Annotated in this window: 743 protein-coding genes, 3 tRNA genes, 7 pseudogenes and 1 riboswitch (1 of these 754 only partly in view); of the genes and pseudogenes, 396 read left to right on the top strand and 357 right to left on the bottom strand. The window is 48.5% G+C overall.

Annotation, left to right across the window (positions count from 1 at the left end; genetic code table 11):
* From B5M13_RS09060 to B5M13_RS09045, 4 genes are all read right to left on the bottom strand, one after another.
* A protein-coding gene (locus B5M13_RS09060) for a TonB-dependent receptor domain-containing protein (RefSeq protein WP_080055374.1) crosses the window boundary here: on the bottom strand, nucleotides 1–1,402 show its 5' portion. The gene continues 1,016 nt to the left of window position 1, outside the view; 1,402 of the gene's 2,418 nt are visible here — the first part of the coding sequence; the start codon lies at nucleotides 1,400–1,402; its stop codon lies off the left edge, out of view.
* 129 nt (nucleotides 1,403–1,531) lie between these two features.
* Nucleotides 1,532–2,116: a LutC/YkgG family protein gene (locus B5M13_RS09055; RefSeq protein WP_080055373.1), complete on the bottom strand. Its 585-nt coding sequence runs from the start codon at nucleotides 2,114–2,116 to the stop codon at nucleotides 1,532–1,534.
* Complete coding sequence (locus tag B5M13_RS09050) at nucleotides 2,113–3,489, bottom strand: lactate utilization protein B (RefSeq protein WP_080055372.1); 1,377 nt, start codon at nucleotides 3,487–3,489, stop codon at nucleotides 2,113–2,115. The genes B5M13_RS09055 and B5M13_RS09050 overlap by 4 nt, the downstream gene beginning before the upstream one ends.
* A gap of 2 nt (nucleotides 3,490–3,491) precedes the next feature.
* Nucleotides 3,492–4,226, bottom strand: coding sequence for a (Fe-S)-binding protein (locus tag B5M13_RS09045; protein ID WP_080055371.1), 735 nt, complete (start codon nucleotides 4,224–4,226; stop codon nucleotides 3,492–3,494).
* A gap of 483 nt (nucleotides 4,227–4,709) precedes the next feature.
* Between B5M13_RS09045 and B5M13_RS09040 the strand changes: the two genes are divergently transcribed.
* Nucleotides 4,710–5,807 carry a GntR family transcriptional regulator gene (locus B5M13_RS09040; RefSeq protein WP_080055370.1) on the top strand — a complete coding sequence of 366 codons (1,098 nt, stop codon included), beginning with the start codon at nucleotides 4,710–4,712 and terminating at the stop codon, nucleotides 5,805–5,807.
* A gap of 81 nt (nucleotides 5,808–5,888) precedes the next feature.
* On the opposite strand, the gene B5M13_RS09035 is transcribed toward B5M13_RS09040, so the two are convergent.
* Nucleotides 5,889–6,809 (bottom strand): alpha/beta fold hydrolase, encoded by a 921-nt coding sequence (locus tag B5M13_RS09035; RefSeq protein ID WP_080055369.1) that lies wholly within the window; start codon nucleotides 6,807–6,809, stop codon nucleotides 5,889–5,891.
* 113 nt (nucleotides 6,810–6,922) lie between these two features.
* Between B5M13_RS09035 and B5M13_RS09030 the strand changes: the two genes are divergently transcribed.
* On the top strand, nucleotides 6,923–7,330 hold the full coding sequence (locus B5M13_RS09030) for a nuclear transport factor 2 family protein (RefSeq protein ID WP_080055368.1): 408 nt from the start codon (nucleotides 6,923–6,925) through the stop codon (nucleotides 7,328–7,330).
* A 305-nt stretch (nucleotides 7,331–7,635) separates the two neighbouring features.
* Here B5M13_RS09030 and B5M13_RS09025 read toward each other — a convergent pair whose 3' ends face one another.
* The 4 genes from B5M13_RS09025 to B5M13_RS09010 all read right to left on the bottom strand — a co-directional run bounded on the left by B5M13_RS09025 (nucleotide 7,636) and on the right by B5M13_RS09010 (nucleotide 11,450).
* Nucleotides 7,636–8,424 carry an NIPSNAP family protein gene (locus B5M13_RS09025; protein ID WP_080055367.1) on the bottom strand — a complete coding sequence of 263 codons (789 nt, stop codon included), beginning with the start codon at nucleotides 8,422–8,424 and terminating at the stop codon, nucleotides 7,636–7,638.
* A gap of 80 nt (nucleotides 8,425–8,504) precedes the next feature.
* Entirely contained in the window at nucleotides 8,505–8,825 is a 321-nt protein-coding gene (locus B5M13_RS09020) for a 2Fe-2S iron-sulfur cluster-binding protein (protein ID WP_080055366.1), read from the bottom strand.
* An 88-nt stretch (nucleotides 8,826–8,913) separates the two neighbouring features.
* On the bottom strand, nucleotides 8,914–9,918 hold the full coding sequence (locus B5M13_RS09015; protein ID WP_080055365.1) for an NAD(P)/FAD-dependent oxidoreductase: 1,005 nt from the start codon (nucleotides 9,916–9,918) through the stop codon (nucleotides 8,914–8,916).
* A 257-nt stretch (nucleotides 9,919–10,175) separates the two neighbouring features.
* Nucleotides 10,176–11,450, bottom strand: coding sequence for a M20/M25/M40 family metallo-hydrolase (locus B5M13_RS09010; protein WP_080055364.1), 1,275 nt, complete (start codon nucleotides 11,448–11,450; stop codon nucleotides 10,176–10,178).
* 340 nt (nucleotides 11,451–11,790) lie between these two features.
* Here B5M13_RS09010 and B5M13_RS09005 point away from each other — a divergent pair, with 340 nt between their 5' ends.
* The 12 genes from B5M13_RS09005 (at nucleotide 11,791) to B5M13_RS08955 (ending at nucleotide 22,401) form a co-directional block, all read left to right on the top strand.
* Nucleotides 11,791–13,332, top strand: a complete 1,542-nt coding sequence (locus B5M13_RS09005; protein WP_080055363.1) for a S10 family peptidase — start codon at nucleotides 11,791–11,793, stop codon at nucleotides 13,330–13,332.
* Between the two features lie 264 nt (nucleotides 13,333–13,596).
* Nucleotides 13,597–13,803 (top strand): hypothetical protein, encoded by a 207-nt coding sequence (locus B5M13_RS09000; RefSeq protein WP_245859888.1) that lies wholly within the window; start codon nucleotides 13,597–13,599, stop codon nucleotides 13,801–13,803.
* 10 nt (nucleotides 13,804–13,813) lie between these two features.
* Nucleotides 13,814–14,956 (top strand): amidohydrolase, encoded by a 1,143-nt coding sequence (locus B5M13_RS08995; protein WP_080055362.1) that lies wholly within the window; start codon nucleotides 13,814–13,816, stop codon nucleotides 14,954–14,956.
* 184 nt (nucleotides 14,957–15,140) lie between these two features.
* A complete protein-coding gene (locus B5M13_RS33385) occupies nucleotides 15,141–15,329 on the top strand; it encodes a hypothetical protein (protein WP_155297216.1) in 189 nt (62 codons plus the stop codon).
* A gap of 11 nt (nucleotides 15,330–15,340) precedes the next feature.
* The gene (locus tag B5M13_RS08990) at nucleotides 15,341–15,895 is read left to right on the top strand and encodes an RNA polymerase sigma factor (RefSeq protein WP_080055361.1); all 555 of its coding nucleotides are present in this window, start codon (nucleotides 15,341–15,343) and stop codon (nucleotides 15,893–15,895) included.
* Between the two features lie 109 nt (nucleotides 15,896–16,004).
* Nucleotides 16,005–17,108, top strand: a complete 1,104-nt coding sequence (locus B5M13_RS08985) for a serine hydrolase domain-containing protein (RefSeq protein ID WP_080055360.1) — start codon at nucleotides 16,005–16,007, stop codon at nucleotides 17,106–17,108.
* Nucleotides 17,109–17,308: 200 nt separating this feature from the next.
* Entirely contained in the window at nucleotides 17,309–17,503 is a 195-nt protein-coding gene (locus B5M13_RS08980) for a hypothetical protein (RefSeq protein ID WP_080055359.1), read from the top strand.
* A 45-nt stretch (nucleotides 17,504–17,548) separates the two neighbouring features.
* Nucleotides 17,549–18,178 (top strand): pyridoxamine 5'-phosphate oxidase family protein, encoded by a 630-nt coding sequence (locus tag B5M13_RS08975; RefSeq protein WP_080055358.1) that lies wholly within the window; start codon nucleotides 17,549–17,551, stop codon nucleotides 18,176–18,178.
* 61 nt (nucleotides 18,179–18,239) lie between these two features.
* The gene (locus B5M13_RS08970; RefSeq protein WP_245859887.1) at nucleotides 18,240–19,148 is read left to right on the top strand and encodes a helix-turn-helix domain-containing protein; all 909 of its coding nucleotides are present in this window, start codon (nucleotides 18,240–18,242) and stop codon (nucleotides 19,146–19,148) included.
* 334 nt (nucleotides 19,149–19,482) lie between these two features.
* On the top strand, nucleotides 19,483–20,370 hold the full coding sequence (locus tag B5M13_RS08965; protein ID WP_080055357.1) for an SDR family NAD(P)-dependent oxidoreductase: 888 nt from the start codon (nucleotides 19,483–19,485) through the stop codon (nucleotides 20,368–20,370).
* Nucleotides 20,371–20,458: 88 nt separating this feature from the next.
* On the top strand, nucleotides 20,459–21,244 hold the full coding sequence (locus B5M13_RS08960; RefSeq protein WP_080055356.1) for a helix-turn-helix domain-containing protein: 786 nt from the start codon (nucleotides 20,459–20,461) through the stop codon (nucleotides 21,242–21,244).
* A gap of 170 nt (nucleotides 21,245–21,414) precedes the next feature.
* A complete protein-coding gene (locus tag B5M13_RS08955; RefSeq protein ID WP_080055355.1) occupies nucleotides 21,415–22,401 on the top strand; it encodes a phosphotransferase in 987 nt (328 codons plus the stop codon).
* 64 nt (nucleotides 22,402–22,465) lie between these two features.
* Here the strand turns inward: B5M13_RS08955 and B5M13_RS08950 are convergent, their stop codons facing one another.
* From B5M13_RS08950 to B5M13_RS08935, 4 genes are all read right to left on the bottom strand, one after another.
* Nucleotides 22,466–22,867: a DUF1801 domain-containing protein gene (locus B5M13_RS08950; protein WP_080055354.1), complete on the bottom strand. Its 402-nt coding sequence runs from the start codon at nucleotides 22,865–22,867 to the stop codon at nucleotides 22,466–22,468.
* Nucleotides 22,868–22,931: 64 nt separating this feature from the next.
* Nucleotides 22,932–23,321 carry a VOC family protein gene (locus B5M13_RS08945; protein ID WP_080055353.1) on the bottom strand — a complete coding sequence of 130 codons (390 nt, stop codon included), beginning with the start codon at nucleotides 23,319–23,321 and terminating at the stop codon, nucleotides 22,932–22,934.
* A gap of 84 nt (nucleotides 23,322–23,405) precedes the next feature.
* The gene (locus B5M13_RS08940) at nucleotides 23,406–23,939 is read right to left on the bottom strand and encodes a DUF4199 domain-containing protein (RefSeq protein WP_080055352.1); all 534 of its coding nucleotides are present in this window, start codon (nucleotides 23,937–23,939) and stop codon (nucleotides 23,406–23,408) included.
* Nucleotides 23,940–24,035: 96 nt separating this feature from the next.
* A complete protein-coding gene (locus B5M13_RS08935; protein WP_080055351.1) occupies nucleotides 24,036–24,461 on the bottom strand; it encodes a helix-turn-helix transcriptional regulator in 426 nt (141 codons plus the stop codon).
* A 91-nt stretch (nucleotides 24,462–24,552) separates the two neighbouring features.
* On the opposite strand from B5M13_RS08935, the gene B5M13_RS08930 reads away from it, so the two are divergent.
* The 4 genes from B5M13_RS08930 to B5M13_RS08915 all read left to right on the top strand — a co-directional run bounded on the left by B5M13_RS08930 (nucleotide 24,553) and on the right by B5M13_RS08915 (nucleotide 29,393).
* On the top strand, nucleotides 24,553–26,451 hold the full coding sequence (locus B5M13_RS08930) for a CocE/NonD family hydrolase (RefSeq protein WP_245859885.1): 1,899 nt from the start codon (nucleotides 24,553–24,555) through the stop codon (nucleotides 26,449–26,451).
* 115 nt (nucleotides 26,452–26,566) lie between these two features.
* Nucleotides 26,567–27,628: a purine nucleoside permease gene (locus B5M13_RS08925; RefSeq protein WP_080055349.1), complete on the top strand. Its 1,062-nt coding sequence runs from the start codon at nucleotides 26,567–26,569 to the stop codon at nucleotides 27,626–27,628.
* Nucleotides 27,629–27,687: 59 nt separating this feature from the next.
* Nucleotides 27,688–28,464, top strand: coding sequence for a subclass B1 metallo-beta-lactamase (gene bla, locus B5M13_RS08920; protein ID WP_245859883.1), 777 nt, complete (start codon nucleotides 27,688–27,690; stop codon nucleotides 28,462–28,464).
* Nucleotides 28,464–29,393, top strand: a complete 930-nt coding sequence (locus B5M13_RS08915; RefSeq protein WP_080055348.1) for a nucleoside hydrolase — start codon at nucleotides 28,464–28,466, stop codon at nucleotides 29,391–29,393. Before bla (B5M13_RS08920) ends, B5M13_RS08915 begins: the two co-directional genes overlap by 1 nt.
* 92 nt (nucleotides 29,394–29,485) lie before the next feature.
* Here B5M13_RS08915 and B5M13_RS08910 read toward each other — a convergent pair whose 3' ends face one another.
* A complete protein-coding gene (locus B5M13_RS08910; protein WP_080055347.1) occupies nucleotides 29,486–30,469 on the bottom strand; it encodes a GlxA family transcriptional regulator in 984 nt (327 codons plus the stop codon).
* 119 nt (nucleotides 30,470–30,588) lie between these two features.
* On the opposite strand from B5M13_RS08910, the gene B5M13_RS08905 reads away from it, so the two are divergent.
* Together B5M13_RS08905 and B5M13_RS08900 are read left to right on the top strand one after the other, a co-directional pair.
* Nucleotides 30,589–31,188 (top strand): dihydrofolate reductase family protein, encoded by a 600-nt coding sequence (locus tag B5M13_RS08905; protein WP_080055346.1) that lies wholly within the window; start codon nucleotides 30,589–30,591, stop codon nucleotides 31,186–31,188.
* A 96-nt stretch (nucleotides 31,189–31,284) separates the two neighbouring features.
* A complete protein-coding gene (locus tag B5M13_RS08900) occupies nucleotides 31,285–31,692 on the top strand; it encodes a VOC family protein (RefSeq protein ID WP_080055345.1) in 408 nt (135 codons plus the stop codon).
* A gap of 77 nt (nucleotides 31,693–31,769) precedes the next feature.
* On the opposite strand, the gene B5M13_RS08895 is transcribed toward B5M13_RS08900, so the two are convergent.
* From B5M13_RS08895 to B5M13_RS08880, 4 genes are all read right to left on the bottom strand, one after another.
* Nucleotides 31,770–34,646: a M14 family zinc carboxypeptidase gene (locus B5M13_RS08895; RefSeq protein ID WP_080055344.1), complete on the bottom strand. Its 2,877-nt coding sequence runs from the start codon at nucleotides 34,644–34,646 to the stop codon at nucleotides 31,770–31,772.
* A gap of 28 nt (nucleotides 34,647–34,674) precedes the next feature.
* On the bottom strand, nucleotides 34,675–36,810 hold the full coding sequence (locus B5M13_RS08890; protein ID WP_080055343.1) for a S9 family peptidase: 2,136 nt from the start codon (nucleotides 36,808–36,810) through the stop codon (nucleotides 34,675–34,677).
* 262 nt (nucleotides 36,811–37,072) lie between these two features.
* Nucleotides 37,073–44,251, bottom strand: a complete 7,179-nt coding sequence (locus B5M13_RS08885; protein WP_170061104.1) for an SdrD B-like domain-containing protein — start codon at nucleotides 44,249–44,251, stop codon at nucleotides 37,073–37,075.
* A 584-nt stretch (nucleotides 44,252–44,835) separates the two neighbouring features.
* Nucleotides 44,836–46,755, bottom strand: a complete 1,920-nt coding sequence (locus B5M13_RS08880) for a M14 family metallopeptidase (protein ID WP_080055341.1) — start codon at nucleotides 46,753–46,755, stop codon at nucleotides 44,836–44,838.
* Between the two features lie 247 nt (nucleotides 46,756–47,002).
* On the opposite strand from B5M13_RS08880, the gene B5M13_RS08875 reads away from it, so the two are divergent.
* The 14 genes from B5M13_RS08875 to B5M13_RS08810 all read left to right on the top strand — a co-directional run bounded on the left by B5M13_RS08875 (nucleotide 47,003) and on the right by B5M13_RS08810 (nucleotide 61,705).
* Entirely contained in the window at nucleotides 47,003–47,920 is a 918-nt protein-coding gene (locus tag B5M13_RS08875) for a hypothetical protein (RefSeq protein ID WP_080055340.1), read from the top strand.
* Between the two features lie 107 nt (nucleotides 47,921–48,027).
* The gene (locus tag B5M13_RS08870) at nucleotides 48,028–49,239 is read left to right on the top strand and encodes a parallel beta-helix domain-containing protein (protein WP_080055339.1); all 1,212 of its coding nucleotides are present in this window, start codon (nucleotides 48,028–48,030) and stop codon (nucleotides 49,237–49,239) included.
* 3 nt (nucleotides 49,240–49,242) lie between these two features.
* Entirely contained in the window at nucleotides 49,243–50,280 is a 1,038-nt protein-coding gene (locus B5M13_RS08865) for an SO2930 family diheme c-type cytochrome (protein ID WP_080055338.1), read from the top strand.
* Between the two features lie 137 nt (nucleotides 50,281–50,417).
* Nucleotides 50,418–50,639 (top strand): hypothetical protein, encoded by a 222-nt coding sequence (locus B5M13_RS08860; protein ID WP_080055337.1) that lies wholly within the window; start codon nucleotides 50,418–50,420, stop codon nucleotides 50,637–50,639.
* Nucleotides 50,640–50,750: 111 nt separating this feature from the next.
* Nucleotides 50,751–52,586 (top strand): alpha-amylase family glycosyl hydrolase, encoded by a 1,836-nt coding sequence (locus B5M13_RS08855; protein WP_080055336.1) that lies wholly within the window; start codon nucleotides 50,751–50,753, stop codon nucleotides 52,584–52,586.
* Nucleotides 52,587–52,738: 152 nt separating this feature from the next.
* The gene (locus B5M13_RS08850) at nucleotides 52,739–54,292 is read left to right on the top strand and encodes a serine hydrolase domain-containing protein (RefSeq protein ID WP_080055335.1); all 1,554 of its coding nucleotides are present in this window, start codon (nucleotides 52,739–52,741) and stop codon (nucleotides 54,290–54,292) included.
* A gap of 98 nt (nucleotides 54,293–54,390) precedes the next feature.
* The gene (locus B5M13_RS08845; RefSeq protein WP_080059850.1) at nucleotides 54,391–54,903 is read left to right on the top strand and encodes a GNAT family N-acetyltransferase; all 513 of its coding nucleotides are present in this window, start codon (nucleotides 54,391–54,393) and stop codon (nucleotides 54,901–54,903) included.
* Nucleotides 54,904–55,117: 214 nt separating this feature from the next.
* Nucleotides 55,118–55,498, top strand: coding sequence for a response regulator (locus tag B5M13_RS08840; protein WP_020599715.1), 381 nt, complete (start codon nucleotides 55,118–55,120; stop codon nucleotides 55,496–55,498).
* Between the two features lie 92 nt (nucleotides 55,499–55,590).
* Nucleotides 55,591–56,352 carry an MBL fold metallo-hydrolase gene (locus B5M13_RS08835; protein WP_080055334.1) on the top strand — a complete coding sequence of 254 codons (762 nt, stop codon included), beginning with the start codon at nucleotides 55,591–55,593 and terminating at the stop codon, nucleotides 56,350–56,352.
* Between the two features lie 45 nt (nucleotides 56,353–56,397).
* Nucleotides 56,398–57,441 carry an oxygenase MpaB family protein gene (locus B5M13_RS08830; protein ID WP_170061103.1) on the top strand — a complete coding sequence of 348 codons (1,044 nt, stop codon included), beginning with the start codon at nucleotides 56,398–56,400 and terminating at the stop codon, nucleotides 57,439–57,441.
* 80 nt (nucleotides 57,442–57,521) lie between these two features.
* Nucleotides 57,522–58,904, top strand: coding sequence for a tRNA uridine-5-carboxymethylaminomethyl(34) synthesis GTPase MnmE (gene mnmE, locus B5M13_RS08825; RefSeq protein WP_080055332.1), 1,383 nt, complete (start codon nucleotides 57,522–57,524; stop codon nucleotides 58,902–58,904).
* Between the two features lie 240 nt (nucleotides 58,905–59,144).
* Complete coding sequence (locus B5M13_RS08820; protein ID WP_080055331.1) at nucleotides 59,145–59,705, top strand: helix-turn-helix domain-containing protein; 561 nt, start codon at nucleotides 59,145–59,147, stop codon at nucleotides 59,703–59,705.
* Complete coding sequence (locus B5M13_RS08815; RefSeq protein ID WP_080055330.1) at nucleotides 59,702–60,820, top strand: site-specific integrase; 1,119 nt, start codon at nucleotides 59,702–59,704, stop codon at nucleotides 60,818–60,820. Before B5M13_RS08820 ends, B5M13_RS08815 begins: the two co-directional genes overlap by 4 nt.
* A gap of 102 nt (nucleotides 60,821–60,922) precedes the next feature.
* Entirely contained in the window at nucleotides 60,923–61,705 is a 783-nt protein-coding gene (locus B5M13_RS08810; protein WP_080055329.1) for a DUF2490 domain-containing protein, read from the top strand.
* A 175-nt stretch (nucleotides 61,706–61,880) separates the two neighbouring features.
* Here the strand turns inward: B5M13_RS08810 and B5M13_RS08805 are convergent, their stop codons facing one another.
* Nucleotides 61,881–62,198: a hypothetical protein gene (locus tag B5M13_RS08805; RefSeq protein ID WP_080055328.1), complete on the bottom strand. Its 318-nt coding sequence runs from the start codon at nucleotides 62,196–62,198 to the stop codon at nucleotides 61,881–61,883.
* Nucleotides 62,199–62,528: 330 nt separating this feature from the next.
* Here B5M13_RS08805 and B5M13_RS33865 point away from each other — a divergent pair, with 330 nt between their 5' ends.
* The 10 genes and pseudogenes from B5M13_RS33865 to B5M13_RS08755 all read left to right on the top strand — a co-directional run bounded on the left by B5M13_RS33865 (nucleotide 62,529) and on the right by B5M13_RS08755 (nucleotide 85,050).
* Nucleotides 62,529–63,092, top strand: a complete 564-nt coding sequence (locus B5M13_RS33865; RefSeq protein ID WP_218919486.1) for a hypothetical protein — start codon at nucleotides 62,529–62,531, stop codon at nucleotides 63,090–63,092.
* 63 nt (nucleotides 63,093–63,155) lie between these two features.
* A complete protein-coding gene (locus B5M13_RS33860) occupies nucleotides 63,156–64,301 on the top strand; it encodes a restriction endonuclease (RefSeq protein WP_218919485.1) in 1,146 nt (381 codons plus the stop codon).
* Nucleotides 64,302–65,154: 853 nt separating this feature from the next.
* A complete protein-coding gene (locus B5M13_RS08790) occupies nucleotides 65,155–67,938 on the top strand; it encodes a PAS domain S-box protein (protein WP_080055326.1) in 2,784 nt (927 codons plus the stop codon).
* Between the two features lie 396 nt (nucleotides 67,939–68,334).
* Nucleotides 68,335–69,747 (top strand): hypothetical protein, encoded by a 1,413-nt coding sequence (locus B5M13_RS08785; protein WP_245859876.1) that lies wholly within the window; start codon nucleotides 68,335–68,337, stop codon nucleotides 69,745–69,747.
* Between the two features lie 364 nt (nucleotides 69,748–70,111).
* Nucleotides 70,112–74,143: an ATP-binding protein gene (locus tag B5M13_RS08780; protein ID WP_080055324.1), complete on the top strand. Its 4,032-nt coding sequence runs from the start codon at nucleotides 70,112–70,114 to the stop codon at nucleotides 74,141–74,143.
* A gap of 165 nt (nucleotides 74,144–74,308) precedes the next feature.
* A complete protein-coding gene (locus B5M13_RS08775) occupies nucleotides 74,309–75,172 on the top strand; it encodes a tRNA-dependent cyclodipeptide synthase (RefSeq protein ID WP_080055323.1) in 864 nt (287 codons plus the stop codon).
* 70 nt (nucleotides 75,173–75,242) lie between these two features.
* On the top strand, nucleotides 75,243–76,739 hold the full coding sequence (locus B5M13_RS08770) for an FAD-binding oxidoreductase (RefSeq protein WP_080055322.1): 1,497 nt from the start codon (nucleotides 75,243–75,245) through the stop codon (nucleotides 76,737–76,739).
* Nucleotides 76,740–76,834: 95 nt separating this feature from the next.
* Nucleotides 76,835–77,824, top strand: a pseudogene (locus B5M13_RS34635) (IPT/TIG domain-containing protein); the annotation flags it as partial.
* A gap of 93 nt (nucleotides 77,825–77,917) precedes the next feature.
* The gene (locus tag B5M13_RS08765) at nucleotides 77,918–81,634 is read left to right on the top strand and encodes an IPT/TIG domain-containing protein (RefSeq protein ID WP_245859874.1); all 3,717 of its coding nucleotides are present in this window, start codon (nucleotides 77,918–77,920) and stop codon (nucleotides 81,632–81,634) included.
* 455 nt (nucleotides 81,635–82,089) lie between these two features.
* The gene (locus B5M13_RS08755) at nucleotides 82,090–85,050 is read left to right on the top strand and encodes an Ig-like domain-containing protein (RefSeq protein WP_080055319.1); all 2,961 of its coding nucleotides are present in this window, start codon (nucleotides 82,090–82,092) and stop codon (nucleotides 85,048–85,050) included.
* Nucleotides 85,051–85,309: 259 nt separating this feature from the next.
* Here B5M13_RS08755 and B5M13_RS08750 read toward each other — a convergent pair whose 3' ends face one another.
* From B5M13_RS08750 to B5M13_RS08735, 4 genes are all read right to left on the bottom strand, one after another.
* On the bottom strand, nucleotides 85,310–85,537 hold the full coding sequence (locus tag B5M13_RS08750; protein ID WP_080055318.1) for a hypothetical protein: 228 nt from the start codon (nucleotides 85,535–85,537) through the stop codon (nucleotides 85,310–85,312).
* Between the two features lie 175 nt (nucleotides 85,538–85,712).
* Nucleotides 85,713–86,258: a hypothetical protein gene (locus B5M13_RS08745; RefSeq protein WP_080055317.1), complete on the bottom strand. Its 546-nt coding sequence runs from the start codon at nucleotides 86,256–86,258 to the stop codon at nucleotides 85,713–85,715.
* Nucleotides 86,259–86,804: 546 nt separating this feature from the next.
* Complete coding sequence (locus B5M13_RS08740) at nucleotides 86,805–87,101, bottom strand: hypothetical protein (protein ID WP_080055316.1); 297 nt, start codon at nucleotides 87,099–87,101, stop codon at nucleotides 86,805–86,807.
* A gap of 49 nt (nucleotides 87,102–87,150) precedes the next feature.
* A complete protein-coding gene (locus B5M13_RS08735; RefSeq protein WP_080055315.1) occupies nucleotides 87,151–87,489 on the bottom strand; it encodes a hypothetical protein in 339 nt (112 codons plus the stop codon).
* A gap of 113 nt (nucleotides 87,490–87,602) precedes the next feature.
* Here B5M13_RS08735 and B5M13_RS08730 point away from each other — a divergent pair, with 113 nt between their 5' ends.
* From B5M13_RS08730 to B5M13_RS08715, 4 genes are all read left to right on the top strand, one after another.
* A complete protein-coding gene (locus B5M13_RS08730) occupies nucleotides 87,603–88,082 on the top strand; it encodes a LexA family protein (protein ID WP_080055314.1) in 480 nt (159 codons plus the stop codon).
* Nucleotides 88,066–89,352: a Y-family DNA polymerase gene (locus B5M13_RS08725; RefSeq protein ID WP_080055313.1), complete on the top strand. Its 1,287-nt coding sequence runs from the start codon at nucleotides 88,066–88,068 to the stop codon at nucleotides 89,350–89,352. Before B5M13_RS08730 ends, B5M13_RS08725 begins: the two co-directional genes overlap by 17 nt.
* Nucleotides 89,353–89,660: 308 nt before the next feature.
* Nucleotides 89,661–90,095 (top strand): hypothetical protein, encoded by a 435-nt coding sequence (locus B5M13_RS08720; protein WP_080055312.1) that lies wholly within the window; start codon nucleotides 89,661–89,663, stop codon nucleotides 90,093–90,095.
* Nucleotides 90,096–90,097: 2 nt separating this feature from the next.
* On the top strand, nucleotides 90,098–90,772 hold the full coding sequence (locus tag B5M13_RS08715; RefSeq protein WP_080055311.1) for a hypothetical protein: 675 nt from the start codon (nucleotides 90,098–90,100) through the stop codon (nucleotides 90,770–90,772).
* A 34-nt stretch (nucleotides 90,773–90,806) separates the two neighbouring features.
* Here B5M13_RS08715 and B5M13_RS08710 read toward each other — a convergent pair whose 3' ends face one another.
* Complete coding sequence (locus B5M13_RS08710; protein ID WP_245859872.1) at nucleotides 90,807–91,361, bottom strand: DNA/RNA non-specific endonuclease; 555 nt, start codon at nucleotides 91,359–91,361, stop codon at nucleotides 90,807–90,809.
* Between the two features lie 100 nt (nucleotides 91,362–91,461).
* On the opposite strand from B5M13_RS08710, the gene B5M13_RS34040 reads away from it, so the two are divergent.
* Entirely contained in the window at nucleotides 91,462–91,935 is a 474-nt protein-coding gene (locus B5M13_RS34040; RefSeq protein ID WP_245859354.1) for a winged helix-turn-helix domain-containing protein, read from the top strand.
* 19 nt (nucleotides 91,936–91,954) lie between these two features.
* A complete protein-coding gene (locus tag B5M13_RS34035; protein ID WP_245860049.1) occupies nucleotides 91,955–92,470 on the top strand; it encodes an IS630 family transposase in 516 nt (171 codons plus the stop codon).
* 8 nt (nucleotides 92,471–92,478) lie between these two features.
* Here B5M13_RS34035 and B5M13_RS08700 read toward each other — a convergent pair whose 3' ends face one another.
* Complete coding sequence (locus B5M13_RS08700) at nucleotides 92,479–93,396, bottom strand: hypothetical protein (protein ID WP_080055309.1); 918 nt, start codon at nucleotides 93,394–93,396, stop codon at nucleotides 92,479–92,481.
* A 1-nt stretch (nucleotide 93,397) separates the two neighbouring features.
* The gene (locus B5M13_RS08695) at nucleotides 93,398–93,874 is read right to left on the bottom strand and encodes a hypothetical protein (RefSeq protein ID WP_080055308.1); all 477 of its coding nucleotides are present in this window, start codon (nucleotides 93,872–93,874) and stop codon (nucleotides 93,398–93,400) included.
* Between the two features lie 639 nt (nucleotides 93,875–94,513).
* Between B5M13_RS08695 and B5M13_RS08690 the strand changes: the two genes are divergently transcribed.
* Nucleotides 94,514–95,050: a pyridoxamine 5'-phosphate oxidase family protein gene (locus B5M13_RS08690; RefSeq protein WP_080055307.1), complete on the top strand. Its 537-nt coding sequence runs from the start codon at nucleotides 94,514–94,516 to the stop codon at nucleotides 95,048–95,050.
* A 132-nt stretch (nucleotides 95,051–95,182) separates the two neighbouring features.
* On the opposite strand, the gene B5M13_RS08685 is transcribed toward B5M13_RS08690, so the two are convergent.
* Both B5M13_RS08685 and B5M13_RS08680 read right to left on the bottom strand, forming a co-directional pair.
* Nucleotides 95,183–95,371 carry a LytTR family DNA-binding domain-containing protein gene (locus tag B5M13_RS08685; protein ID WP_080055306.1) on the bottom strand — a complete coding sequence of 63 codons (189 nt, stop codon included), beginning with the start codon at nucleotides 95,369–95,371 and terminating at the stop codon, nucleotides 95,183–95,185.
* Nucleotides 95,372–95,899: 528 nt separating this feature from the next.
* A complete protein-coding gene (locus B5M13_RS08680; RefSeq protein ID WP_080055305.1) occupies nucleotides 95,900–98,119 on the bottom strand; it encodes a DNA/RNA non-specific endonuclease in 2,220 nt (739 codons plus the stop codon).
* A 685-nt stretch (nucleotides 98,120–98,804) separates the two neighbouring features.
* On the opposite strand from B5M13_RS08680, the gene B5M13_RS08675 reads away from it, so the two are divergent.
* The 3 genes from B5M13_RS08675 (at nucleotide 98,805) to B5M13_RS08665 (ending at nucleotide 105,784) form a co-directional block, all read left to right on the top strand.
* On the top strand, nucleotides 98,805–100,721 hold the full coding sequence (locus B5M13_RS08675) for a sensor histidine kinase (RefSeq protein ID WP_080055304.1): 1,917 nt from the start codon (nucleotides 98,805–98,807) through the stop codon (nucleotides 100,719–100,721).
* Nucleotides 100,722–100,783: 62 nt separating this feature from the next.
* Nucleotides 100,784–102,172, top strand: a complete 1,389-nt coding sequence (locus tag B5M13_RS08670) for a metallophosphoesterase (RefSeq protein WP_080055303.1) — start codon at nucleotides 100,784–100,786, stop codon at nucleotides 102,170–102,172.
* 117 nt (nucleotides 102,173–102,289) lie between these two features.
* A complete protein-coding gene (locus B5M13_RS08665; RefSeq protein ID WP_080055302.1) occupies nucleotides 102,290–105,784 on the top strand; it encodes a GMC family oxidoreductase N-terminal domain-containing protein in 3,495 nt (1,164 codons plus the stop codon).
* Nucleotides 105,785–105,977: 193 nt separating this feature from the next.
* On the opposite strand, the gene B5M13_RS08660 is transcribed toward B5M13_RS08665, so the two are convergent.
* Entirely contained in the window at nucleotides 105,978–107,444 is a 1,467-nt protein-coding gene (locus B5M13_RS08660; protein WP_080055301.1) for an amidase, read from the bottom strand.
* A gap of 401 nt (nucleotides 107,445–107,845) precedes the next feature.
* On the opposite strand from B5M13_RS08660, the gene B5M13_RS08655 reads away from it, so the two are divergent.
* Entirely contained in the window at nucleotides 107,846–108,502 is a 657-nt protein-coding gene (locus B5M13_RS08655; protein ID WP_080055300.1) for a response regulator, read from the top strand.
* Between the two features lie 242 nt (nucleotides 108,503–108,744).
* Here the strand turns inward: B5M13_RS08655 and B5M13_RS08650 are convergent, their stop codons facing one another.
* The 4 genes from B5M13_RS08650 to B5M13_RS08635 form a co-directional block, all read right to left on the bottom strand.
* Nucleotides 108,745–109,017: a hypothetical protein gene (locus B5M13_RS08650; RefSeq protein ID WP_080055299.1), complete on the bottom strand. Its 273-nt coding sequence runs from the start codon at nucleotides 109,015–109,017 to the stop codon at nucleotides 108,745–108,747.
* A 54-nt stretch (nucleotides 109,018–109,071) separates the two neighbouring features.
* Complete coding sequence (locus tag B5M13_RS08645) at nucleotides 109,072–110,403, bottom strand: S8 family peptidase (RefSeq protein WP_080055298.1); 1,332 nt, start codon at nucleotides 110,401–110,403, stop codon at nucleotides 109,072–109,074.
* 45 nt (nucleotides 110,404–110,448) lie between these two features.
* On the bottom strand, nucleotides 110,449–111,402 hold the full coding sequence (locus B5M13_RS08640) for a hypothetical protein (RefSeq protein WP_080055297.1): 954 nt from the start codon (nucleotides 111,400–111,402) through the stop codon (nucleotides 110,449–110,451).
* 112 nt (nucleotides 111,403–111,514) lie between these two features.
* Nucleotides 111,515–112,732 carry a hypothetical protein gene (locus tag B5M13_RS08635; RefSeq protein ID WP_080055296.1) on the bottom strand — a complete coding sequence of 406 codons (1,218 nt, stop codon included), beginning with the start codon at nucleotides 112,730–112,732 and terminating at the stop codon, nucleotides 111,515–111,517.
* A gap of 581 nt (nucleotides 112,733–113,313) precedes the next feature.
* On the opposite strand from B5M13_RS08635, the gene B5M13_RS08630 reads away from it, so the two are divergent.
* A complete protein-coding gene (locus B5M13_RS08630) occupies nucleotides 113,314–114,285 on the top strand; it encodes a methylenetetrahydrofolate reductase (RefSeq protein WP_080055295.1) in 972 nt (323 codons plus the stop codon).
* A 61-nt stretch (nucleotides 114,286–114,346) separates the two neighbouring features.
* Here the strand turns inward: B5M13_RS08630 and B5M13_RS08625 are convergent, their stop codons facing one another.
* The 4 genes from B5M13_RS08625 to B5M13_RS33380 form a co-directional block, all read right to left on the bottom strand.
* On the bottom strand, nucleotides 114,347–117,844 hold the full coding sequence (locus tag B5M13_RS08625) for a PVC-type heme-binding CxxCH protein (protein ID WP_245859871.1): 3,498 nt from the start codon (nucleotides 117,842–117,844) through the stop codon (nucleotides 114,347–114,349).
* Nucleotides 117,845–117,850: 6 nt separating this feature from the next.
* Nucleotides 117,851–119,092, bottom strand: coding sequence for a GDSL-type esterase/lipase family protein (locus B5M13_RS08620; protein WP_080055294.1), 1,242 nt, complete (start codon nucleotides 119,090–119,092; stop codon nucleotides 117,851–117,853).
* A 75-nt stretch (nucleotides 119,093–119,167) separates the two neighbouring features.
* Nucleotides 119,168–120,220, bottom strand: a complete 1,053-nt coding sequence (locus B5M13_RS08615; RefSeq protein ID WP_245860060.1) for an FG-GAP repeat domain-containing protein — start codon at nucleotides 120,218–120,220, stop codon at nucleotides 119,168–119,170.
* Nucleotides 120,221–120,391: 171 nt separating this feature from the next.
* Nucleotides 120,392–120,547, bottom strand: coding sequence for a hypothetical protein (locus B5M13_RS33380; RefSeq protein ID WP_155297215.1), 156 nt, complete (start codon nucleotides 120,545–120,547; stop codon nucleotides 120,392–120,394).
* Between the two features lie 284 nt (nucleotides 120,548–120,831).
* Between B5M13_RS33380 and B5M13_RS08610 the strand changes: the two genes are divergently transcribed.
* Nucleotides 120,832–122,037 (top strand): hypothetical protein, encoded by a 1,206-nt coding sequence (locus B5M13_RS08610; protein ID WP_080055293.1) that lies wholly within the window; start codon nucleotides 120,832–120,834, stop codon nucleotides 122,035–122,037.
* Between the two features lie 57 nt (nucleotides 122,038–122,094).
* Here the strand turns inward: B5M13_RS08610 and B5M13_RS08605 are convergent, their stop codons facing one another.
* Together B5M13_RS08605 and B5M13_RS08600 are read right to left on the bottom strand one after the other, a co-directional pair.
* The gene (locus B5M13_RS08605) at nucleotides 122,095–123,462 is read right to left on the bottom strand and encodes an AGE family epimerase/isomerase (RefSeq protein ID WP_080055292.1); all 1,368 of its coding nucleotides are present in this window, start codon (nucleotides 123,460–123,462) and stop codon (nucleotides 122,095–122,097) included.
* 207 nt (nucleotides 123,463–123,669) lie between these two features.
* Entirely contained in the window at nucleotides 123,670–124,026 is a 357-nt protein-coding gene (locus tag B5M13_RS08600; protein ID WP_080055291.1) for a hypothetical protein, read from the bottom strand.
* A gap of 247 nt (nucleotides 124,027–124,273) precedes the next feature.
* Between B5M13_RS08600 and B5M13_RS08595 the strand changes: the two genes are divergently transcribed.
* On the top strand, nucleotides 124,274–125,071 hold the full coding sequence (locus B5M13_RS08595; protein ID WP_080055290.1) for a hypothetical protein: 798 nt from the start codon (nucleotides 124,274–124,276) through the stop codon (nucleotides 125,069–125,071).
* A 38-nt stretch (nucleotides 125,072–125,109) separates the two neighbouring features.
* Nucleotides 125,110–125,619, top strand: coding sequence for a low affinity iron permease family protein (locus B5M13_RS08590; RefSeq protein ID WP_080055289.1), 510 nt, complete (start codon nucleotides 125,110–125,112; stop codon nucleotides 125,617–125,619).
* Between the two features lie 57 nt (nucleotides 125,620–125,676).
* On the opposite strand, the gene B5M13_RS08585 is transcribed toward B5M13_RS08590, so the two are convergent.
* From B5M13_RS08585 to B5M13_RS08550, 8 genes are all read right to left on the bottom strand, one after another.
* Complete coding sequence (locus B5M13_RS08585) at nucleotides 125,677–127,314, bottom strand: glycoside hydrolase family 10 protein (RefSeq protein ID WP_080055288.1); 1,638 nt, start codon at nucleotides 127,312–127,314, stop codon at nucleotides 125,677–125,679.
* Nucleotides 127,315–127,374: 60 nt separating this feature from the next.
* Complete coding sequence (locus tag B5M13_RS08580; RefSeq protein WP_080055287.1) at nucleotides 127,375–129,144, bottom strand: L-lactate permease; 1,770 nt, start codon at nucleotides 129,142–129,144, stop codon at nucleotides 127,375–127,377.
* 239 nt (nucleotides 129,145–129,383) lie between these two features.
* Nucleotides 129,384–131,687: a GH92 family glycosyl hydrolase gene (locus B5M13_RS08575; RefSeq protein ID WP_245859869.1), complete on the bottom strand. Its 2,304-nt coding sequence runs from the start codon at nucleotides 131,685–131,687 to the stop codon at nucleotides 129,384–129,386.
* A gap of 11 nt (nucleotides 131,688–131,698) precedes the next feature.
* A complete protein-coding gene (locus B5M13_RS08570) occupies nucleotides 131,699–133,993 on the bottom strand; it encodes a GH92 family glycosyl hydrolase (protein ID WP_080055285.1) in 2,295 nt (764 codons plus the stop codon).
* Nucleotides 133,994–134,302: 309 nt separating this feature from the next.
* Nucleotides 134,303–135,742 carry a RagB/SusD family nutrient uptake outer membrane protein gene (locus B5M13_RS08565; RefSeq protein WP_080055284.1) on the bottom strand — a complete coding sequence of 480 codons (1,440 nt, stop codon included), beginning with the start codon at nucleotides 135,740–135,742 and terminating at the stop codon, nucleotides 134,303–134,305.
* 32 nt (nucleotides 135,743–135,774) lie between these two features.
* The gene (locus B5M13_RS08560; RefSeq protein ID WP_080055283.1) at nucleotides 135,775–139,260 is read right to left on the bottom strand and encodes a SusC/RagA family TonB-linked outer membrane protein; all 3,486 of its coding nucleotides are present in this window, start codon (nucleotides 139,258–139,260) and stop codon (nucleotides 135,775–135,777) included.
* A gap of 21 nt (nucleotides 139,261–139,281) precedes the next feature.
* Nucleotides 139,282–140,295, bottom strand: a complete 1,014-nt coding sequence (locus B5M13_RS08555) for a FecR family protein (protein WP_080055282.1) — start codon at nucleotides 140,293–140,295, stop codon at nucleotides 139,282–139,284.
* Between the two features lie 73 nt (nucleotides 140,296–140,368).
* A complete protein-coding gene (locus tag B5M13_RS08550) occupies nucleotides 140,369–141,073 on the bottom strand; it encodes an RNA polymerase sigma-70 factor (RefSeq protein WP_080055281.1) in 705 nt (234 codons plus the stop codon).
* A 519-nt stretch (nucleotides 141,074–141,592) separates the two neighbouring features.
* Here B5M13_RS08550 and B5M13_RS08545 point away from each other — a divergent pair.
* From B5M13_RS08545 to B5M13_RS08515, 8 genes are all read left to right on the top strand, one after another.
* Nucleotides 141,593–142,147: a gluconate 2-dehydrogenase subunit 3 family protein gene (locus tag B5M13_RS08545; protein ID WP_080055280.1), complete on the top strand. Its 555-nt coding sequence runs from the start codon at nucleotides 141,593–141,595 to the stop codon at nucleotides 142,145–142,147.
* A 112-nt stretch (nucleotides 142,148–142,259) separates the two neighbouring features.
* Nucleotides 142,260–143,969, top strand: coding sequence for a GMC oxidoreductase (locus tag B5M13_RS08540; RefSeq protein ID WP_080055279.1), 1,710 nt, complete (start codon nucleotides 142,260–142,262; stop codon nucleotides 143,967–143,969).
* A gap of 28 nt (nucleotides 143,970–143,997) precedes the next feature.
* Nucleotides 143,998–146,184 (top strand): alpha-amylase family protein, encoded by a 2,187-nt coding sequence (locus B5M13_RS08535; RefSeq protein WP_080055278.1) that lies wholly within the window; start codon nucleotides 143,998–144,000, stop codon nucleotides 146,182–146,184.
* Between the two features lie 313 nt (nucleotides 146,185–146,497).
* Entirely contained in the window at nucleotides 146,498–148,264 is a 1,767-nt protein-coding gene (locus B5M13_RS08530) for an L-lactate permease (protein WP_080055277.1), read from the top strand.
* Nucleotides 148,265–148,338: 74 nt separating this feature from the next.
* On the top strand, nucleotides 148,339–148,692 hold the full coding sequence (locus tag B5M13_RS33855) for a sugar phosphate isomerase/epimerase (RefSeq protein ID WP_218919484.1): 354 nt from the start codon (nucleotides 148,339–148,341) through the stop codon (nucleotides 148,690–148,692).
* Nucleotides 148,693–148,787: 95 nt separating this feature from the next.
* Nucleotides 148,788–149,249: a hypothetical protein gene (locus tag B5M13_RS33850; protein ID WP_394334308.1), complete on the top strand. Its 462-nt coding sequence runs from the start codon at nucleotides 148,788–148,790 to the stop codon at nucleotides 149,247–149,249.
* A gap of 103 nt (nucleotides 149,250–149,352) precedes the next feature.
* The gene (locus B5M13_RS08520) at nucleotides 149,353–150,312 is read left to right on the top strand and encodes a D-2-hydroxyacid dehydrogenase (protein ID WP_080055276.1); all 960 of its coding nucleotides are present in this window, start codon (nucleotides 149,353–149,355) and stop codon (nucleotides 150,310–150,312) included.
* 10 nt (nucleotides 150,313–150,322) lie between these two features.
* Nucleotides 150,323–151,462 carry a glycerate kinase gene (locus B5M13_RS08515; RefSeq protein ID WP_080055275.1) on the top strand — a complete coding sequence of 380 codons (1,140 nt, stop codon included), beginning with the start codon at nucleotides 150,323–150,325 and terminating at the stop codon, nucleotides 151,460–151,462.
* 178 nt (nucleotides 151,463–151,640) lie between these two features.
* On the opposite strand, the gene B5M13_RS08510 is transcribed toward B5M13_RS08515, so the two are convergent.
* From B5M13_RS08510 to B5M13_RS08500, 3 genes are all read right to left on the bottom strand, one after another.
* Nucleotides 151,641–152,192: an RNA polymerase sigma factor gene (locus tag B5M13_RS08510; protein ID WP_080055274.1), complete on the bottom strand. Its 552-nt coding sequence runs from the start codon at nucleotides 152,190–152,192 to the stop codon at nucleotides 151,641–151,643.
* A gap of 253 nt (nucleotides 152,193–152,445) precedes the next feature.
* The gene (locus B5M13_RS08505) at nucleotides 152,446–153,828 is read right to left on the bottom strand and encodes a POT family MFS transporter (RefSeq protein WP_080055273.1); all 1,383 of its coding nucleotides are present in this window, start codon (nucleotides 153,826–153,828) and stop codon (nucleotides 152,446–152,448) included.
* 96 nt (nucleotides 153,829–153,924) lie between these two features.
* Nucleotides 153,925–154,884: a Kelch repeat-containing protein gene (locus B5M13_RS08500; RefSeq protein ID WP_245859858.1), complete on the bottom strand. Its 960-nt coding sequence runs from the start codon at nucleotides 154,882–154,884 to the stop codon at nucleotides 153,925–153,927.
* A 129-nt stretch (nucleotides 154,885–155,013) separates the two neighbouring features.
* Here B5M13_RS08500 and B5M13_RS08495 point away from each other — a divergent pair, with 129 nt between their 5' ends.
* Nucleotides 155,014–155,658, top strand: coding sequence for a peptidoglycan DD-metalloendopeptidase family protein (locus B5M13_RS08495; protein ID WP_080059846.1), 645 nt, complete (start codon nucleotides 155,014–155,016; stop codon nucleotides 155,656–155,658).
* Between the two features lie 2 nt (nucleotides 155,659–155,660).
* Here B5M13_RS08495 and B5M13_RS08490 read toward each other — a convergent pair whose 3' ends face one another.
* Nucleotides 155,661–156,455: an alpha/beta fold hydrolase gene (locus B5M13_RS08490; protein WP_080055272.1), complete on the bottom strand. Its 795-nt coding sequence runs from the start codon at nucleotides 156,453–156,455 to the stop codon at nucleotides 155,661–155,663.
* Nucleotides 156,456–156,571: 116 nt separating this feature from the next.
* On the opposite strand from B5M13_RS08490, the gene B5M13_RS08485 reads away from it, so the two are divergent.
* The 4 genes from B5M13_RS08485 to B5M13_RS08470 all read left to right on the top strand — a co-directional run bounded on the left by B5M13_RS08485 (nucleotide 156,572) and on the right by B5M13_RS08470 (nucleotide 158,304).
* Entirely contained in the window at nucleotides 156,572–156,841 is a 270-nt protein-coding gene (locus B5M13_RS08485; RefSeq protein ID WP_080055271.1) for a hypothetical protein, read from the top strand.
* A gap of 54 nt (nucleotides 156,842–156,895) precedes the next feature.
* On the top strand, nucleotides 156,896–157,147 hold the full coding sequence (locus tag B5M13_RS08480) for a hypothetical protein (protein WP_080055270.1): 252 nt from the start codon (nucleotides 156,896–156,898) through the stop codon (nucleotides 157,145–157,147).
* A gap of 68 nt (nucleotides 157,148–157,215) precedes the next feature.
* Nucleotides 157,216–157,533, top strand: a complete 318-nt coding sequence (locus B5M13_RS08475) for a DoxX family protein (RefSeq protein WP_317046989.1) — start codon at nucleotides 157,216–157,218, stop codon at nucleotides 157,531–157,533.
* A 66-nt stretch (nucleotides 157,534–157,599) separates the two neighbouring features.
* Nucleotides 157,600–158,304 carry a hypothetical protein gene (locus B5M13_RS08470; protein WP_080055268.1) on the top strand — a complete coding sequence of 235 codons (705 nt, stop codon included), beginning with the start codon at nucleotides 157,600–157,602 and terminating at the stop codon, nucleotides 158,302–158,304.
* Between the two features lie 129 nt (nucleotides 158,305–158,433).
* On the opposite strand, the gene B5M13_RS08465 is transcribed toward B5M13_RS08470, so the two are convergent.
* On the bottom strand, nucleotides 158,434–158,988 hold the full coding sequence (locus B5M13_RS08465) for a hypothetical protein (protein ID WP_080055267.1): 555 nt from the start codon (nucleotides 158,986–158,988) through the stop codon (nucleotides 158,434–158,436).
* Between the two features lie 145 nt (nucleotides 158,989–159,133).
* Here B5M13_RS08465 and sufB point away from each other — a divergent pair, with 145 nt between their 5' ends.
* On the top strand, nucleotides 159,134–160,612 hold the full coding sequence (sufB, locus tag B5M13_RS08460) for a Fe-S cluster assembly protein SufB (protein WP_080055266.1): 1,479 nt from the start codon (nucleotides 159,134–159,136) through the stop codon (nucleotides 160,610–160,612).
* Between the two features lie 421 nt (nucleotides 160,613–161,033).
* Here sufB and tssD read toward each other — a convergent pair whose 3' ends face one another.
* The 9 genes from tssD to B5M13_RS08415 form a co-directional block, all read right to left on the bottom strand.
* Nucleotides 161,034–161,459 carry a type VI secretion system tube protein TssD gene (tssD, locus tag B5M13_RS08455; RefSeq protein WP_080055265.1) on the bottom strand — a complete coding sequence of 142 codons (426 nt, stop codon included), beginning with the start codon at nucleotides 161,457–161,459 and terminating at the stop codon, nucleotides 161,034–161,036.
* A gap of 19 nt (nucleotides 161,460–161,478) precedes the next feature.
* Nucleotides 161,479–161,985: a hypothetical protein gene (locus B5M13_RS08450; protein ID WP_080055264.1), complete on the bottom strand. Its 507-nt coding sequence runs from the start codon at nucleotides 161,983–161,985 to the stop codon at nucleotides 161,479–161,481.
* A 57-nt stretch (nucleotides 161,986–162,042) separates the two neighbouring features.
* Nucleotides 162,043–162,957: a hypothetical protein gene (locus B5M13_RS08445; RefSeq protein WP_080055263.1), complete on the bottom strand. Its 915-nt coding sequence runs from the start codon at nucleotides 162,955–162,957 to the stop codon at nucleotides 162,043–162,045.
* A gap of 82 nt (nucleotides 162,958–163,039) precedes the next feature.
* Nucleotides 163,040–163,879, bottom strand: a complete 840-nt coding sequence (locus tag B5M13_RS08440; protein WP_080055262.1) for a DUF4476 domain-containing protein — start codon at nucleotides 163,877–163,879, stop codon at nucleotides 163,040–163,042.
* Nucleotides 163,880–163,893: 14 nt separating this feature from the next.
* Nucleotides 163,894–164,238, bottom strand: a complete 345-nt coding sequence (locus B5M13_RS08435; protein ID WP_080055261.1) for a hypothetical protein — start codon at nucleotides 164,236–164,238, stop codon at nucleotides 163,894–163,896.
* Between the two features lie 79 nt (nucleotides 164,239–164,317).
* Nucleotides 164,318–164,833 carry a hypothetical protein gene (locus tag B5M13_RS08430; RefSeq protein WP_080055260.1) on the bottom strand — a complete coding sequence of 172 codons (516 nt, stop codon included), beginning with the start codon at nucleotides 164,831–164,833 and terminating at the stop codon, nucleotides 164,318–164,320.
* Between the two features lie 103 nt (nucleotides 164,834–164,936).
* Nucleotides 164,937–165,449, bottom strand: coding sequence for a lipocalin family protein (locus tag B5M13_RS08425; RefSeq protein WP_080055259.1), 513 nt, complete (start codon nucleotides 165,447–165,449; stop codon nucleotides 164,937–164,939).
* Nucleotides 165,450–165,512: 63 nt separating this feature from the next.
* Nucleotides 165,513–166,355 (bottom strand): IS982 family transposase, encoded by an 843-nt coding sequence (locus B5M13_RS08420; protein ID WP_080054324.1) that lies wholly within the window; start codon nucleotides 166,353–166,355, stop codon nucleotides 165,513–165,515.
* A 125-nt stretch (nucleotides 166,356–166,480) separates the two neighbouring features.
* Nucleotides 166,481–167,335, bottom strand: coding sequence for an LGFP repeat-containing protein (locus tag B5M13_RS08415; protein ID WP_170061101.1), 855 nt, complete (start codon nucleotides 167,333–167,335; stop codon nucleotides 166,481–166,483).
* Nucleotides 167,336–167,625: 290 nt separating this feature from the next.
* On the opposite strand from B5M13_RS08415, the gene B5M13_RS08410 reads away from it, so the two are divergent.
* Nucleotides 167,626–169,512, top strand: coding sequence for a sensor histidine kinase (locus B5M13_RS08410; protein WP_170061100.1), 1,887 nt, complete (start codon nucleotides 167,626–167,628; stop codon nucleotides 169,510–169,512).
* Nucleotides 169,513–169,546: 34 nt separating this feature from the next.
* Nucleotides 169,547–169,816 (top strand): hypothetical protein, encoded by a 270-nt coding sequence (locus tag B5M13_RS08405; RefSeq protein WP_080055256.1) that lies wholly within the window; start codon nucleotides 169,547–169,549, stop codon nucleotides 169,814–169,816.
* Between the two features lie 12 nt (nucleotides 169,817–169,828).
* Here B5M13_RS08405 and B5M13_RS08400 read toward each other — a convergent pair whose 3' ends face one another.
* The 8 genes from B5M13_RS08400 to B5M13_RS08365 form a co-directional block, all read right to left on the bottom strand.
* A complete protein-coding gene (locus B5M13_RS08400; RefSeq protein WP_080055255.1) occupies nucleotides 169,829–170,452 on the bottom strand; it encodes a response regulator in 624 nt (207 codons plus the stop codon).
* 138 nt (nucleotides 170,453–170,590) lie between these two features.
* Entirely contained in the window at nucleotides 170,591–171,712 is a 1,122-nt protein-coding gene (locus B5M13_RS08395; protein ID WP_080055254.1) for a sensor histidine kinase, read from the bottom strand.
* A 2-nt stretch (nucleotides 171,713–171,714) separates the two neighbouring features.
* Nucleotides 171,715–172,221 carry a hypothetical protein gene (locus B5M13_RS08390; protein WP_080055253.1) on the bottom strand — a complete coding sequence of 169 codons (507 nt, stop codon included), beginning with the start codon at nucleotides 172,219–172,221 and terminating at the stop codon, nucleotides 171,715–171,717.
* A gap of 143 nt (nucleotides 172,222–172,364) precedes the next feature.
* A complete protein-coding gene (locus B5M13_RS08385) occupies nucleotides 172,365–173,216 on the bottom strand; it encodes a hypothetical protein (protein WP_080055252.1) in 852 nt (283 codons plus the stop codon).
* Between the two features lie 22 nt (nucleotides 173,217–173,238).
* Nucleotides 173,239–174,606 (bottom strand): S8/S53 family peptidase, encoded by a 1,368-nt coding sequence (locus tag B5M13_RS08380; protein WP_080055251.1) that lies wholly within the window; start codon nucleotides 174,604–174,606, stop codon nucleotides 173,239–173,241.
* Between the two features lie 179 nt (nucleotides 174,607–174,785).
* A complete protein-coding gene (locus B5M13_RS08375) occupies nucleotides 174,786–175,292 on the bottom strand; it encodes a hypothetical protein (RefSeq protein WP_080055250.1) in 507 nt (168 codons plus the stop codon).
* Between the two features lie 200 nt (nucleotides 175,293–175,492).
* Nucleotides 175,493–176,317: a glycoside hydrolase family 16 protein gene (locus B5M13_RS08370; protein ID WP_080055249.1), complete on the bottom strand. Its 825-nt coding sequence runs from the start codon at nucleotides 176,315–176,317 to the stop codon at nucleotides 175,493–175,495.
* A 58-nt stretch (nucleotides 176,318–176,375) separates the two neighbouring features.
* On the bottom strand, nucleotides 176,376–177,230 hold the full coding sequence (locus B5M13_RS08365) for an alpha/beta hydrolase (RefSeq protein ID WP_080059845.1): 855 nt from the start codon (nucleotides 177,228–177,230) through the stop codon (nucleotides 176,376–176,378).
* A 144-nt stretch (nucleotides 177,231–177,374) separates the two neighbouring features.
* On the opposite strand from B5M13_RS08365, the gene B5M13_RS08360 reads away from it, so the two are divergent.
* The 3 genes from B5M13_RS08360 to B5M13_RS08350 all read left to right on the top strand — a co-directional run bounded on the left by B5M13_RS08360 (nucleotide 177,375) and on the right by B5M13_RS08350 (nucleotide 179,897).
* Nucleotides 177,375–178,079 (top strand): esterase family protein, encoded by a 705-nt coding sequence (locus B5M13_RS08360; protein WP_020600010.1) that lies wholly within the window; start codon nucleotides 177,375–177,377, stop codon nucleotides 178,077–178,079.
* Nucleotides 178,080–178,140: 61 nt separating this feature from the next.
* Entirely contained in the window at nucleotides 178,141–178,584 is a 444-nt protein-coding gene (locus tag B5M13_RS08355) for a DinB family protein (protein WP_080055248.1), read from the top strand.
* A 239-nt stretch (nucleotides 178,585–178,823) separates the two neighbouring features.
* Nucleotides 178,824–179,897 carry an ATP-grasp domain-containing protein gene (locus B5M13_RS08350; RefSeq protein WP_080055247.1) on the top strand — a complete coding sequence of 358 codons (1,074 nt, stop codon included), beginning with the start codon at nucleotides 178,824–178,826 and terminating at the stop codon, nucleotides 179,895–179,897.
* 186 nt (nucleotides 179,898–180,083) lie between these two features.
* Here the strand turns inward: B5M13_RS08350 and B5M13_RS08345 are convergent, their stop codons facing one another.
* Nucleotides 180,084–181,163 (bottom strand): hypothetical protein, encoded by a 1,080-nt coding sequence (locus B5M13_RS08345; RefSeq protein WP_080055246.1) that lies wholly within the window; start codon nucleotides 181,161–181,163, stop codon nucleotides 180,084–180,086.
* 252 nt (nucleotides 181,164–181,415) lie between these two features.
* Between B5M13_RS08345 and B5M13_RS08340 the strand changes: the two genes are divergently transcribed.
* On the top strand, nucleotides 181,416–181,832 hold the full coding sequence (locus tag B5M13_RS08340) for a hypothetical protein (RefSeq protein ID WP_080055245.1): 417 nt from the start codon (nucleotides 181,416–181,418) through the stop codon (nucleotides 181,830–181,832).
* A gap of 10 nt (nucleotides 181,833–181,842) precedes the next feature.
* Here B5M13_RS08340 and B5M13_RS08335 read toward each other — a convergent pair whose 3' ends face one another.
* Entirely contained in the window at nucleotides 181,843–182,052 is a 210-nt protein-coding gene (locus B5M13_RS08335) for a hypothetical protein (RefSeq protein ID WP_080055244.1), read from the bottom strand.
* Between the two features lie 225 nt (nucleotides 182,053–182,277).
* On the opposite strand from B5M13_RS08335, the gene B5M13_RS08330 reads away from it, so the two are divergent.
* The 18 genes and pseudogenes from B5M13_RS08330 to B5M13_RS08245 all read left to right on the top strand — a co-directional run bounded on the left by B5M13_RS08330 (nucleotide 182,278) and on the right by B5M13_RS08245 (nucleotide 204,049).
* Nucleotides 182,278–183,936 carry a TldD/PmbA family protein gene (locus B5M13_RS08330; RefSeq protein ID WP_080055243.1) on the top strand — a complete coding sequence of 553 codons (1,659 nt, stop codon included), beginning with the start codon at nucleotides 182,278–182,280 and terminating at the stop codon, nucleotides 183,934–183,936.
* 71 nt (nucleotides 183,937–184,007) lie between these two features.
* On the top strand, nucleotides 184,008–185,342 hold the full coding sequence (locus B5M13_RS08325) for a TldD/PmbA family protein (RefSeq protein ID WP_080055242.1): 1,335 nt from the start codon (nucleotides 184,008–184,010) through the stop codon (nucleotides 185,340–185,342).
* 128 nt (nucleotides 185,343–185,470) lie between these two features.
* Nucleotides 185,471–187,111, top strand: a complete 1,641-nt coding sequence (locus tag B5M13_RS08320) for a TldD/PmbA family protein (RefSeq protein ID WP_080055241.1) — start codon at nucleotides 185,471–185,473, stop codon at nucleotides 187,109–187,111.
* A 104-nt stretch (nucleotides 187,112–187,215) separates the two neighbouring features.
* A complete protein-coding gene (locus tag B5M13_RS08315; RefSeq protein WP_080055240.1) occupies nucleotides 187,216–188,565 on the top strand; it encodes a TldD/PmbA family protein in 1,350 nt (449 codons plus the stop codon).
* 345 nt (nucleotides 188,566–188,910) lie between these two features.
* Nucleotides 188,911–190,551, top strand: coding sequence for a TldD/PmbA family protein (locus tag B5M13_RS08310; RefSeq protein ID WP_080055239.1), 1,641 nt, complete (start codon nucleotides 188,911–188,913; stop codon nucleotides 190,549–190,551).
* Between the two features lie 33 nt (nucleotides 190,552–190,584).
* Nucleotides 190,585–191,949 carry a TldD/PmbA family protein gene (locus B5M13_RS08305; protein WP_080055238.1) on the top strand — a complete coding sequence of 455 codons (1,365 nt, stop codon included), beginning with the start codon at nucleotides 190,585–190,587 and terminating at the stop codon, nucleotides 191,947–191,949.
* Nucleotides 191,950–192,214: 265 nt separating this feature from the next.
* The gene (locus B5M13_RS08300) at nucleotides 192,215–193,855 is read left to right on the top strand and encodes a TldD/PmbA family protein (protein WP_080055237.1); all 1,641 of its coding nucleotides are present in this window, start codon (nucleotides 192,215–192,217) and stop codon (nucleotides 193,853–193,855) included.
* 105 nt (nucleotides 193,856–193,960) lie between these two features.
* Entirely contained in the window at nucleotides 193,961–195,298 is a 1,338-nt protein-coding gene (locus B5M13_RS08295) for a TldD/PmbA family protein (protein WP_080055236.1), read from the top strand.
* 29 nt (nucleotides 195,299–195,327) lie between these two features.
* Nucleotides 195,328–195,597 (top strand): annotated as a pseudogene (gene dhiT / locus B5M13_RS34515) (type II toxin-antitoxin system toxin DhiT).
* 7 nt (nucleotides 195,598–195,604) lie between these two features.
* Complete coding sequence (locus B5M13_RS08285; protein ID WP_080055235.1) at nucleotides 195,605–195,844, top strand: DUF2442 domain-containing protein; 240 nt, start codon at nucleotides 195,605–195,607, stop codon at nucleotides 195,842–195,844.
* A gap of 124 nt (nucleotides 195,845–195,968) precedes the next feature.
* Nucleotides 195,969–196,487: a GNAT family N-acetyltransferase gene (locus tag B5M13_RS08280; protein WP_080055234.1), complete on the top strand. Its 519-nt coding sequence runs from the start codon at nucleotides 195,969–195,971 to the stop codon at nucleotides 196,485–196,487.
* A gap of 68 nt (nucleotides 196,488–196,555) precedes the next feature.
* A complete protein-coding gene (locus B5M13_RS08275) occupies nucleotides 196,556–197,227 on the top strand; it encodes a Uma2 family endonuclease (RefSeq protein WP_080055233.1) in 672 nt (223 codons plus the stop codon).
* 21 nt (nucleotides 197,228–197,248) lie between these two features.
* Nucleotides 197,249–197,752 carry a GNAT family N-acetyltransferase gene (locus B5M13_RS08270; RefSeq protein WP_155297214.1) on the top strand — a complete coding sequence of 168 codons (504 nt, stop codon included), beginning with the start codon at nucleotides 197,249–197,251 and terminating at the stop codon, nucleotides 197,750–197,752.
* 255 nt (nucleotides 197,753–198,007) lie between these two features.
* Nucleotides 198,008–198,628, top strand: a complete 621-nt coding sequence (locus tag B5M13_RS08265) for a DUF4159 domain-containing protein (RefSeq protein ID WP_080055232.1) — start codon at nucleotides 198,008–198,010, stop codon at nucleotides 198,626–198,628.
* A gap of 113 nt (nucleotides 198,629–198,741) precedes the next feature.
* On the top strand, nucleotides 198,742–199,731 hold the full coding sequence (locus B5M13_RS08260; RefSeq protein WP_080055231.1) for an AAA family ATPase: 990 nt from the start codon (nucleotides 198,742–198,744) through the stop codon (nucleotides 199,729–199,731).
* 11 nt (nucleotides 199,732–199,742) lie between these two features.
* Nucleotides 199,743–200,594 carry a DUF58 domain-containing protein gene (locus tag B5M13_RS08255; RefSeq protein WP_080055230.1) on the top strand — a complete coding sequence of 284 codons (852 nt, stop codon included), beginning with the start codon at nucleotides 199,743–199,745 and terminating at the stop codon, nucleotides 200,592–200,594.
* A 30-nt stretch (nucleotides 200,595–200,624) separates the two neighbouring features.
* Nucleotides 200,625–201,818, top strand: coding sequence for a BatA domain-containing protein (locus tag B5M13_RS08250; RefSeq protein ID WP_080055229.1), 1,194 nt, complete (start codon nucleotides 200,625–200,627; stop codon nucleotides 201,816–201,818).
* Complete coding sequence (locus tag B5M13_RS08245) at nucleotides 201,815–204,049, top strand: hypothetical protein (RefSeq protein ID WP_080055228.1); 2,235 nt, start codon at nucleotides 201,815–201,817, stop codon at nucleotides 204,047–204,049. Before B5M13_RS08250 ends, B5M13_RS08245 begins: the two co-directional genes overlap by 4 nt.
* Before the next feature lie 166 nt (nucleotides 204,050–204,215).
* Here the strand turns inward: B5M13_RS08245 and B5M13_RS34400 are convergent, their stop codons facing one another.
* The 8 genes from B5M13_RS34400 to B5M13_RS08215 form a co-directional block, all read right to left on the bottom strand.
* Nucleotides 204,216–204,350: a hypothetical protein gene (locus B5M13_RS34400; RefSeq protein ID WP_262508073.1), complete on the bottom strand. Its 135-nt coding sequence runs from the start codon at nucleotides 204,348–204,350 to the stop codon at nucleotides 204,216–204,218.
* A gap of 548 nt (nucleotides 204,351–204,898) precedes the next feature.
* Nucleotides 204,899–205,108, bottom strand: coding sequence for a hypothetical protein (locus B5M13_RS33375; RefSeq protein ID WP_155297213.1), 210 nt, complete (start codon nucleotides 205,106–205,108; stop codon nucleotides 204,899–204,901).
* Nucleotides 205,109–205,534: 426 nt separating this feature from the next.
* Nucleotides 205,535–205,642, bottom strand: a tRNA-OTHER gene (locus B5M13_RS33370).
* Between the two features lie 134 nt (nucleotides 205,643–205,776).
* Entirely contained in the window at nucleotides 205,777–206,772 is a 996-nt protein-coding gene (locus B5M13_RS08235; RefSeq protein WP_245859850.1) for a glycerophosphodiester phosphodiesterase, read from the bottom strand.
* A gap of 219 nt (nucleotides 206,773–206,991) precedes the next feature.
* The gene (locus B5M13_RS08230) at nucleotides 206,992–207,222 is read right to left on the bottom strand and encodes a hypothetical protein (RefSeq protein ID WP_080055225.1); all 231 of its coding nucleotides are present in this window, start codon (nucleotides 207,220–207,222) and stop codon (nucleotides 206,992–206,994) included.
* 12 nt (nucleotides 207,223–207,234) lie between these two features.
* Nucleotides 207,235–207,561 carry a hypothetical protein gene (locus B5M13_RS08225; RefSeq protein WP_080055224.1) on the bottom strand — a complete coding sequence of 109 codons (327 nt, stop codon included), beginning with the start codon at nucleotides 207,559–207,561 and terminating at the stop codon, nucleotides 207,235–207,237.
* A gap of 152 nt (nucleotides 207,562–207,713) precedes the next feature.
* Nucleotides 207,714–208,052, bottom strand: coding sequence for a hypothetical protein (locus B5M13_RS08220; protein ID WP_080055223.1), 339 nt, complete (start codon nucleotides 208,050–208,052; stop codon nucleotides 207,714–207,716).
* A gap of 4 nt (nucleotides 208,053–208,056) precedes the next feature.
* A complete protein-coding gene (locus B5M13_RS08215) occupies nucleotides 208,057–208,608 on the bottom strand; it encodes an RNA polymerase sigma factor (RefSeq protein ID WP_080055222.1) in 552 nt (183 codons plus the stop codon).
* 332 nt (nucleotides 208,609–208,940) lie between these two features.
* On the opposite strand from B5M13_RS08215, the gene B5M13_RS08210 reads away from it, so the two are divergent.
* The 6 genes from B5M13_RS08210 (at nucleotide 208,941) to B5M13_RS08185 (ending at nucleotide 214,096) form a co-directional block, all read left to right on the top strand.
* On the top strand, nucleotides 208,941–210,041 hold the full coding sequence (locus B5M13_RS08210) for a carboxylate-amine ligase (protein WP_080055221.1): 1,101 nt from the start codon (nucleotides 208,941–208,943) through the stop codon (nucleotides 210,039–210,041).
* A gap of 50 nt (nucleotides 210,042–210,091) precedes the next feature.
* Nucleotides 210,092–210,928, top strand: a complete 837-nt coding sequence (locus tag B5M13_RS08205; protein ID WP_080055220.1) for a type 1 glutamine amidotransferase — start codon at nucleotides 210,092–210,094, stop codon at nucleotides 210,926–210,928.
* An 82-nt stretch (nucleotides 210,929–211,010) separates the two neighbouring features.
* Nucleotides 211,011–212,207: a hypothetical protein gene (locus B5M13_RS08200; protein WP_080055219.1), complete on the top strand. Its 1,197-nt coding sequence runs from the start codon at nucleotides 211,011–211,013 to the stop codon at nucleotides 212,205–212,207.
* Nucleotides 212,208–212,311: 104 nt separating this feature from the next.
* Entirely contained in the window at nucleotides 212,312–213,100 is a 789-nt protein-coding gene (locus tag B5M13_RS08195; protein WP_080055218.1) for an SDR family NAD(P)-dependent oxidoreductase, read from the top strand.
* 90 nt (nucleotides 213,101–213,190) lie between these two features.
* Complete coding sequence (locus B5M13_RS08190; RefSeq protein ID WP_080055217.1) at nucleotides 213,191–213,730, top strand: DinB family protein; 540 nt, start codon at nucleotides 213,191–213,193, stop codon at nucleotides 213,728–213,730.
* Nucleotides 213,731–213,904: 174 nt separating this feature from the next.
* The gene (locus B5M13_RS08185) at nucleotides 213,905–214,096 is read left to right on the top strand and encodes a hypothetical protein (RefSeq protein WP_080055215.1); all 192 of its coding nucleotides are present in this window, start codon (nucleotides 213,905–213,907) and stop codon (nucleotides 214,094–214,096) included.
* 72 nt (nucleotides 214,097–214,168) lie between these two features.
* Here B5M13_RS08185 and B5M13_RS08180 read toward each other — a convergent pair whose 3' ends face one another.
* Both B5M13_RS08180 and tilS read right to left on the bottom strand, forming a co-directional pair.
* Nucleotides 214,169–216,451 carry an OmpA family protein gene (locus B5M13_RS08180; protein ID WP_080055214.1) on the bottom strand — a complete coding sequence of 761 codons (2,283 nt, stop codon included), beginning with the start codon at nucleotides 216,449–216,451 and terminating at the stop codon, nucleotides 214,169–214,171.
* A gap of 164 nt (nucleotides 216,452–216,615) precedes the next feature.
* Complete coding sequence (tilS, locus tag B5M13_RS08175; protein ID WP_080055213.1) at nucleotides 216,616–217,950, bottom strand: tRNA lysidine(34) synthetase TilS; 1,335 nt, start codon at nucleotides 217,948–217,950, stop codon at nucleotides 216,616–216,618.
* Nucleotides 217,951–217,983: 33 nt separating this feature from the next.
* On the opposite strand from tilS, the gene B5M13_RS08170 reads away from it, so the two are divergent.
* The 10 genes from B5M13_RS08170 to B5M13_RS08125 all read left to right on the top strand — a co-directional run bounded on the left by B5M13_RS08170 (nucleotide 217,984) and on the right by B5M13_RS08125 (nucleotide 227,655).
* The gene (locus B5M13_RS08170; protein ID WP_080055212.1) at nucleotides 217,984–219,822 is read left to right on the top strand and encodes an OstA-like protein; all 1,839 of its coding nucleotides are present in this window, start codon (nucleotides 217,984–217,986) and stop codon (nucleotides 219,820–219,822) included.
* 95 nt (nucleotides 219,823–219,917) lie between these two features.
* Nucleotides 219,918–220,583, top strand: a complete 666-nt coding sequence (locus tag B5M13_RS08165) for a T9SS type A sorting domain-containing protein (protein WP_080055210.1) — start codon at nucleotides 219,918–219,920, stop codon at nucleotides 220,581–220,583.
* A 124-nt stretch (nucleotides 220,584–220,707) separates the two neighbouring features.
* A complete protein-coding gene (locus B5M13_RS08160) occupies nucleotides 220,708–221,601 on the top strand; it encodes an outer membrane protein assembly factor BamD (protein ID WP_080055209.1) in 894 nt (297 codons plus the stop codon).
* Between the two features lie 81 nt (nucleotides 221,602–221,682).
* Nucleotides 221,683–221,994 carry a DNA-directed RNA polymerase subunit omega gene (locus tag B5M13_RS08155; RefSeq protein ID WP_020600056.1) on the top strand — a complete coding sequence of 104 codons (312 nt, stop codon included), beginning with the start codon at nucleotides 221,683–221,685 and terminating at the stop codon, nucleotides 221,992–221,994.
* Nucleotides 221,995–222,125: 131 nt separating this feature from the next.
* On the top strand, nucleotides 222,126–223,370 hold the full coding sequence (gene coaBC, locus B5M13_RS08150) for a bifunctional phosphopantothenoylcysteine decarboxylase/phosphopantothenate--cysteine ligase CoaBC (RefSeq protein WP_080055208.1): 1,245 nt from the start codon (nucleotides 222,126–222,128) through the stop codon (nucleotides 223,368–223,370).
* Between the two features lie 50 nt (nucleotides 223,371–223,420).
* Complete coding sequence (porD, locus tag B5M13_RS08145) at nucleotides 223,421–224,326, top strand: type IX secretion system protein PorD (RefSeq protein ID WP_080055207.1); 906 nt, start codon at nucleotides 223,421–223,423, stop codon at nucleotides 224,324–224,326.
* A gap of 43 nt (nucleotides 224,327–224,369) precedes the next feature.
* Nucleotides 224,370–226,031, top strand: coding sequence for a DNA repair protein RecN (recN, locus tag B5M13_RS08140; protein ID WP_080055206.1), 1,662 nt, complete (start codon nucleotides 224,370–224,372; stop codon nucleotides 226,029–226,031).
* A 109-nt stretch (nucleotides 226,032–226,140) separates the two neighbouring features.
* Entirely contained in the window at nucleotides 226,141–226,596 is a 456-nt protein-coding gene (locus B5M13_RS08135; RefSeq protein ID WP_080055205.1) for a viral A-type inclusion protein, read from the top strand.
* On the top strand, nucleotides 226,562–227,233 hold the full coding sequence (locus B5M13_RS08130; protein ID WP_155297212.1) for an SCO family protein: 672 nt from the start codon (nucleotides 226,562–226,564) through the stop codon (nucleotides 227,231–227,233). Before B5M13_RS08135 ends, B5M13_RS08130 begins: the two co-directional genes overlap by 35 nt.
* Nucleotides 227,230–227,655 carry a c-type cytochrome gene (locus B5M13_RS08125; protein WP_080055203.1) on the top strand — a complete coding sequence of 142 codons (426 nt, stop codon included), beginning with the start codon at nucleotides 227,230–227,232 and terminating at the stop codon, nucleotides 227,653–227,655. Before B5M13_RS08130 ends, B5M13_RS08125 begins: the two co-directional genes overlap by 4 nt.
* A 32-nt stretch (nucleotides 227,656–227,687) precedes the next feature.
* On the opposite strand, the gene lptC is transcribed toward B5M13_RS08125, so the two are convergent.
* From lptC to B5M13_RS08110, 3 genes are all read right to left on the bottom strand, one after another.
* The gene (gene lptC / locus B5M13_RS08120; RefSeq protein WP_394334315.1) at nucleotides 227,688–228,182 is read right to left on the bottom strand and encodes an LPS export ABC transporter periplasmic protein LptC; all 495 of its coding nucleotides are present in this window, start codon (nucleotides 228,180–228,182) and stop codon (nucleotides 227,688–227,690) included.
* A gap of 111 nt (nucleotides 228,183–228,293) precedes the next feature.
* Complete coding sequence (locus tag B5M13_RS08115; RefSeq protein WP_080059843.1) at nucleotides 228,294–229,523, bottom strand: hypothetical protein; 1,230 nt, start codon at nucleotides 229,521–229,523, stop codon at nucleotides 228,294–228,296.
* A gap of 28 nt (nucleotides 229,524–229,551) precedes the next feature.
* Nucleotides 229,552–230,346 carry a type III pantothenate kinase gene (locus B5M13_RS08110; protein ID WP_080055201.1) on the bottom strand — a complete coding sequence of 265 codons (795 nt, stop codon included), beginning with the start codon at nucleotides 230,344–230,346 and terminating at the stop codon, nucleotides 229,552–229,554.
* Between the two features lie 503 nt (nucleotides 230,347–230,849).
* On the opposite strand from B5M13_RS08110, the gene B5M13_RS34630 reads away from it, so the two are divergent.
* The 3 genes from B5M13_RS34630 to B5M13_RS08095 all read left to right on the top strand — a co-directional run bounded on the left by B5M13_RS34630 (nucleotide 230,850) and on the right by B5M13_RS08095 (nucleotide 234,932).
* Complete coding sequence (locus tag B5M13_RS34630; RefSeq protein ID WP_170061099.1) at nucleotides 230,850–231,047, top strand: T9SS type A sorting domain-containing protein; 198 nt, start codon at nucleotides 230,850–230,852, stop codon at nucleotides 231,045–231,047.
* Nucleotides 231,048–231,591: 544 nt separating this feature from the next.
* Nucleotides 231,592–233,811, top strand: a complete 2,220-nt coding sequence (gene rho, locus B5M13_RS08100) for a transcription termination factor Rho (RefSeq protein ID WP_080055199.1) — start codon at nucleotides 231,592–231,594, stop codon at nucleotides 233,809–233,811.
* Nucleotides 233,812–233,999: 188 nt separating this feature from the next.
* Nucleotides 234,000–234,932 carry a sugar phosphate isomerase/epimerase family protein gene (locus B5M13_RS08095; RefSeq protein ID WP_080059842.1) on the top strand — a complete coding sequence of 311 codons (933 nt, stop codon included), beginning with the start codon at nucleotides 234,000–234,002 and terminating at the stop codon, nucleotides 234,930–234,932.
* Nucleotides 234,933–235,037: 105 nt separating this feature from the next.
* Here the strand turns inward: B5M13_RS08095 and folE are convergent, their stop codons facing one another.
* Together folE and B5M13_RS08085 are read right to left on the bottom strand one after the other, a co-directional pair.
* Nucleotides 235,038–235,796, bottom strand: a complete 759-nt coding sequence (gene folE / locus B5M13_RS08090) for a GTP cyclohydrolase I FolE (protein ID WP_080055198.1) — start codon at nucleotides 235,794–235,796, stop codon at nucleotides 235,038–235,040.
* A complete protein-coding gene (locus tag B5M13_RS08085; RefSeq protein WP_080055197.1) occupies nucleotides 235,759–236,220 on the bottom strand; it encodes a 6-pyruvoyl trahydropterin synthase family protein in 462 nt (153 codons plus the stop codon). Before B5M13_RS08085 ends, folE begins: the two co-directional genes overlap by 38 nt.
* A gap of 300 nt (nucleotides 236,221–236,520) precedes the next feature.
* Between B5M13_RS08085 and B5M13_RS08080 the strand changes: the two genes are divergently transcribed.
* The 4 genes from B5M13_RS08080 to B5M13_RS08065 all read left to right on the top strand — a co-directional run bounded on the left by B5M13_RS08080 (nucleotide 236,521) and on the right by B5M13_RS08065 (nucleotide 241,464).
* Nucleotides 236,521–237,627, top strand: a complete 1,107-nt coding sequence (locus B5M13_RS08080) for an MBL fold metallo-hydrolase (protein WP_245859848.1) — start codon at nucleotides 236,521–236,523, stop codon at nucleotides 237,625–237,627.
* A 78-nt stretch (nucleotides 237,628–237,705) separates the two neighbouring features.
* Nucleotides 237,706–239,067 (top strand): Gfo/Idh/MocA family protein, encoded by a 1,362-nt coding sequence (locus tag B5M13_RS08075; RefSeq protein WP_080055195.1) that lies wholly within the window; start codon nucleotides 237,706–237,708, stop codon nucleotides 239,065–239,067.
* Between the two features lie 103 nt (nucleotides 239,068–239,170).
* Nucleotides 239,171–240,391, top strand: a complete 1,221-nt coding sequence (locus tag B5M13_RS08070; RefSeq protein ID WP_080055193.1) for a sugar MFS transporter — start codon at nucleotides 239,171–239,173, stop codon at nucleotides 240,389–240,391.
* Entirely contained in the window at nucleotides 240,391–241,464 is a 1,074-nt protein-coding gene (locus tag B5M13_RS08065; protein WP_080055192.1) for a GHMP family kinase ATP-binding protein, read from the top strand. Before B5M13_RS08070 ends, B5M13_RS08065 begins: the two co-directional genes overlap by 1 nt.
* Nucleotides 241,465–241,518: 54 nt before the next feature.
* Here B5M13_RS08065 and B5M13_RS08060 read toward each other — a convergent pair whose 3' ends face one another.
* Nucleotides 241,519–242,748, bottom strand: coding sequence for an ABC transporter permease (locus B5M13_RS08060; RefSeq protein WP_080055191.1), 1,230 nt, complete (start codon nucleotides 242,746–242,748; stop codon nucleotides 241,519–241,521).
* A 79-nt stretch (nucleotides 242,749–242,827) separates the two neighbouring features.
* Entirely contained in the window at nucleotides 242,828–243,202 is a 375-nt protein-coding gene (rbfA, locus tag B5M13_RS08055) for a 30S ribosome-binding factor RbfA (RefSeq protein WP_080055190.1), read from the bottom strand.
* A gap of 135 nt (nucleotides 243,203–243,337) precedes the next feature.
* On the opposite strand from rbfA, the gene B5M13_RS08050 reads away from it, so the two are divergent.
* Nucleotides 243,338–244,750 (top strand): hypothetical protein, encoded by a 1,413-nt coding sequence (locus B5M13_RS08050; protein ID WP_080055188.1) that lies wholly within the window; start codon nucleotides 243,338–243,340, stop codon nucleotides 244,748–244,750.
* A gap of 66 nt (nucleotides 244,751–244,816) precedes the next feature.
* The gene (locus tag B5M13_RS08045) at nucleotides 244,817–245,614 is read left to right on the top strand and encodes a queuosine precursor transporter (protein WP_080055187.1); all 798 of its coding nucleotides are present in this window, start codon (nucleotides 244,817–244,819) and stop codon (nucleotides 245,612–245,614) included.
* A gap of 286 nt (nucleotides 245,615–245,900) precedes the next feature.
* Here B5M13_RS08045 and B5M13_RS08040 read toward each other — a convergent pair whose 3' ends face one another.
* Complete coding sequence (locus tag B5M13_RS08040; protein WP_080055186.1) at nucleotides 245,901–247,784, bottom strand: cytochrome-c peroxidase; 1,884 nt, start codon at nucleotides 247,782–247,784, stop codon at nucleotides 245,901–245,903.
* 220 nt (nucleotides 247,785–248,004) lie between these two features.
* On the opposite strand from B5M13_RS08040, the gene B5M13_RS08035 reads away from it, so the two are divergent.
* The 5 genes from B5M13_RS08035 to B5M13_RS08015 all read left to right on the top strand — a co-directional run bounded on the left by B5M13_RS08035 (nucleotide 248,005) and on the right by B5M13_RS08015 (nucleotide 256,728).
* Nucleotides 248,005–252,198 (top strand): ATP-binding protein, encoded by a 4,194-nt coding sequence (locus B5M13_RS08035; protein ID WP_080055184.1) that lies wholly within the window; start codon nucleotides 248,005–248,007, stop codon nucleotides 252,196–252,198.
* Between the two features lie 21 nt (nucleotides 252,199–252,219).
* Complete coding sequence (locus tag B5M13_RS08030) at nucleotides 252,220–254,145, top strand: glycoside hydrolase family 97 protein (RefSeq protein WP_080055183.1); 1,926 nt, start codon at nucleotides 252,220–252,222, stop codon at nucleotides 254,143–254,145.
* A 152-nt stretch (nucleotides 254,146–254,297) separates the two neighbouring features.
* Nucleotides 254,298–254,918 (top strand): phosphoribosylanthranilate isomerase, encoded by a 621-nt coding sequence (trpF, locus tag B5M13_RS08025; RefSeq protein ID WP_080055181.1) that lies wholly within the window; start codon nucleotides 254,298–254,300, stop codon nucleotides 254,916–254,918.
* A 230-nt stretch (nucleotides 254,919–255,148) separates the two neighbouring features.
* Complete coding sequence (locus B5M13_RS08020; protein WP_080055180.1) at nucleotides 255,149–255,613, top strand: PspC domain-containing protein; 465 nt, start codon at nucleotides 255,149–255,151, stop codon at nucleotides 255,611–255,613.
* A gap of 89 nt (nucleotides 255,614–255,702) precedes the next feature.
* Entirely contained in the window at nucleotides 255,703–256,728 is a 1,026-nt protein-coding gene (locus tag B5M13_RS08015; protein WP_080055179.1) for a LiaI-LiaF-like domain-containing protein, read from the top strand.
* Nucleotides 256,729–256,764: 36 nt separating this feature from the next.
* Here B5M13_RS08015 and B5M13_RS08010 read toward each other — a convergent pair whose 3' ends face one another.
* From B5M13_RS08010 to B5M13_RS07965, 10 genes are all read right to left on the bottom strand, one after another.
* Entirely contained in the window at nucleotides 256,765–257,214 is a 450-nt protein-coding gene (locus B5M13_RS08010; RefSeq protein ID WP_080055178.1) for a hypothetical protein, read from the bottom strand.
* 8 nt (nucleotides 257,215–257,222) lie between these two features.
* The gene (locus B5M13_RS08005) at nucleotides 257,223–257,687 is read right to left on the bottom strand and encodes a hypothetical protein (RefSeq protein ID WP_080055177.1); all 465 of its coding nucleotides are present in this window, start codon (nucleotides 257,685–257,687) and stop codon (nucleotides 257,223–257,225) included.
* Between the two features lie 75 nt (nucleotides 257,688–257,762).
* A complete protein-coding gene (locus B5M13_RS08000) occupies nucleotides 257,763–258,335 on the bottom strand; it encodes an RNA polymerase sigma factor (protein WP_020600103.1) in 573 nt (190 codons plus the stop codon).
* A gap of 104 nt (nucleotides 258,336–258,439) precedes the next feature.
* Nucleotides 258,440–259,393, bottom strand: a complete 954-nt coding sequence (locus tag B5M13_RS07995) for a transketolase family protein (RefSeq protein ID WP_080055176.1) — start codon at nucleotides 259,391–259,393, stop codon at nucleotides 258,440–258,442.
* A 6-nt stretch (nucleotides 259,394–259,399) separates the two neighbouring features.
* Nucleotides 259,400–259,972 (bottom strand): hypothetical protein, encoded by a 573-nt coding sequence (locus B5M13_RS07990; RefSeq protein ID WP_080055175.1) that lies wholly within the window; start codon nucleotides 259,970–259,972, stop codon nucleotides 259,400–259,402.
* Complete coding sequence (locus tag B5M13_RS07985) at nucleotides 259,966–260,934, bottom strand: AAA family ATPase (RefSeq protein WP_080055174.1); 969 nt, start codon at nucleotides 260,932–260,934, stop codon at nucleotides 259,966–259,968. The genes B5M13_RS07990 and B5M13_RS07985 overlap by 7 nt, the downstream gene beginning before the upstream one ends.
* Nucleotides 260,935–261,027: 93 nt before the next feature.
* Nucleotides 261,028–261,885 (bottom strand): transketolase, encoded by an 858-nt coding sequence (locus tag B5M13_RS07980; RefSeq protein WP_080055173.1) that lies wholly within the window; start codon nucleotides 261,883–261,885, stop codon nucleotides 261,028–261,030.
* 105 nt (nucleotides 261,886–261,990) lie between these two features.
* Nucleotides 261,991–262,440, bottom strand: coding sequence for a thioredoxin-dependent thiol peroxidase (bcp, locus tag B5M13_RS07975; RefSeq protein ID WP_080055172.1), 450 nt, complete (start codon nucleotides 262,438–262,440; stop codon nucleotides 261,991–261,993).
* Nucleotides 262,441–262,498: 58 nt separating this feature from the next.
* Nucleotides 262,499–264,544, bottom strand: coding sequence for a M23 family metallopeptidase (locus B5M13_RS07970; RefSeq protein ID WP_080055171.1), 2,046 nt, complete (start codon nucleotides 264,542–264,544; stop codon nucleotides 262,499–262,501).
* 86 nt (nucleotides 264,545–264,630) lie between these two features.
* Nucleotides 264,631–265,242, bottom strand: coding sequence for a fumarylacetoacetate hydrolase family protein (locus B5M13_RS07965; RefSeq protein ID WP_080055170.1), 612 nt, complete (start codon nucleotides 265,240–265,242; stop codon nucleotides 264,631–264,633).
* Nucleotides 265,243–265,450: 208 nt separating this feature from the next.
* Here B5M13_RS07965 and B5M13_RS07960 point away from each other — a divergent pair, with 208 nt between their 5' ends.
* Entirely contained in the window at nucleotides 265,451–266,284 is an 834-nt protein-coding gene (locus tag B5M13_RS07960; protein ID WP_080055169.1) for a M48 family metallopeptidase, read from the top strand.
* A 79-nt stretch (nucleotides 266,285–266,363) separates the two neighbouring features.
* Here B5M13_RS07960 and sucC read toward each other — a convergent pair whose 3' ends face one another.
* Complete coding sequence (sucC, locus tag B5M13_RS07955; protein ID WP_020600112.1) at nucleotides 266,364–267,581, bottom strand: ADP-forming succinate--CoA ligase subunit beta; 1,218 nt, start codon at nucleotides 267,579–267,581, stop codon at nucleotides 266,364–266,366.
* 148 nt (nucleotides 267,582–267,729) lie between these two features.
* On the opposite strand from sucC, the gene B5M13_RS07950 reads away from it, so the two are divergent.
* Nucleotides 267,730–268,389 carry an ABC transporter ATP-binding protein gene (locus B5M13_RS07950; RefSeq protein WP_080055168.1) on the top strand — a complete coding sequence of 220 codons (660 nt, stop codon included), beginning with the start codon at nucleotides 267,730–267,732 and terminating at the stop codon, nucleotides 268,387–268,389.
* 90 nt (nucleotides 268,390–268,479) lie between these two features.
* Nucleotides 268,480–272,202, top strand: coding sequence for an RICIN domain-containing protein (locus B5M13_RS07945; protein WP_080055167.1), 3,723 nt, complete (start codon nucleotides 268,480–268,482; stop codon nucleotides 272,200–272,202).
* Nucleotides 272,203–272,507: 305 nt separating this feature from the next.
* Here B5M13_RS07945 and B5M13_RS07940 read toward each other — a convergent pair whose 3' ends face one another.
* From B5M13_RS07940 to B5M13_RS07930, 3 genes are all read right to left on the bottom strand, one after another.
* Nucleotides 272,508–272,930, bottom strand: a complete 423-nt coding sequence (locus tag B5M13_RS07940) for a DoxX family protein (protein WP_080055166.1) — start codon at nucleotides 272,928–272,930, stop codon at nucleotides 272,508–272,510.
* 123 nt (nucleotides 272,931–273,053) lie between these two features.
* On the bottom strand, nucleotides 273,054–274,691 hold the full coding sequence (gene groL, locus B5M13_RS07935; RefSeq protein WP_080055165.1) for a chaperonin GroEL: 1,638 nt from the start codon (nucleotides 274,689–274,691) through the stop codon (nucleotides 273,054–273,056).
* 115 nt (nucleotides 274,692–274,806) lie between these two features.
* Nucleotides 274,807–275,103 carry a co-chaperone GroES gene (locus B5M13_RS07930; RefSeq protein ID WP_020600117.1) on the bottom strand — a complete coding sequence of 99 codons (297 nt, stop codon included), beginning with the start codon at nucleotides 275,101–275,103 and terminating at the stop codon, nucleotides 274,807–274,809.
* A 257-nt stretch (nucleotides 275,104–275,360) separates the two neighbouring features.
* On the opposite strand from B5M13_RS07930, the gene B5M13_RS07925 reads away from it, so the two are divergent.
* Nucleotides 275,361–276,068, top strand: a complete 708-nt coding sequence (locus B5M13_RS07925; protein WP_080055164.1) for a hypothetical protein — start codon at nucleotides 275,361–275,363, stop codon at nucleotides 276,066–276,068.
* A 64-nt stretch (nucleotides 276,069–276,132) separates the two neighbouring features.
* Here the strand turns inward: B5M13_RS07925 and secG are convergent, their stop codons facing one another.
* The 6 genes from secG to tamL all read right to left on the bottom strand — a co-directional run bounded on the left by secG (nucleotide 276,133) and on the right by tamL (nucleotide 283,840).
* On the bottom strand, nucleotides 276,133–276,525 hold the full coding sequence (secG, locus tag B5M13_RS07920; protein ID WP_080055163.1) for a preprotein translocase subunit SecG: 393 nt from the start codon (nucleotides 276,523–276,525) through the stop codon (nucleotides 276,133–276,135).
* A gap of 71 nt (nucleotides 276,526–276,596) precedes the next feature.
* Nucleotides 276,597–277,421 carry a hypothetical protein gene (locus tag B5M13_RS07915; protein ID WP_080055162.1) on the bottom strand — a complete coding sequence of 275 codons (825 nt, stop codon included), beginning with the start codon at nucleotides 277,419–277,421 and terminating at the stop codon, nucleotides 276,597–276,599.
* 84 nt (nucleotides 277,422–277,505) lie between these two features.
* The gene (lptE, locus tag B5M13_RS07910; RefSeq protein ID WP_317046987.1) at nucleotides 277,506–277,970 is read right to left on the bottom strand and encodes an LPS assembly lipoprotein LptE; all 465 of its coding nucleotides are present in this window, start codon (nucleotides 277,968–277,970) and stop codon (nucleotides 277,506–277,508) included.
* Nucleotides 277,971–278,061: 91 nt separating this feature from the next.
* A complete protein-coding gene (locus B5M13_RS07905) occupies nucleotides 278,062–279,420 on the bottom strand; it encodes a sigma-54 interaction domain-containing protein (RefSeq protein WP_080055160.1) in 1,359 nt (452 codons plus the stop codon).
* A 79-nt stretch (nucleotides 279,421–279,499) separates the two neighbouring features.
* Nucleotides 279,500–280,972, bottom strand: a complete 1,473-nt coding sequence (gene miaB / locus B5M13_RS07900; protein WP_080055159.1) for a tRNA (N6-isopentenyl adenosine(37)-C2)-methylthiotransferase MiaB — start codon at nucleotides 280,970–280,972, stop codon at nucleotides 279,500–279,502.
* A 183-nt stretch (nucleotides 280,973–281,155) separates the two neighbouring features.
* Complete coding sequence (tamL, locus tag B5M13_RS07895) at nucleotides 281,156–283,840, bottom strand: translocation and assembly module lipoprotein TamL (protein ID WP_245859845.1); 2,685 nt, start codon at nucleotides 283,838–283,840, stop codon at nucleotides 281,156–281,158.
* On the opposite strand from tamL, the gene B5M13_RS07890 reads away from it, so the two are divergent.
* From B5M13_RS07890 to treZ, 4 genes are all read left to right on the top strand, one after another.
* Nucleotides 283,839–284,591 (top strand): TrmH family RNA methyltransferase, encoded by a 753-nt coding sequence (locus B5M13_RS07890; protein ID WP_080055157.1) that lies wholly within the window; start codon nucleotides 283,839–283,841, stop codon nucleotides 284,589–284,591. The genes tamL and B5M13_RS07890 overlap by 2 nt on opposite strands.
* A gap of 225 nt (nucleotides 284,592–284,816) precedes the next feature.
* Nucleotides 284,817–284,978, top strand: a complete 162-nt coding sequence (locus B5M13_RS33365; RefSeq protein ID WP_155297211.1) for a hypothetical protein — start codon at nucleotides 284,817–284,819, stop codon at nucleotides 284,976–284,978.
* Between the two features lie 277 nt (nucleotides 284,979–285,255).
* On the top strand, nucleotides 285,256–286,869 hold the full coding sequence (locus tag B5M13_RS07880) for an alpha-amylase family glycosyl hydrolase (protein ID WP_080055155.1): 1,614 nt from the start codon (nucleotides 285,256–285,258) through the stop codon (nucleotides 286,867–286,869).
* An 11-nt stretch (nucleotides 286,870–286,880) separates the two neighbouring features.
* A complete protein-coding gene (treZ, locus tag B5M13_RS07875) occupies nucleotides 286,881–288,740 on the top strand; it encodes a malto-oligosyltrehalose trehalohydrolase (RefSeq protein ID WP_080055154.1) in 1,860 nt (619 codons plus the stop codon).
* A 27-nt stretch (nucleotides 288,741–288,767) separates the two neighbouring features.
* Here the strand turns inward: treZ and B5M13_RS33360 are convergent, their stop codons facing one another.
* Nucleotides 288,768–288,923, bottom strand: a complete 156-nt coding sequence (locus B5M13_RS33360) for a hypothetical protein (RefSeq protein ID WP_155297210.1) — start codon at nucleotides 288,921–288,923, stop codon at nucleotides 288,768–288,770.
* Nucleotides 288,924–288,983: 60 nt separating this feature from the next.
* On the opposite strand from B5M13_RS33360, the gene treY reads away from it, so the two are divergent.
* The gene (gene treY / locus B5M13_RS07870; RefSeq protein WP_080055153.1) at nucleotides 288,984–291,743 is read left to right on the top strand and encodes a malto-oligosyltrehalose synthase; all 2,760 of its coding nucleotides are present in this window, start codon (nucleotides 288,984–288,986) and stop codon (nucleotides 291,741–291,743) included.
* Between the two features lie 530 nt (nucleotides 291,744–292,273).
* Here the strand turns inward: treY and B5M13_RS07865 are convergent.
* The 3 genes from B5M13_RS07865 to B5M13_RS07850 all read right to left on the bottom strand — a co-directional run bounded on the left by B5M13_RS07865 (nucleotide 292,274) and on the right by B5M13_RS07850 (nucleotide 298,132).
* On the bottom strand, nucleotides 292,274–293,260 hold the full coding sequence (locus tag B5M13_RS07865) for a c-type cytochrome (protein ID WP_080055152.1): 987 nt from the start codon (nucleotides 293,258–293,260) through the stop codon (nucleotides 292,274–292,276).
* 2,086 nt (nucleotides 293,261–295,346) lie between these two features.
* Entirely contained in the window at nucleotides 295,347–296,438 is a 1,092-nt protein-coding gene (locus B5M13_RS07855) for a glycoside hydrolase family 130 protein (protein ID WP_179950481.1), read from the bottom strand.
* A 134-nt stretch (nucleotides 296,439–296,572) separates the two neighbouring features.
* Complete coding sequence (locus B5M13_RS07850) at nucleotides 296,573–298,132, bottom strand: M61 family metallopeptidase (protein WP_080055149.1); 1,560 nt, start codon at nucleotides 298,130–298,132, stop codon at nucleotides 296,573–296,575.
* Between the two features lie 164 nt (nucleotides 298,133–298,296).
* Here B5M13_RS07850 and rpmH point away from each other — a divergent pair, with 164 nt between their 5' ends.
* The 6 genes from rpmH to B5M13_RS07820 all read left to right on the top strand — a co-directional run bounded on the left by rpmH (nucleotide 298,297) and on the right by B5M13_RS07820 (nucleotide 303,460).
* On the top strand, nucleotides 298,297–298,464 hold the full coding sequence (rpmH, locus tag B5M13_RS07845) for a 50S ribosomal protein L34 (RefSeq protein WP_020600134.1): 168 nt from the start codon (nucleotides 298,297–298,299) through the stop codon (nucleotides 298,462–298,464).
* Between the two features lie 76 nt (nucleotides 298,465–298,540).
* Nucleotides 298,541–298,954, top strand: coding sequence for a ribonuclease P protein component (locus tag B5M13_RS07840; protein ID WP_080055148.1), 414 nt, complete (start codon nucleotides 298,541–298,543; stop codon nucleotides 298,952–298,954).
* Between the two features lie 70 nt (nucleotides 298,955–299,024).
* Nucleotides 299,025–300,683 carry a S41 family peptidase gene (locus B5M13_RS07835; protein WP_080055147.1) on the top strand — a complete coding sequence of 553 codons (1,659 nt, stop codon included), beginning with the start codon at nucleotides 299,025–299,027 and terminating at the stop codon, nucleotides 300,681–300,683.
* 93 nt (nucleotides 300,684–300,776) lie between these two features.
* Complete coding sequence (gene tsaB, locus B5M13_RS07830; RefSeq protein ID WP_080055146.1) at nucleotides 300,777–301,466, top strand: tRNA (adenosine(37)-N6)-threonylcarbamoyltransferase complex dimerization subunit type 1 TsaB; 690 nt, start codon at nucleotides 300,777–300,779, stop codon at nucleotides 301,464–301,466.
* A 157-nt stretch (nucleotides 301,467–301,623) separates the two neighbouring features.
* The gene (locus tag B5M13_RS07825) at nucleotides 301,624–302,406 is read left to right on the top strand and encodes a type III pantothenate kinase (protein ID WP_080055145.1); all 783 of its coding nucleotides are present in this window, start codon (nucleotides 301,624–301,626) and stop codon (nucleotides 302,404–302,406) included.
* A gap of 367 nt (nucleotides 302,407–302,773) precedes the next feature.
* Nucleotides 302,774–303,460 (top strand): hypothetical protein, encoded by a 687-nt coding sequence (locus tag B5M13_RS07820; RefSeq protein ID WP_080055144.1) that lies wholly within the window; start codon nucleotides 302,774–302,776, stop codon nucleotides 303,458–303,460.
* Nucleotides 303,461–303,483: 23 nt separating this feature from the next.
* Here the strand turns inward: B5M13_RS07820 and B5M13_RS07815 are convergent, their stop codons facing one another.
* Nucleotides 303,484–303,675 (bottom strand): ribbon-helix-helix domain-containing protein, encoded by a 192-nt coding sequence (locus B5M13_RS07815; RefSeq protein ID WP_080055143.1) that lies wholly within the window; start codon nucleotides 303,673–303,675, stop codon nucleotides 303,484–303,486.
* 81 nt (nucleotides 303,676–303,756) lie between these two features.
* Complete coding sequence (locus B5M13_RS07810) at nucleotides 303,757–304,605, bottom strand: SPFH domain-containing protein (RefSeq protein WP_170061098.1); 849 nt, start codon at nucleotides 304,603–304,605, stop codon at nucleotides 303,757–303,759.
* 463 nt (nucleotides 304,606–305,068) lie between these two features.
* On the opposite strand from B5M13_RS07810, the gene fucP reads away from it, so the two are divergent.
* The 5 genes from fucP (at nucleotide 305,069) to lysS (ending at nucleotide 310,871) form a co-directional block, all read left to right on the top strand.
* Nucleotides 305,069–306,322 carry an L-fucose:H+ symporter permease gene (gene fucP / locus B5M13_RS07805; protein ID WP_080055142.1) on the top strand — a complete coding sequence of 418 codons (1,254 nt, stop codon included), beginning with the start codon at nucleotides 305,069–305,071 and terminating at the stop codon, nucleotides 306,320–306,322.
* Between the two features lie 50 nt (nucleotides 306,323–306,372).
* On the top strand, nucleotides 306,373–306,756 hold the full coding sequence (locus B5M13_RS07800) for a sugar 3,4-ketoisomerase (RefSeq protein WP_170061097.1): 384 nt from the start codon (nucleotides 306,373–306,375) through the stop codon (nucleotides 306,754–306,756).
* 171 nt (nucleotides 306,757–306,927) lie between these two features.
* A complete protein-coding gene (locus tag B5M13_RS07795; RefSeq protein WP_080055140.1) occupies nucleotides 306,928–307,719 on the top strand; it encodes an SDR family oxidoreductase in 792 nt (263 codons plus the stop codon).
* A 124-nt stretch (nucleotides 307,720–307,843) separates the two neighbouring features.
* On the top strand, nucleotides 307,844–308,863 hold the full coding sequence (locus B5M13_RS07790) for a zinc-binding alcohol dehydrogenase family protein (protein WP_080055139.1): 1,020 nt from the start codon (nucleotides 307,844–307,846) through the stop codon (nucleotides 308,861–308,863).
* A gap of 253 nt (nucleotides 308,864–309,116) precedes the next feature.
* On the top strand, nucleotides 309,117–310,871 hold the full coding sequence (gene lysS / locus B5M13_RS07785; RefSeq protein ID WP_080055138.1) for a lysine--tRNA ligase: 1,755 nt from the start codon (nucleotides 309,117–309,119) through the stop codon (nucleotides 310,869–310,871).
* Between the two features lie 61 nt (nucleotides 310,872–310,932).
* On the opposite strand, the gene B5M13_RS07780 is transcribed toward lysS, so the two are convergent.
* On the bottom strand, nucleotides 310,933–311,133 hold the full coding sequence (locus B5M13_RS07780) for a cold-shock protein (protein ID WP_020600148.1): 201 nt from the start codon (nucleotides 311,131–311,133) through the stop codon (nucleotides 310,933–310,935).
* A 339-nt stretch (nucleotides 311,134–311,472) separates the two neighbouring features.
* Between B5M13_RS07780 and B5M13_RS07775 the strand changes: the two genes are divergently transcribed.
* Nucleotides 311,473–311,694, top strand: a complete 222-nt coding sequence (locus B5M13_RS07775) for a PspC domain-containing protein (RefSeq protein ID WP_080059839.1) — start codon at nucleotides 311,473–311,475, stop codon at nucleotides 311,692–311,694.
* 80 nt (nucleotides 311,695–311,774) lie between these two features.
* Here B5M13_RS07775 and B5M13_RS07770 read toward each other — a convergent pair whose 3' ends face one another.
* From B5M13_RS07770 to B5M13_RS07760, 3 genes are all read right to left on the bottom strand, one after another.
* Nucleotides 311,775–312,803 carry a glycosyltransferase family 2 protein gene (locus B5M13_RS07770; protein ID WP_155297209.1) on the bottom strand — a complete coding sequence of 343 codons (1,029 nt, stop codon included), beginning with the start codon at nucleotides 312,801–312,803 and terminating at the stop codon, nucleotides 311,775–311,777.
* A gap of 98 nt (nucleotides 312,804–312,901) precedes the next feature.
* Nucleotides 312,902–313,231, bottom strand: coding sequence for a YbaB/EbfC family nucleoid-associated protein (locus B5M13_RS07765; RefSeq protein ID WP_080055136.1), 330 nt, complete (start codon nucleotides 313,229–313,231; stop codon nucleotides 312,902–312,904).
* A 337-nt stretch (nucleotides 313,232–313,568) separates the two neighbouring features.
* Nucleotides 313,569–315,575, bottom strand: a complete 2,007-nt coding sequence (locus tag B5M13_RS07760) for a T9SS type B sorting domain-containing protein (RefSeq protein WP_245859843.1) — start codon at nucleotides 315,573–315,575, stop codon at nucleotides 313,569–313,571.
* A gap of 204 nt (nucleotides 315,576–315,779) precedes the next feature.
* On the opposite strand from B5M13_RS07760, the gene B5M13_RS07755 reads away from it, so the two are divergent.
* Together B5M13_RS07755 and trxA are read left to right on the top strand one after the other, a co-directional pair.
* Complete coding sequence (locus B5M13_RS07755; RefSeq protein WP_080055134.1) at nucleotides 315,780–317,087, top strand: bifunctional 3,4-dihydroxy-2-butanone-4-phosphate synthase/GTP cyclohydrolase II; 1,308 nt, start codon at nucleotides 315,780–315,782, stop codon at nucleotides 317,085–317,087.
* A 103-nt stretch (nucleotides 317,088–317,190) separates the two neighbouring features.
* Nucleotides 317,191–317,496: a thioredoxin gene (trxA, locus tag B5M13_RS07750; protein ID WP_080055133.1), complete on the top strand. Its 306-nt coding sequence runs from the start codon at nucleotides 317,191–317,193 to the stop codon at nucleotides 317,494–317,496.
* 92 nt (nucleotides 317,497–317,588) lie between these two features.
* Here trxA and B5M13_RS07745 read toward each other — a convergent pair whose 3' ends face one another.
* Nucleotides 317,589–317,876 (bottom strand): hypothetical protein, encoded by a 288-nt coding sequence (locus B5M13_RS07745; protein ID WP_080055132.1) that lies wholly within the window; start codon nucleotides 317,874–317,876, stop codon nucleotides 317,589–317,591.
* A 449-nt stretch (nucleotides 317,877–318,325) separates the two neighbouring features.
* Between B5M13_RS07745 and B5M13_RS07740 the strand changes: the two genes are divergently transcribed.
* From B5M13_RS07740 to B5M13_RS07710, 7 genes are all read left to right on the top strand, one after another.
* Nucleotides 318,326–321,610, top strand: a complete 3,285-nt coding sequence (locus tag B5M13_RS07740) for a SusC/RagA family TonB-linked outer membrane protein (RefSeq protein ID WP_080055131.1) — start codon at nucleotides 318,326–318,328, stop codon at nucleotides 321,608–321,610.
* 127 nt (nucleotides 321,611–321,737) lie between these two features.
* Entirely contained in the window at nucleotides 321,738–323,474 is a 1,737-nt protein-coding gene (locus B5M13_RS07735) for a RagB/SusD family nutrient uptake outer membrane protein (RefSeq protein WP_080055130.1), read from the top strand.
* Nucleotides 323,475–323,750: 276 nt separating this feature from the next.
* Nucleotides 323,751–324,299, top strand: coding sequence for an RNA polymerase sigma-70 factor (locus B5M13_RS07730; protein ID WP_080055129.1), 549 nt, complete (start codon nucleotides 323,751–323,753; stop codon nucleotides 324,297–324,299).
* Nucleotides 324,300–324,320: 21 nt separating this feature from the next.
* Nucleotides 324,321–325,340: a FecR family protein gene (locus tag B5M13_RS07725; RefSeq protein WP_080055128.1), complete on the top strand. Its 1,020-nt coding sequence runs from the start codon at nucleotides 324,321–324,323 to the stop codon at nucleotides 325,338–325,340.
* Nucleotides 325,341–325,498: 158 nt separating this feature from the next.
* Nucleotides 325,499–329,098: a TonB-dependent receptor gene (locus B5M13_RS07720; RefSeq protein WP_245859837.1), complete on the top strand. Its 3,600-nt coding sequence runs from the start codon at nucleotides 325,499–325,501 to the stop codon at nucleotides 329,096–329,098.
* An 18-nt stretch (nucleotides 329,099–329,116) separates the two neighbouring features.
* Nucleotides 329,117–330,904: a RagB/SusD family nutrient uptake outer membrane protein gene (locus B5M13_RS07715; RefSeq protein ID WP_080055126.1), complete on the top strand. Its 1,788-nt coding sequence runs from the start codon at nucleotides 329,117–329,119 to the stop codon at nucleotides 330,902–330,904.
* 86 nt (nucleotides 330,905–330,990) lie between these two features.
* Entirely contained in the window at nucleotides 330,991–331,830 is an 840-nt protein-coding gene (locus B5M13_RS07710; RefSeq protein WP_080055125.1) for an endonuclease/exonuclease/phosphatase family protein, read from the top strand.
* A 147-nt stretch (nucleotides 331,831–331,977) separates the two neighbouring features.
* Here the strand turns inward: B5M13_RS07710 and B5M13_RS07705 are convergent, their stop codons facing one another.
* Nucleotides 331,978–333,243 carry an AGE family epimerase/isomerase gene (locus B5M13_RS07705; protein ID WP_080055124.1) on the bottom strand — a complete coding sequence of 422 codons (1,266 nt, stop codon included), beginning with the start codon at nucleotides 333,241–333,243 and terminating at the stop codon, nucleotides 331,978–331,980.
* A complete protein-coding gene (locus B5M13_RS07700; RefSeq protein WP_080055123.1) occupies nucleotides 333,236–334,246 on the bottom strand; it encodes a bifunctional heptose 7-phosphate kinase/heptose 1-phosphate adenyltransferase in 1,011 nt (336 codons plus the stop codon). The genes B5M13_RS07705 and B5M13_RS07700 overlap by 8 nt, the downstream gene beginning before the upstream one ends.
* Nucleotides 334,247–334,555: 309 nt before the next feature.
* Here B5M13_RS07700 and B5M13_RS07695 point away from each other — a divergent pair, with 309 nt between their 5' ends.
* The 3 genes from B5M13_RS07695 (at nucleotide 334,556) to B5M13_RS07685 (ending at nucleotide 338,152) form a co-directional block, all read left to right on the top strand.
* On the top strand, nucleotides 334,556–335,635 hold the full coding sequence (locus tag B5M13_RS07695) for a methyltransferase (RefSeq protein WP_080055122.1): 1,080 nt from the start codon (nucleotides 334,556–334,558) through the stop codon (nucleotides 335,633–335,635).
* Between the two features lie 65 nt (nucleotides 335,636–335,700).
* The gene (locus tag B5M13_RS07690; RefSeq protein WP_080055121.1) at nucleotides 335,701–336,981 is read left to right on the top strand and encodes an MFS transporter; all 1,281 of its coding nucleotides are present in this window, start codon (nucleotides 335,701–335,703) and stop codon (nucleotides 336,979–336,981) included.
* Between the two features lie 133 nt (nucleotides 336,982–337,114).
* Entirely contained in the window at nucleotides 337,115–338,152 is a 1,038-nt protein-coding gene (locus B5M13_RS07685) for a glycoside hydrolase family 43 protein (protein ID WP_245859836.1), read from the top strand.
* A 104-nt stretch (nucleotides 338,153–338,256) separates the two neighbouring features.
* Here B5M13_RS07685 and B5M13_RS07680 read toward each other — a convergent pair whose 3' ends face one another.
* The 3 genes from B5M13_RS07680 to B5M13_RS07675 are packed head-to-tail and all read right to left on the bottom strand — an operon-like array spanning nucleotide 338,257 to nucleotide 340,473.
* On the bottom strand, nucleotides 338,257–338,859 hold the full coding sequence (locus B5M13_RS07680; RefSeq protein WP_080059838.1) for a DUF1684 domain-containing protein: 603 nt from the start codon (nucleotides 338,857–338,859) through the stop codon (nucleotides 338,257–338,259).
* A 29-nt stretch (nucleotides 338,860–338,888) separates the two neighbouring features.
* The gene (locus B5M13_RS34025; protein WP_245859834.1) at nucleotides 338,889–339,128 is read right to left on the bottom strand and encodes a hypothetical protein; all 240 of its coding nucleotides are present in this window, start codon (nucleotides 339,126–339,128) and stop codon (nucleotides 338,889–338,891) included.
* Nucleotides 339,129–339,174: 46 nt separating this feature from the next.
* A complete protein-coding gene (locus B5M13_RS07675; RefSeq protein WP_245859832.1) occupies nucleotides 339,175–340,473 on the bottom strand; it encodes a M20/M25/M40 family metallo-hydrolase in 1,299 nt (432 codons plus the stop codon).
* A gap of 148 nt (nucleotides 340,474–340,621) precedes the next feature.
* Between B5M13_RS07675 and B5M13_RS07670 the strand changes: the two genes are divergently transcribed.
* The gene (locus B5M13_RS07670; RefSeq protein WP_080055119.1) at nucleotides 340,622–342,277 is read left to right on the top strand and encodes an amidohydrolase family protein; all 1,656 of its coding nucleotides are present in this window, start codon (nucleotides 340,622–340,624) and stop codon (nucleotides 342,275–342,277) included.
* 61 nt (nucleotides 342,278–342,338) lie between these two features.
* On the opposite strand, the gene B5M13_RS07665 is transcribed toward B5M13_RS07670, so the two are convergent.
* Nucleotides 342,339–342,890: a fasciclin domain-containing protein gene (locus tag B5M13_RS07665; protein ID WP_080055118.1), complete on the bottom strand. Its 552-nt coding sequence runs from the start codon at nucleotides 342,888–342,890 to the stop codon at nucleotides 342,339–342,341.
* A 474-nt stretch (nucleotides 342,891–343,364) separates the two neighbouring features.
* Here B5M13_RS07665 and B5M13_RS07655 point away from each other — a divergent pair, with 474 nt between their 5' ends.
* The 5 genes from B5M13_RS07655 (at nucleotide 343,365) to B5M13_RS07630 (ending at nucleotide 348,075) form a co-directional block, all read left to right on the top strand.
* On the top strand, nucleotides 343,365–343,583 hold the full coding sequence (locus tag B5M13_RS07655) for a hypothetical protein (protein WP_080055116.1): 219 nt from the start codon (nucleotides 343,365–343,367) through the stop codon (nucleotides 343,581–343,583).
* 666 nt (nucleotides 343,584–344,249) lie between these two features.
* Nucleotides 344,250–345,056, top strand: coding sequence for a sensor histidine kinase (locus B5M13_RS07645; protein ID WP_080055114.1), 807 nt, complete (start codon nucleotides 344,250–344,252; stop codon nucleotides 345,054–345,056).
* A gap of 170 nt (nucleotides 345,057–345,226) precedes the next feature.
* Nucleotides 345,227–345,877, top strand: a complete 651-nt coding sequence (locus tag B5M13_RS07640; RefSeq protein ID WP_080055113.1) for a response regulator transcription factor — start codon at nucleotides 345,227–345,229, stop codon at nucleotides 345,875–345,877.
* Between the two features lie 88 nt (nucleotides 345,878–345,965).
* Complete coding sequence (locus tag B5M13_RS07635; protein WP_080055112.1) at nucleotides 345,966–346,991, top strand: dipeptide epimerase; 1,026 nt, start codon at nucleotides 345,966–345,968, stop codon at nucleotides 346,989–346,991.
* Between the two features lie 10 nt (nucleotides 346,992–347,001).
* A complete protein-coding gene (locus B5M13_RS07630) occupies nucleotides 347,002–348,075 on the top strand; it encodes an aminotransferase class I/II-fold pyridoxal phosphate-dependent enzyme (protein WP_080059837.1) in 1,074 nt (357 codons plus the stop codon).
* A gap of 26 nt (nucleotides 348,076–348,101) precedes the next feature.
* Here the strand turns inward: B5M13_RS07630 and B5M13_RS07625 are convergent, their stop codons facing one another.
* A complete protein-coding gene (locus tag B5M13_RS07625) occupies nucleotides 348,102–348,935 on the bottom strand; it encodes a sugar phosphate isomerase/epimerase family protein (RefSeq protein WP_080055111.1) in 834 nt (277 codons plus the stop codon).
* Between the two features lie 27 nt (nucleotides 348,936–348,962).
* Nucleotides 348,963–349,877, bottom strand: a complete 915-nt coding sequence (locus B5M13_RS07620; protein ID WP_080055110.1) for a DUF1338 domain-containing protein — start codon at nucleotides 349,875–349,877, stop codon at nucleotides 348,963–348,965.
* A 202-nt stretch (nucleotides 349,878–350,079) separates the two neighbouring features.
* On the opposite strand from B5M13_RS07620, the gene B5M13_RS07615 reads away from it, so the two are divergent.
* From B5M13_RS07615 to B5M13_RS07580, 8 genes are all read left to right on the top strand, one after another.
* Entirely contained in the window at nucleotides 350,080–351,336 is a 1,257-nt protein-coding gene (locus B5M13_RS07615; RefSeq protein WP_080055109.1) for an MFS transporter, read from the top strand.
* Between the two features lie 271 nt (nucleotides 351,337–351,607).
* On the top strand, nucleotides 351,608–353,104 hold the full coding sequence (locus tag B5M13_RS07610) for an L-fucose/L-arabinose isomerase family protein (protein ID WP_080055108.1): 1,497 nt from the start codon (nucleotides 351,608–351,610) through the stop codon (nucleotides 353,102–353,104).
* Nucleotides 353,105–353,228: 124 nt separating this feature from the next.
* Nucleotides 353,229–356,423 (top strand): SusC/RagA family TonB-linked outer membrane protein, encoded by a 3,195-nt coding sequence (locus B5M13_RS07605; protein ID WP_080055107.1) that lies wholly within the window; start codon nucleotides 353,229–353,231, stop codon nucleotides 356,421–356,423.
* A 116-nt stretch (nucleotides 356,424–356,539) separates the two neighbouring features.
* Nucleotides 356,540–357,976: a RagB/SusD family nutrient uptake outer membrane protein gene (locus tag B5M13_RS07600; protein ID WP_080055106.1), complete on the top strand. Its 1,437-nt coding sequence runs from the start codon at nucleotides 356,540–356,542 to the stop codon at nucleotides 357,974–357,976.
* Nucleotides 357,977–358,128: 152 nt separating this feature from the next.
* Nucleotides 358,129–360,654 carry a hypothetical protein gene (locus B5M13_RS07595; protein ID WP_080055105.1) on the top strand — a complete coding sequence of 842 codons (2,526 nt, stop codon included), beginning with the start codon at nucleotides 358,129–358,131 and terminating at the stop codon, nucleotides 360,652–360,654.
* Between the two features lie 104 nt (nucleotides 360,655–360,758).
* Nucleotides 360,759–363,503 (top strand): glycosyl hydrolase, encoded by a 2,745-nt coding sequence (locus tag B5M13_RS07590; RefSeq protein WP_080055104.1) that lies wholly within the window; start codon nucleotides 360,759–360,761, stop codon nucleotides 363,501–363,503.
* A gap of 333 nt (nucleotides 363,504–363,836) precedes the next feature.
* Nucleotides 363,837–364,310, top strand: coding sequence for an IS200/IS605 family transposase (gene tnpA, locus B5M13_RS07585; protein WP_080055103.1), 474 nt, complete (start codon nucleotides 363,837–363,839; stop codon nucleotides 364,308–364,310).
* Between the two features lie 17 nt (nucleotides 364,311–364,327).
* Nucleotides 364,328–365,032 (top strand): SGNH/GDSL hydrolase family protein, encoded by a 705-nt coding sequence (locus B5M13_RS07580; protein WP_080059836.1) that lies wholly within the window; start codon nucleotides 364,328–364,330, stop codon nucleotides 365,030–365,032.
* Here B5M13_RS07580 and B5M13_RS07575 read toward each other — a convergent pair.
* Nucleotides 365,022–365,822 (bottom strand): GntR family transcriptional regulator, encoded by an 801-nt coding sequence (locus tag B5M13_RS07575; RefSeq protein ID WP_080055102.1) that lies wholly within the window; start codon nucleotides 365,820–365,822, stop codon nucleotides 365,022–365,024. The two genes, B5M13_RS07580 and B5M13_RS07575, sit on opposite strands and share 11 nt — an antisense overlap.
* Before the next feature lie 72 nt (nucleotides 365,823–365,894).
* Nucleotides 365,895–366,671, bottom strand: a complete 777-nt coding sequence (locus tag B5M13_RS07570; protein ID WP_080055101.1) for an acyl-[acyl-carrier-protein] thioesterase — start codon at nucleotides 366,669–366,671, stop codon at nucleotides 365,895–365,897.
* A 111-nt stretch (nucleotides 366,672–366,782) separates the two neighbouring features.
* Here B5M13_RS07570 and B5M13_RS07565 point away from each other — a divergent pair, with 111 nt between their 5' ends.
* From B5M13_RS07565 to B5M13_RS07520, 10 genes are all read left to right on the top strand, one after another.
* The gene (locus B5M13_RS07565; protein WP_080055100.1) at nucleotides 366,783–367,202 is read left to right on the top strand and encodes an IS1/IS1595 family N-terminal zinc-binding domain-containing protein; all 420 of its coding nucleotides are present in this window, start codon (nucleotides 366,783–366,785) and stop codon (nucleotides 367,200–367,202) included.
* Between the two features lie 154 nt (nucleotides 367,203–367,356).
* On the top strand, nucleotides 367,357–368,748 hold the full coding sequence (locus B5M13_RS07560; protein WP_080055099.1) for a DcaP family trimeric outer membrane transporter: 1,392 nt from the start codon (nucleotides 367,357–367,359) through the stop codon (nucleotides 368,746–368,748).
* Between the two features lie 148 nt (nucleotides 368,749–368,896).
* Complete coding sequence (locus B5M13_RS07555) at nucleotides 368,897–370,483, top strand: MFS transporter (RefSeq protein ID WP_080055098.1); 1,587 nt, start codon at nucleotides 368,897–368,899, stop codon at nucleotides 370,481–370,483.
* A 227-nt stretch (nucleotides 370,484–370,710) separates the two neighbouring features.
* Nucleotides 370,711–370,935 (top strand): DUF6814 family protein, encoded by a 225-nt coding sequence (locus tag B5M13_RS07550; protein WP_080055097.1) that lies wholly within the window; start codon nucleotides 370,711–370,713, stop codon nucleotides 370,933–370,935.
* A gap of 119 nt (nucleotides 370,936–371,054) precedes the next feature.
* Nucleotides 371,055–371,267 (top strand): hypothetical protein, encoded by a 213-nt coding sequence (locus tag B5M13_RS07545; RefSeq protein WP_080055096.1) that lies wholly within the window; start codon nucleotides 371,055–371,057, stop codon nucleotides 371,265–371,267.
* Nucleotides 371,260–373,980, top strand: a complete 2,721-nt coding sequence (locus tag B5M13_RS07540; RefSeq protein ID WP_080055095.1) for a sensor histidine kinase — start codon at nucleotides 371,260–371,262, stop codon at nucleotides 373,978–373,980. The genes B5M13_RS07545 and B5M13_RS07540 overlap by 8 nt, the downstream gene beginning before the upstream one ends.
* A gap of 77 nt (nucleotides 373,981–374,057) precedes the next feature.
* A complete protein-coding gene (locus tag B5M13_RS07535) occupies nucleotides 374,058–374,423 on the top strand; it encodes a response regulator transcription factor (RefSeq protein WP_080055094.1) in 366 nt (121 codons plus the stop codon).
* Nucleotides 374,424–374,494: 71 nt separating this feature from the next.
* Complete coding sequence (locus B5M13_RS07530; RefSeq protein WP_080059835.1) at nucleotides 374,495–376,420, top strand: propionyl-CoA synthetase; 1,926 nt, start codon at nucleotides 374,495–374,497, stop codon at nucleotides 376,418–376,420.
* 208 nt (nucleotides 376,421–376,628) lie between these two features.
* Nucleotides 376,629–378,536 (top strand): acetate--CoA ligase, encoded by a 1,908-nt coding sequence (gene acs, locus B5M13_RS07525; protein WP_080055093.1) that lies wholly within the window; start codon nucleotides 376,629–376,631, stop codon nucleotides 378,534–378,536.
* 318 nt (nucleotides 378,537–378,854) lie between these two features.
* The gene (locus B5M13_RS07520) at nucleotides 378,855–379,814 is read left to right on the top strand and encodes a metallophosphoesterase family protein (protein ID WP_080055092.1); all 960 of its coding nucleotides are present in this window, start codon (nucleotides 378,855–378,857) and stop codon (nucleotides 379,812–379,814) included.
* A 132-nt stretch (nucleotides 379,815–379,946) separates the two neighbouring features.
* On the opposite strand, the gene B5M13_RS07515 is transcribed toward B5M13_RS07520, so the two are convergent.
* The 7 genes from B5M13_RS07515 to B5M13_RS07485 all read right to left on the bottom strand — a co-directional run bounded on the left by B5M13_RS07515 (nucleotide 379,947) and on the right by B5M13_RS07485 (nucleotide 388,955).
* Nucleotides 379,947–380,450, bottom strand: coding sequence for a hypothetical protein (locus tag B5M13_RS07515; RefSeq protein WP_080055091.1), 504 nt, complete (start codon nucleotides 380,448–380,450; stop codon nucleotides 379,947–379,949).
* 178 nt (nucleotides 380,451–380,628) lie between these two features.
* A complete protein-coding gene (locus B5M13_RS07510) occupies nucleotides 380,629–383,766 on the bottom strand; it encodes an efflux RND transporter permease subunit (protein ID WP_080055090.1) in 3,138 nt (1,045 codons plus the stop codon).
* 9 nt (nucleotides 383,767–383,775) lie between these two features.
* Nucleotides 383,776–384,864: an efflux RND transporter periplasmic adaptor subunit gene (locus B5M13_RS07505; protein ID WP_080055089.1), complete on the bottom strand. Its 1,089-nt coding sequence runs from the start codon at nucleotides 384,862–384,864 to the stop codon at nucleotides 383,776–383,778.
* Nucleotides 384,865–384,911: 47 nt separating this feature from the next.
* Complete coding sequence (locus B5M13_RS07500) at nucleotides 384,912–386,195, bottom strand: TolC family protein (protein WP_080055088.1); 1,284 nt, start codon at nucleotides 386,193–386,195, stop codon at nucleotides 384,912–384,914.
* Between the two features lie 336 nt (nucleotides 386,196–386,531).
* The gene (locus tag B5M13_RS07495) at nucleotides 386,532–387,899 is read right to left on the bottom strand and encodes a sensor histidine kinase (RefSeq protein WP_080055087.1); all 1,368 of its coding nucleotides are present in this window, start codon (nucleotides 387,897–387,899) and stop codon (nucleotides 386,532–386,534) included.
* A 13-nt stretch (nucleotides 387,900–387,912) separates the two neighbouring features.
* The gene (locus B5M13_RS07490; RefSeq protein WP_080055086.1) at nucleotides 387,913–388,599 is read right to left on the bottom strand and encodes a response regulator transcription factor; all 687 of its coding nucleotides are present in this window, start codon (nucleotides 388,597–388,599) and stop codon (nucleotides 387,913–387,915) included.
* A 113-nt stretch (nucleotides 388,600–388,712) separates the two neighbouring features.
* The gene (locus tag B5M13_RS07485) at nucleotides 388,713–388,955 is read right to left on the bottom strand and encodes a type B 50S ribosomal protein L31 (protein ID WP_080059834.1); all 243 of its coding nucleotides are present in this window, start codon (nucleotides 388,953–388,955) and stop codon (nucleotides 388,713–388,715) included.
* A 605-nt stretch (nucleotides 388,956–389,560) separates the two neighbouring features.
* Between B5M13_RS07485 and B5M13_RS07480 the strand changes: the two genes are divergently transcribed.
* A complete protein-coding gene (locus B5M13_RS07480; protein WP_080055085.1) occupies nucleotides 389,561–392,041 on the top strand; it encodes a ribonucleoside-diphosphate reductase subunit alpha in 2,481 nt (826 codons plus the stop codon).
* A 160-nt stretch (nucleotides 392,042–392,201) separates the two neighbouring features.
* Here the strand turns inward: B5M13_RS07480 and B5M13_RS07475 are convergent, their stop codons facing one another.
* Nucleotides 392,202–392,555: a hypothetical protein gene (locus B5M13_RS07475; protein WP_080055084.1), complete on the bottom strand. Its 354-nt coding sequence runs from the start codon at nucleotides 392,553–392,555 to the stop codon at nucleotides 392,202–392,204.
* A 42-nt stretch (nucleotides 392,556–392,597) separates the two neighbouring features.
* Here B5M13_RS07475 and B5M13_RS07470 point away from each other — a divergent pair, with 42 nt between their 5' ends.
* Entirely contained in the window at nucleotides 392,598–393,371 is a 774-nt protein-coding gene (locus tag B5M13_RS07470) for an IS5 family transposase (protein WP_245859408.1), read from the top strand.
* Here the strand turns inward: B5M13_RS07470 and B5M13_RS07465 are convergent.
* From B5M13_RS07465 to B5M13_RS07445, 6 genes are all read right to left on the bottom strand, one after another.
* Nucleotides 393,368–393,916, bottom strand: a complete 549-nt coding sequence (locus B5M13_RS07465) for an AAA family ATPase (RefSeq protein ID WP_080055083.1) — start codon at nucleotides 393,914–393,916, stop codon at nucleotides 393,368–393,370. The genes B5M13_RS07470 and B5M13_RS07465 overlap by 4 nt on opposite strands.
* Nucleotides 393,917–394,001: 85 nt before the next feature.
* On the bottom strand, nucleotides 394,002–397,814 hold the full coding sequence (metH, locus tag B5M13_RS07460; RefSeq protein ID WP_080055082.1) for a methionine synthase: 3,813 nt from the start codon (nucleotides 397,812–397,814) through the stop codon (nucleotides 394,002–394,004).
* 105 nt (nucleotides 397,815–397,919) lie between these two features.
* Nucleotides 397,920–398,040: riboswitch (SAM riboswitch) on the bottom strand.
* Nucleotides 398,041–398,170: 130 nt separating this feature from the next.
* A complete protein-coding gene (locus B5M13_RS07455; RefSeq protein WP_080055081.1) occupies nucleotides 398,171–398,533 on the bottom strand; it encodes an SxtJ family membrane protein in 363 nt (120 codons plus the stop codon).
* A 2-nt stretch (nucleotides 398,534–398,535) separates the two neighbouring features.
* Nucleotides 398,536–398,685: a DUF5989 family protein gene (locus B5M13_RS33695; protein ID WP_020600213.1), complete on the bottom strand. Its 150-nt coding sequence runs from the start codon at nucleotides 398,683–398,685 to the stop codon at nucleotides 398,536–398,538.
* Nucleotides 398,686–398,735: 50 nt separating this feature from the next.
* Nucleotides 398,736–399,899, bottom strand: coding sequence for an SGNH/GDSL hydrolase family protein (locus B5M13_RS07450; protein ID WP_080055080.1), 1,164 nt, complete (start codon nucleotides 399,897–399,899; stop codon nucleotides 398,736–398,738).
* Nucleotides 399,900–399,929: 30 nt separating this feature from the next.
* Nucleotides 399,930–401,792, bottom strand: a complete 1,863-nt coding sequence (locus B5M13_RS07445) for a carbamoyltransferase family protein (protein ID WP_080055079.1) — start codon at nucleotides 401,790–401,792, stop codon at nucleotides 399,930–399,932.
* A gap of 255 nt (nucleotides 401,793–402,047) precedes the next feature.
* Here B5M13_RS07445 and B5M13_RS07440 point away from each other — a divergent pair, with 255 nt between their 5' ends.
* The 17 genes from B5M13_RS07440 (at nucleotide 402,048) to pfkA (ending at nucleotide 421,306) form a co-directional block, all read left to right on the top strand.
* Nucleotides 402,048–402,938, top strand: coding sequence for a Ppx/GppA phosphatase family protein (locus B5M13_RS07440; protein WP_080055078.1), 891 nt, complete (start codon nucleotides 402,048–402,050; stop codon nucleotides 402,936–402,938).
* A gap of 185 nt (nucleotides 402,939–403,123) precedes the next feature.
* The gene (locus B5M13_RS07435) at nucleotides 403,124–404,488 is read left to right on the top strand and encodes a sensor histidine kinase (protein WP_080055077.1); all 1,365 of its coding nucleotides are present in this window, start codon (nucleotides 403,124–403,126) and stop codon (nucleotides 404,486–404,488) included.
* A gap of 594 nt (nucleotides 404,489–405,082) precedes the next feature.
* Nucleotides 405,083–406,033, top strand: a complete 951-nt coding sequence (locus tag B5M13_RS07430; protein ID WP_080055076.1) for a GNAT family N-acetyltransferase — start codon at nucleotides 405,083–405,085, stop codon at nucleotides 406,031–406,033.
* Between the two features lie 236 nt (nucleotides 406,034–406,269).
* Nucleotides 406,270–407,175: a motility associated factor glycosyltransferase family protein gene (locus B5M13_RS07425; protein ID WP_080059832.1), complete on the top strand. Its 906-nt coding sequence runs from the start codon at nucleotides 406,270–406,272 to the stop codon at nucleotides 407,173–407,175.
* A complete protein-coding gene (locus B5M13_RS07420; RefSeq protein ID WP_080055075.1) occupies nucleotides 407,172–408,713 on the top strand; it encodes a sulfatase family protein in 1,542 nt (513 codons plus the stop codon). Before B5M13_RS07425 ends, B5M13_RS07420 begins: the two co-directional genes overlap by 4 nt.
* Before the next feature lie 77 nt (nucleotides 408,714–408,790).
* On the top strand, nucleotides 408,791–409,807 hold the full coding sequence (pseB, locus tag B5M13_RS07415) for a UDP-N-acetylglucosamine 4,6-dehydratase (inverting) (RefSeq protein ID WP_080059831.1): 1,017 nt from the start codon (nucleotides 408,791–408,793) through the stop codon (nucleotides 409,805–409,807).
* Between the two features lie 62 nt (nucleotides 409,808–409,869).
* Nucleotides 409,870–411,042, top strand: coding sequence for a UDP-4-amino-4,6-dideoxy-N-acetyl-beta-L-altrosamine transaminase (gene pseC / locus B5M13_RS07410; protein ID WP_080055074.1), 1,173 nt, complete (start codon nucleotides 409,870–409,872; stop codon nucleotides 411,040–411,042).
* The gene (pseF, locus tag B5M13_RS07405) at nucleotides 411,039–411,728 is read left to right on the top strand and encodes a pseudaminic acid cytidylyltransferase (protein ID WP_080055073.1); all 690 of its coding nucleotides are present in this window, start codon (nucleotides 411,039–411,041) and stop codon (nucleotides 411,726–411,728) included. Before pseC ends, pseF begins: the two co-directional genes overlap by 4 nt.
* 61 nt (nucleotides 411,729–411,789) lie before the next feature.
* On the top strand, nucleotides 411,790–412,821 hold the full coding sequence (gene pseG / locus B5M13_RS07400; RefSeq protein WP_080055072.1) for a UDP-2,4-diacetamido-2,4,6-trideoxy-beta-L-altropyranose hydrolase: 1,032 nt from the start codon (nucleotides 411,790–411,792) through the stop codon (nucleotides 412,819–412,821).
* Nucleotides 412,822–412,847: 26 nt separating this feature from the next.
* Nucleotides 412,848–413,369 carry a GNAT family N-acetyltransferase gene (locus tag B5M13_RS07395; RefSeq protein ID WP_080055071.1) on the top strand — a complete coding sequence of 174 codons (522 nt, stop codon included), beginning with the start codon at nucleotides 412,848–412,850 and terminating at the stop codon, nucleotides 413,367–413,369.
* Nucleotides 413,366–414,433 carry a pseudaminic acid synthase gene (gene pseI / locus B5M13_RS07390; protein WP_080055070.1) on the top strand — a complete coding sequence of 356 codons (1,068 nt, stop codon included), beginning with the start codon at nucleotides 413,366–413,368 and terminating at the stop codon, nucleotides 414,431–414,433. Before B5M13_RS07395 ends, pseI begins: the two co-directional genes overlap by 4 nt.
* A 73-nt stretch (nucleotides 414,434–414,506) precedes the next feature.
* Nucleotides 414,507–416,009: a lipopolysaccharide biosynthesis protein gene (locus tag B5M13_RS07385; RefSeq protein ID WP_080055069.1), complete on the top strand. Its 1,503-nt coding sequence runs from the start codon at nucleotides 414,507–414,509 to the stop codon at nucleotides 416,007–416,009.
* Nucleotides 416,010–416,105: 96 nt separating this feature from the next.
* Nucleotides 416,106–416,912 carry an FkbM family methyltransferase gene (locus B5M13_RS07380; RefSeq protein WP_080055068.1) on the top strand — a complete coding sequence of 269 codons (807 nt, stop codon included), beginning with the start codon at nucleotides 416,106–416,108 and terminating at the stop codon, nucleotides 416,910–416,912.
* A 96-nt stretch (nucleotides 416,913–417,008) separates the two neighbouring features.
* Nucleotides 417,009–417,965: a hypothetical protein gene (locus B5M13_RS07375; protein ID WP_080055067.1), complete on the top strand. Its 957-nt coding sequence runs from the start codon at nucleotides 417,009–417,011 to the stop codon at nucleotides 417,963–417,965.
* Nucleotides 417,962–419,266, top strand: a complete 1,305-nt coding sequence (locus B5M13_RS07370) for a glycosyltransferase family 4 protein (RefSeq protein WP_080055066.1) — start codon at nucleotides 417,962–417,964, stop codon at nucleotides 419,264–419,266. The genes B5M13_RS07375 and B5M13_RS07370 overlap by 4 nt, the downstream gene beginning before the upstream one ends.
* A 66-nt stretch (nucleotides 419,267–419,332) precedes the next feature.
* The gene (locus B5M13_RS07365) at nucleotides 419,333–420,109 is read left to right on the top strand and encodes a glycosyltransferase family 2 protein (RefSeq protein WP_080055065.1); all 777 of its coding nucleotides are present in this window, start codon (nucleotides 419,333–419,335) and stop codon (nucleotides 420,107–420,109) included.
* A gap of 222 nt (nucleotides 420,110–420,331) precedes the next feature.
* On the top strand, nucleotides 420,332–421,306 hold the full coding sequence (gene pfkA, locus B5M13_RS07360) for a 6-phosphofructokinase (RefSeq protein ID WP_020600233.1): 975 nt from the start codon (nucleotides 420,332–420,334) through the stop codon (nucleotides 421,304–421,306).
* 139 nt (nucleotides 421,307–421,445) lie between these two features.
* On the opposite strand, the gene B5M13_RS07355 is transcribed toward pfkA, so the two are convergent.
* Both B5M13_RS07355 and B5M13_RS07350 read right to left on the bottom strand, forming a co-directional pair.
* Nucleotides 421,446–421,748, bottom strand: a complete 303-nt coding sequence (locus B5M13_RS07355) for a hypothetical protein (RefSeq protein ID WP_080055064.1) — start codon at nucleotides 421,746–421,748, stop codon at nucleotides 421,446–421,448.
* Between the two features lie 177 nt (nucleotides 421,749–421,925).
* The gene (locus B5M13_RS07350) at nucleotides 421,926–422,738 is read right to left on the bottom strand and encodes a YdcF family protein (RefSeq protein ID WP_080055063.1); all 813 of its coding nucleotides are present in this window, start codon (nucleotides 422,736–422,738) and stop codon (nucleotides 421,926–421,928) included.
* Nucleotides 422,739–422,903: 165 nt separating this feature from the next.
* Here B5M13_RS07350 and B5M13_RS07345 point away from each other — a divergent pair, with 165 nt between their 5' ends.
* Nucleotides 422,904–424,400, top strand: coding sequence for a TlpA family protein disulfide reductase (locus B5M13_RS07345; protein ID WP_080055062.1), 1,497 nt, complete (start codon nucleotides 422,904–422,906; stop codon nucleotides 424,398–424,400).
* A gap of 77 nt (nucleotides 424,401–424,477) precedes the next feature.
* On the opposite strand, the gene B5M13_RS07340 is transcribed toward B5M13_RS07345, so the two are convergent.
* Both B5M13_RS07340 and B5M13_RS07335 read right to left on the bottom strand, forming a co-directional pair.
* Nucleotides 424,478–425,404 (bottom strand): DUF58 domain-containing protein, encoded by a 927-nt coding sequence (locus tag B5M13_RS07340; protein ID WP_080055061.1) that lies wholly within the window; start codon nucleotides 425,402–425,404, stop codon nucleotides 424,478–424,480.
* A gap of 213 nt (nucleotides 425,405–425,617) precedes the next feature.
* Nucleotides 425,618–426,052 carry a septal ring lytic transglycosylase RlpA family protein gene (locus tag B5M13_RS07335; protein ID WP_080055060.1) on the bottom strand — a complete coding sequence of 145 codons (435 nt, stop codon included), beginning with the start codon at nucleotides 426,050–426,052 and terminating at the stop codon, nucleotides 425,618–425,620.
* 274 nt (nucleotides 426,053–426,326) lie between these two features.
* On the opposite strand from B5M13_RS07335, the gene B5M13_RS07325 reads away from it, so the two are divergent.
* Nucleotides 426,327–426,653, top strand: a complete 327-nt coding sequence (locus B5M13_RS07325) for a DUF3276 family protein (RefSeq protein WP_080059830.1) — start codon at nucleotides 426,327–426,329, stop codon at nucleotides 426,651–426,653.
* A gap of 285 nt (nucleotides 426,654–426,938) precedes the next feature.
* Entirely contained in the window at nucleotides 426,939–428,039 is a 1,101-nt protein-coding gene (ychF, locus tag B5M13_RS07320) for a redox-regulated ATPase YchF (protein ID WP_080055058.1), read from the top strand.
* Between the two features lie 27 nt (nucleotides 428,040–428,066).
* Here ychF and B5M13_RS07315 read toward each other — a convergent pair whose 3' ends face one another.
* Nucleotides 428,067–429,362, bottom strand: coding sequence for a type IX secretion system plug protein (locus B5M13_RS07315; protein ID WP_080059829.1), 1,296 nt, complete (start codon nucleotides 429,360–429,362; stop codon nucleotides 428,067–428,069).
* 114 nt (nucleotides 429,363–429,476) lie between these two features.
* Between B5M13_RS07315 and B5M13_RS07310 the strand changes: the two genes are divergently transcribed.
* Nucleotides 429,477–430,421 carry a bestrophin family protein gene (locus tag B5M13_RS07310; protein ID WP_080055057.1) on the top strand — a complete coding sequence of 315 codons (945 nt, stop codon included), beginning with the start codon at nucleotides 429,477–429,479 and terminating at the stop codon, nucleotides 430,419–430,421.
* Between the two features lie 18 nt (nucleotides 430,422–430,439).
* Here the strand turns inward: B5M13_RS07310 and B5M13_RS07305 are convergent, their stop codons facing one another.
* Both B5M13_RS07305 and B5M13_RS07300 read right to left on the bottom strand, forming a co-directional pair.
* Nucleotides 430,440–431,498 (bottom strand): PA0069 family radical SAM protein, encoded by a 1,059-nt coding sequence (locus tag B5M13_RS07305; protein WP_080055056.1) that lies wholly within the window; start codon nucleotides 431,496–431,498, stop codon nucleotides 430,440–430,442.
* A 135-nt stretch (nucleotides 431,499–431,633) separates the two neighbouring features.
* The gene (locus tag B5M13_RS07300) at nucleotides 431,634–433,580 is read right to left on the bottom strand and encodes an ABC-F family ATP-binding cassette domain-containing protein (protein WP_080055055.1); all 1,947 of its coding nucleotides are present in this window, start codon (nucleotides 433,578–433,580) and stop codon (nucleotides 431,634–431,636) included.
* Between the two features lie 74 nt (nucleotides 433,581–433,654).
* Between B5M13_RS07300 and B5M13_RS07295 the strand changes: the two genes are divergently transcribed.
* Nucleotides 433,655–433,727, top strand: a tRNA-Thr gene (locus B5M13_RS07295).
* Nucleotides 433,728–433,993: 266 nt separating this feature from the next.
* Nucleotides 433,994–434,350, top strand: a complete 357-nt coding sequence (locus B5M13_RS07290) for a hypothetical protein (protein WP_080055054.1) — start codon at nucleotides 433,994–433,996, stop codon at nucleotides 434,348–434,350.
* A gap of 14 nt (nucleotides 434,351–434,364) precedes the next feature.
* Here the strand turns inward: B5M13_RS07290 and darG are convergent, their stop codons facing one another.
* The 3 genes from darG to B5M13_RS07275 form a co-directional block, all read right to left on the bottom strand.
* Nucleotides 434,365–435,414 (bottom strand): type II toxin-antitoxin system antitoxin DNA ADP-ribosyl glycohydrolase DarG, encoded by a 1,050-nt coding sequence (gene darG, locus B5M13_RS07285; RefSeq protein ID WP_080055053.1) that lies wholly within the window; start codon nucleotides 435,412–435,414, stop codon nucleotides 434,365–434,367.
* Nucleotides 435,414–435,977, bottom strand: coding sequence for a type II toxin-antitoxin system toxin DNA ADP-ribosyl transferase DarT (gene darT, locus B5M13_RS07280; protein WP_245859830.1), 564 nt, complete (start codon nucleotides 435,975–435,977; stop codon nucleotides 435,414–435,416). Before darT ends, darG begins: the two co-directional genes overlap by 1 nt.
* A 208-nt stretch (nucleotides 435,978–436,185) precedes the next feature.
* A complete protein-coding gene (locus B5M13_RS07275) occupies nucleotides 436,186–436,818 on the bottom strand; it encodes a TaqI-like C-terminal specificity domain-containing protein (RefSeq protein ID WP_080055051.1) in 633 nt (210 codons plus the stop codon).
* A gap of 145 nt (nucleotides 436,819–436,963) precedes the next feature.
* Between B5M13_RS07275 and istA the strand changes: the two genes are divergently transcribed.
* Nucleotides 436,964–438,517 (top strand): IS21 family transposase, encoded by a 1,554-nt coding sequence (gene istA, locus B5M13_RS07270; protein ID WP_080055050.1) that lies wholly within the window; start codon nucleotides 436,964–436,966, stop codon nucleotides 438,515–438,517.
* An 18-nt stretch (nucleotides 438,518–438,535) separates the two neighbouring features.
* A complete protein-coding gene (gene istB / locus B5M13_RS07265; RefSeq protein WP_080055049.1) occupies nucleotides 438,536–439,285 on the top strand; it encodes an IS21-like element helper ATPase IstB in 750 nt (249 codons plus the stop codon).
* A 122-nt stretch (nucleotides 439,286–439,407) separates the two neighbouring features.
* Here istB and B5M13_RS07260 read toward each other — a convergent pair whose 3' ends face one another.
* Nucleotides 439,408–441,528 carry a hypothetical protein gene (locus B5M13_RS07260; RefSeq protein ID WP_080055048.1) on the bottom strand — a complete coding sequence of 707 codons (2,121 nt, stop codon included), beginning with the start codon at nucleotides 441,526–441,528 and terminating at the stop codon, nucleotides 439,408–439,410.
* Nucleotides 441,529–441,715: 187 nt separating this feature from the next.
* Nucleotides 441,716–445,660: a hybrid sensor histidine kinase/response regulator transcription factor gene (locus B5M13_RS07255; RefSeq protein ID WP_080055047.1), complete on the bottom strand. Its 3,945-nt coding sequence runs from the start codon at nucleotides 445,658–445,660 to the stop codon at nucleotides 441,716–441,718.
* 581 nt (nucleotides 445,661–446,241) lie between these two features.
* Here B5M13_RS07255 and B5M13_RS34395 point away from each other — a divergent pair.
* From B5M13_RS34395 to B5M13_RS07245, 3 genes are all read left to right on the top strand, one after another.
* The gene (locus B5M13_RS34395) at nucleotides 446,242–446,373 is read left to right on the top strand and encodes a hypothetical protein (protein WP_262508071.1); all 132 of its coding nucleotides are present in this window, start codon (nucleotides 446,242–446,244) and stop codon (nucleotides 446,371–446,373) included.
* 145 nt (nucleotides 446,374–446,518) lie between these two features.
* Nucleotides 446,519–447,319: an SDR family oxidoreductase gene (locus tag B5M13_RS07250; protein WP_080055046.1), complete on the top strand. Its 801-nt coding sequence runs from the start codon at nucleotides 446,519–446,521 to the stop codon at nucleotides 447,317–447,319.
* A gap of 17 nt (nucleotides 447,320–447,336) precedes the next feature.
* The gene (locus tag B5M13_RS07245; RefSeq protein WP_080055045.1) at nucleotides 447,337–448,257 is read left to right on the top strand and encodes a helix-turn-helix domain-containing protein; all 921 of its coding nucleotides are present in this window, start codon (nucleotides 447,337–447,339) and stop codon (nucleotides 448,255–448,257) included.
* Between the two features lie 203 nt (nucleotides 448,258–448,460).
* Here B5M13_RS07245 and B5M13_RS34625 read toward each other — a convergent pair whose 3' ends face one another.
* From B5M13_RS34625 to B5M13_RS07235, 3 genes are all read right to left on the bottom strand, one after another.
* Entirely contained in the window at nucleotides 448,461–448,691 is a 231-nt protein-coding gene (locus B5M13_RS34625) for an IS3 family transposase (RefSeq protein ID WP_170061096.1), read from the bottom strand.
* Between the two features lie 105 nt (nucleotides 448,692–448,796).
* On the bottom strand, nucleotides 448,797–449,333 hold the full coding sequence (locus tag B5M13_RS33350) for an IS3 family transposase (protein ID WP_155297207.1): 537 nt from the start codon (nucleotides 449,331–449,333) through the stop codon (nucleotides 448,797–448,799).
* 58 nt (nucleotides 449,334–449,391) lie between these two features.
* Complete coding sequence (locus B5M13_RS07235) at nucleotides 449,392–449,676, bottom strand: transposase (protein ID WP_080055044.1); 285 nt, start codon at nucleotides 449,674–449,676, stop codon at nucleotides 449,392–449,394.
* Between the two features lie 225 nt (nucleotides 449,677–449,901).
* Between B5M13_RS07235 and B5M13_RS07230 the strand changes: the two genes are divergently transcribed.
* The gene (locus B5M13_RS07230) at nucleotides 449,902–451,263 is read left to right on the top strand and encodes a beta strand repeat-containing protein (RefSeq protein ID WP_155297206.1); all 1,362 of its coding nucleotides are present in this window, start codon (nucleotides 449,902–449,904) and stop codon (nucleotides 451,261–451,263) included.
* A gap of 323 nt (nucleotides 451,264–451,586) precedes the next feature.
* On the opposite strand, the gene B5M13_RS07225 is transcribed toward B5M13_RS07230, so the two are convergent.
* Together B5M13_RS07225 and B5M13_RS07220 are read right to left on the bottom strand one after the other, a co-directional pair.
* Complete coding sequence (locus B5M13_RS07225) at nucleotides 451,587–452,354, bottom strand: NAD-dependent epimerase/dehydratase family protein (protein WP_245859828.1); 768 nt, start codon at nucleotides 452,352–452,354, stop codon at nucleotides 451,587–451,589.
* A gap of 136 nt (nucleotides 452,355–452,490) precedes the next feature.
* Nucleotides 452,491–453,345, bottom strand: a complete 855-nt coding sequence (locus B5M13_RS07220) for an AraC family transcriptional regulator (protein WP_080055041.1) — start codon at nucleotides 453,343–453,345, stop codon at nucleotides 452,491–452,493.
* A 489-nt stretch (nucleotides 453,346–453,834) separates the two neighbouring features.
* Between B5M13_RS07220 and B5M13_RS07210 the strand changes: the two genes are divergently transcribed.
* A complete protein-coding gene (locus B5M13_RS07210) occupies nucleotides 453,835–455,025 on the top strand; it encodes a sialidase family protein (RefSeq protein WP_080055039.1) in 1,191 nt (396 codons plus the stop codon).
* A gap of 132 nt (nucleotides 455,026–455,157) precedes the next feature.
* On the opposite strand, the gene B5M13_RS07205 is transcribed toward B5M13_RS07210, so the two are convergent.
* From B5M13_RS07205 to B5M13_RS07155, 11 genes are all read right to left on the bottom strand, one after another.
* Nucleotides 455,158–456,606, bottom strand: coding sequence for a Gfo/Idh/MocA family protein (locus tag B5M13_RS07205; protein WP_080055038.1), 1,449 nt, complete (start codon nucleotides 456,604–456,606; stop codon nucleotides 455,158–455,160).
* A 135-nt stretch (nucleotides 456,607–456,741) separates the two neighbouring features.
* Nucleotides 456,742–457,629 (bottom strand): sugar phosphate isomerase/epimerase family protein, encoded by an 888-nt coding sequence (locus B5M13_RS07200; RefSeq protein ID WP_080055037.1) that lies wholly within the window; start codon nucleotides 457,627–457,629, stop codon nucleotides 456,742–456,744.
* A 116-nt stretch (nucleotides 457,630–457,745) separates the two neighbouring features.
* The gene (locus B5M13_RS07195) at nucleotides 457,746–458,522 is read right to left on the bottom strand and encodes an SDR family NAD(P)-dependent oxidoreductase (protein WP_080055036.1); all 777 of its coding nucleotides are present in this window, start codon (nucleotides 458,520–458,522) and stop codon (nucleotides 457,746–457,748) included.
* Nucleotide 458,523: 1 nt separating this feature from the next.
* Nucleotides 458,524–459,549, bottom strand: coding sequence for a zinc-binding dehydrogenase (locus B5M13_RS07190; protein WP_080055035.1), 1,026 nt, complete (start codon nucleotides 459,547–459,549; stop codon nucleotides 458,524–458,526).
* Nucleotides 459,550–459,585: 36 nt separating this feature from the next.
* The gene (locus B5M13_RS07185; protein WP_080055034.1) at nucleotides 459,586–460,299 is read right to left on the bottom strand and encodes an orotidine 5'-phosphate decarboxylase / HUMPS family protein; all 714 of its coding nucleotides are present in this window, start codon (nucleotides 460,297–460,299) and stop codon (nucleotides 459,586–459,588) included.
* Between the two features lie 291 nt (nucleotides 460,300–460,590).
* A complete protein-coding gene (locus B5M13_RS07180; RefSeq protein ID WP_080055033.1) occupies nucleotides 460,591–461,304 on the bottom strand; it encodes a LytR/AlgR family response regulator transcription factor in 714 nt (237 codons plus the stop codon).
* 92 nt (nucleotides 461,305–461,396) lie between these two features.
* Entirely contained in the window at nucleotides 461,397–461,990 is a 594-nt protein-coding gene (locus B5M13_RS07175) for a CAP domain-containing protein (protein ID WP_080055032.1), read from the bottom strand.
* A 446-nt stretch (nucleotides 461,991–462,436) separates the two neighbouring features.
* Nucleotides 462,437–463,414: a PorP/SprF family type IX secretion system membrane protein gene (locus B5M13_RS07170; protein ID WP_080055031.1), complete on the bottom strand. Its 978-nt coding sequence runs from the start codon at nucleotides 463,412–463,414 to the stop codon at nucleotides 462,437–462,439.
* A 5-nt stretch (nucleotides 463,415–463,419) separates the two neighbouring features.
* A complete protein-coding gene (locus tag B5M13_RS07165; RefSeq protein ID WP_170061095.1) occupies nucleotides 463,420–477,018 on the bottom strand; it encodes a T9SS type B sorting domain-containing protein in 13,599 nt (4,532 codons plus the stop codon).
* A gap of 144 nt (nucleotides 477,019–477,162) precedes the next feature.
* Complete coding sequence (locus tag B5M13_RS07160) at nucleotides 477,163–479,985, bottom strand: Ig-like domain-containing protein (protein WP_080055029.1); 2,823 nt, start codon at nucleotides 479,983–479,985, stop codon at nucleotides 477,163–477,165.
* A 100-nt stretch (nucleotides 479,986–480,085) separates the two neighbouring features.
* The gene (locus tag B5M13_RS07155) at nucleotides 480,086–489,175 is read right to left on the bottom strand and encodes an Ig-like domain-containing protein (RefSeq protein ID WP_170061094.1); all 9,090 of its coding nucleotides are present in this window, start codon (nucleotides 489,173–489,175) and stop codon (nucleotides 480,086–480,088) included.
* A 296-nt stretch (nucleotides 489,176–489,471) separates the two neighbouring features.
* On the opposite strand from B5M13_RS07155, the gene B5M13_RS33690 reads away from it, so the two are divergent.
* The gene (locus B5M13_RS33690; protein ID WP_080055027.1) at nucleotides 489,472–489,663 is read left to right on the top strand and encodes a hypothetical protein; all 192 of its coding nucleotides are present in this window, start codon (nucleotides 489,472–489,474) and stop codon (nucleotides 489,661–489,663) included.
* 231 nt (nucleotides 489,664–489,894) lie between these two features.
* Here B5M13_RS33690 and B5M13_RS07145 read toward each other — a convergent pair whose 3' ends face one another.
* From B5M13_RS07145 to B5M13_RS07105, 9 genes are all read right to left on the bottom strand, one after another.
* Entirely contained in the window at nucleotides 489,895–490,395 is a 501-nt protein-coding gene (locus B5M13_RS07145) for a hypothetical protein (RefSeq protein ID WP_080055026.1), read from the bottom strand.
* Nucleotides 490,396–490,768: 373 nt separating this feature from the next.
* Complete coding sequence (locus tag B5M13_RS07140; RefSeq protein ID WP_080055025.1) at nucleotides 490,769–492,322, bottom strand: CRTAC1 family protein; 1,554 nt, start codon at nucleotides 492,320–492,322, stop codon at nucleotides 490,769–490,771.
* 141 nt (nucleotides 492,323–492,463) lie between these two features.
* On the bottom strand, nucleotides 492,464–492,643 hold the full coding sequence (locus B5M13_RS07135) for a hypothetical protein (protein WP_080055024.1): 180 nt from the start codon (nucleotides 492,641–492,643) through the stop codon (nucleotides 492,464–492,466).
* A 598-nt stretch (nucleotides 492,644–493,241) separates the two neighbouring features.
* Nucleotides 493,242–494,072, bottom strand: coding sequence for a hypothetical protein (locus B5M13_RS07130; protein ID WP_155297204.1), 831 nt, complete (start codon nucleotides 494,070–494,072; stop codon nucleotides 493,242–493,244).
* A gap of 287 nt (nucleotides 494,073–494,359) precedes the next feature.
* A complete protein-coding gene (locus B5M13_RS07125; RefSeq protein ID WP_080055022.1) occupies nucleotides 494,360–495,085 on the bottom strand; it encodes a LytR/AlgR family response regulator transcription factor in 726 nt (241 codons plus the stop codon).
* Nucleotides 495,086–495,448: 363 nt separating this feature from the next.
* Entirely contained in the window at nucleotides 495,449–498,643 is a 3,195-nt protein-coding gene (locus B5M13_RS07120) for an SdrD B-like domain-containing protein (RefSeq protein ID WP_080055021.1), read from the bottom strand.
* 840 nt (nucleotides 498,644–499,483) lie between these two features.
* Complete coding sequence (locus B5M13_RS07115; protein ID WP_080055020.1) at nucleotides 499,484–500,179, bottom strand: LytR/AlgR family response regulator transcription factor; 696 nt, start codon at nucleotides 500,177–500,179, stop codon at nucleotides 499,484–499,486.
* Nucleotides 500,180–500,569: 390 nt separating this feature from the next.
* The gene (locus B5M13_RS07110; RefSeq protein ID WP_080055019.1) at nucleotides 500,570–502,495 is read right to left on the bottom strand and encodes a sensor histidine kinase; all 1,926 of its coding nucleotides are present in this window, start codon (nucleotides 502,493–502,495) and stop codon (nucleotides 500,570–500,572) included.
* Nucleotides 502,496–502,642: 147 nt separating this feature from the next.
* On the bottom strand, nucleotides 502,643–504,637 hold the full coding sequence (locus B5M13_RS07105; protein WP_080055018.1) for a tetratricopeptide repeat-containing sensor histidine kinase: 1,995 nt from the start codon (nucleotides 504,635–504,637) through the stop codon (nucleotides 502,643–502,645).
* 515 nt (nucleotides 504,638–505,152) lie between these two features.
* On the opposite strand from B5M13_RS07105, the gene B5M13_RS07100 reads away from it, so the two are divergent.
* Nucleotides 505,153–505,722: an RNA polymerase sigma factor gene (locus B5M13_RS07100; RefSeq protein ID WP_080055017.1), complete on the top strand. Its 570-nt coding sequence runs from the start codon at nucleotides 505,153–505,155 to the stop codon at nucleotides 505,720–505,722.
* 60 nt (nucleotides 505,723–505,782) lie between these two features.
* Here B5M13_RS07100 and B5M13_RS07095 read toward each other — a convergent pair whose 3' ends face one another.
* The 10 genes from B5M13_RS07095 to B5M13_RS07055 form a co-directional block, all read right to left on the bottom strand.
* Nucleotides 505,783–509,079, bottom strand: a complete 3,297-nt coding sequence (locus tag B5M13_RS07095; protein WP_080055016.1) for a glycosyl hydrolase — start codon at nucleotides 509,077–509,079, stop codon at nucleotides 505,783–505,785.
* A 79-nt stretch (nucleotides 509,080–509,158) separates the two neighbouring features.
* On the bottom strand, nucleotides 509,159–511,165 hold the full coding sequence (locus B5M13_RS07090; protein WP_080055015.1) for a glycoside hydrolase family 3 protein: 2,007 nt from the start codon (nucleotides 511,163–511,165) through the stop codon (nucleotides 509,159–509,161).
* 130 nt (nucleotides 511,166–511,295) lie between these two features.
* A complete protein-coding gene (locus B5M13_RS07085) occupies nucleotides 511,296–512,183 on the bottom strand; it encodes an alpha/beta hydrolase (protein WP_080055014.1) in 888 nt (295 codons plus the stop codon).
* Nucleotides 512,184–512,457: 274 nt separating this feature from the next.
* Entirely contained in the window at nucleotides 512,458–513,348 is an 891-nt protein-coding gene (locus B5M13_RS07080; RefSeq protein ID WP_245859826.1) for a helix-turn-helix domain-containing protein, read from the bottom strand.
* A 196-nt stretch (nucleotides 513,349–513,544) separates the two neighbouring features.
* Nucleotides 513,545–514,282: an SDR family oxidoreductase gene (locus B5M13_RS07075; RefSeq protein WP_080055012.1), complete on the bottom strand. Its 738-nt coding sequence runs from the start codon at nucleotides 514,280–514,282 to the stop codon at nucleotides 513,545–513,547.
* A 198-nt stretch (nucleotides 514,283–514,480) separates the two neighbouring features.
* Entirely contained in the window at nucleotides 514,481–514,699 is a 219-nt protein-coding gene (locus tag B5M13_RS33340; RefSeq protein ID WP_155297203.1) for a hypothetical protein, read from the bottom strand.
* A gap of 884 nt (nucleotides 514,700–515,583) precedes the next feature.
* Nucleotides 515,584–516,624, bottom strand: coding sequence for a sugar phosphate isomerase/epimerase family protein (locus tag B5M13_RS07070; protein ID WP_080055011.1), 1,041 nt, complete (start codon nucleotides 516,622–516,624; stop codon nucleotides 515,584–515,586).
* A gap of 422 nt (nucleotides 516,625–517,046) precedes the next feature.
* The gene (locus B5M13_RS07065; RefSeq protein WP_080055010.1) at nucleotides 517,047–517,301 is read right to left on the bottom strand and encodes a hypothetical protein; all 255 of its coding nucleotides are present in this window, start codon (nucleotides 517,299–517,301) and stop codon (nucleotides 517,047–517,049) included.
* 183 nt (nucleotides 517,302–517,484) lie between these two features.
* Complete coding sequence (locus B5M13_RS07060) at nucleotides 517,485–518,249, bottom strand: LytR/AlgR family response regulator transcription factor (RefSeq protein ID WP_080055009.1); 765 nt, start codon at nucleotides 518,247–518,249, stop codon at nucleotides 517,485–517,487.
* On the bottom strand, nucleotides 518,246–519,385 hold the full coding sequence (locus tag B5M13_RS07055) for a sensor histidine kinase (RefSeq protein WP_080055008.1): 1,140 nt from the start codon (nucleotides 519,383–519,385) through the stop codon (nucleotides 518,246–518,248). Before B5M13_RS07055 ends, B5M13_RS07060 begins: the two co-directional genes overlap by 4 nt.
* A gap of 501 nt (nucleotides 519,386–519,886) precedes the next feature.
* Here B5M13_RS07055 and B5M13_RS07050 point away from each other — a divergent pair.
* The gene (locus B5M13_RS07050) at nucleotides 519,887–520,111 is read left to right on the top strand and encodes a hypothetical protein (RefSeq protein ID WP_080055007.1); all 225 of its coding nucleotides are present in this window, start codon (nucleotides 519,887–519,889) and stop codon (nucleotides 520,109–520,111) included.
* A gap of 86 nt (nucleotides 520,112–520,197) precedes the next feature.
* Here the strand turns inward: B5M13_RS07050 and B5M13_RS07045 are convergent, their stop codons facing one another.
* Nucleotides 520,198–522,252 (bottom strand): glycoside hydrolase family 127 protein, encoded by a 2,055-nt coding sequence (locus B5M13_RS07045; protein WP_080055006.1) that lies wholly within the window; start codon nucleotides 522,250–522,252, stop codon nucleotides 520,198–520,200.
* Nucleotides 522,253–522,470: 218 nt separating this feature from the next.
* Between B5M13_RS07045 and B5M13_RS07040 the strand changes: the two genes are divergently transcribed.
* The 3 genes from B5M13_RS07040 (at nucleotide 522,471) to B5M13_RS07030 (ending at nucleotide 526,493) form a co-directional block, all read left to right on the top strand.
* Nucleotides 522,471–523,253: a 2Fe-2S iron-sulfur cluster-binding protein gene (locus B5M13_RS07040; RefSeq protein ID WP_080055005.1), complete on the top strand. Its 783-nt coding sequence runs from the start codon at nucleotides 522,471–522,473 to the stop codon at nucleotides 523,251–523,253.
* 17 nt (nucleotides 523,254–523,270) lie between these two features.
* The gene (locus B5M13_RS07035; RefSeq protein ID WP_080055004.1) at nucleotides 523,271–524,278 is read left to right on the top strand and encodes an FAD binding domain-containing protein; all 1,008 of its coding nucleotides are present in this window, start codon (nucleotides 523,271–523,273) and stop codon (nucleotides 524,276–524,278) included.
* An 88-nt stretch (nucleotides 524,279–524,366) separates the two neighbouring features.
* Nucleotides 524,367–526,493 carry a xanthine dehydrogenase family protein molybdopterin-binding subunit gene (locus B5M13_RS07030; RefSeq protein WP_080055003.1) on the top strand — a complete coding sequence of 709 codons (2,127 nt, stop codon included), beginning with the start codon at nucleotides 524,367–524,369 and terminating at the stop codon, nucleotides 526,491–526,493.
* A gap of 34 nt (nucleotides 526,494–526,527) precedes the next feature.
* Here B5M13_RS07030 and B5M13_RS07025 read toward each other — a convergent pair whose 3' ends face one another.
* The 4 genes from B5M13_RS07025 to B5M13_RS07010 form a co-directional block, all read right to left on the bottom strand.
* On the bottom strand, nucleotides 526,528–526,959 hold the full coding sequence (locus B5M13_RS07025) for a putative quinol monooxygenase (RefSeq protein ID WP_080055002.1): 432 nt from the start codon (nucleotides 526,957–526,959) through the stop codon (nucleotides 526,528–526,530).
* Between the two features lie 14 nt (nucleotides 526,960–526,973).
* Nucleotides 526,974–527,591, bottom strand: a complete 618-nt coding sequence (locus B5M13_RS07020; RefSeq protein WP_245859824.1) for a DUF3267 domain-containing protein — start codon at nucleotides 527,589–527,591, stop codon at nucleotides 526,974–526,976.
* Between the two features lie 120 nt (nucleotides 527,592–527,711).
* A complete protein-coding gene (locus B5M13_RS07015; protein ID WP_080055000.1) occupies nucleotides 527,712–528,077 on the bottom strand; it encodes a hypothetical protein in 366 nt (121 codons plus the stop codon).
* Between the two features lie 262 nt (nucleotides 528,078–528,339).
* Nucleotides 528,340–528,798 carry an SRPBCC family protein gene (locus B5M13_RS07010; protein ID WP_080054999.1) on the bottom strand — a complete coding sequence of 153 codons (459 nt, stop codon included), beginning with the start codon at nucleotides 528,796–528,798 and terminating at the stop codon, nucleotides 528,340–528,342.
* A 527-nt stretch (nucleotides 528,799–529,325) separates the two neighbouring features.
* Here B5M13_RS07010 and B5M13_RS34020 point away from each other — a divergent pair.
* Both B5M13_RS34020 and B5M13_RS34015 read left to right on the top strand, forming a co-directional pair.
* Nucleotides 529,326–529,553 (top strand): hypothetical protein, encoded by a 228-nt coding sequence (locus B5M13_RS34020; protein ID WP_245859822.1) that lies wholly within the window; start codon nucleotides 529,326–529,328, stop codon nucleotides 529,551–529,553.
* The gene (locus tag B5M13_RS34015) at nucleotides 529,544–529,825 is read left to right on the top strand and encodes a helix-turn-helix domain-containing protein (RefSeq protein WP_317047014.1); all 282 of its coding nucleotides are present in this window, start codon (nucleotides 529,544–529,546) and stop codon (nucleotides 529,823–529,825) included. The genes B5M13_RS34020 and B5M13_RS34015 overlap by 10 nt, the downstream gene beginning before the upstream one ends.
* Nucleotides 529,826–529,836: 11 nt before the next feature.
* Here the strand turns inward: B5M13_RS34015 and B5M13_RS07000 are convergent, their stop codons facing one another.
* Both B5M13_RS07000 and B5M13_RS06995 read right to left on the bottom strand, forming a co-directional pair.
* On the bottom strand, nucleotides 529,837–531,411 hold the full coding sequence (locus B5M13_RS07000) for a Na+/H+ antiporter (RefSeq protein ID WP_080054998.1): 1,575 nt from the start codon (nucleotides 531,409–531,411) through the stop codon (nucleotides 529,837–529,839).
* Nucleotides 531,412–531,540: 129 nt separating this feature from the next.
* Nucleotides 531,541–532,548: a glycoside hydrolase family 43 protein gene (locus tag B5M13_RS06995; protein ID WP_080054997.1), complete on the bottom strand. Its 1,008-nt coding sequence runs from the start codon at nucleotides 532,546–532,548 to the stop codon at nucleotides 531,541–531,543.
* A gap of 220 nt (nucleotides 532,549–532,768) precedes the next feature.
* On the opposite strand from B5M13_RS06995, the gene B5M13_RS06990 reads away from it, so the two are divergent.
* The 3 genes from B5M13_RS06990 to B5M13_RS06980 all read left to right on the top strand — a co-directional run bounded on the left by B5M13_RS06990 (nucleotide 532,769) and on the right by B5M13_RS06980 (nucleotide 537,653).
* A complete protein-coding gene (locus tag B5M13_RS06990; RefSeq protein ID WP_080054996.1) occupies nucleotides 532,769–534,445 on the top strand; it encodes a putative maltokinase in 1,677 nt (558 codons plus the stop codon).
* A gap of 129 nt (nucleotides 534,446–534,574) precedes the next feature.
* Nucleotides 534,575–536,620, top strand: a complete 2,046-nt coding sequence (gene glgB, locus B5M13_RS06985) for a 1,4-alpha-glucan branching protein GlgB (RefSeq protein ID WP_080054995.1) — start codon at nucleotides 534,575–534,577, stop codon at nucleotides 536,618–536,620.
* A gap of 259 nt (nucleotides 536,621–536,879) precedes the next feature.
* On the top strand, nucleotides 536,880–537,653 hold the full coding sequence (locus B5M13_RS06980; protein WP_080054994.1) for a hypothetical protein: 774 nt from the start codon (nucleotides 536,880–536,882) through the stop codon (nucleotides 537,651–537,653).
* A gap of 134 nt (nucleotides 537,654–537,787) precedes the next feature.
* On the opposite strand, the gene B5M13_RS06975 is transcribed toward B5M13_RS06980, so the two are convergent.
* Nucleotides 537,788–538,750 (bottom strand): alpha-E domain-containing protein, encoded by a 963-nt coding sequence (locus tag B5M13_RS06975; protein WP_080059828.1) that lies wholly within the window; start codon nucleotides 538,748–538,750, stop codon nucleotides 537,788–537,790.
* An 809-nt stretch (nucleotides 538,751–539,559) separates the two neighbouring features.
* On the opposite strand from B5M13_RS06975, the gene B5M13_RS06965 reads away from it, so the two are divergent.
* Nucleotides 539,560–539,631 (top strand) — tRNA-Arg (locus tag B5M13_RS06965).
* Nucleotides 539,632–539,785: 154 nt separating this feature from the next.
* On the opposite strand, the gene B5M13_RS06960 is transcribed toward B5M13_RS06965, so the two are convergent.
* From B5M13_RS06960 to B5M13_RS06935, 5 genes are all read right to left on the bottom strand, one after another.
* Nucleotides 539,786–542,263: an outer membrane beta-barrel family protein gene (locus B5M13_RS06960; RefSeq protein WP_080054992.1), complete on the bottom strand. Its 2,478-nt coding sequence runs from the start codon at nucleotides 542,261–542,263 to the stop codon at nucleotides 539,786–539,788.
* A 303-nt stretch (nucleotides 542,264–542,566) separates the two neighbouring features.
* Complete coding sequence (locus B5M13_RS06955; protein WP_080054991.1) at nucleotides 542,567–543,271, bottom strand: outer membrane beta-barrel protein; 705 nt, start codon at nucleotides 543,269–543,271, stop codon at nucleotides 542,567–542,569.
* 349 nt (nucleotides 543,272–543,620) lie between these two features.
* Complete coding sequence (locus B5M13_RS06945; protein ID WP_218919483.1) at nucleotides 543,621–547,151, bottom strand: PAS domain S-box protein; 3,531 nt, start codon at nucleotides 547,149–547,151, stop codon at nucleotides 543,621–543,623.
* A gap of 205 nt (nucleotides 547,152–547,356) precedes the next feature.
* The gene (locus tag B5M13_RS06940) at nucleotides 547,357–547,713 is read right to left on the bottom strand and encodes a VOC family protein (RefSeq protein WP_080054988.1); all 357 of its coding nucleotides are present in this window, start codon (nucleotides 547,711–547,713) and stop codon (nucleotides 547,357–547,359) included.
* Between the two features lie 75 nt (nucleotides 547,714–547,788).
* Nucleotides 547,789–548,826, bottom strand: a complete 1,038-nt coding sequence (locus B5M13_RS06935) for an aldo/keto reductase (RefSeq protein WP_080054987.1) — start codon at nucleotides 548,824–548,826, stop codon at nucleotides 547,789–547,791.
* Nucleotides 548,827–549,369: 543 nt separating this feature from the next.
* Here B5M13_RS06935 and B5M13_RS33330 point away from each other — a divergent pair.
* From B5M13_RS33330 to B5M13_RS06925, 3 genes are all read left to right on the top strand, one after another.
* The gene (locus B5M13_RS33330) at nucleotides 549,370–549,546 is read left to right on the top strand and encodes a hypothetical protein (RefSeq protein ID WP_155297202.1); all 177 of its coding nucleotides are present in this window, start codon (nucleotides 549,370–549,372) and stop codon (nucleotides 549,544–549,546) included.
* Nucleotides 549,547–549,821: 275 nt separating this feature from the next.
* Entirely contained in the window at nucleotides 549,822–550,130 is a 309-nt protein-coding gene (locus tag B5M13_RS06930; protein WP_080054986.1) for a hypothetical protein, read from the top strand.
* A gap of 29 nt (nucleotides 550,131–550,159) precedes the next feature.
* Nucleotides 550,160–550,768, top strand: a complete 609-nt coding sequence (locus tag B5M13_RS06925) for a mannitol dehydrogenase family protein (RefSeq protein ID WP_080054985.1) — start codon at nucleotides 550,160–550,162, stop codon at nucleotides 550,766–550,768.
* A gap of 345 nt (nucleotides 550,769–551,113) precedes the next feature.
* Here B5M13_RS06925 and B5M13_RS06920 read toward each other — a convergent pair whose 3' ends face one another.
* The 7 genes from B5M13_RS06920 to B5M13_RS06890 all read right to left on the bottom strand — a co-directional run bounded on the left by B5M13_RS06920 (nucleotide 551,114) and on the right by B5M13_RS06890 (nucleotide 557,096).
* Complete coding sequence (locus tag B5M13_RS06920; protein ID WP_080054984.1) at nucleotides 551,114–552,019, bottom strand: carbohydrate kinase family protein; 906 nt, start codon at nucleotides 552,017–552,019, stop codon at nucleotides 551,114–551,116.
* 12 nt (nucleotides 552,020–552,031) lie between these two features.
* Nucleotides 552,032–553,357 (bottom strand): sugar porter family MFS transporter, encoded by a 1,326-nt coding sequence (locus tag B5M13_RS06915; RefSeq protein ID WP_080054983.1) that lies wholly within the window; start codon nucleotides 553,355–553,357, stop codon nucleotides 552,032–552,034.
* Nucleotides 553,358–553,593: 236 nt separating this feature from the next.
* Nucleotides 553,594–554,496, bottom strand: coding sequence for a helix-turn-helix domain-containing protein (locus tag B5M13_RS06910; RefSeq protein ID WP_245859820.1), 903 nt, complete (start codon nucleotides 554,494–554,496; stop codon nucleotides 553,594–553,596).
* Between the two features lie 109 nt (nucleotides 554,497–554,605).
* Nucleotides 554,606–554,812 (bottom strand): hypothetical protein, encoded by a 207-nt coding sequence (locus B5M13_RS33325; RefSeq protein WP_155297201.1) that lies wholly within the window; start codon nucleotides 554,810–554,812, stop codon nucleotides 554,606–554,608.
* Nucleotides 554,813–555,076: 264 nt separating this feature from the next.
* Nucleotides 555,077–555,481 (bottom strand): hypothetical protein, encoded by a 405-nt coding sequence (locus tag B5M13_RS06900; RefSeq protein ID WP_080054981.1) that lies wholly within the window; start codon nucleotides 555,479–555,481, stop codon nucleotides 555,077–555,079.
* Nucleotides 555,482–555,708: 227 nt separating this feature from the next.
* Nucleotides 555,709–556,098, bottom strand: a complete 390-nt coding sequence (locus B5M13_RS06895) for a DUF983 domain-containing protein (protein ID WP_170061093.1) — start codon at nucleotides 556,096–556,098, stop codon at nucleotides 555,709–555,711.
* Nucleotides 556,099–556,226: 128 nt separating this feature from the next.
* Nucleotides 556,227–557,096 (bottom strand): helix-turn-helix domain-containing protein, encoded by an 870-nt coding sequence (locus tag B5M13_RS06890; protein WP_080054980.1) that lies wholly within the window; start codon nucleotides 557,094–557,096, stop codon nucleotides 556,227–556,229.
* Between the two features lie 101 nt (nucleotides 557,097–557,197).
* On the opposite strand from B5M13_RS06890, the gene B5M13_RS06885 reads away from it, so the two are divergent.
* Nucleotides 557,198–561,367, top strand: coding sequence for a hybrid sensor histidine kinase/response regulator transcription factor (locus B5M13_RS06885; RefSeq protein WP_080054979.1), 4,170 nt, complete (start codon nucleotides 557,198–557,200; stop codon nucleotides 561,365–561,367).
* Nucleotides 561,368–561,541: 174 nt separating this feature from the next.
* Here B5M13_RS06885 and B5M13_RS06880 read toward each other — a convergent pair whose 3' ends face one another.
* Together B5M13_RS06880 and B5M13_RS06875 are read right to left on the bottom strand one after the other, a co-directional pair.
* Nucleotides 561,542–562,747 carry a glycoside hydrolase family 88 protein gene (locus tag B5M13_RS06880; RefSeq protein ID WP_080054978.1) on the bottom strand — a complete coding sequence of 402 codons (1,206 nt, stop codon included), beginning with the start codon at nucleotides 562,745–562,747 and terminating at the stop codon, nucleotides 561,542–561,544.
* The gene (locus B5M13_RS06875; RefSeq protein WP_080054977.1) at nucleotides 562,744–563,925 is read right to left on the bottom strand and encodes an alginate lyase family protein; all 1,182 of its coding nucleotides are present in this window, start codon (nucleotides 563,923–563,925) and stop codon (nucleotides 562,744–562,746) included. The genes B5M13_RS06880 and B5M13_RS06875 overlap by 4 nt, the downstream gene beginning before the upstream one ends.
* Nucleotides 563,926–564,276: 351 nt before the next feature.
* Here B5M13_RS06875 and B5M13_RS06870 point away from each other — a divergent pair, with 351 nt between their 5' ends.
* The 6 genes from B5M13_RS06870 to B5M13_RS06845 all read left to right on the top strand — a co-directional run bounded on the left by B5M13_RS06870 (nucleotide 564,277) and on the right by B5M13_RS06845 (nucleotide 573,947).
* Nucleotides 564,277–567,390, top strand: a complete 3,114-nt coding sequence (locus B5M13_RS06870; protein WP_080054976.1) for a SusC/RagA family TonB-linked outer membrane protein — start codon at nucleotides 564,277–564,279, stop codon at nucleotides 567,388–567,390.
* Between the two features lie 9 nt (nucleotides 567,391–567,399).
* Nucleotides 567,400–569,127: a RagB/SusD family nutrient uptake outer membrane protein gene (locus B5M13_RS06865; RefSeq protein WP_080054975.1), complete on the top strand. Its 1,728-nt coding sequence runs from the start codon at nucleotides 567,400–567,402 to the stop codon at nucleotides 569,125–569,127.
* A gap of 28 nt (nucleotides 569,128–569,155) precedes the next feature.
* Complete coding sequence (locus B5M13_RS06860; RefSeq protein ID WP_080054974.1) at nucleotides 569,156–569,551, top strand: hypothetical protein; 396 nt, start codon at nucleotides 569,156–569,158, stop codon at nucleotides 569,549–569,551.
* 21 nt (nucleotides 569,552–569,572) lie between these two features.
* On the top strand, nucleotides 569,573–570,568 hold the full coding sequence (locus tag B5M13_RS06855; RefSeq protein WP_080054973.1) for a DUF4466 family protein: 996 nt from the start codon (nucleotides 569,573–569,575) through the stop codon (nucleotides 570,566–570,568).
* 208 nt (nucleotides 570,569–570,776) lie between these two features.
* Nucleotides 570,777–571,985, top strand: a complete 1,209-nt coding sequence (locus B5M13_RS06850; protein WP_080054972.1) for an alginate lyase family protein — start codon at nucleotides 570,777–570,779, stop codon at nucleotides 571,983–571,985.
* Between the two features lie 12 nt (nucleotides 571,986–571,997).
* Entirely contained in the window at nucleotides 571,998–573,947 is a 1,950-nt protein-coding gene (locus B5M13_RS06845) for a heparinase II/III domain-containing protein (protein ID WP_080054971.1), read from the top strand.
* A gap of 140 nt (nucleotides 573,948–574,087) precedes the next feature.
* Here B5M13_RS06845 and B5M13_RS06840 read toward each other — a convergent pair whose 3' ends face one another.
* A complete protein-coding gene (locus B5M13_RS06840; protein ID WP_080054970.1) occupies nucleotides 574,088–574,828 on the bottom strand; it encodes an SDR family oxidoreductase in 741 nt (246 codons plus the stop codon).
* A 65-nt stretch (nucleotides 574,829–574,893) separates the two neighbouring features.
* Nucleotides 574,894–575,496 carry a TetR/AcrR family transcriptional regulator gene (locus B5M13_RS06835; protein WP_080054969.1) on the bottom strand — a complete coding sequence of 201 codons (603 nt, stop codon included), beginning with the start codon at nucleotides 575,494–575,496 and terminating at the stop codon, nucleotides 574,894–574,896.
* Nucleotides 575,497–575,613: 117 nt separating this feature from the next.
* Here B5M13_RS06835 and fabF point away from each other — a divergent pair, with 117 nt between their 5' ends.
* Together fabF and B5M13_RS06825 are read left to right on the top strand one after the other, a co-directional pair.
* Nucleotides 575,614–576,858 (top strand): beta-ketoacyl-ACP synthase II, encoded by a 1,245-nt coding sequence (fabF, locus tag B5M13_RS06830; protein ID WP_080054968.1) that lies wholly within the window; start codon nucleotides 575,614–575,616, stop codon nucleotides 576,856–576,858.
* A 216-nt stretch (nucleotides 576,859–577,074) separates the two neighbouring features.
* Entirely contained in the window at nucleotides 577,075–578,340 is a 1,266-nt protein-coding gene (locus B5M13_RS06825) for an Hsp70 family protein (RefSeq protein ID WP_080054967.1), read from the top strand.
* Nucleotides 578,341–578,389: 49 nt separating this feature from the next.
* Here the strand turns inward: B5M13_RS06825 and B5M13_RS06820 are convergent, their stop codons facing one another.
* Together B5M13_RS06820 and B5M13_RS06815 are read right to left on the bottom strand one after the other, a co-directional pair.
* Nucleotides 578,390–578,758: a T9SS type A sorting domain-containing protein gene (locus B5M13_RS06820; RefSeq protein WP_080054966.1), complete on the bottom strand. Its 369-nt coding sequence runs from the start codon at nucleotides 578,756–578,758 to the stop codon at nucleotides 578,390–578,392.
* A 72-nt stretch (nucleotides 578,759–578,830) separates the two neighbouring features.
* The gene (locus tag B5M13_RS06815) at nucleotides 578,831–580,720 is read right to left on the bottom strand and encodes a hypothetical protein (RefSeq protein WP_155297200.1); all 1,890 of its coding nucleotides are present in this window, start codon (nucleotides 580,718–580,720) and stop codon (nucleotides 578,831–578,833) included.
* 334 nt (nucleotides 580,721–581,054) lie between these two features.
* On the opposite strand from B5M13_RS06815, the gene B5M13_RS06810 reads away from it, so the two are divergent.
* Nucleotides 581,055–583,103, top strand: a complete 2,049-nt coding sequence (locus B5M13_RS06810; protein ID WP_080054964.1) for an alpha/beta hydrolase domain-containing protein — start codon at nucleotides 581,055–581,057, stop codon at nucleotides 583,101–583,103.
* Between the two features lie 72 nt (nucleotides 583,104–583,175).
* Here B5M13_RS06810 and B5M13_RS06805 read toward each other — a convergent pair whose 3' ends face one another.
* Together B5M13_RS06805 and B5M13_RS06800 are read right to left on the bottom strand one after the other, a co-directional pair.
* Nucleotides 583,176–583,904, bottom strand: coding sequence for an alpha/beta hydrolase (locus B5M13_RS06805; protein WP_080054963.1), 729 nt, complete (start codon nucleotides 583,902–583,904; stop codon nucleotides 583,176–583,178).
* A 9-nt stretch (nucleotides 583,905–583,913) separates the two neighbouring features.
* The gene (locus tag B5M13_RS06800; RefSeq protein WP_080054962.1) at nucleotides 583,914–586,712 is read right to left on the bottom strand and encodes a substrate-binding domain-containing protein; all 2,799 of its coding nucleotides are present in this window, start codon (nucleotides 586,710–586,712) and stop codon (nucleotides 583,914–583,916) included.
* Between the two features lie 288 nt (nucleotides 586,713–587,000).
* Here B5M13_RS06800 and B5M13_RS06795 point away from each other — a divergent pair, with 288 nt between their 5' ends.
* The 4 genes from B5M13_RS06795 (at nucleotide 587,001) to B5M13_RS06780 (ending at nucleotide 591,189) form a co-directional block, all read left to right on the top strand.
* Entirely contained in the window at nucleotides 587,001–589,280 is a 2,280-nt protein-coding gene (locus tag B5M13_RS06795) for an NADP-dependent malic enzyme (protein ID WP_080054961.1), read from the top strand.
* 108 nt (nucleotides 589,281–589,388) lie between these two features.
* Nucleotides 589,389–589,847, top strand: coding sequence for a lipocalin-like domain-containing protein (locus tag B5M13_RS06790; RefSeq protein WP_080054960.1), 459 nt, complete (start codon nucleotides 589,389–589,391; stop codon nucleotides 589,845–589,847).
* A gap of 11 nt (nucleotides 589,848–589,858) precedes the next feature.
* Complete coding sequence (locus B5M13_RS06785; RefSeq protein ID WP_080054959.1) at nucleotides 589,859–590,464, top strand: hypothetical protein; 606 nt, start codon at nucleotides 589,859–589,861, stop codon at nucleotides 590,462–590,464.
* A gap of 236 nt (nucleotides 590,465–590,700) precedes the next feature.
* Complete coding sequence (locus tag B5M13_RS06780) at nucleotides 590,701–591,189, top strand: hypothetical protein (protein ID WP_080054958.1); 489 nt, start codon at nucleotides 590,701–590,703, stop codon at nucleotides 591,187–591,189.
* 48 nt (nucleotides 591,190–591,237) lie between these two features.
* On the opposite strand, the gene B5M13_RS06775 is transcribed toward B5M13_RS06780, so the two are convergent.
* From B5M13_RS06775 to B5M13_RS06760, 4 genes are all read right to left on the bottom strand, one after another.
* Nucleotides 591,238–592,575 (bottom strand): DUF418 domain-containing protein, encoded by a 1,338-nt coding sequence (locus B5M13_RS06775; RefSeq protein ID WP_080054957.1) that lies wholly within the window; start codon nucleotides 592,573–592,575, stop codon nucleotides 591,238–591,240.
* 120 nt (nucleotides 592,576–592,695) lie between these two features.
* Nucleotides 592,696–593,976: a rod shape-determining protein RodA gene (gene rodA, locus B5M13_RS06770; RefSeq protein ID WP_080054956.1), complete on the bottom strand. Its 1,281-nt coding sequence runs from the start codon at nucleotides 593,974–593,976 to the stop codon at nucleotides 592,696–592,698.
* A 105-nt stretch (nucleotides 593,977–594,081) separates the two neighbouring features.
* Complete coding sequence (locus B5M13_RS06765) at nucleotides 594,082–596,040, bottom strand: peptidoglycan D,D-transpeptidase FtsI family protein (RefSeq protein WP_080054955.1); 1,959 nt, start codon at nucleotides 596,038–596,040, stop codon at nucleotides 594,082–594,084.
* 145 nt (nucleotides 596,041–596,185) lie between these two features.
* Complete coding sequence (locus B5M13_RS06760) at nucleotides 596,186–597,226, bottom strand: SMP-30/gluconolactonase/LRE family protein (RefSeq protein ID WP_080054954.1); 1,041 nt, start codon at nucleotides 597,224–597,226, stop codon at nucleotides 596,186–596,188.
* Between the two features lie 100 nt (nucleotides 597,227–597,326).
* On the opposite strand from B5M13_RS06760, the gene B5M13_RS06755 reads away from it, so the two are divergent.
* The 3 genes from B5M13_RS06755 to B5M13_RS06745 all read left to right on the top strand — a co-directional run bounded on the left by B5M13_RS06755 (nucleotide 597,327) and on the right by B5M13_RS06745 (nucleotide 599,688).
* The gene (locus tag B5M13_RS06755; RefSeq protein WP_170061092.1) at nucleotides 597,327–597,722 is read left to right on the top strand and encodes an iron chaperone; all 396 of its coding nucleotides are present in this window, start codon (nucleotides 597,327–597,329) and stop codon (nucleotides 597,720–597,722) included.
* Between the two features lie 4 nt (nucleotides 597,723–597,726).
* Nucleotides 597,727–598,170 carry a DUF5990 family protein gene (locus tag B5M13_RS06750; protein ID WP_080054952.1) on the top strand — a complete coding sequence of 148 codons (444 nt, stop codon included), beginning with the start codon at nucleotides 597,727–597,729 and terminating at the stop codon, nucleotides 598,168–598,170.
* A 75-nt stretch (nucleotides 598,171–598,245) separates the two neighbouring features.
* Nucleotides 598,246–599,688, top strand: coding sequence for a Gfo/Idh/MocA family protein (locus tag B5M13_RS06745; RefSeq protein WP_080054951.1), 1,443 nt, complete (start codon nucleotides 598,246–598,248; stop codon nucleotides 599,686–599,688).
* A gap of 109 nt (nucleotides 599,689–599,797) precedes the next feature.
* On the opposite strand, the gene B5M13_RS06740 is transcribed toward B5M13_RS06745, so the two are convergent.
* Nucleotides 599,798–600,049, bottom strand: a complete 252-nt coding sequence (locus tag B5M13_RS06740; protein WP_155297199.1) for a hypothetical protein — start codon at nucleotides 600,047–600,049, stop codon at nucleotides 599,798–599,800.
* A gap of 50 nt (nucleotides 600,050–600,099) precedes the next feature.
* Between B5M13_RS06740 and B5M13_RS06735 the strand changes: the two genes are divergently transcribed.
* On the top strand, nucleotides 600,100–601,767 hold the full coding sequence (locus B5M13_RS06735) for an amidohydrolase (protein ID WP_080054949.1): 1,668 nt from the start codon (nucleotides 600,100–600,102) through the stop codon (nucleotides 601,765–601,767).
* Between the two features lie 73 nt (nucleotides 601,768–601,840).
* Here the strand turns inward: B5M13_RS06735 and B5M13_RS06730 are convergent, their stop codons facing one another.
* Entirely contained in the window at nucleotides 601,841–604,309 is a 2,469-nt protein-coding gene (locus B5M13_RS06730) for a TonB-dependent receptor plug domain-containing protein (protein WP_080054948.1), read from the bottom strand.
* A gap of 72 nt (nucleotides 604,310–604,381) precedes the next feature.
* Here B5M13_RS06730 and B5M13_RS06725 point away from each other — a divergent pair, with 72 nt between their 5' ends.
* Nucleotides 604,382–605,032: an oxidoreductase gene (locus B5M13_RS06725; RefSeq protein ID WP_080054947.1), complete on the top strand. Its 651-nt coding sequence runs from the start codon at nucleotides 604,382–604,384 to the stop codon at nucleotides 605,030–605,032.
* 5 nt (nucleotides 605,033–605,037) lie between these two features.
* On the opposite strand, the gene B5M13_RS06720 is transcribed toward B5M13_RS06725, so the two are convergent.
* The gene (locus B5M13_RS06720) at nucleotides 605,038–606,156 is read right to left on the bottom strand and encodes a DUF6786 family protein (RefSeq protein ID WP_245859818.1); all 1,119 of its coding nucleotides are present in this window, start codon (nucleotides 606,154–606,156) and stop codon (nucleotides 605,038–605,040) included.
* Nucleotides 606,157–606,357: 201 nt separating this feature from the next.
* Here B5M13_RS06720 and B5M13_RS06715 point away from each other — a divergent pair, with 201 nt between their 5' ends.
* The 4 genes from B5M13_RS06715 to B5M13_RS06705 are packed head-to-tail and all read left to right on the top strand — an operon-like array spanning nucleotide 606,358 to nucleotide 608,264.
* Nucleotides 606,358–606,798, top strand: coding sequence for a GNAT family N-acetyltransferase (locus B5M13_RS06715; RefSeq protein WP_080054945.1), 441 nt, complete (start codon nucleotides 606,358–606,360; stop codon nucleotides 606,796–606,798).
* Nucleotides 606,798–607,712, top strand: coding sequence for a serine hydrolase (locus tag B5M13_RS06710; protein WP_080054944.1), 915 nt, complete (start codon nucleotides 606,798–606,800; stop codon nucleotides 607,710–607,712). The genes B5M13_RS06715 and B5M13_RS06710 overlap by 1 nt, the downstream gene beginning before the upstream one ends.
* A gap of 20 nt (nucleotides 607,713–607,732) precedes the next feature.
* Nucleotides 607,733–607,936 (top strand): Uma2 family endonuclease, encoded by a 204-nt coding sequence (locus B5M13_RS34620; RefSeq protein WP_394334307.1) that lies wholly within the window; start codon nucleotides 607,733–607,735, stop codon nucleotides 607,934–607,936.
* Nucleotides 607,905–608,264, top strand: a complete 360-nt coding sequence (locus tag B5M13_RS06705; protein WP_262508070.1) for a Uma2 family endonuclease — start codon at nucleotides 607,905–607,907, stop codon at nucleotides 608,262–608,264. The genes B5M13_RS34620 and B5M13_RS06705 overlap by 32 nt, the downstream gene beginning before the upstream one ends.
* Before the next feature lie 88 nt (nucleotides 608,265–608,352).
* On the opposite strand, the gene atpH is transcribed toward B5M13_RS06705, so the two are convergent.
* The 6 genes from atpH to B5M13_RS06675 form a co-directional block, all read right to left on the bottom strand.
* A complete protein-coding gene (atpH, locus tag B5M13_RS06700; protein ID WP_080054943.1) occupies nucleotides 608,353–608,892 on the bottom strand; it encodes an ATP synthase F1 subunit delta in 540 nt (179 codons plus the stop codon).
* 7 nt (nucleotides 608,893–608,899) lie between these two features.
* Nucleotides 608,900–609,394 (bottom strand): F0F1 ATP synthase subunit B, encoded by a 495-nt coding sequence (gene atpF, locus B5M13_RS06695; RefSeq protein ID WP_080054942.1) that lies wholly within the window; start codon nucleotides 609,392–609,394, stop codon nucleotides 608,900–608,902.
* Nucleotides 609,395–609,535: 141 nt separating this feature from the next.
* Nucleotides 609,536–609,793 carry an ATP synthase F0 subunit C gene (gene atpE, locus B5M13_RS06690; protein WP_020596808.1) on the bottom strand — a complete coding sequence of 86 codons (258 nt, stop codon included), beginning with the start codon at nucleotides 609,791–609,793 and terminating at the stop codon, nucleotides 609,536–609,538.
* A gap of 41 nt (nucleotides 609,794–609,834) precedes the next feature.
* Entirely contained in the window at nucleotides 609,835–610,962 is a 1,128-nt protein-coding gene (gene atpB, locus B5M13_RS06685; RefSeq protein ID WP_080054941.1) for a F0F1 ATP synthase subunit A, read from the bottom strand.
* Nucleotides 610,963–610,981: 19 nt separating this feature from the next.
* Complete coding sequence (locus B5M13_RS06680; protein WP_080054940.1) at nucleotides 610,982–611,344, bottom strand: hypothetical protein; 363 nt, start codon at nucleotides 611,342–611,344, stop codon at nucleotides 610,982–610,984.
* A gap of 3 nt (nucleotides 611,345–611,347) precedes the next feature.
* Nucleotides 611,348–611,626, bottom strand: a complete 279-nt coding sequence (locus tag B5M13_RS06675) for an AtpZ/AtpI family protein (RefSeq protein WP_245859816.1) — start codon at nucleotides 611,624–611,626, stop codon at nucleotides 611,348–611,350.
* A gap of 116 nt (nucleotides 611,627–611,742) precedes the next feature.
* Here B5M13_RS06675 and porW point away from each other — a divergent pair, with 116 nt between their 5' ends.
* From porW to uvrC, 3 genes are all read left to right on the top strand, one after another.
* A complete protein-coding gene (gene porW, locus B5M13_RS06670) occupies nucleotides 611,743–613,995 on the top strand; it encodes a type IX secretion system periplasmic lipoprotein PorW/SprE (RefSeq protein ID WP_080054938.1) in 2,253 nt (750 codons plus the stop codon).
* A gap of 110 nt (nucleotides 613,996–614,105) precedes the next feature.
* Nucleotides 614,106–616,463, top strand: coding sequence for a penicillin-binding protein 1A (locus B5M13_RS06665; RefSeq protein ID WP_080054937.1), 2,358 nt, complete (start codon nucleotides 614,106–614,108; stop codon nucleotides 616,461–616,463).
* Between the two features lie 148 nt (nucleotides 616,464–616,611).
* A complete protein-coding gene (gene uvrC, locus B5M13_RS06660) occupies nucleotides 616,612–618,420 on the top strand; it encodes an excinuclease ABC subunit UvrC (RefSeq protein ID WP_080054936.1) in 1,809 nt (602 codons plus the stop codon).
* Between the two features lie 78 nt (nucleotides 618,421–618,498).
* On the opposite strand, the gene porN is transcribed toward uvrC, so the two are convergent.
* From porN to sucD, 8 genes are all read right to left on the bottom strand, one after another.
* Nucleotides 618,499–619,557, bottom strand: a complete 1,059-nt coding sequence (gene porN, locus B5M13_RS06655) for a type IX secretion system ring subunit PorN/GldN (RefSeq protein WP_080054935.1) — start codon at nucleotides 619,555–619,557, stop codon at nucleotides 618,499–618,501.
* Between the two features lie 57 nt (nucleotides 619,558–619,614).
* Nucleotides 619,615–621,201 (bottom strand): type IX secretion system motor protein PorM/GldM, encoded by a 1,587-nt coding sequence (porM, locus tag B5M13_RS06650; RefSeq protein ID WP_080054934.1) that lies wholly within the window; start codon nucleotides 621,199–621,201, stop codon nucleotides 619,615–619,617.
* Between the two features lie 130 nt (nucleotides 621,202–621,331).
* Nucleotides 621,332–622,144, bottom strand: a complete 813-nt coding sequence (gene porL / locus B5M13_RS06645) for a type IX secretion system motor protein PorL/GldL (RefSeq protein WP_080054933.1) — start codon at nucleotides 622,142–622,144, stop codon at nucleotides 621,332–621,334.
* A 45-nt stretch (nucleotides 622,145–622,189) separates the two neighbouring features.
* Entirely contained in the window at nucleotides 622,190–623,317 is a 1,128-nt protein-coding gene (porK, locus tag B5M13_RS06640; protein ID WP_080054932.1) for a T9SS ring complex lipoprotein PorK/GldK, read from the bottom strand.
* Between the two features lie 248 nt (nucleotides 623,318–623,565).
* Nucleotides 623,566–624,540: a PorP/SprF family type IX secretion system membrane protein gene (locus B5M13_RS06635; RefSeq protein ID WP_080054931.1), complete on the bottom strand. Its 975-nt coding sequence runs from the start codon at nucleotides 624,538–624,540 to the stop codon at nucleotides 623,566–623,568.
* A gap of 171 nt (nucleotides 624,541–624,711) precedes the next feature.
* Nucleotides 624,712–625,494 carry a uroporphyrinogen-III synthase gene (locus B5M13_RS06630; RefSeq protein WP_080054930.1) on the bottom strand — a complete coding sequence of 261 codons (783 nt, stop codon included), beginning with the start codon at nucleotides 625,492–625,494 and terminating at the stop codon, nucleotides 624,712–624,714.
* Nucleotides 625,495–625,599: 105 nt separating this feature from the next.
* Nucleotides 625,600–626,814 carry a DUF4271 domain-containing protein gene (locus B5M13_RS06625; protein WP_394334306.1) on the bottom strand — a complete coding sequence of 405 codons (1,215 nt, stop codon included), beginning with the start codon at nucleotides 626,812–626,814 and terminating at the stop codon, nucleotides 625,600–625,602.
* 12 nt (nucleotides 626,815–626,826) lie between these two features.
* Entirely contained in the window at nucleotides 626,827–627,702 is an 876-nt protein-coding gene (gene sucD, locus B5M13_RS06620; protein WP_080054929.1) for a succinate--CoA ligase subunit alpha, read from the bottom strand.
* 97 nt (nucleotides 627,703–627,799) lie between these two features.
* Here sucD and B5M13_RS06615 point away from each other — a divergent pair, with 97 nt between their 5' ends.
* Nucleotides 627,800–628,456 carry a DUF6962 family protein gene (locus B5M13_RS06615; protein ID WP_080054928.1) on the top strand — a complete coding sequence of 219 codons (657 nt, stop codon included), beginning with the start codon at nucleotides 627,800–627,802 and terminating at the stop codon, nucleotides 628,454–628,456.
* A gap of 117 nt (nucleotides 628,457–628,573) precedes the next feature.
* Entirely contained in the window at nucleotides 628,574–629,641 is a 1,068-nt protein-coding gene (locus B5M13_RS06610; RefSeq protein ID WP_080054927.1) for a DNA topoisomerase IB, read from the top strand.
* A gap of 37 nt (nucleotides 629,642–629,678) precedes the next feature.
* On the opposite strand, the gene B5M13_RS06605 is transcribed toward B5M13_RS06610, so the two are convergent.
* Entirely contained in the window at nucleotides 629,679–631,067 is a 1,389-nt protein-coding gene (locus tag B5M13_RS06605) for a TolC family protein (protein ID WP_080054926.1), read from the bottom strand.
* Between the two features lie 112 nt (nucleotides 631,068–631,179).
* On the opposite strand from B5M13_RS06605, the gene B5M13_RS06600 reads away from it, so the two are divergent.
* Nucleotides 631,180–632,811, top strand: a complete 1,632-nt coding sequence (locus tag B5M13_RS06600; protein WP_080054925.1) for an amidohydrolase — start codon at nucleotides 631,180–631,182, stop codon at nucleotides 632,809–632,811.
* 30 nt (nucleotides 632,812–632,841) lie between these two features.
* On the opposite strand, the gene B5M13_RS06595 is transcribed toward B5M13_RS06600, so the two are convergent.
* Together B5M13_RS06595 and B5M13_RS06590 are read right to left on the bottom strand one after the other, a co-directional pair.
* Nucleotides 632,842–633,300 carry a 3-oxoacyl-ACP synthase gene (locus B5M13_RS06595; RefSeq protein ID WP_080054924.1) on the bottom strand — a complete coding sequence of 153 codons (459 nt, stop codon included), beginning with the start codon at nucleotides 633,298–633,300 and terminating at the stop codon, nucleotides 632,842–632,844.
* A gap of 1 nt (nucleotide 633,301) precedes the next feature.
* Entirely contained in the window at nucleotides 633,302–635,014 is a 1,713-nt protein-coding gene (locus B5M13_RS06590; protein ID WP_080054923.1) for a GMC oxidoreductase, read from the bottom strand.
* 126 nt (nucleotides 635,015–635,140) lie between these two features.
* Between B5M13_RS06590 and B5M13_RS06585 the strand changes: the two genes are divergently transcribed.
* The 4 genes from B5M13_RS06585 (at nucleotide 635,141) to B5M13_RS06570 (ending at nucleotide 638,981) form a co-directional block, all read left to right on the top strand.
* Nucleotides 635,141–635,995, top strand: a complete 855-nt coding sequence (locus tag B5M13_RS06585) for an SDR family oxidoreductase (RefSeq protein WP_080054922.1) — start codon at nucleotides 635,141–635,143, stop codon at nucleotides 635,993–635,995.
* Nucleotides 635,996–636,107: 112 nt separating this feature from the next.
* A complete protein-coding gene (locus B5M13_RS06580) occupies nucleotides 636,108–636,971 on the top strand; it encodes an SDR family oxidoreductase (protein WP_080054921.1) in 864 nt (287 codons plus the stop codon).
* A 63-nt stretch (nucleotides 636,972–637,034) separates the two neighbouring features.
* Entirely contained in the window at nucleotides 637,035–638,396 is a 1,362-nt protein-coding gene (locus B5M13_RS06575) for a cytochrome P450 (protein WP_080054920.1), read from the top strand.
* 207 nt (nucleotides 638,397–638,603) lie between these two features.
* Nucleotides 638,604–638,981 carry an HPF/RaiA family ribosome-associated protein gene (locus tag B5M13_RS06570; protein ID WP_080054919.1) on the top strand — a complete coding sequence of 126 codons (378 nt, stop codon included), beginning with the start codon at nucleotides 638,604–638,606 and terminating at the stop codon, nucleotides 638,979–638,981.
* A 111-nt stretch (nucleotides 638,982–639,092) separates the two neighbouring features.
* Here the strand turns inward: B5M13_RS06570 and metK are convergent, their stop codons facing one another.
* The 4 genes from metK to B5M13_RS06550 all read right to left on the bottom strand — a co-directional run bounded on the left by metK (nucleotide 639,093) and on the right by B5M13_RS06550 (nucleotide 643,543).
* Complete coding sequence (metK, locus tag B5M13_RS06565; RefSeq protein WP_080054918.1) at nucleotides 639,093–640,370, bottom strand: methionine adenosyltransferase; 1,278 nt, start codon at nucleotides 640,368–640,370, stop codon at nucleotides 639,093–639,095.
* An 85-nt stretch (nucleotides 640,371–640,455) separates the two neighbouring features.
* On the bottom strand, nucleotides 640,456–641,652 hold the full coding sequence (locus B5M13_RS06560; RefSeq protein ID WP_080054917.1) for a lycopene cyclase family protein: 1,197 nt from the start codon (nucleotides 641,650–641,652) through the stop codon (nucleotides 640,456–640,458).
* A gap of 84 nt (nucleotides 641,653–641,736) precedes the next feature.
* The gene (gene lipA / locus B5M13_RS06555; RefSeq protein WP_080054916.1) at nucleotides 641,737–642,615 is read right to left on the bottom strand and encodes a lipoyl synthase; all 879 of its coding nucleotides are present in this window, start codon (nucleotides 642,613–642,615) and stop codon (nucleotides 641,737–641,739) included.
* Between the two features lie 142 nt (nucleotides 642,616–642,757).
* Entirely contained in the window at nucleotides 642,758–643,543 is a 786-nt protein-coding gene (locus B5M13_RS06550; RefSeq protein WP_080054915.1) for a hypothetical protein, read from the bottom strand.
* Nucleotides 643,544–643,857: 314 nt separating this feature from the next.
* Between B5M13_RS06550 and B5M13_RS06545 the strand changes: the two genes are divergently transcribed.
* Nucleotides 643,858–644,307 (top strand): OsmC family protein, encoded by a 450-nt coding sequence (locus tag B5M13_RS06545; protein WP_080054914.1) that lies wholly within the window; start codon nucleotides 643,858–643,860, stop codon nucleotides 644,305–644,307.
* A 48-nt stretch (nucleotides 644,308–644,355) separates the two neighbouring features.
* Here the strand turns inward: B5M13_RS06545 and B5M13_RS06540 are convergent, their stop codons facing one another.
* Nucleotides 644,356–645,162 (bottom strand): hypothetical protein, encoded by an 807-nt coding sequence (locus B5M13_RS06540; protein ID WP_245859813.1) that lies wholly within the window; start codon nucleotides 645,160–645,162, stop codon nucleotides 644,356–644,358.
* A gap of 572 nt (nucleotides 645,163–645,734) precedes the next feature.
* Between B5M13_RS06540 and B5M13_RS06535 the strand changes: the two genes are divergently transcribed.
* The 6 genes from B5M13_RS06535 (at nucleotide 645,735) to B5M13_RS06510 (ending at nucleotide 654,753) form a co-directional block, all read left to right on the top strand.
* Nucleotides 645,735–646,523 (top strand): FecR family protein, encoded by a 789-nt coding sequence (locus B5M13_RS06535; protein ID WP_170061091.1) that lies wholly within the window; start codon nucleotides 645,735–645,737, stop codon nucleotides 646,521–646,523.
* Nucleotides 646,524–646,558: 35 nt separating this feature from the next.
* Nucleotides 646,559–649,663, top strand: coding sequence for a SusC/RagA family TonB-linked outer membrane protein (locus B5M13_RS06530; RefSeq protein ID WP_080054911.1), 3,105 nt, complete (start codon nucleotides 646,559–646,561; stop codon nucleotides 649,661–649,663).
* Nucleotides 649,664–649,715: 52 nt separating this feature from the next.
* Nucleotides 649,716–651,422 carry a RagB/SusD family nutrient uptake outer membrane protein gene (locus B5M13_RS06525; RefSeq protein WP_080054910.1) on the top strand — a complete coding sequence of 569 codons (1,707 nt, stop codon included), beginning with the start codon at nucleotides 649,716–649,718 and terminating at the stop codon, nucleotides 651,420–651,422.
* Between the two features lie 183 nt (nucleotides 651,423–651,605).
* Nucleotides 651,606–652,532 carry a sugar phosphate isomerase/epimerase family protein gene (locus B5M13_RS06520; protein ID WP_080054909.1) on the top strand — a complete coding sequence of 309 codons (927 nt, stop codon included), beginning with the start codon at nucleotides 651,606–651,608 and terminating at the stop codon, nucleotides 652,530–652,532.
* An 82-nt stretch (nucleotides 652,533–652,614) separates the two neighbouring features.
* Nucleotides 652,615–653,355 (top strand): 3-keto-disaccharide hydrolase, encoded by a 741-nt coding sequence (locus B5M13_RS06515; RefSeq protein WP_080054908.1) that lies wholly within the window; start codon nucleotides 652,615–652,617, stop codon nucleotides 653,353–653,355.
* 72 nt (nucleotides 653,356–653,427) lie between these two features.
* A complete protein-coding gene (locus B5M13_RS06510; protein WP_080054907.1) occupies nucleotides 653,428–654,753 on the top strand; it encodes a Gfo/Idh/MocA family protein in 1,326 nt (441 codons plus the stop codon).
* 83 nt (nucleotides 654,754–654,836) lie between these two features.
* On the opposite strand, the gene B5M13_RS06505 is transcribed toward B5M13_RS06510, so the two are convergent.
* Nucleotides 654,837–656,132 carry a DUF2851 family protein gene (locus B5M13_RS06505; RefSeq protein ID WP_080059824.1) on the bottom strand — a complete coding sequence of 432 codons (1,296 nt, stop codon included), beginning with the start codon at nucleotides 656,130–656,132 and terminating at the stop codon, nucleotides 654,837–654,839.
* A 105-nt stretch (nucleotides 656,133–656,237) separates the two neighbouring features.
* A complete protein-coding gene (gene pyrF / locus B5M13_RS06500) occupies nucleotides 656,238–657,059 on the bottom strand; it encodes an orotidine-5'-phosphate decarboxylase (protein ID WP_080054906.1) in 822 nt (273 codons plus the stop codon).
* Nucleotides 657,060–657,174: 115 nt separating this feature from the next.
* Between pyrF and rfbC the strand changes: the two genes are divergently transcribed.
* A complete protein-coding gene (rfbC, locus tag B5M13_RS06495) occupies nucleotides 657,175–657,720 on the top strand; it encodes a dTDP-4-dehydrorhamnose 3,5-epimerase (RefSeq protein WP_080054905.1) in 546 nt (181 codons plus the stop codon).
* Nucleotides 657,721–658,026: 306 nt separating this feature from the next.
* Nucleotides 658,027–659,724 carry an ArnT family glycosyltransferase gene (locus tag B5M13_RS06490; RefSeq protein ID WP_080054904.1) on the top strand — a complete coding sequence of 566 codons (1,698 nt, stop codon included), beginning with the start codon at nucleotides 658,027–658,029 and terminating at the stop codon, nucleotides 659,722–659,724.
* 61 nt (nucleotides 659,725–659,785) lie between these two features.
* Here the strand turns inward: B5M13_RS06490 and B5M13_RS06485 are convergent, their stop codons facing one another.
* Entirely contained in the window at nucleotides 659,786–660,478 is a 693-nt protein-coding gene (locus tag B5M13_RS06485) for a type 1 glutamine amidotransferase domain-containing protein (protein WP_080054903.1), read from the bottom strand.
* A 263-nt stretch (nucleotides 660,479–660,741) separates the two neighbouring features.
* On the opposite strand from B5M13_RS06485, the gene B5M13_RS06480 reads away from it, so the two are divergent.
* The gene (locus tag B5M13_RS06480) at nucleotides 660,742–661,137 is read left to right on the top strand and encodes a hypothetical protein (protein WP_080054902.1); all 396 of its coding nucleotides are present in this window, start codon (nucleotides 660,742–660,744) and stop codon (nucleotides 661,135–661,137) included.
* An 88-nt stretch (nucleotides 661,138–661,225) separates the two neighbouring features.
* On the opposite strand, the gene B5M13_RS06475 is transcribed toward B5M13_RS06480, so the two are convergent.
* From B5M13_RS06475 to B5M13_RS06415, 13 genes are all read right to left on the bottom strand, one after another.
* A complete protein-coding gene (locus B5M13_RS06475; protein WP_080054901.1) occupies nucleotides 661,226–662,788 on the bottom strand; it encodes a hypothetical protein in 1,563 nt (520 codons plus the stop codon).
* Between the two features lie 95 nt (nucleotides 662,789–662,883).
* Nucleotides 662,884–663,903, bottom strand: a complete 1,020-nt coding sequence (locus B5M13_RS06470; RefSeq protein WP_080054900.1) for a DUF6807 domain-containing protein — start codon at nucleotides 663,901–663,903, stop codon at nucleotides 662,884–662,886.
* Nucleotides 663,904–664,068: 165 nt separating this feature from the next.
* A complete protein-coding gene (locus tag B5M13_RS06465; protein ID WP_080054899.1) occupies nucleotides 664,069–664,683 on the bottom strand; it encodes a hypothetical protein in 615 nt (204 codons plus the stop codon).
* A gap of 58 nt (nucleotides 664,684–664,741) precedes the next feature.
* Complete coding sequence (locus B5M13_RS06460) at nucleotides 664,742–666,652, bottom strand: DUF3857 domain-containing protein (protein WP_080054898.1); 1,911 nt, start codon at nucleotides 666,650–666,652, stop codon at nucleotides 664,742–664,744.
* 2 nt (nucleotides 666,653–666,654) lie between these two features.
* The gene (locus B5M13_RS06455; protein ID WP_080054897.1) at nucleotides 666,655–668,694 is read right to left on the bottom strand and encodes a DUF3857 domain-containing protein; all 2,040 of its coding nucleotides are present in this window, start codon (nucleotides 668,692–668,694) and stop codon (nucleotides 666,655–666,657) included.
* A gap of 98 nt (nucleotides 668,695–668,792) precedes the next feature.
* The gene (locus B5M13_RS06450) at nucleotides 668,793–670,499 is read right to left on the bottom strand and encodes a GH39 family glycosyl hydrolase (RefSeq protein ID WP_080054896.1); all 1,707 of its coding nucleotides are present in this window, start codon (nucleotides 670,497–670,499) and stop codon (nucleotides 668,793–668,795) included.
* Nucleotides 670,500–670,654: 155 nt separating this feature from the next.
* On the bottom strand, nucleotides 670,655–671,503 hold the full coding sequence (locus tag B5M13_RS06445; protein WP_080054895.1) for a glycoside hydrolase family 16 protein: 849 nt from the start codon (nucleotides 671,501–671,503) through the stop codon (nucleotides 670,655–670,657).
* Between the two features lie 158 nt (nucleotides 671,504–671,661).
* Nucleotides 671,662–673,224, bottom strand: a complete 1,563-nt coding sequence (locus B5M13_RS06440) for an aldehyde dehydrogenase (NADP(+)) (protein WP_080054894.1) — start codon at nucleotides 673,222–673,224, stop codon at nucleotides 671,662–671,664.
* Between the two features lie 110 nt (nucleotides 673,225–673,334).
* Entirely contained in the window at nucleotides 673,335–675,089 is a 1,755-nt protein-coding gene (locus B5M13_RS06435; RefSeq protein ID WP_080054893.1) for a DUF885 family protein, read from the bottom strand.
* 33 nt (nucleotides 675,090–675,122) lie between these two features.
* Nucleotides 675,123–676,367, bottom strand: a complete 1,245-nt coding sequence (locus B5M13_RS06430; RefSeq protein ID WP_080054892.1) for an NAD(P)/FAD-dependent oxidoreductase — start codon at nucleotides 676,365–676,367, stop codon at nucleotides 675,123–675,125.
* Nucleotides 676,368–676,464: 97 nt separating this feature from the next.
* A complete protein-coding gene (locus B5M13_RS06425; RefSeq protein ID WP_080054891.1) occupies nucleotides 676,465–677,469 on the bottom strand; it encodes a 4-hydroxyproline epimerase in 1,005 nt (334 codons plus the stop codon).
* A gap of 223 nt (nucleotides 677,470–677,692) precedes the next feature.
* Nucleotides 677,693–678,604 (bottom strand): dihydrodipicolinate synthase family protein, encoded by a 912-nt coding sequence (locus B5M13_RS06420; protein WP_080054890.1) that lies wholly within the window; start codon nucleotides 678,602–678,604, stop codon nucleotides 677,693–677,695.
* A gap of 107 nt (nucleotides 678,605–678,711) precedes the next feature.
* Nucleotides 678,712–680,250: a TolB family protein gene (locus B5M13_RS06415; RefSeq protein ID WP_080054889.1), complete on the bottom strand. Its 1,539-nt coding sequence runs from the start codon at nucleotides 680,248–680,250 to the stop codon at nucleotides 678,712–678,714.
* A 192-nt stretch (nucleotides 680,251–680,442) separates the two neighbouring features.
* On the opposite strand from B5M13_RS06415, the gene aat reads away from it, so the two are divergent.
* From aat to B5M13_RS06385, 6 genes are all read left to right on the top strand, one after another.
* Nucleotides 680,443–681,051: a leucyl/phenylalanyl-tRNA--protein transferase gene (gene aat / locus B5M13_RS06410; protein ID WP_080054888.1), complete on the top strand. Its 609-nt coding sequence runs from the start codon at nucleotides 680,443–680,445 to the stop codon at nucleotides 681,049–681,051.
* Nucleotides 681,052–681,158: 107 nt separating this feature from the next.
* Complete coding sequence (proB, locus tag B5M13_RS06405; RefSeq protein WP_080054887.1) at nucleotides 681,159–682,193, top strand: glutamate 5-kinase; 1,035 nt, start codon at nucleotides 681,159–681,161, stop codon at nucleotides 682,191–682,193.
* 43 nt (nucleotides 682,194–682,236) lie between these two features.
* A complete protein-coding gene (locus tag B5M13_RS06400; protein WP_080054886.1) occupies nucleotides 682,237–682,506 on the top strand; it encodes a hypothetical protein in 270 nt (89 codons plus the stop codon).
* 111 nt (nucleotides 682,507–682,617) lie between these two features.
* Nucleotides 682,618–682,842: a toxin-antitoxin system TumE family protein gene (locus B5M13_RS34010; RefSeq protein ID WP_317047012.1), complete on the top strand. Its 225-nt coding sequence runs from the start codon at nucleotides 682,618–682,620 to the stop codon at nucleotides 682,840–682,842.
* A 47-nt stretch (nucleotides 682,843–682,889) separates the two neighbouring features.
* A complete protein-coding gene (locus tag B5M13_RS06390; RefSeq protein WP_080054885.1) occupies nucleotides 682,890–684,140 on the top strand; it encodes a glutamate-5-semialdehyde dehydrogenase in 1,251 nt (416 codons plus the stop codon).
* Nucleotides 684,141–684,245: 105 nt separating this feature from the next.
* Nucleotides 684,246–684,800, top strand: a complete 555-nt coding sequence (locus B5M13_RS06385; RefSeq protein ID WP_245859811.1) for an OmpH family outer membrane protein — start codon at nucleotides 684,246–684,248, stop codon at nucleotides 684,798–684,800.
* A gap of 72 nt (nucleotides 684,801–684,872) precedes the next feature.
* On the opposite strand, the gene B5M13_RS06380 is transcribed toward B5M13_RS06385, so the two are convergent.
* From B5M13_RS06380 to B5M13_RS06365, 4 genes are all read right to left on the bottom strand, one after another.
* Entirely contained in the window at nucleotides 684,873–686,144 is a 1,272-nt protein-coding gene (locus B5M13_RS06380) for a replication-associated recombination protein A (RefSeq protein ID WP_080054883.1), read from the bottom strand.
* A gap of 103 nt (nucleotides 686,145–686,247) precedes the next feature.
* The gene (locus tag B5M13_RS06375; protein ID WP_020596870.1) at nucleotides 686,248–686,847 is read right to left on the bottom strand and encodes an RNA polymerase sigma factor; all 600 of its coding nucleotides are present in this window, start codon (nucleotides 686,845–686,847) and stop codon (nucleotides 686,248–686,250) included.
* Nucleotides 686,848–686,935: 88 nt separating this feature from the next.
* Nucleotides 686,936–688,672: an adenine deaminase gene (gene ade / locus B5M13_RS06370; protein ID WP_080054882.1), complete on the bottom strand. Its 1,737-nt coding sequence runs from the start codon at nucleotides 688,670–688,672 to the stop codon at nucleotides 686,936–686,938.
* Nucleotides 688,673–688,694: 22 nt separating this feature from the next.
* Nucleotides 688,695–689,897: an acyltransferase family protein gene (locus B5M13_RS06365; protein ID WP_394334305.1), complete on the bottom strand. Its 1,203-nt coding sequence runs from the start codon at nucleotides 689,895–689,897 to the stop codon at nucleotides 688,695–688,697.
* Between the two features lie 174 nt (nucleotides 689,898–690,071).
* Here B5M13_RS06365 and B5M13_RS06360 point away from each other — a divergent pair, with 174 nt between their 5' ends.
* Nucleotides 690,072–691,730, top strand: coding sequence for a UxaA family hydrolase (locus B5M13_RS06360; protein ID WP_080054881.1), 1,659 nt, complete (start codon nucleotides 690,072–690,074; stop codon nucleotides 691,728–691,730).
* A gap of 89 nt (nucleotides 691,731–691,819) precedes the next feature.
* Entirely contained in the window at nucleotides 691,820–692,593 is a 774-nt protein-coding gene (locus B5M13_RS06355) for an SDR family NAD(P)-dependent oxidoreductase (RefSeq protein ID WP_080054880.1), read from the top strand.
* Between the two features lie 50 nt (nucleotides 692,594–692,643).
* Here B5M13_RS06355 and B5M13_RS06350 read toward each other — a convergent pair whose 3' ends face one another.
* Both B5M13_RS06350 and B5M13_RS06345 read right to left on the bottom strand, forming a co-directional pair.
* Nucleotides 692,644–693,225 carry a GNAT family N-acetyltransferase gene (locus B5M13_RS06350; RefSeq protein WP_080054879.1) on the bottom strand — a complete coding sequence of 194 codons (582 nt, stop codon included), beginning with the start codon at nucleotides 693,223–693,225 and terminating at the stop codon, nucleotides 692,644–692,646.
* 22 nt (nucleotides 693,226–693,247) lie between these two features.
* Entirely contained in the window at nucleotides 693,248–693,781 is a 534-nt protein-coding gene (locus B5M13_RS06345) for a DUF4234 domain-containing protein (protein WP_080054878.1), read from the bottom strand.
* 197 nt (nucleotides 693,782–693,978) lie between these two features.
* Between B5M13_RS06345 and uvrB the strand changes: the two genes are divergently transcribed.
* Entirely contained in the window at nucleotides 693,979–696,000 is a 2,022-nt protein-coding gene (gene uvrB, locus B5M13_RS06340; protein ID WP_080054877.1) for an excinuclease ABC subunit UvrB, read from the top strand.
* Nucleotides 696,001–696,305: 305 nt separating this feature from the next.
* Here uvrB and B5M13_RS34005 read toward each other — a convergent pair whose 3' ends face one another.
* Nucleotides 696,306–696,626: a hypothetical protein gene (locus B5M13_RS34005; RefSeq protein WP_245859809.1), complete on the bottom strand. Its 321-nt coding sequence runs from the start codon at nucleotides 696,624–696,626 to the stop codon at nucleotides 696,306–696,308.
* Nucleotides 696,627–696,708: 82 nt separating this feature from the next.
* Here B5M13_RS34005 and B5M13_RS06330 point away from each other — a divergent pair, with 82 nt between their 5' ends.
* Complete coding sequence (locus B5M13_RS06330; RefSeq protein WP_080054876.1) at nucleotides 696,709–697,236, top strand: DUF2911 domain-containing protein; 528 nt, start codon at nucleotides 696,709–696,711, stop codon at nucleotides 697,234–697,236.
* Nucleotides 697,237–697,276: 40 nt separating this feature from the next.
* Here the strand turns inward: B5M13_RS06330 and B5M13_RS06325 are convergent, their stop codons facing one another.
* A complete protein-coding gene (locus B5M13_RS06325; protein ID WP_080054875.1) occupies nucleotides 697,277–698,224 on the bottom strand; it encodes an alpha/beta hydrolase in 948 nt (315 codons plus the stop codon).
* A gap of 140 nt (nucleotides 698,225–698,364) precedes the next feature.
* Between B5M13_RS06325 and B5M13_RS06320 the strand changes: the two genes are divergently transcribed.
* Both B5M13_RS06320 and B5M13_RS06315 read left to right on the top strand, forming a co-directional pair.
* Complete coding sequence (locus tag B5M13_RS06320; RefSeq protein WP_080054874.1) at nucleotides 698,365–701,637, top strand: glycoside hydrolase family 2 TIM barrel-domain containing protein; 3,273 nt, start codon at nucleotides 698,365–698,367, stop codon at nucleotides 701,635–701,637.
* Between the two features lie 148 nt (nucleotides 701,638–701,785).
* Nucleotides 701,786–702,937: a sigma-54-dependent transcriptional regulator gene (locus B5M13_RS06315; protein ID WP_080054873.1), complete on the top strand. Its 1,152-nt coding sequence runs from the start codon at nucleotides 701,786–701,788 to the stop codon at nucleotides 702,935–702,937.
* Nucleotides 702,938–703,005: 68 nt separating this feature from the next.
* Here the strand turns inward: B5M13_RS06315 and B5M13_RS06310 are convergent, their stop codons facing one another.
* Nucleotides 703,006–704,130 (bottom strand): LuxE/PaaK family acyltransferase, encoded by a 1,125-nt coding sequence (locus tag B5M13_RS06310; protein WP_080054872.1) that lies wholly within the window; start codon nucleotides 704,128–704,130, stop codon nucleotides 703,006–703,008.
* Nucleotides 704,131–704,168: 38 nt separating this feature from the next.
* Between B5M13_RS06310 and B5M13_RS06305 the strand changes: the two genes are divergently transcribed.
* The gene (locus B5M13_RS06305) at nucleotides 704,169–704,714 is read left to right on the top strand and encodes a hypothetical protein (RefSeq protein ID WP_080054871.1); all 546 of its coding nucleotides are present in this window, start codon (nucleotides 704,169–704,171) and stop codon (nucleotides 704,712–704,714) included.
* A gap of 48 nt (nucleotides 704,715–704,762) precedes the next feature.
* Here B5M13_RS06305 and B5M13_RS06300 read toward each other — a convergent pair whose 3' ends face one another.
* The gene (locus tag B5M13_RS06300; protein ID WP_080054870.1) at nucleotides 704,763–705,971 is read right to left on the bottom strand and encodes a sensor histidine kinase; all 1,209 of its coding nucleotides are present in this window, start codon (nucleotides 705,969–705,971) and stop codon (nucleotides 704,763–704,765) included.
* A gap of 240 nt (nucleotides 705,972–706,211) precedes the next feature.
* On the opposite strand from B5M13_RS06300, the gene hemA reads away from it, so the two are divergent.
* Nucleotides 706,212–707,498, top strand: coding sequence for a glutamyl-tRNA reductase (hemA, locus tag B5M13_RS06295; protein WP_080054869.1), 1,287 nt, complete (start codon nucleotides 706,212–706,214; stop codon nucleotides 707,496–707,498).
* Nucleotides 707,499–707,594: 96 nt separating this feature from the next.
* Entirely contained in the window at nucleotides 707,595–708,188 is a 594-nt protein-coding gene (locus B5M13_RS06290; protein ID WP_080054868.1) for a DUF4230 domain-containing protein, read from the top strand.
* 16 nt (nucleotides 708,189–708,204) lie between these two features.
* Here the strand turns inward: B5M13_RS06290 and B5M13_RS06285 are convergent, their stop codons facing one another.
* Nucleotides 708,205–708,612, bottom strand: a complete 408-nt coding sequence (locus B5M13_RS06285) for a hypothetical protein (protein ID WP_170061236.1) — start codon at nucleotides 708,610–708,612, stop codon at nucleotides 708,205–708,207.
* A 3-nt stretch (nucleotides 708,613–708,615) separates the two neighbouring features.
* Nucleotides 708,616–709,854, bottom strand: a complete 1,239-nt coding sequence (locus tag B5M13_RS06280) for a sulfite oxidase (RefSeq protein ID WP_080059822.1) — start codon at nucleotides 709,852–709,854, stop codon at nucleotides 708,616–708,618.
* 239 nt (nucleotides 709,855–710,093) lie between these two features.
* Here B5M13_RS06280 and B5M13_RS06270 point away from each other — a divergent pair, with 239 nt between their 5' ends.
* From B5M13_RS06270 to B5M13_RS06245, 6 genes are all read left to right on the top strand, one after another.
* Nucleotides 710,094–710,654: a YqgE/AlgH family protein gene (locus B5M13_RS06270; RefSeq protein WP_080054865.1), complete on the top strand. Its 561-nt coding sequence runs from the start codon at nucleotides 710,094–710,096 to the stop codon at nucleotides 710,652–710,654.
* Nucleotides 710,655–710,783: 129 nt separating this feature from the next.
* Nucleotides 710,784–711,395: a porin family protein gene (locus B5M13_RS06265; RefSeq protein WP_080059821.1), complete on the top strand. Its 612-nt coding sequence runs from the start codon at nucleotides 710,784–710,786 to the stop codon at nucleotides 711,393–711,395.
* Nucleotides 711,396–711,514: 119 nt separating this feature from the next.
* Nucleotides 711,515–711,982, top strand: a complete 468-nt coding sequence (locus tag B5M13_RS06260) for an NADH-quinone oxidoreductase subunit A (RefSeq protein ID WP_080054864.1) — start codon at nucleotides 711,515–711,517, stop codon at nucleotides 711,980–711,982.
* Nucleotides 711,979–712,536 (top strand): hypothetical protein, encoded by a 558-nt coding sequence (locus B5M13_RS06255; RefSeq protein ID WP_080054863.1) that lies wholly within the window; start codon nucleotides 711,979–711,981, stop codon nucleotides 712,534–712,536. The genes B5M13_RS06260 and B5M13_RS06255 overlap by 4 nt, the downstream gene beginning before the upstream one ends.
* Before the next feature lie 4 nt (nucleotides 712,537–712,540).
* On the top strand, nucleotides 712,541–713,035 hold the full coding sequence (locus B5M13_RS06250; protein ID WP_080054862.1) for an NADH-quinone oxidoreductase subunit B: 495 nt from the start codon (nucleotides 712,541–712,543) through the stop codon (nucleotides 713,033–713,035).
* A gap of 88 nt (nucleotides 713,036–713,123) precedes the next feature.
* Entirely contained in the window at nucleotides 713,124–714,068 is a 945-nt protein-coding gene (locus B5M13_RS06245; RefSeq protein WP_080054861.1) for a hypothetical protein, read from the top strand.
* 29 nt (nucleotides 714,069–714,097) lie between these two features.
* On the opposite strand, the gene B5M13_RS06240 is transcribed toward B5M13_RS06245, so the two are convergent.
* The 3 genes from B5M13_RS06240 to B5M13_RS06230 form a co-directional block, all read right to left on the bottom strand.
* A complete protein-coding gene (locus B5M13_RS06240) occupies nucleotides 714,098–715,477 on the bottom strand; it encodes a hypothetical protein (protein ID WP_080054860.1) in 1,380 nt (459 codons plus the stop codon).
* 578 nt (nucleotides 715,478–716,055) lie between these two features.
* The gene (locus tag B5M13_RS06235; protein WP_080054859.1) at nucleotides 716,056–716,766 is read right to left on the bottom strand and encodes a glycosyltransferase family 2 protein; all 711 of its coding nucleotides are present in this window, start codon (nucleotides 716,764–716,766) and stop codon (nucleotides 716,056–716,058) included.
* A 17-nt stretch (nucleotides 716,767–716,783) separates the two neighbouring features.
* Nucleotides 716,784–717,974 (bottom strand): hypothetical protein, encoded by a 1,191-nt coding sequence (locus tag B5M13_RS06230; protein ID WP_080054858.1) that lies wholly within the window; start codon nucleotides 717,972–717,974, stop codon nucleotides 716,784–716,786.
* Between the two features lie 139 nt (nucleotides 717,975–718,113).
* On the opposite strand from B5M13_RS06230, the gene B5M13_RS06225 reads away from it, so the two are divergent.
* The 6 genes from B5M13_RS06225 to B5M13_RS06200 all read left to right on the top strand — a co-directional run bounded on the left by B5M13_RS06225 (nucleotide 718,114) and on the right by B5M13_RS06200 (nucleotide 724,645).
* Entirely contained in the window at nucleotides 718,114–718,902 is a 789-nt protein-coding gene (locus B5M13_RS06225; RefSeq protein WP_245859807.1) for a sialate O-acetylesterase, read from the top strand.
* Nucleotides 718,903–718,973: 71 nt separating this feature from the next.
* The gene (locus tag B5M13_RS06220; RefSeq protein ID WP_080054856.1) at nucleotides 718,974–720,242 is read left to right on the top strand and encodes an MFS transporter; all 1,269 of its coding nucleotides are present in this window, start codon (nucleotides 718,974–718,976) and stop codon (nucleotides 720,240–720,242) included.
* An 86-nt stretch (nucleotides 720,243–720,328) separates the two neighbouring features.
* Nucleotides 720,329–721,576, top strand: a complete 1,248-nt coding sequence (locus B5M13_RS06215; protein ID WP_080054855.1) for an MFS transporter — start codon at nucleotides 720,329–720,331, stop codon at nucleotides 721,574–721,576.
* 114 nt (nucleotides 721,577–721,690) lie between these two features.
* On the top strand, nucleotides 721,691–722,101 hold the full coding sequence (locus B5M13_RS06210) for a hypothetical protein (RefSeq protein WP_080054854.1): 411 nt from the start codon (nucleotides 721,691–721,693) through the stop codon (nucleotides 722,099–722,101).
* A 196-nt stretch (nucleotides 722,102–722,297) separates the two neighbouring features.
* On the top strand, nucleotides 722,298–723,407 hold the full coding sequence (locus tag B5M13_RS06205) for a family 20 glycosylhydrolase (protein WP_080054853.1): 1,110 nt from the start codon (nucleotides 722,298–722,300) through the stop codon (nucleotides 723,405–723,407).
* A gap of 11 nt (nucleotides 723,408–723,418) precedes the next feature.
* The gene (locus B5M13_RS06200; RefSeq protein WP_080054852.1) at nucleotides 723,419–724,645 is read left to right on the top strand and encodes a DUF5009 domain-containing protein; all 1,227 of its coding nucleotides are present in this window, start codon (nucleotides 723,419–723,421) and stop codon (nucleotides 724,643–724,645) included.
* A gap of 94 nt (nucleotides 724,646–724,739) precedes the next feature.
* Here B5M13_RS06200 and B5M13_RS06195 read toward each other — a convergent pair whose 3' ends face one another.
* Genes B5M13_RS06195 through B5M13_RS06185 form a run of 3 tightly spaced genes read right to left on the bottom strand, consistent with a single transcriptional unit; the run spans nucleotide 724,740 to nucleotide 726,453 of the window.
* Nucleotides 724,740–725,084: a YciI family protein gene (locus B5M13_RS06195; protein WP_080054851.1), complete on the bottom strand. Its 345-nt coding sequence runs from the start codon at nucleotides 725,082–725,084 to the stop codon at nucleotides 724,740–724,742.
* A 4-nt stretch (nucleotides 725,085–725,088) separates the two neighbouring features.
* Nucleotides 725,089–725,508 (bottom strand): ester cyclase, encoded by a 420-nt coding sequence (locus tag B5M13_RS06190; RefSeq protein ID WP_080054850.1) that lies wholly within the window; start codon nucleotides 725,506–725,508, stop codon nucleotides 725,089–725,091.
* Between the two features lie 51 nt (nucleotides 725,509–725,559).
* The gene (locus B5M13_RS06185; protein ID WP_080054849.1) at nucleotides 725,560–726,453 is read right to left on the bottom strand and encodes a helix-turn-helix domain-containing protein; all 894 of its coding nucleotides are present in this window, start codon (nucleotides 726,451–726,453) and stop codon (nucleotides 725,560–725,562) included.
* Between the two features lie 534 nt (nucleotides 726,454–726,987).
* Between B5M13_RS06185 and B5M13_RS06180 the strand changes: the two genes are divergently transcribed.
* The 3 genes from B5M13_RS06180 to B5M13_RS06170 all read left to right on the top strand — a co-directional run bounded on the left by B5M13_RS06180 (nucleotide 726,988) and on the right by B5M13_RS06170 (nucleotide 729,742).
* The gene (locus B5M13_RS06180; protein WP_080054848.1) at nucleotides 726,988–727,689 is read left to right on the top strand and encodes a DUF6843 domain-containing protein; all 702 of its coding nucleotides are present in this window, start codon (nucleotides 726,988–726,990) and stop codon (nucleotides 727,687–727,689) included.
* A 423-nt stretch (nucleotides 727,690–728,112) separates the two neighbouring features.
* A complete protein-coding gene (locus B5M13_RS06175; RefSeq protein WP_080059820.1) occupies nucleotides 728,113–728,970 on the top strand; it encodes an Rpn family recombination-promoting nuclease/putative transposase in 858 nt (285 codons plus the stop codon).
* Nucleotides 728,971–729,232: 262 nt separating this feature from the next.
* Nucleotides 729,233–729,742 carry a hypothetical protein gene (locus B5M13_RS06170; protein ID WP_080054847.1) on the top strand — a complete coding sequence of 170 codons (510 nt, stop codon included), beginning with the start codon at nucleotides 729,233–729,235 and terminating at the stop codon, nucleotides 729,740–729,742.
* A gap of 291 nt (nucleotides 729,743–730,033) precedes the next feature.
* Here B5M13_RS06170 and B5M13_RS06165 read toward each other — a convergent pair whose 3' ends face one another.
* Nucleotides 730,034–730,954, bottom strand: a complete 921-nt coding sequence (locus B5M13_RS06165) for a serine hydrolase (protein WP_080054846.1) — start codon at nucleotides 730,952–730,954, stop codon at nucleotides 730,034–730,036.
* A gap of 225 nt (nucleotides 730,955–731,179) precedes the next feature.
* Here B5M13_RS06165 and B5M13_RS06160 point away from each other — a divergent pair, with 225 nt between their 5' ends.
* The 3 genes from B5M13_RS06160 to B5M13_RS06150 are packed head-to-tail and all read left to right on the top strand — an operon-like array spanning nucleotide 731,180 to nucleotide 734,231.
* Nucleotides 731,180–732,361 (top strand): cystathionine gamma-synthase family protein, encoded by a 1,182-nt coding sequence (locus B5M13_RS06160; protein ID WP_080054845.1) that lies wholly within the window; start codon nucleotides 731,180–731,182, stop codon nucleotides 732,359–732,361.
* 41 nt (nucleotides 732,362–732,402) lie between these two features.
* Nucleotides 732,403–733,458, top strand: coding sequence for a class A beta-lactamase (gene bla, locus B5M13_RS06155; protein ID WP_080054844.1), 1,056 nt, complete (start codon nucleotides 732,403–732,405; stop codon nucleotides 733,456–733,458).
* Nucleotides 733,459–733,484: 26 nt separating this feature from the next.
* Nucleotides 733,485–734,231 (top strand): M15 family metallopeptidase, encoded by a 747-nt coding sequence (locus B5M13_RS06150; RefSeq protein WP_155297197.1) that lies wholly within the window; start codon nucleotides 733,485–733,487, stop codon nucleotides 734,229–734,231.
* A gap of 140 nt (nucleotides 734,232–734,371) precedes the next feature.
* On the opposite strand, the gene B5M13_RS06145 is transcribed toward B5M13_RS06150, so the two are convergent.
* Complete coding sequence (locus B5M13_RS06145; protein ID WP_080054842.1) at nucleotides 734,372–735,235, bottom strand: sugar phosphate isomerase/epimerase family protein; 864 nt, start codon at nucleotides 735,233–735,235, stop codon at nucleotides 734,372–734,374.
* A 199-nt stretch (nucleotides 735,236–735,434) separates the two neighbouring features.
* On the opposite strand from B5M13_RS06145, the gene B5M13_RS06140 reads away from it, so the two are divergent.
* On the top strand, nucleotides 735,435–736,583 hold the full coding sequence (locus B5M13_RS06140) for a glycoside hydrolase family 5 protein (RefSeq protein ID WP_080054841.1): 1,149 nt from the start codon (nucleotides 735,435–735,437) through the stop codon (nucleotides 736,581–736,583).
* A gap of 162 nt (nucleotides 736,584–736,745) precedes the next feature.
* On the opposite strand, the gene B5M13_RS06135 is transcribed toward B5M13_RS06140, so the two are convergent.
* Complete coding sequence (locus tag B5M13_RS06135; RefSeq protein ID WP_080054840.1) at nucleotides 736,746–737,114, bottom strand: hypothetical protein; 369 nt, start codon at nucleotides 737,112–737,114, stop codon at nucleotides 736,746–736,748.
* Between the two features lie 222 nt (nucleotides 737,115–737,336).
* On the opposite strand from B5M13_RS06135, the gene B5M13_RS06130 reads away from it, so the two are divergent.
* From B5M13_RS06130 to B5M13_RS06115, 4 genes are all read left to right on the top strand, one after another.
* Nucleotides 737,337–738,089 (top strand): hypothetical protein, encoded by a 753-nt coding sequence (locus tag B5M13_RS06130; protein WP_080054839.1) that lies wholly within the window; start codon nucleotides 737,337–737,339, stop codon nucleotides 738,087–738,089.
* A 47-nt stretch (nucleotides 738,090–738,136) separates the two neighbouring features.
* A complete protein-coding gene (locus B5M13_RS06125; protein WP_080054838.1) occupies nucleotides 738,137–739,453 on the top strand; it encodes a gluconate:H+ symporter in 1,317 nt (438 codons plus the stop codon).
* Between the two features lie 42 nt (nucleotides 739,454–739,495).
* Entirely contained in the window at nucleotides 739,496–741,238 is a 1,743-nt protein-coding gene (ggt, locus tag B5M13_RS06120; protein WP_080054837.1) for a gamma-glutamyltransferase, read from the top strand.
* A 156-nt stretch (nucleotides 741,239–741,394) separates the two neighbouring features.
* A complete protein-coding gene (locus B5M13_RS06115; protein WP_080054836.1) occupies nucleotides 741,395–742,033 on the top strand; it encodes a YciE/YciF ferroxidase family protein in 639 nt (212 codons plus the stop codon).
* A gap of 68 nt (nucleotides 742,034–742,101) precedes the next feature.
* Here the strand turns inward: B5M13_RS06115 and B5M13_RS06110 are convergent, their stop codons facing one another.
* Both B5M13_RS06110 and B5M13_RS33320 read right to left on the bottom strand, forming a co-directional pair.
* On the bottom strand, nucleotides 742,102–742,515 hold the full coding sequence (locus B5M13_RS06110) for a putative toxin-antitoxin system toxin component, PIN family (protein WP_080054835.1): 414 nt from the start codon (nucleotides 742,513–742,515) through the stop codon (nucleotides 742,102–742,104).
* Nucleotides 742,515–742,739: a hypothetical protein gene (locus tag B5M13_RS33320; RefSeq protein WP_155297196.1), complete on the bottom strand. Its 225-nt coding sequence runs from the start codon at nucleotides 742,737–742,739 to the stop codon at nucleotides 742,515–742,517. The genes B5M13_RS06110 and B5M13_RS33320 overlap by 1 nt, the downstream gene beginning before the upstream one ends.
* A 205-nt stretch (nucleotides 742,740–742,944) precedes the next feature.
* On the opposite strand from B5M13_RS33320, the gene B5M13_RS06105 reads away from it, so the two are divergent.
* Nucleotides 742,945–744,807 (top strand): M1 family metallopeptidase, encoded by a 1,863-nt coding sequence (locus B5M13_RS06105; protein WP_245859805.1) that lies wholly within the window; start codon nucleotides 742,945–742,947, stop codon nucleotides 744,805–744,807.
* On the opposite strand, the gene B5M13_RS06100 is transcribed toward B5M13_RS06105, so the two are convergent.
* The gene (locus tag B5M13_RS06100; RefSeq protein WP_080054833.1) at nucleotides 744,764–745,642 is read right to left on the bottom strand and encodes an arylamine N-acetyltransferase family protein; all 879 of its coding nucleotides are present in this window, start codon (nucleotides 745,640–745,642) and stop codon (nucleotides 744,764–744,766) included. The genes B5M13_RS06105 and B5M13_RS06100 overlap by 44 nt on opposite strands.
* 316 nt (nucleotides 745,643–745,958) lie before the next feature.
* Here B5M13_RS06100 and B5M13_RS06095 point away from each other — a divergent pair, with 316 nt between their 5' ends.
* Entirely contained in the window at nucleotides 745,959–747,194 is a 1,236-nt protein-coding gene (locus B5M13_RS06095) for a Bcr/CflA family multidrug efflux MFS transporter (protein WP_080054832.1), read from the top strand.
* A 67-nt stretch (nucleotides 747,195–747,261) separates the two neighbouring features.
* Here B5M13_RS06095 and B5M13_RS06090 read toward each other — a convergent pair whose 3' ends face one another.
* The 4 genes from B5M13_RS06090 to B5M13_RS06075 all read right to left on the bottom strand — a co-directional run bounded on the left by B5M13_RS06090 (nucleotide 747,262) and on the right by B5M13_RS06075 (nucleotide 752,227).
* Nucleotides 747,262–747,717: a YybH family protein gene (locus tag B5M13_RS06090; protein WP_080054831.1), complete on the bottom strand. Its 456-nt coding sequence runs from the start codon at nucleotides 747,715–747,717 to the stop codon at nucleotides 747,262–747,264.
* 180 nt (nucleotides 747,718–747,897) lie between these two features.
* Nucleotides 747,898–748,608, bottom strand: a complete 711-nt coding sequence (locus B5M13_RS06085; protein ID WP_080054830.1) for a glycine zipper domain-containing protein — start codon at nucleotides 748,606–748,608, stop codon at nucleotides 747,898–747,900.
* Nucleotides 748,609–748,922: 314 nt separating this feature from the next.
* Nucleotides 748,923–750,719 carry a M61 family metallopeptidase gene (locus B5M13_RS06080; RefSeq protein WP_080054829.1) on the bottom strand — a complete coding sequence of 599 codons (1,797 nt, stop codon included), beginning with the start codon at nucleotides 750,717–750,719 and terminating at the stop codon, nucleotides 748,923–748,925.
* Between the two features lie 191 nt (nucleotides 750,720–750,910).
* Entirely contained in the window at nucleotides 750,911–752,227 is a 1,317-nt protein-coding gene (locus B5M13_RS06075; protein WP_179950480.1) for an MFS transporter, read from the bottom strand.
* 185 nt (nucleotides 752,228–752,412) lie between these two features.
* On the opposite strand from B5M13_RS06075, the gene B5M13_RS06070 reads away from it, so the two are divergent.
* Entirely contained in the window at nucleotides 752,413–752,715 is a 303-nt protein-coding gene (locus tag B5M13_RS06070) for a hypothetical protein (RefSeq protein ID WP_080054828.1), read from the top strand.
* Nucleotides 752,716–752,797: 82 nt separating this feature from the next.
* Here B5M13_RS06070 and B5M13_RS06065 read toward each other — a convergent pair whose 3' ends face one another.
* From B5M13_RS06065 to B5M13_RS06045, 5 genes are all read right to left on the bottom strand, one after another.
* Entirely contained in the window at nucleotides 752,798–753,232 is a 435-nt protein-coding gene (locus B5M13_RS06065) for a VOC family protein (RefSeq protein WP_080059818.1), read from the bottom strand.
* A 186-nt stretch (nucleotides 753,233–753,418) separates the two neighbouring features.
* On the bottom strand, nucleotides 753,419–753,886 hold the full coding sequence (locus B5M13_RS06060) for a DUF3592 domain-containing protein (RefSeq protein WP_080054827.1): 468 nt from the start codon (nucleotides 753,884–753,886) through the stop codon (nucleotides 753,419–753,421).
* Nucleotides 753,887–754,044: 158 nt separating this feature from the next.
* On the bottom strand, nucleotides 754,045–754,836 hold the full coding sequence (locus tag B5M13_RS06055; protein WP_080054826.1) for a 3-keto-disaccharide hydrolase: 792 nt from the start codon (nucleotides 754,834–754,836) through the stop codon (nucleotides 754,045–754,047).
* A 68-nt stretch (nucleotides 754,837–754,904) separates the two neighbouring features.
* Nucleotides 754,905–755,696, bottom strand: a complete 792-nt coding sequence (locus tag B5M13_RS06050) for a M90 family metallopeptidase (RefSeq protein ID WP_080054825.1) — start codon at nucleotides 755,694–755,696, stop codon at nucleotides 754,905–754,907.
* 57 nt (nucleotides 755,697–755,753) lie between these two features.
* Nucleotides 755,754–757,142, bottom strand: a complete 1,389-nt coding sequence (locus B5M13_RS06045; RefSeq protein WP_245859803.1) for a DUF4403 family protein — start codon at nucleotides 757,140–757,142, stop codon at nucleotides 755,754–755,756.
* A 254-nt stretch (nucleotides 757,143–757,396) separates the two neighbouring features.
* Between B5M13_RS06045 and B5M13_RS06040 the strand changes: the two genes are divergently transcribed.
* Together B5M13_RS06040 and B5M13_RS06035 are read left to right on the top strand one after the other, a co-directional pair.
* Nucleotides 757,397–758,425, top strand: coding sequence for a S66 peptidase family protein (locus B5M13_RS06040; protein WP_080054823.1), 1,029 nt, complete (start codon nucleotides 757,397–757,399; stop codon nucleotides 758,423–758,425).
* Between the two features lie 29 nt (nucleotides 758,426–758,454).
* Nucleotides 758,455–758,694: a DUF3820 family protein gene (locus B5M13_RS06035; protein WP_080054822.1), complete on the top strand. Its 240-nt coding sequence runs from the start codon at nucleotides 758,455–758,457 to the stop codon at nucleotides 758,692–758,694.
* An 83-nt stretch (nucleotides 758,695–758,777) separates the two neighbouring features.
* Here the strand turns inward: B5M13_RS06035 and B5M13_RS06030 are convergent, their stop codons facing one another.
* Entirely contained in the window at nucleotides 758,778–761,489 is a 2,712-nt protein-coding gene (locus B5M13_RS06030; protein WP_245859801.1) for a M14 family metallopeptidase, read from the bottom strand.
* Nucleotides 761,490–761,799: 310 nt separating this feature from the next.
* On the opposite strand from B5M13_RS06030, the gene B5M13_RS06025 reads away from it, so the two are divergent.
* The 4 genes from B5M13_RS06025 (at nucleotide 761,800) to B5M13_RS33315 (ending at nucleotide 765,853) form a co-directional block, all read left to right on the top strand.
* Nucleotides 761,800–763,701 (top strand): AAA domain-containing protein, encoded by a 1,902-nt coding sequence (locus tag B5M13_RS06025; protein ID WP_080054821.1) that lies wholly within the window; start codon nucleotides 761,800–761,802, stop codon nucleotides 763,699–763,701.
* A gap of 415 nt (nucleotides 763,702–764,116) precedes the next feature.
* The gene (locus B5M13_RS06020) at nucleotides 764,117–765,031 is read left to right on the top strand and encodes an aspartyl protease family protein (protein ID WP_080054820.1); all 915 of its coding nucleotides are present in this window, start codon (nucleotides 764,117–764,119) and stop codon (nucleotides 765,029–765,031) included.
* 9 nt (nucleotides 765,032–765,040) lie between these two features.
* A complete protein-coding gene (locus B5M13_RS06015; protein WP_080054819.1) occupies nucleotides 765,041–765,616 on the top strand; it encodes a Crp/Fnr family transcriptional regulator in 576 nt (191 codons plus the stop codon).
* Nucleotides 765,617–765,679: 63 nt separating this feature from the next.
* The gene (locus B5M13_RS33315) at nucleotides 765,680–765,853 is read left to right on the top strand and encodes a hypothetical protein (RefSeq protein WP_179950479.1); all 174 of its coding nucleotides are present in this window, start codon (nucleotides 765,680–765,682) and stop codon (nucleotides 765,851–765,853) included.
* On the opposite strand, the gene B5M13_RS34000 is transcribed toward B5M13_RS33315, so the two are convergent.
* A complete protein-coding gene (locus tag B5M13_RS34000) occupies nucleotides 765,803–766,318 on the bottom strand; it encodes an IS630 family transposase (RefSeq protein WP_245860049.1) in 516 nt (171 codons plus the stop codon). The genes B5M13_RS33315 and B5M13_RS34000 overlap by 51 nt on opposite strands.
* Nucleotides 766,319–766,337: 19 nt before the next feature.
* Nucleotides 766,338–766,811 carry a winged helix-turn-helix domain-containing protein gene (locus B5M13_RS33995; protein ID WP_245859354.1) on the bottom strand — a complete coding sequence of 158 codons (474 nt, stop codon included), beginning with the start codon at nucleotides 766,809–766,811 and terminating at the stop codon, nucleotides 766,338–766,340.
* A gap of 94 nt (nucleotides 766,812–766,905) precedes the next feature.
* On the opposite strand from B5M13_RS33995, the gene B5M13_RS06005 reads away from it, so the two are divergent.
* The 5 genes and pseudogenes from B5M13_RS06005 (at nucleotide 766,906) to B5M13_RS05990 (ending at nucleotide 771,278) form a co-directional block, all read left to right on the top strand.
* Nucleotides 766,906–767,184 carry a carboxymuconolactone decarboxylase family protein gene (locus B5M13_RS06005; protein ID WP_245859800.1) on the top strand — a complete coding sequence of 93 codons (279 nt, stop codon included), beginning with the start codon at nucleotides 766,906–766,908 and terminating at the stop codon, nucleotides 767,182–767,184.
* A 382-nt stretch (nucleotides 767,185–767,566) separates the two neighbouring features.
* Nucleotides 767,567–768,148, top strand: a pseudogene (locus B5M13_RS34615) (ATP-binding cassette domain-containing protein); the annotation flags it as partial.
* Nucleotides 768,149–768,175: 27 nt separating this feature from the next.
* Nucleotides 768,176–769,201, top strand: a complete 1,026-nt coding sequence (locus B5M13_RS06000; RefSeq protein ID WP_394334314.1) for an ATP-binding cassette domain-containing protein — start codon at nucleotides 768,176–768,178, stop codon at nucleotides 769,199–769,201.
* A gap of 101 nt (nucleotides 769,202–769,302) precedes the next feature.
* Nucleotides 769,303–770,250 (top strand): hypothetical protein, encoded by a 948-nt coding sequence (locus B5M13_RS05995; protein ID WP_080054817.1) that lies wholly within the window; start codon nucleotides 769,303–769,305, stop codon nucleotides 770,248–770,250.
* Between the two features lie 368 nt (nucleotides 770,251–770,618).
* Nucleotides 770,619–771,278: a Rossmann-fold NAD(P)-binding domain-containing protein gene (locus B5M13_RS05990; protein WP_080054816.1), complete on the top strand. Its 660-nt coding sequence runs from the start codon at nucleotides 770,619–770,621 to the stop codon at nucleotides 771,276–771,278.
* 68 nt (nucleotides 771,279–771,346) lie between these two features.
* On the opposite strand, the gene B5M13_RS05985 is transcribed toward B5M13_RS05990, so the two are convergent.
* From B5M13_RS05985 to B5M13_RS05975, 3 genes are all read right to left on the bottom strand, one after another.
* The gene (locus B5M13_RS05985) at nucleotides 771,347–771,694 is read right to left on the bottom strand and encodes a YciI family protein (protein ID WP_155297195.1); all 348 of its coding nucleotides are present in this window, start codon (nucleotides 771,692–771,694) and stop codon (nucleotides 771,347–771,349) included.
* A gap of 93 nt (nucleotides 771,695–771,787) precedes the next feature.
* Nucleotides 771,788–772,561 (bottom strand): helix-turn-helix domain-containing protein, encoded by a 774-nt coding sequence (locus tag B5M13_RS05980; protein WP_080054814.1) that lies wholly within the window; start codon nucleotides 772,559–772,561, stop codon nucleotides 771,788–771,790.
* 81 nt (nucleotides 772,562–772,642) lie between these two features.
* Nucleotides 772,643–773,437: a hypothetical protein gene (locus B5M13_RS05975; protein WP_080054813.1), complete on the bottom strand. Its 795-nt coding sequence runs from the start codon at nucleotides 773,435–773,437 to the stop codon at nucleotides 772,643–772,645.
* Nucleotides 773,438–773,495: 58 nt separating this feature from the next.
* Between B5M13_RS05975 and B5M13_RS05970 the strand changes: the two genes are divergently transcribed.
* Complete coding sequence (locus B5M13_RS05970; protein ID WP_080054812.1) at nucleotides 773,496–774,206, top strand: pseudouridine synthase; 711 nt, start codon at nucleotides 773,496–773,498, stop codon at nucleotides 774,204–774,206.
* A gap of 3 nt (nucleotides 774,207–774,209) precedes the next feature.
* Here the strand turns inward: B5M13_RS05970 and B5M13_RS05965 are convergent, their stop codons facing one another.
* From B5M13_RS05965 to B5M13_RS05935, 7 genes are all read right to left on the bottom strand, one after another.
* Nucleotides 774,210–775,259: a glycoside hydrolase family 43 protein gene (locus tag B5M13_RS05965; protein ID WP_080054811.1), complete on the bottom strand. Its 1,050-nt coding sequence runs from the start codon at nucleotides 775,257–775,259 to the stop codon at nucleotides 774,210–774,212.
* A gap of 137 nt (nucleotides 775,260–775,396) precedes the next feature.
* Nucleotides 775,397–776,950, bottom strand: coding sequence for a RagB/SusD family nutrient uptake outer membrane protein (locus B5M13_RS05960; RefSeq protein WP_245859798.1), 1,554 nt, complete (start codon nucleotides 776,948–776,950; stop codon nucleotides 775,397–775,399).
* Complete coding sequence (locus tag B5M13_RS05955; RefSeq protein ID WP_080054810.1) at nucleotides 776,950–780,411, bottom strand: SusC/RagA family TonB-linked outer membrane protein; 3,462 nt, start codon at nucleotides 780,409–780,411, stop codon at nucleotides 776,950–776,952. The genes B5M13_RS05960 and B5M13_RS05955 overlap by 1 nt, the downstream gene beginning before the upstream one ends.
* 51 nt (nucleotides 780,412–780,462) lie before the next feature.
* Nucleotides 780,463–781,521, bottom strand: coding sequence for a FecR family protein (locus B5M13_RS05950; protein WP_080054809.1), 1,059 nt, complete (start codon nucleotides 781,519–781,521; stop codon nucleotides 780,463–780,465).
* Nucleotides 781,522–781,778: 257 nt separating this feature from the next.
* Entirely contained in the window at nucleotides 781,779–782,375 is a 597-nt protein-coding gene (locus B5M13_RS05945) for an RNA polymerase sigma factor (protein WP_080054808.1), read from the bottom strand.
* Between the two features lie 120 nt (nucleotides 782,376–782,495).
* Complete coding sequence (locus tag B5M13_RS05940; protein WP_080054807.1) at nucleotides 782,496–782,822, bottom strand: nucleotide pyrophosphohydrolase; 327 nt, start codon at nucleotides 782,820–782,822, stop codon at nucleotides 782,496–782,498.
* A 247-nt stretch (nucleotides 782,823–783,069) separates the two neighbouring features.
* Nucleotides 783,070–784,305: a M16 family metallopeptidase gene (locus B5M13_RS05935; protein ID WP_080054806.1), complete on the bottom strand. Its 1,236-nt coding sequence runs from the start codon at nucleotides 784,303–784,305 to the stop codon at nucleotides 783,070–783,072.
* A gap of 29 nt (nucleotides 784,306–784,334) precedes the next feature.
* Here B5M13_RS05935 and B5M13_RS05930 point away from each other — a divergent pair, with 29 nt between their 5' ends.
* Nucleotides 784,335–785,372 (top strand): glycosyltransferase family 9 protein, encoded by a 1,038-nt coding sequence (locus B5M13_RS05930; RefSeq protein WP_080054805.1) that lies wholly within the window; start codon nucleotides 784,335–784,337, stop codon nucleotides 785,370–785,372.
* 361 nt (nucleotides 785,373–785,733) lie between these two features.
* A complete protein-coding gene (locus B5M13_RS05925) occupies nucleotides 785,734–786,873 on the top strand; it encodes a pyridoxal phosphate-dependent aminotransferase (RefSeq protein WP_080054804.1) in 1,140 nt (379 codons plus the stop codon).
* Between the two features lie 104 nt (nucleotides 786,874–786,977).
* Here B5M13_RS05925 and B5M13_RS05920 read toward each other — a convergent pair whose 3' ends face one another.
* A complete protein-coding gene (locus tag B5M13_RS05920) occupies nucleotides 786,978–789,059 on the bottom strand; it encodes an alpha-glucuronidase family glycosyl hydrolase (RefSeq protein WP_080059815.1) in 2,082 nt (693 codons plus the stop codon).
* A 562-nt stretch (nucleotides 789,060–789,621) separates the two neighbouring features.
* Here B5M13_RS05920 and B5M13_RS05915 point away from each other — a divergent pair.
* Nucleotides 789,622–790,101, top strand: a complete 480-nt coding sequence (locus tag B5M13_RS05915; RefSeq protein ID WP_218919480.1) for a RidA family protein — start codon at nucleotides 789,622–789,624, stop codon at nucleotides 790,099–790,101.
* 64 nt (nucleotides 790,102–790,165) lie between these two features.
* Here the strand turns inward: B5M13_RS05915 and B5M13_RS05910 are convergent, their stop codons facing one another.
* The 5 genes from B5M13_RS05910 to B5M13_RS05890 form a co-directional block, all read right to left on the bottom strand.
* Entirely contained in the window at nucleotides 790,166–792,289 is a 2,124-nt protein-coding gene (locus B5M13_RS05910; RefSeq protein ID WP_080054803.1) for a GDSL-type esterase/lipase family protein, read from the bottom strand.
* Between the two features lie 69 nt (nucleotides 792,290–792,358).
* Complete coding sequence (locus B5M13_RS05905; protein WP_080054802.1) at nucleotides 792,359–793,195, bottom strand: alpha/beta hydrolase; 837 nt, start codon at nucleotides 793,193–793,195, stop codon at nucleotides 792,359–792,361.
* A gap of 131 nt (nucleotides 793,196–793,326) precedes the next feature.
* A complete protein-coding gene (locus tag B5M13_RS05900) occupies nucleotides 793,327–794,592 on the bottom strand; it encodes an alpha/beta hydrolase family protein (RefSeq protein ID WP_080054801.1) in 1,266 nt (421 codons plus the stop codon).
* 1 nt (nucleotide 794,593) lies between these two features.
* Nucleotides 794,594–795,643, bottom strand: coding sequence for an Atu2307/SP_0267 family LLM class monooxygenase (locus B5M13_RS05895; RefSeq protein WP_080054800.1), 1,050 nt, complete (start codon nucleotides 795,641–795,643; stop codon nucleotides 794,594–794,596).
* Nucleotides 795,644–795,718: 75 nt separating this feature from the next.
* Nucleotides 795,719–796,480, bottom strand: a complete 762-nt coding sequence (locus tag B5M13_RS05890; protein WP_080054799.1) for an SDR family NAD(P)-dependent oxidoreductase — start codon at nucleotides 796,478–796,480, stop codon at nucleotides 795,719–795,721.
* Nucleotides 796,481–796,600: 120 nt separating this feature from the next.
* On the opposite strand from B5M13_RS05890, the gene B5M13_RS05885 reads away from it, so the two are divergent.
* Nucleotides 796,601–797,215, top strand: a complete 615-nt coding sequence (locus B5M13_RS05885) for a 2,3-bisphosphoglycerate-dependent phosphoglycerate mutase (RefSeq protein ID WP_080054798.1) — start codon at nucleotides 796,601–796,603, stop codon at nucleotides 797,213–797,215.
* 159 nt (nucleotides 797,216–797,374) lie between these two features.
* Here B5M13_RS05885 and B5M13_RS05880 read toward each other — a convergent pair whose 3' ends face one another.
* From B5M13_RS05880 to B5M13_RS05865, 4 genes are all read right to left on the bottom strand, one after another.
* A complete protein-coding gene (locus B5M13_RS05880) occupies nucleotides 797,375–797,830 on the bottom strand; it encodes a RidA family protein (protein ID WP_080054797.1) in 456 nt (151 codons plus the stop codon).
* Between the two features lie 105 nt (nucleotides 797,831–797,935).
* Nucleotides 797,936–800,416, bottom strand: a complete 2,481-nt coding sequence (locus B5M13_RS05875) for a sialate O-acetylesterase (RefSeq protein WP_080054796.1) — start codon at nucleotides 800,414–800,416, stop codon at nucleotides 797,936–797,938.
* 400 nt (nucleotides 800,417–800,816) lie between these two features.
* Nucleotides 800,817–803,033 carry an FdhF/YdeP family oxidoreductase gene (locus tag B5M13_RS05870; RefSeq protein WP_394334313.1) on the bottom strand — a complete coding sequence of 739 codons (2,217 nt, stop codon included), beginning with the start codon at nucleotides 803,031–803,033 and terminating at the stop codon, nucleotides 800,817–800,819.
* Between the two features lie 168 nt (nucleotides 803,034–803,201).
* Entirely contained in the window at nucleotides 803,202–804,158 is a 957-nt protein-coding gene (locus B5M13_RS05865; protein ID WP_245859796.1) for an App1 family protein, read from the bottom strand.
* Between the two features lie 151 nt (nucleotides 804,159–804,309).
* On the opposite strand from B5M13_RS05865, the gene B5M13_RS05860 reads away from it, so the two are divergent.
* Nucleotides 804,310–805,185, top strand: coding sequence for a diacylglycerol/lipid kinase family protein (locus B5M13_RS05860; RefSeq protein ID WP_080054794.1), 876 nt, complete (start codon nucleotides 804,310–804,312; stop codon nucleotides 805,183–805,185).
* A 53-nt stretch (nucleotides 805,186–805,238) separates the two neighbouring features.
* Here the strand turns inward: B5M13_RS05860 and fdhD are convergent, their stop codons facing one another.
* Nucleotides 805,239–806,072: a formate dehydrogenase accessory sulfurtransferase FdhD gene (fdhD, locus tag B5M13_RS05855; RefSeq protein WP_080054793.1), complete on the bottom strand. Its 834-nt coding sequence runs from the start codon at nucleotides 806,070–806,072 to the stop codon at nucleotides 805,239–805,241.
* A gap of 165 nt (nucleotides 806,073–806,237) precedes the next feature.
* On the opposite strand from fdhD, the gene B5M13_RS05850 reads away from it, so the two are divergent.
* Both B5M13_RS05850 and B5M13_RS05845 read left to right on the top strand, forming a co-directional pair.
* Nucleotides 806,238–807,323, top strand: a complete 1,086-nt coding sequence (locus B5M13_RS05850) for a sensor histidine kinase (protein ID WP_080054792.1) — start codon at nucleotides 806,238–806,240, stop codon at nucleotides 807,321–807,323.
* A 6-nt stretch (nucleotides 807,324–807,329) separates the two neighbouring features.
* Nucleotides 807,330–808,364 (top strand): sensor histidine kinase, encoded by a 1,035-nt coding sequence (locus B5M13_RS05845; protein ID WP_080054791.1) that lies wholly within the window; start codon nucleotides 807,330–807,332, stop codon nucleotides 808,362–808,364.
* Nucleotides 808,365–808,501: 137 nt separating this feature from the next.
* Here B5M13_RS05845 and B5M13_RS05840 read toward each other — a convergent pair whose 3' ends face one another.
* Both B5M13_RS05840 and pyrR read right to left on the bottom strand, forming a co-directional pair.
* Nucleotides 808,502–811,075 (bottom strand): DUF5686 and carboxypeptidase-like regulatory domain-containing protein, encoded by a 2,574-nt coding sequence (locus B5M13_RS05840; RefSeq protein ID WP_080054790.1) that lies wholly within the window; start codon nucleotides 811,073–811,075, stop codon nucleotides 808,502–808,504.
* 120 nt (nucleotides 811,076–811,195) lie between these two features.
* Nucleotides 811,196–811,735, bottom strand: coding sequence for a bifunctional pyr operon transcriptional regulator/uracil phosphoribosyltransferase PyrR (gene pyrR, locus B5M13_RS05835; protein WP_080054789.1), 540 nt, complete (start codon nucleotides 811,733–811,735; stop codon nucleotides 811,196–811,198).
* 186 nt (nucleotides 811,736–811,921) lie between these two features.
* Between pyrR and B5M13_RS05830 the strand changes: the two genes are divergently transcribed.
* From B5M13_RS05830 to B5M13_RS05820, 3 genes are all read left to right on the top strand, one after another.
* The gene (locus B5M13_RS05830) at nucleotides 811,922–813,775 is read left to right on the top strand and encodes a T9SS type B sorting domain-containing protein (RefSeq protein WP_245859794.1); all 1,854 of its coding nucleotides are present in this window, start codon (nucleotides 811,922–811,924) and stop codon (nucleotides 813,773–813,775) included.
* A gap of 63 nt (nucleotides 813,776–813,838) precedes the next feature.
* Nucleotides 813,839–814,399, top strand: coding sequence for an aminoacyl-tRNA hydrolase (gene pth, locus B5M13_RS05825; protein ID WP_080054787.1), 561 nt, complete (start codon nucleotides 813,839–813,841; stop codon nucleotides 814,397–814,399).
* A 240-nt stretch (nucleotides 814,400–814,639) separates the two neighbouring features.
* A complete protein-coding gene (locus tag B5M13_RS05820; protein ID WP_080054786.1) occupies nucleotides 814,640–815,080 on the top strand; it encodes a hypothetical protein in 441 nt (146 codons plus the stop codon).
* Nucleotides 815,081–815,812: 732 nt separating this feature from the next.
* On the opposite strand, the gene B5M13_RS05815 is transcribed toward B5M13_RS05820, so the two are convergent.
* The gene (locus B5M13_RS05815; protein WP_080054785.1) at nucleotides 815,813–816,151 is read right to left on the bottom strand and encodes a hypothetical protein; all 339 of its coding nucleotides are present in this window, start codon (nucleotides 816,149–816,151) and stop codon (nucleotides 815,813–815,815) included.
* 309 nt (nucleotides 816,152–816,460) lie between these two features.
* Here B5M13_RS05815 and B5M13_RS05810 point away from each other — a divergent pair, with 309 nt between their 5' ends.
* Nucleotides 816,461–817,243 carry an NIPSNAP family protein gene (locus B5M13_RS05810; RefSeq protein WP_080054784.1) on the top strand — a complete coding sequence of 261 codons (783 nt, stop codon included), beginning with the start codon at nucleotides 816,461–816,463 and terminating at the stop codon, nucleotides 817,241–817,243.
* 97 nt (nucleotides 817,244–817,340) lie between these two features.
* A complete protein-coding gene (locus tag B5M13_RS05805; protein WP_080054783.1) occupies nucleotides 817,341–818,732 on the top strand; it encodes a Gfo/Idh/MocA family protein in 1,392 nt (463 codons plus the stop codon).
* A 1-nt stretch (nucleotide 818,733) separates the two neighbouring features.
* Here B5M13_RS05805 and B5M13_RS05800 read toward each other — a convergent pair whose 3' ends face one another.
* From B5M13_RS05800 to B5M13_RS05780, 5 genes are all read right to left on the bottom strand, one after another.
* The gene (locus B5M13_RS05800) at nucleotides 818,734–819,933 is read right to left on the bottom strand and encodes an OmpA family protein (RefSeq protein ID WP_080054782.1); all 1,200 of its coding nucleotides are present in this window, start codon (nucleotides 819,931–819,933) and stop codon (nucleotides 818,734–818,736) included.
* Nucleotides 819,934–820,027: 94 nt separating this feature from the next.
* Complete coding sequence (locus B5M13_RS05795; RefSeq protein WP_080054781.1) at nucleotides 820,028–820,636, bottom strand: hypothetical protein; 609 nt, start codon at nucleotides 820,634–820,636, stop codon at nucleotides 820,028–820,030.
* Between the two features lie 47 nt (nucleotides 820,637–820,683).
* Nucleotides 820,684–820,938: a Txe/YoeB family addiction module toxin gene (locus B5M13_RS05790; RefSeq protein ID WP_080054780.1), complete on the bottom strand. Its 255-nt coding sequence runs from the start codon at nucleotides 820,936–820,938 to the stop codon at nucleotides 820,684–820,686.
* A gap of 1 nt (nucleotide 820,939) precedes the next feature.
* Complete coding sequence (locus B5M13_RS05785; protein WP_080054779.1) at nucleotides 820,940–821,194, bottom strand: type II toxin-antitoxin system Phd/YefM family antitoxin; 255 nt, start codon at nucleotides 821,192–821,194, stop codon at nucleotides 820,940–820,942.
* Between the two features lie 61 nt (nucleotides 821,195–821,255).
* The gene (locus B5M13_RS05780; RefSeq protein ID WP_080054778.1) at nucleotides 821,256–823,103 is read right to left on the bottom strand and encodes an ABC transporter ATP-binding protein; all 1,848 of its coding nucleotides are present in this window, start codon (nucleotides 823,101–823,103) and stop codon (nucleotides 821,256–821,258) included.
* A gap of 204 nt (nucleotides 823,104–823,307) precedes the next feature.
* On the opposite strand from B5M13_RS05780, the gene B5M13_RS05775 reads away from it, so the two are divergent.
* The 4 genes from B5M13_RS05775 to B5M13_RS33305 all read left to right on the top strand — a co-directional run bounded on the left by B5M13_RS05775 (nucleotide 823,308) and on the right by B5M13_RS33305 (nucleotide 827,986).
* Nucleotides 823,308–824,708 carry a leucine-rich repeat domain-containing protein gene (locus tag B5M13_RS05775; RefSeq protein ID WP_080054777.1) on the top strand — a complete coding sequence of 467 codons (1,401 nt, stop codon included), beginning with the start codon at nucleotides 823,308–823,310 and terminating at the stop codon, nucleotides 824,706–824,708.
* 251 nt (nucleotides 824,709–824,959) lie between these two features.
* Nucleotides 824,960–826,288, top strand: a complete 1,329-nt coding sequence (locus B5M13_RS33310; protein WP_155297194.1) for a leucine-rich repeat domain-containing protein — start codon at nucleotides 824,960–824,962, stop codon at nucleotides 826,286–826,288.
* A 48-nt stretch (nucleotides 826,289–826,336) separates the two neighbouring features.
* Nucleotides 826,337–827,359 carry a leucine-rich repeat domain-containing protein gene (locus tag B5M13_RS05765; protein WP_080054775.1) on the top strand — a complete coding sequence of 341 codons (1,023 nt, stop codon included), beginning with the start codon at nucleotides 826,337–826,339 and terminating at the stop codon, nucleotides 827,357–827,359.
* Nucleotides 827,360–827,395: 36 nt separating this feature from the next.
* Entirely contained in the window at nucleotides 827,396–827,986 is a 591-nt protein-coding gene (locus B5M13_RS33305) for a hypothetical protein (RefSeq protein WP_155297193.1), read from the top strand.
* A gap of 218 nt (nucleotides 827,987–828,204) precedes the next feature.
* Here B5M13_RS33305 and B5M13_RS05760 read toward each other — a convergent pair whose 3' ends face one another.
* From B5M13_RS05760 to B5M13_RS05750, 3 genes are all read right to left on the bottom strand, one after another.
* A complete protein-coding gene (locus B5M13_RS05760) occupies nucleotides 828,205–831,636 on the bottom strand; it encodes a ThuA domain-containing protein (protein ID WP_080054774.1) in 3,432 nt (1,143 codons plus the stop codon).
* Nucleotides 831,637–831,796: 160 nt separating this feature from the next.
* Complete coding sequence (locus tag B5M13_RS05755) at nucleotides 831,797–832,564, bottom strand: META domain-containing protein (protein ID WP_080054773.1); 768 nt, start codon at nucleotides 832,562–832,564, stop codon at nucleotides 831,797–831,799.
* Between the two features lie 161 nt (nucleotides 832,565–832,725).
* Nucleotides 832,726–833,199: a VOC family protein gene (locus B5M13_RS05750; protein WP_080054772.1), complete on the bottom strand. Its 474-nt coding sequence runs from the start codon at nucleotides 833,197–833,199 to the stop codon at nucleotides 832,726–832,728.
* Between the two features lie 254 nt (nucleotides 833,200–833,453).
* On the opposite strand from B5M13_RS05750, the gene B5M13_RS05745 reads away from it, so the two are divergent.
* The 8 genes from B5M13_RS05745 to B5M13_RS05710 all read left to right on the top strand — a co-directional run bounded on the left by B5M13_RS05745 (nucleotide 833,454) and on the right by B5M13_RS05710 (nucleotide 843,855).
* Nucleotides 833,454–834,071: a response regulator gene (locus B5M13_RS05745; RefSeq protein ID WP_080054771.1), complete on the top strand. Its 618-nt coding sequence runs from the start codon at nucleotides 833,454–833,456 to the stop codon at nucleotides 834,069–834,071.
* 190 nt (nucleotides 834,072–834,261) lie between these two features.
* Nucleotides 834,262–835,128, top strand: coding sequence for a hypothetical protein (locus tag B5M13_RS05740; RefSeq protein WP_080054770.1), 867 nt, complete (start codon nucleotides 834,262–834,264; stop codon nucleotides 835,126–835,128).
* 34 nt (nucleotides 835,129–835,162) lie between these two features.
* Nucleotides 835,163–836,422 (top strand): hypothetical protein, encoded by a 1,260-nt coding sequence (locus tag B5M13_RS05735; protein ID WP_080054769.1) that lies wholly within the window; start codon nucleotides 835,163–835,165, stop codon nucleotides 836,420–836,422.
* A gap of 27 nt (nucleotides 836,423–836,449) precedes the next feature.
* Nucleotides 836,450–837,883 (top strand): hypothetical protein, encoded by a 1,434-nt coding sequence (locus B5M13_RS05730; protein ID WP_080054768.1) that lies wholly within the window; start codon nucleotides 836,450–836,452, stop codon nucleotides 837,881–837,883.
* A gap of 9 nt (nucleotides 837,884–837,892) precedes the next feature.
* Nucleotides 837,893–839,620: a peptidoglycan-binding domain-containing protein gene (locus B5M13_RS05725; RefSeq protein WP_155297192.1), complete on the top strand. Its 1,728-nt coding sequence runs from the start codon at nucleotides 837,893–837,895 to the stop codon at nucleotides 839,618–839,620.
* Between the two features lie 84 nt (nucleotides 839,621–839,704).
* Complete coding sequence (locus tag B5M13_RS05720; RefSeq protein WP_080054766.1) at nucleotides 839,705–842,293, top strand: OmpA family protein; 2,589 nt, start codon at nucleotides 839,705–839,707, stop codon at nucleotides 842,291–842,293.
* Between the two features lie 94 nt (nucleotides 842,294–842,387).
* A complete protein-coding gene (locus tag B5M13_RS05715) occupies nucleotides 842,388–843,302 on the top strand; it encodes an LEA type 2 family protein (protein WP_080054765.1) in 915 nt (304 codons plus the stop codon).
* 82 nt (nucleotides 843,303–843,384) lie between these two features.
* Nucleotides 843,385–843,855 carry a hypothetical protein gene (locus B5M13_RS05710; protein WP_080054764.1) on the top strand — a complete coding sequence of 157 codons (471 nt, stop codon included), beginning with the start codon at nucleotides 843,385–843,387 and terminating at the stop codon, nucleotides 843,853–843,855.
* A gap of 110 nt (nucleotides 843,856–843,965) precedes the next feature.
* Here the strand turns inward: B5M13_RS05710 and B5M13_RS05705 are convergent, their stop codons facing one another.
* Entirely contained in the window at nucleotides 843,966–845,504 is a 1,539-nt protein-coding gene (locus B5M13_RS05705) for a serine hydrolase (protein ID WP_080054763.1), read from the bottom strand.
* An 88-nt stretch (nucleotides 845,505–845,592) separates the two neighbouring features.
* On the opposite strand from B5M13_RS05705, the gene B5M13_RS33300 reads away from it, so the two are divergent.
* Nucleotides 845,593–845,754: a hypothetical protein gene (locus B5M13_RS33300; RefSeq protein ID WP_155297191.1), complete on the top strand. Its 162-nt coding sequence runs from the start codon at nucleotides 845,593–845,595 to the stop codon at nucleotides 845,752–845,754.
* A gap of 49 nt (nucleotides 845,755–845,803) precedes the next feature.
* Here the strand turns inward: B5M13_RS33300 and B5M13_RS05700 are convergent, their stop codons facing one another.
* The 5 genes from B5M13_RS05700 to B5M13_RS05680 all read right to left on the bottom strand — a co-directional run bounded on the left by B5M13_RS05700 (nucleotide 845,804) and on the right by B5M13_RS05680 (nucleotide 851,262).
* Nucleotides 845,804–846,046: a hypothetical protein gene (locus B5M13_RS05700; RefSeq protein ID WP_080054762.1), complete on the bottom strand. Its 243-nt coding sequence runs from the start codon at nucleotides 846,044–846,046 to the stop codon at nucleotides 845,804–845,806.
* Nucleotides 846,047–846,218: 172 nt separating this feature from the next.
* A complete protein-coding gene (locus B5M13_RS05695; protein WP_080054761.1) occupies nucleotides 846,219–846,512 on the bottom strand; it encodes a DUF6932 family protein in 294 nt (97 codons plus the stop codon).
* Nucleotides 846,513–846,610: 98 nt separating this feature from the next.
* Nucleotides 846,611–848,179 carry a DUF1501 domain-containing protein gene (locus B5M13_RS05690; RefSeq protein ID WP_080054760.1) on the bottom strand — a complete coding sequence of 523 codons (1,569 nt, stop codon included), beginning with the start codon at nucleotides 848,177–848,179 and terminating at the stop codon, nucleotides 846,611–846,613.
* A gap of 81 nt (nucleotides 848,180–848,260) precedes the next feature.
* Nucleotides 848,261–849,811, bottom strand: a complete 1,551-nt coding sequence (locus B5M13_RS05685; RefSeq protein ID WP_080054759.1) for a DUF1800 domain-containing protein — start codon at nucleotides 849,809–849,811, stop codon at nucleotides 848,261–848,263.
* A gap of 200 nt (nucleotides 849,812–850,011) precedes the next feature.
* Nucleotides 850,012–851,262, bottom strand: coding sequence for an MFS transporter (locus tag B5M13_RS05680; RefSeq protein ID WP_080054758.1), 1,251 nt, complete (start codon nucleotides 851,260–851,262; stop codon nucleotides 850,012–850,014).
* Between the two features lie 316 nt (nucleotides 851,263–851,578).
* On the opposite strand from B5M13_RS05680, the pseudogene B5M13_RS05675 reads away from it, so the two are divergent.
* The 17 genes and pseudogenes from B5M13_RS05675 to B5M13_RS05600 all read left to right on the top strand — a co-directional run bounded on the left by B5M13_RS05675 (nucleotide 851,579) and on the right by B5M13_RS05600 (nucleotide 869,071).
* Nucleotides 851,579–852,714, top strand: a pseudogene (locus tag B5M13_RS05675) (Gfo/Idh/MocA family protein).
* Between the two features lie 100 nt (nucleotides 852,715–852,814).
* Nucleotides 852,815–853,192: pseudogene (locus B5M13_RS05670) on the top strand (four helix bundle protein).
* A gap of 66 nt (nucleotides 853,193–853,258) precedes the next feature.
* On the top strand, nucleotides 853,259–854,404 hold the full coding sequence (locus tag B5M13_RS05665; RefSeq protein ID WP_080054757.1) for a Gfo/Idh/MocA family protein: 1,146 nt from the start codon (nucleotides 853,259–853,261) through the stop codon (nucleotides 854,402–854,404).
* A 15-nt stretch (nucleotides 854,405–854,419) separates the two neighbouring features.
* Nucleotides 854,420–854,863: a four helix bundle protein gene (locus tag B5M13_RS05660; RefSeq protein WP_080054756.1), complete on the top strand. Its 444-nt coding sequence runs from the start codon at nucleotides 854,420–854,422 to the stop codon at nucleotides 854,861–854,863.
* An 82-nt stretch (nucleotides 854,864–854,945) separates the two neighbouring features.
* Entirely contained in the window at nucleotides 854,946–855,998 is a 1,053-nt protein-coding gene (locus B5M13_RS05655) for a sugar phosphate isomerase/epimerase family protein (RefSeq protein ID WP_080054755.1), read from the top strand.
* Between the two features lie 346 nt (nucleotides 855,999–856,344).
* Nucleotides 856,345–857,250: an NAD-dependent epimerase/dehydratase family protein gene (locus B5M13_RS05650; protein WP_080054754.1), complete on the top strand. Its 906-nt coding sequence runs from the start codon at nucleotides 856,345–856,347 to the stop codon at nucleotides 857,248–857,250.
* 113 nt (nucleotides 857,251–857,363) lie between these two features.
* Nucleotides 857,364–857,561 carry a hypothetical protein gene (locus B5M13_RS05645; RefSeq protein ID WP_080054753.1) on the top strand — a complete coding sequence of 66 codons (198 nt, stop codon included), beginning with the start codon at nucleotides 857,364–857,366 and terminating at the stop codon, nucleotides 857,559–857,561.
* A gap of 60 nt (nucleotides 857,562–857,621) precedes the next feature.
* Nucleotides 857,622–858,611 (top strand): phosphotransferase, encoded by a 990-nt coding sequence (locus tag B5M13_RS05640; protein WP_170061090.1) that lies wholly within the window; start codon nucleotides 857,622–857,624, stop codon nucleotides 858,609–858,611.
* 67 nt (nucleotides 858,612–858,678) lie between these two features.
* Nucleotides 858,679–859,233, top strand: a complete 555-nt coding sequence (locus B5M13_RS05635) for a pyridoxamine 5'-phosphate oxidase family protein (protein ID WP_080054752.1) — start codon at nucleotides 858,679–858,681, stop codon at nucleotides 859,231–859,233.
* Nucleotides 859,230–859,784, top strand: coding sequence for a YdeI/OmpD-associated family protein (locus tag B5M13_RS05630; RefSeq protein WP_080054751.1), 555 nt, complete (start codon nucleotides 859,230–859,232; stop codon nucleotides 859,782–859,784). The genes B5M13_RS05635 and B5M13_RS05630 overlap by 4 nt, the downstream gene beginning before the upstream one ends.
* A gap of 663 nt (nucleotides 859,785–860,447) precedes the next feature.
* Nucleotides 860,448–861,422: a gliding motility-associated C-terminal domain-containing protein gene (locus tag B5M13_RS34610; protein ID WP_394334312.1), complete on the top strand. Its 975-nt coding sequence runs from the start codon at nucleotides 860,448–860,450 to the stop codon at nucleotides 861,420–861,422.
* An 11-nt stretch (nucleotides 861,423–861,433) separates the two neighbouring features.
* Nucleotides 861,434–864,109 carry a class I adenylate-forming enzyme family protein gene (locus B5M13_RS05620; RefSeq protein ID WP_080054749.1) on the top strand — a complete coding sequence of 892 codons (2,676 nt, stop codon included), beginning with the start codon at nucleotides 861,434–861,436 and terminating at the stop codon, nucleotides 864,107–864,109.
* Nucleotides 864,106–865,959 carry a class I adenylate-forming enzyme family protein gene (locus B5M13_RS05615; RefSeq protein ID WP_080054748.1) on the top strand — a complete coding sequence of 618 codons (1,854 nt, stop codon included), beginning with the start codon at nucleotides 864,106–864,108 and terminating at the stop codon, nucleotides 865,957–865,959. Before B5M13_RS05620 ends, B5M13_RS05615 begins: the two co-directional genes overlap by 4 nt.
* Complete coding sequence (locus tag B5M13_RS05610) at nucleotides 865,919–866,899, top strand: hypothetical protein (protein ID WP_080054747.1); 981 nt, start codon at nucleotides 865,919–865,921, stop codon at nucleotides 866,897–866,899. The genes B5M13_RS05615 and B5M13_RS05610 overlap by 41 nt, the downstream gene beginning before the upstream one ends.
* Complete coding sequence (locus tag B5M13_RS05605) at nucleotides 866,896–868,032, top strand: MBOAT family O-acyltransferase (protein WP_080054746.1); 1,137 nt, start codon at nucleotides 866,896–866,898, stop codon at nucleotides 868,030–868,032. The genes B5M13_RS05610 and B5M13_RS05605 overlap by 4 nt, the downstream gene beginning before the upstream one ends.
* A gap of 4 nt (nucleotides 868,033–868,036) precedes the next feature.
* Complete coding sequence (locus B5M13_RS33295; protein ID WP_155297190.1) at nucleotides 868,037–868,174, top strand: hypothetical protein; 138 nt, start codon at nucleotides 868,037–868,039, stop codon at nucleotides 868,172–868,174.
* Nucleotides 868,175–868,267: 93 nt separating this feature from the next.
* Nucleotides 868,268–869,071 carry a ThuA domain-containing protein gene (locus tag B5M13_RS05600; protein ID WP_080054745.1) on the top strand — a complete coding sequence of 268 codons (804 nt, stop codon included), beginning with the start codon at nucleotides 868,268–868,270 and terminating at the stop codon, nucleotides 869,069–869,071.
* A 26-nt stretch (nucleotides 869,072–869,097) separates the two neighbouring features.
* Here B5M13_RS05600 and B5M13_RS05595 read toward each other — a convergent pair whose 3' ends face one another.
* The 3 genes from B5M13_RS05595 to msrA all read right to left on the bottom strand — a co-directional run bounded on the left by B5M13_RS05595 (nucleotide 869,098) and on the right by msrA (nucleotide 871,837).
* Nucleotides 869,098–869,712, bottom strand: a complete 615-nt coding sequence (locus tag B5M13_RS05595; RefSeq protein ID WP_170061089.1) for a Uma2 family endonuclease — start codon at nucleotides 869,710–869,712, stop codon at nucleotides 869,098–869,100.
* 171 nt (nucleotides 869,713–869,883) lie between these two features.
* Nucleotides 869,884–871,092 (bottom strand): MFS transporter, encoded by a 1,209-nt coding sequence (locus tag B5M13_RS05590; RefSeq protein WP_080054744.1) that lies wholly within the window; start codon nucleotides 871,090–871,092, stop codon nucleotides 869,884–869,886.
* Nucleotides 871,093–871,177: 85 nt separating this feature from the next.
* Nucleotides 871,178–871,837 carry a peptide-methionine (S)-S-oxide reductase MsrA gene (msrA, locus tag B5M13_RS05585; RefSeq protein ID WP_080054743.1) on the bottom strand — a complete coding sequence of 220 codons (660 nt, stop codon included), beginning with the start codon at nucleotides 871,835–871,837 and terminating at the stop codon, nucleotides 871,178–871,180.
* Between the two features lie 137 nt (nucleotides 871,838–871,974).
* Between msrA and B5M13_RS05580 the strand changes: the two genes are divergently transcribed.
* Nucleotides 871,975–872,823, top strand: a complete 849-nt coding sequence (locus B5M13_RS05580) for an AraC family transcriptional regulator (protein ID WP_080054742.1) — start codon at nucleotides 871,975–871,977, stop codon at nucleotides 872,821–872,823.
* A 119-nt stretch (nucleotides 872,824–872,942) separates the two neighbouring features.
* Here the strand turns inward: B5M13_RS05580 and B5M13_RS05575 are convergent, their stop codons facing one another.
* Nucleotides 872,943–874,511: a RagB/SusD family nutrient uptake outer membrane protein gene (locus tag B5M13_RS05575; protein ID WP_080054741.1), complete on the bottom strand. Its 1,569-nt coding sequence runs from the start codon at nucleotides 874,509–874,511 to the stop codon at nucleotides 872,943–872,945.
* Nucleotides 874,512–874,621: 110 nt separating this feature from the next.
* Nucleotides 874,622–877,852, bottom strand: a complete 3,231-nt coding sequence (locus B5M13_RS05570) for a SusC/RagA family TonB-linked outer membrane protein (protein WP_080054740.1) — start codon at nucleotides 877,850–877,852, stop codon at nucleotides 874,622–874,624.
* Nucleotides 877,853–878,464: 612 nt separating this feature from the next.
* Here B5M13_RS05570 and B5M13_RS05565 point away from each other — a divergent pair.
* On the top strand, nucleotides 878,465–878,869 hold the full coding sequence (locus B5M13_RS05565; RefSeq protein ID WP_080054739.1) for a hypothetical protein: 405 nt from the start codon (nucleotides 878,465–878,467) through the stop codon (nucleotides 878,867–878,869).
* Between the two features lie 89 nt (nucleotides 878,870–878,958).
* On the opposite strand, the gene B5M13_RS05560 is transcribed toward B5M13_RS05565, so the two are convergent.
* Nucleotides 878,959–880,461 carry a Gfo/Idh/MocA family protein gene (locus tag B5M13_RS05560; RefSeq protein WP_080054738.1) on the bottom strand — a complete coding sequence of 501 codons (1,503 nt, stop codon included), beginning with the start codon at nucleotides 880,459–880,461 and terminating at the stop codon, nucleotides 878,959–878,961.
* A gap of 376 nt (nucleotides 880,462–880,837) precedes the next feature.
* On the opposite strand from B5M13_RS05560, the gene B5M13_RS05555 reads away from it, so the two are divergent.
* A complete protein-coding gene (locus B5M13_RS05555) occupies nucleotides 880,838–881,656 on the top strand; it encodes an alpha/beta hydrolase (RefSeq protein ID WP_080054737.1) in 819 nt (272 codons plus the stop codon).
* Nucleotides 881,657–882,299: 643 nt separating this feature from the next.
* Nucleotides 882,300–882,527, top strand: coding sequence for a hypothetical protein (locus B5M13_RS05550; RefSeq protein ID WP_080054736.1), 228 nt, complete (start codon nucleotides 882,300–882,302; stop codon nucleotides 882,525–882,527).
* Here the strand turns inward: B5M13_RS05550 and B5M13_RS05545 are convergent, their stop codons facing one another.
* Nucleotides 882,528–882,989, bottom strand: a complete 462-nt coding sequence (locus tag B5M13_RS05545) for a hypothetical protein (RefSeq protein WP_080054735.1) — start codon at nucleotides 882,987–882,989, stop codon at nucleotides 882,528–882,530.
* A 92-nt stretch (nucleotides 882,990–883,081) separates the two neighbouring features.
* On the opposite strand from B5M13_RS05545, the gene B5M13_RS05540 reads away from it, so the two are divergent.
* A complete protein-coding gene (locus tag B5M13_RS05540) occupies nucleotides 883,082–883,588 on the top strand; it encodes a GNAT family N-acetyltransferase (protein WP_080054734.1) in 507 nt (168 codons plus the stop codon).
* A gap of 270 nt (nucleotides 883,589–883,858) precedes the next feature.
* On the opposite strand, the gene B5M13_RS05530 is transcribed toward B5M13_RS05540, so the two are convergent.
* Nucleotides 883,859–887,407: a carboxypeptidase regulatory-like domain-containing protein gene (locus tag B5M13_RS05530; protein ID WP_080054733.1), complete on the bottom strand. Its 3,549-nt coding sequence runs from the start codon at nucleotides 887,405–887,407 to the stop codon at nucleotides 883,859–883,861.
* A 65-nt stretch (nucleotides 887,408–887,472) separates the two neighbouring features.
* Nucleotides 887,473–887,772, bottom strand: coding sequence for a putative quinol monooxygenase (locus tag B5M13_RS05525; RefSeq protein WP_080054732.1), 300 nt, complete (start codon nucleotides 887,770–887,772; stop codon nucleotides 887,473–887,475).
* A gap of 324 nt (nucleotides 887,773–888,096) precedes the next feature.
* Between B5M13_RS05525 and B5M13_RS05520 the strand changes: the two genes are divergently transcribed.
* The 10 genes and pseudogenes from B5M13_RS05520 (at nucleotide 888,097) to B5M13_RS05475 (ending at nucleotide 898,465) form a co-directional block, all read left to right on the top strand.
* Nucleotides 888,097–889,068, top strand: a complete 972-nt coding sequence (locus B5M13_RS05520; RefSeq protein ID WP_080054731.1) for an aldo/keto reductase — start codon at nucleotides 888,097–888,099, stop codon at nucleotides 889,066–889,068.
* Between the two features lie 123 nt (nucleotides 889,069–889,191).
* Nucleotides 889,192–889,875 (top strand): response regulator transcription factor, encoded by a 684-nt coding sequence (locus B5M13_RS05515; protein WP_080054730.1) that lies wholly within the window; start codon nucleotides 889,192–889,194, stop codon nucleotides 889,873–889,875.
* The gene (locus B5M13_RS05510) at nucleotides 889,872–891,143 is read left to right on the top strand and encodes a sensor histidine kinase (RefSeq protein WP_080054729.1); all 1,272 of its coding nucleotides are present in this window, start codon (nucleotides 889,872–889,874) and stop codon (nucleotides 891,141–891,143) included. Before B5M13_RS05515 ends, B5M13_RS05510 begins: the two co-directional genes overlap by 4 nt.
* A gap of 218 nt (nucleotides 891,144–891,361) precedes the next feature.
* On the top strand, nucleotides 891,362–891,781 hold the full coding sequence (locus B5M13_RS05505; protein ID WP_080054728.1) for a PqqD family protein: 420 nt from the start codon (nucleotides 891,362–891,364) through the stop codon (nucleotides 891,779–891,781).
* Nucleotides 891,763–892,848 (top strand): phosphoenolpyruvate carboxykinase (ATP), encoded by a 1,086-nt coding sequence (locus tag B5M13_RS05500; protein ID WP_080054727.1) that lies wholly within the window; start codon nucleotides 891,763–891,765, stop codon nucleotides 892,846–892,848. Before B5M13_RS05505 ends, B5M13_RS05500 begins: the two co-directional genes overlap by 19 nt.
* The gene (locus B5M13_RS05495; RefSeq protein WP_080054726.1) at nucleotides 892,829–893,572 is read left to right on the top strand and encodes a glycosyltransferase family 2 protein; all 744 of its coding nucleotides are present in this window, start codon (nucleotides 892,829–892,831) and stop codon (nucleotides 893,570–893,572) included. Before B5M13_RS05500 ends, B5M13_RS05495 begins: the two co-directional genes overlap by 20 nt.
* Nucleotides 893,569–894,282 carry a glycosyltransferase family 2 protein gene (locus B5M13_RS05490; protein WP_080054725.1) on the top strand — a complete coding sequence of 238 codons (714 nt, stop codon included), beginning with the start codon at nucleotides 893,569–893,571 and terminating at the stop codon, nucleotides 894,280–894,282. The genes B5M13_RS05495 and B5M13_RS05490 overlap by 4 nt, the downstream gene beginning before the upstream one ends.
* Nucleotides 894,263–895,405 (top strand): nucleotidyltransferase domain-containing protein, encoded by a 1,143-nt coding sequence (locus B5M13_RS05485; RefSeq protein ID WP_080054724.1) that lies wholly within the window; start codon nucleotides 894,263–894,265, stop codon nucleotides 895,403–895,405. The genes B5M13_RS05490 and B5M13_RS05485 overlap by 20 nt, the downstream gene beginning before the upstream one ends.
* Nucleotides 895,402–896,208, top strand: coding sequence for a lipid II flippase family protein (locus B5M13_RS05480; RefSeq protein ID WP_080054723.1), 807 nt, complete (start codon nucleotides 895,402–895,404; stop codon nucleotides 896,206–896,208). Before B5M13_RS05485 ends, B5M13_RS05480 begins: the two co-directional genes overlap by 4 nt.
* 68 nt (nucleotides 896,209–896,276) lie before the next feature.
* Nucleotides 896,277–898,465: pseudogene (locus B5M13_RS05475) on the top strand (TonB-dependent receptor).
* Nucleotides 898,466–898,532: 67 nt separating this feature from the next.
* On the opposite strand, the gene B5M13_RS05470 reads toward B5M13_RS05475, so the two are convergent.
* Nucleotides 898,533–899,255, bottom strand: coding sequence for an SDR family oxidoreductase (locus tag B5M13_RS05470; protein WP_080054722.1), 723 nt, complete (start codon nucleotides 899,253–899,255; stop codon nucleotides 898,533–898,535).
* 97 nt (nucleotides 899,256–899,352) lie between these two features.
* On the opposite strand from B5M13_RS05470, the gene B5M13_RS05465 reads away from it, so the two are divergent.
* From B5M13_RS05465 to B5M13_RS05455, 3 genes are all read left to right on the top strand, one after another.
* On the top strand, nucleotides 899,353–900,279 hold the full coding sequence (locus B5M13_RS05465) for a tryptophan 2,3-dioxygenase family protein (protein ID WP_080054721.1): 927 nt from the start codon (nucleotides 899,353–899,355) through the stop codon (nucleotides 900,277–900,279).
* 133 nt (nucleotides 900,280–900,412) lie between these two features.
* Nucleotides 900,413–900,781 (top strand): hypothetical protein, encoded by a 369-nt coding sequence (locus B5M13_RS05460; protein ID WP_080054720.1) that lies wholly within the window; start codon nucleotides 900,413–900,415, stop codon nucleotides 900,779–900,781.
* A 196-nt stretch (nucleotides 900,782–900,977) separates the two neighbouring features.
* Nucleotides 900,978–903,452 carry a TonB-dependent receptor gene (locus B5M13_RS05455; protein ID WP_080054719.1) on the top strand — a complete coding sequence of 825 codons (2,475 nt, stop codon included), beginning with the start codon at nucleotides 900,978–900,980 and terminating at the stop codon, nucleotides 903,450–903,452.
* 221 nt (nucleotides 903,453–903,673) lie between these two features.
* Here B5M13_RS05455 and B5M13_RS05450 read toward each other — a convergent pair whose 3' ends face one another.
* The 3 genes from B5M13_RS05450 to B5M13_RS05440 form a co-directional block, all read right to left on the bottom strand.
* The gene (locus tag B5M13_RS05450; RefSeq protein WP_080054718.1) at nucleotides 903,674–904,213 is read right to left on the bottom strand and encodes a YdeI/OmpD-associated family protein; all 540 of its coding nucleotides are present in this window, start codon (nucleotides 904,211–904,213) and stop codon (nucleotides 903,674–903,676) included.
* 181 nt (nucleotides 904,214–904,394) lie between these two features.
* Nucleotides 904,395–905,954 carry a serine-rich family protein gene (locus tag B5M13_RS05445; protein WP_245859792.1) on the bottom strand — a complete coding sequence of 520 codons (1,560 nt, stop codon included), beginning with the start codon at nucleotides 905,952–905,954 and terminating at the stop codon, nucleotides 904,395–904,397.
* Nucleotides 905,955–906,402: 448 nt separating this feature from the next.
* Nucleotides 906,403–907,494, bottom strand: coding sequence for a helix-turn-helix transcriptional regulator (locus B5M13_RS05440; RefSeq protein ID WP_080054717.1), 1,092 nt, complete (start codon nucleotides 907,492–907,494; stop codon nucleotides 906,403–906,405).
* A gap of 393 nt (nucleotides 907,495–907,887) precedes the next feature.
* On the opposite strand from B5M13_RS05440, the gene B5M13_RS05435 reads away from it, so the two are divergent.
* From B5M13_RS05435 to B5M13_RS05405, 7 genes are all read left to right on the top strand, one after another.
* The gene (locus B5M13_RS05435) at nucleotides 907,888–908,283 is read left to right on the top strand and encodes a pPIWI_RE_Z domain-containing protein (protein WP_080054716.1); all 396 of its coding nucleotides are present in this window, start codon (nucleotides 907,888–907,890) and stop codon (nucleotides 908,281–908,283) included.
* A 158-nt stretch (nucleotides 908,284–908,441) separates the two neighbouring features.
* A complete protein-coding gene (locus B5M13_RS05430) occupies nucleotides 908,442–909,800 on the top strand; it encodes an ADP-ribose polymerase (RefSeq protein ID WP_245859790.1) in 1,359 nt (452 codons plus the stop codon).
* Nucleotide 909,801: 1 nt separating this feature from the next.
* Entirely contained in the window at nucleotides 909,802–910,050 is a 249-nt protein-coding gene (locus tag B5M13_RS05425; RefSeq protein ID WP_080054715.1) for a hypothetical protein, read from the top strand.
* Nucleotides 910,051–910,160: 110 nt separating this feature from the next.
* Entirely contained in the window at nucleotides 910,161–910,613 is a 453-nt protein-coding gene (locus tag B5M13_RS05420) for a pPIWI_RE_Z domain-containing protein (RefSeq protein WP_080054714.1), read from the top strand.
* A gap of 384 nt (nucleotides 910,614–910,997) precedes the next feature.
* A complete protein-coding gene (locus B5M13_RS05415) occupies nucleotides 910,998–911,195 on the top strand; it encodes a hypothetical protein (protein ID WP_080054713.1) in 198 nt (65 codons plus the stop codon).
* A complete protein-coding gene (locus B5M13_RS05410; protein ID WP_080054712.1) occupies nucleotides 911,185–911,589 on the top strand; it encodes a PIN domain-containing protein in 405 nt (134 codons plus the stop codon). Before B5M13_RS05415 ends, B5M13_RS05410 begins: the two co-directional genes overlap by 11 nt.
* 164 nt (nucleotides 911,590–911,753) lie before the next feature.
* Nucleotides 911,754–913,373 (top strand): amidase, encoded by a 1,620-nt coding sequence (locus B5M13_RS05405; RefSeq protein ID WP_080054711.1) that lies wholly within the window; start codon nucleotides 911,754–911,756, stop codon nucleotides 913,371–913,373.
* A 516-nt stretch (nucleotides 913,374–913,889) separates the two neighbouring features.
* Here B5M13_RS05405 and B5M13_RS05400 read toward each other — a convergent pair.
* From B5M13_RS05400 to B5M13_RS05390, 3 genes are all read right to left on the bottom strand, one after another.
* Nucleotides 913,890–915,263 carry a neutral/alkaline non-lysosomal ceramidase N-terminal domain-containing protein gene (locus tag B5M13_RS05400; protein WP_080054710.1) on the bottom strand — a complete coding sequence of 458 codons (1,374 nt, stop codon included), beginning with the start codon at nucleotides 915,261–915,263 and terminating at the stop codon, nucleotides 913,890–913,892.
* 115 nt (nucleotides 915,264–915,378) lie between these two features.
* The gene (locus B5M13_RS05395) at nucleotides 915,379–916,731 is read right to left on the bottom strand and encodes a sensor histidine kinase (RefSeq protein ID WP_080054709.1); all 1,353 of its coding nucleotides are present in this window, start codon (nucleotides 916,729–916,731) and stop codon (nucleotides 915,379–915,381) included.
* A gap of 3 nt (nucleotides 916,732–916,734) precedes the next feature.
* Complete coding sequence (locus B5M13_RS05390; RefSeq protein ID WP_245859787.1) at nucleotides 916,735–917,715, bottom strand: acyl-ACP desaturase; 981 nt, start codon at nucleotides 917,713–917,715, stop codon at nucleotides 916,735–916,737.
* A gap of 152 nt (nucleotides 917,716–917,867) precedes the next feature.
* Here B5M13_RS05390 and B5M13_RS05385 point away from each other — a divergent pair, with 152 nt between their 5' ends.
* On the top strand, nucleotides 917,868–918,620 hold the full coding sequence (locus B5M13_RS05385) for a lysophospholipid acyltransferase family protein (RefSeq protein ID WP_080054707.1): 753 nt from the start codon (nucleotides 917,868–917,870) through the stop codon (nucleotides 918,618–918,620).
* Here B5M13_RS05385 and B5M13_RS05380 read toward each other — a convergent pair.
* From B5M13_RS05380 to B5M13_RS05370, 3 genes and pseudogenes are all read right to left on the bottom strand, one after another.
* The gene (locus B5M13_RS05380; protein WP_080054706.1) at nucleotides 918,617–918,958 is read right to left on the bottom strand and encodes a XisI protein; all 342 of its coding nucleotides are present in this window, start codon (nucleotides 918,956–918,958) and stop codon (nucleotides 918,617–918,619) included. The two genes, B5M13_RS05385 and B5M13_RS05380, sit on opposite strands and share 4 nt — an antisense overlap.
* Nucleotides 918,946–919,283 (bottom strand): annotated as a pseudogene (locus B5M13_RS34605) (element excision factor XisH family protein). Before B5M13_RS34605 ends, B5M13_RS05380 begins: the two are co-directional and overlap by 13 nt.
* 125 nt (nucleotides 919,284–919,408) lie before the next feature.
* Nucleotides 919,409–920,800, bottom strand: a complete 1,392-nt coding sequence (locus B5M13_RS05370) for a sigma-54-dependent transcriptional regulator (RefSeq protein WP_080054705.1) — start codon at nucleotides 920,798–920,800, stop codon at nucleotides 919,409–919,411.
* Nucleotides 920,801–921,042: 242 nt separating this feature from the next.
* On the opposite strand from B5M13_RS05370, the gene B5M13_RS05365 reads away from it, so the two are divergent.
* Nucleotides 921,043–922,710 (top strand): ArnT family glycosyltransferase, encoded by a 1,668-nt coding sequence (locus B5M13_RS05365; protein ID WP_245859786.1) that lies wholly within the window; start codon nucleotides 921,043–921,045, stop codon nucleotides 922,708–922,710.
* Nucleotides 922,711–922,746 lie beyond the last annotated feature (36 nt).

Here is a 922,746-nt window from a genome sequence, read left to right as displayed (position 1 = left end):
AATCGTTCGTCATGTTACGCGTACTACTCCGCAAACCGCCCTCTATTTTTCCATCTTTCCGGAACGGGCGCACATAATCGACCTGCACCAGAAACTGCTTTTCCGTTTCGTCATTGACAGCCCGTTGCAGGATATTCGGACTGCCTGATGGAGCACCATTGGGCAGAAACGTCTGCTGCGTAAAATACTGATCCGATTTTTCCCAATTATCCAGATACCGAACATCGGCTGTCAGCTCGTGGCCTTCTCGTGCAAACGTCTTCTTGTAACTGATTACGTATTCGGAGTTAGGCTCGGTTTCGGTTTCATCCTGTGTCCGGTTGGTAATTCCCTTCGGATTAGCCAGCGTACTCACATAATCCAGATAATGAATATCGGAGAAGCGTTTACCCTTACTAATGCGCCAGGTGTAAGCCGCCGTCAGAATGGTTTTAGGATTAAAATAATAATCGATACCGGCGCGGGCGTTGTTATTCTGCCCTTTCAGCTGACTGGTCGAATTTTGCTGCGAAATGAAGGTTGAATCGTTGCGGTATACTTCCTGATAAATGGAGTTTCTGCCCGGTGTGTTTCGATACGAAGCCGTGTAGTTGATGAAGAAATTCAAGTTTTTGCGTCGATAGTTGACGTTGGCAGCAGCTCCAAAATTGGCTGGATAACCAGTAATGACATCGAACGATCCGTTAAAACCCTCCTTTCGTTCCTTCTTCAGAACGATGTTAATGATGCCGCCCATACCTTCGGCTTCGTATCGGGCCGATGGGTTGGTAATCACCTCAACCCGCTCAATCATACTGCCTTGCAATTGCTGTAAGCCCGCTCCCCCTTTGATGCTAACCAGTCCAGACGGTTTCCCGTCGATCAGAATCCGAACACTATTGCTTCCCCGCAGACTGACGTTCCCTTCTCCGTCGACGGCTACCGATGGTATATTTTTGAGTATGTCCGATGCTGTTCCACCCGCATTTGCCAGATCTTTACCAACATTGAAAATTCGTTTATCAAGCGACAATTCCATCTGGCTTTTCTCACCAACCACGACAACTTCTTCCAGCTTTTTCGCGCTGGATTTCATCACCGATACACCAAGTTGTATATCCTGAGTGGTTACGTGAAGGTCGTCAACAACTTTTTCCTGATAGGAAACAGCACTGGCTTTCAATTTATAATGTCCTGGCTTAGCCTGTAATGCAAACGTTCCAGCTTCGTCAGCAACTACTCCCGAAATAGGAGTTGTACCCGATGCCTGATATAAGGCAACCGACGCGAAGGGGACCGGCTTATTGGCTTCATCGACAAACGTACCTCGAATCCAGATTTGGTGTTCTATTTTGGGGCTCTGAGCAAAGGCAAGTGTTGAACAAAGGAGAAAAAGGCAAACACGTAGAGGTGCTAAAGGCATAGTTTTGGAATGGCAATCACGCTGACCGAACGAGTAAAACGTCGGCAAGTGCGAAACCAATTGAATGAATCTGTAGATAGTACACAAAGAAACGAGGTTTGCCTATCTACCAATTCTCAACTTAATCTTTTAAGGTAACAGGTAAACTGTTAGGGAACGGGCACCATGTGCGCCAATTACCAGGCTTTGTTCAATATCGGCCGTTTTGGAAGGCCCACAGATAAACGTACCAAAGCCGGTCGTATCCACTTTCAACTGCTTATAGGCATCATGCATGTTGGGCACCAGCGTCGATTGCCGAATCACAATTACCAGGTATTGCGTAATCATAGGTGCTACGCGCTGTGGCAATTGCTGCTCATCGACCCAGATAGCAGCATTTTCGGCAACCGCGATTGGCCCTTCAATAATCGCCAGATTCAAATCGGCCAGTTCGTGCGGGTCCGATACGGTCATCGTTCGGTCGGCCAGATCAGCTAGTTCCGGGATGGTGGTTGCAACGCTTTTCAGATTTGGGTATTGAGCCTGTAAATCAGCCCTGATAGCGGCATAATCAGGGACAACCAATGCCCTTCCTCCCACAAATGTGAGTACATCAATAAACTGTTTAGTTAAGTCGGGAAACGTCGAAACGAACGTATACTGCTCAGGCAATGGGCGTAAATCGGGCTGATTAGCCTTGATATTCGCCAGAATTTTTTCGCGGGAGGTCATACTTTCTTGTTATTGATGTACCAATCGCGGAAGCTTTCGGCGGGAGGCTCGGGCATTTCGCGCTGATTGTACCAGGGATTGAATCGATTTTCGGCCAGTACGGGAGTAAACCGCAATACTCCTCGTCCTATTTTTCCGGCCACCCGATACAGGCTGGGCGACTCAAGCACCGTAGCCATCGCTTTCATAGCTGCAGTTTTGCTACCAGGCCCGTACCCTTCTTTCATTAAGACCTGCCGCCATTTGTACAACTGGTCGTGGATATCGATTTTCACCGGACAGACGTTGGAACAGGATCCGCAGAGTGTAGAAGCAAAGGGCAGATCGGCGTTTAGTTTCATGTCCAGATTCGGAGCCAGAATAGACCCGATAGGCCCCGCAATGGCACTATGGTAGCTATGTCCGCCCGACCGCCGGTAAACCGGACACGTATTCAGGCAAGCCGCACACCGGATGCATTTGAGCGAATTCCGAAAATCAGGACGACCGAGCTGCCGACTACGCCCGTTATCAACAATCACGATATGCATCTGCTGACCCGGTCGGGGTCGGTGGAAATGACTCGAAAAGGTTGTAATAGGCTGCCCGGTTGCTGAGCGAGCCAGCAATCGCAGAAAAACGCCCAGATGTTCAGCTCGTGGAATAATCTTTTCAAAACCCATTGCGGCAATGTGTACATCGGCCAGATGCGCCCCCATATCAGCATTCCCTTCGTTGGTGCAGACCACAAACCCACCGGTTTCGGCAATAGCGAAGTTGACGCCTGTAAGCGCTACTTTCCGCGTCAGAAACGTATCGCGCAGGTGTTGACGTGCCGCTTCGGTCAGGTATTGCGGATCCGTAGCGCCTTTTTCAGTGCCAAGGTGTTCATGAAACGTTTCGCCCACATCGCTCTTTTTCAGGTGAATAGCGGGCAGTACAATGTGCGACGGTGGCTCTTTACGCATCTGCACAATGCGCTCGCCTAAGTCGCTGTCGATCACTTCGATACCATGCCGGGTCAGGTAGTCGTTCAGATGACACTCTTCGGTCAGCATCGACTTCGATTTCACCATCCGGGTAACGCCCGCATCCTGAATCAATTTATGGATAATCGCATTGTGTTCGTCAGCATTTTCGGCCCAGTGTACGGTAATACCATTCTGTTTAGCATTCTCCTCAAACTGCGCCAGCAGATCGTGCATATTCGACAGCACATGGTTTTTGATCTGCGAAGCGGCTTCCCGCAACTGCTCCCATTCGGGTAGCTGAGCAGCTGCCCGGTCACGTTTGGTCCGTACAAACCAGAGCGTTTCATCGTGCCAGTCGACCCGAGGCTCATCTTTATTGAACTCAACAGCAGCACTGGCGTGATCTAAATTTAGCTGATTCATGATTATACCGTTGCTGTTAAAATCTCTGCGATGTGTTTGACCTGAACGGCGGAATTAGCCCGCTTCAGAATACCTTCCAGATGCATCAGGCAGGATACATCGACTCCGGTAATGTAGTTGACCCCATGTCGAAGATGGTCGGCTACGCGATCCTTACCCATTTTAGCCGATACGGCTTCTTCCGTTACGCAGAACGTTCCGCCAAAACCGCAGCATTCATCTCGCCGATCCAGTTGCACCAGGTCGAGCCCATCGACCAGATTGAGCAGTTGAGCTGGTTTGGAAAATGGAGGGGCTACCAGTTCCGACATCTGCGCCAGGTGTAACCCCCGCTGTCCGTGGCAACTCTGGTGAAGCCCTACCCGATACGGAAATGTCGCTTTCAGTGAAGATACCTTCACCACATCCGTCAAAAACTCGGTCAGTTCATAAATACGGGACCGAATAGCCGATGCTTCAGACTCATTCGCTGCATGCAGATGATGTTTGATATGCAACGTGCAACTACCTGATGGTGAAACGATATAGTCATAGCCCGAAAAGTTACGTACGAAATTTTCATTGCAGCCACCCGTCAGATGCTCATACCCGGAATTGGCCATTGGCTGGCCACAACAGGTTTGTTGCAGGGGGTAATCGACTTCACAACCAACGTTTTGGAGTAGTTTCAGTGTGGCAATGGCTACTTTCGGATAAAACTGATCGATGTAGCAGGGGATAAATAAGCCAACTCTCATAGACTGATCTGAACCGTATTTTCAACAAAAATACCGTATGTAACGATGCTGTCTCTCCTGTACTCTCCTTTTATACGACTTTTTTAATGAAGACAACAAACTTTATGTATTGGGGTCGTTTGAAAACGTTCAATGTACGAACACCGACAGGAATCCATTACCTTAGCTTGTATATCATGGTCAATCGCGTTGGCATCGTCTAATGCAATGGGCACAATCGTGGTTAAATACAACTTCTGTGTTTTGCACCCCAGAACTAATTGATCCGTTATGAATGCATTCAAGGTAACAAAAACCGTTTTTTATAACAAAACTAGTTAGCTGTACCAGCTCGGTAACGTTCCCGACAACGTTTGCATAAAAAAAGTCAGATAATTCTTTCTTTATGTCTATTCTTTTTTGGAAGCTTATCCGTGCTATTTATGGCCAACTCCAGGCAGTCACTTGCCTAAACCACAGAATAATCCATAAACCTTACTTGTTATGGTAGCGAAGGAATCCCCCTCAGCCCAGGCCAGACGGCAGGCATACGACAGCTTTGTCGATATGTATCATAATCAATCGGCACCTGTTTATAAACTTCAGTTCAACCCGAAAGACAAGACGCCAAAGTACAAGCAGATTGTGCAGTCAGTCATTACCGACATCGAACGGGGCGTCCTAAAAAACAACGAACAGTTGCCTTCCATCAGCGAGTTAAGTGTAGAATACTATCTGGCCCGCGATACAGTTGAAAAAGCGTACCGCGAACTTCGGGAACAAGGCTACATCACATCGGTGCAGGGGAAAGGGTATTACGTGCAGTCGCAGGCGACACCCAAACTGAAGATTCTACTCATTTTTAATAAGCTCAGTTCCTACAAGAAGATTATTTATTACGCCTTCCTGAAAGCACTGGGCGACAAAGCGACGGTCGATCTACAGATTCACCATTACAGTGCCTATCATTTCAGGGAGATTATTGAGAAGAACCTGGGCAAGTACAACTACTACGTGGTGATGCCCCATTTCACGCAGGACTTGGACAAAGCAAACTACATGGAAACGCTGGAGTCTATTCCGGCGAATGAGTTGATTTTACTCGATAAGGATGTCCAGGAGCTGATCGAACCCCGGCTGAGTGTTTACCAGAATTTCGACAAAGACATCTGCGAATCGCTCGAAAACGCTCTGGATTTGCTTTCAAAGTACCACCGCATGGTTTTGATTCTACCCAGTGATGGCAACTATCCCACCGAAATTGCGCATGGTTTTCGCTCGTTCTGCGTCAATTATGGCAAAGAGTTCGGTATTAAAGAGAATGCCATGCAGGAGAATCTCCAGGCGGGTACGGCGTATGTGGTGATCGAAGAAACAGATTTATCGGAACTAGTAATAAAAGTGCGCCAGTCCCCCTACGAACTGGGTCACGAGATTGGCATTATTTCGTTTAACGAAACGACGCTTAAGGAGCTGCTGAATATTACGGTCATCACCACCGACTTCGAAGCGATGGGCTATACGGCCGCTTCGCTCCTGCTCGATAACAAGCGCATCAAGGTAAAAAATCCATTCTACATGATCCGGCGCGGGTCGCTTTGATAAAATGATTGAATGATAGAGTGATTGAATGATTGAATAGCTGACGCTGACTCTTATTCAATCATTCAATCACTCTATCATTCAATCATTAGTACCTACCAGAAAGTTGCCTAGCACAGTATTGTATTCATTGGCTGCGTTCAGGTACGGGAAATGACCTTTCTGATGAAAGGTATGCACCTGGGCGGTTGTGTAATACTGCTTCAACTGAGTTCGAAGCTGGGGCAAAATAAGTGGATCGTTATCCGATTCCAGAATCAGTAAAGGAACCTTCGTTTGTTTCCCATCGATGGGCTGAAATTTGTCAACAACACACTGGTAGCGGGCCAGGAACTGTGCTTTCGACATCCGGCCGTATGTATTTTCGAGCAGTTGTGCCTTCGCCAGTGGATTATTTTCGGAAGCCGGGATAACCTGGTTTACCAGATTACCACGCAGCGCATTCATAACTGCCCATTCGGGCAACCAGTTGGCTACGGCTACCTTGGTATGGTTGGCCTCTTCATAGATGTCATTTTTCGGGAATGTATTGCCTAACACAGCTTTTTCGATCCGTTGCGGATAGGTAGCGAGCAAATACTGCGTCAGATACCCTCCCAACGAGCTACCCACCACAATCACCGAGTCGATTTTCTCTTTGTCGAGAATCGCTATAACGCCTTTCCCTAAATCCGACAGATTATCGACGGGGGGATATGTCAGGCTCACAACCCGATAATCATGGCTAAAGGCGTTCATCTGCTGCCACCAGAAATCGTAGCCGCCCGTCATGCCATGCAAAAAGAGAATGGTTTTAGGACCGTTTCCTAGTACCAGATACGTCCAGTCGTAGCCTTGTGTGTGAATTGTTTTGGTGGGTAGTTTTCGGAAGGCGGTCAGGCCATTGATGGGCTGTTTATCTCCGCCATCATACAGTTCGACAGCCTCTTTTTTCGGAACCGGAATCAGGTAGACAATGACAATCAGTACGATGGGAAGCAACCAGCGTAAACGTTTTTTCATGAGATTTTAGGTTATGCGTAAAAATAATCACCCTACCTGAATATCCATGCATCGCTTTTTTGGCTTTCCAGATTACTCATTCCTGATTAATTTTGGGCCTATCAACAACCATTATGGCAACAACCGATACCGATATTCTAACATTGGCAAAACAACATCTGGAAGATATTGCCAAGGGCAAGGCCGGTCTGGAACTGGCAGGATATTACGCTGAAACTATTCAACAAATTGAGTACCCTAACCAACTGAATGTAAATGGGGGCGTGAGCGATTACGGAACGTTGATCGAACGTTCAGAAAAAGGAAAACACATTGTGGTTAGCCAGTCGTATGATGTTCAGAAAGAATATGTCAGTAGCAACACGGTTATTCTGGAGGTAATTTGGAAAGGAGTGTTTTCAATTCCAATTGGACAGACTCCTCCAGGTCGTGAGATCAAAGCCCACTTCGCACTGTTCATGGAATTTGAAGGAGGCAAAATAGTCAGGCAACGGAATTACGACTGTTTTGATGCGTTTTAAATAGCTGCTCACATCGGGCCGCACCTAGCTTCTCTGCTAATTTCAGAGGCATAAATTGACTATGAAGTTGTTAAAGCTTATGGACTATAATCGACCAGTCGATGCCTACAAAATGCTGGTCGATTATAGTCCATTTATAATTCTGCCGTGCCATAGGAACGTAACCTATTCTAGCATTGCCTGCTTACGGCACGGCCGTGGAATCTGGAACGAGTTTTTTACTCACACTCCCCTTTACGGAGCCCCAATAACCATAGCTCGCGTTAATAAACAATTCGAGTAAGGTATGATTTTAACGGTAGCTTTCAAATCTCCGAATAGGCCGTTGGGTGGAGCAGGTAAATATCAGCCCGAAGAAAGTTGTGGGCGTATTCGGGTTTTGCATTTAGGGCTTTCCAGCCAGGATCAGCACTGAAGGCTTTCCAATGCGCATCCCGCTCGGTTTTGCTCTCAAACGACGTCATGTACATCAGACTGGGTAATTTACTACCGGCCTTCACCTGTCCGCAAAATACTGTGTTGAATCCCAACCGCTTGAAAATATCGAGTTCGCCGTTGTTGAACTGCGCAATTTTCGCTTCGTGTAGTTTCTCCGTGGCCGCTTCGTATCGGCGCAATTCGTAAATACGCTCCGACGGACTAGCCGTTAATGTCGGAGCAATCAGGCTCGGCATACCCGCAAACGCCTGCATTAAAACTGATTCAAAATTTTTGTAGACGGGGTTATTGTATTCAGCATTGATATAATCCTGAGCGTCGGTTGCGTACTGCTTATCTTTAGCGAGCGTTTCCGAAAGCCCTATAAATTGATCGACCGACTTAAACGGAATAAGCACGTAAATCAGCGAATCGGCTTCGGTAATGGGCTTAAATACCCCTACTTTGCCAATACCCGCCCGATGTAAGGCGGGTAAATAAGCCTGCTTGAGGTAACTCTCCAGCCTGTCTTTCTGCGGACTATCTTTCAGGTGGTAGATTTTCAGTTGATAAAACTCGCGTTTGGGCGCAAAACCAAACGTCGATCTGGTCTGAACGATGAGTGCAACCAGTAGCCCCGTGAAAAAAATGGCTCTGACGTAACGATAACTAAGCATACAACAAATGAAAAAAATAGGTTTATGCCTTGTAAAGCAGGAAGCCCGTCAAAACTCATGTAATAAGCTTCATTTATAAGCTACTGGTCCTCGCCCCGGATCGCGAAAATGGCCCCTTCCAGCGATTCATTGACCCGAATCTGACAGGCCAGCCGGCTATCCGAATCGGCATTGGGTAACGTATCGAGCATGTCTAGTTCGGTATCCTGTGCAGGAGGTAGGGCCTCAAGCCCTTCGAGCACCTGCACATGGCAGGTAGCACACAAGGCCATACCCCCACAGGTCGCCAGAATGTTATAGTCCGAAGCCTTCAGTACTTCCATCAAACTCAGGTTGATTCCTTCCGGTATTTCCAATGCCTGCCGCGTTCCATCGCGGTCTTCGATTGTGAATGTGATCATGTTATTTAGTAGTCATTCGGTGGTCATTATTAGTCGTTCATTGTCTACCAAAACAATGAACGACTAATAATGACCACCGAATGACCATTTAAAAAGTAGGTACGCCGTTTACGGTGGTGTATTTGAAACTTAGCTTTTGGTTCGGATATACGTAGTGAAATGCACTCTGACACATCAAGGCAGCCTCGTGAAAACCACACAGAATCAGTTTGAGCTTACCCGGATAGGTATTGATATCACCAATGGCGTAGATGCGTTCAACATTGGTCGAGTAATCAACCGTATTGACGCTGATAGCCGATTTGTCGATGTGCAATCCCCAGTCGGCAATAGGGCCGAGTTTGGGGGTTAGGCCGAATAGCGGAATCAGGTGATCAGCAGCCAGTATCTGTACCGACTTGTCTTTGGCCGTAACACTCACCTCTTTCAAATGCCCATTGCCGTGTATGCTCGTAATATTCGATTGTAACAGGAGTTTAATACGTCCCTGACGAGCCAGTTCAACGACTTTTTCAGCTGAATCGGGCGCTCCCCGAAACGAATCGCTCCGATGAATAAGCGTAACTTCCTGCGCAATGTCGGCCAGAAAGATGGTCCAGTCGAGAGCGGAGTCTCCCCCACCAGCCAGGACTACCCGACGGTCGCGAAATAGCTCCGGGTTTTTCACCATGTAGGCAACGCCTTTACCCTCAAATTGCTCCAGGTTGGTGATTTCGGGTTTGCGTGGCTCAAAACAACCCAGTCCACCGGCAATTACTACGACCTGGCATTGAACGGCCGTTCCTTCGTTGGTAGTAATCACATACGAGCCATCGTCCTGCTTCTCCAGAGCTTCTACTCGTTCCCCCAGCGTGAAGCCCGGTTTGAAGGGCGCAATCTGATCCATCAGGTTATCGACCAGCGTTTGCGCCTTTACTTCCGGGTAGCCCGGAATATCGTAGATCGGCTTTTGTGGATAGATTTCAGAAAGCTGTCCACCCACCTGTGGCAGGGCATCGATCAGGTGGCAGCGCATTTTTAGTAATCCTGCCTCAAAAACGGCAAACAGGCCCACCGGCCCGGCCCCAATGATGCAAATATCTGTCGTTATCATCGTGTTATGAACAAAGTACAGTCTTGCTTGCGTAACGCGGGTGGGAACCCGCCATTTTTAATCAATATCGCGGGTTCCCACCCGAGTTACACAAACAGGACATCAAGACAAAGGTAGCGGCCTCGTCCCGGTCCTTTGCATGATAAATAGTGATGGCGATAACGAAACAGAATGGTAAGCAAGCCCCAAGTTTATGAGGCTAGAGAATAGCTTCCTAGTATTCCTGTGGGGTCCGATTCTTCAATGTGTACATCTTATTAGCGGGTCATCCGGTAGATCATCACGGCGGCTCGCTGAATCAGCAATGGAAACTCCTTGCTATTCATGGTCTCTTCGATGCTGTGAGCGCCCTTACCCGATGCCCCCAGCCCATCCAGACAAGGCATGTATTGAGCCACAAAGGAAATATCCCCTGCGCCACGGGCACCGGGATCGAAGGCTTCAACTGGGCCAATGCCCATATCGCGACTGATTTTATCGACCTGTTTCCGCAATTCGTCATTGGCAGCGGTCGGCTCCATACCCGGAATACCATCGGCAAAGGAGATTGTTGCTTTGGTCAGGGGTAAGCTTTTATCTACGATTTCACGCATTTTAGCCCGCGCCTTTTCCTTCTGCGCTTCGGTCAGAAATCGTAAATCCCCTTTGACCAGTGCTGTTCCAGCCACGATGTTCGTTTTACCATCGACAACCGCTTTGGCTGTTTTTTCGTCGTATTTCACCTCGGCTCCACCCACAATCAGACCGGGATTGAACGTCAAGTATGGCTCCTGCCCCAGTGTCCGTCGAAACTCCGTCAGAATACGAGCGGCCTCGTAAATAGCTCCGTAACCCAGATCGCTGAAAATTCGCGACGAATGGCCTGACCGCGCTTTTACGTTTAATGTCCAGCCACTGGCACCACGACGTCCGGTAGTTACATAGTGTAGCCCTTGGGCACTTTCGAACCCGAGGGCTACATCACATTGGCGAGCACGTTCGATAAAATCCCGCCGACTTTCGGGACCACCTGAGCTTTCTTCATCACCCGTGAAATAGATGGTAATGGACGTGTCATCCAGCAATTTCTGTTCATGCAGGGCTTTCAAAGCGGCAATCACCACCACATCGCCCCCTTTCATATCGTTGACACCCTGCCCGGCTATCGTCGAATCGTTGACACGCGTGTAAGGCTCCATCGGCAGGCTCTTTTCAAAAACCGTATCCAGGTGCCCGATCAGGAAAAGCTTTTTGCCTTTTTTCCCCTGCCGGGTAGCCACCAAATGTCCCGCCCGATTCAGCGAGTCGGGTAAGGTAACCCATTCGGTTTTAAAACCCAGCTTATCGAATTCGTCGGACATCAGCTTACCGACCTGCCGAACCCCTTCTTTATTCAGCGTGCCACTGTTGATGTTGACCACTTTTTCCAGAAATGCTTCGGTTGCAGGCATATTCTTTTTTACAGAGGCAATGATGCTTTGCTCGGGTTTAGAGAGCGACTGGGCCGAAGCACCAAAACTGGCCAGTACGCAGCACAGGAAGAGTTTTTTCATGGTAGTTTGATTGGGTAATGGGGTAAATTACAGAAAAATAGAGAGTATGGGCCACCTCAATCCATTAAATCCAACTTTTACTCTATTCTTTTCCAGAATATCAAAATTTTCTATTGTTTCTTAGGAAACCTATTGTATCGTTAGGTTTCTCAAAACCTAACTTGTCAGATTGAAGAATCTGACAGCACAGCTGCTCCCTGTTTACATTTCACCTTAAGCAGTCGCTCTCGAATAAACGCCTAAGCACCTATTTTAGGGGCATTCTAACTATATTCGGTCAAAAAATAGGATTTAGTCTTACGACAGCGTATCCACTTCACTTATTACCAATTCCGTACTCATGAAACACGTCTTCCTGCCGTTGCTCATTGGCTTTGCCAGCCTGATACATACCCATGCCCAAAAGCCGACAACGGCTGAAACGCCAAAGCCCAAAGACGACAAACCAGCGTCCCGTACCCTGAACATCGACTCACAGGTGGTGACCAACGGACAAGTAACCATCAAAGGGCAACGTGTACCATACAAAGCCACCGCAGGCACTATTCCCGTTTGGGACGAAGAAGGCAAACCTGTTGCCGGGGTATTTTTTACGTATTTCGAACGCTCCGATGTAACCGACCGGGCCAGCCGCCCCCTGGTCATTTCGTTCAACGGAGGCCCCGGTACGGCCTCGGTCTGGATGATGATCGGGTATACAGGTCCCCGCATTTTGAAGGTAGACGATGAAGGCTATCCCGTTCAGCCATACGGTATCAAAGACAACCCTCATTCGATACTGGACGTGGCCGACATTGTGTACGTCGATCCAGTAAACACGGGCTTTTCTCGACCCGTCAATAAAGATGTTCCGGCGGCTAAGCTATTCTTTGGCGTTAATGCCGACATCAAATACCTGGCCGACTGGATCAATACCTTCGTGAGTCGGTATAATCGCTGGGCTTCGCCTAAGTACCTGATTGGCGAAAGCTACGGCACTACGCGCGTGTCGGGGTTAGCGCTGGAGTTGCAGAACGCCCACTGGATGTATCTGAACGGTGTGATTCTGGTTTCGCCCACGAGCCTGGGTATCGAGCGGGATGGACCGGCTCAGGGTGTTTTGAAACTACCCTATTTTACCGCTACAGCCTGGTATCATAAAGCCTTACCCGCCGATTTGCAGAAAAAAGATTTAACAGATCTGCTGCCCGAAGTCGAAACGTTTACCATTCAGGAATACCTGCCTGCACTTGCTCTGGGCGGTTCCATCAGCGACCAGAAACGTAAAGACATTGCCGCTAAAGTGGCCCGTTATTCAGGGTTATCAGAAACGGCTGTATTACAACAGAATCTGGACGTACCAACGAACTTCTTCTGGAAAGAATTACTACGGGGCCAGGGCCAAACCGTCGGGCGACTGGATTCGCGCTACCTGGGTCTCGATAGCAAGGATGCGGGGGTTAGTCCTGAGTACAATTCCGAACTGACGTCCTGGCTGCACTCGTTCACACCCGCCATCAATATGTTCATGCGCGACGAGCTGAACTATAAAACAGACCTGAAATACTACATGTTTGGCCCTACCTTTCCGTGGGACAATACCAACAACCACACGGGCGAAAATCTGCGTCAGGCCATGAACCAGAATCCATATTTGCATCTGCTGGTACAGTCGGGCTATTATGACGGAGCCTGTGATTATTTCAATGCCAAATACAGCATGTGGCAGATTGATGCCAGCGGCAAGTTGAAAGACCGTATGGATTGGGAAGGCTACCGGAGCGGACACATGATGTACCTCCGCAAAGAAGACCTGGCAACCAGCAACGAGAATCTGCGAAAATTCATCCAGAAAAGCATCCCGAAAAACAGTGCTCCCGCCAAGTATTCAGGAAGCCGGTAATGGATGGTTTACATACGGAGGTTCGAAGAGCACAGGTTTGAAATATAGTAGTCCAGCAAACTATTTTGTCATCCCGAGGAACGACCGGGCCGCCGGAGCGGGGATCTTCGGAGATTACCTTTTACCCCGTCTCCGAAGATCCCCGCTCCGGCGGCCCGGTCGTTCCTCGGGATGACAAAAACGCTCTAGCAGCCTACGCTACATTATTCCTGCTTGAATAGCTAACTTTCTGTCTATGTGCATTTTATTCTTCAACATACATTCATGATGGCGAAACTGAAGAAAGTAATTGTCAGTATCCTTATGACCATTGTCTGGCTAGTTATGTTTGGTATGGTTATACCGATGAAAAGTACGAAAGGACAGGTAACAACCGTAATTATTTGCCTGCTCATTAATACCGTACTGGGTGTGTATTACAGTCTGATCGATCATCGACCCGCCAGCTTTCGGGAGTGGCTTAAGCACTAATCTCTCAGCTATGCCTTCACCTAATACGGATCGGTTCTCCCAATTTCGACGCGAATTGCACCAGTTCCCGGAAGTTTCTGGTCAGGAAGTGCAGACACAACAGCGCATTAAAACGTTTGTGAGTCAGTTTCAACCAAATGCCCTGCACAATGTAGGTGGTACAGGATTACTGCTACAATATGGTACGAATGGATCTGGTCCGGTTACCCTCATTCGGGCCGATACAGATGCATTGCCCATTCAGGAAGTCAATACCTTCGCCCATCGATCGCAGATTGCGGGCGTTTCGCACAAATGCGGGCACGATGGGCACACGGCTATTCTGGCAAGAGTAGCGGCTTTATTGGATGAAAAGCTCGTTACCAGCGGAACAGTCTACTTACTTTTTCAGCCGGCCGAGGAAACCGGGCAGGGCGCTCAGGCTGTAATTAACGATCCCCTTTTTGCAACCATCCAACCCGACCAGGTCTTTGCCCTCCATAATCTGCCGGGCTATGAACAAGGCGTTATTGTCTGCAAATCGGGGCCGTTTACGGCATCGGTGCTGAGTATGATTGTGACGTTTACCGGGAAGGTTTCTCACTCGGCCGAACCCGAAAAAGGCATCAATCCAGCGTATGTAATGGCCGAATTCATGCTTAAAGCCAGAACGTTGCAAAACCCAGATCCCGGTTCCGATGAGTTTACGCTTATCACACCAGTTCATACGACAATGGGCGAAAAATCATACGGGATTTCAGCCGGGTATGGCGAAGTTCATCTGACCCTTCGGACACGTACGGCTCATAAAATGGATTGGCTGAGGAACCAGTTAGAATCGGTATTGCTAGCCCTTACAACTGAAAGCGGTATAGCCACGCAAACGACTTACACCGAAGCGTTCTTTGCCAATGAAAACAACCCAGAAGCGTTTAAACAGATCAAACAAAGTGCCCAAAGGCTAGGCTATCCCTTCCTCGAAAAACAGGAACCGTTCAAATGGGGTGAAGATTTTGGGTTGTTCACACAACGCTACAAAGGAGCCATGTTTGGCATCGGAGCGGGTATAAATTCTCCTGCCCTCCATAACGACGATTATGATTTCAACGACGAACTGATTGAACCAGCCGCGCAGCTATTTTTTGATCTGATCAGGACCAGACACAGGCAATAAAAAAAGTGGCTAGCGACGGGTGATTTATGCACAGTCGTGGTATTAACCTACGTACATTAAACCAATTACGTATGAAATCCCGACTCAAGTATGTCCTGATTGGCGCTGCCACACTAATGACCTTATGTTGTATCTATCTACTCTTCGGACGGGGCTAATCATCGGCCATACAACTACTACTCCCATGAACATCTGGAATATTCAGGAATATGAAGGCGACGGAATAAGTTGCCCCATCACTCCCATTCGATTGCCGTGGTACAAAAAAATGGGACTTGTCTTTTTTCGGTTCGGCGTTTGCCCAATTTGTGTAACCAGCAGCATTGGCTATAGCCTTTACCGAATCATTCGACGCTTTTCAAAGCGCCGTTAAACGGATTGCCTATGCAAACGGACCTATCGGAACATCAATTAATCGAACAGCTTCGGGCAGGCGACAATCGAAGCGTTGATCTACTCTACCGACGATTTTATCCGTCGGTAGCGTATTTTGTTTTGCGGAACAATGGCGATAAAGACCAGGCCAGCGACCTGTTTCAGGAGACATTAGTAATCCTGCTCACCTCCCTTCGCGACCCCTCTTTTGAGCTTACCTCATCGCTCAAAACGTATGTTTTTGCTATCAGTCGAAACCTGTGGCTGAAACAACTCAGGAACTCGGCCCGATGGACAAGTCTGGAAGCAGTTGACGAAGAACGCGTTGCAACGGCTCTCGCAGATAGCGAATCATCCCTCGGTGTTTATCCGACCGTTATGAGCATTATGATTAAACTGACTCTACGGTGTATGAAACTCTTATCGTCCATTTTTTTCGATCAGAAAGGCATGACCCAGATTATGAAAGACGATGGATATACCAGTCTGCACTCGGCCCAAAATCAGAAGTATAAATGCCTTCAGCAGGCCCGAAAAATTGGAAAATCCTTACCTAACGAATAATGAATCGTGGAAAATACCGCGGTTTTGACAAAGAGATTTCATTAGGCATTTTCCATGATTCATTATCCATTAACTTTATCCGGTCACGCTTATAACTTCCTCATATTCTATGGACTATGCATCGTCGCGCAAAAGCCGCTTTGGCGGATTACTCGCTTTACTTTTCCTGATACAAACCAGTTGGGCACAAACAGCCAGTTCAGTTCCAGCCGATAGTGTCGATGCCATTGTTCAGAGTCACATGCGAAACAAACACATTCCGGGCGTTTCGATTGCCGTGGTTAGGCAGGGAGCGGTCGTCCTGAGCAAAGGGTATGGACTGGCCAATGTCGAACTGAACGTATCGGCTACTCCGCAAAGCGTATATGCCATTGCGTCGGTCAGTAAACAGTTTATCGCATCGGGCATTCTGATTTTAGCGCAGGAAGGAAAACTCTCGCTCGATGATGACATCCATACCTACTACCCACAGGCTCCACAGACCTGGCAAGGTATCACGTTGCGTCATCTACTGTCGCATACGTCGGGCATCGTTCGGGAAGCGCCCGCTTTTGACCCCAGTAAAATTCAGCCCGATTCGGTAGTCGTTCAATCGGCTTTCCCGTTGCCACTCCAGTTTCCAATTGGCACCAAATGGCAGTACTGCAATGTGGGCTATTTTGCGCTGGCCGATATTATTCGCAAAGTGTCGGGACAACCCTGGTCAACATTTCTGAAAGATCGGATCTTCAAACCGGCTGGTATGACGGCTACCCGCACGACAACCCTGAGCGAAGTAGTGCCGAATCGAGTAGATGGCTATGAATGGGAAAAAGATCATCTGCAACGCGCTATTCCTTACCGTGCCTTACGTCCGAGCGGGGCTTTTCTTTCGACCGTACTGGATTTAGCCAAATGGGAAGCCGCGCTGGGCACAACGAAAATCCTGACCGAGACCAGCCAGAAAGAAATGCAGAAACCCTTCATATTGAAGGATGGGACGCCTTACCCATATGGCCTGGGCTGGCGAGTCGATACGCTGATGGGTACATCCTGGATTCATCATGGAGGTTCATTGCCCGGTTTCCGAACGGAGTATGCCCGGTTCCCACAGGCCGGGCTGGCGGTCATCGTGCTAACCAATAGCGAGCAGGCGCTCCCCGAACAGATTGCCAAAGAAATTGCCACTCTTTACCTGCGTTCCACTTCTGGAAAACTGGTGACGGGCAAATGATAGAACCGCTCGGGCGGTTCTATAAACATGGATTCGCTTTTAGCAGAAAAAGTGTCCATGACAATGCGTTGTTTCTCCATTCTCTTCGGCCATCCAATAGCCTACTTTTGCCCTATCAATCGCAACAGCAGGGCTCAAACCAGCGGACGTGATTGGTAAGACAAACGAATTTGATCGGGAATCAACCCTCCTATAAAGCCATGAACCCATTTAACGATTTTTTCAATGATGGTCGCCCGTTTGCTATCGATGCCTGTGGCGACACTATGTGGGACGACGTGCTAAATCAATCCGAGACGACAGATGAGCATCGTTCTATAGTAGATTCCTCCAAAACGGAAACAACCAGGATCAACGATGCACCGTTGGGCGAAAATGATCGTCCATCTCGCTAAGTATCAACCACTAGTTCATTAAGCCTTTACACCGAGCAAAATACCATGGCGAAGAACTATGCGTCGCTTGCCTTTACCGACAGCGTGCGAAAACTCCAGGAGAAATATGGTAGTCGGGATGCCTACGCCCGCTTCGAAAAGGCGGTGTATATCGATGGTCTTGGCCGACCAGAAATAAGCTTTATAAGCCAGCGGGACAGTTTTTACCTCGCCACCATCGGCGAAAACGGCTATCCGTACATTCAGCATCGGGGTGGGCCTGCCGGATTCCTTCATGTGCTTGACTCGCACACGCTGGGACTGGTCGATTTTAAAGGCAATAAGCAGTACATCTCCGTCGGGAATATTCTGACTCATCCGCAGGTGTCACTTTTTTTAATGGACTATCCCAGACAGACACGGTTAAAAATCTACGCAGAAGCCTCTGTTGTGGAGCTGGCCGACCGACCCGATTTGTTTGCGAAACTGGACCCTGCCCAGTATAAACACACGCCCGAGCGGATGCTGCTGTTTCGGGTCAGCGCCTTCGACTGGAACTGTCCGCAACACATAACGCCCCGGTATACTGAAGCAGACATGCAGGATGTTTTTGCTTCGCAATCAGCGCATATTGCCAAACTGGAGCAGGAAATTAATACATTACGAAACGCCTTGAAAAACCAAACCACTCCGTAAGAATCGGGGCAGCTATCGCCTGAGCGTGAACGATCTATAAAGCCGTTTTTGTTGCCCTCGCATGCATACGTATGATCGCTACACGATGGTCAACCCTCAGAACGGGAATCTGGCTTTTAGTATTTATCCGTTCGACGATTCCTCGCTTTTTTCCTCCATTCAACGCTTCAACTACTTTAGCCTGATTCTGTGGAGAGGTCAAACCGTGGACCTGACGGCCGATTTTACCCAGTATCCAATCGCGGGCAATGTATTACTGGCCTTTTCGCCCTTTCAGCCCTTTCAGCTTCGAACGAATGTGCCCGTGAGTGGTTGGGTCATTCATTTTCACCCGGAGTTCTTCTGTATTTTCAGGCACCATCCTGAGATTTCGGCAAACGGTTTTCTATTCAACAACAGCTACCACCCTCCGTTTGTGCGGTTGACAACGGAGGAAATGACCTATTTTGAACTCCTGACGCAACACATGGCGAATGAGATTCAGAAAGTCGAACTGGCTCAGCACGAACTGTTGATTTCATACCTGAAAATTATTCTTATTCAGGCTGTCAGATTAACTATAGTGCAATATCCAGACCGAGAGGAAACAGTAGTTATAGCCGAACAGAAAGAGCCTTTCGTCATTCAGAAGTTAAAAGATGCCATCGAGCAGTATTACCGCAGCAAACATACGCCCAGCGACTATGCCGATCTATTGAACATAAGCCCTAAAGCCCTGGCTAAAATCACCCGGCATTACTTCAGCAAAACCCTTACCGATTTAATTAGTGACCGAATCGTTATTGAAGCCAAGCGGGAATTATACCTGACCCCTAAATCAATTAAGGAAATTGCGCATGAACTGGGCTTTGAGGATGAATTTTATTTCAGTCGCTTCTTTAAGCGCCATGCAACGGTTTCACCACAAGTGTACCGGGATACCGTTGGCTTTGACCGGGCAGCTAGTTTACCCGATCTCGAATCCCATTAACGGCTGGATAAGTAGTTCTCTTAAAATACATTAAATTATTTTTTGTCATTCCGAGGAACAACCGGGCTGCCGGAGCGGGAAGCTTCGGGTGAGGGCAGGTTCTAAGGCTTTTTTTGTCATTCCGACGCAGGAGGAATCTCAAGCTCTCCTTACTATCAAATCAGGAAAGCTTAAGATTCCTCGTTCCTCGGAATGACAAAAAAATACCAGAAGACTTAATTTACACTGTACTTAGGTTCTTTCATGAGCGTTTCAACAAACCAACTTTGAGCGTTCCAACAAACTTACCCGGGCAAATAGACCCGAATTTTGCCTTCGTTAACAAACAAAGACAATGGCAAAAATTTGGTTTATCACCGGAAGTTCACGCGGGCTCGGACGGAGCCTGACCGAAGCTGTACTGGCTCATGGCGACTATGTAGCCGCTACGGCTCGCCAACCTGTACAATTGGCGAACCTACGTGAAAAATACCCCGATCTACTCTATCCAATTCAACTGGATGTAACGGATAAGCAGCAAATTATCTCGGCAGTAGAAGCTACTATCGCCCATTTCGGACGCATCGATGTGCTCGTTAATAATGCCGGATTTGGTATAACAGGCGCTGCCGAAGCCTTTACCGACGAACAGGTTCGCAGTCAGTTGGACACTAATCTATACGCGCCCATCGAACTAACGCGGGTCGTACTGCCTTATATGCGCAAACAAGGTTCCGGGCATATTTTACAGATCAGTTCCATTGGCGGGCGAGTGGGCAATCCGGGTCTGACGATGTATCAGGCGGCTAAATTTGGGTTAAGCGGTTTTACTGAAGCTTTATCCAAAGAAGTAGCATCGCTGGGTATTCGGGTAACATCGGTCGAACCGGGCGGCTTCCGCACCGATTGGGCGAGTGCATCCATGAGTTACGCCCCCGAAGTTGAAGGGTATGATTCGACTGTTGGCTGGGTAGTCAATCACCTGAAAGGCGATACCTTTGTCCCGGTAGGCGACCCGGCAAAGGCGGCACAGGTTATGCTCGATTTAGTGGATCATCCTGAGCCTCCTACCCATCTGGTATTAGGCAGCGAAGCCATTGGCTTGCTGAAACAGGCCGATGCTGCCCGAGAGGCTGAACTGGAAAAATGGTTACCCGTCAGCCTCTCCACCGACCATGACGATTCGGTAAACTTTTTAGAAACCGAAGCCGGAAAACGATTTGCCGCTATGCAGACAAATTGAATTGTTGACTGATTGAATGACTGAATTATTCGGTGGCTAAATAATTCAGTCATTCAATCAGTCAACAATTCAATCATTCAACCATTCTATGAAGCTCACGCCTATTGCGTACTCGTGTTATTACACCCGAAGCCGGGAGGGAGAACAGTTCGTGCCCGAACACGTTTTCAGCTACCAGATTGCGGGAACACTCGTGACAAACGATGGTAGGAACGAGTACATCTTCCGGGAAGGCGATTTCCGGCTTAGCAAACGCAATCACCTTGTCAAATTCACCAAGTATCCCCATGAACATGGAGAGTTTAGGTCGTTGTCCGTTTACCTTACACAGGAAATGCTTCGTGCTGTCAGCCGGGAATATGGTTTCCCGGCAGAGCCCCATCAGCCAGGAAGCGCCATTCTGGAACTGAAGCCCGACCCGCTTTACAAAAGCTATATGGACTCCCTCCTGCCCTATCAACACCTCGTCCAGCCGGGTAATAAACATCTGTTGGCCTTGAAGCTGAAAGAAGCCATTCTGCTGTTGCTGAATGTAAACCCGGAGGTAAAGCCTATTCTCTTTGACTTTTCAGAACCCGGCAAGATTGATCTGGAAGCGTTTATGAATACCAACTTTCATTTCAATGTGGAACTGAAGCGGTTCGCTTACCTGACCGGGCGGAGTCTGGCAACCTTCAAACGGGATTTCGAGAAAATATTTCACAGTTCGCCTAGCCGCTGGCTGCTTCATCGTCGCTTACAGGAAGCGTATTACCTCATCAAAGAAAAGGGCAAAGCTCCGTCTGATGTTTATCTGGATTTGGGTTTTGAAGACCTGTCGCACTTTTCGTTTGCCTTCAAAAAAGCTTATGGTGTTGCTCCGTCGAAAATCTGATTATAAGCTGCAACTGGGCAAGATTGCATCATCCAATCAACTGAAATCTACTAGGTTAACGCGGCAATTTCTGACTTAGTATGCCGTTAAAAATATAGTTTCAGAGGTATTGCGACGTACAAAAACGGACATAGATTTGGTAGTTCTCTTTCTACTAAATCCGTTTTTTTATGATTCCTGCTGCTAAAATACTTGCTGTCCGTCGGGCACTCCAATCGGCATTTGGCGTTACCGAATTTGAGTCTATTCGTCAATTAACGGCTGGTCTTTCTACGGCGCTCGTCTTTCAACTTATTGTGAAGGGCAACCCGTATCTACTTCGGATTATTACTCGTACTGATGCTTTGAGTGACCCAACTGACGAATATGCCTGTATGCAATCGGGTGCCAATGCCGGTATAGCTCCTCATGTTTGGTACACCAGCATAACGGACAAAATCGCGCTTACGGATTTTATTGAGGCAAAGCCTTTTCCACCCGCTAAAGCAATTCAATTGATTCCTGAACTGCTTAGTCAGTTGCATACCCTACCCGCCTTCCCATACCGAATGAATTATCTGGATAAAATGGAAACATTCATTCAGAAGTTTCAGGAAGCCGAATTCTTTCCTGAATCCATAACCCGCGACCTGTTCAATGCCTATTTACAAATCCGAAACGTGTACTCCTATACGCAGACGGATTTGGTAGCCTGCCATAACGACCTCAAACCGGAAAATATGCTGTTTGATGGTAACAAGTTGTGGCTGATCGACTGGGAAGCTGCCTTTTTGAATGATCGCTTTATCGATCTGTCTGTACCGGCAAATTTTGTCGTTCGGTCTGACGCAGAGGAAAAAAGTTACCTCAAAAGTTACTTTGGCCAGGAAGCAACCGACTATCAACTAGCCTGTTTTTTTCTGATGCGCCAGGCGATGCATTTATTCTATTTTGTCTCCTTCACGCTTTTTAGTAAAGCCTCGGACAAACCTTCTCCCTTTACTAAACCACAATTCAGTTTCCATAGATTTCACGATCTTATCTGGACGGGAGCGATCAGCTTAGCTAGTTCCGACACCAGGCTACAGTATGCCCTAATTCACTGGGATCAGCTCCAACAAAATCTTCAACTCAACCGATTTGCCGATTCATTGGCCATTGTTGGTAATCACCAATAGTAGTCCATATGGCCACATCTTCGCCTTTATAATCCAGTAGGCAACGAGAATCCGGGACCCTAAACTACAAGCTTCGTTTAACCGAGCGGGTCACCATTTCTTTCAACACATCTGCATCAACATCGCGCAGGTTTTTGATGTACACACATCCTTTACCAATTTTGTGTTTGCCCAGCTTTTGTAATAATTCGTCTTTCCCTTCGAATGTACCCAGATATAACGTTAGCGCGTTGGCTCGGGGTGAAAAGCCAACGAGTGGGGCATCACCTTCGCGGCCGCTATCGTATTTGTAGTGATAGGCGCCGAAGCCAACAATACTCGGTCCCCACATTTTGGGTTCAAATCCGGTTTGGGTCTGCATTAGCTCAACGAGTCTGAAACTATCGATTCGCTTCGTTTCATCAGCTACGGCCTCTATAAAATCGGTAACGCTTTGGGTAGTTTCAATCGTTTTATTGATCGCCATAGTTCAGTAATATTGTCGGTTTGCAAGCTACACTATTCCAGATCAAATCGAAAAATTAACGTGCTTACAATGAGCGATTACCCATATCTTCCCAAAGTTCGATGCTATTCCCTTCGGGGTCGAGGATATGGACGAACTTCCCGTAGTCATACACGGCTATGTCATCCAGTATGGTTACGCCATTGTGTTTTAGCTCCTCCACCAGTTCTTCGATATTTTCAACCCGGTAATTGATCATAAAATCCTTTTTGGAGGGCTCAAAGTAGGTCGTGTTTTTGTCAAAAGCGCCCCAAACAGTTGTGCCTTCTTTGGTGGGATCGTCGGTATCGCGCCATTTGAACGTAGTGCCATACGCATCCATAGGTAATCCCAGGTGTTGGGCATACCAGTCTTTCATTTTTTGCGGGTCATCGCATTTAAAGAAGATGCCTCCTATTCCCGTCACTTTTTTCATACATCAAATTTAAAAAGTAAAATTCCTTACTAGCTGATTACTCGTTGTGTCTTTAAAAGCCAATAAATTATTTATTCCGTCTATTTATTCCGTCGGCAAAAACGCCTTCCTTTTCAAAAGCGAGGCACTCAGGAGCGTGATAAGCAGGCCAACTGGAAAAATCTCCAGAAAGGTCATGCCAAAACGGATGAGTGGGTTTTTATACGACTCGGCCATTCGCTGAAAATCAGCCATTATTCTGGCTATATCCTGCTCAGAAGCTCCGTTATTCTTTAGGTCTGTTTGCTTGTATTGAGCAGCCACTTCCATAAAATCCGTAAAGATGGTGTTGTAGCAGATTTCCCAGGCGATGCAATACAACAGGGAAGCTATCAGGGCGATCAGTATACCTACTTTAAAGGCTGTTCCGAATAAAATGACTCCCCCCAGGTAATTATCACGGTACGATTTGATCCCGAAGAAAATCAGCGATAAGGCAATGACCATAGTGGCATAGCCTAACCACATGCTATTATCGAAGGTGATTGTCCCATTCCGCCAGAGCGGATACGTAAGCATAAACATGCTGCCTACAAGGGTACCGGCAATCAGGCCGTAGGTCAATACGATTTTTTTCATGATTGTTTTTTACGTCAAAACAAGCCCAACGCCTGGAAATCAGCCTCACCCGAACGTATGATTTGTCGATCCGTGTGTTAAAATCACCCGAATGAGCTAGGGAATCAGCCGGAGTTCTTTCGCTTTCTGAATGGCCTGAGTCCGACGTTTCGTATCCAGTTTGAGAAATACGTTCGATATGTGCGTCTTGACCGTATTGAGGGAAACAAAGAGTGTATCGGCAATCTCCTGATTCGAAAAGCCACGCGCCATTAACTCCAGCACTTCATATTCCCGTTTGCTAATGCCCGTTTTTGTTAGTAAGGCCGGATCGAACTGAAACGCCGACTGAGTAACCAATACGGTTTTGGTGCGTGTCATCTTTTGTCCAGCCCATATGCCCAGTACAGTGAACAGTATAGCCACAATACCCAGATAAATCTCGAGCGACAGCGTCTGAACCAGAAAACGATACTCCAGCATTTTCAGCAGAACAATCAAACCAGCCAGGGCAAGACTGTAGAGCAGAATAGTCCGTTTCATACGACAAGATCAGGCTGTTTTTTGCGTACCGCACAGCCTACCTGATGCAATTTAACGCTAATTTGTGGCGAAAATGAATTTCGTCAACACAGTGAAACTACACCTTGCTTATCTGCTGCTGATTCCGGCCCTTGCCGTTGCCCAATCGAATCCACCAGCCCCCCAAACGTCGACCCGACCCTATCCTTATTCGCCCACCCAGGATTCGGCCTATGTGCGCGAGAACTACACCAAATCGGAGTTTATGGTCCCTATGCGCGATGGTACCAAACTGTTCACGCAGGTCTATGCGCCTAAAGACCAGTCGGTAAAACATCCGATCATCATGCAGCGGACTCCCTATAGTTGCCAGCCCTATGGCACCGATAAATTCCGTCGCCGGGTAGGGCCGAATCCGTTTATGCTGCGCGACAACTATATTGTTGTGTACCAGGACGTTCGGGGGCGCTGGGCGTCGGAAGGCACGTTTGTCGAAATGACACCCCATGTGGCAGTAAAGAAATCGAAGGAAGACCACGATGAATCAACGGACACGTACGATACGATTGACTGGCTGCTCAAAAATCTCCCAAATCATAACGGAAATGTGGGCCAATGGGGCATCAGCTATCCGGGCTTCTTTACCTCGGCGGGTTCAGTATCGGGTCATCCGGCGCTGAAAGCCTCGTCTCCGCAAGCGCCTATGGCCGACCTCTGGCGCGATGATGCATTTCATAACGGTGCCTTTCAGATTGCGGCCAACTTTAGCTTCTACCCTTATTTTCAGGAGCATAAGCAACCGACCAAACAAAATCCGCCCCTCTTATTTGAGATCAATGACCCGGATGGCTACCATTTTTACCTGAACATGGGACCAACGGCCAATTCGGAAAGTAAGTACTTCAAAGGTCGGAATAAGTATTATTACGAGAATTTCCAGCATCCCGATTACGACGAACATTGGAAAAAGCGGAATATTCTGCCGCATCTGAAAGGCATCAAACATGCCGTTATGGTGGTTGGTGGCTGGTACGACGAACAGGATTTGTATGGCACATTCAATACCTACAAAGCCATTGAAAAGCAGAATCCGGGTATTCAGAACATTTTCGTCGTTGGTCCGTGGGTACATGGAGGCTGGTCGGGACCGTCGGGTCAAACGCTCAATGATCTGGATTTTGGCTCGGCCACGTCGCCCTATTACCAGCAGAACATCGAAGCGAAATTCTTCAAACATTACCTTTTCAATGAAACAACTCCACTGGGATTGCCTGAAGCGACCGTATTTGAAACCGGCACCAATCGCTGGCGAACCTTCGACACCTATCCACCGAAAGAGGCTCAACAAAAGCAGGTGTATTTTCAGGCTGGAGGTAGGCTGGGCTTTTCACCTTCATCAACTGGAGCAACTTTTTCTGAATTTCTGTCAGATCCAGGGCATCCGGTGCCGTTTGCCAGCAAAATCAACGATGGGTTTTCAGCCGATTACATGGTCGATGATCAACGTTTTGCGTCGTCACGACCTGACGTATTGACTTTTCAGACCGAACCGCTTACCGAAGATCTGACCCTGGCAGGGCCTATTCTGGCGCAACTGACCGTTTCGACCACAGGAACTGATGCCGACTGGATGGTAAAAGTGATTGATGTGTACCCACCCGATGCGCCCCAACAGAATCCGCAGAAGAAAGACGTGGTGTATGGCGATTATCAGCAGCTCGTTCGAAGTGAAATTATGCGGGGTAAATACCGAAACAACATCAGCAAACCCGAGCCTTTTGTTCCCAACAAACCGTCTCTGGTAACTATCGAGTTACAGGATGTGCTCCATACATTCAAAAAAGGGCATCGGCTGATGGTACAGGTTCAAAGCAGTTGTTTCCCCCTGGCCGACCGTAACCCGCAGAAATTTGTGGACATCTTTACGGCTAAAGAATCCGACTATCAGAAAGCTACCCACCGGATTTATCATGAAAATAGCTACCTAAAAATCGGTGTCCTGAATCCCTGAAAAAGAAATATCCTAGTCTTTGTCCTTTCGACCGAAGGGAGAAATCTCAAGTCGGCTTTATAACAAATTGAGATTTCTCCCTTCGGTCGAAAGGAAAACCAGTAATTGTTTGCCCATGAAATACCTTCTTTTGTCTTTATGGTTAATCGGTAGTATATCGACCCTTGCTCAGTCAACGAATCGTATCCCGGTTCGGGTGGTGGTCGTTACCATGTTCGAAATCGGTGCAGACACCGGCGACCGACCTGGCGAATTTCAATACTGGGTTGAGCGGCTTCCACTTTCGCAAACGATTCCGTTTCCACAAGGTTATCGCGATCTACGCTATAATCCCGACAAACAGGTGCTGGGTATTTGCACAGGCATGGGCACGGCCCGTTCAGCAGCCTCTGTCATGGCATTGGGTATGGACCCTCGATTCGATCTCTCAAAAGCATACTGGCTGGTAGCAGGCATCTCGGGTATTGACCCAAACGATGGATCAGCAGGATCGGCTGTCTGGGCTGAATGGCTGGTCGATGGCGATCTGGCGCATGAGATCGACCCCCGCGAAATCCCCAGCGACTGGTCGACGGGCTACCTGCCTCTGCGCCGGGCCAAGCCCTACGAAGAACCCGTACAGGAAAATGATTTTCAGGTAGCTTATCATCTGAATCCAGACCTGGCGAAATGGGCTTATGGGCTCACCAAAGCGGTCAAACTCGATGACAGTGAAACCCTTCAGAAAATGCGGTCAGCTTACCGCGATTTTCCCGAAGCGCAGAAGCCGCCACGAGTGATGATGGGTGACCATATAGCGGCCATGACCTTCTGGCACGGCAAATACCTCAACGATTGGGCGAACCAATGGGTCAGTTACTGGACAGGCGGCAAAGGCAATTTTGTCACCTCAGCGATGGAAGATACAGGCACTGGCCAGTCGTTGCAATGGCTGACCAAAGCAGGAAAAGCCGACATCAGCCGATATATGGTCCTCCGAACAGCCAGTAATTATACCATGCAGCCTTCGGGCGTAACAGCCGCTCAGAACCTGACCAATGGAGGCAAAGCCGTCGGCGAACGCTATACGGCCTACATTCCCGCTCTGGAAGCCGCTTACCGAACGGGAATCGTTGTTGTCGATAAACTAATCAGCAACTGGAGTAGGTATCAACGCACAATTCCATCCGAAAAATAAATAGAACGCAGATTGTTAGGACAATAATGATGTACACGGATTATAACAATCTGCGTTCTATGCATGAAACAACCCCAGCCCGTTTTCCAATGCCTGTTCTTTTTCTGCTTTTAGTAGCCCTACTCCCCTGTTCTTCCCTCGCACAATCGGTACAGAAGCCTAAACTGAAGGTTGTACCCCTTAACGATAAGGTGTATGTCCATATCACCTACGGCCTTTATCAAAACGAACCCGTACCCTCCAATGGCCTGATCATTAACACGAAGGATGGGGTTGTACTTGTCGATACGGGTTGGGACACGGATTCGATCGCCGATAACACCCAGCAAATCCTTCAGTGGGTAAAGGATAACTTACACCAACCTGTCCGGCTGTGCATTGCTACACACGCACACGGTGATCGCGTGGGCGGTACGGGTGCCCTTCAGCGAGCGGGCGTGCGGGTTGTCAGTACGCCACTGACAGCCAAAAATTCGATTAAAGAAGGGTATCCATCGCCCGAAGGCATTTTACCATCCGACACTACTTTCACCATTGGTGGAGAACCGATTCGCTGCTACTTTCCGGGTGAAGGCCATACGAGCGACAACATTGTGGTTTATTTGCCCAATCAGCGGATTCTGCATGGCGGCTGTTTAGTAAAAAGTGTCGGTGCCTTTGGCATGGGCTATCTTGGTGATGCCAATCTGGCCGAGTGGGGCAACTCCATTCGGAATGTGAAGACAAAATTTGGCAAAGCCCGCATCGTTATCCCTGGACACGACGAATGGAGCGATACCAAAGCCCTGGAACATACACTAAATCTGCTCGCCAAGCACGTAGCCAATAAAAAGTAATGCCTACCCCTCTTTTGATGGACCACGACGGAGCCATCGATGATTTATTATCGCAGTTGCTGGTGCTGACCATGCCTGATATCGAGCTGATTGGCGTTACAGTAACCCCTGCCGACTGTTTTATTGAACCCGCCCTCGAATCGGCCTATAAGTTACTTCAGATTATGGGAAAAGAGTCGGTTCCCCTTGGCCGGGGCGACTACTATGGCATCAATGCGTTTCCGAACGAATGGCGGGCCCGGCCAGAGATTATAAATGCCCTGCCGATGCTGATCAACCTGCCTAAATCGCCCGATCCGTATGGCTACCTGAGTGCACCCGAGCTGATCATCGACAAACTGGCATCGGCCAGCAGCCCCGTATCCATTCTGATGACCGGACCTTGCTCGAATCTGGTTCTGGCGCTCGAAAAAGAACCGGCCTTAAAAGCAAAAATCGGCTCGATTTTCTGGATGGCGGGTGCGTTTCGGACTTCGGGTAATGTCCAGACGTTTCAGCACGACGGCAGTGCGGAATGGAATGTGTTCTGGGACCCCATCAGTTCGCAAAAACTGGTTTCCTATGAGTTGCCTCTTACCCTAATACCGCTTGATGTGACGAATCATGTACCCGTAACCAAGCAGTTTCTGTCCCGATTAGCGACGCAGATTGATTATAAACTTTCAAACCTGACTGGGCAATTGTGGGCGCTAACCCTGGATACGATTCCGAGCTATCATTACACGTATTTTATGTGGGATATTCTGGCAACGAGCTACCTGGCCATTCCTGACTATTTCACCACCGAAACCGTCAAAGCCAATGTAAGCACCCGTCCACCCAACGCTGGGCAAACCTACGTCGACGATAATGGATATACCTTGACGCTGGCTACAGAGGTAAAAACGGACAAATTTTACGAGTATATTCTGGAGCAATTTAAGCGGTAACCCCCTAAGCCATGAACGTTTTTTAGATTCGTCTTTCTAAAGTTCAATTACGGCATTTTTGTCATTCCGACAGCTTCATATCACTGTACTACTTAGTTTAAAGACAAGGCTTCTTTGTTGTATTTATTCCGGTAATCGAGGGGCGATAAACCCGTAATTTTTTTGAACGTTGTTCGAAACGATTTGGTATCGGTATAACCTACATCAAACATCACTTCCGCTACATTTTTTCGATTCGTTTCGAAGTGTTTTTTAGCGGCTTCAATTTTTACACGTTGTATATATTCAATTACGGTATTGCAGGTCGCTTTTTTGAATCGACGTTCCAAACTTCTGCGGCTAACGGATACTAAATCAGCTAGTTGATCGATTGTTATCTTTTCCTGAAAATTTGTCTCAATATATTCCTGCGCTTTTTTTACAGATTCGTCTTCGTGGGCTTTCTGTCCCTGAAAAATGGTGAAAGGCGATTGACTATCTCGCTCTATCTCAATCGCAAACACTTTTGCCGACAGAACGGCCACCTCACGCCCTACATATTTCTCGATTAGGTAAAGAATCAGGTTCAGGTACGAAAATGCACCACCGCTTGAGTAAATGCCCTGCTCGTCGGTAATAATACGCTCCGTGACCAGATTTACGTCGGGAAATAACTGTCTGAATTCGTTGGTAGCCAGCCAGTGGGTTGCACATTGCCGACCCTTTAATAAGCCCGTAGAGGCCAGTAAAAAAGCCCCTAAACAAAGGCTGGCAACTTCGGCACCACGCTGGTATTGTTTGATAATCCAGGGTATAAAATCACGATTTGTTTCAATGGCTTTTTGTATATCTCCATCCAGCGCCGGAATAATAATTAAATCTGTTTTTTTTACCTCATCAATCAGCCGATCCGCATGGGCGGTGAACGAGCCACCACTCAATTTAATTTCGTGCGACAATCCAACTAATTGGACCTGAAACAACGGCTTAGCCCCTTTCGCTTTGGCAAATTGATTAACCTGTGTAAGCAGCTGACGCGACCCTTCAAGACTACCTAAAATAGCCCCCTGTGGAACGAGTATGGAGATGTGTTTCATGAGTCAAAAATAGGCAAATTTATTGGCGTAATCAACCCTTTTTTTGCCGCATTTTCCCCATAAAAAACCATTATAAGCACCCTATCTTTGCCCTGTAAACAACAACTAATTCTATCAAAATGAGGAAGTTAATTTTATTCATGCATGTATCGCTCGATGGCTTTGTATGCGGCCGAAACAATGAACAGGACTGGATGACGCTGGACGACCACGAGATGGGCGAATTTATGGCGTCCGACTTCCAGAAAACGGTCGATACAATGCTTGTTGGCCGGGTGCTGTACGAAGGTTTCGCCAGCTTCTGGCCTACCGTTCCTACTATGCCCAACACCCCGCCCGAACTGGTCGACTTCGCTTACTGGATGATCAATACGCCTAAGATTGTATTCTCCAAAACGCTTCAAACGGTTGAGTGGACAAACTCCCATTTGGCCCAGCACGACCTTGCCGAAGAAGTTGCCCAATTGAAGCAGAAACCCGGTGGCGACATCATCGTATTTGGCGGTGCTACTCTGGTCGCGGCCCTGGCCGAGCAAAACCTGATTGACGAATACCGAATTAAACTGGAGCCGATTTTGCTGGGCGCGGGTAAGCCCCTATTTGCGCAAATCCAGGATCGGATCAAGCTAAAACTAACCAAATCCAGAGCGTTCAGTTCGGGCGTTGTTGGACTTTATTATGAGGTAGACCGACCAGCTTTAGACACTGAGGTACAGTAAACACAGAGATTATTGTGGGATCGATCACTGACGTGCTGTCGGTTATGAGTAATCGACAGAAGCGTTGCAATTCTCAAAACCGAATAACAACATACGATGACACAAATCAATCCTTATCTGAACTTCAACGGCAACTGCCGCGAAGCCATGACGTTTTATAGGGAGTGCTTAGGGGGCGAACTGAATCTGCAAACGATTGGCGAATCGCCCATAGGTGACCAAATGCCTGACGAAATCAAAGAAAGGATTTTACATGCCGGTTTAACCAAAGACGGTAACCTGCTATTAATGGGGTCGGATATGATGGGCTCGGGCCTGATCGTTGGGAATTCAGTTACCTTATCGATCAATTGCCGTAGTGAAAAAGATATCCATCAGTTTTTCAGCAAACTTGCCGAAGGCGGACAGATCAGAGACCCGCTTTCTGATATGTTCTGGGGCGCTCTATTCGGATCCCTTACCGATAAATTTGGTCTGAGTTGGGTATTGAATTGTAATAGATAGAACGCGGCCTTTTAGGGCGATATGATTTACACGGATCATAATCGCCCTAAAAGGCCGCGTTCTACATCCTATCTATTCTATTGCCCACTGACTTTCCCGGTCGAATTCGTCTTCTCCGCCGTTGCGGTTGGACTAGCGGACGTGCCCAGATGATTCCAGTTGATGAGCACGTTCCAAACCAGTGGTGCATCGTGGTGATTCAGGAAACGGTGCAACGGATCGAACGTAAACGCCACAACCCGGCCAGCGCCGACCGGAACGTTGAAAATACCACCATGCCCGATAATGGTCTGCTCATTCCGTACCATACCTGAGAGCACATACGGCTCTTCTTTTTTCGGGGTCGCAGGTTTAGCCGTTTCTTTCACAGGTTTTTTATCGGGCATTCCCATGATAGCTCCCTTATAGTCTTCTTCATCTTTGAGGGGTTTGGTTCCGTACTGCATCACCATCATATCCCGATTGGCTTTTTTGGTTTGCAGTAAGGGAGCAATACCCCGGAAAATCGGGAAGGTTTCGGGAAAGCCGTACATGATTGGGCTGTCGGGTTTCCGGTTTTTTACCGTTACGATAGAGCCTGGATGGAATAGAGTTGGCGCGCTGGCCTGGTCCAGATCGCGGGTGATACCCGTTTCAGCAATCATGGCTGAGGAATTATCCAGTGTAATCAGTACGCCACCCTGCTCAACAAACTTTTTGAGGTTATCGACGCCGTCAAAACCAGGTCCGCCGGTAATGTCCGTTGTTGCATCGGGAAAACCATGCGACGGGAATTCGGGCGTTTTGGTAAAAGGTAATGGCCCAAACCGCGAGTCGATTTCATGAATGAAATTGGTGGCCGAACCGCGCATTCGAGGGATTAGAATCACATCGAATTTCTTCCGAAGATCCCCCGCTTTCAGGTGGTCTTTGTTAATGGACGTGTAGGGAATACCACGCTGCTCAAATGTATACCGCGACCATCCTTCATCCTGAGTATTATACCAACTGTGGTAGATAGCCACGCGTGGCAGGCTAACATCGTGTTGGCGTACCGACACTCCGATTGTTTCTGGATTCGTTTTTGTGGCCTGTAAATCAAGACCAAACTGGCTCACCAGCTTTTTAGATTGATCGACAGTCAACCCTTTGAACACCACTGAACCGGCCGCCAGTGTATCTTTAATGCCTTCCAGGGTGGTTTTGGCATCCAATACGACGGCTTTGGCCTGTTTGCCCTGCCCTTTCAGCCAGATCAGCGCAGGTAGCAGGTTGTTCTGGCCTTTGTAATTCAGCACGTAATTGACACCCTCACCGTCGATTTTGCCACCATAGTTCACGTTCTCGCTAATCAATTTCAGATCGCCTGTAGCGTACTTCACACTGTCTTCGGCTTTCACGTCAACGCCATACAAATACCCCAGCGTCCAGGCAATGTCGTCGTAGGGAGGAAATTTGGCTTCCTTCGGGTAATTCTGTTTTGTAAGCAGCGATACCGCCAGATTCCGATATGGCTGATTGAGCAACACCACATAATCGCCCTGATTTTTACCGGATTCGGCTTTATGAACTTCAATGTCCTGCGCCCGAAGCTGATTGACCAGATAAGCCGCCATAGCCGGATCACGCTGATCTTTGGGGATGACAAAGGCCCGTGGTTTTTCTTTGGTGCCTTTCCGAATGTTATTTAGCCCTTTCTGGTAAAAATTCTTCAGCAGCATCCGACTGTTGGTGGCGCCATACGACAACGACGCCAGCACACCCGCCTGCATGTAGTTGATACCGTTCCGGTACGACCAGTATACTTTTTCTGTAGCCGGATCAGGCCGATACCATTCTTTTGAGGTAACATCATCACCAGCATATTTCTGATTGGCCAGATCGCGCAGATAGGTATTGGCTCCGGCATTTCCGAAGGTTTCATAAAACCGCCCGGCCGCATTGTGGTTGTTGGAAATCCAGAGGGCATAGCCCGGATACCAGCCATCGTAAAACGCCCAGGTAAACACGCCCGGAATGCCCTGTGCTGCCAGGGAAGTAATATCGTGGTTGGCCATCGTCTGCCATTCGCCAATGGTAATCGGGTCGATGGTTTCGTTATAAGGCCCCGTTCCAGTCGAAATGTAAAGCAGGGGAACCGATTCGTGTAAATCCAGACTGACGGTTGGGTGCCAGTCGTAATAGATTTTGAACATGGCTTTCGTAATGGCCTGCGACACCTGCAACCCATCGCGGTTGTTGTCGTGATACACATACTTACCCCAGTACGGTGGCGATTTCGGAAAACCATCGTCATAGTCCTTGCGGGCTTTGGTGTAGCGATAATACCAGTCGACCTGTCTATCCCAGCCGTCAGGTTCCGATACGGGATTGATAATTACAATGATGTTATCGCGAATGGTTTTGATTTCGGGGGTCTGGCTGGTGATGAGCCGATAAGCTAACTCCATCAGCATTTCCGGCGACCCCATTTCGGGCGAGTGCAATCCACCGTTGAGGTAATAGACCAGTTTGGTATCGCCCAGTATCTTCTCGATGTCCTGATTGCCTACTTTACGCGGATCGGCCAGCAGAGCGAGTTGTTTTTTGTAATGATCGAGCCGTTTCATGGCATCCTCACTCCCGATTGCCACCAGTTGAACCGGACGACCTTCTTCGGTCGTACTCACCTGCTGCATACTGATGTTGGGCGATGTCTGCGTCAGTTTCTGGTAATACCCATAAATCTCAGCAGTCCGGTGAATGACACCCGGCGTGCCAACAATCTGTCCAAAATGCTTGAGGGGCGAGGGCACCTTGGGATCGTCGGGCAGATTCAGAACGGATGCTGGCAGAAACCGCTTATCCGTCGTATATTCTTTGATTTTCTGATTGTAGGTCTCATCGACGGACTGCGCCCGAAGTGCTACCTGACCCATTGTAAGGCCTGTCAGCAACAAAGCTGCCACCCTTCGTTGGTTGGTAAAAAATTGCATGAGTTTGTTGATTGGTTAAGAACTGAAACTACTGCCTGGCTTTCATAAGCTTCCGTTTAAAATAGTCGGCGGTAGCGTTGCCTATTTTGAGGGCATTGGTATGCTTCATCCAATGGTGCGTATCGTCGGGAATGATGAGCGTTTCCATCGACACACCCTGCTTTTCGAGCCGACGAACCAGATCGGTACTTTGGCTGACCCGAACATTACGGTCGTCGTCGCCGTGAATAATAAGTACCGGTGATGTCCAGGTACTGACCGATGAAATGGGCGATGATTGATACACCAGTTTGCTGGCAGGTTCGAGATCGGGGATTTTTTCGAACCGCATGGCGCTAGGTGCTTCTCCCCCACCAGCACCCCGTTGCGAACTCCAGTCGTGAACCCCGTGAATGTCGACTCCAGCCACAAAGAGCTTAGAGTCGCGGGCGAGGGCCAGTGCGGTCAAGTAGCCGCCGTACGAACCGCCATAAATGCCAATGCGAGCGGCATCGACCTGTGGCTGTTCGGCCAGCCATTGCGCCCCTGCTTTCACATCCTGATACTCTGAGGCCCCCAATGCACCCCCATTGGCAGGCTGATGAAATTCGTATCCATAGCCAATACCTAGTCGATAGTTTACAGATAACACGACAAAACCCTGACTGGCCAGATACTGGTTGATGGCGTAGGAGTTGGCGTAATAATCGGAGTAATTCCAGCCGAGCAGCATCTGACGAGGAGGGCCACCATGTACGTAGATGATCGCGGGTTTCTTACCCGAACCACCCGCAGGCTCAAACAGTTGCCCATGCACGGTCATACCATCCGGTGCTTTGTATACGACCTGTTTGGGCGTTACTAACTGATTCTGAGGAAACGTACCCGGAATCAGATGCTGTCCCAATAGTTTAGGTGTTCCTTTTGTAAACGCCATCACGGCCGGAAGCGGTGGCCGCTGTGCGGTCGCACTGAACATCGCTACTGTTGAGCCATCGCCCGTAACGACAGGCATCCACTCCAGACCCGAACCCGGTGTCAGCACGTCCATAGCGGCCTTATCGACAGGCACGCGAACCGCATGACGACGATCAATATCTAATTTATCAGGACCCGTATTGGCGCTGAACAAAAGCCATTTGCCATCGTGACTCAGCGTGATGTGCTCAGCCATAAACGTTCCGGGTGTCAGCAGCAGCGGTGTTCCACCGGTTGATGGTACTGAATACAGATGAGGCCAGCCATCCTGATAGGACAGAAATACGATCCGGTCGCCAGCGGCCCAGTGCAGGTTATAACCGCCATGCGTGGTAGGAACCGAACCGGCCAATGTTTTAGGAGCCTGCCAAAGCTGCGAAGCCAGGCCGGTAGTCGCATCGGCCGTCCAGATCGACCACGGACGGTGACGGCGGGCCATAATAGAGTCGGGAGCACCACCCGTACCGGATGTACGCACAAAAACCAACCGCTTGCCATCCGGCGACCAGCGGGGCGAATCGTCTCTGGAGAATGAAGGCGCTATCCAGGTTATCGGTGTTTTTTCGTCAGTAAACACCCCAATGAAAGCGTGGTCTCTGCGGTCGCAGACAAACGCCAGTTTCGATCCATCGGGCGACCATTCAGCGGAGCCGTTGGTTCCTTTGGCACTAAACATCACCTTTGCCGTACCTGCTCCATCGATGGGTGCTACCCAGATTTGTCCGCCCTTCACAAACGCAATTTTGTCGCTTTTGGGCGAGAGCATCGGTTCATCTCCCTCGGCAATGGCTTTAGGCTCGCCACCGGCAAACGGAATCGTCCAGATTTGTACTTTAGGCGCAACGGGCGATGCCGTCGTGTTGACCGGAAGTTCATCATCCCAGTTGGAACCATGATCTCCCCCACGCACATACACGACCCATTTGCCATCGTCCGAAATCGATAGGCTGGTAATTTCCTGCCCGTCATCGTCATTGTAATTGGTCAGCTTGCGGGGTGTAAAATCTGGTCCTTCGGCTACGTATACGTTACGTTTACCCTGTTCGTCGAATGCCCACGCAATACGGGAACCCTGCGCCGAACTGGTCAGACCACTTGGAAACGGATAACTTTTAATGGCTTCCAGCGTAAACGATTGTGCGCTGATCAATACGGTTTTTAAGAGGAAAAAGCCTGTTACCAGGCAGAAAAAGGTACACTTTTTCATAAGACTGCGAGAAAGAAGAGAAGAATGCGTTGGATGAGTAAGTTCTGGAGACTCAAGTAACCATTTTATTTCCTAATCTCCTCGATCGAACGAATAAAATTCTAACAATCAGCCCTATTGTACCATTTTACAACGCTAAACAAACCAATAGATCTATACTAGAAACTGCCTTAGATGGCTTTGGCTGATTATCTTCCCAGGAGAAAACAATCAGCCAAAGCCATCTAAGGCAGCCTAATTAGTTTATGGCAATCGTGGTGGATTAATGACCTCCCCTCACAGGGCCTTTAGTCTGCCGGATTACCAACGGCACACATACACTGGCCGGGCATCCACAAACGGTTGGTGTCATCAATACCGTCACATCCGTATAACATCCATTGCTGTTATACACCCGAATGGTATAGCTCTGAGTCGTGACAGGATTGGCTAGATTCGATACGATTACACCGTCGACGGGGATGGCCTTGGTAGCCCCCGACAACGTTGCTGATGCATTGAACGTGTTACCCAGCGAATACTGATAGGTATACCCAGCCTTAAACTCACTCAGGACAATCTGGCCATTGGTCTGAGCTACATTACCGACACAGGTAACGGGTATAGCAACCGCCTTGAACGTTGGCAAGGTATCCTCTTCTACGATAAACGGACAGCAACTAAAGTCAGAGCATTGTCCACTGCCTCCATCGGCTACTAGTGAGTACGTACCTGCGGCTGTCACACTCAGTACATTCGTAGTGGCTCCAACGATCTCAACGCCATCGCGATACCATTTATAACTGGTACGTCCGGCAGCTACGACCAGTTCAAAGAGATAACTGCTACCCTGACATACCTTAACCGGAATCGATGTACACACCTTGGCGGTATCGCCCGGAATGGTAGCCACGTTGTACAGAATACCCGAACTATCGGCTTTAGCCTGGAACGTCAGCGATAGGCTTTGACCGGGTGTAAGGCTCGATACGGTCCAAAGGCTAACCGGATTACCCTGTGTAAATGTAGTGCCGATTGGAGCTGATGCTGAATTGGCTACATAACTCAGACCAATGGTCGTTGAATCCCGAACCGTGACGTTTGTAGCCGTCGTTGATCCAGTATTCGTCAGTACCAGCGTGTAGGTAAGGGTATCTCCCTGTTTCGCCTTCGACTTATCGACCACTTTGTCTAACGTCAGTACCGGTGGCAAGGCGTAATAGCCTGCATCCAGTGTCTGGTTAAACTCACCCGGCGCCAGCGTAACCGATTCGGTCTTACCCGTAACCAGATTCGCATTGGAATCTTTCGTCCGATCGGTACCGCTGTACGGTGTAGTAGCCGTATAGCCTGCTGGCGCTGTAAACCCGACCACATACGAGTTGGAGCTGCCTGGTGTCAGGCCGGTGAAACTGTAGAAGCCACTGGCGTTGGTTACCGTTGTTGCCGACGCTACTCCGTTGACGTACAGAATAGCGGTTACCCCCTGAATGGGTGGTTCGCCGAAGTCCTGTATACCATTTTTGTCCGAATCGAGCCAGACAAAATCGCCCAGGCTAGCAATGGTGGCTGGTAATTCAGGAGCAATATAGCCTGCATCCAGTGTCTGGTTAAACTCACCCGGCGCCAACGTAACCGAAGCCGTTTTACCCGTAATTAGGTCAGCATCACTGTCTTTGGCCTTATCGGTACCACTGAGCGGAGTTGTAGTTGTATAGCCAGTAGGTGCCGTAAAACCGACTGAGTAGCTGAAGCTACTGCCGGGGGTGAGGCCAGTGAAGGAGTATAGACCACTCGCATCAGTAGCCGTCGTGGTAGAAGCCACACCATTGATGAATAAAGTCACGTTTACCCCTTCGATACCGGGTTCTATACCATCCTGAATGCCATCCTTATTCAGATCAATCCAGACAAAGTCACCCAGGCTGGCAAGAGCAACTGTACAGGAAGCTGGTGCTGTATAGGTAACTGAAGCGGAGCCGCAGGCAGTAGCTGACGAAAGTACCGATACGGTATGCACAGCTTCGTCCGAATTCAGTCCGCTAAGGGTGTAACTCACTGGACCATTAGCCGACAAACTCACGACGGTGCTGACACTACCAACCGAAATGGTGAGCGATTGCGTGCCTGTGGCATTGGTGGCCGCTACCGTACCTGTCAATGTATATTGATTGGTAGCGGTATTACACTGCCCCGGCGTGGCGGTGGCCGTCAGAGAACATACAGGGGCGTCACTGATGCCAATGGTGAGTGGCTGGGCGTCTGAACAGCTTTTTGCATCTGTCACCGCTATGGTAAACGTAATCGTGCCGCTGGCCGTAGGTGTTCCCGAAATCACACCTGTACTACCGTTCAGCGTTAGACCAGCTGGCAGACTACCCACGTTTGTAAAGCTTAACGTACCCGTACCTCCACTGACCGTGAGCGTCTGACTATAGGCTGTTCCTACCTGCCCATTTGGCAATGAAGCCGTGGTGATACTGGTCGAACAAACCGTACAGGCAGTTGGGGCCGTATAGGTCATACTGGTTGTTCCGCAAGTGGTGGCCGACGAAATAACGGTTACGGAATGTTCAAGCCCATCCGATGGAATACCTGACAACGTATAACTCACCGGACCGTTGCCGGTCAGGCTCAACACCGTACTGACTATAGCACTTCCATTCAGAAGATCGGTAATGGTCAACGACTGCGGACTTGCCAGATTGACAACTGCATTGGTAGACGATACCGTACCCGTCACCTGATAAGTATTGGTCGCCGTATTACATACGCCTGGCGTAGCGGTAGCCGTTAGTGAACAAACGGGTGCGCTACTTATCGTCATGGTAAAACTTACAACAGTCGGGCACTCATAATCATCGTTGATAAAGCCCGTGAAACTGAATGCGCCCGTGGCCGTCGGTGTGCCGCTGATAACCCCTGTGGAGCCATCGAGCGTCAGGCCGTCAGGTAACTCACCGTTGGTGATGCCAAACGTATAAGGAGCCAGCCCGTTCAACGGAGTCAGCGTTTGCGAATAGGGCGTTCCGACCTGTCCGTTCGCTAACGTGATGGGGCTGTATAGGATCGTTTCGCAGGCTACCGACAGCGTTAGCGGTACAGTGGCCGTACAGGATTTCGCATCCGATACCAGAATGGTTACGGGGAAGCTTCCGTTGGTCGTTGTCGTGCCCGAAATAACTCCTGAGGTGTTGTTCAGTACCAGTCCGGGGGGGAGGTTGCCACTGGCGATGGTAAAAGTCAGCGGAGCCGAACCACCCGTCGTACTGATCGTCTGGCTATACGGACTACCGACCGTCGCTGAAGCCAGAGCTGTAGTGGTAATGGTCAATGAACAGACCGTACAACTGGCCGGTGCAGTATAGGTTACACTAGTAGAGCCGCAGGCTGTAGCACTACTTACCACCGATACCGTTTTGGTCAGCCCATCGGAGTTTAGCCCTGCCAATGTATAGCTCACCGGGCCATTTCCCGTCAGGGAAACAATCGTGCTGATACTACCGACCGAAACCGTCAATGACTGCGTAGCCGCTCCATTAACAACTGCATTTGTAGCCGAGATAGTACCCGTTACCTGATAAGTGTTGGTCGCTGTATTACACACCCCTGGTGTCGCCGTAGCAACTAATGCGCATTCGGGTATCGCATCAATGATAATGGTCAGCGGCTGGGCATCCGAACAGGAGTGCGCATCGCTCACATTGACCGTGAAGTTTGCAGTGCCACTGGCCGTTGGAGTACCCGAAATAACGCCACTGGCCGACAGTGTCAGGCCATCCGGCAAAGTACCGGATAATGCGTAGGTGTAATCGGCTAGGCCGCCACTGGCGGTAAGCGTTTGACTATAGAATGTTCCCACCTGGCCGTCAGGCAGGCTGGCCGTCGTGATACTGGTGGAGCAAACCGTACAGGCAGTAGGAGCCGAATAAGTCGTGCTGGCCAATGGATCACCACTCAGCGTGGCGACTACCGTGTGGCTGGCTGCGTTACTGACACCACTTACCGAGAAACTAGCTGTAGTCTGTCCAGTAGTTACAGTGATGGTAGTCAGACTGGTTCCATTGTCGGTGATAGTGAGCGTACCCGCCACGACATTACTCATGGAAACGGTGCCCGTAGCCGTGTAATTATTCGTCAGAGTGTTACATACAGGCGTACTGATCGATACAAGTAGCGCTGGTGGAGCGATGGTACAGGAAGCTGGTGCCGCATATGCGGCCGTAGCAGATCCACAACTCGACAAATTCACCGTTACCGTAAAACTGGCCCCGTCGGAAATTAACCCGGTCAGTGAATAGCTGGCCGTTGTTGCATTAGGAGCGATATTCACTGTGGTACTTACTACGCCATTAGTAACGGTAGCCACTCCGCCGGATGTATTACCGGCCAGGCTGATGGTCCCGTCGAGCGTGTATTCATTAGTCACACTGTTACAAGCCGTTGGCGTAGCGGTAGCCGATAAGGAACAGCAGTTGGTATATGGCAACGATGTTGTAAGTACCGTGTAGCAGCAGGGGCCATTGTAAACCACAACACTATAGCTCTGTCCACTCGTGCTAGCGGGGTTGCTTAGCCCAGTAAAACTAGCCGCCGAAGCGGATACAGGCTGACTACCGGTAGCTGTATACGAAGGGAGCACACTGTTGGCCACGGCCAGGAATACCTTATCGGCGTTTTGAATACCTGATACAGTAATGTGAGCATTATTATTTGCTGTACCCCCATTGCAGGTAGCTGCCGTAACCGATACACTGGCTACTGTCGTTGGCAAACAACTAAAGCCAGCATCCAGATTATGGTTAATGTACCCGGCATTGCCCGTTGTGAGGCTAATAACGGGTGCAGTTACCCCGGCCACGGTTTCAATGAGCGCGTCTGAATCATTCAGGTCACTGGCGTTCGTCGTGGCGCTGTTGGCAACGGTTACTTGAAGCTCACTTCCGTTCACCGTCAGAATACTATTATTGAATTGGCCCGCTCCAAATACCAAAGCATAAGCTGTATTCGGAAGCAGTGTTGTATCGGCGCTGGTGCCCAGCCAGGAGCCCGTCGTTAAGGCAGATTTTGACGAGAAATAATATTCACCGTTCGCATTCGTCGTCGTTGAGGCAATTTTGGTCGTTCCTTTATATAGATCAACCTGGACACCCGACAGCGACTTTTCGCAAGGGTCCTGAACGCCATCTTTGTTGGTATCGACCCACACCCGGTTACCGATTTCGATTACTTCCAGCAAGTCGCAGTTTAGTTCAGGTTCGCCCAGACCACTTGCTTTTGCAAAAGTACCGGGCGCAGTACTGGTCGTATAAACAATAGCCGCACCTTCAGCCTTCCCCGTTTCGTTATTCCAGTATTTAACCCCACCCGAATTGGCAATATTGGCAACCGGGTCGATGGTAGCCCCAACAACGTGTCCGCTTCCAAGTCGTAAGGCTAAACCACCCAATACAAGTTCGGTGTGGGTGTATCGGTTGCCACTTATATAATTATCATCATAAAATTCACCAAAACCTGGCCCCTGGTTGTTATCCACACCAACACCCGTGTATGGGCCTACCTGCCCATTATTTTCCAGGATGTAGGAACCATTGGAGTAATAGGCCCGTAAAATATCGCCAGCGGCTGGGTTTACTGTATACAATTGCGTTTCCAACAGATCGGGGCTGTAGTTATTGTAACCACCCTGAAAACCGGTCCGGTCGGCAAAGCCTAACACCATTGACCCATCGACATCAAAATCAATATCGGCCAGAATAGGTTGCGGGTGAACCAGGCTTTTGTAGGATGCCGTAGAGGTCGCAATCACCAGATCACTGAACGTATCCGTCCAGGGATACCAGCCAGTACTATCGGCTCCCGCCTGCCCTGCCGAGTTCAGCGGAGAAATACCGTACCCTTTCGGATAAGTTAATGGGAAATCGAAAACAGGGGTAAATACAGATGTACCGGGATCAAATGCATATACATAAGCCCGCAGTTTAGATTTGCTCTTCGAGTCGAAGGCATCGCAGACGGTACCGACATATAACTTGTTGTTATAAATGTGTAATGCCCAGGGCCGCGACTCTCCGCCTGCACAACCCGGATCAGGAATCGCATACGATTTTACATCTGAATTGGTGGGCAGCGTGCCTGACGCATTGTAGGCTGAAATATCAATGCTGTATAGTTTTTTGTCGTTCAGGTTAACGAACCAGAGTTTCTGTCCGTCTTCAGCCACTTCCAGCCCGCCTATCCCAACTTTACCGATAAGCGGAAATACATCGGGGTCATGGCTCGGCTTAGTCAGATCAGCCGAAAGGCCACGACCAGCAGACCCATTTTCAGGCACTGAAGCAGCCCCCACATCAACCCCCAGCGTCGTTACATCAATGAACCCTTCTGTTATCGTAGACGATTTGGTGTGGGTTACATAGATACCCCCAATTCCCAACGGCCCCAGCCCTGAATGCCGGTGCAAGGTAGCCGCCATGAAAATATCCTTCGTAAGTCGGTTATAACCAAGTCCCCATACTGTGCCTACCTGGCCAGCTTCCGCCCAATGGCTCATTCCTGTAGCTCCTGTTGTGCTTTCGTCGTAGGGAAAACTAACTACAGCCGCAGCACTGGCCGAAAGAGCCGAGGTTGCTACGGGTGTGGTCGGATTCAACGTTAATGGATCGCCATAGGTGTAGCAGGGAATAAAAATCTGGGGATCGGTCTGACAGTACAGATAGGGGTTAGCAATACCCAAATCGACCGAGCACATGGCCTGATCGACAAATTGTACGTTCGAATGACTATTGGAACCATAAATAGTCCCCATATCATTGCCTGCGGCTGTTCTAAACTCGACCCGCACCGGATACTTTACAGTAGTGGATGTAAAAACATATTTCCCAAACTGATCGGTTACCACTGGGCCATATTTAACCCCGTCGCAATCGAAGGCCGTAACAGTTACACTGGAAACCCCCTGTGTTTCGGTTGCCTGTTTAATCCCATCGGCATTAAAATCCCGAAAAACCGTTCCACCCAACTGCGTACCTGTACAACTTGTTGGTGGGCAGGCAGCCGGAATAGCGTATGTCTGGCTGGCCTGACAACTGGTATTGCTGGCAAAGTGAGCCGTTATGGTACCCGTACTAGCCCCTCCGCTTAAGGCAAGCTCAAATGCGACAACTTGTGGAGAGACGATTTTCTGAGTGCCCGTAATAACGATGGTAGAAGGTTGGGGATAAGTAATGACCGAAACCCCAGGGATGATCGTTCGGCTTTGTGTCCCCGTTGTTACTACAATGTAATCGCCATCAGGTGCATTCGTCCAGCCAACTTCGACGCTCACAGTTGCTTTGCTCACCCCACTGACAGAATAGCATCCCGATACGGTGGGGGCCAATGTAATCGAGCATTGCGCTTTGGCGAATCCAATAGACGTTAGTAAAAGCGCTACTAACAGGATTAGCCTATGAGAAGGCATCACTCTGGCTACATGCGCGAAGAACTTAAATGTTGCTCTGGGAAATATAGTATTTCCTGAAGCAGGAATTCTCCCACCTAGAAAGTTGTAGAAATTAGACATACATTAAGCTGATATAGACAAATCAGGAAGAATAGCCAACCAGAAACCAAAAAGTATGCCGCGTGCAATGGGTTATATATAAAGTAGCAAAAATTAATTACAAATCAGGCGATAATCAGGCTATTTCTTTAAATTACATGTACATATATTTATATAATATCGACTACCCAAAATTTGTGCCATACTGAATAAACAATAACATCTACTTAGTAAAACTCAATTGATAATAAATTAATATAATTGTATCTTTATATAGATAACCAATTTAGTCATATCTGCACAAAAGAATAAACCCCTATTATCTTATACAGCTTTACCTTCTCGATGGCTACGTCGAAAAGGTAGCAATTGCATAAATAAGGGTCTCAAAGTTGCTTTAGTACGGAAAGTAGAAACATTTATACATACCAATGCCCCGGCTGGAGGTTGGCGAAAAATTCATCAACCTCCAGCCGGGGCATTGGCACAATTTGATTCACCAATTACTTTCCAATTGTAATCTCCTTCTCTGTGTAGCCACCACGCGTAGAGAGTAACTTGATTTTTGCCTTGACTGGGCCTGACTGATTTAGTTTCACCCGGAAGGTAGCCTCTTTCTTCTCGCCCGGTTTTGTATAACCGGCATAAACCGTTTTATCGAACAAAGCTGGCTGGGTAATGATGACTTTAGCCTCTTTGAACCCTTTCAGCAATGCTTTATCGAAGTCGAGCGTAACCCGATCCTCCTGCACCATTTTTACCCGTTTGGCCTGTTCAAGGGCTACGGGCAATTTACCGGAGTTCGTCCAGGTGGCTTTCACTTCATACTCATTATCGGCCAACGGTTTTACGGTTACGTCGGTCAAGTCAATTTGTGGTAGTTCTTTGGCCATGGCCAGATTAAAGAGTGATTCTCTCGAAATCCAGTTTTCCAGTTGCCAGGCTGGGCCATTCTGCGCGAAGAACTTAGGATGAAATCCGCCGATTTCAACGGCTCCCAACTGCGGATGAGTGAACTTGGTCCAAAGCTTGAAGCCCTGTTTTTTATTTGCTTCATCGTCCCACATCAGCCCATCATATTCATCATAATCGCCGTCGCCATCGTAGTCTTTCATGGCTCCCCCATTCCAGAGTTCATCGCCATACCAAACCGCCCCGTACTGAAAATAGCCAAAGTCGGGGCCGTGACCAAAAAGAGGCTCTGGCTTGGAAGGGTCGCCCGTCAGGCGGTTCACTTTGTTGCGGGTATTGTACACATCGTACACATCGCCCGCCCAGGGATAGTGCGTGAACGACAAGCCCAGGCTATCCATATGCTTGTAAATCGCCAGATCGGGTGGAAACATACTTTCGGCGCTGGACGAAGTGGAGGGTGGACGCAGGTGCATCGGTACGCGGGTATCCATCGAGTTGACGACCGTAATATTCGGATGCCCCATCAGCCAGACAAACGTGGCCCGCGTTTCGGGTTCACTGAGCGGGAATTCACTGGCACCGCCCTGTGTGTAGCCTCGCCCGGTGAAATCTCCACCCTGATCGGGTCGCCAGTTTTCGGGATAGTTCCGGTGATTGTCCAATCCGCCTATACCATCTTCATTGTATTTACCATCGCCGTCGTTATCAATGCCTTCGGTATACACCAGGTAATCGCCCTGACCAGCCTGCACCCGCTTCATCAACCGCCCCGTTTTATCTTTCGGATCGATGACATAATCGGCTTTTTCGAGTTCTTCTTTGGTCACGGCTTTTTTCCGAATCTGATAAATGATACCGTCGCCATCCAGATCATCTTCCGAATCTTCGTCCAGCAGGCCATCCCGGTCGTCGTCACGCGGGCGCATGGAACTGCGGTTGCGTTGCGCCGTATAGAGGTACATATTAGCCCCATCAGGGTTGTTTTCCGGACGCAGGTAGATCGATTTGGTATCCAGCAATTTGGTGATGGCAGGGTCTTTACCGTAGTTGTCGAGCAGGTGTTTGGTCAGCCAGAGTACCGCTTCGCTACTGGTTACTTCGCCACTGTGGCGTCCGCCTTCAAAATAGGCTGCAGGTTTGTCGGTATGCTTCCCAGTTTTTTTGTTGGTCAAGGTCATCTGCAAAATCGGGCGACCCTCGTAGCTTCTGGCCACTTCGTACAGATCAACCAGCTTGGGGTACTGTTCTGCCCATTTCCGGCACCAGCTATACATCACATCAGGTGTGTGATACCTGTCGAAGGTAAGCGTTGGCCCTGGCTCATATTGTACATCTTTGAACCGATGTTTTTTGAAATAACTAATCCCGTGTCGTTCTCCTTTTACGGTATACACTTTACGGGCTGTATCCTGTTCGGGCCATTTTTCTTCGATGCCATAATAGGATTTCTGGGCGTAGGCGGCTCCGCAAATAACTAGAGAGAGTAGTAATGTACTGATTTGTTTCATGGAAGAGAGGTTGTGATGAAGCAATATATTGATGATTTTGCGAAAGACGAAAACGAACGAATAATCCATACCCAAATCACATAGCTTACCAATTAATTCAACAGTAAATCCCTATTTTTTACCCTTTTCATCCTACGAATCCTTCTGAATAAATCCGTTGACCGCTCACGAAACGGTATAGCATCGATTTCGTTTTTGCGCCCGAAATCACGTATTTGCCTACTGACCCGTTCACTCCCTAACTCCAATGAAGTACTGGCTACACATTGCCTTCATTTCCGCTTCTTTAGTAAGTTGCTCAGACAAATCCAGTAAAAGCACATCGCCCGAAACACCTCGTTCAATCAGAGGGGCTACTGGTTCCGCACTATATGAAAACTCGGAAGCCTCATCGTTTCTGCTACTGAAAAAAGATAGCACACAAGGCTGGCAGTATCGAACAGATGAGACGACCTATAAAATTGTCTATGTGGCTCTGCAAGGAAAAGACACCCAGCACTACATGGCCAAATACCGAACCATTACCGACGGTGCTACTAGCCTGGAAGGCCAGACCCGTAGTATTCAGGTTTCGCTAAGTTCACTGGAAAACCCGGCCAAAACGCTGCTGACAGCCAAACACGATTGCGACGAACTCACCCTAAATGCCCGGAATTTTCAAACCGTAAAGCATGGTTGCTGTGGTAGCCTCGATCAGGTAAAGCTGTACGACTATCAGAATCGTCTGATTATTGAGGGCGACAGTAAAATCATTCCGGCCGAAGTACCCAACCAATTTACATTTTACCTGTCCTTTCAGGCGGGCGGACCAGACACAACCACCATCGGCACGGTGCATCTGAGCTACAGCCCCAACGAAGCGTATCATATTCAAGTTAAAGCCCGTAAGCCTGCATCGGAAAACTGTGCCCCGGTAGTTCCAGCTTTAACGCTCCGGTCGGCCAGCAAAAAGGATTTGTATAATGAAGGATTGAATCAGTATGACCTGTGGTCGCTGGAACACAGCACATCGCCCAGCCAACTTAACAACCTGACCATCCGGGCTAATTTCGACTGTGACCCAGCACTCGGTATCATCGATATTCCCATTATCAAGGGTCGCCCATTCGGGAAAGCGGAACCCAATCAGGTATACTGGATACAGGGAAAAAGTATAAATAAATAGAACCATATCGACGGACCGTCAGATTTTTATGATCTTTATACGTCGTTATGATCTGTGTAAATCATAATTATCATATAGATCCGTGTTCTATAATTTCCTGATCCCCTATGAAACTTTACCTCCTATCCCTCCTAGCCTGTTTGTGTACACAGCTAGCCTGGGCACAACCCACCGTACAGAAACGTTACCAGACTCAGTTGATCATGGCCGACAATGGCAGCACCATCGACCTCGATGCAGGTACCTTTACCTTTACGGGTAGCCTGTCGTTGCAGGACAAAAAGCGGATTGTGATCCGGGGCAAAGGTATCGACAAAACCATTCTGAGCTTTAAAGGTCAAACCGACGGAGCCGAAGGCCTGCGGGTTTCCAATGCCGAAGACATTGTAATCGAAAACCTGACAGTGCAGGATTCGAAAGGCGACGGCATCAAAACCATGAACGTGAAGGGCATTACGTTCCGAAACGTAAAGGTCGAGTGGACCGGCGCGCCCAAAGCCGAAAACGGCGGCTATGGCTTATACCCAGTTCAGTGTGACAATGTCGTGATTGATGGCTGCACAGCGATCGGAGCCTCCGACGCAGGTATTTATGTCGGCCAGTCGCGCGGTATCGTGGTCAAAAACAGCAAAGCATACCATAACGTAGCCGGTATCGAGATCGAAAACTCACGCAATGCCGATGTATTCGACAACGAAGCCTACGAAAATACGGGGGGTATTCTGGTGTTCGACTTACCCGATCTGGTCCAGAAACAGGGTGGCAACGTGCGGGTGTTCAACAACTACGTTCACGACAACAATTTCCCCAATTTTGCCCCCGCCGGGAATATCGTTGCCAGCGTGTCGGACGGCACGGGGTTGATGATTCTGGCCGCGAATAACGTAGAAGTCTTCAATAACCGATTTATCCATAACCAGACGCTGGGTACAGCCATCATCAGCTACCTACTCACCGAGCGGCCCATTACCGACAAAGCCTACTATCCCTTCGCCACGGGTATATCAATTCATGACAATGTGTACGAACGGAATGCTGGTCCCGTCAGCCAGCGCGGTCGTTACAATAAACTATTCAGTCAGGTCTTGAAACCAGGGCAGGACGTTCCCCATATCATTTACGACGGTATTGCTGATCCCAATACACTGGATAAAGACGGAAAACTACAGGCCGACAAGCGCATCTGTATCCGAAATAACAAGAATCAAAGCTTCGTCAATCTGGATGCCGGGCGTGGTTTTCAGCATGTTTCGTTCAATACAACTCCCTTCGATTGTCAGTTAGAGCCGATCAAGACATCGGTAAGCAACAACCGTTAAGCCATGCGAACGTGTTTAGTCTGGGGTGTACTGTTAAGTATTGGCTGGCTGATGCTAGGTAGCTGGCAAACCGTAACCATTCCCGAAAAACTATCGGATTACGGATTTTTCAAGGATAAGTTAGCCGACCAGCAACCTGCCGATGGGGTTGTACCGTATGCCCTCAATACGCCCTTGTTCTCCGATTATGCCGAAAAACTGCGGTTTGTCAAGCTGCCTGCTGGTCAATCAGTGGCCTATAACGACACGGCTATACTGGACTTTCCGGTGGGTACCACGCTGATCAAAACGTTTTATTATCCGAACGATTTTCGGAACCCCGACAAAGGACGTCGCCTGATCGAAACGCGGTTGCTGATTCATCAGTCAGAAGGCTGGAAAGCGCTCGATTACGTCTGGAACGAGGACCAGACGGATGCGCTGCTGGAAGTGGCGGGCGATACAAAAACAGTAAGCTACATCGATGCCAACGGGCAGTTCCAGCAACACCCGTTCGTTATTCCGAACCTGAACCAGTGCAAAGGGTGCCACAACCGGGCCGAAGTGATGACGCCTATTGGTCCCTCGGTCCGGCAGTTGAACGGCGATCTGACTTATGGGGATAAGCGACCTGAAAACCAGCTACGCCACTGGCAACGAACGGGTATATTAACAGGACTACCGGCTCTGGAAAAATGCCCGAAAACGCCCGTCTGGAACAAGCCCGAAACGGGTTCCATCAACGACCGGGCACGTGCCTGGCTCGACATCAACTGCGCGCATTGCCACAACCCCAAAGGCCCAGCCATGACATCCGGGCTCAACCTGAATTATTCCGAAAAAGACCCTACAGCGTTCGGCATTCAGAAAACACCCGTTGCGGCAGGACGCGGTTCAGGCGGACGCACTTACGACATCGTACCTGGAAAACCCGACGAATCGATCCTGATTTATCGCCTGGAATCGACCGATCCCGGTGAAATGATGCCTGAACTCGGCCGCAAAACTGTCCATCGCGAAAGTCTGGTGTTGTTGAAAGAGTGGATTAAAGCGATGAAGTAACTAGTTAGCCCATCAGTATTTTTCTTCAGCGGGCTTCACTTGATCCGACTTGTGCTGGTGCGTTCAGTTAGTTTTACACGAGCCGATTGGCTATCTTTACTTAGGTTTCATCCAGTACTATTATCGTTTTTTTACCTATGGACGTGCAATATCTTTCTGATGCCCAGGGCCGACATACGGCTATTGTGATTCCGATTGAGGAATGGAATACCATCACGGCCAAACATCAAGATTTGAAAGCCTTGGAAAAACCAAGCCGAAAACCTTCCGATTTTTTTGGGACACTTAGCGCGGAAGAAGGTAAAAAAATACAGGAATATATAACCCAAAGCCGTAAAGAATGGGACAGAGGTATTTAATTGACACTAATGCCCTTATTGCTGCAACTGCTCTTGTTCATGGACTAGCCCCGTTGACGCGAAACACCAAAGATTTTCAGACTATTTCGGGCCTGGTTAGTATAAATCCACATGAGTTATAGTTGCCTCTCTACATCGTCTCCTACTCTTTCCCGGCGGGATTTTGCCGCAGGTCTGCTTGCTGCCGGTATTCTGAGTCACCCAGCCGTTGAAGCGGCCGACGCGCTACTCAGCCCAACAGCCAAACCTTCCGACAAACTGGTTATCTACCAGATCTTTACGCGGCTGTTTGGCAATCAGAAAACGACGAACAAACCCTGGGGTAGCCGGGATGAAAACGGGGTGGGGAAGTTCAATGACATTACCGCCAACGCCTTGCAAAATCTGAAAACGTTTGGCATTTCGCACGTTTGGTATACGGGTGTCCTTGAGCACGCGGTCATGACCGACTACTCGGCCAATGGCATTCAGCGCGATAATCCACTCGTGGTAAAAGGCAGGGCAGGGTCACCGTATGCCATTAAAGACTATTACGATGTCAATCCCGATCTGGCGGTCAATGTCAATAACCGGATGGCTGAGTTCGAAGCGCTGCTCAAACGCTCGCATGCCGCTGGCCTGAAGGTGATTATCGATTTCGTACCGAACCATGTGGCTCGCCAGTACCATTCGGATGCGAAACCAGCTGGGGTTCAGGATTTAGGGCAGGGCGATGATAGCACCAAAGCCTTTTCGCCCAACAACAATTTTTACTACCTGCCTGGTGAATCGTTTCAGGTTCCAGATGGTGTTTCCATTCCCGATGGCCTGTCGATTGGCCCTTACGTCGAAAATCCGGCCAAAGCGACAGGCAACGATGCTTTCAAGGCCAAACCGGGAATTGACGACTGGTACGAAACCGTGAAGCTCAACTATGGGATCGATTATGCCAATAACCGCCAGACCCACTTCGACCCTATCCCGTCAACCTGGGTCAAGATGCGCGACATTCTGCTATTCTGGGCTAAGAAAGGCGTCGATGGATTTCGGTGCGATATGGCCGAGATGGTTCCGGTTGAGTTCTGGGGCTGGGCCATTCCGCAAGTGAAGGTCAATCGACCCGGCCTGATCTTCATTGCTGAAATCTATAACCCCAAACAGTATAAAGCCTATATTCAGCAGGGCAAATTCGATTATCTCTACGACAAAGTGGGCCTGTACGACGCACTTCGCCGTTTGATGGAAGGTAAAGGCACCACAGAAGACATTACGAAGGTCTGGCAGAACGAGTCGGGCGATATTTCAGAACACATGCTGCGTTTTCTGGAAAATCACGATGAACAACGTATTGCCTCCCGATTCTTTGCGGGCGATCCCTGGGTTGCCGTACCTGCCATGACCCTTTCCGCTACCCTACATACCGGCCCCACTATGCTCTATTTTGGACAGGAGGTGGGTGTAAATCCAACAAAGGCAGAAGGGTTTCAGGGCGACGATGGGCGAACTACGATTTTCGACTACTGGGGCATACCAGAATATCAGGCCTGGGTCAACAAAGGAGCCTTCGATGGGGGGCAATTAACGCCCAATCAACGAAAGCTCCGTCAATTTTATCAGCAACTGATCCAGCTTGTCAACAACAGCGATGCTATCCGAACGGGCAGTTTCTATGACCTACAGGCCAGCAATACGAATGGGCAATCTTCGGGTTATGATGGAGATCGTCTCTACAGCTATCTTCGCTATTCAGGGAGACAGAAACTATTGATTATCTGCAACTTCGACAAGCAGAAACCCGTCAGCACAACGGTACTGATTCCCACTGAAGCCTGGAAAGCCATGAACCTGCCGGGCTCGCAAACACATGTATTTCAGGATATTTTCCGAACAAAAACCCGGGTTATCGCCCGCAATAGCGTTCCGGTTACACTACCCCCGCTAGGTGTATTGGTATTGGAAATTAAGTAGTGTGCTGAATGAACGGCAATGGGCGCTAAAGTTGCTAATCAGTACGACCCCATCGAGGTCGTACTTTGTTTTGTTAAAGCACTTTCGGGCGATTGCGGGCTTTGCGACAAACTTTGCGTTCTTTGCGTTTAAACGATTTCCAGCAAACTGAAATGAAAAAACTACTCCTCTTCCTACTCGCCACTACATATGCTTTTGCGCAACCAGGAACCAATCGTTCCGTAGCACATGTGACTACCTATCAGCCCCCTACCTTCACCGATGGTGATCGGCTAAAAAAACTGGAAGCCGCCTTTCCTATTGTTGAAAAGCTATTCAAAGACGCGGCCGAAAAGCGGCACTTTCCAGGGCTTGCCTTTGGCATTGTACTGGATGGTAAGTTGGTATACGCTGGTGGATTGGGCTATACCGATGTAGCGAAGAAAACACCAGCTACGCCTAAATCCTTGTTCCGTATTGCTTCGATGACTAAAAGTCTGACGGGCATGGCCATTCTAAAACTACGGGACGAAGGCAAACTCCGGCTCGACGATCCTGCCGAACTCTACATTCCCGAACTGAAATCGCATAAATACCTCACAGCCGATGCCCCAAAAATTACTGTTCGCAACTTACTGACCCACTCGGCTGGTTTTCCCGAAGATAACCCCTGGGGCGACCGCCAACTGGCCGATTCGGATGCCGATTTGCTCAAACTCATCAAAGACGGTATTTCCAACGCCAACGTTCCGAGTTTTGCCTATGAATATAGCAATCTGGGTTTTGCCATGCTGGGCCATATTATCACGGTCGTCTCAGGCAAACCCTATCAGCAATACATTACCGATACCATTCTGAAGCCATTGGGTATGAACGACACCCAATGGGAGTACACCCGCGTGCCAGCCGACAAACTCGCGTTAGGTTATCGCTGGCAGGATGACAAATGGCTCGAAGAACCGCTCCTTCACGACGGCTCTTACGGAGCGATGGGCGGCCTGATTACTTCCATCGACGATTTCAGCAAATACGTAGCCTTACATGAATCGGCCTGGCCACCCAAAAATGATGCCGATACAGGGCCGATTAAACGGAGTTCGATCCGCGAAATGCAACAGCCCTGGACGTTTTCGGGCTTATTTACCCAGGCTCGAAATGCAGCCGGTCAGGTATGCCCTACCGCCAGTGGTTATGGCTACGGCCTCGGCTGGAGCAAGAACTGCACAGGTCAGGTTGGCGTAGGGCACAGCGGTGGATTACCCGGTTTTGGCAGTCAATGGCGCATCCTGCCCGACTATGGCATTGGGGTCATTTCCTATGCTAATCTAACCTATGCCGGTATGGGTTCCGTCAACACCGCCGTGCTCGATACGCTGGTAGCCATTGGTAAGCTACAACCTCGGCAACTTCCGGTTTCGCCTATTCTGGCACAACGCAAAGCCGAACTTGTCAAGTTATTGCCTGACTGGGTCGGGGCTGAACAAAGTGGTATTTTTGCCGAAAACTTCTTCCCCGATAAGTCGGTTGCCATTCGCCGAAAAGTGGTGCAGGATTTATATGCAAAGGCCGGAAAAATTCAGCGCGTAGGTGAGTTAATTCCCGAAAACCAGCTACGCGGTCATTTCCTGCTCGAAGGCGAAAAAGCCAATATCGACGTATTCTTCACACTAACACCCGAGAACCCAGCCCTTATTCAGCAACTCGATTTTCGGGAAATGCCTAAATAAAGCCATTCATTGTCATGAGCGATGCATCATTCGATTGTCCTGTACAAGTCAAACAGGCAACCGAATGCTGCATCGCCAATGACACAAATGACAATCCAATGACGTCAATAACGCCCGCCACCGAACAGGACATTCCCTCTTTAAACCTACTTGTAAATGGTGCCTATCGGGGCGAAAGCTCGAAAAAAGGCTGGACGACCGAAGCTAACTTACTGAGTGGCATTCGCACGGATGAGGAAGGCTTGAAAACCATGCTCCAGAACCCGAATGCCACCATTTTAACGTACAGAGAAAACGCTCAATTACTAGGTTGTGTCTATCTGGAAACAAAAGGCGATGAGCTTTATCTGGGAATGCTGACGGTTTCGCCCGAAGCCCAGACCAATGGCATCGGAAAAAAATTACTGACCGCTGCTGAGCAAACAGCTCGTGACCGACAGTGCCAGGCTATTACAATGACCGTCATTACCGTTCGGTATGAATTAATTGCCTGGTACGAACGACGAGGCTACCAATCAACCGGCGAAACCAAACCCTTCCCAAATGATCCGAGCTTCGGTTTGCCTAAACAGCCGTTAGAATTTACAGTTATGAAAAAAGAGATCGTTTAAAAAGGATTTTACCGAGCACTCGGTCATTGCCCGATTAAGCGTCTTACAGTATGAAAACCAAATCGTTTTTATGGTTTCATCAAAGTAAGCGTTTGCAGAACCGGTAGGTAAAAAGCAATTATGGATGCATTTTGACCAAAATACCGTTTTGCGTTTGCCGATTTAACTCCATAATTTCACCACGTTAATTAGAAACCACGATCTCATATAGCTTATGTCAGCTTCCAAACGCGTCCTGATTGCCGAAGATAGCTCCGTTATCCAGAATCTGGCCCGCAAAATTCTTGAGTTCCAGAACTACGACATTACCGCCGTTAAAAACGGGGAACAGGTACTGCAAATTCTGGAAAAAGAAGATTTTAGCATCCTTCTGCTCGACATCAACATGCCGCTGATGGATGGGATGGAGTGCGTTCGGCGCGTTCGGGCTTTATCCGATCAGACCAAAGCCAACGTGCCTATCGTGGCCATCACCGGCAACGCCAAAAATTATACAGAAGAAGAATTCAAAACAGCCGGTTTCAACGACGTACTCGTAAAACCTCTCAACTTCGATCGCCTGGTTGAAGTTGTTAATCAACTGACGGATAAATAATGACTGAATGATTGAGTGATTGAATGATTGAATAGCTGACGCCTGCCTTTCTCAACCATTCAATCATTCAATCATTCAACCATTTAATCATTATGCTTATCACCCTGCTGGGTACCGGAACCTCATCGGGGGTGCCGCTTATTGGCTGCCAGTGCGATGTGTGCCGTTCTGTTGATTTTCGGGATAAACGACTCCGTACCTCCGTGCATATTGCGGTGAACGGGCGTAGCTTCGTTATCGACACCGGCCCCGACTTCCGCCAGCAAGTACTGCGGCTCAATCTCCAGCAGCTCGATGCGGTCCTGTTCACCCATGAGCACAAAGACCATACGGCCGGGCTCGATGAAATTCGCGCCTATAATTTCCGGTCGGGGCAGGATATACCCGTCTATGGCCGACCAACCGTTCTGGCGCAATTACAACGGGAATTTGCCTATATTTTTGCCGAGCATAAATATCCCGGAACACCCCATGTTCAGCTGCATGAAATCCAGAATGAGCCGTTCGATCTCTTCGACGTGCGGGTCATACCGATCGAAGTGATGCACCATAAACTACCCGTTTATGGCTTCCGCATAGGCGATTTTACATACCTAACTGACCTGAATTACATTTCCGACGACGAATTGAAAAAGGTATACGGAACCCGTATCCTGGTGGTCGATGCTCTTCAGCGGCAGGCGCATATCTCTCATTTCACCCTCGATCAGGCCATAGCCCTCGCTCAGCGAGTCAATGCCGACCGAACCTATTTTGTGCATATTAGTCACAAACTCGGCATGCATAACGAAGTCGAAAAAGAGCTGCCGGCCAACATCCGGTTGGGCTACGATGGCTTACAGATCAAACTGTAAACCGAAAGACTGAAAAAGATGTTGGTTCTGAAAGCTCGTACTACAATGCTAACGTTAGTCAAGCCTACCCGTGTCTTTTCTGATGCCTTACTGGATCACTATCGCCAGCAGGGCGATCTACTAGCCGATGCTGTAATTACCTCCGTAGTCGAAACCGACGGTCTGGCAGGTTTACGGGCGCTGATGGGTTGGCTGGCCGATACTACCGACTTTTCAACGACAAGCCAACACCAGACGGTGCAGGATTTTTTCACTTCGCAAACGGGTTTACCTGACTGGGCTGACCCGGCCAAGATGAATCGAGGTATGCGTTTTTTTCAGAAACACGCTCAACAGATCGGCTTTACGCTTGGCTTTTTTTCACTGCCTTACTCCTATCTGGGAGCCAAAGGAGTTCAGGTACTCTGGCTCACCGAACGCATCAAGAATGACACCGTTCGGCGGTTACGGGAAACCGGAGAGTGGGTATTTGCGGTCAACAACGAGAAAGAATGGCTCACGGGAAAAGCTATAGCCCGAACTGTCAAAATCCGGCTGATCCATGCGGGGGCGCGGTGGTTTTCGCTACACTCTGGCCGGTGGAATATGGATTGGGGATACCCTGTCAATCAGGAAGATATGGCTGGCACCAATCTTACTTTTTCATTTATTATTTTACTCGGCTTACGAAAACTCGGCATTCCGGCCAGCGAACAGGAAGAGGAAGATTACCTGCATCATATCAACGTAGTCAGTTATCTTAACGGCGTTATGGAAGAATTGCTCCCTAAAAATTTACGGGAAGCCTTTACCCTGCATCAGGCTATTCTACGCCGACAGTTTGCCCCGTCCGAAGCAGGCAAAGGCCTGACCAGCGCCTTATTGAACGCTATGGCAGAATTCCTCCCCACTCAGGCAACTACAGCAGATGGTGTCAATCGGTTCAGTCCATACAAACAAGCCCGTTCCGAAACCATGCGGAACCTCGCAGCTGGTGAAATGCGTTTCTTCCTGGGCGACAAATACGCCAACTGGCTTGGTGTTCCACAGGTACCCATCGAAAAACGGCTGGTTGACCTGCTAAATCGCTTTTCTATTTTCCCTCTGTGAATCTCTGTTTGTTTCGGTGTATCTCAGTGTAATACCTGTTTCTCAGAGGCATGCGGAGCTATACAGAGACTCACAGAGTTATGTCTATTTTCCAACTAGAACCTATTGCAGCCCTAGCCACCGCCCCCGGAATCGGCGCCATTGCGGTGATTCGGGTGTCGGGCGAAGGGGCCATTGCCGTTACCAATCGTATTTTTCGGGGAAAAGATCTTACCCAACAGGCGAGCCATACCGCCCATTTCGGAACGATACGAAACCCCGATGGGAGTATTATTGATGAAGTACTGGTTACGATTTTCCGAACCCCTACCTCCTTTACAAAAGAAGATGTCGTCGAGATTTCGTGCCACGGCTCGGAGTTTATTATTCAGCAAATTCTGCGTCGGCTCACGCAGGAGGGTGTTCGGCTAGCCCGCCCAGGCGAGTTTACACAACGGGCTTTTTTGAATGGTCAGTTCGATCTGGTCCAGGCCGAGGCCGTTGCCGATTTGATAGCCTCCGATTCCGATGCCAGTCATCGGGCGGCCTTAACGCAGCTACGTGGAGGTTTCTCGAAGCAGTTGAAAGAACTTCGCCAGCAATTGATCGACTTTGTAGCTTTGGTTGAACTGGAACTTGATTTCGGGGAGGAAGACGTCGAGTTTGCCCACCGGGATCGGCTTCGTCAGTTGATGGTCGATATTCGACGGGTTCTTCATCCACTAATTGACTCGTTCTCGACGGGTAATGCCATCAAAAATGGTGTACCGACGGTGATTGTCGGCAAACCCAACGCCGGCAAATCAACCTTGCTGAATGCATTGCTCAATGAAGAAAAAGCCATTGTATCGGATATTCCCGGCACCACCCGCGATGTCATCGAAGACGAACTTTTTATCAATGGCATCCGCTTCCGACTGATCGACACCGCCGGATTGCGGCAGGCCACCGATCAGATCGAAGCCATTGGTATTGAGCGCACCCAACAGAAAATGCGTGATGCCGCTTTGGTGCTTTATCTGTTCGACGGCAGCCGTACAACCGTCGATGAGTTAATCCAGACCCGAGCAGAGCTACAGGCGTCCGAAAAGCCCTATTTACTAGTTGGCAACAAAGCCGACTTACTAACCAGCGCTCAACGGGGCTATATAAACCATAGCCTTGATGGGGAGCCTATCGTCTGGATTTCGGCTAAAGACCAACGGATCGATGAACTGAAATCGTCGCTCTCGACTCGCGCCCGCACCGATGCCGCTATGCAAACGGGCAGTGCTGTAGTGACCAATGCTCGCCACTACGAACACCTAACCGCCACCGACGACGCACTTGCGCGTGCCATCACGGGCCTTGATAACCAAGTAACCCCCGACTGGCTCGCCATGGACTTGCGAGTCGCTTTGCAACACCTCGGCCAACTGACCGGAGAGATTACTACAGATGACTTATTAGACTCTATTTTCAGTAAGTTCTGTATCGGAAAGTAACCGCACTTAACAACTCTATTACAATTCATTACTAAATCATACTTAAAGCCCTGAAAAAGGGCTTTTTTCATGCATTATACTATTTGTTTAGTAAGTGATAGTATTAGTTTATTGAGTAATTATTTGTACCTTTATTGTATCTGACAAGCGGGCTTTTTCAAAAGTCCATTTTTTGGCGAGATAATGGCACAAACTGACACACTAAGACATGGTATGTCATTTTGATTCACAGCATGGCACATGAGTTCTAATATCCGAATCATTCGTATCTGTCAACAATGCGGCAATGAGTTTGAAGCCCGTAAAACAACGTCTAAAACGTGTAGCGATGCTTGCGCGAAGAAGGCTTACAAAGCACGTCAGCGGGCAGGCAAAATTGAAGCAAGCGATCAGCAGACATTGCAGACAAAACTCAAGCCGATTGAGGATATAAAGGCACAAGAGTTTCTAACCGTTGACGAATCGGCCAAACTCATTCGAATCAGCCGCCGTAGCTTATACCGACTCAATGAGCGGGGCGAGTTACCTTTTGTCAAACTCAACCGGCGTACTGTCATCCGTCGCTCTGACATAGACCGACTGTTTGACAGACCAGCCGAACTATTAGAAAAAAGCCGACCTATACCAACCCCTCTCGTTGACTGCTACACCATGAAAGAAATACGGGAGAAGTACGGAATTTCTGACAAAGCCCTATACGACCTAATACTTAGGCATGAGATTCCCAAGCAATACAGCGGCATTTACGCCTATGTCCCCAAAACTCAGATTGATACGTTACTATCCCCTACCCTGCCATGATTAAGGTTAAACTTCGCAAAAAGCCGATTACGGACGGTCGAACAAGCCTATACCTGGATTACTATCCGGCTATTCCTCATCCTGATACAGGTAAACCTACCCGGCGCGAATTTCTAGGTCTGTATCTGTTTAACAGGCCCAAAACACCTGCCGATAAAGAACAGAACAGCGAAACGTTAGCGCTAGCAGAAACCTTACGAGCAAAGCGACAAATTGACGTTCAGTTAGGGGCGTATGGTTTTCTATCCAAAAAGACGCAGAATACCTGTTTCGTTGCTTACTGCGAACAATTAGCTGCTTCGAGAACCGGCAGTAATAAAGACGGTTGGGATAGTGCCTTACACTATCTACGAGACTTTACAGGCGGGTCGCTCAAGCTATCCGAACTGACGCTAAAGAAATGCCGGGACTTCCGAGCGTATATGATGCAGGCAAAGAGTCAGCGGAACGACGAACCATTGGCCGTAAACTCTACCGTCAGTTACTTCAACAAGTTCAAAGCAGCACTCAAACAAGCATATAAAGACGGGATAATCAGTACAGACCTTGATGCAAAAGTAGAGGGGATAAAGCCCGAAGAGACACGGCGCGAATATTTGACTTTAGCTGAATTACAGGCGCTAGCGGCTACTGATCTACCTACCCTACCCGTTCTCAAACAGGCGGCTCTATTTTCAGCTTTGACAGGCTTACGATACTCCGATATTGAAGCACTAACCTGGGATAAGATTCGCTACGATCCACAAAATGGCTATACTATCGCTTTCCGGCAGGAAAAGACCGAAGGGATCGAATATATGCCCGTTTCGGAGCAAGCTGTTTTGCTCTTAGGCGAACGATTGGAAGCCAATCGACCCGTGTTACCTGGACTATCTTACTCCGCCTATTGGAATAAGATTTTAAAACAGTGGGTGAAAGACGCTGGAATTACCAAGCCTATCACTTTTCACAGTTTCCGCCACACCTATGCAACGTTACAATTATCACTAGGGACCGATATTTACACTGTTTCAAAAATGATGGGGCATCGGGAGTTGAAGACAACACAGATATACGCCAAAGTTGTCGATCAGGCGAAACGTGAAGCTGCCGATAGAATAAAGATTTACATATGAACGTTGATCTTAGACTACACCAGGTCAGTATAATAACTTGAAAAACCCAACGTCGAGTCAGTGGTTAATGAATCAGGCCAGCTTATATCATTCCATTGTCTTATGCGTCCGTTTGTCCATCTACTCATTCCACTCTATTTGTCTCTATCGAATTGCTCTGGGCAAACACCCCGGTTGGCTGATGCTAATGCATTGGGATGGTTTATTTATACGGGTGATCATCAAATTGGCCTAAAATGGGCAATCCATGCCGAATATCAATGGCGTCGGGCGGGCAGGCATTTAGAAGCGCCCCAACAACACTTGGCACGGCTGGGGCTGGTTCGCACCCTAACCGATCGGCTGAAGGTATCCGGTGGATATACTTATTTTCAAAGTCATCGGTATGGTGAATATCCCGAAGTGATCGGCCGCCCAGAACCAGAGAACCGTATTTATGAAGATGTTGCACTGAAAGACCAGCTAGGTCGGTTAGAGCTTGAACAGCGGGTCCGACTGGAGCAACGTTGGTTGGGCTCACGGGACCAAACCGGAGCAGGTCCTGTGCAGACTTGGGAGTATCAACACCGTATTCGCTATCAACTTGCTATGGCCTTCCCGCTCCAGGGAGCTGCGATTGATAATGGGGAGTGGTACCTGAATGCTTTTGACGAGCTGTTTATTGGTTTTGGAAAAAACGTGGATGACAATGTCTTTAATCAAAACCGACTCTCGGGCGGGCTGGGTTACCAGTTTACAGATAACGCCAAATTGGAACTGAACTATCTCTATCAGATCCGTCAACACGCTTATCCTGATCCAGTAGCCAAGCGGTCAGTGGTCGAGTTGAATCAGGGCTTTCGGTTGACTGTCGTTTATAACCTGGATTTTACTCAGGTCCCATGACGTCGTGACTGCGAATCGGTCCAGTTACTCAGTAAGGAAATGACCAACCTGTGGTCCTGGCTCGGCTCACTTTTCACCGTCAGCCTTCCTCATGCGCCTTGGTGACAATCGTATAACAGGTTATTGCGGGTTGAGAGCCAGCCAAGTTAAGGCGTGGATTATCGAAGGTAACCTGTTACTCCTCGTCAGTCAACGATTTACCAGTAACCATGTAGTACAAATCCGACTCGGATAGTTTAGAGAAAGCCCCCGTTGCGCCCAGATGCACCGGAGCGACCTGATAGAGAGGATTGTCGATTGACTCGGTAGACAGCTTCTGGATGGCGTAGGTCCGCACCTGGTCAGCGCTGATGGTTAAATCGACCTCGAACAACAGGGGGTCTTCCGTGATAATGGTTAAGCGACTCACCCAGGCATTGGTGTTGGACATGACGGGCGTCCGCTCTCGGTAAGCCGTTAACAGGTAACGAAGGATCGGGCTTTGGTTTTCCATGGTGAGACCAATATACGCAGTAAAGTCTTGGACTGCTACCAAACAAGGGAGCAGAATCTAAACCTATTGGGTTTATAAAGAGCCTTTTTTGAGATTATACTTTTCAGGATACCAGACTGATTTTTACTATCTGTCCAACTCAATCAGTAGCCTACACATAGTTACTTCCTGATATTGTTCTTTATCCATATTTCAGTTTATTGCTAATCCTAACCAAATAGAAAGCTTAATAATTGACTACTAGTCACTTATAAGCACATTAGGATGCAGTATCGATTAGCTTTATATATCTGTAATTATAAGTACTCACCTGTCAATCTTAACCTTCACATGAAAGCTCGATTCAGAGATGGTCTAAACATCCGATATTTTGAAGAGTATGGCGTACGTTCAATTAAGTACTGTGCAGAAGTTCGCCATTCAGAATTGAATGAATACCGCCTAATAACTGCATCCGAGGAGTACCTACTGAAAAACAAAATCGATGCTTTTTTAGCTAAGCTGCGGGATAAATGGGAGAAATTTCAAATAAAAAATTCTACGATTTACACAAAAGAAAGCGGCCTTAAACAGGCAGAACTACGTACAAATCAAGCTAAGCAGGCACTACAGGACGTTGAAGAAACGTTACTTTTTACATTAGGCGTTGATGATACGGTCAGTTGGGATTCACTGAAAAACCACTCTCCTTTTCCGACTCCACATCCCAAAAATTCATTGGCCCTTCGTGTGGCAAAACTAAAGGTTCCTCCTTCACCAGAATATCTACCTATACCTCAAGAACCCGTCTTTATAAGTCCAACACTAGGCTTACTTGATAAGCTTATTAAGTCAATAGGTGATAAAAAGATAGCTAAGGCTCAGCATGAATATGAGGCTTTATATCACGCCTAGCAAGTTGAAAAAGGATCTATAGAGGAAGAAAACAAAGATCGAGAAGAAGGGTATAAGATTGCTATGCACGGTTACGAATATCAGGTCCTGCTACTTAATGAGCAGATAGAAAATGAAACCCGTGAATGGGAGCAAAAGAAACGGGAGTATGAAGAGCAGCAGGAAAAGGCTAATGCTAGTGTAGACCAACTTCAACAGGATTATTATAATAAGAAGCCAGCAGCAGTAATCGAATATTGTGAGATAGTACTCAATAATTCTCTTTACCCTGAATCGTTTCCTAAAAGCTATGAATTAGACTACAATCCTGATAGTGGAATCCTGGTGGTTGAGTTTGCATTACCAGCAGTAGAACATATGCCAACCTTACAAGAAGTAAAGTACAATGCGACGAAACAGGAGTTCAAAGAGTCTCACCTATCGGAAGCACAGGTTACGAAACTTTATGATAATGTTATCTACCAAATAGTACTTCGGACAATCCATGAGCTCTTTGAGGCTGATAAAGCAGATGCGCTAACAGCCGTGAATTTTAACGGCTGGGTTAATACACTGGATAAAGCCATAGGGAAGCGAGTGACTACTTGTATTGTCTCAATTCAGGTAAAGAAAGTCGAATTTTTAGGTATAGAGTTACAACATGTAGACCCTAAAGCTTGCTTTAAAAACCTAAAGGGTGTAGGTAGTAGTAAACTGAGCGGTATTACGGCCATACAACCTATTATAAAAATCGACCGAGGAGATCGGCGCTTTGTAGAGCATTATGACATCGCGCATACACTAGACAATTCCGTCAACCTAGCAGCTATGGATTGGCAAGACTTCGAGCATCTTATACGCGAGGTGTTTGCAAAGGAATTTAATGCTGGTGGTGGCGAAGTTAAAATTACCCAGGCTAGTCGTGATGGTGGAGTTGATGCCGTCGCCTTTGATCCAGACCCCATCCGTGGGGGCAAAATCGTCATCCAGGCTAAACGATATACCAATACAGTGGGAGTATCTGCCATACGAGATTTGTATGGTACTGTTATGAATGAAGGGGCGACAAAAGGTATATTGGTTACCACAACAGATTATGGGCCTGATGCCTATGATTTTGCTAAGGGCAAGCCAATTTCCTTATTGAATGGAGCTAACTTATTGTATTTGCTAGAAAAGCATGGTCATGCTGCTCGAATTGACATAAAAGAGGCTAAACAAAAGAACTAAATTGAGCGGAGTTGAAATGTTGTCAGCACAGCTTTGAAGCCAAAAAAAATGGTAAGCACTGCGTCAGTGCTCTACTATATCAAGTTCGAAAGGTATATTAAATAGGGCAATGTACCAGTTCGACCTGACACAAACTGCTTTTATTAATTGGATAAGTCAAGACTTGTTCTGACAAACATGAATTATCTGACAGTTTGTTGAGTGAATAACATCTGATGGTCTGTTCAAGTCCATATCGGGTATCCCTAGAGATAGGATGCAGTAGGGCTATATGGTAAATATGGTCTTTCGGATCAATATCGAATTGGGTATACAGCCGATCATAGATACCATAGGCCAGTGCTTCTTGGAGATAGATTAAACAGTGTTTTAGAATGGTTATAAAAACAGGACCTTGGTTTAGATCAAAGCTGTGTAGCTGAGCTAAAGCGCTATGGCTAATCAAGGTTAAGAATATAGCTGGCCAGTAAACTTTCATGGGGACTATATGTAGTATTAACGCTATAAACAACTTATTCAAGAAGCCTAACTGACGACAGGTTTCGTAGCCATCCATGCCCAGCATACCCAGATCCAGCAGCACCACATCGAGCTGGAGCGAAGTCACTACCTTCAGCGCTTCTGACCACTCTAACGCGTGTGCGCTTCATAGTGTTTGACCCGTAGCAACAGGGCTATTCAGCAGGTTGCCATCAATTATATAATTCATGAGATAGATCGTTAGTGTTTCCTTATGTCCCATTAGTATATTAGTATACGTTGCTTTTTTGTTACATTGAAACGAAATTCATGCAGTCTGACCCACTACAAGCAATTGGGCAAGAAACGGACTAACTCTTTTCCAGAAACCGAAATGCTTCGCTCCATTGAAAACCATCTCGCTGCTGCTTTTCGGAAGGCGACCAAAGGGATGGTCATTATTCAGCCAACTGGTAGCCTTATACATGTCAATCGTGCCTTTGGTGCGCTGACTGGCTATTCAGCACAGGAACTGCTTAACCATCCGTTTGAGGCATTGATTCCTCCGGAAGATCGGTTACTTTACAAAAAGCACCTGACTAATCTGACAGAAGGGGTTGATGATTCACTAGTGATTCAACTACGCTGCCTGCTCAAGGAAGGGCATGCTGTATGGGTCAAGATCCAGACTACTGTGTTGCATCAACAAGCTGGACAGGTAAATAGCTTATTCTCTCTGATTGAGGAAGTAACTCAGGAAGTTCATCTGCGACTCGACCAACAGAAGCTATTAGCACTGGTCGATAACAACCTCAATTTCATGGCCATTGCAAGCCTGGATGGTCAACTTACTTACCTCAATGAAGCGGGACGACGGCTGGTGGGATTCGAGCAAACGGAGAATCTGGACGGTGCGGTGGTTGCTGACTTTTATGCGCCTGAACACTATCGCCTAATTCAGGAAGTAGCCGTTCCCTCCTTACTCAAGCAAGGATACTGGACGGGGCGAGTGGAGCTTAAGCATCGTAAAACAGGCGCCCCCATTCCCTGTCAGGCTAGTGGGATTCGCATTGACGACCCGCAAACAGGCAAACCTATAGGTCGGGGCTTCACCTTACGAGACTTACGGGATGAACTAGCCGCTCAGGAAACTCAGCGGAAACTACTCACCCTGGTCGATAACAGTATCGAGTTGATGTCCATTCTGGAATTGGATGGTAAAAATTCGTATCTCAACAAGGCGGGTATGACCATGTTGGGCTTCGAGGATGCCCAACAGGTTCAACAAACTCCCATCAAACAACTCCATGCTCCCGAGCATTTCGACCTGGTAGAGCGAGAAGTACTACCTTCTGTGATGAGCAAAGGACGCTGGTCGGGAGAAATGCTGGTACGCCACCTTAAAACGGGCGAGATCTTCCCTGTCTTTAATAATACCATTCGAATTGATGATCCCCATACAGGGCTGCCCATAGCGGTAGGGGCTGTTATGCGAGACAGAAGACCGGAATTGATGGCTCAGCGAGCACTGGAAGAGAGTGAATTATTCGCCCGCAATGTGTTTCACCACTCACCGGTAGCTAAAGTAGTGTTGGTAGGGCCCGATCAAGTTATTCGTTCGATCAATGAAAAGATGCTGATCGTACTAGGGTTGGACAGAAGCAGTATCGGCAAACCCTTTCAGACAGTCGTATCGGAAAGGATACGTGGGACACTGGATTTACCACGCAATGAAGCCTTTACGCAGGTTGATACCTATGAGCAGTCGGAAGTCCGGTTACCGGTTGGCCAGCTAGATCAGTGGGGGTATTACGATGTACTCTACAAAGCCTTGCACAATACGAATCATCAAGTCTATGGCCTTATCATCACTGCCTCTGACGTTACTGCTAAAGTATTGGCTCGACAGAAAGTAGAAGAAGCCGAGGTAGCTCTACAGGGAGCCATTGAGTTGGCGCAGTTGGGGACCTGGCAAATGGATCTGGTGACGGGACGGATTGATTACTCGACCCGTCTAAGAGCTTGGTACGGTTTAGATCCTACGGAGTCAATCACACCGGAAAAAGCGACAGCGGCTATTCGGCCAGTGGACCTCCGGCAGATTCAAAACCTTATTACCCAGGCTATGGTGCCGGGTTCAGGTGGAGAATTTACGGCTGAATACACCGTTGATGCGGGCGGGCTCGGCCAGGAACGGATTCTTCAGATGCAGGGCAAGGCTTATTTCGATGAGACTGGTCATCCCTATCGACTCGGTGGTACCGTGCAGGACATTACTGCACAGCGCCATCTCCAGCTTGCCCTGGAACGACAGGTGCAGCAGCGGACCGAAGAACTGCAAGCCATCAATGAGGAACTAGCTGCCAATAATGAAGAGCTAACCGCTGCCAGTGAAGAGTTAAGGCTGGCCAATCAACAGTTGGAACAGACTAACCATCTACTGACGCGTTCCAACCAGGATCTGGAACAGTTTGCCTACATTGCCTCTCATGATTTACAGGAGCCGCTCCGCAAGGTGCATCAATTTAGCGATCTGTTAATCCAGCGCTATGCGCCCCAATTAGGAGAAGGCCGGATTCATCTGGAACGGATGCAGTTAGCCACAAGCCGAATGTCCCGATTGATCAAAGACTTATTGGCTTTTTCCCGCATCTCAGCTCGTCCAGCACCTAACAATCCTGTAGACCTCAATGAAGTATTGGCTCGCGTACAAGATAGTTTAGCCGTAGCTATCGACGAAGTAGATGCCGTCATTTCGGTCGAGGATTTACCAACGCTGGCAGGCGATGCCCTTCAACTGGAGCAATTATTTCAGAATCTATTAAGTAATGCCCTCAAGTTTAGTCAGCATAACCAGACAGAAGGAAAACCTGCTTGCCAAATCACGGTACGAGCCCGTCGAGTAATGGCTTCGGCGCTCCCTTCTTCGCTTAAACCGGCTACATCAATTGAGTTTTATTACTGTATCGAGGTAACAGATAATGGCATTGGTTTCGATGAGAAATATCTGGACCGGATTTTTCAGGTGTTTCAGCGATTACATACTAAAGATACATTTGCCGGAACAGGCATTGGACTGGCTATCTGTCAAAAAGTAGTGACTAATCATCGGGGAGTTATAACAGCCCAGAGCCGCCCGGGCGAGGGCGCTACGTTTCAAGTCTATCTACCTGCCTAATTTAGCGTAGTTTAACTTATCGACTGACATTATTACACTATTATGTGAATGAATTTGTACTAAGCGGAGTGAAGACAAAACGCTGGCTCTCATTGGGTTCGGCTTGGGTATGCCAAAAAAATAGCTGCTAACTACGGTAAGAATAGGCCAATGGCTGTATTACGAATTATACTACATTCGATCAACTAAGTCTAATCATTTCACTCGCCCTCTATGAAGTTTATTCCTATCCTCTGCCTTCTTACTAGCATTTGTTGTGCCCAGACCAATATCAACTATGTTGTTAACACCCCAAATTCTTCCACAGCCGGTACCTTTAATACTGTGGTAGGACCGCAGGCTGGGAGTAACTTAAAATTAGGTTCTAGTAATGTCTTTGCAGGCTATCAAGCTGGATTGAATAACGACTACGGCTATTCAAATGTCTTTATTGGGGCTTATTCGGGAGTAACTAACGTCAACTCTGCCTTTAATGTATTTGTTGGCACACTATCAGGCTACAACAACTCATCAGGCTCCTATAATAGCTTTATTGGGAATGCCGCTGGTCAGAATAATACGACTGGGACGACGAATTGCTTCGTAGGTTCATCTGCGGGACAGAGGAATATCACTGGCTCCGAAAACAACTTTATCGGTACCTCAGCAGGTATGTTCAATACGACAGGTAGTTCGAACAGTTTTATAGGCGCCTTTGCAGGGCAGACCAATACCATTGGGAAAGAAAACACCTTCGTAGGTACGTCGGCTGGTCTATTTAGCGACACTGGCTCACAAAACAGTTTCCTGGGTTATCAGGCGGGCCTTAGAAACATCAGTGGCTCATCGAATAGCTTTATTGGTTATCGGGCGGGTTATAGCAATCTTTACGGCTCTTATAATAGTTTTGTTGGCTACCAAGCAGGTTATAGCAATACCTCGGCAAGTGGCAATGTCGCCGTGGGTGACTCAGCCTTGCTCACTAATCAGACTGGCCTTCAAAATACCATTGTGGGGTATAAGGCTGGCTTAGTACTAACTACCTCTGCAAATACCATTATCGGTCATCAGGCCGGCTTTAGTGCCTCAACTGGCGGCAATAACACATTTATTGGTGTAAATGCTGGTTATAACGTCACAGTAGGTAGTAATAACATCATTATTGGTCCCAGCTCTGGCACGGCCATTACGGATGGAAATGATAACGTACTGATGGGTTACAATAGCCAAGCCGACGTTGGACTTCAAAACGCTATCGCCATCGGAGCTAATAGCCAAGTAGCCACCAGTAACGCGCTTATTTTAGGCAACCAGGTTAACGTAGGTATTGGTACCTCTGCCCCCACAGATCGACTAGAAATAGTCAGCCCATCACCTAATAAAAGTGGAGTTCGACTCACCAATCTAACCGCAGCCAGTCCAACAAGTCGCAATACGGACCAGTTTCTAACGGTCGATGAGCAGGGACAGATCGTCAAAGCACGGTACCAACTGCGCATCACCACCCCTAGCGAGTGGAGTGATAAAGTGTTTGCGCCTACTTATCAGCTCCGTTCGTTATCTTCAGTAGAGGCTTATATAAACCAGCATCGACATTTACCCGACATTCCCTCCGCCGAGCAGGTCGCTAAAGAAGGAATAGATCTGGTCAAGATAAATGCTACACTTCTGGAGAAAGTGGAAGAGTTGACCCTGTACAGTATTCAGTTAGAAAAAGCCGATAAAAAAAAACAACAGCTATTAGTGCAACAGCAACAGGAACTACAGGCCGTAAAGCAAAAACAGGCAGAGTTAGAAAAGCTGCTAAGGCAGCTACTAAAGCAGAAATAGAGTAACAGTGAACATTGCCATCAAACCAGAATAAGAATTTCAAGCGCAATATATTGATTACATAATGGAGGCATTTACTATTCTTGGCTTAAAGCTTAATGGACAGTAATTATGTTCTCCTACAGCCGATTAAATAGACTAGTAAATAGAATAGACCTTGCAAGTGTAAGTTTATCTCGTATTGGTTTAGGGCGTCAATTGCCGTAGCACTAACCCAACAGCACAGAGAATGAATCGAACGCTATGATAAGTATACCCACTAACCGAACAGCCAATTTAAATTATTAACATTACATGATCATTATACAATATGCAAGTAATCAATGATCAAAGGAATTTGATAGTTGCCTGTCGTTGATAAATCATGTGGTTCATTTTAGCTGTTGGTTTGCGTCTACGTCTTTTGGTGTTTGTACAGGCAGTATTATTGGGACTGGGATTTTCAACAGGTTTTGCCCAAAGGTCTGCTAGCATCAGTGGTTGGCCTCCCTTGCAGGTGATTGATGCAGAACAAGGATTGCCACAGGCTTTTGTTTCCGGGGTGATCGAAGATGTACAGGGTTTTATCTGGATAAGTACGCTGGGGGGATTGGCACGCTATGACGGTCAAAAGATCATTCCCTTTCCGCACCGATCCGACGACCCGACTTCACCTTCGGCTGGGCCAATTTATTTAATGAAAAAAGCCGAGCACCGATTTGGTCAAACAGTTACGGCCTGGCTACTTTTTGAATCGGGAGCGGTTGATCTACTGAATACGAATACAGGGCAGTGCCAAATGGTCCCAACGCTTTCTAAAGCGCTCCAGCATGAGGAGAGACCACACTACCTATATGTGGATCATCAGGGGAATTTATGGGGCGTTTTTAAACAGCGGGGGGCATTTTATTATAATAGGCAGCACCAGCAATTTACGCGTCTTCGCCGGATAAATGGCCTGTGTAGTGACACAATAAACGCGATAACGGAAGATAAGCGGGGGCGTGTTTGTGTAATCACTCCGTCTGGAATTAGCTATCTGGGAACAGATGGTCGGCTCATAGCGTCAAACCGGTTTCAACAAACAGTTCCTGTCCTTCAGCAAATGGGTAGTCAAGCGAATAAAGGTTCCGTGCTTACCCGCCCTAACGGAGAAATCATGTTAAACAACCGAACCCATCTACTTTTTATTGATCCTCAGATAGGTAGCATCCGGTCGGTGGTCTTTGCCCAACAGCCTACCAGCGACCAGCCTTTACTGGAGCAGAGGGCGGATAATACAGCCTATTTAGTGGCGGGCGGGCGACTTTATCACTATAGCGAACAACAGGGTCTGACGCTGCTGTGGCAATACAAGCCACCAGAAGGGGCTCCGTTTAAAGAATTATTTGGTACTGCCTTATGCATTGATCGGTCAGGAGTGCTTTGGCTGGGAGCTAACACTAAAGGATTATTTCGACTAGACCTGGCTGCTATGCCTTTGCACGCCTATTCCTATCGAACTACCTTTTGCGCGGATGCGTTGGAAACAACAATCGGTATCCCCATTCAATCGTATTTTCATTGGCCATTTGCTGACCCGACCCGACCATCCTCCTATGTGTTTCGCTCCGATTATGACCGGCAGGGGCGGCTCTGGATGGGTATTGGGTATGAAGTCGGTTATGCGGCACTTCCGAACAAGTCTATTACTTTATTACCCAAACTTCCCCGGTCAGCAGCTATCGAATCGGAGGAGTTTTTACGTGGCCTCTCGATCGATCCCGGTGGGCAGGTCTGGATCGTGTCGAAGACCGCAACATCCTATCGCTATAATCAAAAAACGCATCAATGGGAAGCGCCATTCGGCGAAATAACACTGGATGCCAATGATCTGGTAGCTGATGGCCAGTCGTTATGGGTATCGACAATTAGCCATGGTCTGTTGCGATTTACTACCGGGAGCAAGAGGCCTCGTAGATTCCGATTTTCGATTGCTAACAGCCTTCAACCAGACGAGCAATTGCTGGATGTGCAGCAGGATGAAGTGCATTCCGATTGGCTCTGGATAGGTAGTTTTCAGGGCCTTATTGGCTTCAATAAACGTACAGGACGCTACCGGCGTTTTACCACCAGACAGGGACTGCCTGACAATACGGTCTATTCCATCTTACCCGACCGGCAGGGGTATTTATGGCTCAGTACAAACCGTGGCCTTTGTCGCTTTCATCCACGTTCGCAGACAACACTATCTATTGGTCTGTCGGATGGATTGCCAGGGGAGGAATTTAATCGGTTCCACCAGCTTCGATTACCCGATGGACGGTTAGCGTTTGGTGGGGTGAAAGGATGGGTTGATTTTGATCCGACGCAAATTAAACCGGATACAGCCAGACCGCAGGTAGTGTTAACTAGCCTACGGATTAACAACCAACCGGTTACCCAGTACGGCAGTCAGGCTAACATTCCTCAGCCGCTCAGTATATTGACCCAGCTAGTGCTTAGACATGATCAAAACTATCTGACGGTAGATTTTGCCGCTTTACGTTATCATCAACCGGACCGGGTAACCTATCGCTATAAGTTACAAGGTTACGACGAAGACTGGACTACTAGTGAACAACCTTCCGCCAACTATACGAAATTGCCAGCAGGTCACTATAGCTTTGACGTCAAAGCTGCTAATGCAGCCGGTCAATGGAACAGGCAGGTTAGGCAATTAGCCCTGATCATTCAACCACCTGTCTGGGCAAGCTGGTGGGCGTATTTGTTCTATGCATTACTACTAGGGTCGTGCAGTGTGGCGTTAATACGTTTTCGGGTGAAACGACAGGATGAACGCAGGGAGTTAAGTCAACGGCAGCAGCAGACTGAAAAATTAGAACAAGTGGCCAAAGATAAAGCCCGTTTCTTTGCCAATGTATCCCACGAACTTCGCACGCCCTTAACCCTGATGCTAGGCCCCCTAAGCACTTTGCTTCGTCGCCAACAATTAACTACCCAAGATGAACAGCTTCTACGTCTGGCCGATGCCAACGCCCGCCAGCTCCTCCGGTTGGTTCGCGATTTACTGGATCTAACCAAACTTGAAGCCGACCAACTGGTTTTAAAACCACAGCCCGTCTTTTTAAAAGGGCTGCTGGATGAAACAATACTGCCTTTTCAGGTGCAGGCACAACAGACGGGCATTACTTTAACGATAACCCTTGGAGCCGCGCCAAACCTGGTAGTCTTGCTGGATGCAGGTAAGGTAAAGCAGATCCTACAAAACCTGCTGTCAAATGCTTGTAAGTTTACCTCAGCAGGCGGTAGGATAACTGTACGGGTTCGTACCGAGGCTGACCGATTGCAGTGTTGGGTAGAGGATACCGGTCGCGGTATTCATCCCAATGATTTACCACATATTTTTGAGCGCTATTTTCAAACGCGTCTACCGTATGCTCCACTGGAAGGAGGGACGGGTATTGGGTTAGCTCTCTGCCAAGAACTGGTGCAGCTTATGAGCGGAAAGCTTACCGTGACAAGTAACTGGGGTAGCGGTAGTTCGTTTTTAATGGAGTTACCGCTGGAGATTGCTTTTACAGAGCCTCCAACCGAGGAACCTACTATCGATGTTTCAAGTGCAGTAATAGCTTCGTCCAATCTTCCCCTGCCTATAGAAACTTCGGGATCTTTCGAATCAGCTGAGACCGTGCTGGTTGTTGAAGATAATGTCGACTTGAAAGCTTACCTGACGGCTATGTTAGCCTCCACCTATACCATCCGTACAGCAGCAAATGGACAAGAAGCGTTAACTGTCCTGGCGGAACTGGGCGAACTGCCCTCGTTACTGATCGCTGACATCATGATGCCTGTCATGGATGGCTTTCAATTACTGGAAACGGTAAAGGCGCACCCAGTTTATCGATCTATTCCCGTTGTGATGCTCACCGCCCGAACCGATATGGCCGATAAATTACGGGCACTTCGGCTTGGAGTCGATGATTATTTGCTAAAACCTTTTGATGAACTCGAATTAACGGCCCGCGTATCGAACCTACTCCGTAATCAGCGAGAGCGGCAAAAGCAGGCCGATACACATCAAGTCGTGCCGTCAGACGATTCGCCCACTTTACCCCTGGCCGATGTTCGCTGGCTGGAGCAACTAGAACAGTTGATACAGGATCGACTGGGGAGCTTTGATCTCACCGCCGATGAGCTGGCCGATGAAATCAGTATGAGTCGGCGTACCTTCTACCGGACCATCAAACGACTGACCGGATTAACGCCCGCCCAATACCTGATGGAGGCTCGTTTTCGGGAAGCGCGTCGACTACTGGAAACCCAATCGGTCGTATCGGTTAAACAACTCGCTTACCAGGTAGGCCTGCGGCAGGTTAGCCATTTTGCTCAGCTCTACCAAAAGCGATATGGCAAAAGCCCTTCTGATTACCTTTAAATCGATAAGACCTGCTTTACGGATTACAAACTTCTTCATTTGGCACACTCGTGATGCATTTTGGCACACGGATGAGCGAGAGGATGCCGTGCTTTGTGACGTCTGTTCGCTAGAAGACCTCGTGATCTGAAGCTGGCAGACCCATCCGACATAATCTCGTATGCCATGCATTCTATTCATCGTTCATCGCCTGCAACTGATGCTTTCAGCAACCCAGGTCTTACCTTCCTAAATCAGGAGCTTTTAACCTATACGCATGATGGTCCTGAAGGCATTGAAGGAAGACTCCGTATCCTACCCGTAAGTCATACCCGGGCTTTACAGATAGGCCTTGACCTGTTACCTCAACAACCGTTAGTGCTGTTAGGGATCAGTCTTGGTAATACGTTCTTTACCCGAAAACGGATTGAAATAGCGATCTGTGGTATGGCTCAACTCTTTGGGGAAGTGACGATTGTCATTCCTGATTCGGTAACTGCCCATACCTACAGGGCGCTGGGCTATGATGAAGCGAGAAGCAAGGCAAAGGCTAGGACGGCTGGTCAGAAGATTAAAAATCGATGCCTACGGGCTATCGAACGAGCAAGAAAGGTTAATCCATCGGCAACTATTCGCATCCTTGATTGGGAACAAGATATAAGTACTCTATCTGGCTATTGGGAAGCGTATACCCATGCTTGCCAAATCTTTGATCGTAATCCACATTTTCAGCAAGCGGTACTGAATAAGGGATACTCCGTACTTGCAAAAAGAGTACCTGAAGCATCCATTACTCGGGCTGCTGTACGTGAGTGTATTGAGTATCTGTTTAAAGAATTTGCCTACCTAATGGTTTGCCGGACAGCATTGGGCCGCGATCTGGTAATCCCTTACCATCAAGATTCTGCGCTGGGCCAACGGTTTTGCGACGGTGAGTATCAGGAGCCCCTACCTGGTATCGGCTATCTGATCTTTGAGATTGACCTCAATGAGGAATCTAACAGGTCGACTAGCGAAGCGACCGAGCCAATGCTTATTTCTGCCTGTTGAGTTGGCAATTGAACGCCTACTGTTTACTGACTCAGTGCACAATCGACTATCTCCCCAATCCTGAACGAGCATGGAAGCCACTGTCAATATACATACCCTATTTAGGGACATTCCTTTTTTTTCGCCAGACGAATCAGCAAGTTATAAACAGAATATTACGGAATACCAGTCGAAGGAACTGCTTGGAAGGGTTCAACCTCTTGATTCCAATCAGGTAACTAAACTCGTACAAATTGCTAACCATGCTGAAATAGCCTTGTATCCTTACAGCTCGGGTATGAACTGGGGGCAGGGATCCAAAGTACCAATGGCCGACCATAGCCTACTGGTTGATCTGTCCCGACTGAACCAGATTATCGAACTCAATGAACGCTTCGGCTATGTCATACTGGAAGCAGGCGTTACCCAAGGGCAGTTAGCTGAGTTTCTCCTGGATACCCCTTTTAAACTGCCCGTTACCGGCTCCGCTGTATCGACCAGTGTTGTAGGCAATCTGTTAGAACGGGGTACCACTGCCTTTAATCACCGGAATAGTCTACTGCTGGGTGTTGAAGCCGTGCTGGGAAATGGGAAAGTGATACGGACAGGTTTATGGCACTATGCCAGTGAGCAGCAAAGCCATCCTCCTATTAGTCTCAGTTATGCCAAAGGACTCGGGCCAGACCTGAACGGCTTATTTACGCAGTCCAATATCGGTATTGTTACGAAAGTTATTCTCAAGTTACTGCCCCGACGAAACGGTATTATTCTTCATGCCGAGACGAACGAAGCCCGGTTGAGCTCGCTGGTCGATACGCTATACAAGCTGGGCGAAGATCATATCACACGAGGCTGGGCGCTGGTAACCAATAAGAATGATCCCCGAACGACTACCCCTGGCCAGTATGCCTACACGGGTGACTGGTTTATTCTGTCGTCTATTGAAGGGGCTAATTCGGATATTACGCAACAACAACTTATTGAGGCTCGTAAACGTCTGGAACCCATCTGTCATCATGTTGATTTTATTGCTACCGATGACCACGAACGCATCCATAAACATCCCTTCTTCTCGATTCTGGTCAATCTGTATAACGGCATTCCGTCGAATTACAGTCTGGATACCATGGCACAAATGGCGGGGATTTCGCTGAACAATTCGTATGCTATTGATCAGAACATAACCATGCCCGGCTTCTCGGTAGTTCTACCCGCCGTACCGTTCGATGGGGAGAGCATACGCAAGGTAATGGATACAGTTCAGGCTGTTTCTTCCCGGCTGGGCGTACATACCTTTTACAATTTCGGCACGGTAGACAACTATACCTTTGAAGGATTTTACCGGGTATACTTTGACCGAAACGATGCCAAAGCCGTAGCGAAGGCACACCGATGGAATAAAGAGGTTCACCTGGCTCTAGAGCAGATCGGCGTGTATCCGTATCGGAACAACATTGGGATGATGGATCACTTTACCAATCGGCCAGACGATGATTTCTGGGCAACCATACAGAATATTAAAGTAGCCACCGACCCCAATGGAGTTATTGCACCGGGCAGGTACTGCATACCAACCTCAGGTCTCTAACTAACCGATACTTGCTGTCGATCAGCTCTTTGCAGCCAATCCTTTCTCTTGATTCTACCAACAAAACATCAAATTTAGGAATAGTCCTAACCTGTATGAAGCATCATCTTTATCCTGCCTCTTTTCCCTTTTCATGGCCAAAGTTCGTTTACTTATTTTATTGGCTATGGCTGATAGTCCTTACCAATACCGTTAGTTATGGTCAGGATGTTAAACCTATAGATCGTATTGCAGCATTGACCAGCAGGCCGCCAGATCGGCTACAGCCAAAAACGTCAACGGATGAGTTGCAACATAAAGCGGATATTCAGGACTGCCAGCCTATAACGATAACTGAACAACCAGCCAGTTTCTCTTCTGTGGAAGAAGGGGACCGAGTTACTGTTTCTGTTAAGGTTGATGGAACAGGTCCTTTTACCTATCAGTGGTATGGGATAGGTTTGACCGGAGTAGCATCGGCTACAACTGCTACCCTAACGCTAGATAATCTACCCTCTGATATATATAGTTATTGGGTTGTTATCTCTAATAGCTGTAGTAGCGCAACTAGTCAGAAATTTAAATTATACGTAAGTGGCCCCTATCATCCCTACCTGAGCCGAATTATAACCGAAAGCCGTCCTACTACTGGAGGCACATCAATGTCGTTAGTAGGAGGAAATTTTACGACAACTTATTCCCCACCCAATACTCCCATTAGCACAAGCACTTTCAAGGTTTTTTTTCAAAAAAATGCATTAATATATTATGAAGCGAAAGTTATAAGTTTTAATGATAGCATTCTCCAGTGCAATTTACCGCCCGGGCAGGGGTATGCTTCTATTATAATTTCCAGGCTTGGAGAGAATACCTCCCCTGCACTTCCCTTTCTTTACGATGCACCGGTCATCACAAATACTAGTTCCAGTAGTGGCTCCACGTCTGGAGGGACAGAATTAGTTTTAACAGGGAGTAACTTCAGTAGCCCAGCTTTACTAGATACCTATAGCAATGATTTTACGGTAACTATTGGTGGGCGGAACGCAAAAGTCATTAGCCATGACCATACTAAACTGGTTGTTATAACGCCCTTAGGTGATCCTGGATCTGCCCTAATACAGGTTACAGTTGCCAGCCAATCGTCCAATAGTATGTTGTTTACCTATGTCGCTCCTGCTCCTCTCCTAAAGACCTTATCAATGGATCATGGATCTACTTCAGGAGGTGAATCATTAACATTAACGGGGACAAATTTTGGAACATCATCCGGGAGGATCAACTTTGGTAGCCAAGCGGCTTCGATACTAAAGTGGTCGGATACCCTAGTCGTTTGTAAAGTACCAGTGGGGCAAGGCACAGCGATTCCTATTGCCGTAGAGACATCGGGCAAAGCGATCAGTAACACTCTACTGTTTAGTTATGATGCGCCTAGCCTAAGCACGATCAGTTCTGTTAGTGGTCTAACGACCGGCGGGACATCGGTTACGTTAACGGGTACCAACTTCGGTCTTTCGGCTCAGGTAAATTTTGGCAACATACCTGCTACCCTTGTTAACCAGTCGCACACGCAACTGGTGGTTATGATTCCACCAAGTCAAATAGGTCAACAACCCGTCGTCGTAAGTGTGGATAGGCAAATGTCCAACCCGCTTAATTTTACTTATATCGCTCCTCCTCCGCCTGTATTAACAGCACTTAAGCCAAACCATGGCCCGACAGCCGGAGGAACAGTTGTGACTATTACCGGATTAAGGATGGGTAGTCAGATGGGTAGTGTAACAATGGGGTCAAGTACCATGACTGTCAAAAGCTGGAGCGATACCTTGGTAAAGGGTATCCTACCAGCAGGCCAGGGGATTAACCAGTCAGTAGTTGTCACCCGCTCAGATTGGCAAGCAAGTAGTAGTTTGTCTTTTAACTATGATGTTCCAGAAATTGCCAACATCAGTCCGGCGCATGGGCCGACTAGTGGCGGAACTTCACTTACACTGACAGGATCTAATTTCGGCATGAGTGGCATAGTGACCATTGATGGAGTGGAGGCTCCTGTAGTAAGCGGTCAGTATTCCCATTCGTCTGTCGTTGTCAGTTTACCAACTGGCCAGGGAACCAATCTGTCAGTCTCGATACTAGTCGGCGGGCAGACATCGAGCAAATCCGTAACGTTCAGTTACGATGCGCCTATGCTTAACCGCCTGAGCCCTGCCAGTGGGCTAGCCACTGGGGGGACCTCTGTCACCTTGACGGGAACCAGTTTTGGCCAAGATGCGCAGGTTAGCTTTGGGAATAGTTCGGCAACGGTGATTAGTCGATCTCACACGCAGTTAGTCGTTATCAATCCACCTGGCCAGTCAGGCGCTCAATTAGTTGTTGTAACAGTGGGTGGGCAAACATCGAACTTACTAAACTTCACCTACACGGCTCCTCCTTCCCCGATGCTAACCGATCTGAAACCAAATCATGGTCCAACAGCGGGAGGGGGTATTCTGACTGTTTCGGGTGTAAGATTTGGCAGTCAGGCAGGGAGTCTGAAAATGGGCGCAATCGCCATACCTATTACCAGTTGGAGCGACACGTTAATCCAGGCTATTCTACCAGCGGGTCAAGGTAGTCAATCCGTTTCGATTATTCGCCAGGATGGGCAAGCCAGTAGCAACAGCCTCTCCTTTACGTACGATGTCCCAATCCTGTCCAGTATGAGCCCAAACTATGGGCCGACCAGTGGTACTACTTCTTTAACCTTGCTAGGTAATAATTTTGGAAACGGTGGTACGATAACAATAGGCGGGCAGGAAGCCTCACTAAAAGCTAATAGCTGGACACACACATCTATTGAGTGCTTCCTGCCAGTAGGGCAGGGTACGGACCAGCCGGTGCGCATCCTTCGTTCGGATGGACAACAAAGCAATTCGTTAGCCTTCAATTACAATGCCCCTACGCTTACCAGCCTAAGCTCGACTACTGGGATTGTAACCGGAGGTACCTCGGTCACATTGAATGGTACCAGTTTTGGTACATCGGCCCAGGTTAGTTTTGGCGTCAGCTCGGCTACGATCGTGAGTCAGTCGCACACCCAGCTCGTGGCCATCAGTCCGCCCGGCCAGCTTGGTCTTCAACCGGTGCGGGTGACGGTCGTTGGGCAAACCTCGAACCCACTTAACTTTAGTTTTACCGCTCCTTCTCCGCCTGTTCTGACCACCCTTACCCCCAATCATGGCCCTACATCGGGCGGCACTTCTTTAACCCTTGTGGGTAGTCAGTTCGGTAGCCTTCCCGGACAGGTTTCGTTAAATGGAACAGCGCTTTCGATCACTAGTTGGTTAGACACTCAAGTACAATGCATACTGATAGCCGGTCAGGGTACCGGCCAATCCCTGGTGCTTACCCGGGCTGATGGACTGGTAAGTAATCCGCTATCGTTTTCATACGATGCCCCAATGGTGACCCAACTTAGCCCGGCCAGTGGGCTTTCTACGGGAGGGACATCGGTCACCTTAACGGGAGCTAACTTTGGCCAATCGGCTCAAGTCAGTTTTGGGGCTAGCTCCGCTACTGTGGTGAGTCAATCCCATACCCAACTCGTAGTCATCAGTCCGCCCGGACAGGTAGGTCCACAAGCGGTAGTAGTTAGCGTAGGGGCACAGACTGCCAGTCCCCGCAGCTTTACTTACCTGGCCAGTAGTATAGCGGTCAAGGTACAGTCGCTGGATGGTGACAATGGCCAACCCAACAATAACTCGATTAACCCAACCCTTCGTTTGGTCAATACAGGTACCGGAGCTATTTCGTATACCGACCTGACAGTTCGCTACTGGTTCACGGCTGAAAATTATGCAGGTATTAACACCTGGATCGATTACGCACAGATCGGCTCTAACCGGGTTAAAATGAAATACGTTCGGTTGGACAAACCATACCAGGGAGCTGATGGCTATATCGAATATAGTTTTGATCCGTCCACAGGAAGTTTGCCTTCAGGAGCCAATTCAGGGCCTATCCAGTCTCGTCTAGCCAATCAAAACTGGGCGCTATTTAATGAACTAGACGACTACTCATTTCAAGCCACGAGCGCTTATTTCGACAATGTGCATATCACCGTCTATCGCAGTATAGCGGGGGGAGTGCCTCAATTGGTGTGGGGTACTGAACCCGTTCCGGCGACACCAATTACAAGACTTGTGGTACAGTCTGAAAACAAAAACAGCACGGCCACTGGCAATCAAATTAGTACGTATCTAAAAATCAACAATGTGGGCAATACATCTGTTTCATACGGTGATTTGACGATGCGTTACTGGTTTACTAAAGACGGGACTGCTAAGCTAAATTACTGGATTGATTATGCAGAACTAGGTGCGGCTAATGTAACTGGGGAATTTATAAACGTGTCTCCGGTTCGAAGTGGATCCGATACATACCTGGAGTTTGGTTTCAAGAGCAGCCTCGGAGCCCTGAATCAACAAGCCAGTACTGGAAGCGTCCAGTTTAGAGTGGCTAAATCGGATTGGTCCTCTTTTAATGAGGCCAATGACTATTCATACCGGCCTAATGGTCGTGCGGCTGACAATCCACTTATAACACTCTACTACAAAGGACAATTGGTATACGGTACTGAACCCTCATCAGGAGCCAGGTTAGCTGCTGAAAAGGAGACAAATGGATTTCAGATTAGGGTCCTGACTAATCCTACGCATACAGATCAGGCAGAAATAGAAGTGATTGGAGTACAGGGTCAGCGCGTATACCTGACGATGACCGATTGGCAGGGGCGGCTAATTGATGAACAGCATCAGGAAGCAGCTACTCCGGTAGAACGTTATACGTTGAACTTTCAAAAGGGTACTGCCGGATTGTACATACTTCGGGTGAGCAACGCAACGGAGAGTCGATCAGTCAAACTCGTAAAAGTGAATTAAAAGTATCTATAGGTGCAGTTCGCCGAATCGTTTGGAAAACCTAACAAAAACGCTGGCTCTGTTGGGCTGGCGTTTTTGTTAGGTAATGCATCAGGAGGCAGGTTCGCTAGGCTATACATTATATAGTGCGTTGTTTTCAGAAAAGCACTAGTTCTAACTAGTGGCAGGATTTGATGGATTTGTCCCAAACCTTGTAGCTTTTGTCCCAAACGAGCTAACTCTGCCTTAATCGGGCGGCAGATCTTTGTCCTAAAAAGACTAGCAGTCCTCATCCCCTTAATTAGTTTCTCAAGCCAAATAATAAACTGAATTAAATTAAGTAGATAATATGTAAAAATGATTATAATTTATTTTTAGCTTGTTCCACATTTTTACCCTTTTTCCCGAATAATATGCCCTACGTTTTACATCCAACACCCCTTATTGCAACTATCCGGTGCTTCCTCTTTTGTATCATGCTATTGCTACTCTGTGGTACTAGCCAGGCGCAGCAACTTAACGTTACTTCTGTTACACCTACCACCGTCTGCGCCAACTCGTCCATCACCGTCTCTTATTCGTATACAGCTAGCGATGTGGGTACTCTGTACTTAGTCCTCAGTGGACCTGATGTAATTATAGGTGCCGCATCAGTTGGTGGCGGCAATGGGAGCATACAAGGGCTTATTCCCTCTAATCGCACGGCAGGTACGTACACCGTCAGGCTGATTCGCCAATTGGCTAACGCCAGCGTAATCAATAGCACAAACAATCTTAGTTTAGTCATTAATGACCGGCCAGCTGCTCCGGGGGTATCGAATGTGGCTTACTGTGTGGGGACTACGGGTATCCAACCCCTAACGGCTACTGGCCAGAACCTGACCTGGTATCCGGCTGCTTCGGGTGGTGGAGGAACTACAACCGCCCCTACACCGCCTACCTGGACCACGGGCACCACTAACTATTACGTTAGTCAAACGAATGGCAATGGCTGTGAAGGTCCACGGGCTGCGTTGCAGGTTACGATCACCCCCCCACCCGCCAAGCCTACAGTGGTTACTTCATTGTTCTATTGCCAGAATACGAGTGCTCTCTCCCTGGCGGAAGCCGTCACGTCGGGCAGTAACCTGAAATGGTACACCTCAGCCCTGGGGGGAACTGGTTCGGCGGTAGCACCCACGCCCTCCACTTCGGATGTGGGGTCAGCAACCTACTACGTGAGCCAGACGAATTACAGTAATCAGACTGATGGGAGTGGGTGTGAGAGCGATCGGGCCGAAATTACAGTGACCATCAAAGCGGCACCTGCGGCCCCCTCAGCAACCACCCCGATGGTCTATTGTCAGGATGCGGTGGCTAGTCCCCTGTCGGCTACGGGCGTTTCGGGTAGTAGCCTAAACTGGTATGGCCCATCCAATAATTCATTGGGCACTACGGTGCCTACTCCGCCCACAACCATTCCCGGCACTACCTTTTACTCAGTGACTCAGACGATCAGTGGCTGCGAAGGCCCCAGGACAACGATTCAACTGACCATCAACAGCCGCCCTGTGGCTCCGACAACAACACCGGTTAGCGTTTGTCAGAATACAACACCCGTTTCCTTAGCGACGGGCATTACGTCAGGTTCTAACCTGAAATGGTACACGGGTAACACGGGTGGGACAGGTTCAACGGTGGCACCATCGCCCGCGACCAATACGATAGGCCAGACTCCGTATTATGTAAGCCAGGTTGACGGCAATGGTTGTGAGAGCGATCGGGCAGTACTTACGTTCATTGTCAATGGGTATCCGGCTGCACCGATGGTCAACCCTAGTTCACTGACCTACTGCCAGAATACAACGGCCGCTTCGCTGACGGCTATCGCCAGTACGAACGCCACTCTGAACTTTTATGTTCAGCCTACCGGGGGAACACGCTTTGCTTCGTTAATACCCTCCACGACAAATAGTAATACGTATTATGTCAGTCAGACCCTGAATGGATGTGAAGGCCCCAGATCGACCATCAATGTGCAGATTAATGCGCTTCCCCCAAGGCCTACGGTTACCGCTTCCGCCAGCTATTGTCAATCCGCTGAATCGCTGCCACTGAGTGCCACAGCCTCTATTAATAATGGCTTGGTCTGGTACGGGGCCAATGTTACAGGCGGAACGGCTTCGACGATCGCTTCGTCTCCCTCAACGACCAATGCTGGCGCTTCCTTCTATTATGTGAGCCAGAAAGATCCCCTTGGCTGCGAAAGTGAGCGGGCATCGATCCAGGTGATAATCTATGCAAAGCCAGCGGCTCCCACTATTACGCCAATTTCGCTTTGTCTGAATACCCCTGCTGTTTCACTAACAACGGCTGTTACATCCGGTAGTAATCTAAAGTGGTACAGTGCACCAATCGCTGGCATGCTGTACGGGAGTACACCGGTGTTATCGACTTCAGCCGTGGGCTCAACCACCTATTACGTTAGTCAAACCAATAATGGCTGCGAGAGTGATCGCAGTGCCGTCTCCGTTACCATTAACTCACTGCCAACAGTAAGCATCAGTTCCTCGACTACTATACTGACTTGCACCAATCAACCGCTCTCACTCTCGGCGCAAGGAGAGGGGCTGGTACGCTGGAGCACGCAGGAAACGAGCCCAAGTATCCAGGTGAGTACAAGCGGTCAATATTCGGTGACCTTAACCGACAACAATAGTTGTTCCGCCGTCGCCACTACGTCCATTTCCAGTAACACCGCCCTATCGGTTTCTGCGGTTTCTACGCTATCCCTGATGAACGTGGGTGCCATTGCCAGCCTGACCGCGTCGGGCGCTACTTCTTATCTCTGGATTGCGCCAAGCACGGCACCACTGACCACACTGGCCAACGCTTCGGCTGTTTCGGCCAGTCTAACCACTGCTGGGGTGCAGACGTTTACCGTAGTAGGAACCACCGGCGTTTGTAGCCAGACCCAGTTTGTCAGTGTGACGGCTGTCGCTGGGCCTGACCTATCCGCCATCCTTAGTCTGCCCAATGGTAACTTCTCGATTGGGGAGAGTAAAGGCCTGCTGGTACAGTTGCAGGAAGTCAACGGAGCGGTTTCCAGTGGGGCTATTGTCATTACCATTAGCGTCCCTACTGGCTACAGCGTTAGTTTCGACAATACCTTAACCAGCCTCAATGTATCGGGCGGAAGTAATAATCCAGTGACTATACAGAACAACAAGTGGCATGTGAGTAACACGATAGCCGGTCAGCAGTTGAGTCTGGCGATCAATGGGGGTGAGTCAATCGGGGCCAATACGACACTGAAGCTGGGCTTGACCATCACTCGGACCACCGCCAATGGGGGGAGTACCTCCAATATCACCATCAATGTAGCCAATGATGGAGGAGGCATCTATGATGTGAATCGGCTTAATAATATCTATGCCCGAATCATCAATGGCTTATAGATCGGTAACCAACGGAGTTTTCAAGGTATGAAAACTCCGTATAGGAAGTGTAGATCGTGCAGGTCTAAAAACATTTTTTTTCGCCTGTGACTTTTGGTTAAGCCTGTCGTCTACTAGATACTTTCTCCGGTACTACCCCATAGGACTAGAGCCCAGCCTATCAAGCTGGGCTTTTATGCTTAAAAACCCTTTTAAGTGCTGTGCTGAGTTAAAAAAGTAAGGTAATCACCGCCAAAGGATACCCTTTTTGGGTAGTGTCTCAGTTTGAATTTCGTCCAAGCCACCAGCGACCCAGACCAATAAGTGACCATACCGCCCCGAAAACGCCAAACCACCAATTACCATCCAAAAACTCGTAGATAGCAACCAAGATACCGGACAAGCCAAACCCAAGCACCCCCCACTTTGACCGGGATTGAAGCAGATAGAAGAAGCAGACCAGCGAAATAATGACGACCATTACCCCAAAAACGGTTAGCGGATTCATAGTGCTTTACAACTAATCGGGTTCGTTCAACAATCTCGCGGATTTCCATTGGTCGTTTCGCTAGCCCCGCTTCCATCACCGGAGTAACCCGTAAGGTCGTATGTACTTTGCAGGATTATTGGTTTCAGCGTGAACCGGGCGTTTTTGCATTGTCGTTTTAGAAGTATACTCTATCCTACCGTTTTACCCATAGCCCGGCCAGTGCTCGTCCGTTCTGAGTTTGGCACTGGCTTGTAATGGTTCGTGTATAGCCCTGCCGAATCAGATCGTCATTTGTTTTGGAAAAGTCGGTAAAGTTCAACCCGTGCCGTGCCACCCAGGCTGGCGGATTGGGAATTTTGTCGTAAATAACGCAGTAACTCGTTTGACCGTCCATGAAGGCTACGTTGATGTCAGTAGGCATATAGCCCTGCCGGGTCCAGGTGTTAAACTCGCGCTGGTAGGCTTCTTGACTCAGGCCATGCCGCGCCACCCAGGGCGTCGTGTTGGGTCGTTTCTCAAAAATACCCCAGTAACCCAATTGAGGCCGTTCGCCAGGCTGATAATCGAACACACCCAATGTTTTGGCCCACACTTTAATAGGCCGATAGCCCTGCGAGACCAACCGAGTAAATTCGCGCTGATACTCTTTGGCCGTAACGTTTTTGACTTCGGTCTGTTGAGCGTTTGCCATCAGGCTGAACAGAACTAGTAGCGGTATAAGGTGACGTAGCTTTTTCATGATGCTGGTTCGAGACAGTTCTGGCTACTTTGTCGCAAAAATCGATTAAGCAGGAAAGCAGAGAGCTGTTTTATTGAGCAACCGGTTCACCATTGCCCATATTTTTGAGCTATAGCACCCTTATAATTGGTCCAACCTGTCTATAATTAAAACAAATCAGCGGTCGTTAGCTGCTCTAGTTCGTCGGTGTTACCTTATTTGTAGGTAGCTACGAAGGGGGAAAGAAGTTGATGCCCTACTGGTTTACTCAAGGTTACTCACAGTTCCCATTTAGAATGTGGCCTGATAGGGTAATTACAGTTCACTACGAAATTTCTCCGAAGCAGCCGTGTTAGGTAAGTAGGCTATACTTATGGACCACTATACGCTATTATGGTGCTGTATCCCAATAAAAAAGGGCAGGATCTTAAATCGCCCCCCTAAGAGGAAGGCAATTCCTTCCACTAATTCGTTCTTTTACTGCTATTTGTTTAACCAGTTCTACGGCGTTCTGTTTCTTAGCTTCTTCGAGAAGTTAAGCTAAAAAAGTACCTTTTACATTGCCTATTAGAGCAACTCTACAGCATAATTCACCTTGTACTTTAGCCGTTCCAGTGCGTCGGTATTACCGGTTACCTGGTATTCGATTAAGTCAGCCTGGGCATACTTATCAATCATATTCCAGGCTAGAACATATGCATTGGGGTCGTCAGCCACTTCGATGAACTGCCAAAAGGATTGGCGTACATGGGCAAACAAGCCGGTGATGTCAGCTTCAGGTTCAGCTCCTTCGATTTTCGAAGCGGCCAGCACTACCTCAGCTAGAGGTGGAGGGGTATTGATCGAGGTTGGTTCATGGTCCATAAGGGCATAACTATCAAACAGAAAAAAGGATTTGTTCCCTAGCCACTTGTTAGTCAATGTGCCCAGGATCTTCCAATTCCAGTATATGCCGCACTCTTTCCGGCACATCAAAGTAATCCCAACACTCCTCCTTGACTAGATACACGTTCAACAGGATTGCCTTTTTGCCGGGTATATCAGTGTCTTCGATCTCCTGCATGAGGGGGATATTCGCCACCAGATAGATCGGCCAAAATAACGGATCAGTATCATCACTACCCACCCGCATATCCTGCCCGTAGGTGAGGTTTGGTAGCTGCTGGAAGTCCATTGGCATATCTGGGTGAAGTTGTGTCCAGCTTTGACGCGAGGGATCGTCATAGCAAAGCAGTCGAAGAAAGGCGTTCATGAGTGATTGTCGAGTCCAGTTACAAGTTAAAAATAAGCCATTCTGTATAATTTACTTGTATGATATATAACAAAAATATAATATAGCGGTTTTGTGACAAACTGGGTAATTCGATGACTAAGCCGTCTGATTCTATTGAGCCTATTCCCGCTGAAAATATCTACCGAGTTGACCCATCTCGTAGGCAGGCGATCCCCTATTACAGTTCACCCGTTCAGGCCGGATTCACCTCGCCAGCCGAAAGCTACATCGAGGCCCGATTGAACCTTCAGGACTTATGCGTGAAGCACCCCGACATGACCCATTTTGTTAAAGCGTCCGGGGAAAGCATGACGGGGGCCTATATCTTTCCCGGATCAATATTGATTGTCGATGCCATGATTGAGGTAAGAACGGGGAAAATCATCGTGGCTAGCGTCAACGGGGAATGGTGTGTCAAGCGCTACGTAGAGAAAGGGGAAATGATCATGCTTGAACCCAGTAATGCCAAATACCTACCGATCTACGTCCATCCCAAACAGGACCATTTCGAAATACTGGGTGTAGTGACTTTTATCGTTTCTGAGCCTCCCAAGTATGTACGCCCTCGTTGATGCCAACTCGTTTTACTGTTCGGTCGAACGCAGCTTTAACCCCGCTCTGGAGGGTAGACCGGTTATCGTTTTATCTAACCGAGATGGCAATGTGATTGCCCGGAATGCCGAAGCGAAAGCGCTAGGCGTCAAAATGGCCGGATATTTCTTTGAAATGAAGGAGCTGGTAGCCCAGCATAACATCGCGGTATTCAGTAGTAATTACCCGCTCTATGGCGATATATCCGCCCGATTGATGAGCTGCCTGGCTAAGTTTGTCGAGGACGTAGAAGTCTATTCGATTGATGAAGCGTTCCTGCTCGTCGATGATAGTTACAACCAGTACTACCCGTCATATCAGGGACTGGGCGAAACGATTCGGGCCAAGATCAGGCAATGGCTCCGCCTGCCGGTGAGTATTGGATTTGGTCCTACAAAGACACTATCGAAAATAGCTAATAGGCTAGCCAAGCAGAATCCAGACTATCAGGGAGTCTGTGTGCTGGATACACCCGAGAAGATCAATGATGTTCTGGAGACGTTTCCTGTTGAGGATATATGGGGAGTCGGTCGTCAATCAGCCGGAAAACTGAAGAAGTTCGACATTCGTACAGCGGCACAACTGCGGGATGTACCGGATGACTGGATACGCCAGCAGATGACGGTGAATGGCGTTCGTTTAGTGTATGAACTGCGAGGCAAGCCCTGTAAACTACTGGAAGTAAACCAGCCTGCCCGGAAGTCGATATGCACAGAGCCTGGTTTTGGCCAGGTGACACCCAGCTTTGAGCAGGTTCAAGATGCGTTGACGTTTCACCTGTCGAGAATCTGCGAAAAGCTGCGTAAACAGGGTTCATTAGCTGGCTGTCTGATCGTTTACCTACGTACTGATCCTAACCGCAAAACACCAGGAAACGGGCTACCCAGTAAACAGTTTAGTAACTCCCGTACGGTACGTTTACCCCATCCGACTAGTTCAACCGCCGAATTGTTACAATATGCATCTGCCGCCCTGAAAGAAATCTTCGCCTTTGGCTATCACTATCTGAGGGTAGGCATCATGCTGACTGACTTAGTGCCTGCGGATTACCGGCAGAAGGGATTGTTTGTGGAAGGACCTAATGAAAAATCGTTAAAGCTGGCTAAGGTAGTCGATAAACTGAACTACCGTTACGGGAAGGATACGCTCAGGCTAGCCTCCCAGATGCGCGATCCTGAATGGCCCATGAAGCCGAAGTATTTATCACCCCGCTACACCACTCACTGGCAGGATATTTTAGTCGTCAAATAAAACCAGGTATATACGATGAATCGGAATGAACGGGCTCAGGTAAAGGCAAGAAGGATTAATTAAGTAAAGCACTTCGCCAGCTTCCGACTGATAATTAACGCTCAATAGAACACATTCAGCAGCAGATAGAAATCTTTAATCAGGCGCTGGTACAGGATAAGTTTGAATTATTGTCTTTGATAATAAATGGATGAATAATACACATCCATCAAAATTGGGTATTTTTCCCCTGGAATATAAGGAGAGAATTACAGTAGTTGCTGTCCATAAGGGAATACATGCATTTTACAAATTGGATAAACTCAGTCATGGCTCACCTAACTTATATTTTTGCTATATATTCACTTGTGTTTTTATACAAGAGCAACCAATTGGATCATTCAATATTAATTGTACTTATAAATAATAATCCCGCCCCTAATAAAGACATAATTCGCGTTGATTATAAAGATAAGATTTCATTTAAAATCAGCGATAATACGGAAATTAATATTGATAGAATTAAATTGAAATATACTGGTTGGCAGGGGATGCATACACAGCTCGGGAGAAAAGATTTTGGCTATGATAAGCAAGAAGAAGTTTTAGCAGAAAATATCAATAAGAAATCACTTGAGACAATAAATATTGATTTGTCATTTAAGCCTATAACAGCCGGTACAAATTTTATTATTTCTGTTGAGGGAATAAAAGGTAATAAAATTTCTAAAGATATAGCATTTACATTTTATCTTAAACGATAGCTATGGGAAAGCAACAAGCCATTGTTACTGATAAGAACAATCCGCTGTATATAAATATTGTTCAAGAAAACGAACAATCTACTTCAGAAGCTGTGACCTTTTGGGGTAGATTGCGACGTATTGAACTAAAGGACTGGTTAACTACAACGAGTATTCTCATTGCCGCGATTACACTGTCTATAAATGCTTGCTCTAATTTCTCTAAGTCAAAATGGGAGAAAACACAATTTTTGGTTGAAGAAATAAGGAAGATTAAATCAGAAGCTGATAATAAACTTGCTATTGATTTCTTTAGATATAATATTTCTACTTTAGAACTTTATACAGATAAGACAGGTGCAGATAGGTGGGTAATAGTTTCTGATGATTTGCTAGTACAGGCTCTAGAAGTAGATCAGAATAGAAACGACTATACAGAGACAGAGGTTAGGGTACGTAGCATCTTGAATAATTTCCTGGATGATTTCTCTTTCTTTAATAGATATATTGACGATGGAATAATAACTGAAAAAGAAGCAGAATTATATCTAAAGGATTGGTTAAAAGTCTTGGATTATAGAAAACGGAAGTCTAATAAGTTTCAAGAAAAATTTTCTAACTATTTAAAGTACTACGGATACGGAGAAGTTTCTGATTTACTTGAAAAATATGACAAACAGCAGAACAGAATGAAGTAGCCGAATAACATAAGGCAATCGCCTTCAGATTCGTTTATAATAAATCTACCTTATCGATTTTAGCTTCAATTGCTTTCTGCACACTCGCTGGCACATTCGACAGCAAATCATAACTTGTTTGCTTCTCCACCTCATCGACACTAACCCGGTTAAGTCCCCACGACTGCTCACCTACGGTATTTGTATTGCCTATCCAGACCGCAATAACCCGCGTCTGAGCGTTGATCCGGTGTACATCGTCCGAACCTACAGGTAACACGACTATTACCTTCAATAGCGTAGCAGGAACGGTCAGCTTGCCGCTGGCTATGCTATTCACCTTGCCATTATCAACTTCACCCCCTTTGCCATAGGTTCCGGCAATAATGTAGAGTTCATTTCCTTGCGTCACCAGGTTGCGACAGTACTCTTCCAGCCGTAACCAAGCCTGCCAATTAAGCTGCGGAGCCTGGGGTACAATGTTGGTCAGGGTAAACGTGGTCTTGTTTTCCTCCCCTGTACTATCTCGATCATCTGATGGGCAGAGATGGCCACGATCAAAGCCAATGTTGGTATAGTCGCTATGCTTAGCCTCAAAGAAGCTTGACACAACTGGAGATTGGCGAGAGTTTCTTAAAAATGCCAGAAAGGAAAGTAAATCCTTTATTGATCCGTGAATAGGTTTGTAATGTTCGTATCTTGCCTTCATTATGGCAAGCTATCAACAGACCCAATATGAAGTCCTGCGCCGACGATGTGCCACTCTCCATCAAGAAGGCTGGAAACAGGCCGATATCGCTCAGGCCTTAGGGCTAACTCAAGGCTGGGTCAGTCGCACTATAACTAAATATCGTCAGCAAGGTCAAGATGCACTGACTTGGCGCAAACCTGCCGGGGCTACAGCTAAGCTGACTAATACGCAACTGGCTCAACTAGTTGAGGAATTGAATAAAGGAGCTGAGCATCATGGCTTTCCGGGCCAGATATGGACCCGTCCTCGCGTCAATGAGGTGATCAAAAAGTTATTTGCTGTCAGTTATGACCCCTCACAAGTAGGCCGGATTTTAAAAAAGGTGGGCTGGAGCAGACAGAAGCCGCAGCGCAAAGCCTATCAACAAGATCCTCAAGCGGTTGCCCAATGGAAAGAAGAACGCTTACCCGAACTCAAAAAAAGCCCAAATTGAAGGGCGCGTCATTTTATATGTGGATGAATCGGCTTGTTATTTGTTACCCATGCTGGCTAACACATGGGCCCCTCGGGGGCAAACACCGATATTAGTTGAGCAAGCGGGACGGGCTCATCTAAGTTTGATCGCTGCTATTGCGCCTAACGGTCGTATCTATGTAGCGGGGCAAGACCAGCCGTTTACGGGTGAAGATATTGTCTGGTTCCTCACTATGCTGTGCGGGCGTTATCGCAAACGAAATATGCTGGTGATCTGGGATGGGGCTGCCATCCACCGCAGCGAGGCCGTCAAAGCTTTTTTGAAAGCACGTCCAAACCGAGTTCATTTAGAGCGTTTACCGGCTTACAGCCCAGAGCTGAATCCAGTAGAACTGATCTGGAGCTACCTGAAAGGTCAGTTAAAGAATCAGGTGTTCACTAATTTAGATGAGCTAACAATTGCGATTCGTGAACAAATTAAACATCTACAAGCCAATCATGAGTTAGTTAAGGCTTTTTTCAACAAAGAGGAAATAGCCTTCATTACAAACTAATTCACGCATCAATAAGTAGAGAAATGAAAATAGCCTATTGGATATTTTTTCTTATCCAATAAATCATTTCCCACAGCTCCATGTTTAATTAGGTCAGCTAAATATTTTTCTATGTCAACGGCGTAAATACAAAACACCTCGATTAATCCAAAGCTTGGCGCTCTCTTTCGAGTTGCGATTTTTAAAAAACGATGATCTGTCAAACTTTCCTGATTCCAGACTTCAATATCTTGATTTGTATTATATCTGCTTAAATCAAACCATATTAGCTTTGACCAGTTTGTCGTAGGAGTCTTGATTAACATACCATAGCGATCCAAAAAAATATCTAGTAGCTGGGAAATATTGTAGTCTTCAGAAATGTTTACATCAGATAAGTAAACACGCCAAGCAGCTCTGACAACTAGTAAATCGCCATCTCTATCTGCCAAAACAAATACTATAAAATTATTTTCTGACTTATCAGTTTTAATTAATTTAGAGAAAAATGTAACAGGTGTTTTAGGATTTTCTACATGATAATATTTATCGTGGAATTGAAAGGCGTCTTTTATATGGGCTGGGCTGACTCCTAATAACTGAAAAGTTGGTGTTATGCTGGTTAAAACTAATTTATAATCTTTCAAAGCCAGTAAACCTTTATCGCCTAACCTTTCTTTTGCTTTTTGCTTTTGAAAAGGTTTTAGAGTTACAGATGTAATTTCATCGGATATAAAATTCAATATTTTCGATTTAGACTTTTCACTCAATTCATTTTCACGAATATGCATCCTGTTTTTAATCTCTTGCAAAGTGCTTTCAATTATTAATGGATCAATGTCATAAGTTGCTTTTTCACCTAATGGGTCTGTTATAAATTTTTCCCCCAAAACAACTAATACTTTTTGGGAGAAATCAGAGCTAAAACTTTTTAGTGACTGAAGCATATTAAGGTTCAATTATGGTAAACTCAGTACCTTTTAAATCTTTAATCCTATACTCTGGCCCCATGCCTGCTCGCTGGGCCAAAGGTACTAATTCAATCCGGGAGAGTACGGCGGCTTTTGGAATAACATAAACCAGGGGTCTCCATATATCATTTAGATCGGAATCGGCTAAGTAAATGATCTCATCTCGTTGATCATCGGTTATTGTACCATTTGACGCAGATTTGGCCGCATAGTTTTTCAAATTGGTTCGTTGTTCCAGTATTTTATAATTATGACGATCACCCCGTCTGACAGCCTCTTTTAAGTCATTATATATCTCAGCCGGGTTTGAGGTTGGTGGTACTAATGAGGACGGAGAATGGGCTGGCTCCTTTCGGCTATCATATTGGTCACTACACCAAACAAAATGTATATCGTTATAATAGACTTTTTGAATGTAATACTTTATGTAGCAATTAACAGAATAAAGGGTCATTTGATTACATATAGTTAAGCAATTATCCTCCTTTCCAGATTTCTTACTCAGCCTGTTTCCCCTTCCCGATACACCCCACAGCGTCAATACCAATTATGCCAGTAGAAGAGCGGATACTAGGACAATCAACCAGGGTTGGGGTTTCAATAATTGTCGTTAGCCTTAGGCGCGCTAAACAAGTAAGGAGCTGTTTCATGAAGCAACAGAAGTTTCTGATATGCTTGACAACTTATGATTCTGTTGCTCAACAAAATAATAAATTATAATCTGGCGATAAAAGTAGATGAATGATAAAAATTATACATTTTTTGAACACTATTTGTACCTTATACAAAATATATTACATATAAATTTCTAATAATCAATTACTTATCTAACAGTATTACTTTCTGTATCGGAAAGTAAGCGTGCTTAAAGCCCTGAAAATGGGCTTTTGATGCCGGGTCCCGTCCTGAAAAGGTTGGTTTTGCTCAAGGCAACTCATGGATAAGAAAGTCGTTACGTCTACTCTCAAGACCCCTACTAAAAATGATAGTGTCGCCATTAAATAAAGAAAATTAGTAGTAAGGTTTTTTCCAAAGACGGTTGGTTCAACAGATTGTTAGCCCTGGAAACAAGTCTACACGAATCAAAAACGTTATGGATAGCATTAATCAAGAACAACCCGAAACCAATCACCAGGATCTGAATGGGACCGAAGCCGGAAAGAAAATCAAGGAATTGGTAGACCAGAATAAGACCTGTTATTTCTGTACGAAAATCACCTCAGGCCAACCCTTGACAACTAGGCCAATGTCGGTGCAAAAGGTGGATGAAGCCGGTAATTTCTGGTTCCTGAGCGCCGACGATAGTCATAAAAATGCGGAGATACAGCTTGACCATCGAGTTCACCTTTTATTTCAGGGCTCGGCCCATTCCGATTTTCTGAGTATCTATGGTGAGGCCACTATATCGAAAGATAAAACCCTCATCAAAGAACTCTGGGAGCCGCTGTTAAAAACGTGGTTTACCGAAGGAGAGGACGATCCGCGTATTACGGTGATCAAAGTGGACACGCGTGAGGGCTATTATTGGGACAATAAACACGGGAATGCGATAGCCTTTGTCAAAATGGCTGCCGGTGCGATTATGGGAAAAACCTTAGATGACTCAATTGAGGGTAAATTAAGTGTATAAAAAATAAAAACTAGTCGCTCAGTAGCCGCTCGTCGATTCGGGCAATACTATTTATAAACTGTAATGGTATTGCCCAAATTGACGAACGTTGGTTGATGAAAAACTACCATGTAGCGCCTTTAGCGTACATAATTACCGCTTCGATACATCTAGTATCCGTTCAACATCCTTCTGATAGAGTCGGCCGATGGGTAGCTTCAGACCAGCGATTTTAACGTGGCGGGGTGCATAGCTAGTGATCGCCGAAACCGCTACAATAAATGATCGATGAATCCGAACAAACTGGTTGGCAAGTAACTGAGCTTCCAGTGAATTTGACATTCAGACACAGGGAAGAATGGGAACTACCTATACGATTTCGGTTTGGTTGATATGGAGAATGATTTTCCAAATGCTCCCTCAATCGTGATACAGCTCCAATCACGGTATGCCTCCACTCGGAGCTACCCGATCAAGTGGGCTCAATAAATATGGCGAGCAGAACATATGCGTTAATTTACCCTAAGTAAAGGTGCTGCTGCTCATACACTGATGCTGCTAAGCGGCTTTTAATAATTGGAAGCAAACGAGGTACTAACCCGGAAACTTACTTATAAGTCTTATTTCTGTTCAGTGTTCAAATTTTGAACACTATTTGTACCTCCTATTAGGCGCATAGGCCTTAAATCACTCGTTTACAAACCATTACTACACAGCAATTACATACTACCAAGCCGAACGAAATCCCACAAATTGGATTCCATTCAACTTAGTGGGTAGCTCATTCTTCCCTATTGGTCGAAGTAACACTCGACATGCCGTCCGCTTAGGGTAACTTCTGTATTCTGGAAGTGAGCATTTCGGAGCGCATTAATACCCCTTATCAGGAAAAACAATCGGCTGTAACTGAGTGACGTCCGAAAACTCCAATGACTCCCCCCCGCGTGGAGCCGAATCACCCCGTCGAACATCATTTCCAAAATCCAGCCCCGTTAGCTTTTCAATAGTTTTGATCGAAACATGATATGTTTTAGGAAACTTATTTCTGGAATCAGCATTCGGATCATCAAGACCTTCCCTTCCCGATTGAGCCGCCTGTAGTAAATCGCCCTGATCGGCCAAAATACTGGTTGATCGAATTTTGCCATTCTCAGACCAAACAATCACTTTCCAAAACTGCTTAGGGACGGGTAAATTGCTGAAAAGCGGATCATTGTCGCCAAAAACAGGCCCACTAAACACAGTTACCCGAATGTTTTCATTATCGCTTACTCGGGTAATCCAATCTTCAACACCCGCCCAACGCGTATTGATAGGGTTAAATTTTTCGTGTTGCGGACTACAGTTTGTAAAATGAAATGTGTCGGACTGGCCTTTGAACGCCCGTTCTGCTCCTCCCCACGAGGGGTCGGTACGTTTAACCAGATGCCCACGTTGGAAAATACGAAAGTCCGCCGTTCGATAAAGTGTATCCTGAGTCGTTTCCTTCGGATCAATACGGGGATCATCATACCAGGTTTCCCGGGCTTCTTCCAACCCTTCACTTTCGTTTCGGGTAATGGCCCCCGTCTGGCGATTAATTTGCACGACGGATCCGCCATCGATATTAACGGCTGTAAAAAACGGAAGTCTACGCTTCTTATTCATGACCAGGCTAAAATTCTGGTATGTAAACTCAAAAGGCCGGTTGGGCAGGGCTTGCTTATTAATAGCAGCCAGATCTGGTTGTGTACCTGTTAAGCCTGGTAAAGGCAAGACAATGCCCAAAAAGGTGGGATCGTATCCTTTTCGATTACTATAGTCAGGGGCAGGCTTAAACACAATAGCCTCAGCAGCACCCGGGTCTTCGGGTGATACCTCCTGAGGTTCATTTTTTTCGGGCGATACCGCTCGTACTGTTTGTTCTACCTGACCAAAACTCAATGAAATAGTGATAGGTACTGTAAACGAAACCGTTCCATTACTGGCATTGTACAACATAGCTTGGGGGGTTTTAGAGAGTTGGGGTTTAGGATCAGGCGGAGGATCAGGCAGTATGGCACGAGTAGCCTCCGGCTGGCGAACGGAAGCGCCTAACAGACTAGGATGGCGAAACCCTGGGTTGAGAGCCTCACTAAGCAGATTCTGTTGCGCTTTCGTTAAAGTTGGCAGTTTATCAATCAGTTCCTTAATAATTGCACTTATCCGAATGCCTTCGTTTCCCAAACCCGGAATAGGCAGGCCATCCGAACGTAAATCAGCGATAGCCCGGTGCGGTTCACCCCAATGATGGAGAGCCAGCACCTCCCAGTCGTCATTAAATACGGGGGATCCTGACGATCCGGGCAATGTATCTGTACCATAAATCAGCGTATTGTTGCTGTGGGTTGTAATTCGGTTTTCGCGAACAACCAACTGTTTAAATTCTCCGTTAGGATGCTGTATGATATTAACAAATCCTGCCGTAATCCATTTATCATTCGCATCGACAAGTGGCAAAAAGCCCAGCTCGCTAACCGATAGAGGCCCATTACGCTTCGGCCCTATTGCCACGAGAGCATAGTCCAGATCGTCGATTGAATCATTGAGATAAAACGTATCGGGATCAAGCTGAAACTGGGTGACGGGGGTGGTCTGTTTATCGGGATCAAGTTCATAGGTAAACTCGATCAGCCGGTTACGGGCATCGGCCGAAGAGGGTATAACGTGCTGATTGGTGAGAAAAAGACTTGGCGAAACCATAAAGCCGGTTCCTTTAGGCGAGCGGTCGGGCAGCGTAACAATAGCTACCGAACGGGACGCAGCCCGGCCTATATCCAGAAAACAGATGGGTACAAAATCAGCAGTATCTCCCTGCAAGCTCTCCGCTTTGTTCCGCTGGTCGTCATTGAGCGGCAGATTGGCAGGATCTTCTCTATCTGCAATCCGACGGGCAACCGATAAACTGCATTTAACCTGTCGCTGAATATAAGCCAATTTTCGGTTTTCGTCTTTCTCAGCCTCAAGTGGCTTACCTTCCTCAATTTTCTTTAGCGTTTCCTGTTGGTCCGGAATCGACTCCATTAATCGTTGCCGGACGGCTTTCTGAATCACTTTAGGAACTAGCTGCATACGTGGTTAGAATTTAGGCGCAACAAATAAGGCATTCATCATAACCTGGGCAAGGGTAAAAACCCCCTTTCTACCAAGCGGGCAGACTGATTATCAATTGATAACATTGCCATAATAGTAAAATATACAGAATTAGATTACCCGTGAGACCATGCCCCTGCCCAGGCGATAGGCGATGCCATAACCCGTCAACTGGTAAATCCGACACCTGATGAGAAATTCATTTATACCATCAAAAGACATGGAGTATCAACTGAGAGTGGGATGATGTGTGTACTTCCTTCTGAGCATTACCGATGAGAAATTCACCAGATCATTAGCCGTAAAATGTTCAGTACTGACTAAATCGAATAGGCTACCTGCTTGTATAGCAACTACAAACAGGTTAAGCAACTTCAACATGCACTAAAAGTATACTACAATCTCGCCAGCTTATGAGAGCCCCTCTAACAGGTAAAATTGTAGTATACGAACTAAACTATTTAGGTGTGGATAGATGTATTACCTGACAAATTTCCACGTCTATCTACTTAAAAAAATCAGCCAAAAGGTGTAAATGTAAACCTACTCCTTTGGTAGTATAGTAAACACGCCTTTTATCTTATTTCTGTTTTTTTTACTATAGATAAATGGCTATTGATTTTTTATAGTATCTTGACTTCCAATGCCTTCCAACACCTGAATTATGCAAAAACAGGTCTACTACCTACAGTGCTTTTTGCTTATTTTATTAACTATTTCCAACGAAAGCGGGCTTAGAGCACAACAGACTAACCCCATTTTTGACGTAGACCGAAAAACGGAGCGCTTGACGTTTCAACAAGGCTTGTTCTCCTTTCAGGATACATCAGAACACATTACTGCCGATCAATTAGTAAGGCAGCCTGATCGGTATCCATTTAAAGCCGTTGCTTCGCCCGTACCTGTGGTCGGACCAAAACCTGTTTGGGTCAAATTTTCCATCCGTAATCGGGACAATCGGACGTTGCCTGTCTGGATTGAGCTTGATTACCCATACCTCGACCAGCTCAGCAGCTACGTAGTCCATCAGAATCACCTGACAGCGCTTAGCCCTCCTTTAAGCTGGCGAACACCTTTTGCCTCTCGTCCGGTCGACAACCGCGATTTTATCTTACCAATCAACCTGCCCCCCCAACAGGAATACACGGTTTACCTGCGAATCCAGCGGGATTTTGGTCCGTTAAACGTTTCGATTAAGGGTTGGCGGCCAAGAGATTTTCTACGATTCGACCGACAGGAAGAGATGTTCTGGGGTGGCGTTGTTGGATGGACCCTGGCGGCTACTTGTTTAAGCCTTTTCCTTTTTTTAGCCAGACAGGGGTTAATCTATGGACTCTACTGCTTTTACGCTCTCTGCAACATGGGAGCGGTATTGACCAATGACGGACTCTTTGGCCGTTATTACCTGATGACTGACTATGTAGGGGGCGATCGGGTACGGAACTGGTTTATTCTGATCGCTATGGGTTCCTGCTTTCTGTTTGTTCGCTCGCTGCTGAATGCCAAAGCGTATTTACCTCCTCTCCTGAATCGTATTTGCCTGGTAGCCATTAAGGTATGGGCGGCTTTTGCCATACTTGTACCTATACTGGAGCAGTGGCTTTATCGAACTCTACCGACCGAGGCCTTTAAGTCCTGGATTATAATTGAGCTATATATTGGAATAGCCATTGTAGGCGTATTATTAAATTTATTGACGTCAACGTTAGGCTACGCTCTGTTTCAGAAAAACGTGCGGGGGAACGTATGGTTATATCTGATTGCAGTCAGTCCCTTTATGTTTATAACCGTAGGCTGGTTCATAACGGTGATTCTGCCGGTATCTACGTTTGGGTTTGTTCAGATAAAACCAGTTGCCGTTTCTATTGTCTTTGAAACGACGGTACTCCTTTTAGGGCTAACTTATCGGTTCAAAACGTATCATGATGAACGTGAGCGACTGCTGCGCGAGCAAAACCAATTGGCTCTTCGTACCCAACTCGCCGAACGCGAGCGGCTGGCCCGTGATCTGCACGATCATATTGGCCCCGATATGGTATCTCTGAAACTACAACTGGAAGCCGCTCTCGATGACAATACAGATACGTTGATCGGCAAAACGCTAAGCCGGGTTATCACCCAGGCCGACAGAATTGTTGCCGATGTGAGGCAGGTGTCGCATGCGCTTATGCCAACCGATCTGCAACAACAGGGGCTAGTGGCTAGTCTGTATGATTATGTTTCGCAACTCAATGGGAGAGTGAATGAGCCCGAAATCAGTTTCACGCATATACTCACCGAACCGCTGCCAGAGTTCATCCAGCAGCCGCTGCTCCAAATCGCCAAAGAACTGATAAACAATGCCTTGAAGCATGCCGAAGCTACGATTATTGATATCGAATTATACCAGACCGGTCAAACACTTTGTCTTAACGTATCCGATAATGGTTGCGGCTACAACCCGAATCAACTCAGTCAGAAATCGACAGGCATAGGCCTTCGTAACGTTCGGACGGTAGTTCATCAATTGCATGGTAAGCTGACGATTGATGAAAAACCGACTGGCGGAATGGTACATCAGATTATCCTTAAAAGTCATTAGGGTTCAAGAGCCAGGCGAATACCCTGTCGTAACAAACGCTGCTCCCTCCACACATCCAGGCTATGGCTACTATGCATAACCACCCAACCATAACAGACGTATCGGCTTACGGTAAGGATATTTTTGTTGTCAGTGATTTACACCTGGCATCGGGCAAACAGCAAGACGGCTGCTTCTCTGGTACCGAAAACTTCTTTTATGACGCCACGTTTGCACGCTGGCTAACCCATATTTCAGAACAACGGCCCAAACCTGCCATTTTGCTCATTAATGGCGATTTTGTTGATTTTCTTCGGGTCACGGAAATACCTCAAACGGAGGCAGATTTTTTGGCATGGCATCAGTTATTAGCTACACTCGGAGTAAACAAGTCGGCGCAGGAACTAAAAGAGTCTATTTCGGAAAAAGAAACTATATATGGCCTGAAAACGAACGATTATAAATCCGTGTGGAAACTCCGGCTAGTAGCCGAAGGGCATACCGAACTCTATATTGCTTTGCGGAGGTGGTTAAGTTACGGAAATCAGCTATGGATCATGACTGGAAATCATGATCTCGAATGGCACTGGCCACTCGTTCAACAGTGTTTGCGGAATCAGATTTATGAAGCCGTTGCCTTATCAACTTCTGCATCGCAACAGGAGGAGCCTATTCGTTTTTTCGATGATTGCCTGCTGATCGACGGCCAGATCTATGTGGAGCATGGTCATCGCTACGATATATACAGCCAGGTCCGTGGCAAGCCCGTTCTGGCAGGTGGTGAGGAGTTGACTATTCCGTTTGGTTCTTTCCTGAATCGATACCTGCTAAACCGAATCGAACTGGATTATCCTTTCCTGGACAATATACGCCCTACCACCAATGTATTACCCTTGCTGATCCGGGAACGATTTTCACTGGCTCTAAAACTACTGCTGCATCATTTACCATTTGTGTTACGGATTATTCCCAAGCATTATTACGCCTATGTGCTCCGGCAGTTTCTGCCTCTGCTTATTGCCATTGGTGTACCCCTGGGCGTTGGTGTCTGGACAATCGGTTACCAGATCCTACACCACCAGGTATCCTGGGCTACTGTAAGACAGGCGGCTATCTGGCTGGCTGCTGCCTATGTTCTGGGGCGTGTGGCTGGCAGCTTGTTAATGACTGAGCCAGATAATCTGTTTCCTGAGGCCCTGAAAATTTTCAAAGCCAATAAGGGAATTCGCCTGATTACCTTCGGCCATACTCACACGCCAGCTCAGTCTCGATGGCATATGAATCTATTTGTCAATACGGGCACCTGGATTCCTATTATCGAAAACTCGTCTGCGGCCATTCGCTTCGACCGGACGTTCACGTTCCTGCATATCCCTATGACTCCTGCTGTTAACTGGGATGCCTTACTACTTGAGCGGTGGAACGACGATGCTTTACGGACTGAGCCTATGACGCTGATCAATAAACGTTAAATTGAGAACCATCATAGTATCACGGGGAAATGTGTTCGGGTTCAACCCAGCCAGAAACTCAGTATACGCGATCAATGTCTATCAAACCTGTTCCAACCTATTCCTATCTTCAATTGCATGGCACCACTTTTTACCGCAACGGGGTATACGGCCTCAGATCCGCTCGATTATGTTTCCCGGCCTACCAGATTGATCATCATCATAAGTGTTACAGCCGCAATGATCTCGCTGTTGCTTTATTGGATCACCAACCGATTTCCAATCTCGCCGACTCCCTGGTTGCTGAGTGTCATTGTGGGTCTCTGTACATGCATCTTGGCACCAATGGTACTTATGCTGCGTAAGGCCAGTTCCATCATTCAATACCTGCTCGTTTTTTTGCCCTTATATGTGCTGTCTTTATACTCCAATGTTCATAATATCAATAATCCGCTGACTGTTTCAGCAGCACCAATCAGCACCATTAAGTTATTACCGCTGCAATTTTTCATTACTATATCCATTGACGCTTTTCTGATTGGGCCTGTTTGTCTGTGGCTGGCACGCCTTATCGTGTCGATAATCAATCCAGTTACGCCCCCCTCTCCAGCTACAATGCCCGAAGAATGGAGTTATGAGCGGGTAGACAAACCCAAAAGAGATGCCGGTTTCTGGATTCTGCGCTTATTAGGTATTGGGTATTTAGCCTATCTGGGCTTGTTACTCGTCGGGGCATTTGCCCCTTCGTTATTTAAATTTCCGGGAATTGGCGACCTTTTTGCTACCACCTATCGAAATCCGTTTCTGGCCCTCTGTACGATGGCGAAGATCTCATTGATGATCCGAATGGCGTTCATAGGCGCTTACAACAAGAGACTGCGTTTTTATACTACACTCGTACTTTGTATTGGCCATGCTGTGTCGGTATTCTGCTCGTTCCTGTTCTACGTGCTCGGTACCTCTACGGGGCCTGATCATGATTTTCTGCTACTATCGGGCATTACGGATTTAGTAATGGTTATCGCTTTTATCTGGATATTAATCAGCTCGGGTAAGGCAATCAATAAACAGACGTTTGATAAGATCAGAGCCAATACGAAAGCGCAACGGCTGCTCTCAATACCAGCTACATTATTGAACTGGGCATTCTGGGGCATTGGCATCCTGGCCTTGCTGATGATCGGAGTAGCATTTTATCTACGCTTTCATGGATACCCAAACACACCTCTGAGAGCCATTTTTCATGGCCCCGACCCGACCCTGGGAAATGCCGTTACGATGTATACGGCCATTATTGTCTTATGTTTTCTAATGGTAAAAAACGAGCGTCTTAGCTACTATCTGATTGGGACGTTGTTAAGGGGATATTTTATCAGGATTGCAGGCGCGTTGATCTGGCTCACGGTGGCCAATGTGGCCATCGAAACAGAAACGGGCCAGATCATTGATATACAATCCTGGTTTACGTTTAGCCTGATCCTGGTTCTGTTTCTGTTTATTATGCTACTCGCCTTTCGAAAGCTTTTTTATGAAATAGAATACACCATTACTTCGTTTCGGCCTTCTAGTGCTCAGAATGTACTGGCCATTCATCAGGCACTTTTTCCTGAAGGGCCAGAAGACAGTGGTGACATCTTGCAGGCAATTGATCGGTATGCCGGTACAATTCGGGGGCGTAAGCGGGGATTACTCAATTTCCCATTCTGGCTCATCGAAAATGTACTGAGTGTTACGTGGGCGTTCAGGCCCCCTTTCTCAACGATGTCGAACGATGAACAACTTTATTACCTACGCCATTACCTCATTCGACCAGCTTCCGAACGGCAGCGTTCACTAATCCCTGCTTATGCTGACCTGACCACGCAACTTAGCATAGCCGCTCATTCGATGGTAATGTTTGCGGCCTATTCCAATCTGAAAAAGCATAATCGGATCGGTTACATAGCACCGGGCGCCAGAGATCGGCTGCAACCGGAAGTACCAACAGGCCCACCACCATTTGCGCGGATTGCGCCCTTACCCAAACATCCCAACGACCCGCTTAACTATCAGCCTCTTTCGAAGAAGCCAATTCCTCCAAAACCAGCGGCCCGCTTGTCGACGCCCGTTCATGAAGACCCTCTGCCTACGGAGGTAGATTATATTATCATCGGATCGGGACCAGCAGGTTCAGTAATGGCATATCGGCTCATCCGGGCAAATCCAACTGCACGCATTCTGATGATTGACCGGGGGAATCGTTATTCGCCCCTTCAGGATTTTAACGACCGGGAAATCGAGATGATGGCTAAGGTGTATAAAGAAGGAGGCCTTCAACAGACGAAGCGTGCCGACATGTCTATTTTGCAGGCCGAGTGTGTAGGCGGGGGAAGCGTTATTAATAATGCCGTTTGTTATAAATTACCAGCGCGGGTAAAAACAGTTTGGAAAAAGGAATACGGAATACCCCTTGACAGCCTGGATCATGAATATCAGCAAATTGCCCGAGAACTAGGCATTACCAGGATCGGAAGCAATGGCGTCAATACAAAAGTAGCTCACCGATTCAGAAAAGGAGTTAGTGCCTATAATAGAACAGCCCCCCCGAATGAGCAGTTACAATACCCTACCCTAGCCAACATAAACGGGGCTAATGTTGCGGGTGACGGACTATGGAATCTGGGAAACAAATACCTACGAAAGCGCTCGATGCTGGAAACGTATATTCCCTGGGCCGAAGCCAGAGGAGTATCGGTAGCCTCCAATACAACCGCCGTTCGGTTTATGAGTAAACAGGGTCGGGCTACCAGTGTTGTGCTACAAACGGCATCCGGCCGCTTGCACGAGGTAATGGTAAACAAAGCGGTTGTGGTAGCAGCCGGAACAATTGCCAGCAGCCATTTTCTGACACAGAGCGAAGTAAAAGGTTCGGTAGGGCTGGGAATGAGCTGCAATTTTGCGTTGCCCGTAGCTTTTAAATTCGACGAACCCATCCAGGCTTTTGATGGCGAACAGATTACGATGGGAGCCATCAGTGCCAACGATCAGATGGTTTTTGAAACCTACTTTAACCCACCCAGTACCTTCGGTCTATCGCTTCCGTTCTATTTTGGTCGCTATCAGGCTTTAATGGATGACTATACGTATCTGTTAAATTTTGGGGTTCTGGTAGGGTCCGAATCGAACGGGAAGATTCTAAGTAAAGCCGATTTACTCAACGGTAAAGGATTTTCCTGGGAATTGGGCTGTAAGGATCAGGATAATATTCGGTACGCTTTGACAACTTTACTCAAAATTGGCCAGGGTGCTGGCGCCAAACAGGTTGTTGTTCCGCTCCAGCCTGGGCTTATGTTCGATGTTAATGGTGAGAACGTAGCCACGTTTAGCCGCCTTATTCAGGGATACGACTTAATGTCGGCCGGCAAAATAATGCTGAATACGGCACACCCACAGGGCGGAAATCTGATGGCTGGCCAAACTGCTTCGGCGGCTATTCGGGCCAAACGTGTTGTCGATGAAACGTTCCGTGTGGAGGGTTTCTCCAATGTTTTTGTGGCCGATGCGTCTGTATTTCCAACCAGTATGAATCTTAATCCGCAGTGGACAATTATGGCCATGAGTTCGCTGGCTTCCAAACATGTACTTACGGTATAAGGCATAAAAAGCTCAGCGTACTACTAATTCATCGGTCGGCTATTAAGTGATTATTCCAGTTTAAACGGTCGATTGTCTGGCTCTAACCCATAATTACCTAAATATGGGTTAGAGCCAGACAATTATTATTCAATTGGTTCTAAAGATGCATTATACTTATTACCGTAACTGGAATTACATACACCGGATAGTATTAATAGCCTTCGGGCTTAACAAAACCTTTCGTAAGCGGGCTGATTAGTTTGCCAAACTGAATCAACTCAGGTTCACTCCAGTATTTACCAACAACCTGCACCCCAATTGGCAACCCCTCTTTTCCCAATCCTAAGGGAATTGTCAGGCAGGGATGACCTGTAGCACTAAAACCAGCCACATAAGGCCAAACATAATTGTTATAAATCATTTCTTTGCCATCATACGTAATTCGGCTTCCCAGCTTACAGCGCTTATAAGCAGGCCCATAGGCAACGGGACAAATCAGGAAATCGTATGCTTCGAAAAAGTGTTCCCACCGTTCTGTGATCTGGCTTTTTTGAAACAGCATCTCTCCATAATGGCGCGCTTTCATCCTGAAGGCTTTTTTCATTGCCTTTACCAACTCAGGCGACTCTTTTTTTACCCCTTTCAGAATGCCCAGGAGCAATGACCATTTAAATAACTGCCTGAGAATCCAGGGCATATACTGGGCAATTACATAAGGAAATAAGCCCGCGAAGGTTGAAAGCGATTCATTATACAGCGTTTCATCGGGAATCTTCTTTTCAACCTTCGCTCCCTGGCTCACTAAGGTATCGGCCACGGATTGCACCGCCTTTTGTATTTGCGCACTGGCTTCATGCCCAGGCCATCCGTCGGCCCAGGCAATCCGGTATTCACGAAGTGATTGTTTGACTGATGGTTTCCAGCTTATATCTGGAATAGTACGATCGCTCTCGTGAGGGCCAACAATTACTTTCCAGAGCAACTCAAGATCATCAACGGTTCGGGCTAGTGGGCTCCCCTGAAACATATGAATAATAAACGACTTCGCGTTTTTGGGCAGTGGCCAATTCCCAAATAATGGAACGGTTTTGTCGGTAGGTTTTAAACCATACAATCCGCAGAAATTAGAAGGCACACGCGCTGAACCACCAAAGTCACCTCCTAATTCCAAAGGAGTAAAGCCCGACGCTAAAGCCGCAGCCCCTCCACCTGTACTTCCGCCGGGCGTATACTCAGTATTGTACGGATTCTTACCTTCCGGATAGATATCACCATTTACCTGATAGTCGAGTATATACCTCGGCACATTGGTTTGCCCAAGAATAATAGCACCACTCTTTTTTATTCGGTCAACAATCACGGCATCGGCCGGAGCAACAAAAAACTTAAGTATTCTGGAGTTCAGATTGCTGCTTTTGCCCTTAATCCAAAACATCTCTTTTATAGTGACAGGAACGCCATGCAGCGGCCCTCTGAATCGACCTTCTTGGGCTTCCAGATCACACTGAAAGGCTTCCTGTAGAGCTTCTTCTTCAAAAATAGAAATGAGTGCATTTATAGTATGGTTATGTTTTTTGATCTGATCTAAATGCGCTTGTACGATGGCTACACTTGACGCTTTTCCTTCACGAATCATAGCTGCTAATTCTGTAGCCGACTGATAAATGTACTGACTCATAGGATTTGGGCGAGAGCAGGTTATAGGTTGTGGTATAAAGTCATTAGTAGAAAGTACCCCTATGCAGACACTTGAATGAACCTGTAAATGAACAACATAGATATATTTTTACTTTTCCGGTAAAATACCTGTTTTTAGTCGTTCGCGAAACAGGATGATCCTTATCTTTTGGACAAATGTTATGAGCAACTGCTTCATGGGCGTTTTGTACCAGTTACTCATTTGGGAGTAGTTTACGAATTACACCTTTCGGATGATGTTTTGTGAAAAATGGCGATGGAAATTTGTCAGTACCTAAACCTTTTCAGAAAGAGAACAGGCTTATGGTGATTGGCAGACGCTCTTTGCGAAATTATCTGAAGCTTTTTCGTATTTTTAATTTTAATTCCTTCTGGTGACTTATGCTGCCCACACGTATACTCATTGCCGACGATCACCAACTATTTTTAGACGGTTTGCATAGCCTGCTTGACCGCATTGATGGCTGTGAAGTTATTGGAGAAGCAGGTACTGGCGAAGAAGTGCTGGTTATACTAGCCCAAACCCCTGTTGATTGCGTCCTGCTGGATGTACAAATGCCCGCCCTGAATGGCATTGAGACCACCAAACGGATCAAAAAACAGTTTCCTGGCGTACGGATACTGGCCGTTAGTATGGACAATGATTATGGCACCGTAAGAGCCATGCTTCGTGCCGGTGCCGATGGTTACCTGATTAAAAATGTGGGCAAGGCCGAGTTGGTAAAAGCTCTGGAAGCTGTTGGACATGGCGAAATTTATGTAAGCCCTGAGCTAACGCCTGTTCTGTTTCATGGACTGGCCAATCGTAAGCCCCCAACGCTTTCCTACGTCGAGACACTTACTCAACGGGAGCGAGATGTACTGAAGCTGATTGTGGACGGGCTAACCAATGAACAGATCGCTAAAAAGCTATTTCTGAGCCCGTTGACCGTTAAAACGCACCGTTCCAATATGCTCAGTAAACTTAACTGCACAAACACAGCTGCGCTGGTTAAATACGCTGTAGACAATAACCTGCTGAATAGAGCACCGAAATAATTGTCCAGATCTAAACTGCCGCCTTCTGATCAAGCTGCTCACCTAGTTGCAACCAAGCGAACTGTCATCGTTTTAGGATTTGATTACCTGTTACCATCCACAAAGAGACGGTATCCTAAAACCTGTGCTGAACCTGCTGGAAAGCAGCGAACCTTTCAAGCTTATGAGCCTTACACTGACATAGTCTCTATCAGAGTAAGGCTCATAAAAACTTATAATCGTACCAGACCGAAATACAACTTTCAGGTTCGCAAATTCTGCATTAGCTCATGTATAATCTCACTCTGAGACACAGGCCAGAGCTGGGGCTTGAATTCTACTGACTCCCCATCCGCTTCAAGTATATACTGATCGGGGTCTATGTAAATTGTGGCAAACGGACTGAAATCGCCCGCATTCGTCTCTCTTACCTGGCCCATTACTTTCCTTACTTCTTCGGAGGTTAAATCGAATTCTTTATGCGCTACCTGGATATCGCCAGTCGTAGCCGATTTTTTCGTTAGGGTAAGTATCATTGGCTGCTATGTCTATATGTATCCAGAAGCGGATAACCCGACGAGCAAAGCGCCCTAGAAAGCGTTCACCATTGCTACATCAGCCATTGCAAGAACGGGAGAAGCAGTGAGCGAAGTATATGCGTCAATAGCCGATATGATACCAGCCCCCGAATGCTGATCCCAGCCAGCCGGCCCAATATCGTGTGCCGTTGTGATGAGTGCCTGTTTTATACCATCGTGTGTCAATGTCGGAAAGGCCTGCTTCAACAGGGCTGCAACACCCGCTGCAATTGGTGTAGCTGCTGATGTACCACTATCAGAGGTAAAATAGCCTTTAAAATGCGTAACACTGCAAAAGTCAGGCTTGTGCGGATCAAGAGATGCCGGACCCTGGCTACTATAGCCCACAAACTGTCCGTTTTTATTGACGGCCCCAACCGTCATCACTCTTGGATGGCCATTAGCCCCCCAAATGCTGGCACCAGGCCCCGTGCTGGCTCCACATCGGTTGTCAGGACAGGTACTGCCGCAGTTTCCAGCCGCAAACAGCACAATGATTCCCTCATTAATGGCTTCTACAACAATACGCGAAAAAGGATGGGCAGGGTCATTGACATAATCAGGAGCCCAGCCCGGCTGATACATTCCCCAACTATTGGTCAGCACATGGGGGGTACCCGTAGCCATATGCTGATTTATGGCCCATCGGTAAGCACTGATCGCATTGGACAACATTCCGGGAACAGTGGGACTGGCTATCCGCAGGTCATACAGACGACAGTCGGGTGCCATTCCAAGTACGTCAGTTGCACACATATTGCCATGAAAATTCCAACCTTTGCCAGTGGTGCCCCAATCGGGAGTCCATCCTCCAATTACGTTGTCGATAAGGTTGGCTGGGTTTTCGACTGTCACGGTCGTTCGGCCTTTGGCTGTAATTCCTCCATCAACAACGCCAACGACCATATTGGCCCCACGGAATCCTTTAGCCCATAAGGTACTGACACCCAGAAAATCGGCTACATCGCTCAACGATCCTTTGGCAACACTGGCCGAGCAATCGCAGGGCGGTATGGGACAGGCAAACGGCTCAACCACGGCATCGGACCATATGGCAACCACATCGGGATGACTCAGCGCTATTGCCTGCTGCTCGGCATTCAGGTAATCGGTTCGAACGATCAGGTGCTGATTATCTTCATTCTGAACAAGCATTTCCAGACGCTGTTCAGTAGTAGGCTTAACAGGTACGGGAGCAAACGTAGGATCAGGCCTAATCCCTAAATCGCTCAATATAGTTGTCGAATTTTCGCTGGCCATGCCAAATCCAAGCGTCTGGGGAGCTTTAAGCTCGACCAGTACGCTACGAGGCTGCGGATCTACCTGAGGGGCATTTAGGATCATCGTTTTAGCAGAATACGTTAGAAAATAAATGGTCTTTTTACTGTTCTATGCTTTAGTTACGGAAGCATGGATATGGAGTAGATTTTCGTAATAAACCCAGTTAAAGCCAGCGTCCACCGCCAACCGACCCAATCGACCCAATTTTGATTTATCTAAATCACTAGTGGTAAGGTCTACAGCCCGCCCTTCATAATGGAGGCTGTGGCTACTGGAATGTTCGCCCGTGTCGTCCCAGGCTTCCGTAACACGAAGGCTCACACCAGCTCCCCATTCCGATCGTACTAAATCGGCCAGCCGATCAACGTGCGTTTTGAGAACAGGGGTCATCATTCGGTCTGAACCATCACCTTCCTCGTTTTTGAACACAACCTTCTCATTCTTATTCTCGACCAACGTAGCAAACTCGGGTGTTCCCCGCAGGATTGCTTTGTTGAAGGGACCAGAGGCCAGTGAGTCTTTTTCGGCCCGATCGGGCACTTTCTGCCCAAGCGTCAGGTTTGTAGATTCCAATGCGAAGTCGGCCCTTACGGCTGGTGCGCCTGGGGAATCAGGTGTTTGCGATGTATTTCCTATCCGGGCCAGTAAAGCATTCGTTAGCCCCCCAAAGAGTCGGTTAGCGGCATAGCCAAACACAAGTCCATAGTCGAAAACAATGAGTTTTTGCCAGGTAGTCAACTCGTTCGCAGTACCTGCTTTATCGGTCGGTAAAAGCTGTGAAGCCAATTCCTCAATCCCCTTCAGGCCCCCTCCCACCCAAATATTGATGAGCGGTACAAGAAGTGCTCCCGAAATACCCAGGAGCAGATAAGCAAATAATTCCCAGTGATTGCGTATGAATGCATACAGGCGCTCCCATATACTGCTGGGTGCATCAACACTAAAACTCGCTCCACCCGAATTGGCGTCCGGCGGAAGACGCAACCCTTTAACGAAAACCAGGTAGCCAATTAATCCACCAATTGACCCGGCAAAGGCAAGTAAAGCAACAAAAAACAACATAAAAAAGAGGTTTATTTACAGACTATGGTACTGTCCGTTCACAAAAACCGTTAACGCTGGAATGATATAGTTTAATTACGATATCACCTATCATACCTTCAGAAAAAAGCAACTACTTTTTAGTACTTTCTTTTTCTTTTTTCAAACCAAGAATATCAGTAATGACACCAGGAGAAAACGAAACGCCGATAAATGTTTGTCGCTCATATTTTCGATCGGCATATTTAATAGCATCGCTTATTGAATTAATATTGCCTACACTTGTGACCGACGGGGTTAATGTATTAGCCCAAGTCCAGCCAAAATTAAAATTAAAATTTTTCGAGAAGGCGTAACTGGCACCCAGGTACAAATTCTGAATAGGATCTATTGACAATTTGGCACCACCGAAAATACCGATTCGCTCAGCCGTGTATTTATACAAAACATATCCGGCTGTTTTACCTTTCAAGTTCTGTTTATACACGGGCTCAAATCGATCAATATCCCTACCACCAAATGGGTAAAATGTAAGCATAACAACCAGATTGCTGGTCCACTCTTTTTTCTGAGTGCTATCAAGTGCTACAGTCAGTTGCTGATTTTGCAATTTCACCTGATTTTTATTTAACTGCTGCCCGGAAACGCCTACATGGAAAGCAAAAAAGTTTCTCTCGTGAATGTCCACTTTTAGTGGCTCTTTCTTCTCGTCATACGTAATATTGATGTTACAGGGCGAGTTCAGCTTCTCAGGATTTAACAAAACAAACGTTACTGGAAGTTTGGTAGATGCCGACGACGCATCCATTGCAAGCGAAGGACTTAAAACAGCCTGGGATAATGTTATTAAATCGGCAAGGCTGGTACTGAAAAATGATTTCTTCTTTATTATTTCAATAGTACTATTTTGTAAATCATTTACACCACCTATAAAAACCAGCAAAACATCCTTAGTATTTAACAGATAATCACTCCAATTATTAGTATTATCTATGTAACTTTTATCCTTATGTAAGACAATTATCTCAGTTCTATCTGTATTTTCCCCCTTAAAATTTTCTTCATTAAGCTCATATTTAAAGGCGTGCTTAACTACGACAATAGCCTTGTTAGTTAAATTAACACCCCATGTATTAGAGGTATCAGAAAAAGGCTTAACCAGAGCACCTACATCTCGGTTTCCGCTTACCATATCCTTCACCAAATTATATATTTTCGAGTTATCCTTAAATATATTTTTTCTAAGGGCGGATGTATCTACCGTTGTGCTGGCAGTGTTACTCTGCGCCTGTAAAAATAATGCTCTGCTTAGTAGAAAAGCAGTGAGTATTATAAGTCTGATTGAGTTCATGGCGATTTTATATTAACAGATTGTTTGTTTCTATCAATTTCTGCACGTCAATGAAATTCCAGGCGTAGCAAGCCCATTTACAATAAATGAACTACCGACTTTTTCATCCCATTTACGCAACAAAGTTCACCACTACCAATGCACATAAAATCGCCCAAAAGGTGTATTTTATTAACTACTCCTTTTAGCGTATAAAACCGAGAAAAACCCCATCATTAAAATCGCGGGAATGATACGCTAACGCCCTACGTTTTTTCAGGCCGAAAGGCAAGCAAATTGAAGCCCTTCCATCTGGCAACTCTATTCTAATCGAGATGTAAGCCACCAAGCGATGATCAATGGATGCCATAAACATCAATCACTATTGCTGGCAAACGACTGAATCTTCTGTTGAAATTTATGACCTCCTATTTGCCCAATGGATATCAAGACACCATCTTTGCTGATGTGTAGAATTTTGCGCAGGTGTATGATCACTCATACAAATGCCGTACGCGCTATCCAGAACGGGTTCGTCTGTTCAAACATCAGTGACCTCACGTTAGTGGAAAGCCGCCTGGATACATAGTTCAAGTGCCATCATGTTTCTAGAAAAAATCAAATCTGCAGAATCAGGCGTGTTATTATATGGTATCACGCCACCCAAAGTCGGTACGCTTCCCGAACGCGTTGCCGAGATTGCTCAAAAAACAATGGAGCGACTGGCAACCCTAGACATTGATGCGCTGGTCGTATATGACGTTCAGGATGAATCGGCCCGAACAAAAGAAGAAAGGCCGTTTCCGTTTATAAATGCGCTTGATCCGTTTGCGTTTGCGTCTACGTATTTGGATTCTTTACCCGTCCCGAAAATAATCTACCGCCCTGCGGGAAAATTTTCGGCCTCAGAGCTGTCCGAATGGCTGGAAGGGCTACATACACACAATTTCTATCCAGTTTTTGTCGGCGTACCGGCACCAGATTTCCCCGTAAAAACGAGCCTGCAGGAAGCCTACACGATCTGGAGCAAGTATCAGGACACTTCTGTAATCGGTGCTGTAACCATCCCGGAACGGCATAATGTGCTGAACGATGAAGATGTTCGAATGCTGGACAAGATGAACTGCGGGGTGTCTTACTTTATCTCACAATGCATTTTCAATCTCGAGTATGCGAGGCAGGTTATCGAAGATCTGGCGCTTAGTTGTAACCGACAAAACATAAAACCTCCGACGATCATTTTTACGATTACCGCCTGCGGGTCGGCCAAAACTCTCCAGTTTATGGAATGGCTGGGCATTCATGTACCAGATGAACTGAAGGAAGATCTGAAAACGTCGGACGATATTCTCGAAAAATCGGTAAGAATATGCCTCGATATTGCTTCTGCACTCACCACGTTCTGTATGGAACGCGCCATCCCCTTTGGCTTCAATATCGAAAGTGTAGCCATTCGCAAAGCGGAGATTGAAGCCTCTATTGATATAGCAAACGGTATCGGTCAGATGCTAAAGGCAAAAGGGGTCAGAAAATCGTCGATAGATTCGCAGGTTACTACGGCCATAAACGAATAGCTGGTCAACAGAAAGCCTGTAAAAGCCGGGCTTTCTGTTGACCAGACATTTATATGACAGGCTATCGCCCCATAACGAGCCGGACTTGTGCGGGTGATTGTGGAGCCTCCTGCAATTGAATACCCAATTGTGCAGCCGTAAACTGCGTACGGTCGATGGCTAACGTAATGGTCTGAATACCCTGAGGCAGATCGATGACCGTACCTTGAGCGGTCATTTTCAGGGCTTTCGGGCCAACCCATCCCGTTACACCAATCGTTGATGTAAAACCAAGATCGACGTTGCCTTTGCTAACCACTTCCAGATCGAACCGAACGAAACTGTATCGTTTACCTGGCCCCACTTCCACAATCGGCAATTCATTGATGGGTAGCGCTCCTGATACGGTGCTGTAAATGGGCATGGCCAGTAGTTTCCCAGCATCTTTTGCGGCATAAGCCGTTCCCTCGGTAGCCAGCTTGCGAGCCAGTTCTTTATTGGCCGAAACCATACTCCATCGCCGGACAAACTGAGTAGTGGGCACACGGAACCTACCTGAACCTCCCAGTTTAGACAGGAATCCAATCAGGTTGATAAACTCCTGCTTGTCCAGACCGGCCGTCAGGCCAGAGGGCATCAGGGTACCGGGTGTTTTTTCAATTGTACTGATCTGGCTTTTCGGAATCGCAAAATCCTGACCGCCAACATCCCGTACGACGACTTCCGATAGCCCGTTGCTGACTAGATAGGCCATCATTTCAGAGCCATCTTCTTTGACAATCCGCTGAAGTTCGTAGCCTTCTTTGATCGACAATGACGGGTACAAAACCGAACGAATGATAGTTTCAACCGGCGAGCTAGTACCCAAACTGCTCAAATCCGGGCCGATCCGCCCACCGGCACCACCAATAGCATGGCAGTTCTGGCAGAGCAGTTCACTCTTTCGGAAGACTTGTTCGCCCAGCGCGGGGTCTGCCGACTGGCTGACGGTTTGGGCCAAAGCCGTGATTTCGGGATTACTCAACTGCTGCGGCATTCGTTCCACGGGCAGCGTACCACCAGATGCCTCCAGGGCTTTCTGCAATCGATTCACCTCATCCGACCGCTGCCGGTTAAAGGGTAGATTACGAGCCATCAATTGTCTACCCGATTTGGCAAATGACTCAGGGATTTTTTGGGCCGTGAGGGCGTCAGCCAGCGCCTGAAGCCCCGCCTTCGTGGCAAAAAACGCCAGAAACAGATCGGCAGCGTCCGTTTCTGGTGGTATGGTCCTTAGTAACCCTGTACCGATTCGAGCCGCTTCAGGAGCATCCACCGATACCAACTGGGCCGTAGCCAGCAATCGCAGGACGGGTGTGTTACCTGGGCCGCTGAGACCAATCAGCATTTTTTTCGATTGATCGCTCCCGATGGTCGCTAAGGCCCCTAAAGCTGCTTTCTGAATGGATTTGGTCCCTTTGGGAACGATACTAACCAATCGGTTGCTCAACTCATCCATCTGCCACAGTCCGATTAATCGAATAGCAGCAGTGGCTACCTCTTCGTCATCATTACTGATAAACCCGGCGATACGGCCCAGGTCAGTCGTTGGTTTTACTTTTCGCTGACGGGCGGCATCGGCTAGTGTGGTTAAGCGGGCTACGGTTTGCTTGTCACGTTGGGCATTGCCCTGCACGGCCATATCGAACAACGTATTCAGGTCGTCCGGCTTGCCCCACTTGGCAATCGAAGCCAGTACGTCCTTCTGGTACTCATCGGGTACCTGCCCCTGCCGGTAAAGCTGGGTCAACTGGGCAATAGCCTCCGAATTACTCACTGACTTCAATGCAAAAACGGTTTTGCGTGCATCGCCTAGGAAGGTTGGTTGAGCTTTCAGCCGATTGGCCCACTGCGGTTCAAGCTCACGAACGGTTTGCCAGAGCGCAAAATCCAGGAACTCATCCATTGGCAGATCAAGGGCCATGAGTGCCGCACGAGCCGCTTCGGCCGACTGGAGATTCCGTAAGGCAACAACAGCCTCCAGCCGTACCCGTGGGTGGGCATCCTGTACCGCCTTAGCCAGCAAAGCAGGTTCATCCTTTATTTTTCCATGCCACAACTGAAAGGCCCGTAACGCGGCAGCCCGAGCGTTGTGATCACTGGCGTTCAACAACTTCAGCAGTAAAGGTTCGTTTACGGTATCGAGGGTCTGGTATGTCCACAGCGCTTCCAGCAGCAGGTGTTCGTAGTCGGCTGCTTTCGGGTCCAGTTTGGTTATCCATTGCTCCAGAACGGGAATTACGTCTTTGGCACCGTGCCGTTTGAGCACTTGCTTAGCCTGCAAGCGTGTCCAGTCTTCAGGTTGGCGAAGCGCGTCGAGCAATTCGGCAACCGTCGCTTTTTCCAGTTCAGGCCGTTTGACCAAGGGGCGATTTCTGGCCACAATTCGCCAGATACGTCCGTGTTGCTGGTCGCGACGGGGATCGTGGAAATCGACTTCCCCATGCTGAATGATCGGGTTATACCAGTCGGCAACATAGATAGCGCCATCGGGTCCCACCGAAATATCGACCGGGCGAAACGCGACGTGGTCCGTCCATAGCAAGTCGGCCAATTGTTTCGACGCAAAGCCACTTCCCTGCTCTTCCAATTTAAACCGATTGATCCGGTTAGCCCGAAAGTCGTTGGTAATCAATGTCCCCTGCCAATCATCGGGAAGATGTCGGCCCGAAATAACATCCAGCCCCGAGTGTTTGGGCTGACCGGGATTAAGACCCCGCAGAATCCGTTCAGCACCGGGGGCCGTCAGGAAGGTTGCCCCTGGGAAAGCGTAGTTGATCCCTTCGAAACCAGCCCCATCGGTCATAAACGTTGTTCCCCAGCGGGTAAACTGTAACCCCCAGGGATTCACCAGTCCTTTGGCATAAATATCGAGGTCCAAATGCTCAGGACGCAATCGCCACACGCCACCGCCTTCGAGTCGTTTTATTCCCGATGGCGTTTCGACGTGGCTATAGATGTAGATGGACTGGTTGAAGTACAGGCTCCCTTCTGGCCCCCAACGGAATGTATGAATCAGGTGGTGGGTATCGGCAGTACCAAACCCGCTCAGTATGCGCCGTTTTTTATCCGCTTTGCCATCACCATCGGTATCCGAAAAATGCAGAATTTCGGTCGAATTGGCCACGTACACGCCACCATCGCCCGGAAGAATACCCGTTGGGGTAAGCAGCCCTTCGGCAAAAATCGTCGATTTATCGGCCTTGCCATCCCCATTGGTATCTTCGAGCACAAAAATCTTATCGTTGGCCTGCTCACCCGTTTTCAGGTGCGGATAGGCCGTACTGCTCACTACCCATAGACGCCCCTGGGCATCCCAGTTCATCTGAATCGGCTTGGCTACTAAAGGTTCGGCGGCAAACAAGGTTACCTCGAAGCCATCGGCCAATTTAAACGATTCAAGTTCTTTTTGCACGTCGGGGTCTGGTACATCAGGCGCTTTATCCTGATTGACCAGGGCCGTTGTCAGCACCAGCAACGGAACGAGCAGACTTTTACGGAGTAACGGAAAGAGATGTATAAAACGGTTGCGCGGCCTCATGGTGGGTTACTTTAGCTGAGTAAGGGAATACGTTGCGGGCTTAGGTTGGTTGGTAGCCATAATTTCGCCTTCCAGCCAGGTAATGAGGTAACTTTGCTCCTCCAGCCCTTTTTTATGACGACCCTGCTCGTAAGAACGAAAGCCGATGATGTACGTTTGATTCAGCGGTCGGTACTGGAAGAAATGTAGTTTGTTTTTCTTCTGAACCAGGGCCTGCAACTCCGCCGAGCGCGTAAACGATGGTCCCTGCCGAATGACGATACCGTTGGCCCACTGCTTCGCCGACGCGGTCATTACCTCTTCATTATCAACATGTAACGTATAAAATCCTTTTTTCAGCCCTTTAATGGTCAGCACTTGCCCATTGTCGACGTCCAGAGCCTTGTCATCCTGTTTGGGGGCCGGAAGAGGCAGATTGGCTTCATTAACGATAAAATTAACATTGGCCGTTGCTTTGTCCGTATTCAGCAATTTGATGGGCGTAGCTGATTCTACAGCCTGTTTCACCAGGTCGATGGTAATGCTGTTGGTACGAGGTGGTAGAGCCAGCCCATTTTCAAAGGCTTTAGCCAGATAATAATAGCCCGTTTCGTTGAGGTGAACACCATCATCGGTAATCAGCATTTGCTTACTGGCGTCCTGAATCGGCCGGAACACGTCGATATAGCGTTTTTTTCGCTCAGAAGCCGTCTGGGCAATGGTCGAGGCATAAAGTTCCAGCGCTGCATTTCGTTGGTTTATACTAGCCGATGAGGACAATAATACGGGGATAGGCGACACCAGAATGGTTTGTGCACCAAGCTGTTCAATTTTATCGACTAGCTGATTCAGACCCCGTTTAAAGCGCGACAACCCCGCTTCGCCGTCCTGCGCTTCGACCCCTCCGTAGGCCAGAAAGACGACCGTTGGTTTGGCGTTGGTGAGTTGCTGCATGAGCAGTTCGTATGGTGTAGGCGGAGTGGTTACGTAGCTACGGGCCTCGCCAAACACATTATCGCCCGACCAACCCAGGTTTCGGTACGTAACGTTTCGACCAGGCCAGCGGGTGGTCAGCGCCAATTCAAGGTAGCCGAACTGCACATCATCTTCCATTAGGGAATTGCCCAGAAAAACAACCCGATCCCCATCGGCAAGCCGAAAATCAGGACCAGATCTACCGGAAACCGCTGACGACTGGGCCGAAGCCATCAGGCAGAGCCCTATGAACAATAAACTTGAACAGGTCAATACAATCAACTGCTTTCGCATGGAAGAGTACGGGAGGAGCATTGGTTCTCGATCCTGACAGGAAAGGCGAACTACCTCAAGAAAATACCGGCTTGCTTAGCGGGTTTCATTAAAAAATACAACAAGCCCATCTTTTCCGGCAACGATTATATCCTTTCGTCCGGTGCCGCGAAGATCAGACACCGAAAAGTAAAGCCCAGCCCCTTTACCCTCGCCAAATGGCCCGTAGCTGATAAAATTCTTTGTGAAGGACTCCCCATTCCACTTGAAATAGTATAGCCCCAGGGGGTCATTCGCTCCAGGGTCATTGCCGTTATGAGCCCGGTAACGCTTTCCCGTGATCAACTCGTTCTCGCCATCCTGATCAATATCCACCCATTCCATCGTATGATACTGCGACTGAAACGGGTCGATGGCATGCCGGGTAAAGGTTATGGTTTGATTGACCCTTTTTTGTTCGTACCAGTCCAGTCCGTAATTATGGCCCTGACCAACAATCACATCCATCAGGCCATCCTTGTTCACATCGACCACCAGAATGGGAACACTGGCATGGTCCAGGTTGAAGGTAGGGTGATGTTTCCACAGCGACTTATCAGATCGTTTATCGGGGGCTTCCAGCCAGCCATCAGCCACAATAAAGTCGCCCCGACCATCGCCGTTAATATCCCCAAAACCAAGACCATGCCCATGTTTCTCCGCCACTTTCGTAGCCGAGAACTGCCCTGTGGGTTTCCCGGCCTGATCCAGTACCAGACTATAATATACTAGAGGCAGATTGGGAGTATTGGGCACAATATCGATCCGGCCATCGCCATCAACATCCCAGGCACGAATGGTTTCAACATTGCCCGACTGGGCGAGGTCATGCTCTTTCCATTCGCCGTTATTGCCTGGGTTTTCACGCCAGACCATTTTTTTGCTGAACCATCCCCCCGTTACGTAATCCAGTTTGCCATCGCCATTGATATCGAGAGGGATGGTGGCGAAATCATCGAAGTATTCGCCTTTGCGCTCACTCTGCCCGATCAGATGTCGGTTCAGAAAAGCAGGGCCTTCGTACCAGTAACTTCCCGAAACCAAATCAGGATGCTGATCACCATTGACATCGAATACCCCTACCGATTCAGCACTTTCGGACGCAATCATCTGCTTACGAAAGGTCGCTCGCTTGACCGATTGTCCGAAAATCTGTTGAAAACTACTCAGCAAAATAAGCGCCAGGAAGAGGTGTTGTTTTAGTGTGTTCGCTCGTCGGGTACCCATGACGTAATAAGTCATTGCTTATCAGCTAAAAGTCTGGAACATGCAGTAAATTGTCTACAGAAGGCTACCGGCCAGAAATTTTACTTGGGCAACAACGATTGGCGACCATGTGCAGGTCGGTTCCAACAGGCCATGCTCCACCGCCCCCGGATTGGTTCTACCCTCTGAAACGTGGATACTGGTCAGCGACGAGTTGAACGAAACGGCCATGATCGGCAAGTATAGGCTCGATTTTTGAAGGCGCTACACTCGTAACCTGATTGGATTTTCGATACTTTTAAGTAACCGATTCCTACAAAGGCAAATAGAGTCCGATCAGTGTGGGGAAACAAATAGGTGTGCGGGAACAAAAGACGCTCGTTGCTGCCCAAAACAGGCGCTGGCAACTCGTTTTTATTCCATTGGGCTACCAGCAACCACTACCCGTCGGGGCCGTCCTCGCTGCGTTATCAAGCTGAAAAGCAAGTACTGTATATTCAATCTAACAACTCGACATGAAACATATTCTGTCAATCGTTCTATCGCTGACCAGCTTTCTTGGCTTCGGTCAAGACGTTGAAATTAGCCGACAGATAAATCAAGCCCCCAATATTGCAAAGACAGAGGTAATTAACCAGCCAATCAGTACGACGCTGTCAGGAAATGTAACGATCAGTGGGGTCAATAGAGTTGACAAATTAACCTATCATACCCTCAATACGAGTGGCTCACTATTCATCGGCATTGATCCCGTGAATGGCGACGATACAAAAGAGCCATCGGAATATACTATCCGGACCGAAAGTTTTACGGGCGGGGTAGTGTTTAAAACCTTAGACAAGGCAATCGAATGGATAAACGGCAGTTCGGGTTATAGCTACTTCGTTAGCCTTCGTAATACTACGCCAGCAAATCCGGTTGTGTTGAGTACAGATCACGAGGTCATCAATAAATCAGTTATCCTGTATTCACTAACCTATCCTACACTTGCCTATATGACCCTAAATGCAGGGCTTTATGCCAGTACGGGCACAATGCTGCAACTCGGAACACTCGATCTGACCTTAAATGGATCGAATCGGCTTATAGTAGATGGGGGTGATGTTGTTGTGCAGGGGTCAACAATCCGGCCCTCCGCGTCCTGCGCGAACCTATATGTGATTACGGCAGGAAGAATGTATCTCGACAATTCAACTTATCTGTTTAGCGCCGACAATCAGAGTGTTTTACGACCATCGGGCGGATATGGAGCCCAGGTGAGTGTAGGCATGCACGGCCCTCTGGTGTTTACAATGGGGTCATTTACGGGCCTTTCGCTTATATCCGAAGCCCATAGAGGCTATAATCTGAGTGTGAAATGTAAGGACAATGCAACGTTCCCAGCAACCTTAAATATTGAAGGTGGACTTTTCCAATATGGCCAAACACTGGTACAGGGACAGGCTTATTTCGATCCTACCAATAGCCATTACAAGAGTGTATTACACGGCTCTACGCCGATCCGAACGCCGGATATGACGAGCAACAGCGCGGATCTGACGGGTAGCCTGAAAACGGTGGTCGTCGATGAAAATGGTCGATTTGGGGTACGCGGCAACCGATATACCACCGCCGAGCGCGACGCATTAACGCCCTACGAAGGGCTGGAAATCTACAACCTGACAACGCATACCAAAGAGTTCTGGAATGGAACTACCTGGAAAACCATTCTTACCAACTAGTCTCCTGACACCCGCAAATTGCTCTCTTCCAGACAGTTGCTGACCAGTCCGGGCAAATCAGTGTTTAGTCGATGAATGCGGGGAGGGTTTAGTTTTAGAGCGATCGACGCAACCCGTTAAAGCCCGGTAGGTATGATAGGCTGATTTCCAGATATGGCCTTTAAGCGCTGTTTTCCGTTCAGGGTCTTTGTCTAATCCTTCCTCATACCAGTCGCCATGCACGTGGTCGATCAGGTAGGTCTGTACGTATTGCCAGAGTAATTTGTACTGGTCGAAATAATGCATGGGATCGTTTGGAAACTGATCTGCCATTAGCAGAAGCGTATTTAACCCCTCAGCCTGCGACCACCAGTTTTTGCTTTCATTAATGATGGTCATGCCGGGCTTGTCTTTGAAGTAATAGCCCTGATCGTAAAAGCCACCTACTTTTTTATCCCAGCCGTTGGCCAGCGCATGATCGACCATCCGTTTACCGATCTGCCGGGTTTTGATATCATTTTTAAGCCCCAGAACGTGTGACGCTTCCAGCATCAGATAAGCCGTTTCAACATCGTGGCCAAAGGATACATGATCCAGATTACGGTGTTTCAGAATGGTTGCTTCCGACGAATCGCGGAAGGATACGGGTTTCCAGTCGGGCTGAAAAAACAGAACCAGATTGCCCTTTGGCGATGTGATCACATCCCGAACGAGGTGCAGCATTTCGGCCAGCCGTTCGCGGACGAGCGGGTCAGGCCAAACGGTATAGAGTTCCGTTAGGGCTTCGAGCAAATGAATGGAGCTATTCTGATCTTTGTAGCCCAGATCGGACGTGGAAGGCACCGATGCATCGCGTTTAATCGGCGTTCCATCCCGACGCATGTGCTGAAAATAACCTTTATGCACCGGATCATGGCTGTGCTTTTCGAGCCAGGCAAATGACTTTTTCGCCAGATTCAGGGCCGCCGTATCGTGTGACATGTGATAGTAGGCACTCAGGGCATACAACCCAAACGCATTTCCGTAGACGAGCTTCATATCTCCGCCTTTCACGTTTCCCTTCCGGTCGACCAGATTATAAAAGCCACCATACTCTTTGTCCCACATCACATCCCGCAAAAACAGAAACCCATGCCGGGAATTTTCTTTGTAATATGTAACAGAGGGGTATCGTTCAGCGGCTTTCGCAGTTGTCCAGACATGGCGGGCCTGAGTCACGATCATTTTGTCCTGCGGGCCGGTGGGGGTAAAATCGTAGGTAAACGTACTGAGAAAACCCCCATACTCTTTATCGACCGACTGCGGATACCATTTATTAAGCATTTCATTCTGAATGGATTTCTCCATTTCGGTCGCAATTTGCATCCGCTCATCGACGGGCTTTTGGGCATACGAAAAACGGAGGAATAAAGAAGATGCGAGAACGAGTAAGGTCGTCTTTTTCATATAATCAGGCTAGAGGCAGTCAGGTATGCTGTCGGATAATTTCTCCTTACCTAGAAGTTCTTTCTCCTGGTTTTCTCATCACCCATTCGCTGTTTCTTCAAACTAAGGAACCTGACGCCAGCCATTAATCACGTCAAACCCATCCAAATAATGAATGCCCACCCTTCGGCAGAAGAGCAGGCATTCAAACAGTTTTACAAAACTAACCTATCGTTGATTGCCATTTGAAGATGAATCACGGTTCATCCGGTTGCTATTGCGTTTCATTTTCCGTCCATTGCGGCCCTGCCCCTGCGAATTTCCCTGATTCATGGTCCCGTCATTCATCGTTGCCGAACCCGAACTATTAGTATTGCTGCTTGAGTTCATCGTCCGATCCGTCGATTGCTTATTCATTCGGGCCCGAGGAGGTTGCCCACTACGGCTGGTTGGATCCGATGATCCATTTTGTGCGGCTGATCCATTTGTCCCATTGCCTGTGCCACTACCTGTTGTGGATTGTCCCTGTGCGCTGAAGCTGGCTACCGCCACAAACAACGCTCCTATCATTACGATCTTTTTCATTGATTCTGTTGAGTTATTATGTTTTCATCATCTAACTAGTTGCTCATTCGAATAGTCATGCATTAATCAAAAATTAATCAATAAATGAGCATACGGGGATGGATCACCCAAAACCAAACCTGGCCTTGTGAGTTTAGTTGATATTGCCTTATACGTAGCACTCATGAATAAGGTTAAACCACCATTATCACGCACATACATTCGCATAAAACTCCGTTCTCATCCAACGGCTGCCCCCTGTATTAGTATGCCTATTCGACTGGGTTTGCTTACGGGTTTACTGGGTGTACTCATGTCGGGCTGTACCAAAATCTACCATAGTCGGCGGAGTATTCAGGAATTGGATCAGACCTTTTCTGTAAACAAACAGCAAGCCCTTTTTTACACCGCCCAGAATGGCCATACACAGTCGAAGCAACTAACCAAACCCATATCGGCAGCCCTTTATATACAGAACGATACCTTATTCGTAGAACCGCTGACGGCATCGCTACACCCCAACGACAATAATCCAGTTACGCTGGATGTGTCCGACTCATCATTCGTGTTTTTTGTCAATCCGAAACCAAAGCAAATTCCGGTCGATGGCAAAAGTCCCTGGTTTCGCTACCACTTTATGTCGTTCGATATGGATCTGGTGACGATCCCGTTCAAATACCGACTGGCACAACAAGGCCAGCCGCCCGAACTGACTACCAACGCCAACGCTGCGCTTTATGTGGGTCTTCGCTTCGATCAGGGGTATCAGCGGAATGTGTTTTATCATCATCAGCAGCGGTCCGATATTCGCTCATTTAGTCTGGGCATCGGCGCACTTATGGGCATTGGCTCAGCCACTGTGGGGCCTTTTTCAACGATGGACCAGGTGACAGACGACTATGAAGGGGCCTGTCTGAGTTATGGGCTGGCAACTATTTTTGGCTACCGGGCTGTTAGCCTGGGGCTTGCGTTTGGCTATGATACCCTGCTTGACCGCAATCGTGCCAGTTGGATTTACCAGCATAAACCCTGGCTGGGCATCACCATTGGTCTAAATTTAAATTAACACCTCTATTTACAAGTTCACGTCTAAAAAAACACGTTATGGAAGCTTCATTCAATCCGTCAGAACATACGCACAAAGGCTTTTTTGAGCGATTTTCATCTGCTGTTGCCAAAGCCACAGGCTCATCGGCCGCCTTTATTCTGGCAATGGCATCCGTTATTGTCTGGGCCGCTTTAGGGCCCGTTTTTGGCTATTCCGAAAACTGGCAACTCGTAATCAATACCGGAACGACCATTATTACTTTTTTGATGGTATTTGTTATCCAGAAAGCGCAGAACAAGGAATCGTTATCGGTTCAGCTCAAACTCAATGAATTGATTGCCGCAACTAAAGGAGCCAGTAACCGATTGGTAGCCAGCGAAAACCTGAGCGAAGAAGAACTGGAGATTCTCTACAAACATTACTGCGCGATGGCAGAGTTGACGAAACAAACCAGCGACTTACGCAAATCGCACTCGGTAGAGGAAGCAATTGAGAAGACGGAAGAAAAACTAGGGGCACAGGTGCGCGAAGTAGCCCATAAAAAAACGACTCATAAAAAAGCATGATAGAAAATCTACCATGCTTTCCAACCAACCTACAATAAACATATTACCTATCTTGCTTTATTCGCTTTTGCCTGGTCTGCGATCATTTTTCTGAGTAGCCACTGGCTTTGTTTGTGCCACAAACTCGATAAAATCGACGCGGGCGGTTTCTGTGCCATCGGCCACGCCCGTTAGCTCAATCGCATCGCCCGTGTTTATTTTTACATTGGGAATGGTTTTTCGTCGCCAGCAGTCTACATCCTCGCTGAGCTTCCACGCAGCTTTTTGCTTGCCAGCCACAGCCAGTGATAAATTACCCTGACCCCCTTTTTCATCAACATAAGAAACCACCACATCATATACGCCCGATGGCTGGTTGAACGTCGACCTGGCGGTTCCTTTTCCAGTTGTCTGCACGCATTTTTCAATCAGGAATTTATCAGGCGTATAGCCAGCCAAGGTCATATCTTCGGCTTCGACCCCCAGGATGGGTGTAAAACCGGCTACCCCTGCTTCGCTCAGGCCATTCCGAACCGCTCGCAGATTCGAGTACGGTGATCCATCGTAGTGTTTGATACCAATGCCTTTCGAGCCGTTTTCAACCGAAATTTTAATGCTCGATTTGATAATTTCTGGCGTGGTGAGTAACCGAGTGGGTACACCGGGAATAATCCGAATGTCGTTGCCCATAAAATACTGGGTGGTCAGTATCCGCGATTTACGGTCCGATTTCTGATAGCCGTTCTGTTCGGTGTGGGTCGAGAGGTGAACCGAGTTGATGTTTCCTTTCAGTTCTTCCAGCGTTAAGCCCGAAGTGCGATCGTTCAGGTCGTTCAGCCGGAAGTCGATAGCCGGATTTTCATGGTGAATTTTATCGGTTACCTCCTTGTAAATCTCGGTGGTACAGTCCCGTCGGAATTTACGCCAGTTGCTCAACTGCGGTTCGGCGTAGGGGTTGTCTTTCAGAACGGGCATAGCCGCTTCCATATCGAAACCCATTGCTTTGGCCTTATGCTTGCAGGAGCTACAAAAACAGGAGCCACCTTTTACCGGATCGTCGGACCGGCTGAACAGCAGCATACAGGTCTGGATATAATCGACATCGTAATGCCTCGCCAGATCGGTATAGAGTGTGGTCAGATACGCCCGTACATCCGGATTATTGGTGCAGGGCCGATCGACAGGCTTATCGTTTATATCGCGCTGTTTGTATTCGGGATGCGCGTTCAGCACTTCGACGGGTATATACGTATGTGATACTTCAACCCCGGCCCGTAAGCCACGTGCGTGGGCTTTGTCGAGCACGATTTTCAGCCAGTCGGTATCATTTAGCCACGACTCGCGCGACATCAGGGGCTTGATTTTGCCGTACATGGCCATATCCGGCTTGAAATACGCGCGGGAATCTTCGGCATCCCACTGCGACCGAACCGGATTGTGGATAAACGTGAATGTACCGGGCAGTTTGTCGTTGTTGAACGGCCGGTGTTCTTCATGCATCACGGCAATCAGGTACACCGAATTGACGCCCGCAATTCGGGTCATATTGTCCAGAATCAGGTCCATCCCTTCGTCGTGTACTTCCCAGGGATAAATACTGCCCGTCACCTCGAAAGCCGGAGCCGGAACATTCGATCGTTTTAGAGCCTGAGCCTGCCCCCCTTGAACACACAGGCAAAACAGGGCTGCCAGAAGATAGCGTTTAGTAAGAGTCATCAATGTCATGAGGTTTACTATATAAAAAGTTGAGTTTAGACCGCTTCCTATCCATACGACTTAGTCGACCAGCGTCGGTACGTTGGGCTTTTTCTTCGCCCTCGTCAGCACAGCTACCGCCAGGGCTACCAGTAAAGCAACAAGGCCAATCAAATACGTATAGCCCTTCGATAAATCAGGTGTAGCTGCCGATTTAGCCCCCGTTACCAGTTCATAAACCGGAATAATCCACTTGAACACATACGCCTGAGCCAGCGTGAGCACACAGATAAAGACCAGCATGATGAAACTGTGCTTCACCGTAAACCGGAACAAATCCGACTCTTTCCCCACCAGATCACCAGCCGCTGCCGCCACCGCAATCGACTGGGGCGAAATCATTTTACCCACCACGCCCCCCGATACATTGGCCCCCACACTCACCACCGGGTCGACCCCGATGGAGTGAGCCGTGGCATACTGCAACTTGCTGAACAGGGCATTGGCCGACGTATCCGACCCGGTGATAAACACGCCCAGCCACCCCAGCACCGGCGCGAAAAAGGGGAACCAACTCCCCGTGCTAGCCAGTACCCGCGCCAGGGTCAGGGTAATCCCCGAATCATTCACCAGGTAGGCAAACCCCAGCACCGAAGCCACCGTCAGGGTCGGAAACCGTAGCTGATACAGGGTAGCACCAAAGACTTGTAACCCCTGCCGGTAGCTCAGCCCCACCAGCGGAATGGCTACCAGCGAGGCAATCAGAATGGCCGTACCAGCCGCTGAGAGGTAGTTGAACTTGAAAACCTTAGCCAGCAACGTACCATCCTGTCCCTGAATGGCATTGTGCAGACCCGGAAACTCGAACTGAAGTTGCCCATGCGCATTCAGTACCTCTTTGATCGACTGCAAGCCCCAGAAAATCACCATGATCGTCAGCAGCAGGAACGGGCTCCAGGCTCGCAGTAACTCCCCACCCGAATAGTGAATCGAGCTATCGAAGCTAGCCGCCGGTTCGTTGGCGAACCGCCAGATGGTTTTGGGTTTCCAGAACCGTAGAAACGTCATCAGACAGATAATCGACCCTAGTCCGGCAATCACATCGGGCAGGGCAGGACCCAGAAAATTGGAAGACAGGTATTGCAACAGGGCAAAGGCTCCTCCCGACACCAGCACGGCGGGCATCACCTCCCGGGCCTTCCTGAATCCGGCAATGATGGTTACCAGGTAAAACGGCAGGATCACCGACAGAATAGGCAGGGTTCTGCCCACCATCTGGGAAATGGGCAGTTCGGGAATGCCCGAGACCTGGGAGGCCACCGTGATGGGAATACCGATGGAGCCAAAGGCAACGGGAGCGGTGTTGGCAATCAGGCAGATGCCGGAGGCATAGAGGGGGTTGAAGCCTAGTCCGACCAGCATGGCAGCGGTGATGGCCACGGGCGCGCCGAATCCAGCGGTGCCCTCCAGGAAAGCGCCGAAGGAGAAGGCGATGAGCAGGGCCTGGAGTCGTCGGTCGGAAGTGATGGAAGCCATGAAGTGTTTGATGATGTCGAACTGTCCGGCCTTAACGGTGAGGTTAAAGAGGAAAACGGCCATGGTCACCAGCCAGCAGATGGGAAACAGGCCATAGAGTGCCCCATGTAGAATGGAAAGCCCAGCCAGTTGAGGGGGCATTTTATAGACGGCCATGGCAATGCCTGAAGCAATCACAATGGCCATCAGGGATGCCTGATAGCCTTTCATCTTTCGGATGATAAGCGCCCAGAAAATGAACAGGATGGGCAGCGAAGCCAGCAGCGCCGATAAAAAGAGGTTGTCAAACGGGTCGATTACTTGTTTCCAGACCATAGTTAAATGAATTAAAACAAATGGAACACGGATGATTATGATCAGTTTTTGTCATTCCGACGAAGGAGGAATCTTACATTATTCCTATTTGAGAGTAAGGAAGTCTTAAGATTCCTCCTTCGTCGGAATGACAGAAACTGATCATAATCATCCTAAAAATGTCGGGGTCGTCCGGGCGGTTCTATAGCTAAACCATTCGTATACAATAGCCGCTTCGATTGAGAACGTACTCAACGATTTCAGTTTTGCATGTCCCATTTTTTGTCGGTTTTCTCGCCCATATCCAGCACCAGCGTGCCGCCCTGCATCAGGTCATCATGCGTAAACGAAAGCGAGGTCAGTGGCTTGCCGTTCAGCGTAGCCGACTGAATGTACTTGTTGGTACGGGACGATTTGGGAGCCGATATGGTAAATGTCTTGCCGTTAGGCAGTGCCACACTAACTTTGGTGAACAGCGGGCTGGTGATCGAATAGCGGGGAATACCGGGCGTGGTTGGATAAAAACCCATCGCCGAAAAAACCACAAACGACGACATCGAACCACCATCCTCATCGCCGGGAACCCCGAAAATGGTATCCTGAAACCAGGTGTCCAGCAGCAGCCGGGTGTACTTCTGGGTTTTCCAGGATGCGTTGGTGTAGTTGAACAGGTAGGGAATAAAAAACGTCACCTGATTGCCCATCGCAAACTGGCCAATCATGCCCGTCTGGTTGGGCCACATTTCCCAAAATACGGGTTTGCTTTTCTCCATGCCTTCGCGGAAAAGCTGATCCAGATTCTGTTCCATTTTTTCGGGGCCACCCATTAGCTCCCGTAAGCCGGAGAGGTCCTGCTGGGCATTCCACATGTAGCTCCAGCCGTTGTTCTCGTTGTAGTAATCGAACCCGTTATGCCCTCCGTCGAATTTCGGGTCGATGTCGATCCAGTTACCCTGGGCATCTTTCGGGATGAACATGTTGTATTTGGGGTTCCACAGATTCCGGTAGTTCTGTGTTCGGGGAGCATATTTAGCGTAGACAGTTTCGTTACCCAACGTTTTGGCCATCTCACTCAAGGCCCAGCTATCGTAACAATCGCCCAGGGTTATGGCCACGGCCGACCGTTTCTGACCGGGCTTCTGGGAGGCAAACGCATCGGTCTCTTTTTCGCCGGGACGAAGCGCTGGATAATAGCCACTCTTCGCATAGAAGTCTTCCAGATCACCTTTTGGACCATTACGGAACGGGAGCATGGTGGCCTGTTCGGCGTTTTTGAGCATCCCTTCAAACGCAGCTTTAACATCGAAATTACGTATCCCCTTGCGATAGGCATCCAGAAATACAACGCTCGATTTGAAACCAAACATCCCCGGTCGATCACCATACGGTTTCGGGTATTCCGGCATCCAGCCGCTTTCCTTGTACATCCGCACATAGGATTCCAGCATGTCGGCTTCGCCTTTCGGATTCAGGATAATTTGCAGCGGGTGTAGAGCCAGGTAATTGCCCCAGGTGTAATCGTCGGTGTAGAACGGGCGCGAATCGGTATGCACCTGCTTGTCGTAGCCACTGTAGTATTTCCCCCCTTCGGTCATGTCGACCATGCGGGCGTAACAGCGGTACAGGGATGTATAAAACGTGCGTTTCTGCGCTTCGGTACCACCTTCTACGGTGATTTTTCCGATGGCTTTGGCCCAGGCAGCCTGTCCATTAGCCTTTTGCTGGTCGAAACTGACGCCCGTGAGTTCGGCTTCCAGATTCTTCTTCGCCTGTTCAACGCTAATAAACGAAACTCCATACCGAAACTCGACTACTGGACCGTCTGACTCAGAATAACTTGCATAGGCCCGTTCACCCGGCACTTTTTTCGGTTTTTCAGGAATACCACTCACCGTATAGCGTCCCCAGTCTTTTTCGCCGTCGCGCTTGCCGGTTTGAGGCTTGCCTGTAAACACACCGTACAGGTAGGCCATGCCCTTCTGTTCATGAATCGCATCGTTCACAAACTCGGTGCCCACAACGGCGTTTCCGTTCTGAAAATCGTAGGTACCGTTGGCATAATTGTGCGACAGGAGCAGGTTTTTCTTAACACCCGCCGGAAAGGTAAAGCGATAAATACCCGTCCGCGCACCCGGTGTAAACTCCAGCAGAATGTCATCGTCGGTCAGTTTGACGGAGTAATACCAGGGGCGCGTCACTTCCAGATCGTGGTCGTAGGTGAGCCGACGGAACCAGGCCGTATCGGCTAGCGCCCCTTTGGCGGGTTTGATGGCGAAGACCATCTGGGGCGTAATGATGTTCTGCGACAGCATCGGAAAGTCCGTGATCTGCATGTCGAGGTGGTCCTGCCGATGCGGAAACACGCGCACCATCTGATTGGGCAAATGCGCTACAGGCCGATTGGTATTCAGCAGCGGGGCCACATTGCCAATGGTCGGGTCGATGTAGTTCAGAGCCGGATTAATCGGTTTGCCAGGTTGCGCCCAACCGACCTGAGCCACTAAAACGCTTAGCAGCAAACCGGCCAGCCCTCGCTTTATTCCTGATTGATTGTGCGTTGCCATTGTCATGAGGGTTAATAGAGTATCGCCCATTTTTTGTCGGTTTTCTCACCCATATCCAGTACCAGCGTACCACCAGTCATCAGCTCATCGTGCGTAAACGAGAGCGATTTCAATGGTTTGCCGTTCAGTGTAGCCGACTGGATATATTTATTGATCCGGGAATTATTCCGGGCAACCACCGTAAAGGTTTTGCCATTCGGTAAAGCGACGCTGATTTTAGTAAACAAGGGGCTGGTGATCGAATAGCGGGGAATACCGGGCGTAGTTGGATAAAAACCCATCGCCGAAAAGACGACAAACGAGTTCATGGAACCGGCATCTTCATCACCCGGCACACCGAAGATGTTGTCCTGAAACCAGGTGTCCAGCAGCAGCCGGGTGTACTTCTGGGTTTTCCAGGGGGCATTGGTGTAATTGAACAGGTAGGGAATAAAAAACGTCACCTGATTGCCCATCGCAAACTGACCGATCAACCCGGTCTGATCAGGAAATTTCTCCCAGAAAACCGGCTTAGGACGGTCGGCCCCTTCCCGAAACAGTTGGTCGAGGTTTTGTTCTACCTTATCGGGGCCGCCCATCAGTTCGGTCAGTCCTTTGATGTCCTGCTGTACATTCCAACGGTAATTCCAGCCATTGTTTTCGTTGTAGTAATCCAGTCCCGCATGGCCACCATCAAACTTCGGATCGATGTCAATCCAGTTGCCCTGGGCATCTTTGGGCATGAAAAAGCCCGTTTTCGGATAGAAGAGATTTTTGTAATTCTGGGCGTAGGGCGCAAATTTCTGGGCGACGGGCTGATTACCCAGCTCTTTAGCGAATTCACTCAACGCCCAGCTATCGTAGCTGTTGCCCAGGGTGATAGCCACCGCCGACCGCTTTTGCCCCCGCTTCTGCGAGGCAAACGGATCGGTTTCGGTTTCGCCCGGTCGCAAGGCCGGATAGTAGCCTTTGGCATAATAAAAATCTTCCAGAGCGCCTTTAGGACCGTTTCGGGAGGGCAGCATGGTCGCCTGTTCGGCATTTTTTAGCATCCCTTCCAATGCCGTTTTGGTGTCGAAGTTGCGAATACCCTTGCGGTAAGCATCCAGAAACATCACACAGGATTTGAAGCCAAACATACCGGGCCGATCTCCGTAGGGTTTGGGATATTCGGGCATCCAGCCGCTCTCCTTATACATTCGCACGTAGGATTCCAGCATGTCGGCTTCCCGGTCTGGGTCCAGAATGCAGCGTAAGGGATGCAGGGCCAGGTAGTTCCCCCAAGTGTAATCGTCGTTGTAGAAAGGTCGTTTATCGGTGTGAACCGTCTTATCATAGCCACTATAATACTTCCCGTCTTCGGTCATATCGAACATACGGGCGTAGCAACGGTACAAGGCTGTGTAAAAGCTCCGTTTCTGCGCTTCAGTTCCCCCTTCGACCTGAATCCGACCGATGGTTTTGGCCCAGGCCGCCTGTGCCTTCGCTTTCTGTTGATCGAAACTTACCCCAGCGAGTTCAGCTTCCAGATTCTTTTTTGCCTGTTCGACACTAATGAACGAAACCCCATACCGAAACTCCACGACCGGACCGTCCGACTCAGAATAACTTGCATAGGCCCGTTCACCCGGCACTTTTTTGGGCTTTTCCTGGGTACCGGTCACGGTATAGCGTCCCCAGTCTTTTTCGCCATCGCGCTTGCCGGTCTGGGGTTTGCCCGTAAACATACCGTACAGGTAGGCCATGCCCTTCTGTTCATGAATCGCATCGTTTACGGTCTCGGTGCCTGCAATCGCATTCCCATTCTGAAAGTCGTATTTGCCGTTGGCGTAATAGTGGGATAAAAGCAGGTGCTTTTTCACGCCAGGCGGGAAAGTAAACCGATAAATACCTGTGCGGGCGCCCGGTGTAAATTCGGTCAGGATGTTATCGTCGGTGAGCCGGACTGAGTAATACCAGGGGTGAACCGTTTCAAAATCGTGATCGTAGGTCAGGCGTCGGTACCAGCCCGTATCGGCCAACGCACCGGAGTACGGTTTGATCGCAAAAATCAGTTGGGGCGTAATGACGTTCTGCGAAAGCATCGGAAAATCCGTGATCTGCATGTCGAGATGGTCCTGGCGTTTGGGGTAGATGCGGACCATCTGATTAGGCAAATGAACCACCGGCCGATTGCTGTTCAGCAGGGGGGCCACATTGCCAATAGTTGGGTCAATGTACGTTAATCCATCCGCTGAATTCGGTTTCTTCTGCCCAAAGCCCACCTGACTACTCATCAGGTAACTTACCAGGACAAAAACGACGAATGAGCTGATATTTCGTTTCATAGCTGAGAAAAGGAAGGTTCGGAATACGTTTTTTATAGGCCCCTACCCCTTTAGGCTAATCTTGTAGGGGTTCACATAAATGAACGAAGCTCTTATTTAGGGGTATTTTAATACAGTGTAAAGTAAGGCTTTGAGGCTTTTTTGTCATTCCGATGAACGAGGAATCTTAAGGCTTCCTTACTCTCAAATAGGGGTAATTTAAGATTCCTCGTTCATCGGAATGACAAAAAACTAGGTTACAATGGATTAAATACGATTCTCAAAAACCCTATACGATTAGTTTTGAGAGAGGGATAAGGGGAAAACCAATCAACTATACCCCGGATTTTGTGGCAGAACCGATGGGTTATTGATAATCTGAATTTCGACCAGTGGAATCGGAAAGAGGGCGTTGAACGGTTTGTAGCCCAGTGGCCCCATCACCGCGTCCAGACGGCCCGTCCGGGCGAGGTCGAACCAGCGAACGCCCTCCATCGACAGTTCGTAGACACGTTCGTCGTAAATCTTCGTCCGTAGCAGGTCTTTCGTCATGGTCGGGTAAGCTGGCATTTTGGCCCGCGTACGCACCTGGTTCAGATAGGTAAGCGCCTGATCGGTTTTGCCGTTTTCATTCAGGGCTTCGGCATACATCAGCAGCACATCGGCATAGCGGATTACTTTCCAGTTTGCTTTGCTGTCGTTCAGCGAATTAGTGGCCGCCAGGTATTTCTTCGTAAAGGTGGCAATCTGCAGGAAGCCCTGAAATACCCCATTGTTGTCCGTGTATCCTTTGGCTACGGTAATGTCGCGTCGGGGGTCTTTCGGATCGAAAGAATCGAACAGTGCCAGCGTGGGCGTATTCTGCTCACCTGCCCCACCTTTTATACCGTAGAAGGCTTCGGCGGCCGAGTTGGCCGATTTTGGCAGAAACTTGTTTGAAAAACCGCTGCCTGCACCCAGGTTACCGTCCTGATACTCAATATCGAAGATATACTCGCTATGGTGTTCATCTTTGGTGTAGTCGAACAGATCGCTATAGTTCGGCAGGAGTGCGTAGCCCAATGTAGTCACTTCCTGAAGCTTGGCTTCGGCCTTTACGAAATCCTTACGGGTCATGTACACACGTCCCAGAATAGCCTTCGCAGCCCCTTTAGTCGCACGGCCTACATCGACGCCCGTGTATTTGGCAGGCAGCTTCGTTTCGGCTTCCATCAGATCTTTAATGATTACCTCATCATAAATCTTATCGACCTTCTCCCGAACTTTCGTATACCCTTCGTCGGCCGTTGTCGGCTTGGTGTTTAATGGCACATCGCCAAAAATGCGCACCAGATCGAAGTAGGCAAACGCGCGCAGAAACCTGGCTTCCCCCACATGCCGATCTTTGTTCGTTACCACAGCCGGATCGGCCGTTTCCAGTTTCGACAGAACCAGATTGGCCCGGTTGATGGCGCTGTAATAGTTCCGCCAGGTCGAAATCATCAGGTTAGCATCGCTGTTCATGTTGAACTTATCGACCGATACCAGGAAAGCGTCGTTGCCCAGCGCGTGCCAGGAATCATCGGCCCGCAGATCACCAAAGATCCAGAAGTCCTGATACTGATTCCGCAGCATGGCATAGATACCCACCACAGCATCCTGAAAGTCTTTATCCGTTTTGTAAACGGCATCCACACTAACGGTGGAAATGGGATTCAATTCGATGAAACTCTTTTGGCACGACGTGGTAAGCACCGATGCCAGCGTAAGTAGACAAATTATCTTTTTCATTTGGCTAAGTCGTTTAGTTGGTATGATACGGCTCAAAATCCTACATTCAAACCAATCATCAGGCTTTTGGGCAGTGGGTAATCGTTGGCCTCTACCCCTGGCGTTAACGGATTTTCGGTCGTACTCACATCCGGGTTAAATGCCGTGTTCTTCGTGAAGATGAACGGGTTATTGGCGTTGACATACACCCGCAGGGAGTTCAGTTTGAGCTTCTGGGTAATGGTCGATGGAACGACGTACGCTACCGTTATGTTGTTGATTCGCAGATACGTACCTGTATCCAGAAACAACTGACTCGGCAGGCGAACCCCACCCGTTGGCGTATCGTTGGGCCGGGGGGTTTTGCCATCGCCGGGGTCCTGTTCCGATTTCCAGTAGTTGTTGCTGAACGCATACCCCCGTACCCGCGCCCGGCCGCTGTTGCCACCACCCCGCGAGGTATTGTAGATCATGTTCCCTTTCGATCCTTGCAGGCTGACGCTCAGGCTCAGGTTTTTATAGGTAACCCGGTTGGTCATACCGTAGAAGAAGTCAGGATAGGGCGAGCCCATGATGGTTTTATCCGCATTGGTGATAACCCCATCCCCGTTAATATCGACGAACCGAATGTCGCCAACGCGTGAACGGTCGCTGCCACCGGGGTTATAAATGGGTCCCCGATCCAGGTCAGCCTGCGTTTTAAAAATTCCATCGACCAGCCAGCCATAGAACATCCCGATGGGCTGCCCAATCATGGTTACGTTGTTGCCTGAATAGATCGGGTCCCCCTGCGGCCCTAATTTGACCACCTTGTTGCGGTAGGTAGACAGGTTAAAGTCAGTCGACCATTTGATTTTCCGGTCTATATTGACCGTTCCGAGTACAAACTCCCAGCCTGTGTTTTTGACCTCGCCGATGTTCTGCAACGCCGTACTGAAACCCGTGTTGTTCGGGATGTTTACGTTCAGCAGCAGATTGGTGTTGTGCGAGGTAAAATGGTCGATGGAGGCCGTAATCCGGCTATTAAAGAAACTGGCATCGACCCCGAAGTTCAGCGAACTCTGGGTTTCCCAGGTCAGGCTTGGGTTCGCAATCCGACCGGGCGCAATGGCCGTCGCTACGCTATTGCCCAGGCCATAGTTTTCGTAACTGACGGTCGCATACTGGTCGTAGTTACCAATGTTGTTATTGCCCGTTACGCCATAACTGGCCCGAAGTTTCAGCTCCGTGATTTCAGGTCGGTTTTTCAGGAACGCTTCATCCGAAATACGCCAGGCCACGGCCAGCGACGGAAATATGCCGTATTTGTTCTGCGTACCGAACCGCGACGAGCCATCGGTCCGAATCGAGGAGGTCAGGTAATACTTGCTGTTGTAGTTGTAATTAACCCGCGCCAGATACGATACCAGCGACCATTCGTAGATGTTGGCCGTTCCGTTCGTGATCAATCCACCCACGGCACTCAGCGTAGGCACCAGGTTGTTCGGAAACTTATTGCTCGTCATGGAGCTGGTTTCGCCCCGTTCTTTCTGGGCCGTAAAACCCGCTAAGGCCGCAATCGAGTGTTTATTGACGGTTTTGTTATAGTTCAGCGTATACTCCGTCAGCCAGTTGGTAATCAGCCCTGCATTATCCGTACCTGTTGGCAGCTCGTTGGCAAAATAAGCCCGTTGCGGACGAAAGTACATGCCTTTGTTGGTCAGCAGGCTACCGCCCAGGAGTACATTGAATTTTAAATCATTGATAATCTGGTATTCCAGATTGACATTCCCCAACAATCGAAGGTTTTTCTGTGATGTGATCGTTTCCTGAGCTACGGCAAGTGGATTGTAGATGTCGGCCATATCGGCCAGACCAGCATAATTAAAATAGCTTCCGTCTGGATTCAATAAAGGACGGAAATTGTGAATTTGCAAGGTAGACGCAACAATACCCAGCGTACTGGCTGTTCCACCACTCACGCCCGTTGAGGGAAGGGAACGTAACTCTGTATACGCAGGATTAAGACTTACTTTGAGGGCTAAACGTTTGGACAACTGCGCGTCGATATTGGAACGCATCGAATACCGCTTGAAACCGCTATTGATAATAATACCGTCCTGATTGAAATATTCACCGCTGACGGCATAGCGGATGTTTTCCGAACCACCCGTTGCCGATAGCTGAATCTGACGCTGGGGCGCTGTGACCAGTACTTTATTCAATGAATTTTCGTCGGTGGTGTTCCGGCCTTCCAGCACATCCATGATGATGGCTGGTACAGGGGTGGCCCAGGAGGTTGGTGGCCCCGATACATCTTTGCCGGCATCCATATTTTTGTTACGCATGCCATCGTAGAAGAACTGAGCCTGTTCTTTCGAATTCTTCATAATGGGCACTTTCGATACACTCTGCCAGCCGTAGTAGGTATCGAGCGTGATATTGGCTTTACCGGCCTTACCTCGTTTGGTCGTAATAATGACTACACCATTGGAGCCCCGCGACCCGTAAATAGCCGTGGCCGACGCATCTTTCAGAATATCCAGTGTTTCAATATCGTTGGGGTTCAGGGTCTGGATATTGTCGGTGGGGAAGCCATCGACCACATACAGTGGACTGGCTCCTGCCGAAATACTCCCAATACCCCGCACACGGATTTGTGGAGCAGCACCCGGTTCACCCGAAACAACTTTTACCTGAACCCCGGCGACCCGTCCGGCCAACCCCTGTTCAATTCGGGTGACACCCAGATCTTTAATTTCCTTGTTGCTGATCACCCCAACCGAGCCCGTCAGATCTTTCTTTTTAACTGTACCATAGCCCACTACCACAATTTCGTCGAGGGTTTTGTTATCGGCTTTCAGGGTCACATCGAGGGTTGTCTGATTACCCACCGTAACTTCCTGCGCCAGATAGCCTACGTAACTGAATATCAGCACGGCGGATGCGTTCGGCACATCCAGTCGGTACTTTCCCAGCGCATCCGTGGTGGTTCCTTTCTGCGACCCTTTAATGACAATACTTACCCCCGGCAACCCCTCCCCCTTATCGTCTATGACTGTTCCCTGAACCGGAATATCGGCCAGTTTAAGCTCCGATGGTAACCGGGAAGGAAGGGTCAGCGCCGATTCGCGGCTATCCGTTTCCTGATCGGATTTGGTTTGAAGCTCCTGAAGCAACGTAGCATTCTGACTACTGCTGGCATCAGCCTTTCCGGCGGGCTCTTTTGTCATCACCACATAGCCACCATTTCTCACTTTCTTGTAGCGCAGGCCAAGCGGCTTCAGCACCGCATTGAGGTTCTGCTCAATGTTCGCGTTGAAGTTGATGGTGTTCTCGGTCACAACCATTCCTTCCACATTCCGGTCGAAAAAAAGAATATCGACCTCGTAATGGTCCTGCAACTTTTTGAGGACATCCTTCAACTTCAGGGCTGCCCCTTTCGGGTAGGTGTCCCGCTGCTGAAGTTGTTGGGCTTTGGCCAGCACCTGCGAAAATCCCGGCCGTACTCCTCCCAGGACTACCCCGAAAAGGAGTAGCAGACGTATCAGTTTTTTCATAATTAGTTAAGGGGTTCTTGGTTAATGATTCTGGGTTATAATGATGGTATCGCCTTGTTGTCGGTAGTTCAGGTTGGCTATACTTGTCAGAGTCTCAAGCAGTTCATCGGCACTATAGGCTTTAAAAGCGCCCGAAATGGTCTCCTGAGCCAGTGTTTTGTCAGGAATTTGCAACACGATACCGTAGTTCTCTTTAAACAGGGTCCCGATTTCGGAAAGTGTAGTCCCATCGAATACGTAGCGATGCTCTTTCCAGGAGCTATAATTTTCCGGTTTCTCGGTCAGTTTTAGGCTTACTTTTCCGGTATTGTCGAAGGTAACCAGATTGCCGGGCTTCATCGTGAGCTGTTTATTGGTCTGCCCTTCCTGGTACAATAGCTGGACTTTGCCTTTGTTGAGCACCACTTTTTTCGTTTGCTCGCGGGTATTCACCATAAATTCCGTACCCAGCACCACGACGTCAAAATGCTTATCGGTCCGCACTACAAAATGCTGATGGTTGGGCATATGCTTAATGGAAAAATCGGCCTCACCCGCCAAAACGACCTCCCGCGTTTTCTGCCCAAAGCCAAACCGAGGAACCCGCAAAGAGGAATTGGCATTCAGCGTAATCTGGCTTCCATCGGATAGCGTCAGCGACCGGGTTTGGCCAAAGGCGGTTTCGAAAGTGGTGTAGCGGATCGTATCCCGGAACACATAACCACCGACCAGCATGAGCAAACTAACCGAAGCCGCTACCAGCCAGCCCGACCAGGTTGAACCAATTCGTTGTGTAACAGGCTCTTCAATTGGGGTGGATTCCGTCTCTACCTCTCGTGCTACTCCGCCGAGCATCCGCTGACGATGCCGCTCCAGGGCTTTCCGGTCGTCGGCAATGAATTGCGGGTTTTCACTTTCCCACATCGCCAGACATTCGAAAAACAGCTCGCGGTTATCCTCTTCTTTTGCCCACTCGTCAATAGCCTGCTTTTGCAGAGCCGTAGCCCGGCCTGCAAAGTAGTTGAGAAGTGATTCTTTCGATACCTGAGTTTTCATCGATAAAATGTTAATGCTATCATGACGATTTCAACACAAAAAACACGTAGTCATCATAGTGAAAAATAGGATATTAATGCCAGAAATGGCCTAACAGGCAGATAATTAACAACCATTTATCTTTCAATGTATTCCGAATTTGCCGCATGGCCTGAAACAGGTGCGCTTCAACAGTGCGTAGGGACAGGTGCAGTTCATCGGCTATTTCCTGATATTTTTTGCCCTCAAAGCGGTGCATAATGTAAATCTGCCGACGCTTTACGGGCATGGCGTTGATGGCATTTTCGACATCGTGATACAACTCCTCATATTGCGTAATCGAATCGGGACTCTGGGTTTTGTGGGCAGGCATCAACTCGGCATTTTCCAGGGATGTATTATGCCGCATTTCGGCCCGTACATAATCGAACGCCCGGTTACGAACCGCCGTGAACAAATAAGCCCGGAACGAACTGGTGATGCTCTTGTAACGCGACTCTGCCTGAAACTCATAAAAAATATCCGAGACGATATCTTCGGCAATGGCTTTCGACGACACAAACCGAACCGCATGACTGCACAGCAGAACGTAGTACTGCCGAAACAGCAGACTAATTCCGCGTTCGACATCCTCCTGAAACGCTTTTCGCAGGAATAATTCATTATCCCAACCCGCCTTTCCAGAAGACGGCGTACCTGTTTCCTCCGACTCCAAAACATACACCGACCCCAACTCGGGCCGTTGTCTTAATGGCAGGACTTGTCCCATCTCTATGGGTAAATGAAGCGGTTGGTTCATTTGATTACTTCCTCTAGAAAAATTCCTTATTGGACCACTGAATCGTTCGTGAACAACAAATCATGTAGTATCAAGACGATAATCGGCCCAAAAACACTTAGTCCATTTTCATTATTTTTTCAAAAAATTGAATTTAACAGTGCAGATAGGCATTAAAATCGAATTAAATAGAATATATACTCTATGTGCGTGGATGATCCGAGAGGGTCGGTTGTGGTGTAGACAAGCAGAAGGCAGCCCGTGTGGTGTCAACCTAATAAGCACGGATAGCTGAACCATCCTTGCCCGACTTACAATTTCGTTATGCGCTCAAGTAATAGCCCCTTCGGCAAGAAGCTTCACCGGGCAATTCGCTCCATTTGTAGGTCGTTAATAAAGAAAAAATAGCAGAATTCAGTCTAGTACGGGGTATTAAATGAACTCGTCAGTCTTTACCATAAGTCACTGTGCCCTAACTTGTACGGGCACTGGGCAGAGAACTTACCTAACGAACGAATCAACCGAAATCAATAGCATCACATGAACAGACGGGACGCCTTAACACGAGCAGCCTGGTTACTGGGCGGAACCCTTTCGGCTCCTACCCTACAGGCCATGAATCGCTGGGAACAACTCGTTTCGAATGGTCGAACAAGCCACCAGACGAACTCGTTTCTGACCGAGACCCAACGCGAAATCGTAGCCCGAACCGCCGAACTGATTATACCACGAACCGATACACCGGGGGCAATCGATGCCGGTGTTCCCGCTTTCATCGACCTTATGCTCCGCGATTGCTACAAAAAACCGGTGCAGGATGCCTTCCTGACGGGTTTGAGCGACCTGGAACGTAAAAACTTCCTGACGCTTACACCCGATCAGCAAACGGCACTGCTCAAACAGGTAGAAGCCGAAGCACAAACGTCGTCATCGCCCACTTACTGGCTCCTAACGAAAGAGTTAACCTTGTTGGGTTACTTTACATCGGAACCCGGCATCAAGGCATCGTTCGATTACCAGCCCATTCCCGGAAAATTCGTACCCATCAAAATCAAACCCGGCCAGAAAGATTTCATGTACGGCAATCAAGTATAAGTATGTAGGAGCGAGGACCGGGCCGCCTGAGCGGTGAGAATCCATCCGGAAGCCATTGGCTTGCGTCAGCAGCTCACCCCTCGCTCCTAACTCCTCACTCCTGTAAAAAGCTATGAACCTCAATATAAAAGCAGACAAAGCCCAGACCTACGACGCCATTGTGATTGGGTCGGGCATGACGGGCGGCTGGGCTGCCAAAGAACTTACCGAAAAAGGACTGAATGTACTCGTACTCGAACGGGGCTATGAATTAAAGCACGTTGCCGATTACAAAAACGCCATGAAAGACCCCTGGGAGTTTCCGCACCGGGGTAGAATCACAAACGTGGCCGCTGAAGAACATTATGCCACCATGTTTTTCTCGGCGAAAGAAGGCTCACAATACCTATTTGCCAACGACAAAGAAAATCCATACATCCAGAAACGCCCGTTCAACTGGATTCGGGCCTATCACACAGGCGGCAAGTCGTTGCTGTGGGGCAAACATACCTACCGCTGGAACCCGCAGGATTTTCTGGCCAATGCCAAAGAAGGGATCGGGATCGACTGGCCTATTCGCTACGAAGACCTGGTGCCCTGGTACACCTACGTCGAAAAATTTGTGGGTGTCAGTGGGCAGGCCGAAGGGTTGGCCGTTTTACCCGACAGCTATTTTCTACCACCCATGGCCATGACGGCCCCAGAAGTCCACCTGAAGAAATCCGTAGCGCAAAAACTCAATCGGCCCATCACCATCGGACGGGTCGCCCACCTGACCAAAGCGATGCCCCAGCATCTGGCCGTTGGTCGAACCGATTGCCAGTTTCGGAACCGATGCACACGCGGGTGCCCGTATGGAGGCTATTTCAGTTCACTGGCCGCTACCCTACCAGCCGCCCGGAATACGAACCGGCTGACGATGGTCCACAACGCCATTGTCAAAGAAATCCTGTACGACGACAAAGCCCAGAAAGCCAAAGGCGTACGGGTTATCGACCAGAATACGCTCGAAGTTCGGGAGTTTTACGCCAAACTTATTTTCCTCAATGCGGGTACGGTCGGCTCCACATCGATCCTGATGAACTCAAAATCGTCGCGCTTCCCGAATGGAATGGGCAATGATAGCGAACAACTGGGCCGCAACCTGATGGATCACCATCTGGCGATTGGTGCCCGTGCGGATGTGGAAGGGTTTGAGAATGACTATTATTTTGGGGCTCGTCCGGGGAGCTTATACATTCCACGCTTCCGCAACTGGGGGACCGACAAACGCAGCTACCTCCGGGGCTTTGGCTACCAGGGTGGAGCCAGCCGGGCCGACTGGTCGCGCGGGGCGGCTGAAACGGGATTTGGGGCTGATTTCAAAACCCGAATGACCCAACCCGGCCCCTGGAAGTTCAGCCTCACTGGATTCGGCGAAGTGCTTTCTAACCCAAATAACCGATTCTATCTCAGCGAAACCGAAACCGATAAGTGGGGATTACCCCAGCTTGTATTCGACGCTGATTTTGGCGAAAACGAACGGGCAATGCGGAAAGACATCATGAACGATGCCGCCGAAATGCTCGAAGCCGCCGGGTTCAAGAACGTAACCCCTTACGATAACCCAGTGGCTCACATGGGATTGGGTATACACGAAATGGGCACAGCGCGGATGGGTAGAGACCCCAAAACGTCGGTACTGAACAAGTACAACCAGGTTCATGCCTGCAAAAACGTGTTTGTAACCGACGGTTCCGGCATGACCTCATCCTCCAACGTGAACCCATCGCTAACCTACATGGCCCTGACTGCACGGGCTGCCAGTTATGCCGTTGCTCAATTAAAAGCACGGAATTTATAAACGCGCACCTGTTGTGTTCACCTGACGCATGGAACGACGAAACTTCCTGAAAACCAGCGGCCTCATGGGCGGTGCGTATGCGCTCTCAGGTTCACCGTTACTGGCGGCCCCCTCGCAGTTGGTCCCTGGCACGGCACCCGCCGAAACATACTGGCTCGATGTCCCCATGCGTTGGGTTCAATTGGCCTTTGTAGAACGCGATCCCGGCCATTATGATCCGGATTTCTGGCTAAACTATTTCAAACGGATTCATGCCGATGGTGCCCTGCTCAGTGCCGGTGGAATCGTGGCCTTTTACCCAACCCAGATTCCGCTCCACCACCGCAGCGATTTCATGGGCAATTCGGATACACTGGGTTATCTGGTCGAAGGCTGCAAAAAACAGGGCATGAAAATCATGCTCCGAACCGACCCCCATGCCGTCCGGCAGGATGTTTACGACGCACATCCCGAATGGATTGCCGTAACCGCCGACGGACAGAAACGCCGTCACTGGGCGAATCCTGACCTGTGGGTTACCTGTGCCCTCGGACCGTACAGCTTCGATTTCATGACTCTTGTCAACCGGGAGATCATGGAAAGATTCCAGCCTGAGGGTATTTTCTCGAATCGCTGGCATGGGCATGACACCTGTTATTGCGATAACTGCCAGCGTAATTTCAAAGCCTACTCCGGCCTGGAACTGCCCCGAAAAATTGACAAGCTCGACCCTACCTACCGCAAATGGGCCGAATGGCGGATGAAACGGCTTCGGGAGATCTGGGCTACCTGGGATGCGGGCATTCGGCAGGTAAAACCCAGCGCTCGCTTTATTCCAAACGGCTTCCCCGATAAAGTGATGACAGGTAAAGAGGCAGACCTTTTCTTTGCCGATCAACAGGCTCGCCGGGGGGTAATTCCGCCCTGGGCCAATGGCAAAGGAGCCAAAGAACTGCGTTCGACGCTGGGGATGAAGCCGCTCATTGGTATTTTCAGCGTGGGTATCGAAGAAGAATTCCGCTGGAAAGATTCCGTACAGAGCGATGCCGAAATTCGGATTTGGGTAGCCGAAGGCACCGCCAACGGCATGCGCCCCTGCTTCGTAAAATTTGGTGGTGATATTTACGACAAACGTTGGATGGAGGCCGTCGCCAAGGTATACGAGAGCTATTATAAACACGAAAAATACCTCCGCAATACGGCTCCCATGGCCCGGGTTGGCCTGGTCTATTCCGAACAGACCGACCGCAACTATGGCGGTAAACCCTGGCAGCAGAAAAGTGGTGACCACCTCGACGGGATGTACCACAATCTGGTAGAAAACCGTATTCCGTTCGACATGGTGAACGACCGACTACTCTCAGCCGACGATCTCAAACGGTTCAAGCTACTGATCTTACCAAACATTGCTGCCCTGTCGGACACTCAATGTCAGCAGATACAGGCATTCGTCGAGAAAGGCGGTAGCGTGGTGGCGACGTTCGAAACGTCGCTGTACGACGAAGAAGGTAAACAACGTCCCGATTTTGGTCTGGCGAGTCTGTTCGGCGTATCCTATGACCAGAAAGTAGAAGGGCCGTTACGTAATAGTTACCTCCATCTGCAACAGGGTGTCCAAGACGGCCAGACGCAGCTTATTCTGAAAGGGCTGGACGATACCCCTCGTATTATTAACGCCATCTACAAAGTCAACGTCAAACCTACAGCCAGCTATTTCCCCAGTCCGGTTACCCTCATTCCAACCTACCCCGACCTGCCGATGGAAGATGTATACCCGCGTGTGCCGCAAACCGATACCCGTGAATTATACCTGCGTCAGATTGGCAAAGGTCGGGTAGTATACATCCCCGGCGATCTGGACCGTTCGTTCTGGCAACTGCTGACCGTCGATCACGGTCTACTTCTCAGTAATGTAGTCAACTGGGCGCTGGATGAAGAACCCATTGCTACCGTAATCGGCCCCGGTGTGATTGATGTTCATGTGTGGCGGCAGGCGAATTCAATGACCGTTCACCTGGTCAATCTGACCAATCCGATGATGATGAAGGGCCCTTTCCGGGAGTTGATCCCCGTTGAGGCTCAGGTTTCGGTGCCTGTTCCGACGGGTGTGAAAGTGACAGGCGTGAAACTATTGATGAGTGAGCAAAAACCTAAATTTGAGATAAAGGGCGGTAAGGTTCTGGTAGCAATTCCCAGGATTGTCGACCATGAAATTGTAGCGCTGGATCTGGCCTAGTGCTATCAATTCTTAATCATCTAATCTTGTTTCGTTAAGTGCAGTGTAATTTTTGTCGTTCCTCGGAATGACAAAAAACTTAGAGTACAGTGTACTTAGTACTCAAGCATAAATAGTGTAGCGTATGCTACATGGGCGTTTTTTGTCATGCTGACGAAGGAAGCATCTTAAAGATTCCAAACCTGAGGATTCAAAGCCCTGAGATGCTTCCTTCGTCAGCATGACAAAAAACGAGCTAATACATTTTAATTAGCCACTTAGCTATCCGAAAGTGTAACGCTCTCGGACAGTTATAAACCAACCCAACTACCTCATGACCTGGAAACAAGTAATCGATCCGTTTGGTAACCTCCCGCTGTCGGTAGTCGTAGCAGCCCTGCCCATTTTGTTCATTTTCTGGGCGCTTATCATCCGAAAGATGAAAGGCTATCAGGCTGCCCTTATCGCTACGGCTCTTGCCATGATTATTGCCACTGCGATTTATGGCATGCCCCTCAAACTCGCGCTGTTGTCGGCTACTCACGGGGCACTCTATGGATTGTTCCCGATCTGCTGGCTGGTGACCATGGCCGTTTTCCTCTTTAACCTCACCGTTAAGGCCGGACAGTTCGACATCATCAAACACTTCATGGCCGCCATCACTTCCGACCGACGACTCCAGGCCCTGCTCATCGCCTTCTCCTTCGGCGCTTTCCTAGAGGGCACCGCTGGATTCGGCGCACCCGTGGCCATCACCGCTGCCATGCTGGTCGGACTAGGCTTCAACCCCCTCTATGCCTCCGGCATCTGCCTGATTGCCAACACCGCTCCCGTTGCCTTTGGCTCCATCGGTATTCCCATCACGGTGGCCTCCCAGGTGTCGGGCATTCCCGAACTGCCCATTTCCCAGATGGTGGGCAGAACCTTACCCATTCTGTCGGTGATCCTGCCGTTTTACCTGGTAACCATCATTGCCGGATTCAGGAAGGCCCAGGAGGTAATGCCCGCCGTGTTAGTCTCCGGGGTTTCGTTTGCCTTTTTGCAGTGGTTTTCGTCGAATTACCTAGGTCCTGCCCTGCCCGATGTGATTGCTGGACTAGGGTCGATTATTAGCCTGATGACGTTTTTGCGATTCTGGAAGCCCAAAACCATCTGGCGATTTGCCAATGAACCGGCGGCTAGCTTCGACAGCTCGATTCACTATACCGGAGGGCAATTACTTCGAGCTTGGTCCCCCTTTTTGATCTTAACCATCATGGTGATTTTCTGGGGTTTGCAGTCGATCAAAGAGGTGCTCAATGCGCATGGACAGTTTCAGTTCGAATTTCCCGGTCTGCACAATGCGATTCAGGGCCAGGATGGTACGTTGCTGACCAAGGTTTTCAAGTTCAATTACCTCTCAGCGGCTGGTACGGCCCTTCTGATTGCCTCGCTGGTAGCTATTCCGCTGGTCGGGCTGACTTACCGGCAAGGGCTACAGGTCTTTGGTGCTACCCTGTATCAGCTTCGATTTCCGACCTTGACGGTGGCCTCGGTACTGGCTTTCGCCTACATTGTCAACGACTCAGGCATTACACTCACGCTGGCAGAATCGTTGGCGCAAACGGGCGTTCTCTTCCCTTTTTTTGCGCCGGTGCTGGGGTGGCTGGGCGTCTTCATCACCGGATCAGATACGTCGGCCAATGCCCTGTTCAGCAAGTTACAATATGCCACGGCCGAGTCAATTGGTGTGCCTCCAGTGGTCAGTGTCGGAGCGAATGTGTCGGGGGGAGTCGTGGGTAAAATGATTTCGCCCCAGTCAATTGCGGTCGCGGCTGCGGCTGGCGATCTGGTGGGTAAAGAATCCTCGCTGTTCCGGTTTACGGTGAAACACAGTTTTATTATGCTGGGCTTTATCTGCCTCATCACGCTCGGACAGGCTTATGTATTTCAATGGGTTATTCCGACCTACGAAAAAGTAGCTGGCACCAAAGCCACATCAGTTCCCGATTTATCGAAGGGCTATACGTATCTGATTGGACTGGCTGTCCTTCTGGTCGTATTAGCGATTTCAGTGCTTTCGACCAAAAAGAAAGCGCAAGTACCTGCTCCTGCCAACTAAGTAGTAAAGGCGGCTTTTTCGTCTATAGGAGGAAATGAACAACTTGATTTTCTTTCCTCCTATACCCCTTATTTATGACGGTTCCGCTTTGTAACTACATGAAGGTTGGCCTGGTCCACTTCATGGCATTTCCCCAAACCATGAAAGGCGACGGCCCAATCGTTGAAACCATCAAAAAAGTAGTACTCGACGATTATTTTACGGCCATTGAAATTACCACCGTCAATGATCCGGTTGTCCGTCAGAAGGTAAAATCCCTGCTGGAAGCTTCGCATATGCAGGTGGCTTTTGCGGCCCAGCCCCGGCTACTCACCACGGGCCTTAACCTCAACGATACCAACGAAGAAGGCCGCCAGAAAGCACTCGCCAACGTAAAAGCGGGTATCGATCAGGCGTATGAACTGGGGGCTACGGGTTTTCGTTTCTGAGTGGTCAATACAACGAAGCAAACAAAGAAAAAGCGTTTGAACTACTGGTCGAATCCACCAATGAAATCTGCACCTATGCCAAAAGCAAGGGCGCTATGAAGATCTCGCTGGAAGTGTTCGATTACGATGTCGACAAAAAATCGCTGATTGGTCCGGCAGCGTTGGCTTTACAATATGTACAGGCGGTTCGGCAAACGCATGATCATTTCGGGTTGATGGTCGATTTGAGCCACATTCCGCTCATTCACGAAACCATTGACGAATCGCTGCTGCCCATAAAAGACTACATCACCCACGCACACGTTGGCAACTGTGTAGTCAAAAGTCCCGATTTGCCTGCCTATGGTGATGTACACCCCCGATTTGGCTTTCCCAATGGCGAAAACGATGTCGCTGAAGTAACGCATTACCTAAAAGTGCTGCTCGATATTGGTTATCTGAACACTGAAAACCCACCAATCTTCAGTTTTGAAGTTAAACCATTTGGCGATGAAGACCCGGATGTCGTAATTGCCAATGCCAAACGCACCCTAAACGAAGCCTGGGCAAGAGTTTAAAGTAAACTCATAGATAATAGAACACTGATTTTTATGATGATCATGATTTACACGGATCGTAGCATAAAAATCAGGGTTCCTTCCAAAACGAAATAAAACTGAAATGAAGATTGTAGTACTGGACGGATATACCCTGAACCCCGGCGATCTGACCTGGGAAGGTATTGAAACATTAGGCGAACTGACCGTATATGATCGCACACCATCCGATAAAGTCCTGGAGCGGGCCAAAGACGCTGAAGTTATTTTTACGAACAAAACCCCATTGGGTGAAGAGGTGCTGGAAAACCTGCCAGCCCTGAAGTTTATTGGCGTACTGGCAACGGGCTACAACATCGTCAATACGGAAGTGGCCAAACAAAAAGGCATCCTGGTCAGCAATGTACCTGGCTACGGAACCGCGTCGGTCGTACAGATGACCTTTGCGCTGCTGCTCGAACTGACTCAGCATGTCAAGCATCATAGCGACACCGTAAAAGATGGCAAATGGGCTAAATCGGCGGATTGGTGTTATTGGGACTATCCGCTTATCGAGTTGGCGGGCAAAACAATGGGAATCATCGGATTTGGCAGTATCGGGGAGAAAGTTGGCGATATTGCGACGGCTTTTGGGATGAACATTCTCGGCTCTAAACGCCACCAGACCGACCAATCGCACCGCCCCAATTTCCGCTGGGCCGACGTACCGGAAATTCTGGCGCAATCGGATGTGGTCAGTATTCATTGCCCGCTAACCCCCGAAACAAAAGGCCTGATCAATCTGGAAAATCTGAAGCGGATGAAGCCTACCGCGTTCCTGCTCAATACATCCCGAGGGCCAATCATTGTCGATCAGGACCTGGCCGATGCGCTCAACAACGATGTCATTGCCGGAGCCGGTATCGATGTACTATCGGTCGAGCCACCTGCCGCCGACAATCCGCTGTTTACGGCCAAAAATTGCCTGATTACCCCGCACATTGCCTGGGCCACCAAAGAAGCCCGTTCCCGACTGATGGACATTACGGTGGCAAATCTGGCTGCTTTTATAGCTGGGAACCCCGTTAATGTAGTCAATAACTAGTCTATTTGTAATGAAACAAGTCCGCGTTCTTATTGCCCCCAATGCCTTTAAACATAGCCTGAATGCGCAGGATGCCGCCCGCGCCATTCAGGAAGGATTTCAACAAAGCACCCTCGACTGTGTGTGTGAGTGTTTCCCCATCGGCGACGGGGGCGATGGAACGGGCGAACTGATGATTTGGACGCATAACGGCCAACGAATCCCGGCCGAAGTCGATGATCCGTTTGGGCGAAAAATAACCGCTTCGTTCGGGCTGGTTGCCAATGGACAAACCGCCATTATTGAAATGGCCAGCGCATCGGGGCTTCACCGGGTTAAACCCAATGAACTAAATCCGCTAAAGGCAACATCGTTTGGTACAGGCGAACTTATTAAACAGGCACTCGATCAGGGCGTTACGCAACTTGTGCTGGCTATCGGAGGCTCAGCGACCGTCGATGGGGGAACGGGAATTTTGCGGGCCCTAGGGGTTCGCTTCCTGAATGCATCGGGGAATGAACTTACTGAACCGGGGAGCTTTACCGACATCACAACGATTGACGTTTCGGGCCTGGACCCACGTGCGTTAACCTGCGATATCTCGATTCTGTGCGATGTCGATAATACCTTATTGGGCGATCAGGGTTCAGCGGCTGTATTTGGCCCCCAAAAAGGCGCTACGCCCGAAGCCGTAAAAATACTGGATGCAGGGCTGGCTACCCTGGCAAACGTAGCTCAGGGCTTAACGGGCATCGACATGGCAGCTGTTAAGCATGGTGGAGCAGCTGGGGGCGTATCGGCCGGACTTTATACGTTCCTGAAGGCCAAGCTCATCAATGGGATCGATTTCTTTCTGGATTTCACCAATTTTAACGAAGCCGTTGCCAATGCCGATCTGGTTATTACGGGCGAAGGAAGCATTGACGAACAGACCTTGCATGGCAAGGGGCCCTTTGGTGTCGCATTCCGGGCGAAAGCTAACCAATTACCCGTTATTGGCCTTGCCGGAAAAATACCCCTCGATCAGCATGACGGGTTGAGTCAGTATTTTGATATGTTGCTGGCTATCGGCAACGGGCCAACTGATCTGCCTACGGCTCTCAAAAACACCGAGCAAAACCTGGTCCGAACTGCACGACAGATTGGTAACCTCCTTGCAAACAGAATCTGATAACGAACACTTGCAGCGGGTTGTACTTCCCAACAAATTAATAACCTATAAAAACAAAAAAGTCCGACCGCTGACGAATCGAACTTAATTCACACTATCAGTAACATTAAATCATTCTTTTGACGCAAGGGAAAACATTTAGTCACACAAAAACGAAAAAAAATTAAAGATTATTCAGTCAGTTCAAAACGTGCTGGGCACAGAGGCTGTATATCTTCTCACGGCTTCGCTTGAGCCGCATTTTAACCGCACTGGGTTTGAGATCGTATAGTTGGGCAATTTCGTCAATACTCATCCCATCCTCATACTTCAATCGCAGCAGCGCCCTTTCTTTTTGTGAAAGCTTACCCATTGCCTGCTTCACAATATGGAGTGTTTCTTCGTGCAAATGCGTATCTGTTGATTCAGCTCTATTTTCCTCCAGTTCTTCTTCGATGGCTGTTGTCGGAAGCCGTTTAGCCAGCCGCAATTGATCCGAACAATAATTAAAAGCAATAGAATAAAGCCAGGTTGAAAAACTTGACCGCTCCTGAAACGCATCAAGCTTATTAAATACCTTTATAAAAATGTCGTGTGTAAAGTCCTGAGCCTGGTCAGCGTCTTTGGTCATTGATAAACAACGACGATAAACCTTATTAACATATCGATTATAAAGTGTCTCAAAACATTGATTAGGCTGCGATGGTAAACATTGACGAAGTAGCTCTTCATCAGTCAATGAAGTGAACATGCGTTAGGGTTAAACAACAAGTTGGTGTACACTAATTATAAAATCTAAATTTAAGTACGTGTGATTTCCTTCTTTAGATCAAAAAAGCCGTTCTGAGTAACAATTTATTTACTGAGCGGTGGATATATGATTAAAATACAAATTATGAATCATCTATCAGTTACATTAATCAAATAAATCCTACTAATAGTACAAAAGCAAGAACGAGGTCACAAGGCCTCGTTCTTGCTCCAATTGCTGATGGTTTATCGAATTACTCAGGCAAATGACCTACTTCCTCAAGCTGCCCTACGTAGATTTTCTCTTTAATGAAGGCCGTTGCAATCAGGTATAGAACAAAGTTAACGGCCATCAACCCCACAAAGAACCAGTAATAGCTGGCCCCTTCGAAGCGGGAGAAAAACCCTTTGTTTGCAATACTCTGGTTCACGAATGATACAAATAAGTTACCCGCTGAAATCACCAGCAGGTAAAACGACGACATCAGGCTTTTAATGGCTTTGGGCGAATGCGTATAGGCATATTCCAGACTAGTTACTGACACAAGTACTTCACTGGCCGATAAAACCAGATAGGCCAGAATCTGCCACCAGACGGTTGGATGCTGCCCTGCATCGATCCGCTCCTGCAATTGGGCAATAATGACAAATGATATACCAGCCAGCAAAAAGCCTGCTCCCATTTTACGAAGAGGAGTCACTTTAACGCCCAGCCGCTCCAGCAACGGATAAACCCCGTAGGTAAAAATCGGTATCATGGTTACCAGAAAAAAGGGATTCACGGTTTGCACCTGCTCGGGCAATACCGTAAACCCGTCTACCAGGGTTAAGTCGAGCTTTGTTGCCTGCAACACCCACTCGGATAGGTTCTGATCCCAGAGTGCCCAGAATACCGGAATGAAGATGAAGACAGATAGCACCCGCCCCATAGCACCCAGATTCTCTTTCCACATTTGTACGTCAGCCAGGGCGTTTTTCAGACCAATCGGTGGCACTTTAACGTAGCGATCACGACCCAGCCAGAAAATCAGTGTCGCCAATGCCATCAGGATACCCGGTACCCCAAAGGCAACACTAGCTCCGTAGTTGGCATATAAATACGGTATGAGCATGGTCGATATGACTGATCCGGAGTTGATGCTGAAATAAAACCATCCGTATATTTTCGACATCAGGTGCTGATTCGACTCGTCGAACTGGTCGCCCACATTAGCCGATACGCACGACTTAATCCCGCCCGCTCCGATAGCAATCAGTAACAATCCGTAGGTAAACCACTCCAGGTCTGTGTCGAACAGTGCCAGGAATAGGTGCCCTACGCAATAAATCATCGACACGTACAGAATCACTTTGTACTTTCCGAAAAACCAGTCGGCCACCAGCCCACCGATCAAGGGCATAAAGTAAGCCAGTGCTACAAAAAAATGAACCTGGTCATTAGCCTTGGCCTCAGCCACCGATTGCAGTGCCGGATTATGCGTGGGATTAAAAAACTGAGCTACCAGAAAGGTACTGAGAATGGAGCGCATGCCATAGAAACTGAACCGTTCGGCAGCTTCATTGCCAATAATAAAAGGGATACTCCGGGGATATTTAGCAGCAGATTTTGCGTCGGCTTGAGCTGGTGTAGCGTCCATTCAGTTTTGAGAATCGATTAGTTTGCCAAAGAATAAGGGTAAATAACGAAAAAATAGCTGTAAATATACCCTCATCCCCGAAAAGTGGCAAGCCGATCAAAACAAGGGGTTATACGCCCAGCAATCGTCCAGAGGGCTGTTTCCAGCTAACCCTGTCACTATGTATCCCCTCGATCCAATGGCAAATCCAACGGCTTTTGTGCGGGAAGCACCTTCAAAAGAGCCTTTTACCGCCCAGGAATCACGGCCTGGGTCATATGCCAGCACATTCTTATCAGTGGTATTACCCGGTACGACATAGCCAATGCCATTGACAGTAAAACTTACTCCATATGCGCTGGACGGTATCGATTCGGGCAAACTTTGCCGTTGGGTCCAGGTATCTTGGTCCATGTCGTATTGCCATAAATCGTTACGGACGTTTCCGGCTGAACTACCCATACCCACATAGGCCAGGTTATTGACCACAAACGCTATAGCCCCTACACGAGCCGTATTGCTAAAGTATTTTCGCTGCGTCCAGATATTAGCCGAAGGGTTGTAGCGCCATAGATCAGTCCGCTCGCTTCCATCAAAGCCCAACCCAATAAAACCGACATCATACAGACTAAAGCCAACTGCCGATCGACGGGCTGTTCCACTAAAATCGGCCACACGCTGCCAGTTATTGGCATAGGTGTCATAGGCATACATATCCCGAAATAAGTTACCCTGCGCATCGGCCCCTGTACCCAGATACCCCTTGGTTCCGATGGCAAAACCAACGGCTTCACTACGCGCTTTTCCAGGAAACGACGCTTTCTGTGTCCAGGCATTACTAGCTGGGTCGTAAGCCCAGAAATCTGTCAGCGCATTTTTCGACGCATCCTGGCCCGTTCCTACATACGCAGTATTACCAATCACAAAGCTAACGGCTCCCGAGCGCCCTACGCCCTCCAACTCCGATTTTACCGTCCAGTCCCCCAATGTGGTGTTTACTGAAGTCGTTTCAGTACAGCCGTTCAGTAGGATCAGCAAGCCGACGCATATGCTGATTCGTAGAAGCCTGATTTTCATAGATCAAACAGCATTTTGGTTAAAAAGAATGTTTTTACGCTAACGAATCGTTGCCAAACAGGCCAACTTAGTCTATTTTGAACCAACGTTTCACTGTGTCTCTGTTGCTCTCTATTGCTGAATTCTATTATGCTTCTTCCCTTCGACTTTCGGAAAGATCCCTATTTGATTCTCGACTTCTCGGCTACCAATCCCGATCTCGATCAGCTCGACCTAACCGATACGGCAGTTTTTACCGACTATGTCTTTGGTAAACTGAAAATAACTGGTGCTCAGGTAGGCGTGGGAGGGTATAACGAACATCGGGTCATTTACCGCCGAAGTCCGCACTTCAATGACGTCGAAGCCGAACCCCGTGAAATTCACCTCGGTATCGACCTCTGGGCGGAAGCCGGAACCCCCGTCTTGGCTCCCTTAACTGGAATCGTCCACAGTTTTCAGGACAACGCCCATTTTGGTGACTATGGGCCTACCATCATTCTGGAACACCACGCTACGGCATCTCAACCACGTTACTCACTCTACGGGCATCTGACCCGCCAATCACTGGAAGGGTTGTATGAAGGAAAAGTTTTTAATGCCGGTGACAAGTTAGGTGAGATAGGCCCCTACCCCGAAAATGGCGACTGGCCCCCGCATCTGCATTTTCAGCTGATGACCGACATGCTGGGTCTCAAAGGCGATTTTCCGGGTGTATGCTCGGTAGCTGATCGGGAAAAATTCCTCGCCATCTGCCCCAATCCGAATCGGTTGCTAGGGATTGAAGGCCTGTAAACTTACTTCATTAGAAACTCCACAACGGCTTTGGCAAATTCGGGCGTTCGCATAGCCCCTCCGTGATTACCCGGTACAATGACCAGCCGCGAGCCCGGAATGGCATCGACCAGGGTTTGCGGATCGCCGTTGTCTTTGTCCTGATCACCATTCACAACCAATACCGGAATCCTGATCTTCGCCAGTTCGGCTTTGGTGGTTACGGGCTGAAACTCCTGCAAACGCGCCAGCACCACCGTATCGGCACCCGCTTTTTTGGCATTATCGACAGCGGGCTGTAGCTCGGGATGACTTCCGGGTTTGGTCAGGGCTTCGAAGAAATTTCGACGGCGAATCCAGTTAGGGTCCGAAAAATCAACACTGATCCCCCCCATCACTGCCCGGCGCACCTGTTTATCCATCGTCAGCAGTTTAGCCGTCAGAATAGCCCCACGCGAGTAACCCACTACGTCATAGTTTTTCAGGCCCAGGTGTTTCATTAATGCCATCACATCCTTCAGCTCGGTATTATCACGATAGGCCTCGGCCCCGTGTGGTTTGTCAGACAGCCCATTACCCCGTAAATCGAGCATTACTACTTTAAAACCAGCATCGGCCAGAGCCTGCCGCACCGCCGACCGTTTCCAGCTTTCACTGGTACTGATAAAGCCATGCAGTAGTACCACAGGCTTGCCTTCTCCCAGTATATCGTAATGAATTTGGGTGCCATCAAATGAGGTAAAGAGCGGCTCCCGATTCGTTTGAGCATGAACAAGACTAGCCGTGAGGAAGCAGATGGTCAGTAGTAGTGATTTCATACAGTCGAAGTAGTTGGTTATTCCCGGTAGTCAGTTTGCCATCAGGAACAGGCCAATAAGCCTAACCTTTCGGCATTCTACCGGGTTATCTCTATGAAAACCAACAACTCAACAGCATGAAAACGATATTCGATCATCCTGTCGCAACCGACACAGGCGTTATTGGCTCCCGAATCGACCGTATTGATCCCGATATTTTTCGAAACCAGAGCGGCCCCGCTGTCGATGACGAAGATGGCCTGGATGAAGATATGGCCGACGACGAGCCTAGCGAGGAATTATATGATGAACCATTGGATGAAGATGGTGATCCCACTGGTGAGCATGATCATCACCAGGACGATAATTATGCCTTAGGTGGCCATGTCACGCGTTCCGGCTCATAATCAACAGTCCTGAAAGGATACCAAAGCCTTTCAGGACGACAACCAAATCATTTTATGAATACAGACAACAACACATATAATCCTGCCGATGACGATAACCAGGGCGTCGTGCAGGTACTGGCACAAAGCGAAGCCTCAAACACAGGCATTCCTCAGAACGGCCCTTTAAGTCCTATAACCGCATCAGGCCCCGAACCCGAAAAAGCCGAAGTAGCCGATTTGGACAGTGACTCGGGTGTGAACGACGACCTATTGGCCGAAGAGACCGTAGAAGAAGGTGACGTAGAAATAGAGAATGAAAAATGACTCCCAACGCATTAGCTCTACTGGTAATTCGCCTTGGCCTAGGCATTAATATGCTTATGCATGGCCTTGTGCGTATTCCTAAACTAGCTGCTTTTGTAGCGAAAACAGAAGCTGGTTTTGCCCAAACAATTCTACCGCCCATACTCACGAAAGCCTTTCTGTATCCCCTTCCGTTTGTTGAACTTACAGTCGGCCTGCTGATCTTGGTAGGCGGTCAGTTCGGTAAGTGGGGTTATTTTTTAGGTGGTTTGACGGTAAGTGCGCTTTTATTCGGCACAACGCTGAAAGAAGATTGGACTGTTGCCAGCACACAATTAATTTATATCATCGCTTTTTACCTCGCACTCAACGGCTTGGAAGAATCCGGGCGAAATCGTTTCCGTTAATTCAAAAAATCATTCCAACGCTCATTCAGCTTGGGGAGTCTGTATAGGAAACAAACCAAGTGTACAATGAAATCAACGTTCAAGGTAATCGCCATTTTGGCAGGCAGTTTATTCACCTTTTCAGCTTGTAATCAGGACAACGTACCCCTCCAGCCCGGACTACCGTACCAATCCTCTTTCCAGACTGGACCAGATGGGTGGTTGGCCGGGATTACCGACTTTGGAAAGGCGCAGGCAGACATTATGGAGTTTAAAGCAGCGTGGAAAGGGCTGCCTGCACCATTAGACACCACCCGTAAATCGCTCATGCTGTCGAGTATGAATCGGAGTGACGATGCCTTCATGTTCATTAAAAAGAAAGTGGTCGGTTTACAGCCCAACAAGGAGTACAAGCTGGTGTTCAGCATTGAACTAGCCTCGCAGTATGGTGAGAACTCCGTTGGTATCGGTGGCTCGCCGGGGGGCAGTGTATTCCTCAAAGCAGGCGCTTCCATTACTGAACCCGTAAGCGTGTTGAAAGATGACTTCTATTCGCTCAACATCGACAAGGGTGCCCAAAACAACGATGGTAAAGATGCTATTCGGCTAGGCAATATCGCCACCAGCGACGATTCGGAAGGGTATACGCTTATCACACGTACGAATACCGATAAGCCGTTCAGCATAACTACCAACGACAAAGGGGAGCTTTGGCTGCTAATCGGTACCGACTCGGGTTTTGAGGGCTTAACAACGCTGTATTACAGCAAGGTAAACGTAACGATCCAGTAGTAAGGCTTATTGTCAAGATCACGCCACCCGTGCCATTACAGATTCGTAATGGCATGGGTGTTTTTTTATGTAACGTCTGATTTTCAGAAACTTCACCGGGTCAGATACTCACAGCTGACTCCATAGTTTTTATTTATGGTCACATTTTCCCAAAGCCGTCACGTTGTCCTGATCGAGTTGCCAGCAGTTGCCATACACATCGCTGTATACCACCGTAAAATGGTATGATGTATCCTGCACAATATGTAGCATGGTTTCGGCAATCGATTCATTGCCTGTTATTTCGCCCAGCTTAATTTCCCCCTCGCTTTTAATCACGTTCCCCCGCGACAGGCCGCCATAAAAGAAGTTCACGTGCGCGGTTTTCCCTTTGGATGTGGTCTCGCTAAGGTGCTGAATCTGTTCATTAATGAGTTCGTACGCGTCTTTATAGGCTTTACCCTGATACCGCAGGCTCGTTGACTTAATGACGGCTGGCCCAATCCCGTTATTGACGACGTTCCAGACGAAACTATCATTTGCTTTGGTGTAATCGGCCTGAACATAAGGCCATACGGATGCGTCCTGCTGTTCACGAGCAATCTTCGTCTGGAAGATCGACACCACCAGGGCCGCTAAACTCAGGAACGTTGCCGAGATACCGAGGAGCAGTTCAATATTGAAACGTGATTTGGTAGAAGCCATAACCCGATAGGCTATTCGTAGAAAATACCCCTGAAATAACGGAAAGTTTCCGATATTTGTCCAGCCTGCCCGGAACGTACCTATCCGGCAAATTGTTAAAAATACATTGCACTGGTTCTTTACTACCAGTCAATTAACCGAGACTATGAGCAAGGACGTTGAAATTTTAGAGAGTATTACCAACGCCGAGTATAAATATGGATTCGAGACGTTGATTGAGGCCGATGAAGCTCCTCCAGGTCTTGATGAAGATATTATCCGTTTTATTTCTGCGAAGAAACAGGAACCTGAGTGGCTGCTCGAAAGTCGGTTGAAAGCATTTCGGATGTGGCAGGAAATGACCGAGCCAACCTGGCCTAATGTTCATTATCCGAAAATCGACTATCAGTCAATCAAGTACTATTCGGCTCCCAAACAAAAGAAAACCGTTAATTCCCTCGACGAAATCGATCCTGAGTTGCTGGATACGTTCAACCGGCTCGGTATTTCACTAAGCGAACAGAAACGGCTCGCTGGTGTCGTGGATGAACCTCAGGGCGACCGTCCACGGGTAGCGGTCGATGCTGTTATGGATTCCGTTTCGGTAGCAACAACCTTTAAGAAAGACCTCGCTGAGCGTGGCATTATCTTCTGCTCGATTACCGAAGCTGTTCATGAACACCCCGAACTGGTCAGGAAATACCTGGGTTCGGTAGTGCCAGCCAAAGATAATTACTTTGCCGCCCTGAATGCAGCCGTCTTCACCGACGGTTCATTCTGCTACATTCCAAAAGGGGTTCGGTGCCCGATGGAGCTATCTACGTATTTCCGCATCAATGCCGCCGGAACCGGGCAGTTTGAACGGACGCTGATCATTGCCGACGAAGGTTCGTATGTAAGTTACCTCGAAGGGTGTACAGCCCCAATGCGCGACGAAAATCAGCTCCATGCGGCTGTTGTTGAGCTGGTTGCTCATGCCGATGCCGAAATCAAATACTCGACGGTGCAGAACTGGTATCCAGGCGACAAAGATGGCAAAGGTGGTATTTATAACTTCGTCACCAAGCGCGGCATCTGCGACGGCCCGAACGCCAAAATTTCGTGGACGCAGGTGGAAACCGGATCGGCCATTACCTGGAAATACCCATCGGTCATTCTGAAAGGCGACAACTCTATCGGTGAGTTTTACTCGGTGGCGGTTACCAACAATATGCAGCAGGCCGACACGGGAACGAAAATGATCCATATTGGTAAGAACACCAAAAGCCGGATCGTATCCAAAGGAATTTCGGCGGGTAAAAGCCAGAACTCGTATCGGGGGTTGGTAGAGGTAATGAAACGTGCCGAAAACGCCCGCAACTACTCGCAATGCGACTCGTTGCTGCTGGGTGATAAATGTGGAGCGCACACCTTCCCGTATCTGGAAGTAAAAAATCCAACGGCCACCGTCGAGCACGAAGCAACAACCTCGAAAATTGGCGAAGACCAGTTGTTCTACTGCAACCAGCGCGGCATCCCGACAGAGCAGGCCGTAGCCTTGATCATCAACGGATACGCTAAAGAAGTACTGAACCAACTGCCGATGGAGTTTGCCGTTGAAGCCCAGAAACTACTCGCTATCAGTCTGGAAGGCAGCGTCGGCTAAGAGTTTTTATAATTTCACCTACCTTGAAAGCCTCTACGCAAAACGTGGAGGCTTTTCATTAGCCCCGATTGCTTCCTGGTCTACTTTAGCTAAACCTTTATTAGCCCACCAATCTTTGTCGCTTCTAATCGATACAATCCTGAGTCTCTGGCTGCCAGTTTATCCGAAATGCCGACATTAATCAAAATACTACCCTCCTGACAACCAGCCTAAACTACCAAACAAGTGCATGGTAATCAATAGGATATAACATAGGTTGAATGCCGTCACTGGACCATCGAGAACCAATTGAACAGGCTGTTAGTGTGCCATTCTTAGATAGGTTTCGGGGAGCCGAGCACACTGTCATCAGTCGTGGCTGACTGCTCAGGTTTTAGTCTAGTGACATCAAGCAGGTCTACTTTGGAGAAACCGTAATCGATTACCACCGATTAACGTGCGCGGTGTCAAACATTTTTAGCTCACGCGCCGTCAGAGTCAGACTAAGCGACATCGGCGCCGATCCAACTTCTGTAAAGCTTTCGCTGTATTGCACGCAGTAAACATCCGTTAGTTCAAGTTTTTTCTGTACTTGTTCGGAATCGATATTCCGAAACTCGATCTGAGCCGACTCTTTCTTGCCATCGGCATCAACCATCCACTCCCAAAGCTGCTTCATGGTGTCCATACCCGAAGGAGTAATCTGCACAAATACGGTTCCACCAAATACTTTGGAGGCAATGCGTCCTTTGTCGTCGATGGATTGAGAAAGTGAAAAATTACAGGAATTTACGGGGATTGCGTCGTCCCCTGTGGGCCCACCTGCCCACGAAAAATAAGCGTCGAAACTGGAAGCAAAATCTGGCATGGCTGTCTGTGTTAATTTGTTAGTTAGCTAATAAAATCAATCGATCCCGAACGGAATAGCCATTGTAAGGGCCAATGGTTGCGATAGCTGACAACCGATCAGTTAGTTCGCCTAACAACGTTGTGGACCTCGAATCAGCTCTTTGGTTGATTCCTATTGTCCCTCCGACACTAACACTACCCGGCATCACATGTCTTTTAACAAACAGGTTTAGAAGCGGACTGCGCCTAAATGCTCTTCTATTAGGAGGATGCAAGGTATAGGGTCTACACACTGACTCATAAACCTGGCTATTATTGCTATTGTAAAGTATAACAAAAACATCGCCTTGCTCAGCTAGATCAACAAAGACCTCTCCCCTCAACAATGGCAAACCAACTGTTTCAAAAATTTTGATTAACCCCAATCCACCCTGTCTAAGCCTAACATGGGTATGAAGGATGGGGCTAACCCAAATTTCCAAATACCACCCCGGTGGATAAGGGCGTGCATTTTCATCCTGTAAAATGATTTTTAACGTGGTCATCTAAGTGCTTTTAATTAAGGCGCTAACTGATAAACTCCTGATAATAAGCTTTAAAAATTAAAACCTGAACAATAACCCGGCACTTAACCCTAAGCTATTCATCACAACATTCGTGCTGGGTTGCTGGCTAACATAGGTACCATCGCTGCGGGTACTCGTTGTATAATCGCCCTCATCGTTATACTCGATAAGTGATTTGTAGGAAATGGGATTTCCACCCCGTTGGGTCTGGACGGATAAATAAAGTCGTTCCTTTGGTTTGAATGACTGGTTGTAGGCAACCAATTCAGCAAAGCCACGTACCCCCTGGCTAAATCGAAACTGCACACCCAAAGCGACCTGATATCCTATAGCCAAGCTGTTTTCCTGATAATTTGTGGTATAGTCTGTAGTTGTAGTCGATACAGTATTAGGCATGTAGACAGCATTCTGATTGATTTTGTAATCAAACACGACACCGCCGATCAGACCAACCCGATTGTAAATAAAATAACCAGGTCGGGAGAGTGCCTTAAAGGTGATATTGGGAATGATTGACACGACGCTAAACGTAGTCCTCGTTTCGCTCGACGATGTTTTCGATGTACTGGCAGTTGTTAATTTATCGCCAAAGAGCATATCGGCGTCAAGTCCGATATTGATGAATTCATTCACGATTATGCCAATCCCAATACCAGCCCGTGGTCCGGCGCCCAATCCCTTAGTATTGGTTTTGAACGACGTGATCGATGTAGTGGCCCCCGGTGTTGTACTCACTCCCCGCTGCGAGCCCGGTGTTAGCAAGCTGTAAAAACCATAAACTTTCACATAAAAGGGAGATTCTGCCACCTTAGGATTATGCGGACTGATTGCGGGCATTCCCGAACTTTCCATAGGTACTTGTGTATTCTTTGCGATAAACGTTTGGGCATGCGCAGTAAGTAAACTGGCAATCAGGCCAATAGAGAGTATATAATACCGATAGATAGTCATTTTTTGTGGGGGAATGAATATGGATTGAATGAATTCGAAAATGATGTTTATTCGCCTGTTACGCCTGGCGTACTCCATTTGATCAGCGACGGCCCCGGATAAATGTCCGCAACTCGTCTTTCGAGGTATCGAAATCGAACGCATCGGTAATCTGATCGTAATTATCACGGTCCGTTACATAACTGTAGGCATATTTTGCAAGGGGCAGTTTCTCGGAATCGAACGTAAAAAGAGCCAGTAATTCCAGAATCTGGTCGGTGCTGAAACAGCGTTTGGTAGCCAGAGCGGCTTTCAGAATTTTAGGCTTTTCAGAATCAAAGGCAGCCGCTTCTACCCGCTCTTTGATGCGATCCAGGTCGGCACTACTCACCACGCAATCAACTCGATTGGGCGTTGCGTAGACATTACCCTGGCTTTGGTAAGCAGGTTGGGCTTCTCCTACGTATCGGAAATGCGTACCTAATCGGACACTGCTGACCCGGTCGGTTAGCTGCAACGACTCAAAACTTCGCTGCATGCCCATTTGCCGCACCATCATGATGGCAGTGGCCGTGCGCTCCTGCTGGTTCTGAGAGGCCACTACATTGGAACCCCAAAGCTGAAGCTGATCGCCTGTGCGATAAACAGTATATACTTCCGTTTTGCCATTTACATCGGCATAGACTTCGTTGCCCTGCTGTCGGTACGTGCCCGACTCGCCGTTCATCCGAAACGTACCATTCGGCAAAAACTCGGCCACCAGCCGATTTCGGGCCGGTTTTGACCCAAAATGCGGTTGTTTTACTTCCAGGATTCCGGCTTTCAGGATCGTGGTAATTTCGAGCGAAACTTCCTCCGCTTCCCATCGGCCTGTTAGGGTCTGCGCAGAAACAGATACGCCAAGGAATAGACTGAATAACAGTAGCCATACATTATTATTCATAATGGATAAATGGGTTATTGATCAGCCATTTGCTGGCTTCTCAGATGAGCAATGGCTTGAATAATGACGTGCAATTCGCTTAGTTCTTCCGTAGGCCCGCCCCCTGATTCAAAGGTGGTAACCTGTCCGGTTTCGTGAAAAAAACAGCCCATTACACATGTATGCGTTGGCCAGTTTTCAATCTTTACCCGGAAGCCGTCCGGCCGGATACTTTTCAGCACATCGCGACTCCGGGTGTAACGCATGGGTAAAGAATGCTCCAGAAAATAGCTTACATGCAGATCAAGCGTATCCAATGCCGACGAGTCGTTGGGGTCAGTCGACTCAATCAACGTAATAAGGGCTGGTGCATCAAACATCGTCTAAATGGATTACTCGTCGTATTGGGTAACGAATGATGGTCGTCAATAGCATATCGGACCTACAAAGCAATAGCTGTTAAAACACCCAACCGATAGACACGCCCGGCAGAATGGTAGCCAAATGAATCCGAAACAAAAAGCCACTGTACGCTGTGTATCGATAACCGATCAGAAATGAGGGCATATAATTCCAATCCGGTTTGTCATAATCAAACCCATTACTTTGCCCACTTGATGATACCAGTCGGGTCGGTGCTCGCCGAAAAACCCCGGCAAACCCAAGTTCAACCATAGCCCGGCCCCGGCCTGTACCATACGTCAGGTAATGCGGCACTGTTTGCCCGGTTATACTAACCACAGGGCCAGTGAATCCTTCGGCAATACCAATACCGGCGTTGATATACTGATGTCGATCATCAAAAGCCCGGTAATCGTCGGTAAACCGGAAAGAAGCATGTACTTGTGCACCTATACCCTGCGTAGCGCCCAACAAGTCGGCCGATAGTCCTACCCGCATCCGATGGGGTAATACCTGAGCTTTAGCAGTCAGCCCCAACAGGAGCATACTACTAACAAGAACGAAAACGTTCATACAATGATGTGTAGAAAATAGCCTAACGATAATTAATATACGTTATCTCCGTACTATTTAGAATCTTTGGCATAAGAAGCGGCTCAGCAAAGGAGTACCTAGTTCAGTTGACCCGTTTATACACCGAAATCGGGTATACTTCGGATGCTTTGGTGGCTTTGCTGATATTGATATATTCCCCATCGCCCCCACTGGTTCCGTTCACTTCAACGGCCCAGCCTTTTGCTTCCTTGAGTTTGTCGGCTTCCGATAGTCCGGCAATGATATTGTTACCGATTGCCGTCAATTGGTCGCCCGTAATCGTCACTTTGGCAGTTTCAGTAGAGGCTCCATAGCGTAGCGTGAGCTGATCGCCGACGAGTGTATAGGTATAGGCACGTGATAGGCCACTGGTCGTCCCATCACTTTTAAACTCGATTGTATTCGCAGAACTGAGTTTGCGGGTACCCGTTTTGTCATACTGGCTCCCATTAACCTCATACACAATGCGATATTGGTAGGCTTGCTGCTGCCATTTGCCAACAATGTTAGGCGTTACGTCAGACTCTTTCTTACAGGCTATTGCCAGTATACACACAAGAAGTCCAATACAGATAGAGAATAAACTTGTTTTCATGATTACTAATGATTTGTTATGCCTCTACAAGGCAGTTGATGATTAGGGTTTTCATTAATTAATCTAAGTTGTATGATACAAGTTTGATTCTAGAGCGTATGCAAGTAGAAATAAGACAAGCTTGATCAGGAAACCCGCTTCGGTAACGGCATGAATCTTTTGAGGAAATCGCAACTTGACTTGACTAAAAGCTTGTTCGATTGCCTGACGACGCATCTTCTTGTAAGCGGCTATCCAAATCGGGTCAGCCCGATGACTATTACTCTTGCGTTGAATCTGTAAGGAAATCTGTTCACAATCAGCGTACAGTTCCTCTTGTTCGTAGTCGGTGTAGGCAGCATCACCAAACACCTCGCTACCTGCGGGCAAATGCAAATGCATCATCTGAAGAGCTGTTATATCCGCGTACGAACCCGGAAGAATAAAAAATTGCACGGGCTGCTTAGTACTGGTGGTCACTACTTGCACCCGATACCCAAAGAAGAACCGTCGTTTGGAAGCAATTTTGCCTCGATACTCTTCCCCCTTGACCAACCGTGAACGGCTGATGCGAATATTATCGCAAACCGATACAGGAAATGAATCAATTAGATACTGACTGCTCACATTCAAGGCTTTAAAGAAGTCGGCCAAATAATAAAATAAGACACTCAAGGTATGAGCGAGTCGATGCAACCGGCGATTAAAGGCCGACTTTTCCAGCATAAGGACACCCTGCTTGTCCGCCATATAGAGCATGGCTGAAGCTTGGTTGCCCCCAAAGAAACGAGCCGATATGATGGCGGTAGTCAACACAATGCTGTCTGTTACTTTAGGTTTAGCTTGTGGTTTGGTCGATCTAGGGTGATTGGTTTCTAGAAAGAAATCATCTAGAAAGCAGTAAATTGCCACTACTTTTTCAGACATAGTCAGAGCGGGTTACTGATGTTTTCGCACCTCAAAGGTACTCTTGCTCTTGGCTATGTCTTTTTTCTTGGTGTCCCATCAAGCTATTTTCATACAACTTAGATTAATTAGGGCAAGTTGAAATGTCAGTAGCATTTGTTTGATGGAGCTATTGTTTTACCGTCCGCAAGCACTGGCTTCAATGAATTACCATCCGGGTACTTTATTGCATAGTTGAGATAGTAGCCACACCCAGTATCCTCAACGCCGATTACTCCCTTTTCAAAATTTGTTAAGTAGGCTCTGTTTCCTTCATAATACGAAGTGGTTGAAGTTGGCAATCCTAGCCAACCTGTATCGTAGCCAGTTGAACCATACAATGTTTGAGTCTTCCCCCAAAACGCCTGTGCTCCTGTAGTTGAACTCCAATAAATCTGCCCACTCTTAAAGACATTGTAACGTCCCCGTTTGCTGGTCAAATCCAGTTCATCCGTTGTTGGATAGCCTAAAACGCCATCCCATCTGTTCAGTGAAGTGTATTTTTTATAAATCTCTCCGTACAAGGTTACGGCTTCACTTACAGCAGTTGATTTGAGAATGATTCCCTTTTCAAATTCAGCGTAAACGCAGCCACTTCCACAAACTTTCATATCGGAAGTAGGATAGCCCAACGCACCATTTTTGAACGTTTCCTGGCCTAAGGCATCATATTTACTGACCAGATCGGGGGCGGCTAGCCCAAACGTTCCGGTACTGGACTGATAAATGGCTAGCGTTTTTCCGTTGTAGCTGTAGTACTGTACATAGCCGTTTCCGCCCTTTGTTTTCTGAGGCTCACCAACTTTGGTTATATTCTGGGTATCCCAACCTAAGGCCTTGTACTTGTCGGAAAACAAAGTGGAAAGGCCTGTATCGACAGAGCTGTCTCTTTTCTTGCAGGATACCCCAATGCTAAGGAGGGCGATCCAGATGAGGGGTTTGAAAAATCGGAACTGATTCATGGTGGATTGAGCAAAAGCCTGTTTGTTTATGACAAAACTACTTCGGCTCCATGCGCCCGTAAATCCCATAAAAGGGGGATAAGTCCATCTGGTAACGTAATCCTAGCGTCTATCAGTCACCATAAGAAGCCTGTCGTTGCATCTGATTTGCCAGCCTGCAAGGCCACACCTAACTGGTAAACCCAAGGTGTATTGGTATCGAAGCCATGACAGCCCTTTATCAATGTCGCAAATTTACAATGGCCGACTTGCGTTGCTGGTTAGATTGCCTCCGGCAAACTTCTTTTTCAATGCACTTATCCACATATTACAAGGAACGGTTTTATCTGTTAATTTTTCTTTTAAGCACCATCGGGGCTCAAGCTCAAATCTATACCTATCCATTCTCGAATGGCCGGGCCGAATTACCCGCCTTTAGCCCGACAAAAAATAAACCCATCTGGGCAACGTATTCGATTCGCAATCCCCAGACAAAATCAGTGGAGGTCATTCTGTTTCAGGAAATAGACCAACTGATTATCTATAAGATGGATCAGGGAAAATTGACCTTGTTGGGGCAGTCGGGTTGGCTCTATCCATCTCCTGCCCTTCAGTTTGACCAATATCCAGAGTTTGGCCTGCTTCACCGAAACGGGTTTCTGTTTCGGATTCCTCCGAAGCAAACCATTCAGATACGGGTCGTTTACCTGAATCGAACCTCGGACATCAATAACGCCAATAGCCTTTTCTACCCACTCCTGTTCAGCCGGGAAGGCTATCAGCATTTTCAGAACCATCAGCTTACCAAGCATTTACAGACTCGTTATCTGGGAATGATTTTTATTGGCAGCCTGCTGATTATGTTTTTATACACGATCATGCAGTACGTTATTCTGGGCGATCGGGTACTTTCCTATTACGCCCTGTATGTTCTTCTGGTACTTCTACGGAGCATGATGGCCGACGATTACATGCATTTTATAGACCATTGGCCCTTGCTTCGGCCGATTGGTTTTGTGAGCCGTCACTCCCTGAGCTTTCTATACTGGTCACTGGCGGCTTACGGATTGTTTCTGTGCGAATATATTCAGCTATCGACCCGAGCGCCCTATGCCAATGCCGTTCATCGGATATCGATTGGTATCTTCATCTTGCTGGGTCTTGGCGATATACTGGTAGTAGTTGACAAGTTTACTGTTCCGGTTTGGCAACAGTTTCACCGAATCACCGACATTGGATTGGTTCTGTTCGGGTTATATACCCTTTACACAATCGGTCGTCTTTATGATACCGTTACCAAGTTTTTATTTTGGGGCATTCTGTTCTTCTTACTGAGTGGCATTGCTTCGATTATCAATCGTTTTATTTTCTGGGGTTCATCAACCCTGTACGATGCTGAAGTAGCCATTTTTATAACAGGGTATATACTGGAAATGGTAACGTTCGCGCTAGGCATCGCCCAAAGGCATGAGCTAATTCGTCAGGAAAAACTACAAATGCAGCAATTATGGATTGAACAACTTCAGGAAAATGAGCGTAAACAGACCCGGCTCAACAACCTGCGCGACGAGATTGCCCGTGACCTCCACGATGAAATGGGTTCACAACTAAGCGCCATCAGCATTCTGAGTCAAACAACGGCCAGACTCGTTTTGGACCCACGGGTTCGGCAAAGACTGTCAGCCATTGGCCAGACCTCCCGGCAGGTGATGGATTCAATGCGGGAAATTGTCTGGAGCTTGAATTCAACCAGTGATTCACTGGCCCCCATTGGACTGCGGATTCAGGACATTGCATATTCACTTTTCAACGAAACCTCCGTCAACCTTCATCTTGATCTGGGCAACAGCAACACCTCGATCTGCCTAACGGAGAAACAGAAACGGGAGATATGCCTCATTAGCCGGGAATGCCTCACCAACATCATCCGACATGCCAAAGCAACACAGGTGAGTATATCTCTCCAGATTAGCCCCAACCTCCTGCAGTTAATTATTTCAGACAATGGACTAGGTTTTGACAGGACAACGAATAGCCCAGGATCAGGCTTACGAAATCTTTGGCAACGAGCCGAGAATCTGAATGCCGATTTACGAATCGAGTCAACACGCGGGCAAGGCACCACCATTACGCTACACTGCCCCCTGGAAACAGAAAGTCCGCTACACCGATTACCTTTCAAAACAATTTCGTCTTAAGACTAGATAGTTAGGTAGTACAGACCGAAACCCCATGAGCACATTTCAGATTGATTTTCCAGGAACGCCCAACCAGTTTACCAGCAAGGCTGGTACAGCCATAAAAGAAAAAGGAGGTACATTCGACGGTAACGAATCGAAAGGCACATTCCATATTAAAACAGCGATTGGCGCTGTGGAAGGTACTTATGAAATAATGGGTACTCCGACTGGCCCTAAAACGCCTATTTCGGTTACGATTACTAAAAAACCATTAATCGTTTCGACCAACAAAATCAAAGACGCCATTAGTGATTTCTTTTGATGGTTCTAGCTGTTAGGGCCGATATTTGGCAATCGCTTCGACTACTGAATGCACGTGCAGCTTTTCGTAAATGCGCTTGATATGTGTTCGGACGGTTTCAATACCAACGCCTAACTCGGCTGCGACGAGTTTGTAGCTTAGCCCCTGGGCCAGATAGTGGAGCACTTGACTTTCACGGGCGGTCAACTGGTCGAGATTGGCACTCTGACCGGCCCGCGCTGGAAATGTCTGAATTACTTTCCGGGCAATACTGGGCGACATAGGAGCTCCGCCCGCATAAACCGACTGGATAGCCTCGGTGATCTGGTCGGGTGTTGTACTCTTGAGTAAATAACCTGAAGCTCCTGCACACAAGGCCCGGAATACACGGTCATCGTCGTCAAATACCGTCAGCATTAGTACCTCCACAGTCGGAAACTCCCGATGGATGCTCATAACGGCCTGAATCCCATCCCGGCCAGGCATGTCGATGTCCATCAGAACAACATCGGGCTGGTATTGATATACCTGATCATTTGCCCGCACACAATCGCCAAATGCACCTACCAGCACACACTCGTCGGCATCATCAACCAGCGTACTTAATGCGTCACGCAGCGGAGCATTGTCTTCATAAATCAGGACTCGAATCGGCATAAGAAAAAAGTGAATGAGCGAACGAACGCATAGCTGAGTTCTTCCATCCTCTACAGTCGGGTAAAGATACGGGCAATCCAGCACCAAAAGGTATCCCATTTTCGGGGGATACGCCAGGAGGGTAACTCGTGTAAAACCTTACACGGGAAAACGTATGGTAAGTATTGTGCCCTGCCCAGGTTCAGACCGTATAGCGAGTGTGCCATTCAACAGAGCCGCCCGATTTTGCATATTCCGCAATCCATTGCCGCCCGAAGGGTTCAAAAGCACCGGATGCTGCGGGTCAAATCCCCGGCCATTATCGTTCACCTCTAGACATAGGAAACTTCCTTCACAACGCAACCGGACACTAACCCGGCTCGCCTGGGCATACTTGGCAGCATTTGTAATGGCTTCTTTATAAATCAGAAAAAAATCCCGCCGATTTTCTGCCGATAAGCGTATCTGTCGCACCTCGTCCGAAATATCAACCTGCCAGGAAACCTGTTCAGAATTATCATTACCCGTTGCAAAAAGTGCCGACGCGACATCAGTCATCCGGGCAATTACCTGCGTCATGGAATCGTGATTGGGATTAATACTCCAGACGATGTCGCCCATCGAATCCATCACCTGCCGGGCCGTCTGCCCGATTCGATCAAGCGTCGCCTGTGCTTTAGCCGGATCTTTGGTTACAGAACGCTGGGCACTCTGGCTCAGGATACTAATACTACTGAGGTAACTTCCCATATCGTCGTGCAGATCACGGGCAATCCGGTCACGGGTTTGCTGCAGGCGAAGGAATTGCCGGATACGATACCGATACAGCAAATAAAGGCCTGCTCCTACAAAGATCATCCCATAGACGAACATCATCGGTAAAAACCACCAACGTAGCCATAATGGTGACTCAACGATAATTTTCAGCCGAGCGGGCTTTATATATGAGTGCTCGGCATCATAAATTTCAGCCAGCAATTCACCGTTGGGTAAGTTAGGCAATACCAGGAAAGTATCACGTGTTATGATAAAACGGGGCAGTATTCCCTTTACACTATAGCGATATAACGTACCTGCCTCCGGCGACCTGAATCCTATGATGAGGTTGTTATTTCGAAAGTTTAAATGCACAACAGAATCCCCTCGGGCATAAGAAAACTGCTCCTGCTCCGCATAGGAACGACGTACGGATTCTACCCCTGTAATGACTACCCTCTGCGAATAGCCTGCATTAATCGCACCACTAAGAAGCAGTAATACCAGACTCACCCAGCGTAACATAATTACCTTTTCCTAAACATAAACCCGATGGCAAAGAAGCTATAAGCGATTGCTCCTACGATGACAACCAGCGTATCAGCGAAGTAATATAAATCCAACGATGTTTCGATAAAATAATTCAGGAAACAGGCCCTACCTGCTTTAAAAACACTCCAGATAAAAAATCCTACATGATAGTACAATCCCCCATCATGCCGAAGTGATATGGCTACTGGCAGTTCAAAAAGCCTGATTAGACTTACAAATGCATATACAGCAAGCAATAGCCATGCTAACGTCTCAGTAACGGTATTGATATGGTTAAATCCGACCCATCCGATTACTTCAGCAGGAATACCGACAGTCACTAACAGAGCAATTAGTATTATCAGCCATTGCGGGCTCAGTATTGGCGCGTAGAAATAGGCACCAATCCATAAAACAAAAACGGTAAAGAAGTAATGAATGAAATGATTTCGAATGGACTGAAAACGCAACATGGTTGCCACAATCTCAAGCAACAGCATCATTAGCAAGAAGCTAACAAGACCTCGTTCGCGTCTGCTTAATCGGTTCCAGTAGCGTACTCCAACCCCAATCGGCCACAGAATAAAGGCCGTAAAGACATACCAAATCCAATCCAGAATATCGTATAGAGACACACCCTCAAAAATTAACTAATGGTCTCGTTACAGGGCTGGCGAGGTGGACACTCAGTAGGATCTGAGTCATCTTTTACATGACTACCGCACATGTAAAAAGCATTGCTCCCTGTATTTGGGTTAGCATCGATAAACTGTAATATCATAATCCGCACACGTCCTGAATGGGTAGGTATAGTAGGATCGAGCCCATCATTATTCATACCCATCCGAATGAGAATATTTTTTGCCTTCCCTAGATATTGGGCATCGGTTAGTAGCAGTCTAAACGTTTCAATATCTAACGCATAGCCACGTAAATCAGCATCTTCAGGTTTGTTTAAATCAGTGGTTACCGAATCAGCGAACCGTTTTAGTAAGGTTCGGGCTGCATTCACCGACAGTTGTCGGGTAAAATTTAGCAAATAATGGCCTACGGTTTTTCGACCGCCCCGCCCATTACTGATGGCTTTACGGTATGGATTATCAACCAGATCGGCCGAAGGTGTTTGTGGGGCTTGCCACCAGAATGACCCTGAAATGACCAATTGAGGAACCAGACAGGCATCAAGACCAAAACAGACTTTAACAGTCTGGCAATTAGCCCTTTCGAAGTACCGAAGTGTTCGTAAGATAGTCGCCTTACTAACAGTCAGACAAATGATTGAAGGAAGCGGTTCACAATCTATACGGTTCTGTGCCTTTCGACTATAGATAAGAAAATTACGCAGGTAACCCAGAAAATCGGGTAAACGTCCTGGTGCTGTGGTCAGGTTTGTTAATTTTTCCTGCTGCAAAATTACTGAATCAGGATTTCCAACATAGTTTGTAAAAAACTCAAACGCTGCTTGCTGAGCCGCGTCTATGGTATTCGATGGAGTCATAGTATGGAGAAAATTTAGAACGTTATAAAGTAGATGTACTGAAATTGAGCTGGTCGATAGCTTTCTGAATCAAAGTCCAGTTGGGCAAAGAGGCAGAATATCCGACATTATTTTCCAGTATAGACACCTGCTGACCAGCAGACCGAAGAAGTTGCTTTAATTCCATTGGCCTCAGAAATCGTCCTCGACTACGCGCATAAGCCTGAGCCCGCATAGCTAATCCCGCTATGGAAGCAGTGGCTCCTGACGATTCATCGAAGTTTTCAGCCGGAGGTTTTGCATAACAGGTTACAGCAGTTCCATAATTACTCTGAAACTGTTTCCCATCATTATCAACTCCACCAACAATAATACCTGGCCAGTTAGTTATGCCATATTTTGTTGCCAGCCTAGCAAGCCGATCGTCAATATTGTTTCTAACTCTCTTGCTGCCCCCCGCCGAAAACAATACCGTAACCTCTTTCGCTTCCAGCCATCGAGTAATTAGAAAAACGGCCATATCATAAATAGCTGGAAACTTGATCTCCTCATAAGTAGCTGATTCTGAAATAAACAACACATCGCCTTTCGTCAAGCTAAGTACTACCGGACTGCTAAATGCCATGTTAAAACGAACATTAGCTCCGTAAAATCCTTCCTTATAAATCCGAAGTTTCGACGGATAGTCCAGACTTACATAGGCGGTGCTCAGGCTGTCGTCACTCATAGCTGTAGCTGCCTTTGCTACCCTCAAAGAATCTTTAGCATGCTGATTTACAAAATCCGAAGGAAGACTGTCCAGAAACGTAAACAGAGCTTCCACTGAGCCTTGTTGCTTAGCCCACGTCTCCATGATAAACTCAACGGACCCTGGAGCCGAGGCAATTGGCCGACATAAATGAACAAGTCGCTGGCGACTGGCTTTACGAAGCAAATTAGAATATACAACTGGCCGTTGCCTGCCAATGATATTGTCTGGTAATAGCTTTACACTAGGCTGTAAGGCTTGGGGCATTGGCTTCTGAAAAAGATCATTCTTTGAAAAATGTCCAGTTGCCAACCAATCCTGATTCCCATTTCCGGAAAGCCCTAATTGCGCATACCTAAAACCCTCAAAATCAGGCGCTACTTTCATATAACTAACCGTCTTACCAATGCGACACATCAGACACCCGAACATTTTTTGGTCATCTTTTGGCACATTGTCGGCTATAACCTCTGCATGGTCATCGAAGGCCCAAACCCAACCAGGATCATCTTGAGCATTAGCAGGTTGAAAGTCAAAGATTCCGGCGACTATTTTTGGGTGATAGGTTAATACGTCACCTTGTAAATACAACTTCTTTAACGTGTCTGATGCCTCAGGAAATAAGATATAATCGCCCAGATTTATTGTAAGATTCATTTCCATGCTAAACGGTTCAGACGTGTGGATAAGTGTTAGATTGTAAACCAGCGAAAATCTAGGTACTATTATTAAAACTATTTTAATTTTAGGACGAGCAACTCACCTGACTTTACTTAAAGGTAAGTTTACTGGTATAAGTCCTAGTCCAGTATTGGAAAACACGGGGCTAGGACTTTATGTGCCTACCGAGTCAGAACGGAAAGAGCTTCCTTGCTTACCAATTTTGCCAATCCTTCTACCTTATTACCTAACCCCTTATCGGGCAGCAGCAAGGCGACATTCTGTAAGCTTTGTGCCATCAGCAGGTCGTTAATGCCCGACTTCACATTGATCACCCAGTCGGGTCCGGGTGTAGGGTCTGGCTTAACGGGGGCAAATTCACCAAGCAACTGGAGTAATTTTTCCCAATGATGTGGATAAGTAGGGCATGGATCGTCATCGTACGATTTCACAACAACATTCGCTTCGCCTTTTTGAACTGACTTTACCACCAAACTGCGCCCTAGTTGTCGAATCTCTTTGGTCAGTACCGGCTGCTTCAGCTCATGAGCAATATCTCTTAACATAAAACCAAGTACCCGGTTCAACAAGGAATCAACAGGCCCAGGACAGTTTTTGCATCCATCAACCCATTCAGGGTGAAAGGTTAATAGTTGCTCAGCACGATTAAAAACCAGTAAGTTTGCCATTGTAAATACGATTTAGGGTGTGTAGACTTGATTAGAACGCACAAAAAAGCTATGATTAAAGTGAACTTAAACTCTTTGACTACACCAAAGGTCATAGATAGAATACCTTGTGGAAATCCCATAAAAAGGGGATACAAAAAGGGGACAGCCAGCTGGATTCGCTAACTGTCCCCTTCCTCATTCAATCCTTTGCTCTTCGGCTACTGATACACCCGCACGTAGTCGATTTCCATGCGTTGCGGCCAAATGCTTTCGTCAACACCTTTCTGTCCGCCCCAATCGCCCCCAACAGCCACATTCAGAATCAGAAAGAACGGTTGTTCGAACGGCCACTGGGCTACTTCACTGCCTAATGCGGCTTTTTCAACGGTATAGTATTTCTGGCTATCGACGAAGAAATCAATTTTATCGGCCGTCCATTCAATCGCGTATAGGTGAAAATCGGTACCCACATTTTTTACAGTCACCTCCTGCCCCTTCTGCGTTTTCTTCCCGTGATTATAGGCTTCGGTATGGATAGTTCCATGCACAACGCCTTCATCAAAACCAACATGCTCCATGATGTCGATTTCGCCACAGCGTGGCCAGCCTACTTTCGAAATATCGGACCCAAGCATCCAGATAGCGGGCCAGGTACCACGGCCTGTAGGCAACTTCGCCAATGCTTCAATACGGCCATGCTTCCACTCTACTTTTCCCTTCGTAACCAGGCGGGCTGAGGTATAGCTTTTCCCTTCCCAGGCTTCTTTGCGCCCTTCGATAATCAGTTTTCCATTTTCGATGCGGGCATTTTCAGAGCGTCGGGCCGTATAGTATTGAAGCTCATTATTTCCCCAGCCATTTCCACCAACTTCATAGCCCCATTTAGCCGAATCGGGCAAACCTGGTTCATTAAACTCATCTGACCAGACAAGTTTGTAGCCACCTACACCCGTAGACGCGCCTGTTGAAATCGACAAATCAGGGCTTTTAAAGGCCAGTAAAACACTAACTGCCAGCAGATTGGTAATCAGTAATAGTTTCATAGTGCGCGCAAGCTACCAAATTTATCCTGTCTTTTACCAAAGTCGTACATTCCCTGTTTCACTCTTTCGCAAAAGCCCAGGTCAGGAAGTCGGGCATGATTTCACTCCAGGTTTCCTGATTGTGCTTTCCGCCTTTAATCTCTACGTAACGGATGTCAGCCAATTTCGACCCTACCGAATAGGTGTATCCTTTTTTGACAAGTTCGCTGATCAGATCGAGTGTATCGTCGATGGAGTCGATGACGCCGTTGTTATTTCGGTCGCTGGTTTCATCGTCTGTACCCGTTTCAAACCAGAATTTGAGCGATTTATGGTAAGAACCTTTCCGGACAAGATTGTGCATGATCCGGTCCGTTTCGTCCCGATAGCCATCAGCCGTGCTTTTACTGCGCCACCAGAACGACCCCGAAAATACGCCCACTTTTGAAAACTGATCAGGATGATGAAACACCATATCGAAGGCCGATACCCCCCCCAACGAGAAACCCGCAAACACGGAACTTGCCGGATCGGTATGGATGCGATAGTGTTTTTTAACGTACGGTATCAGCTCCCTCAGTACAAAATCGGAGTATAAACCAGCCTTACTCCCTCGCTGCATGTAATCGGCCTGCGCTGCCGTGCCATACTCCTGAATCCGGTCGCTCGCATGAATAGCCACTAGAACAAAGGGACGAATCGCCCGTTTTTGATACAACGAATCCAGAATAGCCGTCATTCTCAGGCGTTCCAGATCCTGACCATCGTTCATATACAATACCGGATAGGCTTGTTGCGAAGCCTCGTAACCGGGCGGAAGCACAACATCCAGACGAACGGTTCGATTGAGTGGAACTGAGTGTAACGAATCATCGCGCCGAACCGTTACGGTGGCATGTTCAGCGTAAGAAGGGGCCGGTATAACGTCAGCCATAAGCACAAAAAAAGCCAGAAGTGTAGTGATCACAATTCACAAAGTAGCTAATTTTTTCGATACCAGCGGCTTTGTTTTTGTCGGAGACGGCGATTTGTCCTATTTTCAACCAAATTTTATTGAGTTTCATCAACCACTACTAACGTGCAGGAAGATTATCGCAAATGGTATTCACATCACCTCGGTCGTGATATTGAGATGCTGGTGTATGGCAACTGGGGTTATCCGGTTTTGCTGTTTCCAACCTCTATGGGCCACTATTATGAATACAAAGATTTTGGTCTGACCGAAACGGCCCGTTGGTTTGTCGAAACGGGCAAGGTCAAACTTTTCTGCATCGACAGCATCGACCGCGACAGTTGGTATGCCAAACACCTGCACCCCGGCACACGGATCTGGAACCATGTTCTTTATGACCGTTTTCTGCATGAAGAACTCGTTCCCGGCATCCAGCGCGAATGTAATGTTCGGAAGATTGGGGTCTCGGGTGCATCATTTGGCGGGTATCACGCGCTGAATTTTGCGTTTCGTCACCCAGAACAAGTGGGTCATCTGCTCACAATGGGAGCTGCTTTCAATATTAAGTCGTTTCTGGGCGGGTATTATGACGATAATGTCTATTACAACAATCCGCCCGATTTTTTACCCAATGCACACAACGATGAATTTTACCACATGAATATTGTGCTGGGTACATCGGAATATGATTTCTGTAAGGATGATAACTACCAGATGTCGGGTATTCTGAGTCGGAAAGGAATTCGGCACCGGCTCGATGTAACCCCCTGGGGAAACCACGACTGGCCTGTCTGGAAAGACCAGTTTCCAAGGTATTTAAGTATGATCTGATAAGGCGGCTGGAAAGCCGCTTTCAGTTCATTAGTAGCGGCTTTCCAGCCGCCTAACTACTATGCACACACTTGATCGACTCCGAAGGCATATTAACGATGTGCCCCCTCTACTTCGGGCACTACCCGAGCAGGAACTCTCCTGGCACCTTCCGGGCAAATGGTCGCGGAAGCAGGTATTAGGCCATCTGATCGATTCGGCTATCAATAACTTGAAACGGTTCACTGATGCTCAATTCGCCAACGGGCCCTATCCAATTCAGTCGTACAATCAGGATAAACTGGTCAGCGCTAACGGGTATCAGGACTTGCCCTTATCCCATTTGCTGACGCTCTGGAGCAGCCTGAACATCCAGATTTGTTACGTTATCGAAGCCATGTCGACTACCACCTTATCGAGCCCTATTCAGCTGCCAGCAACGACACAAGCAGGGGATAAAACATTACAATGGCTTTTTGATGACTATGTCCTCCATATGGAACATCATTTAAAAACCCTTATCTAATCTACATTGGCCGTTTCTGGTTTTAGACGAACTAATACGCTGGAAACGAGCCGACTTTAGTAGATAGTTTGGCCTGTAATTTTATTCGCCAATTATTCATTCCAGCTTTCCAGAAGCGTACGATTCTTCCTACCTGCGCTTTTTTGTTTTTGATGAAAAACAACCGCAACTTGCCATCGTAACGAAACAGACAATCAGGTTCTTTGTTATCACTTTATTCAGCAAGTAACCGTTTCACTATGAGCAAGAAAACCAAAATAGGCATCCTGTTCGGTCAGGAGAACACCTTCCCACAGGCATTTGTCGATCGAGTTAATGAAAAACAAAGCGACTTCCTGGCCGAATTTGTTGCCATTGAGCAGGTTGAACAGAGCGTTCCTACCGACTACGCCGTTATCATCGACCGAATTTCACAAGATGTACCTTTTTACAAGGCGTTTCTGAAAAATGCAGCCCTGACGGGTACTGCTGTTGTGAATAACCCGTTCTGGTGGAGCGCCGACGAGAAGTTTTTTAACAACGCCCTGGCTGTTCAGTTGGGTGTTCCTGTTCCCAAAACCATTTTGCTGCCTTCCAAAGAGCGACCAGACGATACGAACCACAATTCGTTTCGCAATCTGCGGCATATGAACTGGGATGCCATTTTCAACCATATTGGTTTTCCAGCGTTCATGAAACCTCACGCGGGTGGGGGCTGGAAAAGCGTGTACAAAGTCGACAATCCTGAGCAGATGTTCAAAGCCTATGACGAAACGGGTCAGTTGGTAATGCTCTATCAGGAGGCCATCGATTTTACAGACTATTTCCGTTGCTACTGCATTGGTGGGAAAGATGTGCGAATTATGCCGTATGAACCCCGCAATCCGCACCACCTGCGCTATGCCGCCCAGATGAAAACCACGGGCGATGCAGGCAAAAAACTACTGGACACCATGCACGATTATGTGCTGAAACTAAATCACGGCCTAGGCTACGATTTCAACACGGTCGAATTTGCAGTACGCGACGGCATACCCATCGCCATCGATTTCTGTAATCCTGCTCCCGATGCCGATGTTCACTCGGTAGGGCAGGAAAACTTTGACTGGGTCGTTGAAGCAGCTGCCAATATGGCCATCGAGCGAGCTAAAAAAGCACATAAAGGGGGCGATAACTTGACCTGGGGCACGTTCGTCCGGGGCTCAGTTATGGGTTCGGAAGCCACATCAGCCTCAGCGCCTAAAGCTGCTAAAGCATCGAAGACCAAAGAAGCGCCAGAACCCGAGAAAAAGGCAGACACCAAAGAAACTAAGCCTAAAAAAGCGAAAAAATAAGCCCTAAGCCTTCTTTTTCACATTTCAACTTTTGTCATCCCGACGAAGGAGGGATCTCAAAGTGCCCTAAAATTTAAGTAGGGGTGTTTTGAGATCCCTCCTTCGTCGGGATGACAAAAGTATACTGATTTATAGGTAATTAATCTACTTAGGTAATTAATCTACTCAGGTAACTAACTAACCGATTTACTTCCTGTGGCTTCTAAGCCATCGGTCTACCTCCCCGGCTATCGAGAATCGAACCCCTTTGAATCGTTCAGGGGGTGTGGTATCCAACGACTGCTTTAGTCTGACAATACTCGGATAGAAATCGACTCCCCGATTCATAAACTGATCATCGATTGCCCGTAGCACTTTATCGATGCCATACATATCGAAACTCCAGTGCTGAAGGTTATTGCTGTCTTTGATTTCCGCTTTTATGTTGTCGGCCAGCCACAAAATACTCTCGTTCAGCGGTTCCGCAAATTGATCGGGATGCTCAACTCGGTTACCATCCAGAAAATCATATACTTCCCGATACGACCGTTTATCCTTCAATAAATCAAGGATTTCCGATTCCCAATTCGGATGGGCTTTAATCTTTTCAAGAGCGGCTTTCCGAACATCGTCGTCCCGAAAGCGATTCGCATGGCCTAATAGGTTAATGATTGGGTCGGTCGGTTGTTGTTTAGCAATTTCATCCAATGTTTGCTGGTGCCAACGGTCACGTTGTGCGCTCTCTTCAGCTGCGTAGGTCTGTGCCGATTTAGCCGATTCACGAAGGTAACCAATCAATAACCCACCGCTATATACGACACCTACGCATAGCGCAAACCAGAAGGGCAGTTTAAAGGCATAGGGAGAAGCAGTCACCTGCCAATTCGTATTGAGCGAAAGCGCGCAGGCCACTAACCAGGGAAGCGACAGCCACAACTGCCCATTACGAACGGCCAGCCAGTGTAAAAACTCCGGGTAAAGCGTGTCATTGTACCATTCCCATTTAAAAATCGCACAACAGAAGGTGGTTAAGGCCACAACCAGCCAGGTTAGCAACACAACAAGCAGGCGTGTACCGCTAGCCTGCGAAATCCAGTTGAATCCACCACCGACACTAATCGAAATAGCCAGTGCCAGGCTCATTAGGGCAAAGCCTGCTCCCAAAAAGAACAGTGCCAAACCATGGCCCATGGCATTTTCGCCACTGAGATTTGGTTTAGAGGCCGTAATCATGGCCAACCCGATGTAGAAGCAGGCCGTTAGAAAGAAGAAAATATAACCAAACATCCGTGAATTGAATCTAAAGAGTAGGAGTCGCGCCTAAAGCGTAGGCAAAGGCCCCTACACAAAAATGCATGCACAGGCAGCCACCTTTATATACCTAATGAACGAATGACATCGATGAGTTAATAACTGGCATAAAAACCCGGCCAATTCACTAATCCGAAGCGGAGTCAGCATTGGTATGGACCAATAATTTTTCGCCCTTTTCCAACCCTGATGCTAAAAGCTGAGTCTATCTCGAAAATAGCCCTCCGTATGCGTATTGTCTCTACGTTTGTTTCGCTGTTCCTCAGTCTTGGCTTCCTGGCCTGTAAACCATCAGATACCGTTTCGCCCGAAACCTTAACCGGCGTATGGATTGAAAGCTCAGCCCGTAAAGACACGCTTATTTTTAATCCGTTGTATCAGGGCACTCCGCTCCCCAATACCCTCCGGGTTGACCGTGGAAAAGAGCTTAATTCGAGCGGCAGTCTTTTACCGAAAATAGGCAGTGGTCTTTATCAGTACGAGTTACAGGGCGATACCATTCTGGTGCAGAGTCTTTTCTCCAGTTCGTTGAAACGAACCGGCTACCGCATTGAACTACAAGGCGGGAAATTAAAACTCGAAAACTTTTTTGAATTAGGCTTCAATCAGCCTGCCACCGCCACCCGAACGCTGGTACGGTTGTAACAGTATGGCTTTATAACCCAATTGCTTTGGGGTCGATACCTGTATCGCGGGCCGATGCACGAAGAATGGCCAGCATTTCGCCATAGCTGAAGAGCCGACCATCAATATAGTCATGTTCTTCCGGGTCGGCGAAGGTTCGTTTCTCCTCCAGATCGCGGATGTTGGCGTGAATCGAAATCAGCACATCCTGAATAAACTCTTCCAATTGTTGCACCTGCATTTCCTAAGGTAGTTGAATGCGTTCCTTGCGTTCTATAAAAAGTGTTGTCAATAAGTATTTTTACCGAATAATATTAGGTAAAGCGTAGCACTTACTGTTCTCATTCTTCATAAAATAGCATTTTAATTACTATCTGTTCAGCATTTTTAGCCATATTCGTAGCTTTTTACGGGATTACCCCCTTAGTCATCAACAAGTAACCCCTTTAAGTTTTCAATCTCTCAAATGCAAAGACGAAATTTTATCCAGTTGTCTGGATTAGGCATTGGTAGCCTGTTGACAACTGGAGTGCCGGTATTGGGCCATTCTGTATCGTCCGAATACCTGCTGGAAGCCAGTGGACGGGGCGTAGGCATCGACAACGCGGCCAAGAAACGCCTGGCGGATATTGCCCTCAATGCAGCCAAAAGCAAAGGCGCTACGTACACCGATGTTCGGATTGGCCGCTATCTGCAACAATTCATGTTTACCCGCGAGATGAAAGTGCAGAACATTGTCAACGCTGAATCATTTGGGGTAGGCATTCGAGTAATCGCCAATGGAACCTGGGGATTTGCCGCCACCAGCAACGTTACTCCCGATGGTATTGCCAAAGCTGCCGAAACCGCCGTAGCCATTGCCAAAGCGAACTCGAAACTTCAGACCGAACCCGTTCAACTGGCCCCGCAAAAAGGGGTTGGCGAGGTAACCTGGAAAACGCCCATCAAGAAAAATGCCTTCGAGATTCCCGTTCAGGAAAAGATCGACCTGTTGATGAAAGTAAACGGGGAGGCCATGAAAAATGGCGCGGCTTTCATGACATCGAACCTGTTCTTCATCAATGAGCAAAAGTATTTTGCTTCTACCGACGGATCGTATATCGATCAGGATATTCACCGTATCTGGCCCACGTTTACGGTTTCGGTCGTCGACCGGGCAGCTGGCAAGTTCAAAACCCGCGATGCGCTCAGTTCACCAATGGGTATGGGCTATGAATACCTCGATGGTCTGGCTTCCGAAAAAATTGCGGCTCCCAACGGCCTGATTGGCTACCGTAATTCGTACGATATGGTCGAAGATGCTATGCTGGCGGCCAAACAAACGAAAGAAAAACTGACAGCCAAAACCGTTCAGCCCGGCAAGTACGACCTCGTTCTGGACCCTAACCACCTCGGCCTGACCATCCATGAATCCGTTGGCCACCCTACCGAACTCGACCGTGTACTCGGCTACGAAGCCAACTATGCCGGTACGTCGTTCGCAACCCTGGATAAATGGAAAAGCAAGTCGTTCAACTACGGGAGCAAACTGGTGAACATTGTGGCCGATAAAACGCAGCCGAATACACTGGGCACCGTTGGCTACGACGACGAAGGCGTTCCCTGTAAAAAGTGGGATCTGATCAAAGACGGTATTCTGGTCAACTACCAGGCCATTCGCGACCAGGTGGCCATTCTGGGTGAGAAAGAATCGAACGGTTGCTGCTACGCCGACAACTGGGACTCGGTACAATTCCAGCGGATGCCAAACGTATCGCTGCAGCCCGGCACCGAAAAACGCTCAGTCGCTGACATGATTAAGGGCGTCGACAAAGGCATATACATCATCGGCCGTGGCTCGTATTCCATTGACCAGCAGCGCTATAACTTCCAGTTTGGTGGACAACTCTTCTACGAAATCAAAAACGGAGAGATCACTGGAATGCTCGATGATGTAGCTTATCAGTCGAACACCCAGGAATTCTGGAACTCCTGTGCTCAGCTTTGCGACAAAGACGATTACCGTACTTTCGGTTCGTTCTTCGATGGGAAGGGACAGCCTTCGCAGGTAAGTGCCGTTTCGCACGGATGCCCAACCACTCGCTTCAACGGAGTCAACGTAATCAATACGGGTCGGAAAATTTAAAATCAGGAGTGAGCATGGCTGACGCATATTCTTTTGGCTTGCGCCAGCATTCTCGCTCCTAATCAAAAGATATGGCTATCATTTTAAGCAAAGACGAAGCAAAGAAAATAATCGATAAAGTCCTCTCCTACTCGAAAGCGGACGAGATGAGCGTCAACCTGACGGGTGGGCGTACCGGCAATATTCGGTATGCCCGCAACTCGGTATCGACCAGTGGCGAAGGCACCAATTTATCGCTGGCCGTAACGGCAGTTTTTGGCAAGAAAAGCGGTACGGCAACCGTCAATGAGTTTGACGATGCCTCGTTGGAAAAAACCGTCCGACGGGCCGAAGAGATCGCCCGACTGGCACCCGAAAACCCGGAGTACATGCCCATGCTGGGGCCTCAGACCTATTTATCGACCGATCCGTATTCAGAAAATACGGCTAAGATGGACCCGGCCTATCGCGCACAGGCGACGTTCGACAGCCTTGATCCCTGCCGCAAAAAGAATCTGGTAGCCGCCGGGTACATGGAAGATTCGACCCGTTTCAATGCCATTGGCAACAGTAAGGGCCTATCGGCGTATAACCGTGAAACCTCCGTCGAATTCTCCATCACCGTTCGTACCGCCGATGGATTAGGCTCAGGGTATGCAACCCAGGACGTGACGGATGTCTCGAAACTCAGCACGAAAAATATGACGGAGATCGCCATGCAGAAAGCGATGGCGTCGGTCAATGCACGGGCACTGGAGCCGGGTAAATACACCGTTATTCTGGAACCGGCTGCGCTGGTCTCCAATGTCGATGCGTCGCTCATGGTGGCGCTGGTTCGGTCGATGGATGCCCGCAATGCCGACGAAGGTCGTTCGTTCCTGAGCAAAAAAGGGGGCGGTACCCGGTTAGGGGAGAAACTTTTCGACGAACGGGTCACCATCTACTCCGACCCTACTAATCTGGAAGTTCCCACGGGTGCCTTCAGTGGTGATGGACGTCCGCAGGAAAAAGTAACCTGGATTGAAAAGGGTGTTGTCAAAAACATGCCCTACTCACGTTACTGGGCCGAAAAGAAAGGAGTCCATGCAACTCCTCCGGGCGGTAACTTCATTATGGAAGGCGGCACCCAATCGCTGGCCGATATGATCAAAGGTACGGAGAAAGGTATTCTCGTTACCCGACTCTGGTACATCCGTCCGGTCGATCCACAGACGTTGCTCTATACGGGCCTTACCCGCGACGGGACGTTTTATATCGAAAATGGGCAGATCAAATTCCCGGTCAAAAACTTCCGCTTCAACGAAAGCCCGGTCATCATGCTCAACAACCTGGAGGCTATGGGCAAACCCGTTCGTATTGGCGGCAACCTGGTTCCTCCCCTCAAAATCCGAGACTTTACCTTCACCAGTTTGTCAGACGCAGTCTAAACAATTATTACACAGAGATCCGCCCTGAAATGGCTCAAACGCTTTTCTAATTTTTCACTCCGTGAATCTTTGTGATGCTTTGTGCATCCGCTTCGGCGGTCCGATCTGTGTGATAGCCTTAAAAAAATATGAACCGTCGAGATTTTAACCAACTTTTAGGCATGGGCGCTGCTGGCATCATCATGCCCAGTTTGCCTGCTTTTTCCCGTAACGTTCCTGCCGAGGCACTTTTGGAACCGGGCATGGATGTTTCGAAAAAGAAACGCCTGGCCGATGCCGCGCTGAATGCTGCCAAATCGAAAGGAGCTACCTATGCTGATGTGCGCATTGGTCGTTACCTGAACCAGTTCGTGCTCACCCGCGAAAACAAAGTGCAGGGGATCATCAACGCCGAATCCTATGGCGTAGGGGTGCGTGTGATCGCCAATGGCTGCTGGGGATTTGCCTCAGTAGGTGACGCCCGCGACGAATCGGTTGTCGCCAAAGCAGCCGAAACAGCGGTCAACATTGCCAAGGCCAACGCCCGGCTCCTGACCGAACCCGTTCAACTGGCTCCGCAAAAGGGCTATGGTGAAGTAAGCTGGAAAGCACCTATCAAACGGAATGCATTTGAAGTGCCTGTTAAGGAGAAAGTCGATTTGCTGCTGGCCGCTAACGCAGCCGCTATGCAAAATGGCGCCAACTTCGTCAACAACGTCCTGTTCCAGATCAACGAGCAGAAGTATTTTGCCTCAACCGATGGCACCTATGCCGACCAGGATATTCACCGCATCGGGCCAAACTTTACCGTTACCGCTGTTGATCCGGCGAATGGACGCTTCTCTACCCGTAACTCGCTGAGTGCGCCGATGGGCATGGGCTATGATTACCTGCAAACCAATCCGGCCGATAAGGTTTCGGGCGTTACAACCCGCTACAACAAAGGCTACGACATGATGGAAGACATTGTCGCAGCCGCCAAGCAAGCCAAAGAAAAGGTGTCGGCCAAGTCGGTCGAAGCGGGCAAGTATGATCTGATTCTTGACCCGTCGCACATGTGGCTAACCATTCACGAATCGGTCGGCCACCCCCTCGAACTCGACCGCGTGCTGGGTTATGAAGCCAACTACGCCGGTACGTCGTTCGCAACCCTCGACAAATGGCAGACCAAGAATTTTAACTACGGTAGTAAAGAGGTCAATTTCTTCGCGGATAAAATCCAACCCGGTTCGCTAGGGGCTGTGGGCTGGGACGATGAAGGCGTAAAAACCAAGAAGTGGGACTTAGTGAAGGATGGCATTCTGGTCAATTACCAGGCTATTCGGGATCAGGTGCATATCATTGGCGAGAAAGAATCACAGGGCTGCTGCTATGCCGATAACTGGAGTTCGGTACAGTTCCAGCGGATGGCCAATGTATCGCTGGCACCCGGCAAAACCCCATTGACCGTCGATCAGATGATCAAAGATGTCAAGAAGGGTATCTATATCATCGGCGATGGCTCGTTCTCCATTGATCAGCAGCGCTATAACTTCCAGTTTGGCGGACAACTCTTCTACGAAATCAAAGACGGGCAGATCGTTGGTATGCTGAAAGATGTTGCCTATCAGGCCAATACCCGCGAATTCTGGAACTCCTGCGTAGCCGTCTGTGATGAACGTGATTATCGGCTTGGCGGTGCCTTCAACGATGGCAAGGGTCAACCCCCACAGTCGAGCGCCGTATCGCACGGTAGTTCAACCGCCCGCTTCAATGGCGTCAATGTGATCAATACAGCAAGGAAAATTTAAAAAACAGGAGTCAGGAGTGAGAAGTGAGGAGTGAGAATGCCGGGCCGCGCAGGCTGGCGCATACTCACTCCTCACTTCTCACTCCTGACTCCTAATCAAAAGATATGGCTATCTTAAGCAAAGACGAAGCAAAAAAAATAATCGATAAAGTCCTCTCCTACTCGAAGGCTGACGAAATGAGTGTTGGCCTGAACGGAAACCGAACAGGCAACATTCGCTATGCTCGCAACTCGGTATCGACCAGTGGCGAATCCGACAACCTGGGGCTGTCGGTAACAGCCGTTTTCGGCAAACGTTCAGGAACCGCAACCATCAACGAGTTTGATGATGCCTCGCTGGAAAAAACCGTTCGACGGGCTGAGGAAATCGCCCGACTGGCGCCCGAAAACCCGGAGTATATGCCCATGTTAGGGCCACAGACGTATCTGGAAACAGCTACTTACGCCGAAAGCACTGCCAAAATCAATCCCGAATTCCGGGCACAGGCTGCCTTCGACAGCATCGACCCCTGTAAGAAAAAGAATCTGACGGCTGCCGGGTACATGGAAGATACCACCGGATTTGCCGCCATTGGCAACAGCAAAGGGCTATTTGGCTATAACAAATCGACAAACGTTGATTTCTCGATTACCGTTCGTACCGCCGATGGTACTGGCTCTGGGTATGCAAATCCCGACGTTACCGACATAAGTAAGCTCAGCACCAAAGCCGCTACCGAAATAGCCATTGGTAAAGCCCTCGCATCGGTCAACGCCAAAGCCCTTGAGCCAGGTAAATACACGGTTATTCTGGAGCCAACGGCGTCGGTCGAATTGCTGCAAAACATGATGCGTAGCATTGACGCCCGCAGCGCCGATGAAGGTCGCTCGTTTCTGAGCAAAAAAGGGGGCGGTACTCGCCTGGGCGAAAAACTCTTCGATGAACGCGTAACCATTATCACCGATCCGATGAATGCCGAATTACCACTGTCGCCTTTTGGCGGAGGTGGAGGTGGCCGCTTTGGCGGAGGTGGCGGAGAAGGCCTTCCGCAGGAAAAACGCACCTGGATCGAAAACGGAGTAGTCAAAAACATGGCCTATTCCCGCTTCTGGGCCGAGAAAAAAGGCGTCAAGCCGGTTCCAGGACCCAGCAGTTTTATCATGATGGGTGGCAATCAGTCATTGGCCGACCTGATCAAAAGCACCGACAAAGGCATCCTGGTCACTCGGTTCTGGTATATCCGCGCCGTTGACCCCCAAACGCAACTCTATACGGGCCTGACCCGCGATGGGACATTCTACATTGAAAATGGGCAGATCAAATTTCCGGTCAAAAATTTCCGCTTCAATGAAAGCCCGGTCATCATGCTCAACAACGTCGAAGCGTTAGGTAAACCTGTTCGGGCAGGCGGGAATTTGATTCCGCCAATGAAAATCCGGGACTTTACCTTCACTAGCCTGTCGGATGCGGTATAATCCGATTCATTCGATCTGATTTAAAAGCCATTAGCCCTTGGGCTGATGGCTTTTTTTATGCGCATAGCCACTTTACCTGATTCCTGGAGTCATTCACAGCTATTCCAATAGCGCAACCGAGGCAACTCAATTTTTTATTTCTATATTTATCAATATTTCAAATAATTATTCTTTAATTTTTATTAATATTAAAATTATTTTCCAAAATATATTTGATTATCAAGTTGATATTCTTCAACTTTCAGATGTGGTTGTGATGATAACCTCGCCGATTAGAGATTACCGCTTCTCACACCTTCCCGAACTGTCTGCTTCATCTCACTCAATCAATAGGAGGAATACAATTTGAATCGTCGAGACTTTACCCAGACACTTGGCCTGGGAGCAGCCGGGTTACTGCTACCCAAAATGCCCGCCCTGGCCCGTACCGTTAGTGCCGAAGAATTACTGGAACCCGGTCTGGATATACTGGTCAAAAAGCGACTGGCCGATGCCGCCTTAAATGCAGCTACCGCCAAAGGCGCTACCTATGCCGATGTACGCATTGGCCGCTACCTGAATCAATATATCATGACCCGCGAAAACCGGGTACAGAACATTATCAACACCGAGTCGTTTGGTGTTGGTGTCCGGGTAATTGCCAATGGCTGCTGGGGGTTTGCAGCCATTGGCGACACCCAAAGCGAAGAAGATGTGGCCCGCACAGCCGAAAAAGCTGTTCTGTTTGCCAAAGCGCACGCCCGATTGATCAAGAAACCCGTTCAACTGGCCCCACAAAAAGGATTTGGCGAAGTAAGCTGGAAGACCAAGGTCGAAAAGCATTCGTTTGAAGTACCCGTCAAGGAAAAAGTCGATCTACTACTGACAGCCAACGGTATTGCGCTTCAAAACGGGGCCAACTTCGTCAACAATACCCTGTTCATGATCAATGAACAGAAGTATTTTGCCTCGACGGATGGGTCCTATATCGATCAGGATGTGCACCGGATATGGCCTAATTTCACCGTTACTGCCGTGGACAAGGCGAGCGGCCTGATGGCTACCCGCGACTCCCTCAGCGCACCCATGGGTCGTAGTTACGACTATCTACAAACAAATCCGGCCGACAAACTGACGGGTGTAACCACACGTTACAAACAGGGGTATGATATGCTCGAAGACGCCGAAGCCGCTGCCAAACAAGCCCGCCTGAAACTAAAAGCCAAGTCGGTCGAAGCGGGCAAGTACGATTTGGTTCTTGACCCATCGCACACTTATCTAACCATCCACGAATCGGTAGGCCATGCTACGGAGTTGGACCGGGTGCTGGGCTACGAAGCCAATCTGGCCGGTACATCGTTTGCTACCATCGACAAATGGCAATCGAAGAAATTCAACTACGGCAGCAATGTGGTCAACTTCTTTGCCGACAAAACCCAGCCCGGTTCGCTGGGCGATGTAGGCTGGGACGACGAAGGGGTAAAAACCAAACGATGGGACCTGATAAAAGACGGTATCCTGGTCAACTATCAGGCCATTCGCGACCAGGTACACATGCTGGGAGAAGCCGAGTCGCAGGGTTGCTGTTATGCCGACAGCTGGAGTACCGTACAGTTCCAGCGCATGGCCAATGTATCGCTGGCACCGGGCAAAGAACGACTCACGGTCGATGAAATGATCCGGGATGTAAAGAAAGGCATTTACATTATCGGCGATGGCTCCTACTCCATCGATCAGCAACGCTACAATTTCCAGTTTGGCGGGCAACTCTTCTATGAAATCAAGGACGGTCAGATTGTCGGGATGCTTCGTGATGTAGCCTATCAGTCCAACACCCAGGAATTCTGGAATTCGTGCGTAAAAGTGTGTGACGAACGCGACTATCGGATGGGAGGCACGTTTTTCGACGGCAAGGGTCAACCCGCTCAGATCAATTCAGTCTCGCATGGCAGTTCGACCGCCCGTTTCAACGGCGTCAACGTACTCAATACCGGACGGAAAATATAACTAACTCCTCGCTCCTCACTACTATCCAAAGACATGGCCATCATATCGCAGGAAGAAGCAAAGAAAATTCTGGAAAAGGTATTGACGTTTTCCAAAGCCGATGAAATGAGCGTTAGCCTGAGCGGGGGGCGGACCAGCAATATCCGCTATGCGCTCAACAGCGTTTCGTCTGGGGGTGAAGCGGATAATATGTCGCTGCTCATTACGGCCGGAATTGGCAAGCGAATGGGTTCGGCAACGGTCAACGAATTCAACGACAAAGCCATTGAACGAACCGTTCGACGGGCTGAGGAAATTGCCCGACTGGCGCCCGAAAACCCGGAGTATATGCCCATGATTGGGCCACAGACCTACCTCGAAACGCCGATGTACGCCGACACTACGGCCAAAATGGATGCAGAAGCTCGGGCACAGGTTGCCTTCGATAGCGTAGATGCCTGTGAGCAGAAGAATCTTAGTGCTGCCGGTTTCTTACAGGATACAACCGGTTTTTCAGCCATTGCCAACAGCAAAGGGCTATTTGGATACAACAAAGCCACTTCCGTTGATTTCTCGGTTACGGTTCGAACGGTCGATGGGACCGGCTCCGGCTACGTAACCCGCGACTTCAACGATATAACCAAACTGAAAACGCGTGCCGTAACAGGCATTGCCATGCAAAAGGCGATGGCTTCCACCAACGCCCGTACCTTAGAACCCGGCAAATACACGGTTATTCTGGAGCCGACCGCTATGGGGACGCTTCTGCAAAGCATGATGTCAGGAATGGATGCCCGTCTGGCCGACGAAGGACGAAGCTTTTTAAGCCGAAAAGGAGGAGGCACGCGCCTGGGCGAAAAGCTTATCGATGAGCGCATAACTATCTACTCCGACCCTATGAACCCAGAAGCCCCCAGCGAACCGTTTGCCAGTGAAGGCCGAAACCGTACCGGCTCCTTTCTGGGTGGAGGTGTCGTAGGCGACGGGCGCCCACAGGAGAAGCTAACCTGGTTTGAGAATGGAGTGGTTAAAAACATGAGTTATTCACGCTTCTGGGCGTCTCAGAAAGGCGTTAAGGCGGTGCCGCCCCCTACCGGCTTTATCATGGCAGGCGGCACCCAATCGCTGGCCGACCTGATCAAAAGCACCGACAAAGGTATTCTGGTCACTCGGCTCTGGTACGTTCGTATGGTAGACCCCAAAACGTTACTTCAAACGGGCCTGACCCGCGATGGTACGTTTTACATTGAAAATGGGCAGATCAAATTTCCGGTCAAAAACTTCCGCTTCAACGAAAGTGCTGTTATTGTGCTCAACAACGTCGAAGCACTGGGAACCCCTATGCGAGTAAATGGCAATCTGATTCCTCCAGTAAAAGCCCGCGATTTTACATTCACCAGCCTTTCCGACGCGATTTAAGGAAATATCCGTTTTATCTATTCAAAAAGGGAGCTGTACTTGTGCACAGCTCCCTTTTTTAGTAGCCGTTCAAATAGCTCATTTACCACCCAAATAATTAACCCAGGCTTCTTTTCCCGATTTGGTCTTTATTCGCGAAAAGCCAACAAACATTGGCAATCGGCGTAGTAACTATGCTAAAATTCCAAATTTTAGCGTTCCATCTGTAACTTGGCATAGTTTTAACTACACTTCATTTCATTCAATAACATAGGAGAAACAAACCTTGAATCGTCGAGATTTCAACCAACTGCTGGGCATGGGAGCCGCTGGAATCCTGCTGCCTACACTACCTGCCTTTTCCCGGCCAGTCAGCCCCGAAATACTACTGGAACCCGGCCTGGATGTTGGCACTAAAAAACGGCTGGCCGATGCCGCCATGAATGCCGCCAAAAGTAAAGGGGCTTCATACACCGATGTTCGGATTGGTCGCTACCTGAATCAATTTGTCGTTACCCGCGAAGACAAAGTTCAGAATATTGTCAACACTGAATCGTATGGAGTAGGCGTTCGGGTCATTGCGGATGGTTGCTGGGGCTTTGCCGCCATAGTCGATGCCAAAAGTGAGGAGGATACGGCTAAAGCAGCCGAAAAAGCCGTTGCCATTGCGAAAGCGAATGCCAAGCTGATGAAACAGCCCGTTCAGCTAGCTCCTCAGAAAGGCTATGGCGAGGTAACCTGGAAAGTACCCATTCAAAAGAACGCGTTTGAAGTACCCATCAAAGAAAAAGTCGATTTGCTGATGGAGGTCAACAGCGCGGCTATGAAGAACGGGGCCAACTTTGTGAACTCGGTGTTGTTTATGGTAAACGAGCAAAAGTATTTTGCCTCCACCGATGGTACCTATGCCGACCAGGACATACACCGCATCTGGCCTATTTTTGATGTCACTTCGATTGATGCCAAAACGGGCAAATTTGAAACTCGCAATGCCTTAAGCGCCCCTGTCGGCATGGGGTACGAATACCTTCAAGCCAATCCGGCCGATAAAGTTTCGGGAATCACCACCCGCTACAACAAAGGCTACGACATGCTCGAAGATGTCATTGCCGCTGCCAAACAGGCCAAAGCCAAACATACCGCCAAATCAGTCGAAGCGGGTAAATACGATCTGGTACTCGACCCCTCGCACCTATGGCTGACTATCCACGAGTCCGTCGGTCACCCCCTCGAACTCGACCGCGTGCTGGGCTACGAAGCCAACTTCGCCGGAACCAGCTTTGCAACGCTCGACAAGTGGCAGTCGAAGAACTTCAACTACGGCAGCAAGCAAGTCAACTTCTTTGCCGATAAAACACAGGTGGGTTCGCTGGGAGCCGTTGGTTATGACGACGAAGGGGTACAAACTAAAAAATGGGACTTAGTGAAAGATGGGACGCTGGTCAATTACCAGGCCATTCGGGATCAGGTACATATCATTGGTGAGAAAGAATCGCAGGGCTGTTGTTATGCGGATAGCTGGAGTTCAGTGCAATTCCAGCGAATGGCCAACGTATCGCTGGCGGCAGGCAAAACCCCCTTATCGGTTCAGGAGATGATCAAAGATGTTAAAAAAGGCATTTACATCATCGGCGATGGTTCGTTCTCCATTGATCAGCAGCGCTATAACTTCCAGTTTGGCGGACAACTCTTCTACGAAATCAAAGACGGGCAAATTGCGGGCATGCTGAAAGACGTTGCCTATCAGTCGAACACGCAGGAATTCTGGAACTCCTGTGTAGCAGTTTGCGATGAGAAAGATTATCGGCTAGGCGGCTCCTTCTTCGACGGTAAAGGCCAGCCTCCCCAATCAAGCGCCGTTTCGCACGGTAGTTCAACTGCCCGCTTCAATGGCGTCAATGTGATCAATACAGCCCGGAAAATTTAAAAAACAGGAGTTAGTAGCGAGTAGTGAGAATGCTGGCGCAAGCCAAAAAAGTATGCGTCAGCATTCTCACTACTCGCTCCTAACTCCTCGCTCCTACCTAAAAACATGGCTATCATCTTAACTGAAGCAGAGGCAAAAGCTCTGCTGACTAAAGTTTTAAGTTACTCCAAAGCAGATGAATGCGAGGTCAATCTGCTGGGCGAAGAGCGTGGTAACCTGCGCTATGCCCGTAACGAAGTGTCGACCAGCGGCTCGCTAATTAATAAAAATTTGGCCGTTCAATCCGCTTTTGGCAAAAAAGTGGGTGTAGCGACCATTGATGAATTCGACGATGCTTCACTCGAAAAAGTAGTTCGCCGGTCGGAAGAACTAGCCCGATTAGCGCCCGAAAACCCTGAATATGTGAGCGTTCTGGGCCCGCAACAATACATCAAGTCGAACGGTTTCTTCGACTCAACCGCTAAAATCACCCCAGATACGCGAGCCGACGCAGTAGCCAAAAGCCTGAAACTGGCTCGTGACCAAAAGCTGGTAGCCGCTGGTTTTTTGCAGGATCAATATGGATACTCAGCCATGATGAACTCGAAGGGGCTGTTTGCCTATTACCCCAGTACGAATGTCAATTTTTCGCTGACCGTTCGTACCGAAGATGGCAAAGGCTCTGGCTACGTAGCGCGGGGTTATAGCGATTTCAATAAACTAGATACCGAAGCCGCCACTAAAATAGCCATCCAGAAAGGACAGGGTTCTGCCGAAGCACGGGCCATCGAACCGGGCAAATACACGGTTATTCTGGAACCGACAGCCGCTGCCGTTTTGCTCGAAAACATCTACTTCAACCTGGATGCCCGCTCGGCCGATGAAGGGCGGTCATATTTCAGCAAAGCAGGTGGCAAATCCCGATTGGGCGACAAGATTGTGGACGAGCGCGTTACGATTTACTCCGACCCCACCAATTCTGAGTTACCAGCTTCCCCCTGGTCGGGCGATGGACGCCCTCAGGAAAAAACCATGTGGATTGAGAAAGGCGTGGTGAAAAATCTGGCCTATTCGCGTTATTGGGCGCAAAAAACGGGTAAAAAGGCAATTCCTTTCCCCGGCAATCTAATTATGATGGGGGGCAATGCGTCGCTGGAAGAGATGATCAAAAGCACGCAGCGAGGTATTCTGGTTACGAAGCTCTGGTATATCCGCACCGTCGATCCGCAAACCATTCTGCTCACCGGCCTCACACGTGACGGGACATTCTACATTGAAAATGGCAAGATCAAACACCCGATCAAAAACTTCCGGTTCAATGAAAGTCCGATCATCATGCTGAATAACCTGGAGTCGTTGGGTAAACCGGAGCGCGTCGTCAGCACTGAAACGGACCAGAACTACCTCATTCCACCGATGAAGATTCGGGAGTTTACGTTTACGAGTTTATCCGATGCGGTGTAAGAGCCTTGTGACTTATGTACTAATGGACTATGCCAGTTATATCTATGTTTTACGGGCTAATTGTCAGCCTGTATTATTTCGACAATAAACAGCACTTTACACCTCATATTCATGTTCGTTATGGTGAAATGGAAGCTGTTTTCACGATTGAAAGTGGCGAGTTGTTAGAAGGAAAGTAGCCAAAAGGTAAAATCAAACTGGTTGAAGCCTGGATTGAAATTCATCGAGAAAGCCTAATGGCCGACTGGCAACTTGCCATCAATGGTCAAAAGGTATTCCCAATTGATCCTCTAAAATAAATTGGTTATGAATCCGCGCGTTATAGGCGTAAAACCGCTCGAGGATTATCGCCTTGAGTTACTATTTACGAATCAGGAACGAAAACTATTTGACGTAAAGCCCTATTTGTCTATCGGCATTTTTCAAGAATTACGGGATACATCTGTGTTCAACGGAATCCGCGCGTTTAATGGTAGTATAGTTTGGCCCAATGACCTTGATTTAGACCCTGATACGCTGTATTTAGATAGTCAATCGATTAGTTAGGTAGCAACTAACTCAAATAGCTTCTAATAAAAAATGGGGAGCTATCCGCACTACAGCAAGTATAAAAACTAATTAATTGGTCGGCCATTTTTGATACAGAAGGCCGACCAATTCGTTTATCCCTATGGTTTGTATTCGAAAGGCAACAACTATTGACAAAGATGCCATCCTCCAACTCCACCGGGAAGTAGCCCGGATAAGCCAGGGCATTGCCCGCACCGAACCGGAAATTACGGAAGCCTATATCGAAACGCTTATTCAGACAACTGCTCGGCAGGGTCTTATGCTGGTTGCCATAATTGATTCGGAGGCAGTTATTGCCGAAATCCATGCATCCAAATACGGGTTGCGTATTTTCGACCACATTCTGACGGGTTTAACTATTGCCGTTCATCCAGCTTATCAGGGTAAAGGTATCGGTAAAAAGCTGTTTCAGGCCTTCCTTGATAACGTTCAGCAACTATTCCCCGAAGTAAGCCGGGTCGAACTCGAATCCAGATCCTCAAACCAGAAATCGATTGGCCTGTATCAACGTCTGGGTTTTGAGCTGGAAGGCCGGATGAAACACAAAACCCGAAATCAGGACGGCTCCTACGAAGACAGCCTGCTCATGGCCTGGACCAAACCGGGCTTTGTCCCTTAACTGTACCGAGCGTTACGCTACTAATTGTATTCTTTCGTAACTTCATCACTCCATAAGCTATACACTAAATGCTCTCAACCTGTGTTAACGATCTGTTAGAAGCCCCCGATGCCAAACTGGTTATCGAACGGGCGCAGGTTATTTTGGCCGATGAAGCACAGCGCCGTAAAGCGTTCCGGGAATGGCTTCGTGACGATATCAAAGCCGAATTTATCAACGGTGAAGTCATCATGCCCTCACCCGTTAAACGGAGGCATCTGGACGCTTCTAAGTATCTGGAAAATCTCTTGCAAAACTACGTTTTACTTAATGACCTGGGCGTAGTCGATTCTGAAAAGGCCCTCGTCGGTCTGACACGTAATGATTATGAACTAGATATCTGCTATTGGAATCAGGAAACAGCCAGCTCATTTCAGGACGACCAGATGGAGCACCCAGCACCTGATCTGATCGTTGAGATTCTCTCAAAAAGTACAACTGGGCGCGACCGGGGAATTAAGTTCGAAGATTATGCCGCACACGGCGTTGGGGAATATTGGATAATTGATCCCGTTCGGAAATCGGTCGAGCAATACCAACTGGACGAAGCGACAATGGCTTTTGCTTCCGTAGCTACGTTGTACATCAACGATACACTAAACGCCCTTACCATACCCGGCTTCCAAATTCCGGTTCAGGCTATTTTTGATAAGAAAGTCAATCTGGACACCTTACAGCTACTCATGAAAAAATCAGCCTGAGCCAAGGCTGCAACCTCCTTTATGATTACCATTACCCAAGCCACCGAACACGACTTACCTACTATTCAGGATATTGCTCACCGAACCTGGCCCAATACATTTGGGGAGATTCTATCCCCTAATCAGATTAGCTACATGCTCGACATGATGTACAGTCTGGAATCACTGAAAAGTCAGGTCAATGATAAACAGCACGTTTTTTTGTTGGCTAAAGATGATACGACCCAGGAGTTTCTGGGCTATAGCTCGTATGAGTTGAATTACAAAGGCCAGCCGCTTACCAAAATCCACAAAATTTATCTGCTCCCAGCCAGTCAGGGCAAGGGTGTGGGTCGTTTGCTGATTGATGCAGTGGCCGAGGTTGCCAAAGCCAATAACAACGACCGATTGGGACTGAATGTGAACCGCTACAACAAAGCTATTCAGTTTTACGAGCGCGTTGGTTTTTCCATCGTAGGGAACGAAGACATTGACATTGGCGACGGATTTCTGATGGAGGATTTTGTGATGGGAAAACCGTTATAGGACTTTTGCAAGAACCCCCACCCGGTCCGTTCTTCAATTCATTCGCAAATCCTCTATTGATTTTTGCAAAATCCTCTTTGGATATCTAGCGATTTAGCCGCAGAAAATGTATTTTTAGGATTCAATTCAACGAATTCGGGTAGTGACTTCGTGTTGACTAACTGATTCTAAGATGAATATAATATTAACATCCAATAGTATTATTCTATAGATTCCACTGGAACTGAGATTGATACTACTTCTCAACAAACAAGTTTGAAACCATTCTTTTTCACCCGAATCCAGTATACCTCTGGCGACTGGGATACCGATCAACGAATGCCGTCTAATCTGATGCATTCACTGGTTGAGTATACTACTCTGGCTGTCGATCAGAAGGAGCGTGTGGTGCAACTGAGCAGTCCCGACTTGTTTAAAAGTCCGTTCTGCTACCTCAGCGGTCACAAACTGGTGGAGTTTTCGGCTCAGGAGCGCGACCATTTCAAACGCTACGTTCAGAACGGGGGCTTCGTTTTCGTCGACGATTGTAATCATGATGTCGATGGTTTATTTGCCAAATCGTTCGAGCAGGAAATGGCCCGCACATTTGGCCCGAAGGCCTTGCAGAAAATTCCGAATACGCACCCGATCTATACCTGTTTTTTCAAGTTTGACGATGGCCCACCAACCACCTCATTTGAATTGAACGGCTGGGGCGACGACCTGGTGCATGATTACCTGAAAGCCATTATCGTCAACGGGCGTATTGGGGTATTGTATAGCAACAAAGATTACGGCTGCGAGTGGGATTACGACTTTCGGAACAAACGCTTTCTGGCCGAAGACAATACAAAGTTTGGTGTCAATATCATCACCTACGCCATGGTATACGTATAAGATGTAAGATGTAGAATGTATGATATAGGATGTGGCTTCCAGAGATAATTACATCTTATATCATATATTCTACATCATATATCACTTAAAAACAACCTGATAAATAGAAACACTTGGAATCAACAGACTTAACCCACTACAAAAAACTGGTGGCCAAACTGCCCCAGCTACGCAACGAAATTGGCAAGGTAATTATCGGTCAGCAGGAAGCCATCAGCGAGGTATTGATTGCCCTGCTGGCGGGTGGGCACTGTCTGCTCGAAGGGGTACCAGGGCTGGCCAAAACGCTGATGGTCAAAACCATGTCGGATGCGCTGGCGATGCGGTTTAAACGCATCCAGTTTACCCCCGACCTGATGCCGGGTGATATTGTCGGTACCGAAATCCTGGAAGATGACCATGAGACGGGCCGTAAGGTGTTCGTATTTAATCAGGGACCTATTTTTGCCAACGTCGTGCTGGCCGATGAGATCAACCGGACGCCCCCCAAAACACAGGCGGCCATGCTCGAAGCCATGCAGGAGTATAAGGTTACGTATGGCGGGAAAGATTATCCGCTGCCCAAACCCTTCCTAATCATTGCCACCCAGAACCCGATTGAGCAGGCCGGAACCTATCCACTCCCTGAAGCGCAGCTGGACCGCTTTCTGCTCTATATCAAGCTAAGCTACCCTGCTGAGCACGAGGAACTGAACGTCCTGAAAAGTACAACGGGCACTAACCGTCCAGAGCTAAAAACCATATTATCGGATCTGGAAATTATTGAGTTGCAGAAACTGACGCGGCAGGTTCACATCAGCGATGAGTTGATCGACTACATCAACAAACTCGTACGGGCAACCCGCCCGGATGGATCGCCGTCGTCGTTTGTCAAGCAATGGTGCCAATGGGGAGCGGGTCCACGGGCTGGTCAGGCACTGGTTCTGTGCGCCAAAGCCAGAGCCGTACTCAACGAGCGGTTTTCGGTCATTCCCGAAGATATTCAGACCCTGGCCTACCCTATTCTTCGTCACCGAATTGCCCTCAACTTCCGGGCCGAAGCTGAAGGCATCACGACCGATAAGGTTATCAAGCAGTTGCTGACTGAACTTAGGCTGGCGTAAACCGCAACACCATGCTTACTACTGATCTGATCAAGCTCAATAATTTACAACTGGCTGGTAAACTGGTCAGTGATGAGTCGTTATTGGGGATTCAGGCGAGTCAGCGGTCGGGGATTGGTACGGAGTTCGAGCAGTTCAGGCACTATGCCCCCGGCGATGATCCGAAGCGCATCGACTGGAAATTATTTGCCAAATCGAATCAATATCTGGTACGTGAATCCGCTACCGAGAGCAACCAACAGATTCGATTCGTGCTTGATTTATCGGGTTCGATGAACTACAACGAAGCGGGTGTGAGTCGGTTACAATACGCGAAAATTCTGCTGGCCTCGCTGGCTTACCTGGCGAACCGACAAAGTGACCAGATTAGTCTGTACAGTCTGCACGATGGCACTATTCAGACGCTGGTTCCGGCTGGTAAGCAGGCCTTTATGAAAATCGTAGCCACGCTTGAATCGGCAAAAGCATCGGGATCATGGACCACGCAGACCAGTTCGTTTCCAGAGTTCAGTCGCAAACAAAGCCAGATGCTCATTCTGGTATCCGACTTTTTGCAGGTCAATGACGAGTGGGTAAACCTGATTCAGAAAGTGGCTGGCCCACGTCGGGAAATTATCATTTTCCAGCTACTGGGTGATCAGGAAATGGACTTTTCGATGAGTGGGTTTTATCGGTTCCAAGACCTGGAAACGGGCCGTGAAATTGAACTGCAGGCCGATGCCATTCAGGATATTGTCCGACAACGGTCTTCGGCTTACCTGAGTAGCCTCGAAGAAAGCCTACGTATCCCGCATGTCCGATTGATCCGTGTCCTGTTAAGCGACCCAATTGCCTTGGTATTGAAACAGTTTTTGTTGAGTTAAACGATTTACGGTTTACCGTTTGCCGCAAACATGCAATTTATAGAACCTGTCATTTTGTGGGGAACCCTGGCCGTCGTTGTTCCGATAGCCATACACTTCTGGCACCAGAAGCAGGGAAAACTATTACCCTGGGCAGCTACGCAATGGCTCCTCGAAAAACAGCAACAGCAAAGTCGCGGCCTCCGGCTCGACAACTTACTACTGCTGCTCGTACGCTGTATTCTGCTTATTCTGTTAGCGGTTCTGCTAGCTCAGCCTATACTAAACTGGGCGTCGAAAAAGCCTGCCATTACCCAAATCCACCTAGTGCAGCCCAACCCGACAGTCGCCGACAATTTCCGTTTTGAATTAGCTGAAGCGTTAAAAAAAGGAGAGCGTGTCATTTGGGCGAACTCGACTTTGGAACCCATTCAGGCCGACTTGAAATCCAGCCAATCACCCGGTTCGTTTGGGCCTCTGACTATACAATCAGCGATCAATCAGGTCAATCTTTCCAATACGGAACTGCATTTATACATCAATAACAATCAAGCGCTGGCTGATGTACCGGCTATTGTCGTGCCGTCACGATTCAAACTGCATAGTATCGGGGATTCAAGCACACAACCGCGCCCATACATAGTTGTCAAAAACGGACGCAGGCTATTTCTGAATCGGGCGGGGCAGTTGGTCAGCAGCCCGTTGCTCGACCCAGCCCTAAAATTCCAGGCTGAACCGACGCATACAGGCCCCATTCATACACTAGTTGCTTTCAAAAATGTACGCGAGCAGCAAACCGTAAAAGCGTCGCTGGCAGCTTTGACGGATGTATATGGGCTGGATTTGCTTGTAGAGGAAAAAAGCGTCCCGAATCAATTGTACGATTGGGTACTGACCGACCAGTTACCCGCCAATCCATCGCTCAAAACCTTGTATGTAGTATCGGGAACGGTGCAACATCCAACTACTGACAACGTCATTACAACGGACGAAACGCTGACTCCACAGACGTCAGGCCGTGTCGAAACCGGTCAATTACCAGAATGGCTGGGCGAATTATTAATCAGGCATTACGGGCTGGCTTCGTTCACGCAACCGCTGAGTCAGCAGGAATTGAACGCCTTATTTGTCCCCTCGGCTAAACCAAAAACCGAACAGCAGGCAGGTCTGCAAAATGCCCTTTTCCTGTTGGTACTCGTTATTATAGGAGTTGAACGCTGGATGGCTTTAACCAAGAACGCATGAACGAGCTAAAACGTCTTATATCGTCAGTCACTTATCAGTTGTATGCCAATGCTCTGTTGCGCTGCCTGCTGGTTGCAGCTGCGGTCTATTTGCTGGTATTTACCTTTACAGGCTCTATTCTCTGGTCGCTGCTGTTGGGTCTGGTCGGATTTGGCGCGTGTGCTTTTGTCAATAAACTATATCAGGATAAAAAACCACAGGCCATTCGGCTTATCCACCAGACGGTTGGTGATGCCGAATACAGCCTGCCTTTGCTGACCAAGCCCCAACTTAACCTGGCCGAACAGCTCCAGCTCGACCGACTCAATCAGCAGGTACAACAGGTGCAAATGCCCGTCGTTGTGCTATCGAAAGCTGGGATTTATAGCCTGTTTTTGTTACTCGCTCTGGGAATTTATGTAGGCTATCCCCGCTTAAGGGCAGTTTCCTCACCCACGAACCCGAAAAAAACGAGCTTCTTATCGGCTATTCTACCCGAACAAAAACCCACTGCCCCTACGTTCGAGTCGGCCAGTTTACGCATCCAGCCACCCGCTTACACACGCCTGCCCGAGACGAACTCGTCGAACCTAAATGCCTCGTCGATTGTAGGGGCTACACTGACCTGGCGCGTTCAATTCAGCGGTTCCGGTCGGCTATCGGTACGATTGGTAGGCAGCAAAGGGCAGGAACTGGCGTTCAAAGTATCCGGCGATGATTTTGTGTATCAGGATCGGTTGATCAACTCAGGCCTGTACGCGATTAAAGCTTACTGGCGTACCGAAAGCAAAAAAGACTCCCTAATCTATCAATCCGATTTTTACCGACTAGAAGCCCGGCCTGATCTGGCTCCTAAAATTGAGCCAGATTCAAAAGAACTATATCAGTACCATTATCTGAAAGACCCCAAAACGCTGAACATTGGTGCCCGGATTTCGGACGATTTTAGCGTATCACAAACCTTCATTGTAGCAACCGTTGCGCGGGGGTCGGGCGAAAACGTAAAATTTCGGGAAGTAAAAATGCCGTTGCCCCCAACCAATTTTAAAGACTCCCGAATCAACAAAACCATCGACCTGAAAGCCCTGAATTTTGCCCCCGGCGATGAGCTATATTACTACTGGGCCGCTTTCGACAATCGCCAGCCCGAACCGAATTTCACCAAATCGGATACCTACTTTGTCGTTTATAAAGACACAACAAAGGCAGAAGAAAGTGAACTAGCGACCATGGCCGTCAACATTATGCCCGAGTATTTCCGCAGTCAACGACAGATTATCATCGATACGGAGAAACTGATTGCTGGCCGGAAAAAGATGGCGACCAAACCATTCAACAGCCAGTCCAACGAAATCGGCTTCGATCAGAAAGCCCTTCGGCTTCGGTATGGCCAGTTTCTGGGCGAAGAGTTCGAAAAATCTATTGGTGGAGGAAGTCCACTACCCACTAACAATGAAGGTGCTGTAGTAGCTGGAATGGCAGCTATCCAAGCCTATATGCATAAGCATGACGAAGGCGAAGGTGATAATAGTACCCCTGCTCCCACTCCTGTTCACTCAGCCGATGATGGTCACAATCATAACCATGGCGGTGGAATGAACGACGATAAAGATCCATTAGCGGCTCTTATGGAGCAATATGTGCATAACCACGATGATGCGGAAACCAACACATTCCATGAGCAATCGACCCGTTCGCTGTTGAAAATGGCGCTGGAAAATATGTGGCAGTCGGAATTGCATTTGCGGTTATACGAACCCGAAAAGGCCCTGCCTTACGAACAGGAAGCCCTGAAGTACCTGAAGCTATCGCAGCAAAAAGCCCGGTCGTATGTGAAGAAAACCGGGTTCGATCCTCCGCAAACCAAAGAAAAAGAAACCCGGCTTACGGGTGAGTTTAAGAACGTTACGGATGCGTTTCGGCAGGACCGTCGATACAGTCAGCAACGGATTGAAGCGTTGGTAGCGGACGTACTGGGGTATCTGGACCTCCCCCAACTGACGAGTCAGCAAAAGCAAACGACTCAGCAACTGGGAAATGCCCTAGCCGATCAGGTGGTAAACAGCGGCTTATCGAGCTGGTCGGTACTAGCTAACCTACAGAAACTAGCCACGGGAAAACTGTTATCGGCTTCCGAAAAAACCAACCTTAAAACCCGGCTTTACGCCTTATCGGGTGCATCGGAACGTACTGGTCCTGCCTACGTAAGCGACCGAAAGCTACAGCAAGCATTCTGGCAACATTTGAAGTAAAGCGGGTGGAAACCCGCATTAAACCAAACGACGGGTTTCCACCCGCTTTACTACTTAATGCATACAACTGTCAACTGGACTTTACCGATTAGCTGGCTCATTACTCTGGCCTTATTGGCCTTGTTACTGGTTCAGGTCTGGTTTATTCTCCGTAACAAATCATTGTCTACATCCAGAAAATGGATTCGGGGTGTTTTGAATGGTTTCCTTTGGCTGTTGCTGGCTGGTTATTTTTTACAAATTCAGTGGCCTGTTGATCGGGCAAGTAGCCATGCGTTGCTCCTTGGCGATGAAGTTCCATCCGGGTTTATCCGGCAGATAAAGGATAGTCTGCACATTCAGAAAAGTTTTACCAGCCGAAATTTCAAACCGAAGTATGATTCGGTTACGCTGGTCGGGCAACAGTTTCCGGTCGAATTGCTAACACAACTGAGTGGAGCCGCCATACGATGGGTTCCTTACAATGCGCCTGATGCGTTGCAGACGATTCATTGGAAAGGGATTGTCAGGCAGGGCGAAATCCAGCGCGTGACGGGTTTGCTGACTTCCTCGAAAGAGCAGTGGCTTCAACTCCGGTTTGGCAATAAAACGATTGACAGTTTACTCCTGCATGAGGGCACCAATCCGTTTGTATTCCAGTTTCCGGCATTCGGCAAAGGGCATAGCCAGGTCGAGCTAGTGCTGGGCGGCACCGCACGAAGCACAACGGCACTCGATACGCTTCGTTTTTACACCCGGCCAACCAATCCGCTCACGGTTCAATTTGTATTAAGTAGTCCCGACTTTGAGAGCAAGACGTTGGCTGATTGGCTCGGCAAACACGGGCATACCGTTATGGTTTCAGCGACGTTATCTAAAAACATTGGCAGTAATCTGAGTATTAATCAGTCGGGAAAAGGAGCCACTAAAACCACACCCGATCTGATCATTACCGAACCAAGCGATGCTACCAACCCAATCCTTCGAAAAGCCGTTGCCGATGGGAAAGCCGTTCTGTTTATCAACCTGACGAATCCCGAAACCGACAGTCGGTCTATCAACCAGGCGCTGGGAAGTCATTGGCAGGTACGTAAATTCTCGAATGAGCCACAGGTTCCGGTTGGCAATGGCTTGAATGCGCTCCCCTATCGTTTTGCCGACCAGCCGACTCAGTTTGCTGTTTCAGGATATCCAGTGGCTGTTCAGCGAACAATCGGTCGTGTCGGAGTCAGTTTGTTATCCGAAACCTATCCACTTTCGTTAAGTGGCGACAGTATAGCCTACAGCCGAATCTGGACGGCCATTCTGGCGCGTTTGTCAGCCTCAAATCAGAATAGTGTTCAGGTCGATGCACCGATCTATAGTCACATCCGGCAAGTCATTACGGTCAACAACCCCACCAATCGACTAGCTACGTTACGGGTTGGCCAGGACACGCTTCGGTTAGCCTACTCCCCACTAAACGAACGTTCTGCCTGTGGTCAATCGTCGTTCAATCAGGCAGGCTGGCAGCCCGTGCAGGATTCACTGGCTTTGTATGTGGGCGGTCCGGACGGAACCCAAACCCGCGACCCACTGCGTGACAGGCAGATAGTTCAGCAATTTTTACGGGCGCACGAGCGAGCGCAGTTGATCCATAGTCCGACAGATCAAACCCAAACAGCTTCATTACCCAACTCAACCTGGCTGATCCTGTTGCTGGTATGCTTTACCGCTTTGTGGATCGAGCCGAAGGTGCGGTAAGCGTTCTACTTCTGAATCATCGACAGCAGCAATTCGGGCTCATTAGTCGTAATGTAATCAACCTGCTGACCCAATAACCAGCTTAAATCAGCTTTATCGTTTACCGTCCAGACATTAGTGGACAATTTACGTTGGCGGGCATCCTGAATCCAGGCTTCGTTTTTCCGAACGACAGTCTGGTGATAATCGAAACCGTCTAAATGATCGGCGGCTAATTGCTCGGGTGTTTTATCGCCCATCAAATACGATACTTTGGCTTCTGGGGTTAAGGCTTTTACTTTCTTGCAGACTTCGTAATCGAAGGCAATATACTCGACCCAGGCCTGGGCTTTCATCTGGTGAACCATTTTAACCACACGTTCCGTTAACGCCAGCGATCGGTCCTTACCCAGTCTTGACGTTTTTATTTCAAGAATCAGCTTTGTTTTTGTCTGCTGCATCCCTTCCGACAAATAAGCTGCCAGGGTTGGCAACGACTCTCCGTTGCTCAATTTCACTTTTTCCAGCTCGGCGGCAGGTGTTTTTTCGATTTCAATACCCTGAATCGTATGATCGTGGTTGACGAAGAGTACCGAATCGGATGACATATGCACATCGAATTCACTACCCATACAACCCAGTTTAATGGCATTCTGGAGAGACGTTAACGAGTTTTCGGTTGTACCCGCCTGTTTCCAGGCTCCCCGGTGTGCAATCACCTGATTTCGAATAAACGTATCCTTTACCACACGGAAGGTATCGCGTACTGTTCCTTTTGCCCCTATTCCCTCTACAATGACATCATACCAGGGTTTATCGGCATTAGCCGCTCCCGTTTTAATCGAAAGCCGATTGACATTGTCTAGCGAAAACAGTTTGGCGTTAGGGCCTTTTAGTGATAAGCGCTTTATGGGTTCCTGCGTCCGTAATGCCCCAATAGTTAGTTGCGACGGTGTATAGGTGTAGTTAGCGAGTGAAAACACAGATTGCGCCATTCCAGACAACATGCCAGCAGTAGACATAACAACAAGTAGAAAAGCGACTTTACCAGATAAATTCATGGGAGCGTTAAGCAAATAGTCTAACAGAAAAGAGGAAGAACCGACAGAGCTACTTTAGCTCTGTTACCTATTCTTGCAGGAATAGTGTGCGAATAACGGCTAAAAACAGAAAAAAGGTAATCCCACAGAGATTACCTTTTCGTTATTAATCGTTCACTTTTCTATAAATAGAGTGGCCGGCTATCGAAGCGAACTGGTACTCGTATCCGCTTTTTCGGTTGATTGGTCATGATGTTTGTGCCTATAATGTCCATCGCACCCGTCATGATGTACCCCATAGGGAGGACCATAGTAGCCCCGGTGGCCCCAATAGTGATAACCGGCCGAACGTGGTCCTACGAAAGCCATCAGGCCTCCGAACGTGAGGGCCGCGGCAAGCACTACAGCCCAGGGATTCAAGCGTTGTCTCATTAGTTTCGTCGTTTAAATCGTGGTTGTTCCTTCGTTTGATTTTGTTTCGGTAGTGTTCCAGTCGGAATAATCTCCACAACGTCCCTGTTCGAAACGCTGCTTAAACTGGTTGTACTCGTCGTCGCTCATCTGCCGGATTCGATCGGCAAAGGCAGGCATATACCCAAAGCGCCGTGATCGCCACCCCCCTCGCCGGAAATGTCCTCGGCCAAAAAGCCGAAACAGCGTACCGATAAGTATAAAAAAGAGGATAACGCGCAGCAGGAAGAACGGCATAATGAATAAAGCAGCGCCCAAAAGTACACCGGCGAGAATCGACCTTACCAGATTGTTGTTCATTGTATGTAGTGTTTAAGTTGTTGTTCTACAGAGGTTGACGAACAACCGAAGGAATTACTTTACAGGTTTTGATTTTTTTGTCAACCTCAATAAAAAACCCCACCAGATTACCGGGTGAGGTTTTCGATCGACTGCATATAGTTACAGTCGGGTCAATTATTGGTTCGCTTCCAGCCACCCCAACGTCGTCGCCATTCGGTTTTAAACTGAGCCCTTTCTTCATCAGTCATCTGTTGCCATTTTTCGCGCCATTGATGCCTTGGCCCAGAGGGCGGTCCTCCGCCAGACGGATTGAACCGGAATCCACCAAACAGAATCCGAAACAAGACCAATAGCCCCATCGCCTGCCAGTAAGTAACAGCCTTAACCGGAGCAACGGCTACCAGTACCTGGTTCCAGAGCCAGTAGACAACGTATGTTATACCAAGCAGGGCTGCCAGAAAAAATAAAGGAAAAAAGCCAAACCGTCTTCGTCCGTATCGGGGTCTCATCGTCTTAGAGGTTATCGAGTTCGTCGTAAAGAGATTGTAGCCGTTTCCGCAAATGCTGAACGGCATAACGTTTTCGTGAAATAATGGTTTTCAGGTTTTCGCCAGTTTCATCGGCTATTTCCTGTAAGGTACGGTCTTCCAGTTCATTCTGAACAAATACAGTACGCTGGTTTTCGGGCAGTTCGTCCAGTGCCCGCATCAGTTCTTCCCAGAAAATATCCTTAAAAAACTGATCTTCGGGGGTTCGAGGATCCGAAAGCAGAATTTCCCGAAGACTGACGTCTCCTTCGTCGTCTTCAATCATCAATTCCGACAACGGGTCTTCCTTTTTCTTTCGGTAGGCGTCAGTTATCCGATTGCGGGCCACTTGATAAAGCCAGCCGCTAATACTTTCGATCGCATCCAGATCAACCACTTTACTAAGCTGAAACCAAACATCCTGCAAAATATCTTCGGCATCTTCATCCGAACGCACCTGCCCCCGGATAAACCGCGACAGTCGATTCCCATACTCTCTGACGGTACCGATAATGGTTCGTTTGGGTGGTTCAGCCATACGTGGATGCCTTAGGATTTCTCCCCATCCTGACCCGACGTCAGGCGGTCGAGGGCGTCAAAGATTCTGACTTTAAAAGGTTTATCGTGCCGGATAATTAGTGACGTCAACTAAAGCTTATAGGATAAAGCTTCAATTGGTTCTGGCCTAGTACCCACAATGTGTTTCCTGTGCCATAATTGTATCGATTCAAGTCACCAAATCTAACCGCATTTAGCCAACAAAAAAAACGAGCCGACTGTACCAATCCTAGCGAAGCAATCTAAAAACTATTATCTTCCCTCATCGTTTCTCCACAAAAACGAGACCGTCATTTCTAACCCACAGCACCAATGCCCGTATTCACCCTCGGTATCGAAGAAGAGTTCCAAACCATTGACCCCAGCACCGGCGAGTTACGCTCACATATGTCGAAGATTGTCGACGGGGGCCAGATTGTCCTTCAGGAGCGTGTGAAGGCCGAAATGCACCAGGCCGTTGTTGAAGTCGGCACGAACATCTGCAACAATATTCAGGATGCCCGCCAAGAAGTAACGTACCTCCGAAAGATGATTATCGAACTGGCGGAGAAACAAAACCTGAAAATTGCAGCCGCTGGTACGCACCCTTTCTCCGACTGGCAGGAACAGCTTATAACTCCCAATGAACGCTACGACCGACTGATTGAAGAAATGCGGGATGTGGCCCGTTCCAACCTGATTTTTGGCCTGCACGTTCATGTCGGAATCGAAAGCCGAAACGAGGGTATTCAGATTATGAACGCGGTGCGGTATTTCCTGCCTCACATCTATGCCTTATCGGCCAATTCGCCCTTCTGGCGGGGACGAAATACGGGCTTTAAATCGTATCGGTCAAAGGTATTCGACAAGTTCCCACGAACGGGTATCCCCGATTTCTTTTCATCAGCTGCCGAATACGATGAGTACATCAACCTGCTGGTGAAAACGGGTTGTATCGACAATGGAAAGAAAATCTGGTGGGACATCCGACTCCATCCGTTTTTCAACACCATCGAATTTCGGATCTGCGATGTACCTATGCGGGTCGATGAAACCATTTGCCTGGCCGCCATTATGCAGGCACTTGTTGCCAAAATTTATAAGCTTCACCAGCAAAATCTAAATTTCCGCCCCTATCGACGCATCCTGATCAACGAAAACAAATGGCGGGCAGCTCGCTACGGTATCGAGGGGAAACTGATCGATTTTGGCAAACAGGAAGAAGTGCCAACCCACCAGCTTATTCATGAATTGCTTAATTTTATTGATGATGTAGTGGACGAACTGGGTTGCCGCGCCGAGTGCGAGTATGTACTGAAGATCCTGGAAATGGGCACCGGAGCCGATCGTCAATTAGCTGTTTTTCAACAGACCAACAGCCTGAAAAGCGTCGTTGATTATATTGTCGAGGAAACTTCTTTCGGCGTCCTATAGTTATTCTCTGAACCACCGTCGACAACTAACTAACTGCAATACAACCACCTATGAACTTAATAAAAATAGCCGTTCTAGACATGAATAACAGCCATGCCAATGAAGGTATGCGCTGTATTCTGCACGCAATTCGGAATATACAGGGTAGTGAGTCCGTAGAACTTGCACTCGATATTTTCGATGTTCGGTCAAAAGATGAAGTCCCTGATCTGGAGTATGACATTTACATTTCGTCGGGAGGTCCGGGCAGTCCCCTGGCTTCGCCAGCTCATTGGGAAGCCCGTTATTTTGAACTCATCGACCAGATCATCGACTGGAACAGGCATAATGAGCGCAAGAAATACGTTTTCCTGATCTGCCACTCGTTTCAGTTGGTTGTCCGGCACCTGGACCTGGGCTTGTTGAGCCGACGGAAATCCACCTCCTTTGGTATCTTCCCGGTTCATAAAACGGACGAAGGCGTAGAAGAAACGCTGCTGGAAGGACTACCCGACCCCTTCTTTGCCGTCGACTCACGCGACTTTCAGATTACAGAACCCAACATGGAACGGCTGGAAGAAATGGGCGCCAGCATTTTGTGTCTTGAAAAAATCCGTCCTCATGTGCTACTGGAACGGGCAGTCATGGCGATTCGGTTCTCCCCCGAAATTATTGGAACTCAGTTCCACCCGGAGGCCGATAACGAGGGTATGCTGAGGTACTTCCTGCAAGACGAAAAACGGAACCATATTGTCCTGAATTTTGGCCAGGAGAAATACGACGCCATGGTATCATACTTACAGGACCCAGACAAAATCGCTCTGACAGAGTCCATAATTCTGCCCGGTTTCTTACGGCAGGCTATCGAAGAACTAACTGCAACTGACCTGTTTCTCGAACAAAATTAAATTTAGACAGGATTAACAGGATGGATAGGATTTGATTTATAGTAAATCGTGTCTATCCTGTTAATCCTGTCATACTACCTTTATGATTCAGTCTGTTCGCCAAACCTACAATCAAGCCTTTAGCCCGGAGCAATACCGGGCTTTTTTAGCGAAAATAGATACCGATCTGCCTGGCCAGCTCGATTTTCGCGTTGCTGAAACACCCGTCTTCGTCCCAAAAGTATTGACAGACAAACTTCTGGAAGCCTGTAACGATATTATTGAAGTAATTACCCGCGATGATTTCAAAGCATTGACCGAAAAGGCCATTCCAACAGGGCAGCATGTACCGAACGAAGATGAACATACGCAGTTTCTGGCCGTCGATTTTGCCGTCTGCCACGATGAGCAGGGCGAACTAACCCCACAGCTTATTGAGTTGCAGGGCTTTCCGTCATTGTACGGCTTCCAGCCATACGTAGCCAGTCTGTTTCGCAGCTTTTATCCAATTCCAGATCATCTCTCACACCTATTCACGGTTGATACGAACGACGAGTATCTGGAACGTCTCCGTCAGTTGCTGGTCGGGGATTACAGCCCCGAGGAAGTCATTCTGCTAGAAATCTATCCTGAAAAGCAAAAAACACGTATCGACTTTGTGCTGACCGAAAAATACACAGGTGTTGGGCCAGTTTGTCTGACGAAAATCCGGAAGGAAGGTCGGTCATTATACTACGAAAAGGATGGTCGACAGATTCAAATCAAGCGCATCTATAATCGACTCATTTTCGACGATTTACAGAATTTTCCGGATCTTAAAACAGACTTTCACCTCACCAACGATGTGGATGTAGAATGGGTTGGTCATCCAAACTGGTTTTTTCGAATCAGCAAATATACCCTGCCGCTGTTGAAAAGCCCCTACATTCCAACGAGTTACTACCTTTCGGATCTAACTGATTATCCTGCCAACCTGGAAAACTACGTGCTCAAGCCGCTGTTTTCGTTCGCGGGCAGTGGGGTCAAACTGAACATAACCCAGGCCGACCTGGATGCAATTCCCGCCGACCAGCGCGACGGGTACCTGCTCCAGCGCAAGGTAAAATACGAACCCCTCATTCAGTCACCAGATGGGTTGGTCAAGTGTGAAATTCGCATGTTATTTATCTGGCCCAAAGCCGATCCGAAACCTACGCTCATCACCAATCTCAGCCGTCTGAGCCGGGGCGAAATGATTGGGGTCAACTTCAATAAAAACAAAGATTGGGTTGGCGGCTCAGTCTGCTTTTTTGAGAAATAAGGTTTAGTTTTTAAACACAAAGACGCAATGGGTTCGCAGAGACTACAAAGGTTTTGCGTTCTTTGCAAACCCATTGCGTCTTTGTGTTTAATGATACGTTTACTATGACCCCTCAACCAGTTTCTCCTACGGAAAAAGCATTATTTGATCTTACCGATAAAGTCGCCATCATTACCGGAGCCAGCAAAGGCATTGGCGAAGACATAGCCCGCGTATTTGCTCGTTTTGGTGCCAAAGTCATCGTCAGCAGTCGAAAGCAGGATGCTTGCGATGCCCTTGCTGCCGACATTCGGGCCCAGGGTGGCGAAGCAACAGGCATTGCCGCCCACGTAGGCGATTCTGACCAGCTCAGGCAACTGGTCGATAAAACCATTGCTACATACGGCGGCATTGATATTCTGGTAAATAACGCGGCCTCTAACCCTGTTTTTGGACCTGCTCTGGAATGCGACGGCGGTGCTTTTGATAAGATTATGCAGGCCAATGTGAAGGCCCCATTTGAACTGAGTAAGCTTTGTTACCCAAGCATGAAAGAACGAGGGGGGGGTAGTGTAATCATGATCAGCAGTATTGCCGGACATACCCCCGACCCTGGCCTGGGTATCTACAGCGTCAGCAAAGCATCGCTGAATATGCTTACCAAAGTGCTGGCCAAAGAGTGGGGAACCGATGGGATTCGGGTCAATGCTATTTGCCCCGGTCTTATAAAAACCAAATTCAGCCAGGCCCTTTGGCAAAACGAGAAAATACTCGATCATTTCACCAAACGCCTGCCTATTGCCCGCATGGGTAACCCCGAAGAAATCAGCCCATTGGCGCTGTTTTTAGCCTCAAACGCATCGTCTTACAGTACGGGCAGCCTGTTCTACGCCGATGGTGGCACAGTGATTTGAGAATAGGCAAGCCTGGTAAGGATTTGTTAACCCTACAGTCATCCGTGATCACACTCGGCTATTTATGCTCACTCCTGACTATTCTCTCTTATGCAACCACCTGTTGAAACGCGTGAAGTCTGGCTACGCGGGCCACTTCCTGATATGCCTCCCTTGCTTCAGCCGATTGCTCATGCGCTGATGCAGGCACAGGAGGAACTTCACATTCTTATGCAGGGTTTCCCAGACAATTTGCTTTGGGAACGCCCTGCGAATGTTGCCTCTGTCGGCTTTCACTTACAACACCTGACGGGTGTACTGGATCGACTCCTTACCTATGCCCGTACCGAAGCCCTTTCGCCTGAACAGTTAGCCGCCTTAGCTGCCGAAGGAAAGCCAGGAGCCCCGATACCAACCGTTCAGGAATTAATACAACAGTTTGATATGCAGGTTAATAAAGCCCTTACTCAGCTTCGGGAAACCAAGGAAGAAACGCTAACTGAAACACGAGGTGTTGGGCGGGCGCAGTTGCCTTCAACCGTGATTGGTCTGCTAACCCATGCCGCCGAACATACCATGCGGCATATTGGGCAACTATCGGTCACAGTGCGGGTTATACCGCAAGTACGCAATAGGCGCAGAGAGACATGACTATATCGAGTCCATTACGCACTTGCAGTTCAATCTAAATGAATCATACAGATTACTTAACAGTTTAAGAGGTTTTTAAGTTACTCTTTATCGGCACTTCATTCGAGCGACCGATCTTTCGGCAGAAAGGCTCACCAGAAGGTGGGTCTGTTCACTAAAACCATTCTTAAACTTATGAAAACGTCCGTTTGGGCTGCCTGTGTGGTAGCCGCTCTTTGCGTTAACACGGCTTTTGCCACTCCTTCACAGGATAAACCCGTCACCAAAACGACAACGACTACAACCGTAAAGAAAACCACCCCGGCCAAGTCAAAAACGATGACCAAGTCAGTTCATAAAAAACACGTAAAGCAAAGCACTGAATAGTCTATTATAAACGAAAAAGCAGCCCATTCTGGTGGGCTGCTTTTTCGTTTATAATAGATTATTCACAAATAACTATTGGACAGATAAAATCTTAAATTCAGTGCGTCGATTTTGCTGGTGTTCGTTTTCAGTACAGTTCACCCCATCGACGCAACCATTCACTATCTCCGACTCGCCATACCCACGAGCAACAAGCCGATTCGCTGAAACTCCTCTTGATACCAGATAGTCCATAGCAGCCCGGGCACGGTTTTCCGACAAACGCAGGTTGTAAGCATCTGTAGCGCGCGCATCCGTATGCGACCGAAGTTCAATCTGCATCTGCGGATATTCTTTCAGGATAGCCAGCACATGGTCAAGTTCGTGTGCAGCGTCGGCCCGGATGAAGAATTTGTTCAGGTCGTAATAGATGTTCTTGAGTTGGAATACATCCCCTACCCCATATAATCCCAACGAGTCGGTAACCACTTTCGTTTTACGTTTAGCTTTACCGTATTGTGCTTTTTTGGTGGCGTACCGATCCTTCTGAGCGGTAATGGTGTACGGTGCATTCGGTTTCACATCGAATTCATAGCCACCATCGGGGCCAGTCATGACGGTCTGTTCGGTTTTGTCCTTTTCATTCCGAAGCGTCACTCGAACCCCTTTAGCGGGTTGCTGGTCCACTTCAGTTTTGATTACCCCTTTGACCAGCGTATTCTCTGACCGCTCAAGATAAATCGATACGTTCATGACGGGTTTGGGCGACTGAGTCAGGGTTGAGAACCGAACGCTGTTCATAGCATACCCTTCTTTAATCGCTTTGAATTCGTATTCGGTATTGGTATCGACACACAAATCGGTTCGCCCCTGCATATCGGTTATACGGAGATCCTGGTTTACGCCATTCCGCATGATCCGAACATCCGCATTTTCGAGGGGCGTATTGGTTTTTGCATCGTATACCAGAATGTTAAGCTGTTTACAGGTGCGCCGAAACGAATAGATATCATCGTCGCTCACGCCCTTTTTGCGGTTGCTGCTTACATAGCCCGATGTACGGTTCTTATCGGTAATAAACCCGAAATCATCTTTTTCTGAATTGATCGGTGCCCCTACGTTCTGAACACCTTTATAGGCAATTCCATCCTTAAGCTCAGCGACAAAAACGTCTAGCCCTCCCAGCCCTTCATGACCATCTGACGAGAAGTACAGGTTATCGCCTTCGGCTACAAAGGGGAACATCTCATTTCCTTCGGTATTGATCTCCTTCCCCATATTTACGGGTGTACCCCATTGGCCGTTATTAAATTCAACGACATAAATATCGGTACCACCGTATCCACCCGGCATATCTGAGGCAAAGTACATTTTTGTGTTGTCGGGAGAGAAGGCCGGGTGACCTACAGAGTACTCATTACTGTTGAATGGCAACTCCTGAATATCGACCCACTTGCCATTTCGATTCACGGAAGAGTACAATTTCAATTTTCTAACACCATCCGAACTTTTCCCTGCTTTTCCTTTACTTGTGTTGTTCCGGGTAAAGACAATGAAGTTCTGATCTTTGGTGAAAGTCATTGGCCCTTCGTGGTATTTCGTATTGATCGTACGGCTAAAAATTTCCGTTTTGCTCAACTTTGTTTGTTCAACAGCCGGATCAGCAGCACCGGGTTTTGCATCGCTACCTCCGCCCAGCACAGCCGAGTTACCTGGTCGCATCAAATCGGCTCCCGGCACACGAAGCTGGTTGGTATCCGGGTGAAAATAAAGGTCCAGAAAAGGTGTCTGATTCCAGTTAAAGACTCGTTTCAGCACACCTGACTCATCACGCGCCGATACAAAAACCAGCCCATTTTTGTAATACATCGGACTAAAATCAGCCTGCCGTGAATTGATTGGGAGACTGTACATCCGGTATGATGACGAGTCCTGATAAAACCGGCTCATATCCATATAAGAGACCGTAAAACGGCGTCCACGGAGGTCCTGAGACTGCTTTTCGCCATATTGACTATACATTTTCTGGGAATCCCGGTATTTACCGTTAGCTGCCAGCGCCTGTGCATAATACAGATACACCTCGCTGTCGAGATCGGTATAGTCTTTTACCAGCTCACCATATACTCGCTCAGCATTGCGGGTATCCTGTAGTTTACGGTAGCTATAGCCTAACTTAATCAGGGCTTCGCGTGTTTCGGCGGGGTCTTTCTTTCGGTCGGCCCGCAGAAACTCCTCGTACGCCCGCACTGCGCTGACATAACTAAGATTGTCGAACTGCTTATTAGCCGCTCGTAGCCGCGCACTTTGTGCCTGAGCAGTCAGGCTCCAGAAGGCCAGTCCTGCAATAATTAGGACCTGTACAATTCGGTTCATGGTGTTAGTACATTAATAGAAACTTTGGGCTTGCCCGAAAGCTATCAAATAAGATGCCAACTTTTTCTCAACTCGTTAAAAGCTAGGGCAAAATCGTCCTGCCTTTTACATCACCCCCAAAAAGTACAATTTAAAATAACTAACAATACTTAACAAACCGTTCACTAATCAATTATTAGGCGTAACACTTTTTTTGTTTCGGGCACAATTCGAAACCGATGGTCAATCCGGCGACCAATCACCCAGGCAATCTGTCCGTCAACCAGCATCACTGAAATCTGCTCCCGTTCTGTACGGGTCACTTTAAGATCATTCAGGAAATCACTAACCAATTTACTCCCCTGTAGGCCCAACGGTCGGAACCGATCTCCTAGCCGCCACAAACGAATTGTAATAGGAAAGTTGATTTTACCCGCATCCAGGCAGGCAATTGTTGGAACCGAAGAGGGTCGAAAATCAACTGGCCTTTCGCCTAGTCCCATCTTAAGCGTTTTCCCATTAGGAAGGCGAACCGGTTCAGCCGGTAGCTCTGTCAATGTTATTTCGTAAGTATATTGATCAGGCAGCGGTTCTAGTAATAACCCAGCCCGCTCATGAACCACCCGGTGTGTGCTCGACACAAATACCTGTCCAACTTCCTGATCAAGTGCTTCAACCATCTGCTCAACCTGAGTTTCTGTAAAGCTGAACCGTTTAAGCCATTCGGTCAATCGAAAAGACAGCTCGGATACTTTGTTCAATTTGTTGGTAGGTAGTAAGATCGTCTCGCCTTGTGGTTCGGCAATTTCCTGCCAGGACCGGTTTAGTTCGGCTTTCATCAACTGCTCAGCCGCCCGAAGTCGTTCCACCGTGCGGGGTACTGTTTGCCACAAAGCGGGGTTTATTCCTGTCAATATCGGCACTACATGATGACGAATCCGATTACGGGCATACTTATCCTCAGGATTGGAGCTATCTTCTCGATACATCAAGTTTTGTTCCGTCAAATAGGTAGCCAGTCGATCACGGGTAGCAAACAGAAGTGGACGCACGACATCATTCTGGCGACTGGCGATGCCGTGCAAACCAGCCAGGCCTGTACCACGCGTTAAATTTAGCAACAGGGTTTCGAGTACATCGTTCTGATGGTGTGCTGTTGCTACACAGGCGTAGGAGAACTGCCGACGTAATTCCGCAAACCAATTGTAGCGAAGTTCACGGGCTGCCATTTGGATCGAAATACCTTTTTCGGTGGCAAACGCAGCCGTATTGAATGCGGTAAGATGAAACGGAACCCCATAGTGTTCAGCCTTGTTTTTTACAAAAAGCGCATCGGCATCGGATTCATTTGCCCGTAAACCAAAATTAACGTGAGCAATGGCAAATGGCTGGCGAATACGGTGGAATAATTCGGTCATCACCATTGAATCGAGGCCACCGCTGACAGCCAGCAGTACCCGGTCGGTCGGGGCAAACAGGCGATTGTCGTTAATAAATGCTAAAAAGTCCTGTTCCAACATCCGGTGTCGGCCTAATGCCGTAGTTTTGTCAATATGATTCGTTTATTCGTTCGTTTGCTGATGCTGGCCCTGGGGTTCGGTTTATTCGCACCATCTAGTAACGTTCTGGCGCAGGTCGCTCCTACTTCATCTACGGCTACCGCAGGTGATAAAGTAGAGCTATTCCACGCCGATAGCCTGGTTGTGCTTAACGTTCCGGGCCAGGTGGTACGCAAACTCCATAATAACGTGCGGTTACGGCATAAAGGTGTCCTGATGTACTGCAATCTGGCGGTTCAGAACGTAACCATGAATATAATTGAGGCATACGGAAATGTCAGGCTTATTCAGGGAGATACCATTTCAGTAAAGGGCGATACCATGTTTTATTATGGCAGCACTCGTCAGGCTAATATGCGAGGTCATGTAACCATGCGCGATCGTAAAATGACCCTAACTACCGCTCAGCTCGATTATAATATGGTATCGGGTATTGCGCACTATCCTACTCCAGGTCGCATTGTCGATAAGGAAAATACGCTAACCAGTCGGGAAGGATATTACGATACGCGCAGCAAGTTATTCACGTTTCGTCAGAATGTTCGCCTGGTCAATACCAAAGGCACCCTGACAGCCGATTCATTACTGTACAATTCTACCTCACGCATTGCTACCTTTCAGGGACCAACCCGCATCATCAACAAAGATGGGATACTGACAGCCATTGCGGGTCAGTATAATACAACGACAGGAATTTCCAACTTCGAACGTCGGGCTACCGTCGAAACGCCAAAATACCGCCTGACCGGTGACTCCCTCTATTATGATAACGCAACCGAACTAGGCATCGCCAAAGGCAAGGTAATTATGGTTGCTAAAGATCAAAAAGCGGTTATTCTGGGCGATCACGTCCGATACAATGGCAAAATAGGTATTTCACGCGTGACAGGTCATGCCGTGGCAAAAAGCATAGGCAATGAAGCCTCTAAAGACACGCTCTTTTTACGAGCCGACACGTTATTTTCTTTTGACAACAAAGTAACAAATACGCGTCGTCTTCTAGCCCATAAAAACGTTTTTGTTTATAAATCCGACCTCCAGAGTAAATGTGATTCACTCATTTACGACACGGCTGACTCGACCATTTATTTTTATAAAAAACCGGTTGTTTGGAGCCAGAATAAATACCAAATGGAAGCCGACTCGATGCGGGCTTTGCTTAAAAATAACAAAATCAATACACTCTTTTTAAAGACCAAATCCTTTGTGATTTCGCTGGATACCTTAAAGAATTTTAACCAGATAAAAGGACGTACAGTTACTGCTTATTTTACCACAAAACTGGTCTCGACAGATACGCTTACCGATGCCTTGGCAAACAGCAAAACCGCCCCAAAAAGTACGATTAAAGCCACTAGCCCAGGAAATAATTCGACCGTTGCAACGAATAGCCTGTCTAAACGCGTAACAGAGGAAAAAAGTACATTACCCACGTCAAAAATGGCAACGCTACAGGAGCAAACTACCCTTGAGCGCGTAATTGTTGATGGGAATGGGCAAAGTATTTATTACGCACTCAACGAGCAAAATAAAATGATTGGCTTGAATCATGTTGAATGCAGTAAAATGAACATCGAATTCAACGATAATAAAGTCGGGCGAATTCGATTTTATGGACATCCGGATTCGCAGCTGATTCCGCCCAAAGAAATTACAGGTGAGGTGCAGGAGCTTGATGGGTTTCGCTGGCGCGATGCCGAAAAGCCAACCAAAAATCAGGTTCTCTGGCTTGAAGTTCCACCCAAAGAGCAGCCAGCGGTAAAAAAACCATTAAAAAATAAGAGCCAAATTAAACCTTTGGCTCAAAAATTGGTTCAAAAAGCTAATAATTGACCGTTTTAACAATTTTTTAGACGATACCCCGTTGACTTTGTCTTTTACGGTGAATAGGTTTGTGTTGAATACGTGTGTATCTGAAAGAGACTTACATGAAACAATTTATACTTATTGGTGTATTGATGGGCTTGCTAACGGCAACGATCCCGATCAGGGCGCAGGTAGCGCTCCGGGATTCGGACGCTCGGAAAGGCAGCCGACTCGAACTGGGTCGAACATCATCACCTCAAAAAACCAGTTCGACCCGCTTACCATCGCAGCGTTTTTCGATGGTTCCCAATCCGAGTTTATCTGGGCTTGATCGGTCGATAACGCTTAACAAAAATAGCGCCATTAACGAACATTATCGGTCACTGTTACTGCCGAAGCCGGGCTCCAAGTCAGCCGCTCGGGCAAGCTCGGCAGAAAATACCCCAGCCTCTACACCCGAGCTGCGCGTTGCCGCTTCTCAGGAAATAAAAGCCGACAGCCGATTGTTCAACAACGAGAAGCTCTGGGTTTCGAACGCGTATCCGAATCCGGCTGATGATGTCGCCGAACTCGACTATCAGTTTGCTGGAGCTGGCTCAGAAGCGAAGTTGGCGCTGCTGAATATTCTTGGAACGCCCGTGGCAGGTTATGAGCAGATCGAACTCGAACCGGGCAACCGAAAAGTGCGAATTGTGACACGGCCCCTGGATACAGGTTATTATTTGTACCAACTCACCGTCGATGGTAAGAAAGTGGCAACCAAGCGGTTACTCGTCCGCCATCAGTAAACCAAAATAGCATTTGTTAAAATAATCTAAACAGCCGTATCTGTTGATTATTTTTGGCACTATCTCAGGCTGTACCGTCGTTAAAACGGTGTAGCCTGTATTTTTTTTGTATCTTTGCACGCATATGCAACAACGTCATTTCGGTAAGATTCTGCTAGGTATTTGCGTTATGTTTTTACTGGGCTCGTGTAGTCCATTCGCGAAATTGCAGAAAAGTGGTAGCGACGATCAGAAGTATAAAGGCGCTCTTGAATATTATGCTAAACGCGACTGGTATCGGGCTGGTCTATTGTTTGAAGAATTAATTCCTGTTCTGAAGGGAAGTAATGAATCAGAGATGGCGCAGTTTTATTACGCCTATACTCAGTTTCATCAACAGCAATACCTCCTGAGTGCTACGCTATTCAAGAAGTTTTACGAAACCTTTGCCCGATCCGACTATGCTCAGGAAGCGATGTATATGTATGCCTACTCGTTATACAAAGACACGCCTTCCTTTAACCTCGACCAGTCGAACACGCTTACCGCCACGTCGGCCCTACAGGACTTTATCAACGCTTACCCCGACAGTAAATATAAAGAAGACGCCACCAAGCAGATTCTGGAACTAAGGGGCAAACTGGAACGGAAAGCATACGAGAAGGCTTTGCTCTATTACAAAACAAGTGGCTTTAATATTGCCGCCTATAAATCGGCCGTAGTGGCGATCAATAACTTCCAGAAGGAGTTCCCTGACTCGGAATACAACGAAGAGCTAGCCTTCAAAAAAGTAGATGCGGAGTTTAGTCTGGCCCAGAACAGTCTGGAAACTAAGCAGAAGGAACGTTATCAGGAAGCCATCAGTTATCATCAGGCATTCGTTGATAAGTACCCGAACAGCAAGTACGTTAAGCAATCGGAGAAAATGTACGAAACCAGCCAGAAAGAAATTGAGCGCCTGGACAAACTAGAACAGGAGCGAGAGAAGGAAAAAGAAAAGCATAAAAATCAACCCGCTAAAGTAACAGCGGCCAATTAAATAGTTTACAGTTCACGGTCTACTGTTCTGAGTTAATACAGGAACAGAAAACTAAAAACTGAAAACGGTAAACGAGCAGCTATGGCAACCAATCAATCTATTATTACCCGCAACAACGATAAAATTGCGGCCCAGACTGGTAATCTATACGAATCGGTTTCGATTATTTCGAAACGTGCCCGGCAGATTGCCACCAAAAATAAAGAGGAGCTGAGCAACAAACTGTCGGAGTTTGTATCAGCCGTCGACAATCTGGAAGAAGTTTTCGAAAACCGGGAGCAGATCGAAATTTCGAAGTTCTACGAGCGGATGCCGAAACCAACGTCTATCGCTACCGACGAATTTCTGGAAGGTAAAGTCTACTGGCGTTATAACGACGAGCCACAGCAATAAGGCAATTATGTCGTCTGTTTTTCAAGACCGCATGGTAGATTTGCCGTGCGGTTTTACTATTTAAACCAGTCGGTGGTATTGGTAAGCAACGGCGTACTCTGCAAACTGATTACTATCGACTTTCTGAAATTATGTCTGTTGCAGGCAAACGAATTCTTCTGGGCGTAACGGGTAGTATTTCAGCCTATAAATCAGCCCTATTGACAAGGCTTCTGATAAAAGCCGGAGCCGAGGTTCAGGTGGTCATGACCGAGTCGGCCAAGTCATTTATCACACCGCTAACGCTGGCCACCCTATCGAAACGCCCGGTGCTCTCTTCCTTCGTTCATTCAGTATCAGGTCAAGCGGGCGATGGACATTGGAACAACCATGTTGAACTTGGTTTGTGGGCAGATGCCATTGTGATTGCACCCGCATCTGCTCGTACACTGGCACGGTGCGCTACCGGTCTTTGCGATGATTTACTGTCGGCTATTTATTTATCTGCCCGCTGTTCGGTGTTTTTCGCCCCAGCCATGGACGTGGATATGTATAACCATCCAACAACGGTCGAAAATCTTCGTAGGCTCGAGTCGTTTGGTAACTACATCATCCAGGCCGAACATGGTGAACTGGCCAGTGGATTGGTTGGCGAAGGGCGATTGGCGGAACCTGAAGCCATTTTCAATAGGCTGGACGCATTTTGGCAGGAAACAAAAGCCTCCCCTCTGAAAGCAGGTGTATTACAAGGGAAAAAAGTGCTGGTTACGGCAGGACCTACCCAGGAGCCCATCGACCCTGTTCGGTACATTAGTAATCATTCGACCGGAAAAATGGGCTACGCCATTGCCAAAGGTTTTGCGATGACTGGTGCTGATGTAACCTTAGTAAGTGGCCCAACGGCTTTGCCTGTACCAGCTACAACTATTGAGCGTATTTCAGTGCGATCGGCACAAGAAATGTATGATGCTACGCAGGCCGTTTTCAGCAAAGCCGATATAATTATTCTGAGTGCGGCTGTGGCTGATTACACACCTGCTTACCCCGCCGACAAGAAGATTAAAAAGAAGGAAAGCACGTTTTCTGTTGAACTGACTAAAACGATCGACATTGCCGCTACGCTCGGAAGTCAGAAGCAGGCCGGGCAATTGATGATGGGGTTTGCCCTCGAAACGGATAATGAACTAGCGAATGCAATAAAGAAGCTTCACACTAAGAATTTAGACTGGATTGTATTAAATTCACTACGCGATCCAGGTGCCGGTTTTGGACACGATACCAATAAAATCACCGTTATTGACAAAGACGATCAAACCTACGAATTTGCGCTTAAATCGAAAGATGAGGTAGCCCAGGATCTTGTCAGGCTGATAGTCGATAAACTTAACTCTCTGTGAATCTCCGTGAAAGAGATACAACGCAGGGAGGCATTCACCGAGTCATTCTCATGAAAATAGTATATGCCTTACTGATTTTGAGCTGTCTGGTTAGCTCGGCGTGGGCGCAGGAATTAAATTGCCAGGTCAACATCAACTCCGACCAGTTGTTTGCTCAGCAAAAAACTGATTTTTCGTATGTCAATCAGTTGAAAGGCATTATAACGGAATTCATGAACAACCGACGCTGGAGTAATGACCAGTTTGCTGTGAATGAACGAATTAACTGCTCGATCAATATTAACTTGGTCAAGTCGTTGACTCAGGGAGCGTTTGAAGCTACGGCTCAAATCATAGCGACCCGTCCCGTTTACGGCACCAACTACGAAACCACTATTTTCAGCTATGTAGACCGTGCCTTCAACTTTGTTTACCTGCCTACAACGCCCGTTTATTTTCGGGAAAATCAGTACTCTGATGACCTGACTTCTCTATTGGCATTTTACGCGAATGTCATTCTGGCGGTCGATTATGACACATTCAGCAAGGAAGGTGGTACGCCGTTTATTCAGCGGGCCTATACCATTACAAACCTGGCTCAACAAGGCTCACCAAATGGAGCGTGGCAAGCCGGTGGCGACCGACGTAACCGATACTGGCTTATTGAGAATCTGCAAAACCAACAACTGATTCCGTTTCGCGATGGTATGTACACCTACCATCGTCAGGGCCTTGATATGTTTGCTGCCAATCCAGTTCAGGTTCGGAAACAAACGCTTGACTTATTGACTACGATTCGGACGATTGGGTTGCAACTCCCTAACTCGGTATTACTCAATTCATTTTTTGATGCAAAGTCGGAAGAACTGTATAATATTTTGTTCGAGGGTACGTCTACTGAACGCCAGAAAGCTTTTGATTTGTTATCCTATTTAGACCCGGCCAAGACCGAAAAGTACCGAAAACTAGTGCAGTGAGCACACCTCATCCAAACTGTCCACTGTTAACTTCTCATAGATTTTGCTTTCGCATTTACTAATAAAAAATTACGCACTGATTGAAGAGCTGGAACTCACCCCCGACCGTGAGCTGAATATCATCACGGGCGAAACGGGAGCTGGTAAATCCATCATGCTAGGTGCTATTGGCCTTTTGCTGGGCAATCGAGCCGACACCCGTGTACTGTACAACCCTGAAAAAAAGTGCGTTATCGAAGGCACATTTGGCATTTCAGGCTATGCAATCGAACGCATTTTTGACGAAGAAGAACTTGATTATTCCAATACCTGCATCGTTCGTCGGGAAATTAGCGTTAGTGGAAAATCACGGGCTTTTGTCAACGATACACCCGTTAATCTGGAAACCCTTCGCCGGGTAACCAGCCAGATGATGGACATTCACTCGCAGCATGATTCGGTTCTACTTGGCTCCAATGAATATCAGCTCGAAATTGTTGATACATACGCCCAAAACGACGGGCTACTTCGAACCTATCGCTCTGACTATCAATCCTATCGAACCAAACGAACGGCCTACGACCAACTCCAGGCCGAAGCTTCGGCCATGCGTAAAGAGTTCGACTACAACAATTTTTTGTACGAAGAACTCGTCAAAGCCCAGCTACAACCCGACGAACAGGAAGCCCTCGAACAGGAGCTAACGATCCTGGAAAACGCAGAAGAAATTAAGGAACGGCTGCAACTGGCCTACGAATACCTCGACAATGCCGAACAGTCGGTAATTGATTTTCTGAAAAGTACCGTCAGCAATCTGGCCTATATCAGTAAACTGTCGGACCAGTATGAGCAACTCCAGAATCGGGCACAGAGCAGCCTGATCGAACTGCGGGATTTGGCCGACGAAATCAGTACTGAGCAGGATCGGGTGGAAGTTGACGATACCCGTGCAGAAACCATTCGCGAACGGCTGAATCTGATTTATCAACTCCAGACCAAACACCAGGTAAAAGATGTGGATGGGCTTATTGCGCTGCGTAATGAGCTTGAAAAGAAAGTGAGTAAAGTACTCAATCTGGATGATGCACTAGCTAGTGCCAAAGCCCAGGCTTCGGCCGCCTACGCTCAACTTCAGATCAGTGCCGAAGCTTTATCGGAGTCAAGAAAAGCTGTTTTGCCCTCCATCGAATCTGAGATTGGTAGTCTGCTGCACGACCTGGGTATGCCCAACGCGTCCCTAAAAATAGAAGCCGAGACTACGAAAGCTTCTCCAACGGGTGTCGATACGATTTCGTTTTTGTTCAGTGCCAACAAAGGCGTCAAACCACAGCAGCTAAAAAATGTAGCATCGGGTGGTGAGTTTTCGCGACTTATGATGGCCATTAAGTATATTCTGGCTAGCAAACGCTCCTTACCTACCATTGTGTTTGATGAAATCGACACGGGCGTTTCTGGCGAAATCGCCATTAAAATGGGCAACATGATGCGTGATATGGCCCGAAGTCATCAGATTATCGCCATTTCGCACCTCCACCAGATTGCAGGCCAGGGTACGGCCCATTACTTTGTATATAAGGATCATTCGTCCGATAAAACGGTCAGCCGGATTAAAAAGCTTACGCAGGAAGAACGAGTAGCCGAAATTGCTCAGATGATCGGTGGCAAAAACCCATCCGCCAGCGCTCTTAAAAATGCCCGCGAAATTCTTAAACAACGACAAAACTAAATTCCTGAATGATACAGAATGTATGAAGTATGATATAGCCTGTCTCATAATCAGCAAAATGCATCATACTTTATATATTCTATATTGTACCTCCTACCTATTCTCTCCCATGTATACACCTATACGTACCCTCACCGTTCTATCAATTTTTTGTGGGGCTTTATTAGCCTGTAACTCAGGCGAAGAAGCTGTCAAAAAAAGTGAGAATGAAGTGCTGGCGATTCATGATGAAGTTATGCCGAAAATTGACGACATCATGAAGCTAAAAAAACAGTTAAAGCAACGAATTACCTCACTCGACAGCCTGAAAGCCAGCGGCTCGGCATCCGCTACCCTACGAACCGACGAAGAAAAAGAGCAGGCGACCCGCCTTGTTGCGGATCTCGCCATCGCCGATAGCCTGATGATGAGCTGGATGTCGCACTATAATGGCGATACCCTTTCTAAACTTTCCTCTGAAGAAGCGCTGAACTATCTGGCTGCGCAAAAAGATCAAATTACGGATGTTAAAAAACGTGTTACAACCAGTATTGAACAGTCCCGCCAGTTTTTGGGCAAGCCTTAAGGTCTGGGCATGCCTTCCTGCACTTGTTATCTTATTATGGCGTTGCGGAACGGGCTCTGATGAGAAACTCCCTATTCTGGGCCAACGGGAAGCGGTTACGAAATTGGTCGACGGTAAAACCGTCACCGACTCGGTTGATCATACCATTCCCAATTTCAACTTTGTGAGTCAGTATGGCGACACCGTCACGGCCAAAAACCTGGACGGTAAAATCTATGTAGCTGATTTCTTTTTCACAACCTGCCCAACCATTTGCCCTAAAATGAAGGTGCAACTCAAACGAGTGTACGACAAATTTAAGGGCAATCCAGATGTTATGCTCCTGTCGCACACTATCGATCCGGCCCACGATTCAGTAGCGGTGTTGAAAGAGTTTGCTCAAAACCTGGGGGTCACGGGCCGTCAGTGGTTATTCGTAACGGGCGACCGTGAAAAGATTTATGAGATCGGCCAGAATAGCTATATGGTGACGGCTCAGGCAGATTCGTCGGCACCGGGTGGTGTTGTACACAGTGGAGCCTTTATTCTGGTCGATAAGCAGAAACGCATTCGGGGTATTTACGACGGCACCACAGAAGAAGGCGTCGATAAACTAATGGCTGATATGGAGCGACTATTGGCCGAGTATAAATCATGATCCGATTAACTGGTTTTTTAGTAGTCATTGCGGTTTTTATTGCCTGTTTGTCTTGTCAAAGCGAAGAGGAAATAAAGCGGCAACGATACATTACAGAAGGTATTCTGATCTACAAGAATAATTGTGCCAACTGCCACCAACCCAAAGGGGAAGGGCTGGCCGAACTCTATCCGCCTATTGCCAAATCCGATTATCTGGCCGACAAGAACCAGATAATCTGTTTGATGCGTTATGGCCAGCAGGGAAAAATTGTGGTGAATGGCAAATCGTACAATCGGCCTATGCCGCCACAACCCCAACTCAGCGATCTGGAAATTGCCGAATTAGCTACCTATATCTACAATGAGTGGGGCAATGAAACCACTGTGACCGATGTAAAAGCGGTTACGCCTATTTTAAAGAAGTGTGCCGAAAGTAAATGATCGCCCGTCAATAATTCGTGGAATTGGCGATTTTAAATCCCCGCATCGACATTGAAAACGCCCGTTACTTTGCGGATGGCGTATTTCGTAAAGTCCTGATTGGCATCCAGACCGATACCGTAGAGTTTTTCACCCGTCAACTGGCTGAGAATCGTCACCGGCTTGTCGGTATAAACTTTCTTGGTGATGGGATTCCAGGTAAGTTCGGGGGTAAGCAGCTTTTCCTGCTTTTGCTTGTTCAGCACCTCCACATGCCCAATAACGACATAGATGTCTTTTGCCTTGTCATAACGGCCCGAATCAGAGCGAACGGTTGTCACTTCATCGCCAGATGGTCCGTAAAACACAATCTGAATGGGTTTTGGGTACCGTCGATTATCGTTTACATAGCGAAGCTGTTTGGCCGTAGTCAGCTTAACCTTGAGCATGGCGGCCTCACTGTACAATAATTTTACATCATTGATTTCCTCAATGGGACCGCTGTATGGTTCCACTTTTTTCGCCTGCTTAGGGTCTCCGCAAGCTATTAGGAAAAATGTACAATAAACAAGGAATAAGGAATAACAACCCGCTTTTGCAAGTCGTCCAAACCTTAGTATCCCTTGCTCATTATACATTTTACATTGTGCATCGCTCATTTAATCAATCACTGGTTTACGGAACCACCAGTCGTTCAGCGAGAAGCCTAAAGCAATACGTACGTAACGTTCCCGAATCTGATTGGCGGTCAATACACCACGCTGGCCCGCTACAACCGATACACTTACATGATTCACCAGATACGAGCCAAGCGGTAAGGAAACGCCAAGGCTACCATTTACATCATTGATTTTTACCCCACCAATCAGGTAAGGCATCTGGTTATATTGAAAACCAGCCCGGTAGGTAACCAGATCCCAATACCGATTCGATGTAGGTTTAGGCGTAAATTCAACACCACCTGCTACGGAAATTGTATTGTGCAGATTCCCAGATTTATTATCAGATGTCCGGTAATCACTCCACTGTTGCATGCCTACATCAACCCCTACCAGCAATGAGTTGCTCTTCTCAATGCTAATACCAAAGTTCATCTGATTTGGTAAAATGGCCTTCCCAGCCGAATTAAGCTGAAGGGTATCGGGCGCATTTATAGCGAGTTGGTCAGTTGTTGTCTGCTGATAAATATCCGTTTGCTGGGCTTTTACACCGGTTTGGGGTTCATACGTAGCCCCCACGTTCAGGGTCCAGTTTTCGCTCAGCTTAGGTCGCCAGGCACCGCCCAATTTGAAGACAACATCACTATAGGTAACCCGATTCAGACGGTTCACCAACACATCGGCACTCCCAGTATTGATATAGGAATTAGATGAATACGTGATATTGCCAAACAGGAATGAAGCTTCAGCACCCAGATAAATATTCTTTGTTACCCGCACACCATTGGCAAATGTAGCCTTATTTAAACCACCGCGTCCGGTATAGGTGTATTTTGTAGGGTATATGGATCCCGGCACAGTAGATATCCGTTCTATATTGTAGTTCACGTATGAATAAGGCTTCAAACTTATAGCCATATTCCAGCGTGAGTTAGCCGGAAATGCCAGGGCCAGATACCCAAGGTTACCGGCCGTGTTATTCTGATTCCGTAACTCGTTGCTGATATTCTGGCTAAGTCCTTTCGATTCACCTAATAGCCCAACTTCAAAAACCGTGAAACGGGTCCGGCGGGCCAGCAGAGCTGGATTCTGCAAATTCATATAGAAGGCACTGGCATTGCTGATACCAACCCCACCCATGCCCATATTGGTTATGTGGGCAGGGCTGTATAGTTCGCCAATCCCCATAGCCGAATAAGGTGAATTCCCTAGCCCCTGTGCCAAACTCATTGGCGAAGTCGCGGCAACGGCCAGCAAACTAGGTATGATTATCTGGCGTATTCGCTTGTAAATTATCAACATTATAGCGTAAAATTCGATTCAACCCAATCAATACCAAGTTTGGGACTGCAAATATCGGGGGTTTCAGACGACTTTCAAAGGCGGGGCCATCTCCCCCACATAGTAAAACCACAATCTCTGGCCGTTCAGTCCGATATGCCTCAATAATCCCATTTAATTCAAATGTCAGTCCATTTACTACACCGCTCTGCATAGCCGCCTTTGTATTCTTTGCGATTAGCTCTGGCCATTCCACAGGCGCTTCAACTAATGGTAGCCGGGCAGTCTGCTCATGCATAGCCCGAAATCGCATACGCAACCCCGGCGAAATCATCCCTCCCTGAAACACAGCGTCCTGGTCGATCAAATCGGCTGTCAGACAGGTGCCTAGGTCAAGTACCAGACAGTCCCGGCCCGGATGTAACGCTACGGCACCCACAGCAGCTGCAACTCGATCGGCCCCCAGCGTATGGGGTGTATCGTACGCTTTGCGTATGGGTAAGGCCGTTTGACCATCCAACACCATGAACTTACGCTGTAACCCCGTAAGGCCCGTTTGGATCTCGTCGGCAGGCCGACTGGTCGACGATACTATTATATGCGCTACTGACTGATGAACCAATTCGGCCAATAGTGCATCAGGCGTGTCATAACGCGCCGTTTTAACTAGCTTTTCACCATCGAACCAGCCGGTTTTCAGGCTTGAATTTCCCCAATCAACCACCAGATTAAGGGCAGTTGATGGATAAGCAGGGTGTGTATCTGTCTGCATTCGTATACGCAAGTGCAACGCTGATTGAGTGCACAAAATTTGTACTCCTTTCTTGTTTTAAGGATTTTTAACGGCAACATTGTCTCATTCAGCCAGCCCCTTCTGTCCTGTGCTGTGTATGCATTCATTCCTACAGATTCTCCCCTCATGGTTCTCCCACTAGTCATGATTGCGTCCCTTCAAAGCAGCAGGTAGTTATTCATCAATTAATTATGATCCGAACGCCATTCACCGAGTGCTGTTTATGGATTTTACAATTCGTCGGCATACGACCAGCCGTTCTGAACAGATAACTTTAACAAACTCAATCATGGGCAATGGCGAACTGAAACTATAAGCCAACCCGTTCATACGCCCTATCAGCTCCTGATTCGCTAGTACACTAACGACAGCCAGTCTACGATAGCCGACAGTCCGGAACCCCCTCTTTTCCGATCAGTAGAAATTGCAAACACCAATGGCACCTTGGATCGAAGTTTACAAAATATGCTGGAAGGCCTAGATTGGCCCTGCTAATTTTACATCGTCTGAACAAAACTGAACTGAACTTCGCGTTACTCGACGCTAACGGGCATGAAGTCCTAAAAAAATCTTTTTATCAAACTACCGAATTTCGTACTGATAAATCAGTAAAATCCGTATATTTCTATCGCATTAGAAATGAGCAACGAATAATAACCGGTAAATTAATTATTGATTGAATCCGGTAGCTCATTTTGGGTTTTCTGCTTCATTTGTTTTTCTTCGTTCTCTGTCGCTAAACAATGCTTTGAACGCAACAGATTTACCGAATCAGGCGTATCTATAGAAACTCATTTTTTTATGTAAAAAGGAAACAATTCGTTTGAAATAACGTTCTCTTGACAAGACTGCAACAAACTATTACCTTTGCCACCATCACGAGTCGGTAGATAGGGGTTTAACAAGGAATCCATAGCGACGGCAGATCATCGCCCCGGCGAACCGCCATTTTCCCAACACGCTCATAATCATCTTATCTGGCCCCCCCCAGACGGTTATAGTTGGAATCGGCAAAACCATCCCAGTTTTAATGTAGTTTGAATTCAAGTTCATTACCTAAGTAAACAAATCGGTTGAGGTTAATTTGATTAATCCATTGCCCCACGCAGCCCATATGCGGTCCCTTAACTCGCCTATCACGAAAGCGGTTTCTTAAAATCAAACATCCCCAGGTTCCATCATCACCGCGCAGGCGGTTCTTTTAAGGTTTATTACCTGACCTTTATGTTCAAGAAAGAAGAATTAGACAAGAAGTCCCGAGAGGAACTTCACCCCATTGCCGAACAATTCGGTATTCGTAATATTTCCAAATACACCAAAGAAAAACTGGTTTACGAAATTATAAAACAACAGTCGGAACAACCCAGTCCAGTCGAACCTGAGGCTGCAGCCGTACCAACTGAAACGCCCAAACGTGGCAATCGACGCTCTAAACCCGTAACGGGCACTGCGGATGCAGCAGCTACTACGGAGGTGACTCCCATTCCAGAAATCCAGCCTGTAGAGGCAGCACCCGTTAGCGATGCAACTCTGCAACCTCGCCAACGGACCCGGCGGGAACGGGTTGAAACGCCAAAATCGAGTGCCGCCCCGATCGATACGATAGAAAGCACGCCAACTACTCCAATCGTCGAAAACACTACGCCTACACCAACGCCTGAGCCCGAAACCACACTGCCCGAGCCAACATCAGATTCTTCGCAGCCGTTCCGCCAGCAACGCGATACGCGCGATTCGGGTTCGCGAAACGGCCAGTATAATCAGCAGGGCCGAAACCGGCCAGACAGCAGACGCGAAGGCGAAGAAGGAGGCAACGGAGCGGAGCGGTCATTTCGGCAAACTCCAGCCCGAAACGACCGAGACCGGAATGGCCGTCAGGACCAGAATCAGCCGCGCAATGGCCGCCAAGACTGGCAACGTGATAATCGGCAGCGATTCGAACCGAACCGGGAACGTAATGAAAGCGGATCGGGTACCAGTAATCCTCGCGACAATAATCAACGTCGTGAACCTCGCCCACGCACACCGCGCGTCGCCACGGATGAACTGACTCTGAACTACGGAGGCCAGGCCGACGACGACTTCCTGACACCAACTGTTGTTTCGGACGATACAGCACCGAATATGCAATCAACGGCCGAATCGATCGTCTCAGTTACTCCCCCAACGATTGACCCCGTCGATGCACCAACCGATATACAGCCCGATCAGTCGCTACCTGTCGATGCAGGCCAAATTGCTCAGCCTCAACTGAACCAGCCAAGCCGCGAAGCCCAGGAATATCAGAATCGTATCCGACGACAGTATAACCAACACATTCGGGAGTTCGACGGGATCATCGACAATGAAGGTGTTCTGGAAATTATGTCCGACGGTGGCTATGGCTTCCTGCGTTCTGCCGACTACAATTACCTGGCTAGTCCTGATGATATCTATGTATCGCCTTCGCAAATCAAGCTATTTGGCTTGAAGACTGGCGATACTGTTCGGGGTGCCATTCGCCCACCCAAAGAAGGGGAAAAATACTTTGCTCTCCTGCGCGTATCGACCGTGAACGGCAAAACGACCGAAGAAATCCGCGATCGTATTCCATTCGAATACCTGACTCCCCTATTCCCGGAAGAACACATTCGGTTGAGCACCCGACCCGAAAACTATTCATCGCGGGTACTGGACTTGTTTGCACCGATTGGCAAAGGTCAGCGGGGAATGATTGTGGCTCAGCCCAAAACGGGTAAGACCGTACTGCTGAAGGAGATCGCCAATGCCATTACGAAAAACCACCCCGAAATTTACCTGATCGTGCTATTGATCGATGAACGCCCGGAAGAGGTGACCGATATGGCCCGGAGCGTCAATGCCGAAGTCATTTCGTCAACCTTCGATGAGCAGGCCGACCGACACGTGAAAGTATCAAGCATGGTGCTGGAGAAAGCGAAGCGAATGGTCGAATGTGGACACGATGTAGTGATTCTGCTTGATTCGATTACTCGGCTGGCGCGGGCTTATAATACGGTAGTGCCTTCGTCGGGTAAGATTCTGTCGGGTGGTGTCGATGCCAATGCCCTGCACCGTCCGAAGCGATTCTTTGGCGCAGCCCGGAATGTAGAGAATGGTGGTTCGCTTACCATTATTGCCACAGCCCTAATCGATACCGGCTCGAAAATGGATGAAGTAATTTTCGAAGAATTTAAAGGAACGGGTAATATGGAACTCCAGCTCGACCGGAAACTGGCTAACAAGCGGGTGTACCCAGCCGTTGACGTACTGGCTTCAGGCACCCGCCGGGAAGACTTACTGCTGGATAAAGAAACGTTACAACGCGTATGGATTTTACGCAAGCACATGGCAGACATGAACCCAATGGAAACCATGGACTTCCTACTTGACCGCATGAAAGGAACCCGCACCAACGAAGAGTTCCTCATTTCGATGAATCGATAGTCCGCATTTCCCAGATCACCCATAACTCAGCCCCCATCCGTCAGACGGATGGGGGCTGAGTTATGAAAGAACCAATCTGTCGGCTTGGTAGCGCAATTACTAAACAAGTATTTCCACTGGCCGAATTGCTTTTTCACCAGGGAAAGCGGTTTAATACTGCCCAATCAACCTGTAAAACCTATTGCATGATGACCACTAATCGTCGTTCATTTCTGAAACAAGCTGCTGGCTCACTAGCCAGTATGGCCATATTGCCCCAGGCCTTTGCCGAAGCACCTGCCAAAAAGATGTTTTTCGACATCTCACTGGCCGAGTGGTCGCTCCATAAGGCACTGTTTAGCAAAAAAATTACCAACCTGGATTTTCCGGCTATTGCCCGTAAAGAGTTCGATATCAGCATCGTAGAGTATGTTAACCAGTTCTTTAAAGATAAAGCGCAGGATAAAACCTACCTTAATGATTTGCTCACTCGCTGCAAAGACAACGGCATTAGCAACCACCTCATCATGATCGATGGCGAGGGCAATCTGGGCGCTACCGATGCCACCGAACGTGCCAAAGCGATCGAAAATCACCACAAATGGGTCGAATGCGCCAAATATTTGGGTTGTAAAACAATTCGGGTCAATGCTGCCGGGCAAGGTACAGCCGAAGAAGTAGCCAAAGGCGCCATCGACAGTCTGAGCAAGCTGGGTGAATTTGCTAAAACTATGAATATCAACGTTATCGTTGAAAATCACGGTGGCTATTCGTCGAATGGTGAATGGATTGCGAACGTCATGAAGCAGGTGAACCTGAAAAACGTGGGTACTCTACCTGACTTCGGCAATTTCTGTATGAAGCACAGTCCCGGTAAAGATTTTTCCTGCATTGAAGAATACGACCGCTACAAGGGCACTCAGGAAATGATGCCGTTTGCCAAAGGGGTGTCGGCCAAGTTTTATAACTTCGATGCCAATGGCAACTGCGTTGAAACAGACTATAATCGCATCATGAAAATCGTGAAAGGCAGCGGTTTCAAAGGCATCGTGGGCATCGAATATGAAGGCAATACACTGGACGAGTACGATGGCATTCGCAAATCCAAAGCGCTTCTGGAACGCGTAGGGCCAATTGTATAAACCAGTAACGCGGCTGGAAAGCCGTGAAGCCGAAGACTTATAAGGCAAAGCGCTAATGGCTGCTACCATAAATCTTCGGCTTCACGGCTTTCCAGCCGCGTTACGTTAGAGGCTTACACTCGGCTGTGTGACAATGCGTAACAATTCCTGCCGGGTGGCTTCGTCTTCAAACTTACCGCTATACGACGAGGTGACTGTCGAGCTGTTTACATCACGCACACCCCGTGTCGATACGCAAAGATGCTTGGCATCAATAATGACGGCAACATCGTCGGTTTTCAATACACGTTTCAGTTCATCAGCAATCTGAACAGTCAACCGCTCCTGAACCTGTGGGCGTTTACAGAAATACTCCACAATCCGATTTAGTTTCGATAAGCCAATTACCTTACCACTTGATATATACGCAACATGTGCTTTACCAATTATTGGCACAAAATGGTGTTCGCAGTAGGTCTGAACGGTAATATCTTTCTCGACCAGCATTTCGTTGTACCGAAATTTATTGTCGAATAAGGTTACGTCGGGTTTATTGGCTGGGTTCAGGCCGCTGAACACTTCCTTTACATACATTTTAGCCACGCGCCGGGGTGACCCCTTCAGGCTATCGTCGGTCAAATCGAGGCCCAGGATGTTCATGATTTCCCGAAAGTGTTCCTCTATCAGATCGATTTTAAAATCATCATCCAACGCAAAAGCATCGGGGCGCATTGGTGTATCGATTGCCGCAGCACCGTGTGCGTCACCAATTTCATCCACTAATTCGTCGTGTGAATGCCCATTTAAGCCGTGACCGTTTTTATGGATACCCTCTGAAGTCAGGCTATTAGACGGGGTACTCGACGAAGTTCCGTTCAGTTTCATACAATCTGATTTTAAGGTCTAAGCTATCGCTCAGATGGGGACGCAAAATGGAATAAATAACAATGGCAATGTTCTCGGCCGAAGGATTCAGATCGGCAAATTCTTCGGTATCGAGGTTGAGATTTTTGTGATCGAAGCGGCTGATAACATACTGATTCATCAGATCACCGAGGTATTTCATATCGATGACGTAGCCGGTTTCAGGATCGATCTGTCCCGTTACCTGCACAATCAGGTCATAGTTATGACCGTGAAAATGCGGGTTGTTGCATTTGCCATACACACGCGCATTTTTCTCATCCGACCAGTTCGGATTGTTCAGACGATGAGCCGCGTTGAAATGTTCTTTCCGAAATACAGCTACCCGGGGAGTATGCACCCTGGTAATGTCCGTTCCGGGAACATCTATAGTGGAAGTTTCCATAAAAGACCTATCGAAAAACTATCAATCAACCTGTCGTTACAAAGTATGTGTACAACACAGGCAGACAGCAGAGCGTGTAGCCAGGACGCTCTTTCGTATGCAGTTGATAGCTGATTAACCAGCCCAGGGCAATTTTTGTTCAACGTTTATGAAAATATATTAAACAAAACAATATAAACAGCATAAACAAGCCTTGCTCCGTTTCAAAGCCATAACACCCACCCATACGCTATTGTTCCCTCTTATCCATTCCCTTTGCTGCAACGGGAACCTCAATTCCACAGCACCCGTTTTGTCCCCATGAAACGTTTACGAACTGCCATGTTAGTTATCACCATCATTATTCTGGGTTTAGTAGTATCCACCGCTGTATTTATGAAACAAAGCCCATTTGGCAGCGACCCTGCCGAAGCCCGGCTTGAGCGCATTAAGCGTTCGTCTAATTACCGCGACGGCGCTTTTCAGAATCTGGAGTTTACACCCACCCTACGCGAAGGAGCATCGTATATGAATGTGATCTGGGAAAATCTGAACAAGCCCAAAGACAATGTTCCCCCTCGCCCAATACCTACCGTAAAAACGGATTTAAAAACATTAGCCGATGAAAAACCTACGATTGTGTGGTTTGGTCACTCTTCGTACCTGATCAAATCAAAAGGAGTTAGCCTTCTGGTTGACCCGGTTTTTAGCGGCCATGCATCACCCGTTTCGTTTTTTGGCAAATCGTACCCCGGCTCTGATGCCTATCGCGTCGAGGATATGCCCTCTATCGATTACCTGATTCTTACCCACGACCACTACGATCATCTGGATTACCCGACCATTAGTCAACTGATTCCGAAGGTTAAGAAAATTTATACCGCGCTGGGTGTTGGTGCACACCTCGAACGTTGGGGTGCCCGGCCCGACCAGATCGTTGAATTTGACTGGTGGGATCATCAATCGGTATCGCCCAACATTGAGCTTACCGCCACACCTGCCCGGCACTTTTCGGGCCGGAGTTTTGCGCGTGGTAAAACCCTCTGGACTAGTTTCGTTCTACAACTACACGGATACAAATTGTTTGTGGGTGGCGATTCGGGCTTTGGCAAGCACTTCCAGGAGATCGGGGACAAGTTCGGCCCGTTCGACCTGGCTATTCTGGAATGTGGGCAATACGGTCGCGACTGGCCTAATATTCACATGTTTCCCGAAGAGGTGGTTACGGCTGCTCAGGATTTGCGTGCCCGTACAATTCTGCCGGTCCATTGGGCCAAATTCTCTCTGGCTATGCATGCCTGGAATGAACCGATCCAACGGCTTCTCAAAAAATCGGAGCAGCAAGGCATGGATGTAACGACACCCCATATTGGTGAACCCGTTGTTCTGAATGCGTCTTATCCACGAACCGTTTGGTGGAATTTCTGATTAAGCAGAGGGTACGTATGTTTTTTAGACTAAAACGGCTTTCTTTGAGTCGTTAACCGACATTCGCAACCCACTAGTATGCAGAACCCTACCCGACGTCAGTTTATTCGAACAGCTACCATCACCGGAACAGCCGCTTCCGTTTTTCCAACCATTCTCACCGGAGCTAAACCCGCTGATTCAACCGTTCGGCTAGCCTTTATTGGTGTTGGAGCACGAGGCCGTAGCCATGTTGCCCAGGCTTTATTCCGTGATGATGTGCAGATAACGGCTATATGCGACCCAGACCCAGAGGCCATCAGCCGTACCAAAGCGATGATTGCGAAAGCCGGTCGGAAAGAACCCGTTGTTTATGACAAGGGCGACGAAGCCTTCCGTGATATGTTGAAACGTGACGACATAGATGGGGTCGTGATTGCCACTCCCTGGGAATGGCACGTACCTATGGCTGTAGCTACCATGAAAGCCGGTAAATATGCAGCTGTAGAAGTATCTGCAACGGTCACCCTAAAAGAGTCGTGGGATCTGGTCGATACATTTGAAAAAACGGGCTCTCATTGCATGATTCTGGAGAATGTCTGTTATCGACGTGATGTACTATCCGTACTCAACATGATTCGGCAGGGGATGTTTGGGGAAATGCTTTACGCGCATTGTGGCTATCAGCATGATCTACGAAACATTAAATTCAACGATGGTAAATCCATTGGCGGGGTTGGGGCAGAGTTTGGCGCTAAAGGCTATTCAGAAGCCCATTGGCGTACGCAACATTCGGTAGATCGAAACGGAGATCTTTACCCTACGCATGGTCTTGGCCCGGTTGCGCACTGGCTAAATATCAACCGGGGTAATCAGTTTGTCCGACTGACATCTATGGCGACCAAAAGCCGGGGGCTACACAAATACGTTGTCGACAAAGGAGGTGCTAATCATCCCAATGCGAAAGTCAATTTCAAACTGGGCGACGTAGTTACGACGATGGTTCAGTGCGCCAACGGCGAGAATATTGTTATCATCCACGACACGAACTCCCCACGCCCCTATTCACTAGGTTTTCGGGCGCAGGGAACGCAGGGCATCTGGATGGACGACAACGATATGATTTATCTGGAAGGCACCAGTCCCAAACCGCACACCTGGGAGCCTTTTGCCGCCTATCAGGAGAAATATGATCACCCACTCTGGAAACGACACGCGCAAACGGCCGAAAACGCAGGCCATGGCGGCATCGATTTTTTTGTACTTCGGGCATTCATCGAATCAGTCAAAGCCAAAACGCCACCACCTATCGACGTCTATGATGCAGCTGCATGGAGCGCCATAAGCCCTCTATCTGAGCAAAGTATTGCTGGTGGTAGCAAGTCCGTCGAAATACCGGATTTCACACGAGGGAAATGGAAATCGAACAAGCCGATCTTCGGTTTGACGGATAATTTCTAGCCTGGGATTCACATCGGGTTGAAAAGATTGGCAGGATTTTGTTAACATTGGAATCCGTTTCACAGAAACAAAATCCTGCAATTTTTAAAACCCTTTAGAAATCTTGGTTCAGGCATCTTCTAAAACCCAGAATTACACAGGCCCTCTGCTTATTATTGGGGCTTTATTTTTCGTTTTTGGCTTCGTAACGTGGGTCAACAGCGTCTTGATTGCCTTTTTTAAGCAGGCCTTCAGCCTAACATCGTTTCAGTCGACGCTGGTTGCATTTGCCTTTTTTATTTCATACACCGTGATGGCCATTCCGTCGTCGGCAGTGTTAAAACGTACTGGTTTTAAAAATGGCATGTCGCTGGGTTTATTGGTAATGGCCGTAGGTACGTTGATCTTCGTTCCGGCCGCCAAGTCGGTCTCCTATCCTTTATTTCTCATTGGTTTATTCATCATCGGTATTGGGCTGACGGTTCTGCAAACGGCGTCCAATCCGTACGCAACCATCCTGGGGCCCCGTGAGAGCGCGGCTCAACGAATTAGTTTTCTTGGGATCGCCAACAAACTGGCTGGTATTTGTAGTCAGGTTATTTTTGGCGGATTACTGCTATCGGGAGCCAACGAAGCCGTAGGAGCCGCTTCGCTCGAAAAAGTAGTAACCCCCTATATGGTTCTAACGGGCGTTCTGATTGTACTAGCCGGCCTGATCCGATTCTCCAATCTACCCGAAGTATCGGAAGAGCAGGACGAAACCCCGGCCGATAAGACCGCTATTCATGACAGTGTCTGGGCATTCCCGAACTTAGTGCTGGGCGTTCTGGCGTTGTTCTGCTATGTAGGTGCTGAAGTATTAACGGGTGACTTAATCATCAGCTATGGGCATGCCATTGGATTCAGTAACGATGAAGCGAAACATTTTACAACCTATACACTGGTTGGCCTATTGGCGGGCTATCTGCTGGGTATCATTGCCATTCCCCGCTGGATTTCCCAACAAAATGCCCTGCGCTATGGAATGATTCTGGCTCTACTTCTAACGGTCGGTGCACTGGTAACCGATGGTTTCGCATCCGTACTATGCATTGCCCTGATGGGCTTTGCGATTGCCCCCACCTGGCCAGCCATCTGGCCGCTGGCCCTGAATCGGCTGGGTAAGTTCACCAAACTCGGCTCGGCCTTACTCATTATGGCTATTGCAGGAGGGGCTTTGCTGCCGTTGTTACATGGCTACCTGACCGATGCCATCAGCCCTAAAATGGCCTATGCTTTATTGTTACCGCTTTTCGGCTATATTCTGTACTACGCAACAGTAGGATATAAGAAAACAAGCTGGTAATGTCGATTACAGTATCTACACCAGGTCGTATCTGCTTTTTTGGCGAACACCAGGACTATTTAGGGCTGCCCGTTATAGCAGCTGCCATTTCGCGTCGGATTCAGATAGCAGCGCATACAACGATCCAGTTAGGATTTCGACTGGAATTACCTGACATTCAATCATCAATTAATATTCCGTTCGATGGAACGCCACTGCCTTACCCGGAAATCCGCGATTATTTCCGATCGGGCGTAAATGTGCTCTTGCGGGAAGGGTTTACGTTTTCGAAAGGTATTGCGGGTGAAGTGCGAGGGAATATTCCCATCAATTCAGGGACATCGAGTTCATCGGCCTTGCTGGTTACCTGGCTCCATATACTCACCCAATTGGCCGACGAGCCCCGGCAGCTTTCGCAGGAACGGCTGGCCGAACTAGCTTATGTCGCCGAAGTCCTGGAATTTGGCGAACCGGGCGGTATGATGGATCATTACTCAACGGCGGTCGGTGATGTAATCTATCTGGAATCGCAGCCACAGATACACCTTGAGAAGCTTCATCCGGCTTTAGGTACATTTGTTCTAGGCGATTCGCAGGAGCCTAAAGATACCATTGGCATTCTGAAACGGGTAAAACTGGGTATGCTCGACATCATTCAAAAACTCAAGTCGATCAACCCGGCATTTTCACTAACCGATTTTGAGATCACTGAAGTAAGCGAATTCAAGGATTTTCTGAGTAAAGACGATTACATCCTGTTGAAAGGGAATTTATCGAACCGCGATATTTTACGTGAAGCCCTAACCGTTCTTAAAACTGATAACGAGCTGGATCATGTTCGCTTCGGCAAACTCCTGACCGATCATCAGACGAATCTTCGGGAAGCACAGCGCATTAGCACCCCAAAAATAGACCGAATGCTGGATGCAGCTCTGAATGCAGGGGCTTTGGGCGGAAAAATCAATGGTTCGGGTGGGGGTGGCTGCATGTTTGCCTATGCACCACACAAGCCTGAGCGTGTAGCCGAAGCCATAGAACGCGAAGGCGGTAAAGCGTATGTAATTACGATTGATAAAGGAACATCGTTACGTTAACCTGATCGCTCCCCCCTCTGCCATAACAGGAAAGGGGTTGGCGATCAGGTTAATTTAACTAGACTCCACATTAGCCGCCCGTTGGGCTGGGAACCAGGATGTCAGGATGGTAATTAGAATAACGAGAACTCCTGTCAGGGCAATATCACCCCATTGGAGATGTACCGGATAGGCATCGATAATGGAGTCCATCAGGCCCATACCGATCATTCCGTAGCGTTCCTGCGCCAGGCAGAGCAAAACGCCCAGTACTAATCCCCCAACAGCACCCGTCAAGGCAATAATAGCGCCTTCGGTCAGAAAAATGCGTCGGACCATGTTTTTCGTAGCCCCTAGCGCAAACATAATCTGAATATCGGCTTTCTTCTCGATGACCAGCATCGATAATGAAAAGAAGATATTGATCGAGGCTACCAGAATAATGAACGAAAGCGTAATGGCTACGAAGAGCTTTTCAACGTAAATGGCCCGGTAAAGATCAACATTCAGGTCGTCGCGACTTTGTACGATCAACTTCTCTCGTGGTGCCAGTTTATCCACAACCTGCTGCAACGCCTGTTTGGCAGTCTGCTCGTTCGTACCGGGCTGTAGTTGAATTTCCAGGCTTGTCACTTCATTCGGCGCATACCCAAATAGTTCGCGAGCCACCGGCAATGGAGCCAGAACAAAGTTGTCGTAACGCGATTCAATAAAAAAGACACCCGAAACCGTAAGTTGTTCTCGGGTAAATGCATCGGGATTGACCACACTCAATGTCTGTCCGCTCTTTGGATAGAGGATTTCCAGGGGGGTCAGAATATCGACTGGCGAAATGCTCAGATCATGACGAACGCCATCAGCCACAATGGCATAATTGGCTCCGTCCTGATGCAGTAAAAGCCTTCCTTCAAGTAACGCCGAGTCAAGTTGCTGTCGTTGCAGATAATTCTCGTCGACGCCCTTTAGCCGGATAACGGTTTGGGCATTAGCATACCTGGCCAGTGCATTATCCTGGGCAATGGACGACAGCAAATGAACCCCTGCGACCTGACTTAAGCTCTTTACCAAAGCGGGAGAAGCCATAAATCGCTTACCCTGCTTCGGCGAGATGGTCATATCGGCTTCGAACGACTTAAAAATTTGTCGGTTTAGTTCCTCCATCCCATTAAATACCGAAAGCACAACTACCAGCGCCATCGTTCCAACGCCCACACCGAGCATCGACATAATGGACAACCAGCTTATGAAACTGCGCTTTTTACGAGAGAAAAAATACCGACGGGCAATCCAAAGGGGGAGGTTCATTTTTAAAAAGCGAAAGAGCGAAAGAGCGAAAGAGTGAAAAAGCGGCCCTTTCAATTCGCTCTTTCACTCTTTCACTCTTTCACTCTTCATCTTCCTCCGGCGCGGGCGGAATATCGAGCCCAGCGAAGAGTTTATCCATCTTATCGGCATATTCGGCCGTGTCGTCGATGAAGAAGTTCAGTTCAGGAACGATACGGAGCTGGTGCCGAACCCGGTCGCCCAGATGCTGACGGATCACTTTGCCTTTTTCCTGAATCGTTTCCAGCAAAAGACCTTTATTCTTCGTTGCCAGAAAACTTAAGTATACACGCGCCACACTCAAATCGGGCGAAACACGCACATTCGTGACGGTAATGAACGCTCCACCGAACAAATGCGGCACTTCACGCTGAAAAATTTCGCTCAAATCCTTTTGAAGCTGCCGGGCTACCTTCTGCTGTCGTTTCGATTCCATATTACTTGGCGCTTAATCTATTCTGCAAATATCCACTCATTTTTCCATTATGCCGAAAATGACCGTAATTTTACATCAGTCGTCGGTTTACAGTTTTGTCTGGAGAAAACTATAAACCGTTAACCATTATTTGTCTTGCTTCGTTTTTTTCAATCCTATTTCCCCTATCTGTACGTCAGTTTACTGGGGTTGCTGGTTCTGATCCGTCTGCCGCTGCTTATGCATTCATTTCCGCTGTTAACGCCGGAACTGAACTGGATGATTGTAGGCGAACAGATCAATCAGGGGGATTTATTGTATCGTGACATCTGGGATAGTATCAGCCCTTTATCGGCATTGGTGTATTGGGCGATCGATACATTATTCGGCCGATCCACTACCGCCCTTCATGCAGCCGCACTGGTGGTATCCGTATTTCAGATTGTTTATTTCAACTACCTCTGCAATAACCGCGACCTTTACCCTGACCGTACATTCTGGCCTGGGCTTATTTATATGCTGTTCATGCATATATCGTACGACTGCCTGACGTTGTCGCCAGTACTGATGTCGACCAGTTTTTTGTTGCTGGCTTTCGGAACCCTTGTCCGACAAATGGACCGGCGAGGGGTGACCGATGAAGTTTTTGAAGTTGGATTTTATATTGGCATTGCCGCCCTATTTTACCTCCCTTCAGCCCTTTTCATCATCTGGACAATGCTATCCCTGTTATTCTACACGGGGGCATCGTTTCGTCAATATTCGCTATCGTTTTTTGGCTTTCTGTTTCCAATTGCCGCTACTGTCCTATTCTATTACCTTAGCGATAGTCTCGACGATTTTAACAGGAATCTGCTTGCGTCGGTGTTTCGCGTGCGTCAGTATTCCCTCTCCGATTTCCAATCGCTGCTGGCGTCGTTACTCATTCCGCTTGGGCTAGGTGTTCTGGGTTTTCTGAGTTTGTTCAACAGAGGGAACCGTTATGTCAATTTTCAGCAGCGCATCCAGCAAATCATGGCATTGTGGTTTGTGATTGCGGTTCTGACGATTGGTCTCATGCCCTTTCTGGCACCCATGGTTTTCTTAAGCTTTGTGCCACCGATGGCGTATTTTACCTACTTTTATTTTGAGGGTATACGCCGTGCCTGGCTGGCTGAGCTTACGTTTCTGATCGCCTTTTCATTGGTACTGCTGCTTTTTTATCAGGGCGCACTGGGGCTGATTCCTGGAGCCGAACTGGGCCGATTGAGTAACCTTCAGGTGAAGCCGTCTCCCTTACCCGGAGATATTCGAAACCAGCACGTACTCATCATCGGCGAAGACCTGAGCGCTTATCGATACAATCGATTAGCCACCCCGTACCTCAACTGGGACCTGGCCAAGTATGATCTAAAAAACCTCGACAATTACGAAGCGGTCATCAATGTATACGATCACTTCCGCAAAGACCCACCCGATTACATAGTCGATCGTGAAAAAGTTGTTGAGAAGCTGTTCCAGCGTGCCCCTGCACTTGCCAGTCAGTACGAACCAACATCCGTTGCGGATGTGTATAAACGAAAAAAATAGCCATCATCAATGCGCATCAGCCCTTCGTGATGTATCTTGCCATGTTGACTGACAATCATTTCCGGTATGCCTTCCTCTTCCTACTCATTTACCAATAAACGTACGAATCTGTACATCTTTTTAAGCGCCATCTTTCTGACCAACGCGCTGGTGGCCGAAATTATCGGCGTAAAAATCTTTTCGGTCGAAACACTTTTAGGCACCAAACCAGCCCAGATTCATTTGTTTGGCGATTTTATTCTGGATTTTAACCTCACGGCAGGAGCAGTCATCTGGCCGTTTGTGTTCATCACATCCGATATCATCAACGAGTACTTTGGCAAAGCGGGTGTCCGGCGCATTTCGTTCCTGACAGCGGGTTTTATCGCGTATAGCTTCCTGATTATTTATGTCGTCACTACGCTGCCACCCGCCCAGTTCTGGCTTGATGTCAATGCAAAAGATGGGGCTGGAAACGCAATCAATATTAACAATGCCTTTCAGATGATCTTCCGGCAGGGCCTGGGGATTATTATTGGTTCTCTAACCGCTTTCCTGATCGGTCAGATTCTGGACGTTTATGTTTTTCATTTCCTCCGACGCATAACCGGAAGCCGAAAAATCTGGCTCCGGGCCACTGGCTCCACCCTGGTCTCTCAACTGATCGACTCATTTGTCGTATTGGGCATTGCCTTTTATATTTTCGGCAATTGGTCACTGACACAGGTATTGGCGGTAGGTATCATTAACTATATTTACAAAGCGACTTCTGCGGTTGTGCTAACCCCACTCCTGTATATAGCCCATTATTTCATTGACCAATACTTAGGTAAAGAACACGCCGAAGAACTGGCCAATGAATCGGCAATGAGTTCATTTATGTAAACTCGAAATACCCTGCGAGTCTATCGATTTCAACACCTTCCTCTTTACGAACAGTAGGCGATCATTTACGGTGATGAAAGATGTAGACCGGACGCAAACGATCCAGGCGATCGGCTTCCGACAAGAGCTGACATCCTACAACTAAACCATTCGGTGAGCATTTCTGACAATACCGAAGTCCATGCCCAGAAAATAATGTACGATCCGGGTACTAAGATACAACTGGGGAATCTGGCAAAGCTTTGGCTCAATCAATAGTGATTTCTTTTCGATCCTGTGTAGCAGCTTAATATCGGCCACCAATGCGTCGACGATTTAAGGCTTTATTTCCGTCAATATCCGGCAAACGGGTAGGTCTTTGGGTAAGCCCCGTTGTATCGGTCAGCGCTTTCATAAAGGCAATGATGGCTTTTTGCTCGCCACTACTAAGGCGAAGTGAATCGCTGGCCAAGGTCTGACTTTCCAATTGAATACCTATTCCGCGCCCTCCTCCGCGATTATAGAAATCAACCACCTGCTCCAACGTCTGATAAACCCCATTATGCATATACGGAGCGGTCAATGCAACGTTACGAATGGTCGGGGTTTTGAACGCATAGCGATGGATGTTTTTTTTGTAAGTAGTAAACTTCCCTAAATCGACATCAAGCTTCGCCTTCCGGATGCTGGCCTTTTTCGGAACCCCGATGATCTCGCTCTCTGTCTTTTCGTAGTGAGGGGGTATAAATCCGTTAAAAATCGGAAAAAAATGGCAGGTAGCACAACGGCCTTTCCCCATAAACAGATTAAAACCGGCCAGTTCGTCAGCCGATACTGCTACAGATTCGCCACGCAGATAGCGGTCCGGGCGGGCATTCAGGCTCGTCAGACTCCGAACATAACAGGCCAGTGCATTACGCACGTTGTGCCCCGTCAAACCTGTCGGGAAGGCCTCCACAAACCATTTTTTGTACGCTGGGCTAGCCGCTAATTTCTGCGCTACTTCATCCGACGAGCTATGCATTTCGTCTGAATTTTTAAGCACATCATGGGCCTGATCTTCCAGGTACGTAACCCTTGAATCGTAAAACTGAGCGTTTTGCAGGCCAGCATTCAATAAAGTCGGGGCATTTCGTTGTACAGTTTTCATCAACTTACCGAAAGCCTGGCTTTTTCGCCGTCCGTCGGTAAAGGCACGCTCAGGCTGGTGACAGGACGCACAACTTCGGGCATTATTACCCGATAGTAGCGGATCAAAAAATAGCGATCTTCCCAATGCGACCTTCTGCGGAGTAGAAGCAAAATCACCGAAATTGATCAGGTAATCCGTTCGGAAAGCGCCGGAATCGGACAAGGTAGCAATCCGAGGAGAAAGAAACCGACCACTGGAAGCGGGCAAAATTCCTAACGACTGCCGCGCCTGCTGCACCGCTCTACACAGTGGATATAAGCCATTTCGAATAAACAGAACGCGGTCGAAACTGGCGAAGTCCTTTGTGTGTTGCAGCATTCCAATAGCAACTTGCCATCGATCTTCCAACTGATCGGCTACAGGTTTGGAAAGGCGTAACGTGTAAGGCTGCATAACGGCCTGAAGTACCTGTAACGAAACAAGAGCTTCACTGATTCCCGTCTGAGCTTCAGGAGCATCGTACCCGGTTATGCCTAATGTCTGAATACGAAAAAGCTGCTGACGGAGAGCTTCCCAAGTATCGGAATCCGTTATGCGATCACCAGGTATACCTTGCTCTAGCCGAGACGAATAGGCTAATAACTGGTTTAGTTCATACAGCAGGCTGTCATTTTGAGCCCGATCATAGTCAGGGAACAGATAGGATTCAATCACCTGCAGTCCAACTGGCCGAATGGGCGTTTGAGCCGGATCATCCTCCTCCACTTCTACTACTGGAGGGCCATTAACACGCCCTGCCAGTACTGGCTGATAGTATTCGAGCAGCCACTCGATCCGCTTATAAGCCACTCGACTTTGTTTAAATGCCAACCGGAGCGAATCGGCTGGTGCCTTAGCCTGAACATACGAAGCTAACCTCTTTACCTGTTCATGAAACCGTGCCTTATCGGCCAGAAACTGATTGTAAAGTGCTCGTCCATCACCCGTATTGGCACGTTTTTTTGACAGGGAGGCAGCCAAAATGGCGACCAAAACAAGTAAACGAACGATTTGGTACATACTCTGTTACATATCAGTAAGCAAAATAACACCTTTCCAGAAAACCCCTTCTGCGAGTACAGAAGTAACCGGGTATTGTACGCTATCCAACCCGGTCCGGGTACCTATAACAAGCTGATTGCGAGCAAATAGCTTCACATGCAGTTTTCTTGGCGAAAGAGAAGCCAAATATTGTATTTTTACAAACTGATTTTACTCAACCGACAAACCTTCCTTTTCAATGATAGCCCCCCCAAGTACTACAGAAACTGATTTCTTGGCCGGAGGGGGTGAAACGGCCGCGCTTATTCGCACCTTCAACTGGGCCGAAACTCCATTAGGTCCTATTGATCAGTGGCCACAAAGTCTTAAAACGGCCACCAACTTAATGCTCAACACCCGCCAACCGGTATGGATTGGCTGGGGCCCCACAGCCACTTTTCTGTATAACGATGCTTATATTCCTGTATTAAGTCTGGCCAAACATCCTTGGGCATTAGGTAAACCAGCTGCAACTGTCTGGGAAGAAATATGGGACTTTTGCGGGCCACTGGCCGATAAGGTTTTCCAGCAGGGCGAGTCTTCATTTGTCGATGATGTCCGCCTATTTATGAACCGGGGAGGATTTCTGGAAGAAACCTTCTATTCGTTCTCGTATAGCCCTATCCGTGACGAAACCGGCAAGGTAGCTGGCTTATTTTGCCCTAATACTGAGGTAACGTCCCAAAACCTGAATACTCGCCGACTGGCAACCCTGTCGGCTTTGGCCAGCAATATACTGACGGAGCGTACAACCCGCAGCGCCTGTGCCTCAGCCGCTCAAACTATTTACCAAAATCCCGATGATATTCCTTTTGCTTTACTTTACCTAATCAACGCCGATACAAAAGCCCTGCAACTGGAGCAAGCCATTCGCATACCAGCCAACAACAATCGATTAACCAATTCTATATCAGCCGCTAACGCCTTTAGTTCCTACCCGCTAAACATTCCGTTGATGGATGTTATAGAGCAAGGGAAAGCTATGGTTAGTTCATGGACAAACAGTGAAGGATTGAGCCCTGGCCCGGCCGGACAGCCCATTACGCAGGCCATGGTTCTACCTTTGATTGCTCCCGGTCAGCAAAAAACGATTGGTATACTGGTAGCGGGTATCAATCCTACCCGTCCCCTCGACTCAAATTACCGGACGTTTTATGAGCTGGTTGCCAATCAGGTTGCGACAGCCATCCAACAGAGTCAGGCAGCCGAAGAAGAACGACAGCGAATTGAACAGCTAGCCGAGCTAAACAGAGCCAAATCGCTATTTTTCAGCAACATAAGCCATGAGCTTCGTACACCACTCACGCTGATACTGGGGCCTTTGGAAGAACTGCTTCAGGATGTTAACCATCCGCTAGCTACTCATCAGCAAACGCAGGTAGAAGCTGCTCACCGCAACGCGCAGCGCTTACTTCGATTAGTCAATACGTTGCTTGATTTCAGCCGTCTGGAAAGTGGACGGCTCCAGGCCGCGTTTACACCTACCGATCTATCGACCTTTACAACGGATCTGGCCAGCAATTTCCGGTCGGTTATTGAGAAGGCGGGTATGCAGCTCGTAGTTGATGCCGACCCCTTGCCCGAATTAGTGGATGTGGATCGGAATATGTGGGAAAAAATCGTTCTGAATCTTTTATCTAATGCATTTAAATTTACCCTAAAGGGCACCATCACCGTCCGACTGACCAACTTACAAAACAACCGCATACGACTAACCATAGACGATACGGGTGTGGGGATTCCTAGTGCAGAACTGCCTCGGCTGTTCGAACGATTTCACCGAGTCGAAGGGTCAAAAGGCCGATCGTTTGAAGGCACAGGTATCGGACTGGCACTCGTTCATGAACTGGTCGAATTACACGGAGGTACCATCCAGGTCAGCAGCGAGCTGGATCGGGGCAGTACATTTTGTGTACAAATACCCGTTCATCAGCCGCGGCAGTCAAGGGCACCAGAACGATCATCGACAGGCAGCGCCGACTTGTTTGTGGCCGATGCCAACCTGATGCTTTCCGCTTTGCCAGATAGTCAATCGCTTTTACACGAACCCTCGCCATCCAAAACTGACCGTTCTGATAAGCGCATACTGCTGGCCGACGACAATGCCGATATGCGGGCTTATATCCATCGGTTGCTTAGTCAATATTATGCTGTAGATACCGTTGCCGACGGTCGTGAAGCCCTTGAAGCCATTCAGCGCCAACAGCCTGATCTACTTTTATCCGACATTATGATGCCCAATCTGGATGGGGCTGAATTACTAAGAATTCTTAAAGGAGATCCTAAAACAGCTCATATTCCAGTGATGCTTCTGTCGGCCAGGGCGGGGGAAGAAGCAACCCTCGACGGCTATGCCGCCGGGGCCGACGATTATCTGACCAAGCCCTTTTCGGCCAACGAGCTGCTGGTTCGTGTGCAATCACAATTGAAATTAGCTCAGGACCGCCAGGAAACCCAACAGAAGCTTAGACACTTATTCAGAGAGGCACCTGTTGCTATTGCCATTGTCGAAGGTCCTCAGCATATTCTTACCCTCACCAACAACCTCTACCTGGCCCTAACCGACCGTCAGGAAAATCAATTGATTGGCAGACCCTTTCTCGATGTATTTCCCGAACTGATCGCTCAGGGAATAGGCCTGGTACTGGACCAGGTTTTCCAGTCGGGCGAACCGTTTGCGGTAGCCGAGCAGGCCGTTGAACTAACACGACATGGCCAATTATCGACTGGCTACTATAGTTATTCTTTTCAGCCTTTGACTGATTCGCTCGGGCAGATTACCGGTATCATCATGGTTGCCTACGAAGTCACCGAATCGGTAAAGGCTCGCCTTCAGCTTGAGGAAAGCCAGCAGCAGTTTGAACAACTGGCCGATCTGATCCCGCAAATTGTCTGGACTGCCCGGCCCGACGGCACGTCTGATTACTATAACCAGCAGTGGTACATCTATACGGGTTTAGCGAAAGATACCTATGGCAATGAGGGCTGGATTCATGTCATTCACCCCGACGATCAGAAACGCTGCCTTGAATTGTGGGCGCATAGCATACAGACCGGCGAGCCGTTTCAGATGGAATACCGCTTTGCCGACCATCGGCAGCCAGGGCAATATCGTTGGTTTCTGGGCCGATCGGTACCCGTTAGAGATTCAGAAGGCACTATCGTTAAATGGTTCGGTTCGGCTACGGATATTAATGACCAAAAACAGGCCGAAGCGATTCTTCGTCAGAGTGAGATTCGGTTCCGGTCTATTGCCGATACAGCTCCGGTACTCATCTGGATATCAGGCGTCGATAAGCTATGTACGTTTTTCAACAAAGGCTGGCTAGATTATACCGGCCGTACAATGGATCAGGAAATTGGCAATGGCTGGAGTCAGGGCGTCCATCCTGATGACTTTCAGCGTTGTATGACTACCTATACAACCTCATTCGATGCTCGTCAGGAATTTTATATGGACTATCGGCTTCGGCGTCATGATGGTGAATATCGGTGGGTTGCCGAACGTGGGAAGCCCTGGTTCGACCCTAATGGCACTTTTATGGGCTACATCGGTGGCTGTACCGACATTCATGACAGCAAAGTAGCCAATGAGGTGCTGGAACGACGCGTTGCCGATCGAACGCGGGAATTGAAAAATCTGAATATGGAACTCGAACGGTCCAATTTGGATTTAATGCAGTTTGCCTCGGTAGCCAGCCATGATCTGAAAGAACCTCTCCGCAAAATTCAGGCTTTCAGCACCCTGTTGCTGGCTTCGCTTGAGGGCAAACTAGAAACTGCCGAACAGGAACATTTCAAACGGATTGTTCGGGCAGCCGCCCGGATGCAAACCCTGGTCGATGATGTATTACGACTATCAAAACTCTCAAGGCTGGATGCTCAATTTGAACCGGTAAATCTGAATGCCATTATTGCCCGTATTCAGGACGATCTGGAGATAACCATTCAGGATAAAGAAGCATTAATCGAAGTCGGAAATTTGCCCGTTGTTGATGGTGTTCCCGGACAACTGCATCAACTGTTTCAAAACCTGATCAGCAATGCACTAAAATTCGTCAGTAATCGCACACCTCAGGTGACCATAGAAAGCTGCCCTGTAACAGACCAGATGCGAACTGAATTTGGCTTATCAGACCATGACTATATGGCAATCAATGTAACAGACAACGGCATCGGCTTCGATATGCAGTATGTGGAGAAGATTTTCGGCATGTTCCAGCGGTTGCATCGACGAGAAACCTATGAAGGAACAGGTATTGGCCTGACGATCTGTCGGCGGATCGTTGAAAATCACCACGGCTATATACGGGCTTTCAGCCGACCAGGTGAAGGAGCTACTTTCCAGATTATTCTACCCGTTCATCAAGTCCACAATTCTGTCCCGAATTAACTAATGCTAGTGAACCGTAGTATGAGAACCAGACTGATCTTCAAAGCCCTTCCCTTATTAGTCGGAATAACTTTTCTAATCAGCGGCTTTAAAGCATCAGGCCAATCGATGGACTTACGTTCGAAGTCTGGATCGAATAGAATTATATTGTCGCTGAATAAAAAAGGAGAATTATACTACAACGTAACCCGCCGGAATAAAATCATTATTGCCGATTCTCCGCTTGGTTTGACCTGCGAGGACCAGAATTTTACGTCTGACTTGTCAGTCGTTACCATTTCCCCGATTGAAGAACAACGAGAGACCTACGAATTGACGGTAGGCAACTTCAGAACGATCAATCATGTACTTCAACGTAAGAGCATAACCTTTAGAAACCGTTCGGGAGCGCTCATGACCATTGATTTAGTAGCCGGAAATGAAGGCGTTGCTTTCCGGTATCGGTTTCCGGATCAGAATAACAAAACACGAACGATCAACGCAGAAATTACGGGATTTCAGATCGAAAAAAATGCAGTGGGTTGGTTACAGCCTTATAATAAAGCAGGAAAGTACACTCCCGGTTATGAAGATTTTTATCTCAAAGTACATCCCGGCGACTCAATCAACAAGCCTCGTAACCCTTCTGTCGGATGGTGTATGCCTGCCCTGTTTAAGATAAACAATAGCAAACACTGGGTTTTACTGGCGGAGGCTGGAACAGATGGCTCGTTTCCAGGTTGTCATTTACAACCCAATTCGCAGGGAGGCCTGTATAAAATTGGCTTTGCTGAAAAAGACGAAAAATTTACACTTCCCCTGAGTGACAATAGCCAACCAGCCTCTACGCTTCCCTGGACGATGCCCTGGAGGGTAATTATTGTTGGTGATCAGGCCGGAGATATCCTGCTTTCAAGCTTCATAACGGATTTGGCCCCTGCGTCTAAAATTGACGATCCTTCCTGGATCGAACCAGGAAAAGCTACCTGGTCGTGGTGGTCTCATCCCGACGACCATTCACCTGACATGTACAATGCCTTCACTACGCTTGCCCAGTCTTTCGGATTTGGTTATACCTTGTTTGATGCTGGCTGGGAGAAAGCCAACACAGAAGGAGGAATTATTGCTAAAGCTATATCCAAGGGTATTAAACCAATGGTGTGGGCCTATTCGGCAGCGTACTTCGACCCGGAAAAACGAAGAAAGCGGTTCAAAGAACTGGCGGCTATGGGTGTAAAAGGGATTAAAATCGATTTCTGGTGCTCAGACCGGCAAGAGGTGATGTCGTGTTTTCAATCGCTTTTTGAAGATGCCGCTAAAGAGCATTTGCTGGTAAACCTTCATGGCACTACCGTTCCGAGAGGCTGGCACAGAACCTGGCCAAATTTCATGACAGCCGAAGCTGTTCTGGGAACGGAAAGTTATTTTTATGAACCTCGATATCCAGAGAAAGCCGCCGAGCAGAACACCTTACTGCCCTTTACCCGAAACGTAGCAGGCCCTACCGACTACACCCCGTTTGCGTTGACCATCCGAAAATACCCTCGGTTAAACACGGCGGTTCATGAGCTGGCTACGGCTATGATCTATACGTCCGGAATTATCCATTTTGCGGATTCCAAAGAGGTATTTGATTCACTCTCTATACCGGTCCGTAACTTACTAAAAGATATGCCCGCCACCTGGGATACCACACAAAGCATTGTGGCTGAACCGGGCGAACAACTCATCCTCTCTCGTCGGAAAGGCAGTCTTTCCTACATTGTCGGCATAAATGGCACCACCAACGTGCTCCCTGTCAAACTAAACCTCGCCAGCCATGGCAAAGGATTTTCTAAATTTAGAGTCATCACGGAAGGCGACAATCCATTGATGACGTTCAAAACCGAAACGCATCCAATCACGGCTAACTGGCAGTACTCGTTTGCGCCCAGAGGAGGTTTTATCATCCAGTTTCTTACTGAGTAAGACTGGTTGATTGAGGTATGGACCCTTTCGCAAGAATTCCTCTATTGCAATAGTGATGGGCCGCTGAGAACAATCAGACATGGCAGGAAGTACTATAATGCATCGATGTCCGTACCTTTGGCGACTTTTACAGATTACTACTCCATCCAATTATGGCACTCAAAACCCTCGTTAAAATCTCAAATGTGACAAACCTAAGCGATGCCCGATATTGTGCAGGTATGGGTGTCGATATGCTCGGCTTCTCGATGGATATTGACTCCCCCGACTACATCGAGCCGCGCAAGTTCGAGGAAATTAGAGGATGGGTAGCTGGTGTGCAGATTGTTGGCGAAACCTCTGCTATCGATCTGGATCGTATTGAGCAGCTATTAGATACATATCAGCCCGATATATTGCAGATCGATGAGGCTGCTTTGTTACCCTATCTGAGCACCTTCGACAAAAACCTGATCCTTCGTGTCGATTTATCACAAATGACACTTGACCAGCTCGACACCCTGTTTCATACTGGTGCCTCGGCTGCCGATTACATACTGCTCGAAAGTAATGGGCCTCTTCACTTCGACGACGAGCTAAAAGCAGCTCTTCAGCAGTTGGCCTCCCGGTATCCGATCTTACTTGGCACGGGCATATCGGCCCAAAATGTTCACGACTTATTAGCTGTCCTACCCGTACGAGGTATTGCTCTGAGCGGTGGCGACGAAGAACAACCCGGCAATAAAGAGTTCGGCGAACTGATGGATATTCTGGAAGCGATTGAAGAAGAGTAAAATCAGCGTTAGTAGATAGTATTGGGAGTGAGGAGGGCTGACGCGAAAGATTTATGGTCCGTCAGCCCTCCTCACTCCCAATACTATCTATTAATACAAGCCGCTACTATGCATTACCTACTATCATTGAAAACATACTTCTATCCATAACCGCGTCCATTCTTCCAATTCTACTTTCCCGGTATTACACAATCGACTAGGTTTACATCGGTTTTAAACACAAAGAAGCCATGAACAAGCGATTAGAACGTATTGCCGACCAGGCCCAGATTGGGGGTGTATGCGCTGGTTTGGCCGATTATTTTGGCATTGACCGTGCATTAGTGCGCATACTTTTTGTAATCGGAATTTTTTTGCCGCATTTTCCGGCTGTAATTATTTACATCATCATGTGGATCGTTCTGCCTGAACGCCGTGCGGATGGTGTAGTGACTCCTTCAACAGCTTTCTCTAATCCTTATTTTTCCATGAATCCCTACAATCCCAACAAACCTGCCTCTCCCGATCGTAGCATCATTGGCGGGGTCGTCCTGATTATCCTGGGTGTTTTGTTCCTTCTTGACCGATACTTAGACATTGACTTCGGCGATCTGTGGCCGTTCATGCTGATTGCTCTAGGCTTGTGGTTGATATTTAAAGATCGGATCAGGCCTCCTTACGACACTACCAACAACGACCCTAACGGAACGCTGTAACTTTATATGTATGATGTAGGATATATGATATGTAGTGTTCTTACCCTACATATCATATATCCTACATCATACATCCTACCTATAAACACATGCAACGAAGAAACGGATTATTCTGGGGAATTTTTCTACTGACGCTGGGCGTATTATTTCTGGCCCGGCGAGCAGGCTGGCTCGACGTTGATTGGCATTCACTGGTCAATCTATGGCCTGCCTTACTAATCCTGGCGGGCGTTCACCTGATTCTTGAGCGCCGGGCTAATCCAGCCGCCTTTATTACAACGATCATGCTGGCTGTGGCTGTGCCCACAACACTGTTTGGCTTCTTTTCGCATCACCGCCACAACGACGACGAAGGATTCCATATGCGCTGGCATCACGACGATGACAACGACAGGAATTATAACGATAATGACGACGATGATAACGAAGATGATTATCGGGCAGAGCGTGAACGCCGAGATGCCGATAGCGATGAAGTTCATTCAAACACCTTCGTTGAGAATATGGACGCCGACACCCGCGAAGCTGTGTTAAAACTCGCAGGTGGAGCTGGGAAGTTTACGATCGGCGAACCCAGCACCGAACTTATCAAGGCGGACACGAAGCAGACCGTTGGGCTTTATTCAATGTCAGTTGACCGGGACGAAACTACCCACATCCCGACTATAGAATTAAAGCCAAAGGATGAAGATCAGCATTTCGATCTGAAAGATGGTCATTACGAAAATCGTGTCGATATACACCTGAACGCCAAACCTGTCTGGTCGATGGATGTTGCGCTGGGCGCTGGCTCGGGCGATCTGGACTTGAGCGCCTATGCCGTTAAAAGCTTGAAGTTGGGTGTTGGTGCCGCTGACCTCGACCTGAAACTAGGTGCCAAAGCCGATCAGGCGGATATTAAACTTGATGTAGGGGCCGCTTCGGTTACAGTGCGGGTTCCGAAAGAAGTAGGATGCCGGATCAAAAAAGATGGCGCTCTGAATCTGGAAGAATTAGATGACTTTACCAATGTTGGGGGTGGCGAATACCTAAGCCCCGGCTACGATGCAACGACTAAAAAGATGACGATTCGTTTTGATGGCGGCATCTCGCATTTTAAAGTAGTTCGATACTAAATCAAAACCACACCGGCGGTCTGCCGGTGTGGTTTTTTATTCCTGATTCAATCGTTTGAGCAGCATCTGATTAAACATCTGCTCAGTCTTATAAAGCTCTCGCAACTGGGCTGGGCTAATTACCTTCAGAAACCGCTCCATATACTCGTCGTCCAGGTCGGCGAGTTTTTGCTTGGTTGCATTGGTTTCCCGAAGCCCATTTTTCAGTTGATCGTCATTCAGATTAAACCGATTAGGCTCATTATTCAATTGCCGAATCCGCCGGTTCAATTCCTGCTTCTTGGCATTATACTCATTGTAAATCGCCCAAAACTGTGGAGCCTGATCGGTTGTCAGATTCAACCGATTGGTAATCATCCCAATTTTAGCGGATTCAATTTTCTGGCGTCCGTTTAGGTCATTTTGTGCGTTGGCTACCTGAGTCATTAGTAACAGGCCAAGCAACCAACCAATCCATGCGTGTCTCATTGCGGTAAAGTTAACCATTCATAAAATCAGGAGCCGACCTTCGCATTGTTTCCAGGGTTTTGCTCCTGAATAAGCTCCTGAATATCAGCCGGTGCTACGTTCAGAAACTGAATCGCTGTGGTATCGCTACCCAACGAAGAATGAATTTGCTGAACATCAGCCAACTCATACGCGCTAACGCCCTGATCTTCAAGATAAGCGGTAATCGCATCGTCACTTACACCCGCCAGGGCTTCGCTACCTAGCGACTCCTGCCGTTGTGGTAATGTTTGCCATACCAGCAAGGCGATCAGACTAGCCCCTGCCAGCGAAGCAGCCGTACGTTGCCACGACCAGCTAATACGGAAAGCGGGCTTGGGTTTCCTGACAACACGAGCCTGTACCCGCGACGGTAGGTCATCAAAATAACCGTCTGGCGCTGTAAACGGAAGCTGCCTGAGTGGGTGTTCAGGTGGCAATTCATCAAGCCGGAAATGTTTACTATCGTTCATTGCTCTGGTGTGTGTGTCACACAATTCAGGTATCTTAAAATATTTTAAGATTTGACAGCTTCAATGGCACTAGGTTTAATCGTCTGTGTCCGAGTTATTAAAAAAATCTTCAATCTTCTTAACGGCAAGATGGTACGATGCTTTTAAAGCTCCAACGGACGTTCCTGTAATTTCGGCAATATCTTCGTATTTCATATCATCGAAATACTTCATGTTGAAAACCAACCGCTGTTTGTCGGGCAGTTTCAGCAGCGCTTTCTGTAACTTCAACTGTACGTCTTCACCACTGGGATCGTTGCCCGACGTTACATAGGCGGCATTGGTTTCCAATTTTTCCATCAACTCCCCTTCTACATCACCAATCGGCAAAAAGAATCGGCGACGTTTCTTGTTGAGGAAGTTAAGACACTCGTTGGTAGCAATCCGATAAATCCAGGTATATAACTGACTATCACCCCGAAACTGTTCCAGGCTATTCCAGACTTTTATGAACGTTTCCTGCACCAGGTCATCGGCATCATCGTGATCAATAACCATCTTCCGAATATGCCAATAGATTTTCTGCTGATACTTGCGCACCAGCAGATTAAAGGCATAATTTCGGCTCGACGGATCGCGAAATTTGGCGAGGAGTTCTTCGTCAGTCATTATTCTTTTAGGAGTTAGGATTTAGGAGCGAGGAGAGAGAATGGCTTGCGCAAACTGGTTGCTGCCGAATGGATTCTCACTCCTCGCTCCTAACTCCTAACTACTCATTTTCTTGCCATTACTTTCTTCACCTGCTCAACAATTTTGTCGGCAGTGAGGCCATATTTCTGCATCAGTTGATCAGGAGTTCCGCTTTCCCCAAAGGTATCATGAACGCCAACGTATTCGAGCGGAGCCGGATAATTGCGGGCCAGTACCTGGGCGACACTATCGCCCAGACCACCATTCAACATATGCTCTTCGGCCGAAACGGCACAGCCCGTTTTCTTCACCGATGCCAGAATAGCCTCTTCATCTAACGGCTTAATCGTATGAATGTTGATAATGTCGGCTTCAATTCCTTCCTGAGACAGGATTTCACCGGCTTTAATGGCTTCCCAGACCAGGTGACCTGTACAGAAAATTGATACGTCACTTCCTTCATTGACGGTCCAGGCTTTACCGATTTCAAACGTTTGATCGGCAGGCGTAAATACAGGAATGACTGGACGGCCAAACCGGAGATACACGGGGCCTTCGTGATCGGCAATCGCAATGGTAGCGGCTTTAGTCTGGTTATAATCGCAGGGATTGATGACGGTCATGTTGGGCAACATTTTCATCATGCCCAAATCTTCCAGAATCTGGTGCGTAGCTCCATCTTCACCCAGGGTCAGGCCCGCGTGTGAAGCACAGATTTTAACGTTTTTGTTCGAATACGCGACCGACTGACGAATCTGGTCATACACCCGGCCTGTTGCAAAGTTGGCAAACGTGGTAGCAAACGGAATATGCCCGCCAATGGTCAACCCCGCCGACACCCCAATCATGTTGGCCTCCGCAATACCACACTGGATAAACCGATCAGGGAAGTCTTTAATGAAGGCTTCGAGCTTGAGTGACCCGGCCAGATCGGCGGTCAGTGCTACCACATTAGGATGTGTTTTGCCCAGTTCGGCAATGCCCGCACCAAAACCAGAGCGGGTATCTTTTTTCTCGGTGAACTCGTATTTTTTCATAATCTATTAATTCGCCGAAGCGAGGGTTTGCAATTTAGTTAGAAAATAAGTGGCACTCGGGCAATTAGGATGTTGAGCAGCATTTTCAATCGTGAAACCGTATTTAAGCATACGGCTTACTAAAATAGATTTACTGCCTACTCCTCGATTCGTTTTCGTTAAAAGCAGTTGTTGAAGTGTAAAGAATGGATTCGTTTCTTGTTCTGGATATTCGAACGAAAAAGTCGAATCGCCAAATAGACTTTGTAATGTAGGCGAATCACTGAGAAACCATGCTTCTATTTGCTTCACAGCCACAATGATAAGTTGACCTTCTCGCTCGGTAATGCGTTGCTTTGTCAATGTAATACAACTGTCAACGTCCATATCCGTTAATATGACTATTTTCTGAACATGGCGATCCAGTAACTCCTGTCGCAACGCTTCAATTTTGTGCGGTAACAGATTACCATTGCCTTTTGCATCAATTACCGGCAATGAACACTCAAAACCATTCAGACTTAGCCACTGCTGAAACCTGTCTGACTCAATGATATTTTTCTCGGTTTTACCTTCACAAATAAATCCAATCTTTACCACGGAAGCCCACCTCCCAAGGCATTCATTAGCCAGGCTTCATCCATCCGTAATCCGTGGAAATCATGGCCTTTAAATTGTTTGGTCTGGGTGGCGCCTTCTACTTTATCGACGACAATAATCTCATCGGCGGTCAATTGAGAAGCCAGTGTTTGCGAGTGTGTATTTAACCAAATAAAATGATCTTTTTGCTCACAAGCATACCGACAAAGGTTGACAAACTCTTTAATTACATCCGGGTGTAGTCCATTCTCTGGCTCCTCAATGCACAAAAACTGTGGCTTATCACTTTGATAAACAGCAGTTAAAAGAGCCAGAATATTATAGGTACCATCGGAGATAAGGTCTTTGGTAAAGTAATTTGGAACAGAATCTTCAAACCAATGTAACTCATCCCGATCATCCACTTCAACGGCTTTAAACCCTGGCACGAATAGCTCAAGCCACTCAAAGATTTCGTCTTTCAATAATTTATCAGACAGAATTCGCTTTAATACTAGCTCTAGATTGCTTGCATCTAACGCTAGCTTTTTGTTGTCATTCAGACGCAATTTTACTAGAGTTCCGTTTTTAATGAATAAACGAGAAAAGCTATCAAATTGAAGATAATCATAATTAATTGCTAAATCCTTTACTCTTCTAATAGGCTCCCAACCATGATTACCCATATCCAAGATATCCGAATTACCAGTCAAGCTCGTCCTTCTATATAACAGCTCCTCTGCCTCAAACTCGAACTTAAAAATACCATCAGGACTTTGTCTCCTCCTGAGTTTATCTTGGCCGCCAAACAAGCTAACGGCAGTATCTGCATTTACTCTAGTTTGCACAAACTCCAGAGCCTCGAAAATATTCGACTTGCCCGACCCGTTGGGGCCGACAAAGACCGTGAACGGATTCGGCTCAATAAGCTCGATCCGCTCAATGGACTTGAAATTTTCGATGACTAAGCGTTTGATTTGCATGGGATTTATGTAGAGACGCGATACCTCGCGTCTCCTATGCGTCAGCCAAAACCATCCGGTCATGAGACGCGAGGGATCGCGTCTCTACCAATCTTAATAATCCGACATACCTACAGTTAGCGGCAGTTGATTCAGAGCTTGCTGTAGCTGCTCCGCGTTTGGCGCTACGCCATGCCACTTATAACTACCCACCATGTAGTCGACCCCGAAGCCCATTTCAGTATGCATCAGAATCAACGTAGGTACGTCTGGGTTTTCCTGTGCTTTGCGAAGGGTTTTGATTACGTCGGCCATGTCGTTGCCCTGCATCTCGTCGACGTGCCAGCCAAAAGCAGCATATTTTGCACCGAGGTCGCGGTTGTTGTTTACGTTATCGGTTTTACCATCGATCTGTGCGTGGTTGAAATCGATTACAGCGGTCAGGTTACCGAGCTTTTTGTTGGGCGCAAACTGAGCAGCCTCCCAAATCTGCCCTTCCTGCTGCTCGCCATCGCCCATGAGCACGTACACATGGCTTTTATCGCCGTTGAGTTTTTTCGAGTAAGCGGCCCCGGCTGCTACTGACAAACCCTGTCCCAGCGAACCCGATGCGATGCGTACCCCTGGCAGATGCTCGGCAGTGGTTGGATGCCCCTGTAGGCGGCTATCCAGCTTACGGAACGTGGCCAGCTCTGACAATGGGAAGTAACCCGCCCGAGCCAGTACCGAATAAAATACGGGAGAAATATGACCATTCGACAGGAAGAAGATGTCTTCATCGCGTCCATCCATATCGAAAACAGGATTCCCTTTGTCGTCCTTTTTCCGGTTCATGATCTCAAAATAGAGTGCGACCATAAAATCGGTGCAGCCTAATGAGCCACCTGGGTGACCAGAGTTGACAGCCGCGACCATGCGGACAATATCACGCCGAACGGCGGTAGCAATGTGTTCGAGTTGTTCGAGTTCCATACTTTTTAGGAGTTAGGAGTGAGAAGTTAGGAGTAAGAATCCATCCGGTGCGTTCTGTCTACGCGGCCTAGCCATTCTCACTCCTCGCTCCTCCCTCCTGAGTACTTATTTTAAAATTTGATCTGCGTGGTTTTGGGTATCTATTTTCGTAATAATATCCGTGATGATGCCCGCTTCGTCGATCAGGAATGTTGTACGGACAATACCCATATGCGTACGCCCATACATCGACTTCTCTTTCCAGACACCATAGGCTTCTACAATCTGCTTATCCGTATCAGCAACGAGGGGAAACGGCAAGTTATATTTCTTGATAAACTTCTGGTGCGATTTGTGGTCATCGACACTAACCCCCAGTATTTCATAGCCAGCCGCCCGAAGCCGATCTTCGTTGTCGCGTAGGCTACAGGCTTCGGCTGTACAACCGGGGGTATCATCTTTAGGATAAAAATACAGCACCACTTTCTTACCCCGATAATCGGATAACTTAATCGGATTACCGTTCTGATTGGTACTCGTAAAATCGGGAGCAGGATCACCAACTTTTAATTCCATACGATTTATTAGTTTATAGACTACCGTAAACGGTAAATCGAATACTGTAAGCTCTGTTCTATCGTCGCTTCCGACGGCCTTTCGAAGTGACTTTCCGGTGAACTGCCCGCTGGGGTTCTTTAATACTAGTACTATCGGAACCAATATTACCTGCCTGGTCTTTCACCTGTACAATTACCTCGGCCCCCGCTTCAAACGGCTCATCAGGGTTTAGCTTATCCGACCATAGTAAAGCACGTTTGTAATCATACTGCATCAGTACCCACTCGCCATTGACTAAAGCCCGAAACTGGGCAATACCCGACAAATCGTCCCGAATGCGGGCTGTAATTCCGGCCGGAGTTGCGTTCAGAATCTGAACCGTTGGCGGATTTATATCCGTCATCAGTTGGAAACGGCCCAGCGAACGGGTTTTAAATTCAATATGTCCCTTATTCCATTTGCCGCCCAAAAACGTCTGATTCCCATTACTTGTCCAGTAAGCCTTTGTTCGGGCCGTATCGATGGCCATCGGTACATTGGGTGTATACTGAACCATTAAGTAATCATTTAATGGAATCGTCGATTGGTTAATTTCCAGACCGCCACCCGGTAATGTTCGTACAGCTAGATGAAGTGTGTCAAAAAGTGTTTTGGCTCCAAAGTCGAGCCGAGTATTTTCTCCTATGTATAACTCATTTCGGCCTGGAATAATGCGTTTTTTAAAATTGGTACGCACAACACTCCGGTCAAACTGAACTGAATCGGGTAAATACTGACGCAAATCTATAAGATAAACGGCTTGATTGCTACGCACATAGCTAACAGGTTGCTCAACAACAGCTCGCCCCGTAATTAATTTAGCCTTAGGCGGGTTGATAAGTGATACATTTTTGACACTTAGTTTAAGCACATTTTCGTCGGTCGTAATGGTTGCTGTAGGGTCACCCCGAACTACTTCGGGCGCACTGGGTGCTACAGGTGCTTCCATCGTATCCATCGAAACGAGTGCGGCTGGCGCTACTTCGGGCCGAATGGTAAACGACAACTGAGTGGCATGGTCGAATGCATCGTATAGCGTCAGCGTCACCTCATGCGGATGTCCATCCAGCAAAGGCAATCGTCCCCGATAGGCCGCATTACTCTGCAACTTATATATATTCAGAATATTTCCATCGGCAATATACCCCCGGTGATACCGTTGACCGCTCGTTTGCTCGACTTCATAATTTTCGTGGACGTTCATGAACCGTGTCTGCTCATTCGGGAAGCTGTTCATATTGTAGGCAAACACCTCCTTCCCATCCAGCCGGATTTCCAGGCAACTAATACCGTTTCGATAGGGCGATCCACTGGTTTTATCGTAAGCCAGCACTTCCATACCGATCAGGCCGGACGCTGTAATCGGTTGCGTAATTGTATACGTACCATCGGACCGACGAACCGGAACATAACTAACCCGCTGGTATTCGCCATTGATGCGCGAAGTAGCGGTCATGGTTTTCAGGGCGACGCGCTCAAAATAAGGCGGCACGTCATCCTGTATTTCCGAAAAACCATACAGTAGTGGATTGATCAGATTGTCGTGGGCATCCCGAATTTCGAAGTGAAGGTGTGGTCCACCTGAGCCCCCTGTATTGCCTGAAGCGGCAATGACATCCCCTTTTTTGACCGGAAACTGATCGGGCTGCGGGCGAAGATCAATCTCAAACGTTTTGGCCTGATACTGTTGCTCACGCAGGTATCGACCAAGTGTATCTTTCAGCGATTTTAAGTGGCCATATACTGTGGTCAGACCATTCGGATGCTTAATGAATACAACATTTCCGTACCCTCCCGTAAACACGGCAATTCGGGAAATATACCCATCCGCAGCTGCATGCACATCCAGCCCCTCACGACCACCAGTGCGAATATCCAGGCCCGCATGGAAGTGGTTGGGTCGTAAATCTCCCATACCACCCGATAACGAATTAGCGGCCCCCGGCTGAATCGGAAACAGGAAATAGCCGTTTACGAGTGTTCCCGGTTGAATATACCCTGTTTGTGGCTGACCTGACTGAGTCGATAAAACGGGCTTAGTCGGTTGTCCATAAGCCGATCCTGACCCGATCAGAACCAGCATGGACCAATAATAAAGTGATCGTATCAAAAGCAAAAGAATGTAAAGTTGATAGCGAACCGAAATCCGAACCGGTTCGCCAAACTGAACTACTTAACGTCGAACGTTAGCATAGGTTTGTCTTCAATATAGGCCGTTAGTCGATCACCGACTTGTACGGGGCCTACGCCATGGGGCGTACCCGTAAACAGTATGTCACCCTGCTGCAGCAGGAAATACCGGGATACGAACGAAATCAGGTAATCAATTTTGTACAACATCAGGCTGGTATTGCCTTGTTGACGCGTTTCGCCGTTGATGTCTAACCGGAAATTAAGGTTTTGTAAATCCGGGTAGTTGGCTTTGGGTACAAATCCGGAAATAGGTGCCGAGCCATTAAAGCCCTTGGCTAACTCCCAGGGAAGCCCTTTCGCCTTCAATTTACTCTGTACATCACGAGCCGTAAAATCGATACCGATGCCTATTTCGTCGTAATACTTATGCGCGAATTTTTCGTCGATGTTTTTACCTACCCGGTTAATCTTTACCAGAATTTCTACTTCATGATGAACATCGCTGGAAAATTCAGGGTAGAAAAACGGCTCATTTTTCAAAGGAATAGCCGTTTCGGGCTTCATAAAAATAACCGGATCGTCAGGACGCTCGTTATTGAGTTCCTTAATGTGTTCGGCGTAATTACGACCAACGCAGATAATTTTCATAGACGTAACGCGGGCATCCGGCCCGCAAAAATGCGGACGCAGAGCAAAAATAGACCGCCCGGCCGCAGTAGGTTTAAACCAAGAAGAATATCGCAAATCTAACGACTAAAGAGGGGTAGACCACATGAATGGGCAGAAAATTTGAACAATTCCAGTACCTTACCAGTCTTATTACGTCAGAATGTCATCTACCATTAAACACACACAAATGAAAAAAGTATTGATTCTTATGCTATCGCTTGCTTTCGCGGTTGCGGCCTGCGAAAAAGTACCGTTAACCGGGCGAAAGCAATTGATTCTGGTTCCTCCCAGCGATATGCTGGCGATGAGCTTCACGCAGTATAAAGCGTTTCTGGACACGAGCCGAGTGGTTCCTACCTCAAACAATGATGCCGAAATGGTAACCCGTGTAGGTAACCGTATTCGTCAGGCTGTGGAGAGCTATATGAACAGCAACGGCTATTCAAAGCGACTCGAAGGTTTTCAGTGGGAATACCATCTGGTACAAAGTAGCCAGGTTAATGCCTGGTGTATGCCCGGCGGTAAGATTGTTGTGTATTCAGGCATTTTACCATATACACAGAATGAAGCAGGTTTGGCTACTGTACTAGGCCACGAAGTATCTCACGCCATAGCCGAACACGGAAACGAACGGATGAGTGAAGGACTGATTGCCAACGGTCTGTTGCAGGCTGGCCAGGTAGCTACCGGAATTGCCACCTCTGCCAGAAGCCCACAAACACAAGCGCTGTTTCAGCAGGCATTTGGTGTAGTGGGGCCTTTGGCTTATCAGTATGGCCGTGGTCTTCCGCATAGCCGCAATCAGGAGTCAGAGGCTGACCACCTGGGATTGATTTTTATGTCGATGGCGGGTTACAACCCGGCAGAAGCCATTACATTCTGGCAGCGCATGGCTAAGGCCAGTGGCGGAAAAGCTCCGGCCGAATTTTTCTCTGATCACCCTTCCGATTCACGTCGGATTGCAGATCTGCAAAAATTATTGCCCGAGGCTCAGAAGTTTTATGCCAGCGCCCGTCGCTAGCCAACAACCATCAAACATAAACAGAAAAGCCGGAGCACAAACTCCGGCTTTTCTGTTTGGACGTTTTATACAATGAATCTTACAGTGCCGAAACAACCTGCCGAACTTTCTCGGCGGCTTCTTTCAACTCTACAGCCGATTGCACTTTCAGGCCAGACTCATCAATAATTTTAGCACCTTCGGCCGCGTTAGTTCCCTGCAACCGAACAATAATGGGGACAGGAATATCGCCAATCGCTTTGTAAGCTTCTACCACACCCGTTGCTACACGGTCGCAGCGAACGATACCGCCAAAGATATTGATCAGAATAGCTTTCACATTCGGATCTTTCAAGATGATTCGGAAACCGGCTTCCACCGTTTTAGCATTGGCGCCACCGCCTACGTCCAGGAAGTTGGCAGGCTCACCACCCGATAATTTAATGATGTCCATCGTTGCCATAGCCAGCCCTGCGCCATTTACCATACAACCTACGTTACCGTCGAGTTTCACATAGTTCAGGTCATTGGCTGAGGCTTCTACTTCGAGCGGGTCCTCTTCGGTGATGTCACGCAGATTAGCCAAATCGGGATGGCGATACAGTGCGTTATCGTCCAGATTAACCTTTGCATCGACAGCCAGAATCTTATTATCCGATGTTTTCAGAACGGGGTTGATTTCAAACATCGATGCGTCGGTATCGACATACGCCTTGTAGAGCGAGGTCACGAATTTGACCATCTCTTTGAAGGCCTCCCCCGACAAACCCAAGCCAAACGCTACTTTTCGTGCCTGGAACGGCTGTAAACCAACAGCTGGGTCGATCCACTCTTTCACGATTTTCTCGGGAGTTTTCTCAGCCACTTCTTCAATGTCCATTCCACCTTCGGTACTGGCCATGATCACGTTGCAGGCTTTGCTCCGATCGAGCAGGATGCTGATGTACATTTCTTTCGGCTCCGACGCTCCTGGATAGAAGACATCCTGTGCCACCAGAACCTTATTTACTTTTTTCCCTTCAGGTCCGGTTTGGTGCGTAACGAGTACATTACCAATGAGATTTTTGGCAATGTCGCGTACCTCATCGACCGATTTCGCTAAGGCTACCCCACGCTGTTCGCTGCCGACAACTTTGCCCTTACCACGTCCACCTGCGTGGATCTGCGATTTTACGACGACAAACTTGGAATTCGTCTGCGCCATAATCTGCTTAGCGGCTTCCACCGCTTTTTCGGGCGACTCAGCAACGATGCCTTCCTGGATGCGGACACCGTATTTTTTGAGAATTTCTTTACCCTGATACTCGTGTATATTCATGACAACTGCAACAAGGAGGATTGGAAATCGTATTTTTGCGTGGCAAGTTAACAATAAAAAGAGTTTTCAGTTTTCAGTTTTCGGTTTTCAGTTCAAAAAGAGCGCATAACCACCAACTGAAAACCGAAAACTGAAAACTGAAAACCTCGTGTCGCTTCTTCATACCACCAATATCCGCCGGAACTATAAAAATCTGGCTGTACTGAAAGGAATAGATATACGCATTGAGCCGGGCGAAATCGTTTCGATAGTAGGGGCATCGGGAGCTGGCAAAACCACCCTCCTGCAAATTCTTGGTACACTCGACCGACCCGACACGGGCGAACTCATCCTCGATGGGCAAAATGTGTTTAATCTGAATGACCGCAAACTGGCTCAGTTTAGGAACGAGCGGATTGGCTTTGTCTTTCAGTTCAATAATCTTCTGCCTGAGTTTACCGCCCTCGAAAATGTCTGCTTGCCCGGATTCATTGCCGGAAAAGACGAAAAGCAGGTGCGCGAACGAGCCAATGAGTTGCTGGGCCGATTAGGGCTTCGTGACCGGCAATCTCATTTCCCGTCTCAAATGTCGGGTGGAGAGCAACAACGGGTAGCCGTAGCAAGGGCCTTAATTAATCAGCCAGCCATTGTTTTTGCCGACGAACCCAGCGGTAATCTCGATTCGCGGAATGCCGAAGAACTACATCAGTTATTTTTCCAACTGCGGGATGAATTCGGGCAAACCTTCGTCATCGTTACTCACAACGAACATTTAGCTGACCTTGCCGACCGGAAATTAACCATTCGCGACGGCGTGGTGCTTACGTAATACGATTCAAATTCCTAGTAAAACGTAGTTTAATGGCCTGTTGCGGGTCGTTTGCATTGCCATACCCATAAGTGAATTTGTATTTGACGAATGACTACCTTCCTCATTGGCAATCGCCTGTCTGGCCGATTCGCCTTTTCTTTGATTATAGGTCTGCTTATCCAAGCAACTGAATCGCTTGCTCAGCTCCCCGCAGGATTCCACAACAACTTAGTACAGAGCGGCTATGCTACGCCCATGGGCACTGTTTTCTCTGCCGATGCCAAACAACTTTTCGTCTGGGATAAAGCAGGGCGTGTCTGGGTTTCGACCTGGAACGGAACGAAATATGTTAAGCAAACAACAGCCCTGCTGGATATTAGTCCAGAAGTTGGTAACTGGCGTGATTTTGGCCTGTTAAGCCTGTGCCTCGATCCAAACTTTGCCACCAACGGTCTGATCTACCTGCTTTATGTGGTCGACCGTCATCACCTACTCCATTTTGGAACGTCTTCATATAGCGATACCAAAGATGAGTATTTCAATGCCACCATTAGCCGGATCAGCCGGTACAAAGTAAACACAACCAATGACGGGCTATTGGCCGATTTGACCAGCCGCAAAGTACTTTTGGGGGAAAGTCAATCGACAGGTATTCCACTTACACACGAATCGCACGCAGTGGGTACGCTTTTATTTGGCCATGATGGCACACTACTCGTGTCAACTGGCGACAATGCCAGTTATATCAGCGCCGATCTGGGTAGTTCGTCAGAAACTTATTGGCAAACCGCCATTAATGACGGGATTCTGCGTGCAAACGAAAACGTAGGTGCTTTTCGGGCTCAGATGCCCACCTCTCTCTGCGGCAAAATTCTGCGTCTCGATCCCAATACAGGCGATGGCGTACCCGGCAATCCCTTCTATATTCCCGCAAATTCTCGTTCAGCAGCTTCACGCGTCTGGACGTTAGGGTTACGAAATCCTTACCGAATGAGTTTGCAACCCGGCACGGGAAGTACCAAAGCAGTTGACGGCAATCCCGGTGTTCTGCTCGTAGGTGACGTAGGCTGGAACAACTGGGAAGAAATGCACATTATCCGGCAAGGGGGTGAAAATGCCGGCTGGCCTATATATGAGGGAATTCTGGAAAATAGTGTTTATGCTCTGGCTGCCCAAACGATCGAAAACAAAGACGAACCGAATCCATCCAACACCTGTGCCAACCCTTTTCTAACCTTTGCAGACCTGTTGAAACAGGCCTCTGAAGAAACTGCTACGGTTGTAAACCCCTGTAGTGGATTGCCGTTGCCAAGCCTACAGCGTCGCTATAGGCATAGTGTACCTGCCCTAGACTGGAATCATGCAGCCAGTATAGCTCGTGTACCGAAGCTTACCGCTTTCTCTACCACGACGGTCTTGATTGGTGCAACGGACTCCCCCGTAACGGGAAAGCCTTTCAACGGAAACTGCTCGACTGGGGGCACTTATTATTCAGGAACCGTATATCCGGCAACCTATCGTAATCGTTACTACTTCGCCGACTATGGTGCCAACTGGATAAAAGCGGCAAGCCTGGGTACAGTAGGTGATATCACCTCGGTTAAAGAATTTGTCCCGACGGGAGGTACGAATGGCATAGTGGATATTGAATTCAATCCGCTGGACGGTGCTCTCTATTTTACAAATATCAATTCAGGGGAGATTCGCAAAATTACATATGCAACAAATCGCCCCCCATCAGCGGTTATATCGGTCGATAAACTTACCGGAACTAGCCCTTTAACCATACAATTCAAGGGGGATGATTCTACGGACCCCGACGACGATGCCTTAGTTTACACCTGGAATTTCGGAGATGGCAGTGCGTCAACACTCGCCAATCCAAGTCATACGTTCTCGTCAACCGGTACGCAGAGTTTTACAGCCCACTTGACAGTAACTGATCCCGAAGGTCTGTCATCAGAACAGCAACTTATCATTGCGCTGAAAAACGCAGCTCCAACGGCAAAAATCACGAGCCCAATTACGAACAGTTCCTTTCCATCCAATAAAGCGAGCAATTACCCATTAAAAGCCGCTATTACCGACGAATCGGTCAGTACTCTGACGTATACATGGCAGGTTATGTTACGACGTAATAACCAACAACAGGTTGTATCGACAATAACCGAAGCTTCACCGACTATATCACTCACGCCGGTTGGCTGCGATACCGAAGCCTTTTACCTTATAAAACTTACTGTTACGGATAAAGAAGGTTTGTCGGCTAGTGATTCGGTAAATCTTTACCCGGATTGCGGTTGGTTTACACTTGCCGTACAGAATTTTAAAGCTACTATGTCAGGACCCTCCAGCGCCAGTCTGACCTGGACCGCTCCGATAGCGCCCTTCGATGAAGTACTGATTGCCGTTCGAACAGGCAATGGTTTCTCCGTCCGTCCATCAGGAATCGACTATACCGCCAACCCTGACCTTCTGGGGAACAGTTCGGTCCTTGAAGGAGGTAAAATTGTTTACCGAGGAATGACCACTTCAGCAATTATCACGAACTTAAGCCCACAAACAACCTATTATTTTCGAGCCTTTACACGAAAAGATACGACCTGGTCGAGGGGTGTTGAGGTAAGTATAACCACAGGTGTAGCCTCTTCCACCCTATCCCAATTCGATCCCACTTTATGTTATAAACTAACGAACCGAATTAGTGGAAATGCGCTGGCAGTCGAGTCTGGTGCAATTACAGACGGAGCTCCGGTGCGACAACGACTCTTTGCTGATCAAGCCTGGCAAAAATGGAAGTTTCAATCCCTCGGATCGAATACATATCAGCTCATCGCCTTGCACAGTAATCAAGCCCTTTCGGTTGAAAACGCGTCAACCCAAGACTGGGCAGGCATCGTTCAGAATATTCGGACAACTGCTGCTAATCAGAAATGGATTATTCAGACAGGAAATGATGGCTATTCAACGCTTAAAGCCGTACATTCTAATAAGCTGCTGGACATAGCCAATCAGAATGACGGCGGAATGGTTATTCAATATGCCGCTAGCGGCTCGTATGTACAGTACTGGAAAATTGAAGCAACTGGCTGCTCTAATATGGCCTCTCCAGCTTCAACGACGCTCTGCTATAAAGTAACCAATCGAGTGAGTGGGAAAGTACTGGCAGTAGAAAATGGAGCAACGGCCAGCGGAGCTGTAGTACGTCAGCAAACGTATGCCAATCAACTCTGGCAAAAGTGGGAACTCCGCCCAGGCGACGACCCAAATGCCTATCAACTGGCGGCTGTTCATAATGGCCAGGTGCTTACCGTTAAAGGTGGGTCTTTACAGGATCGGGCCACTATCGTTCAGGATACCACTAGTAACGCAAATCACCAGAAGTGGATCATTCAAACGAATTCCGATGGTTATTCAACGCTCAAAGCCGTACATTCTAACAAGCTGCTGGATATAGTCAATCAGGACGAAGACGGAATGGTTATCCAATATACATTCAGCGGCTCTTATGTGCAGTATTGGAAGCTAGAGTCGGTGGGTTGCGCAACGAACAGTGGACGAATCGGAGCTGATTTTGACAACACACTCACTCTATTTCCAAATCCGGCAAAGGAGTATCTGGACATTGATGTGTCTATTGCAGAGCCTACTGTTCTAAGGATGGAAGTCTACAACACAGTGGGGCAGAAAGTTCATACAGATAACGTTTCACTTGAAAAATCAACCATTCATCGCATGAGCTTACCGAACTTGCCGAATGGCATCTATGTTATCCAAGTAAAGGCTGGTTTTAAATGGCAACTGACCAGACGATTTATCATTAGCCAGTAAGGCTGGGCGAGCTAGTCTTGCTAATCCATTTGCCGATGACTTTTTTTGAGTAATATAAGTATTAATAGCCAAGTATTAATGCTCAAAAAATTTATTTATTGGATTCATTATCAAGCAACTAGACAAATGGCAAAAAAAAAGTTGAGCTAAGTATATTTGTTTTTGCTAATTTTGTTTTATAATTGTGTCGAAAAGAAAAGTTTTTCATAACGTTGAGTAAATCAGAAAGCCAAGAGAGAGTCTCGCTTGGCTTTTTTGTTTTTTATATATACTAAAAGAGAAATCAATGGCCGATTACACGTTATTTAATTACGCTGACCTTTTCCAAATAACAGGGCATCAGCGCTCCATTTCCCCCCGCCAGTAACCAGAAATACCAACGCCAGCATTACAAACAGAAACGGGTGCTGATCTTCGTACCAGAATTTTCCGTGTCCTATAATAAACGTAATATATAGCATGGTACCTATCGTAATCAGACATCCCACTCTCGTCAGAAGCCCTAGTGTAAGCAAAATTCCGGCAATCAATTCAGAGCCTTTGCCCAAATAAACCATAAATAAAGGAGAAGCCGATTGTTTGAAGGTCTCCCAGGCAGCATAGGCCTTCATCTGGGCTGGATTAAAGACTTCCCATCCATGGTAAACCAGTTGTAACCCTACAGCGATTCGTACCAGCGCCAAGCCATCCTCCTGCCAGAATCCTCCAGCCGCAAAAAACTTTCTCATATCATTGTCCAGTGAATGGGCTAATTAAGCAAAAAATAAAACGCCCCCAATCGTTCGATTGAGGGCGCTTCTATAAAATCCAGGAAATCTGTTAACTCGCAAAAATCCCGGTTCAGACTGGTATTACATCATACCGCCCATGCCACCTGGGTGACCATGCCCAGCGCCACCAGCCGGAGCCTCTTCTGGCTCATCAGCAATAACGCATTCGGTAGTCAGCAACAGACCGGCGATCGACGCTGCGTTTTCCAGTGCCAGACGGGTCACTTTTTTCGGATCAATGATACCAGCAGCAAACAGGTCTTCGTAGCTATCATTCTTGGCGTTGTAACCAAAGCCACCTTCACCTTCTTTTACTTTGTTCACTACTACCGATCCTTCGCCACCTGCATTGGCAACAATCGTCCGAAGCGGAGATTCGAGTGCCTGGCGGATGATGCTGATACCGGTTTTTTCGTCTTCGTTCGATGCTTTCACATTGTCCAGAGCAGGGATAGCACGGATCAGCGCAATACCGCCACCCGTTACGATACCTTCTTCAACAGCAGCACGGGTTGCGTGCAGGGCATCGTCAACGCGATCTTTCTTCTCCTTCATTTCTACTTCGGTAGCAGCACCGATGTAGAGGATAGCAACACCACCCGACAGTTTGGCCAGACGCTCCTGCAATTTCTCGCGGTCGTAGTCCGATGTGGTGTTTTCGATTTGTACTTTAATCTGGTTAACACGACCTGTGATATCGTCTTTGTGGCCAACTCCATTCACAACAGTTGTGTTGTCTTTGTCAATCAGCACTTTTTCAGCCTGTCCCAGATATTCAATCGAAGCGTTTTCGAGTTTGAAGCCACGCTCTTCGCTGATCACCTGACCACCGGTCAGAATAGCGATATCTTCCAGCATTGCTTTCCGACGATCGCCGAAACCAGGAGCTTTAACAGCAGCTACTTTCAGAGCACCACGGATTTTGTTCAGTACCAGGGTTGCCAGCGCTTCCCCGTCTACATCTTCAGCAATGATCAACAGAGGACGGCCGGTTTGAGCTACTTGCTCCAGAACGGGCAGCAACTCTTTCATCGACGATACTTTCTTCTCGGTAATCAGGATGAACGGACGATCCAGTTCAACTTCCATCTTATCGGTGTTGGTCACGAAGTAAGCCGATAGGTAACCCCGATCAAACTGCATACCTTCTACGGTTTTTACTTCCGTTTCGGTACCACGAGCTTCTTCAACTGTGATTACACCTTCTTTACCCACTTTCTTCATGGCTTCGGCAATCATCGTACCGATTTCCTCGTCGTGGTTAGCCGAGATGGTAGCTACCTGCTCGATTTTATCGAAATCATCACCGATCGTTTGCGATTGCTCGGTCAGATTGGCAACAACAGCCGAAACAGCTTTATCGATACCACGCTTCAGGTCCATTGGGTTCGCACCGGCAGCTACGTTTTTCGCGCCGATCGAATAGATCGCCTGCGCCAGTACGGTAGCCGTTGTGGTACCATCACCAGCCGAATCAGCGGTTTTCGAAGCAACTTCTTTTACTAACTGAGCGCCCATGTTTTCCATGGCGTCTTTCAGTTCAATTTCTTTAGCCACCGTTACACCATCTTTGGTGATCGCGGGCGACCCAAATTTTTTGTCCAGAATAACGTTACGGCCTTTAGGACCCAGAGTTACCTTCACCGCATCGGCGAGAGTGTCGACGCCCTTCTTAATGCGTTCGCGGGCTTCGGTATCAAAAAATATTTTCTTAGCCATTTTTTTAAAGAATGAATAATGAACAATGTAGAATGGATAATGTCATCTGCTCATGTACAGATCGGTTGTACATTACACCGCACGGGCGGCCCGATTAAACATTATTCATTTGAGATTAAAGGATTGCGAAAATGTCGGATTCACGCATGATAAGATACTCTTTGCCATCAACGGTAATTTCTGTACCGGCATATTTGCCATACAATACCGTATCGCCCACCTGAACCGTCAGCGGCTCATCTTTCTTACCTGCGCCAACGGCAACGACCGTACCACGCTGGGGTTTTTCCTTTGCGGTATCGGGAATGATAATACCAAAGGAGGTTTTTTCTTCGGCCGGTGCGGCTTCGATCAGCACTCGGTCGGCCAGCGGTTTCACGTTCACTTTAACGCTTTCCGTTTCTGCTACCATGATAATGAGTTGATTAAGGTTTTTTAAACTGTTTGTGTACTGATTTTAGTTACACGACGTTCTGGACCCGCCAATTACTGTGCCAACCCGATCAGACTGTCAAATTTTCAGTTTTAAGACTGACATACTGCCATTTGCCTTATTCATTAAACTTTCTTCGGTAATTGAAGTCTATTTAGCAAACAGAATTTGGCTTTTTAGCGAATACTGGCTAAATTAACCAAGTCATTTACCCGCCAAATGACCGTTTTTTGCTTATGAAAAAGTTGCAATCTGACTGGTTTACACAAAATTGGATCGATGCCGAATACCAAAAATATGTCGTGATGGCATACTTACAGGGTGTTCAACAGAACTTTGCCGAGCATAAACTTTGCCCCGATTTACCCGAACTACGCGACCACTACAATGAAGGTCTTCGTTTTACGAGGGGCAAAGGTACGTTAAATGGGGCGTTCCCCAAGCGCGTCAGTCGAATAAGTGGACCCCCACCCCGAATCGAATACAAATCCGAGGTAACGGACCCTGCCTTTATGGCGGAGTTAGATGCGATTATGGAATTTGCTTTGCCCCGATTCCAGGCCATGCTGACAGAAGGACATCAACGCTGGGCAGATATAGCGCAATCGCTTACCCTGGTCCCAGTAGGTTTATTACCGCTTCGTCCGGAAGAAGGTTATTTGCTGCTACACGCCACTAGCAACACTGAAATGCAGGTGTATTACTTCGCCGTAACACTTTATTCAGAGAACGAACCAGGTGGTCGACTGGTGCAATTACGTCAGGTTGATGTGGTGACGAAAAGCCTGGCCAACACCTTCGAAAACATCAAGCTTAATCTCATTCGCCGTCATCAGCATTTACCCAACCCAGCAACTTTCATTCTGGAAAGTAAACGTTCTTACCCTGTTCAGGAGACACTACTGCCGATTGCCCGCCAGTTACTGGCCCAGGCAGCGGCCTAACCACAATTAAAAAGCCACTCTCATTGAAAGAGTGGCTTTTTAATACGTGTACGACTGGTCTCTATTACTTCTGCGGAGTTAAAGCCGACGTAGAAGCTCCCGGCGACTGAGCCCCTGGAACAGCCTGACTTGGTGCGGCACCATTAGCAGCACTGGGAGCCGCGGCTCCTGGCAGGGTTTGAGTTTGCGCCCGGTCAACGTTTGCGCTATTGATAGTGGCGGTCTGTGTACGATCAACCATGATGTACGAAGCCAGGGTCAAAACCATCACCCCGATACCCAATCCCCAGGTGATTTGCTCAAGCAAATCGGTCGTCTTTTTAACGCCCATCAGTTGGTTTGATCCCAATCCACCAAATTCACCGGCTAGTCCGCCCCCTTTCGAGTTCTGAATCAGAACGATAAGAATCAGCAGTACGGTGAGAATACAAATAAGAATAACAAGTGCCGTTACCATGAAAAAAGATGCTTACTCTGTTTAGTTAATGCGTTTCTGAATTGGAGTGATCAAAAATCGTTCCTCTATGGCTACTGACGGCTCTCCAATTCACTAATTTTTGCCGCAAAGTACGCCTTTTTTTCTGGATTCTTCACCATCAGCTTCTTATACATTTCACGGGCTTTGTCAATTTTTCCTTGTTTCTCTAATATTTTGGCGAAACTCTCCGTCACCAATCCTCCGCCAACCGTTTTATTTCGCTTCGTCAAATCTTCCTGTTCGTTCGATTCGCTCAGCTTTCCTCGCACCGAAATTCGGGAAATACTAGGCTCATTCTTGATAAAACTCTCGATCAGATCGAATTGACGCTGTCGCTCCAGATCGGCAGCCGACGGTTCAGGGTGTTCGTCTTCAACAGGTTCAGCTATTTGTACAAGTTCATGTTGCAGACTCGTCTCAGCTAATGTCGGATCTTCAGGCAATGGTTTGGTATCGATCCGATCGGCTTCGCCTGGTGCAGTCAGACGTAATAGCGTTAATTTTGGAAAACCGTTGCTCAGCCCCGCTTTCGACTTGAAGATTGCATAACTTTCCTGCTGATAATCGTCGGGGATGGGAACGTGTTTTGCCGACAGCTCATTCAGCTTCGACAACAGGTTTTCGGACCACTGGAATTCGTTTTCGATCAACTTACGCAACGCATTACGGCTTAGTGCATGGGCCGCTGCCTGACGCACAAATGAGATAGCCTGTCCCCGTTGGTGTACGGAGGCAGCCTTAGCCGTTAAGGTATATAATGATTGGCAATAAGGGTACGCTGCCAGACTTTCCTGTAACTGCGCAAAGTCAGTTGCAGACAAATCGTCGGGATGGGTAACCCAGTAAGAAAAGGTTTCTTTATCGAGCGAAAGCAAGGAAAATACTAGTTATGGGTACAACTTACGATTTGCGAAAGTACGGCTTCAAGCCTAATTCGTAAAGCGTAATCCCTATTTTTTTTACCAGTCAGCAGCCGTCTTATTGAAAATATCGAGGACGATCTGATCCAGAATTTTGGGCACTAAACGGCTCTCGTTCTGGCTCAGCGTTTGGCCCTGAGGGAAGTCCTGGTAAAATGAAAATGACTGCTCAAAGTTTTTGGTTTCATCTTTATTATTGTAGAATCGAACCAGTACGGTGATTTGCAGCCGGTTAACACCCGCCTGGTCCTGAGCAGTTGGCGCTACAGCCAACAGGTCGTAGCCTGTAATATTTCCTTCCAGGACTATATCGCCATTGGCAGGTACTACCTTCAGATTGGTGTACCGTTGATAATACTCCTTCAGCTTTTCGTTGAATGTAAGCGGTAAGTTGGCCGGTCCACCGGCTGTTGCCAGTACAAAATTGTTTACAGTTACTGTCTTAATATCGGGCGAGAGTGTAGAACCTGTGAAGGAATAAACGCCACATGAGGTAATGAACACTGAACACTGAATAATGAATAATGGGTATAGCAGCAACCGAAGCCTCCTGTTGACATCCTTCATTATCCATTTTTCATTATCCATTACGAACTCACTCTTCATCAATCTCATACTGCTTAATTTTCCGGTATAACGTCCGCTCGGAAATACCGAGCGCCTGAGCGGCATACTTTCGCTTGTTATTGTTACGCCGAAGGGCTTTAAGGATCATTTCCTTTTCCTGTCGTTCCAACGACAACGAGTCGTCTTCTTCCGTTTCATGCGTAACATCTTCTACTTCGGTCAGATCATTGATATCGCCATTGACATCATCAAAAATCTGTACGGGCGGATGACTGCCATAGGTTTCGGAAGGAGGTGGCACATCAGGCCGGGTGGCTCCGTTGGTGGCAGGCAGAAAACGGGTTATTCCCATGTCGCCAGCCGGGCGTGCGTCGCCATCAGGAATAATCGAATCGAACAGGTCTTTGTGGGTGTGCAAAATCTGCCGACCATCCTGTTCACTGCCCAGCATATCCCGAACCAGTTTTTTTAGCTCGTTCATATCCCGGCGCATATCGAACAGCACTTTGTATAGCAACTCGCGTTCGGAGAAATTCTCGCTATTGCCTCCATACGCCTGCGGAAACAAGGCCAGCGTTCGGCTTGGCTGTTGGGAGCTTGGCAGGTATTTGGCCAGTGTATCGGCCTCAATAGGTTTGTTCTGTTCTGATTCGAGGATAGAAATCTGTTCAGCGATATTTTTCAACTGACGGATATTCCCCGGAAACGGAAACGACATCAATACCTGTTTGGCTCCTTCGGTCAATTGCAGGGGTTTTATTCGATAACGCTCCGCAAAATCGGTTGTGAACTTGCGAAAAAGCAGCTCAATGTCGGAACCCCGTTCGCGCAGGGGTGGCACATAAATGGGCACGGTATTGAGTCGATAATATAAATCTTCCCGAAATTTTCCTTTTTCAACCGCGTCCATCAGGTTCACGTTAGTAGCCGCCACCACCCGAACATCGGTCTTCTGGGTTTTGGATGAACCTACCCGAATAAACTCCCCATTTTCCAGCACCCGTAGCAACCGGGCCTGGGTACCGAGTGGCATTTCACCGATTTCATCCAGGAAAATTGTTCCGCCATTTGTTGTTTCGAAGTATCCCTTCCGCGAATCGACAGCGCCGGTAAATGAGCCCTTTTCGTGTCCAAACAATTCCGAATCGATGGTACCTTCGGGAATAGCCCCACAGTTGATGGCAATAAATTGGCCATGTTTACGAGCACTCAGGCTGTGGATAATCTTTGAAAACGACTCTTTCCCACTCCCGCTCTCGCCCGTAATAAGCACCGTCAGGTCAGTCGCAGCTACCTGCATAGCCACGTTGATGGCGTAGTTTAGCGCAGGAGCGTTCCCAATAATGCCAAAGCGTTGCTTAACCGACTGTATTTCCTGATTGTTCATATAAATGTCATTTACTGTCACTAATAGTCAACAGGCAGTCATTCGTTGCCGATACAAGCTCATGACCATCTAATGACAATCAATGACTAACTACCTGGCCAAGCAACGTTGCCGAGGTACATTCGGTCACTAATACATTGACGTACTGGCCTTTCTGATGATCCCCTTTTGGAAATACGACCATTTTGTTCTGGTCATTCCGGCCGCACAGAAACTCATCGGAGCGTTTGGATGGACCTTCGATCAGTACACGTTGCACCTGACCAATATGCCGCTGATTCCGTTCGGCCGAGTGCTCCAACTGACGGGCGATAATTTCATTGAGCCGACGCTTTTTCACCTCTTCAGGAATGTCGTCGGTGTACTTTTTAGCAGCCAGTGTACCCGGCCGCTCCGAGTAGGCAAACATATACGCGTAATCGTACCGCACATAGTCCATGAGCGTTAGCGACTCCTGGTGTTCCTCTTCGGTTTCGGTACAGAAGCCCGAAATCATATCGGTCGAAATACCACAATCCTCGCCCAGAATCTCGCGAATCCGGTCGATCTTACCGATATACCAGGGGCGATCGTATGTACGGTTCATCAGCCGCAGCACCCGGCTGTTGCCACTTTGGGCAGGCAGGTGAATGTACTTACAGATGTTTTCGTAGCGGGCCATAGTATGTAGCACATCATCCGTAATATCCTTGGGGTGCGACGTTGAGAACCGAACCCGCAAATCAGGGTGAATCTGTGCCACCATTTCGAGGAGGTTGGCAAACGTGACCAAAGGCTGGGGACTCGGTACTTGGGGAATGGCGTTAGCGGCTACTTGCTCCTCGCTCCCGGCTACCTGCCACTTATAACTATCCACGTTCTGGCCGAGTAGCGTCACTTCGCGGTACCCCTGATCGAAAAGCTCCTGTGCTTCCCGAACGATACTATGTGGATCACGGCTGCGTTCGCGCCCACGAGTAAACGGTACCACGCAGAAACTGCACATATTATCGCACCCCCGCATAATTGAAACAAAAGCCGTAACACCATTGGAATTCAGGCGAATGGGCGAAATATCAGCATAGGTTTCCTCGCGAGACAGAAACACATTGACGGCTTTCTGGCCCGATTCGGCTTCTTCTACCAGTTTCGGAATATCGCGGTAGGCATCAGGGCCAGCCACAATATCGACCACTTTTTCTTCTTCCAGTAGCTTGGTTTTCAACCGTTCGGCCATGCAGCCCAGCATACCCACCAGCAATTCAGGTTTCTGTCGTTTAAGACCCGTCAGATGCTTGAGTCGGTTACGAACTTTCTGCTCAGCATTGTCCCGAATGGCACAGGTATTCAAAAAGATCAGATCAGCTTCTTCGGCCGACGAGGTAGTAGCAAAACCGGCGTTCCGCATCACGGCGGCTACGATTTCACTATCGGCGAAGTTCATCTGGCAACCGTAGCTTTCGATATACAGTCGTTTTTTACCCACTGCCAGTTCCTCTTCAGACGTACGGGGTAAATCAATCTGTTCTTTATCAGCTGGTTGAAGTATAGTAAGTTCAGTAATCTGTGTCATTGCTCGTCGGTAGTCGATACCCGTAGATGGCTAATCGCCAGTTCCTGACAGCCTTTTTTTACGATTTGGCGACTCTTTTTTACAAAATTAAGAAGTTTGCCCTGAAAATCCTGTCATTTTGGCAGAAAGTAGCCGTTAAATTCTGTTAACAACCTGGTCGATAGCGTCGTTCAGGTCCCTGACTTAAAACGGATAACCAACGCCGAAATTGATTACCAGCGGATTAGGTCCGCTCGACAATTTAGCCAACGAGAACTTTGGAAGGATAAAAGCTCCGCCCCCTTCGGCTTCACTCAAATTTAACCGGGCAGGGTCCCACACTTTAATGCCACCATCCAGCCGAATCACGAAAAAAGAAAAGTCGATCCGTAACCCTACCCCCGTACCGACAGCAATTTGCGGAATAAACGAATCGAATTGAAAGGTAGAACCTGCACGAGGCTGGTCGGCGGTAGCCGAACGGCTTCTAAACGCCCATACGTTGCCTGCATCGATGAAAACAGCCCCATTGATATCAGCTCCAAGGTGAAATAAACGTCCCCGAAGTTCGGCTGAGCCTTCAATCAGGATATTACCGGGTTGCTCGAATAAATATTTGAACTGCCCTGTTAAGGAATCGATGGCTGGTTTTGACGCATTTCCTGCCTGATACGGGAACGCGGAACCCGGCCCTAGCCTTCTGGGTAACCAAGCTCTAACACTATTGCTGCCACCAGCAAAGAATAGTTTTTCGTAAGGAACAGGGCCTCCTCCCGGTCCATATCCATAAGCGACCCCTGTATTGACCCGAAAAGCCAGCGTCGTTCGGGAACGAATCGGGATGTAATGCCGGTAATCAAGGCTCGCTCTCAAAAACTTATAGAGCTGAACACCAATACCCCCATTTTCTTCACTCCATCTAGCCACTGTCTTATCAGAAAAGAAATTGAGGGTGGTCCCACCTGACTCCAGAACCGTACGAAAGAAATTGGCCTGACGGTTCTGGCCAGGGGTATTCGTATTATAGGTATAAGCGAAACTAAAACTTGAACTCAGAGAGCGCCGAAAAAAGTTTAGATAAACAGTGCTTCCCTGGCTTCTTAAAGCTAGTAATTGATCGTAAAACGCCTGACTTATGACCTTATTTGTACCATCGCCAGCGTTGATCAGGTTAATATCCGCAATCAGAAAATTGAACTGTTTGGCAGGGGTCGTTTGCCAGTTATAGGCCATAGTGGCCCGAAGTAGTGACCGACGAAAGTCAGGGCGAAAGGTATTATTAAAGCTTAAGCTTACCTGAGTACGAGGGGCATAGGGTGTAAAGCGGAAGCGAAAGCGACCCGGTAATAAAATTTGCGGAAAAATCAGTGAGCTGCTAACCCCTAACTCCTGCGACGCATACACGACTTTGTTAAAATTATTCGGATCAGGCACAAAACCCGTCTGGGCTTCTACCCCATAGCGAACTGAGGTTTCCAACGTTTCCAATCCACCAAACAGATTACGCACCCGAAAAACCAGGCTTCCAAATCCACCTGGGTACCCTTGCCCCTGGTAGAAAAGCCCCGTGGCTCCCCCCTCGGCGGTAGCTTCGTATTTATCTAGGGGACTAGCTGTTACGAGCGCATGCAATCGGCGGTTGGTGGTATCCGTGAACGTAAGGTTGATGTATTTAAACTGATTCAGCATGAACAACTGCCGCTGCGTATCACGAAAGTTGGTCTGACTATAGAGTTGATTGGGGCGAAGCAGAATTTTTGATTCCAGCAGCCGTAGCGAAATGTCCTGACCGCTCAGCATGTAGCTAATCCCGTTTCGTTTCACCGTATCCAGCGAACTCATCATGGCGGGCTGTCCATTGGTGGCTAAATCGGCATTGGGGCTTATTTGAACATCTACATCGCCAATATGATAAATCGGATGCGACGACTTTCCGGGTGGATTCGCAATCAGAATGTCAACATCGACCGTACGGCGCGTCGAATCGCCAGGTTCAACGCCTGCCAAATACCGACGGGCATTACCCCGGCGAATGGTATCAACATCCGTAGCCCGGATATACTGACGTGAAAACGTGTAATAGCCCTGATCACGCAGCAACGATTCGATCCGAAGTCGCTCCCCCGACATATTATCGAAATCAAACCGTTCACCTACTTTCAGTTTTGACTGGTCGAATGACTGCCGTACAATCGAATCGACGCGAGGATCGGCAATCTGATAACTGATATTGCGTAGATAAAACCCTTCGTTTTCTCGAATCAGATAATTTACCCGAATCTGCGACCGACGAATCGTGTCGAGGGTGTAGCTGGTTTGGGCGTTGAAGAACCCTTTGTCCGATAAGTACTTCTGCATTTTAGCCGTATTGGCCTTGGCATCCGCTTCGGCAAAATAAGACGGGGGTTCGCCAAGGCTCCGCATCAGCCAGTTCCCCTCTTCGGCTTTCAGACGAAGGCGTTTTAGTTGGCGGCCATATTGTTTATTCAGTTTTTTTAGCGCCTTCGGTTGGTCGGCTAGTTGCTGGCTTTGCTGTTCAAATTCATTAGTTTTGGCCTCCAACTCCTGAACAGCCTTTTCACGATTGTATCGGCGTAGGCCCAGTTGATAAAACCAGAGGGGTGGCGTAATGGGTAACCCCAGCACCCGCCGATTTGGCTTCTGGGGAATCAGACTTTCGAGATTTTCGCGGGAAATAATCCGGTTGCCTTTTACCGTTTGAGCCGTCAGGATATATTGATTGATACCCAGCCGCTTGGTACTCAGGCAACTGGACAGTGAAATGGCGATCAGAAGTACGCTTATTCGTGATGTATGATGTATGGTGTATGATGTATAGCTAGCCAACCCATCATACATCCTACATCCTATATCATACATCTTTTTCATGCTTTCCAAAAATCAGCTTAAATACATACAGTCGCTGCACCAGAAAAAATACCGGCAACAACACGGGGCCTTTCTGGTCGAAGGTGCCAAGAGCGTTCAGGAGGTTCTACAATCAACCTTCCAGACCGAACTGGTAATAGCGACCGAAGCATTTTACAAAGAAAACGCTCACCTTACAGATCGCCAACGAACAACCGTCGAAATCGTTTCCGAAGCGGAGTTGACCCGTGCCGGAACCCTCGAAAGTAATAATGCGGCCCTGGCTGTGGTCAGAACGAAAGAGAACCGCCCCCTATTGGCTCAACCAGACGAAATTGCCCTGATTTTGGACGACATCCGCGACCCTGGCAATCTAGGTACTATTCTTCGCATTGCCGACTGGTACGGCGTTCGAAAAATTCTATGCTCCGAAACAACCGCCGACGTCTATAATCCGAAAGTCATTTCGGCCAGTAAAGGCTCCTTTACCCGAGTAAACTGGTGGTATGGCAATGTGGTTCAGGTACTCGCCCAATCGGCTGGTGCCGTACCCGTTTATGGTGCCTTTCTGAATGGCGCTGATGTGCATACGCTCCCGTTTGCAAAATCCGGTTATCTGGTGATGGGCAATGAGTCGAACGGCATCGGGTCCGATGTTGCCCGGTACATAACACAGCCCGTTACCATTCCGCGCTATGGAGACGCCGAATCCTTGAACGTTGGTATTGCCACAGCCGTCTTATTGGACAATATCCGGCGGGTTACGGCGTAACTGTAACATTCTGCGATATGGCCTTGGTGTGATCTCAGGAGGTCTCACCAAGGCGTAAAACTGACTTTTTATCCGGACTGATGCGTTTGCGGATTAGTTCGATTCCTGACTACGGATAACATCCTGTAGCTTATAAAACTGTTCCTGTGTCAAGCCGGACGTCAATGAATCTATGTAGGCTTCTGTTTGAAGTAGATAATTAACCTTGACAGGCTCCCAGTGCTGATGAATAAACTGACAGTGAATTTCGACCAGAAATCGATTCCAATAAAAGAGATTAATACGGTGATCGGGTTTATTCAGTACGCCAATAAAGACTCCGTTAAAGTGTATATCCAAAAGGATATCTGGATGTATTGCAACGTTAAGTTGATCAATTATCATTAGAAATGTATCGTATAAGTATAGTATTTAGCAGTAGACCCCTGACTCACCAGCTCCGTTTAAAGAATGAAAAAATAATGATACACACCTGTTTATTCATTCGCGAGTTGTCTTGTCTCTGGCCATTTCCGGTCGCCACTTCCTCGATTTTTGGGTTTAATCAACCCAGTTAGGCAAACAAAAAGAGCTTTCTCGTCATTTAAATAGGCATAGTAGTCAGAAGTCGCATCCGACGATTCGTTAGACGGTCAGCGGCACTCATTAGTAACGACTCAATACTATGAACGAACGTAGTTCAGGATATATATGGTGGCAGGGGGGAATTATTTATCAAATTTATCCACGATCCTTTCAAGACAGTAATGGTGATGGCATTGGTGATCTTCTGGGTATCCTGAAACGACTGGATTACCTACAGGGACTGGGCGTAACAGCTATATGGCTTTCGCCCATCTACCCATCCCCAATGGCCGATTTCGGCTACGACATTGCCGACTATCAGAACATCGATTCCATTTTTGGTTCACTAAACGATTTCGATGAATTACTCTCTGGTGTACACAGCCGGGGTATGAAATTGGTTCTGGATCTTGTTCCCAACCATACATCGAGCCAACACCCTTGGTTTCTCGAATCCCGCTCATCGCGCGATAATCCGAAACGGGACTGGTATATCTGGCATGATAGCAAATCCGATGGGTCGGAGCCTAACAACTGGCTCAGCGTTTTCGGCGGAAGCGCCTGGGAATGGGACGTGGCAACCGGGCAGTATTATTACCATGCTTTTCTGAAGGAGCAACCTGACCTAAACTGGCGAAATCCGGCAGTTCAGGAAGCTATGCTAAATGTTATGCGGTTCTGGCTGGACAAAGGGGTTGATGGATTCCGGGTAGATGTGATGTGGCACATGATCAAGGATAAAAACCTGCGCGATAACCCCGTCAATCCCGACTATCAGTCCCATATGGCGACGTATGAGCAACTGTTGCCTGTTTACTCTACCGACCAGCCAGAAGTTCATGACATCGTAGTAAAAATGCGGCAGGTCATCGACTCCTATCCGGAGCGGCTGTTGATTGGCGAAATATACCTCCCTATTCATCAGCTAGTTACCTATTACGGCATCGATGGCAATGGAGCGCACCTGCCCTTCAATTTTCAACTGTTAACCCTCCCCTGGAATGCACAGACAATTGCGGCTACTATCGACCAGTATGAAGGCCTTTTGCCCAAGGGCGGCTGGCCCAACTGGGTGCTGGGCAACCACGATCAGCCCCGCATTACGAGCCGGGTAGGTATCGAACAGGCCAGAGTTGCTGCCTTGTTGCTGCTAACCCTACGCGGTACGCCAACTATCTATTATGGCGAAGAAATCGGAATGCGCGATGTGCCGATTCCCTTCGATGAAGTGCAGGACCCGCAGGGACTGAACATGCCGGATAAAAACTTAAGCCGTGACCCTGCCCGAACGCCCATGCAGTGGAATAAAACCACCAATGCAGGCTTTACAGAAGGTAAGCCCTGGTTACGGGTGGCCCGTAATTTCGATAGGGAAAACGTTTGGCGGCAGGAAACAGACCCGTTTTCTATGCTTTCGTTCTATAAACGGCTGATCAGTCTCCGACAACAGGAGCCAGCCTTGATGGTTGGCGACTACGTGCCCGTTTATGCCACCTCACAGCTCATCACGTATATCCGGCAACTGGAAGGCCATCCACGTTTCCTTATTCTACTGAACCTTAGCCATCGACCTGCTTATTTTAACGCCAAAGACAATCCACTAAAAGGCATTGTCGCAATTGCCACAGTACCCGAATGGGAAGGAGCTGAGGTAGCCGACAGCATCAGCCTCGGTGGCGACGAAGGCTTATTAATACGCTTACTTGACGAGTAACTTACTAACGCATGAAACCAATTGGAGCAACGTATACCGGTAATGGGCGCTGTGTATTTACAGTATGGGCACCCAAATGTAAATCCGTAACCCTGCATATTGTACACCCCCAACAACGAGAGTTGCCTATGTTATGTGATGAATGGGGATACTTCAAACTGGAAGTTGAGGATATTGAACCGGGCACCCGATACATGTACAGGCTAGACGACCAGGGCGAATTTGCAGACCCAGCCTCACATTTCCAGCCCAATGGCGTTCACGGCCCATCGGAGGTTATTGATCACTCAGCCTATCGATGGCAGGATGAGGGCTGGCGTGGCTTACCTTTTCATGACCTTATTTTGTATCAGATTCATGTGGGTACGTTCACCCCCGAGGGTACGTTTGACGCCATCATTCCCCGACTCGATGACTTGGCCGATCTGGGTGTAAATGCCCTGCAATTGTTGCCTGTCTGTCAGTTTCCGGGCGAGCGCAACTGGGGCTACGATGGGGTATATCCCTATTCGGTTCAGGAATCCTATGGCGGACCAACCGGGCTAAAAAAACTGGTCGATGCCTGCCATGCACGTGGACTGGCCATTTTTCTGGACGTTGTGTATAATCACTTAGGGCCGGAAGGCAACTACCTCACCCAGTTTGGTCCTTACTTCACGGATAAATACCACACCCCCTGGGGCAACGCCATCAACTTTGACCGCGAATGGTCGGATGGTGTGCGCGACTACGTGTCAAACAACCCATTGTTCTGGTTTGAGCAGTACCATGTCGATGGGTTGCGCTTCGATGCCATTCATGAAGTATTTGACATGGGGGCCGTTCATATCTGGGAACTGACGCACAGCAAGGTAGCTTATCTGGAAGAACGACTCGGCCGGGCGCTTTATCTGGTGGCGGAATCAGACCTGAACAACCCACGCGTGGTCAAATCACCCGATGCAGGCGGGTATGGTTTTGATGCCCAGTGGCTCGACGATTTCCACCATGCGTTGCATGTACTGATCCATAAACCTGGACGCCAGCGGTATCATGATTTCGGCCGAATGGAGCAGCTTGCCAAAGCCTATACCGATGGTTTCGTAGCGAGTGGCGACTATGCAGCCTTTCGCAAACGGAAATTTGGTCGTTCTTCAGCAGGTATTCCCGGCGATCGGTTCGTTGTTTTCAACCTCAATCATGATCAGGTCGGCAATTTGCTCGGCACCGAACGGCTATCGCTCCTGGTCGATTTTGATCGTCAGAAAGTGGCTGCGGCTGCCCTGTTGCTGTCACCCTATGTTCCCATGCTGTTCATGGGTGAAGAATACGCCGACGAATCTCCTTTTTATTACTTTGTGAGCCATACCGATCCCGACTTACTCAACGCCGTCCGCGAAGGTCGTAAGAATGATTTCAAAGCCTTTATTGGCGATGCCGAACTCCCCGACCCTGCCGACGAAGGCACGTTTGTACAGTCGAAAATACAATGGCCTACCCGAACCGAAGGACGGCATGCTACTATGCTGGCTTGGCACAAACGATTGATCGAACTACGGCAATCGATACCTGCCTTGCGGAATGTGAGTAAGAACGATATTCGGGTTACTGTACTTGGGCAATCAGGCTTTGTGCTACACCGCCAAACCGTTGATGGCCAACAGCACGTGACCATTCTGTTCAATTTCTCGGAAGAGGTTATTTCCTATGCCCTACCCAGCTGGGTTACGCAGTGGGATAAACAACTGGATTCGAAAGAAGCCAAATGGCAGGAAACCAACCCGACAGATATTACCCTATTGCCCGGCCAACTAGCCCCTGGTCAACAAGTTAATCTGGCTCCCTGGAGTGTTTCCCTGTATACAGGCCGACTATCGCGCGAATGGCAATAACGCGAAAAAGCGTTGCGTCAGAGTTGGTTAGCAGAGTTTTCTTTTCTTCATTCGGATGGCGATGCCGCTGCCGATCCACAGAATGACGCTACGGTTCAGAAGGTTAACCTGTAACGGCAACTCATTGGTCATGATACCATCTGCCTGTTCATCAATCAGCGGCCCTTGCAGCACTCGATACATGGTTAGACAGGGTACCTAACACGCTAAAACCCGAATCCATTATTATTTACGCGCTGGGTTATGAGAAATCCCATTTCAACGTACCGAATCCAATTTCACAAGGACTTTACCTTCACTGACTTTGAACGAATTATCCCTTACCTGGATAAGCTTGGCATCAAAACTATATACGCATCCCCTATTTTTGAGGCCGTTCCGGGGAGTGTACATGGCTATGATGGCGTCAACCCGCAACGAATCAATCCCGAAATCGGCACCGACGAACAGCTCCGGTATATTCATCAGCTATTGGCTCAGCGTAGTATCGACTGGCTACAGGATATTGTGCCCAATCATATGGCGTTTCATCCGGCCAACGGCTGGCTCATGGATGTGTTGGAAAAAGGCCCTTTATCCATCTACGGCACCTTTTTCGACATCGACTGGACTAGTCCGCATCATCATGGCCGACTCATGGTACCTTTTCTGGGTGAGCCGCTGGACGAAGTACTCCAAAAAGGTGAACTAACCGTAGCATACCAGAATCAGCGATTCGTACTTACTTATTTCGACACGGCCTACCCGATTCACCTGCGTTCCTACGTCACAATTCTGCAATCGGCTGACCAGTACCCCTCCGAACAACTACAGGTATGGCTCGCCCAGGTATCTGAACTGGAAGGTATAACCGATCCAACTACCTATGCCTTACACAGTACCGCTTTACAGGTGAAACTGGACGAGTGGTCACGCCAACCCGCTACGAAGTCGTACCTGACTAACTGCCTGAACACGGTAAATAAAAACTCCGGTCAGTTAAAACGGATTACTGATGAACAAGTGTATCGGCTGTGTTTTTACGGCGAAACCGATTCCCGAATCAACTACCGACGCTTTTTTACCGTCAACAGCCTGATCTGTCTGAACATTCAGCATCAGAACGTATTCGACCATGTACATCACTATACGAAAAACCTGCTCGAAACGGGCGTATTTCAGGGCCTACGCGTCGACCATATTGATGGTCTTTACGATCCCAGCCAGTACCTGGAACGGTTACGTCGGTTGGCAGGTGATGATGCTTACCTAATCGTCGAAAAAATTCTGAAAGACGACGAGGATTTGCCTGCCAACTGGCCCATTCAGGGAGCAACAGGCTATGGGTTTCTCTCCATTGTTAATAATCTGCTGACCCGAACCAGCAGCCAGCAAAGCTTCACCCGGTTCTACCAGGAATTGGTAGGAGAGCGAAAAGTGGTGCGTAAGGAGTTATACGATAAGAAGGCCTACATTCTCTTCCAGCATATGGGTGGTGAGCTGGACAATCTATTCCATCTATTTAGCGAACTTCAGTTAGCCAGCGAGGAGCAACTTGCTGCACTGCCCGACAATACGCTGAAAGAAGCCATTGGCGAGTTTCTGATTCAATGTCCCGTTTATCGGTACTATGGCAACCGAATGCCGCTCGACTCCTCCGAGGCCGACGCCGTTCGCAGGATTTTCGACCGTATCCGAACCAGCAAATCCCGATTAACACCAGCAATCGATCTGCTCGAAAACGTTCTGCTGACCAGGCCAAAAGCCGGTGATATAGCCCATAACGACCATGCCCTGCGGTTCTACCAACGCTGTATGCAGTTTACGGGGCCCCTTATGGCAAAGGGCGTAGAAGATACACTTATGTATACCTACACGCGCTTTATCGGGCACGACGAAGTAGGCGATTCTCCGCTTTATTTTGGCCTGACCGTCGATGAGTTCCACCAGAAAATGATTGATCGACAGGCCAAGTGGCCCCTGGCCCTCAACGCCACCTCAACGCATGATACCAAACGGGGCGAAGATGTTCGTAGCCGATTAAACGTACTGACTGATCTGGCCGACGAGTGGATCGACGAAGTACGAATCTGGCAAAAGCTAAACCGACCGCTCAAGTCGTCTATACCGATCAGCGAGTCAGTATCTTCGGAAGAAGAATCTACTTTCATCGATTCGCCTGATCCTAATGACGAATATTTTATTTACCAGACGTTGGTGGGCGCTTATCCCATGCCTGATCAGGACGGCGAGGACTTTCCTAACCGCCTGGACGAGTATCTGGAAAAAGCCCTGCGGGAAGCAAAACGCTACTCAAGCCACGACACGCCCAACGCAGCGTATGAAGACGCAACGAAGTCGTTTGCCCATGAGTTGCTGGATACGAATCGGCCCTTCTGGAAACGGTTCGATGCCTTTTATCGACAGATAGCCGACCTGGGTATTATCAACTCACTGATACAAGTCGTACTTAAATGCACGTGTCCCGGACTGCCCGATGTGTATCAGGGTTGTGAAGGATGGGACCTAAGTATGGTAGACCCAGATAACCGTCGCCCAGTCGATTTTGAACAACGGTACCAGGCTCTCGACGCCCTGCTCGAACATGACCCTGACTGGCAGGAACTATGGCAGAGTCGCTATAATGGTCAGATTAAACTCCGGCTGGTGTATACCCTGCTACAGGAACGTCAACAAAACCCTAGCCTTTTTGCAGAAGGACAATACGCCCCCCTGATGATAGAAGGGCGTTATAAAGAACAGGTACTGGCCTTTGCCCGACACGATACCCAACACTGGTATGTGGTAGCCATACCACTGGGTATTGCCCGGTTGTGCCGCGATCAACAAACTGCTCCTACCACCATTGATTGGGGCGATACGTATATTTTGCTACCCGATGAAGCTCCCAAACGATGGAAACATCGATTGACAAAGGCCAGTGGTACTGTAGAGACTAAAATCAGGGTGACAGATGTATTCACGGATTTACCTTTGTGCGTACTCGCTTTAACCTCTGTTTAACCATTAAAGCGCAGGCCATTAATCTACTGATAAATAACAGCTTATCATTAAATTCTAACCAAAAACACCGTCTGAATATACCTTCAGCCACTTAAATTGACGATGTAGTTAGCCTGAAGTTCCTTACTTTGGTTAACTACATCGTCATTATACAACAGATATGAAAACTTGGCAAAGTGTCCTTATTAGGTTAGTCGGCTATGGATGTATCTATCTATTGACCTGCGGAGTAATATTCCTAGTCTGGGCAGTTTTCTTTTTAACACCAAACGTCCCTCCAATCTGGCAGCAGACAATAGGGAGCCTATTACTTCCTTTCGGCCTACTGATCAAAATACCCGCTGACTCATACGTAGGCATTGCAATTTGCATGATAGCAAATACATTATTTTGGGCAGTCCTTGGGTTGATTATAAATAAATGCATCGCTCTTATAAGCGGTAACCGTGCATCACACTGAGATAGCTTTACACAATTAGTAAAAAGCTATCTCAGTGTGATGCACGGCTTTTAAATCCGTAAACGCCCCATTAACGCATAGCAATGCGGGGCTTAAACTTATCGGCTACTTTATTTGAAATAGGTTTAATAGACATGAGGTATGTGTACATAGCACCTAGGTCCTTCTCCGTCATGCCACCATACATAGTCCAGGGCATAATCGTTTGAAAATCATTCGGCCCAACCTTATGTGCCTTATAGTCAGCGCCGTATGTTTTAAACCGGGCAATGAAAGCCTCTTTAGTCCAGCTACCAATACCCGTTTCTTTATCTGGAGTTATGTTCGCGGTATAAAGTGTTCCATTGGGCATTGCAAATTCGCGGCCACCCGCAAACGATTTTTCAGGAATAATGCGGCCTTGATCCACCTGTGTATGACACTCAACACAGCCCGCTATCATCACCAGATACTGGCCCGTAGCCAATTCGTTGGCAGTGTCGGGCATGGCCATTGGCTCTGCTTTTTTAGGAATGGTATTTAGAATGAAGTTGAATGGAAAATCGGCCTTCGACTCGGCTGGTTTCGATTCGATAGGCTTTATGGTACGCAGGTAGGCAATGATACTTTGTACATCTTCATCATTCATTTTAGCATAATACGGATAAGGCATCACGGGGAAAAACGCATGCCCATCGCGACTAACACCTGTCGTAATGGCTCGGTAGATTTCGCCATCGGTCCAGCTGCCAATGCCGAAAGGCGTTATATTTTTTGACGTAAATGAACCGGGAAAGCCCATTTGCTGATTAAACATCTCCCCGCCTTTACCCAATGTACCCGCCGTTAAGGGAGCCGAAAAGAGTGTGTAATCCCGCGTACTATGGCAGTCCATACAAACGGTCACATGATTCGCCAGATACTCGCCCCGCGCAATACGGGCTGGTGTCGCCTTTACTTTAAGTGCCGGTGCTTCGCCTACATCGGGTAGGGCCAATTTTACATACGCCATTACACCCACTACGCCCAATACGACTACACCAAGTACAATACCAATTACTTTTAAAGCCTTCTTCATATACGACTGGTCAAAAAGATTTGAGGTTTCAGGACCGTTAAATTATTGATAACCAATCATTGGTAGCAAATCTGGGCCAAAATAATCTCATTCGTTTATTAAACGGGCGAGATTACCCACAGGCAAGGGGTCCACGCTTCTAACAATGCTCTCTGCAAATAACTAACAGGCAGGGTAACCGATAGAATCAGCCTCCAATCAATGAACACAGCATTTATACGTCTACTCTTATAATGTGTCAACACAGGGGTCAACATAGCCCTAAATGAACGGATAGATATATACGAAAATACTTCCTGAGTTCAACAGATTACCAAATGCATGAACACAAACTAAGTTGAGCCAATCTGACTCTATTTCAGTATACAGTTTATCCAGCAGAAAATCAACAGTTTATATCAGAAAAGGTACAATAACAAGGGTGCTCTATAGAAAATTCAGGATGTAGTGGCTGTGCGGATCGTCTGGTTATAGCTTATAGCGAAACGAGATGAATCAACTAGGCAACAGATACCTGTTTCAGTGATGGTAGAACAGAAAAAGCACCAATCGCCATATAATCTTTCGTGACAAGTTCGGGGCTAGTTCTCTCAATTCGCTCAGATGTACTAAGAAAGGCACTCTACTCCCCTGATTGTCGAAAGCCAGTTTTGTAAATAGCTTGTAAGCGCACAGTCCCAAAATAGAGTTAGAGTCTACATCCTTAAACGGGAGTTTTGCGTAATGGACAATATTCTTAGAATGGCGCTTTTTTTACCAGGCAACAACGAGTTCAGTAGGCGATCACCTTCCAAAACCATTACATCAAGAGCGATTGCCGATTCAAAATCAGGGATAACTTTAAGCTGATCAGCATGCTTTTCCAGTATCCGCTGTATCAATCCTCCACCAATATCATTGCGAAGCTGTCGGTCAAGGCAAGCGATTAATAAACTGGTGGCTAATCGAGGAACCTACTTGATACATACAAGTGGATAGTTGGGCCATAGAGTTACATCGTCCAGATACATATCGCTTTCAAGCAGTTGCTTGAGAACGGAGGCATTGTTCTCCATTAACGCCTTGTCGTTAAAGTTATACATTGAGTGATGGTACTAACTTGCGTACCCACTCATCGATTAATTTCTATGCTTATAATTATCTACTTTTCGGAGTCTTATGACTATCAAAATCAGAAAATCAAGTAATAACAAGCAGTCTTTTTTACTAATAATCAAACTAAATAACGATTTTATTAGCTCCAATAAAGCGATATGCTTAGTCTTCGACAGTATTTTGTAGCCAGTAATGAAAAATCAAATCGATATATAGGTAGGAGCTGTTTTAAAGAAAGATAAGTTATCATGCAGTCCAATACTTCTGTAATCTTTCTCGTCAAGCTCAGGGGCAAGCTTCGATAGTTCTTTAAAGGGTATTAACAGGGTGGTCAATTCATGCTGCTGTTGTACATGTGAAGCCATCCTGGTAAACAAGTGGTAAGCGCATAAGCCTATAAGCTGATCTACCTGTTTGTATGACAGTCGGCTATGATGGATTACACTCGTCATGATAGGGCTTTTCTTGCCGGGAAGTAGCTTACCCAACAGACGATTACCTTCGATGGCCGACAACTCAAAACTAATAGGCCGCTCGATTTCTATGCTCAAAACAGATTCACTCTGTAGCACGTGTTTTTCCAACGTTCTATAAACCAGTCCTTGACCAATGTTTGTCTGCAATTGCTGATGCAAACACGCTATTATTAAACTGACTGTTGATCGGAACGCCAGGTCTACGTAGGAAACCGGAATTTTAATCTGTAGGGCTGTCTTTTCAAGATACGTTTCATCAGTAAATAGTTGCCCCACAGTGGCTGTAACCCCCATATATGATTAAAGTTTGAGTAAGGAGAAAATATACATACCGTTTAGACGAACGACCTCTTATCAGGTCTCTCATGGAGAGCCTATGTATACTTATACCTTTCTCAAACTTTACATTAACCTCAGCTGCAAGCTAACAAACAACTAGCAACCGAATCCGTCAACTATTTACTATCTGTGTTATGATATAAAAACCACACCAATTAGAAGTAGTATAACAGCCCTTATTGGTTAGCCATAGCAACCCCAATTTTAGAATCAGCTGTGCCATAATACAGGAACCATTTGCCATGGAATGGCACCATTCCTTCCAGAAAAACCACCTGGTTTACCTGGCCTTCCATTTCATAGGGCTGGTCGGGCTTAATAAAATACGTTTCTGAACGGTCCAGAAGTTTTGCTGGATTAGTTGCATCGAATAGTAGCTGCCCGCCTGCATAAGCGCCTTCAGGCAGGCCCGAGTCGCCATTTTTAGCATCGTTCATGCCATTGTAAATCAACAGAATCCCTTTTTTTGCCAGCATAGCAAACGGACCGGGCTCAAGGAGTCTGACATCGTGTTTCCCTTTCCGGGACTCTGCCACCACAACAGGCTGTCCAGCTTCATTTTCCAGAGGACTCCAGTGCAGGAGGTCGTCCGAAACGGCTAACCGAAGCTGAGGTTGATCGCCCCAGTACATCCAGTATTTACCGTTTATTTTCTGCGCGACAAACCGATCACCGACACGCTTACACACGATCGCTCCCGATTTTGACCAGCTATTTTTGTATTTACCGTTGGCTGCTTCTCCAAAAGCAAGCCCTTGCTTTTGCCAGTCGGTCAGATTCCGCGAAGTCGCCACGCAAAGCCGGGCCTTATCGCCATCGTAAGCCGTATAGGTCATTATATACACCCCATTGGGGCTTTCCACTACACGCGGGTCTTCGCAACCTCCCTCCCACTCATACACTTTCATCGGGTCGTTGTTTGGGTAAAATACAGGTTTCGGCATTCGTTTAAAATGAATACCATCCGTACTAACCGCCAGTCCCAATCTAGACGTTCCCCCTACGCTTCGGACAGTATCTTCGGCGCGGTACAACATATATACTTTGTTATTCCGCACCACCGTAGTTGGATTATAAACGTCTTTCTCTTCCCAATGGATGGTTTGTTTACGAACGGGGCAGTCGAAGGTAGTCGTGGCTTTGGCGGATAGAATTGGATTGTACGCATTTGCTTTTTGAAAAGGTCCCAGCATCCAGGGCTTTTCGGGTTTTGACTGAGCCAGCAGGCAACCAGGCACTAACAGGACAAGAAGGAAAAGACGCTTCATCAAGAAAAAATAATTAAAGGTTAATTGGTTTAGCGTTTAGATACAGGCACCCCATTAAAATCCAGACGTTGACAGCCCGAATAATTCTGTCGAGGTTGCACAAGCTATTATAGTAATCTTATACCAGCGCTTATCTACTTGGCGACAACCTTCTTACCGGGTTTCTCTTCGGATATCAGTTCGGTATGAGGCTCCTCGGTCAACCAGCCGCCAAACCATTTCGCCCGCTCCGTCGCTGCTGCTTCCTCCTCCAGCTCCAGTAGGCGAATACCTCCTGGATGCTCGATCGTTGGTTCTTCATAAACGATCTGTAAACCCACCCAGGCCAGATACGAATTGAGTGTGGTTTCTAATGGCTGACTCCCAAAAATACATAGGTTGTAATACCAATCCAGCGATTCGCCTGCCACTTGTTCGGTTGTCTTTCGGTAGTCATCGAGTGTATAGCCAACAAATGGCTTCCCAAATTGCTGCCACATTAGCCGCATGACATCATCCAGAGAACGCGCATGATTGGTCAGCCGACGAATGTGCAGGTCCAGAATCAGTGCGACAATTGACCCTTTGTGATAAACGGACACTTTCCGATCCGGTACGCCTTTATCATACCCATCGAGCCACAAATCCCACGATGATTCGGTGAGCGATTGAAAAGCCCGCCCATTTGCTTCAAAATGACGTTTGAACAGTACCTGCAATTCCTTTAAATACGCTTCATCTGAAAAAACACCCGACTGCCGAAGCATTAAATCGCCGTAGTAAGTAGTTACCCCTTCGGCCACAAAACAGGTCGAAAAATAGTTTTCTTTCGTAAGGTCGTAAGGCAATAACTCCACTGGTCGAATCCGAATGATGTTCCAGGCATGAAACAACTCATGGGAAGAAACACCCAGCAAATCCTGATACAACCCTTCACCTTCGTCATTTGGTCCAAGCACCAGCACAGTCGAATTCCGATGTTCTACCCCATGATAATAGGGCACGGTTAACACCAGCGTAAGAAAGTGGTACTCTTTTTCAGGAAACTCGCCGAATAAATCAATTTGCTTCTGCGAAAATCGGCTGAAATCCTGCACAATCCGGTCAGCATCGAAGGTAAATTCGCCATCGGTCCGACGGCCACCATGAATCCAGACATGAAACGACGTTTCGCCAATGGCATACTGAACATGCTGAATCACTGGGGCAGCTATAATGGGGCAGTCGACCAATTCATAAAAATCAGCCGCCTGAAGTGATTTAATACCATATTCCTCCATGCCACAGGCGATTGTCCAACCATCGGGAATAGCCAGTTCCAGAGTACAGGGATCGTTAAGACGCCCTTCGGCATACAGGCACAGGTTGACCGGATTGACGTATAGGAGGGTTTCGCTGATAAAACTGCTGCCTGCATTCAACTGATTCGGCGTCGCTAACAAAGCGTAGTAGTTGTAGTGAACCGTCAGTTTAGATACCCCGTTGGTTTGCACCAGCCACCGATCTTTGGTGATTTTTCGAAAAGGGAGCGGGTTTCCATTTCCGTCAACGATCGTGAATCGCTGGATATTCCGGGCAAATTGCTGCAACTCGTATCGCCCTGGGCGCCAGGCCGGTAGTTGTAACTCCACTTCAACGGTATTGATAGCCGTCAGTTGAGCCTCAACGGCGATATAATGAGGAGTAACGGGGTCAGCAGACAGGCGATAATGCATAGTTTTGGCTAAATTTGGTTGAGTAGGTCAATGGATGGTAAAAGAGTGTAGTGCCTTATCCAGTTCATGAGCCACAAATCTAAAACAAGGGCTTGGTAAACTAATGCAATTCAGCTATCTTTGCGGACTCATTTGGAAAACAAGAGTTTTAGGCAAGATAGATCATGAAAAGAACGTACCAACCATCGAACCGGAAGCGGAAAAACAAACACGGTTTCCGTGAGCGTATGGCTACCGCCAACGGCCGCAAAGTATTGGCTGCCCGTCGGGCTAAAGGTCGGCATAAACTGACCGTCTCAGACGAGAAAAAAGGCGATCGCTTTAAAATCTAGTCATTAGTTGTCAGTCGTTAGCCGACAGTCGATAATGGCTTACAACTAACGACTAACTTCTATCGATCACGACTTTATGCCGCAAACCTTCCCCAAATCAGAACGGCTTTGCAGCAAAAAGATTCTCGGCGACTTATTTAAGAAAGGTAGTGCGGCTGTCAGGACGTTCTACCTTTTTCCGTTTCGGGTACTTTATCTGCCCCAGCCCGAATCCGATTCGACAAGCAACGTTTCGCTTCCTGCCATTGTCATTACTGTACCGAAACGAACATTTAAGCGAGCTGTCGACCGCAACCTCATTCGCCGACGGGTGCGGGAGGCTTATCGCCTTCACAAACAGTTATTTCAGATCGAAAACACATCAACCGGTTCAACAACACCGGCATATATTGGTTTTCTTTATACCGCCAAACAGATAATTTCGTTTGAAGAGATAGAAAAAGGTATGAAATTAGCTATCGCTAAATGTATAGTGAATAATGTAAAATGAGTAATGCCTTAACAGGCTTGTCGTCACCATTATCCATTACACATTGTTCATTATACATCCCTTACTCAATATGCGCTTTTCTAAACGCCTTACTCTTTTAGCCTCGTCGGCGCTGGTAGCGGGTGGCATTGGCTTCTTCTCCTTCAAGACCGATGACCGGTTTTTTGAAATCGCTCGTAACCTCGACATCTACGCTACGCTCTTCAAAGAGCTGAATTTATATTATGTCGATGAGGTAAATCCGAACCGGATGGTCAAAACCAGCATTGACGCGATGCTGAAAGCCCTCGATCCCTATACCAACTTCTTTGCGGAAGATGAAATCGAGGATTACATGACCATGACTACCGGCCGTTACAACGGTATCGGGGCCCTGATTGGCCAACGTCAGGGAAAGCACATCGTATTAATGGTGTATGAAGGTACCCCAGCCGAAAAGTCAGGATTACGTATCGGTGATGAAGTTATCAAAATTGACGGAATCACGCTGAAGAACATCAAAGAATCCGACCCCGGCAAACTGTTGAAAGGCCAAAACAATACAGCCGTAAAACTTACGGTGCAACGGTACGGCGAGAAAAGCCCGGTAGACCTGAGTGTAGTTCGGGATGTGGTCAAAATGACGAATGTGCCTTATTACGGCATGATCTCCGAAGATGTGGGGTATATCGATCTGAAAGACTTTACAGCAACGGCTTCGCGGGAAGTCCGGTCGGCGTTTCAGGAACTGAAAGGTAAGGGCATGAAAAAACTCGTGCTGGATGTTCGTGAAAACCCCGGTGGGCTGCTCAACATGGCTATCGACATCTGTAATACGTTCATCCCCAAAGATTCGGAAGTAGTAACCACGAAGGGCAAAGTGACCGAATGGAACAAAACCTATACAGCGCTGAACCCTCCCCTGGACCTCGAAATCCCGATCATCGTATTAACCAACAGCCATAGTGCCTCAGCCGCCGAAATCGTGTCGGGGGTTATTCAGGATTACGACCGGGGCGTGTTGATTGGGCAGCGTACGTATGGCAAAGGACTGGTACAAACCACGCGCGAACTATCGTTTAATACAAAATTGAAAATCACCACGGCCAAATACTACATACCCAGTGGTCGTTGTATTCAGGCCATCGATTATAGCCATCGCAACCCAGACGGCAGCGTAGGCAAAATCCCAGATTCGCTGAAAACAGCGTTCAAAACCAAAGCGGGTCGTGTTGTATACGACGGAGGTGGGGTTCTGCCCGACGTAGTTATTGATGCTCAAACGCCAACGCCTATTGCGCTCAGCCTGACCAATAAGGGATTAATCTTCGATTACGCGGTCAAATACCACCACGATCATCCCACCATCAAACCCGCCCGTGAGTTCAAGCTGACCGACGCGGAGTATGCTGAGTTCACCAAATGGCTGGCCGACAAAGAATACGATTACACTACTCAGGTTGAAAAAGATCTGGGCACACTCGAAGCTTCGGCCAAGAAAGAGAAATATTTTGATCAGATTCAGGATCAGTTGAAGTCGCTGAAAACCAAGATGTCGCATAGCAAAGACGCCGACCTGAATACCTTCAAAACCGAAATTCGGACATTACTGGAACAGGAGATTGCAGGGCATTATTACCTGCAAAAAGGGATTAAGGAGGCATCTTTTTCCACCGATCCCGAGCTTAAAGCGGCCCTCGATCTGTTTAAAGATATGGGACGATACCAGTCAATTTTAAAAAGCAAGTAGAAAATGAAGAGTGCGGGATGTAAAGCGAAGAATAACGGCTGACGCAGCGGGTTGCTCTTCGCTTTACATCCCGCACTCTTCACTCTTTACATCATGCTGATTCTCTCCATCGATACCTCTACCGCTTCCTGTTCGGTAGCCCTTCATCAGGATTCACAGCTTCTGGCCTGTTACGAGTTGTTTACGGAGCGCACATCAGCGGCTATGCTCACTACGCTGATTCACGATGCGGTCCAACAGGCAGGTTACGAACTGGCTAATCTGGATGCCATTGCGGTTGCCAAAGGGCCTGGCTCTTATACGGGTCTTCGAATTGCTGTTTCTACCGCCAAAGGGCTCTGTTTTGCTCTTGACAAACCTTTACTGGCCATCAACACACTAGCCGCTATGGCTGAGCAAATTCGGGCATTTTATCCGGACGATCATCTGCTTTGTCCGATGATCGATGCCCGACGGATGGAAGTGTATTGCGCTTTATACGATACAAAGGGCCAGGAGCGGCAACCCACAGCAGCGCAAATCATCGACCACACTTCGTTCGGTGACTGGCTCAGGCAGAGTCCGGTGGTATTTTTTGGTGATGGAGCAGCTAAATGTAAGAGCCTGCTAAACGATCATCCCAACGCCATTTTCCCAGCGCGCGCTCTGGTTCCTTCAGCCCGCACCGTGGGGCAGTTGGCAGGCCGGGCCTATACCGATGGGCAGTTTGAAGATATGGCGACTTTTGAGCCGTTTTATCTTAAAGATTTCATGACAACGCAGCCTAAAAAGATCATACTATAAAATTTCTTTTGACAGGGTTAACCGGATGGTTAGGCTTAAGACAGTCAGAAAATCTTGTCCATCCTGCTAATCCTGTCAGAAATCGCTCTGAGAGAATGTGCGGGAATGTGCGGTTTTTGTCCTTATTTCGCCCCGACAACCGTCCATCTCCCATCCTGTGCAGATTATTGTTGATATTGGTAATACCGACGCCGTTTTTGGGCTTTACAACCAAACTGGCTGGCACACCATCTGGCGCACTCCTGCCCGAAAAGATGAATCCGCCGAATCGTATGAACGACGACTTCGGCTTTGGCTATTGGAAGCCGATATTCCGCTCAGTGCCATTAAAACCACAGTATTAAGCAGTGTAGTGCCCGATCTTACACCCACTATGCGGGGCATGTTGACGGAGTTATTCGGTTTTGCTCCTGTTGTGGTCGGCCCAGGGGTCTACCCTTTGTTACCTCTCGAAATTCTGCGTCCGCACGAAATTGGCACCGATCTGGTGGCTAATGCGCTGGCTGCTTATATGCAGTATAAACGCAATTGCGTAGTTGTCGATTTTGGCACGGCACTCACGTTTACAACCGTTTCGGACAAAGGACAAATTTTAGGAGTTGCCATCGCGCCAGGACTAAAAACAGCCATTCGTTCGCTGTTTGCCAATACCGCTCAGCTACCTGAAGTCCCTATTGAAGTACCCTCATCTGCACTGGGTACCAGCACAACCCATGCCATTCAGGCGGGAGTCGTACTAGGCTATGAAGGACTCGTGCGCTCGTTGGTCGCTCGCATTCAAGCAGAACTGGCTGGCGATTGCCTCGCGGTGGCAACAGGCGGTTTATCGCAGCGGATTCCATCCTTGAACGATGTATTTACGGCTATAGTACCCTCACTTACACTGGACGGTATTCGATTGATCGGCAATTTCGTTACTTCCTCCACCGACCGTTTGTAAAAGCCTCTAGGCGTCACTCATTCATACGTCACTTTGAAACCTGTTTCAGTGAACAGTCTTCGAGGTGACGTATTTTTGTATTATATCAAGTCAACAAAACTTACTCAAAAATTCAGGCACCATTAGATAAATTTAGTCAGCCGATCAAATTGAATCAAAATACAGAAAAATAGAACAATCTCTCTCTTTTCTTCTGCTTGTTCTATTGCAGCTATATATAATTAAAAAACGCCAAATTGCATTATTTTATATCGTAAAAGAATATATATATAAAATAATTAATTTCATAATTGAACGTAAGACCACTATTACGTAAGAAGCGGCCTTAGTTACCAGCAAATAAATCTCTCACCAAACATAAGAGGCTATGACCTATCGTTACTTAATTACGTCAATTATAGTAATTGTACTTTTTCAATCTTTTCTTAGCCAGGCTTCTATACCTAAACCCATCTGGCAAAACGGAAAGGTAATCTTCTGGGACAAAACCACGCTGGAAGGCGATATATGCTATAATTGGCTGACGGAGATGGTGCTGTTTCGCACCAAGGATGGACGAATGCACACCTATTCCACTAATCAGGTCAGCCAATTCGGCTGGTTCGACTTTAACCTCCATAAATACCGGGATTTTCAGACCCTAATTCATCAGAGTGACCAGGCTTCAGCTAAGCAGGCCTTTTTCGAAGTGTGTCAGGACGGTTCACTGGCCGTGGTCAGACGACTCAGGTCCAGGCGGGGCTTTCGAAAAATTGCGTTTACACACCCTGCCTACTATTCCGACCATCCAGCCATGGCCGACAATCCCGAATATTTCGAGTACTTTGTTAACGATGGGGATCATTTACGGGCACTCGACCGGTTTTATACCGACGTGTATACGCCCCTGATGACCCGTTACGACAAACAACTCAAAAAATATAGGGATACCCATAATATCAATGACCGCTTACTTTTCGGGCGGTTGGTGTTAATTAATCAATATAATCTGATGCTTGAACAAGACGCTAAAACGGCTTCTACCAAAGGATTGGACACTCCTCAGGAGGACTAGGACAGTGAAGTTGATGTAATGGCTTATTCATCGGAAGGCTTTACGTCATTATCCGGAATTTGCTGAGCACGTTTTTTGCGTTTCCGAAGTGCCTCATTGAGCAGATATTCAATTTGCCCGTTCACACTTCGAAACTCTTCCTGTGCCCATCGTTCCAATTCTTTTAGCGTTTCCGGCTGAATCCGTAAAACAAACGCTTTTTTTTCAGCAGCCATCTCTTTTCAGGAGTGAGACGTGAGTAGCGAGGAGTGCGAATAGTCTGGCCATTCGCACTCCTCGCTACTCACGTCTAGTACTTAATTATACAGTGTTCCCGCATTTACGACCGGGCTAACTGCTTTTTCACCACATAGTACAACCAGCAGGTTGCTCACCATAGCGGCTTTTCGTTCTTCATCCAGTTGAACTACGTCCTTTTCAGCAAGTCGGGCCAATGCCATTTCGACCATCCCAACGGCACCTTCCACAATCTGCTTCCGCGCCGATACCACGGCGGTTGCCTGCTGACGCTGAAGCATAGCCCCAGCAATTTCGGGTGCATAGGCCAGGTGGCTGATTCGCGCTTCCATTACCCGAACCCCTGCCTGCCCAAGACGCTCATCAAGCTCCTGCTCCAGAAATTTGTTGATCTGGCCGGTATTGTCGCGCAAGGTAACGTTTTCGTGTTCATCTTCCATGTTGTCGTAGGCATGGGAGCTGGCTAAAAACCGTACAGCCGCTTCGGACTGTATCTGTACAAAATTAGCGTAGTTATCAACATCGAACAGAGCTTTGGCCGTATCAGCCACCTGCCAAACCACAACGGCTGCAATCTCAATGGGGTTACCCATTTTATCATTCACTTTAAGCTGCTGTCCGTTCAGGTTACGAGCACGAAGGCTGATCCGGGTTTTACTGTACAGGGGATTCACCCAGCGCAAGCCCGTTTCTTTAATGGTGCCAACGTAGTCCCCAAAAAAGGTGGCAGCAATACCTTCGTTTGGGTAAATAACGATTATTCCTTTCAGGATAAAAATGCCCAATATTGCCAGAAAGCCGCTCAAAATAGGGGCATAACGTAATGTAAAGGGAGCTAAGCCAAAACAGACCAGGCCAATCAGTATAAACACATAGCCTGAAACGGAGGTAAGTCGTTTCTCTTCCATATTCGTAAAAATTTAGTTCAGATTTGCTATCAAAATGATAGCACAATGATAGTTAAAAATAAAGTATGTTGTTCAAAAACAGGAGGAGCGGTCAGGCCAATTGATCAACGGCCAATGAAGCACATGCTGTATAGCGGGTAAGCAGTATGGCGGGCCAAGGCAGAAATTTTTTAACATGGTTTCATAACCAGGCTTAGCTTATCATACCAACCATCCAGCGAAAACTCGTATATTGTAAGCCATATTTCAGGTCGCCACCTAATTATAAATAACAATCAAAGGCTAAGTAGTTATGCTTATCCCTTGATCTTTTCAGAAGAAGCCCCGGCCAAAAAGGGAGATTGGTGATCTATGCTAAAATAGCTGACTATCCAGATAAATTTCTACAAAATATGGGCGAATAAATAGAGTTCCTTTGCAACGTAACCTTAACTGGATTTACAACTAAACCACAAGAAGTACAGTGTCTAAACCTACGAATCGTTTTGCCGTCGTCTTAATTACAGCACTCTTTTTTCTATGGGGATTCGCCTTGAATATGAATCCTATATTGATTCCACACCTGAAAAAAGCGTGCCAGTTAAGTGATGTTCAATCAGCGTTTATCGACTCGGCTTCGTATATCGCCTATTTTCTAATGGCTATACCTGCCGGGCTCTTCATGAAACGCTATGGCTACAAAGCAGGCATTACCCTGGGTCTGCTCCTATTTGCCGGTGGTGCCTTTTTATTCTATCCGGCTGCCGATTCGCTCCAGTTTAGCTTATTCCTAATTGCCTTATTTGTAATTGCCAGCGGTTTAACCCTACTCGAAACGGCGGCTAACCCCTATATCACCGTACTCGGCGACCCTGAAACGGGTACGCAACGACTCAATTTTGCCCAATCGTTCAATGGCTTAGCTGCTTTTCTGGCTCCACTGGCAGGTGGCCAGTTTATTCTGTCCGGCAAGAATCTGTCGGTTGCCGACAAACAGGCCATGTCGGCCGATCAACTTCAGGCTTATCTGAAAGAAGAAGCTTCGTCGGTCCAGGTTCCATTTTTGCTCATTGGTGGCTTTGTTCTCCTGGTTGCTCTCTTAATAAGCCGCACACCGCTACCGATTATCAGTGATGAAGACGATTCGCCGTCGGCCAGCCAGGAATCGATTCTGACCGAAAAGAATTTGATTACAGGCGTAATTGCTCAATTTTTTTACGTAGGCGCTCAGGTTTGTGTAAGTAGCTTTTTTATTCGCTTTGTTAGCCAGGCTGCCAATATTACCGAAAAGCCGGCCGCCAAACTGCTATCTATAGCGTTGCTGGCTTTTATGGTTGGTCGTTTCTTTGGCACCTTTCTGATGCGCTTTATAGCTCCTCCCCGTTTACTGGCCTTGTACAGCCTGCTCAATATTGGTCTATTAGCCATTGCGGTAACCGGGCATGGCCAGGTGCCGGTTTATGCCCTGATCGGCGTTGAGTTTTTTATGTCGATCATGTTCCCAACCATTTTCGCCCTGAGTATCCGGGGGTTAGGATCGAAAACAAAGCTGGGGTCTTCGCTTGTTATTATGGCGATAGCGGGTGGAGCGTTCTTCCCGGTTATTATGGGTCGGGTTTCAGACCTGACCACTATGCAAACGGCCTACCTGGTACCGGCCTGTTGTTTCTTACCGATTCTCTATTTCGCGGTAAAAAACTTCACAGTGAAGAATGTGACGTTAACAGCTTCGCACTAACACTAAGGCATCACAAAAGGAGTACAGAAATCACCGTCAAACGTATGGCAATGCTCACGATTAATAAACTTGACTTAACGAATAAGGATACGCTTTCCTTACTCAAACAGGCCCCGTTCCCGGTAAAACGTCTTTACTGGATCTATGGCGTTCCAACAGATGCCATTCGGGGTACTCACGCACATCGCGCTTGTCAGGAATATTTAATTGTTCTACAGGGAGAACTTACCATCGACTTAAGAAATAGGGAAGGCGAAGCTGCCCAGCTTCGGCTGACCGAAACCGGGCAGGCCGTATACATTCCTCCAATGCTATGGAAAGAGATTCGATTCACTACCGATACCATATTGCTGGTAGCCGCGTCGGAGTTGTATGATCCGAGCGATTATATCTACGAAGACGAATTCAATCAGTTGTGTTTTCAACTGGCTTAAGATGCACACGGAGTTATTTTATAGGTTGGTTTTCTGGAAAAGTCCCACCGAGTTGTGTGAGGACTTTCTTTTTGGAAATCATTTTCGATTCTGATGCTTCAGCTAGCCTGAAACACGAAACCTAAAAACACAGCCTTAACTTTACCGGCATTTCTTACCGAATAAAACAACATGGATTTACAACTGCAAAACAAGGTTATCATCGTTACAGGTGGCGCTAAAGGTATTGGCGAAGGCATAGTTAAAGTGCTGGCAGGCGAAGGAGCCATTCCGGTAATTATTGGCCGTAATGAAGCCGATAACCTAAAGGTGGTAGCAGAACTGGAAGCTGCCGGGCAACAGGCTTTTCAGGTCGCGGCCGAACTCACGAAACCCGAGGAATCGGAAAAAGCAGTAAATGCTGTCCTGCAACAGTTCGGACGCATCGACGGTGTGGTCAACAATGCTGGCGTCAACGATGGTGTTGGTCTTGAACATGGCAATTACGAAGCATTTATGGCTTCACTGCACAAAAATCTGGTACATTATTACCTGATTGTCCACTACGCCCTACCCGCCTTAAAAGAATCCAAAGGAGCGATTGTCAACATTAGTTCTAAAACCGCCGAAACAGGTCAGGGAGGAACGTCCGCTTACGCAGCGGCAAACGGTGGCCGCAATGCGCTGACTCGTGAGTGGGCCGTTGAACTGCTCAAATATGGCATTCGGGTCAATGCCATCATCGTAGCCGAATGCTGGACACCCCTATACGAACGCTGGATTCAGACGCTACCGAATCCCGAAGACAAACTAGCCTCTATTGTGGCAAATATCCCGCTTGAAAATCGGATGACCACAGCCGAAGAGATTGCCAATACAACAGTATTCCTGTTGTCGCCCCGCTCAAGTCACACTACGGGTCAACTGCTCTATGTCGATGGGGGTTATGTTCACCTCGACCGGGCTTTAGCCAACGCAAACTAACTCGGACAGAATGTCCGCATAGTTAAAACTGCGACAACGGTAGGCCACAGCTCTGTCTGTAATCGTATGGACCATGCGGACATCTTGCCCGCATTACGTTGCAGCAGTAACAATTCCCTATTTTATGCAAACATTAGTCTGTACAACGCCGGGCCAGTTAGACTACCAGTCAGGCGAAAAACCAAGTTTACAACCCGATCATAGTATTCTGCGCATTCGTCGGATCGGAATCTGTGGCACCGATTTACACGCTTTTGAAGGCACTCAGCCCTTTTTTAACTACCCCCGAATTTTGGGTCATGAACTGGCGGGTGAGCTAGTCGAAGCCGACAATGCACCGGGTTTTGAACCTGGCGAAGCCGTTACGTTCATACCTTATTTCAACTGTGGCCACTGCATTGCCTGCCGATCAGGGAAACCCAACTGCTGTGTCAATTTGCAGGTGTGCGGTGTTCATGCAGACGGCGGTATGGTCGAATACTTATCAGTGCCCTCTCATTCACTGGTGCATGGCAATGGGCTGAGTTTCGATGAACTGGCGCTGGTTGAACCCTTAGCGATTGGTGCTCACGGTGTTCGTAGGGCAGGTGTACAGCCAGGCGAATGGGTACTGGTAGTTGGCGCTGGCCCCATCGGGTTGGGCGTAATGGAATTTGCCCGCATTGCCGGTGGAAACGTCATTGCACTCGATATCAACGAATCGCGGCTGGCCTTTTGCCAGGACCGATTGAAAGTAGCTCATACAGTTCTGGCTACTTCGCCCGATGTGTATGAGCAGCTCTCGTTAATCACCAACGGTGAGCTGCCTACTGTAGTCATCGACGCAACAGGCAGCTTACGAGCAATTAACAATGCCTTTCGGTACATGGCCCATGGTGCCCGGTATATATTGATTGGTTTACAGAAAGGTGAAATCAGCTTTAGCCACCCCGAATTTCATAAGCGGGAAGGCACGTTGATGAGCAGCCGAAACGCGACCCGTGCCGATTTTGAACACGTAATTTCGTCAATGAAAGCCGGACTGGTTGACCCTACCACGTACATTACGCATCGGGTTGCGTTTGGACAGGTACGCGACGAATTTGCCAGTTGGCTGAATCCCGCTAATGGGGTCATTAAGGCGATGGTGTCCCTGGAGGGCTAAACACTGCTCCTAAAAATAACATGGCCGCAAACGATCTGTCTACTCGTTTGCGGCCATGTTATTTTTGACTTCATCCCGCATACTTACAATCCCTCATAATCTCTATTTTTCGCTCGAAAGAGGGTCTTGCCAGCCACTTGTATGAACAAAACTCAGCCCCTTCAAACGCTAACTCTGCAAACGCCAATCCTTTTCACTATTTTTGCGGGCTAAAATCCTGGTTAACCAACCGGTTGACTGACCATTGACAATCATGCTCCTGAGTGAACAAGAAATAAATCGCCGACAAAAACGCGAAGAATTAATGCGGATGGGGATCGACCCCTACCCTGCCGAACTGTTTGACGTAACGGCTACTATTGCCGGTATCCGGGAGGCTTTTCCGACCATTGAACCCGAACAGGATCTGTCGGGCGACAGTCATTGGGGAAATATCCAACTAGCTGGGCGCCTGATGGGTTTCCGCATTATGGGGAATGCCTCCTTTGCCGAAATGCAGGATTCGACCGGGCGAATGCAGCTCTATTTCCGACGCGATGACCTGTGCCCTGGTGACGATAAAACCCTGTACAACACCGTCTTTAAAAAATTGCTCGACATTGGCGACATTATTGGTGTGCGAGGGAATGTATTCTCGACCAAAACCGGAGAGTTGTCTGTTTACGTTCGGGAATTTACGCTGCTCAATAAATCACTACGCCCTTTACCGGTCGTAAAAGAGGTGGTCAACGATCAGGGTGAGAAAGAAGTGTACGACGCCTTTACCGATCCAGAGCAACGGTATCGCCAGCGCTATGTCGACCTGATTGTAAATCCGCAGGTGCGTGATGTTTTCATAAAACGAACCAAACTGGTCAATTCGATTCGCCAGTACCTGAGCAACAAAGGCTATCTGGAAGTCGAAACCCCTATTCTGCAACCTATTCATGGGGGCGCTACGGCACGGCCTTTCCGTACGCATCATAACTCACTCGACATGACGCTTTATATGCGGATTGCCAATGAGTTATACCTCAAACGGCTGATCGTTGGTGGCTATGATGGCGTATTCGAGTTTGCCAAAGACTTCCGTAACGAGGGGATGGACCGTACGCACAATCCGGAGTTTACGCAGGTTGAATTTTACGTGGCTTATAAAGACTACCTCTGGATGATGGATACCATTGAGGAAATGGTCGAAAAAGTGGCGCTGGATGTTGCCGGTACGACGAAGGTGACGGTTGGTACGAATGTGATCGATTTCAAACGCCCCTGGAAGCGCATGACCATGTTCGAGGCCATTCAGGAATATACGGGTGTTGATGTGTCGGCTATGGAAGAAGATGAGTTGCGTCAGGTAGCACAAAGCCGGGGCATCGAAGTAGACAATACCATGGGCAAGTCTAAACTGATCGACGAGTTGTTTGGCGAGGCCTGTGAGCCTAACCTAATTCAGCCCACATTCATTACCGACTACCCGGTCGAGATGTCACCACTGACAAAAAAACACCGAAGCAAACCGGGTCTTGTCGAACGGTTTGAAGCGATCTGTAACGGAAAAGAAATTGCGAATGCCTATTCAGAGCTGAATGACCCAATTGACCAGCGTGAACGATTTGAGGATCAGCTACGTCTGGCCGAACGGGGCGACGAAGAAGCGATGGCGCTGGACGAAGACTTTTTAAGAGCGCTGGAATACGGTATGCCCCCTACGGCTGGTGTGGGACTAGGTATTGATCGGCTAACCATGATAATGACCAACCAGCCTTCTATTCAGGACGTTCTGTTTTTCCCACAGATGCGGCCTGAAAAGAAAGTCGAACAATCGGGCGAAGGAGATTTTGTTGCTGCCGGTGTACCTGCCGAATGGGTGGCTGCTTTGCAAAAGCTGGGCATCCTGACTGTTGAACAGCTACGTGCTGCAAACCCAAATAAGCTTTTTAATGATCTTGGTGGAGTTCGTAAAAAACTAAAAATGGATGTAGCAATGCCTCGTATTGAGGAGGTTCGTGGCTGGATAGCAGAGTAATTCATAAACCAGAGTATGAAAGAGATAAAACCTTTCATACTCTGGTCCTCACAGACTTACCCTAGTCGGCTATTTTCTGCACCTTTACGGCGTTTAGTCCTTTTTTGCCGTCAATCACTTCAAACTGTACCCGGTCCTTCTCACGAATGGTAATTCCGTTTAAACCGGTAATGTGAACGAAAATGTCTCTGTTGGTACCGTCTTCAACGATAAATCCGTAGCCTTTACTCTCGTTAAAGAATTTTACTTCACCTGTTTGCATAAAACTTAAACAATTAAACAATTAAACATTTAAAGGGTCAGTTATTAACAAAGATTCAGGAAACAGATACCAGACCATCCCGTTACCAGGGTACTTAGTTGATAATCAACGAACTTTGTTAAAAAAATAGCTAAAAACGACACTTATGCACCGTCATAGCCGTTACAACACAAAGAAAACAAAAATGTTCCGACTTCAATGAGTTTACCAACACTTTTTAGCTAATTTCACTAAGTTTATATTGCTTTTTTATCCAAAGAGCAAACATTCTATCAAAAACCCAGTTTGTTCTTCGTCATATCATTGCCCAGATCTTTTAGGCACTTCATATATAAGAAAATGGACAAGATACGTTATTTCATTGAAAATCAAGCGTTTGGCGTATGCGCCCTCCTAGGTGAGAAAATGAATATCTCAGCTAGTAGTATCCGCTTATATTTTATTTATACGTCGTGTTTGACCTTAGGATCGCCAGTTGTGCTTTACTTGATACTCGCTTTCTGGATGGAAATGAACAAGCATCTTCGTCGGCATGCTCATCCAACTATCTGGGAACTGTAAATAATGTATGATATAGGATGTATGCTCTATGAACAAAAACAGGCACTTTACATCCTACACCCTACATCTTATATTATACATTATTCATATATCTCCTGAAACGTCTTTCTACCTTTAGCGAAGTATTGCCACACAATACTAGTGGGGTATACCTGAACTTCTTTTAGCTGTTGCCGCTTCAATTCGTTTCGTTGGCGGTGTAAGGTTGGTAGCTTACCATAAAAAGCGAAGTGCGCCCGCAAAATTGCCCATACATCAGGCCATTGCCCCTCTTTCATGAACAGTAACGACGATACGCCGTCCAGTATCAACCGTAGCAGGATTTTAGGCCATAACCAACCATCTGAGGGCCAGTTTTTATAGAGCATGAACAGGCTGTTCCGGTAATTAAGAAAGGTTTTGTGGGGATTCGATTTATGAAGTGTCCCACCACCTACATGGTATACAGTCGATTGGCCACAGGTCCAAACCGCATAGCCAAGCCGCTGAACACGCCAGCACCAGTCAATCTCTTCCATATGGGCAAAAAAAGCCGCATCGAATCCACCGGTTTGATGAAATACGGATGATCGGACAAACAGACAGGCACCTGTTGCCCAGAATACGGGGCTATTATCATCATATTGGCCCCGATCGGCCTCGAAGGTTGCAAAAACGCGACCCCGACAGAATACATAACCCAACCAATCGATAAAGCCCCCGGCAGCACCCGCGTGTTCAAACAAGTCGGGCTGGCTATACGACCGGATTTTGGGTTGGCAGGCTGCCAGCTTTGGATTCGCATCAAATAAGGATACCACAGGCGACAGCCAGTTGGGGGTCACATCGATATCTGAATTGAGCAGTACATAATAAGTAGCTCCTCCATAGCCGGATCGAATCTGGTCGAGAGCCCGGTTATACCCTCCGGCATAGCCTTCATTTTTAGGCAGTTCGATTACCCGAACGGTAGGGAAAGCAGTTCGCAGAAAAGAGACCGATCCATCCGTAGATGCACTATCTGCCACATAAACCGGATGTCCGTCGGCATGAGCCAATACGTTAGGCAGAAACTTCGCTAAAAACGGCTGACCGTTGTAATTCAGAATAACAATGGCAAGACTATCCAAATCCATTCAACGTTTGCGTCCGCAGTTTGACGTTTGTCATAGTTAACAAGGACCTATACCAACAGCAACCTACGAACGACAAACTTACAAACTCTTCCTCACATAAGCCCGTCCAGATTCAGGCCGGGAATATTGGGCAGTAACCCTTCTGTAGCTTTCCGGAGGTGTTCACGGGACTTCGTCTCGACATTGGCCATCGCCTTGTTAGTAGCCGCTACGACCAGATCCTGTAGCATTTCGCGGTCGTCGGGCTTAATCAGATCAGGGTCAATTTCTATTTTAAGAACGTTTTTTAGGCCGTTCACTGTCACTTTTACCAATCCAGCCCCTGATTCACCGACTTCGGTAACTGCGCTAAGCGTTTCCTGGGCGTCTTTCATTCGGGACTGAACTTCTTTCATCTTCCCGAACATATCCATCATATTCATATCGTATCTAGTAAAGAATCCACCTTCTATTTGTAAATATCACACTTCTGGCAACATGCAAAACGTTTACTGGGTTCACCCGGCATTTTTATTCGGTTTGCTTCTTACATTTTGCAACAGGAGTAATCGGACCATTTTAAACAGATTACCTACGCGCTATCTGATTACTCTGATCAATCCGGATTTGTTTCAGTATAGTCAATTGCCGATCAGACGTAGAATGCTAATGACGTGTTGGTTAAGCCGGATAAGGCTGGAGAAGTATAGCTCTCAGGGAGCAATCGCGTAAGTACGTTCTATACAGGATAGGCTTTGTATCGTCTGGATGCCTTCTTTGTCAGCGTTTACTTCGAACAAGCAGTACGCCCCCCGTTCGGACAGTTTTCAGATTAGTCTGATCAATCACTTCAATACGGTACAAGTACTGGCCCTCCAGCGCTCGCTGCCCATTTATGGTACCATCCCAACCCTGCTGTTTATCCGTAGTTGTAAATACGACCTCGCCCCATCGATCGAAAATGGTCATGCGGAACTGGTCAAGGTAGATGCCTCTTGCCAGAAACACTTCGTTCATCCCGTCGCCATCCGGTGTAAACGCATCAGGAAGCCAGATCTTAACTTCACTTCGGAAGGTGTAGAAGTTCGAATAACTAACCGTTCCGTCCGATGAAGCTGTAATAACCCGGTATTTTTGCGTTTGCGATTCCAGATCGGCGTCTGTCAGATCGAGGTGGGTGTTTGAGCTTACGCGTATTTCTCGTTTTGTATTATTGACCGAATCAATCACTTCAACAATGTATTCAGCTATTGTTGAGGGCGTAAATGGCGACGTGGCCGACCAGTCGATCCCTTTAGGCGAGTTAGATGTCAGGAATACGGAACAAACCGGCTCCGAAGGTTTTGATGTCAGTCCGCAGGCACTTAGATAACTTACCTGATAGCAATATGAACCAGCTGACGGATCAGCGCTCGCATCCACAAAGGAATTCTTATTCACTATGGTACCAACCTGCTGATAGGTTCCCGAAGAACCACTAGCACGGCTCACGACCAGAGTAAAGCTGGAAGAAGAACTGGTGGCAGGTAAATTGGCCACAATCCGGGGCCTGTTATTTTCAATGGATACCACAACTCCCTCAATATCCCCTGGCGTGCCATCATTGATTCCGTTTACACAAACCTGTTGCGATGTAATCGTGGTTGGACCGACCGTAGCTTCAAGCGAGTAGCAGTACTGCGTACCGCAGGTGATGTCACTGGCATCGGCATAGGTAGTTGTCGTCCGACTCGGTACCTGGCCATTTACTGCACCATTGCGCCGAATCCGATAAAACCGAAATTGGGTGGCCGTACCGGCATAGGCCTGCCAACTTAAATCATTCTGTTTATTGGCCGCTTTTGCATCAAGCACCAGGCTACACACTTCGTCCGATTTTACAGGGGTACTGTTGCAGGCATCCTGAGTAACCACTTGAAAACACTGTACCTGTTTAGCGTCGGTCTGCACGGTAAATGTACCTCCGCCTGTACTGGTTTTACCAGTCGATACATAGGCCCCATTTACCTTTTGATAAAGCTGTACCGTGATCCCAGTACTAACCTGATAGTCAATATCTATTGAATTATCGCTGGTAGTTTTCAATGCCGAAATCGTAGGCTGTGTGGCCGCGCCAATCAGGCTAATTGTTGCCACAGATGTTGTCGACCTACAATCGGCCGGAGGGTTATAAACTCCCTGAAGCTGGATGGTAAGTACTTGATTGCTGGAGTTGCTGTAAGTATGCGCGGGTTGATTCGTCAGTTCAGCCCGGGTTTTCCGCTCAACGGTTCCATCCCCCCATCGGATCTCATAGCTGTCATACTGACCTAGTGTCGAGCCATCAGGCACAAGAATGGCCCTACGTCCAGAACAAATGTTGACTGTAAACCTTACCTGATCCACAGGCAATACGACTACTTCTTTGCAGAAGATAGTTCCCGTACCGGCACCATTACCGGCACCGCTCTGAATAATTGTAAATGAACCGGGAGTCGAATACGTATGCGCTTTGGTTGGTGCAAGGGTCACTTTATCGATCGTGCTCTTGCCATCGTATTCAAAATTATATTGAGCGCTTATTAAGTTGGCTGGCACGCCTACAATATTAACCGACGAACCAACGCATACTTTTGCTTTATCAACCGAAAAATCGCCCGGAAATCGTGGGTTAGCACAGGCATTCTGCCCCCGTACGAACTGAGGGCTACCCAGTAGCAGGTATACGCCTAAGGCCAGGCTCAACCAGCCAGTCAATCCCTTGGTTTTCACCCCAGACTCCATCAACCACAATCGTAAGACTCGCACAGAGGGTAACTTTTTTAGCATTCTTATATAATTATCGCATCTATGCTTTAAACGGAATAACAGACATTTTCGCATCCTGCGAAACGTATCTTTCTAAAATTCAGTTTTCCGATTAAACAGGAGCCTGTGTCTCCCATTGAACTAGTAGGCGACCGGCTAAGCACTACCAAAGATAGTTTTACTGATACGCATAGACCAAAAAAGATGAGCAATAATAGTACCAACTCTGACGCCACACAGCAAGAATCTGCCTCTGGCTACGAGTTATCCCCGTCCGACGCAACACCGATTCGACTCAATACTATCGAAGAGGCTGTTGCGGATATTAAGGCGGGTAAAATTGTGATTGTCGTTGACGATGAAGATCGCGAAAATGAAGGGGATATGATCTGTTCGGCCGAAATGGTTACGCCCGAGATGGTCAACTTTATGGTCCGCGAAGCCCGTGGACTGATGTGTGTTCCGCTTACTCAGGAACGCTGCAATGAACTGGGCCTGGATATGATGGTTACCAGCAATACGTCGGTTCATACCACGCCATTTACGGTTTCGGTCGACTTATTAGGTCATGGTTGTACAACCGGTATTTCGGCTTCCGACAGGGCTAAAACCATTCAGGCGTTGGTCGATCCAACCATTACACCCGACGATCTGGGGCGCCCTGGTCATATATTTCCGTTACGTGCGGCCGAAGGTGGTGTGATTCGACGATCGGGGCATACCGAAGCGGCTATCGATCTGGCGCGGCTGGCTGGTCTTTCGCCAGCCGGTGTACTGATCGAGGTTCTGAATGAAGACGGAACCATGGCCCGCTTACCGCAATTGCGCGTCATGGCCGACCGTTTCGACATGAAACTGATTAGTATTCAGGATCTGATTGAATACCGACTCCAGACTGAGACACTTATTCACCGGGAAATTGGCGTCGATCTGCCCACTGAATGGGGCCATTTTGATCTGATTGCCTATAAACAAAGTAACACTGGCGACACACACCTGGCGCTCATTAAAGGCAGCTGGGAGCCTAACGAACCTGTTCTGGTACGCGTGCATTCTTCCTGTGTGACCGGCGACATCTTCGGCTCCTGCCGCTGCGACTGCGGTGCTCAGCTTCACGAAGCTATGAAAATGGTGGAAGCCGAAGGGAAAGGCGTTGTGCTGTATATGTTTCAGGAAGGTCGGGGTATTGGCCTGCTGAACAAACTCAAGGCGTATAAACTTCAGGAAATGGGCCGCGATACCGTAGAAGCCAACCTGGAACTAGGACTTCCTATGGACGCCCGCGATTATGGAGTTGGCGCTCAGATTCTTCGTGACCTGGGTATCCGCAAACTGCGGCTAATTTCCAACAATCCGAAGAAACGGGCTGGTTTGATGGGGTATGGCCTTGAAATTGTCGACACTGTACCCATCGAAATTCCCTCCAACCCGCACAACAAACGATATCTCCAAACCAAACGGGATAAAATGGGCCATACCATTCTGAACGAACCGGTGAATGAGGAACAATAAGGCAAGTTTAGCGTTTTCGGTTTACGTTGGCAAGAAGCGGACTTTTACGGCCCGGCTCTGAAAATCGCAAACTGAATACCGAAAATCGTAAATCAACACCACTATGAATAAGCAATCGTTTAAAGACCTGATCAACGGCGATAAACCCGTGCTGGTCGATTTCTATGCCGACTGGTGTGGCCCCTGTAAACAACAGGCTCCTATCCTCAAGCAACTCACCGATCGGGCAGGCGATAAAGTCCGGGTTGTGAAGATTGATGTCGATAAAGCACAGGCAGCCGCCCAGCAATATCAGATTCGCAGTATTCCAACCATGATTTTATTTAAAGACGGGAAAATTGTCTGGCGGCAGTCGGGCGTTCAGCCTTTACATACGCTGGAAGGCCTGGTTAAGCAGTTTGCCAGCTAAGCCATAATGATCTATTTACAAAAGGCCCTGTTTGCAGTCATCTATCTGCAAACAGGGCCTTTTCTTATGAACTGACATCTGCTACAATATCCTTACTCAAAAGCAGCCGTTTCTAAACCAACTTCTTCTTTCATAGAAAGGTCAACTATATCCGAAAGACACCGTTGACAATACGTCGGCTCTACACCCAATCGTTTACCCATTTCCTGAGCGGCCTCTAAAGCCAGTTCGAAGCTGGCAAAACCTCCCCGCCAGCGCCCTGTCGAACAACTACACTTGTTAGGCTGCATGCCTTTACCCTGATTACAAAATCGACAAGCTGCTTTATGAATAGTAACCTTCGGATTTCGATAGTATGCATAAAAATAATAAGTATCCATATGGGACGTTGAGTTAGAATTTTTAATAGTTAAAATCTATTAAGTAATTTAATTAAATATGCCTGAGTAGTTTAACTGAGTATTATTACGTGCGTTAAAAAAAATATACTCAATTAAAATTTCTTAAGTCAATTTAATTAGTTATTCGGGGACTAATTTATAGAGAAATAAGGCAAAAAGTTTACCGTTAAAATCAAATTTAATTTCTATTTAATTTTCAAGAAAAAACTTAATTTTATTAACATAATTTATAGCGTAAATATTTGATTAACAATGTATTAATCCATATTTAATTTAATTTTTTCAATAAATTACACCTTTTTAATTCAATTTCTTAAATAGAATTATCACGATCCCCTTTTGAAATATAATTTAACCAACTTAATATTGGTCCGCTTACTTTAACAGTAAAGTGTTTACTCATTTTTTTTCAAACCAACCTAAATTTCATGAAAGCATCGTTCTACAGGTTTCTGCAGACCGCTTTTCTGGGTGCAGTCCTGCTGCTTTGGAGCCTCCATGCTTCAGCCCAAGACCGTCGGGTGACGGGAACAATCACGGGGTCGGATGGAGCCGTACCCGGAGCCAACATCGTCCTGAAAGGGACCCAGGTCGGAACCTCTTCCGACGCCAACGGTAACTTCTCGTTGAATGTCAGAGGGGCAGATCCCGTACTGGTAATCTCGGCCATCGGCTTCAAAACCCAGGAAGTCAATGTGGGCAATCAAAGCAGCCTGAGCGTCCGTCTCGAAGACGAAGCCACCGCGCTGAGCGAAGTCGTCGTTACCGGGTACTCCACCGAAAACCGTCGGGATGTGACCGGAGCCGTTTCCACCGTTAAACCCGCTCAGTTAAAGGTCGTTCCTTCCACCAACGTCGAACAGCAATTGCAGGGTCGGGTAGCCGGGGTCACCGTCATCACCAACGGACAGCCAGGTACTTCGTCCCAGGTTCGGGTTCGGGGCTTTGGTTCGTTCGGGGGTAACCAGCCACTTTATGTGGTCGATGGCGTACCCGTTCAAACAACATCCTTCCTGGCGCCTGATGATATCGAAACGACCACCGTCCTGAAAGATGCCGCTTCGGCTTCGATCTATGGAGCCCGGGCCGCTTCCGGGGTGATCGTTATCACCACCCGCAAAGGCCAGCGTCGGGCTCAAAAGCTGAGCGTAAGCTACGATGGTCTTTTTGGAGCTACCGATCCAGGCAAGAGCCTGCCGATCCTCAACCCCCAGGAGCAGGCTGACTGGACCTGGCAGGCTCGTAAGAATGACATTTATCAGGGCACCTACCCCACCAACGATTTCAAAGGCTTAGCCGGAGGTCAGTATGGGGAAGGGGCTACGCCGGTGTTACCGGATTATCTGCTGGTGGGTAGCCGTTCGGGCTTATCGGCTTCGCAGGTGGATCTGACCGCAGAAGCAGCCAAGTACAACGTCAACCCAGCCAACGGGGCGATCTATAACGTCATTCCAGCCAACAAAGCGGGTACCAACTGGTACAAAGAGATCACCCGGGTGGCTCCGCTGATGCGGCACAACATTGGTTTTTCGGGCGGTACCGAATCGAGCCGGTTCTATGTAGCGCTGGGTATGCAGCGGCAGGCGGGTATCGTTATTTATAACGATTACTCGCGCTACACGCTACGGGCCAACACTGAGTTCGACATCACCAAGAAACTCCGCTTTGGCGAAAACTTCCAATTAGCGTATATCCGCACCAAAGGCACTCTGGGTGGCGTTGGTAGTATTCTGGGTAACTCGACCAACAACAACTCGTCTTCATCATCCGACGAAAACGAGGTGTTAACGGCCTTCCGTACTCCTCCTATTATTCCGGTGTATAACTCCTTTGGAGGGTATGCCGGTACAGCTGCTCCGGGTTTCAACAACCCTCACAATGCAGTTGCCGATCGCCAACAACGGGCTAACGATAGTAACTTCAATATTTTCGGATTCGGTAATGCCTACCTGGAGTATGATGTGATTCCATCCCTGACCCTGCGCAGCAGCTTGGGGGGTGCCTATTACACCAATTATTATAATAGCTATGGTCGGGTGCAGTATGAGAACTCGGAAAACAACACCACCTATACCTACAGCGAAGGATCTGGCTACGGCTTAACCTGGACGTTTACCAACACCGCTCACTTCAAGCAGAAGTTTGGTATCCATGACATCGACGCCCTGGCCGGTATCGAAGCCCTCAATACAGGAGCCGGACGGAATATTTTTGGTTCTGGCCAAAACCCCTTCTCGACCGACCCCAACTACGTAACCATCAGCACCACCACACCAGGGGCTACCCGGCAGGTCGGTAGTGGTTACAGCCTGGGAAACAAGTTCTACTCGCTGTTTGGTCAGGTACGCTACACCTACAATGATAAATATATCATTACAGGCGTTGTTCGCCGGGATGGTTCATCGCAATTCGCGGCCTCAAATCGGTACGGGGTTTTCCCAGCCGTGTCGGCCGCCTGGCGTTTGTCATCCGAAGACTTCATGAAGAATCTGCCCTGGGTATCTGACCTGAAAATTCGCGGTGGATACGGTACCATGGGTAACTCCAACTTCCTAAGTGCCACCAACCAGTACAATTTATATGGTGGTGATGCTAGTCAGGGATATGATATCAATGGAACCAACAATACAATTGCTTCTGGTTTCTATCGTACTCAGATTGGAAATGCTTCGGCTAAGTGGGAAACTAACGTGACCAGCAACATCGGTATCGACGGAGCCTTCTTCAACAACAAACTCGAAGTCGTGCTCGACTTCTGGCGCCGGGATACCAAAGACCTGCTCTACCAACTGGCTCTGCCCGGTGTAGTAGGCGTTCGTTCAGGGGCCCCATTCAAAAACCTGGCCAGCATGCGTAACGAAGGGATCGACATCCTGGTCACCAACCGGGGCAACATCAACAGCGATCTGAGCTACGAAGTGACGGCCATTGCCGGTTTGCTCAACAACAAGATCATATCCATTGACCCGCTGGTGCCTTACTTCTACGGCGGGGGTACGCGTCTGAGTGGCAACGTAGTACGCAACGAGCCGGGTCATGATCTGTCGTCGTTCTACGGCTACAAAGTGATCGGTCTGTTCAACAGCAAGGAAGAAGTGGCCGCTGCTCCCACCCAGGAAGGCGCGGGTCCAGGTCGGTTCCGCTATGCCGACACCAACGGGGATGGCAAGATCACGGCTGATGACCGACAGTATCTGGGCAGCCCGATTCCGAAAATGACAGGTAGTATCACCCTGACGCTGAAGTACAAAGGCTTCGATCTGAACACTAACCTGTACACCTCGCTGGGCAACAAGATCTTCAATAACCAGCGTTGGTTCACCGATTTCTATCCCTCCTTCACGGGGGCGGCTGTTAGTGCTCGGGTAAAAGATTCATGGTTGCCAGATCATACGAACACAACGGTGCCCATTTTCGAGAGTGCGTCGAACTTCAGCACCAACACCCAGCCCAACTCCTACTACGTAGAGAACGGTTCGTATGCCCGGATGCAGTACCTGACCCTGGGGTATACGCTGCCCTCGACGATCCTCAACAAGATCAACATGAATCGGCTGCGTATATCGTTATCGGCTACCAACCTGTTCACCATCACCAAGTACTCAGGACTTGATCCAGGTGTAGGTGGCTCGGCGGATACCAACTTCGGTATCGATATTGGTAACTACCCCGTTCAGCGTGGCTACAACGTTGGCTTAAGCTTCGGGTTCTAAGCCTAGGCTAGATACAACCCAGCGACTCTTGTTCGTTAATAGACTAACTAAACATATTTACGAATACTAGTCGCTGGGGATTTGACAAGACACTTATTCCTTATCATTTCTAAGGCATATACGCATAATGAAAACACTGATTACCAAAGGCACACTGACCGCCACGCTGCTGATGGCCGTCTCTTTTGCCTGTACCGACAAATTCCTGGAAGTGCCCGCCACTGGACAGCTTTCTGGAACCCAGCTTTCTAGCAAAGCGGGTCTGGATGGTCTGCTGATGGGGGCCTACGCCCAGCTCAACGCCCGGGGCTTCTCCCAGTCAGCCAGCTCTTTCAACTGGGTGCGGGGTAGCATTTCCGGGGGTGAAGCCAACAAAGGCTCCAACTCCGGCGACTTTAACGCCCTGACTCCCTACCAGACCTACCAGCTCCTGCCCTCCAGTGGTGAAGTCAACGCCAAATGGAATGCCATGTATGAAGGGGTGGCTCGCTGTAACTCCGTCCTGCGCTCGCTCGCATCAGCCGGTTCCGATGTGACGGCTGCTGACAAAACTGAATTACAGGCTGAAGCCCGCTTTCTGCGAGGGCATTACTACTTCGAACTGAAACGGAACTTCAACATGGTGCCCTTCATCGACGAAACCGTCGATTACGGTGCCGGCATCGAGAAAGTAGCCAACAATGCCGACATCTGGCCCAAGATCGAAGCCGACTTCAAGTTCGCGCAGGATAACCTGCCCGCTACCCAGTCGTCCGTGGGTCGGGCCAACAAGTGGGCCGCGATGGCCTATCTGGCGAAGACCTACCTCTACGAGAAGAAGTACACGGAGGCCAAGGCCCTCTTCGATCAGGTCATCGCCAGTGGGGTTACCAGCAATGGCCTGAAGTATAAATTGCTGGATAACTATTCGGACAACTTCAATGCCGCTAAAGACAACGGTTCGGAGTCCGTGTTTGCCATCCAGGCCGCTGCCAACACGGGTAGCTCGGATAACGCTAACCCCGATCTGGTGCTGAACTTCCCTTACAACACGGGTTCGAATGGTCCGGCTGGTTGCTGCGGATTCTTTCCCCCCAGCTTCGATATGGCTAACTCGTTCCGGGTCGACGCCAAAGGCTTACCGCTGCTGGATGGTTCCTATAACACGGGCGCTAATCAGCTGAAAACCGACCAGGGGATTGCCTCTAGTGCGGCTTTCACCCCCGATGCGGGTCCGGTCGATCCTCGTCTGGATTGGTCAGTTGGCCGTCGGGGTATCCAATACCTGGACTGGCAGCCTCACCCTGGTCTGGACTGGATTCGTGACCAGAGCTTTGCGGGTCCTTACTCCCCCAAGAAGTTCGTCTTCTACAAAGCGCAGGACAAGACTCTGACCGATGGTAGCTCGTGGACGGATGGTTACTCGGCCATCAACTACAACATCATCCGGTTTGCCGATGTGCTGCTGATGGCGGCAGAATGTGAAGTCGAAGTAGGCAGTTTAGCAACCGCCACCAACTATGTCAACATGGTGCGCACGCGGGCAGCTAACCCTGCCGGTTTTGTGATGCAGGATGGCAAACCAGCGGCTAACTATGTGATCAGCAATTATCCAACGTTTGCCGATAAAGCGACGGCTCGTGCCGCTGTTCAGTTCGAGCGGAAGCTGGAGCTATCGGGAGAAGGTCACCGGTTCTATGATCTGGTTCGTTGGGGCACGGCGGCCACGGTACTGAACGCCTTCCTGGCTTATGAGAGCAAGCTGTTGCCGACGGCTTATTCGGGTGGCAAGTTCACGGCAGGACGTGATGAGTATCAGCCCATTCCGCAAACCCAGATCGACTATCAGGGTAAGGATGTGCTGGCACAAAATCCTGGTTATTAATATAATCCATCAGTATTCCCTCAAAAGCCCGGTCTACGTTGTAGACTGGGCTTTTTTCATTTCTCTGCAAACGCCAGCGCCAACGATCTACTAGTTATACGTTTTTAGGACAATTCCAGGTTATAGCATGTAGCCAACCTCCTCAAACTAAGTTGATCATTAACTAGAAAAGTAACTACAAATACGCATCATATTGTACTTATCTCATAATTTTAAAAATTATTTAGGGATTTCAGCTACTTAATTGACTATACATAAACAGCGAAACTCTAGTCAATGAATGCACAGGTAACCGACACTGAATTGACTTGTTTTCTCAAGGCGAGCGACAAAAAAGCCTTTGAGGAAATATATAATCGCTATTGGTATAAGTTATTCTGCGTGGCCTATCACGAAACAGGAAGCCGGGAAGATGCGGAAGAACTGGTGCATGATCTGTTCGAATCGCTTTGGAACAAACGTCAACAAGCGACTATTCATCACCTAAGTTCGTATCTGGTTGTGTCCATCAAGCACCTGTCAACAAATTACATCAAGTCGAAAATCACCCAACGGCGTTATCAGGAGTACCTCATTTTGCACGAATTGCATCAGGCTGAGTTGACCGATGAAACCGTACAGTTTTCCGATTTATCGAAAGCAGTAGAGGAAGTCATGAAAAAGCTACCGGAAAAAACCTGCGAGGTGTTTAAGTTGAGTCGTTTCGAGCATCAACCCGTGAAAAGCATTGCCCGGCAACTCAACCTGTCGGAAAAGGCGGTCGAATATCATATCACCAAGTCGCTCAAAGTCCTACAGGAGCAACTTCGGATTTATCAGAACTGATCCGCACAAACACACCATCCTATGAACCAATATGATTTCGATAAACTGATCGAGAAATACCTTGCCGGAGAAACCAACCCCGACGAGGAAAAGCTGATGCGTGAGTGGTCGGACCGAATGATTGAGCAAAGCCAGCTCACCATCAATCCTACCGAAAAACATACGCTTCAAACCCGCTTATGGAAACGCATTTACGCCAATACATTAGGTCAACAACCTTTTCTGATACGGTATGGTTGGTTCCGAATCAGCGCGGTTGCCGCTTCTATCCTACTTTTTATCCTTGCCGGGCTCTTCGTCAGCCGTCAGCTCAATACGCAGCAGGTAGCCCGGTCAATTACTCGCAAAAGCCCCGAATCAATAGGAAATATTACGATTAAGAACACATCGAATAAAGCTGAGAAGATCAGCCTGAAAGACGGCAGTTATGTATTGCTTAGCCCGCGAAGCCATCTGAGCTATCCTGAACAGTTCGGCACAAAAACGCGGGAAATATACCTCCAGGGCGAAGCTACCTTCGATGTTACCCGAGATACTTCCCGCCCCTTCATTGTCCATACAGGCAATCTGGTTACACAGGTACTGGGAACACGATTTACGGTAAAATCCTATGATCAAGACAAGTCGATTGAAGTACAGGTGAGTAAAGGCAAAGTATCTGTGTATGAAGACACCCGAAAATCGGATGGCAACCGCAACGGCGTTATTCTGATTCCGAACCAGAAAATAACCTTCGACAAAGTCTCACAGAAACTGACACCTGGACTAATCGAAACCCCACAAATGGTGCTACCTCCCAACAACAAAGCCCAGTTCGTATTTGATCGGGTTCCACTGGGGCAGGTACTCGCTACGCTCAGCAAAGCCTACGGTATTGAATTCATTGTCGAAAACCAGGCCTTGAACAAATGTGCGTTTAATGGCGACCTCAATGATTTACCTCTTTATCTACGGCTTGATCTGGTCTGTAAGTCACTTAATGCCAGCTACGAACGGCGCGGCACCACCCTTTTTATTAATGGCGAAGGCTGTCAAAACTAGAAAAACAAATTTAATAAACCATCCTATAGAGTTAATATACTGGTAATATAGACAACCCTACTTTTGCGGGATAAAACCATTCGTTGCGCTTTCGATTGCCCTCCAACGCTCAATTTACCCAATTACTCATCTCTCTTTTTCATGAACATCGTATTATTATGACGAGACAATTTTACCTAAAACAGGTTTTGTGGAACGCCATGAAGACAACGGTTGTGCAGCTACTGCTCTTCGCTCTCTGCTATGGTCTGTCGTTCGCCCGCGACACACACGCTCAGGAAATTCTGAATAAGGAAGTCACGCTGAAAATGGAATCGGTCGAGATCTGGAAAATCCTGAACAGACTTGAAAAACAGACGGATGTCAAGTTTGTGTACAGCACCAACAGCATCCGGGCCGACCAGAAAATGTCGGTCAATGTGGCCAATGGTAAACTTTCTAAAGTGCTGGACGAACTGCTCAGTCCGCTCCGCATTTCGTATGAAGTGGTAGGTACCCGCATCCTTCTTCGTAAAAAGACGATTGAAAGTACCTCATTCACACTTCCTTCCATCAACACGCTGTCGGTACCAGTTGTTGCCAGTGCTGACCTCACCATTACCGGAACCATCAGCGACGACAAAGGAGAAGTCCTACCGGGAGTAAGTGTTGTGGTTAAAGGCACGCAGCGTGGTACAACGACCGACGCCAAAGGGCAATACCGTATTTCGGTGCCCGATGGTAAGGCCACCCTTATCTACTCATTTGTCGGTTATCTGAGTCAGGAGGTTCTGGTAGGCAATCAGAGTGTAATCAGCCTGACGCTCAAAGCTGACTCCAAGTCATTGGAAGAGGTCATTGTGGTGGGTTATGGCACACAGAAGAAGGTAAACCTGACTGGTGCCGTCGACCAGGTGACCAGCGAAGTACTTGAAAACCGTTCACTGCCCAACTTATCGCAAGGCCTTCAGGGGACTATTCCAAACCTCAACTTAACGATGGGCGACGGAAAACCCATTCAGTCGCCTACCTTCAACATTCGGGGTACCACCTCGATCGGTCAGGGAGGGAGTGCACTGGTGCTGATTGATGGTGTAGAAGGTGATCCGAGCCGTCTGAATCCGAATGATGTAGCCAGCGTGTCGGTATTAAAAGATGCCGCTTCGGCTGCCATTTACGGAGCAAGGGGCGCGTTTGGTGTCGTACTGATCACAACGAAAAGCCCAACGAAAGACCGTACTAGCGTAACGTATTCGGTGAATCGCTCGATCAAAAGCCCGACCTCAGTTCCTAATTTTGTAACGAACGGCTACACATTCGCCAAGATGTTCAACGAAGGCTGGTCGGCCTGGAACGACTATGCACAAACTCCGCAGAATATCAACAAGACGGTCAAATTCTCGGCCGCTTACCTGGCCGAACTCGAACGTCGGAACAACGACCCCAGCCTCCCAAAGACCATAGTAGACCCCACTACCGGCGAATATGTGTATTACGAAAACACCGACTGGTATGGCGAACTTTACAAGAAAAGCCTCAGCGCTACGGAGCACAATCTATCGTTCTCGGGCAGCAGCGGTAAGGCTGATTTTTACGTAACCGGTCGCTATTATACCCAGGATGGTCTGTTCAAGTACAATTCGGACGATTACAAGATCATGAGCCTGCGGGCCAAAGGCTCCATCCAGCTCTACCCCTGGCTGAAAATCACGAATAATGCCGATTTTTCGTCGATGAAGTACCATAACCCATTGAACGTGGGCGAAGGGGGCGGTATCTGGCGGAACATTTCCGACGAAGGCCACAATAATGCCCCGATGTTTAACCCGGATGGCACATTGACCTACTCGGCTGCCTACACCGTTGGCGATTTCTGGTACGGCAAAAACGGCATCAATATGGACCGACGCGTATTTCGGAATACGGCCGATTTTGCTACGACGTTTTTCAATGACAAATTCCGCGTCAAAGGCAATTTCACGTTTCAGACTACCGACAATGATGAGTTTCGGACTCGGGTGCCAGTGCCCTACAGCCGCAAACCGGGCGTGATCGAATACGTAGGAACCAACTACAACGACCTGCAAAACCTGTACCGCCAGACGATCTACACGGCGACGAACTTATATGCGGAATACGAACCTCGCTTCAGCCCCAACCATTACCTGAAAGTGCTGGCGGGTTATAACTACGAGCACTCAAATTTCCGTCGGCTAGAGGTGGTTCGAAACGGGCTGATTTTTTCTGATGCGCAAGATATTAGCCTGGCGCTGGGTCAATCGATTACGACCAGTGGTGGTATGGAAACCTGGGCCATTCTGGGCGGCTTTTACCGATTAAATTATGCGTTCAAAGACCGGTATCTGCTCGAACTGAACGGCCGTTACGACGGTTCATCGAAGTTCCCATCCGATCAGCGGTATGCCTTCTTCCCCTCCGTATCGGCAGGTTGGCGCGTATCGAACGAATCCTTCTGGAAAGTATCACCCAAAGCCATTACCGACCTGAAAATCAGAGCGTCGTACGGTTCACTGGGCAACGGTAGCATTGCCTCCTATGCATTTCAGGAGCAGTTCAGCATCGCCCAGTCGGGCCGTATCCTGAATGGGGTAAAGCCGCAGAAAACCGGCCAGCCAACCGTTCTTCCCGATGGGCTGACCTGGGAAACCTCGACTACATCTGACCTCGGTATCGATCTGGCGATGCTGAACAATCGACTGACGTTTACTGGTGATGCTTACATCCGTAAAACAACGGGCATGTTTACCGTAGGGATGACCCTGCCAGCTGTATTCGGTACCGATGTGCCGAAAGGCAACTACGCCGACCTAACAACCAAAGGCTGGGAGGCCGTTCTGACCTGGCGGGATAAACTCTCTGTAGGAAGCAAGCCGTTCAACTACGAAGTGCGCCTAACCATGGCCGACTACTCAGCTACCATCGACAAGTTTAATAATCCTAACCGACGGCTTTCCGATTATTATGTAGGTCAGAAAGTTGGTGAAATCTGGGGGTATGAAACAGCTGGTTTCTTTACCTCTACCGATGATGTAGCTCAATCACCGAAACAAAACCTATACAAAGCCTCCAATACCGGCCAGTGGCTCCCAGGCGACATTAAGTTCCGGGACCTGAACGGCGATGGTGTGATCAGCTACGGCGACAATACAGTGGATAACCCAGGCGACCGACGCATTATTGGCAACTCAACTCCTCGCTACACGTATGGCATCATGCTGGGAGCCGACTGGAACAACTTCTTCTTTTCGTCGTTCTTCCAGGGTGTTGGTCATCAGGACTGGTGGCCAGGTGCTGAAGCCAGCATTTTCTGGGGTCAGTACAACCGCCCCTACAACAAATTACCGGAGTGGCAACTGGGGAAAATCTGGTCGCCAGAGAATCCAGACACCTACCTGCCCCGGTATCGTGGGTATGTATCGCAGAACAGCGCGGGCGAACTGTATCAGGCACAGACCAAATATTTACAGCGGGCGGCTTATCTGCGTATGAAAAATATCCAGATCGGCTATAACCTCCCCCGGACGCTGATTCGGAAGATCGGGATGAACAGCGGACGCGTGTTCCTGTCGGGCGAGAACCTGCTGACCTGGTCACCTCTGTACAAGCTCACGCGTGACATCGACATTGAAAATATTGGCCGGTCAGATGCTGTTTTAAATCCACCTACGAGTAGCGATCCTAACAGTAACAGCAGTGGTAACGGTAACAACTACCCGATTCTGAAAAGTTACACCCTGGGTATATCGGCCACTTTCTAACCTAAAAACGACATGACAATGATTACTCGATATAGCTGGCTTTTTCTGATAACTCTGTTTCTGGTTGGCTGCAATGAGCTGGAGCAGGTTCCCCAATCGACGGCCTCAAAAAGCGCTGTCTTCAGCAGCACCAGTGGTTTAGACTTATACGTAAACTCATTTTACGACGGCTCGACAACGGCTGTTTTTCCGGGTGCCAGCGACATCCACGAAGGTGATCAGATGGCCGATTATGCCGTCCGGACGCAGGTTCCTGATTTTTTACGCCCCGGTGCCTATGGTCCTCAGCAAAGTTCGGGCTGGGACTGGCGTCAGTTGCGCAACATCAATTACTTCATTGCGAACCTGAATAGTCCGTCCATTTCCGCTACCGATCAACGACATTACCTGGGTCTGGCCCGTTTTTTCAGAGCCTGGTTTTACTTTGAGAAAGTGAAGCGGTTTGGCGATGTACCCTGGATCAACAAGGCGATGGGCGTTAACGATCCTGATCTGTACGACACGCGTGACCCTCGGGCCATGGTTATGGACTCCGTACTGGCCGACCTGAACTATGCCTGTGAGAACATCAAAACCACCAATGATAACACCCGTAGTCTGGTCACAAAATACGTCGCTTATGGGTTCAAATCGCGTGTTTGTCTGTTCGAAGGAACCTTCCGGAAATACCGTACCAGCTACAACCTGGGGAGCACAGCCGATAAGTGGCTGAACGAGTCCGTCAGTGCGGCCGAGAAAGTGATGAAAGAAGGGGGTTTCAGCATCAGCGAAACGGGCGGTACTGATAAGTCGTACCGGCAGTTGTTTACCAGCACCACACCCGTCACCAGCGAAATCATGCTGGCTTACATCTGCGACGCTACGCTGAGCGTGTATAACGATGCCAACTGGTGGTGGACCAGCGCTACCTATGGGGCCCGGGTCAGTTTAAACCGTACGTTCGTCAATACCTATCTGAACATCGATGGTACGCCTTTCACGTCGAAGCCGGGCTATGAAACAATGACGTTCATGCAGGAAACCAAAAACCGGGATAAGCGCTTGCAACAGACTATTCGGACCCCAGGCTACACCCGCACCAACGGAGGTGCTGTAGAGCCTGGCCCCCCGGTTTTCTCCTACACCTACACTGGCTATATGCCAATCAAATGGTCGCTGGATGACGTGTATTATGATGGTGGATCACGGAATATCAACTCCATCAGTATGATGCGCTACGCCGAAATTCTGCTGAACTATGCCGAAGCCAAAACGGAATTGGGCACCCTCACCAACGATGACTGGGCCAAAACAGTAGGGGCCCTTCGGAAACGGGCTGGCATCACCGCTGGATTAACAACCAAACCTACAGTCGTTGACCCCTATCTGCAAGCCAATTATTTCCCTGGTATTTCAGACCCGGTTCTGCTCGAAGTACGTCGCGAACGGGGTATTGAACTGGCGCTGGAAGGGTTTCGGTTTGCCGATATTATTCGCTGGAACCGTGGTCAGCTAATGGAACAGCAATGGAATGGTTTCTACGTACCAGCGCTCGACACTCCGATGGACCTCAACGAAGATGGCAAGCCTGATGTGGTGTTCTACAAAGTGAAACCCGCCACACAAATTGCGGGGGTCACCTATGTCAACGTCGCCGAAACGGTAAACGGTGTGGCGAATCCACAACGGCTCAAAAACGACACCTATGGCGAGCTTACCTGGCTTACGAACATTACCCGTAAATGGGACGATAAATTTTATCTTTACCCTATTCCCTCGAACGACCTGCTGGTTAACCCCAAATTAGGTCAGAATCCGGGTTGGTAGTTTACTTCAGGCGTTTACCTCACGGCAGCGTCAGCCGACCGTTGCCGTGAGGTAAGTTTATGTACATTTAAAATTCACTCGTTTTCATGCGCATCATTCTTTTTCTTCTGGGTACTTTCCTGATGACTCAGCCTGTACTTGCCCAAAAATCGGAACCCATTACGGTAGCCACGTATAACCTTCGCTACAACACCAAAAACGATGGCATTAATGCCTGGCCCAATCGGAAGGAGAACGTAAAGGCACTCATTCGCTTCCATGAGTTCGATCTGTTTGGTACACAGGAAGGACTTCGCGATCAGTTGAACGACATTGCCGAACTACCCGAATATGCCTTTATCGGCGCGGGCCGTGATGATGGGAAAGAAGCCGGTGAACACTCAGCCATTTTCTACCGGAAAGATCGTTTTAAAGTGCTTCAGTCAGGCAACTTCTGGCTCAGCGAAACGCCCGATAAACCCGGTAAGGGTTGGGATGCAACCTGTTGCAACCGCATCAGCACCTGGGCAAAGTTCACAGATCTGAAAACCAAAAAGGACTTCTACTTTTTCAATGTCCATTTCGATCATCAGGGTGTTGAAGCGCGTCGGCAATCAGGGAAACTGATGGTGGCTAAAATCAAGGAGATCGCCAAAGCAGAGCCCGTCATTCTGACAGGCGACTTCAACTCGACGCCCGAAACCGAACAGATTCAAACCATCAAAACGCTGTTGAGCGATGCTCATGATGTAACGGCCACACCAGCCTATGGCCCTGAAGGCACCTTCAACAGCTTCAAATTTGATGCGCCGATGAACAACCGTATCGACTATATCTTCGTCAGTAAGCCGTTCAAAGTCTGGAAGTACGGAGTCCTGACCGACGCCAAAGAACAGCGTTACCCATCCGACCATCAGCCGGTTCTGGTCAAAGTGACCATGAATTAAGGCTCGATACCGATTGGTTCTTATAGCGTTTTTGTCCGGCTGACGAAGAAGCATCTCCGGTAGTTACTAATACTAAACTACCGGAGATGCTTCTTCGTCAGCCGGACAAAATGCTTTTCAGGAGAAGTATAACTCTTCAAAAATCAATTACTTACCCAGATTATCCAGACGACGGATGGATTGAACCACCGAACGAACGGTATGGTAATTGATCTTCCAGGAATGGCTCATGTGCGTCCAGATTGGAACGCCCTGTCGGGTCATCAGGGGCCACCACTCCCCTACCGGATGGTTTATCATCTTATCCATCAGAAACCGATGGACGTTCTCGTAAGCTCTCCAGTATTTCTCGTCGCCCAAAATCCGATAGGCATCCAGAAAGCCAATCAGCACTTCGGCCTGCTGCCAGAACTCCTTTTCCCGATCATAGACCTGCCCACTGTGTGACCCTTCCACAAAAACGCCCCCGTGTTCCCAGTCGACCCCGTGATCGACCGCATGCGAAAATGACTTAAGCAGTTGATCGTGATAGGTATCGTACGGGGTTTCCAGGATGTCCAGGGCATGAATTAGCAGCCAGGCAAATTCGGCATTATGACCATAGCTCGTATTGTCTTCAGCTTCCCGCTTGATGCCGTCTTCCGTAAACCGATCCCAACCCCAGATAACGTCGAATTTGATTTGAGGAGCAACCTTCCAATCGGCCCAGAACTGTGGTATACCCGTTCCATACTCCGGATGCATGATCGTACCCACCAGCAAGGTTATAACTTCCAGCAACTTCCGACGGTGGAGCGGCTGACGGGTACATTCATACAGGGTCGTAAAGGCCTCCATCAGATGCATATGTGCATCGAGCGTTTTGCGATCACCTCCGGCGGCACCAGGGCCTTTGAGTGTCCAATCACGTTCAAACATCTCGAAATAGCCCCCATAGCAGGTATCGGCCGCGTATTTCTGCAACAGATCGAACACCTTTTGCGCGTACTCAACCCCACGCGGATCGCCGGTAGCCAATGTGTATTCGCTCAGGCAATAGATGGCGAAACTCTGCCCATACACAATTTTCTGGTCGTTTAGTACGTCGCCTTTACGGTTGGTCATCCAGTAAAATCCGCCATGCTCCTCATCCCACATACGGCTCAACAGATAGTCTACGCCATGCCGGGCCATAGCGGCCAGTTTGCCCTCGCCATAACCAGCCCGATGAGCCGATGCATAGGTATAAATAGAGCGGGTCTGGGCAATGAGTGATTTTTCGTCTTCGCCCGAATCATTGCCAAACTGATCAAAATGAGTGATAAACCCTCCGTTCTGCGCATCGACGGCCCGATTGATCCAGAAGGGTAAAAGTTCGTTAGTCAGGTGATTATGAAGCTCCCGACGATATTGCTGTACAACTTCGTTAGTCATTGGAATGGTAGGTATGATATACATCAAGAATTTCTGGCAGACTGGCCGTTCCGGTCTGCCCTAGTTTTTGCACGGTAACAGCCGCTGCCAGATTGGCGAGTTCAAGGGCCTGCTTGGGTGTAGCTCCTGACCCCATACAGGCCGCCCAGGTAGCCACCACGGTATCACCCGCCCCAACCGTATCGAGTTCGCCTTGCAAGGGTAAGCCTTCTGCCGAATACACACCGGAATCATCGAGGTAGAGAATCCCTGCCTGCCCGCGTGTGATCAGCACAGGGCCACCTATCTGTTCCCGCAGGATCTTCCCCTTTTCAATACACCACTGAATGTCAGCCTGTTCAGGTAGATCAACGTCCAAAAAATAAGCTAGTTCAGCCGTATTTACTTTCAGGGTGGCCCCCCGCACCTGTTTGCCCACCGTACGCATATCGGCCACAAACCGAACCGTAGGAAAGCGTTCGATCAGGTGATTGAGTCGGCCGAGTCGATGTTCCGTCAGCAGGGGGCGGGCAAATTGCTGGTTGATGATCAGTACATCGAGATTTGGTAACAGGCTTTCCAAACCCGTCAGTAATTGATCGAACAGGCTCTCTTCCAATTCATTGGCTGTCCCGAAATCGATCCGATTGGCTTCCTGGCCTTCGAACGGTTTTGTATACAGGCAGGTATCCCATCCGTCCGAGACCACCTGCAGATGCTTCACATCGATGCCCAGGTTGTGAAACAGATGCTGCATTTCGCGGCCAAACAGATCATTACCTACACAACCGATCGCATACCCCTGCGACACGCCGAGGGCGGCCAGATTCTGAATTACATTGCCGGCAGCTCCCAGCGAAGCCCTGGGCCGACTTCCCCAGAATACATCCAGGCCCGTCTCGATGGATTTTTCGCCGGTTTGGGTTTTAAGGTTGAAATACAAATCGATGGCGAAGTCACCGATAACACCCACCTTCAGCGTGGATATCTGTTCAAAAATTGTCTGGATGTCGGTAGCGGTCATTAGAACTGTAAAGCATTCAATTTTCACTCTAAACCCATAATAGTACGGGTACTACTCACTTCGGGCTATTTATCAAAGAAGATTAAACGCTTAGGCTACATTTCTTACACCGCGAAGGCGCAAAGTCGCAAGGAATAAGGTCCTGACTTATAAATCTTTGCGTCCGTCGCGTCCTTGCGGTTTCTTTGAAAAGCATATGCTGACTAACTAGTTGAGTAGTAAAACGAGCAAATTACCCGCTTCCTAAATCAATGGCCCTTAGCCGTTATTTTAGATTGACACCCTGATCGTTCGTTAAAAACTTTTCTCATGACTGTTTCTGCTTCGCTCGATTTAGCCCCGATTACGCGCCATTTACGAGCCATGTTTGGCTCCCGGTTGTTGATTGCCGCCGTTCACCATTTACCTGTTTTTGAGGAACTGGGTACCGAATCCCTATCTATAGAGGCTCTGCGTACCCGGCTCAATCTGGCCGAACGCCCGGCTATGGTTTTGTTTCCAGCGCTTTGCGCCATGGATTTACTGGCTTTCGATCAGCAAGGGCGGCTGTATATAACGGAGTTAGGCAAATACGTTACTCAGGCTAATACGCCTAACCTGACCGGATATCTGGGTCTGGAAAAAGACGATGCCGGTGTTTTGGAAATGGCTGCCCGGCTTCGGAACGATGGGCCGCTGGAAGCCGGAGAGGGCATTTCGTTCGTCAAAGAAGGCGAAGGTCCCTCGCCCATGGATGACCCTGAACTGGCCCGTTTTCTGACACTTGGGCTGGCCGGGCGCGCTCGTCATCTATCACCCCTGGTAGCCGCCAACATGACCAAACGCGATGGTCATCTGCTCGATGTGGCAGGTGGCACTGGCTTTTACACCTACGAATGGTTACTGGCCAATCCAACGTCAACAGCCACCATCCTGGATCGGCCCGCCGTATTGACCGTTGCGGCCGAATTGCTGGATGAATTTGCTCAAAGTGGCCGTCCGGGCGCGGCTGAGGTTAAAGAACGAGTAACGTTCTTACCAGGCGATATGCTTACGGATAGCTTGCCCCAAACCGACATATTACTGGCCGCCAGCCTTTTCCACGACTGGCCAACGCCTACCTGCCAGCTCCTGACCCAACGCTTCGCCGACGCCCTGCGACCCGGTGGCGAATTATGGGTTCATGATGCGTTTCTGACCGATACACGGGACGGGCCACTAGCCGTTACGGACTATTCGGCCCAATTATTCTGGAACACGAAAGGTCGCTGCTACAGCCGGGCCGAATACCGAAGCTGGTTCCAGGAAGTGGGTCTGCAACCTATGCCTGATAACCTCCCAACCCAGATGGATTATGGATTGATCTGGGCAAGGAAGAACAACACGAAAGACTTATTTTTTACCCAATAGGCAGTAAAGTTGCTGTCCCGTTCAGCTTTCCCAAACAACGAATCATCGCCCCTTCCGACTAACCAATGAGCCAGACACTTGCTAAATCTCGCTGGTACCGACTACTGCCCATCGCGTTTATTACGTATAGTCTGGCGTATCTGGACCGGGCCAATTTCGGATTTGGGGCCGCCAGTGGCATGGCGGCCGATTTACAAATTACCCCGGCTATGTCGTCGTTGCTGGGTTCGCTGTTCTTTCTGGGGTACTTCTTCTTTCAGGTGCCCGGTGCAGTATATGCGGAGAAAAAAAGCGCGAAAAAGCTGATTTTCTGGTCGTTGATTCTGTGGGGTGGCCTGGCCGTAGCAACGGGTGTCGTAAGCAATGTCAATCTACTGATTGTGATCCGGTTTATGCTGGGCGTTGTCGAAAGTGCGGTGATGCCCGCCATGCTGCTTTTTCTGAGTCGGTGGTTTACCAAAGCCGAACGTTCGCAGGCCAATACATTTCTGATCCTGGGCAATCCGGCTACGATTCTCTGGATGTCGATCCTGTCGGGTTATCTGATCAAATCCGTTGGCTGGCGGTGGATGTTCATTGTCGAAGGGTTTCCGGCTGTTATCTGGGCCTTTTTCTGGTGGAAACTCGTCGACGATAACCCCAAAGACGCCAACTGGCTGACCGAATCTGAGAAAGAAGCCGTGGCGGAGCAGCTTCGGCAGGAGCAGCAGGGTATAAAACCCGTTAAAAATTACGGCGAAGCATTCAAATCCCGGATCGTTGTTTTGCTGAGTCTTCAATATGCTTTGTGGAGCATAGGCGTGTATGGTTTCGTGATGTGGCTACCCTCTATCATAAAGGCCGCGCCCAACATAACCATTGTCGAAACGGGTTGGTTATCGTCCGTGCCCTATGTACTGGCCATCATCGGTATGCTCGGAGCCTCCTATTATTCCGACAAAACCCTGAACCGGAAAGCCTTTGTCTGGCCGTTTCTGTTGCTGGGGGCTATTGCCTTTTATGCATCGTACCTGATCGGCGTCGACCAGTTCTGGACCTCGTTTGTTTTGCTGATTATTGCGGGTGGTGCCATGTATGCTCCCTACGGCCCCTTCTTCGCCATCATTCCTGACCTATTGCCAAAAAACGTAGCGGGTGGCGCTATGGCCCTCATCAACAGCTTTGGTGCCCTGGGTTCGTTTATTGGTGCCTATGTTGTGGGCTATTTAAATGGAGAAACGGGTGGTTTTGGAGCCTCCTACATTTTCATGGCGGGTTCACTATTTTTATCAGCCATTATCACCTTAGTAGCCGTTAAGTCCCCCACTCATCAACGGACTCTCAAGTCTGAAAAACTTACTCTGTAGGATTGCCTTGTCTATCAGGTAGATCTTTCAGACTAAGCAGCATTCTAATACGTTTGTAACCCACGTAGTTAACCCGTTTGAACTAATGAAGTTGCTCCCATTCGTCATTGTTATATATATATCAATTGGAAGCGTGTTAGCGCAATCTAAAGGCGAAACCTCCTCTCAGCATGCCTCCAACAGCGTTCCGCTTACTATTCAGGCTGGGAAGAGCGTCTGGATGCTCACCTACTTTCGTCAGCGTTACCCAACTCGAATTGAAATCGATGCAAAGGGGAATACAGTCGAAGTTCCCCTACCCGATCCTATGTTAATCAACAAACTCCACATTGCTTTATCGACTGACGGACTTCATTGGACGCCCTTAAACGGCAATAAACCCGTATGGGATCAGCACGTTCGCGATCCTTATGTACGTCGCGGACCGGATGGGCTTTGGCGCATATTATCAACGGGTGGTGGCAGAGGTAACGACCACGAAAAAGTTGGGCCGAGCTGCCTTTACATAACATCCAAAGACTTGATTCACTGGCAGGTTGAAGGTGCCTTGCCCTTGATGAAAGACGTTCGAAGCGAGGCAGGAACGTTAGCAGGCAATATATGGGCTCCCGAATGGTTTTACGACTCGAAAACGGGTGATTATGTCTTAATCTGGTCATCATCGTTTAAAGAGGCAGGCTGGAAAGAAAGTCGGCTTTGGTCCTGCAGAACGCGGGACTGGAAAACATTTACTCCGGCTAAAGTCTTTTTCGCCCCTCCTTACTCCGTGATCGATGGAACGTTGCTGGAACAGAATGGGACTTTCTACCTCTTCCATAAGGAAGAAGAATTTGGTGCCAAAACTGGCGAACGGCGAGCCATCCGATTAGCCACCTCAACCAATCTGGAAGGTCCTTATACCGTTGTTGAAGGCCCTTTGAATACGGGTCAGATTGTTCCGGTCATTACCGAAGGGCCAACTGCCATTAAGGACCCACTCCGCCCCGGCTGGCTATTGTTGTATGATTACTGTATGACCAACCGTTTTGGTGCGTCTTACTCGCCGGATCTAATTCATTGGACAGTTGAGGAAGACGTCCGCTTCCCCTCCGAAGCCCGGCACGGCTGTATTTCGCAGCTAACCGCTGATGAAGCCAAAACGTTGCTGAAAACCTATCCAAATAACCCCTGACCAGGCTACTTATCTGTCGTTGCAAGTTGGAGAAAGCCCAAAAAAAGGGATATGGTTGCCCTTTTCTCACAATTATCCAATTGAGTAAGATAGAATAAAGTACATTAATGCTCCTTCCCAAACACTTTTTCTCCCGCTTCGATGGGGATGGTAAGCTCGTTCTCTTTGGGTGGAATGGGGCAGGAATAGCCATCCTGAAACGCACAATACGGGTTGTAGGCTTTGTTAAAATCCAGCGTTAGTTTTCCATTCTGAATATCGCCGGTACGCAGGTCCATATAGCGGCCTCCACCGTAGGTTTCTTTGCCCGAGGTGGCGTCTTTAAACGGCAGAAACAGGTAGTCGCGGTATTCGGGGATGCGCATCAGGTTCAGACTTCGGTACAGGGTCAGTTGCTGGGGTTTTCCGTGCAATACAAATGACAGGCGCGCGTAGGCCACATGCTCTTTGGTTTTACCGCTATAGGTCGGCATGTCGAAGGGCTCGGCTTTTGTAATCCGTTCAACAGTAGCCGTAACCCGGTAGGTTGAATCAGGCGAGTAAAACTTAACGAACGCCAGATCGTCCGGTTTCAACGGGCCGCCCGCTGTGGTTAGTAAGTCTTTTTTGTACGTTTCGCGGTGTTTGGCGATCTGCTCGGCAAAGGGCGTTTGCGCCAGTGCCACCGTCGTCAGCAGACTCATCATCAACAACAGCCCCTTTGCCATAGTCATTCTTCTGCGTAATCGATCCATCCTCACAACGGCGTATTTAAAATAGCCAGACAGGTTTTAATACCTGTCCGTAAATTACCGAGCCGCAGGTTTTCATTCGGGCTATGCTGGTTATTGTCCATATTCACCAAGGGAACCAACACGGCGGGTACGTTCAACTCCTGAATGAACGGTACTACAGGTACAGTTCCGCCCATCATCCGAATTATTACCGGGTCTTTACCAACGTTTTCGGTGATCGCTTTACGCAACCAAACACCCATGGGCTCGTTAATGTTCGTTCGGAAAGCGGGCGTACCGGCACTTCCTTCAAAAAAAAACGATTTGGGAATACGTTAACCGTTCTTCGGGCGTCGGAGCATGGTCCAGTACGGTAAAGCCCTGCTTCTCAATATGCTTCCGAACCAGATCGATCATCCGCTGGCCGTCGGTTTCGGGTACCAGCCGAATATCGAAACTGGCAACGGCCTCCTCCGGTATAACGGTACCGGAACCTTTCCCTACTACGGCGGCTTTCATACCCCGAATATTGAGCGATGGATACTGCAATGATTCCTGATAATTATGCCCTACTTTTTCCTCATCGGCAATCAGCAGGGTTTTATTGATTTCCTCCTTTTTATCGGGTACGGCAGCCATGATCTTCTGGGTTGCTTCGTCGAACGAAATACCATCGTAGAAACCCGGAATCAGCGCCCTCCCCTGCTCATCCTTCATCGACGTAATCAACCGAGCCAGCCGAAAAGCCGGATTCGGCGCATAATTACCAAAATGACCACTGTGCTGCTGCGTAATGGGGCCGTAGGTCGTTATGGTAAATCCAGCATTTCCCCGACATCCAAACGTTAGCGTTGGAATATTCGATGAATGCATCGGGCCGTCCATCACAATCATATAATCGGTCCGCAGCTTGTCCTTATGAGCAGCCAACGCGCCTTTTAGCCCGGAAGATCCTTTTTCTTCCTCCGTATCAATAATCACCTTCACATGATAAGGTGGCGTTTTGCCTTCTGCCTGAACAATGTCGAGGGCGGTCAGCAGCATAATGATTGGTCCTTTATCGTCGGAGGTGGAGCGACCAAACAATCGCCATTCATCGTTGACCGTCGTTTTGGGGAGATCACCAGCCAGCGCTTTGTACTGACCAGACCCGTCTTTCTCCTTCAGCACAGTAACAAACGGATCTTTCTGATTCCATTCATTCGCCCGTACCGGCTGTCCATCCAGGTGGAAATAGAACAGAACGGTCTTTGTTGCTTTGGGGAATGTTTTTTCGGCCAACACCACCGGCAAGCTATTCGTTTGCAGCACACGGGTCTGAAAGCCGCGCTTCGTGAATGCTCTCTCGGTCCAGGCTATATTTTTCGTGATGTCAGCTGGATTGATGGCATCGTTGGGAAGTGCCACATATTCGCTAAGTTCGTCGATGGCAGGCCACATCCGCTTATCGACCAGCGCATCCATTTTGGCGGCTGTCAGCTTTTGGGCGGATAGGTTACCTGAAATCAGCGTTAATGCAAGCCAGCATACCCATGATAGAAATGGCATAACAGCCAATAGATTTCGCTGGGCTATCTTCGTGAATGTAGGTTTATGTTGGGTAGTCATTGAAAGAGGCCGTATCAGTATGTACATTAGCGAATGTACGGCAACCAGACGACCAATACCAATAATCTAGTATAATTACCTCTTTATACCATATAAAACAGCAGATAATTCCTGAAATTCGCAATAATATACCTCATTCTACTCTGTTATGATTGCTTCGTCAGGGCGCCCCCTATGCCTTATTGGGAATGTTGTCGATTCGCAGGGGCACGAATCACTTCAGACGATTCTGGTCCAGGGCGGGCGAATCACAGCGATTCAGCCAGGCAAGGTGCCGTTCTCACTGCCCGATCTGATCGTTCTCGAACTCGCGGATCATGAGGTACTATTTCCGGGACTCATCAACTTACACGTTCATTCGGAATACAATATTTTCCCGCTCTGGCAAAGTCCGGCAGTCTGGAGCAATCGTTTTCAATGGCGGAATAACGAACAGTATCTGCGTGACATCAAAAGCTTCAAAGAGTACGTCGAAGCCAATTGGGTAACGGATTATCTGGATTTTACCCGGCCATTCATTCAAACCCTAAAAGAGAAAAAAAGCACTATACTAACCCCTGTTATGCTGGCGTCGGCCATCAGCGAAGTTCAGAAAATGCACGGGGTTATCACTGAATTACAGGCCGTGGCCGGTGGTACGACCCTGGCCCAGCAAACCATCAAGCTGGAAACGAATGCGAGCTTGCCGAACTTTATCATCCGCAACACAGGGGCCGCAGCCGAACTTGGCCTGCCAATCACCAAAAAAGTTTTTTCGGTAGTTGATTTCGTCAGGCCGGGGCCTAATTTCGACCCACCGGGCAGCCCTATACGCGCTCAGGAAAATACATCGGCCTGGCCAATGATGCGCCATACGAGCTTCAATGATTTTCTGACTTCCGTGCAGCAGGGCAACAATCGATACTATGCGTCTATTGCCCATATTGCCGAAGGCCGTGCGGGGTATCTGCAACCAGGCAAACCGGATGGATTTAGCCGACGAGAGTTTTCTGCATTTCGTCAGGCACTTGCCAGCCTTTCTAATAAAGACGCCTTGAAAACGGCTCATCTGACACTCACCCACGCTTGTGGGCTGGATTATTCAGATCCATCGACGATTGCTTTTTTGCGCGACAATTACATCAGTATCGTCTGGTCGCCGGTATCGAACCTGATTCTGTATCGTGATACTATTCCGGTAAAAACGCTGCTCGACCAAGGCATCAATGTCTGTCTGGGATCGGACTGGGCGCCGAGTGGCAGTAAACACGTTTGGGATGAACTGAAATTTGCCCGTCATTTCTGCGATGCGGTCGGGCTGGCGGTTACCGATACTCAGTTGCTCGCTATGGTAACCCAAAATCCGGCATTGGCTTTAGGTAGCATACCGGCCGGACGCATTCAAACTGGCTACAACGCTGACTTCTTTATTCTACAGAAACAAACTCCGCAGCAACCTGCTCTGAGTGCCTTACTTACTCAGGATGACCGTTCGGTCCGGTGTACGATAGTGAATGGGCGGGTGCTCTACGGCGATCAGGATCTATTCACGAATACGCTTTCGGTCGATTATCAACGCATTCCAACTGAAGAAGGTAACGCGGCTGCTCAAAAAGTGGTGAGCATCAACTCATCGCTCAACTTCGATCTTTCCAGGTCACTAAAGCAGGTCGATGCACTAATGTATCGCTATGCGTCAGCGTACTTGCATTCGCCCAATCTACATCGAACCCGATTACTCTCCGCCGATGATTACCTTTATCAGACTCGCATCAATATGGTAAAAATGCATCTGGCCGAATTGATACAAAACCTGAAAAGGTAATGCTGACCAGGCTCGATCCAGCTTCTAAAAACTAAATCGGAACCTGGCCAGCCTCCATTGCTTACGGCATCAGCACCGTATCGATTACGTGAATGACCCCATTCGACTGGAAAACGTCAGGAATGGTTACCGTTGCCATACCGCCTTTTGCGTCGGTCAGTTCAATTTTCTTCCCTTTCTGCATAGCGGTCAGTGTACCACCCGCCACCGTTTTCAGGGTCGCTTTGCCACCGCCTGCTTTAATGGCGTCCATCAGATCCTGGGCGCTCATACGGCCCGATACAACGTGGTAGGTCAGAATGCCTGTCAGCGTTTGTTTGTTTTCGGGTTTCACCAGTGTTTCAACCGTACCCTTTGGCAGTTTATCGAATGCTTTGTTGGTAGGGGCAAATACCGTGAATGGACCAGGACCGGATAAGGTTTCGACCAGGCCAGCCGCTTTTACGGCGGCTACAAGTGTCGTGTGATCTTTCGAATTAACGGCGTTCTCAATGATGTTTTTGGAAGGATACATGGGAGCTCCACCCACCGTTACTGTTTTCTCTTGAGCAAATGAAACCTGACTAACAGCTACTAAGCTGAGTATAGCAAATGCGATTTTAAGCGTCTTCATTGTTGTTTGACTTGGTTGATGTGTTTTGAAAAATTATTGTGTGTCGACAACAGGCAGACTTACGCAAACAAGGGTAAACTTGGATTGAGGCAAATTAAAAAATTTTACAATTTGCTGTATATCAATAACTTAACAAACGAGTTTCAGATAACCCAATGTGTAGAAGCGATGCGAGGGCAAAAAAAAGCCGGACAGAATCCGGCACAATCTCATTAACCAGGAAGGTGATGACGTGATAGAGGAGGAAAGCTCAACAAATATGATAGATATCCTACTAAATAAGTAGGGGAAATACCCCCATTATCAAACGAGAAAAATACGGTATTGAATACGGGAAAATTCCCCTTTCTGAAGTAAATCAATTTAGCGTCTTTTGTATAAAAACATATCTAAAAAGAGACTAATTAGGCAGCACACTTACAATAAGTACACACATAGTTACTTGGTTTATTTCACATCTAACTTCTTACGCCCATGCTGGAATTTGTTTTTAAGAAATCTGAGCTTAAAAATTTCATAAACGAATCCCCCATTCCCGATGAAGGCAATGTGGTAGTCAGGCTAAAATTTGACTATAAAGTGGGCAATGCATTTCCAGCTCGTGTAACGGCCTTTTGCGAACAACCGGGTCAACCCGTTGCCGATCCAACATCCGAGATCGACGGTTGCCCAAGACCACCCGGCTGCGATTAATCGGCAATTATTGTCGTAAATTGCTGAGCTTGTTCAGCCAACTATGTGGCATTTTATACGAAAATTCATTGATTATCTGGACACGGTCCCTCCTTTCCTACTGCTAATTGTAGCCTTTGTTACAATCGGTCGGATAAGGAGGGATTTTATTCTATATTATCTGGCGTGTCAGTTCTTTTTTAATGGGTACGCTAACCTGTTAAATGAATTGATATTTGATAATCTATTTGTTTATTCCCTCAATTTTGCCTGGTCTTATTTTATACTCTCCCAATATTTTTCCAAAATTTACGGGTCCCGGCGGCTCAGCTGGCTCATTTCTGCACTGATTATACCCATTCAATGGAGCTTGGTCGAAACGCTGCAAACATCCCGGACGATAGCCTTTTTCGATAGTACTTCATTTGGGATCGTTAGCCTGCTTATAACCCTGGCCTGCCTGATTTATTATGCACGTCAGTTAGCCACAAAACCCCAGGAAGATATCCTGACCGTACGGGATTTTTGGTATGTAAATGGAATTTTTACCTACTATACGAGTAATTTCTTTATTTTTCTGACCTATCGTACGCTTACCTACCTACAACCATCAAACATTAGCATCATCTGGAGGATTCATAATGTGGTTTTCCTGATTATGTGCATTTATTTTTTTATCGGTTTCCGATGCAAGACCTCACCGGAGAAATCGCCATCGTTAGTATAGCTACTATTTTTTTGCTACTCATTTCCGGGGCACCTATTTTGTTCCTGTTCATGCATCGTCGGCAGTACATCCGATACCTGACCGAACAGGAGCAAACCCGAAACCTACATCAGCGCGAACTGCTCCAATCCCAACTTGAAATACAAAATCAAACCCTGCAGCAAGTTGGCCATGATTTGCACGATAATATTGGGCAATTGCTCACCGTGACTCTCATGCGTCTGAACGCGCTCGAAGATGAAACCGAGCATTCAGACCTCCAGCCTTCAATTCAGCAAACCCGCGATTTAGTAAACTCGATTATCACTGAAGTCCGTGCACTTTCCAAAACCCTCGATCATGATACCGTTAACCGATTTGGCCTTCTCCCCAGCCTACAGTTTGAACTTGATCGGATTCAGCGGGTCGGTAAAATACAAACGCAGTTGATTCCCCTGGGCAATTCGTATTCGCTCGGGGAACAGGTCGAAACGGTGCTTCTACGGATGACTCAGGAATCGCTCAACAATGCGCTCAAACATGCCAGGGCACGTACCATCAAGATCAGGGCTGAGTATAAACCAGACAAGTTTTTACTCAGCATTGCCGACGATGGACGGGGATTTCAGGTCGATGAAGTTATGAATCGGCCACTGACTGAAGCAGGTGCCGGGCTCAACAATTTGTACCGTCGTGCCGGTTTATTTGGCGGTGATTGCCAAATCATCAGCCAGCCTGGAGTCGGCACTCGAATCGAAATTAGTATGCCTCGTATTCAGCCTATCTAGCTTATCAACTAGACTATTTACATAGTAAACAAAATAGTAAATAAAATTTTAACTAATTTACTAAATAGAAAGCCTGTACTGGCCTCATACGTATACTTTTAGCCCCAAAAAATGGGTAAGACAGCTCAGTCTTTAGCTTAGTACCCAATTAACTTATACGTTACGAAATTATGCCTGCTTATATCGCCATTGCCGACGATCATTATCTGGTAGCAGCCGCTTTAGCTGATTTAATTAAAAAGTTCGACAATTATGATGTGTTACTGGTGGCAGAAAATGGCCGCGATCTGCTTGAAAAATTAGAGCATAGTTCTCAATTACCTGACATTGTATTACTAGACATCAACATGCCCGAAATGGACGGTTTCGAAACCGCTAGTCAACTCCGACAACGGTATCCAACCGTACGTGTTCTGGTTCTTTCGATGAACGACCGGGAAGATCACCTTATCCGAATGGTGCGGAATGGCGCCCGAGGCTACTTGCTGAAGGGGTGTCGACCCAGCGAGTTGAATCTGGCGTTGAATGAGATTATGACTAAAGGGTTCTACTACTCTGAATACTTTACTACGCAACTGATTCGAAATCTGACCGGCCCCAGCAGCAATGGCACCATTTCAGTTTTCAATCTTAATGAGCGCGAGTACGAGTTCTTAAAACTTGCCTGTAGCGACCTGACTTACAACGACATAGCCGACAGAATGTCTGTTAGCCCTCGAACGGTTGACGGCTATCGGGAAGCGGTTTTCCAAAAAATGAATGTCAAAAATCGAGTTAGTATGGCTATTAAAGCGGTCAAATATGGCCTGATTGACTTGTGATTGGAGCGTTCGCTCAATTACACACTTAACCTATTACCCCCTCAACCCTTCCCTCACTTCGCTATCTTTGCGAAAATCCTTCACACGAATGCAATTGCATGTTCATCGGGTCGACCTGCGCCTGAATCATACATTTACCATTGCCCACGATAGCCGTGATGTACAACCCTCCCTGATCGTTGAACTTCGGGATGGCGATCATCGTGGCTTTGGCGAGGCTACGGCTACCAAGTATTACGGTATTACGATAGATGGTATGATTGCCGCCCTGGAAGCCATCCGTGAGCCGATCGAAGCATACGAGCTGGCCACGCCCGAACAGTTCTGGGCCGATATGTACCCTCATCTGGAGCAACATCCGTTTGCCCTGTGTGCGCTCGACCAGGCGGCCTGGGATTTATGGGGAAAACGCCGGGGCCAACCGCTTTACAAACTCTGGGATCTTGATCCTGCCAGTAGCCCGGTTACCGACTATACCATTGGCCTCGACACGCCCCAGCGAATGGTCGAAAAGATGCAGGAACGCCCCTGGCCGCTCTATAAAATAAAGCTGGGCCGTCCCGACGAGGATATTCGTCTGGTACAGACATTACGGCAACATACCGATGCCTTGTTTCGGGTCGATGCCAACTGTGGCTGGAGCGCCGACGAAGCCATCGCCAAATCCAGACTCCTCAAGGACCTGAACGTTGAGTTTATCGAGCAACCCCTTCCGGCTGCTGACTGGGAAGGAGCTAAGCGCGTTTATAAGCAAAGCGCCCTGCCCGTTATTGCCGATGAAAGCTGCATTATCGAAAGCGACGTTGACCGCTGTGCCGGGTATTTTCATGGTGTAAACATCAAACTCACCAAATGCGGTGGCATCACGCCCGCCCGACGCATGATTAGCCGCGCTCGGGAACTGGGCTTACAGGTGATGGTTGGCTGCATGACCGAATCAAGTGTCGGTATTTCGGCCATTGCGCAATTGCTTCCCTTACTGGATTATGCCGATCTGGATGGCGCTATGCTCATTGCCAACGACCCCGCTATGGGTGTTACGTTCAAGTATGGGCAGGTTGTTTACGCCACAGAAAATGGAACTGGCGTGCGATTACTTAATGACCAGGAATGATCGTAGCAAAATGAACCCATTTTTTGACATCGATCACCTGCCCAACCGGACGATTCGTTACAACAGTCAGGACTATTTATTCTTCAGCGGAACAGCTTACCTCGGGCTACCCCAACGCGAAGACTTCCAGCACCTTATGCAGGAAGCTATTCTTCGGTACGGCACTGTTTTTGGCAGTTCACGAAATGGCAACCTGCGTCTGAGCATTTACGAACAGGCCGAAGCCAGACTAGCATCGGTGGTGTCGGCAGGGTTGGTAGCGTCACCGATAGCCCTAACCCTATCGTCGGGTATGATGGCGGGTCAGGTAATCATGAACTGGCTTCGCCGACAGGGTGTTACGTTCATTTATGCGCCCAATGCTCACCCGGCTATCTGGCACGAGCCAGCCGTTGCGTTACCAAGTGTGTCGTTCAACGACTGGGCCACACAATTACCCGAACAGGTACGCGCAACTCCTCCCGGCCCAATTGCTATTCTGACCAACTCGCTCGATGCTGTTTGCTCCGACTATTACCCCTTCGAGTGGATTGATGCCTTACCCAACGACCATCCGATTACACTGGTCGTCGACGATTCGCATGGGTTGGGCGTATTAAACAATGGACGAGGTATCTGGCCGCAGCTTTGCAACAAATCTAATGTGAATCTGCTGGTTACGGCTTCACTGGCCAAGGCAATGGGACTGCCGGGCGGTGTCGTTCTGGGCAGTGCCGACACAATCCAGTCTATTCGGCAGACTGCTTTTTTTGGTGCCTGTTCGCCCATGCCACCCGCTTATCTCGATGTTTTTCTTCGGGCCGAAAACCTGTATGCAGATGCCTTCCAACGGCTTTGTCAAAACATTTCGTTGGCCGAAAAACTACTACTTCCCACGGGTATTTTCCATCATGCTGAGGGCTATCCAGTCTTTTTTACTAAACGAGATGATCTCTACCCGTACCTGCTTGATCAGTCTACTCTGATTTATTCGTTTGCCTATCCGACAGCCACCGACCGGGCCAACACCCGCATTGTGATCAGTGCCTTTCATACACCGGAAGATATTGAAACACTGGCCAGGCAGGTTCAGGCCTTTAACTGATACAACCGCCCGGGCGGTTGTATCGCTTATTTTAATCCTTCCAGAAAAGCTACACTTTGGGGCACCTGCTCCATTGAACGCGACGATTCATCTTCAATAAAGAAGTGCTTAACACCTGATTTTTTGGCCTGCTTCATCAGAGCGGCTATGCCTACATCGCCCTGCCCCAGCGTTACATTCGATTCTATATCCGAATGGCCCGTCTGGCTATCGGGAGTGCCGGGTTTACGATCTTTCAGGTGCATCAGAACGAACCGTTTAGGGTATTTCTGCAACAAGGCAACCGGATCGTAACCGGGCGATTTCACCCAAAACACATCCATTTCAAAATTCACTACTTTACGGTCCAGGTTATCGGCCAGGTAATCGAAAAAGGTACCATCCTGATAGGTTTGGAATTCGTAGCCATGATTATGGTAGCACAGCGCAATGCCATTTTCAGCTAAAAGTTTTCCGGCCGTATTAAACACATCGATAGCCCGGTCGGCATCATGAACCATAAACTGATCGCCAGCGTGGGGGATCCAGGTGCAGACCACATATTTCGCCCCTAACGCCTTGGCCTCGGCCAGTACTTTCGGAACATTTGAGTCCAGATCCTCAAAACTGGCACCTGTACTGATGGCTTTTATGCCATTCAGATCCAGCAGTTTGCGAAAATCGCCCAGACTCATTCCGTAGGTTCCGGCTATCTCTGCCTCACGAAATCCCATTTGCTTTACCTTCGCCATCGTTCCCGGTACATCTTTCGCAAACTGATTCCGAAAACTGTAAAGCTGAATACCGACGGGCGCGGGCTTCTGCGCCAGCGAAACCAGACTGTTCAAAAGCAGCCCAGCGAGTAGAAAGGAGAGTTTCATGAGGGTTTAGGGTTTGTAAGCAATGAATTACTTACCAGTTTGTGTTGTGAATGTACTCTCAAAAATCTTGTCGGCGTTGCCCGTCTCGAAACCTTCGCGTCGATGCTGACGGGTGATTTGATCGGCAGGCAAATCCCGAAACGGGGGAAGCACCCGACGTTCGGCAAACTCAACATACGACCCGGCAATCCGATAGACGTCGCCACCCGCAAATTCAGCATCGATCATTTGGGCCACCGTTGAGGCCTGACGCAGGTCGCCGTCGGGGCTAACTTTGATGGTTCCTCCGGCCGTATTGAGTCGAAAACCCCGTCGTTCCAGAAACGCTACGTACTCATCGATGGTATTATAGCCCGGTTTAAGGTTATGCACACTAATCGTAAAATGATTCAGGTAATAGCGGTTGAAAATAACCCAGGCAGCATACTCGCTTTCGTCCAGCAGCCGCTGGTAATCCGGCAACGTGGGCGTTGTCCAGAGTGGCTGGTGCAGGAACTGATCGACCGCAGCCGCATCGTCCAGATCCAATGCATCGACCGGGTCGCTGGTAACGGTATTGGTATACCGATGAATAATCTGTTGCGCTTCTTCCGAAAGCTCATGTACCCGCAACTCACTAACGAAGATGCGCGGATAGTGCGGTTCGGGCGGGCTAAACCAGTAGGCGGTCAACTTTTTCCCGGTGAAATTGAACTCATCCCGTTTTTCATAGCCGTAATGCAGGAAAATCTTCTCGAACGACGCAATGCCCAGATTGGGTACACCCATGGTCCGAAACGCAATGTGGTCATTTTCAATGTCACTAGCGGCTCCAATAATACCTTCGTCAATCATGGCATCGATGACTTTCTGTACATCAGGAACGCGTTCACTATATCGTCGCATCAGGCCACCCAATACGGCATCGAGGGTCTGCGTAGTTGTTTGTTGATTGGTTAGCATGGGCAATGAATCGTCTTTTCAGGTTTTGTGGCTCAATATAACCGTTTATTGAACCGATCAGCTTTTCAGGACCAGACTGGTAGGCCAACCCTTTATAGCCATGAAATTATTTCTATTTGATTAAAAAAAAATACCATAACAGTTGATTTTTTCTTTTTCAGGCTTATATCTTTGCATACACTAACTTAGTGCGTTAAGTAAAATGCAAAAGCACCTGCGCTGGATGATTGTTTTCCTGCTTTTTATAGCCACAGGACTCAGCTTTCTGGACCGACAGGTGCTATCTATCGCTATTCTGAAAATTCAGGAAGAGTTTAAGATTACGGACGTTCAATATGGCCTGATCAACACCAGCTTTCTGATCAGTTACGCCATCATGTTCACGCTGGGCGGCTGGCTGATCGACCGGGTAGGTGGAAAACTCGGCCTGGCGTTGTCAGTCGGCATATGGTCGGTAGCGAATAGTCTTCATGCCGTGATGAATTCGTTTACTCAGCTATTGACCTTCCGGTTCTTTCTGGGGATGGGCGAAGGCGGTTGCTTTCCGGGCGCGGCCTGGACAGTCTATCGCTGGTTCGACAAAAAAGAACGGGCCCTGGCCAATGGTATAGCCATTGGCGGATCAGCCATTGGCGCGGTCGTAGCCCCACCGTTAACCATCTGGCTATCGGCTAATTACGGCTGGCGGGGAGGATTTTTAATACCCGGTCTGATTGGCATTGCCTGGGTGATTATCTGGTTATTCATTCCCTGGAAAACAGAAAATCTGATTGTCGAAAAAGCCAGTGAGCCCCACGAAACAATTCCTTTTTTACAACTGCTCAAGCAGAAAGCAACATGGGTATTCATCATAATCCGTTTTCTGCTCGATCCAGTTTTCTACTTCATGATGTTCTGGATTCCGAAATACCTGAGTTCGGTGCGAAATGTACCTTTCGAGCAAATTGGAAGCCTTTTCTGGATACCGTTTCTGGCGCTGGGCATTGCCAACGTGCTCGGTGGGTGGTTTTCAGGACAACTGATTGCCTTTAATTTTTCAGTCAATAAAGCCCGCAAAACAGTCATGGGCATTGCGGCCATTTTGACTTTGGCAGCACCAGCCATCGAGTGGGTTTCATCCGTCAATGTCGCTGTTGCTTTAATGGCCGTGTTCATGTTTGCGCATGGCTTCTGGATTACCAATTACATAACAGCCATTTCGGACATGTTCGGTCAGAAGGCGACTTCTACGGTTGTTGGTCTGTCGGGAACAGCGGGGGCCGTTTCGGGTTTACTGCTTAATCCGTTGATGGGTGTTGTGATTCAGCAATATTCGTACCGACCGTTATGGATTGCCTCGGGCTTGCTATACCCATTTGCGTTTGTGCTGCTACTCGTACTGATTCCCCGAATCGAAGCTCTGTCGCTCGGAACCAAACGAGTTGCCCACAAACAGGGGCTAAGCGAAATAGGGGGTTAAGATACTGATTACAAACGTTATAAAACTCTTTTCCTTCAGTAGTTCAGCGTGTGTAAACCTGGGCAATGATGGTTGGTAATTTGTCCAGGTAACACGCTGATTATCGAAATATCTTAGGCTCTTTTTGTCGTCCCGACGCAGGAGGGATCTCGAATGTCAGGACGATTAAGATCCCTCCTGCGTCGGGATGACAGAAAAAGTGTAGGGTCATTACACGCAAAATCAACTTAGTGCACTAAGCTGATTATACAAAGGCATAAAACTGAATATTATGAAAAATCCATCTCCAAATGGTTTGGCAGTGCAGCAAGCAGAATGGGTAAAACGGAAGAAAACACGCCCTCGCATTGGGGTTTTCGGCGTAGGCTATTTCAAATACTGGGGGCAATTCGAGGGCTTGCTGGACGACATGATGCGGAAACAAGCCGTTTTCATCAGCAAGATTGAAGCGCTCGATACAGCCGAAATCATTGATCTGGGGCTTGTTGACGATGCATCGAAAGCGTATGAGATGGTTCTCAAACTTCAGGCGGCCAATCTGGATCTGATCTTCTGCGACATGTTGACCTACGCTACGTCGAGTACGTTTGGCATCATTATCAAAAGTATCGATGTTCCGATTGTTCTGGTAGCCCTCCAGCCCGATAAGGCGATGGACTACAGCCGGGCCTCCACGTACATGCAATTGTACAACGACGATATCTGTTCACTGCCGGAGTTTGCGGGCGTAGCCGTTCGTATGGGAAAAAAAGTACCCCAGATGATCATCGGAACGTTACACGACGACCCGGCTGCCGATGCCGACATTGAAGAATACTGCCGGATCGCTACTGTATTGCATGACCTGAAAACCGCCCGGATCGGCCATATCGGTCACCCGATTGAAGCCATGCTCGACATGCATTCCGATTCGACCATGCTTACGGCGCATTTTGGCGCACACATCGTCCAGTGCGAAGCACATGAGATCGTTTCGCAATACCAGAAAGCAACAGAGACTGAAATTGACGCGATTAAAGAGCGGATTCTGGCGTATTTCGACACACCCGATCCCGTCTCGGACCCTATTTCCGAAAAACTCCGCGATTCCGATCTGCACATTGCGGCCCAGGCGGCCGTGGCGCTGGAAAAATTCATCAAAGCCAAAAAACTCGATGGACTGGCCTATTACTATGATGGCCCGGAAGGCAGCGACACGCGGGTCGTGATGTCGAATCTGATCGTTGGCAACTCCCTCTTGCAAGGTGCTGGCTTTCCAATGTGTGGCGAATCAGACCTGAAAACCTGTATTGCTATGCTCATCATGGAACGACTGGGTATTGGCGGCAGCTTCGCGGAGTTTCACCCGGTCGATTTCAAGGAAGATTTCGTCCTGGTCGGCCACGACGGACCACATAACATTGCTATTGCAGAAGGCCAGCCAGTATTGCGCAGTCTGAAAAAATACCACGGCAAACCCGGTTTTGGCGCTGGTGTCGAATTCAAAATTAAGGAAGGACCGATTACCATGCTGAGCATCAGTTCGACCTACGAGGGCAAAATGAAGTTCGTGATTGCCGAAGGCGAGTCGATAGCCGGGCCAATTCCTCCAACGGGTAATACCAATACGCGTGGCTTCTTCAAACCCAACGTTCGCACCTTCCTGAAACGCTGGATTAGCGAAGGGCCAACGCACCACTTCGCACTGGGTGTCGGGCACCACGCCAAAACCATCCAGAAAATCGCCGACTACCTCAAAGTCGAATCAGTCATTATTTCTAATGAATAATGGATAATGCACAATGGACAATGTCGGGTGGCGCCCTATTTGAATACCACACAAGCAGCCCTTTACAAGCTCATTCATGATCCATTATTCATTACAACCGTTCTTAAACCTTAATTTTTAACTCATGGACCACTTTTTATTCCATCGACTGCGACTCTTAGTGATTGGCAGTATGCTGAGCCTATTGGCTGTTACGGTTGGGGTTGCCCAATCGGCCAAAGTGACGATTAGGGGTAAAATCACCGCGTCAGAAGACAGCGACGTTCTCGTAGGAGCCACCGTAACCGAAAAAGGAACTACCAATGGAACTACATCGGACGCCAGCGGCAATTTCCTAATCAACGTTTCTCCCAATGCGACGCTGGTTGTCAGTTTCATCGGCTATGCTCCTCAGGAACTCGCCGTAGGCAATCGTTCGCAAATCAATGTAGCGCTTAAAACCGACCAGCAACAACTTCAGGATGTGGTGGTAGTGGGTTATGGCACCCAGCGAAAAAAGGATTTGACGGGCTCTATCGTCAATCTGACCAGTAAAGATCTGGTGCCAGTCCCCTCGGCCACCAGCGTCGATCAGATGATGCAGGGAAAAGTAGCGGGTGTGCAGATTACCCAAACCTCGGGCGCACCGGGTGGAAACGTCAACGTGATTGTGCGGGGTATTAGCTCCATTACAGGTGGGAACTCGCCGTTATATGTGGTCGATGGTTATGCCATTGGTACGGGCGGTGGCGGGTCGGATTTGAGCAACTATGCATCCAACTCGTATTCGGCCAGTGGGATTGCCAGCAGCAGTTCGGTCAACCGGATTAATCCGTTGAGCATTATCAATCCGGCTGATATTGAGTCGATTCAGGTATTGAAAGATGCATCGGCAACGGCAATTTACGGTTCACGCGGCTCCAACGGGGTCATCATTATTACCACCAAACGGGGCAAACTCGGCAAACCCACCATCAGCTTCGAGCAGTCGACGGGTATGCAGGAGGTGGCTAAGAAACTGAAATTACTCACCCCTCGCCAATACGCGGAATACGTAGCCGAAGGGCGCGACAATGCCTGGGTGTTTGCTGGCGGAAAAGCGTCGGACCCTAACAGCGTTCGAAGCACGGCCACGCAGGTAAAACCCGAGTTCCGTAACCCCAGCCAATTTGCCGATCAGGGTTACGGCACCGACTGGCAGGACGTTATTTTCCAGAAAGGCATGGTGCAGAACTACCAGCTATCGGCCAGCGGAACGGGGAAAGATGTGAGCTATTACGTATCGGGTGGCTATTTTACGAACAAAGGCATCATCATTGGTTCCGATTTCAACAAGTTTACCCTTCGCACCAATATCGACGCCCACCTGACCGAGAAACTTAAAATCGGCGCTTCGTTTTCGGGTGCTCATTCTTACGGCAATTTCGCCAGGGCCGAAGGACACCTGCAATACCGGGGCCTGATTTCGGCAGCCCTCGCCAGCGACCCGACAATCCCGGTGTACAATGCCGATGGTACGCCCTATTCTGAATTTTCCAGCCCGACGGGTATTCCTGTCGAAAATCCGGTGGTGATCGCTGCCGAATTTTCGGACAAACGTAATAACTCCAACGTATTCACAAACAACTATTTGCAATACGAACTAATGCCAGGGCTGGTATTGAAAACGTCCGTCGGCGTCAATTACTCCAACAACGTTACCCGTTTGTGGAAATCATCGAAGGTAGGGCTGGCGACGAGTCGGACGGGGGCAGCAACTGCCGGGGCAACTGAAATTAAGAGCCTGAACTGGCTGAACGAAAACACGATCAACTACCGCCATAAGTTCGGACAGCACGATATTGACGCACTGGCAGGGTATACGATTCAGAAAAGCTCCGATGAGATTTTACAGGCAGGCGCTACGGGATTTTCGACCGACTATGTTCCCTTCCTTTCGGCCGGAACGGTATCAAACGGCACCAACTACGTAAGCGAATGGGCCATTATGTCGTGGCTGGCACGGGTCAACTACGGCTTCGCCAACAAATACCTGCTCACGGCGACCATTCGAACCGACGGCAGTTCCCGGTTTGGCTCCAAGAATCGATGGGGTACATTCCCTTCGCTCTCGCTGGCGTACCGGCTGTCGGACGAAGCCTTCATGAAACCCATTTCGATTATCAGCGATCTGAAACTCCGGGCAAGCTATGGCATCGCGGGTAACAACCTGATTCCCAACTACGCTACACAGGGATTGCTGGGTGTATCGCGGACGGTATCGAACGGACAGATTGTCTCCGGTATCGTTCCAACCAGTCTGGCCAATGACCAACTGACCTGGGAACAATCGGTTCAAACAAACCTTGGCCTGGACCTCTCGCTGTTCCAGAACCGTCTGTCATTCACCATCGATGCCTATCGGGCTTATAAAAAGAACCTGCTTCTAAACGTCACGTTGCCAGCGGCTTCAGGTTTCGGCAGTTCGGTCCAGAACATTGGTGAGGTCGAAAATAAAGGGTTGGAGCTAACCGTCAATTCGCAGAATATTGTGAAAGGGCCGTTCCAGTGGAACACCGATTTCAACATTAGCTGGAACCGAAACAAAGTCACAGCTCTTAACTCGGATGCCGCCCGAATTGTGACGTCCGACTATCAGGTAGCGCAGGTCGGTTATGCCATCTCCAGCTTCCGGCTCCTGAATATTCTGGGCATTTTCCAAACGCAGGAAGAGATCAGCAAAAGCCCGATCCAAAACCCACGCGTCCAACCCGGTGACTACAAGTACCAGGATGTGGATGGCAATGGAACCATCAATACTTCGGACAAAACCATCGTCGGAACACCCTGGCCGAAGTTTACCTGGGGTTTCGGCAACCGATTCAGCTTTAAGAACTTCAACCTGAGTGTAAGTCTGAATGGCTCGTACGGCAACCAGATTTATTTTCAGGGGGGTGAAGTTTCGCTCAACGACGCAGGTGTGCAGAACCAGTTAGCCGCCATTGCCAACCGCTGGCGCTCGCCGGAAAATCCGGGCGATGGCCTTTACACGCGGGCGATTCGCAACGACTATGCATTCGGTTTCAGCGCTGGAACGACCAAATACCTGTTCGATGGCTCCTATACCCGAATCCGGGATGTGAATTTATCCTACACCTTCCCTTCAACCGTGATTGGCAAGTTGAAACTTCAGGCCCTCTCGGTCTATGCCGACGTAACGAATCTGTACACCTTTACCAAGTATCCGGGCTACGACCCCGAAGGCAGTACAGGTGGCGACAATCTGGCAAAAAGTGGTGTCGACTTTTTCTCCTATCCGAACCCCCGGACGTATACAATTGGCCTGCGTGTGACCTTTTAAATGAGCGAAAGAGTGAAAGAGCGAAAAAATCGTTAGTCACTCTACTTCGGTGCGGGGCGGCCCGTGACGTCCAATTTCACTCTTTCGCTCTTTCACTCTTTCACTCTTTAGATCTCATGAAAACGAAAATCCTGGCCATACTTTTCCTGACGGCCACGTTAACCTCCTGCCATGATTTTCTGAATCTGAAACCAGCCTATCAGATCAGCGATCAGAGCTTTTACCAGAATCAGAATGACTTCGAAACGGCGCTGACGGGTGTGTACAGTACTTTCCGGGGTCTCTACAGCACCAGTAACATCCTGTACATGACCGAACTAACGACCGACAATACCGAGATTCAGTGGTCGTCGCCTTCGGCTGATGAGATGCAGATGGATCAGAACGCGGTTACGCCAACCAACGCCTTTGTTCGGGGCGTCTGGAATACGTGCCTGTATACGATCGCGCAGAGTTCAAACATCCTGAACCGGATCGATGCCGTAAATTTCGATCAGACGGCCAAGAACCGGATAAAAGGTGAAGCGCAGTTTCTACGGGCGTTCAGCTATTTCTACATGGTGCGGCTATTCGGCAATGTCCCGATCACCAACACGACTTTCACCAGCCCGGCCCAGGTAGCCTCGGCCGATCTGACGCTGAAGCCTAAAGAGGACGTTTACAAACAGATTCTGGCCGACCTGACCAGTGCCGAAACCCTGCTGCCAGCCACCCTAAACGCCGACAAAACCCGCGCTTCGCAGATGACCGTGAAAGCCTTACTCGGCAAAGTGTATCTGACCCAACAGAACTACGATCTGGCCGGTACGAAGTTGAAGGAAGTGATCGATTCGAAGTACTATTCGCTGGTAGCCGATTACAAAACGCTGTCGACCAACGGCAATACGAATCTGGCCGAAACGATTCTGGAAGTAGATTATCTGTCGGGGCAGTCACTGGGCAACAACTATTCGGCGCTGTTCACACCAGCCATCACAAGCATGGCCATCTTCCCGAACAATTTGCAGGGATCGGGCCGGATCGTGCCGACGCTGGATGTCATTAAAGCCTATGAATCGGGCGATGTGCGCAAGGCCATTTCGGTCAATGACTCGGTAACCCTCATTGGCGGCAAGAAATCGTACAGCCGCTACGGATTAAAATTCGTTGATTTCAAAGCCGTTGACTTATCAGACGGTGCGGTTTCGTTCACGATTCTCCGCTATGCCGATGTGTTGCTTATGTATGCCGAAGTGTTGAATGAACAAGGTAAATCAGCCGATGCGCTGCCTTATCTGAATCAGGTACGCCAACGGGCTAAGTTACCAGCGCTATCTGGACTATCACAAGCGGATACCCGGCTGGCGCTGGAACGCGAACGGCGAACAGAGTTCCTGTTTGAAGGCCATCGCTGGTTCGATCTGGTTCGCACCGGACGCGCCCAGACCGTTTTGAACGCCCACTATGCCAGTCAGAAGCTGAACTTTTCGGTACAGGATTTCGAGTTACTATTCCCGATCCCGCAGGCCGAAATCGACCTCAATCCGGCTTTGAAGCAGAATCCGGGGTATTGATGAAGCCTTACACCATTGCTGCCTGAGTCTATTTTTTGTCATGCTGACGAAGGAAGCATCTCAAGTCCCCCTTAATTGTGGGTTAGTATGCGTTGAGATGCTTCCTTCGTCAGCATGACAAAATCCGCAATGACTTACAATCTTTTCAACCCATGCGTACTCAACTAGTTATCATACTTAGCTTCGTCCTGTTGGGCTTTACTTACGACACGCCCAATCTGGACAATTCGACGCTGCGGGGTAAGCCCTTTAACAACATCACGCTGGAACTGTCGATGAAGCCATTCAAAAAAGCCGACAAAGCCTATATCGGGCAGGTGGCGACAGAACTCTTTACCCAGTGGTCGTCGCTACTGCGGCATACTGACACGGTATCGGTGATGCTCTGGACATCCGACGGCTCCGAGATTCTGGATTATACCGGGAAGCTGAATCAGCCGCTGGAGTGGGCGAAGTATATGGGCAATCCGAACACCGAACATGAAGTGGGTTCAGGCCCGGCCGACCTGTCGCTCCACCAGCGTGCGCTCCTGTACATGGACAACCCACCCGCTTTTACCTACGGCGACCTCAAATACATCATCCAGTCACTGAAAGAAGCAGGTAAGCGCATTACGGGGAAACCCATTCGTATCGGCGCTACCTTCGATCCGGGGCCAGAGTTTGCTCACTCGGACTTCAAATACAAAAAGCACCCCGAAATTCTGGGTGGTAATGCGATGGGCCATAAAACGATGGTCAGCTGCTACTCAACCCTGAACGCCGACAACCAGGCCTATGCGGGCTTTCCGAAAGGCATTCCAGCTAATACACCTTTTGGCACCTTTCTGGGTCGCCAGAGCCAGCACTTCCTGACCGATTTAGGTTATGATTACCTCTGGCTCAGCAACGGGTTCGGCTTTGGTGTAGAAGGCTGGTCATCGACGGGTGCCATTTTCGACGGGAAAGCGTTTGCGGCCGAAAAATTAGCAAACACCCGCGAGTTGATTGCGGGTTTCTGGAATCTGTTTCGGAAAGAATGTCCTGCTTTTCAGATTCAGACTCGGGGTACTAACCTGTCTACGGGTGCCGATCTGGCCCGCGATGGGGTTGACCTGAAGCAGATTTACAGTGGCCACTACAACATGCTGCCTCCCCCCAACTCGCCCTGGGCGGCCCTGGACGGTGATTTTGGGCTCGAAATGGTAGGGTATATGTCGCGGATGGCCGAACTGCCCGACGAACGCTACCTGTTTCGCTACTACACGCACGATCCCTGGTGGGTAAACAGCCCCTGGCTTGACCGCTACGGACAGGAACCGCACGACATTTACCTGCCGATGGCCGTTGCCCGAATCAATGCAAAAGGAGAGATTAAATTACCCACACACCTGAATTTCCTGACGGCCGATAACACCTATGGGGAAATGCCAGCCCAGGTGCCCGACGAGGTAACACCACACATTCTGAAAGCCCGGTATGATTCGCCAACGGCACCGGGACCACTCGTTTGGGTGTATCCGTTCGAGGAATACCATACCTGGGCTTATAAGGATGGGAAACGCCTGCCCGAAATTTATTATGGCGACTGGCTGATTCGTCAGGCCATCAACAACGGCTTTCCGCTCAACACCATCCTGTCGACCAATTCTTTCCAGAACGTAGTGGCGGCTAAACCGACCTATTTCAATGAGTCTGTATTGGTGTCGATTGTGCCTGAAGCCAACTCATCGCTCGAAAAATCACTGATCGACTTTGTGCAGAATGGCGGCAAACTGCTGGTATATGGTCCTGCCGATCACGCGGGTGCCGCCTTCATGAACCTGCTGAATCTGCAACATACCTCAGCACTGGAGGGGGACTTTCAGGTGAGTTCAAGCATCAACTTCGACAAGCTGGACAAGCCCTATCCTGATAAGATTACCCATCGCGCTTTGTTTTCGGGCGGTGGCATCGCTACGCAGGTAAAGAACAAAGCCGACGCGGGTACGAAGGTACTGGCGAAAATGACGCAGGGCAGCCATAGCCGTGATGTGGTGTGGGTACGCGAAAAACCAGAGTGGAAAGGCGGCAAAGTAGCTTATGTACGGGGCACCAATTCCAGTAAGTTCACCGGCGGCAAACTCCTGACTCCCGACGATCCAGAACAACTGTTTACCGGCCCATTACTGATGCGCTACGTCCTGAACGAGTTTGGATTGGACTACCGCATCGATAAGAAAAACCCATCCGTTAAGAGTCCAGTTCTGGCTATTTCCCGTAGCAGCAACGGTTTTTTCTTCTCCGGCTACTGCCCGAACACAACCGTTACGCACCGCTTCAAAATGCCGCAGGGCGCTCCACTGCTGACAGGCTACGAAACCGAGTTAACGAATGGATACTCAGTCTATAACTTGCCGAAAGCCTGGCATAAGGAAAGTCGATTTTTTGTAGAGCAACCGGATGGCATCGTCTCCTGTCAGGAAATGACGTCCGGGGTTCAGCACATGAAACGCTGTATACGTCTGTCGGGCCTCAAAAACGCTACGGTACGTATTTACCCCGACGAAGGCGTTACGGAACAGGGGCTTCATGTGTATGCGAATACGGGCTATCCGTGGGGTAAAAAGCCACAGGCAGCCTTCAAACCCGGCGATAAGAAGTACGGTAATCACTATGTCGTTGAACACGCAACCGGCGATTTAGTGGTGTTCTGGTGATACCTATAGAATACGATTTATTATGATTCTTATGATTTACACAGATCATAATAAATCATAGGAATCATAACAATCTTTGTTCTATTCTATACCCTCATACCTTCATGAAATTCATTTTTACACTCCCGGTCATTGGATTGTTCGCGGCTATGGGCTTATTGCATACGCCTACTCCTCAAGCCGATACAATCACTTATGCGTCTCTAAAAGAAGGGTTTAAAAATCCACCCATCCACGCCCGGCCCAAAGTGTACTGGTGGTGGCTCAACGGGTATGTCGATACGGTTCGGTTGAAAGAAGAGCTACAAGCCATCAAAAAGGCCGGCATGGGTGGTGTCGATATTTTTGAGATCGGCCTTCCCCCGGCCAGCGACGCTAATCAGGTGATTCCGGCAGGGCCAGCTTTCATGGGCGAAGCTTCCGTAAAAACCATTGCGATGGCCATCCGGGAAGCCGGTAAGCTAGGCCTGGAGGTCGGGCTGAATCTGGCCAGTAGCTGGAATGCGGGTGGCACCTGGGTGAAACCACAGCATGCAGCCAAAACCATTTACTTCTCGAAAATGGCCTTAAATGACGCAACCCAACAGCCAGTTAAGCTACCCTTTCCAACCATTACCCCTGATCGGCAGGGCAACAAGCGTCCTATCGTGTATGGGCCAGATGGCAAGCCTGATTACTATGAAGAAATTGCCATAATCGCGCTGCCTGCTGGGCAAACTGCCCTATTCGATACAACTAACATCGTCAACGTATCCTCCTTTTTCGATCCTAAAACCGAACAGCTTACCTGGAAAGCACCCGCTGGAAACTGGGACATCTATCGGTACATCTGCTCCAATTCGGGCGAACAGTTGATCCGTCCTACACCCCACTCGGTTGGCCCAATCATCGACCATTTTGATTCAACAGCAACCCGGATGCATGTGATGTACTTCATCGACAGACTGAAACCTTTGCTCGGCGATTTCAGCAAAAGTCCGCTGAAAAACCTATACCTGGCCAGCTACGAAGCCAAGGAATTTACCTGGACGCCAACCTTACCAGCCGCTTTCAGGAAACTGCATGGGTACGACCTCTATAAATTTCTGCCCGCCATTTTCAATAAAGATGGGTATCGACCCGAACTCGCGAAATCGTTTCAGTTCGACTTCGACAATACGCTGTCGGAACTAATGATTAATAACCATTACCGGAAGGCGAAGGAAATCTGTAATCGGCATGGCTTACAGATCATTTCGGAATCGGGCGGACCGGGACATTTGCACCATATTCCGGTCGAAACACTGAAAGCGCTGGGGGCGCTGGACGTCCCTCGCGGAGAATACTGGTATAACCGGGAGTTCTTTATGGAGTCCGATAAAGATAGCCTGGTCGACATGATTTATCTGGTGAAGGAGATTGCAGCCGCGTCGCACATCTACAAACGCGGCATCGTCGAAGAAGAGTCGTTTACCAGCTACTGGGACTGGCAGGAAGGCCCTGCCGACCTTAAACCCCTGGCCGACCGTGCGTTTTGCGAAGGCATGAACCGGCTGGTTATTCACGGATTTACGCACAATCCGTCGGGTATGGGCTATCCGGGCATTGCGTATTTTGCGGGTACCCATTACAACGACCGCAACGGCTGGTGGCCCAAAGTCAAACCGTTCAACGACTACCTGGCCCGTGTCTCATACATTCTGCAAAAGACGAATTTTGTGGCCGATGTGCTTCATTATTATGGCGATGCTATCCCGAATCTGATTCCACCTAAAAACACCCGCTTTGCCGTTGGGACGGGCTATGACTATGAGGTAATCAATACGGAAGTCCTGCTACGAGACCTAACTGTTGAAAACGGGAAATGGGTACTACCGGGGGTTGGCCAATATCGTGTTCTGCACATTGGCAACGAAGGGAAAACGCCACCAGCCGTACGAGCCAAACTTAAGCAGTTGGCGGCTAAAGGAGCCAAACTGGTGGAAGCAACCGACTCTCCGTTTGAAGCCCTTCAGAGCCTAGCTATCGTTCCCGACTTTAGCTATGCCGGGCAAAAAGCCGACCAGCGGCATACGCCCATCGACCATATTCATTATCAACATAACGGCCTGGACTTTTACCTGATCCGAAATACGACCAATAGCTGGGTTTCGAAGGACTGTTTCTTCCGACAATCGGCCCAAACACCCGAACTCTGGAATCCCGTAACAGGCGAAGTCAGTGCCATTTCTGCGTATCAACAAGAAACAAATCGCATCAAAATTCCGGTTTCGTTACCGCCTTATGGCGCCTATTTCGTCGTCTTTACGCCAACGCCCACAGACGCCAAACCCGTGGCTACAGAACTACAACATCCAGCATCCACAACTTCCATCATGGCGCTGGATGGCCCCTGGCAGCTTAGCTTTCCTAAAGGCTGGGGTGCTCCATCATCGACTACCTTTCCAAAACTAATTTCCTGGACCCAATCGGAGCAAAAAGGTATTCGCTATTTTTCGGGCATTGCAACGTACCAGCAGACCTTCCAGTATAAATCTGTGGCGAGTAAAAAACAGCGACTTTATCTGGACCTTGGCCGCGTTTCGAAACTTGGTGAGGTGTGGCTGAACAACAAACCGCTGGGCATCGTCTGGACACCCCCCTACCGCGTCGATATTACGGATGCGATCAAACCCGGTTCCAACGTACTGAAAGTCGAGGTAGCCAATACCTGGTCGAATCGATTAACGGGCGATGCTATAACGGGTGAGACGTTTACAAAGACCAACATCACCAAAGCCAATAAAAACCTGGTTCCCTGGGGAAAACTGCCACTGATTGAGTCGGGTTTGCTAGGGCCGGTTAGGATATTGATGGCAAGAATTCAATAAAAGATAGCTACCGGCATTGCGCCCCTACGGGGCTTGGTAGGCGTGTAGGGTCATGAAAACTACCGACATTATGCCCCGCTGGGGCTTGTACATAAAAATGGACATGGCAGCTATTAGCATTAAACTCCTCTGGCGCTTAGCACATAACATACCAATTATTTTCGTCGACATTGTATTCTTCACGAGCCATTGATACAAACTATAAGTCTAAACGACAAAGTTAAGCCCCGGAGGGGCACAATGTCGGTAGCTATCGATATTACGCCCCAACCTAAAAGCCCCAGCGGGGCGCAACGTCGATAGCCTTAAATTAATTATAAAACCCAATAAAATATGGCCAATACATATACACAACTTGACATCCAATTAGTATTCGCAGTGAAAGGTCGTGAGAGTCTGATTGAGAAAAGCTGGAAGGAAGAATTATACCGATACATTACCAGTATCGTGCAAAACCATAATCATAAACTACTGGCTATCAATGGGATGCCCGACCATATTCACATTTTCATTGGTTATAATCCTGCTCAGTTACTACCCAAATTGGTGGAAGAGATAAAGACGTCATCGAACAAACATATCAATACCAACCGGCTATCCCGCTTCCCATTTAGCTGGCAAGCAGGGTATGGTGCATTTTCCTATAGTCGTTCGCAACGCGCCGATGTGATTCGCTACATTGATCGACAGGAAGAACATCACCGACGAAAATCGTTTGGCGACGAATACCGACTCATGCTGCAAAAATTTGAAGTGGACTACAAAGAAGCCTACCTGTTTGAGTTTCTTGAGAACGTAGCGGAATAAATATGACAGAATTTATAATGAAAACACTGCTTCTGATCGTAAGCTTACTCAATCTGTCTATCATCAGTTTGGCGCAACAAGCTGATTCAACGCAGTATTTAGCGACTGTCAAAAACGAATTAAATGCCGTCTGGCCGAAAAACCGGACCATCAACCTGGTCTTTCATGGGCACTCAGTACCAGCCGGTTACTGGCACGACCACGAAGTACATACCCTGGAATCGTACCCCAATCTCCTGCTGGCTAAATTGAAAGCCCAGTATCCATATGCCGTCATCAACGTGATTGTCACAGCCATAGGGGGCGAAAATTCCATTAAAGGACAATCCCGGCTCGACTCGGATGTACTCGTTCATAAACCTGATGTGCTGTTCATCGACTATGCTCTCAACGACCGTTTTTCCAACATCGGTAAAGTTCGGGAGGCCTGGGAAAAGATGATTCAATCAGCTCAGGCCCAAAAGATACCCGTTATTCTGCTTACCCCCTCCCCCGACCAACGGCTAAACATTCTGGATGATAACAATCCACTAGAACCTTTCGCACAACTCATCAAACAATTGGCTGATCAATACCATACGGGCCTGGCCGATCCATACTCAGTCTTTAAGCAGATTGCTAAACGGGGCGAGTTGACGAACTACATGTCGCATGTGAACCACCCGAACAAAGCCGGGCATGAGGTTATTGTGGGCGAGCTGCTGAAATGGTTCAGGAAGTAATGGAATTGGACGGGCGCTGAAGCTGTTCGGGGTTGGCGATAACGGCAAATTTGTACTTATCGCCATGATAATACGACTGCTCAATCTCTACGATTTGATCGCCGGTACAGATTACCGCGCTATCCAGCACAAAAACAGGCGTCGGTTTACTCAGGTCAAAATTGGTGGTGTTGGGTTCCAGGATTTTTACCCCCAGCGTTTGCTGCACCTCGGCAATGTTCAGCCGATAATTGTCTTCGTAGACTTTGAAATACGAAATCTCGGTAGGCAACCGATTGATTTTAGGGCATAACGTCAGCGAAATGTATTTCACCTCATCCTTAATCAGCAAATCGTCGGCATAGCGAAGCTGGTGCAGCTTCATCACCGGCCCGTCGATAATAAAATGACGTCCATTGATCTCCGACGAAATCCCATCCTGTAGAATCGTCTTTTCCAGTACAATATTCTTAGGCGTAAATCCTTCGGCAATCAGGCTATCGTGAAACCCGCGCCGGGTCGCGTAGATGGACCCCAGCGTCCGTAGCAGGTGGTGGTCTTCCGTGCGATTGAGCACATACGTACCCTTGCCCTTGATACGCCGGGCCCAGCCTTTGGATTCAATTTCGAGCAGGGTTTTTCGAGCCGTTGTATTGCTGATATGATAGGTTTTAATCAGCTCGTTTTCCGATGGAATCTGGTCGCCCGGCTGCAATTCGCCCCGTTTTATCTTGTCAATGATGCTTTCGCTGAGGGCAATGAATTTTGCCTTATGCGTTTCGGGTTTAGCAACTGTTCGTTTCGTTTCCATTCGGTGCAGCAATACCTACGTTTTCTGGTGCTAAGGCTAAAGTTTCTGTAACTAATGTTGAATCTGGTTTTGTCACCCCTCCTGCGCCGGGATGACGAAACCATTATCCCGCCACCGGCTTCGTGCCAATAGCACTTCTTTACCTGACTCGTACTGGCTTATCCGGTGTACCAGCGTATCGGAGGTTTCCGTTGCCAGCTCGATTCGAAGCTGGTCGCGCCAATGGCTTTCGGTACGGTAAACTAAATCAATTTCGGCTAATTCCCGCGTCTGTAGCCAGGAATCTGTAACGGATTCGAGCAACCAGCCTACATAAGCTACATTATTGACATGGTGATTCTGATCAATACTGAACCAACCGACTTCAACATCCTTTTCGAGATGAGCGACAAACGGCATCGTCTGAAAGTCTGGTTTTAGCGAAAGTTTAGGTAATGGGTCAATACCCGTGGGTGTTTTTAAATTGCGAATAAATTCAGGCAGCGGCACCATCGTCCGCTTTTCGATACCAAACACTAGCCAGATACTGCTAGCATCGGCCAATAGGGTATCGTCTTCGGCACGAACCTGAAAATCACGGTAGATAAAGTATTTCTCAACGGCAGTCGGATAGGTCGTCAGCCGAATGGTCTGTCCATATCTTGGATATTGGTGAATGCGCAGCCGGAACCGCATCAGCATCCAGCCAAAGCCTTGACCCACCAAATCGGCAATGCCAATACCATAATCCAATGCATTTCGGTTAGCAGACTCCTGCATCTGGTTCATCAGCGCCGGAATACTCATACGCCCAAAGGCATCGCATTCATAGCCACGCAGGGTGAATGTATCGGTTTGGATAAAAGCCATGTTGCAAAGGTACAACGGTACCGAATCCCACCAACTATAACTATTTACGGAAATACTTATCCTATTCTGCTAAGTTGCTATATATTTGCTAAATTGAGATAGATACTGTGTATGGCCACTCCTAAATGCCCCAAATGTAATTCGACCGAAGCCGTTCGTAACGGAATCGTTAACCAACGTCAGCGCTTCCGTTGCCGACAGTGCAACTACAATTTTACGGTCGATAAAGTTGGAAAAGGTATCAGCACCTACTATGTCATCAAAGCCCTTCAGCTATACATTGAAGGGGTGAGTTTCCGCGAAATTGAGCGATTATTGGGCATCAGCCACGTTTCGGTGATGAACTGGGTCAAGAAATACCAGATCAAAGTACCCGAAAAAAACACCTATCATCCGACCTATAAAATCCTCAATCACAAAGAACTAGCCGAGTTTATTACGAACAAGGATAACGTAGAAGGGGCCGGCATGATCATTACTGAATTGGGCGATAAGTTCATGCTCATCAAGTGGGAACGCTTCCGGGATTAACTACGCTGGCGCTACTTACCTACCCTAAATTAGTCGATTTTAACGTACCACAGCCATTTCTATAGAAATTTAGCATATCCACATCACTGAGTTGCGTACATCGGTCAATCAGAAGCAGTTTTGAATCGCTTAACCTAAACTTCTTCCTGACCTAATGAATACATTGTCAAACCTTTTGCTGTGGGCTGGCGCTACTGCACTGGCAAGCGCCAGCCTCACGCAACCCGTCCGGGCTCAGACCAATACGGGTCCACAGTCAACGGGAAGCACAACCATGATTCCCATGACGTCGTCGGTGGCTAGCCCTCCTGTTACCGTACCAGCAACGACGACCCCGGTTAGTACACCCACATCAGCCAAACCCGCCGAAACGCCAGTCTTCTCCGTTAAGTTTACCGGCTTCGTGCGGAACGATGTATCCTGGGATTCGCGCCAGACCGTAAACCTGCGTGAAGCCTCGGTCGACCTCTGGGCCAAGGACAAACAACTCGACATCAACGGCAACGACATTAATGCCGTATCGAATTTAAACATGCTGGGTATCAACAGCCGATTGGGCGTTACGTTCAACGGGCCCGATGCCTGGGGTGCTAAAACATCCGGTTTACTGGAAATGGAATGGTTCGGGCCGTCGGACGCAGCCGTTGGGGGAGTACGGCTGCGCCACGCCTGGGCAAAGCTGGACTGGGCCAAAACGCAACTGGCGTTTGGCCAGTTCTGGCATCCGCTGTTTGTGACGGACTGTTTTCCGGGCGTTGTCAATTTCAACACGGGCATTCCCTTTCAGCCGTTTAACCGAAGCCCGCAGGTCCGCCTGACCAAACACCTGAATGCCGACTGGCACCTGATCGTAGCAGCCATTGCTCAGCGCGATTTTACCAATTCAGGTATCAACGGCAGTTCGTCTGAATACCTGCGCAATACCGCTGTCCCGAATCTGCACGCCCAACTTCAGTTGAAACGCGAGAAAGTGCTGGCCGGAATCGCTTTCGATTATAAGGTGATTCGGCCCCGGTTATCGGTAGGCAGCGGCACTACCCTTCAGGAATTGAACGCTACTGTGGGCAGCACCGCCATCATGGGTTACCTAAAAGTAATAAGCAGCCGGGCCACCTTTAAAGCCGAAATTGTATCGGGTGCCAACCTGACCGATCATGTGATGCTCGGTGGATTTCTGGCCTACGGAACCAACGGCATCGAATCGTCGTACAAACCCGTCAAAATCACCTCGATGTGGGCTGAAATTCATGGAAATGGCAAAAAAGTAGTACCGGGTCTGTTTGTGGGTTACTCTAAAAATGCGGGCAACGATCCAAACGCTATTGCCGCCTATGGCCGGGGAATTGGCATATCAGGTCGTGGTGGTATCGACAACCTGATGCGGATTGCGCCCCGCGTCGAGTTCATTGCGGGCAAGTTCAAGCTAGGCACCGAATATGAATACACAGCCGCCGGGTATGGCACCTCTACCTCAGATGCTCGGGTAACCAGCGTTGAGACCATTTCCAACTCGCGTCTGCTACTGACTACTACGTTCGCGTTCTGATCTTTGGCAGAAAATAGAACAATTTCCGGCAATTGTTGACTCTTTCCCAAGGCTTTGCTAATTCGCATTCGGAAACTGCTTAATCAATAGCCAGCCTCATTCTCAAATCCAATTCGAATCGTTCCTTAACCCCTAACATTCGTTACTTATGGTTGCACCTCCTGCATCCCAAAAACCCTCGACCGCCAGTACCCGCTCGCTGGTTAGCATTATTGGCGCATCGTCGGTTGGTACCCTCATCGAGTGGTACGACTTCTACATCTTTGGCTCACTGGCTACCGTGCTGGCTACCAAGTTTTTTCCCGAAGGCAACCCAACCGCGGCTTTTCTCTCGACACTGGCTACGTTTGCTGCTGGTTTCGTGGTACGTCCTTTTGGTGCCCTGTTTTTTGGTCGTCTTGGCGATCTGATCGGGCGTAAATACACGTTTATGGTCACGCTTCTGCTGATGGGTGGTGCCACCTTCGCCATTGGCCTGATACCCAGCTACGAGACCATCGGTTTTCTGGCTCCGACATTGGTGCTGATTCTGCGGCTGTTGCAGGGGCTGGCTCTGGGTGGTGAATACGGCGGGGCCGCTACCTACGTTGCCGAACATTCGCCCGTTGAAAAACGGGGTTACTGGACTTCCTGGATTCAGACAACGGCGACGGCGGGGTTGTTCATTTCGCTGCTGGTGATTATGGCTACCCGCGTTTCGCTGTCGAAAGAAGCGTTCGATGATTGGGGCTGGCGGGTTCCGTTCTGGGTGTCGATCATCATGGTAGCCGTGTCGTACATCATCCGCCAGAACATGCACGAGTCACCCCTGTTTGCCAAAGCAAAAGCGGAAGGCAAAACATCGGCCAACCCCCTGAAAGAGAGCTTTGGCAATAAATACAACTTTAAATTTGTGTTGCTGGCACTTTTCGGGGCAACAATGGGGCAAGGTGTGGTGTGGTACACGGGTCAGTTTTATGCCATGAGCTTTATCAAGACGGTTTGTAGTGTCGATGCCATGCAGTCGGACGGGCTGATGTCGATTGCGCTGCTGATGGGAACCCCATTCTTTGTGGTCTTCGGCTGGCTGTCGGATCGGATTGGTCGTAAACCGATCATGCTGGCGGGGATGCTGATTGCCATTCTTTCGTACCGGACCCTGTATGAAAACATCTATCAGACCACCAACCTCAAAAACAAGCAGGAGATCACCGAAAAAACGACCTCCGAAACGACCGTAACCGCCGACCCAAAAGCCGCTGGTGTGTCGATCAATACCCTGACTGTCAAGAAAGAATATACCGACGGCACCAAACTGACGGAGGTTACCAAAACAAAAACCCTGGCCGACCCATCTGCCGAGCCAGCCAAACCGGAGATCAAGAAAACCATTACCATCAACGATAGCGACCGCTGGACCCTGATCTGGCTGGTATTTGTTCAGGTTATTTTTGTGACGATGGTCTATGGCCCAATCGCGGCCTTCCTGGTCGAAATGTTCCCGACTAAAATCCGCTACACCTCTATGTCGCTTCCGTATCACATCGGGAATGGCGTTTTTGGTGGATTGCTCCCGGCCGTGGCTACCTATCTGGCCACCAAAGCCAAGGATGCCAATACGGCTGCCGAAAAAGCGGGTGAACTTATCCCCAATGCCGCTCCATATCTGGAAGGGCTTTGGTACCCAATCATCGTAACGGCTGTTTGTCTGGTTATTGGGGTCTTCTACATCAAAGACAAACGAGTAACGGATTAAGATTTACCCCTCCCCAACCCTCCCCTAAAAGCAGGGAAGGGCGACTTTCCGATATTGTCAACCTAGTAGCTGGATACTTTTTTTTTAGCCCAGCGTAAAGACATTGATATTAATGACTATCAAAGCGTTTTACCCCTCGCATCTTTGCGTCCTCGCGGTAAAAAAATAGATCCAGCTACTTAACTTATACAACGTCATTTTCAGTATCCTTCACAAAGATTAACATCATGAACGCGATAAAACGAATTCTGGGTATTGTATGGCTGGCGATTGCTGCGCTGGCTGGTTATTTCGGCATTTTTCAGTTTGGGCTACCCAAGCTGGCTACCGGCAAACAGGAAGACCTTGTCTTTGGTATCATTATTCTGTTTGTACTGATGCCGATCATTGTCGGCGGCCTGGCTGTATTCGGCGTTTACGCGCTCCAGAACGAGTACGCCGACAAAGCGTAGTTTACCGATACATTACCTCTCTCCATGCTCCCCTCTCCTAAAACTAGAGAGGGGAGCTTAGGAACTGGTTTCTGCTAATCCAACCTTAGAAACTACGGAATCAGTCTTTCCTGCCCACCGTGAAACGAGCCCGCCTTATTTTTTTAAGTCTGCTATTTGTGCTGCTGTTCAATGAGCCGGTGATTTCTATTGTCAACAGGCCCGTTCTGGTAGCCGGACTACCTATGCTGTATGCCTATGTGCTGGGCGTTTGGGCTTGTATGATTGGATTGATTGCTCTGGTACTATACCGTTCGCGTTCGGCCGACGACCCGTCCAACTCCGATGAATAGCCTTACGATTGTTGTCTGCTCGCTGTTGTATCTGGGGCTGCTGTTCGGCATTGCCTTCTGGGCCGAACGCCGGGAGCGGACACTGGTCGCCCGGCAAAAACAGAGCCTCCTCAACAATCCCTACATTTACGCCCTTTCGCTGGCAGTTTACTGTACGGCCTGGACGTTCTATGGGAGTGTGGGGCAGGCAGCCACGCAGGGCATCAACTTTCTGTCGGTCTACATCGGCCCAACGCTGGCGGCTCCACTCTGGTGGATTGTGCTTCGGAAAATCATTCGAATCTGCAAGGTTCACCGGATCACCAGTATTGCCGATTTCATTTCGGCTCGTTACGGTAAAAATCGGGGGCTGGGGATTCTGGTAACCGTTATCTGTGTGGCTGGAATCATCCCTTACATCTCCATTCAATTAAAAGCCACAGCCGTCAGTTTCGCCCTGTTGTCGGGCCAATCGTCGGGCGCGCACAAGCCGTCCTTCCTAACCGATCAGGCGTTTTACATGACGCTGCTGCTGGGCGCATTCACCATTTTGTTTGGTACGCGGAAGCTTGAAGCCACCGAACGACACGAAGGACTCGTAACGGCCATTGCCTTCGAGTCGCTGGTCAAGCTAATTGCTTTTCTGTCTGTGGGGCTGTATGTCACGTTTGGTCTGTTCGATGGGCCAGGGGACATTTTCGGACGAGCCAGCCAACAATCTGCCTTACAGGCCAGCCTAACCTTTGGTCCGGGGCATTCGTCGGCCGACTGGTTCTGGTACACGCTTTTATCAATACCCGCTATTCTGTTCCTGCCCCGGCAATTTCAGGTGGCGGTTGTCGAAAACGTGGAGGAACGCCACCTCAATAAAGCCATGTGGCTGTTTCCGCTCTACCTGTTTCTGATTACGCTGTTCGTATTGCCCGTGGCGTTTGGCGGTAAATTATGGTTTGGCAATACAGGGCTCGATGCAGACGGCTATGTTCTTTCGCTCCCGTTGATGACGGGCCAGAAAGGGCTGGCTCTATTGGCCTACATCGGAGGTTTGTCGGCTTCTACGAGCATGATCATCGTTGAAACTACGGCCCTTAGTGTTATGATCAGCAACAACGTGGTGATGCCCTGGCTGGTTAGCCGCCCGGCCTGGCAACTGAAACTGGGCAATCAATCGAGTCGGTTTGTGATGTACACCCGGCGGCTGGCTATTCTGACCCTGCTGCTGATTTCATACGGATATTACCGCGATGTATCGGACCGGTTTTCGCTGGTTTCGGTGGGTATGATTTCCTTTGCGGCAGTAGCTCAGTTTAGCCCGGCTATTATTGGGGGCATCTGCTGGAAAAATGGTGCTCAGGCCGGGGCACGGCTAGGGCTTATTGTCGGTACGGCAATCTGGTTCTACACCCTGATTGTGCCCACGCTGGTCCCGGTTTTACTACCCGAATCGTTGCTGACCGACGGCCCGTTTGAACTAAGTTTTCTGAAACCGCAGGCTCTGTTTGGCCTAAACAGTCTGACGCCCATTGCACATTCGGTGTTCTGGTCGCTGTTTTTCAATGTGGGTTGTTATGTCTGGGGGTCTATCAACCGACCTCAAACAGCGCTCGACCACAATCAGGCCATCCTGTTTGTCGATGTATTTCAATTCAACCGCCCGTCCGAAAATACCGCCATCTGGAAAGGGAAAGTATCCGTCGATGCCTTACGCAAGCTGCTGATCACATTTTTCGGTCCCGAGCAAAGCCAGAAAACGCTGGAACGATTCGCCCGGCGTAACCGCCTGATTGATCGTCAGTCGTATGCCGATCCAGGGCTGGTAATGTTCACCGAGAAAATGCTGGCTGGGGCCATTGGTACCGCTTCGGCCCGGATTCTGGTATCGTCTATTGCCAAAGAAGACCCGATTACGGTCGATGAAATCATCCGAATTCTGAAAACATCGCAGGAACTGATGACCGTCAATAAAGAGCTGGAACGCAAATCGAACGAGTTACAGCAACTGACCCAGCAGCTTAGCGAAACCAACGAACGGCTGAAACAGATGGACCAGCAGAAAGACGAGTTTCTATCGACCATCACCCATGAGATTCGCACGCCCATCACCTCCATTCGGGCGTTGACCGAGATTCTGCACGACAACGACGATGTCGATACCGCCACCCGACAACAATTTCTCGGAACGGTTATCAAAGAATCGGAACGGCTTACCCGGCTCATCAATCAGGTACTGGACCTCGAACGATTCGAATCAGGCCGAATGCGGCTGCATCTGGAACCCCTGCTCCTGCGCGACGTAATTAAAGATGCCGTTGAAGCCACTGCCCAACTCGCTTCCGAAAAAGACGTAACCGTTCAGTTTTTGGCCGATTGCCCGCCTACGCCCGTCGTGGCCGACCGTGACCGGCTCATGCAGGTGCTGATCAACTTATTATCGAACGCCATTAAATTCTGCGAACCCGAAAAGGGCCACATTATTCTCCGGCTGATTGTGGAAGGGAATACTTGTAACGTGAGTGTGTGCGACAATGGCGCGGGCATCGACCCAGCGCTTCATTCGCTCATTTTCGAGAAATTTTACCAGGTGCAGGGCGATCATCGAAAACCGAAAGGCAGCGGACTGGGATTGGCGATCACGAAAAAAATCATAGAATTGCATAACGGTAGTATCGATGTAGACAGCCAGCCCGGACACGGTTCGGTGTTTACCTTTCAATTGCCGTTATCCACAGGGTAGCCCTTACGGTTTTCGGTACCAGTCAGCGTAGTAACGCCCTGTTCCTGACTACCGCCGGGAACCGTAAATCGAGCGTTATGGCTAATGTACTAATCGCCGACGATGAGCCGAATATTCTGCTGTCGCTGGAGTTTTTGATGAAAAAAGAAGGGCATAAGGTATTCATTGCCCGCGATGGTGGCGAAGCGTATGAGTTACTGCAACACCACAAACCCGATCTGTTGATGCTGGACATTATGATGCCCCGCATGAACGGACTTGAACTGTGTACGTATGTGAAAAACACAGATGGGTTTCAGCATAGCAAAATCATTATTCTGAGTGCGAAAGGAAAAGAGATCGATATACAACGCGGATACGAATCGGGTGCTGACCTCTATGTAGCCAAACCCTTTTCGACCCGCGACCTGGTGACCAAAGTAAATCAACTCCTGTCGGCCTGACCCCTGCCCGGTTACGTCTGTTTGTTATGGCGTTACATGGGGAAGCAGTCAGAAACTAAACCCCAATGACCATGGAAACGCAGACGCTTTCCTATATCAACGAGTACCGGCGGAGCCTCGACGACCCAGCCGCCTTTTGGACCGAGCAGGCCGGTGAAATTCCCTGGTTTCGCAAGCCGGGCCGCATTTTATCGACCGACTCAGCCGGTCTGACCCGCTGGTTTGCCGGGGGGAAACTCAACACCTGTTATGCCGCCGTCGATTACCATGTCGAAAATGGCCGGGCCGATCAAACCGCTCTGATTTATGACTCGCCCGTTACGGGCACAGTCCGCCAATTTACCTACACCGAACTCCGCGACGAAGTAGCGCAACTAGCTGGTACGCTAAAGCGACTTGGTGTCCAGAAAGGCGATACGGTCGTCATTTATATGCCAATGGTGCCCGAAGCGGTGTTTGCCATGCTGGCCTGCGCCCGTATCGGCGCCATTCATTCAGTGGTGTTTGGCGGGTTTGCCCCGCACGAACTGGCCTTACGCATCGACGATGCTCATCCCAAAGTAATCCTGTCGGCATCCTGTGGCATTGAGTTCGACCGGGTCATTCCCTACAAACCGCTGCTGGACGAAGCCCTGCGGCTGGCCTCTTTTTCGCCCGGCCATTGCCTGATTTTACAACGTCCCATACTGGAAGCAGAACTAACCCCCAGCCGAGATCTGGACTGGGAAACGGCGGTTCGGCAATCGCTTATGGCTAATGTTGTTCCGGTTAATGCGACCGACCCGCTGTATATTCTATACACATCCGGCACTACGGGTAAGCCTAAAGGCATCATTCGCGACAATGGTGGTCATGCTGTGGCGTTGACATACAGCATGCGGGCTGTGTACGATGTTCAACCCGGCGATACGTTCTGGGCCGCTTCGGACCTGGGCTGGGCTGTTGGGCACAGCTATATTGTTTATGGGCCTTTACTGCACGGATGCACGACTATTCTGTTCGAAGGCAAGCCCGTTCGCACACCCGACGCGGGTACGTTCTGGCGGGTGATCCAGCAACATGGCGTTAAGGCTTTTTTTACAGCGCCAACGGCGTTTCGGGCGATCAAAAAAGAAGATCCAGAAGGCTTACTTCGCCAGCAATACGACTTATCATCCCTGAAATATGTGTTTGTGGCCGGTGAACGATGCGACCCACCCACGCTGCATTGGCTGGAACAAACGGTAGGCGTTCCGGTCATCGACCACTGGTGGCAAACCGAGTCAGGCTGGCCGATGGTTGCCAATCAGATGGGTATTGAATCGGTTCCGGTCAAGGCTGGGTCCTCAACTCGTCCGGTAGCGGGGTTCGATTTACAGATTCTGAACGAGCATGGTCAGCAACTTGGCCCCAACGAAGAAGGATACGTTTGCCTGAAACTGCCGCTACCGCCCGGTTGCCTCCCAACGCTGTGGAACGACACGCCCCGTTTTCGTCAATCGTACCTCAGTCGGTTTCCGGGTTATTACCTCACGGGTGATGGCGGGTTTATCGATGCTGATGGGTATGTGTTTATCATGGGCCGGGTCGATGATGTGATTAACGTAGCCGGGCATCGGCTATCGACCGGCGAAATGGAAGAGATTGTGGGTAGCCACCCTGCCGTTGCCGAATGTGCGGTAGTCGGCATTGCCGATGAACTGCGCGGCCAGCGTCCGATTGGCCTGGTTGTGCTCAAAGACGGCGTCTCGACTGACGATGGCACGCTGGAGGCCGAACTGGTAACCATGATTCGCGATACGATAGGGGCCGTTGCGTATTTCCGACAGGCAACCATCGTCAAGCGATTACCCAAAACACGCTCAGGCAAAATCCTGCGAAAAACTATTCGCCAGATTGCCGATGGCGACCCATTTACAACCCCCTCGACCATCGATGACCCGGCTATTCTGGACGAAATTCGGAACCGTTTATCCGAACGGGGCATCGGCAATGCGTTTGCGTTTATCGGTTTGTGACGACAGAGAAAGGCTTTTCCAGACTCATTCTATCAGACTAGTGACTAATCCTATCAAAATGCGCCTATCTATAGCAATTTAGCAATTTTAGACTTCAAAAACTCCAACCGTTTGGCTGTATCTTCCTACTTTTACCTGTCCTTAGTTATTCCGGCTAGACGGTATCCGTAGTGTTGATCGACCAGCCAGCATAAACCCTTTTGTACCCATGCGTATCAGAACCTTTGACGAATATCAGTCGGCATACAAGTATAGTGTTGAAGACCCGGAAAGCTTTTGGGCCGAAATTGCTCAGGAGTTTCAATGGCGTAAACCCTGGAAAAAAGTACTGCAATGGAATTTTGAGCAGCCCGATGTAAAATGGTTTTTAGGCGGTAAACTCAATATTACCGAGAACTGCCTGGACCGTCATGTGCACGAAAAACCAAACTATCCGGCCATCATCTGGGAACCGAATGACCCCGCCGAGCCAAGCGTTACGTTTACGTATAAAATGTTGCACGAGTATGTGTGTCGTTTTGCCAACGTCCTGAAACGCAATGGTGTCCAAAAAGGCGACCGGGTTTGTATCTACATGCCGATGGTGCCCGAACTGGCTGTTGCGGTACTGGCCTGCGCTCGAATCGGCGCTATTCACTCCGTAGTGTTTGGCGGGTTTTCGGCCCAATCCATTGCCGACCGCATCAATGATTCACAGTGCTCGGTGGTGATTACCTCCGATGGCGCATTACGGGGTAACAAAGCCATTCCGATGAAAGATACGGTCGATGATGCGTTGATCGGTTGCCCTTCCGTAAAGCGTGTTATTGTACTCACGCATACGCGCACCGCCGTATCTATGCTGAAAGGCCGTGATGTATGGTGGGAACAGGAAATGAAGCAGGTTACCTCCGACTGTCCAGCCGAAATCATGGACGCCGAAGATCCGCTATTTATTCTATACACCTCAGGGTCAACGGGTAAGCCCAAAGGAGTCGTTCATACCTGCGGAGGCTATATGGTCTTTGCAGCCTACACCTTCCAGAATGTGTTTCAGTACGAGCCTGGCGATGTTCATTTCTGTACGGCCGATATTGGCTGGATTACAGGGCACAGCTACATTGTGTATGGCCCCCTGCTGAGCGGAGCAACCTCGCTTCTGTTTGAAGGCGTACCGACCTGGCCCAATGCCGGACGGTTCTGGGATATTGTCGATCGCCATCGGGTCAATATCCTGTACACGGCTCCCACAGCGATCCGGTCGCTGATGGGATTTGGACTAGAACCCCTCGAAGGTAAAGACCTGAGTTCACTCCGGGTATTAGGCTCGGTTGGTGAACCCATCAACGAAGAAGCCTGGCATTGGTACGATGAGCACATTGGCAAAGGTCGTTGCCCGATTGTCGATACCTGGTGGCAAACCGAAACGGGGGGCATTCTGATTTCTCCACTGGCGGGTATCACCAAAACCAAACCAACCTATGCCACGCTCCCCTTGCCGGGTGTGCAACCTATTCTGGTGGACGAAAATGGCAAGGAAATCGAAGGTAATGGCGTAAGTGGCAACCTCTGCATTAAATTCCCCTGGCCGAGCATTATCCGAACAACCTGGGGCGATCATGAGCGGTGCCGCACCAATTATTTTGCCACCTATCCGGGCTTATACTTTACCGGCGACGGCTGCCTCCGCGACGAAGATGGTTATTACCGCATCACAGGCCGGGTCGATGATGTGCTCAATGTATCGGGCCACCGGATTGGTACGGCCGAGGTCGAAAATGCCATCAACATGCACACAGGTGTGGTGGAAAGTGCCGTAGTCGGCTATCCGCACGACATCAAAGGACAGGGTATTTACGCCTATGTGATTACCGAAAGCGATCCCGACCATAGCTCCGACCTGATCCGCCGGGATATTCTGGCTACAGTAAGCCGCATTATCGGCCCCATCGCCAAACCCGATAAAATTCAATTTGTGACGGGACTTCCTAAAACCCGTTCGGGCAAAATCATGCGTCGAATCCTGCGCAAGATTGCCGAAGGCGATGTCTCGAACCTGGGCGATACATCTACCCTACTCGACCCATTGGTCGTGGAAGACATCAAAGCGGGGGCGTTAATCGAACTAAAAGCCTGACCGATCCGGTATCGGTGCGACGAAGCTTTTTTAAAAAGACCATTCCTTGTTTTGGGCTAATAGGAAAAGTTAAAACTTTATTTCAACAGCTTTTTTGTCCTCCCTCCTGCGACTACGTGTCCCGGTCGGGAGGACAAAACGTATTTATTATTGCCTGATTATGGAAAGTTTAAAACAGATCCAATATTAGGTTTACGTTTCTGATTTAAAATACATTACTGATTTTCAATAAATTAAGCGCCAGCCATCAAACTCAATGTTGCTCAATTACTAATTTCAGCGTTTGTTTGCAACTTTACGGCTTTCTCAGACGAGCCCATGCAAACCCGATTTTTTTTACTGTTTTTTCTAGTCTTATTCGTTAGCGGCTCTGCCCTTTCGCAGCGAAATCCTTCCAACACTGTTCGCATCGGCATTTGTGCCGATGTTCACCTGCCCACCATGCATGATGCCGAGTACCGCATTACGACGTTTATCGATAGCATGAAGATCGCCAAACCCGATTTTCTGGTAGATATGGGCGACTTTGGCACACCTGCTCCTAAATACGCACCCTACTTTGCCATCTGGAATAGCTATCCCGGCCCCAGATATCATGTGATCGGCAACCACGAAATGGATGGTGGCTATACGTTACAGCAGGCATTAGCCTACCGCAACATGACCTCTTCCTACTATTCGTTCCGTCGGAATGGCTTCCACTTTATTGTACTGGACGGAAACGATAAAAAAACACCCGATGCCAAAGGCTATCAGGAACATATTGGGACACAGCAGTTGGAATGGCTCAAAACCGAACTGACAAAAACCACTGATCCGATAGTTATTTTCTCTCATCAGGGTTTGGGCAAAGATGGGGTTGATAATTCCGCAGAGATCAGGCGCTTACTCGAAGCCCACAACCAACAGGCCAAACGGAACAAAATTCTTGTCAATTTCTACGGACACATTCATTATGACCGGGCCGAAGCCATAAATGGCATCTGGTACGTCTGTATCAATTCAATGTCGTATAAGTGGCTGGGCGAAGAGTATGGCCATATTCGGTATAGCCCGGAGGTCGATAAAGAGTTTAAATGGATTAAATACACAGCTCCCTACAAAGACCCCCTTTTTACGGTTGTTGAAATTTCGACCAACGGAACCATTAAAATTTCCGGTAAAAAGTCGGAATGGGTGGGGCCAGACCCGTGGGCATTAGGGTATCCCGAAACCGATAAGCCGTACATTAAGCCTGAAATAACAGAGCGAGTACTCCGGTTTAAGCGGATACGATAACGGGTTCTGTTTACTGAAAACCTTTATCCAATAAGCGGGTTCATTCTGTCCTGTAGTTTGATAAACATCTCATAAAAAAGGGGAGTTGAGATCGGTCTCAACTCCCCTTTTTTATGATCGTAATTCCCACTTTTACGGATTAGGAATAGCCTTTACCTCAATTTTAGCACCACCGGCCGTCGAGAATCCGTATGATTTAATAAGAGCCAGCCAGCTCTGATCACTTGGATCCGTAGAATTCCCTGCAATCTGGCGACTGAAGTTCAGATTGGTTTCGGTCAGGTTATCAATGGTCCAGGTATCGACCGCTCCTGACGTGCTGGTAATAATAAATGCCGTCTCACCGGTGTTGAATTTCCAGGTTCCGGTTGTTGTAGTACCGGGTAGGATCACCTGCGAAAACGATTTATCAGCCTTGAAGTTCATGTACGACGACGAGAAATCAACCAGATTACCAGCACCGCCCCCTTTTGTATAGGCTGTTACGGGTATCGTTCCCAGGGTAACCGACGCCGTCTGGAACTGCCAGTTGCGTGCGATCAGATCCGATTTTGTTTTCGCGGCAGGTGTATCATCTTTTTTACATCCCCAAAGAAGTGTTGCGCTTACGAAAAATAGGGCAAAAAGCTTTTTCATAATTTGGTTACCAAAGAGAAGTTTAGTGAATTCTTTACCCAAAGTAAGTGAATAAATAGGAAACCTACTGTGCTTTAGTGAGTAAAAAAATAGCCGGGCTTCCCAAAATAGGCTACTACTAGTTTAGAGCCTTCATTATCCTATTGATTATGAACCTTTTTTCATACAACCCACACCCTTAGGCAGCCACTAATTCACGCGGTTTGTGCGTGGTGTTCTGGCGGTAGAATATCCGGTAAATGATTGGAAAAATCAGCAGTGTGAGAATAGTGGCCGTAATCAATCCGCCAATTACTACGATGGCCAACGGCTTCTGCGTTTCAGAGCCAATACCAGTCGATACAGCCGCTGGAAGCAAGCCAATGGCGGCCATTAAGGCCGTCATCACGACCGGACGAATACGCGTCTGCACCCCTTCGCGAATGGCGAGATCAAGCGGCATTTTCTGCTGGCGGTTGTTATTGAACACCGAAATCAGGATAACACCATTTTGCACACAGATGCCAAACAGCGCAATAAAACCTACGCCTGCTGAAATGCCAAAGTTCATTCCCGTAACGTGCAGGGCCAGAATGCCGCCAATCAGGGCGAAGGGCACGTTGAGCAATACCAACCCAGCGTCTTTTGCATTGCCAAAAAGAACAAACAGAATGACAAAAATAGCCGCCAGGCTCAACGGAACCACCTGACCGAGCCGCTTGGTAGCCCGAACCTGATTCTCGAACTCACCCGTCCAGTTGACCGAATAACCCTTAGGCAGACTTTTCAGGGCGGCATTGACCCGCCGTTGTGCATCGGCAATCGTACTACCGAGGTCACGCTCACGTACCGAAAACTTCACCCCGATAAAGCGTTTGTTATTGTCACGGTACACAAAGGCCGGGCCGGTAACTTCCCGAATCGTGGCAATTTCCCGCAAAGGGATTTTGTTACCGCGTAGGGTAGGCACCATCAGTCGCATGATGTCGTCTTCGGTTTTCCGATAGCTTTCGCCATAGCGTACCCGAATATCAAATTTGCGCTCTCCTTCGTATAGAATCGACGCGGTTTTACCACCAATCGCCATTTCGATCACGGCCTGGGCATCGGCCGTCGAAACGCCGTATAAGGCCATTTTCTGATCGTGAAATAAGACACTGATTTCGGGCTGACCAATGTTGCGGAGAATACCGACATCTTTTACACCGGGGACATCGTGGATAGCGCCCAGAACGGTGTTGGCCAGTTTGTTCAGTTCGTTCAGGTCATCACCAAAAATTTTTACGGCATTGCTGGCATTCATCCCGGCCACGGCTTCGGCTACGTTATCGATGATCGGCTGGGAGTAATTGTAGTTGATCCCCTGAAACTGTTTCAGTTTCCTATCCATTTCTTCGATCAGTTCATCGGTCGTGAGCTTGCGTCCGGGCCGACGTTCGGTCCACTCGTCTTTGGGCTTCAGGTTCACCTGCATCTGCACATAGTAAAACCCCGACGGATCGGTGCCGTCGTTGGATCGCCCTGTCTGCGATAATACCCCATTCACTTCAGGAAACTCCATTAGTTTCTGCCTCAGCACCCGCACCATACCTACCGTTTGATTGAGCGAACTACTCATCGGCAATTTGGCTTCCACCCATAATGCCCCTTCGTTGAGTGTTGGTAAGAATTCGGTGCCCAGAAAGGTAGCCGAGAAAAACGTAGCCACCATAAACGCAATAGCCGCCAGCAGACTTACCCGACGATTGGCATAGCATTTGGAAAAGCCAGCCATGACGATCCGGTTGAAGAAATTGACCAGCGGATTATTTTTCTCCCGTACGTTTTTCTTCAGCAGTATCGAACAGAGTAGCGGTACCAGTGTCAGGGTAAACAGAAGCGCTCCCAACAGCGCGAAACCAAGTGTCCAGGCCAGTGGAGAAAACATCTTACCCTCTACTTTCTGGAACGAAAAAATGGGCAATAAAGCGGTGATAATGATCAGCTTGGAGAAAAACACGGCCTTCCCCAACTCGCCACCCGTTTTCTTTATAAGCCCCAGCTTACTCATTCGATTGAACCGGGTCATGCCTGCCTGATGCGCCAGATGATCGAGTGCGACAAAAATTCCTTCGACCATCACGACCGCCCCATCAATGATGATCCCGAAATCGACGGCACCCATCGACAGCAAGTTGGCCGACATACCCCGCATCCGCAGACACATAAACGCAAAGAGCAGAGCCAGCGGAATAATGATCGACACAATGACTGTAGTTCGCCAGTCGGCCATGAACAGGAACACAATGACCGTAACCAGAATAATCCCTTCAGTGAGGTTATGCAAAACAGTCTTTGTACAGAAACTGATCAGGTTATCGCGGTCGTAAAACGTCACCATTTTCACGTCCGATGGCAGGATACGGGTGTTCAGTTCTTCGATTTTGGCCTTGACCCTTGCCAGCACCTCACTCGGATTTTCGTTCTTCCGCATCACAACGATCCCTTCTACCACATCGTCATCGTTGTTAAGACCGACCTGACCAACGCGCGGAAAATTTGATTCAGCTACTTCGGCCACGTTTTTGACCAGTACCGGGTTGCCATCCAGATCCTCCACAATAAGGTTTTCAATGTCCTGAATGGAGGTAAGTAACCCAATCCCCCGCACTACATATGCCTGTCCGTTTCGCTCGATGACATCGCCCCCTACATTGATGTTACTGCGCGTGACAGCCTGATATACTTCGAGTGGCGTAATGTCGTATTTAGCCAGTTGCGTTGGGTTAACCCGGATTTCGTAGCTCTTATCCCGTCCGCCAAAGGCCACCACATCGGCCACGCCCGACACCGAACGCAGTTGCCGGTCGATGACCCAGTTGTGAAGTGTGAGCAGTTCGCGGCTGTCGCGCGTTGCCGATTTAAGGGTAAACCGGAAAATTTCGCCCGTTGGTCCATAAGGTGGCTGTACCTCTGGATCAACCCCATCCGGAAGGGATACGGTACGAAGCTGGTTGTTGACCTGCTGACGGGCAAAAAAGTCTTCGACATCATCTTCGAAAATGATTTTGATGATGCTCAGCCCGAACATGGTAATGGAGCGCACGTTGGTTTTGCGTTGCACCGAGTTCATCGATACCTCAATAGGCACCGTCACGAATCGCTCGATTTCCTCCGCAGAACGTCCTTTCCACTCCGTCACGACAATAATCTGGGTGTTCGTAACATCGGGGAAGGCCTCAATGGGCGTATTCAGATAGCTGGCTATCCCCGCCACCACCAGCCCAAAGGTCATGAAAAAGATAAAGAAGCGGTTCTTGAGTGAAAAACCGACAATATTGCGGATGAATTTATTCATGAACAGCTTTTAATCGTTTATAGCGTCGTAAACCAGAAGCTGGTTCTGAGAAATGACCCGTTCGCCAGGTCTCAGGCCGGTTTTGATATAGGCAATATCCCCGATAGTCTTCAGCACATTGACCTCACGGGTTTCGATGTCGGAGCGGCTTTTGAACACCATAACAAAGTGTTTCGACTGATCGAAAATGACCGATCCTGCCGGTACAGTAGCCAGTTTACCCCCATCCTCGTAGCGTAAGGTAACCGTTGCATGCATTTCGGGCCGGAGTTTCAGCCCTGTATTCGCCAGCCGAATCCGAACGGTCATGGCTTTGGTTCCAGGGTCCAGCACGGTATAAATTTTATCGACCTGCCCTTTAAATAACTGATCGGGATAACTCAGTGTCTGAATGGATGCATCCATACCAATCCGCACCCGACCGATATCGCTCTCGTTGACATTGGCCAGCACCCATACTTCGGAGATTTGCCCGATGGTGAACAGGTTATCGGCATTGTCGGAGCGAAGCTGCATACCCCGATTCACATTCTTTTCAATGACGTAGCCGTCGAGGGGTGCTTTTACGGTATAAATCGACGTTTTGCCCAATCCATAAATGTGAGCGACTTCTTTTACCCGGTTGGCCTCCGCCTGCGCCTTCTCAACCTCCTTCTGAGCAGCCACCACTTCACGCTGGGAGACCAGTTTGGTTTCGAACATATCCTGCGCCACCCGCAGGTTTTTCTCCGCCAGCAGCAAATCTGACTGAGCCTGAATACCTTGACGCTCAATATCAGCCACTTCACCCGACCGAATCGACGCCAACGTCTGACCTTTACGGACGTAATCACCCAATTCGACTTTTACATCCTCCACATTGCCACCTACCAGCGGGAAAACTTTGATGACCCGGTTTTCATCGGCCACTACCTTGCCCACCAGCGTCAGTTCGCTTCGCACCGGCTGCATAACCGTGCTATCCAGGCGAATTCGATGCATCATGGTATCGGACAGCATAAAGGCTTTCTGTTCTTCCTGTGCAGGTTTGGGCGCACAGCCCACCAAAGCCGCTAATCCACTTAGTAGCAGGAAACTAGGGCAAATACAGCGATTCATAGATAGTCTGTGGTTTTGTTGTGTTGGGATGCCGACCGTATTCTCTTTTATCTAAACAAATCTGTTCCGACCAGATAATTCAACTCTTCATAGGCACTAATTCGATCAGCCTTCAGTCGGTTGAGCTGGCGAATGCTATCGTTGTATGCTTCGATCAGGTCAACAAACTCAATCAGGGTAAGATTACCTTTCTGAAAACTGGTAATGACACCCCGATTCAGCTCGTCAAACTGATTGGTAAACTGTCCTTCCACGGACTGCACCCGACGCTCCACTTCCTGTACTTTTTGCAAGGCAGTAGCTACATCGTTAGTCACCTGAACGGCCTTCTGCTGATGCAGTTGTTTCTGGTAGCTGATCTGGCTCCGAGCCGCCCGAATGGCCCCCTGATTGCGGTTAAAAACCGGCACGTCGGCCGAAACAGACAAGCCAACATAATTCTGGATATAACTCCCCGCCTGATCATAGGTGCCACCTACACGCAGATCGGGCTTTGCCAGCGCGCGTTGCAGGTTGTAATTTAACTCAGCCTGACGGGTCAGGGACTCAGCGGCTTTCAGGTCAGGTCGGTTACGGAGCGCCATTTGCTGAAGGGTATCCTCCGACTGATTGGGCAGGTGATAACGCGGTAATGATTCGTTAAATACGCGTGGACGAATGGGCTGATCGACGGACAACAAGGTTCTGAGAGCGCGCTGATCATCCGCTAACTGAAACACGATTTCGGTCCGGTCGTTGTTGAGTTGAAAAAGAAGCGCTTTCAGACGCAACAGTTCACGAAGCGATATATTGTTCCGTTGGTACTGCTGTTCATACGCTGATACGGTCGTCTGAAGAGTAGCAATCTGCTGGTCGAAACGTGCTAGTGTCTGTTCCTGAAAGTAAATAGAGAAAAATCGGCTTCGGAGATCGAAGCGCAGGCCACGCAGTAGATCAAGCAATTCAAATTCGGTCAATCGAGCGGCTTCCGATGCTAAGGCAATTCGTTTATTACGCTTTCCGGCCGTATAGAGCAGTTGCTGAACCGAGATAATTTTCTCCCCCTGCTGCCCCACATCCAACACACGACGGGCTTCGTTGTTATAGGCGCTGAGTTCAAGCGTTACATTTGGATTATCGTATAAACTGGCCTGCAGCACCTGCGCCTGGCTGGCGTCGATCCGAAACCGTTCGGCCAGCAACAGCAGATTATTTTTCAAAAACAGACTATCAGCCTGTCGAAGACTTATCCTGAGCGAATCCTGATGGGATGGCGAAACTGTACTAGGTTGGGCCTGAGTAAATTCCGCAGAAACGAACACTAAAAAAGAAACGAATGTCAGTAGCCGCATACATTGACTGAACTTGGGCTACAAAGGTCTTTAATCCAGATTAAGACAGAATTAAAGAAGGATTAGAGCAACTTTAAAAAGAGATTAGAAAAACATTAGAATCGTACTGTATCTAGTTATTTTTACTCTGGGCCTATTTAGTAAAAAGACATTTTTTTAGAATTTCCGCATTGACAATCAGGCTATTTTTTGCGCATCGTTTTTTAATACCTCCGGCTAACCAACTGCTTGATTGCTATTAAAAACTCTTTTAACAAACTTAACTGTATACTTTAATAACTTAATCAATAAGATAGGTAGTCTTTATCTCAATAGCCTAGTGGGGTTTCAATCTGATTACAAATGAGGCAACGAAATGGTAAATGTACTCCCTTCTTCCACTTCACTCTCAACCGTCAACGTCCCCTGGTGAAGCTCAATTAATTTGGCACAAATCGACAAGCCAATACCAAAACCCTGATAATCAAGCGCATTAGACGCTCTATAAAAAGGCTCAAAAATATGGGCTATATCCTGCTCCGAGATGCCAATGCCAGTATCGCGGACTGTAATCCGACAAAAATGACTATCGGTGCCTATACGAACCTGGGCCGTTTGATTTTCTGAATACTTGCAGGCATTGTCGAACAGGTTCACAAAAACCAGTTTCAGCAGTTCCTCATTACCTTCAATCAGGGTTTCTGTTTCGGTTTCCGGTATGTTCTCATAATCAACACTAATCTGATAGTGAGGCTTGGCGCTTACCAATTCATCCTTCGCTAAAAAAATCACTTCATCGATTCGAATGGGCTGTCGGGTCACCTGATTACTGGTTTCCAGAGCTCGCGCCAGAAAGAGCAAGCCATTGGTTAAGCCAATCAGGCGATCCGTATCCGATAACAGATTGGTTAGAATATCCTGGTGCTCGGCTACGGTTAAAGGCCGACGCAGCCCCAACTGAATCTCTGATTTGAGCGCAGCCAGGGGTGTCCGCAATTCATGCGATGCGTGTGATACAAAACTTCGTTGCTGCTCAAAGGCTTGCTCAAGCCGGTACAGCACGTCGTTGAAGTTCATCGCCAGCCGCGCAATCTCATCCTGACGATTTCCTTCATCCAGCCGCTGCTGGAGATTACGAGCCGTAATTGTGGAAACCTGCTGGTTAATCTGGCTAATCGGTTGAAGCGACTGCCCGGCAAAGAAGATACCCAGGCCAATGGTTATACTAAGCCCAACCAGTAGTCCCCAGCCAAGGGTAAGTTTGAGATTTTCGAGTTTGCTTTTACCAAACTGATCGTAGGCCGACGCTAATACGACCAGATCACGACCATTTTGCTGGTACAGCAATCCAACCAGTTCGTTGGGGCCACTATGCGTTTCGATTTCTTTTTTCTGCCGAACCTCATTCAGGAAGGTAGATCGATAGTAAATAACCTGATCATCGACGCTGGAATAAATCAGGTGGTTTTGCCCATCGAAAATCAGAACTTTCTCATCGAACAGGGCTGTCAGGGTGTTATGGTCAATGATTTTCAATAGCTCTCGATCTACCTCTTTTACCTCGATCAAAAAACGCACCGTGGTTCGTGCTTTATTTTTCAATCGTTCATAAAATTCCTCCTGCCGATACGTAGCCGACACCCAGTAAATCAGAATTGAAAAGAAAATAAGGATCGACGCTACAATTAGCGAGAACTGAAGGGCGATGCGGTTACGGATGGTCATACAAAAGCGGATTTTATTCCTCTTTTAACACATAACCCAACCCCGGACGGGTGTGAATTAGCTTTGGCTCGAAATCGCGATCTATTTTCTTACGAAGGTAATTGACGTATACTTCAACCACATTCGTTCCCGGATCGAAGTTAAGACTCCAGACGGCCTCAGCAATATCGGCTTTCGACAATACTCGGCCCCGATTGCGCATGAAATAGTCAAGCAATGAAAATTCACGAGCCGTCAGGTCAATGGGTGTTGTACCCCGCCGAACCTCTTTGGTCGTTACGTTAACGGTCAAATTAGCGACTTGCCAGATTTCCTGGCTCGACGGATTAGCACTGAGTGCCGTCCGGCGAAAGCAGGTAGACACGCGAGCAAGCAACTCCCTGAAATCGAATGGCTTAACCAGGTAATCATCGGCACCTAAGGCCAGTCCTTCTACCTTATCTTCAATTTCGCCCAGGGCCGTCAGCATAATGATGGGCAACTGGGGTTTCTCCGCCCGAACACTCCGGCATACTTCAAACCCACTTAGGCCGGGCAGGTTAATATCCAGGATGATCAGATCGACACCCGGCTGTAAGGCCAGCTGCCTCCCATTTAGGCCTTCATAGACTACCTGCGTAGTATATCCTTCTTCCTGAAGGCCCCGACTAATATTCTGGGCAATGCGCCGGTCATCTTCAATGATCAGGATATTCTTCATAGTATCAACGGCGTAATCAATCGAAACGCTCTTACGTAAAAGTATAAAGAAAAGCTCCTCTGCCACGGTGGTCGCAACAGAGGAGCTTTTGATAAAACCGTATTGGTTCAGCCTTACTTGGTACCGTAGCGCTTGCGGAACTTGTCCACACGACCAGCGGTATCGAGCAGCACATTCTTACCCGTATAGAAAGGGTGCGACTGCGAGCTAACTTCAATTTTTACGAGTGGGTAGGTTTTCCCTTCGAACTCGACACTATCTTTGGTTTGAACTGTAGAGCGCGTCAGGAATTTATAATCGCTCGACAGGTCGTGGAATACCACATCGCGGTAGTCCGGGTGAATGCCCTTTTTCATGATAAATCGCTGTTTCTTGTCATCTTCTCGGTTTCCGACCGAAAAGGACTGCAAAGGTAAGGCCTTTTACGGGGATTACAAAGACTTTTTAACGCATCTTTAAACCTGACGAATCAATATCCTAAATTGGTACCGTTGGGTAATAATCGTGTACTAAAGACTTGTTTTTGAGGCCATTTTTTCATATATTTCTACACCATTACGCTTCTTCTACGGCTTAGCCAGACCAATAATCGGTCGTGCAAACCGCCAAATAAAAATTACTTTTTTTATTTCTTAGAATACTGTTGCAGTAGGGTATTGTTAAGTCATTCAGGATGATGGCTTAACAATTTCTTAACCTACTTAGCAGAGTTGCACGTTTCAATGATTCCGTAAAATGGGCGAACCTTCTTGGTTGCTTTTCCGTCTATTTCAACAGAACTTTAAAGTCTCATAACAGGCCCACTTCCGGATAAATGGATAGCTCAAAGAAGCGATTCATTATTCTCCATCGGGACAAGCCGACCCTTAGCACCGTAACTGAGTATAGCGATTCCGTAACACCACGTTCACTTTCATTTGTATCAAATCATCTCTCTTTACATAACTAGCCCAAACTTATCATGTTCGTAATCAAACGTGATGGCCGCCGGGAATCTGTCAAATTCGACAAAATCACGGCTCGAATCGAGAAGCTGTGCTATGGCCTCGATCCAGCTTATGTACAACCCGTTGAAGTCGCCGTAAAAGTTGTTAGCGGCCTTTACGACGGCGTTAAAACGACAGAACTCGACAATCTGGCGGCCGAAACAGCCGCTTCGATGACCACCAAACACCCGGATTATGCCATTCTGGCGGCCCGGATCGCCATTTCTAACCTCCACAAAGAGACCAATAAATCATTTTCGGGCACGATCAAAAAACTTTACCACTACGAAGACCCAAAAACCGGCGAGAATGCATCGCTGATTTCGCGGGAAGTGTATGAAGTCGTTCGCCAGAATGCGGCTCTGCTGGACTCTACGATCATCTATGATCGCGATTATGGCTATGATTATTTCGGCTACAAAACCCTCGAAAAATCATACCTGCTGAAGATTGACGGACGTATTGCCGAACGCCCACAGCACATGCTGATGCGGGTAGCCGTTGGAATTCACCAGGAAGATATTGATTCGGCCATTGAGACCTATAATCTGCTGTCGGAAAAGTGGTTCACCCACGCAACCCCGACGCTGTTCAATGCCGGAACGCCCAAACCCCAGATGTCGAGCTGTTTCCTGCTGACGATGCAGGACGACTCCATCGATGGTATTTATGACACCCTGAAGCAAACGGCCAAGATTTCGCAGTCGGCTGGGGGAATTGGTCTGAGCATTCACAACATCCGGGCAACAGGTACTTACATTAAGGGTACCAATGGCACGTCGAACGGGATCATCCCCATGCTGCGTGTGTTCAACGACACGGCCCGCTACGTAGATCAGGGCGGTGGTAAGCGCAAAGGTTCGTTTGCCATTTATCTGGAGCCCTGGCATGCGGATATTTTCGAATTCCTCGATCTGAAAAAGAACTCGGGCAAAGAAGAAGTTCGCGCCCGCGACCTGTTCTATGCACTCTGGACGCCCGATCTGTTCATGAAGCGGGTAGAAGCTGATGACGTTTGGTCGTTGTTCTGTCCGCACGAGTGCCCCGGTCTGGCCGATTGCTATGGCGAAGAATTCGAAGCCTTATACGAGCGTTACGAGCGCGAAGGCCGCGCCCGTCGGACGGTGAAGGCGCAGGAATTGTGGTTCAAGATTCTGGAATCACAAACCGAAACTGGCACGCCATATATGCTCTATAAAGATGCGGCCAATAAAAAGTCGAACCAGAAGAACCTGGGAACCATCAAATCGTCGAACCTCTGCACCGAAATCATCGAGTACACGGCTCCCGACGAAGTAGCGGTTTGTAACCTGGCGTCGATTGCGTTACCAAAGTTTATCAAGCGCGATCCAGACGGTATCATGCGTTTCGATCACCAGAAGTTGTTCGAGATTACGAAGGTGGCTACCCGCAACCTGAACAAAATCATCGACATCAACTACTACCCGGTCGAAGAAGCTCGTCGGAGCAACATGCGCCACCGGCCAATTGGCTTAGGCGTACAAGGTCTGGCCGATGCGTTCATTATGCTGCGGATGCCGTTTGAATCGGAAGAAGCGCGTCGCCTGAACGAAGATATTTTCGAGACGATCTATTTCGGCGCCATGACGGCTTCAATGGAGGCCGCCAAAGAATTCGGACCCTACGAAACCTGGAAAGGCTCCCCCATTTCGCAGGGGATCTTTCAGTTCGATATGTGGGGAGTAAACCCAAAATCAACCCGTTGGGATTGGGAGAGCCTTCGTAAAGATGTGATCGAACACGGAGTTCGGAACTCGCTGCTGCTGGCTCCGATGCCTACCGCATCGACCTCGCAGATTCTGGGCAACAACGAGTGCTTCGAGCCGTACACGAGCAACATCTATACCCGTCGTGTATTGTCAGGCGAGTTTGTCGTCGTGAACAAGCACCTGCTGAAAGACCTCGTAAAACTGGGTCTGTGGAACGATACAATGAAGAACAACCTGATTCTGGCCAACGGCTCTATTCAGGCGATTCCGGGCATTCCGCAGAACATCAAAGACCTGTACAAAACGGTTTGGGAGATCAAGCAGAAGCACATCATCGACATGGCGGCCGATCGGGGTGCATACATCTGTCAGTCGCAGTCGCTGAATATCCACATTCAGGATTCGAACTTCGGTAAGCTGACGTCGATGCACTTCTACGCCTGGAAAGCGGGCCTGAAAACGGGTATGTACTACCTGCGTACGAAAGCAGCTACCGATGCGGTGAAGTTCACCGTAGTACAGCCTCAGGCCGAGCCTCAACTCGAACCCGTTATGGCCGAAACAGCACCCGTCGAGAAACCACTCAACTACGTACAGTACGCCAAAGAGCACGCACAGAACGTAGCGCCCGCCCCTGTACCAATGGTGACTGACCTCGAACAGCAATATGCGGCCATGACCTGCTCTCTGGACGATCCAGAAGGTTGTGAAATGTGTGGTTCCTAGTAGCGTTTTAAACTATATGGTTAAGTTTTCGCTCCCGGCTGTGGTTAACATGGCCGGGAGTTTTTATTCTTATTATTTCAAAATTATTGTATCAAGGCTCATCCAAAATCCTATCTGTTTCTTCAGCTATCCATTCTAAGAGCCTGTTTAAAAACGGCTTTTAACTGTTGAACACATCATGGAGATGTTCATTGTTTGGGTTATTTAGCAAAAGCCGACTCCCATCAGACGCAATGTATGTAAGCTCAAGAGCCCCTTTGCTTTCGCCATCTTCAATGGCAGTGACTCCATCAAGAACACATAGAAAGGAAAAAGTTGTTTGTGCAGTTGCTTCTTTGATAATCTTGTTCACGTTATCTTTCTCTATATCGCCTAAAGAGTTATACCATTGAGATAGAGCCAATTTAGTGCCGTCAGGCTTACGGCCTGGAACTACTAATAAAGAGCCAATTGTAGCTTGAGCGCATTGCTCAGTGACAACTTTAATTACTTCTACGAATTCTTCGGTGTTCATGGTAAACTCCTGTCGAAAGAATCTTTTGGGTAATCAATTTGTATGCTAATCCAACAACAGATGTATCCCACAGATCTGACAGATTCTGCCTGGCAAGTTATTGAAGAAATACTGGCCGACAAACGTAAACGCAAGTATTCCCTTCGTACTATTCTAAATGCCTTATTATATGTAACAAAAGCTGGATGCCAATGGCGACTTTTACCCAACGATCTGCCACCCTGGCCCTTATGCTACTATTACTTTTGGAAGTGGCGCAATAATGGTATGTGGGAAAGACTCAATAAAGAGTTGGTCGAACGTCGACGAAAGAAAGCCGGGAGGGAGGGCTCACCCAGCGTGGGTGTCATTGATTCACAGAGTGTTAAGTGTAGTGAATGGGGCGTCGTTCCCAAAGGCTATGATGGGCATAAGAAAATCAACGGACGCAAACGGCATATTGTCGTTGATACATTGGGCTTAGTTTTAGTAGTGGTGGTCCATGCTGCCAATCAGCATGATAGTCCGGCAGCACGAGCAGTGTTAAGTCGTTTAGCGGATCAAGGATATAAGCGAATGAGTAAGATTTTAGCTGACAGTGCCTATGGCAAAAAGTTAGCCCGCTGGCTTAAAAAGTCCCTTGGGTTAATTTTAGATGTGGTGAGAGTAAAAGAGTTGGCCGGTTTCCAGGTGGTGCCTATGCGCTGGAAGGTAGAGCGAACCTTTGCTTGGATGAACTGGTCGCGACGGCTCAGCAAGGACTATGAATGTGGAGTTGCTTCCCATGAATCGTTTGTGTATTTATCCAACATCAACCGAATTCTTAAGCATTTTTAAACAGGCTCTAATACATATAGAATATTATTACCAAAAGGAGGCAATAAATATGGGTAACGTTTCTCAAAGAATTTAATATCAGATTTAAATGTATATTTTCTTATTTCATCAAAAAAATAAGTATAACCAGGCGGCTTGAGCGGTTTGAATTTATCATCAATCTGATATGCGTATTTTTCATTAAGATGAAGATCTTCTGGCTGGAGAATGTTTCTCCTAGAGAGTCCTACCAAAGTCATACCCATAGAGCGTAAAAAAGTCATCTCACAGCTCTCGACATAATCTTTTTCATTTTCCCTTTTTACCGTTATATTTATTTTTTCATCAACATTTCCATCGTAGTGAAGCTCCCTTAAGTTTTCAACTCGAACGATATCTGTTAATTTATCCCATGATACATTGAATAAGGATAGAGCTTCTAACAAATTCGACTTACCAACATTTGGCCTACCTATAAACAAATTAATTTTCTTAAACTCTTTTAACTTCAAATGACGTATCGATTTGAAGTTACTAATCTCGACATAGTTAATAAAATTACCCATATACGGCTGACGATTACGTGTTAAAGTTAATAACAAAAAAGACGGTCGCTTACACAACCGTCTTTTGCACTATAGATGTTTAACGCTAGGCATCATAACTAAGGACAGGAGCCAACCATCTTTCTACCTCGTCAACCGGCATATCTTTCCGTTGGGCGTAATCTAATATCTGGTCTTTGTTGATTTTACCAACGGCAAAATACTTCGATTCGGGGTGCGAGAAGTAGAATCCACTGACCGACGAGGCTGGGTACATGGCATAACTTTCGGTCAGTTCGATACCGATCTTACCAGCGTCCAGCAGTTCAAACAACGTGCCTTTTTCGGTATGATCGGGACAAGCTGGATAACCTGGTGCGGGCCGTATACCCTGGTATTCTTCCTTAATCAGTTGATCGTTCGAGAACGTTTCTCCTGTCGCATAGGGCCAGAATTCCGTCCGTACGCGTTCGTGCATACACTCAGCGAAGGCTTCGGCCAGACGGTCGGCAATGGCTTTCACCATGATACTGCTATAGTCGTCGTGATCGCGTTCGTATTTTTCCAGCAACGCTTCGATACCGATACCGGCTGTCACGGCAAACCCACCCAGGTAATCTTCGCGGCCGCTTTCGAGGGGAGCCACAAAGTCCGACAGGCAGTAGTTAGGCAAGCCCGGTGCTTTCTGGTTCTGCTGACGCAGGAAATGCAGTACCGTTTTGGTATCGTAAATCAATTCACCAACCGGACTTACCGCCGTCTGCGACTGCGTTCGACTGATTTTATATTCAATATGTCGGTGCGATCCATGCCGTTCGCAGGGAATTTCGCGAACCTGTTCTTCAAACTCATGCAACAGTACATCATCGTCGGCAGCGTTGGCCGGGTAAAATCCAACTACAGCCTTCGCTTTCAACAGCTTGCCATCGATAATTTCCTGCAACAGTCGGTTGGCATCATCAAACAGTTGCCGAGCTTCTTTACCCACCGTGGCATCCTCGAAGATGGCGGGGTATTTACCATGTAGCTGCCAGGTTTGGAAGAAAGGTGTCCAGTCGATGTAGTTTCGCAGCTCGGCCAGATCGTAATCCTCAAAATAGCGATTACCCAGGAATGTGGGTTTGACTGGCTCAAAATTCCGCCAGTCGATGGGTGCCCGGTTCTGGCGTGCTTTGTCAATCGTCAGGCTGGCTTTCTCCTGCCGACGACGGGCGTGGTCGTCACGGAGTTTGCTATACTCAGCTTTGATCTGATTAAAAATCTCGTCGCGGGTTGCTGCCTGCTCACTTGTCAACCGCCCCGCCACGGGCACACTCCGGCTGGCATCCAGCACATGAACAACTGGTCCGGCATAATGTGGATCGATCTTAACAGCCGTATGCGTTCTTGAGGTGGTAGCACCACCAATTAGCAGCGGCAGTGTAAAGCCCTGTCGCTGCATTTCTTTAGCCACACCGACCATTTCATCGAGCGACGGCGTAATGAGTCCGCTCAGGCCGATAATATCGACATTATGTTTGCGGGCTTCATCCAGAATTTTCTGTGTCGGCACCATTACACCGAGGTCGATGATCTCGTAATTGTTACAGCCCAACACAACCCCGACGATATTTTTACCAATATCATGGACGTCGCCTTTCACCGTTGCCAGCAGAATTTTACCCGCCGACGATGAACCTTCGCCCGATTTTTCGGCTTCGATGAATGGGGTCAGATAAGCGACGGCTTTTTTCATCACCCGTGCCGATTTGACCACCTGCGGCAAAAACATTTTACCCGCGCCAAACAGGTCACCGACCACGTTCATACCATCCATCAACGGCCCTTCGATCACATGCAGCGGACGTTCGACCTGTTGGCGAATCTCTTCCACATCTTCATCAATGTAGTCGGTAATCCCCTTCACCAGCGCATACTTGAGCCGTTCGCGAACGGGTTCAGCTCGCCAGCTTTCGTCCTGCACCACGGCTTTCCCCTTGGCTTTTACGGTTTCCGCGAAATTGACTAACCGTTCGGTAGCATCGTCCCGACGATTCAACAGTACGTCTTCACAGCGTTCCAGCAGATCTTTCGGAATGTTGTCATACACTTCCAATTGGCCCGCATTCACAATACCCATATCCATACCTGCCCGAATGGCATGATACAGAAAAGCCGAGTGCATGGCTTCGCGCACGACATCGTTGCCGCGGAAACTGAACGAGATGTTCGACACGCCACCACTTACCTTCGCTAACGGCAGATTCTCCTTGATCCAGCGAGTGGCGTTGATGAAATCGACAGCGTAGTTGTTATGCTCTTCAATACCCGTTGCAACGGTGAGAATGTTGGGATCGAAAATGATGTCCTGCGGAGGAAAATTCACTTTATCGACCAGAATGCGGTACGCCCGCTCACAGATTTCGATTCGTCGTTCGTATGAATCGGCCTGCCCGGTTTCATCAAACGCCATCACAACCGTAGCAGCACCGTAGCGCTTAATAAGTTTTGCCCGTTCGATAAACGCTTCTTCGCCTTCTTTCAGCGAAATGGAGTTAACGATGGCCTTTCCCTGTACGCATTTCAGGCCAGCTTCAATCACTTCCCACTTCGACGAATCGACCATGATCGGAACACGGGCGATGTCGGGTTCGGAAGCAATCAGGTTCAGGAAGGTGGTCATAGCTTCGACCGAATCGAGCATGCCTTCGTCCATGTTCACATCAATCACCTGAGCCCCTCCTTCAACCTGTCCACGAGCGATACTCAAGGCTTCGTCGTAATTTCCCTCTTTGATCAATCGGGCAAACTTCTTCGAACCGGTTACGTTTGTACGTTCACCTATGTTCAGGAAATTGGTTTGTTCCGTTACTTTCAGGGGTTCCAGACCACTTAGTTTCTGATAGGGTTCAGCCTGTGGGCGCTGCCGTGGTTTGTGTTTAGCGGCTGCCTGCGCAATGGCCTGAATATGATCAGGTGTAGATCCGCAGCAACCGCCGACGATGTTCACGAAACCATCCCGGATGAAGCCTTCGACTTGAGCCGCCATTTCGTCGGGCGTTTGGTCATATTCCCCAAATTCATTCGGCAAGCCAGCGTTCGGATAGGCCGACGTAAAAAATGGCGCTTCTTTCGCTAACGTCTGGATATACGGACGCATCAGTTCGGCCCCCAGTGCACAGTTCAGCCCCACACTCAGTAACGGTAAATGCGAAACGGAGTACAGAAAGGCCTCCGTCGTCTGTCCGGAAAGGGTTCGTCCACTGGCATCGGTAATCGTCCCCGAAATCATAACGGGTAAGTAGTTAGGAGGGTTCTCACTCCTCGCTCCTCGCTCCTCGCTCCTACTACTAAAATATTTGTCGATGGCGAACATAGCCGCCTTCGCATTGAGCGTATCGAAAATCGTTTCAACCAGTAATAAATCAGCCCCTCCTTCAACCAGGCCACTTACCTGCTCATAATAGGTATCGACCAGCTCATCGAACGTAACCGCCCGATACGCTGGGTTATTGACATCGGGCGAGAGCGAGGCCGTACGGTTCGTGGGACCCATAGCGCCCGCAACGAACCGAGGTTTATCGGGGTTCTGACGGGTTACTTCTTCCGCCACTTCCTTCGCAATCTTTGCCGACTGGTAGTTCAGTTCATAGACTAGGTCCTCCATGTAATAATCGGCCATGGCAATGCTCGTGGCACTGAAGGTATTAGTCTCGATAATGTCGGCACCTGCATCGAGATACTGGCGATGAATTGCCCTGATCACGTCTGGTTTCGTGATCGATAACAGATCGTTGTTGCCTTTTACATCGTGTGGAAAATCCTTAAATCGCTCACCCCGGTAATCGGCGTCAGTCAGTTTGTACCGCTGGATCATGGTGCCCATTGCACCATCAAGAACGAGAATCCGCTCGTTCAGAAGTTCATATATCGTTTTCAAAGGCAGTTGTATAGTGCGATTGTCAGGAATACCAACAATCCGTGTCCTTAAAAAAGTCCAAAACCGCAAAAAGCTTAGGCACAGAAAGATGGATAGCGGGGAGCTAACTTATCTGGCCCGGTCAATAAACCGGGAGGAAATTGGCACCGAGTCTCAGTAACTGATTGGTTCTGAAAGGGTTGCCAAGACTTCATCGGGTCCGTCCCTCCGTCTTTCTGGATAAGCCTAAAACAAAAATAGATAAAAATAGGGTACACTGCATAGGCGTGTACCCTAAGATTTGATGAATCTGGTAGTTTTTATAGATTGGGAAACGCCTTTATCCGTTCACCCATCCATTTACGACTGCCGATCAATTACCAGGTTTGTTCTAAATCTTCTTTGGTGTACTGGTGATTTCGTTCGTTGTAGAACGACTTTTGGTCGGTTCGTTTAATAGCCAGCGGATTCTTGGCACTTAGCCGATAGAGCATTGCAATCGGCCACAGAAAGACGAAAAACAGAATGGAAAGAATGATCTTGCCGTTGATGTTTCCCAACACCTCCGCCAGTTTAAACCATGCTTTCACGATCAGATCACCTGCCGCCGGAATCGCCAGACTCAAAATACCAACCGCTGCGGCAGCATAAAGCCACCAGGGCGATTTAAAAATGAAATACAGTACAACCAGCCCAGTTACAATAACCAACTGGGCTTTTACCTTCTCAGAAACGTCCATGCCTAGAACAGCGTGTAAATGAACGGTGCAACGGCCGATCCGCCACCAATAACAATCAGAATACCAATCAGCAGCAACAGAATAATCATTGGTGCCAGCCACCATTTCTTACGCTGCTGCATGAATTTGATAATGTCCTGCAAAAATTCCATGATTTACTTTACGTTTATTTACTTGTTTATCAAATCAATAAGTAAAAAATCTAAGGTTTAGCTGTACTGTCGGACGAGGCAATATGCCCCGTACCTGGGTTAGACTGAACAAGTTTGAACAGGGCCTCCCCTACGCGCTGATTCACCAATGCACTGGCATGACCATCATTTCGTCCCACTACCCGGTCCTTCGGGTCAATATCGCCCATCAGCTTACCAGCTTCCAAAACCGGCACGTTGTTCTTTTGAAAGAACGAAACCACCGGCTTGACGTATTCCGTTGTTTTTTCCAGATTGTGCGAGAAAGGGAATAATACAACGTAGAAACGAGCATTATGCTCCTTGGCATACGTTACAAATTTAGCCAGATCGCTCAAATGATCGTTAATAATCGCCGGAGTTCCATAGGCTGTGCGAGCATAGGTATCGAACGGCGCAAAATTACCATGTGGAAACTGCCAGTATAGATAATTGAGCAAATAGGACTTAATAAACAGCGATTGAAACATCCGGGGTACATCGGAATAGGGCTCAAACGAAGCTGGTACCAAACCGTGGTCGTGGGCCACCTTTTCGATGTCGTTCGGAAAATACTGTAAAACGAGTATATCGGGCTTTTTGCCGAATTTCACCAACCGTTCGTATTCATTACGGGTATCGGAGCCTGATATACCCAGATTATAGGTGATATACTGATTGCCTAACTTTTCGCCCAAAATGTTTCCGTATCGTTCTTCTGCCCGCTTCAGACCGTGCCCCGATGTAAACGAATCGCCCACAACCAATACGACTTTTTTGCCCAGTGTATCCGTTCTGGGCGTATCGCGGTAATCGCCAACCATGGGTGGCCAATACCGCTCGAACCAGATGTGCGAAGCTAGTGTAAGCCCTCCCTCCTGGCTCTGGGCAATGAACATGAAAATAATTTCAACGAACACCAACAAGAGCGCAGTGGGCACCAGCAGCGTCGCTAGATTACCGATTAGCTTAGGCGGATTCGGGTTCTTAACCACTCCATAATAATACAACCGGACTAGTTCCATCATCACCAGAAGCAGCATGGCGATTTTAGCTAGCCGAACGTAAATATTATCGAAAAGCCCTCTGTGTGGGTAATCCAATACCACATGGATTCGATCTCCGTAATACAGAAGAAAGGCCAGGAACGCCAGGAATAGTAAACGAATACCACTCGAAACAAATTTTGATTGCATCAATTCAGCCCATTCGGCGGTAGGCGCCCGTTAGTCTAAAACAAACTCTTCTTTCCAGTTATCAGTATCCTGCCATTCGGGTTGCTGGCGCTTATCGAACAGGTAGTTTCCGACAACCAGGTAATCCATTTCGGTACGCATAAAGCATCGATACGCATCATCAGGTGTAGAAACGATGGGTTCGCCCCGCACATTGAAACTGGTGTTAACAATAACACCATAGCCCGTAAGTTGCTTAAACGCATCAATCAACTGGTAATAACGCGGGTTGGTATCTTTATGTACCGTTTGAATCCGGGCTGAATAATCGATGTGGGTAATCGACGGCAAGTCGGACCGCTGGTAGTACAGTTTTTCGCGCAGGGGGAAACTGGCATAATCGGCCGGTACGGGTGTACGGCGTTTTTGCGCTACCGGATGAACCAATAGCATATACGGCGAAATCCCATCGTAATCGAAATACTCGGCGCAATCTTCGGCTAGTACCGATGGCGCAAACGGCCGGAACGACTCCCGGTACTTAATTTTCAGGTTTAGTTTTTTCTGCATCTCGGCATTTCGTGGATCGCCCAGAATGCTGCGGCCACCCAAGGCCCGGGGCCCAAATTCCATGCGTCCCTGCACCCAGCCCACCACATTGCCTTCGGCCAGCAATCGGGCCGTTTCCCGACTCAGTTCGTCGAAATTATCGAAGTGTTTTCCAACTGCTTTATATTTCAAAGCCATCAGTTCAACGTCCAGATCGGAGAAGGTTGGCCCCAGATACGAGCCCCGCATGGCATCCCGTTCTTTCGTAACCTCACGTTCTTTTCCGAAATAAATATGGTAGGCGGCTAAAGCAGCTCCTAAAGCACCACCTGCATCACCGGCAGCGGGTTGGATAAAGAGATCTTTGAACAATCCAGCTGCCTGAAGTTTCCCGTTCGATACACAATTCAGGGCTACACCACCGGCCAGCACCAGCGCATCGGCATTAGTTAACCGTTTGGCTTCTCGGGCCATGTTTAGTACCACCTCTTCGGTCAGGTATTGAATGGCCAGGCCCAGGTTGCAGTGATGTGCCTGAAGCTCATCTTCAGGCTGACGTTTCGGAAAGCCAAACAGTTCGGCCCATTTCTGTTCATGCACCATGGTGAGCCCAGTGGCATAATCGAAATACTCCTGATTGAGCCAAACGGAGCCATCGGGCCGTAAATCAGCCAGTTTATCCTTAATTATCGCCATGTAGCGAGCTACATCGGGAGAAGTCGGATCGCCATACGGAGCCAACCCCATCAACTTATATTCACCGGAGTTCACCCGGAAGCCCAGGAAGTAGGTAAATGCCGAATACAAAAGCCCCAGCGAATGCGGAAACCGTAATTCTTTCAGGATCGAGATGTTTTTCCCTTCACCCAGGCCAATAGACGCCGTTGCCCATTCGCCAACACCATCGATGGTCAGGATAGCCGCCCGCTCGAACGGCGACGGATAAAACGCACTGGCTCCATGCGACAGATGGTGCTCAGGAAACAGCAGCTTTACTTTGCTGGAGGACTTATACCCTATCTTTTCCAGTTCCTCCCGAATCAGTCGCTTGAGAAACAGCTTTTCCTTGAGCCAAACCGGAATCGACATCAGAAACGACCGAATGCCTTTGGGTGCAAAGGCGTAATACGTTTCGAGTAGCCGCTCAAATTTCAGCAGTGGTTTGTCGTAAAAGACAATGGCATCTAATTTATTGAGGTCTGCCCCACTATATTGAAGGCAGTATTGGATTGCGTGAGCCGGAAATCCTGGGTCATGCTTTTTACGTGTAAATCGCTCTTCCTGAGCTGCGGCAACGATACGGCCATCTTCGATTAGCGCAGCCGCTGAATCGTGATAAAAAGCAGAAATACCTAATATGGTCATGAACTATAGTCCTGTTCAAACAGGGGCCAAAATTAACTGATTTTTTGGTAAACGTATTATTAAGCTTCCCACGACTTACTCAGTGGTCAATCTACATGCACCGGCAAATAGGCTGTAGGGTGGCAAAAAAGCGTATCTTTGGCCGGTCATAAAGAGTGAAAGAGCGAATGAGTGAATGAGTGAAATGATCTGTAGCGGTCTTTTTACTAAACTTAATTTCGCACATTCGCTCTTTCACTCTTTCGCTCTTACTGAATGAAACTGGCAGCTATCGACATCGGTTCTAACGCAGCTCGTCTGCAAATCTCAACGGTATTATACAACGACAATCTGGTTAGCTTCAAACGGGTAGAATATGTTCGTTTTCCGCTCCGATTGGGCCATGACGTATTCAATTTCGGCGCACTTACGCCGGAAAGTGAAGCCCGAACCACCAAACTCATGCAGGCTTATAAGTTGCTGATGGAACTGCATGAGGTAGAAGATTATATGGCCTGCGCCACATCGGCCATGCGTGAATCCTCGAACGGACATGAGGTAGCTAAACGCATTGAAGCCCAAACCGGGATTAAGATCCACATCATCGATGGTCGGAAAGAGGCCGAACTGATCAATAACGTTGTGGTACAGGCGCTTGATGATAAACAGTACCTACACATCGACGTAGGGGGAGGTAGCACCGAACTGAACGTCTATGAAAATCGGCAGAAAATCAATTCTAAATCGTTCAAAATAGGGTCGGTTCGGTTGCTGGAAGGCAAAGAAACGAAAGGAGCCTGGCGCAAAATTGAGGATTGGGTTGAAGAGAATATTGACTCATCGCAGGAAGTTGTGGCGGTTGGCACGGGCGGTAACATTAGTAAGTTGTTTAATCTGGCCTCTAAAATATCAGAGACGGAAACCACCCGCGACGAGATTGAACGCATACGAAATTATATTGCCGGGTTCAGTCTGGACGAACGCATCAACCGACTTCGCCTGAATGCAGACCGCGCCGATGTAATCGTGCCAGCTTCCGACATTTATATTTCAGTGATGAAGTGGGCTGGTGCCGATCGTATTATTGTACCAGATCTGGGGCTAAAAGATGGTATTATTCAACTCGTGTACGCCCACCTGGGCAAGCGGAAACCAATTAGTTACTAAACTAGCTATCTATATATCCCTTACTGATAACTTATTTTCGAGTATTCGATCACTTAACTTATCATTAAGTTAGCGATTAACTACTTTCAGTTTCCCTTATAGTTCTATTTGGTTTATTTTTTGCTTATACTGCACATCGAATGCCTATCCTCGATACACTCTAAAGCAAGCTTAACCAAAACGCCATGGACGTGACCCCCACCGTTCCGTTACAAGAACAGATCGACACACTTATCCGGGAAAATAGCCGACTGAAATCACAGTTAGAACAGCAGGAAGTTGATCAACGATTCCTGATCGAATTCTCCGACAAGTTTGCTACGTATTCAGTTGGGGACGAATTTTTCCACTCCTTGGTCAGGTACATTGCTGAGCAAACCCGGCTGGATTTTGTTTTCCTGGGCGAACTGATTGAACCCGCTCCGAATCATTTTGCCATTCGCACCATTGCCCTCACCGCTTTCGGCCAAACCGTCGGCAATATTCAGTATGACTTACCCGATGGCCCCTGTGAGCAGGTCATTCAGGGACAATTGTCAAAATACCCGAGCCAATGCCGCCGGCTGTTTCCCAAAAATCAGACCTTGGTTCAGTTCAATGTAGAAGGTTACATTGGCTATCCATTGTATGATACAAAAGGTAATGCGTTTGGGATATTAACGGTTATGCACCAATCGACCATCGATCAGCCCGAATATATTGCCTCGCTATTAAAGATTGTGGCCAAACGAGCTGAATTTGAGCTGGAACGCACAAAATACGAAGCCGACCTGAAGGCTGTCAACGAAGAACTACTGGCCAAAAATCAGGAGTTAACGAACCGGAATGCCGAACTGGCCTCGTTCAGTTACGTAGCCTCGCACGATTTGCAGGAGCCACTTCGCAAGATCCGCTCCTTCGGCGACCGATTGAAAGTAGCTTATGCACCTAATTTAGATGAGGAAGGTGCCGATATTATTGATCGGATGGTGCTGGCAGCAAAGCGGATGTCGCTGTTGATCAAAGACCTGCTCGACTATTCCCGGCTGACATTACAATCAGATACATGGCGTCCTCAGTCGTTAGGCGAGATTGTCGAATCGGTCGCGAATGAACTGGATATTACTATTCAGGAGTCTGGTGCTCAGATAGACATTGACGAGTTGGTCACTGTGCCCGGCGATGAGAGCCAGCTTCGGCAGTTATTTCAGAATTTACTCTCCAATGCGCTCAAATTTACAAAGCCCGATTGTGCTCCCCACATTCGGATTCGGAGCAATCAGATAAAACGATCCGATTTACCAGCCGAATTTTTACTACTGGCCGCTCCATCCGACTACGCATTGATTGAAGTGACCGACAACGGGATTGGTTTCGACGCACAACATGCCGAACGCATCTTTGGGACCTTCCAGCGATTACATGGTCAGGGAAAATATCCAGGGACAGGTATTGGGCTGGCTATTGCTAAAAAGATTACCGAAAATCACCGTGGGTATATTAAAGCCAGCAGCCAACCTGGTAAGGGCGCTACGTTCTTCGTATACCTACCTACGCAACACATAGCCTGACGACAGCATCTGCGGGTTGAACGTTCGTTCTGACGACCTGCCTTTATTTTCCAGCGCGTCCACTTCTTATTTTACGAACGACGATCAGTACACATTTGGCAGGTGAACAGGCACAGGAGGTATTTGCCAATGTAATAGACCGTTCGACGAAATCAACTCACCCAACGATACACCACCCTTATAAGGATTTACCTGTGGGCTATCAAAACGCACCAATTCAAGTTTATCTGGCCAGAAAGCGGTCGTTCTAACCTGTAAGCTGTCGACAAGAGAACCCGAGCAAACTGTTACCAATGTCTGAGTCGTATTGGTACTTAACGGGCATTGTGCCTTCATCTTTTTTGTAAGTAATAAACAGATAAAAGCCAGCCCAAAGAGGATGGTAACCCGACGAAACGTAGTATTACAACTATGTCTCTAAGCTTACCTGTATAAGCTGATTTCTTCTTATAAACCATTCCTCTGTCCGAACATCATCAACTAAGTTACATTTGATTCATAAATCAAAACAGCCAGGCACTAAAATTCTAATTCGTTTGCGCCAGGTTACTTTTTCTATGCAGCCTGCGTCTTGATGATCCAACCAGTCGCTGCATGGAATCATATCATTTTTTACTTCAGCACAATCCGCATCATGTTGACACGCCGGAATTCCATCAGGAAGGCTTTTTCTTTAACGAAATAGATCACCTTCGGCAACAGGCCAATGGTCCTTTTTACCTACTAACAGCCGTAAACCAATTCACGCAACGGGCCGATATTCGGTGTGCTTTTTTTAGTCAACGTAGTCAGGTGGTCAGTCCGGCAGAAGCTTCGTTTGGCTCGATCGAATTTAACGAAACGCTCCCCGATGCGATGCTGGATCAGTTTTTAGACGTCCTTCTTTCGTCAGCCAGGCTCCTCAAAAAGCCCACCTTACGACTTGTAAATTACCCTGATTGTTATGCCCCCTCACAAGCAAACCGACTTACTGCCAAATTGTTCAGGCATGGGTTCCAACTAGTGGCAAGCCATCAAAACGCTTATTTACCCATCAGTAATCGATCTTTCGAACAAGTTATTCAATCCCAGGAACGCCGACGGCTGCGCGCCTGTCAACGAGCTAATTTTCATTTTCACCAATGGGTCAATCCTGTACTAGCCGACGTGGTAAATTTTATCACCGATACCCGACAAACACTGGGCTATCGCTTAACCCTATCACCCGAACGACTCGCCAAGTTATTGCATACGTTCCCCGATAAATTCCTGGTTTTCTGCGTTACAGATGGTTCAAAGCTGGCAGCACTTGCTATAACGGTGCGCGTTCGTCACGACATTCTCTATTATTTTATGCCGGCTTCAAATCCCGCCTATCGTATATTCAGTCCGATGGTTATGCTGGTGAACGGTTTGTTTACCTACTGCCAGCATAACCACATTCAACTGCTTGATCTGGGTGTATCGCTCGACAACTTCCACAATCCTAAACCGAGCCTGATGCGATTTAAGCGAAATCTGGGCGCTTCTGAATCACCGAAACTGATTTTCGAGAAAGCACTTTAGCTTATCTTTCAGAATGGTTGACTGGTTTAGCATGTTGCGAGTCAATCATTCTAATATGTGCGCACATAAGAAGTTGTTTGAGTTCGTCAACGTACAGCTTTTTCCCATTTAGGGTGAAGACAGGTTCTTACAACCTGCCACCACGAACGCAAACAGCTTCTAAGCCAACTGTGTCGGTCTGCTATTTTCTTCGTTATTTTACAGGAAAAAAGGAGCCTTCGCCCCGAGCCGACGGCATGATTGAAGCAGTTTTTAATTCGGTTAGTCAATTTCTGAATGCATTATTCGCATCGCTGGTATCGCTGCTGAAAGTGGCCATGCGTTTCCAACATGCCACTCGCCTGCCCGCGCGTCAACGGCCGGTTTGTTCGGTTTTAGGCAATGGTCCATCACTAAACGAATCACTGGCCGACCAATTTGATTTTATCAAACAAACCGAAATTGTCTGCGTCAACAACTTTGCCCACGCCGACATTTTTACCCGATTACAGCCGCAGGACTACATTATTTCGGACCCAAACTATTTCGTTTTTACGGAACAAACCACCGACCGCGACGACATTCGACAGACACTAACCGCTTTCCGCGAGCGCGTCAACTGGCCCATGACGCTATACGTTCCCCATTTTGCCAAAGGTTCCTATCTGCTGAAAATCATTGAGCAGAGTAATCCGGCTATTTCAGTCGTTTATTTCAACTATACCGTTGTGCGGGGCTTTCGGAAGCTGGTTTACTGGCTGTATGCCAGAGGCTTAGGCATGCCACAGGCGCAGACGGTTATCATTGCCGCATTGGCCCTGATGATCAACCGAAAGTTCGAACGGATTTATCTGTTTGGGGCCGATACATCCTGGCATGAACAAATCCGGCTCAATGATCAGAATCAGTTACTGATTAAGCAGATTCACTTCTACGATAAACCGAAAGATGTTACGCATCAGCCGGTATACTCCGATGCGCAACGCCAACGTACCTTTTCAATGGCTTCGCAGTTTTTATCGCTGCATAAAGTATTTCGGGGCTATGAAGTTCTTAGGGACTATGCCGATGATCAGGGAGTAAAAATTATCAACGCCAGCGCGAAAAGCTATATCGACGCTTTCGAGCGTGAAAAGCTTTCCCAATCCGTCACTAAGCCATGAACCAGCGCCGTTACCAACAACTACTATATCTGTGCTTCAACATGTTCTGGCTGATTAGCCTGGAAGCGGTGGCCCAGCAAAAACCGAATATCGTACTGATCTATGCCGATGATCTAGGCTATGGCGATCTTAGTTGCTATGGGGCCACTCAAATTCAGACACCCAATATTGACCGAGTTGCCCGCGAGGGACTTCGCTTTACCAATGCCCACGCATCTTCGTCGACCTGCACGCCCTCACGCTATACACTGCTAACCGGTTCGTATGCCTGGCGGAAATCGGGAACGGGTATTGCACCCGGCGATGCTGCTTTATTGATCCCAACCAATCGAACAACACTGCCTGGTATTTTACAGAAAGCAGGCTATAAAACAGGCGTTGTGGGCAAATGGCATCTGGGGTTAGGCCCTCAGGGTGGCCCCAACTGGAATGGCGACATCAAACCCGGTCCGCTCGAAATCGGCTTTACGTATTCTTACCTCCTCCCTGCTACCGGCGACCGGGTGCCTTGTGTGTATGTAGAAAATCATCGGGTGGTAGGGCTCGATCCTAAAGACCCGATTCAGGTGAGTTATACAACACCTATTGGAAGCGATCCGACTGGCAAAGCACATCCTGAATTGCTCAAAATGACCTATTCCCACGGCCATGACCAAACCATTGTAAATGGCGTCAGTCGAATTGGGTATATGAGTGGAGGCAAATCGGCCCGGTGGGTTGATGAAACGATGGCCGATGTGCTGGTTGGCAAAGTGAATCAGTTTATTGAAACTAGTCAAGAAGGGCCGTTTTTCGTTTACTTTTCAACCCACGACATTCACGTGCCGCGTATGCCGAATCCTCGATTTGCGGGCAAAAGTGGCATGGGCCCACGGGGCGATGTGGTTCTGCAACTGGACTGGTGTGTAGGCGAAGTCCTGAAAACACTCGACCGATTGGGCCTTAGCCAAAACACGATGGTCATTATAAGCAGCGATAATGGTCCGGTCGTGGATGATGGCTACAACGATCAGGCGGTTGAAAAACTGGGAAATCATAAACCAGCCGGACCACTTCGCGGAGGTAAATACAGTGCTTTCGATGCCGGAACGCGGGTACCGTTTATCGTTCGTTGGCCAGGCCAGGTTAAGCCGGGAGTTAGTGATGCGTTGGTAAGTCAGGTCGATCTGATGGCATCGTTTGCGGCACTCACGGGTCAACCGCTGTCTAAAATCGACGCTCGGGACAGTTTCAATTCACTGGATACGTTTCTCGGAAAATCGAAAAAGCATCGGGAGTATGTGGTAGAACATGCATTAAATGGAACACTTTCGATTATTCGAGATGACTGGAAATACATTGAACCCCACAACGGTCAGGTACATATGCCCGAAGTCAATATTGAAACCGGCTACGCACCAAAACCACAGTTGTATAATTTAAAAGCGAATCTCGGCGAAACGGACAACCTTGCTACTCAGCAGTCAGCCCTTGCTACCGAACTGGCAGACCTGCTGAAAGCCGTCCGCGAAACCGAAGGGTATAAAAATGGGCAATGAAAAATGGGTAATGCACAATGGCTGTTCCGCATTATGCATTACCCATTATTAATTATGCATTAATTAAAAACACGACTATGCTTGATCTAACCAATAAATCGATTCTGATTACGGGTGGTACTGGCTCATTTGGCAAGAAGTTTGTCGAAATGATGTACCAGCGACACCCGAATCTCAAACGCTTAGTTATTTACTCCCGCGACGAACTAAAACAGTTCGAAATGTCGCAGCATTACCCACATGGTAAATACAAATCCATCCGGTTTTTTATTGGGGATGTGCGCGATGCCGAACGGCTCAAACGGGCCTGCGAAGGGATCGACATCATTGTTCATGCTGCTGCCTTAAAACAGGTACCAGCCGCCGAGTACAACCCGATGGAGTGTATCAAAACAAATGTATTCGGTGCCGAAAATGTTATCAATGCCGCGCTTGACAATGGCGTTCAGCGCGTTGTAGCCCTTTCGACGGACAAAGCAGCCGCCCCTATCAACCTCTATGGTGCTACCAAACTCTGTTCCGACAAGTTGTTTGTAGCTGCTAACAATATGAAAGGGAGCCGCGATCTGCGGTTCTCGGTTGTTCGCTACGGCAATGTAATCGGCTCGCGGGGTTCGGTGGTGCCGTTCTTTCTTGAAAAGCGGAAAGAAGGGGTGTTACCGATTACCCACCCCGACATGACCCGTTTCAACATTTCGCTGGAAGAGGGTGTCGAAATGGTGTTTCATGCGCTCGAACATGCCTGGGGTGGCGAGATTTTCGTACCGAAGATTCCTTCGTACCGGATTACGGATGTTGCCACAGCCATCGGCCCCAACTGCGAACAGAAGTTAGTAGGTATCCGTCCGGGCGAAAAACTGCATGAAGAAATGATTACCGAAACCGACTCACTCAACACCGTTGAGACGGCTAAGTATTACGTCATTACGCCTTCAACACCCACCTGGAGCATTGACGACTATATGAAAGCATTTAACGGTCGCCAAGTCGACATGGGCTTCAAATACAATTCCGGCACCAATACCGATTGGCTTACCATTGACCAGCTCCGGGAACAGATTCGGCAACACGTTGCCCCTGATTTTGAGGTGTAATACGGGTGGAAACCCGCAATCCGTTGCCAACTAAAGCGGGCTTCCACCCGCATTACTGATTTATGACTCCAATCCCCTACGGCCGCCAGCACATTACCGACGAAGACATTGACGCCGTTGCCAACGTTCTGCGTGGCCCTTTTCTGACCCAGGGGCCACATATTGCTACATTCGAATCGGCCTTTGCGGCTTATATTGGTTGTCAGTATGCGGTCGCGGTCGCCAATGGAACGGCGGCATTGCATCTGGCCTGCATGTCGCTGGGTGTCACCGAAGGTACACGGGTCATCACAACCCCTATTACGTTTTCAGCTTCGGCCAACTGCGTTCGATACTGCGGGGGGGAAGTATACTTCGCCGACATCGACCCCAAAACAGCCGTACTCGATGTAAATGCTGTACGCAAATTACTTGATCAGCATCCGAAAGGTTATTTTTCGGGGATCGTTCCTGTTGATTTTGCGGGATACCCAGTCGATCTGGCTGCGTTTCGAAAGCTGGCGGATGAATACGGTTTGTGGATTCTGGAAGATGCCTGTCATGCACCGGGAGGTTCGTTTACCGACGCTAAAGGCACTGTGCATCGGTGTGGCGATGGGTCGCTGGCCGAACTGGCCATTTTTAGTTTTCATCCGGTCAAACACATTGCCGCCGGTGAAGGCGGTATGATTACCACCAACGACGAAGCGTTGTATAAGCACCTGCTTCGGCTCCGAACACACGGCATTACCAACAAACCAGATGAACTGATTGAACCCTACCTGGGCGAACCTGAACGGGGTGGCTGGTATATGCAAATGCAGGAACTGGGGTATAACTACCGACTAACCGACATGCAGGCCGCTCTGGGAACGAGTCAGCTTAGTCGTGTTGATGAGATGTTGGCCCGGCGACAGGAAATTGCCAAACGCTACGACGAAGCCTTCGCGGAGACCGTTATCACGACAATAGCTCCGCCTATCGACGGAAGCCATGCGTATCATTTGTATGTGATTCAGGTAGACGACCGGAAGGGCTTATACGACTTTTTGCGAACTAAACAGATTATGGCGCAGGTCCATTACATACCTGTACACCTGATGCCCTACTATCGGCAGTTTGGCTGGAAACCGGGCGATTTCCCCAAAGCCGAACACTACTATGCCCGCTGCCTTAGCCTACCCATGTTCCCGACGCTGACCGATTCGGAACAGGAGTATGTCATTGCCTGCGTCAACGAGTTTATGGGCTTATGAGCACGGTGGCTATCATTACGGCCCGAGGTGGCAGCAAACGTATCCCACGAAAAAATATTCGTCCGTTTCTGGGCAAACCGATTATCGCCTATGCCATTCAGGCAGCACACGAATCCGGTTTGTTCGATGAGGTGATGGTATCGACCGATGATGATGAGATTGCTGCTATTAGTCAGGAATACGGTGCATCGGTTCCCTTTTTACGTCGGGCTGAAACAGCCGATGATTATGCGACAACAGCCGACGTGCTGCGGGAGGTCCTGAATCAGTATGCCGAACGGGGGCGTTCGTTCGAGTATGCCTGTTGTTTATATCCTACAGCCCCTTTTGTGACACCCAGGCTGCTTAAACAGGCATTTTCAAAACTTATCGATCATCCATTCGATACGGTCTATCCGGTTCAGCCGTTCAGTTTTCCCATTCAACGGGCAGTCCGGTTACACGACTCAAAAGTGGCTTGGTTTCAACCTGAGCATGCCCTCACCCGCTCGCAGGATTTGGAACTTGCTTATCATGATGCTGGCCAGTTTTATTTTTTCAACGTTGCTTCCTTTCTGCAAAGCCGTCGACTCATCACCGAAAACGCAGGAGGTATTGTCATTTCAGAACTGGATGCCCACGACATTGATAACGAAGCAGACTGGCAAATCGCCGAAATAAAATTTAAAATGCATAATGAACAATGAACAATGTGATGTTAGAATTCTCTCCATTATCCATTATCTATTGTCCATTATGCATTGATTTATGAGTCGACTACTTTTTCGAGCGGATGGAAATGCTCAGATTGGTCTTGGACATGTGATGCGTTGTCTGGCCTTGGCCAACATGCTCAGAGACGATTTTTCAATGCGTTTTGCCATTGCGGAGCCAACTTATACCATTGAAAACCAGATCGAAGCGACTGGCCTTGCCGTTTTGTCGCTGCCAGCATCAGGCTCCCAGTTGGCATTTATCAACCAGATTGCGACAGATGAAATAGTCGTACTGGACGGCTACACATTTGATGAAGCCTTTCAGCGTTCAGTACGTTCAAAAGCCCGTAAACTGGTGTTTATTGATGACTTGGTTACAGGCCATCAGGTAGCGGATGTAGTTATCAATCATGCGGGTGGTGTTTCGGCTGATGAGTACGATGCTGAACCATATACTCAATTCTGTCTGGGGCCGCATTATGCCATGCTGCGGCCCGAGTTTCTTAGACCAGAAGGGTTTGCCAAACCCTCCATCGATGGGCCTATTTTTGTGAGTCTGGGAGGTGCTGATCCTGAAAACCGATCACTTGAAGTATTGCAGGGCATCCAAAAAGTAGATCGTCATTTACCTGTTCAAATCGTTTTAGGGCCATTTCACCCTAATCGACCAGCGATTGAAGCGTTTCAGTCGCAGCTACCCAATCTAACCGTTCTGCAAAATCGCAGTGCCAGTCAGATGGTTGACACGTTACAAGCGTGCAGTCTGGCAATTACGGCTAGTAGCACAATCAGTTATGAAGTGTGCGCTATCAACCGCCCATTGATCACTGTCGTAACAGCCGACAACCAGATACGTCTGGCCCGGTTCCAGTCTGAAGAAAAACTAGCCTTGTCTGTGCTGTTTACCACCTATCTGACAAATCAGATTCCTGTTCTGGGTCTGGACGAGCAAATTCGATTAGCCATTCAGTCTATCCAGCCGACCAGTGAAATCGTTAGCGATTCTCTACTGGCTCAACGTCATTTTTTCGATGGGCAATCACCCAGCCGTTTTCGTGCTTTATTTCGAAATTTAAGTGCTTAATTCGAGCAAACGTTTGCGAATCAGCTATGCTAACCTATCGCACTGCCCGCCCTACCGATGCCCAGCTTTATTTCGACTGGGCCAATGACCCTGATACCCGGCGGCAGTCGTTCAATTCAGCCCCGATTTCACTGGAAACGCATACGGCCTGGTTTACGCGTAAATTAGCCGACCCCAATGCCCTGTTGCTCCTTTTTTTGAGTGATACCGGACAAGCAGTTGGTCAGGTGCGCTTCGAGCGAACGCCCGTGGCCGATATGCCCGACGAAATCATCATTAGCCTTTCACTTGACGCGAACTACCGGGGGAAAGGCCTGGCCCCTCAACTCCTCCGCCAAGCCTGTTTTATTTGCCGGGAACGCTGGGAAGCCGTTACCATTCATGCATACATTAAACCGGATAATCAGGCATCCATACGAGCCTTTGAACGAGCCGGTTTCAGATTGTCAGGTGAAAACGGTAAATTTGGGGATTCCAGCCCATCTTCATCAGGCCGGATCACATCAGGCCAGCCAACGCAAAGCCTGCTTTATATAAACAGTCAATGAGTAGCACACAACCGATTCAGGTTGCCCACTATACCATCAGCCCCGAACATCGTCCGTTTGTTATCGCCGAGATGTCGGGCAATCATAACCAATCGCTGGAACGAGCCCTGGAAATTGTCGATGCGGTAGCCGATGCGGGTGCCCATGCCCTTAAGCTCCAGACCTATACCCCCGATACCATCACCTTCAATGGGGCTTCTGAGGAGTTTTACATTCGAGATGCCAAATCGCTCTGGGCCGACAAAAATCTGTATAAGCTGTATAAAGAAGCCTATACGCCCTGGGAATGGCACAAGCCTATCTTCGAACACGCCCAGAAGCGAGGCATGATCGCGTTCAGCTCGCCCTTCGATACGACCGCCGTCGATTTTCTGGAATCACTCAACGTACCGCTGTACAAAATTGCGTCGTTTGAAAATACCGACCATATCCTGCTCAAAAAAGTAGCGCAAACGGGTAAGCCAGTCATTATGAGCACAGGTGTAGCTTCGGTGGCTGATCTGGATGAATCCGTTAACGTACTCCGGGCCAATGGTTGCAAAGACCTCGTGTTGCTCAAATGCACCAGTACCTACCCAGCTACGCCCGAAAGTACCAACCTGCACACGATACCACACATGCGTGATCTGTTCGATGTACCAGTAGGGCTTTCAGACCACACGATGGGCATTGGTGCAGCCGTAGCCGCCGTAGCCCTCGGAGCTGTAGTCCTCGAAAAACACGTTACGCTACGCCGGGCTGACGGTGGTGTTGACTCCGCTTTTTCGCTGGAACCCGACGAGCTAAAAAACCTGGTCATCGAAACCGACCGAGCGCATCTGGCAATGGGGCAGGTGAGTTATACCCTTACACCCAAAGAAGAGAAAAGCCTTCAATTCAAACGGTCGCTGTATGTCGTTCGTGACATAAAAGCTGGCGAAACTTTCACCCCCGAAAACGTCCGCAGTATTCGTCCGGCAAACGGCCTGCACACACGCTATTACGAAGCCATCCTCGGCAAAACCGCCACACAAAACATCACCGCAGGCACAGCCCTTAGCTGGAATTTAATTGCGAAAGAGTGAAAGAGTGAAAGAGCGAATTGCTGCCGGATGGCATTTCGCTCTTTCACTCTTTCACTCTTTCGCTCACTGAAAAATGGGTATCATCAAACGGCAGACCATTCAGAGTTCCATTTATGCCTACGCGGGTGTGGCCGTTGGATTTTTGACGCAGGGGGTTTTCTTTCCGAATATATTTCAGGGGACGCAGGTTGTTGGGCTGTTAACATTATTAATTTCGCTATCGCAGGTTCTCGCTCAGGCCTCTAATTTGGGATTGAATGGAGCGGGAGGCCGCTATTTTCCTTTTTTCCGAAATGCCGAGCGCCAACACAATGGGTATCTGCTCATCGCCTGTCTGACTACACTAGCTGGCTTCTGTCTTTGTGCATTCGTCCTGTGGCTGGCTCGTCCGTGGGTCATTGAGTGGTATCAAAAAGATTCGGCTCTGTTCGTCGAATACTATTACCTGTTGATCCCACTGACACTGTTTACCGTATACTTCACCGTATTCGACAACTATGCCCGGCTGCTGTACGATCCGGTTACGGGCACTATTCTGCAACAGTTCGTACAACGGATTCTCATCCTGCTGGCCGGGGGTTTATATTGGTTAGGCTGGGTTACGTTACCGCAATTTTTGGGTGTGTGGCTGTTGGCGTTTCTGATTCCCCTACTCGTCATGATGATCAGTATCGCCCGCGACGAAGCTCTGTTTTTCAGTCGTCGGTTCGTCGCTTTGGATGCAACATTGCGCCGAAATCTGATGCGCTATGCAGGTATCACGCTTACATCGGCTCTATCGACTCAGATCGTCTGGACCATCGATAAAGTGATGATTAACAGCAAACAGGGGTTGGGTGATACAGGTGTGTACGGAACGGCCTCGTATTTTGCGGCTGTGATCGCGATTCCGGCTACGATGCTCTACAAAGTTTCAGGAACCCTCATTGCCGAATCCTGGAAAACCAATGATCTACAAAACATTGCCATGATTTACCGCAAAAGCTGTCTGAATCAGCTTATTGCGGGTTGCTTGGTGTTCGTTGGCGTAGCCGCTAATCTGTCGAACGTGTTCCGGTTTCTTCCCCCTGATTATGCGGCTGGTTACTACGTAATCTTGTGGTTGGGTCTGGGTAAACTGATCGACATGGCTACGGGTGTAAACGGCATTATTCTGAATACATCGCGCTTTTACGCCTACGATTCGGCTTTTATGGCGCTACTAATTTTTATAACGATTACTGCTAATCAATACCTAATACCCAGTTACGGCATCAACGGAGCGGCTATTGGGGCTGCGCTGGCTACGTTTCTGTATAATTTTGTTCGGACCTTGTTTGTCGGCATCGCCTTTAAATTGCAGCCTTTCACCTGGCGAAATCTGGTCGTTATTGTCCTGGCGTTGGCCGTTTGGTGGGTATCGGTGCAAATCCCCTACCCAACTGCCGATGCGCCCAAATGGAAAGTCATTCTCGACGTTGCCTGGCGTTCTGCGCTGATTACTAGTCTGTTTGGCGGATTCGTTATTGGGTTGAAGTTATCGACGGATATCAACGAAACAGTAACCGGATTACTAAAGCGATTTATACCTAAGTAAATGTTATAACACGGAGATTCATCGAGAAAAGGAGATACACAAAGAAGCCTGTGCTTCTTCCATTCCTAAGAGAATCTCTGTGCAACCAGATAGCTTATGTGGTTTTTTAAATTCTTACTCACCGAAACGGCCCGACTCCTACGCTCAGTTGAAGGTCGTCGGTTACTGTGGCTGGCCATTCAATATGGCGACCGACCGCGTAATCAAGCCGTCGATGTAACGTTTGGCCGATACCATTTTCGTGTCCCTGATGCGCTGTCGTTCGTCTGGCAGTATCGGGAGATTTTCGTCGATGAATTTTACCGATTTACACCGTCAACACCCAATCCGGTCATTTTCGATTGTGGCACCAACATCGGCACCAGCGTTGCCTATTTCCGCGAACATTATCCGACAGCCCGTATCGTCGCATTTGAAGCCGACGAGCAGATCAGCGCTACCCTGCAAAACAACCTGAGCCGGAACCAGATTTCGGGCGTTGAGGTCATCACGAAGGCCGTCTGGACCAGCGAAGAGGGCATCTGGTTTGGTAGTGACCAGGCCGACTCGGCGTCCATTTTCTCGCAGACCGACCGTAAGCTTGTCCCCTCCGTTCGGCTTCGTGACTACCTACTCCGTGAAACCCGAATCGATATGCTCAAGATGGACATCGAAGGAGCCGAAACCGCCGTACTGACCGACTGCCATGATGCACTGGCTCATGTTCAGAATCTGTTCGTTGAATTCCACGCTTACCTCGACCATCCACAAACCCTGGCCGACGTAATGAACGTACTGGAAGACAGTGGTTTCCGGTATTACATCAATACCAGCCAGTATCGCCCGGCTCCATTGGTCAACCATCGCTATAAAGGCAACGACAGCATGGACTTACAATTGAATATCTTTGCGTACAGAAACTAGTCATAGATCGTCATTTAATGGTCGTCGGTAGTCAGTATTTGTAAGCAACAAATGACAATCAATGACTACTGATGACAATCAATGACCATTACTTAGATGATCGACAAAATTCTTTCCCGTCCTGAGTTTCAAACCGAACCACCTGTGCTGGTGGATATTGGTGCATCGGGGCAGCTACATACACGCTGGAAATCATTTGCCAAATACGCCATCTGCATTGCCTTCGATGCCGACGACCGGGATTTTGGCTATGCCGAAAGCGAATCCAGCCATTTTCGGAAGCTGTATACGTTTAACCACATTGTTACGGAAACCGATACGGAAACCGCCAACTTCCACCTCACGGTTTCGCCACACTGTTCCAGCTTATTAAAACCCCGGCCCGACTGGATTCAGGAATACGCGTTTGCTCCAAAGTTTGAACCAACCAAAGTTGTTCAGTTGAAAACGCGCAGCCTACGCTCTACCCTCGACAGTCTGAATATCGGTCAGGTCGACTGGTTCAAAACCGACTCGCAGGGAACCGATTTACGACTGTTTCGTAACCTGGGCGAAGATCGGGCTCGTCGGGTACTGACGGCCGAATTCGAACCCGGTATTGCATCCATTTACGAAGGTGAGGATAAACTCTACACCGTTTTGCAGTACATGGAAGAAATGGGTAGCCACTGGCTGGCCGAATTACTGCCGAAAGGTTCCCCACGCATCACCCCTGCCCTACTCGACAGTTTTACGAGTCAGCCGCTGGTAAAGAAATTCGTTCTCTTTTCATTGAAAAACAGTGCGGTATGGGGCGAAATGACGTACCTGAACCGCTTTGCCGATGAGGCCACATTAACGCAGCGAAATCTGCTCCTGGGCTGGGTATTTGCGACCACCCTCAAACAGCATGGGTTTGCCTTAATTCTCACTCAGAAAGCGAAGAGTCGTTTCAAGGACCCAATTTTCAGTGAGATGGAAGCCTACTCCCGTCGGCGAATCTGGGGGCGGATTTTTGGATTGGGCTTTTGGCCCGAGGTAGTGAAAAAGTTCGATAAACTTTTGGGACGGTGAGAGTTACGCACCTGAGCACGTATCACTTGTTTGGAGGAGCAGCCGTAGCCGCCACACGACTTCATCGCGCCTTACAACAGCAGAGTTGGGGCAATGTTCCGGTCGAAAGTACTATGCTTGTCGGCACCGCCAATCGGCTTGAAACGCATCGGGCCGAATCAGGTGTACTCTATCTGGCCAACAACTTTCTGGCGGAACAAACAGCATTTGGGCGGTTTGTAGCCGAACGGCTCTACTTTCTGCCTCACGAACGAGATCACTCCGTGCGCTTTCAGTTTTCGCCCGCCAAATTTGGAGCCGCGCTTGATTTTCATCCGGCCATTCAACAGGCCGACATACTGCACCTGCACTGGATTAATTTTGGCTTCCTGTCGCTTAATGGCCTTCAATCGCTTTTCAACCTGGGTAAGCCCATTGTCTGGACACTACATGACCAATGGGCATTTACGGGTGGATGTCATTACTCGCGCGGCTGCGATCATTTTCTAAGTAATTGCCATCGGTGTCCGTACCTAAAAAAGCCATCTGAAAACGATTTATCACACCGGATCTTTAGCCAGAAGAAAGCTATCTTTGATAAGGCTCGTATCCATTTTACCCCACCCAGTCATTGGCTGGCTACCGAAGCGCAACGGAGTGCGCTCCTACGTGAATTCCCATTTACGGTAATTCCATACGCCATCGACCAAACCATTTTTAAGCCCATCGATCGAGCCGAAGCCAACGCTCATCTCGAATTACCAACTACAAATCAACCACGGTTGCTGTTTGGCAGTGCCAATGTGACCGATGTGCGTAAGGGCTTCAGGTATTTTGCGGAAGCGTTAACCCTACTTCATCAGCAACACCCCGATGTAACCCCCGAAATTCTGATATTTGGAAAAGGACGTTCGTATCTCTTTAATGAACTCCCCTACCCAGTTCGGCATCTGGGTGTATTGACTTCAGCAGAAGACATTGTAGCGGCCTATAATGCAGCCGATGCGATGGTTGTTCCTTCATTGGAAGATAATTTACCTAATACGGTTATCGAAGCTATGGCCTGTGGAACACCCGTCGTCGGATTCCGAACGGGTGGCATTCCCGAAATGATTGATCATCAGCAAAATGGCTATCTGGCCGACATCGGTTCAGCCCAGCAACTGGGCGATGGTCTGGCCTTTATTCTGGAACATGGTTCGCCTGAAATCCTTCGTCAGAACGCACGACAATCCGCCGAAAATCGTTTCTCCGAAGACGTTGTAGCGAAGCAACATATAGAATTGTATCAGACGTTAATGAGTGAAAGAGTGAAAGAGTGAAAGAGCGAAATGCCATCCGGCAGCATTTCACTCTTTCACTCTTTCACTCTTTCACTCTTTCAAACTATGCCATCTGTTTCCATCATCACCATCACCTACAATGCCGAGCGGTTTCTGGAGCGCACGATACAGAGCGTGCTGGCTCAACAGGCGACTGACTTTGAATACATCGTGATTGATGGAGCTTCAACGGATGGAACACGGGCCATTATTGAGCGATACGAACCGCATATCGCCCAATGGATTGCCGAGCCTGATCGGGGCCTTTACGACGCCATGAACAAAGGGGTTCATCGGGCAAAAGGCGAGTATGTCTGGTTTATGAATGCGGGCGATGAACTGTACGATTCCCAAACGCTGCCGAATCTACTAAGCCGAATTAAAGCCACCAAAGCGGATGTGTATTATAGCGATGCCCTTTTTGTGCAGGACGATGGCGGCCGGCGTTCTGGAACAGCTATTGGCTTACGAAGTCAGGTAACCCCGCATACACTCCCGCAACACATAAGCTGGCAGGATATGCAGATGGGCATGAAAATTTGCCATCAGGCCTTTGTAGCCCGACGAGCCATTGCGCCTGATTATCTGGTTGATAACTTAAGTGCCGATTTGGATTGGGAAATTCGTTGCCTGAAGGCGGCCCAAAAAATCGAGTTTCTTCCTTTTGTTCTTTGCAAGTATCTGGTGGGGGGCTTATCGGTTCAGCAACATCGGCGCTCCCTGATCGATCGGTTTCGTGTGCTGGTCACTCATTTTGGCTGGCTAAAAACAATACGTAACCACATTCAGATCTTGATCCGTGCCCGGCGCTTTCAACAGCAATCATTAGCTGCCTCCGAGTGAATTGCAGATAAAATCTATCGTAAAAATTGAGTAATCTAAATGATCTGAAATGCTTTCACTGGCAAAAAATCTATTTAACTATTTTGTAAAATTTAGCTGGAAACAATGGGATTATTACCAGTTTAATGCCTTTAGATTGCGAAATGCGGATAAATTTGCGGGGTTTATTTCGATACCCTACCAACCTTTTTGTGAAATTCCGTTAAAAAATTGTTCTAACCTATGAAACGAATAGCTGTTTTTACCTCGGGTGGCGACGCACCGGGTATGAACGCCTGCATCCGGGCCGTGGTCCGGGGGGCGGTCTATCACGGAATCGAAGTATTCGGTATCCGCCGGGGGTACAGCGGTATGATAAATGGCGATATCTTTCAGATGACCTCTCATTCGGTCAGTAACATCGTACAACGCGGTGGTACCATTCTGAAATCAGCCCGCAGTAAAGAATTTATGACGCCCGAAGGCCGCGCTAAAGCCTATGACCAGATCAAAAAATTTGGCATTGAGGGTCTGGTCGCCATTGGTGGTAACGGTACGTTTACAGGCGCAACGCTTTTCTTCGATGAATACGGTATCCCAACAGTTGGCGCACCCGGAACCATTGATAACGACCTCTATGGTACCGACTACACGATTGGTTTCGATACGGCCGTAAACACTGCGCTGGAAGCTATCGACAAAATTCGGGATACGGCCGATTCACACGACCGGATTTTCCTCATCGAAGTGATGGGCCGCGACTCTGGGTATATAGCCATTCAGTCGGGTATTGCTGGTGGGGCCGAGATGGTGATGGTACCCGAAGTACTGACGCCAATTTCGGAGGTGGTAGAAGCCTTGAAATCAGGTTGGAGCCGTCAGAAATCGTCGTCTATTGTCGTCATTGCCGAAGGCGAAGAGGCTGGTAATGCCACCGAGATTGCCGAAAAAATTCGTCAGCAGGTCGCGTCTGACATCGACATGCGCGTCACCACATTAGGCCATATTCAGCGTGGGGGTATTCCAACAGCCTACGACCGTATTCTGGCCAGTCGTTTAGGCTTGGGAGCCTTAGAAGGACTTATGAACGGCGAGAAAAACGTTATGGCAGGAATTGTCAATAACGAACTGGTTTATACGCCCTTTCGCGACACCATCCGTCTGCCCAAGCCTATCAATGAAGATTTACTGAGAATGGTGAAGATTTTAAGTGTTTAACCAGCACTTATCAGATGCCTGATTGAAGAGGTTTTCAATATCCCTTCAATCAGGCAATCTTTTACTCAAAGGTGGCTTTCATCAGTCTTTTACCGTGCGCTGGCCTTTTTCATTACGTATACCAGCAACGATTAAAGGCTTAATTATCGATTTTTTTCGCTTCCCCACTAACAGCCCGCCCGGTTGCTTTTGCCGCCTTAGTAACAGCGTGGCCCGTTGCTTTTGCACCTTTAGCAACAGCTTTTCCGGTTGCTCGGCCAGCCGTACCAACAGCGTGCGCTCCATCGGCAACCCCGTTTTCGACTTTATCACCAACGCGCTTCACATCTTCTCTGGTCTTTTCTTTACGGGCTGCACGCGTAGCCGCTGGGTCGTCCTGTGCCAATGCACCCGTTGTTAAGGCTGCACATAGGACAATCGATAAAAGCGTTTTCGTTTTCATAACGTTTTTGTGTGATGGTAAAGGAGCCCTGCTCCAACTATGTTAAATACTGTCACAAATAACCGCTTCTCCGACAATTTGTTTTTTAGAACTACGAGTCCACTTCTTCCCTTCACAATTTCGCTTCGGTTGGTTCCACTCTTGAACTACCTCTTAACTTTAGCATTATACCTATCATCAAATGTAGCCCGCTGCCCAATAGGCAACGTAGCCTACCAGTTCGCGGGTCAGGTAATAGGCATTGAAGAACTCTTCTTCGTGCGGCAACAACCAGTCACCCGGCGCAAACGATCGCTTATTGCTCAGAAAACAGGCCGGGAACGGTGTAACCCGTACGCCCTCCTTCTGAAAACAGGCTACTGCCCGGCGCATATGCCAGGCCGATGTAATTAATACACACTGATTTTGCCGAAAATCCTGGCGTAGCATTTGGGCTGTAAAAACTGCATTTTCGTGCGTGTTGCGAGATTTATTTTCCAGTATAATATCGTCGGGCCGAACACCGCTAATAGTCAGAAACCGGGCCGTCATTTGACCTTCGTCGTTTACACTGGCGGACCGAAAAGGTATAGCCGCTACACCTCCACTAATCAGAATCTTTTGCACAGCACCAACCTTATACAGAAACAGCGCCTGGGCGGCCCGGTCGGCTTCCCGCCAGAGCATAAATTGAAGGGTATGCGCTGGATCGGTTTTAGCATCTGGAATTTCTTTCCGGCCATTTGTTATTCCACCAGTCAGTACTACAGCCACCCGCATTGCTGAATCGGTAGAGACAGCCGGTACTTTCTGAATCGGATATTCCCACCACAAGGCCAGTTCATTCGTCAGAAAGGGGTTTCCGAATACCCAGAATATTCCCAGAGCTATCCCTACCAACCGGCGTCGGAGTTGCGATTTTTTTGTAAAAAAGGCCCATGCCAAGGCCAATACAAGCCAACCGGCAGGAGTTAATACAAAAGAGATGGTTTTAGAAAAGAAATAAAACATAGACTACGAAAGGTGTGGCAAGCGTTTTGTATAGGTTGAAGTCGGTTGAAAGTCTTCGGTTTACGGTTCTTCAACAGCCAGGCATAAACTGAAACCATCAATGGCATACCGAATTCTTGCCGTAAATTTGTCTTTATTCATTTGCGAAGATACGCACCCATTTTTATGAAAAACCCTCTCCTGACCGCGCTGCTTGGCTTATTTCTGCTCCCGGTTGCATGGGCCCAGTCGACCACCGATACGCCTACCAACGGCTTTAAAATAACGGGGCATATCAAAGGATTGAAAGATACAACCTGCATTCTGGCCCACTATTTTGGCGCTACCCAGTACATTCCAAAAGATACGGCTCGCGTCGATGCTGCCGGGAATATGACCTTTGAAGGCAAAAAGAGCCTGCCCCAGGGATTATACATGGTGGTGGTTCCGACAAAAAATCCATACATCCAGTTTTTGATCACTGCCGATCAGGAATTTTCGTTCGACACCGACACGGCTGGTGTTGCGAAAAACATGAAGATAGCGGGCTCGAAAGAAAATGAACTCTTTTATGGCTACCAGCAGAAAATGGGGCAGCTTTCCGAGGAAGCTCAGGTACTGAATCTTCAGAAAAAAATAAAGAACGATGCGGTTTCAGTAGCTCTGCTCAACAAGCAAATGGGCGATCTTCAAAAACAGGCAGCTGATTACCGAACGCAGTTTTTAAAAGATAACACGGGTACGTTTGCCGTTAAATTATTTAATGCAACAGCCGAACCCGACGTCCCCACAGCACCGAAGGCAGCCAACGGCCGCCCCGATTCAACCTGGGTATTTAATTATTTCAAACGCCATTTCTGGGACAATTTCGATTTTGCGGATGAACGCTTTGTCAGAACTCCATTTCTGCAACAGAAAATCGAGCGGTATATCAAAGAGTTAACGGTTCAGGTCCCCGATTCGCTCATTAAAGAAGCTGATTTCCTGGTCAATAAGGCAATCGCCGGAAAAAACACCGAAGTAAAATACTACACCATCTATTATATCACTAAAGAATACGAACAGCCTAAGGTGATGGGTACTGATGGCCTGTTTGTACACATGTTCGAGAAATACTATGCCACCGGCATCATGACGGTTTCGGATTCATCGACACTAAAGTCGATTGGTGAACGAGTAGCTACGTTAAAGCCGAATCTCGTTGGCAAAACGCTTGTTCCACCCGTTATGAGTGATACCCTTCGGCGACCTGTTAACTTCTCGGCTCTGAGATCCGATTATACCGTTGTATTCTTCTATTCACCTACCTGCGGCCACTGTCGCGAAAGTGCGCCAAAGGTTCAGAAACTGGCAGATACCTATAAAGGGAAAGGTGTCGACGTAGTTGCCATTGCGATTGACCAAAGCCCTGAAGACTGGAAGAAGTTCATTAAGGAGTTCAAACTCGGTAATGCCATCAATGGCTACGATTTTACCTATCGAACGGATTATCGCCATCAATACGACGTCTGGACAACGCCAACGATTTATATACTCGATAAGAACAAGAAAATTATTGCCCGTAAACTTCCTGTCGAGCAAATGGAAGATTTCATTCAATTCCACAAACGCCAGCAAGCCGCACAGGCTGCTAAAAGCCCTGTAGCAGCACCCACTAATGCGAAAGCGAGTGTGAAGAAATAGTATTAGAAGCGAGGAGTGAGAAGTAAGAAGGGCTGACGCATCAATAGATTTCATGCGTCAGCCCTTCTTACTTCTAATTACTTCATTTTTGTTCTTTTCACCAGATACGCTGTTAGTATCTGATCGAATCCCTGGGCGATATCGGCTTCGATAAAGTCGATTTTATACTGACCGCATCGCATTTTTAATTCCTGGAAATACGATTTTACGGCCTGCTGATAAGTTTCGCGTACTTGCCCAGGCTGGAGTTTCACCTTCTCTCCCGTTTCGAGATCTATAAACTCATAAGGCCGTTCGTCAAACGCAAAGTCTTCTTCTGTTTTCTTATCGGTAACGTGAAACAGCAATACCTCATGTAAGTTATGGCGCAGGTGCTGAAGGGCCGAAAATAGTGCATCCGACTTTTCGCGGTCCGACGGGTCGGCACTTTCAAACATATCACTGAAAATTACGACCAGTGAACGCTTATTAATTTTTTCGGCGACCTGATGAATCACATCAGCCGCCGACGTTCGACGCAGCGGTTTGGGCTGCTGCATCAACTGGTCTAGTTGGGTAAACAGTTTATGTACGTGCGAGGGAGTTGACTTGGTAGGCGTTTGCAGGTCAATCTGATCGGCAAAGGTAGTGAGGCTTACCGCATCCTTCTGACGTTGCAGCATATACGCCAGGCAGGCAGCCGCCATTACGCTAAACGTTATCTTGCCATAATTGGCATCGGGATAGTACATGGATGAGGACGTATCGACCAGCAGATGACAGCGTAAGTTCGTTTCTTCTTCATACCGTTTCACGAACAATTTTTCCGTCTTGCCAAAGACCTTCCAGTCGATATGGCGCGTTGTTTCACCCGTATTATACAAACGGTGTTCGGCAAACTCCACCGAAAAACCATGAAACGGCGATTTATGCAGCCCAGTAATAAATCCTTCGACCAACTGACGGGCCAGAAATTCGACATTACCAAACGAACGAACCTGACTCAGATTAAGGGGTTGCTTCATGTATTAAAGAGCGAAAGAGTGAATGAGCGAAAGAGCGAAGGGCCGACGCGTCAGCAAAAACCATCCGGTAGGTTTCCACTCTTTCGCTCACTCACTCTTTCACTCTTTAGATTTGCTCATTAAACATAACGCAAAAACCGAACCGTTTGACATCTCCCACAGGAATTGCACAGGGAAATTCAAACGGTTCGGTTGGTACAGCTACCAGATGGGTTAGAGTACAGGTTCCAGCATAAACTGGTAATCGATAGGGGTATCGAATGCTGTAGGCGCCAGCGCAATGGCATGGCCTTTTCCTACAACCCGAAGCGACACATTAGCGATTCCTTTCGAAACCATACCAAGTGCACGCGCTGCCGCATGGGTGAGATCGATGATTCGCCCTTTGGAAAAGGGGCCTCGATCATTGATTCGTACAATTACCGACCGGTTGTTGTCAAGGTTTGTAACTTCAACCAGGGTATTGAGTGGCAGGTGGAGATGAGCGCCTTCGAGAGCTTCAGCGCTAACGCGCTCACCATAGTAGGTCTTCCGACCATTAAACTTCTTGGAATAAAAAGACGCTTTGCCTTTCTGTATGAGGCCTGGAAGGGCCTCCGCCGGTTTTATGTTGCTAAAAAACAACATAATGGACATGATCAAACTCATACAGCTATTGGTTACGTGAAAAAAATAAACGGGGCATATGCAGATAAGCATCTCATACACCACCCGTCCCCAAAAAGTGCAATTCCTGTATAACAAAGATAGCTCACATGGACTTAATAACCAAGTGTTTAGCGAAAAAACTGTGGAACGGCCTCCACAACCTCTGTTTCATTTTGTGGTAATTCTACCCCAAAATATATTTGTTGGCTTTGTTTTTGTTCTTTGGTTTATGACCGTACTTTAGTGGTTGTGAACTCACTAAACCTATTTGATTGTGGACGACAGAGACCGCGAGAAGATCTATTCCAAGCGTGTTCGGGCGGGAAAACGAACCTACTTTTTCGATGTTAAATCGACCCGCACTAACGATTATTATTTAACCATTACCGAAAGTCGCCGACATCCGCAGGGCGAAGGCTTTATCTATGAGAAGCACAAAATGTTTCTCTACAAAGAAGACTTCGACAAGTTTGTTGAAGCCTTGCAGGAAACCGTCGAGCATGTGAAAACCGAACTAATGCCTGACGTAGACTTTACGCAATTCGTCCAACGCGAACGTGATGAGCAGGACGACTTCGCCAGTGAACTGAAGTGGGAGTAAACCAACGATTTCCAACAATCCACCGTTGCTGTTATGACTGTTGCCTTACACGCTACTGTATGACGTAAACTTTACATCTCAAAAATCTTCGGCCTACTGCCCAACTTACCCTTAGCCATCGGCACTCCGCCGAAGGCTTTTTTTGCGGTCCGCTATTACCAGTGTATTTTTGCAAAAAAACTAAAGAGCGAAAGAGTGAAAGAGCAAAAGAGCGAAAAGTCCAGATGGCTTTTCGCTCTTTCACCGCTCCGGCGGCCCGGTCTTTCGCTCTTTCACATTTGATCTATGGGTTTACAATGTGGAATCGTGGGTTTACCCAATGTGGGTAAATCGACGCTGTTTAATGCGATTTCGAGCGGAAAGGCCGAAGCCGCCAACTATCCGTTCTGTACAATAGAACCAAACGTCGGTGTGGTAACCGTCCCCGACGAACGACTGGATATACTCGAAGGGCTGGTAAAACCACAGAAAGTGGTGCCAACCATCATCGAGTTTGTTGATATTGCCGGCCTCGTAAAAGGAGCAAGCCAGGGCGCTGGTTTAGGCAATAAGTTCCTGGCCAATATCCGTGAAGTCGACGCCATTGTGCATGTGATTCGCTGCTTTGAAGACGACAACATCGTACATGTCGAAGGCAAGGTCAATCCAATCGCTGACAAGGAAATCATCGACGCTGAATTGCAACTGAAAGATTTAGAATCCGTTGACAAAAAAATTCAGCGTATTTCGAAAGCCGCTCAGGTTGGAGATGCTAAAGCCAAAGCCGAACTGGAAATTCTGAAGCACTATAAAACTGCTCTGGAAGCAGGCAAAAGTGCCCGTACGGTGGCCCTGTCGCCCGAAGAACGTGAAGCGGCCATTGGCGATATTGCGCTGCTGACCGTCAAGCCGGTAATCTACGTGGCAAACGTTGATGAAGGCTCCTTGCCAAACGGAAATGCCTACTCAGATGCCCTTCGCGAGGCCGTGAAAGACGAAGGTGCCGATGTGGTTATTATTAGTGCGGGCATTGAGTCGCAAATTGCCGAAATGGAAGATCCCGAAGAACGGGAGATGTTTCTGGGCGAGTATGGCCTGACCGAATCGGGGTTGAGCAAACTCATCAAAGCATCGTATAAGTTGCTGGGCCTGATCACGTACTTCACGGCTGGGGTAAAAGAAGTTCGGGCCTGGACTATCCACCGTGGCTGGAAAGCCCCTCAGGCAGCGGGGGTAATCCACTCCGATTTTGAGAAAAAATTCATCCGGGCGCAGGTTATGAAACTCCCCGATTTTCAGCAATTTAGAACCGAATCGGGGGTTCGTGAAGCTGGCAAACTGGCCGTTGAAGGGAAAGAATATGTTGTGCAGGACGGCGATATTATGGAATTCCTGCATGGGGCGTGAGTAAAGTAAGGCGGGTGGAAACCCGCCTTACTTACGTTTATTGATCCCTAACCGCTGATAAGCTACCAGTTGATCGGCACGGGAGGCTGGCGGGCGATGGTAAACCAGAATCTCGTAGTCATTTTCGGTTGACGAATAGTTTCCTTCTACAAAATTCTCATCCACGCGCGGGTTTGCTCCGGTAGTTTTAACGATATAATCGTAATTATAAACGCCCTGTTTCAACAGAATCGACGCCCGGTAAGCACCCAGTAGGGCATCATACTCCATCCGGTTTCGGTCGGTTAGCTGCCAGAAATTGAATGCCCCATTTACAAACATATCGACACCAGGAACTTCAGGGGTTTTTAGGGTAAAAATCGTTTCGATATAATCCGCATTGGTAGCCCCGTTGCCGGTTTCCCGATGGTCAATAACAAACATGCCGTTAAAATCGTCGCTCTGAATATACGCTCCGCGACTACGCGGCTGATCGACCTGCACATAAGCAATATTGCGGTCGGCATTGCGGTCGATACGGTCGATGTAATTAGCGCGGGATAAGACCGTTCGGGTATCGAAAAAACGAAACTCATTACCGCCAGGCATCGTATTACTGAGGTCAATCAATCGGTATTCAAGCACTTGGTCGAAAGCCTGCACATTGGTTGGCCGTAAGCCACGAAGCGTCCGGTCGTCGCGATAATTCTGCCGAATCACCACCTTAAAATCGTCTTGTGGGGAAATCACCTGATAACCCCGGTAATTGATCGTAAAATCGATCTGCTGATCGGCAAACTGACGGCCTGGATCACTTGAAAAACGCGCCGACGCGGCTACATTAAGCCGATTCTGGTAGGTAATGAACCGACGAGTCAGGATAATATTACTTCGGTTGCGCTCATCATACACAACGAGCACATAATTGCCCGGAAGCTTCACCTTCGGCAGCGTAAACCGATAATGAAAGTAGGGAATCTTGGTATTGACCGAAATTTGATACTCGGTAATTGGGTTATCGTTATACTCATAGGTAAATTCAATGTCATTTAGGATGGACCGTTGCCAATCAGCATTGCAATGCACCAGCCGAGCCCGAAACGAGCGATAGTTTCCCGTCAGATCGTCGAATTCCAGTTGGAGCGGCACTTCCTCATCCAGCGAAATCACAGGCGGATTCAACGTCAGGGCAGGGTCGTTCAGATTGGCGCTTACCTGCGGAAACAACAGCACCGTTTGCACCCGCGAATCGTAAATGTGGTCGATGGTCTGGAGTTGCTGGGCAACCGCCAGGAGGGGCATCCACCAAAATAAAAAGGTCAAAACCGGGATACAAACACGCATGAGCGTTACTTTTAGGGTCATCATTTACAAAGTAAATGAACAATGGGGAATGAATAATGGTGGTGTCCATTTAGCATTATTCATTGTTCATTATTAACTCAACGCAGCATCGTTATGGTCAATTATAACCCGAAAGAATGGATTCGGTTTATCCTTGCGTTTAATCGGGCCGATACGGTTCGGCAACTAACCCCTGCCCTGATCGGAATAGGCGTTTATTCATTTATAATCGTTCATCTGCTCGAATTATTCGATCTCAGCGAAAATCCTCACCTGAAAAACTTTTCGCTCATGCATACCTTGCTGAGCTTTGTGATCTCGATGCTACTGGTTTTTCGGACCAATACGGCATATGATCGCTGGTGGGAAGGCCGGAAGTTATGGGGCAGCCTGGTCAATAATAGCCGAAACATGGCCTTGAAGCTCGATCAATTGCTGGGTAGTTCGGAAGCCGAAAGCCGGGCGTTTTTCCGAGCCATGATTCCCAATTTCGCCTTTGCCCTTAAAAACCACCTTCGCAGCCGACCAATCGAACCCGAGTTTACCAATAGCACCGTTTTTGATGCGCAACAACTGCACATGAACGAACACGTTCCCCAACAAATTGCCCTGGCTATTTTTGGAAAAGTAGTTGATCTACAACGTCGGCAAGTCCTGTTGGCCGAACATTTACTTATTCTCAATCCGGAAATTCAGTCATTAATGGATATTTGCGGGGCTTGCGAACGAATCAAAAACACACCTATCCCCTTCTCCTACAGTTCGTTTATTAAGAAATTCATTTTTACGTACTGCCTTACATTACCTCTTGGGTATGTATCGAACCTGCATTATCTGGTTATCCCGCTGGTCGTATTCGTATTTTATGTACTGGCCAGCCTGGAAGTCATTGCCGAAGAAATTGAAAATCCATTCGGTAGCGACGAAAACGATCTGCCACTCGACACCATCTGTAAAGGTATTCACAAAACCGTAACGCAATCGTTCGATCATAAACTAACCCTGGAGCAGGCCGAATCGTCAGACAACCCTAAAACAGGATTTCGGTATGATCGGTAATGTAGCCCTCTAACCACGTTACTCAAACAGCCCGATCTGACCGGCAGGCCGAAACAGGGCTGTTGTCAACGACGGCATTTGGCGGTTGCTCAGGTATTTCTGACAGGCAATACGATGCAACTGGGAAATCTGATGCGCATACTGCCCCTCGCCCGACATACGGGTTTTGAACCGCGAATCGGCCAGTTGACCACCATGACAATCAGCAATCTGGTGCAATACCCGCTCGGCCCGTTCGGGAAATGTTTGGTTTAGCCAATCGGTAAAAAGTGGTCCCAGAGCACCATTTAAGCGCACAACCGTATAAGCCGACCAGCAAGCTCCCTGCTCGGCAGCCTGTTCAATCAGTTTTGGGATTTCATGGTCATTGAGGCTAGGGATGATTGGGGCTGTCATAATCCCAACGGGCACTCCCGCTCGATGCAAGGCACCCATCGTTTTTAGCCGCTGAGCAGCCGTAACGGTTCGGGGCTCCATCAGGAGTCGCAGATTTTCGTTTAGGGTCGTCATGGAAATGGCAACATTAACCAGATTGAGCTCCGCCAAAGGCTTCAGTATATCCAGATCCCGCAAAATCAGCGCATTTTTTGTGATAATCGTAACCGGGTTTCGGTAGCGCAGACAAATTGCCAGCATCTGGCGGGTAAGCTGATAGGTTCGCTCAGCGGGTTGGTAGCAGTCGGTATTTCCAGAAAAGTGAATGACAACCGGTTTGTACGTACGCGCCTGAAATTGTTTTTCAAGCAGGGCTGGTGCATTCTTCTTGACCATGATTTTACTCTCAAAATCAAGACCAGCCGAAAAACCCCAGTATTCATGCGTTGGGCGAGCGTAGCAGTAAATACAACCGTGTTCGCACCCCTGATAGGGATTGATAGAGGCCATAAAACCAATATCAGGGCTATTGGGGCGACTAATGATCTGCTTAGGCGTTTCTTCAAAAAACTGCGTTTTTACCGCCGATTCAGGAAAATCATCATCCAAGGATTCGTCACCTTCCAGGGGCTCATATTGATGCCTGGCAAACGAATTAGCCGTATTAAACTGCGCCCCCCGCCCTTTTTTAAAATCGCCCATACACGTACAAGTAAAATACAATTATATTTCATTTATACGATATAAACAATGATCGGATTATTGACTGATTGAATAGCTTACTTGTGTGCTTTATTCAATCAGTCAATAATCCGATCACTCAATCATTTAGCTAGTCTAGGCTAATTTCTTCTCCCATACTTCGGCCTCAAGCATAGCCGCTTCCCACTCATCCTGTAGCTGGCTAATCTGAGCCACTACCCGGCGGTATTCGTCGTTTTTAGCCTGCATAAGTTTATCATCGCCATACGTAGCCGGGTCAGCCAGTTCGTTTTCAAGCCGCTTTTTACGTTCTTCCAGTTGCCCTATTTTGGCTTCGGATTCTTCAACCTGCTGGTTTAGTTTTTTCAACGTCCGCTGCCATTCTTTCCGCTCATCATCCGATGCCGGGAGCGCGGTGCGAGGTGCGGGGGTCGCAACAGCCTTAGGTTCCTGTGCTCCCTGCCCCTTACTCCCTGCGCCCTGCTTTTTCTCTTCCATCCACCACTCGTATTCATCGTAGGTACCAGGGTACTCCTTGATCTGCTCGTCTTCGATATACCAGATCTTGTTGGCAATCTGTGACACAAAATAGCGGTCGTGCGATACCACCACATACGTACCCTCATACTGCTCCAGCGCCTGAATCAGAATATTCACCGACTGCATATCGAGGTGGTTGGTCGGCTCGTCAAGCAGCAGAAAGTTAGCCTGTGATAAAAGCACTTTTGCCAGCGCTACGCGCGACTTTTCGCCCCCCGACAGCACTTTGATTTTTTTGAACACTTCCTCGTTCGAGAACAGAAAGCAACCCAGTACGCCCCGAAGTTCGCCTTCTGTTTTGGTAGGGTTAGCGTGTTTCAATTCGTCGAGCAGCGTATCTTCTACATTCAGTGATTCCAACTGGTGCTGGGCATAGAAGCTAAAGGACACATTATGCCCCAACTGCCGACGGCCATCATTGAGCGGTTCCGAACCCGAAATAATCCGTAGCAATGTTGATTTACCCCGTCCGTTTGCTCCGATCAGGGCTACTTTATCCCCCCGTTCGAGCCGAATATCGGCATGGGTCAGAATTCGTTTGGGACCATAATGCTTCGTAATATCTTCCAGATGCAGAATATGCCGACCCGGTTGGGTTGAGAACTGAAACTTGAAATTTACCCGCGCCGTTTCGTCGATCACGGCATCGACCAGTTCCATTCGGGCCAGTTGTTTCACCCGGCTTTGGGCCTGCTTAGCTTTCGTAGCCTTGGCCTTAAATCGCTCAATAAAGCGTTCAGTCTGACGAATTTTAGCCTGCTGATTCTCGTAAGCCCCCTTCTGTATCTCGTTGCGTAAGGCTTTTTCTTCCAGATAGAATGAGTAATTACCCGGATAATAATGCAGTTTGGCACCTGATACTTCCACCGTTACATCGATCACATTATCCAGGAACTCACGGTCGTGCGATACCACAATTACGGCTCCTTCGTAGGTCTGAATATATTTTTCCACCCATTGGATCGATGGTAAGTCAAGGTGGTTGGTTGGCTCATCGAGCATAAGCAGCGACGGCTTCTGCAACAGCAGTTTTGCCAGAATAACGCGCATACGCCAGCCTCCTGAGAACGTCCGTAGAGGTTTCTGAAGATCATCCGTCGAGAAGCCAAGCCCTTCCAGTATTTCTTCGGCCTTTGCCTGTACCGAATATCCATCCAGGGCATCAAACTCCTCCTGCACTTTACCCAGCTTATCCACCAGTTCATCCCGGTAATTGGTCTCCATCTCGTGGAGCAGGTCGTCGATTTGTTTTTGTAGCTGATTTTGCCGTTCAAAAGCCTGCATCGCTACGGACAGAATCGAATCATCAGTCTGGTACGATAGCAAGTCCTGATTCAGAAATCCGATGGTTACATCGCCCGCTTTAGAGATTGTCCCGCCATCGGCCTGGTATTCGCCATTGATAATTCGTAGGAGGGTCGATTTTCCCGTACCGTTCAGGCCAATCAGGCCGATTTTCTGTCCAGGTTTAATATGCAGCGAGGCATTTTCATAAAGAGCCCGGCTACCGAGGTAATATGAGAGGTTTGTGATGGAAATCATGGCTGCAAATTACCAAAAAGAAGCCGGATACTTGCATTCTTAAATTACATACCATTATATTTGCACCCGCAAAAGCCTCCTTAGCTCAGCTGGTAGAGCGACGCATTCGTAATGCGTAGGTCGCAGGTTCGAATCCCGTAGGAGGCTCTATTTTTGACTAAAGGCTAATCAGTTTAAGAGCGAAAACGCTCTTTTTCAACTGATTAGCCTTTTTCTCTTTATGGTACTTTACAACTTATAATACGGTTTAGTAAAGTTAATCCGTCAACTATTCCGTCAACCGTATTTCAATTATCTGTAACTTGGTACTGACCAAACCAAGTTAATCCGGGTTAGCTCATGACCGTAATTCTCACAGTAGTATCACAGTAGAACAGCCTGAACAGGACCAAACTAGGGTAGTAATTACCTGCTTGGTTACAGGCATTGAAATTGAATACCCGCGACCAAATCAACGGTTTATTTCGGCCGTTCAGCTAAAAGCCCTATATACTAACGACCGGGCAACGTTTGACGACCTAGCAGGTCAATTTCTGACTGCAAAACACGCTGTAGCCACCCTCGAACGCCAATGTTATTACATGGCTCATAATATCCGAAACGCCTATACAAATCGGTTCAATAACCCGCTACGGCGCATCAAAAAATACCAGAGGGGTAAGGAAGGACAACTACCATTACTCTTTTCAATTAGTACCGCTCAGTTGACCGAGCGAATACAGGCCGGAATTGAGTACAGAAAAGGAACGCGGTACGAAGTAGGATTTTGATCCATTGTCCCGAATCAGGCAAATGCAGGATGCTGTTTATAGGCGTTCAACTGTTCTACGGCTATGGCTACGTGGCGTTCCTTTATTAATCGTTTCTTACGGTCTGACCAGTTTTGGAGACGTGCAAAGACTTCTTCAACAGATGTAATCCCTTCATAGAACTGAATAAAATCGACCGACGCTAACACTTCCAGCGATAGAGCCGACTGAAAACCAGCAATTAACGTCAGTAGATTCTTGAGCCGTTGACGCTGTTCGGGCTGTAGGTTGTTATTAACGTAATCCCTAACTTCATCTAATTTATCATAGCGTAGCTGGAGCGATTCAAACGCCTTTATTTCGTTTTGCTCCATGCCCATCATATAAACTCCGTTCAACTTGTATAATACGTGCCCTACTTCATTGGCGTAAGGCCCGTAATGATGAGGTTTAAAGTTGAGCCGCAAATTTTCGCCTAACCGTTGAAGAAAATAGGCTAATTTGTTGGCTACAAACAGGCTCGCGTGTTCTCCCATACTTTCATATGAAAACAGCGCATAGAGCAACATGGCCCGCGCGGGCGAGAGTTGGACCGTTTTTGGGGTTTCCTGTTTCTGTAAGACTTGTTTAATGGCTTCGTTTGGCTCGAAAATAAATACCTCAATCGGTAAACTACCTAAGTACTGTTCCATCATAGGGCGTACTTTCTCCCACTTTAATCCACCATTGCCACACCCTAACGGCGGAATAGCAATGCTTTGAATCGTTTCCTGTTCAATAACACGAACCAATTCCTGTAGACCGGCCTCAATGTATGCGTAACTCGAACGCTGTTTCCAATCGGTCTTGGTAGGAAAATTAATAATTATCTTCTCACCATTTATTGACGTTTCCCGCACTAGCAATAATTTCCCCGGCTGAAGTTCCCCCGTCTTACAGGCATCTTTATACCGTTTGAAGTTGAGTGGGAAACGTTCTTTAAACTGTAAGGCAATACCTTTCCCCATGACCCCCACCGTATTAACAGTATTAACGAGTGCCTGAGCATCGGAGCTTAATAGATCGCCTGTTATAAAATGAATCATTAGTAGTAAAACCTGTTATCGGGGTTGATATGTACGCGAATGGAACGCCCTTCCTGGTTCAATAGCCCGTTTACAAAATCAGCTTTTTCCTTATTGAAAACAACAATTGCATCAATCAGGTTTGCCGTAACTTTCTCATAAACAAGAAATTCAGCCTGTTTACGTCGTTGTCTGTCCCAATCGTCTTCTGCATTGTACCAATATTTTGCTTTGACAACGTCCCAATCTATCTTATCTAAATCGTTGAGCGATTGATAAAAGACGGTCAGCCTGTCTTTGGCCTGTCCATCGGTAAATACAAAACGTAGCCCGGCCTTTACTATACTGTCTACTTTGCAGCTTATGTAAATTATTTCCTCCTGTGGTCGTTTTGTAATGCCCCTATGCCCCGTTTTAATGTTCAATAACATTGGCGATAGAGGGCCAAAATAGAACGGTACGTAGTCACCCAAATTGCCGTAGTTATCCAGTGGTATCGGGTGATCATGTCTATCCTGAGTTAGTTGATTATCGCCAATGAAGATATAATTGGGGTCTGCTGGAATAGCCCGGCGGCAAAACATACCGTGACGTATTATGTCAGGCAAATTCTGTTCATGCACTATACGATGTATCCAGACAGGTTCAGGAACCGGAAACGACATTATACCTTATGACCAATTCAACCGCTAAATTAAGACTCTTGCCCCATATTGAGCGTATAACCTATCCAACAGGGCCGGAATTGAACGCGCTACGCAATCGGTCTGTATATACTATCTACTACGTTGTTTACCTCCCCTCCACTATCGCAATTTCCTCATCCGTTAGGCCATAGAGCTCATAAACCAACTTATCAATTTCAGATTCCGGGGCTGACGTATCGGCAGCAGGATCGGCGGCTTTGGCGGCTAGAATTTGATTGACTAAATCGTTCAATGGCTCCTGATAATCAACAAGCCGTTGCGAAATTGGGATTTGACCAAAGTATTGAAAAATGAGTTGGTAACCGTTCTGAATCGCTGTACAATAGTTTGAAATTAAATACCAACCTAGTTTTGAGTTCAATAGAGCAAATAAACCTTTATCCGCTTTAGGAATTATCCACATTGAATTATTACAATATAAGCCTTGCTCGTCATATATAAATGCTGGTCTGACTTGAAACACTTGATACATAATTTTAGGCTTATCGAACTCTGCATAGTAATCGCAGGCTCGCAATTCCCACCAATAATCCCCTTTGTCGGTTCTAATCTGTGCTTTTTCTTTATGTGTAATCAAATGATTGTAAACAGCCGGATAAGTTAATTTCAACCATTTTTCTGCATCAATATCTTTCCTTTTTTGGTTAGAAGTGCCTTTCTCAAACAGAATCAAAAACTTATTTGCTTTAGGAATGGAGATTTCGGAGATAGAGACCATCTGATTTCGGTACAAGCTGACCACCCGATTCCGCGACTAATTGACCAGGTGATTTCGGCCTAAACTGACCACCTCGTCTTGATGAAAAGCTGGCTGTAGAAGTACCCATACTTTTGGAAGATGAACTACCAACTTCCAAACCCGTATGGCTAACTCGACAATCAGCATGAGCAAGATTCGACACATCTTTCGGCTATTTAGCCAGGGACGTAGCAAACTCTCCATCGCCACCCAAATTGGTGTTTCCCGGAACACTGTCAAGCGTTATTTGACCGCCCTGGCCGCTAGTGGACTTACCTATGAAGATATCCGTACCCTGACCGACAAGGATCTGGAAGACTTATTTGGCAAGACCCCTGAGCCCAAGCCCGATCCACGCTTGACTATTCTGCAAGCTTACCTGCCTCAGGTCGATAAAGAACTCAAACGAAAGGGAGTCACTCGACTGATGTTGTGGGAAGCTTACCGCAATGACCATTCTGATGGCTTTCACTACACCCAGTTCTGTTTTTACTATAACCAATGGAAGGCTCGGGTACAACCCGTGATGCATCTGGATCATAAAGCAGGCGACAAACTATTTGTCGATTTCGCGGGTGTTAAGTTGAGTCTAGTCGATTTAACAACGGGGGAAGAAAAGCCCGTTGAAGTCTTCATCGCCATTCTAGGCGCTAGTCAACTGACCTATGTGCAGGCGGTAATGAGTCAGCAAAAAGAAGACTTCATTGCGGCTTGCGAAAACGCGCTGCACTATTGTGGGGGTGTACCAGCCGCCATCGTTCCCGACAATCTCAAAACGGCCGTCACCAAAAGCAGTCGCTTTGAACCGACTCTGAATGAGACGTTTGCCGACTTTGCCGACCACTACGGCACTACTATTTTACCCACCCGAGCTTATCGACCACGGGATAAAGCCCTGGTCGAAGGGGCGGTCAAGATTGTCTATAATCGGATCTATGCACCGCTACGAAAACAGCGCTTTCACTCATTAACCGAGCTCAATGAGGCTATACTAGCTCTCTTAGAGCAACATAATAGCCGACCCATGAAAGGGCGCAACTATAGTCGTCGACTTCAATTTGACGAAGTTGAACGCGAAGTACTCGCACCTTTACCCCTGCTACGCTACGAGTTCAAAAAGCAATCCCATGCCACAGTGATGAAAAATGGGCATGTGTGTTTAGGGGCTGATAAGCACTATTATAGTGTACCCTATCGCTACGTTGGCCGAAAGGTCAAACTGCTTTATTCCAGCTCTACGGTGGAGATTTTTGTCCGCTATCAACGCGTGGCCCTACATCGACGGCAATATCGTCCCTACAGTTACACCACCGACAAAGAACATCTGGCCGCTACTCATCGCTTCGTAACGGATTGGTCGCCCGAGCGTTTTGTCGACTGGGCGGCTGATATCCACGAGGATGTGCGGCTCTACATCCTCAAAGTGATGGAACGTCGTCAGCATCCTGAACAGGCCTATCGCTCCTGTATGGGCATCCTGAGTCTGGCCAGTAAGGTAGGCAAAGAGCGGCTCACCAACGCCTGTCGGCGGGCGTTAGGCTTCGGCCTCTACAACTACAAAACCATCCAGGCCATCTTGGAAAAGGGGATGGATAACTATGATGAAGACGAACTTCTAGCTGAACAACCCACCATGCCTACTCACGAGAACATCCGCGGAGAGAACTACTATCAATAACCCTAAATCAATGCACCAATGAACAACAATAGCTTAGAGAAAATGCGTAAAATGAAGATGTTTGGCATGTTCCAGGCCTTCAAAACTAGTCTGGAAAGTGGCCAGCCCATCGGGTATACGATTGATGAGATGATCGCCTATCTGATTGAAGCTGAATGGGATGATCGACAGAATCGGCGGATCGAACGCCAGATTGTCAATGCCCGTTTCCGCTATAAAGCCTCTATTGAGGAACTCTCTTACCAAACGGAACGGAATCTGGACCGCAATCAATTGTTACGGTTAGCCGACTGCAACTTCATCAAACGCAATGAAACGTTGCTGGTTACGGGTAGTACCGGCATTGGCAAAAGCTATATCGCATCGGCGTTAGGTCATCAAGCCTGCATTCTGGGTTATCGGGTCCTGTATGCCAGTACGCCTAAACTATTTGCTCGGCTAAAAATGGCCAAAGCCGATGGATCGTATTTGAAAGAGTTAACTCGAATCGAGCGTCAACAACTACTGATACTGGACGACTTCGGGCTTCAGCCGTTTGATGCCCAGAGTCGGGCTGCGTTAATGGAAATCATCGAAGATCGGCATGGCAAGAGTTCGACCATTATCACCTCTCAACTACCGGTCAGCAAATGGCATGAAGTGATTGGGGAAAAAACCATTGCCGATGCTATCCTGGATCGGCTGGTACATGATGCACATCGGCTGGAGTTGACCGGCGAATCCATGCGCCGGAAACGGAAACCGCAAGTAGAAATCAGTTATCAATAAAGGGAAAATAACCGTAGTTTTACCACCGCTTCTACAGCCTCTTTTCGCGGGTCGTTTGCGAGTCAACTAGGTGGTCAATTTGCTACGGAATCGCCTGGTCACTATCTCCGAAATACACACACTTACAAGCCATTCAGTATCCGGGCATAGACATTGTTGGCCGGATTGCCATCATAACTCCCACCAGGATCGTCGGCTACATTCACCGTCATGTTGGAGACACTGCCCGAATTAGCCGTCGTCCGGCTCAGTGTAAAGCCAAGTACCGATTGGCCATTGGCATCGATTGACTGGCCCGGGTTAAGCACCAGGCGCAGTTGCTGACCCGCTACATTGCTCCACACCGTCCACTTTCCATTGTCCACCGCGACCGGATTCGCTGTTCCGCCCGATACATTGATACTAGTCAGCGAGGAGTTGAAGGTAAGGCTATAGCCAGTCGGAGCCGACAGGGTTAGCGTCACACTGCCCATACTCGTCGTTTTTCCCCCTACCTCAAACACATTGACTACAAACTGCCGACTCGCTTCGGGGCCACTGGCCGAAAAGTTGGCCTGCGGTAAGGACAAGGTCGGGGACAGATCCGGTAAGGCAATGACAGCGACCGTAACCGAAGAAGGGGCACTGATGCAATTGTTGGTGGTGCAGGTAGCCTGGTAGACAAATGAGCCGGTCAGGCTGGTGGAAACGGGAATACTGCTACCCGTGCCACTGACCCCACTGGAGCCGCTCCAGTTGACCGTACCGTCGCAGTATTTACCCAGCAGCATCACAGTAGCCGTGTTGCGGCCTACGGTTAAGGAAGAAATGCCAGTGGTGGTTTGCAGGTACACGTTGGGATTGGTTTCATCCGGGCCGATGTCGATACGGCCCTTCTTGACCCGATCGGCCAGGCCGGGAATGTCGACCAGATCGGACCAGCGCTCCAGGAGCGTGTTGTCACCCTGATCGGTGAGCAGCGTATTGCAGGCGGCCACCGTCGGGCTACCATCGGCCAGGTTGACCAAATGGCGGACCGGATCGCTGGGACACCCATAAAGCACATCCCCGTAGCGGTGGATATAATGCCCTGACTCCTGGATGGTGGTCAAGTTCAGGGTAGCCAGGTTAGACACCCCATTCATGATACAGTGCGACAGCGTAACACCAGGGGTAAAGCCCGCTGGAAGCCCAATGTCGGTATGCCAGTGACTGGCATGCGTACTGGTGACCTGGCAGTTGACCATATCACTCGTCGCTCCCCTCAAATTGGCGATCAGATAAAACGCCGATAGCGGAATGGCAGGACTACCGGGATAAATGCCTACATCCTCAAAACGGCAATTGATAATCCGGCAAGGATTACCGGACTCCACGTTGACAATCAGGGCCGAGAGCATATCGGTTACGGTGGAGAGGCCGTTGTCATAAGGGGCATAGTTAGGGATTATATCCACCCGGCTCCAGGTGGTATTATACAGCAGCAGATCGGCTTTGGCGCCGTCATAGCTCCGATTCATGACGGCTGAATTAACCATTTTCGTCCCCGTCAAATTGACGAACATACAGCCGATGACACGCAGGGCCGCCAGGCCACTTCCCCCATCGGCAATGTTACCGATAATCGCCCCTGCTCCTCCGCAAACCGCTTGGTCCAGCTTGCAGTTCGTTACTGTTGGCCTGGAGATGCCATCGGAGGCATAATTAATAATCTCTCGGCCTACATGGGTAGTTCGAAGCGAGGTACTGCCGTTGGTAACTAGGCCATCATCTCCATCGATGGGGGCTGTACTGGCCTCGATGCGTACCCCATCCAGCAGCGTCCCTTCCGCTACATTCTTGAAGACAACGGCATGATACACAAACGGCATGCAGTACAGATGCGTCTCCGCGCCATGCCGCTGGTCAAGCGTGGCCTCATCACCGGCAAAATGGCCATAGACTTTCACGCCACTGGGAATCCGATAAGACCGACTGACATAAAACTGGAACTGGGCTTCCGTGGGATCGGCATTAAAGACAGACCAGGGATAATTGAAGTAGAGGCCTGCAGCTAGCCAGACCTGATCGCCCGCCTGAGCAAGCCGTAAGGCTTTGTGGAAGGACGTCGCATTGGCCCAGGTGGTGCCGGTATTGCTAGCGGAACTATCCACTTTGACGAACCAGATGCTAGCTTGAGCGGGACTGGTATAAAGCCAGGTCATTAACAGCAGCAGAATTGCTGGTGATGACGAACGTGAAGGCGAACGAAGAAAACGGTGCATAACAAGCGCGTATTGATTGACTACCTAAGCCGTTAGATTGGCCGTCAAAGGTGGACTGAGTCGCTCGGAAAGGCTATAAGAATCCTCCCAATGGCTATAAGAATTCTCCCAACGGGGCCAGTAAAGGCCGTTATTGAGCAATTTTCTATGCAATTTCTATTGGGGGCCCCGACTTCTGTAATCTTGCTCACTCCATCTGCTGCCGATTCGCCGGATTAATCTGTGCGGCAAACTCAGTTGGGGTAAGCTGGTAAGCTTCCCGGAAGCATTTGGAAAAATAAGCGGGGCTATCAAAGCCGACGCGGTAGGCGGTTTCTGAGCTGGTGTAGCCTTGGCTCAGAAAATCAGTTGCTCGCCGAAGCCGGTAGGCACGAATAAACTCTCCCACTGGCATACTGGTTAAGGCTTTTAGTTTACGATGCAGGCTCATGCGGCTTAGGTGGGAAGCGGCAATCAGCTCGTCGGCCCCAAACGAGGCATCGTCCAGGTGGTCTTCCAGTACGGCATACAGCGAAGTTAGAAACGGATTGGCTGTGGCTGCGGATGGTGCCTGGTTGGCAGTTGGTAGTTGGGTCAGCGACGCCCGGATCCACTCCCGTAACCGATGCCGCTGGGCCAGTTGGTTTTGCACCCGCAGTTGTAATTCCTGGATCTGGAAGGGTTTGGTGAGGTACTCGTCAGCCCCCGCCCGTAAGCCGGTCAGGCGGCTGTCGTGAGATGACTTGGCGGTCAACAGAATGAGGGGAATATGACTGGTTCGTGGATCGGCCTTGATAGTTTGGCTGAAGGTGTACCCATCCATAATGGGCATCAGTACATCGCTGATGATCAGATCCGGCATGAGTCGAATGGCCTGCTCAAGGCCATCCGCTCCCTGGCTAGCTCGGCAAATCTGGTAGGAAGTCGGTAAGCTTTCGGTGATAAAACCGGCCAGCTCGTCATTATCTTCCACCAAAAGAACTACGGGTGATTCGGTAGACCGATCCGCTACCTCTGGGGAAAGCCGGGCAGGCGCAACGACGGGAACCGATGGCGAAGCGGGAGCTGGCCGATAGGGTAAGGCTAGGGAGACGGTGGTGCCCCGGCCCACTTCACTGCGGATCCTAATCGTCCCGTTTTGCCGCTCAACCAGTTCCTTGACCAGGGTCAGGCCCAGGCCGGTGCCGGCCGGTTGGCCAATACTGGCCTTATCAACCTGATAAAAGCGATCAAAAATATGCGGGAGCTGATCGGCTGGAATGCCGACACCTGTATCGGAAACGGTGATGGTTACCGCTGGCGTGAGCTCAATGGTAATGTGCCCCCCGGCGGGGGTAAACTTGAGGGCATTCGCGATCAGATTATACAGCATGCGTTCCAGCTTGGGCGCGTCAAAGTAGTAGTCGGTGGTTAGCTCAGCCGGTTTATACACGAATCGGATGTTTTTGGTTTCAGCCTCGGCGGTAAAGGACTGATAAATCTCCCGGATAAACTGGACCAGATCCCCTCGCGATTCGTCGACCGGCATGGCCCCGGCGTCCAGCTTCGATAAGTCCAGCAACTGATTGACCAGTTGCAGTAATTGATGCGCGTTACGATCGATGATCGCCAGCCGACGACGATCATCGGGGTCCTGCAAGTTCCGTGCTAACTGCTGGGCCGGTGCCAGAATTAAGGTGAGCGGTGTGCGAAACTCGTGGGTGATGTTCGAAAAGAACCGGGTTTTCAGCTCGTTAACAGCTTTCAGTTGCTGGGCCTGCTGTTGCTGCCAGTACGACCGAACCAGTGTTCCGGCTACGGCTAAGCTGGTGGCTACGTAGAGCAGGTATGCCCACCAGGTTTTCCACCAGGGTGGGTGAATCACCACCGTTAGTAACCTGACGTGCGGGCTCCAGATTCCAGATGTGTTCGACGTATTGAGTCGCAGCGTATACGTTCCAGGACTCAGATTGGTGTAAACCGCCCGCGGCTGGCTGGCTACAACCCATTGGTTATCAATCCCCTCAAGTTGGTAGCGGTAACGAAGTTTAGCCGGGTTATTAAACTGCAGGGCCGCAAATGCTACCGACAGAAAATTCTGCCTATAATCCAGGTCAAGCGTATCCAGTAACTGTACAGGCAGTGAGTCCCGCCCGGCAGCGCTAAGCGGTCGGTTGTTGATCTGTATATCGATCAGCTCAACAGCGGGTTGATAGGTATCCTTGCGGAGTTGGGCCGGATCAAAGGCGGTGATGCCCTCCAGCCCTCCTAGTATGATTCGGTCAGTCGGCAAGTGGACAACATGAAAGCGATTGAACTCGTTAGCCAGTAGGCCATCCCGCTGGTTATAGGTTTGCATCGATCTGTTTTTGCTGGCGCGTCGATCCATCCGGCATACTCCCTGATTAGTGGCGATCCATAAGCTGCCGCTCCGATCGGGAATGGTTGCGTAAATAACATTGTTGGGTAGCCCGTTTAGTTGGGTAATTCGTTGGCAGCGACCTGTCCGTTTGTCGAACCGGCACACCCCTCCGCCAAAGGTACCAATCCAGAGCGTCGAGGGATCAGCGGGATCACCCGATAAATAGAACAGCGTATTGGTACTCAGCGAGGTAGTATCACGGGGTTGATGCCTAAACTGACGGATGCGGCCGGTCAGGCGGTCCACCCGGTAAAGCCCCTGCGATCCCGTCGACAGCCAAAGCGCCTGGTCATCGATCACCGCCTGAAAGATGGTCGTTTTATCGTTGAGCCGCGAAACCATGGGCCTTACGGGGTGCGAGAACAATTGCCAGCGTTTCGTGACGGCATCCTGCCACATGGCGACCGAATCGCGTATGGCCCATACCTGTCCTTGCGGGTCAGTGGCCAGCGCAATCGGATAACGCTGGTCGATGGGTCGCAAGGGAGCTGGAAGGGGGCTAGTGGTTAGCCGCCTGGTCAGTAGATCCAGTTGATACAAGAAAGGAGTGCCCAGGGTGAACCATAACTTCTGGTGCCGATCAAGGGTGTAGCGGAAGTCATAAGCGGAGGCTGTGGTGGGCAACGACCGGAGCTGTTGCCTGGGCACCTTGAACTCATGGGCCAGCAAATCCAGGTAAAAATTGGTGGTATACGGATAGGTATCAAACCGGGTCGATTGGAGGTTATAGATACGGACTCCCGCACCCGTGGTTCCGATCCAAAGCACATCGGATCGGTCAATCAGCAGACTTTGGCTCCGCCAGGATTCCGGTTGGAAGACCAGTGGCTGAATCCCGGCCTGCTCATTGAATCGGAGCACCTGATCATGGTAGGCGATGTAATCGTTTCCCTGACTATCGGTAGCGATTCGAACCACATCCTGCAGAGCAACCCACTGGGGTAATGGAAACGTACGCAGTTGACCCGTTTGCGGGTTTAAAACCATAACGTACTTTCTGGAGACGATCAGAAGGTGGCCATTCACGCGTTGGTGAAGACCATATAAATCGTCTTCAGCCAGGACGCCGGAATGACCACGCTGGGCATAGCGCGTAAAGCGGTTTGTATGGGCATCCAACCGCTGAAGCCCCCTGGCAGTGGCTAGCCAGACCGTCCCCCGTCGATCGTCAAGAATCGAGCGGACCTGGTTGCTGGCTAGCGTTGACGGACTACGGCCCTCTGAGCGATACGAAATAACCCGGTGCGTTTGTAAATCAATCGAGGCTATCCCCTGATTGGTAAATAATAGCCAAAGCCGATGCTGATGATCGGGATAGATATCATTAATTCGATACTCCGCAAAGGGACGATAAAATGGTTGCTTCGAAAAATGGGCAAAGGTCTGCCGGACGGGATCAACTAAATCAATACTACGTTGCCCTGCCACCCAGAGTTGCCCCTGCTGAGCGGGTTTAATGCTGATCACGCCGGCATTCGATAATGACGGGCGCCCCTGGGTAGTGGGTTGCCATACGTTGATCTGCTGGCCATCAAAGCGACATAAACCATCTAGTGTCGCCAGCCAGATAAATCCCCGTTGATCCTGTACGATGGCCGGAACAAAGGCTTGGGGCAGCCCCTGCTGCTCAGTCAATACGTCAGGGACAGGCAGTTTCCTCGATTGCGCATACAGCAAGGAAAAACAGCTATGGGTTAGCATAAACAGCCCCCAGCGCACCCAGCTGATCCGTTTTGATCGCTTATTCCGCAACGTAAATCTGATTTAACGTTCTTCGCTTAAAAGCACGAATAAACTAATCAATATCTGATCAACTAGTCCGTTAGTCGATATTTTTTTAGCCTATGGCCTATGCGGTCAGCTAGTCAGCGACAATGACTTCTCGATATTAGTGTCGGCCCTTCTATTCTGGCTGTAAAATTTAACCTATCTCAGCCACTTTGTGCTTGAGCAGCATGTAGGCCTGACCTTTAGGGCCCTTCGTACCAGATACAATGCTACAAACCATCTATAGTCCTCCTTAATGGCACCCTACGTGTATGAACTGATGCTACGCAGCCTTAGCTAATAGAGTAGATTGGCTTTCAAGACTGTTAAGCTCCCTCATTGGGGTGGTCCTATGCTACTGATTGAGGTGAACAAAAAAATATCCGTTGATGCACTTGTCCACTTCAAAGAGCAAGTACACAAACGGGTATTCGTCTCGAATTGGAGGGTATTATGAGATAAACAAATAGCTGTTCCATTACAGAACCCCTATTGGTGGCATTCAGGATAAATTTAGCATTGGGATAAACTACAAATCGCTATGTTTAGCCATAAGATACATCGTTATGAAGACGTTTACTGGGAAAGTGCTCATTACTTCAGAAGTGGAAATCACCAAACTGGATGAATACCAAATTTCCATGCTGCGGAAAGGAACCGCCTGGGGGTGGACGAAGAGCCATGCTGAAAACGCATAGTAGATGGAGGATCACCTCCCTATACAAACAGTATCCATAGCCGACAACGTAAGCCGTGTTTTGTCATTTTGGATACAACCAAACTCAATATGGCCACATCGTGCTGAATCCTTCCGGCCAATTTTGCTCCCTAAACAATCGTCAAATGAGCAAGACAATTTTTATCACCGGCGCGTCCTCGGGTTTAGGGAAGGCCACAGCAATTTTATTCCAAAAGAAAGGATGGCAGGTAATCGCCACGATGCGTACGCCCGAGCTGGCAAATGATCTGAGTAGACTGGACAACTTAACTCTTTTACCGCTGGATGTAACAAATACCATCCAGATTAGTCAGGCGGTTAACCAGGCTATTTCCAGGGGGCCTGTAGATGTCGTTTTCAACAATGCCGGCTATGGCCTATCAGGACCGCTGGAAGCCACCACGGACGAGCAGTTGATCCGTCAGATCAATACGAATCTGATAGGGGTGATCCGAGTCACGAAGGCGTTTATTCCTTACTTCCGGGAAAAAGGCAGCGGGCTTTTCATTACAACCACCTCACTGGGCGGATTGGTTGGTTTTCCCTTTTCTTCGTTATACCATGCCACCAAATGGGGATTGGAAGGCTGGAGTGAAAGTATGGCTTATGAGCTGAAAAGCGTCAATATCGGCATTAAAATCATCGAGCCGGGAGCCATTCAAACGGATTTTATCAGTCGGTCTTACGATAAGGCGTATCATCCTGCTTACAATGAGCTGTTTAACCGCTTTTTTTCAAACGTTGACCAGGTCACCTTCAGCCCGGCCGAAACGATAGCTGAGATAGTCTACGAAGCCGCCACGGATGGGAAAGACCAATTGCGTTACTTGGCCGGAGAAGACGCCAAAGCGATCTACGGCCAACGCTTGCAGCTAGGGGATGAAGGATTCAGGCATTTTATGGAAACAGCGTTTTTAGGGAAATAAAACTGGAATGTAGGTAGATGAAAAACAAGTTGAATCGCCCCACTACCATTCGTACACCCGTTGACTTGCATCAGTTACTGGACTTACCAAGGCCTTCCCATCCCTTGGTAAGTCTGTTTGATAATACGCAGACCCTCGTCAATAAAGGCCTATTACCTCAGACATTTCTCTTCGATTTCTATACAATTTCGTACAAGAAACGGCTAAAAGGACGAACAGGCTATGGACAGAATTACTACGATTTTGACGATGGCACCATGGTCTTTACAGCACCTGGCCAATTGATTTCGACCGAAGGGGATGCCAACTATTTTGGTATTTCACTGCTTTTTCACCCCGATTACATCAGAAACCATCCGCTAGGTCGGCGCATCAGGCAGTACGGTTTCTTTTCGTACGAAAGTAATGAAGCCCTGCATCTCTCGGAGCCAGAACAGAAAACGATATTGACGATTTTAGGGAACATAGAGGAAGAACTGAAACGCAGCCTGGACGATTTCAGTCAGGATATCCTTATCTCGCTACTTGAGGCCTTACTCAATTACAGTAATCGGTTTTATAAACGGCAGTTCATTACCCGTAAAACGGTCAACCACGAACTATTGACCAAACTAGAAAAGCAACTGGACGACTATTTCCTGGCTGAACAGGGGTTACAAACTGGCTTGCTGACAGTCGAAAACCTTGCTGCTCAGGTTCATGTATCTCCCCGCTATCTGAGTGACATGCTCCGCACGCTTATCGGACAGAATGCGCAACAATACATTCACCAGAAAATGGTTGAAAAAGCAAAGGACTATTTGTCGGGAACGGATATGACCGTCAGCGAAATAGCTTATCGGTTGGGATTTGACTATCCCCAGTCGTTTAATAAACTCTTCAAAAAGAAAACGAGCTTAACCCCAATTGAATTTAAGCAAAACTTTCACCCGAATTAAAAACAGAAAGTCATATTAGTCAGCCCTGTGTGACATAAGATCACCTAACACCTTGTCTATAGCATCGGCTAAATTATCGTCTCTTTAATCGCCCCAATAAAGTAGCAAATACAGAAGCTTCCTTTCGTCTCACTTATGAGCATTTTCTGAAACTCTCCATCTATCACCTACATGACTGGGGTGGTTCGATTTATCGGGACAGTTTAGTACTTAGTTTTTGACAAATTTAGATAATACTCATTTTCAAACTGTTCATGGCTTTTGTAGCCAAATGATGAGTGCTTCCGTTTCCGATTATAGTAGCATTCAATGTACTCAAATAACTCGGTACGGGCGTCCCCAAGATTCTGAAAAATACCATCCTGAATCAACTCAGCCTTCAATCTCGACCAACAAGACTCGGCACCGGCCGCCCGGCATAAAGGCGTTGTCATAGGGATCATCAGGACGGCTGGTACGCCAGCCCGGTCATACTCTGGCGTAACTTGTGGTCTCTCAGCGTTAAGCGAAAGTCTTTGTCAATGTATTGACCGCCACGGTCAGACCGGGTCGCCGGAGCGATGAACAATCGCTTGTTCCTCAATTGAATAAGCCAACAATGCCTGTTTGAGTGCCTTGTGGACTAAGGACGCTTCCATATGTTTTTCTACCTGCCAGCCTTTAATGCGTCGGCTAAACAGATCCATCCAGGCCGCCAGGTAGGCCCATTCGCCACCCCCTAAAGCAATGTATGTAATATCCCCTGCCAATACTAATCCAGGAGCCGTTGGCAACGGAGCCACCAGCAGCCAATTAGGGCTAAATGGCCCCTGGTGGCGGCTATCGGTGGCACGCGGCACAAAACTACGGGGCTGAATAGCTCGTAACCCCTGTTGACGCATGAGTTGCTGTACCTGATAAGGGCTTACTTGATGACCTTGATCGCGAAGCTCTTCGACTAATCGACGGCTTCCGTAGCGACGAAAATGAGCAAGAAAGCTTTCTTCAACTGATTGGGCCAGCTTTTTCTTTTCCACAGTGGGTTGATAGGTTTCACCCGCCTGATACCGATAAAATCCACTCCGACTAACCCCCATTATGATACATGAACAGAATGCTCATTAACCTGCTGACTAATAAACTGATAAATTAGTCTCAAGTCTGACGGCTGAAAATGGCTAAGGCTTTTTTTAAAATCTGCCGTTCCTCTTCAAGTTGGCGAACTTGATGGCGCAATCGCTCATTTTCGATGACTAGTGGGCTATCTGTTTTTTCTTTCCCCTTTGTTAAGCCCATGGCCGATTCCTGTTGACTGCGCCAACGATAGAGTAAATTTTTCCCAACCCCTAGTGCCTGAGCAACCTGAAGTACACTACGCCCGTTGGCGATCATCCGTAAGGCTTCGTTTTTGAACGGGGCCGCCCGAGCGGTCCTGGTCATACTTCCGTCGGGAAGCCGATTTGGTGTTTTTTTGTTCTTTCACGACTCTGCGAAGTTAAGCACTTGCAGTGTCCCGATTTGTTAGACCATCTCACGCATGTCCCAAAAGTACCTGCGTGCGACAACAAGTTATTTAACACTTTTACCAAAATGAAGTTTATCTCATCATACTAATAACTAATCATATTACTGGATTGTAAAATGAGAACCTCGTATTTATCAATTTTGATAGCCCTTCTGTTAGGGCTCGTGACGGTGATCTCGTGCAAAAAAACAGAAACTGATTTAACGCCCTCTTCGGCATCAATTTCTGGCTTTACCTGCGGATCAGCCACCTTTTCTGCTTCTGCCGTTAGTGGTACTTCTTACACCGCTACCGCTACAGTGCCCTATAGGGGTGGCAATGGAGCCTCCTATGCCACTGGCAGTGCCATCCCATCAAGTGGTGTGACAGGCCTGAATGCGACCTTAATATCAGGTAATCTGGCCAATGGTGATGGGAGTATAGTCTATAACATCACTGGAACACCATCGGGAACGGGTACAGCTAATTTTGCCCTCAATTTTGGCGGACAGACCTGCACCCTGTCTCTACCCGTCACTTCTCCCGGTTCGACTACTGTATCCCCAGCTATTTCTGGCTTTACCTGCGGATCAGCCACCTTTTCTGCTTCTGCCGTTAGTGGTACGGCTTACACCGCTACCGCTACGGTGCCTTATACAGGTGGCAATGGAGGATCGTATGTCGCGGGCAGTGCCATCGCATCAAGCGGTGTGACAGGCCTGAATGCAACCTTGGTACCAGGCAAGCTGGCCAATGGTGATGGGAGTATAGTCTATAACATCACTGGAACACCATCAGCAGCTGGCACAGCCAATTTTGCCCTCAATTTTGGCGGGCAGGCCTGCACCCTGTCTCTACCCGTCACTTCTCCCGGTTCGACTACCGTATCCCCAGCTATTTCTGGTATTACCTGCGGATCAGCCACCTTTTCTGCTTCTGCCGTTAGTGGTGCTTCTTACACCGCTACCGCTACAGTGCCTTATACAGGTGGCAATGGAGGATCGTATGTCGCGGGCAGCGCCATCGCATCAAGTGGTGTGACAGGCCTGAATGCAACCTTGGTACCAGGCAAGCTGGCCAATGGTGATGGAACAATAGTCTATAATATCACTGGAACACCATCGGGAACGGGTACAGCTAATTTTGCCCTCAATTTTGGCGGACAGACCTGCACCCTGTCTCTACCCGTCACTTCTCCCGGTTCGACTACTGTATCCCCAGCGGTTTCTGGCCTTACCTGCGGATCAGCCACTTTTTCTGCTTCTGCCGTTAGTGGTACGGCTTACACCGCTACCGCTACGGTGCCTTATATAGGTGGCAATGGAGGATCGTATGTCGCGGGCAGTGCCATCGCATCAAGCGGTGTGACAGGCCTGAATGCAACCTTGGTATCAGGCAATCTGACCAAAGGTGATGGAACGATAGTCTATAACATCACTGGAACACCATCAGCAGCTGGCACAGCCAGTTTTGCCCTCAATTTTGGCGGGCAGACCTGTACCCTGTCTCTACCCGTCAAGTAAAGGGATTGTGATTTAAGCAGGGCTGTTGTTTTTCAAAGCCAGTAGCCCTGCTTAAATCACTATACTTAAGTACGGGTTATATTAATTTGGGGCTGAAAAAGTCAATTGCACGTTTCCAGGCTAACTCAGCCACCAGTAATCGCACCGCATCGGCTGATCACCGGCAACCCGGTTGTTTCACCCAAACCACATTTATATTTGCACACAAGGACGACTGAAGCCACTTTCGTCTCAAGCGGGAGCGTTTTGAGAGAAAAAATCAGAGTTAGCAGTTAGTTAATTTGGCGCTATTTTTTCTCTCAAAGCCGTTCCTCAACAATAAATCACATTATTTTCTCTTGTAAAGCCTGATAAACTGTCCTCACTGTTGCCTGGAAGCCCAGACTACGAGCCAGCGAACTATCGCTAAGCAAGTACCAAGGATTAACGAGCGGCTCGGAGGAGGAGTCTAGGGATTCACCGACCAGGCGGGCTAATTCGTAAACTGATGTTGGGGCTTCATCCCCAATATTGACGATGCGACCGTCCATCACACCATCCAAGGCCAGATGCATCGCAGTGGCTATATCCCGATGGTGGATAGTACTCATCCGCATAGCAGGGTGCCAATTACCGGCAATTGCATACTTTGGTAGCGCTTCCAAATGCCCATCCCCATCACCGTAGACAAAGGGGAACCGCAGCACGACCCAATTCAATCCACTGTCGCGTAACTCTTTCTCAGCCGCAACCTTGCTGGCGGGATAGGCTTGTTGAGGAGTAACTTCGTCATCCTCACGACCGGGATGCGGATTCGTTGCGTTGTAGACGTTGGTCGTACTCGCAAAAATGAAACGTGCGTTGGGCGCATGGGCTTTTACTGAAGTGATCAGGTTGCGTGTCCCTTCCAGATTGCTTTTCCAGATCAGCTCCGTGTCTTGCGTGCGAAACACCGCTGCCAGATGAATGACCGTTGACACACCCTGTACAGCCTCGGTAAGCGATTCAGAATTGAATAAGTCACCTTCAACAGCTGTTACACCTAGTGGCACACTCTTTCCGGCTCGCACCAGTGCCCGGCAATCTATTTCCGCATCTACTAGACGTCTCAACAAGCGCTCCCCAACTAGACCGGTCACACCGGTTACCAGAATTTCTCCTACTTCTCTGTTCATACTTTACCTGATTAATGAGAGGAACAAAGTTTGCTAGAGGGAGCTAAACAGAGCCGGACGAAAACCGTCATGTTCAGGACAAATCCTGAATAAACTTGGCGACGGTTTTCCCGGTTACTTTTTTAAACAAGCGGGAAAAGTAGTCTGGATCATTGAACCCAAGTTCAAACGCCAACTCTTTAACTGAAGTGCGCTCGCCATAATATATCCGGCGTCGGGCTTCCAGAATAAGGCGATTCGTCATAAATTCTTTTGGTGAGTAGCCCGAGTAGTGCTTAACAAGTTGGTATAAACTATCGGTACTCAGCGCAAGTTCTTGGGCAATATCCTTAATAGTTGGATGATCGGTTAAGTTGTTTTCGACAAAAACCTTGAAGCCGAGGTATTTGGTGAGTCGGTCTTCAACGGGTTTATTCTCACCGGTAAAATAAGCCGAATCGATTTCGGTCAGTAGGCAATTGAGATGAGCCAGGATAAGTTGAGGATCCGTATCTGAAACGGTTAACAAACCTTTGAGTAGTTCAAAAACCGCTTGAATCCTTTTAGCGGCAGTGGGTGAAAACCTTATTTTTTGCTGATTGAGCGGATTAAGCAGGAACGGATATTGTCTGGGTAATCGAGACAGGCATTCATCATCAAATCCTAGTTTGAAGTAGTCGTTTCCGTCTACAGAAAGCGGCAAATGCTGTAGCTGGCTCGGCAAGGAGAAAAGTAACTCATGTTTACCAAGGACGACCGTTTCTCCATCAATAACATAGTGGATCTCTCCCTCCCGCATAAATAGAAAGAAGTAATAGGGTAAGCGGTGAGTGAGGTTATAGCCAACTATGGTTTTAGCAGCCAAATGACCGAAATCCGGAGAAACGACCCGAATAGGCAGTTGGGCATTTTGGGTGAACCCTTTAGGAAATACATTGCCACTGCTCATAATGAATACTAACCCAAAATTTACGATGAGGATTCCTTAACTACCTGGTACAGGTAACATGAGTAGAACGTAATAGGCTGGGGTGGGCCGGTTTAGCGGGACAGTTTAGTGCTTGGTTTTTGACAAATTCAGATAATACTCGTTTTCAAACTGTTCGGGGCTTCGGTAGCCCAACGATGAGTGTTTTCGTTTACGGCTATAGTAACATTCACTGTACGCCAATAACTCGGTTGGGGCATCGTCTGAACTGATCAATGCAAAGATGGTTATACTTCTCTGAAAATCAAGCCATTCCTGATTATTTGAGAGCCTGTAGCTGTGCGACCGCATCCTAGCGAGTTCAGCCCTGATCCTTTTACCAACTGTTACGAGTACCAATACTATAACTTACTTCTGCCGTCTTTCGCTCCTCAATAGTCCAATACTTTCCTCAATGAGTATACCAATTAGACGCATTGCCGAAGGCTATAAGGCATTGCCCCATCATACATGAAAAAAGTAGTTTACCTTCTTTTTCTTTTTCTAGTCACTGACCAATTCTGTTTGGGCCAGGAGGCTAACCCGGCCATTGTTCGGCAAACCCTCATCTTCCCTGCCCAGGATAAACATGTACACGGCAGCAGCATCGTTAGTCTGCCTAACGGCGATTTTCTGTCCGTATGGTTCTATGGCAGTGGCGAACGGTCGGCCGATGATGTGAAGATTATGGGCGCTCGTTTGCGAAAAGGGGAAACCACATGGAGCGAACCCTTCGTAATGGCCGATACACCCCATTTGCCCGATTGTAATCCTGTGCTGTTTCTGAATAGCCAGGGAAAGTTATTTCTGGTCTGGATTACGGTCGAAGCCAATCAGTGGGAATATTCCATCCTTCGGTATAGAACCTCAACGGATTATATGAAAAGCGGGTCGCCAATCTGGAACTGGCAGGATAATATCTTTCTCAAACCTGGCGAGACTTTTGCGCAGGAGGTAGAGAAAAAATTTAAAGATCTCACCAGAAATACGGCAGGCTGGGGTGGGTATGCGCCCAAGTACGATAACATGATTGTTGAGGCTAGCCATGACGCCGGCAAACGCTCTATTGGGTGGATGACCCGCATCAAACCACTCCTACTGGGCAATGGCCGCATTGTACTTCCACTTTATTCCGATGGGTTTAATTTTTCGCTCATGGCTATTTCCGACGATGACGGAACCAGTTGGCAGCCTAGCCTGCCAGTCGTAGGCCGGGGCCCAATTCAGCCCGCTCTGGCCAGGAAAAAAGATGGAACCTTAGTGGCTTTTATGCGCGACAGTGGCGACGAACCTACCCGCGTTCATTACAGCGAATCGAAGGATAATGGCGAAAGCTGGAGTGCTACCACCAAAACCGATATTCCTAACACGGCTAGTGTCGAATTGCTTGTATTAAAAGACGGTCGCTGGGCTTTTCTGGGAAATGATATTGACGATGGTCGCTATCGGCTCAGCCTATATTTATCCGACGATGAAGGCAAAACCTGGACGTGGAAAACCCGCATTGAAGATCATAAACCGGGACAAGGTGGTTACTCATACCCAAGTTTGATTCAAACCCCAGATGGCTTACTTCACATGACATATTCACATCATGACGGCCGTGCGAATGGGAAGTCTATCAGCTACGTAGTCGTCGACCCAAAACGAATTGGCAATTAACACAACAAATGTTTTACGGCAAGCAAGACAACGAGTTAATTCCTGCTCATAAAGTATCCACGCTAAGTCCATAAAAAAAGCTTGAGATACCGACTAAGGCCGATATCTCAAGCTGTATGGCCGTCATTGCGATTACAAGGTTAGGGTCCAGCCATCGCGGTAATCGCGCTTCACAAATTGGTTAGCCAGATCGTAGTTCGTAATTTTCATATTCGGGGCGTCGTAGTACAACTTCTTGCGTCCGTTATATCGCTCAGACGACCGTTTGGCCGATGGGTTATCGCGGAGCATCCAGCTACGAAGCGCCAGGTTACCGATCAGAATGCTTTCGGTAAACGGGGCCGCATACTCGAACGGCGAACTGGTTACGCCTTTGCCATACCCGGCAATGCAGGCATCTACCCATTGCAGGTAGTGGTCTTCGTTCGGAACCCGTGGAATCGTTTCAGGAATGCTAAGCAGTTGATTATCTTTCAGGGGCAGCAGCCGTGGATTTGCGCCATAACAGTCGGCCATTAGTTTTCCTTTCGAGCCAATAAACAGTACGCCACCATCCGAATTGCCAAAGCTTTCGCCCGGTAGCAGTTCTTCGGGAAGTTCGGGCAGAATACCACCGTCATACCAGCTCACTTTAATGTTTCCCTTGCTATCCTTACGCGGGTAATCGAGGTGAATAGAGGTTGAAAATGGTGTCCAGTCTGGATTATCATCCTGTGGGCGAAGCGTAAATGTCCAGGTACCAGCCACGCTACATTCAACCGAAGTGGGGTAGTCGATGGGCAGAATTCGGAACACAGGGTCCATGATATGACAGGCCATATCCCCCAGCGCGCCCGTTCCATAAGGCCACCAGCCGCGCCAGTTCCAGGGCAGATAGGCTTCGTTGTAGGGTACTTTTTTGGCCGGTCCAAGCCACAGATCGAAGTCCAATTCTTTCGGAACCTCGTAGGTCTTGTCGGTTGGAATGGCCTGGGGCCATACTGGGCGGTTGGTCCAACAGAGCACGTTATGCACCTCACCAATGATTCCCGAATCGTAGATCTCCTTCATCCGACGAACACCATTACCCGATCCACCCTGATTACCCATCTGGGTTATTACTTTATATTTTTTGGCAGCCTGACCCAGAATCCGGGCTTCGTAAATATCGTGGGTAAGTGGTTTTTGCGTATACACGTGCTTGCCCAACTGCATAGCAGCCAGCGTTGCTACCGCGTGGGTATTGTCGGGCGTTGAAATTGAGCAGGCATCGATGTGCTTATGCTCTTTTGAGAGCATTTCGCGGAAATCTTTGTAGTAGGTAGCTTTAGGAAAACGCTTCCGCGATTCGACCGACTGGCGATCATCGACATCGCAGAGGGCGACGATATTGACGTTGGGGCTCGCCGAAAACGAAGCCAGATCGCTTTTACCTTTTCCGCCTGCCCCAATGCCAGCAATATTGAGCTTGTCGCTTGGTGCCACGAAGCCTTTACCGAGGACATGACGGGGGACAATAAAAAAGGAAGTAGCCGCCAACGATGATGTTTTCAAGAAATCACGACGGCTGTTTGCCGGGGATGCCGTATTCGTTTCTTCCATAATCTGATAGTAAAGTTAAGCGTTTAGGAATAGTGAGCGGGACCAGTTTGTCATCGACTCTGTATACATACTGGTTTATGGGGTAATCGTACCTACAGCAAGCCGTTTTTTTGTAATTCGGGCAAGATGTCCGCGTTACGCTGGCCAGTACTCAGCTATTTTTCGGCGAAGGAAAGCCACACTCCGTTCCAGCTGTGCCATGCCATCGACCCCATCTTCAATACTGATCCAGCCATCGAAGCCTACACGTTTCAGTTCTGTAAAAATGGCATCGTAATCGTTCAGCCCTTTGCCGATTTCTCCATGACTGAGCCGTTTGGCATAACCAGCCGCTCCCCCTTCTTCCCGGCGCAGATCGTCGATAGTTCCTTCGAGCAGGTAGCGGTCACTGGCGTGCATGGTCACCACCCGATCCGACACGCGGTACAGGAGTTCGAGCGGGTCTTCACCAGCCAGATAGGTATTGCTGGGATCATAGTTGACGCCAAAATTTGGATGGTGAATCCGGTCGACAAGCTTACAGAACACATCCATTTTCTGAGCAAATTCGGGGTAGGTCCAGAAGTCGTCTTTGTAGTGATTTTCGAGAATCAGCGTAATGCCCCGCTCCTGCGCATAGGGCAAACAGGCTTCAATACATTCGGCAGCCAGCGACACCCCTTCGTCAATCGACAGTTCTGGTCTACGCTGGCCCGACAATACCCGGCAGTATGAACCGCCCAGTATATACGTCATATCAATCCAACGTTTTTGCTTCTCGACCTGCTGCGCCCGGAAGGCCGGATCAGGATGCGTAAAATCGGGCGAACAGCACATCATCGGAATAACGTTGCCTTTGGCTTCTACCTGCTGGCGAAACAGTGGCCAATTGGCTTCGTCGGCCATTTCCAGAAATCCGGCATACCATTCTAACCCATCAATATCTAGTTGAGAGGCTAACTCAATCCATTCCGAAACCGTCATGGTTCCGTCTTTGCAAAGCTGCTGCATAAAGGCCTTCGGAAAGGCGGCTAGTTGAGGCATAGGTTTAATGAGCGAAAGAGTGAAAGAGTGAAAGAGTGAAAGAGTGAAAGAGCGAAAGAGCGAAAGAGCGAAAGAGCGAAATTGATGCGTCAGCCACTCTTTCGCTCTTTCACTCATTAATTTTTAGGTAAGTTTCGTCCAATAAACGGGAATTGTTCCAGGTCGACCACCTGGCCACTAATGGGGCCGCTTTCATCGGCCAGCCAATACACGGCAGCCGCTGCCATCTCAGTAGGCATCAACAACCGACCTGCCGGTGAAAGCTCGGCTGGCAACGATGTATACCAATCGTCGGGCATTCCCTGTTCGCGTTTTCGCTCGATTTCGCGCTCGGTCAATATCCAACCGGGATTGATCTGATTGACCCGGATCCCATAGGCCCGATGAAGCGAATCGCCCAGATTGCGGGTCATGGTCAACAAAGCGCCCTTCGAAATGCTGTAGGCCATCAGACAGGGTTCGCCACTCCAGGCATTTACCGAGCCAATGTTCAGCACACAGCCGCGCCGTTCCTGCAAATGCGTCAAAGCGGCTTTTATCAACGCAAAGGGCGCCAACGTATTGACATCGAGCACCTGGCGAAACAAATTCAGGTCGGTGGTTTCAATAGTCGATGAAGGTACCATCGCTGCATTGTTGACAATCGCATCCAGACGCCCAAAGGAAGCCAGTGCCAGATCGACCAGATGCTGCGGGGCATTTTCAGCGGTGATTTCTTCGATATGCAATACGGCACGGTCTGATCCCAACTCCGCCACCACAGCCTCGCCCAGCTCGCGCTCAAGGCCATGCACAACGACCCTGGCCCCCTCGGCCACACAGCGTCGGGCAATTGCTTTACCAATTCCTGTGCAACTGCCGGTTACAATCACCACTTTGTCCTGTAATCGCATGCTATACGGGTTTAAGCACACTTTTTACTACCTCGCCCCGGTGCATTTTTTCAAAGGCTTCGTGCCAGTCGGTAATCGACCAAACCCCACCTATAATGGGTTTTACATCCAGTTGACCACTGGCCAGCAAAGCGATAACACGCTCCCAGATCGGCCAATTGTGGCTAAAACTTCCCTGAAGGGTAACGTTTTTCTGCACCAGTGGATCGAGTGAGAATCCTAGCGGCTGCGGCCCCCAGCCAACTTTAGTAATATACCCATTGGGGCGCACCAGTTGCATGGCTATTTTCAGTGTAGCACTGGCCCCAGCCGCATCAATTACACAATCGGCACCAAGGCCATCCGCTTGTTTGGCCCATTCGGAAGCATCGCCAACAATACCCGTACAGCCATATTGTTCGGCAATTGACAGCCGATGCCGATCTGCCTCCAGACCCACAACGGCGACATCGGCCCCGCAAAGTTTGGCAACAGCCGCACACAGAATACCGATGGTTCCGGGGCCAAGCACGACGACCCGGTCACCAGGTTTTAAGCGCGTATTTTCGACGACCGCATTGAACGCTACACAGCAGGGCTCGGTTAGGCAAGCCTGCTCAAACGCCAGTTGATCGGGCACCTGATGCAAACAACGGGCCGGAACGCGTACATAGCGGGTCATGGCACCATTAACACCGTAGCCAAATCCTTTACGAGTCGGGTCCAGATTGTAGAGCCCTCGGCGGGTCATGGGGTTAGTTGGGTCAATCACAGCCGCCGTTTCACTGACTACCCGGTCGCCTTCGCGCCAGCCCGATACACGACTTCCCAACTCAACAATATGGCCGCCAAATTCATGCCCCAGTACAACCGGGTAATTAACAGGCCAGCTATGGTCGGCGGTCCACTGGTGTAAATCGCTGCCACAAACGCCCACATTAGCCACCTCAAGCAATACATCCTCTTCGCCAATGGTAGGGCGATCAAGTTCACGAATCTCAACGGAGCCTTTCTCCGGAGCATAATTTATTACCGCAGCAGATTTCATGGAATAAAGAGTAAGGAATAGGCAATCGTCTCTTGCTTATACTATCGGAAGGCCAACCGCCACATCGCCATAGGCATGGATCGCTCTGCAGATTAGCCGAAGTGAGTCTTCCAGATTTCCACCGGCCGTCTTAAAAGCGTCGGCATCAATCGTCAATGGAGCACCAAGTACAACCAACGGGGCACCATATTCCGGGCAACGAATAGCCTGTTCGAGGCTAAGCCCACCCACCGCCTGAACCGGCACCCGAACGGCCTGCACAACTTCCCGAAGCTGATCCAGTGGACTAGGCATACGTAAACCCTGAGCGGCAATACCCCGCCGTTCGTCGTAGCCAATGTGGTGAATAATGTAATCGCAGCCCAGATTTTCTAGCCAACGGGCTCCCGCTACCATATCGGGGCAAACCATATTATCGCCCATGACTTTTACACCGAAGTCATGTCCTGCCTGTACAACACACTTGATGGTTTCGGCATGGGCCCGCGCCATGACCACCACATGTGTGGCACCCGCTTTAGCCATCATTTCGGCCTCCAGGTAGCCGCCGTCCATTGTTTTTAGGTCGGCCACAATGGGAACGTCCGGAAAAGCTTCACGTAGTTTGCGTACGCCATGTAGACCTTCGGCCAGAATTAAGGGTGTGCCCGCTTCGAGCCAGTCGACCCCCGCGCGAAGTGCCATTGCGGCTGTTTCAAGCGCTTCGTCAATATCGGTCAGGTCTAGAGAAATTTGAACAACTGGTTTCATGGAAACATCAGAACAAATCCGCAAAAAATGGGATGTTAAGTATATTGGTTGAGGCTTCAAACGTGAATCATATCCACGATCAGACTCGACCTATACTACTTCTTCACATGAAAATCAGACTATTTAATGTGTTAATTTCTTAGCGATATAGCCGTTTATACGCGAAAGAACGTCGACATGTTAGATCCCCACTGTGGTTTCCTAACAGATTGATCGTTGGAAGAATTGCTGGATAGATAGGTGATTCAACCAATACTTCCAGCGCATAGGCATTATTATTGACTTAACCGGCTACCCCCGAAGATACATACGTTTTCGGGGGTCAACAAGATTGAGTAAGTTCTTTTTATAAGCACGCCCGATGGGGATGGATTGCTGGTTAATTTGCACGGTTGACTCTAGAATTCGTTCGATATAGTGTATGTTGATAATGTATGCTTTTTGCACTTGAATAAAGCGATCTGTCAACTCCAGCGCTAGTTTACGCAATGATCGTTTCAGAACATATTTTTGATCGACAGTATGGATAATCGAATAATTGCCCTCCCCTTTAATCCAGTAAATTTCATCTAACGGTATATCTATACGTTGCCTGCGTTTATCGGTAGTCGTAATGCTATTGATAGCTGGAAAAAGGTTAATTGGTTTCTGAGCGAACAATATTTCTATGGCGGCCTTTAGGCTAAACACTTCAAAAGGTTTTACCAAGAATCCTATATTGGGCATCGTGATGGCTCGTCGCAAATAATCATCTTTAGTGTAGGCGGTTTGAAAAATAACAGGCAACTGCTTATAGTTTTGCGTAAATAAGCCCAACGACAAGCCATCTGGTAAAACAATATCGGCGATCACTAAATCAGGAAGTTGCTCATGAAGCTTCTGGTTAGCCTCGGCAATCGACCCCGCCAGACGAACGGTAGCCACATTCAATTGGCCAAACATGGTCTGAAGACTAAACTGCCAGATGGGATCGTCTTCAATAATGAGGACATTTAAATTAGTCATATCCCGCCACGGTAAGTAGTTCTGAATACACCTGTTGAGCCGGAAGCACAAGAATTTGCGCAAGGGTCAATAATGCCTTTTATTCTACCCTACTAACGGGCACCAAAATCGGTTACCCAATAATACTTAAACGTACTTTTTGAATTATAGGAATAGCCTACCCCCAGATTCCGATACTCGGGGTTCATAATGTTTTGGCAATGCACCGTTGAACTTAACCAGGCATCGACAACCGACCGGGCTGTCGGATAACCGGCGGCAATATTTTCGCCTGATGAACTCCAAATGTACCCCTCTCTGGTCATCCGATCCCAGGGTTGTGAGCCGTCTCGGCCAGTGTGGCTAAAGTAATTGTAGGTAGCCATATCTACAGCATATTTATCAGCAGCTCCATTTAGCCTCGAATTCAGCGTTAATAAAGTGACAGGCGGATAAACCGTAGTGCCGCATAAACACGTCTGCGAACGAGCCTCATTCACATAGGTGAGTACTTCCAGCTGTAGGGTCAGGGCGGCATCACGAGCCCCTGAGTGTTGTAAAGCATTGGGTTCTGGTTTGCCAATACCTCCACTCATATGCACCGACGAGGTAACTCGGCCCGGAATTTCTTTGATGGCCAGCTCCGACTGGCAGGAGACAAGTCCCAGCATCAAAAAAAGAAAGCCCACTAAGTAAGAGTTTCTCATAAAAGGTAGGTTTAAAAGGTACGGTAGTAAAAACAGAATAAACAGAAAGGCACAGGCACTCAGCTATAATCAACTGAAAACCAACCGCTATTCTCTAATTTATTTATATCATTTTATGTGCCAAATCACATATATTATGTATAAAATATATTAATTTATGGGTATATTAACTTTACAAACTTGATGATCCACTTCGTATCCTACTAGAGACAATTTCTTCTACTCTTATAAGCTAGAAAGTCCGGTTGCCAACCGTTTCCTTTTTGTATACCGTGAAACTCTGGATGAGCCTAACCTGTGAACATCTAATCCAAATCAGATTACTTGCCCCGGATTGGTTTTCTGAATGGAACCAATCCGGGTGGCAACTAGTAGGCCCTATCAATCTTCTGATTTCAATCGACCTTACAAAACTGCTTACTGCTCATGTACGTGGCAAAACAACATTAAAAATACCTCGGCGTCAGGATGCGACTCCGCCCAAACCCAAACTCATAGCGAATCATGATCTCGTGCGAACTCGGCGCTACACTCTGCAACCCGTTCATCGTCCGATCATACGCATACCCGAACCGGAACTGATCCGTCAACTGCACCTCCAGCATCCCTACCACCGCATCCGTCGTGTAGGTCGACCAGGTCGAAAACTGATTCCGACGAATCGAGGCTCCGATCGCAATCCGGTCCGCAAACCAGAAGTTGATGTTCCCATCAAAACCCAGAGGGGCCCCTTCCGAATACTTCACCAGCATCGACGGCTTCATCTTCACCACCGGGCTGAGGCCTACCACAAAACCAGCCGCCAGATACGCATGACGAGCCTGCACCGACCGGTAATCCCCCACATTGTACTCACTCAACCGGTTCTTGATCAGCCGGGGAACCGATAAGCCCACATACGCCTTGTCGTTGCTCAGATAAAGTCCCGTCCCGAAGTTGGGCAGTATCTTGGAGATATTGCTGGCAAAGGCCGGATCAATCTGGTTATCCGGAGACGTCCGTACCTCCATCAGGTTGGCCTGGTAACTGGAGGCCCCAGCCTGTAGACCCAGCGCCAGGGTGCTTTTCGTCCCTACCTTGATGCGAAACGCATAGGAGGCAAACGCACCCGCTTCCTGAATCACCCCGGCCTTATCCCCGTACAACTGTAGACCCACCCCGACTCGTTCCCGATTCAGCGGCATGTCCGCCGTGAAAGTCGCCGTTTGGGGAGCCCCTTCGACGCCTGTCCACTGGTTGCGGTACAGCGCCGACATACTCAGTACATCCCGGCTACCGGCATAGGCCGGATTCAAAGCCATCATGTTGAACATGTACTGAGAGAACATCTTGTCCTGCTGAGCCCGCACGGGGCGGCTGCTGATGCCCAGCATCAGCAGCACAACTCCTGCGGCCCATAGTTTACTTCTAAACTGGTTTGCCATCCGAATTAGCGGTTAATAGTCATGTATCGAACAAACTTGCGGCCATCGCTCAGATTCACTACGTAGTAGTAGGTGCCATCGGGCACGCCGTTGGAGTCGGCCGAGCTGAGCACGATACCCGTGTTCGGCTTGCCATCCCAATCGTTCTGGTAATCCTCGTTTTTGTAGACCAGATTACCCCAGCGATTATAGACTTCCAGACTGACCGTCAGCCCATTGGCGCCCCGGATCACGAACCGGTCATTGATTCCATCGCCGTTTGGTGAGAAGCCCTGCGGGATGAAAATCGCCTGATAAGTCGGCAGCAGCGTCAGCGGAGTGGCTTCGCGCTCGTTGGGATCGGTCGGGTCACCATTGCCGTTGAGGTCCGGATTCAACCCACTCGTCGATACATCGCTTACCGTACCACCTGTATACTGGGCCAGACCGTAGGCCGAGTTGAGGAAGCTGGTCGTCGAGCCATCGGCGATGACGTTGATCACCATTCGAATCGTATCGACTTTACCCACCGCCAGCGCGCTGGTGCTGTCGCCCAGGACGATGACCGGATCCGACACCCCGTTGTAGTTGGGGTTGAGCTTGAGGGCGCTCCCCGTCGAGGTGATGAACGGTGCCTTCACCAACGTGAAGCTCGACCCCGTCTGGCTGTTGAACACCGTCGACAGTGTATCGGTAACCAGCACATTTTTCAACGGACTGGGCCCGTAGGCTTTCACCACGATCTGGTAGGTGACGTTGTAGCTACCATCCGACTGACGGACCGTATCGGCCACGGTCATGGCCAGACCAATGTGCGCATCGGTGGTCAGCCCATTGAGCGATACGGGCGTCGACTGGCTGTTATTACGCGGATCGAGGTCATTGTCCGGGTCCGTATTCGCACCCGCCGTCGAGGTATCGGCCACCACCTGATTATCCGAGGCCAGGGCCGTACCATAGGCCGTGTTGTAGAACGTCAGCGACGACGACTGGGGAGATGCGCTGCGTACATCGACCCGTACCGTAAAGCCCAGCGTAGCTTTCGCACCCACCGCCAGCGTACTGGCCGTATCGACCAGCATCCTGGTGAGCAGACCCTGACCCGTGTACAGCGTATCGACCGTGACCGTTCCCGTTCCCGTCACCCGGATGCGGTTGCTGACAATCAGCGCACCACTACCGAAGGTCTGGGTGAGGTTGTCAACCACCTGGATCTGCCGCAGGGGTAGACTACCCATGTTGGTCAGCGTGATGGTATACGGAACGTCGTATACCCCAGCGGCTACCATTATCGGTGTACCCGCTTCTTTGGCTATACCCAGCAGGCCTTGAGGCAGGTCGAAGCGAACTGTGGTCACCACAGCCCCATCAGCCACCGGATCGATTCCGTTATTGGAAATATCCATTACCGTCTGCGAGGCATCTGGTGTCGTACCAGTTACTGTAGCACTGGAGTAGAACGGACCGTTGTTGCCATTGGGCTTCACATTCACCACAAACACGACCTCATCCTGCGCCCCGGCAGCCAGGGTGCTGGCCCCTGTCAGTAAGTCGGGTTGCGTATGGCCGTTGAAGCTGGCATTGGCAACCAGGGTGCTACCCGATGCCACGACCGGAGCGCCGACCACGCTATACGACGCGGGCGAGAGGAACACCTGACTCAGGCTATCAACCAGACTCAGTCCCTGCAGATCAATACCACCGATATTCTTAATCGTCCCTTTGTAGGTCACGTTATACGAATTATCGGGTTGGGCTTCCACCTTCACAACGGCCAGGGCCAGCCCCAGACCTGCTGTGCCGGTTTGCGAGGCAGGCGCTGTGGCCGTATCCCGTACCGTAATACTGGAACTGTTGTTGCTCAGGTTCGGATCAACATGGTCCTGATAGGTGATCTCGGCCCGGTTGACTACATCCTCGCCTTTCTTCACCAGTCGGGCACTGAACACGATCTGAGCCGAAGCACCGGCTTTCAGGCTATCGATGCGTTTGGTAATCACCCCATTGACGAAGGAGTACCCTGCCGAGGGCAGCAGTTGCAGCCCACTCGGCAACACATCCCGCACATCCACGTTGTAGGCCGTATGCGGACCCGCGTTGCTGACCGTTAGCGTGTAGGTAACGGGTGTACCGTTCACCACCGTATGGTTCACCGTCTTGGTGATGCTCACGTCCGAACGCAGCGTATCGCTGGCGCAGTCGAAGACCTTCACCACCACTTTCGACGGATGGCTTACGCAACCCTGGGCCGTTTTCTCCACAATCCAGTAGGTACCTTCACACACCGAATCCGGACGAATCACAATGTTGGAGGTGACGCATTCACAAATCCGGTAGCTATAGCTGCTTCCTGCTGTCGTCGTCGATAAGGCTTTGGTCAGATCGACGATTTTCGACGGACAGGTGTTGCGCAGGTTGGTCACCAGCGGTGGCAGCACCGGATCGGCTACCTTCACCGTTACCTCGGCCGATTTGACCGATACGCAGCCCTTATCATCCATCACCTGTACACTATAGATACCACTTTGTTTGACGACGATACTCCGCGTGATGGCCCCTGTACTCCAGCGATAGCCCGAAGCCTCGGAGGCTTTCAGCGTCACCGAATCGCCATAGCAGAGCTGGGTAGCTCCTACTATGGTGATTACCGGCTGGGTTTTCACCCCATTCAGGGTGAGCACCATCTGGTCGGTCGCAATCGGACAATTCACATTGGTGGTACTCACCGCCAGCGTCAGCGTTACCTGGCCAGCCGCTACATCTTCCGCACTGGCGGTGTAGATCGCACTGAGCGAGTACGGGTTATCGAAGTGGCCACTACCACTGGTGGTCCAGTGGGCGGTTTGACCACCGCCCCCCAGAACGCCACGCAGTTGATAGCTCGTTGTCGAACACAGGTTCACATCCGCACCCGCATCGGCCGTTGCCGGATTCACCCCATCGCAGGGTGTTGGCTCGGTACAGGTCGTAATCTGCACATGGATGATGGCTGGCAGACTCACGCAGCCATTCACGGTCCGCTCGATCACGTAGTAGGTACCCGCACCCACCGCAGCCGGGTTAGCCACTTTACTGGTCAGCGTAGCATCGGTGTAGTACTCGAACACACCACCCGCCGTGCTCACCGGACTGGTTACCCCCGTCGACAGATCGACCGTCGTGATGGGACAGGTATTGGTCTTATCGACGACCGTTGGCACGGCCACCTTGGGCAATACCGTCAGGGTGATACCCGCTGACACATCGCTCCGGCAAGTTCCTGCAGCCGACGCGCAGTAGGCCGTATACGTTTCGGTACTGGCTGGCGAAAGGGTGATCGACGAACCCGTCAGGTTATTCGACCAGATCACTTGTTCACTGGCCGAGCATCCTGTAGCGACCAGCGTTACCGGCATGCCATAGCAAACCGTAGCGCTACCCGCTCCCTGTAGGGAGAGTGTCGGTGCCGATGGTTTGCCCACACGCACCGTGGCCGATGCCGACCAGTCGCCTTCGCAGGCACCCAGTTTGCATTTCACCCGGTAGGTAACATCCGCGCTCGGCGTTACCGTCAGGATGGCTCCGGTTGTGGAACCGTCCGACCACAGATACGCCCCGTCGGCACAGCCGGTAGCCGTCAGCGAGACGGTTTCACCGACACAAATCGATGGCGTACTCACAATGACCGGAACCGCCGGACTACCCAGTGTAATGCGTACCGGGGCAGAGGGTTGACTGGCGCAGCCAGCTACCTCACAGATCGCCGTCAGCGTCCGGTCACTATACACGCTGGTTTCGTATACCGCGCCTTCTTTGCCATCCGACCATTTCACACTGCCGCTGCAGCCCGTGGCCGTCAGGGAGACCGTCCCCCCGTTGCAAACCGTCAGCGCGGTAGCCGACAAGGTTGGAGCGTTCACCACACCGACCGTCAGTTTTGCCCCCGTTGCATCCAGGGCCGCACACTTGCCGCTAATCAGTTGCAGCACGTCCGTCGTGCGGCTCAGCCCCGATTTGATGTAGGCCAGATTGAGGTAATTGGCATCGCCCGCCTGGCTGTTATAGACCAGCGTATGGATCACGTACTGGGCCACAGCCGACGGCACACTGAACTGCGGTGTCGTACCCACTTGTTGCACCAGACCATCTTTCGTCAACAGATACGCGACCGAGTAGCCGCTAGGCTGAACCAGCCCACCACTTGGGGTGGCCGCCACGATAACGGTGTTGCTACCCGACCCACACACCGTGGCATTCACTGGCGTCAAGCCACCGGCTTTTGCCACACAGGTACCCGGGTTGACCACAATCGTGATCGATGGGTCGCTCAGACAGGTCCGGTATTTACACTGAGCCGAATAGGTCTGGGTTCCTTCCGGACGGACGACGATTGAGCTACCCGTGTTGTTACCGTGAATGTCGTTTGCCGACCAGATCACCGTACCGGGGCAACCCGTTGCTGTCAGTGTCACCGTTCCACCGGGTTCTACCGCCGTAGCCGAAGCCGTAATCGTTGGTTCAAGAACCGGCACTACTGTAATCAGGTACGACTTCGAGGTTGGGCTCGTACAGCCATTCAGGCTACAGTACACCGTATACCCCGTCGTTACCATTGGCTTGACGATAATGCTCGGCGTGGTTTCACCGGTACTCCAGTGCGGAGTGCCCTGACAGTTTTGTACCGTCAGCGTCACCTCTTCACCGGCGCAGATCGAATCGGTACTGCATACGGCCACTGGGGTTTGCATCGTCGTTACGGTTATGGTAATCACGTTCGACTTGCCGGTACCACACTGACCAGCGTCCTTGCAAAGCGCATAGAACTCATGGCTGGCTTCGGTAGCCGTTACCGAGACAATGGCACCGGTTTGTCCATCCGACCAGATGACCGTACCACTGCTGCAGCCCGTAGCTGTCAGCGATACCACACCGCTGGTGCACACCTGCTGGGTCGAAGCCGTCACGACCGGAATCGTACCGGTACCGGTATTCACCGTCACCGTCACCTTATTCGAAGCTGCACTGACACAGCTACCGACGTTGCAGGTGGCGTAGTATTCAGTGGTCGAAGTCGGATAGATATCGATGCTCGCACCCAGTCGGTTGATACCAGACCAGGTCACCGTACCCGCACAGCCGGTAGCTGTTAAGGTTACTTTCTCCCCGCTGCAAACCACGTTACGGCTAGCCGTAATGGTCGGTGCTGCAGTGGGGGCCAGGGTTATCGACACCACATTGGATTGTGGGCTACGGCAAGACCCTCCCGTCTGACAGATGGCCGAGAAGTCATGGCTGGCGGCCGTCGGGGTTACCGTAACGACGGAGCCCGTCTGACCATCCGACCAGGTCACCGTACCCGTGCAGCCCGTAGCCGTCAGACTCACGACGCTACCTGAACAAACCGTCAGGCTCGACGCAGTCACCACCGGAGCCGGAGCGGCTGGGGTAACCACCACCGTTACTTTGCTGGACAGCGCACTTTCGCAGGCACCCAGACTACAGGTTGCCTGGTAGTCGGTGGTCGTTTGCGGACTCACCTGGATCGTAGCGCCAAGCTGTCCGTTCGACCATTTCACACTGCCGTTGCAGCCACTGGCCGTCAGCGTAAGCGTTTCGCCAGCGCAAACCGCTGTGCGGCTGGCCACGATACTGGGCACGCCAGGCTGAGCAACGCTGATGGCAATCACATTCGATTTAGCACTGCCACAGGCCGTACCACTGGTGGGTACGCACAGGGCATAGAACTCCCGGTTGGTAGGGGTCGGGGTTACCGTAACGACGGAGCCCGTCTGACCATCCGACCAGGTCACATTGCCATTACAGCCTGTAGCGGTCAGACTCACCACACCGCTGTTGCAAATCAGGGTTGTCGAAGCAGTCACCGTTGGGGCGGTAGCCGGCGAGGTATTCACCGTCACCCGAACCGTGTTCGATGCACTGCTTTCACAGGTACCCTGCTTACAGGTAGCGTAGTATTCTTTGCTTTCCGTTGGGTAGATGGTAATCACCGAACCGACTCTGGCCACGCCATGCCACTGAACCGTGCCATTGCAGCCAGTCGCTGTCAGCGAAACCGGTTCTCCACTACAGATCAGCGTCTTGCTGACCTTCACGATCGGTGCCTGCGGATTGACTACCGCAATGGCTACCGGGCTGGATTGATTGCTCAGACACGTACGGAATTTGCACTGGGCATAATAACTGGTATTAGCCGTTGGCCTCGCCGTAATGCTGGCTCCGGTCTCACCCGTCGACCACAATACGCTGCCGTTACAGCCGCTAGCCGTCAGTACCACCGAGCCACCCAGGCAAACCGTATCGGCGCTGGCCGAAAGGGTCGGTACCTGTGGGGCTACCACCTCAATGGTGTATACGTTCGAGGACTTGCTGGTGCAGGCGCCATTCTTACAGTATACCCAGTAGCGGTTGCTACCCAGAGTGGGTGTTACCACAATACTGCTGGTTGTCGCCGTCGTACTGTTCCAGATGGGTGTACCCACGCAGTTTTCCGCCGTCAACGTTACCGTTTCGCCGGGACAAACGATGGTCGTGCTACAGGTCACGGTTGGCGTTGGCAAATCCGTATTCACATTGATGGTAATCAGGGCTGGTGCACTCAGGCAGGCACTCTGACGACACTGGGCCGTATAGGTCGTTTTCCCGTAGGGAGCCACCACAATCGAGTTACCCGTCTGCGCTTTATCCGACCAGATCACCGTACCCGATTCACAGCCGGTAGCCGTCAGTGTGACCGACGTGCCGGGGCACACATTGTCGGCACTCGCCGTCAGCACGGGTGTTTTCACATCCAGTACCGTCACGGTAATGGCGTTCGATACCTTGCTGACGCACGTACCGATCACGCAGCTGGCCGTGTAGGTCGTTGTCACCGATGGCGTGGCGACGATGGTCGCGCCCGATTTACCGTCCGACCAGATCACCGTACCCGATTCACAGCCACGCGTGCTGAGCACCGTCGAACTACCTTTACAGATCTCGGTAATGGCACAGGTGACCACAGGGGGCTCGACCTGACAGCCGCAGTTAGCCACCCCAACCGTGACGGTCTGATCCTGCCAGCAACCTGCCCCATTGAACAGGCGGATCGTGTAAGTCTGACCACCGACCAGATTCGAGGCCAGCACGCCATTGGCGGGTACGGCCTGAAGGGCTGGGTTCGTTGTCGTAAAGCTACCACCCTGACTAATCGCATAGCGGTAGGCCGTATTGGCCGCCGATAGCCCACCGATGGTCACCGTACCATTGGCCAGTGGCTGACTGCCATTGCAGGTCGGAGCCAGAGCGGCCAGTGTAAAGCTTACCCCCACTTCCTCTTCGATCACAATCGGGCAGCAGGCGCCATTGGGGCATTGCCCACCGTTGACCTGTACGGTAAACTCTCCATACTGGCTAGCCGTATAGGTATAGCTGGTCGCTCCCGCGACGGGAACGCCATTGCGGTACCATTGATAGCTGCCATAGCCTGCCGGAGCCGACATATCGACCAGGATAGGAGCGCCTTTGCAGACTTTCACCGGAACAGTGGTACATACACTGACCGTATCGCCAGGGATAGCGGCCTTGTTGTAAACGACACCGACCTGGGTTACACTGGCCGAGAAGGTCAGCGTCGTGGTTGCCCCGGCAGCCAGACTTGGAATCGTCCAGATACCGACCGGACTGGTAGCCGCGTAGCTGCCCATCGTCGTAGAAACAGACCCTGGAACGATTGCCAGTCCTGCGCTCATCGACTCCTGAACCTCCACATTGGTGGCAGCCCCTGTGCCTTTGTTAGTCAGCGTGAGGGTGTACGTGACGACCTCACCCAACGCGGCCCGTGTCTTGTTGACTTGCTTGGTCAGCTCCAGCAGTGGTTGAGGAGTTTGCCCACACACAATACCTGGGATGGTCACCACCTTATCGGCGCAGCCAGGCGTACTGACGGTCACACTGAGCGGAACGCCCGATGGGATACCGTAGATCCAGTGGCCGTTGGCATAGCCAGGGTTCACCCGAACTGTGGCACCTGCCGTCACCGTGTAGTTCAGATAATAGGTAGACGTACCCTTATCGTCACAGATCGGACCACTCAGGCTAATGGCCGGATTTTCACACACATTCGTGCACGAAGCCGGACTCATCACCATCACCCGCGTGAAGCAGCTACCATCAGTGGCCGAGATGAGCAGGTTCGTACCCAGCGGAATATCCACCACATTATTGCCTACGATACGGCCCTGACTAATCTGGACACTACCCCGCTCAGCAGTAAAGTTGACCGAGTAGTAGCCCGTACCCTGACAGATCGGCTGACCCACCGTCAGTTTAGGCTGGGTGCAGGACGGATTCGTGAGGCAGGAAGCCGGACTATCCACGCTCAGCACCTGGAAGCAGCCTGCACCATTGCTGGCCGTCACGCTCACGGGGGTACCGACCTGGATATTGCTGATCAACCCGGCCGACAGATTCATGGAACCCGCACTGGCTAGTACACTGGCCGTACTGCTATATACGCTCACACTGTAGGTACCGTTGGCTGGGTTACAGACTGGATTACCTACCGTTAGCACAGGCTTCTCGCAGACCGGAGTCACTGGCGTTACATTAATTACTTCAACATCACTATCATCCTCATCCTGCGAAGGATTGTGCTTATGATCCCCGCTGATGTCGTCGTTGATCGGCGTACCATCGTTATCAGGATTGTTATCCGGATCCGAATCGACATCGGGCAGATTCTGGGCATTGCCCGCACTGCTGATCTCAGCCGTGTTGGTCAGGCTACCCGTTACACCCGAACCTACCGTAAAGACGATGTTGCGCGTGGTGCTCTGACCCGCTGGCAGACTGATAATCACACTGTTGAGCGTGGCCAGACCATTGCTCGCACTCCAGCTGGCATCGTTCAACGTCAGCCCGGTCGGGATGTAATCCGTCACCTGAACATTGGTCGCATCCACATTGCCCTTGTTGTAGACCGTCACCGTGAAGGTTACGCTGCTACCCGCCGTAACATTGGCCGACTGACCACTGGCCAGTTTCTTGGTCAAGGCCAGGTCGAAGACCGGGGTGCTACAGCCCGTCGGGGTGGCCAGAATAGCCACCGGCGAAGCCACACACCCGTTGGCATCCTTGATGGTCAGCGTATAGGTGCCACCACTCAACCCACTGAGGCTGCTGGCCGTGCTGCCATTGCTCCAGGTGTAGCTGTAAGGTGTGGTGCCACCACTAATACCAATCAAGCGCACACTACCCCCCGTCAGACTCGTACAGGTTGGCTGCGTTGGCTGGAACACCGCTGCAATCTCGGTGGGCTGGCTGATGGTGAAGCTCTGAATGGCCACACAACCATTGGCATCACGAGCCGTCACCGTGTATACGCCAGCCCCCACATTGCTCAGGTCTTTAGTCGTGGCCCCGTTGCTCCACACATAGCCTATCGGTGGGGTGCCACCCGTTACACTCAGTACCACACCACCCGTCTGGGTGCCGTAGCAACTCACATTCGTCACACTGCCCGCCAGTTGAGGACCTGCCAGGTTGGAGATGTTGGCCGAAGCCAGCGCCGTACAACCCGTCGCATCCGTCACGATGACGGTGTAGCTGCCGGGAGAAGCATTGGTCAGGTTCTGACTGGTGGCCACCACACTGCCAGCCGCATTGCGCCACTGGTAGCTGTAAGCCGGGCTACCCCCGCTTACCTGCGCACTAACCGAACCCGTGGCCTGCCCACAGACCGCGTTCTGCACACTAGCCACTACATTGAGCGGTGTACTGTTGCCCACCACCACGCTGGTCATGCTGCTGCAGCCGCTGCCATCACTCACACTCACCATGTAGGTCCCCGCCGACAGATTGCTGATACTTGCTGTGGTACCAACCACCGCACCGCTACCATTGGTCCACTGATAGGTATAGCTACCACTACCACTGGTGACCTGCACGCTGGCGCTGCCATTGGCCAGCCCACAGGAGGTCGAGTTCACCTGGGCCACGATCAACGGCGCACTCGTCGAGGAAATACTCACCTGCTTCTGACCCGTACAACCCTTGCTGTCGGTCACACTCACCGTGTACACACCCGGTGCCAGTCCCTGAGCCAGACTGCTGCTGGAAACCACACTACCCGATGCGTTGGTCCACTGGTAGGTGTAGGGGGCCGTACCACTGCCGGCGTTGACCACCACCGTGGCAATGCCATTGGCCTGACCACACTGGGCCAGGGTGGTACCCGTGTTCAGCCCCAGGGCTACGCAGCTTGGCGTTACATTAATCACTTCGATATCACTATCATCCTCATCCTGCGAAGGATTGTGCTTATGATCCCCACTGGTATCGTCGTTGATCGGCGTACCATCATTATCAGGATTGTTATCCGCATCCGAATCGACATCGGGCAGATTCTGAGCATTGCCCGCACTGCTGATCTCAGCCGTGTTGGTAATACTACCCGTTACACCCGCTCCTACCGTGAAGACGATATTGCGCGTGGTGCTCTGACCCGCTGGCAGACTGGCAATCACACTGTTGAGCGTGGCCAGACCATTGCTCGCACTCCAGCTGGCATCGTTCAACGTCAGCCCGGTCGGGATGTAATCCGTCACCTGAACATTGGTCGCATCCACATTGCCCTTGTTGTAGACCGTCACCGTGAAGGTTACGCTGCTACCCGCCGTAACATTGGCCGACTGACCACTGGCCAGTTTCTTGGTCAAGGCCAGGTCGAAGACCGGGGTGCTACAGCCCGTCGGGGTGGCCAGAATAGCCACCGGCGAAGCCACACACCCGTTGGCATCCTTGATGGTCAGCGTATAGGTGCCACCACTCAACCCACTGAGGCTGCTGGCCGTGCTGCCATTACTCCAGGTGTAGCTGTAAGGTGTGGTGCCACCACTAATACCAATCAAGCGCACACTACCCCCCGTCAGACTCGTACAGGTTGGCTGCGTTGGCTGGAACACCGCTGCAATCTCGGTGGGCTGGCTGATGGTGAAGCTCTGAATGGCCACACAACCATTGGCATCACGAGCCGTCACCGTGTATACGCCAGCCCCCACATTGCTCAGGTCTTTAGTCGTGGCCCCGTTGCTCCACACATAGCCTATCGGTGGGGTGCCACCCGTTACACTCAGTACCACACCACCCGTCTGGGTGCCGTAGCAACTCACATTCGTCACACTGCCCGCCAGTTGAGGACCTGCCAGGTTGGAGATGTTGGCCGAAGCCAGCGCCGTACAACCCGTCGCATCCGTCACGATGACGGTGTAGCTGCCGGGAGAAGCATTGGTCAGGTTCTGACTGGTGGCCACCACACTGCCAGCCGCATTGCGCCACTGGTAGCTGTAAGCCGGGCTACCCCCGCTTACCTGCGCACTAACCGAACCCGTGGCCTGCCCACAGACCGCGTTCTGCACACTAGCCACTACATTGAGCGGTGTACTGTTGCCCACCACCACGCTGGTCATGCTGCTGCAGCCGCTGCCATCACTCACACTCACCATGTAGGTCCCCGCCGACAGGTTCATCAGGCTGGCACTGCTGCCCACCACAATGCCCGCAGCGCTGGTCCATTGGTAGCTGTAATTGCCACTGCCATTGCTGACCTGCACGCTGGCGCTGCCATTGGCCAGGCCACAGGAGGTCGAGTTCACCTGGGCCACGATCAACGGCGCACTCGTCGAGGAAATACTCACCTGTTTCTGACCCGTACAACCCTTGCTGTCAGTCACACTCACCGTGTACACACCCGGTGCCAGTCCCTGAGCCAGACTGCTGCTGGAAACCACACTACCCGATGCGTTGGTCCACTGGTAGGTGTAGGGGGCGACCCCGCTACCGGCGTTGACCACCACCGTGGCGATGCCATTGGCCTGACCACACTGGGCCAGGGTGGTACCCGTGTTCAGCCCCAGGGCCGTACACACCGTACACGAGGCCGGGGGAACAATCACCACTATCGGCTGACAACCATTGTTCGGGGTGACCGTCACACTTACCGGAATCCCCGAAAGAATGCCACTGATCAACCCGTTAGCAGCCACACCCTGGTTCACCTGCACACTCGTACCGGCAGCAACCGTATAGCTCACTTCATAAGAAGAGCTACCCGCCACACACTCAGGACCACTCAGAGTGATCGCCGGGTTCTCGCAGGGGTTGGTGCACGAAGCCGGACTCACCACCGTCACCCGCGTCACGCAGGTGCCGCTGCCTGTGGCCGTCACCTGTACATTCTGCCCCACCGGGATGTTCTCGATCACCCGGGAGACCGTATTGACGTTACCTACGTTGCTGCTCACACTACCCGTTCCCACCAGTCGGTAGCTCACCGTGTAGAAGCCCGTGCCCTGACACAGTGGCTGACCCACCGACAAGCGGGGGGGAGTACAGTTGTTGTTGCCGTTATTACTACAACCCGTCGGCGAATCGGCCGTCAGCACGTTGTAACAGCCTACTCCGTTGCTGGCTGTCACGCTGATCGGCGTACCGATTGGGATATTAACAATCGACGCTCCACTCACCTGGCCTGCACTAGGAATCAGATTGGCGGTGCTGCTAATCAGGGATATGCTATAGAAGCCATTGCCCGTACAGATCGGATCTGCCAGGGAGAGGATTGGTTTCTCACAGACGACAGGACAGGCACTAATGGTAACCGGACAGCACAAGCTTAAACTACAGCCCGTGGTAGCTTCGATAGCGCTGTAACTATACAGCCCGGCCATCGTTGCCACATACTCCATCCCCGTAGCTCCGGGTATGACTACCCCATCCTTATACCACTGCACATTTGTGTATTCACTACCTGCCGTCAGGGTAAAAGATGTTTTGGTACCACAAAGCGTATAACTGGCTGGTGGACACGTACAGGAGGATATGGTAACCGGACAACACAGGCTTAGGCTACAGCCGGTGGTAGCTTCGATAGCACTGTAACTATACAGCCCGGCTATCGTCGCCACATACTCCATCCCCGTGGCTCCCGAAATTATGGCACCATCTTTGTACCACTGTACATTCGTATAGCCAGCCCCCGCCGTTAAGGTAAAGGAGGTTTTGCTACCACAAAGCGTATAACTTGTCGGCGGACAGGTACAAGACGCTATACTGACTGGGCAGCATAAACTAGTACTACAACTGGTAGTGGCATCGACAGCGCTATAACTGTATAACCCTGCCTGCGTGGCTACGTAATCCGTACCCGTAGCTCCTGGCAATACGATGCCATCTCGGTACCATTGCACATTACTGTAGCCACTCCCCACGGTTAGTGTAAAGGAGGTCTTATCGCCACAGAGTGTATAACTCGTTGGGGTACAAGGATCATCTGCACTAAGTTCAATAACTGAACGCGTCGGATTTGCCGGTATAGTCGCTGTCCGATTTTCGTTATCGGTTCCAACGACAGGCAGATGTTTTACCTTGCCAGATGAGGCAAATTTTGCATGCGTACTGGGACTGGCCAATCGGGTGCGGTTGGCTCCCCCTGTCGACACCGATGGCTTCAGAGGCTCAGCACCGACCGCACTCGATCCTATTGTGACGTAGAACAGGACCAGCAGTTGTACCAAAAAGCGGACTCCCCACGGAGGTGAGCTACCCACATCCTGCCATACTGAGCCGGGTAATGGTAGATACTTTTTCATAGATGACTGTGTATTTGTGTATTCCATGGCTTCGGGTGGATTCCATTACCGGGATTCATCAAAAGCAATCAGGCCGGAAGACCTTTCGGCTACTCCAATGACCTGATTGCTCTGATAAATGCTCCGCCAATCAGGCGGCCTCTTTTATTTGACGGTAATACTCGTCGTACAGGTCGGACAAATGGGGATCAAACCGGCATCCTGGGTCGCTGTCGTCTGCGACTGCGTCAGGGTAAATCCAGCTGTTTGTCCATTCGAGCCAGCGTCGCTATCTATGGCATCATTCGCGCCTACGTTCGGTGTTGTATAGGTCTTACCAGCAGGAGTCGTAAACTGTACATAGTAACTACCCGGACTTACATTCGAGAATACATAGTGCCCGCTGGCATCCGTTACAACCGAACTCACCGGCTGACTGGTCGTCGCATTGTACAGCGTTACGGTTACCCCGGCTACGCCTGTTTCGCCACTGGTTTGCAGACCATCCTTGTTGGTGTCGTTCCAGACATACCCACTCACCGTGCCCACTACCGTTTGCGGCTGCACCAGGATGCTCACCGTCGCTTTGTCGCACTTGTTGGCACTGTTGCACACCGTGTAGGTGAAACTGTCAGGACCGCTGTAGCCCGTCGTCGGCGTGTAGGTATAGCTACCATCCGGGTTCATTGCTACCGTGCCGTGGCTGGGCTGTCCGCTGGTATAGGTCAGCGGCAGGTTCTGCGGATCGCTGTCGTTGCTGGCTACTGTACCCTGCTTGGGTGTGTTGACCGGCGTTAGCAAGGCGTCGTCCACCGCGACCGGCGGCAGAATCGTACCCGCTGGTGGGGTAGGCTGCACATTCACCGTCACCAGAGCCGTGGCACACAACGGTGGGGTGCCCTTGTCACACACCTGGTAAGGGAAAGTAACCACGCCCGTAAAGCCCGTCGGTGGCGTGTAGGTGATGCTGCCATCAGGATTCACACTCGCCGTACCTACCGGAGGCTGACCCAGCAAGGTCGGCGTGTTCAACTGACCGTTGGGCGAGGTGCTACTGTCAGGATCGGTGTCGTTACCCAAAACCACAATCTTCACCGGCGTACCTGCCGTCGTCTGGGTGGCATCCGGGTTGGCAACCGGCGTGTTGTTGGTGCCTGCCGGAGCCGGATCAGGATTGACGTTCACCGTCACGCAGGCCGTGCTGCTCAGTCCTGAAGTATTGGTCGCCTTGTAGCAGAACACCGTCGTGCCCGTGAAGTTGGTCGGTGGCGTATAAATGTAGCTACCATCGGGGTTGAGCGATACGGTGCCCACTGGTGGTGGGGTGATCAGCGTAAAGGTCAACGGCTGATTCTGGGGATCGTTGTCGTTGGTCGATACGTTGCCTGGCACCGGCGTGTTGGGTCGGGTGTTGGCAATGTCAGGTGTAGCCAGCGGAGGCAGTACCGTTTCGGGCTGCACTACAATCGTCACGGTTGCCTTATCACACTTGTTGGCGCTGTTGCAGACGGTGTAGGTGAAGCTGTCGGGACCCGCATAGCCTGTTGTCGGCGTGTAGGTATAGCTACCATCGGGGTTCATTGCTACTGTACCGTGCTGGGGCTGACCACTGGTGTAGGTCAGCGGCAGGTTCTGCGGATCGCTGTCGTTGCTGGCTACCGTACCCTGTTTCGGCACATTCACTCGGGTCAGTAGGGCGTCGTCCACCGCGACCGGAGCCAGTGGCGTACCCGCGGGTGGCGTGGGCTGCACATCGACCGTTACCAAAGCCGTGGCACACAGCGGTGGGGTGCCCTTGTCGCACACCTGGTAAGGGAAAGTAACCACGCCCGTGAAGCCCGTCGGTGGCGTGTAGGTGATGCTGCCATCAGGATTCACACTGGCAAAGCCTACCGATGGCTGACTGACCAGCGTGGGATTGTTCAACTGCCCGTTGGACGAGGTGCTGCTGTCGGGGTCGGTATCGTTGGCCAATACCACCACTTTTACAGGAGTACCCATCGTCGTCTGGGTGGCATCGTTGCTAGGCACGGGTGGGTTATTCTGACCCACTGGAGCCGGATCAGGTAACACATTGATGGTAGCACAGGCCGTGCTGCTCAAACCTGCCGTATTGGTCGCCTTGTAACAGAACGTAGTCGTCCCCGTGAAGTTGGTCGGTGGGGTATATACGTAACTACCATCGGGGTTGAGCGATACAGTGCCCACTGGTGGTGGCGAAATCAGCGTGGTGGTCAGGGTTTGGCCCTGCGGATCGTTGTCGTTGTTCAATACATTACCCGGTACTGGCGTATTGATGCGGGTATTGGCAATATCGGGCGTAGCCATTGGTGGCAGGTAGCAACTGGCGGCTGGCCCCGTAATGTTGGCAAACTGTTCCAGCGGAATCTGATTGCCTCCGGCGGGTTGGCCCGATGCCGAATAAAAGCTATTGGCTACGTTGAACGAATAGGCATCCAGAGCGGCCTGAATAAAGGGGTCGCCGGGGGCCAGGGGTTGAATGGGGCCAAAGCAGCCATTGCCTTTGAACGTAAACAACGCAACAGGCTGACCCACCACAAACGCACCCAGATTTGACTCCGAAGGCGACTTACCCAGCACATAATAAGCGTAGGCGGGGTCCAGTGCGGCCGGACTGTAGTTCTGGGTAAAGGTCGTCCCGTTGGTGGCCGTCAACGACAGGCCAGGGCCCAGCTTGGCCGGGTTCTTGTCCCAGATCTGGGTACCACTGGCATCGGTGATGTTGCTGATGGTAAACCCAATCGGCACTTTCAGCGTAAACTGAGCCGTCGAGACCAGCTCGGCGGTTGCGCCGTTGTTGGTGTTGGGCGTGGCATAATCCGGCACAGCCCAGGCGGTGTACGTCTGGGTAGTCGCATCATACGTTACCCGGTATTTGACTGTATTAGGAGATTGTTGGGCGCGGACAGTTAGAAAACTAACGATACTCAGCAACCAGAACAACCCCCAAGTGAGTTTCCGTTTCATGTTACATGTTTTTAGATTACAGTTCCACTGTTCAGTTTTTGGGATACCTCTCCTGCCCCGGCCGACCAGCAGCCGAAGCCGGAGAGGTACCTACTCGTAGTTAGGGTAGTTGTTCGGGGATGACAAAGAAGTTCTGACCCGCCACATTACCTGGGTGATTCTTGGTTACGTTCAGGTAGATGTAGTTCACATCGTTGCCCGTACCCTGGTAAATAGCCTGCCCGTCCATGTTCACATCGGCCGTGTTATAGCCCTGCAGGATGTAGTTGGCGGTGCCGGTCACATTGCCCGTGGCGCCTTTCACCTGCTGCGAGATAGCCGACACATCGTTGGTCGTTCCCTGATAAATCACCGACTTATCGTAGAGCACATTACCGGCCCACAGCGCCACACCCTGCGCTACCGTTACCTCCGGCTGATTTACCGCGCTGGTACTGATGCGGTAGGTCGGCGTCGAAGGCGTGCGGAAGTCAACCACCGTACTGGTGAAGCTCAGCGGAATGGCACTGGCCGTCATCACACCCAGGTGATTGCGGTGGCGAACCGCTACATAATAGCTTCCCTGAGCAGCCGTGAACGATACGGGCGACTGACCATCCAGATCGACGATGTCACCATCGCGCTGAATCAGGGCGGCCCGGCTATCGATAATCTGCGACGGATTAGCAGGATTACGCAGTTCGACAAAGACCCAGTCGACGATGGCGTTGGCACCCGTTACCCCAAAGACCGTGGCCGTGTTGCTGATCGGACCCACCGGCGTGATGGGATTCAGGCTGGCATACGGACTGCTGGCGGGCAGATACCCTTTCACCCGCAGGTCGTCGCGCATCAGCCCGTTCGGATCGGTGACCCCGAAGAGAGCCCCCTGCAACCAGGCTTTCGGCATCAGCAGCAGACCCTTCGGTTGCTGGATCACAATGTATACCGTCGCCTTGTCGCACTTGCTGGCCGTGTTGCATACCGTGTAAGTAAACGAATCAGGACCGCTGTAGTTGGTCGTCGGCGTGTAGGTATAGCTACCGTCGGGGTTCATCGTTACGGTACCGTGGCTCGGCTGGCCGCTGGTATAGGTCAGCGGCAGCGCCGGGTTGTTGGGATCGCTATCGTTGCTGGCTACCGTACCCTGCTTCGGCGTATTGATATTGGTCAGCAGAGCATCGTCTACCGCTACCGGAGGCAGAATCGTTCCGGCAGGTGGCGCTGGCAGTACCGTTACCGTTACCAGAGCCGTGGCACAGAGCGGGCTGCTGGCCTTGTCGCACACCTGGTAAGGGAAGGTCACCACACCCGTGAAACCAGTCGGCGGGGTGTAGGTCACGCTGCCATCCGGGTTGAGAATGGCCGTTCCCTGCGCAGGCTGACCCAGCAGAACAGGCGTGTTCAACTGACCGTTGGGCGAGGTGCTGCTGTCGGGATCGGTGTCGTTGCCCAGAATCACAATCTTCACTGGCGTACCCACTGTCGTCTGCGTGGCATCGTTGTTGGGTGCGGGCGGATTGTTTTGCAAAATCGACGGATCAGGCAAGACATCGACCGTGACACAAGCGGTGCTGCTCAGACCAGAGGTATTGGTGGCCTTGTAGCAGAAGCTGGTCGTACCCGTGAAATTGGTCGGCGGGGTATAGACGTAGCTACCATCGGGGTTGAGCGATACCGTACCCACTGGTGGTGGGGTGATCAGCGTGAAGGTCAACGGCTGATTCTGGGGATCGTTATCGTTGGTCGATACGTTGCCCGGCACCGGTGTGTTCACCCGTGTGGTGTTGATGTCCGGTGTCGCAATCGGTGGCTGAATCGTTGGCGGCAGAACCACAATATAAACTGTGGCTTTGTCGCACTTACCAGCCGTGTTGCAGGCGTTGTAGGTGAACGAGTCAGGACCGCTATAGTTGGTCGTTGGCGTGTAGGTATACGTACCATCGGGGTTGAGCACCACCGTACCGTGGCTGGGCTGGCCTCCGGTGAAGGTCAACGGCAGCGCCGGGTTGTTGGGATCGCTATCATTCGAGGCTACCGTACCCTGCTTCGGCGTGTTCACCAGTGTCAGCAGGGCGTCATCAACCGCTACCGGAGACAGTGGCGTACCAGCCGCTGGTGTAGGCAGTACCGTTACCGTTACCAGAGCCGTGGCACAGAGCGGGCTGCTGGCCTTGTCGCACACCTGGTAAGGGAAGGTCACCACACCCGTGAAACCAGTCGGCGGGGTGTAGGTTACGCTGCCATCCGGGTTGAGAATGGCCGTACCCTGGGCAGGTTGACCCAGCAGAACAGGCGTGTTCAACTGACCGTTGGGCGAGGTGTTGCTGTCAGGATCGGTGTCGTTGCCCAGAATCACAATCTTCACCGGCGTACCCACTGTCGTCTGCGTGGCATCGTTGTTGGGCACCGGTGGGTTGTTGCCCACTCCGGCCGGAACCGGATCGGGAACGACCGTGATGGTGGCACAAGCGGTGCTGCTCAGACCTGAGGTATTGGTGGCCTTGTAGCAGAAGGTGGTCGTACCCGTGAAATTGGTCGGCGGGGTATAGACGTAGCTACCATCGGGGTTGAGCGATACCGTACCCACTGGCGGTGGAGAAATCAACGTTACTGTCAGCGACTGGACCGGACTATTCGGATCGTTGTCGTTGGTCAGTACATTACCCGGCACCGGTGTGTTCACCCGTGTGGTGTTGATGTCCGGCGTGGCAATCGGTGGCAGCACCGTTGGGCCATATACTTTGATGGCGCGGTTACCAGCTATCGATGTTGGCTTGGTACAGTTGAGCGGCAGACTACCGTTGGTAGCAATGAACGTAACGACATAATCGCCCGTCTGGCTAAAGGTAATCGTGGCCGAGCTACCCGTTCCGCTCACGCTCGATACACCCGTGGTGGGGTATACCTTCCAGATGATGCTCTGACGGGGTACACCGCCAACAGCATTGAAGGTAGCCGTGGTGCCAACCAGGGTCGAATCTTTGCCACTGGCTTCCAGCACATCGATAGGCGACGGCGCTGCGCAGGGGTCAAGACCCACCGAAATCAGTCCGGCACTCACTTTCTGAACCGGCGTACAGGTGCCATCGCCCAGGTTGGTCATCGTAAACACCGCCCGGAACAGCCCTTCCTGGCTGAAGGTGATGTTGCTGGTAAACGCACCACTGCCTGAGTTAGGTGTAGCGCCAGCCGAGGGGATAATCTCCCACTGCACGTTGTTGTAGGGCTGACCACCCACCAGCGAGAAACTACCCATCTGGCCGATTTTGACGGCAGCTACCGTCGGCAGCGTCGTTACAGTGCTCGATCCGGGATAGGCGCAGACAGGAGTCGGCGATTTTACCAGGTAGTCGAGTGTCGACTGCACCGTGCTGGGGATATTACAGCCTGCGGGGCTGGTGCTGTTGGTCTCTTCAAAAATAATCTGATAATAGCCCGGTTGCAGGAAGGATACCGACGGAATGACGGTGCCCGTGCCCTGGTTGGGCGATACGGTGTTCGACGGCGAGATAAACCAGCGAACGGTGCTGCCCTGCGTTTTACCAACGTAGGTAAAGGAGGTCGCATCGCCCACCAGCACACTGGCCTTACCCGGCACCACCTGCCCCGGAATCAACGGTGCGCAGGGGATAGCTGGTGTGACAGGTACGGTTGGCGTACAGCTATTGCCCGCCTGTGGCGAACTGAGCGACAGACTAACAACCCCTGCCGAACCCGATCCGTCGTACTGCACCGGAATGGCAATGGCCGTCTGGCTGGCCGTCAGCGTAGTGACGTAGGGCGATGGCGTGGTGCTAAAGCCCGTACCCGACAGGTTGAGGGTGAACGATCCGGCTTTAGCTCCCGAGATGGGCACGGTAAGCGTACCCGACGAGGGGAAACCAGCCACAAATTTACCGCCAACGGTGATGTTGGCGCAGTCGAAGCAGGCTAGTACCGATGCCGACACCGGCGCGGTTGGCCCATAGCAGGTGCCATTGGTGAAGGCCGCATAGTAGGTACCTGCCGTCAGAGAATTGACACTGCTCAGTTTGTTGGCCGCCGTAGCCGGTGTGCCACTGAACCAGGCCAGGGTATAGCTGGCGGGTGTATTGCTGGCCGTAATGGTGCTCAGATCGACCGTGGTAATCGGGCACACATTCGACTTGCTGGTGGCCGATAGCACAGGTGTCAGTGACGTACAGCAGGCTACATCCTGTTGAGTAGCGTCCTGGCTGGTGCCAATTAATTGCCCACTTGCTCCAGCTATTGTTGGCACACCATTCGCATCAACACAGGCTGCGCTTGCGCAGAGATTAGTGGTAATCGGATTGGTTGATGTACCTGTATAGCCAGCACCGCTGTTACCACCCGGCATCGACGAAGCCACCAGGTTTGCATTGGTAAAGCTGGCTCCACCTTCCAGAGCGTCGGCACAACCGTCGCCATCGGAGTCGAGGTCTAAACGGTTTGGTATGCCATCGCCATCTATATCATTATTACAGCTTGCCGGAGTCACATAAATATCATCGACACCAAAATCATTGCCGCTGATTGCGGTTCCGATGTTATACATTTCCAGGCGGTACGTGCCAGGCGAAAGCGTTACCGAAGAACCTACCTGTTGCCAGGTGCCGCCTTCGGGCAAATTGCCTGAAGTAATATTGCTTACCTGTGCCGACGTAGCCGTATTGATTATTCGTACGCCTACATTGGGCAAGCCAATATTCGTTCCTGCCTTGACCATGTTAGCCGCCCAGCAGCCGAAGTTATACGTATTAGCCGTGGTTACGGTGAATTGACCGGAGTAGAAAACCCCCACTGCCGACGAACCATTCACCCACATGTAGGCATCCGTTGCAGCCGTTGACGAGTGACCGTTCAGGGCCTGGAATACCGGATTGTTCCACGTAGGCGGAATCGACTGATTCAAAATCGTGTATTGTCCTGCATTGGGCTGGCACGCAAACGCATAAGATGTGACACTAGACGTAGACGCCCGACAGACCGATGTCTGCCCAAACGTACCCTGAAACTCTTCGGTTACTAATGAAGCCGTACAATCTTCATAAATATCCAGAATGCCATCATTATCATCGTCCAGGTCAATATTGTCTGGCAGACCATCGCCATCCGAATCGGGGACGCGATTCACCGTGATCGTTACCGTAGTACTTGAGCAATTAGTCGTACTTTGAACTTCACAGATTGAGTAGGTAAAGGTAGTAACGCCCGTGAAGCTACAGGCAGGTGCAAACCTGATTGTCCCATCGGAGTTGACCGTGGCCGTACCGTTGGCGGGCTGCGAGGTCACCGTTACCTTCACATTCGAGGTAGTTGGCGTATTACCAGCGTATGTATCGTTGGTCAGTACTGGCACGTTCACCGCCGTACATTGCGTAGTTGTCTGTGAATCGGGGTTAGCCGTGATTTCAGTGGTGCAATAAAACGTACCGCAAACAAAGGCAAGACCTTTAGCTCCGGCACCTGACACATAAGGTATATAGGTCGAAAAGGTATTGGTTGTTACATCAAACTTTGTAATACAATCCCCTTTCATCGTGCCAATATATAGATTACCATCAGGCCCAACTGCAATATCCCATGCGCTTACGCTAGTACCTCCGGAGGTGCCATTAACTACAGGAACGGGAAATGAGTAAGTACCTAATACCGCACCAGTATTAGCATCGTATTTAACTAATTTATCCGGTCCACTAGCAGGGTCAGGCGACATAACTGCCCATAGATTCCCGGCGGCATCGAACGTGATTCCTCTATAGTAATACCCACTTGGGGCAGTCACTAAATTCGTAAATGAACCGGATAAAGAAGGCGCTATATACGATATTGTTGACGTACCGCCACTCGAATAATACTGCTCCCAGCCTCCACTTACATATACATTTCCAGTATTAGGATTCACGGCAACCCCCCAGTTGAAAGACCGGCTTGTATTAGTAGTTAAGACAGTATTTGTTGTAGTGCTTATTTTCGATACTCCACCTGTACCTGCAACATAGGCATATAATCCATCAGGCGACAGAGCTATATCAATAGCCAAACCGGGCACAGTCGATATTCTTGTAACAACTGTACCTGTAGCATAATTGTATACAGCGATGTCGCGATTAGGCCCAGTACTGTTTGCTTCTAATAATACAATATAAGCTAAATTAGTCGTAGGATTGGTTACAGCCCCTTCTCCACCAAAGTTGGATCTAGCGCAGGTAAAGGTTGCACTCGATTGTCCATAATTAAAGACATCAAGTCGCTTACCAACATACTCACTTACCAGCAGGCTATAGTTAGAACAACTTACATTTACACCTACCACAGCCCTACTACACACCGTCGGCGAGGTTTTGTCGCAGATGGTATAGGTGAAGCTGACGGGTCCTGAGAAACCCGGCGGTGGCGTGTAGGTAAATGTGCCATCAGGATTCAGCGTGGCCGTACCACTTACTGGCGGATTCGTCAGCGAAACCGTCACGTTGGTGTTGGTCGCCTGAGCGCCATTATTGGTGTCGTTGGTCAGCACCGGAATGTTAACGGGCGTGTTCTGCGGTGTAGTGGCTACATCGTTGTTGGCTTTTACCCCTACCACATTCACCGTTACGGTAGAGGCCGCACAGTTGGTGGTGTTTTGCACCTCACAAATCGAGTAGGCAAACGTCGTTGACCCCGTGAAGGTACAGGTCGGCGTAAACTTGATGGTACCATCTGAATTGACCGTGGCCGTACCGTTGGCGGGCTGCGAGGTTACCGTTACCTTCACATTCGAGGTAGTTGGCGTAGCACCCGCATAGGTGTCGTTGGTCAGTACTGGCACATTCACCGCCGTACACTGCGTAGTCGTCTGCAAATCGGGGTTAGCCGTGATTTGGGTCGTACAATAGAATGGACCACAGAGAAAAGTTAAAGCTTTTGATCCTGTTCCCTGTGCATATGGAACAAATGTAGAGAACGTGTTAGTGTTTACGTCGAATTTTGTTACACAATCGCCACCTAAGGTAGCAATATACAAGTTTCCATCTGGCCCTACTGCTACATCGAATGCTACCTGGCTACCATTGGAAAGGCTACTAGGATTTGGGACAGGTAATGTATAGGTACCCAGTACAGCACCCGTAATAGCATCATACTTTACTAGTTTATCAGGGCCACCAGAGCCTAGTCCAGAAGTCGACATGACAGCCCATAAATAACCCTGACTATCGAACGTTATACCACGGTAATAATATCCAGAAGGAGCCGTCACCAATGTAGTAGTGGCCCCTGTCATCGAGGGTGATATATACTGAATAGTTGACTTATTGCTGTATGTAGGTCTAAATCCAGCCGAAGTATAGACATTTCCTGTAATTGGATTTACGGCTATTCCCCAAAGTTCGCCTACTGATTGTAGATTGGCATTAGGCGCACTTGCTACTAACGTATTTGTTGCTGTACTATATTTTTGTACAGCAGACCAAGTAGCAACATAAAGATAAGCTCCATCGGGAGAAAGAGTAAGATCTGGAGCCCGATCACTCAGAGGAATTTGCGTAATTAGTTGGCCTTTCTGGTAATTGTACACATATACAGACAAAGCATCCTTTAAGGCGTACAAAATTCCAGTGGGTTGGTTTGCAGCCACCCCTTCACCTCCTGAAGCATTTATAACACACGTAAGTTTGGGTCCTGTTGATCCAACTTTAAATACTTCCAATTGTGATGTATTAACATCGCTTACAATCATCGAATAATCTGAACAACTCACATTAATTCCTACCGTAGCTGTACTACACACCGTCGGTGAGGTTTTGTCGCAGATAGTGTAGAGAAATGTGGCTGTCCCAGAATAGCCCGGTGGTGGCGTGTAGGTAAACGTGCCATCTGAGTTCAGCATGGCCGTACCCACGGCCGGTGGAGTAAGCAGCGAAACCGTCACATTGGTGTTGGTCGCCTGAGTGCCATTATTGGTGTCGTTGGTCAGCACCGGAATGTTAACGGGCGTGTTCTGCTGCGTAGTGGCCGCATCGTTGTTGGCATTGATTACACAAACAGCCGCTTTAATCGCTGCATTCTGACTAGTTCCTGCTGTTTGGCCGCTTGTTCCAGCCAAAGTTGGTACGCCATTAGCATCTACAGCATTACCCAAATTCTGCGTTATAGGTGTGGCAGATGTGCCCGTATACCCGGTGCCGCTATTGCCTCCCGGCATTGATGAAGCAATCAATTTAGCTTGCGCGAAGCTGGCTCCGCCTTCAAGAGCGTCAGGGCAGCCGTCACCATCGGAATCTAGATCAAGACTATTTACCAGCCCATCACCGTCAAGATCAGCATTACAAGGTACAGGTAGAAGATAGACATCATCCAGCGCGAAGTCATTACCATATGCCCCAAGAGACGAATTATACATCTCGATTTTATAAGTGCCAGGTACCAAGCTCAAAGTAGTTGACAATTCTTGCCAATTGCCTCCTTCTGGCAAATTGCCGGATGTAATATTACCTACTTGGGCAGATGTCGCTGTATTGATAATTCTAACACCAAGATTTGGAGTTATGAAGTTTGTACCAGCCTTAATAGGATTTACTACCCAGGCACCAAACTTATAGCTCCCTGTTGTGGTCACAGTGAATGTACCTGTGTAAAATATACCCTGAGCAGTTACATTTCCATTCACAAACAAGTAGGCATCGTTTGGATTAGAAGTTGAATGCCCCTGAATATTGCGCCACGATTGGTTCCATGAGCCCAGTATAGATCCATTCACGATAGCATATCCCCCTTCTACAACTCCACTCGTTACACCGCACGAGTAGACGTAGTTTGTCACAGTTCCACTACTGGGTCTACAAGCGCTTGTTAGCCCAAATGTTCCTTGATACTCGTTCTGTATCAAGGATGCATTACATCCTTCGTTCACATCCAAAATCCCGTCGTTGTCATCGTCAAGATCAACGTCATCGGTTACGCCATCCCCATCGGAGTCGGGAGCAAAAGCAATAGTAGCTTTTGTCTCCACGCCCTTTCTGGGGAGAGCTTTGTCTTTGCTGTTATGGCTAGCTGGCACAGAAGGAGCCGCTTTCACCACTTTATCAAGCGTCGGCAGAGCGGTGTTGGTCAGGTAACCATCCCCAACAAAGGCCAGAGCCGTATAAAGGGAGGTAGCCACTAACAGCAACGCAATGCCATACCGAAGCCAAAGCAGTTGCCTCATGGCTCGTAGCGTGTGTTGCATTCGTGTTAAGTATCGTGTAGTTGTCTGTTCCATAGCGTTATCGGTGGCTAGAGTGATGGGTACAAACAGGTATTGGGTTGCTCAGGCGCAACCGGTTTGGGAAGCAGCCCACCCTGCCCGTTCGGGCCGTAGGGGGGCCAGTGTGCGGCCTATGCGTCCGCACGGATATGTGTGTACTTGTCTTGTTCATAATGAATTAGGGATAAAACGCCCCCTTACCCCATCCGGTGGCGGGGGAAAACGAACTCATTTGTCAGAAAAAAAACAGGAGAACGCGCTTACATCACCTATCCATCATGCCCTCGTATGCGCACGCAACCATGGAGGTCTTCATACAATCGGATAATACACTCCCAGCCTCGGCTATCCTGGCCAATGCCGTCGGGGCGTTGTTGTCGGCCGGGGTGTTGGGGGTAGCGGCTGTCGCCCAGGGTAAGCCGGAGCAGCAGCTCAAGAAGGGCAAAGGCCCAGCCCATTGGGTGGTTTAGTAAAAAAGGCATCGGTTATTGGTCGTTAAAATGGGGTTGTTCGTTGTTGCTTCGTGTTGGTATCATTGTCACTCGTTTTATCATCCTTCTCTTCTTTTGTCATCCTGACGCAGGAAGGAGGGTGCCTGTAGAATAGGCTGGCTTTCAGATGCTTCCTGCGTCAGCAGGACAAAAGTGTTATCATGACAAAGGCGGGGTAGGTAAAAGCGGCAGCAAAGGGAGAAGGAAGCGTCATGATAAAAAAGCAGGATGACGACCCAAAAGCTGGTGTATACCCAAAAACCCATACGCCCAAACTCGACTACCTGCCAGTAAGGGCTGGCAGGTCATTAGTTGGTCAGGATGTGTCGCGCCAATCGACATGGCGATCAGGTCGACTTCGGCTGTAAGACGCTGATTACAATGTGATTCGCAAATGTGGCGATACCCTAGAGCGGTGTTACCCCAACCTGTATAGCTAGCCAGCGCCCGGTCAGTATCGGGTTGGTGCCAGTTGGTAGTGCGACGATAACGGTCACGAGCCCAAGTAAACAGAAGCTTGTTTTCGGCTGAAACCACCTGCGCCAGAGCAGGACTCACCTGGTTTTCAGTGCCAGTCAAGTCAGGCCGGGCACAAGCCAACTGAGGTGACTGTAAACAGCCACTAACTGAATACAGACAAAGTAACAGGCCCGTCAGTAAACAGGCCCAGCTTCGCTGGCGATCAACGGGTATACTAATGGTTTGTTTCATCGTTTATTCATTGAAAACTTATTCTCCTTTACCATTCTCTCTTTTTATTATCCTCTTGTCATCCTGAGGAAGGAAGGATCTTCTGGATCCCCTCAAACAGACTGACTCTCAGATGCCGCTTCGGCGCGGGGGCGCCCGAGCGGTCCGATTCGTTCCACAGCATGACAAAGGCAGGGCGATCCCGTCGCTCGTCTGTCACCCTTCCTCTTTTGGCATCACCCTCCTCTTTTGTCATCCTGACGAACGAAGGATCTCAGGGTGCCCCTCGAACAGGCTGTCCATCAGATATTTCCTTCGTCAGCAGGACAAAAGCACCAGTAACAGACCAACATGGGGGCAATCCCTAAGACCAAGCTATTGTTATATAGAATCCTCATCGTAGGGTTGATACCTGTAACGATACACAGCGATTCGTACAGATCGGCTCGGTAATCATCAGAAATTGATCTGAAGCAGGGGTATCGATTCGGCTCCGCTGCCCTGATGGCCATTGAACCTCGATCCGACTGATACTGGCCGTAGGGCCTAAACCGATCAACTGGGTATAGCTGTTGGTGATGCCATAACTCTCGCCACTACGCACTTCACGCAGCAGTTGAACGCCATCTGACCGATAGACGATAAGCTTTGCCCCTACCCCATTGCTGTTCGATTGCATACCCTGCAAGGTCACGCCCAGAAAATGGTTCCCATTCGGAGTCCCCAGCCAAAGCTCATCCTCAGCATCGGCTCTTGGGTAATGACTCGTATACACATCCAGAAAGCCATCGTGGTTCAGGTCACCCAAGGCAAAGGAGGTCGTCTTGATGGTTCCCAGGGCACCGGTCTGGAGTGTAAAGGTCTTGTTGCCATTGTTGCGCCATAACTGAGCAGCCATATCGCCTGTGATCAATACATCCACATAACCATCGTTGTCAAAATCCCGCATCAGCCCCTGTAGTGGCTCCAGCACATTCGCAAGGCCGCTCTGGGTGGTGATGTCGGTGAAATGGCCCTTTCCATCATTCTCCAGTAGCATGGTTGGGCTTTCGTGGTTGGTTACCAGCAAGTCCTGATCACCATCGTTGTCGATGTCGGCAAAGTCGGCCGTCCACGACTGACCACTGATTTTCGCATTCGTTCCGGCGGCCGCTTCACTGAACCAGTTGGTTGGATCAGCCGAAAAATTGGTTGTGTTCTTCACCAACTGCCCATTGATACGGTCGTAGGTATGGTTGATAAACAACTGGTTGATGCGCCGGGGATCACTAGCATTTTGGGGCCCTACGGCATATTTCGAGCACTTGGCCAGGTAGAGGTCCAGATCACCATCGTTATCGATATCGGACCAGACCGAGCCATAGTTGCCCGAGTTGTCGGAGGTTGGTACGGTACGCATATCGATCCAGTTGGTAACAGGTGCAAAGGCACCCTGTCCGTTATTCTTCCATATTTGATTAAGCCCTGCATCGTTGCAGCCAAAGAGATCCAGCCAGCCATCGTTGTCGATATCGACCAGGTTAGCCCCCTGCATCCAGATTTTAGGGCTATTGATCGTATCGGCCAGCCAGCCACTGCTTTGGTTACGGCGCACCGTTACGCCATCGTAGAAGCCAGCCGTAATCAGGTCGTTGTGATGATCCTTATCCACATCCCCAACCAGGGTGGCAATGGGTTCTTTGCCTAGTGTACTCAACAACGTGCTACTGAAGGCATGAGCCGATGACTGGGTAAGTACTGACAGTTGCTTTGTACGGGAATGGGTGCGAACAATATCATCGAATCCATCGCCATCCACATCAACCACCGCCTTCGATAAAAACCCGACGAAGGGACGATCGGGTAGCTTATCGGTGGCATTGATGAAACTAATTTGCCCATAGACTATGCTTTGAGCAGACGTAGCGATCATCATCGTGAGCAGCCATGTAGAAAGAGGAATTCTCATAACAACTGTTTATAGGCTTATTGAATTTGTTTCACAAACCCTTTCTTCCCTCTACACTGAAGAGAGCTAATCAGCAGAGGTTTATTGATGTTAAAGTAAAGTTGGATAAAGCGCAAAAGCTCTAACGGAGCACCATATACGTCACGTTTGAACTAGCTCGTTAAACGAAATAGTCGAAAACGGGTAGAACGCAATTACCGGTTTAGCTGTTGCCGACAGATACATATAGCCGGGCGAACATCCTGGCCTGGCTTTTGCCAGTTGTTGGGTGTAGGAAACGGAGCCTTTCGCTACAGGGTCCAGATTCACGTTGTTGGCCATTTGTCTGGAAGATGTCAGCCTTTCTTTACTAAACGTTATTGTCCACCCAGCCTGGGAAATGGAATAAAATCGAGTAGCAGGCACTTTTGATAATGCATACTTACTCGTTATCAATAACCCAGGCAATCCTTGAATCAGTAGTAAGTAGAGTTCTTTTGACATAGTTAACAAGGATGTTTTGCTAATTCATTCAGACCATTGCAGCCAATAGACTGATCATATACTCTGAATAGCAAAAACTGAGGCATATTAGGCTATTCGCTCAGTTCAATCTGGCCCCTTGCTGGTTATTGCCAGTTTCATGCTGGTTACTGATGATTGAACTAGGGTTAACTGCCAACTAAGCGTTAATAAGCATAGGCAGAAATTCACTCCATTTTTTATTCGGGCAAGTATCAGGGCAGATTACACATTAAAGCCAATTTAGTACTATTAACTAGCTATTGAGACCCTATTAATTGTAATTTCCACCCTGTTTAGCTCACAAAAGCCGTGGGATAAAAACTGCTCGTTGGCAAACATTTTGCTCACTGTTTACCCATCTCTACCTGAGACTAATCTCATTTTTTAGCACGCGTTAAGCGACCATAGGCCCGTTCTATTGAATTGAAACCGTACTGATTGCATTGCTGACAACACCCCGTCGAATACGGTCAACAATAGGATCTTTTTTAAGTATCAAATTGAATTTCAACCACATAGCTATAGTAGCCTGATTTAGAACTGGATCGCTTATGTCTGTCCACGTAAACAGGTTATTTTCAAGGCGAAGGAGTATTTTCCTGCTTCGGCCTTTTGTAATCTGTAATTCCAGCTTATACTGTCCGTAAAGAATCTCTTTCAGATGGTTTTCAGAGCTGGCCAGGTGAACATCCAATGCGTCGAACAGGGCCCTTCGGGCAAAATTCAAATAATGCGTAAATGTCTCTAAGGGTTGATCGTCTGTCTGTCGTGTAAGGTAGGGAGGTTTCGTTAACCAAATCGCAATTCTGAGCGCCATCATCTGGTTGATTCCCCATTTCATTTCATTATCAAATCGTTTGAGCAAAAATGGCACATCGTGCAATATATGTACATTCATGCCAGAGGATGTAGGGGGAGCAAAAACCACACTCGCTATAGCCGTCTCCTTCCAGCAAAACAAGCAGTATCGAATAATGGAATACCACTGGGTTTCTTTGATGCCAAGCGTTGGCGAAACCAGTATATCGAAGTGCTCCATCATACTATCCCGGTCATTCCCGAATGTGCACAATTCGTCGTAAATTTCTTTGTAGTTCATCCCCGAGAGATTCTGCCGAAAAAACACGCGCATATGATCGGTCTCTTTGGGATTGAGTCCGGTTGTACGAATAATCATGCTCCGTAAGGACATGTACATAGCGTCTCCCCGATTCATCCGGGAGGATATGCTTACTAGATTTGTCATTTTTTTCGGATAAAAAATAGCCCGGATTATTTCCGCTCATTGAGCGGAAACATACTCTCTTCTCTTGGCTTTCAAGGCATTTACACTGTTTTACTAAACTTTCCTGCACGGCGCTATTAACCCACCCGATTACTGTGGATTCAATAGGCGTTTTTCATCAGCGTTTAGTATATTCCACGGCAACAGACGACCGTCCCTCCATAGCAGGATGGGGCAATAGCAGATTTTGCCTATAGCAGTATAGGCAAAATCATGAAGAAGAATGAATTATGTGTAGCTACTGTAGCTTATTCATCTACATATTTACTATCGGTAACCTCCAGGAGGTTTAATAAGCCTTCCAGCTTCGACCGATAGGAGACACCAATAGGAATTTTCGTTGTACCAATGGACAACGCAGAGCGGTCAAAACTAGTTATCTTGCTAATATTCAAGATAAAAGACTTATGTACACGCATAAAAAAATGGGCGGGCAGTAATTTCGACAAGGATGCCACACGCTCATTTACAATTTGATAGCCATCGGACATATGGACTTTTGAATAAATTCCATAGGATTCGATGTAATCAATCGCCTGGTAATTAAACCGCTGAATTTTACGGCCCGTTTTCAGGAAAATAGAGTCTAAATTGGCAAAGCTATTCGACGCGAATTGCTGCCTGAAAGTCCGGCTCATTGCTCTTAACAGCCGTTCAAAGCTAAATGGCTTCAACAGAAAATCGGCGGGGGTTCCAATGTTGTAACATTCTAAGGCTTCCTCAGGCCGCTTACTGGTCACAATTACCGACGGCAAGTTTATCCCACATTTAAGGAGTGTTAGTCCATTGTCGTTTCCCAGGTCTGTGTCCAGAAATATCAGATCAATATTTTCCTTGGCTAACACATCAACAGCCTCTTCAAGTGTGGAACAGACTTTCGCGCATTCCAGCAGTGGGAACTTTAGCAATTTGTCTTTTAGGTCAGCAATGTCAGTCTCTACGACATCAATGATAATGTACTTTCTTGCTTTCATGTTACGGAAATTTTTGTGAATGAGAAGCTTGGTTAATTACGAATAGTGCTGTTAATACATAAGCCTTATTCGTGTTTATGGCAATGGGAATTGATTAGAACAAGCGATGATTAACGTACTCGAACCGGCAAATAATCGTTGATAAGCAGCTTACTAAAAATAGTATGCCAAATAACTGACTTCCTTAGTTAACACGACACTAAAAGGTGACGAACTGCATACTAAGTACACATTCAGCACTGATATTATCATCATTATATCTAACGATATATAAGTACTATTTCTAGTTACTTTTACCTAATTGCACAACCAGATCATTTAACCAGTAAACGATTTACTTCCGAATGAGAATGTGTACGGGCGTCATCTGACCCTCTTAAATTTTATCGGCAAACATCGCACCTCCTGGCAAGGCTGCATGTTCAGGGCTACAAATTCGACGGACCGGGAACGTTGGCACCCATTCTTCCCCGTTGCAGTAACCATGTAACTGCCGGGGATTGTAACGATGGGATTGGCCTCTGTACTGGTAAATCCATTAGGGCCAGTCCATTGCAGGGTAGCTTCTCCAACTTCAGCTAAAAGCCTGCCCTGGCAGTTCACGCAGGATTGCATTGCCCCCAGTGCTGTTAATGAAGGCGGAATCGTATCGGCCATGACCGTAACAGTTGCCGTCACGTAGTCACGGGCACACTTCGTATCACTGCCCGTCAGGGTATATGTCCCGGCAACTGATACCGTAGGGTTCTGAACAATGCTGGTAAATCCATTAGGACCGCTCCAGTTAAATCCAACATGTTGCGCCGAAACACCGTCTCCGTAGAATGCCTCCCCCTTTAATTGTACACTCTTTTCGGTACAGGTCAGTTGGGCAGCCGTAGCTGAAACCGATATCGACGGAGCTATTGAAATAACGGTTACACTGGATTGACGGCAGGCAGGATTAGCCGGAATTGGGTAAACAAGGGCATATACATAGAGTCGTGAAACATCCGAGGTTGCGTTGATGGTAGGAATCCCCGGATTAACAACGACGGCCCGTCCAGTCGATGGCTCAGGTTTAATCGTGCCCAGGTCGATTCCTGCATTGGCATACATAGCCGTGCCAGACTGCGGGCTGCTAAACAGAATAAATCGTACGGAATCAACCTGACTCAGATACGAACCAGTGGTCATGATGGAATCAATAACAACCCCTGAACAAAGAGCAATACTATCTTTTTCGTTGGCTAATTCAGGACAGGTGTGAATCGAAAAATCATAAGTGAAGTCATTTTGGCCAGCGTCGAGGGTGGTCAACGCAATGGTAGCCGTGGTTCCATTCAGTATGGCATCCGAGTCGCGAGTATCCGAATTGGCATAGTTGGACTGGTCCTTTGGTGAAAGGAAATACTGGCGCGGGAGTCGGCTCGTAGCCTGACGAGCCCCCCGGGCAGCAACTCGCCCACCTGCCGATGGTATTAGTCGACTCCCATCCAGCGAAATATCCCAGGATGATAGCTGGTTCATATCCATTCGAATTTCGTAAGAATGGTTATACAAAACACCCCCTGAAACGGTCTCATTGGTAAAGTAAAATTGCCCTGCATCATGCGTGGTTTGAGAAGCTACCTGTTCCCCACCATTTTCCATATCATGTAACGTTAGCACAATACCATCGATACCGGGCTCATAGGGGTCCTGAATGCCATTCCGGTTATCATCGAACCAGAAGCGATTCCCGATTGATAAGGGAGCAGGATCGCAAAGGACTTTGTTATCGCCCAGCCCCGACGCTTTCCCAAATGAACCAGGGCTCTGCGTATACAATACATAATCCCGATTGGAAGCACCTGTTCTTGTATTAAACACTTTCAACCCGCCCGACAAATAAACATTGGCTATGGGATCGTAGGCGGATGTAATGATTTCCCGTCGGCCAGGAACGAGCGACAGGGCTCCGTTGGTCACTTCTGAATGGGCAATGTTGTTAATAAAAAACCAGTCGTCTTTGCCAAAAAACTCACCACCACCTGGCCCTTCCTGATTTCCAACTCCTGTTCCGGTAAGTGAGCCAGATCGACCGTTCTGCTCTAATTCAAACTGGCCGTTATGACTACTGGCCCTCAACAAATCACCTCCTGTAAATCCATTATACTGTCCGTTACCCGCCGGATCATGATTGGCCATGCCCGATAATTGCCCAAAACGATCTGTAAAACCAATCAGCATACTGCCGTCATCATCAAATTCCAGGTCGGTCAGTATTGGCTGCGGATACATAACAAAATAAGGCTGATTCCCGACACCGCAGGGCGTTGGCCAGGCATCGCTCCAGGGTAACCAGTGATCATACTGAATACAGGTGCCGGTCAGATCGGTCGCTCCCCGGTGGAAATCGAGCGGAAATGCTAGCACTTCTGTGAACACTGCATTTTCGGAGGTCGGATCGATCTGATAAATCGTGGCTTTTAGATCCTTCGTCTCCTGCGATGTTTCGGCCGAACAAACGACACCCACATACAGCTTGCCGTGATACATCTTAAGCGCCCACGGCCGAAAATCACCAAATGAACAGCCGGGGTTAGGGATATTCCAGGAGCGTAAGGCAGTAGGAGACGTGGGCGCAACTGCCGGAGAGCCGATTCCTAAACTATACAACTTTCGGTCTTTCAAATTGATAAAATAGAGCGTTTTATCATCTTCCGATATATCCATACCGCCGAAGCTCATACGTCCTACCGCTGTCATGGCAGCCGGGTCGGTGCTGGCCTGAGTCATATCGCCAAACAGATTGGCCAGGGGGTCAGTGTGGGGGTCATCACCAACATCGATGCCTATTGAACTGACAGACATAAACGGGGTTGTTTTGCCTGAAGCAATGTCGGTGATATAGATACCGCCGGGTCCGGCAGGCCCAAAACTCGTATGTCGTTTTACAACGGCTGCACTAAAAATCTTTTTTGTACGGCGCTGGTAAGACAACGCCCAAATGGCACCGACTTCGCCCGCATGCGCCAAATCGGCAGGTGGAAAATTTGTTGCACTGGCAACGCCAGCTGCTTCATAAGGGAACTTGACCAGAGCAGGTGATTGAGCCGCCTGTTTATCGGCGGGTACTGGGTTTCCATCGCTATCGGTTGTCGATTGCACATTACCATTGACATAGCAGGGTGTAACCAGTTGAAGGTCGGTACGCTGACAATAATCGGCTGGATAGTCTATACCTAAATTAGCCTGATCGGTGGGCGCTGTAATAAACTGTACACTGGTTCGACTGGCAACGCCATAGGGGCCATTATAATCGCCGGGCAGGAAATTAGTGAATTCAAGCCGAATTCGTTTTCCGGCTGGTATGCTGGCTTCGTTAAACGCAAAGGTACCGTCGGCAAGGGTGGTCGTAGAGATAGGCAGGGTACTTTGCTCGACAAAAGCCAATACCCGTATTCCTTCCACTCCTACCTCAACTGGCAAGGTATCCGACCGAATTCCATTGGAATCAAAGTCCCGAAAAACGATCCCTTTCACTTGTCCGTTGACAGCATCCACCCGGCACAATACCAAAAGAATAACTATCAACCCGGGGCAAACTAACCTGACTATCAGTGTATAGATTTGTCTCACGAAGTAAAACGTTAAAATGAGCAAATGAATCCTAACCTGTTCGCCGTCATCGGTATCTCACTCTTTTAGTATTAGAATAGAGTCTATAGGACAACCGGATATAAACCAATCGACAATACCATTCCATGAGCCGTAAGCTCAACGAGAAGTACAGTAGACAAAAGCCCTGTCTTTTATAACTTGCTTAAAAGGCATGAACTTCAATCTGCACGCTACTATGGTGCTTTTTTCACGATAGCCCTGCGCCCACTAACTGAACGAGTAGGAAAGGCAGCATTACGCTCAATTGATATGCTTAAACGTACCCACTGAGAATTTGCCTCTTGAATGCGATGACGTTACAGGTAAACGGGTAAAAGCTGGCCAAACTTTACCGTCTTACGGATGAAGAGGAGACAACAATAATGCCTTAGTTGACCAAAATTTAACTAGAGGTGATGATCAGCTTTTTTTGTACACGAAATGCATTTATCACTCTTTTTTCATAAAAATTACACTTCCTACAAAGCAACGCTTCCGGTAAGCCCGTAAGATTAGCTTTATCAAAAGTTAAACTGGCAAAGGAAATAGAAGCCCAGAACCTCTACGCTTGTCCAGTCGTAACCATCTTATATAAGCAAAAAGTCGTATGTCGCCTGATAGAAGCAGGCAGCATACGACCTTGAATCAAAATTGGTAACCGAGCAATCCCTACAATACCATATTTCAATATAAAACCCTGTAAATCAATAGTTTAAACCCAAGAAGCGATGCATTGTAAAAATGATTCATAGCCGTGAAAAGTAAGGCAACTTGTCAGTATTTATCCCGAATAGCTTCAAACAATACTTTTCGATATTTACGTCCGATAGGGATAGACTGACGATTTATATAGACTTCGGCTTCCCCAATGCGCTCTACATAATTAACATTTACGATGTAGCTTTTATGAATCTGAACAAAAGAAACAGTCAGCTCATCACACACTTTCCGTAACGATCGTTTTAGAACATATTTTTGGTCAACTGTATTGATTATCGAATAATTACCCTCTGCCTTCACCCAATAAATTCCTTCTAAAGATAGATCGATTCGGTGCTTGTGCTTTCCAATAACACTGATACTGCTGGATGGCAGGGATGTATTTACGCGAACTTTAGAAAGTAGTACTTCAATGGTTGCCTGTAAAGCAAACCGCTCAAACGGTTTCATTAAAAAGCCGATATTAGGCATCGACAGGGCTTTTTTCAGGAAGCCCTCCTGCGAGTACCCTGTTTGGTAGATAACAGGTAGCTGTTTATAATTTTTAGTAAGTAGTGAGAGTACAATCCCATCGGGCATCACAATATCCGCAATCACCAGATCAGGTAACTGAGTGCTCAACAAATTTTGGGCTTCAGCCAGCGAACTGGCCAGCATGATTGTCCCAATATTGAGTTGTTCCAACATCATCTGGAGCTTAAGTTGCCAGATCAAATCATCTTCGATGACCAGAATTTTTAAACTATTCATACAATTACGGGTAGCTCTCTTAGGGTTGGGACGGAAATTATCTGAAAAGTAATTTATAAATACACTAAAATATATACATGCCTTTTAATAGGTATAAAACCCCTGTTATTATAAGCTTCTAAATAAATCACAAGTAGACTGCATAACAAAAAAACAACTACCAGAATAGCGTAAAACGTTGCTGTTTAATTCGCGCTGGTAATGGGTCAAAATCGGCGAATTTGGTTTTTAAAACCAAGTATTATTGATGACGTGTAAAGGGTCTTTTTGACTGCTTCGTGGTGCCGCATCATTGGTGTGAAAGTTAAGCAAGTTTACTGAGTTGATTTATAAGTTCCTCTCGATCAGAATCAAAATAATAACAATAGAGGGTTACAGAGCTCCAACGGTTTAAGATCGGCCCTCCAACTTAGCACTAGGGAAATCTAGTTCAAACGTTGTTCCTTCGCCCAGGTTACTCCTTAGATCAATAGTGATATGATTGCTTTTTATAAAACGTCCTATCATAACCATCCCAAGGCCACGGGATAAATTTGAAGGCGCCAATCCTGCCAGAATATTCTTAATGGAAGCTATTTTTTCAAGGCTCATTCCTCGGCCAGTATCTTTGATAATTAATCGGGCTCGATTGGTTTCTTTTTCTACAACTGCCTTAAGCGTGATTTTACCTCCTGGCTGGATATTTTTCAAGGCATTGTCGACCAGATTTCGTAGAATCAAATCACAGGCATTTGCATCCATGTAAACGCTCAGGTTTTCTGGACATTCGGTTAGTATATGTACCTGTAGGTGCTGGGCAACTGATTGATAGAGTTGGACAACGTTACGGATTTTCTCATTCAGGCTTACATTTTCTGGATTGTAGGGCACTTCATCCCGCTGTGTTAAAGCCCAACCCAATAAGTTATCCAATAAGAGTAATGTATGCCTTCCCATTTCATCAATCGCTTGAGAAATCTTTTCCAACTCAGCATAACGCTGTGCAGTCAGATAGTATTTGACCAAGGCTGCCAAATCCTTAAAGCTTGTAAAAGGGCGTCGTAGATCATGAGCAATTACCCCAAAAAAATAATCTCTGGCTTGATTGATTTGAACGATTTCAGTTAAAGCGTTTTTCAGTTTTTTGTTTGTCAAGCGCTCGCGATAGATGAAAAATCCGGTAATAAAAAGCCCAAGCGTGGCACAAATCCCAATCCCAAAATAGAGCTGACTCTGTGCCTGCGCCAGTTTTTTTTCCTGCTCTAATAGTTTATTTCGGGCATCTTTTTTTTCGACCTCATAGGTCACTACGGTTTCCTGTAGCTTCGTTTTAACATTTTCGGCATCAAACTCTTCTCCATATGTATAGATACTATCTGCCCATGTAGCAGCTTCCTTATATCGTTTCAAGCCTACCAGCGCGGCATGGATTCCAGCACTGGTTTGCCAAAGATACCGTACCGACGGTTCATTCGACTGGTGGGCTTTTTCCCAGGTTACCTGATAGGTCTGTAAAGCTTTATCATAGTTTTGCAGCATTTCGTAATAAAACCCAAGGTTATACAGGTGGGCAATGGGTACGCTCCGCTTGTGTTGTTTGATGAGATTAATAATTTGAAGTGTGTATTCCTGTGCTTCCTTCAACTGTCCTTTACTCCAGTATAGCAAAGTTAATATGTTCAATAGCTGAGGTTTGTAAGAGATATATTGAGGATGCTTATCGATTAAAGCGAGTCCTTTCTGCACTTGGGGCAAGATTTGATTTCCAGCCTTACCCAACAATTTCAACCCAGGCATACGCCCCAAGGCATAGGTATAAAGTATCTGTAGTTCTGGGTTAGAGGAATGACGACTTAGGGCTATTGCATCTTCCAGGTACTGATGGCCAAAGTGAGGTTTATCGGAGGAACTTTGTTCATCACGTTCCAGTATAATAATTCCCATATTCGATAAGGCCGATACCATTCCGGTTGAATCGTTCTGCTGTTTATAATACGCATAGGCAGCCTTAGCAGCGGAAAATGCTTTATCTGAATGAGTTTTAATCCTTTGTTGCCATGAATTAAAATACCAGTAATGCCCCTTGGCCTCTGGATAGTTCGGCAAGTCTTTCTTTATCTCATCCAGGTACGTAGAATCTATTCGCATTTCCCATAAAAGAAGACTTTTCTCCAGGCTTAGTAGTGTTGAAAAGCGAACGTGAGCAAGTTGGCTGGGTAAGATATTTTGTAAACTATCAATATTAGCCGTAACAGGAATCTGGCTAAACGAAGGACCCTGAGCACCAAGCCCAGTCTGATACACAAGAAAAAGAGGAAGGAAAGCAATCCATTTCATGCATGTAGACAAGTTAGGGAGGGAAACGGGAGGTACGCAAAAGATTATGGGAAGACAACCCCATGCATTGCAAACCACCAGGCAATTCGTTTAACTTCACTAATAGGATTATCTGTCAAGGCATATCTTACCAGAAGCAAGTATAATTCAAAACTGGTGAGCAACTCTTTTGTCCGTTAAATGCCCAAGCATTAGCAACGGCACTTTACTTTTTGTAGCAGGTTTATCAACAGGAAACACTAATGTGAATGAAGTACCAGCTCCCAACGAGCTTTCAACGGTTATACGTCCCATATTTTTGGCTGTAAACTGACTAACCAGTACCAGCCCTAAGCCCAAACGGGCTTCATCACCATGCACGTCAAAAGGGTAACGCAAGGCTTTTTGCACGGCCAGTAATGTTTCTGAACTCATGCCAATTCCTGAATCGCTGATTCGAATACTAACCTGAGCATCGTCGTAAGCCTCAGCTTCCAAACGAATATATCCCGTCAGGGTATCCATCGCTTTATACGCATTTGCCAATAAATTCCGTAAAATAAGTTCAAGTCCGTTCGGGTCGACATAGACCTGTAGTGAATCAGGGCAGCTAATTGAAAAATGTAACGGATGCTTGCTGGGTAGCCCTCTAAAGACTCGTGCAACTTCTTCTAATTTAGGATGCACATAGAGCTTCTGAGGATTATACGGCAAAGCCTCCCGCTGACTAAGTGCCCACTTCAGCAAATTATCAAGCATGGACTGGATACTAAAACCAGCTTCGTCGATTGCTTTCGATAATTGCTCAATAGCGCCATAATTTTGCTTTTGCAGATTATAACTCACTAGCTCGTTCATGCCCTGAAACGCAAATAAGGGTCGACGCAAGTCATGGGCTATGATACCAAAGAAGTGCTCTCTGGCCTCTGTAAGCTTTGTAAGCTGCCGATTTGCCCGAAAGAGCTTGTAAGAAAGAGCCCCAACAATGAGTAACCCCACAATAGCGATGATCAACCACTGCCGGGTCTGCTGTTGCATTGTTTCTAAATAGTGAATCTGTTGTTGTTTCCGCTCCGTCTCGTATCGGGCTTCCAGCTCAAGCATTTTTTTATCATTCTGAGCCGTCGTGATCAGGTTACTGATCACCCGGATACTATCTGACAGTAGGTCGGCCCCGGCATAATCACCTTTCTGCTGAAGTAAGGCGCGGTATTTTGTATAAGTAGCAGCCAACTGGCTATAATTCGAAGGCTGGTATTTAGAGAATAAAGCCAGGGCTTGCTGGCAAAGCGCAATTCCTTCTTCCGTTCGCTTAAGTAGGTAGCAATCCAGAACTAGATTATATTGTGTATACGCTTTTTCTATGACTTGATCTGGTTGTAAGTGGGTTAGAATCTGCCTGTTTAGTTCATAAGACCTCATTGGCTCGCCAAGCAAATAATAACTGATCGCTTTTTGCCGCCTGAATCGGTAGGCAGCATACGAATAGACCTGATTTTGGTTGATACGTCCAATTGCTCTCTCGACTATTTTCAGCAGTGTATCGCCTTTACTGCCAATTTGCCCTTGTCCATACTGGTAGCGAGTATACGTCAACTGTAATGTTAGAAAATCATGCCCATCGTTGGTTCTGGCCAGGATGTTCTCCATATTACCCAAATAGGCCAGACTCCGTTTGTTACTAGAGGCCACTTTAAAACCAAGTGGTGTTGAATTGACCATTACAAGTAAGCTATACGCATGTAACTGACCTGATTCGTCACTCAAACGAACAAATTCGTTGAGAGCTCGATTGGCATACAACGCTGTTTGATTACGTCGATCTTCGTTAAGATACTTCCAGGCAAGTATATAATCATAAGCAGCTCTGGCTATTCCACTCTTCTGGGAATCGGCATAGCGCTTAATTTCAGGCAAATGGCTGCCAAGTTTATTCAGAAAATTCCAGGAATAGGTACGTTCCAGCCTGATTAGGTTCTTCAAACGATCCTGAGAAAGTTCTTGATGCTGAGCTACCCATCGTTCCACACTATCCGAATTATTGACAGGATATGTATCGGCAAAACGTAACCCCTGAGCATACGTGCTACCCGCCAGGAATACCCAGCACAGGCAAAAAGCGATTCCGATGGTTTTAAAGAGGAAAGGGACGGCAAGATTCATAAAAGAAACAAGCTGATTGATAAAGACTTACCGAGACCAGGATTTACTTGCCCGATTCATTAGGAAGCGCGAAAACCCTCGTCAATTTTTTTGCCATTACATGGCTTACCGCAATTACTATAAGACTCGCATTCTGATAGAACGTCATCGCATCGGTGCTAAAAAACACAAAAAAGTCCGTTCATGTACAAAAAAAGTCATTCGTGTACCAAAAAAGCCGCTAAAAGCAGATATGTATCCTTGTGGCCTAATTTTGGATTAAACATATTAACCTTTAGTGCTTTATCGCTTACTAACCGATGGCACTTGGGCAAAGCCGATAACTTGATGAACTCTTTTTTGCCAGTATAATTCTGCTGGTCAACATCTAATCTCTGAAGCAGATCATATGATGAATGTAAAGACACTGGCCATCCAACCTATTAATGCAGAGTAAACAGCCTCGTTGGTCCGACTAATATGACCCGTCCCTTTTAACCCTGATCGATTAGTTGATACACTAGTTCCGTAACAAAATGATGAAATCCAATCAATTCTCTTCCCTTCTTGTAAGGTCGCAAGGCGCTAACACACCAACGTCAAGTTCGTTTGATGACATTTACCAGCAATACATAGAAAAGGTATACCAGAAATGCCTGACGATGACCAACAATCCAATAATCGCGCAGGATTATACGCAGGACATTTTTATCAAGGTATTTTTAAAATTGGATAGTTTTAAGCAACGTTCCGATATATATACCTGGCTTTATTCCATTGCGCATAATTATTGTGTGGATCAACTGCGTGTGGAGAAACGAAAAAGACACCAACTCTTTTCGCTCGACTTGGGGATGGACTATAGTGAAGGAGAAAGCAGTACATTAGATGATAAACTAACGATTTTAGATCAACTGATTGGCAACCTGTCGGAAATTGACCAGCAGATGTTGCGGTTACATTATCAACAGGGTGTTAAGCTTGAAGCAATTGCCCGTCAGATGAACCTGAAGTTGAGCGCAGTGAAAATGCGGCTATTACGAAATCGAAGAACAATATATAAGAGATACCAACAGGTTGTCGGTGAAATGGATTGGGCTGATTAGTAAGCCAGCGTTGGCTATGAGCTTATAGCCAATGAGCCGAATCGGATTCGGCTCATTGGCTTATTTAATCGATAATATCCTCACACTACCCAGCAGGCCCGATGGCAGTAAAGGGGAGTTGGCCCGGTAGAACGGCATCGTAGTAAACGTAATTTTGCTAGTTACGCCAGGCTGCGCATCGCCAATCAATCGGTTTACCCACAGATTGGTCACCTTCACCTGAATCGTATTGTTTCCCGGTTTTACAGCTTCAGTGATGTCCATCCGAAATGGTTTTTTCCAGAGGATACCCATATTTTTTCCGTTGACGACCAATTCAGCTATGTTCTTCACATCACCTAGGTCGATCATATAGTGTTCGTTCTTCGATAAAGCGGGTAACTCAACGGTATTTTCGTACTCGGCGGTACCCGAAAAATACTTGATTCCGGCATCGGCCTGCTCGGTCCACGAAGTCAGCTTAGCGAATGTTGCCTGTTCAGGTGCGCCCCTACCCGCCTGGAAACGTACGGTCCATGGGCTGTTGATCTGCGCCACTTCAGTGGTTGTAGCGGCAGGTTTGGTATAGGTCGTTGCCGTGGCTTTATCCCGGAATACGATGAAGTAAGCTTCCCAGGACTCAAACTTAAGCGGAACGGTAGTCCGGCCGTCTTTGATCTGGTACGAAACTTTCTCGGTTTTTCCCGTTTGTGGATACCATAGCTCGGGCACTTTACCCACAACATGGAAACTGATTGTAGCCTCATTGGAAGCATCGCTGCGGTTGTCGAGCCAGTATATATCTGCATTTCCCAATTGGCGATGTACGTACAGAATCTTTGCGTTTGCCCCGACAACGTCTACGTCCTTTTGTATACCCAATCCAGCCAGCGCATCGTTCAATGGCTTAGTCGATACGGTTGGATAGCGCCAGATTTGGCTAGCCAATGCATTAAATTCAGCAGGATTATCGCTAAAACTGGGTGAACGCTCCGGTTTTGCTCCCACCACCTTCATACCGGCTTTAACCAGTTCGCCCAACTTTTTCAATACGGGCAAGGTCATGGTTTTAGCCGATGCATCAAGAGCCAGAACACGGTACTGCTGGCCACCCGTTGTAATAATATTGCCGCCCTTGACCTGTAAGGCTTCTTTGACAACGGTCGAATTGGCAAAATCAAATTCATAGCCAGATGGGACAGCCGGTAATTTATCGGCAAATGCCTGGGTGACATTGTAGTTTTCGCCATAATAATACAACACATCGACAACGGGCTTTCCTTGTTGCAGCATATAACAGCTACGGCTCAGATAATCGGTCCAGGCTTTCGCCTGCTCGGCCCAGGTTTCCTGACGGGTAAAGTACTGCCCAAAAGGGCCGAGTGAAAAACCGGGCTTTTTATCGTCCAGCGGCTGGTGTACAGACGTATGAATTACAAACCGATTCAGCCCCGAAGCCATCTCAAGATCAGCTGTTCGCTTTAGTTTTTCGGGGTGCCAGCTAAAGGCATCCCGGACCGATGTCATCGACTCGGCTGCCACAAACGGTTTACCATAAATATGGGCTACCGAAGCAGCTTCACGAATGTCGGCTTCGCTACGCACTTCCTCGTCGTTTCCACCCGCCAGACTTCCGGGCGTCCACATAGCCGACATGGGAATCTCCGCCTTTCGCTTCACATCCATGCCATCTGCCAGGTAAATCCGGCCGTTTTCGTGCGACTCGGTGTACCGTTTCATGCCCCGTTTGTTCAGTTCTTCCCCGATCACCTCGTAATGGCTTTCGACAATGAGTTCACCGATCGTTTTGCGGAAATCCCACAAAAATTTCTCACTGGCTTCAGCACTCTCAATCACCCTTCCCGTCAATACCGGCAACCAGGGCGTAAGGCTATACCCCCGCCGTTTCTGAAACTCAGCGGGCATATCCTGTGTCCAGGTCATATGACCAGCTTCGTAGCTATCCAGCACCATATACTGCAAGCCCTGATTGCCCATTTGCCCACCCGTAGCCTCCTTATACATATCCAGGTACGTATTGATGTACTTCCTGACGGCTTCTTTATCCAGCTTGTCGACTTCAAGGCCGGTAGCTTCGGGAGAGGCCGGATGATTTTCCCGACCTGTGATGGAATAACCCAATCGCACAACGATCCAGTTGCCAACCGGTGGCGTCCAGTTCAGGGTTCCATCGGCTGCCATTTTCGAAGAAATGTCTAGTACATTCGTCGTTGGGATGGCATCGTTATCATTTTTTACGAGCGAATGAGTAGTTTCTTTCCAGGCAGCAAACCCGGCTTTTTGTTCAAACAGATCCACCCGATTTGTATTGTGCAGCACCAGTTCGGCTACGGGTACACCCTGGGGTTTACCTGGTTGCGAACTACCGCCGAACATCTCGCCAAAGGGGTTACCTTCCGGCTTCTCCGTCTTAAAGGTAAACCGGAACACTTTAGCCGTGGTGGGCAAAATTCCCATCGTACTCTGCGGAACGGTGCTTCCTCGGATGATCACCACATCCCGGAAGTTAACCCCATCGTCGCTTACTTTCAGGCTCCGGTTGTCGGGCATACCTCTGAATTCGGCCAGTTCACCGGCTGCGGGTGCCCCCACAATGGTAAACGCTTTAAACGTCTGGGGCTGATCGAATTCAAACTGAATCCACATATCCTCACCAATTTCCTTTGGCGGTAGCAGCGTCGTTTTAGCCAAATCACCATCCGTAAGGTCGGCCAGTGTAAATGTCCCACCACTCGACGTAATTTTGGGGTTTAATGCTGCCAGTGTTTTCTCGGCTTCGGGTAAGCGATAGGCAATAACAGCGGCATCGGCGTAATAATGGGGTATCGCTTTCGGGGCTCCCCCCATCAGACTGGACGAAGCCAGCGGCACATTCTGGAATTTCCCGGCTATATCTGGCGGTTGTGGTAATTTTCCGGAAAAGGCTTTACCACCTTCCAGCCGCGTTTCGGTCCAGACGTACTTTTTCATCCCATCTTTGGGCGCTACCCAGGGCCCTCCCGTAACACTCCAGCCCGGCGAACCGGCAATGGCCATTTCGAGTTGAAGCCGTTTAGCCGTTTCGGTTGTGTGGCGGAATGCATCTTTCCACTCGGGTGTCATAAACACCAGTTTTTTGGGAACTACTACGGGGGTAAACAAACTGGCGTCGAAGTTTTGAAAGCCCCCGATACCGACTCGCTTCATCCATTCCAGATCTTTGGTAATGCCTTCTTTGGTGATGTTCCCATTCATCCAGTGCCACCAGACACGGGGCTTAGCCGCATCGGGCGGGGTCTGAAAACCTTGTTGCAGCGAAGTTTGCCCCATGCTATACAGCACAGTCATTGATAGAAATGAAGCAAGTATGTATTTCATAAATCAGGAAGGAAAGGAGAAAGAATCATGCAGCATGAACAAGGCGACTTCGTCAAATTACTCATTCTCAATAAGATAACTAATAACTTAAGCCATGACCAAATCGGAACCGGGCGTAGTTGCCACCTTCCTGAAAGCCAGGAACGTCAGACTTGTTTTCGGCAACCGCTTTTTCAGAAGCCGGAATCGTAAACGGCAATTTGCCCGTTGGTTTATACACGCCCCGAACCACATCCAGCAGGGCATCGGGCGTAGTGCCGAAGGTAGCCAATACGGTTTTAGCAGCCGATACATCCAGTTCGTCGAGTACCCACGGGCTCGAAAAATTAATAGCCAGAACAGTCGGTTTGCTTTTCAGTAGCTCATTGACATGGTTCATATCGACATGGTGTCTCGACAAACGCAACTCAATGGGTTTCCCGGCCGCCGTAAACAAACTTCCACCCGTAGGAATCAACCAAAGCAGTACCACATCGGCTTCGTCTTTCGACGACACAAATTCAAGATTACTGTTCGACTGGGCTGGCTTATGGACATGCACCGCATTGCCACCCCGGCCGTTATCATAGTATGTTTCAAAATAAACCTTCGTTTTGGCCTGTATGGGTAACTGTTTTGCGTCATTCTGTAGCAGCACAATCGACTTACGATGCGCCAGGTCGGCCTTTTTCTGCAACGGTTCGCTACCAACCAGTTGTACGGCTCTGTCAACGTCTACATAAGGGTTTTCAAACAAGCCCAGCAGGAATTTTTCGCGCAACAGGCGGCTAACCGATTCATTAATTCGGGCTTCGGAGACCAGCCCTTTTCTGGCCGTTTCGAGTAGTACCGTTGGGTCGGCCGTTCCTGAAAAAATATCGACACCGGCATCCAGCGCTTTTTGGTATCGTTGCTGTAGCGTCAGGTTCTCTACCCCCCAGGGCATCATATCGATGGGGCCGGTATCAGAATTGATGATTCCCTTGAAACCCAGCTTTTTTCGCAGTAAATCCTGAATGATGGCCTTATTATAGGAGAAACCAACCTCTTCAAAACCGTTGCCTTTGGGCGCTGAGTAATACGGCATTATGGCCGATGTACCGGCATCGATAGCCGCTTTGAAAGGCTTAACATGATAGTCGAACATACCGCCTGGATAATGGGCAAACTTCCCCCAGTCGAAATGCGAGTCCTGTCCATCTACCTGAGGTCCTCCACCCGGAAAATGTTTGGTTGTCATGGCAACCGACAACGGATTGAGGGCAGTCCCCTGAAAACCCAGCACGATTTCCCGGATCATACTGGCAGTCAGGTCGGCGTCTTCGCCAAACGTACCTTCGATGCGTTGCCAGCGGGGTTCCGTAGCCAGATCGGCCATGTACATATACCCTTTCCGAAGCCCGACAGAGGCCCATTCCTGAGCCGCAATCTGCGCAAATTCGCGGGTTAGTTTCAGATCACGCATGGCGGCAAGACCAAGCTCGCCCGGCCATTTCGAAAAAGCCGTTGTGCCCACACTCAACCCAATTGAGGCATCGATGGTCACATGATTTCTGGGGTTGGAGGCCACAATGGCCGGAATTCCCAGTCGTGTAGTTTCGCACAGAGCCTGTAAGTTGTTCGACCACTCGGCTATGGTGCGTGCCGATGGATTTGCCCGCAGAATGAAATGACGCAGGTGAAATTGGGTTACCCCTTTCGTAGTACCAGCCGCCGACAGCATGGGCACGGGCAAAGGCTTACGGGTAAACATATTGTTGGGCTGCACCAGGTCTTCCTCATTGAACCCACTGCTTATTTCGGCCTTCGGCGCATTTTGCTGGAAAGAATAGTCGCCCGCCATACGTGTAGTACTGATGAGCATGAAACCAATCTTCTCTTCCAGCGTCATCTGCGCCACCAGGTCATTGACCCGTTTCTCTACCGGCAATCGCCAGTCTTCGTACGGATCAAGCTTACCGTTTTTGTTAAGATCCTTGAATTGTAACGCGTTACTATTCAGTAATGCCACACTGCGCTTACCCAGCATGGGCTGCTTGGGGGTTTGGGCAACCACACAGGTCGTAAAGAGAATGCCGGTAATTATACTCAGCGATAGATAGTTCATGGATTGGATTTAGAGTTCTTTACTGTAAGACAGTTGACGCTCAATCATCTAAAGAATAGTTGTGCAAAAGCCCGCAATTTCTGCACTAGGTCAGGAAGATAGGCTCCCCTCCCCAGTGTAATGGGTATAGTTAATGCCGACTTTCAGGAGTTTTCATGAAACCCTGAAAGCTAAGCCAATCGCCAAAACGTTCATACCACGTATCGACCGGGAGATTCTGCTTCCGCATGCCAAAGCCGTGACCACCTTTTTCATAGATATGTAGCTCGGCAGGTTGACCGGCATCGAACCATTTTTTGTAGATGCTGATGCTCATGGGCATCATGTTCAACTGGTCGTCTCCAGCTACTACGATAAAAATGGGCGTTTTAGCTGTTGGAATCGTCGAGCCAATAACAGCGGGTTCGTAGGCATAAATAGGCGCTACAAAGTTGGGGCGATTCTTGTCAGTAGCGTTGTACACAACCGACATGGTCAACGTCCCACCTGCCGAAAATCCCATAAACCCAATCTTTTGCGGGTCGATGTTGAGGCCCTTGGCGTGATCGCGTACATAATTTACGGCTGTAAGGCCATCGGCCATCGCCAGTGGTATAACGGGCGCGTTTTCTTCGTCCAGCTTCTTGAAATCCTGCATTTTGGGCATCAATTCCTTGACCGGATCATCGGTCAAGCTATGTACAACCCGATATTTAAGTACAAAAGCCGCTATACCTTTGCTGTTGAGCCATTTGGCAACATCGACACCTTCGTTGTTGATGCTCAGAATATGAAAAGCTCCTCCCGGTGCTACGATGACGGCGGTACCGTTCGCGGCTTCTTTAGGCGGCAAATAAGCCGTTAAGGTCGCTTCCGACACGTTGTACACCACCTCTTTATTCGTGCTCGTTCCCTCGTTCCATGTCCAGCTTTCGGAACCCTTGGGCCTGCCTTCGTAGAGTTTGAAAACCTGCTGGGCGCTCACAATGACTGTGTTAATAACTAGACAGACACAGGCTAGAATAGAGAAACGGATCATAGTGGCTAAATGGAGAATGTAATTAGGGCTTTGGCCACCGACCAAAGCCCTAATTAGGTGTGCTCAGTTAAACTATATAATTCATCAAAAGAAAGTACGCTCGCTTCTACCTGCAGTTATTATCAACCACGCTGATTTAGATCGACGAAATCGGACAAAGCTAATAGAATGATAGCCGGAAAAATTAGCACAATACGAGGCAAACCATGCAAAATCCGGCAATTCTCAATCCTGATTATGTAGGAGTAGTTAAAACCGTAAAGCCAACGACCAATTAGCTAATAGCCTGACGGCGGTATTCTTTAGGCGTCAAACCCGTTTTAGCTTTAAAAAAGCGGGCGAAGTCACTGGGATTTGTTTCTGAAAATTTGAAAGCTATCTCACTGACCGACAGAACCGTTTGCTTTAACAAAACTTTCGCTTCCAATATGATCATATCGGCTAGTAATTCCTGTGCTGTTTTGCCCAATGTCGATTTAACGCATTTATTCAGGTGATCCGCTGTAATGGCCATCATCGAAGCATAGTCCGTTACCTTATGATGGCTATAGATATAACGGGATAGCAGATTCGTATACTTCTCCGTAAAGCGCAGCGCTGAGTGTTGTGTGGCTACGATGGGCGTTGGGTTTACCGTGCTTAGTTCCGTAAAGAGGGTGAATAAATAAGCCCCCAAAATAGTCATATTGGGCGACGGGTTGGATTCATACTCATCAAGAAGCCGATTCAGAATATTCAGAATCGGCTCACGCAGGGTATCATTTACCGTAACAAGTGGATTAGCCGAAAACTGCCAAAACGGGAACGTATCATAGAAGGGGGCCTTCGGAAAGATGGCATTGATCAGGTCGGCATCAAAGTGACAAAAAAAGCCTTTTGCATCCGCGCTCATATACTCATGAGCTGAAATCTGTAAGGCGGGCAAGAAAAAGAAGGTATTACGTCCAAATTCAAATCGATATAGGTCTTTGCTACGGGCCGTTGTTCCTTCGGCCAGAAAGATAAAATCATAAACCGTTTTGCGATGTGGTGCAAGCGGAAATTTGATTTTCGCAACTACATCTTCAATCCGATTGATGTGAAATAACAACTGAAAATCAGACAGATTTAATACCCCTTCGGCCCCAAAATGGTGTAGGCTCAACTCCTTAGGGGAAAGGGGCATTAAATTTCTGAATGGATGCTCAGCCATATTGCACACATTTTCACTGGCTTACCTGTATTGACCAGTTTCATCGGACGAAACTATATAGTGTATTCCTAATCCGCCGGTATGTAAAAATACAAGGAAGAACGATAAAGCGGTGCCCTTATGTTTTCCTAACCTGGCCAGGGCACATAAGTCTTTCATAACAAAGCCATTACCAGGGACTTATTCCTGTATCAGGGTCATTGTCGTCACTAAAAAACTGCCCTGTTGGCGCGTCTGATTCTAGCGTAGCTGCTTTTACCAATCGGGCGGCTGCATCAGCCACAGTACCCGGCCCACGGTGGTGATTGAAGTCGGTAGCGGTATACCCTGGATCGACTGCATTGACCTTAAATGGTGTGTCGCGCAGTTCATAGGCCAGTACAATGGTATAGGCATTCAGGGCGGCTTTAGAAGCTGGGTAACAAGCCCCTTTTACATGATAATACTTCCAGTTAGGGTCGCTGTGCAGCGTGAGCGACCCCAGACCCGACGTAACGTTGACAATCCTAGGCTCTGGCGATGCTTTCAGCAAGTCGATAAAAACCTGTGTGGTGCTGACAACGCCAAATACGTTGGTTTCAAACACCTGTCTGAATACACTGATATCTGTGTTCAGGGCTGTTTGAGGAAAACCACCACTGATGCCGGCATTATTGATAAGAACGTCCAAAACCTTAATCTTCTGTCCCAATGCCGCACGAGCGGCCTTTAGAGAGTCAGGATTATCAACATCAATCGTGATTGGCTCGACGCTGTCCCATCCTTCCGACTTTAATTGCTCAACTGCCTGTTCGCCTTTTTGAGGGTCACGACTACCCAGGTAAACGTAGTAACCTTTTTGTAACAACTGCCGGGCAGTTTCAAAACCGATGCTTTTGTTCGCACCAGTAATCAGTACTGTTTTCATGGTTCATCTGTTTATGATGGGGCAAAGCTACAGCGCACCTCACAGACAGTTGAAACACATTCTTCGGTATTACTGGTACATTTCACGGGTCATTGTCCGATGATCCGCCGGGCTAACGCTGTTTTCTGTTTGATGAACCGACTGAAATAGGAAGCAGCGGAAAATCAATGAAACGCTCCTGGCAATGCTAGCGGCCGATCAATGGGTCCGTCGGACGCGGAATACATCCCGAATATCGACCGTACCCAGCAGATTACTCGACTGCGCCATGTCGAACCTACCCGCTGGCTGAACGATGAACGTACCGTAAATCCAAGTTTTATCGTCGAAGTCAGTCACGCGTAGATTTCCTCCACCGACCGAAGGGCCTTTACCATAGAGACAGGCATAAAGTAGTTTTCCAGTAGCTCTTGTCAAGAGCCTGTACCGAAATGGTCTGGGTGGACGTAAGTGCTGCTACTCTAAGTATTTGCTGGCGATGTACCAGAAAAGCGTGATCGAGAAAGCGATGACCAGAAGCCAGGGATCAAAACGAAGCTTTCGCTTTGGAAGAGAGCGTTTCATAATACGTTGACGATTAAGAGTTTCGCACGAACATATCAAATGAAACTAATATTTCAAATTTCAACCACTAAAAGTTACCGAAATTTAAATAAACAACCAATTGATAAAATTACTTTATCTGACCTAGAACAGTTTTAGCAAAAAGGAAATGAAAAAATAGAACAGGGCGAGGGAGATCAACAGGACGACGGTCCAGGGGCCAGGCAGGGGTAGCCAGTTTTTACGCTTCATGGTATGGAGAAACTAGTCGTTATCAGCTTGATAGATGCTAAACTAAACAAAAACCAGGATAATTCATACAAGCTTTGCCAATATCATGCTGGCTCGTTGGAGGTCAGAATGCGTAAAGCCCGAATAAGCAGTATAAAAAATAGCAGGACGATTACAGGTAGATAAATGCCGAACCGCACCCAGAATAGCAAAAACAACAAAAATGATTTCATAAAGTACAAGTAAACGGCTCTATACAAATGCTAGTATGTGTTTGACTTGACTTTTTAAAAAAGTAACAAAATGTATCATATTAACCCCAAACCCTATCTAGGTATCAAAAACACGAATGGTATCGATAAAGTAAGTTATGAATAAGTTATCTAATCAGCTAGTGACTAACCCTGTCGTGTAGCCTTTCAATTATCCGGTTAGAAACGTGTAGCGATTGGGGGCTTCTATAAAACCAAATAGCCCCAATAAAGTCGACTTTATTGGGGCTATGTAGTATGCAACACTCACTAGAACTAGCTCAGTGCGTTCCGGCAATACTCAACGCATTTTTTCACTTCTTTCACAGAGTTTGAGCCCTCTGGAATTTTGTATTCCAGCTCAACAGCTGCCGGGAAGGAGTACTTTTGCTCACGCATCAATTGTAATACCTGCCGTAACGGCGTGTCGCCCTGCCCCCAGGCCAGATTCCCTTTACCATGATCGGCCGTTTGGCGGTCTTTGATGTGCATACTCGCAATTCGGTCATGCTTTTGCTTCAGGAAGATCAAGGGATCAGGGTTACCAGCTGCCACGTAATGGCCCAGATCGAAGTTAATGGCATTGGCGGGGGATTGAGCCAGGGCAGTATCCCAGAACGTTGGCGTTTGCTGCTCATGCCCGTGATACCCGACTTTTATACCATGTTTTTCGGCCAGTTTGCCTAATCTCAGCGTGTGAGCGTCATTAGCAGGATGCTCGAGCGTTACCTGATTGGCACCCAACAACTTAGCTGCTCTCATACCGTATTCAATTTCTGCATCGGAATTTTGCATACCAAAAGCATCAGGCTTGAAGCCATAAATTTTCACTCCAGCTTGGTTATACATTTTCCGTAATTGCTCAAACTTAGCCATGGGTGCCGAAAGCCGCCACTTGGCTACTTCGGCCTGATACGCTTTTCGCTGCGCATCGAACTCAGCCAGTTTTTTCTGCTCATCTTCGGTAAGTTCCTGTTTCTCGGCACGTTTCCGCATTAGTGGGAAAATAGACCGCATATCAAGGGTATTTTTTGGAGCACCCGCAAACGATTCGGCTGGTCCGCCCATCAATTCAATGGCACTTATCCCGGAATCCAGCACATATTGGAGCGTAGCTTCGGCACTTTGGTCGGGCATATCCCGAAACGAATACGTAATGGTCCCGATCTGTACACCATCGATCAGGGAATTAGGCTTATCTCCCAGGCTACGTATAAGAGCCGGAGCCCCAAACAAACGATTACTACCAACAGTAGCCCCTGCAACAAGCGTAGCTGCGGCTCCTAAAAACTGACGACGGGTTGACTGATTTTTCATGATTAACAATCGGTTAACGGCTTTGAAAGAAAAAGAAAACAGAGGCTTTATTTACTGTGCAACTAGTTTTAATTAAGTCGACGACCTTGCTATGCTCCTTTTAGGCTATCCGTTAGAACCAGGGTATAACACTACCTATCGACTGAGGCTCTGTGCTGCTGAGGCTAAAAATACCTCCGGACAAACAGTATGCTTTTATCAGGTAATGAACACCAGCCATTGCAGGTATCACCTCATCATTCGGGCAGGAACGCATAACTAAAGCAATACTTTTTCAATCGAATGCACAAACCGTATAGATGATTGGCTAGTAAACACCGATCAATGAGCCGTTTCGATCGATAAACAACAAAGCCTGAACTTTCCTGAATAAACTCAGTAAGTTCAGGCTTTAGCCGTTGGTGTTCGGATAAGCAGTACCCTTAGTTTTTGAGCGATACACTTCCCTGATCGGGTAAGCATCGCTGGCAATAGGTGGGTTCTACGCCCATCTGCTCGCTGAGGAGCCGGGCTGCTTCGACAGCCTGCTCAAATTGCGAATAGCTACCTCGCCAGCGGCCGGTTCCGTTATGCGAGCGTGCAGTTTGCATCCCCTTGCCTTTCTTACAAAAGCCGCAATCGGCCCGATGAAGTGTAATTTTAGGATTACGGTAATACGTATAGAAATAGTAAGTCATAACCTGGATAGAACGTTGAATAGCCTCTCTGGTCATCTGGACAATTCCATCGAATCAGAGATTGAGTCAAAGTTCACAGGTTGCTATCCGGCCTCTAAAAAAAAGATGACTAATGACGGGTTTGCTGGGATAGACGAAGGATTTCCGGGGTTAAATCGGCATAGAAACAGCCATAAAAATGGTTCATTTACCCATCCATTCTTTAAAACTCGTTACCCGATCAATACTGACAAATACCTCCTGCCGGGGCTGTGGGGCCAGTTCTACCTTCAGTTTACTACCCGAATACGCATATACCGACTTGATTCCGGAAGCACTAACCAGATAGGACCGATTGACGCGAAAAAACTGATCGGGATCGACCAGTTGACCCAGTTTATCCAGACTATAGTCGATCGACACCGGCACACCCGTATGCGGCATCACGTAAGTAGCTTTTTCTTCAAAAAAGAAATAGGCAATTTCCTCAATTCGAATGCTTCGCAATCGAGGGCCTACACTCACCATAAACCGATCGCGATAGGTGGGCGTCTCCAGCTTTTTGATCAACTGATTGAGTGCAGTCGTATTCATCGTTGCGGATGCCTGTCGAACCATTTTAAATTTATCAATAGCTGCAGCCAGTTCATCACTTTCGATGGGCTTTAACAGATAATCAATGCTATTTGCCTTGAAGGCCTGTAACGCATACTCATCAAAAGCGGTGGTAAAGATGATCGGGATCGTTAGATTCAATTCTTTGATAAGGTTAAATCCCAGATCATCTTCCAGATGAATATCCAGAAAAATCAACTCAGGTTCAGCCGACAATGGATCGTTGAACCACCGGACTGCTTTCGACACCGACGGCAGTTGAGCCAGCACCCGAATCTGTGGGTCGTACTCAAACAAAAGAATTTCCAGCCGCTGGGCCGTTAGTGGCTCATCTTCAATAATTAATACATTCATTCGAGCAATGGAATTTTAACCGTAAACACATCAGCCTGGTCATCGATCAGTACCGGTCGATTGGTCAGAAGCTGATAGCGTTTGGTAATATTTTTCAGACCCACTCCCGTCGACGTTTCCGTTTTGGGTCGCAGTCGAATTGCATTCGTTACACAGATATAATCCTGCTGAATAGCCAGTGTAACAAGAAGCGGCTCTTCGGCCGACATCCGATTGTGCTTCACCGCATTTTCAATCAACAACTGAAGCGTAAGGGGAGCAATTCGAAATGCAGACACCTTTTCTGAAGGAATGTCGGTTACAACGCGGAACTTGTCGCCAAATCGTATTTGCAGCAAAAACGTATAGGCTTTCAAAAACTCCAGTTCGTCCTGAAGATTTACACATTGAGCCTCATACTGATCCAGCACATATCGATACGATTTAGCCAGTTGTCCCACAAACTGGATAGATAGTTTGGGATTTACGGCAATCAGTGACGACAGAATACTAAAACTATTGAACAGAAAATGGGGGTTAACCTGGTTTTTGAGGGCCACGAACTGTGCCTGAGCGGCTTCCTGTTTAAGTTGTTCAGCTTTCACCCGGATGTCTTCAAGCTGCTGATGCCCTCGTCGATTGGCGGCCAGGTAAAAAGCCGCCAGCATAGCCATGATGGTTAGGCCATTATAAAACTTCTGCTCCTGACTAGGATATCTAGGCCGATTTACTTTCTGCACAGTTGCCAGCATGTGCGTAGATGTTGTAAGGCGAATCGGCTCGAACTCGGCCATTGCCAGCCACAGTCGAAAAAAGCCCATATTAAACAGGACAGCCAATCCGCCCGCCACAAACAACGTAATCAGTTGCGCTGGCAGGTCAAATTCGATCAGAAATCCTTTGTGAAACAGCTTAAAAATCCGTTGCTGAAACCAGTCGGTCACGGTGAGCCACAACCCGAAAAAAAGAATTGTAACCGTTATTTCCATGATCCAGAATGGCCATATCCGTTCCAGAAGGGCGAGCGAAAAGTGATTAACCGCCACATAAAGCCGGATGGGCCAGTAAATAGCAAACACAGTTGTTGCCAGTTGCCATCGTTGGCGGTTGGTAAGATAATTACCAGCAGAATTGACCCTACGTTCGGATTCGTTCACAGGTATTTGTAATGAAGCTATAGTCCAAAGGGCGCATAAGTTTATGACCTTTCTGTAAGCCTGAAAAAAAAAGATGACTAATGACGGGTTGCGCCGGTTGAAGGCAGGATTTCAGCCGCTAAATCCGACCCTGACCCTACCAACACAGGGCTTATGCCTGATTGATAAGCCCTACTGACTCCCAACGTTGAGGCACTTAAGAAAGTCTGCTGGCAGGTCACGCTTTTCATGGCTAAGATCAACAAAAAACGCCCAATCCTGAGGGCTGGGCGTTTCTAACTACCTAACATTACTTACTCAATGGAGTAATCGCTAAGTAAACGATACCTGCGTTTCATTCGTTCATCCATGCTGCTTTGCCTGACCCAATCCAATTCTGTGAATTTTTCTGCAAGAATCGGCCACGCCAGGCCACATTTCTGGCACTGGTTTTGCGCTGGAAGGATACGGTATACAGGGTCATTTTGACACTTGTGCCGGGTTCAATCAGCTCAATCGTTTATGGTTTGCAAAGCACACAAATTTCAACATTATCAAACCGATTCGTACTACTTCTCGTCGGGTCGGCATAGCCAGACGTTTGTGGAAACCGTCAAGCTCTACTGCGAGCGATGTGGCGACCTGAAAGAAACAACCCGAACGGCCTTTTGCGGCTATACAGACTATCATAAGCTACCCGATTGGGCCAAGTCAATCACAAACCGCGCCTGGCATCTGGATGCCTAGTCCCTTAACTGGCAACATGTAGCTTTTTATAATCGGCCCGATTGATTATAAACGCTGTATGGCATAATCAGCCTACGAGTCGGGATCTACTGTTTCGGCAACCAAACTCGATACGGATAAACACCCCGGTTCCCGAATGTATAAAACGGAACCGCCGTAAACTGTACCGCTTTCGCCGATTTATCCATTGCTCCTCCTGTAATAACATTAACGCCATTTAACAGATTAGGCTTATAGGTCAGTTTGAGCGGGGTATTAGCTGGCAGAACATACTCGTTTAACGCGGCATTGTCGACACCTTCAACTCCATAAATAATAGGACCCGACGCCAGGGCTACTTTCCCTTTAATGGTTTGTATCGAATCATTGGGGGTAACGACCCTGGGCTGCATGGGTAGACTCAGTTCGATCCGATCCCCTTTTTTCCAGGTTCTGCGAATAGCGGCATACCCATTTTTCGGGTTCACGGGTATGGATTTGCCGTTCACTTTAAGTACAATTGGTTCGCTCACCTTCGAGTGGTATAGGCCGAATGGGTTCTCGACGCTATGCGCCCAACCGGGAATGCGTACATTCACAGTAAATGCCTTACTCGACGTTGGGTCGACTTCAATGAGCGATTCACCTTTCCAGGGATACTGGGTCATCTGTCGGATGCGGATCGTATTGCCCGTCTGATTGATGGTTGCCTGACTACCAATAAAGAGGTTCACATAAATGGCATCGTTGTCGTACGCATAAATAAATCCAGGCATGGCCGATACCATTTTCAGAAGCATGGGTGGGCAACAGGGGCAACTGTGCCATGCCCAGCGTTTGTGATCACTGGCAACCAGCGGATTCTCGTAAAAATAATGGCTCCCATCGAGCGACACACTCGACAGCAGATTGTTATACAGCACCCGTTCCAGTTCATCGATATATTTGCCGTCGGCTTCCAGTTGATTCATCCGCTGGCTGAAAAAGGCTGAACCTATGGCCGCACAGGACTCCAGATAGGCCGATTCGGGCAGGAAATGATTGGCCCCAAATCGTTCGCCATCGGCTATGGCGCCCTCGCCCCCGGTAATGAACATCCGTTTGCCAATCATATTGTCCCAATAATTGTTGGCGGTTTCAACATATCGATCGTCCTTATTTTCCAAAGCCGTTGCCGCCACCCCCGTTGCCAGTAAGGTAGCCCGCACAGCATGTCCTTCGATGGTTTTTTGGCTAAAAACCGACATGTGGTCCTGATTATACGACTCGTCGCTTTTACGGGCATGGCTACCATCTTTCTCACCATAATTGCCTCTGTTTTCGATCCAGAACCGAGCCATGGTGTAGTAGTGGTTCGCATCGACCGGAACGCTCATTTTTGCCTTCAACGCCGGTTCATCCCGAAACAACCAATACAGTTTCAGAATAGCCTCTTCGGGACCGCCATGTCCTGGAATGACGTTTGCTTTGGGAGCCGGGCCAATTTGCTGGTAGATATAATTACTAAACCTGGTGGCTACATCCAGCAGCTTCATTTTGCCGGTTGCTTTGTAATAATGGACTGCCGCTTCGATGAGCATCCCGGCATTGTAAATATCGTGTTGCCACTTATCGTCGCCCCCGTTGGTTCCCCACCGTTGATCAGGTTTTACCAACGTTGTGTAGGTGTTAAGATAGCCGTCAGGGTCAGCCGCCTGCGCAGCCGCAATGCGATCAATGTAGCCATCTATTTTTTGTTCCAGCTTAGGGTCAGGGTATTCGACCAGCAAATCGGCGGCTCCTCGGATGGTTTCGTAGACTAACCCATCGTACCAGGGCGGACCATCGTGCTCACCTGTATTTTTCTTTCCCTGAGCTACCCAATCGAAATTTAAAAAGGCATTCCGGGTCCGGCCCAGCTTCGCTTTTTCGTCAATCAAGTCTTTTCGGTCCGGTTCGTATTTACCTTCCAGTTTGTCAAACACATCGTACACCGTTTTCGAATCCCAGACCTTTAGTTTGGGACTCCAGAACTGGTCATTGACCCGAACCTGTTCCAGACTTAAGGGATGAATAATGCGAAGGGTATGGCTTGCCGACTGGGCAAACGACACATTCACCGACAGCATCAGCAACGAGGCTGCCACATTCCGAATCGACTCAATTGGGATGGTCCGTTTCATAGGTCAGGAGCTTAGGCTACACTGGATTGAGTAGCCATCTGTAAAATGCACGTACCGCTCGATTTCTAATAACCGACGGGTAGATATATCTGCCATTGCCAACCTGATAAACGAGTAGAACAATATACCCTAACGGTGGGTTTTAGTCGTTGATCATCTGAGCCCTGGTTCTAACCCAACGAAATGGCCGATACCAACTCCCTAACGATCCAATTCTGATGGATGAACACGAATCTCCCGAACTGACAGAAGACGAAAAGCGACTGTTTGCTGACCTGATGCCCGAAGACCTGAACGAAATTCTCGATACAGGTGTCAATCGTCGGCATTTCCTCAAACTCATGACGCTGGCCGGCGGTGGAATCCTGGCAGCTCAATCGGCCGTAGCCGAACAGCTATTGACTCGTCCATCAAACGCTCCTTCACCAACTGAACTGGCCCCGGTCAGCCTCGATAACGCGGTCAATGTATCGTTTAAGGTCAACGGTACAGCCCGAAAACTCACCGTCGATTCGCGCATGACGTTACTGGATGCGCTACGCGAACGGCTGGACCTGACTGGCTCAAAAAAAGGTTGCGACCACGGCCAATGCGGAGCCTGTACGGTGATGGTGAATGGGCATCGGGTGCTATCCTGCCTGACGCTGACGGCCTCCTGCGAAGGCAAAACCGTACAGACCATTGAGGGCCTGGCCCAGAACGATAAGTTACATCCCATGCAGGAAGCCTTTCTGAAGCACGACGGATTTCAATGTGGTTTCTGTACGCCCGGTCAGATTTGTTCAGCTGTCGCCATGCTGGATGAAGCGAAGAAAGGCCAGGTTAGTTACGTCACCGAAAACGTTCGCCAAACAACAGGTCCGGCGAAACTATCAAACGAAGAAATTCGGGAGCGGATGTCGGGAAATATCTGCCGATGTGGAGCCTACCCGAATATAGTGGCTGCAATTCAGGAAGTTTATAATGGTAAGCCTGTCGAACAGATTTTCCGCTCGGTTTAATACTTGACCTCAATCCAATGCGACCTTTTACCTATACCCGAGCCACCGATGTTACATCGGCCATCAGGCTGCTGAGCCAGAATCCGAACGCCAGATTCCTCGCTGGTGGTACTAATTTGCTGGATCTGATGAAGGAAGATGTAGAACGCCCCAGCACCCTGATCGACATTTCCGAACTAGGCCTAACCGATATTAAATCCATTGCCAGTGGGACCAATAAAGATGGAGTTACCCTTGGCGGACTGGGTAAAAACACCGATGCAGCCAACCATCCATTGATTCGCCAGCATTACCCATTGCTAACCCAGGCGATTCTGGCAGGTGCATCGGGGCAACTACGAAACATGGCAACCAACGGAGGCAACCTGCTGCAACGAACGCGCTGCCCCTACTTCTATGAAGTGGCTATGCCTTGCAACAAACGTGAGCCGGGAACAGGCTGTGGAGCCAAAGACGGCATAAACCGGATGCACGCCATTTTTGGCTGGTCAGACCAATGCGTAGCTGTTTATCCCTCCGATATGGCCGTAGCGCTGGCGGCTCTGGATGCAGTGATCATTGTTCGAAATGCAGGTGGTCAGGAACGACGGATTCCTATTTTGGATTTTCATCGACTACCCGATAACCAGCCTGAAAAAGATACGAACTTGGTACATGGTGAACTGATCACAGCGATTGAATTGCCTCAGAATCGATTCGCAGATAAATCGTACTACCTCAAAGTTCGTGACCGGGCCTCCTATGCCTTTGCGCTGGTATCGGTTGCAGCCGCTTTGGAAACAGAAGGCAACACCATTAAGCAGGCCCGTATTGCGATGGGTGGCGTAGCTCACAAGCCCTGGCGAGCCCTGAAAGCAGAAACGATGCTGGTAGGCAAGGAAGCAACCGAAGCGAATTTCAAACAGGCGGCTGACGCTGTCATGGCCGAAGCCAAACCCCTGGCCCACAATGCGTTCAAAGTAGAGCTCGGCAACCGGAGTATCGTTCTGGCTCTACAAATGGCCATGAAAGGCGGCAAAATATAATATTAGTCATTGATCGTCAATTACCTACGACCTCATTGGTGGCCATTCGTTTTTTTCAATCAATGACCACGAAGCAATCAACAATCTCATGAAGGACACGAATAAAGCAGTCGGCTCCCCGATTAGTCGTATCGATGGTATAGCCAAGGTAACCGGCAAAGCGCCGTATTCGATGGATCATCCGGTAACAAATCCGGCCTATGCCATTCTGTTCAAAAGTACCATTGCTGCTGGAACCATTCGGGAGATCGACAGTACTAGCGCCGAAAAAGCACCCGGTGTACTGGCCGTTATCACCCACAAGAACGCGCCAAAACTAAACGTCAAGGGCGGATTGCGCGGAGGAGCTCTGCTGCAAAGTCCAGCGGTTGAGTTCTTTGGGCAAAATATTGGCATCGTAGTGGCCGAAACGTTCGAGCAGGCACGCTATGCCTCGCGGCTCATCAACGTTACGTATGACAAAAAAGAGCCCAAAGTCGACTTCGATAAAGTAGCCGATCAGGCTCGCATGCCAAAGGATAAAGAGAAAGCCGATGCCAAACGGGGCGATGTACAGGCTGCACTCGGCCAGGCTACTTACAAAGTCGAAGAGGTCTATGAAACGCCCATCGAACACCATCACCCCATGGAACCCCACGCGGCTATTGCCGAATGGGACGGCGACAAGGTGACCTTATACAGCAGTGCCCAGATTGTAAACGGTGCGCAAAGTGCAGCAGCCGCTACCCTGAATCTGAAGCCCGATCAGGTGCGTATCGTATCGCCCTACATTGGGGGTGGGTTTGGCTCGAAGGGGGGACAATGGGCAAATCTGGCGCTGGCGGCTGTAGCGGCTAAACAGGTCAATCGTCCGGTCAAGCTTGCGCTTACTCGTCAGCAGATGGTCAACTCCGTAGGCCTACGGCAACACAATCGCCAGAAAGTGAGTCTGGCAGCTACTGCCGATGGCAAGCTAACGGCTCTGGCCCATGAGATTACAACGCACTGCGCCATCAACGATGAGTTTGTCGAGCCCTGTGGAGACTGCTCAAAAATCATGTACGACACACCCAACTCGCTCATCACGTATCGGGTAGCGCCCATGAATCTGATTGTACCGACCTACACCCGTGGCCCCGGCAAATCGACCGGCAGTTTTGCCCTCGAATCAGCGATGGACGAGCTAGCCTATAAGCTGAAAATGGACCCGATTGCGTTTCGAATTAAAAACGAACCGGAACGCGATCCATCCAATGGCAAGCCCTGGTCGTCACGGACTACAGTACAATGTCTGCGCGAAGGAGCAAAAGCCTTTGGGTGGGAAAAACGCAAACCCGAACCCCGCCAGAATTCACAGGGCAATTACTGGATTGGGTATGGTGTATCGGCCGGAACATACCCGGCTCATCAGCGTCCAACCTCGGCTTCCGTCAAGCTAACCCGAGCGGGTGAAACCGTAACCGCCACTATTGAACTGGCGGCTGCCGATCTGGGTACGGGCACGTACACCATCCTGACGCAAACGGCCGCCGATGCGTTGGGATTAGCCGTTCAGCATGTGAAGGTAAAAATTGGCGATTCCGATCTGCCTCCCGCTGCGGGGGCTGTAGGTTCGGTGGGCGCTGCCAGCTACGCCAACGCGGTGAATGATGCCTGTGAGAAGATTACGCAGGAGCTACTGACCAAATCGGGCAAGCAATTTTTTGTTCGTCCGACAGCCGCACAGTTGATGCGATCCGAGAAATTGAGCGACTACCAGACACGCGTTGACAGCAAGCCACCCGAAAATGCCGAAGACTTTTCAGCTCATAGTTTTAACGCCAATTTTGCGGAGGTGGCCGTTAACAAATCGACAGGTATGATACGTGTCAATCGGTTTCTGGCCGTAACGGGGGCGGGAAAGATTCTGAATCCCAAAACGGCTCGTTCGCAGATCATCGGTGGCAACGTCTGGGGCATCGGCATGGCCCTGACGGAAGAGTCGGTTGTTGATCCGCGCTGGGGCAATTTCGTAACCCGTTCATTAGCCGATTATCACGTCCCGGCCAACCTCGACATAGGCCATCTGGACGCTATCTTTATTAATGAGAACGATAAACAAGTCAACACGCTGGGAGTGAAAGGCATTGGCGAAGTGGGGATTGTGGGCGTGGCAGCCGCTGTAGCCAACGCTGTTTTCAACGCCACCGGCAAACGGGTTCGGGAGTTACCCATTACGCCCGATAAGGTACTGTAAGAAGCCGGACTTTGATGAGATCGTGATGTACGGATTACATACCCGGCTTTTTAGCAGAACCCAGTAGTGTAACATCAACCAGTTCCAGAGACTTCACCATATCCTTTACGGTATCCTTGTATTTCGTAAAATGAGGAGTCGTAATATGTGCCTTATAAGCGGCTGTGTCGGCATATATTTCGAGGATGGTGATGTGTGCCGGATCGTTTTTATCCGCTACCGCATAGTAGGTTAACACCCCCGGTTCAACACGAATAGCGGTAGCCATTTGCTCTTTCAAGGCTGCGTTATACCTTTCGAGCTGCGAAGGGTCAACATTAATCTTTGCCAGCCTAACCATTTGCTTTTTCGGCTGTGCCACAGTTTTTGTCCCAAAAAAACAGACTAACAGGCATACGGTAATCAAAGCCATTACTGACTTGGCCAGGTTTGTTTGGCGTTTGCGAGCCGTATTGATCATACGCATACAATTTATCCGCTTTAAGCTGGTCGTAAAAGAAAATATGATTTTTTCGCCTGCGCATCGTCATACGTTACAGGCTTTCTCTGCCTGTTTTCATAAAAATAACTTACCAACCCAAAGTCGCCAAAGCAACCACCCGTATGCAAAAGTAGTGCACCGAACAAGGTGTAAAATAAGGCCGGCGATACAAAAAACAGCATTGCAATCAACCCCGAATTGATCATAAGAAATGGGGTGAGCGCAACCACTAAAAACGATTTAGCATCGGCAACAAAGTTATCGGCTAAGCAATAAAAAACAAGCGTTCGCCAGTGTGCCGTAAACTGTACGTTCTGCGCACCAGCGACCTTATAAAAGAATCCATGTATCAGTTCATGAATAGGCAATAGGATAACAAAGAAAATAAAAACCCCTAGAAACAGTTTCGTAATCGCTTCCGATACAGGTAATCGCTTTTCCTGAATAAGAAAAAAGATCAGCGCAACAACGACGACGATATTAAAACCCCAATAAAAAATAGAAACCGGGTTTATCCGTTTCAAATTCGTTTTCACAAACGGTACCAGTTCACTATGGTCAAGCTCCTGGTCCATGTGATACCCCAGTGAAATCAATTCTTGTGGTTTCACGTTCATGGTTACTCCTTGCTACCTTTATTCGTGTCGGCTCAATATTAGTAAAATAGTACGTGTATCCTATTAGATAGAGCGTCTCACCAACTTAAATACCCATTTGCTCCCTCAGTTTTGGCTCAGTCAGTAACCCTTTTGTGTAATAAACCAGGCATTTGCTTCGTCCAGTTGAGGAGGTCTATTGGCCATGGAAACTACATGTTCTGCCACCTCTTCTTTCGACTGAGCCAGTCTCATGCGGGCTTTAAAATCGGTTTCCGAAATGCCACTGTAGGCGGCATAAGCCGGAATAACTACCTCACCCACTCCTGTCCCCTCCATCAATCGCAGGGAAGCAAAGGCCAGAAAGCGCAGCCCTGGATTCAGCCGATTCGAGGCTTCTTGTGCGTAGTTAGCGAGAAATCGCTGCGTTCGTTTTGAGCCTGCGTACCCACCCGAAATCGGGGAGCCGAACAGGGCGGCTCCCCTCGCAATAAAAATGATTAACATACCGGGTTTAACGGGTGCTGTCAGGGCATGATGGGCTATATCAAAAGCAGCTTTTACATCTGTATTCCAATTGATGCTGAATGTACCTCAGTCCAACAAATGCAGACCACTGCCGCTAAAGAAGTTCCGTTTCGGGCCACAACCAACAGATTAGCCCCTTCCTCAACCAGGCATTCGTGATTGCCAGCCCCGTACCACGACTACGGCCAATAACTACCGCTTTTTCCCTTCCAGTTTTTTCATGGTTATACTTCATTTATGGCTAGAATTCCGTTTCTACTTTCCAGTCTGGCTGTCCTTGGCCTGTAGTGATCAAATTGAAGAGGCTATTTCGGATATAACCACCCCAGGCATTCGAGCACGCGCCATAGCATTCGATCTCAGGCTTCAAGCCCTGGTGAGTAAAGCGAAGCTGCGTTTGTCCGCCATTTTCAGTGATATCAAAAACAACACGAGTTCCTGTCCACTCACTTTTATCGCTGATGAAACTAAGCTGACTATCGGTAATAAGCCACACAACTTGTTGGGCCGGAATAAACTCGATTAGTTGCTGTCGGGAATAATGTACGTCGCCGAAGCGCACCTCAAATGCATCGTTTAGATGATGCGAATCACCTTCAACATTTTCTGTCCACCAGCCAGCTACGTTATTGACAGCAGCAAACACAATTTCCGGGTCTTGGTCAACGAGGAGGGTAACCGTAAAATCAGAAGAAGTCATCGTATTGTTGTTTTTAGATGTAATTAGAAAAAATGAACAGGCAAAACTAGTGGCGAAATTGAGGAGTAAGAGGGTGTAAAATGGACTTTGTAATGGGTTGATCTGGACATTTTTCCAGGTTTTTTGCCTTAAAAAGGCCGTGAAACACATTACCATAGTTGTACCCGACGGTCAGCAAAACCTAAGTAGTATTGTTGGGGCATATGAATTGTTCACCGAAGCAAACGCCTACTGGAAGGCAATCGGTCGAACCGACTAGTTCACCGTCGTTTTAGCGGGTATTTCGCCATCCGTAGATTTTGAGGACTATTTGTTTACGGTGGAACCACCACACACACATATTGGAGCGCTGGAGAAAACCAATCTCATCCTTATTCCACCATTGAATCACAATGCGCAACAAGCCACAACGGGTAATGAGCCGCTGATTGACTGGATTGTCAAGCAGTATAAAAACGGGACTGAAATAGCCAGCATCTGTATGGGGCCTTTATGCTGGCGTCGGCTGGTTTACTCGACGGTAAAACGTGCTCTACCCATTGGGCGGCTGCCGACACGTTCCGACAGGCGTTCCCCAAAGTGAAGCTGCAACCGGTCAAACCGCCATTTACTGCACCAAGCTCTTTCAGATCGAGATCGACCGGCAAAGCCAGTCAGCCCTTACCATCTTTACCGGCCAGAAACAGCATGGCGATGAGGTAGTTAGAAAGGCGCAGGACTACACAGAAAGTAATCTACAGGAAAAATATCCATAGCGTATCTCTCCAGTCTAGTTGCTGTAGGCCGACGAAATTTTGACCGACGCTTTATAAAAACAACCGACAATACAGCCATTGAATATGCTCAACGGGTCAAAATTGAATCGCCCCAAAAAGCGCTCAAATCCACGCGAAAAACCATCAATGAGGTTATGTATGAAGTTGGCTATTCGGAGGCAAAAGCGTTTCGGGAAGTATTCCGAAAAATTACGGGTATGGCGCCGATCGACTATAAAACGAAATACAATAAGGAAGCGGTAGTCAGCTAAACAGATTGGCTTCAACGCAAAAGTAACCGTTCCTCTTCATGATCCAGGTAGTAGAGGTGCTTGCGGACAATGTCTTCATCGAGGGTCATGGTCGTTCGGTTTTTTTCAACCAGCCATCGCCGTTGCCGGTCCAGAATATGCCGATACAATTCTTTGATGGGTTCACTGAAAGCCGATGTTCCTTCGGACGACAGTCGGTAAGCGCTGGCTTTCATTAGTTTCTGATAAACGGGCTGGGCCAGTTCAGCCTCGCTCAGATTTTCGCGCATGTATTGCAGGGCCAGTGCCGCAAACTCCTTTTCAATAAAGGCATCGACCTTCTCCTCAGGTTTGGTATAATCCTGCTCGGTAAACCCAAATTTCCGGATAAAGAAGGGCAACGTAAGTCCCTGAACTACAAGTGTCAGAAAAATGACAACAAACGTGATGAAGAGAATAAGGTCTCGTTGTGGAAACGGTGTACCATCAGCAAGACGGATAGGAATCGATAAGGCAGCAGCCAGCGAGACCACACCACGCATACCTGTCCAGCCCAGTAGCAAAGGCGTTTTCCAGCCCGGATTACCTGTATCGGCCACGGTAATGAAGTTCCGCATAATGAGCGTGGTAATGACGGCCCCGTAGCAGGATAAAATCCGGACTACCACTAAGGTCACTGTAATAAGTACTCCATATCCAATGGCTTCGCCAAGGCTGGTTTGCCCAAGCCCTGAAACAATTTGCGGCAAGTCCAGCCCAATCAGCACAAACACAAGTCCGTTCAGAATGAAGGAAACGGTACTCCAGAAATTATAGCCCCGTATGCGAGTCTGGCCATTTAAAAAACTGAAACGGTGGTACGACATCAGCAGCCCTCCGCTTACCGTCGCCAGTACCCCTGAACTGTGCGCTTCTTCGGCGCCTATATACATGGCATAGGGACCAAGAATAGAAAACACCTGATGAATATCGACATGATCGGGAAGCCATCTATGGACCTTCATCAGTAGCCACCCAACCAGCAAACCGATACCGACACCCCCAAATACCATCCACAAAAACGTTAACAGCGCATCCTGCACCACAAATTCTCCGGTCGAAACGGCGATCACGGCAAACTGAAAAATAATCAGTGAAGAGGCATCGTTCAACAGGCTTTCGCCCTCCAGAATCGACGACAGGCGCTTAGGTACCTTAACAAATTTCATGATGGCTCCTGCACTCACCGCATCCGGGGGCGACACGATTCCGCCCAGCAAAAAGCCCAGTGCCAGGGTAAAGCCAGGAATAAAACGATAAGCAATCAGAGATACACTGAAGGCCGTGACAAAGACAACCAGAATAGCAAACGAGAGAATTATCCGTCGCCATTTCCACAACTCTTTCCACGAGGTCGACCAGGCGGCTTCGTACAGGAGCGGTGGCAAAAAGATGATGAAGATCAACTCAGGGTCCATGTTGAGGACGGGTATGCCCGGCATAAAACTAATGGCGAGCCCCGCCACAACCAGCAATACCGGATAGGCAACCTGTATTCGCTGAGCCAGAATGATCAGAAATATCATTACCAGCACCATCCCCAGATAAAACGTAACCTGTTCAATCATGTTTCGTGAAAAGTAAAGAAAATTACTTAGCCTTATCTAGCCTAACCGCCAAGCAGGCAAAGGTGTTCGTAAACCCACCAAAGCACTGACTGGTAACAGTTGTTGCCATAGCGAATCAATTACATACCCCTAATCTGCTGGCAAATACGGTTTACCAATAACCAGCTTATCACCCGACAAATCGGCTTCGAACAGATGCGGCACCCGAACCGTCCGGCCGTTTACACTCTTATGACTATGCATGGATAGGAGCAGCTTGCCATCCAGCGTACGAAACAACATCCCATGCCCATAGTTTGGCGGGGTAATCGGCTCTTTTTCCTGTATCCAGGGCCCATCCAGCGTACCGCTTTTTGAATAGGCTACCCCCTGGGTATACACGTCATAAATCCAACTGGTCCAGATCATTCCCAGCCGTCCGGTTTTGGTCTGAAACAGGTAAGGCCCGTCCGTAACTTTATTCGGTTTGTCGTTGCCCACTTCGTCCTTCTCCCGACTCCAGGGCGAATCGCTGGCCCGAAACAGTACTTTGGCTTTACCAACAGTACCACTTAAATCGGGCTTTAGTTCAATCGTTTCGATAGTCCCATTCAGGTTTTGCAACCATTCGTAGCAATATACCAGATATGGCTTCCCGTTTTTATCGACCCATAACGTTCCATCCAGCGTAGGCATATTAGCAGGCAGATACGTCGCATCCTGCATAGGCACATACGGCCCATCGGGTTTATTGCTGACCAGTACATGACAGGCCCGTCGTTCAATAGCCCTACCTTTGACGGTGTCAATCATGACAGCCCGGTTGGTGAACGTAGCAAAGTAATAGTACTTGTTTTTATAGGGGTGAATTTCGGCAGCCCAAATCATCGGATTGGGACCCATCCACGAGTTCGGATCGGTTTGGGCAACCTTGTAAGGACCATCCCATAGGTTCAGATTTTTACTTTTCCAAAGCATACCTCCCGTACCGGTCATATAATACATATTGGTTTGGCGATCGGCCAGAATAGCCGGGTCGCTCAGGCGAATGGAATCCAGCGGCACATTTGTTCTTATCTGCTTTGGCTGATTATTCTGCGCCTTTAGCGGCAACGAAACGAACAGACAGCCAAGAAAAGTTAACCAATACGTTTTCATACAGGCTCAAAGGATTAAGATCGACTTAAGTTAACAAAACCACGGTGATGCCATTTTCTAACAATACACCAACTTACAGGCTTTAGATGATACCGATTCAATGACGGGCGTTCAGTACGAATGATCCTCCAATTTATTCTATATTCAAGAAATTTTTGACTCATAACGTTTCCAGCCCATAGGCTGTTGGCCTGACAAACGCTATGTAGACTTACCTATGATGAGTATGCAACAACCCATAAGCACCCCAACCAGTTGGTCAGAGACTGCCTCCGATGCGAATTTCTGGTTGACGCTATCCCAAACGGTACTCCCCCCCTATGTAAACACCTGCCGATGGTTTGCCGGGAAAGCCCGGCCGCAAACAGGCTTTTCCGTAAAAACCATCCATACCCTTTCGCTGACCGATGGTGATGTGGCTTACTTGTTGGTTCTGGAAGCCTCCTATTCCGATGGTGTGCCCGAACATTATTTGCTGCCGCTTTCGTTCATTCCCGATCAGACCGTCCCACAGCTTTCCGTTCAGCGCGCCGATATACCCGAAAAAGGCCGTGTAGGTGAGATCGCTCTGAACGGACAATCAGGGATACTGATCGATGCTATTTACGATGAGCGGTTCCGGCAGGTGCTGTTTACATCCATTTACCTGAATCGGATCATTCCTCAGGCCGTCGGCCAGATAAGCTTTCAACGGGGTAAGGGGCTGGACGAAGGCGACGAACTGCTTAACTCACGCGTGCTACCCGTCGACTCTAGCAATTCGGCCATGACGTTCGGTGACAAATACTTTCTGAAACTGTACCGTAAACTGTTTCAGGAAACTAATCCTGAAGTTGATATGGTGGCGTTTCTGACGGACGAAAGCAGTTTTCCGAACATTCCGGCTTTTGGCGGCAGCATTGTATGGCAACAACCCGACAGCCCCGATATTACGCTGGGCATGGTGCAACGCATGGTTCCGAACGACAAGGATTCGTGGATGCAAACCGGCGACTACCTGAATGATTTCTTGTATGGTGTGCCGAACCGAATGTTTGCCATTCGGGAAGATGTATTCGATAAAGTGGAACTGCTGGGCCGACGAACGGGCGAATTGCACTGTGCGCTCTACAAACCCGGAGCCGACCCTGCCTTTGCGCCTGAACCCTTTACAGACGAATACCGCCAGTTTTTGATCCGGCGATTCGAAGATTTGCTCGAACGCCGGTACGCCCTCCTGATCGATAATTACACCAAACTCGATCCGCAGGCGCAACGGCTGGCCTGGGTGTTTATGGAAGCCAAAGAAATGATCGACACGTTCATTGCCGACTTCCGCACCCGGCCACTTCAATCGCTACGCATCCGTATTCATGGCGACTACCATCTGGGGCAGGTACTGGCCGTAACGAATAACCAGGCAGGTGCCGACTTTGTGATGATCGACTTTGAAGGGGAGCCCGAAAGCACCATTTCCGAACGGAAGATCAAACACTCTCCCCTGAAAGATGTGGCGGGTATGATCCGATCGTATCACTACGCCGTTTCGGCTAAGCTCTTTAATTCGACGGAAACAGCTGGTATTGAGCCTGACCATTTACAGCGCGTATCGGACCGCTGGTTTTACCTCATCCGAGACACGTTTCTGGATGCCTATTTAGACGTGTTCGGTGCCCCGCATCCTTTGTTCAAAAACAACAGCGAGATCAATTTTCTGCTCCTGATTTACCTGCTCGAAAAGGCGGTTTACGAGTTAGGCTATGAAATTAGCTACCGCCCCTCCTGGGTAAAAATTCCGCTGAAAGGCATCATTGATGTGGTGCGTGAGATCGAAAAAATCCGATTGAGCGATGGCGGTGTTGCGCATGATGTACCGATGCTGCAAACCGGACTACTGCAAGTGAAACCAACCGAATAGATCATTCAGGGCGCTTGTTCAGGGTCTGAATCGTTTACAATCTGAATGAAGACCTTTGAGCGTCCCACTTTTTTTCTAACTTTCCGACTCTGATTACGTTCACTAACGGAAGCTTATCAGGTTTAACCTATGGCAAAACGAAAAACTACGACGGACTCGTCGCCTATACCCGACAATAACCAACCGGAAACATCAACGCCCCCAAAATCACCCAAACCGAAGCAAGCACAGGCAGCCCCTACCCCATCCGTTCCGGCCGAACAACCTGTTTCGACAGGGCCTTATTCCCGCTTCACTGATTTCGACATTTACTTGTTTCGGTCAGGCAAGCACACCAGGCTCTACGAGAAATTTGGCTCTCATGTCGTTGAGTATAGTGGCGTAACAGGCACCTATTTTGCGGTTTGGGCCCCCTCGGCCCGTTATGTTGCAGTTATTGGCAATTTCAACGGATGGGATAAAGGAAGCCACCCGATGAATGTTCGCTGGGACTCTTCGGGCATCTGGGAAGTATTCATCCCGCACATTGGCCGGGGCGAAACCTATAAATATTTTATCGTTCATGAAAGTGGACGTGAGCTGGAAAAAGGCGATCCGTACGCTCACCAGTGGGAAGTTCCCCCCAAAACGGCTTCGGTCGTCTGGGATACGTACTACGAATGGCAGGATCAGGGCTGGATGGCAAACCGCCATACAAAAAATGCCCTCAATGCACCTGTTTCAGTCTACGAAGTACACCTATCGTCCTGGCGACGTGATCCTGGTAACCCCGAACGCGAACTGAGTTACGGCGAAATTGCTGATGCCCTGGTTCCGTATGTGCAGGAGATGGGCTTCACCCATGTGGAGTTTATGCCCGTTATGCAGTATCCGTATGCCCCCTCCTGGGGCTACCAGATTACGGGCTATTATGCACCCAGCAGCCGGTTTGGCACAGCACAGGATTTTATGCGGCTTATCGAACGACTGCATCAGGCTGGCATCGGTGTCTTGCTCGACTGGGTTCCCTCCCACTTCCCCGGCGATGCGCATGGTTTGTACGAATTCGACGGTTCGCATCTGTACGAACACCCGGATATGCGGAAAGGCTACCATCCCGACTGGAAAAGCTACGTATTCAACTACACCCGGCCCGAAGTACGCTCTTTCCTGCTCAGTAATGCCCTGTTCTGGCTCGATCGTTGTCATGCCGACGGGCTCCGAGTGGATGCTGTAGCGTCGATGCTGTATCTGGATTACTCACGCAATGCGGGCGAATGGGAGCCGAATATGTTTGGTGGTCGCGAAAATCTGGAAGCCATTTCGCTCTTTAAGGAACTGAACGAAGCGGTTTATAAAGAATTCCCGGATACCCAGACGATTGCCGAAGAATCGACCGCTTTCCCTGGTGTATCGCGTCCGGTCTATACGGGTGGTTTAGGGTTCGGCATGAAGTGGATGATGGGCTGGATGAACGATACGCTTCGGTACTTCGAACGCGATCCAGGCTACCGCAAATACCATCAGGACGAACTAACGTTCAGCACAATTTACGCCTTTACCGAAAACTTCATGCTGCCCCTGTCGCACGACGAGGTCGTGTATGGTAAGCAATCGCTGGTAGGTAAAATGCCGGGCGACGAATGGCAGCGTTTTGCGAATCTACGGTTGCTGTTTGCTTACATGTTTACGCACTCAGGTACCAAATTACTGTTTATGGGTGGCGAATTTGGACAAACGGCCGAATGGAAGTTTGATACCAGCCTGGACTGGCACCTGCTGGAATACGCCCCGCATAAAGGCATGGCCGCCTGTGTAAAAGCCCTCAACCAGCTTTACCGAACCGAGCCCGCCTTATACGAACGTAATTTCTCTGCCGATGGCTTCGAATGGATTGATACCACCGACCGTGAAAACAGCGTGATCACCTATAGCCGGAAAGGCAATAACCCCAACGATACGGTACTGATTGTGCTGAACATGACGCCCATTCCGCGCGCTCATTACCGGATAGGTGTACCAGCGGCAGGTTCGTATAAGGAAATTTTCAATAGCGATGCTACGGAGTTTTACGGTAGCGGTGTGTTGAATGCAACGCCTATTGCCAGTGAGCAGGAAGCCTGGCATGGCCGCTCTCAATCGATCCAATTAAATATACCTCCGCTAGGTGCTGTTGTGCTCAAAGCGGTAAATTAGTACAGAATGCTGGAGTGAAACAGACGCGTCTTCACTCCAGTATTTTTCTGTTTGGATACCTCCGCATAAAGCGGGTCTAATTCCGTCGTTTGCTAAAACCGCTTACTCGAAAAAACAACAGAGCCTTAAGTCGGGTTAGTAAAAAACTACCGTTTGCCGTTACCGTAGGGTATGTTTAGGAAGACCCGGACACGATCAGATTACCTGATAACGGCGAATCCATCTAACTTTGCCTGCTCGAACAGCCTGATTTGTCTGCATGAAGAAAGTTCTGATTCCGCTTTTACTGCTTATTTCTACCTATAGCTTCGCCCAATCGCCTGTAGCAGCTCGTCTGAGTAGCGGATACGATCTGGGAATGGCTTACTCCACTAATCATTACAATCCATCCATTGCCTACTACCAAATGCTTAATGTAGGCGAACGAAAACTGTTTTCGCTGGGCTGGAACCTGCGACTGGGTGCATTTTACGGTGATAATCTTGACTACTACACAGCCCCAGCCCGACTAACTCGCGAAAAAACAGGCTTTGCGGCTCTGGGCGCTCCGCTTGTCATTAAAAATATCGATACTATCCGGTACGATTATGTGACCATGACCTCACTCAATGTGGGCATTCGGGCGCAAATCAATCTGGGGAAAGTCGAAATAGGGGCCAGTGCCGATCTGTTGGGATTGACAATCGGGAAATCACGCACAGGTCGTTACAAATCCTCGACGGGTCAATTTACGCTTCACTCGGCTTCGGGTGCCGACTCGGTAAATGTATACTTTCAGGGGAACAACGTTTTTCAAAAAGCATCGCCCAGTCGGTTTAATGTGCGGTTGTTAGGCGATAATGACATTGGCACACTTGCTACCGAAGTTTATGCCCGGCTTCATCTTACCCAGCGTTTAGCCGTCAAAGCAGGCTATCAATGGCTTGTTACCGAAACGAAAACATCCAATCGCGATGTCGTCGCCGATAATAACCGTTTTCGTCACCGGGCTGGAATGGCCTATCTGGCTTTGACATTTCCCATCTTCTACTAACGAACCTGCTTAATGCAGGCCCCAAATAATCGGTTGTATTATACTGAAGAAGGAAGAATCTTAACGTAGCCCTGCTTGTGAGCTAAGGTATGAATAAGATTCTTCCTTATAAACCGATCGCAAACGCTTTCGTTTTACACCTCAATCGGCTTTAAATCGAAGTAGGTTTGAAAGATAGCGTCGCCAACAGTATTAGTACGCGTCTGGAAGTTATCGAGATATTGGTGGAGGCCTGTCTTAAAAATATCGGCCGTTTCGGTAAACTCAATATCGGTTCTTAGCTTAGACAGCATGCGTTCGGCAGAGTTCCCAAAACCTTGTGTAATGTTATTCCCTGAAATTTCGTAGAGCGATAATTCAGCCTGCCGGATACAATGCGCCACAGCTCGCGGAAACATCTTATCTAAAATCAGAAATTCGACAATACTGGCCGGTGTCAGCGACCGATACTGCTGACGGTGCATATTATACGCACTAACCGATTTCAGAACCGCTGACCAGATCATCAAATCGATGGTTGATCCAACCAGCTCTATTTCGGGGAGAAGTGTAAAATACTTCACATCCAGAAACCGGGATGTTTTATCCGCCCGCTCTAAAAAACGCCCCAATCGCCCAAAGTGCCAGGCTTCATTACGGGTAATTGTTGCATCAATGATTCCATAAAAAAGCTGTATGCTATTCCGAATTTCCGTAAAAAAGTTTTGCGTCTGCGTCTGCTCCCACTGTTGCTTTGGCGAAGTATCGCGTACCATTAGATAGAACGTATTCAGGTGTTCCCACATCTCTTTGGAGATAACTTCCCGAATAGTTCGGGCGTTTTCGCGAGCATCGCTCAGGCACGACACGATTGAATTCGGATTTCGCTTATCGAACGTCATGAAATGAATAACATTCTCACGCGTAGGCTCCGAATAATATTTCTTAAACCGCTCATTATCAGCCGTCGCTGTCAATAACGGCTCCCACTGCTGATCAACATTGGGTGGCAAATCGAGGGCCAGGTTGAAATTCACACTCATGAAACGAGCATAGTTCTCAGCCCGTTCAATATAGCGGTGCATCCAATAAACTGAGTTAGCAACGCGACTTAGCATAGCATATAAAGTTGGGGTAAAATCGGGTATTGCCAACAAAAATAGGGACCTTAACCGATTAATCAAGACACTGTTACCAATATACGATAATTTCACCAAATTATCATCTATCAGCGGCAGACTTAAGTTGGCTCGCCCTTGATACTCAAACAGGCTAAGGCCAGAAAGTATGTTGCCCACTATTGCCTACCCCAACCTACTAATTCATTGGCAAATAGAAGTGTTTTGATTGGAACGAGTAGATGTAGATTATAGAAATAAGCTGCCGCCAGAAGGCTCTTAGAAAACAGTGCATGGCTAGATTAGGTTTACGCACACGCTTAAAACTTGTAATCAGTGCCCTATGCTTTACTGGATTTACCTGTTTAATGATAAAGGACAGGCAAAAATAAATAGCCTCTAACTCTGTCCGACTAAACTCGTTGTCAAAGGTGCGAGGAGCAATTCCCGGAAAAATAGCCTCGGGAGCTATTAAGGTGGTAATGTACTGTTTAAGTAGATTAACATTGGGTTGAGTAGTCATTTTATTTTAAGGATCTTGGTGAGATAATAAGTAAATATAATACGCTTTGCCTATACATACCTAAATGTTGGTACACTGTAAATCAGCTTATTTTCTTTTTGGCATATTAGAGCTATACTATGTTAATCTTTGCATACAAATGAGTAAAAAGCTATTTTTTTTATGTAGATTAAAATAGAATGAGAGGTATTGGGCCTATCCCGCTTATTTATTTTTCCAGGAAAAAGGTAAACCCATAAAGGCTGTATTTTTACATTTCCGCAGAAAAGCGTAGTTTTGTGCGCTTGGCTTTATGGTGTAATGGATAGCATCACAGTCTTCGGAACTGTTGGTTGGGGTTCGAGTCCCTATAAAGCCACGAAGCATACAAAAAAGCCAGTCCTCAACGTGGGGCTGGCTTTCGCGTTTTCTTAACCTAAACTAAGTCCGTAATTATGTAGGATGTATGAGATAGGATGTGTCTACTGGTCAACTACTTCATATATCATACATCGTATATCCTATATTCTCTATCAGTTCTGCCCGCCTACCCGGTTTTGTTCGGACGAGGTAGCGGAGTTGCGTTGACGAGCGTTTTTAACGTTTTGATTGCCGAAGCGGTACGAGAATGTCAGCATAATGCGACGGCTTTCCCAACGCGACAATACCCGGAAGTTAATGTCCTGAACGACCGCCCGACCATTGAACTGGTTCAGCCAGAATGGATCGCTCACGTTCAATTTCAGACTACCCTTGCCGTCCATCATTTTCTTCTGTACGCCCACATTGAAAGCGCCCATGGGTTGTGCCCGGTAGAAGCCATACTGCGATGCCGAGTTGTACCAGCCCGACACTTCGGCCGACACACTTTTGCTCAGGGTAAAGTTTTGCGAGGTATACACATTGTAGGCCCCGATTTTCACTTCGTAAGGAGCGCCCGAATAGTAGGTCTGGTAGTGCTGGTAATAGGCATTGATATTGTTCTGCATCCGCCACCATCTCGTTACCGTTACGGGAAAACTCAAATTCAGGCTCAGGTTGTCCATATTACCCAGATTTTCGGGGGTTACGAACGTGATGTTCTCCGAAGCAATCTGCCGGGGCGTTTCGCGGTTGATGAAATCCGAGGTACGGCTGAAGCTTAACGAGGTTGTAAAGGCATTTTTGTACACGTGGGTCAGTTCAACCGCGTTGGTGTACTGTGGCCGCAGGAACGGATTCCCCTGCTGGTAGGTATACGGGTCCAGATAGAACACGAACGGGTTAAGGTTCTGGTAATCGGGGCGATCGATCCGACGGCTGTACGAGAAGTTCAGTACGTTGTTGGTATCCAGTTGGCGCGACAGAAACAGGGTTGGAAACAGATTCAGGTAGTTCCGGTCAACGGTTTGGTTCAGCGTCACCGACGTACCAATCGAGTGCGTATGTTCGGCTCGTAACCCCATCTGTACCTTCGTTTTGCCCAGTTTGCCAGCGTAGTTAATATACCCAGCGTTGATATTTTCGTCGTACTTAAACTGGTTTGAGCGGCTGGCATCGGGCAACCATTTTTTGGTTTCCTGCTGCAACGTATCGTAAATGCTGTTATTATCGGCCTGTACGTAGCTGCTTTTCAGCCCTATTTCCCACTTACCTGTCTTCGTTGGCAGTACATAATCCGTTTTGAAAGCCATAATGTTGATGGTCGACGGCATGTTGTTCCGAACATCCTGATTCAATCGAGTGGGAAGGTTTGCTGCATTGGTATAGGCGGTACTCAGGTTATTGGTATTCATACCACCATAGTGCACGTAATCGGCGTCGACAGTCCACTCACGGCCTTTTCCCATATCGTATTTATAGTTGAGGTTCGTAGTGATGTTCGACATTTTATTGCCCATGCCGGTTTGTGTAATGGCTTTGCTGGTCAATAGACGATTTTCGTTGCTGATCATGGTATTGTTCTGCCCAGCCGATTCCCAGTCGTTCGAGAAACCGTTGACCAATACCCCAACAGTGCTTTTCTGATTGATGAAATAATCCATCCCTGCCTTATACGAATGCCCTTCAAACTGGTTCGGCCGAAACGATATCTGGTCGAAGTACGTATTCTTGCCCTCAAAGGGAATTACTCGGTTCAATTCGTTGCTTTGCGAACTTTGGCGGTTTGTATAGCTATAGTTACCAAACAGGTTGACTTTACCCTCGCGGTGGTTCAGATTGATCGAGGTATTGAATTTCGGCAGATCATCACGAGCACCGGTAAGGTTTTTCACCCAGCCATAACCCGCCCCTATGATCACATTACCATTGGTGCCGAAGTTCTTGTTTTTCTTCATCTTGATGTTGATGATCCCTGAATTACCAGCCGCATCGTATTTAGAACCAGGATTTGTGATAATCTCAATCGACGCAATGTTGTCGCTGGGCGTATTTTTCAGCAGATTCGATACTTCCTGTTGCGAGAGGTAGGTCTGTTTTCCGTCGATATAGACAATCACGCCTGCCTTCCCTTTTAACTGAATCTGGTCGTTCTGACGGTCGATGGTAACACCGGGTGCTTTCTCCAGCACTTCCAGGGCGGTGTTGCCACTAGCTACGATGCTGTTTTCAACGTTCATTACTGTCCGGTCGACTTGCTGTTCGATGAATGGCTTTTGAGCCACCACTTTCACCTCAGTCAGGTTTTTGGTTTCATCAATCATGGTCAGCAGTGGTAATTCGCGTGCTGGAGCTGCCTCATTAATTTCGAACGGTGCACTATACGTTTTACGATATCCGATCTGTTGAGCAGCCACCAGATACCGTCCAGCACCCACATTCTGGAAAGTATATTTCCCATCAACATCGCTGATGGATCCTTTTACCAGGGTAGAATCTTTCGCTTTCAGCAGCATCAGGGTTGTAAATTCAAGGGCTTTCCCAGCCGATGTACTAACCTGGCCATTGACAGTGCCCCGTGTTAAGGCCTGCCCAAAGGTTGTTGCCAGGGTCAGTAGGCTAAGTAAGAGGAAGGAAAATATCGTTTTCATAGTATGTGTTGTTAGAAGGTCGCTTGTTTCTTGTGCCTCAGTACAATGCAAAGGTAGGTAGTGGGCATCACAAAGTACCTGTTCTTACACAAGCGGTCTTAACAGAAGGATGAGTGGAATTTTATTGGGGATTGGTGTCTTGAAGAACGATATTCAATGAAAAGACACCCGTAGAGAGAGAAAGTTGCATACTGGAAGCAGAATTTAACCGATTTATGAATTAATCTTACTTTGTCCCTATTTTCTCTTGGAATAGGATTAAACCAATTCATAAGTCGGTTAAATTTCTGTTTCAGGAACAGATCAGAATTTCAGGCCGACCGTCCAGACACTGGCGTCAGGGCCTTCACCCGCCTTGAACGGGCTATTTGGCTCATATCGGCCAAATAATTTGGCATGGCCCCGGTAACCCAGCTCGGCGGTCCATCCCCAGCGGACCGGGTTCAGATTGAACGAATTGTGCGTGCGTACGGATGAGCCACCTACAGGTTTTACTTTCGTATAGCTATCAAGACGAAGGCCTGCATATGCACCTGCTGCAATCGAAAATCCAGATTTGAAGGACAAATTCAGCATCATGGGCAGATTGAGTTGCGTGGTTACCAGTTTCGACCGGTGCAGGTCAACATCCGATTGCTCAATGGTCAACTGGTTGTTCTGCTTAACCAACATATTTCGCCCTTCAAACATGAAGTTATTCCAGGCTACTTCCGGGCCAGTTACCAGACGAAGTTTTGTCGCTCCGCCAACCGCTACTGGAATCCGCATCTGCCAGCCAAGAGCAATGAACCGGGAGCCAATCGGCCGAAATTCGTAGCCTGCCGGGAGCGTACCACCCAGGCCATTCAGGCCAACATAAATACGCAGATCGGAACGTACCCGCTCGTAAGAACGGTACGAGGTTGATTTGATAGTAGGAGCGCTTACAGATGTTGAATCAGTTTGCGCAAACGAAGCCGTTGACGTAGCAATCAGGGCAGTGGCGAGGAGGTGTTTGAACGTGTTCATAGTGGTTGTATTGTTAAAGGTTCAGGGTTTAGGAACAGAATTTGATTAAGGGTTCAGACGATGGTCCGCAGTTGGTTGTATTCGTTTTTTGGAATTTGACTGGTAGATGTCAAAATCCGAAAGGCAGGTTGCATGAGGTTCTGAAAATTTTGGAATTATTTTTTCAAGTCGCCCACCAGCCAAGATTATACACTGAAAATCAATATATTACCTTAGGCTTTAAATTAGAAATAATTAGTCGGTTGGCAGTTGGGCAAGGCAAATACGAAAAATCGTCCAGCAAAAAGCCACCCGCTGCATTGAGGCAAGGGGTGGCTTTTCACGGCAAAAAAACTATGAAATGTGACAGCTAATGCTGTTCTGCAAAAACAATAGGCAGATAGATAATAAATGTGGCTCCCTGCCCAGGCTTACTATTGGCTGTAATGACTCCTCCATGATTGGTGACCACTTTCTCACAAATCGCTAATCCAATACCAGTGCCCGCAAATTCATTCCGGGTGTGCAATCGCTGAAATACCTGAAAAATTCGGTCGACGTATTTCTCATCAAAGCCAATTCCATTATCCGACACCTTAATTTGGTGATAATTGGCCACCAATCGCCCTGGCCGAACCGACGCAGGTAATTCCTGTGCCTTCACCTGTTCGGCCTGAATCTGTATAACAGGAATCGTTTCGGGCCGCCGGAATTTAAGCGAATTACTGAGCAGATTCTGAAAGAGTTGACGTAACTGCGATTCGTCGCCCGGTACTCTGGGCATCGTAGTTACCTGTATCTGCGCACCTGACTGTTCAATAACTACTTCCAGCGTATCGAGCACTTCGGCAATCACCTGATTCAGGTTGACCGAAGCCGTCATTTCCTGACGAGTCGATATTCGCGAAAACGTCAGCAGGTCTTTTATCAGTAACGACATACGGGCTGCTGCTGTCTGCATCCGTTCCAGGTAGTCGACTCCATCGCCCAGTTCATCGGCATACTGCGCCTTCAGAATATCCCCGAACGACTGTATTTTCCGGAGCGGTTCCTGTAAATCATGACTAGCTATATAAGCGAACTTCTCCAGGTTCTCATTAGATCGACGTAAGTCATAATTGGAGGCCACCAGTTGTTCGGTACGGGCCTCTATCTGCTCTTCCAGGCTGACGGCCAGTTGTTTCTGCTCATGAATATCAGTAGCCGTCCCTACCCAAAGCATTACATTTCCCTCTTCATCATGAATGGGAAGGGCACGATTCAGATGCCAGCGATACATGCCATCGGCACCACGTCGATACCGATTTTCAACCGCGAATATTGTACCCGTAGCCAGTGCCTGCTGAAACGTAGAATGGGTAAGTTCCCAATCGTCGGGGTGTACAACGGCTTCCCAGCCCTGTTCCTTTGACTGATCGAAAGTAAGCCCCGTGTAATCATACCATCGCTGGTTGAAAAAAGTAAACTCGCCTTCGGATGTGTTGGTCCAGGTCATCTGTGAAATGGCCTCCAGGAGCGTCCGAAAACGCAGTTCGTTTGCTTCGATAAGCCGACGGGCTTCTACCTGCTCGGTTACGTCGATGGCCATATCCATAATCGCATAGATTTCTCCAGCAGCATTACGTATAGGCTTATAGGTAAAGTTGAAATAATACGTCCCCATCTTACCATCGACCAGCAAATCGGCTTTAGCCTCCTGGGAGCTGTATTCGACCCCTGTTGTATAAACGTTATCCAGAATCTCCAGAAAAGGCTGTCCTTTCAGTTCTGGCAATGCCTCGGCCAAAGGTATACCTGCTACATCGCCTTTCCCCCAGAACTTCAGCATAGCCTCGTTGGGCATGTCGATAACCATATCCGGTCCAACAAATAAGCTGATGGCTACCGGAGCCTGGGCAATCAGATTACGAAACCGTTGCTCACTTTCCTGCAACGCAATCTTTGCTTTTACCTGATCGGTCACCTCTGTAGCAACAACCATAATGCCGCTCACTTCTCCTGCCGAATTATGAATAGGCGCGTATACAAAGTTGAAATAGCCCTGTTCAAGCTTACCTTTTCGATGCAGTAAGGCCAACGTTTCTGTCCCATAATGAGCAACCCCCGAATCATACACCTCTTCGAGTAATTCAGTAAAGCCCTGTCCTTCCAGTTCGGGAAGCGCCTTTATAAGCGGCAAGCCAATAATGCTATCGTCTTTACCCCAGATTTCGAGCATGGATTTGTTAGCCGTTTCGACAACCATTGTACGGCCATTCAATATACCGATAGCAACCGGGGCATGCGTAATGATATTGCGAATGCGGGCTTCGTTGGCCCGAAGTCGGGCTTCGGCCTCTACGCGTTCGTTGATGTCGTGGGCTATGATGATGATACTCTGGGTTTCGTCCTGAGCATCGGCTACCCGCGTCACGTTCAATTGCACCCACCGGATCGACGAGTCTTTATGAAAATACCGCTTCACCAGGTTGAAGTAAGGCCGTTTACCCTGCACCACTTCTTCAAACAGATGACGATTCCAAGGACGATCTTCGGGGTGAGTGAGTTCGAAACTGTTGAGCGTACATAACTCTTCGACCGAATAACCCAGCAGCCTTGTATAGGCTTCATTCACTAAGGTAAAATTGGCCTGTGTGTCTACGAAAGCAATGCCCGTCGAAGTATTGTTGAAAGCGATCGAAAAGCGTTCTTCAGCTTCCCGAAGCGCTTTAGCTTTCTCCGTCTGTTCCGTCACATCCAGTACAATACCTGTTACACCAATCGGCTTTCGATTTATATCGAACTGATACTGACCAATTATTTTCACCCAATGAACGGATTTATCAGTCCATACAAATCGGGCTTCGTAGCTAATCGTTCCGGTCTGCATAGCTACTTGATGCGCTTTATCACGAATTGGCTTATCCTCAGGATGGATATGTTTGACAAAAACGCTCCATCGGATGTTTTCGCTTTCATCGCCTAAAAGGATACGGGCAAACGCTGGGGAGTATCGGATTTCACTCGTCAGCAGATCGATCATAAATGCCCCTGAGCCTGACCCCTCCAGTGCAATCCGGGCCTGTTGTTCAGAAAGAGCCGCCTTTTCTTTTGCCAGCACTTCCTCAGTAATATCTTCGGCAACGCCCGAAAATCGATGCGGCTGGCCTTCATCAGTGAAGTGCGTTTGTCCAATAAAACGTACCCATCGCAGCTTTTGGTCCTGAACGCCGATTGTCCGAAAGCTCATATCGTAAGTTCCGCCCGATTCGGGGTTTAAGGCCCACTGCACTGCCTTTTCAACCCGTTCCCGGTCGGCAGGATGAATAAAGTCCAGCGTTCGTTCGTAACGGATAGCACTTTCGTCGGTAAGTCCACAAAGCTCCTGACATCGGCGGTCCCACTTAACCACGCCCGTCTGAGGGTCTAGTTCCCAGGTACCCAACTGAGCCGATTGCAGGGCAAAGCGCAATCGTTCCTCACTTTCAATACGTGCCTGCTGCAACATAACCTGCTCAGTCACATCCTGCATAGCCCCCACCATGCGTATGGCTTTACCGTCCCGCCAGAGCACATAGCCCCGATCGAGTACAATAGCATGTGAACCGTCGGCCCGCTGGAAACGGTATTCGGCCGACCAGTTTTTGCCTCCCTGGTCGATAACCTGTTGAATACCCGATACAACACCCTCCTTATCGTCAGGATGTACATGTTTCGACCAGGACTCAAACCCATCCGCATCTTCTCCCTTCAGATCATACCCAAAAAGTTGCGTATAACCTTCGTTCCACCAAATCGAGTTGGTTTCGAGGTCCCAGTGCCAGACAGCATCACGTGTGGCTTTAGTTAGTAGTTCGAACAGCTCACTGGTCGTTACTAAGTCGGTATTTAATGGTAAATTTCCCTCAACCTTGTTAAGCATCCCCGTACTAAGTAATTGACCAAACAGCTTGCTCGGCACGTTTTATAGAGTCGAAATTGTCGTCAGGTTTTATTTGTAGAAAATTTCTCATCTAAACAATTTCATTTTACCTAGTCAACCCAAAAGTCACTGATTGTGTTATTCCTAACTTAATAGAACAATAGCTGCGCTGAGTGTGAATCTGGCCCGCAAGTACGCAAATTACTCAACCGATAAATTGAAGCAGCTCAAATCGATTGGCAAATGGATCACGGAAGAAGAACCGATCCCGTCCATCGATATCAGATGAATATTCGATCGCCAACCCTTTCTGCCGAAGCATTTCCTTTGCCTCACTGAGATTACCAACTTCAAAAGCCGGATGTCGTTTGGAAAAGCTGGTTCCTGCTTCTTCGCGAACATGCAACTCAATATCGCCCATCTGAAACCAGATAGCCCCGCCCGGATGGTCGCCCGGAATTTCGGTAAGCCCTAAACTATCTGTATAAAACGCACGGGCTTCGGCCGTAGCGCCCTCCGGGATACAAACCAGTATGTGATCTAGTCGCTTAAATTGAATCATGGCTGTGTGTAATTGAGCGATTGAGTGAATAAGCTGACGCCTGTTTTTCGCTCAATCGCTCATTCACTCAATCGTTCAATAAAACTTGGGAAGCGGATTTAAGGTCAGATTTTGTCGCTGATGCCAATAGGGATAAATGGGGGGCGTTTCGCTGGCTTTGTCCAGTTTTTTCAGTTGCTCGACGGTCAGGTGCCAGCCAACAGCGGCAAGGTTCTGTTTGAGCTGTTCTTCGTTTCGGGCTCCAATAATAATGCTCGATACCGTAGGACGTTGCAACACCCAGTTGATGGCTACCTGAGCTATTGACCTGCCGGTTTCGGCAGCGATCTCTTCCAGCGCATCGGTGATGGTATAAAACGTTTCTTCCGAAACGACGGCCTGTGGCACGGGGCTCCCTCCTTCCACGACCCGCCCTTCAGTTGGTTTGGGTTTGCTACGCCCATATTTACCACCTAAGCGGCCACCGGCCAGCGGACTCCAAACCAGCGCCCCTACCTGCTGATTGATACCTAATGGCATCAGTTCCCACTCATATTCGCGATTCACCAATGAATAGTACACCTGATGGGCCACGTAGCGATTCCAGCCGTATTTCTCCGAAACGGCGAGTGATTTCATCAGATGCCATCCCGAAAAATTAGAGCAGGCAATGTACCGTACTTTTCCACTTTGAACCAGATCGTCCAGGGTCCGCAACGTTTCTTCAACAGGTGTATTGCCATCGAATCCATGCATGTGATAGATATCGATGTAGTCAGTTTTGAGCCGCCTAAGGCTACTCTCACACTGCCGAATCAAATGGAAACGCGACGACCCCTGGCTGTTTGGACCTTTGCCAAAGGCGAACGTTGCTTTGCTGGAAATCAAAACTTTATCACGAAGCCCGATCAGGGCTTCCCCTAAAATTTCTTCAGAAAGGCCCTGCGAATATACATCGGCGGTGTCGAACAGGTTTACCCCTGCATCCAGGCACAGGCCAACCAATCGTTTGGCTTCATCGACCTGCGTGCTTCCCCAGGCTTTAAAAAACTCGGTACCTCCGCCAAAGGTGGCCGTTCCAAAACTTAATACCGGCACGTTCAGGCCCGATGCCCCTAATTGTCTGAATTCCATAGCTACTGACTATACTACGTTTGATTACTTATTCACTCTATTCGTACCTGCAAGTTGCAAACTGCTTATTGTTTATAAAGAGAAAGGTATCAAAATTTAACATATGGTTTTTTACGGTTAGTCTACTATACCATTTGCACTTCCTTTCTTATGAACCTGGTACTATGCTTTTGGTCGAACTACTATGCAAATTAGTATTATTTCTATTTACTCTTTCAATAGCACACTGATTATCAGACCGCTACCTCACATAATTATTTAAAGAATTGCTTAAACAATTTACGTTTTTACTGCAAAAAGGAAGGCACTTTTTGTACTTTACCAATATTAGCAAACTATCTCAGGGCTTCCTTTAGTTATTTAGCATAGAAACCAGATGCATTTTACGAGTCGAGTTCAATTTGCTTACCAATTAATATTAGTTTTCATCTGTTTCGGGCAGCTTCTCTAGATTCTACTGGCTGTCAATAACTTACTCCGTACCTCAGGCTAAGACAGGCCCTCAGAGGCATCCTGACAATAAGGATTTAACGTACAGAAATCATGAAATTCCTATATACATCAACCCATTCCAATACAACGACTTCATTCTGGCCCAATCGCTGGAATGCCATCCGTTCGGCCCTTATTCGTTTTATTGATCGACATGCGCCAACTTTCGTGGGCTTATCCCGCAGCGCTACACCTTTTGGCGGCAACTGGCTCATGACCAATCGTTAAACATTCTTCAGCCTGTTTAAGCCGATTTTATACTGCCTTGTTCAGTCATAGTAGACCGAGCCACTAGCTCGAAAAAGTAATCGATGACCTATCCTGAACCAACACAGTTGACGGGTTTAACACCTGGTTGCGGGATTCAGGAAGGGGCTAGCCTATGATGTTTACCGTTAACACGTGCTTAGAGGAGCATACCGATTAGCTATTGGGTCGATACAACCCGATAGCTTGGCCCGAGTAGCAGCCAACGGCTACTCTCCCATTAAACTTCACAACACATGAATCGTTTTTCAGTCATTTATCTGCTTAAAAAGCAGTACCATCATATTGATTGCGCCACTCATGCCGAAGCCGATGCATTACTAGCACAGTTGCTTACGCAGGATGGCTACCGACCTATTGGCATATACGACGCCAAAACCGAACTTTTTTTCTGGGAACCTACCCGCCAGCATCAGTACGACAAAGCCAGTATTGAGAAGCAGGGCAAACAGGGAAACCAGATGATTCGAATTGCTCAAACGCTGCGCCAACGCACTGAAAATCAGGAGCAACATAGCAATTCGATAGCCCAGTTACACATGTAGGTGAATCGTCACACGTATTCCCATTCATCATGCAAACCAACACACACGAAACATTGAATGCCCTGCCAACCTTATTGGCCTATCCAGGCTTTCTGGCAGGTTATCGAACCATCGATGAAACGATCAACGACCACTTATTCAGCAACTACCTTCGTGCGCTCATCCAGCAGGATATGCTGGCATCGGCTGGTATAACCGATCAGCCGGAAGAGTCGATTGAAGCGTTTATCCGTCAGTTTACAAGCAATGCCGATTCGCTGGCCAGCTTATGTTCCGACGGTATTTCGAAACTCCCTTTGCTGCTACTACCAACGCTGCTGGATGCGCTGACCAAAAACGGCGATGTTCATCGGATGGCTTTCTTACTGGCCGCTTATGGTCATTATCTATCCGCCACTTGTGATGATATAGAAACAGACAATCCGATAGCGGAGTCCGGCTTTCCGCAGGGAGACTGGGCTAAAATCACCAGCTCAGATGCCCTAGCTTTTTTACATATTTCAGCGTTTGCCTCGGCCCGTTTGCACAACTACCCCCATTTTGTGGCTATGTACAAATCGTATCGGACGCAGATTGACAAATACGGGGTTGTTTTTCTATTAAAACAAATGGCCTATAACCAGTTAGCGCTTCAGTAGTATAAGTATAAAAAACAGAGCTATGATCAAACAAAAATCGGTACCGAAAATCTCGGTACCGATTTCGAACACGTCTGAATCCCTTTAAAAGGCTTTTCAGTGCTTTTCATCGTCTATCATAGGTTAGCATAAGATTTACGGTCATTTCTGCTGTTTGTACAGAAATACATAGGATTTATATTGTCTGTCGGAGGTAAAGTGGGGAGTCGCCAAATCCAGGAGAGCTCCCCACAATAAACCATATTACCAACCTAAAAAGGTTCGGCAACTTGCGGCCGACTTCATTAAAATTCACTTAAATCTGACGCCCAATGGTAATCTATTTATTAGGCATCCGGTGTCGACTCAGATCAGCTCGGCCGGTCGTGTGCTTGACTGACGAATTTGATTCAGAAGCTGCGGCTCCGAAACGCTGGGCGTAGCACCACGCTGGGTAGCTACATAAGCACCTGTAGCACAAGCAAACTCGAGCGTTTTGGCAGCCGTCTCACCCTGTAAGGTCTTGTATAGGAAAGCAGCTAGAAACGAATCGCCGGAACCGATCGTATCTTCTACGTTTACCGGAAACCCCGGATGCTCTGTAAATCCTTCGTCATTAAGCAAAATCGCTCCGTTTTCGCCACGTGTAACACAAACGGATTTCAGTTTGAAGCGATCGCGCAGAAACGTCATTGCTTCGCGTTCGGAAAGGGGCGATGAGAACCAGCCAATGATCTCTTCCAGCTCGTTGTGATTGATTTTCAGAATATCCGCCTTTTGAAGCAGATACGAAACCTCCAGCGGATTGTAATGTGGGGCTCGCAGATTCACATCAAACACACGCAAGGCAACCTGATCGAGTAATTGGTGCAATGTATTGCGCGAGGTCTGACTCCGGGCTGCCAAACTACCGTAAACCAGAATTGATTTCTGATACAACGAACTCAGCGAAGCATCGTACTGAATATAATCCCAGGCTACGGGCTGCAATATTTTGTACACGACTTCATTCCGATCAGTCAGATTGGCTTTGGCAATACCCGTCAGGTGGGTGGCTCCTAATTGCACATAGGCCGTGGGCAGATGTTTCTCCCGCAAAAATTCCAGCAATTCGCGACCCAGATCGTCGTTGCCAACACGGCTGATGAGCTGGGCATTCATGCCAAAATTACGCAGGTGAACGGCCACGTTCATGGGGGCTCCCCCCGGTTGTTTGCTGTTTGGTAAAACGTCCCAGAGTATTTCGCCGAAGCAAAGAATAGGCTGATTCATGGATGAAAAGGTTTAGTGGACAACAAATGTTTTTTCAATCTGCTCCAGGCTTGTGCCTTTCGTTTCAGGCATCAGGCGTAAAACGAATACCAGTTGCAATATCATCATGGCCGTAAAAAACAGGAATGTATTGCCACCGCCAACCTGTTCGGCCAGATACGGGAACGTAAATGTAATGATAGCCGCCATCAGCCAGTGTGTAAAACTACCCAGTGCCTGTCCGCTGGCCCGTACTTCGTTCGGAAAAATTTCGGAGATAAACACCCAGATAACAGCCCCCTGCGAAAACCCAAAGAAAGCAATGTAGCCAAACAGCAGGAGCGGTACCGTCATTCCACTGAAATCCTCCGTATAGAACGCCCGCGCCACCAACGCCAGGGTAACGATCAGGCCCACCGAACCGATTTTCATTAGAGTGCGCCGACCGAATCGGTCAATTAAATTCATCGAAATCATGGTAAAAACAAGATTGATGAACCCGATACCTGCCGACGACAATAAAGCCGAACTTTTACCCAGACCCGTCATTTCAAAAATTCGGGGTGCGTAATAAATAATGGCGTTGATGCCCGAAACCTGATTGAATACAGCAAATAACACGGCGAGTAAGATAGGTGTTTTGTGCGCAGACGAAAACAAACGAGTCGAACCATCGGTATGGTGATTGCTTTGCTGAATAGCCACCATCGTTTTTTCGGCAGTGGCCGGATCGATCATACGAAGAACATCAAATGCTTGTGCAACATCCCCCTTCTTCAATAACAGCCAGCGTGGACTTTCGGGGATATTGAGTACGGAAATCAGAAAGATCAGCGAAGGAATAGCCTGTATGCCAAGCATCCAGCGCCATGAATCAGCGCCGATACCCTGTAGTAAGAAGTTTGACAGATAGGCAATCAGAATTCCCAATACGACATTGAACTGGAATAAGGCAACCAATCGGCCTCGCGATTGGGCAGGCGATATTTCGGTAATGTACATGGGGGCTGCCACTGATGAAGCACCGACGCCCAAACCACCCAGAAATCGAAATAGAAGAAAAACGCTCCAGCCTGTTGCCAGGGCTGTTCCGAGCGAAGCAGCCAGATACAGAATAGCAATCCCGAGCAGCGTTTTCTTCCGGCCTACTTGCTCAGCCGGAATGCCACCCAACATCGAACCGAGTACGGTCCCTATCAGGGCAATGGAAACAGTAAGGCCATGCTCCCAGACATTCAACTGCCACAACGACTGCAATGACTGTTCAACACCAGAAATGACTGCGGTATCGAAACCGAAGAGAAAACCACCCAACGCAGCCGTAATTGACCAGAGAAAGATGCGCTGCTTTTGACTCATGCTTACTAATATGAATCGGGTTTAGGAGCGATTCATGAGTCAAAGGTAGAGAGGAGTAATCGTGGCTGGCTTTCAAAATCTGTTCAAATAATTACAATTCACAAGCCAGTAGACAACCAATTCACCATCAAATAATTAGCTAAATAAAACAAAGAAGACTATTATAAATATGTTACAGTCATTTTAACTTTTGTTTCTGCAACGATTCTCTGTCAACTAACTACTGAAAATGTGGGCTATACCTGTACTTCGAACCGATACCCTACGCCATGAACGGCAACGATTCGAACTGCCGAATCATCCTGAAGTAGTTTTCGCAAGCGGGATACAAATACGTCGACGCTACGGCCTACAAAAACCCCTTCATCCTCCCAAACCGATTTAAGAATGAAATCTCGTTCGGTTACCTGATTCGTATGGTCAATGAAGAACTGAAGCAATTTGGCTTCACGGTATGTCAGCGTATGGTGGTTCGTACCCACGTGAAGCATGAGTGTTTTAGGACTGAAACTCGATGTACCAAATCGTAGTAACCCGTCCGAAACTGAATCTGGATTGGGGACTTCAGTTGATGTCTGTTCGGATGGCCACTTTTTCCATACCACATATCCCAGCCCAGTGAGGCAGGCACTCAGCGCTAGTACCCACCAGACCATTACCGGCTGAGGAGATTCGTCCTGTAATGTATTGAAGGTAACCTGTAAGGTATAACAACCAGCTTTCTGCTTCCGTCCGCCACAGGGAACCTGCCCTGTTCCGACCAGATCGTTAATATTGTATCCAAGTTGTAATTCTCCACGAGCGCAATCCAGCACAGCTACATCGTAGTTATCTCGAATGGCATGAACAGCAAATGACTCTTTTAATAATTGGGGGAGTTGATCATAATCGAACGCATGATCCAATCGAATTAAAAACGTTTGTGCATTCGGCTGTTGTACTGGAGCAATTCGTGACGTATCATCTCCGGCTTTATGGAGTAAATGGTGCGCTGTGCGTCGGAGTGCCAGGTTAACTTTCCGGACAAAATGCGACTTTTCTGTTGTCGGAGCAGATGGGGTTAATCTGGCAAACAGGATTATCAAAACGCCCGAAAGCATTAATGCTATAGTTGTAAATAGCCGGACTGACGTACGCATTTGTTTGCTTGTTAAATAGGATTTACGGTTTCAGGTATACAGTTACGGTGTGCGCCTTATAGGGTTCGCCTACTATAAACCGTATAGCTAAAACCGTAAACTTCATCACTCAACACCCTGGCGACCAATTAAAAAACCAACTAACACCTTGTAGTCGAATGGCTCGCCGAGCTGCTTTATCCATTGGTCGAACCGGGTCAATCACCAGATCATCGCCGGGCCGGGCCAATTCCATCATTGGAGCAATATCATATAGCTGTTGGGCCTTATCCGATTCCTCTTTGTGAATAAGGACTCCATTCCGATAAAGATACATACGAAACGGAATTTTGACGGCCTCATCCGACGTTGGGTCACCTGAAACCAAAGCTAGACGCCCGCGGCTATGGATGGAAAATACAGCTAAGTTCAATGGTTTATTATTCAACACAAGCGGATTCGTGTAAAATTCCGGCTTTACTTCAACTATCGATCTATGAATAGCTGCAGGTATAATCTTCCAGGAAGTAAGCCCTAGCACAGAACCTAGTATAACGAATACAAATCTGTAGGTTTTCATGATAAAATGGAGTGAGGTGAATTAACGAACAAGGATTTCATTGTGAGGTAATGCATACTGATTGCCAACCGTCAGCAACACAATATGATCACCTTTTCGGCATTTGGCCAATACATTCTGGATGTTTACCCGTTTGACTTCCGCTTTCGAATACCTTGTCAGCGTTTGGCTGTTCTTATCGCGTATCGCCACCATAAAAGGTATCGGCTCCACAGCTTTACTTTTGGCAGATGATAGCTCGACTATATGGACGGTCAATTCGCCCGTGGCCGTAGTCGGAACACTACATTTCCCTATCGTGGTATACTGGTCAACAATCATTTTATTGCCCAGAAAAGCAGCGGAACAGTGGCTGAAGGTTTGCTGGCTCCAGCCGATGGTTGAGGAGGCATAAACCAGTAATGCGGTGATAAGTGTGTTTTTCATGCTGGCTAATTTTTTATCCGTACCAAAGCAAATCTAGAGCCACCACTCACACAGGCCGGTAAAGCCTTGTAAAAGCTTGTAAACGAATTGTAAAAGTTGCTTTCTTTGGAAAAAGTGCAACTTTTTATCCTACAGCCTCCTGTAAAACCTGCTCTTAAAATCGAAAACCTGTCTATCTGCGGAGGTTACGCAGATAGACAGGTTTTACAATCACTTAGACGCAATTACTATTGAGGAGACGACTTTACATAGACCTGCGGCTTTGGTGTAATGCACAAGGTGAGCCATGTACGGCGAGCCAGTCGGAAAAAATAAGGCGTCAACAAAACCAGCGACGGCAACATGCCCATCAGGTAATAATCCAGATCGATCTGAAAGCCCTGTACGACAATAAAGAAGGTCAATAAAATATAGATGGTATAAAACGCATAGCTCACAAACATCGACGTCCAGTAAAACCCTGGCTCAGGCATGAAATTTTCACCACAGTGTGGACAGTGATCGTGCATTTTATCGAAGTTTTTGCTGAATGCGCTGTTGGTGACGAAAAAATCGCCCTGATGGCAACGTGGGCATTTATTAAAAGCAATGCTATAGAATCGGCTATTGGCAAACATAGTAGTGGAGCAGAAAAGCAGTCAACATACGCCTGCTTAGTAGCTGTTGCTCAGGCAGTTTTTATATTACAAAGGTAGAGATCAAACCAGTCAGCCCCCAATACAAACCATGCAACGTATGGCACAAATCAACGATCTGCCAGAATCGCCTGCCGAAATTCAGCGGGAGTCTGCCCCGTATGCTTTTTAAAAAAACGAACAAAGTATGAGGGATCATCGAAGCCTAACTGAAAACCAATTTCTTTTATCGACTGTGTCGTATGCGTCAGTAATCGCTGGATTTCGATAACGATGCGTTCATGAATGAGTTGGCTGGCCGTTTTTCCCACTACTTTCTTACAAATGTGATTCAGGTAATTGGGAGTCAGGTGCATTTGATCGGCATAGGCACTTACTTCCCGAACTGTCAGAAACTGGTACTCAATTAACTCCTCATAAGCCCGAATGCGATCATACAAATGGGCCTCCTGACCTACCCATTGCTGGTTATAAAGCCGATTGGCCGTTTCGAGTACAATGTGCAGGTACGACAGAAAAACCTCCGACCGATTGGGCCGACGTTGTTCATATTCGTCGTAGGCATACGTCAGCAGGTTACTAAATAAGGGCTGCTGTTCGGCAACTTCCAGCAAAGGCTGGTGCTGATGCGAATGATAAAACGGGTATTGCTGTAACCGATTTCCAAAGCGGCTCCGAAAAAAGTTGGCATCGAAGAACAAATTATAGCCTCTTGCATCGTCCGATAGGTTCCAGCTATGTACCTGTCCCGGCGTTAGAAAATAAAGTTGATGAGCCGCCACCGTATAGGTCCGAAAATCGATGGTGTGCGTGCCGCTGCCCCGAATAATCCACATCAGGAGGTAAAATGTATGCGAGTGAGACTTGTCGATACCTTTCACCTCCTGTACTAGTTTTTCCAGACGGGCCATGTAAAAAAGTGCTTCAGGTTCATGGCGTGGAAATGAATGAAGCTTATAAACCGGAACCAATACGGACATAGTCTAAATTTTTTGGAGTAAAATACAGAAGACCCAGCGTTTTAATCGTGTTTTAACCCAACTACACAGGCAGTCTTCTTAACGAGTGTTTTGGTAGTCTTATGCTATACAGTTACAAGTGCTCCTCCGCCCGCTGGCTCAACGCAATTATCTGTTTTTTACTGATATCGTCTGCATTTTGCCAATCTACCCAGAAAACATTCAGCCATCTTACAGTCGATGAAGGGCTGTCGCACAGTAGTGTTTATACGATTACGCAGGACAACCGGGGATTTATGTGGTTTGGCACCCGCGACGGGTTAAACCGCTATGACTCCCGCAATGTAGTGGTTTATCAGAACCAGTCCACGCGTAAAAATAGTCTGGCCTCCAATACCATCAACAGTCTACTGGTCGATAAACAAGGACGCTTATGGGTGGGCACGGCAAAAGGGCTGGCCCTTTACCGACCCGAACAGGATGATTTTCAACGCATGCTGACAGGTGGCCCGGCCAACCACGGCCTCCCTGATTCAACCATTAACTGGCTGCTGGAAGATCATCAGCAAGCGCTTTGGATCGGTACACAAGGTGGATTATACCGACTCAATCGCCAACAGCAATTCGAGCCTTTGGCCAAATTGCTTCAGCATCCCAAAAAATTGCACAATCGATCCGTCCGCACGCTGTATGAAGATTCGGACCGGACCCTATGGGTCGGTACAACGAATGGGCTACTGAAACTTCGGCCAACTGCTTCCGGAAAATTCCAGCTTACCAGCTATTTTCTGGAACCAACCGATTCGGTCTATACGAATGCCCTCAATACCATCAATACCATTGCCGAAGACCGGGCCGGTCGCCTATGGATTGGCACTGAAGGAAACGGTATCGCCTTATTTGATAAGCAACGTGGACGTGTGACGTCCTGGAATCCAGTTGCTGGTTTAGACCTCAATACGCTAACCGTTCGAACCATACAGCCCGATGGTCGGTCAAATTTCTGGATTGGAACCATGTCGGGCTTGTACATTGTCGCACAGGATGGCAGTCATTTTCAAACGCTTAGTAATCAACCAACTGATCCGAATTCGTTAGGCGACAATTCCGTACGATCTATCTTTCGAGATCGTGATGGTTCCTTCTGGGTTGGCACCTACTACGGTGGGGTCGATATGTATAGCCCGTTGGCCCGACAGTTTGGCTCCTACCACCTGCTCGATAAACATGGCCGGACACCCTTTAAAATTGCCGGACCAATCGTACCGGCCTATACGCCAAACCAACTTTGGGTCGGCACGGAGGATCGCGGGCTTCTATTGATCAATTCCGATAAAACGATCCTCCGTCATTACACCCACGACGCAAGAAATACCCGCTCTCTGTCGAACGACAAAATCAAATGCCTGCTCGCAGATGGACCAAATGGCCTTTGGATCGGCACGATTAAAGGCTTGAATTACCTTGATTTTCAGCGACGGACCATCACCCGGTACCTGCACGATCCGCACAATCCCCACTCGTTGCCCAACGACCGGATTTACGACCTCAAACGTGACGCTCAGGGGGCCATATGGGTCGTTACGAACCTGGGTGGTATTTGCCGATTCGTGTCCAAAACGCAGTCGTTCGAGCGGATAGGTGCTACCCTGCCAAACATGTTAAATAATGGAACAACCCTCTTGTTCGATAGTCAGGGGCAAATGTGGTTCAGTAATGCAGGTGGCCTATTGCGAAAACGGGCGGGCGAGCATAGAGTCGTTCGTTTCTTTCATGCCGATAATGATCCGGGCTCGCTTAGCAACAACCATGTGATGTGTTTGCTCGAAGATCGCAAACATCGACTCTGGATCGGTACTCGCGACGGAGGATTGAACCTGCTTTTACCCAATAAAAACGCTTTTCATCATTTTACAACGGCCCAGGGATTACCCAGCAATACGATTTTCAGCATTCAGGAAGATCAGAAAGGCAGTTTGTGGGTCAGTACGGATAAGGGACTGGCGCAACTGGCAGCCGGCCAATCGACCTTTACGGCTTATAATGTACACGATGGGTTGGTTTGCCGAGAGTTCACCTCCAATTCAGCCTATCAGGACGCAACGGGTCACCTGTACTTTGGCGGGTATAATGGTATCGTTTACTTTCATCCCGATAGCATCCAGCGGAATACCACGGTCCACCCGCTGGCATTTACCGGCTTGCGCCTGTTCAATGAACCCGTTACCAGCCTTTCGTCCGACCAGTCGGGTATCGACTATCAGCAGGGCATTACGCTTACCCATCGACAGAATGTTTTCTCGCTCGACTTTGCCAGCTTTAATTACATCAATGCTGCAAAAAATCGGTACGCCTACAGACTCATCGGGTTCGATCAGTCCTGGAACTATGTAAGTGAACCGAGGGCGATGTACATGAACCTGCCTGCGGGCGAGTACCTGCTACAGGCCAAAGGCGCCAACAACGATAGCGTCTGGAACAAGCATCCGTTAGAATTGAAAATTACGGTATTACCACCCCTCTGGAAAACGCCCTGGGCCTATGCCCTCTATGCGCTGACCTTTCTGGGGCTTTTACAACTTTGGTCACGATTCAACCGAAACCGGCTGCAACTGGCGCATGAACTGGAAGAGGAACATAGGGAGAAGGCCCGTCAGCAGGAATTACACCAGATTAAACTGAACTTCTTCACGGAGATTGCGCATGAAATCCGTACGCCACTTACGCTGGTAATGGCACCCATTGAGGTATTGAACGAACGATACGCCACCGATCCGTTCATTCGAAAACAGCTTTCCATTATGCGGGGTAGCACCGACCGATTGCTGCGGCTACTGAATCAGCTACTTGATTTCCGTAAACACGAAACCGGTAATATCCAACTGCAATGGCGGCAAACCGACCTGGTCGCTTTCCTGAGTAATAGTACCGATTCGTTCCGCGAACATGCCCGTGCGCACCAGCTCACCCTCACCAACGAATCGGATGTTTCGACACTACCGGCCTGGTTCGATGCCGGAGAGTTGGAGAAAGTAGTGCATAATCTTCTTTTCAATGCGGTTAAATTCACCCCGGCTGGGGGCACCGTTTCGGTTCGTTTACGGCGAGATTTTCCGTCCGCACGAGCCAGTGAACAAGCCGTTATAACCATAGAAGATACCGGTGCGGGTATTCCGGCGGGTAATCTGGATTATATTTTCAACCAGTTTTATCAGGTTGGCCATGCCCCTACCCGAGATTCTGGATTCGGTCTCGGCTTGGCGCTTAGCAAACACATTATTGAACAGCATAGAGGACAGATTACCGTTGAAAGTCAGGAAGCAGAATCCGGGAAACCGGGCTTTACCCGATTCATAATCCGTCTTCCACTCACACCTCGTGAATCAGTCATACAAACGCTGGCCAAGTCGGACAATAATCAACTACCTGCATCGTCCCCACTTGCTTCGCCTTTACCGACCGAGTCTACAAGCCTGCTCCTGAATACGGTCGAGGTATCGGAAGCTGGACAACCCCTGATTCTGGTGGTAGACGATCAGGAAGATATTCGGGCGTACATCCGCGATTTATTTTCGGTAACCTGTCAGGTGATGGAGGCTGCCGATGGTGCCGAAGCGCTGGAAATGGCCACTCAACTACTTCCCGACCTGGTTATTGCCGATGTAGCCATGCCGATTATGGACGGTTTCTCGCTCACGCACCGCATCAAAACCGATGTACGCACCAGCCACATTCCGGTCATTTTGTTAACTGCCAAAAATGCGGTCGACAATCAACTAACGGGTTTACAAACAGGTGCCGATGATTACGTAACGAAACCCTTCCACCCGATTCTGCTCCAGACGCGGGTTCGTAACCTGCTCCTGCTGCGGGAACAGTTACGCGCTAAGTACCACCAGATTGTCACCCTCCAGCCCCAGGTGCAGGAACTGGATCACCCCGACGAGAAATTCCTGAATCAGTTGATGACTACTCTGGAAACGCACCTGAACGATGCCGAATTTAACGTGACGCGATTAGTGATCGAAATGGGGATGAGCCGTCCAGTGCTATTCCGCAAAGTGAAGATGCTCACGGGCCTCTCCGTCATCGACCTGATCCGAACCACGCGTCTGAAAAAAGCTGAATTATTGCTCAAACAGCGAAAAGCATCCGTTGCCGAAATTGCATTTGCCGTTGGTTTCAGCGACCCCAAATATTTCAGCCGAGCCTTCCGGGCGCAGTTTGGCGTAACCCCAACCGAATATAGCCATCAGACTGCCGAAAAAGTGGAAGAAGCCGAAGTTGTCTAGTACAGTGTAATGTAAGTTTTCTGTCATTCCGACGAAGGAGGAATCTTTAGATAGTATAGTTTTTCTCCCTTACCCGAAGATTCCTCCTTCGTCGGAATGACAGAAAATAATTAAAGACTTAAATTACAGTGTATTAGTTGTTGGAAAACATTTGTCAATCCAATACCAACTCGTTCAAAACAACGGCTTCTTTTCATTCAGCTTTTTGGACCGAAGCAATGCCTCCAGAAAATAATAGTCGGCATAGACCAGCGGCACATCAATTTCGCTGGTTTTTGAGCCGGTACTATGCGCCAGCAAAAAGCCGTGATTTTGTCCCATTGGTGATCGATAGTTCTTTGCGAGACTGGCGATCACCTGGTCTGCTTTGGCGCGATACGACGCTTTGGGCACATACGTACTTAGTTCATACAAGGCTGAAGCCATGATAGTAGCCGCCGATACATCGCGGGGTTCAGACGGAATACCCGGTGCATCGAAATCATAATAAGGCACCAGGTCGGCAGGCATATGCGGGTGGCTGAGCATGTAGCGGGCAATGGCTTCGGCCTGTTTCAAAAATTGCGGATCTTTCGTTTCGCGGTAGCACATCGTGTAGCCGTATAACCCCCAAGCCTGCCCCCTCGACCAGGCCGATTCGTCGCTATAGCCCTGGTGCGTATTTTTCCTGATCACCTTCCCGGTTAGGGTGTCATAATCAACCACATGGTACGAACTGTTGTCGGGCCGATAATGGTTTTTGATCGTTGTTTTGGCGTGGGTTACGGCGATTTTATAAAAGGTAGAATCGCCCGTAAGGCGTGTGGCAGCAAACAGCAGTTCCAGATTCATCATGTTGTCGATAATGACCGGACATTGCCAGACATCCTTATGGTGATCCCAGGAACGGATGATTCCGGCCGTTGGTTTGAACCGCTTTATGAGCGTCCGGGCACCCTGAATAATAACAGTTTTGTCGTTTGTCTCGCCGGTCAGTCGGTAACCATTGCCATAGCTGCAATACAGCTTAAAACCCATATCGTGCGTTCCAGCGTTCATTTTTTCACTTTCCAGATTGGCCGTGTACCGCCGGGCCAATTCAGCCCATTCGCGCTGACCAGTGTATTCATAAAGATACCAGAGTTCACCCGGAAAGAAACCACTCGTCCAGTCGCGGGCAGGTACAAGTTGCAAGGCACCGGCTTTGTCCAGCGTCCGTGGCGATACCAGAGCTGGTTTCTTATTGGCCGATTCCTGAGTTGTTTTAGCAACCTCCGCCAGCATCAGCCGGGTCTGCTGTTCCGCATCCCGGAAAAGTGATTTGATCAGCGTATCCGGCACAAAGCCCGGTAGCAGAAGTGTCGTAAAAAGTAGAGCAAGAAATAGTCTAGTTGTTTTCATAAGGTTTCGGTTAACCAGATAATCGGATTACGGATGGGCAGATTACGAATCACTTCGTCCACTTGCGGGTTATGGTCCAGCTTTTTCCAGGTCCCAAGCCAGGTTTTTTGATCGAATGCAACCGCGCCAAATACCAGAAACGGCTGTGCTACCGGCCAGTCGTTCCAGTACATCACATCGGGCTTCAACGGCCAGTTCGACTTATCCTCAATAAACGGATATAGGTACGCAATACCTTTCCGGATTCCCCGTCCATCGGTTGTTTGATAAGCATAAAGGTTATCCGTAGATGTCGATAAAATCTGGCAGATGGTGGTCATGGCATCCAGGTTGAAAATCGAATAGCCATACGGTTTGGTCCGGCGAAGCTCCAGCGGGAAACTCCCATCGGCTGCCATCTGATCGGGAAGCAGCACAGTTTTGTACCGATTCCGACAGACGGTCATCAGCGAATCATTCCGGGTCAACCGGGCAAAAGCCGCCACCTGCATCACCCAGCAGGTGCCATGATTATTTTTGGCGTTCATTTCGTCTTTCCCATACGGATGCGTGGTCAACCAGGTCAGGTAGTCCGCAAACCAGCGCCGGATGGCCGCAACGGTTATCTTATCCGCACTTTTGGCCTTTTCCAGTACCCGAACGCCCTGCGCCACTTCCATCAGGTGAATGGTGTCGATAATGCCAATCCCGCGCCCTGTGAATCGCCCTTTAATTGCCTGCGCATACAATAAGGATGGATTCATCCGCGTAGCCGGATCCACAAACCAGGCCGTCAAATGCCGAAATGCCTGCCGAACATAGGTTTCATCGTTTGTAATGACATAGGCCGATGCCAGTACCCCGACAATCCGACTGAACCGAATCATTGCCTGCCGATGAGCCACAAAATTATCGGGGTTGGTCATGCCGTCGCGCTGGATGTAAGGCCCCTGTGGGTTGGCTGTATCGGGCCACCAGTAATCCCCCTCTGAAAAGAAGTCATGCTTTCCACCCGCACTTCGGGCCGACGTTTGCGCGGTTACAGTTATCGGTTGTTGCTGCATGGCCCACCGAACTTCTGCCAGTACAACAGGTTTCAGCGTAGTCAGTACCAGCGCTCGTTCTGGCGACTGAGCGTAAACGGGTGCCATCAGGCACGACCAACTAAGTAGAGCAAAAAGCCGGATCAGCGTATTCATAGCTTCTTTATAAACAATCTGATAAACCAATACAACTACAGCATCAGCGACAGCATATAAATAAGGAGACTGATGAGTAACATCAGTGACCCAGCCTCGGCTATTGTTATGGTAAACTTGTCTTTTTTCACCCGCCTTTACATCGCATCATTTTCCTGTTGCAAGTTTAGCATCACCCACTGGTTTGCGAATTACGCTGAATGTTCAAAAAAGAGGACAAATCGTTCGGTAGGGTTAAAAAGCGTTCAAAGAGGTGGACAGACCGTTCGATTTAGATTATTCCCATATTTTTTATTCACATGCCGTCTAATATTGCCCCATCAAGCAATTTTTAAGCATCCTTTTATTGCTATGCGTAAACCTTTATCTTCCAAATTTCTGCATTTGGTAATGTATGGGTGGCTGCCTCTCCTGCTGCTGTATGGAGACGTTTGGGGGCAGGCAACTCAAAGCTACCGATTCAATGGCCGCATTCTCGACGAAAAAGGAACCGGTCTGCCCGGTGCCACCGTCGTGCTGAAAGGCGATGCCAAGTCGGGAACCACTTCCGATGCCGACGGCAAATTCACGATCAATCTGCCGACTGGCGGAGGGACATTGGTGGTATCGGCCATCGGTTATCTGGGACAGGAAGTCGCCGTCACCAGCCAGACCACGCTCGATATTACGATGGCCCCCGACATCAAAACCCTGAACGAAGTGGTGGTCGTCGGCTATGGCACGCAGAAGAAAGAGAACCTGACGGGGGCCGTTGCCGCCATTACCATCGACGACAAAATTTCGAGCCGGGCGGTTGCCAACGTATCGTCGGGGCTATCGGGCTTAGTACCGGGGCTATCAGTTCAGCAGTCGACGGGGCAGGCGGGGCGTAGTGGGGCCGCGCTGATCATTCGGGGATTGGGTACCGTCAATAATTCCGGTCCGCTGATCGTGGTCGATGGGATGCCCGATGTCGACATCAACCGGATCGACATGAACGACGTGGCCAGCATTTCGGTCCTGAAAGATGCCGCTTCAGCGTCGGTTTATGGGTCACGGGCATCGAACGGGGTAGTGCTGATCACAACTAAAAACGGGTCGCAGAACAAGAAAGCACAGATCAACTACACGGGTACGTATGGTCTCTCACAGCCAACCAATTTCTACAATTACTTTGCCGACTACCCCCGTTCGCTGACCATGCACCTGCGGGCATCGGGAGCCGGTGCGTCCTCGACCACCTATCGCTACGGAACCGTTGAAGAATGGCTCTCGAAAGGGCTGGTCGACCCCATCAAATACCCTAATACCGACTGGTGGAAAACCATTCTGCGCGATCACGGCCGGATTCAGACACACAACATTTCGGCATCGGGCGGCAACGACAAGATGAACTTTTACCTGTCGGCTGGGCTCTACGACGAACTGGGTGTCCTGATCAACCACGACTACAAACGGTTTAATACCCGTTTCAATCTGGACTACAAAATTCGCGACAACGTCAAGGTGGGTATCCGAACCGATGGTCAGTGGTCGAATCAGAAGTATGCCAACTCAGAAGGATTCATTACCTATACCGGCACGGCAGGTTATGATATTCGCTACGCCGTTGCGGGGATTCTGCCCTACAACTCAGCCACTGGCCAGTATGGAGGTATTATGGCGTACGGCGAAGATGCCTTTGCCCGCAACATGCTTTCCCAATTCGAGGTCAACCACAACTTCCGCGACCGGCAGGAGTTCAACGGGAACCTCTATGGCGAATGGACGCCCATTTCAGGTCTGACCGTCCGGGGCGATTATGGCCTTCGTTATTACAACCAGTTCACCAAAAGCTACTCCGATCCTACCGACGAGTGGAACTTCCAGACGGGCCAGTTGGCACGAACCCTGGTAGCCGCCAGCGCGGGCATTAGCAATGCCGTTAACTCAGGCTATAAAACGCTGCTTCAGGGCCGGATCACCTACAACAAAACTCTGTTTGGCAACCATCAATTGAGCCTTTTAGGCGCTTATACCGAAGAATACTGGTTCAATCGAAACCTATCGGCCAGCCGCCAGGACCGAATCAACCCACTCCTGAGCGAAATCGATGCCGCCTTAACGACAACCCAATCGGCGGGGGGGAACTCCGATGCCGAAGGGCTCCGGTCGGGCATTGGCCGTATCAATTACGTAATCAACGACAAGTACCTGTTCGAAGTCAATGCCCGCTATGACGGTTCCAGTAAGTTTCTGCCCGGATTCCAGTACGGTTTCTTTCCATCGGCATCGGCAGGCTGGCGTTTCTCCGACGAGTCGTTCTTCAAACGGTTCTCGTCGGTGGTATCGTCGGGTAAACTGCGGGCATCAATCGGTAAGTTGGGAAATAACTCAGGCGTAGGCCGATACGAGCAACGGGATATCTTTAACCTGACCAACTACATCTTCAACGGTAAGATTGTCAAAGGCTTCAGTTCGGCAAAGATCATCAACGAAGATTTCTCCTGGGAAGAAACCAACGTGACCAACGTCGGTCTGGATCTGGGCTTCTTCGGTGGCCGGTTAACCAGCGAACTCGACCTGTACCAGAAGTTGACCACGGGTATGATCCGGCCGTCGTCCTTGTCGACCTTCCTGTCGGGTTATAATGCACCACGGGTAAACATCGGTAAACTCCAGAACCGTGGGGTTGAACTAAACGTGACCTATCGCTCCAAAATCCGGGATGCCAACGTAGGGGCTACCCTGAACTTTGCCTACAACCGGAACCGATTGCTGGAGTGGAACGAGTTTCTGAGTAAGGGCTATACCTACCTGAACCTACCCTATCACTTCGCCTACAGCCGGGTATCGACGGGGATTGCCCAAAGTTGGGAAGACATCGCCAATGCGCCCTTCCAGGGGCAGTACTTCGCACCCGGCGATATTCTTTACAAGGACCTGAACGGCGACGGACAGATCACCGACGAGGACCGACAGGCGCAACCTCAATTTAACCGCGATCAACCCGTATCGACCTATGGGCTGAACCTGTTCGGCAACTGGCGCGGCTTCGATGTCAGCATTCTGTGGCAGGCGGCTACGGGACGGAAAGACTTCTGGCTGGAACCGTTCAATCAGGTCAACGTTCCCTCGGCCCGGAACGCCTTTCAGGATTACCACTGGTACAACTCCTGGAGCCTGGATAATCGGGGCGCTACCCTTCCCCGGCTCCTCACCGGATCGGGCGGAAACAACCAGGCGGAGTCGACATTCTGGCTGGACGACTTCAGCTACCTGCGACTGAAAAATATTCAGGCGGGTTACAATGTCCCCAGCAAATATGCCAGCCGCATTGGCATGAGCCGGATTCGGGTCTACGTCACGGCCGAGAACCTGCTAACCTTCACCCGATATCGGGGCGTCGATCCAGAAAAAAGTACCAGCGTGACCGATGCCGATAATAACGATGACCCGTTCCCACTGCTGAAATCGTATTCGTTCGGCCTAAACCTCAGCTTTTAGTTTTCACGCATGAAACGACTGACTTCTTTATCTCTTCTGCTGGGTCTTGCCTTCCTGATAACGGCCTGTACCGAGGACTTGCTTGAGCAGGTCCCCACCACCCAGCTTTCGTCGGATTTATTCTGGAAAACGACCGACGATGCCATTTTCGCTGTTAATGGTGTGTACGAAGCCAACCGGACTACCTTCGACCGGGACTATTATTTCGATGGAGCCGGGGAGTTTGTTCACACGCGGGGCACCAGCAACAACCAGGGCTCGTTTAGCCCTGGTGCGATTGGCTCAAGCGGCAATTTTGGCTTTTTGTGGAGCGACTGCTACCGGGCCATCAACCGGGCCAATTACGTGCTGGGCAACATCAATACCTTACGGGCCAATCTGAAATCGCAGTCCGATCTGGCGCTGATGAACCGCCTTGTTGGTGAAGTACGGTTTATCCGGGCTCTGAATTATTTTCGACTCATCGACCTGTGGGGCGATGTACCATTCTTCAACAAGAAACTGGACGGGAATACCGAAGCCTATTCGCTCACCCGCACGCCAAGGGCAGTTGTGAAAGATTCGGTTCTGGCCGATCTGAGTTTTGCAGCCAACGTATTACCCGAAAGCTACACGGGTGACAATCTGGGTCGGGCGACCAAACTGGCAGCCTGGGCCTTCAGTGGCAAAGTCAATCTGTTCTGGGCCTGTTGGATGAAAACCGCAGGTAACAGTGCCGATGCCCAAAAACATTACACAGCTGCTGCCGCTGACTTCAAGAAAATCATCGACAAGAACATCCCGCTCTTCCGGGGTGGCGATCCGGGTCCGATCGATAATCCAAACTACTGGCACCTGTTTCAGTATTTCAACGAGTATGATCCCGAAATCATCTTCTCGGTACAGTTTGGCGGGCCTCTGTTGAGCCAGGGCGAGGAACTGATGCGCGACTTTGGCACCCGCAACACGGGTAATGCCCAATGCTGGGTTGCGCCCACCTACCGACTAGCCAACCGCTATCAGCTCATCAGCACCGGCGATTTTGCCCCACCACTTATCCTCTCGAAAAATACCACACAAACCAATAGTGCGACTAATCCAAAATCGTACGTTGGGCGGGACTACCGCATGCGGGCCACCATGCTGTGGGATGAACAGAAAATGCTCCGACTCTCGACCGATGGGCTGACGGTGCAGGATAGCATTCCCTTCCGCTTCGGTAGCCGCGATGGGGTCACCTACATCAACTACGATGGAGCTCCGGCCGGGTATATCTTCCGCAAGTGGGTACGGCAGACGGGGGGCATTGGACGCAGCGACGGTCCGCAGGACATTTATATGATGCGCCTGCCCGACGTTTGGCTGATGTATGCCGAAGCCGTCAACGAAGTCAACGGAGGGCCAACGGCAGAACTGTTTACGCTGCTCGACCGCATCCGTCGGCGGGGCAACTTACCCGCGCTGAATCAGGCCAAGTTTGCCACGAAAGCTGATTTCTTTAAAGCCATCGAACAGGAGCGCATCGTTGAACTGGTTGGCGAAGGCCACCGCTTCTTCGATATCCGTCGCTGGCGCAAAGCCGAAGAAATCTGGCCCGCCCCCAACGGACAGGTTCTTTATGATTCGCAGGGCACCCGTATCCGCGACGAGTTTGTGAACGCCCCCGACCGGAACTACCAGCGGTATTACATTTTCCAGATTCCAACCGGCGAAATCGAAGTCAACTCGAAAATCACCCAGAATGAGCCGTGGCTTTAATCCATTGTAAGCCAATAACCTTATCATTATGAAACCAACATTTGTCTATAAATTCTTTGGTATTCTGGCCTTGGTCGGGCTGCTCTCCTGCGGCAAAGAACCCATCGACGAATCGGGTTTACTGATCACGGGCCGTAACCAGTGTTTCATGACCTTTTTTGACCTGCTCGGCTCCGATCACCGGACGGTACTAGTCAGTGGTCAGACCGTTATCGACACCACCGCACTGACTGTTACGGCAGTGGCCCGGTTTGGTACCAACATGCAGCGGGTGAAGCCCTATTGCAGTGTTGTTACCGATGCGATTGTTGAGCCAACGATGGGCATATGGACCGATTACACCCAGCCGCAAAAGTATACAGTGGTGTCGGGCAATCGGCAGGTTCGGAAAACCTACACCGTGACGGTCACCCTCCAGAAATAACCCATACCCTTCTTACAGACTATGAAAAAGATAACATACTCCGTTTTAGCGGTTTTGGGAATCTGGATTAGTATGGCAGGCTGCCAGACTAAAGACGTAACGCCGGATTCGCTTCGCAATGACCTCCTCAAGAAAACCACCGGCCCAGCCGTTGTTGGTGACCGAATAGAATTTGCGTATGCGCTGGGTACCACCGAAGGCGACCTCCAGAATGTGAAGGCCGAAGCGACCATCGCGGGAGCTAAGGGAACGGGTTTCAGTGGGTATTCCTGGTATACTAACCGCAATACAGGGGTCGATCAACCCGTTCAAACGGCTACAGACACTGTAACAAACGGAACCGTCTCAAGTGCCAAAATCATTGATGTAGCAACGAACAAGGCCGTTACACTTCGCTACTATTACTATCCGGGCGAAGAAGCCAAAGGGAAAGATGTGTCGTTTCGGTTTAGTGGTACCTCCTCGAATGGCAAGGAAGTCAGCTATCAGTCGCCAACGTACCGGATCAGTCGGATGGATATGAAACGATCACTGACTCTGGTCGATGGTGCGAAAGCCTACGTTTCCGTAGCCGACATGGCCGTATACACTAAAGCTGAAGTAGAGCAGAACAATCTGGCGAATAAAATCGACTTCGTATACATCTACCGGGCCACGCTTGGTACAGGCAACTATGGATTTGGCCACGCGATTGTAGCGCCCTCCAATGCTGATTACCTGAAAGACGTAACCCTACCAACCGGCCTGGCCAAAACCCGTACGGCCATCGATAAACGCGTGGATGTAAAAGACGCCCAACTCCGGGGCACTACCGGCTTCGACGTGTACATCGATGATCTGGATTTGCAACAAACGACTTTCCCCAACGCAGCCGATTATGCCTATGGCTTTGCTGCCGACCAGGGTGCATTCGTCAAAACGGCCGACGGCGCTTACGCGGCCTATGTATATGTCAACTCAGTCAACAATGGCAGTAAATCCATGACCATCAGCATCAAACGCTTAAAATTAAATTAATTGTAGGTTTAGAACGGGCAACTTCCTGAGGGTGAAATCTTTCAGGAAGTTCTGATTTTTTAGCGTTTTTACACTTCCGAGACTTTTTGTCATTTCGACCGTAGGGAGAAATCTCAAAGTTCCTAAATAGTAGGATTGAGATTTCTCCCTACGGTCGAAATGACAAAAAGTCTCTATAGAGCCTAGTAGTATTATCAATACCTTCGTTATGAACTGTTCCTCTTTTTTTCTCGGTTTCACCCTCTTTATCCTGGTATGGGTTCGTACGTTAGCCCAATCTACACCAGCCCCTACTACCTTCCTGAATGCCCGACTCTTAAAGGCAAATAAAGAGGCCATTCAAAAAGGAGATCAAGCCCTAAAAGCGACACAGACCCAACTCCTTAAGCTAGCCGATCAGGTACTAGCCGAGAAAGCGCATTCGGTCGTTGAAAAAAGCAAAACACCACCTAGTGGCAACAAGCACGATTATATGAGCGTGGGCCCTTACTGGTGGCCCGACCCAACCAAGCCCAATGGGCTGCCTTATATTCGAAAAGATGGGCAGATCAATCCCGAACGATTTGCTATTCAGGATGCAGAATACCTGAAAGACCTGTGTCGCAATGTGGAGATTTTGGCCGCTGCCTATTACTTCTCTGGAAATGAAACCTATGCCAGCCGGGCTGCGGAGTTGCTGCGTATCTGGTTTCTGAACCCCGATACCCGGATGAATCCGAACCTAAACTACGGGCAGGCCATTCCGGGTATTACCGAGGGGCGGGGCATTGGCTTGATCGATACGAGGGCTCTGGCTAAACTCGTCGATTCCGTTCAACTACTGAAAGACTCAAAAGCCTGGTCATCAGCCGATCATGCTGCTTTACAAAACTGGTTTCGGCAATTTCTGGGCTGGATGTTGCATAGCCCGATTGGCAAAGACGAAGAAGACGAGCATAACAACCACGGCACCTATTACGACGTTCAGGCCATTGCATTCGCCCTGTTTCTGGATGATAAAAAGCTGGCTAGAGAAATCATCGAACAGAAAACAATGAAGCGCATCCAGAGCCAGTTGAAAGATGATGGTAGTCAGCCGCATGAGCTGGCTCGTACACTTTCCTGGGGTTATTCAGTCATGAATCTGAAAGGCTTTTTTATTCTGGCCCAACTAGCCGATACAGTCCCAATCGACCTGTGGCACTACGAAACGTCTGATCACAAGAGTATCAAAAAAGCCTTCCTCTGGATGCTCCCCTATGCCGAAGGGAATAAAGCCTGGACACACCCGCAAATTAAAACGCTGCATCCCGAAGAATTCCGGCCCCTCATGGTCGTAGCCTCGTCGGTATATTCGCCCAGCGAGCTACCTCCCTTACCCAGTCAGGTAAACAAGCCCGACGACTGCCTTTTTGTGTTGACGCATTCTCTGTTTTAAAATCGGTTCGCTATGCCCATCAAATTTCTCATCGCGCTGCTCATCACGTTAGCAGGCAGTGCCTATGCGCAAAATCAGAACCTGTTGAGTGGAAACTACTCAGCCGATGGCCTCAAAAAAGTCCTGATTCCACAGGCTCAGTGGGCACCCTTCCCGAAACGGGATGACCGGGCAGGCTGGGCCAAAGCCGATCAGGCAATGCTAAACGCGTATGTCAAAAAAGCCGAATCGTACCTGACCTATCAGTGGCCGAGCATTCCCGCTACCAAATCCCTGCTGATCGAACGAACGGGCAACCGAACCGACTACGAAGCCATTAGTTTCAAAAAACGGGAAGTGCTGGGCACGCTGCTCCTGGCCGAAATCGCTGAAAATAAGGGACGCTTCATTGACCCGATTGTCGATGGCGTCTGGTCCATTTGTGAAGAATCGTTCTGGGGTGCGTCGGCTCATTTGCCCAAAGGAAAGGCGTATCTGGGTCTAGTCGATGTATCGCAGCCGTTTGTCGATCTGTTTGCGGCCGAAACCGCTACCTATCTGGCCTGGGTCGATTATTACCTGGGCGATAAACTCGATGCCGTTTCACCACAGATCCGCAAACGCATCTATACCGAAACCAATTACCGGGTTTTCCAGCCCCTGATGACCAAACCCCACGGCTGGATGACCAAAACCTCGGCTGGTCGGCCACCCAACAACTGGAACCCCTGGATTTGCTCCAACTGGCTCAATGCAGTTTTGTTACTCGAAAAAGACGATGACAAACGGGCCGCATCGGTGGCGAAACTCCTGCATGTGCTGGATGAATTTCTGAATCCATATCCACAGGACGGCGGTTGCGATGAAGGGCCAAGCTATTGGGGTGCCGCAGCCGCTTCCCTTTTCGACAACATCGCGATGCTCAATACAGCCAGCAATAACGCCTTTCAGTACGTGTATGCCGACGAGAAGTTTCGGAATATGGGGCGGTTTATCTACCGCGCCCAAATCAGTGAAAAATACTTCCTGAATTTTGCCGACGCCGACCCTCAACCGGGCATGGCTGCTACCATGATTTACCGCTATGGGAAAGCCATCAACGATCCTGACATGATGCGCTTTGGTGCCTATTATCGCCAGCCCGAAGACGGCAATATCGGCCGTTTCCACTTCTTCCGCAACTTCTACGCGCTGTTCATGCAGGATGAGTTTCAGAAAGCCAACCAGGGTTTACCGCTCCCTAACGATGTCTGGTTGCCCGATCTTCAGGTGTTTGCGGCCCGCGATCAGGCTGGCACCACCAACGGATTTTATGTAGCGGCCAAAGGGGGTCATAACGACGAAAGCCACAACCATAACGACATCGGCAACTATGTAGTTTATTACGATGGCCAGCCGCTGCTCATCGATGTAGGCCGGGGCACATACACGGCGAAAACATTCAGTAGCAAGCGATACGACATCTGGTATAACTGCTCCGACTACCACAACCTGCCTACCATTAACGGGCAGAATCAACCACCTGGTATGTCGTTTAAGGCTACCAATGTGTCGTACAAAACAGATAAGATTGGAACGCAATTTGGCGTCGATATTTCGAAGGCCTATCCGAACGAAGCGGGGGTTAATCGCTGGCAGCGGAGCATCCGTCTAAACCGGGGCAAAAGTGTACAGATAGACGATGCGTTCAGCCTTCAACAGGCTACCCAACTCACTCAACACCTGATGACCTGCTACCCGGCCGAACCCGGAAAACCCGGCGAACTCATCATTCACTATGCTCCCAAACAAGGTACCTCACGCGACTTCGTGGTGAAATACAACCCAAAGCAGTTGCGGCCATCGGTCGAAAAAGTGAAGCTGGATGCTCCCGAAGACCAGGGCATTATTACGAAATGGGGCGACACCATTTACCGAATTAATTTTACCGCTCTCACGCCCAAACCGTCGGACAAGCTCAGTTTTGTAATTGCCCCCCAGTAACAAATCCTACACCCCAGCCCTTAAAGAGGCTTTACTACTGTCAAGTCAAAGCGCCTGTAGGGGTTGGGGTGTAGGATTTACAATCCGGCAAGATGTCAATGAGGGCACGAAGGTGGTATATTCCCAGCAACAAGTACCTTCTACGCATTCATAGCGGCCAGGGCATCGGCGGGTGATTTTCGGGCTAACTCATATACCTGAGCCGTGAGCCCGACGTGAATTTCATACTCGTTGTTTTCAAGGGCATGGAGCAGATCAGCAGCTACCACCGATGGCGCGATACCATTGGTAGCTCCGCCAATTTCCTGCGAAAAGTCGGTATCGACCAGCGGGGGCATCAATTCAAAAACTTTGGTGGTTGAACTCCGTTCCAGCGTAATCCGTAACGACTGGGTATACGAGTGCAAAGCGGCCTTACTCGCTCCATAAGTTGCCATCCGATGACTGGGGGCAAGCGCCACAATTGACGTTACATTGACAATAGCGGCTTCTTCCTGCCTATTCAATAGATCGACTAGTTTTTCCGTCAGCCGAATAACCGACAGGTAATTGGTCAGCATCTCATCGCCCGCTTTTTCAAACGCATTGGCTTGAGCTGCCTGTTGATAATAGAACGCTTTACCCGCATTGTTAATCAGGATATTCAACTTCGGAAAGTCGGCGTAAAGCTGGTTAACCAGACGGTTCACATCGGCCTCATTCGTCACGTCACTCACAATCGCCGTAACGTTCTGGAGTTGAGCAGCCGCTTTTTTCAAACGGTTTTCATCCCGACCGGTGATAATTACATGGTTGCCTTTCTGATCGAACAGTTTAGCGATTTCAAAGCCGATACCGGCGCTTCCTCCCGTAATCAGGACAGTATTCTGAGTCGTTTTCATGTCAATTTTTCTTCGTTATCAATTTCAATTAAAATACCGATCGGTATATTTTAGTTCAAAAAATTTTAACTTTTTAATTGATCTACGAGCAGCTCTACGGTTTTTAGGACTTTCGCCAGGCTGGACGGATTATTCGTTGCCTTGGCAATCATAATACCTCCTTCGATCAAAGCAATCATCGACAGGGCCGTTTGTTCGGTTGCTATATCTGGCTTAAACTCCCCCGCGTCAATACCGCCCCGAATCAGATCAACCAGACGTTTTTTCCAGGCTTCAATAGCCTTGGCAGCTTTATCTTTCAGCAGATTATTTGTATCGTCGGCATCGATGGCAGTATTCAAAATAGGGCATCCTCCTTCAGGGAAGGGCATTCCAGAGTACTTATGGTAGATTTGGGCATAGACCAATAGTTTCTGATAAAACGTCGTTTCCTGAGCCAGCCGCTGCTGAATCACCTGATTGATTTTAGACAGGTTATAATCAAAACAGGCCAGTGCAACATCTTCTTTACTCCCAAAGTTACCGTAAATACTGCCCTTCGTCAGGCCGGTCGCTTCGGTCAGATCCGACAGCGATGTTCCCGCATATCCTTTTGTATTGAAGATACCGGCTGTCGTTTCGATAATAAACTGCCGGGTTCGTTCCGCTTTTGACAATTCATTTTTCATAGTACAAATATACCAATTGGTATTTATATTCTCTACATTTGTGCAAACTTTATGCGTCAGCCACAAAGACGTTCTTATTCAGGGCCGATACCGACCTGGCTGACAACTATAACTACTATGTTACACCGAGTTGTTATTACCGGATTAGGTGCATTGACTCCCGTAGGCAACGACATTCCTGGTCTCTGGCAGAATGTTCTTGCTGGTCGCAGTGGAGCCGCACCGATCACCCATTTCGACGCTTCGTTATTCCGAACGCAATTTGCAGCTGAACTGAAACAATACAATGCCTCCGATTATTTAAGCCATGCCGACAGCAAACGAACTGACCGATTTACCCAATACGCCTTGATTGCTGCTGATCAGGCCATAAACGATTCCGGCTTTGAGCTATCTCAGCTAGACCCATTCGATGTAGGTGTTATTTGGGGAAATGGCCAGGGGGGTATGGATGTATTTGAAGAGCAGGTAACGGAATACGTCAAGGGCAACGGCCAGCCTCGCTTCAGCCCGTTTTTTGTACCGAAACTCATTGCTAATATGGCATCGGGCATGATCTCGATCCGCAATGGCTTTATGGGCATCAATTACACCACTGTTTCGGCCTGCGCCACCTCCAATACCGCCATTATGGATGCCTTCAACTACATCCGGCTGGGCAAAGCGAAAATCATCGTCACCGGCGGATCAGAAGCACCCATCACCCCGGCCTCGTTCGGAGGGTTCAGCGCCATAAAAGCCATGTCGACGCGTAACGACAACCCCGCTACAGCGTCTCGTCCGTTCGATGTGGAACGCGACGGCTTTGTGATGGGTGAAGGGGCAGGCGCTTTGGTACTGGAAGAGTACGAACATGCCGTCAGGCGGGGAGCTACAATATATGGTGAAATCACCGGAGCAGCCATGACGGCCGATGCCTATCACATGACGGCTACTCACCCCGAAGGACTGGGTGCCGCTAAAGCGATGCAACTAGCTCTAGCCGAAGCGGGTTTAACTATTCAGGATGTGGATTATCTGAATCCGCACGCGACGTCTACGCCCGTTGGTGATTTGTCCGAAATCAAAGCGATTCTCCGACTGGCCGGGACGCCCCCACCCACCTTACACATCAGTGCGACCAAATCAATCACGGGCCATTTGATGGGGGCTGCGGGGGCTATTGAAGCGATTATTTGCCTGTTGTCGATGCGCGACAATGTTATTCCACCGACCATTAATACGACGGAATTAGACCCGGCTATTCCTAAGGATGTATCCATTGTGCTGGGTGAAGCCAGATCCGCCCGTGTCAATACGACCTTAAGCAACGCCTTTGGCTTTGGTGGGCATAACGCAACGGTCATATTCCAGAAAGTGTGAGCAAGAAAATAAAATATAGTGCGGGCGGGTTTAAGAAGCCGCCCGCACATAGCACAGGACTACACCATACCCTAGCCCTATACCGTTAAATCGGTTATCAATAACCCTGCTTTTATTTCTACTCCACAGTTAAAGCAGCAGGCCATACGATAATACGCTCGTAACGTCAACAGATTGCCATGTTTATAGTAACTTTGTGCCCTTTTTCCACAAAAAATGGCATCTATTTCCTGCGGCATTGATTTTGGCACATCGAACACAAGTGTAGCGATTGCCCACAACGGCACGATTAACCTTGTTCCTGTTGAGCAGACACACGTTACGATTCCCAGTGCATTGTTTTTTCAGCGCGTCGATAATCGGCCTTTCTACGGACGAGCGGCTGTCCGAATGTTCTTCGACCGGGAGGACGGTCGTTTCATGCGGAGTTTGAAGCGGGTGCTGGGCACATCCCTTATGAAACAGGGAACCCTGGTGAACGGAGCTTCCATGAATTTCTCCATCATCATCAGCTCATTTCTGCGGCATATAAAGGCCAAAGCGGATGCAGAAGCCGGGCAGGAAATCGAGCATGTCGTTATGGGGCGCCCGGTTCATTTTGTCGATAACGACCCGGATGCGGATACCCGCGCCCAGGCCGAATTACAGACTATAGCGCAGCGAATTGGGTTCAAACACGTTGAATTTCAGTTCGAGCCGATCGCAGCTGCTTTTGCGCATGAAGTTCGGATCAAGGGCGAAAAGCTGGCCATTGTGGCCGACTTAGGGGGTGGTACGTCTGATTTTACGGTTATCAAACTATCAGATCAATATATCCATAAACCAGATCGCTCGTCGGATATTCTGGCGAATACGGGCGTTCGGATCGGCGGTAACGACTTCGATAAAGAGCTTAGTCTAACAGCCATCATGCCCGAAATTGGGTATCGGACTACGTACGGGCCTAAAAATCTGGAAGTACCTCTAAAACCATTCTATGACCTGGCCGAGTGGAGTAAGGTCAACTTTTTGTATACCCCGAAAACCATCATGCAGGTTCGGCAATTACTTCATCAATCGCACGATAAAAAGCGATACCGAAGGCTGTTGCAGGTTCTCGAAGACGAAACCGGCCACTCGCTGCTGGCAACTGCCGAAAGTGCCAAAATTGCCCTATCGGCTCAACCCATTCATACAGCTACCTTCGATTTTATAGAAGAAGACTTTTTCATCCCGATCAAGCGAGAACGTTTTGAAGCGGCTATTCAGGAGGATGTCGACAGAATAGCCGCTTCGGCCCGGCAGTGTCTTCAGGAAGCCGGTGTTCGTAACGACGCCATCGATTTAGTGATCCTGACGGGAGGTTCCACCGAAGTTCATTCCGTACAGGTAGCGTTCAAACAGCTTTTTCCCAATGCCGCTATTGCCGATCAGAACAAACTCTCCAGCGTCGGGCTGGGCTTAGCCTACGATAGCCAGTATAAGTTTGGGCACAATCAATAAACCGGCTCGTCTACAATTGTATCACGGACGAGCTGTGAGCAACGATCTGTCACTGTTTCAAAATTCGTTTGGAGAATGTACGGCCATCTAGCTGAATCTGGAGAATATAGGTGCCGGTCGGAAAAGTACTGAGCTGGAGTGTCGACGTATCATTTTTAAACTCCTGCTGCATCAGGGATTGCCCATTCATATCCGTTATTCCTACAGATGCCTTGCCTTTCAAAACAGGATACCGAATACGAGCCGTAACAGCGGTAGTTGCAGGCACCGGAAATACGTCGACAAATCCATCCAGCGATGCCTCGTCAATAGCCAGCAACGGCATTACCGTTACGACAGCGGCAGTTGATGAAACACTTCCCTTACACCCGTTACTGACCGATACCAGTCGATAGGCTGACGTTTTTAAAGGCTTCACGCTGATTGTGTAAGGGCTTGTAGCCGCTTGTACCGTTTGAACAGCCCCTACCCCTGTAGCGGTACTATCTCGTTAAGAAAACTCCCAGGGACTATCGGCGGTGAGTGTTACAGACAATGAAGCCGACTGCCCTTCCAGAACGGTTTGACTTCCGACCAGCGTAGCCGTTGGTGCCGCAAGCACATTGACAGGCAACGTTGCTGTAGGCCCTTCACAACCAAAGAGTGTCTGACTGACCAGAATGGTAAAGGACCCGGCTTTATCCGTATTAACCGTAGGCACAGTGGCCAGTAATGTACCGCTCTGGTCGTACCACTTCAGATTTACACCCGTAGCGGTCAGCGACGGAGGTGTCGTAAACTGACAGACATCTTTCCGGCTGACCGTTGGGGCTGCTGGTAGGGCCTGTATGGTAACGGACAACATCGATCGTGAACTTTCGCAGCCGTCGAGTGTCTGACTGACAAAGTAATTCGTTTGGCCCGCCTGCGTTGTACTAACCGTAGGGGCAACCGATGAGCCTGTACCTACCCCCGAACTCTCATACCACAACAGGTTATAGCCGCTGGCCTGAAGTGTAGGCGCCGATGCATGCTGACATACCATAAGGGGCTGCACAGTTGGGCTGTTGGGCACCCGCTTTAGGGTAATAGGTAACACGTCGCTTTCAGCATAGGGCGAACTACTGACCACCTTAACCCTAAAACTCCCCACCAAAGGCCCGTTTACGGATACAGCCCCTGATATAGCGGTTAAACTCGCTCCCTCCTGAATGGCAATACGGGTTCCACGAGCAAAGTCACCCGTTATGTCCGATAGCCACAACGTGAATGTATTATCCGCGTGCATGGTGCCATAGGTCGTAAAGGGCACTGTAATCACTTCGCCTGAGCAAAAGCTGGTTTTAGGAACATTGCCCAATCGAATAGTCGCCACGTCGACATCCGTCGTAACAATAAATTCGGTTGTATACACAGCATTCGGTCCTGCTTTGAAATACAGGTTCTGCACATCATACAGTGGCATCCATTTGTAGAGAACCTGGGAGCCATAAGTCACTTTGATCAGGAAATTGCAATATCGCATCGTCCAGGGGTAACCGTTCGTTGCAGGCTGAAACGGGTTCGAGAGGAACGTATACGTTCCCGAAGCATTCGTAGTCGCATTCAGGATTGAGACCGAAGACACTGAATCGGAAAACCAGTTAACCGGATGGACTTCGATAGCTGCATTTCTCAAGGGAATCCCCTGTTGATTGATCACGTTTACGCCGATGGTATTCGGAAATGGCCGTATAATCCATTGGTCCCCATTGATTGGTCCGTCAGCCGTTGAGTTTAACAAGTTCGTGGTGTGTTCGTCCCAGATTATGTTGCCATAAGGGTAGTTCATGATCGAACTGACTGGCTCGAAGGTTTGTCTGTTTACCGGATTTTTAGCCCCTTCTACGTGTAAACCGTAGATATCAATAGCACCACGGGCATGGCCAAACTCATGCGTCAGACCATCGGTAGCGGTAGACGCGAACGGGCCATCCCAATCCTTCCACCCCCAGCTATGATAAATCGTCTGGTAACTCCCATACCAGCCTCCTCCAACCGTGGGCTCCGTAAACTTACCATCGACAACAACGCAGTACTGAAAGCGAGGATGGCTACGGAAAACTTCATTTTGCGCAGCCCCATCAAACACATACACCGAATCGACACGAAAATTATAGATTCCATTAAAGTTGGGTGAGCTATTGAAATTGGCGTTAATGGTCGTTAGTTGAGCCTTCACAATAGCATCAATCGAGTTGCCATACGCTTTTTGATAATAGTCGGCCGTTTGTTTTTCAACAGCAACAACCACACTAAATGCCCAGGTTGGCTTTGCGTAGACATAACTGATTGAACAGGCCGCCAACAGGCACATTAGCATGCCGATCAGGCGAAAACGAGTGTGGATTGATACGTACATAAAAAATACTTGCTATAACGTAACCGTGGAAAATGGCTCTACATGCTGATAAATCCGGCCGAAAATTACGGTCAAACCGGGCAACTGCCTGCGTCTCAGCATCCGGGTGACAGACTATACCCGAATCGGCGGTTCAAAGATGGAAGAGGCTGTCGTATGACTTACTGATACCGATCAAACAATGAACTGATTATCATCAGAGTACAGCCAGAAATCTACCCAACAAGTCCATCTAAACCTCCTTGGCAATGTCATCTGCCTGGAATCTTAAAATTCGCCGATGGGCATGAGTAGGTTAGGGCCATCGACGATTTTTCTTCCAAAGAACAACCTCATGACCAGCCTGAACTCTCCCCTATTCCGTTCTTTTTTTGCCGCCAGCCTTTCCATCGCTATACTGTTTGTAAACCCTGTTCATGCCCGCATCATCCGTATCGAGATCACAACCCGCCAAACGCCAACGTTCGACGGGAAAGTGTTTAGGAGCGTGGGGGGCTATGAAAAACTTCGGGGAAAAGCCTACGGCGAACTTGACCCAAACAGTCCACAAAATGCACTGATTACTGACCTCAAGCTGGCTCCTCGCAATGCCAGAGGGATGGTCGAGTATGCAATGGATATTTATATTCTGAAACCGATTGACCTGTCAAAAGGAGCGCACAAGTTATTTCTGGAAGTAAACAACCGAGGAGGGAAGTTATTCGGCGGATTCAACAAGAGTAGTGGCGGTAATGACCCAACAACAGCCACCGATGCCGGCGAAGGCTTCCTGATGAATCGAGGCTACACGCTGGTCTGGAATGGCTGGGACCCATCAGCCGCCCCCACAAATAACAACCTAACCTTGACCGTACCCATTGCGAAACAGGCAGATGGCTCCCCAATCACGGGCCCATCCTACGAATACATTGTGTACGACAATGCGATCAGTACAGGTTATACCCTGGCGTATCCAACGGCTACACGCGCTAAAAATCAGGCTACGCTTACCGTTCGTCAGCATTTGTCAGATCCGCCAACAGTAGTTCCGGCTGAGGGCTGGGAATTTGTGGACGACCGAACCATTCGGCTCTTACCAGCCGGAACCCCATTCAGACAGAGTGCCATTTATGAGTTCAGCTATACCGCCCGCGACCCTATCGTTGCTGGTATTGGCTTTGCCGCTACCCGCGATTTTGTCTCGTTTCTACGCTACGCCACTACCGACGATGCCGGAAATCCCAATCCACTCGTCAACGACGTACAGTTTACCTACTCGTTCGCTATTTCACAACCCGCCCGCTATCTGAATGACTTTCAAACGCTGGGGTTTAACGCCGATGAACAAGGGCGACGGGTTCTGGATGGTATCGAAAACTGGCTGGGTGGCGGCAGTGGCATTGGCTTGAATGTTCGCTTTGCGCAACCCTCCCGAACCGAACGAAACCGGCAGAACCATCTGTATCCTGAAGCCCCGTTCCCATTTGCCTACCCCGTACTCACTGACCCATTGACAGGTAAAACTGCTGGTCGGCTGGGAGCCTGTACAACCAGCCATACGTGCCCCAAAGTCGTTGAGGTCAACTCGGCCAACGAATACTGGGTGAAAGCCGCATCACTACTGCATACTGACCCGAAAGGTAATGACTTACCCGACCCCGATAATGTTCGATTCTTTCTGGTATCGGGCGCGCAACATGGCGCCGGGAACGGGTCTTCGCGGGGGATATGCCAGCAATTTCAGAATCCGACCAATGCCGAACCACTGCTTCGGGCCCTATTCGTGGCCCTCGACAACTGGGTTACGAAAGGGATTGCTCCTCCTCCAAGTGCTGTACCACGCCAATCGGCCGGAACGGCGGTAGTAGCCGTTCCTCAACCCGGCTCCCAAACGGGGCTGATTCCGCAAGCTACCCTAGGCTGGCCAACCATACCCGGCGTTACCTATACTGGCCTGATAACCACCCGCTATCAACTCGATTTTGGCCGGGCAACCGAACCGGGTATTCTCGCTATCAATCCTCCGACACTAGACGGGCGACCTATTTACACCAATTTTGTGTCGAAAGTTGATGCCGATGGAAACGAGATCGCTGGCATACGGTTACCACCCGTTGCGGTTCCAATTGCGACCACAACAGGCTGGGCACTCCGCCGGGCCGAGTATGGCGAAAATGAAGGCTGTGAAGGTGCCGGGCAACAGATTCCATTCAAAGCCACGAAAGCCGAACGACTAGCTGCCAACGATCCTCGGTTATCGCTGGAAGAACGATACCATTCTCATGAAGGTTACGTGAAGGCCGTTACGGCATCGGTACAAAGCTTACAGCAACAGCGACTGCTTTTACCCGAAGATGCTCAGCAATACATTCACGATGCGGAAGTCAGTGTGGTCCTGAAATAATTGAGGGAGGAAGAGATTTTGTGGGGGCATATTCTTAAATCTGCCCCCACCCTACCTGAGCCAAACACTGTCTTACAAATGCTGCAGAAACCGTACGATAGCCTGTTCGCAACGATTCTGTTGTTCAGCGCGGGAGAGCGTAGGCGTATCGTCGCCCAGTTGCGAACCGTAGTAGCCAAACTGAGCGTGATTCCCACCCTCTATGACAACAAACTCAGTATGAGCAGGCAACTTATTTTTATTTTGAGCTACTTCCCAAGGACTGGCCAGGCCATCGTTCGTTGCCGATACTTTCATGATGGGTATGGTACTGTTCGAGAGGCTTATATCGCGGGGGTGCGATGTGCCCATCAGGATTAATCCCGCCATTTTACCGGGATACTCATACACGTATTGAGCCGCCATTTTAGCTCCCTGCGAATGTCCACCCAGCACGTACTGCTTTGTAGTATCGGCGAACTCGGCCAGTGTATTGATTCGTTTATACCCGTATGTCGCCAGTCGCCAGGGCATTTTGATAATGTAGGTTGCGTAGCCTGCTTCTGCAACATGACGAGCCAGGGGCGCATAGGCCGTTGGGTCAACCATGGCTCCAGGAAAGAAAATCAGAACCTGCCGTTTAGCCCCCTGAGGGATAAACCCAAGAAAATCATCTGTTTGCTTTACAGTTATAGCAGCCGTAGAAGTCATAATCTCTTCATCGACCCCATGAGCCTGAAAGGATATAAAATTCCAGGCAGTAAACAGAAGCCCTGCCCCAATCCAGATTCGACGTAGTAATTTCTTCGTGATCAACTTCATTACTTAGCCTCAGACCTCCACGGGCGATTTGCGATACTCGGAAGGGGTTTTCTTCGTATGCTGTTTAAAGAACGTAGTGAAATAAGCTGCCGAATTAAAGCCTGTTTCAGTAGCAATATCGGCCATCGTTCGGGTCGTTTCGCGCAACAGGTATTTAGCCCGTTTCAGCCGGATATCGTTGATGTAGTCAATCACGTTCCTATCCAGTTGCGCCTGTACTTTCCGGTATAACTGCACCCGCGAAATGCCCATTTCACGACTTAATTTCTCGACACCAAAGCCCGGATCGCTCAGGCTCTGCTCAATGAGCCGGGTCAATTCGTTCAAGAATTTCTTTTCTTCCCGACTCCCTCCCGCTTGAGGAACAAAATCAGAGGCAAACCGTTGTTGCCCTTTCTGCCGATTGGCCAGCAGCGTGCGGATGGTTTCGATCAGGTAGGTTGCATTGAAGGGCTTTGTCAGATACATATCGGCTCCGGCCCGAACGCCCTCAATCTGGTGTTCCATCTGTTTATTCGCCGTCAGCAGAATAACCGGGATATGGGCGGTGCGCAGATCCGCTTTAATTCGCTGAGTCAGTTGTAACCCATCCATACCGGACAACATCACATCGCTGATAATCAGGTCTGGAATTACCTCCAGGGTTCGTTCCCACCCTTTTTCGGCCGTACTGTCGGCAATCACATCGAACTCACTCCCCAGCCGTGTTGTCAGAAACGTCCGCAGATCGTCGTTATCCTCAATCACAAGCAGCGTTCCCGTTTGTTTCGATCCGGCAAGAGAAACAGGCTGCGATACTTCATCAGCGTCTTCCTCAACGGGCAAACGGGGCAACGTGCGCTGGCTACTTGTAGGAACGATTTCGTCGGGCTGGAGATGACGATTGCCCAAGGGAAGCAAAATCGTAAACGTCGTTCCTTCTCCCTGCGCCGACTGCACACTGATGTCACCCCGATGCAGTTGAACAAACTCCATCGACAGGGCCAGGCCAATTCCCTTGGAGAGACTAAACGGCTGGCTACCACTGTAGAACAGGTCAAACGCATGGTCACGTTCCTCGGCCGACATTCCCTGTCCATTGTCCTCAACCTGAATGCGTACCTGACCACCTAACAGCTCCAGCCGAACGTGTATCAAGCCTCCTCTGGGTGTGTATTTGAAGGCGTTCGACAGTAGGTTAAACAGCACCTTGTCCAGTTTTTCGGCATCGAACCAAATGGGCAGACTACTCAGGGTGGTTATTAGTTGCAGGTCGATTCGTTGCTTCTCGGCCTTCCGCCGAAAGTCGAATACAATGTCGCGCACAAACGCAACCAAGTCCTGCTCACTGGCTCTCAGGTGCTGTTTACCCACATCCGATTTACGCAGATCGAGCATCTGATCGACCAACCGGAGAAGCCTATACGCATTTTTCTGTACCAGCAACAGCCCGTTTTTCAGCTCATGAGGAGCCACCGTTTTTTTGCCAAGTAAGTCTTCTGTTGGGGTCAGAATCAGGCTCAGCGGGGTATTAAACTCATGAGAGATGTAGGAATAAAAGCGTAGTTTTTCTTCGGTAGCCAGCCGTGCCTGCTGCGATACCCGTTCGATTTCATCTTTTTGATCGAGTATTTCCTGATTCTGCTTTTCCAGCGTCTGATACGCTGCCTGCTTGGATCGGTACAAATACAAGGCCCACCCTCCAAGCAGCAGCGCCACAAGCAGTATCGCCAGAATCAGATACAACGTGTTCTTCTGCGAGATATATGTTTGCGTTAGCACATCAATCCGACGACTCTGTTTCTCAATATCGGCCTGTTGCGCCAGCAATTTATCGCTCTGGGCTTTCAGTGCGTACACATTCGAGGCATCGACCTGAATCGAGTTTAAGATCTGTTCCCGATCGACCGATTTACCCTCCAGAATCCGAACGGCCGTTTTGATCGCTTCTTCGCCCCCCGTCGGATACAGAAAACTGGCTTTCAGAACACCATCTGTCACGGCCTGCATCCCGGCGCTCGGCCCAGGCAAGGCGTCGATACCCACGAAGTTTAGCTGTTGCTGCAAGCCGGCTTTTCGGTAAACGTCGTAAGCGCCCATCGCCATCACATCATTATGCGCAAAAAGCAGATCCACGTTTTTCAGCCCATCCAATTCCGAAGCAATCACCCGCCGAACGGTATCGCGCTCCCAGTGCCCATTCAACTCTTTGACGACTTCAATGCCTGGGTATTTCGTCAAAATCTCCTGTAAGCCTTTATGCCGTTCCTGGGCGGGCGACGAACTGGGTAAACCCCATACCTCAACGATACGTCCTTTCCCATTCAACTGATTGGCAATGAACGTCCCCGCCATTCGACCAAGTTGCAGATTGTCGCCACCGATGTAGGCATTGTACGACTCAGAATCAATCTTACGATCCAACAGAATAACGGGAATACCCTGCCTAAAGACAGCTTCGATCACCTTGGTAAACGGCTTGCTTTCGTTGGGTGAAATAATTAGCAAGTCGATTCCGCGCTCAACCAGCGATTGCACCTGACTGATTTGCCGACTTGTGCTATTGCCCGCGTCTTCGTAAAGTAACGTATAGTTCGGATGGAACCCTAGTTCCCGCTTCACATCGGTCAGCATGGTTTTCCGCCACTCATCGCCCCCAGTACACTGCGAAAAACCAATCCGATAGGTACGCGTTTCGGGTTTAGACTGGCATCCGCCCAGGAAGAGTCCGGTTATTAAAACCAGCAGCCCAATCAACAACCTCATCGACACACGATTGCCCGTCGCAGACGCACAACAATTGGCAGGCCACCAGGGGGAATCATGCATAAGCGAACACTTTACGGTACTGACCAAATATAATGTATAAGAATTTGAATGCAAAAGGCGAAACCTACCCAATCTCGATGGAGCCATGCTTTACAGAACTTCTGCCGGGAGCGATCAGACATTAAAAAATTTTAATGCCCTGGCTATTATTTATTGTACTTTTGAAAAGAGCCTTTCGTAAAAGGAATAGCCCGTATAAGGTATCAAATTACCTGTTTACCTTCTTATCCGAGTCACGAAAATACCATTTTAAACCCTTGACAATAAGCACAATAACCGTATTTAGTTATGCAACAAAAGATTCGCCGGGAAGACGCCCTTGCCTATCATGCCAAAGGGCGGCCGGGTAAGCTTGAAGTTATTCCGACCAAAGAATACAGTACCCAGACCGATTTATCGCTGGCCTACTCACCAGGTGTAGCCGAGCCTTGTCTGGCCATCGCCGAAAACCGCGAAGACGTTTATAAATACACCGCCAAAGGCAATCTGGTGGCCGTCATCAGCAACGGAACCGCCGTACTGGGTCTGGGCGATATTGGTCCCGAAGCCAGCAAACCCGTTATGGAAGGCAAGGGGCTTCTGTTTAAAATCTATGCCGACATCGACGTGTTCGATATTGAGCTGGACACCAAAAACGTCGATGAGTTTGTACGGATGGTGAAAATTCTGGAACCGACCTTCGGTGGGGTCAATCTGGAAGACATTAAAGCGCCGGAATGTTTCGCCATCGAAGAGCGGCTCAAAGCCGAGCTGAACATTCCGATCATGCACGACGACCAGCACGGAACAGCCATTATCTCGGCAGCTGCCCTATTGAATGCGCTGGAATTGGTTGGCAAACGGATTGACGAAGCTAAAATTCTGGTCAACGGTGCAGGCGCATCCGCTATATCGTGTACGAAGTTATACATTGCCCTAGGCGCTAAAGTCGAAAATGTGGTCATGTGCGACAGCAAAGGCGTTATTCGGGCCGACCGAACCGACCTTGACGAGCGCAAGAGCCTGTTTGCCACCTCGCGCGACTTGCATACGTTGGAAGAAGCATTCGTAGGAGCCGACGTTTTCATTGGATTATCGAAAGGCAACACGGTTAGTCAGGACATGGTACGCTCAATGGCCTCTGATCCCATTGTCTTTGCGATGGCCAATCCAACACCCGAAATCAGTTACGAGGAGGCACTAGCCGCCCGACCCGATGTGATTATGGCGACTGGGCGCTCCGATTACCCCAACCAGGTCAACAACGTGTTGGGATTCCCCTACATTTTCCGGGGTGCGCTCGACGTGCGCGCTACCGAAATCAATGAAGCCATGAAACTAGCGGCTGTGCATGCACTGGCCGACATGGCAAAAAAGCCCGTTCCCGACCTGGTCAATATGGCCTATGGCACCGACAACCTGATGTTTGGTCGTGGGTATATCATCCCCAAGCCCGTCGATCCACGTCTGCTCGAAACCGTGGCACCAGCCGTAGCCAAAGCCGCTATGGAGTCGGGGGTTGCCAAAGAACCTATCACAGACTGGGAAGCCTATGGTAGTCAACTTGCCCGGCGATTAGGCCAGGATACACGCATTTCCAGAGTCATTAATAATAAGGCTCGCACCAATCCGAAACGGGTCGTTTTTGCCGATGCCGAAAACCTGAAAGTACTGAAAGCAGCTCAGCAAGTGAAAGATGGGGGAATTGCCCATCCTATTCTATTGGGCGAAAAAGCGATTATTGAGGAGATGATCGCCCAAAATCACCTGGATCTGGGCGATGTACCCATTATTACCCCCCGCAAAGAACAGGAACTAGTCGAACAATTTGGCGACCTGCTCTATAAAAAACGACACCGGAAAGGCCTTACTGCCGTCGATGCCCGCAAGCGTATGCTGTCACGAACGCACTTCGGTGCCATGATGGTCGAAACGGGGCAGGCCGATGCGCTGATTTCAGGGCTTACACATAACTACCCCGATACCATTCGTCCGGCACTGCAAGTGATCGGGAAAGAGCCAGGGGTTCGGAAAGTTGCGGGTATGTACATTCTGCTGACGAACCGGGGGCCCTTGTTCTTCTCCGATACAACGGTGAATATGAACCCCACTGCCGAAGAGATCGTGGAAATTACCGAACTAACAGCGCGAGCCGTTGAGCGGTTTAACATCAAACCTCGTATTGCGCTGGTTACCTATGCCAATTTCGGTAGTGCCAAAGGCGAAGATGCCGATAAGATGCAACTGGCGGCTGATATGCTTCACCGCAAACACCCCGACATGGTTGTGGATGGAGCGATGCAGGCGCACCTGGCTTTCAACGTCGATCTGCTCCGGCAAAATTACCCACTCAGTAAGCTGGTCGATGAAGGGGCCAATACCCTGATTTTCCCCAATTTATCGGCTGCAAATATTGCTTATAACCTGATGCGCGAAGCCGCCGGGCCTCGTTCTGTTGGTTTCGATGCGATTGGCCCCATTCTGCTTGGAATGCGTAAACCTGTTTATGTCCTGCAATTGGGTTCGTCGGAGCGGGAAATCGTCAATATGGTTGCTATTGCCGTCGTCGAAGCACAGAGCGTGAGTTAGCCCTTTAAACAATTGTATTCTTCTGAATTGCCGTTCAATCAAGGATTTGCGTCCGGTATTGAACGGCAATTTAGTTTGCAGTCATCTTAAACAACAAACCTGTTTCGAATGTACCGTTCACTCTTTTTCACAACCCTGATTGCTCTTTTTAGTGCTGCTTTTCGCCCCGCTTTCGATACGATCACCGGCACCTGGAAACGAACCGCTATGACACTGGTCGAAAGCTCCGGCAAGTCTACGGATATGAACAAAATGATGGAGACCAACATGCCCTGCACTAAAGAAATGACGTACACTTTCGGTAACGATGGTACTATGAAAACCAACGTTCCAGATGCCTGTGGCGCTTTAAAAAAAACGATCGAATCGATGAATGCTAGTGGCAAATGGACCATGAGCGGTCGTAAAGTTGTGGTAACCACAACCATGAAAGATATTCCACCGTCTACCTATGACGTCGCTATAAGTGGCAATACCATGACATGGACGTTCAACTATGCGGATAATCCTAAAATGCCTAACCCCACTAAAGCGCAACGTATGACGATCGTTTATCAACGAATTTAGCCCTTATTACGATGAAAAAGCCCAGGGGCTGTCTGTCCAGCCTGATCATGATCATCCTGGCTGTATTGGTCTTAGGCGTTCTTTCGTTCTACGGCAGCAAGCTTTTTGATCGGTATCAGCGCCCCTGGGCTTACAGCACGTCTGGTCCTTTGCTGGTCGGACACTGGAAGGGCCAGTACGTCGATCCTGATAACATTACCAAAACCATTGAGCTTACCATATTCGATCCTGAACCAGATGACAAACGCTGGAGCAAGGCAGTATCTTTTCACGGCCGACGAAAGGGACGTCGCCGGACAGGCTCATCGAAGCGTTCGTTTAACGGGCAGGCCATTGTCGTTAGCCGATTAGGCCGCGAAGAATATGAGATCAGCGGTTCGGTTGGCAAAGAGGATTATCATCAAATCAGGCTTACCTTCCATACAGAAACCAGCCGCAATTTCGACAGACCGGCGTTCTATCTTCTGTTCGGGCAGAATGGCCGCTGGCATAACGACGAGCTAACCTGCACGCTTGAATTCAGCTACCGACGGAAAGATGGGTCCAGCTTTTGGAACAGTGCCGATCCTCGTTTCGGCAAACAAACGCGTCTTATCCTTCACCGGGCTTCAGCCTGACATAACGGATAAAACCAGCGTCTGACTAATTACCTATTTTCGAGGTCAACAGAATCCAGAACAGAAACAGATCATCAATAATCAACAGGCTATTAAAAGAAAATCTTTACTAACCATAGCCATTTTAGCAATCCCCGTTCTATGACGAAATCGTACTACTCTTTTATCTATAAAATAACTTCTATCTTACCATTTTTATATCCTATTCCTAAACTCTCTTATTTAACCAATTAGATATGCACGATTCTAGCCCTCCCTACACCGGACCCAAACCTATCCGAACTATTCTTCAGGCCGGTGTAGTAGCCGGTGTTTTAGATGCACTGGCCGCTATGATCATGGTACTGGCCCGGGGTGGTAACGATCCATTGGTTGTCTGGAAATATGTAGCCAGTGGTGCTTTCGGCCCAGACGCATTGACCGGTGGACCACCCATGATTTTCTGGGGATTAGCGTTCCACTTTTTTATTGCCTTTTCGTTCGCTTCTCTGTTTTACGCAATTTATCCACTGTTACGCCGATTCATCGACAGCCCAACTGCCATGGGGTTATTGTATGGTATCCCGGTTTGGGTCATTATGAACCTGGTAGTTATCCCGGCAAGCCGAATCAAAATGGCTCCTTTTGAGCTATCGAAAGTCACCATTGGTATGGGCATCCTAATGGTCTGCGTAGGATTGCCTATTGCCTTGATTAGTAGCAAAAATTATTCAGGTAAGGCGTAAATAGGCTGGCTGATACACACGAGCGAATCGCATCAGCCAGCCTACTATTCATTTCCGAATAGGTTGTTTTTGCCAGTATGTCAGGCTGCGCCAGCCCCATTCGAGCGGGCCAAATCGATAAAACTGCAACCAGATAGCACTGAAAAGTAAGTTAATCACCCAAACTACAGCCACTACATAATACAATTGGTGATACTCCAGCTTACCGAAATACCCCAGGCCATACCCATTGAAAAACAGGGTGCAACAGATGGTTTGCAGGATGTAATTACTAAAAGCCATTTGTCCTACATTTGCCAGCGCCTTCATCAGCCAGGGAACAAGTCCTGAGCGATAAATCAGTATCAGTAAACTCGCATGGCCAATCCCGGCAAGCCCCCGCTGCAAATCGTAGCCTATAGCCGGCGACGCCCATTGCTGTGTATAATGGACTGGATCGAGTAGTCGCTGCTGCATCAGAAACATCCCAAGGGCACTTAGGGGAAAGCCAATGCCATAGCCCCCCAATAAAGTTAACCAGTACGTTCGTGTGGTCAGTTTATTTGAGAAGAAACCTAATTTGAACAAGGCCATGCCTAGAAACATCATACATAGGTTATCCCATAGGTAAAGATACAAATAGGTCGAGTGAAAGCGAATATTGTCGGGCTCCAGCGTTTTATAGACGGTACCATAGCCCGAGCGCATCTTCTGATTGAATTCAGCCACCTCTTTCATGTCTGGTTTCGATTCCTTGACAATTTTCCCCCAGGTTTCCTTGTCTTTTTTCTGCTCGTCGGTCAGCTTTTTGTGGGCTTTTTCCAGCACCATTACCTGCTGATACTTCTCATATTTACTGCGATAATCGAACTGCTGACGTTCGCGCTTTATCATGTTGATCGACAGGCATATCAGCGAGCAAAGGAGTAGCTGGCGCGGAGTCAGTTTGCGGAAAGGAAACAGAAATAAAGCACAAATGGCATAATCGAATAAAATGTCGCCTACCCACATGAGTATGTACTCGTGGATAACCCCAAACAATACCATCCACAATAGCCGGCGGTATAGGAAATCGGCGGAGCTTCCCAGGTTCGTTTCTTCTTTACGGCTGGTAAAAATAAGAATACCTGCTCCGAACAGCATGGAAAATAAGGCGCGCATTTTGCCTTCAAACAGGACAGTAACCACGGCAAAGACAGAATAGTCGGTGCTACCTGGGCGGAGTAATGGTTCACTTTCGAGCTGGAATGCGCGGCCAAAAAATGGGATATTCATCAGCAAAATACCCAGCAGAGCCACGCCCCGTACAATGTCAATGGTTTTGATGCGTTCGGTCAGTGCCACTGGTCGTATGGCCGCCTGATGATCGTTAGTTCCGTTAATCGGAAGCGTAGCTGTTGAATCCATGGAAGGCAGGAAGATTTTAGAAGAAATATACTCAGAAGCCGACTTACAACCAACTGTAAATCAAGCACCTAAATATAATCTTTTTCTCCTTCCATCAATACAGGTCATTTCGTAAACGGTTTACCTCCGGGTGAAGGCAACCCGACGGGAGTCGAGCTTGAGGAAAATGAACAGCAATATAGAGAATGACCAGAGAGATGAACCTCCATAGCTGAAAAAAGGCAGGGGAATACCAATAACCGGCATAAGGCCGATGGTCATACCAATATTGACCATTATGTGAAAAAAGATGATACCCGCTACGCAGTAGCCATACACCCGCGCAAACTTGGTCCGCTGTTTTTCGGCCAGAATAACGATACGCGTCAGCAGGGCAATAAAGAGAGAAATAACAACCAATGCCCCAATAAACCCGTGTTCTTCCCCAATCGTACAGAAAATAAAATCGGTACTTTGTTCGGGCACGAAGTCGAATTTGGTTTGAGTCCCTTCCAGAAATCCTTTCCCCTGTAGCCGTCCGGAACCAATGGCAATTTTAGCCTGGGTAACGTTCCAACCTACGCCCAGCGGGTCTATGGTAGGATCAACCAATACTTTGATCCGGTTACGCTGGTGCTTCTGGAGCACATTGTTCACAAAGAAATCAACTCCCGTCACAAAAATCATCATCCCGATACCGACAACACCTATCGCCAGCAGGTTAGCAATTGTTCGGTTATAACGTGGCATAACCAGAATAACCAATACAGCCAATACGCCAATTCCAATAAAAATATAGAGCTTGGGGAAGATGAGTGCGAGGATAAACAAAGCCACGGCGCTTAAACCAACTGCCGGAATCCAACTGGGCAGCCCCTCCCGATACAGCATGATAGCAAACGAGGCAAACACAAGCGTTGAGCCCGTTTCGTTGGAGGCAATAATCAGCAAACAAGGCAGTATAATAATGCCCGCTACATAGAGCAAGTCCTTCTGTTTGCTCAGGTTGATTCCCGGCACATCGAGGTATTTTGCCAGAGCCAGAGCCGTTGCCACTTTGGTAAACTCAGCAGGCTGAATCTGAAACGAGCCAAACTTGAACCACGAGCGCGATCCGTTGATATTGCTTCCGGCCACAAGCACCAGAATCAACATCAGAATCATAAATCCGTAAAAGACAAAGGCAAACGTATCGAAAAACGTGTGATTTACGACCAGAATGCAGATAATCAGAATCGCCGTAGTGCCAATCCACATCAATTGTTTCCCAGCATTGGTCGACATATCGAATGGGCTTGTATGGAACTCAGGAGTGTATACAGCGGCATACACATTGAGCCACCCCAGCGTTACGAGGCACAGGTAGAGCAGCAGCGTAAGCCAGTCAATATTTTGCGAAAAGGGGTCGTTTTGGCGAGCCAATGTTTAATTCGGTTTACAGTATATGGTTATACGGTTTACGATGGGCTAACGTACGTAATTACTTACGACGCGACCGACTGCGGCAAGCTGAAAACCGTAACCTGGTTAATTTCCTGACGCTCCGGTTACGGTAAAGGCTTTTGGTGTGGTAGCCGTCATCATGGGTTTCGGAACTGATGGTTTCTGTGTAGTGTCTTTGTCCTTCTTTGGAGCTACCGGCTTCTTGGCGTCAAAAAGGAACTGAGCGGGTGGCATGTAATTCGAAGCTTTCACTTGGGCATCCAGAACGGTAGCTTCAGTCTTACGCTTCAGGTATCGTTCAGCCACCAGGGCCGCTACCGAGGCTGCGGCTTTTCCGCCCCAGCCAGCATTTTCTACGAATACAGCTACGGCAATTTTAGGATCATTCATGGGCGCAAAGCCGATAAAGATCGAGTGGTCGTATTTATGGCCAAACTTGGCATTTTGAGCCGTTCCTGTTTTGCCGCATAAGTCAATTCCTGCGATGTTGGCCAATGGGGTTACAGTACCATGCGCTACGGCTCCCCGCATCCCGTCGATAACTGGCAGATAATATTTGTAATCGATATCGGTCTGGTGCTTCACACTGTACTCAGCCGGAACGCCTACACCCACTTTTCCGAAGCCTTTGATGTAATGTGGTGTAATGTACCAGCCCCGGTTGGCAATGGTCGCTGCCAGATTCACCAATTTCATAGGCGTAATCAGCAACTCACCTTCGCCAATACTGAGCGAGTACACGTTTGAAAATTTCCAGCGTAAGGCACCCCGATAGGCCTTGTCATAATATTCGGGTGTTGGCAGATTCCCCTTCCGTTCGAACGGCAAATCAACCCCCAGCCGATCACCGATCCCAAACTTTTCGACCATGTCGTGCCATTCCCGTAAGCCAATTGCCGACGATTTAAAGACGTTATGTTCGCCGTTGTGGTAAATAAACTTGCGGAATACGTTGTAGAAATACGGGTTACACGAGTTCTGCACCGCTCCCCGCAGGTTATTCCCTCCTCGGCAGTGGCACCGCATGGGCGATCCACCATGCCCATAAACCGTATTTGGAAAAAGTGTTCCCTGCTGCTGGGCAATTAAGGCCTGAATCAGCTTGAACGTCGAGCCTGGTCGATAGCTGGCCGTGGCCGGTCGATTAATTAGGGGTTTGTATGGATTTTTGAGCAATGCCCGGTAGTTCTTCGAAAAGAATCGGCTCGACAGCATGTTCGGATCGTAGGTAGGCGCCGATACCGATACCAGAATTTCGCCCGTCGACGGTTCTACCGCCAATACTGCCCCAACCTTATTCTGCATTAGACTGTCGGCATATTTCTGCACCTCCACATCAATGCCCGTAATCAGATTCTGACCCGCTACGGCCAATGTATCGAATTCTCCATTTTTCCAGGAGCCTTTATTCACGCCATGCACATTCTGCATCATGAATTTTACCCCGCGCTTGCCGCGTAGTTGCTCTTCATACTGCTCTTCCAGGCCATTATGACCGATATAATCGCCTTGCCGGTAGTAGACAATATCCTGATTATCCAGTTGTTTTTTGCTGATTTCGCTGACATACCCCAGCGCATTGGCCAGCGTATGGGCCGGGTAGGTGCGCATAGAACTGATGACTGGCTCAAAGCCCCGATAATCGACCAGGGCATCCTGAATACGGGCAAAATCTTCTTTAGAAAGCTGACGCAGAAACAGCGACGGTTTCACACGGGAATAGTTAACGGCCAGCCCCATGATACTATCGAACTCCGGCCGGGAAATATCCATCATCCGGCAGAAAGCTGCGGTGTCGGGGATACGAACCTGTTTTGGCGTGACGTATAAATCGTAAACAGGTGTATTATAAACGATTAACTGATTATTTCGGTCATAAATCTGCCCTCGATACGGGATCTCGACCACTCGTTTAATCGAATTCTTCGACGCCCCCAGCGAATAGGTATCGTCTAGAACCTGTAAGTAAAACAACCGGGCCAGATAAACCAACCCCACCAGGCAAAAGATGCCAATAATGACCCACCTCCGATTCTCTAACATGAGAATATACTCCGTTCAATCAAGCTATGTACGCTACACAAAGTTAGCTGAATTAATGGATAATGAATAATGTAAAATGGATAATGAAGCTGTATAGCAAAGTCAGCACCATTATCCATTTTACATTATTCATTATCCATTAATTCTACCATCCCTTGGCAAAGGTGCGAATCCGGCAGAGGTACATATCGGCCGTGATATACAGTGTCGTGCCATCGTCGCCCCAGGCACAGTTGGCAGTATCGGCCCCTACTTTTATGTGGCCCAGCAAATCATACGGGCCACTCCCCTGGGTGGGTGCCATCACCAGTACGCCTTTGCCCCCCGTTACCCATAGGTTGCCATCGCGGTCGACTTTCATGCCATCGAAGCCTCCTTCCAGTCCCTGCTTCTTCATTTGTTCGGGTCCGAACACCATCCGGCCTTTTCCAACCGATCCATCGGTCTGTATTGGGTACGCCATCACGAGCGGGCGCATGGGGTCCGATTGAGCCACATACAGAATTTTCTCATCGGGCGAAAGGGCTATCCCATTGGGGCGGCTCAAATCGCTCACAACGATGGAAACCTGCCCCGGTACACCTGCCCGCTCCGGTGCGATTCGGTACACACCGAAGCCATCCGTTTCGCGGGTAGGGTCTTTTTCTTTTTTAGGCATCCCATACGGTGGGTCGGTGAAATAATAGCTACCATTGGAGTGAGCCACTACATCGTTCGGACTATTGAAACGCTTACCATTGTAATTATCAGCCAGAGTGCGTTTCCCTCCCGGACTGTTTAGGGGCATGGCCGTTACACGTCGGTCACCATGTTCACAGAAAATCAGACGCCCCTGTTTGTCGATAGTCAGGCCATTGGAGCCTGGTTCATCGCCATAGGGAGCTACCCCCGTATAACCCGACGGTTTCATGAATGGCGTAACCCCTTCCTTGTCTGTCCATTTGTAAATGGTATTCTGGGGAACGTCCGAAAAAAGCAAAAAGGCTTCATTTTTCACCCAGATAGGCCCTTCAGTCCAGACGAATCCGCTGGCCAGTACGTCTATTTTTGCTTCTGCCGGAATCAGTTTATCCAGTCGCGGGTCAGTTTTAATAATCTGTCCAATGGTTGGAAAGGGTGCATTTTGAGCCATAGTGAGGCCAAGACCCGCCCACCAGCTTACTACCAATAAAACAGTTCTTTTCATAAGGAATGTCAGGATTTGGATCAATGTACCAAGAAGCTTCGGTATCGAATGAGGAAAAGCGTGTAAGATGCTGCTTATAATGTTCTTACAAACTATACTAATGGACCAATCTATCAAATCTCAATTCACTACAGTCGACGAGTACATTGCGGCACAACCTGAATCGACCCATGCGACCTTGCAACAAATTCGACAAATTATCCGGCAGGCCGCTCCGGATGCGGAAGAGCTGATCAGCTACCAGATGCCCGGTTATCGATCGGACGGTAAACTGATCTGGTTTGCGGCTGCCAAACACCATTATGGCATCTATGTAGTACCGGCTATTTTGAAGGAGTTCAGCGATCGGCTCAGCGCCTACACCATGACCAAATCGGCTATTCATATTCCGCTCGATGCCCCTATTCCGGCCGACCTGCTCACCGAGATTGTTCGATACGGTGTTCAGAAAAATCAGGAGCAGAAATTGCTAAAACAACAGGCTAAAAAACGATAAACGAATGCATGAATTACAACTACGTATCGTTTTAGTAAACCCTCCGGCGGGTATCGATTTTGGCTTACAGCAAGGCAGCGGTCATACATATGAGACCATCCAGACGCAACGATCAACTACTCAGGATTTGGTATTCTCGTTTACCGTACGTGTTAAAGGCGATGCCGTTACCGATCCAGCGCCTACCTTACTCGGCCACTTCGTACAAGGCCCTCCAAGCAGTCGTTTTGTGTATCTGGACATTGGCACCGCTGCTGGTCAAGCCGATTCGGTATGGAGCCGACGCCTGAAAATCCCTTTAACGATTACCTGGCCCCTCATTGAGCAAGTTTCCATGCATCCCAAGCAGTTGCTGGAAACACTTGTAGTAGGCACTAATAAAGACGGTACACCAACATGTGGCACCGTAAAACCATTTGCAGGCTGGCGAGTAGGCAACGGTCATTAACGATGAAACTACTTGCCGCTTCTTTAAACTTCGCTTATTTTTAAAAAAATTTAAATTCCCCTATCTTAATCGTACATGAAAAATAACAAACAGGCGACTTCGTCGGACAACGGTGCTCAATCGTCACGACGGTCGTTTCTGAAAACACTGGGTTTGGCCGGTACAGCCGCTGCTGCGGCCCCAGCCGCCCTGGCCGAAACCACCTCATCCAATGCCATTGCGGCACCCCAGTACCTAAACCTGGTGCGAAGCCACAGCAGCACAGCCGCCAATGACAAAGTACGCATCGCCCTCATCGGTACAGGTGGTATGGGTATGGGCGACACCCAAACGGCGCTCATGGTCAATGGTGTTGAAATGGTAGCCGCCTGCGACCTCTACGACGGCCGCTTACGTCGGGCCAAAGAGTTATGGGGTGAAAACCTTGCCGTAACCAAAGATTACCGTCAGATTCTGGAACGCACCGATGTAGACGCTATTATCAATGGTACCACCGACCACTGGCACGAAAAAATCTCGTCGGATGCTATGCGGAAAGGCAAGCATGTATATTGCGAAAAGCCAATGGTCCAGAAGTTTGAAGATGGGCATACGCTGATCAAAGTAGCGAAAGAAACGGGCAAAGTATTTCAGGTGGGGAGTCAGTTTGCCAGTTCGCTACTCATTGCCAAAGCACGTGAGCTGCTGAAAGCGGGCGACATTGGTGAACTCGTGTTTGTTGAAGCCATTTACGACCGCCACAGCGCACAGGGAGCCTGGCAATACTCGATTCCGCCCGATGCGTCTCCCCAAACGGTCGACTGGGATACCTATCTGGGTAGTGCGCCTAAACGCCCCTGGGACCCACTCCGCTTTTTCCGCTGGCGAAATTATATCGATTATGGTACGGGTATTGCCGGTGATTTGTACGTCCACCTGCTGACCTCGCTCCACTGCATCACCGGCTCCAAAGGACCTACGCGGGTATACTCTACGGGTGGTACACGCTACTGGAAAGATGGCCGCGACGTGCCGGATATTCAACTAAGTATCTACGACTACCCCAAAACAGCCGAGCACCCCGAGTTTAACCTGACTACCCGTTCAAATTTCGAAGATGGTGGTGGTGGTAATTACCTGGTTCGACTGGTCGGTACTGAAGGCGACCTGTCGCTGGGTTTTGATAGCCTGACAGTTCACCGGAACAAATTTCCCAAAGAACCGGGTATGTCGATCGACAATTTCCCGAAAGACCAGAAAGAGCTGTATATCGCTGAATACAACAAACTGTATCCGCAGAAACCCGAACTGGTTGGCCCGAAGGAATTTAAATATTCGTTCCCAAAAGAGTATAAGGGTGACCGCTATGAGCACTTTGTCAATTTCTTCAACTCGATCCGAACGGGCGCTCCGAACGTAGAAGATGCCACCTTTGGCTTACGCGCCTGCGGACCGACCCAGTGTGGTAACATGAGTTACTACCAGAAGAAAATCGTTAGCTGGGACCCGATCAACATGAAGATCAACGGGGCGGCTTAATCGCAATTAATTATCAGAAAACGGCCTTCGGCTTCCTGTCTATTGGACAGCCGAAGGCCGTTTCTATGTTACCTTGTTATACCAGAAACGCTTTTATAAAAAATCATACTTATGTAATTACTCCGCCACGTAAAAAAAAGATACATCCCACAACTGAGGATTCTTGGAGGCTGTTTGGGCTATAGCCAAATTGCTTTTTGAAGGCGTAAGAAGAATACGATAGGTTTTCAAAGTCCGCGTCAACATACACAACAGACTGTTTTGTCTTTTTTACCAAAGTAACATCATAGGTAAAAAAAGTGTGCTTGGAAATATTAATTTCCGCAAGCATCGCCATTACGAAAAATTCTAATTCTACCATATATTTATAGGCAATACAACCAATCATCAAAATATATTTTCTTAACTCATATGAATCTCTTCATAAAAACACTACTAGCCGTTTTTCTGATGCCAGGCCTGCTGTGGGCCCAGGGGAAAGGCCAAAAAGCGGCCGATAACAAGCTGGAGTCGCTTAAACAGGAAGCTATAAAGGCTATTGAGCAACGTAAAGACCAAGCCCAGCAAATCAACGACATGCTATTCAGTTTTGCCGAGCTGGGTTTTCAGGAAGAAGAATCGTTTACGTATCTAACCGGCATCCTCGAAAAAGAAGGGTTTACTATTCAGAAAGGAATCGCGGGTATGCCCACGGCCTGGATTGCTACCTGGGGCTCAGGCAAACCCGTTATTGCTATTGGCTCCGATGTCGACTGCATCCCCAAAGCCAGCCAGAAACCCGGCGTTGCCTATAAAGACCCAATTGTGGAAGGAGCTCCTGGCCATGGTGAAGGGCATAATTCTGGCCAGGCCCTAAATATTGTAGCTGCACTGACAGTGAAGCAACTGATGGAAAAGAATAAGCTATCGGGCACGCTTATGCTCTGGCCGGGCATAGCCGAAGAGTTACTGGGGGCCAAGGCGTTCTACGTCCGCGATGGCTATTTCAAAGATGTCGACGCCTGTATTTTTACCCACGTAGGCGACAACCTAAGCGTAGCCTGGGGCGACATTGGCTACAATGGTATGGTTTCGGTGAAGTTTTCGTTTGAAGGGCAGGCAGCGCATGCAGCAGGTGCTCCCTGGCGTGGCCGGAGTGCACTCGATGCCGTTGAGTTGATGAACATCGGCTGGAACTTCCGTCGCGAGCATCTCGAACTAACCCAACGCTCACATTATGTGGTTTCGGATGGTGGCGACCAACCTAATGTAGTTCCCTCTAAAGCATCGGTCTGGTATTATTTCCGCGAACGCTCCTATCCCAAAATCAAAACCCTGTTCGACAAAGGCATTAAAATGGCCGAAGGAGCCGCGTTGATGACCGATACTAAGTTCACCTATGAGATTCTGGGTTCGGCCTGGCCGGGTCATTTCAACAAGCCCATCGCTATCGATATGTACCAGAATATCAAGCGGATTGGCTTACCGACCTGGTCGTCCGAAGATCAGATATTGGCGAAAGCAACCCAAAAAGAACTACAATCACCTAATCTGGCGGGTCTCGACACCAAGCTGGATACACTGGGAACACCCATCGCCAGTGCGCCAACTGTAATGATGGGCGGACAAAATATGGTGCCCCTGACCGGCGGTTCCGACGATATTTCCGACATTTCGTGGTCGGTCCCTACGGTTGTGCTGGTCTATCCATCCAATATTCCGGGCTTACCCGGCCACCACTGGTCGAATGCCATTTCGATGGCAACACCGATTGCACACAAGGGTGTAGTGGCTGGCGCTAAAGTAGAAGCGATGACGCTTCTGGATATGCTCCTTAAACCCGAACTCATTCAGCAGACAAAAACCTACTACACCGACGAACAAACGAAAGAGACTAAATACGAATCCCTGATTTCGTCGAAAGAGATTCCAGCCATTTACCTGAACAAGAAAATTATGGCCGAATTCAAGCCAAAGCTGGAGAAATTCTACTACGATCCTTCAAAGTATAAAAGCTACCTCGAGCAACTGGGCATCAAATACCCAACCCTCCGCGACGATCAACGGGCGGCATTAGAAAAGAAAAATGCAGGAAAATAGGTGAATCGTTTTCTGTGCTTCCGACGAAGCAGGGCTATCGGCTTCGTCGGAAGCACAGAAAACCGACTATAGCTTACTCCACCACTATAATCCCTCGTCCTACGCCCAGTTTACCATCGACGGTCGCACCTTCTGCCCGTAGACGGACAGTTGTTTTGGCATCGGAGGTAAAAAACGTGAGCGTTGCCTTGCCCTGTGCATCGGTTTGAATCATCGGTGCCCAAAACAAGGTGGTTCGGTAGTCGGGCCGAACATGCTCTGGCTTCTGAACATCGTAGCGGGGGGCGTAAAATTCCCGAACAGGCGCGTATCCAGGTAGCTTGGCAATTAATGTTCCAGGCGTTACATCTTTCGTATAATCGTAGTTAGGTGCTCCCCGTTTGGTCAGAATCGAAATTACGCCACCCGAAGCCCGTGAGCCATAAATAGCTGCCGACGCCCCTTTCAGAATATCGACACGATCAACGTCCTGCACTGAGATACCCATAATAGCCTGTAAATCCATGGGCATACCATCCAGCACAAAAAGCGGATCGACCGGTCCATTGAAATTAGCCGCTCCCCGAATCTGTACGCGGGCGTTAAAACCAGAGCCTATCACATTTACGCCCGCAACACGCCCCTGAATCACATCCAGAATGGTCATTCGGCCCGAGGTGTTCATCGGATCGAATTTGACGGTAGCATCAGGCGTTCCATAAATCACCCGCGAATCAAACTCTTTCTCTTTCTTGGCTTTAACCGTTACAGCCTGCAAGAGTACCTCGCCATTCCGGCGAATCTGCTCTTCAATTTGCAGGTATTCTTTTGTTCGTCGGATAAACTCCGCCAGTTCATCCTGCCGAAACTCCAGTGGATTATAGGGCACTTTGGTCAGGGTAACTTTGGGTGTCAATAACTGATCGAGCGTAATCGCCACCGAACGGTTCGCCTTTCCTTTTATTCCCTGAATCATAACGGTTGTAGTATCCGTAAAATCGAGATTATAGGCCCCATAACGCCCCGTCCCGTCGGTTTCGCCAACCAGGAAATCACGTGTACTGTCGCGTCTAACGAGCATAAATGTAAGATTTACAGGCCCGCTAACATCTTTCTGATTTGGGCGAAGCACCTGACCAGTTAGGGATAGCCCACCTTCGGCAGAGTATTTCATAGGATGAATCGTACCCGACAGCACATCATTCCAGGCAAACCGTCGCCAACCCTGGGTCATCAGCAGTAAGTCCAGGTGTTGCCAGCGATCCGTATGGCGTGGATCGAAATAGTAGCCGGGTTGTTCAATCGTTCCCGTCAGATCGGATGATAACAGCAGGTGCGACATGATGGTGTTACCATTTGAATCCGCTTCGGGGGCTAATCGGGCATCTATGGCCGCCATTGACAGATTGGCCGGTATAGGCTGCCCCTGTGCATTAGTGGTATTGATGGTCAGTTCAACTTTCTCCCGATTTTTATACAACTTCTTATTGGGTGTGAGGGCCACCGTAATCTGGTCGTTTTGGGGGCTAAAAACCAGGCGTTCACAAATGGGCTTCTGCGTTTCATCAAACAGCGTCAACTGTGCGATACCTTCAGGAAACGCTGCTTTCGGTAACTGAACAAGCGTTCCTTTTTTACCCAAGGGAATCCGAGCGACCTGAATCGTCTGACCACGTGTTTGCGCAAAGAGCGTCAGGGCATTGGCAGGATCCGCGTTGGTTTTATTGTGGCGTATATACACTTTGAGCTGGTCTTTGTTGCTCAGGTTATCCACCTGCATGACGGCCCCCTGCGCGTGTGCTGTTGGGAGCGTATACGATGCCATTTGCCCATCGGCCAGCTTGACAAAGGCCGTGTATACTTGACCCGTTTCGGGTTTGAACGTGAAGTAACCCATACCCAGGTGCGTACTGTTAAATCCAATCACCGTATCTTTTTTTGCATCGAGTACAAAGCCTTCGATGGCGATGCTTCGCCCTTGTGCATCAACGGCTTTGAAGGCAACTCGGCTTTCAATATCCTCAACCAGTTGCCCACCTTCGGGCAAAAACTGCACATCAGGTTTCCCGGCATTCGTTTTCGCCTGGGTGGCAATGGACCCATCGGCCCGGAGAATCGTTAAGGTTTTGTAGAAGTAATAGTCTTCGGGCTCATTCCGCATAAAACCTGTATAGCCACGTAGCTGGTAGCTCCCGGCAGGTATTGAATCGGGCAGAAACAGTTGTCCTGGTGCATAGCCATTGGTAGCCCGAAGTTGCGTTCGAAGCCGTACCCGACGGGCTATCGGATCAACTAAATCAACGTAGAGTACACGGCTCACCGTATCGGCCTCGTGAGTGGTACCATTGACCAGATACCCTTTCAGCCAGATGGTCTCGCCGATCAGGTACGCGTCCCGGTCAGTATGAATATAAACTTTCTCCGTAGGCCGAGCCCGATTATAGGCGCGAAACAACTCAATTAATCGTTTACTAAATTCATCGTCGGCCCATCGAAAGGCAAAGATTGACAAAGCCGTTAGGCCAACAAACAGGATGATTGAACGAGAAAAGGCTGGATACATAAAATAGATTTCAGGCAGTTGTACCTTATTAACGAATCAAAGTCACTAATTTAGTAAAATACCCTCTCTACCATGACTACGCCCAGCCCCAAAACAGCTTTAGTGATCGGCGCCACCGGTCTAATTGGCAATCTTCTTACCCACCGCCTGGTCGACTCATCCTTCTATTCAAACGTTAAAGTACTGGTTCGCAAGTCGTTAAACTGGCAACACCCTCGTTTACAGGAAGTCGTTTTCGATTTCGATCACCCAAATGGCTTATTGACTCAGGCCGATGATGTTTTTTGCTGTCTGGGAACAACGATTAAAAAAGCAGGTTCGAAAGACGCGTTCCGAAAAGTAGATTATCAGTATCCGCTCGATATTGCCCGACTCAGTTTAGCCAGTGGAGCCAGCCAGTTCGCTATTGTTACAGCCCTGGGAGCAAAGGCCGACTCCTCAATCTTTTACAATCGGGTCAAAGGAGAAGTGGAACGCGACCTGACGGCACTGAACTTTCCCGCCCTCCTTATTTTCCGGCCCTCACTCCTCTTAGGCGACCGGTCCGAATCGCGATTGGGCGAACGCATTGGCGCAGGAGTTATGCGGTTGTTTGGCCCCCTCATTCCCGCAAAATACAAAGGCATCGACGCGTTGAAAGTAGCCAATGCCATGCTGGAAACAACCCAGCAAGGGTTAACTGGCAAGCATATATTCGAATCCGATGACCTACAGAAATTTTAGCATTCCTACTTCAGTCCATTCAGATTTGTATGCAAGAATCGTTCAGCCAGTTGATTGAGTAGTAAATCTGGACCTTGTACGTGAAAGGTGGTATGGCGATGGCGTTGTTTGGCTCCAGGTGCCAGACCTGCCGCCGGTGATGAAGATTCCAACTCATAAAAATGCCCCATCTGTGGCTGACCAGGCTTCATTGGTCCGTCGTTATAGGCATTCAGTACGTCGCCCGAAAAGGGTTCTTTTTGCATTTCCCAGGCCGAATTTACATACTTTCTATCGGCTGGATTAAAGTCATACGTCACCAGCGTCAGTGTTTTCGTGGCTGCGTCATAACTCCCGGCCCAATTGGTAGCACGAGCGGGCGAAACCCCTATTTTACTCCGGTAAGCAGCGTCGGCCTTAAAAAAAGCAACCGTTTTATCCATTTTTAACCGGTCGGCCGGGACTTTCCCAAAATACGCATCATTGACAGGCTGGCCCTCCCCTTCCCGATAGGGCACAATGATCATAGACGTAGGCGAAGCATTCATCATGCCTAATATCCAGATCGATGGCATACCCGTTTGTGCCGTCCAGGTCTGACTCCCCTTATTGACGATTGAGTTATCAGACTGAATACCAACCACTTTTAGTGAATCGCTATGAATGGACAGGTATCGTTCGATGTTGGCTTTATCCAGAAGCTTAACGGTCCGCTCAATGCCAATGTCAAGCCGCGTGCCAGAATAGTTGGTCAGTGAAACCGTTCGGATGAACGTAGCCGATGTTTGCGATGAATCAACAACAGCAAACGGTTCGGAGTCGATGGCGGCCGGGGTTTGCCAATGATCACCGTCAAACGGATCACCTTTTTTAAAGTACAAGGCAAACTGCCCACCTTCGGGGCCTAACCAGAAACGGTCTTCGCCCCCGAACGCATTCATATGAGGCAACAGTTTACCCGACTTGATCAGGTCATAATTAATCCAGCCGTAGCTGGTTTCGCCATCGGCCGTACTGGTCATGACCCGCCCCTGGTAGGCCGGGCAAATCAACGCACTGGCCTTACCTAGTCGCAACTCGATAAGGTCGGGGTGGTGATCCTGTAAAAACTGGCGGTCGTTAACGTATAAATTTGATGTTGTCACTGGCAAACTTGTATCAACTTGATTAGATGACTTATCGTCGGTTGTTTTTCGGCCCGAACAGGCTAGAACGAAACTACTCAGCAGCAGAAGCGCGATTTTGTGCATACAATAACGACGAACCGACGGAAAATAACGAACTTAATCGAGTATTTCGGGTAAATACTCTCTCTATAAATAACGGTGGCTCTCTAATCTACTTTCGTGAATCCTGTACAAATACGACCTGCGCACCTAACCGACGAAACAACTATTTATCAGTTTATCTGCGATCTGGAGGAAACAACGCTGGACCAGTCTACTTTTCAGGGTATTTATCGACAAAATCTGATTAATCCGGCCATTCATTATTTAGTGGCCGAACAGCAGGGCAACGTCGTTGGGTTTGTCAGTTGCCATGTTCAATTGCTGCTTCATCACGGCGGTAAGGTTGGCGAAATACAGGAGCTTTTCGTTCAGTCACTCGTTCGGAATCAGGGCATTGGCCAGCAACTGGTAGCCGCGTTGAAAGCAATCGCTGTGCAGGAACAATTTATCAACCTGGAAGTAACTACCAATCAAAAACGTACCGATACCATCCGTTTCTACGAACGCGAAGCCTTCCATCGTACTCATATCAAGTTAGTTTACCCCATTCCATCCTAATGCGACTCATTCTTGTTCTGCTGCTTTTCAGTTGTTCTGCTCTAGCCGTCTCTGCTCAGTCAACGCCTAAAAACGATGCTCGTCTGGAGCAAAAGCTTCAGTCGGCACTCGCTGGCTTCCGGGGTAATGCAGGTGTGTACGTCTACCATGTTCGTACTGGCAAACGTGTCTCGATTAATGCTGATACCCTATTCCCCACGGCCAGCATGATTAAAATTCCGATTCAATGCGGGCTGTTCGACAAAATTCATAAGGGCGAGCTTAGCTACAACCAGGAACTGGTTTACAAAGACTCGCTTCACTATGATGATGGCATCGTAGGGTCATTAAAAGACGGCGCCAGGATTACGCTTAGTAAGGTGGTTATGCTGATGGAGACAATCAGCGACAACACAGGGAGCCTCTGGTGTCAGGCATTAGCTGGCGGAGGAACGGCTATCAATACCTGGCTCGAAACCAACGGTTTTCACCAGACACGTGTAAACTCCCGAACACCCGGTCGGGAAGCGAATCGGAGCCAGTACGGCTGGGGCCAGACGACCCCTCGCGATATGGCCAACCTACTGCTTTACCTCCGACAGGGTAACGCTGTCAGTCCTGATGCCAGCGATGAAATGTACCGAAACTTAGGTCGTCAGTTTTGGGATGGGGATGGCTTGTCTCAACTTCCGCCCGATGTAAAAGTGGCTTCTAAAAATGGAGCTGTCAACCAATCCCGATCCGAAGTCGTCCTGGTTCACGCACCCCACGGCGATTATGTCTATTGTGTGATGACGAAGAATCAGCAAGATCAAAGCTGGGAACGAACGAATGAAGGCTATGCCCTATTACGTACGGTAGGGTCGATCGTATGGCATCATTTTGAGCCAAATTCAACCTGGAAACCCGCCGAAGGTTACGAAAAATGGTGGTAAATTGGTTTTAAAAACAACTCATGCCGAAGCTCTATACATTCGACGAATATGTTGCGCTTGAACGTTCCGAAGGGATTCGCTATGAATACTGGGATGGTGAAGTGATAGCTATGGCTGGCACCACAAAGCGACACAATACAATCGTTCAAAATATAAGGTTGCCAAGTTTATGCAGAAAATGTACGTCAGAAATTGAAAACCGGGCAACGGTACGTTTACCCTGACATCATTTACACCTGCGATCCAGTCGACCTGGAAAATGATATGGGCATTTGGGTAAACTCGCCCTGCTTGCTTATCGAAGTTATTTCCGACTCTACGCAAAGCAAGGACTTCCATGATAAGCGGCCACATTACACGAAGTTACCTTCATTACTCTACTATCTATTGGTTTCGCAAATCGATTACCGGGTGGAAGTATTTGAGCGGAACGTAGATTTCTGGAAATATCAGGTTATTGAAGGGATTGACGCGATAGCTGAGTTATCCTTATTGCAGATTAGCTTGTCTTTAAAGGCTGTTTACGAAGGCATTACGCTTGACTCTGAGTAAATTCCCCCATTCCAATTCTCACTCATGTAAACGATAAAAGCCGCTTATCTGAATCAGATAAGCGGCTTTCTGTTTTGGGCAAGTTAGATTAGTTCAAAAATTTCAGACGCAGGTCGTTCAACTGGCTACGTATCGACTCATCGATTTGCTGATCGCCAACACGCAGCACGTAACCACCAACCAGCTTCGAATCGATTTTTTCGTCCAGTTCAACCAACTGGGTTCCGGTTGTTTTCATGACCATTGCCTTGAACTGCTTCCGCAGTGCATCCGTCAATGGCACAGTCGTAATAACAGTGGCACGCTCAACCCCTTTGAGTCGATCATATTGGTTGATAAACTCTTCAGCGATGGCATCCATGATCGGTTCCCGATTCTTTTTAGCGATAATCTGGAAAAACGACATCGTTACCGAATCAACATGACTGGCGAAAACCGCATTCAGAATAGCGCTTTTCTTCTCAGCCCGAACAATTGGGTTCTTCAGCATCAACAGAAGCGGGCGGCTACCTTCTAACGTTTTTTTGAAGAACTGCATGTCTTTATACATAGTCTCGGTCAGGCCTTTTTCCTGCGCCAAATCCAATAACGATTTGGCATACCGAGCAGCTACCGTTGCAATGGCCATGATCGAATTAATTTAAGCTTGAATTTGCGACCAGGTCATTCACCAGTTTCTCCTGCGATGATTTGTCACTAAGTTCTTTACGAAGTACTTTCTCGGCAATATCGAGCGACAACGTAACGACTTCCTTCTTCATCTGCATAATCAGTGCCTGCCGTTCATTTTGCATCGTTTCGCGAGCTTGCTCCAGAATCCGTTTCCCTTCGGATTCGGCTTTATCACGCGACTCGGCAATCAGTTTATCGGCAGTTTCTTTAGCTCCGCGCAGAATAGCTTCACGCTCCGAGCGAGCCTGTGCCAGCAGCTTTTCATTGTCAGCCTTCATGGCTGCCATTTCCCGGCGAGTTTTCTCGGCCAGGTCAAGTGCCGACTGTATGTTTTCTTCACGTTCTTTCAAACTGGCCAGAATAGGCTTCCACGCAAACGAGCGCAGGATGAAAAACAGGCCCCCAAAGGCAACAATCTGCCAGAACAAAAGGCCAATATTAGGAGTAAGAAGTTCCATTGTTTGTTTTTTGTTTCAAGTTAAACCGGCACACTTAACGGCTAATCCGAAAGGTGTGCCGGAATAATGTACTACGCTATACCTGTACGGGATGCAGAAGCCTAATGCTCCCACGCGCTCAGGCGTAGCGGTTTGTAGCCCTTACGAGTTAGCTACAAGGAAGCTGATAACGGCACCGAACAGGGCAACGGCTTCGATCAGAGCCGCACTCACGATCATAGCACCCTGAATTTTACCAGATGCTTCGGGCTGACGGGCAATACCTTCGGTAGCTTTACCACCGATTTGACCAATACCGATACCGGCACCAATTGCGGCCAGACCAGCACCAATAGCAGCACCCATTTTAGCAACACCGGCGCCACTGGCAGCCGCCTGCAACAAGATAGCAGATAACATAACTTTGAACTATTTATAAACTGTGAAACAAAAATTGCAAATTAAGCGACTGGCTCAATGATGTGTTCTTCATCATAACCGATACCATGATCCATATCGTGGTTGTCTTCAATAGCCGAACCGATATACATGGAGGTCAGCAGGGTGAAAATATACGCTTGCAGAAACGCCACCAGTAACTCAATAAGGTTCAGGAAGAGGGTAAAGACAATCACTACCGGACTAAGCCCCCAGGCCGTACCAGCTCCACCCAGTTGATTGGCGACAAAAATCAGCCCCAGCAAACTCAGGATAATGACGTGGCCAGCCGTAATATTGGCAAACAACCGGATCATCAGCGAAACAGGCTTTACGAATAAGCCAATAATTTCGATGGGAATAATCAGGGGCAATAACCACCAGGGTACACCGGATGGCAACACAAGGTGCATCCAGTAATGCTTGTTACCGCTCAGGTTTACCACAAAGAAGGCAATGACAGCCAGCACCATCGTTACTGCGATGTTGCCCGTTACGTTGGCCGAACCAGGCAGCAAGCCTAATAGATTGTTGGCCAGAATAAAGAAGAAGACCGTCAGCAGGTACGGCAGATACTTAGCGTAACCATGACCCAGATTTGGCTTGGCTACCTCATCACGAATGAACAGAATCAGAGGTTCAATAAACCGCTGGATACCTGTGGGTTTGCCGCCCCGATTTTTGGCAAAGCTGCTTTTCACCGCTCCCAGAATCACGACGAGCAACACTACACTTAACAATAATGAAGCTACGTTCTTGGTAATCGAGAAGTCCCATACTTTTACCGACTCATCGGCTTTACCCGCCGTATCGATACGATGGACCTGACCCGTTTTATGGTCGATATGGTAGCCATTATGCGTTTTACCCTCTTCGAAATCCTTCGATGAGAAAACCTCCAGACCCCGATCAGCGGTGTAGAGAATAACCGGCAAATGCAGCTTCAAACCATGAGCAAATTCCCAACCGTGTTCGTCTTTAATATGGTGCATAATCATCTCACCCATATTGAAGCCTTCGTCGGATTTGCCATGTTCGACAACCGTCTTTTCGCCTTCGTGATGTTCGTCGTCTTGTGCTAGCGCAGGAACTAACGAACTAAAAATCAGAGCACTAAGTAAAAATATTCGCTTAAAAAATGAAACAGACATATGAGGAAAAACCACGTTTTCACGAATTGCGTCGCAAGTTACGACGAGACAGGATGATTTCAAAGCCGAGGTAACATAAATAAAGTACCAGAAAGGTAATGACGAACAGGTTTCGATCAGGTAGGCCACGGTACAACATTAGCCCAAAAAACAACATGCTTAGCAAGAGCCGCAGCACAGTAGCGACCAGCGGCATCATGGCAAATATTCGGTCAGTGCGGTGATAACCAAATGCATGCAAACGGCTTGTGATGACAGACACGCTTAAAAAGAAAGCAATCAGCACACGCCACTCGGCAGTGATCCAGGGCAGATGCCAATAATGTTCACCTACGAAGAATCCAATTCCTAGTACCAGACTTAATACTAAATAGGGACGCATAAATCAGGATTGTTTGGGTAGTCCCCGAATAAGTAGATAAATAGACCCGGTAATACTAACCAGCGCTAATACTAATGTCCAGATAGGCGTATGATTACCTTGGCGCTCATCGAGCCATGATCCTAGCCACACACCAGCTCCAATGGTTATGAGCATCTGTAAGCCCAGGCCACTATACTGTAAAAACGACGTGGTTTTGTCCGTAGCTTTTTTCAACGGATCATTCTCCCGAACTGGCTTTCCAGCAGCGTTGGGATCGGGTTGTTCGGGGGTGTTTTCCATAGGAATCGAGGCAGGCATGCTATTTGCCGTACAAAATTCGTTAATTTGGCCTAACGTTCCATATTGCCCAACCGGCCTGTAACGTTTTAATACGAGTAACCACGTGTTATTATCGAATGTCCCGCTGTTTTTATAGTCGTCTCTTCCTACTTCTTGCGGTCGTTGTCTTGCTGACGGGCGGGCTGATTTCCTGTTCGCAATACAGTACAAAAGCCATTCCCAAAGGCTATCATAATTTAACGGCCCATTACAATGCCTATGTGATCGCCCGCGACGAAATCGATCAGGCCGAGCAGTTTCTGTTCAAAAAACGTCAGGAAAATTATAACCAATTACTGCCCATCTTGTTGCCCGTCGATTCGATGCTTATTCAGCCGGTAAAGCCTCAGTTGGATGATGCCATCAAGAAAGCTTCGCTTATTCCCGAACGGCACCAGAACAGTAAATGGCTCGATAATGCCTATAATCTCATTGGCCGAGCCCGTTTACTAAAACAGGACCTGCCCAATGCCATTGAAGTATTTAAGTACGTAAACACAAAAGGCACCAACGAAGACGACAAACATACGGCACTTGTAGGGCTGATGCGGGCTTATGTCGAAGCCAGCGATTATGTCAATGCCTTAAATGTGGCTGAATACCTGCGCCAGCAACCACTTAACAAAACTAACACGCGCGATTTTTATCTGACTAAAGCCTATTTGCATGAACGGCAGGGTGAATATCTGACGGCGGCCGGTATTCTGGAAGCAACCTTCCCCGTCCTGAAAAAAGGGGAGTCTACAGCGCGGCTTCATCTAATAGCTGGTCAGCTTTACGATTTAAGTGGGCAACCATCGAAAGCCGTTGAGCAATATCGGCAGGTACTCCGGTCGAGACCTTCTTACGACCAGTCGTTTTATGCTAATTTATATGCCATTCAAAGCAACGGTCTGACTGGTGATCAAAAACGAGTAGCGCAATCGGCTGAAACGTTTGACCGACTGTTGAAAGATCGAAAAAACGAAGACCTGAAAGATAAAATCTATTTCACGATGGGGCTGCTCGAAGCTCGTCGGGGCAATACGGACAAGGCCATAAAGTTATACAGTCAGTCGATTCAGGTAGCCGGTTCTACGAACGCACAGGTTCCTTACACCTATCTGGAAATTGGTAAGCTGTATTTTGACAAAAAAGCGGATTATACCCATGCGAAAGCTTATTACGACAGTGCTCTGGCTCTGATGCCTAAACAATCGGCCGATTATACTGCTTTGCTAAACCGTAAAAAAACATTAGATGAGTTCGTCCAGTACAAAACGACCATCCAAACCGATGATAGCCTCTTGCATCTGGCCCAATTAGATCCGGCAACCCTGGACAAATTACTGGACAAAGCCATCGACCAGCGGGAAAAAGAAGATAAAGCCCAGGCAGCCTTGGCCCAGCAAATCATTGATAAGGCTACGAATGGAAATATCAGCTCTGTTCCAGGAGCCACCAACTCCAATTTACAGCCTACTGAACGCTGGGTTTTATACAATCCCGTTGCTTTAAGCCAGGGCCGACAGGAGTTTTCGGTTCTCTGGGGGAATCGACAGCTCGAAGACAACTGGCGCCGTAGCAATAAAGAAGCATCCATCGCTCTTCCAGGGGCTAATAGCCCCGTTGCTGGTGCTTCGCCTGCTAACTCGATTAATCCCAATGCGCCGTTGGCACAATCAGAAGCAACTCAGGCAGCAGCCGCTACGGCTGGAATTTCCACAAGCCGAAAAGCCCAAAAAGAGGCTATGACAGCAAAGATACCGTTCAGCAAAGAAGCGCAACTGGCAACGAATCAGCGAATTGAAACAGCGTTATATAAACTCGGCAAGTTGTATAAGCTTCAATTTAACCAACCTGCCGATGCCATTCCCACATTCGAACAATTGCTAACTCGTTATCCGAACACGCTTCAGAAACCGGAGGTATATTATTTATTGTACCTTAGTAATGAGCAACTTGGCAAAACGTCTAACTGGAAAGATAAATTATTGGCAGAGTTTCCGAATACGTCCTACGCCCGACTAACCGGACGCGCTGCTGCTCAAACCAGCGATTCGGAAGCGCAGGCCCTGAAAACATATACCGCCATTTATGAGCTTTATCAGGCTAATAACTTAACCGAAGCTCTAGCCCGAGCCGACGCGTCGATGAGTAGCTTTGCGGGGACTCAATTGGAAGACAAACTGGCGTTATTACGGGTTATCCTGATTGGTAAGGTGCAAAATGTGGAGGCTTATCAGCGAGCACTGGCCGAATTTGTACGCGATTATCCGGCAAGTCAGTTATTACCTCGTGTCAAAGAAATGCAGACAGCAGCCGAAAAAGTAACGGCAAAACGGCAATAGAATCAGTTTAGGGTATTTGGCGTATGATCGATCGGCTGACGCGTTAATAGTTGCTATGTCAGCCGATCATACGCCAAATACCCTAAACCGTAAACCCATATATTTCACTAATGATTGAATTCACCTCTGGTCCTTACCGGAAAATTATCCGAAATCTCTGGCGGTTTACCCTGATTGGCATAACCATGCTGATCTTCTACGTAGTTGCAGTTAGCTACAACTTTCTGTGGCTTTTTGGAGGAATGCCAAGCTTAAAAGCCCTCGAAAACCCAAAAAGTGAGGAAGCATCCGAAGTATATACCTACGACCGTAAGCTATTAGGCAAATACTACGTCGAAAATCGAACGCCGATAGAGATTTCACAGGTATCGCCCAACGTTACATCAGCGTTGCTTGCTACCGAAGATGCTCGTTTCATTAAACACTCTGGTATTGACCCTCGCTCCCTATTCCGGGCCGTAGGTGGCTTTCTTACCTTTCGGGATGCATCAAGTTCGGGTGGTGGTAGTACACTCACCCAACAAACGGCTAAAAACCTGTTCGATACCCGTCAGGAAGAGTTACGGGGCGTTCTGGGTAATATCCCAATCATTGGTCTGATCATCGCCAAAACAAAGGAGTGGATTCTGGCTGTGCGGCTGGAGCGCAATTATACCAAACAGGAGGTCATGATGATGTATCTCAATACGGTATCGTTTGGCAATAATACATACGGGATTAAAACAGCGGCTAAAACGTATTTCAGCAAAGAACCCTGGAACCTGAACGTCGAAGAAGCAGCTATGCTCGTTGGCATGCTCAAAAACCCGACGCTCTACAATCCCCGAATGTTTGAAGAGCGGACTCGCGAACGTCGGAATGTCGTATTAGGCCAAATGAAAAAATACGGTTTCCTCAACGATGAACAGCTTTTTACGTACAAACGGAAACCTCTCAAACTTGACTTCAGCGTCGAAAATCAGAATACGGGAATGGCTGCTTATTTCCGATCGGTCATAAAAGACGATTTGAAGAAATGGATAAGAGCATATAACGAAGAAAATCCGGGGGCTGAACTGGATTTGTACACCAGTGGCCTGAAAATTTATACGACCATCGACTCCCGGATGCAGACGTATGCCGAAGAAGCGGTCATGGCCAATATGCGCGATCAGCAAAAGAAGTTTTACGAACACTGGCGCGGTCGAAATCCCTGGGTACAGAAAGATCCGAAGACAAAAAAATACGTTGAAATGCCCAAATTCATCGAGGGTGTGGCGCGTCGAACCATTCGTTTTAAACAGCTCAAAGCAGCTTATGGCGATGATGAGAAAGCGATTTGGCAGGAAATGCGTAAACCTATCAAGATGAAAGTGTTTGTATATGGTGGGGGGCGGAATGAAAAAGACACGACCATGAGTCCGCTGGATTCGATTCGATATTATAAACGATTACTTAATACAGGCTTTATGTCGATGGATCCGCGCAATGGACATGTCAAAGCATGGGTGGGCGGTATTAATTTTAAATACATGAAGTTCGACCACGTTCGGCAGGGCCGTCGACAACCGGGGTCAACCTTTAAACCTTTCGTCTACTTAACCGCCATGGACCAGGGGTTCGTAACGCCCTGTAGCCACCTGACTGACCAGCCAACAACCTTTGCGCATGGCGAAGACAATAACGGTGGCCCCGCCTGGACGCCCAAAAACTCAACCGGGCGCTACAGCTATCAGAGTTTATCACTACGGGAAGCGTTAGGCCAATCGATCAATACGGTCAGTGCACAGTTGATCAAGAAAACCCGGGCTGAAGAAGTCATCAAATACGCGCACGAAATGGGTATCGAAAGCAAAGATTTGCCCGAGAATCCAACACTATGCCTGGGAACGGGTGACGTTTCCGTTTATGAAATGGTATCAGCCTATTGCGCCTTTGCTAATGGAGGTATGCGCGTGCGCCCCATGATTCTTACCATGATTACGGATAAGAATGGGAATGTATTGAAAAATTTCTCGGTCGATGCCAAGCAGGTAATTAGCGCAAACCGTGCGTACGAAATGTTATATCTGATGCGCGGAGCTGTTGAAGAACCTAACGGAACGGCACAGCGGTTGCGAACCCAGTACAAACTACTGGAAGGAGGTAACGAAATTGCGGCTAAAACCGGAACAACCTCCAATTACTCTGACGGCTGGTTTATGGGTATGACCCAACATTTGGTATCAGGCCTGTGGGTTGGTGGTGACGACCGTTCTATTCATTTCCGCGATATTTCGTTGGGCCAGGGTGGTCGGTTAGCTATGCCTGCCTGGGGGATGTATATGCAGAAAATCTACAAAGACCCAACCTTATCTCAATATCGCCCCGAGCCATTCCGCAAACCGAATAACTTTAAAATCGATTGTGGAGGTTATCACATTGATTCATCGCAACGGTACATTCCACCTAAAGTGGTACCAGAAGACGAGGATGAGATTTTGCAATGATGGATAGAAGTCGGCTTGTTAGAATGATTATGGTTTTTACAGATTTTAAAAAATTATAATCATCCTAACAGTCCGACTTCTGTTACTTAGCAACCTTTATTAATAATCGCTTGTTAATAATAAGCCTCAATCCATTAAATGGGCGTTTATGGCTGAATTCGATTATAAGCATGAATTAGCTAAAGTACCGCACGAACCCGGTGTGTATCGGTATTTCGATGCCACGGGCGAGGTTATTTATGTAGGAAAGGCTAAAGATTTAAAAAACCGCGTCAGTAGTTATTTTACGAACTCAAAAGGGCATGACCGCAAAACCCTGCGCCTGGTCAGCCAAATTCGGAAAATCGAATTTACTATCGTTCACACCGAATTTGACGCATTGCTGCTCGAAAATCAGCTTATCAAACGCTACCAGCCCAAGTATAATATCCTACTGCGTGATGATAAAACTTACCCGTTCGTCTGTGTAACCAATGAGCACTTTCCGCGTGTACTGACAACCCGACAGATTGATCGGAAACTAGGCACCTATTATGGCCCTTTTGCCAATCTGAAGCCGATGTATACGGTACTGGATATGTTCAGCCAACTATTTACGATTCGTACCTGCAACTACAATCTGGCTCCCGAAAACATTGCAGCAGGCAAATACAAAGTCTGTCTGGAGTATCATATCGGCAATTGTAAAGGTCCATGCGAAGGCCGACAAAACGAGGCCGATTACGATAAAGACATAGAGCAGATTCATCATATTCTGAAAGGGAATCTAAAACCGGCCCAGGAGTATTTTAAAGGCCAGATGCTGGAAGCAGCTAGTGAACTGGCATTTGAGCAAGCCCAGAAATACAAGGAGAAAATAGATGTGTTACAGCGGTTTCAGAGTAAATCAACCGTTGTCAATCCGAAAATTGCCGATGCTGATGTATTTTCAATAGCTTCCGATGAAGTATCGGCCTATGTAAATTTCATGAAGGTGGTCAATGGAACCATCGTGCAAACCCATACGGTAGAGGTCAAGAAAAAACTGGACGAGACAGACCCTGATCTGCTGGCGATGATGATTGTGGAATTTCGGGAACAGTATGGTAGCCAAGCAAAAGAAATTATTACGAATATCCCGCTAGATGTCGATTTAAAAGCAGAAACAACTGTCCCGCAGATTGGCGATAAGAAAAAGCTGTTGGACATGTCGCTGAAAAACGTACTGTATTTCCGACGCGAACGGCAGGAACGGATGGCAGCCGAGGCCACAGCGAACGCCAGTAAAAAAGATCGGGTTCTGATTCGACTCAAGCAGGATTTACAGTTGAAAACCATTCCAAACCGAATCGAATGTTTCGATAACTCGAATATTCAGGGAACAAATCCTGTTTCGGCGATGGTCTGTTTTATTGGGGGCAAGCCAGCCAATCGGGAGTATCGGCATTTCTCCATAAAAACCGTGGTCGGCCCGAACGATTTTGCCAGTATGTATGAGGTCGTCACACGTCGATATAGCCGTGTTCTGACCGAAGGTACTGATATGCCCGATCTAATCGTTATTGACGGTGGCAAGGGGCAATTGAGTGCGGCCTGCGATGCGTTGAAAGCAATGGATTTATACGGCAAAGTGCCTATAATTGGCATTGCCAAGCGGCTGGAGGAGATTTATTTTCCTGAAGATAACCTACCGCTTTATATCGACAAAAAATCTGAATCTCTCAAACTGATCCAGCGTATCCGCGACGAAGCCCACCGATTTGCCATCACCTACCATCGGGATAAACGCAGCCGGAATAGCCTTATCAGCGAGTTGGAAAATGTAGAAGGCATTGGTAAAAAGACAGCGGCTAAACTGCTGAAGCATTTTAAAGGCGTCAAAAAAATCCGGGAAGCGAGTTTTGAGGAAGTCGCCGAAATCGTTGGAAAAGATCGTGCACAAAAACTGAAAGAATATTTTGAAGCCATTGAGCAGTAAACGTAAAGCGGCAGGGAAGCCACTCTAGATAAATAAAAAAAGCGGCCTATAAAGCCGCTTTTTTTATTCCAGTTACTACTAATACTCCCAGAGACTATGTTCGGTTTCCATCAGTTCATACTCTGTTTGGTACGACTTGATCAGGCCTTCCCGATCACCATACATACCAATTAAGTCCTGGTCACCTGGGTTCGCCACTTTTGTGATGCGACCATAGAATAAACGTAGGTCGAAAGCATCAGCCAGGTTTTTGTGTTGAGCCTGGTTTTGCGGGTTATACCAGATAAATTTCTTCGGATCGCTGCGGAACAGCTTATCCAGATCCTTATACTTGAACGAAGCAATTGGTTTTTCAAAACCAGCTTCATTTTTGTCTGCAGGAAGCAGGAGTGTTACTGTCTGAATATCGTAATACAAGCGTGAACGCTTCCGGTCAAAAATCCAGTCTTCCTTAACTTCAAGGATATTTAACTCCTTAGGAAAATACTCATCACCTGAGAAAGTCGAAGCTTTTGCAACAGCTACAGTATCTTTTTTCGGCTCTTCAACTGGCGGGGCAACAACCTGTTTGCCTTTTTTGCCTTTCGCATTTTTGGCTATGGACTTTTTCTTAGGCGTTCCCCAGCCATCATCAGCTGGCTGAGCAGCAGCCGCTTTCTTTGGGCTTCCCCAACCATCATCAGCTGGCTTTTTGTCATCTTTTTTTACAGGATTTCCCCAACCGTCGTCTTTAGCGCCATTTTTACCGTCTTCTGTAAAACCAGCTGCTTTTTCTTCGGCTGAAAGTCCACCACCTGTGTTTGGGATCAACAAATTCTCATGAAATTTCTCAGCAGTAATTTTTGTAGTACAGGAATCATTGGTATAAGCATCAATTAATCCTGCCTTTACCGCTTCCATCAGGTACTTCGAAATCTCATTATTTTTTGAAAACATCGACTGATTCTGTTTCTCCTTCAGGTCGATCCGACGCCAAAGGGTCTTCTTCATCATAATGTCGTTCTCATTGATTGGCCGAATCGAATTTGGATTCGTACCATTGTTTGCTTTTTCCTGAGCCAGGGCTTCTCCTCCTGCCAGGGCCAGCGCAGCTATAGCCAGCACACCGGCGTATCGTATCGTTCTTGCTTCTGTCATGGCTCTTTATTTGTTGTCAATTCAAGATGTTAACGGCTTAATGACCAGTTTAGTACATTAATAAAGCGAAACTTGCTGTAATGGATTACCCATTGGAACATCACTAATTTCCCCACGGAAATTCTGACGCTGTACACCATCAATTTGAATGACTAGTCGATCACCAGGTTGGGCTTCAGCAGCCAGATCGGCAATCGACCCACCACCAGCACCCACCTGGGTAAATTTCACCCGCCGTGTACCACGAACCAGCGAAACGGTAGCACCTGTAGTCCGGAATTTAGCATCGTCGGGTGAATAGGCAGCAAAGCTTGGGTCAGGTATAGCCTGAATACGCACACTACGCGCAGAGGAAACAGGAACGCCACGAGGGTCGTTGGCCCGCGTACCACCTACAAAAATCTCCAGTGTTGGGCGAGGTACCTTATTGACCCGGAAACGCTCTGTACCCAGCAAACTTCCTGCATTGCTAATATTTAGCGATACATTGGCAGAATTTGGTACAACCGTAATTTTTCCCTTCTCACCCGATGAGACAACCGCAGCGCCGTCTGCCGAAAAGTTGGGATTCCACAAAGCGCCCAACTGGGGGCTTTGGATACTCAGCTTGTTAGCACAACCCAGATATAAGGGAGGCATGGTACCCGTTTCGATCTGATAAGATGGCTTTGCCACAAAGTATTCTGCCGAGAGAGGAACTGTCTTTAAACCTGCGGGGGTCTGGTAAGCAATTGAGCCTGTCAACACCCGACGCGAAAGACCATTTTTGTCGTACGTTCCGCCTTGAGCCGTAAATTCAACAATACCTTGACCATCCTGCATCCGTACGGGTCCGCCATTCAGGCTCATGCGTGGTTGAATACCTGACGAAGAAGCCGCCAGGAACATTTGTCCCTTGAACTTCGTACCGGCAACGACCACTTTTGAGTCCATGCTCAACATGGCAATGATTTTATCGAACTTAACATCCTGAGCACCAACCTTACTAGCCAACACATCAAGCACCTCACCTTCAATCCGCCGAATGTCAGCTTGTTTCTGGCTTAGTACTGCCAGGGCAGCCGGAACAGGTGTTTGTGCAAAATTCAATTCAGCAAAATCCTTACGACGCTGATCTGGAGACCGGTTGGCGATGGGATCGTCTTTACCATCTAAGGCCAACGGTGCATATTTTGTACCTGCATATTTCGAAATATTATCGACATACGTATTCAGGTCATTTTTCAGTTTGAAGGCAGCACCATTACGGGTAGTTCCAATCATCAATTGAGCTACTTTCTCTTCTTCGCTCAGGTTTTTGATATTTCCCGACTCATCACGGCCACCGCCAGCATCAACAATCTGTTCTTTCAGCTTGTCGAGTTCACTGATCATATCGGAAGTAAGCTTCCGAACGTCTTCAGCTTGTTTTACAATAGCCAGATCAGTAGCACGATTACCAGATTTTTCAACAGTTCCCCGAATATTATCAACAGTTGCCTGGTTAACCTTATTAACAGCGATGGTAGACTGCTCCAGGCTATTATTTATAAGTACAAATTTTTCCAGAATTGCCGATGTGACCTGTAAAGCCAGCATTGCGGTCAAAACCAGATACATCATCCCGATCATCTTCTGACGGGGTGTCTCTTTTGTGCCTGCCATAAACTATGGTAGTATGAATAAAGGAAGTTGTGTAGGTATACAGTTATAGAGTTGTAAGTATTTTGAGAACCAAGATTTCATGAAAAACCCAGTACGATTCCACAACCTACAACTCTACAACTAACTCTTGTTAGTTGCCACGCATAGCGGTCAGCATGCTGCCATATACGTTATTCAGCGAAGCCAGATTGCCGGTAAGTTTGGCGAGTTCATTTTTGAATTGCTGTGTATCGCGGCTGGCATCACTCATATTTTCCATAGCTGCTGTCAGACTACCGTAGAAAGCATTCATAGCTTTCAGGTGTTTGCTGGTATCCTGCAATTCCAGTTCGTAAACAGCATTAAGTGCGCCCATATTTTTAGTTACCTTCTGGAACTGATCGCGGTAATCCTTCGCATCGGTGGTAGCATCGGCCATCGAATTCATGGCCGTGATCGCCGTGCCATAAGATTTGTTCATCTCACTGATTGAACTCGAAGCCGACTTCACGTTACGAGCGTAGTCGTTGGTTGCTACTGTTGCCTCGGTCAGATCAGATAGTTTCGATACGGTATCATTCAGGTTACGGAAACCAGAACCCAACTTCTCAAATACGTCGGGCGTCACTTTAGCCTGGGCTAGCATTTGGTCCATATTAGCTGTCAGACCGTTGGCTTGTGGAGTTGGCTTACGGGCTTCCCCCTTAAAATCGTCGGCTAGTTCAGGATACACGCGTTCCCAAGCATACTCACTTGAGGCCGTTGCTGGGTTGGTAAAGCTCTGAATTGCGTAAAGAACAAAGATGACAACTTCGGTAAGAAGACCGGCTGTTAATAACCAGCCAAATTGTTCGTTGTGGGTAATTTTAGCCCATGCCCCGGCAATAACGACGGCGGCACCGGCACTATAAATGGTTGGTACTAAACGATCCCAAAAGAAATTTACTGACTTTGCTGCTGCCATGATAAGCGATTGTTGGTTGGACTAGGTAATTGACTTTGTTATGAGTTATACTTTTTTTGAGGCCGATTTTTTGCTGCTCTTGCTCTTACTACTCCCTCCAAGCCTACTACCACGAGCCGATGCAGTCCGTCCTTCCAGGTTGTCCATAATGCAACGGAATCCAATATAAGAACGCTTTTGATCTTCGTATTCGTAATAACGTGTGCCCGTTTCAAGATAATAGGCAATGTCTTTCCAGGAACCACCCCGAACAACTTTACGAGGTTCATCGGCATTCTGGTTATCGGGGTTCATATCCCAAACAATAGCATTCGTGTTTTCGGCATAAGCATCGCGGCACCATTCGGCTACGTTACCAGCCATGTTATAGAGGCCGTAATCGTTTGGGCTGTAGGCGGTTGCTGGAGCTGTGTATGGATAGCCATCTGCGTCGAAATTACCACGCTGCGGTTTGAAGTTTGCCAGGTAGCATCCTTTTCCGTTAGCTACGTATGGGTTCCCCCAAGGATACTTAGCCCCGTTTTTACCCCCCCGGGCAGCCCATTCCCACTCAGCTTCTGATGGAAGTCGGAAACCAAACGATTTATACCCACCTTCTTTCGTACGGTAATCATCCAGCATATTCGTACGCCATTTGCAGAAGTGGTTGGCGGCAATCCAGCTTACCCCTACTACCGGGTATGTATCGAAGGCAGGGTGTGCATAATAGTGCTCCAGCATTGGATCGCCATTATGATAGGTGAAGTCATTTTTCCAGACAGTCGTATCTGGATAAAACTTCGACATAATTTCTTCTTCGCCCAGCGTCGAAACCGAATCAGCGAGCAATGCATTAATGTACTGACGGTATTCGTGGTTCGAAATCTCAGCATCGTCCATATAAAACGAACTGATCGTTACCTGACGGTTCATGTTGATCTGGGTTGCCGCTACATCTTCATCGGCCTGCCCCATGATAAACGAACCCGAAGGAATCAGCACCATACCATAGGGAGTTGGCTGCTTCCAGCCTTTACGGCCCGTAGCCGTAATTTCTCCGTTGGTAACGCCAACTTCTCCTCCTTTGCCACCTTTACTAAATTTTGATTTCAGGAAGCCACAACCTTGCATTAGCAGTACGACTGCTGCGACCATCACCATCCGGGTTGCGTTGACTGTATTATACTTCATCATCGTAGAACTTTGCTTCTTCTTGTGCGAGACCAGACTAAAAACGAAAATCTGTTTGGTTATTGTATGTAAAACCAGGACCTGAATAATTTTCTAACTCTATCCCGACTCAATGGGTTTTATGATTTAGACGAATTAGTACTGTATGAATCAGTCCATTCCCTCAAAAATAAGTGGCTATTTGCAAACTGCCTAACAAGAATACTGCCAAAATAGTCTGCAAACCTAAATTTTAGCCATTTTCTATCTCTTTAATATCGGAAACGAGGGGTTCTGATAATTGGTTTTTTCCGCGTATCGATGGTCGGTAAGGCATACCCCAGAATAAGTTCAACAGAGCTTCCACTTTTTATCTGTGTTCCACTTGTCACAATATCGAACGCTCCACCGATCCGCAATGCATTGTTTCGCATTAAGTTAATGCCTGCTGTTACCATAACGGCATCCTTAACCCGATAGCCTACCCCGGCCCAGATACGATTGTCGTACGTACCTACTACATTGACAGTGGCCACGGATCCAGGTAACCCTTGTTTGGTACTATATTGTAACAATACGGACGGTTGTATGTCAATGTTATAACCAAAACCTAGCCGATACCCAGCCGACAGATACGCCTTTGGCTCTGCCTGGTCAGTTTCATATCCTTTGGTATAACTATAGGTAGCCTGATTTAAGTGATTCATACTCAGTCCAACCCAGTAATCGGTCGTATTATAATAGAGACCAGCAGCAATATCAGGTTTAAACAGATTGATACGTCCTCCTCCAAGGAGCGGATCGCCGGGATCAGTAGGCCGAAACTGGTTAAAATCATAGCCTCGGTTAAACATCCCCGCCTGAACACCTAACGCTAGCGTTCCATTTTTCAACGCAAGCCGATACGCATAGGAAAGCTGTATGGCCTGGTTGATAGATGGGCCGTATTTATCATTCAACGCATAAATACCAATACCGCTTTTTATTTTATCCAAAGGCATCGTAAAGGATAGCAACTGTGTGCTTTGCGCAGCACTACCATCTCCATTCCCTATCGTTTGGTAGCCCATATACTGGGTCCGATGAGTAAGCTGGACTCTGGTTACCCCTTCCGACCCAGCGGCTGCCGGGTTGTAATAAAGAGGGTTGTACATATACATACTAAACTGAGGATCCTGCTGCGCCAGAACAGTTGATACAGCCATCGTCAGCGATAAAAAGGCAAAAACGTAAAATGTGCGAATCATACGGCCTAAGCAAATTTCAGAACTGCCATTTAGCGCTCTGAGAAATAAATCACAGTTTACATGTAAACGTGCGTAAGCGCAAATTATTGGCCTATAAAAAAAGCCTAAATGCCGGAAATTAGGGGATTAACCTGATTCCGGCATTTCGTTTCGTATAACCGCTAACGGCTCTCAATTGTTGGCCTTTTTTAGGTACAGGTCTAATGCCCCCGTCATTGAGGGTGCATTAGGTAATGGCGCTTCAATATCAAGCGTCAATCCGGCATCTGTAATGGCTTTGGCTGTAGTAGGCCCGAAAGCAGCCATGCGAATACCGTTCTGATTAAATTCGGGAAAATTGCTAAACAACGAACTTACTCCCGACGGACTAAAAAACGCAATAATATCGTAACTCTTGATATCCAGATCAGAAAGATCGGTAGGAACCGTCTCATACATCACCGCTTCGGTGAAATGCAGCCCACTGGTATCCATAAACTCTGGAATATCGTTTCGACGGATGTTGGAGCATGGAAACAGAAATTTCTCGTTCTTATGCTTTTTAATCAGATCGAAGAGCTCAGTAGCGGTTTTAGTCCCATTAAATATTTTACGCTTTCGGATAACAATGTACTTCTGAAGATAATTGGCCGTTTGCTCCGAAATACAAAAGTATTTCATATCGGCCGGAACCTCGATCCGTCCTTCCTGGCAAATCCGGAAAAAGTGGTCGATGGCATTACGGCTGGTAAAAATAATGGCCGTGTGCGCCAGGATGTTAATTTTCTGACGCCGGAAATCCTTGTGCGACACACCCTGAATCTGGATAAACGGGCGGAAGTCGATCTGGATGTTGTACTTGCTGGCTAAATCGAAATAAGGAGATTTCTCGTCGGCGGGTCGGGATTGGGTCACTAACATCCGGTTTACTTTCGTAAGCCGGGCTTCGGCAGATTGCATGCTCGTCTCGTTCATCGAATCTCTACGCGGGTAATAGTCGGTTGGCAGTCGACAGCTTCCCTGAATAGTGCAAACTTATTCGCTGACTATCAGTTACACTGCGGGCTGAACATTCACTCATCAGATTGCAAAACGCAAACCAATGATGAGTGGGATCAATTCAACGATACAAAGGTACGAAAATAAATAAAGATTCTTGATAGGGTCCAGACTACGGATCACAAAGTAAAGTAAGGCAAGTCGGGCAGCATAAAACACGATCAATGGTATCAGTAGCGCGTTTTGAGGCCAGTTTACTGTCGAAATATTATAGGCAATTATGGTTAATAGTAAAGCTAGAAATGTAAAAAATAATAGGGAAGATTGTAAAATTTTAAAGTAATGAACATTTACAACCTCTTCAAGCCTGTAAAGCCCCCCCATAATCTCCAGGGCGATATACTTACCGATCAGGCTCATAAACGCAACGCCACTTAGCAGAAAAAATTCGCCAATCAGCCAGCCAAAATGCTGCTCACTTAACAACAATTCCCGGGAAGCAAATACATCGATGTTGCGGCTCTGAGCAAACACAATCAGGTAGGCAATTACGAAGCTCAGGTTTAGTACAAACAGCATATTCGTACTACTGAGTGGCCTGTTGATGAGGAATGATTCTTCTTGAGCCCGCAACGAAATCAGATCCCGGAGGCTGTAAAACCGTAAAAAAGCCCGATGATAAAAGCTAAATAAAAAGGCATGGGTAGCTAGCAGAAACAATAGCCCCGCGCCCAGAAAGTCATCGTAGATGGTTCGAATACGCGGACGAACACTCAGATTATCGTCGCGCAGGACAACTGGCTTCTGCGTAGCCGATTTAGGATAACCGATAAACAGTTGCTTATCCTGAAGGCCGGGAGCGCCATAAATCGTCAGAAATAATTCGGGCTGGTGATATACCCGATATAAACTATCAATGCTCAACACCTGCCACTGCCCTGGTCGGAGCCTACGTTTAAGCGCTGCATTGATAAAAAGATAGCCATCCTCCTGAGCCGAAATAAGTAGACTATACTGCCGATTACTTTCCAGATCGATGTATACACTCAGCGCCGTCTGGCTGGCATGAAGCTCAACAATATATGGGACATACGCCTTTGTCCGTTCATCATACACCTGAAAGTCATCGTGAAAATCATGAACGGGATAATATTTCCCTCCAGGGCCAATACCTGTATTTCGGGACTGGCCAAACGTAACGAGTGAAAGAGCGGACGAGTGAACGAGTATTGCTATACAGATGACCAGTATATGCACCCTTTGGCCTTTTACTCGTTCACTCGTTCGCTCTTTCACTCGTTCGCTCTTTTATTTGCCTAATGCCTTGAGCATCGTATCGCCGATAAGGGCGGGTGATTCAACTACGTGGATACCACACTCACGCATGATAGCCATTTTAGCGGCTGCTGTATCGTCGGCACCACCAACAATGGCTCCAGCATGACCCATCCGACGACCTTTCGGCGCGGTCTGTCCAGCAATGAAGCCTACTACGGGTTTACGGTTCCCATCCGCTTTAATCCAGCGAGCAGCTTCAGCTTCCATACCACCGCCAATTTCACCGATCATTACGATAGCTTCGGTTCCGGGGTCATTCATCAGCAGTTCAACCGCCTGTTTGGTCGTTGTCCCAATGATTGGGTCACCACCGATACCAATTGCTGTCGACTGTCCTAAGCCCGCTTTGGTCAACTGATCAACAGCTTCATAAGTTAGTGTACCGGATTTTGATACGATCCCGATCGTGCCTTTCTTAAAAATAAATCCAGGCATGATACCGACTTTACATTCCTCAGCCGTCATAACACCCGGACAGTTTGGCCCAATAAGCCGAACATCTTTATCTGCCAGGTAGTTTTTAACGGCTACCATATCTTCTGTCGGAATACCCTCCGTAATACAGATAATTACTTTGATGCCAGCCTCAGCAGCTTCCATTATAGCATCGGCAGCAAAAGCAGGGGGCACAAAAATGATCGAAACATTAGCACCGGCTTTATCAACAGCCTCCTGAACAGTATTGAACACAGGCCGGTCGAGGTGCGTCTGACCGCCCTTACCAGGCGTTACGCCACCAACTACATTGGTACCATATTCGATCATCTGCTGGGCATGAAAACTGCCTTCCGAGCCAGTAAAGCCCTGGACGATTACTTTAGATTCTTTGTTGACTAAAACAGACATGATAGGTTTTAGAAATCGTTGGCGATACGGTTAACTAGAGGAAAGAAGCAAACCCATACAAAGAAAGGCGGATGCCGTTCAGATACTTTTTCTTTGTATGACTACTTATCTCGCATCTCGTAAAAAGTTGGGCAAAAGTAGCCGAAACTTCCTAAATTACGTGATGATTTTTTCACACATCCTTTCCGGATCCATTTTAGTCGGGGCGGGCGTTGGGGTGTTTTGGCACTTTTTCGGGCGCATTTCCCTTTACAACCGACTTTTATGGGGCTTTTTTTTGCTTACAACTTCCTTGGCAGCTCTCGTTGGCGTTATTCATTTTGCCGGAAATGAGTCACTTAAGCCTTTTCACCATTCGTTGATCGTTTTATCTGATTCTCTGGGCGTTGTATGCGTAGTAACAGCCGTTTACGCCTTACTTAACCAACGTGTCTTATCTTGGTTAACATTTGTAGCGACCGTCGTTTTTGGGCTGTTTCTGTTCATCAATCTGTTGTCGCCCAATGCACAGGTTTTTACACCTATTATTCTTTCTCTTGGCATATTAGTACTGATGCTACTGGCCGTGTTTTCATTACTTCAACGTAATAAACGCGGTATGTGGGTCGTACTGGCGGCTATGGCTATGGGTCTGGCCACAAAATCCGACGCTTTTAGCAGCCTGATTCATCCTACGGATTTTTACCATTATGTTACGGCACTGGCTTTATGGTTCTTCGGCAAAGCTTCCGAACAATCGGCTGCAGCTCGGTAAGTGATTATTCAGAAATTAATCTAACCAATTTGTTCGCTTGGCAGTTACAGGAGGCAGCATAACTGGGTGGGAGCCACCCAGGCTGTTTAACTGGTTTCACTACCTTTTTCAACGAACGTGAATCTACTGGAATTAGCCCACGATCCGGTTCAGGCCGCTCAGGCCGCCCGGCTTGTTTATATGAACGATACTATGCCTGGTATTCACCGGCAACGGCATGGTCAAGAGTTTGTTTATGTCGATCCTAAAGGGAACCCGCTAGATGATGAAAAGACATTGTGCCGTATTCGCAGTATGGCCCTCCCGCCCGCCTGGGAAAATGTCTGGATCAGTCCTAAACCCAACGGGCATTTACAGGCTACAGGTATCGACACAAAACAACGAAAACAATATCGATACCATGCCAAATGGAATGCCATCCGGAGCGAAACGAAATTCTTTCGGATGGTCGCTTTTGGCGAGTCTCTTCCTGCTTTGCGGGCCCGTATTGCGAAGGACTTAAACAGACCTACCCTATCACGTGAAAAAGTCATTGCTATTGCGCTGAGTGTCATGGAGCAAACCCTGATTCGAATAGGCAATTCGGCTTATGAGAAAGAATATGGCTCGTATGGATTAACCACGCTCAAAGACCGACACGTTAAACTGGAGGGCAGCGATGTACGATTCAGCTTTAAAGGAAAGAAAGGCATTTATCACGAGATAACGCTCCACGACCGTCGATTGGCCCGATTGGTAAAAGCCTGTCGTGACATTCCGGGCAAGGAGCTATTTCAGTATCTGGACCAAAACGGGGAACGACACTCGATCGATTCGGGCATGGTTAACGATTACCTGCGCGAAACGATGGATGGCGATTTTTCGGCCAAAGATTTTCGTACCTGGGCAGGTACTGTCAATGCGTTGCGGCTACTGGTTGAACTGGGGCCTTGCGAAAATGAGAAAGAAGCGAAGACAAACGTTAATACGGTGCTCGATCAGGTTGCCCATCAATTAGGTAACACGCGAACTGTTTGCCGAAAGCATTATGTGCATCCTCAAATACTGGAGGCTTATGAGTGTCAGGATCTGATGCCTTATTTTAAACAAAAAACCCGGTTCCGTCAAACCAGCCCTTACGGCCTCGATGGGGTTGAGAAGCTACTAATCAAGTTTTTGAACGACCAGATCAAGGTAATAGTGTGATGGGAGTGGTAAGTAGCCACTCCCATCACACTATCGGTCAAAGCCCTAGTTGCTGGGTGATGGTACTACTCAACCGAAGTAACTCTATCTCAGTCGCTTTAGCCGTATATTCAGCCTCAATCAGGCGGGTCTGTGCATCTACTGAAGTCCGCTGTACATCTCTGAATTCAACGAAGGTAGAATTTCCGATTCGATAGCGATCGTAGGCAATTTCGACGTTCTGATTAGCTAGTTGGTTATTCAATACTTCTAAATTCAGAATACGCAGGCTGTTTTGATAGGCCTGATACGTCTGATTAAGTGCCGTAATGAGTTGAAGCCGCTGATTCGACTCCTGATCCTGAGCGATAATCGTATTGACCTTAGCATTCTGAATCTGTCGTTTTAAGTTGTATCCATTAAAAATCGGTATCGACGCCACTACGTTGTACGTGATAGCACTTGTACGGCCTGTAGCCACCCCAAAACCGCCCTGGTTATCAATAAATTGGTAATTATACCCTGTTTGGGCTGTCACCAGGGGAAGTTGGGCCGAATTCGCCAACTGTACGTTTAAATCAGCAAATGCCCGGTTAAGCACAGCCGCAGCCAGCAAGGGGTTGTTTGCATTTAAGGATTCCTGCAGGGGAGCCAATTGCAGATTTGGGTGAGCTACAATGGTATCCCGAACAGAAAACTCCGTCTGTGGATCACGAATCAGTAAATTATTCAGGATGATCTTCGCATTACGTAATGCCTGCTCCTGCGATAATAAAGCCGCACTGTCCGTATTATAATCGACCTGTGCACTCAAGAAATCGACTTTAGAACGAGTACCAACTTCATAGTTAGCACGTGCCAGTTCAAGCCGTTCCCGCGAAATATCGAGGGCCTGACTGAAGGTGATTAGCCGGCGTAATTGGCGGACCACATCATAGTAGCTCGTAGTTACACTAGCTATGGTAGCCTCTACGTTTGCGCGGGTATTGACGGTACTTATCTTGAGCAACTGCTCAAGTTGCGAGTAAAATGACCGTCGATAATAACCATTGAAAATAGTATAGTTCAGGTTAACGCCCAGGTTCGACGTACGGTTAAATATCCCACTTCCTTCCCGTGGTGGCTGAAGGTTGCCAATGGTTGTTTGCCGAAAACTTTGCAGGCTTCCGTTTGAGTTCCCATTGAAAGTTAACGAAGGTAAATACCCTGCATTCCCTTTACTGTAGTTATTCCGGGCGATTTCCTCCTGAGAACGATTGATATGAATTTGATAGTTCTTACTAACGGCCTGATCAACGGCTTGCTGAAGCGTCAACAATTCACCTGGCTGGGGCAGTGTGGCCATCGTGAAAGTTCGTTGCTGAGCGCGTTGGATTGCATTAGGAGTTTGTTGAGAAAAAGCCAGAAAAGGTAGGCAGACAAAAAGAAGACAACTGCTGAGTTTCATTGATTAACGGTTATAACTACAAGTAGGACAAAAGTAAGAGAATCTGCAATTGGCCCGTCAGCTTATTAACCTTTCGTTTAACTTGCACACTATCTTTTTTTCCCCAACCAGTATGAAACACCTTTTTCTGCTATTTTCTACTCTATCACTCCTATTATCTGGATGTTCCTTCAAAAAAAAGGCAGATCTGCTCGTAACAAATGCCCGCGTTTATACCGCTGATTCGAGCTTTTCGATGGCCAATGCCTTTGTCATAAAAGATGGAAAATTTTTAGCTGTTGGCGATAGTAGGGCTCTGGCAGAGAAGTATGAAGCCGCTACTCAGGTCGATCTGGCTGGCCAGCCTGTTTACCCCGGTTTTTATGACCCGCATGCCCATTTTCTGGGACTCGGTCAGGTACTCGATCAGGCCGATCTGGTTGGAGCCGAATCCTACGATGAAGTCATTAATCGACTCAAAACGTTTTACCAGGCTCATCCAAACGCGATTTGGCTGACAGGCCGGGGCTGGGATCAAAATGATTGGCCCGAAAAAGCGTTTCCTACCAAAGAAAAATTAGACGAAGCCTTTCCAAATGTTCCGGTTGCCCTGACCCGCATTGACGGACACGCCTTACTCGTCAATTCAAAAGCACTTCGTTTGGCCAATGTAACGGGAGGATCGCAGGTGGCCGGAGGAGAAGTAGTTTTAGAGGCTGGGCAACCCACGGGTGTGCTAGTCGATAATGCCATGCAGTTTGTAAAACGGGTTATCCCCCGCCCCGATGCCAGCGACAAAGCCCGGATGCTGCTCAATGCCGAAAAAGCCTGTGTAGCTTTGGGTCTCACAACCGTATCCGACGCGGGTATCAGCCCTGACGAAATCAATTTGATCGATAGCCTCCAACAGGCTGGTAAGCTGAAAATACGGGATTATGCCATGGTTAGCCTGGGTGAACCGAACCTGAATTATTTCCTGAAGCGTGGGCCGTTTCAAACCGACCGCTTAACGGTTCGCTCGTTCAAGTTATATGCCGATGGGGCTTTAGGATCACGAGGGGCCTGCCTTCGTAAACCATACAGCGACCGCCCCGAAACCAGTGGCTTTCTTTTACTTAGCCCCTCCGAACTGGAACGGATCACCAAGTTACTGTACAACTCTAAATTTCAGGCCAATACGCACTGCATTGGCGACTCAGCCAACCACCTGATGCTCGACTTGTATGGCCGATTATTGGAAGGCAAAAACAACCGGCGCTGGCGGATTGAACATGCCCAGGTCGTTTCGCCCGAAGATGTCTGGAAATTTGGTCGCTATTCCATCATTCCGTCAGTTCAGCCCACTCATGCGACATCAGATATGTATTGGGCTGGCGACCGATTAGGGCCTATTCGGGTAAAGGGGGCCTATGCATTCAACGATCTGATGAAACAAAACGGAACGATTACGTTTGGCAGCGATTTTCCGGTAGAAGCCGTCAATCCCTTATTTGGCTTTCACGCAGCCGTAGCTAGGCAGGATGCGAAAAATTTTCCTACAGGCGGCTATCAGATGGAAAATGCCGTTGATCGGAAATCGGCTTTGCTGGCCATGACCCGCTGGGCGGCCTACGCCTGTTTCGAAGATCACCTGCGCGGTTGTATCGCCCCCGGCAAACAAGCGGACTTCGTCATTCTGGATCAGGACATTATGCTGATTCCCAACCCCAAAATCCGGCAAACTAAAGTACGTCAGACCTGGATCAACGGCGAGCGGGTATTTTAAAAATATAGAACCGCCCGTGCGGTTCTATAGTCAATAGACTTCCAAAATCTGGTAAGGCAATTTGTTGAACGCAACCGAGTCCCCGGCTTTCCGACCAGCCAGCGCAACACCAATGGGCGAAGCAGGCGACACAGCGAAATAGTCCTTTCCATTCAGGCTAAGCTTACCAGCTCCGATACTGATAAAAAACACGCCCCGATTGGTAACAGCGACACTCCCCGGCTGCACAGCTTCGTAGCTTTTGTCAGGTTGAATCTGCTTCAAATCGCGCTCTACTTTCAATGCTTCGGCCAACAACTGAGCGTGTCGGTCCCGTTCAAGCTGTGCCATGGCCCGGCCCGTTTCGTACTTATCCCCCGCGCTACTCTTCGACTCAGAGTTAGCCGCTTCCTGGGCCGCATTCATGGCTTGTTGTGCGGTATCGATCCGCTGTACAACATAGGCCTTACAGAGAGCGTATAACGCTTCTTTTACTTGTTGATTCGACACGTTATAAAGTTCCTCGTTTCATTTCTCTGACCGCAAAGTTGGCGGCTCTGGCGGTTAAAGCCATGAAGGTGATAGATGGATTTTGGGAGCCCGTTGAGGTCATGGCAGCTCCATCCGTTACAAACACATTTTTGACGGTATGCAGTTGATTATACGCATTCAGCAAAGAGGTCTTGGGATCACGTCCCATGCGTACGCCCCCCATTTCGTGAATATCAAGACCAGGGTTACGGTGGTCATCGTAGGGTTTTATGTTCTTACAACCTGATTTCTGGAGCATCTCGGCCCCCTGTTCCAGAAAATCGTTCATCACCTTCAGGTCATTGTCGGTGTAATCAATAGCCGTTATGAGCTGCGGAATCCCCCAGGCATCTTTTTGGGTAGTGCTCAACCTGACATGGTTTTCGTAACGAGGAACGGTTTCGGCCTGCATCATCATAAACACATGCCAGCCACCGGGGTCACTCAACTGGTCTTTAAAATCAGCGCCAAAACCTGCTTGCCCCAAACCACGTTGCCAACCCGACCGAGAAGCACTAAAGGCGACCATGTACCCTCGCTGAAAATCGGTTTCCTGTTTCCGAACGTTTCGGAAATTGGGCATAAACGCCGTTGTTGGTCGACGGCCATAAAAATAGCCATCTTCAAACCCTTCATAATCCGCCACAATATTTCCGCGATAGTTATGAAACGCCACATAACGACCCAGCAAGCCACTATCATTGCCTAATCCGCTCGGGAAACGTCGGGAAGTTGAGTTGAGCAGAATCAGGTTAGTGTTCAGACAGGCCGCGTTGACAAAGATAATTCGGGCATAGTATTCGGTCATCTGCTTCGTATGTGTATCAATGACCCGGACACCCGTTGCTTTGCCTTTTTGCTCGTCGTAGATAATGGAATGAACCACTGAATCGGGTCGTAGGGTCAATTTACCCGTTTTAGCCGCCCAGGGAATGGTCGATGAATTGGAGCTGAAATAGCCACCATACGGACAGCCTCGGTAGCATAAATGCCGCGCCTGACACTGGGCTCGTCCCTGATCGTAATGGATTTGTTTCGGTTCGGTCAGGTGCGCACAACGGCCAATGATTACGTGACGATCTTTATAGGCTTCGGCCACCCGTTTTTGAATGTGCTTTTCAACACAGTTCAGCTCCCATGGCTTTAGAAATTCGCCATCGGGAAGCGTTTCCAGGCCATCTTTATTGCCACTGATGCCCACAAACCGCTCGACGTGACTATACCAGGGCGCCAAATCGTCGTACCGGATTGGCCAATCGATAGCGGCCCCGTCTCGGGCGTTGGCTTCAAAATCGAATTTACTCCATCGCTGCGTTTGCCGGGCCCATATAAGCGACTTCCCTCCTACCTGATAGCCGCGAATCCAGTCGAAGGGTTTTTCCTGGATATAGGGGTGATCGGCATCTTTCACAAAAAACTGCTCCGTTGCCTCATCGAGGGCATAGCATTTGGTAGCAATTGGGTTAGCCTGCTCAAAGGTTTCCGGCATTCGATTTCGATGCGTGAATTCCCAGGGATTACGTGTCGCTGTCGGATAGTCGGTGATATGCCGCACATCGCGGCCGCGCTCCAGCACAAGCGTCTTTAACCCTTTCTCACACAACTCTTTAGCCGCCCATCCGCCACTGATACCCGAACCGATTACGATGGCATCGTACGTCCGGGCCGCTTTTGCATTGCCATTGATATACATAGTCTAGTCGCTTATATCGCTACGATATTACATATTCTAACATCGAGCACAAAATCCACCGTTTTACTAGATTTCTCGAACAACCGCCGTTGCATTTGATTTATTCAGAAAACCAAATGCAACGTTATGGTACTTGACATTCCTCCACAACATCAGGATATCCAGCCGGGTATTGAAGCCGAACTGAACCCGCAACCAGAAGTCATTCGGCCCTCGTATAAGGGAGCCAATAAACTGAAAGACAAAGTGGCACTTATTACGGGTGGCGACTCCGGTATTGGGCGAGCGGTGGCCGTTCATTTCGCCCGCGAAGGCGCCAATGTCGCCATTTCATTCACTCCGCGCGAAGAGATCGACGCCAAAAAAACCAAAGAACTTGTAGAAGCCGAAGGCCGAACCTGTCTCCTTCTACCCGGCGATATTCGGGATGAAGCGTATTGCCAGCAGATCGTAGAAGAAACGGTCCGGCAATTCGGCCAGCTCAATATTCTGGTGAATAATGCGGCCTTACAACTGCAACATAAAACGCTGGAGGAAGAAACTGATGAAGACCTGCTGGCTACTTACGAAACCAATATCTATTCGTGCTTCCGGGTCACCAAAGCAGCCGTACCCCATCTGCAAAAAGGCGATTGTATCATCAATACAACTTCGGTAACCGCCTATCAGGGGCGAGCCGATCTGTTGGAATACTCGTCAACAAAAGGAGCCATTATGACCTTTACACGCGCCTTGTCGAGCAATCTGATTACGAAAGGCATCCGGGTCAATGCCGTAGCGCCCGGACCTATCTGGACACCCCTTAACCCTGCATCCGTTAGTGCCGAAGAAGTGGCCCAGTTTGGCAAAGATGTTCCGATGAAACGACCCGGTCAACCCAGTGAAGTAGCGCCGACCTACGTGTTTCTGGCATCCGAAAATGCCTCCTACATCACCGGACAAGTATTACATCCCAACGGAGGAACGATTGTTAATGCATAAAAAAACATAACCGAGGAGTTAGGAGCGAGGAGTGAGAATGCTGGCGCATCAGTAAGTTTCATGCGCCAGCATTCTCACTCCTCGCTCCTAACTCCTACCTACTAAAAAAGACATGGACCAAATGGAAATTGAAACCAAGCCCCAGCATCAGAATGAACAGCCGGGCCTGGAATATAAAATGGACCCCGAGCCCATTTACATTCGGGATGATTACGAAGGAGCCGATAAACTGAAAGGCAAAATTGCCCTCATAACGGGTGGCGATTCGGGTATTGGGCGGGCAGTCGCGGTTCACTTTGCCCGCGAAGGGGCTGATCTGGCCATTATCTATCATCCGCGCGAAGAAGAAGATGCTCAGAAAACCAAAAGCCTGATTGAAGCCGAAGGTCGTCAGTGTTTATTGATGTCAGGCGATCTGAAAGATATACAGTTCATTCAGGATGCCGTTGATCTGGTTATCGACACCTACGATCATGTGAATATTCTGGTTAACAATGCGGCTAATCATGTCGAACAGACGGAATTTACGGGTATTTCGGACCAGCAGATGCGCGAAACGTTTGAACTCAATATTCTGGCTATGTTCCGGCTGACCAAAATTCTTTTGCCTTACATGGCTTCTGGCGATTGCATTATCAACACCACATCGGTCGTTTCGTACCGGGGTAGTGAAGCGCTCATCGATTATGCGTCGACCAAAGGGGCCGTCACAGCCTTTACCCGGTCGTTGTCGCAGAACCTGCTGGAACGGGGTATTCGGGTCAATGCCGTAGCACCCGGCCCTATCTGGACACCGTTGATCGTGGCGACTAAAACCCTGAAAGAGGTAGGCGAATTTGGGAAAGATACGCCTATGCAACGCCCTGGCCAACCCGCCGAACTAGCACCTGCCTATGTATTTCTGGCATCTGAAGATGCATCGTACTACGCTGGTCAGGTTATTCACGTGAATGGCGGAGAGGTGATCAACTCATAGCGATTCTGCCGCTGCTGGCTTATCTTTATAGCCGTTCTGATCAGAATTCAGAACGGCTTTTTTATGGAAACAACTGCCGCTAAACTTGCTGTTCCGTTGCATCCGGGCGTACCGCTTCTGGGGAATACGCTCGCTTTTCTGTATAATCCACTCGGAACGTTACGTACCCTACAACAGCGACAGGATCGGCTGGTGCATCTGCGCATTGGGGGCAGGAATCAGTACCTGGTTTTTCGACCCGACGATGCTAAGCATATATTACAGGAAAACCATCGGAATTATGGTCGATCCCCTGCTTTTGAGGTTCTAAAAATCTTTCTGGGTAATGGGCTACTCACCAGCGATGGTGATTTCTGGCGACGTCAACGACGGCTGGCACAACCGGCTTTTCATCGACAAAAACTAGCCGCACTCACGCATACGATGATCGTAGAAACGGCCAATTGGCTGGTTGATCTGAAGCAACAGAATCTGCAACAATCGATCAATGTCTCACAAACGTTTATGGACGTTACGATGCGGATTGTCTGTAAAACGTTGTTTGGTTCAGATACGGTCGGTAAACTATCAGGGTTATCGTCGGCGCTGGATACGCTTAATTATCTAGCCAATAACCGTATGCTATCGCCCATCCGTTTTCCAATGCATTGGCCCACTCCCAACAATAAACGGTTTCGGAAAGCCGCCGTATTGGTTGATGAATTCATTTATGGTGTTATTGAGCAGCGTCGGAGACAAAAACTTGAACAGGACGATTTACTTTCTATGTTTCTGACGGCCGAGGACGAAGAAACGGGCGAGCGAATGTCGGACCAGCAACTTCGCGACGAGTGCGTAACGCTGTTTTCGGCGGGCCATGAAACCACGGCCATTTCGATGGCCTGGACGCTGTACTTACTTAGCCAGCATCCCAATATACAGGAACGGGTACAAACCGAATGTCGCCAAGTGCTCGGCGATTCGGCTTTGCCCTCTCCTCAAGCGTTTCGCTCGTTAACCTACACCATGCAGGTAATTCAGGAATCGTTACGATTGTACCCACCCGCCTGGATTATGAGCCGACTGGCATTTCAGGACGATCATATTGGACCATATACCATTCCATCTGGCGACACCGCACTCGTTTCTCCTTACCTACTTCATCGCGACCCCGACAATTGGCCTGACCCGGATCGATTCGATCCTGACCGTTTTGTAGCGGGAGGGCTCAAAGATCAGTTGCATTCGTATGCGTATTTACCTTTTGGCGGAGGCCCGCGCTTATGTATTGGCAATCAGTTTGCTCTAATGGAAATGCAGATTTTGCTGGGTATGCTGGCCAGAGATTTTTCATTTAAATCGATCCCAAATCAACTGGTCGTGCCCAAGCCACTGATTACCCTACGCCCCAATAAGCCGATTCAAATCCGCTTTCAGCAATTTTAAATTTATATTTTTTAAAGAATTTTCATTGTCAACCGTTCCACGTCAAAGCTTAAATGCGTCTATTATCAAATTGTTAACAGATTGTTTGCTTCGCTGGCGTGAAACCTAGTTGCATCTTTCGTAGGCAGCCTTGACTTTGTGGTTTGTATACTCAAACTTAGATAGTCCATTGATGTTCTTAATTCAATTCACCTTAAAAGCGACACAATGAGACTACAAATGCACGCCGTTAAATTTACGGCAGACCAGAGCCTGTTAGATTTTATCCAGGCTAAGCTTGATAAGCTCGATACATTTCATGATCGAATTATTAGTGGTGAAGTGTTCTTACGACTAGAAGGCGCCGACTCCAACAAGATTAAAGAGAAAATTGTCGAAGTTCGACTGATGATTCCGGGGAAGGAGATTTTCGTGAAAGAACACGATAAAAGCTTCGAAAGTGCTACAGACCGGGTAATGGATGTTCTGAAAGACAAACTTGTTCGCTGCAAACAAAAACGCAACGACATTTCCAGCCCGGCTATTGCTCAAGCCACCTCAATAGTGGAAACGGAAGACGAAGTCTTTGAACCCGATGAGTTATAAACCAGTTTATTAATTCCAACACGCAAAAGCCACTCCGTCCGGAGTGGCTTTTGCGTGTATTAACTGTACCAGCGGGCTTTACAGCAACACGGGCTGAAGCCCGTGGATACATTACAGGCCGAATTCAGCTTTGATTTTATCGACAAAGTCGAGTTTCTCCCAGGTAAATAGTTCAACTTCCACTTCTTTGGAGTGGCCGTTTGAGCCAAAGGTTTTCTTCACTACCTCATTCTTACGACCCATATGTCCATAAGCGGCTGTTTCCGAATAGATCGGGTTACGCAGCTTCAGGCGTTGTTCTATGGCATAGGGACGCATGTCGAAAATTTTGCCCACCTTTTCGGCAATTTCGCCATCGTGCAAATCAACCTTGGCTGTACCGTACGTGTTGACATAAAGACCACAGGGCTTAGCAACCCCAATAGCATACGAAACCTGTACTAATACCTGATCGCAAAGGCCAGCAGCCACCAGATTTTTGGCAATGTGCCGGGTAGCATATGCGGCTGAACGGTCAACTTTCGAGGGATCTTTGCCCGAGAAAGCACCACCACCGTGAGCACCTTTACCGCCGTACGTATCCACAATGATTTTGCGGCCTGTCAGCCCAGTATCGCCATGAGGTCCACCTATTACGAATTTGCCGGTTGGGTTTATGTAATAGGTGATGTCGTCCGTAAACAGGCTATGGAGTTCAGCTTTCTGAGCGGCCTTTACCCGTGGAATAACAATGTTAATGATGTCTTCCTTGATTTTTGCCAGCATCGTATCGTCGTCAGCAAAATCATCATGCTGAGTCGATACAACGATGGTATCAATCCGGATCGGCTGGTGATCGTCGGAATATTCAATTGTCACCTGCGACTTGGCATCAGGCCGCAGATAGGGCATTAATGAAAGCTCGTTGTTACGGATATTGGACATTTCCCGCAGGATGGCATGAGCCAGATCGAGCGGCAGTGGCATGTAGTTATCGGTTTCGTTGGTGGCATATCCAAACATCATTCCCTGATCACCAGCGCCTTGAGCGTTGGCTTTCGTTTCAAAGTCGTCGTTGGCCACTTCCCGGTCAACACCTTGGTTAATGTCGGCCGACTGATCGTGTAGCGCCGAAAAAATACCACAGGAGTTCGCTTCGAACATATATTCGCTCTTGGTGTAGCCGATTTTACGGATCACCTCACGCGTAATTTTCTGAACATCCAGGTAGGTATCCGTCTTAATTTCACCCGCCAGTACAACCTGGCCTGTAGTTACAAGGGTTTCACAAGCAACCTTGCTGGATGGATCAAAAGCCAGAAAGTTGTCAATCAGTGCGTCGGAGATCTGGTCGGCGACTTTATCAGGATGTCCCTCAGAAACAGACTCGGAAGTGAAGAGATAAGGCATTGCGCTATCCGTATGACTTGGTTTAAAACGACAAATTTATGAGTTTCTGAGCACGGGCCAAATTTGGAGCCCTACACTTGGTCAATTAGCCAACGACCTTTCTTCGTAGTACATCAAAAAAAGCGGATAAGAAGGGCCAGAATGGCATAGTGGCGAATAGCCGTAATTCTTCCAGAAAATAGGTGTCTTCGTCCAGAAATTTAAATACACGGCGAGGATTCTCTGTATAGATTCGGGTAAAGATATCATCGGCGGGATAGCGATGTTTTTCCAGCACATTCAGGAAAATACTATCGTAAAACTTAAAACGGCGTTTAAACCAGGGTTCTTTTCGATTAGGTTTTCCAGTATCGGTCAGGTTTTTGACAATAGTTTGCAGATACCGTTGTGTCCGTTGGAATGTATAGCCCGTCGATGGTTTTGTAAAGCCACCAGCCGTACCAATGCGGATTATATGCTCAGAAGGATTTTCCTGCGTAGGTTCATCCGACATAGGAATAACGCCATATTCTGTCTCACAGATCACATACCCACCTGTAGGCAGATACCGATCTATATACTGGCGCAAATCGGCCTCATATTCCGCATCCGTAAGCAGTGTATCATTAAACAACGTAAACTCAACCAGTGCGGTATGTTCATCGAAAGGCAGTACATATAGAAACCGGCAATCGCCGTGCTGTTCAACGCGAAAGTCCATAATTTCGGGGCGTTGGGGGTCAAAACAGGGCGATTTCGTTTGAATAACCCAGCCTTTGAAATGCTGAAGCAGGTTATGATTTTCGGGTTGATCAAGTTTTAAAGCAAAGGTGCTGTCGAAAATATAGTCAGCGATATACGGTTCATCATCGGCAATGATAAATCCACCCTGTGGCGTATCTTTTATCCGCTGAATGGTCGCCTGCTTTTGTTCCACATTAGGCCACTTGGCTAGCTCAGCCTCCATAAAGCTGTAAAAATCAATACCGCGCAGCATTTTGTACCGGTATCTGCCCATGTCGAGCAGCCCGGAATACGTAGTGCCATGAAACGAAATCGACTTCCAGCTCCGAAACAGGATCGACTCAAATGGGCGAGTAGCAGCCAGACGTTGATTGATACGTGGCGAGAGTGGCTCTCTGGGATCACGCTCCCAGAAACACCATGTACGGTCATTACGGTTTTTTTGATCGCGGTCCAGAATCAGGATGCGTCGGTCACGTAAGGGCGACTGTAGCAAATAATAAGCCAGGCTTAGGCCTGCCATTCCTCCTCCCGCAATGATGAAATCGTATTTTTTCATGCAGTAACGAAAAAGTCCGGGCCGTGTGGGTCCGGACTCTCGTCTTTTAAACTAATGAACCTGCCTAAATTGTTTTAGGTACGCTTATACATTCACATGTTTTTCGGCGTGATAGCTCGAACGAACCAGTGGACCCGACTCTACATATTTCAATCCACGCTTTAAACCTTCTTCACGGTACATCGCAAACGTTTCAGGATGAATCCACTCAATTACTTCGTGGTGCATCTTGGTCGGCTGTAAATATTGGCCCAGCGTCAGCACATCCAGTCCGTTTTGGGCCAGATCGTCCATCGCTTTGAACACTTCCTCATGCGTTTCGCCAAGGCCCAGCATAATACCCGATTTTGTCCGTTGACCATATTCTTTGGTACGACGAATCTGCTCCAGACTGCGTTCATAACGCGCCTGTGGACGCACGCGTCGGTATAGTCGTTCTACCGTTTCCATGTTGTGCGACACCACTTCCTGACCTGCCGAAATCATCCGTTCCAGGGCCTCCCAATTTCCTTTTGTGTCGGGAATCAGGGTCTCGATGGTGGTCGTCGGCGAAGCTTCTTTGATCAGCCGGACCGTTTGATACCAGATTTCGGCACCCCGATCTTTGAGTTCATCGCGGTTTACCGATGTGATAACGGCATGTTTTACCTTCATCAGCACAATAGCTTCGGCTACTCGGCGGGGCTCGTCGGTATCATATTCATTAGGTCGTCCGGTGGCTACTGCACAAAACGTACAGCTCCGTGTACAGACATTCCCTAAAATCATGAATGTAGCCGTTCCAGCCCCCCAGCACTCACCCATATTGGGGCAATTACCGCTTTCGCAAATAGTATGAAGTTTATGCTCGTCGACGAGTTTACGAACTTTGGCGTATTCAGGGCCGATGGGTAATTTGACCCGTAACCAGTCGGGACGTTTCTTCCTTTGTTGTTCGGAGGGTATTACAGGTAGTTCAATCATAGCTCCTCAATCCTTTCCAGCAAAATTCGTTTTTCCGCCGGAAAGTTCATAAAAAAGCGTTCGGAGTTCGAAGCGATGAGTAAGGCTCAATCTGGTGATGAGCTAGCCCTCCTCGCTTTGAACTCCGAGCACCTATCAATTCCTATTTCTTACTCCCAAAAAACAAGGTTAAATAAGCGGATGTAAAGAAACTGCGGTTCCCATCTTCCCGATTTCCGTTGGGGCTGCGGTTGGGGATGATCACAATTTTATTCGGAAACATCTCAGCCAGGAAACCGATTTCTACGCCGGTCGTATTGGCTCTAAAGGCGCTTAATTCAAAATTTAAAGCCGCTTTTACGTTCAGGCCAACCGTCAGTTTCGACTGATCGAGGCCCTGAAAAAACCCTCCGGCACCCGTAACCGTTTCGCCGGTAGCTGTGGCAAATCCATTTACCTCAGAAGCCGGAACCGTTCGGGACGAGTTCCCATAGGACACTTCAAGATAATATGGCTTGATAATGCCCAACGAAGGGCCTGCGGCTAAAATACCACTCACGGCTATACCTTCATCGCTACTTCGCTGGAATAATTTCACTTCCCGGCCATACTGCGGACGTAACACGAACAGGTAATTTTCTTTACCGTCGATGTATCGTGAGCCAACTGAGTTAAGCGAAGACTGAATTTCTTTAGGATGTTTTACATTAACAATCTCTATACTAAGATACCGATACTGAGGCATACCCATTAATTTACCCGCCAGCAGTTTAGAACGCCGATAGGAAAATCCGCCAATGATGCCTGAGTTCGTATTGGTTGTGATGCCAAACGTGGTAATGGTGTGATAACTCTCGTCATCGCCATCCGTATTCTGAGCGGTTACAGCTTGCCCGGATACAAGTAATCCCCCCAACGCAAGACCAAGTAATCTGTATAGAGTTCGCATTTCCGTGATATCCTAAAATTAAAACTAAACATTTTTATACGTATTCGCAAAATCGGTCTGCACAATTAGCGTAACTACAGCATTATTTATATGTTTAACGCTAAAATAGCAGCCAGCCCCATTTCGTAAAGGATTTTTAGGGAATGGTATCCTTAAGCTAAATCCCTGGATTCGATTGATTCTCTGGACTCTACAGTTCCAATACAGTTGGCGGTACCCGAATCCGAGAATCAGCTGATCCATACAATCTACTCGATCGAACGCATTTTTCTTATCGGCTCATTGAGCTAACCACTTGATATACGTTTATTAGCATGGCAACGATTCATATCGACTACATTGGCGACCTTCGCACCGATTGCGAACACCTCCAGTCAGGTACACATATCAATACAGATGCCCCTACCGACAATCAGGGAAAAGGGGAAGCGTTCTCGCCTACTGACCTGGTCGCTAATGCGCTTGGCACCTGCATCATCACGACTATGGCGATTAACGCCCGACGCGATGGTATAGACCTGACAGGTAGCAAACTTGATGTCACTAAAATAATGACGACCCAGCTTCCCCGCAAAATAGCCCGTATAGAAGTCAATCTGACCCTGCAGGCTAACCGGGAAGGCGTTGCTTTTTTCCCTGACGACCAAACCCGTGCCCGACTGGAACGGATCGCCCATACCTGCCCGGTTGCCCTGTGTCTGCATGCCGATGTGGAGCAGGCGGTTCGTATCCAATGGGAAGAAGCTGTCCCCAGTAATAGCTGATTAGTTTAACAGACTGGGATTTATAAATCCCAGTCTCTATATATAGCATTATTTATTTCGCTTTCGCTTCTTCCCCCATTGCTTGATGTCGGCTGTGAGATTTTCCAAAAAAAACGATGGCCCAACCGACAGGTATAAGCCTGAATAATTAATCTGGCTTTCGGGTATATCTTTTTTAAGAATGAAGCGATAACCAACCAACAAATTAATACCGAACCAATGCAATGGAGGTAGCCAGCGTACGTTCGGAAAATGGTAGGCCCCCGACACGCCAACGCCCAACGGAATAAAAACCCCACGAGCCAGTTCGTGCTTCTCTGCAACATCGTCATTACGTTCATACCGCGAATGACCATATCCTAGCTCAAGTGGCATACTAATTTCAAACGCTTTCTGGCGGTATAAATAGCGTTCATAATATACGGTAGCCATTCGCAAACGACGAGTGACCGATTCCGATGAATTAGGCAGCAACCCTGGCTGATTTAAAGACTGATTTACGAAGTAAAACCCAGCCCCGGCCTTAAAACTGGCCATTCGTCCTCCTTTCAGATTGGCCCGTCGGTGACTTGGCGGAAACAAAAAGCCAGCCCGTATACCGTATACACTGACGGGCGTTCGACGATTATCTTCCGTGCGCGTGTCATTAAAAAATGTAAAGCGCTGATCGGTCGACGCTGTAAAGGTCAATGACGTAGGCATCTCACTCGCCAGAGTATCCGTTTTTTGATGAGTCGCTCTCTCTTTTAATCGAGTTTCCCCATCAATCGACACTTTTGCTTGCGCAAACGTACGATTATCGGTCAATATCCAGACTAGGCAGCATACATATATAGTATTCCATAGTAAACGCATAAGTTTCATAACGTTAGATAAAATCAATAACGCTAACTGAAGCCAATGGTTTTCGTAGTTCAGTTATCCAGTTGCGTTGAAATTGGCATTAGTACACGCAGCCTAGGTATGACCATCAATTTCTTTTTAAAAATCTCTTTTGGCTTTAAGAGCTATCGATCTCTGAAGGTATAGTAACCAGAAGCCAAAGCCGTTAACTGAAAGCCGCATTTATTAGATTAATACAATTTATAGCTTTACACACTCTTTATAAAGATGTCAGGATTAACTTGTTTTAATTTAGCTTTCTCTATCATTTTATCCATACATTCTCATACATTTTTTGGTTTGGCAACGTTCCCGGAAACGCTTGCATAAAAAAAGTGAGAAATTTTATTCTCTTTATCCATTTTTTTTCAGAATATTATAATGGTATTATCACAGTCTAAAATAGTACATAATAAAGCTTTATCGAAGAATAATCCAGTAACCTTAACAAATAGCCAGACAAATTTTCTGCCCTTAAACGATGCCTTTAATAAGTAGAAACCCTTATATCTGACGCTTTGGCCTACACGCAACAGCTAATTACCGTGTCCCATAAGCCATACTCTGCTTACACCATTGAGGAGCTTGCCCTTGATGACCTTTTTGTACGTTGGGTGCAACATCCCAACGACGATGAGGTAGCGGCTTACTGGCAAAATTGGCTTTCACAAAATCCAGATTGTGCGGAAACCATAGAGACGGCTCGTCAACTCATTCTAACAAGCAGTCAGTCTACTTTACCAGCACTATCGGCCGATGAAATGTCATCAGTATGGGGCCGGATTCGGGAGTCACTCCAGACCATGGAAGACCTCCGCCCCCTTCAGCCAGACGTCAGGGTTGTAGTTGGCTGGTGGTACTTTTTCCGAACGATTGCTGCTGCTATGGGAGTTCTGCTCCTAATCGGCTGGGCCTTGTGGATGCAATATGGTCCTAACCAACGAATTTCGACGGTTAGCACATCCGCTCATCAAACTCAGCAGATTCGCCTACCCGACAACTCAACCGTTACTTTATACCCAAATAGTTCGGTCCGGTATGCTCGTCGTTGGACGGACGATACCCCCCGGGCAGTGTGGTTGAAGGGCGAAGCCGATTTCTCTGTCATGCACCGGAATGATACGACATCGGCTCGACTATTTCGGGTACATACCAGCGACCTCACGATCGAAGCTCTCGGCACAGCGTTTCAGGTTAGTCAGCAAGCCGCCTGCACGTCAGTCGCGTTAACGTCGGGAGCCGTCAACCTGCTCGTCAAACACCATAATCCCATCCGGCTCCGCTCGGGTGAGTGGATTGAGGTTCCAACCAGTTTGGACAAATCATTACCCTAGCTGCTTTTTATAATTAACTCTTACTCGAACCTACAATGCAAAACACAATTACCCAACCTCCACGGAGATCGTGGCTACCTCTGCTTGGCCTTACGGCACTCGCACTACTAGGTCAACCGGCCTACAGTGCCCCACCTACCAACTCATTAACCATAGATAACCCAACTCAGGAACGAGTTGTAACGGGTAAAGTTCTATCGGGTGACGACAACTCCGGGCTCCCCGGTGTCAGCGTAGCGGTTAAAGGAACCACGCGCGGCACAACAACCGACGCATCAGGAACCTACCGGATCAATGTGCCTGCTGGTCAGTCAGTGCTTGTTTTCTCAGCCGTAGGCTTTGTTAGTCAAGAAGTATCGGTAGGCAACAAGTCGACCATCAATCTAACTCTTAGCACCGATACCCGTGCGCTGAACGAAGTCGTCGTTGTGGGGTACGGTACACAGAAGAAAAGCCAGACTACCGGGGCTATTTCGTCGATTACACCAAAGCAAATCACGGAACAACCCATTACCAACATTGGACAGGCGATGCAGGGTCGGGTAGCGGGGGTGGATGTGGCCCAATCAGGTAGCCGACCTGGCTCCGTACCAACCATTCGGATTCGTGGACGTCGTTCGTTTAATGCGGGTAATGATCCTCTTTATGTAGTAGATGGGATTCCACTGGCGAGGGAATATGAAGACATCAACCCGAACGATGTTGCCTCCATGGAAATCCTGAAGGATGCTACAGCAACAGCCATCTATGGTGCCCGGGGTGCTAATGGCGTTGTACTGGTTACCACCAAGCGGGGGAATCCAACCGGTAAAACGACCATCACCTATGACAACTATGTAGGTGTTACCAACGTACTGGATAAAGTACACCTGTTCAGCGGTTCCGAATTTGCTGAATTTGTACGCGAGGCCTACCGGACCACAGGCAACTACAAAGACGCAAACGGCAATCCCGTTCCAACGGGCGTAGCTGATGCGTATGCCGACTCGAAGGTAGCCGTACTGGGTGGCGACCCGGCCGTAGCCGCTGGTATTGCCGCCAATCGGAACACCGACTGGCAGTCGCTGATTCTGAAACAGGGTTTTCAGCAGAATCACACCATAGGTGTTCAGGGCGGTAACGAAAAAACGCAGTTCTATATTTCGGCAGGTTATTTCCAGGATAAAGGGATCATGCCAGGGCTGGATTTCACCCGTTATTCGCTGCGTGCCAATATTGATCACCAGATTAATAAGGTGCTTAAAGTAGGAATTGCCTCGTATATGATGTACAGCCTGCGCAATGGCGAGTCGTTGAATCCCTACAACTTTACCCTTCAGCAAAATCCGCTCGGACGGCCCTACGACGACAACGGCAACCTGATTTTCTTCCCAACCAACGACGCGCTGTTGACCAATCCACTTGCTGAGGTTATACCAGGTGCTCAAATCGATGAACGGAAGAAATACCGGATTTTTAATAGCGTTTATGCTGAAGTAAATATCCTCGACGGGTTAAAATACCGGGTTAATTTCGGCCCTGATTTCACCATCAACCGATACGGCCGCTTCATTGGCTCTTTAACCAATGCCCGAAAAAATGGTGATCCGCAAGCTTCTAACTCAGCTACGTTTAATTTCGACTATACGCTCGAAAACGTAGTGACCTATAATAAGAAGCTTGGCGACCACAACTTCGGCATTACGGCTCTGCAATCCATTCAGCGTGATAATTCGGAATTTAATAATATTCAAGTACAAGGGGTACCCGCCGAAACTCAGTCGTTTTACAATGTAGGAAATGCCAGTTCGGTGCTGGGCGTCGGTAGCGGTCTGGTTCAATGGACGATTAACTCGTATATGGGCCGGGTTAACTATGACTATAAAGACAAATACCTGGTGACAGCTACAATACGTCGGGATGGTTCGAGCCGTTTTGGTGAGAATACGAAATACGGTAACTTCCCCGGTATCGCTTTAGGCTGGAATATTAGTAACGAAGACTTCATGAAGGGGTCTTCCTGGGTTGATCTGCTGAAATTACGGGTTAGCCGTGGATCGGTTGGTAACCAGGGGGTAGCGCCTTATCAAACGCAGGGACTGTTGGGCCGAACCGTATACGCCTTTGGCACTACACCTGCTTATGGTTATCGCCCCGAAACGATTGGCAACGCCGATCTGCGCTGGGAAACCTCGACCACTACAAACATTGGTGTTGACTTTAGCCTTTGGCGCGGCCGGGTAGCGGGTGCTATCGAATTATATAATACGCGTACTACTGACCTGCTGCTGTCTGACCTGCTGCCTACTTCAATCGGCTTTAATGCGGTAACCAAGAATATTGGCGAAACGCAGAACAAAGGTTTAGAAGCCAGCATATCTACCGTAAACGTAAATACAAAGAGCGGCTTTAAATGGACTTCTGATATTGTATTTACGAAAAATACAGAAGCCATCATCTCGCTGTTCAATGGAGCCGTTGATGATGTAGGTAACAAACGGTTTATTGGCAAGCCCCTGACGGCCATGTACGATTACAAAAAAGCCGGTATCTGGCAAACCAATGAAGCCGATGCCGCGAAATCATACCAGAGTGCGGTTGGTCAGATTAAAGTACAGGATACCAATGGCGACGGCAAAATTACAGCGGATGACCGCGTATATCTGGGATCTGACATTCCGACCTGGAGTGGTGGTATTACGAACCGATTCAGCTACAAAGGATTTGACCTGAACTTCTTCATCTATGCCCGGATCGGTCAAACCATTTTGAGTGGCTTCCACCAGAACAACAACGCACTGGCAGGCCGTTATGAGCAGATTAAAGTAGATTACTGGACGCCCAATAACCCAACCAACGAATTCCCACGGCCTAACTCCAGCCAGGAATTCCCAGTCTATAACACGGCGATTATCTACTTCGACGGCTCGTTTGTGAAGGTACGGAACATCAACTTTGGTTATACATTCCCGGCATCAATTACTTCGAAACTACATCTGCAATCGCTCCGGCTATTTACCAGCATTCAGCAGCCGTTTATCTTCTCCACCTATCGGTCGAAGTATAACGGTGTTGACCCTGAAACAAGTGATGGTACGGTCAGCAACGGAGTTGTGCCAGCTACCCGGGTTACGACATTTGGTTTAAATGTCAAATTCTAAGCGTAACCTGTAAATGATGTATTTGTAAACACCTTAAGATTCGAAAACAAACATGAAATCAAAATTTTCACATAAATCAATTCGCGCCCTGGCACTTGCGACCCTTATGCTTAGCGGTCAAGCCTGTAAGGACGTGCTGAAGGAAACGGTAGTATCCGCTATCGGGAACGATTACATGAATACGCCCAAAGGATTTGAAGATGCCAGCAGAGCGGCTTACTCCTCCATGCGTAACTTTTACGGCTCAGAACGGGGGCTGACCATGACTGAATACGGCACTGATATTTACCAGGCCGGAGCCGATGGAAGCTACAAAGGGTTTCATTTCTATGATACCCAGATGAATAGCTTTGTCGATATCATTCAGCAGGTCTGGGAAGAACTGTATAAGGGTATCAACACCTGCAATGCCGTCATTGGACGCGCTCCGGCAGCTACTGTCTCAGATGCTACGAAAAAACTACGGGTCGCCGAAATGAAGTTTTTGCGGGCGCATTACTACTTTATTCTGACCCAGGAATTCGGTGGAGTAGATCTGCGGTTAACCGAAACACTTGGGCCCACAAAAGTGACAAAGCGGGCAACGGAAGCCGATATGTATAAACAGATCATAGCCGACCTTGAAGCAGCTATAGCTGATTTACCAGCTACCAAAGCTTCTGCACAAGCAGCTAGTGATTATGGTCGGGCTACCAAATCGGCTGCCGAGCATCTGCTGGCACGTGTCTATCTGACGAAAGCAACAAACGCATCAGCCAAAGCAACGGACGATTACGCAAAAGCAGCGACCTATGCCCAGAACGTCATTGCCAACTATGGCTACAAGCTGTTGCCTGATTTCGCCAGTGTGTTTGCGCAGGGAAGTGGCGAAATTAATGATGAGGTTATTTTTTCGGTACAGTATACATCTGATCCGTTAACCAACATCAACACGGCTAATACGAACAACGGTGATGGTAACAAACTTCACCTGTATTTTGGTATGCAGTATGATGTGCAGCCCGGTATGAAACGGGATATCGCCAACGACCGTCCGTTCAAACGCCTAAAGCCAACTAACTACTTATTGGAAACGGTGTTTAAAGATCGGGTTAATGACTCTCGGTACAAGAAGACGTTTAAGGATACATGGCTATCGAACAACCCGGGCGCAAACCTGAACACCTCGTTTGACAACAGTAAGGCTAAGATCACCCTAAAAGCAGGTGATACCGCGATTTATATTCCGGGTGTTGAATGGACATTAGCACAACGGGCCGCGAAGCCATATCAGGTTTTGGTACCCAGCGCCTACACAGCCGCCTTATTCCCAACGCTGCAAAAATTCCTGGACCCGAACCGCCCCGACCTGACCTATGAACAAGGTAGTCGCGATTATCTGGCCTTCCGACTGGCCGAAACCTATCTGATTCTGGCCGAAGCTCAATTCAAGCAAGGCAAAACCACAGAAGCTGCTGCTGCACTTAACGTAGTACGTCGTCGGGCAGCCTGGCCAGGCAAAGAAGCCGCTATGGAAATCACTCCAGCCCAGGTTGATATGGAGATGATTATGCAGGAACGCGCTCGTGAGCTGGCTGGTGAGCAAACGCGGTGGTTCGACCTGAAGCGTTGGGGCAACCTGGTTGAACGAGTCAAATTGTATAACGCCGATGGAGCGGCCAACGTGAAAGAAACACACAACTACCGCCCAATCCCACAAACGCAGATTGACCGTACGGAAGGTGGTAGTGCCAACTTCCCACAAAATGCGGGCTTCTAATTAAGCGAAAGAGCGAATGAGTGAAAGAGCGAAATACTGACGTATGTCATGGTTGCGCTCTTTCACTCATTCGCTCTTTAAAACCAGTAGAATTAAAAATTCTTCCTCTTCTTTTAACTGAACCTGAATTTTCCACTATCAGTAGTTGCCTTTTTAGCTATCTGACTATTCCCATTCCCAATCATGCAGGAGCCTGTAAATCGACGGCAGTTTCTTACAATGGCTGGCCTTTCCACGTTAGCTCTTACCGTAGGCGCTTCCCGACTGGCGGCCTTCGCTACAAATCCATCTGGCCTCAAGATAGCGTATTCAGCCATTACCTGGGGTGGCAACGACGCCCAGGCCATCAGCGATCTGGCTTCACTTGGTTACAAAGGCATTCAACTCCGGGCCAATACCTTCGGACCTTACAAAGCCAAACCATCTGAACTGAAAGCCCTGCTCGACCAGCATCAGCTGGCACTGGCTATGTTCTCGAGTGGCAATGTAGAAATCGACCCGGCCAAAGAGCAGAGTACGATTGATATGCACGTAGCTCATGCTAGTTTTGTAAAAGCCCTGGGTGGTTCGGCTATTCAGCTGACCAACTCAGCCCGCCCTAAAGATCGGCTCCCAACCACGGAAGAACTAAAACGACTGGCAACCGTGATGAATGAAATCGGCAAGCAAACCGCCGACCTGGGCGTTCAGGCATCGTACCACAACCACATGCATCAGCTTGGTGAAACGCCAGAAGAGGTGGATGTGATTGTGCAGGCCATGAACCCAAAATACGTGAAACTCGAACTGGATATTGCTCACTACAAACAGGGAGGAGGGCAGCCTGAAAAAGCAGTGAAGCAATACAAAGACCTTATTTATGCGTTGCACCTGAAAGACACCATGTCGCCCCTGCCGGATAAACCCAACGATCCGAAAGCCTATAAATTCGTTGAGTTAGGCCGTGGTAATGTCGATGTTCCGGCCGTGTTCAAAGCCTTGGAAGACATCAAGTTCAAAGGCTGGGGGATTATCGAACTGGATGGCGTACCCGAAAAAGACAAAACACCCCTCCAGTGCGCCCAAATCAATAAAGATTACATCACAAAAACCTTACATCATCAATTGTGATTGAGCGAATGAGTGATTGAGTGAACAACGGACGCGTAGATTTCTCACTCAACCACTCATTCGCTCAATCATTCATTCGCTTATGAAACAACTAATCATCGGTGCTGCCCTGCTCGGTTTGCTGGCGTTTGACAAGCCACAAACGCCCAACACGTTAACTGACAAGGAGAAAAAAGAAGGTTGGAAACTACTTTTCGATGGAAAAACAACCAATGGATGGCGGGGAGCCTATAAAGACAAGTTCCCTGAAAAAGGCTGGAGCGTAACGGATGGGATGTTGACAATCCAACAATCAGACGGGTCTGAATCGCAAAGTTTCGGTGACATTGTTACCGACGGCGAGTATAGCGATTTCGATCTTATGTTCGATTTTAAACTCACCGAAGGGGCCAATAGTGGCGTAAAATACTTTGTGGTTGAGCATTCGCCTAAGCCCAAAGGCTCAGCTTTCGGCCTGGAGTTTCAGGTTCTGGACGACGATAAACATCCTGATGCTAAACTAGGGCGTAACGGAAATCGTACTGTTGGCTCTCTGTATGATCTGATTCCGGCATCGGGTAAAAAAGCCAACCCAATTGGCGAGTGGAATACAGGGCGCGTGATATCGAAAGGGAAGCATGTGGAGCACTGGCTCAATGGCACGAAAGTGGTTGACTATGAACGAGGCAGTGAGAAATTTCGTGAACTGGTTGCGATGAGTAAGTATAAAGCTCCTGAATACAACGCTAACGGTCGGTTTGGTGAAGCGCCCAAAGGGCATATTCTGCTTCAGGATCACGGAAACCGGGTTTATTATCGGAATATGAAGATAAGAACACTTTAATCAGGTACCGGACATACTGGTCTGAACCTACTTTTTTTATTTTTACAGTCAAACGTTTCCCTTTCAAATCGCATGGAAAATCGTCGTGAGTTTATAAAAAAATCTGCCCTAGCCGGGCTCGGCATGAGCTTCTCGGCAGGTAGCTACGCTCGCATCCTGGGTTCGAACGACCGGGTTCGGGTGGGTATTGTCGGCTTCTCGGATCGCTTCCGACAGTCGCTGGCCCCCGCTTTTGCCGAACATGCCAAGGCGCAGAATTTTGCGTTCGTAGCGGTATCCGACATCTGGAATCGTCGTCGTGAAGAAGCTGATGCGTACCTTAAAGGCAAAGGTCTGAATGATAGCAACTTCTTCAAAGCGCGTAACAACGACGAACTGTTCGAACGGAAAGACGTCGATGCGGTCATTATTAGTACCGCCGACTTCCAGCACGCATTGCATTGTGCGGCTGCTGTTGAATCAGGCCATGATGTCTATTGCGAAAAGCCTTTTGCCGAATCGCTCGAAGATGCTCGTAAAGCCCTGAAGGCTGTTGAAAGTTCAAAAAAGATTGTTCAGATTGGATCACAACGTCGTTCGGCACCCAACTACCACTCGGCCAATGAGTTTATCCGGTCAGGTAAATTCGGCGATATTACCATGGTTGAAATGACCTGGAATGTAAACCAGCCTGGTCGCTGGCGTCGGGCTAAACTCGTTTCCGAAATCAGGAAAGAAGATACCGACTGGGATCGTTACCAACTCAACCGCCCCAAAGTAGCCTGGGACCCACGTAAATACCTTGAGTTCCGGCTGTTCTATCCTTACTCATCAGGTATTCCCGGTCAGTGGATGTCGCACCAGATCGATACGGTACACTGGTTCAGTGGGCTGGATCACCCGCGTTCGGTAGTGGCCAATGGTGGTATCTATAGCTGGAAAGATGGCCGTACGAATGCCGATACCTTCACGGCTGTATTCGATTATGGCCCGGACAATGACAAAAATAAAGGCTTTCAGGTGTTATATTCTTCCCGGATGAATAACGAAGCCGGGGGTGTAAAAGAATACTACTACTCGAACGGGGGGATGATTAATCTTGATACCAACAAGATTTCACCCGAAGGAGGCCTAGAAGAGAAATACGCAAAAGACATGGGCATGAAAGCCAATCTTCTACCCAGCATGTCGCTTGGTGAAGCGGCTAAAGTCGAAACATCGGCCAACACAGGTGGCGATCCAATGACGTCCTTACACATGTTGAACTGGATGGAATGCGTTCGGAGCCGTAAAGAGCCTAATGCTCCTGCTCGCGTCGGTTTCAATCACTCAGTCGCCAACATCATGGCTACAATGGCATTACATACCGGCAAACGTGTAACCTGGGATGCTACCAAGCAGGATGTGGTGGTGAGCTAGGCGTTTTTGGTGTATGCTATAGGGTGTATGATAGATGGTTTCGCAGTTCGTCACATCAGCTTTTATACATCCTATAGCATACATTACTTTAATAGGGCTGCTCCTATCTGGCAGCTTAAGCACTTTTTTACAGAACAAAACTCATTATAGAGTTCAATAGCCGCCTGCGAGTCGAACGCTGTATGGATACCCAATCCGAGCGTATCCCAACCTTCGGTCAGACGGTTTTTTTCGGCAGGCAATTGTTCCAATAAGCTGATAGCCCGATCAATATAAGCGGGCTCTCCCCGGTGGTGCGCATATGCCGCCAGCAATGGAACCACAGCGTTGACAATAATGCCAATAGCTGACGATTCTCCCAGTGTTGGAACCGTCTTTTCCGATGCTTTTCCAAATCGATAATGTGATTGCCAATACGCAGATGGCGTTATCTGCAAAGCCTCCACAAGTAGTTTGGCATCGGTGGCCCCGGCAAATAAGGAAAACAAGCTGGCATTCCGCGTAATCAGGCAGGCTAACTGGGCAACACGAAGAGTCGGGAAATTGGCAGGGCGCAACCTCCCCCACTTCCATATATGCGCTGGCATCTGCTTATCCACGACACCATATTTAGCCGCCAGAAACCGATACTCACGCTCCAGAGTATCTATATACCTATCCTGTTCTTTTACCTTCCCATCCAGTAAACCGGCTGTACCAAACAATAACGCTTCAACCTGGATAAGATTATCACGATGTTTTAACAAAGCTTTCAACGGTACGGCCCGACTGAGCTGCGCCATAGGCTCAGCATTTATCTTGAATCCCATCGTAATAGCCAGCAATCGATAAACCGTTTCCTCCCAATCTCCACCTGTACCATCAACTAAATCACGTACAATAACAGCCTTGCGCTCAAGCCGTTGCAGCATCGTCTTATCCAGCATAGACGTTATGCGAAGTGGTGATACAGAACGGAATTGACCTGCACAGGGAATGGCGTCGGCCGATGTTGTGAGCAGGTGGTATCGCTCAAGCAGTAAAGGGTCGGTACGATGGTGTAGCTCAAGCGTTGGCAGCGCGGTTCCATTCGTCCGGTCAACTCGACGACCGGTGACCGACGTATCATCCTGCCAAACCACATGGAGAATCACATTGTCATAGGCCCGGTCATATTGATGCTTATGAACCAGCCAATCCGATGCCTGCGTATGCATCTCTACGGTTCCTACCCACTCGACATCGTTGATTAGCAAACGAGCATTCGTAAAATCAGGCCCGGCATTATGGTTTCGAAAACCAGGGTTGATGACCTGTATGGATTCTCCCTCGGTTGTTGTAAGATTTGTTGGCGAAAAGTACTGGTATTGCCAGATAAAATAGAGAAACGATTCCAGCACAGGCGTAATGTATAACAAACGGTGTATAATGTACAATTATCTGCATGTATAAGCAGAAAACCAAATACATTACCCCGGCTTACGAAACACTAATCCGTATTGCTTTTACATTTCTCCCAAATATCTTTTCATCTCCTGTTGCATACGTTTAGCCTCCGCACGAGCCTGCTGAGTAAAGTCAGTACCTGTAGAGGCATATAATATACTTCTTGATGCATTAACCAATAACCCACCATCGGCCGTAAGCCCATATCTGGACACATCGGCCAGTGAGCCACCTTGTGCACCTACACCCGGGACCAGCAAAAAGTTTTTTGGCGCTAACGCCCGGATTCGTCCCAATTCTTTAGCCTGAGTAGCACCTACTACAAACATGAGCTTATCAGGCCCTGCCCAGGTTTGGGCCGTTTCAATAATGGTTTCAAAGAGCGCCTGATCGTCCACAGCCTGTCGTTGAAAATCGGCACTACCAGGATTTGATGTCAATGCCAGCAAAATGACCCATTTCCCTTCGTAAGCCAGAAAAGGCGTTACTGAATCATGCCCCATGTAGGGAGCCACAGTTACCGAGTCGAACGATAATCCAGCCGCCGTTGGCTCGAAAAATGTACGGGCATATAGATCTGATGTATTACCAATATCACCCCGTTTAGCATCTGCAATTGTAAAACAATCGGCAGGAATACACTCAAGTGTTCGTTGAAGGCTTTCCCATCCACGCGGCCCCTGGGCTTCATAAAAAGCGATATTAGGCTTGTAAGCCACAGCGAAATCGGCAGTTGCATCAATGATTGCTTTATTAAATGCCAAAACCGGGTCTTTTTCGGTCAGTAAATGAGTAGGAATTTTTCGGGGATCGGTATCTAGACCAACACAGAGATAAGACTGTTTTTGAAAGATCTGGCTACTTAATTCGGAGTACGTCATGCTGAATCGAAGAATCACCACTTAAAAATGATTCGGTTCAAAAGTACAACTTACCAAGCCAGTTTCATAAATTTGCCTGTAAGATAACGTATTGCCTACGAAACAAATTGCTACCATGCAAGTCCGCCAAACGGCCATTGAGGGTCTTATCGAATTGATTCCACGTATTTTTGAAGATGAACGTGGCCATTTTTTCGAATCCTATAATAAACCTCTATTTGCATCGCTGGGGCTACCTATGGAATTCGTACAGGACAACCAGTCGTTTTCCGTTAAGGGAGTTTTGCGGGGTTTGCATATGCAAAACGAACCGTTTGCCCAGGGAAAACTAGTACGGGTTATTACTGGGCAAGTGCTGGACATCGCGGTCGATCTACGGCCAGACTCCCCAACCTTTGGCCAATACGAAACATTTCTGCTGGATGCCAAACTAGCCAATATGGCCTACATTCCTGAAGGTTTTGCGCATGGCTTTGTAGCATTGGAAGATAGTATATTCAGCTATAAATGTACAAATGTGTACAACAAAGCTTCTGAATCAGGAATTATCTGGAACGATCCCGACCTGAATATTGACTGGGGTATCAAGAATCCAATAGTTTCCGAAAAAGATCAGGAGCTAAAGCTACTACGAGATGTGTTTCCCCAAGCCGTTGTATAATACCTAATCGTTTTTATTCAGGCCTAATTGGTTTAGACCTAATATATCTAAATCCGAAAGCCCAGCCCTAGGTAACATACTAACGCTACTGTTTTTTATCATTACCACCCCCTGATGAGCTAGCTGTATTCATCAGGGGGTGATGTATTTATTGCTATCAATTAAACTATTTTCATAACTATTTCCTATGTTCACCCTAGTGGAATAATAACCAATGGTTTATAGAAATTATACCTTTGTAAGGCGAAATACAAATAGACACTTTTAGCTCGATTGCTTCTTTGTTACCACCCGTTCAAATTGCTTATGGAACACGTTTACGCTTATTTTTCCACCCAAAAAAACCAACTTCTTTTTATATCATTTATCTGGATTATTTCAGCAACAGTTATTAATCCTTATGGCGAATTTCCTTTCAACGACGACTGGGCGTATGCTCAATCAGTACAATCTTTAGTCGAAAAGCATAAATTTTTTATGTCCCCCTGGACTAGTACGAACCTAGTGGTTCAGATCATCTGGGGAACTTTATTCTGCCTTCCATTTGGCTTTTCCTTTACCGCTCTCCGCATTTCAACCCTGGCAGCAGGCTTGTTCGGCTTGTGGGGCACACATCGGCTTATCTATAAAGTAACGGACGATAGCCGTTATGCCTTCATTGGTACTTTATTAATGCTGGCCAACCCCATGTACCTAGGTTTATCAGCTTCATTTATGACCGATATACCCTTTTATACACTGATGGTTTGGTCACTGTCCTATATGGTTGCTGGATTGCGGGAAGATAAGTTTTTGACTCTATTGATAGGCATATTTCTTGCGGCCCTCGCGCTTCTGGTTCGCCAATTAGGTATCAGCTTATTTGTAGGTTTCAGCTTTGCCTATGTGGCTCGAAAGGGCATGAACTGGAAAGCAATATCCATTGGCGCCATTAGTATAGCGGCAGGCTTAGCCATTCAGTTGCTTTACCAGCGATGGCTTGACTATATGATGCCTGAATTAATCGCCTACAATGTACAGGCCAACAATTTCTTTAGTAAAAGTTTTTATGAACGGCCGCTTGTCCATGATTTTTTCAACAACTCGTTTGTGGCTGTGATGTATACCGGAGTGTTTATGGCTCCTTACTTTTTACTGCTACTTACCAAAGGGAGCTTAGCGAGTCTACGGAAAAATCTACTACAACTCATCTGCTTAATCGGTATAGTTATTGGGCTTTGGTTTTACTTTTTCCAGGGTATGCTCATGCCTATCTGGTGGAATATACTCAATGCTTTCGGCTTGGGGCCAATGCTCATACGAGATATGTTTTATCGGATGTATACCTTACCGACACCTGGTTTTCTGCATATTGCTATGGGTCTTATAACAATAGGCAGTATCTTAGGCAGTGTTGGCGTTCTTTTCTTCTTAATTAAGATCATTCGTTATTTATCCTATCGGCCTATCTCCGCACTACAACGGTCCATTGGAATTCTATTCCTCTCTGTTACTGCGATCTATTATTTGCCGATGAGTTTACAGGGGCTTTTTGATCGGTACCTGCTTCCTATTCCGGCTTTATTGCTCATTCTGATTTATATAGCTCGCACAGATACCATTCAGACAAAACAAGCCCCTATCCTATCACTACCTCTTTACTTATCGATAAGCTTATTCTTTATCAGTTTTGTCTATAACATCTGTACTACCCACGACTACCTGGCCTGGAATCGTGTCCGTTGGCAATCCCTTAATAACCTACTCAAACAAGGGGTTAAATTAACGGATATTGATGGCGGATTTGAATTTAATGGCTGGCACCTGTATAATTCATCCTACAAAGTCAGCTCCGATAAAAGCTTCTGGTGGGTACATAACGATAAATATGTACTGGCAGCGAGTGTACTACCCGGCTTTACTCTCTTCCAGGAATTACCTGTGAATACATGGCTCCCATATGGACTCCAAAAGCTTTATATTGGTAAAAAGATAGATGATTCTAATCCTCAATCAACGCAATAGTTTCCTTCCTACGCCATCAAAAGCCTGTTATCAACACCTGAACAGATGGTAACCTCGCAGGTCACTTTTCATACATTTCTTCCAGCACTTTCCGCCCTACTTTGCGAGCCGATAGTGGATTTTGTCCAGTAACAAGCCGATCATCAACCTCAATGTAGGGTACAAATGGAATCAAGCTCTTGCTATACAGGGCGTTTTTCTGTCGTAAAGCATCTTCCAGTAAAAAAGGGACTTCTTCATCCAGCCGGACCAATTTCTCTTCCATATTAGAAAAGCCCGTTACCTGCCGCTTGTCGAGGAGAAAGCTTCCATCCGACAACTTAACATTAAGCAGCGCACTTACACCATGGCAAACGGCAGCTACCATCCCTCCATGTTCGTAAATCTGCCGGGTTATACGCTGAATAGCCTCATTATTCGGAAAATCCCACATCGTTCCGTGCCCCCCTGCGAAGTAGATGATCTGATACCTGGCTGGGTCAATCTCGTCCAGGCGAAGTGAGTTCTCTAATTTTGATCGGAATGCCGGGTTATGATACCATTTTTCATTGATAGTATCCCGGCGATCTATGCTTTTTTCATCAAGCGGTATAGCCCCACCGTTCGGGCTGGCGAAGTCGTAAGGTAAGTTTCGATCTGCCAGTTCATCGTAAAAATGCGTAGCCTCACTCAACCATAATCCGGTCTTATAAGATTTGGTTGGAAAGTCTGTATGATTCGTACAAACAATTAGTGTGCGGTAGGTAGGGTCCATAAGTAAAAGCAGCAGTCAGTTTACGAAGGAGATCCACCGCTTCAGAGCGAAGTTAAATGGTTTCCAGTAACTTCTGCAACCCTCTGGCTTCCATAAAATTCACTCATCAATCGGGTATAAATCTCTTTATCCAATTCGGGAAATAAAAAATAATCGGCCAGTTGCTGATTCTATAAATTAAAATTTGCCCAACATATGATTTTACTATCAGAATAGATTGCGTATTAGTATATTTGTTTGTAAACCGTACTGTGCTGACTTTTATGCAAACTATCTCTTATGAATCCCTACAGGCCGAACATGCCTGGATGCTCGTCTGCGATCAACTTCAACAACGGAATAATGTGTTGGCGAAAAGTATTTCGCATATGGAGCGCGACCCTAAGGAGCTTCCTATGGCTAGTCGGCTAATTATCCTTCGGTATCATCTGAAAATGAGCTTACGTCAACTTACGCAGGCAGCCCGCCAAACTGGTTTGCAACCACCGAAAAACAGCCGATTGGCAGCTCAATGGGAGCATGTTCACCAGTTATTCTTTTTACTTCGCCAGATAGACAACGAACTGGGCCGCGCTTCCAACGAAAATCCGAATCTGCGTTCCTGTTTAAAATCACTGGACGGACGTGTCTACCGATCAGCATTAGTCCATTTAAACTAAGTTGTTCAATCAACATAAACACAACAATGCCATTGTCGACGCCGAAAGACAGGCTCGCCGACAATGGCATTGCTGTATCTAAATAAACTTATCGCTTCCGGTTCGAACGAACAAATTGTAATTTCTGCACATCAACAGTTATACAATCTGGCTCACAGGGGGCGGCCCCAGGCGTACCTACCAGAAACTCTTCACCCGGCACCTCTGGTGATGGCCCATCTGGACTGGTAGCAATCCAGGCAAACTCCGACCACGCGCCAGGCGTCGGGCCATCAGATACTAAAACGAATTCGATCTGACCAATTGTGTAATCCAGCCAATTATGATTTTGACTTAAGTCAAGCTCATAGGTATGATACTGACCATCATTTTTGATGGGGAAATCCATGTAACGATCACCCGTACCATACATAACCTGGTCGTCAGTTCGTCGCCATTTCAATCGCAGCTTCGTATTCGGCGTTTGAAAAGCTGCTCGTACGTATATTTTGGGATTGTCACTTCCTTTCCAAAAGACAAAGGGTGATATAATTTTGGCATTTACAGCATCATCCCAAAATACATGCAGCTTTCCAGAAATAGGCCAGCCCGTATCCTGTGCTTGCCCCAATGTCCACCCTTTGCGTGAATTATCGAATACATAGTTAGGGCCAGGTTTTGATTTCGGTCTGCTATATACGCGGGACCGTATCTCGCTTAAATGGCCTAAAATCAATTCATAATCCCATTCATGAACCAAGTTATAATCGAGGACAATCCGGGGCGTAGCAGCAATGTACGATGCAACGGTGCTAAATTCATCACCGCCTAAATCTGCGCCGAAATATCCTCTTTTCCATTCATAGTTATTCCCTACCAGGTACAAACCTACACCATATCCATTATCATTGGTCGAGGCCATCCAAGGCTCCGTCGGAAATACGTCACCAAACATAGATGTTGCTGGCGGCTGGATACGCGAGAGCGTCAGATCACCGTTTGTAAAGGGCGTTTTGCCTGAGTAATACCACATATTGTGATAATCGCCAGTCAGATATACGCATGGAAACTCCTGTTGACGCGACTCGTACTGAGTTTTGTCAGATCGAGCCATCGTTACCTTCACATGCACCTTTACCACATTACCATCCAATCGAACCCAGTGCTCAATTGTAGCCTCACCGGGTTGATTATTGAAAGCAAACTGTTTGGGAATTGTTTTGGCATATAACAAATTCTCTTGTTTGGCAACAGCCACCACCTGGGCAGGGTTTCCATATACATCACCCGCCTGAATTGGGTTCCAGCCCAATCCGGTCCAGGCACCATTACCATTTTCGGAATAATTAAGTGGGCCACCATACATGCCAATCTGAATTTGGCGACCTAAATCCGGATTGCTGACCATATTACGGGTACCAACCTTGCCCCCATGATCATCCAGGAAAGTCAGGTGTGTAATGGCTCCTCCCGCATTGGTGTTAATACCCACTCGAATCTGCGAGTTTTCGATGGTCAAGAGTCCGTCGGTTCCTGAGCGAAGTGAAGGCGAGGTGCCACTACCAGGCGTACTAGTTCGAATCTGAGCGAAAAGAAATACCGGAACCAGCAAAAGGGCTGCCCCAATCAGGCAGCAAAAACGTTGAATGGAAAAAAAAGAGATGTGGGCCATAAAACCAGTACGATTAAGTGTACCAGTTTCGATGACCCACAAATAACATGCCAACACCAGACTATATCTAGTTAACAATTTACCAATTCCATAAACTATTTAACTAATTGACTTAACGCACTATCGGAAAGCTGACCAGATTGAATTAACAGTTTGTACCGAAATGTAACCGATTTACCCGCTGGAAGTGTATAGTTCATGGCGGGAGCCTTACCGCTACTCATCACCGCTGCCCCTAATGGATTGGCGGCAAATAGGCCATAACCCCTTGCATGCCAGTAGGTTGGATAACCTACGTTTTTAGGATTATCCAGCATAACAACCGATAGGTCTTCTCCATTGATCGTTCCTGTCAGTTTCACCCAAGGTGCACGTGTACCCCATACGGCATCGCCTTCAACGCCTTCGGCGCTATGATAAAGTCCCGTAACTCCTTCGTTATTCATTACAGGCACTTTGGTCTCTACGCCCTGGGCATCTGTGAATACTTCGGGTTTGGTGGCGGGCTGCTCAAGCTGATGAGCCATTCGTAAGGCAATCATACCTTCTTTATTATCCTTGAACAACACGTCTTTATCGGCCGCTTTCAAGGTAGCGATTCGCTCAATAGTACGGTTGCTGGCTGTTGCTTTAAACGCGTAGGTTGTGGTCTCCTGAAGCATTACCTTACCATCTTTGTCGAGCCAGTCGGCGGTTACCACCAGTTCAGCCTGCCCTTTGCCATTTTTCATCGACTTGATCCCCGTATGCACGATGGTCCCGAATGGTCCTTTGTGGTCTGGTCCGACCTGAATCGAATTGTTCCAAAAGTCGTGTCCATTTACATCACCATAGTTAAACCACATACCTACATGGTGTGGGTGGTCAATCCGCTCACCTGGACGAGGATCGAGAGGCCAGCCACGCGTAATAAAATTGCCCCCTGCCGACCGAATCGGATAGAGTACAGGCTTTTTCAGAACCGTTGGGCCGGGATAGATATAAGCAGTGAAGGGTTTACCATCAACGGTAACATCAACGCGTTTCTGGCCTTCGTTATGCGTAAGTTGAATAGATTGGGCAAAACTCGAGAGCATCGAGCTAAAAAGCAGAAGGGTTGTTGCAAGGTAGCGCATTTGAAAAGGTATTAATCAGACTCACAAAGTTTACGTCAAAACAGGCAATAAACAAATGCCCCAACTAAAGTCGGGGCACGAAATAGACCGCTTACATAGTACTCTTCGTACGTTCAGATGTACTACTCAGGCTGGCAATTGCATCTGAAATTGGTCCAGTACAAACTAATTACCAGACAAGATTTTATTCGTCACTTCCTGATCGATCGTAATATAGCCAGGGTAATTGATGGCTTTGTTACCAAGCGCCAGCGTCGGTTTAATCCGGATCGTCAGTTTTGACGGTTGCGTATTAGCAGCGCCCGACAAGTTTCTGACCAGTTGGGTAAACGCATCACGTGTTTTCGAGTCCGAAATAAGCTGGTAGGCATTGGCGCTCAATCGAACAGGCACGCGGGTTCTGCCACCAGGCTGCACTTCTATCCGTTGATTTAAAAAACCGTTAAACAACTCTTGCCCAGTCAACAAAACTTTATATTCCAATTGGTTAATACCTGCCAGTTTACCCGTCGGGTTGGTTATATCAAGATTGATACGTGCATCCAGAGGTATGTTGCGGGTCAGCAAACCCGCAGCCAGCCGGGGAAACCGGGTTACATCCATATTTTCGATATTGCGGAACTCCCGAACATCGGTACCGGCCAGATACACACTATCGGCTGATGCAATGGTATATCGACAATCGCCCAGCGCCTTTGCCTGGGCAATTTGCTGATTAACGCTACAACGGTAAAACAAAATGGATAAAGCCACTAAGGCCAGAATAAGTACTTTTTTCATAATTTGATGGTTGTCGTCCTTTTGATGTAAACGTTCGACAGGGGGGAAAGTGTTTGGTTTAATTATTCTTAACAAACACCATCTGCATTCGGTCAGCTTTGGCCACTTTTTTCCGAAAGTCGACCCATTCGGTATAAGCAGAAGCGGGAAAACGCCCCCCATGCATAGTTATATGACGCACATACGTGATCCGGTCACCCTCTACATCTACCTGCGCCGTATACTGGCCAAATTTAGAGTCCACAGCCACAGGCTTAATGGCAAATTCGGGTGTATAGCCTTTCGGAATTCGGTAGGTAATAGTATCGCTATCCTCAAAGTCATAATTAGTCCCTAGATCAACAGCCGTTTGCCGGGTTTGGAGCATCGGTGTCGCCAACGATAGGGCCGACATAAGATTGAGCGGCAGAAAGAGTCGATTGCCACTCGGCGTTGCCCATTTTCTAACCGCCAGCGAGAGCGTCTCGGTAACAGCCGGGACGGTATTGGCCTGTTCCAAAAACGAAAACGCTGTCAGGTCAAAAGCGGGCACATGGATACGTTTAAGCAACCAGCTTCGTTGTTCGTCCCGATTCATACCATGAATTACCTGTCCGTAGTCGTCTTGCTGAAGACCTGTATAGCGAGTTCTGACATCGGCTGTGGCATCGCCCTGTTCGGTGAGCAAGATCGAAATACGCCGTTGCTGAAGGTTATCGGCGGGTCTATAACTGGGGGTTTTTACAAGTCGGCCACCATCGGGCGTAATAAGCAGAACATGCCGATTACCCGTAAAGTCACCAACATATCCAGGCTGGCCATGCTGACTGGTGCATTCCAGAAACAGCGTATCGCGGCCATCAGGCACGCACAGAATAATATGGTTGAACTGAAAGCTCGGAAAATCAACCTGAGCATCCGGTTCGTTATCACCTGCCTTTACCAGAGCGGGATAAGCCGTAACGCCTACGTTTTTCAACAATGCCTGCGTAAAATTGGTAAGGGCCTTACAATCCCCGTATTTACTGGCGGCTACCTTGTCGGCTTCGATTGTCTGCCAGCCGCCAATACCCAACTGAATACTCACATACCGAGTCTGGTCCTGCAGAAACGAATAAACCTTCCGAACTTTACCTAGCGTAGTCGTTTCGTTTTTGGTCAACTCCTGCATACGCTGTCGAAGATCGGCAGGAATGGCATCACGGCCTGTATTCAAGGTATAATAGAACCGCCCCACATCGCTCCAGGAGGTTACTTTCCCTTTATATCCCTGCACCTCAAAATCCGTTGGAGCGGTATACACGATCGGCCATTGCTCCCAACTTGGGGGCGATAATGGTTCCAGTTCCAGCGCAGGTCGATTAGTCAGTTTCCAGACGTAGGTTTTCCCGCCATCGGCCGACGGTGAAGAGGTTCCGGCTGTGGGTATATTCACTTCTTTATACCGCAACGCCAGTCTGGCTGGCATGGAAACGGTGTAGGAAGCCTGCTCCAGAGCAACGTGTTCTTTTTTCAACGGCACCCAGGTCGGGTAAAACATCAGATTGCGTTCCATCGTCTCCACCGTAAATTCGACAGTATAAGGATAGGTTGGTTGCCTAGGGAACTTTGCCGCCTTAACCCGTTGATCATCAAAGAAATTATAGTCAGAGAGCGTACTGTAATCCTCAATATCCGATTTTTTCAGTCGCTTGATCAGTTTACCGTCCGCATCATAAAGGGCACCTTCCAGTTCTGTTACTTTTGAGAGTTTATCATATCCAACCACAATCGTAGCATCGTCGTCAGCCTCTTTGTCGAGTACGGTTACAACAGTATGCACACGTCGTACTGCCTCTCCGGGTGCCTTTACGGCAAAGGAAGTTTCATGCCGCCGAATAACACTATGTGCATTCTCTTTCAGGGATTCTGGAATAGCATCGGCTTTGTATTCACTTTGCGCCCAGACAATGGATGGGCCAAACAGCGCCAGTAGTACTAAATGCTTCATAATTACTTCTTTTCAGCTACGGGACCACGTTTAAGAATGACTGGTTCGGCATGTTTGGCTACGATGCGGCTAAACAGTTCCCGAACGTTGGGATACTCTTCTGCATAATACATTGGCTTTCGCAGCATGATCCGACTCATAATCTGAAGCTTATTTTCTGCATTCATGCCTATCTGATAGATAAATCGGCCGGCGTTTTCAGGCAACGTCATCAATACAGGTTTAGGCATTTCCTCAATCTGATAGCCTTGCGGTAAGGTGTATGTCGCCACAAACGTTTCTTCTTTAGCATAACCAAAATCAACCGGGTAAAGCCGTTCAGGCTCTTTAAATGGATTAATACCATGGCCTTCGGTCAGCATTGGTCGTAAGTAAAGCCGGTCACCTGCGCGTCCACAGGCATCGGGGATCGAAAACGTATAATCTGTATTAAATGCACTACTGTTCCAATCCGCGCCCGAGAAATCGACCTTCTCAATTTGCCAGATCGGCCGTCGTTTCCGAATTCCTTCCAGGTATTTTGTTTTTCCCTCCGAAGCAAATGATTTGCGAGCCCTCAACGCACTATACCCTACCTGCGACTGCCGTAATGTGCCCGTTATCTCTCCATCATCGCTAATGGTGAACGAACCCGTATAGGAATCAACCTCCCGTTCCGTGGGCATCAATGAAATAAAGCGTGATCCCGAGGAATGCACCAGTCGCCCGGTTCCATTCAGGCAATGAACGGGCAGCATACCCGGTGTCAGGAAAGGATCGGTAGCATCCAGCAGCATATCTTTACCACCAACTGAAACCTGGGCGACGACGTAATTGAACTTTCGAATCAGCGCATAGGACTCATTGATGCGGCCATTGGATCGGGTACTCAGAATGACCGGATTTGCATCGAGGTCCATTTCACGCAGGAGAGCAACCAGCATCAGGTTGATACCGGCCGAATTCCCTTTTTTGTTCTCAAATACCTTTTTAATATCATCATGAGAAACAAATCCACCGACTCCGTCCCATTTTATGGCTTTCCGAATAAACTCGTAAGCTGCTGTTACCCGACCCAGCGTATCGGCATGCTGGCTTAATATGGTTTTAGCCGTTTCACGCAAAAAAGGAGCGCGTTTAATCTGACCACCAAAGTCTACATCGTTCAGAAGCGTCCGGTCGAGGTCGGCCCAACTTACCGACAGGTCGTGTTTCCGTAAATCGACCCATTGGTAACTGGCGAGTTCAAACTCGATCTTAGCCATATAATCGTCTTCGGTAGTGATATAGGCTTCGTCGCGGAAAGCCGGAATATCTTTCATGGCAAATCGGTAGGCTGATGCCGACGCTCCATTTTGGCCAGGATACAAATCGACCGACTTGGTGGTACGTTCGTTCACCACCATCTGGATATAGCCAGTCTGAAGGATTTTGTAAAAGAAATAATCGGGGATGGTAATTCGGTATTCGCTCCAGTTAACGGGAACGTCCTGTTGAAACTTCCAGGTTCGGGGCGTATACCGAACACTAAAGGGCGTTCGGACCGTGTATTTATATTCGATGATGGAGCCTTCATGTACGTTTGGTAATGTGTATTTTTCCAGGTAATAATCGTCGGAGACTTTCTCAGAAAAGTGTGCCGTTTTCGGAAAATGGTCGATCATCACGTTACCGTCGACGAGGTTATAACTATAACCGTCAAACTCCGAAACGTATTCATGCTGCCCAGATCTACCTCGTCGGGTAGAGATCTGTACGGTTGCCCGATTATATGCAGACTTTTTATTGATTTTAGTCCGGCCATGGCAGGTAAACACCAGCCAGACTTCGCCCTGATTTTCCTCAAACGTTACCTCGCCCAAATCGTAGAGCACGAGCGCTTCGGCAGTAGAGTCAGTTGAAACTTTAGCAAACTCCTCACGAGAGATAACACCGAATTTGACCACTGGCGCCGGATCAGGCGCTTTGTTTTTTGATTTTTGAGCGAAGGCAGCCGAAAAACTGAGACAAAATGATAGAACTATTGTTGCCAGCAAGCGATGGGCAAGCGAAGAAGGGGACATAAATGGTGGGTATGGTAAGTAACTATTTTCGGCCAAGATACTAATTTGGCCATATTTCTACAATGCTCGTATAGAAAATAAAAACATCTATTTTACGACTACTCCCACGATAATTTTAGCAACGACACGCCCTGACGAGGCAATGAAAATGGGAGAATGGCTTCTCCATTTTTTACGGTGATCCACTCCGGCGAGGTTAGCAGTTGCAATTGGCCTGCCTTCTCCAGTTCTACAATTTGTTCGGGAGTGGGGGTTTTAGGCGAACCCATTTTTTTCCAGGCTTCATATGAGTTGCTACGCTCTTTGTCGATGCGATAATGTTGAAGCAGTACTCGTTGAACAGGCACTCCTTTTAATCGCACGGTCACAGGGGCATCAGGAGCCGGAACATTATCGTCGTGGTAATGCCAGACCAGTACCGAAGCCGTTTTCGCATCTTTTGTGGCTAAGGCATTGATATCGGGCTCGGCCCGCACACTCTGATCCCGAATCCGGGCATAATCGTAGCCGGAACCACCCGAAACGGATACCCGGTTTCCGCCCATCATGCCAAACATTCGAAATACATTCAGAACGGGCTTATCGACACCGTTTGTGGCCAGATCGCGGAAGCCCCGAAACCAGGGCTGATCTTCAAACTCAAACGCCCAGGTAACCGCTCCTTCCAGATTAACCCCATGCGATTGGGCCAGGTCATATTTGCGGGCAAATGAAGCTGCTGTATAACTGGAGTACATGGTTCCGTTGCGATAGGCATTCTGCGGGTGTAAATCTTCCGAGCAGGCGGCACATCCTTCCGGGTCTGATTCGCCAATAATGATCGGTAGTTGTTTCAGGGTCGGGTACGAAGCTACAATCTCACACCCTTTGCTAATGTCGCGGAGTTGAGTGCCCATATTCATCTGCACCACGCCGTTGACCAACTTCGGTGCTCCCTTCGCATGGAACGTTATAAAATCAATGGGCGAACCCGTTTTGCCGGTAACATAATTGGTCCCACTCACTACGTGGTCCATGAAGGCTTTGAAAAATTTCTGCGAGCCTTCGCTGCCGGGACCTGTCACCTCAGGGCCGCCCATTTTAGCCGTCGGTAAAGCCCGTTTTACCGCATCGGCGGTGTAGTCGTAGAGCTTGATATATTCCTCCGTAGTGCCTTTCCAGTAGCTGATATTTGGTTCATTCCATAATTCCCAATACCAGCTTTCGACCTCTTTCTGACCGTAACGAGCGATGGAATGCTTCACCCATTGAAAGACTAGTTCACTCCATTTTTTATAATCGGTTGGCGGATAGGCCCAACCTGTGTAAATGTCGTTGTAATTATCGCCGGGTTTCCAGTAATGACGGTAGGGCTTTGGTTTGGTCGAAAGCGCTTCTGGCATGAATCCGATCTGGGCAATGGGTTTCATACCACGCTCGATATACGTATCGAATATTTTATCGACGATGGTCCAGTCATAGACGGGATTACCTTTTTTATCCTCCGTGTATGCATTGGTCGATCCCCATTTCAGAGCGGCTGTGCCATCGCCTGTAACCAGCAGGCTATGTGCCCGTACATTGACAGGTACTTTACTCAACTGCGAAATTTCCGTCAGCAGTTTTTTTCCATCTTTCATGTAGGTATAGTTCGGCTCATCGTAGCCAAACCACGCCCAGATGGGTTTCAGTGGCCCTTTATCGGCTTGTAAGTCAACGTCGATTCTGATTGGCTGGGATTGAGAACTCTGTGCTGAACTGATCGCAGTCGCCCAGCTATAGATCAGAATAGCGGTTATGCAGGCAAAGCCTTTCCGTAATTTCATTGCGTGTAGGGAAGCTATTGTACCCTAAAGAAACTGGCGGGGTACGGTTTACCCTTAGAGGCCTTAAAAACCAGGTCTACTGGCCACGATCAATCTCCCGAACGTTTTGAAGGATTGAACAACAGTGAGTAAGTTGCAGTGCCTGACCAAACGTATTATTGTTTCTGATACACCCGAACGTAGTCAACTTCAAATCGGGTTGGGAAGAGAGTATTGGCTGGGTCGCCCCCATTATCGCCACCAATGGCCAGATTCACCAGGATGTAATGCGGCTGGCGAAAGGGATTACTCTTCGTGCCATCCCCATTGATCGTTTCCGCTAATGAAACCTCATTCAGCAACGCATCATCGACATACAGTCGAATAGCCGACTCGTCCCAGTCCATCCGCCAGATATGGAATTTTTTCGCCCAATCGGGATCGTTGAAGGTACTAATCGGCTTTTTTACCGACCGCCATTCAGCTGTATATCGCTTTGCCGTTCCCCAGGCTACATTCGCCAGCAACATACTCCGGTAATACTCCATAATGTCGATTTCACCGTTGGAAGGCCACTCACCGGCAACACCCAATGTCCAGAAAGCAGGCCACAAACCGGGGTTGATGTCGATACGCCCCCGCATTTCGAAGCGGCCGTATTGCCAGCTATGCAGCCCTCGCGTGTGCAGACTAGCAGCTGTATAGTCGATAGTAGGGCGATTGGTCCTCCAGTCAGAACTATTCGGCTGGTAGGTGGGATTCGGCTTTTGCTCCCGTCGCCCTTCAATAATCAGCATGCCATTTTCGCAACTGGCGTTTTCAGGCTGATACCACTGAATTTCATGGTTCCGAACGAAACCCTTTTCAAAGGACCAATTTTTGGAATTAGGAGGGCCAGGTGTATCAAATTCATCCGCCCATACGAGTTTCCAATTAGCTTCTGGTTTAACCAATGAACCAACAGATTGCCCAAAACCAGTAAGACTAATCAGTATCGCAGTTAATAGGCGTAGCAAACGGTTCATAATGGCGGTTTTGACTTTTATACTTTTCTGAATAATTGGCTATAATCAGATCATCCCGACGAAGAAGATCCTCTAACATTCACCATGTTAAGATCCCTCCTTCGTCGGGATGGCAAAAAAAATCGTTTGAACCCCTTCAGAAGGAAGAGGCCCAATTACTACTCATTCGTAAACTTGCCATTCACCAGCCGCCAGATATGCAATGGATTGGCAGCCTTCAACTCATCAGGAAGTAAGGCATCCGGGAAATTCTGGTAACAAACCGGACGCGCAAATCGCAGAATGGCATTCGTACCGACAGACGTAGAACGCGAATCAGTCGTGGCCGGATAAGGACCACCATGCTGCATGGCATGGCTTACTTCAACACCCGTTGGGAAACCATTGATCAATAATCGCCCAACTTTCTGTTCCAGAATCTCCAGCAGATCGGCATACTCCAGTAACTCGTCGTCGGTTCCGTAAACGGTGGCGGTCAGGTGTCCTTCAAGGCCTTTTGCTACCGCTAGCAACTCATCGCGGCTACCCGCTTCGACGACAACACTGCTTGGGCCAAACACTTCTTCGGCAATGGCAGGGTTGGCCAGCAGCGCTTCGCCCGTGGTGGCCAATAACGTAGGCGTACCGTTGGCAAAACTTTCAGCACTTGGCGCCTGTGCCACAACCTGAACACCTTCTGTGGTACTCAGCTTACTCAGCCCGTTTGTAAACGCCTGTTGAATACCCTGAGTAAGCATAGTAGCAGGCTGACTACCAGCCACTACACGACCCGCTTCCTGCACAAACGCCTGCGATTCGGGCGACTGTTGCACAATGGCCAATCCGGGATTGGTACAAAACTGCCCTACGCCTAACGTAACTGAACCGACATAGCTCTGAGCAATGGTACTCCCTTTCTCTTTCAACAGTTTAGGCAAGAAGAAAACCGGATTCGTACTGCCCATTTCAGCATAGACCGGAATGGGTTCATGCCGCCGAGCAGCCGCATCGAATATAGCTTTGCCACCCCGCCATGATCCAGTAAAACCAATAGCCTTAATGGCAGGATGCTCCACAATGGCCATGCCAACGGCTACTGTGCGGCCTTGTACCAGCGAGAACGTTCCGGCAGGTAATCCACAGACTTCAACGGCCCGGCTAATGGCATCCCCAACGAGTTGAGACGTACCCGGATGCGCTGGGTGCCCTTTTACCACAACCGGACAACCAGCCGCCAGCGCCGAAGCGGTATCACCCCCGGCAACTGAAAAGGCCAGAGGAAAATTGCTCGCACCAAAAACGCCAACCGGACCCAGTGGACGCAACATCTGACGCAAATCAGGCCGGGGCAGGGGCTGACGGTCGGGCAGGGCCGTATCGATACGGGCATTTACCCACGAGCCTTCACGCAGGTATTCGGCAAATAGCCGTAGCTGGCCTGTTGTACGCCCACGCTCCCCCGTCAGCCGGGCGAGTGGCAAGCCTGATTCGGCCTGAGCCCGATTGAGCAACTCATCACCTAATGCTTCGATTTCGGTAGCAATTTGCTCCAGAAATTTTGCTTTTTCGGTGCCTGATTTCTTCCGGTATTCGGTAAACGCTTCGGCAGCCCGTTCGCAAGCCTGCGCTACTTCGGCGGCTGTTGCTTCCTGAAAATCACCGGGCAGGAATTGACCAGTAGCGGGATTAATACCCTGAAATGTTTCGGGAGTGGAGGGCATAACCGTTGTTAAGTCCATCATAACAAATGGGATAAAATAAGTGTGCTTTAGGGTTTACAGTATACGATGGCTAATGCATAAGGGTGGTTTTTATCAGCCACTATATATCGAAAACGGTAAACAGAAAACGATCAACGTGTTGCTGATTCAACAGCGTAGAATCGCCAATTAGTTTTAAAATCTTTATCTAATTTCTGGTTAGTAAGAATGGCCCGTACCATTTCTACTGGCATCGAGTTAAGCTGCATAACCGCGTCGTGGTATTGCTTGTAGGTCATCTTTCCACTATCGACCAGCTCTTTTTTCAACGCCCAGAACTGGAACGCGCCCGTCATATACGCCAATTGGTATAGGTGTGGATATCCCCCCACAAACGAACGACGAACCTCTCCTTCGGCATTGGCCCGCTCATGCCCTACCCGATCAACCAGAAAGTCGATACACTGCTGGGGCGACCATTGACCGAGGTGGTAATTGAGCGAGAAAATAATGCGGGCGCAACGGTGCATCCGCCAGAACAACATCCCGATCCGATCTTCGGGAGACCGTGGAAACCCCTGATCCCACAAAACCATTTCCCAGTACAAGGCCCAGCCTTCAATCCAGAATGGAGTGTCGAACTGCCGGTATACCTTATACCGATTGTTCATAAAGCCCTGTAAATGATGCCCGGCAATGAGTTCGTGATGGACTGTAGCGCGGGAAAAATGCGGATTGTTTCCGCGCATACTCATCAATTTATCAGGGTGCGACATGTCGCTGGTGGGGTAGGAAATGAGTAACTGTTCACCCCCCAAAAAAAATGGAGCTACGCGCTGGCGTTCGGGCGACATCATGTTCATGCGCCAGGTTTCCTCTGCCAATGGAGGAATTGTAATCAGGTCTTTGTTTTTGAGGAAAGCGATGGATTCGTTATACAACCCCAAAATCATTTCAGGCTGTTTGCCAACAGGCACGTAGGTGTTTTTGACTTTCTCCTGAGCCGCTTTCCAGTTATCGCCAAAACCCATCTCGCGCGAGGCTTTCAGCAACTCACGGTCGCACCAGGCAAATTCTTTATTAGCAATCTCGATCAACTCTTCCGGCGAATACGGAATCATTTCGACCTGTAGCTGACGAAGTAATTCGGTTCGCCCAACGGCAACTCCCATAATGCCACTGCCATCGTCTTTCGTTGGCGCGGCTTCCTTCGCCTTTTTCTGGAAAAATCGAACATAAGTATTCAACAGGCTGTCGGCTTTCGGGTACGATTTCTCCATCCACCAGCTAAAGGTTGGGTCGTAGGCGTTGTAGAAGGTGTACACACTTTTCAGTGCCTGTTGTAATCCCTGCGCCGTCGATTCAGCCCGTCGGACCAAAGCTGGATCCAGCCTACCACTTTTCTCGACTTCTTTCTGAGCAACCGCTATCTGCGGCCCCAGCGCATTCAGATTAGCAGCCAGCGCCTGTGCATTAAGCACATGCCCCCGCCGACGTAGTTTTTCAATGGCATAGATCGAATCGGCAAAGGGAAACCACGGTTTTATGGCAGAGCGCTCTTCGGCTTCCTGATTCAGTTTATACAGTTCCTGCTGTAGATTCCGCCGAAACAGCAGGTAATCGACCCGGCTGTCGGTCGTCATGCGGTCGAAATCCAGTTTCTGGAGTTTGTCCAGATATTCGCTGTGTAGTTTCTGAAATCGCTCCCGACGTTCCGGCGACCCCGTTATAGTGTAAAAACGGCTTAGACTTCCATAATCCGCATCGTACTGGGTCAATAGATGATGTACATCGCTCGTTTGCGGATTGATAGCTTTGAGGTAAGCCGGTTGGCCAATAGCTTTCGGCAAAGTAATGGTTACGCAAACAGCAAAAACGATCAGGAGTAGAGGTTTCAGTGATGACATGACGTGTAGAGGGCTGTAAAAACCATCAACTCATTAGGCAAAACGATCTGGATTAAAGGCTGTGAGTTCCATACTTTGGGGCGAATTGTCAATCAACTCACTGACTAGCTTACCCGTTGCAGGTCCTAGACTAACCCCCATCATGCCATGTCCGGTTGCCAGCACCACATTGTCGTAGCGTTTCGTCCGGCCAATGTAGGGCAATCCATCGGGCGAACAGGGCCTTAGGCCACGCCAAACGGAATCAGCAACCGGCATATCCACTCGAATATCGGGGTAATACTGGTTAATGGATTCGGCAATGCCCCGAACACGATTCATATTCACACTCATATCCGTACCGGCCACTTCAAGCGTACCCGCAAAACGCAGATTGCCACCGATGGGTGTAGCCGTAGCCCGCGCTTCCAGCATGATGGCTGGTATCTGAATATCATTCACGGCACCAGGGAGCATAAAACTATATCCTTTCCCACCTTGTAATGGCAACGACAAACCTAATTGTTGAGCAATACCCGGTGACCAGGCTCCACCCGCAATCACGACCTCATCGATCTCAAACGAGCCCCGCGCATGAACAGTGGTTATACGAGCCCCCGACGTACCAAAGCCCGTAACCGGATGATTTTCCAGAATGGTTACGCCCTCCTGCCGTAAATAGTCAACTAGGGCGAGCATCAGCTCGTTGGGGTTCAGATGCGCGTCGCCGGGATAATACACCGCCCCCTGCACCGTTACCCGTACATGGGGTTCTAACTCCTGCACCTGTTTACCGTTCAGGAGTTGGGCTTCTACACCCGCCCGGTTAGCAATTTCGGCCTCTTCCGCCATTTCATGCTCGGCGGCAACCGTTTTATACAGCATAAACAAGCCCCGCTCCTGCCAGCCAAACGAGAAACCGTCGCGGGTAGCCAGGGCCTGATAAAGCCGTTTGCTCAGGAAACTAAGGTCGCGCAGAACCGGAATCGAGCGCTCCACATGCTCGGGCGTAGAATGCTTGTAGAACAGCCACCCCCAAAGCAGCAGCTCAGCATCGAGCCGGGGTTTGACATAAAACGGGCTGGTCGATTTCAGCATCCAGCGCAATCCTTTGGCAATCATACCAGGTTGAGCCAACGGCACAATATGGCTCGGTACAATCATACCCGCATTGCCAAATGAACAGCCATTCGCAATATGCGCCTGTTCAAACAGCGTTACTTTATGACCCGCTTTATGCAGATAATAGGCCGAACAAAGGCCAATAATTCCTCCTCCGATTACACCAACGTGCGCCATTTTCAATGATTGAATGATAGAATGACTGAATGATAGAATTGCTGAATAGTTGATCCATAGTTATTCAATCATTCAACAACTCTATCATTCAATCATTTCATATTACCTGAAATCCATGCATATACGGATCGTCTTCGTCCAGGATCAGGTGGTTGTATCCTTGGATTCGGGCCCAGCCTTCGATACTGGGGACGATGGCCGGTTTGCCAGCCAGTTCGGTTTCGGCTTCGATGCGTCCGTTGAAAATCGACCCGATAATACTCTCATGAATGAACGTATCGCCGGGTTTTAGCTGTCCTTTCGCGTACCATTGCGCCATACGTGCCGATGTTCCTGTACCGCAGGGCGAACGATCAATGGCTTTATCACCGTAAAAAACCGCGTTCCGGGCCGTCGATGTTTCTGCTAACGTCTTGCCCGTCCAGAGAATGTGGCTCAGCCCGTTTATGGTCGGATTTTCGGGATGAACGAAGGTATACTGCTCGTTCATCCGCTGGCGCATCACCCGCGCCCAGCCAATGAGTTGTTCGGCTTTATAGTGCTCCAAACCGGGGAAGTTCGGTTGCGGATCAACAATAGCGTAAAAATTACCCCCATAGGCCACATCAACCGTGAGCGTCCCCAAATCCGGGCATTCGACGGTTAACTGTTCGGCAGCCAGATACGATTTGATGTTGGTAATCTTTACCGACGTTACTTTTTTCCCTTCCTGTTTGTATTCGGCGCGAACCAGACCAGCCGGTACTTCGAGGTTCAACACACCCGGTGTTTTGGGCCTGATGAGGTTTTGTTCGATGGCTACGGTAACCGTACCAATCGTTCCGTGACCACACATTGGCAAGCATCCCGAGGTTTCGATAAACAACACACCCGCATCATTGGCCGGATCGGTTGGCGGATAGAGAATACTACCTGACATCATATCGTGGCCACGCGGTTCAAACATAAGCCCCTGACGAATCCAGTCGTATTCGCGCAGAAAATGCTGCCGTTTCTCACTCATGTTTTCTCCCTGTAAAAAGGGAATACTTCCTCCCGTAACTACCCGCACCGGATTACCACAGGTATGCGCGTCGATGCAGAAAAAATGAAATTCGGACATAGAGATAATGATTGAATAATTGAGTTGTTAAATGAACGGTCCGCCGTCGCGGTGAATAAAAAAGCCTGCGCCAGCTTATTCAATCCACTGTAACAAAAGTCTTTTGTCATTCCGAGGAACGAGGGTTCTTCGGATGAGTAGAGTTTTCTCCCTCACCCGAGGAATCCTCGGAATGACAGAAAAACACTAGGAAGTTTACTTTACAGTGTATTCAACAATTCAATCATTCAACATTAATAATAGGCCGATTAGCCAGTGCTTTCTGAATAACTTCCTGAACGTGCTCACGTTCGGTGCCTATGAGTGGCAGCCGGGGTGCCCGTACATATTCTGAACCCAAACCCGTAGCCGTAGCCGCCAGTTTGATGTACTGGACCAGCTTTGGGTGAATATCCAGTTCGAGCAGGGGCATAAACCAACGGTAAATCTCAAGAGCTTCTGCAATCTGTCCCGCTTTAGCCAGTTCATAAATAGCCACTGTTTCCACCGGAAACGCATCGACCAGACCACCTACCCAGCCATCACAACCGAGCAATAGGGCTTCGAGCGCCAGCGTATCGACACCACCCAGCAATTTATAACGGTCGCCAAATGCATTGCGCATCCGGGTTACATTGGTCAGATCGCGCGTCGATTCTTTAACTGCCTGGATATTGGGTAATACGGCCAGCTCCTCAAACATAGCCACAGTTGTCATGATCTTATAATCGTACGGATTGTTGTAGATCATGATAGGCAACGATGTTTCCTGAGCAATCGCTTTAAAGAAGGTTACGGTCTCGCGCGAGTCGGCGGGGTAACGCATCGGAGGTAGCAACATCAGGCCGTCTGCGCCCCCTTTTTCGGCTTCCTGCGCACGAGCAATTGCCTGTTTGGTAGCCTGTTCGGCAATGTTGACCAGTACGGGCACGTTTCCAGCACTCACCGCCAGAGCCGACGTCAGCAACTCAATTTTTTCGTCGTTGAGCAGCGTACTGGCCTCGCCCAGTGAGCCCCCAATAACAAAGCCATGTACGCCTGCGTCGAGCTGCGCCCGCAGATTTTTCTCGAAGAGTGGTATATCAAGCTGGTCATCAGCTGTAAATGGGGTCAGAAGTGCGGGATAAACACCTTCCCAGCGTACAGAAACATTCATGAATCAGAGAGGATCAAGTTGAAGAGCCAAAATTGCGAATTCTGTGAGACATTTCATGTCATGCTGACACAAATCCCACATAACCACAGAAAAAGGATCCTTTTCTCCTATTTTTCAATGGGGCTTACACTAGTTGCTGCCGTATTACTGATAAAGGCAACTCGTTTGCTATCGGGCGACCACGAAGGTGTGTTGATAGTACCTTGCCCGCCATAGATATACGCAATTACTTTGGGCTGCCCAGCGCCCGAAATAGGTAAAAGCCTCAGATACACATGCTTGTAAAAAGGATGTTCATTGGATTTTACCTCTTCTTTCAGGAACGACAGAAAGATTATCCACTTACCATCAGGCGAAATATGTGGAAACCAATCGTGATAATCGCCGTGTGTAACCGCTTCCTGCCCGCTGCCGTCGGGTTTCATGCGCCAGATCTGCATTGTACCGGTCCGGTCGGAGTTGAAATAAATCCACTTGCCATCGGGCGTGAATTCCGGGCCATCGTCCAGTCCTTTTACATCGGTTAATTTTGTTTCAGGTCCGCCTTCCGACGGCACACTGTAAATATCGAACTCGTTGTTACGCGATCCGGTAAACACCAGGGTCCTTCTGTCGGGCGACCAGCCGTGTAAGTACGAGGGGCCTTTCGGGGTGATCTGCTTTGGCTCTCCGCCCGTGACCGGAACCGTATAAACAATAGAGCCACCCAGTTCTTTCACGCCACTACTCAACCCCAGCATTTTCCCATCAAAGGAAAGTACATGATCGTTGTTGTTATTTTTAACAGCCCCCGTATTGAGTACAGTTGGTTGCCCTTTTGCCAGATCGAAGGTGTAAATCAGGCCGTCACCATTATACAGGAGCGTTTTGCCATTGGGCATCCAGTTTGGTGCCTGAATCGATCCCGGCACATTGAAAATAACCTGCCGGTTGCCGGTCGTTACGTCCAAAATTTCGAGGTTACTCGCCAGATACTCCCGATAGGCCACCAATTTATCATGCGCTGGTACACTGATGCGAACATCCCGAAACATTCCCCGTTCCAGCGCATCTTTATTATGCGCACAAACAAACAGGCCAACATACACTTCCTCGCCTAATTCCAGATTGGTAACCTGTTCGGTTACGAAGGGCTCTCCAAATTTAGCCGCTCGCATGGTATATATATTGCCTTTCCGTTCGAGCTGGATCACATCAGCACCTGCCAACTTTGTACGGATTTCCTCCGTAGTCGTCCCCGTTGTCCGTCGAAATTGCAAGGATGTACTGCCATCCCCATGCGTACAGACATTTACATGGGCCGACTTACCATCCAGACTAGTACGGACCATCCAGCCTACTTTCCGATGCGGATCGCCTGTCTTACTCACTAAAGACGCCCGCGTATAAAGCAAGAAATCGCCTTTTATGCGTTTCCATGCATAATGAAACTCATCGTGATCGGCCCAAACATTAGCACCCGAACCCGATAACTCATATTGGTGTGTTTTGGAATCATAAGTACCCGAACCGGGTTTCACGACTGCTCCAACATCGCTTTGGCCCTCAAACAGACCCAGTTTGGCATCTTGCGCTATGGATTGGTCGTAGAACGTCAGCAGCAAACTGACAAAAATGAGTAAAGAGGTGATTTTTAGGTTTTTCATTAGGTTTGATTGGGTTCGTTTTATCCAGGTTCAGGAGAGGAGGCAGGTGCCTCTTTATGAACAAAGCGTTACTGATCAGTGGCTTACTCAGCCGGGTCGATTTACTCGTTGCCAGTACAGGAAAGCCGTAAAAGACCTATCAATTTTTTGCCGCTTTTTTTATCTTTGTCAGCATACACATCCACCACTTTCATGGACAAGCTCACCGCCGATGACCTAATTTATGGGTACATAAATGGCATTTTCCCAATGGCCGATTCCGACGGTACGCTTTACTGGTACGCACCTGATCCGCGTGCTATTATTCCTATTTATACCTATAAACCAGCCAAGTCGCTCCGACCTGTTCTGAATCGAAATCAATTTGAGATTCGCCTGAATACCGCCTTTAGGGATGTTATGCGTGGCTGCTCAAAGCCTCGTTCTGAGGAGGATAGCGTCTGGATCTCCGATGAAATCATCGACGCTTATACCGAACTGCACCAAATGGGGCTTGCCCATAGTGTGGAAACGTATATCGACAATCGATTGGTTGGGGGCTTGTATGGCGTAGCCCTAGGCTCCGCTTTCTTTGGCGAATCGATGTTTACGGAAGTCAGTAATGCATCAAAAGTGGCGTTTCATTACTTGATTCAGATTCTCCAACAACAGAAATTTACCCTTCTGGATACGCAGTTTATCAACGATAATGTCCGGCGGTACGGAGCCATTGAAATTCCCAAAGCCGATTATCTCCGGCAATTGAAAATGGCTCTTCGCAATAAAGTCAAGTTTATCGATCAGGTGCCTCTGAAGGTTTAACGATTTACGGTATTCAATTTTATGGGATTCGGAGGGGCAACTCACGGTTAGTCGCTTCATGCACCCATACTCACCACCGAATACCGTAAACCGCTTATCTTTGCCGCATGTCGAAACCCGTTCTTGTCCTTAAATTCGGTACAGCATCCATTACTAAACCGACCGGTGAACCGAATGAGCCGGTTATGGTTGACATCGCCCGACAGGTAGCCGCTTTGCATCCCCATTATCGAATTGTGCTGGTCTCCTCTGGTGCAGTAGGTGCTGGAAAAGCCCTGATTCGCGATTACAAGGGCGATATTATCCAGCGAAAAGCTGCGGCCGCTATAGGGAATCTGCTATTACTCAATCAGTACTCTCGCTTTTTTGCTATCTACGGTATTTCCATTGCTCAAAGCCTTTGCGAGCGTCACCACTTTGCCAACCGCGATCAGTTTCTACAGTTAAAACAGACCTATGAAGAACTATGGGCCAATGAACTGATTCCAATTGCCAACGAAAACGATGTAGTGAGTAATCGGGAACTGAAATTTTCGGACAACGACGAACTGGCAACGCTGATTGCTGCGGGCTTTGGGGCCAGAGTGCTTATGCTCTGCACATCGGTAGGCGGCCTGCTCGACAACAATGGAAAAATTATTCGTAAAGTCACAGCCTTCGATGAGCAGGTCTTTAGTGTTGTTCGAACTGACAAGTCATCGCTGGGCTTAGGAGGTATGGCCTCCAAATTGACCTTTGCTAAACTGGCCACCCGCATGGGTATCAGGGTCGTTATTTTCGGGATGAACGAGCCGGATAGTCTGGGCCGAGCCCTACGGGGCGAAACCGGCACCGAGTTTATTCCACAAGCAAATACACTTTCGGCACGGAATCGCTGGCTGGGTAGTGGTAGTCTGGCCGTCGGACAGATTCAGGTGGATGCAGGAGCCGTACGGGCGTTAAAACAACGGCGGAGTTTGCTGGCGGTAGGTGTCCGGGCTATTCCCGGCGAATTTGCCACGGGCGAAATGGTTGAAATTTTAGACGAAAACCAGGAAACAGTAGCCGTTGCCCGAACCCGAATTTCGTCAGAAACGTTAGCGCAACAGCTTAATCAGCAAAATGTTGAAGTAGCGAATGCCAATGATATTGTCCTTTTATAGACCAATCTTTTTGGCCAATTTTGTAGCTTAATCATCTTTCCATATGGTACAGGTAACGAAACAGGCCGTGCAACAATGGATGATGCTGGAGTATCTGGCCAAAAAGCACCGCTATCAGTCAAATATTAATACGTTTGAGCGGAAGTATACTATGCTGCTGGAAGCCTCCGAGCAGCATATCGAAACTGCACATACAGAAGCCATTAACGAATGGGATGATTACATTGAATGGAAAGCAGACTATGACTTTTTACAAATTGTAAAGCCAAAAATTCAGGACATTCAGAAAGGTAACATTGAATACATAGGCTAGCTTAACTTACTCATACGCTCTACCATGGACTATTTGAGTTAGTTAGGAAACCAGCCCGTAATCGGCCAATACGATGTTCTGCGTCATGATCAGGAAGACCATGCTTTTTTCATAAAACTTCAAATCCTGCTCACTGATGGTTCCATTCTCCATATAAAAGAATACACCAACTCAGATACCCGAAAATACGCATTCCACTGGCAGCAAATGGATGGTTTATGGCTAATGCAATGGGACAATGTTCCTCATTTCCCTAAATTGGCTTCTTTCCCACATCATAGGCATGATTACCGAAGTGGTTTGGAAATAGTTACCGATAGCTTTGACATTCATTGATGGAAGTACTCGACTACATTCATCGCCAGTTTTTGACTACATAACCAATGACCCCAATTACGCCTTTACTTCAGTCAGCCCAACAAGCGGCAGCCGCTGTTCGTCGGTTGAGTCCTGACCAGAAAACAACTTTACTGAATCGGCTGGCCGATGTGCTGGCCGCTCATACGGCTCAGATCGTTGCTGAAAATCAGAAAGATCTTGACCGAATGTCGGCTACAGACCCGAAATATGACCGACTGAAGTTGACCGAAACCCGGATTGCCGACTTGTCAAAAAGCCTGCGAGAAGTGGCCGTACTGCCTGATCCGGCTGGCGAAGTCATTCTGGAGCGTACTATTGAGCAAGGGTTGCAACTGAAAAAAATTGCCGTCCCCCTTGGAGTCGTCGGTGTTATTTACGAAGCCCGCCCGAACGTAACGGTCGATGTGGCGTCGTTGTGTCTGCGCTCGGGCAATGGCTGCGTACTGAAAGGTGGCAAAGAAGCCGACTTCTCGAACCGCTACCTGGTTGGTCTGATTCAGGGCGTGCTGGCAGAATTCGGTGTACCGAAAGCAGCCGTAACCTTGCTCCCACCCGATCGGGCGGTTGTCAATGAATTGCTCACCGCTATTCGATATGTAGACATCATCATTCCGCGCGGATCGGATTCGCTGATTCAATTTGTTCGAAAAAATTCGCTGGTTCCTACTATCGAAACGGGAGCTGGTGTCTGCCATGCCTACGTCGAAACCACCGCCGATCTCGATAAAGCGGTAGCTATTGTTGTAAATGCTCGTGTTTCGCGGCCATCGGTCTGCAATTCGCTCGACTGTGTGCTGGTTGATGAACAAATTGCCGAGCGTTTTCTGCCAATGCTGACAGACGATTTCAACAAATGGAACGTTGAAGTATTTGCGGATGATACGGCCTACGCTATTTTCGAGAAAGCAGGGTATACGAATCTGCAACATGCCCAGCCCGAAGATTTTGGCCGTGAGTTTCTGGATTATAAATGCGCCGTTAAAGTTGTAAATGGTCTGGACGAAGCTCTCTCCCATATACAAGCGTACTCGTCGCGGCACTCGGAGGCTATTCTGTCGCAAAACCAGGCGCTGATTGACCAGTTTCTGCGCGAGGTCGATGCAGCTGCGGTATATGCCAATGCTTCCACTCGCTTTACGGATGGTGGTGTTTTTGGACTAGGGGCTGAGATCGGTATTTCGACGCAGAAACTTCATGCCCGTGGCCCATTTGCCCTGGAAAAATTAGTCACCGAAAAATGGATTGTTGTGGGTGACGGTCAGGTTCGCTGGTAAGCTACTACCTGATTACAATTGCAGCAGTAAACCCTATACTTGTACCAAACTCCTCCTATGATTAAACCAAAATCAACGCTAGTTCAAATCCTTTTTGGCCTGCTAATGCTAACAAGTTTAGGTGCTCAGGCTCAGGCGTTAAAAGTCGGCTTTACGCGTATTGACTATGTTGTATCGCAATCGCCCGAGGCTAAAGAAGTTACCAACCAGTTGAATATTCAGCAAGCCCAGGCCGAGAATGAGCTAAAGCGGATGCAAACCGAATTTCAGACCAAATATTCGGCCTATCAGTCGGGTGTTGCTCAGATGACCGATGTCATTCGAAAAGATCGGGAAACCGAACTGCAAACACTCCAGACCCGAATTCAGCAGTTTAGCCAAACAGCCCAAGAATCTTTACAAGCCAAATATGGGCAATTGATGAAGCCTATTCTGACCAAAATTCAGCAAGCGATTGACACGGTCGCTTTACAGAATGGCTACCATTATATCATCAATGTAACATCTAATTCAGATGTACTCTATGCCGCTGAAGAACTGAACATTACCGATCTGGTCCTCAAAAAAATGGGAATTACCCCTGGTCAAAACACCGACAAACCAGCGAATACTCCGGCGCCAGCAACCCCAAAGACGGCAATACCTCCTAAAAAGAAATAGGTAGTAAACCGACTTTACCAACTGAAACAGCCAATGAAATTGATGTTCATTGGCTGTTTCAGTTGATAGGATTTAATAGCCATACCAGTCTCCCCACCATTTTTGCAGGCTCCGGCGAATCTCGGCTTCGCGGGCGTTCTGGCCAGGTTCGTATAGCTTATGGCCTTTGAGTTCATCCGGCAGGAAGTTTAATGGGACAAAATTACCTTCATAGGCGTGTGCGTACTGGTACTCTTTCCCGTAACCAATCTGCTTCATCAGTTTTGTTGGGGCATTACGCAACTGTAATGGGACAGGCAGATGAGCCGTTTGTTCCGCCAGGGCAATGGCATCGTCAATGGCCACATAGCTGGCATTACTTTTAGGCGACGTAGCCAGATACACCGCCACCTGCGACAGTATGATTCGTCCTTCAGGCATGCCGATAGCGCGAATAGCCTGAACCGCTTCGGAAGCCATAATCATAGCCGTTGGATTCGCATTCCCAATATCTTCCGATGCCATAATCAACATCCGACGGGCAATAAAAACAGGATCTTCACCGGCCACAATCATCCGAGCCATCCAGTATAAGGCTGCATTAGGATCGGACCCCCGCAACGATTTTATGAACGCCGAAATAATATCATAATGCTGCTCACCCGATTTGTCGTACCGGGCAATGTTCTGCTGGGCTACAGTCGTTACACCTTCATCCGTAATGATTAATGGGTCATAAGAAACATGTGCTGAAGCAACCAGTTCAAGCAAATTCAGGAGTTTACGCCCATCCCCACCCGACAGACGCAACAAGGCGTCGTATGACTCAACCTGAATCTGTTTCGATTGCAAAAAGATATCCTGCTCAATGGCCCGATCCACGACCTGAATGAGTTCATCGCGGCTAAGAGCTTCCAGAATATAAACCTGACAACGCGAAAGTAAAGCGCTGTTCACTTCAAAGGAGGGGTTTTCGGTAGTGGCTCCAATAAGAGTAATTTGCCCTTTTTCGACAGCCCCCAGTAAAGCATCCTGCTGGCTTTTGTTGAATCGATGAATTTCGTCGATAAACACAACAGGCGGAAACATCCCACTAGGTCGGCCCAGCACATCGCGGATTTCTTTAACGCCTGAATTAATGGCACTTAGGGCAATAAACGGTCGTTTAACCGCTTCGGCCAGTAGTAAAGCCAGTGTCGTTTTTCCAACGCCTGGTGGTCCCCACAAAATCATGGAAGGTAACCGGCCAGCGTTAATAGCCCGACGTAATGCGCCCGAGGGGCCAATTAGTTTTCGCTGACCAATTACATCGTCAAGTGTACGTGGACGTACTCGCTCAGGTAAAGGGGTTGAGTCTGTATTCATTTAACGAAGATACTTAAAATCCACGCTACGCACTAACAAAACAAACCCCGACAACCAGGTTTCGGTTATCGGGGTTTAGGAAAGAGTTTGGGAATAGTCAGCGTCAGAGCGACACATTTTCAAGCGTGACATACCGCTTGAGGTTGCTCATGGCACCAAAAATTAAATTATAAACAGACTGTATATTGATTTGCATGAGCGCCGAAATTTCTTCGTTGCTCATATTCTGAAAATACCGCAGATGAACGGCTTCGCGCTGACGACGAGGAAGTTTTTCAAGTGCCTGATGCAGGCAATCGTTGATAAACATATCTTCTTCGTGGTTGATCAGCATATTCTCGTAAGAGGGGTCGGAACCGGGCAGCGTATCGCCCACACGGCGTCCGTTAATCATATCATCCTGACTTACTAATTTTTGTTCGGCGGTGAGGTGACGAACCAGTTTGCGCTTGATGGAAGCCATCAGATAGAACCGTACCGATGTGGTTGGGCCGATGGTGCTGCGGTGCTTCCAGAGTTCAACAAACAAATCGTGGATGCAATCTTTAATTAACGCCCGGTCGGTGGCAAAATGGACGCAGTAATGGTAGAGGGTTTGAACATAATTTTGGTATAATCGGGCAAACGCGTTTTCATCACCACCGCGAAACAGATTCCATAAGGTTTCGTCGTCGGGGCCATTTTGGGTACGAGAGCGGGCCATGATAGAGGGAATAAAGGTTAGGAATAGCCTTGAGGTGTGTAAACTTACCCATAAAAAATAGAATTAAAAAAATACTTGTAAAAATTTTTTATAATCCCTGATTTTCAGTTTCTAGTGACACAAAAGAGAAATTTCTTCCATCAAATAACCCTTTATTACTCAATTTTAAATTAGGGATAACTAAAAGTGCCATAAATGATAAAGTCATAAACGGCGCAGCAAGTGTACTACCTAATTCCTGCTTGGCATATTGGTCTAACAACGTGTACTGATTGGCTACAGCATACCCATCGGAGTCGGTCATCAACCCAGCTACAGGCAATGGTAGCAATAATTCCTCGTCATTTTTACGATCAATAGCCAGCCAATTACTCACCGCCGACAAACCACCTTTAGCCTCAATAACCAGATTGACAGCTTTACAAATGCTCTCGTCATCACAGCCGATGGCCGTAATATTATGCGAATCATGCCCCACGGACGAAGCAATGGCTCCATGCTTCAACCCAAAGTTTTTAATGAACGCAATAGATGGTGGCGCATCCTGATACCGATTAACGACCACTAATTTTAACACGTCACGCTCTACATCCGATACAATCTGGTCTCTATCCAGTTTAGGGAACAAATGAAGTTCATTCGTAATTAGCTGGCCATCAAGAGCCTCAATCACACGTATTACCCCCCTCTCCGGCCTCTCTCCTACCATAGGATTGGGGAGACGTTCCGTCTCCAATTCTCTTCCTCTCTCCTGTTGTCGAAGTGAGGCCACTACAAACTCATCTGGCTTTTTAGGTAAGCAGTTAAATTGATTGACGTGCTCACTGCGCAAATCCGGAATGTTCGACTGCCCATTTTCAGCAACAACTTCGCCATTAATGACAGTTTTTAGCACATGAAAAGAGTGCAGATTATCCACCACAATATAATCAGCCGGATCGCCCTCGCGTAGTAAGCCAACAGACAACCGATAATGCAATACCGGGTTCAGGCAGGCAGCCCGTAGCACGTTCCAGATTGAATGACCTTTTGCCAACGCCCGCAGAACCAGCTGATTAATGTGCCCTACGGCCAGTGTATCTGGGTGTTTATCGTCGGAGCAGAACATAATCCGTTCGGGAAACTGAGCCAGAAGCGGTATTAGCGCGTCGAAGTTTCGAGCCGCACTTCCCTCCCGAATCAGGATATACATACCCCGCTTTGCTTTATCCAGGCCCTCTTCGTATGTAAAGCATTCGTGGTCGGTCGTAATTCCTGCATCAATGTACTGTTGAGCCTCATCGCCCATCAAACCGGGCGCATGTCCATCTACAGGCTTGTTGAACGCCTGGGCTAGCGCAATTTTTGCCATTACCTCGGGGTCCCGATGCAGCACACCCGGAAAGTTCATCATTTCGGCCAGATAACCGATTTCTTTCAACGCCAATAAGTTGCGAACATCCTTGACCCCAATAGTGGCCCCTGCGGTTTCGAACGTAGTGGCCGGAACACAGGAAGGAGCACCAAACATAAACTTAAAAGGCACCCGCCGGGCTTCTTCAATCATATACTGTACCCCAGCCACACCCAGCACATTGCCAATCTCGTGAGGGTCCGAAACCGTAGCTACAGTACCATGCACAACCGCCAGCCGGGCAAATTGTGGTGGGGTAAGCAACGAACTCTCGACATGCACATGAGCATCGACGAAACCAGGCAATACATAAGGAGCATCCGAACGCTCAGGACCAAGTTTATTAATTTCACGAATGCGATTATTCTCAAAGGTGATCGTACCGTAGAAAATCGTTTGGTCGAACAGGTTCAGGATGTTGGCAGTAAGCATAAATAAGATAAGTGAGGAGTGATCAAATACGGATAAATAATTTCCGATTGTACATCCATCGGAGAATCAGGTAAAAAATCCCCAGCGTGGCCAGTCCAACAAGCAATTGTTCATAGGGTTCACCAAACACCTGGAATAATCGATGCCCCAGATGAGTATATAAAGACGTGACGATAAAATGACTGATTAATTCGACCAAACAGTAGATCGCAATGGAATTCATTCCGACAACGACTAGCGGGAAAGCCCACTTTCGCCAGCCTTTTACGTCAATGATTCCATAAAAAGCCGCCAGAAACCAAAAGCATAAACCCCCACTGAACAACACCCAGGCGGGGGTCCAGATTCGTTTTACAATCGGGCAGATACCCGCCCACTGGAGTAGTAATCCAGACACGAGGCTTACAGCGCCAGCAATAGCCAACCGCTTTAATATTTCCCGATTTGTCAGACCGGACCGTAACCAGCGCCCGGCCTGTAAGCCAAGCAACATAGTACCAAGCGTAGGAATAAAGCTAAGTGTTGCATACCCGCCCCCGTTGAAGAGAAATGGCTTTTCTCGGGGAAACAAATTCAGGAACCACTTATCGAATGCCCAGGCCAGATTACTATTCTTATTAAAATGCGCCATCAATCCCGTGTAATGATTTGACCAGTCTGCCGGAACGCCAACAGTTGTATAGTCTAAACCTACGGGCGACGGATACAATACAAACGCCAGCCAATAGCCGATCAGAATAGCGCCAAAAGCAATCCAGCCGGTTCGGGCTGTGGTATTCCCCAGTAAAAACAAAAACGGATAGCCAAGACCAATTTGGGTAAGGGTATCTTCAAATGTAAAATACGTCTGATCAGCATGGGTGGAACGAAGAAAGATACCCAGCAAAATCAAAATCAGCGAACGCCGGACCGCATGCCCGAACTGAACGCCAAACGATTCGCCCTGCTTGACCCGACTGGCAATTGAATACGGAAGCGCAACACCCACCAAAAACGAAAACGACGGCTGAATCATATCATGCAATGAACAACCAGCCCAGGCCACATGGCTTTGGTGAAAGGTCAGAAATGACCAGAAGGTACTATCAGGAAAAGTGTCATGAAGATGATGGAACTTTAAAATTTCGGCTGCCATCAAGGTCATTACAAAACCTCGATAGGCATCCATAGACATCAATCGGCCAGCCAAAAAGCCAGCCTGTTTGTCGGGCGTAAGTTGGGGCATAGGAAAGGGTAAGGAATTCTTCGACCAAACTCCGCATTGGCATTCATATTCGCAACAGCATAGAGTAAAGTTTTTTGAGAGGTGGTATATTTCGGGCCAATACGTCTCTTTATTAAGCTGCCGGGAGTGCCAGATCTGGCCACTCTCGACAATACGTTTAAACCAGATTGCTAAATGGCTGCCCGAGTATTAAAAGTTCACCCTGCCGATAATGTCATTGTTGCCCTCCGCAACCTATCCGCTGGCGAACAAATTGAGTTTGACAACGAGATTTATGAGCTACCCTATGCCGTTGGGGCAAAACACAAATTTGTGACGGAAGAACGGCAACCCGGCGACCCGATTACAATGTATGGTGTGCTGGTTGGCAAAGCCACCCAACCCATCCGACGGGGCGAACCGATCACGACCTTCAATTTGAAGCACGATGCTGACCGGTACGGTCTCGATAAAAAACAACCTTATTCATGGCAACCGCCCGATGTGTCGTCCTGGCAGAACCGTACATTTATGGGTTACCACCGGGCCGACGGTAGCGTAGGTACGCGTAACTACTGGCTCGTGGTGCCACTCGTATTTTGTGAAAACCGTAATGTGCTTATCCTGAAAGATGCATTTGAGCGTGAGTTGGGCTATGCACAACCCGAAATCTATCGGGAGCAGGTCCATGAATTAATCAGTCTCTATAAAGCGGGCGAACTGGATGTTGTCAAAAAAATGCAGCCCTTCGTTGAGCCCGCTTATGTGCACCAGCAAGTGGCTAAACGACCGTTTAAAAACGTCGATGGTATCAAATTTCTGACGCACGAAATGGGCTGTGGCGGTACGCGTCAGGATTCCGCTTACCTGGGCTCGCTCCTGGCCGGCTTTATCAACAACCCGAACGTGGCCGGAGCAACCGTCCTAAGTCTGGGCTGTCAGCATTTACAGGTCGACATAATTTCGGCGGAAATAAAACGGCAAAATCCGAAGTTCGACAAACCACTGCTCCTGTTCGAACAACAGGCTGGCACCGAATACACGCTGATGTCACAGGCCATTAAAGAGACGTTCCTGGGGCTGATCGAAGTCAACAAGATTGAGCGTCAGCCCGCGCCACTTAGCAAGTTGACCATTGGCCTGAAATGCGGTGGTTCGGATGGTTTTTCGGGTATATCAGCCAATCCGGCATTAGGGCAACTGTCCGATATTGTGGTAACGCTGGGTGGAAAAACCGTACTGGCCGAATTTCCTGAACTGAACGGTGTGGAGCAGGAGCTTATTAATCGTACCGACGATACGACAAAAGCTCAGAAATTCATCGACCTGATGAGTACCTATTCGGCCCAGGCTGAAGCGGTAGGTTCTGGTTTCGACATGAACCCCTCACCGGGGAATATCAAAGACGGACTCATTACCGATGCCATTAAATCGGCAGGAGCCGCCAAGAAAGGAGGGACTTCGCGCGTAGCCGATGTACTCGACTATGCCGAACCCGCTACTAAGTCGGGGCTGAATCTGCTTTGCACCCCCGGCAACGATGTGGAAGCCACAACGGGGATGGCCGGTTCGGGCACCAACGTTATCGTCTTTACGACCGGACTGGGCACGCCAACAGGTAACCCAATTTGCCCGGTGGTAAAAGTATCAACCAATACGACTCTTAAAAACCGGATGCCTGATGTAATTGACTTCGACAGTGGGCCAATCATCGATGGCGAACAAACCATTGAGCAGAATGCCGACGCTATGCTGGAATACATCATCCGGCTCGCATCGGGCGAAGAAACAACCCAGGCCGAACGACTGGGGCAAGATGATTTCATTCCCTGGAAGCGGGGGGTTTCACTTTAATTTTGAGTGATAGAGTGATTGAATGATTGAATAGCTGACGCGAGAAGCTATTCAATCATTCAATCACTCTATCATTCGATCATTCAACTATGTTTTCTCTCCAAAACAAAACCGCCCTCATCACAGGGGGAGCCAGTGGCATTGGGCTGGCCATCTCGAAAACATTTGCGCAGGCAGGTGCATCTGTCCATATTCTTGACCTCAACGCCGATCAGGCTGAACAGGCAGCTTCCGAAATTCGTCAGGATGGCGGGTTGGTCACCAGTCATGCCATTGATGTCTCGAATCAAAGCCAGACGGTCGAAGTAATCAATCAGATTGCCGAACAGGGGCCTATTCATATTCTAGTGAACAACGCAGGGGTATCACACATCGGCACTGTCGAAACTACAACCGAAGCCGATTTTGACCGCATTTTTCGGATCAACACCAAAGGGGTTTACAACTGCCTTTTTGCGACCATCCCACACATGAAAAAAGCCGGAGGGGGCGTGGTGCTTAACATGGCTTCTATAGCGGCTACCATTGGGATTCCTGACCGATTTGCGTATTCAATGAGCAAAGGAGCGGTACTGACCATGACCCTGTCGGTGGCTAAAGATTACCTGAAAGACAATATCCGCTGCAACTGCATATCGCCTGCACGGGTTCATACCCCATTTGTGGATGGCTTCATCGCCCGAACGTATCCCGGTCGCGAAGCCGAAATGTTTGAAAAGCTCTCGAAAACGCAGCCTATCGGCCGTATGGCCGAACCCGAAGAAGTGGGAGCACTGGCTCTTTACCTCTGTTCCGACGAAGCGGGTTTCATTACTGGCTGCGACTACCCACTAGATGGTGGTTTTACCCGGCTGAACAACTAAAGAATGAGCAATGGATAATGTACAATAATCTAATCGGCAGGAATCATCCATTAACCATTATTCATTTCTGAAAGCGTCAGGCACATATCGAAGTTGAGTACGTCATTCTCGAACTGCCCTACCTCGATAAACCCATATTTCTGGTAATACCGATGGGCACGGATATTTCGGGCCTGTACCCCACCCCACAGAACAATCCGTTCTTTATGCATGGCCCTGGCTATTGTCAGGGCCTTTTTCATGAGGTGATTACCCAAACCACGGCTCTGATACGCATCAGCGATGGAAGGAGCTATCGAAAAATCGGTTTCGACGTTAATAGGTATTCCCAACGCCTGATAGCGGACCGCATCGGAAGGTGTAGCACCCGACAATAACAAAACGTAGGCAATGATTGTCTGGTTATCAGCCGATGTCGCAATCAGACGCACGATTTCGGCCGGATTCAACGTACGGCAAATATGCCGTACCGTTTCCTCCACAAACGAATGAGGGGCAAAGTAACTTCGGGTTTCAGCCGATAATCCCTTAAAATAGGTCGTCAGTTTAGGCGCATCCGTTGAATCCAATAGACGAATGATAATTGATTCGTCAGGTGAAAGTTGAATGGTTTCGGGTGAAAATGCTTCCATAAATACAACTAGCCGATAACAGTTACGATGGCTCCTCTCCCATTAAAAGGCCAGCAACTGCCAGTACCATAACGATTCCTCCTACTATTACTATGAGAAATTCACCCGGACTCAATGCAGGGTTATACTTATTTGGATAGGCCTGTCGATAAATGTAGTTGAGCTGTTTTACACTCGGAACTAAAAAAAGAAAAGGAGGTACGAATAGCGCCATCAACGCCAGACTGTCTGGCGATACCCTGTCCAGCATCCGTTGGGCTACTGCCAGTATAACAAACCCAGTAGCGTATCCATTACTGCTAATCCCCGGATGCCCTTTTTCGACAGCCACATCATTTATGTGTTCTAATAAAGTATGTACGAAAAATATATTGAAAATGGCTCGCCAGAATGGATAGATATCCCAATTATATACATCTCTGAAAAAAGCCCAGTTTTTGTAAAACCAATAGATTGTGTAGATGCCAAACGTAAAAAAGGATAGCAGACAAAAGGCCCAGACGGGCTGGCTTTTCATATAAGGTACCGTTTCTACATCGTTGTAGTTGTTTTCCATACGAATGGGCTGAATGAGCTGGCAATATAGTTGATCAACAATCAATTGACCAATCTGAAAATTTTCAGTAACTAATCTCGTTGAAAAGCGTTGCGTTTACACGCACCTATTGCTCCATCATAGCCAGCGTTTGTTTCAAATTCGCCTTGGAAAAGGGGCAAAATCTTCGTAAATTAGCCAGATTCTAAACGACGCTGATGAGCTTTAAATTAACCTCAGAATTCCAGCCTACCGGCGATCAGCCCAAGGCGATCAGTCAACTTGTCAAAGGCATCAATGAGGGCGAACCCTCTCAGGTTTTGCTTGGGGTCACTGGATCTGGTAAGACCTTTTCCATAGCCAATGTTATTGCCCAAACCAATCGGCCAACGCTCGTTCTGAGCCACAATAAAACCCTGGCGGCCCAGCTATACGGCGAATTCAAGCAGTTTTTCCCTGAAAATGCGGTCGAGTATTTCATCTCGTATTACGACTACTACCAGCCCGAAGCCTATATAGCCACCACAAACACGTACATCGAGAAAGATCTGGCAATCAATGAAGAAATCGATAAGCTTCGATTAGCGGCTACGTCAGCCCTGATGAGCGGTCGGCGCGATGTGATTGTGGTAGCCTCGGTGTCCTGCATTTATGGTATGGGCAACCCGGAGGAATTTAAAAACAACGTGGTTCGGATTGGCGTTGGCGAACGGATGAGCCGCAATCAGTTTCTGCATCAGTTGGTTAGTATCCTCTACAGCCGAACCGAAGCCGAATTTCAACGGGGAAATTTCCGGGTCAAAGGCGATACGGTCGATCTGTACGTAGCCTATGCCGATTTTGCCTATCGGGTAATTTTCTTCGGCGACGAGATCGAAACGATTCAGCGGATCGACCCATCGACAGGTAAAAAGCTTTCTTCGGAGAGTATGGTGACCATCTTCCCGGCCAATCTGTTCGTAACGAGTGGCGATACATTGAAAGGAGCAATCCACGAAATTCAGGACGATCTGGTTGCTCAGATTCGCTACTTCGAATCGGATTTTCGGGAACAGGAAGCTACCCGAATTCGTGAGCGAACCGAGTTCGACCTGGAAATGATGCGCGAACTTGGCTATTGCTCCGGTATCGAAAACTATTCGCGCTATTTCGACCGACGAAAACCCGGCCAGCGCCCGTTCTGCCTGCTCGACTATTTCCCGGATGATTACCTGATGGTTATCGACGAAAGTCACGTAACGATTCCGCAGATTCGGGCCATGTGGGGTGGCGACCGCTCCCGTAAAACCGCTCTGGTCGATTACGGTTTTCGACTTCCATCGGCACTGGATAATCGCCCGCTAACGTTTCAGGAATTCGAGGACTTGTCGGGACAGACTATTTTTGTATCGGCTACGCCATCTGATTACGAACTACGTCGGAGCGAAGGTGTTGTGGTTGAACAACTTATCCGCCCAACCGGCCTGCTCGACCCCGAAATCGAAGTTCGTCCAAGCCTGAATCAAATCGACGACCTGCTCGAATCCATTGATAGTCGGGTCAAACGAAATGAGCGCGTTCTGGTAACGACGTTAACGAAACGAATGGCCGAAGAACTGACGAAATATCTGGACCGTGTTGGTATCAAAACCCGGTATATCCACTCCGAAGTAAAGACGCTGGACCGAGTCGAAATTCTGCGGGATTTACGACTAGGCAACTTCGATGTACTGGTTGGGGTAAATCTCCTTCGGGAAGGTCTCGACTTACCCGAAGTTTCGCTGGTAGCGATTATGGATGCTGATAAAGAAGGCTTCCTCCGCGACATCCGATCACTGATTCAAACCATCGGTCGTGCCGCCCGAAATGCGAATGGCAAGGTGATTATGTATGCTGATACCATCACTGGCTCTATGCAGAAAGCTATTGACGAAACCAACCGTCGCCGGGCTATACAGATGGAGTATAACGCCGACAATAACATTGTGCCGACTACCGTACTGAAATCACGGGAAGCGATTATGGGCCAAACCAAAGTTGCCGACTCGAAGGTCAAGCATTTCTATGTGGAACCCGAAGAAATTAGGATTGCCGCCGACCCCATCGTACAGTACATGGGTAAGGGCGACCTAGAAAAAATGATTACCGAAACGCAGTCAAAAATGGAGCGGGCCGCCAAAGACCTCGACTTCCTTGAAGCCGCCCGTCTACGCGACGAACTGTTCCAGTTACGCGATAAACTGAAACAAAAAACAGCCTGATAATCAAATCAATTGCTTTCGTAGTTGTAATAATTCTTTGCGAAAATGAAAACAATTGATTGCTTTTGTAACGGTTGGGGTGAGAGCCTCGACCCTTCCTTGAGGTAATGCGACCGGCCGGATAGCATTACCTCATTGTATTTTACGACTGATTGTCCCATCAAAAATCTCTTTTCGCTTTAGCCGAACCAATTCACCTTTCCAGATTATCCATAATTCTTTTGTCGATTGAGAACTTGATCTCTTAAGCCTGCTTTTGATTGCTCCTATTAACTTGCTCTTCTCAATTGAACTCTTTATGTGAATTAAAATATAATCGGCTGACGACGAGCATCTCTAATTTCATTATCAATTGCTGATGCTGTAGGGCGTTGGTTGTGCTTAAATTCAATCAAAATCTGTTCTTTAAGCAAATAAGCATCTGGATTTTTATTGCCTTGTCTATCATCAATAGCCAACAGTCGTACCTGATAGCCTAACTTTGCCAGCACAATTGCGGTTTCAATATTGTTTTCAGTCTCATGTGAAGCGTGTGTAATATGCACTTCTGCGTAGCCGCCCGAAGGCTCAATTTCGTTTTTACGGGAGTCGGGGTAAACAAGTCGGTAGTTACGGGTATCAGACATGAAGCGAGAGCAACGAATAAAGCCCGAAAGTTACAAAATCTTTCTACCTTAGCAATCTGAAAATCAAAACCTAAAACTACTCATGAAGCGTATCCTGATTATTCTTGGCATTATTGCCGCCGTTGTTCTGGTGGGCCTTTTTTCGTTACGTAGCTGGACAAAATCGGCTAGTCCTGAAGCGATTGCAGAGGTGAATCAAGGAGGGCTGAAAATCAAGGTGGATTATTGCCAGCCTTATAAAAAAGGGCGTAAAATTTTCGGGGGTCTGGTACCTTATGGAAAAGTATGGCGTACGGGAGCCAATGAAGCAACTGTAATCGAGTTCGATCAGAATGTCATTGCGGCCGGGCAGCCCCTCGATAAAGGTGAATATTCCCTCTGGACAATTCCGTCGCAGGATGGCTGGATTGCCATTTTCAACAGTGAAACCGGTCAGTGGGGTACTAATTATGATCAAACCAAAGACGTTCTACGCGTACCGATCATCTCCCGTAAACATAGCCCAATGGCCGAGCAGTTCTACATTAGTTTCTCCCCATCAGCGAATGGCACCGATATGATTCTGGCCTGGGATCAAACTGAAGCGGTTATACCTTTCCAGAAACGTTAATAGCAGAACCGCTCCGGCGGCCGCCGGAGCGGTTCTGCTATTAACGACGAAAGCTCTCTCCAATAAATTTCAGGGCATCGGGCAGGCCGGTTCGCCAGTACAACCAGGTATGCGCTCCATCGCGGGCTCGGTATTCGTGCGGAATTTTTCGCTCCAGCAACGCCAGATGCAACATGGCATTGCCAATGGTTAGGGCATCGTCATCTCCGCAATCGATATACCAGCGCACTTTATTGAGGTCAGCTTCAGGGGCCGAACGCGCCAACGTAATCGGGCTGTTTCGTTTCCAGGTCAGTGTGAGTCGCTCCTCCCCTTTTACGGGTCCACTAAACACGGGGGCAAAAACAGTATTGTACCGTTCGTCGGGAATACTGGCAAAAGCTTCGTCGGTACGAACGCCCGCGCTCAGGGCCGCGCAGGCAACAAATAAATCGGGATGGTGCATGGCCAGCATCAATGCCCCAAAGCCTCCCATCGACAGGCCAGCTACCGCCCGAAATTCCTGCTGGGTACGTGTTCGGAACATCGAGTCGATATGGGGAATCAGTTCCTGCACAAACATATCTTCGTAGCGAACCTTATTCTGGTAATCATTCACATAGAAGGTTGCTCCCGCATTCGGCATCACAATAATCATCGGAGGATAATCACCGGCCTTAAGTCCTTCGTCAGCTATTCGATCTGCTTCGCCAAACTGAATCCAGCCGGTTTCATCATCGCCATATCCATGCAACAGGTACAGAACCGGATATCGTCGGTTCGAGGTATAATAATCAGGAGGCAGATAAATGGAGAACTTGACGGCCTGATTCAATAGTGAACTATTAAAGCGCATACTTTCCAGCAATCGAGCCTGCGGTGCCGGTAAAACAGGGACGGGCCCGGTCGTTTGTGCGGTTGTCAACTGCGCCCGTCGACGTGATTGAGCCAGCGTTGTAAGCGTTAAAAAAGCCAGAACAGCACAGAGTATAAAACTACGGATTGGCATTAGTGTAAAAGGCGATGAAAGGAGGTTAAATTTATGCGAATTTTTCCAGTCGTCGCCGTACAGCTATAAATTGACCGTTTCTTTGTCAATTGTATCCAGGCCGACCTCTTCGCTTGTGTCATCCATTAAACGTGTTCACGATGTCCAAACGCTTAATCTCTTTCCTCTTTTTAACAACTTTATTAGTATATACGGCCCAGTCTCAAACTCTCCCCGACTGGGAAGACCCACAAGTGTTCAGCCAGCAAACCGAGAAACCTCACGCAACGTTGATCCCATTTGCTTCCGAACAGCAGGTACTTAACGCAACCAACTGGCGAAGCTCTCCAAATATTACGCTGCTGAACGGAACCTGGAAATTTCGATGGGTGAAACATCCCAACCTGATACCTGCTAATTTCTATTCACCTACTACCAGCGATCAAGCCTGGGATAATCTGCCTGTCCCGTCAAACTGGCAGGTTGTTGGCGCACGCGAAGGACGTGCTTACGACCGACCTATCTTCACCAATATCAAACACCCCTTTCCGCCCAATCCTCCGCACATCACAGCCGATACAAACGCTGTTGGGCTATATCGACTCCGGTTCACGGCTCCAGCCAATTTTCAGGACCGAGCTATATTTCTGCATTTCGCGGGGGTACAGTCGACCTGTCGGGTGTATCTGAATGGGCAGCCCGTGGGCTATCACGAAGATGGTATGACACCAGCCGAGTTTCTGATTTCTGATAAACTAAAAGCCGGCGAAAACCTGCTGGCCGTTGAAGTTATTAACTGGTCGGATGGAAGCTACCTGGAAGATCAGGATTTCTGGCGGCTTTCTGGAATTTTCCGGGATGTATTCCTGGTATCAACCCCCAAAACCTACCTTCGTGATCTAGCTGTGGTGACCGATCTGGATGATCAGTATCGTGACGCCGTACTTAAAATTAACGCGTCGGTTCGGAATTTATCGGGTTTAGCTGCGCAAGCGCCTTACCGTTTGCGAGTTACTCTGTACGATCCAAAAAAAGCACCCGTTTTCACCGAAACGATCAACTCCGAAAACGCAACCGATACCGGGCAGGAACGGCTTTTCCGCTTGGCAAAGTCGATCAAAGCTCCGGCTTTGTGGAACGCCGAATCGCCCTCATTGTATACTCTTACCATACAGCTTATCGGGACAGACGGTCAACCTACAGAGGTGGTTAGCCAGCGAGTTGGATTTCGGGAAATGACCTTAACCGACGGGCAGTTGCTGCTCAATGGTAAGCCTGTAACCTACAAAGGTGTGAACCGACACGAATTTGATCCCAATACGGGGCGGGTAATCAGCCGGGAATCCATGATCCGGGACATCACACTAATGAAGCAACTGAATATCAACGCTGTACGAACGTCTCATTACCCCAACGTTACCGACTGGTACGACCTTTGCGACGAATATGGCTTGTATGTGATTGACGAAGCGAATATTGAAAGCCATGATTTATGGGGCAAAGGGCAAACGCCAGCCGCAAAACCCGAATGGCGGGATGCTTTCGTAGCCAGAGGACGGGCTATGGTCGAACGCGACAAAAACCATCCCTGCATTGTGATCTGGTCATTGGGCAACGAAACAGGTATGGGACAAAACTTCAAGGACATGGCTGATATCATGAAACTGGTCGACCCCACACGCCCTATCCACTATGAAGGTCGTCAGCCCTATACCAATACCTCACTCACCAGCTTCGACATCATTTCGACGATGTACCCTTCCGTCGACGACATGGTAAAACTAATGGAAAAAGACCCGTCTCGTCCCGTCATCGTTTGCGAATATGCTCATGCTATGGGCAACAGCGTTGGTAATTTGAAAGACTATTGGGCAGCCATCGACAAATACCCACGTCTGCAAGGTGCTTTTATCTGGGACTGGGTGGATCAGGGGCTTCGGATTAAAAATAAGGCGGGTAAAGAATTCACCGATCATATCAACTACATCGACGGAGCAAACGCCTGCGACGGCCTGGTGAATCCCGACCGTATACCACAACCCGAAACCAATGAAGTAAAGTTAGTTTACCAATACGTTAAGCTTGCAACCCCAACGCCACTGGCGGCTGGTCAGCCCGTTAAAATCAACGTTCGGAATACCTACGGCTTTCAGTCACTCGAACCGTTTCGACTAGAGTGGGAACTTCTTCGAAATGGCGATGTCGTACAACGCGGAGCTGAAACAAATCTGGTCGCAAAACCTGGGCAAACACAGGTTTTAACTTTACCTGTCCGGCTGAATGCGCTTACCGATTCGCGCATGATCGACGGAAACGCCCGGCCGTCGGCATCTGCCATGGCCGAACAGGCTGCCCAGGCTGGTGAGTACTTCCTGAATGTGAGTATCCGACAGAAACAGGCCACCAGTTGGTCGCCAGCCAACCACGAGGTTGCATCGGGTCAGTTTCCTATTAAAATGGAGTCGCCTACGGTTCCTGTGATCGGCATGAATCGTATTCCAGCCGTAAAACTGGCCCAAACTCCTACTATAGCCACTGTTCGGGGTAAAGATTTTGCTATCGTATTCGATAAAACGACAGGGGCCCTTCAGCAATGGTTTTACAAAGGCAAGAATCTACTCGATAAAGGCCTTAAACCGAGTTTTTGGCGTGTACCGACCGATAATGATGAAGGCGGAGGCAGTCAGTCATTTGCAGCTCGGTGGCGCAAAGCCGGTCTGGATACTGCCCAATTTCGTCCAGTCGATTTCAAGGTTGAAACCCGACCACAGCTGGTTCGGATTAACTGCACCAACGAATGGAAAGGCCAGGGAGGTAGCATTACCCAACAAACCGAGTATATCGTTTATGGTACCGGTGATGTGCAGGTTACCACCACCTATACCCCTTCTGGCTCATTGCCTCCGCTCGCGCGCGTGGGCCTGCAATTTCAATTGCCCGCTACGTTCAATACGCTGAGTTGGTATGGCCGTGGGCCATTCGAAAGTTATGCCGACCGAAAAGATGCTGCCAAAGTAGGTCATTACACCAGCAAAGTGGCCGATCAGTTTTTTCCCTACACGATGGCGCAGGAAAATGGTAACAAAACGGATGTTCGCTGGGCACAGCTCACCAACGACCTGAATCAGAGCTTGCTTATCATAAGTGACCCAACACCCAACTCATTTCTGACTGTCAATGTGCGCGACTACACCGACGATGCGCTTCTGAAAGCCAAGCAACCCGACGCCCAGGAGGTGGAACGCGGCAACGTGACAGTCGTTAATGTCGACATGACCCAAATGGGTCTGGGTGGCGACGATAGCTGGTCTCCCCGCCTGCATCCAGAGTATCAGCTTCCGGCAACAAAGCCCTATACCTACTCCTTTCGGATGCGCCCAATCGATTTACGAACCAATATAGCCGAGGCCGTTCATTTAGCCCTTCCCCGTTAATAACTGTACCGACGGATATAATTAGCACCAGGTTTATGAAAAAAGAAAGGGTTTTTATCAAATTTAGTCGTGCGTATATCAAATGCCGATATAAAAACCCCTATTTTCGGGCCTATACTAATCCATCGTTTAAACTTACCCTAGTTATATGGCCAAACTGATTATCGTGGATGACGAAAAACCGATTCGGGCAGCGCTACGCGATATCTTAGAGTACGAAGGCTACGAAGTAGACGAAGCGAAAGACGGAGAAGAAGGACTGGACATGATTCTGAATGGCAGTTATGATGTAGCTTTATGCGACATCAAAATGCCAAAGTTGAATGGTCTGGAAGTGCTGGCCAAAGTAAGCGAAGCTGAAAAAAGCACCCAGGTTGTCATGGTGTCGGCCTTCGGCAATGTTGAAAATGCTGTTGAAGCCACTAAGCGCGGAGCCTTTGATTTCATTACTAAACCACCCGATTTGAACCGCCTGCTCATTACCGTTCGTAATGCCATCGAACGGGCTAAACTGGTGCAGGAAACCAAGACCCTCAAAAAGCGGATCTACAAACTGAACGAAATTGTTGGGGAGTCGGAACCGATCAAAAAGGTAAAGGATACTATCAACCGGGTAGCGGCCACCGAAGCGCGGGTACTGGTAACAGGTGCCAACGGCTCTGGTAAGGAGATGGTTGCCAAGCAAATTCATGAAAAGGGAAGCCGGGCCAATCAACCACTGGTTGAGGTTAACTGCGCTGCTATCCCGAGCGAACTCATTGAAAGTGAATTGTTCGGCCATGAAAAAGGAGCGTTTACCGGTGCTTCGGCAAGGCGTGTTGGGAAGTTTGAACAGGCGGATGGCGGAACACTGTTCCTCGACGAGATTGGTGATATGAGCCTGTCGGCGCAGGCGAAAGTGCTCCGGGCATTGCAGGAAAATAAAATTACCCGTGTTGGGGGCGACAAGGAAATTAAAGTCAACGTTCGGGTCATTGCGGCTACGAACAAAGACCTTCGGCAGGAAATTGTCAATGGCAACTTCCGCGAAGACTTATTCCACCGCCTGAGCGTCATCATGATTCATGTACCGCCCCTGGCAGAACGTAAAGTTGATATTCCGTTACTGGCCGACAAATTCCTGCACGACATTGGCAACGAGTACGGTGCCCCTCCCAAAGAGCTGACACCCGATGCGATGACATATCTGCAATCGCTCCCCTGGACAGGTAACGTCCGTGAGTTACGCAACGTCATCGAACGGCTCGTCATCATGTGTGGTGACACCATCACACTTGAGGATGTGAAGTTATATGCTTAATGATTGACTGATTGAATTTTGACTGATTGAATAGGTATACGATTATCATTCAATCAGTCAAAATTCAATCAGTCAATCATTAAATTACACCCCCGCACGTCGGAATTATCGAAACGACCGATTACCCGAAAGGCCCCGTCTACGCCTGCATATTGCCCCAAATCCTGGGTTTCAATAAACGAGCATGAGTCCAGATTAGCCAGATCGACCACATTGATGCCGCCTGTTCGTGGATAATCGTCAGGATATAGGCAAAAGGGATCGTTGATGTCTCTCAATACTATTCGCAGGGTCGGGCCAGCCTTAAAAATACCATTCCCCATCGAATACGCCTGCGAAAGTAATTCGGTCATGCCGTACTCCGAATGAATCGTTTGTACACCCAACTTCTCCATTAAAATTTCATGCACTTCTTCCCGAAGCAACTCCCGTCGACGGCCTTTCATACCGCCCGTTTCCATCACAATCAACCTGGGCGAATGCCCTAAAGATGTTAAGTCAGAATCCGACTCAGCCCAATCCAGCAGACCGAATGTTACACCGATCAATAAAATCGTCTTTCCGTCGTCATGCTGTACAAGCCGTTTCAGTTGCTCGGTAAGCTCGGTGTGGTTGTGTAGATAAAAACCCGAATCGTTCGGCTCGGCTTGTAGGCCTGTTCGTTGCAAGTGTCCAGTTTGGGCCATAAATTGCTGAACCATATACACAAGCGAGGAGTTATTTCGTTCAAGATACGACGGCAGTAATGCCAGGATGTGAAAGTCGCGAAGAGGGCCATATAACTGCTCGAAAATTCGGGTACTAATGGTTTGATAAAGCGCCGAATCGGGTACTAGGTGACGACTGGTTTGCTCCGCTCCGGCCGTAGTACCACTACTGGCAAAGGTGAGCGTAGTATCGAAGTTGGTGTATATAGTTGAATCGAGGCCCGTCAAAACCGTTTGGGTCTTAAAAAAACCAATCGGCATAAACGGCACCTGACGTAGATTATGGATTTGTTCCGGCTGGCAGTTGAGATAGCTTAAATAGGCCCGATATACCGGATTGTAAGCAGCCTGGTAACGAAATACGGCCAATGCCAGCGACTCGAATGCATCTGAATTCGGAGTTGCCGAACTGATTGCCAGAATCTGCTGCCTAAGCGACTCTCGAATTGGAGCTGCTTTGGCCGAAAGTGTTAATGAAAAAGACAAAGTAAAATAAGCGTTTATTGCACAACGAGTACAACAGTATGCGACGGCAACAAATTCAAACATACCTCCTCGTTTTTGGAGTAGCCATAACCTTATCGGCCTGCTTCACCGAACCGAACTACTCAACAACGCCCGAGATTGAATTTAAAGGGATATTCAAGTACACGCTTGCCGCCGGTAAAGGTGTAGGCCAATCGAAACGGGATTCGGTTGTGCTTACCGTTGGTTTTAAAGATGGGGATGGTAATCTGGGAAATGACATCCCACTACCCAAAGCAGACTCGCTTCGCTATATTTCAAATGGAGGCTGGGGAAACTATGAAATTAAAACCTTCCGTTTAATTAACAAACAGTACGTACTCTATGAGCAAAAGATCAATAATTTTCTTCTATTCCCTGACTTAGCGAAAAACAAGCCTAAAGGGGCTATTGAAGGATCGCTGGATTTCAATCAAACTTTTCAGTACGGAACAGTCATTTATCGGTATCCAACCAAATTTCAAATCAGGATACGGGACCGAGATCTTAATACCAGTAATGTTATCGAAACAGATACGATAACGCTGCCATTTATTCAGCAGTAATTTAAATCTACTATAAACGGTTTGGAGTTGTTTAAACCGTTTATAGCCCTAATCTGTATTCAGCACGATTCGGAACGTAGTTCCTTTCCCTACTTCTGAGTGTTTGACGAACAATTGTCCGTTATGGTACTCCTCTACAATGCGTTTGGCGAGGGTAAGGCCAAGCCCCCAGCCCCGCTTTTTCGTGCTGAAACCCGGCGAAAACACCTTTTGCATATTAGCTTTTGAGATACCCTTGCCGGTGTCGGTAATATCGATAGCTACCTCTTGGTGAGGTAAGGGGATAATAGTAAGCCTCAATTCGCCCACACCTTTCATAGCATCGACCGCATTCTTGCAAATATTTTCGATGACCCACTCAAACAATAACTTATTGATTTTCACCTGCTGGTTAGCCGGAATCTGACTGGCAAAACTCATACTAACCTTCGTTGAGATTCGGCGCGACAGGTAATCGGTAAACTGCTTGACCACTTCATTCAGATTTTCTTCTTTCAAGGTCGGAATGGAGCCAATACTCGAGAAACGGGCTGTAATCGTTTCCAGTCGCTGTACGTCTTTTTCGATCTCATCCGTTATAGAAGCGTCGTACTGATCGGGGTCCGATCGCATGTACTCCACCCACGCCATCAACGACGACATAGGTGTCCCCAACTGGTGAGCCGTTTCTTTGGCCAGCCCCACCCAAACCCGGTTCTGCTCCGCCCGTCGCGACGAGCTAAACGATAGATACGCCAACACCCCTAACGCCGTTAAAATGGCAATCAGCGCATAGGGTATATAATTGATTTGGCGCAGTACTTTTGAGTTCTCATAATATACCAGCCCACGCTGGCCATCTGGCATCACAACCGGTATCGGTTTATGGTTTTTACGCATTTCAGCAATGCGCTGCCGTAAAAAGGCTTGTTGTTCGGCCGCAGGAAGCTTATCAAACCCTTCCGGCAAATCTATGTTTAACTTGCTGGATATCTGGCCATTGTGATCAAGGTAAATAACAGGAATTGTCTTGTTAGCCTGTAATATTTCGCTTGTTACAAAAGTGATATCGCCATTATCGACATCAGCCCTGCTTGAGCTATACAGATATTCCATCGCTTTCACGAAAAGCTGGACATACTGTTCTTCACGATCTTCAAGCTTCAGAATTAATCGACGTGTGTAGAGTAGCGATCCCGTTCCCACCAGAAGCAGATTGAGCGCTACTATGATTTTCAGAATATTATTCTGACTATAAATATCAAATGACTTCAGCATGTGGTCTTGCTGGCTGTAGGTTCAGCTTAATTTTCTAACGATAAAAATGCAGTAAACGTGCAAAGGTTGAACGTCTGACAAGGTACGAATGTTACAAACCTGAATAGGATTGATCGAAGAAAGGCGCATTCTATTTGGACAAATTCTAAATAGCAAACTGTCTAGATTGCGTGCATTCATATCCGATAATAATGCCGTAATTTTGTAAAGGCTACAAGCCAGTAAAGGTGCTTTTTTACCATGTTAGATACCTTCAAAGCAATTAGTTTGTCTTACAAAATGGCTCCATTGCGGGTCCGTGAACTAATTGCACTAAACGAAGACGAAGCGAAGCGGCTCATGCTTCGGTTACGAGACTTTTTCGGGCTGAGCGATTTGCTCGTTATTTCAACCTGTAATCGTACTGAAGTGTATTATGCCTTTGAGCAGGATCTTAATACCGAAATTGCCCGTCTGCTACTGATTGAAAAAGGGCTGACCGACACCGATAACTATTTGCCTTATTTTCAGTTTTTCGACGCAAACGATCAGGCTGTTCAGCACCTGTTTGAAGTTTGTGTGGGCTTACATTCGCAGGTTGTAGGTGATATGCAGATCCCCAATCAGGTGAAGCAGTCGTATCAGTGGTCGGCCGATCTGGAAATGGCCGGGCCATTCCTGCACCGGCTCATGCACACGATCTTCTTCACGAATAAGCGAGTAGCTCAGGAAACGCCTTTCCGTGATGGAGCGGCTTCATCGTCTTATGCTGCTGTTGAACTGATCGACGAGTTGGTTGGCGAACATAGCCAACCAAACATTCTGGTAATTGGGCTCGGTGAAATTGGAACCGACGTTTGTAAAAACCTTGAAGCTCGTGGAGGTAACACCAATATTACCCTCTGCAACCGTACCAAAGCCAAAGCCGAAGCACTGGCCGGACAATGTGGTTTCCGCGTTGCCGACTTTGAGAATCTGACCGATGAAATTCGCCGGGCCGATGTGATCATTTCCTCCGTCATGCGTGATGAACCACTGATTACCCCAGAATTGCTGAAGCACGTTGAGGTGTTGACCTTCAAATATTTCATCGATTTGTCAGTACCTCGCAGTGTCGATGCTACGGTTGAGCAGATTCCTGGCGTACTGGTCTATAACATCGACCACATCCGTAATCGGGCCGACGAAGCCCTGCAACAGCGTCTGGCGGCTATTCCTCAGGTAGAAGCAATTATTGCCCAGGCCGTTGCCGAATTTGGCGACTGGTCGAAAGAAATGGTTGTTTCGCCAACCATCAACAAGCTTAAAAATGCACTGGAGCAAATTCGTCGCGACGAGATTGCCCGGCATCTGAAACACCTGACCCCCGACGAGTCGGAGAAAGTAGATAAGATTACGAAGGGGATTATGCAGAAAATCATCAAGCTGCCAGTCCTGCAACTGAAAGCCGCCTGCAAACGAGGTGAAGCCGAAACCCTAATCGATGTGCTTAATGATTTATTCGATCTGGAAAAGCAACCCGTTGCTGACGAAAAACATAGCTACTGATTAATGCGTTTCTTCTTTGACGTTACGTTTCTTATCTTCCCGAAAGCGGTAAACTTTCGGGAAGTTTTATTTTAACAGGTTTCGTTTTCTGCCCTCATGACTCGACTCATCAATGCCATTTTCCGACTGGTTCTGATTGCTGTTCTGGTAGCCGGACTGATTGCCATTTGGGAGCAGATCAGGGGGAATAATCTATTAAGCCGCTTCCGAAAAGGCGATCACACGACGCAAAGCATTGTCTTGAAAGAAGTAGCCTCATTGGGTAAGCTGGAATTAGTAAAATACACCTTTAAGGATATCGTCGAGCATGAGCAGGTCAATACGTTTCTGCCGAATGCGAACGCTATTCTGATTGTAGAAGGCGAAGCAACGGGCTGTATCGATTTAACAAAGATTACAGCTACCGACGTGACTGCCGATGGTGATTCGGTAACGATCCGGCTACCTGAACCGGAACTCTGTACCTGGAAAATCAATCACGATCGATCACGGGTGTACGATACACGCTTTTCGTTCCTGGATCAGTCTCAACTGGTAAGCGATGCCTACCGAAAAGCAGAGCATCAGGTCAAAGAATCGGCACTTAGTAGTGGCATTCTGGAACAAACCCGCCAGAATACCAATCAGATACTACGCCCTATAGTAGAGCGCATTTCAGGAAAAAAAGTAGGTTTCGTATTTCGGAAATAGGTTTTCAGCACAAACCCTATTTATTCAACTTATACCACTGAATGTCTTTCAACGGAGCACGGCGAAATGTAGCTTTAGATTCCATCGAGGACGGTCCATAATATTTTTCGAGATAGTCCAGAACCACTTTCTCCGACTCGCCCAAATCCCACAGTTTATGGTACTTCTGCATCCAGCGGATACGTTCCTGCCAGCCCGCTCGGGTAAATCGATGCTGTAAAATAAGCTTCGACGAATGGCAAGCCGTACACTGCGCCTTCACCATCATTAAACTGGCATCAGCCACCAGGCCACTCTCAGCGTCGATTTTCAACGTATCCAGAATACCAACGGGATGATTAGCAGCTTTCGGGTTCTGAACGCGGAAACTCGACGCTCCTATCAGAACGGCTCCAACAAAGAAAAGTATGCTTATTGCTTTCATCATCTATACAACTGCTTTAACCGCAATCCGATGGCAGGCATTGTTCAGATAGCCACCCGGATTCCATTGCGGAATAACCATCGGCTGCGTTACTCCGCTACTATCCGTTGCCCGTACCCACACTTCATAATACCCCGACTGCGGGAACGTAATCTCCGTTGACCAGTGCTGCCAGGCCAGTCGATTTTTAGGCGGTTGGAGCTTTGTTTTCTGCCAGGTTGCTCCATAATCGATCGATGTATGCACATCCGCCACCATCCGATCCCCTGCCCACGCATGACCACGCAGGGCAAGTGGCTTTTTCAGATCGAACATAGCGCCCGTTTTGGGGTATGTAATGAGCGATTTTACGGGCATCGATTCTATAATGCGGAAATTCTCAGGTGTTTCGGCGATTTTCTCACCCGGCTGTACAGGACGAATGGGCATCCGATAGCTATGGCCTTCCATTTTGGCCCCATCGTGTTCTTTATTTCGCACCGAGATCGTGTGCAACCACTTCCCGGATACCGACGCTGGCCAACCGCCCACTACCAACCGAAGCGGATAGCCGTGTACCAAGGGAATATCTTTCCCATTTACCGCCCAGGCAATTAACGTTTCGGCCTCAAGGGCCTTTTTTATGGGTACTCCCCGTGAAATAGCTACTTTGGTGGGGTCCTGACTCAAGTGCGGGTCTTTACCGTAATAACCGATGTAAACGGCATCATCTTTGAGCCCCACGTCGGCCAGAATATCCTTCAGCCGAACGCCTGTCCATTCGGCACAGCTAACGGCCCCCTGATCCCAGGGGTTTCCGGTTGTTTGTGGTTCGTACCCAGCGCGTCCGTTCCCACCGCATTCCAGCACGAGCTGATAGGTATGGACTGGAAATCGCTTTTTAAGGTCGTTGAGTGTGTATGTTTTCGTTGCTTTTACCGACTCGCCCTTAATGGTCAGTGTCCACGTATCTGGATTGATGGGTTCAGAAGGAATCAAACCATTATTTCGCACAAACATCTTTTCGACGGGTGTAATGGCATCATCAAGCTGATGAATAGGCGCTTCGACATTCCAGGGCTTATCGCCCAGCACCTTCATATCTGGAATTTTGCCTTTAAGTGGGTCATCATCAAAACCCAGCGGAGTATAGTATGGAGGTATTTGACGGGCGAAAATAACATCAGTACCAACTAAGGCCGTTAGGGTTGCCAGAGCACTTTTCTGAAGAAATCCCCGTCGATCATGAATCTGCTTTTTCATGGCATCAGTTTTGTTCACGTAAAAGTAACGCTCTGGCTGGCTATACCGTAATACAGACCCGAATACAATTTTTTCAGTACAAAGGGACGGCTGTCTGTCAGTACGTTATGATCCTTATGGATTTGTGTCACGGCCATATACAAAGTATTCAGGGAGCCAGTAGCGTATTTAACAGTTTTTAAAGAATATAGTGTCTGAAAAAAGCGTTTTGCCATAAATCTATAATTGCTCAATGAGCTATGAATACGATTCCTACCTCCGTTAAGAACGGCGATCTGCTGATCGCCGAGCCATTCATGGGTGATACTAACTTTGAACGCAGTGTAGTCCTGGTTTGCGAACATAATCAGGCAGGCACATTTGGACTTGTTTTGAATCAGCAAACCGATATTCACCTGAGCGATGTGATTGACGATATCCACGTTGATTTGCCCTTATTTGTTGGAGGGCCTGTACAGCAGAATACCCTACATTTCATCCACCGCCGACCTGATCTGATCGACGGCTCGATCCGGGTTCTAGACGGCCTTTACTGGAGTGGCGATTTCGAGCAGATCAAACAAGCCGTCAATCTGGGAACGCTTACCGAACGCGACGCCCGCTTTTTTATTGGGTATTCGGGCTGGAGTGAAGGCCAGTTGGATGCAGAATTAACCCAGAAAGCGTGGATTGTGAGCCGCACCAATGCCAGCTTCCTGTTCGATACACCAACGAAAGAGTTTTGGCGGGGTGTCCTCAAACGGATGGGGGGTGAATACAAATCCATTGCCCATTACCCGGTCGACCCTCGACTTAATTAACATTTTTTGACAATCTACCGACCACGCAAACAGGGACATCTTAACTTTTTTTCACCAATTTTGTACCGGTCCGACGTTTCGGATAAAAAAACGTTATCGAAAGGGGTCGCTTCCTTTCCATCGTCCCGTATGCACAGTTATCGATTACTCCTTTTTATCTTTTTAGTAACCTCATCGGCATTAACCCAGGCGCAAAGTAATAAGCCAATAGGTGGTCATTTCGGCTTGAAACTGGGTGCATCGTTCACGCAGATTGCCATTTCAGGAGCTACTGCCAACATCCCTCACCGTACCTTACAACCTCATCTGGGTGCGATATATCGGTATCGATATAACCGTTGGGTCGTTCAGCCCGAAGCTCTATTGTCTATTCGAGGTGGTAATTTTCAGCAGGAGCAAAGCAACGGTAGCCGCACCACAACGGCTGTATCGTATTATTATGCCAGCCTGCCCCTGATGCTGGGCTACATACCGACCGAGGGGCTTACAATACAAGCTGGTCCCGAATTCAGTTACGCGCTCAACGCTGGACAAACTGGTGGACCTGGCGTGAATAATGACCTGGGCATAGCGGCAGGCGTCCACTACGACTTTCTGGACATGCTGCATAATTTCAGCCTGCACGCCCGTTTTATTTACGGTCTTACCAACGTATCGCCCGAAGCTACGGCTTCCTACTACAATCGGAACCTCCAGATTTCGATGGTGTACAATCTGTTTCCGAAAAAGAAGAAGAAATAAATTTATGGCAGGCGTTAGGAGCGAGAAGTGAGGAGAGAAAATGGCTGATGCATCAAGAAAACTATGCGTCAGCCATTCTTTCTCCTCACTTCTCGCTCCTAACTTCTAACACAAAAGACATGCTTTCCGACTTCGGCGTCATTCTGTTGTTTATCGTAGCTGCGTTCGCCTTCATAGCCATCGTGCTTTTTGTGGCTCGTCTGCTACGGCCCAACCGCCCGAACGTGGAAAAAAACAGTACGTACGAGTCAGGTGAAGAACCCGTTGGCAATGCCAATGTACAGTTCAATATTCGCTTCTACGTAGTCGCTCTGGTATTTGTCCTGTTCGATGTTGAGCTAGCCTTTCTGTTTCCGTGGGCAACCGTATTTGGTCAGGAACGACTCATACGCGAAACGGGTGGCCTCTGGGGCTGGTTCGCCCTGGCTGAAGCTTTCCTCTTCGTCGTTATTCTGGCATTAGGATTGGCCTATGTATGGGCTAAAGGCTACCTAGATTGGGTAAAACCTCAACCGAAACTTCCTACTATCGAAACCAAAGTACCAACGCATTTGTATGAACAGGTAAACGAGCGCTATAAACGGTGAAGTCTTTTACCCCTGTCTACTTTTGGCTAGCCTTTTTCGTTAGTAGCTCATTATCAACTACGTTACAAGCGCAAAAACTTACGGTTGATATCTACCGGGCACGAGTGATTACTTATACGGGTGAACGATATCGTGGATTGCTGGACGATCTAACCGATACCGAGCTGATCCTGAGCAGCCAGCATGGTTATAGGATCGATGAAGAGATTCCTTTACGACAGATTCGCAAGGTAGTAATTCGGCGCACGAGTAAAAAGAGCGCCATCATTACCGGATCCATTATCGGTGGATTGGCCGCAGGCTTTGCCTCTTATAAATCCCTTCAACGCAACCAGCCCAGTAGTGCCGTCAATTATGGAATTACGCTAACCTTTGCTGCGGCTGGTGGTGCAGCAGCCGGGCTGGTAGTAGGTTCATTCGTCAATAATCTGGCAAGTCGAAGTATTCGCCCACTGGATCTGTCCAACCCGGAGCTTAGTTTGTACCGCCAGCTAGAACCGTTCACCGTTCGTTATCAGCAGGATTTATTTAATCGCATTCCTCAAACACGCTAATTTGATGAACTCTCCATCCGTATCTAATAAATCAGGCGAAGCCAGTGTAATCCTGATGCATTCTGAAGATTTGCTAAATTGGTCGCGGGAGAAATCGCTTTGGCCACTAACCTTTGGGCTGGCCTGCTGCGCCATTGAAATGATGGGCGCAATGGCTTCCAATTACGATCTTGAACGGTTTGGCATTTTTCCACGCCCTTCCCCTCGTCAATCCGATATTATGATTGTGTCGGGAACAGTAACCTATAAAATGGCCGACCGAATCCGACGACTGTATGAGCAGATGGCCGAACCACGGTATGTCATTTCAATGGGTTCCTGCTCTAATTGCGGAGGCCCCTACTGGCAACATGGCTACCATGTGGTAAAAGGTGTCGACCGGATCATCCCAGTGGATGTGTATGTTCCCGGCTGTCCACCGCGTCCCGAAGCGCTTATTGACGGTTTTTTGAAACTACAGGAAAAAATACGAACTGAGCATCCGCTACGGGACGCTTAACGGTTCAACAGGCCACTGATGGAGTTTACGGGTTTGTTTGCGTTAGCCAACAGGAAACGTTAAACTTGACATCTGAAACATTGTATCCGTGACGCCCATCAACCTATCTTTCCGACAAACGCTTGGATCAACCCGACCAATAGGGCTGATCTACGGTATTACGCTGGTTCTCGGCTTAGTTGTTGCTCTCCCATTTTATAGCACCTTACTTGCCGAAGATCAGGACTCGCGAGTTTTCCTGAACCTGCTGAACGGATTTGACTATACCATCTATTCCGATTTCATGCATCGCAGCCGGAAAGCGATTCTGCCCCTTATCAGCGTGGGTCGATGGCTTGGAGCGTTGTATCTGTTTTTAAGTGTGTTTTTTGCAGGCGGTATTTTATTCCGGTTTTCGCAGCCAACGACCCGCTTCAATACGGGTTTCTTCTGGCAGGCCTGCACGCATTATTTTGGGCGTTTTTTGCGGCTCTTCGGCGTCACATTTCTGTTTCTACTAGTTGGTGCGGGTATTTGGCTGGTGGCAGGGTCGTTAATCGCTATTCTGGCCAATGATGCCCTAACCGAGCGTGGTCAATTCTGGATTGGGGCCGTTTTTTTTGCCTGTGCCGCTCTGACCGGAACACTTATCCTTTGTATTGGTGATTATGCCAAGGTGTTGATGTTTCGGGAAGACAGCCATCAGGCTTTTAAATCGTTTGGGCAGGCCGGTCGGCTGGTGCTTGGCAATATACTTCGTACGTATGGACTATACTGGTTATTCATCCTGATCGGAACAGGTATGTTTGGCCTGTATTTTCTAATCGACGAAGCAGTTCTGATGAGCAATTGGGCCACAATACTGCTCATGTTTGTCATTCAGCAAGTCATGATTTTCGGACGCATCGGATTAAAGGTCTGGGCGCTGGGAGCAGCCTATAACACCTACGCGATCTTATCACATCCTAAGCCTGTTTTGAGCCTCAGCCGAACGTCGATTCGGGACGCTACTGCACAACTCAGTCGCGAAACGTTCACCGAATCGCTTGAGTGATACGCCGAAAAACTACTCAGTACCTTCTGTCAAGAAAGGCCCCATTTCGTTAACAGAAGTATCGATACAACCGTATATACGGCTAGTACTGAGTAGGTTCTGATATTGGTCGATTCGGGAAAGGCTCTTATTAATCCGTACCCAATAAAAGGCCAGGGATGAATAAGGTAGCGCTCGAAAAATGGGTGGTTGCCACCAATAAAGGCCTGAGAGGCAATAAATAACGCGACAAACGCAATCGAAAATACGAATGCCTTATCGACAAAACCTTCGGCTACCAGTATCTGAAAAAGTTGCCGAATCACAATGACCAGGCTTACGAAACTTAAGGTGTAAACCACCAACAGACCCAGACTGATCGCTAGTTGGCCTTTAGCCATTAGCCAGCCCAAACCATGCTCAATTGGTCCGCTGAAAACATCATTGACCGATTCGGGATCGCGCAGAAGATTGATCTGTAAGAAAGCCAGAATCAGTGCGATTATGAAAGACCCTATCACAACCGATAACGCAGACTTTATATACTGAAACCCCGAAAGCCATACGATTGGGGAAATATATATGCCCGTAAGGACAAATGCCGAAATGGGACGTAAGGCATTGAAACTAACTCCCGAACGCAGTTTAGACCACTGGTGGAATAGCGGAGGGGTAAATCCTCCCCACAAACTAACCAGACCTGCCAAAGGCAATAAACTAATCCCAATCGATAAATAGAGTAGTATCCGATGCGTTGTAAACGCTTTGGCACCAATTCGTCGGTAGGCTTCCCAGTCTTCTACTGCCAGAACCACAAACAGAGCTGGTAAAAGAGGGATGTAATAAAACCGGGCAATGGTTGTAAGCCCCAGAAAGCAGCAGGCCAGAAAAAATGGAAAAAGTCGCTCAAGCCGTGAAATCGATAGCAGTAATAAGCCTGCAAACAAAAAAACCAGCGAAGGCCCTTCGGTCATGACTGTTGAGACACTCAGGAAAAAATACGGGCAAACTAGCGTAAATACACTGGCAGCCAGTATTCTTCTCTGCCACACACCCGAAAAAGACCTAAGGTGAACGTAAGTCGCTATAGCCAGTCCCGCCAGTGCTACACAGGTAATGAGCCGTAAACCAATATAGTCAATCGTCGGAAACAACCAGATCCACAAGGCAAACCAAAGATGACTGGCAACACCGGTTGGCGGTACATGTCGATATAAAGTCGTTTTGCTGAGCCCTAATTTGGCAAAAGGAAGACTATATTCCAGGTGAAACAACTCGTCCATTACCCCGAACCGAATGCGAACAGCGAGCCAGGCAGCAACCAATAGATACAACGCACAGATCGAAATAAAGTATTGTCGATACGGCTTTGTATGGGCTACAGGCGCCGAAAAGGCAGACAGCCGATCGGTAGTCGCAAAAAATTTCATTTACTAATGCGTTTTAGAAAGTTCAGTCAACGTTCTGCAAGCCGTGCATAGCAAACAACCTTCAGCAGATGCAGCCAAACTCATAAGGAAATTGTCAGCGAACAGTGCAGTATGCCGGTTCAATGATAGGAATAACCGAAAGCCCCACCGATGTTGCACCAACGACCAGCCCCTGTCTATCAGCCGACCGGCAATTATATAAAGGTGCAGGACAGTTTCACCGGGAACGATGTTAGCAAACTCCACAACAAGAACGGCTTCTCATCAGATACTACAACAGGCAAAATATGTATCCCTTCATGCAACAGCGTAAATCTTAGATACTTTTTATAAGGCAAAATGAAAACATAAAATACCCCGAATACGAAAAGCCCTAAAATTAAGCGACACCACATGCTGGACCAACAAACTGAGCAACACTGACTTACCTAAAAGAAAGTGTAAAGATACTTTAAAAAATTAACCCGAACGTCTTGGCTATGCACGTTCGGGTTAACTGAATGCTCCTATTGCTAATTCCATCAGCAAGCATACTACCCTACTTGCTGTACTTGTTTGCTTCAATAAACGACAGCCAATTAGCCAAACAGACCGTAGCGAATAATACAATAGATGGCTCTAAATCCATCTTTCCAGTTTATTTTTTTCCCTTCTTCATACGTTCGCCCATAGTAGGAAATGCCTACTTCGTAAATGCGAATACCAGGAACTTTCGAAATTTTAGCCGTCACTTCGGGTTCGAATCCAAACCGTTTTTCGTGTAAAGGTATTTGTTTGATAATATCAGTTCGGAAGAGTTTGTAGCACGTTTCCATGTCGGTCAGATTCAGATTCGTACACATATTGCTTAGAAACGTCAGAAACTTATTACCAATAGTATGCCAGAAAAACAGGATCCGGTGTGCATTACCACCCATAAACCGCGAACCGTACACCACATCGGCAAAGCCATCCAGTACTGGTTTCAGCAAAATAGTAAACTCAGCAGGGTCATATTCCAGGTCGGCATCCTGCACAATCAGATAATCGCCCGATGCTTTCTGAATCCCTGAATGCAAGGCAGCCCCTTTCCCCTGATTAACCGCATGAGCTACATACTGAATATTGGCCTCAGGATGAGCCTGAACAAATTGTAAGACAACTACTTCCGTATTGTCTCTGGATGCATCATTGACAATAATTATTTCTTTACTGACCGACTCGGGTAACTGTATCTCCACTAGTCTGTTTAAAATATTCTGAATCGTTTTCCCCTCATTAAAGGCAGGTATAATTATGGATAATTTCATAGTTTAGATACGATGACTCAGAGCGAGCCATATCGTTGATAGGCGATAAACAAGAGGACAAAAACGCAGCACATCGTTAAAACCAGCCCTTTCTGCTGCTTTTCTGATGACTGAAGGCTACACCAGGCCAAACAGGGAGCGATGGTTGCAAAAACCGAAATGCGTTCGTAGAGGTAAGGCAGCGTCACTAACAGGACGGAAGCACCCAGTAAACCGAAAAAGACCGGGTAGTGGTCGCGATGGAGTCGTAGCCAGCCTAAGCCAATGAGTACAAAAATTAGCACCCAGCCTAATTGGTCGTTAGCCAGGTAGCTCTGGCTAAGCTGGCGGGCAATACCAACAATAGTCGCCGTTTTGTACAAAAAAGCACCGGCTAGTATCAGCAAACCGATAACGACCAGTGAATACGTCCGATGCTGTTTTATTTCCGCCAATGTCCGGTTACCGATGAACCAAAACACTCCTCCAGCCATCATAAAAACGGTCCCCAAATACCCAAATGAAGGCTTGCCATGAACGTGGTATTCCTGAAAAAAAACATGGCTGGCAAATTTGGGCGGATACATCCCCCCCCAGGTCAACCAGGTAATTAATACTCCGGAAAGGGCCAGCAAGCCAATAACCACTATCCGAATGACCTCATCTTTTTGCAGCGGAACTTTGGGCATAAAGAGGCCGACAGCTCCACCAATAAAAACCTGAAAACTTACCGCAAAAGGCAGAATCAGTAATCCAGCCTTTTTGTGCTGACGTACCAGCGTCCAGAACAAGTAAAACAAAAAAATGCCGGGTAATAAAGGATGAGCCCGAACACTATAAATGAGTACATATGGATTGAAGAGTACAACCAGCGATTTATATCGGCTCGAACGAGCATGAAGCCATACCAAAATCAGCCAGCAAGCTAACGACAGTAAACGACCAACTAGCAGGATTTTACCACTGACCAATGGACCAACAACCGCCTGTAGTGCCGCTATAACCCATAAATAAAACGATGAAATTGACCAATAAGGCGACAAGTCCAGGGCAGGCCAGAGCGTAAACGCCTGTTCAAAAGCAGGCAAATAGGCTCCTCCTTCGTCTCCTTTAGCCTGCTGAGTACTTGCAGAATACAGTAACAGAAAAAAAGTAATAGCTACTAGTCCATACCGAACGAAGGATTCCGCTTTTCGTGATTCAAAAATGGCGACTTTTGCAGAATTCAAGTTACTTTATAATAAAGTCTGATTAAACCACGACTAAATTAATAGTCTTTCTGAAGTTTTTATAGAAACAAAATTCACTATTTTTCTCATTTTAACAACTTAAACTCAGCAAATCCCTGATTAATAAACCATTTGATATATGTCAACTAATTTAATTTTCTTAATGAGCGGATGCTTGCTGACCCTGTTTACCATCAAACAGGATGTACCTCCCCGGCTCCAGATTTTTCTGCTCATCGGTCAATCCAACATGGCAGGCCGAGGTGATCTCGATGCCGAATCGAAGAAAACCAATCCTCGAATATGGATGCTCGACAAAGCACTAAACTGGATGCCAGCCAAGGATCCGATGCATTTCGACAAACCCGATATTGTGGGTGTAGGGCCCGGCCTGAGTTTCGCTAAACGACTCACCGATACCTACCCTGACCTAAACATCGGTCTGGTTCCCTGCGCTGTTGGTGGTTCTGGCATCAATGTCTGGAAACCGGGAGCCTATTATGAACCTACCAAATCACATCCGTACGATGATATGCTGGTTCGGGCCAAAAAAGCCCTTAAAAATGGGGAGTTGGCCGGTTTTATCTGGCACCAGGGAGAGTCAGATTCCGACCCGGAAAAAGCGCTTGAGTACGAAGAAAAACTTACTGAGCTTGTTCAACGGTTACGAAAAGATCTCAATGCGCCCAATGTACCTTTCGTAGCTGGAACCCTGGGCGATTTTGTCGTCAATCGTAATGCTGATGCCAAAACGGTTAATGAAGCTATTATGGAAGCAACCAGGCAGCTTCCCAATGCCTATTATGTGCTTTCGGCAGGTCTGTCTGACAAAGGAGATGCCACCCATTTCGATACTGAATCGGCCCGTATTCTTGGCCAGCGCTACGCCGATATTTTTATTCAGAAGAAATTATTGCAGACCAAATAAAGCCTAATCTTCTTTGGCCATTTTGTAATATTGCAGAATTGTTTCGCTCTCTTAACCTCTGATACTGCCGCATGGCTGTTCCCACTGTTTCCTCAAAATCTCAATCATCTACGGTTGGACTGTTCAGCCTGCCGGTTATTGTCGCTGCGCTAGGCTACTTTGTCGATATTTATGACCTTCTACTGTTCGGCATCGTTCGCGTTCCCAGTCTGAAAGACCTTGGCCTCGCTTCCGATCAAATATCAAGCGTTGGTGCTACTATTCTGAACTGGCAAATGGGCGGTCTACTTTTGGGGGGGATTCTGTGGGGTGTTCTGGGCGACAAGCGTGGGCGGCTTTCGGTATTGTTTGGCTCCATCATTACGTATTCCATTGCCAACATTGCCTGTGGGTTTATAAAGCACATCACGTTTATGGACCCCATCACCTACTACGCGCTCATGCGTTTTATTGCGGGCATTGGGTTGGCGGGTGAATTGGGGGCGGGGATTACGCTCGTTAGTGAAGTGTTGCCGAAAGAAAAAAGGGCCATTGGTACATCGCTGGTAGCGGGAATCGGATTGTTCGGCGCTGTAGTTGCGTATTTCACGGTCAAACTTTTCGACTGGCAACTGGCCTTTTTTGTTGGCGGAGGTCTGGGCTTTGGCCTGTTGCTCCTACGGGTGGGGGTGGTCGAATCGGGGATGTTTAAAGACGTATCGGACCAAAAGCACGTAAGTCGGGGCGATTTTCTTTCTTTTTTCACCAACTGGGATCGCTTGAAGCGCTACCTCAAATGCATTGGTATCGGTTTACCAACCTGGTTTGTCATTGGCATTCTGGCTACGTTCAGCAACGAGTTTGGCAAAGCACTGGGTATCGGCGAAGAGATTCAGCCAGGCTTAGCCATCATGTGGTGTTATGTCGGCCTGGCGGTAGGCGATCTGGCCAGTGGGTTTATCAGCCAGGCGCTGGCATCACGCAAGAAGGCGGTCACGCTGCTTATGATCGTTTCGCTCCTATTCGGCTTAATCTATTTATATACAGGCATTAAAAGTGCCGCAGCTCTGTACGGATTATGTCTGGCCATGGGCTTTGGCATTGGTTACTGGGCTATGTTTGTTACCATCGGAGCCGAGCAATTTGGTACGAATCTCCGGGCTACAGCGGCCACGACGGTTCCCAATATGGTACGGGGTATGGTTATCCTGATGACGAGCCTGTACGGCGATCTGAAACCCTCACTGGGTGTTATCGATGCGGGCGCGGTTGTAGGACTCATTGCGTTTGCCCTTGGTTTCTACTCCATCCTGACCATACCAGAAACCCACGGAAAGGATTTGAATTATCTGGAAGAATAATGGCAGAACCAGGACGATCAGGATGTAAGCGATTTCCTGATTTTCTTTCGTTTATGCATTCCAACAGATCAATCGCCTAAATCCTTATGCATACCCTCTCCTCTACGCCCTCTCGTACGTCGTTACGCCCCTTGTTCACCCTACCCGTCATTGTGTCGGCCTTAGGCTTTTTTGTGGATGTATACGACCTACTTATTTTCAGCATCGTTCGCGTTCCCAGCCTGCAATCGTTCGGCTTGTCGGAAGCAGAGGTGTCGAAGGCCGGAACATTTATCATCAATTTTCAACAGGCTGGGCTCCTGATCGGCGGGTTTGTGTGGGGGGTTTGGGGCGATAAACGCGGGCGGATGTCGGTGCTTTTCGGTAGTATTCTCACCTATTCACTGACCAACATTGCCTGTGGTTTTGTGCAGGATGTGAACACCTATGCCCTGTTGCGGTTTCTGGCTGGCGTCGGGCTGTCGGGCGAAATTGGTGCCGCTATGGTACTCATCTCCGAAATTCTGCCGAAAGAAATTCGGAGTTATGGGTCAGCTATGGTGGCAGGCATCGGCTATCTGGGTGCGGGGCTAGCCTACATGACCGTCGAGTATTTCAGTTGGCGAACGGCCTACTGGGTCGGGGGTGGCATGGGCCTGACGCTACTGCTGCTTCGGGTAAGTGTATTCGAATCAGGCCTTTTCAGCCGCATGAAAACCGAACACAAAGGGGTTAGCCGGGGCAATTTTCTGGAATTTTTCAAAACCCGAAAACAGGCCGTCAAATACTTCCGTTGCGTTACGGTCGGTATGCCTACCTGGTTTATTGTGGGTATACTAGCCACGTTCGCCAATGAGTTTGGGCAGGCACTCGGTATTGCCGACATTGTAAAGCCGGGTCGCTGCGTGATGCTGGTATACGTCGGGCTGGCTGGGGGCGACTTGCTTAGTGGTCCTTTGAGTCAGTGGTTACAGTCGCGTATCAAGGCAATAACGGGCCTACTCATTTTCAGCGCCTTATTGAGTGGAATTTACCTGTTTGGGGGTATCAAAACGGCCGAAGGACTTTACACCATTTGTCTGCTGGCCGGTTTCTGCACGGGGTACATTGCCATGTATTTAACTATGGTCGCTGAATTATATGGCACTAACCTTCGGAATACAGCCACCACATCGGTACCGAGCGTGGTACGCGGGACACTGATCCTGATGACCTTATCCTTTCAGGCCTTAAAACCAACGGCGGGGGCTTTAGTAGCTGCCGGTATCCTGGCGGTAGTTGTCTATGGCTTAGCCTTCTGGTCACTTAGCCAGATGGAAGAAACGTTCGGTAAAGACCTCGACTTTGTCGATTAGTTTCTGCCGTTTATCATCCATTTTGACCGTTTTTCCCGAACAACAGCGGTTCATTTTTGCGTAACCATCATTGAGTTGACAGCTAAAGGTTCTCTAACAATCCTGATCAACTCAATGAAAACGTCCATTAAACTCCTTTCCAGCGCCTTACTTCTGGCCCTTTCCGTATCCGTTGCTACGCCAGTCCTGGCAATCGATGATCACACCAATGCCAAAGCTTTTTCGGCCGTTATGTTTCCAGCCGCCGATGCGTCTAAACTGTGGTTATGCCTTGAAAAATACCAGTCAGATAATAAAGTTCGCCTTGAATTAGTCAACGATCGGGGTGATATTGTATTCGATGAAATTGTCGTCGGAAAGAATAGCAAGCGCAATACGTTCCGCCAGCAGTTCGATATGAGCCAACTTACCGACGGGGCCTATACCTTCCGTATTTCGGCAGGTTCACAAACGGAAGAGTTCTCGTTTAAACTAGCTACCCCTTCTGTGGAGTCTTCTCCCAGCCGACTGGTTGCCATTAAATAACGCTGCGTTAGCTCGCAATACTACCTGATTTACCCACATACCTCTGGCTTTGGCTGGGGGTATTTTTTTGATGAAGGCAATCCCCATCAATTGGAGAAATGAAACTCCAGAAGGAATGATCCAGTTAGATGAACGGTATTTTCAGACATGAACGCGCTTTAATCAGGTAGTCTTCTCCTTACGAAAGCCCATTCCGATGGCCCGAATCAACCTGCTGCTTTGCCTGCTTTTTTTAGTTGTGGCTCCTGTTCGTGCCCAAACAAAGCTGGATAGTTTATTGCCCATCCGTGGATTTTGCATCGCAGCGCCCTTACCCAAACAGCTCGACTCGTTTATTCAATTTATCAACGACGAGTTGGCGCCCCGGCAGGTCAATACCCTGATTCTTCGGGTCGATTACAACTACCAGTTCGACTCTCACCCTGAACTACGCGATAGCATTGCGCTGTCGAAACGGGAAGTAAAAAAGCTGGTGAAAGCCTGTCAGAAACACAATATCCGGCTTATTCCGCAAATTAATCTGCTGGGGCATCAATCCTGGGCTAGTAAAGTCGGTAATCTGCTACGCGTTTACCCCGACTTCGATGAAACGCCCAGCGTAAAAATGCCTGAAAAGTATGTATGGCCCAACGAGGATGGGTTGTACTGCAAAAGCTATTGTCCCCTGCATCCGGGCGTTCATGCCGTCGTCTTTGATTTGGTCGATGAAATCTGCGATGTGTTCGAAACCGATGCGTTTCATGCCGGTCTGGACGAGGTCTTTTACATTGGTCACGACAAATGCCCACGCTGTTCCGGGCGCGATAAGGCCGAGCTATTCGCTGGCGAAGTGACGCAGATCCGTAACCATCTGGCACTAAAAAATCGGAAGCTCTGGATGTGGGGCGATCGACTGATTGATGGCAAAACCACGGGTATCGGTATGTGGGAAGGTAGTTTTAATAACACTCACCGCGCCATCGACCTGATCCCTAAAGATGTAATGATTTGCGACTGGCACTACGAACGACCCGATCAGACGGCTGTTTACTTCGCCATCAAAGGATTGAGCGTAATCACTTGTCCCTGGCGCAAACCCGGTTTTGCCGTTACCCAAACGCAGGATATGGTCCGGTTTAGGAAATCCGTAACGCCCATCATGAAAGAACGATTCCAGGGTATGATGCAAACAGTCTGGTCGGGAGCCGGACCGTTTCTGGACGAATTTTACGGAAAAAACGTGTCGACCGAAGCAGGCGAAAATACTCCTTCCAACTGCTTCAAAGCCCTGTATGACGAGATAGGAAAATTAGGTGCTACAAATTAAATCGTATAAAAATGGTATCCGTTCAATCCTCACCGAACCGCACTAGTCAGGTGGTAAAACGCGTATTCTCGATTGATGTGTTCAGAGCAGTAACGATGCTGACCATGATTTTCGTTAACGACTTATGGACACTGTCGGATATTCCGGTATGGCTCGAACACGCGCACCGGGATCAGGACTTTCTGGGGTTTGCCGATACCGTTTTCCCCTGCTTTCTGGTCATTGTTGGGATGTCGATTCCGTTCGCGATCCAACACCGACTTGCCAAAGGGGATTCGTCTATACAGCTACTCCAACACATCGTACTCCGGTCGGTCGCTTTGCTGGTTATGGGCGTATTCATTGTCAATTTGCCCGATCTGAATGAACAGGCTACGGGTATGCGGTCGGCCTGGTTTCAGATTCTGATGGTCATTGGCTTCTTTCTGATCTGGAACCAATATCCCAAGCGATCGGGTACGGCAAACACGTTATTTATGGGCTTGCAAGCATTGGGAATTGGCATTCTGATCTACCTGGCTATCAAGTTCAAAGGGGGCGATGTTACGCACCTAACGGGTATGACGCCCCAATGGTGGGGGATTTTAGGGCTAATCGGCTGGACGTACCTTACCTGTGCCACGCTCTATCTGTTCCTCCACAAACAGCCTGTTCTGTTAGTCGTCTGCGGGCTGTCTTTTACGCTGCTGAATATAGCTGGTCACGCAGGCTGGTTGCATGCACTTTGGCCTAGTGGTCCACGCAACTGGATTCCCGACAATGGCGCCTTCAATGTATTTGCGTTTGCGGGCATTCTGGCTACGCATTTACTAACGCGCTGGCAACAATCCGGTCGAGCGAAACAAGTGCCTGTGGTGTTTATTGCCCTGGGTATCGTCTTGCTCGTCGCTGGTTTCCTGCTCCGAAATGCCTTTATTATCTCCAAGATTCAGGCCACGCCCACCTGGATTTTCCTTTGCTGCGGCATTGCGTACATCGTCTACGCTGGCGTTTACTGGCTGGTCGATCTACATCAAAGAGCTAACTGGTTCGACTTTATCAAACCCGCCGGAACCAGTACGTTAACCTGTTATCTGATTCCGTATGTGTATTACAGCCTGGCTGCACTATCTAGCCTCGCGCTACCGGCTGTACTGACAACAGGGCTCATTGGTTTAGTTAAATCATTGCTGTTTTCGTTACTGATTATCGGCATTACGGCTGTCCTGGGCAGGTTGTTGATCAAACTTAAACTGTAAAGAAGTCATATGAACCGCCAGGACGCCAGGTCGCAAAACGTATCAAACTACCTTGCGCCTTCGCGTCCTCACGATTCTAGTTGAATCTCACTCATTACATCGTTTCCCGAATCTCGACGAAACCGTCGGTATCCAGCACAGGACAGGTTTTCATGAGGGCCGTAACGTCGTCAAGGCTGGCTGCCTGTAGCAACATATAACCGCCGACAATTTCCAGCTCATCGACCCGGTAAGGGCCATCTGTTACCTGTGGGTCATCAGCCGTTGGGCGAACCACCCGCCCCGATAGCATTAACGCCTGACCACTCAGCCAATACCCGTTGGCAACCAGCCCTTCTATCCAGGATTTCATGGCAAGCTGATGCTGTTGCATGTCCTCGGCAGGCGGAATAACCATTCGCCCGTCGGGTTCACGGACCAAAACGAGGTATGTTTTCATAGGCTTACTCTTGATTAAGTTGCTTTAGAACGGCATATGTATCACGAATACCCCAGTGCTCGATGTATTGACCGTCGCGCAATCGTACGATGTCGATTATGGGAAAGACGATGGCTTTTCCGGTAGCTGGAATACCCATAAACGGGCCGGAGTGGGTAGCGTGAAAGGCTTTGCGGGTCACTACCTTATCCCCTTCAGCAACCTGATCGTAAATTTTAACGCGCAAATCGGGGAAGGCAGGGCGTATTACGTCGAGGATAAACTGTACCATGCCCTCCCGACCTTTAGGCATACCGGCAGGAGCCGTATGGTTGATAAAATCGGGGGCAATTAATTCGTCAAAGGCTTCGAGCCGCCCCTGCTCAATGGCTTCCCTGTTGAAACGGGTAACGATCTGTTTATTGAATTCTGTCTCTGCGTTCATAACGCAAAGCTAGAGGTCTATCGAGCAGCTGTCATTGACCGTTTGTCGGTTTCACGTGTACATTTCGCGGATGTCGGTTCGGAACGCGGTCGGTGTATCGCCCGTCAACCGCTTGAAGAACCGATGGAAGTAAGCCGCATCATCAAAACCCAGTTGCCAGGCAATCTCTTTAGCCGACAGGTCAGTATGCAACAGCAATCGTTTGGCTTCCAGCACCAGCCGTTCGTGAATGTGTTCGATGGGCGTTTTACCGCTCTGCTGCTTGATACGGTCGTTCAGGTGCCCCGGTGACAAATGGAGCAGTTCCGCATAATCGGCTACCTGATGGAGTGTAGCATAATTTTCTTCGATATACGCCCGAAACTGGTTGAGTAAACCCCGATCGGCCAAACTCCCCATTGCCTGAACCTGTTCGGTGTATAGGCGACTTACATAAATCAACAAAACGCTGACGTACGATTGCAGCATTTTGCTTCGCCAGTTTTGGTCGGTGTTAAACTCAGCCAGAATTTTCGGTAGCAGGTCTTCCAGAAACTGTACGTTCTCTGGTTTTAACGTCAGTTCGTGGGCATTATCGGGGTTTTGAATAATGGGCAATTGCCGTAAGGATCGGTTTTCGTCTAACTGGAGATACTCTTCCGTAAACGACAGCATAATTCCTTCCAGCGGTTCGGTTTTTTCCTTCACCTGTACCTGCTGTGGCAACGAAAAATAGAAGGTATTCGGCCGTAAGGTATATGGAACAAAATCGACCCAGTGGCGACTGCTTCCATTGCGCACGAAGCAAAGGAAATAATAGTCTTTCCGATGCGGAATCAGAAAATTGGACCTATGCCGCCGGAATTCCCCGTTCGATTCAACTACTTCGACTATCGTACTCCCCAGGCTACTACTTTGCTGAAGTGAATAAATTGGAATGGCCCTGTCTTTTTCCTGAGCAATCATGGTGTGAGTGGTTAAGGCGTATTGTGTTCAGAACGGTTGGCAATCCATTGTCAAACTTCCTTTCGGGCGGAACAGTTTCGTTGGCATCTGCTCCCGTGTTAAAACGGATATGCTACATGGCCTTTCTTGTACGGACAACCTGATACCAACTATACAGCTCAAAAAAGCCTGTCCATCATGAATCGACCGTTTGATTACATCGCATAATCCGATTTGCGATTTCAACAAGCAAGGTATTTATTTAGCTTGAAACCTAATCGTATTGACGAATACTACAAATCCAATTGTTAGCCGTCTGTAGTTCCGCTAATTTGCGTACAATACTATGTTGGGTGATGCAACAAGCTGAAAAACAACGTAGTGGTCGGGTCTCGGTCGACAGGGCAGTCGTCTCGCGACAGACCGGTTTTGGTTCGTCAGTCGGGTTTCGGTCGACACTAGAAGCCCCGGTTGGGCTACCCTAAAAACTGAGTTTGCTTGGTCTCCTGCGACAAGGCAACCGCTCTTATTAGTGAATACTTTTATTATTAGAGAATGTTGTCAGAAAAGATTAAGTTGAGAAAAGCACTTCTGATCGGCAAAATAGTAGTTGTGCTAGCATTTGTAGTTTCATTAAATCCTTACGTATTATTTTTTACAGTTCCCGTTTTTTTAATAGGTACAATTTTCGTTTGGATCAGTAAGGCTAAACTGAGGACAAAAGTACTTTGGACTATTTTACCCGTTTTATTTTGGTACCCTGCCTTCTTTCTTTTTATGTATTTATCAGGTGTAATTGGTACTGCTACAGCACAGAAATTAGACTTTATTTTTGAAGGCAATTTTGAAGGGAAAGTGCTGGTTGTAGAAAATATGAAGTGCGGACAACCTGTAAACGTAGTTAATGGTCGAGAGCAACTTTTTATACCAAGACATGGCGTTCTACTTTATCAAGGAGAAATAAAAACGGGTTATGTAAACCACAAATACTATAAGATTACAAATGATAAGCAGAAGATTGAATTACCTGAACGGGCAAACTACATGTATTTCGATAGTGAACTAAATAAACCTAATACTAAAGTTACAGGAGTATGGCTCTTGGACACCGGTAAAGGGACAAATACAGGGGGCAAAACTTATAAATTCATGGATTTATTAGTGGCGTCTAAAGACAGTGCTGACAAATACTATGAGTTTGCATATACCAAACGATTTGAGCAATTCACTGACAGTTTAATTAACCACTGTAAATAAAACATACATTAGGTCTAGCTCTCTGTCGACAGGATGCAGGCCGCCCGGTCAGTCGATGCAGCCCAACCGTCAGGGGGTGTAAAGGCGGCAGGTAAGTTCGGTCAAGTAGCTTGTGTCCACGCCATCAACCCCCTGGGTCGTTGGGTGAACAGCCAAAACAGTGGAGTGTTTGTGGGCCTCGTGCGACAGGCCGCACGGCCCGAAAGGTCAGTTTTAGGTTCATTAGGCTGTTTTCGGTCGACAGGCCACACGTCCCGCTACAGGGCGGTCTTGACTCGTTGGTCAACTTCAGTTGACACGAGAAACGCCCTGGAAGTAGTCAAAAAAGTGAGTTTTTTACGTAGCGTACGACAGGGTATGCGATCTGACAGGGCAAACGATCCGCCAAAATCGGAAAGCGCATTGATTAAGTATCTTTGTGGAATGGAAACAGGTATTTACATTCCCATTATTTCGGACTACGGTTTCAAAGCCACTTTTGGTAACGAAGCCGACAGTTTGTTTTTGCGTACCGCCTTACAGGCACTAATCAAGTCGGACACGCCCATTCGAGAAGTTAGATTTGATAAGAACGTGTTTGAGGCACTGACCATTGACAGTCGGAGCGGTATTTTTGATTTGGCTTGTACTGATGAAAATGGTAGTCAATTTATCGTAGAAATGCAGTTAGGGTTAGCTCCGCATTTTGTCCAAAGGATGAAATTTTACGCTTTGCACAAGTTCAACACAATAGTGGAGCGGGGCGAGTTTGATTACGCTAACCTGCCCAAAATCTACGCCATCGCCATTTTAGCGAAGAGCATTTTACCAACTGCTCATTTCCATACAGTGGCTAATCTACGAAGCGAAGCGGGTGAAATCATTGACACTCAGATGACGTTTATTACGGTAGAATTGGCTAAGTTCAACAAGCAATTAGCCAAGATAGAAACTGACTTAGACAAACTGGTATACACCATGAAGACGCTTCATACAACCGAACCCACGCAATACCCTGCTTTCTGGAACGAAGAATGGCTAAAGCGGGCCATTGATGAGTTGGACACTCGGAAGATGACTCTGGAAGAGCGGGCGTACTTTGCGCGTGTAACAGCGGCCAACGCTGAAGCGGTTAAAGCTGAGAAAAAGCGGATTGAAGAAGCCGAGGAACGTAGAGAAAACCTTGTAAAAAGCGAAACCGTCAAAAATCTTTTGAGTTTGGGCGTTTTGACAGTCAGTCAAATAGCCCAAACCGTCGGCGTAAGTGAAGAACTGGTTCGCAAAATCTCCGGCGACAGATAGCACGTCCCCAAGTCAGAGTTTGACAGCCCAACCTTCCATGTGTGTAAAGGCTCCTGCGTCGCCATCAGTCCCTGTGGTCGTTGAATGAACACACAAGCAGTTTCTGGCGGGGCGGGTTTCGGCGGACAAATTGTATGTCTCGCAAGAGCAAGTCTGGGCTTGCATTTCCGGGTTCTTGCAACACAGTAAACGCCCTTTCTTAGAAAGGTTTTTGCTCGTTGGGCAACTTGCGACTGACAGGGTAAACGTATTCCCTAATCAAATGACAATTCAAGAATTAGCAGAACAAGAAACTCTATTGTACTCAGAGATAATTGAGTTGTGTCAGCCACAAACACCGAAAATCGACGACAGATTAAAACAGATATTTGCTGAGTATAGGGAAGTACATCAAGCCTATGCTGACATGGCAAACGTAGACATTGAAGCCTTAAAAAGAGGTCTGTTTATTCAGTGGTACGCAATGACAGAGCCGAGTTATTTAACTGGTATTGACGGCATCAATAAACAAGATAGCGAGAAAATCATACAGGTTCTAAAGGAGATAGTTGCCGCTAGGCATTTTGATTACGAACTGGCTTGGATGCTGACCTACTATTTGAATTGGCCGTTCGCTTTTGAGATTTACAACAATTTTAAAGACTTCGACTGGAGTCTGATAAATGGTGAAGCCAACAGCTTGCCAGAAACAATTGACCGTGAGGCCATGAAGCAACGCGGACAGATGGGTGTTTATTTGAATTCGCTAAGTCGATTCCGCAATAGTAATTAAACTCGTGCGATAGGAAGCTCGTCCCGAGGCTAAGTTTGCAGCCCAACAATCACCGTGTTCGCGGGTGACCGAATCCAGTATAACTGTTAAATTAGCCTTGGGGCGAGTGTTTGATAATCAGTAAGCTGTTAACATTCCATCCAACCGAGGCCGCAAAAGCTCGCATCGGGCCGTGCCCGTTGTCCGTTGATAGCTTTAACCTCATTCAGTCGATAATAGCGGGTCAGGGTTGTTTGGCTAGACATCTGCCTCACCTACACGATTTGCCAACGCAATAAAAACCCGATCATTTCATTTGCCTGCCTGCGCTACATAGCGATATAGCCATTCCGAGATGGTTGCCATCACATTCTGCGTTTCTATATCATCCTTGATCTGCTTCGACAGGATAACCAGCACGTACTTCCGGCCATCGGGCAGGTACACGATACCCGAATCATGCCGAACACCCGTAATCGAGCCGGTTTTATGGGCTACTTTCACCTCTTTAGGCAGTTTAGCCGGAATCGATTCGTTAAATTTCTGATCCAGCAGGACACCGATCATTGCCTTCGATGCTTCGGGGCTGACCACTTTCCCCTGCGCCAGTTTATCGTAGATGACCATCAGGTCATAGGCTGTTGTGGCATTGTTCATGCCCTTCGCAAACGCTTTCGAATCCTCTACACCCCGCCAAATCTGAATATCGTTAGCACCCAGTTCGCGCATGGTCTGGGTTACATTTCGGGCATCAACCTTTTCAATGATCAGATTAGTTGCCAGGTTACTGCTTACCGTGATCATGTCGTATACCAGCGAAGCCAACGTCCGTTTCGTACCCAACTGTTTGTAGGTAACCGTATCATCGTCTACGCTAATGGGCAAACTGAACGGGCTTCCATCGACAATACTTTTGAATTCATTTTTGACCAGAATCGAGTCCGAAAGCGATAGCTTGTGCTGGGCCTGTTGCTTGTAAACCTCGATCATAACGGGCGTTTTCATGGTACTGGCGGCATGAAACAGTTCTTTCTCTCGAATGAGCAGTTCCTGGCCTGTTGTCAAGTCCTTAAAAGCAACCGCAAACACACCCGGATGTCGGGCCAACTCCTGTTCGATTTGCTGCCGTAATTCAGGAAGAGACGGTCGGGACTGAGCAGAGACGCATGTTCCGCCAGCGAGTAAAAAGCCAATCAGGAAAATCAGCCTGCTGGTTTTGTCTAAAAATCGCATTGTCATAGAAGTTGTCGTGAAGGAGACGCAAAAGTTAATCAATTCAGTTGATTCTGCCCGAATAGTACCCTAATCAGTATAATTCCGGGCAACACGTCGGTTGTAATGATGGCTACTCGTAAAAATCATAGAGATCATAAAAATCTGTGTTCTATGTGATTAGAGCTAATTCCTTTTTTACGTATCATTACCAGGTAGACCTCAATCACTTACAACCTGATAAATATGGATTTTTCGGAGTACAAGAAAAGTACGGCATCGGTATGGGCGGGCGAAACCGATTTGTTTACCCAGGGAGCCGTAACCCCTCCTATTATTAAAAGTGTCACCTTCGGCTATGATGACCTGGACGAATGGCATCGGGTAGCAACGGGCAATGCCGATGGATACATTTACAGCCGCAATACCAACCCAACCGTTCACGTACTCGAAGAGAAAATCCGAATTCTGGAAGGAGCTGAAGCGGCAACGTCCTTCGCTACGGGCATGGGAGCCATCAGTAATACCTTGTTTGCGTTACTGGAACCCGGCAAACGGGTGGTTTCCCTCAAAGATACCTATGGCGGTGCCAGTCGACTTTTTCTAGATTTTCTGCCCCGTTATCAGGTAAACGTTACTCTCTGCGATACTACCGACTTCGATGCAATCGAAACCGAACTGGCGAAAGGCTGCGACCTGCTCTATCTGGAAACCCCAACGAATCCGACACTCAAAATTGTCGATCTGCGTCGGTTAGCGGCTGCGGCTAAAAAAGTAGGGGCAGTTACGGTGGTCGACAACACGTTTGCGACCCCCATCAACCAAAATCCGCTCGCACTGGGTGCCGATCTGGTGTTGCACAGCGCGACTAAATTTCTGTGCGGTCACTCCGATGCAATGGGGGGTGTTCTGTGCGGACGCAAAGACCTCATCCAGAAAGTCTTTCAATTCCGGGAAATCAACGGCGCCAGCTTACAGGCCGACCCTGCCTACCTGATTGCACGGGGCATGAAAACGCTGGAACTACGCATCGAACGGCAGAACGCATCGGCACTCACGATTGCTCAATACCTGAAAGCCCATCCCAAAGTGAGTGAGGTATTTTATCCGGGTCTTGAGAGCCATCCCGGCCATGCCATTGCCAAAGCGCAGATGTCAGGTTTTGGGGGCATTCTGAGTTTCTCGCTGACTGGTGGCTATGAGCAGGTAAAGCAGTTTCTTCCCCGCCTACAGTTTGTTCATCTGGCCGCCAGCCTGGGTTCTGTCAGCACACTAGCTGGCCCACCCCGAACGACTAGCCACGTCGAACTAACCGAAGAGCAACGGAGCCTGTTGGGCATTCCCGAAAGCCTGATTCGGTATTCGGTCGGCATCGAGAATGTCAGTGATCTGATAACCGATCTGGAGCGAGCACTGGCTTTGGTTTAACCTGTCGATAAGTGAACCTCACCTCATACACAAGCCAATCCATGCAATCAATTTTCCAGAAACTCCCCTTACTCCTTATCTGTACATGGCTATTCGGGAGCCTATCGGTTATAGCACAAACGAGCCAACCGATCAAAAAACCGTCCGATATTCCTACAAAACGGTTAGAACGCGAACTCGAACGTATCTCAACCCTGGCAAAGGGGAAAGTCGGCATCTGTGCACTTCACCTTGAGTCGGGAAAACAGGTCAGCCTGAACGTACAGGAACGGTTTCCGATGGCCAGCACGATAAAAGTAGCCATAGCCGTACAACTGTTTACCCTCATCGAGCAAGGTAAGCTCTCACTGATGACGATGGTCGACCTACAACCGTCCGATCTGCATCCGGGAAGTGGGACGCTGGATGTCCTGTTTGCCAAACCGGGTGTACAACTCTCGGTGCAAAACCTGCTCGAACTGATGATGGTCATTAGCGACAATTCGGCTACCGATATTCTACTCCGGCTGGTTGGCGGAACTGAAGCCGTTCAAAAACGGGTCAATGCGCTCGGTATTCAGGGCATGTCGGTGGACCGAACTATTATTCAACTACTGGCCGACCTCGATGGCATCACCTTACCACCTGCGAATCAGTGGACGCTTGGCTTTTACGCACGATTAGACAGTGCCATTACACCCGATATGAAGCAGCAGGCTTCCCGCAAACTGGCAACCGATCCACGTGATACCGCAACCCCTGAAGCGATGGTCAATTTACTGGCACAAATTTACCGGGGTACGGCCCTCAAATCCGAAAGTCGCGCCTTATTGCTAGGGGTCATGGAACGGTGCCGGGGCGGAGCCGCACGACTCAAAGGGTACCTGCCTCCTAACACGGTTATCGCTCATAAAACGGGTTCATTGAATAACCTAGCTACTGATGATGTGGGCATTATCACCTTACCCGATGAGGCCGGCCACATAGCCATTGCCGTTTTCGTTGGGGATTCACCCATGCCGCTAGCCGAGCGAGAGCAGGTTATTGCCCAGTCGGCCCGTGCCATTTATGATTATTTCCTTTATCAGCCAACAACGGTCTCTGATGCTGGCCGTTGACAGCTAATCCACTCATCAGCAGCTACATGACAAAATCAATCTGCCTGAGCACACTCCTTCTTTGTCTGTCAACAAGCGTATCACTCCTGGCTCAGCCACTGAAATTTCATTTACCCAAAAGTAAGTACGGCTTGCCAGTGGTTAGTGATGTGTCGATTTATGAGAAAATTGTAGCGGCTGACCCCGACAATGAACTGGTCGATATGCGCCAGATCTTGCCTGAGGCTCAATACGACGTCACGTATGCCGATACGACCAATTTTCTCAAACGAAAGCTGTACCCAACCGCCGATGTATTCATGCGTAAACCAGCCGCATTAGCCCTAAGGCAGGTAGCTGAAAACCTGAAAAAACAGGGCTATGGATTGGTGTTGTTCGACGGATACCGGCCTTACGCAATCACCATGCTTTTTTATGAAGAACATGGCGACACTACGTTTGTGGCCGATCCACGAAAAGGCTCCAAACATAACCGAGGAATGGCTATCGACCTATCGCTGTATGAACTGAAAACCGGCAAACGGCTATCCATGCCATCAGGTTATGACGAATCAACGCCCCGCGCCTATCACAACTACATGGATTCGGACAGTGCGTCGCTGGCACACCGCACGCTGTTACGTTCGGCGATGGAGCGGGTCGGTTTCGCTGTATTTCCGTGGGAGTGGTGGCATTACGACTTCCGGGGCTGGGAAGGCTGCTTCACCTATGACCTTTGGTTCGATGCCATTCGGAAAGCCAATAGGAAGCTGGCGAAGCGAAAAGGCAACTGAACCTAACTGGGCAAGAAAGCGTATGCCCCCGAGAGTATCAACTAGGTATAGACATATTGAGTCTGCTATAACTAATTGACGCCCTCGGGGGCACATCTGGATTATCGACTCTGGAAACGTAGGAACGTTTCTCTCAAGACTTACTCCTTCAAACTCTTCAAATAAGCAATGCTCTTAGGCATTTGTTCGTATTCTTTGTTACTCTCGTCCTCAATGTAGTAGTGTTTTACACCTGCTTTCTTCGCCAACCGTAAAATCTCAGGAATATTCACCTGTCCCTGGCCGAGTACTACATCGTTTTCGGGAGGAGTACCGCCCGTCAGATCACCTTTTACCCCTTTTTTGAGGTCTTTCAGGTGCATCAGCTTAAAGCGACTACCATATTTTTTCAGTAGGGCAACTGGGTCGGCCCCACCGTGTTGCGCCCACAAAATATCCATCTCGAACGAAACGTATTCGGGGTTGGTATTTTTTACAATATAGTCGAACAGCGTACCATCTTCGTAAGGGTGGAACTCGTAACCATGATTATGGTAGCAAAAAGTAATGCCCTGGTCCTTCATGGCTTTGCCGATGCGGTTAAAATCCTCTACGGCTTTTTTAGCATTATCGAGGTTAAAATGGCCTCTTTCGTGAGGAATCCAGGCGCACATGATGTACGAAGCGCCCAGTGCTTTTGCTTTATTGATCGCGTCAGTAGGGTCTTTGGCCAGTTGTTCGTATCCGCCACCCGTAGCCGAAATTTTAATACCTCGTTCGTCGCATAGCTTTTTGAATTCGGCTTCGGTATAGCCTTTTGGGGCACCTCCTTCCATGTCGGTAATGCCCAGTGCTTTAATGGTATCCAGGGTAGCAATAACATTTTTGGGGAAGCTGGCCCGGTAGGTATACGACTCAACCCCAATCGGAAACGTGTACAACGGCTTTCCTTTCTGAGCAAAACTATCGGATACCCCCAGTAAGGAAAGGGTAGCCAGGCCCAACGCGAAAAGGTCTTTTTTCATGGTTATTGGTTTCTTTTTATCGTCAACATGCAAGATTTGCCTTATAAGACGTCAATACCCTCGTTTTTACTTGACTGACCAATCGAATAACTATCCGTAATTTCTCATGAAGCCTTCAGTTGGAGCGGGAAATACAGAAAACATTACGATACAGCAGGGTTCTGCGAGTAGATTAAGAATTTGCTACTCTCTTCCACGTATGGAACGACGGACATTTATTCGGAATACAAGCCTGCTGGCAACAGCGCTGAGTACAGCAGGACCGGACCTGCTGGCAACTCCGCAACCAGCCTTTCAGGGCAAAAACAAACTGCCTAAATGGAAGGGGTTTAACCTGCTGGATTTCTTCTCACCTGACCCGGCCAACAGCCGCCCAGCCACGAAGGAAGATTATTTCAAATGGATGCAGGATTGGGGATTCGACTTCGTTCGGATACCCATTGCCTACCCGTCATATCTGAAATTCGACCGGAGCCGCAACATTACCCCCGACGAAGTGTATCAGATTGACCCACAGTTGGTCGATCGAATCGACCAGTTAGTATCGATGGCCCACAGGTATAACCTGCATGTGAGCCTGAACTTACACCGGGCACCAGGCTACTGTGTGAACGCGGGCTTCCATGAACCCTATAACCTCTGGAAAGATCAGGCTGCACTGGATGCGTTCTGTTTCCACTGGAATATGTGGGCAAAGCGGTACAAAACTGTATCGTCGAAGCAAATCAGCTTCGATCTGCTCAACGAACCTAGTATGCGGACCGATATGAACGATCAGCATTCGCCCCATAGTACAGTACCGGGTGATGTATACAGAAAGGTAGCGATGGCCGCTTCCAACGCCATTCGAAAGGAAAATCCGAAGCACTTGATTATTGCCGATGGAAACAATACCGGCAGCTCGGTCATTCCCGAATTAGTCGACCTGGATATTGCGCAAAGTTGCCGGGGATATAATCCGGGGATCATTTCACACTATAAAGCGCCCTGGGCCAATAAAGACCCAGACCATCTGCCTGAACCCAAATGGCCGGGGCAGGTGGGCGACAAATATCTCAGCCGGGCCATGCTTGAAACATTTTATCAACCCTGGATTGAACTGGTCAACAAGGGCGTGGGGGTCCATTGTGGCGAGTGCGGTTGCTGGAATAAAACGCCACATGGTGTATTTCTAGCCTGGTTCAGCGATGTGCTCGACATTCTATCCAGCCATGGAATCGGCTTCGCACTCTGGGAGTTTGTGGGCTCCTTCGGCATTCTGGACTCCGGTCGAACAGACGTAGCCTATGAAGATTGGTACGGCCATAAGCTGGACCGCAAACTACTGGATTTGATTCGGAAGGCTTAATACTTGGTTTTCAACCCTGTTAGATTGAGCCAACGGCGTTACTTTGATCTTACTTTTCTGTCAGATTTGGTACGACCCCGTCGGGGTTTGCATGTTTATAGGGTAAATCTCTTAGCTATAGACATGCGAACCCAATGGGGTCGTACTTGCAAATAAAACTCATCAAACCAACTCAGCCACTAGCTGATTGGTACGTGGAGCGTGCCGATGCATGCGACGGTCAACCAATGCAGCATCGTGATGCTGATCGAGCGCAACAGCCGTAGTACGGTCTACCAAAGTAGATGCCTGGGCTTCAAAAGCCATTTCCTGGCGCAGATAATCGGTAGTCTGGCGATACTGCGCGGCCTCTTCCACTAACTGAATGGTCAGGTTACGTGCATAAGCTTCGTCGCCCGAAGCTTCCAGCAATTGGTTGAACTGTGTATTAAAATCACTGTACGGATAATGTGTTGTTCCTTTCTCAACCGAAAGTTGAACCTGCCGATAGGATTGCGATATGAAATATTGGAGTTGATTCGAATTACTCATAACTATAAATATCTGTGGTTTTGCTTGAAGCAATAATGAGAATAATCTCATAATAAATAACAAATTTTTTATTAAACTATTTTTATAGTACTTAATTTTAATATAAAACTTGCAGCAACCTGCTCGCCACTCAGTTTGCCATGGACTTCCGTTCGGAGCAAAAACGGTAGAAACAGAGCCTGAAATTGGTAACTTGGCCCTTCCTCAACTCTGGCTTTAACCATGCACCGATTTCTTCTGGCATTTCTTTTACTTGGCAGTTTAGTCAACACAGTTAGTGCGCAAATTGATACAATTAATACAGCCAACTTAAGGTTAAACGTGGCTGCATTTCGGGAAGTGAAACGTACGTATGCTGTCTTTTTTGAAGATAGCCTTGGGCATCGGCTCTCTTCTGCCGATCTCTGGGATCGGACGATTCGCCTGAGCGCTACCTCCACCGGTCAAAAAATCTACCAGTTTAATTGGCAATGGTTTCAGAAAGACTCGCTACTGGCCAACGTGACAACTACTGGATTATTCCCTTCACTGGCGCCACTTACCCATAGAGCTACCTATACCAAACGAGGGAATCGGAATTTTGTCTTTAACGGCACCACCGTAACCATACCGGCTGCTGATCAGCATACCGCTAAAGACAGTTCGTTTCGAGTAATCATGAACCCACCTGCCTTTGCGTTTCCGATGGATCTGGAAATCCTTCCGCTGCTTCCCTTCAAACGAGTAGGTCAGGAGTTTGCTATTGCCTTCTACGAACCGGGGAGCCCATCGGCCAGCTATTATCGGTTGACCGTGACCGGGAAAGAAGATTTATCGATAGGAGGAGCGACTACGATCAACTGTTGGCTCTTAAAAATTGATTACGGTCAGCAAGGTGTGTATGCCACATTCTGGATTTCGGATCAGAGCCGGGAAGTGGTGAAGATGAGGGAGTATTTCAGAGGTCGCTACCGATATAAGGTTAAAATCTACTAATTGGCGCCTTTCCACCACAAACCCGGAACGACTCCTTAATTTCCATCATGCCTCTAACCATTACCCTGCTTGGCATACTGACGCTGATAGCACTCATTTCATGGGTTCGTTTACATACCTTTCTGGCATTTCTGGCCGTATCGGTAGGCGTTGGACTGGCTTTAGGCCTTAAACCTTTAGCTATTGTCGACGCCATTCAGAAAGGGATCGGTGGCACACTGGCCTCTATTACGGCCATTATTGCCCTGGGCGCTATGCTGGGGAAACTGGTGGCACAAAGTGGAGCTGCCGAGCGCATTGCCAGTAGTATGATGGGGCTGGTAGGTACCCGGCATGCGCGTTGGGCCTTTATGGTTACGGGTTTTATTGTTGGCTTACCATTGTTCTATTCGGTGGGGTTTATGTTGCTGGCTCCGCTGGTCATCACTGTAGCCTATCGCTATAAACTACCGGCTCTGTACATTGGCCTGCCGATGCTGGCTTCTCTGTCCGTTACACAGGGCTATTTACCACCCCATCCGGCTCCCCTGGCTATACTAAAGCAGTTCAACGCCAACATGGGCCTGACGCTTTTCTACGGCATCCTTGTATCGATTCCGGCCATTCTGGTGTCAGGTGCTTTATTCGGCTCCACACTAAAGCGATACACTAACCTGCCCAACCCGGCATTCATTGCTCCCAATCTGGAGACTCATCAGACTCCTTCGACCGCTGTAAGCTTTCTGACGGTTCTGTTTCCGATTCTGCTCATTGGCATCAGCACGTTGATTAGTCCCTTTCTGCCAACCAACTCCTGGCAGCAACAAACGCTACTCTTTATGGGCGAACCCATCGTGAGCATGTTCCTGGCGGTCGTTCTGGCATCGTTTACTCTGGGCTTGTGGCGAGGAAAAACAATGCCCGAAGTAACCGCCCTGTTTGGTGATGCCATTAAGGATGTGGCTATGCTGTTTCTAATTTTTGGTGGTGCGGGTGCGCTTAAGCAAGTCTTGACGGATGGTGGCGTGAACCAGTCGATAGCCGATCTGATGCAACACTCAACGCTTCACCCGTATGTTCTGGCCTGGGGTATGGCCGCGCTTATTCGGGTCTGTGTTGGCTCGTCGACTGTATCGGGGATTACCACCGCTGGGTTTGTAACGCCACTCCTGGCCACTTCGGGCGTTGAGCCGAATTTGATGGTCTTGAGTATCGGCGCCGGGAGCATGATGTTCTCCCACGTAAACGATACGGGATTCTGGCTGTTTCGGGAGTATTTTCAACTTTCTATGGCCGATACACTCAAAACCTGGTCGATCATGGAAACGCTGGTTTCGGTATCTGGGCTGGCCGGTGTAATGACCTTGAATTGGGTACTACAGTAAGTGGAGCGTACTCCTGCGTTTAAACGTAAACTGTTTAGCTCTATGAATCGGCTTTGCCTTTATTTCTGCTTACCAATCATTTGGCTAGTCTATCTCCCGCTGCATGGCCAGCAGATAGGCAAAGGAGATCGAATTACAGGCCCTACTTTTGCTACACGCAGCCCGGTATTAGGTCAGCATGGTATGGTAGCAACCAGTCATCCCCTGGCTACCCAGATCGGGCTGGATATATTAAAACAAGGTGGAACGGCCATTGATGCCGCCATTGCTGCGAATGCTGCCTTAGGTGTTGTCGAGCCCAATAACGGTGGTATCGGTGGCGATCTGTTTGCCATTGTCTGGTCGGCGAAGGATAAAAAATTGTACGGCCTGAATGCCAGTGGCCGGTCGCCAAAAGGACTTACCTACGAAGCGTTGCAGAAACTACTGGGCGACAAAAAACAGCTTCCGCTTTATGGCCCTTTATCGGTTTCGGTACCGGGCGCGGTGGATGGGTGGTTTCAGTTACATCATCGGTTTGGCAAATTACCCATGCATACCCTTCTGGCTCCCAGCATCCGCTACGCCCGCGAGGGGGCTCCCGTTCCGCAGGTTATTGCTTACTCCTGGCAGGTTGCCGCTAACCGGCTGGCCGCTAGTGAAGCCATTGTTCAGGAATTCGGCAACTTCCGCAAAACCTTCCTGATCAACGGCAAAGCGCCGGTTGAAGGGCAATTGTTCCGAAACCCTGATCTGGCTACTACATACGAAAAAATTGCTACGAGTGGCCGGGATGCTTTTTATAAGGGTAGCCTTGCCGATGCTATAGATCGCTATGCGCAACGAGCAGGTTTGTATATACGAAAAGCCGATTTAGCAGCTCATCAAAGTACGTGGATCGATCCTGTTTCAGTGAATTACCGGGGGTACGATGTGTACGAGTTACCACCTAATGGCCAGGGAATTTCAGTGCTGGAGATGCTGAACATTCTGGAAGGGTATGACCTGAAAAAACTAGGCCATAACAGTGCCGACTACCTCCACTTGCTCGTCGAAGCCAAGAAGTTAGCCTTTGAAGATCGAGCCAAATACTATGCTGACCCTGCTTTTGCCAAGGCTTCAACTAAGTGGTTACTCACAAAAGACTATGCGGCCCAACGCCGGAAACTGATCGACCCAAAAAAAGCCTCCGAACATCTGGATGCCGGCGACCCAGCCCTTCGTACCGGCGACACCGTTTACCTGACGGTTGCCGATGAACAGGGGAATATTGTGTCACTCATTCAAAGCAATATGCTGGAGTTTGGTAGTGGTCTGGTACCTGATGGACTTGGATTCGTTCTGCATAACCGGGGCACCAGTTTTAATCTGCAATCCGGCCATGCCAACGTCTACGCACCTGGCAAGCGTCCGTTCAACACTATCATACCCGGTTTCGTGCTTAAAAATGGGGAGCCGTTTCTCAGCTTCGGGGTTATGGGAGGAGCTATGCAGCCACAAGGCCACGTGCAGGTGCTGTGTAACATCATCGATTTTGGTATGAACGTACAGGAAGCGGGCGATGCAGCCCGATTTAGCCATTCGGGTAGTAGTGAACCAATTGGTACAATCATGACCGATGGAGGGCGACTGGCGCTGGAAAGTGGTATTAGTAAGGAGGTTCGTGATGACCTGGAAAAGCGGGGCCACCACCTGTCTTCAACCGATTTCTTCGGCGGTTATCAAGCCATTCACTGGGACGCAGTCAATCGAATTTATTGGGGGGCATCCGAAATGCGAAAAGATGGGCAGGCTGCAGGGTATTAAAATAAGGAGTAGGAAAGCGACAATTCCCCACAATAACTGTGGAAAAATAGTATCATTCTGATATCTATCAATTCATACACTGCTGATAGTCAGCATCTGGCACAGATTTAGATACCATTATTGTTAATCATTATTTTACATTAACAATAAAGTGATATGGCCTCTTTGGGAGAACGAATTGCGAGTTTTTTCAGTGGAAATGACTCCACTGCTGATGAAGGGCTACGTGACCTGTTTATCACCAACCTGAAAAGTGTATACTATGCCGAAAAGCGAACTGTCGATGCATTGGCGGATCAGGCAGAAGCCAGCACAACCGACGAAGTTGGTCATGCTTTTGCCCATCATGAGGAGGTAAGCCGTACACAGGTTGAACGACTAGAAGAAATATTCCGAATTATCGGTATTCGGGCCGAGGAGCATAGATCAACAGCAATCGACGGATTAATCCATGATGCTCAATGGGTTATCGACAATACAGAGCCGGGGTCGCTTACCCGCGATGCTGGACTGATTATTGCCGCACAGGCTATCGAACATTATGAAATCGCTATCTATGGCTCCTTACTAACGCTGGCCCATGTGCTTGATTTCACCCAATCGGCCGAACTGCTGGCGATGACACTAGAAGAAGAAAAGGAAACCGACCGGAAATTGACAATCCTGGCCGAATCGTTTATCAACAAAGGTTCTAAAGAAGAAGAGGAACATCACCCAGGCAGCCATCATGCTGGTATCCATTCCACGCCCAGCGCTGGTACGAATGTTACCCTGGGCGGTCCACTGGGCGTATAAGCAGTTGTATAACGGATTTTCGCCGGGAATACGAGTTTACTTGTATTCCCGGTTTTTATTTATGCTTATTAATCTTCGGAAATCATATCTGAGAAGTCAGGTAAAGAAACTATGTTGACTTTAGGAAATACGAGTTTCTTCAGCACACGGAAATGACTATCATTCGTAATCAGATAATCTGCCCCAGCCGCAATAGCAACATCTACAAACTTATTATCGTCTGGGTCTTCTTCAATAAGCTGCCAGTTGTAATAAGCTTCCTGAAATAATGTATTGGGGGCGAGTGTCAGAATAGTCAGCACTAGATCAGCCGTTTGTATCGAATAGTTTTCAATTAGCTTTTCGCCATATTCCGTCAAAATTTCATTACTGACTACCCACTCAAGCTTTTCACGCTCAAATAGTCGATAAAGTTTATAATATGAGCTACGAGGAGAGATAGACGCCAATAGACAATTTGTATCGACAACAATCCGTAACATCAGGAGTTCTCATTTAACATATTGTCAAAATCGGCTTGTGTATAGCTGCGCTCAACTACAGCTAGTTCTACTTCATCCTTCAATCGCTCTGAATAATACTGAACCAATACGCGCTTTAATTCAAGCACTTGGTCATCAGTCATTTCTCGATTAAAAAGTCGGAGTAAACTAACTTGTAATGGATTTAATCGTCCAGAAGGCATTGATAAAGCAGACTGTTCCATGGCGATCTTTTTTTAGTAGTACGAGTAAAACCACAAAATATTCTGTAACGTTTCATAACCGATTTGATGAACCTCCCGATCAACTTTATTACGCTTACCACTCTTCCAAATTTGAGCATCGACTTTTCGGCTTTTTAGTAGCTTGCACCTATTCTTAGTCATAATCAGTATGCGAATCAGTCCATTTGCCTTCAGAAAACCGTTGATGACTACTTTGTTGATAGCTGCCAGCGTAGGCCTTATGCAGGCCCAGAGTTTATATATGCCACGAAACATCAAACAGGCGTACCAGAAAGGCACCCGCTCAATGGATGGTAAGCCCGGCAAAAACTATTGGCAAAACTCGGCCCGCTATGCTATCACGGTTACGGCAGCGCCACCCAATCGGGCCATTCGGGGAACAGAAGACATCACCTATACCAACAACAGCCCCGATACACTTACTATCCTCGTTTTTAAGCTCTTTCTCAACAGCCATCAACCGGGTGCCATCCGACAGGCCCCAGCCTCGCCCGATTACCTGACTTCGGGTATACACATCGACCGCTATGCAGAAAACGGAATTACTAAAAACTGGCGGGATGCCGGTACGGCTACCTGGCGGCAGGTTGTTCTCACGAAACCACTGATGCCCCACGATTCTGTAAAACTTTCCTTCGACTGGCATTTCGATATGTCGCTGGAAAGCAATCGGGAAGGTATGCTCGACTCAACGACGTTCTTTCTGGCGTATTTCTATCCGCGCATAGCCGTTATGGACGACTATTACGGCTGGGATCGTACCACGTTTACTGAAGCCCAGGAGTTTTACAATGACTTCAACGACTATACGCTCACCATCAATGTTCCCAAAGACTACGTAGTCTGGGCAACGGGCGATTTACAGAATGCCGCCGAGGTTCTACAACCTGCTTTCGCCAAACGCCTGACGGAGTCGATGACTACCGATTCGGTTATTCATGTAGCCATGCTAGCTGATATGACGAGCGGGAAGGTCACAACGCAGCAGGCCGTCAATAGCTGGAAATGGAAGGCGAACAATGTGCCAGATATGGCACTGTGTATCAGCAATCACTATGTATGGGATGCATCCAGCGTGGTAGTCGATAAAAAGACGAATCGACGGGCCAGTGTGCAGGCGGCTTTTCTGGATAACGCGGCCGATTTTCACCAGATGGTTCGCTTCGGGCGACATGCACTCGACTGGTTTTCGAACAATCTCCCCGGCGTTCCGTATCCTTACTCCAAAACAACCATCGTGCAGGGTTTTGCCGATATGGAATACCCGATGCTGGTTAACGACAGCAGCACGCCCGACCTAAATTTCTCACGGTTCGTAGCCGAGCATGAGCTAGCCCATACCTGGTTCCCGTTTTACATGGGTATCAACGAAACCCGCTACGGCTTTATGGATGAAGGCTGGATTACGGCCTTCGAATACCTCATCAGTCAGGCCGATCTGGGGTATGAGCAGGCGACGAAAAACTTTCTGAACTTCCGGGTCAATAGCTGGATCAAAGACCCATCGGCCGAGCAGGATTTACCGATCATCACGCCAGCCAATATTCTGAGCGGGGCAGCGCTTGGCAATAACGAATACGGTAAAGCGGCTCTAGGTTATTTGGCTCTCAAGGATTTGCTCGGCGATGTCGAATTCAAAAAAAGCCTGCACACGTTTATCGACCGCTGGCATGGGAAGCACCCCACTCCCTGGGATATGTTTTTCAGCTTTAACAGCGCATCAGGCAAAGATCTGAACTGGTTCTGGAACAACTGGTTTTTCAGCCATAACTACATCGACCTGGCCATTCAGAAGGTAGAATCGACTGCATCTCAGGCTACCATTACCCTACAAAATATCGGTGGATTTGCCGTACCAGTAGATATAGTCGTCACCTTTGCCGATGGTACAAAGGAAACTTTCCATCAGACACCAGCTATCTGGCAGGCTAATCAGAAACAGGCTATGGTTAAGCTCCCGATTAAGAAGAAACTTCAGTCGGTGAGCTTAACGGGTGGCGTATTTATGGATGCGGATGCGAAAAATAATAGTTGGCCAGTCCATTGACCGGGGTTCGGTAACTGGAATCGCTGGCCTGGATGGCAAACAACAGCACTTCGGGACGTAGGGCGTAAATGTCCCAGCTCATCCGAATGCCGAAGTGCGTTTCCAGCAGGTACTCAAAGTCATCAGCATCATCGACCGGCTGTTCAGTTACCCGGCCCTGCTCTGTAATTTTCAATTTGTCGTCGGTAAGGGTAATCCGGCCGTTTGGCGTTACGAGCGTACAAAGCATATTCTGCGTAAAGTAGGATGCCGATGACGTTTGATGATAACGGCACATACTTCTGAAGTCGGTCAGTTGGCGCGAAACGGTCGTGAAGAGGTACGCAGGCACCCAGTTACCTGTTTCATTCTGATACTGAATGACCCAATAGGCGGCATTGTATGACCTGATTGTGTATAGACCCGTCCTATCTTCCTGAATCTCGCCGGGTTGAATAGCTATCGGATAAAGTGGAAACCGACGGCCAAACCCTACATCGACCAGCCAGTCGATACCGTTCAAATGAACGATAATGGCTGCATGGTCAAATTCATCGTTGAATCCTTTCCCTGGTTCAAAGACCTGCCCCGACACCAGTTTAGCCGTAAAGCCAATTGCCCGAAGTAATTCACAGAAAAGTCCATTCAGTTCGTAGCAAAACCCTCCACGTTTTTTCGTGATGAGTTTAGTAAACAGGACGTCCGTATCCAACACAATGTCCCGCCCGTAATGAATATCCAGGTTCTCGAGGGGTATGGATAGCAGATGCTGGTAGTGGAGATTTTGCAAGGTTTCAAGCGAAACGTCTACGGGGCCAGCGTAGTGGATTCGGGTTAGATAAGCGTTAATGTTCATCGATGTTGTTTTATGGTTTTTTGAACCGCAAGGACGCTAAGGCGCAACGAATTATTACTAATTGATTCGTTGCGCCTTAGCGTCCTTGCGGTTCAACATTGTGTGTTTGAAGATTTATCACAATGCAAATTAGGCTGATCCGAGACAGTTGTCCATCCCGTATTGCCTGAAGTGTATGAACCGATGGTTCAACTGCCCAATTATGTTATTCAGCCGTCAGCAGCATCTACTAAAGAAAACTTAACAATATTTTCGAAGGTGGAACAATCGGTAACGTCTGAGCGTCTATACAGGTAAGTACCTCCCCTCTGAGTGAATGACTCGCAGACAGCATTTTGTTATTATCCTGATTCTGGGCACGTTGTCCACGATCAGTCCATTTTCCATCGACATGTATTTGCCGGGCTTTCCAGCTATTGCCCGCGATCTGCACACGTCTATTGCTCAGGTTCAGTTATCACTAACGGCCTACCTGATTGGTATCTCGGTCGGCCAACTTCTCTATGGTCCACTTCTGGACCGATTCGGACGCAAGCTCCCTTTGTACGCGGGTTTGGCGGTGTATGTCCTGGCATCCGTTGGTTGTGCGATGGCTACTTCCATCGAAACATTGATTGCCATGCGGCTCATTCAGGCGCTGGGTGGTTGTGTAGGTCTGGTAGCTGCTCAGGCATTGGTTCGCGATCTGTTTCCGGTCAATCAGATTGCCCAGATTTTCTCGTTACTCATTCTGGTTGTGGCCGTTTCGCCGATGATAGCCCCTACAGTAGGCGGGTATGCTTCTGAACTACTCGGCTGGCATTCCATCTTCATCATTCTGGCTGTTATTACAGTGCTGATTCTGGTAAGTTCTTACTTTGCGTTACCAGATGGCAAACCCGCCGACCCATCACTTTCTCTGCGGCCCAGAGCGGTATTAGGCAGCTTTCTGATGGTATTGAAGCAACCTCAATTTCTAACCTATGCCCTGGTAGGTGGCATTGCAACAGCCGCTCCGTTTGCCTATCTGGCGGGTTCGTCCGATGTGTTTATCAATATCTATCATACGAGCCCCCAGGAGTACGGCTGGATATTTGCGTTTTTGTCCATCGCGGTTATCGCGCCCACTCAGTTGAACCGCCTTTTTCTGAAACGATTTACCAGTGAGCAGATCATTTTCGCTACCCTACTCTACCAATCGGTTATTGGGCTGATTATGGTGTTCGGGACCTGGGCAGGCTGGTATGGCCAATACGGACTCATTACTATTCTCTTCCTGTTTCTATGCGGTCAGAATATAACGGGGCCTAATGCCTCAGCACTTTCGCTGGCACCGTTTGAGCGTCATGCGGGTAGTGCAGCCGCCCTGATGGGTAGTTTTCGTATGGGGATTGGTGCCTGTGTTTCGGGGGCCGTAAGCTTTTTTCATAATAACACCGCCATTCCGATGGTCAGTGTCATGACAGCCTGCGTTGTCAGCAGCCTATTCATTCTCCTGCTGGGCAGCCAGGCAATCAAACATCGACGTAAGCGAACGGATGTTGATGAACCGATGGCCGAAGTAATGCTCTGAATTGACAAGCTCCCGAACGATTATACGTTCGGGAGCTTTAGGTCAATAGCACACCAACTCTCTATCCTTAATTTTTAACCTGAACCGGTAAGTCTTCAAGCTGGGCATAGCTGAGCTTCCAGGTATTATCGGCCCCTTTTTTCCAGAGCAGAATATAATTTCCTTCGCCGTAGGCATGGGGGTCTTTTGGATCCAACGGCAACACATCGACCGAGAAGGTGCCGGCTTCGTAGGCAGTTTGTGTATCGGTGCCCGAACTCACCACATTCGTTTTCAGATCAGACAAAGTAGGTAAGGTTTCGCGGACCCATTTATCCGCTACTTCGCCTTTCCCTTTGAAATGCGTATTGCCTTGCAGAAAATGGGCATCGTCGGCCAGAAAGGAGATTATTTTGGAAGAATCTTTATCGTTCCAGGCATTAATAAACTGGCGATTAAGCTCCTGGATATTGACCGTTTCGCCGGACTTCGAACAGGAAGAGAACAGCACAACTGCGAGCAGTGCGCAACTAAAAGCTTTCATAACATAACGTTTTTTAGGTGAATGATGCATCAGGTACGCTGGCTGACCAACTATGCCTGGCAGCTACGTACATGACCCTGTAAACTGCCTATTTCCAATGAATTAGGCATAACCGAACTTGGTTAGGAGCTGGCCTTTTCTGACAACTCCTAACCCTGCTCTACTGTTTTTGAAGAAAGCCTACCAGCTTTTCCGACGATATTCGGAGGTAGGATACGGCGATGCAGGATCTCCGTAGGTATCATTGGGCAGAAAACCCGACTTAAGTATATAAGAAGCGACTACCTGCGTTGTATCGACCAGACTAACGGGCTGTCCCTGAGCGCCTGCTACAGCTTCCATACCCGGTCTAACGGTCTGGGTTGTTGCCGGAGCTGTTTTCTGAGCCACAGCTCTGGCCTGCTCAGCATGGTTGGCGGCTGCGCGGTCAGCAGCTGCTTTCTGAGCCGCAGCCCGTTCGGCCGCAGCAATCCGGGCGGCTTCTGCTTTTCGCTTATTGTCGATATGTTTACCGATGGCATAACCGGCAGCCCCTCCGGCTACCCCACCAATGACACCCCCAACAGCCCGGTTCCGTTTGTTGATAATGGCCCCGGCAGCGGCACCGGCACCCACACCGATAGCTGTTCCTTTTGCTTGCGGGCTCCAGCGTCGTTTTGCTTTTTTACCAATGGCGTATCCAGCGGCACCACCCGCCACGCCACCAACTACACCGCCCACAACGCGATTTTGTTTATTGATAATGGCTCCCAGAGCGGCACCAGCACCCGCGCCAATGACCGCCCCTTTTGTGCCTGAGCCCCACCCTTTCACGGCCTGGGCTTCAGCAAACTGATTGAATGGTATGACTGCCAACCCAACCAGGGCAACAATCTGATGTATGGTTTTCATAACGGTTTCTGTTTAATGAATACGATGGATATTAATTTCCAAATAACCCAGACGATTACGTCATTGTTTTCTGTAAGACGATCTCAATACCTAAAGGTTTAATCAGATATACTTCGCCCACATACCCAGAACTGTTCGTCTGCAATTGTATTGCGGATGCGTAAGATCCGCGTCTATGAAGCGACTAATGGCTGCATTACAGATGCGAACCTCAGCCATCCGTGATACAATCGCAGATGAACAACGGCTGAAAAAAAGTCGCCGGATCTGCTCAACATGAGCAGATCCGGCGACAAGTGAATGGGGTGCTTTTCTTACAGGTTCCTCATCCAGACTTCACGAAGTTGCACTTGTTGTGGGGTAGCCTGTGGATCGACCTCGAAAACGAACTGTTTGATGTTTGCCTTTTCCTGCATGGCCGCGTCAACCGTACTATCCTGGCCATTCCGACGAATAGTAATTTTGTAGGGATCACCCGCTTTCAACTGTTTTATATCAGCCTGAATCTTCGCGACATTATCCATATTTACCGCCGTGCCATTGAAGGCAACCCACTCGTCATTTTCCTGGATACCCACCTTTTGCAGTGCTTCCGGCACTTTCGACAATACAAACTTCGACCCGTTAAATGATGCCTTCATGCCCAGCGTAGGAATTTTCTCTTCGGAAGCCATAGCTGGAATATAGTTAATGCCCAGTTTACCGTAATACTCTTTAAACGGCAACGGCTCGGCAGCTTTCACATAGCGATTGAAGAAATCCGCAATCTCAGGATACGTCTTTTTCGCGAACAGATCGAAGAAATCTTTCTCAGGAAACGCTCTATTCGGCCCATATTCCGTGGCTAGTTCGTTGATCAATTCACGTAGCCCCCGCGTTCCGTTCGACAACTCCAGCAAACGGATGTCAAGCAAACCGGCTACCAGTGCCCCACGGGCGTAAATATTGCCGTACTGTCGCTGTCCTTCGTCGGTATAACAGGTCAGCCCCAGTTTGCTCAGGCTATACGTGGTGTCGAGGCTTTTATCGTAAAGGATTTTCTGCGTTTGCTCATTCAGGTAGGTTGGCAGGTCGATCAGCTTATCCCGCAATTGCATAGCATCGCTGGCCCATTCGGTTACGCCTTCGTACAACCACAAATGTTCTGACGGTGTAGGGGTTACGAAATTAAACTGCTGAATGATCTCACTGTGGATGTTCAGTGGCGTAACCACATGGAAAAATTCGTGAGCCGCAATGGAGGTCATGTTATCGGCCAGCTTCTTCGAGAACTCCTCTTCCCGAATCACGTATTCCGAACTGTACGAATGCTCCCAGGCCCCCCAGTCCTGATCTTCGAAGTGATACAGAAACGTGTAGCGTTTTACGGGTAACTGTTTCAGGAACTTCCCGGCTGCCGTGAGCATCGCCTGCATATTGTTCAGTAACTGATCCGACTTGATCTTATCGGTTTTCGAGTAGGTATACACATCCACCTGAGCTCCGGCCACTGTAGTACTCGCTTTAGTCAAGCGGCCCAGCAAAATCGGCGAATCGACAATCCGGTCGTAGTTGGCGGCTACGAAATTTCCTTTGTCGTTTTTTTCCAGCGCTGTACCTACCGCCCAATCGGTTGGGTAGTTAAGTTTAACTTCTATAGGAGTTGCCTGCATCCCTGTTGGATAGCCGAATACGCCCTGTCCATTGATGAGTACGTGATCCTGCTCGATGGAAGTACCACACATATTATAGGGTTTGTGCTCATTGACGGGCGTATCCCAGGTTTCGGCAATGTTATACTGAACCGTCCGAACCTGAGCGGGTTTGTCCAATTTCCACTGATTGGTCGAAATCTGTTCTGTTTTCACCTCGCGCCCTTTGGCGTCAAAGGCTTTGAACGACCGAACATAGCGACCAATATCCATAACCTGATAGGTTCCGGGTGCGGTAGACGCAAATTGATAAATGGCATTGCCATCGGTTAAGCCGCTGACGTGCAGGGTTACCTTAAACTGGTCGTCGGCCCGGTCATTGAGGTTAACCTCATAGCGTAAGGGCGTAGTTGGGTCGGCAATGGCTGATTGAAAAAACAGGGCTGCAATAGCCAGAAGCAAAAGGCGTACGATCTTCATGTACTTTACTATTCTCGATGGATGAAGGACGATTTATGATGACTTGACCTACTCATCTATAACCTCTTTCACGGTTTGATTTGGTATTGGTCGTTTGCTAAAACTTGTTAACGTTAACAAGATAGCGAATGTCACAAATGCGATGAAAAGAGGTATCCTTTAACGGAGCTATCATTGGATAAATGGTAAGGTTACCCTTCTACAACTGATTCGGCCGCCTGGTTTTGATAGTTTTCCGACAACAGCCGATACGCTCGGGAACGCATGGCCAGTATGGTAATCAACAGGCCAATCAGCCCTGTTACAGTAAACAAAAGTGCTAGTCCACGGTCTTTCCCTGTACCAAACCAGCCACCGATCAGATCAACGCCCGCGCCGGTGGTCATAAACGGAATGAAAATATACTGCGCAATAGGCCCAATCATAAAGGCAGTGATGGGCGATGCCGCTTCCTCTACACTTTGCGCAAAGCCGAATACGCGTCCCTGCCGTTCGGGCGGCACCAGTTTCTGCAATATCGTTTGCTCAGCCGCTTCAACAACCGGAATCAGGCACAGATAGGTAAACATACCAATCGCCAACAAAACAATCGACGCCTGAATGGTGAAGAAAACGCAGAGCGTCCACATAACGATATTGCTGATAAACAAGGTTCGAAGTGGCCTGCTACCTAAACCAACCCGAGCTACAGCCAACCCGCCCATAATGAAACCCAGGCTCAGTACGCCCCACAGAATACCCCACGTTTGTACCGACACCAACGACAGCCCATACGCATCCATCAGCGACATAAATACCCCACCCAGGAAGTTGTTGAACATGTTGAAAAAGATCAGCGCAAACAACCCCTGACTGTCTTGCAAAACCCGTATCGTTCCGGGAATATCGATGTGTTTGGTTTGGCCTTCAACGTGGGCAATTCCAGACTCGGGGATAGTAAGCGAAACTAAATGAATAGCCGCCAGGAGGGTAAGCCCAATAGCCAGCACAAGCATCCAGAAAACGCCCAAAAATCCGATAATCAATCCACTGAAGATCGATGCCACCAGAAACGATACCCCGTTGGCTGTTCCGACCAGTCCATTGGCTTTATCTCGACCTTCTTCTGAAATCAACACGGTAACCAGCGTCGACAAGGCAATCGAGCGAATATTTCCGGCAATTGCGCCCATCAGCGACATCACCACAAATACCCAGAGAATAGGGCTGGATGGATTCGTAAATGTCGATTGGGGAGTCATTATATAACTAGTCAGGGCAAGCGCATACAACCCAAGCGATGCTATACTCGAGAGTAACATCGCTCGCTTTTTCTTGTACCGATCGACCAGAGAGCCCAGAAAAAAGCCCGACAGTGCCACCGTACCCGAATAAATCCCTGCCATGACGGACGTTGCCACTACCGACTTGGTTTCCAGATACACCCAAAACGTAACCGCAAACCACACCGAGTTATTGGTCAGCGAAGCCGTCAGTGAATTTACTAAGACGGCATAAAATGTTTTCATGATACCTGTTTTATCAAATTTTCGCCAGCGCAGAGCCAATCTACACGAATTCCTGCATCCTCTGTCTGCACTCAAATTAAAAGATAGAAAATAATGCAGAGCAGTATGAGACTATTCCTACAGCAGCCCGTCTAAGGGACAACTCACCAAAATAAGTCATTCACAATCAACCTTTAAAAACGACTATGAAAAAGAGCACATCGACGCTGCTGGAAGAACTCGAAGATTTCCGGACAAAAATCAAAACAATGATTAGCCAATTGTATCGTGCGAATGTAACCAATCAACATGGCGAGGTAATGACCGAAGCCGCCCTGACCGAAGAATGGGAATACGAAGGTCAGGAATTAAATGCGATCACAGAACAGGGATTAGCGTATATTATTGACAATAAGATTGATGAGATCTTCACCTGGGATGACCTCGAAACTGAATCACTTATTGAAGTTGTGCAGATTCTGGAAGATAAAGAATTTGTTGAAAGTTAACACTAAACTCCCCTGACCAAGATGCTGGTCAGGGGAGTTTAGTGTATAGGGAATCGGCATGGATGCACCGGATGCGATTCGCTCATGAAACACTGGCTTCGGCGGCTGGCTGCTCCTTGTTAATAGCGCTGGGATCCATGTAAATAATCTCCCACAAATGACCGTCCAGGTCCTGATAGCCGTGGCTGTACATAAAACCCTGATCATCGGCCTCGCCGGGTGTGGTGGCACCAGCTGCAACGGCTTTACGCACCAGTTCATCGACACCCTCGCGGCTTTCGGCCGATAGGCAGAGAATTGCCTCGGCAGCTTTTGAGGTATCTACGATTTCTTTTTTGGTAAAGCCCTGAAAAAACGGCTCTACGAGCAGCATCACATAGATATCATCGCTGATAATCATACAGGTACCGTTCTGATCCGTAAACTGTGGGTTGAATGTATACCCCACTTGTGTGAAGAATTCGACGGACTTTTGCAGGTTTTTAACGGGCAGGTTTACAAAGATTTTCGTTGCCATACGGAGTTGTATTTGATGTTTACGTAACAAAAATACCCTGAAAGCCCGAGAAGCGAGGAGGGCAAATGCGGCAATAAACGGGTCGATTGCGGCAACCTTCCAGCGCATCTCTGCGCCCTGCCTTTTATAGGGTCCACTACTTGTATATCGCCTAAAAGCACACCCTTTAAAATGATACCAGAAAGCCTAAAAACCCTGCGATACGGCTTTTATTCGTCCATCTTTCCGCAAGGACATAATTAGCAGAGGATAGCCAATCAGTGAGAATACAACACCCAGCAAACCAAACACAGCCGGCAAAATCCAGCCATCTACACCTTCCAGGACAATATCTTCCTGCGGGTTATTGGGCCGATACCAAAGTGTAACGCGTTCGCCAACGGTAAAGCTTGGGGGCGATGTGTAGGTGTTGGAGTAGTAGGTAATGGACTGGCCCTGCTGAGTTGTAAACTGAATAACCGGCGCCTGCGAATTGGTCCTCCGGCCCTGACTGTCATGATTGTAATGGCTACCGATAACCATCCCTTTCGTTTCAATCCCCGTTTTCACAATCTGCTGCGTCGATTGCCACGTCATGTAGGCCACAATCAGGAAAACAGTACCCAGCAACGCAAAGAGCCCTAAAAAAACATACTTGATTTTATCTAAATCCATAAATAGCAAGCTTCTGGTTCACAATGAGGTAAGATTATTTTAACCCCCAAACCTACTATTGCTCACGCTGGCCTACCAAGCAGTTTTGTGTATTCGGTTAGATAATCGAATTATTGATCGGCAAAATGAACAGCCAATAGTTTCGCTATTCGTACTAATCAAAAATCCGTATTCGAGGCTTTCAGATCCAGGGGCTTGATCCAGATATTACGGTAAAATACGTCGTGGCCTTCAGCCTGAAGTTTTAAGCCGCCGGGGGTATCGGTAATGCCCTTGCCGCCATCGTTGCCCCCGTCGATACCCGAATTAGGCCCACCCCATACCTGGCTGATTTTCTGATTGCTATGCACTTTCTTACCGTTGAAGTACATGGTCACCATAGCCGGTTCGACCCGCTTGCCATTCTCAAATCGAGCGGCCCGAAACTGAATATCATACGCATTCCACTTCCCGACGCCGTTGTACGCATAATACGGTGATGGCGTTTCGTTGATCACAGCCGCCAGGCCATGACTGGTGGAGTCGCCATCCAGCACCTGAATTTCGTAACGATTCTGCAAATACACCCCACTATTGCCACCAGGTTTGCTGATGTAAAACTCGATATGCAGTCGGAAATCGCGGAAGGTCTCTTTCGTAACAATATCGGCAGAACCATATTTCCCTCCCGCAGCCGCAGGGTCGTTGGTATTCATAACTGTACCGGGTCCGGCTGGATCTTTCTCTATTTTCCATTTGATGGGCAACGTGGCCGCCAATCGTGGGCCTTCCCAGTACGTCCATTTTTCATCGAGCATTTTCCGGGAACCGTCAAAGAGCACTTCGGCTCCTTTGATAGGTTTGGCTCCAACGCCAATCTGCGCCAGCGCCTTTGTCAGCACTAGGCCAGTCAATGCGGTGAGTAAAAGAGCCTGACGAATCGTGGATGACTTCACAACAACGAGTTTCATGAGAAAATAGCGACGGGTTTATATGCGTTACCATAAGCCGCCAATCGGTTGTATTTACCCGTTTCTACTCAGCTTACTGTCTTATCATTAGCGAGTGGATTCTGATGAAAGATTTCTTCCAGCCGGGCAAACAAGGCCGGGTGCTTTTCCTGTAGTAGATCAGGCCGTTTGAAAAAATACTCCGATACAACGGCAAAGAACTCCGCTTCGTTTGTAATGCCATACGGATCAATGTCCGACCGATTGGCCCTGATGTCGTGAATACTTTTATGAATGAGCAGCAACCACGGTTTAATGTGGTCTTTTTCCAGCAGATATTCCGGTAACCCATCGGTAGCCCCATCAACTTTATCCAGCAGATGCACAAACTCATGGATACCTGTGTTTCCCTTGCTGGTTTTGTTAGTGAACCCTTCATGCAAAGCTGGTTTCGATAAAACCATTGTACTTTGTAAGGCCCCCCCTTCACCTACCATGCCCAGTATCATCCGATTATCGCCCTCTGTCTGATAATCCGCATTGAATCGGTCGGCATACAGCAATACGTTCGTGAGCGGGTAGTACCAATCCGTAAATCCGAATATAGGAATGATGGCACTACTGGCAACCAGTACTTTGTCCAGTTCATCGACCGTCGTTCCAACACCTTCGATTCGAACGGTACTCAAAAAATGAGCCACTCGTTTTTCAAATTCATTTTTCCGGTCATCAGGTAGCGACCGATAGTAAGCCACATATTGCTGCAAGAGTTGCGGATAGGTCGCAGCAATGGCCGACGTATCTATAGTTCGAGGCCGGGCATACTGCCATATAAGCCAGCCCAGCACTAATAAAACGGGTATACTTATCAGAAAAATCATTACGTAACATTTGCTGTTGGCTGGTCACGAAAACAGGCTAAGCCAGACCATACCTGTTTATAACTGATTGATTTTTAAAGCGACCTGTGATTCAACCTTAATCAGGGCCTGAATACCATCGGGCCGGATGGCTATTTTCTGGGGTATGAACCGAAATGAGTGAATGTTCAGATCGGTCTTTTTGCCTGCTCCTCCTTCCTCGAAGGCCTCGCTGATTTTGTGAGGAAACTGCGCAATGTCGTCGCCCAGCCGAATGGTCAGCAACTGCTTCAGTATGAGTTGTAAGGGTTTGTGCCAGACGGGTTTTGTACTCCTGGCCAATAAGTTGTTGGTTTGGGCATCGAAATCCAGATTATTCACGTTCAGCGTGTTGGTCAGGGTATCGAATTCGGGTCGTCCCCGCAGATAAACTGGCCCATCGACCAATCCATCCATATCGACTTTTACAATCAAGCTCTGTTGCGACCCATACACCGACACACCTTTCACGGTAACTGACCCGAACGCCATTTTTTTGGGCTGTTTACTGATGGTAAGTTTCATGATCCTATTGATATCGGCATAGGGAATAAAACTCATCAGGTGCAAATCGGATACCTGCGAAACCGTATCGCGTTTCTGTAGCCGGGGCAGTTCCGTTTTAGGGTGTTCGGGTGGGCTAGGTTTCAGCTCGGTTTTCGTCCGAAACGCCATGCGGATATGAGTCGTCAACTGGCGGGCATCGCCTGTAACAGGGCCAGCCGCTACACTAACAGGTATCGGCACCAGCCACAGGCCATAATCACGGTTGATGAGCAGCGGTTTTTGTAAGTCACGCCAGATGGGCTTTACCATGTTGTCGAGTCGCAAATCTCGATGAATAGCCGAATCGATCATGGTTTCAATATCCGCACGGTGTTTATCAAGGATATCCTGGGCAACCTTCGCCAGTGAAATTTCTTTCCCCAGCAGGCGTAGCTCCGGCTCTTTAATCCAGGTATAGTCAGTAAATTTAGTCTGGCTGTTGAGTCGCCAGTTAGAGGTTACCTGAATAGGGGTCTGAAAATTAACGTGCAATGCACAAAATGGCTTTTTAGGGGGCGTCGTATCTTTACTGAAGGGTTTGGTAAGCCACATTTGCAACGGAGCCGACAAGCTGACTTTCTGGTTGGCATACTGCACCTGAACGGGACCTAATCGTTTGACACGAAACGATATAAACCCCTTTACTTTTCCCTCCTTTGTTTGCTTACCGATCAGTACCGGGTCAAGCTCCCGGTTAATTTTTTCCTGAAGTTCGCTCAGTTGAAAAATAATCGGCCCGGCTATATACGACATGGTTTCGGGTATAGGCGGATCGAAGCCTTCGGCCTGTGGAGGCTGGGCTTTTTTGGTTTGGCAATGGCTCAGCAACAGAACCATTACCAAACCGAAACATCCATGAAGTAGTGATGGTGACTTTGTCATTATTGATTGAACAAGCCAGCTAAAAAGCTCTTGTTCAATCAATAATAACTTTCATTGCTTCGAGTTGTTTTTTCAGCTTCAAACAAACAGGGTTTCGGAACGCCAGCCTTCGAACAATTAGAGCAACTTTCCGTTTACGGCATCACGCCTGGAAACATACATAAGACGAATCGAAAAAATACATTGAATTGACTGAGCCTGCGTGTCATATCAGTGCTTTCGGTTATCTTTCTGAACTTGAATTTGCTAGTCGTATGCCATCACGTCGTTCGTTCTTACAGGCGGGTAGCCTGGCCCCTTTTCTATCGATACTTCCTGCACCAACCTCTCCGGTACTTATCAAACCCGCTCGCTTAAAACCAGGCGACACCGTCGGTTTGTTTTGTCCGGCCGCACCCGCTTACAGTCAGGAAACGGTAAAGATTGCTCAGGAATCGCTATTGGCACTTGGCTTCCAGACCAAACTCGGACCGCACATTTACGACCGATATGGCTACCTGGCTGGCCGCGATGCTGACCGGGCATCAGATTTACATGCCTTTTTCAACGATCAGAGCGTGAAAGCCATCATGGCCATTCATGGCGGTTGGGGTTGCGCCCGATTGCTGTCGTTGCTGGATTATGACCTGATTCAGCGAAATCCGAAGGTATTAATCGGCTATAGCGACGTAACGGCCTTACTGCTGGCTATATACGCCAAAACCGGATTGGTAACGCTACACGGCCCGGTCGGTTCAGCGACGTTCAATGCCTATACCGTCGATTGGTTCAAACGGCTCCTGATGGATGGCGAATCACTGACGATGCGCAACCCAACCGAAAAAGGCGACAATCTCACCCAGATACAAGACCGAATTACCACCTTACGGCCTGGTTTAGCGCGGGGCCGTCTGGTGGGCGGTAATCTGACGGTATTGAGTCACCTGATTGGCTCGCCTTACTTACCCGACTGGAAAAATACCATTCTGTTTCTAGAAGATACACACGAGGATATTTACCGTGTAGACCGGATGCTAACCCACCTTAAACTGGCAGGTATTCTGAACCAGATCGCCGGTTTTGTGTTCGGCAAATGCAGCGATTGCAATCCCAGTAGTGGTAGCTACGGCTCGCTCACGCTCGATGACATTTTGACCGAACACATCATCCCCTTGAACAAACCGGCTTTTTCGGGTGCGATGATCGGCCACATTCGTGATAAATTTACCGTTCCATTGGGCATCGACGCCGAAATCGATGCGACCGCTGGGACCATCCGACTGCTGGAATCGGCAGTTAGTTAACGTACTTGTTTAACGCCTAACCCTGTCTTATGACTCAGGAACACGGAAACCCTGAACTACTCAAGGAATTACTTCATTATCAGATGCCGTTTGGCAAACATAAAGGCCAGTTGATTCGGGCGTTACCCGTTTCGTATCTGGAATGGTTTTCCAAAAAAGGATTTCCAGCGGGTAAACTGGGTATGTTGCTACAAACCATGTACGAAATCAAATTGAACGGGCTGGACTACTTACTAGACGAATTGACCCGAATTCAACGGAGAGGATAAATTAGTTGTGAGGACACAAAGGCGCAAAGAATAGGCTTTAAACTTCTTTGCGCCTTTGCGTCCTCGCGGTTAACGTTTAGGTATCACTTTTTCTCTTCCTCTTTCGGCTTCAGAGAAGGGGATTTCCAGAAATCGGACGCCCCATATTTCCCTTTCGCTACGTCGCCACCATACAGCACTGAGTTTAGCAGCACTCGGTACGTTCCCAACGGCTGTCCACGCCATTGCGGCCGGAATCCGATCAGAACGACATGCCCTCTCCCCTGTTGTACATCCAGCGAAGCTGCATAGCCTTGCAGGTATTTTTCGCCCAACAGATAACCCGACCGCAACGGCGATCCCGTCGAGGCAAACTTTGCCAGAGCCTGCCCTTTGAATCCATCCAGTGTGGCAAAAACCGGGCTTCCGTCCACAAATACGGTGGCTTTGCCAGGCATCCCTGCCATGACCGGATGCGCTGGATCAGTTTCGACTTCAAGCAATGAACCACCCGTGAAAAAATCCTTACGAGCGACTCCGGCAACCACGTTTTTGACGGGTAGATGCAGGGCCTCAATGGCATAGTCACAACTGGCGTTCAGGCAAACGAGTGTTCCTCCCTGGCTCACAAATTTGGTTAGACTGGCACTACCCAATTCACCCAAACCACCTTCGTAAGCGGGCGGTACGGCCCCTTTTACAAACCCATTTTTGATGGTTTGCGGTCGGTCGGAAGCCATCACAATGACATCGAAACGGTCGCTCAGATCATTTTCCTGCATGTCGGTATTGGTAATAGTCACGAAGGGCAGGTCGAACTGCTCCAGTACCCATTCGGTCCAACCGGCATCCATACTGGCCGTCCAGGGCTTATAGAGGGCAATGCGGGGCTTTACGGTCGCTCCACTGGTGTTGACTGTCCGTTCAGCCGTAATACCGAGTTCTTTCACCCATTGTTCCAGCGTGGTATTATTAACGCCACTAACGGCATAATGTTGATTATCTGAGTGGTACTTAACGGTTCCGCCCGATTTCATTGTCCGGCCAATAAGCTTGAAGGAATTATTCTGAATAGGGCTTATGAGCGCAGCCGTTCCCGACCCCGTCAATCTTCCTTCCGGAGCGTTGATTCCGACCGAAACCGGATTCGTATCGAAGCCAATACCTGCCACAAAATCAGCGGGAGTTGCATCTTTTTTATCATCTTTCTGCCAGACCTTGGCCGTTCCTGATACCAGTTGAATAGCGGCTTTCTGGTCGGCCGTGAGTGGCGTCATGGCGGGTTGAACGTTCAGTTCAAATTGCAGGGGCAACGTCCAGCCAGCCGCATCATAGGGTTGTTCGGGAGGGCCACCCGGAAACTCCCGCAAATCAGGATAAACCTGTACGTCCAGCAGTTGACGGGTCAGTTCGGCATACTCCTGATTCATCGGAATTACCCAGGTTCCTTTGGGGTAGGCGTGGCCGTTATGCTGAATTTCTTTGGTCAACTGCCCAATGCGGATGCCATGAAAGGCCAGCCGGCGCAGCAGTTCAACAGGCCGCACCGGATCACGTTGTTTCTGCGGAATAAAATAAGCATAGGGTGGCTCCTGTTCGTACTTCTGGATGGTGTTTCGACCAGCCTGATACCGATTGTACAGCAGCACATCGCTGTATTTGGCGGCATAGTCGAGCGTGGCCAGCGAAGCCGTTTCCATGTACGCCATCGCATCGCTGATCCGCCACCAGCCTCCCGGCCAAGGACTCGAATACAACGATTCGACCCGCAACTCTTTTTTGTCCTGCGGGAAATCGCGGATGGTGTAAAAATGCGGAGTTGCGTAGTTGTAGAGTGCTGTTTCGGTCCAGAACGACGGGATATTCTGCATCACCGGCATATAGTCGATATATCCCGGATACCAGGCATCGAAGCCCGTTCCCATGTGTGTAGCGCCTTTCTGTCCGTTACTTTCGAGCGCCTGCGCCATCGCCATTCCAATCATATTCACCTCACGGGCAATGATGGGTGGCGTTTGCGGGGCAATGGGCTCGGCAAACGGCGGTAGCCAGATTCGAGTCGGAAACGGGGAGGTCTGGTGATGCACAAAAATGATGTTCGGTTCCCACTCGCGCCAGGTACGGGCCACCACACGCGACTCGATCATGTTGAGCATATACGCGTCGCGGTTATTATCGTGCCCCACGTATTTCTGGTACAAAAACGGTGGTGGCGCAATTTCGTAAGGCGTACCCACATTCGATTTGTACCAGTCTCCAATCATGGTCTGGCCGTCGGGATTAAGCGACGGCCACAGGAGCAGAATCACATTATCCAGAATGGCCTTCATTTTCGGCTCCGACGCTTTGCTGAGCATGTCATAAGCCAGCGAGATCGTATGCTGTGCCCCAGCCACTTCCGATGCATGCAACCCACCGTCGATATGCACAAGGGGCTTGCCTTCCAGCGATAGTTTTTTCGCTTCTTCGTCGGTAAGGCCCGCCGGATGTGCCAGCCGTTGCGCAATGCTGCGATACTTATCGATATTGGCCAGGTTCTGGGGCGACGAAATCAGAGCGAAATACCAGGGCCGCCCCTCAGAAGTTTCACCCACGTAGACTAGTTTGAGCATATCACTGGCCTCGTCGAGCTTTTTGAAATAACTCAGTGCCTGTTCATACGTAGCGAGCTTATAATCGGCCCCAACAGGAAAGCCGAGCGTTTCTTCGGGCTTGGGAATGAGCTTTTGCTGGGCGATGCCCGCTAAACCAGTCAGCAGATACAAACCAATCATGAGCAGGCTCAGTTGCCCGCGTACGTACACGTTTTTTAGCATAGTTCAGGTTGTAGATTTTTCCTTTTCCGGCGAATACACAACTCAAAGGCATACGCACCGAACAAGGGAATTTTATTCGGCAATTTACCGAAACTACGGAATTTACATAAAGCAAATAGAACACCGATTATTATGATGATTATGATCTGTGCAAATCATAATCATCATAATAATCGGTGTTCTATTCATCTGACGCTACTCTTTGCTAAGCTTCATGGTATATACTTGCACAGTTACGAGAGTTTTTTTTCCCCAACGGTGTTACTTCAATAGCCTCAGACAATGATTGGGGAAGTAGTTACTTTTGTGAATGACTTATTTTGATGATCTGCTCGACCTTCTGAAAATTGAACGAGCCGAGGACCGTGCTCAATACCAAAAGCTCACCGAAACCACATCCATTGCCGAACGACGGGCCAACGGCCTGGCCTGGTTTCCCATTGCAATCCGGGGCTCCGAAATGAGCCGGGGTGATTACCTGACGGTTGAGGTTGAACGCACGACGCATCAGGATATTCCGCATCAGCTACGGTTTGGGGTGCCCGCCGTTCTGTTTAGCAATCACGACCCCAAAACAGACCGCGTTGAAGGGACGATTACGCACCAGAGCGGAAACCGCGCCAAAATAACGCTGCGTACCGACGAACTTCCCGACTGGTCGCGGGATGGCAAACTAGGTATCGAAGTACTGTTTGATGAGAACAGCTACAACGAAATGGAACAGGCGCTCAAGACGGCGAATACCCTGAGCAGCAAAGCGGATAGTCGGCTTATTCAGATTCTGACGGGCGAAAAAGCCCCTACCTTTCATTCGGAAACCCCAACACTGACGCTTCCCCGCCTGAATCCAAGTCAGGTGGCAGCCGTCGAAAAAATAGTAGCCGCTAACGAACTGGCTATTGTTCATGGCCCACCAGGCACGGGTAAAACAACCACGCTCATTCAGGCCATTAAAACGCTGATCAAACAGGAGCATCAGAAAATACTGGTGGTCGCTCCCAGCAATACGGCTGTCGATCTGTTGAGCGAGAAACTGCACGACGAAGGGTTAAACGTACTTCGAATCGGTAACCCGGCCCGCGTATCCGACCGTCTGATGGCCCTGACGCTCGACCATAAAGTATCGGAGCATAGCGCCATGAAAGAGGCTAAAAAGTTAAAAAAACAGGCGAATGAGTTCCGAAACATGGCCCATAAGTACAAGCGAAATTTCGGGAAAGCCGAGCGCGAACAACGCAAGGCCCTGTTCGACGAAGCCCACCGGATCATGAAGGATGTAGCCAATACGGAGCAGTACGTCATTGACGATCTGCTTGCCAAAGCGCAGGTGATTACGGCTACGCTGGTCGGTGCCAACCACTACACGGTCCGTCAGCTGACGTACCATACCGCCGTCATCGACGAAGCGGGTCAGGCCCTCGAACCCGCCTGCTGGATTCCGATTCTGAAAGCGCAGAAACTAGTGCTGGCGGGTGATCATTGTCAGCTTCCGCCCACCATCAAATCGCCCGAAGCGGCCCGCAAAGGTCTGGCTAAAACCCTACTCGAAAAATGCGTGGAGCTGCACCCCGAAGCCGTCTCATTGCTGGATGAGCAGTACCGTATGCATGAACACATTATGGGTTACTCGTCGCAGGTGTTTTATGAAAACAAGCTGAAAGCCCATGCGTCGGTGGCTCGTCATTCGCTGTTTGAGGGCGATACGTCGCTGGTATTTGTCGACACGGCCGGTTGCGGCTTCGACGAAAAACTGGACGGCACCAGTTCGACTAATCCCGAAGAAGCCGCCCTGCTGATGCGGCATCTGAGCCAGCAAGTCGCTGATTTAAGCGGCCATTATAGTGTACAGAACTTTCCGACCATTGCGATCATCTCGCCCTACAAGCAACAGATCAACATCCTGAAAGAGCAGTTACTGCAATACCCCGACCTATTGGCCTATGGCAATAAAATTTCGGTGAACACCATCGACAGTTTTCAGGGGCAGGAGCGCGATATTGTCTACATCTCGCTGGTCCGCAGCAACACCGAGGGCGACATTGGCTTCCTGTCCGACATTCGCCGGATGAACGTTGCCATGACCCGCGCCCGTAAAAAGCTGGTGATCGTTGGCGACAGTGCCACCCTGGCTAGCCTCCCCTTTTATGCCGACTTTATTACCTATGCCGAAGCCCTCAACACCTACCAAAGCGCATGGGAATGGATGGAGTAGAATGGCACTCTACCACCATCTCGTGTATTTTATCTCAAATGCATAATTCAGAGGGCAACCTCAAAGACATTACTATGGATAATATCAGCAAGTTTGTGAGCTATTTATTTATTGATTGAGACAAACTACACTATCGAACAAATTACCGTTATTGCATCTGTATCGGTCGATTTTGTTAAATGCGTTTAGCAAAAGCTTTTTCATAACGAATAATTCTTATGACAGAGTACATTATAATAAGCGTTTTCTGTCATTCCGAGGAACGAGGAATCTTCGGGTGAATACAGTTTTTTTTCATCATCCGAAGATTCCTCGTTCCTCGGAATGACAGAAAAAAGTCCTGAATTATAATATATTGGGTGCTTTTACTCGCTAAAACTATTCCTCTGTCATTACTCACCAGCCCTCTTATATTATGCGCAACTACCTTCTTCTGCTGGTGCTGTTATTTACTTTACCCAGCCAGGCGCTTTTCGGGCAACGGACCAATACGACTTATCCGTACAGCGTTCCATTTCAATTGACCAGCCATAATAACCTATCGGTCAGAGCAGTACTCAACGAGCAGGATACCGTAAAGCTGATGTTTCATACGGCTGCCAACGCTGTCACCCTGACCGAAGAAGCGCTTAAAACCGTAAAAAGCCTGACCTTCGCCGGAGCCGATAGTGTAAAAAGCTGGGGCGGTTCCAACAACACATCGCGGTTCAGCACGAACAATCGACTCCAGATTGGTGGGCGAACGTGGCCCAATACGCCCATTTGGGAAAACAAAAACTCGGGGCCTGAGACCGATGGCAAATTTGGTATCGACCTGTTCGAAGGCAAGGTGATTGAGCTGGACTTCGACACCAGCCGAATGACAATCCATGAAACGCTTCCCAGCAAAATCACTCAGTATGAGAAGCTAAAACTGATCGTCGCCAACGATATGCTCTTTTTGGAAGCCCATTGTATGGTTGGCAATCAGACGTTGAAGAACCAGTTTTTGATTCATTCGGGTTATTCGGGGGCTATCTTGCTGGACGATCAGTTCGTCGCTGAACACAAACTCGATGACGTTCTAAACGTGATTAGCGAAAAGGAGTTAAAAGACTCGTTTGGCAACGTCATAAAAACCCAAAAAGCGATTCTGCCGGGATTGACCATTGGGAGTCAGCCCTTAGCCAATGTGCCCGTTGGTTTCTTCAAAGGCGCCCTCGGCCGACAAAAAATGAGCATCCTTGGCGGTGATATTCTGAAGCGGTTCAACCTCATCATCGATGCAAAACGCGAATATGTTTACCTGAAACCGAACCGATTGCTGAAAACCGCTTATTCAGCCAGTTAACGTCGAGCCATGTCCGATTCGTTACAAAAGCACATTCGAAAATTCATTACCATCGACGATCAGGAACTTGCCGATGCCTTACCATTTTTTCGGTCGATAACTCTGAATAAAAAGGAAAATCTGCTGGTTGAAGGACAGGTTTGTAAATCGAATTTCTTTGTGGTAACTGGCTGCCTGCGCATGTTCTTCGTCAACGAAAAAGGCGTTGAACAAACCGTACAGTTTGCCCTTGAAAACTGGTGGCTTTCCGATTATACATCGTTCTCTACCCAAAAGCCTGCGGTATTTTCGATTCAGGCCGTCGAAAAGTCGGAAGTACTGGCTATCGACTTTGCACAACATGAGGAGATGCTGAGTCAGCACCCTTCTCTGGAACGGTATTTTCGGCTCGTTCATCAACGGGCGCATGCAGCCGCCCAGTATCGGATGAAGTATCATTACGACCATTCACGGGAGGAACTTTACCACGAGTTCGCCCGGCTTTTCCCGGAGTTTGTGCAACGAATTCCGCAATACCTGCTCGCTTCATATCTGGGTTTTACACCCGAATATCTGAGCGAAATCAGAAGCCGGAAGCATTCTTAAACCAGTTTAAGAAGTCTGGCCTACGGGCGGATTTACCTTTGTTCCAACCAAAACAACACAGCAATGGAACAACGAGTAAGTATCCAGCAAACGCTGCCTGCGGTCTGGAAGGCTATGTATGGATTATCGGCCAGTGTCAGCCAGCTAAGCATAACACCGATTCAGAAAGAGTTATTGATGCGTGAATTAGTTTGTAATGAAGGCTATTTCCTCTTTGTTGAAAAAAGCCTTAACTAACTCATGATTGGCTTGTAGATGTTTAATTTGTTCACGAATCGCAATTGTTAGCTCATCTAAATTAGTGAACACCTGATTCTTTAACTGACCTTTCAGGTAGCTCCAGATCAGTTCTACTGGATTCAGCTCTGGGCTGTAAGCCGGTAAACGCTCTAAATGAACTCGGTTTGGACGTGCTTTCAAAAAAGCTTTGACGGCCTCGCTGCGGTGGATGGCAGCCCCATCCCAGATCACCAGCATATTTCGTTTGCGATAACGCCCGCACAGCATAGTGAGGAACCAGACAATATCTTCACCCGTAAACGGCTGGTCTTGCCCCGCTACATAGATACGACCGTTAGGCGCAATAGCAGCGATCAAACTTAGATGAGCCCGTCCCGCTTGCTCAACTAATATCGGTGTTTGCCCCCGAGGGGCCCATGTGTTAGCCAGCATGGGTAACAAATAACAAGCCGATTCATCCACATATAAAATGACGCGCCCTTCAATTTGGGCTTTTTTTGAGTTCGGGTAAGCGTTCTTCTTTCCATTGGGCAACCGCTTGAGGATCTTGTTGATAGGCTTTGCGCTGCGGCTTCTGTCTGCTCCAGCCCACCTTTTTTAAAATCCGGCCTACTTGTGAGGGGTCATAACTGACAGCAAATAACTTTTTGATCACCTCATTGACGCGAGGACGGGTCCATATCTGGCCCGGAAAGCCATGATGCTCAGCTCCTTTATTCAATTCCTCAACTAGTTGAGCCAGTTGCGTATTAGTCAGCTTAGCTGTAGCCCCGGCAGGTTTGCGCCAAGTCAGTGCATCTTGACCTTGCTGACGATATTTAGTTATAGTGCGACTGACCCAGCCTTGAGTTAGCCCTAAGGCCTGAGCGATATCGGCCTGTTTCCAGCCTTCTTGATGGAGAGTGGCACATCGTCGGCGCAGGACTTCATATTGGGTCTGTTGATAGCTTGCCATAATGAAGGCAAGATACGAACATTACAAACCTATTCACGGATCAATAATCAAAATCAGAGCGTCGCAAATCAATCAGTGTGCTTTCTGTCTGAACATGCACACCCGGGATGCGCTAAAACTCGGCGAAACGCCACAACGCATTTTTCTGCTCAATGCCTGGAAAGAAGCGAATCTGTTTACCCCCGAAGAAAAAGCAATTCTGGCGCTGACCGAAGAAGTAACCCTGATTCATCAGCATGGGGTTTCGGACGCTACCTACCAACAGGCTGCCCAGTTCTTCAGCCCCGAAACCATTGCCGAAATCATCATATCGGTTGTGGCCATCAACGCCTGGAACCGCATTGCGGTCAGTACAAATCTGCCAATCGACTAAGGCGCATTGTCAATAACGTTTCAGTCACAATTCCAGAAAGAATGAAACCCTCATCATTCTTTCTGGAATTGTGCGTTTGTACTAGGCTGATCCATGCCGAAAACTCTACCGAAATACTTATCTTTGCAACGCTAACACAACTAGCTCATCCCAACATGTAAGATCTAAGTAACAGGATACTCCTCACATCCTGAGTTCCAGCCCGACGGAACGTTTGACAGCTTCTTGTCAGATCGTCAACGATGCAGTTCACCTGTGCGTTGGCCTATACTTAGCAATCATGTAATCGACTATCGTCTGAGCCATCCTGGCTAACCTATTTGCCGGTTTATACCCGCAAAGGCCACGATTCGTCTATACGGCCCATTTAATCGGGGCTCGTATGGCTGTTTACATTCTTCCTCATCTTCTACATACCCCTCTCATGAGTATTGTCGTGAATGCACTTTCCTATATCTATCCCGATCAAGAAATTCTGTTTCAGCACATTCACCTGTCGGTAGCTACCGGCGATAAGGCAGCTTTGGTTGGCCACAACGGGTCGGGTAAATCAACCTTATTACAACTCATTGCGGGTAAGCGGACACCCTCTGAAGGAGAAATTAGCCTCTCTGAGAACCTGTATTATGTCCCACAACATTTGGGTCAATACGACTAGCAAACAGTTGCCCAGGTTCTGGCAGTGAACACCAAACTACAGGCCCTGCACGCCATTCTGGAAGGTGATGCCAGCGCAGACACATTCGCCCAACTGAACGACGAATGGGATATCGAAGAACGCGTACAAACGGCTTTGTCGTACTGGCTTTTGGATCATGTGGAGCTGAACCGACCGATGTTCAGGCTGAGCGGTGGTGAAAAAACGAAAGTTTTTCTGGCAGGTATTCTCATCCATGAACCGGGTATTATCCTGCTCGACGAACCATCGAACCATCTGGATACGCAAAGCCGCGAATTGCTGTATACATTTATCCAGAAAAGCAACGCGACGATGCTGGTGGTTAGCCACGACCGGGTTTTGTTAAATCTGCTTGATACCACGCTGGAATTAAGCAAGAGCGGCATTGAGGTTTTCGGAGGCAACTATGACTTCTACCGGGAACAGAAAGAAGGGAAACTAAATGCCTTACAGGCCCAGCTTGACGAAAATACCAAGTCGCTCAGGCAGGCTCAGCAAAGGGCCAGAGATCTGTCCGAACAACGTCAAAAGCAGGAGTCTCGTGGTAAGGCGCAGGGCAAAACTCAATCGCTGCCCCGGATCATTGCAGGCGGACGAAAAAGTCAGGCTGAACAGAGTACGGCAAAACTGAAAGATATTCAGAATGAAAAGCTTACCGACCTGTCGGATAATCTAAAACAAATCAGGAGCCAGATCCAGGATTATCAGATTCTGAAAATAGATCTTTACCCGTCGGATTTACACCGGGGTAAGATTCTGGTCGAAGCACAAAACATCAACGTTGCCTTTGGTGAAGAAATGCTTTGGTCGTCTCCGTTAAGTTTTCAGATCCGCTCCGGCGATAGGGTCCGCATTTCGGGAATGAATGGTTCGGGCAAAACAACGGTAATCAAGCTGATAACAGGCGTTTTACAGCCGTCGACAGGAAGCCTGTATCGAGCTGATTTTTGGTATATATACATTGATCAGGAGTACTCGCTTATCGACAAACAACTAACTGTCTATGAACAACTTAAGCACTATAATAGTCGCCATTTATTAGAGTCGGAGTTGAAAATGATGCTGTATCGCTTCCAGTTCTCCCGCGAAACCTGGGACCGAAACTGCAACGAATTGAGCGGTGGCGAAAGCATGAAGCTGACGCTTTGTTGTCTGGTGGTAAGTACGAATGCACCTGATCTATTGATACTGGATGAGCCCACCAACAACCTGGATATTCAGAGTCAGGAGGTACTTACATCAACTGTTAAGGACTTTAGCGGTTCCATCGTCGTTATTTCGCACGATCAGTACTTTATTGACACGATTCGCATCGAATCGACCATCGCGCTAAATTGATCCTGCTTTTCGGCATTTCGCCATCGCTACACTCCTCTCATCCCATACTAATTGAATGGGCAGCCAATGAGCCATTGCTTTGTCACAAAATAACCTGAACGATGAACTGGACGGCTGCACAACAGGAAGCCTTACTGGACGTAATCCGGCGTCGCAATGAACGCGATCATTTGCAAAAGCAATTGGAACGGACCCAAGCCGAGCTCGCTACGCGTCAGCAGCAACAAACCGCCCTTCGGACCGAATGGCAGGCGGAACAGGCCGACGTTGACCGACTGGACCGGCTTAGTTGGGCTAGTTTGTATTATGATTTACTGAATACAAAGGAGAAACAGCGTAGCAAGGAAGAAGCGGAAGCACAGCAGGCCCGGCTTCGCTATGATGTCGTTTCGGCTTCGGTCGATGAGCTGACCCAGCAACTGGCCGAGCAGAAAAACCGGCTCACTGCCTATGCGACCGTCGACGTCGACTATGATCGGTTTATTCAGGAGAAACGAATTGCGTTGAGCTTTTCGGCTGGTTACGTAGGCAATCAATACCAACAACGCCTGGATAATCTCATGGCGCAAAACCGTCAGTGCCAGGAGTTAGAAGAAGCCCATAAAGCAGGCTTACAGGCCCTCAATGAAGTGTTTCGGCTGCGGAAACTGCTTGAGCAGGCCCGTAATTGGGGCACCTGGGATATGCTGGGCGGATCGACAATTGCTTCGATAGCCAAGTATCAGAAACTGGATGATGTGCGTGATCAGTCGTACCGGGTTGCGCAAAGTCTGGAACGGTTCCGGGCCGAATACGCCGATCTGAATCAGGCATTTTTGACCGAATGGCGATTCGACCATACGACCACCCGCTTCGTGGATATTTTCTTCGACAATATTTTTACCGACTTGTCGGTCCAGTCACGCATCCGTTCGGCGGCTCAAACGGCACAGGCTATCGAAAACCAGTTGGTTAATGAAATAAGCAGGCTTAAAAAGCAAATAGAACAGGGAGTTGACCAGGCCCGGCAAACATCCAGCGATTTGCAGCAATTTCTGGAAACAGCGTAGTTATAGTAAGGGTATTGCAAATTTTGCGTAATAATCTTTGTCATCGCGACGCAGAAGCAATCTTCGGAGAAGGTGCTTCCTATTTCCGAAGATTGCTCCTGCGTCACAATGACAAAAAAGTGTCAATGTAGAGCAACAAACACTAAATCATTCGAAAATAGTCAGGTAACGCCGGATAGATGCAACGAGTTATTGGCTACGGAGATAATCATGAAAAAACAGGGTTGACGGAAGAAAAAGGTTTATTGTCAGGAACCACGATGAACAATCGTGAACCAATTGACGGTCATTGGGTTTCGGGTAATAATTAGGTTGATAAATTTACTTCGGCATTACTAACCGACAACCCATTCACGAACAAGCTACTCATGAAAGTCAAAGCCATTATTACCGGTGCTACGGGCATGGTAGGCGAAGGTGTCCTGCTCGAATGCCTGAATCATCCCGATGTGGAACAGGTCCTGATTGTGAACCGCAAAGCCAGTGGTTTCTCCCATCCCAAACTCCACGAGATCGTTCACAACGATTTTTTCAATCTGACGCCGATTGCCGACCAGCTAACGGGATATAACGCCTGTTTTTTCTGCCTGGGTGTCTCGTCGGTAGGTATGAGCCAGGACGAATACAAGCACCTGACCTACGACCTGACGATGAATTTTGCGGAGCTTCTCGCCAGACAAAGCCCCGATCTGACGTTTTGTTACGTTACTGGGGCTGGCACCGACAGCTCGGAACAGGGCCGCATTGCGTGGGCACGGGTAAAGGGAGCGACCGAAAATGCCGTGATGCGCCTGTTCAAACGAGCCTACATGTTCCGGCCGGGTTTCATGAAAGCCGTTCCCGGTCAGAAAAACATAAAGAGTTATTATACTTTTTTAGCCTGGTTATACCCCATTGGCCGGGCGCTTTATCCAGCCGGTTTTTGTACCCTGAAAGAAGTAGGTCAAGCCATGATCAACACCGTTACGAAAGGGTACGAAAAGCAAATTCTGGAGGTAAAGGATATTGTGGAGCTGGCTAGACGGTAAAAGGTCATTGATCAACAATCAGTAGAAAAGCAATGACGATTGATCAATGACCAATAACAAAAAATCAGCTAAGCAAGTACTGGCCGGGGCTGTACTTCCCGAACTTCTATTTTACCCTGATACTCCAGAATGGGGCAAGCTTTCGCCATCTCAACCGCTTCATTCAGATCGGGGGCCATCACCCGAAGAGCGCTGACAACCCGAAAATTTGCATCAGGTAAATAACCTTGCGAAACAGCCCGCTCTGCGCCCGAAATTACAACCCCCGGCTGGTTAATCAGGCTGCTGCCGACAAACACCCCCTGTTCGGTCCAGTGTTGAATCAGCTTCGCCCAATCGATAGCGTTTTGCTTTTGTTGTTCCGGTGTTAAGGTCTGTTGAGTGCCAAACTGCACTAAAAACACATATTCGTTCATGGTCGTCATTGTTTTGTTTTAGCAACGCACCGCGCGTCTGATGCTGCAAAACTACCCTAACGACCAGCCCAGAAATTGTAAAAAATCATTGATTTACCAGTAGCGGCCAGCCTTAAAAAACTGTTGCGGGGACTGACCGGTAAACGACTTGAAATCGTTGATAAAATGCGCCTGATCGAAGTAACCGGCCGTATAGGCCGTGTCGGTCAGGCTTGTTTCTGGCGAGTATTGATTGATAATATGTCGGAAGCGAACAATTTCGGCAAACTGCTTGGGTGATGTTCCTACTATACGCCGAAACCGTTTTTCGAACGGATCGCGACTGATAGGCAAATCGGTCAATAATTCTCTTATGCGAATCGCCCCGCTGGTCCGCTGAATGTTCCGAATTGCGTTCGTAACAAGGGCATCGGTCGTAATGCCAGTCATTTGACGAATCAGGAATTGCTCTACGACTGACACCCGCTGCCGATTACTCTTTGCTTCGGCCAGTTGTTCTTCCACATCACGGATCAGTTGAAGAGGAAATAACGAATCGAGCGACACATTTAAACCGAACAGTTCATGAATTGGCTCACGCATCAGGCCAGCGGCTCCGCCTTCCTGAAAAATAACCAACAGATTAGCCGTTTCGTTGGCATAGTTTACCAATCGGGTTGTGTTTCGAAGACCTGTTATAGCCGAAGTTGGTAAACTAATTGCGGTGGAGTCGGTGGCATAGCTCACTCCGCCCCTATATCGAAAGGCCATAACGACCGACGTTGCGGGTAGAATTTTATTGATCATTCCCAAATCGCTTTCGATGATCATAAACCGCTTTACCAGGTGGCTCAACTGGGCTGTGGGCAGAAATAGTTCGGTATTCATATCAGGAGATTGTATAAAACCAACTGCTCTCCTGGCAACAGATTTTGGGTCTATTTCATTCAACTGTACCGAACCCGCACCTTAGTCGATTACCGACACAATCACATAATTATCATTCCGGGTAATACCGTAGAGAACTAGTTTATTTTTCACACTTCGGTCGATGGCAAACGCCTGTCCTTCGCTTAGAGTCGGAATGGTTTTGACATATTGCAGCGTATGACCTCGCTCGGGTAGCTTCAGCACATATAATTCGGGCTTGTCGTGGCCTGTACAATAAATCAGGCCATCTTTTCCGCAGGTCCCACCAGACGTACTATAGGGAGCAAACGCCTGTAAGACATTGGCCGGAAAGGCCCAGGCCTCAACCTGCTGCCAGCTTTCGGTAAACTTCACCAGCGTTGTCCAGCGATTATCCCGACCTTCGGCCATGGCTTTGTTCGAGTAATTGGCAAAAGCTACCCACCAATGTCCCGCATGAAAATCGGCCCAGGTTACCGAACCCGGAAACAGCCCGAAACTATGATTCCCAATATGCTTCAGTGTACGGGTGTCGAAAATTTCGATCGAGCTGGCCATTGGCACATCCGGATAGTTGGAATGCGTACAGTACAGCTTCTGCCCAATAACAACACCGCTGTTCATGTGTTTAAGTAAGCCGGTCGTATCCTCCCAGGCGGCTACCTGTTTGCCATCCGTTTTCGTGTGTTTCGTTAGCGAATGATTGTTGATGACGTAAAAATGCGTTTGATCGACCGCTACGCCTTGCTGGACTTGCTTGAGCTGAAATCGCTGGATTTCGGTGGTTTTCTGGGCCCGACCAATTAAAGGTACAGTCAGACAGATCAGTATACCCAGTACCGGATAAAATCGCATAGTTTTGGGGTTCGATTGAAAAGGCCGAAAGTTACGAGCCAGCCGTTATTTCTCACTTATGTCTACCCTGAGCCCATACGAATCAAATCCACTCCCTATACTCTACCAGTCAACCGATCTGGTGGCGATCAACAAACCGCATGGGTTGCTGGTGCATCGGTCGCCCATTGCCAGTGATGCCAGCGAGTTTGCCGTTCAGCTCCTGCGTGACCAGTTGGGCCAGCGCGTGTACCCCGTACATCGATTAGACCGTAAAACCGGGGGCGTTTTATTATTTGCCCTAACTGAAGCCATGAACTCCGCCATGCAAACCCTCTTTGCCGAGGGCGCTGTTCAGAAAACGTATCTGGCCCTTGTACGCGGCTATACACCCGATGAACAGACCATCGACTATGCGTTACGAAATGATGAAACGGGCGTAGTTCAGGACGCCGTGACTTACCTCAAAACGCTTCAACGCACCGAAATTCCCTTACCGTTTGGCAAACATGCTACCTCGCGGTATTCATTGGTTGAATTAACCCCAACCACGGGCCGGATGCATCAATTACGCAAACATATGGCTCACATCCTTCACCCTATCATCGGCGACCGACCACATGGCTGCAACAAACAGAATAAACTCTTCAAAGAGCATTTCCAAATGAACACCATGCTACTCCACGCCCAACAGCTTGCGTTTACTCACCCCATAACGTCGGAACAAATTGTTATTTCGGCGCCCTGGCAAGCGGAGTTTGAGAGGATGATAAGGGGGTTGTTTTCATAAACGTCACTCTCCACTCGGTCGTTTAATCCAGTCGGTAAGGGGGATGGGTGAGCCGAAATCGGGGGAGCCGTCGGCTTTCCAGGTGAAGGGCTGGATTCGCATGGAGCGTTGGTCCCCACAGCCCTGACCCGGTCCGGCGTTGGCATGGTAGACGAGCCAGTTTTGTGATCCATCGGGGGTTGTAAAGAAGCTATTATGCCCGACACCGTAGGCACCGTTCCCACCGTTGGGACCGAAAACGGGGTTAGCAGCTTTTGTCCAGGCTTTTGTGTCGAGTAGATTGGCGCTGGTGTCGGCAGAGAGTTGGCCTAAGGCGTACAAATCCGTACCGCAATAACTGGCTGAGTAAATCAGAAAGACTTTCGTATTGTGCACTAAAAATTCGGGGCCTTCATTCACGCCAAAGCCCTGTTTCTCCCAGGCATAATCCGGCGTAGAGATACGAATGCGGGAGGTACTACCAACCGTATACGGATTTGTCAGACTGGCCAGATAGATGTTTTGCAAACCGCCCAAATCGGTCTCCCAACCCGACCAGGCCATATATAGCTTTCCGTTCAGTTGCAGAATAGTCCCATCAATGGCCCATTTGTTGTCGGGGAGGTTGAGTTGGCCACGGTCGGTCCAGGTGCCCTGCGTTGGGTCGGCTGAGCTGTTTTCGAGCACAAACATCCGGTGCGTGGCATCGACTCCGTTGTTGTCGGCGGTGTAGTAGATGTACCATTTCCCGTTGATAAAATGCAGTTCAGGCGCCCAGATGTCGCGCGAGTTGGGACCGGTGGCGGGTGGCGTCCAGACCGTTACGGGCCTTGCCTGACTAAGCCGACTCAAAGCCTGTGTTTTGTAAATCCGAAGGCTGTTGCCCGTTGTGTGCATGACATAATAAACCCCATCTTTAACCGTCACCCACGGATCAGGTGCCGAGGTCAGGAGTGGATTCTGGAATTTACCGACGGTATCGACCGACGTTACGGGAGGGTTCGGTATGGGTTTATCGGACGACTTACAGCCGTACAGAACGATCAGGAGAAGAAAAAAGCCGTATTTCATCATTGAGCGAAAATAAGTAAACAGACACCCGGCAATTGCTCGCTCACGGCTCTGCTTTTTTTACCGCGAGGACGCGAAGGCGCAAAGAAATAAAAATTGAATTCTTTGCGCCTTCGCGTCCTCGCGGTTCAATCAAATAATTAATAATTCGGGTTTTGAACCAGGTTTGGATTCAGGTCGCGATCCAGTTGCGGAATCGGCAACAGTTCGCTCTTTCCTTTCACAAATGTGGAGAAAGCCGGATCACGATTGGCGATTTGTGTGCCCAGGTCACCCCAGCGGGCCAGATCGTTCCAGCGGGTGCCTTCGCCCGAAAGTTCGGTGACGCGTTCGTGTTTCAACTGCGCCAGAAACTGATCCTGGTTAAGACCAGGCTTGGCAACGGTCAACGTAGGTAGGCCCGCCCGCTGACGCACCTGATCCACGTAAGTGTAGGCCTGGGTAGTTTTTCCGGTAGCGTTGAGGGCTTCAGCATACATCAACAGCACATCGGCGTAGCGGATATACCGCCAGTTGTTCGGTGACCGATACCCTTCTTCGTTTTTCCAGTGATCGTTCTGAAACTTACGGAACCATACCCGCTTATTATCCCGGCCATAACGCTGGGTGAAGGTCTGTCCGTAGATCATGGTAAAATCCGGCCCTCGAACATCCGTCGAATCAAACAGGAATGAGGCTTCCAGACGGGGGTCACGAGCACCCGTTGTGGTTTTTTCGTAGAACTCACGGGTTGGCCAGCGCTGCGCTTCCCCATCCGACCAGCCAATACCGCTTGGTCCGAAAAACTGCGCCAGCGAGCTGCCGTAGTTCTGATTGGGCGTTTCGGTATCGTCGTCTGTATTTTCAGAAGGATTCATCTGGAATTGCCACTCAAATACCGACTCTTTATTGTTCTCGGTCGTAATCAGGAAATTGTCGCGGTAGTTGGGCATTAAAGCATATACACTTTTCCCCTCACCCTCCACCAGCCATTGCAACGGAGTTAGCGCTTCGGTATATTTCCGTTGCTGCATCTGCGCCCGCGCCAGCAAGGCATAGGCAGCCCCTTTGGTAGCCCGACCCAGATCGGCAGACCCATAAGTTGTTGGCAATACAGCGGCTGCTTCGGTCAGGTCTTTCTCGATCTGCGCCCACACCTGCGCGATGGTCGCCGAGTTCGGCTTATCACCTACAACGGGCGTTTGCAGCACCAGCGGCACATTCCCCCAGAGCGTGACCAGGTGATAATAGAACATGGCCCGCATAAATTTGGCTTCGCCCAGATAGCGGTTTCGCAGGGTGGCATCCATCTGGATATTCGGAACGTTTTCAATTACCTGATTGGCCCGGTTGATGCCGATGTAATTGTCATTCCAGACGCTATAGGCATTGCCATAATTGTAATCGGTGACCAGAAACTGGTCCATGTTATTGACAATATCGGTCGCCGGACTCTGGCTACGTCCTTCGTCGGAACGGATGATGTAATAAAACGGCATCCAGCGGGAAATGCCGCCCCGGTGTGTCGTGCTATAAATGGCATTGACTCCAGCCAGGGCATCATCGGCCGTTTTCCAGAACGACTGGGTCGTCACCTGGTTGGGGTTCACAATGTCTAAACTCCGGTCGCAGCCGGTCAGTAGACCTACCGCAACAATAGCCAGCGAAATGAATGTATGTTTCATGATTGGTTTCAGAACTAAATACGTTGCCATTAGAAATCACAGGTAAGCCCAATCGATGTTACGCGGGGCGATGGCCAGTGTCCATTATCGACCCCCCGTTCCTGAATGTTCGCGCCCGTTACGTCAGGATCAAGTCCTTTATACCCCGTGATCGTAAACAGGTTTTGACCACTAACAAACGCACGGGCATTGCGTACCTTGATGCGGGAGAGGAACGCCTTCGGAAACGTGTACCCAATCTCGATGTTGCGCATCCGCACATACGAGGCATTCTCCAACCAGCGATCACTATAGGCGAAATTGTTGGAGATAATACCCTGATCGCCCGCTTCCAGACCCAGACGAGGGTCGCTGGTGGCGGTATTGCTTGATGACCACGGACTAACATCCCGACGGAAGTTGGTTAACTGATAGGTATCCAGACTGCGCCGAACGTCGTTATACACCGTATAGCCGAACACGCCCGTCAACTGAACATTCAAGCTAAACGGCCCATACGAGGCATTGAACTGAGCACCAGCCTGCAACTTGGGCCAGGGCGATGATACAAACTGACGATCATCGTTCTGGGTGATCTGTCCATCGCCGTTGGTATCCACGTATTTAATATCGCCAGGCTTGGCAAATGGCTGAATCGGGTTGCCGTTGGGACCTTTGTAGTTGTTGATCTCCTCCTGACTCTGGAAAATTCCGGCCGTTTTCAGTACGTACCACTGCCCCACGGGTAAACCCACCTGCGACCGTGTGTTGCCGCTTTGGATGTAATTGATGTTCTGCCCCTGATTACCAACGTTTTCGACCCGGTTCTTAATCGTGGTAAAATTGCCCGATACATCCCATTTCAGTGTATGTTCGTTGTTGCGATACGTTGCCGAAAACTCAACCCCTTTGTTGCGGATAGACGCCGTATTGACGTAGGGGTTGCCGCGTAGATTACCCAGATAACCCGGTACGGCCAGATTCAGAATGGCATCGTTCGATAACGAGTTGTAAATATTGATTTCCGTCGTGATGCGGTTGTTCAGGAAGCTGGCCGATACGCCGTAGTTCTGCTGAATCCGTTCTTCCCAGCGCAGATCGGGGTTGGCCAGTTGAGCCTGATACGCACCCACATTAGGCGTTTGATCAACCCCGAAAATAGCGCGGGGATTACTGTTGATGAAGGCCGTATAGGGGAATGAACCCAGCGTTGGCACGACAATACCCAGCTTACCATACGACGCATTCAGTTTCAGATCGGAAATCCAGTCGACATGGAAGAATTTCTCCTGACTGATGCGCCAGGCCCCCGCTATGGATGGAAAGAAACCCGTTCGGTAGTTGGAACCAAATCGCGAATCCTGATCGACCCGACCCGTCAACGTCAGCAGATATTTGTCGTTGTAAGCGTAGTTGACCCGGCCAATGTAGCCCAGAATCCGGTAATCGTCGGGGGTGCTTCCGGCTGAGTTCGAAATACCCGTTGCAGCATTAATCGTCGTGAAATACTGCCCACCCGCATAGCCCAGATTGGTTCGCGAGCCTGAGGTAATATCCCGACGGGTCGTTTGCTGGCTTATCCCCAACACACCATTGATGCTGTGTGCGCCAAACGTTTTGTTGAAGTTCAGTGTATGCTCGAACAGCAGGCTCAGGTAGCGCGACCGATCTTCACTCACCGAACTAGGCACCGGCGAAGCACTATATTGATACGTACCCAGCTTCCGCAGGTTCTGGGTATAGTCGAAGCTAACTTCAAGACCCGCATTGGCGCGATACGTTAGCCAGTCGGTCAGTTTGATGTCCAGATAGGCATTGCCCACCATTTTGGCAAAGTTACTCTTGTTGCTGGCCAGATCCCGAACCGCTACCGGATTGTAGTAGTAGGTTACCGCATCCGGATTAGTGCCGATACCGTACCCGCCCGGATTACTTGCGTTGACATAACGCGGGTCCTGAACCGGAATAACGGGCAACATACCGGCCATGTCGTAGATCGGGTTACCTGCTGGAAAATTCTGGATATTGGAGTTGGTCAGTACGGCATTTTCTCCGAACGTAAACCGCCCAATCTCGCTGCGGGTATTGATCCGCAAACTGGCCCGTTCGAAACCACTACCCGTGACGTAGCCCGTATTATTGAAATAACTCCCCGAGATCAGATAGGTGCCCGTTTTGCTACCGCCCGACAAGGTCAGGTTGTAATCCTGCAAACTACCCGTACGCAGCACCTGATCCTGCCAGTCGGTATTGATATTCGGGTTGAATGTGCCCGTAGCCACACTAGCGGGTGGCGTTTGTCCGGCATTCTGGTACTGCTGCCGCTGGAGAGCCGCAAAACCAGCTGCGTCGGTCAAGTTCCAGCGTTTATAGACCTGCTGAATACCGTATTTTCCCGAAAACGAGACTTTTATCGGCCCTTCTTTCCCCTGTTTGGTTGTGATAATCACCACACCATTGGCCGCCCGTGACCCGTAGATAGCCGCAGCCGACGCATCTTTGAGTACCTGAATACTTTCAATATCGTCGGTATTGATCGTTGGGTTGGCATCGGCAATCATCCCGTCGATCACATAGAGCGGATCGGTGTTGAGGAAACTGGCGACCCCACGAATCTGGATCGATGCCTGCTGCCCCGGTACACCACTGTTGCGAACCGTAACCCCTGGCGATAACCCCTGAATGGACTCAGCCAGCGAGTTGGCGGTTACTTTGGCGGCCTGGGTGGAACTGATCACGTCGTTGGCACCGGTCACATCGCGTTTTCGGACGGTCTGATACCCGATTACCACGACTTCGTTCAGGGTACGGTCGTCGGGCACGAGTTTTACATTCACGACTGAGTTGCTGCCAATCGGAACTACTTGGCGGGCATAGCCCACGCTCGAAACAGTTAAGGTCGTAGCGCCATCGCTGACGTTCAGGATAAAATTCCCGTTCGCATCGGAGCTTGTCCCGTTGGTGGTGCCCGTTTCAATGATGTTGGCGCCCGGTAACCCCTGGTTATTCTCGTCCGTGATCTGTCCCGTAACCCGCCGAACCTGAGGAGCTTCCTCCAGGGTTTCGGTAGCCTCAATCGGGATGACTACGGCTGGTTTGGTGGTTTCGGCCGGGAGTCCGGCTCCGGCGTTTTTTACGGGTAATGCCTGAATCGCAATGAGTGTCGGATTAACCTTGCGGTAGCGTAATCCTTGTGATTCGGATAATTGCGCCAATGCCTGATCGAGCGTCATTCCATCCAGATCCAGCTCCGACTGTCGGGTAGCCATCAGTTGTTCATCGTAGGCAAAATTGACATTGAACCGCCGTTCCAGTTCGCTCAGCACTTTTTTGAGTGAACGGGTCCGATGCGGACGTTGGCTAGTTGGTACGTCGAGTGCAGACGGCTGTTGACGACTAGCCGTACTGGCACTCAGAGGTTGGGCGCGGGTCAATAGCTGCGCAACGGATGGTTGCGGCAGCGTATAGACCCCGACCAACAGCATCGAAAGGGTAATATACTGGTTTTTCATAGGTTATGCAGAATAAAAGGCCTTGCCATGTTCAGAGAATCCAGGACAAAATCAGGGGTTATGGCGTAAACTAATCCGGTCGCCGTTGCGCTGTACTGATAGATCAAATGTGAGCGAAAGGGTTGTGAGAAGTGTTTCGATGCTCTGGTTCGAGAGGTTACCCGTAAACCGTCGATTGGCCAGGTCGCTGTCTTCAAAGACCACTTCCAGTCCGTAAGTGTCGTGCAATTGTTGGGCAATCTCGCTAAGGGCCGTGTTGTCGAAAATAAACTGATGAGCCACCCAGGACGTATGCAGTTGTGGCTTTTCTTCGCGTACCTCCACGTTCTCGATGTTGGGCTGTATCGACGCAAACTGACCCGGTTTCATATCAATAACCCGCCCGGTATGCTCGGTTGGTTTGGTGAGCTGTACCCGCCCTTCTACCAATGTAACCGCCGTACTACCCCGGCGCGTGTTAACATTAAATTGAGTCCCGAGAACCGTAATGTCCAGATTGGGGGTATGCGTCACGAATTTGATACGTCCATCGGGTGCCTGCTTTTTCGTGACCTTGAAAAATCCTTCGCCATCGAGCCAAACCTCACGCGGTTTTCCATCGACCCAGCCATCGGTATACGTAAGCGTCGAATTCCCGTTGAGCAACACAGTTGACCCATCGGGAAGTGTTACGTTTCGATTTTCGCCAAAGGCCGTATGAATGCGCTGTTGCTTCGGCTGTAGCTGATAGTAAATGATTCCGCCCGCAATCAGCAGGATACCCGTCAATGAAGCCGCTACCTGCCAGATGGCAGCCGGATAGGTTGTTCTGAACCGTTGCCAACGTGAGAGAGGCACGACAATCGGCTCCGTAAACAGTTGATCATCGAATGCCTGCTCCAGCACCTGCCAGATACGTTGCTGGCTGGCGTCGGTCAGGTCGTCGTACCGGGCGTTGAGGTGCAGCAACAGCGAAGCCGCTTCGTCAATCAACGGCTGCTGTTCGGGATGTCGGAGCATATAGGTGTGCCAGTACGTCATGTTCTGCTCGTCGGGCTGAAACACCCATCGGCGGAACGCATCATCGAGCACAAAATCGCGAAGGGTATAATTCTGGTAAGGCTGCGCCATACGATGGTCATGGTCTATTTACCACCAGAAGAAAAGGAATCGCCGAATTATCCCTCGGAAAGAGAAAATTTTTTAACAGGAAAATGATAGATACTCGAAGTTGCTAGTTGTCAGGCAATCGCGTTGTCCGGGTGCAACGTCCGATTCTTCAATCCGCCCGAGTCGATAGTAAGAGCAATACGTTCGGTTTTGAGAAACCTCATCCGTCGGTTACTTATAACCGACAGCACAAAGTCAAAAAGCTACCAATCAACCAATTAAGCAAGCATGAAGCCTAACAACACCAATAGATCAGCAGGCATTCGCTTCTGAAGGGAGGCAATGGCCTTGTAAATAACTTTGTAGGCCGAGGTGGTTTCGATGCCCATAATACCGGCGATCTCTTCGTAGCTGAGATTATCAAAAAACTTCAGGAACAGTGCTTCTTTTTGCCGAGCAGGCAGGTGATTCAGTTCGCGCAGAACAGCTTCTGATTGTTCCCGGCTGATCTGAGAGTCGAGCCAGGTAGGTTCGTAGTGGAATTCGACTTTAAAATCAATCTCGCCCTCATGACCCGCCTGAAATCGGTGACGTTCGTTGAGCTTCCGAACCAGGTCGCGCCGGAGCGAGCGCATCAGGTAAAATTTAATGGAGTCGGTTTGCCCAAGCCGTTCGCGTGTTTCCAGAATGGTCAGAAACAGATCTTGCAGGCAATCTTCCGTTAGCTGACGATCCTGCGCAATCTTGTAGCCATAATTGTACAGCACTCGGGCGTATTTTTCGTACATGAACGAATAGGCGGCCTTGCTGCCCCGCAGAAAGTCGTCCCAAAGCTGGGCATCTGTCGCCTGATCGTAGTTGAGTCCCGAATCCACTATCGCTACATCCGAATAGGTAAGTAAAACTATGCATTTCTGGTCATACCCTTCGTGCTTTCCTACTACTATTTCTACTTATACTACCATTGAAACAGCATGAATTGTATCTGCCAAACCTTATTTCAGCTTTTCGTTGTTCAGGTGGCGCGTAGCATCCCGAATGTTTTTCTTCTCCAGATTTTTCTGGAAGGCTTCCGTAAGATCGACCCCGGTCTGGTTGGCCAGACAGATGAGCACCCACAATACATCGGCCATTTCGTCGCCCAGGTCTTTTTGCTTATCCGACTCTTTCTCTGATTGTTCGCCATACCGCCGGGCAATAATCCGGGCTACTTCACCGACCTCTTCAGTCAGCATGGCCATATTGGTCAGTTCGTTGAAATACCGAACGCCAACGGTTTTTATCCACTCGTCGACGGTTGTTTGAGCCTCTTTAATTGTCATGACTTGGCTACTTAGAGATACACGGATAGGCTGTTTAAACTTTTCTGCTCAGGCCAGGAATTGGGCAATTTTGTCATGCTGACGAAGGAAGCATCTTCGGTAGTTTAGTATTAGTAGCTACCGAAGATGCTTCCTTCGTCAGCATGACAAAAACGCACCTGTTTGGGCTCAATTTATAAAAGTTTAAACAGGTCCGAAGTAAAAAGAGATGCGCTGAGAACTCCGTGCATCTCTGTGTAACAATCCTTTATTTTTCCGGCAAAAAGCTCAACGAACTGAACTGGCTTTCGTCGAAGGCTTCCTGCGCCAGCGTTTGTAGCTGTTCGGAGGTAACGGCGTTGATATCGTTAAAAATATCGGTCAGGGCTTCTACCCGGTCGATGTCGAGCAGGCTTTTGGCCATCATGAGCATGAAACTGTTGTTGCTTTCTTCAGCCATGGCCAATTGCCCAATCAGTTGCTCTTTTGTCTGGTGAAGCTGTAACGTCGTTAACGGTTGCTCGCGAAGGCGTTTCAGCTCTTTCATGATCAACGAACGGGCTTTGTCCACTTTCTTAGGATCGGTGCCAAAGTAGATACCCAGAAAACCTGTATCCAGATAGGGTGTGTACGTGGCATCAATCGAGTAGACAAGCCCGTATTTTTCCCGTAGATTCAGATTCAGACGCGAATTCATGCCGGGGCCACCCAACAAGTTGATCAGCATAAAAAAGGGCAGTCGTCGGGGGTCGGCTAGCCCGTAGGCCGGTCGACCTAAGGCACACTGGGCCTGGGTAATGGGTCGCTCCACACGCGTCTGACGGGGCACATAGCCGGTTGGTGTTTTTCGCTGGCGGGTTGTGTGCTGGGCGGGTACATCACGGAAGTACTTCTCGGCCACTTTCACCACCTGCTTAAACGGCAGCTTACTAACCGACGAAAACACAATCCGGCTTGTATCATAATTCTCGGCAATAAATCGCTGGAGATCTTCCCGACGAAACGATTCTACGGTTTCGGTCGTACCCAGGATGTTACCACCGAGGGCATGGTTTGGAAATACGAGTTCGTCGAAATCGTCCTGAATGGCATCTTCGGGCGAGTCGTAATACATTGCCATTTCTTCTAAAATCACCCCGCGCTCGCGTTCAATCTGTTTCTCCGGGAAAACCGAGTGAAAGGTAATATCGGCCAGTAGTTCGGCCGCTTTCTCGAAGTGTGCATCCAGTACCGACGCATGAAAACAGACTTTTTCTTTGGTCGTATAGGCATTTAGTTCACCACCCACCGTTTCCAGACGCGTAATGATATGGTACGATTTTCGTTTCTCCGTACCTTTGAAGGCCATATGTTCCCAGAAATGGGCAAGGCCCTGCTGGTGAGGTTGCTCGTCACGGCTTCCGATGTCGAGCATAATACCACAATGGGCAATCTGCGTATGCGATATTTGTTTGTGCGCAATCCGAATTCCGTTGGGCAGAGTATAAACCTGGTAATCTTCCATTCTAAAATTTTTACGCCTTAAGCGTACTAATGATAACCGCAACGAATCCACCCCGGTTCCTGATTATTCAAACGGCTTTCATCGGCGATGTAATTCTGGCAACCGCTTTGTTCGAACAACTCCACACGGCCTATCCCGAAGCCGTACTGGATGTGCTTGTACGCAAAGGCAATGAGACGCTATTGGCCAATCATCCTTTTTTAAACGAGGTGCTGGTCTGGCATAAAAAGGGTACCAAATATCGGGATTTATGGCGACTCTTGCGTACTATTCGGGCCAGGAAATATGATGCGGTCCTGAATCTGCAACGCTATGGCACCATGGGCTTACTAACGGCATTGTCGGGCGCAGGTACGACCATCGGCTTTGATAAGAATCCGTTTTCCCGCTTTTTTACCCATCGGATCGCCCATCGGTTTGAACCGGGAACACACGAAGTTGATCGCAATACCGGCTTGCTGAAGGCACTCCAGTCAGCCCCTGATTTTCAGCCCCATCCGCTAAGCCGTCAGGCGCTTGTCCGCCCTAAATTATACCCATCGCGGACCGATTACGACGCTGTGCACACGTATCAACACAGACCATACGTGTGTATGGCTCCTATGTCAGTTTGGTTTACGAAGCAGTATCCGTCGGAACGATGGGTGGAATTAATCAAAGCCTTGCCGGATGATCTGACCATTTACTTACTGGGTGCTCCAACTGATGTACACGCCTGCGATGCCATTCGGGCACTGGCAGGTAGCACAAAGCAGGTCATAAATCTGGCAGGCAAGCTAAGTTTACTCCAATCGGCAGCCCTGCAACAGAGCGCTGTGATGAATTATGTGAACGATTCGGCTCCGCTGCATCTTTGCTCGGCTATGAATGCCCCCACAACAGCCATTTTCTGTTCAACAGTCCCCCAGTTTGGCTTCGGTCCACTGGCCGATGTATCCAGAGTTGTGCAAACGCCGGAGCGCTTAGAATGCAAGCCCTGTAATCTGCATGGTCGAACCGCCTGTCCACTGGGTCATTTCCGCTGTGCCTGGGGTATTCAGCTAGATGAGCTGGCGAAATTAAGCTAACTGCTTTTCTTACACCGCCAGGACGCGATAGACGCGAAGAATAGGTCATTGGTACAAACTTTTTCGCGCCCATCGCGTCCTGGCGGTGCAAAATATAACGCCCTGAAAGTCAACGAACACACCTCTATTTAAGCCTAAATTGCTCACATCAGCAACCATTCATTATATTTTATTTTTAATTTATTGCATTAATTAAAAGATTATAGAATAAAAATATAATTAGTAAAAATAATATTTGAAAAACAGCCCACATAAACCTATTTTTGACTTGTTCGTAACCACTATAGCGAAACTCAACTACCTTATTACCTGATTCTTCTGACTTCATCCTTTACTGACGCATTAAGACCGAACTTATCTTATGTCCATCAACCGTCGAGACTGGCTTCGGGCCAGCTTAGTGTCTGGCCTTAGTATGGCTGCTGCTCCTGCCGCCTTTTGCGAGCCAGAACAAGAGATGCCACTGGGTTATAAAGCCCCTAAAGGCCCTCTGAAAGCTCGTTTGTCAGCGAATGAAAACCCATACGGCCCTTCGCCAAAAGTGCTCAAGACCATCACCGAAGCCGCTCCCGACGGCTATCTCTATGCGATGGAACATGCCCGCAAATTCCGGAAACTGGTTGCCGATACCGAAGGTGTGCCCGAAGAGTATGTTCTGCTGGGTGCCGGTTCGGGTGAGTTGCTGACAGCTGCTTCACTCTGGGCCGCTTATCGCCCAAATGCAGGCCGCACGATTGTAGCACCCGACCCAACGTTCGACCAGCTCCCCCGTGCAGCTATGAAACATGGCGTCAACATTGATCGGGTTCCACTAGTAGCGGCTGACGGATATGATATTAATCTGAACAAGCTGAATGAGCGCGTGAATAGCCAGACGGGTATGGTGTATCTCTGTAATCCCAACAACCCGACGGCCATCATCGTTGATCCATCGAAATTACGGGCGTTCTGCGAATCGGTGGGCGCCAAAACCCCAATCCTGGTCGATGAAGCGTACATCGACTACACGCCCGATCCGAAAGCGTATTCGATGGTCGATATGGTGAAAAAAGGCAGCAATGTAATCATTACCAAGACTTTCTCGAAAGTACATGGCTTTGCTGGACTGCGTACGGGCTATATGATTGCGAAACCTGAGCTTCTGGAGCAGATCAGCAAATTTGCAACGGGCGGTGGCTGCATCAGCATGACAACCCTTCGGGCGGCTATGGTCAGTTTGCAGGATAAAGAGTTTATCAACTACTCACTCGGCAAGGCGAAAGAATCGAAAGATTTCCTGCTGGGCGTTCTGAAACAAACCAACTACGAACCGCTGCCTTCGGGTGCTAATTTCGTGATGTTCCCGATTCGGATGAAGGGCGAAGATTTCGTAACCCGTATGATGGATCAGGGCGTGAGCATCCGCCAATGGAAGTTCGACGGTCAGTACTGGTGTCGTGTCAGCCTGGGCACAATGGACCAGATGAAAGCCTTCGCCGACGCGTTGAAAATGATTTCGTAAACTTCAACCTTCCTCTTTTTTTAAAGAGCGAAAGAGTACATGAGTGAAAGAGCGAATTGCCTACCGGATGACTTCGCTCTTTCACTCATGTACTCTTTCGCTCTTTACCTTAGCAAGTACACATTCACCGATTGCTTCACTTCGTCCAGGGTTCGGGCTGGTTGTTTGAACGGGGGCGGAATGGGCTGTTTTGAGATGGATTGCAGGTAAAGTACCCAGGCATCGCGCCACCAGATCGCTTCTTTTTGCTGAGTAACCAGCCGGGCTGCTACATTGGCGTAGGTTTCAGGATTGATGGCTGGTTTTACCTGCGCCCATTCCTGCTGCATCCACCGAACCGAATCGGCTCCGGTATAAAAATGGGTACAAAGCTCATCCCATAATGTTCGGCCCGTCGACAGTTTTTTGGTCCAGGGCACATGATGAAACCACAGTAAATACGAAATTGGACAGGTTTCAGGGTTATTCCACTGCTGTTGCACCTCAGGCCGATACTGTTCCAGCGCCTTGCTTCCCGTTGCTGTCCGGTCGAAGCCTATACCCATCGAATCGGCACGATGGTAATACACGGCCGTCCAGTCGGGGCGAGGGCTACGCGCCTGCCAGGGTTCGGGAGCAAAGTGAACGCCCGTCCAGGGTCGCGAGAGGCCCATCGGTGTGTTGTAATTGACGTAAATATCCCGCGATTTTCCCATTAGATTTACGATTCGTTTGGTAGCCTGAGGCTCATGTGTCAGGGTCATTGCTACCCATTCTCTCGCAATGGCTTCCGACGATACGGTATGATCCCAGGCCAGCCGCCCAAACGCATACCAGTTGGCCTGAGCTATCGGGTGGCCTGTCCAGTTCAGGTTCGAACCCGTATTGGCAACCCCTGCCATAAGGCTCATCGAATAACCGTGCAAACTTCCGTCGACCACCTTCGCTACGGTTGAGCCTTTGCCTTTTACGTAGGTATCAGTTTCCAGGCATTCTTTGAACAGGGGTGCTTCGTAGACCAGATGCGTCGCAAAGCCCAGGTATTCCTGCGTCAATTGAAACTCCATACCCAGCGGAGTTTTGGGCATATTTCCGAACAGAGGTGAAAAGGGTTCCCGGGGCTGAAAATCAATAGGGCCGTTTTTGACCTGCACAATTACCTTCTTATCGAACTGGCCGTCTAAGGGCACAAACTCCTCATAGGCAGCTTTGAAACGGTCTGCTTTAGGGTCTGCTTTATAGACAAACGCCCGCCAGATCACCACCCCATCGTACGGTTTCAGGGCTTCAGCCAGCATATTGGCCCCATCGGCATGGGTACGGCCATAATCCTGTGGACCAGGCTCCCCTTCCGAATTGGCTTTGACCAGAAAACCACCAAAATCGGGAATGGCCTTATAGATATCCTTCACTTTGTCGGCCCACCACTGCCGCACCTGCGGGTCGAGCGGGTCGGAGGTTTTCAAGCCGCCCAGGGTTTTGGGAGCCGCAAAATAGACTGACAAATACAACCGAATGCCATAGGGTCGGAATACATTAGCCAAAGCGGCTACTTTCTCGATGTACTCACTGGTCATGAATCGGGCGCTGGCATTCACGTTGTTGACCACTGTTCCGTTGATACCAATGGATGCATTGGCACGCGCATAATCGCGATAGCGGGGGTCGATCCGTTCGGGCAACTCATACCATTTCCAGAGTGACGAACCCGCATAGCCCCGCTCAATCGACCCATCGACATTATCCCAATGATTTAGCATCCGAAACTGTACCTTCGGATTACTGACCAGCGAAATGCCCTGTATTGACTGAAGGGTTTGTATCTGTCGCAACAAAGCAAAAGCCCCGTACAAGACCCCCGCATCAGACTTGCCGGAGATAATCAAATTGCCACCTTTCGACTCAATACGATACCCTTCTTTATTCAGGGACTGACCAGCGACATCGGCCGGATTTACCGACAACACAATACCGCCTGTACGACTACCTATACTGCCAATCACGGGCACTGATTTACCTAACAGACCCTGCAACCCCATCTGCAATTCGTCGGCGGCCGATTTCAGAATAGGGCTATCTGTTTTGACGGCAATGAACTGAGCCGCATTTGCATACGCCTGCCGCTTGACGGCATCGCTAATCAGATCATAGTTTAGCCAGAGTCGATACCCATCGGCATAGGCGGGGTCTTCGGCAAAACCATTCATAACCGAAACCAGGGCTATCAAAAGGGCTACACTAATTTGTCTATACGTCTTTGTCATTCTGTTTATCAGGGTTCTACAGCTATCTGATCAGGAGTATGTACATTTTCCGAAACCATACCCTTTTCAGTCAAAACTTTCAGTCGTAAACTGACCTGTTACCGGAAATCTACTCAGCGAGCCAATGATTTCGACGCCAGACCACTGCATTGTGGTGTCGGGTGCTTACAATCGACACAGCGGGGTTTCTCAAAACCTCGTGAGGATAGAATTGATAAATAAATCCTCACTTCAGCTTTGGAGCAGCCAAAAACAAATAAGGTCTCCGACAGAGCCAGAGACCTTAGCCAAACCAACCTAAGATAAACTGTAATCTAACGAACTATAGTTTGTCGATCACTGCTAGTCTGTATGTAATAGTCTGCTTTATCAATTTTGTACCCCTCCAGCGACTATTTTTTTTATCCGCTAGGCTTCTTCGTCAGGCCTGCTATTTTTACGAAAGGCAATTAACCACCTTCTCATTAGCCAATCACCAATCCAGTACTTGAATCCCTATACGACTATGAAAAAAGTTATCTACACGCTTGCCGTAAGCGGCTTAACCCTTTTACTCTCGGCCATGCTTCCAGCCAACATTGCCAAACTAACCGAAGGTATGGCCGATGTACCCGGCCAGCAAACGCCCTCATATCCGTTCTCACGCGCTATGCGGGCCGGTGATTTCGTCTATATATCCGGGCAGATAGGCGTAAAAGCTGACGGAAAACTGGCCGATGGGTTTGATGCCCAGTCCCGACAAACGATGGACAATATTGTTGCAGCCCTGAAAGAGCAGGGGCTGACCACCGCCGATGTAGTAAAATGTACGGTTATGATTGGGGATATGGCCAAATGGCCTGAATTCAATACCATTTACCGGAGTTACTTTAAAGAAGGCCACTTTCCGGCCCGTAGTGCCTTTGGCGCAAATGGCCTGGCCCTGGGAGCCGCCCTCGAAGTCGACTGCATTGCCTACGCCCCGCTGAAAGGAAAAGCGAAATAGAGTTTTTGACAGGATGGACATGATTTGATAAGCCAAAGCAATCCTGTCCATCCTGATTAGAAACTTAATGTGCTGGCAACCCAATTTTATCAATCGTCTGGCGTAAGGCCGTAGCCCAGATGGTATAGCCTTTCCGGGCCAGGTGAATTCCATCGCCCGAATACGTACCCGCAACCAGATTGCCCGTAGCTGCGTCGAGCAAGGCAACAGATGGATCGCAGAAGAAGATCGTTTTGTTATCGACAAATGCCTGAATCTGCTGATGAACGAGGGTATATTTTTTTCGTTTTTCATCGTCGGCAGTCGTACCGGCAGGGAGCGGACCCACCAGCACCAGTTTTGCCTGCGGAAGTTTCCGACGAAGCGACTTCAGTATCGCACCAATGCCTGCTGTAATAGCCTCCGCTTCGTCTTCCTGGAAGTTGTTGACCCCAATTGTAACCACAACCAGTGCAGGATCGGCTTTCGCAAAGTCCAGATTTTCAACTCGCCAGAGCAGGTGTTGAGTCTTATCGCCCGAAATAGCGGCAACGCCATATCGGTAACCCGCCAGCGCACTATCGAACGGAGGCTGACCACCTTGATGAACGACCAGACTTCGTTTGCCGATTGCCTGTGTAATTGAATTGCCCATCAACAGAATATCGAGTTTGCCGGTACTGTCGAGCGTCTGCTGGATATTGGTGTAATTGTCCCACCAATCATTACCGGTTTTCCAGCCTCCTGCCGACCGATATTCTGAGCCGGGCACTGGCATTTGGGCATAAGACGGATATAGACCAACCGATTTCAGAATAAAATCGACAATGGGCGACGGATTAGCTAAACTATGCGGGTGGTGATTAACCCCTGGCTTGTGAATAACTGTAATGCGGCCACCTAGTGCCAATGCCTGCTTCTCGAACGGCTCGGTATTTTCGCTTACGGGTACTGCATCGTCAGCATCGCCAACCACATGCAGCATCGGGAAATTACCCTTTACAATGTCATGTACCCGATCCAGCGGATTACCGTTAAACTGAAGGGCTTCTTCTTCCGACTTCAGGGCGTAGTCTTTCTTGAAAATCTCCCAGTCGCTGGGACTACCCTTGCTTTTCCCTTTACCACCCGGCCAGCTTTTCAGATCCAGCACAGGCGCATCGACATACACACAGGCCACTTTTTTTGGATTTTCAACCGCCCAATTGTAAACGTAAACACCACCCCGACTTAAGCCTTCCAGCGCTACTTTATCGGCCAGACCGGCTTTGTGCATGTAGCGATAAAATTTGTTCCAGAGGCCAACGGCTTCAGCATTGCCAAAGAGTTCGGCCACATCGCAGTAAACCAGATGAAACCCATGATCCAGCAACGCAATGTCGGTTTGCGGCTCATGTCCCCAGAAACGCGCCCGCCAGATCCAGGGCTTATCCTTCGCTACGATTCGGGGCTTAACGACCTTACAGGCACGTCCTTCAAAGGTAAAATCGGCGCAGTCGTAGCCATAAAAGGATGTGATTTTTTGGGATTCTTTGATTTTCTGAAAAATGTCAAAATCAGGCTGGGTTTTCGTCGTAATCACCTCATACAGTCGGCGGGCAATGCGGGTCATTACCAAAGAAGCGGGATGCAGTTTATCGGGAAACAACAGGCTATCTTCCAGCGTCAGCGAATGCAGGTCGACGAGTTCCAGCTTTTCATCAAAGGCGACCTGTCGGATTCGGGGCAAAATATACTTTTTAATAGCGGCTTCTGTCTGGCGGGTGGTATCGGTCAAAAACGAGGCAACAGGCAGCAGTAGCACAATGCGTGGATGCGTCGGTAAGTCTTTAAACGATTGGACAAGTGCCTTATAATCGGGAATAAACTGGTCGATTTTTAAGCGATAGGGCAGTCGGCTATCATTCGTTCCCAGTTTAATGAGCACAATATCAGGGTTACTTTTCAAGGCTTCCTGATATTTATCCGTCGACATATACGGTGCTGTTGTTTCTCGTAATACGGTTCGGCCACTCACGCCAAAATTCATTACGGTATAGCCCGAACCCAACAGGTATTGGAGCTGGGCCGGAAATGAGTTCTGCTCCCGATGCGTCAGTCCGGCTCCATACGTAATGCTGTTCCCCACGCAGGCGATTCGGATAGCTTTCTGGGCGTGAGCGGTAAACGAGAGAACGAGTAAAAAGACGAACAGAAGAGGAAAACGCATAGAGAAAGGTGGTTAACAATTTATGGTATTCCGTCTGCGATCGTATCGCAAATGAGCTAAAAGACAGCTTTAACGAGTCGCCATTTTGTTTTGCCTGTCGAAATACTGACGCATAAATAGCAATTGGTACGTAATGGCATTGGTCCAGTAGTTCCAGTTGTGGCCGCCAGGTCGGGTGATGTAATCGTGTGGGATATTTCGCTCAAGCAACTTGTCGTGCAGGTTGTTGTTGACCCGGAAGAAAAAGTCTTCACTGCCACAGTCGATAACCAGCGACAGCGAGTTGGGCGTGAGCAGATGGAGTAAATTAATGACGGTATTTTGCTCCCAACGGTCGGGAAACTGCGCGTAGGTACCCAGCCGTTTTGCCATGTCCCAGTTGTTCGGGAACGGGCGAATATCGACGCCACCACTCATACTACCGGCAGCACCAAATACATCCTGATGGCGGAAAGCCAGATACAATGCGCCATGCCCACCCATACTCAGGCCTGTTATACCACGCCCCTGACGACTTTTGATGGTTTTGTAATGACTATCGACCCACGGCACCAGTTCGCTGGCTACATAGGTTTCGTACTTAAAGGTCGGGTCGGTCGGGCTATCCCAATACCAACTCCCAAATGCACCATCCGGGCAAACGACAATCACCTGCTGATGATCGACAAGCTGGGCCATGTTGGGTGATTTTTTGGCCCAATCGCTATAGTTGCCGCTATAGCCATGCAACAGATAGACCACCGGAAACTCAGTCCCGACGGTATACGAATCGGGAGTCATGACAACGGCCTTGATAGTCTTTTTCATCGACGGGCTGTAGGTATCGACCGTATCAATTTTTGCTGCCTGACAATAGCTGGCCAGCAAGAAAAAACTAAAAATAAGTAGTGTACGGGAACGAGTCATGATGTACTGATTAGCAAGTAAAGCAGATATACTCGTTAAGAAGCGAATCGGACGAACCTACCCATAAGGCGTTCAGGATTACTATAGCCCTTTTTCCAGTATAGCATGCTGAATCGCGGATACAGAGCCGATTATTTTTTGAAATGCTTATCCATAAAACGTAGATACTGCGCCCAATCGTAGGCCGTTACATCGTGGCCGCCGGTTCGGATATGGTAACCCATTTGCCCCTGCACAGACTGATTCAGAGGAGGTCGTTGTGTAGCTGGCAACCCGTCTGTCCCCAGAAACTGATAGACCGAACTAGCAGCTTTAGCACTTTCGAACTCACCTTCGGGATCAGAGTTTTTGTCCTGTTCTGCACTGGCAATATAAACGGGCCGGGGTGCCATCAGCGAAATCACCATGTGTTGGTCAAACGGCAACAGTGTGTCCTGATCCATATAGTTTCGGAAATTGGCCGCAAACCAATGCGGGAAAACAGTACACAACCGCCGTATGTTTTCGCCCACTCCCCGGTGAAACAATTTAGCGCCACCGGCGCCCGATTCATTACTGATAACCATAGCAAACCGCTCGTCAGTAGCACCTGCCCATAAAGCCGCTTTGCCTAACCGCGACCAGCCAAAGACAGCCACTCGTTTGGTATCGATCGCCTTATCAGTTTGCAGATAATCCATAATCCGGCTCAGTCCCCAGGCCCAGGCTGCTACCGTTCCGAAGTTGTCGCCCCGATTTTGCAAGTCAGGATATAAGGGATGAACGCCCGTTGAAAACTTCATCGTCGGTTCGTCAGAAGCTATGTCTTCGCGATAAGCCGTAACGACTGCATACCCTCGGCTCAGAATGCTATCTACGGGCCATTGGCGGGCATTGAGTCCTCGGCAAGCCTCAGTCGATTGGTGATTGACGACACAGGAGACATCGATGTATGGGTTGCCCCGATTCGACTCCATCCAGCTTGTTGAGATCCGAATGGCGGGATCACCCTGAATGGTGCTATTTCCCCAGAAATTAAGCCCTACAACAGCGGGTACGGGCTCTTTTACGTTGTTCGGGATATACAGCAGCACGTCCATTCTTGGACCATCGGGCTTACCATTGAACCACACAGCCACCTGCTTACGAGTCGCTTTACCGCCCAACGCCTTCGGATCGGAATCGAATACCTCAAACCGCATTTGAGCAGGTTTCGACGGCGACTGACCGTATAGCTGACTGGCAAACAACGCCAGCAATTCGGGCCGTCGCTGGGTCCGCCATTGTGTTGCCGATGTTACCCGACGACCATTTTTCAAAACAAGTGGATCGGGTAGTGAAGGCTGTTGCTGCGCCTGTAGCACCGGGGAAAAGTATATGAACAGGATTAGAAACCAGACAAGAACTTTGTTTACCATTTTAGGTGGTTGCGGTTTTCTGTTTCAGTGCTTTCCGAACGGCCGGAGCCACTTTCGTTCCGAATAATTCAATGGCATGGAGCGTTTTGGCATGAGGTGTATTGTGCCCGCTGATCATCTGGGCCAGGTAGCGGGTATTGCCGAACAATTCATGGAAGTAGAGAATCTTGTCGATAATCTGTTGTGGGCTACCCACCATCAACGGGCCATATTGACGCATTTGCTCAAAGTGCATCCGGCTAATGGGTGACCAGCCCCGCTCACGACCTACTCGATTCATCAGTAGCTCGTAAGGCGGAAAAAATTCATCGGCGGCCTGTTGCGAATTATCGGCGGCATAAAACTGCGAGTTGATTCCCAATGGCAACTGGCTCATATCATGACCAGCCCGTTCGGCAGCCTGACGATACAGATTCACAAACGGCACAAATCGATCGGGCGTACCACCCAGAATGGCCAGCATCATGGGTAGGTTCATCGTTCCGGCTCTGGCTGCCGAAGCAGGTGTTCCGCCTACCGCCAGCCAGATTGGCAATTTTTCCTGATAGGGCCGTGGATACACACCCCGATGCGGAATACTCGCCCGAAGCTTACCCGTCCAGTCGACAACTTCGTGTTCGTTGATGTTGACCAGCAGATCCAGCTTCTCGGTAAACAGTTCGTCGTAGTCTTTCAGGTCATATCCAAACAGCGGAAACGATTCAATGAATGACCCACGACCCGCCATGATCTCGGCCCGACCACTGGAAATCAGGTCCAGCGACGCGAAATTTTGAAATGTTCTGACCGGGTCGGCTGAACTTAGCACGGTTACCGAACTGGACAGCCGTATGTTTTTGGTGATGGCAGCCGCAGCCGCCAGAATCACCTCGGGGGCCGAAATAATAAAATCGGGTCGGTGGTGTTCGCCCAATGCAAACACATCCAGCCCGACTTCATCGGCCAATTTTATTTCTTCAAGAGTCTCCTGCATGCGCTTGTGCGCATTGATCGCTTTGCCCGATACACCATCCGGTACGATTTCGCCAAAACTGCTGATGCCTAATTCCATGATTGCTTTTGCTGATATGCTGTATCAATCACTTTACCTATCCCTACAGTTCCTCATACCGAACAAATCGACGGACTAGCGACCCATCCAGCCCCCATCAACGGTCAAAAGGGTTCCGTGTACATAAGCCCCTGCCTCGGAAGCCAGAAAAACGACCGGGCCTTTAAAATCGGATGGATCGCCCCAGCGCCCCGCCGGAATCCGGTCGAGAATGGATTTTGACCGATCGGGGTCGGCCCGTAAGGCAGCGGTGTTGTTGGTCGCAATATAACCAGGTGCAATGCCGTTGACATTTACCCCTTTGGAGGCCCATTCGTTCGAAAACGCCTTCACCAGTCCCGCCACCGCACTTTTACTGGCCGTGTAGCCCGGCACCGTAATGCCTCCCTGAAAACTGAGCAGCGAGCAGGTGAATATGATTTTACCGGCTCCTTTGGCAATCATATCTTTCCCAAATTCGCGGGCCAGTATAAACTGCGCATCCAGATTCACGGCTATTACTTTATCCCACCAATCATCCGGATGTTCGGCTACGGGTTTGCGTAGAATCATTCCGGCATTATTGACCAGAATATCGACCGCATGATTTGCTTTTACCGACTGAATGAACTGATACAAGCCTTCGCGATTCGATAAGTCGACATTGTAGCCGCTGAACTGACGACCCAAATCTGTAATAGCTTTTTGAGTATCGCTGAGGTTGCCCGTATTGGCAGTACTAATAATATCGGCCCCTGCTTCGGCCAGAGCAATGGCCATAGCCTGTCCTAATCCGGTATCGCTTCCGGTAACCAGAGCCTTTTTTCCGGCCAGATTAAACTGTTCTAAAACACGCATCGAGAATTAACCAGAATTTTTTGAATAGAATCACTACAGAAGAATAGTCGCTCGGGCTAACAGGATACTCTTGAAAACTGTTTTTTTGTAACAGATTACTGTTTAACAACCTGAAGAAATATGCCCTTATTTGTCATTGTACGGCACGGTCAATCGCAATGGAATGCGGAAAATCGATTTACGGGAAATACAGATACGCCCCTAACTGATCTCGGACGGCACGAAGCCCATGAAGCTGGTATTCTCCTGAAATCCCATCAGCCTCCTAATTTTAGTATTGGCTTCACCTCTGTGCTTCAACGAGCCATTGAAACCATGTCGATCATTCTGGACGAAATTGGTCAGACCGATTTACCGATCGAACGAAGTGCGGCCCTGAACGAACGGATGTATGGCGATTTGCAGGGGATGAACAAAGCCGAAGCTGAAGAGCGATTTGGGGCCAATCAAATATTCTGCTGGCGACGCAGCTATACCGAACGTCCGCCCCATGGCGAGACGCTGGAAGAAACCCGAACGCGGGTCACAGCCTATTTTCAGTCAACGATTTTGCCTCATTTAAAGGCTAATGAGTCGGTATTGGTGGTAGCCCACGGAAATAGCCTACGGGCGCTGCTGATGGATCTGGAACATATCAGCCCCGAAGACATTGAAAAGGTGGAATTAGCCACGGGCGTACCACGTCAGTACCACTACGCCATTGAAACCGGCGAATTTCAGTTGCTCCCTAAATAGGTTCGCTGAATACACTGAGAGTAGATTATCCTAAACCCGTTTAGGCATTTTTTTTGTCATCCCTCCTTCGTCGTGATGACAAAAACTCCCATTGTGAACTCGATTAAGGAAAGTTAAATCAACCTGATACCTCTGTGCCTTCTGCATTTAAGCTGAAGTCTATTTTACAGCAATTACTTCGATTTCAATCAGTACATCGTCGCGAACGGTTTGTGACACCCCTTTTTGTTCAATCAATTTAGGCGGTTGTGTGAAATAGGTAGCCTGAACAGCCTGAACCGACTGGGCATTGGCAGCACTTACCTGCACCGATCCGGTAGCCTCTTTCACTGAGTAGGTGATCTGCGTGATGTCCTTCAGAGTCATATCCACCGTTGCCAAGGCCGTTTTTATATTTTCAAACACCTGACGGGTCTGTTCAGTCAGGTTCCCGGCCCCTACCAGATCACCAACATCATTAAAGGGCCTTTGTCCGCAGATATACACGATTTTTCCGGGAATACCCGGTTCAACTTTATACAGATATCCCGTAGGCACCTTAGGCAATACGGGCGTCTGCGCCTGACTGCACGAAGCCAGGGCAAGCCAGATGAGCACATTACGGATATAATTCATGGCTGTAGCTGAATAAAGAGTTTCCTGTTAAGTAAGTTAGTCCGATTAGGGTTTACAGTGGTTGATGTAAACTCAACTGGCGTGTCAGCCCCTGTAAACTGTACCTTATCCACTCGTTCGGAGCGAGGTGCTGGTTTGATCATCTTCCCCATTTGTATACCCGTTGCCAGGGGTAGAGTCGGAGTCTGATTGATCTGCCGAAAAAATCTGTGCTTTGTTTGTAAAGTTACCTGTCGTCGTTACCTGAACCACAAACGTCACACTTGCCGACTGACCGACGGGTATCTGGCCAATCGTCCCACTGACTACCGATCCGTTGGCAGTCATACCCGAGGTCGAGCTCACAAACTGCAACCCAGTCGGCAATGTATTGTTTAGCACAACATTCGTTGCCGCCAGGCCACCCTGATTTTGTACCGTAAGTGTCACACTGAAGGTTTGCCCTACCCCTATTACCTGACTGCTAAGCTGCATACGTAAGCTCAGATCGGCTTTAGCCGGATTGGGCGCTGGCTGATTTGACTGAACGGGCGGCAAAGCTCCCTGATTGGGGTTAGGCGATACATAGAGCGCCGATGCTGCATTTTTTGTTCGCAAATCAACCTGGGCTTCGTCGGTTTCTCCATTGCCAGTACCATTATTTGGATTTGCGCCTACCAGCGGGTTGGTAGAAGCCGATAAGTCGGCAGCCGACAAATAATTCCCTTCGGCGGTAAGACGGGCTATGTACCGCCGGGTCAAAAACGCACCTGAAGCAAGCCCCCCAACTGACCCGTTCACGACATTGTTTGCCGCACTCAGATTATCCGTCGACGACACAAAACTCACGTTGGGCGGCAGGCGGTTTTGTATCGCAAAAGAGCCAACATCACAACCGCCACTATTTTGCACCGAAAGCCAAAAACTGACGGTATCGTTGACAGCCACTACACGCCGGGAGGTTTGCATGGAGAGCCGTAAACTTGCGGCCGCCAGGCCAATCGTCTGCGATAACGGGATCGATAAACAACCGTATACCGGATTTTTAGCCTGTACGCTATAGGTGCCAGGTGCAGTCACGACAATGGAGGTGGATGTAACGCCTGTGCTCCACTGATTGGGTCCGGCATAGGATGAAGTCAGTCGTAATCCGGTACTGGTACAGATCGATAGCGTTCCGGTACTGGTCGTGATGGTCGGCGTAGCGGGCTGGACATTTGCCGGGACCACTACAGGAGGTGGAAAATAGACTTTGTTTTGAGCGGTAAGCAACCGAGCCGAATACGTACCGGCTCCAACCGTCAGACTGCTCGAACTGCTTCCTGTACTCCAGATATATTGATAGCCACTGGGTTGGGTTAGCGTAAGCTGATTGGAAGTGGCACAGGCAATACTGGTTATAGGTTCCGTTTCGGCTGAATACGGTGAAATAGTCGACAAGTAGGTATCACTGATGGCCGTGGCCCAGGCATCCCCTACCTTTGTTTGTCCGGATGGCGAAAAGTGAATTCCATCAGGTCGGTCGGCCGATGAATTGACATTATCCAGATCAGGCCCCTGATAGGCCATATTCCCCGGCTTGTTAATAATCTGAAACTGAGCCGATCGGACATTATCGAAGCGGGCACCAACGAACGACGACAGAGCCACGATACAGGCCAGATTGGGTTTGCTGAACTCTGTTCGAATCTTGTCGATCACCTTCTGATAATACTTTGACGTCGAATCCGTGGGATTATCACGGTCATTTTCGCCGTGCTGAATCAGAAAGGCCCGAATGCCCGTACTTGGCACATACAGATTCATCAGATTCCGAAAATTGGCGTAGGGCATGCGTAAGTCATACCTTACGAAGGAATGCTGGAATGGGATATTATAGGCGGCCCAGTAGGTTTGCTGCATGTTGGTTCCGCCGAATCCAGCATTGTACATCAGCACCGGCACATTGATACGCTGCACCAGGGCATCACCCATACGCCCCCAGAACCAGGGAACGCTGGCGAAAGGCGAAAAACCACTGTTAAGTTTTAACTGACTGAACACCATACCGGGTAGGTAACGCGTATCGGCCGTGTTCAGATACTGCTGCTGATAAACCGTTCCATTATTATCGACCGGCACCACCGTTACCCGGTCGTCGGTAGCCCCACCCAGTGTAGGACACATATTAACCCCATTTACGGTACAGCCCGATCCCTGTGCATTGGAGTGGCCCATAATCGCAAATACTTCCCCTACCCCGAAACGGTCTACGGAATCTGTAGCCACGACTACGCCACCACTCAAACCCCGAACATAAACACTATACCATCCACCACGCACTGTAAGCGTTCCGTTGAACTGACCATTCGTTGGATTGCTCTGGAGGGTTGCCCAGGCGGTCGTGGTTCCCTGCCCCGACGCCCTTGCTACGACCCTGGCCTCAATCGCATCCAGGGCCTGGCCATAGCTACCAGCGATTTGTACAGTAGCCTGATTGGCATTGTTGCGTTGTACCACCAACCGACTAACCGGAAAGGTAATTTTTATCTGTGCAACCGCTTCAAGCGCACCAAAAAGTAAGGAAACAAGGATTACATAAACCGCCACGTTCTCCCGCACCGCCATAATGTAAACTTTAGTAGATTTTTATAAACTATATATCTCCTATTACAATCGTTTAGTGCAAAAATTATACATATATTTTAAATAATACGACAAAACAACAATAATTATTTATCATTACATGATAAATCACTCATTAATAATTAGTTATACCAATATATACATGTGATTAGCATATTATAAAATAATATATTTTTTAAGCTACATTTAGTTAATTAAAATACAAATAAATATACAATTAGAATCGATAAGTAAAATAAATTTATTACCTTTTTACCAACCCATCCCACAACCGTTGGGATGCTGTTTGGCTATGATCTATAAAAAAAACAGGGGCACAATTGCCCCTGTTCAATCTGTTTGCCAGGTAAATTATCGTTGAGTCAATAAGCCTGGAAAAGACTTATCCTGCTACTGGCGTTATCGTGATGAGAATCGATTTTGAGGTTGGTGTATTACTTTTCTCCGCTGTTGAATCGATCGGTATCAGTACGTTCGTTTCGGGAAAATAAGCGGCTGCACAGCCACGCGGTATATGATAAGGTACGACTACAAACCGATGAGCCGTACGTGTTTGGCCGTTGTAGTAGCTATGTAAATCGACAATCTGCTTTTCGTGCAGGCCCAAATTGGCCATATCATCGGCATTGATAAATATAACCCGTCGTTCGTTATGGATACCCCGATACCGGTCATCATTGCCATAAATGGTTGTATTGAACTGGTCGTGGCTACGAATGGTCATAAGCATCAGTTCGTCGGGTTGTAGCTCATGATGCATAGGTACATTGATGGTGAAATGTGCTTTCCCATCAGGCGTTTTGAACTCCCGAACCCGAGGGCCGTTCGGAAGATAAAAGCCCCCTTCCTGACGAACTTTCTTATTATACTGCTCAAAACCTGGCACAACCTTTTCAATCAGGTCGCGGATGAGATCGTAGTTACCGACCAGTGCATCCCAATTAATACTGGGGCGACCCAAGGAATCGACTGATGCACGCGGATCGTTACCCAGCGTTGCTTTCGCCAGTTCGGCAATGATCGCCACCTCACTTTTCAGGGTCGATACTACCGGATCGACCACACCATGCGACTGAGCTACCACGCCGGTTGTACTTTCACAACTGACAAATTGTTCACCGGATGCCTGTCTGTCACGATCTGTACGACCCAGACAGGGTAGAATCAGCGCGGTTTCGCCATGAATAAAATGACTCCGGTTGAGCTTGGTCGATACATGAACAGTCAGCTTGCATTTTTTTAAGGCTTCGGCTGTATAATTCGTATCGGATACAGCCATGGCGAAATTCCCACCCAGCGCAAAAAACACCTTAGCTTTCCCCTCGTGCATCGCCTGAACAGCCTTCACCACATCGTAGCCATGTTCTCGGGGTGGTTCAAAGTTGAACGTTTTTTTGAGCGCATCCAGAAACTCAGGTTTAGGTTTTTCCCAGATTCCCATCGTCCGGTCCCCCTGTACGTTGCTATGTCCACGAATTGGACTCGCTCCTCCCCCTTCAATACCGATACTTCCCTTCAGCAGAAGGAGATTGATTACTTCGTTGATCGTTTGTACAGAATTGCGGTGCTGCGTCAGGCCCATAGCCCAGCAGATAATGAGCTTGCGTGTATGCTTAAACAGGTCGACAGCTTCCTGAATCTGGGCAATCGTTAGTCCACACTGAGCAGCTAAATCAGATAACTCAAACTGATCCAGGCTCTTAACAAAGTCTTCGTAACCAGCTGTGTATGTTTCAATGAACGATTTATCCAGAACCTTGCCCGGCTGGTCAACCGTTGCGTTTTTTTTCTCCTCTTCCAGCAGGAGTTTACACATCGCCTTCAGTAGCGCCATATCGGAATTAATGCGTACCTGCAAGAACAAATCCGCCATTTTTTCGCCCCCAAACAACACATCTCGTGGGCTCTGTGGGTTTCGAAAGCCCAGCAATCCGGCTTCGTGCAAGGGATTGACCGCAATAATTTTGGCTCCGTTTCGCTTGGCCTGCTCCAGCGGGGTAAGCATCCGTGGTGCATTTGTGCCAGGATTCTGACCCATAATTATGATCACATCGGCCTTTTCATAATCTTCATATTTCACCGATGCTTTCCCTAGGCCAATGGATTCTGCGAGCGCTACACTAGTCGACTCATGACACATATTGGAGCAGTCGGGCAGGTTGTTGGTGCCATACATCCGCACGAAAAGCTGGTACAGAAAAGCAGCTTCATTACTGGTTCGGCCCGATGTATAGAATACTGCTTCGTTGGGCGACTCCAGCGCATTGAGCTGATCGGCAATCAGCCTGAACGCATCCTCCCAGCCAATGGCTTCGTAGTGCTGCGCTCCTGGTCGCAAAATCATTGGTTGGGTCAGTCGCCCCTGCTGGCCCAGCCATAAATCGGTTTTCTGCAGTAATTCCGCTATGGTATAGCGCTGAAACAATACAGGCGAAGCCGTATGCTTATTCATGACTTCCTCGGCTACGGCTTTAGCCCCACTTTCGCAGTATTCAGCAATCCGGGATCGGTGGCCGTCGGGGTCAGGCCAGGCACAGGACGGACAATCGAAGCCATTTTTCTGATTCATGTTGACGAGCGCTTTCCAGCCACGCGCCAGATCGGTCCCCTCAAAGACATGTTTGAATGACTGAATAACAGCAGGTATACCAGCCGCTTCGTCGTAAGGCTTCGTTACGTCAAGCTGGCCGGTAAGCTCTTCGGGGGTGTATTAAGATTCATAAATCAGCTCAGGAAGAATGGTAAGCGTATAGGGTTAATAAGGCGATCAGGAAGCAACCAGACCGATAGCCATGGAATGCTTCTTTGCATCGGCGCTGTGTGCAAAATAACAATAAGGAATTTCCAATGCCTCGATCCGTGTCAAGATCGCTTCGGTTTTAAGCTTATTTTTTGCCTGTACCTGACGAATATATACGCAACGAATCTGATGGGGAAAATGCTCAGCCACTGACGCGTAAATAGTTGGGTCTTCCTGGGTATCATCGCCCAGCAGCACAAACTGTTGCTGCGGATACATCTCCAGAATCCGTACAATCCGCATAAATTTCGTCATGTGCTTGCCCTGCCCCGTTTTCCATACCTCAGCCAGTTGTTTGAGCGGACTTAAGAGGTACACGCCATTGGGCAGCCCATTTTTTTTCGAAAAATCGATAATGTAGTCGTACAGATTCCACTCGCTGCTCGACACATAGAAAAAAGCATTCGTTGCGCCAGGACCGCTATTAGCTTCGGCCAGTAATTTATAATGAGCTACTACCCCTTCGAAGGGTGCTCGGGTATGGGCGTTTTTGGTAATGAGCAGCTTCAGGCGCTTCAGTAAATTGGCAGAGTGTGATATCAGGAAGGTATCATCAATATCCGAAATACAACCAAATGGGGTCGGCTCGGGCACCAGCACCTGTCCCTCTCCTTCGGCAGAATCATCGCCCAACAGCAGTTTCACCCGAACGTTGTGCCAACCCGAGGCAATGGGTCTATCCAACGGTATATCGACTCGAAAATACCCATCCGTATCGGACTGTGTATGAACCGAATGCCCATCGAAAGCAACCTCAAGAGCCGCTTTAGGGTAGGGTCGAACCAGAAACAGTCGAATCAGGCCAAACAAGTTCACCAAAAGACTGTTGCGATACTGGATACGAGGCAGCGCACTTCGCTTTAGCGCACTGCCGTGAATGGTTAGCCGCTGCGCATTACCAAAACTACGGTAGACCTTCACCATAGGCTGGTCCGTTAAGCGTAACCGCGATAAAATATGCCCTTTCAGCTTACCCTTAAGGCTTAAATTTTGTTTAGATATAAATTGAACTTGCGTGACTTCCATAGCGCATCCATCAGCACATCCCATCTATAACTCATAATTTACGAAGAAGTTGACTTTTTTATTCATAATTAATCCCGTTTCGGGTGGTCACGACAAGTCTGACTGGGAACAGCGCATCGATGCGTTCTTTGCCGAGCTACCCTATACCGTTCACCGCTGCTATCTCGATGGCAAGACCGATACCGAAACCATTCAGACGCAACTTAGTCAATGCAAACCCGATCGGGTAGTAGCTGTTGGTGGCGATGGAACCATTAAACTCGTGGCCGAACAACTGATCAGCAACCCCATACCGCTGGGTATCCTGCCGGGGGGATCGGCGAACGGTATGGCCCGCGAATTGGGCATACCAACCGACCTACAGAAAAGTCTGGAGTTATTGGTCGATGGGAAGCCAAAACCCATCGATGTTATCTCGATAAATGACGACGACATTTGTTTACACCTGAGCGATATTGGCCTAAATGCCCACATCGTAAAATATTACGAACAGAACAATCTGCGTGGCAAACTGGGCTATCTTCGTAGTGTGCTGAACGTGTTGCGTAAACATCGGCTACTCCGGCTGGAAATCAAGACCGACGACGAATGTGTACAGCGCGTTGCCTTTATGGTCGTGTTGGCTAATGCCCGTATGTACGGCACAGGAGCCGTTATAAATCCAGATGGCGATCCTTCTGATGGGCACTTTGAAGTTGTGATTTTCCGACGGTTATCATTCGGCGAAATCCTGAAATTGTTCTGGCGATTCCAGCCCTTCGACCCGAAAAAGATTGAGATTTACCCGGCTACATCCGTGACTATCGAAACGCACAAACGTGCTTATTTCCAGATCGATGGCGAATACCGGGGGCGCATTACCAAGCTTGTTGCCCAGATCAAACCCGCTGCCCTGTCGGTGATTCTACCAGACGACAAAAATTGAGTGATTGAGCGAATGAGCGATTGCGTGAAAGGCTACCGCAAGCTATTCTTCACTCAATTCTTAACCCGGTCGGGATGGCTGTAGAGATTGAATCGCTCATCGCGGACGAAACCAGCCAGGGTGATGTTTGCTTCCTGCGTCATTTGCACGGCCAGACTTGATGGAGCGCCCACAGCCGCCAATAGTGGGACACCAGCCATCCAGCTTTTCTGGACCAATTCGACGCCGACCCGGCCACTCAGAAAAATGCCGTACTGGTGCAGTGGAAGCCAGCCCTGCCAGAAAGCAGCTCCTATGAGCTTATCCAGTGCGTTATGACGACCAATGTCCTCACGAACCAGCAGCAACTTACCCTGTCGATCAAAGAGGGCAGCCGCATGAATACCGCCCGTGTAGGCATAGGCTCGCTGCGTTTCACGAACTTGAGCGGGTAAAGCGTGAAGTATGGACGGCTCGATCGAAAAATCCGTTGCTACAGGCCCAGGCGTAAGCGCTCGTATGGCATCGATGGTGGTTTTGCCACACAAACCGCAACTGGCCGATGCAACTGTACTCCGCTCCAACCGTGACCAGTCAATGGCTACTTCGGGCCGGAGCTCAACCCGGATCACATTCCCTTCTTTGTCGGCATCCTGTACGCAATGACGGCACGAGACAATGTCATTCGGTGAGTGCACAATACCTTCGGTAAGCAGAAACCCTATTGCCAGTTCGGCGTCGTGGCCGGGTGTTCGCATGGTCACAGCCAGTGAACGTTGCTGACGATCAGCGATCGGACCAAAACCCAGTCGAATTTCCAGTGGTTCTTCCACAGCCAGTAAATCCGGTTTTTCGATAACGGTCTGACCAGAAACGTTCCGAACAGTTGTAGGAGCAACAAGCGACATAGGTACAGGCTTTAGAAAACAACACGACGTTAAAGGCAAAAGTTATTCGTCTGCTGAAAGGTTCAGGCTAGCTCAGAAAAGCCTTGCAGGCTCTGATTCGTTAGTACAACCCGCCAGGGCAAGGCCGACAAACCGTTTTCCAGCAAAATATCGTAATTTTCATCCATGAAAGTTCCCCTGTCAGCTCTTTCGTTCGACGCCCTTCATGACCGCTGGCTTCGCCTGATTGGTATTCCTGTGGCGGTGGTGCCGTTTGTGGCACTAACGGTGGCTGCTTATGGCTACAATACGCAGTTGGTTTTGCTGATAAGTATCTGGGGATTGATTTCAACGGCTATTCTCTGGCATTTACTGCTGTGGTGGGTCATACGAGTCCGCATGGAATATCCGGGTCGGGAAAATACCCGAAAGCGAATTATCAAAACGTTTGGTGGCTATTCGATCTTCACCATTCTCGATCAGTGTATGGAAACTCGTGTGCTGTACCAGCTTGATCCGACCGGGTTGATTCCTGAACCAGTCTTCCCTGTCGACTATTTGATCCCGATATCGATGGCCTTGTTTTTTATGGTTGTAGTAGGAAGCTATTATGAAGGCGCGTATAATCTGAATCAGTACCGTCAGGCAGTGGCGCGAACAGAGGCCGTCAAGAAGAAACGGCTGGAAAATGAACTGGCCCGGTTGAAAAGCCGGGTCAATCCACATTTTCTGTTCAATAGCCTGAACTCCCTTTCTGCGCTTATTAATGAAGACAGACAGCGGGCTGGAGCTTTTCTGGATGAGCTATCGAGTGTGTATCGATATATGCTTCAGGCAGGACAACGATCGGTAGTTTCCCTGCGCGAAGAACTAGCCTTTCTGGATGCTTACCGGTATTTGTTGAACGAACGATATGGTTCCGCATTACAGTGGGAAATTGAGCTGGGCGATATCGTTGGTGAATGGCTATTACCTCCACTGACGTTGCAGATTCTGATCGACAACGCTATCAAATATAATCGGCTGCTTCCCGAAGAACCCCTGACTATTGCCATTCGGTATAAGAGCGAAAATCGCCTGGATGTACTGAATACGGTACAGCCAAAGGGCATTCAGGTAAAAACGCAACCGGGCGGACTCAGCCAGCTCATCGCGCAATACAGTGCCCTTGGATTACCACCTATTCAGATTTCCGACAACGGAATGACGTTTCGGGTCAGTTTACCAATGGCCTCCCAAAATCAGCATGACCCCAATTCTATTGTGACCTGACACCCTGTGAATCTGAATATTTTTACCCGCCAGGATACGCGCATTGCGTTGTTTATTTTGCCGGCCATCTACGGATTTAATAACTACGCGCTCTTTGGCTCAATCTATTTTGAGCGCTGGGATGTCTTTTTGTTGGCAACAATTGCTATCATCCTTATCTGGACGCCAGCTTACTTTTTACATGCCGTACCCGCCTTATGGTTGCGACAGCGATTTCCGCAGGTGCGCCAAACAGCCATGCGGTTATGTCTGGCCTGGGGTATTCATATAGTAATGTCGTCGGCAGTGATTCTGGGGTGTTTTTATGGCTATAAGTGGCTGCATTTTCCGGGTTTCGTCTTTGATTCGGGTCGTCTACAGCTAACGCTCCTGCTGACCGCTGTCATTAACCTTATCGTCAATGTCGTTCACGAAAGCATTTATACGTTCGAACAGTGGGATGCTGCCCTGCGCGAAGCCGATCAGTTGCAACAGGCGAATCTACGGAGTCAGCTCGATGGACTGAAGGGGCAAATCAATCCACATTTTCTATTTAATGCTCTCAATTCGCTTTCGTCGCTGATTGAAGAAGACCCTGAGCAGGCCCAGCAGTTTATTGATGAGATGAGCAGTGTATATCGGTACATGCTTCGCGCCAACGAAACCGAACTGGCCACACTTGATCAGGAACTGGCCTTTACCCGGTCGTATTTCCATCTACTACGTACCCGACATGGCGATCATCTCCAACTGGATGAATTCGTCAGCGACCAATATTACTCCTACCTGATCCCACCACTGACCTTACAACTCCTGCTCGAGAATGCCGTAAAGCACAACGTCATTTTACCCGACCAGCCGCTGTGTATACGCATTGAAACCCGCGACGATGGCAAACTGATCGTTCAAAATAATTTGCAACGAAAAAACAGCCGAATGTTATCAACTAAAGTTGGGCTGGCAAACATCGTCACCAAATATAAATTACTCGGCGAAGGTGATGTAGCCATCGAAGACGAAGAGCCCTATTTCACCGTTACGATACCGCTCATTAAAGTATAGAACGCATGTAGGGTCTATCTTCAGTCTTCATACATGCTACAATCTTTTAATTACTTAAACACGAACAGCCTGGGTTATTTACGTTGGAGCTTTTGTCATGCTGAAAAACGTACTTGAATGCATTTTTAGCGACGTACTTAGAAACTTATCGTTGCCGAGGCTTTCAGGGCAAAGGAATTAAGGGGAATACCGTTTGGGCTGTCATCTAAATAATTCAGTCGATGGATGGCCTGGATACGAATCAGTTTGAAAATGTTATCGATCCCATAGCCTACTTCCATATACGGAATGCCTCCATCAAGAGCCCCGAAATAAATAGGCCTTATGCCGTCGGGCAATGGTTTTCTACTGGCTACAGCCTGGTTCTCGTCCGATATACTTCCCCAGAGAGCGTCCACATTGGCGATCAATCGCCAGTTAAATTTACGAATGCCAGGTAGTCGATTAAATAAGAGCCCTTCAAACCGATGCTGTATATGAACGGCCACAAATCGATCGCTCACAAACTCGTAAAACTGCATTCGGTTGAACGTATTAGTCGTCAGTAAGGGGGTTGGATTTCCAATATGTGGAAACAACATGGGTGCTGGCATCACATTGGGCGTATACCCTGCTGAGAGCAAATAAGTCATTCGGCCAAGGGGACCTACACGAAGCGATTGCTGTGCCCGCAAGGTTAGCCGGTGATAATTATATTCTCCACCTAACGATTTCAGGCCACGCGTGTAGCGAATCGTGAGCACGGGAGCTCGTTTAGTTCCAAGCGTGATCCGCTCGTTACCGTCCATAATGTATTTTTCTTTCCGGGCCAGCCGTGCTTCAATCGACCAGTAGGCATCATCAATATCGGATCGTAATTGCGACTGCTCCCCCAGCTCAGGATTAAGCCGGTAATGAAATGGGAACAACGGATCGAAAGTCCGAGTACCTACCATGGCCGTCAGAAGAATCCCTTTGACAGGTTCTGTTTTAAAGAAAAATTCCTTCTGATAACTTTCGTAGCCACCCCGATATCGGCCAAATCGGCTCAATGCATAAAATATACGGTTACCGCCAATAAGCTCGGGAGTTAGCCCAAGTCGTTCCAGATCGTAAGATATCCGTGCTCCGGCCACCGTCCAGTGCTGCCGCGAAAACAGATAATCGATCTCAGCTCCGTATTTAAACTTGTTATCCAGGGTTCCGTAGGCCAGATAGCCCCGCAATATCCAGTTTCGGCTAAACTGCTCATTGGTTCGAAAGCCGACGCGCGTCCGTAAACCTTCCACACTGTTGATGGCGAACAGGTACGGGTAAGGCCCCAGATCGACACCCCCTAATTTATAAAAGCCCGTAACCAGAATTTGACCGATGGCTTCGGCTTTTTTGACCGCCGGAACTGCCCGCAGATTATCAATCATCTCGCGGGTTTTTCGGTCTTCCTTGTTGAGTGAATCGGTCCCGGCGAGGTTTTTCTGTACCGAATTCCAGAAGGCTTCGTTTTGGGTTGCTACAGTATCGCTTGGCTCGATGGCCTGCTCATAAAATGATGGTTGCCTCGGTCGGTTCACCACAATATTGCTATTACGAAGCGTAACCTGCGCTCGTAGCCCCAGCGATTGCTTCCCAACTCCCGTCAGATTAGCCGACAGGCGAATACTCACGGGTAGCCAGCCTGCTGTTCCTGACGTTCCAGCCGTCGAATCGGTAGTTGATTCCAGTTCCTGCTCAATAGTCAGCGATCGAACGTAGTTCAGGTTGGCCGCATTACCAATTTTGGTCTCGATCTGGCAAAGAGCGAATGTTGTGGTGTCGATCCAGGCCTTTCCGGTAAACACGAGGTCTTCGGGCCGTTTAGGATCAAACTGAATTTCATAACAGATATGGTCGCCAATCTGGGTCGTATCGGCCAGAAAGAACTCGTACCAGTTTTTCCAGTTATCGCCAATGGGCGAAGCGAAGTCCTTGCCTAGAATTGGGATGTAATTGTCGTAGAAGTTCTGACTGACCAGGTTTGTTCCCCCCAGTAATTGCGAGCTAAGCCCGGCATCATCGACCGCCACGCCTTTGATCCGGGTTTTCCGAATATCCTCCCGTTTACGTTCGGGCGCGGTTCTAAAATAATAGCGCGATACCGATTCTGATGCCAGGAGTGGTAGCAGTTTATGTCCCTCATCGTCCATAATGGAGTCGTGCTGGCTCATGGCCTGGTTGATCCGTTTGATAAGCGGATTCCGGCGCATCCGATCCGAAACATGACTCAGTGCGATTTCGGTTTTTACGTAACTATCGTATTCATAAGCGGCCAAGCGTTTGCGGTCGTTGAGCGTTCGATTTTTGCGTACCTGACGAAGTACACGCCAGGCCGGGTTTTCACCCGCTTTAACGGTTACCTCCTGCAAAGCCGTTCCGGTTGATTGCAACTTAAAATCGACAGCCTGCGATGGTCGCTCAGGATTGATGGCCAGTCGCAGCGTTTTATAGCCCATCGAGCTAACCGCCATCGAATCTGTCAAGAGTTTAGCGACTAATGTATATCGGCCTTTTTCGTCTGTCAGCGTACCCACCCGGCGCCCCACCAGCGAGACACTGGCAAAAGGAATCGGTTCGCCAGTATGCGAATCTGTAACAAGCCCTGTAACAGTAAAATTAGTCTGCGCTTTTACCACGCTGAAGGTATTGGCAAGGATAAGGCAGGAAAAGAGAAAGAGTAGACGTTGCAGACGTTCCATAGATTAAATTACGGTCTGCCAAGTTACAAAAAACTTGCCAATACTTAAGTAGAAAGCACTAGGAGGCACTATAAATAAAACCCTCTCTGTCAATACTTTATTTATTAGTGTCACATACTATTAACCAACAAGCCAGATACGGTCGGCTTCGGCACCCTGCTCAGTCCATTCGACCAATACCCGCTGCGATTCGAGGGTATTTACCCGCTTACCCGTGTAGTCGGGCTTAATGGGTAAATCACGATTATACCGCCGGTCGATCAGTACGAGTAGTTCTACTTTCCGAGGGCGTCCGAAGGCAGTCATCGCGTCCAGTGCCGCCCGTACCATGCGCCCTGTTGCCAGTACATCATCAATCAGAATAACGCGCTTGTTCTCAATAATAAACGGTACGTGCGTTGTATTCGGTCGAAGTGGTGTATCACGTCGACGGAAATCATCCCGATAAAAGGTGGCATCCAGATACCCCAAAGGCACAGCATAGCCCAGTGTCGTATGCAGCTCTCGGGCAACCCGTTCGGCAAAATAAATTCCTCGTGGCTGCATCCCCAGCAGTACGGTATCCGCAAAGTCCTGGTAGGTTTCAATTAATTGCTGCGTCAGCCGACTAATCACAATTTCAAGCAGTGGGCTGGACAAAATCAGGCGTTGTTGATTCATGAGGTAAAGATAGTCTTTTCATCAATAGTTGCAGGCAAATGAGGATTCCCGGTTCGTAATCCGATCATCCGCCGGTCCGCGATTATATCTTAGACAAGCAACAACGACAAAATTCTACAAATGCTGTATTGTCGCTATCTTAGCCATCGCGTAGAATCATACTTCGTTTGAAACTACGCGATGGCAATGAAACGAAGGCTATTTCTGCTCTTTTTTATCCTGGCGACTACCGCATTAGCTTCTGTTCACGCACAGAGTGTGGCAGGCTATTGGCTAGGCATTACTACGCCAAGTATTCCGAGCCAGAAGATCTACAATTATGCCATGACGCTCACACAAACCAACTTCACCATTAGCGGCACGGCACAAAGCGCTAATCCGAATCTACCCTTCAGCGGATTGGTTTACGTAACCGGTACGTTGGCTAATCCCATCGTTACCTTTTCAGAATCTGACAAAAATGGCAGTACAGTTGTCAAGGATGTTTGTTTCTGGAGAGCCAAATTGACATATAACCCTGCCGATGAAAGTATGCTGGGTACGTATGAAAACATTGTAAATGGTACTACCTGCACAGAAACGGGTAGTGGAAGGATGGATCTGTACCGAATCGTTCTAAAATCAGGAACGACCTACTGCAAAGGGCAACCCGTCAATTTACTAGTTACTGGCCAGAACATTCGCTGGTATTCGTCGGCGGCTAAAACAACCCTGCTGGCCACTGGCAATCGATACACCCCCAACATTACGAAAACAACCACTTATTACATTACCCAGACACTCTATCAGAACGAAAGCCCGGCCATTCCAGTCACAGTCAACATTTCCGATCCGGTTATGAAGGCAACGTCCAATAATACAGGCTGTGATAAAGCCAATGGCTCTATTTCGGTGACAGCTTCTGGCTCGACCGGCTGGCAATACAACCTAAACAACGGCCCTTTTCAGCGTGACCCCTTGTTTGCGGGTTTGCGGCCCGGTTCGTATACGGTTGTGGCAAAAGATACAGTTGGTTGCCAGGCATCACAAATTGTGACGATTACGCCCGATACAGGTCCCACGATTTCCACTTTAAAAAGTACACCTCCACACTGTGCAACGGCCAATGGCGAAGTGAGCGTCGTTGCAGCGGGGAAGGAGCCACTCACCTACTCCATCGACTATGGACAGTCGTATCAATCCAGCCCAACCTTCACGAAACTAGCGGGCGGGGCTTATACCCTGCGGGCACGCGACGCCAACGGGTGCGAAACCAATAGTGCCGTGAATCTGCCAGGTGCCGATCCGGTTCGTATCCTGAGTACAGCTATTACACCCACATCCTGTAACCAGCCAAACGGTCAGGTCAGTTTAAGCGTGGCAGGCGGAAAAACACCCATTACCTATAGTCTCAACAATCAGCCGTTTCAGAGCAGCATCATTTTTACAGGGCTTAAGGCAGGCACCTACACAGTAACTGCCAAAGATGCGGAAGATTGTACGGCAAGCCAGTCGGTAAGTATAGCTGCCAGCACAGGTCCCTTATGGCCCGACGTAAAAACCACCGTCGAAAACTGTGGGCAGACGAATGCAACCCTGCTTATTAACGAATCGGCTGGACCACCACTAGTGTACTCGCTAAATGGTAGCTCTTATAAATCAGACGCTTCCTACTCAGGCTTAAAAGCCGGGACGTATACGATTTCAGCAAAGGATGCCAATAACTGCATTATAAGCCGGACGATTTTTATAGAGCATGATTGCGCCAACCTGATTCATCTACCAACGGCTTTCTCACCCAATCGGGATACCTATAACGATGAACTTAAAGTATATTTCGCGTTTGCGTCACTCACCATTACCCGATTCACCGTCTACGACCGATGGGGCACGGTAATGTATAATCGTGCTAATTTTGTGCTGGCAAGTGGTGATGTAATCTGGGATGGCCAGCAGAACGGCCAACCTGTGCCCGTTGGCACGTATACCTACCGGCTGGAATGCCAGTTTCCCAACGGTGTCCAAACCACATACCGCGAGTCGGTAGCCTTATTAAATTAATCGAATACACGTTTTCGTTAGCTCCACTATTCCCAGAGTTGACGAGGCTATTTGTACATACTCATGAAGTTTTTACTCGTTGGCTTGGGCAATATTGGCCCCGAATACGCGCTTACCCGCCACAATGCCGGTTTTATGGTTCTTGATCGACTGGCGGCTCAACATGGATTCTCCTTTTCAATGACCCGACTTGCCTATACCGCCCAATGGCAGTACAAAGGCAAACAGCTCTTTTTCGTTAAACCAACCACCTACATGAACCTAAGCGGAAAAGCGGTAAACTATTACCTCAAACAGGAGAAGATACCCGTTGAGAACCTGCTGGTTATTACTGACGACAAAGATTTACCATTTGGCAAACTGCGATTGAAACCGAAGGGATCGCCGGGCGGGCACAATGGTTTGCGGAATATCGATGAAATTCTAGCCACTCAGGAATACGCCCGTCTTCGGGTTGGTATCGGCAATAATTTTTCGAAAGGCAGGCAGGTTGATTTCGTTTTAGGTCAGTTTCCAGAAGATGAATTAATTCAATTACCCGACTATTTAGACCGGGCAGGCGACGCTGCACTCTCTTTTTGTACTTTGGGAATACAGACGACCATGAACAATTACAACCAATGATATAACTTTTTAAAGAATTTTATAATTTTACCAAGGCATATTTTATATACATCAACTCATCCTAATACAAAATTTCATTTGGTTTTTATTGTAAATATAACGCAATAATCAAAAAAATACCTGTCAATCAGGATTAAGTTCGGAATATAATTCCAAAAACGACTATATAGAGCCCTTGCGACTCAGGAATTTCTACGGATATTTGTGCGTTCAATAACTGAAACCAAATAGAACAAAACAATGAAATCGCGTGTTATCTTTGCATCACTGATTCTTGGATTAGGATTAGCGATATCTCAGGCAGACGCGGCTACCACCACCAATACTGATGATAGCCCGGCCGCCAACAAGCCGGCAAGTACAATGCTTGTCAATGGTTCGCAGAAGAACTTTGCTTCCTATGTAGAACAAAACATTGCCAAGTATTCAAATACTACCACCTGGCAAAACTTTATGAGTGTAGTCTCGTTGTACAATCAAAACCCGGCCGCTGTGCTGAACCTCAGCGCTGACGACCGTGCTAAATTCAACGAAGCAGCTGCTCAAGTAAAAAATAAACTGGCGAAACGCAACGATGCTGTTGCCAGTCATTGGATGAATCAGGCCGGGTATACGGCCAGGATGATCAATTTCCTTTGGGATGCGAATCAATCCTTGAGCCAAGCCGCTGACATTCAATAATTTGAATTAAATCCGGTTTTCAAACGGGATTTGGAACAGAAAAGAGTAAAAGTTAGTTTTTCATGTAGAAAAGGTTAAGGGTTTAGGAATAGTCAGTATAAGGTTCTCTGCAAAGATCAGGGAACCTTATCTTGTTTTACAGGAGTACCCAACCACTCATGAGCTCAAGCCCCTGGCCCTAAGCCATTTGCAAGCCTGTTTTTCTAACGATTCTGTTGCTTTTCTAAGGCCATAGGCTAATAAAGTAGCGCCCATTTTAAAGTTGGCACAAAAGTTTACAAAAAAAGATCTCTTTCAGCTATCATTTTTTTATTTACTTATTTCAATTTTACTATCTTTGTTGTTACCAAAGTATCAGAAATGATATTCAGAGTAGTAAAGTAGACAAGAAACAAAAATACCAGTTCTCTTGGAGCTGGTATTTTTTTATGAAGAAAGAGGCTGACACATTGTCTGATGTAACACTTGGCCCGGTTATTGTTGATGTCGTACTATGTTCATCTCAATCTGGAAACAGATTGTCATGGATTACATATATGGGTATATGGGAAACGCTGACTTGAAAAGGTCAGCGTTTTTTTGTTTTGATCCATTTTGTTACCTTTCGAAGACTCTCCAAGTCTCAATAATACGTTTCCTTTATACCCATAGTGCCTTACCAAATTATAGCCTCGCCATGTCTGGCGGGGCTGCTTTGTTAAATGGGTGTGCTTTATCACTGCTCAAACACTATTAGAAGAACCAGCTTAACACCCGTTGCCACTGTATTCCAGGTGTATGCCTGACTTCGGGTATATAGATTTCATCAGGATTTGAGTTTCTGATTTTCCAAAGAACTTCTCTCGGAAACATTTGATAAAAAATAGACTCTTTATCCTGCTGAGACAGTATATCCTGATCCAGAAACTGGTGCGGAACACAAATTTTAGTATGCCCCAGCGGTGTTTTAACCAGAACGTTGTAGTCGTTATCCTGATTGGTTGAATGAAAGATGTATTCTACTCCATCTGCCGTAACCGTGTCGAGCAGTTGTATCAGGCGGTTCTTGACAGCTTTAACCTGCACTTCCATAGCTACAATAACATAACATTTTACAATAAACCTAAACCTAAAACCATTAAATCAAAATAAATTTAATTTTTCGGTAACAAATTATAAACTAAATGAGGTATTTTCTACACAAGCAGGCTTTTTACTCTCAACTGTTTCCTGGTTCTTTTGTTCTATATTCTTATGTCATTGATTTCATTTATCTATTCAGACCCGTTACGATTTCAAGGGCGGCCCGTTTTGTATAAAGAATGGTGATTCTTTAAGTTAGAAAACCATCGACATACGCTTCTAGAAGAAAGAGTATCATACTACTTATTTCGAAACAAGATGACCACTTCGCTTTATAGCCTCCTTACGGTTGGCCTGCTGATGAGCTCAGTTACGCTGGGAGCACCCAATCCTGGCAAAACCCACCACCCTAAGGCGGATTCCAAGTTTTATGAAATCAGAATTTACCACCCAACACCGGGTAAGTATGCCGAGATTGTAGACCGTTTTCGGCAGTATACCTTAAAGATTTTCGAAAAGCACGGGATGGAAAATATCGGTTACTGGACCCCTACCGATACGACGAATAAGGAACTGATTTACATTCTGGCGTATCCAAGTCGGGAAGCTCGGGATGCGTCCTGGAAAGCGTTTGGCAGCGACCCGGAATGGAAAGCTGTAGTTGCAAAAACGGAAGCAAACGGCAAACTGGTCGACCATGTTGATCAGATCTTCATGACCGAATCGGATATTTCACCCAAAATCAAGTTGACTAAAAAATCGCCTGAACGCACGTTTGAACTGCGTACGTATACCCCGGCTCCAGGCAAACTACCCAATCTACTGACGCGCTTTCGCGATCATACCATCAAGCTCTTCAGCAAACACGGAATGACGCATATTGGGTACTGGATCACTCAGGAAAAAGATCCAACTGCTCAGCCCAAACTCGTTTATATTCTGGCCCATCCGAGTGAAGCGGAAGGCAAGCAGCATTTTGACGAGTTTAGAAAAGATCCCAAATGGGTAGCTGTTAAAGCCGAATCGGAAAAAGATGGTGCATTAACAACCAAAGTGGAGTCGATTTATATGAAACCAACTGATTACTCGCCCATCAAATAAGACTTGATTTTACGGGTATTCTGCAAAACCTCAGTTTTTGGCTTTTTGCCAAACAACAAAACGATCAATCGGTTTCATGACGTAAACTCAATACGTTATGAAGCCGATTGACCGTTTTGTTAACTTCTTACTTGATAAACCTAGTGACGGCCGTGTATCCCGTCAGGAATTCCTCGAACTGACAGGCCGTGGATTAGCAGTAGGTACAGTAGGAAGCGTGCTGATCGCATGCGATAAAAAGCCTGAATCCACTGCCTCAGCCGTCGGAACGACAGATACCCCCAGTGGGCCAGTGCCAAAACTACCAGCTACTTCACCACCTGCCACAGTACCTTCCGACCCAGCCAAACCGATTGAACTAGAACAGATCAAGGCTAAAACGGAGCAGCAAGAAGCCCCAACACCCTCTCCTCTTCCGGCTGATCAGCGGGTTGGCTATGCCGTAGTAGGGCTCGGGCATTTAACGCTCAATCAGATTTTACCGGCTTTCGGTGCCGCTAAAAAATCGAAAGTGGTGGCCCTGGTGAGTGGAAGTCCTGAGAAACTGCAAAAAGTAGCGGCTCAATACGGTATAAAAAAAGAAAGCTGTTATAGCTACGCCGACTACGACAAACTACGCGATAACAAAGAGGTTCAGGCCATTTACATTGTCTTACCCAATGGGATGCATGCCGAATATACCATCCGTGGTGCACAGGCGGGTAAGCATATCCTATGCGAAAAACCGATGGCAAACACAGCCGCTGAATGTCAGGCCATGATTGATGCCTGTCAGAAAGCCAGCCGTAAACTGATGATTGCGTATCGGATTCAATACGAACCGCACCATAAGATCGTTCGGGAAATGGTTCAGAAAGAGCAGTTTGGCAAAGTCAAATCGATTCTGGCGAACAACGGTCAAAATTCCGACAACCCCGATCACTGGCGATTCAAAAAGGCGTTGGCGGGTGGAGGCAGTCTGCCCGATGTAGGGCTGTATTGCATCAACACCATCCGGTATGTACTGGGCGAGGAGCCTTCCGAAGTAACGGGTTATGTACACAGTACACCTAATGATCCTCGTTTTACGGAAGTAGAAGAACAGGTGAACTGGTTAATGAAATTTCCAAGTGGAGTTCAGGCTTGTTGTGCTACCAGTTACGGTCATCATGACGACAAAAATTACAAAGTACTGGCCGATAAAGGCTGGATAAAAATGGACCCCGCTTTCCCATACAAGGGTTTAAAACTGGCTACCAGCCAGGCACAGGGTAAACAGAATCAGGAAACGCAGCATGAAATCAGCGATCAGGATCAGTTTGCCACCGAAATAGACCATTTTTCGGAGTGTATTCTGGACAATAAAACCCCGTTTACACCGGGCGAAGAAGGGCTTCAGGATCAAAAAATCATTGAAGCTATTTACCAGTCGGCCCGAGAAGGCAGACCTGTAAAATTAGCCGTTGTTGAGAAGAAAGACGCCTTTCGGGGCCCAGAGCCAACAGCCTGATTCAGAGCACAACGAACTCTACTCGTCGGTTTTTCTTCCGGTTGTCTTCGTTATTGTTTGGCGCAATCGGATCGATGGGGCCACGACCAACCGCTTTCAGGCGGGTTTGGGCAACCCCCTTACCCACCAGATAATCGACGACGGCCTGACAGCGGTCGCGGGAGAGTTTTACGTTCAGATCAAAATCACCCTGGTTGTCCGTATGCCCCCGAATTTCGAGCTGAGTCGATGGGCTTTCCAGGAGCCTGGAGGCCAGTTGATCGAGCTCCGGGAACGATTCAGATCGAAGAATAGGAGAACTTTGGTCGAAATAAATAGCGGTTAACCGAACGGGCTTACCTCGTTCAATAGCGCCGAAGGCTTTGGGGGGAACTATTGGTACTACCGGAGCCGCTATTGCACTCGATAGCACAGGTGCTTTTATGGGCACCTGTGCCACAGGTATTTCCTGCCCGGCCGTCTTTACCGATTTTACAACAGCTTCGGGGAGTGCCTGAGCCTCACTCGCGGCCTTCATTTTTTGGGGCGTCAGCATCACCCGAGCTTCATTCTCCACACTATCGAGCCGGATAGGCTTTGTAAAATCGCCATACCCTGTTGCCGAACTGGTCAGTTGATAAATGCCCTTACGGGGTAGATCGGTTTTGACGATACCCGTAGCCGTATCGGGAGAAAGCAATAACGTAGCTTCGCCCACACGGCCCGAAATAGTGAAATGCGCATCATGGATAACTTTCTTCGTCTGGCTGTCGGTGGCCCATACGGTTAGTTTGATTGGAGCCGGATCGAGCTGGGCATCAAACTCATAGGGCTTGCCCGTGGGCGATACAGCAAGCGTTAAACTTCGGGTTGTATAGCCTTCCTGGCTTACCTCAATCACCAATACATCAGGATCATTGATCACCCGCTCCAGACGCCCATTTATCAGTGTAACTACCTGAGTCTTGCCCGTTGTTCGAGAGGTAATTTTTACAGTGGCCGATGGTATTGGTTTACTAATATCGACAGCAAACGCTTTAATTGTCAAAACGCTGGGCGTTCCCATGGAGCCAGGAGCCGTGTTGGTAGGCATCACCGGACTCACCCTAGGCGTCGCTTTGATACGCGAATAATCAACCTCCCTCCTTTGAGCCATGCCCATGCCAATACACAGTCCAGAGACTACTGTCGCCAGGAATAGCTTTCTGATGTGGAGGCCCATAGGTTGCTTATTCGTTTTGACTCCTATAGAGTCACTGAAACCATGTAAGGTTGTACTCCTTACCTGCCAGACCGCAACGGAACCCTACACTAGATCAATGGTGCGCCGTTGAGGATACGGGCGGATTGATCATGATATGCGCCCGATGCGTGCCGGGGTCCATAATCCAGGGCATACCGGGTGCTTCGGGTTTGGTAGGCAGACCTGTGCTTTCGGCGGTAGCATAAGGAATATACACCACATACCGAAGATAGCCATCTTTTACCTCGCCTGTAGTGGGGTTATAATCCTCATCTTTAGCGGTATAGGAGAATAACGTTGACGGGTGCGAAGGCATTGTCAGCTTCTTATCTTTTGTTTCCTGCTCCCGAATAGCCAGAATCTCGTTTGGCTTTTTACCTTCTTTTTTCAGCACCCGACCACGCTCCATAAATGGGTCCAGGTCACGATGATAACAAGACACATTGAGTCCTTTTTGGGACGGATCGTCGGCCAGACAGATCAACTCATTGGTTCCTTTCCGAATTACCGTAAACTCGTTTTTGGCAGTATAGCCGTACACGGTAGCGCCATCACGCTTATCGGCCGGAGCCGCCAGAACCGCTACTTTAATTTGCGTGTCGGGCGAGGGAATGGTTGGTGCCTGAGCAAACGAACTGCTGAATGCACCCAACAGAAGAAAGCCACTCAAAAACGATTTCATAGATACCATATGTTTAGGAATATAAAAACTTAGACAACAGCTTCTTCTTAGTAATGGAATCGACATTGGATGATATGCAGACGATCCGATTCAACGCGGTAAACGAGTCGGTGCTCATCTGTGATCCGTCTCGACCAGAATCCACTCAGGTTTTCTTTCAGTGGTTCCGGCTTGCCTTTTCCTTCAAATGGCGTCCGTAGACATTCTTTGATGAGTTCATTGATTCGGCGCAATACCGTTTTGTCCGTTTGCTGCCAATAGACATAATCCTCCCAGGCCTCTTTGTCCCACGACAGATTCATGCTACTCGTCAATCAGTTGGTGTTGTTCAAATTCACCCCGATTCGCTCGTTCAACAGCACCCAGAAGGCGATTTCTATTTTTCTCTGAACCCAACAGATGCAAGGTTTCTTTCAACGAATTATACTCCCGAAGGGAAATAAGTACCACATTTTTATTCTCACTACGATTAATAATGATGGTATCGCCATCGTCACTAACCTGGTCGAGCTTCGCTTTCATCGAACGCCGAAACTCTGTATAATTAACTACTTGCATAGTGTCCATCTGAATACACGTACAATATAACGTACGTATTTAAGAAATCAAACCCGAACACCTACTGATACCCCCGCGCCTGCAACCCAAACAGTTCGGCGTAGCGCCCCTCTTTTTCCAGTAGCTCGTAGTGTGACCCGATTTCAAGCAGGGTTCCGTTTTCCAGGACCAGAATCCGGTCGGCCATCCGGACGGTGCTGAATCGGTGCGAAATAATGACTGATGATTTTCCCTCGGTTAGTTTGGCAAACCGCTGGAACACTTCGTACTCAGCACGGGCATCGAGAGCAGCCGTCGGCTCATCCAGAATAATCAGTTGAGCATCCCGCATGTAGGCACGGGCCAGCGCCACTTTCTGCCATTCGCCCCCCGACAATTCAACGCCTTTACCAAACGAACGTCCCAATTGCTGATCGTACCCACCGGCCAGTTTGGCAATCACCGTATCGGCCAAACTCCGCTGAGCGGAGGTTTCAATACGGTCCTGGTTAGTCCGCTGGTCGATGTCGCCAACGGCAATATTGACCCCGGCCGACATTTTAAAACGGGTATAATCCTGAAAAATCACCCCGATGTTTCGCCGTAGTTCTGCCAGATCATACTCGCGCAGGTCATAGCCATCGAGCAAAATGCGCCCTTCGGCCGGATCATACAAGCGGGCCAGTAACTTCACCAATGTGGTTTTACCCGCACCGTTTTCGCCAACGAGCGCCAGCTTTTCTCCCGCATGAAGCGTAAATGACAAATTTCGCAGCGCCCATCGTTCCGAATTGGTGTACTTAAAACCCACATTCTCGAACACAAACCCCTCCCGAATCGGACTAGGGAATGAACGGGATGTAGAAGGCGAATGAATCGAGGGTTGTATCGCGAAATAGTCGAACAAGTCCTGCAAATAGATAGCTTCCTGAGTGAGGCTGCTCAGCTGAAGCAAAATGCCTTCCAGTGAGCCACGCACTTGCCGGAACGAACCAGCCAGAAACGTCAGGTCACCCAGGGTAATCTGACCGCCAACAGCCCGCATCACAATCCATACATACGCCCCGTAATAGCCCGCCGTTCCCAGAGCCGTTAGCACCGTACCCCATCCAGCCCGACTAATCGCTAACGCTTTATTTTTCAGATAATACTGCCACGACAGCTCCCGAAACCGATCGATCAGGAAGCCCGATATACCGAAAATTTTAACTTCCTTAGCCGTTTCGTCACTTGCCCCGATGTAGCGCAGGTAATCAAGCTCCCGCCGTTCGGGCGTCCAGGACCGTGAAAGCGAATAGCTTCGCTGATTGAAGTAATTATCGCCAATGAATGAGGGCGTAACGGCCAGCAGAATCAGGACCAGTAGCCAGGGATTATACACCGCCAGACCAGCCGCCAGAAAACCAACCGAAATTAGTTCCTGTACCTGTCCGAATACACCAGAAAGCAAAACCGTACGGCCGGTTGTCTGCCGACGTGCCCGTTCGAGCTTATCATAAAAAGTAGCGTCTTCAAACTGCTCCAAATCCAGGGTGGCCGCATGCTCCATCAACCGGATCGACGTCTGATTGGCAAACAAATCGCCCAGTAGGCTGTCCATCAGCGCTACTGCTCGACCCAATGCCGTAGACAGAATAGCCAGCCCAAATTCGGCACCGACTAGCCACCAGAGCATGTGCGTATCGCCATCCGTATGTTTGGAAAGAGCAACCACCTGATCGATAATCAGCTTGCCTATATAGAGGGTAGCCGTTGGAATAGCAGCCCGAATTAACCGAAGAAACGCATTGCCCAGAAACAGACTTGGCGACACCTGCCAGACTAGTCGAAAAAACGCGGGCAGGTTACCCAAAGCGGTAAACCGTTCACGCCAGCTTATCTGGTCTTTAGTTTCGGTAGAATTTGCATGAGTTGGTACTGTTTTTGCCATAACATTCAGAAGACAAGTACCGTCCGGGATTAGTTCACCGGCAATCCGCCTGAAAAAGCTGTTCGATAGAGGTTTAGAACGATAGTGGCAAAAACAGCATGAGACCGTTTACATAAAAATAGCCTGGCTATACGCAGGTTCTTTCCTCTAAAGGCTTTCCTGGCCTTCACATGAGTTTAACAACTAACCTTATACTACTCGATTATGAATAATCGGCTTACTTTTCTTCCTCTAACACTCTTGCTGGGACTCCTGGTCTTTTCCTGTAAAAAAGACGACGGCCCCGACCCCAATCTGGCTCCGGCAATCTTCACCGTGACGGCCAAACAAGCGACTAATAGCAGCGATGTAGTCCTGAGCTGGACGAGAGCTAAAGACCCTAATGGCGACCCAGTTACGTATGCTGTTGTTTACAAAGACACCTTAGCCAAAAACCTCACTGATACCACGTTTACGCTCAAAAATGTAGGGTATGGCCTTACCGTAACGGGGAGCGTAATTGCTTTCGACAACCATAAAGCGGCAACTCCGGTCGCCTTTAATCTTACGATTGGCACGAATCCGTATGCCGATGTGCCTGATGCGGCTTTTGAACAGAGGCTCATCGACCTCCGCTTCGACGATACCAAAGATGGCAAGATACTCTTGAGTAATGCGCAGAAAGTAACCAGTCTGACGGTTGCCAGTCAGGGCATTAGCAATCTACAGGGCATTGAAGCTTTTGTGAATCTGACCTATCTGGACTGCTCAAACAATCAGTTGGCCACGCTAGACATAAGTAAGAATACAGCACTGACCGAGTTGAACTGTTCGGCGAATAAGCTCACTAGCCTGGATGTTAGCAAGAATACAGCGCTACTTACACTGAGCTGTTCAAACAATAACCTGAAAGCACTGGAGGTTAGCCAAAATATCAACCTGGCCCAACTCAATTGCTCCAACAATCAATCATTAACCAGCCTGGATTTGGCTAAAAATACAGCTTTAACAAAGCTAAGCTGCGGTAGCACTGGTCTGACTGGTCTGGATTTGAGCAAAAACATGCTGTTAACGTATCTAGATTATTCGTTCACCAAGCTACTAAGCCTGGATATTAGCAGAAACACAGCCCTAACGGAGCTGAACTGTTCGGCGGTTGGTCTGATAAGTCTGGACGTTTCGAAGAATACTGCTCTGACTAAACTCTTGTGCTCATATAATCAACTTTCCAGTCTGAATGTAAGTCAGAACACAGCGCTGGTCAGTCTGGATTGCGAAAGTAATCAGCTTCTCAGTCTTGACCTTTCACAAACCACCGCCCTGACTAGTTTAAATTGCCCTTATAACAAACTAACTACGTTAGCCCTAAGTACCAACACGATATTGACCGAGTTAACCTGCTTTAGCAATCAACTAACAAACCTGGATGTTTCGAAGAACACCGCTCTCAGCAATCTGACCTGCTACGATAATCGGCTCACAAGTCTGGACTTGCGCAACAATGCCGCTCTGACCTACTTACGTTGTGATAGCAACAACATCAATATTATCTGTGTATCCAGCCTGTCGCAGGTTAAACCGTTCTGGCAAAAAGATGCGTCGGCAAGCTATCAGGTCTGCAATTGATCAACTCTTTCCGCTGTAAGGGCTAGTCGTCATAACCATATCTTCACAACGGTCAAAATCAGTACTCCATCAATGAGCCTTAATCCAACATCGCCTGTTTTGGGAAACAGGCGATGTTGGATTAGTTAGTCATACCTGTTTGGTGGGCCTAATCATATCAAATAAACAATAGAGTAACTTTTGCTCATCCCGTTCGTCTAAGCAAAACGCTGGAATTCCCGTCAATAGTACCACCAGTTGTATTGCTCTGTATGAATCTACGCCGTTTACTATTCTGCCTTTTAGCGTTATTGAATTTTATCGTCGGTGCCTGTAGAAAAAGCGACGAACCCACTCCAGAAGACCCTAACTTTTCTATAGAAATCCCTGACCCAGCTTTTGAGAAAGCTCTAATTGATCTGGGTATCGACAAGGCGCAGGATGGGAGAGTGCTTTTTACAGCTATTCAACGAGTAACGAGCCTGAATTTATTCAACAAAGGGATAAGGAGTCTTCAAGGCATTGAATCGTTCGCTAAGCTGGCCATACTAGACTGCTCGCTCAACAATCTGAGTAGTTTGGACCTCAGCCATAATACAGCTCTTACCAGTTTAGAGTGTAACGGGAATCAGCTTTCTAACTTGGATGTCAGCACATTACCCTCACTCAGCCGATTGGGTTGTAGCGCTAATAAGCTAGGCAAGCTCAATGTAGGAAGCAACACTAAACTTACTCATTTAGATTGCTCGTCGAACAACTTAGCGTCGCTCGATATCAGTCGAAATACATCGCTAACACTTCTATATGGCAATACAAATAAGTTGACCAGTCTGAATGTAGAGAAGAATACCGCATTAGGCTTTTTATCCTGTGCTGATAATGCTCTTTCCGAGCTAAAGCTGGCGACTAATACCCAACTGATTTACCTAAATTGTAGAAACACAAAGCTCACCAACCTGAACATCAGTAAAAATGCTATCCTGACTAAATTGATCTGTTCGGAAAATCTCTTAACCGACCTGGATATTACCAACAACAAAATTCTCACGTATTTAGCTTGTTCCTCCAACAAGCTGAATAGCCTCAATCTCACCCGAAATACAGCAATCACCGATTTGTACTGCGCCAATAACAACCTGGCTCAATTAGACCTTAGCAAACAGAAAGCTCTAACCTATCTTGCCTGTAACAACAATACATTAGCTAGTCTCAATATTGACACCACGACTGCATTAACGTATCTTAATTGCTCTAGCAACAAACTGACTAACCTCAACACCAATCGTAATCAGGCCCTTAAAACATTGTTTGTTGGCCTGAATCGACTTACTAATCTAGATGTGCGCAACAACATCAACCTGACCTATTTATCATGTTCAGCCAATAAGCTGTCCAGTCTCGACATCACAAAGAATCCGGCTTTAACAGAACTTTATTGTGCCAACACGACTCTAACCAGTCTGGATCTCCGCAATAATCTGACACTGCAATGGCTAGTCTGTACCGACAATTCAATTCGCACCATTTGTGTATCCAATCTGGCAAATGTGAAAACTACCTGGCTCAAAGATGAGTCGACTTCTTATCAGGTTTGCCGTTAAGTTAGCAACAAAAATAAAGCATTGGTTACACTGTCACATAGTTTTCTTATGACTTACCGTCGTTATCGATTCTTAGTCCCTCTCCTCCTACTGAGTGCATTGATTGTACGTTGCAAAAGCGGGAATGATCCTGAGCCCAATTCACCGCCATCGGCCTTTACCATAAAGGCCCAGGTCATTCCGATAGGGGCCGACATTGTACTGACATGGACGAAAGCGAAAGACCCCGAGGGTGATCGTGTAACGTATACCGTCGTTTGGAAAGACACACTCACCCGATATCTGACCGATACAACTTACACCCTTCGCAATGTAGGCTACAATACCAGTGTGGTGGGTTCCGTAATAGCTCGTGATGCTCGTAAAGCGGCTACGCCTGTATCATTTAGCGTAACGGTGGGGGCCGAACCGTATGTATCTGTTCCAGATCCAGCTTTTGAGAAGCTTCTGATCGAGCTAAAAATGGATTCGCTGGAGGATGGAAGAATAAAGGGTGCTAATGCTTTAAAGGTAAGCAGTCTAGACTTGAGCAATAAGAATATTAGTCGGCTGGATGGTATCGAAGGCTTCATTAACCTTAAAACACTCGACTGTTCCTTCAACAACCTTACTCGTCTGGATATTAGCAAGAATACGGCTCTAACCAAACTGTACTGCAACGCTAATAAACTGACCAGCCTAAACGTGAGCCCCAATACCGCCCTAACGGAATTAGACTGCTCCATGAACCAACTAAGCAGTCTGGATATGACAAAAAACGGCAATCTAACCGTGGTAGGCTGTGCGAAAAACAGTCTGACAAAGCTGGATATCAGCAAAAATACCCGGCTTGTTAAACTGTACTGTACAAATAACAAACTATCGAGTCTGGACATCAGTGCCAATAGTAATCTAACAACACTATGGTGTTTTTATAATGCTATAACTAGTCTAAACACCACCAAAAATCCCCTACTCCAGGTGATGCAATGTTTTGGAAATAACATCCAGACCATTTGCGTAGCGAATCTGTCGCGCATCACCTCCGACTGGCAAAAAGATGAATCGGCCACCTACCAGATCTGTCAATAATCCTCTCTTCTCAAAGCCAGCCATTTCGTTGACCCAATGAACAAATATCCGATCTTATTACCGCTGATCTTACTCTCGCTCTCAGTACGTACAATTGCTCAATCGCAAAAAGGAGACATAATACTCAATCCTCAAATCATTGTCAGTCAGTGGGCTTTCAGATCAGATAGCTATAGTTCTTTTCAGCATTACGACATTGGTTCATCATTCCATTATTACTTTAGCAATAAACTGGCAGCGGGGTTATATGTGGATGCGACCTATTCTAACTACACTGCCAAACAAGCCAATACGTTCTCCAGATGGGACTATCTAATCAGCATTAGCCCTGAATTACATTATAGTTTCCTAAGTTCTCGCTTCTCGCCTTTTTTACGAGTTCGATTTGGAGAATTTGGGTATATACATCAGTATACTGATAATCCAGCCTATCCTATCCGTCAAAGAAGTATTGGCAATTTCCTTTTTAACTTGCCTACTATTTATGGACTATATCTTGGTCTTGGCTGCTTGTATTCTCTAAAAAATAATCTGGCAATAACAGCACAATTGACTAGCTTACCCTTGCAGAATGGTATTTGGGAGAACTCAACTGTAGGTTTAGGATGCCAGTTCAAGATTCATTGAGAAGAGAATTGTAGGCAAAAAGCTCCGGCATTTCTGGCGTTTACGAATTGATAGAAAATTTCATCCAGCAAGCTGTTGGCATTACGCGGACTAAAAAGATCGTATTGGCCTTAGTTCGAACCATAACCACATAAAACGGATTAAATTCATCTCTAAAAACAGGCACCCCGATCAAGTCTGATCGGGGTGCCTGTCTACTACCCTAACTCAGCAACTATTTACATTCCCTGCGTGCCGAACTGGACTTTGTCGAGGGCAAACAGGGCCTTTTGACCCGCTTCGGGGTTAACAAACACCAGATAGAGTGTATGCATACCCTGCACAGGCTGGCGGAAAGGCAGATTTACTGGGCCAGCCGTTCCTGGTTTTACTTCTACTTCGCCCAACAGAGGTCCCGTTGGAGAGTTGATCCGTGCTTCGAGCTTACCACCAGCCGTTTGGGTTGTCGATGCAAATACCGTTGGTGAAATGCTTTCAATACCCGTCAGATCGATGTCGTTAAAGGCAACGTAACTTCCCGATTTAGTGCCAACAGCGGCTGGGCCAACCTTCGGCATATCGAATTGGAAAATATCCCGTTTGGCATCGGCCGTTACGGCTTTTACCGATGGCGAGCGGAGCGCTACAGATGTTGAACCCGTCAGCGGACCAATTACGCCGTTGCCCCGGTCTGTATAGGTAGCGGTCAGGATATAAGAACCATCCTTTTTCTGCGCTACAGGTACGTAATCACCCGCAATAGGTTTACGGTTAGCGGCTTTTTCATCGGCCAGCGAAAGGATGTACCCAACCATATCGGCTACTTCACTTTCTTTCAGTTGTGGGTGGGCGCTCATGGCCTGCTCACCCCATACACCACCGCCACCTGTGATGATTTTACGAATCAGTTTGCTCTCAGAACCCGTGCCTTTGTACTTCTTGGCAACATCGATATAAGCAGGTCCAATCGACTTCTGATCGATGGTATGGCACGCTTTACAGTCGCTCAGCTCAATTAACCGCTTTCCTGTCGAGGAACCCGTGTTTGCCTGATGACCCTGCGCCAGTAATGTTTTGTCGAAACCTTCGAGGTAATCGATGGTCATGGTTACATCGTCGGGTCTGATGCCTTTCTGTAACGTACCATCTTCTTTGTCTACCACCTTCACCGCGTATTTAACAGGCTTGTTTGGGAAATAGAAGGTCTTGTTACCAGCTACATCAACCACTACTTTGGGCTCGTCGTTACCCACTTTGATGTCCATCGTCCGGGTCGACACGTTACCGGCTGCGTCGGTTACTTTCAGCGTGGCTGGATAAACTCCTGGCTTGCTGAAGGTAACAGTTGGCGAAGCGGTCATTTGTTTAGGTATATTCTTACCAAACGACCATTCGTATTTGAGCGCGTCGCCATCGTAATCCATCGATTTACCGCCATCGAATTTCACCGTTAGCGGGGCAGCGCCGACCATTTTATTGGCACTGGCGACGGCTACCGGCTTCCGGTTACCGGCATTGTACGTGATACGAGCCAGCCGTGCATCGGCATTGGCACCAAACCATTTCTGACCGTACTCAATCGTATACAGCGACCCATCGTTGGCAAACTGCATGTCGATGATATGTGAGAATTTCGTGCTGGGCATAAACGTTTCCATTTTCACAAAATCGCCGTTTGGCTTCATTGTAACGGGGTGAATCCAGTCGCGAATCCAGTCGTAGGCAAAGAATTTACCGTCGTAGTGGCGGGGGAATTTGACCGACGTTTCTGGATAGTCATCATAGTAATAGACCGGGCCACCCATCGCATTCCGACCACCTTTGCCCACGATATCACCAAACTCCGGCGAATCGGCATAGGGGTAGTAGATGAAGGCTTTCTGGGCAGGAGGCAACTCTCTTAGCCCCGTATTATTGGGCGAATCGTTGATGGGGTGTTGCGGATCAAATAAAGGCCCCGTTGTGCTATCGGCAAAACTGCGGGAGTGGTACGGGCGGTTATCGGCTACAAACAGCGGCCAGCCAAAATAACCGGCCTGACGCGCCTGGTTCATTTCATCATGACCACGGGGGCCATATTTTTCGCTGTTGTTACCGGCATCGGGACCAACTTCGCCCCAGTACAGATAACCCGTCCGCTGATCGACCGAAATCCGGTACGGGTTCCGGTTACCCATTACGTAAATTTCAGGGCGAGCCTTCGGGTTACCTTTCGGAAACAGGTTGCCTTCGGGAATGGTATAAGTTCCGTCGGCTTCAGGATGAATCCGGATGATTTTACCCCGCAGGTCGTTGGTATTGCTGGACGTCAGCCGGGCATCCCATCCTTTCCGGCCGGGCCGTTCGTCAATTGGCGCATAGCCATCGGAGTTGAACGGATTGGTATCGTCGCCCGTCGACAGGTACAGATTTCCCTTCCGGTCCCAGGCAATCGACCCACCGGTATGGCAGCAGCCATCACGCTTCACCGGAATGGTCAGCAGTACCTTTTCGGTATTCAGCAGTACCGTATCCCGAACGTCGTCATAGACAAAGCGCGACAGATGCTGAGCTGTATCAGCAACAGTCTTGCCGTTCAGCGGGGAATAGTACACATAAATCCACTTGTTCTGCTTGAAGTTCGGGTCAATGTTCAAGCCCATCAGGCCATATTCGAACTTGCTGAAAACCGGGAAATTAGCAACTACCTTAGTCTTTTTTTTTTGTGGATCGTAGACCGTTAGCTCACCTTTGCGCTGGGTATACAGCACCTTACCGTTATCGAGCACAGCCAGTTCGGTTGGTTCGTCCATACCCTGTACCAGCACCTGCTGTTCAAATCGGTTTTCTTCGGGGAAAGGCATCGTTTTAGCCTGACCAAACTTCAGACTGCTAGCCATCACCGACTTGATTCCACCCAGAAGATGCTGGAGGAACATAGAGTCGCTGTACGATTCGTCGGTATGACCGCCACCCGTATAGAAGGCTTTGCCTCCCTGAAAATCGTGGTACCAGATGAACGGGTGATTATCGCCGTTTTTCCCGCCTTCGTAGGTCTTTTCATCCAGTTTACCCAACACCTTCAGATCACCCTGAATGCTCTTGTAGTTATACCACTCGTCCCAGCGCTTCCAGCGATCCGGCAGCATTTTTGTGGCCGGGTGATTCTTATCAACAATTTCAATTTCAGCGTTTTGCTGCTTAGGGTGACTCAGAAAATAGGCCCCCACGAGTTGGTTGTACCAGGGCCAGTCGTACTCGGTATCGGCGGCAGCATGGATACCCACAAAACCACCTCCCGCCTGAATATAACGCTCAAAAGCAGCCTGCTGGGCATCGTCGAGTACATTGCCCGTTGTGCTTAGCCAGATAACGGCACTGTACTTTTTCAGATTGGCTTCGGTGAACTTGGAGGCATCTTCCGTTGTATCGACGGCAAAACCATTTTCCTGACCAAGTTTCATAATCGCCATTTTTCCCGCCGGGATCGATGAATGGCGAAATCCTTTCGTTTTCGAAAACACAAGTACCCGATTCAAGGCAATCGGAGCTTCAGCAGCGGCTACAGACTTGGCCGCTACAGTCCGTTTGGCCATTGTTTGTGCCCAGGCATCCGTCGGAAGCTGAGACACAGCGGTTGTCAGCACGCCCGCCAGGAGTAGTGCGCGGGAGGGAAACCGTACGTTTTTCATAGGTTTTGATGATTTAAAACAGGCTGATTGGAAACTCAGGCAAGTTGGCCTAAAATGAAACTTTTAAAGATTTGATTGACTTTTAAGCAGGCAACAAAAATAACAAAAAAGCGAATGCCAATGGAGTAGGCACTCGCTGATAATAAAGGTCAAATTGACACTAATCTACTTTTTTAAAGACCATAAGTGCTGCCCCATTTTGCAACAGCGTCAGCCGGCCCGATCCAATCTGATACATCAGTGGCGCATTCAGCGCATTTAAAAATGGCCCTTCCAGGTCTCCGGCGGCCCCCATACAGGCCATTTTAGTAGTTATGAGTGGGCCAAACACGATCTGACGGGTATCGGCTTTCACGGGACCACTCAGTCGATTACAGCCCGTTGTGCCCGTTACACGGCCATCCGTTAGGGAGATTTCCAGCCGAGGCACTTCCTGTCGTGAGGCATCCGCTGCGATGGTTTTCCCCTGCAATTCAGTTAACACCCAGATATCCTGTAACAGGGTCATTTTCTGAAGCGACACTCCACAACCTACATAATGCTTCCCATGTCTATCGATCTGAACCCGGTAGTCGTACGGTTGCCCCGTTTTGGCATCCACACAACTGTCGGGTCGAAAAACAATATTTAAACTACCATCCCCTACAGGCGCATTATACCGAAGGACCCCATCTGAATCCGTCTGCCGTTCGGGAACCGACGTTGTCAGACTATCTTTCCCCGATTTAAAAAAAAGCGTCCCCTTCGATGGATTGACGGTCAATGACCAGGTCGGATCATTACCCAACGCCACGAGTTCATCGCCCGCTTTAAGATACGGACTGTAATCGGCGGGTGGCCGGACGGGCGTGAGCATGGCAGCAAACTGCGTCGATGGACGACGACAGGCTGTTGCTAACAAGAGAATGCCAAACAGAAGCGTACGCATGGCGATTTATTGAATTTACTTTTCAGTAAGACCGCCCCGACATAAAAAAGTTTAGTGGCACCCATGATCTGGTTTTACATAAACCGCCAGGATGCAATAGACATGAGATCGTTAACAGTCCTCGCGTCTATTGCATCCTGGCGGTTTACTACGGCTATTGATTATTCCCCTGCATAAGCCTGCTCCAGCGTAGCGATGTCTAGCTTGTTCATTTTCAACATAGCCTGCATGACCCGCTTCGCTTTCTCCGGGTCTTTATCGCCCAATAGATGGCCTAGTTTTGATGGAACAATCTGCCACGACACCCCAAATTTATCCTTCAGCCAGCCGCAGGGCCCTTTCTCTCCACCCTCCGAGAGCTTCTCCCAATACAGGTCGACTTCCTCCTGTGTTTCGCAATTGACAAAGAGCGAAATACCTTCAGCAAATTTGAAATAGGAGCCGCCATTCAGGGCTGAAAACTCCTGTCCATCCAATTGAAATGTAACCGACATCACACTTCCAGCCGGGGCGGGAGCCCCTTCGCCGTAATGCGAAACGCTGGCGATTTTTGAGTTTTTAAAGAGCGAGGTGTACAACCGGACGGCTTCCTCAGCCTGGTCGTTAAACGTCAGGAATGTGGTGATTTTCTGCATGTTGTTTACTGATTTTGATGAATAACAAGGCAAAGGTACGACCTGTATCAGCCATAACGGGAGGGGCATAACGACAGATAAAGGGGCAATTACGACAGCTAAATAAGTAACGTAACCGTACACTAAAAACCGATGACTATCCAGAAAAACACATACCTAATTTAGGCTTTCCTACCGCCAGATCGATTGCGCTTACAGCCACCCCTATTGTTTTCGGATTGAGTCATTGTGTTTATCCAACCCCCTTTGATACAATGCAAAAACTACTGATTGTTGATAGCCATTGCCTGTTTGCCGACGGTGTCCGGTTTCTGATCGAGTTTTCGACCGACCATACCGTAGTTGGCGTATTGCACACCGGAAGAGAGGTTATTCCTTTTTTGCTACAGCACGACGTTGATGTGCTTCTGCTGGATATAGACTTGCCTGACATGTCGGGACTCGAGTTGACGCGTACCATTCGCGCCCTTTATCCGGCTACCAACGTACTGGCTCTTACAGTCCTTACAAATCCTCAATCGGTCAATCTGACCATCGAGGCCGGGGCGATGGGGTATTGCCCCAAACAAGCCAGTCGTAATGAGTTGTTTGCTGCCATCCGGGCGGTTGGGGCTGGCCATCTTTATTTACCACCATCCTTAGTCCAGCAACTTAGAAAACCAGCTATCGAAAAAGTTACCCAGGACTTGACTGACCGCGAAACCGAGGTGATTCAATTGATTGTGAATGGTTATACGACAAAAACCATTGCCGATAAGTTGTTTCTCAGTACGCGAACCGTCGAAACGCACCGAAAAAATATCTACCGAAAGCTCTCCATTCATACCAACATTGAGCTAGCCCGATACGCCCAGGCTAACAAGATTATGTAAAGAAGAAGCTGTTTTCACGTAGTTCTACGCGCCGATATACCAACATCTTGGTATTTACCCCACTTTCCCTTTAGCCGACCTTTGGTGCCTTAACTACACCCCTTTGGATGCGCGCACTTTTCCCGAAGCAGAGCATCTGAACATTCACCTATACGGCCCATTTCGGATGTAAAATTTAACAGGTATAATCATGAAGGCGTATCAAAACGACTATCTGAGTGAATTTGAGCAGGAGTTCGAACTGGATAACGAATCTCCTGACAGCTACAACGAATTTGAGCTGGTCGACAATGAATTCGACAACGAAGGCAGTTGGGAAACCGATAACGAGTTTGACAGCGAAGGTAACTACGACGTGCAGAATGAAGCCGATTACCTGTCCGAGTTTGAAACGGATGATGAATTTGAAGCTGACAACGAATTCGATAGTACGCCCGATGGTCGTTATGAAGCCCGGCTCTACGAAATCTTCTCCAATAATTACGAGAACGAGTTTGAGTTTGAGAACGATTTCAACGAGGTAATGCACGAAATCGAAAAAGATTATTTCTGGGGAGCTATCAAGAAATGGGGCAAAAAACTGGCTCCTCTGGCAAAAGGGATACTAAAAGCCATACCGGGTGGCAGTACCCTGACGACGGCGATCCAGCAAATCACTAAAGATCCACGAGGGCTGCTCAAAAGCCTGGCCATGAAGTTTGGTCCACAGGCACTTAATGCCGTTGTACCAGGTGCCGGGGCTATTCTGGGAACAGTATTGAGCAATCAGGAACTCGCTTCGCCTTCTGCAGCCCGACAGGCAGCCCGTGATACCGTCGCGCTGGCAAAGCAAGCCTACAGCAATTTTGCCGACGGAATCAGTCGTTCCAACTTTAGTCAAAATTTCCCACAGGCTAAAGCACAGATGAATCAACTGGCCCGCAGCGCTTTCAAAAAAGCCCATCATACTGTACGTCTTGGCTCACCCAATTCCAGATACCGACGAGTAGACCGTAAAGTGCGTGACGAGCAAAACGGGTTATACAAGATCGTAACGATCACCTATAAACGCCTGTAAGCAAACGTACTCACCTTTCTTGCACAACAGCCTTGTGGAAACCCTGCAAAAAACTATCAGCCCTGGCAATTCGGAGCTATTATTGAAAATAGACTCGATCCGAAACCGAGCCCAGTTGCTAACGGGGCTGCGAAAAATGCTGTCGCTCCCTCCCGAACAGGATATTTCGGCCGAGCAATGGGAAGCGCTGGAATCGCAGTTGGCAACAGTTTCCAACAAAATCAGGCAGCAGTTGCGCATCTACACCGACAAATACTTTTCGGAACGCAACGACCCAATTATCCGGCAAACGCTCATCAATCGACTGGGTGAACTGGAAATGGACCTGGCTAGCGCCTACACGTTCTACGACACGTTCATGGATATTCTGACCCAGCGCCTTAGTCCTGATATTGGCCCCTTGCTGAAAGGCTGCGATGCCATTGCGGCCCATGCGCTTCAACGCGGTAATCTGGCTGACGTCATGGTACCGCCATTGGTTTGCTGCGACCGGGGTTTTGGGGCTTTTACCGTCCGCGAAGGGGTAAGTATCACCCGAAACGCCCCGAATCCGATCCCGTTCATTGCCATACCCTACAGCCGAATCAGCGAGAAATATAACCTGATTTCTATTTTTCACGAAGTGGGCCATCAGGCATTATCCAAGCTGAATATGGTTGCGCTCTGGCAGCAGGTATTTTACGAATCCCTGAAAAAAGCTGGCGCTACGCCTGTAATGAGAAGCCTGTTTGCCAACTGGTCGAAGGAGTTGCTACCGGATTTCTGGGCGTTTTGCCTGTCGGGCATGGCGCAAACATCGAGCGTTCGGGATGTTTTGATTCTGCCTGCCTCTATGATGTTTTCAATCTCGACGTTACAACCGCATCCGCCTTCATACCTGCGTTTTCTGACGTCGGTAGAGTGGTGTCGGCAACTGTGGGGCAAAGGCGACTGGGATGACTGGGAAGCCGAATGGCTGGAATTTTATCCGTTAAAATCCCTGGACGAAACCACCCGCCAACTCATCAACGAAGCCCGGCAGTGTCTGCCAACAATTAGTCGGGCCGTTTTGCAAACGAAGTTCAAAAAACTTGGAAGCAGGCCGTTAACATCGCTCTTTGCGCTGGGCACATTAACTCCGCAGGGACTGAAAGCGATGGCAACGATTGAGGGGGTACAAACCGACACCTTTCGAAATCAACCCATTGGGGTGCAACTGGCCGTCTTTCGTCTCCTGCGCGACAAGCGGACCATCAAACAAACGAACATCGATGCGCTGATGGACAACTGGCTGAAGGGATTAGCGAAAAAATAGACTTGTAAACTTTAACAATTCACCACAATGGCGAAGTTATTTCAAGAGCCCAGAAACACCTTTTTCTGGGAAGACATACAGACCTGGGCAATCCGAAGTCAATATAACGAACTGCTGAACCGTGTGTTAACGGAATACGCCAGTCAGTACAGTTCACCTTTACCAACTTTTCTTAACAAAAACTACTGCCTCACAATCAGCGCCTGTAATGGCTCGGTCATTTACAAAGACGCCCTGCGCGAAGCCAACGATTTCAGCAAAACCAGAGCGATTACCGACGCAGAACGAAACTTCATCGAAAAGCAGGATGCCGTCGGGAACGCCCGGCTCGATTTGCAGATGGCCGAAGCGAATCTGGTATCGATCAGCAGCAGCAACAAAGCCAATAGCCGGGCCCGCGAAATTGCCGAGCAGGAACTAAAGCGTAAGGAAGATGCCGTTCAGGAAGCCGAAATTGCCCTGAAACGTGCCCGTTACGAAGGTTGCTACGACCCTGGTCCGACCGACTATTTCGTAAAACCTGTGTTCCTGTATGAGCGTGTCACGTCCATCCCAGCCGACCAGCTCCCCCCTACCCTCGACTTTTCCTACTTCACCAATGGCCTGACGGTGGGTGCTTTGCTCTGGCTGTACTACTACGAGCGCATGGGCATCTTTAAAATCCTAGGCGCGCTGATGGACGATTACAATTATCGCGGCAAATACACCATATCGGGTAGCCGATTCGATGACAAAGGCATTGCTATTTCGTATTCCAACCTGATGGATATGATCTGTACGCTGCATCGGTTGGGGATTAGCTCGAACCTCCGCGACCGGGTCTGTACTTACCAGCGGGTATTGGGTGTAACCATCGAAAACAACTTAGGCATTGAAAGCGAGCAGAATAAGGGCTTTATGCAGGCCTTCAATAAACTGATCGACTATATGCTGGAGTACTATAAAACCAAGCAACTGGCGCAGGCCATCCAGGCCCAGACGGGCAACATTCTGCCCCGTTCATCGGTAGCCACGCAGACGTCCATCCGGGATACGATGAATGTACTGAAGCAACAGTTTGAGCCTTTCCAGTATGGTCGGAACCAGATCAATACGTTTATTGGGCTTGCTACCGTCCATGCCACCATCTGCCTGGTCAACCTGCTGAAAGCCGAAATCGGTATTCCCTCACAATACGACAAACCCGAAGAGTTTATCCCGGCCGCTTATGATATACTGATTGCTAAACGACCCATTACCCTCAACGAAAGCAACCGATTCATCGTATACGACAATTGCGCTTCGTATGGCTATCGGCTTTTAACTGACATCGAAACGTCCGATCTGACGCAACTGACGACCATTGCCACCGGCTCAACCTTAGACATCTGGCTCAACGATGTGGAAGGGCTTGTAGAAGGCTATCGCAATGCCTACAGTACGGTTCCCGAACGGGCCAACGCTATGGTACAGTCGTATTAAGAACGGGCTATGGAGCGGAATCTATTAGTCAGGGAGGTTGGGGCGTTGTCGTTGCCCATGATCGGGTCGAGGTTCCGGCAGGCAGATGATGAAGTTTTTCTGAATCCCTCTACACCTTATGAAGTACATGTACGGAACCCCAAGCCCAATTCTGTGCGCCGGGATTTGGGGAGCGGTCGATCGTTTCGACTGAATGAAAATGGTATGCCTACGCGTAGCAGCTCAACCCCGGCTTCGGCTTTCCTGACACAGCTTGTCGATTGGCTGGATGTAGGCAATACGAATCACAAACGGTATCTGGGCCTGAACTACAAAGGTAAGCCCGCTACCTGGTGTAATATTTTTGCAAACGATTATGCCTATCTGGCGGGTGTTTACCTACCGCATTTTTTCTGGCGGAAACTACCATCGTCGCCCACGGAAGCGTCGTCGCAGAAAGATACCAACTACCTGACCGAACTGGATGCCAACTCATTGTATGAGTGGTTTGGCAACTATGGAGCTATGTTTGGCTGGCAGGAGATCACCCCCTCTGGTAGTGATTATACCGCTGTTCAGCATACAGCCAATCAGGGCAATGTGGTGTTTGTCAGCATAAAACGACCAGGCATTGCGGGCCATATTGCAGCTGTTGTACCCGAAACGGATAGCCATAAAGCGCTCCGCAATGCATCGGGGCAGGTGACAAACCCCCTATTGAGCCAGGCTGGTTCTCACACGAAAAACGCCACCTATTCGACAAAAAAGTGGTGGGTACCTAAAGGCGGGCAATTTCGCATCTGGGCACATGCACTACCAACAGGGTCGGGGCCGATCAGTACCTTTCCAAACACGCAGACAACCAGCAACACCCAACCCGTACAGCCTGCTCCTACTACTTCAATAAGTTCATCGCTCTCCAGGCGAGTCAAAACCAATCGGTATTACGGTCAACAACTGGGCTGGGACAAGTACGTCGATCAGATCAACGATCTACTGTTACCATATTCCGGCCAATCGAATGTTAGCCTGGGCGAAGACGCTTTTGCCAATGCACTGGCGATCTGGCAACGGATTCATGGCCTTATAAACGACGGTATATTAGGTCCCAAAACCTGGGCACTATTGAAAACTTCGCTGGGCATTGCGACGAGTATTCCTACGAACCCTGGTCCATCCTCATCAACCTCAGCAACTACTGGTTCAGCTTCCCTGCCTGATCGTTTTCGGGTGCTGGTGCCCGCCTTGGAAAAATACCGGGGCAACTGGCCGCTCGATTTCTTGCTGGGCTGGATAAAAAAAGAATCGGACGGGAGTATCCAAAGTCACACCAGCCTCAACGAACGCGGCTATTTCCAACTACATCCCGACGAATCCAAAACCTTAGGCGTTGACCACCAACGCCTAAGCACTGATAGCGATTACTCTATTCAGGCGGGTATTCAATTGGTCAACCATCGGGGTAAAAGTGCGGCTAGGTACGCTGCCCTGCTGGGAATTCCGGCCAGTGGTGAGGTCTATCTGGCACTTACCAAACTCATGCACTGGCTTCCGTATGGCGTTCAATGCATCGTGGAGGTGATGAAGAAGAAAAATTTTGTCCCAACCCGTTGGGAGTCGTTTAAAGCGTTCTGCACTACCAATCGTGCCGAAATCCAGGCGGGTATTTCTCGTAAAGGAAAATGGCCGCTCGAAAACGGCATAAAAAATACAGACGATGTCTTGACATACGCTCGAAGCTTCAACAAGGCTCTCTAGCTTTTTATGGTCATCTCTCTTTTATCATTGCCATCGATGTAGCGCAATGGCAATGTATCAATAACCTCCATAACGACAGCGACAATGGAACGAGACTTTCTTTTTCGCGAAATAGTTACCCTTTCTGATCGACCTCAACAGAACGGCCCGGCAGCCAACGTTGACCTGGAGTTCGATCAGTCCGATATTGCCAAATTCGACAGGTACAAACCCATTCTGTTGCAAAAGTCAAAAACGAATAAGGATGCCAGTTCGTTAACAAATTTCATTTTCTTCGACCTGCACCCCGACCTGAATGGCCGAAAACTTTCCGATACCGATCCTGAAAAGCTCAAAAACGAGTGGAAGAATATTTATTACCAGATCGTACTTCCGTTTCTGGGTAAATCGGCCAATCGAACAAAATTCAATTACTCGTCCAGCTTAATTCAGAAAGTTACAGCACTGACCCAGCGGATCGATTATCAATATATGAAGTTGGTCGAGATTGGTTCGAACATCCTGTCGAATCTCTCAAGAAAGCCTGATTTTACGCCTTTTAATAACCGATCAGACGTTAAGCCTATGCTGGCAATAGTGAGGAACATATATGTGGACAACCTCATTCCATTGCTTATTGAAGGACTAAACCTTACCAATTCAGGTCAGATCTACGAAGCTATCACTAGCCTGGACAACGGAGCCGCTTTTGATAAAGTCGTCGACGTGTTTGCCTATGACCCACTCCTTATGGATGAAAGCCGTCGTCAGGATAAGTACAAGCAGGCAAAAAACTTACTGGTATCGGTAACTAAAGGAACCATTACCGCTTACCTGGAAAAACGAAAGCCGTCGGCTATTCAGCAGGGCGGGGAACCAACCCGATCAATAGGCGAAAATATAAAAGCGAAGCCACTTTCCGATAATCCTACCTATAACCTGACCGGCAAATTTGAATACATCAATACGGTCGATCCATCGCAACAAACCCTGGGTTTCGTACTGACCCTTAATCAGGCTGGCCGATGGATTGAAGGATTTTTATCGATTGTCTGGAACCGGCAAAAAGTTAATTATTACCAATCTAAGCAGTACTATCGCTTCTATGCCGAGATTACCGACTGGAATCGGCCCGTTAACCTGATCTATATTCGTGGGAATGATGCGCTATTAAAACTTAAACCGCAGCTACTCGCCATCAGCAACTCATCGGTCCAACTCATTATCAACGGTTCCGGCAGGATTCCAATGAAACGAGTAGGGACGGCCCCCCTATGGATGGAACGACATCTGGAGCAGTTTCCAGAAAAAGACTTGCTGAAAAGCCACCAATGGTATCCTCTGCTATCTATTCAGGAGCAGAACATTCGTTCGTTCTTTTACGACTTTAAAGGTTACAGAGCTATTCTGAATAATCCTGACTATGCCAAACCTTTGTTTGCAGATCGTCGAAAAACGAACCTCAACATCCAGCTAACCAAACGAATCAAAGGCGATCTGCAAGCCTTTAAGGACCTGCACAATGCAACGTACCAACTTATCGACGAAAATCTTCATGAGTCCGATCGTCTCCTGGCCTCTTTCTACATACGCTATTACCTAAACAAAAAAACGATTACAGATGCCAAAGATGGGTGGACGCTGACCAACGCCAGCTGGTTCTATCGGTTCATCAAAGTCGACTACAAAAAGAACAGCTCGGTACTGGATTATGTGTATGGCGATACAAGCGGTGATTCCATCACCTCGCCCAATACGCAACTGTTCGAGTATAAAATCGACATCAAATTTACGGGTCTAGGAGCCGGTTTCTGGATAAAAGGCGGCTACTATCGAGGAGAGATAACCATTAGTTGCCCGCAATGGCAGGCAAAGGGAATAAAAGACGACGCAACACTAGGCATCAGCTTACTCGAATTGGGCGGTGGGCTGGTCGAAGGTCTCAACTTTGGGCAATCGTTCAGTGGCGTAGCCCAAAGTGATATACTCTGGAAGCCAGGCGATTTTATTGGCAGTTATACCCTCGGTAAAGCCGATGCCGGAGTGGGTGCCAACAGCGCCGGGCTATCAGGCACAGTAGGTACAATGGAAATCGATAGCGATGCGAAATTGCCTCCCCTGAAATTTGATATCTACAGCCTGGGAGGGAGTATAGGGGGTATAGAACCCGAACCGAATAAAGAATTTGAAGGAAAAGTTGAGTTCGAAATGACTGCTTCAGTAGGTATTGGCAGCATCTGGAAAAAAGGCACGCTACCAAGCCCTAAAGAAGTCATTCAGTATGGGAACGAACAAACGAAATTTGGCAAATTGTACTGGGGTGATGAAAAAGCCCATTTCAAACACGATAGTGCGCTGCTAACCGTAGGAGCAGCCAACTTAATCCGGAGGATGGCCGCCAATGAATTAGCTCTACTAATGCAGCCCGGTTCGATCGTTGAGATCATTGGTCATACCGATCGCTCAGGCGATGAAACCTACAACAAAATCCTGTCCGAAAATCGGGCAGCCAACGTCAAACAGAAGCTCATCGACATTTGTGGCAGCAACTTGAAAGCAACGGTCAAAACAGTAGGAAAAGGCGAAACACTGGCGAAGCAAGATGGTATTAAAGATGGGACATTGAACCCTACATACCGCCGAGTCGACGTCATACTCAATGGAATTACTGTATTAACCTTAACCCAAGGCTAACTAATTAACACAAAGTCAGCCTCTTTTGCCACTTTTAGGAAACACAACTCCTGCATAACGGTTGATAGACTTACGTTTGATAAGGCGACACGTTATGAAAAAGGGATGGATAATTGCGTTGGTAGTTGTGCTGCTTCTGGTGGCTGGTGGTTATATATGGTACACTCGTTTACGACATGAAGCAGCCTCCGAAAAAGGGGCCTATGATAACACACTCAAGCCCCGGCTCGAACTAACCCGGTTCGACATCACCAATATCAGCGACGATGCCGTGGACTTAACTATGTATATGCTGATCGATAATCCGTTGCCGGTCGGTTTTAAAGCGCATCAACTAGACTACACCGTTTTCATTGCCAATACCCCCGTTGTCGAAGACGCGTACAAAAAGCCTATTGATCTTAAGGCGGGCGATAGTACCCTAATAAAACTACCAGTGAAGCTGATGGTAAAAACGGCCACCAGTGTTCTAAAAACCCTTGAACAAAAGGGTATTGACAGTACGACCTACAAAGTAAAATCGTCGTTTGCGCTCGATATACCCATTCTGGGCGAGAAAACGTTTACCACCACCCTCGAACGGCGACTACCCACTTTTTTCATTCCGAAGATCAAGATCGAGGACATTGATTTTGGAACACTGGGTTTAAAGCGAACAGATGTAGCCGCTAAGGTAGCCGTAACCAATAAGAACAGGTTTCCCATGAACATCACCGATGCGCATTATACGGTTACCATAAACGGCAAACAGATAGCGGAGGGCGACCAACCGGAGCCCATTCTGATTAAAGCACAGGCGACGACTCCGGTCATTTTTCCGGTAACGGCCCGCCCCGGTAAAACCTTGAGCGTACTGCCCAAAATGCTGTTTGATAAGAAAGACACCCCTTATGAAGTTACGTTCCGTTGCAAACTAATCGATCGCCGAAACGACCCAATGCTCCAACACAGTAAGTTTGCTTCAACCATTCGAGGTACGCTGGACGATTTCAAAAAGCTTAAAAAGTAGATGGGTTGTAGAATGTCGCATTTTTACAATCCCTCCCCATCACTTGTGTATAGGTTTGTGACTAAAACAACCTACACATCTCGTGAAAACCATCGCTGTATTAGGTATAGTATTTTTGGTAACTGCCTGTCAGAAAGCCGACAAGCCTTCTGAATTGGAAGCAGATCGGCAAAACCAGTCATCGATTGAGGGGGCCTGGGAATTGGTCGAAAATCGAGTAGATGGTAAGCTGGAAAAACCCATTCGGCCACAGCAGCTTAAGATTTTTCACGATGGCTTTTTCAGCTTCATCCATTACAATCCTGACGGCAGTTTTCACGGCGCGGGGGCAGGTACATACGCCCTGGAGGGCAATCAATACAAAGAAACCTTTCGTTACTACGACGACACAACCTGGGTGGGGTATGCTGATCAGCAAACCTGGGAACTGCGTGGTGATACGCTACTTTTTTCGGGCTTCAAAAAAGTGTTCGACCGGGCGGGTAAGGAAATGCCCGCCGACACCTGGGGTGGCGACAAATTCGTGGAAAAACGAGTGCGAGCCAAGCCCTGACTCCGATGAGTCGCAGGTGAAATCGGCGGCTATACGTTACTCTTTATACGATGGATCCGAGCATCCAGTCATTGGTGCATACCCGTATGCTTTTTCGTCGCCTGACAAAGTCAATGGGCCGACGTTTTCAGGAATGAATACGAATCAAACTCTACGAAATCGCTGGCTTTGATATCAACGGCCGAAACGGCATTGCCCTTAATGGTAAACTTCGCCGGAAAAATTCCATATGCCTGATTGGAGTAAGTCAGCCGGAAGGTGTTATCGTCCATATACTCAAGTTTGGCCGTCAGGTTGGGGTGATGCTCGAAGGAAACGTTTAGCCCATCTCCATCTTTCTTGATCAATATAGTTCCATAAATCGGATTGCGGTAGGTACCAGCATACGCTGCTAACGGTAAAGCAGGTCTGGCCTTTTTCGCCACCTGATCCGCCATGGCCTGCAATTCCTCAGCCTGTTTTTTCGCTTCCGACTGTGCTCCTGGTAGGAAGAAACGACTTCGATCGGTATACGGTACACCCAGATAGGCATCCAGAATCTGGTAGCGCAGGGCTTCGAAAAAGTTTTGATTATCCTGATTGGTCAGAATCGTAATGGCCAGTTTTTCTTCCGGCACAAAACAGGTGTTGGTCACAAAGCCGAACGCGCCACCCGTATGCCAATACACTTGTCGACCTGCATAATCGGTCATCAGTACACCCAGGCCGTAGGTACGTATGTGCGTCGGAAACAGACCTGACTTTCGCGTTGTCAGGATCGTATTGCCATCGCGCGTTTTCTGAACCACCGACCAGGGCAGGATACGCTTCCCCTCGAACCGACCACTATCCAGTTGCATCATGAGCCACTTACTCAGGTCTTTCACGCAGGAAACCAGGCTGCCCGCCGGGCCCAGGTTGTCGATATAGTCGTACGGCAACCGTTTCAGCGGACCAAAGCTGGTTGTGTAGGGCCGAGCCATGTTTGGGCGGTTTTCAGCGCCTTTGGTAAGCGTGTAGGTGTTGGTCATACCCAGCGGCCTGATGATGTTGCTTTCAACGTACTGTTCCCAAGGCAGCCCCGATACCTTCGCCACAATCTCGCCTGCCGTTACAAAACCGGAATTGCAGTAACCATAGTCTTGCCGGAACTGGCCTTCAGGTTTCAGCAGCTGCATTCGTCTGACCACGTCGGCCCGACTAAGATTGCTGTTCCAGAACGTAAAATCGCCCTGAAACGTCTTAGTCCCCAGCCGATGAGAAAGTACATCCCGAATCGTCACGAGCTGGGTAGCGGCCGGGTCATAGAGCTTATAGTCGGGCAGATATTTCGTCACCTTATCATTCAGCGACAGTTTCTTTTCGTCGTCCAGCTTAGCGATCGCTGTACCCGTAAACAATTTGGTGTTGGAGGCAATGAAAAAGAGGGTATTTTCATCGACAGGTTCCGATTTGCCAGCCGCTCCTACTTCTCGAACCCCGTAACCTTTCGATACCACAACCTTGCCGTCTTTGACAATAGCAATAGCCAACCCTGGAATCTGCCAGTCGGCCATCCCACGTTTGATGTATGCATCAAGACTATCCGTAATAAATAAAGGCTGATTCTGAGAAAACCCTTTGGAAATCAAGCAAATTACAAAGGCAGCAACAAGTAAGTGACGAAGCATAGTACAAGATGATTTCTATACGTATAGGCACACTGCAAGATAAGTGACCTGCTTCTATGTTGTTCGTCCACTCAGAAACTTAATTCCCATGAATCAAATCATATCCGATTTTTTGCTGGTTTTCTGGGGAATTTTTGCCCTGTTATTGCCCGGTCTCCTCATCCTGACGCTCATTAAACTGCTGATTGTGTTGTTCAAGGCCAACCGTTTTATGGATGAAATGCGAGACTATATCCGCCGTCGGGAGTGAAAATTATTAACATCCCCTCAACTTATGATACTATAACTGACAGATACAATTAAGCCGCCCGATTGCCCAGTTGAGGATTAGCTTTCAACAGCCAATCCGCTTCCAGCAGTTGTGTAAGTGTCATTAAATTACGGGCACGAAGTTCGATATATTGCTGGGTATAGATACTCTCATCATGGGCATCCTGGTGCCGACGGATGATAGCCGTATCCATTCCTATCAACTTAAGAAGTCGGGCTATAGCAGCCGCCCGCTGTTCAGTGTTGTGTACGATTTCATCCAGTGATTCCATGGCTCAAAAATTCAGTTGAACAATACCTTTTTTACGGTTTGCAAGGCTCGTACCAAAATCGTGAAGCCATCGAATCTGATCCGACTCAAACCAGTTTCGCCGACGATGCCCCTCTGGGTAATGTATCACGAAATAGCCATCAATTCCACTATTTATCAAAAAAACGTCGTTGTCAAATTTGCTCGATTGCTTTTTCGAATTGAAAATATACTTGGTAGTCGATAAAAACAACACAGTCAATATCGTTTGGTTCCAGCTTTCGAGTTATAAAACTTCCATCAACCCAAACAGTAACTTCCGTTTTTACAGTTTGTTTCACATCATTCATGTAGCTAACGAATACATCAAAAAGCCAGTTTCGCTTAGTAGAAAACGGAAATTGCTCAACGAATTGTTGGCGGAACACATCTAAATCTAGTTCTATAACTGCGTACGGAGTGAGGTTACCATATGCATCAAACGCCATAATAAGTCAAGTTTCTCTACTTTTTAGATTAAAGCAAACGGGCCAGCAAGCCACCAATATAGTAGCTTAAACGACAAGCTGTAGAAAAAGATGAGCTTTTACCGCACAACCATTACCCGTTTGGTCAGCGTTCCCTGAGTGGTTTCAACGCGCAGAACATAATCACCCATGGGCAGCTTGCTAACATCAAGTTGGAGTGATTTCGTGGTTGGCCGTGATGCTTCGACACCTATAAAACGTCCCTGCATGTTAGCCAATTGAAGCGATTTAACGCCCTGCGTCAGCCAGTCCGATTCCAGAGTCACCTGAGTAGAAGCAGGATTCGGGTACAATTTCGTATCATCACTTAGTGGCTCAGTACCCGTAACGACAGCTGGCGCACGGAATACCGTAGCGACTGGAAAATCTCTAAACAACGAAGCTGTTTCGGTAGTAGCGTCAGTACCAAACCAATCGGTCAGAATAGCCGCGTACACTTGCCGGAAATCGGTCTGCATTTTCAGGTTGTTATTATCCAGATCGCTCAGGTTTGGATTCTTGCCCACCATCGGCGACTTAATGGCTGTACCAAACACAAACATAGGAGCCGATGTGCCGTGATCAGTACCGTAACTGCTATTCGAAATAGCTCGTCGGCCAAACTCTGAGAAGGTCATGCCCACCACCCGATCCTCCAGCTTCAATTGAGCCAGGTCATTCTGAAAAGCCAGCACAGCATCCGATAGCGTTTTCAGCAAATTCGCATGCGTACCTGTAGTCGTGTCAGTAGCTACTACTTGGGCGGCATGGTTATCGAAACCACCCAACGTAACGTAATACACCTTCGTCTGGAGGCCGCCGTTAATGAGCCGGGCAATGATCTTCAACTGTTCGGCCAGAGCATTACCGGTCGGATAGGTAGCCAGATTTTTCCCCTTGCCAGCTGCCGTCTTTATTTGTCCGGCATAACTCACCGAACTCGCCTGCTGTTGCCGAATGAACTCAACTTGCTGACCTACATAGCCTGTCAGGCTTGTTGCGGGGGCATTCGGTTTATCCCCTACCAGTCGGGCAAACGTATCGGGGTCCTGCAACACAATTGCCATCGAATTGGAAGGCCCTAGCAAGGTTGTAGCTGTCACATACCCAATCTGAATAGCTGGCGGATCGGGCATCTGTGTAGTGGGGTAGTTACTGGGAAATCCCGGAAAACGTTTATCCAGATAGCGCCCGGCCCAACCCGAATCGGCCGTTTGGGTCGAATCAACGGCTGTCATCCAGATGTCGCTGGCCCTAAAATGGGAGAAATTAGGCGTTGGATATGATACGCCCTGAACAATGCTCAGTTTACCATCATTAAACAATTGCTGTAGCCCGGTCATGGATGGATGCAGACCCGTACCAGGATAATTTTTCAGTTTAAGCGCTTTATCTTCCGGTATAGCAATATTCTTCCGAAAACTGGCCGAGCTGTAGACCCCCATTTGATCGAGCGGGATAACCGTATTCAGGCCATCGTTGCCTCCCTGCAACTGAATAATCACCAGTACTCGGTCACTCGCAGCCGCCAGATTGACCAATGAACTGATAAACGACGACGAACGGGCCAACGCACGGGCTCCGAAGCCATCGATCATAACCGGCAACAACGACGAAGCCGCATAGTGAAGAAAATTTCGACGCTTCATAGGGAAATAATTTTTGAATGATTGAATCGTTGAATGATTGAATGGCTCACGCACACTCTATTCCATCATTGAGGCATTCTATCATTGAATCTGGTATTCGGCCATTCGGAACATGTATTGCAGAAAGGTGGTTAACTTGATCTGGACGGCCTGTTTTTTAGCCGCATCGTTTGGCACCCTGATGTAATCATTCCATTCGGCAGTCCATTCATAACGTGGTAGATTATTGAGCAAAACTGTATCGATCAGAAAGTCTTTCTGGGACTGGTCCAACGGAATAGCGATCAGTTGGGCGGTCATATCGTTTACCAGTTTGGCGGGATCGGTGGGGTCCGAAAGCGTTTTTGCATAGGTCAATACGTCAATAACGGCTTTACCATTCAGCTTAAGGGCATTAGTAGTGAGCGCATCCCCAAAAAAGCCGCGTAACCCCAAGGTCGTTGAGTTGATCCACTGCTGGTAGTAATCCGTCTGGTAATAGGCTGTCCAGCCAAATACGGTAGGCGGATTCAGCAAATCCTGTTGCTGCTCCTTTACCCGGCTATAGATATAATTGGCAATCTGGTAGTAGCCGGTAATGTTTTGCGTCGGGTCTGGCGCCTGTACTCCCCAGAACCGAAATGTACCAATAACCAGATCAGTCGGCGATTTAATCATAGCTCCCTGTAAGGCCGAATCGAAAAAATGCTGGCTCTGCAACAGCGTCGACATGACGGGTTTCAACTCAAAATTCGATTTTCGGAATAGATCGGCAAGGGGTAAAATTACATTCGTTTCAACATCAGTAGTAATATCGAAATTGACAAACCAGCGATAAATCCGACGACAGATGTAGCGGGCTGTTTCGGCATTTTTCAGGATCATATCGAGCAAGTCGTTCAACTCGTCCAAACCTGCGTTATTCCCCGAGCGCCCCTTGATAACCGTATTTTGGTACGTTGCTGAAAACGTTTTGTCTGTGGTGTCGTGCCGATTTGCCCGAAATGTACTCCCAATCGTTGCGGTCGATGCATCGCGGTAGCCAGTATCGGCCCATCCCGTTAAGGCTTTGGCAGCCGCACGTACATCCGCTTCGGTATAGCCCCCATTCCGACCAATGGTAAACAACTCCTGAAGTTCGCGGGCATAGTTTTCATTAGGTGTACCCGCCACGTTCTGATTCCCGTTCAGAAACCTCAGCATAGCCGGGTCCTGCGTAACAGCAACAGCAAACGCTTTGAAATTTCCCAGCGCATACTGCCGAAGCAAGGTATTGTACCGATACATAAATCGGTAATCATTCACAGTCGAATCGTTGGTTACGAAATGATTGGACCAGAACAGGGTCATTTTCTCCAGCAGCGACACGGGTTGATTGAGCATCAGATTGGCCCACCAGAGCTTTACGTAGCCTTCCAACTTACCGGCATTCGCCTGATCGAATGGCTGATCGGTAAATGTTTTGCTGGTTGTGGGATCGAGCGGAGGAGTAGGCGCAGGCTGATCGGCCAGAAGTTTGGTAACAATCTGGGCAGCTGTTTGTCCTGTAAGCGTCCTGAGTTGGTCGGGTGTAGGGCCGAAGGTAGCCCGTCGGAGCATATAAGCTACCTGACCGACAGTTAGCGGTTTTGTGTAGGCATCCAGTAAAGCCACAACATAAACGATTAAAGTTCGTAGACAAGAAAGACTATTGACTGACAAGAAAAGCAACCCTAAGGTTTAACGATTCTAATTCAATTAACTACCTTTTAATCAATATTAAAAAAATATCCCCATAATCGTCTGACAATGGGGATATTAATTAAAAACTACGGAAGTAATTTTATCAGCAGATGACGCAGGAATTACTTAGACTATAGCTGTGGCTGTTCGGCTACAAGCTTTTCATCGACATGGCCGGGCTTGCGATTACGCATCCAGAACCACAATACAACAAATGCAACAACCAGAAAGATCGGGAACATAGTCATTTTGGCTAGTGTCGCCTGGCCTGCAGCCAGTTCCAGCGCATCACCAGATAATCCTGTTGATGCCTTTTCGACCTTGGCCGTATCAATCCAGCCGCCAATAATGGGTTGCCAGATGGAGGTAGAGAACATACCTACACCACCAATAATCGACATACCCAGAGCACCACTAGCGGGAATATTTTCGGCAACGAACCCAATCATAGTTGGCCAGAAATAACAGACACCGATAGCAAAGAAAATAGCAGCTACATAGGCCATAGAACCTGTTTGCGTACTGAATAAATAAATACCAATGGTTGCAAAAACGGCCCCACCCAGCAATACGCCCGTTTGATTGAGCCGATGAATGATCGGGCCACCAAAATAACGGCCAATTGCCATCAGGCCTGTGGTAAGAGCCAGAATATACATCGGCGTAGCGCCACTCTTACTCATAATCAGACCAACCCACTGTTGTGGACCGAATTCCGAAATGGCAGTGAAGGCCATACAAACGAACATAAACAGGAAAAGCGGGGTAAGCATTGCCTGAAAATTACTGCTCAGCGAAGTGGCCTTTACTTCTTTCGACGTTGGGAACGCCTGACCGAAGAACAGGAACGCATACACCACAGTAGGAATCATAATGACCCAAACCTGTGTTTGCCACGACAGGCCGGCATCCGTCATAAATTTAGAGAGCAAGCTACCAATCACGATACCACCAGGAAACCACATGTGGAAGCGATTCAGCATCTTGTTCATCTGAGCGCCCGTAAACATATCGGCAATCATCGGATTACAAGCCGCTTCCGTACAGCCATTCCCAATACCGATCAGCAACGTCGAAATCAGCAACGTCGAATAACTTCCCGCGTAGATCGTGAGCAAAATCCCCAGGGTATGGCACAAAAAAGCCACATTCATGATGATCTTGGGCCCTACCGAGTAGTAAACCAGCCCACCAACAATCATAGCGATTGGGAAGCCGAAGAACCACATAGAGTTGATGAAACCTAACTGCTCAGCTGATAGCCCGAGTTCGGTACCTAGCTGAGGCAGAATACCAGCCCGAATACTGAACGAAAAGGCGGTGGTGATCAGTGCGAAGCAACTGGCCAGAAACAGTCGCGATGGATTGATGGTTTGATTCATTTTCTACAAGAGAGGATTTAGTGAGTTTAAGTTAATTAACGAACAAAAGGCGAATGACCGGACAAACTCCCCGCTCTTCGACCGTTTTTGTGCAAAATTTCCGAAAAATAAGAGAAAACCACTAATTTCCAGCCGCGAAAAAAGGGGCGCATGGAAAGACGTTCACCTGGTTCTGGTTGCAAGTTGCAGGTTTACTGAACAAAACGTCAAACTTGAAACCTGAAACTTGCCATAAACTATAGTAAACTGCCCCCTGTAAACCGCTTTTTTACCCTGTTTACTCTCAACTTCATTACCAATGCACAGAAAATTGCGAATGGGTATGGTTGGCGGAGGGCTCGATGCCTTCATTGGCGCTGTTCACCGCCGGGCCGCTAGCCTGGACAACGAAATTGAACTGGTTTGTGGCTGCTTCAGTTCATCGCCCGACAAATCAAAAGCGACTGGTCATGCGTTGTACCTGCCCGAAGACCGGGTTTACTCCTCCTATGAGGAAATGATCCAGAAAGAGAAAACACTGCCGGAAGGCGAGCGGATGGATTTTATTTCCATCGTAACGCCCAACCACATGCACTTCCCCCCGCCAAGATGGCGCTCGAAAATGGATTCCATGTGATGTGCGACAAACCCATGACCCTCAACCTGGACGAAGCCCGAGAACTGGCCGAAATCGTTGAAAAGTCGGGATTGGTATTTGGCTTAACGCACAACTACACGGGCTACCCAATGGTGAAAGAAGCCCGCGACATGGTGCGCAACGGGAAACTGGGAAAGATTCGGAAAGTAGTCGTAGAGTACCCACAGGGCTGGTTGTCGAAAAAAGAAGAAGACAACAACTACAAACAGGCCATCTGGCGTACCGACCCGTCGAAATCAGGGGCTGCGGGTTGTATGGGCGATATCGGTACCCATGCTGAAAACCTGGCCGAATACGTTACGGGCCTGCAAATTGCCGAACTCTGTGCTGACTTGAGCACCTTTGTTCCGGGTCGTTTGCTCGATGACGATGGTAATGTACTGCTTCGCTTCGAAGGCGGTGCCAAAGGGGTTCTGCACGCCAGCCAGATTGCCAATGGCGAAGAAAATGCGCTGAAAATTTTCGTATACGGCGAACTGGGCGGCCTGGAGTGGCACCAGATGGAACCTAATACGCTCAAATACAAAACTCAGGAAGGTCAGCGCATCATCCGACCGAACGTCGGTGATTTGTCGGCAGCAGCCAAAGCTCACTGGCGACTACCATCGGGCCACCCCGAAGGCTTTTTCGAAGCGTTCGCTAACCTGTATCGCAACTTTGCCTATGCCGTGAAAGCGCACATGGAAGGCCGCGATCCTGACCCGATTTACGACTTCCCTTCGGTAGCGGATGGCGTTCGTGGCCTGGCTTTTATCGACACGGTGATTGCCTCCAGCCAGGACGACACGACCAAGTGGACGAAATTTATCAATTAACTGATTGAATTGTTGACTGATTGAATCGTTGAACAAAGTTGCCAAAGCCATTCAACAATTCAATCAGTCAACAATTCAATCATTAGTAAACCCTACCGTAATGAATGATAAAATCGAGTTTGTTCAACAAATGCAGAAGCGAACGAAAGAGTTTGCCTTGCGTAGTATCCGTCTTTTTCGAGCATTACCGAAGACGGATGAAGCTAAGATTATTGGTAAGCAACTGCTACGCTCTGCTACTTCTGTTGGAGCAAATTGTCGGGCAGTTTGTCGTGCCAGAAGTCAGGCGGAGTAATTTGCTAAGCTAAGTATTGTCGTTGAAGAAGCGGATGAATCACTATTCTGGATGGAATTACTTACGGAAACGGAAATCGTACGAGTGGAGAAATTGACCAATCTTATGAAGGAAGCTTCGGAGCTATTAGCCATTTTTTCATCTGCCCGCAAAAACTCAAAGAGTAGTCAGCGTCCGTCTTAATTCAATCGCAACGGCAAATTGCAATTCAATCATTCAACAATTCAATCATTCAATTATTCCCTTTTCATGCAAAAAATCAATGTTGGTGTCGTTGGCACCGGATTCATCGGCCCCGCGCATATCGAAGCGCTACGTCGCCTACCCAATACGAATGTCCTTGCCCTTTGCGAAGTAACACCCGAACTGGCTCGTCAGAAAGCCGATCAGCTGGGCATCGAACGTTCCTGTACGTTTGACGAACTGCTAGCGATGGACGATATTAAAGTTGTTCACATTTGCACCCCTAACTTCCTGCACTACTCGCAGTCGAAAGCCGCTCTGCTGGCAGGCAAGCACGTAGTCTGTGAAAAGCCACTGGCAAAAGACCTGCATGAAGCCGAAGAGTTGGTGGCACTGGCGAAAGAGACCGGCCTGGTCAATGCCGTTCACTTCAACCTGCGCTATTACCCACTGGTTCGGCAGATGAAAGTGATGCGCGAGCAAAACGACCTGGGCGACGTGTATTCGGTAATCGGCTCGTACCTACAGGACTGGCTCTTCTACGATACCGACTACAACTGGCGGCTCGAACCCGACAAATCGGGCGATTCGCGGGCTATTGCCGACATTGGTTCACACCTGATGGACAGTCTGGAATACATTACAGGGCTGAAAACAGTAGCGGTTATGGCTGATTTCAACACCGTCCATAAAGTGCGTAAGAAGCCCCTGAAACCTGTGGAGACCTACTCGGGTAAAATGCTGAAGCCTGAAGATTATGCCGACGTCCCCATCAATACCGAAGACCATGCCAACGTGCTGCTGCGGTTCGACAACGGCAACAAGGGTAGCATCACGGTATCGCAGGTAGCGGCTGGCCGTAAGAATCAGATGAAACTCGAAATCGCCGGTTCGAAGAAAACCTACGCCTGGAATTCCGAAGCACCTAACGAAATGTGGATCGGTAACCGCGACGGTGCCAACGAAGCCTTCATGCGCGATCCATCGCTGGCGCACCCCGAAGCCCGTTCGGTAATCTCGTTCCCCGGCGGCCACAACGAAGGTTTCCCCGACACGTCGAAACAGTTGTTTAAAGAGGTCTACGAAGCGATTGCGGCAGGCAAACAGCCCGAAAACCCAACCTTCCCCACCTTCGCCGACGGCTACCGCGAATTACTCATTTGCGAGAAAATCCTGGAATCCAACCGCAAGCAGGCGTGGGTGGAAATTTAAAGAGTGAAAGAGCGAATGAGTGAAAGAACGATATACGACAACGAGAATCTACAAGAGCTGGAAAACCTTGTTCAGGAGGCTTGGGTAGATTACTCAGGCCAATCGAAAAGTCAGTTTCTGGATGATCTTGAAAAACGACTGAAGTTATTTATGCTTCGTTGTGTGAAGGTGTATCGTACCCTTTCGAAAGACTATGATGCCCAACATTTTGGTCATCAGCTTATTCGCTCGTCCTCTTCGGCAGCCGCCAACTTTCGGGCCGTTCGTAGGGGACGAAGCCAGAAGGAGTATTTTGCGAAGCTCAGTGTCACCATCGAAGAGTTAGACGAATCACTCTTTTGGCTCGAAACGCTTATTTATATTGAACTGGTACCTGAGCATCGCCTGGCCGACTTAGTAGATGAAGGCTATCAAATTCTAAAAATTCTCTCTAAATCTCGTAAATCAGTGAGCGACTGACATAAAGAGCGAAAGAGTGAAAGAGCTAAGTGATTGCGTCAGCCACTCTTTCACTCTTTCGCTCTTTCGCTCTTTAAACAGCATGAAAACAATGAAAGGTCCGGGCATATTCCTTGCCCAATTTTTAGGCGATACAGAACCCTTCAACTCGCTCGATTCCATTGCCAGATACATGGCCGACCTGGGCTATAAAGGCATTCAGATCCCAACCTGGGACGCCCGTTTGATCGACCTGAAACAGGCGTCGGAAAGTCAGACATATTGCGACGAGCTGAAAGGTAAACTGGCCGACATCGGTGTTGAAATCACCGAACTGGCTACACACCTGCAAGGGCAGTTAGTTGCTGTGCATCCAGCCTATGGGCCTATGTTCGACGGTTTCGGACCAGCCGAACTGGCAGGCAAGCCCAAAGAACAACAAGCCTGGGCTACCGATCAGTTGATCATGACGGCTAAAGCCAGCAAAAACCTGGGTCTGAAAGCCAGCCCAACGTTCTCGGGAGCGCTGTTGTGGCCGTTTATCTACCCGTGGCCACAGCGTCCGGCGGGTCTGGTCGAAACCGGATTTACGGAACTTGCTACCCGCTGGAAGCCTATTCTGGATGCGTATGAAGACGCAGGGGTCGATCTGGCGTACGAATTGCACCCCGGCGAAGACCTGCACGATGGCATTACATTCGAGATGTTCCTCGAAAAAACAGGCAACCACCCCCGCGTTGGTATCAACTACGATCCTAGCCACTTTGTCTTACAGCAACTCGATTACCTGCAATTCATTGATTTCTACCACGAGCGGATTTTTGCCTATCACGTAAAAGATGCCGAGTTTAACCCGACGGGCAAACAGGGCGTTTATGGTGGCTATCAGGGCTGGGTAGAACGCGCAGGCCGTTTCCGCTCACTGGGCGACGGACAGGTTGACTTCTCAGGCATCTTCTCAAAACTCGCTCAGTATGACTACGATCGCTGGGCAGTACTGGAGTGGGAATGCGCCCTGAAACATCCCGAACAGGGAGCCGCCGAAGGTGCACCATTCATCGAAAGTCACATCATCCGTGTCACTGAGCGTGCCTTCGACGATTTCGCCGGAACAGGTGCCGATGAAGCATTTAACAAGAAAGTACTGGGGCTGTAAGTTCGAAGTGCGAACCAGTGTCCTATGGGTGCCATTCTGTAATTTGGCACCCATATTTTTTTACTATTCTTAGCCCGAGTTCGAGATATGAGATTTTGTCAGCCCGTTAATTACCTCAACGGGTAGTGGGACCTATCATACTTTAATAGCAGTAACGTTTTGAGCAAAGTTGGTCGTGATTAAAGCTAGTCAACCCCACATCTCTTCCAGTTGATGACCTACTAAATGAGGCTTATTTTGGTAAAAAGAAAACAGTAAGCGGCCAGAACGAATTAACCGTTAGAAAGTCTACCGACGATGGCTTGGTGGTTTAGGTACCTTGAGCCCATATGCAACCGTATTATTTATGACAAAACAGCGCATATTTTTTACCGGAGGCTCCGGAAAAGCCGGAAAGCACGTTATTCCTTACCTACTCGATCAGGGGCATACGGTGATGAATGTAGATCTTACCCCCTTGAATCATCCAGGAGTCTATAATCTGATGGCCGATATTACGGATTCCGGGCAAATGTTTAATGCCATGAGTTCGTATGCTGGTCTGGATGAACTGGAGTCGGGTACGGGCATACCCCGGTTTGATGCAGTTGTCCATTTTGCCGCCATCCCCCGAATTTTAATTAAACCGGATAATGAAACGTTCCGTGTCAACACCATTGGTACCTATAATGTGATTGAAGCGGCCGTTAAACTAGGTATCCCAAAGATCATCATTGCTTCGTCAGAAACCACCTACGGTATCTGTTTTTCCGATGGCCAGACAGACCCTACGTCCCTGCCGCTGGAAGAGGATTATGATGTTGATCCGATGGATAGCTATGGATTATCAAAGGTGGTCAATGAAAAAACAGCCCGTGCCTTCCAGCGCCGGTCAGGGATTGACATCTATGCGCTTCGTATCGGTAATGTGATTGAACCCCACGAATATGCCGACCTGTTTCCCTATTATTTTCGGCACCCCGAAGTGCGACGCCGGAACGCCTTCTGCTACATCGACGCCCGTGATCTGGGCCAAATTGTGAATTTATGCTTACAAAAAAATAACCTTGGCTTTCAGATTTTCAATGCTGGAAACGATCACAATGGGGCCGTCATGCCGAGCAAAGAACTGGCTGAAACATTCTTTCCCGGTGTGCCTATCACGCGTGAGCTGGGCGAACATGAGGCCTTGTTTTCAAACCGTAAAATCCGGGAAGTGCTGGGATTCAGCGAACAACACAACTGGCGAAACTACGTCAATTGGCCATCGTAATCTATTCTCTTGACCGACATGCTCGTGGACTATAGATACACAAATCGTGGCGATAAATTACCTAAATAGATAATGACTACTTTAGTAGTGAATAATCTAAAAATAACAATACTATGGCAGGACAGGGATCGGGCGGTAATGTATTGGCGGCCCTTTGCAGTTTCTTCATTCCAGGGTTAGGGCAATTGTTACAGGGACGGTTGCTGATTGCCATTATCCAGTTTGTACTGGCGGGTATTCTCTGGTTTTTTATGCTCGGCTGGATCATTCACCTCTGGTCGATTCTGGATGCCGCCCGATTCAAAGGATAAACTTATACCGATTCTTTATCGACTCCCGAAAAGGTACTTCGGGTTGGCTATTTTTGTGCCATGCAAACCTTTCCTGTCTCCTCCTCCATCCTCTCCCCAGTCCATCTTGCACAGTTTATACAGAAAGCTTACCCGTTTGGTACCGACACTACCTGCCAATTGCTAAAAGCGGGCATAAACCATTCCTATCTGGTGGTTGATGGGGATAACAAAGCCGTTTTCCGAATCTACAGCCTGAACTGGCGAACACAGACCGACATTCTGGAAGAGATCCAACTTCTGAATCTAGTCAATGATGCAGGTATTTCGGTCTCTTATCCCATTTCAGATAATACGGGCAACTACATTCAGGAGTTGAATGCCCCTGAGGGAACTCGTTTTGGTGTGCTATTCTCATTTGCCGAAGGTGAAAAGCTGCTGACATTCTCGGAAGAATTACATTACAAACTCGGTCAGATTATGGCTCGGTTTCATCAGTTGACGCACAATCTGACGTTGGATCGAGTGACGTACACCCCAGAGGTACTGCTGGTGGATTCGATTGAAATATTCAGGCCATTTCTGCCAGCCGATACCCCCGAAATACAATTTATGCTGTCAACGCAGCAATATTTACTTAACCAGTTTGCTACTATCGACCAATCCCAAACGCGGCAGGGCGTTGTCCATCTGGACATCTGGTTCGACAATCTGAACATTGCCAAAGACGGCACCATCACCCTGTTCGACTTTGATTTTTGTGGTAATGGTCTGCTCTGCTTCGACATTGCTTACTATATCCTACAAATTCACAGCACCGAAACCGATGTAGCCGAGTTCTATAAAAAGAAAGAAAGTTTCCTGCATGGGTACGAATCCATCACACCCATTAGTGACGAAGAAAAACGGCTTTTGCCCATGCTCGGTGAAAGCATCTACTTTTTTTACATCGGTGTGCAGTGCGAGCGATTCGAAAACTGGTCGAACACGTTCCTGAACGAGATGTACCTGAAGCGATTTATTAACTTACGACTCAAACGTTGGTTCGATTTTAATCAGTTGGGACTGTAACGCGGCTGGAAAGCCGCTATTCATAATTCCTAATCGCGGCTTTCCAGCCGCGTTACCGCATATAGATATGGGTAAATTTCACGATTTCATTAAGCCTGCTCACAAGAAATTCATTGAGGAGCAACATATTTTTTTCGTTGCTACGGCCCCGCTCAGTGCCGATGGGCACGTCAACCTGTCGCCTAAAGGACTCGACTGTTTTCGGGTGTTGTCGGAAAGCAAAGTGGCTTATATGGACCTGATTAGTAGCGGCAACGAAACGTCAGCGCATACGCTCGAAAACGGCCGGATTACCATGATGTTCTGTTCATTTGAAGGAGCACCCAACATTCTTCGCCTGTATGGCAAAGGCACTACCGTTCTACCCGACACACCGGAATGGGCCGAATATGCTCCCCACTTTACCATCTACCCCAGCACGCGCCAGCTCATCGTAGCCGATATTCATCTGGTACAAACCTCCTGTGGATTTGGGGTGCCCCTATTCAATTATGCGGGCGAACGCGACATTCACTTCGACTGGGCCGAGAAAAAAGGCAAGGATGGTCTTGTCGATTATATGCAGGAAAAGAATCTGGTTAGCCTCGACGGTCTGCCCACTACACTCGGATTAGCGCAATGATCCCTACCTTTTTCGCCACTCAGGACGAATTCCGGGAATGGCTGGCCAATAACCACGATAAGCAGAAGGAGTTACTGGTTGGCTTTCATAAAGTCAGTTCGGGCAAACCCAGCATGACTTGGTCGGAGTCGGTCGATCAGGCACTTTGTTTTGGTTGGATTGATGGCGTCCGCAAATCGTACGACGAAAACAGCTATACCATCCGGTTCACTCCCCGAAAATCGAACAGTATCTGGAGTGCGGTCAATATTCAGAAAGTTGAGGAGTTAACGCGCCAGGGATTTATGCAACCGGCCGGGCTGGCGGCCTACGAGAAACGCCAGGAACATAAGTCGAAAGTATATGCCTACGAGCAAGCTGAGGTCAATTTGTCGGCGGAGTTCGAGCAGGCCTTCAGGGCACAGGAAAAGGCGTGGGACTTTTTTGAAAAACAGGCGCCCTGGTATCGCAAAGTGATGATAAACTGGGTTATGTCGGCCAAACAACCCGCCACCCGCCAAAGTCGACTCGACAAACTCATTGCCTATAGCGCCGAAGGAAAACGAGTTTGAGCATGAGGAGCTTACTATCAGGCAACCTTTTCCGGCGCTGAATCGTATTGGCCGAAAAAACCGTATATTCGATACCCGTTTTCCTAACCTGATCAGCGTGTTGTAAAAGCTATGCTAAAAGGATCATTCCGAACCTTTATCTGGCTTGTTTTTTACTTGCCTGGTATAGCTATTGGCCAGAATCTGGTTCGAAATGGCAGCTTTGAAACCTTCCGGGACTGCCCCCACCACGACAACCAACTGGAGGAGGCCGTTCCCTGGTACAATCCGAACAAAGCCACCCCCGATTTTTACCATCACTGTTTCGACTTTGGCCAGTTGATACTGCCCCCGCATTCGGGTAATGGGGTAGCGCATTTATTCTTCGACGTCGATTGGGCCGAATATCTGGGCATTGAACTGACCGAACCCCTCACAGCCAATCAATGCTACTATTTCGAGATGTACATCGCGACCAATACCCCCGGCAAGGTCATTCCCGAAACGGTTGGTGCGTATGTATCAAGTCAGCCCATCAGCGGAACCACAACAGGCATGCTAAAAGCACGGCCACAAGTGCTCGATCATATCCCCAGAAATAGCATGGGAAATCTGCAATGGCAGCGCGTTTCAGGTGTGATCAATGCGGACGGGGGCGAACGATACCTGACCATTGGCAGCTTTGTGACCCTACCGGGTTTTCTGGGCTATTATTACCTGTTTGTCGATGATGTATCGCTGGTGCAAATCAAGCTCGATCTGGGGCGGGACAGTACCCTGTGTAGCCGGAAAGATACGTACCAACTCGACGCGACTACACCGGGCGCTATCGACTATCGCTGGCAGGATGGCAGCACGAAACCAACCTTTCTGGTTACCAAGCCAGGCAAATACGCGGTTACAGCCGTTACAGCCTGCCGAACCCTACAGGACTCCATCACCATCAATTACGCGCTTGATTTCGACCTGGGCAACGATACAACGCTCTGTATCGCACAAACTCTGAGCCTGAAAGTACCTTACGATTCGGCCTCGACGTATCGGTGGCAGGACGGTTCAACCCAAACGACGTTTACGGTCAAACAACAGGGTGCCTACACCATTCGGGTCGAAAAGGCTCAATGCGTAGCCACAGACACCATTCGCGTTCGATTTATACGCCCACCCACCCTCGACTTAGGCCCTGATACGGAACTTTGTGGCGCTCAGACCTTCACGATCAAGCCCACCGTAACAGAAGGAACCTTCAGCTGGCTCGACGGCTTTGCGACCAACAACCGTACCGTGTCGGCCTCAGGTGTGTATTGGGGACGCGTGAAAAACGACTGTGCTACCGTGACCGACTCCATTGAGATTGATTACGGGGCCTGCGACTGTGTGCTGTACGCTCCTAATAGCTTCTCTCCTAACGGTGATGGGCAGAACGATGTGTTTCTGGCATACGGCTGCGGAGATATTACTATTACCTCATTGGCAGTTTATAACCGCTGGGGCGAAGTCATTTTTAAAACGGATAAAGCTCCCTTTCAATGGGATGGATACTATCGGGGCGAAATCTGTGAAATTGGAGTTTATGCCTGGCATATTACCTACCAATTGAAAAGTAAACAAAAAGTTAAATATTTGCAGGATCATGGCCCTCTGAGTCTGATTCGGTGAGCCGTCAGTGCATGGTTACAGAAAATCTACACCTCTACGAAGAGTTTATTCGCCGTAAAAGCCGTCGTCCTTTAGTGGATGCCTACAGTGCGTTTCAGCCGTTCAATGAAGCCACAAAAGCCTTTTATCCGTTCATTCATTTATTGAAGGAGCGAATAAAACCCGGCGATGTCATTCTGAATCTTTGGGACCGCTCGGGGTGGTTTACCTCCCTGTTGGCGGGCTTGTTTCCAGCACAGAAAATCCTGACTATCTGGGAAGGCGACCGCGACGTGTTGGGCTATAAAGGCTACGCCTTCTGGTTTTCAGGGCCAGAAGCTCCCGCTAACGTAGAGGTTCTCTTCCACAATTTACATACTCCTATTCCATTACCCAACGATAGCGTTGCCCTGGTTGTGGGTATGGATGTGTTGCATCGGCATGAGTTGTCAGGCTTTCTCGGTGAATTAACGCGTATCCTACAGGCTGATGGCGCTATGATTTTCCCGCATGTCCATTTAGCCAATGCGGAACCTATACCGTATTTTAAACGGGGTGGCCATTTACGGACGGGGCACACCTATGAAGAGCAGATTGCGCAAGTCAACCAGATTGGCAACCGTCAAACGTTCATTTTTTCGGAGCCCGACCTGTTTACGTTCAATCGGCTAGCTTCAGCCGGTACTTACCTACCCTTACAAAGTACGCCTGCTACAACAGACTATAATGCTCTGATAGCTATTTTGCCAAAAGCTTGGAGTGGTAGCTCCCTGACCCCTTTTCGATTTCACGAAGAACCAGATTGGGCTAACGGTCGGATTTTGGTGAATCCTATGGTTTGCCTGGATTATACATCGGGGCTTGTTCAATGTCGGCCCGAGCACCTCTCCGGTATTGTCGGTCACCTGCTGGAACGCCACCCGGTCTATCATGACTTGATTCGGGCATCAGATAGTTATGTCCTTTCTGAACGGGCCTTACAACTGTTGTATTGGGCATCCCGCCAATTGACCGTTGCGGCTATGGCGGATCGGCTGGGTGAGCCCGTTGATCAACTACGCCCATATGTTGAGGAATTGGCGCAACGCGATCTGATTCTGCTGGCCCCCGTTAGCGGATCAGGCGCGCGACTACAACATTACCTCAGTTTTCAGACGTATGAACTACCTTATCCCGAACAAACTCTCTCCAGACTCTGGCAACGGGCGGTCAGGTTACACGGTAATCGACCTGCTTTGGTTAATCTGGACGACGATAGTGCGTTTAGTTATACTGAAGCCGATCAACTAATCACCCAGATACAAAATCAACTCCAAAGTGATGGACTTAAACCCGGCGACCGTGTACTAGTTGTAGCACCGCTACATATCGAGAGTGTACTGCTAAGCTGGGCCTGCTGGAAATTGGGTTTGATCATCGTTCCGGTTGGTCAGGAAGTTACCGATAAGGCCTTAACTGCCATTATCGATTTGGTTAAGCCTTCGCTCGTGATCACCACGGCCGACACACCATTTTTTGAAGGCAGTGAGCAACCGGTTATTTGGCTGGACACCGATTCGGTTAACGAACCACTCTCAGCTGGCCAATGGTTTGCCGACTGGATCGCTCAGGAAAGCGCCGAAGCGGAACCTGTCACCTGCACTCCGGAGACGGTTGCAGCCATTCTGTTTACGTCAGGCTCAACGGGTCAGCCCAAGGGCGTTCCGCTGACACATGGGCAACTTTACCGGAGTGGTCGACTCATAACCGAGACCTTTCATTGGGATAAATCAGATCGATTTTTGGCCACGGGCAATCTCGATGCCATGAGCGGCCTTCGGCATGCCACCAGTGCTCCCGCCGAAATCGGAGCCGCTGTAGTTATCCCAACGGCTGCACAACGGCAATCGGGAGTCGGTTTAGCGGAAGCCATTGCAGCAGGGCAGGCCACCTTACTGGCTACCAATCCATCCTTGTTACGGCAATGGTTGCAGTATAACGAGCGAGTAGTAACGAATTTACGCGCTCTTCGGCTCGTGATGAGCACAGGAAGCCCCCTGTCAATAGATTTACGTCAGGCCTTTCACCAGACTTTTCATCTGCCTATCCTTAACTACTACGGCTTAACCGAAACGGCTGGTATCTGTCTGGCTGAACGACCGGGCCAGGCCCAACTAAATCAGGATACCATTGGCTGGCCAGTTGGCTGTCTGGTGCAAATCGTTGATGAGCAGCATCGGCCTGTCCCTGCTGGGCAGGTTGGAGAGCTACGCGTTTACAGCGAAAACAACATGGCTGGCCGCTACATCGGTGTTAATACAGAATCGCCAACTAGGGATGGATGGCTTTATACAGGCGATCTGGCCGTTGCCAATCCGACTGGTAGCCTCACCTTGTGCGGCCGACGGAGTGACCGCATCAAAAATGCCCACAGCGAAATCATATATCTGTCGGAGGTTGAAGCTCAATTACTCACCCATCCAGCGATTAGCGATGCGACGGTATGCTCGTATGTGCGGTACGATACCGAATCCATGGCGGCTTTTTTAACGATCAAACCGACCTGGTCAGCCGACGACAACCTGATTGCCGATGTATCGGACTTTCTGCGAGAACGGGTCGGATCTCGTAAATTACCAACGATTTTCAAAATTCTGGACACACTGCCCCGAACGGCTGGCGGAAAAGTTGCCAAACAAAATTTACTTACCTTACTCAACCTAGAATGACCATACCTCCCTCTTACACTGATGCAGTAACCTTGTTCACCCGATTAACCGCCCCTTCCTACTCAACAGTTTCATTTGTCGAAACAACCAGTCAACGGATAACCTATGGCCAATTGAGCGAACGTATCCGAAAAACAGCTACTTTATTTGGGCAATATGGACTGGTTGAGGGCGATCGAATCGTTGTGTCGATTGCCGATGAACAGGAAACCATCCTGACCTTTCTAGCACTCCTGGCCAACGGGTTAACTGCTATTTTGCTTGATCCAGATACCAAAATCAGTCGTACGGAATCGATACTCCAGATGGCACAGCCTAAAGGTGTGATTGCCGATGCCGCTTTTTTTGAACAGATCCCCGGAGCAAACGCCTATTCCATGGCCCTATCGGTGAAACCGGAACAGCCACAAAAAGGCCAGCTTTTTCGGAAACTATTGGGAAAGTCATCACCAGCTACCAATACGAACACCTACCCGGCGTTGCTCCAATCGCTTCCTGCCGGTACATTACCCACTCAGATTGATCCAGACACGGTAGCGTATATTCTGTTTACGTCGGGCACAACCTCCGATATGAAAGGTGTACAAATTACGCATCGCAGTTTGTTTAGTCATTTGCAAACGCTCAGCCAAGTGTATGGTCTGACGGGCGAATCACGGTTGTTAAACAATTTGCTGCTCTACCATGCCGACGGCATTATCCAGGGGCCGATTCTGGCGGCCTATACGGCATCGGTATGCGTTCGTCCATTCGCCTTCGAAATCAACCGGATTGGTGAGTTGCTCGATTCCATTTATAAGTACCGGATTACCCACTTTATAGCCGTTCCGACGATGCTGGCCCTGATCCAACGGTTTGCTGATGGCTATGAGGATAGTTTCCAGACCAGCGACTTCCAGTTTGTTATCTCAGTCTCCTCACATCTGGAAGAATCCCTTTGGCGGGCGTTCTCCGAGCGGTATGGTGTTCGGATCGTTAATGTGTATGGCCTGACCGAGACCGTAGCCGGAGGGTTATTCAGCGGTCCATCCGACGACAGTTATCAGATTGGCACAGTGGGCAAACCCGTCGATATGGACGCCCGTATTGTTGATGAGAACGGTCAGGAAGTGCCTGATGGCGAAGCTGGCGAGTTACTTCTTCGGGGTAGCAATGTCATGAAAGGCTACCAGAACAACGAAGCCGCCACAGCAGCCGTATTGCAACAAGGCTGGCTACATACAGGCGATATAGCCATTCGTACTACCGGCGGATTCTATCGAATTACGGGCCGATTAAAAAATATTATCGTGTCGGGGGGCGTCAACATTCATCCTGAAGAAGTGACCGAAATTCTTAATACCCATCCCGACGTAGTGGAAAGCGTGAGCTTTGGCATTTCAGATGATGTTTTTGGGGAACGCCTGATTAGCTGCGTAGTCCTTAAACCAGATAGTGCCCTCAGCGAATTGGGCTTAACTGCCTTTTGTCGGGAACACCTGGAAGAACGAAAGATTCCTAGCGCTATTTTTTTCTTCGATGATCTGCCGAAAGGTCTATCGGGCAAAGTTCAGCTCAACGTAATGCGCGATCGAGTTCGCCAGCTCGATAATCAGGCCGCTTCCACGACACTTGATTACACTAAACTGGTGATGGAAGCCGCTTCACAGGCTTTTAAAGTACCACTAGCATCGCTAAAGCCAACCGATACATCCCGAACCATTGCGGGTTGGGACTCAATGGCCCATCTCGATTTTGTAATCCGGCTCGAAAAAGCACTGGGTTTAGCGTTCGACACAGCTGAAATTATGGTAATGAACAGTCTACAAAATGCCGAATCCATTGCCCGTCAAAAAAACAGCTCCCGCTAATCGTCAATCGCCTGTGGTAGCGCCACCTTTGTGGGTTTGGAGCCTTACCGGAGCTGGCGTCCTGATCGGCTTTGGTTTGTTGTATCTTATGGCTGTTCGATCGGAGAACCAATTGAGTCAGCAGTTTGCGACGGACGCTGAAACATTACTACGCCGGGAATGGGCTATGCGTTCGGATTCCGTCACTCGTGTAGTTGTTCTGGGCACGTCACTGGTAGAGTATGGTGTGGCAGATACAGGATTTTTCGAGAATCGTTGTGGCAAACGAATACGGGTTATAAAACTGTACCGAGAATCAGTAACTATCAACGCCTTCACTGAAGAGGCCCCGATCTTTAAAATCCTGGAACGCTACCCACCTGACATGCTATGTCTTGAGGAAAACCTATTGGTATTCCGTTTGCCTTATTCCCTCAACCCTAGTCTATCAGAAGACTTAGTTGGGGCCGTTAGTCGGCATTTGGCACTACAGGTAAAAGCTGTTAAAATTCGGTTTGGCTGGCGAGCAACTGATCCTAAGCGAGGATTATTTCAAGGCTTCCCACACGAGCAACAGGTGCTTAATCAGATCGATACGACCGATCTGACGACTATACTTGCTGAAATCAAAAAAAGAGAAGTACGCACACGAACCGAACTACCTGCTCTATATAACTCTCTCCAGCGGCTTCACCGACGAGGCACCCACCTTGTTTTATTGCATCTGCCACGACCGGCGGTTTTAGAAGCAGCTATCTATAGCAAAAATAGGACCCCGCAACTACTCGACTTGATTAGCTATTATCATCAGCAATACCAATTGGATCACTGGCAATTTAATCGGTCCATGCCGTTTCACTATTTTGTCGATCAAGCCCATCTGAATCACATTGGCAATCCCATTTATTCGGCCTGGCTAGCCGATAAAATCTGCCAGACAGCCGCACTTCCTCGACGATGACTGAACTTACCTGGATTATGGCTTTTTGTGCAGTGGGCCTGGCCCCAATGGCCTGGCTACTGCCTAATCGGTGGCAGCTTCCGGCCGTATCAGTACTTACAGCCGGGTTCATGCTGGCGGTGTCTCCCCTATCGGCGCTTAGTTTGCTCTTTACTGCCAGTTTGAGCTATGGCTTATTTCGAATTAAAGGTCTGACGCCTGCCTGGCGTGTTGTCTTATCCACTGGTCAGTCGGTAATCGTCTGGATGGTATTCAAATCCGAATGGCCGATGCACCAGGGGTGGCAAACCTCGGTTGGGGTTCCACTGGGCTTGTCTTATTATACCTTTAGGCAGATCCATTATGCCATTGAACGTTACAAACAAACGCTACCCGTTCATACCTTCATTGATTATTTGACTTACCTATTTTTTCTACCTACACTTCTAATTGGGCCCATCAATCGGTTCCCCGATTTTTATCGGGACAGCCGTCGCCGACGTTGGGACTCGGCCTTATTTTCGACGGGCCTAGAGCGGATTCTATATGGGTACGCCAAAATTGTGCTCATCGGGAATATGTTGTTAACCGATAAGCTGGCCCATTTCATCCATAATCTACAACCCCATCATCCATCGGTGGCTACGTATCTTTCCATTATACGGTTCGCCACAAATGCCTATATTCAGTTTGCGGGTTTTTCGGATGTAGCGATCGGCCTCTCGCTCTTGATTGGGATTCGGGTGCCCGAAAATTTTCAGGCGCCATTTCTGGCTTCTAATCTGAATGAGTTCTGGAAGCGATATCATATTTCCTTATCAAGCTGGTGTCGGGACTATGTATTTACCCCTTTGCTTAGCCTGACCCGACAGCCTGTGCTGGCCACCTTGGGCGCTATGCTCGTACTGGGTTTATGGCACGAATGGTCTAGTCAGTATCTGGTATGGGGTGCCTTGCAGGGTCTGGGCGTTCTGGCCTGGCATCGTTTTAAACGCCCCTCAGGCGAAACCAGCCTACCAGTCTGGCGTTCGAACGTTGTTCATTGGCTAGGTGTTCTGCTGACATTCCATTATTTCTGCCTGACCTGTATAGTGATTCAGAAAAATAACTGGCAGGCTGTTGGACAAACATTAACCCAACTATTCGCCCTCTGATGCTATGTACCAGTTTTTACAAAAATATATGGGCCTAAAGGCAGCCGGAATTCTAACGGCCTTATGGTATCTGCTGCTGCTGTTTCTGATCTTCTACTATTATTTTCTGCCCTCAGGCCAGTTCCGCTATGCCAACTGGTAAGCATCAAAGAATACTATTCACAACGGTAGTTTATGGTTTTGGATAGCTTTTGAAGGCGAATACCCAACCTAGTAGAAAACCTATAAGGCACTCATGCTTAGTTGTAAGCTACGTCAGCCCTTCTTTTTCATCTGCTTCTTTAGCTTACTGATCGGGTTTAATTCCTCCGTAGCTGGCCAGCATGAAAAACCTCGCTTTCGGGTAGTAGCCATTGCCGAAAAAGACGGGGGTGTTCATGCTCCGTTTGTAGCCGAAGCCAAAAAGTGGCTCGCTCAGCTAGCCCAGGAAGGTAATTTTACAATTGATTACATCGAAAATACCCAACCTATTAACGACGCATTTCTAGCAAAGTACCAGCTTTTTCTTCAGTTGAATTATCCACCCTATATGTGGACCGATACGGCTAAAGAGTCTTTTCAGAAATACATTACCGAAGGCAAAGGAGGAGGTTGGGTTGGCCTTCATCACGCGTCTCTCCTGGGCGAATTCGACGGATACGCCATGTGGCCCTGGTTTTCCGAATTTATGGGCGGCATTCGCTACAAGAATTATATTCCGGGTTTTGCCAGAGCCACCGTCCATGTCGAAGCGAATAATCACCCCTGCATGAAGGGGTTACCCGCCACGTTTGAGATCGAGAAAGAAGAGTGGTATACCTACAACAAAAATCCAAGACCTAACGTAAAGGTGCTGGCCACTGTGGATGAATCTACCTATACACCCGATTCGACTATCAAAATGGGGGGTGATCATCCGGTTATCTGGTCGAACGAGCGCATGAAGGCCCGGAATATCTATATCTTTATGGGCCATCACCCCGACCTGTTCAAAAACGATGCATTCGTTAAACTTCTCCGCAACGCTATCTTCTGGGGAGCCAGCCAAGAGAAGCCCTAGCGTGAAGTTATGCCTGTGATAATCCCTTAAAACTTAATATCTTCTTCAGTTAGCAGGGCAGCCAGATTGAGTGTAACGTCATCCAGAACGGGTACGGTGGCATCCCAGTTTTGCGTCAGCCAGGGCGATGTACGGGTAGCTACGAAAATCTTTTGGGGATAGGTTATAATCCAGATCACCGTTTCGACACCAAAGTCCAGCAGTCGTTCAGTTTTCGCGTACACATAGCCCGATTCTTTTCCTTCAAACTCTTCGGGTTCGATACGAACGTCTATTTCAATAGCCACTTTTGGCGGTACGCTAAAGTATTTATCAGTCAATACCAACCCTATCGCTTTGTCGAAAATAGCAATGTCATTGGAGAGGTTATTGCCTTTGTCGAGGTGAATACCCGATTCGTTGGTCGCTAGCAAATACCGCTTACGGTCAATATGCATGAATAAGAATCCATGTATCAGTGAAACCAACATGGCCTGTAACGAGCTGCTTCCAATAATTTCGGCGGGTTTTTTCTTACCAGACAACACATCCCGGTAACCGCGTCGATAGAGCGGACGTCCATTGAGCGTTTCGTAGATCAGGTAAGCGGGCACACCTGACTTTCTTCGCTTTTGGGGAGTGGTATTAACGGCAATAGTCATAACTTCTATTGGTTAGTCTGGATAACAATACTACGCAATTTGTGCATTAAATCGCATACGTATCGAACGGTTTCCTGCTATAGTGAACCCTTGATGGGGTAGTACTCAGACCTATTTCAATAAACGAGAAGCTTATAATCTATACGGGTTCGCGTTTTTACTCAGGCATTCTCAGAACAATTTCACAATGCGCGAAAGCCCCGCCGAAATGAGTAGAATAACGGCCACTAAACCCAACCCATAATACAAACCAAACGATTCGGCCACGAAGCCAATAACGGGAGGCCCAGCCAGGAAACCAATGAAACTAAAGGTGGCAAAAGTAGCCAAACCAGCCGCTGGCGGAATACCCGGCACCCGCATCGAAGCACTGTAGAGTATCGGAGCGCCTAATGAACAGCCAACGCCCAGCAAGGCAAAACCAACTAAGGCCGTTGCCGGATAGGGAAAAGCAATAGCAATTACTAACCCAAGTGCTCCCAGAAAACCACCTACCTGAAGCCAGCGTTTGGCGCCAATACGGGGAATAATACCATCCCCCAGAAACCGAAAACTAGTCATGGTGAGCGAAAAAGCGCCGAATCCTAACGCAGCAATCTGACTACTGGCTCCCAGGGTTTCGTGCAGATAGACCGCGCTCCAGTCCAGAGCAACTCCTTCGCCCATGGCTACTGCCAGACCGATAAAAATCATCAGCAGCAAATCCAGATTAGGCATCACAAACGAAGCTCCGGTTTTCTCACCCGATTCGTTCCGGCTACTCGACGGAATGGTGTGTAGTATCGGTTGAAACAAAAACGTAGCAACTAAAATAATTCCCGCCATGATGGCCATGTGCATTGAAGGCGATACATGAAGGGCAATTACGGTACCGGCTATGCCAGACCCCAGCAAACCGCCCAGACTCCACATGCCATGACACGACGACATGATTGAAATGCCCTGCGAACGCTCCACATTCGTAGCCGATGTATTCATGGCCACATTGAGCAAGGCACTGGTTAAGCCCAGAAAAAATAAGCCCAGCGCCATAATACCCATGTTAGGTGCGTTGATGGGTATACAAACGGCCAGTGTTAATCCTATTGCCGACCAGAAGCAAGCCTTAGCTTCACCCAGCCGGGCTATGATGAGCCCCGTTAACGGATTCATCATAATGAGCCCAATAGGCATGGCAAAAAGCGTCAGCCCGAGTTCGGCATCAGAAAGGTGTAGCCTTTCTTTAACGTGTGGAATATGGGCTACCCAGCTACCAAACAGTAGACTATCCGATGCAAACACCAATCCCACAATCAGCGCCTGCCGATTCAGGAAGAAGGTTTGCAGGTTTTGAACGAAAAGATTACGTTGAAGTCGATTAACAGTAACAGGTGTATTCATAACACAAAAATAGCCGGTTCGAACCGGCTATTTTAACGATCCATTATCCGTAATTAATGCTGTATTACCATTTTATTGCCAACACCTAGTCGATCATTGTCAACGACGTATTATTTTTAAGGTGACCAGTCATGGCTTTGCGTAATTTTTCGACCTTCGGTAGTGAAACAGCCCGGATGTACGGCTGGTCGGGATGCAGGGCAAAATAGTTCTGGTGATAGGTTTCAGCAGGATAGAATACCGTAAACGGCACGACCTCGGTTACTACCGGATTTGGGTAATGTTTTGATTCGTTGGTCCGTTTAATAGCCGCCAGAATTTCGGCTTTTTCCTCGGGTGTCCGGTAGAAAGCAATTGACCGATAATCCCGTCCCACATCGGGACCCTGTCGATTGAGCGTTGTAGGATCATGACCCGCAAAAAAGGCATCGAGCAATTGAGCATAACTGATAACTTTAGGGTCATAATATACCTGTACCGTCTCGGCATGGCCCGTCTGGTCAGAACAAACCTGCTCGTAGGTTGGATTTTTGACGGAGCCACCGGCATAACCCGAGATGACTTCCCGAACGCCTTTAAGCTGGTTCATACCTTCTTCCATAGCCCAGAAGCAGCCACCGGCAAAATTTGCGACAGCTTCACCTGGTTTCAGAGCAGGAAGTTTAGCAGGAGTATAATCTTTCGACTGACTCAATGCGCAGCCTGCCAGCAACAAGCATAACGCATAGACAACTATTGATTTCATAGGATTTTCTGATAGTAGTATATTGATGTATAAACGTTTAAAATCAGTCTCCGGTTTCATTAGTAGTAGGCACAGAGGTAAGGGCAGAGGGAGATTTCTGCTTTTCCCCTCAGGCCTTACCCCAACCCCCAGCGCCCATGAAACTTCAGTTTGAAAAAATTGAACCCGAAGTGGGTAGCTCATTCCGGGTTATCCACAGTACTGAGCCGGAAACCTGCCGCGTCTACTGGCATTACCATCCTGAGTACGAGATTGTCTATATTCCATTCGGGAATGGCCAGCGTCGGATTGGGACGAATGTATCTTGCTATGAGTCGGGCGAGCTGGTATTCATTGGCCCTGATTTACCACACCTAAACTTCAGCTACGGCAAAGAAGGGCTGTATGAAGAAATTGTGGTGCAGTTACGCGAGGATTTTATGGGCGAAGCGTTTCTACAAAAGCCCGAACTCGCTACAGTTAAACGACTGTTCGAACGCGCCCATCTGGGGCTTACATTTGGCCCAGAAACCAAACAGCAGCTTGGTCCCTGGCTAAAAGACCTCCCTCACCTACCACCCTTTGATCGTTTTTTGCTGCTCCTGCGGATTCTGCAATACCTAGCCGACACAACGGATGTAGAGTCTCTACATGCCAATGGTGTTCGTTTCGATCTAAATCCAAAAGAGCAGGAACGCATCAACCGAATCTGTCAATACGTAGAACAGCACTACGCCCAGCCGATTGATATTCATACGGTGGCCGACCTCGCTAACCTGACCATCCCTGCGTTTAGCCGCTATTTCAAGCGAATGACTCATCTGACCTTTACCGATTTTGTAAACGAATACCGGGTAAACCAGGCACGGCGGCTGTTGCACTCCGCCCGCACTATTGCCGATGTTGGCTTTGCCGTAGGCTTCAACAACCTCTCCCACTTCAACAAGACGTTTCGCGCTGTAACTGGCCAGACACCAAATGCCTACCGGAAAGCATTTGCAGGATAAACAAAACTCCCCGGCTAGTCTTAGCCGGGGAGTTTGTACTCTGCTAACTCATTTTAAAACCTATGCAAATTCGGTTTGCCTATCTGGTAGTTAGCACACTGAAAGGCAACAATGTGTTATTAAACTCCTGGGTAACCTGGGTTTTGTGGACGCAGATTCGGGTTATTTAGCATTTCCTGTTTAGGTAACGGAAGCAGCAAATGCTTTTCCTGTAAGGGCTGATTCGAGCTTAGGTTAATGTGCCCAACGAAGCTATCGAAACCATTCGTCTTCTCATTATACACTTTCCGTAGCCGAACCATATCGAACCAGGTGATTTGTTCGTAAGCCAGTTCATGCCACCGTTCGCGCCAAACAGCTTCCCGGAAGGTAGCCTGTGTGTATGTACCCAAGGCAGGCGTGGTCAGTTGCGCCCGATCGCGAATCCGTTTGAAGGCATCGTAAGCAGCTTGCGTAGGTCCACCTACTTCATTTTGCGCTTCAGCATACAGCAACAGCGTTTCTGCGTAGCGAATCTGCGGTACGTTCAGGTTATTTTGCCGAGTTCCGGCTACACCAGCGGTACCGTTGGCGGTACGGTTGAAGTGCTTAAACACGTAAGGAGCACCCAGGCTAAACGGAGCCCCGTTGCCGTTGGTATAGTAGGTCGTGTAGAAATAACCATCCTGATCTTTAGCCCGCAGATCCCCTTTTTCGTAGGAGTTGTAGAAAGACGCCGTTGGTACTGAGCTACCCGTTCCGCCAGGACCGTTGTAGGTTACCGGCTTAAAGTTCGGATAGAAGTTATCCATTGGGTTACCGGCCACCACCGTATTGTATTGAATCATGAACAAGTGCTCAAGCTGATTCTTCTTCGATTCAGTGTGCACGTCGTTGTAGTTCGTAAACAGGTTGATCGTGGTAGGGTTAGCGTTGGCGTACGTAATCACCTCAAAAGCTTTGTCGGCAGCCAGTTTATAGTAAGCTGCCCCTTTATTAAGTGGGAAGCCCGCCATGGTCAGATATACCTTCGACAATTGCGTTTTGATAGCGGCCTGATTGACCCGGCCGTTCGTTACATCCATCCATGGTAACCCAGCCGCTTCAGCAGCAATCAGATCTTCAACGATCAGTTTATACACATCCTCTACCTTTGACCGCGTTGGCAGGAAGTCGGCAGAAGCGGCTGTCTGGGGCTTGGTAATCAGTGGAATATCGCCCCAAAGCTGAACGGTCGTAAAGTAGGCAGAAGCCCGCAGGAACCGAGCCTCACCAAGAATTCTGGCTTTCTGGGCGGCATCCATAGGTGTGATACCAGGCACCTTATCGAGAACCTGATTCGCCTGCGCAATCACCTTATACAGACCGTTCCAATAGTTAACGACGTGCCCTGTATTGCCATCGTGTACCAATCCATAGAGGTTGTTCAGGTCAGAGTTTTGGGCCGTTTCGGTAGTCGATGTACCGGTAAGGGCTTCCAGTAACTGCCAGTTGCTGGAGAAGATACCAGCACCACCACCCATAAACCGGAGGTTGTCGTATACGGATGCAATGGCCGCTTCGGCATGGTCAGGAATCGTGTAAAAACTATCGGGGGTGAGGTTCGAAGGGGCCTGTTCTTTCAGGAAATCCGTGCAACCGACGGGCCCCATCAATACAATACCGCCTAACAGAACTTTACTTATATTTTTTACGAGTGTATGTCTCATAACTTACTGAGGTATCAATGAATTTGAAAAGTTTTAGATCATTGGCTTCACGCCATTTACGTGTTTGACTATAATTGACGTGAAGCAATGACTACAAATGACCATCTCAATTACAAACCAATCTGTAGACCTAACAGGTATGTGGTTGGTTTTGGATAGTTATGCCAAATTTGACCTTGCGAGAAGGCACTGCTGCCAGTCCCCTGGTTTGTAGGCGTTACTTCTGGATCTCCAACAATTGGGTCTTCTAGCAACAGGAAGAAGTTTTGCGCCGAAGCATACAGACGGAGTCGATTCACTTTAATCTTGTTGGTAATCGCTGATGGGAAGGTATAGCCAACCAGCAGGTTTTTACCACGCAGGAATGAACCGTTCTTAATCCAGTGGCTATCAACGTTGGTTACATAGCCTGCCCGTGTATCCCGGATTTCAGCAATCATGGTGTTCTGATTCTGTGGAGTCCAGGCGTTCAGTACCGATTTGTAGCTGTTGGCCAATGCTTGCCGGTCTTCGCTGGGGTGCAGGTTCATGAGCATGACATCGTTACCATACATGAACTGCAACTCAAGCGTAGCATCGAAATTACCAAGACGGAAGTTGTTGGTCAGAGCGCCCCAGCCTTTTGGACTACCGTTACCAATAATGCTACGGTCAGCATCGGTAATGGCTTTGTCTCCGTTCACATCCAGGTACTTGATGTCACCTGGCAACATGGTCAACCCGTTCCGATAGCTGGTAAACTGAGCCGCCTGATCCCGTTCTGCTTCGCTCCACACACCCACGCGGGTTAATCCCCAGAATGCACCAACTGGCTCACCAATCCGAATGATGTTGGTCTGGTTGGTGAAGTTAGGGCCACCTACCCCGAAAATATCCGATGGAGTAGCCAGCGACAGTACCTTGTTGCGGTTCAACGAAATGTTGAACGTGGTATTCCAGGTGAAATTACCCTTATTGACGTTCACTGTATTGACGCTGAATTCAAAACCTTTATTCTCCATCGAGCCTACGTTACGCCGGATGGTTGCATAACCACTCGTCTGAGGCACAGGCGCATCAAGCAGCATGTCGGTTGTCAGACGGTAGTAGTAATCCATCTCAACATTTACCCGTCCTTTGAACAGCCCAATTTCTACACCCACATCCGTCTGAGCCGTTTTTTCCCATTTCAGATCCGGGTTAGCCAATCGGTTGATACCTGTTCCACCCACCTTTGTATTGCCGTAGACAGCCGCATAGTTCGAGTTTAATGTCGAAAGCGATTGATACGGCGGGATTTCCGAGTTACCGGTCAAACCATAGCTGGTACGCACTTTCAGGTTGGAGACAATTGAATTGCCTTTCAGGAAGTCTTCCTCCGACACACGCCAGGCTAAAGCTGCCGATGGGAAGAAAGCGAACTTGTTATTTTCCCCGAATTTAGACGAACCATCGGCTCGACCCGTAGCTGTAAACAGGTACTTGTTTTTATAGCCGTAGTTGACCCGACCGAAGTACGAGTTAAAGGCAAACCGCGATGCTCCTGATGAAACGGAAGGGTTCGTAGCACCAGCCCCTAGGTTGTTGAAGCCAAAGTAGTCGGTAGCAAATCCGCTCACGCTGGCACCAATCCCAAACGTGTTGGTCTCCTGCCACGAAATACCCAACAAGCCCGTAAACGAATGATCCTGACCAAACTGCTTGTTATACGTTAGGTAGTTTTCCAACGACCAGAACGAGGTACGGTTGTTGTTGGCGGATGCGTTACCGTTACCACCAATGTTCAGCGTACGGGTCTGCGACTGGTTGATTTCCTGCGTTTGGATATTAGTACCCAACACCGTACGCATTTCCAGGCCTTTCCCAAAAGTGATATTCGTAAACAGGCTACCTAAGACGGTTTGCGTATTCTGAATATACTTTCTGTCGAGCAGGCGGTGTACCGAACTCATCGTTCCTTCTGCGTAGGGGTAATCGCGGTTTTCAGCCAGAACGCCTGTATCCGGATAGCGAACGGGCAGGAATGGGAAGTCTTCCACAATTTGACGAGCTACCGCATCATTAATATCGACCAGGTTTTCGGACTGGTTGTTATAATTCAGCGTACCGCCGATTTTAAGCCAACTTTTTACCTGATCGTCAATAGAGAAACGGCCAGAATAACGCTTCATGTACGACGTTTTGATAAGACCCTGATCGTCACGATAGTTGAGCGAGAGCGAGTATTGGGTCCGCTCGTTACCACCACTGAAACCTAACTGGTGGTTTTGCGAAAGTACACTCTGCGACGACTCCTTGAACCAGTCGGTATCGTACAATGGATTCAGGTTGGCATCAAATACACCAGGGTGCGCTGCACTGAAGTCTCTACGGCGCTGAACCGGGTTCAGATACGTCCATTTTCCAGCAGCCCAACCAACGGGATCATACTTCGCCATATTGGCATAAGCCAGATCTTCTACGGCTAAGTATTCTTTAGCGTTCAGCACCTGAGGTTTGTTAGGACCAATGGTGTTTACGCTAAACTGAGAATCATACGTAACCCGGCTTTCTCCGGCTTTTCCTTTTTTGGTGCTGATCAGGATAACGCCGTTTGCACCACGAGCTCCGTAAATAGCTGTTGACGACGCATCTTTCAGTACTTCAACATTGACGATATCGTTCGGGTTGATATAGTCAATTGGGTTACTGAACTGGTCGCCGGTACCTTGTGGAAGCATTACGCCGTCAACTACGTACAGTGGGTTGTTGGAGGAGTTGATCGAACTAAAGCCACGAATTCGAACGGTCGTCCGTCCACCCGGACGGCCCGAGTTGGTGTTTACCTGTACACCCGGCAAACGACCTGACAATTGCTGGTTGAGCGAAGGCGCAGGGCGTTCTGCCAACTCGGCTTCTTTAACACCCGATACAGCACCGGTCAAGTCCGATTTACGGGTTGTACCATAACCGATGACTACAATCTCATCCAGTGTTTTATTATCAGCCTTCAGACTAACGTTGACCGCTGCCTGACTACCGACATTTACTTCCTGAGAAACATAGCCAACAAACGAGAATACAAGCGTAGCGCTTCCATCCGGCACTTCAATCCGATAGCGTCCATCGGCATCAGTCACAGTACCACGCTGCGTACCTTTCAGCAGGACAGTTACGCCAGGCAGCGCTTCACTTTTTTCATCAGTAACCCGCCCATTAATGGTACGATCCGCCAGATTGGCTAATCGATCACCGGGCAGGCTTAGATGAGGATTTTCCTTAGCATAACTTATGCTTAGGCAACAGGTAACCAATAAAAGCTGCGTGACAGATAATCGGACAAGCCTGCCAAACAACCGTTGGGGAGGTAGGTGGTTCACCATAGGTAGTTGAGTTAAACGTGAAAAGCTTAGGTTTAAATAAATAGAATGAATACATTCCTAAGAATCTCATGGTAAAACTACCTTGAAGCAGAGAACTACTCGCCCAGATTATAAAAAAATTAAAAAACCCTTTAAAATCAATTAAAACAGGGGCTACAGTAACATACAGACAAGCAAGTTTTGCAGCAAAGCCAGGTTAAACGCAATAAATAGGCTGATACGGTCATCAACCTATGCAAAATTTGCAAACTCTTTATAAGTACTTTTCTTGGCAGACCTGTGGCCAACTAGAGTTGAATTAAGTCAATATTACAAATTAATCAACTTAATTTACAAAGAGTAACAATAAGTTAAAATACTTAACAAATACTATTTATTTGAAGTAAATCAGTCTATACCTAAATGGTGTTGATTCAAGCGCTCTTTATAGATTGAGGTATGCATTATACAGGTATGGTCCATTATAATCGATAGGTATTTTGGAGGACTAATCACTTTATTTCTACAGGCCTTCACTAAAAACAAACCTTTAATCTATATATAAAGTAGCATTTCCGTATATTTATCAATTATATCATATTCCGTTCTGTTTTACCGTAACATACTTAGCTAATGCAACGCTCCCAACTCAAAGAGTTCTACGGCTATGGACTTATTGTTCTGGTCTTACTGGCTGTACAGATTTACTCAGTCTATATTGCTACAACAACCGATTTAGTATTGACCTGGAAACATTATGCTGGGTTTAGTGCCACAATACTAGCAGGTGTTCTCTGGGCTATTCGTAAGCCCGATTATTTATTCTATGTGCTGGGTTTAACGCTCATTCTGGGTTATGAAAATCTGATTGGCTTCACGCCTACCCTTACGTTTACCTCAACTCGCTACTATTTCAACAGCATAGCCTTACCCGTTTCGTATCAGGACTTTTCGATGTATATGCTCATTATCTGGGCGTATATCGCCCATAACCGACTACGAACAATGGCAATGAGTTTAGTTAAGCGAAGTGTTTAAAGACGTAATGGGAGCGAGGAATGAGTAATAGGAGAAAAGATGCGTCTGCAACTCCTATTACTCACTCCTCGCTCCCATTACTTTTCTAATTACGCGTTCAACGACCAGCCTTCACGGTATTCACGCTTCACAAACTGGTTGGCTTCATCGAAATTGGTGATCTTCATGTTTTTACCATCCCAGGTCAATCGTTTACGACCAGGATAATTAAAGCCTCTTCCATCGGCTTTGGGCGTGCGAACAGTATAGCTACGTATCGCTAAGTTACCCATTAGCACTGATTCGGTTAGAGGACCTGCAAAGTCAAATGACGATGTAAGCGCTTTATGCTCTTTGCTATTGAAACCCGCCTTACAGGCTTCGGTCCATAATACCTGGTGCCCATTTTCGGGTAAGGGTTTGGAGCCATCGGCAGGTTTTGGCTTGGGATCACCTACTATTTTCTTGCCATCTTTAGTATAAAGCTTTGGATCTTCGCCATACATACCGCAGACCAACAAGCCTTTATCACCGTGGATAAGAACACCATTTTCACCATTCTCAGGCATTGGTTCTCCTTCTGGCAGCATATCCGGGCGGAAAGGGCGAATTCCACCATCTTCCCAGATCATTTTTACCACCGATTTATTTTTAGCCGTTGCCGGGAATTTCAGCTCCACGTGCGACGATGGTGGGCAACCTTCAGGAATGTATTCGGGCGTCCAGTCTTTAATAAATACCTGCCCAATGCTGGTTTCAACTTCTGTTGGATAGCCTAGACCAAGTACGCGGAATGGTGTATCCATGATATGACAACCAATGTCACCCAGAGCACCAGCCCCGAAGTTCCACCAACCACGCCATTTGAACGGGTGATAAGCGGGTGTATAGCCCACTTTTTGAGCTGGCCCCAGCCACAGATCCCAATCCAGATCAACGGGTACCTGATCCACCGCTGCTGGCACAGGAATACCTTGTGGCCAAACGGGGCGATTGGTCCATAGGTTCACAGTATGCACTGTACCCAGGAGTCCTTTATCAAACCACTCGACCATTTGCTTCTGCTGCGGATTCGATGAACCCTGGTTCCCCATTTGAGTCACAACTTTGTATTTACGAGCGGCTTCGGTGAGCATCCGGGCTTCGTAAATATTGTGTGTCAGTGGCTTCTGCACATACACGTGTTTGCCCCGCATCATGGCTGCCATTGCGACAACAGCGTGGGTATGGTCGGCCGTTGATACGGTTACGGCATCAATAGTTTTTCCTTCTTTATCCAACATCTCCCGGAAGTCCTTATACCGTTTTGCATTCGGATGCTTGGTAAAGTTCTCCTTCACGCGGGGCAGTCCCCAGTCTACATCGCACAGTGCCACGATGTTGTTGGCTCCGTTGTTATAGGCATTATTGGTATCGCTAAACCCTTTACCACCAAAGCCGACACCGGCAATGTTGAGTTTATCGCTGGGGGCAATAAAGCCTTTGCCACCCAGAACATGGCGCGGAACAATAAAAAATCCCGCCGTAGCCAAAGCGCCAGCCTGTAAAAACTGTCGTCGGGTTGTTGCGCCCGCGCTATTCTGGCTGGGCGTTGAGTTGTCTGATAGATTCATAAAACAGATATAAACAGATTCAGTAACTATTGAGTACTGGTTATCAGGCTAAAACGATTGGCTCAACGTAACGCCCCGATAACCAAAACCACATTCATAAACTAGGTTTACTAATGTCATATTCTATACGTAAAGAAGTAGCTTAAGCTTTTTTACCCCTATGCCAACCAGATTCTTATTAGGGCTCATCTTCATGCATGATCAAATGGATTACGCCTACCAACAGAAGCATATTATATATACTACTTAACGGTGCATATAGCCTATTTGAAGACTTATAACTAATGCACAATTCCAAACCGCTACGTTTAACACTATTTAAGAAAGGATTTACCCATCAACCAATTAGCTTTGGTTCCTTTAAATTTATGAGTCGATGGTTACAAAAAAATGGGTTAAGAGAGCCTGGATAGGGCTCATCATCCTTCTGCTTTACGTAGGGGTTTATCTATTCCTCTACGTCGGAAAAGATGAGCAGATTAATCGGTATCGATCAACGTCATTGCCAGATACATTTCGCTACACATATTCTCACTCCTTAGAAGAACTAACCATTCAAACTCCGCAAGCAGGTTCGTTAAATGCTCTACTGTTTAAGGCTCCTCATGCTAAAGGGGTGGTCTGCTTCTGGAAAGGCAACGGAGGTACTTTAGCCAACTGGGGAGCCATAGCACCAACCTTTCTTCAATTCAATTATGATGTATTGATTACCGACTATCGACAGCATGGTAAAAGTAAAGGAGCCATCAGTTTAAAAAATTTCTACAGTGATGCCCAAACGGTTTATGATTCCTTATCCCATCGTTACCCACCAGACAAGATTGTGATTTGCGGCTATTCCTTAGGAGGCCGGGTGGCTGCGCACTTGGCGGCTTCAAACCGACCTAAGTTCACCATACTCATAGACCCTGCTTCGGCTGGTGGGGATTTTAGTGATCGGTTTACAGATCTGGTTTATTGTCCATTGCCATCGGTGAATGGATTTACTTTTCATACTGAAGAGGATGTCCAAAAAGCCCCGCGTCCAGTGGTAATTATCAGTACGGATAATGTCCACAGCACCGCGTACAAGCTCAAATCGTACTTACATACCAAAGACCAGTTTGTTGCCTTAGCCGGGGCTACTCATGAAACAATTCTAATGCATCCTCAGAGCCAGCAGCTCCTGAAACGTCTTTTTATAAACCTTGATTAGGCATCCTTAACAACTTTTGTTATTCCCACTTATGTTAAGAATTTTAGACAATCTCTTAAGTAGTAAATTACCTTTGGCTGGATGGTTTTCGTAATGAAATAACTGTTTCTTTACTCTACCGAAAGACTTTAGAAGCACGTTTAAAATAAACCAACTGGCTTTCCACCCATCGTCGCACCTTACTTAAAAGTACAAAGCAGTATATTGACAAACCAATCCCATAGCCTCCCCTTTCGAAAAAAATGTGCTTTGATAACGATGCCACTTGGTGGGAATATGAGCTACTTCCTGATGATAATAGCGCCCCTAGCTGACAGAAGCCGAACGCCAGAGCCACTAACCCGATTAACTCCTTCAACTTTTCAAGCCCCTGTAACAGCAGGACGAAAATCACCTGAAGAAATTATAGGTTTGAGTCCATTACAGTGAGTATTAGTGTCCTACTTTATGTGTATTATGCTTCGTCAGTTGGATGAGCAAAAATACTGTTCCGCATCTAAAAAAGCGGGAATCCAATTGGATCAACGGAACAACCTTTCGTACGACGTAGCCATTTATAGACGAACCGTTCAACACCCGATACGTAAGTGTACCCGCCAAAGTAGCCATTGGGATCGATGTAAAAGCCGACATTCCGAAAAAAGTGACCGACGTTGACTACATCAACCGCAAACCTAAGAAACTGCTGAATTTTGGCTCCGAAGCAGGCATCTGGGTATTTTCCAGCCCTCAGCAGGTCATGATTGCCGGACGGGCGGCCGATTCCTGGCTAACGATGGATTGGCATCGTGACCTGGAACTACTGGATAGACAACTGCTCAATATCGGGCAGTATTTGTCCGACGAAGGCATTACCATGGCCAAGCCATAGCTAGAACCTTAGTTTACGCAGGGCCTGATAAGCACCAGCCGTTACGAGTCCTCCTACCAGATACCAACCAATAGTCATAGCTGCTGTAGCCGGAGTGCGCTGCGTTGGAGTGGTTCCCAGTCCCAGGGGGCCGGGTAGCCCAACCGCCCCAACCCCCGCAGCCAGTCCTAAGGCAGCTCCGGTCAATACGGCATCTTTCGGTTTCGACAAGCCAATCAGGCTATAATAGAGCGTATTCGACAAGAGGTCTCCACCCAACGCCCAGTCGTGCAGCTCTTCGTCGGCGGGGGGCTCTTCGTCAACCGTATCCATCACTTTTTTGATCGCACGCATCCCCAGAATGTCGGCACGGGGTGCAGCCGGAATCAATCGCCGGGCCGACTCATGAAGGACCGTAAGGGCAACGGCTCCCAGCAGGCCGCTACCCAATGGCGATAGAATGGTTTTGTTTAGCTTTTTCATACCTGCTTAACCACGAACGTACGTAAATGTTAAGCATCGTTATAGACTGTATCGTATCTTCCCCCCAATAAACCATACACCGTTCCTAAACAATGGCTTTTCTGTTCCGCAACGACCAGCCCGAACTCGCCATCGACATCCTGCGCGAAGTGGGGCAGTGGCTGGTCGATAGCGATCAAACCCTTTGGGAAATCGATACGCTCACTGCCGACAATCTGCTGGACATGTATACAATGGGTAACCTCTATGTGATGTATGCTCAGCTTGGCGGTACTCGTTCAGAACCAGCCGCCGTATTTATTCTACAGTGGGAAGACCCGCTTTATTGGCCCGACGTTCCTTCGAATACATCCGGTTTTATCCACAAACTTGCTATTCGCCGAGCGTTTGCAGGGCAAGACCTGTTTGCGGCCATCCTTGATTTTTGCCGAACCGAATGCTTACGACGAGGGATAAAAACCCTGCAGCTTGAAACGGATGCAACCCGCCCCAAGCTGATGCAGTTTTACGAACGACATGGGTTTACCCCGACCTATCAGCGTCCGATGCATGAGTTTGGGCAGTCATTCCTTTGCCAGTTTTATGTGATGACCTTCTGAGTACAGCCTCATTCCTTCGGCTAAGTCTATACGTCTTCTGGTTCAGCGGGGTACTGTTTGCTTATGCGGCTCCACAAAACAAATCACTTTACAAATGGGACCTATGTAACCCTGATGAATCCACATAATGTAGGTGTGTATGCGCCCTGCCGATACCGATAGGTGGTGAAGAGTGAGACAAACGAAATCGAAGGGAGTATTACAGCAATCAGCTCTTTAACCCCACCACACCAACACCCGACTGGGCGAAATAACAGAGCTTATGCGGTATCACTGCACCCGAAGCAATCCAACGGCTGTAACGGGTCGGCCAGTAGCTGTTACACCCTGTATGGTTATACGAAGGGTTTGAACCACATCCGATAGCGGAAATATAACCTGGGCATGTCCTTGGCTATCGGTTTGCATCATTGGTTTCCAGTAGAGTACATCCCGACGATCGACCTTACCGGAAGGCGCTTCGGTTGCCTCATAACGGGGCACATAAAACTCACGCTGAACAGTTGGATAGCCAATGATTTGGAGCGGTTTCATGCCTTTTTTATCAGCATTATTCTGCTGACCGGGCCGAAATCGTTTCGTATAAAACGCAATGACCCCATTCCCTCCACGAACGCCATAGATACCAGCCGTGCCTGCATTTTTCAGCACTTCAATTCGCTCTATATCGCCTGGATTGAATGGCAACAGACCCGTTCCGTCCATATCCTGAACATTCATACCATCGATAAGGTACAACGGAGTGGTTCCACTCACAAAACTGCCCGTTCCCCGAATGCTCACCTTATAACTGCCATTGATTGGGTTTTGCGTAACCGTAACCCCAGCAACACGGCCGCGCATCATCTCGTACAGGTTGGCAAACGGGGGCGATTTTTCGTCAAACACAAGCGTAGCATCGGCACTGTTGTGCAAACTCCGACGTTGAACATCATCAGGCCGCTCGTCGAACCGACGGGCTTTCACCGTAACCGCTTTTAACAACTTAGCCGCTTTGTCGCGATACAGATCGTTATCGGATTCCTGCCGGATACGGGCAGCCTCCAACTGCCCCCGCAAAGCAGTCCAGTTGGGCAATACCCTGTTCGTATCAGCATCCCACGACACATCGGGCCCTTCCAGTACAAAATGGGCTTCTTTTTCGGGTAAATCTTTCAGTTGATGGTCGGTAAGCTGGGCCATAAGCTGAACGGTGTCTGCAATCGCTAAACCACCCAGCCGAAACCGTCCTTTTTCATCTGTTCCGGCCGATTTCACAAACGATTGCCCCGGTACGGTTGATGCCAAAAAGATTTGTGCCCCGGCAATTGGCTGATTCTTCGGGTTAAGTATGCGGCCCATTACCGACACCCCACCGAGCAGTTCGGTCGATGGTGTTCCACTCACCCGTCGCCAGCCCTGGGTTAGCAGTAAATCGTCCAGTGCCCGTCGGGTTTCGGGGGTGTTATCCTTGAGGTAACTATTTGGCTGCTCTACGCGCCCCCGCAACTCGCCCGTCAGCAACATATGGGTTTGGATCGACGCTTCAGCGGTATCGTCAGGTACCTGGCTGGCATCCGTCACAGAGGCCGACAGGAAAGCCAGCGACGGCAATCCATCTTCACTCAGATTCAGGTTCAGAATAGCCCGTTCACGCGGTTGGTATCGCGACTTATTCAGACCAATAAGGGTTCGGATAGGCGGTAGTCGGTCGGGAATAAATACCAGCCGTTCGGCCTGTGGGCGAGCGGTCGCATCATACAGGGTAATCTGATGCAGGCCCGCTGGGAGGGCTTCGGTAGGTAAGCTCACACGGGCTAGCCCATTTTGCAACAGAATTTTTCGCTGATCGACCAGATACCCCTGTCGCTGAATCAGAATATATACCGAATCCAGCGGAGCCTTAGTTGTCGACGTAATGGTCAAGGCTAGCTGGGTGGTATCGGTGGTGGCATCAGCAGCAAGAAGCAGCCCGCCCAATTCGACCGGCGGCAACAGCACCATCTGATGCTGATTGTTATAAAGCACATCGGCATAGTATTTCTTATCGGCTTCGGGAGTCATCATGAAACTACCCATGCCGAGTGCATTGACCGTAAGCCGGGCGACTTCGGTGCCTTCGCCTGTGACGATCCGGCCTGTTGCCAATACCCCTTTTCCATTGGTATCGACGATTTTGATGCCTAACCGGGCCGGAAAGCCGATTGCCCAGCGCCCTCCTTCGGGCAGGATTTGTACGTCCAACGGTTTGGCGACATTCGTTTCGGCCTTCGATAAGGTATTCTGAAAAAGGTTATTAACGGCTATCATACGCTCAAAAGCGGGCCGATGCTGGCCATTGTCTTCGTCGGTATAAGCCCGAAGTCGGTAGGCACCGGATGTCAGCGTATCGGAGAGCCTGAAATCTCCAGTGGCCCGGCCGTCAGTAACTTTTAGCCATTGGTGATGAATCGGCCTGCCATCCGATGTGAGCAGGTCGACGTGCATAGCCGTTTCTCCCAGCGGGCGCAGATTCGTAGCCGGATCGAGCAGATAAGCACTCAACCAGACCCGGTCGCCGGTGGCATAGAATGGCTTATCAGTATGCAGATACAGAATGGGAGCCAGATTCTGAAACTTATCGGTAAAGGCTTTGGCAATACGGCCTAACCGGGCATCGGGAGGCATCAATCGACCTTGTGCCACTACCGGAGCTACAGTCGGATCGGCATCGGTTTTGGCAGGTTGCCAGTCGCCAGGCAACAACCGCGACAAACGATCTTCCGAAAGCGACCCATACTCTTCCATACCATTGGGCGATGTAATGGTTCCATCGACCGTCATCAGCAACTCCCCCGCTGGCAGCTTAATCTCCGAGTAGGCATAGCGAGCATCCAGATAAGGCGAGTAGTTGGAAGTAGCGTAGGTATAAAAGACGATCAACGGCGAAGCAGAGACCAGCCGACGTTCAAACGGCAATTTCCCCGGCTGAATCAATTTTTTAATGGTTATCGGCTGAAGATGGCCTTTGGTTGTACCCGCTGAAATAGACCCCGCCAGCATGGCCCGATTGTTTATGGAGCGGGCTAACGGAACGCCGATATTCTCCTGATACACCAGAAACCCTTCGCGCTCATACGTGCTATCGACCAGGCTGGCCATCAGGTGGCGGGTAGAACCTTTATAGGCAATCATGCGGTTGCGCCGATACCGTCGTGCCTGACGGTCGTCGGCGGGTTTCAATTCTTCGAACCGGGCCGTTCCGGCAAAATAGACTTTCTGGCTGGTCGCATCGAAATACATCAGGTCGTAATAGATCTTGTAGCCCAACGCCTGATTTTCGATCTGGATCGGTTCGGACGCCGTTGCTTTAAGATGGCCACCGGCTTCTTCCTTAAAACTAAGCGCGTCGCTATTGATAATCAGGCACTGCCCTGCGAAAGGTTCGCCCAGCAACTGACGCTTGAACTGTTTGAGGTGCCGCTCCCATTTTTTCTGATTGCCCCGAACCGTAACGGCCAGTAACGTCTGATCACTGGACTTTAGTCGAAAGTGCGCCTTGTTTTCCTGCCCTTCTTCCAGCCGTAGCATTTTTCGCAACGGCTGATATCCGACAAATGAGGCCACAATTTCGACTGTACCGAGCGGAACCCCGGTGAGTGTATAAGCGCCCTGCTCGTTAGTGACTGTGCCGCGTGTGCTGCCATTGACATACACATTGGCGAAGGGCATTGGCTTACCCGTCGAGGCATCGACAACAAAGCCGGTCAGGGTCGTGGTGGTTGTTTGTGCATGTATTCCTACTGTCGGCCCAAACAGCAGACAGATCATCAACCAAACGGTAGCAAGTTGACGAAGCATAGGCAATCAAGGCGATGAATCAAGTAGGCATAGAAGACACAAGCTAATGAGTTTTACTCACGTTGTCAATGGGTTACCATTTCCAGTTGCTCACCCGAAAACGCAATCGCCCGCTCGGCAAACAAGGCTTTGGTTGCGGCCCAGGTGGTTCGAAAAAGTTCGCTCTGCCGATAGGCATCGAGCGCATCGGCCGACTCCCAAAGGCTATAGGTCATCCGCACCGCCGGATGGTTGGGATCACGCAGCAGTTCCAGGTGTGTATTCCCCGGAAAGGCCCTGATCTGATGTTTCGACGCATCGAAAATAGCGTGAAACGCGGGAAGTTTATCTTCCTGAAACGTCATCCGAACAATTCGTACAAGCATATTTTTTTGGGTTTAAACACGGAGATGCAGAAATCACAGCGTTTTTATTTTCATTCAAAAGCGATGCTTTTAGGGTCTACACTTCGTCTTACGCCCCCCTTAATTATGAATGAACTCACTTATAATCGACTTACCAACAAAATTATAAAGCCTGTATTGACATTCATCGTGAACTTTGCCCTGGGCTTTTAGAGAGTACTTAATCTCAATGATAGCTAAGTTTTTTCAGTAAGCGAGTTAACAATTAATCTTATATACCCGGCGGCTATTGCCGATCATAAAAACTCTGTGTTCTCCGCGTCTCCGTGTTTAATTAAAACTTTTATGCAATACCGAACATTTGGCCGAACAGGCTGGCAGATATCCGAAATTGGCTATGGCATGTGGGGGCTGGCAGGATGGACCGGCTCCGATAAGCAGCAAGTACTGCAGGCGCTGGAACGTTCTGTCGAATTGGGCTGTAATTTTTTCGACACAGCCTGGGCCTACGGCGATGGTGTCAGCGAAGAAATTCTGGGGCAGCTTTTGAAGGCTCATCCTGATCAGAAACTGTATGCCGCTACCAAAATTCCGCCTAAAAACCGGAAATGGCCCTCAAAGCCCAATTTTAACCTGAACGATGTTTTTCCGGCTGATTACATTGTTGAATACACGGAAAAAAGTCTGAAGAATCTTGGCGTTGAAACCATTGACCTGCAGCAATTTCACGTTTGGGAGGATAGCTGGGCCGAACAGGACGAATGGCAGGAAGCCATCACCAAACTTACACAGCAGGGGAAAGTACAGGCCTGGGGTGTTTCGGTCAATCGCTGGGAACCCGACAACTGCCTCAATACCCTCCGTACCGGGATGATTGATGCCGTTCAGGTGATTTACAACATTTTTGATCAGAACCCCGAAGACAACTTATTTCCTCTTTGCCACGAACTGAACATTGGTGTTATTGCCCGTGTACCGTTTGACGAAGGTACGCTAACCGGCACATTTACGAAAGAAACAACGTTTCCAGCTAACGATTGGCGTTCCACCTATTTCGTCCCCGAAAACCTCAACAGCAGTGTCGATCATGCCGATGCCCTCAAGCCGCTCGTTCCATCCGGGATGACCATGCCCGAAATGGCTTTACGGTTTATCCTGAGCAATCCCGACGTGCATACCACCATTCCCGGCATGCGGCAGATTCGGAATGTAGAAGCCAATAGTGCAGCCAGCGATGGAGCTGGCCTATTACCCGAGCTTCTGCACGAACTGAAAGCCCATCGCTGGGACCGCACCCCTACCGAATGGAGCCAATAGGCTAAGAGATGTAGGAGGTATGATGTAGGATATAGGATGCAGGCTTCCCGGCAATCTGCCTTATACATCCTATATCATACATCATACCTCCATACTACCTCTCTTTCGCGCTTACATTTGTTCATGAAAATCCTACTGGTTGAAGACGAACCGGCGTTGCTGCGATCGGTACAACATTACCTCGAATCGGAAGGCTATACCGTTACAACAGCCTTAACCTACCGGCAGGCAGCCACCAAAGCGAATGATTATGACTACGATTGCGTACTGATCGACCTGATGCTACCCGATGGCAATGGGCTTGATCTGGTACGTGAACTCAAACAGCACCAATCGGCAGCGGGTATCATTGTGCTAACCGCTAAGGATGCGCTGGCCGACAAGCTGACCGGCCTCGATGCCGGAGCTGACGATTATATCACCAAGCCGTTTCACCTACCTGAACTCAATGCCCGGTTACGGTCGGTACTCCGCCGACGATTGTTTGGTGGACAGGCGTGCATAAGGGCAGGAGACCTTACCCTTTGGCCCGAACAACAACGGGTGAGCATTCAGAACGTCGATGTTAAACTTACCAGCAAAGAATACGAACTACTTCTTTTCTTTGTCACCAATACCGACCGTATTCTCTCGAAATCAGCGATTGCCGAACATATCTGGGGCGATGCCATGGATGCTGCTGACTCGCATGAGTTTCTGTACACGCACGTTAAAAATCTACGCCGGAAACTAATAGCCGCCGGTTGCCCCGACTATGTTCAGACGCGCTACGGGGCAGGTTATGTTTTCTCGATACGTCTACTATGAGCCTGCTTGGTCAAACCGCCCGCTACCTCTTACTTTCCGCCTTTGTCGTTGCCCTGATCGGCTCAGTTGGCTTTTACATCCTGATTCACCGAACCATTCAGCGGGAGGTCGACGAAATCCTGATGAATCAGGTAGAGCAGGTAAAGCAACAACTCCGGGAGCTGACACCTGATGCCCTTTTACGGGCCGATTGGGACGACAATCCCCATGTCGAACGCATTTCTCCGACACAGCTTTCCGGCCCGATCTTTTCGGATCTCATGCTTCCAAACCCGCTGGACTCTACTGGGCTATCGCCAGTCCGGCAGGTAAAAACGATTGTTACGGAGCGTGGGAAAACCTATCAGATAAGAGTTCGCCAGGCGTATTACGAATTCAACGAATTGGCCCGAATCATATCAGTAGGAGTGATCTGGAGCTTTTTACTGCTTATGGGGTTGTCAGTACTGATTGGCCTGGGGTTGTCGCGTCGGTTATGGCGTCCTTTTTACACCACCATCCATCAGCTTGGGCAGTTTCAACTGGAGCAGGCCACCAATCCCTTGTTTCCAGACAGCCGGATTCGGGAATTTGATCTACTGAGCCAATCCCTACAGACGCTAACACAGAACGTACGGAAGCAATTTTTTCTACAGAAGCAGTTCACCGAAAACGCATCGCACGAGTTACAAACCCCTTTGGCCATTGCCCTGACCGAGCTGGACACACTGATGCAATCCGATAATCTGCGTGAGGCCGAGCATGTTCATTTACAACGGGCTACCGATGCCCTGAGCCGATTGAGTCAGCTAAATCGGTCGCTACTGCTACTTACTCAAGTCGAAAATGACCAGTTTGCAACCAGACAACCACTGAATATTAGCGAGTTAATAGCTCAATACACCGATGAGTACATGCCTTTTTTTGAGCATAAGGGTATGACTGTCGAGCGAGCCATACGCCCCAATGTTGAACTAGCCATGAACCCGCAATTAGCTGGTGTTTTACTGAATAATCTCTTTAAAAATATCGTTCGGCATGGCGCTCCCAATGGCCTGGTTCGTATTGAACTGAGCGATCATGTAATACGCATTCGGAACACAGGCGAACCACTTCCTTTTGCAGACAGTCAGCTTTTCAATCGATTCGTCAAAAACCCAGCCCGTCCCGACTCGACCGGTTTAGGCCTTGCGCTTATCAAACAAATCTGTGATCGTTACAAGTTGGCAATTCAGTATACATATGATTCGTCGAAGGCTTTTCACTGTTTTCAAATCGATTGGAAATAGCGTTAACGCCCTACTAATCAGCCTTTTTAATATACCTTTAAGCTACTGCAGTATAAATTATCATACATTTATTGGTATTTACTAGCCAGATTGTCCGATTTTTGCTCACAATGCAGCGTTAACGCCTTAAATAGCATACTAGTTGATATAATTCTTATATACGAAGTCTATCGAAAAGCTGTTTGGTTACACTGTACTACCGTTACCTATTCTTCTATATGCAGACCAATCAATACTGTATTTCTCCTGCCATTGTCAGTGAACATTTTGATGATGAAGTAATTATCGTCAATATGAGTCGGGGTAATTATTACAGCCTTCGGGGATCGGCTGCCCTTGTGTGGCAGGGGCTTGAAGCAGGGGCATCTCAGGATATCCTTCTTAGCTATCTGGCAAACGCCTATTCGACTGATGAAGCGGTTATTAGCGAACCAATCAACACCTTTCTCGAACAACTCGTAAATGAAGCACTTCTAACGAAAGGCCCACAGTCGCAAACGTCGCCCCTTCCAACCTGTACTATACCCAAACCATTTACGCCCCCAGTGCTGGAGATATATACCGATATGGCGGACCTCCTGACGCTTGACCCAATACACGACGTTAGCCCAGTTGAAGGATGGCCTATCAAAAAATAGATGATAACCAGCCCGCTACTTTATCCTCTGGTGAAGCGTATTTTACTCAGTTAGTCGCCGATCGTTGCCGATCGGTTCAACCACAAGTATCGGCTCGTTCATTCGGCTTTGGCGATCTGACCTTACAGGTCATTTTCATTGGCGAAAGCAATCAGGATTTTTTCACAAAAGCGATTAGCCATCGGAAAAGCCCCGCTCAACCAAATAGCTTAACCGTGTACGTTGTCAATCATAAAACCTCCGGCATCATGCTTCCTCAGCCATGCTGGAATTGGCAACAAACCGATGGGCATGGTGTAATTCATGGGCTGGCAGCGGGTTATAGTGGCACCTTTCAGCAGGATACAGGGGTCTTTACCTGGATTGCCCATACCGAGCGACTAGCCCTTGTGTGGGGCACTGATTTTGCCTCATTACCGGAATGGGAACGTAGCTTTCCGTTTCGCTATGTACTGCATAAATGGTTTGAAGATCAGGAACGGTACGTACTGGTACACGCCGGAGCAGTGGGTACACCAAGCGGTGGGGTACTGCTGACGGGTCGTGGTGGCTCAGGCAAGTCGACCAGCACACTGGCCTGTCTGCAAAGCAGACTGCACTATGCTGGTGATGATTTTGTGATGATTGACCTGGATGACCCGTTTGTTCACAGTCTGTATAATGTTGCTAAACTAGAACCTGAAAACCTTGGCCGGTTCCCTGTGCTTCAGTCATTAGCTGATGACCAGCCCATAGTGCCCGGTCAGAAACTGCAATTCTATCTGCATCAGCATTACCCCAATATCGTAACGAAGGGATTTCCATTGAAAGCCATTATGCTGCCTCAGTTTACGGGCAGCCAACAGACGACCGTTCGACCCGCAACACCTGCCGAAGCGCTGAAAGCACTGGCTCCCTCTACGCTGGCCCTTCTCCGGGCCGATCAGCGCACTTTCCAGAAAATGACTCGTTTAGTGCATCAGCTACCTCTTTTCTGGCTGGAAACAGGCACCGACTTAGCGCAGATACCCGACGCTATTTATTCTACCTTACAATCGCTACCTACCTATGCAGAAGCCCCTTGTTAGCGTGATCATGCCAGTATATAATGCTGAACGTTTTGTGGCCGAAGCCATTGAGAGTGTATTGAAACAGGCCCTTGATGCCGTTGAGGTAGTTTGCGTCGACGATGGCTCTACTGACCGGTCGGCCGAGATTATCCAGTCCTTCGACTCGAGAATACGCTACGTCCGACAGGAGAACCAAGGGCCTGCGGCTGCCCGCAATAAAGCGTTCTCGTTTGTAAGCGGGCAGTTCGTTACCTTCCTCGACAACGACGATCTGTACCCGGACTATAAACTAAAACGTCAGTTGGCCCTATTTGAGGAAGACCCATCGCTGGATGTCGTTTTTGGAAAAACCCAGTACGTTTTTCTGGATGGATCGAATCCCGAACGCTTCCACTTCCCCGACCAGACCCAGACCGTCTGGAATATACTGCTCGGAGCCGGTTTGTTTCGAACGGACGTATTCCGGCGCATTGGCCTGTTCAATGAGGAGTTGAAAATTGGGGAAGATCTGGACTGGTATAACCGGGCCAAAGAGCAGGGGGTCCATATGCGCACTACCGACGATATCATGCTGTATTATCGCCATCACAGTGCCAACTACACCCGCGACCAGGATCTGGTTAAACGTACGCTGCTCAAGGCGATCAAATACTCGCTCGACCGACGCCGAAGCGAAACGGGCGTTCAGACCCTACCGCAGTTTTCTGATTTCCGGCAACCTATGAACCCTAACGAGCTATGAGCCTGTCTGTCAGTGTGGTGATTCCTGTGTATAATGCGGAACCCTACATCACGGAATGTATCGAATCGGTTTTGGCGCAGACGTATCAGCCACAACAGATCATTGTGATCAACGACGGCTCTACGGATCAATCGCTGGATAAGCTGATGCCGTATGCCCAGCATAGATTGATTCAATTGCAAACGCGCGAAAACCGGGGGGTAGCCGCCACCCTGAATGAAGCCATCGACCTGGCTGAAGGTGATCTGATTGCGTTTCTGGATGCCGATGATGTCTGGCTACCCTATAAATTACAACAGCAGGTTACCTGCCTGCAAACGAACCCGTCAGTAGATGCCTGCTTTGGCTATGTTCGGCAGTTTATTAGCCCCGATCTTCCTTTAGCGGTTCAGGCAGGTATTCACTGTCCGTCGGAGCCACAACCGGGCTGGCTGAAACAAACAATGCTGATTCGCCGGAACGCTTTTCAGAAAACGGGTCTTTTTAGTACCGTATACCATACTGGCGATTTCATCGACTGGTTTATGCGTGCCAAAGAAGCCGGTTTGCCATACATCATGCTCCCCGATACAGTAACATTCCGCCGATTACACCGGAGTGGGCTAGCCTCACAGCAGCAGTACCAGAAAGAATTTGTTCACATCCTGAAAGCCGCCCTTGATCGACGTGCAAGCCATTCGTCCACTCCCTATGGCAGTCAACAGCCCTAAATTTGCTATTCAGCCTGAACAGATTCTTTTGCTGAAAGCTGCCCTTTTTCCAGCCCAAGAAGCGCTTTCCTTTTGGCAACAATGGAAAAAAGAACGCGGGCTGGATCAGTTTATTCCTACTAATATCAATTTGTTGCCCAGCCTGTTCGATCCGCTCGATGGCGACTCACAACGACTGATGCCCCTCGTTTATCGTAACCTTGAAAAGTCTGGCGATCCACTTGTAGCACACCTGCGGGGTATTTACCGATACACTTGGATGAGCAATCAACGGTTTTTGCTCAAAATGAGCCAGGTGATCGACGTTCTGCATCAGAATAGTATTGACACCATTGCTCTCAAAGGCATTCCGCTTTCACTGCTCTATTACGAAGACATGGGCGTTCGGCTGATGTACGACCTGGATGTGCTGGTCCCTACTGCAAAAACCGATCAGGCGTTGCAAGCTCTTCAAGCCCCTCCCCTCTCACTGAAATCAAGTCTATTTGAGGCCAAGCATCGGCATGTCCTTCATGCCATGCACCTGTGGGATGCCAACAATGTGGATGTCGATCTGCACTGGAATCTGCTGTATCAGCATGCATACGCTAACGCCGATATTCCTTTCTGGCAAGCTCGTCAGCCACTCAAACTGATCAATAATCAGTTTACCCATGCTCTATCGCCAACTCACCAACTCTTTCATAATCTGGTGCATGGCTACGATTGGAGTGAAAAACCTGCCATTCGCTGGATTGCTGATAGTTATGTAATCTATACCAAGCCAAACCTCTCCATCGACTGGCACGCCTTACTCGACCTGGCTGAGCAATACAATGTTAAGTACCCTATTCAGCAGGCGTTGAGCTTACTCGAGAGTGAATTCCGTCTAACCCTGCCCTCAGATGTCGGGGTACGGTTAAAAAAAATGCCACCGAGTATTGCCGAGAAGACTTATTTTTCTTTGGTAAGAAAACGCACATCGAACAACATTGTTAAAACGATTTGGTATTTTCGAAAAAACTGGCTGGCCTATCGTCTGTTTCGCCAAGGCAAGTCAGACCTTTCAATGAGCCGCTGGATATATCGGCAGGTGCGGTTCCGACTCGACTGGGCCAAACGAGACCTGTCTTCTAATCCATGAGTTCCCAAATTTTACTAGTTGCCTTATTCACGTTCGTGATTCATCTGGTCGCTACTCTGTCGTTAAGCGTTCGGGTGGTAGGGCTTCAAACGTTGCGTTGGGCGGTATCCTTCTCCCTATTCAATATCATGGCCCTCTTTTCCCGGTTGGCCAATACATTACAGGCTCCACTGCTGGCTAAAACAGTTGAGTTAAACATTCAGTCGGGCCGCTTCGACCAGATTGCGGATTTTCGGTGGATACTTGCCTTTACCACACTGGCAACGGCAACGGGTGCCCTAATATTTCCATCGTTTCAGAGACTGATGACGCGACTGGTCGAGACCTACTACCACCATCGTTCATTCAGCAAACTAATCGTTCGTAGTCTATCCCTATCAACGGTTCGAACACTTCCTCAACATCTGAAATGGCCCGACTCTGCCAACTGGCAGGCCATTCGGCAAAAACCCAATGTTCCGATACGCATACTTGTGCTGAATGCGTTGGCCAACGCCATTATCACCGTAGGTGTTCTGGCGACACTATATGCGGGTTATATCAATCCCGACCTACGGGCAACGGCGGCTTCTATGTCGGGCCTCATCAATGGAATTGCCACCATTATTATGGTACTTTTTGTCGACCCAGACATTGCGCTCCTGGCCGATGAAGTAACGGCTGGACAACACAGCACTGGCTATTTCCGCCGGTATATTATTCAGGTTTTACTGGCCCGTTTAGTCGGAACCATATTAGCCCAGTTTCTGCTGGTTCCCTTTGCCCATATGGTCATCTGGCTGGCACAGCATCTATACGCCTAGTCTGTTCCTCAGTTTCTTCAAATTCTCTTCATAATTGCTTCCGAAACTTGCCGGAAATACAGCCAATCATGAAGAAACTCATCCTGTTTTTAGTTGGGCTACTAGCTATACTGCCCGCTTTCAGTCAGCGAATTATCCGGGTCGAAGATAGCCTGACTCACGAACCCGTTATTGCGGCTACCATTCGAACCCCAACGGCCATCAAACCTGTGGTAGGTACCGTTACCGATGCACATGGCTTTGCCGCTATGCCCACACTCCCGACCAGTGCTACCGCCCTTACGGTCAGTGCCGTTGGCTATGCAACCAAAACCTTTCCCATCTCAATGGGGGGCGATACGTTGGTTTTTCAATTGCACAGCGAAGAAGAATCCCTTGATGAAGTAACCGTTACCTCAACCCGCACCAACTCACGCATTGAAGATTTACCCATTAAGGTAGAAGTGCTGGGGCAGGAAGATATGGACGAAGAGAGTGCCGTTGTACCGGGAAACGTCAGTAGCATTCTAGGCGACATTTCGATCATTCACGTTCAGCGAACTTCAGCCGTAAACGGCAACCAGGCCATTCGGATGCAGGGTCTTGACCCGAAGTACACCCAGATTCTGCGTGATGGACTCCCGCTTTACGAAGGCTTTTCGGGTAATCTGGGGGTATTGCAGATCCCCCCCTCGACCTCAAACAGATTGAAGTAGTGAAAGGCTCTGTGTCAACGCTGTACGGTGGCGGGGCTATTGGCGGCATGATCAATATCGTGTCGAAATCACCAACATCCGAAACACCCGAATTTACGGCCCTGCTTAACCGATCAAATCTGAAAGAAACGAACCTGAATGCGTACTATTCGCAACGGTACGGCAAAACTGGCCTCACTCTTTTTACGGGTTACACCAACCAACAGGCTGTCGACGTAACCGGCGATGGCTACACCGATAGTCCCCAGATCAAACAATTCAACTTTCACCCCAAATTCTTCTGGAACCCGTCTGATCATACCCGGCTGAATGTTGGCTATACGTTCACCACCGAACACCGCGAAGGTGGGTACCTGCCTGCACTGGAAGGAGCTCAGCCCAATGCGTATAAGAACCTTACCGACCTGCAACGCCATACCGTTGATTTTGATGCCAGCCACAATACATCCGAAACTAATTCACTGACGGTCAAGGGCGCGTTGAGCACCTTCCATCGGCAAAATACCGACTACCAAAAGCTGTCGGATGGGAAGCAATCGTCGGTTTACCTGGAAGCGAATGATCTGGTCCATTTTGGCAAGAATCAGTTGATTATGGGGGCTAACCTCACAGTCGAAGCTTTCCGAAAGAACCCAGACAGCACCCGACTGGTCGATTACACCTACAATACCGTTGGCGCCTTTGTTCAGGACGATTATCAGGTATCGGACAAGGTAGCGTTACAGGCAGGTTTGCGTTTCGACCATCACAACACGTTTGGCAATTTCGTGCTTCCCCGGTTATCGGTAAAAATCAAACCATCTGATCCGTGGACTGTGCGGCTAAGTGTTGGAACAGGCTATAAAACACCGAATCTGTTTGTCAATCAAACACCGGGTCAGTTGGGCGTCAGTTTGATTTTCCCGCGACTGCTGCCCATTGATATAAACGCTGTAAAAGCGGAGAAATCCGTTGGAACGAACATCGATATTGCATACTCAAAAACCTTCGAAAGTGGCTTTTCAATACAGGTCGATCAGGCATTCTATTACACTTACGTCAACTCGCCGGTGGTATCGGCCTTTGCCAGCGTATCCAGTAACCTGGGAGCCTATACGCAATTGATCAATGCCCCGTACAACCTGTTCAGCCTGGGCACCGACACCTATGTCCGGCTCGAATACAAGGCTTATGAACTCTATTTTGGCTATAATCACACCCTCGCCCGGCGCGACGGGGCCACTGACAACACATATCTGCCGCTGGCTCCTCAGGATAAATTTTCGACCACCGTTGCCTGGGAGAATGAACACTTCCGATTCGGCATTGAGAGCAGCTACGTCGGTACGCAATACCTCTACAACAACGAGAAGGTACGAAATTACTGGTTCTTCGCCGGTGCTGCCGAATACCACTACAACGACCATTGGCGGCTAGTGCTGAACGCCGAAAACCTGTTCAACATCAAACAGGCTAATTATGAAACCGTCGTGACCGGTCCCGTCAATCAACCAAGTTTCCGGCCCATCTGGGCACCCCTCGAAGGGCGGATTGTAAATTTGGCTTTGAAGTATACATTATAGAGGACGAAAAGGAGTATAAATTGGCAGTGGTTAGGACTACAGCCAATTTATACTCTTCTCGCCTTTTTTAATACTCCTGCGACAACGGGTGAATCATGAATTCATCCACAACCACATGCGCTGGGCGGCTGACGATGAACAGCATCGACTCGGCCATATCTTCGTTTTTGAGCCAGGTCTGAGAGGTTTCGTGACCGTGCCCTTTGGCGTGAAAATGCGAATCGACCAGCCCCGAATATACACCCGTTACTTTAATACCAAACGACCGGACTTCTTTCCGCAACGCGCCTGTAAATGCTTCCTGTGCGTACTTACTAGCGGTGTAGAGCGATCCACCGGCAAACGTCCGCTTGGCTACGTCGGAGGCTACTACTACGATATGGCCAGAGCCTTGCGCCTTCAGATACGGCAGAGCAGCTTTAGTGAGCAGAAAGGTTCCTTTTACGTTGGTCGCCATCAGGTCGTCCCATTCAGTGGCGGTGAGTTCATCAACATTTTTGAAAACGCCATAGCCTGCATTGTTAATCACCACGTCGATGTGCTGAAACTGGTCGATGGCCGTTTTTACGACAGCCGCCATGTCCGCTTCGTTCGACACATCGCCGGGAACGGCTACGATACGGCCCCGAACATGACCCTCGGTAGCCTGTTTTTCCAATTCGGCCAGTTCGTCGGCGTTTCGGGCCGTTACAACCACGTTGGCACCGTGTTGAGCCAGTAATAGAGCCGTGGCCCGGCCAATGCCCCGCGACGCTCCGGAAATAATGATGGTTTTGTTTTCTACGTTCATAGTGGTTTACCAAACGCAACGTGCGTAAAGGCGAACGCAAAGTTCGCAAAGAAGTGATTGCTTACGACCTTTACAGCCAATTCATCAACCGACGCTTATGACCGAATCGCTCAGCCATCAACTCGCCCAGCTCGAACAGAAGTTTGCGGCTATGGGGCAGGATATGACCTCCTACCTCGAAGGGTTACTACAAGCCGACTACCTGACCTACTGGGATTATATTCATCTCGAAACCCTGCTGTCGTTACAGAATCCTAAAACGGCTTATCCCGACGAGTTGATTTTTGTTACCTATCATCAAATTACGGAATTATACTTCAAGCTAGTCCGGCACGAAATCGCCCAGATTGCCCATGCCGAGCCCTTAACGACTAGCTTCTTCACTGCCCGCATGCAGCGCGTCAATCGGTATTTCAAGTTGCTTGAAGAGTCATTTGAGGTGATGATTATGGGCATGGAGCGCGAACAGTTTCTGAAATTTCGGATGGCACTGCTTCCGTCCAGCGGATTCCAGTCGGTGCAGTTTCGCGAAATTGAAATCGTTTCAACTGACTTTCGGAATTTATTGATATCGGCTCCCGAATATCCGGCTTACGTGAGCGACCTGTATGAGTATTTATATTGGAAACTCGGTGCCACCGAACTGGCTACGCAGCAAAAAACGCTGACACTCCGGCAGTTTGACCAGCACTACAAAGCCAGCCTGATCCGACTAGCCGAAGATTACGAAGCCAAAAACCTGAATCATCGATTTCTTCACCTGGTGTCATCCGGTCAGGCTTCGACCGAATTGGTCAATGTTCTTCGGGAGTACGACTGGCGGGTAAATATTCGCTGGAAGCTGGCCCACCTTCGGTCAGCGGTGCAGTATCTGCATAAAGAGCCGGAAGATATCAAAGCAACGGGTGGCACCAACTGGCAAACCTACCTGCCCCCTGTTCAACAGAAACGCACATTCTTCCCATCACTATGGTCGGCAGATGAGTTACAACACTGGGGACGCTCAGCAGAGTTACCTGTCTAAATTCGCCGGAAGTAGTAATTTTCAAGGTTTAAATTCAATTTAATCAACATAAACCAGTTTTTTTAGGCGAGTCTAAACCTTATTGACAAAGCGCTTGTATATTTGTTCTGGACACACTGATTACCAGTAGTTAATGCTCAATCGGCTCCATACGCATCGGTTGCACATCGCCCGTATACTGCTTGGCCTGTTTCTGGCCATGTGGCTCAACGGCGTTGTGTTTCGCCACGCGCACCGACTGAACGATGGTCGGCTGATTGTTCACGCTCACCCTTACTGGCCATTTGGCAAAGGCCCGATACTGCCCAACACGCATACGGCTCAGGAGATTTTACTGCTCGATCTGGCGGCCAATCTGCCTATAGTCATCAGCAGTTTCTTTGTCTTTCTGTTTCTTCTGCGAACGCATCTGTACTCGACTTTTCTGCTTACGAGCCGACCGTTCCATGCGTATTCGCTTTTCTATTGTTTCTCGCATCGAGGCCCTCCCGTCGTTCGGTAATTTCCTGATTCATAGCCGCTATTGATCTATACATCAGTGCGTTGCTGTGTGTTTTACTGGCCTATTCGCTCCCTGCTACCACTAAGGAACGCTAGACGTTGACAGACGGTATCGATTCGATACGTTCGTTTTGCCGTTTACGCTATGGTTGGTCAGGAGTAAGGCTGAATTACTCAACCAAACGATCCTATCCTGAATGAAAGCATGTTTCCTATTATTACTCCTCGGGCTAACCCAGGGACTACTTTACGCGCAACCCACGCCCACTCGCCTGATTCGTGGCTCCGTTACCGATGCCGATAACCATAAACCAATTCCGTTCGGCAACATAACGCTGGTTGGACAAAGCAAAGGGGCCATTACGGATGCTCGTGGTCAGTTTTCGCTGTCTATTAAGGCCGATACGCTGGTGCACAAACTTATCATTTCGTGCGTAGGCTTCAAGTCAGACACCATTTCGGTTACGCCTGGAACCGACATGTATACCTCCACACTAGTATCCGTTGTCAATGCGTTGAACGAAGTGGTGGTAACGGGCGTAACGCGTGGTACGCTGCTTCGACAAAACCCAGTGGCCATTCTGGCTATTTCCCACCGGGCTATCGAAGGCACGGCCAGTAGCAATATCATCGATGTACTGGTCAAAAATGCACCTGGTCTGAATGCCGTCAAAACGGGGCCTAATATCTCCAAGCCATTCATCAGGGGGCTAGGCTACAACCGGGTGCTCACGCTCTACGATGGCGTTCGACAGGAAGGCCAGCAATGGGGTGATGAACACGGTATTGAAGTCGATAACTACAACATCGAACGGGCGGAAGTGATCAAAGGCCCAGCCAGCCTCATGTACGGTTCCGATGCGCTGGCCGGAGTAGTGAGTATGATGCCGGTGTATCCCAAAGATACGGAGGGCAAGCTCAAGGTCGGCTTTGTAACCGAATACCAATCCAATAATCGGCTCCTCGGCGAATCGATCAGTCTGGCGTCGGGTGGTTCACGCTGGGCCTGGAATTTCCGGGGATCTATCCGGGCGGCTACCAATTATCAGAATAAAATCGACGGACGAGTGTACAATACGGGCTTTTCAGAACGCACGCTGACAACCATGGTAGGCTATTCAGGGCATCAGGGCTACTCACGCTTTGGAGCCTCGCTATACGACAATCTACAGGGCATACCCGATGGTAGCCGCGATTCGCTGACACGTCAGTTTACCAAACAGGTTTTTGAATCCGACCAGGACGACATTCAGCACCGCCCGATTGTTCCGGCCAGCGAGTTAACCTCGTATCACCTCAGCCCGTTGCATCAGCACATTCAGCATTATCGGCTGCATACCAACAACCACTACCAGATTGGCAATGGTGAGATTGATGCTTTACTGGCTTTCCAGCAGAACGTTCGCCGGGAATACAGCCACCCCACTCAGGTCGATCAGCCCAGTTTATACGTGCGATTAAATACACTGAACTATGGCTTGCGCTATAATCTGCCGAACGTTGGGCACCTGGCCACTACGCTTGGTGTAAACGGCATGTATCAGGCCAACAAAAACAAGAACGGAACCGCCTTTCCCATTCCCGACTATCACCTGTTCGATGTCGGAACCTTCGTTTTTCTGAAATGGCAGGCTGATAAATTAACCCTAAGTGGGGGACTTCGCTACGATAACCGACGTTTGAGGGGTGATGATTTTTATGTTCGTACCAATCCGAAAACGGGGTTCGATGAGCGTGTGTCTCTTCCCGATACAGCGGGGGCAACCTTGCAATATCCTCAATTGAAACAGTCGTTTACCGGAATTTCGGCCAGCCTGGGCCTGACCTATGAGTTTTCGGACAACCTATCGCTGAAAGCCAATATTGCTCGAGGGTATCGTGCTCCCAGCATTACCGAGATTGCCTCGAACGGCCTGGACCCCGGTGCGCACATCGTGTACATTGGCAACCGGAACTTCCAGCCGGAGTTTAGTATTCAGGAAGACATTGGCCTGACCGCTACGTACCCGGATGTCAACTTCGGCGTCAGCGTCTTTAACAATTTCATTCTGAACTACATCTCGCTGGCCCAACTGGTGGATGATAAAGGCGAACCCGTTGTGATTGTACCAGGCAACAAAACATTTCAATACCAGCAGTCGTCGGCTCAGCTTTTCGGCTTCGAAACCCAGTTTAGCCTCCACCCCACTACCTGGAAGGGCTTTACGTTCGACAATACCATTGCTGTCGTTTACGGCTATAACCGGGGGGCACGTTATACGGATGCGGGTGTGCAGGGCGAGTACCTGCCGTTTATTCCCCCCCTGCGCATTTCGACAGGTGTCAGTCAGCAATTGCCTATCAAACGAGGGTGGTTATCTGATGTTACGGTTAAAGCGGATGTTGATCACAATGCCCGCCAGGATCGATACCTGGGCCTGAACGACACTGAAACGCCAACAGACGGCTACACGCTGGTAAACCTCGGCCTGGATAGCCAGATTCACATTGGGCGCGACCGACCGGCTTTGCGCTTTCTATTTCAGATCAACAACCTGTTCGATACAGCCTACCAGTCGAACCTGAGCCGATTGAAGTATTTCGAGTATTTCACCCAATCGCCTAACGGCCATCTGGGCATGTACGGCATGGGCCGAAATATCTGCCTAAAACTGACGATTCCGTTTAACTAGTTTGACCGGACCGCCGGCGCGGCCGGGATTACGCTGATTCATGGAAACAGGTTTTAAACCTATTTAAACTATGCTGCAATAGCGTTTTTGTCATCCCGAGGAACGAGGGATCTTCGCGAACTGGCTATTCAATGCGCTCACCCGAAGATCCCTCGTTCCTCGGGATGACAAAAACACACCTATTGGGAAGCAATTTTACAAAATCTGTTTAAATCTATAAATCAGCGTAATCCCGGTTTAAAATACCGGATCATTTCACCGAAATTCAGTTTCATGGCGAGTCCGGTGATAGCCTGGGTGAGTCGTTTGGTTCGGGTTTCGATGGTTTTAGCATCGTCAATCCAGTTTGAGAAATAGGTCTGATGGCTCCGGCTGAGTGTTTGAAAATGCGCTTTCGCGACGGGATCATCTTCCAGGCAGTCGAGTAAGTCAGCGGAGATCGGTATGGGGTCGGTGTCCACTTCGAGGGTTACGCGTATGGATTGCCCTTCGTCTTCTTTCCCCATCCCCCGGCGCATGGATGCATTGATGGGCATCATAAAACCACCCTCCAGCCCATCCAGACGTGCAGCACTTTTCCCCATGGGTAACAACGCAATTTGTTTGATCGGGTAGCTGTCCAGCGTTCCTTTCACCCGAAAGCTGGTTTTCTGGCCGGGCTTCAGTTCATCAGAAACGGCGATGGGTATTTCGATATACGTCCAGCGGGTCTTATCGCCTTTCTCGCCGAATTTTTGCAGGATAGTAGTAAAGGTGGGCATAGGCAACCTAGATCAGTTCAATTTCACTTCATATTACATAATTTGCATTTTTCAACCCTCTTGCATTTTTGCTAGCTACAACGGCAACGGTTTCAATCGATTTTCGTCTACGGCAACAATATCGAAAAACAGAGCCATAACTTCTATTTATCTACCCTATATATAGTTCACTATTCATCAGCTATTTCTTCACTAACTGATTGAGTAATTGCTCTAGTTTTGCCTGTTTCTGCCGAATAGTCTCCAAAGTCTGTGAATCTTGCTGTTGCTTCTGTTGTAGACGTTGATTAGCTTTCTCCAACTCAATACTATACAAGGTTAGTTCTTCAATCTTCTCTAATAGTATTGCTGTTAACTTCGTTAAATCAACCCCCTCTTTAGCTACTTGCTCGGCGGACACGACTCTGGGCAAATGTCCCCACTGCCGAACATAACTAAACACTTCCGAAAGAGGCATTAGTTTATAATCAGCTCTAAACACCCGATCTGCCCATTCGTTAGGGTGATCAATCCGTAAACGATAGTGAACCAACACGACCTCTCCTCGCTCATTAACACTCAGAAACTTGTCGGTTCTTGCCTGAACCGGACTTTCACTGGTCAATTGTTCCAGACGTATCCCTGATTCGTGCTCATGAGGGCTACGGATATGTAGCCGGGCGGTAGGCGAACTGGTACCAATGCCCACATTCGCTTCATTCCCCAGCACTACTGCATTACTCACCCGTACAGTGGCTCCCGCCCCAACAGCAGTGGCATGGTGCAAGGCTACCGATTCGGCACGGGTCTGATGCCCAATCAGGGTATTACTCACTCCTGCCCACTGTCCAGCCCCGGCTTCTCCACCGATAATGACGTGATGCCCGCCGGTCCCATCACCCGCTTGGACGTTATAACCCATAAGTACATTATCATCACTGGTTGTAATAGCCGTGCCTGATTGAGGGCCAATAATAATGTTATTGCTACCTGTAGAATTGTTCTGACCAGCCCGGTAACCGAAAAACGAATTATTACTACCCGTTGTGTTGGAATTGCCAGCATAGGCTCCTAAAAACGAATTATTATCACCTGTTGTGTTGGAATAACCTGCCCGATAACCTGCAAAGGAATTCGAATCGCCTATTGTATTATAATTACCTGCATGAGATCCCAAAAATGAATTCTGATAACCTGTTGTATTGGCATTGCCTGCGGAGAAGCCGAAAAATGAATTAAAATAGCCACTTGTATTGTAAAACCCAGCAGAGGAGCCTATGAAGGAATTATAAGCCCCCCCGGTATTAGAAGCGCCTGCATAAGACCCGATAAAGGAATTTTGATAGCCTGTTGTATTGGCATAGCCTGCATTATAGCCTACAAATGAGTTATTATATCCTGTAGTATTGGCATAACCAGTAGAAACACCTAAAAAGGAATTAGCATACCCTGTCGTGTTAGTGTACCCAGCAGTGTATCCGACAAAAGAATTTCCAGTGCCTACGGTATTGTTATTACCCGACCAAGCCCCTAAAAAGGAATTATTATCGCCTGTCGTATTAAAAAAACCTGCCTGAAAACCTGCAAAAAAATTATTACTACCCGTTGTATTGTTAACGCCCGAATGGTATCCTAAAAACGAATTACGGTTACCTGACGTGTTATTCAAACCCGCCCAAGCTCCTACAAACGAATTATAACTACCCGTTGTGTTGTTCTTACCCGTAGAAGTTCCTATAAAAGAATTCGAAGTTCCTGTCATGGTTAGATTCCCTGCATCAGGTCCGACCAACGTGTTGTTAGTAGTGGGCGATGCCGAATTAGCCGTTCTTACCACATAGTTATCTTGAGCTTGGGCACACGTTGCAATGAGACATAGCCAGCTTAAAGTCCATGTCAAAACTCTTCTCTTAATCGCGAATGTAAGGAGACACATAGTTAGTTTAGCGTAATGAGTTGGTAGCAATTAAGTGTTTTATTTTAAACAGTGTAAAAGTTCAAGCAAATGGATATATACACCTAATAAATGCAAAAGTACATTTATATATATAAATATAAAACCATATAATTTCTTAAAACTGAACAAATACAGCACATTTATATATGTTTTTTTTAATAAAGCCAAAGAGCAAAGCAAGTCATCAACTTTTCAGATGACTTGCTTTGCTCTTTGGCTATTGTTTTATTATTCACCTTATCAACACACCCACTTATCGCGTATCACGCCAGCCTGAATAATTCGCCAGCGTAGCTTCCAGCGATGTTTTAATTTCTCTGACAAGGCTCTCGGGTTGCAAAACAGTCAGGTGTTCGCCATAGCTGCGCAAGTGCATGAGCAAATCGCGGTTGGGTGCCAGCCGGAGCCGCACAACGCATTCGGTTTCGGTATCGCTCAGGACTTCCTGTGTCTGGTGAATGGGCTTGGCTTTCACGTATCGTCCGAATAACGGACTGAACGACAACACGATCTCTTCAACCGGGCCATGACTGTCTGTGATGCCATAAATATGCTCGAACAATTCACTCACACTGGCTAAGACAGCCGGGGGCACATCGCAGGGATCGTCCAGCAGTTCGAGTTCGCTCATGCGGTCGAGGGCAAAGGTTTTTTCGCTTCCGCTGGCGGCATCGTAGCCAATTACATACCAGCTATCGGCCACCTCCCGCAGCAGGATTGGGTGCAGAATCCGAAGCTTAGGGCGTTCGGGCACGACAAGACTGGTTTCTTTACGAGCGGTTGTCCGCGCCTTTCGCTGCGCCTGACTGGTCATCGACACCGCTTCTTCGTGCTTGAGATACCGAAAAGCCACCTGCCGATTCTGGTTAACGGCCCGAATCAACACGGGTACATACTGACGATTCCCACCCAGAATTTTCTCTTCGACATACACCACCCGATGCGTAGGCGCATCCGTTTTCACCTCACGAATAATGTCCAGACTCTGCCGAACTCGTTGCAGCGCATTGTCGAGTTCGTCGGCTACGGAAGCCCCCTGCGTAGCGGCCAGCACTTCGCGCGCCTGTTCCAGCGCATCCATATCATCGGGCGTAAGCATGAGGCTCAGCAGCCGGAACTGCGGATCAGTATAGTAATACCCGTTCAGCCGTTTGTCGTAGGCAATAGGTGCGTCGTGATCTTCGCGCATCCGCTGAATGTCTTTCTCAAGCGACGAAATAGACCGGATACCGCATTTATCCTGACAAAGCTCAAAGAGCTTCTGCTTCGAATACCGCCGAGGATAGCGGCTAATGATTTCGTCGATGAGTCGGTACCGTTGGAAAGCCGAGCGGGTGATGGGCATAGTGATTAGTCATTTGTTGTCAGTAGAGGTCATTTGCTATGCGTCATTCGATTGTCATTAATAGTCATACATTGTTGTAAGCCATAATCCCTAATGAATCTATTTAACCGTTTGAGCCAATAGTTTTTTTGTCATCCCGACGCAGGAGGGATCTTCGGGTAAGTCTAATAATACTCAGATCCGAAGATCCCTCCTGCGTCGGATGACAAAAAAACTCATTATGAATTGATCAGGGAAAGTTAAAACAGATTCAATGACCATGAATGACACGAAGGAAATGACATTTTTTTATGCCGCGAAGCTACTGACATTTTTTTTCAACAAAAAAGCAGACCGTAAATAGATTACGTTTTTGGGGGTATATTTTTGAATCGGACATTTACTTAGACAATCATGACTCATACCTCACGTCCGCGCACAGAAACTCCGGTTTATACCGCCCGCCCGTCGCTCTCGACCCGGCAATTAGTTGATCTCGAACTCGGCCTGTTTTTATTGCAGCAGGTAAATCCGACAGCGCCCCCAACCGCCCTGCCCGATCTACTCCAACCCGACGACGAACTTCGTTCAACCCTGACACCCCGTCAGCAAAAATACCTCAATCGAGGCCGACTGCTCCTCGCGCACTTTACCAACTACATCCACTGGCAAACCCTGCTTCAGGCCTACGCAGCCTCCCCAGGGCATCGGTTAGCCTATGATCTCAGCCGCGACTGCAGCCATTTCTCCGAGAAAACCGTTGGCTTTTCCCGCAATCGACTGGGCGTATTACGCAAGATGCTGGCGTAATATGGATGTTATTCCTGACCATTAGGTAGTCATTCGTTGTCATTGATTGCTGAGGTGCAATTGGTTTCCACCAACGAGTATATGACCATCTAATGGCCAGGAGTGACGTACAGCCAATGACGAGTAACGACTACTAATGACCACTATCTAACACGATCATGATGCTGAACCAGTTGCTACAACGGGTATGGGGTCCTTCTAGCTCAAGCCTATCCGGCAAGACCATCCCTTTTCATCCAACCACACCAGTACCATCTGCCGACACAACAACGCCTGACCCCATCGACGCCACTGCTCCGGTTACCCGGACCGTGCAGTTAATTATGGTTACGGCCGGAAATAATAACAAATACTACGAAATGTGTGAGAACGATGATGGTACGTTCACTGTGCATTATGGTCGGGTGGGTGGCATACGGACTACGGTTAGTTACCCGATGGCGCATTGGGACAAAAAATTCCGCGAGAAAGTGGCGAAAGGATATGTAGATCAGACTCATCTCTACGCCCAGAAAAGCCTGGCAACTGATGCCAGCACCATTCCGAACCTGGCCGTTCGGACGCTGATGAGCCGTCTGCTGGATCTAGCCAACCAGTCGATTTATCAGAACTACGTCGTAACGGCTCAACAGGTAACGCGCAGGCAGGTCGAAGCCGCCCAGCAACTGCTCGACGATCTGGCTGGCCTGTTGAAACCGGGCATGGATACGGAGGTCTATAACGCCAAACTCCTCGACCTGTTCAAAGTGATTCCACGCCGAATGACCCACGTAGGGAATCATCTGGTCAGCGAAACGCCCCAGTCGACCAGCGAGTTACAACCCCTGCACGATCAGCTTGCGGAGGAACAATCAACGCTGGACGTTATGCGTGCACAGGTTGAGCTAGCACCGGAACCAACCAGCCCGGAAGAAGTACAACCGAACCTGCTGGAGTCGATGAACCTGACCGTCGAACCCGTCAGCGATGAAACGATTCTGATGCATATCCGACGCATGATGGGGTCGGATGCCGCTAAGTTCGATGCCGCTTTCAGTGTACGCCATGCCGTGACCGATGCGGCTTTCGATACCTATGTCGGGCAACAGCCCAACCGTAAAACAGTGGCGCTCTGGCACGGCAGTCGAAGCGAAAACTGGCTGTCGATTCTGAAAACGGGGTTGGTACTGCGGCCAGCCAACGCCGTCATCACGGGCAAAATGTTTGGTTATGGCATCTACTTCGCCGACCAGTTCAGCAAATCGCTCAACTACACTTCGCTTCATGGGTCCGTGTGGGCCAACGGGCGGCAACGCGAAGCGTATCTGGCTATTTACGAAGTCCACGTGGGCAATCAACTGGAAATTACGAAGCACGAATCACAGCATATGTCGCTGGATGCCAACGCCCTGAAACGAATCGATCCGAGCTACAATTCGGTATTTGCCAAACAGGGCATCAGCCTCCAGAAGAACGAATTCATTGTTTACAACCAGGCGCAGTGTACGGTTCGCTACCTCGTCAGAATCAAGTCGTAAGATGAAAACCAAACGCAAAAAACTCGAACCGCTGGCCATTCGATTTGCCGCTACAGCACTCATTCTGGCCGAAGGCAGCACCACCACCCTCGATGTTAAAAACTTCCTGCGTGAGCGGGGCTACGAAGCCCGTCAGGCCGACATTTCGCAGTGGATGCTGGTCATCGGTTTATGGGAAAACTGGTCTATTCAAAGCAATGGCAAGCACCGTATTTACAACTTCCCGACGTATCGACCGTCGTTGCAATAGATAGGGAGCGGAAGGAGCGAAAAATTTTTAAAACTTTTCAGAACAACGTAAAAAGATTACGTTCTGAGTGTGTGAAATTTGATTCAAGAACAGTAAACAACAACAGACCAATGAACACGCTCCTCACCACCGCTTCCGCAACCCGCCCGGCCCTTGCCAGCTTACTACGCTGGCAGGAGCCACTGGCGACTCGCCTTCGGTTTCGGCATGCCCTGCCAGGAATGGTGGCCAACCGCTTGTTGAACGTTGAATTAGGTTTATACCTGCTGGCCGAACTGGTTCCGATGGCTCCCCCTCAGTCGTTATCGGACTTGCTCAATGGCCAGGGGTTTGTGTACCGGCAGCGGCCCATCTGGTCGCCCCGGCAGCATCGGGCTCTGAACCAAGCCCGTATCCTGCTGGCTCCGTATCTGGACCGCAACGCCTGGCTGAAAGCCTTAGACAAATACGAAAATCTCCCTGCCGACTTACGGATTTTCAATCTGAACGGCAATCTCCGCACCGATCTCAGCGGCTACCTTCTCCGCGAACGCGTAGGGTTGTTCTCGAAGGCGCTGGCTTGATAAGTTGAATCGATTACCCAACCAGAATCGAGTGGTGTCTTTGATGCCACTCGATCTTTGTTTTTAGGGATTCCGACACGCAACAAGAAAACATAACGATGGTACGACCCCGTTGGGGTCGTACCATCGTTATGTTTTCTTGTTGGTTCTTAACCATTCAAAGACCAAACCCGCCAGCTACAGTGGTGTCGATTACCACTAACCGACACGGGACGGGTTCTCAAAACCGAACGGTTCGTATTATCCGATTTTCAGAATCACAAACAACGGAGAACTGGCCTCACTATACCAGATGAAAGCATGTGTACACCACTAAGAAAGGAAATCTGGCGTAGTCGTGAGAAATTATTGTAATTTGTATGCCTATACGATATATGATTTATCATGCGAGTAGTATTGGAGGTAAAAGATTCGGAATGGAAATTTCTGGCCGAATTGCTGAAGCGATTTGAATTTGTACGTATCCAACGAGCTGACCAGGGCGAGAACGCCAATCGGTTAGAAACGATGCCTACGTTTAATGCCACCCAACTAAATACGTCAGGGTTCACGTTTAACCGCGAAGAAGCGAATGAACGATAAGTATTTTGTCGATACCAACGTTCTGATTTACTGTTATACGGTTACTGAGATTGACAAGAAAGTTAAAGCTCAACAGGCGGTAAACCCGATCGGGCGTACGATATCGACGCAGGTATTACAAGAAGTAGCCAATACGCTACGCCGTAAATTTCAGAAGGGCTGGTCAGAAATCAATGCTGTATTAGACGAAATAACAGGAGAGTTTATCGTTCATCAAAATTCCAAAACAACCATTAGTGAAGTGGTTAAAATTGCCAATCGGTACGGGTACTCATTTTATGATTCGCTTATTATCGCAGCAGCTATAGAGTCAAGTTGCTCTATTTTGTACTCAGAAGATTTGCAGACCAATCAGGCCATTGCAAAATCATTAACTATTCGCAGCCCTTTCTAATCCAAATTTCCACTGTTTCCGGTATATAGCCGTGTTGGTTACAACTAACCGACACGGCGTTTTCTCAAAACCGAATGGTTCGTTTTATCCAGTTTTCAGAATCGAAGTGATAAAATACGTTAACTTGTAGGCTTGTGTCAGCCCTCACTTTTTACGCCTGGTATATGAATCGTCGGAGCTTTATCAAAGCCAGTTCAGTGGTTTCGGTTTCAACCACCCTTGCCGCCTGCTCGTCTTCGGAAACGGCAAAAACAGATGACAAATCAACCCCATTTACCGATAATTTTGCCCTCAACGAGCTGACGATTCACGATCTGCAACAGAAAATGCAGGCGGGCGAGTATACTTCTGAGTCTCTTACCCAGCTTTATCTGGATCGCATCGACGCCATCGACAAAAAAGGCCCACGACTGAATGCCGTTATTGAAACAAATCCCGATGCCCTGACAATGGCCAAAGCCTTGGACGGGGAGCGAAAAGCCGGAAAACTGCGCGGCCCCATGCACGGCATTCCGGTACTGGTTAAAGATAACATCGATACCGGCGATCAGATGATGATGACAACCGCAGGCTCGTTAGCGCTGGAAGGCCACAAAGCCGCTCAGGACGCGTTTGTCGTTGCTCAACTGCGCAAAGCGGGAGCCGTTATTCTGGGTAAAACCAACCTGAGCGAATGGGCCAACTTCCGGTCGAGCCGTTCGTGTAGTGGCTGGAGCAGCCGGGGTGGGCAAACCCGCAATCCGTATGTGCTGGACCGGAATCCGAGTGGTTCGAGTTCAGGGTCTGGCTCGGCGACTTCGGCCAATCTGTGTGCGGTGGCCGTTGGTACCGAAACCGATGGTTCGATCATTGCCCCTTCGTCCCATTGTGGGCTGGTCGGCCTCAAACCAACCGTAGGACTGGTCAGTCGCAGTGGCATTATTCCCATTTCGCACACACAGGATACCGCAGGGCCCATGACCCGAACCGTAACCGATGCCGCTATTTTGTTAGGTGCCTTGGTCGGTGTCGATCCAGCCGATGCCGTAACCCTCGAAAGCCGGGGCAAGAGCGTAACCGATTACACCCAATTTCTGAAAGCCAACGCGTTGACAGGCAAACGAATTGGCATCGAAAAATCGTTTCTAACCGGACATGAAGGTGTCGTGAATCTGTACAAAGAAGCGATTGAGACGCTCAAAAAACAGGGCGCTACGGTCGTAGAAATTGAGTTAATGAAGGAGCTCCGGGAGATGGGCGGGGCCGAATTTACCGTACTGCAATACGAGTTTAAAGACGGCTTAAACCGCTACCTGTCGAAAGCCAATGCAGGGGTTAAATCACTGGCCGACGTCATTGCGTTTAACCGGCAGAACGAGGCCAAAGCCATGCCGTTCTTTAAGCAGGAAACGCTCGAAAGCAGTGAAGCCAAAGGTGACCTGACCAGCAAGGAATACACCGAAGCCCTGACTAAAACCCGCAGCTGGCGCCAGCGCATCGACAAGTTGATGGCGACGCATAAACTAGATGCCATTGGCGGCACTAGCATCGGCTTTGCAGGCTGCATCGACCTCATCAACGGCGACTACGACACCGGTTTTTATTTCTGCCCGCCAGCCGCCATGGCCGGTTACCCCCACCTAACCGTTCCGATGGGCACTATTCACGGCCTCCCCGTAGGCTTCTCCCTCATCGCCGGAGCTTATCAGGAGGGGCCATTGTTGGCAATGGCTTATGCCTATGAGCAGGCCTCTAAAAAACGTGAGCGGCCGACGTTTGTGGATTCATTGGTTCCAAGAGGGTAATTTTTAACTTAGTGTAATTTGTTCCATTAAAATGCTAGATGGGGTTTGCTTTTAGATTTAGGATAATATTATCCAAAAATGCCTTACTATTTGATCCATAGTTTTGTAAAAGCACTGGATATTCTCCGTTAATTTGCGCAATTTAATAAGATCATGCAGCAGCACGATTACATTAAGGAAATAGCAAAGTATGGTTTGGAGAACGACCAAGAGAAGCCACGCTTAATGTAGGCCAGTTCACGGTCTTACGTCCTTACGCCGAACAGCATAACGCCCGCTTTGATGTGTTGGTGGCTCAGCCCAAAAATCGTCAACTGTATAGACCTTACGATCATGCCATTCAACTTTTAGCCGATCAGCCTTTTGTTAAAATCGTTGAAGAAGAGCAGTTGGACAGTTATTCCGAAAAAACAGCCGAAGCGTTAACATAATCAATTATAGGCCCTTCACCAACCGCCCATCTAAAGGCAACGGACGCTGGGCGATTACTTCTACTTGAGCAAAGGCTTCAATCTATCACGGCTTTAGTTGAAGGCTGGCGTATAGCATGTCGAGCAGGCCATTGACAATAGCACTTTCGGCAAAACCGGGCTTGAGCCGCGACGATACGACTTCGAAGGTGTAGGTACCAAAAGCCGCATCGTTGGGGATATAGCCCGACCGGGCAAAACCATTGGTCAGCGTCACCATCATGGTGTTGGCAACGGGTGATTCTTTTTTCAGGCGGGTCCAGATGGGACTGAATACTTCGCCGTTGACGGCCGTAAAAGCAATGTCGCCCACCCGGATCAGCCCAAGCCGAATGGGTATCGAATCGGCATCCTCATACACACCTGCATACCCTGCCCGTCCTTCGTCCAGCCGCTTGCGTCCGGGGCATTTGATGATGCGCTGATCGGTTTGCACGCTGGGGTTGCTTATTTTTCGCTTGATACCCCGCATGGTGTGCAGCACCTCCTCGCCCAGCAGTTGCCCCATCGATAGCAACATCTGCTTTTGCTGCTCCATCAGTTTGATCACTTTGGGGTCGCTCCGGTCCAGCCCTTCGCCACCGGGTGGCATTTTATTGCTGATGTCGATACCTCGTTTGGCGTACTCTTTAATGCGAATATCGCGCAAATCGTAGGTCTGCTGGAAATAGATCGGGTTCTGATCACCACAGGCCCCAGTCGACCAGAGCGCTACGGCTTCATCGTCGAAATTATTTTCCAAATACCGTGACGCGGCTCCCGGAACATCCCCGCTCACCTTATCGAACATCCCGGAAATCACTCCGTGCATGGCGTAGTTGTAATAAATGGCAATGGGTTTACCCGCCAGCGATTCGAAGGTAACCACGGCCACGGTTTTGTCGGATGGGCCATCGTAATTCGGGCCTTCCCACCACCGGCGGGTTTCGGGGTCGATGATATTGCGGTTCACGTTGAGGTACGATACCCCTTCGCCATAGCCTACACGGGCAGGTTGCAATTTATCTTTCGCCAGTTTGACAGCGCTAGCAATCTTGGATTCAAAAGCCTCTCCACTAATCCCGAACGGTACACTGTGCGTATGCGTAGCCGTGAGCTGAATGTTTTGGGTAGGAATTCCCGACAGGGCTTTAATTTTCGCCAGAATCCGGTCGGCCATTTCGTCGTTAATACCGCCAATATCCACCGAAACGAGGGCCACCGTATTGCTACCATTGTTAATGACAACAGCCCTGGAGTAGATGTTGTCGTTAATACCGAAATACGGTTTTTTCAACTCACTCAGAGCGGGAGTTATGTCTACCTTAGCCGCTCCAACCGAAAGCGAGGCTGGTGAAGTAGCCTGGGCCAACACCAGGTTTATAACACCGATTAGAGCAATTCCCAACAGGCTTATCTTTAGTATATATCCTTTTATCATGGGTTCAGTCGTTTATGCTGAGTAGAAACAGGCTTTAAATTAACCATAAACGTCAGGCGCATAGCTAGCTAATTACCATCTAGTTTGCTTTTTCTGACTATTTATGATAACTTTTTCAGAACGTCAGGCTGAAGGTGCTGCCCTGGCCGGGGGTAGATTCGGCGGTGAGTTTGCCCCCGTGGAGCTGCATGATCTGGCGAGATAAGCTCAGACCTATACCCGAACCGGTTTTCTTGGTGGTGTAGAAGGGGATAAAAATCTGCTCCAGCGCTTCGGGCTCAATACCCGGCCCGTTGTCGGTCACACGAATCACAACATGTGGTCCCTCCGAAACGGCCTCCAGTTCAACATGCGGATTGTCCATCCCATCCATACTTTCGATGGCATTTTTGATCAGGTTGAGCAAAACCTGCTCCATCTGCGATACATCAGCACGTATAGCCAGGTTGGGCGAGCCTACCGATGTGGTGATCAGGCATTTAGGCGCGTAAGGCTGCACCAGTTGTACTACGTTCCGCAGCAGCGGCTCGACAGAGACTTCTGCAAAAATCGGCTGGGGAATCGTCGTAAAGTTTCGGTAGGCATCCACAAACTGCATGATCCCAGCCCCTCGTTGCTGAATCGTCATCAGGGCGTCGTGCAGATCCGTTACGGATTCATTCACATAATTTGGAATAACACCCGGCTGTTCGGTCGCCAGGGGAATCAGATCGGCCTCGACAATGTCGCGCATGGTACCCGCCAGCGACACGATTGGCGTGATGGAATTCATGATTTCGTGCCGCAGAACTTTCGTCAGGTTTTGCCAGGCATCGAGTTCGCGCTGCTGCAATTCTGTACGGATGTTCTGCATCGACACGACGGTCACTAATCGCCCACGCAGTCGAACGGCGGTGCAACGTACCGATAGTTCGCCATCGGCACCTAACTGGTGGGATGTCGGTACGGGCGAGGCTGTTGTAGTTTTGAGCAACTGAGCCAGTTCGGGATGCGTCGGATTGAGATCATTTAGGGTACGAAGTCGGTAAATACCCAGCAATCGCAGGGCGGTCTGATTGACCAGTTCAACCTGACCAGAGGCATCGAAAGTCAGCAGACCAACACTAACGTGCTGCACGATGGTATTGACGTAATGAAGGTTCGCTTCCTTTTCGGCCCGGGCCTGCCGGAACGCATCCAGCACCTCATTAAACTGGTCGTTCAATTCATAAAAGGAAGGTCCCAGATTGCTATCGGCCCGGAACGCAACCGCAAAATCAGAATAGCGAACCGATTCCAGAAAGCGGGTCAGTTTTCGGTTCAGACTGGTTACGAAGCGGTACAGATTAACTGTCAGGACGATTCCTACAATTGCCAAGAAAAAAATAACCAACCCATTGGCATCCTGAATCCAGAAGTAGGTGATCGTGCTGGTCAGGACCACAACGCCCATCATACGCCAGGCTATACCAATCGCGAACCGATTCATAGGCTACGCAGCAATCCAGCTAAACGGATATTCCAGGGCAGGGATTTTCGTCCGGTCGGCCACCCGGCGCAGTCGGGCAGGAAGTGCCATCAGGTAATCGCGGGCACGCTGGGCCTTGTCGTTAAGACCATTAATTGAGTCGATTTTCCAGTCCTGTAACAGTAACTCGGCAATCTCGATATAATCCATTGTGGTGTACACGCCCAGACGTTGAGCGGCATCCGAAAAATGAGCGAATGTTTCACCCAATTTTACGCCGGTTTCCCGCAGAAAATGAGCAGGCATCACAATTTTTTTGCGCATCATATCCTCCAGGGCCAGCATCATTTCGGAAGGATCGACCTCAAAAATATTACTTACAAATTCCTTGTAGGCTTTATGATGGCGCATTTCGTCGGACGCAATGACGCCACAAATTTTCGACAGCTGATTGCACCCAGCCTGCTTGGCCAGCGTTGCCGTCCGGCGGTGCGATATATTGGTGGCTAATTCCTGAAAGGAGGTGTAAACGAAATTCCGGTATGGGTCGCGACTGGTGCCAATATCGAATCCGTCGGAAATCAGGTACTGCGTCGATACTTCCATCGCGTGCATGTTCACCCGACCCGACAGGTACAGGAATTTATTAAGCAAATCGCCGTGACGGTTTTCTTCGGCCGTCCAGCTCCGAATCCAGCGGGTCCAGCTACTGGCCGGGTTACCCTGATCAATCCCTTCCATGTCCATCAGCCACGATTCGTAGGTAGGGAGGGCTTCTTCGGTAATGGTATCGCCTACCAGAACGGCAATGTAATCGTACGACAGTTCCCGGCAGCTTTCGCGCAGCATTTTAACTTCGTCCAGAAACGACTCATTGGTGGTATCAGGCAACAGATCGGCTGGTTGCCAATACTTTTCTATTGGTTTCAAAAACTGGTCGATGGAGGCATCGATGGTTTCTCCTACGTAACGCATCACCTCTATGCGTGTGCCTGATAAGCTCATGAACTATAAACAAAAAAATGAATGATTTGTCCTAACGACTGGGTAAAGTTCGGCAATATAACCGATTGAATCTGTCTGATAGACGTTTTTTTACCTGACAAAAATCAGTTCATCGTTAATTTTAGGGCGCGAATTGGTTCGTCCTGATCTCTATGAAAAAAGTATTGGATTATCTGCTAAGTTGCCTCTACCTACTGTACTTCGGGTTAGTGCTGTGTATTTTCCACGTTTTACAGGTTATTGCCTTTAATGTGTTTGGCAAGCAAGCCCATAAAAAAGTGGTCGACTGGATGAATGCCGCTATTGCCTATGGCTGGTATCTGACCGGCAGCAGCATCCACTATCACGACCAGCCGAACCTTCCCACCGATCGTCCGATTATTTTCGTGGCCAATCACCAGAGCATGTTCGACATTTCACCAATCATCTGGTTTCTGCGTCGGCACACGCCCATTTTCGTATCAAAAATCGAACTCTCGAAAGGTACGCCTGGTGTTTCCTATAATCTTCGCAAAAGTGGAGCCGCCCTCATCGACCGCAAAGATGCCAAACAAGCCCTTTCCGAAATCGCACGGCTGGGGAAGCTGATTCAGCAAACAAATCGTTCGGCAGTTATTTTCCCCGAAGGCACCCGGTCGAAGTCACCGATTGGCGAGATGAAGCCGTTTATGCCTGGAGGTGTCATTACGCTCCTCAAACGCGCGCCCAATGCGCTTGTGGTTCCCATTGCCATTCAGGGAACAGGCCGATTCAATCCGAAAGGCTTATTCCCGCTCACCTCATTTACCCGTATGTCATGGACTGTATTACCAGGTATTGAACCCGCCGGAAAAGCCCCGGACGAAGTAGTCCGGCTATCTCAGGAAGCCATTGGTAAAGCGTTGGGATTAGCCGTTGCGAGTTAGGCTACTGCATAGCCAGTATATTGACGGTACTGAGGGGGTTGGAAACCAATAACAATATCCGATTTAGGAACTCCTCTTTCTTCCAATTCTTCAGCAATATCACGGTCTGTATTATTAACCTGAATCCATATCTTTCCATCGGCTTTAATATCCAGATGAAAAATAACGGTATAACTAAACAGCTTTCTATCCCAACCTATACTCACTAATTGATAATGATTTCGCTCTGTATCAACAATTAACTGATTATCAACATCCTGCAAATTAACAGGTTTTATTTGGGCATAATCATTATAAATATCTAATACATACTGACGATACGTTTCTATCTTTTCCATACCTCTATAGTCAATGTTTCGTCGTCGAAAACCATTAAATGCAGGTTCGTTTGTTCTATAATAAAGCGTACTCCAGGCTGCTCAAACCGGCGGTCGAACACAGCTTTTGGAACCGCTAAATACAACGTTCGTTCCTCTTCCTGTCTACGAAGTAAAATATTGTATTGGTATATTGCCCAACGGCCTGATGGAAATCGCGCATGAACGATGGGCTTAGAAAGCTTTTTATTTCAATCGCAACTTTTTCCAGCTTGCCTTCTGTTTCTCGCTCAGCTGCTAAAATTCGTTCAGCTCCTAAATCGACATCCAGATCAAAACCAAGCACCCGAATTGGATAAGGGTCGTGGGTAATTACCCACCCATTCTATTCAAGAGCTGTTCGTACAATCTGATGATATATATCTTTAGCCATACCGGTATCGTTGGCACAAATATAGACCTAACGAGGGCCTAAAGTCCAAACTTCTCCAGCCGTCGATACAAGGCCTGTCGGGATAAGCCCAACTCCCGCGCAACATCGGTAATGCTGCCCCGGTGCTTTTGCATGGCCTGCTGAATCAATTGCCGTTCCATGTCTTCCAGTTGAAGGGTTTCGCTTACGGGCGATGCGGCTGTCGATCCATTTTTGAAGACAAAATTGGTGGGCTCCAACAGGGTTCCCTGCGCTAGTTCAGGGCGAGCCAGAATGACAGCCCGTTCAACGGCATGCTGCAACTCCCGAACATTACCCGGCCAGCGGTATTGCTTCATTTCGGCTAATAGCGCCGGACTCAGGCCCGACACCGACCGATTGTATTGCCTGGCGTATTTCTTCAGGAAAAATTCAGCCAGTGGGCCTATATCAGTTGGGCGTTCGCGGAGGGGTGGCAAATGCAATTCGATGGTATTGATCCGATACAGCAAGTCCTGACGAAACTGCCGCTCGGCTACGCGCTCATTCAGGTCGGCATTGGTCGCACAAATTAACCGGACATCAATGGGGCGGGCCTTATTCGAGCCAACGCGAGTTACCTGGCGCTGCTGCAATACGGTCAGTAACCGGGCTTGTTGAGCAGGGCTTAAGTTACCGATTTCGTCCAGAAAAATAGTGCCGCCGTTGGCTTCTTCAAACCGGCCGGCCCGGTCATCGCGGGCATCGGTAAAGGCTCCTTTTACATGGCCAAATAACTCACTCTCGAATAAGCTTTCGGTCAATGCTCCCACGTCGACACTAACAAAAGGTTTATCGCTGCGATCCGAATGCTCATGAATAGCACGAGCCACCAAATCTTTACCCGTACCATTCTCCCCCAAAATCAGCACGTTAGCGTCAGTCGGGGCAACCTGTTCGACAGTCTCAAGAATGGGGCGCATGGCCGAACCGATAATATTGGTTTGTTTGGCTGATTTTTTATCGGATACCTCTTTCCCGTTTTTCTCTTTTTTACCGTTCGACGAAGTCAATTCATCCCCATCTACCCGACCACCTTCAACAGCATTACGGATCGTATCCAGGAACTTATCGTTTTGCCAGGGCTTGAGCACAAAGTCAACGGCCCCCGCTTTGATGGCCCGAACAGCCATTTCCACATCGCCATAGGCGGTAAATAACACCACCCGTGCTTTGGGATTAATGTCCAGAATACGCTCAAGCCAGGCAAACCCTTCCCGACCACTACTAACATCGCGCTGGAAATTCATATCCAGGACAATGGCATCATACCGGTTGTTATTGAGCAGGAAAGGTAGTTTTTCAGGGTTTTTCTCGATGTCTACCGAAGCAACATGACGTTTGAGCAGCAACCGTGCTGCCAGCAGCACATCGGGGTCATCGTCGACCAGTAGGAGTTTGGCATCTTGCATATACTAAAGATAATGGATTAGCCGATTTGTTGCACACCGGTTCAGATTCAGGGGCGAATTTCGTATTTCTTCCGTACTTTGACCAGCAATTTGTCATGAATGGTTGTTTGTGGTCATTAAATGGTCATTCATTGTCATTAGGCGGTCACATGGCACCGGATTAATTTCGTTGTCATAAAGATTGCCAGCCGCTTTCATTTACCCTCATTCTATACGTGTCAATGACCCAAAGTGACCATCTAATGCCCATAAATGACCGGCTCTTTTATGCCCTCGTAGCCGTCGGTATCTTCCTGAATGCCACCGGGCTCTTCCCGCCCATTATGGAACTCGACGGAGCACTGTATGCCTGTATTGCCAAACAGATGGCCCAAACCGGCGATTTTGTGAACCTCTACGCTGTAGGCACCGACTGGCTCGATAAACCACATTTCCCGTTCTGGATTGCCGCTTTGAGTTATCGAATTTTTGGAGTAACTACGTTTGGCTACAAATTCCCGGCTCTGCTGGCTTTTCTGGGTAGCGTTGCTTATACGTATCGCTTTGCCCGACTCACTTATTCAAAAGCGGTAGCTCAGCTAGCCACTCTAGTTTTGCTGACAGCTTTTCATGGCGTGCTGTCCAATAGTGATGTCCGGGCCGAGCCTTATCTGATGCCTCTGATCATCGGGGCAGTTTACCATTTCTACCGGGTATTTTTGAAAGGTCGTTTTTATCATCTGGTATTGGGTTCGCTGCTAACAGGCTGCGCGCTAATGACCAAAGGGGTTTTCGTTCTGATTCCAATTGGCGCAGGGCTCATCCTTCACTGGCTCCTGACAGGGCACTGGCGCGAACTGCTCAACTGGCGCTGGTATCTGGCGGTTGTTTTGTCGTTCGTTTTTACCTTACCCGAAATCTATTGCCTATACCAACAATTTGACCTGCATCCTGAAAAAGTGGTTTTCGGGAAAACGGGAGTATCGGGGGTTAAATTCTTCTTTTGGGACAGTCAGTTTGGGCGCTTCTTCAACACGGGGCCAATCAAAGGCGAAGGCGATAAATTCTTCTTCGTACACACGCTGCTTTGGGCGTTTTTGCCCTGGTCGCTGCCACTCTATGTGAGCGTTGGACAGGCCATAACGCGGCTTATCAAACGAAAAGACGCGTTGCCCGAATATGTTTCGCTGGGTTCCGGGCTGGCCACGTTTGCCCTGTTTTCGCTATCGGGTTTTCAGCTCCCCCATTACCTGAACATTGTGTTCCCATTTTACGCTATCCTGACGGCTCAATATCTGGCCAGGCTGACACCCATTGCGTTACGTCGGTGGACGATTGGGCAAACGGTCATTGGTCTACTTATTACCCTGCTGGCGATTGGTCTGTTACTGCTTGTTCAACCTGCCCATATGGTGAGTGCCATCGTATGGATTATTGTTATTACCCTGGCGACGTTCTACTTTTTTCGACATATATCGCTTGATAGCCTTCTGGGGCGGATGATCGGTGCGATGATGGTCTTGGCTGTAACGCTGAATCTGTTCCTGTACCCAACATTTTTACAGTATCAGGCGGGTATGACAGCCGCTCGCTACGCTAATGAACAGCCTGCCCAGGCCAACCAATCAACTATACTCTATGAACCCGGCACAGGTGTAGGCGGGGGAAGTTTCTGGTCGTACGAGTTCTATGCTACAGCGCCAACTTACTACGCCCGAACCGACTCAGCCTTACGAAAACAGCTTCTTTCTGGCAAAAAACAGGTGTTTCTAACAGCCGAAGATGCCGACTCACTTGGTAAACGCGGGTTCACACTTCGTACACTGGCTGTATTTCCGTATTTTCACGTTAGCCAGCTTACATACGGTTTCCTGAATCCAGCTACACGTTCGCAGACGCTGTCGCCTTATATACTGGCAGAGGTAAAGTAACTGCCTGACGGGGTCGTATCAAGCACCTGGCTGATC

This window comes from Spirosoma aerolatum (genome assembly GCF_002056795.1).
GTDB classification, from domain to species: Bacteria; Bacteroidota; Bacteroidia; order Cytophagales; family Spirosomataceae; genus Spirosoma; species Spirosoma aerolatum.
The sequence above is the reverse complement of the archived record's forward strand: the minus strand, read 5'-3'. Positions and strand labels throughout refer to the sequence as shown.

Excerpts from the sequence above, each read along its gene's own strand:
- B5M13_RS05470 (WP_080054722.1), bottom strand. The coding sequence starts at position 899,255 with ATGAACGTAGAAAACAAAACCATCATTATTTCCGGAGCGTCGCGGGGC.
- B5M13_RS07475 (WP_080055084.1), bottom strand. The coding sequence starts at position 392,555 with ATGAACACCGAAGAATTCGTAGAAGTAATTAAAGTTGTCACTGAGCAA.
- B5M13_RS06960 (WP_080054992.1), bottom strand. The coding sequence starts at position 542,263 with ATGAAAACGATATTTTCCTTCCTCTTACTTAGCCTACTGACCCTGGCA.
- B5M13_RS09010 (WP_080055364.1), bottom strand. The coding sequence starts at position 11,450 with ATGAAAAAACTCTTCCTGTGCTGCGTACTGGCCAGTTTTGGTGCTTCG.
- B5M13_RS08660 (WP_080055301.1), bottom strand. The coding sequence starts at position 107,444 with ATGAGTCAGTACATTTATCAGTCGGCTACAGAATTAGCAGCTATGATT.
- B5M13_RS08015 (WP_080055179.1), top strand. The coding sequence starts at position 255,703 with ATGCAACGAAGAAACGGATTATTCTGGGGAATTTTTCTACTGACGCTG.
- atpH (WP_080054943.1), bottom strand. The coding sequence starts at position 608,892 with ATGGCCATTGCAACGGTAGCTGCTCGGTATGCCAAATCGTTATTGGAT.
- B5M13_RS06205 (WP_080054853.1), top strand. The coding sequence starts at position 722,298 with ATGGCCCGAATCAACCTGCTGCTTTGCCTGCTTTTTTTAGTTGTGGCT.
- B5M13_RS34395 (WP_262508071.1), top strand. The coding sequence starts at position 446,242 with ATGAAGACGTTTACTGGGAAAGTGCTCATTACTTCAGAAGTGGAAATC.
- B5M13_RS08970 (WP_245859887.1), top strand. The coding sequence starts at position 18,240 with ATGCATACGTATGATCGCTACACGATGGTCAACCCTCAGAACGGGAAT.
- B5M13_RS06185 (WP_080054849.1), bottom strand. The coding sequence starts at position 726,453 with ATGATTGCTCAGGAAAAAGACAGGGCCATTCCAATTTATTCACTTCAG.
- B5M13_RS05985 (WP_155297195.1), bottom strand. The coding sequence starts at position 771,694 with ATGAACGAATATGTGTTTTTAGTGCAGTTTGGCACTCAACAGACCTTA.
- B5M13_RS07735 (WP_080055130.1), top strand. The coding sequence starts at position 321,738 with ATGAAAACACTGATTACCAAAGGCACACTGACCGCCACGCTGCTGATG.
- B5M13_RS08495 (WP_080059846.1), top strand. The coding sequence starts at position 155,014 with ATGCTTCTTCCCTTCGACTTTCGGAAAGATCCCTATTTGATTCTCGAC.
- B5M13_RS07745 (WP_080055132.1), bottom strand. The coding sequence starts at position 317,876 with ATGGATACTTATTATTTTTATGCATACTATCGAAATCCGAAGGTTACT.
- porM (WP_080054934.1), bottom strand. The coding sequence starts at position 621,201 with ATGGCAGGCACAAAAGAGACACCCCGTCAGAAGATGATCGGGATGATG.
- B5M13_RS08135 (WP_080055205.1), top strand. The coding sequence starts at position 226,141 with ATGTATACACCTATACGTACCCTCACCGTTCTATCAATTTTTTGTGGG.
- B5M13_RS05690 (WP_080054760.1), bottom strand. The coding sequence starts at position 848,179 with ATGAAGCGTCGAAATTTTCTTCACTATGCGGCTTCGTCGTTGTTGCCG.
- B5M13_RS07125 (WP_080055022.1), bottom strand. The coding sequence starts at position 495,085 with ATGAAAGCAAGAAAGTACATTATCATTGATGTCGTAGAGACTGACATT.
- B5M13_RS06080 (WP_080054829.1), bottom strand. The coding sequence starts at position 750,719 with ATGAAGATCGTACGCCTTTTGCTTCTGGCTATTGCAGCCCTGTTTTTT.
- B5M13_RS06440 (WP_080054894.1), bottom strand. The coding sequence starts at position 673,224 with ATGATGGACTTAACAACGGTTATGCCCTCCACTCCCGAAACATTTCAG.
- B5M13_RS05695 (WP_080054761.1), bottom strand. The coding sequence starts at position 846,512 with ATGGCGTTTGATGCATATGGTAACCTCACTCCGTACGCAGTTATAGAA.
- B5M13_RS06415 (WP_080054889.1), bottom strand. The coding sequence starts at position 680,250 with ATGAAAAACCTAAAAATCACCTCTTTACTCATTTTTGTCAGTTTGCTG.
- B5M13_RS07180 (WP_080055033.1), bottom strand. The coding sequence starts at position 461,304 with ATGACTAATTTAAATGTCCTCATTATTGAAGACGATCCCATCTGGCAG.
- B5M13_RS08160 (WP_080055209.1), top strand. The coding sequence starts at position 220,708 with ATGCAACAACGTCATTTCGGTAAGATTCTGCTAGGTATTTGCGTTATG.
- B5M13_RS33860 (WP_218919485.1), top strand. The coding sequence starts at position 63,156 with ATGCACGGTTACGAATATCAGGTCCTGCTACTTAATGAGCAGATAGAA.
- B5M13_RS06730 (WP_080054948.1), bottom strand. The coding sequence starts at position 604,309 with ATGTATCCAGCCTTTTCTCGTTCAATCATCCTGTTTGTTGGCCTAACG.
- B5M13_RS08645 (WP_080055298.1), bottom strand. The coding sequence starts at position 110,403 with ATGATCCTAAATGCCCCTCAGGTAGATCCGCAGCCTCGTAGCGTACTG.
- treY (WP_080055153.1), top strand. The coding sequence starts at position 288,984 with ATGAGAAATCCCATTTCAACGTACCGAATCCAATTTCACAAGGACTTT.
- B5M13_RS06020 (WP_080054820.1), top strand. The coding sequence starts at position 764,117 with ATGCGCAACTACCTTCTTCTGCTGGTGCTGTTATTTACTTTACCCAGC.
- B5M13_RS07490 (WP_080055086.1), bottom strand. The coding sequence starts at position 388,599 with ATGAAGAATATCCTGATCATTGAAGATGACCGGCGCATTGCCCAGAAT.
- B5M13_RS06045 (WP_245859803.1), bottom strand. The coding sequence starts at position 757,142 with ATGACAAAGTCACCATCACTACTTCATGGATGTTTCGGTTTGGTAATG.
- B5M13_RS06955 (WP_080054991.1), bottom strand. The coding sequence starts at position 543,271 with ATGAACACGTTCAAACACCTCCTCGCCACTGCCCTGATTGCTACGTCA.
- B5M13_RS06190 (WP_080054850.1), bottom strand. The coding sequence starts at position 725,508 with ATGAACGCAGAGACAGAATTCAATAAACAGATCGTTACCCGTTTCAAC.
- hemA (WP_080054869.1), top strand. The coding sequence starts at position 706,212 with ATGTTAGATACCTTCAAAGCAATTAGTTTGTCTTACAAAATGGCTCCA.
- B5M13_RS07625 (WP_080055111.1), bottom strand. The coding sequence starts at position 348,935 with ATGAAACTCTCCTTTCTACTCGCTGGGCTGCTTTTGAACAGTCTGGTT.
- B5M13_RS34040 (WP_245859354.1), top strand. The coding sequence starts at position 91,462 with ATGGCAAGCTATCAACAGACCCAATATGAAGTCCTGCGCCGACGATGT.
- B5M13_RS08425 (WP_080055259.1), bottom strand. The coding sequence starts at position 165,449 with ATGAAAACAAGTTTATTCTCTATCTGTATTGGACTTCTTGTGTGTATA.
- B5M13_RS06485 (WP_080054903.1), bottom strand. The coding sequence starts at position 660,478 with ATGGACCCTACCTACCGCACACTAATTGTTTGTACGAATCATACAGAC.
- B5M13_RS06030 (WP_245859801.1), bottom strand. The coding sequence starts at position 761,489 with ATGCTAAAAAACGTGTACGTACGCGGGCAACTGAGCCTGCTCATGATT.
- atpE (WP_020596808.1), bottom strand. The coding sequence starts at position 609,793 with ATGTTATCTGCTATCTTGTTGCAGGCGGCTGCCAGTGGCGCCGGTGTT.
- B5M13_RS06525 (WP_080054910.1), top strand. The coding sequence starts at position 649,716 with ATGAAATCAAAATTTTCACATAAATCAATTCGCGCCCTGGCACTTGCG.
- B5M13_RS05480 (WP_080054723.1), top strand. The coding sequence starts at position 895,402 with ATGAGTTCCCAAATTTTACTAGTTGCCTTATTCACGTTCGTGATTCAT.
- B5M13_RS07445 (WP_080055079.1), bottom strand. The coding sequence starts at position 401,792 with ATGACCATATTAGGTATTTCTGCTTTTTATCACGATTCAGCGGCTGCG.
- B5M13_RS06235 (WP_080054859.1), bottom strand. The coding sequence starts at position 716,766 with ATGAAATTATCCATAATTATACCTGCCTTTAATGAGGGGAAAACGATT.
- B5M13_RS06550 (WP_080054915.1), bottom strand. The coding sequence starts at position 643,543 with ATGCGAACTCTATACAGATTACTTGGTCTTGCGTTGGGGGGATTACTT.
- B5M13_RS09030 (WP_080055368.1), top strand. The coding sequence starts at position 6,923 with ATGGCAACAACCGATACCGATATTCTAACATTGGCAAAACAACATCTG.
- B5M13_RS08200 (WP_080055219.1), top strand. The coding sequence starts at position 211,011 with ATGATTCAGTCTGTTCGCCAAACCTACAATCAAGCCTTTAGCCCGGAG.
- B5M13_RS07480 (WP_080055085.1), top strand. The coding sequence starts at position 389,561 with ATGTTCGTAATCAAACGTGATGGCCGCCGGGAATCTGTCAAATTCGAC.
- B5M13_RS06160 (WP_080054845.1), top strand. The coding sequence starts at position 731,180 with ATGGATTTTTCGGAGTACAAGAAAAGTACGGCATCGGTATGGGCGGGC.
- B5M13_RS07940 (WP_080055166.1), bottom strand. The coding sequence starts at position 272,930 with ATGAGAAAGTTTTTTGCGGCTGGAGGATTCTGGCAGGAGGATGGCTTG.
- B5M13_RS08225 (WP_080055224.1), bottom strand. The coding sequence starts at position 207,561 with ATGAACAACAATCTGGTAAGGTCGATTCTCGCCGGTGTACTTTTGGGC.
- B5M13_RS05665 (WP_080054757.1), top strand. The coding sequence starts at position 853,259 with ATGCAAAAAATCAATGTTGGTGTCGTTGGCACCGGATTCATCGGCCCC.
- B5M13_RS07210 (WP_080055039.1), top strand. The coding sequence starts at position 453,835 with ATGAAAAAAGTAGTTTACCTTCTTTTTCTTTTTCTAGTCACTGACCAA.
- B5M13_RS09005 (WP_080055363.1), top strand. The coding sequence starts at position 11,791 with ATGAAACACGTCTTCCTGCCGTTGCTCATTGGCTTTGCCAGCCTGATA.
- B5M13_RS08835 (WP_080055334.1), top strand. The coding sequence starts at position 55,591 with ATGCTTATCACCCTGCTGGGTACCGGAACCTCATCGGGGGTGCCGCTT.
- folE (WP_080055198.1), bottom strand. The coding sequence starts at position 235,796 with ATGAAACTGAACGGAACTTCGTCGAGTACCCCGTCTAATAGCCTGACT.
- B5M13_RS08885 (WP_170061104.1), bottom strand. The coding sequence starts at position 44,251 with ATGCCTTCTCATAGGCTAATCCTGTTAGTAGCGCTTTTACTAACGTCT.
- B5M13_RS06470 (WP_080054900.1), bottom strand. The coding sequence starts at position 663,903 with ATGCGCTACCTTGCAACAACCCTTCTGCTTTTTAGCTCGATGCTCTCG.
- B5M13_RS07045 (WP_080055006.1), bottom strand. The coding sequence starts at position 522,252 with ATGAAACGGACCATCCCAATTGAGTCGATTCGGAATGTGGCAGCCTCG.
- B5M13_RS06490 (WP_080054904.1), top strand. The coding sequence starts at position 658,027 with ATGGAACACGTTTACGCTTATTTTTCCACCCAAAAAAACCAACTTCTT.
- B5M13_RS09025 (WP_080055367.1), bottom strand. The coding sequence starts at position 8,424 with ATGCTTAGTTATCGTTACGTCAGAGCCATTTTTTTCACGGGGCTACTG.
- B5M13_RS05540 (WP_080054734.1), top strand. The coding sequence starts at position 883,082 with ATGGCTTTTCTGTTCCGCAACGACCAGCCCGAACTCGCCATCGACATC.
- B5M13_RS07195 (WP_080055036.1), bottom strand. The coding sequence starts at position 458,522 with ATGCGATTACAGGACAAAGTGGTGATTGTAACCGGCAGTTGCACAGGA.
- B5M13_RS08170 (WP_080055212.1), top strand. The coding sequence starts at position 217,984 with ATGATTCGTTTATTCGTTCGTTTGCTGATGCTGGCCCTGGGGTTCGGT.
- B5M13_RS05555 (WP_080054737.1), top strand. The coding sequence starts at position 880,838 with ATGGTTACAAAAAAATGGGTTAAGAGAGCCTGGATAGGGCTCATCATC.
- B5M13_RS05520 (WP_080054731.1), top strand. The coding sequence starts at position 888,097 with ATGCAATACCGAACATTTGGCCGAACAGGCTGGCAGATATCCGAAATT.
- B5M13_RS05560 (WP_080054738.1), bottom strand. The coding sequence starts at position 880,461 with ATGAATCTATCAGACAACTCAACGCCCAGCCAGAATAGCGCGGGCGCA.
- B5M13_RS06750 (WP_080054952.1), top strand. The coding sequence starts at position 597,727 with ATGCATGAATTACAACTACGTATCGTTTTAGTAAACCCTCCGGCGGGT.
- B5M13_RS07605 (WP_080055107.1), top strand. The coding sequence starts at position 353,229 with ATGGACCACTTTTTATTCCATCGACTGCGACTCTTAGTGATTGGCAGT.
- B5M13_RS06585 (WP_080054922.1), top strand. The coding sequence starts at position 635,141 with ATGGTACTTGACATTCCTCCACAACATCAGGATATCCAGCCGGGTATT.
- B5M13_RS05510 (WP_080054729.1), top strand. The coding sequence starts at position 889,872 with ATGAGCCTGCTTGGTCAAACCGCCCGCTACCTCTTACTTTCCGCCTTT.
- B5M13_RS07810 (WP_170061098.1), bottom strand. The coding sequence starts at position 304,605 with ATGGAAGAGAAACGACTTACCTCCGTTTCAGGCTATGTGTTTATACTG.
- trxA (WP_080055133.1), top strand. The coding sequence starts at position 317,191 with ATGAATAAGCAATCGTTTAAAGACCTGATCAACGGCGATAAACCCGTG.
- B5M13_RS07730 (WP_080055129.1), top strand. The coding sequence starts at position 323,751 with ATGAATGCACAGGTAACCGACACTGAATTGACTTGTTTTCTCAAGGCG.
- B5M13_RS05575 (WP_080054741.1), bottom strand. The coding sequence starts at position 874,511 with ATGAGACATACACTCGTAAAAAATATAAGTAAAGTTCTGTTAGGCGGT.
- B5M13_RS07505 (WP_080055089.1), bottom strand. The coding sequence starts at position 384,864 with ATGAATCGCTGTATTTGCCCTAGTTTCCTGCTACTAAGTGGATTAGCG.
- B5M13_RS08530 (WP_080055277.1), top strand. The coding sequence starts at position 146,498 with ATGACCTGGAAACAAGTAATCGATCCGTTTGGTAACCTCCCGCTGTCG.
- B5M13_RS05935 (WP_080054806.1), bottom strand. The coding sequence starts at position 784,305 with ATGGAAGATTACCAGGTTTATACTCTGCCCAACGGAATTCGGATTGCG.
- fdhD (WP_080054793.1), bottom strand. The coding sequence starts at position 806,072 with ATGTCGCTTGTTGCTCCTACAACTGTTCGGAACGTTTCTGGTCAGACC.
- B5M13_RS06095 (WP_080054832.1), top strand. The coding sequence starts at position 745,959 with ATGACTCGCAGACAGCATTTTGTTATTATCCTGATTCTGGGCACGTTG.
- B5M13_RS07565 (WP_080055100.1), top strand. The coding sequence starts at position 366,783 with ATGGCCACTCCTAAATGCCCCAAATGTAATTCGACCGAAGCCGTTCGT.
- pyrF (WP_080054906.1), bottom strand. The coding sequence starts at position 657,059 with ATGACGTACTCCGAATTAAGTAGCCAGATCTTTCAAAAACAGTCTTAT.
- B5M13_RS08095 (WP_080059842.1), top strand. The coding sequence starts at position 234,000 with ATGACCACTAATCGTCGTTCATTTCTGAAACAAGCTGCTGGCTCACTA.
- B5M13_RS08470 (WP_080055268.1), top strand. The coding sequence starts at position 157,600 with ATGAAATCAACGTTCAAGGTAATCGCCATTTTGGCAGGCAGTTTATTC.
- B5M13_RS07380 (WP_080055068.1), top strand. The coding sequence starts at position 416,106 with ATGTGGTTTTTTAAATTCTTACTCACCGAAACGGCCCGACTCCTACGC.
- B5M13_RS08915 (WP_080055348.1), top strand. The coding sequence starts at position 28,464 with ATGCCTACCCCTCTTTTGATGGACCACGACGGAGCCATCGATGATTTA.
- B5M13_RS09045 (WP_080055371.1), bottom strand. The coding sequence starts at position 4,226 with ATGAGAGTTGGCTTATTTATCCCCTGCTACATCGATCAGTTTTATCCG.
- B5M13_RS07615 (WP_080055109.1), top strand. The coding sequence starts at position 350,080 with ATGCAAAAGCACCTGCGCTGGATGATTGTTTTCCTGCTTTTTATAGCC.
- B5M13_RS07160 (WP_080055029.1), bottom strand. The coding sequence starts at position 479,985 with ATGAAACGGAAACTCACTTGGGGGTTGTTCTGGTTGCTGAGTATCGTT.
- B5M13_RS08295 (WP_080055236.1), top strand. The coding sequence starts at position 193,961 with ATGGCTATCATCTTAACTGAAGCAGAGGCAAAAGCTCTGCTGACTAAA.
- B5M13_RS07455 (WP_080055081.1), bottom strand. The coding sequence starts at position 398,533 with ATGGACGTTTCTGAGAAGGTAAAAGCCCAGTTGGTTATTGTAACTGGG.
- B5M13_RS05420 (WP_080054714.1), top strand. The coding sequence starts at position 910,161 with ATGAACACGCTCCTCACCACCGCTTCCGCAACCCGCCCGGCCCTTGCC.
- B5M13_RS05590 (WP_080054744.1), bottom strand. The coding sequence starts at position 871,092 with ATGAATACACCTGTTACTGTTAATCGACTTCAACGTAATCTTTTCGTT.
- B5M13_RS08715 (WP_080055311.1), top strand. The coding sequence starts at position 90,098 with ATGGGAAAGCAACAAGCCATTGTTACTGATAAGAACAATCCGCTGTAT.
- B5M13_RS05865 (WP_245859796.1), bottom strand. The coding sequence starts at position 804,158 with ATGGTGAAGGTCTACCGTAGTTTTGGTAATGCGCAGCGGCTAACCATT.
- B5M13_RS06180 (WP_080054848.1), top strand. The coding sequence starts at position 726,988 with ATGTTGTCAGAAAAGATTAAGTTGAGAAAAGCACTTCTGATCGGCAAA.
- B5M13_RS06135 (WP_080054840.1), bottom strand. The coding sequence starts at position 737,114 with ATGAGTAATTCGAATCAACTCCAATATTTCATATCGCAATCCTATCGG.
- B5M13_RS08695 (WP_080055308.1), bottom strand. The coding sequence starts at position 93,874 with ATGACCCTTTATTCTGTTAATTGCTACATAAAGTATTACATTCAAAAA.
- bla (WP_245859883.1), top strand. The coding sequence starts at position 27,688 with ATGCATGAAACAACCCCAGCCCGTTTTCCAATGCCTGTTCTTTTTCTG.
- B5M13_RS07440 (WP_080055078.1), top strand. The coding sequence starts at position 402,048 with ATGAAACTGGCAGCTATCGACATCGGTTCTAACGCAGCTCGTCTGCAA.
- sufB (WP_080055266.1), top strand. The coding sequence starts at position 159,134 with ATGAGCAAGGACGTTGAAATTTTAGAGAGTATTACCAACGCCGAGTAT.
- B5M13_RS05700 (WP_080054762.1), bottom strand. The coding sequence starts at position 846,046 with ATGGAATCACTGGATGAAATCGTACACAACACTGAACAGCGGGCGGCT.
- B5M13_RS06865 (WP_080054975.1), top strand. The coding sequence starts at position 567,400 with ATGAAACGACTGACTTCTTTATCTCTTCTGCTGGGTCTTGCCTTCCTG.
- B5M13_RS07030 (WP_080055003.1), top strand. The coding sequence starts at position 524,367 with ATGAAGGACACGAATAAAGCAGTCGGCTCCCCGATTAGTCGTATCGAT.
- B5M13_RS06420 (WP_080054890.1), bottom strand. The coding sequence starts at position 678,604 with ATGAATGTTTCTGTACGCTGGGAAGGTGTTTATCCCGCACTTCTGACC.
- B5M13_RS05755 (WP_080054773.1), bottom strand. The coding sequence starts at position 832,564 with ATGCGTACGCTTCTGTTTGGCATTCTCTTGTTAGCAACAGCCTGTCGT.
- B5M13_RS08450 (WP_080055264.1), bottom strand. The coding sequence starts at position 161,985 with ATGACCACGTTAAAAATCATTTTACAGGATGAAAATGCACGCCCTTAT.
- B5M13_RS06125 (WP_080054838.1), top strand. The coding sequence starts at position 738,137 with ATGCCTCTAACCATTACCCTGCTTGGCATACTGACGCTGATAGCACTC.
- B5M13_RS05455 (WP_080054719.1), top strand. The coding sequence starts at position 900,978 with ATGAAAGCATGTTTCCTATTATTACTCCTCGGGCTAACCCAGGGACTA.
- B5M13_RS06300 (WP_080054870.1), bottom strand. The coding sequence starts at position 705,971 with ATGCTGAAGTCATTTGATATTTATAGTCAGAATAATATTCTGAAAATC.
- B5M13_RS07100 (WP_080055017.1), top strand. The coding sequence starts at position 505,153 with ATGATGAAATCCAATCAATTCTCTTCCCTTCTTGTAAGGTCGCAAGGC.
- B5M13_RS08595 (WP_080055290.1), top strand. The coding sequence starts at position 124,274 with ATGCCTATTCGACTGGGTTTGCTTACGGGTTTACTGGGTGTACTCATG.
- B5M13_RS07385 (WP_080055069.1), top strand. The coding sequence starts at position 414,507 with ATGGGTATCATCAAACGGCAGACCATTCAGAGTTCCATTTATGCCTAC.
- uvrC (WP_080054936.1), top strand. The coding sequence starts at position 616,612 with ATGGCTGAATTCGATTATAAGCATGAATTAGCTAAAGTACCGCACGAA.
- B5M13_RS07020 (WP_245859824.1), bottom strand. The coding sequence starts at position 527,591 with ATGAACGTGAAACCACAAGAATTGATTTCACTGGGGTATCACATGGAC.
- B5M13_RS07590 (WP_080055104.1), top strand. The coding sequence starts at position 360,759 with ATGAAATTCATTTTTACACTCCCGGTCATTGGATTGTTCGCGGCTATG.
- B5M13_RS07670 (WP_080055119.1), top strand. The coding sequence starts at position 340,622 with ATGATTGCTTCGTCAGGGCGCCCCCTATGCCTTATTGGGAATGTTGTC.
- B5M13_RS08505 (WP_080055273.1), bottom strand. The coding sequence starts at position 153,828 with ATGGACGCTACACCAGCTCAAGCCGACGCAAAATCTGCTGCTAAATAT.
- B5M13_RS07235 (WP_080055044.1), bottom strand. The coding sequence starts at position 449,676 with ATGACCAGGACCGCTCGGGCGGCCCCGTTCAAAAACGAAGCCTTACGG.
- pyrR (WP_080054789.1), bottom strand. The coding sequence starts at position 811,735 with ATGAATCAACAACGCCTGATTTTGTCCAGCCCACTGCTTGAAATTGTG.
- B5M13_RS08125 (WP_080055203.1), top strand. The coding sequence starts at position 227,230 with ATGATCCGATTAACTGGTTTTTTAGTAGTCATTGCGGTTTTTATTGCC.
- B5M13_RS06435 (WP_080054893.1), bottom strand. The coding sequence starts at position 675,089 with ATGTCATCACTGAAACCTCTACTCCTGATCGTTTTTGCTGTTTGCGTA.
- B5M13_RS05885 (WP_080054798.1), top strand. The coding sequence starts at position 796,601 with ATGCCCTTATTTGTCATTGTACGGCACGGTCAATCGCAATGGAATGCG.
- B5M13_RS07010 (WP_080054999.1), bottom strand. The coding sequence starts at position 528,798 with ATGACTTCTTCTGATTTTACGGTTACCCTCCTCGTTGACCAAGACCCG.
- B5M13_RS08270 (WP_155297214.1), top strand. The coding sequence starts at position 197,249 with ATGATTACCATTACCCAAGCCACCGAACACGACTTACCTACTATTCAG.
- B5M13_RS07680 (WP_080059838.1), bottom strand. The coding sequence starts at position 338,859 with ATGGCAAAGGGGCTGTTGTTGATGATGAGTCTGCTGACGACGGTGGCA.
- B5M13_RS08085 (WP_080055197.1), bottom strand. The coding sequence starts at position 236,220 with ATGGAAACTTCCACTATAGATGTTCCCGGAACGGACATTACCAGGGTG.
- B5M13_RS05990 (WP_080054816.1), top strand. The coding sequence starts at position 770,619 with ATGAAAGTCAAAGCCATTATTACCGGTGCTACGGGCATGGTAGGCGAA.
- B5M13_RS08625 (WP_245859871.1), bottom strand. The coding sequence starts at position 117,844 with ATGAGGCCGCGCAACCGTTTTATACATCTCTTTCCGTTACTCCGTAAA.
- B5M13_RS05745 (WP_080054771.1), top strand. The coding sequence starts at position 833,454 with ATGCAAAAACTACTGATTGTTGATAGCCATTGCCTGTTTGCCGACGGT.
- B5M13_RS08370 (WP_080055249.1), bottom strand. The coding sequence starts at position 176,317 with ATGAAACTATTACTGATTACCAATCTGCTGGCAGTTAGTGTTTTACTG.
- B5M13_RS08665 (WP_080055302.1), top strand. The coding sequence starts at position 102,290 with ATGGCACCACTTTTTACCGCAACGGGGTATACGGCCTCAGATCCGCTC.
- B5M13_RS06780 (WP_080054958.1), top strand. The coding sequence starts at position 590,701 with ATGCACGATTCTAGCCCTCCCTACACCGGACCCAAACCTATCCGAACT.
- B5M13_RS06790 (WP_080054960.1), top strand. The coding sequence starts at position 589,389 with ATGTACCGTTCACTCTTTTTCACAACCCTGATTGCTCTTTTTAGTGCT.
- aat (WP_080054888.1), top strand. The coding sequence starts at position 680,443 with ATGGACAAGCTCACCGCCGATGACCTAATTTATGGGTACATAAATGGC.
- B5M13_RS05740 (WP_080054770.1), top strand. The coding sequence starts at position 834,262 with ATGAAGGCGTATCAAAACGACTATCTGAGTGAATTTGAGCAGGAGTTC.
- acs (WP_080055093.1), top strand. The coding sequence starts at position 376,629 with ATGCGTATCAGAACCTTTGACGAATATCAGTCGGCATACAAGTATAGT.
- B5M13_RS07970 (WP_080055171.1), bottom strand. The coding sequence starts at position 264,544 with ATGCTGGTTCTGATCGGGTCAGGATCGGCTTATGGACAACCGACTAAG.
- B5M13_RS06765 (WP_080054955.1), bottom strand. The coding sequence starts at position 596,040 with ATGTTAGAGAATCGGAGGTGGGTCATTATTGGCATCTTTTGCCTGGTG.
- B5M13_RS06840 (WP_080054970.1), bottom strand. The coding sequence starts at position 574,828 with ATGAAAACGACTCAGAATACTGTCCTGATTACGGGAGGAAGCGCCGGT.
- B5M13_RS33300 (WP_155297191.1), top strand. The coding sequence starts at position 845,593 with ATGAATCAAATCATATCCGATTTTTTGCTGGTTTTCTGGGGAATTTTT.
- B5M13_RS05450 (WP_080054718.1), bottom strand. The coding sequence starts at position 904,213 with ATGCCCACCTTTACTACTATCCTGCAAAAATTCGGCGAGAAAGGCGAT.
- B5M13_RS07395 (WP_080055071.1), top strand. The coding sequence starts at position 412,848 with ATGCTAACCTATCGCACTGCCCGCCCTACCGATGCCCAGCTTTATTTC.
- B5M13_RS07645 (WP_080055114.1), top strand. The coding sequence starts at position 344,250 with ATGCAAGACCTCACCGGAGAAATCGCCATCGTTAGTATAGCTACTATT.
- B5M13_RS06210 (WP_080054854.1), top strand. The coding sequence starts at position 721,691 with ATGAAAACGTCCATTAAACTCCTTTCCAGCGCCTTACTTCTGGCCCTT.
- B5M13_RS07570 (WP_080055101.1), bottom strand. The coding sequence starts at position 366,671 with ATGGCTTTTATCCAAACCGATACATTCACCCTGCGTGGCTATGAATGC.
- B5M13_RS07695 (WP_080055122.1), top strand. The coding sequence starts at position 334,556 with ATGACTGTTTCTGCTTCGCTCGATTTAGCCCCGATTACGCGCCATTTA.
- B5M13_RS07530 (WP_080059835.1), top strand. The coding sequence starts at position 374,495 with ATGGAAACGCAGACGCTTTCCTATATCAACGAGTACCGGCGGAGCCTC.
- B5M13_RS07580 (WP_080059836.1), top strand. The coding sequence starts at position 364,328 with ATGAAAACACTGCTTCTGATCGTAAGCTTACTCAATCTGTCTATCATC.
- B5M13_RS06015 (WP_080054819.1), top strand. The coding sequence starts at position 765,041 with ATGTCCGATTCGTTACAAAAGCACATTCGAAAATTCATTACCATCGAC.
- B5M13_RS06575 (WP_080054920.1), top strand. The coding sequence starts at position 637,035 with ATGGAAACAACTGCCGCTAAACTTGCTGTTCCGTTGCATCCGGGCGTA.
- B5M13_RS07470 (WP_245859408.1), top strand. The coding sequence starts at position 392,598 with ATGCTAATCCAACAACAGATGTATCCCACAGATCTGACAGATTCTGCC.
- B5M13_RS08350 (WP_080055247.1), top strand. The coding sequence starts at position 178,824 with ATGAGCAAGAAAACCAAAATAGGCATCCTGTTCGGTCAGGAGAACACC.
- rho (WP_080055199.1), top strand. The coding sequence starts at position 231,592 with ATGTTCAAGAAAGAAGAATTAGACAAGAAGTCCCGAGAGGAACTTCAC.
- B5M13_RS08385 (WP_080055252.1), bottom strand. The coding sequence starts at position 173,216 with ATGACTCCATCGAATACCATAGACGCGGCTCAGCAAGCAGCGTTTGAG.
- B5M13_RS05895 (WP_080054800.1), bottom strand. The coding sequence starts at position 795,643 with ATGGAATTAGGCATCAGCAGTTTTGGCGAAATCGTACCGGATGGTGTA.
- B5M13_RS06260 (WP_080054864.1), top strand. The coding sequence starts at position 711,515 with ATGCTTTCCGACTTCGGCGTCATTCTGTTGTTTATCGTAGCTGCGTTC.
- B5M13_RS08820 (WP_080055331.1), top strand. The coding sequence starts at position 59,145 with ATGAGTTCTAATATCCGAATCATTCGTATCTGTCAACAATGCGGCAAT.
- B5M13_RS06315 (WP_080054873.1), top strand. The coding sequence starts at position 701,786 with ATGGCCAAACTGATTATCGTGGATGACGAAAAACCGATTCGGGCAGCG.
- B5M13_RS07930 (WP_020600117.1), bottom strand. The coding sequence starts at position 275,103 with ATGGTAGCAGAAACGGAAAGCGTTAAAGTGAACGTGAAACCGCTGGCC.
- B5M13_RS06975 (WP_080059828.1), bottom strand. The coding sequence starts at position 538,750 with ATGCTAAGTCGCGTTGCTAACTCAGTTTATTGGATGCACCGCTATATT.
- B5M13_RS07220 (WP_080055041.1), bottom strand. The coding sequence starts at position 453,345 with ATGAGCAGTGGCAATGTATTTCCTAAAGGGTTCACCCAAAATGCCCAA.
- porW (WP_080054938.1), top strand. The coding sequence starts at position 611,743 with ATGTCCCGCTGTTTTTATAGTCGTCTCTTCCTACTTCTTGCGGTCGTT.
- B5M13_RS06025 (WP_080054821.1), top strand. The coding sequence starts at position 761,800 with ATGACTTATTTTGATGATCTGCTCGACCTTCTGAAAATTGAACGAGCC.
- B5M13_RS07720 (WP_245859837.1), top strand. The coding sequence starts at position 325,499 with ATGACGAGACAATTTTACCTAAAACAGGTTTTGTGGAACGCCATGAAG.
- B5M13_RS07850 (WP_080055149.1), bottom strand. The coding sequence starts at position 298,132 with ATGCATTATCGCCTGTCTGCTGACCCCGTTACTCCTCATTATATCGCC.
- B5M13_RS07775 (WP_080059839.1), top strand. The coding sequence starts at position 311,473 with ATGGACAAGATACGTTATTTCATTGAAAATCAAGCGTTTGGCGTATGC.
- B5M13_RS08940 (WP_080055352.1), bottom strand. The coding sequence starts at position 23,939 with ATGAAAAAAATCGTATTGACCTACGGCCTGATTGCCGGTACCCTTGTA.
- B5M13_RS07835 (WP_080055147.1), top strand. The coding sequence starts at position 299,025 with ATGCGCTTTTCTAAACGCCTTACTCTTTTAGCCTCGTCGGCGCTGGTA.
- B5M13_RS06900 (WP_080054981.1), bottom strand. The coding sequence starts at position 555,481 with ATGAAAAACACACTTATCACCGCATTACTGGTTTATGCCTCCTCAACC.
- B5M13_RS05950 (WP_080054809.1), bottom strand. The coding sequence starts at position 781,521 with ATGGCGCAGCCTTACCAGAATTATACCCTTCGCGATTTTGTGCTCGAT.
- B5M13_RS08995 (WP_080055362.1), top strand. The coding sequence starts at position 13,814 with ATGCCTTCACCTAATACGGATCGGTTCTCCCAATTTCGACGCGAATTG.
- B5M13_RS08935 (WP_080055351.1), bottom strand. The coding sequence starts at position 24,461 with ATGAAACGGACTATTCTGCTCTACAGTCTTGCCCTGGCTGGTTTGATT.
- B5M13_RS06885 (WP_080054979.1), top strand. The coding sequence starts at position 557,198 with ATGCTATACAGTTACAAGTGCTCCTCCGCCCGCTGGCTCAACGCAATT.
- B5M13_RS05850 (WP_080054792.1), top strand. The coding sequence starts at position 806,238 with ATGAAAGTTCCCCTGTCAGCTCTTTCGTTCGACGCCCTTCATGACCGC.
- secG (WP_080055163.1), bottom strand. The coding sequence starts at position 276,525 with ATGGTAACGGCACTTGTTATTCTTATTTGTATTCTCACCGTACTGCTG.
- B5M13_RS06005 (WP_245859800.1), top strand. The coding sequence starts at position 766,906 with ATGCACACCCGGGATGCGCTAAAACTCGGCGAAACGCCACAACGCATT.
- B5M13_RS08060 (WP_080055191.1), bottom strand. The coding sequence starts at position 242,748 with ATGAACCTCCCCCTTTGGATTGCCCGTCGGTATTTTTTCTCTCGTAAA.
- B5M13_RS05385 (WP_080054707.1), top strand. The coding sequence starts at position 917,868 with ATGAAAAAAGTATTGGATTATCTGCTAAGTTGCCTCTACCTACTGTAC.
- B5M13_RS07500 (WP_080055088.1), bottom strand. The coding sequence starts at position 386,195 with ATGCGGCTACTGACATTCGTTTCTTTTTTAGTGTTCGTTTCTGCGGAA.
- B5M13_RS07755 (WP_080055134.1), top strand. The coding sequence starts at position 315,780 with ATGAGCAATAATAGTACCAACTCTGACGCCACACAGCAAGAATCTGCC.
- B5M13_RS08990 (WP_080055361.1), top strand. The coding sequence starts at position 15,341 with ATGCAAACGGACCTATCGGAACATCAATTAATCGAACAGCTTCGGGCA.
- B5M13_RS06600 (WP_080054925.1), top strand. The coding sequence starts at position 631,180 with ATGAAACACCTTTTTCTGCTATTTTCTACTCTATCACTCCTATTATCT.
- B5M13_RS05880 (WP_080054797.1), bottom strand. The coding sequence starts at position 797,830 with ATGAATTATATCCGTAATGTGCTCATCTGGCTTGCCCTGGCTTCGTGC.
- B5M13_RS06220 (WP_080054856.1), top strand. The coding sequence starts at position 718,974 with ATGGCTGTTCCCACTGTTTCCTCAAAATCTCAATCATCTACGGTTGGA.
- B5M13_RS07905 (WP_080055160.1), bottom strand. The coding sequence starts at position 279,420 with ATGAACAATCAGGAAATACAGTCGGTTAAGCAACGCTTTGGCATTATT.
- B5M13_RS33690 (WP_080055027.1), top strand. The coding sequence starts at position 489,472 with ATGCCCTCGTATGCGCACGCAACCATGGAGGTCTTCATACAATCGGAT.
- B5M13_RS08690 (WP_080055307.1), top strand. The coding sequence starts at position 94,514 with ATGGATAGCATTAATCAAGAACAACCCGAAACCAATCACCAGGATCTG.
- B5M13_RS08750 (WP_080055318.1), bottom strand. The coding sequence starts at position 85,537 with ATGAATCCGCTAACCGTTTTTGGGGTAATGGTCGTCATTATTTCGCTG.
- B5M13_RS05725 (WP_155297192.1), top strand. The coding sequence starts at position 837,893 with ATGGAGCGGAATCTATTAGTCAGGGAGGTTGGGGCGTTGTCGTTGCCC.
- B5M13_RS06510 (WP_080054907.1), top strand. The coding sequence starts at position 653,428 with ATGGAAAATCGTCGTGAGTTTATAAAAAAATCTGCCCTAGCCGGGCTC.
- B5M13_RS08320 (WP_080055241.1), top strand. The coding sequence starts at position 185,471 with ATGAACCGTCGAGATTTTAACCAACTTTTAGGCATGGGCGCTGCTGGC.
- B5M13_RS07135 (WP_080055024.1), bottom strand. The coding sequence starts at position 492,643 with ATGGCCAACAACGTGAATCTGGACCCTGTAGCGAAAGGCTCCGTTTCC.
- B5M13_RS05760 (WP_080054774.1), bottom strand. The coding sequence starts at position 831,636 with ATGAAAAACGTACGGTTTCCCTCCCGCGCACTACTCCTGGCGGGCGTG.
- B5M13_RS06150 (WP_155297197.1), top strand. The coding sequence starts at position 733,485 with ATGACAAAATCAATCTGCCTGAGCACACTCCTTCTTTGTCTGTCAACA.
- B5M13_RS06065 (WP_080059818.1), bottom strand. The coding sequence starts at position 753,232 with ATGGCAACGAAAATCTTTGTAAACCTGCCCGTTAAAAACCTGCAAAAG.
- B5M13_RS07250 (WP_080055046.1), top strand. The coding sequence starts at position 446,519 with ATGAGCAAGACAATTTTTATCACCGGCGCGTCCTCGGGTTTAGGGAAG.
- B5M13_RS07790 (WP_080055139.1), top strand. The coding sequence starts at position 307,844 with ATGCAAACATTAGTCTGTACAACGCCGGGCCAGTTAGACTACCAGTCA.
- B5M13_RS33375 (WP_155297213.1), bottom strand. The coding sequence starts at position 205,108 with ATGACTTCCCAGCGCCTGGTTGATAGACCGACTGTCGGTTTCGGGATT.
- B5M13_RS06000 (WP_394334314.1), top strand. The coding sequence starts at position 768,176 with ATGCTGGTGGTTAGCCACGACCGGGTTTTGTTAAATCTGCTTGATACC.
- B5M13_RS05525 (WP_080054732.1), bottom strand. The coding sequence starts at position 887,772 with ATGCTTGTACGAATTGTTCGGATGACGTTTCAGGAAGATAAACTTCCC.
- B5M13_RS06475 (WP_080054901.1), bottom strand. The coding sequence starts at position 662,788 with ATGGCCCACATCTCTTTTTTTTCCATTCAACGTTTTTGCTGCCTGATT.
- B5M13_RS34620 (WP_394334307.1), top strand. The coding sequence starts at position 607,733 with ATGCCGAAGCTCTATACATTCGACGAATATGTTGCGCTTGAACGTTCC.
- B5M13_RS06035 (WP_080054822.1), top strand. The coding sequence starts at position 758,455 with ATGACTCAGGAACACGGAAACCCTGAACTACTCAAGGAATTACTTCAT.
- B5M13_RS07170 (WP_080055031.1), bottom strand. The coding sequence starts at position 463,414 with ATGGCAAACCAGTTTAGAAGTAAACTATGGGCCGCAGGAGTTGTGCTG.
- B5M13_RS08845 (WP_080059850.1), top strand. The coding sequence starts at position 54,391 with ATGACGTCAATAACGCCCGCCACCGAACAGGACATTCCCTCTTTAAAC.
- B5M13_RS08585 (WP_080055288.1), bottom strand. The coding sequence starts at position 127,314 with ATGACTCTTACTAAACGCTATCTTCTGGCAGCCCTGTTTTGCCTGTGT.
- B5M13_RS07140 (WP_080055025.1), bottom strand. The coding sequence starts at position 492,322 with ATGAGAATTCCTCTTTCTACATGGCTGCTCACGATGATGATCGCTACG.
- B5M13_RS07840 (WP_080055148.1), top strand. The coding sequence starts at position 298,541 with ATGCCGCAAACCTTCCCCAAATCAGAACGGCTTTGCAGCAAAAAGATT.
- B5M13_RS06805 (WP_080054963.1), bottom strand. The coding sequence starts at position 583,904 with ATGAAGTTGATCACGAAGAAATTACTACGTCGAATCTGGATTGGGGCA.
- tilS (WP_080055213.1), bottom strand. The coding sequence starts at position 217,950 with ATGTTGGAACAGGACTTTTTAGCATTTATTAACGACAATCGCCTGTTT.
- B5M13_RS07025 (WP_080055002.1), bottom strand. The coding sequence starts at position 526,959 with ATGCGTATGATCAATACGGCTCGCAAACGCCAAACAAACCTGGCCAAG.
- B5M13_RS08420 (WP_080054324.1), bottom strand. The coding sequence starts at position 166,355 with ATGTCTGAAAAAGTAGTGGCAATTTACTGCTTTCTAGATGATTTCTTT.
- B5M13_RS34025 (WP_245859834.1), bottom strand. The coding sequence starts at position 339,128 with ATGGGTGTTTGGTTGCGTAAAGCGATCACCGAAAACGTTGGTAAAGAC.
- B5M13_RS05750 (WP_080054772.1), bottom strand. The coding sequence starts at position 833,199 with ATGCAGAAAATCACCACATTCCTGACGTTTAACGACCAGGCTGAGGAA.
- B5M13_RS06710 (WP_080054944.1), top strand. The coding sequence starts at position 606,798 with ATGCGACTCATTCTTGTTCTGCTGCTTTTCAGTTGTTCTGCTCTAGCC.
- B5M13_RS08485 (WP_080055271.1), top strand. The coding sequence starts at position 156,572 with ATGAAAACGATATTCGATCATCCTGTCGCAACCGACACAGGCGTTATT.
- B5M13_RS06115 (WP_080054836.1), top strand. The coding sequence starts at position 741,395 with ATGGCCTCTTTGGGAGAACGAATTGCGAGTTTTTTCAGTGGAAATGAC.
- B5M13_RS08190 (WP_080055217.1), top strand. The coding sequence starts at position 213,191 with ATGCAACCACCTGTTGAAACGCGTGAAGTCTGGCTACGCGGGCCACTT.
- B5M13_RS06890 (WP_080054980.1), bottom strand. The coding sequence starts at position 557,096 with ATGTCCGTATTGGTTCCGGTTTATAAGCTTCATTCATTTCCACGCCAT.
- B5M13_RS08655 (WP_080055300.1), top strand. The coding sequence starts at position 107,846 with ATGCTGCCCACACGTATACTCATTGCCGACGATCACCAACTATTTTTA.
- B5M13_RS05970 (WP_080054812.1), top strand. The coding sequence starts at position 773,496 with ATGTCTACCCTGAGCCCATACGAATCAAATCCACTCCCTATACTCTAC.
- B5M13_RS07085 (WP_080055014.1), bottom strand. The coding sequence starts at position 512,183 with ATGATCCGTTTCTCTATTCTAGCCTGTGTCTGTCTAGTTATTAACACA.
- B5M13_RS06430 (WP_080054892.1), bottom strand. The coding sequence starts at position 676,367 with ATGGCGCACGTTGGTGTAATCGGAGGAGGAATTATTGGCCTTTGTTCG.
- B5M13_RS08975 (WP_080055358.1), top strand. The coding sequence starts at position 17,549 with ATGGCGAAGAACTATGCGTCGCTTGCCTTTACCGACAGCGTGCGAAAA.
- B5M13_RS07350 (WP_080055063.1), bottom strand. The coding sequence starts at position 422,738 with ATGTTTTATTTCTTTTCTAAAACCATCTCTTTTGTATTAACTCCTGCC.
- B5M13_RS06240 (WP_080054860.1), bottom strand. The coding sequence starts at position 715,477 with ATGAAATTTTTTGCGACTACCGATCGGCTGTCTGCCTTTTCGGCGCCT.
- B5M13_RS33695 (WP_020600213.1), bottom strand. The coding sequence starts at position 398,685 with ATGGAATTTTTGCAGGACATTATCAAATTCATGCAGCAGCGTAAGAAA.
- B5M13_RS07715 (WP_080055126.1), top strand. The coding sequence starts at position 329,117 with ATGATTACTCGATATAGCTGGCTTTTTCTGATAACTCTGTTTCTGGTT.
- B5M13_RS07985 (WP_080055174.1), bottom strand. The coding sequence starts at position 260,934 with ATGCAAATCAAACGCTTAGTCATCGAAAATTTCAAGTCCATTGAGCGG.
- B5M13_RS33295 (WP_155297190.1), top strand. The coding sequence starts at position 868,037 with ATGTACCAGTTTTTACAAAAATATATGGGCCTAAAGGCAGCCGGAATT.
- B5M13_RS33350 (WP_155297207.1), bottom strand. The coding sequence starts at position 449,333 with ATGGGGGTTAGTCGGAGTGGATTTTATCGGTATCAGGCGGGTGAAACC.
- B5M13_RS05875 (WP_080054796.1), bottom strand. The coding sequence starts at position 800,416 with ATGGCGGTGCGGGAGAACGTGGCGGTTTATGTAATCCTTGTTTCCTTA.
- proB (WP_080054887.1), top strand. The coding sequence starts at position 681,159 with ATGTCGAAACCCGTTCTTGTCCTTAAATTCGGTACAGCATCCATTACT.
- B5M13_RS07340 (WP_080055061.1), bottom strand. The coding sequence starts at position 425,404 with ATGAAGCAACCCCTTAATCTGAGTCAGGTTCGTTCGTTTGGTAATGTC.
- B5M13_RS07155 (WP_170061094.1), bottom strand. The coding sequence starts at position 489,175 with ATGCAACACACGCTACGAGCCATGAGGCAACTGCTTTGGCTTCGGTAT.
- porD (WP_080055207.1), top strand. The coding sequence starts at position 223,421 with ATGAAAATAGTATATGCCTTACTGATTTTGAGCTGTCTGGTTAGCTCG.
- B5M13_RS07980 (WP_080055173.1), bottom strand. The coding sequence starts at position 261,885 with ATGGAACTCGAACAACTCGAACACATTGCTACCGCCGTTCGGCGTGAT.
- B5M13_RS06195 (WP_080054851.1), bottom strand. The coding sequence starts at position 725,084 with ATGAAAACATACCTCGTTTTGGTCCGTGAACCCGACGGGCGAATGGTT.
- B5M13_RS05930 (WP_080054805.1), top strand. The coding sequence starts at position 784,335 with ATGATAACCGCAACGAATCCACCCCGGTTCCTGATTATTCAAACGGCT.
- B5M13_RS07105 (WP_080055018.1), bottom strand. The coding sequence starts at position 504,637 with ATGAATCTTGCCGTCCCTTTCCTCTTTAAAACCATCGGAATCGCTTTT.
- B5M13_RS06350 (WP_080054879.1), bottom strand. The coding sequence starts at position 693,225 with ATGGAAGCATTTTCACCCGAAACCATTCAACTTTCACCTGACGAATCA.
- ade (WP_080054882.1), bottom strand. The coding sequence starts at position 688,672 with ATGCTTACTGCCAACATCCTGAACCTGTTCGACCAAACGATTTTCTAC.
- B5M13_RS06920 (WP_080054984.1), bottom strand. The coding sequence starts at position 552,019 with ATGAATCAGCCTATTCTTTGCTTCGGCGAAATACTCTGGGACGTTTTA.
- B5M13_RS05605 (WP_080054746.1), top strand. The coding sequence starts at position 866,896 with ATGACTGAACTTACCTGGATTATGGCTTTTTGTGCAGTGGGCCTGGCC.
- glgB (WP_080054995.1), top strand. The coding sequence starts at position 534,575 with ATGGCAAAACGAAAAACTACGACGGACTCGTCGCCTATACCCGACAAT.
- B5M13_RS08400 (WP_080055255.1), bottom strand. The coding sequence starts at position 170,452 with ATGCCGATTCGAGTCCTGATTTATGAAGACAATGCTCCGCTGCGTGAC.
- B5M13_RS08775 (WP_080055323.1), top strand. The coding sequence starts at position 74,309 with ATGCATTCTATTCATCGTTCATCGCCTGCAACTGATGCTTTCAGCAAC.
- B5M13_RS05545 (WP_080054735.1), bottom strand. The coding sequence starts at position 882,989 with ATGAAAAAGCTAAACAAAACCATTCTATCGCCATTGGGTAGCGGCCTG.
- B5M13_RS08415 (WP_170061101.1), bottom strand. The coding sequence starts at position 167,335 with ATGAATCAGTTCCGATTTTTCAAACCCCTCATCTGGATCGCCCTCCTT.
- B5M13_RS05810 (WP_080054784.1), top strand. The coding sequence starts at position 816,461 with ATGACCACTTCGCTTTATAGCCTCCTTACGGTTGGCCTGCTGATGAGC.
- B5M13_RS08875 (WP_080055340.1), top strand. The coding sequence starts at position 47,003 with ATGAAGTACTGGCTACACATTGCCTTCATTTCCGCTTCTTTAGTAAGT.
- B5M13_RS08620 (WP_080055294.1), bottom strand. The coding sequence starts at position 119,092 with ATGCGAAAGCAGTTGATTGTATTGACCTGTTCAAGTTTATTGTTCATA.
- B5M13_RS08390 (WP_080055253.1), bottom strand. The coding sequence starts at position 172,221 with ATGATGCTGTTGCTTGAGATTGTGGCAACCATGTTGCGTTTTCAGTCC.
- B5M13_RS08520 (WP_080055276.1), top strand. The coding sequence starts at position 149,353 with ATGAAGATTGTAGTACTGGACGGATATACCCTGAACCCCGGCGATCTG.
- B5M13_RS05415 (WP_080054713.1), top strand. The coding sequence starts at position 910,998 with ATGCGAGTAGTATTGGAGGTAAAAGATTCGGAATGGAAATTTCTGGCC.
- B5M13_RS08545 (WP_080055280.1), top strand. The coding sequence starts at position 141,593 with ATGAACAGACGGGACGCCTTAACACGAGCAGCCTGGTTACTGGGCGGA.
- fabF (WP_080054968.1), top strand. The coding sequence starts at position 575,614 with ATGTTACACCGAGTTGTTATTACCGGATTAGGTGCATTGACTCCCGTA.
- B5M13_RS06280 (WP_080059822.1), bottom strand. The coding sequence starts at position 709,854 with ATGAAAAAGCAGATTCATGATCGACGGGGATTTCTTCAGAAAAGTGCT.
- tnpA (WP_080055103.1), top strand. The coding sequence starts at position 363,837 with ATGGCCAATACATATACACAACTTGACATCCAATTAGTATTCGCAGTG.
- B5M13_RS08000 (WP_020600103.1), bottom strand. The coding sequence starts at position 258,335 with ATGACTGACGAAGAACTCCTCGCCAAATTTCGCGATCCGTCGAGCCGA.
- B5M13_RS05615 (WP_080054748.1), top strand. The coding sequence starts at position 864,106 with ATGACCATACCTCCCTCTTACACTGATGCAGTAACCTTGTTCACCCGA.
- B5M13_RS33365 (WP_155297211.1), top strand. The coding sequence starts at position 284,817 with ATGAATAAACTGACAGTGAATTTCGACCAGAAATCGATTCCAATAAAA.
- B5M13_RS05965 (WP_080054811.1), bottom strand. The coding sequence starts at position 775,259 with ATGATGAAATACGGCTTTTTTCTTCTCCTGATCGTTCTGTACGGCTGT.
- B5M13_RS05940 (WP_080054807.1), bottom strand. The coding sequence starts at position 782,822 with ATGACAATTAAAGAGGCTCAAACAACCGTCGACGAGTGGATAAAAACC.
- B5M13_RS07865 (WP_080055152.1), bottom strand. The coding sequence starts at position 293,260 with ATGAAGAAGGCTTTAAAAGTAATTGGTATTGTACTTGGTGTAGTCGTA.
- B5M13_RS08040 (WP_080055186.1), bottom strand. The coding sequence starts at position 247,784 with ATGTACCAAATCGTTCGTTTACTTGTTTTGGTCGCCATTTTGGCTGCC.
- B5M13_RS05430 (WP_245859790.1), top strand. The coding sequence starts at position 908,442 with ATGATGCTGAACCAGTTGCTACAACGGGTATGGGGTCCTTCTAGCTCA.
- B5M13_RS08285 (WP_080055235.1), top strand. The coding sequence starts at position 195,605 with ATGAATCCGCGCGTTATAGGCGTAAAACCGCTCGAGGATTATCGCCTT.
- B5M13_RS06935 (WP_080054987.1), bottom strand. The coding sequence starts at position 548,826 with ATGGAATTCAGACAATTAGGGGCATCGGGCCTGAACGTGCCGGTATTA.
- B5M13_RS08685 (WP_080055306.1), bottom strand. The coding sequence starts at position 95,371 with ATGTCAAATTCACTGGAAGCTCAGTTACTTGCCAACCAGTTTGTTCGG.
- pseF (WP_080055073.1), top strand. The coding sequence starts at position 411,039 with ATGAGCACGGTGGCTATCATTACGGCCCGAGGTGGCAGCAAACGTATC.
- B5M13_RS08535 (WP_080055278.1), top strand. The coding sequence starts at position 143,998 with ATGGAACGACGAAACTTCCTGAAAACCAGCGGCCTCATGGGCGGTGCG.
- B5M13_RS07165 (WP_170061095.1), bottom strand. The coding sequence starts at position 477,018 with ATGAAAAAGTATCTACCATTACCCGGCTCAGTATGGCAGGATGTGGGT.
- B5M13_RS05790 (WP_080054780.1), bottom strand. The coding sequence starts at position 820,938 with ATGAATCTGTCGTGGGACAAAGAGGCCTGGGAGGATTATGTCTATTGG.
- B5M13_RS06075 (WP_179950480.1), bottom strand. The coding sequence starts at position 752,227 with ATGAAAACATTTTATGCCGTCTTAGTAAATTCACTGACGGCTTCGCTG.
- coaBC (WP_080055208.1), top strand. The coding sequence starts at position 222,126 with ATGTCTGTTGCAGGCAAACGAATTCTTCTGGGCGTAACGGGTAGTATT.
- B5M13_RS08745 (WP_080055317.1), bottom strand. The coding sequence starts at position 86,258 with ATGAAAAAGCTACGTCACCTTATACCGCTACTAGTTCTGTTCAGCCTG.
- B5M13_RS08960 (WP_080055356.1), top strand. The coding sequence starts at position 20,459 with ATGAAGCTCACGCCTATTGCGTACTCGTGTTATTACACCCGAAGCCGG.
- B5M13_RS08880 (WP_080055341.1), bottom strand. The coding sequence starts at position 46,755 with ATGAAACAAATCAGTACATTACTACTCTCTCTAGTTATTTGCGGAGCC.
- B5M13_RS08440 (WP_080055262.1), bottom strand. The coding sequence starts at position 163,879 with ATGAATAATAATGTATGGCTACTGTTATTCAGTCTATTCCTTGGCGTA.
- B5M13_RS06520 (WP_080054909.1), top strand. The coding sequence starts at position 651,606 with ATGCAGGAGCCTGTAAATCGACGGCAGTTTCTTACAATGGCTGGCCTT.
- B5M13_RS06070 (WP_080054828.1), top strand. The coding sequence starts at position 752,413 with ATGAAAAAGAGCACATCGACGCTGCTGGAAGAACTCGAAGATTTCCGG.
- B5M13_RS08235 (WP_245859850.1), bottom strand. The coding sequence starts at position 206,772 with ATGTCTACTGCTGGCATGTTGTCTGGAATGGCGCAATCTGTGTTTTCA.
- B5M13_RS06680 (WP_080054940.1), bottom strand. The coding sequence starts at position 611,344 with ATGCGTCCCTATTTAGTATTAAGTCTGGTACTAGGAATTGGATTCTTC.
- msrA (WP_080054743.1), bottom strand. The coding sequence starts at position 871,837 with ATGAAATCAATAGTTGTCTATGCGTTATGCTTGTTGCTGGCAGGCTGC.
- B5M13_RS08205 (WP_080055220.1), top strand. The coding sequence starts at position 210,092 with ATGAACTTAATAAAAATAGCCGTTCTAGACATGAATAACAGCCATGCC.
- B5M13_RS06545 (WP_080054914.1), top strand. The coding sequence starts at position 643,858 with ATGGCAACGATTCATATCGACTACATTGGCGACCTTCGCACCGATTGC.
- B5M13_RS08850 (WP_080055335.1), top strand. The coding sequence starts at position 52,739 with ATGAAAAAACTACTCCTCTTCCTACTCGCCACTACATATGCTTTTGCG.
- B5M13_RS06795 (WP_080054961.1), top strand. The coding sequence starts at position 587,001 with ATGCAACAAAAGATTCGCCGGGAAGACGCCCTTGCCTATCATGCCAAA.
- B5M13_RS08110 (WP_080055201.1), bottom strand. The coding sequence starts at position 230,346 with ATGCAGACAGATACACACCCTGCTTATCCATCAACTGCCCTTAATCTG.
- trpF (WP_080055181.1), top strand. The coding sequence starts at position 254,298 with ATGGCACTCAAAACCCTCGTTAAAATCTCAAATGTGACAAACCTAAGC.
- B5M13_RS08305 (WP_080055238.1), top strand. The coding sequence starts at position 190,585 with ATGGCCATCATATCGCAGGAAGAAGCAAAGAAAATTCTGGAAAAGGTA.
- B5M13_RS08215 (WP_080055222.1), bottom strand. The coding sequence starts at position 208,608 with ATGGCTGAACCACCCAAACGAACCATTATCGGTACCGTCAGAGAGTAT.
- miaB (WP_080055159.1), bottom strand. The coding sequence starts at position 280,972 with ATGACACAGATTACTGAACTTACTATACTTCAACCAGCTGATAAAGAA.
- pseB (WP_080059831.1), top strand. The coding sequence starts at position 408,791 with ATGCTTGATCTAACCAATAAATCGATTCTGATTACGGGTGGTACTGGC.
- B5M13_RS07515 (WP_080055091.1), bottom strand. The coding sequence starts at position 380,450 with ATGAAAAAGCTTTTTGCCCTATTTTTCGTAAGCGCAACACTTCTTTGG.
- istA (WP_080055050.1), top strand. The coding sequence starts at position 436,964 with ATGGCTAACTCGACAATCAGCATGAGCAAGATTCGACACATCTTTCGG.
- B5M13_RS07620 (WP_080055110.1), bottom strand. The coding sequence starts at position 349,877 with ATGCTAACCAATCAACAAACAACTACGCAGACCCTCGATGCCGTATTG.
- B5M13_RS09035 (WP_080055369.1), bottom strand. The coding sequence starts at position 6,809 with ATGAAAAAACGTTTACGCTGGTTGCTTCCCATCGTACTGATTGTCATT.
- B5M13_RS07595 (WP_080055105.1), top strand. The coding sequence starts at position 358,129 with ATGCGTACTCAACTAGTTATCATACTTAGCTTCGTCCTGTTGGGCTTT.
- B5M13_RS05955 (WP_080054810.1), bottom strand. The coding sequence starts at position 780,411 with ATGAAAAACCAGTATATTACCCTTTCGATGCTGTTGGTCGGGGTCTAT.
- B5M13_RS06050 (WP_080054825.1), bottom strand. The coding sequence starts at position 755,696 with ATGATTTTTCTGATAAGTATACCCGTTTTATTAGTGCTGGGCTGGCTT.
- B5M13_RS06445 (WP_080054895.1), bottom strand. The coding sequence starts at position 671,503 with ATGAACCGTTTGCTACGCCTATTAACTGCGATACTGATTAGTCTTACT.
- B5M13_RS08680 (WP_080055305.1), bottom strand. The coding sequence starts at position 98,119 with ATGCAGCTAGTTCCTAAAGTGATTCAGAAAGCCGTCCGGCAACGATTA.
- B5M13_RS06755 (WP_170061092.1), top strand. The coding sequence starts at position 597,327 with ATGGACCAATCTATCAAATCTCAATTCACTACAGTCGACGAGTACATT.
- B5M13_RS05800 (WP_080054782.1), bottom strand. The coding sequence starts at position 819,933 with ATGGGCCTCCACATCAGAAAGCTATTCCTGGCGACAGTAGTCTCTGGA.
- B5M13_RS07800 (WP_170061097.1), top strand. The coding sequence starts at position 306,373 with ATGCTCACGATTAATAAACTTGACTTAACGAATAAGGATACGCTTTCC.
- B5M13_RS07635 (WP_080055112.1), top strand. The coding sequence starts at position 345,966 with ATGCAATTGCATGTTCATCGGGTCGACCTGCGCCTGAATCATACATTT.
- B5M13_RS06105 (WP_245859805.1), top strand. The coding sequence starts at position 742,945 with ATGACTACTTTGTTGATAGCTGCCAGCGTAGGCCTTATGCAGGCCCAG.
- B5M13_RS07655 (WP_080055116.1), top strand. The coding sequence starts at position 343,365 with ATGCTGGAATTTGTTTTTAAGAAATCTGAGCTTAAAAATTTCATAAAC.
- B5M13_RS06875 (WP_080054977.1), bottom strand. The coding sequence starts at position 563,925 with ATGAATACGCTGATCCGGCTTTTTGCTCTACTTAGTTGGTCGTGCCTG.
- B5M13_RS06100 (WP_080054833.1), bottom strand. The coding sequence starts at position 745,642 with ATGAACATTAACGCTTATCTAACCCGAATCCACTACGCTGGCCCCGTA.
- B5M13_RS07535 (WP_080055094.1), top strand. The coding sequence starts at position 374,058 with ATGGCTAATGTACTAATCGCCGACGATGAGCCGAATATTCTGCTGTCG.
- B5M13_RS08765 (WP_245859874.1), top strand. The coding sequence starts at position 77,918 with ATGGATCATGGATCTACTTCAGGAGGTGAATCATTAACATTAACGGGG.
- B5M13_RS07075 (WP_080055012.1), bottom strand. The coding sequence starts at position 514,282 with ATGAAAACAGTACTGATTACTGGTGCGAACAAAAGCATCGGTTTTGAA.
- lysS (WP_080055138.1), top strand. The coding sequence starts at position 309,117 with ATGCTCCTGAGTGAACAAGAAATAAATCGCCGACAAAAACGCGAAGAA.
- B5M13_RS05395 (WP_080054709.1), bottom strand. The coding sequence starts at position 916,731 with ATGAATCGGTTCGCGATTGGTATAGCCTGGCGTATGATGGGCGTTGTG.
- B5M13_RS06910 (WP_245859820.1), bottom strand. The coding sequence starts at position 554,496 with ATGCGTACGTCAGTCCGGCTATTTACAACTATAGCATTAATGCTTTCG.
- groL (WP_080055165.1), bottom strand. The coding sequence starts at position 274,691 with ATGGCTAAGAAAATATTTTTTGATACCGAAGCCCGCGAACGCATTAAG.
- B5M13_RS06815 (WP_155297200.1), bottom strand. The coding sequence starts at position 580,720 with ATGTACGTATCAATCCACACTCGTTTTCGCCTGATCGGCATGCTAATG.
- metK (WP_080054918.1), bottom strand. The coding sequence starts at position 640,370 with ATGCCTTATCTCTTCACTTCCGAGTCTGTTTCTGAGGGACATCCTGAT.
- B5M13_RS05630 (WP_080054751.1), top strand. The coding sequence starts at position 859,230 with ATGATCCCTACCTTTTTCGCCACTCAGGACGAATTCCGGGAATGGCTG.
- B5M13_RS06785 (WP_080054959.1), top strand. The coding sequence starts at position 589,859 with ATGAAAAAGCCCAGGGGCTGTCTGTCCAGCCTGATCATGATCATCCTG.
- B5M13_RS08220 (WP_080055223.1), bottom strand. The coding sequence starts at position 208,052 with ATGAGACCCCGATACGGACGAAGACGGTTTGGCTTTTTTCCTTTATTT.
- B5M13_RS08510 (WP_080055274.1), bottom strand. The coding sequence starts at position 152,192 with ATGTTCACTTCATTGACTGATGAAGAGCTACTTCGTCAATGTTTACCA.
- B5M13_RS08180 (WP_080055214.1), bottom strand. The coding sequence starts at position 216,451 with ATGAACCGAATTGTACAGGTCCTAATTATTGCAGGACTGGCCTTCTGG.
- B5M13_RS06745 (WP_080054951.1), top strand. The coding sequence starts at position 598,246 with ATGAAAAATAACAAACAGGCGACTTCGTCGGACAACGGTGCTCAATCG.
- B5M13_RS07465 (WP_080055083.1), bottom strand. The coding sequence starts at position 393,916 with ATGGGTAATTTTATTAACTATGTCGAGATTAGTAACTTCAAATCGATA.
- B5M13_RS05900 (WP_080054801.1), bottom strand. The coding sequence starts at position 794,592 with ATGGTAAACAAAGTTCTTGTCTGGTTTCTAATCCTGTTCATATACTTT.
- B5M13_RS05975 (WP_080054813.1), bottom strand. The coding sequence starts at position 773,437 with ATGCGATTTTATCCGGTACTGGGTATACTGATCTGTCTGACTGTACCT.
- porK (WP_080054932.1), bottom strand. The coding sequence starts at position 623,317 with ATGATGAAGTATAATACAGTCAACGCAACCCGGATGGTGATGGTCGCA.
- B5M13_RS06850 (WP_080054972.1), top strand. The coding sequence starts at position 570,777 with ATGAACTGTTCCTCTTTTTTTCTCGGTTTCACCCTCTTTATCCTGGTA.
- B5M13_RS05890 (WP_080054799.1), bottom strand. The coding sequence starts at position 796,480 with ATGCGTGTTTTAGAACAGTTTAATCTGGCCGGAAAAAAGGCTCTGGTT.
- treZ (WP_080055154.1), top strand. The coding sequence starts at position 286,881 with ATGAAACCAATTGGAGCAACGTATACCGGTAATGGGCGCTGTGTATTT.
- B5M13_RS08840 (WP_020599715.1), top strand. The coding sequence starts at position 55,118 with ATGTCAGCTTCCAAACGCGTCCTGATTGCCGAAGATAGCTCCGTTATC.
- B5M13_RS07880 (WP_080055155.1), top strand. The coding sequence starts at position 285,256 with ATGAACGAACGTAGTTCAGGATATATATGGTGGCAGGGGGGAATTATT.
- B5M13_RS06725 (WP_080054947.1), top strand. The coding sequence starts at position 604,382 with ATGACTACGCCCAGCCCCAAAACAGCTTTAGTGATCGGCGCCACCGGT.
- B5M13_RS09055 (WP_080055373.1), bottom strand. The coding sequence starts at position 2,116 with ATGACCTCCCGCGAAAAAATTCTGGCGAATATCAAGGCTAATCAGCCC.
- B5M13_RS06895 (WP_170061093.1), bottom strand. The coding sequence starts at position 556,098 with ATGTTTGCCAATAGCCGATTCTATAGCATTGCTTTTAATAAATGCCCA.
- B5M13_RS08430 (WP_080055260.1), bottom strand. The coding sequence starts at position 164,833 with ATGAACGTTTTCGTTCTTGTTAGTAGTATGCTCCTGTTGGGGCTGACT.
- B5M13_RS05600 (WP_080054745.1), top strand. The coding sequence starts at position 868,268 with ATGCTTAGTTGTAAGCTACGTCAGCCCTTCTTTTTCATCTGCTTCTTT.
- B5M13_RS05570 (WP_080054740.1), bottom strand. The coding sequence starts at position 877,852 with ATGGTGAACCACCTACCTCCCCAACGGTTGTTTGGCAGGCTTGTCCGA.
- B5M13_RS08985 (WP_080055360.1), top strand. The coding sequence starts at position 16,005 with ATGGACTATGCATCGTCGCGCAAAAGCCGCTTTGGCGGATTACTCGCT.
- B5M13_RS07040 (WP_080055005.1), top strand. The coding sequence starts at position 522,471 with ATGGATGAACACGAATCTCCCGAACTGACAGAAGACGAAAAGCGACTG.
- B5M13_RS08500 (WP_245859858.1), bottom strand. The coding sequence starts at position 154,884 with ATGAAAATCAGGCTTCTACGAATCAGCATATGCGTCGGCTTGCTGATC.
- B5M13_RS08335 (WP_080055244.1), bottom strand. The coding sequence starts at position 182,052 with ATGCAGGTGCAACAATTGGAAGAGTTTATTCAGGATGTGCTGATTTCG.
- B5M13_RS06860 (WP_080054974.1), top strand. The coding sequence starts at position 569,156 with ATGAAACCAACATTTGTCTATAAATTCTTTGGTATTCTGGCCTTGGTC.
- B5M13_RS06130 (WP_080054839.1), top strand. The coding sequence starts at position 737,337 with ATGCACCGATTTCTTCTGGCATTTCTTTTACTTGGCAGTTTAGTCAAC.
- B5M13_RS05465 (WP_080054721.1), top strand. The coding sequence starts at position 899,353 with ATGACCGAATCGCTCAGCCATCAACTCGCCCAGCTCGAACAGAAGTTT.
- B5M13_RS06325 (WP_080054875.1), bottom strand. The coding sequence starts at position 698,224 with ATGCCAATCCGTAGTTTTATACTCTGTGCTGTTCTGGCTTTTTTAACG.
- atpF (WP_080054942.1), bottom strand. The coding sequence starts at position 609,394 with ATGGAACTTCTTACTCCTAATATTGGCCTTTTGTTCTGGCAGATTGTT.
- B5M13_RS06560 (WP_080054917.1), bottom strand. The coding sequence starts at position 641,652 with ATGAAAAAATACGATTTCATCATTGCGGGAGGAGGAATGGCAGGCCTA.
- B5M13_RS06465 (WP_080054899.1), bottom strand. The coding sequence starts at position 664,683 with ATGAAAAAAGTACTTATTCTGGCCTTAGTGGCTTTATCCATTTTGTTT.
- B5M13_RS08890 (WP_080055343.1), bottom strand. The coding sequence starts at position 36,810 with ATGAAAAAGTGTACCTTTTTCTGCCTGGTAACAGGCTTTTTCCTCTTA.
- B5M13_RS06090 (WP_080054831.1), bottom strand. The coding sequence starts at position 747,717 with ATGAAAGCTTTTAGTTGCGCACTGCTCGCAGTTGTGCTGTTCTCTTCC.
- B5M13_RS33320 (WP_155297196.1), bottom strand. The coding sequence starts at position 742,739 with ATGGAACAGTCTGCTTTATCAATGCCTTCTGGACGATTAAATCCATTA.
- B5M13_RS06570 (WP_080054919.1), top strand. The coding sequence starts at position 638,604 with ATGAGACTACAAATGCACGCCGTTAAATTTACGGCAGACCAGAGCCTG.
- B5M13_RS08580 (WP_080055287.1), bottom strand. The coding sequence starts at position 129,144 with ATGGTCTGGAAACAAGTAATCGACCCGTTTGACAACCTCTTTTTATCG.
- B5M13_RS08730 (WP_080055314.1), top strand. The coding sequence starts at position 87,603 with ATGACTAAGCCGTCTGATTCTATTGAGCCTATTCCCGCTGAAAATATC.
- B5M13_RS08165 (WP_080055210.1), top strand. The coding sequence starts at position 219,918 with ATGAAACAATTTATACTTATTGGTGTATTGATGGGCTTGCTAACGGCA.
- B5M13_RS08375 (WP_080055250.1), bottom strand. The coding sequence starts at position 175,292 with ATGGCAAACTTACTGGTTTTTAATCGTGCTGAGCAACTATTAACCTTT.
- B5M13_RS07450 (WP_080055080.1), bottom strand. The coding sequence starts at position 399,899 with ATGCAATCAAAATTTGTTTCGAGTGGTATTCGTTTACTATTCCTGGCG.
- B5M13_RS07610 (WP_080055108.1), top strand. The coding sequence starts at position 351,608 with ATGAAAAATCCATCTCCAAATGGTTTGGCAGTGCAGCAAGCAGAATGG.
- B5M13_RS07710 (WP_080055125.1), top strand. The coding sequence starts at position 330,991 with ATGCGCATCATTCTTTTTCTTCTGGGTACTTTCCTGATGACTCAGCCT.
- B5M13_RS07495 (WP_080055087.1), bottom strand. The coding sequence starts at position 387,899 with ATGACCATCCGTAACCGCATCGCCCTTCAGTTCTCGCTAATTGTAGCG.
- B5M13_RS08250 (WP_080055229.1), top strand. The coding sequence starts at position 200,625 with ATGCAATTTATAGAACCTGTCATTTTGTGGGGAACCCTGGCCGTCGTT.
- lipA (WP_080054916.1), bottom strand. The coding sequence starts at position 642,615 with ATGATTGAACTACCTGTAATACCCTCCGAACAACAAAGGAAGAAACGT.
- B5M13_RS05635 (WP_080054752.1), top strand. The coding sequence starts at position 858,679 with ATGGGTAAATTTCACGATTTCATTAAGCCTGCTCACAAGAAATTCATT.
- B5M13_RS06375 (WP_020596870.1), bottom strand. The coding sequence starts at position 686,847 with ATGGCCCGCTCTCGTACCCAAAATGGCCCCGACGACGAAACCTTATGG.
- B5M13_RS05915 (WP_218919480.1), top strand. The coding sequence starts at position 789,622 with ATGAAAAAAGTTATCTACACGCTTGCCGTAAGCGGCTTAACCCTTTTA.
- B5M13_RS05680 (WP_080054758.1), bottom strand. The coding sequence starts at position 851,262 with ATGAATCAAACCATCAATCCATCGCGACTGTTTCTGGCCAGTTGCTTC.
- atpB (WP_080054941.1), bottom strand. The coding sequence starts at position 610,962 with ATGTCTGTTTCATTTTTTAAGCGAATATTTTTACTTAGTGCTCTGATT.
- B5M13_RS08465 (WP_080055267.1), bottom strand. The coding sequence starts at position 158,988 with ATGGCTTCTACCAAATCACGTTTCAATATTGAACTGCTCCTCGGTATC.
- B5M13_RS06480 (WP_080054902.1), top strand. The coding sequence starts at position 660,742 with ATGCAAACTATCTCTTATGAATCCCTACAGGCCGAACATGCCTGGATG.
- B5M13_RS05830 (WP_245859794.1), top strand. The coding sequence starts at position 811,922 with ATGAAACGAAGGCTATTTCTGCTCTTTTTTATCCTGGCGACTACCGCA.
- B5M13_RS05440 (WP_080054717.1), bottom strand. The coding sequence starts at position 907,494 with ATGCCCATCACCCGCTCGGCTTTCCAACGGTACCGACTCATCGACGAA.
- B5M13_RS07200 (WP_080055037.1), bottom strand. The coding sequence starts at position 457,629 with ATGCCTCAACTAGCCGCCTTTCCGAAGGCCTTTATGCAGCAGCTTTGC.
- B5M13_RS08155 (WP_020600056.1), top strand. The coding sequence starts at position 221,683 with ATGGCAACCAATCAATCTATTATTACCCGCAACAACGATAAAATTGCG.
- B5M13_RS33360 (WP_155297210.1), bottom strand. The coding sequence starts at position 288,923 with ATGTATCGAGTGCTGCAAGGGCCGCTGATTGATGAACAGGCAGATGGT.
- B5M13_RS33385 (WP_155297216.1), top strand. The coding sequence starts at position 15,141 with ATGAACATCTGGAATATTCAGGAATATGAAGGCGACGGAATAAGTTGC.
- ggt (WP_080054837.1), top strand. The coding sequence starts at position 739,496 with ATGAATCGGCTTTGCCTTTATTTCTGCTTACCAATCATTTGGCTAGTC.
- B5M13_RS05980 (WP_080054814.1), bottom strand. The coding sequence starts at position 772,561 with ATGAATACCGAACTATTTCTGCCCACAGCCCAGTTGAGCCACCTGGTA.
- pseI (WP_080055070.1), top strand. The coding sequence starts at position 413,366 with ATGAGTAGCACACAACCGATTCAGGTTGCCCACTATACCATCAGCCCC.
- B5M13_RS08395 (WP_080055254.1), bottom strand. The coding sequence starts at position 171,712 with ATGTTACGCTGGGTGAGTCTGGTATTACTGCTTCTTAGTGGTGCGATT.
- B5M13_RS07540 (WP_080055095.1), top strand. The coding sequence starts at position 371,260 with ATGAATAGCCTTACGATTGTTGTCTGCTCGCTGTTGTATCTGGGGCTG.
- B5M13_RS07110 (WP_080055019.1), bottom strand. The coding sequence starts at position 502,495 with ATGAAATGGATTGCTTTCCTTCCTCTTTTTCTTGTGTATCAGACTGGG.
- B5M13_RS08410 (WP_170061100.1), top strand. The coding sequence starts at position 167,626 with ATGCACTTATCCACATATTACAAGGAACGGTTTTATCTGTTAATTTTT.
- B5M13_RS08905 (WP_080055346.1), top strand. The coding sequence starts at position 30,589 with ATGAGGAAGTTAATTTTATTCATGCATGTATCGCTCGATGGCTTTGTA.
- B5M13_RS05565 (WP_080054739.1), top strand. The coding sequence starts at position 878,465 with ATGCAACGCTCCCAACTCAAAGAGTTCTACGGCTATGGACTTATTGTT.
- B5M13_RS08185 (WP_080055215.1), top strand. The coding sequence starts at position 213,905 with ATGAAAACGTCCGTTTGGGCTGCCTGTGTGGTAGCCGCTCTTTGCGTT.
- B5M13_RS05795 (WP_080054781.1), bottom strand. The coding sequence starts at position 820,636 with ATGAAATCGTTTTTGAGTGGCTTTCTTCTGTTGGGTGCATTCAGCAGT.
- B5M13_RS05925 (WP_080054804.1), top strand. The coding sequence starts at position 785,734 with ATGTCCATCAACCGTCGAGACTGGCTTCGGGCCAGCTTAGTGTCTGGC.
- B5M13_RS05530 (WP_080054733.1), bottom strand. The coding sequence starts at position 887,407 with ATGCTTCGTCAACTTGCTACCGTTTGGTTGATGATCTGTCTGCTGTTT.
- tamL (WP_245859845.1), bottom strand. The coding sequence starts at position 283,840 with ATGAAAAAGATGTATGATATAGGATGTAGGATGTATGATGGGTTGGCT.
- B5M13_RS06365 (WP_394334305.1), bottom strand. The coding sequence starts at position 689,897 with ATGCCCCAACTTACGCCCGACAAACAGGCTGGCTTTTTGGCTGGCCGA.
- B5M13_RS07945 (WP_080055167.1), top strand. The coding sequence starts at position 268,480 with ATGACTACCTTCCTCATTGGCAATCGCCTGTCTGGCCGATTCGCCTTT.
- B5M13_RS06825 (WP_080054967.1), top strand. The coding sequence starts at position 577,075 with ATGGCATCTATTTCCTGCGGCATTGATTTTGGCACATCGAACACAAGT.
- B5M13_RS08955 (WP_080055355.1), top strand. The coding sequence starts at position 21,415 with ATGATTCCTGCTGCTAAAATACTTGCTGTCCGTCGGGCACTCCAATCG.
- B5M13_RS07310 (WP_080055057.1), top strand. The coding sequence starts at position 429,477 with ATGGTCAATTATAACCCGAAAGAATGGATTCGGTTTATCCTTGCGTTT.
- B5M13_RS07375 (WP_080055067.1), top strand. The coding sequence starts at position 417,009 with ATGATCGACAAAATTCTTTCCCGTCCTGAGTTTCAAACCGAACCACCT.
- pseG (WP_080055072.1), top strand. The coding sequence starts at position 411,790 with ATGAGTCGACTACTTTTTCGAGCGGATGGAAATGCTCAGATTGGTCTT.
- ychF (WP_080055058.1), top strand. The coding sequence starts at position 426,939 with ATGGGTTTACAATGTGGAATCGTGGGTTTACCCAATGTGGGTAAATCG.
- tsaB (WP_080055146.1), top strand. The coding sequence starts at position 300,777 with ATGCTGATTCTCTCCATCGATACCTCTACCGCTTCCTGTTCGGTAGCC.
- B5M13_RS08910 (WP_080055347.1), bottom strand. The coding sequence starts at position 30,469 with ATGAAACACATCTCCATACTCGTTCCACAGGGGGCTATTTTAGGTAGT.
- B5M13_RS06145 (WP_080054842.1), bottom strand. The coding sequence starts at position 735,235 with ATGAAAAAAGACCTTTTCGCGTTGGGCCTGGCTACCCTTTCCTTACTG.
- B5M13_RS08365 (WP_080059845.1), bottom strand. The coding sequence starts at position 177,230 with ATGGCTGACGTTATACCGGCCCCTTCTTACGCTGAACATGCCACCGTA.
- B5M13_RS06165 (WP_080054846.1), bottom strand. The coding sequence starts at position 730,954 with ATGCGATTTTTAGACAAAACCAGCAGGCTGATTTTCCTGATTGGCTTT.
- B5M13_RS05390 (WP_245859787.1), bottom strand. The coding sequence starts at position 917,715 with ATGAGCTTATCAGGCACACGCATAGAGGTGATGCGTTACGTAGGAGAA.
- B5M13_RS06455 (WP_080054897.1), bottom strand. The coding sequence starts at position 668,694 with ATGTCCCCTTCTTCGCTTGCCCATCGCTTGCTGGCAACAATAGTTCTA.
- B5M13_RS05730 (WP_080054768.1), top strand. The coding sequence starts at position 836,450 with ATGGCGAAGTTATTTCAAGAGCCCAGAAACACCTTTTTCTGGGAAGAC.
- rpmH (WP_020600134.1), top strand. The coding sequence starts at position 298,297 with ATGAAAAGAACGTACCAACCATCGAACCGGAAGCGGAAAAACAAACAC.
- B5M13_RS08725 (WP_080055313.1), top strand. The coding sequence starts at position 88,066 with ATGTACGCCCTCGTTGATGCCAACTCGTTTTACTGTTCGGTCGAACGC.
- B5M13_RS08870 (WP_080055339.1), top strand. The coding sequence starts at position 48,028 with ATGAAACTTTACCTCCTATCCCTCCTAGCCTGTTTGTGTACACAGCTA.
- pfkA (WP_020600233.1), top strand. The coding sequence starts at position 420,332 with ATGAAACGAATAGCTGTTTTTACCTCGGGTGGCGACGCACCGGGTATG.
- B5M13_RS08895 (WP_080055344.1), bottom strand. The coding sequence starts at position 34,646 with ATGCAATTTTTTACCAACCAACGAAGGGTGGCAGCTTTGTTGCTGACA.
- B5M13_RS06530 (WP_080054911.1), top strand. The coding sequence starts at position 646,559 with ATGCAAAACACAATTACCCAACCTCCACGGAGATCGTGGCTACCTCTG.
- B5M13_RS07185 (WP_080055034.1), bottom strand. The coding sequence starts at position 460,299 with ATGAAACCAGTTGTTCAAATTTCTCTAGACCTGACCGATATTGACGAA.
- B5M13_RS07300 (WP_080055055.1), bottom strand. The coding sequence starts at position 433,580 with ATGATTTCCATCACAAACCTCTCATATTACCTCGGTAGCCGGGCTCTT.
- B5M13_RS05490 (WP_080054725.1), top strand. The coding sequence starts at position 893,569 with ATGAGCCTGTCTGTCAGTGTGGTGATTCCTGTGTATAATGCGGAACCC.
- B5M13_RS06845 (WP_080054971.1), top strand. The coding sequence starts at position 571,998 with ATGCCCATCAAATTTCTCATCGCGCTGCTCATCACGTTAGCAGGCAGT.
- B5M13_RS08255 (WP_080055230.1), top strand. The coding sequence starts at position 199,743 with ATGCTTACTACTGATCTGATCAAGCTCAATAATTTACAACTGGCTGGT.
- B5M13_RS07260 (WP_080055048.1), bottom strand. The coding sequence starts at position 441,528 with ATGCACCGTTTTCTTCGTTCGCCTTCACGTTCGTCATCACCAGCAATT.
- B5M13_RS08600 (WP_080055291.1), bottom strand. The coding sequence starts at position 124,026 with ATGAAAAAGATCGTAATGATAGGAGCGTTGTTTGTGGCGGTAGCCAGC.
- B5M13_RS05765 (WP_080054775.1), top strand. The coding sequence starts at position 826,337 with ATGACTTACCGTCGTTATCGATTCTTAGTCCCTCTCCTCCTACTGAGT.
- B5M13_RS33325 (WP_155297201.1), bottom strand. The coding sequence starts at position 554,812 with ATGTATCTTTATCGGAATGGAGTCCTTATTCACAAAGAGGAATCGGAT.
- B5M13_RS07725 (WP_080055128.1), top strand. The coding sequence starts at position 324,321 with ATGAACCAATATGATTTCGATAAACTGATCGAGAAATACCTTGCCGGA.
- B5M13_RS07780 (WP_020600148.1), bottom strand. The coding sequence starts at position 311,133 with ATGCAAACAGGTGAAGTAAAATTCTTTAACGAGAGTAAAGGCTACGGA.
- B5M13_RS08605 (WP_080055292.1), bottom strand. The coding sequence starts at position 123,462 with ATGAAAAAGACGACCTTACTCGTTCTCGCATCTTCTTTATTCCTCCGT.
- B5M13_RS05445 (WP_245859792.1), bottom strand. The coding sequence starts at position 905,954 with ATGACAGGAACTTCGAATTCTTTTATAGGAACTTCTACGGGTAAGAAC.
- B5M13_RS06675 (WP_245859816.1), bottom strand. The coding sequence starts at position 611,626 with ATGGAAAACACCCCCGAACAACCCGATCCCAACGCTGCTGGAAAGCCA.
- B5M13_RS08565 (WP_080055284.1), bottom strand. The coding sequence starts at position 135,742 with ATGAAAAAGATAATTTGTCTACTTACGCTGGCATCGGTGCTTACCACG.
- B5M13_RS08330 (WP_080055243.1), top strand. The coding sequence starts at position 182,278 with ATGCAAAGACGAAATTTTATCCAGTTGTCTGGATTAGGCATTGGTAGC.
- B5M13_RS08325 (WP_080055242.1), top strand. The coding sequence starts at position 184,008 with ATGGCTATCATTTTAAGCAAAGACGAAGCAAAGAAAATAATCGATAAA.
- porN (WP_080054935.1), bottom strand. The coding sequence starts at position 619,557 with ATGACAGAAGCAAGAACGATACGATACGCCGGTGTGCTGGCTATAGCT.
- B5M13_RS07430 (WP_080055076.1), top strand. The coding sequence starts at position 405,083 with ATGGAATCATATCATTTTTTACTTCAGCACAATCCGCATCATGTTGAC.
- B5M13_RS07795 (WP_080055140.1), top strand. The coding sequence starts at position 306,928 with ATGGATTTACAACTGCAAAACAAGGTTATCATCGTTACAGGTGGCGCT.
- B5M13_RS06740 (WP_155297199.1), bottom strand. The coding sequence starts at position 600,049 with ATGGTAGAATTAGAATTTTTCGTAATGGCGATGCTTGCGGAAATTAAT.
- B5M13_RS08020 (WP_080055180.1), top strand. The coding sequence starts at position 255,149 with ATGAACAAGCGATTAGAACGTATTGCCGACCAGGCCCAGATTGGGGGT.
- B5M13_RS06355 (WP_080054880.1), top strand. The coding sequence starts at position 691,820 with ATGTTTTCTCTCCAAAACAAAACCGCCCTCATCACAGGGGGAGCCAGT.
- B5M13_RS06360 (WP_080054881.1), top strand. The coding sequence starts at position 690,072 with ATGGCTGCCCGAGTATTAAAAGTTCACCCTGCCGATAATGTCATTGTT.
- B5M13_RS08340 (WP_080055245.1), top strand. The coding sequence starts at position 181,416 with ATGCGTATTGTCTCTACGTTTGTTTCGCTGTTCCTCAGTCTTGGCTTC.
- B5M13_RS06915 (WP_080054983.1), bottom strand. The coding sequence starts at position 553,357 with ATGAGTCAAAAGCAGCGCATCTTTCTCTGGTCAATTACGGCTGCGTTG.
- bla (WP_080054844.1), top strand. The coding sequence starts at position 732,403 with ATGCAATCAATTTTCCAGAAACTCCCCTTACTCCTTATCTGTACATGG.
- B5M13_RS08780 (WP_080055324.1), top strand. The coding sequence starts at position 70,112 with ATGTGGTTCATTTTAGCTGTTGGTTTGCGTCTACGTCTTTTGGTGTTT.
- B5M13_RS06665 (WP_080054937.1), top strand. The coding sequence starts at position 614,106 with ATGATTGAATTCACCTCTGGTCCTTACCGGAAAATTATCCGAAATCTC.
- B5M13_RS06390 (WP_080054885.1), top strand. The coding sequence starts at position 682,890 with ATGACCCCAATTACGCCTTTACTTCAGTCAGCCCAACAAGCGGCAGCC.
- B5M13_RS07510 (WP_080055090.1), bottom strand. The coding sequence starts at position 383,766 with ATGAATAAATTCATCCGCAATATTGTCGGTTTTTCACTCAAGAACCGC.
- B5M13_RS08540 (WP_080055279.1), top strand. The coding sequence starts at position 142,260 with ATGAACCTCAATATAAAAGCAGACAAAGCCCAGACCTACGACGCCATT.
- B5M13_RS06290 (WP_080054868.1), top strand. The coding sequence starts at position 707,595 with ATGACTCGACTCATCAATGCCATTTTCCGACTGGTTCTGATTGCTGTT.
- B5M13_RS08405 (WP_080055256.1), top strand. The coding sequence starts at position 169,547 with ATGAGCACATTTCAGATTGATTTTCCAGGAACGCCCAACCAGTTTACC.
- B5M13_RS07070 (WP_080055011.1), bottom strand. The coding sequence starts at position 516,624 with ATGAAAAATCAGTCAACCCGTCGTCAGTTTTTAGGAGCCGCAGCTACG.
- B5M13_RS05650 (WP_080054754.1), top strand. The coding sequence starts at position 856,345 with ATGACAAAACAGCGCATATTTTTTACCGGAGGCTCCGGAAAAGCCGGA.
- B5M13_RS08515 (WP_080055275.1), top strand. The coding sequence starts at position 150,323 with ATGAAACAAGTCCGCGTTCTTATTGCCCCCAATGCCTTTAAACATAGC.
- B5M13_RS06225 (WP_245859807.1), top strand. The coding sequence starts at position 718,114 with ATGTCAACTAATTTAATTTTCTTAATGAGCGGATGCTTGCTGACCCTG.
- B5M13_RS06040 (WP_080054823.1), top strand. The coding sequence starts at position 757,397 with ATGCCATCACGTCGTTCGTTCTTACAGGCGGGTAGCCTGGCCCCTTTT.
- B5M13_RS07365 (WP_080055065.1), top strand. The coding sequence starts at position 419,333 with ATGCCATCTGTTTCCATCATCACCATCACCTACAATGCCGAGCGGTTT.
- B5M13_RS06735 (WP_080054949.1), top strand. The coding sequence starts at position 600,100 with ATGAATCTCTTCATAAAAACACTACTAGCCGTTTTTCTGATGCCAGGC.
- B5M13_RS33310 (WP_155297194.1), top strand. The coding sequence starts at position 824,960 with ATGAATCTACGCCGTTTACTATTCTGCCTTTTAGCGTTATTGAATTTT.
- B5M13_RS08555 (WP_080055282.1), bottom strand. The coding sequence starts at position 140,295 with ATGAAAACTCAGGTATCGAAAGAATCACTTCTCAACTACTTTGCAGGC.
- B5M13_RS08210 (WP_080055221.1), top strand. The coding sequence starts at position 208,941 with ATGCCCGTATTCACCCTCGGTATCGAAGAAGAGTTCCAAACCATTGAC.
- B5M13_RS09015 (WP_080055365.1), bottom strand. The coding sequence starts at position 9,918 with ATGATAACGACAGATATTTGCATCATTGGGGCCGGGCCGGTGGGCCTG.
- B5M13_RS06305 (WP_080054871.1), top strand. The coding sequence starts at position 704,169 with ATGCGACGGCAACAAATTCAAACATACCTCCTCGTTTTTGGAGTAGCC.
- B5M13_RS05995 (WP_080054817.1), top strand. The coding sequence starts at position 769,303 with ATGAACTGGACGGCTGCACAACAGGAAGCCTTACTGGACGTAATCCGG.
- B5M13_RS06515 (WP_080054908.1), top strand. The coding sequence starts at position 652,615 with ATGAAACAACTAATCATCGGTGCTGCCCTGCTCGGTTTGCTGGCGTTT.
- B5M13_RS07740 (WP_080055131.1), top strand. The coding sequence starts at position 318,326 with ATGAAAGCATCGTTCTACAGGTTTCTGCAGACCGCTTTTCTGGGTGCA.
- B5M13_RS08675 (WP_080055304.1), top strand. The coding sequence starts at position 98,805 with ATGCAAAAACAGGTCTACTACCTACAGTGCTTTTTGCTTATTTTATTA.
- B5M13_RS05720 (WP_080054766.1), top strand. The coding sequence starts at position 839,705 with ATGGAACGAGACTTTCTTTTTCGCGAAATAGTTACCCTTTCTGATCGA.
- B5M13_RS06775 (WP_080054957.1), bottom strand. The coding sequence starts at position 592,575 with ATGGATTCAACAGCTACGCTTCCGATTAACGGAACTAACGATCATCAG.
- B5M13_RS06285 (WP_170061236.1), bottom strand. The coding sequence starts at position 708,612 with ATGAAAGCAATAAGCATACTTTTCTTTGTTGGAGCCGTTCTGATAGGA.
- B5M13_RS07205 (WP_080055038.1), bottom strand. The coding sequence starts at position 456,606 with ATGGAAGAAACGAATACGGCATCCCCGGCAAACAGCCGTCGTGATTTC.
- B5M13_RS06110 (WP_080054835.1), bottom strand. The coding sequence starts at position 742,515 with ATGTTACGGATTGTTGTCGATACAAATTGTCTATTGGCGTCTATCTCT.
- darG (WP_080055053.1), bottom strand. The coding sequence starts at position 435,414 with ATGATTCATTTTATAACAGGCGATCTATTAAGCTCCGATGCTCAGGCA.
- B5M13_RS08245 (WP_080055228.1), top strand. The coding sequence starts at position 201,815 with ATGAACGAGCTAAAACGTCTTATATCGTCAGTCACTTATCAGTTGTAT.
- B5M13_RS07305 (WP_080055056.1), bottom strand. The coding sequence starts at position 431,498 with ATGGGCGATTTTAAAAAAGGGCGGGGGGCGCAGTTTAATACGGCTAAT.
- B5M13_RS06385 (WP_245859811.1), top strand. The coding sequence starts at position 684,246 with ATGCTAACAAGTTTAGGTGCTCAGGCTCAGGCGTTAAAAGTCGGCTTT.
- B5M13_RS08815 (WP_080055330.1), top strand. The coding sequence starts at position 59,702 with ATGATTAAGGTTAAACTTCGCAAAAAGCCGATTACGGACGGTCGAACA.
- B5M13_RS07690 (WP_080055121.1), top strand. The coding sequence starts at position 335,701 with ATGAGCCAGACACTTGCTAAATCTCGCTGGTACCGACTACTGCCCATC.
- B5M13_RS33850 (WP_394334308.1), top strand. The coding sequence starts at position 148,788 with ATGAAGATCTCGCTGGAAGTGTTCGATTACGATGTCGACAAAAAATCG.
- B5M13_RS33305 (WP_155297193.1), top strand. The coding sequence starts at position 827,396 with ATGAACAAATATCCGATCTTATTACCGCTGATCTTACTCTCGCTCTCA.
- B5M13_RS06460 (WP_080054898.1), bottom strand. The coding sequence starts at position 666,652 with ATGAAGCATTTAGTACTACTGGCGCTGTTTGGCCCATCCATTGTCTGG.
- B5M13_RS05495 (WP_080054726.1), top strand. The coding sequence starts at position 892,829 with ATGCAGAAGCCCCTTGTTAGCGTGATCATGCCAGTATATAATGCTGAA.
- B5M13_RS05500 (WP_080054727.1), top strand. The coding sequence starts at position 891,763 with ATGGCCTATCAAAAAATAGATGATAACCAGCCCGCTACTTTATCCTCT.
- B5M13_RS08790 (WP_080055326.1), top strand. The coding sequence starts at position 65,155 with ATGCTTCGCTCCATTGAAAACCATCTCGCTGCTGCTTTTCGGAAGGCG.
- mnmE (WP_080055332.1), top strand. The coding sequence starts at position 57,522 with ATGTCTATTTTCCAACTAGAACCTATTGCAGCCCTAGCCACCGCCCCC.
- B5M13_RS08560 (WP_080055283.1), bottom strand. The coding sequence starts at position 139,260 with ATGAAAAAACTGATACGTCTGCTACTCCTTTTCGGGGTAGTCCTGGGA.
- B5M13_RS05660 (WP_080054756.1), top strand. The coding sequence starts at position 854,420 with ATGAGTGAAAGAACGATATACGACAACGAGAATCTACAAGAGCTGGAA.
- B5M13_RS07015 (WP_080055000.1), bottom strand. The coding sequence starts at position 528,077 with ATGTTAATCATTTTTATTGCGAGGGGAGCCGCCCTGTTCGGCTCCCCG.
- B5M13_RS08355 (WP_080055248.1), top strand. The coding sequence starts at position 178,141 with ATGCACACACTTGATCGACTCCGAAGGCATATTAACGATGTGCCCCCT.
- B5M13_RS07345 (WP_080055062.1), top strand. The coding sequence starts at position 422,904 with ATGAAAAACCCTCTCCTGACCGCGCTGCTTGGCTTATTTCTGCTCCCG.
- B5M13_RS06635 (WP_080054931.1), bottom strand. The coding sequence starts at position 624,540 with ATGATTCGCACATTTTACGTTTTTGCCTTTTTATCGCTGACGATGGCT.
- B5M13_RS05775 (WP_080054777.1), top strand. The coding sequence starts at position 823,308 with ATGAATAATCGGCTTACTTTTCTTCCTCTAACACTCTTGCTGGGACTC.
- B5M13_RS07355 (WP_080055064.1), bottom strand. The coding sequence starts at position 421,748 with ATGAAAACGAAAACGCTTTTATCGATTGTCCTATGTGCAGCCTTAACA.
- B5M13_RS05815 (WP_080054785.1), bottom strand. The coding sequence starts at position 816,151 with ATGGAAGTGCAGGTTAAAGCTGTCAAGAACCGCCTGATACAACTGCTC.
- B5M13_RS07145 (WP_080055026.1), bottom strand. The coding sequence starts at position 490,395 with ATGAAACAAACCATTAGTATACCCGTTGATCGCCAGCGAAGCTGGGCC.
- B5M13_RS07890 (WP_080055157.1), top strand. The coding sequence starts at position 283,839 with ATGCTTTCCAAAAATCAGCTTAAATACATACAGTCGCTGCACCAGAAA.
- B5M13_RS05620 (WP_080054749.1), top strand. The coding sequence starts at position 861,434 with ATGGTTACAGAAAATCTACACCTCTACGAAGAGTTTATTCGCCGTAAA.
- B5M13_RS07115 (WP_080055020.1), bottom strand. The coding sequence starts at position 500,179 with ATGAATAGTTTAAAAATTCTGGTCATCGAAGATGATTTGATCTGGCAA.
- B5M13_RS05785 (WP_080054779.1), bottom strand. The coding sequence starts at position 821,194 with ATGCAAGTAGTTAATTATACAGAGTTTCGGCGTTCGATGAAAGCGAAG.
- B5M13_RS07035 (WP_080055004.1), top strand. The coding sequence starts at position 523,271 with ATGCGACCTTTTACCTATACCCGAGCCACCGATGTTACATCGGCCATC.
- bcp (WP_080055172.1), bottom strand. The coding sequence starts at position 262,440 with ATGGAATTAAAAGTTGGTGATCCTGCTCCCGATTTTACGAGTACCAAT.
- B5M13_RS06085 (WP_080054830.1), bottom strand. The coding sequence starts at position 748,608 with ATGAAAACCATACATCAGATTGTTGCCCTGGTTGGGTTGGCAGTCATA.
- B5M13_RS05405 (WP_080054711.1), top strand. The coding sequence starts at position 911,754 with ATGAATCGTCGGAGCTTTATCAAAGCCAGTTCAGTGGTTTCGGTTTCA.
- B5M13_RS06450 (WP_080054896.1), bottom strand. The coding sequence starts at position 670,499 with ATGAAATTACGGAAAGGCTTTGCCTGCATAACCGCTATTCTGATCTAT.
- B5M13_RS08345 (WP_080055246.1), bottom strand. The coding sequence starts at position 181,163 with ATGTTTGGTTATATTTTCTTCTTTCTAACGGCCTGCTTCTACATCGGG.
- B5M13_RS05910 (WP_080054803.1), bottom strand. The coding sequence starts at position 792,289 with ATGCGTTTTCCTCTTCTGTTCGTCTTTTTACTCGTTCTCTCGTTTACC.
- B5M13_RS06270 (WP_080054865.1), top strand. The coding sequence starts at position 710,094 with ATGAATACGATTCCTACCTCCGTTAAGAACGGCGATCTGCTGATCGCC.
- B5M13_RS09020 (WP_080055366.1), bottom strand. The coding sequence starts at position 8,825 with ATGATCACATTCACAATCGAAGACCGCGATGGAACGCGGCAGGCATTG.
- B5M13_RS06945 (WP_218919483.1), bottom strand. The coding sequence starts at position 547,151 with ATGCTTAACAAGGTTGAGGGAAATTTACCATTAAATACCGACTTAGTA.
- B5M13_RS08735 (WP_080055315.1), bottom strand. The coding sequence starts at position 87,489 with ATGAACGCCTTTCTTCGACTGCTTTGCTATGACGATCCCTCGCGTCAA.
- B5M13_RS08435 (WP_080055261.1), bottom strand. The coding sequence starts at position 164,238 with ATGTTTGATGCACCAGCCCTTATTACGTTGATTGAGTCGACTGACCCC.
- B5M13_RS08030 (WP_080055183.1), top strand. The coding sequence starts at position 252,220 with ATGAGAACCAGACTGATCTTCAAAGCCCTTCCCTTATTAGTCGGAATA.
- porL (WP_080054933.1), bottom strand. The coding sequence starts at position 622,144 with ATGGCAGCAGCAAAGTCAGTAAATTTCTTTTGGGATCGTTTAGTACCA.
- B5M13_RS08035 (WP_080055184.1), top strand. The coding sequence starts at position 248,005 with ATGATAGCCCCCCCAAGTACTACAGAAACTGATTTCTTGGCCGGAGGG.
- B5M13_RS07700 (WP_080055123.1), bottom strand. The coding sequence starts at position 334,246 with ATGACCGCTACCGACATCCAGACAATTTTTGAACAGATATCCACGCTG.
- B5M13_RS06400 (WP_080054886.1), top strand. The coding sequence starts at position 682,237 with ATGGTACAGGTAACGAAACAGGCCGTGCAACAATGGATGATGCTGGAG.
- B5M13_RS07485 (WP_080059834.1), bottom strand. The coding sequence starts at position 388,955 with ATGAAAAAGGGCATTCACCCGGACTACCGCGATGTGGTATTCCACGAC.
- B5M13_RS06630 (WP_080054930.1), bottom strand. The coding sequence starts at position 625,494 with ATGAACGAGACGAGCATGCAATCTGCCGAAGCCCGGCTTACGAAAGTA.
- B5M13_RS33855 (WP_218919484.1), top strand. The coding sequence starts at position 148,339 with ATGACGGTTCCGCTTTGTAACTACATGAAGGTTGGCCTGGTCCACTTC.
- istB (WP_080055049.1), top strand. The coding sequence starts at position 438,536 with ATGAACAACAATAGCTTAGAGAAAATGCGTAAAATGAAGATGTTTGGC.
- B5M13_RS05435 (WP_080054716.1), top strand. The coding sequence starts at position 907,888 with ATGACTCATACCTCACGTCCGCGCACAGAAACTCCGGTTTATACCGCC.
- B5M13_RS05380 (WP_080054706.1), bottom strand. The coding sequence starts at position 918,958 with ATGGAAAAGATAGAAACGTATCGTCAGTATGTATTAGATATTTATAAT.
- B5M13_RS08315 (WP_080055240.1), top strand. The coding sequence starts at position 187,216 with ATGGCTATCTTAAGCAAAGACGAAGCAAAAAAAATAATCGATAAAGTC.
- uvrB (WP_080054877.1), top strand. The coding sequence starts at position 693,979 with ATGAGCTTTAAATTAACCTCAGAATTCCAGCCTACCGGCGATCAGCCC.
- B5M13_RS06760 (WP_080054954.1), bottom strand. The coding sequence starts at position 597,226 with ATGAAAAGAACTGTTTTATTGGTAGTAAGCTGGTGGGCGGGTCTTGGC.
- B5M13_RS07080 (WP_245859826.1), bottom strand. The coding sequence starts at position 513,348 with ATGCCCCTTTCCCCTAAGGAGTTGAGCCTACACCATTTTGGGGCCGAA.
- B5M13_RS05905 (WP_080054802.1), bottom strand. The coding sequence starts at position 793,195 with ATGACTCGTTCCCGTACACTACTTATTTTTAGTTTTTTCTTGCTGGCC.
- B5M13_RS05515 (WP_080054730.1), top strand. The coding sequence starts at position 889,192 with ATGAAAATCCTACTGGTTGAAGACGAACCGGCGTTGCTGCGATCGGTA.
- B5M13_RS08115 (WP_080059843.1), bottom strand. The coding sequence starts at position 229,523 with ATGAGTTTGGCACAGGGGCTAGGGAATTCACCTTATTCGGCTATGGGG.
- B5M13_RS05840 (WP_080054790.1), bottom strand. The coding sequence starts at position 811,075 with ATGGAACGTCTGCAACGTCTACTCTTTCTCTTTTCCTGCCTTATCCTT.
- B5M13_RS08550 (WP_080055281.1), bottom strand. The coding sequence starts at position 141,073 with ATGAACCAACCGCTTCATTTACCCATAGAGATGGGACAAGTCCTGCCA.
- B5M13_RS08615 (WP_245860060.1), bottom strand. The coding sequence starts at position 120,220 with ATGATTGCGTCCGAAAGTGCTGAATCGGTAGGGGTATTCGATGTCAAT.
- B5M13_RS06170 (WP_080054847.1), top strand. The coding sequence starts at position 729,233 with ATGACAATTCAAGAATTAGCAGAACAAGAAACTCTATTGTACTCAGAG.
- B5M13_RS07130 (WP_155297204.1), bottom strand. The coding sequence starts at position 494,072 with ATGACAAATCTAGTAAGCATATCCTCCCGGATGAATCGGGGAGACGCT.
- B5M13_RS06580 (WP_080054921.1), top strand. The coding sequence starts at position 636,108 with ATGGACCAAATGGAAATTGAAACCAAGCCCCAGCATCAGAATGAACAG.
- B5M13_RS05505 (WP_080054728.1), top strand. The coding sequence starts at position 891,362 with ATGCAGACCAATCAATACTGTATTTCTCCTGCCATTGTCAGTGAACAT.
- B5M13_RS08045 (WP_080055187.1), top strand. The coding sequence starts at position 244,817 with ATGCCTTCCTCTTCCTACTCATTTACCAATAAACGTACGAATCTGTAC.
- B5M13_RS07820 (WP_080055144.1), top strand. The coding sequence starts at position 302,774 with ATGACCTATCGTTACTTAATTACGTCAATTATAGTAATTGTACTTTTT.
- B5M13_RS07815 (WP_080055143.1), bottom strand. The coding sequence starts at position 303,675 with ATGGCTGCTGAAAAAAAAGCGTTTGTTTTACGGATTCAGCCGGAAACG.
- B5M13_RS09050 (WP_080055372.1), bottom strand. The coding sequence starts at position 3,489 with ATGAATCAGCTAAATTTAGATCACGCCAGTGCTGCTGTTGAGTTCAAT.
- B5M13_RS05400 (WP_080054710.1), bottom strand. The coding sequence starts at position 915,263 with ATGATAAAAGGATATATACTAAAGATAAGCCTGTTGGGAATTGCTCTA.
- B5M13_RS05705 (WP_080054763.1), bottom strand. The coding sequence starts at position 845,504 with ATGCTTCGTCACTTACTTGTTGCTGCCTTTGTAATTTGCTTGATTTCC.
- B5M13_RS05805 (WP_080054783.1), top strand. The coding sequence starts at position 817,341 with ATGAAGCCGATTGACCGTTTTGTTAACTTCTTACTTGATAAACCTAGT.
- B5M13_RS08925 (WP_080055349.1), top strand. The coding sequence starts at position 26,567 with ATGAAATACCTTCTTTTGTCTTTATGGTTAATCGGTAGTATATCGACC.
- B5M13_RS08855 (WP_080055336.1), top strand. The coding sequence starts at position 50,751 with ATGAGTTATAGTTGCCTCTCTACATCGTCTCCTACTCTTTCCCGGCGG.
- B5M13_RS05580 (WP_080054742.1), top strand. The coding sequence starts at position 871,975 with ATGAAACTTCAGTTTGAAAAAATTGAACCCGAAGTGGGTAGCTCATTC.
- B5M13_RS06425 (WP_080054891.1), bottom strand. The coding sequence starts at position 677,469 with ATGTCCGAATTTCATTTTTTCTGCATCGACGCGCATACCTGTGGTAAT.
- B5M13_RS08805 (WP_080055328.1), bottom strand. The coding sequence starts at position 62,198 with ATGGAAAACCAAAGCCCGATCCTTCGTTACCTGTTAACGGCTTACCGA.
- B5M13_RS33380 (WP_155297215.1), bottom strand. The coding sequence starts at position 120,547 with ATGGCCGTTTCGTTCAACTCGTCGCTGACCAGTATCCACGTTTCAGAG.
- B5M13_RS07435 (WP_080055077.1), top strand. The coding sequence starts at position 403,124 with ATGGACGTGACCCCCACCGTTCCGTTACAAGAACAGATCGACACACTT.
- B5M13_RS06330 (WP_080054876.1), top strand. The coding sequence starts at position 696,709 with ATGAAGCGTATCCTGATTATTCTTGGCATTATTGCCGCCGTTGTTCTG.
- B5M13_RS07420 (WP_080055075.1), top strand. The coding sequence starts at position 407,172 with ATGAACCAGCGCCGTTACCAACAACTACTATATCTGTGCTTCAACATG.
- B5M13_RS07050 (WP_080055007.1), top strand. The coding sequence starts at position 519,887 with ATGGTTTGCAAAGCACACAAATTTCAACATTATCAAACCGATTCGTAC.
- B5M13_RS06320 (WP_080054874.1), top strand. The coding sequence starts at position 698,365 with ATGTCCAAACGCTTAATCTCTTTCCTCTTTTTAACAACTTTATTAGTA.
- B5M13_RS06590 (WP_080054923.1), bottom strand. The coding sequence starts at position 635,014 with ATGTATATCAATGGCAATGCAAAAGCGGCCCGGACGTACGATGCCATC.
- sucC (WP_020600112.1), bottom strand. The coding sequence starts at position 267,581 with ATGAATATACACGAGTATCAGGGTAAAGAAATTCTCAAAAAATACGGT.
- B5M13_RS06250 (WP_080054862.1), top strand. The coding sequence starts at position 712,541 with ATGAACTCTCCATCCGTATCTAATAAATCAGGCGAAGCCAGTGTAATC.
- B5M13_RS06215 (WP_080054855.1), top strand. The coding sequence starts at position 720,329 with ATGCATACCCTCTCCTCTACGCCCTCTCGTACGTCGTTACGCCCCTTG.
- B5M13_RS05410 (WP_080054712.1), top strand. The coding sequence starts at position 911,185 with ATGAACGATAAGTATTTTGTCGATACCAACGTTCTGATTTACTGTTAT.
- B5M13_RS06810 (WP_080054964.1), top strand. The coding sequence starts at position 581,055 with ATGACCAGCCTGAACTCTCCCCTATTCCGTTCTTTTTTTGCCGCCAGC.
- B5M13_RS08640 (WP_080055297.1), bottom strand. The coding sequence starts at position 111,402 with ATGTTGTTTTTTGTTGCTTTACTTGCCTTTGCCGGGTCAATTGGTGGA.
- B5M13_RS06930 (WP_080054986.1), top strand. The coding sequence starts at position 549,822 with ATGAATCGTTTTTCAGTCATTTATCTGCTTAAAAAGCAGTACCATCAT.
- B5M13_RS07960 (WP_080055169.1), top strand. The coding sequence starts at position 265,451 with ATGAAAAAAGTATTGATTCTTATGCTATCGCTTGCTTTCGCGGTTGCG.
- B5M13_RS07630 (WP_080059837.1), top strand. The coding sequence starts at position 347,002 with ATGAACCCATTTTTTGACATCGATCACCTGCCCAACCGGACGATTCGT.
- pseC (WP_080055074.1), top strand. The coding sequence starts at position 409,870 with ATGACTCCAATCCCCTACGGCCGCCAGCACATTACCGACGAAGACATT.
- B5M13_RS05645 (WP_080054753.1), top strand. The coding sequence starts at position 857,364 with ATGGCAGGACAGGGATCGGGCGGTAATGTATTGGCGGCCCTTTGCAGT.
- B5M13_RS06175 (WP_080059820.1), top strand. The coding sequence starts at position 728,113 with ATGGAAACAGGTATTTACATTCCCATTATTTCGGACTACGGTTTCAAA.
- B5M13_RS08670 (WP_080055303.1), top strand. The coding sequence starts at position 100,784 with ATGGCTACTATGCATAACCACCCAACCATAACAGACGTATCGGCTTAC.
- B5M13_RS05820 (WP_080054786.1), top strand. The coding sequence starts at position 814,640 with ATGAAATCGCGTGTTATCTTTGCATCACTGATTCTTGGATTAGGATTA.
- B5M13_RS07245 (WP_080055045.1), top strand. The coding sequence starts at position 447,337 with ATGAAAAACAAGTTGAATCGCCCCACTACCATTCGTACACCCGTTGAC.
- B5M13_RS08005 (WP_080055177.1), bottom strand. The coding sequence starts at position 257,687 with ATGAACGATAGTAAACATTTCCGGCTTGATGAATTGCCACCTGAACAC.
- B5M13_RS07065 (WP_080055010.1), bottom strand. The coding sequence starts at position 517,301 with ATGACTTACTATTTCTATACGTATTACCGTAATCCTAAAATTACACTT.
- B5M13_RS05460 (WP_080054720.1), top strand. The coding sequence starts at position 900,413 with ATGCTCAATCGGCTCCATACGCATCGGTTGCACATCGCCCGTATACTG.
- B5M13_RS08830 (WP_170061103.1), top strand. The coding sequence starts at position 56,398 with ATGCTAACGTTAGTCAAGCCTACCCGTGTCTTTTCTGATGCCTTACTG.
- B5M13_RS08650 (WP_080055299.1), bottom strand. The coding sequence starts at position 109,017 with ATGATACTTACCCTAACGAAAAAATCGGCTACGACTGGCGATATCCAG.
- B5M13_RS07765 (WP_080055136.1), bottom strand. The coding sequence starts at position 313,231 with ATGAATATGATGGATATGTTCGGGAAGATGAAAGAAGTTCAGTCCCGA.
- B5M13_RS08610 (WP_080055293.1), top strand. The coding sequence starts at position 120,832 with ATGAAACATATTCTGTCAATCGTTCTATCGCTGACCAGCTTTCTTGGC.
- B5M13_RS08275 (WP_080055233.1), top strand. The coding sequence starts at position 196,556 with ATGCTCTCAACCTGTGTTAACGATCTGTTAGAAGCCCCCGATGCCAAA.
- B5M13_RS08720 (WP_080055312.1), top strand. The coding sequence starts at position 89,661 with ATGGCTCACCTAACTTATATTTTTGCTATATATTCACTTGTGTTTTTA.
- B5M13_RS08570 (WP_080055285.1), bottom strand. The coding sequence starts at position 133,993 with ATGAAACGAAATATCAGCTCATTCGTCGTTTTTGTCCTGGTAAGTTAC.
- B5M13_RS08575 (WP_245859869.1), bottom strand. The coding sequence starts at position 131,687 with ATGGCAACGCACAATCAATCAGGAATAAAGCGAGGGCTGGCCGGTTTG.
- B5M13_RS05655 (WP_080054755.1), top strand. The coding sequence starts at position 854,946 with ATGAAAACAATGAAAGGTCCGGGCATATTCCTTGCCCAATTTTTAGGC.
- B5M13_RS07315 (WP_080059829.1), bottom strand. The coding sequence starts at position 429,362 with ATGCGTGTTTGTATCCCGGTTTTGACCTTTTTATTTTGGTGGATGCCC.
- B5M13_RS05370 (WP_080054705.1), bottom strand. The coding sequence starts at position 920,800 with ATGCAAGATGCCAAACTCCTACTGGTCGACGATGACCCCGATGTGCTG.
- rbfA (WP_080055190.1), bottom strand. The coding sequence starts at position 243,202 with ATGGAATCGAAACGACAGCAGAAGGTAGCCCGGCAGCTTCAAAAGGAT.
- B5M13_RS07335 (WP_080055060.1), bottom strand. The coding sequence starts at position 426,052 with ATGAGTTTGATCATGTCCATTATGTTGTTTTTTAGCAACATAAAACCG.
- B5M13_RS05610 (WP_080054747.1), top strand. The coding sequence starts at position 865,919 with ATGCCGAATCCATTGCCCGTCAAAAAAACAGCTCCCGCTAATCGTCAA.
- B5M13_RS07965 (WP_080055170.1), bottom strand. The coding sequence starts at position 265,242 with ATGAAAATTATCTGCGTTGGTCGTAATTACGCCGAACACATTAAGGAA.
- B5M13_RS07425 (WP_080059832.1), top strand. The coding sequence starts at position 406,270 with ATGATTGAAGCAGTTTTTAATTCGGTTAGTCAATTTCTGAATGCATTA.
- pth (WP_080054787.1), top strand. The coding sequence starts at position 813,839 with ATGAAGTTTTTACTCGTTGGCTTGGGCAATATTGGCCCCGAATACGCG.
- B5M13_RS33330 (WP_155297202.1), top strand. The coding sequence starts at position 549,370 with ATGAAATTCCTATATACATCAACCCATTCCAATACAACGACTTCATTC.
- B5M13_RS08965 (WP_080055357.1), top strand. The coding sequence starts at position 19,483 with ATGGCAAAAATTTGGTTTATCACCGGAAGTTCACGCGGGCTCGGACGG.
- B5M13_RS05715 (WP_080054765.1), top strand. The coding sequence starts at position 842,388 with ATGAAAAAGGGATGGATAATTGCGTTGGTAGTTGTGCTGCTTCTGGTG.
- B5M13_RS06200 (WP_080054852.1), top strand. The coding sequence starts at position 723,419 with ATGGTATCCGTTCAATCCTCACCGAACCGCACTAGTCAGGTGGTAAAA.
- B5M13_RS06060 (WP_080054827.1), bottom strand. The coding sequence starts at position 753,886 with ATGGATTTAGATAAAATCAAGTATGTTTTTTTAGGGCTCTTTGCGTTG.
- B5M13_RS07575 (WP_080055102.1), bottom strand. The coding sequence starts at position 365,822 with ATGGAAACGAAACGAACAGTTGCTAAACCCGAAACGCATAAGGCAAAA.
- B5M13_RS07640 (WP_080055113.1), top strand. The coding sequence starts at position 345,227 with ATGCCTGCTTATATCGCCATTGCCGACGATCATTATCTGGTAGCAGCC.
- B5M13_RS09040 (WP_080055370.1), top strand. The coding sequence starts at position 4,710 with ATGGTAGCGAAGGAATCCCCCTCAGCCCAGGCCAGACGGCAGGCATAC.
- B5M13_RS33995 (WP_245859354.1), bottom strand. The coding sequence starts at position 766,811 with ATGGCAAGCTATCAACAGACCCAATATGAAGTCCTGCGCCGACGATGT.
- B5M13_RS07550 (WP_080055097.1), top strand. The coding sequence starts at position 370,711 with ATGAACGCGATAAAACGAATTCTGGGTATTGTATGGCTGGCGATTGCT.
- B5M13_RS08195 (WP_080055218.1), top strand. The coding sequence starts at position 212,312 with ATGACCCCTCAACCAGTTTCTCCTACGGAAAAAGCATTATTTGATCTT.
- B5M13_RS06880 (WP_080054978.1), bottom strand. The coding sequence starts at position 562,747 with ATGAAAACAACTAGACTATTTCTTGCTCTACTTTTTACGACACTTCTG.
- B5M13_RS09000 (WP_245859888.1), top strand. The coding sequence starts at position 13,597 with ATGATGGCGAAACTGAAGAAAGTAATTGTCAGTATCCTTATGACCATT.
- B5M13_RS07520 (WP_080055092.1), top strand. The coding sequence starts at position 378,855 with ATGCAAACCCGATTTTTTTTACTGTTTTTTCTAGTCTTATTCGTTAGC.
- B5M13_RS34625 (WP_170061096.1), bottom strand. The coding sequence starts at position 448,691 with ATGACAACGCCTTTATGCCGGGCGGCCGGTGCCGAGTCTTGTTGGTCG.
- B5M13_RS06980 (WP_080054994.1), top strand. The coding sequence starts at position 536,880 with ATGAAGAAAGTTCTGATTCCGCTTTTACTGCTTATTTCTACCTATAGC.
- B5M13_RS08590 (WP_080055289.1), top strand. The coding sequence starts at position 125,110 with ATGGAAGCTTCATTCAATCCGTCAGAACATACGCACAAAGGCTTTTTT.
- B5M13_RS05485 (WP_080054724.1), top strand. The coding sequence starts at position 894,263 with ATGGCAGTCAACAGCCCTAAATTTGCTATTCAGCCTGAACAGATTCTT.
- B5M13_RS06380 (WP_080054883.1), bottom strand. The coding sequence starts at position 686,144 with ATGAATACAGACTCAACCCCTTTACCTGAGCGAGTACGTCCACGTACA.
- B5M13_RS08280 (WP_080055234.1), top strand. The coding sequence starts at position 195,969 with ATGGTTTGTATTCGAAAGGCAACAACTATTGACAAAGATGCCATCCTC.
- B5M13_RS06835 (WP_080054969.1), bottom strand. The coding sequence starts at position 575,496 with ATGAAAAATGAATTGTCAAAAGCGGAACGAACCCGGCAGTTTATTATC.
- B5M13_RS08810 (WP_080055329.1), top strand. The coding sequence starts at position 60,923 with ATGCGTCCGTTTGTCCATCTACTCATTCCACTCTATTTGTCTCTATCG.
- B5M13_RS08770 (WP_080055322.1), top strand. The coding sequence starts at position 75,243 with ATGGAAGCCACTGTCAATATACATACCCTATTTAGGGACATTCCTTTT.
- B5M13_RS07275 (WP_080055051.1), bottom strand. The coding sequence starts at position 436,818 with ATGGTCTCTATCTCCGAAATCTCCATTCCTAAAGCAAATAAGTTTTTG.
- B5M13_RS07665 (WP_080055118.1), bottom strand. The coding sequence starts at position 342,890 with ATGAAGACGCTTAAAATCGCATTTGCTATACTCAGCTTAGTAGCTGTT.
- B5M13_RS34400 (WP_262508073.1), bottom strand. The coding sequence starts at position 204,350 with ATGGAACTTCATCGCCAAGGAGCAACGCATGGCTACTTGCCCGATCAA.
- B5M13_RS08630 (WP_080055295.1), top strand. The coding sequence starts at position 113,314 with ATGTTTCTAGAAAAAATCAAATCTGCAGAATCAGGCGTGTTATTATAT.
- B5M13_RS08010 (WP_080055178.1), bottom strand. The coding sequence starts at position 257,214 with ATGGTTAACTTTACCGCAATGAGACACGCATGGATTGGTTGGTTGCTT.
- B5M13_RS08635 (WP_080055296.1), bottom strand. The coding sequence starts at position 112,732 with ATGAACTCAATCAGACTTATAATACTCACTGCTTTTCTACTAAGCAGA.
- B5M13_RS08740 (WP_080055316.1), bottom strand. The coding sequence starts at position 87,101 with ATGGACCATGAACCAACCTCGATCAATACCCCTCCACCTCTAGCTGAG.
- B5M13_RS08445 (WP_080055263.1), bottom strand. The coding sequence starts at position 162,957 with ATGACTATCTATCGGTATTATATACTCTCTATTGGCCTGATTGCCAGT.
- B5M13_RS07060 (WP_080055009.1), bottom strand. The coding sequence starts at position 518,249 with ATGAATGTATTAATTATTGAAGATGAGCCACTAACGGCCCAGCGGCTG.
- B5M13_RS07000 (WP_080054998.1), bottom strand. The coding sequence starts at position 531,411 with ATGATTGAACAGGTTACGTTTTATCTGGGGATGGTGCTGGTAATGATA.
- B5M13_RS06345 (WP_080054878.1), bottom strand. The coding sequence starts at position 693,781 with ATGGAAAACAACTACAACGATGTAGAAACGGTACCTTATATGAAAAGC.
- B5M13_RS08480 (WP_080055270.1), top strand. The coding sequence starts at position 156,896 with ATGAATACAGACAACAACACATATAATCCTGCCGATGACGATAACCAG.
- B5M13_RS07190 (WP_080055035.1), bottom strand. The coding sequence starts at position 459,549 with ATGAAATCTGCTGCGGTAATAAATTATGCTCCGGAGAAAGGCTCCGTT.
- B5M13_RS07855 (WP_179950481.1), bottom strand. The coding sequence starts at position 296,438 with ATGAAGCGTCTTTTCCTTCTTGTCCTGTTAGTGCCTGGTTGCCTGCTG.
- B5M13_RS07705 (WP_080055124.1), bottom strand. The coding sequence starts at position 333,243 with ATGACTAACGAAGTTGTACAGCAATATCGTCGGGAGCTTCATAATCAC.
- B5M13_RS07925 (WP_080055164.1), top strand. The coding sequence starts at position 275,361 with ATGAAAAAGTTGCAATCTGACTGGTTTACACAAAATTGGATCGATGCC.
- B5M13_RS05640 (WP_170061090.1), top strand. The coding sequence starts at position 857,622 with ATGCAAACCTTTCCTGTCTCCTCCTCCATCCTCTCCCCAGTCCATCTT.
- B5M13_RS05920 (WP_080059815.1), bottom strand. The coding sequence starts at position 789,059 with ATGAATGGTTTTGCCGAAGACCCCGCCTATGCCGATGGGTATCGACTC.
- B5M13_RS06925 (WP_080054985.1), top strand. The coding sequence starts at position 550,160 with ATGCAAACCAACACACACGAAACATTGAATGCCCTGCCAACCTTATTG.
- B5M13_RS07600 (WP_080055106.1), top strand. The coding sequence starts at position 356,540 with ATGAAAACGAAAATCCTGGCCATACTTTTCCTGACGGCCACGTTAACC.
- rfbC (WP_080054905.1), top strand. The coding sequence starts at position 657,175 with ATGCAAGTCCGCCAAACGGCCATTGAGGGTCTTATCGAATTGATTCCA.
- B5M13_RS07675 (WP_245859832.1), bottom strand. The coding sequence starts at position 340,473 with ATGACTACCCAACATAAACCTACATTCACGAAGATAGCCCAGCGAAAT.
- B5M13_RS06870 (WP_080054976.1), top strand. The coding sequence starts at position 564,277 with ATGCGTAAACCTTTATCTTCCAAATTTCTGCATTTGGTAATGTATGGG.
- B5M13_RS07995 (WP_080055176.1), bottom strand. The coding sequence starts at position 259,393 with ATGAAAAAATACGAGTTCACCGAGAAAAAAGATACCCGCTCTGGTTTT.
- B5M13_RS08380 (WP_080055251.1), bottom strand. The coding sequence starts at position 174,606 with ATGGAAATGAATCTTACAATAAATCTGGGCGATTATATCTTATTTCCT.
- B5M13_RS08980 (WP_080055359.1), top strand. The coding sequence starts at position 17,309 with ATGAACCCATTTAACGATTTTTTCAATGATGGTCGCCCGTTTGCTATC.
- B5M13_RS05365 (WP_245859786.1), top strand. The coding sequence starts at position 921,043 with ATGCCCATAAATGACCGGCTCTTTTATGCCCTCGTAGCCGTCGGTATC.
- B5M13_RS06615 (WP_080054928.1), top strand. The coding sequence starts at position 627,800 with ATGACTACTTATCTCGCATCTCGTAAAAAGTTGGGCAAAAGTAGCCGA.
- B5M13_RS06855 (WP_080054973.1), top strand. The coding sequence starts at position 569,573 with ATGAAAAAGATAACATACTCCGTTTTAGCGGTTTTGGGAATCTGGATT.
- sucD (WP_080054929.1), bottom strand. The coding sequence starts at position 627,702 with ATGTCTGTTTTAGTCAACAAAGAATCTAAAGTAATCGTCCAGGGCTTT.
- B5M13_RS08080 (WP_245859848.1), top strand. The coding sequence starts at position 236,521 with ATGAAACGTTTACGAACTGCCATGTTAGTTATCACCATCATTATTCTG.
- B5M13_RS07555 (WP_080055098.1), top strand. The coding sequence starts at position 368,897 with ATGGTTGCACCTCCTGCATCCCAAAAACCCTCGACCGCCAGTACCCGC.
- B5M13_RS08865 (WP_080055338.1), top strand. The coding sequence starts at position 49,243 with ATGCGAACGTGTTTAGTCTGGGGTGTACTGTTAAGTATTGGCTGGCTG.
- B5M13_RS07095 (WP_080055016.1), bottom strand. The coding sequence starts at position 509,079 with ATGAAATACATACTTGCTTCATTTCTATCAATGACTGTGCTGTATAGC.
- B5M13_RS07560 (WP_080055099.1), top strand. The coding sequence starts at position 367,357 with ATGAATACATTGTCAAACCTTTTGCTGTGGGCTGGCGCTACTGCACTG.
- B5M13_RS06140 (WP_080054841.1), top strand. The coding sequence starts at position 735,435 with ATGGAACGACGGACATTTATTCGGAATACAAGCCTGCTGGCAACAGCG.
- B5M13_RS05960 (WP_245859798.1), bottom strand. The coding sequence starts at position 776,950 with ATGGCAACGTATTTAGTTCTGAAACCAATCATGAAACATACATTCATT.
- B5M13_RS07175 (WP_080055032.1), bottom strand. The coding sequence starts at position 461,990 with ATGAGAAACTCTTACTTAGTGGGCTTTCTTTTTTTGATGCTGGGACTT.
- B5M13_RS08945 (WP_080055353.1), bottom strand. The coding sequence starts at position 23,321 with ATGAAAAAAGTGACGGGAATAGGAGGCATCTTCTTTAAATGCGATGAC.
- B5M13_RS08700 (WP_080055309.1), bottom strand. The coding sequence starts at position 93,396 with ATGCTTCAGTCACTAAAAAGTTTTAGCTCTGATTTCTCCCAAAAAGTA.
- B5M13_RS08075 (WP_080055195.1), top strand. The coding sequence starts at position 237,706 with ATGCAGAACCCTACCCGACGTCAGTTTATTCGAACAGCTACCATCACC.
- B5M13_RS06055 (WP_080054826.1), bottom strand. The coding sequence starts at position 754,836 with ATGAAACTCGTTGTTGTGAAGTCATCCACGATTCGTCAGGCTCTTTTA.
- B5M13_RS05595 (WP_170061089.1), bottom strand. The coding sequence starts at position 869,712 with ATGACTATTGCCGTTAATACCACTCCCCAAAAGCGAAGAAAGTCAGGT.
- B5M13_RS33865 (WP_218919486.1), top strand. The coding sequence starts at position 62,529 with ATGAAAGCTCGATTCAGAGATGGTCTAAACATCCGATATTTTGAAGAG.
- B5M13_RS06605 (WP_080054926.1), bottom strand. The coding sequence starts at position 631,067 with ATGAAACTCAGCAGTTGTCTTCTTTTTGTCTGCCTACCTTTTCTGGCT.
- B5M13_RS08755 (WP_080055319.1), top strand. The coding sequence starts at position 82,090 with ATGCTATTGCTACTCTGTGGTACTAGCCAGGCGCAGCAACTTAACGTT.
- B5M13_RS05780 (WP_080054778.1), bottom strand. The coding sequence starts at position 823,103 with ATGGCAAAAACAGTACCAACTCATGCAAATTCTACCGAAACTAAAGAC.
- B5M13_RS08490 (WP_080055272.1), bottom strand. The coding sequence starts at position 156,455 with ATGAAATCACTACTACTGACCATCTGCTTCCTCACGGCTAGTCTTGTT.
- B5M13_RS08230 (WP_080055225.1), bottom strand. The coding sequence starts at position 207,222 with ATGAGACAACGCTTGAATCCCTGGGCTGTAGTGCTTGCCGCGGCCCTC.
- B5M13_RS05425 (WP_080054715.1), top strand. The coding sequence starts at position 909,802 with ATGAAAACCAAACGCAAAAAACTCGAACCGCTGGCCATTCGATTTGCC.
- B5M13_RS06540 (WP_245859813.1), bottom strand. The coding sequence starts at position 645,162 with ATGCGTTTACTATGGAATACTATATATGTATGCTGCCTAGTCTGGATA.
- B5M13_RS08950 (WP_080055354.1), bottom strand. The coding sequence starts at position 22,867 with ATGGCGATCAATAAAACGATTGAAACTACCCAAAGCGTTACCGATTTT.
- B5M13_RS06800 (WP_080054962.1), bottom strand. The coding sequence starts at position 586,712 with ATGCATGATTCCCCCTGGTGGCCTGCCAATTGTTGTGCGTCTGCGACG.
- B5M13_RS33315 (WP_179950479.1), top strand. The coding sequence starts at position 765,680 with ATGGAACAACGAGTAAGTATCCAGCAAACGCTGCCTGCGGTCTGGAAG.
- B5M13_RS08860 (WP_080055337.1), top strand. The coding sequence starts at position 50,418 with ATGGACGTGCAATATCTTTCTGATGCCCAGGGCCGACATACGGCTATT.
- darT (WP_245859830.1), bottom strand. The coding sequence starts at position 435,977 with ATGTTTTGCCGCCGGGCTATTCCAGCAGACCCCAATTATATCTTCATT.
- B5M13_RS06940 (WP_080054988.1), bottom strand. The coding sequence starts at position 547,713 with ATGATTCAATTTAAGCGACTAGATCACATACTGGTTTGTATCCCGGAG.
- tssD (WP_080055265.1), bottom strand. The coding sequence starts at position 161,459 with ATGCCAGATTTTGCTTCCAGTTTCGACGCTTATTTTTCGTGGGCAGGT.
- B5M13_RS08900 (WP_080055345.1), top strand. The coding sequence starts at position 31,285 with ATGACACAAATCAATCCTTATCTGAACTTCAACGGCAACTGCCGCGAA.
- B5M13_RS07090 (WP_080055015.1), bottom strand. The coding sequence starts at position 511,165 with ATGAACTATCTATCGCTGAGTATAATTACCGGCATTCTCTTTACGACC.
- B5M13_RS06995 (WP_080054997.1), bottom strand. The coding sequence starts at position 532,548 with ATGAAAACGTATTGGTTAACTTTTCTTGGCTGTCTGTTCGTTTCGTTG.
- B5M13_RS34005 (WP_245859809.1), bottom strand. The coding sequence starts at position 696,626 with ATGTCTGATACCCGTAACTACCGACTTGTTTACCCCGACTCCCGTAAA.
- B5M13_RS08065 (WP_080055192.1), top strand. The coding sequence starts at position 240,391 with ATGTCGATTACAGTATCTACACCAGGTCGTATCTGCTTTTTTGGCGAA.
- B5M13_RS06990 (WP_080054996.1), top strand. The coding sequence starts at position 532,769 with ATGAGTATGCAACAACCCATAAGCACCCCAACCAGTTGGTCAGAGACT.
- B5M13_RS06265 (WP_080059821.1), top strand. The coding sequence starts at position 710,784 with ATGCACAGTTATCGATTACTCCTTTTTATCTTTTTAGTAACCTCATCG.